This window comes from Leifsonia sp. AG29, assembly GCF_009765225.1.
Classification (GTDB): Bacteria; Actinomycetota; Actinomycetes; order Actinomycetales; family Microbacteriaceae; genus Leifsonia.
On sequence record NZ_VMSF01000001.1, the window covers coordinates 2,942,967 to 3,638,105 of the forward strand.

Below are 695,139 nucleotides of genomic sequence, written 5' to 3' on the forward strand. Positions count from 1 at the left end.
GTACTTGGTCAGCGCCTGGTCCGCCGTCGGCTGCACGTCGTCTCCTGCGTCGCGGTTGAAGAACTGCGACAGTCCCTTTGCGTCGAGGATGAGCTGCTTGCCCTTCTCGGCGTAAGGTGTCAGGTCGACCTTCGCGTCCGGGTTGGTCGGCAGCAGCGTTCCGCTGCCGGTTGCCTTATACATTGCCTCCTGCGCCTCAGCGCCGGCCATGAACGTCAGGAACCGCTTGGCGAGCTGGGGCTTGGTAGTCCGAGCGCTGGCGAAGAACCCGTCGGTCGGGGCTTCCTCGGCGTCAGCGACCTTGGAGTCGATGACAGGGAACTTGAAGTAGTCGAAGTTGCTCAACTGGTCCGCGGGGATGCTCGCCTGGAACCACGAGCCGCCCAGGAACATGCCGGTGCGGTTCTGCACGAAGTTCGTCGCCGCCTGCTGGAAGGAAACGCCCGATGCCGTCGGATCGAAGTAGCCCTTGATCTGGTCCCACTTCTCGAAGACCTGCTTCACCTCCGGGCTGTCGAACGACTTCTTGCCCGTTAGGAGCTCCTCGTGGAACTTGGCGCCGTTCACGCGCAGGTCGAGGTAGTCGAACCACGCGGATGCGAGCCACGCGGCGTCGGAGAGGCCGATGCCGATGGGTGCGACGCCGGCGTCCTTCAGCTTCTGGCAGGCGGCGAGGAACTCATCCCAGGTCTTCGGCGGCTCGATGCCGAGCTTCGAGAAGAGCCGCTTGTCGTAGTACACCCCGAACCAGTAGTTCGACGTGGGGACGAACACTTCCTTGCCTGCGCTGTCCTGGCTCAGGTTCTTGAGCGCGTTGGTGAACTTGAAGTCCTTCCAGATGTCGGAGATGTCGAGCAGGAGTCCCTGGTCGGCGAAGACCTTCGTCGCCTCGCCGCCCAGCCAGGTGTAGATGTCCGGCGGGTTCGACGACGTGAGGTAGGTAGGCAGCTGCTGGCGGTAGGTCTCGTTGTTGACCGAATTGATCTGGACCTCGCCTTCGCCCTTGGCGTTGAACGCCTTCACCGCGGCCTTGAGGGCGTCGGCGTCCTGCTGCGTCAGACGCGACTGGATGATGAGGGGGCCTTTGGCATCGGGCTTCGAGGTGTCCGCGGCGGTGCTGCTGCTCGATGTGGCGACACATCCGGAGAGCAGCAGGGCGGACGCCGCAGAGATGGCCACGAGTGCCAATCTGCTCCGCGACTTGAGGGTCATCTTTGACTCGCTTTCTTGTGTGGGGGTGGGGTAAGCGATCCCCGCTTTTCAGTAGGGTAAATCGACCACCACTAGTCAGTCAATAATTTTATATTACTAATTGGTTACAAGCCGCCGGACGGCTTCGGGATTCTCCCGCGCCGCCCGCACCAGGCCCGACCCCATGCCCACCGCCGCAGCTCCTGCTTCGAGGTAGCAGGGCACATCGGAGACGGATAGACCGCCTGTCGGGGCCAGCTGAAGGTCCGGCAGCGAGGCGAGGATGGCCTTGACGCCTTCGGGGCCGAAGGTCACCGCCGGGAAGAGCTTGACGAGGTCGGCACCCAGCTCACGCGCCCGGGTGGCTTCGCTCACGGTTCCGACGCCGGGAAGGCTCGCCAGGCCATGGCCCAGCGTCGCCGCCACGACCCGTTCGTCGAGATTGGGCGACACGACGAATGCCGCGCCGGCCCTTGCGGCCGCGTCCACCTCCTCCGTCCGCAGGGCGGTCCCGACGCCGATGCAGAATCCCTCCTCGGCCAGACGCGCGATGACATCGACGGCATCGGGCGTGACCAGCGAGATCTCGATCGCACTGACACCCGCCCCACGCAGGGCTCGAGCGTCGTCCAGAGCCTCAGCGGAGGACCTCGCCCTCACGATCCCGATCACCCGGCTGCGTCGTATCGCCTCCAGCGCTGCCTGCGCGCTCGTCGTTCTGCTCATGACTCTCCCTCGTGTTCGGGCCGGGCGCCTGGCGTACCGCCGGTACTCATCGGCTGGTGCCCCCGTGGGCCAGGAACTCTTGGACGTCGCGACGTGTGGGCGCTCCCTCCCAATCGCCCGCGCTTCGCACCGCGAACGCACCGCACACGGCGCCGGTCCGAAGCGCCAGCCCGATCGGTTCGCCACGGAGGCGCTCGGCGAGATAGCCTCCCGCGAAGGCGTCGCCGGCGCCGACCGGGTCGACGACGTCGACTATGAAGGCCTCCTGCTGGACGACCCGGCCGTCCGAGAACGCGAGCGCTCCCGCCCCGCCTTGCTTCAGGACGACTTCTCGCACTCCGCGGTCCACGAAATAGCCGGCCGCTTCCGGGCCCGAGAGCCGCCCCTCGAAGAGGACGTCGACTTCATCGTCCCCGATGAACAGGATGTCCGCCTGCTCGGCGAGCGCGCGCAGCACAGGCCCCGCCTCCGCACGATCCCACAGGCGTGACCGGTAGTTCACGTCGAAGGAGATGGCGCTGCCGACATCGCGGCCGAGGGCGAGTGCGGCGAACACGGCATCGCGCGCGGTTCGGCTCAGCGCCGGCGTGACGCCCGTGACATGGAGGAGCGCCGCGTCCGCCAGCAACGCCGGCTCGAGGTCGGCGGGGCTCAGCCGGGACCCCGGCCCCCGTTCGCGGACGTATTGGATATGCGGCCCGTCGGGCAGCCTTCGCTCCTTGAGCAGAAGGGAGGGCACCCCCGGATCCGGGATCTCGCATACGGTCACCCCCTCGGCCGCCAGATCGGCGATCAGGCGTTCGGCGAGCCCGCCCGACCCCACGCGTCCGATCCACGTGGAGGGGGCGCCCAGGCGGGCGGCGACGATCGCGACGTTCGACTCGGCGCCGGCCGACCGGAGAACGGTAGAGCCTCTCGTGCGCCAGCGCTCGTCCGTGGAGAAGACGGCCATCGTCTCGCCCATCGTCACCAGTCGGGCGCGCGACGGGGTGGTGTCGCGCTCGCTCATGACGGCAGCGCGCGAAGTGTCAGCGACCACTCCAGCGACGCCCCCGGGACGAGCATCGGGCGGCGATCGAGGTCGTCGGCCAGCGCGAGCGAGTCGAAGTACGAGGTGGTCGGCTCGATCGCGATGACGGCTTCGTCCCGGTACATCCCGTTCTCGTACCAGATGCCGAGGTACGGGCACTCGTCACCCCATTCGAGTTCAAGCTGAGCGTCGGGCCGGCGCAGAATGGCGCTCCAGACAGCTGTCCTGGGCTCGACGTAGACCTTGCGGCATCCCCCTCGCGGGACCGTGTCTATGGCAGAGAGTTCGTGCGTCCAGCCGGAGCGCAGCAGCGCCGGATCCAGCACGTCCACCACCTCGGTGACCTGCTCGGGAAGCACGACCCGGGTCCCGGGGGGAGCGAGGAACTGCGGATGCGCCGCCCAGAGGAACGGCAGCGGAAGACTCCGCATCCCCGTGGCCCGATAGGAGATGCGGAGTCCGCCCGAGGCAGGCTCGATGATGCGCTCGAGTGCGACGCCGTAGACGTCGTCCTCGGCGCGGCTCACCCGCCCGGTCTGGCTGAAGGCGGCTGTCCAGAAGTGACCGTGATCGGCGATGTCGACCCCGCGCACGGTGCACGCGACGATGCTCGGCGCGCACTCATCCCATCCGGCCATCTCGGCCGAGAGGAAGTCGTCGCCGGGGCGCGCCGGGCGGCCGACGGCCTTCTCCGGCTGCGCAAGCCACTCGCGGCCCTCATCGTCCCGAAGGGAGACGATCTTCGCCCCGCGGGAAGGGAGGAACTCGGCGGTGAGTCCGTCGCCGTGCACCGTCACCCGCTCCTCCTCCTCGGAGTACGGCCAGCCCGTGCTCTGCGAGCCGGTCATACCGACACCGTGAGTCCGCCATCGACCACGATCGTCTCCCCCGTGATGTAGCTCGCATCCGGGCTCGCCAGGAAGGCGATCGCCTTCGCCACTTCGACCGGCGCGCCGAAGCGGCCCAGTGGAATATGGTTCACATGCTCGGCGCGATCCTCATCGCTCACGGCATCCCACGCACGTGTCATGACCGACCCGGGGAGCACGGCGTTGACCCGGAGCTTCGGCGCGTATTCGACCGCGAGCTGCCGGGTCAGCGCGACCATGCCGCCCTTCGCCGCGGCGTACGCCGGGTGCCCGGGGAATCCGGCGATCGCGTGCACGCTGGAGACGTTCACCACGTTCCCGCCGTTCGCCAGCAACGTGTCGGAGAAGGTGCGTATCGACCGATACACGGCTCCGAGGTTCACGGAAATCTGACGGGTCCAGTCGTCCTCCGCGAGCAGATGCGCGGGTCCGAGTGTGAGCGTGAAGGCGTTGTTGACTACGCAGTCCACCACGTCCCCGGCAGCCTCGACGGACTCTCGGAGACGATCCCAGTCACCCGGGTCACCCACGTCGAGCCGCACGGCCACCGCTCGGCCCCCGGAGTCCCGGATTCCGGAGGCGACTTGCTCTGCGGCCGAGGCATCGATGTCGCCCACGTAGACCACGTCATGCTGCGCGGCGAGGACCCGGGCAGTCGACGCGCCGATCCCCCGCCCTCCGCCCGTGACGATCGTCGCCATCATCCGCGAGCCTCCTCGATGATCTCCCAAGCCGCCATGAGGGCCGGGCCCTGACCCCAAGGCACGACGTATCCCACCGGTACGTGGGCGTAGTGCTCGGGAACGGTCGACGCATAGACGGCGGCCGAGACGTTGCGGAGCGCCAGGTCGCGATCGAACGAGCGCACGAAGGCGGCCGTCGCGCGCTGCAGCGCATCGCGGACGACGGCGCGATCGACAAGTCCCAGCCGAGCTGCCCGCGAGAAGCCGGCGATCATGAAAGCGGTGGTCGAGTACTCGTCCCCGGAGCCGGGGTCGGTGACCACGACGGGCCAGTGACCGTCGGGACGCTGAAGGCCCACCATCGCCTCCACGAGCCGGACTGTCGCCTCGCGCAGGGGCGTCACGCGCGCAGATTCGTAGCCGACGGGGTACGTCTCGATGACGTCGAGCAATCCGAGCAGCGCCCACCCCTGACCGCGGCCCCAACCGGAGCCGAAGGTGCCCTCCACGCCCGCCAGGAGGAAGTGGTCGAAGAGCCCATCGCTTCGCTGAAGGGTATCCACGAACCGCGCCGCTTGGTCGATACCTTCGTCGACGTAGCGAAACTCGTCCGTCGCAGTTCCGAGCGCGACGAGGAACGGAGGGTCGAAGTGCAGAGCGTCGACACACACGCACGCGGGCGGTCGCGCGAGAAAGGCGGCGTCGCGGTCCGAGAGGGGGCCGGAGCCGTACGGCGCGATCAGGGGCGCGCTCTGCCAGAGCTCGTACACACCGCGGATCTTTGGCCGACTCAGCAAGTAGTCGGCGAGCGCACGGAGCTGCGCGAGGAGGCGGAAGTCCCCGTACCGCTCGGCCACCTGGACGAGTGCTCGGCCAGGCACGGTCGCGTCGAGACGCACGAACGGCTCTGATCGCGTCGCCCAGGCGCGCCCCCATCCCTGGATGAACGAGGCCCACCGCTCGTCACCGGTGCCCTCGGACGTTCTCAAGAGGGCCTCGAAGGCGATGGAGTCGCCGAAGTTCCAGGTGGCGAACGGGAGGCTCGTGAGCGCGTCGGCCAACCCTCGCACGAACTCCTCCCCCACGACGACCGGAGCTGATTCGGCGCCGCTGCGGGGGCTCCGAGCCAGCCATTCGCGAGCGTCGCGTTCCGCCTCGTAGATTTCGGCCGACCAGGCGACCTTCTCGGAGAGGCTCATCCCACCGACCTCCACCGGTACGCTTGCCGGCTACCCAGGCGCTCGACGATACCGCGCGCCTCCAGGTCTTCGAGATGCCCGACCACAGGGTAGGCGAGCGCGGTGGCGGTGCCCTCGGACGGCCACCGTCCCGCCTGCTGGTTGATCCGGTCCAGCAGAACCGGCAGGGAGACGCCGTCAGCTTCGCGGGCGACCTCGTGGATCACCAGCGCCTCGAGCCGGTCCACGAACGCCTCGGAGCGTTCGAGAAAGCGCACCACGTCCTCCCCCTGAAGCGTCGGATAGTGCGCCGTCAGCAGGAGCTCCGGCGGCCGCTCCGCCAGACGCCGGATCGTCTGCCGGTACGCCGCGACGAGTCGGTAGGTCGGAGGGAATGCGGGCGATCCGTCCGCGTTGTCCACCGATTCTCCGAGGATCGCGTCGCCGATGATGTGGACGGCGCCGCCATCCAGCGCGACCCCGAGGTGACCGAGCGTATGGCCGGGGAGGTGCAGCACCTCCGCTTCCGTCCCGCCGAGGTCGATGACGGCTCCGTCGCCGACCACGTCGTCGACCGGACCGCTCCCGGCGGACGCCCGCATCCACGCGATCGCTTCCGGCGACTCGTCGAGGCCGTACTCGGCGAGAAAACCGCGGCCGCGGGCCTCCAGGAACGTGTCGACGCTCTCGATGGCGGCGCGGTCGGCCTCATGCGCGAGGATCCTGGCATGCGGGAACGCGTGATGGGCATCGTCGACGCCGCCGAAGTGGTCCACGTCGCAGTGGGAGACCACCACCGACTGGATCCGGCGGGGGTCGACACCGGCTTGTGACAGGGCTGGGATCAGGGACTCGGGGATTGCCCCGCGGATCCCTGTGTCGAACAGCAGCACACTGCCGGAGCCGCTCACCAGGTAGAGGCTGGAGATCCGGTCCCCGAGCGGGATGTCGACTCGGTGCAGGCCCGGGCGCGGTTCGGTCACGTGCGCAGTCGGACCGCTCATCATCGGCCCCTGAATTCCGGCTTGCGCTTCTCCGCGAACGCGCGCTGCCCTTCCGCTGCGTCCTCAGTCATCATGATGTACGAGAACGAGTCGTTCTCGGCGAGGAGGGCGGCCTCCATCGGCATGTTCTCCGCCATGCGGACCATGTACTTGGTGCGCTCGATCGCGATGGGCGAGAGCTCTGCGATGTGGGCGGCCAGTGACATCGCCCGTTCGACGACCTCCTCCGGCGGAAGCACCTCCTGGACCAATCGCACCCGCAGCGCCTCGTCCGCATCGATCGGCTCGCCGGTGAGGAGGAGCTTCAGCGCGTCCCCGGCCCCGATCAGCCTGGCCAGGAACTGCGTCTGACCCGAGCCGCCGTGCCAGCCCCAGCGGATCTCCCCCGCGGAGAAGGTCGCGGTCGTCGACGCGATCCGGATGTCCGACGCGCACGCCATCTCCAGGCCGCCGCCGTAGGCGTACCCGATGACCGCCGCGATCACAGGTTTGCGGATCTGCCAGACCGCCCGCGCATAATCCCGACGGCGGTCGAAGCGGTTCCGGTACTCCCAGTTGGAGCCGTACTCGTCGAGGTCGTTGATGTCGCTCCCGGCGGAGAAGGCGCGGTCGCCTTCACCGCGGAGGACCACCGCTCTGAGCGATGCATCGTTGTTGATCTCGTAGACCAGCTCGTTCATCTGCCTGTCCATATCGACCGTCATCGCGTTGAGCTTGGTCGGTCGGTCGATGACAAGAGATGCGGACGACCCGTGTCGTTCGAGGCGGATGCGGCCCGGGAGGACGTTCATGAGGCTCCTTTGCGTTCGTCTTATTATATGACAAAAGCGAAAGGCGTCAACGAGCCCGACTCTCAGGTGGGGCGCGCGCCCAGGATTTCCCGCACGTCGTTTGCCGCGCGGTCCATCATCGACTGCATCAAAGTGCCCGCCTTGTCGGCATCCTGTCGCTCGATGGCATGGAAGACCGCCCAGTGGCTCTCCATGAACGAATCGTCCCCCGGGTCGCCGTGCAGCAAGGCGTCACGCGACCGCAACGCGGGCTCCAGGATCACCTCGAACCGCTGCAGGAGCTCATTCCCCGCCGCAGTGAGGACGCCGCGGTGGAAGTCCAGGTCGGCTTGGATGAAAGCGGCATGGTCGGCATGCCCGTCGTGCTCCATGCCCATGAGTGCGAGCCGGAGCGTCTCGAGCTGCGCCGGGGTGTGTCGCTGGGCCGCCATCCTGGCCGCAAACGGCTCCAGGATCTGGCGCACTTCACCGAGCTCCAACAGGAGCAGAGGATCCACCTCGCGCCGGGTCCGCCAGGACATCACGTCGGCGTCGAGTAGTTGCCAGCGCGATCGTTCGGTGATGAAAGTGCCCGTCCGTGGGCGGGCATCCACGAGACCCTTCGCCGCCAAGACCTTGATCGCCTCCCGCACCACCGTGCGTGACACGCCGAATTCGTGGAGGACCGCGTCGGGATCGAGGACATCCCCCGGTCGGAGCGCTCCCTCGAGGATGCGCGAGCCGAGTGCATCGACGACCTGCCCGTGGATTCCCCGCCCGTATGTCACCATGCACTGATCATATGATCACACCGTCTGCGACAGCGGGAGGCGTTCGGTCGTGGTCACCGCCCCGGTTGCGATCAGAGCGTCGATCGTCGCGGGGTCGACGCCGGCCTCCTTGAGCACGTCCAGGGAATCGGCACCCAGCCTCGGCGCCCCGCGCCGGATGCCGACCGCCGACTCGGACAGCTTGATCGGAGGCCGGAGGGTCACGACCGGCGCGCCTGTCCAGCTTCCCGACTGATGGACGAACGCCCCAGTCTCGCGCAGATGCACGTCGCCCGGGAGGTCCTCGTAGTCGTAGACCGGTCCGGCCCACACACCATGCTCGTCCGCCAGCGCAACCCATTCGGACGTCGTCCGTCCCTCGAAGAGGTGCCTGATGTGAGCGAAGACCTCGTCACGGCGTTCGTGCCCGTCGTTGTACGCCGTGAGCGTGCGGAGCCAGTCGTCGTCCAGCATCTCGCCGAGCGCCGGCAGCGGGGACATCGCGAGGGTGAGCCAGCCGTCACTCGTTCGGTAGACGCCGTAGGGGGCGGGAATGGCCGCGTGAGCGGAGCTTTCCGCTGACCGCTGGGGGCGGAAGCCAGTATTCAGGAAGGTGACAAGCTCCTGGAGCTGGGCGTCCAGCACGACCGAGTACATATCCACCTCGACATGCTGACCGCGCCCGGTGACGCTACGGGCGTGAAGGGCGGCCAGGATGCCGATCGCCGCCTGGTAGCCGGTCATGACATCAGCGGCCCAGAGAGCGCCCGGCACCGGCGCATCATCCTCAGCACCCACCGAGAACATCGATCCGGAGTACCCCTGGAGGACCAGATCCTGTCCGGGACGGTCGGCATACGGGCCTTCGCTGCCGTAGCCCGAGATGGAGCAGTAGACCAGGCCCGGGTTCAGCGAAGAGAGCCGTTCGTAATCCAGCCCGAGACGGGTGGCCGTCCCCCGGCGGAAGTTCTGGATGAGGACGTCGGCGCCACGCACCAGTTCGTCGAACGCGCTTCTCGCCCGCTCGTCCTTGAGGTTGATCGCAAGAGAACGCTTGTTTCTGTTGACGGCGACGAAGGTCGACATCTCGCCGTCCACCAACTGGTCGCCGAATCCGTGCGTCCTATTGAACTCGCCCGTTCCCGGGCTCTCCACTTTGATGACATCCGCGCCGAGGTCACCGAGCCGGGTCGCCGCCAGGGGCCCGGCCAGCATTTGGGTTGCGTCGAGCACTCGTAGTCCAGCAAGGGCGCCAGTGCTCTCGACGGGGAGGGTCATGCGAAATCCAATCATCAGTGGTGCCGGTGTTCCATTATTACTATAATACTCACAGCCTGCAATCGGTTCGAAGGAGAGAGATGGGCGTTCGCATTATCAGCCGGGAGGACGGAGTCACCGTCGTCGGCGAGAACTACGAGTGGCGGCTGGACGAGGACGACGCCGCGTTCCGGCTCCGGGATGCGCGCGGCCGGCTGGTCGCACACGCTAGCGCTCAGCCCTCCGTCCAGGTCGTCGTCGCTGGCAGCGGCGAGACGCGCGAGTTCCCCGGGGTCCTCTCGGACGTGGCCGCGGACACGGCGGCCTCAACCGTTACGCTCCGCTTCACGGAGGTGAACGGGGACGCCGCCACCACCGTCACGTGGGAATTCGGCGAGACTTGGCTGCGCCTCGCGCCGGTCCGGTATTCGGCCGGTTCGCAGACTCACGTCGAGACGATGACCCTGTTCGCCCGCTGGGAGGACCACCAGGCCCTGCCCGGTCTGCACAGTCAGTTCTTCCTGCACCCCGGCTCGACCGAGTCTTCCATCCTGGCCCCGGTCATCCCCGCGAAAGTCCGGCTCAGCATCACCTCGACGATCGGGCGCGGAAGCACGGACGAGCCCGCGTACGTCCAACAGCAGTGGGCTCTGCCGCTGTACTTCTGGGGCGGCTGGAGCATCGACGGCTGGTCCAACACCCGCAGCGCCCTCACCACCGGGAAGTCGGACGTCTTCGTGATGGGCCTGGAGGAGATCCCGACCGGCGACCAGCACATCCGGTATTTCGACGAGTACGCCAGCCCGTTCCTCCGCGTGTTCGGCTCCAGCTGGAAGACCTACGAGACGGGTGAGGAGGAACTGACCCTCGGCACCGGGTGGATCTGGGCGTTCGGACCGGACATCCGCTCGGCGATCGCTGCGTACTACGAACTCCTCCAGAAGCGCGGCATCGTGCGGCCGCGGGTCGACTCCCCGCGCAAGGCCCTGCGCGCGACCATGTCGCAGTTCAACACCTGGGGCGCGCAGACCGCGAACGACTGGGCGGCCAGCGATCTCACGCAGGAGGCGCTGGAGCGCATCTACGACGACCTCGTCGCCAGCGGCCTCGACGCCGAGATGTTCGTGATCGACGACCGGTGGGAGGCCGCGTACGGCCGGCTGGAACACGACGCCGACCGGTTCCCCGAGTTCGAGGCCTTCCTCGACCGGGTGCGCGCCGACGGGCGCGCGATCGGAATGTGGGCGGCCTTCATCCGGTGCCAGGACCCCGAGAGCCTGGGCTTGACGGTGGAGGACGTCCTGCGCGACCCGGACGGCAATCCCGTCACCCGTGCGCTCTTCGACCAGAGCTACTACCTGTTCGACGTCTCCCGGCCCCACGTGGCCGAGCGGCTCGCAGAAACCGCGCGCCGGTTCATGCGCCGCTACCGGCCGGATCTCATCAAGTTCGACTTCGGGTACGAGCTCCCCTCGATGCGCCACGCCGCGCCCGCTCGACGCGAATGGGGCGGGGAGCGGATCCTCCTTGAATCCCTGCGGGTGATCGTCGGGGCGATGAGGGAGGTCGACCCCGACGTGGTGGTGATGTACTACAACCTCTCCCCCCTCCTCGCGGAATTCGTCGATCAGCACTCGACCGACGACCTGTACCTGAACGCCGGCGAATACGCCGAGGAGGTGAACCGCAGGGTGTTCTTCAGCTCACTCCTGTCACCGCTCGGCGTTCCCACCTACGGCTCCGGCGGTTACGACTGGACAGCGGTGCGCGACATCTGGTTCGACACCGTGGCCTCCGGGCCGCTCGGATCCCTCAACAGCTTCAACGGCGACCAGAGCGACACGCTGCCGAGCCGGGTCGACATCGCACGGCAGAGAGGCCTCCGCCAGCTGACCCGCCGCACGACGCGCCCGGCACAGATCGAGGTGCTCGAAGCGCGGACGCACGGAGGATCGCTGACGGCGCACGCGCGGTCTTGGCTGAGGCGCGAAGAGGGCGGGCTGACCGTCGCAGCCCTGCGCTGCAGCGTCGAGGAGGGCGTCATCGCGCCGGCCGAGGCAGCCGATGAGGTGCGCACCACGTGCGACACCGTCATCGCCTCCCGGGACGACGAACCGATCCACCGCGCGCGCTCGCTGGGCGCGGTCGCCGCCGGCAGCGGCGACCTGCGCTTCCGGACCGTCCACCGGGGAGCGCCGTCCGTGGTCGCCGTGGTAGCGGGCAGGGAGGAGCCGGTCACGCCGACCCGGCACGGTGACTGGGTGGAGATCCCCGTGACCAACTACATCGGCTCCGAACCCGTCGAGTGGTATCGGATCGAGTTCGCACCAACGGAGACCGCTTGAGGGATGCCCGGTCGAGATCGTGGAGCCCGGCTTTCGCCCCCAGGAGCCGGGCTCCACTTCGCGGGCGGACCTCTGCGACGCGCTCCGCACGCGCCGATGAAGACAGGATCGTCACACGAGGACACCGTTACGCACCAGCGGAATCGTCACAGAGAAGAACGACCTGATGGGACCGGCTCCATCCACCTGAGCAGCCTCCCCGACCTCGCGCGGAACCGCGAGATAGAACGGGCGCAGAAGCAACACCGCGTACGGGAGGGTGGCCGCCGCCATCGACAATGCCACTCCGACCAGGGTTCCCATCAGGCCCACCGCGGACAGCAGGCTGCAAGGCCGGGCGAGGTCGCGCCCAACGTGCGTGTAATTTGATAATATAGTAGTAATATACCGTGGTTGGATTCTTCGCTGCGATCGACGCGCTCTTCGTCGCGCTGAGCAGCTTTAGTGCAGGCATGGCAGGCCGCGCGCGGCCGGTCACGCAGGTTCTCGTCATCTCGTCTCTCGCGAGCCTGACACTGGTTGTCACGGCAGCGTTCGCATGTCCAGGCAAGATGAGCCAATCCGGGCTGCTGTCGGGGTTTATCGCCGGCATCGTGGGCGGCGTAGGCCTCATCCTCTCTTATCGCGGCCTGGCGATCGGGCCCGTCGGAGCGGTGACGGCCGGCAGTCAGTGCACGAGCACCATCATGGTCACCCTGGCGGGAGCAATCGTTCACCACGGCATCAGCCCACTCCGCATTGCGGCACTCGCGGCATCTCTCGCAGCGATCGTGCTCGTCTGCCGCGAGCCGCAAACCGGTGCTGGTAGCACTCCGCCGTCACGTAGGGGAGCGGGACCCGTGTACGGCGTGCTGGCCGGTTTCGCCTTCGGATTCTTCATCATCACCATCGGACTGGCCCCGAGCGGCGCGGGACTCTGGCCGGTCGCCGCCGCGCGTTTCGGAGTGATGCTGCCCATCATCGCGCTTGTCGCGGTCGTTAGCTTCAGGCGATCCGCACGGATGCGGGCTGAGGTGCCGACTCCGGCCCGGAGGACCTCGTTTACAGCGGCCGTCCTGGCCGGCTTGACCGACGGAGGAGCGAATATCTTCCTCACGCTCGCTCTCGCCACAGGAGACCTCGTGCTCGTGGCCCTCATGGGCGCACTCGCCCCAGCGATCACAGCCCTGCTGGGCCGGTTACTTCTGGGTGAGCGGTTGACGAGGATGCAATTCGCCGGGTTGAGCGCCGCGGTCCTCGGCGGAGGAGCAGCCATCTTCTAGGAGATAGCAACGAGGCGCTGACTATCTCTCACACCGCGAACCAACAAACGCGTTACGCATGCGGCCTTCTTCACTCAATGAGCGATCTGTCGTAGAGTTCGCGAAGGGACTCTCTGAGAAATCCTCCGGACGAGACGCGCCGTACCCGGCCTGACGACGACGCATCTGGAGAATTCAGTGAGCATTCTTGTGCAGGTTGCCGGTTCATCGCTTGTCCTGGCCGCTTTCGTCCTGTCTCAACTCAGATTTCTGAAGCCCGAGTCTCGGCTTTTCTTGGGCCTGAACGCGTTGGGCTCGACCATTCTGGGAATCGATGCAGCGGTAGAGCATCAATGGGGCTTCCTCATCCTCGAAGGCGTTTGGGCCATGGTGTCGGTTGTCGGACTCGTCAGAGCCGTGCGGGAGGACCACCCCTCGGACAGGAGCTGCAATCAGCTTCGATAGCGTCACCACCTCAAAAGCAATTGCCGGCCCTCAGAGAAACGCGCGAGCGATCGACGGCCGATCGGAGGCTACCGGTCAAGGACTGCTCCGGGCCCAGCGCCCTCGTTTGCAGGTAGCCATGTCAAGCAGAAGTCCGATATATTCCTATAATATGGATAATGAGCCCACCTCGACTGGCACCCGCCACGCGCTCGCGTGGTGGCGCAGCGGGACGATCTACCAGATTTACCCTCACAGCTTCGCGGATAGCGACAGCGATGGCCTGGGGGATCTCCGTGGGATCATTCAGCACGTCGATCATCTTGCGTGGCTTGGCGTGGACGCGGTCTGGCTGAGCCCGATCTACCCATCGCCGCAACATGACAACGGCTACGATGTCGCGGACTACCGTGACATCGACCCGCGGTTCGGCACCCTCGATGACCTGGACGACCTCATCGCCCGGCTGCATGACGCGGATATCCGGCTGGTCCTCGACCTGGTCGTGAACCACACCTCGAGCGAACATCCGTGGTTCCTCGATTCATCCTCCTCCCGGCGAAGCGACAGGAGGGACTGGTACATCTGGCGGGATCCTCGGCCCGGCTTCGTGGGAGGCGAGCCCGGCGCCGAGCCGACCAACTGGGGCTCGTATTTCGGCGGTTCCGCCTGGAAGTGGGACGCGCGGACAGGCCAGTACTACCTCCACCTCTTCGCCGAGCAGCAACCAGACCTGAACTGGGAGAACCCCGCGGTCCGGGAGGCCGTCCACGACATGATGAAGTGGTGGCTGGACCGGGGCGTGGATGGATTCCGGATGGACGTGATCAACCTGATCTCCAAGCCGGCCGAGTACAGCGATGGCCGGGCTACCAAGCTGGAAGGGTGGGCGGATCCCAGTCCCTTCGTCACTCATGGACCGCACCTGGAGACGTTCCTCGCCGAGATGCACGCGGAGGTCTTCGCGGACCGCACGCCGGACCTCGTCAGGATCGGCGAGACTCCCGGCGTGACGATCGAGCAGGCCCAGCGGCTCACGCGTTCGCGGGAGGCCGGACTGGACATGGTGTTCGCCTTCGAGCACGTCGAAGTTGATCGCGAGCACGGTGACTGGCTGGCCCCGCTCCCCCTGCACATCCCGTCTCTCCGGCGAGTGATGCAGCGGTGGCAGACCGGCTTGGGCAGCGTCGGCTGGAACAGCCTGTACGCGAACAACCACGATCAACCGCGCATGGTGTCCCGCTTCGGGGATCCTTCCCCCGAGAACTGGGCAGCCTCCGCGAAGGCGGTCGCGTTGGCGTTCTACCTCCAGCAGGGCACCATGTCGATGTACCAAGGGGAGGAGATCGGAATGATCGGCGCCACCCTGGACGGGCCCGAGGATCTTCGCGATATCAGCTCGCGGAACTACTTCGCCTCGGCGGTGGCAGCCGGCCGTCTCCCGGACGACGTGCTCGCGGCCCTCCGGATCACAGCCCGCGACAACGCTCGAACCCCCATGCATTGGACGGGCGGGCTTGACCGCGGCTTCGGCTCGGCGTCGCCGTGGATGAGGTTCGCCGAGTACCCCGCCGGCGTGAGTGTCGAGCGGCAGAAGGACGACCCTGCATCGATCCTCTACTTTTATCGGCAGCTGATTGCCGCACGACACCGAGTAAACGCCCTGGCGGAGGGCTCCACGCGATTCCTCGACACTGGGGACTCGCCCGTCATCGCCTACGAGCGCGTCACCGAGACGGAAAGGTTCGTCGTCGTGGCGAATCTCAGCGCATCGGCGCAGGCATGGCCCGACGAGCTCGCCGATGCCGGCCTGACTGCCGACCGCCCGCGGATTCTCTCGTCCCGGGAGGCCTCCCACGATGCGTTGGCACCATGGGAGGCGCTCCTCATCGACGCGACCGGCGTCTGATCCGATTCAGTCCGGATTGACGGCCCACATGGCTTACACATGGACGAGTGTCGCTGAATTCGAGAAGTGTCACGTGACCCTCACGCCCCCAGCAGCACCAGCACGTGGTAGACGACGTAGACCGGCCAGACGATCGCTTCGAGCAGCCCGAGGATGACGCCCCAGAACGAGCCGTCCGATCTCGAGACGAAGTAGATCGCGGCTCCGATGTAGCACAGGAGGAAGAAGAAGCCCGAGGGGGCCGCTCGCTGGATCACCTGGGTCCTGCTGGTCTCCGCCATGTCGCCCTCCTCCGCCGATGGAGCCTCCATCATCGCGCCATCGCCGGCGCGCGGCCAGGGCCGGCCGATCAACGAGCTCGAGGCGCCGCTGACAGACGCCTCCCCGTCACGCCTGCAGCGGGATCTCCCGCTGCAGGAGCGCCGCCGGCACGGGGGTCGGGATGCTCCCGGTGCTGTCCCCCGCCTTGCGCATGCCTTCGCGGCGGAGCTCGAGCTGGGCGACGATGATCGCGGCGAGGTCCTCCAGGTTCGCGATGTCGGACGGCGAAGCCGTTCCCGGCTCGAAGCCGAGCACCGAGAGGGTGCCGATGGTCTGCCCGTCCGCGCGTTTCAGGGGCACCCCCACGTAGAAGCGCACCGCGAGGGGACCCTCGACCAGCGGGCTGCCCTGGGCCCGCGGGTCGGTGCGCGCATCCTCGACGATCACAGGCTCTTGCTGCGGCACGGTCGCCTTCGACAGGTCGACTTCTCGGGCGATGCGCGCGACGTCGGCCCCGTAGTGGGACGTGAACCACGTTCGGTCGTGGTCGACGACGCTGACGATCGAGATCGGCGCTGAGAGCATCCGGGCCGCCATGGCCGTGGCGCGGTACAGGGCCTCGGTCGGGAGGGTGTCGAGCGCATTCGGCGCGGCGGTGTCGAACGCCGGTCGGCCGCCGACCGGGAAGAGGGTTCCCGACTCCTTGTGACGGCCGCTCTCAGCGATGACGATCTGCTTCAGCGCTGAGACGAGGTCGCGCGCGTCCGGCCGCACGGCCGGATCCCGGCTGGTCATCGCGCCGAGGAGCTCGCGCCAGCGGGTCGGCAGCTCGTCCGGGATCCGCGGATCGCGGGCCAGGCGCGCGACCGCCGACTCCACCATCGATCCGGGGAACTCCTTCTTCAGGGTGAAGCATTCGAGGAGCACGAGCCCGAGCGAGTACACGTCCGTGGCGGTCGTGACCGTGGCGCCGCCGGCCTGCTCGGGACTCAGGTAGGCCGCCGTCCCGGTGGTCTGACCTTCCGCTGTCATCCGCTCGATGTCGTCGAACAGGGCGATGCCGAAGTCGGTCAGCTTCGCACGCGCACGCGACGAGCCGTTGCCGTAGTCGACGAGCAGGACGTTCGAGGGCTTGATGTCGCGGTGGATGACGCGGCGCGCGTGCACGTAATCGAGCACCTCGGCCATGTCGTAACCGATCTCGGCGATGTGCCGGGCCGAGATGGGCGCTTCGAACAGCCGGGTCTGCAGGTCGCTGCCGTGGACGAACGGCATCACGATGAAGCGTCGGGTCCGGCCGCCGGCGTCGCGAGCGACCCCGGCATCGATCATGGGCACCAGACCGTGGTGGTCGAGACCGGCGAGGACCCGGAGCTCGCCCTCCTGGTGACCCGCGTCGCCGACGGCCGCGTGATAGAGCTTGACGGCCACAGGGCGCCCGAGCGTCTCGTCGTACGCCCGGTAGACGGTCGCCATCCCGCCGCGCCCGACGACGGAATCGAACCGGTATCGCTCTGCGAACACCTGGGAGACGACATCGTCGTCAGCGGCGGCGGCGGCCATAGTCACCTATCTCTCTCCGGCCAGTGTCGCCGAACAGCACCGAATCTCCAAGCGGACGATAGGGGGGTTGACCAGGGGGTCTGCGAGGTGCAAGGCCCGGTCGGCAGCACCCGGATCGAACGCGGGCGACCTTACCCTCCCCATCCGTGCCCCTCCCCGTCTACCCTGTGCACGTCAACGCCGACATGCGACGCCGGCGCTCGGAGGATCGGAGCGCACCATGGGATGGAGAATCAAGAACCTGACGACCACGACGGCCGGCGCGCCGCACGCGGTCTACCAGCCGACGGCGTGGCTGTTCGCGCAGTTCACGCGCCACGTCGTCTTCCAGGGCTACACCTCGACGACGGGAGGCGACGGCCAGCTCTACGAGCTCTACTGCAGCGACAGCGACAGCTGGGAGGTGAAGAATCTCGTCTCCGAGGCGGGAGGGGCCCGGGCTGCGACCAACGCGAACGGCTACATCTGGGCCCACCAGGGCTCGCAGCACGTCGTCTACCAGGGCGAGCGGTTCGACGGCCACGTGCACGAGCTCTGGTACACCGAGGACGACGGCTGGAACTCGAACGACCTCACGCACGCGGCGAGCGCACCGCTGACGCTGTCCCAGCCCTACGGGTACGAGACGTACTTCGACGGTCACCAGCGGGTCGTCTATCAGGCCCGCGGCGGCGGGCATGTCCACGAGCTGAGCAATGCGGGCAACGGGTGGCACGACCTCGACCTGACCGCCGCCACCGGCGCCCCGCCGTGCGCGCCCGATGCCGCGCCGACCGGGTACTCGTTCGAAGGGCAGCGCACGGCGCATGTGCTCACGCGCACCGAGCTCGGTCACGTCATCGACTTCTGGGCCGACGCCTCCGGCTGGCACTGGGACGACCTCACGGCCATCACCCGAGCGCCGATCGCGGGCGACTCCGAGACGATCAACGGCTACGTCTTCCGCGGGGAGGGGACCCAGCACGTGAACTACGTGGGAGGCGACGGGCACGTCCACGAGCTCTGGTGGCGCGCGTCCGACGGGTGGCACCACAACGACCTGACGACCGCTGGGGGCGCCGTGCCCGCATACGTGACCTCCAGCCCCGCCGGGTATGCGTTCGAGGCCGGGCTGTTCCAGCCGGTCGCCACGCAGCACGTCCTCTTCACCGGGACCGACGAGCTCGTCCACGAGCTCTGGTACAGCCAGGGGCAGTGGCACGTCAACGACATCGGCAGCCGGCTCGGCGCACCCCGCATCGTCGGCCATCCGGTCGCCTTCGTCGAGGTCGACCAGGGCAGTCAGAACGTCTTCTACCTGAGCGACGCGCACGAGATCATCGAGCTGCGCTGGACGGTGAGCTGAGGAGGCGCTCCTCCCGGATCAGCCGGCCGCCACGGGTTCGAGCGTGACTGCCGGTCGCGCCGGCACGCGCACCGGGTGCACGCCCGCCATCCGCTCCAGTACGCGGACGACCTGGCAGGAGTAGCCGTACTCGTTGTCGTACCAGACGTACAGCACGAGGCCCACACCGTCGGCGATGGTCGCGAGGCCGTCGACGATGCCCGCCCGGTGGGAGCCCACGAAGTCGGACGACACGACCTCCGGCGACTCGACATAGTCGATCTGCTGGCGCAGGTTCGAGTGCAGCGAGACGCGGCGCAGGAAGTCGTTGACCTCCTCCTTGGTCGCCGGGCGCTCCAGGGTGAGGTTGAGGATCGCGAGCGACACGTCAGGAGTGGGGACGCGGATGCTCGAGCCGGTGAGCCTTCCGGCGAGCTGCGGGAGGGCCTTCGCGACCGCCTTCGCCGCACCGGTCTCCGTGATGACCATGTTGAGCACGGCGGACCGCCCGCGCCGGTCGCCCTTGTGGAAGTTGTCCGTCAGGTTCTGGTCGTTGGTGAACGAGTGGACCGTCTCGACGTGCCCCCGCACGATCCCGTAGGCCTCGTCGACCGCCTTCAGCACGGGCGTTATCGCATTCGTCGTGCACGACGCCGCCGAGAGGATGCGGTCCTCCTCCCCGATCGTGCCGTCATTGATCCCGTGGACGATGTTCTTCAGCGGGGTCTTCCCCGGCGCCGTGAGGAGCACGCGGGCGACGCCGGGGCTCGCGAGGTGCTGGGAGAGACCCGCTTCGTCACGCCACCGCCCGGTGTTGTCCACGACGATCGCGTCGTGGATCCCGTAGGCCGTGTAGTCGGTGTTCGCGGGGTCGTCGGAGTAGATCACCTGGATGCGGGTGCCGTTCGCGATGAGCACGTCGTTCTCGGCGTCGACGGTGATCGACCCGGCGAACGGACCGTGCACCGAGTCGCGCGCCAGGAGGCTCGCACGCTTCGCGAGGTCGTTGTCCGAGCCCCGGCGCACCACGATCGCGCGCAGCCGGAGGCCGTGGCCGTTGCCCGCATGGCTGATGAGGATGCGGGCGAGCAGCCGCCCGATGCGCCCGAACCCGTAGAGGACGACGTCGGTCGCCTCCCCGGCCGTGGGACCGGCCGCGACCTTGTCCAGTTCTGCGCGGAGCGCCTCCACGGTGATCTCGGCGCCCTCGCCGAGCGTCATCGCGAGACGGGCGACGTCGATGGACGCCGGCCCCGGCCGGACAGCCAGCAGGCCGCGCAGCACGGCGGAGGTCTGCTCGAGGGTCAGCTCGTCGTGCCCGAGTTCGCGCGCCCGGTCGTGGACGGAGATGATGCCCGTCGTCGACAGGTTGATCAGGCGGTGCCCGTGGATGGACGGCACAACGCCGAACTCGCGGTAGAGGCGCCCGATCAGCGGAATCAGCTGCTCGGCCCGCTCCTCCCGCTCGACCCAGGAGGCGCGGTGCGCCTCGAACGTCGGCGCGGCGGCCCCGACTCCCCCTTCCCGATCCCGTTCCGCGATGTCCACACCGGTGTCGAGCACTGTCTCCGCCTTGCCTGTTGCAGCCGTCAAAGGTCCGGCTTCAAGCTTTCCGGAGGTTCCCGAGACCTTCCGACCAGAACAGGGTGAAAGAACCGCGATTCTTGCTGATCCGTGAAGGGGAGGCGCTAGCCGGCCACCGCGCTCCCGGTGAGCTCGTGACGCGAGAACGTATAGACGAAGCAGTAGTACGACCGCGAACCGCTCGCCCACTGGTCGCTCGTGTCGGGGTAGCGGAGGTCGACCTGGACGTCTTCGTTCCAGACTGCGACCCAGTGCCAGTTCAGATGCGGCTCGCACAGGTCGCTGACCTGGGTATCGAGCGACGGGGTGCCGGGGAAGGAGGCGCCGGCCGGCTGCGGGAGCTGCCCGCGCCACAGCACCTGGGCGATGTGCGACGACGCGCAGTCGACCACCGGGTAGGCGTCGGCCGTCTTCGACGGGTAGACCTGGAGGCAGTCACCCGCCTGGAGCGTGTCGACGGGCTGCGCCGGACCCGTGACCACGGGTGTCGGAGTCGGCCGCGGAGGGAGCCCCAGACGGGGAGCCGCGTACACGTCGGGCGTGTGCGTCGGAAGACCCGCATCCGCCGCGCCGGTGGTCGCCGGAGCCGCCACCCCGGCCTTCCCGCCCGGCCCACCTGCGGCGAGCGCCAGCACGGCCACGAGCACAAACACCACGGCGACGGTCACACCGACGAGCACGCCCCATCCCCGCCGGGAGAGCCCCTCGGGTGTCCCTCGTGTCTCGTCGTCCATCCGAAGCAAAGGTACTACGCACGTGGCGTATGCTCGGGCGACCGATCGTCAGGGAGCTCAGCATGGTCTCGTTCGTCCGCCCTCGCCCGGACTCCGGGTCGACCGCGCCGTCCACGTCGTCCGTCCCGAGGGGGGTGCGGACGGCCTCCGAGTGGTCGTGGAGGCTGCTCGCGATCGTCGCGCTGGCGGCGGTCGTCATCTACCTCGTGGGGGTCTTCCGCGAGATCGTGATCCCGGTGCTGGTCGCCATGCTGGTGACCGCGCTCCTCCAGCCGACGGTCGCCTCCCTCGTGCGACGTCACTGGCCCAAGTGGCTGGCGATCCTCGTGAGCCTCGTCGCCTTCGCGGCGGTCATCGCCGGTCTCGTGCTGCTCGTCGTGTGGCAGGTGCGCGCGGGCCTCCCTCAGCTCGAGCACGAATCCGTGGCCGCATACAACAGGGCTCGAGACGCCCTGCGGCAGCCCCCGTGGAACGTCAGCGACAAGGAGTTCGCCGGCTACGTGAAGAGCGGGGGCGCGCTCCTCCAGAAGGACAGCGGCGCGATCATCGGCGGCGCGGTGGCCGTCGGCTCGACCACGGGCCGGATCCTGACCGGTGGGCTGATCGCCGTGTTCGCCACGATCTTCATGCTCATCGACGGCGGCGGCATCTGGCGCTGGATCACTCGGCTGTTCCCGCGGAGCGGCCGCCCGGCGATCCAGGCGGGAGGCGAGGCCGGCTGGCGCACGCTGACGAGCTTCGTGCGCGTGCAGATCCTCGTCGCCCTGGTCAACGGCGTCGGCATCGGGCTCGTCGCCTTCTTCCTGGGGCTGCCGCTCGCGATCCCGATCGGCGTGATCGTGCTGCTCTTCTCCTTCATCCCCGTCATCGGCGCGATCGTGTCGGGCATCATCGCGGTGGCGATCGCGCTGGTGTTCGCCGGTCCGGTCCAGGCGATCATCATGCTGGGGGGCGTGCTGCTGGTCCACCTCCTCGAGGCCCACGTCATGCAGCCCCTGCTCGTGGGAGGCGCCGTGAAGGTGCACCCGCTGGCGGTCGTCGTCGGCGTGGCCGCGGGAACCGGCCTTGCTGGCGTTCCCGGAGCGCTCTTCGCCGTGCCGCTCATCGCGGTCGGGAACGCCATGGTCAGCGCCATGCTCACCGTCGTCCACGGGAGCCCGCCCGCCGATGCGCCGGTCGGGCAGCCGGCGCTGGTGGGCGATCCGGGAGGAGCGACCGGCGCCTCCTGAGTGGAGCCCGGGGCGCTTGTTCGCCGTTCAGCGGGAGGCAGGACTCGTCTCGCGCGGCCGGTAGAGGATCTGCCTCGTGCCGTCTGCGGACTGGACGAAGCAGAGCCGCCCTGGAACCGCTGAGACGAGCGCACCCGAACCCGACAGGTAGGCGCGGTGCAGTGCCGATTGGAGGGTCGTCAGCTCGTCCTCCAGGAGGCCGTCCTTGACGAGCACGCACGCCTCGGGCGCGCCCAGCCGGCGCATCGCCTCCAGCGCGAAGCGCTCTCCTCGCGCGGTCACGTCCACTCGGCGCCCCGCCGCGAGCGGCAGCGGTTCGGCCAGCCGGGCGCGGAAGCGACGGCGCCCCGACACCGTGCCGCGCCACACGAGGAGGCTGACCCACGCCTCCCGCTCGACGAACCCGTGCACGAACGCCTCGGCGTGCCGCTCGATGATCTCGGCGTCGGGCAGCGGCCCGTGCCCTTGATGGATGGTGTGCGAAGCGGCGGCCCGATCCGCTAACGACATGATGACGACCTTCCCGTGCGGGCCCCCGCCGCGCGGAAGGCCCCTCCACCATTCATTCGGCGCGGGGAGCCGATCGGATGCACGGGAGCCGGTCGGATCGAGGACAGTCCCGTCAGTCGTACCCGAGGATGACGACGTCCTCGTCGGCGCGGGAGCCGCCGAGCATGACGGACTCCCACCCTGGCGTGCGACCCTCCAGGAGATGGGGTCGCGGCGCGGTCCAGAGGTCTGCGTCGACGGTGGCGCTCGGGGTCATGCTGAGGATCGTAGGCGGGCCGCAAGGGGCCGGGAATGTACATGACGTCCACGTGCGCCGCGCAGGAGGACGCCGTGTACAACGACCGGAGCCGGCACCTTCCGCCCTCGGCGAACCGGCACCCTCGGTGCGCTCACCCAGAGTCACACTGTCCGCGTGAACGACATGCATGACCTGGATGACAGGGAAGCGCTAGACGCCTACTCGGCCGCCGTCGTGCGGGTGGCGGAGACGGTTCTCCCGTCGGTGGCGGCCGTATCGGTGCGGACCCGGTCCGGCGGGGGCGCCGGGAGCGCGTCCGTGATCACCGAGGAGGGGCACCTCCTGACGAGCGCGCACGTGGTCGTGGGCGCGACCTCCGTCGAGCTGGCCTTCGCCGACGGTACCTCCGTCGGCGCCGATGTCGCCGGGACGGACACCCTCTCCGACCTGGCCGTCCTGCGGGCCCGCGGAGGGACACCTCCCCCGCTCCGGCTCGGCGACGCGGCGCGCCTCAAGGTCGGGCAGCTCGTCGTCGCGCTGGGCAACCCGCTCGGACTCGCCGGCAGCGTGACCGCCGGCATCGTGTCGGCGCTCGGCCGCTCACTGCCCACCGCCTCCGGGCGCGTGATCGACGAGGTCATCCAGACCGACGCGGCGCTCAACCCCGGCAACAGCGGCGGGGTGCTCGCCGACAGCGCGGGCCGCATGGTCGGCGTCAACACCGCCGTGGCCGGCATCGGACTGGGGCTCGCCGTCCCGATCAACTCGAGCACCCTCGAGATCGTCGAAGCTCTCAAGACCTCGGGGCGCGTGCGCCGGGCGTGGCTCGGCGTGGCCGGCACGAAGGTGAGGCTGAGCCCCGAGGCGGCGGCGAAGGTCGGTGCACCGATGGGCATCCGGATCGCGTCGGTCGTCGCGGGGAGCCCGGCCGCCGAGGCGGGCGCACGCGCGGGCGACATCGTCGTCTCGCTCGATGGCGTCGCGGTCTCGGACACGACCGGGCTGCAACGCCTCATGGTCGAGCGGGCGATCGGGAGGCGCATGGAGCTCACGCTCTGGCGGAACGGCGCCCTCGTCGACGTCGTCGTCCTCCCCCAGGAGCTCGTCGGCTGAGCCTGCGCCGCGCGCTGCGGACGCGCCTCCCCTTCCGCGACTCCCGCGCCCGGGCATAGAGTGCGGCCGAGGCCGGGCGCTCCGGCGGGGATGGAGTGACGGTGGCGGATCTCACGGGGCGTACGGCGCTCATCACCGGCGGGGCCAGCGGGATCGGGCTCGCGTGCGCGGAGGCTTTCGCGGCCGCGGGGGCGGAAGTCACGATCGCGGACGTCAACGGCGATACCGCCGCGGCGGTCGCGGAACGGCTGGGCGGGAAGCACTGGACCGTCGACCTTTCACAGACGCGCGAACTCGCCGACCTCAGCCTGAGCACCGACATCCTCGTGAATAACGCGGGCATCCAGCACGTCCGTCCGATCCTGGAGTTCGAGCCGGAGACCTTCGCCCTCATGCTGCGGATCATGGTGGAGGCGCCGTTCCTCCTGATCCGCGCCTCCCTGCCCGGCATGTACGAGCGCGGGTTCGGGCGCGTGATCAACATCTCGAGCGTCCACGGGCTGCGCGCCTCCGAGTTCAAGTCGGCCTACGTGACCGCCAAGCACGCGCTGGAGGGGTTGTCCAAGACGACGGCGCTCGAGGGAGGCCCGCACGGGGTCACCTCCAACTGCATCAACCCCGGCTACGTCCGCACCCCGCTGGTCGAGAAGCAGATCGCCGATCAGGCGAAGGCGCACGGGATCCCCGAGGAGGACGTGGTCGAGAAGGTCATGCTGACCGAGTCCGCGATCAAGCGGCTGGTGGAGCCGGCCGAGGTCGCGAGCCTCGCGGTCTGGCTCGCCGGCGACACCGCCGGCATGGTGAACGGCGCGAGCTACACCATGGACGGCGGATGGAGCGCCCGGTGACCGGTATCGGCGAGACGCCCTTCTCAGTGGAGGTGCGCGGCGGCCGCCTCGCGGGCGCGACCTGGAACGACGACGCCGAGGGGCTGCCGCTCCTGGCGGTCCACGGCATCACGGCGAACCACGTCTCGTGGCAGCTCGCCGCCTCCGCCCTGCCCGGCACCCGCGTGATCGCGCCCGACCTGCGCGGTCGCGGGCGCAGCGCCGGCCTGCCCGGTCCGTTCACGCTCGATGACCACGCCGACGACCTGGCCCGGCTGCTCGACGGGCTCGGCGTGGAGCGTGCCGCGGTGGCCGGCCACTCGATGGGAGCCTTCGTCGTGGTGCGCCTGGCCGAACGCCACCCCGACCGCGTCGAGAGCCTCGTCCTCATCGACGGAGGCCTCCCCATCGCACCGCCGGAGGGCATCGCACCGGAGGACCTGCCGGCGGTCGTCCTCGGGCCGGCCCTCCAACGTCTCAGCATGCGCTTCGAGTCGCGCGAGCAATACGAGGAGTTCTGGAAGCGCCACCCCGCGATCGGCCCGTGGTGGAACGCCGCCTTCCGCGACTACGTCGACTACGACCTCGTCGGCGAGGAGCCCGAGCTGCGGTCGAGCGTCGACCCGGAAGCGGTCTCGGTGAACGCGCTCGAACTGGACGGCAGCGCCGGATACGGCGAGGCGCTCGCCGGGCTGACCCTCCCGATCGACTTCGTTCGGGCGCCGCGCGGACTGCTCGACGGACCGCCGGTTTACGAGCCCGGCGTGGCGGAGGAGTGGAAGAAGCGCTTGCCGCAGCTGCGCCTCCACGAGGCCCGCGACGTCAACCACTACACGATCCTCATGACGGAGGCCGGACTCCGTCAGCTCGTCCCGATCCTCGACCCGAAGGAGAAGCACGGATGACCGGAACACTGCTCGAGGGCATCGTCGCCCGCACCGTCCGCACGCCGCGTTATGCGGCCAACGTGCTGGAGCGCTCCGACGCGCGTGAGGAGGCGGAGCGGACCGTCGTGTTCGTGCACGGCAACGTCTCGTCGTCGCTGTACTGGCAGCCGATGATGCTGTCACTCCCCGACTCGGTGCGCGCCGTAGCCGTCGACCTGCGCGGGTTCGGCGACAGCGAGACCGTGCCTGTCGATGCGAGGCGAGGCGTGCGCGACTTCTCCGACGATGTCGCCGCCGTGATGGATGAGCTCCGCCTCGGCCCGTCCCACATCGTCGGGTGGAGTCTCGGTGGCGGGGTCGTGATGCAGCTCCTCCTCGACCGGCCCGACCTCGTCGCCAGCCTGACGCTCGTCTCCACCGTGTCGCCGTACGGGTTCGGCGGCACCGCCGCCGACGGGTCGCTCCTCAACCCGGACGCGTCCGGCACGGGTGGAGGCGGCGCCAACCCGGACTTCGTCGCCCGCCTCGCCGCGGGCGACACGACCGAGGAGTCGCCGACCTCGCCGCGGGCGGTCTACCGCTCCTCCTACGTGGCGCCCGGGTTCGTGTCGGAGCACGAGGACCTGTGGATCGAATCGATGCTCTCGACGACGACCGGCCCGGACAACTACCCGGGCGACGCCTCCGCCTCCGACTTCTGGCCCGGCTTCGCGCCCGGAGATCGCGGAGTGCTTAACACGCTCGCGCCGACGCACTTCGACACCTCAGGGATCGCCGACATCCCGGCGAAGCCGCCGATCCTGTGGGTCCGCGGCGACGTCGACGCGATCGTCGGCGACGCCTCCTTCTACGACCTCAACCAGCTGGGCGCGGCCGGCGTGATCCCCGGCTGGCCCGGCGAGGAGGAGGCGCCCCCGCAGCCGATGCTCGCGCAGATCCGCTCCGTGCTCGAGCGCTACGCGGCGGGCGGAGGGACCACCCGCGAGGTCGTGTTCGGGAACTGCGGGCATTCCGCCCCGATCGAGAAGCCCGACGAGTTCACGGCGGAGTTGCTCGCCTGGATCAGCTGAGGGCATCCGCGAGCGCGTCGGCGGCGTGCTCCACACTTATCCACACACTCGCCACCCGTTGCGCAGCTGAACCGTCATCAATGGCCCCCTCGCGATCTCCGAGCGGAGCTGAGGGGGCCGTTAGCGACCGTTCAATCGTTCAACGGTGGGGGGCGGGGTGCGGGTCACGCGAGCGCCCCCGACCGCAGTCCGAGGAGGCCCTCCACCGCCCGAGCGAGGACCGGGCCGCGCTCCCCTCCCGCTCCCCAGCGGACGAGCGCCTGCGCGTTGAGGCCGTCGATCATGCCGAGGAGCTGCCAGGCCGTCTGGGCGGGGTCGTCGACGGCGAACCTCCCGCCGGCGGCGCCTTCTTCGACGATTGCGAGGATCAGTGCCTGCCAGGCATCCATCTGGTCTCGGACCGCTTGGGCGAGCGCCTCGTTCCGGCGGCCGAGCGCCCACGCCTCGACCCAGACCAGCGTCACGTCGTCGCGCGTGCCGTCGAGAAGGGTGCGGAGCAGCGCGGCGATCCGCTCCTCCGCGTCGGCGAGCCCCGCCAGCAGCCTGCGCAGGTCGGCGAGCTCGGCGGCGACGACGGCCGTGAAGGCGGACGCGACGAGCTGGTCCATCGCGGGGTGGTAGTGCGCGACGAGGGCCGGGGTGACGCCCGCGCGGGTGGCGACGCCGCGCAGGGTGACGGCCGCGAGACCCTCGGCGAGCGCGAGGTCGCGGGCGGCGGCGGCCAGTTCGGCGCGGCGCTCCTCGGGCGGGCGGCGGGGTGCTCTTGACATCGTCCGCCCAGTATAGGTAGCGTCGCCTCCAGTTATTGATCGTTTGATCAACACAACGCGTGAGCACGCACGGCCCCGCACCGCACCGACGCATCCGGAGGACACCGATGACCTGGCGCATGCCCTCAGAGACCGCACCGCATGAGCGCACCTGGATGGCGTTCCCCCGCGCCGGCCTCACCCTCGGCGACGACGCGGCTTCCGCCGAGGAGGCCTACGCCGCCTGGACGGCCGTCGCCCACGCGGTCGCCGAGTTCGAGCCGGTCACCATGGTCGTCGACCCGAGCGAGCGCGACCGCGCGAGTCGCATGCTCGGCGGCGAGATCGAGCAGGTGGAGGCGCCGCTCGACGAATTCTGGATGCGCGACTTCGGCCCCACCTTCGTCGTCGACGACGAGCGCCCGGGCGTCCTCGGTGCGGTCGACTGGGTGTTCAACGGCTGGGGCGACCCGGAGTGGGCCGAGTGGCAGAAGTCGGCGGAGCTCGCGCGCTTCGTCGCCGAGCGCACCGGCGCGGAGCTCGTGAGCTCGCTGCTCGTCAACGAGGGAGGCGGCATCCACGTCGACGGCGAGGGCACCGTGCTGCTCACCGAGACCGTGCAGCTCGATCCGCGGCGCAACCGCTACGCCGACAAGGCGCGGGTGGAGGCGGAGCTCGCCCGCACGATCGGCGCCACCCACGCCGTGTGGCTGCCCCGCGGCCTGACCCGCGACTACGACGACTTCGGCACGAACGGCCACGTCGACATCGTGGCGACCATCCCCTCCCCGGGCCGCCTGCTGCTGCACACGCAGCGCGACCCCGAGCACCCGGATCACGCCGTGTCGCGCGAGCTGAAGGCGTTCCTCCAGGACACGACCGACGCCGCCGGCCGCTCGTGGGACATCGTCGAGCTCCCCGCCCCGGCCACCCTGCGCGACGAGGAGGGCTTCGTCGACTGGAGCTATGTCAACCACCTCGTGGTGAACGACGGGGTCGTGGCGTGCGGCTTCGGCGAGGAGCGCGCGGACGCGGAGGCGACCGAGATCCTCGAGGCCGCCTACCCGGGCCGCCGGGTCGTCATGGTCGACTCGCGGCCGATCTTCGCCCGCGGCGGCGGCATCCACTGCATCACCCAACAGCAGCCGGCGGTGGCGCGATGACCGGGCCGGAGGGACGCTTCGACGTCGTCGAGAAGAGCATCGCCGAGCTGCGTCAGGCGCTCGAGAGCGGCGAGACGACAGCGGTCGCGCTGGTGGAGGCGTACCTCGCGCGCATCGACGCCTACGACGCGGCCGGTCCTCGGCTCAACGCGGTCGTCGTGCGCAACCCGAATGCGCACGAGGAGGCGCGGGCCTCCGACGAGCGCCGTGCTCGCGGCGAGACGCTCGGGCCGCTCGACGGCATCCCCTACACCGCCAAGGACAGTTACCTGGCGCGGGGTCTCACCGCCGCCGCGGGGTCGCCGGCCTTCGAGCACCTCGTCGCCCAGCGCGACGCCTTCACGATCGAGCGGCTCCGGGCCGGCGGAGCGATCCTGCTCGGCCTGACCAACATGCCGCCCATGGCCAACGGGGGCATGCAGCGCGGCGTCTACGGGAGAGCCGAGTCGCCGTACAACGGCGACTACCTGACGGCGGCGTTCGGCTCCGGCTCCTCCAACGGGTCCGGCACGGCGACGTCTGCGAGCTTCGCGGCTTTCGGCCTCGGGGAGGAGACCTGGTCGTCGGGGCGGGCCCCCGCCTCCAACAACGCCCTATGCGCCTACACCCCCTCGCGCGGTGTCATCTCGGTGCGCGGGAACTGGCCGCTTGTCCCCACCATGGACGTCGTGGTCCCGCACACGCGGACCATGGCCGACCTCCTGGAGGTGCTCGACGTCATCGTCGCCGACGACGCCGAGACCCGCGGCGACTTCTGGCGCGCGCAGCCGTGGATCGAGCTGCCGCGGTCGTCGGAGGTGCGTCCCGACTCGTACCCTCGCTTGGCGGTCGAGGGCTCCCTGGCCGGGAAGCGGTTCGGGATCCCCCGCATGTACATCAACGCCGACCCGGAGGCGGGAACCGCCGAGAACCCGGGCATCGGCGGCCCGACGGGCAGGCGTATCGAGACGCGCGCCTCCGTGGTCGAGCTCTGGGAGGCGGCACGCCGCGACCTGGAGGCGGCGGGCGCGACGGTCGTCGAGGTCGACTTCCCCGTCGTGTCGAACTACGAGGGCGACCGCCCGGGAGCGCCGACCATCGCCACCCGCGGTCTCGTGTCGCCGGAGTACCTCCGGCGAGAGATCGTCGACCTGTCGGCGTGGGCGTGGGACGACTTCCTCGCGGCCAACGGCGACCCCTCCCTGTCGACCCTGGCCGACGTGGACGGCTCGCGCATCTTCCCGCACCCCGAGGGCGCCCTGCCCGACCGCTACGACGGCTTCGACGACGACATCGCCGAGTACCCCGAGTGGGTGCGCGCCCACGCCGGAACCCGGTTCACCGACATCCCGCACCTCGAGGAGGGGCTCCGCGGGCTGGAGGAGACCCGTCGCGTCGACCTCGAGCAGTGGATGGACGGCTTGGGCCTCGACGCCGTGCTGTTCCCGGCGGTCGCGGACGTGGCGCCGGCCGACATGGACGTGAACCCGGCCTCGGCGGACCTCGGCTGGCGCAACGGCGTCTGGGTCGCGAACGGCAACCTCGTGCCGCGGCACCTGGGGATCCCGACCGTGACCGTTCCGATGGGGACGATGCCCGACACCGCGATGCCGGTCGGGCTGACGTTCGCGGGCCGCGCCTACGACGACTCGGCGCTGCTCGCCCTCGCCGCCGCCTTCGAGGCCACGGGTCGCCGCCGCAGTGAGCCGCCGCGCACCCCGCGCCTCCCCTGACCGCGCCCACATTCGTGCCGAATGTGGCCCCCGCGGCCGCCATCCCCCACATTCGTGCCGAATCTGATTCCCGCCTCCCCCGCTCCCACCCCACCCCGCGCCCACATTCGTGCCGAATGCGGCCCCCGCGGCCACCATTCCCCACATTCGTGCCGAATCTGTTTCCCGCCTCCCCCGCTCCCACCCCACCCCGCGCCCACATTCGTGCCGAATGTGGCCCCCGGGGCCGCCATCCCCCACATTCGTGCCGAATCTGTTTCCCGCCTCCCCCGCTCCCACCCCACCCCGCGCCCACATTCGTGCCGAATGTGGCCCCCGCGGCCGCCATCCCCCACATTCGGCACGAATCTGTCGACCGCCCCCCGCTCCCACCCCACCCCGCGCCCACATTCGGCACGAATGCGTCCAGCACCCCCGCGAGGGACACACCGCCCGGGCCGATAAACTGGAGGGCGTGTCCAAGGTCTTGAGCAGTCTGCCCGTCGGTGAGCGAGTCGGCATCGCGTTCTCGGGGGGTCTCGACACCTCGTGCGCGGTCGCCTGGATGCGTGAGAAGGGCGCCGTGCCCTGCACCTACACCGCCGACATCGGGCAGTACGACGAGCCCGACATCGACAGCGTGCCCGGCCGGGCCAAGGAGTACGGCGCCGAGATCGCCCGCCTGGTCGACGCGAAGAGCGCGCTGGTCGAGGAGGGGCTCATCGCCCTCCAGTGCGGCGCCTTCCACATCCGCTCCGGCGGCAAGACGTACTTCAACACGACCCCGCTCGGCCGCGCGGTCACCGGCATCATGCTGGTGCGGGCGATGATGGAGGACGGCGTCGAGATCTGGGGCGACGGCTCCACCTACAAGGGCAACGACATCGAGCGGTTCTACCGCTACGGCCTCATCGCCAACCCGCGGCTGCGCATCTACAAGCCGTGGCTCGACTCGGCGTTCGTGGAGGAGCTCGGCGGCCGCACCGAGATGAGCGAGTGGCTCGTCGCGCGCGGCTTCCCGTACCGCGACCCGAGCGAGAAGGCGTACTCGACCGACGCGAACATCTGGGGCGCCACCCACGAGGCGAAGCGCCTGGAGGAGCTGGACGCGGGCCTCGACATCGTCGACCCGATCATGGGCGTCGCCGCCTGGCGCGAGGACGTCGAGGTCGTGCCCGAGACGGTCTCGGTGTGCTTCGAGGCGGGCCGCCCCGTTGCGCTCAACGGCACCGAGTTCGACGACGCCGTGGCACTCGTGCTCGAGGCCAACGCGATCGGCGGCCGCCACGGGCTGGGCGCGTCCGACCAGATCGAGAACCGGATCATCGAGGCGAAGAGCCGCGGCATCTACGAGGCCCCCGGCATGGCGCTCCTCCACATCGCCTACGAGCGGTTGCTCAACGCCATCCACAACGAGGACACCGTCGCCAACTACCACAACGAGGGCCGGCGCCTCGGCCGCCTCATGTACGAGGGCCGCTGGCTCGACCCGCAGTCGCTCATGCTGCGCGAGTCGCTGCAGCGCTGGGTCGGCTCGGCGATCACGGGCGAGGTGACCCTCCGTCTGCGCCGCGGCGACGACTACACGATCCTCGAAACGACGGGCCCCGCGCTCAGCTACCACCCGGACAAGCTCTCGATGGAGCGCGTCGGCAACGCGGCCTTCGGCCCGTCCGACCGCATCGGCCAGCTGACGATGCGCAACCTCGACATCGCGGACTCGCGGTCGCGGCTCGAGCAGTACGCCGCCGCCGGGCTCATCGGCGGCCCGACCGGCGCTCTGGTCGGGGAGCTCGAAGAGGGCAGTGCCCGCGCTATCCTCGACCTCGACGTATCCCCTCAGGACGACGTGCTGTCCCGCGAGATCGACGCCTCGAGCGAAGGCGCCGCCTTCGACTCGGGCACCGACTGAGGCGAGAGCCGCACCCGCGACGGAGCAGAGGGAGGGAGGAAGCATGCGAGACGATGTGACCGATCCGCGCGCCTCCCTCGCCCACGCCGAGGCGGAGGACCACCGCCCGGAGAACTGGCCGCTGGGCCGGCTGCTGGGCGCCGCCTCCCGTGCTGTCGAGCGCGACTGGGCGGACGCTCTCGAGCAGCGCGGCCTGACGCACGCAGGCCTGATCGTGCTGCACTTCCTCGAGCTCGGTTTCGACTCGCAGGCCGACCTGGCGAGGATGGCCCAGGTCGAGGCTCAGACCATGTCGCGCACGGTCGACCGGCTGGAGCGCCAGGGACTGGTGACGCGCAACCCGGACCCGGCCGATCGCCGTCGGCACGTGCTGGCGATCACCGACGCCGGCCGGGAGGCGTTCGACGCCGTGAGCGGGCTGGAGGACGAGGTCTTCCCGGACGTCGACGACCGCGAGACGCTCCGGCGAGCGCTCGTGCAGATCGTCACCGCCTCGCGGCGCCCGGCTACGCCTTCTTCGGAACCCGTACGCTGAGCGCCCCGGCGTCGACCCACGTGCGCAGCGCTGACGCCTTGCCGAAGAGGTCGCCGTCGAGCTCGACCTCTTCCGAGCGGCCCGTCCGGAGCACGAACTCCTTGCCCTTGAGGTAGTTGAGGGCACGAACCTCCCGGCCGGCGCCCATGAGCTTGCGCCCGGCGGCCGTCCGCCGGAGGACACCGTTCTCCCAGAAGATCTTGATCATGACCTGGACCCAGCCCAGGAACCCCTCCGGCCGCAGGACGACGATGTCGAACTCGCCGTCGTCGACCACGGCGTCCGGGAGGAGCAGGATGTTCGCCGGGAGGGAGCCGCAGTTGCCGATCAGCACCGTGTGCGCCCGGAGCGAGTGCACCCTCCCGTCGTCGAGCTGGTAGCGGATCCGCAGCTCGTTCTTGTCGCGCAGGACCGTGCCGATCGCCTTGACGTAGGCGAGCCAGCCGGCCTTCGCCTTGAGGTCGTCGTCGGTCTCGGCGATCATGCGGGCGTCCATGCCGATGCCGGCCATGACGAGGAAGGCGTGGCGCCGGGTCGCGTCGTCGCCTTCGCGCAGCTCGGCGACGCCCACGTCGATGGGGCGCTCGTCGCCCGTGAAGGCGGTCTCGAGCGCGTGGCCGACGTCGTCGAGCGTCAGGGAGAGGTTGCGGGCCAGGAGGTTGCCGGTGCCCGAGGGGAGGAGCGCGATGGGCGTTCCCGTCCCGCGCAGCTCCTCGGCGACGGTGCGCACCGTGCCGTCGCCGCCGGCTGCGATGACCATGTCGACGCCCTGCTCCAGCGCCTCCCTGGTCTGTCCGGAGCCGGGGTCCTCGGCCGTCGTCTCGAGCCAGAGCGTCTCCTCCCACCCCCAGCGCTTCTCGGCGTCGGCGAGGGCGCGGCGCAGGGCCGGGGCATCGACTTTGACGGGATTGACGACGATCGCGGCTCTCTGGGGTCGCTCGGGCATGTCACGACAGTACGCCACGGTGGGAGGGCTCCGGACCACACGACTCCCCGACCACCTGACGGGCGGGCCTCGGCGGCCGGTCTTCAGCCCTTGCCGGACTTGCCGGAGCCGTTGCCGTTCCCGTTGTTGTTGCCCGGGCCCTTGTTGGGATTGACGGGCGCCGGTGCGGCCGGCGGTGCGGGAGGCGCGGGCTGCGTCTGCTGGGCGGGCTGTCCGGGCTGCACCGCGCCGGCGCCCGATTGATCGGCGATCTGCCCCGTCCTGGTCTGATCCGAGGCGCGCTCGATGCCGGCGGGAGGCGCTGTCACCGTCGGCACGGGGCGCGGCGACGTCGGGACGCTCTGCGGCCGCTCCGCCGGGGCGGCCATGCTGCCGAGTCCGAGAGCGGTGGCGACGACGGCCACGGCCCCGCCGGCGATCGCGGCCGACAACAGCCGACGCCGACGCGCGGGTCGCGGTTCGGCCTCGCGCACGGCAGCGGTCATCGCTACCGTGGGCCCGATCTCGCCGACCGCCGCCGCTTCGCCAGCGAGCGGCGCCTCCCACCCGGCCAGCTGCGGCGCGATCGCCCGGGCCATCACGGCCACGTCGAAGGCGGACGGCCGCGCAGCCGGGTCGCGTGCCGTCATGGCGTGGAGGAGTCCGCGCCAATCCTCCGGGAGCGAGACCGGGATGCGCGGGTCGCGGACCAGCCTCGCGGCGACGGCCTCGATCGGCGTTCCGCGGAACTCCCGCACGCCCGTGAGGGTCTCGAGCACCACCAGTCCCAGCGAGTAGATGTCGGCGCCCGGACCCGGTTCGCCGCCCCCCACCTGCTCCGGGCTGAGGTACCCGGCGGTCCCGATGACCGTGCCGGCGGTGGTGAGCCGCTCCGAGCCGACGAGGTGCGCGATCCCGAAGTCGGCCAGCTTCAATACCGGCGGCCCTCCCGGGACGACCGGGTCGCCGAGGAGGATGTTCGCCGGCTTGAGGTCGCGGTGCACCATTCCGGCGGCGTGCACGGCGACGAGCGCCTCCGCGATGCCGATGGCGACCTCCGCCGCCTCTTCGGCGGGGAGGGGGCCGGACTCGAGCCGGGTCGCGAGGTCGGGACCCGCGACGAGCTCCATGACGAGGAAGCTCGGCGTGCCGTCGCCCTCGCCCGCCAGGTGGGCGTCGTACAGGGCGACGAGGTGCGGGTGGCTCAGCCGGGCGAGGATGCTCGCCTCGGTCCGGCGGCGCGCGTCGTCCACGGCCGTGCCGGAGGCGAAGAGCTTGATCGCGACGAAGCGCTCCAGCTGCCGGTCCCAGGCGCGGCGGACCGTCGCCATTCCGCCCGAGCCGAGTCGCTCGCGCAGTTCGTAGCGACCCAGCAGCGCCTCGTCCTCGTCCACCGCGCGAGCATACGCCTCCGTCTCGACGCCGTGAATCCGCCGACAGTCCCGTCCACCCCCGTTGATTTGCCGCGCGCTCCGGGCATGACTGGGAGGGGTGAAGCACGAACCGGAAGCGCCGCGACCGGACACCGGAGTGCTCGAAGCCCTGCAGGTCTACCGGGCCGCCGAAGCCGCCATGCGCCGCCGGACCGGATCCGCGATGGGGATCGGCGACAACGACCTGCTCGCGCTGCGTCTGATCCTCGACAACACCGCCGCCGGGCGGACTACGGCGGCGAAAGACGTCGCCGCCTACCTCGGGGTGTCGAGCGCCTCCACGAGCGCGCTGATCGACCGCCTCGTGCGCGGCGGCTTCGTCGAACGCCGCCCCAGCCGCACCGACAAGCGTGCCATCGAACTCGTGCCGACTGCCGCGGCGCTCGGCGAGACGGGTCCGCAACTGACGGCCGCCCAGCAGGAGATCGCGGCTGCGACCGCCGAACTCAGCCCGGATGAAGCGGAGACGGTGACCAAGTTCCTCGTGCGGATGCGCGAGACCGTCGACCGCATCGCCGCCCAGAAGTCGCCTAAACCTGAAAAGAGGCTGAGTCAAGGGGATTACTAGGCAAATGAAACAGTTGTTCGGTGGACCGTGTCAAGGAAAGGACACTTCTCCATGAACATCCTGCTCATCATCATCGCCATCATCGCGATCATCCTCCTTCTCACGGGAGGCTTCGTACAGTCCCTGAACTTCCTGCTCTGGGTCGGGATCATCCTCCTGGTGATCGCCGTCATCGTCTGGCTGGTGAGGCTGCTCACCGGCAGCCGACGCGTCTGACCGGCGGCTCGTATGAGCCTCGGAGCAGGGATCTTCCTGGTCGTCGTCGGTGCCATCCTGGCGTTCGCTCTGAACGTCCAGGTGGCCTGGCTCGACCTGCACCTGGTGGGCTACATCCTGATGATCGCCGGCGTCGTCGGCATCATCATCGGGGTCGTCCTGCTCACCCGGCGTCGCAGCTCCGTCGCGACGACCCGCACCACCGTCGATCCTGCGACGGGTGACCGGGTCACGCGCCGGGCGAGCGAGTCGGACGACATCGTCTGACGCCCCATCCCCCCTCGACAGAAAATGGCCCCGCGCTTCGGGTTGGCGCGGGGCCTTTTCGTCGCCCGGGGTCGTTCGTCGCCCGGGGTCACTCCATGGTGTCGAGGATGTCCACGAGGTCCTCGAACGTGGTCAGCGGGTTCAGCACCGCGAAGCGCGTGTTCGGCCGGCCCGCGTGCGAGCTCGGGGTGACGAACGCGCGCTGCTCCTCCAGGAGGCGCGCGGACCAGATCGAGTAGTCCTCCTTGCTCCATCCCTCCCGCTCGAACACGACGACCGACAGCTGCGGCCGGCGCACGAGCCGGAACCCGTCGCGGCGCTCGATCTCCTCCGCGATGCGCTCGGCCAGCTGGATGGAGGCGGTCACCGCGTCCCGATACGCGGCCGCGCCGTAGGTGGCGAGCGAGAACCAGAACGGGAGCCCGCGGGCACGCCGCGTGAGGTGGGCCGCGTAGTCGGAGGGACTCCACTCGGTCGTGTCCGTCAGCGTATCGAGGTACTCGGCATGCTGTGTGTGGGCCCGGCGGCCGGCCTCGGGGTCGCGATAGATCAGAGCGCAGGCGTCGAACGGCGCGAAGAGCCACTTGTGCGGGTCGACGATGACGGAGTCGGCCCGCTCGACGCCGGCGAAGCGGTCCCGCGCCAGCGGCGACAGCATCCCGGCCAGGCCGTAGGCGCCGTCGACGTGCAGCCAGAAGTCGAACTCGTCCTTGAGGGCGGCGATGGAGGCGATGTCGTCCACGATCCCGAAGTTGGTCGAGCCTCCCGTCGCGACGACCGCGAACACGGCCGAGCCGAACTCCTCCAGGGCGGCCCGGACCGCCTCCCCGCCGAGCACTCCGGACTCGCCGGGCTGGACCGACACGACGTCCACGTCCATGACGCGAGCGGCCGACGCGATCGACGAGTGCGCCTCCGCGCTGCACACGATGACCCAGCGGCCGTCGAAGTCCGGGCGCAGCGCACGCGCGGAGTCGCGCGCGGCGACGAGAGCCGAGAGGTTGCCGAGCGTGCCTCCCTGGACGAACACGCCGCCCGAGGTCGCCGGCAGCCCGAACTCGGAGGCCAGCCACGCCAGCACCTGGTTCTCGGCGTAGACGGCGCCCGACCCCTCCAGCCAGGAGCCGCCGTAGACGGCGCTGGCCGACACGACCAGATCGAACGCGGTCGCGGCCTTGGTCGGAGCGGTGGGGATGAACGACAGGTAGCGGGGGTGGTCCGTCGTGATGCACGCGGGCGCCAGGACGTGCTCGAAGAGGGCCAGCGCCCGCTCGGCGCCCATCCCCTTCTCGGAGACGGTCTGGCCGGCGAGGCGGCGGAGCTCGTACTCGGGCAGCGGCTTGTCGAGCGGGGTGTCCTCGCTCAGGATGCGGCGGCGCGAGTAGTCGAGCACGAGGTCGACGAGCTCGCGGGTCTCACCGGTCACCGCGTGCATGCGGCGGGCGTTCGTGTCAGTCATGGGTCCTCCGAAAACCCAGCCTGTCACACGGAACGGGCACGAGTTTTGGGAGAGGCGCAGCATTCTTGCGCAGTTCCTCGGGGATACGCAGCGAAGCGCCCGCGCAGTGCCACGCCGCGCGGCCTGCCTGCCTGCCTGCCTGCCTGCCTGCCTGCCTGGCTGCGGGAGGCCCGGACACATTCGTGCCGAATGTGCGGCATCCCGGCCTTGGTGGACACATTCGTGCCGAATGTGGCGGCGGGGTGGCCGCATTCGGCACGAATGTCGCCAGCGCGTGGCGCGGAAGCCGGGCGAGGCGTGGGAGGCGTCCCACGGATTCGGCACGAATGTGGGGCCTGCCGCCCCCGGCGGCAACATTCGGCACGAATGTGGGGCGTGGCGGCCCCGGCGGCCACATTCGGCACGAATGTGGGGCCTGCCGCCCCCGGCGACAACATTCGGCACGAATGTGGGGCCTGGCGGCCCCGGCGGCAACATTCGGCACGAATGTAGGCGCAGGCGCCGCCGGCGCCGGAGGCGCGGCGGCGAATCCCCGCTCTGGCGCCCCGCACTTCCGGGCGCTAGCGTGAGCCGCGTGAGCCGGACGACGGACGTGTGGAGCGACGGGGCCCCTTACGACGCCTTCATGGGCGACTGGAGCCGGCTCGTGGCCCCGCGCTTCATCGACTGGCTTGCGCTCCCTCCCTCGCTCCGGTGGCTGGACGCGGGCTGCGGCACCGGCGCCCTCACCGAGACGATCCTCAGCAGCACTTCGCCGTCGCTCGTGATCGGCGTGGACCCGTCGCCCGGCTTCATCGCCTCGGCCGACGCCCGGCTGGGCGACCGCGCCCGGTTCGAGGTGGGCGCCGCGGAGCGCCTCCCTCTCGCGGCGGACTCGGTCGACGCGACCGTGTCGGGACTCGTGCTCAACTTCGTGCCCGATGCCTCCGTGGCGCTGGCCGAGTTCGAGCGAGTGACGGTCCCCGGCGGAACGATCGGCGCCTACGTCTGGGACTATGCGGGACGCATGGACCTGATCCGCGACTTCTGGGAGATCGCCCGCGAACTCGACCCGGATGCGGACGCGGAGGACGAGTCGACCCGATTCGGCTACGAGTCGCCCGAGTCCCTGTGGGCCGCCTTCGAGACCTCGCAGCTGGTGGACGTCGACGCCACCGGCTTCGAGGTCAGCCGCCGGTACGCCGGGTTCGAGGAGTTCTGGAACCCGTTCCTGGGGGGTCAGGGACCCGCGCCTTCCTACGTCGCGCGGCTCACCGAGCCGGCGCGTGCCCGACTTCGCGCCGGCCTCCGGGAAGCGCTCCCCTTCGCACCCGACGGCACGCTCGAGCTCCGAGCTCGAGCCTGGGCGGTGCGCGGAACCGTTCCTCCCGGAAGCTAGCCCGCTCCGCACGAGCCCGTGCGGTCGTCGGGGCCGTCTGTTAGCGTCGTCCGGTGCCCGACACGCCTCCAGCGGACATCGCGACCGACGCCGACCTGGTCGCGCGGCTGATAGCCGAGCAGCACCCCGATCTGGCAGGCCCGCTCGAGCTCGTGTCCGACGGCTGGGACAACCAGCTGTACCGGCTCGGGACTCAGCTCGCCGTCCGCGTGCCGAGGCGGGAGGCGGCCGCGCACCTGATCGAGCACGAGCAGCAGATGCTTCCGGCGATCGCGCAGCGGGTGAGCGTCGCGGTCCCGGTCCCCGTACGGGTCGGCGCCCCCTCGGAGCGCTTCCCCTGGCCGTGGAGCATCGTGCGCTGGTTCGAGGGCGTCGACGGCGCCTCCCTCACGCCGACCCAGCGCTCGGCGATCGCAGAGCCGCTAGCAGCGTTCGTCACGCAGCTGCACGTGCCTGCACCCGATGCGCCGCGAAACCCGGTGCGCGGAGTCCCGCTCTCCACCAGGCGCGATGTCGTGCGGCAGCGCCTTCGGCTCCTCTCCGAGCGCATGCAGGTCGCGGCTCTCGACAGCGCCTGGAGGGACGCCCTCGCCGCCCCCGAGTGGGACGGTCCTCCGATCCTCATCCACGGCGACCTGCACCCGGGCAACCTGCTGCTCGACGAAAACGGCGGCCTCGCCGCGGTCCTCGACTTCGGGGACGTGACCTCGGGCGATCCGGCCACCGACGTGGCGACGGCGTGGCTGACCTTCGACGGCGACGCGCGGGAGGCGTTCCGCGAAGCACTCCAGCCCGACGAAGCGACCTGGCGACGCGCCCGCGGCTGGGTCGTCACGATGGCGTCCGCGCTCGCGATGAACTCGGACGACAACATACGGATGGCGTCGCTGGCCCGCCACGCCCTCGACGAGGTCGCCTCGGAATAACGCGAAACGCCCGCACGGAGAACCGTGCAGGCGTTTCGGGTGTTCAGGCTCAGACCTGCGAGAGCGTGAGCACGACCTCGTCGTTCGGTGCGGCCGGCACGAAGTCGGCCTCGATCTCGGCGCGGCCGAGCAGGTCGCTCATGCGGCGCTGGCGGTGCTTCGGGATGAGGGTCACGACGGTGCCCTGCTTGCCGGCACGACCCGTGCGGCCCGAGCGGTGCAGGTAGGTCTTGTACTCGTCGGGCGCGTCGGCCTGGATGACCAGGTCGATGTCGTCGACGTGGATGCCGCGGGCGGCGACGTCGGTGGCGACGAGCACGTTGACCCGGCCGCTCGTGAGCTTCTCGAGGTTGCGCGTGCGGCGCGACTGGTTGAGGTCGCCGTGGAGGCTGACGGCGGGGATGCCCGCGTCCTCCAGCTGGTCGGCGAGCATCTCGGCGAAGGCGCGGGTGCGGGCGAAGACCAGGGTCTTGCCGTCGCGGTCGGCGAGCTGCTCGATGATCGCGCCCTTGTCGCGGTGCTCGATGACGAGCACGCGGTGGTCGATCGTGGAGGACGCCTGGTCCTCCCCGGCGACCTCGTGCACGGCCGGGTCGACGAGGAACTCGTTGACCAGCTGGGCGACGCCCGAGTCGAGCGTGGCGGAGAAGAGCAGCTTCTGGCCGCCCTCGGCCGTGTGGCGGAGGATGCGCTGCACCGGCTCCAGGAAGCCGAGGTCGCACATGTGGTCGGCCTCGTCGAGGACGGTGATCTGCACCTCGCTGAGGTCGAGGCGGCCCTGCTCCACGAGGTCCTCGATGCGGCCCGGGGTGCCGATCACGATGTCGACGCCGCGCTGCAGCGCGCCCACCTGACGACCCTGCGGCACGCCGCCGTAGATCTGGGTGGTGAAGAGGCCGACGCTGCGGGCGATCGGCTGGACGGTGCGGTCGATCTGCAGGGCGAGCTCGCGGGTCGGCGCAAGGATCAGCGCGCGCGGCGAGCGGCCGAGCTGGCGCTTGCCGCCGGACTTGCCGGACTCCGCCCACAGCTGCATGAGCCGCTCGGCGAGCGGCGCGCCGAAGGCGATCGTCTTGCCGGAGCCGGTGCGGCCGCGGCCGAGCACGTCCTTGCCGGCGAGCACGTCCGGGAGGGTCGCCGCCTGGATGGGGAACGGCTTCTCCGCTCCGAGGTCGGCGAGCGCGCGGACGATGTTGCCGCCGAGGCCCAGGTCCGCGAAGGTCACACCGTCGACGTCCTCGGCCTGGATGGCCTCGGCCTCGAGGCGCTCGAGCACGACGTCGTCGGTCGGCACGAACGCCGGCTTCTCGTCGCGCGACGGGTAGAACGAGGAGTCGCGACGGGGACGCTCGGCGCGGTCGTCGAACGAGCGGCGCGGCCGGTCGTCGCGGTCGCCGTAGGAGCGGCGGGGGCGGTCGTCGTACTCGCGGCGCGGACGCTCGGCCCGGTCGTCGCGGTCGAAGGAGCGACGCGGACGGTCGTCGTACTCGCGGCGCGGGCGCTCGGCCCGGTCGCCGAAGTCGCGACGGGGACGGTCGTCGGAGTCGCGACGCGGGCGGTCGGCCCGGTCGTCGTACGAGCGCCGGGGACGGTCGTCGTACTCGCGGCGCGGACGCTCGGCCCGGTCGTCACGGTCGAAGGAGCGACGCGGACGGTCGTCGGCGTCGCGACGCGGACGCTCAGCCCGGTCATCACGGTCGAACGAGCGACGCGGACGCTCAGCGCGGTCGTCGAACGAGCGACGCGGACGCTCGGCCCGGTCGTCGAACGAGCGACGCGGACGGTCGTCGCGGTCGCCGGAGGAGCGGCGGGGGCGCTCCTCCTGCTCGCGGCGGGGGCGCTCGGTACGGGCGCTGCGGTCCTCCCACTCGCGCTCGGTGCGGCGGGCGTCCTTGCCGCGGGGCTCCCAGTTCGGGCGCTCGGTGCGGCCACGCGCGGGCGCGCCGTCGCGGCTGCCGTAGACGGCACGGCCGCGGTCGGCTGCGCCGGCGCGGTTGGCGCGGTCCTCGGCGCTCCAGCGGGCCTTCTTGCCGGAGGCGGCGGGCTCCTCGGCGCGGTAGCCGCGGTGCTTGGGGCTGCGGCTGCCGGTGGCCGGCTGCGGTCGTCGGTCGTTCTTCTTGTACGGGGGCATGCGGAGTTCTTCCTGGGTTCCTGTCGGGTGCGCGGCGGCGCGCAGAAGCGCACCGGGGATTCCCCGTCGAACATCGCTCGGGGCCGTTCACATCGTGATCATCCGCACCGCCGATCGGGTGCGGAACCGGCCCACTTGACTACAAACCCATTCGCGCGGCAGGCGCGGTGTCAAGAGCCGACCTATCTACGTTACAGCATGGAGGCTGTGAGGGGGCTGTCACCGCCGGGAGGCCGCTGCACCCGTGGCGCTCCCTGACGGGCGGGGTATACAGGAGGGGTGAGCCCTTCCTCCCTCGACGCCATCGTGATCGGCTCGGGCCCGAACGGGCTCGCGGCCGCGGTGACCCTGGCCCGTGCGGGCCTGTCGGTCCGCGTCTACGAGCGGAACGCCACCCCCGGCGGCGGCGTCCGCACCGAGGAGGTCACGCTCCCCGGCTTCCGTCACGACCAGTGCTCGGCGGTGCACCCGCTCGCTTTCGCTTCGGGCTTCTTCCGCCGCTTCGGGCTCGCCGAGCGCATCCCGTTCATCGTGCCCACCGCCTCCTACGGCCAGCCGATCACCCCGGACCGGGCCGCGCTCGCCTACCGCGACATCGAGCGCACGGCCGACGCGCTCGGCGTGGACGGCCCCGCGTGGAAGGCGCTGCTCGGGCCGCTCGTCCGCGACGCCGACGCCGTTGCCCAGTTCACCGGGTCGCAGCTGCTCCAGGTCCCGCGCCACCCGCTCGTCGCCGCCCGCTTCGGCCTGAGCGTGCTGTCGCAGGGAGGCCCGTGGTGGGATGCCTTCTTCCGCACCGACGAGCCCGGAGCCCTCCTGACCGGAGTCTTCGCCCACGCGACGGTGCCGCTGCCGAGCCTCGCCGGCGCGGCGGCCGGCCTGACGCTCGCGGTGTACGCCCACGCCGGCGGCTGGCCGATCCCCGTGGGCGGGAGCCAGTCGATCGCCGACGCGCTGATCGCCGACCTGGAGGCGCACGGCGGCGAGGTCGTGACCGGTACCGAGGTGACGAGCCTGGCCGAGTTGCCGGACGCCCGGGCCATCCTGTTCGACACGCACGTCGCGCACGCGGTCCGTCTCGGCGAGGACCGCCTGGCGGCCGGATACCTCCGCAAGATCTCGCGCTTCCGCGATGGAAACGGCGTGTTCAAGATCGACTTCGCGCTGTCGGGCCCCGTCCCCTGGGCCGATCCGGCTCTGAACGAGACCGCCACCGTCCATGTCGGAGGGACCCGCGCCGAGATGGCGGCCGCCGAGCGCGCCGTCGCCGCCGGACGGGACGACACGGTCCCGTACGTGCTGGTGTCGCAGCCGAGCCTGTTCGACTCCACCCGGGCACCGGCCGGCAAGCACGTGCTCTGGGCCTACTCGCACGTTCCGCGCGGCTCGACACGGGACCGGACGGAGGCCGTTATCCGTCGCATCGAACGATTCGCTCCGGGCTTCCGCGACCTCATCCTGGCCACCTCCACCAGGACGGCCGTCGAGATGGAGCGGTACGACCCGAACTATCGCGGCGGCGACATCTCGGCGGGAATGCCCGATCTCCAGCAGCTCGTCGCCCGTCCCGTGCTCTCGTCGGAGCCGTGGCGCATGCCGGGACGCGGGCTGTACCTCGCCTCGTCGTCGGCGGCCCCCGGCCCGGGCGTCCACGGCCTTCCCGGCTACTACGCGGCGCGTAGCGCGCTGCGCCACGAGTTCGGCATCACCCGGATGCCCGATCTGTCCCCCGGCCGCTGAGGCCGAACCGAGAGGAGCCGCCGTGTCCGTCAACGTCCGCCGCATGGCCTGCACGCCCGAGCAGCTGTTCGCCGTGCTCGCCGACCCGTGGGTGTACCCGACCTGGGTGGTCGGCGCCTCCCGGCTCCGAGCCGCCGACAGCGGCTACCCGAACCCGGGCGCCCGGCTGCACCACTCGATCGGCGTGTGGCCGCTGGTGCTGAACGACGAGACCCGCGTCGAGCTCTGGGAGCCGCCGAGCCGCGTCATCCTGGAGGCGAAGACGCGCCCGTTCGGCACCGAGCGCGTCGTGATCGAGGCGCAGCGGCGCGGCTCCGGCTGCATCGTGCGCATGGAGGAGGAGCCCGCGTCGGGCATCGTGACGCGGATCCCGGACGCCATCACCGACGCGATCCTGCACGTGCGCAACGCGGAGACCCTCCGCCGACTCGAGTGGGTGGCGCGCGGGAAGGCCCTCCGCCCCGTTCCCTGATCGGCCGAGCGGGCCTATCGTTCCTGCTGACCTCGATTCCCACCGACACCGGACACCGAAGGGGGCCATTGTGGCTGCAACCCAGACCAAGGCGGAGAAGACCGACGCCAAGAAGACGACCGCCGCGAAGGCCGCGCCGCGCAGCTCGGCGGTGCGCCGTTCCGCCAGCGCGGGGGTCGCCTCCACGCGGCGGGAGCACGCCGAGCGCGGCTTCGTCGCCTCCGAGGAGCTCGCGAAGAACCTCCAGCGCGTCCACGTGGACCTGATCGAACTGCACCTGCAGGGGAAGCAGGCGCACTGGAACGTGGTCGGCCGCAACTTCCGCGACCTGCACCTCCAGCTCGACGAGATCGTCGACGCCGCCCGCGAGTTCAGCGACGAGGTGGCCGAGCGCCTCCGCGCGCTGCACGCCACGCCCGACGGACGCAGTGCCACGGTCGCCGAGCAGACGAGCCTGCCCGAGTTCCCGAACGGCGAGGTGGACACCGCCGAGACGGTCGACCTCATCACGGAGCGCCTCGAGGGCGTCGTGCGGACCATGCGGACCGTGCACGACGACGTCGACGAGGAGGACCCGACCTCGGCCGACCTCCTCCATGCCATCATCGGTCGGCTCGAGCAGCTGGCGTGGATGGTCAGCGCCGAGAACCGCACGCCGGACCGCGCCTGACACCGCCGGTCTAGCCTCCCGCGCGGTCGGGAGGCTAGTCTGACGCCGTCCGTGAGGAGGGCGCATGTCGGACGGTGGCAGGCCTGCGGCCCGGGGAAGCGACCGGCCGGCTCCGGCCCCGACAACCGTCGTGCGGAGCTGGGGCACAGGGCTCATCGTCGCGGGCGCTGCGTTGGTACTCGTCGCCGCCGGCTTCCTCGGCGGCGCCGCCACCGCGATCGCGGTCTCGTCGGGTCGCGGTTCGTGCGACGCCGCCGAGGTCGCCTCGCGGGTGCTCCCGAGCGTCGTCACGGTGAACGTGACCGGCCCCTCCACCAGCAACGGGAGCGGGCAGGTCATCAGCCTCGACGGCTACATCCTCACGAACAACCATGTGATCTACCCGGCGACCCGCGGCGGCAAGCTCTCGGTGCGGTTCAGCGACGGCCATGAGGCGCCGGCCGAGCTCGTCGGGCGCGACCCGAAGACCGACCTCGCGGTCATCCGCGTCCACGAGAAGGATCCGGTGCCGACCATCCCGACCGGTGACTCCGGCTCCCTCGCGGTCGGTCAGCCCGTCGTCGCCCTCGGCGCCCCCCTGGGGCTGTCCAGCACGGTGACGGCCGGCATCGTCAGCGCGCTGGGCCGCACGGTGCCCGTCCCGAGCGACGACGATCGCAACGCGGTGCTGGTCGGTGCGATCCAGACCGACGCCTCCATCAACCCCGGTAATTCGGGAGGTGCGCTCGTCGACTGCCAGGGGCGGCTCGTCGGGGTGAACACGGCGATCGCGACCGTTCCGGGCTCCTCCGGGCAGCGGAGCAGCGGCAGCGTCGGGATCGGGTTCGCCGTGCCCGAGACGACCGCTTTGGAGGTGGCCCACGAGCTGATCGAGCACGGCAAGGTGAGCTACCCCACGGCGGGCATCAGCGTGACGCCGCTGCCTCCCTCCGCCGCCGCGGGCGCGGGGCTCTCAGGCGGCCTGTACGTCCAGTCGGTCGTCGCCGGCGGCCCGGCATCGCGGGCCGGGCTGCGGCCGGGCGACGTGGTGACCGAGCTGAACGGGGCGCCCGCGGTCAGCGCCGACGCGCTGACGGTCGTGCAGTTGACGGGCAAGGCCGGCGACCGCGTCTCGGTGGTGTATCTGCGCGACGGGACGCGGCACGAGGCGGAGGTGACGCTCGCGGCGGGGTGAATGTGGCAGTCGACTTCGCGCGCCGGCTGGTCGCTCAGCTGCCGCGGATGCGGCGCGAGAGCTCTGCCGCCGCCTCGCGCACCTGCGCGGCGAGCGCCTCCCATCTGGCTTCAGGGACGTTGTCGCGCGGAAAGGTCACGGCGATCCCGGCCGCGGGCCAGCCCGCGTGGTCGCGCACCGAGACGGCGACGGAGGCGAACCCGGGCGTGACGTCCCCGTCTTCTGTCGCATAGCCGCGCTCGCGCACCTCCGCGAGCATCCGCTTCAGCTCGGGGTACGAGTGCGGGCCGGAGCCGGTGCGGTCCTCGAACGCTTCGCGGTCGGGGTACAGGGCGCGCAGCTGCCCGGCGGGAAGGGTCGCGAGGAGTGCGCGTCCGCTCGCGGTCAGGTGGGCCGGGAGGCGCACCCCCACATCGGTGACGAGCCGCGGTCGGCGGCGTGCCCGCTCCTCCACGATGTAGACCACATCGCGCCCGTGGAGCACGGCGATGTGGCCCGACTCGCCGATGGCATCGACGAGGGCGGCGACGATCGGACGCCCCAGCCGGCTGAGCGGCTCCTGACGCGAGAAGGCGCTCGAGAGCTCGTAGGCGGCCACACCCAGGCCGTACCGCCGCGCCTCGGGGAAATGCAGCACGAACCCGTGCTCGGCCAGCACGGTCAGGAGGTGGTACACGGTCGATCGCGGCAGGCCGAGAGCGGTCGCGATGCCGGCCGCCGGGACGGGACCGCGCTGCACGGCCAGGTGCTCCAGGATGCGGAGGGTGTTCTCCGCGGCGGGGACCTTGCTCATCGCGCCTCCTCTCGTCGCTCCATGGTCGCGCCTCCCACCGCGGTGGTGCGCGGGCGACCGTCTGGTATCCCGGACACCGATGAGCCTAACGGTGAAGCGCGCCGGACGCCCCCGGACCGATGATCGGTGCATGCTCGTCACTCAGACCTCCGTCACCGTCGGCGGCGCCCCGCTGACCGTCGCCGATGTCGTCGCCGTCGCGCGCCACGACGCCCCCGTCGTCCTCGATGAGGGCGCGCTCACCGCCGTCGACGCCTCCCGGGCCATCGTGGAGGCGCTCGCCGACGACACCGAACCGCACTACGGCATCTCGACCGGCTTCGGCGCCCTCGCCACCACGTTCATCCCGGGCGACCGCCGCGCGCAGTTGCAGGCCAGCCTCGTCCGCTCCCACGCGGCGGGTTCCGGACCGGAGGTCGAGCGCGAGGTCGTCCGCGCGCTCATGCTCCTGCGCCTCGCCACGCTCATGACGGCGCGCACGGGAGCCCAGCGGCGCACCGTCGAGACCTACGCAGCACTCCTGAACACCGGCATCACCCCGGTCGTCCACGAGTACGGCTCGCTCGGCTGCTCGGGCGACCTGGCCCCCCTCGCGCACTGCGCGCTCGCCGCGATGGGCGAGGGCCGGGTGCGGGTCGACGGCGAACTGCTCGACGCCGCCGACGCTCTCGCGGCCGCCGGCATCGAGCCGGTCGTGCTCGCCGAGAAGGAGGGCCTCGCCCTCATCAACGGCACCGACGGCATGCTGGGCATGCTCGCGCTCGCCATCCACGACCTCCACGGCCTCCTGACCACAGCCGACATCGCGGCGGCGATGAGCGTGGAGGCGCTGCTCGGCACCGACGCGGTCTTCGCCGACGACCTGCAGCGGCTCCGCCCGCATCCCGGCCAGGCGGCGTCCGCCTCGAACCTCCGCACCCTCCTCGCCGGGTCGCCCCTCGTCGCGAGCCACAAGGGCCCGGAATGCACGCGCGTGCAGGACGCCTATTCGCTGCGCTGCTCTCCGCAGGTGCACGGCGGTGCCCGCGACACGCTGGAGCACGCCTCCCTCGTCGCCGCCCGCGAACTGGCCTCGGCGGTCGACAACCCGGTGCTGACCCTCGACGGTCGCGTCGAGTCGAACGGCAACTTCCACGGGGCGCCCGTCGCCTACGTGCTCGACTTCCTCGCGATCGTCGTCGCCGACGTGGCGAGCATGTCCGAGCGGCGCACCGACCGCTTCCTCGACCCGGCGCGCAACCAGGGCCTCCCGCCCTTCCTCGCCCACGAGGTGGGCGTCGACTCGGGCCTGATGATCGCGCAGTACACTGCGGCCGGGATCGTCTCGGAGCTCAAGCGGCTGGCCGCGCCGGCGTCGGCCGACAGCATCCCCTCGTCGGCGATGCAGGAGGACCACGTCTCGATGGGCTGGTCCGGGGCCCGCAAGCTCCGCCGCGCGATCGACGGTCTCGCGCGGGTGCTCGCCATCGAGGTCATGACGGCCGCCCGCGGCGCCGAGCTGCGTGCGCCGCTCGGTCAGGGTCCGGCGACGTCCGCCGTGACGGCGGGACTGCGCGCCACCGTCCCGGGCCCGGGCCCGGACCGCCACCTCTCCCCCGAGATCGAGGCGGCCGTCGCCTACGTCGCATCCGGCGGCGCTCGCGACGCCGCCGAGTCCGTCGTCGGCCCGCTGGCCTGAACCCGCCTCCAGAAAGGAACCATCATGCAGGGAGCACGTCCCGTCCGCGCACCGCGCGGCAGCGAGCTGACCGCCAAGAGCTGGCAGACCGAAGCGCCGTTGCGCATGCTCATGAACAACCTCGATCCCGAGGTCGCCGAGCATCCCGACGACCTCGTCGTCTACGGCGGCACGGGCCGCGCCGCCCGCAGCTGGGAGGCGTTCGACGCGATCGTGGCCACGCTCCGCGATCTCGAGCCCGACGAGACCCTGCTCGTGCAGTCCGGCAAGCCGGTGGGTGTGTTCCGCACCCACGAGTGGGCCCCGCGGGTGCTGATCGCCAACTCGAACCTGGTGGGCGACTGGGCGACGTGGCCCGAGTTCCGCCGGCTGGAGGCGCTCGGTCTGACCATGTACGGCCAGATGACGGCCGGCTCGTGGATCTACATCGGCTCGCAGGGCATCCTGCAGGGCACCTACGAGACCTTCGCGGCGATCGCCGACAAGCGGTTCGGGGGATCGCTGGCCGGCGCGCTCACGCTGACCGGCGGGTGCGGCGGCATGGGAGGCGCGCAGCCGCTCGCCGTCACCCTGAACGGCGGCGTGGTGCTGATCGTCGACGTCGACCGCGCCCGGCTGCAGCGCCGTGTCGACCACGGCTACCTCGATGAGCTGACCGACGATCTCGATGATGCGGTCGCCCGCGTGCTCGCCGCCAAGGAGGACCGTCGCCCGCTCTCGGTCGGCCTGGTCGGCAACGCCGCGACCGTCTTCCCCGAGCTGCTGCGGCGCGGGGTCGCGATCGACATCGTCACCGACCAGACCAGCGCGCACGACCCGCTCAGCTACCTCCCCGAGGGCGTGACGGTCGAGGAATGGCACGACCGCGCCGCCGCCGACCCGGAGGGCTTCACGCTCGCCGCGCGCGCCTCCATGGCCAAGCAGGTGGAGGCGATGGTCGGCTTCCTGGACGCGGGCGCCGAGGTGTTCGACTACGGCAACTCGATCCGCACGGAGGCGCAGCTGGGCGGGTACGACCGCGCGTTCGCCTTCCCCGGGTTCGTCCCCGCCTACATCCGCCCGCAGTTCGAGGAGGGCCGGGGCCCGTTCCGCTGGGCCGCCCTCTCCGGCGACCCGGCCGACATCGCGGCCACCGACCGCGCGATCCTGGAGCTGTTCCCCGACGACCACAAGCTGCGCCGCTGGATCACCCAGGCCGGCGAGAAGGTCCACTTCGAGGGCCTTCCCGCCCGGATCTGCTGGCTCGGCTACAAGGAGCGCCACCTCGCGGGCCTGAAGTTCAACGAGATGGTGGCGCGCGGCGAACTCTCAGCGCCGATCGTGATCGGCCGCGACCACCTCGACTCCGGCTCCGTGGCGTCCCCCTATCGAGAGACGGAGGCCATGAAGGACGGCTCCGACGCGATCGCCGACTGGCCCCTCCTGAACGCCCTGCTCAACACGGCCTCGGGCGCCACCTGGGTCTCCATCCACCACGGCGGCGGCGTCGGGATCGGCCGCAGCATCCACGCCGGCCAGGTCGTCGTCGCGGACGGAACCCCCCTCGCCGCAGAGAAGATCGAGCGCGTCCTGACCAACGACCCCGGCACCGGGGTCATGCGGCACGTGGACGCGGGCTACGAGCACGCGGCCGACATCGCCCGCGAGCGCGGCCTCCGCATCCCGATGCAGGAGCAGTCGGCGGTGCCAGCCGCGACGGAGGCCTGACCGTGCCGGCCCGGCTGCTGACCGGCATCGGCGAGCTCGTGACGTTCGATCCGGCCCACGACGGAGAGCTGGGCCTCGTCCGCGACGCCGCACTGCTGGAGGTGGACGGTCGCGTCACGTGGACGGGTCCCGCCGCGTGCGCCCCCATCGCGGACGCCGATCTGGTCGACGACGCAGCCGGGGCCGCCGTCATCCCGGGCTTCGTCGACTCCCACACGCACCTCGTCTTCGGAGGGGACCGCGCCTCCGAGTTCGAGGCGCGCATGGCCGGTCGGCCGTATGCCGCAGGGGGCATACGGTCGACCGTCGCCGCGACGCGGGAGGCGACGGACGACCAGCTGCGGTCGCGCCTCGCCCGTTTCGTGGACGAACTGCACGCCCAGGGAACCACGACGTTCGAGATCAAGAGCGGTTACGGACTCACCGTGGACGATGAGGCGCGGATCCTCCGCCTCGCCCGCGAGGTGACGGCGGAGACCACCTTCCTCGGGGCACACGTCGTCCCGACGGAGTACGCAGGCGACCCGGACGCCTACGTCGACCTCGTGGTGGGCGACATGCTCGACGCGTGCGCTCCGCTGGCGAGATGGATCGACGTCTTCTGCGAGACGGGCGCCTTCTCCGTCGAGCAGGCGCGCCGAGTGCTGACCGCGGGTGCCGCGCGCGGTCTGGGGCTCCGCCTCCACGCCGGTCAGCTCGGACCGGGTGACGGCGTCGCCCTGGCGGTCGAGCTCGGAGCCGCGAGCGTCGACCACGGCACGTATCTGTCCGACGCGGACGTGAGCCGGCTGGCCGCGTCCACGACGGTGGCGACGCTCCTCCCCGGCGTCGAGTTCTCGACGCGGCAGCCGTACCCGGACGCCCGACGGCTGCTCGACGCCGGAGTGCGCGTCGCGCTCGCGAGCGACTGCAACCCCGGCTCGTCGTTCACGTCATCGATGCCGTTCTGCATCGCCGTGGCCGTGCGCGACATGGGGATGACGCCGGCCGAAGCGCTCCGCGCCTCCACGCTCGGTGGTGCGGAGGCGTTGCGGCGCGACGATGTCGGGCACCTGCGCGTCGGTGCGCGAGCCGACTACGTCGTGCTGAGGGCGCCATCCCACGTGCACCTGGCGTACCGGCCGGGCGTGCCGCTCGTCGCGCGGACGCACGTGGCCTGAGGCGCGCCGCCCTGGTCTGCGCCTCGGCTGCACCGCCGACTGCGCCGCCGACTGCGCGACTGCGCCGCAGACTGCACGACTGCGCCGTCAGGGGACAGCTGCGGCCCGGCGCCGATGCGCCCTCGTCCCGCTGCACCGCACACGCCGCCGGAGCGCCCGCGACCAGGTCGCTAAGGAGGTTAGCCGCAAGAGGGAGGCGCGCCCGGCCGGCGCCCCGACGGTCACCCGGAGGCGCACCCGGCCGGCGCCCCGACGGTCACCCGGAGGCGCACCCGGCCGGCGCCCGACGGTTACCGGGAGGCGAGCCCGGCGGCAGCCTCCAGCACCAGCAGCGCCGCGAGCCGGACCGTCCGCTGGTCGGGGGTGTCGACGGTCGCGTCGACTTCAGCGATGTCGATCGAGCGGACCGACGGAGCAGCACCGGCGAGCCGTGCATACCGCCGCAGCTCCCACGCGGCGAGCCCGCCGGGGATGGAGGCGGGGCACGCGGGCGCCACCGAGCGGTCGCAGACGTCGACGTCGAGATCGACGTGCACCGGGCCTCCCGCGCCGCCCGCGATGTCGAGCGCTTCGGCCATGACGTCGTCGATCGGCCGCCCGTGCAGCTCGTCGCGGCGGATGACCGTGACGCCGTACTCCGCGGCGCGAGCGGCGTAGGCGGAGGAGTTCGCGAAGTCGGCGATGCCGATCTGCACGATCCGCCGCCCGTCGAGTCCCGCCTCCACGAGGCGTCGCACCGGTGACCCGTTCGAGACGCCGTCCCGCAGGTCGTGGTGAGCGTCCAGAGTGATCAGGCCTGCGGTCGGGAGGTCTTCACCGAATGCGCCGAGAGCCGCGGGGACGGTCAGGGCGTTGTCGCCGCCGAGGGCGATGAGGAGGCGCGCCCGCGTCGCAGCTTCGGCGACCGCCGCCACGGCTCGCGCCTCGCCCTGCGGACCGTCCGGGTCGCGGACGTCACCGGCGTCGGCGAAGCGCAGAGCATCCACCTCGAGCCCCGGGACGAAGTCGGAGTACCTCCGCAACGCCTCGCGCACCGCGGCAGGAGTGGCGTCCGCTCCGGTCGGCGAAAGCGATGTCTCGTGCGTGGGGATGCCGAGGAGGGCGAGGTCGGCGCTCTCCCCCGGTTCGAGCGCCGGCCACGAACCGGCCCGAGGCCACAGCGGATCGACGGACAGCGGACGCTCGCTCATACGGCGACCCTAGCGAGCACGCGACCCGCGCGGACGATGCACCCGGAGCCCACCGTCTGGGATCCCGGACTAGGCGACAGCCCTGCGTCAGACCTGGGAGCCGCCCGCCGGGCCGGTGAAGACGGGAGGAGCCGGCCGCTCCCCCGCAGGCACCGTCTCCCGCCCGCGAGTGCCGCCATCCGGCCCGCTGTCACCGCCGTCGGGGGCGCCGTCGCCGCCCCCCGACCCGCCTGCCCCGGCCTCGCCCGCGGCGCGGCGCTCAGCTTTGCGCTCGCGTCGTCCCTCCACCAGGTTGTAAAGGGTGGGCAGGACGACCAGCGTAAGAACGGTCGACGACAGCAGGCCGCCGATCACGACGATCGCGAGCGGCTGCGAGATGAATCCGCCGTGACCGGTGATCCCGAGCGCCATGAACGCGAGCGCCGCGATGGTTGCGAGAGCGGTCATGAGGATCGGCCGCAGACGGCGGGAGGCGCCGTGCATGACCGCATCCGCGACCGACAGGCCCCGGCGGCGGTACTGGTTCACGAGGTCGATCAGCACGATGGCGTTGGTGACCACGATGCCGATCAGCATGAGCACGCCGATGAGGGATGCGACCCCGAGCGGGATCCCGGAGATCAGCTGCAGCAGGATCGCACCGGTCGCGGCGAACGGCACCGAGACGAGGAGCAGCAGCGGCTGCCGCAACGACCGGAACGTCGCCACCATGATGATGTAGACGATCAGGATGGCCGCGAGCAGCGCGATCCCGAGCTGCCCGAACGCGCTCGTCTGGCTGGAGGAGACACCGCCGATGGTCGCCGTCGCGCCGGCCGGGAGGTCGGCCTTCTTGAGCGACGCGGTCACGTCGGCGTTGGCCGTCGTGAGGTTGTCGGTCGCCGGGGTCGCCGTCACCGTGGCGGTGCGGAGCCCGCGCTGCGTGGTCACCGTGGCGGGGCCCTTGACCTCCTGCACCGTCGCCACCGAGCTCAGCGGCACCACGCCCGCGCGCGACGGGATGGGGAGCGCCGAGAGCCCGGCGACCGTCGTCGGCGGGTTGTCGCTCTGGATGTAGACCTTCAGGGTGGTGTTGTCGATGGCGACGGAACCGGCCTGCGTGGGCTGCATCGCCTGCGACACGAGGGTGCCGACGGCGATCTCGCTCAGACCCGCCTGGGCCGCCTTCTCGCGGTCGACGCTCACCGAGACGTACGGGAGGGACGCGCTGAGGTTGCTCGACACCTCCTTCAGGGACGAGTGCTTCTGGAGCTCCGCGACGACCGAGTCGGTCGCCTTCTGCAGGTCCGCCTGGCTGCTCGCGCTGATGTCCACCTGGATGTCGGTGGAGGCACCGAAGCCGCTCGAGGTCGAGACCTGGATGGTGCCCTGGTCCTTGATGGCGGCGAGTTCCGTCTCGATGGTGTTCTGCAGCTTCGCCTGGTCGGCGTTCGGGTCGGTGGTGATCGAGAAGGTGGTCGCGCCTCCTCCGCCGGTGAACGCGTCGCGCAGGGTGGAACCGCTCGACCCGATGGAGACCTGCAGGGTCTTCACGCCCGTGGTGTCGAGCAGCTTCTGCTCGACCACCTTGGCGGCGTCGTCCTTGGCCTGGAGGCTCGCGCCCGGCTCGAGGGTCTGAGTGACGGTGAGGGAGTTCTGGCCGCTGTTCCCGAGGAAGTTCGTCTTGAGGAGCGGCGTCATGAGGAACGTGATCACCAGCACCAGAGCCGCCGCCACGATGGTCAGGACGGAGTGCCGGAGGGTCCAGCGGATGATCGGGAGGTAGGCGGCCTGGAGGCGCGACGGATGCGCGAGCTCGTCCACCCCGGCGGCCGCCGCCTCGTCCACCGACAGGTGGGCGGCATCCGTGTCGTGCGCATCGTCGTTCTTGTGCGCCTTCGGCGAGCGCAGGAACCAGTAGGCGAGGACGGGCACGATCGTCAGCGCTACGAGCAGCGACGACAGGAGAGCGATCGTCACCGTGAGGGCGAAGGGCCGGAACAGCTCGCCCGTCACGTCGCCGACGAAAGCGAGCGGGAGGAAGACCGCGACGGTGGTGATGGTGGAGGCGGTGATCGCGCCCGCGACCTCGCGCACCGCCCGCACGATGGTGACGGCGCGATCGACGCCGGGCACCAGCTGCCGTTTGATGTTCTCGATCACGACGATGGAGTCGTCGACCACGCGGCCGATCGCGATGGTGAGCGCGCCGAGCGTGATGATGTTGAGCGTGTAGCCGGTCGCCCACATCACGATGAACGTGATGAGCACGCTCGTCGGGATGGAGATCGCCGTGACGAGGGTCGACCGCACCGAGAGCAGGAACACGAGGATGACGAGGACGGCCGCCGCGAGACCCAGCAGCCCCTCCGTGGCGAGCGAGTCGATCGACTGGGTGATGAACGGCGCCTGGTCGAAGACGACCGTGATCTTCACGTCGGACCCGAGCTTCGACTCGAGGTCCGGGATGATCGCCGCAACGCCGTGCGAGACCTCGACGGTGTTGGCCGAGGGCAGCTTCGTCACCGCGATCGTCAGCGCGGGCTTGCCGTCGACCCGCGACAGCGAGCTGATGGGGTCGTCGACCTTGGCGACGGCGGCGACATCGCCGATCGTGTGAGCGGCCGCCGGCACGGTCGCCGTGGCCGCCGCGCGTCCGGCCGCGCCGGACGCGGCTGCCGCGCCGGTCGCGGCTCCCGCGGCTCCCGGGGCACCGGCGGCCGCGCTCGCCGCGCCTCCCACCGCCGACGGGATGAGCGGCAGCCCCGCGATGTCCTCCACCGAGGTCAGCTGCGCGCCGGACTGGATCGAGAGCGTCTTGTCGTTCTCGGTGATCGAGCCGCCCGGCACGAGCACGCCGTTCTGCTGGAGCGCGTCCTTGATGGCCGAGGTCGTGAGTCCCGCCGCCGCGAGCTTCGCCGCGTCGGGCGTGATCGTGATGCGCTGACCGATCTCGCCGACGAGCTGCGCGTCGTTGACGCCCGTGACCTGCTTGATGTCGGGCAGCGCGAGCTTGGTGATGTCGTCGGCGAGCTTGCGCTGGTCGCTCGGGCCGGTCACCGCGAGCTGGATGACCGGGAGGTCGTCGATGCTGCCCGACAGGACCTGCGGGTCCACACCAGACGGAAGGGTCGACTTGATCCGGTTGACCGCCTGGTTGATCTTCTGCTCGGCGGTCGGGAGGTCGGTGCCGTAGGTGAACTTGGCCGTGATGATCGACTGGTTCGTGCTGCTCACGGCCGACGTGCTCTGGAGGTCCGGGACGCCCTGGATCGCCGCCTCCACCGGGGTGCTCACGTCGTGGTTCACGACCTCGGGCGACGCCCCCGGGTAGCTCGACAGCACGACGAGCTGCGGGAACGAGATGGAGGGGATGAGCTCCTGCTTGAGGTTGCCGAGCGCCAGCGCGCCGAATACCGCGGCGACGATCGTGACGAGCGCGATCAGGGCGCGGTTCTTCATGCTGAGAACGGCAAGGAAATGCACGGGTGTTCCCCTCGGCGGATGGCGGATGGTTCCTGCGGCGACGACGGCGCAGGCAGAGTATCTCACTGGCGGATGCGCGCCCGCTTCATGCCGCGGTACCACTCGTCGGCGCTCGCCCACGGGGCACCGTGGCCGGCTTGAACGCCGACCGCCTCGCCCTCACACCACGTTCGGCAGCGCCGGCGCGTCGAAGTACGGCGCGGGCTCGCGGGAGGCGACCGCCCACGCTCCCGACAGCGCCGAGAACGCCCGCTCCAGGTCGGCGGGCGCGTGCGTGATCGGGATCCGCAGGAAGCGCTCGAACGCCCCGTCGAGCCCGAACCGGGGCCCGGCGGCGATCAGGAGGCCGTGGTTGCGCGCGGCGAGCGCGAGCGCCGAGCTGACCGGCGCCCCGAGGCCGATCCAGGAGGCGAGGCCGCCGTGCACCCACGGGACGCTCCACTCCGGGAACAGCTCCGCCGCGAGGGCGCGCACGCGGTCGCGCCCCTCCCCCAGCTGCCGGCGCCGCTCCTCCAGGATCTCGTCGATGGAGGCGAGCATCCGCGCCACCACGAGCTGCTCCAGCATGGGCGTGCCGAGGTCGGAGGCCGGCTTCGCCGCGACCAGGCGCTGGATGAGCGGGCGGTCGGCCCGGATCCAGCCGATCCGGAGGCCTCCCCACATGCTCTTGCTCGCCGAGCCGATCGTCAGCACGGGGGCGCCCCCGGCCGCTCCCGCCGCGTAGGCCGCCATCGGCCGGTATTCGCCCGGCCGGTCGATGTCGAGGTCGGCCGTCGTCTCGTCGGCGACGACGATCGTGCCGTGCGCGGCCGCTGCGGCGAGCACGCGCTCGCGGGTCTCCGCCGACATGGAGGCGCCGGTCGGGTTGTGGAAGTCGGGGATGACGTAGGCGAGGGCCGGCCCCGACCGCCGGATCGTCTGCTCGATGGCGTCGACGTCCCAGCCGTCGGCCTCGGCGCCGAGGGCGTGCGGGCCCTCCTCGGGCGGCGTCACCGTGATCGGGACGAGGCGCGCCCCCGCCAGGCGCAGCGCCTCCATCGCGTGGGGGTAGGTCGGCATCTCGACGATCGCCCGGTCGCCGCGGGTCAGGAAGGTGCGGCCGATCAGGGCGATCGCCTGCTGCGCACCGACGGTGACGAGCACCTGGTCCGCGTCGGTCGGGAGTCCGCGGTCGCGATAGCGCTGCGCGATCGCCTCGCGCAGGTGCGGCAGCCCGACCAGGTCGTACCCGGGGTCGGGAAGGAAGTGGGGGAGCTCCTCCGCCGCAGCTCGCGCGGCGGCCGGGAGCGCGGATGCCGCCGGCAGGGCGCCCTTCGTGAAGTCGAGCATCCCCTCCCCTCCCGTCGCCGGCAACGCGAGGGCCGGTCCAGGAAGGCGCACGACCGTGCCGGACCCTCGCACACTGTCGGCGAAGCCCGCCTCCCGGAGGGTCCGGTAGGCGGCGGCGACCGTCGTCCTGCTGAGTTCGAGCCGCGACGCCAGGTCGCGCTCGGCGGGGAGGCGCGTGCCCATCGGGATGCGGCCGTCGAGCACGAGCAGCCGGATGCGATCGGCGAGCGCCTGATAACCGGCGCCGCTCCCGCGCCAGACGCCGAGCAGGCTCTCGAGGGCACGGGCGGTCAGGTGAGCATCGGACATGCAGGCCACTCTATGCGGATTGGCATCTTGATGTAAGGCCAATGGCTCGATTGGATGGCTACGTGACCGCCCGACTCCTCCTCACCCGCAGAATCGTCCAGCTGCTGATCGGCCTCTTCCTGTACGGGATCGCGATCGCACTGATGGTCCGCGCCGGGATCGGGCTCTCGCCCTGGGACGTGCTCGCGCAGGGGCTGTCGATCAAGACCGGCATCGCCTTCGGGCTCGTCACGAACCTCGTCGGGGTCGTGGTCCTGGCGTTCTGGATCCCGCTGCGGCAGCGACCGGGACTCGGCACCATCCTGAACGTGCTGCTCGTCGGCCCGAGCGCGCAACTCGGGCTCACGATCATCCCGCAGCAGACCGAGCTGTGGGCGCAGGTGCTGCTCTTCGTCGCGGGCCTGCTCCTGCTCGCGGTCGCGACCGGCCTCTACATCGGGCCCCGGCTCGGCCCCGGCCCGCGGGACGGGCTGATGACCGGCCTCCACGCGCGCACCGGCTGGCCCATCTGGTCGGTCCGGACCGGCATCGAGGTCACCGTGCTCGTCATCGGCTGGTTCCTCGGCGGCAATGTCGGCGTCGGAACGCTCGCCTTCGCCCTGCTCGTCGGTCCGCTGTGCAGCTTCACGCTTCCCTTCTTCGCCATCCGGCTGCCGCAGGCCGCTGCAACGACTGCGCAGCTCGAGGGCGAACTGGAGGGCACGGCCGAGCAATCGGCCGGCCTCCGCGACGAGCAGGATGCCGCCCGTTTCGACGTGCGGGACGGCATCCTGCTCGAGTCCGACGCGGCCTCTCGCGCGCGTTCGGTGGAGCGCTCACGGTCGCCACTGGTGCGGGCCCCGCAGCCCGACCGCGAGCCTCCGGCCGCTGGGGCCGGGCGCCCCTCCCGGGTGATCGCGGCGCACTGGCTCGACGACAGGATCACCGGGAGGGTGCACGGGAGCGCTCGGGCGCGCGGGGTCTGAACGAACCGGTTCAGAGGCCCGACGCGTAGACCCGCAGGGCGTCGCGAACGAACACGGCCCCCTGCTCGCCGCCATAGTTGGCGGCGAATCGCGGGTCCGCGACGTACATGTCGCCCAGCCCGGTCAGGTAGGCGGGAGCGGGCGCGCCGGTCCCGGAGCCCGGAGTGCCCGGGATGTCGGCCAGCCACTCGGCGTGGCGACGCGCGAGCGCCTGCGCCTCGGCCGAGTCGGGCGCGATGCCGCTCTTCGCCGCCGCCTGCCAGTCGGCGGCGAGCCGCTGCTGGCGCTCCTGCCACTCCCGGCGCTCCTCCGGCGACTTGCTGCGCCACCAGCGGTCGGAAGCGGCATACGCCTCCTTGCCCCAGCGCTCCTCGACCTCGTCCTTGTACTGCGTGTGGTCGAAGCCGTCGAACATCTCCTCCGCCATGATCTCTCCTCCTGTCTGCACGGCGCGGATGGTCGTCTCGACCGACGCGATCTGCCGCGCCAGCCGCTCCTGCTCGCCGCGCAGCCACCCGAGGTGGTCGCGGAGGGCGGGCACCGCCTCCTGTCGCTCGTCGAGGACGCGGCCGATGGTCGGGAGGGCCAGTCCGAGGTCCCTGAGCAGCAGGATGCGCTGGAGCCGCACGAGGGCGTCGCGATCGTAGAAGCGGTAGCCGTTCGCTCCGATCCGGGTGGGAGGGAGCAGGCCGATGTCGTCGTAGTGACGCAACGTGCGGCTCGTCGTCCCGGCGATCCGGGCGATCTCCTGGATGGACCAGTCCATGGCCGCCTCCCTCCCTCGTCGTCCGCCGTGCGGTTCGACCACCACGCTAGGGGTTGACGTTACGTCAACCTCAAACGCGCTTGCCCCCCTTGGGCTGCAGATTCGTGCCGAATGTTGCCTCGGGAGGCTCCTAGCCACGGATTCGTGCCGAATCTCGGGGGAAGCCGCGCAGCACCCCCCAGCGCAGCCTCCCGAATTCGTGACGAATGCTGCTCAGGGGCGTCACATACTCGAGATTCGTGCCGAATGCAGGAGCGCCGAGCGCTGAGGGTCGAGCGCCGCACCCCGAGCGCCGACACCCCGCGCGCCGACGCCGTGCCCGTCAGCGCTTCGCGCGCGCCGGAACCTTCTTCTGCGGGCGGTCGAGGTCCGCGGCGGTCGGAGGCACGGTGCCCGCTTCCTGCTCAGCCGTGCGCGGGGCCGGCTCTCCGACCGTGATCGGCACCGAGTGGATGTGGATGCGAGTCTGGCTGTGCGACGCCGGCGTGAGCGGCCGCCGCGCGACAGGGCGCACGGGCTCGCCGCGACGGTCCTGACCGGGGAGGGGCCGCGACCGCCGGCCGTAGATCAGCGACGACGAGTCGAGCAGCCAGGGCACCAGCGCGACCGTGACGCCGTGGCACAGCATCAGCTGCTTGCTGATCCGGCGCGCGCGGTGGTTGTGGAGGAGCGCCTCCCACCAGTGCCCGACGATGTACTGCGGGAGGTACACCGTCACGACCTCGGAGCCGTGCTCCTCCCGGCGGTGCTTGATGTACTTCACGAGCGGCACGCCGAACTCGCGGTACGGCGACTCGATGATGGTCAGCGGCACGTGGATGTTCTGCTCGATCCACTGGCGCTGCAGCTTCTGCGTCGCCTCCTCGTCGATCGAGACGTGGACGGCCTCGATCGAGTCGTGCCGGGCGGCGATCGCGTAGTCGAGCGCCTTGAGGGCCGGCTTCTGCATCTTGCCGACGAGGACGATCGCGTGGTCGCCGACAGCCCCGAACGTGGTGGTCGGGTCGACCTCGATCTCCTTCTCGACGTCGCGGTAGTACCGGTTCACGCCGAGCATGAGGAACCAGAGGATCGGCATGAAGATGAAGACGAGATAGGCGCCGTGCGTGAACTTCGTGATCGTGACGACGATGAGGACGATCGCGGTGAGGGTGGCACCGAACGCGTTGATGCAGAGCGACCGGACGACGCTCCCGCGCTCGCGGCCGGACAGCGTGCCGGACCGGAGGAGGCTCACCCAGTGCTTCACCATGCCCGACTGCCCGAGGGTGAACGACACGAAGACGCCGATGATGTACAGCTGGATGAGCTGGGTCAGGTTCGCCTGGTACACGAGCAGGAGCACGGTCGCGGCGAGCGCCAGCAGGACCATGCCGTTCGAGTAGACGAGGCGGTCGCCGCGGGTGTTGAGCGCCTTCGGGGCGTACGAGTCGCGCGCGAGCACCGAGCCGAGGAGGGGGAACCCGTTGAACGCGGTGTTCGCGGCGAGGAGCAGCACCACGGCCGTCGCCGCCTGCACCAGGAAGAAGAAGAACGTGTTGTTGCCGAACGTAGCGGCGGCGATCTGCGCGATGAGACTGCGCTGAGGGGACGTCGCGCACTGTGCCCAGCCCTGCAGGTCGCACGGGTTCTCGGCGTAGTGCACACCGCTGATGAGAGCCGTCGCGGTCAGGCCCGCGAACAGGACGATCGCGATGCCGCCCATGAGGGCGAGGGTGGTGCGCGCGTTGCGGATCTTCGGGGTCCGGAAGGCGGGCACGCCGTTGGCCACCGCCTCCACACCGGTCAACGCGGAACAGCCGCTCGAGAAGGCGCGGAGCAGCAGCAGCACCGTCGCGGCCTGCGTGATGGAGGCGGTGTGCACCTGGTACGCGGCGGATTCGGCCACGGGCGCATTGCCGAATGCGGTCCGGACGAGCGCCGTCACGATCATCAGGAAGATGCTGCCGATGAAGATGTAGGTCGGGAGCGCGAACGCCTTGGACGACTCGCGCACGCCGCGGAGGTTGACCGCGGCCAGCACGATGACGCACAGGACGGCCAGCTCGACGCGGAAGTCGGCGAGGAACGGCAGCGCGGAGATGATGTTGTCGACGCCCGAGGCCACCGAGACCGCGACGGTGAGCACGTAGTCGACAAGGAGGGCCGAGGCGACCACGAGGCCGGCCTTCTCGCCGAGGTTCTTGTGCGCCACCTCGTAGTCGCCGCCGCCCGAGGGGTAAGCCTTGACGAGCTGGCGGTAGCTCAGGACCACCGTGACGAGCAGGATGACGACCGCCGCGGCGACCCACGGGGCGAAGCTCAAGAAGGCGAGACCGCCGAGCAGCAGGATCATCAGCAGCTCCTGCGGCGCATACGCGACGCTCGAGAGGGCATCGGAGGCGAAGATGGGTAGCGCGAGGTGCTTCGGGAGCAGTTGTCCTTCGAGCTTTTCGCTCGGAAGCGGGTCGCCGATCAACCAGCGCTTCGGGGATCTCCCCTCATTTGTCACGAGGGTCGAGAATACTCGCTGGCAATGCCCTGTCAAGTCGGCGGGTCGCCGCCGAGCTCCCCGGCGATTCTGCAAACACTGGAGGCCGCCTCCCCCGCGTGTCGCGCGCCTTGATCCGGCGCGGCACTGTGCGGTTCAGCGGCCTCCTTGAACGCTCGATGAGCATTCTCTGTGTGTTTGCAAAAGCCTGCCTGGGCGTCACTCAGGGACGGTCCAGCGCCTCCGCGAACCGGCGGTACAGGAGGTTCAACTCCTCCGTGAGGAAGGGCACGACCTCGGCGGGGAGGGTTCCGCGCGCCGCACGAGTCCTGAGGTCGGTCCGGATCGACTGACGGAACTCGTTGACGGCGGCCTCCGCCTCCCGGACGGCAGCAGCGGCTGCGGCACGGCTGTCGCGGCCGGCGTCCGCCGCCTCCTGGCGGGCCTGCTGCCTCGGGTTGACCCGGGTCGAATCGCGAGATGCCTCCCGAGCGGCCGACGCGAGCTCGGCGCGAAGTGCGCGCATCGCGTCGTCGACACCCGCGCGCACCTCATCGGCGAGGCGTCGCACCGAGTCGGTGACCTCCTCCTCGATGGCGCCCAGCTCGTTCTCGCGCGCGGCGAGCTCGGCGCGGCCGGCATCGGTGATGGAGTAGACGGTCTTGCGGCCGTCGACCGTCTTGGTGACGAGCCCCTCCTCCTCGAGCTTCGCGAGGCGGGGGTAGATCGTGCCCGCGCTCGGACTGTAGGTGCCGCCGAAGCGGTCGGAGAGCGCCTGGATCAGCTCGTAGCCATGCTTCGGCGACTCGGCGAGGAGGCTGAGCAGGTAGAGCCGGAGGCTTCCGTGGGAGAAGACGGGACTCACGCCGACGCCTCCCCCTCGTCAGGGCGGGACTCGCCGGTCGCGCCCGTGGCCGGTCCGGTGGGGGAGGCACCCGCCGCGGCCCCGGCGGAACCGGCGGCGGAGGACCAGGCGGACCCGGTGCTGCGGATCACGGAGGCGTTGCCCGACACCGAGTTGACACTGATGTCGACCCAGGAGCCGTCGAGGCTCCCGGACGTGCCCGTGTACCCCTTGCCCGCATAACCGGCGACGCTGACGCTGTCGATCTGGAGCTTGCCGGAGACGGAGTTGATGCGGTACCTCGCGCCGAGGGCCTCCGGGATGCGGATCGTCGTGTCACCCGAGACCGTGTTGACCTGGATCTCGTCGGGCGTCCCCGCGATGTCGACCATCACGTCGGCGGAGACCCCGTCGACCGAGAACCGGCTGATCGCTCCCGAGGCCGTGACGTCGCCCGTGACCGTGTGCGCCACGACACGGCCCGTGTGGCCCCGGGCCGAGAGCTCGCCGTTGACCGAGTTCAGCTCGATGGCTCCGGTGAGACCGTCGGCGACGATCTCGCCCGAGACGGTGCTCAGCCGGGCATCGGTGTTCAGCCCCGAGATGAGGGCCGCCGCGGAGACCACGCCGAACTTGAGCTCGACGTCGCGCGGGACGAGCACGCTGACGTCCGCCTTCGCGCTCGAACGCATCGAGGAGAAGACCTCGATGAAGTTGTCCCACCGCAGCTGCGGGTGGTCGATCTCGAGACGGTCGCCGTCGATCGAGACCTTGAGGTCGCGGCCCTGGACCGAGTGCACCTCCACGCGCGCACCGGGCTCATCGTGCCCGATGATGTCGATCTGACCCCCGAGGAGGCCGACCTTCAGCGCCCGGACGGTCTCCACATCGATCGTGCGGCTCTCGCCGGGCTGAATCAGCCACTTCTCCTGTGCCATGCTTCCTGCTCCTTACCTGCGGCCCTTGCCGGGGCCTGGGCGACTCGCGTTATATCGCGACTGTTGACTGTGGACACGATATATCGCGAGTAGAGGCGGCGCAAGGGGCGGAAGGCGGGTGCGGGCGGAAATCGGGGGCGGGTGGGGGGAACCCTGAGGGGTGGGCGGGGGCGCGGAGGCGGCCGGCGCGGGAGGTGGCTGCGGCGCGGGGGTGGCTTCGGGGCGGGGAGGCGACTGCCGCGGGGAAGGCGACTGCCACGGGGAGGGCCCAATACCGGGGCCCGCGCCCCTCCTCGCGCGGCTGGCGACGTGAACGGTCACTTATGGCCCCCTCACGGTCGGAATTGTGGCCGTGAGGGGCCATAAGTGACGGTTCAATCGTTCAACGGTTGACCAGGCTGTGGAAAACCTCCCGCCCGCCGAGGCGGGACGCGGCGGCACGCGCGCACCGCCCCTCCCTCACCGCCGCAACCAGGGCTGCAGAAGGCGCGTGACGAACGGCAGGAGCACGTACGTCATCGTCGGGGTCAGGCAGAGCGTCGAGATGAGCACGGTCGCGAGCGGCCACAGCGTGTGCCAACCGGGCACGAACGCGGTCGTCAGAGAGGTGAACGCCAGCGAGAGCGGGAAGAAACCGAGCCAGATGGTGACCGCCTGCTTCCAGCGCGGCGGTGCGGCGGGAGCGCCCGGCGTCGGTTCGTCGAACCAGCCCTCGATGCCCGTGCGGCGCTCGACGCGGGAGACCTCGACGAGTTCGCGTCCCTCGTAGAGCCAGTCGGCCCGGTCGTCGGATGCCTCCCAAGCCTCCAGGGTGGCGGCATCGGCGAAGCGGTAGAGCATGTGCCATTCGTCCGAGTCGGCGCGAGCGCGCACCCAGCCGGACCCGAGGAAGCCCTCGTAGCGGTTGGCCAGATTGACGCCGGACTGCACCCAGCGGGTGACCTCGGCAAGGCGGCTGCCATCGACGCGGCGGGTGATGGACACGGTTACCGGGAGGCGGAGCGCTTGTGGCGCGGACTGCAGAGGCTCTTGTGGAGTCATGCCTCCATTGTCGCCATGACACGTTTCGCATGCATTTCGGGCGCACGGCGAGAGGGGCGCGGGCGTGCGCGCGGGAGGAGGAACCGGGGCGCAGCGGGGAGGAACCGGGGCGCAGCAGAGCCGAGCCGGGGCGCAGCAGGGAGGAACCGGGGCGCAGCAGGGAGGAACCGGGCCGCAGCAAGGAGGAACGGACCGCAGCCGCGCGTCACCGCGGCGCGATGAGGGGCGGCCCGTCGCGCACGACGAGCCGCGGCACCACCAGGCGGTGGCGCGGGTCGTCGACGGCGGATCCGGGCTGAACGCGGCCTCCGTGCGCCCCGGTGAGCAGTTCGAGCACGCCCGACGCGACCTCGTCGAGCGGCTGCTCCACGCTCGAGAATCCGAGCGACGCGGCGACCGGCGTGTTGTCGTAGCCGATCACGGGCAGGGTGCCGCCGCAGACCGCGAGGGCTCCGAGCGCGAGGGAATCGGAAACGCACACCACGCCGTCGAGACCGTCCGGCCCGGCCTGATCGCGAAGTCTGCGCATCGCATCGGCACCGAACGCGACCCTGTCCTCGGTGGCGGTCTGGAGGCGCCCGAGCTCGCTCTCGCCGACGACCGCACCCTCGCGCATCGCCTCGAGCCACCCCTCCCGCCGGTCATCGCCGGTGCCGGAGCCGCTGGGCCAGCCGATGAAGCCGACCCTGCGCGCGCCGCGTTCGAGCAGATGGCGGGTGGCCTCGCGCACGCCCGCCCGGCCGTCGACATCGACCCAGAGGTGCTGGGGGTCCGTCATGTCGTGAATGCCCCAGGGGCGCCCGAAGGTGACGAAGGACTGGCGGTGCTCGATCAGCCACTCGGTCCGCGGATCGCCGTGGAAGGTCGAGGTGAGCACGAACGCGTCGACGTCGGCCGCGTCCGAGAGGCGGCGGAACTGCTCGATCTCGCCGGCCGTGTCGGCGGCGGTGAACAGGAGCACCCGCAGACCCAGGCGGTCGGCCTGTTCGGTGAGCGCGTGGAGGAAGCGGTCCAGGATGCTGCCCGAGATGCCGTCCTGCGTCATCGGGTCGAGCCGGATGCCGATGGTCGAGCTCTTCTGCGTGCGCAGCCGCCGCGCGGAGGCGTGGGGCCGGTACCCCAGCGAGAGGATGGCCGCCTGGACGCGCTCGCGCGTCTCGGGGCGGACGATCTCGGGGGCGTTGAGCACATTAGAGACGGTCTGACGCGAGACGCCGGCCGCACCGGCCACATCGCTCACCGTGGGCTGCGCACCCATGCCGTCCCTCCTCACCCGTACTGGATAGACCCTAGCGGCGCGCTTGACACGTCCGGAAGCACGCGGTTACTGTGGCAACCATCCAGTTTGATCGATCAAAATCTACAGCAACGGCGTCCGATTTGATCGATCAAAGCCTAGGAGAACGGCCCGGCACCGAAGGAGGTGGGATGCACGCGAAGCGGCGCAGCGTCCCTCCCCGGCGTGCGGGCCATTCCTCCACATGCCGCACCATCCCCGGGGTCATCCACGACTTTGCCGACCCACCCCTCGTGAGCCCGACCGCTCGGACACACTGACACCAAGGAGACACACAATGCGAAGAATCACCCATCGCCTGCTCGCGGGCGGCGCCGTCGCCGCCGCGGCAGCGCTCGCGCTCACCGCGTGCGGGTCCGGCTTCGGCGGCGGGAGCAGCGACAGCTCCACCGGCAAGCTGACCTCGTCCAACAAGGCGCTGACCGTGATGATCGGGTCGTCGGGCGATGCCGAGACGAAGGCCGTCAACTCCGCGGTCGCCGACTGGTCCAAGAGCTCGGGCACCAAGACCACCGTCGTCGCGGCGAGCGACCTCAACCAACAACTCTCGCAGGGCTTCGCCGCCAAGAAGCCCGCCGACGTCTTCTATCTCTCGACCGACGCACTCGCCGGCTACGCCTCGAACGGCTCCCTGCTCGCGTACGGCGACCAGCTCAGCAACAAGGGCGACTTCTACCCGAGCCTCGTGAAGTCCTTCACCTACGACGGCAAGTTCTACTGCGCGCCGAAGGACTTCTCCACGCTCCAGCTCATCATCAACACCGACTCGTGGAGCAAGGCGGGGCTGACCGACTCCGACATCCCGAAGACGTGGGATCAGCTCGAGTCCGTCGCCAAGAAGCTCACGACCGGCGGCCAGGTCGGCCTCGGCATCTCGGGCGAGTACGCGCGCATCGGCGCCTTCATGACGCAGGCCGGCGGCAATCTCATGAACGATGACAGCACCAAGGCCACGGCCGACAGCGACGCCAACGTGAAGGCGCTCGAGCAGGTCAAGAAGATGCTGAACGACGGCGACCTCAAGTACGCGAAGGACCTCGGCGCCGGCTGGGGCGGCGAGGCGTTCGGCAAGGGCCTCGCGGCGATGACGATCGAGGGCAACTGGATCACCGGCGCACTCAAGTCCGACTACCCGAACATCAAGTACAAGGTCGCGGAGCTCCCCGCGGGCCCCGCGGGCAAGGGCACGCTCCAGTTCACCAACTGCTGGGGCATCGCCGCCGACAGCCCCAACCAGGCCGCCGCCCTGAAGCTCGTCGAGAAGCTGACCAGCAAGAGCGACCAGCTCACCTTCTCCAAGGAGTTCGGACCGATGCCGTCGATCAAGTCGGCCGCCTCCGAGTGGAAGTCGGAGAACCCTGACCTCGTCCCGTTCCTGAACGCGGCCGACTACGCGAAGGGCGTCCCGACCGCCAAGGGCGCCGCCGACGTCGTCACCGATCTGAACAGCAAGCTGGAATCGCTTCAGACCGGCGACCCGAAGGCGATCCTCCAGGCGACCCAGAAGAACCTCGAAGCGCTGTTGAAGTAAGGACCAGCCATGTCGCAAGCCACGAGTCGGTCTCGCCGTTCCGGAATCCGGCGCGGCGAGGCCGCCTCGGGGTGGGTCTTCACCGCCCCGGTCGTCATCCTCCTCGGAGTGTTCCTCGTCATCCCCGTCCTCATGGCGCTGTGGGTGAGCTTCTCCGACTGGGGCGGCCGCGGCAGCCCCTTCTCCTCCGACGTCCACTTCGTCGGGTTCGACAACTACACGAAGCTCCTCGCCGGGGGCGGACTCGCCGAGCAGGACTTCGGGACCTCTCTCAAGAACAACGCCTGGTACGTCGTGCTGGTCGTCCCCATCCAGACCGCGATGTCGCTCTTCCTGGCGGTCCTGGTCAACCGCGCCATCCTCCGGGGCCGCGGCTTCTTCCGCACCGCCTTCTACTTCCCGTCCGTGACCAGCTCGGTCGCGATCACGGTGCTCTGGCTGTTCCTCTTCAGCACGAGCGGCGCCGTCAACAAGGTGCTCTCGTGGTTCGGCATCCACGGCCCGAACTGGTTCAACGACCCGTCCGGGATCATCCACAACCTGCTGGCAGAGTTCGGCGTGACGCAGGGCCCCGCTGCCCTGACGCAGAACACCCTGCTCGGCGTCTCCTGGTGGGACTGGCTCGGCGGCCCCTCGGTCGCCATGACGGCATACATCATCATGGCCGTCTTCACCACGAGCGGGACCTTCATGCTGCTCTTCATCGCGGCGCTGCAGAACCTCGGCGGCGATGTCACCGAGGCCGCCGAGGTCGACGGAGCGAACGGCTGGCAGCGATTCTGGCGCATCACGCTGCCCCAGCTGCGGCCCACGCTGTTCACGGTGCTGACGCTGGGCCTCATCGGCTGCTGGCAGGTCTTCGACCAGATCTACACCGGCACCCGCGGCGCACCCGGCAAGACCACGCTGACCCCCGCCTACCTCTCCTACAAGACCTCGTTCGTCGACCAGGCATGGGGCCAGGGGGCCGCGATCGCGTTCATCCTGTTCGTGATCATCGTGGTCTTCACGATCTTCCAGCGCTGGGTCCTCGCCGAGCGCAAGGTCTCCACGCGCCGCATGCGGCTCTACCAGCCGTCCGTGTCCGCGGCCACCGCCGCTGTGAACGCCGGAGGAGCAGGGCCCGCTGCCACCGCGGACGACGATCGCCCGACCACGAAGGGAGACCGCCGATGACGACGGTCACGAGCAGCTCTCCGACCACGGTCCCGGCGTCGCCGAGAACCACCCGGCCGAGCGGACGGCGCCCGCGTCGGTCGACCGGCGCCGTCGTGGCGACATCGGTGACCTACGCGATCCTCATCGCGCTGGCGGTCATCTACATCATGCCGTTCCTGATCCAGGTGGCCACCTCGTTCAAGACCGACGCCGACGCCGCCTCCAACCCGGTCGCGCTCATCCCGCAGACCTTCACCACGGCGGCCTACTCGCGGTTGTTCCTCAACTCCGACTTCCCGGTCTGGTTCGCGAACTCGGCCTTCGTGACCGTCCTCGTCACTCTCGGTCGCGTGTTCTTCGACTCGCTCGCCGGGTACGCTCTCGCGCGCCTCCACTTCCGGGGCCGCGGAGTCGTGTTCGCCGGGCTGGTGGCGGTCATGTCCGTACCGATGGTCGTGCTGCTCATCCCGAAATTCCTGGTGATCAACCAGCTCGGGATGTACGACTCCTACACCGGGATGATCCTGCCGCTGCTCACCGATGCCGCCGGCGTCTTCATCATGAAGGGGTTCTTCGAGTCCATCCCGGCGAGCGTGGAGGAGCAGGCCCGCATCGACGGCGCCGGCACCTTCCGCGTCTTCTGGTCGATCGTCCTGCCGATGGCCCGTCCGGCCCTCGTCACGATCATCATCCTGTCCTTCCAGGGCTCCTGGAACGAGCTCGCCCACTTCATCGTCTCCACCCAGGACCCTGCGCTCACGACGCTCACCAAGGGCGTCGCCGGACTGGCGAGCGGGCAGCTGAGCCAGGGCAGCCAGTACCCGCTCAAACTCGCCGCTGCAGCGATCATGACGATCCCGGTGGCCGTCCTGTTCTTCGTGTTCCAGCGACGCATCATGAACACGAGCGAAGGGGCGGTCAAGGAATGACGACCGCCAGCACCTCCACGCACACCTCACCGCCCCGACCGAGCACCACCCCGTTCGAGCACGACCCCGGAGACACGAAACCCCCGATGACCCAGCCGCTGCAGCCCCTCCTCCACGACAGCGTCGTGACCCTGACCGCGCCGAGCCAGGTGTGGTCCGCCTCCGACGGCTCCGCGGGCACGCGCGCCATCCACGGCTTCTACCACTCCGACCTCCGTCTCCTCGACCGCATCCGCCTGACCGTCGACGGCGCAGCCCCCGAGCACATCGCGACGGCGACGCCCGACGCCGCCACCGCGGTCTTCACCTCGCTCGCCCGGGGCATCGATGACGCGACGGCCGATCCGCGCGTGCGGATCGATCAGACGCGGACCACGGCGCCCGGTCGGCTCGACGAGCGGATCGTCGTCCGCAATGCCCTCGGCTCCGCGGTCCGCGCCACGCTCGCGGTCGACCTGTCGGCCGACTTCACTCCCATGCAGGAGGTCAAGGCCGGACTGCGCGGGAGCGCCGCGCCGATCACCCGTCAGACGACCGCCGCAGGACTCGTGTTCCGCTCCGGAGACGTCTCGGTCACGCTCTCGGCCCCCGACACCTCCTTCACTGCCGACGAGACCTCGCTGACCTTCCGCTGGCAGATCGACGTCCCGGCGAACGGCGAGGTCGCGCTCGCCTGGTCGGCCGCCGTCGACGACCCGACCGCCGTCGTCGCGGGAGCCGCACCGTCCGCCGAGTGGTCGGCGTTCCGCGCCGAGACGGGCGACTCCCGCCTCGCCGCGTGGCTGAGCCGGGCCCTGGCCGATCTCCAATCCCTGCGCATGACGACCGTCGCCCACCCCGACGACGTCTTCCTGGCGGCCGGCGCACCCTGGTTCTTCACCCTCTTCGGTCGCGACTCGATCTGGGCGGCGCGGATGCTCCTCCCGCTCGGCACCGAGACGGCGGCCTCGACGCTTCGCGTCCTCGCGCGGTTCCAGGGCACCGAGACCGTCGCCGAGACCGCCGAGCAGCCGGGCAAGATCATGCACGAGCTCCGGTCCGGCACGCTCACCATCCCGGGCGAAGGGGTCGTGCTCCCACCGCTCTACTACGGCACGGTCGACGCGACCGCGCTGTGGGTCTGCCTGCTGCACGACGCGTGGCGCTGGGGCATGCCGGGTCACGAGGTGGAGGCGCTCCTCCCGCACCTCGAGGCGGCGCTCGCCTGGATGCGCGATTACGGCGACAGCGACGGGGACGGCTTCCTCGAGTACGTCGACTCGACCGGCCACGGACTCGCCAACCAGGGCTGGAAGGACTCCGGCGACTCCATCCAGTGGAGGGACGGCACCCTCGCTGAGGGCCCGATCGCCCTGTGCGAGGTCCAGGCGTACGCCTACGAGGCCGCGATCGGAGGGGCCGACCTGCTCGACGCCTTCGGGCGGCCCGGCGCCGACCGGTGGCGTCAGTGGGCCGCAGCGTTGAAGCAGCGGTTCGCCGACGAGTTCTGGATCGACGCGCCGGACGGCGCATACCCGGCCGTCGCCCTCGATGCCTCCAAGCGCCGCGTCGACACGCTGACCAGCAACATCGGCCACCTTCTCGGCACCGGAATCCTTACCCCGGAGCAGTCCGAGCTCGTGGCCCGTCGACTGGTGTCGCCCGAGCTCTCCTCGGGCTACGGTCTTCGCACCATGTCGACGGACTCCGACGGCTACTGGCCGCTGAGCTACCACGGTGGCAGCGTCTGGGCGCACGACACGGCCATCGCCGTGCTCGGGCTCGCACGGGACGGGCACCGCGAGGAGGCCGCCGTCCTCGCCGACGGCCTGCTCGCCGCCGCCGAGGGCTTCGGCTACCGCATGCCGGAGCTGCACTCGGGCGACAGCGCGACGGACAGTGCCGTCCCGGTTCCGTACCCTGCGGCCTGCCGCCCCCAGGCCTGGTCGGCCGCAGCCGCCGTGGCCGTCCTCCAGGCGAAGCTCGGGCTGACCGCCGACGCCCCGGCCGAGCGCCTCGACGTCGACCCCGATCCGTCGGCCGGTTTCATGCGGGTGCACGGCGTTCGCTTCGCCGGAGAACCGCGCGACATCGCCGCGGGGTGACCGGAGCGAGATCGGATCCGTCGGGTGGCGCGGCTCGACGGTCGGTTACAGCTGCGCCATGATCTGGCGCGCGATCACGCGACCGGCCCGATTCGCGCCGATCGTCGACGCCTGAGGGCCGTAGCCCGCGAGGAAGATCCGCGGATCCTGCCAGGACGCACCGGAGGCGACGGTGAGACCTCCCGCCTTCTCGCGGAGGCGCAGCGGAGCGAGGTGCCGCAGCTCGGGCCGGAACCCGGTCGCCCAGATGATCGCGTCCGCGGGTGTCCTCGTCCCGTCGGGCCAGACCACGGCACGCTCCTCGATCCGCGTGAACATGGGCCGCTCCTTCAGCAGCCCGCGCTCGACTCCGGCGGCGATGCGCCTGGTGCGCGGGACCCCCGTGCCGCTCACAATGCTCGGCAGGGCCTTGCCGGCGCGGGCGGCGGCGTCCTGCTGCGCCACGGCGGCAACGCCGCCCTCGATGGTCAGTTCGGACTCGTCGCGGAATTCGACCGGACGACGGGTCGCCCAGGCCAGCGACGACGCGACGCCCTCCAGCTCCAGCAGGAAGCCGATCGCGCTCGTCCCTCCCCCGACCACGACCACCGACTGACCGGCGAACTCCTGCGCCGAGCGGTAGGTGGAGGTGTGGACGTGCCGCCCCGCGAAGTCGCCCATGCCGGGGTAGTACGGGATGAACGGCGAGCCCCATGTCCCGCTCGCGTTGACGACCATGCGCGTGATGGTCTCGCCCTCGCTGTGCTGCACCACGAGATCGGCACCGCGATCGAAGACGCTCGACACGGCGACCGGCCGGCGGACATCGAGGCCGAAGTGCTCCTCGTAGCGCCGGTAGTAGCCGGCGACGATGTCACGGGCCGGGAGGGACCGGTCGGCCGTCTCGAAGCTGAGCCCGAGCTCGGCCATCCCGGGGAGGTCGGTGACGTGGTGGGCGCTCCCGAGCTTGAGCGCGTCCCACCGGTGCTGCCAGGCGCCTCCGGTGCTCGGACCCCGGTCGTAGACAAGGAAATCGACGCCCGGATCGAGCTCGAATCGACGCAGATAGTAGGCGACCGCGAGGCCCGCCTGACCGGCGCCGATGACCACGACCTGGGTCTGCGTCGTCGTCGTGCTCACCCACTCATCCCATCATTTCCCGCTGTGCGGCGACACCGGGCTCACAGGGCCCACCATGCTAAACTCGATGCTAGTTTTTCTTGTTTCTGTTCATCTCCCGGGATCCCGCCCGGGCTGGGACCAAAAGGGGGTCACGCATGGGGCGCGGCCGTCAGAAGGCGAAGCACACCAAGATCGCTCGCCAGTTGAAGTCTTTCAGCCCTGACGTCAACTACGACGCTCTCGAGCGCGAGTTGACCGGGCATTCCCACAACGACGACAGTCAGTACGACAAGTGGGCGGACTACGAGCCCGCCAGCACGTACGAGTACGACGACGAGGACGAAGAGACCGGTACGCCCAAGCGCGCCTGACCTGCACCTCAGAAGCCGGCCCCCCGGGCCGTCACCGCGCGGAACAACCCGAACAGTCCCACCACGCCTCCGACCGTCACCAGCGCCGCGCCGACGAGGAGGAACAGGTCCTGGGCTGTGGCCGCCGTCGGTCCCGTTGCGGTCGGGTCGCCGACGGGCAACGACGAAGACGGGCCGGCCGGCGGCCGGACGCGGAGCGGGCCCGCGCCTCCCCCGGCGCTCGGTGTGCCGACGCCGACCGCCCCGGCGGGAGCGACCGCGGGCAACGCGACCGTCGCCGAGGCGGTCGTCACACCGGCGCTCGACCGCTGCAGCAGGACGAAGAACGTGGAGGCGCCCGATCCGGCCGCGCGCGGCACCAGCGGAACCGTCACGGTCGCAGACGCCTGGCCGTCTGCCAGCACCACCGTGCCACGACTCGCGACGTAGTCGGAGCCGGCGTGAGCGGTCCCGTCCGCCGTCGTGTACTCGACCGTTGCCTCGCCGGTCGCGATCGTTCGGCTCACCGTGAGAAGGGCGTCCGCGCTGCCGGCCACGACGCTGTCGGCCGCGACGGACAGCGGGCCGCTCGCGGGCGTCGCGGCGACGACGGTGGACGCTGTCGCCGCCCGCAACGTCGACCCCTCGGCGGGGACGTACCGCGCCTCGATCGTGTGCGAGCCGGCCGAGGGCAGCGGGATTCTCGCGCGAGCCACACCTCCAGGACCGAGGGAGGCGGCGACCGGTTCGCCGCCGTCGACCGCGAACTGAACCGTGCCCGTCTCAGGCGCGCCGAGCAGCATGCGGGTCACGACCGCCGTGACCGTGACGGTGCTTCCGGCGGGCGCGGACGAGTCCGCGCCGATGGTCACGACGGTGGCGTCGGTGCACGCCGGCGCTGGGTCGCCCAGCGAGACGGTCTGCCCGTCCAGCCGCCACGAGGCCGACGGGTCGGCCGCGGCGTCGAAGGTGAGCGCCCAGACGCCGTGGTGCTCGCCCGGTTCGAATGCGCCCGGTTGGCCGCGATCGGGTCCCCCGACGGTCACGTCGTTGTCGCCGGCTCCTGGGGCGAGGGTCGCCGTCGTGGAGGCGGTGGAGCGGTATCCGAGCACGACGGTCCGGGCGGTGACCGCGCCGAGCGGGGCATCCTGCGCGCAGTCGACCAGCGGAACGACGGCGGCCGGCTCGGTGGGCACAGGAGCACCGGTGGGCACAGGAGCACCCGTGGGCACAGGAGCGGGTGAGGCGGCGCCGGCCGGCATTGCCACGCTCAGCGCGGCCCCGAGGGCGATGCCCACCACGGCGGCTCCGCAGGCCCAGCGAACGAGGGCATGCGGACGGCTCACAGGTCATGACTCTAACGGCTGGAGGCCGGCCGCCGCTCGGACCAAAAAGGGTGACGCGACGGCGATGCGTCAGGCTGCGGCGTAAGAACCGACGAGGCGCACCGCGCCTCCATCGACTCCCTTGGCGCCCTGCTCGAACCCGGTGAGGTCACGGGCCGTCGTCGAGACCGCGCCCGCCCGCCAGGTCGGGATCCCATCGGCCGTGACGGCCGCCGCGATGGCGTCTGCGTGCTCGGGGGCCACCACGGCGAACATGCCGATGCCGAGGTTCCAAGTGCCTTCGCTCGACTCCAGGCTGCTGCCGGCGAGGTCGCTCAGAACGCGGAACACGGGCGACGGCGACCAGGTCGATCGGTCCACCTCCACCCACGAGCCGACCGGCAGGACTCGCGCGAGGTTGGCCGCGATGCCGCCGCCGGTCACGTGGCTGAGCGAGTGGACGGCACCGTCGAAGCGGTCGTCGCCGAGCACACGGAGGAGCGGGGCGGTGTAGAGGCGCGTGGGCTCGAGCAGCGCCTCCCCGACGACGCCGCCGAACTCCTCCGAGCGGTCGGTGAATCCGATGGCGCGCTGAGCGAGGATGTGGCGGACCAGCGAGAAGCCGTTCGAGTGGAGGCCGGAGGAGGCCATCGCCAGGACGACGTCGCCGTCCTGCACGCGCTCGGCACCGAGGACCCGGTCGGCCTCGACCGCTCCGACAGCCGCGCCGGCCACGTCGTAGTCGTCCGCGCCGAGCAGACCGGGGTGCTCCGCGGTCTCGCCCCCGACGAGCGCCGTGCCGGTCGCCTCGCAGGCACGCGCGATTCCCGCCACGATCGCCGCGATGCGCTCGGGGACGACCTTGCCGCAGGCGATGTAGTCGGTCATGAACAGCGGGCGAGCGCCGACCACGACGATGTCGTCGACGACCATGCCGACGAGATCCTGACCGATGGTGTCGTGCTTGTCGAGCGCCTGAGCGATCGCCACCTTGGTGCCGACCCCGTCGGTCGAGGTGGCGAGCAGCGGGCGGCGGAAATCTTTGAGGGCGGACACGTCGAACAACCCGGCGAACCCGCCGACGCCGCCGAGCACCTCCCGGCCCTGTGTGCGCGAGACGGCGGCCTTCATCAGCTCGACGGCCCGGTCGCCCGCGGCGGTGTCGACGCCGGCGGCGGCGTACGAGGAGGACGAGGATGCGCTGCTGTCGGTCACCGGACAATCGTACCGGTGGGCTCTCGGCCGGGTCGCGTCCCCGACGGTCGGCCCGAGCGGGCCGGGTGTTGACCCGGCGAAAGGTCGGCGCTACGGTTACTAAACCACTAGGTTGATAAAGGGCGTGGTTGAACAAATGGAAGACGCGCTGGACCGGGCGTTCGCGGCCCTGGCCGATCCCGTGCGACGGGCCATCGTCGCGCGGCTCAGCCGGGGCCCGTCGACCCTGGGCGAGCTCGCGGAGCCGTTCGACATCACCCCCCAGGCCGTCTCCAAGCACATCAGCGTGCTGGAGGCGGCGGGCCTCGTCATCCGGACCCGGGAGGCGCAGCGCCGCCCGGTCCACCTAGACCCGGCCGCCCTCGAGCGCCTGACCGCGTGGATCGACCGCTACCGGCTGGAAGCGGAATCGCGGTACCGGCGCCTCGACTCGCTGCTCGCCGACGAGCACGTCGAGCAGCACCGGAGCAAGGAGAAGGAATCATGAGCAACCCCGTCATCATCGACGCCCGACCGGGCACCCCGTACGCCGACATCACCCGCGAGTTCGAGGCACCGGTCGAGGCCGTGTTCCGCGCCCACGCGGACCCCGAGCTCTATGCGACCTGGATCGGTCCACGCGGGCTCGAGACGACCGTCACGCAGTGGGACTTCCGGAGCGGAGGCGGCTACGCGTTCGAGCAGCGCGACAAGGAGGGTGTCTACGCGTTCCGCGGCGTCTTCCACACCGTGATCGAGAACGAACTGATCATCCAGACCTTCGAGTACCTCGGCGCACCGGGTGAGGTCAGCCTTGACCGCCGGTTCGAGGCGCTTCCCGAGGGCCGCTCCCGGCTCGCCGGCCACTCCGTGTTCACCTCCGTGGAGGCGCTGGAGGGCATGATCGCGTCCGGCATGGAATACGGCGTCCGCGAAGGCTACGAGAAGCTCGACGAGCTCCTGGCACGCTGACGCCGCCGGTCCTACTCCTGCCGGCCCGGGTCGCCGAAGCTGAGCAGCGGCTCCAGCTCGCTGTCCGGCCCGGGCTCGCAGCCGTCGGACGTCGCGTCCGAGCCGTCGTCCGTGGGCGCGACGGCCGGTCGCTCGAGCAGATTCTTGCCCAGGTGGTGGGCGTCGGGGAGCTCGATCGGGTACTTGCCGGTGAAGCACGCGGTGCAGAGGCGCTCGCGCGGCTGCTCGGTGGCGGCGATCATGCCGTCCTCCGAGAGGTAGCCGAGGCTGTCCGCGCCGATCGACTGGCGCACCTCCTCGACCCCGAGGCCGGTGGCGATGAGCTCGGCGCGCGACGCGAAGTCGATGCCGTAGAAGCAGGGCCACGTGATGGGCGGGCTCGAGATCCGGACGTGCACCTCGGCGGCCCCCGCCTCCCGCAGCATGGACACCAGGGCGCGCTGCGTGTTTCCGCGGACGATCGAGTCGTCGACGACGACGAGGCGCTTGCCCTTGATGACCTCCTTCAGCGGGTTCAGCTTGAGCTTGATGCCGCGCTGGCGGATGGTCTGCGACGGCTGGATGAACGTCCGGCCGACGTAGGAGTTCTTGACGAGTCCCTGCCCGAACGGGATGCCCGACGCCTGGGCGTAGCCGATCGCCGCCGGCGTTCCCGACTCGGGCGTCGGGATGACGAGGTCGGCCTCGACCTCGTGCTCGCGCGCCAGCTGACGCCCCATCTCGACGCGGGCCTCGTAGACGCCGCGGCCCGCGATGGTCGTGTCCGGGCGGGCGAGGTAGACGTACTCGAAGACGCAGCCCGCCCGCTTCTCCTCGGCGAAACGGCGGCTGCGCAGCCCGTTCTCATCGATGGCGATCAGCTCGCCGGGCTCGACCTCGCGCACGAAGCTCGCGCCGACGATGTCGAGCGCCGCGGTCTCGGAGGCGACGACCCAGCCGCGCTCCAGCCGGCCGAGCACGAGCGGGCGGACGCCCTGCGGGTCGCGCGCGGCGTACAGGGTGTGCTCGTCCATGAACACGAGGCAGAAGGCGCCGCGGAGACGCGGGAGCACCTCCACCGCGGTCGCCTCGAGCGTGTGGTCGAGGTCGCCCGTGAGGAGCGCCGTGACCACGGCGGTGTCGGTCGTGTTGCCGCGCGACAGCTCGCCATCGTGCTGCGGGTAGCGCTCGTGGACGAGTTGCATCAGCTCGGCGGTGTTGGTCAGGTTGCCGTTGTGCCCGAGGGCGACGGTGCCGCTGGACGTGCTCCCCAGCGTCGGCTGCGCGTTCTGCCAGCTGGAGGCGCCGGTCGTCGAGTAGCGCGTGTGGCCGACGGCGATGTGGCCCGGGAGGGAGTTGAGCGCGTTCTCGTTGAAGACCTGGGACACGAGCCCCATGTCTTTGTAGATGAGGATCTTGCTGCCGTCGCTCGTCGCGATGCCCGCCGACTCCTGCCCGCGGTGCTGCAGGGCGTAGAGGCCGAAGTAGCTGAGCTTCGCGACCTCCTCACCGGGTGCCCAGACGCCGAAGACGCCGCAGGCATCCTGCGGGCCCTTCTCGCCGGGCAGCAGTTCGTGACTGAGAAGACCGTCGCCTCCGGCCACAGCGGGACCCCTTTCCTCGGGATGTCGGGATGTTCAGCTCTCGATGTCGGTGCGGGCGCCGGGCTCCGGCTTCTCGACCTCGGCCTGCTCGGCAGGCTCGGCCTCGGGGGTGCGCACATCGATTCTATCCGCCTCGACGCGGCGCGCCCTCCGGGCGGTCATGCGGTCGAGGAGGAGCGCCACCACGGCACCGACGACGACGCCGATGACCGCGCAGACCGCCAGCAGGAAACCGAAGACGGTGCCCCGGTCGTAGGTGGGGTTCGACGGGAACGCGAACGTGAGGATGAGCGCCACGACCGCGAAGACGACCGCACCGGTCACCATGAACCGGAAGTACCGCGGCGAGCGCCGCACGCTCACCTCGGTCCGCTCCTCCGTCTCGGTGGCGGCGGGTTCGGGCTGGTCGTCGGTCATGCCTCCATTGTCGCTCACCGAGGCTGGGGGCTCCCCCACCGGGTCTCAGCGACCGCTAGTAGCGCAGCGGGAGGAGGCCCTCGAGCGAGGCCCGCTGACCGGAGGCGTGCACCCGCCCGGTGGCGACGCCCTCCTCCCAGCCGACGGAGCCCGACGCGAGGGCGAGGAACGTGTCGGCGTCCGTCTCGATGACGTTCGGCGGCGTCCCGCGGGTGTGACGGGGACCGGGGATGCACTGCACCGCGCCGAACGGCGGGACCCGCACCTCCACGGTGTTGCCGGGCGCCCGCTCGGCGAGGAGCTGGAGCAGGTAGCGCACCGCGGTCGCACGCGTCTCGCGCGGGACGTCTCCGCCGAGAGCGGCGCGGACGGCGGGCCCACCGGTCTCGTCGGGGATCTTCGCTCTGGCCATGGGGCCATCCTCCCACCGGCGACCGGGACGGCCAGCGCCCGCGCCTCCCTCTAGCATGGGGGCGTGAAGATTCTGGTCCTCGGCTCGGGCGCGCGCGAGCACGCCATCATCACGTCGCTGCTCAGCGAGGAGGCGGGTCACGACATCGTCGCGGCTCCCGGCAACGCGGGCATCGCCCAGGACGTGGCGGTCGAGCCGGACCTCGACCCGCTCGACGGTGTCGCGGTCGCCGAGTACGCGATCGAGAACGGCGTCGACCTGGTCGTCATCGGCCCCGAGGCGCCGCTCGTCGCCGGAGTGGCCGACCCGCTTCGCACGCGCGGCATCCCCGTCTTCGGCCCCGGCCGGGCGGCCGCACAGCTGGAGGGGTCGAAGGCGTTCGCCAAGCGGATCATGGAGGCCGCCGGCGTCCCGACCGGGCGCGCCGTGCGTGCCGAGACCCTCGCCGAGGCCGAGGCCGCGCTCGACGCGTTCGGCGCACCGTACGTGGTCAAGGCGGACGGGCTCGCGGCCGGCAAGGGCGTCCTCGTGACCGCGGACCGCGCGGCGGCGATCGAGCACTCCGAGCACTGGCTGCAGCGCGGCGGAGTACTCGTGGAGGAGTTCCTCGACGGGCAGGAGGTCTCCCTCTTCCTCCTGAGCGACGGCCACGACGTCCTGCCGCTCAGCCCCGCCCAGGACTACAAGCGCCTCCTCGACGGCGACGCGGGCCCCAACACGGGAGGGATGGGCGCCTACTCGCCGCTCCCCTGGCTGCCGGAGACCTTCGTCGACGAGGTCATCGAGAAGATCGCGCTGCCGACCGTGCGCACCCTCGCCGCCGAGCAGACCCCCTTCATCGGGCTCCTCTACTGCGGGCTCATCGTGACCGACCGCGGGATCCGCGTCATCGAGTTCAACGCCCGGTTCGGCGACCCCGAGACGCAGGTCGTGCTGCCGCGGCTCGTCACTCCGCTGTCGCAGCTGATGTTCGCCGCAGCGACCGGCGGCCTCGGCGGCCTTCCGCGGCCCGAGTTCGCACTCGATACGGCGGTGACCGTGGTGCTCGCGAGCGAGGGGTACCCGGAGGCGCCGCAGACCGGTCGTCCGCTCACCGGCCTGGAGGAGGCCGCGGCCGTGCCCGAGGTCACCATCGCACACGCGGCGACGGCACGCGATGAGAGCACGGGCGCACTGCTCGCGACCGGCGGCCGCGTGCTCAGCGTCGTCGCCCGGGGCACGACGTTCGCCGAGGCGCGCGAGCGCGCGTACGACGCGATCGGGCGCATCCACCTCGAAGGCGGGCAGTACCGCACCGACATCGCGGCGCGCGTGTCCTGAGGGGACGGTGGGGTGGGCGGTTGCCGCGTTTCCGGGTGCTGCGTGTCCCGTGCCCACCACATTCGGCACGAATCTCGCTCCCACGGCGCCCGTCACCCACATTCGGCACGAATCTCGCTCCCACGGCGCCCGTCGCCGACATTCGGCACGAATCTCGCTCCCACGGCGCCCGTCGCCGACATTCGGCACGAATCTCGGCGGCGCCCACACCTCGGGCGGGCCACATTCGGCACGAATGTGCCCGAGCCAGCCCGCTTCGGCGACATTCAGCACGAATGTGGGGAGCGCGCCTCCCCTGCCCCGCGCTCAGAGTGCGCCCTCAGAGATTCGGCACGAATGTGGCACAGAGGGCGCCCGTGACCCACATTCAGCACGAATCTCGAAGGCGCGGCGCGCCGGCCCGGCGCTGCCCGGGCACATTCGGCACGAATGCAGCGAAGCGCGAAGCGCGAAGCGCGTGACGCCCGCCCGCCCGCGCGGGAGCGCGAGGCGTCAGCCGAGCAGGCGCGCCAGGAACGCGTTCCGGAAGCGCTGCTCGGGGTCGAAGCGCTCGGTCAGCGCACGGAAATCACCGAGGCGCGGGTAGAGCGCGGGCACCAAGCCGTCGCGATCCAGGTAGAGCTTGCCCCAGTGCGGGCGCGCACCGAGCGGGAGGAGCGCCTCCTCGAGGGCGGGCAGCACCGCCTCCACACCGGCCTGGTCCCGCACCCACGTGAAGTGCAGCCCCACGGCGTCGGTTCCGTAGGCACTCGAGAGCCACAGTTCGTCCGCGGCGACCGTGCGGATCTCGGAGATCTGCAGCAGCGGCGCGACGACGTGCGCCAGGGCGCGCACCGCCTCGATCGCCTCCACCGCCCGTGGGCGCGGCACGAGGTACTCCGACTGGATCTCGGCCCCGTTCGACGGCGTGAACTCGAACCGGAAGTGCGCAAGACGCTCGCTCCACGGGCCGACCACGCCGAGCTGCTGGGTCGTGTTGCGCACGTCCATCGTCGGGATCATGTGCCGCGCCTCCGTCAGCGCGCGGGCGCCGAGGAAGTCGTCGCCGATCGGCGAGCCGCCGTCGAGCTCCTTGAGCCAGGCGAGCGCGACGGTGTCCTCCTCCCACGTGGTGAAGAGGCTGACGCTGTACGCCGCGGAGGTGACCTCGTCGAATCGGCCGGTGACCGCCTCCCAGGGCAGCTTCTCGAACAGCCGCTGCCGCGCGTCGAAGCTGGGACGGATGTCGAGCGTGACGTCGATGACCACGCCGAGCGCCCCCAGGGAGACGACCGCCCCGTCGAACCCCTCGTCTCCTCGGCGCAGCTCGACGATCTCTCCCGATGCGGTCAGGATCCGCAGCCCGCGGACGGCGGTCGCCAGGTTGCCGTTGCGGTCGCCCGAGCCGTGGGTGGCTGTCGCGATCGCGCCGGCGACCGAGATGTGCGGGAGGGACGCGAGGTTGTGAAGCGCCCAGCCCGCCGCCTGCAGCTCCCGGGCGAGATCGCCGTAGCGCACGCCGCCGCTGACCGTCACCGCCCGCGCCTCCTCGTCGATGCTGATCGAGGCGGGGAGACCTGCCGTGCTGACGAGCAGGTCGGAGGTGTCGGCGAGGTCGTTGAACGAGTGGCGCGACCCCAGGGCACGGACCGCGCGCGCACCGACGACCAGCTCGCGCAGCTCGTCGACGCTCTCGGGCCGGACGATCCGCGCCGCCCGGTACTCGTGGTTGCCTGCCCAGTTCAGCTCGCCCATCGCGGTCCTTCCTCGCACTCGCGGCCGTGCGGCCACCGCCTCAGTCTATGGATGTGAACGTGCGCACGCGGTCCGCGCAGGAGGGGGGTGGCCGCGGCGAGGGAGGCGGAGGTATGGTCGGCGCTGTCGGGGGTAGGGACGAGGGGAAGGGGCCAGTCGTGGCCGAATTCGAATATGGTCCGGCGGAGTTCATGGTCGCTCAGTTCGACACGGACAGACCGTCTCCGGGGGTGGTGCAGTCCATCATCGATCTGATCGACAGCGGAACGCTGCGCCTCCTCGACCTGCTGTTCGTCGAGCGGCACGAGGACGGGACGGTCGATGTCATCGAGCTCGACCAGATCGGGGACGAGATCGGCATGGTCGATGTCACGCTCGAGGCGAGCGGGCTCGCCGGCGACGAGGACGTCGACCAGATGGCTCAGCTGCTCGAGCCGGGCAGCACCGGAGCGATCTTCGTGTTCGAACACCTGTGGGCCAAGGAGCTCGCCGCGCGCTTCTTCGAGTCGGGAGGCGTCGTCCTCCACTCGGAGCGCATCCCGGCCCCGGTCGTCAACGCGATCGCCGCGGAGGCGCTGGCCGACGAGCTCGAAGAGGTCCTGGAGGAGTCCGAGGGCGGCGCCGAGGACGCCGGAGGCGACGCCGAGGCGGCCGGGGACCGGACGGGAGCCGCGCCCGAGTCCGCGGCGGCCAGTGACAAGACGGCCCCGGCGCCCAGCGCCCCGGCCGAGCAGAAGTAGGAGGGCGATATGCCGCTCAGGAGGATGGGCCGCCCGGGCCTCGTCGGGATGGCCGCGCGCACCGCGGTCGTCGCGGGGACGGCGACAGCGGTCTCGGGCAACGTCCAGCGCCGGCAGGCGCAGCGCGCTCAGGACAAGTACGACCAGCAGCAGCAGGCCGCGGCCGAGCAGGCCGCCCAGCAGGCTCCCGCCCAGGAGGCTCCCCCGGCGTCAGCGGGAGGCGGTGACGACCTGACGACGCAGCTGCAGCAGCTCGCCACGCTGCACAGCCAGGGCATCCTGTCGGACGAGGAGTTCTCCTCAGCGAAGGCGAAGCTGCTCGCGTAGCGCGCGGCCGGCCACCGTACGATGGACGGGTGAGCGAACTCCCAGACTGGTCGCACGTCTACTCGGGCAAGGTCCGCGACCTCTACGTCCCCACGGGCGCTTCGGGGCTCGACGACGCCGACGCGGTGCTCGTGGTGGCGAGCGACCGGGTCAGCGCGTTCGACCACGTTCTCGAGCCGGGCATCCCGGGCAAGGGCGAGTTGCTGACGACACTCAGCCTGTGGTGGTTCGACCAGCTCGACGACGTGCCGAACCACCTCGTCCCCGACCACGTGCTCGACGGGGAGCGGGTCGTGGAGCGCATCCCCGCCGAGGTCGCGGGCCGGTCGATGCTCGTGAAGCCGCTCGACATGTTCCCGATCGAGGCCGTCGTGCGCGGGTACCTCACCGGCAGCGGCTGGGCCGAGTACCGGGAATCCGGAAGCGTCTGCGGGATCCCCCTGCCGACCGGTCTCGGCAACGGCGACCGCCTCCCCGAGCCGATCTACACGCCCGCGTGGAAGGCGCCGCTCGGCCAGCACGACGAGAACATCAGCTTCGAGCGGACCGTGGAGCTCGTCGGCCCGGACATCGCCGACGAGCTTCGGCGCCTGGCGTTGCACGTCTATCGCCGCGGGGCCGAGATCGCGGAGGCGCGCGGCGTCATCATCGCCGACACCAAGTTCGAGTTCGGCGCCGACCGCGTCACGGGCGAGATCACCCTCGCCGACGAGGTGCTGACGAGCGACTCCAGCCGTTACTGGGACGCCGAGGCGTACCGGGAGGGGCGCACCCCCGAAGAGCGGATGGCGAGCTTCGACAAGCAGATCGTCCGCGACTGGCTCGCCGCCAACTGGGACAAGACCGGGGAGCCGCCCGCGCTGCCCGCCGAGATCGTCGAACGCACCGCCGACCGCTACCGGGAGCTGCTCGACCGGCTCACCGGCTCCGACTCGCGGGAGGACTGAACCCATGATCCCCGCCACCGCCGCCATCGCCGACGCCGCCGTCCGCCTCGGCGTCCCGGTCGGCGTGGCGCCCGTCGATCTCCTCCCCCTTCTGCCGGGTCGTCCGTTCGCTGGTCCGGCGGCCCCGGTGACGCACCTGGGCAGTGTCGACGTCCTGCTCGAGACGATCGACGACGCGCCTCCCGGTGCGGTGCTGGTCATCGACAACGGCGGCCGCGACGACGAGGCGTGCGTCGGCGACCTGATGCTCCTGGAGGCGCGAGAGGCCGGGATATCGGGCGTCGTGGTCTGGGGGCGGCATCGTGACTCCGCGCAACTGCGCGAGATCGGCCTGCCGCTGTTCAGCCGGGGCGCCTACCCGTTCGGGCCGCGGAGAGTGCCTCCCGCGGGTCGGGCGATGCGCAGCGCCTTCCTTGACGGCGTGGCCGTCGGTGAGACCGACTGGGTCGTGGCGGACGACGACGGCGTGCTCATCTTTCCGGCGGCTCGCCGCGAAGAGCTCTACCCCGCTGCGCTCCACATTCAGGAGGTCGAGGGGGCTCAGTCCGAGCGCATGCGCGCAGGCAGATCGCTGCGACAGCAACTCGACTTCGCGCGCTACCGGCGCCTCCAAGCCGATGACCCGTCACTGACGCTGCGGCGCTACCTCGCCGAGACCGGCGGAGCCATCGAAACCTGAGAGACGGAACGCTGATCCGCAGGTCGCCCCGCATCGCCGCGTGCTGGATTACGGAGGAGATTCGGGCCGGACACGGCCGATGAGCGGGGAAGGGAGGAGTTTGCAGCGGTGAGGCTGGCAGAACTCCTCCCTTCTGTCTTGCTCGGGCTCGGAAGGTCAGGCGGATCGGGGAGCGGCCGTCAGTCGACGGCGGGCGCCGCGTGCAGGCCGTGCGGGCGGTCGTCGCCCGGACCGAGGTCGGTCACCGGGGGAGCGTCGGCGGCGTGCGAGCCGTGCGGGACGGCGTCGGTCGGGGCGTCTGCAGCGTGCGAGCCGTGCGCGGCGTCCACCGTCGCCCCCGCGGCAGCGGCATCGCCAGCAGCGGCCGGCGCACCCACGGGAACGGCTTCCGCGCCTTCTGGCCGGGTGGCGGCTGCAGCGCCTGGGCCCCACGCCGGCGGCTTCGGCTTCGCCCACCACACGACGATCAGCGCACCGAGGAGGGCGACCGCGGCGGGCAGGAGCAGCGCCTCCGACATGGCCTGCGTGAAGCCGGCGTGCAGGAACTGGGGCAGCTCGGTCCCTCCCGTCGCTTCGCTCGGGGCTGCACCCCCGGGAGCCTTGGGCAGGTCGGCGGCCAGACGGCTCTGGATGAGCACGGCGATGGAGGCGCTGCCGAAGACGGCGCCGATCTGACGGGTCGTGTTGTAGACGCCCGACCCGGCACCGGCCTGGTTCATGGGGAGGTTGCGGGTCGCCGTCGTCGAGATCGGGCCCCAGACGCCGGCCATCGCGATGCCGATGAGGGCGCTCGGGATGAGCAGCAGCCAGATGTTGACATCCGGCGACAGCATGCGCGAGTAGAGGAACAGCGCGAAGGAGTACAGCACAAGCGCCGGGGTGGCGATGTTGCGCGGGTTGACGCGGTCGATGAGACGGCCGACGAACGGGGCGAGGACGCCCGAGAACACCGCGGTCGGCGCGAGCATGAGGGCCGACTGGGTCGGGGTGAGGCCACGGACGGTCTGGAAGTAGAAGATGAGCGGCAGCGCCATGCAGGTCACCGCGAAGCCGACGGTGGTGATCGCGCCGTTCGAGAGGGAGAAGTTGCGGTCGCGGAACAGCGGCAGCGGGAGGAGCGGCTCCTTCTTGTTGAAGGCCTGCCACACCACGAAAGCCGCCAGGACGACGATGCCCGAGATGATGAGTCCCCAGACGGTGATCGGGCCCCAGATGACGCCCCAGTCGTAGGTGTCCCCCTCCTGGATGCCGAAGACGAGGAGGAACATGCCGACCGCCGAGAGGATGACGCCGAGGATGTCGAAGTCGTGCGAGTGCGTCGGCAGCTTCGGGACCAGCCGCATGGCGAGGATGAAGGCCACGATGCCCACGGGGACGTTGATGAAGAAGATCCACTCCCAGCCGAGGGTGTCGACCAGGATGCCGCCGAGAAGCGGCCCGATGAGGGTCGCGACACCGGCCACGGCGCCCCAGAGGCCCATGGCCGCGCCGCGGCGGTCGGGCGGGAAGATGCGGGTGATGACGGCCATGGTCTGCGGCGTCATCAGGGCGGCGCCGAGGCCCTGCACCACGCGGGCCGCGATGAGGATGCCGATGTGGCCGGCGAAGCCGCACCAGGCCGAGGCGCCCGTGAAGATGACCAGGCCGATGAGGTAGATGTTCTTCGGGCCGAAGCGGTCGCCGAGGCGCCCCGTGATGAGGAGCGGCACCGCGTAGGCGAGGAGGTAGGCGCTCGTGACCCAGATGACCGCGGTGTAGTCGGTCCCGAGGCCGAGCCCCTTCATGATGGAGGGGTTGGCGACCGACACGATGGTCGTGTCGATGAGGATCATGAAGAACCCGATGACGAGCGCCCAGAGGGCGGGCCACGGCTTCAGTTCGCGTTCCATGCGGGTGTTCTTCTTTCGTGGAGGACGTCGGACCACGAGACGGAGCCCGTCTCGAGGTCGGAGATCAGGTCTTCGAGGACGGCGGCGTCGGCCGCCTCCAGGGCGCGCATGTAGCGCACGTCGAGCCAGTACTTGTCCGGGATGCCCTTCCTCCGGACGGTCTCGATGGCGTGGTCGAGCACGGCGATGTCAGCTCGGATGAGCGAAACGCGCTTCTGGAGAAGCGCGACGACGGTCTCGAGCGGGAGGTTGTGCGACTCGCCGAGCCCCAGGGGGAACTCGGGGTACTCGTTGACCGGTGTCCCGATGATCTCGGCGACCCGCTCGGCGAGGGCCAGGGAGCCGGCCTCCGTGATCTCGTACGTGGTGCGCTCGGGCCGGTTGCCCTCGCGCTCGGTGCCGGTGGCGCGCACCAGGCCGGCCGACGCGAGCCGATCGACCGTGTGGTAGAGCGAGCCCGGCCGGACCTTGACGATCCGATCCTCCGCCCGCTGCACCAGGGTCTGGTACATCTCGTACGGGTGCGACGGACCCTCGGCGAGCAGCGCGAGCGCTGCGACCGCCAGGGGCGTGAGGATGCGGGAGTCGGGCATGCGATGAAGATGTTCCTTGCTGATTATTCCGTAAGGAATATACGGCGCGGAAGTCGCGGATGTCAAGAGGAAACCACCGCTCGGTTCAGGGCGAGGAGCTGCTCCGTGAACTGACGCGCGCCTCCCTGCGCCGGGTGCCGGATCGCGGGCGCATCGATCCCCGCTTCGGCCAACGCCCCCTGGGCCTTGCGACCGACGGCGACGATCGTCTCGATGCCGAGCGCAGCCACGAGTTCGCGCGCCACGGGGGCGCCGGCGCGCACCTCCGAGACCCGGGGAGTCCGGTTCGTGAGCGGCCGGCCCGCTTCGAACGGGTGATGCGGATAGACGGGCCAGCTGATGGGGAGGGGGCCCGACCACTGCGCCATGGTCGCCCAGAAGACGCGACTCGACGCCTCCCAGGGCGCCTGCGGCTGCCCGGGCAGTTCGAGACCCGGGACCACCCCGGCCTCCGCCTCGCGGACGGAGGTGAACGGGACGCCGGTCACGGTCATGCCGCGCCAGCCCGGCGCCTCCCCCAGGAACAGGACCGGCGCGTGAGGGAGGGAGAGGTAGCGTCGGAGGTTGCGCTCGCGTCTGCGCCCCTCCTCGTCGAACCCGTACAGCAGCTCCGCGTCGGCGGGCGCGGGGACCTCGCGGATCAGGTCGAAGAAGCGGTCGAGCATGCCCCCACGCTACGGCCGGACACCGACACGGGGATACCCGGTTGCGGCGAGCGCGGCATCGACTTCGGCGAGCGGGAAGACGGTCCCGACCTGCTCGGCGAACGGGAAGCGATCGGCGTTCTCGACGAGGAACCGCACGGCCCGCTCGAGGTGGCGCGGCGTGTAGTTGTGGACGCCGCGGATGGTGAGGAGGCGGTTGACGAGCTGCTCGGGAGCCACCGCGAGCTCCGGCCCCGGCGAGAGCGAGCCGACAACCACGAGGACGCCGCCCGCATCGAGGGCGCCGATGAGCGACCGCGCTCCGCCCGCGCTGCCGCTGAGCTCGAGGGCGATGGTCGGCGCCGACGCCTTGCCTCCCACCTTCGCCAGGACGTGCGCGAGCCCGGTCTTGGTCTCCGGGGAGGCGCCCGGGTCGGCTGCTCCCGCCGCACCGAAGGCCAGCGCGGCCTCGCGGCGCTCCGGCGCTTCGTCGGCGACGACCACGCGTGCACCGGCGTCGCTCGCGAGCGCGGCCGCCGTGAGCCCGGACATGCCAGCACCGGCGACCAGGACGAGCGCTCCCTCGAGCGGCACGATCGCTTCGGCCGCCTCGAGGGCTGCGACCACGGTCGCGGTCGAGCAGGAGGCGGGGGCCAGGATCTCGGCCGGGACGCCCTCGGGGACCGGGACGATCGGCGTCCCGGCGAGGACGTGGGTGTGCGTGGCGAACCCGCCCGACAGCTCCCATCCGCGGCGCATCCGCTCGTGTCCGTACTTCTGGAGGCTGAGGCACTTCTGCGAGAGCCCCCGGCGGCACCGGGCGCACCGGCCGCACGGCACCGCAGCCGACCAGACGACGCGCTGCCCGAGCGCCAGCCGGTGCCCGTCGGTGGTCTTGGCGCCCCCGCGGCCGAGGGCGACGACGCGGCCGATCTGCTCGTGACCCAGGACCAGCGGTGTCGGCGCCGGGCGATGGCCCTGGACCATCTCGATGTCGGAGTCGCAGACGGTGGCGAGTTCCACCTCCATCAGCGCATCGCCGGGCGCGAGGCGCACTCCGGGGACGGCGACCGCCTCGTGCGCGTGCCGCTCGCCCGGCCAGACCATCGCGGTGGCCGACGGATAGACGCTGACCCCCATGCCCAGCTGCGCCGGCGGCTCCACGACGCGGGGCGTCACCGCCCGGATCGTCACCGGATGACCGGCTGGCCGAGCAGCTCCGGCAGTTCCGCGACGCTCGAGATGACGGCGTCGGCCCCGGCGGCGAGCAGCGCCCGCTCGTCGTGCGCTCCGCCGAGGACGCCCACGACGAGCCCCGCGCCCGCGGCTGCGCCGGAGGCGACATCGCTCGTCGTGCTGCCCACCACGACCATCGATTCGACACTCGACGCGCCGGTGCGGAGGAGCGCCGCCAGGGCGAGATCCGGATAGGGACGGCCGCGTCCGGCCTCGGCCGGCGTGAGCGTGACGTCGGCGAGGTCGCGCCAGTCGAGAGCGTCGAGGACCGCATCGAGCGTCGCCCGCGAGAAGCCGGTCGCGATGGCGACGCGCACTCCGATGTCCTGCAGCCTCTCGACGAGCTCCTCGGCACCCGCCAGCGGGCGGAGACCCTCGGTGGCCGCGAGGTCGGCGTAGCTGGATTCGAAGACGGCGTTGGCGTGCTGCGCCTGGTCCTCATCACCGGCGAGCGCACGGAAGACCGACAGCGTCGATTGGCCCGACGCGGAGCGGAAGTAGGCCGTCGCTCGGTGCCGCTCGGTCGCATCCCGCCCGAGGCCGGCGGTCGCCGCCGCGACGGCGAAGGCGCGTTCAGTCAGGCCGTCGTCGGCGACGAGTGCGCCGATGAGGTCGAACACGACGAGTTCGAGGTCGACGAGATCGTCATCGTCGGGTTCGTCCTCCCCGTCGTGCCACTCGTCATCCCGCCGGCGCGCCACCGGGTCGATGATCGCGGCGTCGTCGAACTCGCTCGTAATGAGGCCGTCGGGGGTCATCGCGGTGCCTTTCTTGCCGGCTGCTGACGGCCGCCAGCCTAGGCTCGCGGAACGACCGGAGGCGCAACGCCGGGTAACCGGGAGGTGAACGGGCCCACGCTGTTGCACTATCGTGACGATCGGCGCAGAATTGCAGCATGACCGCGGGCGACAATACCCGGGAGCTCGATCCCGGCATCGTGACCGACTTCCGGCAGCGGATGTCGTACGGCTCCTATCTCGACCTCGACACGCTCCTGAGCGCTCAGCACCCGGTCAGCGTTCCGGAGCACCACGACGAGCTGCTGTTCATCATCCAGCACCAGACCACGGAGCTCTGGCTGAAGCTGGTCCTCCACGAGCTCGAGTCGGCGCGAGACCTCCTCCGCGCCGATCGGCTCCCTCCCGCGCTCAAGCGCATCGCACGCGTCAAGCACATCCAGCGCACCCTGACGGAGCAGTGGTCGGTGCTCGCGACGCTCACTCCCACCGAGTACGCCGAGTTCCGCGGCTTCCTCGGCAACTCCTCCGGCTTCCAGTCCTTCCAGTACCGGGCCGTGGAGTTCGTTCTGGGCAACAAGAACGCGCGCATGCTCAGCGTCTTCGCCGACGACGCCGAGGCGCAGGGCCGGCTGTCGGAGCTGCTGGAGGCGCCGAGCATCTACGACGAGTTCCTGCGTTACCTGGCGAGGGCCGGCTTCGACGTTCCGCGGGGCGTCCTCGACCGCGACGTCACGCAGGCCCACGTGATGACTCCGGAACTCGTCCCCGTCTTCCGCGAGATCTACGAGAACGCCTCCGAGCACTGGTCCGAGTACGAGGCCTGCGAGGAGTTCGTCGACCTGGAGGACAACTTCCAGTTGTGGAGGTTCCGCCACCTCAAGACGGTGCAGCGCACGATCGGCATGAAGACCGGGACCGGGGGGTCGACCGGCGCCGCGTTCCTGCAGAAGGCCCTCGACCTCACGTTCTTCCCCGAGCTCTTCGCGGTGCGCACCGAGATCGGCGCCCCGTCATGACGGAGTCCGCGCAGCCCCTCCACGTGACCGTGGACGCGGTGTGGACCGGGCGCCGATTCGTCGGCCCGGTCACCTTCCGTGCCGACGGGGAGCGCCTCCACCCGGTCGACATCGCGCCTCCGCGTTCGCTACACCGCCGTCTCGAAGGCACCGTCTTCGCGCGCCTCGCCGACCACCACACGCACCTCGGGCTGACGGACCCGGCGGCGCTGTTCCGCGGCGGGATCACGCACGCCATCGATCTGGGCTGGATCCCGGCCGTCGCCGCGGCCTGGCTCGCTGACGACCGCAGCCGCCCCTCCATCGAGATCGCCGGCCCCCTGCTGACCTGCCCCGGCGGCTACCCCGCGCGTTCCGGCTGGGCTCCCGCGGGCGCCTTCATCGAGGCGGGCGGCGAGCGGGAGGCGCGACGCGCGGTGCGGGAGAACATCACTCTGGGAGCCTCCCGCACCAAGGTCACGCTCAACACGGTCGCCGGCGAAACGGTGGACGACCGCGTTCTCCACAGCATCGTCGCCGAATCGCACGCCCACGGCGTTCCCGTGACCGTCCATGTGGAGGGCGACGGCCAGACCGAGCGCGCGATCCGCGCCGGAGCCGACCAGCTCGCGCACACTCCCTTCACCGAGAGCGTCCCCGACGGGCTCATCGCCGAGGCCGTCCGGCGCGGCATGACCTGGGTCACGACGCTCGACATCCACGGCTGGGGCGCGCCGAACGCGCATCACCGCATCGCCTCCGAGAACCTCGCGCGGTTCGTCGCCGCGGGCGGCCGAGCGGTGTACGGCACGGATCTCGGCAACGGCGACCTCCCGGTCGGCGTGAACGGACGCGAACTGGGCGACCTGGCCCGCATCGGCCTCGACGCGGACGCCCTGGTGCACGCCATCGCCGGCGGCCGCCGCACCCGGGGCGACGACGCACCGGTGATCGGTCCGCGTCTCGCTTGGGTTCCGGGCGCCCCTCCCACCGGTGCTGCGGCCCGGGCCGCCTGGCTCGCCCAGGCCCGCGGCCTCACGGTCGCCGCACTGGCGGCCTCCCTCCACGCCACCGGCGGCGCCCCCGCCGACCCGACCCCCGACAGAGGACGACGATGACCGACTTCGACGAAGCACCCTCCCCGCTGCTCGAGCCCGACCCCCTGAGCGCCGCCCGCGCGCTCGACGCCTCCGACCCGCTGGCGCCGTTCCGCACGCGCTTCGCCGGGATCGACGACGACAGCGCGGGCGTCGTCTACTTCGACGGCAACTCGCTCGGGCGGCCTACCCGGGCGAGCGTGGACCGGATCCAGCGCTTCCTGGTCGAGGGGTGGGGGGACCGTCTCATCCGCGGCTGGGACGAGGAGTGGATGGAGCTGCCCTTCACGATCGGCGACCGGCTCGGCCGCGCCGCCCTCGGAGCGGCACCCGGTCAGACCTTCATCGGCGACTCGACGACGGTCCTGCTCTACAAGCTCTCCCGCGCAGCGGTCGACTTCCTGCCGGAGCGCAGCGAGATCGTGCTCGACACCGACAACTTCCCCACCGACCGGTATCTGCTCGACGGAATCGCCCGCGAACGCGGGCTCCGGCTCGTCTGGATCGAGGCCGACACGGAGGCCGGGGTGACCCCGGAGCAGGTCGCGGCGGCGGTCAGCCCGCGGACAGCGCTCGTGGTGCTCAGTCATGTCGCCTACCGCTCGGGCTTCCTCGCCGACGTTCCGGCGATCACCCGGATCGTCCACGACGCCGGCGCCCTCGTGCTGTGGGACCTGTGCCACTCGGCCGGCTCGGTTCCGACCGAGCTCGACGCCTGGGACGTCGACCTCGCGGTGGGCTGCACCTACAAGTACCTGAACGGCGGCCCCGGCTCGCCGGCGTTCGGTTACGTCTCGAGCGAGCTCATCGGACGGCTGGCGCAGCCGATCCAGGGCTGGATGGGGGTGCGCGACGTCTTCCGCATGGGCCCCGAGTACGAGCCCGCGGAGGGGGTGCGCCGGTTCCTCAGCGGAACGCCTCCCATCGTCGGCATGCTCGCCATGCAGGACACGATCGCCATGATCGAGGAGTGCGGCATCGACGCCGTGCGCGCCAAGTCGGTTGCGCTCACCGAGTTCGCAATCGCCCTCTCGGACGAATGGCTGACGCCGCTCGGCGTCTCGGTCGCGAGCCCCCGCGACGCCGACCGGCGCGGCGGCCACGTCACCCTCAGCCACCCCGCGATGCGCGAGGTGACAAGCCTGCTCTGGCAGCGCGACGTCATCCCCGACTACCGCGACCCCGACGGGCTCCGGGTGGGGCTGTCGCCGCTCAGCACGTCCTTCGAGGAGGTCTGCATCGGGATGGCGGCCGTGCGCGACGCCCTCGGCGAGCTGACCCTCGAGTGAGCCGGCGGTGAGGACCGCGGTGACAACGGCGACCCGCGAGGACCTGGAGGCGGGCACCGGCAGTGCGACCGCCCTGCTCAGGACCCTCGTCGGGAGCGTGCTGCGCCCGGTGGGGGGATGGATGAGCACCGCCGGCGCCGTCGAACTGATGGGGTCGCTGGGAGTGCCTCCCGCCACCGCGCGCTCGAGCCTCGCGCGGCTGGTCTCCCGAGGGGTGCTCGAGCGGAGCCCCCGCGGCGCGACGGCCGGGTATGCGATCGACGCTGCGGCGTTGCCGATGCTCGAGCGGGGCGACGCGCGCATCTTCGGACCGCGGGTGCCGGCGGCCACCTGGTGCCTCGTGTCGTTCTCGTTCCCGGAGCACCAGCGCTCGCTCCGGCACCAGCTGCGCAGGAGGCTCGCCGCCCTCGGCTGCGGTGCGGTCGCCGACGGGCTCTGGATCGGTCCCTCCTCTCTGGAGGCGGAGCTCGCGGAGCTCATCGCCGGCTTCGGGGCCGACGCCGGGACCGGCCCGACCGTCCTGTTCGCCGACGCCACGGCTCGCGGCGACCTCGCGGCCGGCCTCGCGCGCTGGTACGACCTCGAAACCATCCGCGCGAAGCACGACGCGTTCCTCGACAGGTTCGCCGGCACCCCGTCCCCGGCGGACGACGCCGACGCCTTCGCGCTCTGGATACGGGCCCTCGACGAGTGGCGGGTGATCCCCTATCGCGACCCCGGGCTGCCGGACGACGCCCTGCCGCCGGGGTGGCCGGGAGGCGCCTCCGCAGCACTCTTCGCCCGGCTGCGAGGCACCCTGGAGGAGCGAGCCGTCGCCCATGCCCGGCGTGTGGCGACCGTTTCCGAATCCGACCGCCCGGCGATTTCCGAATCCGACCGCCCGGCGATCGCCGCGGCCGGACGGGCACCCACCCGCACACGGTAGAATCGGCGGCGACCCCCGAGCGCCGAACGAGCGGAGAAGACCGTGCCCACGATCGTTGTCGAAGTCATGCCCAAGGCCGAACTGCTCGACCCGCAGGGCAAGGCGGTCGCGGGCGCTCTCGCGCGCACCGGCCGAGGACTGGTCACCGGCGTCCGCGTCGGCAAGCGCTTCGAGCTGACGGTCGACGGCCCGATCGACGCCGACACCCGCGCAGCCGTCGAGGAGATCGCCGCCGACATCCTCTCCAACTCGGTCATCGAAGACGTGGTCGGTATCCACTACCCGGCCGAGGGCGACGCCTGATGCGCATCGGAGTCATCACCTTCCCCGGCTCGCTGGACGACCGCGACGCTCTCCGCGCGGTCCGGCTGGCGGGCGCGGAGCCGGTCGCCCTCTGGCACGGCGAGCACGACCTCCAGGGCGTCGATGCTCTGGTCCTCCCGGGCGGCTTCAGTTACGGCGACTATCTGCGCTGCGGCGCCATCGCCTCCCTCTCGCCGATCATGACCGAGGTGGTCGACGCCGCCGGAAAGGGCATGCCCGTGCTCGGCATCTGCAACGGCTTCCAGATGCTCGCCGAAGCACACCTCGTGGCGGGCGGACTCATCCGCAACGACCACGGGAACTTCATCCGCCGCGACCAGCACCTCGTCGTCGAGAACACGTCCACCCCCTGGACGAGCGGCTTCGAGCGGGGCCAGGAGATCGTCATCCCGCTCAAGAACGGCGAGGGAGGCTTCATCGCCTCCGCCGACGAGCTCGACCGTCTCGAGGGCGAGGGCCTCGTCGTCTTCCGGTACGAGGGCGTCAACCCCAACGGGTCTCTGAACGACATCGCGGGCGTCCGCAACGAGCGCGGCAACGTGGTCGGGCTCATGCCTCACCCGGAGCACGCGGTCGAGCCCGGCTTCGGGCCGGACACCCGGGCCGCGATGCGATCGGGCACCGACGGCCTCACGTTCTTCACGTCGGTCATCCGCTCGGCACTGGTCGAGGCGTAGCGACCGGACTGCTCCTCCCGTCCCCTCACGGATGGCGCGAGGGGACGGGAAGCAATCGCTAACCCCGGGACAGCACGTTCGGCGCGGGCAGCGGAAGCCCGTGACCGATCGGGAAGAGCGCGTCGCGCGAGCCTCCGGGCTGGTCCGGCGCGTGCTCGCGCACCGCCTCCATCGACGACGGCAACTCGAAGGGGAGACGGCCCCGGGGAGGGATCCTGCCCGAGAGCGCGTCGAGGAGGGCCTCGTCGCTGGCGCCGAACACCCCGACCAGCGCCGCGACGCCCGGCATGTCGATGAACGGCGTCAGGATGGCGGCGCGGTCGAGGTTGACGACGAGCACGACCGGCACACGGGACGCGAGCGCACGGATGGCGTCGACCTCGTGCTGCGGGAAGTCGAGCGACCCCTGGTGGAACCACGCCTCCAGGAAGAGGTCGTCGCGGTGCTCCCAGGGCGCGTTGACGCGGACGATCGCCACGTCGGCGTCGTCCGGGTCGTCGACGGAGCCGTCGACCGTCATGCCAACCGCGTGCACGCGCGCGTCGGGCCGGAGGGGCAGCGCCTCCTCGTCGGCGGTGAGCAGCGTGACGGACTCGGCCTGCGCCTTGTGCCCCGCCGCGCGGAAGCGCTCGTTGCCGACGAGCTCGAACGCCGCCTCCTCGTCGACGTAAGGGTCGTCGAACAGCCCCAGCTGGAACTTGACCAGCAGCAACCGCCGTGCGGAGGCGTCGATCCGGTCCTCGGTCACGCGGCCGTCGCGCACGAGGCCGAGGAGGAGGTCGACGCACTCCTCGCCGCCGAACTGGTCCGCGCCCGCCTCGAGGATCCGGAGCATGCGCTCCTCCGGGTTCAGCTCCTCCACTCCCCACGCTCGCGCGGGGAGCACCTGGTCGCCGACGTGGTTGTCGTTGACGAGCTCCCAGTCCGTCACGACGACGCCCTCGAAGCCGAGTCGCTCGCGCAGGAGCCCGGTGACGATCTGCCTGTTGTAGCCGAAGCCGACGGGCTCGATCTCCTCGCCGTCGATCGTGAGCCCGATCGGCATGCCGTAGTAGGGCATGACAGCGCTCGTCTTGCGCGCGATGGCGCCGTGGAACGGCTCCAGGTGGTCGTCGAACCGGCCGGCCTCGTAGGTCTGCTCCCGCCCGTAGGGGAAGTGGGCGTCCTCCCCGTCCTTCTGGGGGCCGCCGCCGGGGAAGTGCTTGGTCGTGCATGCCACCGACGTCGCGTCGACGCGGTCGCCCTGGAGCCCGTCGAGGTACGCCGCGGCCAGACGGCTCACGAGCTCCGGGTCGGCGCCGAGCGTGCCCGGGAGGCGCGCCCAGCGCGGCTCCGTCGCCAGGTCCACGGTCGGGTGGAGGGCGGCGCGGATGCCGATCGCTGTGTACTCCTGCCGCACGATGTCGGCGAACTCGCGCACCGCCTCCTCGTCGCCGATCGCGCCGAGACCGATCGGCTCGGGCCACTGCGACAGGTGTCCGGCGCGGAACGAGACGCCCGAGTTCTCGACGAACGCGTGCCGCGGGTCGGTCGAGACGGTGACGGGGATGCTGTGCGGCGTCTGCTCCGCCAGCTTCTGGAGGGCGTTGCTCCAGCGAGCGGAGAGCCGGGCATCCGGCAGCTGGTGGACGTTGAAGTGGTTCATCCGCTTGCCGACGACCACCGCGGAGGTGGGCGACTTCGAGATGTTGCCCTTCGCCTCCACGAGGGTGCCGTCCTGGCCGGCCTCGATCACGGTCTGGAACATCAGGCCGACCTTCTCCTCCAGGCTCAGCCGCGGGAGGAGGTCGGCGACGCGCTCCTCGGGCGACAGCCGGGGGTCCTCGAAGGGCTCCATCGTGCCGTTGTGGTTCAGGTCGCGGAACAGGACGCCGTCGGCGGACGTCAGGCGGTCGGGGCTCATGCGGGGCTCTCCGTTCGATTGCGGGGAATGGTCAGGATCCGGTGGCCGCGCGAGGGCAGCACCACCGGCTGGTCGGTGAGGGGCACGCCGTCGAAGGACGGCGCGACGGCGACGCTGTGCGGCGCGACGTTGATGGCGACGAGGGCCGCACCGGCGCCGCCGCCGACCGGCACGGCGACCACGCCGGGCCCGTCGGCGCCGAGCTCGAGGCGGGGGTGGAGGCGCGCCTCGGCGAGCACGTCCCTCCAGAGACCGAGGTGCACCGGGTAGTCGGCGCCGATCAGCACGGCGATGCCGCCGCCCGGCAGGTCCACCCGGACGCCGGCGGGAAGCCCGGTGCCCTCCTCGATCAGCAGCGGCTCGCCGGCGCCCGCGAAGAGCTGCGCAACGCCGACGCGCACGGAGTATTCGCCGTGCTTCGCGAGGCGACCGACGGCGCGCACGCTCGGCCGGTACTCCCCCTCCGCGTCGGACCATTCCGAGACGGAGCCGGCGTCGGAGACGCCGAGGGCCTCGGCGAGGATCGTGCACGACGACCCGTCCGCTTCGACGGACGGGAGCTCTCCGACGAGAACGAGGCGTCCGCCGGTGCGCACGTGCTCCGCGAGGAACCGCTGGACGCCTCGGCCGAGCTCGCGCCCGGTGGCGAGCACGATCGCCTCCCGATCCCGCCCGGACCTCCCGCCGGCCGGCGCGCCGGCGCTCCAGTCCTCATCGTCGCCGGCGGCCGCCTGCAGATCCAGCGCCCGGAAGCTCCACCCGCCGAGCACCAGAGCCCGGGCCAGCGTCTGCCGGGCGCCGAACCCGCGGAACCGCTCCCGGTCGCGGACCTGGCGCGCCCGGGCCTCGGCCTCCGGGTGCGTGTACTCGGTGAGGTAGTGGTCGGCGACGAAGCCGAGGACGAGGTCGTCGGTGAGCTGGCGTCCGGAGGCGAACAGGTCGGCGTGCCCGGCCACGACCTCGGCCGACTCGGCGACACCGTCGAAGGTGGCGTTGCGCTCGCCCTCCGGGCCGATCGGCGCGGCGAACCCGTGGCGGTCGCCGGTGAACGCGATCCGCTCGTCTCCGTCGCCGACGCGCTCCTCCAGCCGGGGGTTGTGACCTCCCGCGAAGAGGTAGTAGTTCACGATCCGCGCTCCCTGCGCGAGGTCGAGGAGCGATTTGAGCACGGTCGCCTCGGGCGAGGTCCAGAAGGCGAGATCCTCGCCGTAGTCGGCGTTCCCGGCGTCGAACTCGAGCGCCGACAGCGGCTGGTCCTCGTCGTGGACGGCCGCCGTGAAGGCGTTCACCAGGTAGAGGTCGGCGACGTTGGTGGCGGTCAGCTCACCGAGGTACACGTCGGTGCCCCCGGTCACTCCCGGCCGCCCGCGGTAGGCGGGCGCGAGCTGGCTCACCCCGATCGGGTAAGTGAGCCCGCGGCCTCCGCCGGTGCCGTGGATGTTGATCAGCAGCGGGGAGGTGATCCCGTCCTCGCGGGCCCACGCCTCCAAGGTCTGGAGGTAGCGCGCGAAGCGGGTCCGCGTGAAACGGCTCAGCTCGTGATGCAGGGCCAGCTCGTCGTCGGCCCCGGCCGCCCCTCCACGGATGTCGCCGGCGAAACGGCCGCCCGACCACTCGGCGAACTCCTCGAGCGCTCCGTCCGTCAGCGTGGGCGTGTTCGACACCCAGTCGAGCATCCCGACCTCGTTGTCCAGCTGCACGGCGATCACGGGGCCGCCGTGCTCGCGCTGACGGGCAGCGATGGGAGGGAGGACCGCTTCGAACCAGCGGCGAGCCTCCTCGAGGTAGGCCGGTGCCAGGTAGTCGACGGTACGCGTGGGGGCGGGCTTGCCATCCCACCCGACCGGGTGGATCTCGGGGTGCTCGCGGCGCAGACGGTAGGGCAGCCCCTCGTTCTTGAGCTCCGCCATCTGGAACGGGCCCGGCCGGGCGATGAACCACAGGCCGTGCTCGGCGCACAGGTCGACGAAGGCGCCGAGGTCGCGCTCGGGGCGGGTGTCGCCGGTGACGTCGATCGTCCCGTCCGGCAGTTCGTGCCAGATCCAGGGGATGTAGCTGGCGACGGCGTTCAGGCCGGCCTCGGCAGCCGCACGGATGCGGTCGGACCAGTCGGCGCGATCGAGCCGGAAGTAGTGGATCTCGCCGGCGAGCACGGCGCGCGGCTCGCCGTCGATGAGGATCGCGCCGTCGCGCAGTCTCGTGGGGATGGGCATCATCGGCCTTCCTCGGGTCTTCGGCCGGGCGGGGTTGCACTCCGCGCGCCGATGGTCTTATGGTGCTGTAACCGGTTACTGAAACCGGTTACCGTCTCGACAGTATCAAAGTCTGAGATCAGGACAAGCCCGACGAAGGAGTTGACGTGGCTGAAGCGAAGCGCGACGGCGAGCGCCTGAACGTGCGCCAGATCGCCGAGCTGGCGGGCGTCTCGACGGCGACCGTCTCCCGCGTCTACCGCGGTGTCGGCCAGGTCTCTCCGGAGATGCGCGAGCGTGTCTCCCGGGCGATCGCCGAGTACGGCTACCGCCCGAGCCACTTCGGCACAGCCCTCGCGAACCGGAGGAACGGGACCCTGGGGATCGTCTTCCCCGGACTGAGCGGTCCCTACTTCGGCGAGCTGATCGAGGGATTCGACCGGGCCGCGATCGACGCCCGGATGAGCGTGACGATCTTCGGCACGCACACCCTCGAAGGAACCTCGGCCGACCTCGCGGCGATGGTCGAGCGCGTCGACGGGCTCGCGGTGCACTCGGGAGTGGTCGACGACGTGATCCTGGCGCGGCTGGCGAACATGGTCCCGGTCGTCGTCATCGGAGGCGATACCGCCGGCCTGGGCCTTCCCGCCAACTCGGTGCAGGTCCGGAGCGATCACTCGCGCATGCACGAACTCGTCACCCACCTGATCAAGGACCACGGCCGGAGCCGGCTCCTGTTCCTCGGACGCCCGAGCGACTCCCCGGACATCCAGGCGCGGTACGACCAGTACGAGGCGGCCCTCCTGGACGCCGAGCTGACGCCCGAGCCGCCGCTCCACGCCTGGCTCACGCAGGTGGACGGCGTCATGGCGGCGCCGGCGATCCTCGAACGCCTCCGGGCGGGTTCGCTCGACGCGGTCGTGTGCGCCAACGACGAGCTGGCGCTCGGCCTGATGTTCGCGCTCCTCAGCGAGGGCGTGGCGATCGGGCGCGACATCTCGATCACCGGCGTCGACGACGTCCCCCTCGCCTCGCTGGTCTCCCCCGGGCTGACCACCCTGTCGCGGCCGCTGCGCGAGCTCTCCGGCCGGGCCGCCGCAGCGCTCCTCGATCTCATCGCCGGGAGGCCCGCCGAGTCGGTGGTGCTCCCCTCCGAGGTGGTCAAGCGCGCGAGCTGCGGCTGCGCGCATCCCGCCCCCTGAACCTTCCGTTCCTCTATCCGCCCCTCAAGAGATCCCTGACACAAGGAGGTGTCCACCAATGGACAGACGACGCCTGACGGCATTCACCAAGAAGCGACTCGCGGCGGCGCTCGCCGGGACCGCCGTCGTAGCACTGGCGCTGAGCGGCTGCTCGGGCGCCGGCAACGGCGGCGCCCAGAGCGCCGACGGTCGCATCCCGGTGCTGAACTTCGGCGGCTTCGGCGGCGGCTCGAACCCCAAGCCGAACTACAACCCGTACCTGGCGACGTCCTTGAGCGTCACGAACTACCTGTACGAGCCGCTCATGATGCTCAACCAGTACTCGTGCGACTACGAGCCGTGGCTCGCCACGAAGATGACGTGGAAGGACCCCTCCACGCTCGTCTACACGCTGAGGGACGGCGTGAAATTCAGCGACGGGACGCCCTTCACGGCCGATGACGTCGTCTTCACCTACGACATGATCAAGGCCCACCCGGCACTGGACACGCGTGGCGCCTGGAGCTCGCTGAAGTCGGTCTCGAAGACCGGCTCGAACGAGGTCACCATGACGTTCAACGGGGCGGGCGCCAGCGACCTGCCGGCCGTCAACTCCGTCCTGATCGTCCCGCAGCACATCTGGTCGAAGGTCAAGGATCCGACGACCTTCGCGGACACGAAGCCGGTGGGGACCGGCTCGATGACGGTCGAGTCGATGAACCCGACGCAGCTCGTGCTCAAGCGCAACCCCGACTACTGGCAGGCCGACAAGATCCACGTCGACAAGCTGCAGTTCAACAACTCCGACCAGGGACAGGTCGACCAGCTCAAGCTGGCGCGCGGCGACTACGACATGAACGCGATGTACATCCCGGACATCGAGAAGTCGTACGTCTCCAAGGACCCCAAGCACAACAAGTACTGGTTCCCCGCCGGCTCGCCGATCAGCCTGTACATGAACCTCGAGAAGTCGCCGTTCGGCGACGAGAAGTTCCGCAGCGCCATCGCGCAGGCGATGGACAAGAAGAGCATCGTCGACGACGCGGAGCAGGGGTACGTCACCGCCGCGAGCCAGACCTCCCTCGTCCTTCCCGCGGCGAAGGACTGGCTGCCCTCCTCGATCCCCGACGAGGGCGTGATCACGTACGACGTGTCGGCCGCGAAGTCGGCGCTCGACCAGGCCGGGTACAAGCTCGACGGATCCGGCAAGCGCCTCGGCAAGGACGGCAAGCCGCTGAGCTTCTCCATCCAGATCCCGGGAGGCTGGAACGACTGGATCCAGGCCGGCAAGGTCATCCAGAAGGACTTCCAGGCGCTCGGCATCAGCGTCGACATGCAGAACCCGACGCCGGACGTGCAGGGCCAGAACCGCCTCACCGGCCAGTACGACCTGACCTTCGGCGTCCGCGGCGGCACGTGCGACATGTACACGAACTTCCTCGAGCCGCTCGCGAGCAGCGAGACCGCCCCGACCGGTCAGCCGGCGAAGACCAACGAGGTCCGCTGGCGCGACGCCAAGACCGACGAGCTGATCGCCCAGCTCGGGCAGGAGTCCGACCCGGCCAAGCAGAAGGCGACCGTCGGCGAGCTCGCCACGATCATGTACGAGCAGAAGCCGTACATCCCGCTCTGGTACGGCGCGAGCTGGTTCGAGTACTCGACCAAGCGCGCGGTCGGCTGGCCGAGCGCGAGCGACCCGTACGCGAAGCCGGGCGACATGCCGATCATCCTGACGCACCTCCGGCCCGCGAAGTAGGAACCCCCATGCGGTACTTCCTCCGGAGGGCAGGGTTCTTCGTCGCCACACTGTGGGCGGCGATCACCCTCAACTTCCTGATCCCCCGGCTCCAGCCGGGGGATCCGGCGGAGGCCATCGTGCGCAAGCTCGTCGGCCGCAACGCGTCCATCGACCCGGCCCAGCTGCAGTCGGTGCGCCTCATGCTCGGCGTGAGCAACAAGAACCTCTTCCAGCAGTACCTCGACTACCTCGGAGCGATCTTCCGCGGTGACTTCGGGGTGTCGTTCACGTACTTCCCGTACCGGGTGACCGACGTCATCGCACAGGCGATCCCGTGGACGATCGCCCTCGTCGGCATCACGACCATCGTGTCCTTCGTGGTCGGCACCCTCCTCGGGTCGTGGGCCGCGTACCGTCGCGGCTCGCGCGTCGACTCGGTGCTGACGCTGGGCTCCACGTTCCTCGGCACGCTGCCGTTCTTCTGGATCGCCCTGATGCTGATCTTCGTGTTCTGCTTCACCTGGCAGGTGTTCCCCGAGTCCGGCGGCTACGGCTCCGCCCAGCCCGGCTGGACCTGGGACTTCGCCGGCGACGTCGTGGCGCACGCCGCACTGCCGATGATCTCGCTGCTGATCGTCGGACCGCTCGGCTGGATCCTCGCCATGCGGAACAACATGGTGCAGACGCTCGGCGAGGACTACTCCCGTCTGGCCAAGGCGAAGGGCCTCGGCGAGCGCTCCATCGCCCTCAACTACGGAGCGCGCATCGCGATCCTCCCGTCGGTCACCGGCTTCGCGCTGGCTCTCGGCGGCCTCCTCGGCGGCACGATCCTCGTCGAGACGATCTTCAACTATCCGGGGCTCGGCCGCCTGCTGTTCGAGGCGGTCGGGAACAGCGACTACCCGCTCCTCCAGGCGATCTTCCTCCTGACCACGGTCGGCGTGCTGGTCGCCAACCTGGCCGCGGACGTCCTCTACGGCATCCTCGACCCCCGAGTGCGAAAGGCGGCGACGGCATGAGTGCGGCCACCACCCCGACCCAGAGCGAGCCGCTCGGCGTGGAGACGTCGGCGCTGGCCGCCGTCCGCTCCGTCGCCGCCGGACGCGGCCCGCGCTGGTACACGCTGCTCTGGCGCGACCGCAAGTGCAGGATCGGCATCTTCCTGCTGGCGGCCTTCATCCTGATGGCGGTGCTCGCGCCGCTCATCGCGCCGTACGACCCGCGCGCCCACGTCGGCGCCGCGAGCGAGGGGCCGAGCTCGGCGCACTGGCTCGGCACCACCGACAACGGCGAGGATGTGCTCAGCCAGCTCCTCTGGGGAGCGCAGACCTCCCTCATCGTGGGCCTCGTGGCCGGCTTGATCTCGACGGCCATCGGCCTGATCATCGGCCTCGTCGCCGGTTACAGCCAGGGGGTCGTGGACGAGATCCTGTCGTTCCTGACGAACCTCGCGCTCGTCGTGCCGGTGCTCCCCCTCATCGTGACGCTCGCCTCCTACTCGCCGGTGCGCGGCCTCGGGATGATCATCTTCGTCATCAGCATCACCGGCTGGGCGTACGGCGCCAGGATCAAGCGCTCGCAGGTGATCTCGCTCCGGACCCGCGACTACGTGTCCGCCGCGCGCCTGGCCGGCGACCGCACCTGGCGGATCATCCTCCGCGAGATCATGCCCAACATGACCTCGCTCATCGTCGTGGGCTTCATGGGCGCGGCGCTCGGTGCGATCGGCGGGGAGGCGGGCCTCGCGTTCCTCGGCCTCGGCGACCCGCAGACGGTCAGCTGGGGCGCCATGCTCAACCAGGCGAACGTGGGAGGCGCCCTCCTCACGGGCCAGTTCGCCTGGCTGATCGCCCCCGGCCTCGCGCTGGCCCTGGTCATCACGAGCTTCACCCTGATCAACTTCGGCATCGACACGCTGAGCAACCCCCAGCTGAGGGAGGGATGACCGTGGCACTCCTCGAGGTCACCGATCTGTCCGTCGTCTACCGTCCGCGCGATCACGCGCCGCACCACGCCGTGCGGAACGTCACGTTCACCGTCGAGAAGGGCGAGTTCGTCGGGCTCGTGGGCGAGTCCGGCTGCGGCAAGTCGACGCTCGGCAACGCCATCCTGCAGCTCCTGAGCAAGCCGGCAGCGGTGGAAGGGGGAAGCGTCGTCTTCGACGGCCGCCGGCTCGACCGGATGAGCGACGACGAGCTCCGCGCGATCCGCTGGGTGTCGCTGTCGACGGTGTTCCAGTCGTCGATGAACTCCCTCAACCCCGTGCTGACGATCGCCACCCAGTTCCGCGACACGTTCCGGGCTCACCGGGCGCCCGCCTCCCGCGACCGCGCGGCCGAGCTGCTGCGCATGGTCGACCTGGAGGAGAGCGTGCTCGACGCCTACCCGCACGAGCTGTCGGGCGGCATGAAGCAGCGCGTCGCCCTGGCCCTCGCGCTCGCGCTCTCCCCCGAGCTGGTCGTGCTCGACGAGCCGACGACGGGCCTCGACGTGCTGGTGCAGCGGCGCATCCTGGACCGCCTGCGCACGCTGCAGGCCGAGCTCGGGTTCGCGGTGCTGTTCGTCAGCCACGACATCGGGACCGTCCTCGAGCTGAGCGACCGCGTCCTCGTCATGCTCGACGGAGAGATCGTCGAGCAGTCGACCCCCGCCGAACTGCTGGCGGGCCCCGAGCACCCCTACTCGACGATGCTCCTCGATGCATACCGGGTGACGTCGGGGGCGGTCGGCAAGACGACCGCCGCCGAGCCCGCGGATGCGCTGCTCACCATGAGAGACGTCCGCAGGTCGTACCGAGTCGGTCGCGGCCGCACACGCCGGACGGTCACCGCGCTCGACGGCGTTTCGCTGACCCTCCGCGAACAGACCGTCACGGCGCTCGTGGGCCAGTCGGGCTCCGGCAAGTCGACCATCGCGCGCCTCCTGCTCGGCATGGAGCGGCCGGACTCCGGGACCATCGATCTGACGCTGCCCGGTGCCGCGCCGGTCTCCGTCGGCTCGCTTCGCGGGCGGCGGCTGCGCGACTACCGCGCGACCGTCCAGCTGGTGTTCCAGGACCCGTTCTCGTCGCTGAACCCGGCGAGCACGGTCGCCTACACCCTCTCGCGGCCCCTCCTCAACTACGGAGGCGTGAAGCGCGGCGAACTGCGCGATCGAGCCGCCGAGCTGCTCGAGCAGGTCGGGCTCAGCCCTGCGTCCCGGTTCCTCGACAAACTGCCCCATCAGCTCTCCGGTGGCCAGCGACAGCGCGTCGTCATCGCGCGCGCCCTCGCCGCGAACCCCGCTGTGCTCATCGCGGACGAGCCGGTCTCGATGCTCGACGTGTCGATCCGCGCCGAGATCCTCGAGCTGCTGAAGGGACTGGTCGCCGATCGCGGCATCGCGATGCTGTACATCACGCACGACCTGCTGTCTGCGCGGGCACTGGCGGACGACGTCACCGTCCTGCAGGACGGGACCGTGCGCGAGCAGGGCACGTCGAGCGAGGTCATCGACGGGGCGTCGCACGAGTACACGCGCGAACTGCTCGCTGCAATCCCCGATCCGTTCTCACGCGTCGGGGGAGGCGCCTCCCGGTAGTCACCTCGACCCGCGGGTCGCGGTTTCTTCGGCGCATGCGAGTCGCCGTCAATCCGGGAACCACGGACCCCGTCGTGGACACTTCATAGATGTGAGGGGAATCCAACTCGACGAGCCGGCTGTGCTCGAACGCGTACGCACAGGCGACGCTGACGCCTTCGGCGACCTGTTCGACCTGCACCACGACCGCGTGTTCCGGCAGGCGCTCCGCATGACGTCGTCGCTGCACGACGCCGAGGACGTCACGGCCGTCGTCTTCCTGGAAGCGTGGCGCAAGCGCGACGCGATGCGGGAGGTGAACGGCTCCGTCATCGCATGGCTTCTGGTCATGACGAACTTCGTGTTCCGCAACTACACGCGGGCGTCACGCCGGTACCGCGAAGGTCTCGGGCAGCTCCCTCCACCCGAGCACGCGCCCGACCACGCCGAAGCGGTCGACGACCGGATCGATCGCGACGCCCGCCGCTCCGCCCTTCGCGCCGCACTCGAGCAGCTGCCGCAGCGCGACCAGGACATCCTCACCCTCTGCGTGCTGGAGGAGCTCAGCACGGCCGACGCGGCGACCGCCCTCGGAGTGGCCCGGGGAACCGTCAAGTCCCGGCTATCCCGGGCGAAGGCACGGCTCACCGAGCTGCTGCAGCAGGACCCGGCGATGACGAACGGAGGAGCGCGATGAGCGACGAGCCCACCTTCGACCCGCGCCGCAAGGCGGCGATCCGCGAACTCGTGGTGTCGAACGCCGAAGCCCACCCCGGACGGGCGAACGGACGCAAGCGCACCGCTCTGGTGGCCGGGCTGGTGGTGCTCGCCCTGAGCATCTCCGGCGGCACGGTGGCGTACGCGTTCGGGACCGGGCTGATCGACCTGCCGCCGGGCACGGCGCCCACGGCGACTACGACCCCACCGCCCACTGCCACGCCAACGCCAACGCCAACGCCAACGCCAACGGCTACGCCTACGCCTATCCCGACACACACCGAGCCGGCGGAGGATCCGGCCGATCCCTCGACGTGGATCATCGGCTTCGATGGAGTAGGTCCGTTCCGCCTCGGGCAGACATTCGGCTCACAGGCGCATGAGGCTCCGGGCTTCGTCGACAGAACGGATGCGATCTGCACCGACTCGTACTTGTGGCTGCGTTCGACTGCGTCCAGCATCGGCCTGGTCGGGGCCACAGACGGCTCTCAGCGGACAGCGGCCATCGAGGTCGGTTCCAGCGGCTGGCCGGACAGGGCAACGTCCCCTGCGACGGCTGAGGGAATCGGAGTCGGATCAACCTACGAAGAGCTCCAGGCGGCCTACCCGGGCATTCAGCAGACCGGCTCCTACGCGGACATTTCCTACTACTTCGGACTGACAGACGGGAAGGGCGGCTGGATAGTGTTCAACGTAGTGCGCAACTCTTCGGACGAACGACTCAACGACAAGGTCGCCGCCATTCAGATCGCCAACGAGGCTGTGATGCCCGTCGAGAACGGCAGCGTCAGGACCATGCCCTCCGAGCGCTGCCCGGCGTGACCCCCCGCCCCTCCCGGTAGACTGGTCGCATCCCCGCCAGCCCCGCCCAGCCTGGAGTGCCCGCGTGACCGACACCGCCACCGCCCACGTCGTCGACACCGTCGCGAACGCGATCGAGACTCCTGAACGAGAGCAGCCCTACGCAGCGCTCGGCCTCAAGGACGACGAGTACGCGCGCATCCGCGAGATCCTCGGCCGCCGGCCCACCAGCGGCGAGCTCGCGATGTACTCGGTGATGTGGTCGGAGCACTGCTCCTACAAGTCGTCGAAGGTGTACCTCCGCCAGTTCGGCCAGAAGGTCAGCCCGGCGATGAAGAAGAACCTCATGGTCGGCATGGGCGAGAACGCGGGCGTCGTCGATGTCGGCGAGGGCTGGGCGGTCACCTTCAAGGTGGAGTCGCACAACCATCCCTCCTACATCGAGCCGTTCCAGGGCGCCGCGACCGGTGTCGGCGGGATCGTCCGCGACATCATCTCGATGGGTGCGCGCCCGGTCGCCGTCATGGACCAGCTGCGCTTCGGCGCCATCGACAACCCGGACACGGCCCGCGTGGTGCACGGCGTCGTCTCCGGCATCTCGTTCTACGGCAACTGCCTCGGCCTCCCGAACATCGGCGGCGAGACCTACTTCGACTCGGTGTACCAGGGCAACCCGCTCGTCAACGCCCTGTCGGTCGGCGTGCTTCGTCACGAAGACCTGCACCTCGCGAACGCGTCCGGCGCCGGCAACAAGGTCGTCCTCTTCGGCGCCCGCACCGGAGGCGACGGGATCGGTGGCGCGAGCATCCTCGCCTCCGACACCTTCTCGGCCGGTGGCCCCACCAAGCGCCCCGCCGTCCAGGTCGGCGACCCGTTCGCCGAGAAGGTGCTCATAGAGTGCTGCCTCGAGCTGTTCCGCGACAAGCTCGTCGAGGGCATCCAGGATCTCGGCGCGGCCGGGATCTCCTGCGCGACGAGCGAGCTCGCCTCCAACGGCGACGGCGGCATGTTCATCGAGCTCGACAAGGTCCTCCTGCGCGACCCGAGCCTCACCGCCGAGGAGATCCTCATGTCGGAGAGCCAGGAGCGCATGATGGCGGTCGTCAAGCCCGAGCTGCTCGACGCGTTCCTCGCGGTCACCGCCAAGTGGGACGTCGAGACGAGCGTGCTCGGAGAGGTCACCGAGACCGGCCGCCTCGTCATCAACTGGCGCGGCGAGGAGATCGTCAACGTCGACCCGCGCACCGTCGCAGTGGACGGCCCGGTGTACGAGCGCCCCGTCGCCTACCCGGCGTGGATCGACGCCCTCCAGGCTGACAGCGCTTCCGTGCTCCCCCGCCCGAAGACCGGCGACGAGCTGCGCGAGCAGGTGCTCGCCCTTCTCGGCAGCGCCAACCTCGCCGACAAGTCCTGGATCACCGACCAGTACGACTACTTCGTCGGCGGCAACACGGCCCTCGCCTTCCCCGACGACGCCGGCATGATCCGCGTCGATGAGGAGAGCGGGCTCGGTTTCGCGATCGCGACCGACGCCAACGGGAGGTACTGCCAGCTCGACCCGAAGCAGGGCGCCAAGCTGGCCCTCGCCGAGGCGTACCGCAACGTGGCCGCCTCCGGAGCCGTGCCCGTCGCCGTGACCGACTGCCTCAACTTCGGCAGCCCGGAGAACCCCGAGGTCATGTGGCAGTTCTCCCAGGCGGTCGAGGGCCTCTCCGACGCCTGCCTCGAGCTGGAGGTGCCGGTCACGGGCGGCAACGTGTCGTTCTACAACCAGACCGGCGACACCCCGATCTTCCCGACCCCGGTCGTCGGCGTGCTCGGCGTGATCGACGACGTGGCGCGCCGCATCCCCGCCGGGTGGCAGGACGAGGGCGAGAACATCTACCTCCTCGGCATCACCCGGGAGGAGCTCGACGGCTCGGCGTGGGCCGGCACCGTCCACGGCCACCTCGGCGGCCGTCCCCCCGCGGTCGACCTCGCTTCGGAGCGAGCACTCGCCGGGGCACTGCACGCCGCCTCCCTCGAGGGCCTCGTCTCGTCGGCGCACGACCTCGCCGACGGCGGGCTCGCGCAGGCGCTGGCCGAGAGCGTCATGCGGTTCGGCGTCGGCGCCCGCGTGTGGCTCACCGAGATCCAGGAGCGCGACGGCGTCGACGCGGCGACCGCGCTGTTCAGCGAGTCGACCGGGCGCGTCATCGTATCCGTTTCGCGCGAGGATGACGTCAAGTTCCGTGGGCTGTGCGAAGGCCGCGGCATCCCGGTGCTGCGGATCGGCGTGACGGACGCCGAGGTGGGCACCCAGTCCGTCCTCGAGGTGCAGGACCAGTTCACGATCGGCGTGGAGGAGCTCCGCGGCGTCCACCGCTCGACGCTCCCGGAGCACTTCGGCCCGACTGTCGCCTGAGCGCACCGGGCTCGCGCGCCCTCGCCCCTCCGCCCTCGCACGCTCACACCCAAAATCGAGTCCCCCAAGAGTGCACATTTTTCGAGCCCAAAGCTGCATTCTTGGGGGACTCGATGGTGGGCGGATGGGTGGGGGCGCGTCAGCGGGAGGCGGAGGCCTCTGCGGCCGCGAGGTCGGCCTGACGGCGCGTGAAGAGACGTACGCGCTGCTGCGTCAGCAGGATTCCGGCGAGGACGACCGCCGCCCCGACGGGTTCGTTCCAGCTCAGGTGCTCGCCGAGGACGAGGATGCCCAGCGCGACACCGACGACCGGCGTCACGTACGTCACGCCGGACGTCGCAGTCGGCCCCCAAGCGCGGAGCACGTTCATGTTCCAGATGTAGACGACGCCGGTGCCCAACGCGCCGAGCGCGAGAAGCGAGAGCAGCACCGGCCAGCTGAACGTGATCGGGTGCCACGCGACCAGCGGCGTCAGCAGCACCATGATCACCGCGGCCAGTCCGATGTTCAGGAAGGCGCTCGTCGTCGAGGACACCGCCCGCGGGCTGATGAACCGGCGGATGTAGCCGAAGCTGAAGCCGTAGCAGGTCACAGCGCCGAGGCACGCGAGCTGCCCCCAGACGCTGCCGCCCAGCGCCTCCACCTGCCAGGGGCCCACCACGACGATCACGCCGACGATCCCCACCAGCACTCCCAGTACCTGGTCGCGGTTCAGCTTCTCGACCCGGAAAGCCGCCGTCGCGAGAAGAGCCGTGGTGATCGGCGTGACGGCGTTGTAGATGCTGGCGAGACTCGATGCGACGTACTGCTCGGCCCAGGCGAAAAGAAGGAACGGGATGACGCAGTAGGTCACCGCCACGACCGCGAAGTGCACCCAGACGATCGGCTCACGAGGCAATCGGGCCCGCGTCGCGAGGGCGATGATGCCGAGCGTCACCGCCCCGAAGACGAGTCGCGCCCACGCGACCTGCCCGAAGGAGACACCCTCGAGAGCGATCTTCATGAACAGGAAGCTCGCGCCCCACACGAGACCCATGGCGACGAACTGGACGACGACTTTCACTCCTCGACGCTAGCGCCTGGTCACGGCCTCCCACGAGCGGAAAACGGACGCCGAGCACACAGATCCGGCCACGCGTCTCCGTCCTCCCGCCGTCTTGCATCCGCGCCGGCGGAGGATGCTGGGGGAGGGAATATTCGCGCCTCAGCCGTGTTGTATGCATTTGCATGGAACGAGCGACGACCTTAGGAGCCACGATGCAGTACGGAATCTTCTCGGTGAGCGACATCACCCGCGACCCGGTCTCGGGTCAGACGCCCAGCGAGGCTGAGCGCATCGACGCGATCGTCAAGATCGCGACCCACGCCGAGGAGGTCGGACTCGACGTCTTCGCCGTCGGCGAGCACCACAACCCGCCGTTCTTCTCGTCGTCGCCCACGACCCTCCTGTCGCACATCGCGGCCCTCACCGAGCGCCTCGTCGTGACGACGTCGACGACCCTGATCACGACCAACGACCCGGTCCGCATCGCCGAGGAGTACGCGATGCTGCAGCACCTGTCGAAGGGCCGCATGGACCTCATGCTCGGTCGCGGCAACACCGGCCCCGTGTACCCGTGGTTCGGGCAGGACATCCGCCAGGGCCTCCCCCTCGCCCTCGAGAACTACAACCTCCTCCACCGGCTGTGGCGGGAGGACGTGGTCGACTGGGAGGGACGCTTCCGCACTCCGCTCCAGGGCTTCACCTCCACGCCGCGACCCCTGGACGACGTGCCGCCCTTCGTCTGGCACGCGAGCATCCGCACGCCCGAGATCGCGGAGCAGGCCGCCTTCTACGGCAACGGCTTCTTCGCGAACAACATCTTCTGGCCGAAGGAGCACTACCAGCGGCTCATCGCGTTCTACCGCGAGCGCTTCGAGCACTACGGCCACGGCACCGCGAAGGAGGCGATCGTCGGGCTCGGCGGTCAGGCCTTCATCGCGAAGAACTCGCAGGACGCCAAGAAGCAGTTCCGCCCCTACTTCAACGAGGCCCCCGTCTACGGCAACGGTCCGACGATGGAGGAGTTCACCGACGCGACCCCGCTCACCGTGGGGAGCCCGCAGGAGGTCATCGACAAGACGCTGACCTTCCGCGAGTGGGCGGGCGACTACCAGCGCCAGCTGTTCCTCATGGACCACGCCGGCCTCCCGCTGAAGACCGTCCTCGAGCAGCTCGACCTGCTCGGCGAGGAGGTCATCCCGGTGCTCCGCAAGGAGACGGAGGCCCGCAAGGACCCGGCGACCCCCGAGGCCCCCACCCACGAGTCGCTCGTGAAGGCGAAGTACGGCGACGCCGCGCCGCGGCAGCCGCGCCCCAACGCCAACCGCGGGGACAACGTGACCGGCGCCTCCCCCTACCAGGACACCGACGAGGAGCTTCGGGCCAGCTACCCGGCCCTCTGACCGCGGCGCACCAAAGCAACGACGACACCAGAAGCAGAAGAAGGACATGAGATGAGCGACACCGATACCGGTTTCGGGCTCGGCACCGAGGGCACCCGGCCGTTCCGGGTCGTGGTGGTCAACGCGGGAGTGAGCGACCCCTCCTCCACGAAGATGCTCGCCGACCGGCTGGCGCTGCGAGTGGAGGCGAACGCCCAGCGCGAGGGCCACACCGTCGAGACGCTGCACCTCGACCTCCGCGAGCTCCTCCCCGAGCTCGGCGCGGCGCTCGCCTCCGGCCACCTCGGCCCGCGTTTCACGCAGGCGGTCGAGGCGCTCCGGACGGCCGACGGCATCATCGCCACCACTCCGGTGTACAAGGCTGAGGCGAGCGGGCTGTTCAGCTCGTTCTTCCAGGTGCTCGACAACGACCTCCTGATCGCGAAGCCGGTGATCCTCGGCGCGACCGCCGGCACCGCGCGGCACGCGCTCGTGGTCGACGGCGAGCTCCGGTCGCTCTTCGCCTTCCTGCGGACGATGACGGTGCCGACGTCCGTGTTCGCGTCGACCGAGGACTGGCAGGACAACGCGCTCGGCAAGCGCATCGACCGCGCAGCCCGCGAGCTCGTCGTGCTGATGGAGTCCGGGATCGAGCGCAAGATCACCGACCGGTCATGGGACAGCTACCAGCACGAGTTCGGATCTGCTGGCGGCAACGAGCTCGGCATCGACCTCGGGTCCGACCTGATGCGCCTCGCAGCTGGAGGGACGCTACCGGCCCAGCGCCCATAGCGGCCGCGCGCTTTCCGCCATGCAACGGGCCCCAGATTCCGGGGCCCGTTTGTCGTCGTGGCGGCTGCCCGGAGCGGTAGGGTGCTCGGTGGACGAGGGAGGTTTCCAGTGGACCTGATCACCGTGCTGCAATGGATCGGCGTGATCGTCTGCGTGGCCCTCGCGCTCAGCGGTCTCGTCCCCGTCGTGGCCGCCGCCGCCACGTTCGTGGTGATCCCTTTCCACGCCTGGATCAACCATTACAAAAAGGCCGCTCCGTACCTCCCGCGGGTCGCGATCATCGTTCCCGCGTGGAACGAGGGTGCGGTCATCGGCGCTTCCATCGATCGCCTCATGAAGCTGGATTACCCGCTGGAGGCGTTGCGCATCTACGTCGTCGATGACGCGAGCACCGACGACACGCCCGATGTCGTGCGGGCGAAGGCAGAGCAGTACCCGGGCAACGTCTTCCTCCTCCGGCGTGACCAGGGCGGTCAGGGCAAGGCGCGCACGCTCAACCACGGCATCGAGCGGGTGCTCGCCGAGGACTGGATGGAGGCGCTCCTCATCATGGACGCCGACGTCATCTACCTTCCCGACTCGCTCCGCCGGATGACGCGCCACCTCGCGGACCCCGAGGTCGGCGCGGTTTCGGCGTACATCCGCGAGGGCAGTCGCGACCGCAACTATCTGACCAAGTTCATCAGCACCGAATACGTGCTGTCGCAGCCGGCCGCGCGACGCGCGCAGAACGTGCTGGGCGCTCAGGCGTGCCTGGCGGGAGGCGCGCAGCTGCATTCCCGCGAGAACCTCGTCGCCCTAGGTGGTCGGGTGGACACCTCCACTCTCGCGGAGGACACGATCACCACATTCGAGACCCAGTTGCACGGTAAGCGCGTCGTCTTCGAGCCGCATGCCCACGTGCTGGCCGAGGAGCCGCGCGCGATCGATGGTCTGTGGAAGCAGCGGCTCCGGTGGGCGCGCGGCAACGTCTCGGTCACCGCGCGGTATGCGAAGATCTGGTTCCGCCCGTCTCGCGTTCACAACCTCGGCGGCTGGTCTTTCGGGATCGTCTGGTTCAGCCTGTGGCTGCTGCCGCTGATCATGATCGCTTCGTCGATCGGTCTCGCCGGGCTGCTCTTCCTGCAGGCTCCGTTCGCCGCTCAGGTCTTCCGCGTGTTGTGGATCTCGGCTGCGCTCGCCTACCTGTTCGTGCTGATCCTCGGATCGGCGACCGATGGGGCGACGACGAGGAAAGAGCTGGGAAGCGTCATCCTGTTCCCGGGCATCATCAACATGATCGTGATGCTGGTCGCGCTGTTCCCGTCGCTCCTCCTGGTGTGGTTGCCGGGCGCCTTCGGTGTGGTGCTCGATGAGTCGACTCTGTTCGCTCTGACGTTGGCGATCTACATCTGGATCCCGTTCTCGATGGTCGGCGCGTGGCTGGCGCGGAGGGCGGAGCGCACTCGCGCCGGCCGCTGGCTGGCTCCCGCGCTGATCTATCTCGCGGGGTACGGGTCCCTGCTCTGCGCCATCACCTTCGACTCGTATCTCAAAGAGCTCGCCGGCGCGGAGGCCCGCTGGGACAAGACCGAGAAGGTCGGCCGGGTCGCGGCGAGCTGAGGCGACCCGCGCGGAAATGACGGGGCCCCGGGCGGCTGCGCGGGGCCCCGTCTCTCTCACGCCTCCGATCGGCGGCGACGCCTCAGCAGGATCGTCACCGCTCCGCCCGCGATGAGGACGAACGCCGCGATCACCAGGACGGGCTTGAGGTCGCTACCCGTGGAGGCGAGCCGACCGGTCCGATCGGTCGCGGTGGGCGCGCTCTTCCCGGCTTCGCTGGTGGCCGCGCCCGACCCGGACGGTGCCTCCGGGTCTACCGAAACAGGCGGGGTTGTCACTTCGGGGTCGACCAGGGCGGGCGGATCCGTGGCCTCCGGCTCAACCGGGGCAGGCGGATCCGTCACCTCTGGGTCAACCGGAGCAGGCGGGTCCGTCACCTCCGGATCGACCGGAAGGGGAACACCCGTGTACCAGCTCGAGTCAGCGGCTTCTAGCGATTCGCCCGAGGCGGCATCGGTCGCGGTGACCGTGACGGTGTTCTCGTATTGACCGGCGATGGCGGTTCCCTCAGCCGTGATCGTGACGCTCTTGCCGGGAGCGAGTGCAGCGATCGTCTCCTGGTGCACCACCGTGCCATCCGGAGTGCGGTCGACGACCTGTAGGTCGGTCAGCGGGACCGTACCCGGGTTCGTGACGCGGTACTCCCACGTCACAGGCGATCCCTCCGGGAGGGACGGCCCGGGGGCCGCCGTGACCGACTGGTCGTTCGTCGTCTTCTCGACCGTGAGGCCTGCTGCCCCGGCGAAGTACCACGACTTCGCAGTCGCACTCACCGTGGCGAGGACGTCGGCGAGATCGTAGGGGTTCTCCGGTACCGCGGTTGCCGTCGCCGTGTTCTCGTACTGCCCGGCGACCGCCTTCCCCGTTGCGGTGAAGGTGCGGGTCTCCCCCGGCCTCAGCACTCCGTTGCCCGGGGTCGTGGTCGTGATGCCTCCGGTGTTGCCGAGGCCGTCGACGAACGAATCCGCTACGGTGACGCTGTCCACGGAAATGTTGCCGGTGTTGGTCACCTCGTAGGTCCAGACGACTTCACTGCCAGAGGCGACGAATGCTCCCGGCGCCTGGTCGTAGCCGACGCCGTTCGTCTTCTTCACCAGCTGGAGCGCCGGCTCGACGGGACCGACGATGGTCGCCTTGTTCGAGGTGATCGACTGTCGCGATCCGCCGACCGTACCCGTGACCACCGCGTCGTTCGCGGCGACGAGCGTGTCGGCCCTGTCTGCGACCGCCGTGGGAGCGATCAGTTCGAAGGTCGCGCCCGCGACGAGCGACGGCATCGTCATGCGGAAGGCTCGGGCGCCGATGGGATCGGAGCTCCAGGTGCCGTTGGTCGCCGTCGTCGCGTCGACCGAGTACTCGACCTTCGCACCGTCGGGCACGCCACTGACCGGACCGCTCAGGGTGACCGGGAACCCGGACGCCCGACCGTCGCCCTTTGCAGGAAGGCGGTCGAACACGGTGAACCCGCCGACCGCGGTCGGAAGCGCATTGCTGACGAAGAGCTGCCACTCGGCTGCTCCCGGGCTGGCGACCCGTGAGACCAGGTTCCATGGTTCGTCCGCGGAGGGCCGCACGAGCTTGCCCAGCATCAGACCTCCGGCGGTCGTCACGACCGAGGATGCCGACGCCGCCGCGATCTGGTCGAGCGCGGGGTTGAAGTCGTAGCGGTCCGCTCCGAACGACCCGGGCGTGTACGACCCGGGTGTCGCCAGGAAAGTCGGATCGGTCGTGTAGGCGAACGACTGCACCGTGGCCGACTGACCGGACGGTGCGTACGCCTGAGGGAGGACGGTGACGGGGATGTCGTACGCGAAGCCCTGCGCCTCGGCGCCGTTCTTCGGCTGACCCGTCAGCCGCAGCGATGCGAGCTCGTCGAAGACGAGGGTCACCACCTGACGGCTCATGCCCGAACCGTCGGCCACCGTGTCTGTGCTGACGCCGACTCCCTTGCCGATGTCGGGCACCCGCACGTTAGTACCCGGCGTGGTGGCGTACGCCCGGCTCGCGCCCGCGTTCGAGTCATAGAAGACGCCCGGCGGCAGGACCACCTTCAACGTCGCGCCCTGGTAGGAGCCTCGCGTCGGGTCCATGTTTGAGATGGTGGCCCGGTACGTCGCGGCCTTGCCGACGGTCAGCGTGGAGGGGCCGCTGACGGTCGTGATGATCGGCACACCGTCGACCGTGGTCGACTCGGCCGTGTCTGTCTTGGTCGCCAGCTGGGCGCCGTCGTCGAGCGTTCCGCTGACGCTGGCCGTATTCGTGAACGTGGTGCTCGAACCCGGCTCCCCCGGCAGCGAGGGCACGTACCCCGTCGTGACGGTCACAGCGGATCCGTTGGGGATGGCTTCGTCCGCGGCGCCCGGCGACAGCACGACCCGCCACCCGGTCAACCGGTCGCCGGCAGGCAGCGTGAGCACGTTCGAGAACGGGGCGAGGTTCATCCCGACCGACCCCGTGTTCTGCACCGTGACGCGCAGATCTTGGCTGGAACGGAATCCCGCGCCATAGGTCTGGAACGTCGGCTGGCTGGTCGAGGTGTACTCGAGCCGGAACGGCACGTCCGCCCGAGCGGCGGTCGGGTTGAACAGGACCGCGAGCTTGTAGACGTCGTTGTGGGCGAAGAACTCCGCCGTCGCGGGGTCGGAGCCGGCGGCATCGGTCACGACCATGGTGCCGGCCTTCTGGCTGTCGATGCTGTTGAGGAACGAAGCGACCACACCGTTGGTGGCGACGTAACGGCCGTTGAGGTAGGTCTGAGTCTTCGCGCCCGCTGCGTTGTCGGCGTATTTCGCGATGCCGAACGCCTTGCCGCTGAAGTCGTCCCGGACGGCCGGCGCCTGAACCGAGGCGGTCGCCTCGGGCCCGGCGTTCCCCGCATGGTCTGCCACACGCAGGACGACGGTGTTGAGGGGCGGCGGCGTCTTGTCGGGGAAGGTCGAGGTCGGGTAGCTCACCGACAGCGAGAGTGCCCGGCCGGTCGGGTCGAGGGGAGGCGCGCTCGGCCCGTAGGGGGTGCCCGCGCGCTCCCAGACAGCCGTCTGCCCGGTCTCCGGAGTGCCGGTGATGCTCCATTCGCCGCCGACCGCTCCGACCGAGGAGCCGGTGATCCGCGCGCCGACGGGGAAGGAATCGGTGAGTCGCTGTGACCAGGTCGTGAAGGAGGACTGGTCCGTCGTGCTGATGTTGAAGTAGTACGTGACGTCGCGGTTGTTGGAGTTGGGGATGACCGTCGCCGTCTTCTGAGCGGCGTACGAGAGCGCTCCGGTGACCTTCGTCCGCGCGGTCGCCTTCGGCGTCCCCCCGCCCGGCGTTCCCGTCCCGCTCACCGACGTCTGGAACACGGTGGACGCGTCCTTCACCGAGTTGTCGGTCTGCGTGACGGAGAAGACGAACGACACAAGCGGCCGGTCGAGCGCGGTCAGAGTGAAGGTCACCCTGTTCTGAGCGGCGTCGTACTCGGCGGAGGCCACGGGTGAGGTCCCTCCGGTCGGAACGGAGTCGAACGCGACGCCATCGGGAAGGTCGGCTGACAGGGTGATGCCGGTGACGGGAGCCGTCGAGGCGGACGGCGCGGCCACACTGACGTTGTACGTGTAGGGCGCCCGGACCGGCACGCTCTCGGGTGCGGCGATGCCGACCGTGTAGTCGGCCGAGGATGCCGCGTGTGCGGGGGCGCTGACGGCGACGACCGCGCCGATGCTGAGCAGCACGGCGAGGAACGACGCGAGCAGACGATGGAGTCGCATGGAGTTTCTTTCTGGCAGGGGATCGCAGATCGCTTAAACATACTGCATCTGACATTTTTTACCAGAGCTTTTAAACTCTGACAGCCAAGTTTTTTACACGTTACCCTTTAGATTTCAGTGCTATATCGAGCACACTGAGTCGAAAGGCACAACCACATGAAGACAAGACGCGTGATCATCGGCACGGGAGTGGCCATCGCCCTCGCTTGCGGAAGCGTGACCCCGGCATTGGCGGCACCGGCCCACCTCCTGGCGGCGACTCCGGACTCCGCGCCGCCGGATGCGGTCCTCACCCAGCTCGCGCAGACGGTGACCCCGACGATCCGCCCCGGAGGCACGGGCAAGTTCACAGTCCGGATCAGTTCCCCGATGCAGGCGGTCGGCCTGAAGTACACGATCACCGCGCCGACGGGCACGACCTTCGAATCGGGCAAGCGTGAGTGGAAGAGCAGCAGGGGTACCAGTGGTTCGCAGACCCATCCGCTGTCCGCGGACAAGCGCACCCTGACCCTCGATGTCCCGGCGTACACGGTCTATGGCCCCGATGGGTGGGTCGACGACACGTACACTCTGAGATCCGATGCGGCGAACCCTGCAACGGGACCGGTGGGCGGTGGGCTGATCACGGTCACCGGCGGCAACATCATCAGCGCGGGCACGACTGCCCCGATCGGATACACCGCGACGAAGACCCTGCTCGAACAGGTCGCGAGTCCGAGCCTGGCGCCTGGCGCGACGGGGAATATCACCTTCCGCTTCTACCCCAACGGGCAGATCGGCACCGTCTACACCCTGACCGCACCGACGGGAACGATCTGGGCATCGACCGCGCGCAGCTACAAGACGAGCGACGGCAAGACCGGGGCCGGCATTCAGCCCACCCTGTCGGCTGACAAGCGCACCCTGAGCCTCGTGGGTACGGGGTGGGGCACCCCGGCCGACGGGTGGATCGAAGACACCTACCAGCTCACCTCACTACCGGGGAACACCTCCTCCGGTCTCATCTGGGACGGGGCGCTGGCCGTCATCGGCGGCGCCGCGATCGTCCCCGGAACCACCATCCCGGTTTCCTACATCTCGACCTACGACGCCCCGAAACCCGTGGGCGTGACGCTCTCCGCGCCGGCGGCCGGTGCGGTCATCACGGACACCAAGCGGCCGGTCTTCTCCGGAAAGGGCCAGCCAGGTGCCACGGTCACGATCACCGACAACGCCGGGGGCCAACTCGCCAGCACGGTCGTCGCCGCGGGAGGCACCTGGTCGGTCGTCTCCTCGAAGGATCTGTACAACGGCGCCTACGCGGGTGTCGTGACACAAGACGTCGACAGCTCCACTGCCGCCTACGTCTTTCGCGTCGAGGTGCCTGACAACGACAAGCCCGCCGACATCACCGCGGGGACGGCCGGAAACGGGACCGCGAAAGCGGGCACCACCGTTGACGCCCCGATCAGCTTCACGAACACCTCCGGAAAGGACCTGTTCCAAGGGAAGATCACGTTCACCGCACCGACCGGCACGAAGTTCGCCGCCCAGCAGAGCGTCCCGCTCGACTGGCGCGTCGCCGGTTCCGGCGGCGGGTTCACCCGGTGGTCGGAGGCCGACTGCCAGGTCGAGTCGATCAGCGCCGACGGACGCACGATGACCTGCACGGTCTCGCCCACAACCGCCGGGTGGAACAACGGCAACGAATTCCGCTGGTCCCCGAAGGTGGCGATCGACGCCTCCACCGGGTCGGGACCGGCCGTGATCAGCGCTCGAGCCGAGTTCGGCACGGCCTCGGTGACCAACACCTTCCGGATCGACGTCACCGCCGTCTCGGTCGCCCCGGTCGCACTGACGGCTCCGACCTTCGGCGGGACCATTCAGGCGGCCCAGCCCCTGTTCGAGGGGACCGGGCAGCCCGGCGCCACGATCGAGGTCAAGGGCAGCAGCGGCCGGACCCTCGCTTCCGGGACTGTGGAGGCGAACGGGCACTGGTCCGCGACATCCACGATCGCTCTCGGCACGGGCCGTTACATCGGCACAGTCACGCAGACCGCCGGCACCCACTCGAGCACGGCCGGGTTCGACTTCACCGTCGTCAAGCCGACGACTCCGCCGGCGCTCACCTCGCCCGCAATCGGCGGGAAGACCGCGGAGACGAGGCCGACGTTCACCGGTACCGGCCACCCGGGTGCGAGCATCGCAGTCAAGGGCAGTTCCGGACGTGTGCTGGCGACCGCCACCGTGAGCACGGCGGGGACCTGGAGCGCCGCCTCCACGCTTGAGCTGGCACCGGGCCGCTACGTCGGCACGATCACCCAGGACGTGGGCGGCCAGACCAGCCAGGTGCCCTTCGACTTCACGATCCCCCACCCGCTCGTGCTGACCTCGCCGCAGCTCGGCGCCACGATCAAGGAGCTCACCCCGACGTTCACCGGAACAGGTGAGCCGGGCGCGTCGATCGAGATCCGGGGCAACTCCGGAACCGTCATCGCCAACACCACGGTCGGAGCCGACACCAAGTGGGCAGCGACCTCGAAGATCACCCTCTTCGAGGGCCGCTTCATCGGCACCGTGACACAGGACGCGGGCGGAGTGAAGACGCAGACGCCCTTCGACTACACGATCAAGAAGTAGCGCCCCCAAAACGCGAAGAGGCCCCGGATCAGTCGATCCGGGGCCTCTTCCGCGCCGCGCGCCTCCTGGGCCCGTTCATTACTCGGGCTGGTGCGGCACCGCGGCCACGATCCGAGCGGTCCGCTCGGCTCCCGCGGGAGTCGTGAACGCAATCGTCTCACCGACGCGGTGGCCGTCGACCGCTGAGCCGAGCGGACTGCCGAGCGAGACGACGCGCTCGCCCCGGAGGATGTCGCGCTCGCCGAGGACGAAGGTGTCGGTCGTCCCGTCGTCGAAGTGCAGCCCGACCGTCATCCCCGCCTCCACCAGCCCGTCATCGGCTCTCTCGGCGGTGTCTGCGTTCTGGATGAGCTTCCGCAGGTGCAGCAGGCGTACCAGTTGGGCTTGGGTGTGCTCGCGGGGAGTGGCCTCGAGCTGGTCGCGCTCTCTCTCGAGCGCACGGAGGGCTTCGCTCGCCATCCAGACCGTGCCGTGTCCTGCGTCACTTGTCGTGCTCCTCGTCATCAGTTTCCTCACTCTCGATAGGCATCCGGGATCCCGGACACGCGGGTACGGGAAGGAGCCCCGGACCGTTCGGCCCGGGGCTCCTCCTGGATGGTTCGGTTACTTCTTGATGGTGTAGTCGAACCCGGTCTGGCTCTTCATGCCGCCGGCATCCTGGTTGACCGTGCCGATGAAGCGGCCCTCGAACAGCTCGATCGTGGAGACGGCGGTCCAAGTGCCGTCGTCGCCCACCGTGGCGGACGCGATCAGCTTGCCGGAGTTGCCCTTGACCTCGATCGCGGCGCCGGGCTCACCGGTTCCGGTGAAGATCGGGGTGAGCTCGGAGACGGTCCCGCCCATCGCCGGCGAAGTCAGCGCGACCGGGGTCGCCTCCTTGACGATGTTGTAGTCGAACGAGACCTTGCTGATCTCGCCGCCGGCATCCTGCTTGACGGTGCCGATGAAGCGGCCGAGGTAGAGCTCGATCGTCGACGTGGCCGTCCACTTTCCGTCCGCGCCGACCGTGGCCTTCGCGACCGTCCGACCGGTGCTGCCGATGACCTCGATGCTCGCACCGGGGTGGCCCTTGCCCGTGAAGGTCGGGAACAGGTCGGTCGTCTTGCCGCCGATCGCCGGGGAGGTCAGCGTGAGCGGCGCGATCTGGACATCCTTGACGATGCTGTAGTCGAAGCCGACCGAGCTGACGTTGCCGTCAATGGTCTGGTTGACCGTGCCGACGTAGCGCCCGTTACCCAGCGCGACGGTGGAAGTGGCGCTCCAGTCACCCGCGCCGGTCACGGTCGCGGTCGCGATGACGCGACCGGTGCTGCCCTTGACCTCGATGAGCGCGCCCGGGTGACCCTTACCGGTGAAGACGGGGTTGGACGCCTGGGTGGTGCTGCCGATCGCGGGGGAGGTCAGAGAGACCGTGACGATGTCGGCCTTCTCGGCGGTGTAGGAGACGGTGGCCTTGAGGCCATTCGCCACCGCGTTGCCCGCGGTGAACTCGAACGACCCGTCAGCGACCGAACCGGTGCGCGTGTTGCCCTTATCGGACACGAGCTGGACCGTGTGCTCCCGGACGATGCTGGCATCCACCGCATAGGTGGGGTAGTTCACCGTGAGGGTCTTCTTGTCCGCCGAAAGCACACCGGTCAGTGAACCGGTGGCCTTGTTCCCGTTGACGTGCTTCCACGCGACCTGGTTGGAGGCGAAGGTGGTACCGGACGGGGCGGTGACCACGAACGTCGAGCCGGACGGGGACTTGATGTCGTTCGGGTTGGTCAGGGTCACGGTCGCGGAACCCGTCTGGCCGGGCTTCAGCGTCGGCGCGGCCGTCTGAGCGAGCGTCATGTCGGCAACCGCGTTGTAGGAGATGGTCGCCTTCAGACCGTTGGCCACCGCGCTGCCGGCGGTGAACTCGAACGAACCGTCCGAGACGGCACCGGTACGGGTGTTGCCCTTGTCCGAGGTCAGCTGGACCGTGTGCTCACGGATGACGCTGGCGTCCACGATGTAGCCGGAGGCATCCACCGTGAGGGTCTTTTTGTCCGCCGAAAGCACACCGGTCAGTGAACCGGTCGCCTTGTTCCCCTTGACGTGCTTCCACGCGACCTGGTTGGAGGCGAATGTCGTACCCGACGGCGCCGTGACCACGAACGTCGAGCCGGACGGGGACTTGATGTCGTTCGGGTTGGTCAGGGTCACGGTCGCGGAACCCGTCTGGCCGGGCTTCAGCGTCGGCGCGGCCGTCTGAGCCAGCGTCATGTCGGCAACCGCGTTGTAGGAGACGGTCGCCTTGAGGCCGTTCGCCACCGCGTTGCCCGCGGTGAACTCGAACGAACCGTCCGAGACCGAACCAGTTCGCGTGTTGCCCTTGTCGGACACGAGCTGGACCGTGTGCTCCCGGATGACGCTGGCGTCCACGATGTAACCGGACGCATCCACCGTCAGGGTCTTCTTGTCCGCCGAGAGCGTGCCGGTCAGCGAGCCACTCGCCTTGTTACCGTTAACGTGCTTCCAGGCGACCTGGTTGGAGGCGAAGGTGGTACCCGACGGCGCCGTGACCACGAACGTCGAGCCCGACGCGGACTTGATGTCATTCGGGTTGGTCAGGGTGAGCGTCGCGGCACCGGTCTGGCCCGGCTTCAGAGTCGGCGCGGCCGTCTGAGCGAGCGTCATGTCGGCAACCGCGTTGTAGGAGATGGTCGCCTTCAGACCGTTGGTCACCGCGCTGCCGGCGGTGAACTCGAACGAACCGTCCGAGACGGCACCGGTACGGGTGTTGCCCTTGTCCGAGGTCAGCTGGACCGTGTGCTCGCGAATGATGCTGGCATCCAGCGCGTAGCCCTTGACATCCAGCGTGAGGGTCTTCTTGTCCGCCGAGAGGACACCGATGACCAAGGTGCCGGAGGCCTTGTTCCCGTTCACGTTCTTCCAGTCGACCAGATTGGAGGCGAACGTCGTTCCGGACGGCGCCGTCACCACGAAGGTCGAACCGCCGCTGGTGGCGGTCGCATCGGGGTTGGTCAGGGTGAGCGTCGCGGCACCGGTCTGGCCGGGCTTCAGAGTCGGGGTGGCCGTCTGAGCCAGCGTCATCGACGCCGCATCGGCCGTGATGGCGGCCGGCTGGACGCCCGCCTCGAGCATCGGCGCCGGCGCGGCGAGCGCGGGCGTCGCGGTGCCGCAGGCGAGGGCGATGGCTACGCCCGCGCTGACGATCACGTTGCGCGTTTTCATGTGGGATTACCTTTCGGGTCGAGAGCGAACGCGGGGTGGTCGTCGCTCACGGGGTGGGATTCGGCGGGTGCCGCAGGGAGGGCGCGTCACATTCGGGGTGATCGGCCGGGTTCGAGTATATCAGCTGATGTTTCAGAACACTAAATTCTGCACATACTTTCATTTCTTGTTGAGCTGCCGCTCTCCCGGACTGCATCGAGTACCGTTGACCCGTGAAACTCCGCGGCCTCACCCAGAGCATCGAGACGTCCGAGCTGACCGCGGAGGCCGACGACGCGGGCTCGGCACGCGCGCTGATCGAGGCGCAGGTACCGGAGGGGTACGAGCTGGTGCAGGTGCACAACTCCATGCCCCGCGGGGGTCGGGTGATCGCCAAGGGCCTCGTCCGGGCTTCGGCCATCGAGGAGATCGAGGCGGAAGGTTCCGACTACTTCACGGCGCGCGAGGCGCTCAAAGCCGCTGTACCCGAGGGCCGGCGGCTCGTCACGATCGTCGTCGCACAGGACGCGTAGCTACGCGTTAAGCGTCAGACGCCGCGCCCGCGCCGCCGACGACGAACGGCTGATCCGCCGCCTCCTCCAGCAGCGGCCAGAGCAGCCTCCCCTGCCGTGGGGACCGGGAGGCGCGCGTCACCGGAGCATGCACCGGGCGCCCCTTCGTCCATTCCGCGGGACCGAGGTGGTCGCCGCCCGAGACATCCGGGTCGAGCACCGCCCGGACGGGCGCCCACGCGCCGTGGTCCTTGCCCTGCGTCCACGCCGCCTGAAGGTTGTCGGCGAAGCGTTTCGCCCGTGACGGCTGGTTCACCCCGCGGATGCCGGGCGTGCGGCCCGAGGTCGAGTAGCCCGGGTGCACCACGATGCTAGCTGCGCCGGAACGAGCCGCCCGCAGCCTCCGGTCGAGCTCGAAGCCGGCCACCTGGGCGGCGATCTTCGAGCGGGAGTACGCCCGCCATGCGGTGTAGGAGCGTTCGAGCTGGAGGTCGTCGGGGTGCAGCCTCCCGAGCCTCGACGCGAGAGAGCCGAGCCAGACGACACGGGCCCCGGGGGTCGCTTCAAGCACGGGGAGGCTCCGCGCGACGAGCCGGAAGTGGCCGAGGACGTTCGTCGAGAGCACGAGCTCGTTGCCGTACTCGTCGGTGGCGCGCTTGCGCGGCGGATGCACCATGCCGGCGTTCAGGACGAGCGCGTCGACGCGCCCGAGTTCGAGCAGCGAGTCGGCTGCGGCGTCGATGGAGGGGCGGGACGTCACGTCGAGCGGCATCGCGGTCACGTTCGCGCCCCGGACCCGGCGGCGCACCGCGGCGATCGCCGCCTCCGCGCGCTCCTGGTCACGGCAGGCGAGAATGACTCGGGCCCCGGCGCCCGCGAGCTGCTCTGCCGTGAAGTACCCGACGCCCGCATTGGCGCCGGTGATCACGACCGTGCGGCCGTGGGCGTCGGGCAGCCCGGACGGATCCCAGGGCATGTGCTACCGGCCGTTCTCGGTGGCGATGCGCTCGTGGTGGTGGATGACCTCGGCCACGATGAAGTTCAAGAACTTCTCGGCGAACGCGGGGTCGAGGTGGCTCTCCTCGGCGAGAGCGCGGAGCCGGGCGATCTGCTCCTTCTCCCGCTCCGGGTCAGCGGGAGGCAGGCCGTGCTCCGCCTTGAGGGCACCGACCTGCTGCGTGAACTTGAACCGTTCGGCGAGCATGTGGATGACCGCGGCGTCGATGTTGTCGATGCTCTGGCGGATGCTCCGGAGGCGCTCGAGCGCGGCCTCCGTGTCCTCGTTCTCGGGCATGGACCGAGACTACCGGTTCAGCCGGACCCGGCCCGTCGATACGGTGGAGGCATGACCTCCCGCGACCTCACGCACCCCCTGGACGAGACCTCCGCGAGCGAGCTGGCCGCCGCGGGGCTGCGACTGGCGCTGGTCGACCTCGCGGACCGGGAGGCTTTCGATGCCTGGCTCCGCGCCGACATGCGCGGCTTCCACGGGAGGCAGCCGTCCGCCGAGGTGCTTGAGGAGGCCCGCGCCAACATGGGCGACCGCCGCACTACCGGCGTCTACGACGAGTCCGTCCCCTCGCGCGAGCCGGTGGGCACCGTCAACGCGTGGACGGCACCGCTCACCGTGCCGGGCGGCGCGCGCATCGGCTCGTGGGCGATCAGCTCGGTCACGGTCGCTCCGACGCACCGTCGCCGCGGGATCGCGCGGGCGCTCCTCGGCGCGGAGCTGCGGACCGCGAAGGCCCTGGGCCTGCCGCTCGCGATCCTCACCGTCTCCGAGTCGGTCATCTACGGGCGGTGGGGCTTCGGCCCGGCGACATTCGCGAGCGAGTGGAGGGTCGACACCAAGCGCGTGCGCTGGGCCGGACCCGACACCGTCGGACGCCTGTCGTTCACCACGCCGGAGGAGTTCGGCGAGACCGGTACCCGCGTGCTCGACGCCGTCATGGCGGGGAGGCACGGCGAGATCGGCCTGACCCCGTACCTCGCGAAGCGGCTCGTCGGTCCGCTGGCTGGCGACCCCGACAGCGATCGCGCTCGGCTCGTGCGGTACGACTCACCCGACGGCGAACCGGAGGGCTTCGTCGCCTACTCGGTGAAGGACGGCGACGACTTCGTGAAGCACAAGGTGGAGGTCCGGCACCTCGCCGCCTCCACCGACCGAGCGCTGGTCGCCCTCTGGCGCTTCCTGCTCGAGCTCGACCTCGTCTCGGAGGTGCACATCCACACCCGCGGCGTCGACGAGCCGTTGCCTGCGCTGGTCCACGACGTGCGCGGCGCGCAGGTGGCGTCGGTCGAGGATCACCTCTACGTCCGCGTGCTCGACGTCCCTGCCGCCCTGGAGGCGCGCGCCTACGAGCGCGACGGCTCGCTCGTCCTCGATGTCGACGATCCGCAGGGCTTCGCCGCCGGTCGCTACCGGCTGTCGGTGAGCGACGGCAGGGCTTCGGTCACGCCGACGGACGATGCTCCGGACGTCACGCTGCCCGTCGCCTCCCTCGGGAGCGTCTACCTCGGGCACGACATCGCGCGGTCGCTCGCCGTGGCCGGCCGCATCCGCGGCGACTGGGAGGCGCTCGACCGGCTGTTCCGGACGGCCGTCCCTCCCCGCCTCAGCACCTGGTTCTGAGGGGGCGGGCGGCACCGACCGTCTCGCGCGGCTCGAGGTGCTCGTAGATGCTGCTGACACGCCGCGGCCGCTCATCGAGGTGCTCGTAGCTGCTGCCGACACGCCGACCGGGACTGCAACTGCGAGCACCTCGAGGGAGGGACCAGGAGGGGCGGGAGGGACGCGCCTCCGAGCGTCGGACAGCGAGCTCGGCGCCGGTCGCGCCTCCGCTCAGTCGATCAGGTCGTGGCGCACGACGATCTCGTCGCGGGCCGGGCCGACGCCGATCGCCGAGATGCGGGCGCCCGACATGCGCTCGAGCGCGAGGACGTAGTCGCGGGCGTTCGCGGGGAGCTCGTCGAAGCTGCGGGCGCCGCTGATGTCCTCGGTCCAGCCGGGGAACTCCTCGTAGATCGGCTTCGCGTGGTGGAAGTCGCTCTGCGACGCGGGGACCTCGTCGTGGCGGACGCCGTCGACGTCGTAGGCGACGCACACCGGGATGCGCTCGATGCCGGTCAGCGTGTCGAGCTTGGTGAGCACGAAGTCGGTCACGCCGTTGATGCGGGCCGTGTAGCGGGCCACGGGCGCGTCGTACCAGCCGGTGCGGCGCGGACGCCCCGTGGTGGTGCCGAACTCGAAGCCGCGCTCGCGGAGGAACTCGCCCCACTCGTCGAACAGCTCCGTCGGGAACGGTCCGGCGCCGACGCGGGTCGTGTACGCCTTGACGATGCCGATCACGCGGTCGATGCGGTTCGGGCCGATGCCCGAGCCGGTGGCCGCGCCTCCCGCCGTCGAGTTGGAGGAGGTGACGAACGGGTACGTCCCGTGGTCGACGTCGAGCATGGTCGCCTGGCCGCCCTCGAACAGCACGTACTTGCCCTCCTCGAGGGCCTGGTGCAGCAGGAGGGACGAGTCGACGACCATGGGCCGCAGCCGCTCGGCGTAGCTCAGCAGGTCTTCGACGATCTCGTCGACGCCGATCGCGCGGCGGTTGTACACCTTGACCAGGAGGTGGTTCTTCTGGTCGAGCGCCCCCTCCACCTTCTGGCGGAGGATGTTCTCGTCGAAGAGGTCTTGGATGCGGATGCCCACGCGGTTGATCTTGTCGGCGTAGGTCGGGCCGATGCCGCGCCCGGTGGTGCCGATCTGGCGCTTGCCCAGGAAGCGTTCGGTGACCTTGTCGATCGTGCGGTGGTACTGGGTGATGACGTGCGCGTTCGAGCTCACCTTGAGCCGCGAGACGTCGACGCCGCGTGCGATCAGGCCGTCGAGCTCGTGGAACAGCACCTCGAGGTCGACGACGACGCCGTTCGCGATGACGGGCGTGACACCCTCGGTCAGGATGCCCGACGGAAGGAGGTGCAGCGCGTACTTCTCGTCGCCGACGACGACCGTGTGGCCGGCGTTGTTGCCGCCGTTGAACTTGACGACGAAGTCGATGCGGCTGCCGAGGAGGTCGGTCGCCTTCCCCTTGCCTTCGTCACCCCACTGGGCGCCGATGATCACGATCGCGGGCACTGTTCGGTCCTCTCGATGACTGGAACACGACCGGCGCCACGCGGACGACCGTCGCACTCGATCCTATCGCGAACCCTTAACTTTCACAGCGGTGTGCAAGAACGGTGTACGATAGAGGCATGCCCACCCCCTCCACCCGCGCTCCCCGACGCGACGCGACCGCCAACCGGGAGGCGATCCTCGCGGCGGCCGCCGAGGCCCTCAACGAGGACATCGACGCCTCCCTCGAGGCGATCGCCGCACGCGCCGGCCTGAGCCGCCGCGCCATCTACGGGCACTTCGCGAACCGCGACGAACTGCTCGTCGACGTCTTCACCCGCGGGGCCCGGCGCCTCGCCGCCCTGCTCGACCCCGTGTCGCACCCGGATGCCCGGGTCGAGATCGCCCTCTTCGGCGCCACGCTGTGGGCCGAGGTCGAGCACATCCGGGTGAGCGCCGCCCTGGCGGTCCGCGGGCCGCACCGGGCGATGGTCGGCAGCGCCCTGGACCCGGCCCGCTCCCGGCTGCGCGAGACCGTCCGGCGCGGGATGTCCGCGGGCGAGATCCGCACCGACCTCGAGGGCGAGACGGTGACCCGGCTGATCGAGAGCGCCGCGGTCTCCGTGCTCGACGAGGCGACGCGGGCCGGGTTGTCGGACCGGGAGGGACACCGGCTGGTCATGCTCGCCGCCCTGTCGGCAGCGGGAATGGGCTGGCGCGAAGCGGGGGCCCTGATCGAGGCGACTCCCGACCTGGCTTTCGAGACGATCCAGGGTCAGCGGTCGCACGGGGAGGTGCCCGCGCGATGAGGATCGAGCTCCAGAGCGTGGCCAAGGGGCCGCGCGAGGCGTCGCTGCCCGCGACGACCGCCTCCTATCGCACCGGCGAGGCCACTCTGGCCCGCGCCGAGACCGAGCAGCGGCCGACCGTGCTGGGGCTCATCGCCTCCGGGCGGATGCGGCCCGACTCCGGGCGGGTGACCATAGACGGCGCGAGCGACGCCGGCGCCATCCGGAGGCGCGTCGCTCTGGTCGACGCCCCCGGCGTCTCCGAGCCGGCCGACGACGTGTCGGTGGCCGGGATCGTCGCCGAGGAGCTGATGTTCGCCGGTCGCGGTTCGCACCCGATCGCCGTGCGCCGACGGCTCGCCGAGCTGGGCGCCTCCGAGTGGGCGCGCCACGGCATCGGGACGGTGCCTCCCACCGTGCGCATCCGGCTGCTGTGCGAGCTCGCGCTCATGCGCAAGGGCGTGGAGGGGCTGGTGCTCGTCTCGCCCGACCGTCACGGCGGCGACCCGGTCGAGTGGTGGCAGTTCGCCCGCGAGCTCGCCGGCCGCGGCATCGCCGTGCTCGTCATCGCGGGCGACGCGTCCGCGGCGGCGATCGCCGCCGCCTCCCCGGTATCCCGGCTCGACGAAGCCGGGCCCTCCCCCGTGGATGATGAGCCCGGCCGCGACGACACCGACGAGCTCCCCGACCTGATCGTGCAGAACATGCAGAACATGCAGAACGCAGGGAACGAATGAAGATCCCCCAGATGATCGCGGCGGAGTTCCGCCGCCTCACCGCCAGCCCGATGTCGATCGTGGCGCTCATCGCACTGATGTGCGTGCCCGTGCTCTACGGCGGCCTCTATCTCTGGGCGAACCAGAACCCGTACGCGAACCTCGACAAGGTGCCCGCGGCGATCGTCGTCGACGATTCCGGGGCGACCGTCGACGGCAAGACGGTCCACTACGCGAGCGACGTCGCGGACCGCCTCGTGAAGGACGGCGCGTTCCAGTGGCACCGGGTGTCCGCCTCCCGGGCGTCCACCGGTGTCCGCAACGGCGATTACGACTTCAGCATCACGTTCCCTTCCGACTTCTCCCGATCGCTCGCCTCCGCTTCGAGCTCCGATCCGCATCGCGCGGTCGTGACGTTGACCACGAACGACACCAACAGCTACCTCTCCTCGACGATCGGCTCCCAGGCCACCGAGAAGATCCGTGTCACGATCGCAGCGGAGGTCAACGAGAAGGCGGCGAAGCAGTTCCTGGTCGGACTCGCCGACGTGCGCTCGAATCTCGCCGCCGCCTCCAGCGGCGCAGCGCAGCTCGTCGACGGGAGCGCCTCGGCGCAATCCGGCGCGACCCAGCTCGCCGATGGCACGGAGCAGCTCGCGTCGGGATCCGAGGAGCTCTCGTCGAAGCTCGGCGACCTGGCGGCCGGGGCGCAGCAGGTGAGCGACGGCGCCGCGCAGGTCGCGGCGGGGAACGAGCAGCTCGCCGCCAAGACGCACCAGGCCGCCCAGTCGTCGGCTCAGCTCGCCGCGCAGGCGCCCGTCACCGGGCAGCAGCTGATGCAGCAGCTCGCCGCCTCCGGTGCCAGCCCGACCGTGCTCGCGGAAGTCCAATCGGCGCTCGGTGACATCTCGAACCAGGTCCAGTCCGGAAACGCGCAGATCCAGTCGGCGGTCGGCCAGGTCGACCAGCTCGCAGCGGGGGCTGACAAGGTCTCCGCGGGTGCCGCGCAGGTCGCCTCCGGGGCGAGCAGCGCCCACGCGGGGGCGGAGCAGCTCTCCTCCGGCGCCGAGAGCGCTGCGAGCGGGGCCGCGCAGTTGCGGGACGGCCTGACGAACCTGCACCAGGGAACCGTCCAGTTGCACGACGGGCTCGCGAAGGGCGTCCAGCAGATCCCGGACAACTCGCCGACCGTTCAGACCAAGCAGGCGTCGACGATCGCGAAGCCGGTCGACCAGGCGACCGACTCGCTCACCTCGGCCGGGACATACGGCGCCGGGCTCGCCCCCTTCTTCGTCGCACTCGCGGCGTGGATCGGCATCTACGCGCTGTTCCTCATCGTCAAGCCCGTGTCGCGGCGCGCGATCACGGCGCTGCACTCCCCCGTCAAGATCACGCTCGCCGGCTGGCTCACCCCGGGCCTGCTCGGCGCGGTGCAGATGATCGGGCTGTTCGCGATCGTCTCGGGCGCGCTCGGCTTCCGGGTCGAAAACCCTCTCGGGATGTACGCACTGATGGGACTCGCCTCCGTGACGTTCGCGGCCATCATCCTCGCGCTCAACGTCTGGCTGGGCAGCGTGGGGCAGTTCCTCGGACTGGTGCTGATGGTGCTGCAGCTGGTGACGGCGGGAGGGACGTTCCCGTGGCAGACCCTCCCCGGACCCCTCGCCGCGCTGCACCACGTGCTCCCCATGTCGTTCGCGGTCGACGGCATACGGCAGGTGATGTACGGCGGCAGCCCCGCCGCCGCGTGGTCGGACGCCGGCGTGCTCGCCGTGTGGATGCTCGGCGCGCTGCTCGTGGCGCTGATCGGGGTGACGCGGATGACGCACTTCCGGACGCTGCGCGACCTGCGGCCGTCGCTGATCGGCTGAGCGGCGGGGCGGCGGGCGGTCGGGCGGTCGGGCGGTAAATGCGCACTCGTGGGACAAATGCGCACCGGCGCCGACGTGCTGCTGTCCCACGAGCGCGCAGTCGGGAAGCGCGAGCGGCGGAAGGAGCGGCGGAGCGAGCGGCGGAGCGAGCGGCGGAGCGAGCGGCGGAGGGAGCGGCGGGGCGCATTCGCGGATTCGCCCCTGTCCGGCGCGGCGGCGCACCGTTAGGGTGGCGCTGACGGCGACGGCATCCGAGACGAGGAGGACACCATGGCGGATCTCGAGACCCAGGCCGCGATCTCTCAAGCACGGGAGGCGGCGAGCGCGGCCAGCTACGACATCCAGAAGCTCCCGGAGGATTCGATCGAGCGCCAGGCGCTGCACAACCTCCTCACCGCGGTCGACTTCCTCATCCAGGCGGTCGACGCCGACGACACCGAAGGGTGACGCGGGCCGGCCGCCGCGGCGCCGCCGCGCGCGTGCCGGTGGCCGGCGCTAGGGTGGCGGCGTGACCGCCTCCCTGAGCATCCTGCACCTCTCGGACACCCACCTGTACGGCGACGGCCGGCTGCATTACGGCATCGTCGACACGCTGGGGAACCTCGACCGGGTGCTGGCGCGCGCCTCCACCGCCGAGCGCCTCGATGCGGTGGTGCTCTCGGGTGACCTGTCCGATGACGGGAGCGCTGCCTCCTACCGGCTGCTGAAGGCGACGATCGAGCCCTGGGCGGCCGAGCGCGGAGCCGAGGTCGTGTACGCCATGGGCAACCACGACGGCCGGGAGGGTTTCGAGGAGGTGCTCGGCGCGCGCGAGAGCGTGCGGACGGTCCGCGGGTTCCGGATCGTCACGGTCGACACGTCCGTTCCCGGCGCCGGTTACGGGAGGGTCGACTCGGCTCAGCTGGAGCGCCTGCGGTCGGCCCTCGCCGAGCCCGCCGAGCAGGGGTCCGTCGTCGTGCTGCATCATCCGCCGGTGATGCCGACGACCGCGCTGTTCGACTCGCTCCGGCTGATCGGCCCGGAGCCTCTGCTTGAGGTGTGCAGCGCGGCCGACGTGCACGCCATCCTTTGCGGGCACTACCACCATTCGCTCGTCACCCGCGCGGGAAGCGCCCGCATCCCGGTCGTAGTCGGGCCGGCCGTCGCCAACACGACCGACATCCTGTGGCCGCCGCCGCACGAACGCGCGGTGCGCGGCGCCTCCTTCTCGGTGGTTCAGGTGGAGGCCGGAGGCGAGGTGCGGGCGCATGCGGTCTCCGCCCCTGCCCCCGACGACGGGCAGACCGTGTACGACCTCGACGCCGCGGCCGTGGAACGCATCGCCGCCGACTCCGGATGGGGCGGCCGGTGAGCCAGGCGGGATACTCGGGGACGCCCCTCCACAAGAAGCTCGGCCTGAAACCGGGCATGCGGGTGCAGCTGCTGCACGCGCCCGAGGGCTGGCGCCTCCCGCTCGACGGCGCCCCCGAACCGGATTGGGTGACGGAGGGACCGGCCGACCTGATCGTCGCGTTCTACCGGGATGCGGCGTCGTACCTCGCCGAGCTCGACGCCCTGGGTGAGCGGATCCGGCCGGCCGGGATGCTCTGGGCCGCATGGCCGCGCAAGGCCGCGGGGCACGTCAGCGACCTCGACGAGAACACGATCCGAGCCGCGGCGCTCGATCGCGGCCTGGTCGACGTGAAGGTCGCCGCCATCGACACGGACTGGTCGGGGCTGAAGATCGTGTGGAGGCGCGAGAACCGCTGACTACGCGGTGCCTCCGGCGCCGGCCACGCCCGCGCCGCCGCCCCCGAACACGTGCTGCCGCACCCACGCGTGCATCGCGACCGCGGCCGCGGCAGACGCGTTGATGGACCGCGTCGACCCGAACTGAGCGATCTCGACGACCGCGTCCGCCGCGGCGAGCGCCGGTTCGGACAGGCCCGGTCCCTCCTGGCCGAACAGGAGGACGCACTCCCGCGGCAGGTCGAAGGTCTCGATGAGGACCGAGCCGGGCACGTTGTCCACAGCCACGATCGGCAGGCCGGCACTGCGCGACCAGGCGACGAACGACTCCACATCGTCATGGTGGACGACATGCTGGTAGCGGTCGGTGACCATGGCACCGCGCTTGTTCCAGCGGCGCCGCCCGATGATGTGGACGGTATCGGCGGCGAAGGCGTTCGCACTGCGGACGATCGAGCCGATGTTCATGTCGTGCTGCCAGTTCTCGATTGCGACATGAAAGGGGTGACGATGCTCGTCGAGGTCGGCGACGATCGCCTCCATCCGCCAGTAGCGGTAGCGGTCGATCACGTTCCGGGTGTCGCCGTGACGCAGCAGCTCGGGGTCGTAGTGCGGATCGTCCGGCCACTCGCCCGGCCACGGTCCGACCCCGTGCGTCGTGCGCTCGTGCGTCGGCGTCGGCTCGGGCTGGTCCACCCCGTCAGCGTAGCGGGCGCTCCGGCGGCTCACCGGCGGCGTTCGACCGTTCCCCAGGAGTCGCTGGAACAGTAGGGGGGTGACCGATCGACCCCCAGCCGGCCTGCGCCGCCGGCGCACGCGGGTGATCGTCTCCGGCAGCCTCCTCCTGGCGCTCGTCGTCATGGGGGTGTGCGCCGCGCTCGTCTCGACGGGCATCATCTGGCCCAACCGGGTGTTCGCCGCGGCCTACCCCGTGCGCGGCATCGACGTGTCGAGCTACCAGGGCCGGATCGACTGGCCGGTCCTCGCCTCCCGCGGGGTCGACTTCGCGTTCATCAAGGCGACCGAGGGGTCGACGGATCGCGACGAGCGGTTCGAGGCGAACTGGGCGGCCGCGCGGAAGACATCCCTCGTGGTCGGCGCCTACCACTTCCTCAGCTTCGACAGCCCCGGGCAGACCCAGGCGCGCAACATCATCCGGACGGTGCCCGCGCAGGCGGGAACGCTGCCCGTCGCCATCGACGTGGAGCTGTACGGGCGGTATCTGGGCTCGCCTCCCTCCCGGGAGCGGGTGACGGGCGTCCTGGTGCCGCTCGTCCAAGCGATCCGCGCTCACTACGGTGTCGCGCCGATCCTGTACGCGACAGGCGACGCGTATGCCCGCTACCTCGCGGGCGCCTTCCCCGACGACCCCGTGTGGATCCGCTCGATCGCGGTGCCTCCCACCCTCCCGCAGGCGCGCGCGTGGGCGTTCTGGCAGTACTCGGACCACGACCGCCTCCCCGGGTATTCGGGTCCCGAACCGTTCATCGACCGCAACGTGTTCGCGGGCACCCGCCAGCACCTCGACGCCCTGCTCCAGCACGGCGCGCCCTAAGCTGGACGGGAACCGTTCCTCCGGCCGTTCCCATCGAAAGGGGTTGCGCGTGGCGCGACGCGACGAGATCGAGTGCTGGCTCACCGACATGGACGGCGTGCTCGTGCACGAGAACCAGGCGCTCCCCGGGGCGCCCGACCTCATCCAGCAGTGGCGCGACCAAGGGACCCCGTTCCTCGTGCTGACGAACAACTCGATCTACACGCCGCGCGACCTGGCGGCACGGCTGCGCGCCTCCGGACTCGACGTCCCCGAGGAGTCGATCTGGACCTCCGCGCTCGCCACCGCCGACTTCCTCAAGTCGCAGGCACCCGGAGGCAGCGCGTACGTCATCGGGGAGGCAGGGCTCACGACCGCTCTGCATGAGGCCGGCTTCATCATGACCGACACGAACCCCGACTACGTCGTCGTCGGCGAGACGCGGAGCTACTCCTTCGACGCCATCACGAAGGCCATCCGCCTCATCGGGCGCGGCGCGCGGTTCATCTCGACGAACCCCGACGCGACCGGCCCGAGCGCTGAGGGCCCGCTCCCGGCGACCGGCGCCGTGACCGCCATGATCACCAAGGCGACGGGAGGCATGGAGCCGTACGTCATCGGCAAGCCGAACCCGATGATGTTCCGCTCCGCCATGAACCGGATCGGCGCCCACTCGGAGAACACGGCGATGATCGGCGACCGCATGGACACCGACGTCGTCGCGGGCATCGAGGCCGGGCTGCACACCATCCTCGTGCTCACCGGCATCAGCGACCGCAACGAGATCGAGCGCTACCCGTTCCGGCCCGACGAGATCCTCGAGGGCGTGCACCAGCTGGTCACCCGGGAGCCGGTCGAGTCGGAGCTCTGAGCGGCGCCTCCCGGCGTCAGTGGCCGGGGCCTGGACCCGCGACGGACGACGTCATCGGCTTGCCGCTGCTGCGGCTCGCAAAGCAGTAGTAGGCGCGCTGCCCGCTCGTCCACTGCTGCTGCGTCGCGGGGAAAGTCCCCTGAACCTGCAGGTCAGGGTACGCGGCGGCCGCCGAGAGGTCGATGACGCCGGTCGCCGTGCACAGCCCGTTGATCTGGGCGGCAAGAGCGTCAGCACCCGGGTAGGGCGCGTTCGGGTCCGTGTTCACGAGGTTCGTGTAGACCATCTGCGCGGTGTGGGACGAACCGCAGTCGACGACCGTGAACGTCTCGGCCCACGGGGTCGTGTACGGCTGGAGGCACTCCCCGCCGCCCAGCGCATCCCACCGCTGGGTTCCCGCTGAGGCGGGACCGGCGGGCTTCGGCACGACGGACTGCACGGGCACAGGCGTCGCGGTGACCGACGGCGTCGGTCGGGGTGTCGCGGCGGCGGAACGCGTGGACTGGGGCTCGGGCGCCGACGAGAGCAGCGAGGGCAGCCTGGTGCCGAGGGCGAACAGGCCGATCAGCACCAGGACGACGGCGACTCCCCCCGCCACGAGGAGGAGCGTGCGATTGAGCTGAGGGCCGCCGGGGCGCCCCGGGGTCGGTCCGCCTTGACCACCGCCGTCGCCGGGGCCACCGGCGCCCGGGCCACCGGCTCTCGGACCACCGGCTCTCGGGGTGCTTCTCTCGGCGACGGGTGCCGGATAGGCGGTGTCCGTGTTCGCCGGAGCTGCCGGGGCCACGGGGAACGCCGCAGCCGCGGCGGCGGCCGATCCGGCCGGGGGCGCCGACGCCAGCGGGGTGAAGAGGGGAGGTGCGGGAGGGAACTCGCGCACCTCCTCGGCGCCGCGCGGCTCCGGGACCGCGGCGGGCTCCGGGACCGCGGCGGGCAGCTCAGGCTCGGCGGCGGGCTGCACCGCCCCCGCCGGGGGCTCCTCTGCAGCAGCGGGCTCCTCTGGTGCGGGCGGCTCCTCGGGGGCCACGGGCTGCTGCGGGGCGGTCGGGACCTCGTCAGCGGGCAGGAACAGCGGCGAGGTCGCCGAGAGCTGCGGTCCCTCCATGTCGGCACCCGCATATCCCGGTTCCGTGAATTCCGCCTCGCCCGTGGGGAAGGCGTCGTCCTCGTCCCCGACCTCGATGACCGGCGCATCTGAGCCGAAAAGCGCTGCGATGCCGTCCTCCTCGTCGTGCGCCTCCTGGTCGTCAGGGGCACCGAACGGCGACGGAGGCATCGCCTCGGCGGCCGCCGCGTCGGAGGCGTCGGCGATGCTCTGCGCGTCGATCGGGCTGGTGGCGGGAGAGGGTGGTGCGCCCAGGACCGCTTCGGTCGCGGCTGCTCCTCCTGCGAAAGCACCGCCGACCGCACCGGTCGCCGGGAACGCGGGACGCTCCTCCTGAGCTTCCCGGGGTTGCTCCCGTTCGGGTTCGGTTGCAGCGCGGCGTCGGCCGGAGGCGCTGTCGCCGGGCGGCGTTCGGTCCGCGTCGGGGTCGGGGTCACCGGTCTTCGCGTTGAGCAGCGCGGCGATCTCGGCGGTATCCAGCTTGCGGGTCGGCGTCTCCGCTGCCGGTTCGAACAGCGCGGAGGCGTGCGGCGGGGGCAGCACCGGCTCGGCGGGCGGCTGCGGAGCTGCGAACGCGGGCGGGAACGCGGGCGGGACTGCGGTTGACGGCGGGAACGCCGGGCCACCGGGAGTCGTCTCGGTGGGCCAAGCCGGCGCGGGGTGCGCCGGAGCCTCCTGCGCTGACGGCGCCTCGGGCTGTGCCGGTGCCTCGGGCTCGATCGGAGGCTGATGGAGAGCCTCCGGGGGGATCGGGATGATGCTCGTCGTATCGCCGATGACGGACCGGCCGTGGGGTGCCTCCTCGGGCGCCTCCGGCTCGAACAGACCGAGCAGGGCGGCGAAGCCGTGCCCTTCGCCCGCGGGCTCGTCGTCGCCCGGGGACGGGGCGGCGTCGTCCGCGGAGGTGGGCTCCGCTGCCGCGGGTTCGGGCTGCGGCGGCACGAACGCGGCCGACGGGATGGACCAGCCGCTCGGCGGCGTGGGCGGGACGTAGGTGCCCGTCGTGTCCGGCACCTCGGTGGGCGGCGCGGGGCTCGGCGGCACGACCGGGGCCGGCCCGGAGACCACCGGAGCCGAGTACGGCTCGGTCGGCGGGCTGTAGGTGGGCACCGAAGGGGCGCTCGGGCCCGCGGGGGCGCCCTCGCCGGCCGGTGCGGCGGGAGCGGCGGGAGCGGCGGGTGCGGGTGAGACGGGAGCGGCGGGCGAGACGGGAGCGGCCGGCGAGAAGGGAGCGGCCGGCGTCGGCGGCTCGTCGGCCGACGCCACGAGCGGGTCGACGACAGCGGAGTCGGGCTTGAGGTGCCAGGAGAAACTGACCGGCACCTCCTCTTCGAGCGGTTCGAACCGCTCCGGCTCGACCGGAGGCGACGTGAGAAGCCCCTCGAAGTCGCCAGCCGGCTCGGCCGCTCCGGCGGGCTGGGGCGCTCCGGCGGCCTGGGCCGGTTCGGCGGGCTGGGCCGGTTCGGCGGGCTGGGCCGGTTCGGGAGCCGAGAAGGCGACCGTCGGGGGGTACGCCTCCGCGGCGGGGCCCGAGGGTTCCGGAGCTGCGGCGAGGTCGTCGATGCCGTCGAGTTCGTCCTCGTCGGCCCCATCGTGCGGCGCGGATCCGGCCCCGTGATGGGGTGCAGGAACGGCGCTGCGGTGCGCGGCCTCGGGACGCTCGACCTGGCGGCCGCCCGTCAGCTGGTTCAGCAACCAGTCGGAGCCGCCCACGTCGGCCCCGCCGGGCTGTTCGACGTCGTCGTCGCGCCTGTTCGCGCCCCGGTTGTCGGACACTAGGCCAGCCCCAGATCCTTCAGGCCGATCGCGGCGAGGTAGGGGTACCCGGCCGCCTCGATGACCTCCCGGGCGCCGGTGTCGCGGTCGACGACGACCGCCACGGCCGCGATCTCCGCGCCGATCTCGGTCAGCGCCTCCGCGGCCTTCAGCGGCGAGCCGCCGGTGGTGGAGGTGTCCTCCAGCACGATCACCCGCTTGCCCTCGAGATCCGGTCCCTCGACCTGCTTCCCGCGGCCGTGGTCCTTGGGCTCCTTGCGGACGACGAACGCGTCGTAGGCGAGGCCGCGAGCCGCGCCCTGGTGGAGGATGGCGGCGGCGACCGGGTCGGCGCCCATCGTCATGCCGCCGACCGCCACGACGTCGGGGACGTCCGCGATGAGGTCGATCATGACCTGGCCGATCAGCGGGGCGACCCGGTGATCGAGCGAGACCTTGCGCAGGTCGACGTAGTACGTCGCCTTCTTGCCGCTGGTCAGGGTGAAGTCGCCGTGGAACACCGCCTCGGCGGCGATGTAGTCGATCAGCTGCTGTCGTGCGTCGGTCACCCTCCCGATTGTAAGGGGGAACAGGGATTCGGCAGTCCCCGCCGGCGGCCGAGACGGTCGGAGGCTCCCGATACGATCGGGGCATGCGTGTCGCCACCTGGAACGTGAACTCCATCCGCACCCGCGTCGCCCGTGTCGTCGACTGGGCGGTCCGCGAAGACGTCGACGTGCTCGCCATGCAGGAGATCAAGTGCAAGCCGGAGCAGTTCCCGCACGCCGAGTTCGAGGCGGCGGGCTACGAGGTCGTGCTGCACGGCTTCAACCAGTGGAACGGCGTCGCCATCGCCAGCCGCCTCCCGATCCAGGATGTCGAGACCGAGTTCCCCGGCATGCCGGGCTTCCTCAAGGGGCACGAGGGCCCCGACCTGCCGAAGGAGGCCCGCGCGATCGGCGCCACGGTCGAGGGCGTCCGCCTCTGGAGCCTCTACGTGCCCAACGGCCGCTCACTCGACGACCCGCACTACGTCTACAAGCTCGACTGGCTGGGGGCGCTCCGGGCCGACACCGAGCGCTGGCTCGCTGAGAACCCCGGGCTCCCCCTCGCCCTGATGGGCGACTGGAACGTCGCGCCGCTCGACTCCGACGTGGGCGACCCGAGCCTCGTGCCCGGGCTCTCGACGCACATCTCACCGCCCGAGCGCGACGCGTTCTTCGCGTTCGAGGAGGCGGGGCTCACCGATGTGGTCCGCCCGCTCGTGCCCGACGGGTACACCTACTGGGACTACAAGCAGCTGCGGTTCCCGCGCAACGAGGGCCTCCGCATCGACTTCATCCTCGGGTCCCGCGCGTTCGCGGACCGGGTGGAGGCGGCGAGCATCCACCGCAACGAACGCAAGGGCGACGCCCCGAGCGACCACGTGCCGGTGCTCGTCGAGCTCGCCGACGCGGCCGCCGAGGAGGACGACGCCGACCGGCCGATGATCTTCGGCTGACGCTCCTTTCGCACGATCCTCCTGGGAAATCCAGGCCCTGCAGCAATCCGGGGCGCGGCCTACTGTCGGGCAGGAAGCGAAGAAAAGACGAAAGGAGCCGTTATGGCTGAAGTGACCAAGTCCATCGACGTGGACGTCCCCGTTTCGACCGCTTACAACCAGTGGACGCAGTTCGAGTCCTTCCCGCACTTCCTCGACGAGGTGGAGGAGGTGCGCCAGGTCGACGAGACGACCAACCACTGGCGCGTGAAGATCGGCGGCGCCGAGCGCGAGTTCGACACCGTCATCGCCGAGCAGCACCCCGACGAGCGGGTCGCCTGGAAGAGCGTCGCCGGGGACGTGCAGCACGCCGGAGTGGTCACCTTCCACCGGCTCTCGGAAACGTCGACCCGCGTGACCGTCCAGATCGACTGGGCCCCGTCGGACGCACTCGAGAAGGCCGGAGCGATGTTCGGTGTGGACGACCACGCCGTCAAGAAGGACCTCGAGAACTTCAAGAAGTTCATCGAGAGCCAGGGCGCCGAGACCGGCGCCTGGCGCGGTGATGTCCAGCACTGAGCACGACTGTGACGGAAGCGGCGCCGGCGATCTCGCCGGCGCCGCTTCCTGCTGTGGGCGTCACCCGTGCGCGGCCGGTCGCCGCGGCCGACTCCGGAACCGCGGACCGCGGACCGCGAGCCAGGAGCCGCCGGTCAGGAGGCGCGGCCGGTGAATCCCTCCATCGACGAGTAGACGTGGAACAGCCGCCCAGCGACGGCGTCCCACGCCTTCGTCGGGAGGACTCCGCGCAGAACCTTGCCGAGCCCGACCGTCCACGGCAGCATGAGCATCGGCCGCCCGTCGAGCATCGCGCGCCAGACCCGGTCGACCACGTACCCGGGCGTCATCACCGGGGTGAGAAGGGGGCCGCGAGCACCCTCGAACATGCCCGTCGAGATGTAGCTCGGAGCCACCGTCGTGACCTTCACGTGGTCGTGCCCCTGCTGCTCGAGCTCGAGTCGGAGGCTGTCGCTCCAGCCGATCACGGCCCACTTGCTCGCCGCGTAGACGCTCATCCTCGGGTTGGAGACGGTGCCCGCGGCGGAAGCGATGTTGACGATCCGCGCCGGCCGGTCGCTCGCGATCATCCCCGGAAGGAACTCGCGGGTCACGTACATCGGGGCGAGGGCGTTGATCTGCATCGTCGCACGCGTGTCGTCTCCGTTGTCGTGCTCCCAGAACAGCTTGCCGCGGACGATGCCGGCGTTGTTGATGAGCACGTCGATGCCGCCCAGCTCACGGCGGACCGCCTGCGCCGACTGCGCGATCGCGCCGAGCTCGGCGAGGTCGACGACGTAAGGAAGGACCGTCGTGGCGGGCCGGCCCGCTGCGGAACTTGGCGAGCTCGGCGGCGCACCCCACGCGGCAGCGGTTCGCCCCGCGAGGATCTCCCGACGCAGCCGGTGCGTTAGCTCCATGAGGGCCGCCTCGTCGCGATCCCACAGGACGACCGCGCGTGCTCCCTCCGACACCGCCCTCTCGGCATAGAGCAGGCCCATGCCGGAGGCCGCCCCGGTGATGAGCACACGTGCGTTCCGAACCGTTCGCGTCATGCCCCTCATTGTCGCGCACTGTCCGGTGCGCGTCGTGGCGCTGCGCTGCGCTGCGCGGCGTCGCCTCGCGGGGCGCCGGTCCGGCGCTGCATTCGGCACGAATGTGGCTTGCGCGGGGCGCGAGGCCCACATTCGGCACGAGTCAGCGGGGAGGGAGCGGTCGCGCGCCGAAGCACACGGCGAGATTCGGCACGAATGTGGCTCAAGGGAGGCGTCAGCGCCACATTGGGCACGAATGTGTGCGGCGCGAGCCGCGATGCGCCAGGCGCGGAGCTCGTCCCGCCGCGATTCGGCACGAATGCGGCTCAAGGGAGGCGCGAGAGCCGCATTCGGCACGAGTCAGCGGGGAGGGAGCGGTCGCGCGCCGAAGCACACGGCGAGATTCGGCACGAATGTGGCTCAGGGGAGGCGCCAGCGCCACATTCGGCACGAATGTGGCGGCGCGACGCGCGAGGCACGACAGGCGGGAGGAGCTCGTCCCGCCGAGATTCGGCACGAATGTGGCTCAAGGGAGGCGCGAGAGCCGCATTCGGCACGAATGTGGGCGGCGCGAAGCGCGAAGCGCGAAGCGCGACGCGCGACGCGCGAAGCGGGCGACAGCCCGCGCGCGCTCAGGGCTTGCGGAGTTCGAGGAGGTGGCGGCTCGAGTGGGCGACGAAGACGCCGTCGCGGCGGATGAGCGCGTCGAGTTCGCGGAGCTTGTCGCGGTACGCCTCCACGGTGAAGCCGGGCACCCACCAGATCACCTTTCGGAGCAGGTAGACGACCGCGGCGATGTCGAACAGCTCGATGCGCGTCCGGGCGGTCCGCAGGTCGGCGAGTTCGAATCCCGCCCGGCGCGCCGCCCCCACCTCGGCGTCGTGGTGGCGCCCGAGCCGTGCCTCCGGCAGCGGGCCGAGGAAGAACTCGATCAGTTCGAAGGCGCTCGCCGGACCGACGTGCTGAGCGAAGTAGGTGCCGCCCGGGCGCAGGACCCGGAACAGCTCCTCCCACCAGATCGTCGCCGGGTGGCGGCTCGTGACGAGGTCGAACGCCCCCTCGGCGAAGGGCAGCGGCGGCTCGTCGGGGTCGGCGACCACCACGACACCGCGGGGGTGCAGGAGGCGCGTCGCCTTCTCCAGGTTCGGAGGCCAGGACTCGGTCGCGACGGCGGTGGGCGGGAAGCGCGCGGCTCCGGCGAGCACCTCGCCTCCCCCGGTCTGCACGTCGAGGGAGGCGTGGGCTGTGGCGAGCCGCTCGGCGAGCAGCCGGGCGTAGCCCCACGGAGGCCGCTCCTCCGTTGCCCGGCCCTCCAGCCACGAGAAGTCCCAGCCGGAGATGTCCGCTGCCTCACCGGCCTCGATGAGCTCGTCGAAGGGTGGCAGGCCCGGTCCTCGCTCATCCGCACGCACGCCGTCACGCTACCGCCGCTTCGCTGCGCAGCGGGCGCATTTCGCGCAGTTTTCCGCCGGAATGGACAACAAAACGCTCGCAATCCCCGGATAGGCTCGGGATATCCATCCACTGCCGCGTGCGAGCGGCCGACCAGCGACGGGAGGTTCGTCATGTCTCAATTCGTCCAGCAGTTCACCGCAGACGCGATTGTCGGGGAGCCCGAGGTCGTCGAGGACGGCCGCCCGGTCCGCGAGGTCGCGAACGATCCCGCCTGGCTCCGTCTCAAGGAGGCGGCCATCGCCCTCCAGTCGCTGCAGGTCAAGGACGGCTCCGTCGAGAACGACGCCGACCGCCCGGCCGCAGCCGCGCACGTCCGCACCATCGTCGACTCGATCGCCGCACTCGCACCGGCCTTCCCGCACGACGCGTCCTACCTGACCGCACTGCAGCGCGACTTCGCCCGCTGGGCGGAGGAGGGGTTCGGCGTGCCGGACTTCCTCGACTCGCTGAACGAGTTCCAGCCGCAGCGGCACCGGGTCGACGGCCTCGGCCACCTCGTCGTGTTCCCCATGTACACGCAGAACGGCAGTACCAACCGGTTCGTGGAGGCGCTGCTCGTCGAGGTCATCTGGCCCGAGTTCATCTCGGAGCTCGAGGCCGGCGAGTACGGCAACAAGCTGTTCGTGCCCCTGCGCTTCGTGGACTTCACGCCCGGCTACGACACCAACTCGGCCGTGCTGTTCCCCGAGACGGTCGCCATGCGCGAGATCCCCACCTTCACGTGGGGCGCGATCTTCCAGGACAGGGAGGCGGCCCGCTACCGGCGCGTCGTCCGCGCTGCGGCCGGGATCACGAAGCTCGAGCTGCCCGACGACGCGGCGGGCATGCTGGACGACCAGCACCTCACGGAGGAGACCTTCGTGATGTGGGACCTCATCCACGACCGCAGCCACATGCGCGGCGACCTGCCGTTCGACCCGTTCATGATCAAGCAGCGGATGCCGTTCTTCCTTTACTCTCTGGAGGAGCTGCGCTGCGACCTGACGGCGTTCCGCGAGTCGGTGAAGCTGGAGCGCGACCTCGGCGCCGTCCCGGAGTCCGAGCTCTCGGAGGCTCAGCGGGCGATCCGCGACCACGCGAAGCTCGTCCAGTTCGCCGTGATCTTCGACCGGATCTTCCGGTTCGCGATCACGGGCAGCCGCGTGCGCAACTACGACGGACTCGGCGGCCAGCTGCTGTTCGCGTGGATGCACCAGCACGACGTGCTGCACTGGACGGACACGCAGCTGACGATCGACTGGGAGAACGTCCCGGAGGTGGTCATCGCCCTCAGCGACAGGATCAACGACCTGTACTGGCGGTCGATCGACCGGCCGAAGGTGGCGCACTGGCTGGCCGCCTACGAGATGCTGACCGAGACCCTCACGCCGCACCCCGCCTCCGCCTGGGCGCGCGGGCTGCCGGACGAGGTTCTGGCCGGGCCGCCGAAGGGCTACACCGACCAGGTGCTGGACGACGAGTTCCCGCTCTCGATGTTCTACGAGGCCCTCACCAAGAAGATGGCCGCCGTCATCGAGTCGACGGCGGGGATCACCGGCACCACGGACGCTGCGTGACCGACCTGAGCGCCGCGCACCGGGCGGCCCGGACCTCCTCGGAGTCCGGGCCGCTCGGCGGCCGGCTGGTGCTCATCGCGGGGGCGACGAGCGCCTCCGGGGAGGCTGTCGCCCGCGCGCTCGTCCGGGCCGGCGCGACCGTGCTCGCGGTGGGCACCCGGCAGGAGGCGCTCGACCGGCTGGCCGCGGCCGTCCCGGGCGTGGACGTCCGGGCGTGCGACCTCGCCGACCGCGACGCCGTGGCCGAGCTCGCGATGCGCATCCACCTGAAGTTCGGGCCGGTCGACGGGGTCGTCCACCTGGTCGGCGGCTGGCGCGGAGGCGGCGGCATCGACGGGCAGAGCGACGCCGACTGGGACTTCCTGGAGCGCGGCTTCCGCACCCTCCGGAACGTCAGCCGCGTCTTCTTCGACGACCTGGTGGCATCGCCGACGGGTCGGTTCGCGATCGTGTCCTCCACCGCGGTCGACAAGCCGTACGCGGGAGGCGCGAATTACGCGGCAGCGAAGGCGGCCGCCGACGCGTGGACCCGCGCCGTCGCACAAGGCCTCTCGAAGCAGGCGCCGCAGTCGGCTGCCACCGTCTTCGTCGTCAAAACGCTCGAGGGCCTCGAGGACGAGCTCGGCGCCGCAGTCGTGCGCCTGTGGGAGGTCGACGCCGCCGACGTCAACGGACGCCGCCTCCCGCTCGAGGCTGCGAGGATGGACGGGTGACGCTTCAACTGCATGACCTGAACCTCCGCGGATTCGCCTCCGACAACTACGCGGGGGCGCACCCCGAGATCCTCGACGCGATCGCGGCCGCGAACAACGGCCACCAGATCGCGTACGGGGAGGACGTCTACACCGCCCGTCTCCACGAGGTGTTCGCCGAGCACTTCGGGGAGGGCGTGGAGGTGTACCCCGTGTTCAACGGGACCGGCGCCAACGTGGTCGGGCTGCAGTCGATGCTGCCGCGCTGGGGTGCCGTCGTCTGCGCGCGGACCGCGCACATCAACACCGACGAGGCCGGCGCGCCCGAGAAGGTCGCCGGGATCAAGCTCCTCCCGGTCGACACCCCCGACGGCAAGCTCACTCCTGAGCTCATCGACCGGGAGGCGTGGGGCTGGGGCGACGAGCACCGGGCTCAGCCGCTCGCCGTCTCGATCACGCAGACGACCGAGCTCGGCACCGCGTACACGGTGGAGGAGATCCGCGCGATCGCGGACCACGTGCACGAGCGCGGGATGAAGCTCCACATGGACGGCTCCCGCATCTCGAACGCGGCGGCCACGCTCGGTCTGCCGCTCCGCGCCTTCACCACGGACGCCGGCGTCGACGTGCTCAGCTTCGGAGGCACCAAGAACGGGATGCTCTACGGCGAGGCGGTCGTCGTGCTCAACCCGAAGGCCTCCGAGGGGCTGATCTACCTCCGCAAGCTGAACATGCAGCTCGCCTCCAAGATGCGCTTCATCTCGGCCCAGCTCATCGCCCTGCTGACCGACGACCTGTACCTCCGCTCCGCCTCCCACGCGAATGCGATGGCCACCCGCCTCCGCACGTCGCTCGAGCGCGAGATCGGGGCCGGGCGCATCCAGGGGGTCGCCTTCAGTCAGGAGACGCAGGCGAACGGCGTCTTCGCGACGCTCCCGGCCGGTGTCGCCGACCGCCTGCGGCAGCACTTCCGGTTCTACGACTGGGATGCGGCGCGCCAGGAGGTGCGCTGGATGTGCTCGTTCGACACGACCGAGCAGGACATCGACGATTTCGTCGCGGCGCTCATCGCCGAATTGGACGCCTGACTCCCCGTGCCCCTCGTACTGGGGGAACCGGGGTACAAGATATGTCCTCCATTTGACGGACACATCCGCTAGGCTGGCATCACCGCTCGGGGGAACCCGAATAAACCACCGGCGGTGCCCCTAACGCATGCCGGGCAGTGCGGAGAAACCCTAGTCTCCACACCGCCCGGCATCGTGGCGTTAACGGGTCGTAGCAGCCGTACCTCGCCGTCACGAGCGTCAGCGCGCGGTCAGACCGCGGACGCGAGCAGCTCCTCCCTGTCGGACGGCTTGTCCTCGACACGCGCCGCCGGCCGACGAACAGCGGGAGGCGCGACCGTCGGGTTCTTCGCGGGGAACGTCGGGATCGGCGCCGTCTGCGCGGGGCCGGCGGTCGTGGCGAACTCCTTGAGCCAGGGCAGGAGGTCGGGGCCCAGGTCTTCGCGAGCAACGGCCAGCTGCACGATCGCCTTCAGATAGTCGAGCCGATCGCCGGTGTCGTACCTCCGTCCCCGGAAGATCACGCCGTGGACGCCGCCGGTCCAGGCGGGAGCGGTCGCCAGGCCCTGCAGCGCGTCGGTGAGCTGGATCTCGCCTCCCTTGCCGGGCTCGGTCTTCTCGAGGACGTCGAAGATCTCGGGACGCAGCACGTACCGGCCGATGACCGCGTAGCAGGACGGAGCGTTCTTCCGGTTCGGCTTCTCGACGAGGCCGGTGATCCGCACCACGTCCTCCTCGTCGGTCTCGACGACGGCGGCGGCGCCGTAGAGATGGATCGACTCGGGCGGCACCTCCATCAGGGCGACGACGGTCGTGTTGAGCGCGCGCTGAACCTCCAGCATGCGTCCGAGCAGCGGGTCGCGAGCATCGATGATGTCGTCGCCGAGCAGGACAGCGAACGGCTCGTGCCCGATGTGCATGCGGGCTCGCAGGACGGCGTGGCCGAGCCCCCTCGGGTCGCCCTGCCGCACGTAGTGCATGTCGGCGAGGGAGGTCGAATAGCTGACCTGCCGGAGCCGGTCGTCGTCGCCCTTCTTCCGGAGCGCGTCCTCCAGCTCGGTGTTGCGGTCGAAGTGGTTCTCGAGCGCGTTCTTGTTACGACCGGTCACGAGCAGCACGTCGTGCAGGCCGGAGGCGACCGCCTCCTCCACGACGTACTGGATCGCCGGCTTGTCGACGACCGGGAGCATCTCCTTCGGCATGGCCTTCGTCGCGGGCAGGAACCGGGTGCCGAGGCCCGCTGCCGGGATCACGGCTTTCGTCACGGTGCTGGTCACGTTTCTCTTCTCCTTAAGTGCTGAGTGAGTGGGTCGAGGGGGTCCGCGTCAGCGGCTGCCGACGAGAGCGGCCGCGTCGTCGGCGAGCGGGGCCGGTGCGGGGACGGTGCCCATCGCGTGGACGGCCCAGCCCGCGGCGCTCCAGGCTGCCGCGTCGAGGCAGTTTCGCCCATCGATGACGGTCCGCCCCTTCACGAGGCCGGCCAGGGCGACGGGGTCCGCGCCGGTGAACTCGTCCCACTCGGTGAGCACGATCGTCAGGTCGGCGCCGGTCACCGCCTCCGCCATCGAGTCGGCGTAGCCGAGGGTGGGGAACAGCCGCTGCGCGGTGTGGCGGGCCTGCGGGTCGTACACCACGACCTGTGCGCCGCGCAGGTGGAGGGCCGCGGCCACGTTCAGCGCGGGCGAGTCCCGGACGTCATCGGTGTGCGGCTTGAACGCCGCCCCGAGCACGCCGATCCGGCGGTTGAGCACCGAGCCGCCCAGCGCCCTCAGCGCGAGGTCGATGACCCGCTGGCGACGCCCCATGTTGATCTCGTCCACCTGCTGCAGGAGGCCCACGGCCGCGTGCGCGCCCAGCTCGCCCGAGCGGTGCATGAGAGCGCGGATGTCCTTCGGGAGGCATCCCCCGCCGAAGCCCAGCCCCGCGTTGAGGAACTGCCGCCCGATGCGCGAATCGTGACCGAGCGCGTCGGCCAGGAGGCTCACATCCGCGCCGGCCGCGTCGCACACCTCCGCGATCGCGTTGATGAACGAGATCTTCGTGGCGAGGAAGGCGTTGGCGCTCACCTTCACCAGCTCGGCCGTCGGCAGGTCGGCCACGAGCACCGGCGAGCCGTCGGCGATCGGCTTCTCGTAGATCCGGCGCAGGGTCGACTCGGCTCGGGCCGAGGTCCCGCCGAAGACGAGCCGGTCGGGCGACAGCGTGTCCTCGACCGCCTTGCCCTCGCGGAGGAACTCCGGGTTCCAGACGAGCTCGACATCGACCCCGGCCGGGGCGGCGTCGGCCACGATCGCGCGGAGGCGGGCGCCCGTGCCGACGGGGACGGTCGACTTGCCGACGATCAGCCCGTCGTGCGTGAGGTTCTCGGCGATCCCGCGCGCCGCCGCCTCCACGTAGGAGAGGTTCGCGGCGAACGAGCCCGACTGCTGAGGCGTTCCCACGCAGATGAAGTGGACGTCGGAGACGGCGACGGCCTCGGCGAGGTCGGTCGTGAACGTCAGGCGTCCGGCGGAGACGTTGCGGAGGATGAGCTCGGGCAGCCCCGGCTCGAAGAAGGGGGCGCGTCCCTCCTTCAGCGCCTCCACCTTCTGCGGGTCGGTGTCGACGCCGACGACGTCGAAACCGAGCTCGGCCATCGCGGCCGCGTGCGTGGCGCCGAGGTAGCCGGTGCCGATGACGCTGATGCGCGGCGCGGGCTGGATCGGGGACTTCTTGGGAGCGGTCATGGCGGTGGTCCTTTCGTGGGGGCTCAGGGAGCCGGGGTGAGGGTGAAGTCGTCCTCGGGTCTGGTGAGGCCCGAGATGAAGGCGGACAGGCTGTCGGCACGGGAGTCGACGCGCCAGTCGTTGGTGGCGCGGACGCCCTCGACGTAGCTGGTCACGGCGAGGTCGAACCACGAGAAGCCGATGATGTCGCTGTTCTCGGGTTTCGCGAGGCTGTCGAAGAACGACGTGATCCAGGCGGCCTTGTGGCCGCCGGTCTCGGAGGCGCCCACCTCGGCCAGGACGATCGGCTTGGTCGTGATCGACCTCAGCTTGTTCAGGCTCGGCGTGAACGAGTAGTCGAACGTGAAGGTCTGGTCGGTCTTGAACGGCGGTCGCATGTATCCGGAGAGCCCGACCCAGTCCACGTAGTCGTCGCCCGGGTAGAGCGACTCCAGGAAGCCGTCGACCTTGTGCGATGCCGGGAGGTTGTTCACGATGTTCGGCGCCCAGACCCAGATCACCAGGTTGTTCGCGCCCTCCTGCTGGAAGACGTCGTGCACGTGGCGCCACATCTTGACGTAGTCCCCGGGGCTGTTGCCGTTGATGGAGGCGCCCTTGGCGTCGGTCTCCGCCCACGGGTACCACACGCCGTTCATCTCGTGATCGAGGCGGATCGCCAGCGGGAGACCCGTCGCGACGATCGCCTTCGCGTAGCGGTGGAGGTAGTCGTCGAAGTCCCCGCCGATGATCTTGGGGAGTGAGTAGGCGGGAGCGACGTTCGTGTCGTTGCCCGCATCGATCGGCCGCGACTCCCAGGTCATCATGGGCAGGCGACCCTGCTCCCACGACCGGGTCACCGCGTTGGCCCGGAACTCCTCGTCCCAGCCGGAGAAGTAGCCGACGAGGTTCGGCGACACCCCGACCTTCGAGCTGGTGGCATCGAACGTGGCCCAGTTGAACGGCGCCTGCTCGGTGTACATGCCGTAGTAGCGCTTGGCCGGCTGAACCAGCTGGGCGCGGGCCGGCGCGGTGATCGGAGCCGGAGCCGAGTCGCCGGAACCACCGGAGCCGCCTCCCGACGTTGCCTTCCCTCCGGCGGATGCCGATGTGCCGGCCGCGGATCCGTGGCCCCCCGCGGAGGACGAGCCCGCCGACTTGGCCGCGGCGAGCTGCGCCTTCACATCGGCCAGCTGGCTCTGCGCCGCGGTGACCTGCTGCTGGGCGAGGGCCAGCTTCTTGGCGGCGGTCGCCTGCGCCGCGAGCGACTGGGCCTGCATCGCCGTGAGCTTCCCCTTCTGGGAGGCGATGGTCTGGGTCGCACGGTCCAGGTTGCTCTTGAGTTCGGCGTTCTGCTCGGCGAACGGGATGGCGGCGGTCGCGGCCTGTTCGACCGCCTCGCGGACCGGGGCGGCGCCCGGCGACGTCCAGACGAAGGCCGAGATCGCCACGAGGATGCTCGTCAGCACGAGTGCGGCGGCCGCGGTGGCCTGGGAGCGGGAACGCGAGGAAGCCCACCAGGATGCGGCGCGAGCGGTGAGATTGAGCTCAGACAAGGAACAGAGCCTCCAGGATCAGGATCGAGATTCCGATCAGGTACGGAATGGCGGCCAGGGGGTTCAGGCGTCGGCGCGAGGCCGGCGATGCGGTGGTCGAGGCCTCGACGAGCGCGGTGCGCGCCGCCGCCTTGACCTCGGCGCGCGTGGCGAGCGCGGTCGCGGTGGTCACCCCGCCGACGTGGTCGGGGAGCGTCGGAGCGGGGGAGGCCCCCGAGCCGCCGCTGGCGCCAACGCCGTCGCCGGCACCGGCGTGGCGGGCGATCTCCTCCTCCGAGCTGATGCCCCCGGGGCCGCCCGCGTACGCTCCGGCACGGGTCCCCCATCCGCTGGCGTGCGCCATGCGGAAGAACCCGAGCAGGCGGATCGGCATGAGGAAGAACGTCGAGACGATGATGAAGACCGGCAGCCGGAAGAAGTCGCTCGGCTTCTCGGACAGGTGCCGGATCTGCCGGATCGACATGCTGATCACCGAGGAGGTGACCATCAGCGCGGCGACGACGAGCACGCCTCCCTGAAGGCCGTACGACTTCAGGAACCCCTCGTAGAAGTTGTAGCCCTGGCCGGTGAGCGACCGGTACACCCAGCCGCCCAGGACGCCCATCAGGAGGAACGGGAGGAGGATGTCCATCACGAAGAAGAACGCGAGCACCGGGGCGTGGCCGAGCATCCACGGCAGCATCCGGAGCGTGTTGTACTGGCTCCCCCGCGCCCAGCGGAGCTGCTGCTTGAACAGCTTCTTCACTTTCAGCGGAGCGTCCGTGTAGACGAGGCTCGTGTGCTGATAGACGGTACGATAGCCCTCCTTCAGGGTGAGGTTCGTCAGCGTCCGGTCGTCGGAGACCTCGAGGAACACGCCGAGGAACTTTTCGGTCATGAACTTGTCCATGACCCGCATCAGGATCGAGCGCCGGAACGCGATGGTCCGGCCCGGGAGGCAGCCGATCTGGCCGACGACGCTCTGGGCCGGCATCGAGTAGAGGGCGCGCGAGTTCTCGAGCCAGTCCGCCCAGCGGGTGATCCAGCTGCGAGCCGGCTCGAGGATCCGCTGCTTGGTGGTGACGCCTCCCACCCGCTGGTCGGCGAACGGCCGGACCAGTTCGCTCAGCGTGTTCTCGGTCCAGACCGTGTCGGAGTCGACGAGGACGGTGATCTCGCCGGTCGACATCCGCGTGCCGATCATCACAGCGTTCCGCTTGCCCGGGATGGGGGTGTGCACCCAGCGGACGAGCGGGGCGAACTCCTCGCAGACCTCGGCCAGCTCGGGGTTCGGCGCGCCGTTGATGACCACGATGATCTCCCCGGGCCGCTGCTCGACCATCCGGCCGAGGACGTCCCGGAACAGGTCGAGCGGCTCGTCCACCACGGGTACGACGACGCTGGTCGTCCCGTGGAACTCGCCCGTGTACGGCCGGTACCGGCGCGACATGAGGACCTTGACGAGCCAGATCACCCAGATCAGGCCCGAGTAGATGGCGAACAGGTAGAACTCGGGATGGCCGCCGAGCATGTGGCGGAGCTGCAGCAGGAAGATGAACACGGACGGGACCTCTCACGGTGAGTGCTGGTGTTGGCATCCACAGCGCTGGGGATCTGGTCGGTTCGGGTGAGGCCAGTTGTATCGAGCGGAGACGCTGGCCCACAAGAGGGGCACAATCGGGGGGCTCGGCGTGCCGAGGTCACGGGGATCCTGTGCGTGTCCTCAGAGTCACGGACACACTCGGGCCGAAGCGAACGCTGCGCGCGTGACGTTTTGCAGAACCGCAGAATCGCAGGTCAGATGCTATTTGCCCGAATGGAGGCGCGCCGCATGTTGCGAGGACGCGCGCCCGGTCCCCCGCCTGGCTTGTACCCCGAACGAGGCGCCTGGGCCCGGCCTGGGATGATTACGAACTTTTACATGTTCGTAATAGTTCGTTCACAGACGGGGACGCGCGCGGCGCCCCCCGAACCGACCGCTACTGCCCGGATACACCCCGGGGCTATGCTGTGGCGCATGGACGCCAGGACGACCCTCCGCCGTCGGCTCACCGCCGCCGGGATCGGCGCAGCGCTGCTCGTGGGTCTCACCGGATGCGACCTCTTCGCACCCCAGGAGACCCTCCACAACGCGGCGACCATCGTGGGTGTGAGCACCGATGTCGGCAACGTCGCTGTGCGCAACGTCGCGCTCGTCGTCTCAGGGCACAGCACGGGGCCGGCGGCCGTGTCCACCACGCTGATAAACGAGTCGTCCAAGACCACCCAGCTCCGCATCCTGCACAAGGGGGCGTCCCAGACGATCTCGCTCGAGCCGGACGCGATCCTCCTCATCGGCGGGGGAGGCGTGGGGGGCGAGACCGGCTCCGGTTCCGGCTCGTCCGGCGGGTCGACCAGCGCTCCCGGTGCGGCGAGCGACTCCGGCAAGAACATCATCATCCGGGAGCTGAGCTCGACGCCCGGCGGCCTCGAGCCGATGACGTTCGCGAGCGGCTCGGATGCCGTCACCATCCAGGTCCCGGTCCTCGACGAGCGGCTCCCCTGGTTGAGCACCATCGCCCCCTGATCCGGCGGGCCCCTCGTGCGGCGCCGGGAATGCGCCGTCCGATCGATGTGTTTTCATGGATATAGCTCGGCAATGGAGCCGGTCCATCCATCCGCATCGAAGGAGCCTCCTCCATGACCATCACCGACCTGGCGCCGCGCAGCGCCGACACGTCCGCCCCCCTGCTGCCCGCCCTCGCCGGGCGCTGGAGCCCGCGCGCCTTCGACCCGGAGGCGGTCGTCGACGAGACGAAGCTCGCGTCGGCCCTGGAGGCGGCCCGCTGGTCCCCCTCCGCCAACAACTCCCAGCCCTGGCGCTTCATCGTCGCGCGCCGCGGAACCCCGGCGTTCGACTCGATCGTCGCCAACCTCATGGGCTTCAACCAGGCGTGGGCCGGTTCGGCGAGCGTCCTCGTGGTCGCTGCGGCCGAAGTCGTCGATGCCGAGGGGACCGAGCGCCGCTGGGCCGCCTACGACCTCGGCCAGGCGGTGGCGCACCTCACGATCCAGGCGCACCACGACGGGCTCCACACCCATCAGATGGGCGGCTTCGACGCCGACGGTCTCCGTGCGGCCTTCGATCTCGACGAGCGGTTCCTCCCGATCTCGGTGACCGCGATCGGCCTGCTCGGAGACGCGGACGCCCTTCCTGAGCCGTTGCGCGCCCGCGAGCTCGCCCCGCGCACGCGGCGCCCCCTCGAGGACGTCGTCGTGGTCAACGCCTGACGAACCCGCCCAGACGCGAGAACGCCCCCGTCCGGACGGACGGGGGCGTTCTGCTTGTCAGGGGCGGACGAGCGTCTTGATGGCGCGGCGCTCGTCCATCGCGGCGTAGGCCTCGGCGATCTCGGTGAGCGGCACCTCCAGGTCGAAGACCTTGCCGGGCTGGATCTTGCCGGACCAGACGTCGGCGAGGAGCTCCTCCACGTAGTTGCGCACGGGCGCGACGCCGCCGTTCACGCCGACGTTGTTGCCGAAGAGCGGACGGATCGGCAGCTCGGCGCCGCCGTTCGGCACGCCGACGTAGCCCACCATGCCGCCCGGGCGGGCGGAGCGGATCGCCTGGTCCATCGACTCCTTCGTGCCGACCGCCTCGAGGACGCAGTCGGCGCCGATGCCGTCGAACAGCTCCTTGACGGCGGCCACACCCGCGTCGCCGCGCTCGGCGATGATGTCGGTCGCGCCGAACTCGCGCGCGAGCGCCTGACGGGACTCGTGCCGCGACATGGCCACGATGCGGGAGGCGCCGAGCCGGGCCGACGCGAGGACGGCGCAGAGCCCGACCGCTCCGTCACCGACGACGACGACCGTGCTGCCCTCGCGGACACCGGCCGAGACGGCGGCGTGGTGCCCGGTGCCCATGACATCGGACAGGGTGAGCAGGCTCGGGATGAGCTCGGCGCTCGGGTACTCCGGCGTCGCGACCAGCGAGCCGTCGGCGTGCGGGACGCGCACCTTCTGACCCTGGCCGCCGTCGGCGAAGCCGCCGAGCTTGTCGTCGGCGCCCCACCAGCCGCCGTGCAGGCAGGAGGTGCTGACGCCGTTGAGGCAGTTCACGCAGGTCATGTCGCAGTCGTAGAACGGCGCGATGACGAAGTCGCCCGGCTTGATGCGGGAGACCTCCGGGCCGACCTCCTCCACGACGCCGACGAACTCGTGACCGATGCGGTGGGGGGCGTCGGTGGGCGTGACCCCGCGGTAGGGCCACAGGTCGGAACCGCAGACGCAGGCGGCGACGACGCGCACGATGGCGTCTCCGCCGGTGGACAGGACGGGGTCGGGGACCTCTTCGAGGCGCACATCGCGCTCTCCGTGGATGACGGTTGCAAGCATGGGATCAAGCCTACGCGCGGCGGCCGGGAGCAAGCTCAGCGGCCTCCTCCCCCGGCTCCCTCAACCGGTTGCGCACCGCGAACCACCCGACGACCAGGAGGGGGACGACGACGACCACGGCGAGTCCGACGGTGAGCGTGCCGGTCGGCCAGTCCAGCACGATGAGGACCCCGACGACGGCGAGGAAGGACAGGGTGACGTAGCCGGTCCAGGGCGACCCCGGCATCCGGAACGCCGGTCGCTCGATGCCCGCGACGCGGGCCCGTCGATGCAGCTTCAGCTGGCACAGCACGATGACCGCCCACGAGGTGAGCAGCCCCACCGAGGTCAGGTTGATGCCGATCTCGAAGGCCCCCGCGGGGACCACGGCGTTGAGCCCGACGCCCAGGAGGGCGACGCCTCCCGTGATCAGGATCCCGCCGTAAGGCACCCCCGCGGCGTTCATGCGAAGCGCGAAGCGCGGAGCGGCTCCCCGCTGGGCCAGCGCCCGGGCGATCCGGCCGGTCGAGTAGAACCCGGCGTTGAGCGAGGACATCGCGGCCGTCAGCACGACGAGGTTCATCACGACGTCGGCGCCCTCCACTCCGATGGAGGCGAAGAAGGTGACGAAGGGGCTCTCTCCCGCACGGTAGGCGGTGCTCGGGAGGAGCATCGCGAGCAGCAGCACGGACCCGACGTAGAACAGGGCGATCCGCAGGATGACGGTGTTGATCGCTCTCGGGATGGTGCGTTCGACGTCGTCGGTCTCGCCCGCCGCCGTGCCGAGCAGCTCGATCGCGCCGTAGGCGAAGACCACGCCCTGGACCACGAGCACGAGCGGGATCAGACCGTTCGGGAACAGCCCTCCGGACTCCCCGATGAGGTCGAGGCCGGGCACGCGGCCGGCGACCGGGGTGCCGAAGACGACGAAGGCGATCCCGATCGCCAGGAACGCGACGAGGGCCAGGACCTTGACCAGCGCGAACCAGAACTCGAGCTCGCCGAACACCGAGACCGACAGGAGGTTCAGGGCCAGCACCACGGCGAGCGCGCCGAGCGCGAACACCCACTGCGGGATCTCGGCCAGCGCGGGCACGTACCTCCCGAAGAAGTGCATGTACAGAGCGACGGCGGTGACATCGACGATGCCGATCATCGCCCAGTAGATCCAGTAGACCCAGCCGATGACGAAAGCGAGGCGCTCACCGTAGAGCTCGCGTGCGTAGGACACGAACGAGCCGGAGTCGGGGCGGTGGACGATGAGCTCGCCGAGCGCGCGGAGGATGAAGAAGGCGAAGACACCGCAGACGGCGTAGACGACCAGGAGGCCGGGCCCCGCGTCGTGGAGGCGGCCTCCCGCGCCCAGGAAAAGTCCGGTGCCGATGGCGCCCCCGAGCGCGATCATCTGGACGTGGCGGCGCTTGAGCCCGCGGCGGTACGAGTCATTGTCCTCACGCATGCTGACAGTGAAGCATGTGGAGTTTCAGATGCGAACGGATGCGACGGATTGTGTTTCGGTATTCCGGATCGCGCCTGGCCTCGGTCTGGCCCCCGTCTACGGGCCAGAAGCGGAAGGCGCCGGTGCTCTAGGCTCTCACCACACCTCCGGAAGGCCACCCCTTGACCCCTGTCCGCTGCGCCGTCGATGTCGCGCTCCGAGCCGCATCGCCCGCCGACCGCCCGCTGCTCCGCGCGCTGCTCCCGGCCGCGTCGACGCACGACGGCGAGGCCCAGATCGCGATGGTGCTGGCCGACGGCGAGGCGGTGGGCGCTGTGGTCTACGACAGGTCGCCGGGGCGCGTCCACCTGGTCGACCTCGTCGTGATGCCGACGCAGCGCGGCCGGGGGATCGCCTCCTCGGCGCTGCGCCTGCTCATCGGGCCGGGGACCATAGCGACCGCGACGGTTCGCGCCGACGACCGCAGAGCGCTCGCGCTGTGCGAGCGTCACGGGTTCACGGTCGTCGCGGAGCACGTCGGCCGCCTCCTGCTCGCGACCGGCGTCGACGACTGACCGGGGCGGCCGGCGGTCCGTGCGGACGGGGCCGCCCCCGGCGCGGCTACTCGCGGTCGGCGGCCACCGTCAGCCGGTCGCCCTCCGGCGCGAGGTCGACCCGGACGAGGTCGCCGTCGCGCACCTCCCCGGCGAGCAGGGCGGTCGCGAGGCGGTCATCGATCTCGCGCTGCATGAGGCGGCGGAGCGGACGGGCGCCGTACACCGGGTCGTAGCCGCGCTCCGCGAGCCAGCGCCGGGCGTCGGGCGTGACGGCCAGCTCGAGCCGCCGCTCCGCCAGGCGGCGCACCAGGCGGTCGATGTTGAGCTCCACGATCTCGCCGAGCTCCTCCTGCGTCAGCGCCGAGAACACGACGATGTCGTCGAGGCGGTTGACGAACTCGGGCTTGAACGCCTGCCGGACCATGGCGAGCACCGCCTCCTCTCGCTCGACCTCGTTGAGGGTCGGGTCGACGAGGTGCTGGCTGCCCAGGTTGGAGGTGAGGACCAGGATCGTGTTGCGGAAGTCGACCGTGCGGCCCTGGCCGTCGGTCAGCCTCCCGTCGTCGAGCACCTGCAGCAGCACGTCGAAGACCTCGGGATGCGCCTTCTCGACCTCGTCGAGGAGGATCACCGAGTACGGACGGCGGCGGACCGCCTCGGTCAGCTGGCCGCCCTGCTCGTAGCCGACGTATCCGGGAGGCGCGCCCACGAGCCGCGAGACGGAGAACTTCTCGCCGTACTCGCTCATGTCGATCCGGACCATCGCCTTCTCGTCGTCGAAGAGGAACGCGGCGAGCGCCTTCGCGAGCTCCGTCTTGCCGACGCCGGTCGGGCCGAGGAACAGGAACGAGCCGGTCGGCCGGTCGGGGTCGGAGATGCCGGCCCGCGTGCGGCGCACGGCGTCGGCCACCGCCTGAACGGCCTTCTTCTGGCCGATGATCCGGCGGCCGAGCTCGAACTCGAGATGCAGCAGCTTCTCGGTCTCGCCCTGCGTCAGCCGGTCGACGGGGATGCCCGTCCACGCGGCGACCACGGCGGCGATGTCGTCGGCCGTCACCTGCTCGTTCACCATGCGGGGGTGGCTGTGCTCGGCCTGCTCGGCCTCCGCGAGCTCGCGCTCGATCGCCGGGATCGTCTCGTACTCGATCCGCGACGCCTCCTGGTAGCGGCCGTCGCGCAGGGCGAGGTCGCGCCGGGTCTTGGCCTCCTCGAGCTGGGAGCGCAGCTCGCCGACGCGGTTCAGCGACGCCTTCTCGGCGCGCCAGCGGGCCTGCAACTCCTCGAGGCGGCCCTCCTGCTCGTGGAGGCGCTCCCGCAGTTGGGTGAGACGCTCCTTGCTGGCCTCGTCCTTCTCCTTCTTGAGGGCGAACTCCTCGAGCTTCATCCGCTCGACCTGGCGCTGCAGCGTGTCGATCTCGACCGGGGCCGAGTCGATCTCCATCTTGAGCCGCGACGCGGCCTCGTCGATGAGGTCGATGGCCTTGTCCGGCAGCTGCCGGGCCGTGATGTAGCGGTTCGACAGGGAGGCGGCGGCCACCAGCGCGGAGTCCTCGATGGTGACGCCGTGGTGGGCCTCGTACCGGCCCTTCAGCCCGCGGAGGATCGCGACGGTGTCCTCGACGCTCGGCTCGCCCACGTACACCTGCTGGAACCGGCGCTCGAGCGCGGCGTCCTTCTCGATGAACTGGCGGTACTCGTCGAGCGTGGTCGCGCCGATGAGTCGCAGCTCGCCGCGGGCGAGCATCGGCTTCAGCATGTTGGAGGCGGCGACCGACCCCTCCCCGCCGCCGGCGCCCATGAGGATGTGGAGCTCGTCGACGAAGGTGATGATCTCGCCCTGGGCGTCGTTGATCTCCTTGAGGACGGCCTTCAGCCGCTCCTCGAACTGGCCGCGGTACATCGCACCGGCCACGAGCGCCGACAGGTCGAGCGCCACCAGCTGCTTGCCCTTCAGCGAGTCGGCCACGTCGCCCGCGACGATGCGCTGCGCGAGGCCCTCCACCACGGCGGTCTTGCCGACGCCGGGCTCGCCGATGAGCACGGGGTTGTTCTTGGTGCGCCGGGTCAGCACCTGGCTGACGCGGCGGATCTCGGCGTCACGCCCGATGACCGGGTCGAGCTTGCCGCTCTTGGCGATCTCCGTGAGGTTCACGCCGTACTGCTCGAGTGCGCTCTTCGCCTCCTCCTGGGTGGAAGGCGCCCCTTGCATGTTCGCCATTCGGTTGTCCTTTCACAGTTCAGCAAACTTGAGTCTACAAGGCTCAACTTTGTTCGCGGAAGGGGTATTCCGAGATCCGCGACGGTTTCCCAGCGGGGCGGCGGGAAGTCGCGTTCCGCGGGAACCGGTCGCCCGGTACCCTGGCCCGGTGACCTGGTCGATCCGAGCCGGAGGCGACGCCGATGTCCCCGCATGCGTCGAGCTGTGGGTCTCGGCCGTCGAGGCGCGTGACGGGTCGGCGCCGGAAGGGACCGCAGGGCGCGCCCGGTCGAAGTTCGCTCAGCGATGGGTCTCGTTCGCCGTCGCGGTCGCCGACGAGGGCGACAGCGGCAGGAGCGCCGGAACCGTCGGATTCGCCCTCGTCACCGAGACGGGCAACGGGTTCCCGAGTGATCCGCCCGGCGCCGCCTACCTCGGCATGGTCGCGGCAGCCCCAGGCTTCGCGCGCTCCGGGGTCGGAGGCGCGCTCCTCGATGCGGTGAGCTCGCAAGCGCTCGCCGGGCATCCCTCCCTGGTTCTGCACGTGCTGACGAGCAACACGGCGGCGCTGCGGCTCTACGAGAATCGCGGGTGGCGTCGGCACGGCGAGATCTTCGCGCACCCCCTGAGCGGCGCCGACACGATCACGATGGTACTCGACGGCGCCGACGAGGGCCGGGCGACCGGCGGCCCGCGCCCAGCGCCGGAGGACGGCCGGGCGGCCTGATGGTCGATCCGATGGATGTCCGGGTCGTCCTCATCGACGGGCCGACGGCCGCGACCCTCGCGCAGGTGCTGCCGCTCCTCCTGCTCACACTGATGGTGGAGCAGCGCCGCGTGAAGCTCCACACGCGCGGGAGGAGCGTCGTGGTCACCCGCGTGCTCCTCGGAGCCTTCTTCCTCGCGTTCGCGGTCGTCGAGTCGGTCCTCGTGCTGTCGATCGACGGCTCCCTCATCCCCTTCAAGTGGACGGACCTCGCGATCTCGCTCGCGATCTTCGGGCTGCTCGCGGTGCTGTTCATGCTGTCGCTGCTGGAGGCGCCCGACGAGCGGGAGAAGCGGAAGCGGACGTGAGCCTGTGGACGTCATCCACCCGAGAATCCTGCCGGTGCGTCGCCCTCGCGCGAGGTGTAAGACGAGCAGCATGAAGAGCTTCACCAACACGATCGACATCAACGCCCCAGCTCACGATGTGTACTCGGCACTGCGCGCCGTCGACGGCTATCCCTCCTGGCTCAAGCACTCCCTGGTCTACCACGGGACCCGCGTGCCCCCGAAGCAGGAGACGCCACCTGCCTACACGGACTCCACCATGATCGGTCGGATGCGAGGCGAGCTGATCGACGACATCCCCGACCACGAGCTGCGCTTCCATCAGGCGAAGCAATCGGGTCGCGTCGACGCTCTCATCGTCTACGACATCGACGACTCAGGAGGCGCCACCCGCGTCACGCGTGTCGGCCGGCTGACGACGCACGGCGTCTACCGCGCCGTGGAGCCCATCTTCGTCCGGATGGCCGCGGCCGAGAGCCGTCGCACCATGGAGGCGCTCAAGACTCACGTCGAGCATGAGCGCTGACCACGGAGAGACCCCGCACGGAAGGCGTCAGGAAGAGACGGGCATGGGGAATGAGACAGGCTCGGGCTTGAGCAAGGACGGCGGTCGCGCCTCCCGGTGGAATGGGCGCGCGGTGCTGTACCTCGTGCTCTCGCTGGCGGGGCTGATCGGAACGTGGACGTTCAACATTGTCGCTGTCCTGCAGCACCGCGACTACCTCGGCGATTGGACGGGCAGCGGGCCGGCGGTCACCTCGCTGACGATCGATGTGCTCGTGGCCGCGACGGCGGCGATCGTGTTCATGATCGTGGAGGCGCGCCGGATCGGCATGCGGAGGGTCTGGGTCTACATCGTGCTGATCCCGCTCGTGGCATTCGCGTTCGCGTTCCCGCTGTTCCTCGCGATGCGCGAGCGGCACCTCGCCTCGCTCACTCGCTGACGCACGAGGTGCTCGCAGATGCTTTGGCCGACGGCGTGTCGGCAGCAACTACGAGCACCTCGTGGAGGGAGGGCGGGCCCTACGAGGCCGCACCGCTCCGAATTCAGCCCCGGATCAGCGCGCCGGGTCGCGGTCGTCCACGTTCGGCGGCGCGGCGGCGTCCAGCTCCGCCGGGAGCTCCAGCGGGCGACGGCTGTAGTACTCCTTCGCCTTGCCGTAGAAGAGGAACAGCGGCAGCAGTCCGAGGACGATCAGGCCGAGGCCGAGGATGTTCACCACCCACGCGGCGTTCGCGAAGTTCTGCCAGATCCCGGCCACGAAGATGTACCCCATGAAGACCGCGCCGGCCGCAGGCCACAACCCGATCAGGATGAAGTTCTTCGCCGACTTGAGGAGCACCCGGCGGTACGCGATCACGACCGCCAGACCCGCGAGGGTGTAGTAGAACGCGATCTGGATGCCGATGGAGGCGATGGCGTTGGTCATGATCTGACCGACGCTGCCGCCGAACACGTTCGAGAGGATGAAGAGCAGCACGGAGACGGCGACCACGACGAGCGTGGCGAACGCGGGCGTCTTCCAGCGCGGGTGGAGCGTCCCGAAGACCTTCGGGATCGTGTGGTCGCGACCCATCGAGAAGAGCGTGCGCGTCACCTGGATCAGCGTGGTCTCGAGGGTGGCGATCGTCGACAGGGCGACCGCGATCACCAGCAGCTTGCCTCCGATGCCCGGCCACACCGCTTCGCCGAGGACCGAGAGGATGTTCGCACTGTTGGCCTCGATCGTCTTCGCGGGGAGGATGACCATGGTCGCGATCGTGAAGATCTCGAACAGCAGGAACACGATGATGACGCCGATGATGCCCGCGGAGCCGGCGTTCCGGTGACCGTCCTTCGTCTCCTCGTTGAGGTTCGACGAGACGTCCCAGCCCCAGTAGTAGAAGGCGGCGACCAGCGCGGCCGAGACGAACACGTTCGCGCCGGTCAGGTGGCTGAAGCCGAGCCAGTCCCACGAGAAGGAGGGACCGCCGTGCTTGCCGCTGGCCGCGTGCGTGATCATCAGGACGGCGAAGAGGACCAGGATGGCGACCTCGATGAGCGACATGATCCACTGGGCCCGGGCCGTGACGTGAACGCCGAACAGGACGCACGCGGCCATCACCAGGAACCAGACTGCACCCACAGCGGTGACCAGCAGCGTGTTGTTTGCCTGGTCGGGGGCGAAGAGCGTGACCGTCATCGCACCGGCCGGCAGCGCGCCCGCGACCATGAAGATCGTCGCCGAGATGACGACGGCCCAGCCGGACAGGAACCCGAGGATCGGGTGCAGCGCCCGCGCCACCCACGAGTAGGAGGCGCCCGCGTTGACGTCGGCGCGGCCGAGGTAGAGGAACGCCCAGGCGATCCCGAGCATCGGGATGCCGCACCAGAGGAGCGCTGCGGGCGCTCCGAGGGCGGCGACACCGACGAGGGTGGCCGTGGTGGCGGCGATCGAGTAAGCCGGCGCGCTGCCGGCCACCGCCATCACGATCGAGCCGGCGGCACTCACGCCGTTGGCCTGCAGCTTGTGCTCGCCGTCACCGGGCGGAACGGCCCCGTCACTCCGGACGTTCTTGTCCGGGCGGGAATTGGTCTGCGTCATTGCTCTCCCTGCCATTCGGGTACGCGGCTTCGGGGCCGCGGTGGTACGACAGGGGGACGTTAGCAACATCCCGGCGCCGCCACAAGAGCATTACGACGGATTCGGTCGCGGATTCGGGAACTCACAACCGGATCCGGAAGTGTCCACGGCCGATCACAGGCGTTCTCAGCATAGGGAGAGCGTCCTTTTCCTTCGCCGGACGACGGACGCCGGCAGGTCAATCCCGACGGGACGCGGTGATCGTGAACTTGCTGTTCCGCGCGATCTGGCGCGTGGGCCCGACCGCCCGCTCGAGGGCCGGCCGGTAACCCAGGTGGGAGTTCCAGACCGTCCACAACTCGCCCCCGCGTGCGAGCACCCGGCCGGCTTCAGCGAACATGCGGAGCGCCACCCCCGTGTGCACGGCGGCCCCGATGTGGAACGGCGGATTCAGCACGACGAGGTCCGCGGAGGCGTCGGGCAGGGATGCGAGCAGGTCCTCCCGGAGCACGGTCACCCGATCGGCGACACCGTTCGCGGCAGCGGTGGCCCGGGCGGAAGCAGTCGCGGCAGCCGACTGATCGACAGCGGTCACCTGCAGCGACGGCCGTCGCACCGCCAGGGCGGCGGCGAGCACGCCGGTGCCGCAGCCGAGATCGACGGCCGTGCGGGCCGACGGCACCGCTTCGTCGAGCACCGACAGGAGGAACCGCGTGCCGATATCGACGGAGGTCCCGGCGAAGGCCGCTCCGTGGGCGCACACCCACAGCCCGGACTCGGCGTCGAGCGCGCGCTCCGGCCAGCGGTCGAGCACGGTCGCCGCGGCAGGGTGCGGCTCGCTGACCGTGAGGACCCGTGCCTTCTGCCGCGCGAGCGACGCCTCCACCGAACCGAAGACCTCGGAGAGCACGCCGTTCATCGCGAGCGTCATGTGCTTGAGCATGCCCCCCGCGAAAACCGTCACGGACGGATGAGCGTGCTCGGCGATGAGGGTGGCGGTCTCGGCCAGCGCGTCGAGGCTCCGAGGGAGGCGCAGCAGGACGGTTCGCACTCCCCGGACCAGCGACTCGTCCAGCGGACGGTGCTCGAACGCGTCACTGAGGCCGAGGTCGGCGGCGTTCGCGTCGAGCGCGCGCTCGGCGGTGACCGGGTCTTGGCGGACGCGGATGTCCCGCGCGCCGCGATCGGCGGCGGCGAGCGTCAGGGCGCCGTACGAATCGCCGATGACCGCGAGCGGGGAGGCGAGGACGGCGTCCCCGGCGAGGTCGGCGATGAGGCGGTCGGCGGCGTCCGACGCGAACAGGTTGGGCGCCTCCACATCGGGCCGGCGCCGGAGGCGCTCGTACGGGAAGCCGGTCACGCCCCTCCTCCCGTCGGCTCCGAACCACCCTAGTGCCCACCATCGAGTCCCCGAGGAATGCACGAGAATCGCGGGAAAACGCGAACTCTGGGGGGACTCGATGGTGGGCGGAGGCGGGAGGAGGGGGCGGGGTCAGACGGTGAGGGGCAGGGGCGCGGCGAGCGCGGCGACGGAGGTGCCGACGCGGACGGCGTACGTGCCGGGCTCGGTGCGCCAGGCGTGGTCGTCGACCGACCAGTACTGGAGGGAGCGCTCCTCCACCTCGACGGTGGCCACGGCCGACTGTCCGGGGTCGAGCCGCACGAGGGCGTAGCCGGCCAGCCAGAGCACCGGCCGCTCGATCTCCGAGTCGGATTCGCGCGACAGGTAGACCTGGATGATCTGCTTGCCAGGGCGGTCGCCCACATTCGTCACCGGGACGCTGACGCTGCGGCCGTCGAGGGTCGCCTCGCCGAGCTCCCACTCGGTGTAGCCGAGCCCGTGGCCGAACGGGATGGCCGGGGCCGGGCCGCCGAGCGCCTCCCGCCGGGCCCACTCGCGGTAGCCGACATTGAGCTTCTCGTTGTAGAAGAGCTGCCCGTCGACCGGTTCGACCTGCCAGACGGGGACGTCCTCCTCGGCCGCCGCCCACGTGGTCGGGATCCGACCGCCCGGTTCGACGACGCCGGTGACCACGTTGGCGAGCGCGGCGCCGGCCTCCTGGCCCGGGAACCACGTCAGCAGGACGGCCGGAGCCTCCTCCAGCCACGGAAGGATCACCGGACCGCCGGAGTTCACGACGACCACGGTCCGGGAGTTCGCGGCGAGCACCCGGCGGACGAGCTCGTCCTGCCCGTCCGGGAGGCGCAGGCCCACACGGTCGAAGCCCTCCGACTCGAGCGTCTCGGTCGTTCCGACGACCACCACCGCGACGTCGGAGGCGGCGGCGAGCTCCACCGCCCGCTCGAGCTCGTCGGCCGGGTCGGCGAACGGTTCCTCGTAGCCGAGCGTGAACATGACGGCCGCGAGACCGAGCTGGTGCTGCGGCCGGTGCTCGAGGCGGAGCGAGACGCTCTCGCCCGCCTTCAGCCGCACCGGGAACGACTGCTTCGGCGGGTTGAGGAACGCCATGAACGGGTCGGTGCCCTCGGGGAAGAAGAGCCCGTCGCTCTTGAGCTCACCCTCCACCTCGAGCCGGAACAGGCCGAGGCCGGCGAAGCCGACCGAGTACTCGCCGTCCTCCGGCGCGGTGAAGACGGTCGTCGCCTCCACCACGGCCGTCCCGGCGAGGATGGGGTCGCCCAGCCAGGTGAGCCGGCCGGAGGCGCGGTGCTCGTCGAGCAGGACCTCGCCCTCAGGGCTGGAAAATCGAACGCGCACGCCCGGCTCGCCGGTGACCGGGTCGGTCCCGACGCGGGCGTCGATCGGCAGCACCGACTCGGACGATTTGACGCCGGCCGCGTAGCGGACGCGATCGGCGCCGAAGGCGTCGGTCAGCCCGTCGAGCGGGGTGACGACGTGATGCGGGAACACCGTCGCCGAACCGCCGCCCTGCGTGCGGGCGATGCGGGCGTGCTCGCCGATGACCGCGACCGTGGGCGCCCCCTGTGCGTCGACCGGCAGGATGCCCTCGTTGCGGACGAGCACCATGCCGTCGGCGGCGGCCTCGCGCAGCAGCGCATCGATGTCGGCCTGGTCCCACGGCTGCGCGACCGGGGTGGCCGGCTCGACGCCCGCCAGCGCACCCAGCCGGGCGGCGAGACGGAGGATCCGGCGGACCTTCTCGTCGATGTCGGATTCGGCGACATGGCCGACGCGGACCGCCTCCACCAGGGCGTCGCCCCAGACGCCTTCCGGCCCGGGCATGGCGAGGTCCTGCGCTGCGCGCCCGGCGGCGACCGTGTCGCGCACCCCCATCCAGTCGGACACGACCAGGCCGTCGAAGCCCCACTCGTCCTTCAGCGGGGAGCGCAGCAGCTCGTTCTCGGTCATCGTGACGCCGTTGACCGAGTTGTACGACGACATGACGAGCCACGCGCCTCCCTCGACGACCATGCGCTCGAACGGCGCGAGGTACACCTCCCGGAGCGTGCGCTCGTCGACGTTGACGTTCACCGTCATGCGGTCGGTCTCGCTGTCGTTCGCGACGTAGTGCTTCGGGGTCGCCCCGACGCCGCACGACTGGATGCCCTTCACGAAGGCGGTGCCGACAACGCCCGACAGCCACGGGTCCTCCGAGTACGCCTCGAAGTGCCGACCGCCGCGGGGCGATCGCTGGATGTTGACGGTCGGACCGAGCGCGACGCCGACGCCCTTGCGCCGCGCCTCCGCCGCGATCAGCTGACCGAGGCGGTGCACGCGCTCGAGATCCCAGGAGGCGGCGAGCGACGTGGGCGACGGGAGGCTCGCCGAGCTGTCGCGCTCGTCCCAGAGCTGCCCGCGCACTCCGGCCGGACCGTCCGAGACGACGATCGTCTCGAGGCCGATGGCCGGCTCGTCGTGCAGCGTCCAGAAGGAGGCACCGGTGAGGAGGCGCACCTTCTGCTCGAGCGAGAGCGAGGCGGCCAAGCCGTCGACCAGGTCGTCGGAGGCACTGGTGGGGGTGGTGGTGAGGTCGGTCATGCGGGGCGCTCCTCAGCGGACGGACTTGATCGGGAGGACGGCGAAGGCGCCCGCGAGGGCGATCACGATGCCGATCGGGAACAGGGGCGTGTAGACGTTGCCGAACGCCACCACGATCGCACCGGCGACTCCCGGGGCGAGCGTCTGCGGCAGCGTCGCGGCGATGTTGAGCACGCCGAGGTCCTTCGCGAAGTCGTCCTTGGAGGGCAGCACCTCGCTCATCAGAGCGGTGTCGACGGACTGGTAGGCGCCGAAGCCGAGCCCCGAGATGAACGAGAAGAGCAGCATCCCGGTGACGGTCGGCATGACGAGCGGGAACACGAGCGAGATCGCGAGGATGACGCCGGCGATGACGGCGAGGATCTTCCGGCGCCCCAGCTTGTCGGACAGGGGGCCGCCGACGAGGGTCGAGATGAGGGTGCCGGCGAGGCTCAGGATGCCGAGCAGCGGCACCAGGGCGACGGCCTTCGCGCCGAGACCGATGTAGTCCTGCAGGATGTACAGCTGGTAGCCCGTCACCATGAAGTAGCCCGCGAACAGCAGGAGGCGTCCGGTGAAGCCCCAGAAGAAGTCCGGGTGCTTCCGGGGGCTCACCCAGAACGTCTTGGCGAAGGCGACGAGGTTGAACGGCGCCTGCGGCTCGCCCTTGTTGGAGGCATCCGGGTTGAGAACGACGAACAGCACGATCACGACGACGGCGGCACCCGCGAAGACCAGGTATCCGGTGGGGATCGAGGAGGCGAACGCAGCGCCCGCGATCTGACCGCCGAGAGCGCCGAGCATCAGCCCGAGGCCGCTCAGTGCCGCGAAGGTTCCGCGGACGGCGCTCGGGACTCGGTCGGGAAGGATGGCGCTCAGCGGCCCCTGAGCGAAGTTGTAGGCGATCTGCACGATGACCCACGCGATGGCGATCTGCACGACCGTGTTCGCAGCACCCATGCCGACCAGGGCGAGTCCGCCGATCAGCGAACCGGCCACCATCCACGGGGCCCGGCGCCCGAAGCGGCTCCGCGTGCGGTCGGAGACCATGCCGGCGATGGGCTGCGCCACCATGGCCGCGAAGGCACCGATCGTGGCGATGATGGCCAGCGTGCCGGCCTTGGCGCCGTCGCCGACGAGCCCCTGGACCTGCAACGGGAGGAGGATGCCCGGCACCGCGCCCCAGATCGCGAAGATCGCGAGGTTGGCGACCGACATCGACAGCATCAGCTTGAGCAGCTTGCCGCGGACCTTGACCTTCTGCGGGCGCTGGGCCGACACGGCGCTGGTCGGGGCCGCGGAGAAGGCGGATCCCGAGGTCGTGGTGGTCGATCCGAGAGCGGGGCTCTCCACCGTTCCGGCCAGGTTCGGCGGGAGGGTCGGCTGGACGGGACGGGCGCCTTCGGCCAGTTCGTCTGACGGCGTTGTCATGGGTTTTCATCCTCTCGAGCAGGCGACGTTGCGTGCTAACACGCGTAACCATACGGCACCGACGCAACCGAATACAAGCCATTGCTCGGTTTTGGTTACCCGCGTCAGCAGGAGCGCCTCGAACCTTAGACTGAACGCACATGTTCACCCCGCAGGTCGTCAAGGCACCGACGAGCGCCGACGTGGCCCTCGCAGCCGGCGTCTCGCGCGCCACGGTCTCCTTCGTCCTGAACAACAAGCCGAACGCCCGCGTCTCGGAGGACACCCGCCGCCGGGTGCTCGAGGCCGCCCGGCTCCTGGGGTACACACCCAACACCGCCGCGCGGTCGCTGGCGAGCGGGGAGGCGGTGGCCGGCCTCCTCGTGGCAGCCTCATCCCGGGACCACGGCGCGACGGTGGCCCGCGCCTTCGACCTCCTGCTCGCCCGGTCCGTCGACGACGGCATCGACGCCGTCCGGCACGCCGACGTCGACGCGACGGGCCCCGAGGCCGCCCGTCTCTGGGCCAAGCTGCGCCCGGAGGCTGTGCTCGCCGAGGCCTCCCGGTGCGACGAGGTCGCGACCGAGGTGCTGCGCCTTGCGGGCGTGCGGGCGCTCATCGTGCACGGAACCGAGCCGGTCGACTACGCGCCGACGCTGGTGGTCCCGCAGCGCGCCTTCGGTGCCGCCGCCGCGCAGCACCTGATCGAGCTCGGCCACCGCACCTTGGTCTACCTCGCGCCGGCGGATCCCTCCCGCAGCGCCTCGGACGAGCGGCTCGCCGGCGCTCAGGCGGTCGCGGCCTCGGCGGCCGCGACGGTCGCCGTCACGCACGCGGCAGCGTCCGCTCGGACGCTCCGCGACTGGGCCCACGCGTGGCGCTACGAACCGGCCCGACCGACCGGGGTCGTGGCCTATGACGACGGTCTCGCGATGGCGGCAGTGCGCGCCCTCGCCGACGCAGGCCTCCGTGTCCCGGGCGACATCTCCGTGATCGGAGCCGACGACCATCCGGCGTCGGCCGACTTCCTCCCGCGGCTCAGCACGGTGACCTTCGACCCGGAGGCGCTGGCGACGACGCTGCTCGACGCGGTCGCGCGCATGCGCGCCGGGGAGCGCGTCGAGCGACTGGACGCACCCCCAATCCGGGTGATCGGCAGGGAATCGACGGTGCGCGCCTCCTAGTGTCGAGGGGTGGCCCCCCTGGTCTGGCTCAGCACGGCGCTCGCCGTCGTGTGCGCGTACCCGGCCTGGCGCTTCGTGCGCCGTGCCGTGCGGTTCCGCGCCGGACGGAGCGTGCGAGCCGTCGTCGTGTCGCAGATGGTCGCCCTCGGCCTCCTCGCCGTGCTCGGCGTCACGGCACCCCGGCCGGACCTCGCCGGTCCCGGCTGGGCGGCGATCGGGCTGGCCGCGACGCTCCTCCCGCTGGCCATCGGGGACGCACTCCAGAGCGGAGGCGGCGCGCGAAGCGGGGACACCGTGCGGCGCCGGCCCTTCGTGGTGAGGGCGGCGATCGCCGTCGTCGCCGGGGCGCTCACCGCCTCCATCGCCGTGATCGGCGCCGCACCGGCGTTCGCATCCGTCGAGGTCGCAGGAAGGCGCATCCCCGTCGACGAGAAGACCCTGGCCGACGGCTACCAGCTCACCGTGCCGATCCCGCCGACGGCTTCCGGGTTCGCCTCGCGCGACGCCCACCTGTTCGTCCCTCCCGGCTGGATCGCGGACCCGTCGACGGCCCGGCCGATCGTGACGATGATGATGGGCCAGCCGGGGCGCCCCACCCTCGGGGCAACTCTCGACGCCCTCCACTCCCTCGGCGCCGGGCCCCTCGACGACGCGCCCTTCGTGCTCGTCGTCGACCAGCTGGGGTCGGAGAGCGCCAACCCGCCCTGCAGCGACACGCCGGCCGGCAAGCTCGAGACCTTCCTGTCGAAAGACGTGCCCGCCTGGATCCGCTCCGAGCTGCCGGTGTCGCCGGCGCGGGCCGACTGGGCGATCGCGGGCTACTCCCACGGCGGCGAGTGCGCCGCCTACCTCGCGGCCTCCCACCCGGCCGTCTGGGGGAACGTCATCGACATCTCCGGCCCCGACAGACCCGGCGAGTACCGTTCCGACCGCACGCGCGATCGCTACTACGCAGGCAGCGAGAGCGCCTACGAGAGGGTCTGGCCGCAGAACGTGCTCGCCTCCCGGTCGTACGCCGGGACCCCGATACGCGCCGTCTTCGTCGCGGGCGGCGAGGACGACCACTTCCGGCCCCAGGTGGAGGCGACCGCCACAGCGGCAGAGAAGGCCGGCTGGAAGGTCACCTACTGGGCCGTCCCCGGTCAGAGCCACTCGGGGGCGACCGTGACACTCGGGCTCGAGACCGCCTACAACCAGCTGATCCCGGGCTGGCTGGCGAGCGGGGCGATCCGGCCGGCCGCGGATCGCCCGCTGTGCCAGGCCGACCAGGACGCCCGGGCCTGCGGCATCACGCAGATCGCGACGGTGGCGGGGATGACCGCGATCGGCGACTTCACCGCGCTGGCGGTCTTCCTCGTCGTGGGACTGCTCGTGTTCTTCTCCGCGCTGCGCTCGAGGCCCGGGGCCGTCAGGCCCGGGGCCGTCACGCCTCCGACGCCCCGGTCTGATTGAACAGGTAGTAGACGCTCACGAGCGCGAACCCTGCCAGCATGGCCGGCGCATACAGCACACCGACGAGCGTCAGGATCGGGTACAGCACGGTGCCGGCGCTGAAGCGGAGCATCGAACGCTTCCGCTCCGGCGCCCCCATCGCCCCGGAGCGCAAGAGGTCCAGGGTGATCCGGCCCCAGACGAAGGTGAACGCGACCGCGAAACCGGTGGTCGCACCGCCGTAGAGCACCGCGGCGACGCGCACATCCGACGCATCGCCATCCGCGAGCGCCCCCGCGAGCGTCGACGTCGTGAACGGGATGGTGGTCACGAACATGAGCAGCATGAGGTTCCAGAACAGCAGCAGCCGGTCGATGGTCACCGCGAACCGGAAGATCGAGTGGTGGTTGACCCAGATCACGCCGATGACGAGGAAGCTCACCACGTAGGCGACGAACGACGGCCACGCCGCACCCAGCTGCGCCAGGAGGCTCCCGCCCTTCCCCGGGTCCACGTGCAGATCGAGCACGAGCAGCGTGATCGCCACCGCCAGCACCCCGTCGCTGAACGCCTCCAGCCTCGTCTTCGACATCGCCGGTCCCTCCTGATCCGCACACGCAGCGACGGCTCGATCCTGCCTCATGCGCGCCGATCGCGCACCGGCCGCGGCCGTCGTTCCGCTCAGGGCGGAGGTGAGCGAAAATGACCAGCGAGGCGCTGCGAGGAGGAGAGATGGCGGAGCTCGAGCGGATCACGGTGACCGACCGGCGGCAGCTGCGGGACTGGCTGGAGGCGAACGCCGCCGAGTCGCCCGGCGTGTGGCTGGTGTACCCGAAGGGGGCCGGACGCAGCCTCCACTACGACGACATCGTGGAGGAGGCGCTGTGCGTCGGCTGGGTGGACAGCCTCCCCCGCAAGCTCGACGACCAGTACTCGATGCTGCGGCTGAACCCGCGGAGCCCCCGGAGCAGCTGGTCGAAGAAGAACAAGGAGCGGGTCGAGTCGCTCCGCGCCCGGGGGCTCATGCGCCCCGCGGGTGAGGCCGCGGTGGAGGTCGCCGTCGCGAACGGCACCTGGTCCCGGCTCGACGAGGTGGAGCAGCTCGCCGAGCCGGACGACCTCGCAGCCGCCCTCGACGCCGACGCCGACGCGCGCACCAACTGGGACGCCTTCCCTCGGTCCGCACGCCGCGCGATCCTCGAGTGGCTGCTCTCGGCGAAGACCGACGCGACCCGCCAGAAGCGCATCGCGACCACGGTCTCGGAGGCGCACGAGAACCGGCGCGCCAACCAGTGGCGTCAGCCGGTCACGGCCTCCCGGGCCCCGACGAACGCCTCCACGCAGCGCTCGATCTCACCGGAGGTGTGAGCGGCCGACAGCTGGACGCGGATGCGCGCCCGGCCCTTCGGCACCACCGGGTACGAGAAGGCGGTCACGTAGACCCCGCGCTTCTGCATCTCGTCGGCGATGCGGGCCGTCAGTGCCGCGTCGCCGAACATGACCGGCACGATCGGGTGCTTGCCCGGCAGGAGGTCGAACCCAGCCTCGGTCATCAGGCGCCGGAACAGCGCGGCGTTCTCGACGAGCTGCGCGCGGAGCTGATCGGACTGCTCCAGCAGATCGAGGGCGGCGAGCGTTCCGGCCACGATGGAGGGGGCCAGCGTGTTCGAGAACAGGTACGGACGCGACCGCTGGCGCAGCAGATCGACGATCTCGCGGCGCGAGGAGACGTACCCGCCGGAGGCGCCGCCGAGGGCCTTGCCGAACGTCCCCGTGTAGATGTCCACCCGATCGGCGACCTCGCAGAGCTCGGGCGTGCCACGACCGTGCTCTCCGACGAAGCCGACCGCGTGCGAGTCGTCCACGAACACCAGGGCGCCGAACTCGTCGGCCAGGTCGCAGATCTGCTCGAGCGGAGCGATGTAGCCGTCCATCGAGAAGACGCCGTCGGTGACGATCACCGTGAACCGGGCCTCCGCCTCCCGGGCCGCCTCGAGCTGGGCGCGCAGGTCGGCCATGTCGCGGTTCCTGTAGCGGAACCTCTTCGCCTTCGACAGCCGGATGCCGTCGATGATGGAGGCGTGGTTCAGCTCATCGGAGACGATCGCGTCCTCCGCGCCGAACAGCGTCTCGAACACGCCGCCGTTGGCGTCGAAGCAGGAGGAGAACAGGATCGTCGCCTCCGTGCCGAGGAAGCGCGAGACGCGGCGCTCCAGCTTGAGGTGCTGCTCCTGCGTGCCGCAGATGAAGCGCACGCTCGCCATGCCGTAGCCCCAGTCGTCGAGCGCCTTCTTCGCGGCCTCCCGCAGGACCGGGTGGTCGGCGAGGCCGAGGTAGTTGTTGGCGCAGAAGTTCAGCACCTCGGCGCCGTCGGCGACGATCTCGGCGGCCTGCGGCCCGTGGATGCTGCGCTCGCGCTTGGTGAGCCCCGCCTCCTCGATCTCCGTCAGCTGCGCGGCGACGTGCTCGCGGAAACTCCCGTACATCTCAGACCTCCGTCCAGTCGAGGATGACCTTTCCGCCGCCCGCGGCCTCCGCGGCGGCGAACCCCTTCTGCCAGTCGCGGGCGGGGAAGCGGTCGGACACGATCGAGGCGATGGCGTCGTGCAGCGGCTTCGAGGTCTGCAGCATGGCGCCCATCGCGTTCCAGGTCTCGAACATCTCGCGGCCGTAGATGCCCTTCAGCGTCAGCATGTGGGTGACGACGATGCCCCAGTCGATCGCGATCTTCTGCGAGGGGAGGCCGAGCATCGCGATCCGGCCGCCGTGGTTCATGTTCTCGATCATCGAGGGCAGCGCCGTCGGGGCGCCGCTCATCTCGAAACCGACGTCGAAGCCCTCGCGCATGCCGAGGCGGCGCTGCGCCTCCCGGATGTCGTGCTTGGACACATCGACGGTGAAGTCGGCGCCCATCCCCCGCGCGAGCTCCAGCCGGTGCTCGCTGATGTCGGTGCCGACGATGTAGCGGGCGCCGACGTGCCGGGCCACGGCGATCGCCATGAGTCCGATCGGGCCGCACCCGGTGACGAGGACGTCCTCGCCGACGACCGGGAAGGCGAGGGCGGTGTGCACGGCGTTGCCCAGCGGGTCGAACAGCGCGCCCACCTCCGGCTCGATGCCGGTGTGGTGCACCCACACGTTCGTCGCGGGCAGCACGAGGTACTCGGCGAACGCCCCGTCGCGCTGCACCCCGACGCCCTTCGTGCGGATGCACATCTGGCGGCGGCCGGCACGGCAGTTGCGGCACGTGCCGCAGACGATGTGGCCCTCGCCCGAGACGCGGTCGCCCACCTCCACGTCGTGCACCATGTCGCCGACCTCGACGACCTCGCCGTAGAACTCGTGACCCGGGATGAGCGGAGCGGCCACGGCGGAAGCGGCCCAGTCGTCCCAGCGCTCGATGTGCAGGTCGGTGCCGCAGATGCCCGTGCGGAGCACCCGGATCCTCACGTCCTCCGGACCGATCTGCGGTTCCGGGACATCGACCAGCGACAGGCCGGGACCGGCTTCGCTCTTGAACAGGGCCTTCATCGTGCCATCCTCAGTTCTCCTCGTGGGAGTCGTGCTCGTGCTTCATCGCGGGCGGCGCCGGCGCCTCGTGAGCGCGCACTGCCGCCGACAAGCCTAGCGGCGCCGCGCGCCGGTGCGCGGACTAGAGTGCGCACATGAAGCGCGCACTCATCGTGATCGACGTGCAGAACGAGTACGTCACCGGCAATCTCAAGATCTGCTTCCCCGACCTGATGACCTCCATCCCGAACATCGAGGTGGCCTGGGACGCCGCCGACGACCACGGCCTCCCGATCGTCCTCGTCCAGCATCTGGAGGCGGCGGGGGCGCCGGTCTTCGCTCACGGTTCGGAGGGAGCGGCCCTGCACTCCTCCGTGGCCGACCGCAGCCGGGCGCACCTCGTCACGAAGAACGGCGTCTCGGCGTTCGCCGGCACCGACCTCGAGCAGTGGCTGCGAGGCGCCGGCATCGACACGGTCGCCATCGCCGGGTACATGACCCAGCACTGCTGCGCGGGCACCGCCCGGGACGCGTCCGCCCTGGGATTCACGGTCGAGTTCCTGTCGGACGCCACCGGCACCCTCGACCTCGTCAACGAGGCGGGCGCCATCTCGGCCGACGCGCTCCACCGCAGCGTGCTCGTCACGATGCAGTCCGAGTTCGCCGCCGTCGCCACCACCGAGGAGTGGACGCTCGCCGTCGAAGCCGGCGACAGCCTCCCCGTCTCGAACCTGTGGGACAGCACCGGCCACGCGCGCGTCCCGGGCAAGCACGAAGAGCTGCACAAGCTAATGCGGGAGGTGCGGGCCGGCATCGACCGCGACATCGCCGCGGAGGAGGCGCGCAACATCGAGAACACCCTGTACGTCGGGCAGGGGGTGTCGTCGCTCTAGGGGCGCCCGGACCTGAGAGCCCTGACATGAGCGCGCGCACAGGCTGAGACGCCGCCGGCTGGGAGCGCGCTCGGAGGCGTCCCCCGTGCGATGAATGCTGCGTGAACGCTCGGGGAGCAGTGGCGCGCGTGCATGGTGGAGGGGCGTCCCGCGCCGCCAGGATCGGACCGGTCATCCGCCCCCGGACGAGGGGCGACCGTTCGAAAGGAAACCGATGAGCTTCTCGACTCGGAAGCCGTCCCGGCGCGCGCTCGCGATGGGTGCGGCGATCGCCGGAGGCGCACTCCTCGCCGGGGCCGCCGCCGCCCCCTCCCTCGCCGACGAAGGTCACGGCGACCGCGACGACCGCGGAACCGCCAAGCACGTCCTCCTGATCTCGGTCGACGGTCTGCACCAGAAGGACCTCGACTGGTACGTCCGCACGCACCCGTCGTCGGCGATGGCGGCGCTCGCGGCGCACGGCACCGACTACACGCGCGCGCAGACCCCCGTGCCCTCGGACTCGTTCCCGGGCATGGTCGGGCAGGTGACCGGAGGCAACCCGGGCACGACCGGCGTGTACTACGACGACACGTACAACCGGGCGCTCCTCCCGGTCGGCACCACCGACTGCGCGACCGCCAAGCCCGGCGCCGAGGTCGCATACACGGAGGCGGCCGACAAGGACCAGACCCGGCTCGACGCGGGCCAGGGCCTGACCGGACTGCCGGGCAGCATCCTCTCGATGACCGGCACCCCGGCCACGCTGCTGAACCCGGCCGCGCTGCCGGTCGACCCGGCGACCTGCAAGCCGGTGTACCCGCACCAGTACCTCAAGGTGAACACGGTCTTCGAGGTCGCGAAGGCGGCCGGGCTGCGCACCGCCTGGAGTGACAAGCACCCGGCCTACGAGATCCTGAACGGCCCGTCGGGCACGGGTGTCGACGACCTCTTCACACCGGAGATCAACAGCGACGCCGCCGCGCCCTTCAGCGGCGACTGGACGAAGGACAACGCCGCGACCCAGCAGTACGACGCCTACAAGGTGAAGGCCGTGCTCAACGAGATCGACGGCAAGGACCACTCGGGCACCACCGCCGAGCCCGTCCCGGGAATCTTCGGCCTGAACTTCCAGTCGGTGTCCACCGCGCAGAAGCTGCCGACGTCCGACGGCCTCGCCGGCGGCTACCTCGCCGACGGCTCCACGCCGGGGCCGCTGCTGAGCAAGGCGCTCGACTTCGTCGACTCGTCCCTCGCCTCCTTCACCGCCGAGCTCAAGAAGACGGGCCACGAGCGCGACACGACGGTCATCCTCTCCGCCAAGCACGGACAGTCCCCGACCGACCCCGCGGCGCTCAAGCGCGTCGACGACGGTCCCATCATCGATGGGCTGAACTCGGCTTGGAAGGCCGCCCACGCGGGCGCGGGCGGCCTCGTCGCCTTCGCCACCGACGACGACATCATGCAGCTGTGGCTGAGCGACCACTCGCAGGGCGCGGCCGACTTCGCCAAGGCCTACCTGGCCTCCCACCCGGCCGCGGGCAACACGATCACCGGCGCGCCGACCAGCGTGACGTCGTCGGGCCTGACCACGATCTACGCGGGGTCCGGAGTGGCCAAGTACTTCGGCACCGCGGCGAGCGACTCGCGCATCCCCGACATCCTCGGAATCGCGCAGACCGGCGTCGTCTACACGGGCGGCACCTCGAAGATCGCCGAGCACGGAGGCGCCAGCGCGGACGACCGGAACGTCCCGATCCTCGTGTCGACGCCGGGCGCCGAGCACGGCAAGCGCGTGGACGCCCCGGTGGAGACGACGCAGATCGCGCCGACCATCCTGACGCAGCTCGGGCTGGACCCGCGCGCGCTGCAGGCTGTTCGGATCGAGGGCACGAAGGCGCTTCCGGCCTCCGGGCGCTGAGCGCGGCTCCCCTCGGGCGGGGCGTTCGCGGGGGCGCGGGCGTCCCGCCCCGTCGAGGTGCTCGCAGGTGCTGCCGACACGCCGTGTCGGACAGCATCTGCGAGCACCTCGTGCGTTCGCGCGCGCGCGAGCGCTCAGCGCTCCAGCGGGCGCCAGACCACGAGCTGGTTGCTGCGGCGCACCCGGGTCCCGGCGCGCATCGAGACGACCTCGCCCTCGGAGCCGGCCGCGAAGACGCGGCGGCCGGGGCGGTTCAGCAGCTCGTCGGCGAGGGCGGTCTCGAGCTCGCGGACGCGGGTGCGGAGCTCGCCGACCTGGTCCTCGAGCTCGAGGATGCGGCGGATCCCCTCCAGGCTGACGCCCTCGCCGCTCAGACGCGCGATCTCCTGCAGCTTCTGCACGTCGCGGATGGAGTAGCGGCGCGACTTCCCCGCCGTCCGGCTGGGGCTGACGAGTCCGAGCCGGTCGTACTGGCGGAGCGTCTGCGGGTGCATGCCCGCGAGCTCCGCCGCGATCGAGATCACGAAGACCTGGCTGTTCTCGTCCATCATCAGCTCCGGGCCTTGGCCAGGAGGTCGTCGCGGGGGTTCTCGTCGGGCAGCTTCTCGGCGAACGCCTCAAGCGCCTCCTTGGCCTCGGAGGAGAGGTGCGACGGAACGGCGACCTGCACGACCGCGAGAAGGTCACCGGTGCCCTTGGCGGTCTGCACGCCCCGGCCCTTCACGCGGAGGACGCGCCCGCTCGGGGTCCCCGGGGCGACGCGCAGCTTGACCGGGTCGCCCCCGAGGGTCGGCACCTCGATGGTGGCGCCGAGGGCGGCCTCGGCGAAGGTGACCGGCACGTTGACGCGGAGGTTGAGCCCCTCCCGCTCGAACACGGGGTGCTTGCGCACCGTCACGGTGAGGACGATGTCGCCCGCCTCACCGCCGTCCGGGCTCGGCTGGCCCTTCCCGCGGAGCTTGATCTTCTGGCCGTCGGCGACGCCGGCGGGGATCTTCACCTTGATCGGCTTGCCGTCGGCCGCCTGGAGGGTGATCGTCTCGCCGCGGGTCGCGGTGACGAAGTCGATTGTCGTGTGGGCTGTGACGTCGCGGCCGCGCGTCGGTCCGCCGTAGCCGCGGAAGCCGCCGCTCGGCGTGCCGAACCGGCCGTTGCCGAACAGGCCGCCGAAGACGTCGTCGAAGTTGCCGCCCTGCTGGAACGTGTACCCGCCCGGGGCGCCCTGGTTGAACATGCCGCCGAAGACGTCCTCGAAGCCGCCCTGACCGCCCGCGCCGGGAGCCGTGAAGCGGGCACCGGAGCCCATCGCGCGGATCTGGTCGTACTCCTTGCGCTCCTCGGGATCGCTCAGCACCGAGTACGCCTCGCTGATCTCCTTGAACTTCCCCTCCGCGGCCGCGTCGCCGGGGTTGGAGTCGGGGTGGTACTTGCGTGCGAGCTTGCGGTACGTCTTCTTCAGCTCGGCGTCGCTGACGTCCTTGGAGACGCCAAGGACCTTGTAGAAGTCCTTGTCGAACCAGTCCTGGCTTGCCACGGGCGCCTCCTCTCAGTCGTGCTCGTCAGTGTCGATAGTCGTAAGTCTGCGTGATGCCCCACGGCGAGCGAAGCGGCGGGATGAGTCTCCCGCCGCTTCGCCTCCGTGGACCTGCTCCCGGCTCAGGCCGGGGTCGAGACGACGACCTTCGCGACCCGGACGGTGGTCGAGCCGAGCCGGTAGCCCGTCTCGACGACCTCCGCGACGGTGTCCGCCGTCACGTCGGGGGTCGGCTGCTGGAAGATCGCCTCGTGGATCTGCGGGTCGAACGGCTCGCCCTTCTCGCCGTAGGGGGTGAGGCCGAGACGCTCGACCGCCGTGCGGAGCTTGCCCGCGATGGTCGCGAACGCGCTGCCCTCGACGAGGTCGCCGTGCTTCTCGGCGCGCTCGAGGTCGTCGAGCACGGGGATGAGACCCTTGACGGCCTCGCCGACCGCGCGCTCGCGCTCGATCTCCCGGTTGGCCTCCGTGCGCTTGCGGTAGTTCGCGTACTCGGCGGTGACCCGTTGGAGGTCGCCCAGCCGCTCGGCCGCGAGCTGCTCGGCCGTCGTCTGGCCGGAGAGGATGTCGAGGTCGTCGTCGCTCAGGACGGTCTCCTGCTCCTCCCCGGGCCCGACGTCGACGAGCTCCTCGTGCGAGAGGTCGTGCTCACCCGACTCCTTCTCCGGCTGTCGGACCTTCCCGGTCTCGGGGTCGATCCTGCGCTTGTCGCGCACGACCGGCTCCTCGCGCTCGGGCTCGCCCGAGTCGTTCTGGTTCTGGTCCGACATGCTTACTTCTTCTCCTCGTCGTCGACGACCTCGGCGTCGATGACGTCCTCGTCGTCGGAGGACTCGCCGGACGGCTGGCCCTCGGCGGACTCACCGGCCGGAGCCTGCGCGGACTGGGCGGAGGCGTAGATCGCCTCGCCGAGCTTCTGCTGGCTCGCGTTCAGCTTGTCGTAAGCGGACTTGACCGCCTCGTCGTCCTCGCCGGCGAGCGCCGTCTTCAGGCCGTCGACATCGCCCTGGACCTCGTTCTTGACGTCCTCCGGGAGCTTGTCCTCGTTCTCCTTGATCAGCTTCTCGATCGAGTAGACGAGCTGCTCGGCCTGGTTGCGGGTCTCGGCGGACTCGCGGCGCTTCTTGTCCTCGGCGGCGTGCTCCTCGGCCTCGCGCACCATGCGCTCGATGTCGTCCTTCGGGAGGCTGCTGCCGCCCGTGATCGTCATCGACTGCTCCTTGCCGGTGCCCTTGTCCTTCGCGGACACGTGCACGATGCCGTTCGCGTCGATGTCGAAGGTGACCTCGATCTGCGGGATGCCGCGGGGGGCGGGGGCGATGCCGGTCAGCTCGAACGTGCCGAGCGGCTTGTTGTCGCGCGTGAACTCGCGCTCGCCCTGGAAGACCTGGATCGCGACGGACGGCTGGTTGTCGTCGGCCGTGGTGAAGGTCTCGCTCCGCTTGGTCGGGATGGCCGTGTTGCGCTCGATGAGCTTGGTCATGATCCCGCCCTTGGTCTCGATGCCGAGCGACAGCGGGGTGACGTCGATGAGGAGGACGTCCTTGCGCTCGCCCTTCAGCACACCGGCCTGCAGGGCCGCGCCGACGGCGACGACCTCGTCCGGGTTGACGCCCTTGTTGGGCTCCTTGCCGCCGGTTTCCTGCTTCACGAGCTCCGAGACGGCCGGCATGCGGGTCGAGCCGCCGACCAGCACGACGTGCGCGATGTCGGAGACCTTGATCCCCGCCTCCTTGATGACGTCCTGGAAGGGCTTCTTGGTGCGGTCGAGGAGGTCGCTCGTCATCTGCTCGAACTGGGCGCGGGTGAGCGTCTCGTCGAGGTTGGCCGGCCCGTTCTCGGTGAGCGAGAGGTAGGGCAGCTGGATGCTCGTCGACATGCTCGACGAGAGCTCCTTCTTGGCCTGCTCCGCGGCCTCCTTGAGGCGCTGCAGCGCGATCTTGTCCTTCGAGACGTCGACGCCGGTCGAGTCCTTGAAGCGCTTGATCAGCCAGTCGACGATCCGCTGGTCCCAGTCGTCGCCGCCGAGGCGGTTGTCGCCGGCGGTCGCGCGGACCTGGATGGTCGAGAAGTCGTCGTCCTTGCCCACCTCGAGGAGGGACACGTCGAACGTGCCGCCGCCGAGGTCGAAGACGAGGATGAGCTCGTCCTCCTTGCCCTTGTCGAGCCCGTAGGCGAGAGCGGCCGCGGTGGGCTCGTTGATGATGCGGAGGACGTTGAGGCCCGCGATCTCGCCGGCCTCCTTGGTGGCCTGGCGCTCGGCGTCGTTGAAGTACGCCGGCACGGTGATGACGGCATCGGTCACGGTGTCGCCCAGGTACTGCTCGGCGTCGCGCTTCAGCTTCTGGAGGATGCGCGCGGAGATCTCCTGCGGGGTGTACTTCTTGCCGTCGACCTCCTTGGTCCACGTCGTGCCCATGTGGCGCTTGACGGACGAGATGGTGCGGTCGACGTTGGTGACCGCCTGGCGCTTGGCGGTCTCGCCGACGAGCACCTCGCCGTCCTTCGTGAAGGCGACCACCGACGGGGTGGTGCGGAAGCCCTCGGCGTTGGCGATGACCGTCGGCTCGCCGCCCTCGAGGACCGAGACGACGGAGTTGGTCGTTCCGAGGTCGATTCCTACTGCACGTGACATGTGTGCTCTCTCTCCTTTGTTGCTGGCTGCGTAGCCGTGAAAGTCAGGGGGTCAAGACTTGAGTCGAGACGGCTCAAGCCTCGCACCCCGACCGGGATGCTGTCAAGATGCCGGACTCAAAACTTGAGTACATCTGACTCAACTTTCAGGGAGACGCCGGTATTCCCCCTCCACCTCGTACCGATCTCACACCCACCGCACAAGCACCATCGCTAGCGTGATCGCCATGCAACCCGATCCGGCTGTCGCACCGCTGCTGTCCACCCGGGCGATCGAGGCGCTCCAGAGCATCGACCCGGAGACCCTGGGCGAGGTGCAGGCGTTCCGGGAGGATTTCGCGCGGTTCATCATGCCGTACAAGTTCGGCATCGACGAGATCTCGACGAAGGTGTCGATCCTGCGGGAGGAGTTCGCGGAGCTCCAGGACTACAACCCGATCGAGCACATCTCGAGCCGCCTCAAGTCGGCCGAGAGCATCGAGCAGAAGGTCATCCGCAAGAACTGCGAGCCGACGTTCGAGGCGATCCGGGATGCGATCACCGACATCGCGGGCGTCCGCATCGTGTGCAGCTTCGTCTCCGACGTCTATCGCGTCTTCGACCTGCTGACCCGCCAGGAGGACGTGCGCGTCCTCCGGGTGAAGGACTACATCGCGCACCCGAAGCCGAACGGCTACAAGAGCCTCCACGTGATCCTCGAGGTGCCGGTCTTCCTGAGCGACGGCCCGGTGCGCGTACCGGTGGAGGTGCAGCTGCGGACCGTCGCCATGGACTTCTGGGCGAGCCTCGAGCACAAGATCTACTACAAGTACGACGGGGAGGTGCCGGAGCGGCTCCTGCGCGACCTCACCGCGGCGGCGAGCACGGCGAACCAGCTCGACCTCACCATGGAGGACCTCCACCGCCAGGTGCGCGGCGAGGGAGGCACGGTCTACAGCCTCCCCGCGTCCGTGTGAATCGCGCGGGCCGCCGGGTTCAGTAGCCGATCACGCCCGTGAAGTCGGGGCTCCCGTCGGGACGCGCCGGGAGCGGCTGGCCGTTGACGTAGCGGGGCCACTCCAGCCGGAGGCCGGCCGTCGGGTCGAGGCGGGGATAGGCGGAGGCCGTCGGCGCGGAAGCGGCTGCCGGTGCGGCGAACGGAGGGGCGGCGACGCTGGGCGCAGGCTGCGCCTGCTGGGGAGGCGCGGCGGGCGCTGCGGAGGGTGCCGGGGCGAACTGCGCGGGCGGTGCGGCGAACTGCGCGGGCGCTGCCGCGAAGGGCGCGGGGCGCACCTCCCTGGGCCCGAACAACTGGTAGGTGAGCGGGATCAGCACCGTCCCGAGAGCGTCGAGGATGGCGACGACCGCGACCAGGCGCCAGTACGTGTCGCCGAAGTCCGCCGACGTCCAGATGAGCGGGAGGGAGAGCCCGGCCGTCAGCAGGCCGACGAGCACGAGCGTCGCGATCGTGACCTTGCTCATCACGGGGCCGGTGAACCGGCGCTGCGTGTTGAGCACGAGGTGGATGTGGAGGAGGCCGGCCCGCGTCACGAGGACGAGCAGGAACCACGAGAACGGATCCCACCAGGGCTCGGAGCCGCTCCCGCCGTAGGTCGCGCCTCCCGTCGGCGCCCACACCTTCCACAGCCCGATGCCGAACAGGTACACCGAGGTGATGACGCTGATCGCGCCGAACCACGCGGCCCGGCGCGCCGATACGTCGGCGTCGTACCAGGAGATCAGGGCGAAGAACACGAACAGGCCGATGGTGCCGATGAGGCGCCAGCAGGTCTCGTCGAAACGGCCGAGGACGACCGCGTACACGCCGACGAGGGCGGCCGCGATCAGGGCGCCCACGACGATGCGCGGCATCAGGTGGCGGACCCAGCCGTAGGGGTTCGGGGCGGTGGGGGCAGTGCTCACGGGACCTCCGATGTCGGGTTCGCCGGTCACGCTACGGCCCAGCGGCGGCCGCCGAATCCGTGCCGCCACGGAAAACCTCGTCCGCGTGACGCGTTCCGGGACGTCGAGGCGTTCACCGCTCGTTCGCCGCCCGGCCCTACGCTGTCGCTATGACTCGCGACCTCCCCGGCGACGTCGACGGCGACGCTGCCGCGCAGCCGGCAACGGCGACCGCCGGCCCGCTCTTCGTCGACACGACGACCGACCGCTCCATCCCCACGCGGCGCGTCGTCGCGTGGGCGCTCTGGGACTGGGGAGGCGCCGCCTTCAACGCGGTGATCACGACCTTCGTCTTCACGGTGTATCTGACGGGCAGCCTGTTCGTCGAACCGTCGCTCGTCGCGGCGCGCAACGCGGAGACGGATGTGAACGGCCCGGCGCACGCAGCGGTCACGGCCGCCGAGGCACCCCTCTCCAGCGGACTCGGCTGGGGACTCGCCGTCGCCGGCATCCTTGTCGCCCTGCTCGCGCCTGTGCTCGGGCGCCGGACGGACGGATCCGGGCACCGGAAGCTCTGGCTCGGGATCAACACCGGCGCGGTGGTCGTCGCGACGGCGCTCATGTTCTTCGTCGTCGGGTCGCCGGGATACTTCCTGTTCGGGGTGATCCTGGTCTCGGTCGGGACGATCTTCTACGAGATCGCCACCGTCAACTACAACGCCATGCTCGTGCAGGTCTCGACACCGGCGACGGTCGGCCGGGTCAGCGGCCTCGGCTGGGGCGCGGGGTACCTCGGCGGCATCGTGCTCCTCCTCATCGTCTACTTCGGCATGGTCACCGATAACGCGGACGGGACCGGCGGCCTCCTGCACATCCCCCAGGAGGCGGGGCTCAACATCCGGGTCATCGCGCTCATCGCGGCGGCCTGGACGCTCGTCTTCTCGCTGCCTGTGCTCGTGGCGGTGCCGGAGATCCCCCGGGCTTCCGGTGTGAGGCGGGTCGGGTTCTTCGCCTCTTACCCCGCGCTCGCCCGTGACATCCGCGACCTCTGGCGGGCAAGCCGCAACACGGTGCTCTTCCTCATCGCCTCTGCGCTGTTCCGGGACGGCCTGGTCGGGGTGTTCACCTTCGGCGGGATCCTCGCCCAGGGCACCTTCGGCTTCAGCAGCGGGCAGGTCATCATCTTCGCGATCGCGGCCAACGTTGTCGCCGGGGTGAGCACCATCCTGTCGGGCCGCCTGGACGACCGGTTCGGGCCGAAGCCGGTCATCGTCACAGCCTTGGTCGGACTGGTCGTCGCGGGGCTGGCGGTGTTCTTCCTGCACGCTGCCGGCGCGACCGCGTTCTGGGTGTTCGGGCTGATCCTGTGCCTGTTCGTCGGGCCCGCGCAATCGTGCAGCCGGACCTTCCTCGCGCGCGTGACCCCGGCCGGCCGCGAGGGCGAGGTGTTCGGGCTCTACGCGACCACCGGTCGGGCGGTGTCCTTCCTCGCGCCGCTGCTGTTCGCCTCCTTCGTGGCGCTCGGTGGCGCGCAGTACTGGGGGATCCTCGGGATCGTGCTCGTGCTGCTGGCGGGGCTCGTCCTGCTGCTGCCGGTGAAGGCGGTGCGGTGAGGGTCTCGCCGACGGCCGACGTAGTCCTGGCGCGGTCTGATGATGTCAGGGGCGCGGCCAGGCGCGGACGAAGCGGTCGAAGAGCTCGGCGAAGGTGCGTGCCTCCTCGGGCGTGAACTCGGCGAGCGCCGCCTCGACTGCTGAGCGTCGGTGCGACCGGAGCTCCTCCAGCTGACGCCGGCCGGCGGCCGTCAGTTCGATGAGGGCCCGGCGAGCGTCCGACGGGTCGGGAACGCGGCGCACCATTCCGCGTTCGACGCCGTCTTGGACGAGTCGGCTGGCGCGCGGCTGGTCCACCCCGATGGAGGCGGCCAGCGTGCTCACCGACAGGTGGTCGCCGCGCGCGTCGGCCGCCTCCAGGGCTTCGAGCATCCGGACGCGGGCGATGCGTCCGAGCGAGCCGTCGCGGGCGCGTCGGCCCGGGCCGGGGCGCGCTGAGTCGCCGAAGGCAGGGAAGCCGTGGCCGGGCCAGGAGGGTTGAGGGGCGCGCGGGGCGGTGGGGTCGGCGGAGTCCGCACGGTCGGTGCGGTCATCACCCTCCGGGGTGGGGCCCTCGGCGGGTTCGGCGCCTCGCCTTCCACGGTCCGCGTCCGGCTCCGCACCTCCCGATTCTTCTGCCGCGCCGTGCCGGTAGGCCCACGGACCGGACGGGCCCCAGCCGTGTCCGCCGTACGGGCCGTGGCCGCCGTGCCCCCAGGGTCCGTGGCCGGGGGCACCCTCGGCCCAGGGTGGCCCCGGGCGCCGCCGCGACTGATCCCGCCGGACCGCGAGGAGGGACCGCTCGATCATCGCCACGATGTCCGCTTCTGGCGGAATTCCGCCTGCGCCTTGACTGCCGTTCGTCATGCATGTAACTATACATTTACTTGTACAGTTACATGCAATGGAAGGGAGTCATGCGATGACGAACATCGACGACTCGAAGCCGGCTCAGGACGAGCCGCAAGACACACCGCCGGACTACTGGTTCGGCATCATCGACCACCGGCTGCACGCCCGCCTCCGCGAAGCTCTCGCATCGCAGGGGCTCCGCCGCGGCGGCTGGAGGATCCTGCAGCTGCTCAACGAGCGCCCCTCCACCGCGGAGGAGCTCGGGGCGAAGTCTGTGGGCCGTCGGCACGGAGGACCCCGCGGAGAGGGCCGGGGCTGGGCTTCGGCCCAGGGTACGGATTCCGGGGACGGCCGTGGATGCGCGGCGCGGGGCCATGGGCGCAAGAAGGGGAGGGGCCGGGACACGGCCGCCGCCCCGAGCGCGCGGAGGATCACCCGCACGCCGCCGACGAGACGCGCCACGACCCGCGCGTGCACGGTTACCACGGCAGAGGGTACGGAGAGCACCCTGACCACGAGGGCGGCGCTGACCAGGGGGCGCGTCCCCATCAGAACCCCGCGGACGACGCGGGTCACGACCCGCGTGCCCGAAGCTACTACGGCGGCGGACACGGACAGCACCCCCACCACCACGGCGACGAGTCGGGATTCCGACAGGGGTTCGGGAGGGGGTCAGCTCCCGGATTCGACCGCGGGTTCGAGCCGGGGTTCGAGCCGGGCCCGGAGCCCGCGTTCGAGCGTGGATTCGAGCCGGGCCCGGAGCCCGCGTTCGAGCGTGGATTCGAGCCGGGCCCGGAGCCCGCGTTCGAGCGTGGATTCGAGAGAGGCTTCGAGCGCGGATTCGAGCGCGGCATCGGTCGCGGCGGATTTCCGGGACGCGGCGGAGGTTACGCGGCGCAGTTCGGCCGCGGGTTCCGCCCTGGCTTCCCGCCGTTCGGGGCCGGGCCGGGCGCCTGGTGGCGTCCGGGCGGCGGGCCGGGCAGTCGGATCGACCGCATCCTGGCCGACTTCACCGAGCGGGGCTGGGTGTGGTTCGACGGAGACACAGCCACGCTGACCGAGGAGGGCCGCGCGGCCTATGACGCCGCCGCGGCCCAGGTCGCAGAGGTGCGCCGCGCACTGGCCGACGGCGTCTCCGACGCCGACTATGCCGCGACGATGCGAACCCTGGAACGCATGGCGGCCAACCTGGGCTGGTCGGACGCGTCGGCGGACGCGGGAGGGACGGAGCCGGAGGACGCGGACGGGGTCGAGTCTGCGGACTCGGACTCGGACTCGGACGGAGCCGCCCCGGCGGCCGGCTGAGACGCCACTAGTAGCCCCGTCACCGAGGCCGACGACCCGCTCCTCCGCTCGAGATGGCACTAATGGCCCCCTCACGGCTCCCCAAGAGCCCTGAGGGGGCCATTAGTGACGTCTCACGCGCCAGCACCCGCGGGTAGCTGTGGATAACGTCTGCGGCGAGCGCCCCGGCCGGCGAACCAGAACGCCCCGAGGGCGCCTCGGACGTTATCCCGGCTCCACGAGTTGCGTCCGCTTGCTGAGACGTCACGGATGGCCGCGACGGCGTCGTCCGTGAGCGGTTCCCGCTGCTGAGACGTCAAGCCACGCTGCGACGGCGTCCTCCGTGAGCCGTTCCCGTAGCTGAGACGGCACCAGTGGCCGCGACGGCGTCGTCCGTGAGCCATTCCCGCAGCTCAGACGGCACGAGTGGCCGCGACGGCGTCGTCCGTGAGCCATTCCCGCAGCTGAGACGGCACGAGTGGCCCCCTCAGCGCCCCCGAAATGGCCTGAGGGGGCCACGATCGACGTCTCAGGTCGAGACGCCGACGGCAGCCTGTGGATGACGCGCCCACGTGGCCGCCCACGCTGACGGGCCGCGACGCACCGCGGAGACTCCTCCGCTGTTGACCGGCCAAAACGAGCCGGTCCCCGACTGAGACGGCACGAATGGCCCCCTCAGCACCCCCGAAGCGACCTGACGGGGCCACAAGCGACGTCTCACGTCGCGACGCCGTCGGGAGGCTGTGGATAGCGCAGGAGCGCCCGGCACACCCCCTCCCCCACCCCGCCTAGGATGGTCGCATGACGCCAGCCCGCGAAGAGGTCGTTCTGCTCGCCGAGGATGGCACTCCGATCGGAACCGCCGACAAGGCCACCGTCCACACCAAGGACACGCCCCTCCATCTGGCGTTCTCGTGCCACCTGTTCGACGGGGAGGGGCGCCTCCTGGTCACGAGACGCGCGCTGTCGAAGGCGACGTGGCCCGGGGTGTGGACCAACTCGTTCTGCGGACACCCGGCGCCGGGTGAGGCGATCGAGCAGGCGGTCGTGCGGCGCGCCGCGGATGAGCTCGGTGCACGGATCGACAACCTCACCGTCGCGCTGCCCGAGTTCCGCTATCGGGCGACCGACGCGGCCGGCGTCGTCGAGTACGAGGTCTGCCCCGTCTACACCGCGACGATCGTCGGCGAGCTCCAGCCGTCGGCGTCGGAGGTGGCGGAGTGGGAATGGGTCGACCCGCGGGTGCTGCTCACCGCGGTGGACGCGACGCCGTGGGCGTTCAGCCCGTGGCTGACCCTCCAGCTGCCGGCCCTGTACGCCGAAGGGAGCGCCGAAGCTTCGGGTCAGCTGTGAGCCGCACTCATATTTTCCACCTGTGTAATTGACTGTGGATAACTTCGGGCGCGCGTATGCCGCCGCCTGAATGCGCCTCCCGACGACGGCAGCGCTCCACCCGGCAGCGCTCCACCACCCCGCACTCAGTGCGCCCAGATGCGGTCCACGGCCAGAGTCGGCGTGAACGCGGGCTCGTCCGCCGCGGCCGCCGTCGGGAAGTCGAACACGGCCAGCATCAGCTGCAGCGGGTAGCGCGGCGGTGACGCGAGGATGCGCACCACGCGGCCGTCCACCCGGAACGACGCCTCGTCGTCGTCCCACACCGCCTCGTAGGCGTGAGGCTCGGTGACATCGATCGGGAGTGTCACGCGCTCGAAGTCCTCGGCGAGCCCGGGGTCGCGGAAGCGATGGAAGCCCATGCCCACGTCCGCGGAGCCGTCGCGCACATCGCGGCCGAACACCTCCATCACGCAGAGTTCGCCGCTGCGCTCCGGCCGGTCCTCGAAGCCCACCAGCCAGAGCGAGGCCATCGAGCGCGCGCCGAGGTAGAGGGAGGCGCGCATCCCGACGGTCCCGCCCTGCACCAGGCAGCCGCGGAACTCCTCCTGCTGCTCCCGGACGACGAGGTCGGGCCGGAACGGCTGCTGCCCGACCGTCGAGCCGACGGGGCCGGAGAAGTTGCCGCTCTGCAGACCCGAGACGCGCAGCGGCGGCTGATGGTCGTCGGCGCACCAGAGACCCTGCTCCGGCGGGATGCTCAGTTCGAGAAGCGAGTCCTCGATCCGGTACGTGGCGCGGGACGCCTCCAGAGAGCTCCAGGCCGGAAGGTAGTGGGGCAGCCAGACGCTGCGGTCGAGGTCGGGGTCGTCGAAGTCGTCGAACACGGTGCCTCCCTCATCCGGTCCGGACCGCGTCGATGTGCTGCTCCAGCCACCAGGTGCGGCCTTCGTCGTCGGAGACCCAGCCGTCCCACTCGAACGACTCCGGCGTGATGCGGGAGAAGTTCCAGCGGATGGGGCGGCCGTCGGTCTGCGAGCCGTCCTGACGGATGCCGTCGCGTCCGTGCGGCGTCGCGACCAGCGTGCAGAAGTCGCCCGAGGCCGCGCCGAACCAGCTGACGCGCCATGCGCCCAGCACCGCGTCGTACACCCGCATCGTCGTGCCGCGGCCCTCGACGCGTTCCGGGTCGGCGTGGTCGCGGGCGACGAGGACGTCCTGGACGGCCCGGCCGCCGAGCGTGTAGGCGAAGATCCACTCCTGGGTGGTCTCCCTCCACTCGCCGGTCGCCTCGTCGAGGAGGCGCACCTCGGCGTTCCAGCTGCCCACGAGCTGACCGAACAGGTGCAGCCGCTTCGGGTTGGCGCCGGCAGCAGCCCGACTGACCAGGGCCCGGGCGAACGCCGCATCGGTGATCTCGCTCATGGTGCCCCTCTCGGTCGGTGCGGGTCAGGCGGGGCGACCCGCTTCGGTGCTCGAGACGTCGGTGCGGTGGAAGTTCAGGTACGAGCGGGAGGCGGTCGGCCCGCGCTGCCCCTGGTACCGGGAGCTGTACTCCGCGGAGCCGTACGGACGCTCGGCTGCCGACGACAGCCGGAAGAAGCACATCTGGCCGATCTTCATGCCCGGCCACAGCTTGATCGGGAGGGTCGCGACGTTGCTCAGCTCGAGCGTCACGTGCCCCGAGAAGCCAGGGTCGATGAAGCCCGCGGTGGAGTGGGTGAGGAGGCCGAGCCTCCCGAGCGAGCTCTTGCCCTCGAGCCGGGCGGCCACATCGTCGGGGAGGCTGACGAGCTCGAACGTCGAGCCGAGCACGAACTCCCCGGGGTGCAGGATGAACGGCTGGTCGGCGTCGACCTCGACGAACCGCGTCAGCTCGGGCTGGTCCTCCGCCGGGTCGATGAACGGGTACTTGTGGTTGTCGAAGAGCCGGAAGAACCGGTCGAGACGCACGTCGATGCTCGACGGCTGGATCATGGCGGGCTCGAACGGCTCGAGCGCGATGCGCCCGGCGCCCAGCTCGGCCTTGATATCACGGTCGGAGAGAAGCACGAGGCCAGCCTACCGGTAGGGTTCGCGCCTCCGTCGAGCCCGCGTCAGCCCCGCTCGATCGGGCTCGAGGGGAGCCAGCCGAGCTCCTCCCCGCGTCGGAAGAAGTGCCGGAAGCTGTAGACGATCGGGTCCCAGCGACGGGGGTCGATCTGGCCGCTCGCGGCGTCGACGATCGCGGGGTCGGCGTGCACCCGCAGCGCCCGGGCCTCGAAGAGGTAGTAGCTGCCGTCGGCCGACGGTGTCGCCCTCTCGAGGCGTGCCTCGAACTGGAGGCGGCACTCGGCCACACGCGGAGCGGCGACGACCTCGGACGGCTGGGCCGTCAGGCCCGCGGCGGAGAACTTGTCCGGTTCGTGCCGGTAGCGCTTGGCCTTGGCCTCCGGCACCGGGTGCCTCCCCGTCAGCGAGGACAGGCTGTGCAGCGCGCGCCACTGGTCGCCGCTGGGGAAGTTCACGGTGAGATCGGGCTGCTGCAGCGCGTTGTGGGCCGTCTGGCCGTCGGCCTCGATCCCGAGGACGAGCATCCGGCCGAGCGCCCAATACGAGGAGGCGGGGGCCAGGTTCGGCGTGCCGTCGTCGTTGACCGTGACGATGAGGAACGCCGGTGTGCCGACGTAGAGCACCTCCGGCTCTATCGTCACGTGCTCGATCGTCCCGTGCTCGATCGGCCGCTCATTCACCGGGAACGCCCCGGAGCAGCTCGGCGAACACCTCCTGAGCGTCGGAGCCGGGCGAGAGGGAGGCGCCCTGCCCCGCCCACAGCGACACCAGGTCCGGCCGGTCCTGCCGCGCCGCCTCCGCCCGGAACGCTCCGGTCAGCCAGTTCTGCGCGGGGAAGGGCGCGATGGCCCCCTCACCCGCGGCCTCGATGGTGCGCATCGCGGGGTTGGGAATGCCCCGCGCGAACCGCCCGCTCATGACGCGGGTCAGCACCGTGTCGTCGGCCGCCGCGGTGCGCGCGACCTCGCGATGCCCGGGCGTCGCCACGGAGAGGTCCGTCGCCAGGAAGGCGGTGCCGACCTGCACACCGGAGGCGCCCAGCGCGAAGGCGGCAGCGACGCCTCGGCGGTCGGCGATGCCCCCGGCGGCGACGACGGGAACGCTCACGGCGTCGACGACCTGCGGCACCAGCGCGATGCCTCCGACGAGCGATTCCTGGGCCGGCCGCAGGAAGGAGGGGCGGTGCCCGGCACCTTCGAAGCCGGACGCGACCACGACGTCGACGCCTCCCCGCTCGAGCGCGACCGCCTCGGCGACCGTGGTCGCCGCGGCCATCACGACGATCCCGGCCGAATGGGCCGCCTCGACGACGGCAGCCGGCGGGACGCCGAACACGAAGCTCATGGCCGCCGGCCGCGCCTCCAGGACCGCCGCCACCTGCTCGTCGAACGAGGGGAGGAACGACGCCGGCACCGCGGGCACCGGCAGACCGAGCTCGTCGAAGAGCGGCTGCACGGCGGCGCGCGCCCGAGTGAGGTCGACCTCCTGGGGCGTGACCTCATCGCCGGTGGGCACCCACAGGTTGAGCGAGAACGGCTTCGAGGTCGAGGCCCGGAGCGCGGCGACCGTCTCACGGATGCGCGCCGCGTCGTAGCCGTAGAGACCGAACGCGCCGAGGCCTCCGAGCTCGGAGACCCGGGCGGTCAGGGGGACGGACGACAGTCCGCCGAACGGACCGAGCAGGAGAGGGTGCTCGATGCCGAGGAGGTCGGTCAGCGCGCGCGAGGTCATGGTCCCGACGCTACTACACCGTTGCGTGACCGCAATCGAATCGGGCGGCGGCTGTCGACCCTTTCAGATCCGCCCAGCGGATTCGGGGTTAGGAAAGGCTAACCTGAGAGACATGTCCTCCCTGAGCATCGCCATGCTGGGCGCCTTCGCGGGGCTCACGATCTTCCTGGGCCTGCCGTTCGGGCGCATCAAGTCGGATGCCGTCCCCCTGAAGGCCGCCCTGAACGCGATCGCGACGGGCATCCTGATCTTCCTGCTCTGGGACGTGCTCTCGCAGGCTTGGGAGCCGGTGGACACCGCGCTGCACGCGCACCACGTCGGGACGGCGCTGATCAACGGGCTCGTGATGGCGGCGTGCCTCGGTCTCGGCCTTCTCAGTCTCACCTCCATGGACCGCTACATGCGCCGGCGCGCGACGGCCGCGGCCGTGACGAGCGGTGTCTCGGGCGGTGCGGTCGCGGCGACGACCCCGACCGGGTCGATCGCGCTGGCCGCGCCTCCCGTGGCCGCACCCGCCGTGGGCGCCCACCGGCTCGCGCTCACGATCGCGATCGGCATCGGCCTCCACAACTTCGCGGAGGGTCTCGCCATCGGGACCGCCGCCGCCCAGGGCGAGCTCGCGTTCGCCGTGCTGCTCGTGATCGGCTTCGGCCTGCACAACGCGACCGAGGGGTTCGGGATCGTCGCGCCCCTCACCGGGACGAGGCCGTCGTGGGGGTATCTGGCGCTCCTCGGCCTGATCGGCGGCGGCCCCACGTTCGTCGGCACGATCATCGGGCAGTCGTTCCGCAACGACCTGGTGTCGATCGCCTTCCTCGGGCTCGCCGCAGGCTCGATCCTTTACGTCGTCATCGAGCTGCTCGCGGTCGCGCGCCGCACCGGGATGAAGACGCTCGTCGCGTGGTTCATCCTCGCGGGCATCGTCGCGGGGTTCCTCACCGACGCGATCGTGACCGCGGCCGGCGCCTGACGGCCTGACGGCCGCCGGCGCCGGTCAGGCGGGTCCGCTCAGGTCGCGGCGGCGTTCCCGACCTCGGCCTCGGACTTCTCGATGGCCTTCTGCATCTCGTCGTAGTCGCCCGAGTCGATCGCCTTCGAGATCCGCTTGTCCGCTTTGACGAGCGCAGCCTCCACCTTGTCGGCCCACTTGTCGTCGACGATCGCGACGACGGCGGAGGACCCCGCCGGGAGGTACTCCTCCACGTCCACGCCGAGCTCCTTCTCTTCGTGGCGCTTGCGGAAGTGGCCGATCACCGCGCCGACGCCCGCGCCGATCGCGGTCGCGGCGAGGAGGGGCGGTGCGAACAGACCGACGACGACGCCGGCCCCGGCTCCCATGCCGGCACCGCGCTTGACCTTGCCGGTGTCATGCTCGCTGACCTGCACTTTGCCGTCCGCGTCGCGGTTCATGACGACCGCTCCCACGATCTCGTAGTCGCCTGCGCTCTCGCCGGACTTGAGGGTCTTGTAGTCCTCGTCGGCGGTGGCGGGGTCGCCGTACGCCCCGACCACCAGGAACAGATTCTTGTCAGCCATGTTCTTCCCTTCGTGCGAACCATGGATTCGCCGGCGAACGGGAGGCCGCCGCCGACGAGGGCATGATGGCAGCGCCGCCGCGACCCTGGCTAGGGACATTCGGCCCGCGGCGGCGGGGACACCCCGCGCCTGGCGGCCCGGGCGATCTCGATGAGCGCGGCGCCGAGGCTCGCGAAGACGACGACACCGGCTGACACGGGCGGCGGGACATCGACGAACACGAGGAACGTGCGGATCACCGGGACCGTGAAGATGAGGACCACGCCCGCGGCCATCGACGCGACCACGAAGAGCTTCCGTCCGTCCCAGGGTCTCGCCAGCATCGCCAGAACCCACAGGCCGAGGATCGCCAGGAGCATGGTCGCCCCCGTCCGGAGCTGTTCCTCGCCGATCCCCAGTTCGGCCATGCTCCACGAGTAGGCGATGAGCACGGAGCCGATGACGCCGCCGACGGGCACCGCGAAGCTCAGCGACCGGGCCAGGAAGCCGGCCCGGTGACGTCGCAGGTTCGGGAGGAGCGCGAGGAAGAACGCGGGCAGCCCGATCGTCAAGCCGTCGGTCGCCGCCAGCTGGCGCGGGAGGAACGGATACGCGGTCACGAGGACGCCCACGAGGAGCGCGAGGAGGGTCGCGTAGACGGTCTTCGTCAAGAACAGCATGGAGACGCGCTCGATGTTCGCCATGACCTGGCGTCCCTCCCCGACGGCGGCGGGCAGGCTGGAGAACCGGCCGTCGAGGAGGACCATCCGGGCCACCGCCTTGGAGGCCTCCGCTCCCGTCGACACGGCGATTCCGATGTCGGCCTGCTTGAGGGCGGGGATGTCGTTGACGCCGTCCCCGATCATGGCCACCACGTGCCCGGCCGCTTGCAGCGCGGCCGCGATCCGGCGCTTCTGATCGGGCGTCACCCGGCCGAGGACCAGCTCCTGCCGCAGAAGCTCCTCAACTCGATCCGGCTCCTCCGGCAGCAGTCGCGCATCGAACCCGTCGCTGACGGCGAGCCCCGCCTCCTTCGCGATAGCGGCCACCGTGCGCGGGTCGTCCCCCGAGAGCACACGCAGACCGACGCCCTCACGGGCGAAGTAGGAGAGCGTCTCGGCGACGTCCGGACGCACGCGCTCCCGGAAGGTGAGCAGGGCGACCGGCTCGAGGCCGGACGGGAGGCGAGCCTCCGCCGTCAACGCAGCGCTCGCGTGGGCGAGGACCAGCGTGCGCCGACCCGCGTCGACCAGTGCCCGGACGCGCTCCTCGAGCCGGCCATCCGCGAAGACCACGTCCGCACCGCCGAGGACCCAGGTTCCCGCGACCGGACCGTCGAAGGAGACGGCGCTCCAGCGGCGCACCGAGGAGAAGGGCACGCGCGAGACGGGGACCGCCTCCACCGGCGACGGGTAGCGCTCGGCCAGGCTCCGCGCGGTGGCGTTGGCATCCTCGGCCGCGCCGAACCAGGCGAGCACCCCGGGCCACCCTCCCCGCCCGGCGGCCCCGGCCAACGGGATCGCCTCGTCGAACCGCACCTCCCCCTCGGTCAGGGTCCCCGTCTTGTCGAAGCAGACGATGTCCACTCGCGCGAGCACCTCCGCCGCCGCGAGCTCCTGGACGAGGATGCCGCGCCGGCCGAGGCGGACGGCGGCGACGGCGAAGGCGATGCTCGTCATGAGGACCAGGCCGAGCGGGATCATCGCCACCACGGCGGCGACCGTGTAGACGACGGCATCGCGCCAGAGCTCGCTGCTCATGACGGTTCGCCACCCGCCCAGCGAGACCACCTGCGCGTTGAACACCAGCAGGCCGAGGGGGCCGACGGCCCAGGCGACCCAGCGGAGCACGGTCTGGATGCCGGCGTGAAGCTCGCTGGAGACGAGGGAGAACCGCCGAGCCTGGGCGGCCAGCCCGTGGGCGAACGTGTCGGCTCCGACGCGCTCCACGCGGGCGCGGCCCGCCCCTCCCACGACGACCGACCCGCCGAGGACGAGGTCACCCGCGACTTTGTCGATCGCGTCGGACTCGCCGGTCAGGAGGGACTCGTCGGTCTGCAGGCCGTCCGCGAAGACGACGCGCGCATCGGCGGCGACCCGGTCGCCGACGCGCACCACCAGGAGATCGTCGGCGACGACCGTCTCCGTGGGGATCTCGAGCTCGCCTCCCTCCCGGATCACCCGCGCGGCCGCGGCCGAGGGCAGCGCCAGCCGGTCGAGTGCCGCCTTCGCGCGGAGCTCCTGCCACGAGCCGATGATGATGTTGCCCGCGGCGGCTATCCCGAAGAGGGCGTCCTGCCAGCGGCCGATGAGCAGCAGCACCACGAAGCAGGCGGCGATGATGGCGTTGAAGAGGGTCAGCACGTTCGCCCGGGCGATGCTCGCCAGGCTCCGGCTGGTGCGCGGGCGATACCGGTTGGTGCGGCCGTCCGCGACGCGCTGTGCGACCTCGGCCGCCGACAACCCGGTCAGGAGCTCTCGTCCTCCGGGTGCCGACGCCGGCGGAGCGCCCGCCAGATGAGGAAGGCCCCGGCCGCGATCACGGCGATCGGCCAGACGACGTTCAGGACGGCGACCCACCCGGCCACGCTGAGGAGGACCATCACCGCACCGATCGCGAGGACACCCGCGGGGATCCACGCCCACCAGCGGCTCCCGCCGCCTCCCGGGAGGACCGCCACCAGGGCGAACGTCAGGGCCGCCCCGCCGAGGAAGGCCGCACCCGCCACGGAGCCCGGGACGGAGGCGCCGAGCACCGGGACGACGGCGAGCGTCACGAGGATCCCGGCCGGGATGAGCGCCCACCAGTGCCGGTGATCACGCAGGTACACCGCGAGGAATCCGATGCCGAGGGCGCCGAGGAGGGGGACCTCGGTCCACTGCGCGAGGCCGCCGCGATCGAGGTCCATGAGCGTCGCCGCCGAGGCTCCGAACAACGCGGCACTGGGAATGGCGGCCCACCACGAGGCGCGATCCGCGAAGAAGACGTAGGCGAACGTCACACCGGCGGCGGCCAGCACTGCGGCCCACCAGGCCGGCGAGGGACGGACCCCGGTCGCGTCGAGCAGCAGCAGCGTCCCGGCGCACAGGACGAGCACGCCGAGCGCGAGTTGAACCGGGACCCGCTTCATGACCGGCCGCCTCTCCTGGCAGGCACGACGGCCACCGTGCCGTGACCAGACTCCTCCCCGGCGAGCGCTCGACCGAGGACCATGGTCCTGCGGACATTGCGGGGAATACCCAGTGGGGGTACTATCGTTCCCACCGGAGACAGATACCCCAATGGGGTATCTTTCGCGCAGTGAGCGCGTGTCAGCGACCACGGGAGTGAACTCATGAGCCACCCGCACACCCACCAGCCGGGCACCCGGCCCGAGGAGGCCGGTCACGCCGGAATGCCTCACGGCGACCACGGCGGCCACGCCGGCCACGGCGGCCACGCCGGCCACGCCGGCCACGGAGACCATGCCGGGCAGTTCCGCCGGCTGTTCTGGATCAACCTCCTGCTCGCCGTCCCGGTCGTCGCGAGGTCTCAGGCGTTCGGGATGATCCTCGGGTACGAGGTCTCGGGTCCGCTGCTGTGGGTCGCGCCCCTGCTCGGGACCGTCATGTACCTCTGGGGCGGCTGGCCGTTCCTCAGCGGCGCCGTCAGCGAGCTGCGGTCGCGCATGCCGGGGATGATGCTGCTGATCGGGCTGGCGATCACGGTCGCGTTCATCGCGTCGTGGGGCGCCACACTGGGACTGCTGGACCACGAGCTCGAGTTCTGGTGGGAGCTCGCGCTGCTCATCGTCATCATGCTGCTCGGCCACTGGATCGAGATGCGGTCGCTGGCTCAGACGAGCTCCGCCCTGGACTCGCTCGCCGCGCTCCTCCCCGATGAGGCGGAGCGGATCGAGGGCGAGGAGGTGGTGAAGGTGGCTCCCGCGGACCTCCGCGTGGGCGACCTCGTGCTGGTGCGCCCCGGCGGCAGCATCCCGGCCGACGGCCGCATCGCCGGTGGGCGCGCCGATGTCGACGAATCGATGGTGACCGGGGAGTCGCTGGCCGTGTCCCGAGGCGAGGGCGACCCGGTCACGGCCGGAACGGTCGCCACCGACTCGGCGCTCCGGATCGAGATCACCGCCACGGGCGACGACACCGCCCTCGCCGGGATCCAGCGACTCGTCACGGAAGCCCAGAACTCCTCGTCCCGGGCGCAGCGGATCGCCGACCGCGCCGCCGCGCTGCTGTTCTGGTTCGCGCTCACCGCGGCGATCATCACCGCGATCGTCTGGACCCTGGTCGGCAGCCCGGACGACGCCGTCACCCGGACCATCACCGTGCTCGTCATCGCGTGCCCGCACGCACTCGGCCTGGCCATCCCGCTCGTGGTCTCGATCGCCACGGAGCGCGCTGCGCGCGGCGGCGTCCTCGTGAAGGATCGCCTCGCCCTGGAGAGCATGCGCACGGTCGACACCGTGCTGTTCGACAAGACCGGCACCCTGACGAAGGGCGAGCCGACGGTCACGGCGGTCGAGCCGGTCGGCGGTGTCGACGCTGACGCCGTCCTCGCCCTCGCGGCAGCCGCCGAGGCGGACAGCGAGCACCCGCTGGCGCGAGCGATCGTGCGCGCCGCGCAGGCCAAGGGACTCCCGATCCCCCCGGCGACCGGGTTCGCCTCCTCCCCGGCGGTGGGCGTCACCGCCGAGGTCGACGGCTCGGAGATCCGGGTCGGAGGCCCGCGCCTCCTCGAGGAGACCGGCACCGCCGAGGTGGGCCACGCCGCCCTGTGGCGGGGCGAGGGCGCGATCATCCTCCACGTGCTCCGCGACGGGGAGGTCGTCGGCGGCCTGAAGCTCGCCGACGAGATCCGGCCGGAGTCCCGCGAAGCCGTGGACGCCCTCCACCGGATCGGCATCCAGGTCGTCCTGATCACGGGCGACGCGGAGGCGGTCGCCGACGCCGTCAGCGCCGAGCTCGGCATCGACCGCGTCTTCGCGCACGTGCGCCCGGAGGACAAGTCGAGCAAAGTGGCCGAGCTTCAACGGGAGGGACGGAAGGTCGCGATGGTCGGCGACGGCGTCAACGACGCCCCGGCTCTCGCGCAGGCCGACGTCGGCATCGCCATCGGCGCCGGAACCGATGTCGCCATCGCCTCCGCCGGGGTCATCCTGGCGAGCTCGGACCCGCGCAGCGTCCTCTCCGTGATCGAGCTGTCGCGCGCCTCCTATCGCAAGATGAAGCAGAACCTGTGGTGGGCGGCGGGGTACAACCTCCTGTCGGTGCCGCTGGCCGCGGGCGTGCTCGCGCCGATCGGGTTCGTCCTGCCCATGTCCGTCGGTGCGATCGTCATGTCGCTGTCGACCGTGGTCGTCGCGCTCAACGCCCAGCTGCTGCGTCGGCTGGACCTGCGGCCGGAGGTGAGCACGCGGGCCGCGCTCGGGCGCTGAGCGCATCGCTGCGCCGAACCGCATCCGACCCGTGCGGCGTTGGGCCCTTGTGACGTTCGGCCTTGCCGGGCGACGACGGTGTCGCCCAGCCTGGGTGCATGACCGTGCAGGAGCCGACGACGCGCCGCACCGGTGCGTCGAGCGGGAGGATGCGGACGGCGCGGGTGCTGGCCGTTCTGGGCACCACGCTGACGGGCATCCCGATCGCCGCCCCGGTGGTGCTCGCCGCGGTGTCCCTCCTGGTGGCGCAGCACTGGCGATTCGACTACCTCCTCCCGGGCGAACTCGTCGTTCCCGCAGCGACGGGTGGAGCCGCCCTCCTCGCCGCGTCGCTGGTCGCGCGGCGGGCGCGGGTCGCCGTGTGCTGTGCGGCCAATGCGGCCGCGTTGTTCTTCGTGCTCGTCGGAGTCATCGCCAACGCGACCGGCCTCGCAACCGGGGCGGCCCCCGCCGAGGGCCCGGCCCTGATCGCGGTGGCCGCCGTCTACGTCGGTTACGTGCTCTCCGTCGTCGCGATGTTCGCGGTCGGGGTCGTCCTGTGCGGTTCGCTGTTCGGCCGCCGGGTCTGAGGATCACCGCTCGGGACGCGGTCTCGGCTCAGGACCCTGTCTCCGCGGTGACCGGGGCGGACAGGGTCCCGTAGCGCTCCATGCGATGCCAGCGCAGATGCGTTCCGGCGAACGCGGTGAAGACCGACTGGATGACCACCAGATACATGAGCTGCCGGTACACCACCTGTTGCAGCGGAAGCGTCCAGAGCGGCCTCAGTGGCTCCTTGTCGATCCGGAAGGCGTACCAGGCCATTCCGGCCTGAAGCGCCAGGAACGCGAGCCAGAGCGCTGCGATGCGCCCCGGGTCGAGGAAGACCAGACCGTAGACGGCGAAAAGGTCGACGACGGGAGCGAACAGCGGCAGCAGCACCTGCAGGATGAGCAGGTAGACGAGCCCCCGACGCCCGAGCTTGCCGGCCTGACCGCCCTGCACCAGCGCTCCCCGGTGTTTCCACATCGCCTGGATGGTGCCGTAGCACCAGCGGTAGCGCTGCCGCCAGAGCGCGCCGAGCGAGGCGGGCGCCTCGGTCCATGCCCGGGCGTCGTCCTCGTACACCACCCGCCATCCGTCCCGGCACAGGGCCATGGTGAGATCGGTGTCCTCAGCGAGCGTGTCGTCGCTCACGCCGCCGACCCTCTCCAGCGCCGAGCGGCGGAAGGCGCCGATGGCCCCGGGAACGGTGGGCATGCATTCGGCGACGTCGAACAGGCGGCGGTCGAGGTTGAAGCCGACGACGTACTCGATGTGCTGCCAGGCGCCGAGGACGCCCTGCCGATTGATGATCTTCGTGTTGCCCGATACCGCACCGACCGCCGGATCGGCCAGCGGCTGGATGAGCGCGTGCACGGTACCCGGCTCGAAAACGGTGTCCCCGTCGACCATGACGACGATGTCGTGGCTGGCCGCTCGGAGCCCGGCGTTCAACGCGGCCGGCTTGCCGCCGTTGGACTGACGGATGACGACGACCGGGAGACCCAGCGCCTCGACGATGTCGGCGGTGCCGTCGGTCGAGCCGTCGTCCACGACGATCACCTCGACCGGATGCGTGGACGCGACGAGCGACCGCACGGCCGCCTCGATGCCGGCCGCCTCGTTATAGGCGGGCACGATGACCGTCACAGGATCCACCACCTCGGGGCGGGCTGGGGCGGAGGGGCGGTGCCGACCGCGCGTCTGCCTCCTGTGGCGCGCGGCCGTGGCCAGCACGAGGATCGCCCGGACGAGCATCACGATCCCGCTGAGCACCAGCGCGACCGTGATCGCACCGACGAGGAGGTCGCTCAGGCGGATGCCCCAGACGGTCATCGCCGCTGCCAGACGATCCGGGAGGGAGGCCGCCTGAGAGGTGCCCTCCACCCCGAAAGCGCGGCCGACGGTGGTCACCGTGTAGCTTTCCGCGTCGAGACGGGTCAGCGCCGCGTCGAGGGCCCGTACCGTCTGGCTGCGATCGCCGCCGCCGTCGTGCAGCAGGACCACCTGACCGGAGCCGTCGCGGGGAACGATCGCCCGCTCGATGGCGGCGGCCCCGGGGCGCCGCCAATCCTGGCCGTCGCGCGTGGAGAGCACCGTCAGGTAGCCGTCCGTGCCGGCGGAGCGGATCGCCGACCAGAGGGAGTCGGTGACCGCGTCGTTCCCCGAGCTGTACGGAGGCCGCAAGAGGGACGTCGTCCGGCCGGTCGCATCGACGATGGCCTGCTGCGCGGTCTGCATCTCGAGCTGACGCCTCCACTCGGGCGCCGTGCTCAGGTCGACGTGCGTGAGCGTGTGAACGCCCACCTCGTCCCCGGCGGCGACGACCGCCCTCACGAGGTCCGGATGAGCGATCGCCGCCGTTCCGACCATGAAGAAGGTCGCGTGCGCGCCGTGTCGGCGCAGGACTCTCAGGATCTCGGGCGTCCACCGAGGGTCCGGGCCGTCGTCGAAGGTCAAGGCGATGGTCCGCGCGTGCGGCCGTGCAGTCGCCGGAGTGGCGCCGCGGGCGTCGATCATCGGACCGCCCCGGGTGACGGCGGCCGGCACGGCCGATGCCGACCCCGACGAGACGGCCGCATCGTCACCGATGCCCGCGAGGTGCTGGGTGTACCCCTCCACGAGCAAGGCCACGGCCAGGGCGATCAAGGCCCCGATGAGGACCACCCAGTGGACCCGCGCGGACTGCGGACGAAGGGAGGCGCGTCTGCCGCTCACGGGTGCGGTGGCTTCTTGGACTGACCGGGCGCCGTCGAGCTCTTCCCGGGCGCCGTCGGAGCCGCAGAAGGCGTCGGCGCCGGCACCGGCGCCGGTGCGACAGAGGCGGCGGGAGCGGCAGTGCTGGGCGCGGCGGGCACGGCCGGCGACGTGACGGCCTGCTCGGGCGGCCGGGACGGCGACGGACCCGGGGAGGCGGGGGCCTGGGAGGCCGGAGGAGCGAGGACGGCCGGCACCTGGGGCTGGGAGCGCGCCTCGGGCGGAGCGAAGGGGAGCACCGGGACCCCGATGCGGGGTCCGCTGAGGAACGCCGCCATCACCAGCACGACGTAGACCACGATCCCGCCCAGCACGACGACGCCCGCGATCCGGGCCCGGCGCAGACGTCGACCGGACCGGTCGACGAACACGGGACCGCCTCCTGGTTCAGGAGAGTGTGGTCGGTTGATCTTCTCGGCCACCACGGCACCGATTCTAAACGAGCGCACCCGCGCGGTCGTCCGGCGGGACGGAGGCCGCCTGAGATGTCGCTCAGGAACCGGTCGCCTGATCCTCACCCGCGTCGATGTCGGCGAGGAGCTGCTTGGAGGCCTTGGCGATGTCGTCGTGGTCGTTCTGGGAGGCGCGGCCCTCGAGCGAGATCACGCCGCAGCGGTGGAGCTTCTTGAAATCGCCGAAGGGGAAGCTGTAGCGCTTCTTGGTCTCCTCGTTCGCCTCGTCGTCGACGCCCAGGTGCCAGAGCGCGTACTCGTCCCAGCCGTTCTTCTCGATGAAGCGGTTCTCCTCCTCCGCGCTCGGGGCGTGCTCGCTCCAGTCGTCGCGCGAATCGTGGACGACGTCGCCGGCCTTCAGGAGCTTGCGGGCGTTGTCGAGGGCCTTCTTGTTCAGCTTGACGGTCATGAATGCATCGCTACTCCCTCCTGCCGGGAGTTCAAGTGGTCTGGTCGACTGCCGCTCCGTGTTGTGCGTCGGCTCAGCTCGCGACGGCCGAGCGCTGCTGGGTCAGCGCCCGGGCGCCGACAGCCACGTAGAGGGCGGCGGCAGCGACGAACCCGACGGACATGAGGAACGATGCCCAGCCACTGTCGGTGAACATCGTGACCACTCCGGCGACGAAGGTCAGGAGGATCACGATCAGGGCCCAGAGCCCAGCCCGGTGGGCGATGCCCGCGCGCCGGGTGGCCAGCCAGACGCGCACGGCAACCACGACGAGCCCGATGCCGACCAGCGCGTGCAGCCCGAGGAGGATGCCCGCGACGACGCCGGCTGCACCCGGGTTCTCCTCGGGGGTGCCGACGAGGTTGGCGCCGATCCCGAGCAGGAACTGGGCGGCCAGGGTGCCGAGCGCCTCCCGCGCACGTCGCGTCAGTCCCTCGGCGGATTCGGTGAGCGCAGACATGGTGTCCCCTTCGACGGCGGATCGCACTGGTGGTCGGGCACCAGTGTGCGCGAGGAGGGAGGTGGTTGTCAGCCGGCGGGGAGAGTAGATCCGGCTACTCTGCGGGGAGTAGGCGGTGTCGGGGTCTGTTTCGGCGAGTTCAGCGGCGCGTGGTCTCCCGGGCGCGGGTGCTGGTGCCGGCCGCCCAGGTGCGGTAGCCACCGTCGAGGTTGACGACGTCGCGTCCGTGCTGGGCGAGGATGCGTGCCGCGGTGTGTCCCCGCTGCCCGACCTGGCAGTGCACGACGAGAGGGCCGTCGGGCAGCTCGCCGAGACGGTCGCGGAGGTCGTCGACCGGCAGGTTGACAGCGCCGGGGATGGCGCCCGCGGCGTGCTCGCGGGGCGTGCGGACGTCGACGAGGGTGGCTCCCGCCGCGATCGCCGCGTCGAGCTCGTGCCACTGGATGGCACGCGTAGCTCCGGTGCGGAGGTTGTCGGCGACGTAGCCGAGCTGGTTGATCGGGTCCTTCGCGGAGCCGAACTGCGGCGCGTAGGCGAGCTCGAGCCGCGCCAGTCCGGAAGCGGTGATGCCGCCGGCCATCGCGACCGCGATCACGTCGATCCGCTTGTCGACGCCGTCGCCCCCGACGATCTGTGCGCCGAGGATCGCGTCGGTGACGGGGTCGACGAGCAGCTTCATCGACATCGACTGCGCGCCCGGGTAGTAGGTGGCGTGGGACGCGGGGTGGGTGTGGATGACGCGGTGTTCGCGCCCGGCCGACGCGAGCTGGCGTTCGCTCCAGCCGACCTTGGCGGCGACCGCGTCGAACACCTTGACGATCGCGGTGCCGAGCGCGGGAGTGTTGCGCTCGTCGCGACCGGCGATCACATCGGCGACCGTGCGGCCGTGCCGGTTGGCGAGGCCCGCCATCGTCACGAGGGCGGGCTCGCCCGAGAGGGCGTCGATCTTCTCGACCCCGTCTCCCACCGCGTAGATGTGCGGGTCGCTGGTGCGGTTGTCGGCGTCGACGGCGATTCCGCCCGTGGTGCCGAGCCTGAGTCCGGCGGCGCGGGCGAGGTCGACGCTCGGGACCACTCCGGAGGCATCGATGATGAAGTCGGGACGCAGGGTGCTGCCGTCGCCGAGGAGGACGGCCCCCTCCTCCACGGTGTCGATCGTGACCGAGGTGCGGACGTCGACGCCGTGGCTGCGCAGCTGCGCCTCCACCGGGGCGACCATCTCCGCGTCGAGCGGGCTGAGGATCTGCGGGCCGCGCTGGATCAGCGTGACGTGGATGCCTCGGCGCACGAGGTTCTCCACCGCCTCCAGGCCGATGAAACCGCCCCCGACGACCAGGGCGGAGGGATTGTCCGCCGCGGCCTCGACCAGTACGCCGATCGCGTCGACGTCCTCCACGGTGCGCAGCGTGTGCGTCGGGATGCCCGGGTGGCCGACCGCCTCGCGCGCGGATGCCCCGACGGCCAGGATGAGTTCGTCGTAGCTCTCGACCATCAGCTCGCCGTCGGCGACGTCGAGCACGGACACGGTGCGTGCGACCGGATCGATGCCGAGCACCTCATGCCCGGTGCGGACATCGAGTCGGAACCGAGCGGCGAGCGACTGCGGTGTCTGCAGGAGGAGCGACGACCGATCCCGGATCACCCCGCCGACGAAGTAGGGCAGGCCGCAGTTCGCGTACGACACATAGGGGCCGCGCTCGAACACCACGATCTCGGCCGACTCGTCGAGTCGGCGCAACCGCGTCGCGGCCGACATTCCCCCGGCGACACCGCCGACGATCACCGTCTTCATGCTGAGTTCCTCCTGAGGGTGGTTTGTCATACCCTCCCCCGTATCGTACTATACGGAGGGGGGTATATCCAACCCGACCCCCGAGAAAGGTGAACACCCATGTGCTATCCCGCCACCTGCAAGGTCTGCGGTAAGACCACCTGGAGCGGCTGCGGCCAGCACGTCGCCGATGTGCGACGTCACGTCCCGGCGAACCAGTGGTGCAACGGCGACCACACCGACGCAGAGAAAGCCTCCGCCTCCGGTGGCGGGTTCTTCGGGCGACTGTTCGGAAGGGGCTGAGCATGAGCACCGTCGCACTCACAGCCGACACGCTGAAGGACCAGATCGAGCAGAACGACATCGTCCTGGTCGACTTCTGGGCCGCGTGGTGCGGGCCGTGCCGGATGTTCGGACCCGTCTTCGAGAAGGCATCCGAGCAGCATCCCGACATCGTCTTCGGCAAGGTCGACACCGAGGCCGAGCAGGAGCTCGCCGCCGCTGCCCGCATCACCTCCATCCCGACGCTCATGGCCTTCCGCGACGGCGTCCTGGTCTTCTCTCAGCCGGGTGCGCTCCCCGCCCGCGACCTCGAGAACCTGATCGGTCAGATCCGCGCCATCGACCCCGCAGAACTGGCCGCCGCGAAGGCCCGCTGACGGTTCGGACGAGATACCCTGGCGGGTACCGCGACGGGGCCGCGCCATCCCTCGGCACCATCGAGAAAGAAGAGACACCGTGCCCACGACTGCTGACATCAAACCCGTGCTGAACCGGCTGCGCCGCGCGCAGGGTCAGCTGAACGCCGTGATCGCGGCCGTCGAGAACGGCGGCAAGTGCCGCGACGTCGTCATCCAGCTCGCCGCGGTCTCCAGCGCCCTCGACAAGGCCGGCTTCCAGATCATTTCGACCGCCATGCAGAAGTGCCTCACCGACCCCGACGACACCTCCGACCCGATGACCGTCGAAGAGCTGCAGAAGCTCTTCATGACGCTGGCCTGACTGCGCTGTACCCCGAGCTGCCCGGGAGCGGCGCGGGTCGGCTCAGCCGGCGTGCGCGTGCTGGTCGACCAGCAGCTTCTCCGCCCACCACGCGGGCGCGACGTGCGGCGCCGACATCGGCGGGCCGGTGATCTCGGTGGGGCCGACGACGGGCCAGGCCGCCGGGTCGATGTCTCGTTGCCGGACGACCACCGCATCGGCCGTGATGTCGAACGTGGTCAAGTCCTGGGAGATCACGACGGGGCCGTCGTGACGGGTCCGCATCTCAGCCCAGACGGCGGGGACGGTCTCGTGGTCGACGGCGAGGTGGAAGATGGCCGACATGCGCGCGCCCGCGGACTCGAAGACGGTGCCGACCATGGCGGCGCTCGTGTGGGAGCTGTCGATGATCATCGCGGCGACCTCGAGCGGCATGCTCGCCTTGCGGGCCATCACCTCGGCCGTCGGGAAGGTCTCGTGGATCAGCAGATCCGCGCCGTCGGCGTGCTCGAGGACGGTGTGCGTCGGCCGGGTGTCGCCCGAATACACCACACTGCGGCCCGCATAGTCGAGCCGATACCCCACGGAACCGTTGACGAGATGGATGACGGGGAAGGACGTGATCGTCACGCCGTTGCGCTCATAGGCCACGGCGGGCCGGTCGTACGGGACCTCGTGCGCGATGATCTCGGCTCCGGACTGCCCCGGGTGGCCGCAGAGCGACTCCATGTCCCACGCGTGCGCGGCCTGCAGCATCTGCGCGTAGGCCCGCGTGCCCAGCGGCCGGAATTCCGCCGCCGGTCCCCAGAGTTCGACCGGGTCGCGGCGCCCCGACTTCGCCAGGCTCCAGACCAGCGTGGGCACGTCGCCCACGTGATCCGCGTGCAGGTGGGTCAGGAACACCTTCGTCGTCGCCGTGACGGGGAGCCTCAGCCCCGTGAAGTTCGCCAGTGAACCGGACCCCAGGTCGAAGAAGAAGAGGTCCCGCTGCGGGTTGCCCACTTCGACCAGGAGGGATGCGGACGCCTGACTCCGCTTGACGAAGGGGTCTCCGCTGCCGAGGACGGTCACGCGCAACTCGCCCTCGGCGACGGGCTCGCCTCCCACTCGGAGGAGGTCGTCGTAATCGCGACGCGGCTTCCCGACGACCGGCGTCGTCGTCAACGGGTGCTTGCTTCCTTCATGCGCGAGCTCGGTAAGCTCGGTGATCTCGTGTTCCATGCCACGTGTCTAGGACATGCGCACGCTCTTGGCCGGGGTCGAACGTCCCGCGGCGGGACGCCGGCCCGCGCCGCCTACTTCCCCGCCCCGACGGAGATCCCGGCCACGACGTAGCGCTGCAGCGCGAGGAAGACGATGAAGAGCGGCAGCACGCCCAGCACCAGCGTCGGCAGCAACTGCTCCGGGCTCATCGTGTGGGTGCCGATGGTCGCATAGACGGCGAGAGTGACGGTCTGCTTGTCGTCCGACGAGAGCAGCACGAGCGGCAGGATGAGGTCGTTCCAGACCTGCAGGATGACGAAGATCGCGAGCGTGGCCGTGGCCGGGCGCAGGAGCGGGAAGACGATCTTCCAGTACGTGCGGATGAGCCCCGCGCCGTCGACGGCCGCGGCCTCCTCCAGTTCCGCCGGCACCGTGCGCAGGAAGCCCGCGAAGAAGAACACCGCGAACGGCATGATGGTCGCGGTGTACGCGAGGACGATGCCGATGTAGCTGTCGAGCAGGTGCAGCTTCTGCATGACCTCGTAGAGCGGGGTCAGCACGACGAAGATCGGGATCGTGAGGCCGGAGACGAAGATCTGGTAGAGCGTGCGCGTCCAGCGGCGGGTGTGCCGCACGATCGCCCACGCAGCGAGGGAGGCGGCGAACACCGTGATCACCGCGGTCGCGAGGGTGATGATGAGCGTGTTCCCGACGCTGCGGAGGTAGTGCATGTTCTGGAACGCGTGGACGTAGTTCTCGAAGTCGATCGGCGTGGGCACGGCGAACGGATTGGAGGGGGACGTGTTTCCGTGGTGCAGCGACACCATGACGAGCACCCAGATCGGGGTGAGGACGACGGCCGTGAAGGCGATCAGGACGACGGACGCGATCACCGTCGAAGCGCGCGAGCGGAGGCGCCGGCTCCGGAAGCGCGGGACGCGGGAAGTGGGGCGACCCGACTCCGCCCCGCTGTCGCGGACCGGCTCCGTCTCCCGGCTGATGAGTGCGGTCATGCGAGGTCGGCCTCCCGTCGGCGAAGCAGCGTCGCTTGAGTGACCCCCACGACGATCGTGAGGATCAGCAGCAGGACGGCGAGCGTCGTTCCGTAGGCGAACTGGTAGTTCGCGAAGCTGTTGTTGTAGATGACGAGGCTGAGCGTCTGGGTCGCATCCTCGGGGGCGCCCTGCGTCATGATGAACGGCAGGTCGAAGACGCGCAGCGAGCCGATGACGCTCAGCGTGATGTTGATCGTGAACGAGGGCGCCAGCAGCCTCCAGTCGATGCTCCAGAACCTGCGCCACCCGGCGGCGCCGTCGAGGTTCGCGGCCTCGATGAGCGCCGGGTCGATGGCCATGTAGTTGGCCAGATAGATCGTCGCGGTGTAGCCGAGGAACATCCAGATGTAGATGGCCGCGATCGACATGAGCGCGGTGTGCGGGTCTCCCAGCCAGATCGGCTCGAGCGCGTGGAGGCCGAGGGAGTCCATGACGTCGTCGATCGGGCCGCCCAGCGGCGAGTACATGTACGACCACAGATAGCCGACAGCGACGAACGCCATCATCGCGGGCAGCAGCAGCCCGGCGCGCACGAAGTTGCGGACCCGCTCGAGCTTGAACAACCAGAACGCCACGAGGAGCGCCAGGCCGTTCTGCACCACGACCACGACAGCCGTGTAGACGAGGGTGTTCAGCAGTGCATGCAACACGGTCGGGTCGGACAGCGCGTGCGCGTAGTTCTTCAGCCCGACGAAGGTGCCGCCGCTCGGCCCGATCGCGTCCGTGAAGCTGAGCTGCACGCCGCGGATGAGCGGGTAGATCACGAACACGGCGAAGATGAGGGCTGCCGGCGCGATCAGCACCATCGCGGAACGGCCACGGATTTGCATGGGATCGCCTTTCGGGCTGGGTGGTGCTTGTGCTTCGGAGCGTCGGCGGTGCTGCCCGGCCGGGGCTGCTGGCGCCTCCCCGGCCGGGACAGTGGTGGCTACTTCGTCTTCGGAATCGTCTGGTCGAGCTGCTTCAGGAGCGTGCTCGTCGACTGCGACGGGTCGTTGAAGAGCGAGGTGCCGACCTTCCAGAACTCCTGCTCGTAGGTCGGGAAGTGCAGGTATTCGATCGGCGACACCTGCGAGTGTCCCGCATTGAAGGCGTCCACGTACGCGCTCGCCTTCGACATCGTGGGACTCGGCACGTTCTTCAGCGTGGTGAAGGAGTTCTCGGCGGCCAGGTAGCGGCTGTCGTTGGCCGGGTCGGCCATGAACGCGACGTACTTCTTCGCGGCGTCGGTGTGCTGGCTGGCCGCGTTGACGCCCCAGCCGGAGCCGACGAAGGTCACACCATAGGGATTGCTGCCCGCGTCACCGCCGGGGAAGGGGTTGAGCGAGAAGTCGAACTTGGCGTTCTGCTGGAAGTTCTGCAGCTCCCACGCGCCCATGATGGTGAAGGCCCACTTGCCGGCCGCGAAGTCCGCGTTGCCGGTGTTGAACGGCTCGATCCCGTTCATCAGCTTGCCGTCCACGTCGCCCGACGTCAGCAGCTGCTTGATGTGGTCGAACACCGGCGCGAAAGCCGGGTTCCAGTTCGTCTTGCCCGCGTCGTAGCCCTGACCCCACTTGGGGTCGACCAGATTGGCGGCGAGCGCGAGCGAGAGCTGCTCGCTCGTCCAGCCGCCCTGATCGGCGAGGAGGAGACCCGGCTGGCCGGCCGCCTTCAGCTTCTGCAGCGCGTCGAGGAAGTCGGGCCAGGTCTGCGGGACCTGGGCGATGCCGGCCTTCTTGAGGATGTCGAGGTTCGCGTACAGGCCGATCGGGATGTTCTGCTGGGTGAACGCGTAGGTCTTGCCGTTGATCTCGCCGAACGGGGCGACGTTCGGGAGGATCTGCTTGACCCAGGACTGATCGCTCAGGTCGGCGAGGTAGCCCTGCTTCTGCCACTGCTGCACGCGGGTCGCGTTCGTCATGAGGACGTCCGCGGCGGTGCCTGCGGCGAGGCGGGTGTTGTTGTACTGGTCGTACTCGCCGTTCGCGACGTACTTGTAGTCGATCGTGATGTTCGGGTACTTCTTGTGGAAGTCGGCGTTGATCTGGGGGATGTCGGCGAGTTCGGTTCCGCCGCCCTCGAAGCCGACGACGGTCAGCGTCACCTTGCCGTCGCTGGTGCCGCCTCCCGACGAGCAGCCGGCGAGTGCCAGCGCGACCGCCGAGACGGCGGCTGCTGCGAGGATCAGTTTCTTTCGCATGGGTGTCCACTCCTTTGTGTGATGCGTGGTGTTGTCAGGTGCTGGGTGGTGCGGGATGGGTGGTGCGGGGTTGCTGTCCCGGATCAGGGGTCCAGGGGCAGGACGTCCTGAAGCTCGTAGGCCGCAGGGCGCGACTGGATCTCGCGCAGGAGCCGGAGCTCGAACTTCGGCACGCGCCGGAAGTCGAGCACCCCGTTCTTCTCCTGGAAGACGTCGGTGAGCTGGGTGAAGCAGTACCCGAACATTCCTGGGTCGTCGAGCAGCGTGTCCACCAGCCGGCGGAACCGGTCGAGCCACTCCTCCCGGGTACGCGGCGCCTCGCCGTAGCCCCAGGACTCGTCGCCGGTGCGGTCGCGGTCGGACCACCAGATGCCGCCGAACTCGCTGCAGAAGTAGGGCTGCCCGGCGTAGGGCACGGACCACGGGGTGCCGTCGAGAGCGGTGTTCACGTAGGGGCGACCGTCGGCGAGGCCGCCCATCAGGGTCGCGAACTGGTCCGGGTCCTGCTCATACAGGTGCGAGTCGTAGATGTCGGCGCCGGGCACGCGGTGGGAGTAGCCGGAGGCGTCGATCACGGGACGCGTGGGGTCGATCGCCTTGGTCACCGCGTAGAGCGCCTTCGTGGCGTCGTCGAGGATGGTCAGCCGGTCGGTCATCGGCTGGAACGTCTCGTTCAGCGGACACCAGCCGACGATCGACGGGTGCGACAGGTCGCGGGTGAGCGCCTCCACCCACTCGGCGATGAACGACACCGTCGGCTCCTGAGGGCCGCCGGGCCCGACCTTGGCGCCCCAGTCCGCGAACTCGCCCCACACCAGGTAGCCGAGGCGGTCAGCGTGGAAGAGGTAACGCTCCTCGAAGACCTTCTGGTGGAGGCGCGCACCGTTGAATCCGGCAGCCATCCCGAGCTCGATGTCGGCGATGAGGGCGTCGTCGCTCGGGGCGGTCATGAGCGTCTCGGGCCAGTAGCCCTGATCGAGGACGAGTCGCTGGAAGACCGGACGCCCGTTGAGGAGGACGCGACGGCCGTCGATCGCGACCGAGCGCATGCCGGCGTAGCTCTCGAGCTCATCGACTACGACGTCTCCGTGGAGGAGCGTGAACCGCACTCGATAGAGATGCGGATCCTCCGGCGACCAGGTGCGGAGGCGGTCGCCCGGAACCTGCAGGGTGAGCACCGGCCGCACCTGAGCCGTCACCGCGACCGCGCCGCTGACGACCGGACCGTCTGCGTCCAGGATGTCGACCCGGGCCGTGAGCCCCGCGACCGGGGCGACGACGTCCAGCTCGACAGCGAACGAGGACGAGGGGAGGTCGGGACGGAGGACAGGACGGCCGAAATGCGCGGCCGCCACCGGCTCCAGCCACACCGTCTGCCAGATCCCGGTCGTGCGCGTGTAGAACGCTTCGTAGTTCTCGGGGCGACGGGACTGCTTGCCGCGCGCCTGGATGGCGACGTGGTCGTCCTCCGCGAGCACCGAGAGAGTGAAGGAACCGGTACGGTCGGCTGCCGCGGCCGCCGCCTCTGTGATGTCGAACGCGAACGGGGTGAACCCGCCGCGATGGCGCCCGACCTCGATGTCGCCGACCCAGACGGTGGTGTCGAAGTCGACAGCGCCGAAGTGGAGGAGGATCCGGTCGGCCGCCCAGTCCGCCGGCACCTCGACCGTCCGCTGGTAACGCACGGCGGGGTGGAATTCGGTGCTGCCGATGCCCGAGCGCTCCGACTCCGGCGCGAAGGGGACGACGATCGCCTGGTCCAGCGCCCAGGCGCTCGGTGCACCGTCGGCACCGCCGAACCCGAACCTCCAGACACCGTTCAGATTGAGCCAGCGCTCGCGCACGAACTGCGGGCGCGGGTATTCCGGCCGCGGCACGTCCCGCGCGGCGGCCTCACCGGCCTGTTCGATTTCCCTCGATGCAAACGACACGTTGAGGATGCTAGCGCGAATCTTTGCCTCGATGCAATGGTGGCACGCACCTCCGATGTTCGGGATGCGAACCCGTCACCGATTCGTCGCCGCGACGCCGGGGGCGAGGTCGGGTGCGCTCTCCCTGACGACGAGCCGGTGCGGCCCGACGAGCAACTCGGGATCGAGTCGCTCCCCCGCGAGTCGGCGCACGACGCGGTCGAGAGCCGTCTCCGCGAGCCACTGCTTGTCGGGGCTCACCGTCGTCAGCGAGGGGATGGAGAAGCGACCGTCCTCGATGTCGTCCCAGCCCACCACCGCGACCTCGCCCGGGACCGAGACACCCGCATCGTGAAGGGCCCGCAAGGCGCCGAGCGCCAGCGCATCCGAGAAGCAGAAGACCGCGTCGAACGGTTCGCCGCCGTCGAGCAGCCGCCTCATCGCCGCAGCCCCCTCCGGACGGCGGAAACCATCGACGTACTCGACGATCTTCGGAAGCCGCAGGTCGGGATGCGCGCCGATCGCCGCGCGGTACCCCTCCAGACGCAGAGAGCTGGCGCTGCGCCCGCTTCGCTCCGCACCGATGGCGGCGATGCGCCGGCGACCCTGCGCCAGGAGGTGCTCGACGGCCTCCCGCGCCGCTTGGAAGTTGTCGATCATCACCTTGTCGTAGCCGGGGAACTCATCCTCGCCGAGGAAGACGAGAGGTCCGGCGCCCGGCACCTCCAGGTCCTCGGCATGCAGGGCCAGGGGGCTGAGGACGAGGGCGTCGAAGAGGGACCCTCCGGCCGTCCGCCGCAGAAGCGCGAGCTCCCGGTCGCGGTCGCCGTCCGTCTGATCGACGACGACCGTGAGCCCTCGGGCGGCGCCGCCCTCGACGAAGGCCCGCGTGAGTTCGGCGAAATAGGCGGTGTCCAGCTCGGGAAGCATCAGACCGATCAGACCGGAGCGACCGACCTTGAGACTTCTCGCGAGCTCGCTCGGCCGATACTCGAGCTCCTCGATCGCGCGCAGCACGCGTTCCCGCGTCGCGGGCGCGATGTGCTCGAACCCGTTCACGACGTTCGAGACCGTACGAACCGACACCTTCGCCCGTTCGGCGACCTCACGCCGCGTCGCCATGGCAGCTCCATTCGTCCATCGTTGCCTCGAGGCAACGAGACGATTGTAGCGACGCGGGGCACTCCGAGCCGGCGACGCATGGTGGACCGTCTCAGTACGACCGCCTTACACTCCTCGAACGCCTCCGAGCGAGGACCCGGCACACGAGCCTGCTTCATGCAGGCGAATTCCTGCTGCTCGCTGCCGAATACTGCAGGCAGGTGATCGGACATGTGTCGCCGCACCTCAGGACGGTCGCTGCGCCGGCCCGATCCGTCGAAGTCGGCTGCCTGCTGCCCACAGACTTCCGCGGCCGAGGCCTCGCCACGGTTCCGGCGGGGCTAGCCTGCCGAGCGACCGAGATCTTCGCGGCGCTGCGCGTACTCCTCGCGATCGATTTCGCCGCGCGCGTACCGTTCATCGAGGATCGCTCGTGCGGGCGAAATCGGCGACTGGACGGGGCCAGCCCCACCGGACGGACCGCGCCGGGTCAGGGTGACGACGAGCACGACCACGATCGTGATCAGCAGCAGCGGAACGAGCAGCCACAGAAGCCACCACGCGCCCGCGTCGTCCATCATCCAGCCGTACACGTCTACCACCTCCACATGCAGTCCTCTGTCAATCTGAGCATCGATCGGGCGGGGAGAGGGGGCACTAGGTCCCGTCGATAGGAAACCCCCTGCGGGTATTCAGCCGGGGTGATTACGGTGACCCCAGGGAGGGAGGACACATGCTCGCGGACTGTATCTCGGGGCGCACCCGCACTTGGCGCTGTGTAGTCGTCCTCCTCCTGGCCGTCGCGGGCATCGTGACCGGCCTCCTCGCCATGCACGTGGTCAGCACGCCTATGAGCCAACCGCATGAGTTCTCCGAAAGCCGGTCTGCGACGGCCGTTTCCACGAATACCTCGCCCGTACTCGCGCCGACGTCGGGCGGCAACGCGATGGCCAGCGGATGCGCCGCGGGCGGGTGCGACCCGATGCACGACATGACGGTCATGGTGTGCACGCTCGCTCTGCTCGGCGCGACGCTCCTCCTGCTCGCGCCCTCATGGGGCCGCGGACTGCTCGGCATCGGTTCCCGGGCCGCTCCGGCGAACCTGGTCGGGATGATCGCGCGCTCCGTCGGTTGTCCGCCACCACCGTCCCTTCTGGCCCTCTCCGTCGATCGCAGATGACGCACGCCGCACCCCCGCGCACCGCGCGGTGCTTCCGCCTGCTCACCATCAGCACATACACACGACGAAAGAGACCACAACAATGAAGACCAGACTGATCGCGATCGCCTCCGGCGCGCTCCTGACCGCGGCTGCCCTGACCGGGTGCGCCGCCGGCTCCTCCGAGAACGGCTCCAGGATGGACGACATGCCCGGAATGGACGACCGCGCCTCGAGCTCCGGATCGACCACCTCCGAGCACAACCAGGCCGACGTCACCTTCGCCCGGGACATGGTGGCCCACCACCAGCAGGCCATTGAGATGTCAGACACCCTCCTCGCAAAGCAGGGTGTCGACTCCCGCGTGACCGAGCTCGCTCAAAAGATCAAGGCCGCCCAGCAGCCGGAGATCGACACTATGAACAGCTGGCTCGCCACCTGGGATCGGAAAGCCGGGATGGGCGACATGGGCATGAGCGACGGCATGATGTCGCGCCAGGACATGGACGCACTCACCAACGCCTCGGGATCCGACGCGGCGAAGCTGTTCCTCAGCCAGATGATCCAGCACCACCAGGGCGCAGTCACCATGGCCACGACTGAGATCGAGAAGGGTCAGGCGACCGACGCCGTCGCGCTGGCGAAGAAGATCGTCGCTGCGCAGACCGCCGAGATCGGCACCATGAAGGGACTCCTCGCGAGCCTCTGACCCACTCCGGTCCCACCGACGCAGGCGCCGCCCCGGATAGCATTCACCCCCGCGGTGGCGTAGGTTGGGGTTCCGCCTCCTCCCCTCACGAGGTGCTCTTAGGTGCTCGCGCCCACGGCGTGTCGACCGCACCTACGAGCACCTCGATTTCCGTGAGTCGGGCCGCGTCACGTCCGCTTGGCGCGACTCAGTCGTCGTCGAAGTCGACGTCCTTGCCGCGCAAGGCCGCGATCGCCTTGAGGATGAGCTGGATGGCGGCCACCGCGATGAGAGCGGAGACTCCGAGCGCGAGCACCGGGTCGAGCCAGTACAAGCCTCCCGTGATCAGGATGATCGCGCCGGCCACTGCGATCGCCGCCGCGGCCGCGGCGTCGGCCAGCGCGTCGATGAGGACCGATCGCATGTGAAGGTCCTCGTCAGCGGCGGAGCGGCCGAGGACGAACGCACCCGCCAGCATGACGATCATCGTGACGACGCTGACGATCACCATCGGCAGGCCCTCCACCGGCGGCGAACCCTCGCTCAGTCGTGAGATCGCCTCGATGGTCACGGTCACCGTGACAGCGAGCAGGAGGGTCGCGTTCACCAGAGCAGCGATGGCGATGGGGCGGTGCGCGTTCAGATCGTCGGGGTTCCGATCACGCAGGCCGATCGCGATCAGCCCGAGAACCAACGCGAAACAGTCTGCGACGGTGTCGCCGGCAGCGGCGATCACGCTGACCGAGTGCGCGAGCAGACCCGCGATCAGCAGACCGGCGATCAGGGCGACGTTCAGCCCGAGGACGATGAGTATGCGGCGGCGCTGGCTCGGGCGAGGCGCCCGCACCTGTCCAGCCTCCCGTAGGGGATCGCTAGCATCGGACATCTGAACATTGTCGCGGAACGCTGGGCGGTTTCCGAAGGCGACGCGTGCGTGAACGGCGGGCACACGTCGAGCCCATCAACCGCGGAAGATGTCCACAGCCTCCCGGATCGCGTAGTAGACGATCACGAGCGCGGCGACGGAATCGGCCCACCACCAGCCGAGCACGGTGTTGAGCAGGACTCCGAGCAGCACCGCACAGGCCAAGAGCCCGTCGATCATGGTCACCCGGCCCTCCTTCTGCAGCACGGGGTTGCCCAGCGCCCGTCCGGTCCGAGCCTTGAGAGCGGCGAGGGTGAACATGCAGACCGCGGTGATGCCCGTCCAGATGATCCCGCCCAGGCTGCCCTCGGGCCGATGACCGGCCAGGAGGGCTATGGCGCTCTGCACGAGGAGGTAGGCGGCCAGCGCGATGAACGCCGCGCCGATGAGCCGGAGCGCGAGCTTCTGCCGTTGCTCGCCCGTGCCGGACAGCTCCCAGATCACCACGGTGCTCGCGCCGATCTCGATCAGCGAATCGAGGCCGAAGCCGGCGAGCGCGATCGATGACGAGGAGAGCGCCAGCACGGCGAGCACGATCACTCCGACGATGTTCCAGGTGAGCGTGATCCACTCCAGCGTGAAGCCGGTGCGCAGCAGCGCCTCCCGGTCACGGGTCGCTTCGGTCACGGCCGTTCCTCTCTGGGTTCGATCGGGGTTCGGGCGTCGGCCGGTCAGTGGTCGGCCAGGGTGGGGGTGACGACGAAGTCGTCCAGGTTCCGCAGGTCTGTGCGGACGTGTTCGGAGGCGTGCTCGGCGACGTGAGTGGCGTCGTGCAGGGTCTGCGCGTCGGTGGTGATCACAGCGGAGCCGAGGAGGCGGTGACCGACCCAGCGGAGCTTCACGCTGCGGACGCCGGTCACCCCGCTCGTGTGCTCCAGCGCGTGCTCGACGCGGTCGATCAGCTCCGGGTCGACGGCGTCCATCAGGCGAGCACCGACGGACTTCACCGTTCCCCAGAGCAGCACGAGGATCGAGATCGAGATCAGGAGGCCGATGATGGGGTCGGCGATCGGGAAGCCCAGCAGCACGCCGACCGCCCCGAGCACGACCGACAGCGACGTGATCCCGTCCAGCCGGGCATGCACGCCGTCCGCCACCAGCGCGGCGGAACCGATCTTCCGGCCGACCCGGATGCGATAGATCGCGACGAGCTCGTTGCCCGCGAAGCCGATGAAACCGGCCGCGATCAGCCACCATGCGTTCTGAACCGGCTGCGGGTGGATGAACCGGTCGATCGCCTCCCACCCGGCCACCACGGCGGACAGGGCGACGACGAAGATGATGAACAGCCCCGCCAGGTCCTCCGCTCGACCGAAGCCGAACGTGTAGCGGCGAGTCGCCACGCGACGACCGAGAACGAACGCGATCCACAGCGGAACCGCGGTCAGCGCATCCGCGAAGTTGTGGATCGTGTCCGCCAGGAGAGCGACCGACCCCGTGACCGACACCAGGATCAGCTGCAGCAGCGTCGTCCCCAGCAGGATGAACATCGAGACTTTGACCGCGGTCACGCCGGCTTTGCTGGCCTCGAGGGCGTCGTCGACCGAGTCGGCAGCATCGTGCGTGTGCGGAACGAAGAGGTCGTAGAGGAAGCCCTTCACGCCGCCGTGCGGATGGGAATGAGCGTGGTCGTGGTCGTGGTCGGTGTGGCCGTGATCGGTGTGGTGGTGGCCGTGGCCGTGGTCATGCCCGGTGTGATCGTGGTCGTGCGGGTGATCGTGGGTGTCGTGCGCGTGCGCGTGATCCGGTTCGCCGTGGTCGTGGGTCTGCGTCCCGCTCATGCTGTCGCCTCCATGGAGGCGGCGTCCGCGTGGTGGTGCCGCGGCGTCCCTCCCAGCGAGTGCTCGGCCTGGAAGATGGCGTCGGTGACGAGCCGGCTCGCGTGCTCGTTCTCCAGCCGGTAGAAGACCCGCTGCCCGTCCTGGCGGGTCGCGACGATCCGCGCGAGGCGCAGCTTTGCCAGATGCTGCGACACGGCCGACGGCTGCTTGTCGAGGATGTCGGCCAGGTGGTTGACGGACAGTTCTCCCGCGTCCTTCAATGCCAAGACGATACGCACCCGGGTGGCGTCCGCGAGCATGGCGAAGACCTCGACCGCCAGTTCGACGAACTGACCGTCCGGGAGGCGACCGCAAATCGGCTTATCTGCATCCATACGCAGATACTAACGCAGGAGGAAGGAGGTGAACTCGGCGAACTAGCGGCCGTTGAGAACCCGAGGATGAGGGCAGTCGGATAGCGGTCCGCGCATCCCCCGAAAAGCGACCGATAATGGTGATTATGTCAGCTCGAAGATGGCCTACCCCAATTGAATGCGAATAGGCCGCCGCTCAACACTCCGTCACGTCAATCTTCTAATGGGTGATTCGGTCGAAGCGTCGCCGACATATTTCACCGTCATCTCCAGGAAGACGTCGTTCGACCATTCACACATAGATCGTTTCGTGTACGGGAGCGTTGATCCTGACCCATTGACCAGCTTGCTGTATACGGCGAATTGCTTGAGAAGCTGTTGTGCCCTCTGAAGGGACCCCAACCGTTTCCCCAGGACGGAACTTGGAGCCTGCGCAACTCAGCGTCCGGCCGCTCTCCGCGGAGGTCCGATTTACGCTCGAAAGCGGGAGGCAAATTCTGTCGCGATGTCATCGGGAAGTCCGCTCTCGAACGAGTCGAGCGATGTTCCGATGACGAGGTTATGAATCCCGTCAGTGACTTCAATAGTCACCGCAGATCCGCTTCGTTCTATGCGGACATAGGCAAGTTGACGCCCAAGATGAGACAACGGGTCGGAGTAAGCATAGAGATCATAAAGGAGTTCGATCCATGCCTGGGCCGCGGGCCCCAAGTTGCGTTCGGCTAGCTGCAGTAGCTCGCCGTCTGACCCGTAGCTGTCGGGCTCGAGAACAAGATGAATTGCATCGTGCTGCCACAGAATATGTGAGACACGATGAACGATGGCATCCGCTTCTCGTTGTGCTGACAAAAGAGCTAGGACGCCCTTCATCGACGATAGTTGCTCCTTGATGGTCGTAATTTGCCTCACCCCGAGATTTGATTTACCCAGTCAGGACACCGCTCCATGCCCTCGCAATATGAGCTGATTACTCCCTTCTGCTTGCCATCCGGCGTGTTAGTACGGAAGTCGACGATCGTTCGCAACGTAACCTGGTCTTCAATTTCCGGGGGAACGAGCCAACTGAAGGCGTTAACTCGGTACTTCACGAGTGTCGTCTCATAAACGATCGCGGTCAGCGAGTCGGGATGACTCTTGTCCGCATATTGGGTGGCGACTCGCACAGTTTTTGCGGTCACATTGTGTTTGGTAAGGATCTTCTGTTCGACATTCCACCTCAGATCGATAGTTTTCCCTGCTGCGCGCCAACTTGCAACGACGGCCGTGCTTCCGCCTCCATGCGGAGTAGCTCCGTTGTCGGAGAAGCGTATTCCGATGCCATAGAGGCCGCTCAGATCTTTGCCGTTGACCGGATCACTCGGATATGTGTAAGCATCACTGTTTCCGCCCTCCACCGGGTCAACAGATAGAAACCGTCCCAGAAGCGCGACGTATTGACGTGCGCCCATTTCGACCGTGTCGATGCTTACTTCGTGCTCGTAGAGCTTCTGGTTCGATCCTTCCCAGCCGTAAGAGGCGGTCTGTGGAGTGTTGACCGGGACGGCTTGGTCGGAGGTATGGGTGCCGATGGCACGGGTGGCGGCATCGACCGGGTTACCGAACGGGTCATACGAAGCCAGCTGGCTTTGCCTAACCCCGGCGCTGTTTGTGCAGACTATTGAGTCGCCGTGGATGCTGGGGAACGACCAGGCCGCCGCCGCTTGTAGCGACACCACAACGCCACCGGGAAGCGCGAGGGTACGTTCGATAACTCCACCGGTAGTGGTAAGGGTCCAGTCCGGACTATCACCGTCGGCGCTGAATCCGTACCGGACCGTTGAGGCCGGCCCGCTGGTCGGGGTGACGGTGCGGGAGATGATCCGCCCAGTCACGTCCCTCAGGTAGGAGACAGTTCCCGCTGCGGTGGTTGTGGTGTTGTGTCGGTCAGATTGATCGTAGCCGAGGGTTTGGTCGGCCAGGGTGGTGGTGTTTCCGTGGGCGTCGTATGCGAGGTTCCCGCTCGTGGTGGACAGGCTGGTGGTTGCGATCGGTGACCCACCGCTCACTGTAGGGGCTGTGGTGGCGGTGAGTCGGTCGGCGTTGTCGTAGCAGTACGAGCTGGCCAGGACGGTCGCGGAGGGCGCGCCGGGCGCGGTGTAGGTGTCGCTGAAGGTGGTGCGGTTGCCGTTCTTGCCTGCGCTGCGTTCGTCGCCGCAGGATGCGGTGCCGAACCCGTAGGTGAGGGTGTGATTGGGGATCACCGCTTGGGTGAGCCGCCCCGCGCCGTCGTAGGTGTAGGTCGACACGGCGGGGGTGGATCCGTCGGTGGTGGTGTCCTGCAGGATTCGACCGGACTGGGATCGGATCACGGCATCGGTAATCCCGGGCTGGCTGTTCGGGAACGCCCACGCCAAGGATTGGATCGCTCCGGCTGCATTACGGGTCCAGGTCCCGGTGACGCCGGGACCCGCGTTTCCGGCGCCTGACGGGTAGGCGACCGAGGTGAGCTCCCCTGCGGTGTAGCTGGGCCGGGCGAGGACGTTCCCTGCGAGGTCCTTGACCGCGGTGACACGTCCGTCATTGTCGTAGCTGAACTGCTCCCCCTGACCAGCCTGCCCGGCCGGCGTCGAGGTCTGGGAGACGAGCTGGCTGAGGATGTTGTAGCTGGAGGTCGTGACCGTCCCCCACACATCCGTGTAAGAGGTTGTGCGGCCGAGGAGATCGGTCACGGTCGTGATGCGGCCGCTGGTCGGGGATCCGGTGACCGCGTCGTCCTGTGCCCATGTCGTTAGCGGATCACCGTTCGCGTCGGTAAACCCGAACGTCGCTGTCCGCTTGCCACTGGCGGCAGTCGCCGCAAATGCCTGCTGGCTGATGCGCCCTCGGGCGTCGTAGGTGGTGCAAGACCAGTCGGCGTCTCCGGTCCGCTTGGTGCCAACGATGCGTCCCATAAGGTCGTACACGTAGTACGTGATGATCTGGGTGCCGCTGGAGTTCAAGGCGCCTTTGGAGTCCTCGAGTTGCCCGAACTGCCGAGTGGTCGGATCGAGTCCGCAGACGGGAGCGCCGCCATTGACTTGTGAGGCGTACCCGCCGGTCTCTGTGTAGTAATCGTTCGTCGTCGCAACATTGCCGGCGGGAAGGGTCTGTGACGTCGGTCGTAGGTATCCCGATCCGTATGTCTCGTAGGCGTTGGTGGTGGTGAGGTTCAGCCCGGTGGGGTCGACACTGGTGGAGGTGGCGATGCCCAACCAGGGGGTGGTTCCGTAGGCGGTGGTGGTGTTCATCGCCGGGACCTGGCTCGAGGACACCCCGGACACGCCGGTCGGTGCGGAGTCATCGGTTTTGGAGCTGGTGGGGAGTCCGTAGTTCGGGGAGAGCTTGTCTTGTGGGATGTAGACGCTGCTGCCGCCGGGGGCGGTCCAGGCCAGCCGGAGGGTTTCGGTGCTTGCGGTGGTGTGGGAGTAGGCGACGCGGATCCGGACGGTTTGTCCGGTAGTGGCTGCGGTGTATGCGCTGGAGTAGGTGCCGGTGGCTTGTCCGTTGATCACTAGGACGTCGTTGAGGTAGACCTGGACGGTGTTGTCGCTGTAGGCGCTGATGGTCCAGGCGCCGGTGGTGCTGCTGGGGAAGGTGAGGAGTCCGGTGACTTGGGCGGACCAGTTCGTGGCATTGACATCGGGGATCTGGGTGCTGGACCAGACCTGTTGAGTGTCGGCGCCTGTGAACACCGGTCCATACTCGACCGGAACGCCTCCCGCGTAGGTGTTGTTGTAATACCTGGCAGTCAGCCCAGGGATGCTCTGGTCGTAGCTGGTTGAGGTGTGCGCGGGCGTGATCGCACACGACGCAGTTGGGTGAAGCGTTGAGTCGAAGCAGGACGCGGGCGCCGGCCCGTAGGAATCGGTTGGGCGGTCCTGCTGGTTGTATAGCGTGGTCGATTCCCTGCCGACCGGGTCTGTTGCCGAGGTGGGTTGGTCTTTGACGTTCCAGGTGGTGGAGGTGGCAAGACCCGTGGCCGAGAGGGTGGTAGTGCGCCGCCAGGCGGTGTCGAAGCTGGCGGTGGCGGCGTGCCCGTTCGCCGGAGCGGTGGTGGAGGGGGTGAGTCCGGCAGCGTCGACGTAGGTGGTTCCGGATCCGTCTTCGTTGGCCGTGTACGTGTAGGTCTTCTGCGGCCTCTGGGCGACCGTGACACCGTCGGGGGCGGGGAGAGTGATCTTGCTGACCCGGTTGCTGGCGTCGTAGGCGATGTCGGTGGTCACCGGCCCGGTCGGGCTTTTGTCCGTGTGCGCGGTCAGCCAGTCGTTGACGGCGGCGGAGCGGATCGAGGAGAGCAGTCCGTTGGTGTAGCCGAAGTCGGTGGTCTCGTTGCCGGGGTCGATGATCCGGGAGAGGAACACGCCACCCGCGGACGCAGGAAGCGGCACCTGGTTCGGGTTGTTCGTTGCATCCGCTGCCTTATAGAGCAGTTGGGTAGTGTCCGGGGCGCCGGCCGCGTGGCCGGGATAGATGATCCGGCAGATCATCCCTGCCGGTGCGGCCGTGTACCCAGACGGGACCGGGCAGGCCAGGCCGGAGCTGTCCGTGTCGGAGGCGTAAAGGCCAACGCTGCTGTAGGTGTCGCCGGCGTAGGCGAACTTCACCTGCCGGGTGTAGCTGCCCGAGACGAGTGAAAGCGGGTCGGAGATGCTGTCGAGTTGGTTGGTGCCGGTACGGAACGCCAGCACCGGGGTGGCCCGCTTCTTGGTGTCCACCGCCTGGGTGATCTGGGTGATCTTCCCGGCGGTATTGAACTGGTAGACCGTGCCGGCCTCGTCTGTGAGAGTGAACGCGCCGGTACCATCCTGCGTCAGAACCCCCTGCTCCCCTGGCGGCGGCGTGTATCCGGTGCCGGTGGTGGCCGTGGTGTAGGTGTGCGCGGCCCCGGTGGTGTCGATCAGGGCAACGGACCCCTCCTTGACCTCTGCACGGACGTAGATCGCGTCAGCGCCGCTCAGCGCGGTGGAGGCGCCCCAGCCGGGTGGGAGGGTGTCCACGGTTTTGCTGAACCAGGTCGCGGGGACGGCGCCCGGGATGAGGGTCTGCTGGACGCCGTGGCTGTCGGTGTAGGTGCCCTTGACCCACAATTCGACATTGCCGCCGCCAGCGTGGTTGTAGAACTGCACGCTCACCGGCGTCGGCCCATACGTTCCCGCGGCACCGGTGGTCAGCTCCGGGCTGGAGCCCCAGACCACGGTGGGCTGGTTCGCGTCGTTCCACTGGTCGACCGCGGTCGACCCGTTGAGGACGAGTTTGGCTCCGTCGTCACGGACGAACCCGAACGTGTACGACCCGCCAGCGGGAGGGGTGATGAACCCGGTCCAGTTGACCATGTAGTTCGTTGACGGCATGCCAGGTGCGGGCGGGTTGGTCCCCCACTGGAATTGCACCAACGGATCGGTGCGCACCAGCTTGGTCTTCGACGCCAGATCGGAGCGAGTCATGCTGAAGGTCGGGTTCGCCCCGTCCCCGGATAGGTCGTAGTACGTGCCCGTGAGCCCTTGGGTGGAGGGCTCCTGGGAGTTGTAGTTGAACGACAGTCCCATCGGGCCGCCCAGCGTGGACACCGTCGGGGAGGCAAAGGAGAGGTTCGCGTTTCCGTTGGCCAGGTTCACGCTCACTCCCCCGGCCGTGTCCGAGGGTGACGGGCCTCCGGTGCCCATCCGGGTGGTGTACCGGAAGTGGTTGATCCAGGAGCCGGGTGACGTGTCATACCCGTCCGCGACCATCACCACCCAGGAGTAGGTGACCCCGTCTTGGAGCACGTTCGCGGGGACCTGCCACGAGTACGGTGCCGTCGTGAATTGTGGGGAGACGGCGACCACGCCGCTGACCCCGTCCGCACCGGTGGCGACCTGGATCTGGTATTTGAGCGTGTCCCCGTTGGCGTCGGTGCCCGCTCCCCCACTCAAGGTCGGTGTCGGGTTGACCAGCACGGACCCGTCAGCGGGCGCAGTTGTCCCCTGCGCCACGACACCGGGTGTGTTCGTTTTGAACGAATAGACCGGTGAGACCTCTTGGGAACACGACATCGCGGCCGTGTTATTGCAGTACCCGTCTTTGACGTAGAGGTGGTAGTAGTACGTCGTGTTCGGTTGCAGCACCGCCTTGGGCACCGTGATCGGGTTGTTGGACACCCACTGCGAGTTCCACACCTGCCCGGTCTCCGCGTCCGTCCCCGTCGCGATCCGGTAGTAGTAGATCAGACCCGTGCCTTCCGGATCCGAGGAGGCGATCTGGAACGTCGGTGTCAGCGTAGATCGGACACCGCCGGTTGGGGAGGCGCCGGTCGCGGTCGGGGGGGCCGGGTAGTCCTTCCACTGGATCCAGATGTAGTTGTTGATGCTCTTCAGCGTGTAGGTGCCCGGGTTCTCCCCACCGACGAGCATCACGAGCGCGCCGTTGATCCGAGAGTTGATCCACCCGGCCATCTGCTGCGCGAACCCATTGCCCGAAGACTGGCCCGTGTAGCCCACCGACAGGCTCGCCAGATAGTTCGCGTTACAGGCAAAGCACACCCCGTTGGCCCACCACACGCTGCCGCCATAGGTGCTCTGGGTGCCCACGATGCCGTTCATCTGCATCGTCAACCCGGCATCCAGGATCTGCTTGCCGAACAACGACTCATACGGGTAGTGCAGCACCGTGCGCCAGTAGTCATCCCCCGGGTCGCGGGCGTTGCCGATCAGGGACGTGTCGGTTCGGATCGTGCCATCCTGCTTGATCGAGTAGACGTTGTCGCCGGCACCGGTGGAGGTGGTCGGGTCGATGAACACCGGGAATACCCGCTGCGGATCAGTAAGCCACGCCCGAGATGGGGACAAGGTGAGCTTCCACTTGTCGCCGACCTTCTTCAACGTCACCGGGACGTTCGTCGTCGCATCCGAAGACTTGCCCTCCACCCCGGAGGAATCCCACATCAACGGGGTCGGTATCCGGAACCGGACCGTCCCGTTCGAGTCCGTCAGATCAACGCCGTCGTACTCATTCACCGTCAGGGTGAGGCCGGGCGCGGACACCAGCCACGAGTACGTCGACTGGGACGACTTGGGCACACCGCTGAGCTCGATCGTCTCCTTCACCGCTGACGGCTGCACCTGATAATGCAGGTCGGCCTTGTCGAACACACCCGGGTAGGACACCTGGTCGGCGCCGGCCTTGTTCCGCACCGCCGTCGGCAACGGCCGCTTCAGCTTCGCCGCGGCCGCGCCCTGCAGGGTGTAGCTGACCTTATAGCCGTCCTGCTCCACCGACACCGCATTGGTCGCCGTCGCCGTGTCCAAGAAGGACGGGTGCAGCAGGTTCTGCGGAACACTCATCCCACCGGTGGCCGAGTCCGCTTGCAGAGTCGTCGCGGACTCCACGTACTGGCCGTCCTGCAGCATGTTGATCGGTGTCGCCGACACCTGCGTCACATGCGTGCCATCCGTACGCGCGTACGTGGTGGAGAACTCATCCCGCGCGCTCACCGCAGCACCCGACACATCCGACGGCGCCGTCGGCGAGGAGGGCGCGGCCGCATCACTGACCGGGTTCAACGTTGACCCCTGCGTCTGCTTCATCGGCGTCGCACTCAAGTCCTCCGGCGTCCCCGCCTTCACCGGTGCCGCGGTCGCTGGCAACGGCGGCAGATCCGTCGGCGCGATGGCCGCCGCCTTAGCCTCCCCTACTGAAGGTGCGGCCTGAGTTGGCGTCACCGTTCCCGCCACCAGGGCGAGGACCGCCACAACCGAAATCAGCCCAGCACGGCTCCACAGCGCAAACGGCGCACGACGATCCCCTCGACCAACCCCCGCTCCCCCGATAGCCGAGCGCGAGGTCAATCTATGGGCAAGCACATGTTGGGAGAAAGACAAGATGTCTGAGGAAATTCACATGTTAATGCCCCAAAACAGGGGCAACGATAAGCCTGCGAAGTCGTTCTCACCAGCGCCGCAGCTGTGCGCCAGACCTAGCCGAGTGGTTTGCTCGCAGGCCCAAGATGCACCCACGTCGGGAATTGCCATGCGCTTCCGAGCGCCCGATCTCAGGAGTCGACCGTGGTCCGCACCGCGGCAGAGTTGCCAGAGTTCAGCGGCGAGCTGGGAAAGCGTTCATTCAGCAGCGCTGTCAGTTCGGTGATGCGTTCCTCGAGGTCGGCATCCGCCTGCTCTATTTCTTTCGCCGTAGTGGTGCGCACCTGTTCGATGAGCCAGGACGCCACCGACGCCGTAACAACGCCCAGGACCGCTATCCCGCCCACCATCAAACCAACAGCGACAAGCCGGCCGATCGCTGTAACCGGATAGTGATCGCCGTACCCGACCGTGGTGATCGTCACCGCCGCCCACCACAGCGCGTCCCCCACGTTCTTGATGTTCGAGCCCGGCGCGTTCTCCTCCGCGTCCAATACCGCGATCGCGCCGACGTACGTCAGCAGCACCGCCGACCCCAACACATAGGTCAGCACCCGACCACGGAGAGTCGACCCCGCGAACCGATGCAGGATCGTCAGCACCAGCACCAATCGGATCAGCCGCAGCGGCCGCAACACCGGCAACGCGAGGATTGCCAACTCGTGCAGATTCCGCACGAACCAGCGGCCCCGATTCTCGGCAAGCACCAGCATCACCAGGTAGTCGATGGCGAACAGAAACCACGTCACCCAGATCAGCGCGTCCAATGCGCCGGCACGGCGATCGGAGACATCCCCGATCACCTCGATCGAGTACGCCACCAAGAAGATCACAGCAACACCGAGGAGAGGCCACTCGGTGAACTGCCGCCAGCGAGCCTGAGTCATGCACCGAAGCGTAACGGCGGACCGAGAACGCAGCACAAATTTCTCCCGAGACCAATTCCCAAGCGGTGAGGAGACGGTGAGTTTGGCCAAAAACCATTGACCGGGTAGTCTGGGCCGCAGCCTGACTTCCCAGTGTTTTACTGGGATTCCGGGCCGCGCGAGTGTAGTTCAATGGTAGAACCTCAGCTTCCCAAGCTGATAGCGCGGGTTCGATTCCCGTCACTCGCTCCAGGTTGCGCTTTGAAATGTCGCGGGACGGGACTTCGGCCATCATTCTCGAGACTCGTGACTCCGAATGTGACTCCGAGTGGGCCAATCTGATGGCCTCCATGCGCAAACAGCAGCTCCCCAGCGGCACGACCTGATCAGTCGTCCGGTCTAATCGGTGCGCTCCGGCAGCCAGGCGAGGTAAGTGGTCAGGGTGTCGCTGTCATTTGCACTGCAATGCGTCCGGCCGCGCCAGCAGCTGGACTGACCGAGTTCAGGGAGTCATGACTCCGTAATGGGGCTCAACACGGCTCGATTCACTGCAATGGCCGTTGGATCACTCCGCGGAAACTCGCGGATCTGTTGGGCGGTGAAGGAGATGCCAACGGGTCCGATTCCCGTCACTCGCTCTGTTGCCAAGTTTCAGACTATTCGCGCTGCTCGCTTCTCGTTCTGATCGCGCCCGCGCCTGCGCCCGTGCTGTCCGCGCCCGATCTCGCCATGCCAGGATGAGGTGCGCGCTGCCGGAGGTCGGCAGCTGACGCGGCGCATGCGGCGCGACGGAGGACGGCGGGCAGGTGGGACTCCACGCACAGAACCGACGCCCGGACAAACGTGGTGTCTGGCGGACAGCGATCATCGTCGCCGTCGGGCTGGTCTTCCTCCTGGTCGCCGGGGGCGCGCTGTTCGCACGCACCGCGAGTGCGCAGACCGACCTTGCCAACCGACCCGGCACCGCCGCCTCCGCACCGACCGGAGTCGACGACTTCACCTTCGCGAGCTTCGACGGCGACTACCGGCTCGGCCGCGACAAGGACGGGCACTCGACGCTCACCACCGTCGAGACGCTGGTGGCCCGTTTCCCGCAGGTCGACCAGAACCACGGCATCCGGCGCCGACTCGTGGAGGACTACGACGGTCACCCGACAGGCCTCCAGGTCGTCTCCGTGACCGACGAAAAGGGCAGCCCACGCCCATACACCAGCGACTCGAAAGACGGGATCCTGTCGCTGACGATAGCCGCGAACGACTACGTTCACGGTGACCAGACTTACGTCATCACGTACCGGCAGACGAACGTCACGCGCTACTTCCCGGATGTCGGCAATGACGAGTTCTACTGGGACACCAACGGCACCGGCTGGGCGCAGTCGTTCGACCGCGTCACGGCGACCGTGCACCTCGGGCGCGGCTTGGCGGATTCCCTCCGGGGCAGCCCGTCCGCGTATCGCGGGGTTCAGGGCTCGAAGCAGGCCGCGACCGTGGAGCGCACGGACGACGGGTTCCGCTTCAGCGCCGACAGACTCGGGCCGGGCGAGAACCTCACGTTCGCCATCGGCTTCGCACCTGGCACCTTCACCGCACGAGCCGACGGGGTGTTCAATACGGGTTGGGGCTACGCGGCTGCCGCGGGCCTCCTCCTCAGCGTTCTGGGGCTGGGCGGCGCGATCTTCGTGCGTGTGCGCCTGCTGCGCGATACGCCGGGGCGCGGCACGATCATCCCCGAGTACGTCCCACCGGTGGAGGGGCTCCTGCTCTCAGCGGACGTGACCGGACGCACCAAGAAGGCGGTCGCCGCGGAAACACTCGACCTCGCGGTGTCGGGACGGGTGCGCGTGCTGGAGACGACGGGATTCTTCAAGCGTCCCTCCTATTCGCTCGAACTCGTCTCGACGGAGGCGAGCGGTCGCCAGGCGCTGCGCGATCCGCACCCGACGGCTGATGAGCTGCAATTCCTCCGGGCGCTCTTCGGCGACTCGGTCCTCCCGGGCATGACCCTCGAGCTCGGCTCATCTCACTCGCGAGTCGCCCGCGCGATCTCGGCCCTGCTGAAGCGCGTGCACAAAGACGCCACCCGCCTCGGCTACCGCGCGCCCAGGCCGCGCGGGGCGGTCCGGGCGACGATGTTCACCGCGGTGGGCGGGACCGTGCTCGCCGTCGTCGGCTCGGTGCTCTGCATCAGCGGCGTTTACGGCGGGGTGGTCCCGTTGGTCATCCTCATCTGCTCGATCCTCGCCTTCGTCGGCGTCGTCATCCTCCTGTCGCACTCGCCGCTGACGAGCAAGGGCACGCTGCTCCGCGAATACGTGGAGGGACTCCGCATGTACATAGAGCTCGCCGAGGCCGACCGCATCCGCTACCTGCAGTCGCCGCAAGGTGCGGAGCGTGTACCCGTGGCCGTGGACGACCCGCGCGAGATGCTGAAACTGACCGAGCGCCTCCTGCCCTGGGCCGTGCTGTTCGGCGAGGAGAAGAAGTGGCTCGCCGAACTCGGGCGGTTCTACGAACAGACAGGGCAGACGCCGAGCTGGTACTCGGGCCAGACCGCCTTCAACGCCGCTGTACTGTCGCAGGTGGTCAGCGGCATCGCCTCCAGCACGGCCATCGCGAGCAGCTCCTCATCCGGCGGCACCGGAGGCGGCGGGTTCTCGGGCGGCGGAGGCGGAGGCGGCGGAGGCGGGGGCGTCTAACCGCGTTCGCCCGCGGTGAACTCTCGAATTTGTATCTAGACCGCTGCGGGCGGTGCGAGCGATCCTATGGTCGCAGGCAGGTGACGCGGAGGTGTCGATGTCGGGTTCGAAGCGCAGTGCGGTGAACACCACAACACGACTGGGAGCCTGGATGGACAGGCGACCGCCGTGGGTACGGATCGTGATCGGTGCTCTCGCGATCGCCCTCGGGGCTGCGGTCCTGTTCCGCCCGACCACGTCGCTCGGGCTCCTCTCCATCCTCATCGGCGCCGGGTTCGTGCTGACAGGCGTGCTGGAGCTGGCCCGGGTCACGCGCGAGGACGGACCGACGCGGTTCCTCCGTCCGGCGGTCGCCGTGCTGTGGGTGATCGCCGGAATCCTCGTGCTCGTCTATCCGGAAGTGACGGTCCGGTTGATCGCCGTCGCGGTCGGGGTCGGGCTCATCGTCAACGGCGTCATCGATGTCATCGCGGTCTTCGAGAAGGGCCGCAAAGCGGACGAGCGCGCCGAACTGGCGCTTCTCGGCGTCGCGGGCATCATCTTCGGAGTCCTGGCGCTCGCTTGGCCAGACATCACCCTCCTGATCGTGGCGGTCGTCTTCGGCGCGCGTCTCATCCTCGGCGGCGCCGCGGAGATCCTGCGCGCCATCCGACGGCGACCGTCCGCGGCGAAGGCCGGAGGCGACCGTCGCGGAGGCTGGTTCCGGGTCATCGGAGCCGCGCTCGTGCTCGTGCTCGCGGTTCTCGCGGGCGCTGTCAGCGTGGCTCTGCACAAAGCGAGCCCGGTGGTGGACGACTTCTACGCCGCGCCCCGCGATGTGCCCTCCGAGCCCGGACAGCTCATCCGCTCCGAGCCGTTCACGAGGGAGGTGCCCTCCGACGCGACCGCGTGGCGCATCCTTTACACGACCCGGAACGGCGACGGGTCCCCCGACATCGCGAGCGGGCTCGTCGTGGTCCCCAAGTCGGGCAGCGGCGACTGGCCGGTGATCGACTGGGATCACGGCACCACCGGCTACGCGCAGCAGTGCGCCCCGTCGCTCGCCGGTCAGCCCTGGGAGTCGGGCGCGCTGTTCCTGCTGCCGCAGATCATCGGCCACGGCTGGGCGCTTGTCGCGACCGACTACATCGGGCTGGGCACGCCGTCGCCGCACCCGTACCTCGTGGGCCTGCCCACCGCCCACGCGTCTCTGGACGCCGTTCGCGCCGCTCGGCAGCTCACCGATGCGCACCTCGGTCAGAAGACCGTCGTCTGGGGCCACTCCCAGGGCGGAGGAGCGGCCCTCTGGACGGGCGCCGTCGCGGACAGCTACGCCCCGGACGTCCATCTCGCGGGCGTCGCCGCTCTCGCCCCGGCCTCCAACCTACCCGCGCTGATGCGTCATCTTCCCGACGTCACAGGAGGCAGCATCTTCGCCTCCTACGTCATCGGCGGCTACGCGTCGTCCTACCCCGACATCAGCGTCGCCCGCTACGTCAGGCCGGGCGTGCAGACGACGCTCGACCGGATGAAGGATCGGTGCCTCGCCGAGCCCGGCGCGCTCGTGTCCGTGCTCACCGCGCTCGGGCTTTCCAAGGACCCTGAGATCCTGTCGACGGATCCAACGACAGGGTCCTTCGGCAAGCATCTGGAGGCGAGAACGTGCCCCCGGCGACGATCACCGCTCCGCTCCTCCTCGGCCAGGGCGCCGCGGACAGGCTCGTGGTGCGGTCGGCCCAGGACGAATTCGTGAAGGAGGCGTGCGCGGCGGGAGAGAGCGTCGACTACCGGGTCTATGCGGGCCGCGACCATGTACCGCTCGTGGAGACCGACTCTCCGCTGATCCCCCAGCTGCTCGCCTGGACGACCGCGCGGTTCGCCGGGGATCCGGCGCCCACCGGGTGCCAGGAGCACACGTACTGATCCGTGGCCGACAGGCGCTTGTGCCGCCCGACGTCCGGGGGGCCGGTTCTCATCCGCCTCCGCGGAACGCCACGATGCCCCGGTCGGTCCCCACGAGCAGCAGCCCCAGCACCGTGCTCGGGCTCGTGAAGTTCGGGACTGCCTCCCCGATCTGCTGTCGCTGGAGCAGTGTGCCGGTGGAGGCGTCGAATTGGCTGATCGTGCCGGCCGGGTACTGCACGGCCCACACCGTTCCTCCGACGACGATCGGCGCGCCGTTCGCGCCCGGCAGCCGGGGGCCGAGCCGGGCCGCAGCGAGGTCGACCAGTTGGATGCCTCCGCCGCGGCAGGGCACGAACAGGTGGCCGGTTGCTGGGTCGTAGGCCGCGCCTCCATCGGGATCGCTGCCGCAGAGACCGCCGACCGTCCCGACCACCGACAGGTCGGACTGCCGGAGGACGAAGCCGACGTCCGTCTTGCCGGCGATGAAGAGCTGACCGCCGGGCAGCAGCACGGGGTTCCCGGTGCCGAGGTCGTCGTCGCCGCCCGCGGTGCGGTCCTTGAAGGAGGCAAGCGGCTTCAGGTCGGGCGACAGCTTGACCACGCTCTCCGCGTTCTGGATGGGGTCGGGGCCGCCGGCCGCGGGGTCGGGGTTCGAATTGCCGGTGGAGACGTAGAGGTCGCCGGCGGTGTCGATCGCCGGGGCGCCGCCTCCCTGCCAGATGGCGCCCCCCTGGCCGTCCGGCGCCGCCTCGAAGGAGACGAGGTCCGGCGCGCCCGTCTCGTTCACCCCGACGACCCAGCCGTGATAGCTGCCGCAGTCGCCGTAGTTGCCGCCATAAGAGATGTAGACGCGGCCGTTCGCGACGGCGAGGGAGGCGCGCTGCAGCAGGTGGACCGGGTCCTCGCCGGGAGGCAGTGGAGGGTCGACCGGCTCCGAGAGGACGACCTGCCCGGTAACGATGCTGAATCCCTGCAGCTGGTGGTGGACCGCGCCTCCACCGCTGGCCACCTCACCGACGACGAAGACGGTGCCGGTGGACGTGTCGATGGCGGGTGTGCTCGTGATGCCGAGGGGGTCGATGTTTCCGCAGCCGGCCACCGAACCGACGTCGGTCAGCGGGTCTCCGAGGGAGGCTGACCACACCACGTTCCCGGTGGCCGGGTCGAGGGCCACGACCCTGTTCGTCTCGGTGGCTGCGATGACGCGGCCGTCGGCGACGACCGGCTGGCCGTAGACCGCGCCTCCGAGATCGGCGGACCACGCCTGGGTGAGCGAGGCGAGGGAGGCGCCGGGTCCGACCGCCCCCGTACGGGCCTGGTCTGCGTGGTACGAACTCCACGCGGTGATGCCGGGGATGGGCACGCCGACGGGGCCGGCGGGGCCCGTAGGGGTCGGGCGGGAGGTGGGCGTCGGGATGGCCGAGGCGCGGGAGGTGCTGGGGGCTGGAGGCGCCGACGTCGCGCACCCTGCGAGCAGCAGCGCGGCGGCGAGCGCCCCAGCGCCGAGGCGGGGGCGCCATCGGCCAGCGGGTTCGCGCGGCGCGCGGTGCATGGCGCCAGCGTATGCCTGGGAGGCGCGCGGGCCCAGACGGTGCCGACGGCCCTGTCCGGCTCAGGCCACTGCGTCGATGCGCCCCGGCGCGCCGTGCCCCGGGCACACCAGCCGCGGCGACCGCGACGCGATGAGGTCGGCCGTCGCCAGCGCCTGCGTCTTGTCGCTCGTGAGCAGGCCCGGCATCTGCACCAGTCGTCCCTTCGAGACGCGGACCGAGTCGCCGGCGAACACGACGCCCCGCGCCTCCACGATCACGTGCCCGGGCGTGTGACCCGGGCCCGACAGCACGAGGACGCCCGGCACGATCTCCGTCTCGCCCTCGTCGGGCAGTTCGTGCAGGTCGTCGGGAAGCTCGCTGGCCTTCGACACGCGCGCGAGGAACCGGCGGAACCGGGTGGGAGGCGCGTCCTCTCCGCGCAGGATGCGCGCATCCCGACGGCCCATCCACACCCGGGCCCCCGTCTCACGCTGCAGCACGGCGACCGAGCCGGCGTGGTCGGGGTCGTAGTGGGTGAGCACGATGTCGGTCACGCGCGAGATACCGCGCTCGGACCGGAGCTCGGCGACCAGGTTGGAGGCGCCTCCCGAGGTGCCGGTGTCGATGACGACCGATGCGTCTCCGGTGTCGACGAGGTACGCGTTGGCGCCGGTGGCCCGCTGCAGGCGGTAGACGCCCTCGGTGAGAAGCTGCATGCGCCCAGCTTGGCACGCGCGGTCGGCAGCGGACGAGCGGGTTCCGGAGCCCCTACGGCGCCGCCACGAAACTCGCCAGCGCCCTCTCCGGGTCCACGAAGTAGGTCGAGAGCATCATGCCCGTCTCGGGTCCAAGGTCGAGCGCGTTGTGCGGCGTGCCCGGCGGCATGAGGAAGTGGTCGCCCGCGTTCAGGAGGAGCGGCTCCCGGCCGGCGATCTTCATCTCGACGTGACCGGCCAGAATGTAACCGACCTCCTCGCCCGGGTGCGTGTGCCAGCCGGACTCGACGCCCGCGGGGATCTCGGTGAGCACCTGGACGATGTCGCGGCCCGGCACCGAGGAGTGCTCGTGCTGCAGCTCGGTGCGTTTGAGCCTCCCGGCCAGCGCATCCTGGGGTGGACCCTGCGGGGCCGCCGAAGCGTCGCCGGTGGTCACGCGCCCACCGCCTTCAGCGCCTTCATGATGACGTCGGCCACGGGTTGCGGCTGCGAGATCATGATCACGTGCGAGCCCTCGAGTTCGAGGAGCTCAGCTCCCGCCCGCTGGGCCATCGACAGCAGCACATCCGAGCCGGCGGCCTTGTCGCCGCGAGCGACGACCGCCCAGGACGGCAGGTCCTTCCAGGCGGCCGCGGCCGACTTCTCGTCGAAGGCGGCTGCGGCCACCGGCCGCTGAGTGGCGGCGAGGACGTTCGCCTGGTCTTCGGGCAGGTCACCTGCGAACACCCTGTAGAACTGGGCGGTGTCGACGAAGAGCTCGACGGCCGTGGCGCCTCCGTCACCGCTCGGATACTGACGCTGGACGAGCGCTGGGGCCAGCGCACTGTCGCGGGAGGTCCCCTCCACCTCGCCGAGCGCCTCCCCGACCTCCGGCGCGAAGCCCGAGACGAAGACGAGGCCCTTCACGTTCGGATTGCCGGCGGCGGCATTGCTGATGAGGGCGCCTCCGTACGAGTGGCCGACGGGGAGGATGGGGCCCTCGATCTGGGCGAAGACGGAGGCGATGTAGGCCGAGTCGGACGCCAGACCGCGGAGCGGGACGGCGGGGCCGATGACCGGAACACCGGCCTTGAGCAGGATGTCGGCGACGCCGGCCCAGCTGCCGGCGTCGGCGAAAGCGCCGTGCACGAGGACGACGGTGGGGACGGGAGACGGCGAGTCTGTCATGGTGGTTCCCCTGGGAAGGCGCGCACTCAGGGCGCGCAACACTCGATGAAGAGGAGCAGGTCGCCGGCGACGGCGTGCTCGGGTGCCCGCGGCTCGATGAGGCGCACGTGGGTGATTTCTGGGGGCCCGACGCGGATAGCGTAGCGCTGCCGGTCAGCGGTTGCCTAGCCTGTCGAGGTAAATGGGTCACTCCGCGATCGCGCGCAGCGCCGCCTCCATTGCCGACGCCACCACGCGCGCCGGCGGCAGGTGCTCGGCGTCCGTCTGGATGCTGACCGCCAGCGTCTCGCCGTAGGAGACGCACAGCGCGCCCACGCGGACGTTGGCGGAGAGCAGCGACAGCGGCCAGGCGTGCACAAGCTCAGCACCGCCGAATCTCAGCGCTCTGCGCGGACCCGGGACGTCGGAGGCGATGGCGCCGACCGCGCGCTGCGTGCGGGCGAACCGCATGAGGAGGGACGCCATCCGCGGCCCAGAGGTCCACTCGAAGGTGCCGGCCGCTCGGGCCCGCTCCTTCTCAGATCGAGTGGTGCGTGCGACCTGGGCGAGCGCCTCCATCACGTCCGCCTCGGCGACAGGGACCGGTGCGAGCATGACGCCGGTCGCGTTGCCCTGTCCCTCCTCCCGCGGCAGGCGGACCGGGCACGAGATCGGAACCGTCTCGGGCAGCGATTCGCCCGCGTCGGCGAGGAGTGCTCGGATGCCTTGACCGAACGCCGTGAGAAAGGCGTCATTGACGGTCGCACCGCGGGAGGCTGCCCCTGCGTGGAGGCGGCCGAGCGGCACCTCGAACAGGGCGATGTCGCGGGACGCCCCGAGCGGTCCGAGCAGGACGCGTGAGCGGACGGAACGGCGGAAGATGGCGGCGGTTTCGGCGACGATCGTGCGGACGTTTCGATGTGGGCGAGACGGCTGGGGCGCCGCGGTACGATCGATGGCGGCGCCGAGCCGCGAGACGTCATTGGCTGTTTCGCGTGATCCAGCGCCTCCGTCGGACAGCGCCTCCATCAGGTCGACCACGAGCAGCCCGTCCGCGACGGCGTGATGCACCCGGAACAGCAGACCGCAGTTCGGCCCCTGCGCGGCGGGCACCAGGAGCAGCTCCCAGAGGGGCCTCTCCCGGTCTAGCGGCCACATCACCGCGGCGGCGCAGGCCGCCTCGAGTCTCGACGCGCCCGCCGATCCGCGGCGGGCCGGGCGATCGAACACGCGGACGTGGCGGGCCAGCTCCGGTGAGGCCGCGACCCACCTCCACTCTCGGTCGCGCTGCACCGGACGGCGGCACAACGCCTCCAGCTCGCTCACGCGCCCCGCGAGCGCCGCTCGCAACCGGTCGGCATCAGGAACGCCCTCGCGGTCGACGAAGCCGCCGGGCGCGAGGAGGCCGACCACGGTGACCACATTGGGCTGTCCGCGTTCCAGGGTGAAATTCGCTGCATCGACCGCGGCGACGGCCGTGGCCGACGGTGCTCGTCGGGCCATGGCGCCACGGTAGTGCGCGCGAGCGCGCCGCGGGAACGCGTGCATTGCGTCGTGGTTCGGGCGTGGGGCGGGACGGGTGCGCGGCCTTCGAGGTGCTCGCAGATGCTGTCGTCCCCGGCGTGTCGACAGCAACTACGAGCACCTCGACGGGCGAAACGGCCGCCCCGTCAATCGGCCACGAGCTCCGCCTGTGACCGCGCGCTGCGGCAGCGGTGCTCCAGGAGGCTGGCGGCCTCCGGGTCCGCGAAGACAGTCACATCCTGATGCTCGCGCAGCACAGAAGCGGGGAGACGCGGGGTCAGCGGGCCGAACAACGCCCGCTCCAACGCCCGGGCCTTCCGCAGGCCGAAAGCGAGCACCACGATGCTCTTCGCGCGCATGATCGTGGCGATGCCCTGCGTCACCGCCTCGGTGGGAACCGCCGTGGCGGACGGGAAGAAGCGGGCGTTGTCAAGACGCGTCTGCTCGTCCAGCTCGACGCGGCGCGTGACCGACGCGAAGCTCGACCCGGGCTCGTTGAAGCCGATGTGCCCGTTGGCTCCGAGACCGAGCAGCTGAAGGTCGACTCCCCCGGCCTCGGCGATAGCGCGATCGTAGGCGGAAGCGTCGCCGCGCTCGTCGAGGAGCGGCACGTGCAGGTTCTCGGGAGGCATGCCGAGCGGGCCGGCGACCTGCGCCTCCAGCGTCGCCCAGTAGCTCTGCGGGCTCGACCGGTCGATGCCCACGTACTCGTCGAGCGCGAAGCCGGTCGCGCAGCGGGCGCCGGCCCGGAGGTCGGCGTCACGGCGCACGAGTTCCGCGAGGTGCCGGTAGGTCGCCTCCACACTGGACCCCGTTGCCAACCCGAGAACCGGGCGCGGTCGGCGGAGAACCTCTGCGAGGAGATCGGCCGTGGCCGAAGCTGCGTCTTCCGGGTCCGTCACGACGAGCCGCGGCCCGGGGAGGGAGTCCATCACGTCAATCACCGATCCGTTCGCCGGGCAGAAGGAGGCTCGCCCGCGAGAGAGCGAACGAGAGCACGCCGCACACAGCCAGGAGACCGGCGCAGGCGAAGAGGACAGGGCTCGGCGCGCTGCCGAAAGCGGCCGCGACGGCAAAGGTCAGGGCGGAGCCGCCCGCCGAGCCGACGGCCACCAACGTCGCCGTGACGCGGCCGACTGTCACCGAGGGGAGGGAGGCGAGCGCCTCGCCGAGGAGCAGCGCGTACCCGGGCGCGACCAAGAGCACGACAGCCGAGAGCAGCGCAGCGGAGGCGATGGGCCCACCCGCCACGGCGCAAGCTGCGGCGAGCAGCGCGGCGGCGAGCACGCCGACCGTCAGGTACGTCGAGGCTCGAACGCCCCGACCGACCACCGCAGAGCAGACGAATCGCCCGACCGCCATGAGTACCCAGAAGGCAGCGGTGCCGAGGGGAGCCGCGCCCGCTCCCACGCCGAAGAGCGTCTGGGTGAACAGGCTCGACCAGCCCGCGAGCACGGTCTCGGCGCCGACGAACACGAACAGGGCCACGCCGATGATGGCGATGCGGAGACGCGGGAGCCCCCTCCACCCCTGAGCACCGCGGGAGCGACGGACCGCAGCGGGCCACGATCGGCGGGCGAGCAGCGCGAGGACCGCACCGCACGCCGGGACCAGCGCGATCGCCAGTAGGGCGAGCGGCGATCGCTCCCCCGACACGGCGATGAGGAGGGGCGTCGCGGCCGCAGCCACGGCGGACGCGCCGTTCAGTGCCGTCAGGCGCGCGGGCGTTCCCGCAGCGGACAGTTCGCGCGTCAGAACCGTCGCGCTGGCCTCCGCGATGCCGAACCCCACCCCGCCGACAGCGGCGGAGGCTACGAACAGTTCGACCGATCCGGACGCGGCTAGGAGCACGAGCCCGACCGCCTCACTCGCCAGCCCGACAGGGAGCAGGGTCCGGGCCGAGGCGCGGGGAAGGACCGCGATGACGACGCCGAGGAACAGGCCGAAGAAGAGGGAGGAGACGGCCGGGAGAAGTTCCTCGGAGCCGACGCCCAACCGCGCGGCGGCGTCGGGGAGGGAGGCGGGAACGGCCGAGGCGACCGCGCCGAGCGACACGAAAGCGACCACGAGCGTCGCATGCTGCCGGCCCCGGACCGGGCGAGAGCCCCCGCCGGCGTCGGCGATCGGCCGCTCGGTCAGACGCTCAGAGCCGCGTCGCGTCATCGAGCAGCTCCAGGATGTGTCGGTACGCCTTGCCGGTCGCCCGGCTCATCCCGAGCTCGCACGTGCGGTTCGCCGACGCGTACGCGGCGAAGCTCCGCTCCTCCACCTCGGCTGCCTCCAGACGCGTCGCGGAGGCGGTCAGCTCCGGGTGCAGCATCCCGCGGTCGCCCGCGAAGCCGCAGCAGCCCCAGCCGTCGGGGACGACCACATCGGGGCTGATCGCGCGGGCGATCTCCAGCATCGGGTCGGTGAGGCCCAGGTGCGTCGACGAGCAGGTCGGGTGCACGGCGATGGACTCCCACGGCGTAACGACGGCGAGCGCACCCAGCACCTCGCGATGGACGAACTCCACCGCGTCGACGACGGTGAGCCCGCTCGACGCCGCCATGGCCAGGAACCCTTCCGTGCACGAGACGCCGTCCGAGATCACCGGGAGCTCGCCTCCACGGGTCGCTTCGAGCAGGGACGGGAGGACCGCAGCGCTCAGCTCGCGGTGCCCGTGGAGCTTGCCCTTCGAGGTCCACGGGGTGCCGCAGCACATCGAGTCCACGCCCTCGGGGATGATCAACGGGGCGCCGGCCCGCTCGCACAGCGCGAGGAGCGCCTCCCGGACGCCTTGCGAGCCGGGCGACGGCGCGAACATCGATCCGATGCACGACGGCACGTACACGGCGACCGCGCCGGGCCGCGATCGTGGGCGGCGCTTCGTGCCGCCGCGCGGAAGATCGGCCGAGTAGAGCGGGACGTTGTCGGCCCCGAGCAGGCCGCGCCCGACCCGCGTGGCGGCGGTCACCACCGGCGCCGGAAGGGCATCGGCGATGTTCATCGCCGCGGCGCCCACCCGCGTCACAGCGCTCCACCGCTTCGCCGCCGTGCCCCACGCGGCAGACGCCACAGAGGTGTCCCGTTCGGCTCGGAGCCGCTTGACCAGCTTGCCGGTATCGATCCGCACAGGGCACGCCGTCTGGCACATCCCATCGGCGGCGCAGGTGTCGAGTCCGTCGTAGCCGTAGTCACGGTCGAGCTCCTCGACCAGCTGCAGGTCGCCCGCGAGGCGCGCCCGCTCGCGCTCGCGCCGGAGGACGATCCGCTGACGCGGGGTGACGGTCAGATCCTTGCTCGGGCAGACCGGCTCGCAGTACCCGCACTCGACGCAGCGATCCACCTCGGCCTCGACCGTCGGCGTGACCTTCAGGTGCTCGAGCGGCGCGTCAGCGTCCTCGTTGAGCAGGACGCCGGGGTTCAGCAGTCCGCTGGGGTCGATGAGCCGCTTCACGGCGAGCATCACGCGGTAGAGGTCGTCGCCGAATTGACGCCGCACGAACGGCGCCATGATGCGGCCCGTCCCGTGCTCGGCCTTGAGCGTCCCGCCCTGGCGCAGGACCAGTTCGACCATGTCCTCGGTGAACTCCGCGTACCGATTTCGCGAGCCCGGGTCGTCGAAGCGCTCGGTGAGCATGAAGTGGATGTTGCCGTCCTTGGCATGCCCGAAGATGACGCTGTCCTCGTAGCCGTGGCGTTCGAACAGGGCGGTGAGACCCTCGCAGGTCTCGCGCAGCGCCTCCACCGGCACGGCGATGTCCTCGAGGAGGGCCGTCGTGCCGGAGGGCCGGTTACCCGCCACGGTCGCATAGAGGTCTTTGCGAATATGCCAGAGAGCATTGCGCCGGGCCGGGTCGGCGGTCAGCGTCGCCGGTGCGGCGAGCGGGAGGGACCGGTGCAGCTCCTCCCACACCGCCATCCGCTTCGCGAGAGCCTCGGCGTGCTCCTCCTGGTACTCGACGAGGAGGGCCGCGTGGCCGTCGACGCGCAGGCCGAGCAGTTGCGCGTCTGCTGCGGGGTCGCGTTGCGCGACGCGGAGGGAGGTGGCGTCGAGCAGCTCGACCGTCGCGAGGCCGGAATCGACGAGAGCAGGAAGAGCCGCCGTCGCGTCCGTCAACGACTCGAAGTAGAGCATGCCGGTGACGACGTGCGGCTTGACGGGGAGCGTCCGGAGGGTCGCTTCTGCGACGAAGGCGAGCGTCCCCTCGCTGCCGACGACGAGATGGAGGAGGATCTCGACCGCCGAGTCGTGGTCGAGGAAGGCGTTGACGCCGTAACCCATCGTGTTCTTGATGGCGTACTGCCGCCGGATGGTCGCGGCCATGCCCGGGTCCGAGCGCACGCGATCGCGCAACTCGAGGAGGCCGGACCAGACCGCCGGCGCGGCCCGGCGCAACTGATCGTCGGCGTCCGGCGCCGCCGTGTCGACCACCGCACCGTCCGGCAGCACGAGCACCGCGGACTCGATCGTGTTGTAGGTGTTGAACTCCGTGCCGCACGACATCCCGCTCGAGTTGTTGGCGATCACGCCGCCGAGCGTGCAGGCGACCTCGCTCGCAGGATCGGGGCCGAGCTTGCGCCCGAAGCGCGCGAGGCGGGTGTTCACCTGACGGACGGTCGCGCCCGGCTGGACGCGCACGCGGCGCCCCTCCTCCAGCGGCTCGATGCCGCGGAAGTTCTTGCGGGTGTCGAGGAGCAGCGCGTCGGTCGAGGCCTGCCCGGAGAGGCTCGTCCCTCCGGACCGGAAGCCGACCGCGACGCCGTCATCCGAGCACACCCGCAGGATCGCCGAGAGGTGATCACGGTCGCGGACGGTGACCACGCCGAGCGGGGTCATCAGGTAATGCGAGGCGTCGTGCGCCATGGCGAGCCGGTCGAGGGCGCGGTCGCGGACCGTGCCCGCCGCCAGCCGCTCGAGCCGCTCGAGAACCGCAGACCGCGCCATCATGCCGCAGCCAGCGAGTGTCCGGGGATCGCGGCGATGAGCTGCCGGGTGTACTCCTCCTGAGGCGAGTCGAAGATGGTGTCCGGCGTCCCGCTCTCGACGACCTTGCCGGCGCGCATCACGTACACCTGGTGCGACACCAGCCTCACGACGGCGAGGTCGTGGCTGATGAAGAGGTACGAGAGGCCCAGCTCGCGCTGCAGCGACACCATCAGATCGAGGATCTGCTCCTGCACGAGGACGTCGAGTGCGCTCACCGCCTCGTCCATGACGACCAGCTCGGGGTTCAGTGCCAGAGCGCGGGCGATCGCCACGCGCTGCCGCTGGCCGCCGGAGAGCTCGTGCGGGTAGCGGTCGGCGAACGAGGCGGGCAGCGCGACCTTGTCCAACAGGTCGGCGACGGCCTCCTTCCGGCTCGCTCCGTCGCCGATGCGATGGACCTTCAGCGGCTCGGCGACCACCTGCGCGATCGTGTAGCGCGGGTCTAGCGACGCGTACGGGTTCTGGAAGACCGGCTGCACCGATCGACGGAACTCGAGCAGCTCCTTGCCCGAGAGGCCCGAGACGTCGCGCCCGCGGAACGAGACGCTGCCGCCGTCGGGATTCTCGAGCTTCAGCGCGAGGCGCGCGGTCGACGACTTGCCGGACCCCGACTCACCGACGATCGCCACCGTCTGGCCCCGCGGCACGCGGATGCTCACGCCGTCGACCGCGAGGAACGGCTCGCGACGGCCCTTCATGCGGTACGTCTTCACGGCACCGGCCACCTCGAGCAGCGTCTCGGGCTCGCCGCCGGATGCGACGGAGTCGATGGGAGGCGCGACCTTCGCGCTCGCCATGCCCGGCGCCGCCGCGAGCAGCCGCCGGGTGTACTCGTGCTGCGGGTTCGCGACGAGTTCCGCCGCCGGGCCGGTCTCGACGATCTCCCCGCGGAACATGACGGCCACGCGGTCTGCGCGCTCGGCGGCGAGGGCCAGGTCGTGCGTGATGAGCAGCACGGCAGCGCCCACCTCGGACGCGAGCGCGCCCATCTGGTCGAGCACGAGACGCTGGACGGTCACGTCGAGGGCGGAGGTCGGCTCGTCGGCGAGCAGCACCTCCGGCCGGCAGGCGAGCGCCATCGCGATGAGCACGCGCTGCCGCATGCCGCCGGAGAACTCGTGCGGGTACTGGCTGAAACGCGCCTCCGCGTCCGCGATGCCGGCGTGCTCGAGGAGGCGGATGGCCTCGGCCTTCGCCTGCTCGCCCTTCGCGCGGCCGTGGACGGTCAGCGCCTCCACGATCTGCGCACCGACCTTCATGACCGGGTTCAGGTTCGTCATCGGGTCCTGCGGGACGAGACCGATCCGGCTGCCGCGGATCGACGTCATCGTCTTCTCGCTCGCGGTCGTGATGTCGACCTCCTTCAGGCGGATGACGCCCGAGGAGATGCGACCGTTCTCGGCCAGGAGGCGATTGACGCAGGCGGCCAGCGTGGACTTTCCCGAGCCGGACTCGCCGACGATGGCGACCGTCTCGCCTGCGGCGACGTCCAGGCTCACGCCGCGGACCGCCTCCACCTCGCCTCGGGAGGTGCGGAAGGCGACCGAGAGGTCGCGGATGCTCAGCACCGGCTCGGCGGCCGGGCGGTCGATGCTCGTGTTCATAGGTCCTCGGCGTTCGTCGTGGAGGGGTGGAGCGTGGCGAGGGCGTCGGCGCCCGCGTCGAGCAGCACGCGCTCGATCGCGTCGCCCGGGACGAGGTCGGGCGGCCGGTGGGCAGCGGTGGCTGCATCGATGCCGCCCACGGTCCCGTGGAGGCGGGTCGCGCCGCCGGCGACCACGATGTCGTGCTCGAGCCCGAACCCGAACCAGGTGCCGGTGAAGCCGCCGTGTCCGAGCGCGGTCACTGCGCGGCCCTCGTGCTCGATTGAGGTGAGGCGGAATCCGATGGCTTGAGAGGGGTCGATCGCACTGGGGGCGCTGAACTGGTCGAGCACGCGCTCGCTGACGAAGTCGCCGCCCCGGAGTTCGGCGCCGAGCGCGAGGAGGTCGTCGACCGTCGAGAACAGACCGGCGTGGCCGGCTGCGCCGTCGAAGGCGTGCGCGGCGTTCCCGTCGTTCGGCTCGCCGCGGAGGGCGCGATCGCGCCAGTGCGGGTAAGCGCCCACCTCGAAGGGCACGGGATACGGGGTGCCGGTCAGCACCATCGAATATTCGTACGCGTCGCTGTCCGCCGACACGGCCGCGGACTCCGGGGCGACCGGACCGAAGCGGCTGCTGAGTCCGAGCGGGTCCGCGATGAGCTCGCGGTAGGCACGACGCAGGGGCAGGCCTGACACCCGCTCGACGATCGCGCCGGCGAGCATGAAGCCGAGATCCGAGTATCGCCGGACTGTCCCCGGGGCGTCGGCCAGGGGGAGGCGCTGCACCCGGAGGATGGCCTGGTCGCGGTCCTCGGTCTCGAGATATACCGGCCACCAGGGCTCGAGGCCGGCGGTGTGGGTCAGCAGGTGCGCGAGCGCGACCGAGTCTTTCGCGCCTCCCCGGAACTCGGGCAGGAACGCGGTGACGCGGTCCTCAAGCGACACCTGGCCGGAGTCGACGAGCCGCATGATGCCCGCAGTCGTGGCAGCGACCTTGGTGACGGAGGCGAGGTCGAGCTGCATGTCGGAGCTCATCGGCACGCCGGGCTCACTGCCTTGCGGAAGCACGGCCCAGCCCGCGGCCTCGACCTCGGCTGCGCCCGAGGAGCGCACGCCGATCACGGCGCCCGCCGGCGAACCCGCGCCGGCCCGGAGGTCGAGGAGACGCTGCGCGTGACGAGCGAGATCGGTCATGAGAGGCGCGCCTCCTCACGTGCGAACGAGATCGCGGGCCATGAGGCGCGACTGACGAGCGGCAGAGCGCTGCCCAGCGGGGAGGGAGTGACGCGACCGAGCACACGAGAGCCCGAGGCTCCGGTGGCGCTCGGGACATTGGACGGCAGTCCGTGGGCAGTCGCCCACCCGATGAGGGCGAAGGCGACTGCCTCCTTGTCGTCGGAGGGGACGCCGACCGAGTCGCTCGGGCGGACGTCGACCCCGGGGAGGAGCTCGCTGATGCGACCGAGGAGCACGGGGTTCCGCACGCCGCCTCCCGACACGAGGAGCGCCCGCACCCCGGCCGCGATGATCGCGTCGGCGACCGTGCGTGCGGTCAGCTCGGTCAGCGTCGCGACGAGGTCGGGCAGCGACAGCTCGACGGCCGCGCTTCGCAGATGCTCCTGCACGTACTGGAGATGGAACAGCTCCTTGCCCGAGCTCTTCGGCGCGGGGAGCGCATAGTACGGCTCGGCGAGAAGGGACTCGAGGAGGCGTGCGTCGACCGACCCAGCGGTGGCGAGCCTCCCGTCGCGATCGAACGAGTCCGGCGTCTCCACGGCCTCCGTGACGACGGCATCGATCAGCGCATTGGCCGGCCCGATGTCCCAGGCGACCGGGTCGCGCCCCGGTTCGAGCACGGTGGCGTTCGAGATCCCGCCGAGGTTGAGGGCCGCCGCGGTCACGCCCGCCTCGACGAACGGGCGGAGGAGGATCAGGTCGAGGATCGGCACGAGCGGCGCACCCTGGCCGCCCGCCGCTACATCGGCCGCGCGCACATCGGACACGACCGGGAGCCCCGTCGCCTCCGCGATCCACGCCGGCTGGCCCAGCTGCAGCGTTCCCCGCGCCCGTCCGCCCTCCACCCAGTGGAACACGGTCTGGCCGTGCGAGCACAGGAGGTCGACCGGGCCGCCGCCGGCTCGCTCGTGGGCATCGAGGGCGGCGGCGGCGGCCGCCGCGAACTCCTGGCCGATGGACGTGTCGAGCTCGCAGGCCACGTCGAATCCGACCGGTGCCGGCGGCAACGAGCGGAGGAGTCGCTCGCGGAGCGCGGGCGAGTACGGAGTGGAGGTCGTGTACTCGATGCGCGCGGTCACCGCCTCCCCGTCGTCCTGGAACTCGACGACCGCGATGTCGATCCCGTCGTGCGACGTTCCCGAGATCATGCCGAGGACGCGCATCAGATCGTCTCCGCCCGCGCCCTCGTCGCCACAACGGTCCGGAGCACGCCGCCGGCCGCGTCGAGCGCCTTCTGAGCGTCCCCGACGCTCATCCCGGTCACGATCGTGGCGATGGCGAGCTTCGCGTTCCAGTCCGCCGCGTCGAGCGCCACCCGGGCGGTCTCGTCGTCGGCGCCGGTGGCCAGAGTGACGATCCGGACGGCGCGGCGCACCAGCTTCGAGTTGGTGGCCTTCACGTCGACCATCAGGGTCTTGTAGGTCTTGCCGAGGCGGATCATCGTGATCGTCGAGATCATGTTGAGCACCATCTTCGTGGCGGTCCCGGCGCCCAGCCGGGTCGAACCGGTGAGGATCTCGGGCCCGACGGCGAGCTCGATCCCGTGGTCGGCCGCCGCCGACACAGGGGTGTCGAGGTTGCAGGACAGGCCCACGGTCAGCGCTCCGCGTTCACGGCCGAGCTTCAGCGCGCCCAGCACGTATGGGGTGCGACCGCTCGAGGCGATGCCGACGACCGTGTCGAGCGGGCCAGGGTCGACCCGGAGGAGGTCGGTGCGGCCGGTCTCCTCGCTGTCCTCCGCGGCCTCGATCGAGCTGACCAGCGCGTTCGGGCCTCCCGCGATCAAGCCGAGGACGACGTTGCCGTCGGTGCCGAACGTGGGAGGGACCTCCGACGCGTCGAGCACACCGAGCCGGCCGCTCGTGCCGGCGCCGACGTAGATGATCCGGCCGCCCGCCTTGACGCGTTCGGAGGCCCCCTCGACGGCGGCGACAATGGTGGGGAGCGCATCCCGCACCGCTCCGGGGAGCATCGCGTCGCGGTCGTTCATGAGCGTGACGAGCTCGGCGACGGACAGCTCGTCGAGCATGAGGTCGCCGTCGGCGACGGCCTCCGTCATCAGCTCGTCGAGCTCGGCGTCGGGAGAGTTCTGAGCCATCAACGGCCTCCGGTCTTGGGATCGAGCGCGGCGCGCAGGCCGTCTCCGAGCAGATTCAGTCCGATCACGGCGCAGATGAGTGCAGCACCGGGGAAGAGGAGCAGCCACGGCGCGACGCTGGTCAGCGTCTGCGCTTCGTAGACCATCCCTCCGAGGGAGGCCGCGGGCGGCGGGGTGCCGAAGCCGAGGAAGCTCAGCGCGGCCTCCGTCAGGATCGCCCACGACAGCGACAGGGTCACCTGGACCACGAGGATGCCGCGCATGTTGGGGATGATGTGCTCGAACAGGGTGGAGAAACGACGCCGCCCGATCGCAGTCGACGCCATGACGTAGTCGGCCGTCCGCAGCGTGAGTACCGGCCCGCGCGCGACGCGGGCGAAGATCGGCATGTAGACCACGGCGATCGCGATAGCGACCGTCACCCAGCTGCGTTGCAGCGTGGCCGCGAGGGCCAGAGCGAGCAGGAGGGACGGGAAGGCGAACAGCACGTTTGTCAGCACACCCACCGCGCGGTCCGTCGCGCCGAGGAAGAAGCCGGCGAGGACGCCGAGCAGGGTCCCGACGACGGCGGCCGCCGCGACCGAGACGATCGCGATGAGGAGCGAGTTGGCGAGCCCCGAAGCGACGCGCGAGAAGGTGTCGCGCCCGAACTGGTCGGTCCCGAACCAGTGGGCGCCGCTCGGCGCCATCAAGGCCTGGGCGACATCCTGGTGGGCCGGGTCGTACGGCGTCAGCCCGAATGCGGCCATCAGCGCGAGGACCACCACGATGGCCATGAGCGCGAGACCCGTGACGCCGGGAACCGTGCGGAAGGCGGCGATCCAGGCGTGCGAGCGCCGGCTGGTGTCGAGGGCGATGTCGGGGACGTTGCTCATCCCGGTCGCGGCGCTCATCGGACGCGCACCTTCGGGTCGACGACCCGGTAGACCATGTCGGTGAGGAGGTTCACGAGCACGAACATGGTCGCGATGATGAGGACCGTGCTCTGGACCACGGCGTACTCCTTCTGATTCAGACCGAGCAGCACCTGCCGCCCGATGCCCGGGATGGCGAAGATCTGCTCGGCCACCAGCGCGCCTCCGAGGAGGAAGCCGAATTGCAGGCCGGTCATGGTGACCACCGGGATCAGCGCGTTGCGCAGCACGTGCCGGACGCGCAGCCGACTCTCCGGGACGCCCTTCGCCCGGGCTGTCCGGATGTAGTCCTCGGCCCTGATCGAGAGGATCGCCGTGCGGGTCGTCTGCAGCACCGGAGGGGCGATGCTGATCCCGAGCACGAGCGACGGCAGAAGCATCTGCTGGAGATTCAGCGCCGGGTCCTGCAGGAAAGTCTTGTAGCCCTCGCCGTTGGGGTACCAGCCGAACGAGTTCGCAAGCCAGGTGGCGAGCACGGTGGCGAGGAGGAAAGATGGCACCGAGAGCGCCAGGAGGCTGCCGAACTGAGTTACATTGTCGCCGACCTTTCCCGGCCGGTTCGCGGCGAAAACCCCGCCCGGGACGCCGAGCAGGAGCCCGATGATGATCGAGAAGACAGCGAGCTCGATGGTGTTCGGTAGCGCCTGAGCCGTCATCTGGGCGACCGTCTGGTGCGAGGTCGTGTTGACGCCCAGGTTGCCGGTGAGGATGCCGCCGAGCCAGTCGAGGTACTGAATGACCAGCGGCTTGTCGATGCCGTAGTACTCCTTCAGCTGCTGGATCTGCTGCTGCGTGAGGTCGCCCGCTGCGGTGCCGTAGGCGGCTGTGATCTGGTTGCCGGGCACCACCCGCAGGATCACGAAGGTGAGGATCGACACCCCGAGGAGGGTGAGCAGCGCCTCCCCGATGCGGCGCGTGACGGGGTGGCGGACGAAGTGCATGAGTGGGGTCATGGAGCGTTCCGGGGCCGGGGCCGGGGCGGGCGCGATGCCCGCCCCGGCGATGCGGTCAGGACAGGGTCGCCTTCCAGAGCGCGGCGAGATCGGCGTCGTAACGGACCTCGTAGCCGTTCACGCCGGAGTTGAGCACGATGTACTCCTTCGGTGTGAAGAGCCAGATCCACGCCGCGTTGTCGACGAGCTGGTTGGAGACCTGCGTGTAGATGCTCTTGCGCTTCGCGGTGTCGGTGGTGGCGATGCCGTCGGCGAAGAGCTTGTCCAGCTCGGGGGAGCTGTAGCCCGCCACCTTGTTGTAAGAGCCTCCCGAGGTGAAGTACCGGGCGTACATGGTGTTGGGGTCGGAGCTGCCCGAGTTCTGCGCGATCGCGGCGTCGAAGTCGCCGGCCAGCCACTTCTGCACGTAGGCGTTCGAGTCCAGGGTCTGCACGTTGACCTTGATGCCGATCTTGCCGAGCTGGGCCTGGACGTTCTGCGCCTCGTCGACCGCGGTCGAGTACAGACCCTGCGAGGTCATCACGTTGAGCGTGAACCCGTCGGGAGTGCCGGCCTTCTGGAGGTACTGCTTCGCCTTCTTGAGGTCCTGCTTGGGGCACGGCTGCGCGTTCGGGTCGGAGCGGTACTCCGGCGAGGTGATCGCCCCGGTCACGTCGCCCGCGCCGAGAGCGGCCGTGTCGACGACGTCCTGGCGGGAGATCGCGCACTGGATTGCGAGACGCGCGTTCACGTTGGAGAGCGTCGGCGACGCGGCGCGCAGCTGGAGCACGTGGTACTGCAGCGACTGCGCCTGCTCGGTCTTCGTCTTGTTCGACGCGGCGGTCTTCGCGGTGACGGGGTTGTCGAACACGGCCGCGTCGACCGAGCCCGTCTTCAGCGCCGAGACCATCGATTGCTCGTCCGGGATGATCCGGAACTCGAGCTTGGCGACACCGGGCTTGCCGGCGAAGAAGTCGGGGTTCCGCTCGAGGGTGATGGACTCGTTCGGCACGCGGTTCGCCCACTTGTACGGGCCCGAGCCGACCGGGGCGGTCTGGAGGCTAGCCACGGGGACGTCGGAGGGCACGATGCCTGTGTTGATCTTGGTGAGCCCGGCGGGGAAGGAGGCATCAGGCTTCTTCAGGTGGACGACGACGGACGTCGGCGACGGCGCGTCGACGGACGCGACCGAGGCGAAGTACGAGCGCGAGCTGGCGTTCGACGCCGGGTCCATGATCTTGTCGAACGTGTACTTCACGTCGGTGGAATCGAGGGCCGAGCCGTTGCTGAACTTGAGTCCGCTCTTGAGCGTGAATGTGTAGGTGAGGCCGTCGGACGAGACCTTGGGGAGGTCGGCGAGATTGCCCGTCGTGACGTCCTTCGCGTCGGTCGTGAGGAGCGGGCTGTAGATCTGCGAGAGCACCTGGACCGACTGCTCGGAGGTTGTAGTCCACGGGATGGTCTGGGTGGGGTCGGCGGTGATACCGAAGACGAACGTGGCGTTCGGGTTCGCGGACGCGGTGTGCGAGCTGCTGGTGCCGCTGCATCCTGCTAGCAGCATGGATGCGGTGGCAACCGCGGCGCCGGCGAGGATCGCGCGGCGACCGTGACGGTTGACCTTCATTTCTCGGGCCTCCTGGGTAGGTGTTGTGCCTGCTGTGAGCGGACAACGCCGGCGGCGCTGCCGGGATCAACGATAGGGGAATAATTTCCTCTTACGTTTCCAAGATGTAAATTATTTAGCACGAACCGTCACGGATGTCCACATGATCGCCGCTACGGTAAACGCAGGACGAAGGAGATCGGGCATGACCGAGGACATCTTGGTGCGGCTGCGGCAGGCGCTGCCCGGGCTGCGCCGGAGCGAGCAGCTCATCGCCCGAGTCGCCCTCGAGGAGCCCGCGACCGTCGCCGGGCTGAGCATAACCGAGCTCGCTGCGCGCTGCGGAACCTCGACGGCGACGGTGGCACGCTTCTGCCGCAACGTCGGCTTCGACGGCTATAAGAGCTTCTGCCTCGCGCTCGCGCGCGCCGCCGTCGACGAGAGCGGCCGCCGCTACCAGTTCGGGGTGTCGGAGGGGGACATCGATCCGGCCGACTCAACGCGCGACGTCGTGCGCAAGCTCGCCTTCCAGGAGGCGCGCGCAGTGGAGGAGACGGCGGAGATGCTCGACCTCGACGAGGTCGACCGGGTCGTGACCGCCATCATCGACGCGCCGATCGTCGACGTCTACGGCTCCGCCTCCAGCGGACTCGCCGCCCAGGACCTCGGCCAGAAGCTGCGTCGCATCGGCTACTTCGCGAACGCCTGGACCGACGCCCACCTCGCCCTGACCAGCGCGGCCGTCCTGCGACCCGGCTCGGTCGCGATCGCCTTCTCGCACTCCGGCGAAACCGAGGAGGCGCTCTCTGCCATCGAGACGGCCCAGAAGGCGGGAGCCTTCACCGTCGCGGTGACGAACTTCCCCGAGTCCCCGCTCGCGCAGATCTCCGACGCCGTGCTGACAACGGTCTCGAGAGAGACGCGGTTCCGCTACGGCGCGATGTCGAGCAGGATGGCGCAGCTCATGATCGTGGACGTCATCTTCATGGGAGTCGCGCAACGCCGCCCCGAGGTCGTGGCCGAGTCGCTCGCCGCGAGTCTTGCGGCTGTGGAGGGCCGGCGGCGCCCGAGGCGCAACGGCAGCTGAGGGCGGCCCACCGCCCCTCGCACTTGCGCCGCGTCAGAGACGCTTCGCCATGCCGACCTGAGGCTGGCCCCACTCCTCCAGCGTCTCGCGAGTGCCGTCGAGGGACCACCCGTTCTTCTCGTAGAAACGCCGTGAGGGCTCGTTCTGCTCGAAGACCCAGAGGCGGGCTCGCGTCGCGCCGAGCGCCCGGAGGTCGTCCTCGGCGCGGGTGACCAGGAGGCGGCCGTAGCCTCCGCCCTGGGCGAAAGGCGACACGTAGAGCGAGCTGACGTATCCGGTGCCGTCGTCGTTCAACCGGTAGCCGACGAACCCGGCGACCTGGCCCTGGTCGTCCTCCACCGCCGCATACGGATCGCCGGAGGCGAGCGCCCCGCGCCACAATTTCCGCGCGCGGTCAGCGGTCATGCGTTCAACGAGCTCGGCCGGCATCACCTGGCTGTAGCTGATCGTCCAGCAGTCGACGAAGATCGCGGCGAACGTCTCGGCATCGTCGGGGGTGGCGGTGCGCAGTCGTGGCATGTCGTCCTCTCTCGCCCGTCAAGGATGGCACACGGGCGCACGGGCCTCCGACGCGTGCATCCGGCCGCGCGGCTCTCACGAGGTGCTCGTACATGTCGCCGCGCGCGGCGTGTCGACAGCAACGACGAGCACCTCGACGCCGCGTCTACTCGGCCGCGTCCTGAACTTCGTTCTCGAGCTTCTCCTCGTCGACGGCGAGCTCCTTGCGCGTGATGCCGGTCGCGTGCGTGAGCAGCTTCTGGATGCCGTCGGCCTCCTCCGGAGCCGCCACCACGACGATGCCGGAGCTCCCGGCGTGCAACGTCTCGCTGATGGCCTTGAGGTCGTCGGCGGACGCCTTCTTCGAGATGTGACCGGCGAGCGCCCCGATGCCCGCGCCCGCGGCTCCACCGACGAGCAGCGCGCCTCCCAGAGCCACCGCCGGGAACAAGGCCACCACCAGGCCGCCGGCCAACCCGATCGCGAGCCCCTTGCGGCCGCCGTGGTGCTTGGCGCCGTCGTCGCGCTTCGGAATCGAGACGTTCCCCTCCATGTCGCGCACCACGACCGCGGCGTCGAACGCGGCGTGCTTGTCGGCCTCCTTATAGTGCGCGTGCAGGGCGTCGAAGTCCGCCACCGCCTCGTCCTCGCTCGCGTACTGCGCGGCAATCGCCACGTACGGCTTGTCGGCCATCTCTCGCTCCCATCGTGTCGGGACAGCGGACGCCGCCGTCCTGCCCACCGCCGCACCTGCGGCGCCCAGGCACAAGGTAGCTGCGGGGCCGGTCGCTGGCTACGCCCCTCTTTGTCGAGGTGGAGGAGCGAGGCCGGACGCACCCGTCGCCCACGAGGTGCTCGTACATGTCGTGGCGCACGGCGTGTCGACAGCAACTACGAGCACCTCGACACGGCGGAGCCCGACGCGGGCCGAGCCCGCGACCCAGCGACCTACGGCATGAACGGCGACCACTCGTCGCGCGCGACGGAGACGAGGCTCCCGCCGGATTCGACGATCCACGAGTGAGGGTCGCAGCCGCGGTAGATCCCGATCATCGTCTGAGGCACCCAGCCGTCGTCCCGGCGCGACCAGTGGACGAGGTGTATCAGCCCGCCCTTGCGCGGAACGAAAGTGACGAGCTCGTCCGTTGTTGTCATGCGTCCTCCCCGGATACACCGACAGCCGAACGATAACTCGCAAGCTGACACCCAGGCAAGCAAACAATGGGATAACGCTTCTCGGTAACCGCGGCGCGACCCGCGAGCCTGCTCAGACCCGCTCGAACACCGCCGCCAGCGCCTGTCCGCCGCCGATGCACATCGTCTCCACTGCGAGCTCCGCGTCGAGGGCGGCCAGCTCGTGGGCGAGCGTGGCGAGCATGCGGAGGCCGGTCGCGCCGATCGGGTGGCCGATCGAGATGCCGCTGCCGCGCGGGTTGAGGCGCGGGTCCTCCGCGTCGATGCCCCAGTCGGCGAGGCAGGCGAGCACCTGCACCGCGAAGGCCTCGTTCAGTTCGATCACGTCGATGTCCGACCAGGAGGCGCCGGCCCGCCGGAGCGCCAACTCGGCGGCGGGCACCGGGGCGACCCCGAAGATGCGGGGGTCGTTGCCCGCGACGGCCCACGACCGGAGGCGCAGCATCGGGGCGAGGCCGAGCTCGGAGGCGCGCTCCGGCGTCGTCACGATGGCCGCGGCCGCGGCGTCGTTCTGCCCGCTCGAGTTGCCGGCCGTGACCGTCGCTTCGGGGTCGTCGCGTCCGAGGATCGGACGCAGCGCGGCGAGCGCTTCGAGGGATGTGTCGGCGCGCGGGTGCTCGTCCCGGTCGACGACCACGTCACCGCGCCGACTCGGCACGGTGACCGGCACGAGCTCGGCGTCGAACGCGCCGGACTCCTGCGCGGCGACGGCGCGCCGGTGCGAGAGGAGGGAGAGGGCGTCCTGCGCGTGCCTCCCGATCTGGTAATGGCGCCGGATCGTCTCGGCCGAGCCGACGTTGCCCTCGGGGGTCGGGAAGTTCCGGCCCCCGACGGTCTCGCGGCCGCGGGCGAGCGCGTCGTGGAGGAGCAAGCCGCCGGAGGGAAGGCCGCGGCGCCCCTGAACCGAGTAGAACGGGGCGTTCGACATCGACTCGGCGCCGAGCGCGACGACGACGTCGCTGACGCCGGTCTGCACCTCCATCGCGGCGTTCACCACGGCCTGGAGCCCGGACCCGCACCGGCGGTCGAGCTGGTAGCCGGTGGTGGTCACCGGGAAGCCGGCGTTCAACGCGGCGACGCGGCCGAAGGCGGGTGCCTCCATCGTCGGGTAACCCTGCGAGCCGATCACGCCGTCCACCGCGGACGGGTCGATCCCCGTCCGCTCGAGGAGGGCGCGCAGAACGGTCTCGGCCAGGTCGAGCGCGGACACCGACGCGAGCGCCCCGCCCAGGCGGCCGACCGGGGTGCGGAGGGGCGAGCAGATGACGACATCGCGCAGTTCAGGCATCGACGGTCTCCGGCGACGCTTCAGTGGAGGCGGCGGGGTCGAGTGCGACGGTCAGGGTCGCACCGGTGGCTGCGACGACCTGGTCGACGGTGACGTCGGGTGCGAGTTCGCGCAGCACGAGCCCCTCGTCGGTGACATCGATCACGGCCAGGTCGGTGATGATCCGGTCGACGCAGCCGCGGCCGGTGAGCGGGAGCGTGCACTGCTCGACGATCTTCGCCGAGCCGTCCTTGGCGACGTGCTCCATGACGACGATGACGCGCTCGGCCCCGTTGACCAGGTCCATCGCGCCTCCCATGCCCTTGACCATCTTGCCGGGCACCGCCCAGTTCGCGATGTCGCCGCCGGCGGAGACCTGCATCGCGCCGAGGACCGCGGTCGCGATCCGGCCGCCGCGGATCATCCCGAAGCTGGTCGCGGAGTCGAAGTAGCTGGCGCCGGGGAGCACCGTCACGGTCTCCTTGCCGGCGTTGATCAGCTTCGGGTCCTCCTCCCCTTCCCACGGGTAGGGGCCGACGCCGAGGATGCCGTTCTCGGAGTGCAGCACGACGTGCACGCCCTCCGGCAGGTGGTTCGGGATCAGGGTCGGGAGGCCGATGCCGAGGTTCACGTAGGAGCCGTCCTCCAGTTCGAGGGCGGCGCGGGCGGCCATCTCGTCGCGGGTGCGAGGCACGGTCAGGCTCCTTCCGGGGAGGCAGTGGTCGGGCGGCGGCGGACGGTGACCTTCTCGATCGGCAGGTCCGCGGACTGCTTCGGGTTCAACGCGATCACCCGGTCCACATAGATCCCGGGGAGGTGGATGTCATCCGGTCCCAGTACACCGGGCTCGACGAGCTCGTCGACCTCGGCGATCGTGATGCGGCCGGCCATCCCCGCGAGCGGATTGAAGTTGCGGGTCGACTTCTCGAACCGGAGGTTGCCGTGCCGGTCCCCGACAGCGGCCCGCACCAGGCCGAAATCGGTGCGGATCGCGGTCTCCAGCACGTACTCGCGGGAGCGGCCGAACACGTCGAACGGGCGCAGCTCCTTCGGCGCGGACTCCTCCGCCACCGATCCGTCCGAGGCGTACCGGATGGGCATGCCGCCGTCAGAGACCGCCGTGCCGGCGCCGGTCGCCGTGTAGAAGGCGGGGATGCCCGCGCCACCGGCGCGGAGGCGCTCGGCCAGCGTGCCCTGCGGCGTCAGCTCCACCTCCACCTCGCCACCGAGGTACTGGCGGGCGAACTCCTTGTTCTCGCCGATGTACGAGGCGATCACCCGGCGGATCCGTCCCGCGGCCAGCAGCTCACCGAGACCCCACCCGTCGACGCCGCAGTTGTTCGACACGACCTCCAGGTCGCCCACCCCCCGCGCCAGCAGCGCCCGGATCGTCACGATCGGCACCCCGGACAGACCGAAGCCGCCCACCGCCAGCGAGGCGCCATCAGGGATGTCGGCAACGGCCTCCGCGGCCGAACCGTACGTCTTATCCATTCCGTTCCTCCGTGCTTTCGGGGGTGTGTGGGGTGGCGCCGGTCGGCTCGGTCCACTCGCCGTGGCGGGCGTCGTCGCCGTCGCCCGCCTCGGGCGCCTCCGCGAAGACCTCGCGCATCGCCGCGAGCGCCCCGTTCGCCGCCGGCAGCCCGGCGTAGAGCGCGGTGTGGTGGATCACCTCGGCGATCTGCGTGCGGGTCAGTCCGTTGCGGAGCGCCGCCCGCACGTGCATCCGGAGCTCGTTCTCGTGACCGCCGGTAACGAGGCTCGCCAGCGTCGCGATCGAGCGCTCCGGCCGTGTCAGCTCCGGCCGCGCCCACACCTCGCCCCACGCGTAGCGGGTGATGAAGTCCTGGAAGTCCGCGGTCTCGGGCGTGATGCGCTCGTTCGCGCGGTCGACGTGCGCGTCCCCGAGCACCTCCCGGCGCACTTGCATCCCCCGGGAGTGGAGGGACGTCCGCGACAGCAACGCCCCGAGGAGCGCTGCCGTCTCGGCCGGATCCTCGAGCGGGATCAGGTGGGAGGCGTGCGCCAGCTCCACGAAGCGGGCGTCGGGCATCCCCTCCGCCAGCTCCCGCATCAGCTCGGGTGTCGTCACGGCATCGTGCGCCCCCGCCACGATCAGGGCAGGTGCTCGCACCGCGCCGAGCGAGTCGCGTCGGTCGAACCCGGCGAGCGCCTCGCAGCAGAGCGCGTACGACTCGTCGTCGACGTCGATGAGCGTCTTGAGCGCGTGGCCGCCCGGACCGTCGGGGTGCGCCTCCAGGTAGCCGGGCGCGAACCACCGCTGCGCGCTCCCGGCGACGACCGAGGCGGTGCCGGATGCCCGCACCTGCGCGGCACGCTCGGCCCAGCCCTCGGCGGTGCCGATCTTCGCGCCCGAGCAGAACATCGAGAGGCTGAGCACGCGCTCCGGGACGGTGAGCGCGAGTTCGAGGGCCACCGTGCCGCCGAGGGAGTCACCGGCGACGTGGAACGCCCCTCCCCCGACCTCGTCGATCACGGCGAGGACGCCCCGCGCCAGGTCGGCGACGGTGAACGCCTCCCCCGTCGCCGGCGAAGCGCCATGCCCGGGCAGGTCGACGCGCAGGATGCGTGGAGCGTCGGGCGTCGTCGAGACGCGCGCGACCACGCCGTCCCACAGCTCACCCGTCGTACCGAGGGAGGGAAGGAGCACGAGCAGCGACGACGAGGCCGACGTCGCCGGGGCAGGCGTCATCGAGCCGCGGAGGCGCGGGACGGTCATGAGCGGGTCGACCTCTCTGCTGCGGCGGCTTCGAACCGCGCGACGGACGACGCCACGACACGATCGGCGGCAGCCAGCAACGATGGGGATGCGTCGACCGTCCCGGCGGACACCTCCACGTCTCCGGCGGCATGGGCGAGAAGCGAAGCGGACTCGAGCGCCAGGCGCAGCACCGAGCGCCAGGCCTGCCACTCGGCATGCCACTCGCCGGCGGGCCGCGCGTCGTAGGAGAGGGCCGCGGTCTGCAGTGTTGCGACGAGGCCGCCCGCACGGAGGCCGTTCGCCGTCAGCAGGACCGCGTCGACCGGATTGTGCTTGTGGGGCATCGATGACGAGCCGCCTCCGTGGCGCGGCACCGCGGAACCGTCGCGGGCGAGCAGCGCGAGGTCGCGCCCGATCCGGCCGCCGATCGCTGCGACCTGCGCCGCGGCGTGCGCCACCGCCAGCACGGCCGAACGCTCGGTGTGCCAGCTCCGCCCCGGGTCGCCGAGCCCCAGGTGCGCCGCGAGGCAGGCGCGCAACCGTTCGGGCGCGTCGCCGCGGCCCGCGTCCTCAGCGAATGCTCTTCCGACGCCCACCGCACCCCCGAGTTGCACCGGGAACCGCACGGCGTCGAGCTGCACCAGCGTCGCGGTGATCCCGTCGAGCCAGGAGGCGACGACTGCGCCGAACGTGGTGGCCTCCGCCTCCTGCGTCAAAGTGCGCGCGACAACCGGGCGCGCGCGGTGTGTCTCGGCCAGCGCGGCCAGCTCTCGGCCCGCGCGGGTGAGGTCCGTGCGCGCGCCGGACAGCGCCTCCCGGGACACCAGCATCAGGGCGGTGTCGACGACGTCCTGGCTCGTCGCCCCGCGGTGGACGAGCCCGGCATCGAGGCCGGCGGCCGCCCGGAGCTGGTCGACGAGCGCGATCACGGGCACGCCGCCCGCGCGAGCGCCGTCGGCCAGGGCATGCCGGTCGAGCGCGTCCGCCCGCAGACTCTCCGCGACCGCGGCGCCCGACCCGTTGAGCTCCGACCACGCCGCGACGAGGGCTCGCTCGAAGGCGACCATCCCCTCCAGGACGGCGTCGTCCGAGACGGCCGAGGCCGCGCCTCCCGCCGGCTCGAGCAGGCCCCAGTCGAAGGCTCGCGCGGTTCCGTCAGCCACGTCCGTCACCCACGAAGTCGAGGAAGACGGTCTCGTCCGGCCCCTGGAGCCGGATGTCGAAGCGGTAGCTGCGGTCGCCGTCGGGGACGACGAGGAGGGTCTCGCGACGCTCCTCAGGAACGGTCGCGAAGAAGGGATCGTCGTCTGAGAAGTACGCGCGGGTGAAGAGGTGGTGCAGCAGGCCGCGCGCGAAGACCGTGACGAGGAAGTACGGCGCGCGCCCGTCGACCGGAGCGCCGGGCTTCACCGTCGTGAAGCTGTAGTGACCGGCGCGATCGACCTGCGTGCGACCGAAGCCGGTGACGGTGTGGCCGTCGCGGTGGAGACTGCCGCGATCGGCGATCGGTGCTCCCCCGGCGTCGAGGCCCCAGACTTCGAGGATCGCGTCCGGGACCGGCTCACCGGCGCCGTCGTACACCGTGCCGTGGAGGCGGATCGCCTCCGGGTGCCAGGGAGGCGCGACCTCCCCACCGCGCTCGTACGGGAGCGCGTAACCGAAGAACGGCCCCACGGTCTGCGACGGGGTCTGCGAGAACGTCCCGGCCGCGATCGCATCGTGTTCAGGCATGCTCGCCCTCCTCCGGCTCCATCCAGGTCGCCTTGCCGCCCGTGAGCACGATGTCCCAGCGGTAGCCCATCGCCCACTCGGGGACGCTCAGCTCGTGATCGTACGCGGCGATCAAGCGCTTGCGCGCCTCCGGGTCGACGATCGACTGGTAGATCGGGTCGAGCGCGAAGAGCGGGTCGCTCGGGAAGTACATCTGGGTGACGAGGCGCTGCGTGAACGCGTTCCCGAAGAGCGAGAAGTGGATGTGCGCCGGGCGCCAGGCGTTCCGGTGGTTCTTCCAGGGGTACGGACCCGGCTTGATCGTGACGAACCGGTACGACCCGTCGTCCCCGGTGATCGCCCGGCCGACGCCCGTGAAGTTCGGGTCGAGGGGCGCCGGGTGCTGGTCGCGTTTGTGCACGTAGCGGCCGGCGGAGTTCGCCTGCCAGATCTCGATGAGCTGGCCCGTGACGGGCCGTCCCTCCCCGTCGAGCACCCGGCCCGTGACGATGATGCGCTCGCCGAGCGGCTCGCCGGTGTGCTGGATGGTCAGGTCGCTCTCCTCGGCGCCCACGTCGGAGTGGCCGAACGCCGGTGAGACGAGCTCGATCTCCTCCGGGTCGGCGCGCACGAGCTCGTGGGTGGGGTGCCGGAGAGCCGAGCTCCGGTACGGCCGGAAGTCGCGGAGCGGGTGCGGCGGCAGCTGTCCGTCCGCAGTGCGCGCCGCCTCGTGGGCCTCGGCGATCTCTGCGCTGATCTCCGCCTGGGTCAGCTCGGCTTCGCTGTTCTGGTTCATGGTCACCTCAGAAGGGGAGTCCGGCGTACTGCTCGGCGAGCGCCGCCTGCGCGTTGCGCGAGCCGGTCGTGTACTGCAGCTGGCCGACCTGGCTGCGGTAGCGGAAGGCGCGGCTCGCCTCGTCGGCGACCTCGCGGTGCACGTGCAGCATCTCGGTCATCCACTGCGAGAACTGCTGCACCTTCCACTGCCGGGCGAGCGCGGCGCGGCTGTAGTCGGAGAGGGGCGACTCGTCTCCGCGGTAGAGGGCGGCGAGGCCGCGCCCGAGGAGGGTCACGTCGGCGATGGCCGAGTTGAGGCCCTTCGCGCCGGTCGGGGGCACGATGTGACCGGCGTCGCCGGCGAGGAACAGCCTCCCGTGCTGAAGCGTCGACGCCACGAAGCTCCGCATGGGTGTGATCGACTTCTCGGTGATCGTCCCCTCGTGGAGGGTCCAGCCGTCGGTTCCGAGGCGCGTCTGGAGGGCCTCCCAGATGCGGGCGTCCGACCAGTCGTCGATCGACTCGTCCGGGTCGACCTGGAGGTACAGCCGCGACACCTCCAGAGAGCGCATGGAGTGCATGGCGAAGCCGTCCGGGTGGAGAGCGTAGATGAGGTCATCGGTCGACGGTGTCACGTCGGCGAGGATGCCGAGCCACGCGTACGGGTAGCTCCGCTCGAGCGCGCGGACACCCGGGATCGCGGGCCGGCAGACGCCGTGGTAGCCGTCGGTGCCGACGACGACGTCGCAGTCGATCCGCACCTCCTCGCCGTCGTAGCGCGCCGTGACGTATGGGGACGAGGTGTCGATGGCGTGCGGCGTGACGTCCTGCGCCTCGAAGCGGATGTCGGAACCGAGGCTCTCGTGCTGCCGGAGCAGGTGACGGACGAGCGCCTGCTGCCCGTACACGGTCACTGTCCGGTCGACCAGGTCGGGGAAGTCGATGTGGTGGCGCTCCCCCTCGAACTGCAGGTAGATGCCGTGGTGGGTGAGACCGTGGGCGTCGAGGTCTTCGTCGAGGCCGAGCTCGCGGAGGATGTCGACGGAGCCCTGCTCGAGGACGCCGGCCCGGATGCGGCCGAGCACGTGCTCGGAGGAGCGCTGCTCGAGGATCTCGAAGCCGATGCCGGCGCGGTGGAGGATGTGCCCGAGGAGGAGCCCGGCCGGGCCGGCTCCGATGATGGCGACTTGGGTGCGCACCGCTGCCTCTCACGTCGATGGGAAGGTAGGGCCATCGTCGCGGGAGCCGGGAAGGCGGTGGGGCGGGTTTCCGTTCAGTGGAAGGATTTGTGGTCGGTCCAGGCTTTCGGCCCTCCGAATTGGGGGTGACGGGTGCGCACGGAGAGCGTCCCAACCGGTAACCGGGCAAGGCGGGATGCCGATAGGCTCCGGCATGCGCATTCTGATCGCTCTCCTCGCGGGCGCAGCCGTAGCGCTCGCTTCGGTGACACCCGCCCCCGCGACGGAGGCGCCCGTGTTCGGGAGCCGGCTCTACGTCGACCAGGGCAGCGACGCCCGCAAGGCGGCCGACCGGCTGGCCGCATCGGGTGACACCGCAGACGCCGCGCTGATCGAGCAGATCGCGGGGCAGCCGACGGCGGTGTGGCTCGGCGACTGGTACACCCCGACGCTGCTGCTCAGCACGATCCGGCGTCACCTTCAAGCCGCGGCTGCCCAGGGCGCCACCCCCGTGTTCGTGACCTACGCCGTGCCGGACCGCGACTGCGGCGGTTACTCCGCGGGCGGGTTCACGTCCGACGCCTACCTCGACTGGAATCGCCGCGTGGCCGCCGCGTTGGCCGGAAGCCACGCCGTCGTCCTGATCGAGCCGGATTCGCTGGCGATGCTCTCGAGCGCGGCCTGCGCGGGGGTTGCCGGCACCCGGCTGCCTCTGATCCGGTCGGCGGTCCGGATCCTGAATGCGGCCGGACTCAGCACGTACCTCGACGGCGGCAACGCCCGCTGGCTCACCCCCGACATGCAGGCCTCCTATCTCCGGTCGGCGGGGATCTCTGAGGCTCGGGGCTTCTTCACGAACGTGTCGAACTTCGACGCGACCCAGGCGGAGCGCGACTACGCCGGGAAGGTGTCCTCCCGAGTCGGCTGGAAGCACTTCGTGATCGATGTCTCGCGAAACGGGAACGGCTGGACCGGCAGCTGGTGCAACCCGCCGGGAGCAGCGCTCGGGCAGAACCCGCGGATCACCGAGTCCCCGACGACGAAGCTCGACGCCCTCCTCTGGGTGAAGCACCCGGGGGCGTCCGACGGCACCTGCAACGGCGCCCCTCCGGCCGGCGCGTGGTACGAGTCCGCGGCGGAGGCGCTCGTGCGGGCGCGTTCCTCCGCACCCCTCCCGAAGCTCGCCTCCCCCCTGCTCGCACAGCCCGGCGAGCGCGCTCGGTCTGTCGCCGTTGTCCCGGCGATTCACTGACCCCCCGGCCTTGAGCCGACGTTAGGCCCGCCGTCGTCCGGCAGTTGCGCCTCCTCGAGACGTTTGCGCGTGCGCGCGCAGGCGCAGACGTCCCGAAACGCCGCAGTCGCGCAGCAGTGCCCGGCGAGGTTCAGCGGGCGTAGCCCAGGGCCGCCGAGATGCCGCGTGCAGCCATGCGGACGCCGAGGGCAAACTGCGGCTCGTTCACGCGACCTGCGCTGGCAATGATCGACACCGCTGCGACCACCGCGCCCGTACTGTCGCGGACAGGGGCCGCCACCGAGAACGCGCCCCGCGTCATTTCCTCCACCGAGACCGACAGGCCCGTAGCGCGAATGGAGGCCAGCCGCTCGCGCAGCTCCTGCTCGCCCGTGAGCGTGTTCGGGAGGAACTTGCGCGGCCGCGCCTCCATCACCGCGTCGAACACATCAGCGGGTGCGTAAGCGAGCAGCACGAGGCCGACTCCGGTGGCGTGCAGCGGGAGCACCGTGCCCACATCGCTGATGACGGGCACCGCGCCCTCGCCGGAGAAGCGCTCGAGATACACGGCGTTGAGGTCGTCGCGGACGGCGAGATGCACGTGCTCGCCCGTCGCCTCCAGGAGGTCCTCCAGGTACGGGAGGGCCGCCTCCCGGAGCCGGCGGGCCGTCGGCTGCCGGACGCCGAGCTTCCAGAGCTTGATGCCGACCCGGTAGCGGCCGTCCTCCCCGCGGACGAGCCCACCCCACTGAACCCACTCGGCGAGCAGCCGGTGCGTCGTGGAGACCGGCAGGCCGGCGCGCCGGGCGACCTCGCTGAGGGTCAGCTCGCCTCCGCGTTCGAACGCGTCGGCGACGGCGAAGACGCGGGCCGCGACGCTCCGCTCATCAGCCGCACCGCCCGCCATGGAGCAAGCTTAGGGGCGGCCAGCGGGCCCTAGAGTGTGCGCATGAGTCTTCAGGACAGGGTCGTCGTCGTCACCGGAGCCGCGCAGGGTCAGGGTGCCGCCGAGGCCGCCCACCTCGCGAGCCTCGGCGCCCGGGTGATCGCCGCGGACCGCTCGTGGACCGAACCGGCGCCTCGCGGCATCGAGCAGGTCGAACTCGACGTCGCCGACGACGCGGGCTGGCGAACGCTCGCCGCCTCCATCGAACGCGAGTACGGCACCCTGCACGGCCTCGTGAACAACGCCGGAATCACCTGGCGAGCACGCCTGGCGGACATCGAGGCCGACGACCTGGCCCGCGTCTTCGCCGTCAATGTGGGAGGCGCGACCCTCGGCATCCGGCACCTCTCGCCGCTGATGCGGCAGGGAGGCTCCATCGTCAACGTCGGCTCGGCCGCCGCGCTCACGGCGCACTACGCGGTCGCGTACGGGGCCAGCAAGTGGGCGCTCCGGGGCCTCACGAAGACGGCCGCGATGGAGCTCGGCCCGCGGGGGATCCGCGTGAACCAGATCGACCCCGGCTACATCGAGACGCCGATGACGGCGAGCGCGTCGGAGGCGTTCCGCACCGCGAACCTCGCCGCGACGCCGCTCGGCCGGATCGGGACGGTCGACGACATCACGCCGCTCGTCGCGTTCCTCCTCGACGACGGCTCGACGTTCATCACCGGCGCCGAGATCCCCGTCGACGGCGGCCTGACGTCTCATGGAGGCGGAAAGGCGATCGCGGACGCGCTGTCGCGGTGAGGGCGGCACGGCCGAAGCGCGTCGTGCGCCCGGCCGGCCGGCCCGCGCGTGTCAGCCGACCTCGGCGTGCTCGCGCGCGGTGAGCTCCTCCACCGCCTTGCGGGCCCCGCGGACGGCGATCGCCACGCTCATGAGCGTCGGGTTCATGGTGGTCGCCGTCGGGATGAGACCGTTCCCGCCGACGACCAACCCGTCGTAGCCCCAGACGCGCGAGTACGGGTCGGCGACGGAGGTGCCGTCGTCCGCGTCGCCGGTGCGCATCGTGCCCTGGTAGTGGAGGCTCGACCCGTTCGGCAGGAGGCGCGGCTCGGCCACGAAGGTCCCGAGCGCCGCCCCGGCCCGTCGCAGGTGCTCCGTACCGGCCTCGATCTCGGCCTTCTCAGCGTCCGTCAGCTCGTACCGGATCGTCATGTTGGGGAAGCCGCGGTAGTCGAGCTCGCCATCGTCGAAGGTGACACCGTCCTCGAAGCGCGGCTGCTTGCGCATGCCGTACCCCATGTTGACGAAGCCCCAGCGGTTGCCCGAGGCGGGGTGCTCGGGGTCGAGCTGGAACGGCGGATTCTCGGCGTACATCACCTGCAGCGAGAACGGGTGGTCGGGCTCCGAGAAGGGGATGCGGTTCACCGCGGCGACCGGGTCGGCCGGGTTGGTGGCGCGGCGGGCGAGTTCGGCGTCGAGCTGCTCCTCGGTGGCGTAACGGCTCATCCGCTCGCTGTCGAGGGCGACCGTCGAGATCACCACGGGGTGCTCGGTGAGGTAGTGGCCGAGAGCCCGCGGGCGGATGCCCGACGCCCACAGTAGCTGCGGCGAGCGGAAGGCGTCGGCCGCGACGACCACCAGGTCGGCTGGGACGAACGAGGTCTCGCCGGTGCGGAGGTCTTGGACGGTGACGCCGGTCACACGCGGCCCGTCGTGCTCGACCCGGCGGACCAGGGTGAGGTCGCGCAGCTCGAACCGCTCGGCCAGGGGGTTCCCGGCCTCGATCAGCGGCCCGAGCACGACGTCCGCGCCGGCCCAGCGCATCGACCCGTCCGGCTGCGGGTCGCCCGACACCGGGAGGGTCGACGGACCGTACCCCTCGGGCAACTCCGCTCCGAACTCCTCCGCGAGCAGGCTGCGGATCGCGGAGCCGATGCCGGAGTCGCCGAAAGCGGAGTGCTGCACGTGGAGGAGCGCCTCAGCTTCCGCGACCAGTCCCTCCCACTCGTCGTCGGGGATGAACGGGATGCGCTCGCTGAACGCGGGGGCCGGGGTGGCGCAGGTCCAGTGCGCTCCCATGCCGCCCACATTGGTGGAGGCGGCGGCCGCCGGGAAGGTCGGCGCGTGCCCCGACCCCTCGCCTCCGAAGTCGATCAGGTGCGTGCCGCCGCGCGCCGTGAACATGCCCTCGACCACGGCGGACTCGGGGATGCCGAGCGACGAGCGGAACGATCCGGCCTGCGGCCCCTGCGACCGCTCGCGGGCCAGCTCCTTCGCCTCCGGGTCGGGGATGTTGCGGACGCTCTCGCCGGGGACGTCGGTCAGCTGAGGACCGGCCTCGAACATGACGACGCGGGCGTCGGGGACGCCCTCCAGCAGCAGCCGGGCGTAGGCGGAGCCGATCGGCCCGCTCCCCACGATGGCGATGGTCGGTGAGTCGGTCATGGTGTCTCTCCTTCGGGACGGATGGTTCGGGTCGGGGACGTCGGGGTGCCGATCCCGCCGACGGCGGACGCCGTGGCCACTGCCGGGTCGAGGTCGGCGGAGGCCGGCGGCGTGGTCGCCTCATCGCTGAGGCGCCCCGGCGGAAGCAGCAGCGAAGCGACGAGCCCGACCGCGTAAGTGATCGCCAGGCCCGCGAAGACGGGAGCGAACACGTCGTGGTAGATGCCCGCGACTTGTAGCTGCAGCTGGGGCTGGAGGGCGTGCACGGCCGACGGCGTCAGCGTGCGCGGGTTGAGCGACGCGGGGAGCAGCGCGGCGACGCCGGCCGCGATCACCCCGCCGATCAGCGCCGTCGTCACCGTCGCCCCGACCTGCCGGACCAGGTTGACGGTCGCGGTGACCGTCCCGGTCTCGCGCCGGGGAGCCGCGCTCTGAACCACGGCGACGATGAGGCTCATGAAGCACCCCGTGCCAAGCCCCACGACGGCCATGACCGCGGTCGGCACCCACAGCGGGAGGAACGCGGGGAGGAACGCCATCACCGTCAGCCCGGCAGCGCCGATCGCCGTGCCGAGCACAGGAAAGACGCGATACCGGCCGGTGCGGCTCGCGAGCCAGCCGGACGCCAGGTTGCCGACGAGCATGCCGAACACGGTAGCGATCGGGACCACGCCCGACACTGTGACACTCACGCGGTAGGCGAGCTGGAAGTACGTCGGAAGGTACGCCGTGATCGAGAACAGCCCGATGCCGACGACCGCCGAGACCGCCATGCCCGCGGCCATGGTGCGGTCGGCGAAGAGGCGGAACGGCACGAGGGGGTGCTCCGCCCGCAGCTCCACGACGACGAACACGGCAGCCGCTGCGGCCGCAGTCGCGAAGAGGGCCGTGGCCGCGCCTCCCAGTGCCGCATCGCCGACCCAGGTCACGCCGAGCACGAGCGAAACCAGCGTGACCGCGAGGAGCGCCGCGCCCGCGAGGTCGAAGCGCCCGGTCGGTTGTCCCTCCACGTGCGGAACAGCGATCGCGGCGAGGACGAACGCGGCGATCCCGACCGGGGCGTTGACCCAGAAGACCCACTGCCAGCCCCAGAAGTCGGTGATCAGGCCGCCGAGCACCGGGCCGATGAGGATCGCCACGGGGAAAGCCGCGCCGATCAGGGCGAGGTACTTGGGCCGCTCACGCGGGGTCGTGGTGTGCGCGATGATCGTCTGCGGCATCAGCTGGAGGCCCGCGGAGCTCATGCCCTGCACCCCGCGGGAGGCGATCAGCCACCCCATGCTCGTCGCGAATCCACAGGCGACCGAGGCCAGGACGAAGACGATCAGCGAGACGAGGAAGACCGCGCGCGGACCGACGATGTCGCCGAGTTTGCCGAGCACCGGCAGGAGCACGGTGCTGGCGAGCGTGTAGCCGACCACGATCCACCCCATGTGCTCGAGGGCGCCGAGCCGCCCGGCGACCGTCGCAAGGGCTGTGCTGACGATGGTGTTGTCGAGCGCGCCGAGGAACGACACCGCGAGGAGGGACGAGACGAGGAGGCGGAGCTTGAGTCGTGAGAGCGGCATACGCGAGGCACCCGAACGATCGGGCCATCGACGCGACGGGATGTGCCCCCGGTTCGCGACCTCGCGACGGGGATCGGGCCTCAGCCCCAACGTCAGGTCCATTTTATGCGATCTTTCGACGCATTTCAACTAAAGATGGGCTCGAAGACCCTGGTCGCCGCTCAGGAGTGCGCCGTACAATTGTCCGTACGAAGGAAGGAGGCTGCTGACGTGGCTGCGACTGCGCGCATGGAATTTCGGGTCAGCCCGGCGGGCCGGGCCCGGATCGAGAGAGCGGCCGAACTCGCCGGCGAGCCGGCCTCTACTTTTGCGCGCAACGCCGCGGAGGAACGCGCCGAGCAGGTGCTCCGTGAATACGAGGCGACCACGCGAGTTCCAGCCGAGTACTTCGACGAACTTTGGGATGCGTTGAATGCTCCAGCTGAGCCCAACGCTCCGACCCAGGCCGCCTTCGAGCGACTCCGCGCCTTAGCCCGTGGCTGATGGGCTGCCGTCCGAACGCTTCGAACCGGAAGTCCACGACGCTTCAGAGTTCACGTGCGGCGTGAACGTTATGGACGCGTGGCTCCGCGACAATGCCGCGGATGCCGCACGCCGTAGGACATCGACCACCTGGGTGTGGGCTGATGACAGTCGAGTCGTCGCCTATTACTCACTCTCAGGCCACAAGGTCGCGCGCGGTGAGGTTCCGCGAGACATCGGCCGCGGTGGACCGCAAGAGATCCCAGCGGTACTCATCGGCAAGCTCGCGCTCGACCAAAGTCGTCAAGGTCAGGGCCTCGGAGGGCTGCTCCTCGCAGACGCCTTGACTCGATTCCTCGCTGCTACGCAGATCGTGGCGGCCCGACTGGTTGTCGTCGATGCGCTCGACGACGACGTCGCTCGGTACTACGAGCATTACGGGTTCGACCGCGTCCCCGGCAGCCTCCGCCTGGTCCGGAGGGTCAGCAGCATTGAAGCCGACTTCGGCGGTACGCTCCCGGGCTTGTGACGCCCGGTTTGCTTGCGCTCCAGTTCCCTAATTCGTGCCTGGCCGCTCGGCAGGTGACGTGCTCAAAGACCTCACCGTAGCCAGGAGACGAGGCATACGATCGCGCCATGACCAACGCAGTGAGCGTGTATCTGAGCACGATCGAGGGTGCCGATCGTGCCGCGCTCGAGCGCGTCTACGCGATCGCGCTTCGAGTGGTACCTGAGGCGGAGGAGGGCACCAGCTACGCCATGGCTGCCCTGCTCTACCGTGGCAAGGGCCTGATCGCAGCGGTACAGGCGAAGAAGTTCCTGTCCCTCTACCCGTTCAGCGGCCGGGTCATCGCCGGAAACCTCGACCTGCTTGCCGATTTCGAAACAACAAGGGGAAGCATCCACTTCTCCGCGGAGAATCAACTACCGGATCCCGTCTTGCGCCGCATCGTCATCGCACGACGAGCCGAGATCGACGAAAGCGTGCGATAGAACCGCTTCCGGACTGTCGGCCACCTGCCAACCCCTCACTGGCAGTTCGCGCCACGGTTCCCGACGAGAACCGGTGAAGGATCCTCTAACGGGACGGCTTGCACGTTGTGGCTCGCGCGCCCCGCGGACAATCTATGTGGCGGAGATCACGGACAATCCGCTGGCGAAAGCGCCTGAGAACAGCTGATTGCGACAATCTGCTGAAGGCGCCGACACGAGCCCACCGCTGTCAGCGGCTTGTAGCCAACCGAGCCTGGCGTGTACGTCCTGGCACCGTCGGGCGCAATCAGCAACGCGCAAGGTCGATGTGCGGCGCCACGGAAGCACGTCAATGGACGTTGTAGACGACAACTCCCGAGACGATCAGCGCGATCCCCACTAGCACGACCGCCCACACGGGGACAGGCGAGCGGGGCTTTCCGGCCGCGACTCGTCGGTCCCCCCGCCGTCGATCCATCCGCAGAAGCCACGGTTGCAGGGCAATCCCAACACCCCCGAGGGCAAGAAAGACAATTCCAGCCAGTCCCGCATCAATTGCACCTGACTCTTCGGCGACGACACATACCCGCGAAGCTAACCTTTGATGATCCGCTTGAGCGCCATATTCAGCTTCGGTCGGTGGAATGATTCCGTTTCGATTGCGAGCAGAGACTCGATGGGGGCCGTCGCGGTCGGCTCACGCAAGAGGCCCAACGCGTGCGCAGCCGAGGAGTACACCCCGTCGGTCCGGTCTTCCAGCAATTCCATCAGCACTGGCACGGACTCGTCTCGGCGCTTCTTAAACCGGCCGAGCGCCTCTGCAGGAAGCTTTCGCGCGCTCCCGTTCTTGGGATTGGCGACGATCTCGATGAGAGCATCGACATCGTCCACGGAAGCAACCCGCGCAAACGCGTTTGCAAGCTTGAACCGTCTCGAGTCCGGCCCCGGATCGCTATCCGGGTCTACGCGAGCGAACTCCTCGATCAGCGCCCTTTTGCCGCCGGGTTGCGCCCAACGGTCGCTCAAGATCTCCGCAACCTCGCCAACGACAGTGAGGTCGTGGATCTGAGACAGCGAGCGAGCAAGAATCGGCACAGCCCGATGATCGGGATGCAACCTCAACTGCGACAGTCGGTCGCCCTCGAGCCTTACCCCGGCCCCCCGCAGGTCAGCGATCAGCTCGGCTGTGGCACGCGCATACGATTCAAACGCCGCCTTTCTCCGAAGCAGGAACTCGTAATAGTCCTCCACATCCGTATGCGGGTTGGGTAAGTTCGCCCCGAGCTCAGCCGCCAGGGCGAACACATCATCGAAGGTCACCATCCGATCACTCCACCGTGAACTGGAATGTCGCCTTCTTTGGGCCTCGCATGCCTCGCCCAGTCACGGATCGTATCCACGTGGGCGTTATCGAACTCGGTAACCGATGCGATCGGACGGGGCTTGGACCACAACGGTGTGATCGGGCTGTAGAGCTCTGCTCCACGGCTGGTCTCCCACTGCACGAAGACATAGCCCTTGGTTACCCGCCGGATCTGTCTGAGCGGAATGCGCCTGTCCCAAAGCATTCCCCGAATGATGAGATCGTCACCCCGGCGAGTCGCCCCCGCATAGAGAACCCATCTCGCAGCGAAATAGCTCGACGAAAGCGCGAGAACAGCACAGACAAATACAGCGCCAGGAGTTGGCTCCGCCATCCACGTTTGTACTGATACGGCGATAATGACACCGGCTGGCAGAAGGGCTCCGAACCGCTGTAACCAATGCGGCCTCAATAGGATCGGCTGGTTGTCGTGTGCCGGTGGTTCCAAGTCTCAGCTCCAGTCTCAGAACGCGAAGCGCCCGCTCCAAGAGTTTAGGCCTGCACGTATGGCCAACGGGGCAAATCGAAGTCGACAAGGTTGCGGCTGCGACAGGACGGCCGCGAACCGATCATTGGCCATCCGAGCAGTGATCACCCGAGCGGTTCGCCGACCCGAGACCGCTCGCGGAGTCGCGGCCGCTGACGCGCCGCAGCGACCGCGGGAGCGGGCACCGACGCACCGACTGTGTTCTCCAACGTGCCGACGCCCTCCACGACCATCGTCACCACATCGCCCTCACGCAGCGGCGCCGGGTCGAGCGCGCCGCGCCTCCCCCAGAGCTCGGCGAGGCAGCCGCCGTTGCCGGTCGTGCCGGAGCCCAGCACGTCGCCCGCGACCACGCGCGAGTTGCGGGAGGCGTAGGCCACGAGCTCGGGGAAGGGCCAGCCCATGTTCGAGACGAGATCGTGGCCGATGACCGTGCCGTTGACCGAGACCTCGGCGCGGACGGCGAGGAACCCCTCCCCGTCGACGTACTGCTCGAGCTCGTCGGCCGTGACGATCCACGGGCCGAGGCTCGTGCCGAAGTCCTTGCCCTTGGAGGGGCCGAGCCGGACCTTCATCTCGCGCGACTGCAGGTCGCGAGCCGACCAATCGTTCATGACCGTGTAGCCGAAGATCGCGTCGCCCGCCGCGGAGGCGTTGAGGTTCGATCCGCCCGCCCCTCCGATCACCGCCGCCAGCTCGAGCTCGAAGTCGAGCCGCTCCGACACGGGCGGCCGGAGGGTCTCGCCCGGAGCCAGGACCGTGTGCGGGTTCGTGAAGTAGAAGGTCGGCGCCTGGTACCACTCCGGGACGACCTCGCTCTTGCCGTCGACCGACGCGCTGACTCCCTCCACGTGCTCCTCGAACGCGACGAAGTCGCGGATGGAGGCGGGCACCAGCGGGGCGAGCAGGGTCACGTCCGCCAGGGCCGCGCCTCCCTCACCCGACGCACGCTCGTGCAGAACACGGGCCGCATCGAGACCGCCCGCGAGCACGGAAGCCGTCGTGACGCCATCGGGGAACGGGACGACGCGGTCGTCGATGACGAACCCCTCCCGGGTTGCGCCGTCGTGCGTCCAGCGTGCGAGCCTCATGCGCGCACCGCCTGCGCGAGCAGCGCCTCCGCGTTGCCGCTCAGGATGCGCTCCTCCACCTCGCGCGGCAACCCGACCGACCGGACGAAGCCCACCGGGTCGTCGGGCCCCATGTCGAACGGGAAGTCGCTCCCCATCACGACCTGCGAGGCACCCGCGACGGCCAGCAGCTGCCTGAGCGCCAGCGGGTCGTGGACGACGGTGTCGAACCAGATCCGGCGCAGGTAGCTCGACGGCTCGTGGGCGCAGCCGTGGGCCTCCGGGCGCACGCGCCAGGCGTGGTCGGAACGCCCGATCGCGGTCGGGAGGTAGCCGCCTCCGTGTGCGGCGACGAGCCGCAGCCCCGGGAAGCGGTCGAGCACGCCGCCGAAGATGAGGTGCGACAGAGCGACCGCGTTCTCGACCGGCTGCCCCACGGTGTTGGAGAGGTAGAAGCGGTCGAGCCGCTCGTCGAGGCTGCAGCCGAACGGGTGGAGGAACACGACGGCTCCCAGCTCCTCCGCACGCGCCCAGAACGGGTCGAGTCGCGGGTCGGAGAGCTCCACATCGCCGGCGAACGACGAGATCTCGACCCCCGCGAGCCCCCGGCCGAGCACAGCGTCGTCGAGCAGCTCGGGAATGCGCGACGGATGCTGCAGCGGGACCAGGCCCAGCCCGGTCAGCCGGTCGGGGGCCCCGGCGACGTGCTCGGCCGTGACGCGGTTCGCCTCCGCGGCGATCCACACGGCGAGCTGCTCCTCGGCCCACGGGTAGAAGTGACTCGGGGAGGGACTGACCCACTGGCGCTCGACGCCCTGGGCGTCCATCGCCGCAAGCCGCGCCCCGAGGTCGGTCAGTCGCGGGAATCGCTCGCCGATCATGCGGCCCGAGGCGGCCAGGCTCTCGGGTCCGTTGCGTCGCGCCTCTAGGGCCTGCGCCTCCGCGAACGCCTGGGGGGCCCGGCGCTCGACCTCGGCCTGCAGGGAGGGGAGGAGGAGGTGCGCGTGAACGTCGGTCACGCCTCCCGTCGCGGCGTTCATGCCGGCTCCGCCATCTTGTGCGCGATGCCGAAGATCAGGCCGGGCGCGTCCGCGTCGCGGTCGCCCTCGATCTGCCACCGGCCGAGCTGGACCGACGCCTCCACGACCGCGTGCGCCCGCGGGATGCGGCGCGCATGGAACTCGTCCCACAGGGACTGGTCGAGCGTGTCGCGGGAGGTCAGCAGCTCGCCGAGCACGAAGGCGTCCTCGAGGGCCTGCGCGGCTCCCTGCGCGATGGTGGGCGGGCAGCTGTGGGCGGCGTCGCCGATGATGACGACGCGGCCGCGGTTCCAGGGCGCCTCCACGATGTGGGAGGTGAACCAGGTGTAGTTGACATGCGCGCCGGCCGCGAGGTCCGAACGGATCTGCTCCCACGGCCCCTGGTAGGCCTGCGACTCCTCGAGCATGATGCGGGCCGCCTGGTCGTCGTCGACGCCGACGCGGTCCTGCGCCTTCTCGACGAGGAAGGCGTACATCGTGTCCTCGCCTGTGGGCGTATAGCCCGCGATGTAGACCGGCCCGCCGTAGTAGAGCTCACTGCGGGTGACCTCGGCCGGGCGCGAGACGAACGACCGCCAGATCCCCATCCCGGTCGGCTCGGGGGTGGTCTCGATGCCGATCAGCCCGCGCACGGTCGAGTTGAGGCCGTCGGCGCCGATGAGGAGGTCGAACTCGCCCGCGGGCTCGCCGTTGACCTCGACGCGCACCACGTCGCCGGCCTGCTCGACACCGGTCACCTTGCTGCCCCAGTGCACGCGCACACCGAGCTGCTCTGCACGCTCGAACAGGATGCGAGCGAGGTCGGGGCGGTACATGCCCATGGCCGCCGGGTAGTCCGGGCCCCCGGTCTTGACGTCGGGCAGCTCGGCCACGATCGGCGCACCCGGGCCCGGCGCGCGGAGGTTGAGGCCCTCGAACACGTAGCCCGCGTCGCGCACCGCCTCCCAGACGCCGAGGCGGTCGAAGACGCGCAAGGCGTTGCCCTGCAGGGTGATGCCCGAGCCGAGAGCGCTCAGCTCCGGCTTCGCCTCGAAGACGTCCACCTGGGCGCCCGCCTCGGCGAGGAGGATCGCCGCGGCCATCGCCGCGACGCCGCTGCCGGCGATCGCTGTCCGGTCGACTGCTGTCATGTCAGACCTCTCTGTTCTCATGGATCTCTGGTGCTGCCGGCTCTGGTCCGCGTCGATCAGAGTACGGCGATGGGGTTGACGGGCGACCCGACCGCGCCGGTGATGCGCAGCGGCGCAGCGGTCAGGAGGAACTCGTACCGGCCGAGCTCCGCGCAGGCCTCGGCCAGCTCCTCCAGGTCCCACAGCTCGCCGATAGTGAGCCCGATGTTCGGGATCGCGACCTGATGCAGCGGCTGGAAGGCCGGCACGTCGAACTCGTTCGGCCGGACCTCGAAGCCCCAGGTGTCGGTCGCGATCGCCGCGATCTCGGTGTCGTGGAGCCAGCCGGCCGTGGTCAGCGAAAGGCCCGGGGCCGCGCCTCCGGCGTAGTCGCCCCAGCCGTCGCGGCGGGCGCGGGCGAGGTGGCCCGTGCGGATCACGACGATGTCGCCGCGCCCGACAGAGCTGGAGGCGCCCTGCGCCTCGATGCAGGAGCGCAGCTCCGCGGGCGTGATCGCATAGCCGTCGGGCAGTTCGCCCGTCTCCGGGTTCAGGTGGCGGCCGAGGTCGAGCAGCACACCGCGCGAGACGATGACCCCGGCCGCGTGCTCGATGCCCGTGACGAGGTCGCCGTCACTCGTGACGACGTCTCCCGCACGACGACCGTTCCAGGCGCGGCCGTGGTCGAAGATGTGGCCGAGGCCGTCCCACTGGGTGGAGCACTGGAGGGGCATGGCGATGACGTCGTCCGCCCCTCCCAGCCCGTGCGGGAAGCCCTGGTTGCCGCGCTCGGCGTCGGTGCCCGTGTCGAGCATCGTGTGCACCGGGTTGGTGCGCCGGCGCCAGCCCTTCTGCGGGCCGTTCATGTCGAACGACTGCGAGAGCGAGACGGCACGACCGTCGCGGACGAGGGCCGCCGCCTCCGCGCGCTTGGCGTCGTCGATGAAGTTGAGTGTGCCGAGGCGGTCGTCGTCGCCCCAGCGGCCCCAGTTGCGGTACGCCTCCGCGCGGGCCGCGATCTCCGCCTCCGGGTCGGTGCGGTCGAGCTCCGACGGATCCTCTGTCGGGGGCTGCCCGGTACCGGTCCGGGTGTTGGTGTCCGTCATCGCTGACGCTCCTCCTTCTTCTCATCGACGCAGCGCACGACCTGCGTGCCGAGGCCCTCGATGCTGCCGGTCATGACGTCGCCGTCGCGCAGGAACCGCTTCCAGTGCTGTCCGTTGCCCGCCGGGCTGCCGCTGAGCAGCAGGTCTCCAGGGAGGAGCGGCATGGTCTGCGAGGCACCCGAGATGAGCGCCGGGAGGTCGAACAGCAGGTCGTCGGTGGAGGCGTCCTGCATCACCTCCCCGTTCAGCTCGAGCCGCAGGTTCAGGCTCGACGGGTCGACGAACGGAGTGGGGACGAGGAAGGGGCCCGTCGGCAGGAACCCGGGGGCGTTCTTGCTCCGGTACCAGTCGGTGCCGATCTCCTTCATGTCCTTGCGGAACACGAGGTCGCGGGTCGTGATGTCGTTGCAGATGGTGTAGCCGGCGACGTGATCGAGCGCCTCCTCGCGGCTCACCCGGAAGGCGGGTGCTCCGATCACGACGGCGAGCTCCAGCTCCCAGTCGTGCACGTCGCTATACGAGGGCAGCGCGAGCGGCACGTCGTCGCCGACCACGCATGCCGGCAGCCCGATGAAGAAGTACGGTTCTCCCTCGGCCTTGCGCCGGTCCATCATGTCGGCGGCGAAGGCGCGCGCCTCCTCGGGTGTCCGGCTGCCGTCCTGCGTCAGGCCGGCGGCGACCAGCTGGATCACGTGCTCGCGGTAGTTCGCGCCGGTCTGCAGAACCTGGCGCGGCTCGACCGGGGCGGTCAACGTGACCTCGGCCAGGTCCCTCCACGGCCCGTCGCCGCCGGCAAGCGACGCGAGACGGTCCCAGTCGGGTGCTGCCAGGAACCCGTTCAGGTCCGCGGCGCCGAGCTCGTCGGGGCCGAGCGGTCGGATGCGCTCGCCGGCGACGAGGCCGAGCTGCACGCGGTCGCCGTCACGGTAGCGCGCCAGGGCGTACGGGGCGTCGAGTCGATCGGTCGTCATCGAGATCCTCCTCGGATGGTGCACGGAGGCGGCCGGTGGATGGATGGGCACGGCCGCCCCCGAGTCGGTCGGCTCAGCCGCGGCCCTGGACGGCGTACGGGTTGAGCAGCGCCTCCTTGATCTCGTCCGGCACGCCCTCCTCCGTGGCGCTCGGGCCGTCGGCGGGCGGGAACGACTCCGTCATCGACATCGGCATCGCGCTGTTGCGGTAGAAGTTGTTCGATCCGAGCGAGGGCTTCCAGGTGTTCGGCTCCCAGTCCGGCACGTAGTTGCGGTAGCCGCCGGTGTTGAGCTCGATCCGGAGGGATGACGGCTCGCGGTAGTAGAGGAAGTTCTGCTCGCCGATGCCGTGGATCGAGGGGCCGTACTCGATCGGGATGCCGTTCTCCATGAGGACGTCGGCGGCGATGAGGAGCTCCTCCCGGGTGTCGACCCAGAAGGCGTAGTGGTTCACGCGGCCGGCGCGGGTCGAGCCGTCGAGGACGACACCGAGGTCATGAGACTTCTCGTTCGTGGTGAGCACCGAGAACACCGAGATCGGGGCCTCGTCGAGCACCGTGCGGGCCATGATGCGGAAGCCGAGGACGTCGTTGTACCACTTCGCGAAGGCGTCGACATCGCTGGTCGCGACGGTGACGTGGTCGAGCTGGCGCGGGGCCCCGGCGACGGAGCTGCGCTTCTCGGGACGGTCGGGGTAGATGGAGGCGACGTGCCCGGGGGCCTGGTGGCGGGTGACATCCCAGTGGAGGGTCATCGAGTGACCCCACGGGCCGACGAACCGGTACGCCCGCCCGATCTTGTGCTGGTCGACCCAGCGCCCCTCCACGCCGGCGGCCTCGAGCCGGCTCACGGCCTCCGTGAGCGCCTCCTCGCTGGAGGTGCGCCAGGCCATCGTCTCGAGCGACGGCTCGTCGCCGGGGACCACGACGACGGAGTACGCGTAGTAGTCGCCCCAGCAGCGGAGGTAGACGCGGCCGTCGACACGGTCCACGACCGTCAGCCCGACCTGCTTGACGTAGAAGTCCACCGAGGCCTCGACGTCCGGCGATGTGATGGCCACGTACGAGAGGTGGGAGAGCAGCTTGATCATCCTCGATCGTTCCTTTCCAAGGGGCGCGGAATCCGCCCGGTTTCCAGGATCGCCGGGCCGCCGGTATCGGGGAACCGCAGTTTGGCTATCCAGCGGATCGGACAGATTTATACATTCCGCGCGGACTTCTTTCGCGGAGAGGCAGAAGGGAGGCGCGATCGCCACACATGTAGGCGTCGCTGTGCGAGAATCGGCCAATGGCGAGCGAGTCAACCCTGCGCTTCGGCGCCCAGACCGACGAGGCGACGAGCCTCCTCCGGATCGTCAACATGGTCCGCTCGGGCGAGGCGACGACCCGCCCGGAGGTGGGCCGGCTCACCGGGCTCGGCCGCGGCGTCGTGACGCAGCGCGTCGACACCGCGATCGCCCTCGGCTACCTGGAAGAGGGAGGCCTCGCCCGCTCCTCCGGGGGCCGCATGCCGCGCACCCTCCGCTTCCGCTCCGACCGCGGCCGCCTCCTCGTCTGCGCGCTCGGTGCCCTCCACATCCGCGTGGGCATCACCGACCTCGACGGCTCGATCATCGCCCACAGCGCGCGCGCCTGGGACATCGCCCGAGGCCCCGCCGAGACGCTCGACACCGCGATCGGCATGATCGACGAGCTCATCGACGCCCACCCCGGTGCCCCGGTCTGGGCGGCCACCGTCGGCGTGCCCGGTCCGGTCGACTTCGCGACGGGCCGGCCGGTCGCGCCTCCCATCATGCCCGGATGGAACGGCTTCGACGTCCGCCGCCGGTTCGAGCAGCACTACGACGTGCCGGTGTGGGTCGACAACGACGTGAACCTCCTGGCCTTCGGCGAGCGCACCCGCCGGTCGGGCGAGCCGATCGACCTCATCTACTGCAAGGTCGGCTCGGGCATCGGCGCCGGCCTCATCTCGCAGGGCCACGTGCATCGCGGGGCGAACGGCGCCGCCGGTGACATCGGCCACGTGCGCGTGCGCGACTCGGAGGCGCTGTGCCGCTGCGGCAAGCTCGGCTGTCTGGAGGCGGAGGCGAGCGGATGGGCCCTGGTCCGGCAGGCGGAACGCGCCCTCGCCGACGGCGCGACCGGCTACCTCGCCGACCGGGTGGAGGCGGGCCAGCCCGTGACCCCGGAGGGCATCTCGATCGCCGCCGAGGACGGGGACGCGCTCGCCATCTCGCTCATCCAGCAGTCCGCCCGACTCGTCGGCGAATCGATCGCGGCCCTGGTCAACATGTTCAACCCGAGTGTCATCGTCATCGGAGGCGCGGTGGCCGCAGCAGGAGAGCTCTTCCTCGCCGAGGTGCGGCAGCGGGTGTACGAGCTGTCGCTCCCCCTGGCGACGCGCGACCTGACGATCGTCAACTCGGTGAACGACGAGCGGGAACCCCTCCGCGGCGGGGCCGAACTCGCGCGCGAGCAGCTCTTCGACGTGACCTTCCCGCGGTGGTTCGCGGCGGGACGTCCGACGATCGAGAACGTGCGGCCCGAGGCGGCCGCCGGTGGGCGGGCGGCGGCCGCGATGGTGGAGGCGGCGGCCGGGCGGTAGGGGGCGCGCCGGCCGGCCGAGCGGTAGGCCAGCCGGGCTTCCCGAGGACGCCGCGGCTGGCGGAGGCACGTTCCGGGCGCGTCGAGCTTCGCTCGGGCGGTTATCCACAGGCGAGGCCGGCGTCCAGCCCGTGAGACGTCGCTCGTGGCCCCCTCAGGCGCGAAACGGCGCCCTGAAGGGGCCATTAGTGCCATCTCAGCCGAGAGCGGACGCGCCGCGAGGGCACGGACGCCCGAGGGCGCATGCGCGCCGAGGGCGCCCCGCTGGCGGAGCCACCCTCCGCGCCGACCGCGCTGCGCTCAGGCGGTTATCCACAGCCGAGACGCGGACCCCGGCCCTGAGACGTCACTCGTGGCCCCCTCACCGCCGAAACGGCCCCCTGAAAGGGCCATTAGTGCCAACTCAGCCGAGGAGGAGTCGCCGCGAGGGCACGGACGCCCGAGGGCGCATGCGCGCCGAGGGCGCCCCGCTGGCGGAGCCACCCTCCGCGCCACCCGAGCTGCGCTCAGGCGGTTATCCACAGCCGAGACGCGGACCCCGGTGCTGAGACGTCACTCGTGGCCCCCTCACCGCCGAAACGGCACCCTGAGGCGGCCACTAGTGCCAACTCAGGCGCGGAGGCGGCGCCGAGGGCGCCCCGCTGGCGCAGCCACCATCCGCGCCGGCCTAGCTGCGCTCAGGCGGTTATCCACAGCCGAGACGCGGACCCCGGTGCTGAGACGTCACTCGTGGCCCCCTCACCGCCGAAACGGCCCCCTGAAAGGGCCATTAGTGCCAACTCAGCGGAGAAGGGAGGGCGGGGAAGGGAGGGCGGGGAAGGGAGGCGGAAGCCCCCATCACTCCCGGCTCGTCGAGAACGCCGCGTCGAAAGCGGCCGCCGGCGGCGTGATCGCGTTCAGCTTCCGCACGAACGCGATCGCCTCGGGCGCCCCGTCGAGGCGGTCCATGCCGGCGTCCTCCCATTCGACGCTGGTCGGGCCGTCGTAGCCGATGGCGTTCAGGGCACGGAACAGCGGCTCCCACGGGACCTGCCCGTGCGCCGTCGACACGAACGTCCAGCCGCGCCGTGGGTTCGCCCACGGGAGGTGCGAGCCGAGCACCCCGTTGCGGCCGTCGAGGTTGGTGATCGACTCCTTCACGTGCACGTGGAAGATGTGGTCGGCGAAGTCGAGCACGAACGCCACCGGGTCCAGCTGCTGCCACATGAAGTGGGAGGGGTCGAAGTTGATCCCGAAGCTCTTACGGTGCCCGATCGCCTCCAGGGTCGCCTTGGCCGTCCAGTAGTCGTACGCGATCTCAGAGGGGTGCACCTCCAGCGCGAACCGGACCCCGACCTCCTCGAAGACGTCGAGGATCGGGTGGAACCGGTCGGCGAAGTCCTGGTATCCCGCGGCGATCCACTCGTCGGAGGCCGGCGGGAACATGGCCACGGCCTTCCAGATCGAGGATCCGGTGAACCCGGTCACCGTCGTCACCCCGAGCGCGGCCGCCATGCGAGCGGTCAGCTTCAGCTCCTCGGCAGCGCGCTGACGCACGCCCTCCGGGTCGCCGTCGCCCCACACCCGGTCGTTGAGAATGTCGCGGTGCCGCTCGTCGATCGGGTCGTCGCATACGGCCTGACCGGCGAGGTGGTTCGAGATCGTCCACACCTTGAGGCCGTTGCGCTCGAGGATGTCCTTCCGCGACTGCACATACTCGGCGTCTTCCCACCGGGAGACGTCGAGGTGGTCGCCCCAGCAGGCGATCTCGAGCCCGTCGTAGCCCCACTCGCCGGCGAGGCGGGCCACCTCCTCGAACGGCAGGTCGGCCCACTGGCCGGTGAACAGCGTGATCGGACGCGCCATGGTCCCCTTCTTCCTGAAGATCCGGCCTCGCGGCGAGGCCCGGTGTGTCGGTTGATCAGACCCGGGCCGCCGCGGCGACGCGGACCCAGGCGGAGTCGTTCGCGGAGCTCGCCTCCACGGCCTCCAGCACCCTTTGTACGCTCAGACCCTCAGCGAAGGTGGGATGCGGGTCCGCACCCTCCGCGATCGCGCCCACGAGGTCGACGACCTGGTGCACGAAGCCGTGCTCGTAGCCGAGCATGTGGCCCGCGGGCCACCAGTTCGCGACGTAAGGGTGGACCGGCTCGGTCACCAGGATCTTCGTGAACCCCTGCACCTCGGCCGGTGCGGTGCGGTCGTAGAACTGGAGGGTGTTGAGGTCCTCGAGGTCGAAGCGCAGCGCGCCGAGCGTCCCCGACACCTCGATCGAGAGCGCGTTCTTGCGGCCGGTCGCGAACCGGGTGGCCTCGAACGAGACGAGTGCACCCTCGGCGAGACGGCCGGTGAAGAGCGCGAGGTCGTCGACCGTCACGTCGCCGTACCCCTCCCCCGCGCTGCCGGAGAGACCCGAGCCCGATGCCTGGAGCGGTCGCTGCTTGACGATCGTGTCGACGACGCCGGAGACCGCCTCCACGGGCTGCCCGGTCACGAACTGCGTCATGTCGATGATGTGCGCGCCGATGTCGCCGAGCGCCCCCGAGCCGGCGTGCTCCTTCTGGAGGCGCCACGCCAGCGGCATCTCGGGGTCGACGAGCCAGTCCTGGCGGTATGCGGCCCGGACCTGCTGCACGCGCCCGACCCTCCCGGCCGCGACCAGATCGCGCAGCAGGGTCACAGCCGGCACCCGCCGGTAGGTGAAGCCGACCATCGCGCGCACCCCGCGCTCGGCGGCGCGGGCGGCGGCGTCGGCCATCGCCTCCGCCTCCTCCACGGTGTTGGCGAGCGGCTTCTCGCAGAGGACGTGCTTCCCGGCCTCCAGCGCGGCGATCGCGATCTCGGCGTGCGAGTCGCCGGGCGTCACGATGTCGACGATGTCGATGTCGTCGCGGGAGACCACCTCGCGCCAGTCGGTGTCCGACTCGTCCCAGCCCCACCGCTCGGCCGAGCGGGCCGTCGCCGCGGCGTCGCGCCCGACGATCACGGCCATCTCGACGCGCTCCGGCAGCGCGAACACCGCCGGAGCCTGCCGCCAGCCGACCGAGTGCGCCGCGCCCATGAAGCCGTGGCCGATCATGGCCACCCGCAGCGTCATGCGAGCACCACGTCGCGCTCGACCGGGACGCGGTTGGTGACGTACCGGCCGGGGCCGCCGTCGACCCCGGGCATGATCTGCATGTACAGGAGGCGCATGGTCAGCACGACCTCGACCGTCAGCTTCTCCCCTGGCGCGGGCACCGGGTTCAGCGGGATGACGATGTCCGGCCGGTCGGCGACGAACCAGAGCGTCTCGGACTGCTCGGGCAGCTCCTCCACGCGGTAGCTCGTGCCGTTCAACTCGAACCGCAGCGACTCCTTCGGGATCTCGACCCCGTCGACGGTGACCGCCACGTCGTCGACGGCCGAGAGCCAGAGGCTCCGGTACCAGGGGATCTGCACCGAGACCGCGATGCCGTCGTCGGTGCGGCGGACATCCTTCTCGGAGAACAGGGAGTTGTGGGTTGCCATGGTGTGTTCCCTACTCGTAGGTGTCGATGAAGGTCTCGTGCGGCACCGGCGGCACGGGCTCGAGCTTCTGCACCGTGCTGGGGCTGTACGGGTGGTTGTGCGAGGGCGCCGGCTCGTCGGCCGGCGGCATGAAGACCGGCTTGCCGTCGTCGCCGAAGTACATGAGGTCGAGGTCGAAGGCGTCCTGGTTCTTCTCGCCGAAGCTGACCCAGTTCTCCTCGAAGGGCGCCCGGGCGAGTTCGTAGCAGCGGAACTTCCAGAACTTCCACTCGCCGTCCTGGCACAGGAAGTCGATGGCGTACTTGCACCAGACCCAGTGCGCCCAGACCTTCTTGCCCTGCACCTCCCCCGGCGAGTACATGTAGTCCGGGCTGTTCTTGGCGACCTCCGGGTCGGTGAGCCCCGACTCGGTGCCCGCCATCAGCCAGACGCCCTTGGCCGTCCTGCCGTCGGCCGCCACCTCGATGACCGGGGTGGTCGTCGCGTGGAGGATCAGCTTGCCGACCGGGGAGGGACGCCCGCGGTGGTACCGCGTCACGCTCTCCCACGTGGTGTACTGCCCGGCGTTGGTGTACCGGGCCCGGATGCCCTCGGTACCCTCCTTGACCCAGAACGGGATGATCTGCTCATCCTGGAAGGCGTTGTGGAGGTACATGTAGCGGCTGAACAGGTTCTCGATCTCGCCGCGGTCGGCGGCTCGGCGGGCGAGAGCGCGCGTCTCGGCGAGCTCCTCCCTCAGCGTGGCCAGCTCCTCGCGGAGCGCGGCGCTCTCGTCGGCGACAGTGTCCGTCATGATGCCCGCTCCCGCTCAGGCCGGAACGCCGGCGACGGCTTCCTCGATCGTGCGCCGCATGAGCGCGTGCTGCTTCCTGACGAGGTCGATCGGGTCGGCCTCGCCGAGGTCCTGGAAGGCGTGTCCCTCCCATTCGCTGGAGAGGTAGCCCTGGTAGCCGCCCTGGACGAACTGGCGGACGATGCGCGGGATGTCCATGGCGGGCTCCTGCCCCTCCGCGTCGAGTCCAAAGAACTTCGCGTGCACGTGGAAGATCTGCGGCATGATGTCCAGCCACTCCTCCGGCGGGACGAGCCCGTGCATGTTGAACGCCAGGCGCGTGAAGGGTCCGAACCCGACCGGGTCGACGCCCTCGCCGGTGAGGTAGTCCTCGAACTTCTGGTTCCTCACGTGCATCGGGGTCGGCTCGTGCCAGATCTCGTCCATGACCGCGAAGTGCTTCTCGTCGAGGCCCATCTTCGCCAGCTGCGAGAGGAGGGTCGGCGACAGGCTGTGCATCGTGGAGGAGAAGTCGGCGGTGAAGCCCAGCCGGTCGCTCCCCAACTCGTCGTACAGCTCGCGGATGCCGACCACCTTGGGGTCGTTCGGCCCCTGCGGCGCGTGGATCTCGTAGCCGAGCCGCTGGTCGTACTTCTCGGCCAGCGGGAGGAGGCTGCGCAGCAGTTCGCGACCCGCCGACCGGATCACGACGCGCTTGAAGCCGAGCGTGTGCGCGGTCTTCAGTTGCCGAGCGAGGAAGTCGTGCTCCTCCTCCGGGGTCATGTCGCGGTCCTTGCGGCGGCCCATGTCGAGGTTGGTGCCCACAGCGCTCGGCTCGAGCTCGTACTTCTCCAGCGAGTCGAACCAGAGCTTGACGAACTCGTCGTCCACGTCGGGGTAGGTGCGCAGCAACTGGGCGATGTTGAACTCGACGCCCGGGCCGATCCCGTTCTCGGCGACGGCCGCGATCAGCGTCTCGGGCGTGTAGAGCCCGGCCGCGAACTCGCTCGTCATCGAGTAGAGGGTGGTGCCGAGTCTGATACCCGTGCCGGCGATGCCGTTCGGTTCGTTCTCGCTCATGCGGTCGCTCCTTCGATGCTCGGCAGCCAGGTCGTCAGCTGCGTCCGTGCCTCCGTGGCGTCGGTGACCATGCGGCTCCCGGCGTTCTGCGCGGCCGACCGCTGTACGGCCTGCTCGTCGCGGATGATCTCGAACGGCGACTGCCAGTAGTTCCAGTGCCACCCCTCGTATTCGCTCGAGATGGCGCCGTTGTAGCCGTTGCGGACGAGGAGCGCGACGAGGTCGCGGACGGGGACCGACGGCTCCTCGTGGTTCTCGTCGATGCCGAAGAACTTGCCGTGCACGTGCTTGATCCACGGCATGATCTCGAGCCAGTCGTCGACCCGCGCCGGACCGAACAGGCCGGTCGCGTTGATCGCGATGTCGATGCCGAGGTCGGGACGCCCGTTCTGCGCGGCGAGCGCGATGCAGCGACCGAAGCGCTGCCCGTGGTCGGCCTGATCGGCGGGAGGGCCGGCCCGGTAGAACTCGTCCCAGAGGGAGACGATCTTGCCGAGCAGCTCCTCGGAGGCGCCGCGCCGACGGTACGCCTCGATGAGCGACGGCGCGAACCCGGCGGTGGTCGCACCCCAGTCGGCGGTGAAGCCGAGGAACGGAGAGCCGACCTTCTCGTAGCGGTCGCGCAAGGCGAGGATGCGCGGGTGCGACGCGTACTGGTCGGCGTGCACCTCCAGGGCGAGCGTCACGCCGTAGCGCTCGGCCACCGGGGCCAGCGCCTCCATCGAGTCGGGCGTGATCGAGATCTGCACGCGGGCGATCGGGAAGCCGAGCTTGGCGGCGGCCTCGATCTGCTTGCGCATGTACTCGATGAGCTCGTCCTGGTTCAGCAGCCGGTCGCGGTGGATGCCGATGTCGGCGTTGATGGCGAGGGAGGTCTGGACGAGCCCGGTCTCCGCGATGAGGTCGCGGAAGCGGCCGGCGAAGGCGTCGTCGATCGCCGGGAACCCGCGGAAGCTCGAGAAGCCGATGATCTCGAGGCCCGGGCCGTAGCCCTCGGCTGCGACCTTCCGGATCAGTCCGTCGAGGTCGTACTCGCGACCGTGGAAGGCCCGGGTGAAGCTGTAGAGGGTGACGCCCTGGATGGGCGCTCCGAGGGTGCTGTCGCTCATGCGCTGACCGCCTTCATGCTCTTGCTGTCGTGCTCCTCGATGTGGAGCACCTCGTCGTCGCCGATGACGATGTACGGGATGTACAGCTTCAGGTCGACGTCGACGGTGTGGTCGTCGTCGCCTTCGACCGGGATGTCACCGGAGAGCACCGCCGAGTCGAGCGGGAACCACCACTCCTCGGTGTCGTCGGCCATCTCGGCGAAGGGCCGCTCGCGGCCGTTGAGCTCCCAGCGGAGGGTCTCGGCCGGAGCGGCGATGCCGTCGACCGTGAGGGTGGCGCCCGCGATGCAGGACGCCGGGAGGGCGCGATACCAGGGGATGCGCACCTCGACCGCGGCCCTCCGGCCGTCGGTGCGGAGCGTGCCCTGCTCGATGATGCGATCGGGGATCACCATGTCTCCTTGACTACTTTGTCCGGTTTACTTCAGAATAACGTCAGAATTAGACGTAAGCAAGCGTTCCGTCCCCGAGAGCTCCGAGGCGATGCGCCGGGCGCCCTTCACCGCGAGCGCGACCGAGGTCAGCGTCGGGTTGCAGGCGGTGGCCGTCGGGATGACGCCGTTGCCGGCGACGAACAGGCCCGGGACGCCCCAGACCTCGCTGTCCGGGCCGCAGACGCTCCGGCCGTCGTCCGTCTCACCCACGCGCGTGCTGCCCTGGTAATGGAGGGAGGCACCGAGCGGCATCGTGAACGGCCGGTCCCCGATGGGGTCGCCGACCGCCTTCGCGAGCTCGACGATCTCCGCCTGGGCGCGCTCGATCACGGCACGGTCGCGATCGGTGAGCGTGTAGTGGAGGCGCATCGCGGGCATCCCGTACCAGTCCCGCTGGTCGTCGCTGAACTCCACGCGGTCGTCCCACTGGAGATCCTTCGCGCAGAACAAGCCGAGCCCGACGATCGAGCCGGGCACGACCGGGTCGTCGTCGGCGAGGGGGATCGGGGAGGCGTCCAGCTGCATGACCTGGCCGTGGAACGGCATCGCGTCGGTGTAGGGCACCCAGCTGACGCCGCTCCGCTCGCTGATCGCACCGTCGATGACCTGGTCGGCTCCGACGTCGTCGGCCCCGGCTGCGACCTCGGCCGTGGCGACGCTCTCCGCATCGCGGATGCGGGTCGCGTAGACGACCTGGGTCTGGTCGTTGAGCATCCGGCCGAGAGCGGGAGGCCGGATGCCGCTCGCAAACAGCACCTGGGGGGTGCGCAGGGCATCGGCCGCGACCACGACGAAGGGTGCGCGCACCGTGTGCAGCTCGCCCGTGCGGCGGTCGCGCACCTCCACGCCCGCGGCCCGGCCCTCCTCCTGCAGCACCCGCGTGACCAGCGACTCGTCGTACAGGGCGAAGTCCGGGTTGGCGCGGGTCTCGTCGCCGAAGACGACGTCCGAGCCCGACCACACGAGGCGGCCGTCGTCGCGGCGGTGGACGGCCAGCGGCATCCGCTGCACACGCCGCTCCGGCGGTCGGCCGCCATCGACGACGGCGCCCAGCCGTTCCCGCACGAGCGCGGTGAAGGGCGCGCCGTCGAACGCGTCCGTGGTCACTCCGAGCAGGCGGTCGGCCTCGTCGAGCAGCTCGTCGAGCTCGGGGAGGAATGCGATGCGCTCGCTGTCGCCGGGCCTCGGGCACGCCCCCGTCCAGTGCGCGCCCATCCCGCCGACGTTGCTCGAGAAGGCGGCGACGGGGAGGCCGTCCTCGCCCGCCTCCTGGTATCCCTCCTCGAGCAGGTACGTCCCGGGGCGTGCACGCCGCAGACCAGCCGTCACGGCACCGGGCGAGCTGACGGTCGCGGCCCCGGCGCCCGGTCCCTCCGAGCGGTCCTGTGCCGCGGCGCGGAGCTCGGGGTCGGCGATGTTCTTGACGTGGGCGCCCGGCGGGTTCGAGACCGTCGGGCCCACTTCGAACAGCGCGATGGAGGCGCCTGGCGCCTCCTCGCTCAGGATGCGCGCGTACGCGGCTCCGGTCGGCCCACTGCCGACGATGACGACGTCGACCGCGTCGGGGTAGCGGCCGGTCATGCCGTCGCCGCCAGTTCGCGGATGAGCTCGACCGACGCGGCCGACTCCTGGGTGGGGTAGTACTCGAGGCCGATCGGCCCGTCGTAGCCGGAGGCGCGCAGGATGTTGAGGCGCTCCTCCCAGTTCAGGTCGCCCGAGCCCGGCTCGCCGCGCCCGGGGGCGTCTGCGAGCTGGACGTAAGCGATCAAGCCGCGGGCGTTCTCGAGCTCGGCGGCCATGTCCTCACCCTCGACGGCGGAGTGGTAGATGTCGTACAGCACGCCGAAGAACGGGGAGTCGACGCCGCGGGCGACGTAAACCGCCTCCGCCGTGCGGTCGAGGAGCGAGCCGGGGTGGTCCACGCGGATGTTGACCGGCTCCAGCGCGAGTGTGATGCCCGAGCCGTCGATCTGCTCGATAGCCTTCTGGTAGATCTCGACCAGCTTGTCGAGCTGGACCTGGCGCTTCCAGCCGCCGAAGCCCGTGCCGCTGCCGACGACGATGCGCGGGCAGCCGAGGTCCTGCGCGATCGCGACGCCCTCGTCGAGCTTGCGGTAGAACTCGGAGTGGTCCCACGGCGGGATCATGAACTGGGTCCGCGGCTCGGAGAGCTGCGCGGTGAGTTTCGTGCCCGTCTCCTCGAGGGCGGCCTTCAGCGCGGGGAGGTCTTTCGGCGTCGCGGGTGCGTCGACGCCCGTCGGGCCCCACATCTCCACGGCGGTGAAGCCGGCGGCCGCGGCCGCGCGCACACGGTCGTGGTAGTCGCCCGCCTCGGTGAAGAGCAGTTCGATGTTGGGAGCGAGCTCGTACATGGGTTCTCCTGTTCAGAACATGGGATGGTCGTTGGCGGAGCGGTCGGGCACCGGCTGGAGCACGTCCCAGTGCTCCACGATGCGGCCGCCCGCGAAGCGGTAGATGTCGGCGACGGCGGTGTCGGGCCTCCCGGGGCCGGACGCCTTGACGTGCACCATGGCGAGGTCGCCGTCGACGAGGATCCGCTGGATCTCGAAGCGCGCGTCGGGGCTGCCCTCGAATTTCGGGGTCAGTCCCTCCACTGCTGCTGCCGGGCCGTCGGGGAGGCCCGGGTTGTGCTGGGTGTAGTCGTCGGAGACGAGGTACGCGAACGCGTCGGCGACCCGCTTCTGCGTGTAGAAGAGGTCGCAGAAGCGCTCGAAGGCGGCTCGGTTGTCGGTCATCGTTCCTCCTCGGGCCGCAGCGGCGCGAGCGTGACCGGGCCGAGGAGCCCGGTCGGCTCCTGCTGAGCGAAGGCGGAGAAGAAGTCCGGCTGCGCCTTCGCCAGCGTGTTGACGACCTCCACCTCGATCGAGTTGTGCGCGGCGAGCACGCCGTCGGGGACGCCGAAACGGTAGGGAGGCGCGATGCGCGTTCCGAGATCGACGCCGTTGAGGCGCACGGTCGCGAGCTCGTACACGTCGCCGAGGTCGAGACTGTGGGGGCCCATCGCCTCGCTCTCGGCGGTCTCGAAGGTCGCCGTGTACCGCGCGGTACCGGAGAAGCGCGGCAGGAGGTCCGGGTCGCTGAGCGGCCGGAGTTCTGACAGCTCGTGCCACTCGGCGAAGGAGGCGCCGGCCCCGGCGGTCGCGACGTGCCACGTGGGTGAAAGCGTCCAGGCCGTTCCCCGGCCCGCGGCGGGCGCGACCGCGAGTCCCTCCCACGCGGAGGGGTCGCCGGCGATGAGAAGGACCGCGTCACCCGGCGCGAGCTCCAGGTCGACGGAGGTGCCGGAGCGCGTGGCGCGAGTCTGCACGGCGGTCAGCCGACCGGTGAAGGCGTCGAAGGAGACGGCCTGGCCCGCTCGCGGCAGCGTCGCCGCCGACGTCACGGTGTCTCGGGTCGACTCGTTGACGAGCATGACGACATCCGCGTCGCCGAGATCGCGGCGCAGGACCCGCACCGACGGGGCCCGGCGCGCCAGCCGGACGGCGCGGTCCGTCATCGCCGACGCGGCCTCGGCCAGTCTGCGCTGCGGCAGCGCACGGAAACGGACCTGCAGCGAGTCGGCATCGGAGCCGAGCACCTCCGGGACGGAGTCGACGAAGACCACGGGAACGCCGGCGTCGTCGAGCCGGAGCAGGTGCGCCGCGACGTGCTCCGGGAGGAAGGCGCTCCCGGGGACGATCAGCGCGTCGTAGGTCTCGCCTCCCAGCCGCATCGCTCCTCCAGCGGCAGGCGAGGCCTCGGCGGCCTCCGCGCCGCAGAGCGCGTCGGCCGGGACGATGTCGGCGTCGAGCTGCGCCTCCATGAGCAGGCGGAGCGGGCGCTCGCTCGGCATCGCGTCGCCCAGCCACTCGGCCTCCGCGTGATAGAGCACGGCGAACGGGGCGACATGGGTGCCGCCCTGGAGGAGGTGGCTGAGCCGGTTCGTGTACGCGCTGAGGAGGTGCTGGTGCGGGTACTGCGGGTTCTGGCCGTTCGCGTAGAAGTGCGGCGGGCAGTCGAGGTCGGGGAACGGCGCCGGCGAGAACGCGTGCGGCACCACGTGGGTCACGCCGCGGACGAGCAGGTGGTTGGTGAGCCAGGTGAAGAGGCGCAGCCCCGCATACCAGCCGTAGGCGCCGATCGTCTCGCACATCGAGCGGCCCTGCTTGAGCGGGTCGACATGGGCGGCGGAAGAGGCCAGCTTCGCTAGCCCGAAGTGGAAGAACTCGCCGTCGGCCGCACCGGACATGTTGCCGAACGGGCCCCGGGAGAACCCGGGCACGACCTGGCCGCCGATGATGTCGACGCCGGCCATGTCCTGCCCGGCCATCGCGCGGAAGTAGTGTCCGGCTCCGGGCCCGAGTCGCGCGTGCGACCCGTTGTCCTCGATCACGTGGCCGATGTACTCGACACCGTGGGCCCGGCACCAGTCGCCGATCCGGCGGCTGAAATTCTCGGAGTAGAGCCGGGTGACCGCGTCCATGAAGGTGTACCGCACCTCCCGCTCGTGCCCGCCAGCGGGAGACCACAGCAGGGGCAGGAGGAGGGCCGGGTCGGTGCCCAGCCGCTCGGCGAGCGCGGCAGCGAGCTCGTCGTTCCACGGGAGCGAGACGGGCTTGCCGAGCCGCGAGTCGAAGTCGAAGGTGTCGGGGTCGTTGTAGAGGCCGGGCTCGTCGCTGAAGAACCCGGCGATCGTGTGGCCGAACTCGTCGGCGTACCGGGCGTGGATCGTCTCGTAGACCGCGTCGATGAGCAGCTGAGTGGAGGCGGAGCTCAGGTAGTCGATGTGGTTCGCGTGGTGCTCGCTGCCGCCGCCGGCACCCGCGGTGACGAAGAAGACCCGCCACCAGCCGTCGGGCACGTCCCAGTGCAGGACGCCGTCCGCGATCCGGTCGGTCAGGTCGACGGGGTCGCCGAGCAGCTGCTCGCTGTCCTCGGCGCGCCGGTAGGCGACGACCCTCAGCAGGTCGCCGGGCTCCTGTGCCGCCTCCGGCCCCCAGAACTTGCGACGCTCGACGATGAAGGAGGCGCCCCGCGCGGGACCGACCGCGTCGGTGTAGCGCCGCGAGACGAACCGGCGGCGCGCGTCCGCGGGTGCGTTCTCGACCGTTCCGGCCGCGTGGCCGGTCGGGAAGGTGTCGTCGTCGAAGAACCAGACCTTCATGCCCCGGCGCTTCGCGATCTCGAGCACGGCGTCGACGTCGCGCCACCAGCCGTCGCCGAGGTACTCCGGGTGCGGCCGGGCCTCGAGGATCACGGCGCCGATGCCGGCGTCGCCGATGCGCTCCATCTCCTCGCGGACGACCTCGACCGGGCCGCCCTTCTGCCAGAAGAGGGGCATGATCGCGTTGGGGACGGTTCCTCCCGCCGCTTCCCGCAGGCGTTCGATCGTCATGCTGCCTCCTCCAGGCGCAGGCCGAGGCGGTGCTCGGTGGTGCCGTCGCCCACGGTGAGGGTGAACTCGCCGGGCTCGAGGACGCGACGGTCGCCGTCGGTCCAGAAGCTCAGGTCGTCGCCGTCGATCCCGAACGCGACCCGGGTCGACTCCCCCGGCGCAAGGGTCACGCGGGTGAAGCCGCGCAGACGCCGGACCGGCTGGGTCACGGACGCCACCTCGTCGGTGACGAAGAGCATCACGACGTCGTCTCCGGCCCGGTCGCCGGTGTTGGTCACGGTGACGGCCGCCTCGATCCCGTCCGCCAGGGCTCGCGCGTCGATCACGCTTCGCGAGAGAGCGAACCCGTCCAGCGCGAAGCTCGTGTAGCTGAGGCCGTGCCCGAAGGTGAAACGCGGGCCGAGCGGGAGGTCGAGGAACTTCGACGTGTAGTAGTCGTCGGTGTTGTTCGGCCCGGTGAAGCCGGCGATCGTCTCCGGGAGGAGCGCCCCGCCGGTCCGCGGCGGCCGCCCGGTCCGCTCGTGGTCGTGGTGGATCGGCACCTGGCCGACCGCGCGCGGGAAGGTCATCGGCACGCGGCCTCCCGGGTTCACACGCCCGGAGAGCGTCGCCGCGATGGCGGCCGGCGCCTCCGAGCCGAGGTGCCACACGCACAGCACCGCGTCCACCCGCTCGATCCAGTTCTCGACGACCAGCGGGCGGCCGGTCGCGAGCACGACCACGATGCGTGCACCGGCGTCGGCGAGAGCGTGGATCAGCCGGCGCTGCGCCTCGGGGAGGCTGATGTCGGCGCGCGAACTCGCCTCGCCCGAGATGCGGCTCGGCTCACCGGCAGCGACGACGACGAGGTCGGCCTCCGCGGCGCGCTCGACCGCCTCCGCGAGGGAGGCGTCGGTCGCGTCGAAGAACCCGCAGCCCTCGACGACCTCCCAGTCGACCCCGGGCAGCTCCGCCGCGAGGGCGTCCGCCAGGGTCTCGGTGACGGGCGATGCGAAGTGCTGGACCCAGGTGCCGAGGTGGTCGTCGCTGCGAGCGTACGGGCCGGCGAGCAGGATGCGCCCGGTCGACGGGAGCGGCAGGGCCCCTCCGTTCGTCAGCAGCACGGTGCAGCGCTCGGCCGCGCTCCGCGAGAGGGCGCGATGCTCGGCCGTGGCTTCGGTGAGAGCCTCGGCGGCATCGACGTACGGCCTGTCGAACAGCCCGAGTCGCTCCTTCAGCCGGAGCACGCGACGGACGGCGTCGTCGACGCGGGCGGCCGAGAGCTCGTCGGGCGTGACGAACGCGGCTCCGTGCGCGTCCACCAGGAGCGAGCCGCCCATGACGATGTCGATGCCGGCCTCGATCGCGGCGACCACCGCGGCGCGCTCGTCAGCGGCGACGCCGTGGTTCACCAGCTGGGCCACGCCGTCGGCGTCGCCCACCACGACGCCGTCGAAGCCCCACTCCTCCTTGAGCACGCCCGTCAGCAGTGCCCGGTTCGCGTGCATCGGGTGGCCGTTGAGCGAGTTGAAGGAGGCCATGACCGTCGCGGCGGCCGCCTCCACCCCGACGCGGAACGTCTCGAGGTAGGTCTCGCGGAGGCGCCGGCCGGAGACGTCGGTGGTGTTGTAGTCGCGGCCGGCCTCGGCGGCGCCGTATGCCACGAAGTGCTTGAGGCACGCGGCGAGCGCGTCACCGGCCGACAGATCTGCGGTCTGATACCCGGCGACCTTCGCGGCGGTGAAGGCCGCCGAGAGGTGGACGTCCTCCCCGAATCCCTCGACCACCCGGCCCCATCTCGGGTCGCGGGTGACGTCGACCATGGGCGAGAAGGTCCAGGTGACGCCGGCCGAGCGCGCCTCGGTGGCTGAGACGCGGGCATCGAGCGCGGCCACCTCGGGGTCGAAGCTGGCGGCCTGCGCGAGAGGCGTCGGGAAGATCGTGAACTGGCCGTGGATGACGTCGAGCCCCACGAGCAGCGGGATGCCGAGCTCGGTCTCCTCGACGGCGATCCGCTGCGCGGCGTTCGTCTCCGCGGCGCTCGGCGGCCAGAACGTCGAGCCGATGCCGCGCCGGATCAGCGCCTCCCGCTCGGCCTCGTCGGGCCTCCAGACGATCTGCAGCTGGAGGAGCTTCTGCTCCCAGGTCATGCGCTCGAGAAGAGCGTCGATGTCGACGGACATCACTCGCCCCCGTCCAGCGGGCGGTACCGGAACCGCCGGAAGACGACCTCGCCGTCGCCCGAGGCGAACAGCGCCGGCCGGAGGCTCTTCAGGTCGTTGATGGTCGCCGAGTGCGCGCCGGAGGTGTCGTAGCGCACGCCGTGGCGCGTCCACTCCTCGCCCGGGCGGCGGTGCCAGCCGGTCACGATGTGGTGGTCGTTCCGGAGGCGCAGCTGGATCACGGCGCCCGGCTCGGCCGGCTCCGGCCAGTGCGTGCGGATCCCTCCCGCATAGCTCTGCATCGCGGTGCCGTCCCAGCCCATGCCGTAGAAGAGCCGGTCGTCGAAGTAGAGCAGCAGGCCGCCGGCCGAGGCGTCGCGCACCTCCACCTCGACCTCGACCTCGTAGCCGCGGTCCATCGACCAGGTGGTGAGGGGCGACGAGTCCGCGGGACCGCGGCCCTTGCCGCGCAGGACGAGCCCCTCCTCCAGCCGGACGCGGGTCAGCTCGTCGCGAGCGGGGTTGTCGAAGACCCAGCGCTCGCCCCAGGCGGGCGCTCCGAAGTCGTCGGACGGTGCCGGGATGGCGACCGGCGCGGAACCCTCGATCGGCTTGCGGATCGGCGCTCCGAGATCATCGGCCGCCGCGTGCGGCCAGCCGTCCTCGCTCCACTCGATCGGCTCGAGCAGCGCCTGCCGGCCGAGCGTGCGGAAGCCGTTCTCGTAGCCGTGCGAGATCATCCACCAGCTGTCGTCGCCGACGTCGACGAGGGTTGCGTGACCGCGAGACCACCAGGCCTCGTCGGCCGACCAGGTACGGGCGATCGGGTTGGCGGGAGCGTTCTCCCACGGCCCATCGATAGAGCGCGAGCGGGCCACGATGACCATGTGGCCGGTCGGCGGGCCTCCCGTCCCTCCGACCGCGCTCACCAGGTAGAACCAGTCGCCGCGGCGGAACAGCTTCGGCCCCTCCAGGGCGTACGCCTCGGTGACCCACTCCTCGGGGTAGCGCCAGCCGTCGTACACGTACTCCGGCTCGGTGACCGCCCGGAGCCCGTCGGCGCTCAGCCGGCAGCGGCGGATGCCGCTCAGGAAGAGGTACCGTTCGCCGTCCTCCCCCACGATGTGACCCGGGTCGATCGCGCCCGCGACGCCGGTGAAGACGGGCTCGCTCCACGGCCCCTCCGGGCTGTCGGCGTGCACGACCCAGATCTCCGGCGTCCGGATGCTGTCGGACCACGCGCTCGGGATGTACGGGAAGTAGATGAAGTAGCGGCCTGCGTGCTCGACCAGGTCGGGCGCGAACACCGTGCTGTGCGGCTCGGCGAGCGCGCACGTCACGAAGGTCCAGTTGACGAGATCGGGCGAGCTCCACACGGTCAGCCCGGGCGACGCGTCGAACGACGAGTACGTCAGGTAGAACCGGTCGCCGACGCGCAGCACCGAGGGGTCCGGCCGGTCTCCGGGCAGGACGGGGTTGAGGAACGTCCCGTCCCCGAGGTCGGGGGCGCGACGGCTGTCGAGCGGCATGGGTCAGCCCTTGAGCCCGCCCGCGTAGCCCTGGATGAACTTCTTCTGGGCGAAGGCGTAGAAAGCGAGGATGGGGATCATCGACACGATGACGACCGCGAAGATCAGGTTCCACTGCGACACGAGCGACCCGACGTAGCTGTACATGACGACCGGAAGGGTCTGCCAGGCCGTGCCGTTCAGGAAGATCAGCGCGGTGAAGAAGTCGTTCCAGACGATGAGCCCGGCCAGGATGGCCACGGTGCCGGTCGCCGGCGACATCAGCGGGAAGACGACCCTCCAGAACACCTGGTACCGGTTGGCGCCGTCGATGATGGCCGCCTCCTCGTACTCCGGCGTCAGGTTGCGGAAGAAGTTCGCGTAGAGGAAGACCGACAGCGGCAGCAGCATGCCGGTGTAGATGAGCACCATGCCCCACGGGCTGCCAACGAGGCCGGCCGTCCGGGCGCCGATGTACAGCGGGAGGGTGCCGAGCTGCGTCGGGAGGATGATCGCCGTGAGGAACAGGTAGTAGGAGCGGCGGCTCCACTTGCTCGTCGAGCGGGCGATCCCGTACGCCGCGACCGACCCGAGCACGACGAGCAGCACGATGCTCCCCGCGGTGATGAGCACGCTCGAGAGCAGACCGGCCCAGATGTTGCCCGACGCCGAGGACGCGGGCGACAGCAGCTGGACGAAGTTGTCGAGCGTGGGGCGCGTCGGAGGGGCGACGGCGGCCGAGTCGAGGATGTCCGGCAGGGTCTTCAGCGACCCGACCAGGAGGATCCAGAACGGCAGCAGCAGGATCGCGGCGGCGATCAGCGTGATGATCTCGATGGTGAGCGTCTTCTTGGTGTAGCGGAACACGGGTCACGCCTCCTTGGCGGAGCGATCACGGGTCGCCCACTGCTGTCCGATGGAGAAGATGAGGATGAGGAGGCTCAGCACGAGCGCGAGCGCCGCGCCGAAGCCGAACTCCTGGTAGGTGAACGCCTGCTGGTAGACCTCCAGCGCGAGCGTCTGCGTCGCGCCGGCCGGGCCGCCTCCGGTGAGTGCGACCACCTGGTCGAAGACCCGGAGGCCCTGGATCAGCGTCAGCGTCGTGGCGATGGCGACCGAGGGCTGGATCATCGGGAGGACGACGTAGCGGAACCGGCGGAAGCTGCTCGCGCCGTCGAGCGCGGCGGCCTCCTCCATCTCGATCGGCACCGTCGCGAGGCCCGCCAGGTAGATGACCATGACGAAGCCGATGTTCTGCCAGACCATCACGACGAGCACGCACCAGATGGCGAGCGTCGGGTCGGCGAGCCAGTTCTGCTTCGGCATGCCGACGGCGGCGAGCGTCTGGTTGAGCGGCCCGTTGTAGTCGAAGATGAACTTCCAGATGTACGAGACCGCGATCGGGCTGACGACGACCGGCATGAAGATCAGCGTGCGGAGCACGTACCGCGACTTGAGCGTGCGGTTCAGCGCGAGGGCGAAGAGCAGGCCCAGGATGTTCGTGAAGACGAGGAAGCCGAACGCCAGGAACAGCGTGTGCCAGAGCGACCCGATCAGTTCCGGCGTCTGGAAGATCTTGACGAAGTTCTGCAGGCCGATGAAGTCGAACGCGCCGAGGCCCGACCAGTTGGTGAAGGCGAAGAAGCCGCCGGCGATCGTGGTCAGGTAGATCACGACGATCATCAGCACCAGGGCGGGGAGGGCCCACCACCAGCTGCCGAGCCGCACATGGTAGGACTTCGTGCGGGGGGACCGGCGCGGCGCCTCCACTCGGGTGGTGGTTGTCGTGGTCATCGTCCGCACCTCTGACTGCGTCGTCATCGTTTGGTTCCTTTCACGGGGCCGAGCGGCCGGCCCGCGGTGGGCCGGCCGCTCGTGACCGGGGATCAACCCCAGTCGGTGTCCATCTGCTGGAGCACCTGCTTGACGGTCATCTGACCGGTCAGGACGCCCTGCACGCCGTTGCCGAGATCCGTGTAGATCTTGGCGTTCGGCCACTCGGTCGGCGCGTAGCCGCGCACGTCGTTCTTGGCGAGCTCGGACTGGATGCCCGCGTACTGGGGCAGCAGCGTGGTGCTGCGGTCCGCGTTCGCGGGGATGGTTCCGACGAGCTTGGAGTACTCCTCCTGGCCCTTGTCCGAGATGATGTACTTCAGGAAGTCCTCGGCGAGCTTCGGGCTCTTCGTCTTGGCGCTCGCCGTCACGCCCTGGTCCTCGCTGAGCGAGAGGTAGGTCTTGGTGCCCTGCGGAGCGCCGATCGGGAGGGTGATCAGCTTCACGTGGCCGCCTGCCGCCTGCATGATCTCCTGCGCTGCGCCGCTGGGGGCGAAGAAGCCGAGGATCTTGCCCGAGGAGGCGCCGTTCGTGAGGGCGTCGAATCCGGCGCTCGTCGCGCCGTCCTGGAAGCAGCCCGCGTCGTACAGCTTCTTGATCGACTCGATCGCGGTCGCCCAGCCCTTGCTGCCGGCGAACGTCACCTTGTTCTCAGCGCGCTTCTTGTTCCAGTCCTTGTCCGGGCCGTACACCGTGGAGGTGGCCAGGGCGACGGCGAGGATGCCGTTGTTCTGGAAGGTCGATCCGGCGAGGCCGAAGACCGTCTTGCCGGCGGCGCGTGCCTTGCCGCACTGGGCGATGATGTCCTCGAGGCTGGTGGTGGCGTCGATGTTCACGCCGATCGACTTGGCGAGCTCGTCGTTGTAGATCGCGCCGTTGAGCTGCGTGCCGAGCGGGACGCCGTATGTCTTGCCGTTGTAGGTCCAGAGGCTCTTCGCCGCGTCCGGGATCTTGGCGGTGAGGGCCGGGTCGTTCAGCGCGAGCACGAGGCCGGACTTCGCGAACGGGATGACGGACTGCGCCTGCCCCGTGCCGCCCTCGGCGTAGAACGTGTCCGGAGCGTTGCCGCCCTGGACGCGGGTCGCGATGGTCGTGCCGTAGCTCTGCGTGGGCAGGTTCTCGACGGTGACCGTGACGCCCTTGTTCTCGGCCTCGAAGGCCTTGGCCAGGCCGGTGTACGCCGCCTTGTCCTGGTCGTTGGTCGCACCGAAGGCGAAGCTGATGGTCTGGGGCTCCTTGTCGCCGGCGTTCCCGCTGGAGGAGCAGCCGGCGAGGAGGAGCCCGGTCGCGACCGGGATGGCGAGCCAGGCGAGCCGTGCGCGGCGGCCTCTGCGTGAGTGCATGGGATCAACCCTTCTGAAGACTTCTTTGTCGATGAGGTGGCGGCTGTGTCGCCGATCCTCGGGTAAGCACTTTCGAGTGTCTCAGCGCTATAGCAGAGAATCAACGCATGTTCTGCTTATCTCAGGCATAAGCTCGATCGATACGCGGGCTGCCGGTAACGGCCCAGCACGCGCCGACTCGCCGTGGATATCATGAGGCCGACCGTTCGACGAGGAAGGATCGCATCACCGTGACTGATAGCCCGCTGATGTCGCGACTCGATCTGAACCTCCTCATCGCCCTCGACGCGCTGCTCACCGAGCGCAGCGTCACCCGGGCCGCCGAGCGTCTGCGGCTGAGCCAGCCGGCGCTCAGCGCCTCCCTCGCCCGGCTGCGCGTGCACTTCGGCGACCCGATCCTCGCCCGCCGCGGCAACACCTACGAGCTGACCCCGTTGGCCCTGCGGCTCGCGGACCACACGACGATCGCCCTCGAGGCGGCACGCCGCGTGTTCGAGAGCCAGGCCGAGTGGGACCCGGCCGAGTCGGTCCGCGAGTTCTCGATCTACGGCTCCGACTACGGCTTCACCACCGTCGGCCGGGTCGTCTCGGAGCTCGCCGCGGCCCGCGCTCCCGGCGTGCACATCCGGTTCATGCTGCACAACCCGACCGTCGTCGAGGACGCCGCCAACCGCCTCCGCTCGGCCGACGGCATGGTGATCCCGCACGGCTTCCTCACCGAGCTGCCCTTCCTCGACCTGTGGAAGGACGACTGGGTCGCGATCGTCGCGGAGTCGAACGAGGAGGTGGGCGACTCCCTCTCGCGCGAGGAGCTGTCGCGCCTCCCCTGGGTCATGAACTACCAGTCGCGGTCGGCCTTCACCTCGGCGGAGCGGCAGGTGCAGCAGCTCGGGATCGAGCCCGACGTGGAGGTGGTGGTCGAGAGCTTCCTCGCGATCCCGCACTTCATCACCGGCACGCGGCGCGTCGGCATCATCCACGCGGCTCTGGCGCCGCTTGCGATGCGCGCTGCAGCCGTGCGCGTGGTGTCCCTCCCGTTCGAGCCCACGCCTGTGACGAACGCGCTGTGGTGGCATCCTGTGCACAACCAGGACCCGGAGCACGCGTGGATGCGGTCCCTGTTCCAGGAGGCAGGACGGATCGTCGCGGCGGGCGAGGGCGGGTGACGGGGGCTCGGCGCCCTTTTTCCCTCGCTTGGTCCCGCAGATTCGTGCCGAATGTCCCTTCCCGCGGGCCCGCGACGCACATTCGTGACGAATCTCCCCGCTGCTGTCGGTGCCTCCTCGGTCCGTCTCCGCCGCGTCGCCCAGCGGGGGGGGATGACGGGCGCACGAGGTGCGCGTAAATGCTTCCCCTCACGGCGTGCCGCCAGCACCTACGAGCACCTCGATCCACGCTGCCTGCGAGTCGGGGACATCTGGGAGCAACTCAATGCGCGGCCTCCGCGATCAGCGGGCCGCGTCCCTCCACCCGGCGGCTGCGCGCACTTTGCGCGCCAGGTCCGCGGGTGCGGTGACGGACGAGTCCAACACGAGATCATGCCCCACGACGCCGTCCAGGATCGCGGACAGTTCACCGACCCGCCTGAGATGCCAGGCCAGCCCGCCAGGATCGTCGCGATGCCGGAACCGCAGCCTCGAAGCCAACACCTCGGGTTCGGCAGTGAGGCGGACGACGAGCATTCCGGTCGCCTCCAGGGCCTCCACATACCGAGCGATCTCGGTCGGTTCCTCGATGACTCCCGCGACGATGAATCGCTGAGCCCCGGCAACACGGTAATTGCGAGCCAGACTGCTCAGGTTCCGAAGTTCGAGCTCGTGGTTGAACGGGTCGGCCGGAGGTGCCGGCCTCAGCCGTCGGACCTCATCCAGATCGATGACCGCGTGAGGCAGCGGCTCAGCGGCGCTGAGCGCATCGGCGAGCGTCGACTTGCCTGCGCCGACGGTGCCGTTGATGAAGACGGAGTCCATTCGCCCGATTGTGGCAGTGGAGGCGGCACCCACGCGGCAGTGGAGGCGCAGGTCATGAGGTGCTCGCAATGCTCCTCCGCGCAGTCCTTCCGGCGCACCCTCGCGTCGAGGTGCTAGCAGATGCTGCCGCCAACGGCGTGTCGCGCGCATGTACCAGCACCTCAACGGTTTCTTCGTGTTGGCGGCGCTCCTGGGAGCGCAGGCGGCCTTCGCTGCGGTGGTCGGTGCGGCGACCGAACAGTTCGCACTCGTTCACATCCTGGAGGTACTCCTCTGGATGGGTCTCGCCGTCGCGTACCTCAACTCCTCGGTCCGTCTCCGCCGCGTCGCCTAGCGGGGTGCTGACGGGCGCACGAGGTGCGCCTCCGTTCGGTCAGTGCCGCCCGGCCACCCACGCGGCGATGGCGTCGAGCGTGCGATGCGCCCCCGGGTGGGACGGCTCGTTGATGTGGGCGTGGTCGGCGTCGGGCTCGACGTGGAGGGAGGCGTCGCCACCCTCAGCGCGCAGCTTCGCGAAGAACGCCTCCCCGGAGGGACGCAACCTGTCGTGCTCGCACACGACGACGAGCGTCGGCGGAAACCCCTCCGCGCTGCCGAGGCCGGGGAAGGCGTAGGGGTCGCGCAGCGCCTCGGACGAGCCGGCGAAGTTGAGCGACAGCTCGCCGAAACCGGCGGTGCCGTCGGGGATGGTCCCGGGACGGCCTCCATCGGGGTCGAGCGCCGGATAGACCAGCACCAGGGCCGCCGGAAGCGGCTCACCCGCATCGCGGAGGCGCGCGACGGCGCCCGCCGCCAGATTGCCCCCGGCGCTCGCCCCGCCGAGGAGGAGGCGGTCAGCCTCGACGCCCAGCAACTCGGAGCTGTTGCCGAGAGCAAAATGCCAGGCGGCGATCACGTCGTCCGAGGGCGCCGGGAAGTGCACGTCGCCCAGGCACTTGACGTAATCCACGGCCAGCACGGGGAATCCCCGCGCTGCGAGCTCCAGGGCCACCCAGTTCGACTCCGGCATGTCGAGGTTGCCGCCGATGAACGCGCCTCCATGCACCCACACGAGCGCCGAGCCGCTCGGGTGCGCAGTGTCGTCGCGGTAGGCACGCGCTGGCTGGCGTCCGTTGGGCGCGTCGATCGCGAGGTCGAGAGTGGTCACGTTCGCGAGCCGCGGGAAGCGGCGCTTGAGGGCCGCCGTGTCGATGTCGGGGCGCGGATCCGCGATGTCGCGGTGCTCGCGGAGCCACGCGAGCGCCTCCGCGAGCGGCAGCTCCCGGATGTCGGGCTCTGCCTCCGTCTCCCCGCTCATCGCGCCGCCGCGACCGGCCGCAGGTCACGCATGCTCGCCCGGATCAGGTCGTGCTGCTTGCGGACCAGCACCAGCGGGTCGACCTCTCCGAGCTCGGCGAAGGCGTGTCCCTCCCACTCGCTCGACCAGTAGCCGCGGTAGCCGCCCTCGACGAAGACGCGGACGAGCTCCGGGTAGTCGATCGCCGGCTCCTGGCCGTGCTCGTCGATGTCGTAGAACTTGGCGTGCACGTGCAGGATCTGCGGCATGATGTCGGCCCACTCGCGCGGGTCGACGTGGCCGTGCATGTTGAAGGCGAGGTGGGCGAACGAGCCGAGCCGACCGGGGTCGAAGTCGCGGCCGCGCAGGTAGCCGATGAACTCCTCCTGGCGCTCGCGCATGGGCGCGTCCGTCTTCCAGATCTCTTGGAGCCGCGTCACGGCCTCGTCGTCGAGACCCGCTCGACGGACCGCGCGCAGCAGCGTCGGCGACATGCTGTGCATCGTGGAGGAGAAGTCGGCGACGAACCCGAGGAGGGGCGAGTCCAGCTCGTCGTAGACGTCGCGGACTTTCATGATCTCGGGCGAGTTCGGCCCCATCGGCGCGTGGATCTCGTAGGCGAGCTTGAGCTGGAGGCGCTCGGCGACCGGAAGCAGGCGGCGGAGTAGGTCCGGTTTCGCGCTCTGGATGCGAACGAGCGGGAAGCCGAGCCTCGCGGCGCCCTCGAACAGCACCTCGCTGAACTCGAACTCCTCGTCCGGGGTCATGTCGCGGTCGCGCCGGCGGCCCATGTCGAGGTTGGCGCCGAAGGAGCTCGCGTCGAAGCCGTGGCGGTCGAACGCCTCCCGCCAGGTGCGCACGAACCCGTCCGAGACGACCGGGTAGGTCGGGAGCACCTGCGAGGCCACGATCTCGATCCCCGGACCGATGCCGAGCTCGGCGACGCGATCGAGGAGGCCGTCGAAGTCGAACCAGCCGGCACGGAACTCAGCACTCGCGGAGTACAGCGTGAGCCCGAGCTGGAACGGGTCCTCGTCGGCGGCGGGAGGGGGAGGGGCGATGCCGGTCTCGAGCACCGGCACGGGCGCGTCGCGGTCGGTGACGGTCAGCGTCAGCGCCTGACGGACGATGTTCGGCACGTAGAGCCCCGGGCCGCCGTCGTCACCCGGCTTGATCTGCATGTAGGGGAGGCGCAGCTCGCCGAAGATCTCGACGTCGTGGCGCTCCCCGAGCGCGAACGGCTCCGCTCGCTGGACGACGAGGAGGGGGTGCTCCTGCAGGTACCAGAGCACATCGCTCCGCGCGGGCAGGTCGGCGATCGAGTACCGGGTACCGCCCAGGTCGAACGCCAGGTCGGACTCCGGCACCTCGGTGCCGTCGACCGTCACCCGGATCGTGGTGACGGACGAGAGCCAGAGGCTCCGGTACCAGGGGATGGTGAGGGCGAGCGCGAATCCGTCGGGGTGGGTCCGGAGCGAGGCGTCGTCGATGAGGCCGTTCGGCATGGTGTCTCCTCAGTGCTGTCGCGAGTCAGGGTAGCACCTATATGTCTATTTCCGGCAGAAGATTGCCGCAGTCCCTCCTAAGACGAGCCGCGTCGGCAGGGCTACCATGGCCGCCGTCACCCCCGCGACCCGAAGGAGAATCCATGCCCGCTCTCACCGACACCTTCGCCCTGTCCAACGGCGTCGAGATCCCGAAGATCGGCTTCGGGACCTGGCAGATCCCGGACGGCACCGAGACCTACGACTCGGTCCGCACCGCCCTGGACGTGGGCTACCGCCACATCGACACGGCCCGCGCCTACGGGAACGAGGCGAGCGTCGGCAGGGCCGTCCGCGACAGCGGCATCCCGCGCGAGGAGATCTTCATCACCACGAAGTGCCCCGCGGAAGTGAAGGACGCCGCCGGCGCGCGCCACGCCTTCGAGCGCTCGACGGCCCTCCTGGACCTCGGACCCATCGACCTCTACCTCATCCACGCGCCGTGGCCGTGGACCGCCATCGGCAGCGACCACCGCGAGGGCAACATCGAGGTCTGGAAGGTCTTCGAGGAGCTCTACGAGTCCGGTCAGACGCGGTCCATCGGCGTCAGCAACTTCGAGGTCGCCGACCTCGAGTCCCTCCTCGCCACCACCAGCGTGGTGCCGCACGCGAACCAGATCCGCTGGTTCGTCGGCAACACCCAGCCCGAGACGACCGCGTTCTGCCGCGAGCGCGGCATCCTCGTCGAGGGCTATTCGCCACTCGCGACCGGCCGCATCCTCGACGACAGCGACATCGCAGCGATCGCTGAGAAGTACGGCAAGTCGGTCGCCCAGGTGAGCATCCGCTACCTCCTCGAGAAGGAGATCCTGCCGCTCCCGAAGTCGACCACGCCGAGCCGCATCGCCGAGAACGCCGCCGTCGACTTCGAGCTCGCGCCCGAGGACGTGGCTGCGCTCGACGCGCTCGCCCGCTGAGCGTTGCCTGCGCACCCCTCCCGCTGCTCCGACCGCGGACTTACGCTGTACGGACGATCTGCACCGTGGTGGGAGGAGCAGCGATGCGCGACACACGCGAGGACGACGAGCTGAGGGCCCCGGAGGCGGTGCCCGAGGTGACGGACGAGCAGGCGGTGGGGATGGTCGCCGTCCCGGCCGAGAGACAGGCCGAGTTGGAGCAGCGGGCGCGCGAGTTCATCGCCGACCTGGTCGCCGCGGAGCCGGGAAGCCCCGAGTTCACCCGCAAGATCGTGGGCTTCTCGAACCTGGGCAAGAAGGAGATGCAGGAGTCGAGCGACGCCTCCCGTCAGCTGCTGAGCCGGCCGGCGGCGAGCCTCGCCTCCACCCGCGGACGCGGCGTCCAGGCCGGCCCGCAGTACAGCGTGCTCCGGACGCTCCAGGATCTGCGGGCGACGGTGAGCGACTTCGACCCCCAGCATCTGACGGGCCGGAACCGCATGCTCGCGCGGATCCCGGGCGGGAGGCGCCTCCGCCAGTACGCGCAGCGGTTCGAGTCGGCGCAGAAGCAGCTCGACGGGATCGTCAGCTCGCTCGAGCGGGGCCAGGACAGCCTCCGCCAGGACAACCTCGAGATCGAGAAGGAGCGCGCTGCGCTCTGGAAGACGACCGAACGGCTCAACGAGTACGTCGTGCTTGCGGGCGCGCTCGACCGCGCGGCTGTCGAAGCGACCGAGGACCTCCAGGTCTCCGACCCCGAGAAGGCGATCGCGATCGAGAAAGAGGCGCTCTTCCCGATCCGTCAGCGGCGGCAGGACCTCACGACGCAGATCGCGGTGTCGGTCCAGGCGTACCTCGCGCTCGACGTCATCAAGAAGAACAACGTCGAACTCGTGAAGGGCGTCGAACGCGCGAAGACGACGACCGTCTCGGCGCTTCGCACAGCCGTCGTCGTCGCCCAGGCGCTCGAGAACCAGCGGATGGTGATCGACCAGCTGGGCGCGCTGAACCGCAGCACGAATACGCTCATCGGGCGGACCGGGGAGGTGCTGCGCGAGCAGACCGAGCAGATCCAGAAGGAGCAGACCTCGTCCGGTGTCGACGTGGAGGTGCTGCAGCGTGCCTTCGACAACGTGTTCGCGACGATCGACAGCATCGACACCTACCGCACGGAGGCGGTGGCCAGCATGTCGCGGACCGTCGACGCGCTCGAGCACCAGGTCGGGCGCTCGCGCGCCTATCTCAAGCGGTCTCGGCCGGACCTCCGCTGAGCCGCGGTCTCGCGAGCGCGATGAGGAGGGGAAAGCCGCATCAGAGGTAGCGGGCCGGGACGACAAGTGATTGCGTTGCGGCATGGCAGCGGTGACACGTGTGGTCGTCTTCCTCCAGGAGAACAAGACGACGGACTTCTACTTCCCCACCCTCGCTGAGTGGGGAGCTGCGGTCGCCAACAACGGCAACCTGTTGGCGGCGGCCCCCGACTACGACCAACCGCACGACCGGAACGCCTGGGTGCACTATGCGATGGGCGACTACCCGGCCGAGGCGCTGCAGGTCGACAACGACACGGTGATCCCGTTCTACAGCTGGCTCGCGAAGACGTTCGTCTTCGCCGACCACCACTTCGGGTCGGGGTCGAACTCGACGCCCGGCCACATGCTCGCCGTCGGCGGCCAGATGCCGACGCTCAAGAACCCGCCGTTCGTCGGCCCGCACCCGGTGTGGAACCTCCCCTCGATCTTCACCGTCGCCGAGAAGGCGGGGAAGACCTGGGGCGCCTTCCCCGACCAGGGCGGATACCCGACGAAGTTCTACACCTCGCTGTCGCAGCCCCCGGGGACGGACAACGTCCACCCGCCGTCGCAGTTCATCCCGATGGCCAAGGGAGGCACGCTCCCCGACGTCTGCTACGTCTGGTCGCCGGCCGGGTACGACGAGCACCCGCCGGCCGTGCCGGTGCCCGACTACATCAGCAAGGGCGAGGGCCTCGTCTGGAAGCGCGTCCAGGCCGTGATCGATGGAGGCGGCTGGGACGAGACCGTGTTCATCGTCACCTGGGACGACTGGGGAGGCTACGCCGACTCGGTCAAGACCCCCGCCATCGAGACGGCACCGGACGCGCTCCACCCCGACGGGTTTCAGGTGATCGGCGGGTCGCGCATCCCCCTCCTGATGTTCGGAGGTGCGGTGCAGCAGGCGATCGACCCCGAATGGCACTCGCACGCATCCATCCCCAAGACGATCTGCGACCTGCTCGGACTCGGCGCGTTCGGCGTGCCGCGGGTCGACGACGCCCCGTCGTTCGCGCACCTGGTGAAGGCGGGACTCGGCCGACCCGTCCCTCCCGCACCCGGGAGCGCGATCACGCAGCCGACGCCTCCCAGCCCTCGGCCGGCGCCCGTCGAGCCGAAGCCGTGGCCCGGGCCGCGCGGCCGGCCGCTCCCCGCGCTGGTCACGCTCGACGGCAGCTCCGTGCCCGCGCCGACGGACGGCAAGGTGAACCAGAAGCCGCCGAAGGCCCCCGCGCCGAAGGGGTGAGGCCCGCCTCTCCGTGGCGACGGGGGTCGCTAAGGGAGGACATTCCGAGCCACGGCCCGGCCTATCTCCTCCCGGGCCCGCAACTCACGGCGCGCCGGAAAGAATCTCCTCCCGGGGCCGCACGCCTCAGAGGTCGAGCGCGTCCAGCGCCTCGTCGCCGTGCCCCTCGTGCACGGCGGCCGGCGTAGAGTCGGCGATCTCCATCTTCACCCACGTGACCGGCATGCCCGGGGAGAACAGGATGCTCACGCCCGGTCCGCCGCGCAGGCCGGGGATGGTGACGTACCCGCCGCCCGCGCGCACCGCCTCCAGGATGTCGGCCTTCAGTCGGTCGACAGGGTCGGGCAGGAAGTAGTCGCGGCCGTCGATGGTGAGCTTGTTGACGATCATTCGTTCTCCGGGTTGGTTCGGCGCTTTCGACGCACCGACCCGCACTGTATCCGCGTGTCGGCCGTTGCGCCAGTTCCCGCCCCTCGCCGACATTCGCTGGACCGGCTACCCTCGGCGCCATGAAAACGGAACCCACCCGCCCACTCCTACGCGACTACTACGCGATCCTGTCCGCAGGCATCGATGCCTATGGCGACGGCAGCGGCCTCCTCACCCTCCTCGCCGACGACTTCCGCTTCAGCGGCCCGCTCGCCGGCGAGGTCTCCGGCGGCGAGCGCTTCACGCGCGGCGTCCGCGGCTTCATCGAGAACGCGAGCCGCATCGAGTTCATCCAGGTCGTCGAGGAGGCCGACGGCGCCGCTGCCCTGTACCGGGCGCAGTTGCCGGGCGGCGAGGTGATGTTCGCCGAGTTCTTCGAACTGGAGGGGGACCGCATCCGCGCTGTGCGCCTCCACTACGAAGGGCCCGCGTACCTCGCGGCGGGCGGCCGCTGACGGCGAGCCGCCGCTAGGCTCGCCTCATGCCAGACGAGCGCCCCGGTCACGACGCACCGGACAGTCGCGGCCGCGTCGGCCTCCACCTGACGGGACGGGACCTGACGGGCAACCCCGACGTGCAGGTGCGTGACGTCGAGGTGACCTCCGACGGCTGGCATGTGCTCCGGCGCACGACCTTCGACTACCGGGGTCGCGACGGCCGCTGGACCACGCAGTCGCGCGAGACGTACGACCGCGGGAACGGCGCCACCGTGCTCCTGTACGACCCGATCGGCCGAACTTTTCTACTCACCCGGCAGTTCCGCTTCCCGGTCTACGTCAACGGTCACCCCGACGGCATGCTCATCGAGTCGGCGGCCGGCCTGCTCGACGGGGATGCCCCCGAGGAGGCGATCCGCCGCGAGGCCGCCGAGGAGCTCGGCGTCCGCATCGGCGACCTCAGCCACCTCTTCGACCTGTACATGAGCCCCGGCTCCGTCACCGAACGCGTGCACTTCTATGCCGCGCCCTACTCACCCCACGAGGTCGACGGCGGCGGAGGCGTGGAGGCGGAGGGCGAGGAGATCGAGTCCGTCACGGTGCCCTACGGGGAGGCGCTCGCCATGGTCGCCGACGGACGCATCGCCGACGGCAAGACGGTGATCCTCCTGCAGTGGGCGGCCCTGAACCTGTTCGGCTGATCCCCGCCGCCCCCTGCGCTGCCGCGCGTCGAGAAGGGAGGAGGAACGACGCCGCTTGGCGCGGATCCTCCTCCGATCCCCGACATCACCGGCGCGTCGCGGCCGTTCGTCCTCCCTCAGCCGCACCGGCTTCGCTCGCTTCCGGGTCCCGAAGGAACGCCAGCACTCGCTCCCACTGCCGGGCGATCATGTCGGCACCCCCCTCGACGCGCTCGACGTGTGCCCGGCTCATCTGCGATGCATACCATTGGGCGTCGCTTACGGTCGCGTACGGATCGGCCGCCCCGTAGAGGATGAGCGTGGGCAGCTCGATGCGCGGAGGCTTCAGCGCGGGGTCGGCGAAGGCAGCACGGTCGTTGCGCACGCCGATGTCGCCCTGCGTGGAGGCGTCATCCAGCATCCGCTGCAGCCGGTCCCGGTAGCCGAGCGGTTCAGCGAGCGCACCGGCCGCACCGCCCGCACCGACCGCACCGCCCGCGCCCGCCGCACCGCCCGCGCCCGCCGCACCGGGCAAGCCGTTCCCTCCGACCGCATCGCCCTCCGCGCCGCGCGCCGCCCGCTCCGGCGTCGGCACCCCGACCAAGGCGACCGCGTCCAGGATCTCCGGGTGCCGGTCCGCCAGCGCCGCGGCGTAGATGCCTCCCTCGCGCCAGCCGATCGCATGGATGCGCCCGTACTGCGTCTGCGTCGCCGCATCCGCGCCGGCCTCTGTCGACCGCACCCACGCCGCCACCTCGTCCACCCACTCGGCGACGCTCACGTCGGCGGGAGGCGTCGAGCCGTAGCCCGGCCGGTCGAAGCCGATCACATGGACGCCCGAGCGGTCGGTGACCGACGGGTCGGGGTCGAATCCGGAGGCGCCGGGAGTCGGGTGGAAGAACACCGCCAGGTGGTGGCCCGCGGAGTCGCCGAGACCGGTCATGCCGACCTCGCGGCCACCGGGGAGTCGTGCCAGTCGATAGCTCATCCGTGTCCTCCGTCCCGGGCCGCTCCGGCCCGCTCTGCTGTTCCCGCCGCGAACGCGTCCACCTGGAACGGCTCCGCGTCGGCCTCCTTGAAGCGCAGCCCGTGACCGGGCACGCCGAGCTCGGGAACGAGGTTCCCGTCGACGACGCGCGGCACGCCGTCGAAGAACATGCCCTCGATGCGCACGTGATCGTGGAAGTACTCGATGTTGAGCACCTCCTCGTGGGCCGCTGCGACCGAAGCGTGGAGCGCCGGGGACGTGTGCGCACTGAGCGGCACCCCGAATGCCCTCGCGAGGTCGGCGGCGATCCCGAACCCGGTCACGCCGCAGCGCGTCGCGTCGGCCTGCAGCACGTCGACCGAACCCGCGACGAGCAGGTCGCGGAAATCGGACGGCTTGTAGCCGTACTCGCCCGCTGCGACGCGGATCGGCGCCGGGACCCGGTCGCGGAGCAGGCGCAGTCCCTCCCGGTCGTCGCTCGACACCGGCTCCTCGAACCAGGTCACTCCCTCCGCCGCGAACTGGTCGGCGAGGGCGAGAGCCTGTTTGCGCTCGTACGCGCCGTTCGCATCGACGAACAGCTCGACGCCGGCGCCGACGGCCGCACGCGCGAGCCGGACGCGCCGCAGGTCGTCGTCGGGGTGGGAGCCCACCTTCATCTTGACGGCCCGGATACCGTCCGCCGCCCACGACCCCAGCTGACCGGTCAGCTCGTCGTCCGTGTAGTCGGTGAAGCCGCCGCTGCCGTAGGCGGCCACGCGAGTGCGGCCGCCTCCGAGTCGACGGGTCAGCGACACCCCGAGGAGGCGCGCCCCCAGATCGTGCAGCGCGATGTCGACCGCAGCGACGGCTCCCGCCGCGATCCCGGGCCACCCGGCGTTCCGGACCGAGCGCGCCATCGCCCAGTACGCGCCTCCCGTGTCGAGTGCGTCCATGCCGCGCACGACATCCCAGAGCGTGTCGCGGATGACGCCCAGCGCGGAGGGCGCCGCGTAGGCGTAACCCAGGCCGGTCTCGCCGCCCGCGCTCACGCGCAACACGATCACGCCGGTGCTGCTCCACTGGATCGTGCCATCGCTCTCCGGCCGCTCGCGGCCGGCCGTCGCCGTCGGGACCCGGAACGCGTCCGCCCGGATCCCGCTCACCGTCTGTTCGGCGCCGACGCTCATACCCGGTCGCCTCCGCCGGCGCCACCGGCGCCGACACCGCCCGCGCCGCTCCCGTCATCGCCCGCGTCGTCCCGCCCGATGTGCAGCGCGTCCTTCACCCGCTCGACACCCTCGGTGACGAGCGCCGTCGCCGAGTCCTTGATCGCGCCGAGCCCCTCGGGGTCGCCCTTGAGCAGCGCCTCCCCGGTGTTCTTCGCGAACTCGAACGTGATGTGCGGGGGCAGCGGAGGGACGTTGCGGCTCACGTGCGCGTCGATGACGGTCACCCCGCGATGCGCGAGCGCCGCCTCCCACGCTCCCGCCGCCTCCTCGTCGCTCGTCACGGTGATCCCCTGGAAGCCGAGGAGGCGCGCCCAGCCCGCGTAGTCGACCGACTCGACGTCCTGCGAGGTCGACCACACCGGGTTCGCGTCCTCCGTCCGCATCTCCCACGAGACCTGCGCCAGGTCGTCGTTGTGCAGGACCAGCACGATGAAGGTCGGGTCGGACCAGCGGGACAGGTACTTCTTGACCGTGATGAGCTCGTTCATGCCGAGCATCTGGAAGGCACCGTCGCCGATGGTGCAGACCACGGTGCGGTCCGGGTAGGCGAACTTCGCCGCCTCCGCGTAGGGCATCGCGGCGAGCATGCTGGCGAGCCGGCCGGAGAGATCGCCCATCATCCCCCGCTGCAGCCGGATGTGGTGTCCGTACCAGTCGGCGGTCGTGCCCGCGTCGGCCGTGACGATGGCCCCGGCGGGGAGGCGCTTGTTCAGCTCGTGGTAGAGCCGGCGCGGGTTGGCGCCGTCCGAGTAGCCGGCCTCGGCCTGCGCGGCGAGCTCCTCATCCCACGCGCGCATCCTGTCGGCGATCTTCTCCTGCCACGACAGATCGGTCTTCTGCGTCAGCAGCGGGATCAGGTGCTGGAGGGTCGTCTTCACATCCGCCCAGATGTTCACCTCGGTCGGGTAGCGGAGCCCGAGCTGCTCGGGCCTGATGTCGACCTGGACGGCCCGCGCCTGACCGGTCGCGGGGAGGAACTGCCCGTACGGATAGTTCGTGCCGAGCAGGATGAGCGTGTCGCACTCCTTCATCTGCCGGTAGCTGGGCCGCGACCCGAGCAGCCCGACCTGCTGGGTGTGGAACGGCACATCGCCCGGGACGACCTGCTTGCCGCGCAGCGACGTGATGATGCCGGCACCCGCGAGCCGGGCCGCCTCCAGCACCTCGTCGGTCGCGCCGTTCGCGCCGTGACCGACAAGGAACGTCACCCGCTCGCCCGCGTTGATGAGGTCCGCGGCGGCGCGCAGCTGATCCTCCGGCGGAGCGGTGGCGGTGGAGGGAGCGACCGCGCTCGAGCGCGACACCCACATCTCGGCGCCCGGCTCCGCCATCGTCATGCCCTGCACGTCGTGCGGCAGCACGATGACGGTCGGCTGCTTGCGCGTGATCGCGATGCGGAACGCGGTGTCGACGACCGCCTGCGCCTGCTCGGGGGAGACGATGGTCTGAACGTAGGCGGCGACGTCCGAGAAGGTGCGCTCGAGGTTGTTCTCCTGCTGGTTGAACGTCCCGAACGAGTTCAGCCCCTGCTGGCCGACGATCGCGACGACCGGCTGGTTGTCCATCTTCGCGTCGTACAGGCCGTTGATCATGTGGAAGGCGCCCGGGCTCGACGTGGCCATGCAGACCCCGACCTCCCCCGTGAACTTGGCGTGCGCGGTCGCCATGAAGGCGCAGATCTCCTCGTGCGTGGGCCGGATGTACTCGAGGCCCTCCCCGTCGCGCTCGGCCTTGCCGAGCGCGCCGTCGAACTCGCCGATGCCGTCGCCCGGGAACCCGAACACGCGCCGCACGCCCCACTCGCGGATGCGCGCGATGATGAAGTCGCTGACCGTCGTCGCCATGTCGTCTCTCCTCTTCTCGGTGGAGGCGCCCGGCGCTGGCACCGGACGCCGTCAGCGGGTCACCGCTCGGGCCGCTGGATGAGCCGGTCGGCCGCACGGGCGGCCACGGCCATGATGGTGAGCGCCGGGTTCGCGCTGCCCTGAGTGGGCAGCACGCTCCCGTCGGTGATGAGCAGGTTGGGCACCGCGAAGCTCCGGCACTCGGCGTCCACGACGCCCTCCCGCTCGTCGGCGCCCATTCGAGCACCGCCGACCAGGTGCGCATACCGCTTGACTGTCATGGTCTCCTGGGCTCCTGCCGCCTCCAGGATCCGCTCCATCGCGGACTGGGCGGCATCGGCGAGCGCGCGGTCGTTGTCGCACTGCGTGTACGAGAAGTGGGCGACGGGGAGGCCGTACCGGTCCTTCTCGTCGGCGAGCGTGACGCGGTTGTCCGCCTGCGGGAGGAACTCGCACAGCGCCCCGAGGCACGCCCAGTGCACGTAATCGGACATGTAGCGCCGGAGGTCGGCGCCCCAGTGCCCCTGCGCCATGACGTGCTCGGCCCAGGTGATTGGGAGGGGCGACACCGTCTGGATGGAGAACCCGCGCTTGTACGGCTTGGAGGGATCGGTCTCGTAGAACTCCTCCGTGCTGACCTCCGGCGGCGGCGCCTTCCACATCCGGATCTCGTCCTCGAACCGGCCGGCGGTCTGCGGTGCGCCCTGCACCATCAGATACCGGCCCACGAGGTCGAAGTCGTTGCAGAGGCCGTCGGGGAACCGGCGCGAGGCCGAGTTGAGCAGGAGGCGCGGCGTCTCGATCGAGTACCCGGCGATCGCGACCATGCGGGCGCGCTGGAATCGCGGCACGCCGTCCTTGATGTAGTGGACGCCGGTGGCGCGCCCCGTCCGCTCGTCGATCTCGATGGAGGTGACCATGCTGTCGGCACGGACCTCCGCCCCGTGCTCGAGAGCGTCGGGGATGTGCGTGATGAGGGGCGACGCCTTCGCGTTGACCTTGCAGCCCTGGAGGCAGAACCCGCGATAGATGCAGTGGGGCCGGTGCCCGAAACGGCCGTTCGCGATGGCGACCGGTCCGACCTTGGCGGTGATCCCGGCGGCGTTCGCCCCCTTCAGGAACGTCTCGCCGTTGCCGGAGACGGGGTGCGGGCTGTGCGGGTAGCGGTGGGGGTCACCCCACGGCCAGTCCTCGCCGGCGACCGGCAGCTCGTTCTCGATGTCGGAGTAGAAGGGGGCGAGCTCGTCGTAGGCCATCGGCCAGTCGGCTCCCACACCGTCGACGCTGAGGGTGTGGAAGTCGCTGGGGTGGAAACGCGGGACGTAGCCCGCGTAGTGGACCATCGAGCCGCCCACGCCCCTCCCGGAGTTGTTCGACCCGAGCGGCACCGGATCGCCCCCGCCGATCTGCCGGGGCTCGGTCCAGTACAGGTGGTGCGACCCGGCCTCGTCGCTGACCCAGTCGCGCTCCGGATCCCAGAACGGCCCCGCGTCGAACGCGACGGCGTTCCAGCCTGCGTGGGCCAGGCGCTGGAGCAGCACCGAGCCTCCCGCCCCGCAGCCGACGATCGCGATGTCGACCTCGTCGCTGTCCACGAAGCGGCGCATCCGGTCGGCGAGCCGGGGCTCCGCCCGCGATCCGTCCGGCGTCAGCAGCCAGGCGGAGGCGTTGCGCTCGCGCACGACGGCGCTCATCGCTGCGCCCGGGTCTGCGGGATCTCGTCGGGGTGCGCGTCGGCGACCTCGAACGGCTCGCGCTTGCCGATGCCGATGTTCTTGTAGCCGCGCGGGTAGGCGGGACCGGCGAACCCGATCTCGTCCCACGCCGCGGGGTGGCTGTAGAAGGCGGTGCAGGCGTAGCGGGTCCAAAGGCTCCAGATCCGCTCCCGATCGAAGCCGCGCCACTCCCCGTCGCCCGACCGCACCGATTCGAGCAGCGCACGCCGATCGGCGGCGGCGCAAGCGGCGAACTCCGTGCCGTACAGCTCCTGCGCGTCGACGTCGAGGGCAGCGAGGCTGGTGCGCCACGCCTCCGGGTCGGTCGCCATCGAGTCGTAGTGCCAGCCGTCGGTCTGCTTCTCGGCGAGCCGCGCATCCACCATCGCGGTCACCGGGACGAGGCGGTTCTCCGGATCCTGGTCGAGCAGCAGGTCGAAGAGGGCCGTGGCGGTTCCCTCCTCGTGGGCATCGAAGAACCGGATGTCGGAGGGGCGCCCCACGCGCTCCATGACCACGGCGCGCGTGGCGTCGTCCCAGTGCCCGGCCTGGTCGAGGACGCGGAAGCCCGGGAAGCGCTCGCTCACTTCTCGCGCCTCAGGACGGCGGCGAGGAGCCCCATGCCGCCGACCAGGGTCACGAGCAGTGGGGCCAGGAGGGGCGGACCCATCTCGATGTTGTAGCGCGCGTTGCGCCACCCTCCCGGCTTCTGCGCGACGCCGCGCGCGTGCAGCCAGGTGCCCTGGAGGCCGTTCGCGACGATCGTCGCGGCAGCGATGGGGAGGAACGTCTTCGCCGCCGTGCGGTTCAGCGCCCCCGCCACCCCCGCGACCGCACCCACCGGTCCGAGGATGACGGGGGCCCACATCCACGGGTTCCCGAAGCTCGCCTTGTCGTGCTCGAAGTAGATCTCGCCCGCGGTGACGACGGCCCCCACCGCGGTCAGCGCCGACAGCGAGCGTTCGAACCGCCCGGTCTCGACATTGCGGACGAAGCGGTCGATGCCGCGCACGGGCGCTGTCCTCTGCACTCTGCGTGTCGCCTTGCGCGCCGCTCTCGGGGATCGTGCCACGGGGCCTCCTCGGTCGTCCTGCCCAGTTACTTGCTCTAGCGCAAGCGTTGCACCGGGCATGCCTCTTGTGAAGGGGGTGGCCGCAATCATTGCGATACGGCAAGGGACCGCCATACTGGACGGATGGACGCGATCCCGGATGAGACCCCCGCAGCCGCGGCGGCTGCCGACCCGGTCGACGCGACGATCGACGCGGCAGGCGTTCTCCTCCGCGTCGCCGCGCGCTCCGTGCAGCACGTCGAGGACATCGTCACGAGTCCGCAGCTGCGCGTGCTGATGCTGATCGAGCTGTCCGGACCCCAGACCCTCGGCGGCGTCGCCGCGGAGCTCGGGGTGCACGCCTCCAACGCGACCCGCACCTGCGAGAAGCTCGTGCAGGCCCGGCTGATCACCCGTCGCGAGGACGCCACCGACCGCCGCTTCGTCCGCCTGGAGCTCACCCGCAAGGGGCGCCAACTCGTCGAGCGCGTGATCGCCGAGCGCCGGGAGGCGATGGCCGACATCCTCCGCCGGGTACCCGCCGCGGACCGCGACACGGTCGCCCGCGGCTTCCGCCTGTTCGCGGATGCCGCCGGGGTCGACCCCTCCCGCGACGGTCGCTTCACGCTCGGGCCGGCGCCGAGCGCCGACTGACGCTGGCGCGCCTCGGGGCCGCACCCACCTCCACGAGGTGCTCACAGATGCGCGCGACACGCCGCGCGCCGCAGCAACTACGAGCACCTCGACGAACGCGGCGTCCGTCCCGCGCGCCCGCGCCGCGCCGCCGATCCTCACTCCCGCTGCTGCGCCGCCGCCTCCGCGAACGGCCGCCGCGGGTGCCGCACGGCCGCGGTGCTGACCGTCTCCCTCCCGGCCAAGCCGTTCGCCACCCACCCGAGCACGAGGCGCACCCGCTTCCGAACGCCGGGCAGCACGGCCGCGTGGTAGAGCTTGTCGACCGCCCATGCCGGGGCGCCGCGCAGTTTCAGCCCGCGCAGATCCGCCGCGCCGGCATGCCCGCCGTAGCTCGCCATCATCCCGAGGCTGCGGTGGCGGTAGGGAGGCGGTTCCGTCCCTTCGATCGCGGCGCGCAGCCCGTCGGCGAGCACCTTGGCCTGGCGCACCGCGTTCTGGGCGGTCGGCGGGTAGAAGGCCGGCTTCTGGTGCGACCCGGGCTTCGGCACCTCCGCGTCGTCGCCGAGCGCCCACACGCCGTCGAGCGGAGCGCCCGACGCGTCGACCACGCGGAGGCGTTCATCGCAGCGGATGTGCCCCTTCTCTCCGCGCGGAACACCCGCCCGGGCGACCACCGGGTTCGGTGTCACACCGGCGGCCCACACGATGGTGACGGTCGGCAGCTGGGTGCCGTCGCTGAGCCGGGCGAGACCCTGCTCGCACGACGAGAGCTCCGTGTGGAGGCGCACAGTCACGCCGCGCCGCCGCATCAGCGTCAGCGTCCAGTCCGACAGCTCGTCCGGGAGCTCCGCGGCGATGCGGCCTGCCGCCTCCACCAGCACCCACTCCGCGTGCTGCCCGGCGAGCTCGGGGTAGCGGGCGATGGCCCGCGCCGACAGCTGCTGGAGCTCGGCCAGCGCCTCGACCCCGGTGTAACCGCCCCCGACCACGACGAAGGTGAGTGCTCGGCGGCGTTCCGCCTCCACCTGGGTCTCGGCCGCGAAGCGAACCCGGTCGAGCACCTGGTCGCGCAGGAAGACGGCCTCCTCGACGGTCGAGAAGCCCACCGCGTTCTCGGCGAGGCCGGGGATCGGGAGGGTCTTGCTCACCGAGCCGAGCGCGAACACCACATGGTCGAACGACAGGGGCCGCTGCGTCCCGTCGAGCGAGCGCACCACGGCGACCTTCGCCTCCGCGTCGACCGTCTCGACCGATCCGGCGACGATGCGCGCGTGCTTCAGCATCCCTCGGAGGGGCACGAGCACCGCCTCCGGAGCGGTCTCGCCCCCGGCGACTTCCGGGAGGAGCGGCTTGTACGTGAGGTACGGTTCGGGCTCGACCACGGTGAGTTCGATGCGCCCGGCCGCGGCGTCCTTCCGCAGCCGACGCGCGAGCGTGAATCCTGAGAAGCCGGCGCCCAGGATGAGGACGCGAGCGGGTGCGCTCATGCCGATTCCTTCCTCGTCTCGATGGGGATGCGGTCGTCGGTGGTGGTCGCGTCTCCCGCCAGCAGGTGGAAGGCGCTGCGGACGAGTGCGAAGTGGCTGTACGCCTGCGGCGAGTTGCCCAGCTGGCGCGAGCCGTGCGGGTCCCACTCCTCGCTCAGCAGTCCGACGTCGTTGCGCAGGTCGAGCAGCCGGGCGAACAGGTCCTCCGCCTCCTCGTGGCGTCCGGCGCCGAGCAGGGCGTCGACGAGCCAGAACGAGCACGCGATGAAGACGCCCTCGCCGCCCGGCAGCCCGTCGTCGGACCGCTGCGGCTTGTACCGCAGCACGAGCCCGTCCTCCGTGAGGTCCCGCTGGATCGCCTCCACGGTGCCGACCACCCGCGGATCATTGCCGGGCAGGAAGCCGACCCGCGGGATGAGGAGGAGGGAGGCGTCGAGATCGCTCGAGCCGTAGGCCTGGACGAACGTGTTGCGCTTCGCGTCGTACCCGTTCGCCAGGATGTCGCGCCGGATGTCGGCTCGCAGCCGCTCCCAGTTGCGGATGTGCCCCGGCAGCCCGAAGCGCTTGGCGCCCTTTACCATCCGGTCGGCCGCCACCCACGCCATGAGCTTGGAGTGGGTGAAGTGGCGGCGCGAGCCGCGCTCCTCCCAGAGCCCGTTGTCGGGCTCCCGCCAGATCGTCGCGAGATGATCGACGAGCGCGCACTGCAGCTCCCACGAGTCGTCCTCGCCGGTGCCCAGGTGGGTGCGGGTCAGGGCGAGCCCGTCGAGCACCTCGCCCCAGACGTCCAGCTGCAGCTGGTCGGACGCCGCGTTGCCGACGCGGACCGGCGACGAGTCCTCGTACCCGGGCAGCCAGTCGAGCGTCTCCTCCGGGAGGCGGCGGCGACCGTCGAGGCCGTACATGATCCGCAGCTCGGCGGGGTCGCCCGCGACCGACCGGAGCAGCCAGTCGCGCCAGGCCAGCGCCTCCTCGGTGTAGCCGGCGGTCAGGAGGGACTGCAGGGCCAGCGTCGCGTCGCGCAGCCAGCAGAAGCGGTAGTCCCAGTTGCGCGGGCCTCCCGGCTGTTCGGGGAGGGAAGTGGTCGGCGCCGCGACGATGCCGCCCGTCGGCTGGTAGGTGAGCGCCTTCAGCGTCACGAGGGAGCGCTGGATGGCGTCGCGGTCCGGGCCGTAGGCGGCGCTCTGCGCGCTCCACCGTGACCAGTAGAGCTCCGTGCCGGCGAGCGCCTCCTCGGCGTCGGCCGGCTCGGGCCGGCTCTCGTGGCTCGGATACCAGGTCAGCACGAAGGGGATGCGCTCCCCGGCCTCGACGGTGAACTCGGAGACGGTCCGGAAGTCATGCCCCTCGAAGGCGACCGGACTCGTGAGCAGCACCGCGTCCGGCCCGGCGACGGCACGCACCCCGCGCTCGGTGCGGGTCACCCACGGCACGATGCGGCCGTAGTCGAAGCGCAGCACGACCTCGCTCCGCATGGTGACCGACCCGTGGATCCCCTCCACGATGCGCACCAGATCGGCGGCGCCGTCGCGCACCGGCATGAAGTCGATGATGCGGACGGCGCCGTCGTCGGTCTCCCACTCCGTCTCGAGGATCAGCGTGTCGCCGCGGTAGCGACGGCGCGTGCTCCGGCCGGCGTCCGCGGGGGCGATCCTCCACCGGCCGGCGGAGTCGTCCCCGAGCATGGCGGCGAAGCACGCGGGCGAGTCGAACCGGGGGAGGCACAGCCACTCGATGGAGCCGTCGGTCGCCACGAGGGCGGCCGTGTGCAGGTCGCCGATCAGCGCGTAATCCTCGATCCGCCGGTTCACAGGCCCACGCTTCCCTGCATGATGCCGCCGTCGACGAAGACCGTCGTGGCGGTCATGTACCGACCGGCATCGGAGGCGACGAAAACGACGGCGTCGCCGATCTCGCCCGGGTCGGCGACGTGACGCAGCGGGATGGCGTTCTCGAGCTTCTGCCGCTTGGCGTCGTCCTTCATCGTGGCGTCGTTGATCGGTGTCGCGACGGCGCCCGGGGCGACGTTGACGACGCGGATCCCCTGCGGGCCGAGCTCGACGCCGGCGGTCCGGGTCAGCATCCGCATGCCTCCCTTCGAGACGCAGTAGGCCAGGTTGCCCGGCATCGGCCAGTCCTCGTGCACCGACGAGATGTTGACGACGACGCCTCCCGAGCCCTGCTCGAGAAACCGCTTCGCCGCACGCTGCGTGCCGAAGACGGCGCTCTTCAGATTGACGGAGAGGACCTTCTCGTACTCGTCCTCCTCGAGTTCCAGGAGGCTGTGCCGGGTCTCGATCCCGGCGTTGTTGACGTAGATGTCGAGCCGGCCGAAGGTGGCGACCGCCGAATCGATGAGCTTCTGGATCCCGTCGGCCGTGCTCACGTCGGCGTCGACGCCGAGCGCCTTGCCGCCCGCCGCCGTGATGTCCTTGACCAGGTCGGCGGCGTCCTCGGGCTTCGCCACGTAGTCGATCACCACGGCCGCGCCCTCCGCGGCGAGCGCCTTCACGATCCCTTCGCCGATGCCGCTGTTGCCGCCCGTCACCACGGCGATCTTGCCCTCCAGTCGCATGCTTCCTCCGTTTCGTGTCGCCCCGACAGCCATCTAACTACTCTTTTGCCGGACTGCAATAGTTGCGCAGTGATATCGAATAGCGGCCCGACCGCACCCACGATCCCCCTGACGCGGGCGCCGCCCAACCCCTTGCGCGCCGGGGGGCGGGAGGTGCTACCCTCGCATTCGTAAGCAGGCTGACTATAAGCGGAGCAAGTCATATGTCCGAGGATCGCCGGCGCTGGGCCGGGCTCGTCTTCATCAGCATCGCGGTGGCGCTGATCATCGTCGACTCGACGATCGTCAACGTGGCCATCCCGTCGATCGTCGACGACCTCGGCATCGACTCCACCGGTGTGCAGTGGGTGCAGGAGTCGTACACGCTGGTCTTCGCCGCCCTGCTCCTCGTGTTCGGGACGCTGGCCGACCGCTACGGGAGGCGCCGCGCGCTCCTCGTCGGCGTCACGATCTTCACGCTTTCGTCGATCGCGGCGGCCCTCGCCCCGAACGGCGCCTTCCTGATCGGCGCCCGCCTCGTGCAGGGCGTCGGAGGCGCGCTCATCCTGCCGACGACCCTGTCGATCATCAACGCGACATTCCGCGGCAAGGACCGCGCGATCGCCTTCGCCGTCTGGGGCTCGACGATCGGCGGCATGACCGCGCTCGGCCCGCTCCTCGGCGGCTGGCTCACCACCTCCTTCTCGTGGCGCTGGGCCTTCGGCATCAACATCCCGCTCGGGATCGTCATCGTGATCGGCGTGCTGCTGACCGTCTCCGAGTCCCGGGACACGTCGGGTTCGGGAGGCGTGGACTGGGTCGGCGCGCTCCTCTCGGTGATCACCTCCGCCTCCCTGGTGTTCGCGCTCATCGAGGGCCGCACCTACGGCTGGTGGCTGGTGGACAAGCGGCCGCAGCTCGGGGGCTGGACCTGGCCGTTAGCCCTCTCGCCGATCCCGATCGCCTTCGCCGTGGCGATCATCGGGGGCGTCCTGTTCGTCCTGCGCGGCCGCGCGCGCCTCCACGCGGGCAAGAGCACGATGCTCGCCCTCGACCTCTTCCGGATCCCCTCCTTCCGCAACGGGAACGCCGCCGCCATGATCGTCTCGCTCGGCGAGTTCGGCATCATCCTCGCGCTGCCGATCTGGCTGCAGAACGTGCTCGGCTACAGCGCGCTCGACACCGGCCTCATCCTGCTCGCCCTGGCGATCGGCTCGTTCGTCGCCAGCGGGTTCGCGGGGGCGTTCGGCAACCGCATCCCCCCGGTCACCATCGTGCGCGTCGGGCTCGCGGCCGAGATCGTCGGCGTGGCGGGCCTCGGGCTCGTCATCACCCCGACGACGACCTGGCCGATCCTGCTCCCCTTCCTGTTCGTGTACGGCTTCGGGGTGGGCCTCGCGACCGCTCAGCTGACGGGCGTCGTCCTGAAGGACGTCCCGGTGGACCGCAGCGGCCAGGGCTCCGGCACCCAGAGCACCGCGCGTCAGATCGGCTCGGCGCTCGGGATCGCGGTGCTCGGAACCGTCCTGTTCGGCTCCGCGACGGCGGTCCTCGATGCGAGCCTCGACGCTCGAGGCGTCCCCGCCGCGCAGCGCGACCAGATCGTCTCCGCCGTCGTCGACAGCTCGGGCGCGGCGATCGCCGGCCTCGAGAAGAATCCCCAGACGGCGCCCCTCGCGGCCGACGCCAAGCAGGCCTTCAGCGACGGCACCCGCTGGGCGGCGTTCGCTGCGGCCGGCTTCCTCGTCGTGGGCCTCGCGGCCACCTTCTCGCTGGGCGACGCGCGCACCCGGCGCGAGGAGGCGGTTCCGGCGGAGGTCGCCCGGTGACCCGGGGCGACCGGACGCACGAGCGGAGTTCCCACGAGTTGACCCACGAGGCGGAGGCCTACCTCGAGCTCGAGCGGGAGCCCAGCGCCGAGGAGCTGCAGGCGGCCGTCGCCTCTCTGAGCGAGGGTCAGCGGCGCATCGTGCTGCGCTACGTCAGGAGGTTGGCGGCGGAGGGCACGGCCGACACCGGTTCCCATTCCTGAGAAAAGCACAGGGATCGCCCCGTTACTAGCTAGCCTGGCGTAATATTCGCGGGGCGATAAGAAACAGAGAGACCGACCATGGCGCGATATTTCGTTGATTTCGGGGGCAGGAGACTGGTCCCCCGGGAAGACATCGAGACGACCAAGCGACTGATCGTCGAGGCCGCTCAGGCCGGCGGCGACTTCGTCCGGTTCGCGTCGGCGTCGGGAGACGTCGACGCGCTCATCATGCCCGGGACGCGCATCCTCATCGAGTCGATGCCCGACGAGGAGGAGCCCGTCGCGGGCGCCTCCACGATCGAGACCGCATTCCCTGCCGTCGACGACTTCGACGAGTTCGGCATCTGACCGGTCGAGCGCACTCTCTCGCCCGGTCGCGGGCTCAGGCGCCCGCCTCCTGCACGTCGCGCGCCTTGAGCGTCCAGTAGGTCGTGACGGGTCGCGTGCCGAGGACGATCTTGCCCCGCGAGTGGAGGCGCCGGAGGTCGTCGTACGCGTACGCGACGTCCGCGAGCGGGTAGAAGCCCGAGATCAGCAGGGTGAACGCCCGTCGCCCGGCGAGTTCGGCGACGCGGGCGAGGAGGTCGGTGCCGCGGGCGACCGAGTCCGGGTCGTCCTGCAGCAGGGCCAGCTCGGTCAGCCGGCGGTCGTCGCTGGAGCGGTACCGCGCCTGCGGCACCCCGAGCTCGGCGGCGAGCTCGCGGCCGTCCTGCCCGAAGTTGTCGATGAAGCAGGTGACGCCGTCCGGCGCGACCTCGCGGATGCGATCGGCGATGCCCTCGCCGTACCGGACCGGCTTGATGCCGACCTGCCGCAGATAGTCGAAGTTGCGGTCGCCGCACGTCCCGATCACCCGGGCGCCCGCGTGCCGGGCGAGTTGCGCCTCGATGCTGCCGACGCCCCCGGCCGCCGCGGAGACGACCACGGTGTCGCCGGCACCGACACGCAGTTCGTCGAGCGTGGCGAGAGCCGTCGCGCCCGCGAGGTAGAGGCCGCCCGCGATCTCCCACGTGACGTCCTTCGGCTTCCGCACGAGGTGGGTCGTGGGCACCACGAGGTACTCGGCCTGGGCTCCGGCGCGGACATGGCCGATCACCTCGGTCCCCGACGGGAAGGCCTTGTCGCCCACCGAAACGACGATCCCGGCGAAGTCGCTCCCGGAACCGCGCGGGAACGGTTCGTCGGCCCAGGTCGCCTCCCGTCCGGAGCGGATGAAGCCGTCGATGTGATTGATGCCGGCCGCGACCACCTGGACCAGCACCTCCCCCGGTCCGGGAGGGGCCAGCGGGCGGACCCGCGCCTGAAGGACGCTCTCGTCGCCCGCCTCGTCGTACTCGACCACCAGGGTCTGGTCATGCGTCTTTGCCATCGCTGGTCCCTTGCTCGGCTTTTTACTAGCTTAGCTAGCGATCACCCACCTGGGAAGTGGTCGATCCGCGGAAACTCGAAGCGGCCCGGCCGAGGAGGCCGAGCCGCTTCGAGCAGTGGAGAGGTGGCTTAGTTCGCCGGAGGCATCAGCACCGAGTCGATCAGGTACACGGTCGCGTTGGCCGTGTGCACGCCGCCGCAGATGACGTTGGCGTCGTTCACCTTGAGGTTGTCGCCCGAACCGGTGACCGTGACCGTCCCGCCCTCGACCGTCTTGTGGTCGCCGACGATGTCCTTCGGCGAGATCTGGCCGGGGACGACGTGGTACGTGAGGATCTTCGTGAGCGTGTCGGCGCCCGCGTCGGTCTTCAGCGTGTCGATGGTCGCCGGGTCGATCTTCTTGAAGGCGTCGTCCACCGGCGCGAAGACCGTGAACTCGCTGCCGTTCAGGGTGTCGACCAGGTTGACCTTCGGGTTCAGCTTGCCCGAGACCGCTGCGACGAGGGTGGTGAGGAGGGGGTTGTTGCTCGCGGCGGTGGCGACCGGGTCCTGGGCCATGCCGGCGACCGAGCCGGAGCCCGACGGCACCTGCTTGGCGTAGGCGGCGCAGCCGGGGCCGACGAGGTCCGCGGCCGGGTCCATGGTGGCGGACGCGGACGGCTTCGACGAGCTCATGCCCGTGTCGGTCGAGGTGGCCGAGCCGGCGCCGGACGAGCAGGCGGTCAGCGCGAGGGCGGCGGCGGCGAGGAGGCCGGCCGCGGCGAGGCGGGTGGTGGATCGCATGGTTCTTCTCCTTCGAGGGATGACTGCAGATCTTTCAGCCGCCAGGAGCGGCCGTCATCGGTGGTTCGGCATGGTCGGCGGAACGGATTGGAACCGACGGAAATACGCTCGGTCCAATCCGGCGCGGCCCCGCGCGACGAAGAGTCGGCATGAGCGGACGCGCAACGAGAACACCCGGCCGGCGGATGGCCGCGCTGTGGGCGGCGATCGCCGGTGTCGTCAGCGGCGGGATCTTCCTCGCCTCAGCCGAGCTGGTCGCGCTCCTCGTCGCACGGGAATCGGACCCCCTCATCGCGGTCGGATCGTTCGTGATCGACATCGTCCCGCGCTGGGCGAAGGAGCTCGCCATCGAGCTGTTCGGCTCGAACGACAAGCTGTTCCTGCTGACGACGGTGGCGGTGGCCGCTTTCGCAGCCGCCGCGATCGCCGGGCTCCTTGAGCTGCGCTTCCGCTGGGCGGGTGTTGCGCTGTTCGGCGTCGCCGGCATCGCTGCCATCGCCGCGGCGGTCACGCGGGCGGGCGCGAGCGGCCTGGCCTTCCTCCCGCCGACCGTCGGTGCCCTGCTGGGTGCCGGAGCGCTGTGGCTGCTGATCGGTCGCCTCAAGCTCTGGCGCGCCGATCAGACACGGGGAGGCGACGCTCGGCCCGACCGCCGCACGTTCCTCCTGCTCACCGGAAGCGCCGCGGCGCTGTCCCTCCTCGTGGGCGTCGGGTCGCGTGCTCTCTCGTCGGCGAGCTCGTCCGTCGCGGCGATCCGGAAGGCGCTGCGCCTCCCCTCCCCTCAGAACCGCGTCGCCGTACCCGCGGGGGCCGACCTGCGCATCCCCGGACTGTCGCCCCTCTTCACCCCGAATGCCGACTTCTACCGGGTCGACACCGCGCTGAGCGTCCCGTCGATCGATCCGGCCACCTGGCGGCTCGTCATCGACGGGATGGTCGAGAAGCGGGTCGAGATCACGTTCGACCAGCTGCTCGCGATGGGACTCCGCGAGTACGCCATCACGCTGACCTGCGTGTCGAACCAGGTCGGGGGGAACCTCGTGGGCAACGCGCGCTGGCTCGGCGTCCCGGTGCGCGAGCTGCTCGCCCGCGCCCGGCCGCGCCGCGGGGCCGACATGGTGCTCTCGAGGAGCATCGACGGCTTCACGGCGAGCTCGCCGCTGGAGGCGCTGACCGACTCGGGCCGCGACGCCATCCTCGCGGTCGGCATGAACGGGGAGCCCCTGCCGCTCGAGCACGGCTTCCCTGTGCGGATGGTGGTGCCCGGTCTGTACGGGTACGTCTCCGCCACCAAGTGGCTGACCGAGCTGAAAGTCACGACGTACGCGGCCGACCAGGCCTACTGGACACCGCGCGGCTACAGCGCCAAGGCGCCCATCAAGCTCTCCAGCCGCATCGACACCCCGCGGCTCGACAAGGCGATCCCCGCCGGGCAGGCCGTCATCGCCGGCGTCGCGTGGGCGCAGACCGTCGGCATCGGCAAGGTGGAGGTGCAGATCGACGGCGGAGAGTGGCAGCAGGCCGCGCTCTCGACCCCGATCGGCAAGGACACCTGGGTGCAGTGGTCGCTGCCGTGGAACGCCACGACGGGCAGTCACACGCTCAGTGTGCGGGCGACGGACCTCGCCGGCCGTCTCCAGGAGCAGAAGCGCACCGCGATCGCCCCCGATGGATCGACCGGGTGGCAGTCGACGTTGGTGCGGGTGGAGTGAGGGGCGGTTCCCAGGGAGGAGGATCGTGATGCTGGCGGCCTCATCCTCCTCCGTTCACGCCCGCCCCCGGCGTGTCACCGGGAAATTCCTCCTTTCCCTTCAGGGCGCGGGGGGCGGCCGGGCGCGGGGGGGGCGGCCGGGCGCGCGGGCGGCCGGGCGCGGGGGGGGCGGCCGGGCGCGGGGGCGGCCGGGCGCGGGAGTGAGCCGGGGCGGCGCGGCACTCCAGGCGGGTCGGTCGACGTGGCACCGGACCGGAGGGAGGAGGACGGGCGACTGCGCGCGGCGTGTCGCGCACAACGGAGGAGACTCGGCCGCCGGCCGCAACGAAAATCCTCCGTTAGCGCACGGCGAGGCGGCTACGGCGGCCGCAGCCCCGGCGGCGCCGCCGTCAGCCCAGCGCGACCGCCGTCCACGAGACCGGTGGCAGCTCCAGCGTGAGCGTCCCATCGGCGAGGGAGGCGCGCGGGGTCGGGCGCAGGCCGACGCGGTTCTGGTCCTGCAGCGTGTTCTTCGCGTAGACGTCGTCATCCCAGAGCGAGAGCGCCTCCGCGACCCGGGTGACGCCCAGATCGCGCACGTCCACCTCCACGGTCTGCGTCTCGGTGAGGCTCCGGTTCACGACGAACAGCGCCGCCGAGCCGTCCGCCTCGTCGAACGTCGCGACCGCGTCGACGAGCGCCGCCTCCCCGTGCACCGCCGTGTCGTAGCTGCCGGTCCTGATGGAGGGGCGGAGCACCTCCCCGCGCGCCAGCCGGCTCGTGACCGAGAACGGGAAGAACGTCGTCTGCCGCCAGGCCGCGCCTCCCGGCTCGGTCATGATCGGCGCGATCACGTTGACGAGCTGGGCGAGGGAGGCGCTGCGCACCCGGTCGTGGTTCTTCAGCAGGGTGATCAGCAGGTTGCCGAGCACGACGGCGTCGGCGACCGTGTAGACGTCCTCGATGAGGCGCGGGGCGTACCTCCACTCGTCGACCGGCTTCTCGGCGGCCATGTGCTCGTCGAGGTACCAGATGTTCCACTCGTCGAACGAGATGTTGATCTTCTTGCGGTTCTTCAGGCGGTTGCCGACGTGGTCGGCCGTGGAGACGACCGTGTCGATGAAGTACTGCATGTCGAGCGACGAGGCGAGGAACGACCCGAGGTCGCGGCCGCGCTCCTGGTAGTAGGCGTGGGCGGAGATGAAGTCGACGTGCTCGTAGGCGTGCTCGAGGACGATCCGCTCCCACTCGCCGAACGTCGGCATGCCCGACCCGGAGGAGCCGCAGACCACGAGCTCGAGGTGGCGGTCGGCGGTCTTCATCGCCTGCGCGGTGCGGGCCGCGAGCTTGCCGTAGTCGTCGGCGGTCATGTAGCCGGTCTGCCAGGGGCCGTCCATCTCGTTGCCGAGGCACCACATCCGCACGTCGTGCGGCTCCGGCGTGCCGTTCGCGATGCGCCAGTCGCTCAGGGCCGTGCCGGACGGGTGGTTGGCGTACTCGAGCAGGTCCAGCGCCTCCTGGATGCCGCGCGTGCCGAGGTTGACCGCGAGCATGAGCTCCGAACCGGTCAGCTTCAGGAAGCGGGCGAACTCGTCGAGGCCCACCTGGTTAGTCTCGAGCGAGTGCCAGGCGAGGTCGCGGCGCACCGGGCGCCGGTCGCGCGGGCCGACCGAGTCCTCCCACCGGAACGCGGACACGAAGTTGCCGCCCGGGTAGCGGATCGTCGTCGCGCCGAGTTCGCGCACCAGCTCGACCACGTCGAGGCGGAATCCGTCCTCGTTCGCGGTCGGGTGCCCGGGCTCGTAGATGCCGTCGTAGACGCAGCGGCCGAGGTGCTCCACGAACGAGCCGAAGATCCTTCGGTCGATGGGCGCCACCCGCGCCGAGCGGTCGAGGGCGATCGTGCTGTCAGCCATGCGTTTCCTTCTGTGCGTGCGGGCCCGGCCGCCCGGGCCGGATCACGGGGTTGGGCTCCTGACCGCCGGCACCGATGACAACCGGCGGCCAGGAAGAGAGCGGATCAGATTCCGCGGGCGAGCCGATAGTAGGCCGCGTTCCAGTCCAGCTCGCGCTCGAACCCGCGCAGCGTGGTCGACTCGTCGATGACGAGCAGCTCGGTGCGTGCGATCCGCGCGAAGTCGGCGAACGCCTCCACGCCCACCGCAGTGCTCATGACGGTGTGGTGCGCGGCACCCGCCTCGAGCCACGCGGTCGCGGAGGTGGTGAAGTCGGGCGCCGGCTTCCACACGGCCCGGCCCACCGGGAGCTTGGGGAGGGGCGCGGTCGGCTCGACCACCTCCACGACGTTGGCGACGAGCCGGAACCGGTCGCGCATGTCCGAGAGGGCGACGACGACCGCCGGGCCCGGGTCGGCCGTGAAGACGAGCCGCACGGGGTCGTCCTTGCCGCCGATGCCGAGCGGGTGCACCTCGAGGGTCGGGCGGGCGGTCGAGAGGGAGGGGGACACCTCCAGCATGTGCGCCCCGAGGATCCGCTCGTCGCCGGGCGTCAGGTCGTACGTGTAGTCCTCCATGAGGGAGGCGCCTCCCGGCAGCCCCGCGCCCATCACGTTCGCGGCCCGCACCAGGATCGCCGTCTTCCAGTCGCCCTCGGCGCCGAAGCCGTAGCCCTCGGCCATGAGTCGCTGGACCGCGAGACCGGGCAGCTGGGTGAGCGCGCCGAGGTCTTCGAAGCTCGTGGTGAAGGCTCCGAAGCCTCCCTCCTCGAGGAAGGAGCGCAGCCCGAGCTCGATCGCCGCGCCGTCGCGCAGGGACTGGTGGCGCTCTCCGCCCCGGCGGAGCTCGGGCACGACGTCGTAGAGCTCCTCGTACTCGGCGACCAGCGCATCGACGTCGGAGTCGCCGGCTGCGGCCACGGCATCGGCGAGCTCGTTGACGCCCCACGTGTTGACCTGCACGCCGAAGACCAGCTCGGCCTCGGTCTTGTCGCCCTCGGTCACCGCGACGAAGCGCATGTTGTCGCCGAAGCGCGCGAGCTTGAGAGAGCGGGTCGCCGCCCAGCCGGCGGCGGCGCGCATCCAGGTCGCGACACGCGAGGTCACCGCCGGGTTGCTGACATGCCCGACGACCGTCGTGCGGGGCACCGCGAGCCGGGTCTGGATGTAACCGAACTCGCGATCACCGTGCGCGGCCTGGTTGAGGTTCATGAAGTCGAAGTCGATCTCGCCCCACGGCAGCTCGACGTTCGCCTGCGTGTGGAGGTGCAGCAGCGGCTTCTGCAGCGCGTCGAGCCCGGCGATCCACATCTTGGCCGGGCTGAAGGTGTGCATCCACGCGACGAGTCCGATCACGCGGTCGTCGGCGTTGGCCTCGAGGGCGATCCGTCGGATCGCGTCCGAGTCGGTCAGGACCGGCTTCCAGACGACCCGGACCGGGACGGCCGCGCCGAGCTCGTCCGAGATGGCACGGGACTGGGCGGCCACCTGGGCGAGCGTCTCCGGGCCGTACAGGTGCTGGCTGCCCGTGAGGAACCACACCTCGTAGGCGTCTAGGGAGGTGGTGAGCTTCGGCATCGGTCGGGGTCCCTTCAGGAGTTCTGTCCGTAGACGTTCTGGTAGCGGTCGTAGAGACGATCGATCGCCTCCTGCGGGATCGGGACGAGCGGCCCGGCCTCCCGCGCGATGTGGACCGTGCGGGCGACGTCCTCGGCCATGACGGCGGCCTTGACGGCGTCGCGCGCATCCTTGCCGATGGTGAAGACGCCGTGGTTCTGCATGAGCACGGCCCGGCTCCGGTGCCCGGCGAGCGTCGCGACGATGCCGCGGCCGATCGAGTCGTCTCCGATGATCGCGAACGGTCCGACCGGGATGTCGCCGCCGAACTCGTCCGCCATCGCCGTGATGACGCACGGGATCGCCTCGGCGCGGGCCGCCCAGGCGGTCGCGTACGTCGAGTGCGTGTGGACGACGCCTCCCACCTCCGGCATGGTGCGGTACACGTAGGCGTGCGCGGCGGTGTCCGAGGAAGGGGAGCGCTCGCTGCCCGCCGAGCCGGGCACCACCTCCCCGTCGAGCGTGCAGAGGATCATGTTCTCGGGCGTCAAGTCGTCGTAGTCGACGCCGCTCGGCTTGATGACGAAGAGGTCCTCGCCGGGCACGCGGCCCGAGACGTTGCCACCGGTCCAGACAACGAGCCCGTAGCGCACCAGCTCGGCGTGCAGCGAGGCGACGCTGCGGCGGACGGACGCGACGGCGGCGGACTCGATCAGGGTGCTCAACGGCTGCCTCCTTCCAGGGGGAGTGCCTCCACGGCGGCCCGCTCGACGGCGAGGCCCGCGTGATAGCGCTCCAGGTACGCGGCGAAACCGGCCACGTCGTCGGGGTGCGGCGTGACGGTGTCGAAGGCGAAGCCCCCGAACACGCGCAGCCTCAGGTAGTCGGCGAGCGTCTGCCCGTCGGAGGCGGCCGCCAGATAGGAGGCGAGCACCGCTATGCCCCAGGCGCCTCCCTCGGACGCCGTCTCGGCCACCGAGACCGGTGCGTCGAGGGCGCCCGCGAGGAACCGCTGCGCGACACCCGCTGTCCGGAACATGCCGCCGTGGGCGAGCATCCGGTCGAGCCGGACGCCCTCGCGGTCGAGCACGCGCATGCCGAGGGCGAGCGTGCCGAACACGCCGTAGAGCTGGGCGCGGACGAAGTCGCCCAGAGTGAACCGGCCGCCGGGCGAACGCACGACCAGCGGGCGCCCCTCGGGCAGGCCGGCGATGGGCTCGCCCGCGAGGTGGTTGTAGGCGACGATGCCGCCCGCGTCGGGGCGGCCGTCGAGCGCCTCCCGGAACAGGGCCTCGTAGACGGCGTCCGCGTCGAGCGGCGACCCGGCGAGAGCGGCGAAGCGCGCGAACAGCCCCGACCACGCAGCGAGTTCGCTGGCTCCGTTGTTGCAGTGGACCATCGCGACCGGGTCGCCCGCCGGCGTGGTGACGAGGTCGAGCTCCTCATGCGCTGAGGCGAGCGGCCCCTCGAGCACGACCATCGCGAAGATGCTGGTGCCGGCGCTCACGTTGCCGGTGCGCGGAGCCACGGAGTCGGTCGCGACCATCCCGGTTCCGGCGTCGCCCTCGGGCGGGCAGAACACAGCGCCGGGGGCGATGCCGCCGGTCGGGTCGAGGAGGAGCGCACCCTCCGCCGTGAGGCTGCCCGCGGCCTGCCCGGCGACGAGCACCTCGGGCAGCAGGGAGCGGAGCGGCGGGAGAGCGCCCGCCGTGCGCTCGTCGAAGCGCTTGAGAAGTGCCTCGTCGTAGTCACGCGTCGCCGGGTCGATCGGGAACATGCCGGAGGCGTCGCCCACGCCGAGCACGGATCGTCCCGTGAGTGAGCGATGGACGTAACCGGCGAGGGTGGTGACGTGCGCGATCCGCGGCACGTGCGGCTCGGCGTCGAGGACGGCCTGACGGAGGTGCGCCACGGACCAGCGGAGCGGGATGTTGACGCCGAACAGTTCGCTGAGCTCCGCAGAGGCGCGCCCGGTCGACGTGTTGCGCCACGTGCGGAACGGGACGAGGAGGTCGCCCTGCTCGTCGAACGCCAGGTATCCGTGCATCATCGCGGAGATGCCGATCGAGCCGAACGCGGCGGGTCGCACCCCGTGGCGGTCCTCGGCGTCGGCGATCAGCTCGGCCACGGCGGACTGCAGCCCGGACCAAACGTCATCGAGCGCGTACGTCCACCGGCGGTCGACGAACTCGTTCTCCCACTCGTGCGCCCCCACGGCCAGCACGGTGGCCGGGTCGTCGGCGTCGACGAGGCACGCCTTGATGCGCGTCGAGCCGAACTCGACGCCGAGGGCGGTGCGCCCCTCCGCGACGGCGTCGCGGTGGCGGGAGGCGGCGGGGTCGCCGCTCGGCGGGGTCGTGCTCACGAGAAACTCACCTCTTTGTGACCGGTCACATTACGTCGGGACCAGGCTAGGCGAACATCGGGCCGCGCACAAGCCGGGGCGGCCGGGACCGTCGGTGCGGGCGGGCGCCCCTCCCGTCGAGGTGCTCGTTGTTGCTGCCGCGTACGGCGTGTCGCACGCACCTGCGAGCACCTCGTGCGGGGCCGTCGGTGCGGGCGGGCGCCCCTCCCGTCGAGGTGCTCGTTGTTGCTGCTCCGCACGGCGTGTCGCGCGCACCTGCGAGCACCTCGTGAAGGCGCGGTCGGTCAGCACCGGGACGCGGCCGTCGGACGCACGCCAGCGTCAGAGCGGCCGGGTCGACTCGCGCACGATGAGACGGGGGGCGACGGGCGCGTCGAAAGCGAGGTCCTCGCCCCGGATGACCGCGAGCAGCCGGGCCACCCCGCGCCGGCCGAGTTCCGCGAAGTCCTGCCGCACGGTGGTGAGGGGAGGCGCGAAATACGCCGCCTCCGGGATGTCGTCGAACCCGACCACCGAGAGATCCTCGGGCACGCGCCTCCCCGCCTGTCGCGCCGCGTGCAGGACGCCGAGCGCCATCTGATCGTTCGACGAGAAGACGGCGGTGATCGACGAATCGGCGAGCGCCTCGGCGGCGATGACAGCACCGGAGGCGGCGGTCCAGTCGCCGTCGCCCGACACCACGCTCGCCGCGCCCGCCGCCGCGATCTCGGCGAGGAATCCCTCCCGCCGCGCTTGCGCCTCCGACCAGTCGCCCGGGCCGCTCACGTGCAGGATCCGGCGATGCCCGAGGTCGAGCAGGTGCCGGGTGGCGAGCCGCGCGCCCTCGAGCTGGTCCACGAAGAGGCCCTCGTCGCCGGAGGCTCCGGCCCCGTGCAGCGTCACGAACGGGACGCTGGCCGAGACGGCCGACATCGCGTCCCGCACCCACTGCTGCGGCGCGATGACCACGACGCCTTCGACGTCCTGACCGGCGAGGTGGCCGAGGGCGTCCTCGATGCCGGCGGCGTCGGGCGAGGAGGCGTGCGCGACCATCACCGAGTAGCCGGCCTGGCGCGCGGCGAGCTCGACGGCATCGACGCTCGACGCCGGGCCGAACAGCGTGGAGGCGGACGCCGCGAGCACGCCGATGGTGCCGGACCGCGCGGTGGTCAGGGCGCGGGCCGCGCGGTTGGGGCGGAAGTTCAGCTCCGCCATGGCGGCGAGCACGCGGTCTCGCGTCTCGGGGCGGATCGACGGGTGGTCGTTGAGGACCCGCGACACCGTCTGGCGCGAGACACCGGCGGCCGCGGCCACCTCCCGCACCCCGGGCAACCGGCGTTCGCTCATGCACCTCACCCTAAGGGCCCGCGATGCTCGCCGCCGCCGCGTAGGGTCGGAGCATGCCTGCAGAGACCGCACCCCGCCCCGTCGCGCTCGTCACCGGGGCCTCGCGCGGGATCGGCCGCGCCATCGCCGCCAACCTCGGACGCACCCACCACATCCTCGTCGGCGGCCGGGACGCCGCGGCCGTCCAGAGCGTCGTCGACTCCCTCCCGTCGGCGGAGCCCTTCGTCGCGGAGCTGGTCGACGGCACCGTCCCGGCCCTCCCCGACCGGATCGACGTCCTCGTGCACTCCGCCGGCGTCGAGGACGGGTCGACCATCGAGGCGACCGACCTCGAGACCTGGCGCCGGGTCTTCGAGGTCAATGTCTTCGCCGTCGCCGAGCTCACGCGGCGGGCCCTGCCGGGACTGCGCGCGTCCCAGGGTCTCGTCGTCGTCATCAACAGCGGGTCCGGCCTCACGAGCGGGCCGGGAGGCGGTGTCTACGCGGGCTCGAAGTTCGCTCTGCGGGCCCTCACGGACGCGCTCCGCGAAGAGGAGCGCCCCCACGGCGTCCGGGTCAGCAGCATCCACCCGGGCCGCGTCGACACCGACATGCAGCGGGCGCTCGTCGCACGGGAGGGACACGAGTACGACCCCTCCTACACGATCACCGCGGAGATGGTCGCGGCCACTGTCCGGACCGCCGTCGACCTGCCGCCGACCGGGACAGTGGAGTCGCTCAGCGTGCGGCCGATGCAGCGGCGGTGACCCGCGACCGCAGCGCCAAAGAGGAGGCGCGACCCCCGCTCGCCCTCACGGAGGCGCGGGCGTAGTGTCGGGCAGCGGCCGGCCGAGGCCGCGGAGACGAGGAGCACATGAGCATCCACGAAGACGACGCCCGCCCCGACGCCGACGAGCTGCCCGACGGCTCCGGCCCGCAGAGCGAACCCGAGGACGACGGGGAGGACACGGCGTCGGGCGGCGGCGCGGACGACCGCTGACGGGCGGGGGCGCACGAAACGCCGCCGCCGGCCCCCTCGTTGCGGCGACCCGACGCGAAACGTCACCACTGGCCCCCTCAGCCCCGCTTCCACCCGCTGAGAGGGCCACTAGTGCCATCTCACCGAGCCGGGAGGCGCCTGCGCCTGTGGATAACCGGCTGCAACCGCCCGATACCGACGCGCCCCGTCAGCTCCCGCTGGCGCGCCGCCGGTCCTGCTCGGGGATCTCGGCGGCGTCGACGTAGCGGTCCCCGCCGAGGTTCTTCGCGATGTACATGGCCTGGTCGGCGGAGCGGATGAGGCGGTCCGGGTTCCAGGCGTGCTCCAGCGGGTGCACGGCTGAGACGCCGATGCTCGCGCTGATCGGGAAGTCGTCGGGGAGTCCGTCGTAGGGCCGGCCGACCGCCTCCCGGATGCGCTCGGCGACGTCGTGCGCGGCGGCCGGGTCGGGCACCTCGCAGACGACCACGAACTCGTCGCCGCCGTAGCGGGCGACGAGGTCCTGCTGGCGGACCGCCGACTGGAGGCGCGCGGCGACCTCCCGCAGCAGTTCGTCACCGGTGTGGTGGCCGAGGTTGTCGTTCACGCCCTTGAACCCGTCGAGGTCGATGAAGAGCGCGGCGAGCAGGCCTGTGGAGGCGGTGCGCGCGTACTCGAGCATCTGCGCCTCCAGGAGGCGGCGGTTCGGCAGGCCGGTCGTCTCGTCGTGCATCGCGGCGTGCTCGAGTCTCCGCTGCAGCCGCAGCGCGGTGACGGTCTGGGCCGCCTGGCCGGCGAGGGCGTCCGCGAGCGGCGCCGCTTCGGAGTCGAACTGCCGGGGGTGAAAGAAGAAGCAGGCGAAGACGCCGAAGAGCTCGTCGTCGTGCTGGATCGGCGCGGCGAGCAGCGAGAGCACGCCCGATTGGCGCATGGCCGCTCCGAGGATGGGTGCCACCGTCTCCGCCTGATCCACACCGCTGACGGTGACGACGCGGCGCAGCATCGCGGCCTGCGCGGGAAGGGCTCGGCTGCCGATGGCCTGCTCGAAGGGGTTGCTTCCGGCGACCTGCTCGAAGGTGCCCTGCTCGCTCAGGAGGAACACGGCCGACTGCTCGGCGCGGTACGAACGCGCGACCGTCGTGGCGAGGATCTCGGCGAGCTGTCCCTCCGAGGTGGCGGCCGCGAACGCGATGGAGGCCTCGATGATCAGCTCGAGGCGGTTGCGGGTGCGCTCCTCCAGGGAGCGGGTCTGGGTCAGCCGCTCCTCGAAGGCCACCCGGCGGCTGGCATCGAGCAGGAGGACGATCTCGCCGTCCTCCCCTCGGCGGTGGCTCTCGATGACCGCGCGCTGGGACCCGTCCGAGTGCAGGAGGCGCGCCACGCCGTCGTCGACGCCGTCGGCGCTGCCGGGGACCAGGAGGGAGGCGAGAGTCCTGCCGGTGAGCTCGTCCAGCGTCAGTCCGGTCCACGACTCGAGCACGGCGTTGGCGTCGACGATGCGCCGCCCGCGGTCGAGCCGCGCGACTGCACCCGGCAGTTCGTCGGCCGCGAATGACTCCACCGGTTCTCCTTCAGATCCTGGCGACGACGGAGGGCCGGCCCCCCGAAACGCCGAGATAAACGTATCCCACGATTCCCGTCACCTCTGACCGGACGTGTTCGGCATCCGAAATCCCGTCTAACGCGCGGTGCGGTTTCGTCCCGCGTTCTTGGCCCGGTACATCGCGGCGTCCGCGGCGTCGAGCAGCGACATCGGGCTGCGGCTCCCGTCGAGCGGCACGATGCCGCACGACGCCGTGACCGTCATGGCTCCCCGGTCCGTGTCGATCGGCTCGTCGATCGCCTGGACGAGCCGCTCGGCGAAGGCCTGACCCTCGTCGGCTGACGTGCCGGCGCTGAGGATCACGAACTCGTCGCCGGCGAGGCGGCAGATGATGTCGGACCCGCGCGAACTGCGCGCCAGCCGACGGCCGACTTCCCGCAGCACCGCGTCGCCGGTCTCGTGCCCGTGACGGTCGTTGATCGACTTGAAGCGGTCGAGGTCGATGAAGAGGAGGGTTCCCTCGTCGCCGCGCGCCACCGCCTCCACCAGGGCCCGCTCGAGCGAGCGTCGGTTGTGGAGGCCGGTCAGGTGGTCGACGAGCGCCAGCTGGGCCAGCCGGCTCTCGCGCCCCCGGTCGAGCGCGCGCGCGAGGTCGCGGCCGAGGTCGCGCGCCTCCTCGACGGTCCTCCCCCAGGCCGGCGCCATGCCCTGGACGCTCTGCCGCCACTCCGAGAACGAGTTGCGCGGCGAGAGCGGCGTCTCCCGGTTGGAGGCGGTCTGGTCGCCGAGCCAGCGGATGACCTGGGTCACCTCGCGGCGGAAGAAGAGGAGCACGCCGTGACCGGCCACCGGCACGACCATCAGGCCGGCGAAGCCCGGGGTCAGGGTCGACAGCGCGGGGTGGGTCCGTGACACCTCGTGCGTCTCGAACGGCTCGATCCCGGCGGCTTCGAGGAGGAGGCTCCGGTCGCCGAGGGGCGCCTCGCCGATGCTGCGGCTCACGCCGTCGAGCGCGATGACGGCCCCGTCGGCGCCCACGAGCTCGAGGAGCGCCGTGCCGTTGTGCACGAGCGCGAGGAGGGCGTCGTCGGCGGGAGGGAGCTCGCCGAGCAGCGCGGACCGGCGCTCGCGCACCTCCAGGTCACGGCGCAGGTGGGCGATGGACTCGAGCGCCGACAGCTGCAGCGTCAGCTGCGTGGCCAGCACCTCCAGGGCCCGGCGCAGGAGGATCGGCATGCGCCGGGTGGTCCGGTGCGCGCACGTGATCATGCCGACCAGCCGCTGGTCGTGGATGAGCGAGAACGAGACGGTGGACGCCTGGCCCATGTTGCGCATGAACTGGAGGTGGTGCGGCGAGACTGCGCGGAGTTCGGCTTCGCTGAGATCGAGCGGAGGTGCTCCGGCGTCGGTCGACAGCAGCGCCGTGCCGTCGTCACTCGTGCTGACGATGGCACGGGAGATCTTCGTGAGGTAGAGCGAGCGAGCCTGCTGCGGGATGTCGGAGGCGGGGAACCGCAGACCGCGGTACGAGTCCATGTCCGGCTCGCACGCTTCGCCGGCGACCTCGCCGTGGCCGTCCGCGAAGAAACGGTAGACCATCACGCGATCGAAGCCGGTGATCCGCTTGACCTCCTCCGCGGCCGCCTGGCGCAACTGCTCCGCATCGGCGATCATGCCGAGGGTCCGGATCGCGCCGACCACGGAGGGGTTCGGGAGGTCCGGCGAACCCGACACCGGCTCGAGCTCGATGAGGATGCGGTCCGGCGAGGCGTGGGTGACCGCGTCGAACGAGCGACCGGCGAGCTCGACGCGGACGGGGTCGCCGTTCGTCTGCGCGGCAACGGTCCACTCGATCGTCGGGCTGCCGAGCTCGGTGAGACTCCGCCCGAGCCACTCGGCGGCGTTCTCGCTGGCCGTCGTGATCTCGAACGTGACGGGGTCGACGGCGAGCAGCACGCCGTGCGACTGGATCCGGCCGGGCGTGCGGATCGGCTCTTTGACGCACTCTTCGAGACGCTGCCGCTCCGATGCTTCCGGGAGGGCAACATCTTCCATGCATTCAACGTATCCCCAATAAATCTGTTTTCCATCCGCTGAGCGGTGCGGAATTGCGCGGGCTGTGCCCGAAATGCGCGTAATGCCGGGGAATCGTGCCCCGTATCGGGGGTATTCGTCTTGCGAACAGCCCTCCGCGCTCATTCGTGCGTCGGCGGAGAGGGCTCTCTTAACCTTCCGTCGTGGGTACGTTGCACTACGACGGCGTCGAGATCCGATTCGACGACGAGGTCCTCGCGCACCTCGAGACCGTCATCGTGAACAAGCTGCGCCGGCGCGAAGGGTTCGTCCTGTCGTGGAGGCAGCCCACCATCGGGCGGTCCACGGTCTGGCTCGATCCGAGCATCCCGCTCCGGTTCGAGTACGACTCGGAGGAGGCGCCGCACCTCGAGCGCGACTGGGTGGAGTCGCTCATGGTCTCGGCGAACGGCTCGGGCGGGCTCGTCGTCACGGACCGGCAGGGCGAGCCGCTGCGGGCGGAGCTGGTCGTCTCGGTCTGAGCGCGGGGCGCGGGGCGGCTGCGGGTGGCCCGGGCGGCTGCGGGTGGCCGGGGCGGCGCTGAGCGGTCACTCGTGGCCCTTAGGCACGGCGTGTCGGGGACGAATGGCGGCACTTGGTGACCGTTCAGTCGTTCAACGGCTAGCGAGCCTGGGGAGAACGAGCTCAGCCGCGGTGCCGCCACCGCTCGGCGAGCCAGTCGAGGGCCGCGTCCGCCTCCCTCGCCTGGAACCCACGGAGCGCCCCCATGCGCGGAGGTGGAGGCTGCAGCGAACTGAGCCGGAACGTTCCGGCCAGCGCGGCGAGCAGCGCATCGACCCCTTCCGCGGGCACGTCGGCGAACGCGGGATGACCGAGCATCCGCTCGGAGTCGCGGGCACCGGCCATGCGCGCGTCGAGCAGCATCGAGAGGCCGTCGATCCACGGCGCGCCCACGCACGCCCACGCCCAGTCGACGAGCCACACGGTACCGGCCGCGTCGAGCAGCACGTTGTCGCTGCGAGTATCGAGGTGGACGAGGCGGTCGCCGTGGAGGTGCGCCAGCGCCTCCCGGGACAGGCGATCCAGCGTGGTCGCCTGTTCGCGTTCGAACGGTGAGAGCCGGTCGTCGTGCCCGGAGGCGAGCACCGCCCACCCATCGACGGCGATTTCGTCGGTGAGCGACGGGAGGCCGCTGTCTGCAATCCGGGGAGCCGCGGCGACGACGTCGAGGACCGCCTCCACATCGGTCGTGGACGGCGGCGACGCGGAGCGGCCCGCCGGTGAAATCGAAGCGTCCGACCGGGCGGCGGGCTCATCGCTCTCACCGCCTGGGCCGGCCGGATGGCGGCCGTCGACCTCCTCGGCTACCAGCCCGAACCACTCGCCCGTATCGACGGTGCCGAGGAGGCGCGGAACCGGCAGGCCATCGGGCAGGAGCCGCAGCACCCGCGCCTCCCTCCGGTACAGCGAAGCGGCCGCGCCGAGACTGTCCGGCGCGGCCTTGACGAAGGCGCGCCTCCCGTCGGCGGTGCCGACCCGTGCAGCCAGCCCCGGGGAGAAGCCGGTGCGCTGGTCCCGCGCGTCGGTCACGGGCGAGCCGAGCACCCGCGCGATCTCCTCGGTCACCTCGCCCGGCAGTTCGGCCCACCGGAGCCTGTCGCTCGTCGCCCCCATGCAGCAACGGTACCCGTGAGCGGCCCTGCGCCCGCCCGTCGCCTCCTCGTACGCTCCCGATGACCGCTGAACGGTCACCTCTGGCCCCGCGGCACGGCGTGTCGCGCGCTGATCGGGGCAACTGGCGACCGTTCAACCGTTCAACCCGGGCCGGGGTGTGGATAACGGGGTGGGTGGCCCGCGAGGGGTCGACGGACAGGCGCGGGCGGACGGATGCGCGGGCGGGCAGGCCCGACGGACTCGGCCGGGCCGATTCGCGGGCGGCCCGGCCGATGCGCGGGCGGCCCGGCCCGGTCGATGCGCGCGCGAGCCCGCCGACGGCGCGGCCGGTCAGAGCCACGCGTTTAACGGATTACGGGATGCCCGCCGTTCGTGTCGGGTTGAGACGTCATCGCAAGGTCGGATTTCGTTTCCACGTCAGGCCGGGCATCCCGGTGAGAACAACGGTAGCGACCCGAACGGGTGTCCTCAATGTGGAGGACAAAATCCCGTCAACAATTGACGGGTCGTCGTCCGACAACCGGGCGCCCGCACAGCCGCGCCCCGTCAACCGCAGCCGTCAATCGCACGCATCACCCGCACCCGTCAACCGCGCGCATCAACCACGCGCGTCAACCCTCAACCCACGCACTCCACGAGTCTGGGCCGGGTCGGCAAGGGAGGAGACTTCGGGCTGACACGCCTCGAGAGACGGCTAACGGAGGAGAGCCCGGGCGCGAGACGGCGGAATCTCCTCCGTTAGGTATGCACGAGGCGCGTCAGGTATGCACGAGGCACGCTAGGTATGCACGAGGCGCGTTAGGTACGCACGAGGCGCGTTAGGTATGCACGAGGCGACGGCCCCCGCAGAGGCCGCGACCGCCCCTCCTACACCGTCTCGATCCCCCGCCCGAAGGTGAAGGCGCGGACGATCTGGATGACCCCGAGCACGATGAGGCTGATGCCCGCGATGAGGAAGAGCACCGCTATCCCCCACACCGGCGAGAACAGGAGGACGATGCCCGCGATGATCCCCAGGATCCCGTAGAACAGGGCCCACCCGCGCGACGGCGCGTCGCCTAGCTGGACGAGGGTGACGATGCCCTCGATGATCCACGCGATGCCGACCAGGACTCCGAGGAAGGCCGCGAGGAACACCGTCGTGCCGCCGAGGTTCGCGAACGCGAGGATGGACGCGATCACCAGGAGGAGGCCCACGATGATGTCGAGCGCCCGCGTCCCTCCCGAGAGCCCGCGCGCGAAGATGCCGATGCCGAGGTACGAGATGCCGGAGACGAGCAGCGTGATGGCCAGCAGGATCACCAGGCCGGCCGCCGCCGACTTGGGCCAGAAGACCATGATCACGCCGATGATGAGTGCGACCGCGCCGCTGATGCCGAGCGCGACGCGGACGCCGTTGATCGCCGACCTGGTGATGTCGCGTCCGTCGAGCGAGATGGAGGCGAACCCCGAAGGCTGAGAGCCGGACATGGTGGAACCCCTTTCCCGGAAGACCGATCCCCCGATGTCCGCACGCTATCGCCCGGCCGGGCCGCTCGTCTATGCATGATTCCGCGGCGGCGTCGGAGGCCGGTGGGAGGATGACAGCGTGCTTCTCGCTGCGCTCGTCGACACCTCGGAGGCTGTCGCCTCCACTCGGTCGCGCCTCGCCAAGGTCGACGCCCTCGCGCGGCTGCTCGCCGGTCTCGAGCCGGACGAGATCGCGCCCGCCGTTGGCTTCCTCGTCGGCAGACCGCGGCAAGGGCGGGTCGGCGTCGGCTGGCGGGGCGTCTCCTCGGTGATGGGCTCGCCCGCCGCCGAGGCGGGTCTCACCGTCCTCGACCTCGACGCCGCGCTCGACCGGCTGGCCGCGGCCTCCGGTGCCGGCTCGGTCGCCGACCGCTCACGCGAGCTCGGCGAGCTCGGCGCTCGCGCGACCGGCCGCGAGCAGGACTTCATCGTCCGCGTGATCCTCGGCGAGATGCGCACCGGAGCCCTGGAGGGGGTCCTCACCGACGCGATCGCCCGGGCCGCCGAACGCCCCGGCGACACCGTCCGGCGCGCCGCGATGCTCTCGGGCGACCTCGGCGAGACCGCCCGCCTCGCCCTCACCGGCACGGCGGAGGAGCTCGAGGGCGTCGGCCTGGTGGTGGGGCGTCCGGTGCTCCCGATGCTCGCCGCCTCCGCGGCGACCGCCGCTGCCGCGCTCGAGACCACCGGGGAGGCGTCGGTCGAGTACAAGCTCGACGGCGCGCGGATCCAGGTGCACCGGTCGGGCGACGAGGTCCGCGTCTTCACCCGCAACCTCGCCGACATCACGCACCGCCTCCCGGAGGTGGTCGAACTCGTGCGTCGCCTCCCGGTCCGCGATGTCATCCTCGACGGCGAGACGCTCTCGCTCGACGAGGAGGGCGCGCCGCGGCCGTTCCAGGAGACCATGTCACGGTTCTCGCGGTGGGTGCCCGGGGCGTCCGGAGGGAGCGCGCCGACCCCCACCGAGGTCGGTCGAGAGACGCTCCTCCACCCCTGGTTCTTCGACGTGCTCCACGTCGACGGCCGCGACCTGCTCGACGAGCCGCTCTCGGTCCGCCTCGCCGAGCTCGAGCGCGTGGCCGGTGAGCACCGCATCCCCGGCGAGGTCACGGCCGACCCGGAGGTCGCCGAGCGCGTCTCGCGCGAAGCGCTGGCGGCCGGCCAGGAGGGCGTGGTCGTCAAGGCGATCGACTCGCCGTACGCAGCGGGAAGGCGCGGCTCCAGCTGGGTCAAGGTCAAGCCCGTGCACACCTACGATCTCGTCGTGCTGGCGGTCGAGTGGGGCTCGGGGCGGCGCCAGGGACTGCTGTCGAACCTCCACCTCGGCGCCCGCGACCCGGAGGGGGCCTTCGGGGAGCCCGGCGGGTACGTCATGGTCGGCAAGACCTTCAAGGGCCTGACCGACGAGCTTCTCCGCTGGCAGACGGAGCACTTCCAGCAGATCGAGGTGCGCCGCACGCCGGGCACCGTCTGGGTGAGCCCCACGACGGTGGTCGAGATCGCGATCGACGGCGTCCAGCGCTCGAGCCGTTACCCGGGAGGGATCGCCCTCCGCTTCGCCCGGGTCAAGCGGTACCGCGACGACAAGACAGCCGCCGAGGCGGACACGATCGGAACTCTGCGAGACCTGCTGCGGGCCTGACGCCGTCAGAGCCCGGCCGATTCGGGCGCCGGCCCGCCGCTCGAGAACCCTCGAAGGAAAGGCCGCTACTCGGAGGCGACGACGAGCTCGCCGGCGGTGAAGACCCGCAGGCCGCAGTCCTCGCACGATCCGCCGGCGTCGAGTTTCAGTCGGTCGCCTTCCACTCGCGCGAGCACGGAGATGGTGCCGTCGCACCGGGGGCAGGGGACATCGACGGGTGCGGGGTCTTTCATCGGGTCATCCTGGGTGTTTCCGTGGGGGCGGCCGATCGGGAGGCCGGGGGTAGGTGCCGCACACCACTATGGACCGCTTCCGGACGATTGTGGAGGGGGATGCGCCCGCGAGATCGGGACCCTGGACGCTCAGCGAACACCCCAGCAGGGGCCCTCGGCAGGCGGTCACGCGCGCATCGAGAGAACGGCTGCCCAGAGGAAGAGCACGGCGCCGCCGAACGTCCCGAACCCCGTCCAGAACTCGCTGACCGGAACCCCCGTGGCCGGCAGCACGAAGGCGCCGACGGCGGAGAGGCCGAACAGCACCGACCCGCCGAGGTTCAGTCCGGCCTCCCTCCTCGAGCGGCCGGCGGTCGCCGCGGCGACGGCCAGCCCGCTCGAGATGAGGAAGCAGACGGATCCGTAAGCGTCCGGCCGCCATCCCGTCCCGCCTGCCGCGCCCGCCGGGATGGCCGCGGCGAGCGCGACCATCGTGCTCACGTTGAAGAACAGCGTGCCGACCAGCTGCACACCCGATGCCCACCACGACCGGATGTCCGGGACGCGCGCGGGCGCCCAGCCCGTGCTCGTCTGCTGGAAGGTCGCGCCTCCGGTGAAGAACACCGACCCGATCACGAAGATCGCGTTGGTGACGACGGCGCCGACGGTCTCGGCCACGACCGGCAGCGCCGCCACCGCGAAGCACGACGATCCGACCGCGAACGCCCAGGCGGCGGCGAGGTCGACGGGGCGCACACGGCGCCCGCTCCGCAATCCCCGTGCCGCCATCGCGCCTCCCGGCCGCATCGGACTCAGTGGGCGAAGTGCGTGCGCTTGACCAGCGCCCCCTCCTGCTTCGTCAACGCGTCGCACACCTCCCGGATGTCGCTCAGGAGGTGGTCGGCCAGGTCGATGTTGAAGCCGTCCCGCACGACGATCCTGAGCACGGCGAGCTCCTCGACGTCGGGCGGCATGGTGTAGGCGGGCACCTGCCAGCCGCGCGCCCGCAGCTCGTGCGACACGTGGAACACCGTGTAGCCGGGGTCCCCGCGCATCGAGAACGCGACCACCGGGATGGCCGAGCCGTCGGTGATCACGTCGAAGACGTCCATCGCCTTGAGACCGTCGGCGATGTGCTTGGCGTTGTCGCGCAGCGCCTCCATGATCGCGGTGTACCCGGCGCGGCCCAGGCGGACGAAGTTGTAGTACTGGCCGACGAGCTGGTTCCCGGGGCGCGAGAAGTTCAGCGTGAAGGTCGGCATGTCGCCGCCGAGGTAGTTGACGCGGAACACGAGGTCGTCCGGCAGGTGCTCCGGCGAGCGCCACACGACGAACCCGATGCCCGGATACACGAGCCCGTACTTGTGGCCGCTCACGTTGATCGAGACGACCCGCGGGAGCCGGAAGTCCCATTCGAGGTCCGGGTGGAGGAACGGGACGACGAACCCGCCGCTGGCGGCGTCGACGTGCACCGGGACGTCGGGGCCGCCGGCCGCCGCGACCCGGTCGAGGGCGGCGCAGATCTCGGCGATCGGTTCCAGCTCGCCGGTGAAGGTCGTGCCGACGATGCCGACCACGCCGATCGTGTCGTCGTCGACCGCCTCGGCGACCTGCTCCGGTGTGATGATGTAGCGGCCCTCGGCCATGGGGAGGTACCGGGGTTCGACCTCGAAGTAGCGGCAGAACTTCTCCCACACGACCTGCACGTTCGATCCGAGCACGAGGTTGGGGGTCCCGCCGGAGGTGAGGCCGCGCCGGGCCCGCCAGCGCCACTTGAGCGCCAGCCCGGCGAGCATGACCGCCTCGCTCGATCCGATCGTGGAGGCGCCGGTCGGCTGCCCCGGCTCCGCGTGGAACAGCTCGGACACGATCTTGACGCAGCGGTTCTCGATCGCGGCGGTCGCAGGGTACTCGTCCTTGTCGATCATGTTCTTGTCGAACGCCTCGGCCATCAGGAGCGCAGCGGGCTCCTCCATCCACGTGGTGACGAACGTCGCCATGTTGAGCCGGGAGCTGCCGTCGAGGAGGAGCTCGTCGTGGATCAGCCGGTAGACGCTGCCCGGGTCGGTCGGCTCGTCCGGGAGGCTGTCCGGCGGCCGGCGGCGGGAGAGCCTGCCGGTGTAGGCGGGGGCGTCGGGGGCCGGGAACGCGGACGCGCTTCGGGCGGCGCCCGCGGCGGCGGGACCGGCGGTGTTCTCTGGGGTGGTCATTCTCGCTCCTCCTCACCGGACCGCTGCGCGACCCGGGCTCAGTTCGACTTCTCGAGGGTGCCGATCTTGGTGCCCGAGCTGTCGGTCACCGTCATGGTCTTGCCGGAGACGGTCCCCGAAGCGGCCTTCCCCAGCCACTCGTCGACCCCCTCGCAGGCCTTCAGCGTGGAGGCGATCGGTCCGAAGGTGATCACGTCGCCGTTGATCGATCCCTTGCCGCTCAGGCTGTTGCAGCCGTCGGAGCCCGAGAAGGCGCCGTCGTTCTGGATGGTCAGGTGCGGCTGCCCCGTCGCCTGCGAGCCCCAGTCGCCGACGACCGCGGCACCGCTCGGTGTCCCGGCGCAGCCCCCGAGGATCAGGACGACGGCCGCGAACGCGAGGGCGGTCGCCCCCGCACGAGACGTGGATCGCATGGCGCTCCCTTCCGCCCGGGCCCTGCCCGGGCCGTCGGGCGACACAATAGCGACGGGCGCGGCTGCTGGGCAGTCCCGACCTGGCCGGTGGGAGGCGCGGAAGGGCGCGGAGGCGCGGTGCCGCCTCAGCGCTCCTCGGCGATCGCCTCGTCCACGATGCGGAGCAGTTCCGGTCGGGCGAGGATCCGGAAGTGACCGCCCACGTCGAGCTCGATGTTGCGGGCTCCTTCGAGACGGCTGCCGCCCGGCACGTGCGGGTCGAACCACCCCCACACGGAGACGATCCGCGCGTTCGCCTCGCGGTTCAGGGCCATCGCCTGCAGGTCGGGAGCGCTCGGGGTCAGCGATCGGACGCTCGGGATGGGGATGAAAGTCGCGAGGCGCGAGCCGGCGAACGGCGTGCCCACGGTGACCGCACCGCGGATGCGCCCTGATGTCCGCGGGGAGGCGAGCAGCAGCTTCGCGATGAGTCCGCCCTTGCTGTGCGCGACGATGGTGACGTCGCTGAGGTCGTGCTCCTCGAGGTGGCGGGTCACGAGCTCCGTGCCGACGGCGAGCGTGAACTCGTTGCGCTCAAGGGCGGTGACCACGTGCACCGGATGCCCGAGCTCGTGGATGTGCTCGGCCAGCGGCCGGAGGAATCGCCAGGTCTCGAAGATCCCGGGCAGCACGACGACGGGCGACCCGGTGCCGTCGCCGGCGATGAGCGCGTCGGGCGAACTCCTGTCGAGAGCTGCCCGCAGCTGGTGGCGGATGACGTAGACGTAGTCGAGGGCCACCACGCCGATCCGCCGCGCCACCCCGCGCCTCACCGGGCCGCCTCCGCCCGCGGGTCGGTCAGCACCGACGCGATCAGCTCGGCCGTGCGGTTCGGCGCTCGGTGCATGACGAGATGGGGCGCGCCGGCCACCGAGACCGCGCGGCCGCCGGACGATCCGGCCAGCGACGTCACCCACGGCGACCGCGCTATCGGGTCGCGGGCGCCGCGAACGACGACGGTGGGCACCTGGAGCTCGGCCGCATCCCGCTCGGTCCGATGGCCGAGCATCGCCGGGAGGACCCGGAGATACCAGCGCGGGCCGCAGCGGAGGTAGTCGCCGAACACCACGCTGTCGCCGCGCAGGCTCTCGCGCAGGGTGTCGAGGCCGAGGAGGCGCGCGGCCCGGAGCACCCGCCGGTCCTCCGGGTCCATGACGGGCCCGAGGAGGACGATCCCGGAGACGAGGTCGGGGCGGTCGATCGCGAGACGGGTCGCGACCTGCGTGCCCATCGAGTGCCCGACGACGACCGCGCCCGCGACGCCGAGAGCGTCGAGCAGGGCGGCGACGGAGGCGGAGAAGTCGCCGATCGTCACGCGCCCGCGCCACCGTTCCTCCCGTGCGCGCCCGAAGCCCGGAAGATCGAGCGCGATGACGCGGCCGCGCTCCGCGAGCAGCGGGATGACCCGCTCGAACGAGCGCGAGCTGACCCCGATGCCGTGCACGAGGACGAAGACGGGGCCTGCGGCCGTCCCGACGTCACGGGTCACGATCGAACGGGGAGGGATCCCGGGCACGCCAGTGGTCACCGTGCACACAGTACCGGGAGGCGCCCGGTCGCATCGTCGCCCGAAGCGCGTCCTGGTGGGTGCACCGGACGCGCGGAAGGGGTAAGACAGGACCAGGCTCGTCACGGAGTGCGGCGCGGCGAGCCGGCCGATCGGCGGGCGACGGCCGCTCGCCGGGAAAGGGACTGACCATGGGCAGCGTCATCGCGTTCATCCTGTGCTTCCTGCTGATGCTGTTCGGCATCTTCCTCTTGGGCGTCGCCACGACCCTGCCGGCGTGGCAGGGGCTCGTCTTCTTCGGCGGGATCATCTGCATCGCCCTGTCGTTCGGCATCCCCGTGCACGTGCTGTCCAAGACCTGAACGCGCCCTGGGCGGCAGCCGGGCGCCGATGACTTTCGCAGGCCCGCCCGCGTAGTGTGAGCCCTGTGGATTACCTGACGCGCCTCAGCGGGCGCACGTCCGACCCGGGGGAGGCGGACGAGCTGCTCCTGGCGGCCGACGGTCATTTCGCGTTCGCGTCGGAGCCGGGAGACGGCTTTCTGTTCGACATGGAGCAGGAGGGCGACGCCGACCTGACGGTCGCCCAGTACTCGATCGGCGGGAGCTGGGAGAACGAGGGCGGCTTCGACACCTTCTGCGTCGCGACGGTGACCGCCGGGACGTACGGCTGGGAGATCGACGGGCAGCGCGGAGACGCCTACCACAGCCCCTTCATGCTCCGGCCCGGCCACGACTTCTCGTGCGTCGCCGCCGACATCGAGCTAACGAACTTCTACCTCTCGCAGCGCGCCCTGACCGAGGTCGCCCGGACCACCTACGCCGACGACAGGATCGAGGTCGCGTTCGACGACCCGACCCCGGTCAGCGCGAGGCACAGCGCCCACATCTTCTCGCTCGCCAATGTCGCCTCCGAGTACATGCGCACCGGCGCCCTCCGAAACCCGCTCATCCGGGCCAGCTTGTTCCACAGCCTCGCCGTGTCGACGCTCGAGTGCTTCCGGCTGAGCAGCGACGTGCGCGAGCGCCCCCTCCTGCCCGCGGAGCGCCAGCAGCGCTTCCGGCAAGCAACGGCCTTCATCGACGACTACGCCTCGCTGCCGATCACCCTCGGCGACGTCGCCTCCGCGGCGGGGACGACGCTGACGCAGCTCGACCGGATCTTCCGCGAGAACACCGGCGGCAGCGCGGCGGTCCGCCTGCAGCGGGTCCGGCTCGAGGGCGCACGCGACGAACTGGCGGCGCGTCCGGCCGCCTTCGACATGGGAGCACTGGCGGAGCGCTGGGGCTTCCGGGACGAGGGCAGGTTCACGCGACGCTACCGCGAGGTCTTCCGCGAGGGACCGGGAGAGAATCTGCGCGGCTGAGCGCCGATGGAGCTTCTCAGACGCGAATGCTTCGTGCACTAAGGAGCGGAAACCCCGCGATCGAGGCCACCCCGGTTGACACGCTCCGACAATGTTCGTTTTCCGCACGTCCGTACTGGTATCGTTTGCACACGGTTCACCTCCCGCTGGGAGGATCGAACCGTCGTGCAAGGGCGCCCACCCTCCCCCGGTTCCGGGCGCCGCGCGCGGCCGATCGCCGTCAGGCGATCAGGCGCGGCCCTGGTCTTCGGGTGACCAGGGCCGTGCCGCCATCAGGGCGAGACCCTCGCGCAACCGGCCCTCGATGAGCGACGCCGACAGTCCAAGAGGCGCGCCGGTGCCGAGCGAGAGCGCCATCGCCGACGAGGCCGCGGCCCCGACGATCCGGTGCACCTCCGGGTCGCGGGCCCTCTCGCCGAGCCGACCGAGCGCCTCCTCGACGGCCGCCCGCAACGACTCCGCCAGCCGCGCGCGGGCGTCGGCGTCGGGCTCGCCGCTCGCCAGCTCGTCGGCGGCCGCCTCCATCGCCGGCGCGACCACCTCGTTCAGCACCCGGTCGGCGCTCACCCGCTCGCCCGATCGCCGAGGGCCGCATCGACCGCGTCGACCAGAGCCGCCGGCGTGAACGGTTTCGGGAGGAAATGCGCCCCGTCGCGCTCCACCGCGGCGCGCGCGCCGGCGCCCGGCTGCATCCCGCTCATCAGGACGAGCGCGGTCGCCGGGCTCTCGGCGATGACCCGCTGAGCGAGCGCATCGCCCGAGACCCCGGGCATCATGAGGTCGCTGAGCACCACGTCGAAGGGATGACCCGCGTCCGCGACGAGGTCGAGCGCCGCCGCACCGGTCGCCACCTCCACGTCGTACCCGTGCGCCTCCAGGGTCTGCCGGACGAGGTCGCGGATCGCCGGCTCGTCGTCGACGACGAGAACCCGGCGGCCGTCTCCGGGGCGCACCTGACGGGCCGGGAGGGGCGCGCCCGCGCCTCCAGCCGCGCCTGCGCCGGTCGCGCTCTCGCCTCGCGGGAGCACGAGACCGAACGTCGTGCCGTCGCCGGGAGCGCTGACGACGTCGAACTCGCCGCCGTGCGCCTTCACGATGCCGGCCGATGTCGACAGGCCGAGGCCCGTCCCGGACTCCTTCGTCGTGAAGAAGGGCTCGAAGATGCTGCCGAGCAGGTCGACGCTCATGCCGTGACCCGTGTCGGCCACCTCCAGACGGATGCCCTCCGGCACCTCGCGCGCGCTGACGACGAGCCGCCCGCCGTCGGGCATCGCATCCCGGGCGTTCGTCACGAGGTTGACGAGGACCTGGAACAGCTCGGTGTCGTCTCCGACGACCGCCGGCAGGCGATCGGGATGGGTCACCTCGAGGTCGATCGCGCGCGGCAGCGCCTCCCGGCAGAACGCCTCCAGCTCGTCCAGCAACCGGACCACGTCGATCGGCTCGCGGCGGCCCTGCGACCCGCGAGCGAACGACAGCACCTGCTTGATCATCGCGGCGGCCCGCTGCGCGGCGCCGTCCATGGTGGCGAGCAGCTGGCGCTTGCGTTCGTCCGTCTCGTCCTGCGCCAGCAGCTGGACGGTCATCAGGATCGGCGTGAGCACGTTGTTGAGGTCGTGCGCGATGCCGCCCGCCAGGGTGCCGAGGCTCTCCATGCGCTGGGTGCGGTGGCGCGCCTCCTCCCGCCGGCGGTGCTCGGTGATGTCGGAGTTGACGGCGAGGACCGCTGCCGATCCGTCCATGCCGTCCCGGACGAGCTGCCAGCGGCAGTCGGCGATGATGACCGTGCCGTCCGCCCGGCGGTGCGTCAGCTCGCCGACCCAGAAGCCGTCGCGCTTCAGCTGCTCGGTCGCGGCGTCGAAGACGGCCGGGTCGGCGTACATGAGGTCGCGCACCGAGCGGCCGATCGCCTCCTCGGCCGAGATGCCGTAGATGGTCTCCGCGCCGCGGTTCCAGTACGACACCGTGCCGTCGAGGCCGCGCACGATGATCGCGTCGCGCGCGGCGTCCAGGAGCGCGGCCTGCGCCTCCACGCGCTCCGTGTACTCGTCGAGGCGGCGGCGCGCCTCCTCGTCCTCAGACACGTCGCGCACGATCACGGCGATCCCCTCGTCGGTCGGGTGCGCGCTCACCTCGAACCAGCACTGCCAGCGCTGCGTGAAGGCACGGGCGCGGCCGACGACGCCGCGCTCCATGGCGTCTCGGTAGATCTCCTCGAACTGCGTGCCGATGGCCGTCGGGAACACCTCCCACAGCGTGCTCCGCAGCATCTCCGCCTCGGATTTGGCGGCGAGCTTCAGCGCGGGGCTGTTGGCGAACGTGAACCGCCAGTCCCGGCCGACGAAGGCGATCGCGTCGTGCACCTGGTCGAGGGTGCTCCGGAGCAGCCGCGCCATCGCCCGCTGCTCCTGCCGGTGGAGGACCTGCGCCGTCACGTCGTGGAACGCCCCGTGCACCCGGACGACGGTCCCGGAGGCGTCGAGCTCCGGCTCGCCGACGAGGTGCGCGTGGATGCGCCTCCCGTCCGGCGTGACGATGGTGCCGAACACGTCCAGGGGCTCGCCCTCGCGCATCGTGCGCCGGTACGCCTCCGCGACGGCGGCGCGCTGCGCGGGCTCGAACAGGGCGAGGAGCTCGGCCGAGTCGGGGTGCGCCTCGCGCGGCCACGCGAGGAGATCGTAGAGGCCCTCGCTCCAGACGATGCGCCGTTCCGGAACCTCGACGAGCCACCCCGCGAACCGGGCCACGCGGGCACCCATCCGCATGAGCGCGTCATTCCCGTAGCCCGAGGCGGCCGCCCGCTCGACATCGCCGATGTCGCGTGCGATCGCGAGGACGGCCACGACCGACCCGTCCTCGTCCCGCAGGGGGATGTTCGCCGCGTCGAGGGTGCGGATGCGGCCGTCCGGCATCACCGTCCGGGTGATGTAGCGCGCGTTCTCCCCCGCGACCGCCGTGCGGAAGTTGCGCCAGGTGTGCTCGACCGACTCCGGATGCACGAGCCGATCGAACGGCATCCCCCGCAGCTCCGCGACGCTGAACCCCAGGAGGCGCGACATCGCCGAGTTCGACTCGACGAACGCGCCGTCGAGATCGACGACGCACACGCCGTCCGGATGACCGTGGAACAGGGCGTCGACGCCGTTGCGCCGGAGCACCTCCGCCGGGGTGGTCATCGGGACCACGGCCTTCTCGAACCGGTACGCATGGGGGGAATTGTAGGCTCGGTAGGAGGCCTACACTGGCCCGCATGCCTTCCGCCAGCAGTCCCCCCAGTGTGCTGATCGTCGACGACGATCCGCTCATCCGGGCCGTCCTCCAGGCGGCCCTGGAGGCGCACGGCCACCGCAGCGCCGCCGTCGCCGACCCGGACGAGCCTCACGGGCTCGCCGACCCGGACGCCGTGGTCCTCGACGCCACGCTCCCCGGACGTTCGCTGAGCGAATCCCTCGACCTGCTCGCTCACCGGGACGATGGCACCCCCCGCCCGATACTGGTGGTGAGCGGTGCGCTGACCCCGCCGGCCGAGCTCGCCGGCACGGGGGTCCGCTACCTCGCGAAACCTATTCCGCTCGCTGAGTTCGTCGCGGCCGTGGGGGCGCTGACCGGTTCCGGTTCGCGGGACGGGCCACGAGAGGCAGGGTACCGGGGCATATGAGCGACACGGCAGCACGGCAGCGGACGCTCCGCGTCGTCGTCGCGGACGACGACGCGTTCACCGCGTCGATGGTCGCGTCCGCGCTCCGGTCGCTCGGCTGGGACGCGGTGCAGACCACCGACGCGGACAGCGCCTGGGAGACGATCACCGGCTCCGACCCGAACGCCGTCGTGACCGACCTCGACTTCGGCACCGGCCACTCCGGAGGGGACCTGCTCTGGCGGGTGCACCGCGAGCTGCCGTGGGTCGGGCTCGTCGTGCTGACCTCGCACCTCTCCCCCGAGCTCGCCATCGGCGACGGCGCCCTCCCGCCGTCCGTCGTCTATCTCGTGAAGTCGCAGGTGCGGGACGTGGCCATGCTGGCCGAGGCCGTCGATGCGGCGATCATCGGAGGCGCGCACCCGCCCGCGGAGCCCGACGGCGACGTGCGGTCGGTCACCCGGTCGCAGGCGGAAGTGCTGCGGCTGGTGGCGGCAGGAGCCTCCACGCGGCGCATCGCGGCCGAGCGCGGAACCAGCGTGCGGGCCGTCGAGACGATGCTCGTACGGCTCTACTCGGCGCTGGGCGTCGACTCCGACGAGCTCGCCAACCCGCGCGTCGCTGCCGCGCGGCTGTGGCAGCAGGGGCGGGTACGGATCCGCTGACCTGCCCCGCGCGCGCCAGCGTCAGCCGGTTGGGCGATTGAACAGTTGAACGGTCACTAAGTGCCCTTGCGCACGGCGTGTCGCGGGCCGTTGAGGGCCACTAGTGACGGTTCAGAGTTGCTACGAACCTCGGCCGTTGTGGATAACCGGCGGCCCTACCGGCCGAACAGCGCGGCGATCCGCCCGCGCAGCCCTGAGCGCGCGACGGGAGGCGTCGCCGCCGGCGCGCTCTCGGTCTCGTTCTCGCGATAGCCCGAGTAGCCGCACGCCGCACAGTGCAGGAGCTCGACGTGCACCGCGAGTCCGGCGCCGTAGTACGGGTTCGGTTCGGTGCGCGCTTTGCCACCGCACTGGGGGCACCGGACCTGGGACACGCCTCCATTGTGCGCCGGTCGCGGGGAAAGGGAAGGGAGGCCCGGCCCCCGGTGCGGATGCGCTTCGTTCGCAGCGCGAAGAGCGGCCGATTCCCGCGCCCGACGTGCAGCACCCCTCCTGTGAGACCTCTCAGACCCGCGCGGAGGCGGCGCCCTGCTTGCCCCCCGTTCGGGGAGGAGGGCGTGACCGTCGCGTGAACTCCGGGTGACGCCGGGTCGGCGCGCCGGAGGCGGCTCTTAGGATCACAGTCGCCGGGCGATCGCCCGGCTTCGTCTCGCCACAGGAAGAAGGAAACGTGTCCAGACCGTCACGTCCGCGCCGCAGGTCCGGCGCGGTCGCGGGCTTCGCGCTCCTCGGTGCCGCCGCCCTCGCAGGCGCCGGCATCCTCGCGGGGGCTCCCGCGCTCGCCGACACCGACGGCGGCCCCGACCACTCGTCGCACGGGGACCACTCCAACCAGACCACCACGCCCATCAAGCACCTGGTCGTGATCTTCAACGAGAACGTCTCGTTCGACCACTACTTCGGGACCTACCCGAATGCGGCGAACACCGACGGCACCCCGTTCCACGCGGCGGCGGGCACCCCCTCCGCGAACACGCTCGTGACGAGCGGAACGCTCACCAGCAACCCCAACCTGTACGCGCCCCAGCGGCTGAGCCCGGCGCAGGCGCTGACCTGCGACCAGGACCACAACTACGCCGACGAGCAGGCCGCCGTGGACAACGGCAAGATGGACCTCTTCGTGCAGAAGACGAGCCGTGACGCGTGCACCGGCGCTTACGGGGCTCCCGGGCTCGTCATGGACTACTACGACGGCAACACGGTCACGGGACTCTGGAACTACGCCCAGAACTACGCGATGAGCGACAACAGCTGGGACACGACCTTCGGCCCCTCCACCCCCGGCGCGCTCAACCTCATCTCCGGCCAGACGCACGGAGGCACGGCCTACGACCCGAAGACGGGCGCCGTCCTCCCCGCCTCGACCGCCGTGCAGTCGCCTGACGCGGCCGGCGTCGGCACCGTGATCGGCGACCCCGACCCCGTCTACGACGACTGCTCGGACAACGACCACACCTCGACCTACCCGGTCGTCGGCATGTCCGGCAAGAACGTCGGTGACCTGCTGAACGCGCGTGGTGTGACCTGGGGCTGGTTCCAGGGAGGCTTCACGCCGACCACCGCCTGGGACGGCAAGGCGGGCGACTACGCCAAGTGCGACGCCACCACCGCCAACATCGGCGGCGCGACGCCGAAGGACTACTCGCCGCACCACTCGCCGTTCCAGTACTACAAGTCGACGTCGAACCCGCACCACCTTCCGCCGACCTCGGTGAAGGCGATCGGCCACACCGACCAGGCGAACCACCAGTACGACATCACGGCGTTCGACGCCGCGGTCAAGGCGGGCGACCTCCCCGCGGTCTCGTTCCTCAAGGCCCCGGAGGCGCAGGACGGTCACGCCGGCTACTCCGACCCGATCGACGAGCAGAAGTTCCTCGTGAACGAGATCAACGCCCTCCAGCAGTCGAAGGACTGGTCGAGCACCGCCGTCGTGGTCGCCTACGACGACTCGGACGGCTGGTACGACCACGTCGCGCCGACCGTCACCAACGGCTCGAACGACTCGAAGGTCGACTCGGCGGTCTGCACGAGCGTCACGACGATCGCGGGAGGCTACGCCGACCGCTGCGGGCCGAGCCAGCGCCTCCCGCTGCTCGTCGTCTCGCCGTGGGCCGCTCAGAACAAGATCGACCACACGAACACGAACCAGGCCAGCGTCCTGCGTTTCATCGAGAACAACTGGTTCACCGGCCGGATCGGGGACGCCTCCTTCGACGAGACCGCCGGCTCGCTCGCCGGCCTGTTCGACTGGGCGCACCCGCAGCAGCGCCAGGTCCTGCTCGACCCGGCGACCGGGGCCGTGGCGAAGGTCGTCCCGACCAAGCCGCACTGGCCCGAGCCCCCGCGAGACGGGTGGAAGTCGCAGCCGTAGGGGCGGCGCGCGACCAGAAGGGGGCGGTCCGGACGGACCGCCCCCTTCCGCGTCAGCGGAGGTGCGCCTCCAGGTACTCGGAGAGCGAGAGCGGACGCCGCCCCGTCACCCGCTCGACGTCGCCCGTGACCCCGGCCAGCTCACCCGCCGCGATCGCGGTGTAGGTCGAGACCCACGCGTCGTACTGCCACTGCGGCGCCCGCCAGCGCTTGCGCGACTCGTACGCCTCCGGGACGGTCTCGTCGTGGAACGAGACGGCGCGACCGAGCCGGCTCGACAGCACCTCGGCGACCTCGGCCATCGTCAGTTCCTCCGGGCCGGTGAGGTTGTAGGTGATGTTCGCGTGGTCGCCCGGGTGCTGGAGGACCGCGGCCGCGACGCGCGCCACGTCGGCCCGCGCGACCATCGCGGCGCGCCCGTTGCCCGCGGGGCCCCGGATGACGCCGTCCTCGCCCACCATGTTCTCGACGAAGTCGAGGTAGAGGTTGTCGCGGAGGAACGTGAACGTCATCCCGGTCGAGCGGATCCGCTGCTCCGTCGCGTCGTGGTCGCGGGCGAGGGTGAACGTCGCGTCCGGGGCGGCCCCGAAGAACGACGTGTAGACGATGTGCCGGACTCCGGCGGCCGCGGCCGCGTCCACGAAGGCGTAGTGCTCGGCGAGACGGTCCGCGTTCTCGGCCGCTGAGACCATGAAGAGCACCTCGACGCCGGCCAGTGCGGCGCGGGCGGCGGGCGCATCGGCGTAGGACGCCTGCACCACCGCGCTCCCGGGGAAGTGCGGCGCGCGCTGCGGATCGCGGGCGAGCATACGGAACGGCACGCCCGCGTCGGCCAGAGCGTCCGCGGTCAGCCGGCCGACCATGCCGGTCACCCCGGTGACGGCGAGCGGGGGGAGGGAGGCGGCGCTGCCCGAGGGGCTGCCGGCTGCGGTTTCCATGACGGCATCCAACCGCGGGGAAGGGCGTCGGGCAAGGAGGCGCCTCCCGGGATGCACCGCCGCTCGACCACCTCCCGCCATTGAGCGGTCGCTTGTGGCCCTGTACTGCGGCGTGTCCCGGCCGGTTACGGGCCACTGGTGACCGTTCAACCACTCGAGGGGGCGGACTGCTGTGGATAAGTCGGCCCAGGATGGCCGGATCAGTCGATCAGCCCGCGCTCCTCCAGCTGCCGCAGCACCTCCCGGCCGGCGGGCGGGCATCGGTCTGCGTCCCCGGTGCCGACCCAGTGAACCGCACCGACTTCGCCCGCGGGTCGCGGCTCGGCGTCGGTCCGAGCGAGGAACATCCGCATGTGCGCTTCGCGTCCCTCGGGCTCGCCGTGCGCCTGCGTCCTCACGTCGAAGAGCTCCTCGAGGTGGTCCGGGTCGAGGCGCAGGGCGACCTCTTCGCGCGCCTCCCGGGCCGCCGCCTCCACGGCCGTCTCCCCCGGGTCGATCTTGCCTCCGGGCAGGTAGTACACGTCGCGGTCGCGGGCTGTCACCATGAGCACGCGACGGTCGCGCACGACGGCCACGGCGGCGACCAGGAGGGGCGGAAACGTCACCCCCTCACGCTACCGGCCCGGCGCGTGGCGTCGAAGGGCAGGGAGGAGGACCGCCGGGACACGCCGGTCGGGGACGGGTCGGGGAGGCTCTTCCGGCCGAGAGCGGTCGCGGGATCCTCCGTTCGCTGCACGCACGACCGGCAACGCACCCTCGCGGAGACTGGCTGCCGCCGTGGTGCGCGTGACAGGATCGGCTCGTGACCGGACGGACGATGCTGCTGGACAGCGCCTCCCTGTACTTCCGCGCGTTCTACGGCGTGCCCGACACGGTGACCGCGCCGGACGGCTCGCCCGTGAACGCCGTCCGCGGGTTCCTCGACATCATCGCGAAGCTCGTCACCGACTTCGCGCCCGACGAGCTCGTCGCGTGCTGGGACGACGACTGGCGCCCCCGCTGGCGCGTCGAGCTGATCCCGAGCTACAAGGCGCACCGGGTCGCCGAGCTCGTGCCGGGCGGAGTCGACGTCGAGGAGGTGCCCGCACCGCTCGTCGCGCAGGTGCCGCTGATCCGGGAGGTGCTGGACGCTCTGTCGGTTCCGGTCGTCGGTGCGGCCGAGCACGAGGCCGACGATGTCATCGGCACGCTCGCGGCCACCTCCCGCCGGCCCGTCGATGTCGTGACCGGCGACCGCGATCTGTTCCAGCTGGTGGATGACTCGCGCGACGTCCGGATCGTCTATACCGCCCGCGGCATGAGCAACCTCGAGGTCGTCACCGAGGCGACGGTGCGCAGCAAGTACGGCATCGGAGGCGCCCAGTACGCCGACTTCGCCACGATGCGCGGCGACACCTCCGACGGGCTGCCCGGAGTGGCCGGAGTCGGCGAGAAGACCGCGGCCGCGCTGCTCGCGGAGTACGGGGACCTCCCCGGCATCATCGCTGCCGCCGAGGACCCGGCGAGCGCGATGAAGCCCGCGATGCGCGCCCGTTTCGCGGCGGCCGCCGGTTATCTCGAGGTCGCCCCGCGCGTCGTCGAGGTCGCCAGAGACCTCGAGTTGGCGCCGTTCGAGGCGAGCATCCGCCGACTGCCGGAGGAACAGCGGGCCCGGCTGGGCGAACTCGGCGCGGCGTGGGGTCTCGGAGGCTCGCTCGACCGAGCCGTGGCCGCACTGGAGAACGCGTCGGCCTGAGTCGGCCCGCGCCTCCCTACGAGTCGCCCCCGCCGGGTTGCCACTGCCAGAGCTCGCGCTGCGCCAGGAGAGCCAGCTCGCGCAGGACGTCGAGGTCGGCCTCCGCCTCCTGCTGGCTCCGCGGCTTGCGCGAGAAGACGCACACCGCTCCGATCCTGGTGCCGTCGGGAGCCTCGACCGGGTAGCCGGCGTAGTAGCGCAGCGCGGCGGGACCGGACGCCAGCGGGCTGCCGGCGAACCGCTCGTCGAGTTGAGCGTCGCACACGGCCATCCCGTCGCTGGTCTGGACGGTGTACAGGCACACGGACTGCTCGATCGGGAACTCGAGACGCGCTGCCCCCGATGCCGCGAGCGCCCACTCCCTGCGGTCGTCGAGCACCGTGAACATCGCGATCTCGGTGCCGAGCGTCCGCTTCGCGGTGCCGACCAGGCCGCTCAGGCGTGGATCGTTCGTCCGCTCGGAGAGGCGCAGGCGGTCGATCGCCTCCGCCCGGTCTGCGCTGTGCCACTGCACCGGCGCGGGCGCCGGAGGTCGCTCCTCCAGGGCCGGCGCCAAGGCGTCGGCGAGCGTCCGCGCCCAGAACAGGTAGTCGGCCGGCGAGCGGTGCCGCGCCGCGTCCACATGAGGAGGATCGGCGAGGGGGACGAACAGCGCCCCGGCATCCCGGCACTCGAGGCGTGCGACGAAGTTGAGCCGGTCGGCATGGGCTCGGATCGCCTCCTGGGCGCGGGCGTGCCGAGCGTCGAACCCGCGGATCGGCGGGGCGCCGAGCCACGCGATGACAGCGCTGCTGTGCTGGCGAGTGCTGTGGAGGAGCGCCCCGACCCGGTGCGCCCAGCGCGCGGGAGGGACGAACCGCACTGCATCCTCGACCGCGGCGCTGAGCACGACGACGTCGTAGCGGGGGAGCCGCCGGGATCGCAGAATCCGGCGCAGCCGCCGCACACCCGCGGACGGCTGCGCCATGACGTCGACGATGACCCCGCGCCCGGTCGTCGCCGCGAGCGCGCGCGCCAGCGCCCCCGGGAGGGCCAGGTCATGGCTGCCGACGCCCCAGCCGACGACCGGCCCGGATCCGGCCAGGAGCACGTGCAGCACGCGGCGCCCGGCGGCGAACGCCTGCGGCGCACCGGCCGGCCGGACCATGCCCCCGCGCGCGGCGGAGGCGCGGAGGCGCCAGAGGCCGGCCGCGGCACGCCCGCGCACCGCCGCTCCGAACGTCACCCTCGCCGACTGCACCGCTCCGACCGTATCCCCGAACGAGGGTGTCGGACCAGCGGACGCGCGCCCGGCGGCGCGCGCAGGTGTCGGTAGTGGGCGCATCCGAGCGCGGGAGGCGCGTCAGCGCGTCCGGGCGGCGTCCACCTCGCGCAGCCATTCCGCGTTGCCGCGGATCGCGGCCTCATAGCGCAGCAGGTCGTCGCTGAGAACCCGGTCGGCGGCCAGCTCCATCAGCTCGCCGACCGCGGCGTCGCTGCGGCCCGCCGCGTGGAGGGACAACGCGTGCCACACCCGGAGCGAGTCCGACCAGGGGAACTGCTCCAGCCCGCGTTCCAGCACCGCCAACGACTCGTCGTACCGCTCGAGGTTCCGGAGCGTGCTGCCGTACTGCACGAGGCACCGGCGCAGCGCGTCGCCCGAGAGCCCCGCCTCCAGGGCGCGCTCGTAGTAGCCGGCGGCGGTCTCCTCCTCGCCCGCGGTGTCGTACGAGCCGCCGACCTCGTACAGCACGTGCGGGTCGTCCGGGTGGTCGGCGAGCACGGCGAGGAACGCGTCGATGGTCGGCTGCATGCGCTCGCGATCGCGGGCGTCGAAGATGGCCCGGAGGCGCTCGAGCAGGTCTGGTGAGGTCACGACCGGTCAGCCTAGCGACGAACACGGTCGGGACGCGGCGCGCCCGCGCCCCTGGAGGGGGCGCCGAGGCGCGCGTAGGGTGCCTGCCATGAAGCTCATCATCTTTCTTACAGGTGCCGCCGTCGGGTTCGTCATCGGGTCGCGGGCCGGGCGCGGGACATACGAGGACATGCGTCGCAAGTGGCGCGGATTCACCGAGTCGGACACGGTCCAGCAGGTGAAGGGTCAGGTCTCCGACCTCGCCGGGAAGGCCGCATCCGAGGTCGGGGACAAGGTCAGCGGCGCCGTCAACAAGGCCACCGACAAGGCGTCGGCGAAGATCGACGAGGTCACCGGGCAGGGCTCGGCCACGCCGTCCACCGCCTCCTGAACGAAGGCAGCGGCGACGCGAACGCGACCGCGGGCGGCTCGCTCACGCTCCCTCCGGAGGGTGGGCCAGCAGCTCGACCCGCTCCGCGAGGTACGGAACGAACTCGCGCGCGTTCGCGTCGCCGGCCGCGGCGCTCCAGCGGACCAGGAGGCGTCCCTCCCGGAGGAAGACCGGCCCGCGGGAGGCGCGCAGGGCGTCGCTGCTGAGCTCGATCGGCCGGGCGTCGAAATCGACCGTTTCCCCGGGCGCGAAGTGTCCGCGCTCGGCGGCGGCGCGCAGCGCCCGGCGGGCCTCGGCCGTGCCGGACAGGTTCTGCGGGCGGCCCACGGGCGTGGCGCGGATCAGGGAGCCGGTCGCGTAGAGGGTGCCGTCGGGGCCCAGCAGGACGACGCCGAGCCGCCAGACGCGCCCGAGCGGCCGCAACACCGGCTCGCGAGGAATGCCCAGGGTGCGGCGGCGGGGAACGTATTCGGCGAGGGCCTCGTCGCGGGCCCCGGCCGTGGTGAGCGTCCGAACTGCGTCGGCGACCGCCGCGCGCGCCGCGGCCACGGCTGCCTCGTCGCGTTCATCGGTGTCGGCCACGAGGCCGAGAATACCTACTCCGCTACCGCGGCGTCGGCGCTGTCCGTGCCGTCGGCCAGTCGGACCGAGAACGAGTTGTCGTCGGTGACCATGAGCAGTTCGACGCCGTGCTCGTGGCGCAGCACCACGAGTGCGGAGGCGTCGGTCTCGAGCACGCGCTCGACCTGGCGCAGGAAGATCTGCACCATCTCCTCGGTCACCCGGAAATCGCGCCCGAGCGCGTTGACGACGTAGGCGGGCTGCCTGACCGCCCGCCGGACCCGGGCGGTCTCCTCGCGGAACCCCTCCACGGCGCCTCGGAACTCCGGTGTCATGGTCATGGGTGCCTCCGTTCCTCCCGGCGACCCGTTTCGCAGCCCTCCGGATCACAAACGTTAGGCCGATCCGTGTTTTTCGGCAGGGGGTTGACGAAGGGGTTAGATGGGAGGCATGAGATCGTTCCCCCTCCCGCAGACCGGCATCGAAGCCTCCAACGTCATCCTCGGCCTGATGCGGATCTCCTCCCTCACCGACGAGGAGATCCGCACCCTGGTGAGCACCGCCCGCGACGCCGGGATCACCATGTTCGACCACGCCGACATCTACGGCGACGAGCGGCACGGCTGCGAGCGCCGCTTCGGCGAGGCCGGTGCGGTGCCCGCGTCGGAGCGCGACCAGGTCGTCATCCAGTCGAAGGTCGGCATCCGCTCCGGGTTCTTCGACTTCTCGCGCGAGCACATCCTCTCGACCGTCGACGAGTCGCTCGCCGCTCTCCGCACCGACTACCTCGACATCCTGCTGCTCCACCGCCCCGACACGCTCGTCGAGCCCGAGGAGGTGGCAGCCGCGTTCGACGAGCTGCACGAGGCGGGCAAGGTCCGGTCCTTCGGCGTCTCCAACCACACGCCAGGCCAGATCGAGCTGCTCAAGAAGTCGGTGCGGCAGCCGCTCGCGGTCAACCAGCTGCAGCTCAGCATCACGCACGCGCCGATCATCGCTCAGGGCGTTGCCGCCAACATGGCGGGTCTCGACCAGTCGATCTCGCGCGACAACGGGATCCTCGACTACAGCCGCCTCCACGACATGACGATCCAGGCGTGGTCGCCGTTCCAGAAGGGCTTCTTCGACGGCGTCTTCGTCGGCGACCGCGAGGCCTACGCCGAGCTCAACGAACTCCTCGACGAGCTGGCGAAGAAGTACGACGTCACCCCGACCGGCATCGCCGTGGCCTGGATCACGCGGCATCCCGCGAACATGCAGGTCGTGCTCGGCACCACGAACCCGCAGCGCGTGCGCGACTCGGCGGACGGTTCCGACATCCCGCTGACGCGGCAGGAGTGGTACGGGCTGTTCCGGGCCGCGGGGCACACCCTCCCCTGAGCGGCGACGGAGGCGCGTCTGCGGCGCGTCGGGACGACTGCGCCTGCGCGCGCGGGCGCACTCGTCCCGAGCGTGCGCAGACGCGCGCTGCAGGGCCGCCTGCGCCCGAGCCCGCTACGCCAGCAGCGCCGCGATGACCAGCAAAGCCGGCACCGCGAAGAGCGTTGTCAGCAGCACGACGTCGCGGGCCACCGGCATTCCCCGCTCGTACCGAGCCGCGAAGTTGTAGACATTCTGGGCGGTCGGCAGCGCGGCGAGCGCCACGGCAGCGAACAGGGCGTGCCCCTCCAGGCCGAACAGCCGGGCGACGAAGAACGCGACGATCGGCATCACCGCCGACTTCAGCGCGACGGCGGTCGCGATCTCGGCCCGGCCGTGCCCGGCGCGGAGCGGGCGCGACCCCACCAGCGACATCCCGAAGGCCATGAGGACGAGCGGGACGGCCGCGCCTCCCAGCAGCTCGAACGGCTTCAGGACGGCGGCCGGGATCGCGACGCCGGAGACGTCGACGAGGATCCCGAGCACCGACGCGATGATCATCGGGTTGCGGATCGGCTGCGTGAGGATAGACCGCACCGAGACCGACCCGCGGCTCGTCACGTCGAGCACGGTCAGGGCGATCGGTGCGAAGACGATGAGCTGGAGGAGCAGCACCGGCGCCACGAAGGAGGCGCTCCCCAGCACGTACACCGCCACGGGGAGCCCGATGTTGTTGGCGTTCACGTATCCCGAGCCGAGCGCGCCGATCGTCGTCTCGGCCGCCGGCCTCCGGAAGAACAGCCGCGACAGCGCGACGAACACGCCGGCGGAGAAGATCGCGGCGATCGCCGCGACGACGAGCTGCGTCGAGAAGACGACGTGGAGGTCCGCCTTCGCCAGCGTCACGAAGAGCAGCGCCGGATTCGTGACGAAGAAGGCGATCCGGTTGAGCACGAAGGGGGCGGTGGGGCCGCCGATCCGGAGCCTTCCGGCGATGTAGCCGACGAGGATGACGAAGGCGATGATCCCGAACCCCGTCAGCACTCCGCCCACGGAGCAAGCCTAGTTACGGGCTCGCGCCCCTCCCGTCACCCCCGCCGCTGCGGTGACCGAGTGATGCGCACAGCGACAGTGACGAGCAGCACCAGCGCGGCAGCGGCGAACGCGGTGACGGCGACGGGAGGCGACGCCAGCGAACCCGCGAGCCGTGACACCCCGATCCACGCGAGTCCCCACGCCGCGGCGACCGCGGGGGCGAGCCTCCCCCTGTCCCAGAACGCGAGGGCGCACGCGATGACGGTGAAGACGCAGAGCAGCGCGATCGCCCACGCGTGCGCGCTCAAGCCGAAGCCCCGGAAGCCGGCCGCCTGCAGGGCCGCCGCGATGTTCGCGACCGTGGCCACCATGACCCAGCCCAGATACAAGCCGAAGGTCCCGTCGAGCAGCACGGCATCGGCCGTGGAGGCCCCGGGGTCGGCGCGGAGGACGCCGAAGGTCGCGATGAGCTCCACGAGAAGCGCCACGATCACCACGACGCTCAGCGCCAGGAGACCGGCCTGCACAGAGAGGATCCATGCCGCGTTCAGCAGCAGGGAGGCGAGCACCCAGTACCCGGCCCGGCGCTGGCGCTCGCGCGCGGCCTGCGAGGGGAGTGCCTGCCAGACGGCGTAGCAGATGAGGCCCGCGTAGATCACCGACCAGATGGCGAAGGCGGGGCCGGCGGGCGCCAGGAGGGTCGCGTCGGGCCCGAGCGCTCCTCCCGCGACCTCGGGGATCGGCGTCCCGCCGACGAAGCCGGAGCCGACGACCGCCCCGACGAGCATCACCACCGCTCCGACGATCACTGCGACCTGGCGGACGCGATCGGCGGGGATGGGCCGGGAGGCGGACGCGATGCTGCTCACGAAGAGCACGCTAGACCGTCTCAGCGCGCCTTCAAAGCGATGACGACGCTCGTGCGCAGCTCCGGATCGGTTTCGGTACGCGTGTCGAGCCCTGACGCGGCGAAGAGCGCGGCGGAGGTGTCCGCCTGCGCTTCGGCGGCCTCGATCAGCAGGACGCCCGCCGGAGCGAGCCATCCGGACGCCTCGGCCGCGATCCTCCGATGCACGTCGAGACCGTCGGCGCCGCCGTCGAGGGCGACAGAAGGCTCGTGGTCGCGCGCCTCGGGAGGCATACCGGAGATCGCCGAGCTGGGGATGTACGGCGCGTTGACCGCGAGCACGTCGACTGTGCCCCGCAGCGATGACGGCAGCGCGCCGAACAGGTCGCCCTCGAATACGCGGTCCGCCGGGAGATTGAGCCGCGCACACCGAACGGCGGCGGGATCGACGTCGGCCGCGTAGACCTCGGCGCCCGGTACGCGCGCAGCGACGACGGCGCCGATCGCTCCGGCGCCGCAGCACAGATCGACGACGGTCGAGCCCCGGTGCGCGAGCATGGCCGCCCGCTCTGCGAGGAGGGACGTCCGCTGGCGGGGCACGAACACACCGGGCTCGATCCGGAGGCGCAGCCCGCAGAACTCCACCCAGCCGAGCAGCGGCTCGAGAGGCTCGCCGGCGACCCGTCGCGCGACCAGCGCCTCCAGCTCAGCGGCCGAGGAGGCCGCCTCGGCGAGCAGCACCGCCTCCTCTTCGGCGAACACGCAGCCGGCGGCGCGCAGCCGCGCGACGATGGACGGGTCCGGCTCGCTCACCCGGCCATGCTAACGGCGATCAGCGACCGGCGAAGGCGGTCAGCACGGCCGCTGGGCGGGGGTAAGCGCGGGCGGCCGCATCGATCCGGGCGAGGGCCAGCCCTTGACCCGGCCCTGTCGAGGCGTATGCATGTTCCATGAAGCGCATACACTACGCAGGCGGCTCGCTGCTCACCGGAGACGACATCGCCGACGTTCTCGTGCGCCTCGCCGAGGCTCTGGCCCTCAATAATCGCGCAGCGGACATCCACGCACCCGCGGTCACCGACCGGGGCACCGTCTCCGATGTGACCCTCCTCATCGGGCCGGCCAGCCAGATGCTGGCCGAGGTCGAGCTGTACGACGGGGACGAGCTGGAGGATCGGCCGTTCGTGGAGGAGATGGAGGCGCGCGTCCGCGAACTCGCGCCCCAGCGAGCAGGCTTCGTGCGGAACGGCACCGACGGTCTCGACGACGTCGACATCGACATGCTCTGAGGCGTTCGCTCGCACCCATCGGGCGACCGCGACGGTCTCACTGGAAATGCCCGGCGTGCCGCGTACTATCGGCCGAGAGGTCCCCGGCCGGACAACGGGGGAAATCACTTATGCAGGTGTTCCACGTCTATATCGACGAGCTGCGCTTCACTTTCGTCGACCGCCGCCCGGTCGACGATCTGAAGGCCGCCGTGGTGCAGGCGAGCCGGAACGCCGGCGACTTCGTGGCGGTGACCCAGTCCAGCCGGCCGCCGACCGAGATCTTCGTCACCAGCCAGACGCGGATCCGGATAGAGACGGCGACCATCCCGCGCGACAACATGGGCGCCGCGGCGGGCGATGCCGGGGGCGAGGACGACGATGACGCCTTCTGGTTCGATTTCGACTCGCTGAGCTGAGGCCCGATGACCTCCTTCTGGATCGACACGGCACCGCCCGTTCCCACCGACCGCTTCGACTGGGACGGCTCCTACGACGTCGTGATCGTGGGAGCCGGCCTGACGGGGCTCGCGACCGCGGTCATGCTCGCGCGCACCGGCATGCGGGTGACCGTGCTGGAGGCGCGGACGGTCGGCGCGGTGACGACCGGCAACACGACCGCGAAGGTGAGCCTGCTGCAGGGCACGACGCTCTCCTCCATCCGTCGGCACTCCTCCGACCGCGTGATGTCCGCCTATGTCGACGGCAACGTCGCCGGTCAGGGCTGGCTGCTGAACTTCCTCGACGACCACGGCGTCGGCTACGACGTGCGCGACGCGGTCACCTATGCCAGCACCGAGGAGGGACGGCAGGCGATCGACGCCGAGCTGGAGGCTGCGCGCGCCGCGGGCCTGCCCGTGTCGCCGGGCGGCGCCTCCGAACTGCCGTTCCCCGTGGAGGGAGCGATCACCCTGGCGGCGCAGGCCCAGATCCACCCGATGCGCGCGCTCGCCGCGCTCGCCGGGGAGTTCCGGAGGCTCGGCGGCCGCATCGTCGAGGGCGAGCGCGTGACCGACGTGTCGGCGTCCAAGCCGGCAACGGTCACGAGCACCTCGGGGACGACCACGGCCGACGCCGTCATCCTCGCGACCGGTACGCCCATCCTCGATCGCGGCCTGTATTTCGCGAAGACGGAGCCGGCCCGGTCCTACGCCGCCGCCTTCCGCGTCCCGGGCCCGATCCCCCACGGCATGTACCTCTCGGCCGACGCCCCGACACGGTCGCTCCGCACCGCCTCCGACGACGAGGGCGAGCTGCTGCTCGTTGGCGGCAACGGACATGTCGCCGGGCGTGCGGACTCGCCTGCGGCGCTCCTCGCCGACCTGACGGAGTGGACGGAGCAGCACTTCCCCGGCGCCGAGCGCACGCACTGGTGGTCCGCCCAGGATTACCTGTCGGCCAACCGTGTCCCGTTCGTCGGGTGGCTCCCGCGCGGCCGGGGCCGCATCTACCTGGCGACCGGCTACGGCAAGTGGGGCATGACGAACGCCGTCGCAGCGGCGCTCAGCCTCACCGCTGACCTGACCGGCGAGGACCTCGACTGGGCCCGCGTCCTCCACCACCGGGTGACCCGGCCGGCCGATCTCGCCTCCGGCGTCGCCTTCAACGCGGGCGTCGGCGCCGAGGCCGTCACGCGGTGGACGGCCGCGGAGACCGGACCCGAGCTGAGCGACGAGCCCCCAGCCGAAGGAACCGGCGTCGTCGGGAGGCGCGGGCGCGTGCCCACGGCGGTATCGACCGTCGACGGCGTCACCTGCGCCGTCGCGGCGGTCTGCACCCACCTGGGAGGCGTGGTCCGCTGGAACGACGCGGAACTCTCGTGGGACTGCCCCCTCCACGGCTCCCGGTTCGCCCCCGACGGGACCGTGCTCGAGGGCCCGGCCACCGAGCCGCTGCCGCCGCCCCGCGAGCGGGGCCCGGCGACGGCTCCCGAGCCCGAGGCGCTCCCCGAACCGGGCTAGGCGCGGCGCTCCGCCGCTGAGTGCGCCCGCTTGGGACGCTCGCGCCTGCGCGCGCCGCCGCAGATGTCCCAGGGGGCCGCAGAAGCGGCCCGCGCCCGCGACCCGCCGGGCTCGCGACCTATACCGGACGTTCAGCCCGCGCTAAGGTCGCGTCATGACGATTCCCGGCGACGAGAGCAACCCCGAGCAGCCCGGCGGCACCCCCGCCCAGCCGCCGACGCCCGCGGAGCCCGCGGCCGGCGGCGTTCCCGCGACCCCTCCCCCCGCCGGCGGCGACCTCCCTCCAGCACCCCCGGCCTACGCCGCGCCTCCGGCGCAGGACGGGTTCTCCGCGTACCCGTCGTCGGCGCCGGCTCCCGCGCCCGTGGCTCCGGCGGCCCCGCCGCGCACCGTCAACATCGCCTTCTGGCTGTACATCGCTTCGGCGGTGCTGAGCGTGATCAGCGGGATCCTCACGATCATCCTGATCTCCAGCCAGCGCGACCAGCAGTTGCGAGTGCTCCAGGATCAGGGCAACCTGCAGGGCGCGAACCCGAACACGCTCGTGGACGCCATCCAGGCCACAGTGATCACCCTGTCGATCGTGACGCTCATCTTCTGGGCCGTCACTTTCGTCCTCTTCGCCTTCTTCGCGCGGCGCGGAGCAGGCTGGGCCCGCATCGTGCTCACCGTCCTGACCGTTCTCTCGCTGCTCAACCTGCTCGCCGGTTACGGCGTGGGCGCGCTGCAGGTCATCGCCTCCATCGTCGCGATCGTGCTGCTCTGGCTGCGACCCTCGAGCGAGTACTTCGCGGCCGTCAAGGCCTCTAAGGCGCCTCGCGCCTGACCCGCTCCAGCCGTCCTGGCAAGGGCCCCCGGGATCATCCCGGGGGCCCTTGCCCGTTCCCGGGGCGGGCGTACTCTCCGTGCGTGAAGGACGAAATTGGAGAGGGAGGCGCGCGACGATGCCGGCACGCGAACCGCAGCTCAAGGACCAGAAGCTGTACGAGGAGCTCCGCAAGGAGGGCAACTCGAAAGAGAAGGCCGCACGGATCTCCAACGCGGCAGCGGCGAGAGGCCGCAAGTCGGTGGCCAGCAAGGGAGGCAAGTCCGGCTCGTACGACGACTGGACGGTGCCCGAGTTGAAGAAGCGGGCCAAGGAGCTCGGCCTGAGCGGGTATTCGAAGAAGAACAAGGGCGAGCTGGTCGAGGAGCTCCGGAACCACTGACCCCCGCGCGTACACTCGCCGCATGGATCTTCGGGAGGCGGCGGAGGAGCTGTACGCGACCGACCCCTCCGACTTCGTCGCCCGCCGGTCGGCTGCTGCGGCGGGGGCCGACCGCGACGTAGCAAAGGAGATCCGCAAGCTGCGGAAGCCCTCGGCGGCCGCTGCGGCGATCAATGCGCTCGTGCGGGAGCACCCCGACCTCGTCGGGGATGTGCTCGAGGTCGGTGACCGCATGCGCGAGGCGTTCGCTGCGCGCGACCGCGAGAAGATCCGCGCGTTGACGCAGGAGCGGCAGCGCCTCCTCCAGCGCGCGACAGCCGATCTCGGGCTCAGTCCCGCGGTGCAGCGCGAGGTCGAGGAGACGCTGCAGGCGGCCGTCATCGATGCCGCGGCCGCGGCGGCCGTGCGGAGCGGGATGCTCGTCCGAGGCCTCGAGTCGACCGGTGTGGACCAGGTGGACGTGACCGATGCGGTTGCGCTCCCCGTCGAGGTCCCGGAGGCGCGACCGGTCGCGGCCGAGGGAGACCAGACCGAGGAAGACGGGTCCCAGGCACCCGACGTCGAGGAAGAGGGGCCCGAAGCATCCGAGGCCGAGGAGGCCGCAGAAGCAGGGTCGGAAGAGTCGCCGAGCGCGCGTCGCGAGCGTCAGCGTCGCCTCCGCGCGGCCGAGCGCGCCGTCGAACGGGCGCGCGCCGACGCCGAGTCGCTCGACGACGAACTGGACGAGGAGCTCGAGCGACGGGGCGACCTGGAGGCGGAGCGCTCGCGCCTCCAGCGCCGGCTGCAGCGGGTCGCCGACGACCTCGCCGAGTCGCGCCCCGCCGAGCGCGACCTGCGGGCCCGCATCCGGGAGGCGCAGCGCGCCGTGAGAGACGCCGAGCGCGACCTGCGCTCCGAGCAGGAGTGATCCGCGGCCTCAACGGGGAAGGTGCCGGGCCACCTCATCTTCGGACATGACGACCATTCCGCCGGTGCGCTGGGAGGTGTGCATCAGCGCCTCCAGCCACTGCTGGTTGATGGCCGGAGGGCGGCTGCCGGAGAACGCGAAGGCGAGCGGCACCTCCCGGCTGATCCAGAGCGAGACGCGGCCGGAGCCCTGCTCGACGGGCACGTCCCAGTTGAGGAGGAAGCTCTCGTGACGGCGCAGCTTTGCGACGATCGCGAGCTTGACGTGACTCAGGACCCGATCGTCGAGCTCGTACTCCTGCCCCGCGCCGTAGACGAGTTTTCCCATGTGCTCATAGTGCACTACGCCACGCTTGGGCGCCCGTCAATGCCAGGGGATTGACACGGCACGAATTCCTGGTTACGCCGCCGCGCTACCGATCAGAGGATCCGCGGTCCCGCGGTCGACCTTCGCACGCGCAACTCGGCCTCCATGACAGTAGTGCGCGGTGGCGCCTTCGGGGTCGCGAGCCTCTCGAGCAGCCGGTCGACCGCCGTCTCGCCGAGCGCGACCGCATCCTGCGCGATCGCCGTGAGTCCGGGCTTGACCATGCTCATCCACTCGGAGTCGTCGAACGCGACGACGCTGACGTCCTCGGGGATCCGCAAGCCGAGATCCTCGATGGCGCGCCACACACCCTCCGCGAGAACGTTGTTCGCCGCGAAGACGGCGGTCGGACGGTCACGGCGGTCGAGGAGGTCGACCGCCGACGCGCGGGCCTCCTCGACGTTCCACCCGCCGACGACGAAGAGATCCGGGTCTGCGGGGAGACCCCGCTGCTGCAATGCAGCACGGTAACCGGCGGCGCGTTCGACACCGGTCGTCCAGGTGGTCTCGGCGACGAGCAGTGCAATCCGGCGGTGCCCGAGGTCGATCAGATGGTCGACCGTCCGCCGGGCGACTCCCGCGTTGTCGACGATGACGGCGTCGCAGAGCTCGGCGGAGAATTGGCGGTCCGCCTCGACTACCGGGACGTACTGGCTGACCAGGTATTCGCTGACCGCGCTCGACACCGGCGTGACCACGACGCCGGCGACACGGGTCGCGACGAAAGCGCGCGCTGCATCCATCTCCGCTTCGGTGGAGCGCTGGTCGTCGACGAGAATCATCCGGTAGCCGTGACGCCGCGCACGGGCGGCGATTCCCGCGGCAAGGTCGGCATAGAACGCGTTGCGCAGGTCCGACACCAGCACGCCGATCGTGCGGCTGTCCTGCCTTCGGAGGCTCCGTGCCATCTCATGCGGCACGTACCCCAGCGTGTCGGCCGCCGCGAGCACTCGTTCCCGGACCGCTGCGGCGACGTAGCCCTCCCCGCTCAGAGCGCGAGAGGTCGTCGACTGAGACACACCAGCGGCGCGCGCCACATCCTTCAGGGTCGCACGCCGCGGGATGCCGTCCGGCTCGCTGTGGATCATGACACCCTCCGACAAGCCGATCGGGCCCCGGCCGCCAGGGTCCACCCTAGCGGTGGCGAGGCAGACGCCGCGGGCAGATGACGCACCCCGTAGTCGGACGTGCCGCCGCGGACTGGTGACGGACCCGGGACTGCGGGAGCGCGGCGCGGCTTAGAGTAGGGAGCGTATGGCTGAACATCCTCCCGCTTCCCTCTCCGTCCAGCCCGAACCCGTCGTCGTCACCCACGACCACGGCGTCGGCGCGCCCCGGTTCGCCCGCGACGACATCGTGCAGCGCAAGGGGCTCTACACGCTCGTATCCGGGCCGTTCACGCCGCGGGAGTCGATGATCGAGGACCTCCTGGCCGTGCACGACGCCCTCGCGGCCGCCGGGATCGAGTTCCTCCTCGTCCGCAACGAGGGCCGCCTCATCATCGCGCTGGACCGCCGGCGCCGCAAGGAGGTGGAAGCGGTGCTCGCCGCCGCCTTCGCCGACGAGCCGTTCTACGCACGCGCCGTCGACGCGGACGGCGAGCCGGAGGGGCCCGACCTCCTCATCGCCGACGGCCGGCTCTCGCGCCGGAAGGCCGACGTGCTGCGCGTGTACCGCCCGCGCGTCGAGCCGATCGGGCGGCTCCGGTACGGCGCCGACACCGCGTTCCAGCTCGAGCTGTGGAGGTTCGGCGACGACGACATCGAGGCGCCGCGGCCGAACGCCCTCATGCGCACGCGCCTCCCCCGCAGCGAAGCGGTGGAGGCGGAGGTCGAGCTGCACGGCCGGCGCTGGCGGACCCTCCAGCACATGTTCGACCCGCTGGCCAGCGATGTCGCCTTCGACATCGACATCGTGTTCTCGTGGGTCGACGGCTCCAGCGCCGAGTACCAGCGCCAGCGCGCCGCCCGGATGAAGGCCTACGTCGTGGGTGACGGCGACGACAGCGAGGCCCGGTACCGGCAGATCGACGAGCTGAAGTACGCCCTGCGGAGCGTCCACATGTTCGCGCCCTGGATCCGCAACATCTACATCGCGACCGACTCGCCCGTGCCCCCGTGGCTCGACGAGAACCACCCGCGCATCCACATCATGCGCAGCGAGCAGTTCTTCAGCGACCCGTCGACCCTCCCGACCCACAACTCGCACGCGGTCGAGAGCCAGCTGCACAACATCCCGGGCCTCGCGGAGCACTTCCTCTACTCCAACGACGACATGTTCATCGGGCGGCCGCTGTCGCCCGACATCTTCTTCTCGCCCGGCGGCATCACGAAGTTCGTCGAGGCGGGCACGCGCATCGGTCTCGGCGAGACCGACCCGGCACGCAGCGGGTTCGAGAACGCGGCCCGCGTCAACCGCCGCCTGCTCTGGGAGCGTTTCGGCGCGGTCACGACCCGGCACCTCGAGCACTGCGCAGCGCCGCTCCGCATCAGCGTGCTGCGGCAGCTCGAGAGCGAGTTCCCGGAGGAGTTCCGGCGCACCGCCGCGAGCCCGTTCCGCTCGGCGACCGACATCTCGGTCACCAACTCGCTGTATCACTACTACGCACTGATGACCGGCCGCGCCGTGACGCAGCCGCAGGCGAAGGTGATGTACATCGAGACGACGCTGAAGCAGGCGCCGGGCATGATGCGCCGCCTCCTGAAGCGCCGCGACCAGGACATGTTCTGCCTCAACGACGGCTCGAAGCCGGAGCTCGGCGCCGAGGAGCGGACGCGCATCGTCACCGAGTTCCTCGAGCGCTACTTCCCGTTCCCGGCCCCCTGGGAGCGTCCCTCCACCGACTGACGCCTCGGAGGCGGAGGCCGGCTCCCTCCCCCGCGATTGTCAGAGGCGTGTAAAGAGCGCGCGACGGACGGGCGAAACGGGTCGCGGAGCGGCGAAGATGAGACGGTGGGCGAAGACAAGGGCCTGGTGCTGATCGCCGAGGACGAGACCGCGATCCTCGAGCTCGAGCGCATGTACCTCGCGGCGGCGGGCTTCGGCGTGCACGTCGAACGCGACGGCGGCCGCGCCCTGGAGGCTGTCGACCGGCTGCGCCCCGCTGCGATCGTCCTCGACATCGGCCTGCCGGGCCTCGACGGCATCGAGGTGTGCCGCACCCTCCGCGCGCGCGGCGACTGGACGCCCGTGATCTTCGTCACCGCGCGCGACGACGAGATCGACCGCATCCTGGGGCTCGAGCTCGGCGCGGACGACTACGTCACCAAGCCGTTCTCTCCTCGCGAGCTGGTCGCGCGGGTCCGCGGGCTCGTGCGGCGCGCCTCCGGGGCGGCCTCACTCGCACCGGTCGCGGTCGGGCCTGTGACGCTCGACCCGGCGCGGCGGCGCGTGGAGGCGTCGGGCGCTCGCATCGACCTGACCGCCACCGAGTTCGATCTGCTGGCGCACCTCATGTCGCAACCCGGCCGGGTCTTCACGCGCGAGCAGCTCCTCTCCTCCGTCTGGGGCGTCGCCGATTACAGCAGCAGCCGCACCGTCGATGTGCACGTGGCCCAGCTCCGGCTGAAGCTCGGCGACGCGGCGCGCATCATCCGCACGGCCCGAGGGGTCGGCTACAGCGTGTCGGGCGACGATGACTGATCGTGCGGCGACTGCGCCCGCGGTCCGGCGACGCCCCTCCCTGACCTGGCAGATCGTGCTCGTGACGTTCGCGGTCAGCCTGGTGGCGGTGCTCGTCACGGCCTTGGTCTCCGTCCAGGTGGTTCAGCGGGTGGAGGAGGACCAGGCCCGGCAGCAGCTCAAGACGCAGGCCGCTGCACTCGTCGCCTCAGGCCGGACGGGTGGGCGCCTCGCAGTGCTCGGCGACCGTTTCGCAGTGGTCGGCCCCGACGGCTCGGTGGCCGGACCCGCGTCCGCGAGCGTGTCCCGCGAGGTCGTCCGCGAGCTGCGGGCGGGCCGCACCGTTTCGACGACCACCACCCTCGGCGGCAAGGAGGCGGTCCTCGTCGCCATCCCCGGGGCCGACGGCGGCGGCATCGTCGGCGTGCGCAGGGTGGCCGACATCGCCGCCGGCAACGCGCAACTGCTGCGGGGCATCCTGCTCGCCCTGGCGATCGGCCTCGTCGTCGCGACACTCGCGGGCCTCCTGCTCGCACGCCTCATCGCGCGGCCGCTGCGGGGCATGGCGGACCGCGCGCGGGCCATCGCCGCCGGAAGGCGCGGCGTGCCCATCCCGCCGCAGCCGGGGGAGGTGGAGGACATCGCGCGAGCGCTGCGGACGCTCGACGAGGCTCTGTCTACCAGCGAGGAGCGGCAGCGCGAGTTCCTCCTGTCGGTCTCCCACGAGATCCGAACGCCCCTGACCGCCATACGCGGTTACGCGGAGGCGCTCGCGGACGGGGTCGTGCCCTCGAGCGAGGTGGCCGCCGCGGGGCGCACCCTGACCGCGGAGTCCGACCGCCTGCGCCGCTTCCTGGACGACCTGCTCGAACTGGCTCGGCTCGAGGCGGACGACTTCGCGATCGTGCCCCAGAGCTTCGACGCTCGCGACACGGTCCAGGCGGTCGCGGAGGCATGGGCCGGAGCCTTCGCGCGCGCCGGCGTGGTCTTGCGCACCGCGGCCGAGACACCGCTGCCCGTCCACACGGACGAGATGCGGTTGCGGCAGGTGGTCGACGGCCTCATCGAGAACGCTCTGCGGGTGGCGCCGATGGGCACGGAGATCGTCGTCCGAGGAACCGCCTCCCCGGGCAGAGTCGACCTGGAGGTGCGCGACAGCGGGCCGGGACTGAGCGGCACCGACCCCGAGGTGGCGTTCGACCGCGGGGCGCTGCACGAGCGCTACCGCGGCGCGCGGCCGGTCGGCACGGGCCTCGGGCTGTCGATCGCGCACCGCCTGGTCGGTCGACTCGGAGGCACCATCACAGCCGCTCCGGCGGACGGTGGAGGCGCGGTCTTCCGAGTGTCGTTACCGTCCTCCGACATTCCCCGAGCAGAACCCTGACGCGCACCTGCGACCGCGCGACTGCGGTCGCCCGGGCCAGCTGCGGCTGCGCGCGCAGGCGCAGCCGTCCCCCGCCAGCGCACTCACCGCCGCGGCACCCCGCACCGGCGCCACCCCCACCGCGACTGCGGCCCCCCGGGACACCCGCGGCTGCGCGCGCACGCGCAGACGTCCCCCGCCAGCGCACTCAGCGCCGCGGCACCCCGCACCGGCGCCTCCGCCACCGCGACTGCGGCCCCCCGGGACAGCTGCGGCTGCGCGCGCACGCGCAGACGTCCCCCGCCAGCGCACTCAGCGCCGCGGCACCCCGCACCGGCGCCTCCGCCACCGCAACTGCGGCCCCCCGGGACACCCGCGGCTGCGCGCGCACGCGCAGACGTCCCCCGCGAGCGCACTCGGCATCAGCGAGCGCACTCAGCGCCGCGAAGCCCCGGGCTGACGCCTCCCCCCACCGCAACTGCGGCCCCCCGGGACACCCGCGGCTGCGCGCGCACGCGCAGACGTCCCCCGCGAGCGCACTCAGCGGCAGCGAGCGCACTCAGCGCCGCGAAGCCCCGCACCGGCGCCTCCGCCACCGCGACTGCGGCCCCCGGGACACCCGCGGCTGCGCGCGCACGCGCAGACGTCCCCCGCGAGCGCGCTCAGCGGCAGCGAGCGCAGCGGCACCCGCCCTACAGCAGAACCCCGATCGGCTCCGTCGGAGCCTCCCGGCGCACGGCCGGTGGGATCCGGATCCCGTCGGCGGCGAGGCGGCGCGCGCTCTCTTCCGGGTCGATGTAGTCCAGGGTCGGGTAGTGGCCGAGGGGGACGACGGAGTGCAGCACGGTGGTCGGGTACACGTGCACGAGATTGAAGGCGATGGCGCCGTCGCGGCCGCGCGTGCCTCCCACCGGGACGTTGAGGTCCTGCGTGTAGCAGCTCGCCGAGGCGACCGACACGGGGATGCCCGCGAACGTCGCCGTCGACGAGTAGTGGAGGTGGCCGGCGAGGATGCTCCGCACGTCGCTGCCCTCGAGCACCTCGCGCAGCTGGGCCTGGTCGCGCAGCTCCACGGACACGGCGAGGTCGAGCACGCTCGGGATGGGCGGGTGGTGCATGGCCAGGATCGTGCCCTCGGGCGCCGGCGAGGCGAGCTCGGCGGCGAGCCAGTCGAGCTGCGACTCGCTGACGTCGCCGTAGTGGTGCCCGGGCACCGTCGAGTCGAGGACGATCACCCGCAGGCCGCCGATCCACACGACGTCGTCGATCGGGGAGGCGTCCCCCAGCTCGTCACGGAGCCCCTGCCGGAAGGCGGCGCGGTCGTCGTGGTTGCCCATCACCCAGATGATCCGGGCGCGCATGCGTTCCGCGGCGGGCTCGACGAGCGCGCGGAGCCGGCCGTAGGCGCCGGGCTGGCCGCGGTCGGCCAGGTCTCCGGTGAAGACGATGGCGTCGGGACGGCCCCCGGACGCCTCGACCTCGGCGAGCAGGGCCCGGAGGTGCTGCTCGCTGTCGACACTGCCGTAGAGCCTCTCGCCGCCGGCGAGGAGGTGCGTGTCGCTGATGTGCAGGAGGAAGTGGTCCGGCCGCGGGTATTCCGCGATTCGCGTCTTCACGGGGCTATAACACCACTTCCGTCTGAACACGTCGTGAACGCGCGCCGTGCGCGTCCTACACGTCACCCCGAAGGGGGACGGCGTCAGCATTCCACACCTCGACGGTCACCGGGACCCCCTTTGACGACCCTGGGAACGATCTCACGGCTGGCCCCACCGAGGGTGCCCCGGGCGAGGAGCAGTGGTTAGGGTGGGGTCGTTCGCGCGCATCGATCCCAGGCAAGGAGGCCTTCCCCGGCATGTCCCACCCACTCGCCATCGCAGCGATCGGCTTCTGGCACGTCCACGCGGGCGACTACGCGCGGGCCGCGCAGCGGCATCCCGGCACGCGGCTCGTCGCCCTCTGGGACGACGACGACCAGCGCGGAACCGACGCCGCCGCGGAGTTCGGCGTCGAGTTCGTGCGCGATCTCGACGAGCTGCTCGCGCGCCCCGACCTCGACGGCGTGACGATCACGACCGCCACCACCGAGCACACCGACGTCATCGCGCGGGCGATCCGCGCCGGCAAGCACGTCTTCACCGAGAAGATCCTCGCGCCCACGGTGGAGGAGTCGGAGCGGCTGGTGGCGCTGGCCAGGGAGGCGGGCGTCGCGCTGGTCGTGTCCCTCCCCCGGCTCTACGACCCGTACACCGCGGCCATCGAGCGGATCCTCGACGAGGGCACGCTCGGTGAGCTGGCGTACTCGCGGGTCCGGCTCGCGCACGACGGCTGGGTCAAGGGCTGGCTGCCGGAGCGGTTCGGCGACCCGGCCGAGGCCGTGGGCGGCGCGCTCACCGACCTCGGGTGCCACCCCGCGTACCTCACGCGACTGTTCCACCGGGCTGAACCCCGGTCGGTGAGCGCGTGTTATGGGAACGTTTCCGGACACCCTGTCGAGGACAACGCGGTCGTCACCGCGGAGTTCCCGGGAGGTCGCCTCGGCGTGTTCGAAGCGAGCGTCGTCAGCACGCCCGGTGCGTTCACCGCGGAGTTGCGCGGCACGGAGGCCAGCCTCCTGTTCGGCTTCGGCGGCGAGCGCCTCCTGGCAAAGGGCGGCACCTTCGGCGACGACTGGACCGAGCTGCCCCTTCCCGAGCCGGGTCCGGGCGCGTTCGACCTGTGGGTGACGTGCATCGCAGACGGCACGACCGCTGACGACAACCTGGCACATGCGGTGGCCCTCACGAGGACGGTCGTCGCGGCCAACGACTCGGCGGCGAGCGGCCGCGTCGTCTCCCTCGGGGCCGCCGAGCTGCTCGCCGGCTGACGCCGCCGCGACCCGCCTCATCTCTCCCATCCCTCCCCTTTCGTCGCGTGCTCGCGCACGCCCTCACACCCTGGAGCGACTCCCCCATGACCAGCACCACCGTCCGCATCGGCCTCATCGGAGCCGGCGGCATCGCCGGAGCGCACGTCGCCGGCTACAAGCGGAACCCCGAGACGATCACGTTCGCCGCCGTCGCCGACCCGGTCCGGGCGAATGCCGAAGCGCGGGCCGAGGGCACCGCCGCGGCGATCTACGCCGACTACGCGACGATGCTCGCCGAAGCGGACATCGACGCGGTCGACATCTGCCTGCCCCACCACCTCCACAAGGACGCCATCGTCGCCGCGGCCCGCGCCGGCAAGCACATCCTGTGCGAGAAGCCGCTGTGCGTGACCCGCGAGGAGGCCGACGAGGTCTCGGCCGCCGTGGCCGAGTCGGGCGTCACGCTCATGTGCGCGCACAACCAGCTGTTCCTCCCCGCGGTCGCGAAGGCGAAGGAGCTCATCGACTCCGGCGCGCTCGGGCGCCTCTACGAGGTCCGCACGACCGACAGCTTCTTCAACGACTTCGACGCGTCGACCATGGGCTGGCGCGCGCACACGGCGACGAGTGGAGGCGGCGAGCTGATCGACACGGGGTACCACCCCACGTACCTCCTGCTGCACCTCGCGGGAGCCGCCCCGGTCGAGGTCGTCGCGATGCTCGCCACGCACCGCCTCTCCTTCATGGAGGGGGAGGACTCGGCGAATGTGATGGTCCGCTTCGACAACGGCGTCATCGGCACGCTCGCGACGAGCTGGGCGTACCAGCCGGCGGACGGCACCGAGAAGTTCTCCGCGGTCGGGGAACGGGGCGCCCTCACGTCGGACGGCACCACGCTGACCTTCCGTCGGCGCGGCGAGGCGGAGGCGACCGTCTTCGATCTCGAGCCGGTGCACGAGTTCGGGGAGGAGCTGGCCCACTTCGCCCGCAGCATCCTCGACGGGACGCGCCCGCTGCACACCGAGAAGGAGGGCATCGCGGTGCTCGGCATCATCCTCGGCGCCTACGAGTCGGCGCGGACGGGCACCGTCGCCGCCGTGGCCCGTCCCGCGGTCGCGACGGCGGGCTGAGCGCGCGGGTCGGCTGCGCCGCCCGGCCGCGCCGCGTCCTTCCGTCGAGGTGCTCGTACATGCGGCCGACACGCCGCACGGCGCAGCACCTGCGAGCACCTCGACGGGGCGGGCGCCCGTCGCCAAGCACGAGGTGCTCGTACATGCGCGCGACACGCCGCACGGCGCAGCACCTGCGAGCACCTCGAGGGGAGGGACATCCGCCCCCCGAGCCCGCCGCGCCCGCTAGGGTGCGGGAATGGACCCCTTCCCCGCAACGCTCCCGGTCGCCGGGCGGCCGGCCGCGCGCCTCCGCTGGCTGCAGCCGGACGACTGGCGGCTCGAACACGAGCTGGCGCGGGTCCCCGACGTCCCGCAGTGGACCATGTACCCGGCCGACCTCGACGAGGCCGGCGCGCGCCTCCGGGTGATGCGGATGACGGAGGCGGCACGCGCCGGTCGCGGCATCCGCTACGCCGTGGAGGAGGACGGCGTCGCGCTCGGCACCGCCGGGTTCGGCGCCTCCGATCAGGGGTTCGAGGTCTTCTACGCCCTGAAGCCGGTGGGACGCGGCCGCGGGCTAGCGACCGGTTCGGTCCTGGCGCTCGTCCACTGGCTGGCTTCCCAGGGCCAGCGGGCGGTCCGGCTCAGCACTCTCGACGGCAACACCGCGAGCGAGGCTGTTGCCCGCCGGGCCGGATTCCGGAGGGAGCGGAAGGGCACGCACATCGACGGTCGGCCGCTCACGGTGTGGCTCCGCGTGGAGGCGCCGGCCACCCCCGAGTGAGTGACGGACTTTGACATACCAGTCGTTCCCAAAGCGATACAGGCGGGGTTAGAGTGCAGCATGAGCACTCCCCGGACGGGTCACCGAGCGGGCGCGTCGGAACCGCATCACAACGACGACTTCGTCGCGGTGCCCTACCTGCGCCAGGGGCAGCTCATCTCGCTCATCCACTGGTCGAACGTGGGAGGCGAGTGGAAGTACACGACGATCCTCGCCGAATACCTGCACCGCGACGAGGAGTCCTGGTACCTCGTCATCAACGGTCAGCGCGCGCGCCTCGACCGCTCGGAGTGGGCGATCTTCAACTGAGGCCGAGTCACAGCCGGCGCCAGTCGTCCGACGCGAGGTGCGATCCCGCCTGCGGGCCCATCTGCAGCATGCCGCCGTCGACGACCCACGAGGCGCCGGTGACGTAGGAGGCTCCGGGCGAGGCGAGGAACTCGATCACCGCGGCGATCTCGCGGGCGTCACCGGGTCTCCCGAGCGGAACACCGGGGCGGTGGGTGTCGTGCGGGTCCTCGTCCTCGGCGTTGTTCATGGGTGTCGAGATCTCGCCGGGCGCGACCGCGTTGCAGGTGATGCCGTACTCGCCCAGCTCCAGGGCCAGCGTCTTCAGGAGGCCGCCGAGCCCGTGCTTCGCTGCGTCGTAGGCGGCCGAGCCGACCCGGGGCTGGTGCTCGTGCACGCTCGTGACGCCGATGATCCGCCCGCCGCGGCCCGCGTCGACCATGCGCCTCGCGATCCGCTGGATGCACGCGAAGGGTCCGTCGAGGTCCGCTGCCACGGTCTTCCGCCAGGTCTCCCAGTCGGTCTCGAAGAAGGGCGTGCCCCCGTTGAGCCCGGCGTTGTTGACGAAGACGTCGCACCCTCCGAGTTCGTCGGCCAGGCGGTCGACCACGTCCGCGCAGGCGGGGGCGTCGGTGGTGTCGAGGCGCGTGACGGCGGCCTTCCGTCCCTCCTCGCGGACCAGGCGGGCCGTCTCCTCCGCTCCCTCCTCGTCGGAGTGCCAGGTGATGCCGACGTCCATCCCGGCCCGGGCGAGCGCGACCGCCGTGGCACGGCCGATCCCGGAGTCGGAGCCGGTGACGATCGCGGTCCGCGGTTCGGTCAGTTCGGGATACGAGTGATCAGCCATGGCGGGCACGGTGCACCCGGATGCGTGGCCGCGCAAGGGGCACCCGCGCCCAGCACGCGGTGGTACTCCTGGACGCATGACCCTCTCCGCGGTGCTCTTCGATGTCGACGGGACGCTCGTCGACTCCAACTTCCTGCATGTCGACGCCTGGCATCGCGCTCTGGCCGAGTGCGGCGCCCCCACGGACGCGTGGCGGATCCATCGCGGCATCGGCCAGGACTCCGCTCGCCTGCTGCGCGCGCTCGTCGGCGAGCGGGACGAGGAGTGGACGAAGCACGCCAAGGAGCTCCACTCGCGCTATTACGTGGAGCAGGCGCATCGACTGCGCGCGTTCGAGGGTGCGGCCGATCTGCTGCGGGAGCTCGCGGGCCGCGGGCTCCGGGTCGTGCTCGCGACCTCCGCGCCCTCCGACGAGCTGGACCTCCTCAGGAAGGCGCTGGACGCCGACGACGCGATTCACGCGACCACGAACGCGGACGACGTCGCGACCGCCAAGCCCGAGCCGGGCATCCTGGAGGTGGCGCTCCAGCGGGCGGGAGCCGGCCCCTCCGACGCCCTCATGGTCGGCGACTCGACATTCGACATCGTCGCCGCGGCCCGCGCACGCGTCCGCGCTGTCGGCCTGCTCTCCGGAGGCGTGGGCCCCTCGGAGTTGCTCGAAGCAGGCGCAGTGGCCGTCTACGACGACCCGGCCGAGCTCCGGCGCCGCATCGACGAGGTGGTCATCTCACCGGAGGGGTGACCCCGTCGGTGCGGCGCCGCGGGGCAGAGGACTCTTGCGCAGCAGCCCCAGGCGGCGTTGGATTCTCCCTGAAGGTCCGTCGTGAGGAGGCGCCATGTCGGCGAGCGAGCTCGAGATGTCCAGCGTCCGGTATCCGTACCGGGAACGCATCTTCCACATCGAGAAGCGGTCACCCGGGGTGTGGGTGGTCCTCGACGAGTCGCACGCCGAGCTGGGCTCGCTGATCCGCGTCTCGACCGAGGGGGAGGAGCACGAGCCCGTGTTCGGCGCCGTCCCGCCCGGGTGGGTGGAGACGTTGCACGAGGGCTCCGACTGGAGGCAGCTGGTCGCCTCCCTCATCAACGAGGCGCTCGACGCCGACGTGCCCGCGGCGACGGGCAACCAGGGCGAGGCCTGAGGCGCCGGCCGCATCTGCGGCCTCGCGGGACGTCTGCGGCCTCGCGGGACGTCTGCGGCGGCGCGCGCCCGCGCCAACGTCCCACAACGGCGCACTCCGCCGCCGAGGCGCTGACCCTGGGCCCATACCGCGTCGCGGTGCCCGCGCCACGAGCGGACGCGTACTCTTCGAAGATGAACGCGACGCTGCGTACCGCTCTGGGCTGGGTCGCGGCCGTTCTGCTCAACGTCGGAGCGGTGCTCTTCGTCGTCGGCATCCTGCTGCCCCGGGTCGACGGCGTGTCCCTCCTCGCGGTCGGGCTCGTCCTGTGCGCCGCCGGCCTGGCCTTCGGCGGCTTCTGGCTCGCCGCCTCCCGCCGCGGCTGACGACGGCTTGCCGCCGAGCTCGGCGGGCCTGCGTACCGCCGGCCGCGGCGGGAGGGAGGCGCGACCGCGGCTCAGTCCGGCGGTTCGGTGTTCTTCACCAGGTCGGGGTTCGACGGCTGCTGCGCGGGGTCGAAGTCGGCAGGCGGAGGCTCGGCCGCTTGGGTACCGGAGTTGGCCGCGGTCGTCACGTCCTCCGCGCCCTCCGGGGCGACGCCGGTCTCGCCGGGCTCGGAGACCCCGGCCTCGTCCTGGCCGGCTTCGCGCTCCGACGGCTCCGCCGCCTGCGCGTCCCGGCCCTCGTCGGGTTCGTTGCCGGACTCGAAGCGCTCCGGGCGCTCCTCGGCGGGCACCCCCTCGGCGTCGGTGTTCGGCAGTCCGCTGGTGTCGCTCATGCTTCTCCCTCCCGGCCTACGGCCGGCCCTCTCCGTGTCTCGCATCGCTCATGGCCGACACGAAACGCCGAACCCCCCGCTCGCGCAAGGGGGAGCAGGGGGTCGGGTGCGGGGTCGGCCCGGCGGGCCTGCGGCGGCGCGGTCAGCGTGCGTTCGCCGCGGCCACGAGCTGGTCGAGCTGCTCGTCGGTGACCGGGCTGCCCGGGAAGCGGGCGGCGCGGATGAGCGGGATCGACTCGGCCATGCGCCGCAGACCCGGGTCGGAGAGCATCGCCCCGATGCCTTCCGCCCCGGCCGCCTGGGCCAGCGCGCCTCCCAGCAGCGGGCCCCCGACCGGGTGGTTCAGCCATTCGCCCAGGGTCGACTCCACCGTGAGCGGCGCGGCAACGCCGTCGCCGGGGAGGGTCACGGTCGCGGAGCCGCGGAGGTCGCGGGAGGAGGAGCCCACGGTCACCACGTACTCGCCGCCCTCGAGGGTCCAGGCCTGCCGGTCGATGTCGTAGTAGGCGAGGTCCTCCGCCGCCAGCTCGACCGTCACCGTCTGGGAGGCGCCGGCCGCGACGGCGACGTTGGCGAAGCCCTTCAGCTCGCGCACGGGCCGCTGCACCGCCGACGCGGGAACGGACACGTAGACCTGGACGACCTCCCGGCCGTCGCGGTCGCCGGTGTTCCGCACCTCCACGGTCACGCGGATGCCGCCGTCGTCGCCGGCGACCGCCTCCACCTCCCCGTACTCGAACGTGGTGTACGACAGGCCGTGCCCGAACGGGAAGCTGACCGCCGCGCCTCGCGCATCGAAGTCCCGGTAGCCGACGAACAGGCCCTCGCCGTAGCGCACGTGGCCCTTCTCGCCCGGGAAATTGAGGTAGGAGGCGGTGTCTTCGATGCGCAGCGGGATCGTCTCCGCGAGGCGCCCCGACGGGTTCACGACGCCGAACAGCACGTCGGCGATGGCACCGCCGCCCGCCTGTCCGAGGAGCCACCCTTCGACGAGGGCGGCCGCCCGGTCGGCCCAGCCCGACACTCGCACCACGCCGCCGTTCGACAGCACGACCGTGACGCGCGGGTTCGCCGCGAGGACCGCCTCCAGCAGGTCGACCTGCGCGGCGGGGAGCTCGATGTGCTCCCGGTCGAAGCCTTCGGACTCGTCGGCCGCGGGAAGGCCCAGGAAGACGACCACGTCGTCGGCGGCTTCGGCGACCGAGACCGCCTCGCTCGTGAGTGCTTCGGCATCGCCGTCGCCGTCGATCACGTACCCCGCGGCGAACGACAGTTCGGCGTCTCCGGCGAGCGCCCGGAGCTCGTCGAGGGCGTTGTCGAGACGGGTCGGGACGATCTGGGACGACCCCGCGCCCTGGTAGCGCGGGGTGCGGGCGAACTCGCCGATCACGGCGATCCGGCGGCCGGCCTCCGCACGCAGTGGGAGGACTCCGTCGTTCTTGAGGAGGACCACGCTCCGGCCGGCGACCTCTCGGGCCAGGGCGTGGTGCGCGTCGGCGTCGTACGAGGCGGAGGCGTCCGCTCCGTCGACGGCCTTCTGGACGAGGTCGATGACCCGGTCTGCCGCGCGGTCGAGCACGGCCTCGTCGAGGGAGCCGTCCGCCACGGCGGCGACCAGCTGGGCATCGGTGACGCCGCCCGAGGACGGCATCTCGAGGTCGAGTCCGGCCACGAGGGCCTGCACCCGGTCGTTCACCGCGCCCCAGTCGGAGACCACGAGCCCCTCGAAGCCCCACTCGTCGCGGAGCACCGAGGTCAGGAGCCACGGGTTCTCACTCGCGTAGACGCCGTTGATGCGGTTGTAGGAGCACATGACGGTCCACGGCTGGGCGTGCTCGACGACGTGCTGGAAGCCGCGGAGGTAGATCTCGCGGAGCGGGCGCTCGTCGACGTCCGCGCTGACCCGCAGGCGGTCCGTCTCCTGGTTGTTCGCCGCGAAGTGCTTGAGGGAGGCGCCCACCCCCTGCGACTGGAGGCCGCGAACGAGGGCCGCGCCGAGCCTCCCGCTGATGATCGGGTCCTCCGAGAGGTATTCGAAGTTGCGCCCGCACAGCGGGGACCGCTTGATGTTGATGCCCGGGCCGAGGAGCACGCCGACCCCTTCCGCCTTCGCCTCCTGGCCGAGCGCGACGCCGACCCGCTCGAGGAGCTCGGGATCCCACGACGAGCCGAGCGCGACAGCGGGCGGGAAGCAGGTAGCCGGGACGCTGTCGCCGATGCCGAGGTGGTCCCCTCCCTCCCGCTGCTTGCGCACGCCGTGCGGGCCGTCGGTCAGGTAGATGGAGGGGATGCCGACGCGATCGACGGCCTGGGACTCCCAGAAGCTCGCGCCGCTCGTGAGCGACGCCTTCTCTTCGGTGGTGAGCTCGGCGGCTCGGGCGAGCCGGGCTGCGCGGGCGGAGCTGTCGACCATGGTTCTCCTTCGATACGGCCGGTGCGGTGGGCAATACCTTACACCACTCGGTTTTAAGCGCGCAGACGGTCGGCGAGCTCGCGGAGGGCGGTCATGTACTGCGCCGACGACTGGTAGCCGGGATGACTGGCGATCTGCACCAGATAGCGCGCCGGGCCGAACTCGTCGGCTCCGCGGTCGATGCGGTTGTGGCCGTAGCTGAAGTCCGGGAAGCCGAGGTAGTCGGTGCGCCGCCAGAGATTCACCCAGGCCACGGTCACCCCGTCGGGCTGCGTGAGCAGTTCGCGCAGGGTGGGCTTCGAGCCCGACGGCGGGAGCTCGTCCGGGGTGCGCTGCTGGTCCATCACCACCTGGCTCAGCCACGGGTCGCGGGCGCGCAGCGACGGCCCCCGGGTCGGGAAGACACCGAGCGCCTCCGGGCCGAACAGCTCCGGGAAGAACCGGCCGAAGTACGCGCGGAGCTGAGTGCCGTACGTCAGGAGCCCGACGTTCCGGAGCCTCTCCTGCGTGTCCGAGGCCAGCGTGAAGATGCACGACACGGCCAGCACGCCGCCCAGGCTGTGGGCGCTCAGGATGACCTTCCGGCGCTGCGGCGTCGTCAGCGCCGTGTGCTCGTCCCGAGCGCGTTCCTCCGGCGAGCGCCGGTCGCCTCCCCGGATCGCCGACTGGTCGACGATGTCGGCCTCGAGCCAGTCGACCACCCGGTCGCGCAGCTCGGGGATGACGCGCTCGGCGTAGCAGGGAGGCGCGAACGGGTGCCCGGCGCGCGGCAGGAAGCACATGAGGTCCCACATCACGCTGATCGGCCTCTCCTGCGCGGTCGCGCTGTTCTGCGCGATGGCGATCACGGCGACGACGGCGATGAGGCCGAGCGCCGGGAGCGCGAGATCGAGCGCGGGCGCATGGAGGGAGGACGGCAGCACGACCGTGTACACGATGCCGAGCGCGAGCAGGAACGCGAGCAGCCCGAGGATCGGTTCGCCCCGGTGGACGAGGCCGGCCGTCCGGCGTGCGTGAAGGATGCGTACCGCGAGTTTGTCCTCGGCGCCGGCGTTCTGGACGACGCCGTTCTCGTACCGGGCGACGGGGAGGATCAGCGGCCGGCCTCCCCGGGTCGGCGGGGTGGTCAGCAGCGGCGTCGACGCCAGGCGGGCAGCGGCGACCGCAGCGACCACCAGCACCAGGATGATCGCGAGCACCGGCACCGTCCCTCCGAAGTTCGCGAAGGCCTGGGGTGTCGCGATCGGCGCATCGCCTCCGTTCAGGGGGCAGACGGGCACCGGGCCCGTCGAAGCCAACCAGCACTGCGTGCCGAGGACGAGGAACGTCGACAGGAGGATGCCCGCGCCCAGTGCGAGCATCATGAGGACGGCCGGCCCGGTGCCCGACCACCCCTCGGTCGCGAACGCATCCGTCGTCTCGCCGCCGCCCGCCTCCTGCCGGATCCTCTCCGCCGCCCGGCGCGGCGCGAGCCACACGATCAGGAGGAACGCCCCGAGGCTGACCGCTGCCAGCACGTAGAACGCCATCGAGACCGGCCCCGGCAGCGCGCCGTGCGGGACGATGACCACGGCCAGGAGGATCGCGACCCCCGCGAGCGGGACCAGGATCCACGTCCACAGTCTGAGCTGCGCCTGCGCTCGGGGCGTGAAGAGGCCGGGGTGGGTGAGGCGCCGCCAGCCGAGCGCCGCGATCGCGATCGCGACGAGGGCGCCGAGCACGATGGACGGCGCGAGGATCAAGCCGATGAACGGCGTCCGGATGTAGTTCACGCTGCGGTCGGGCGCTGCGACGACGATCCCCGCGTAGCCGAACAGCAGCGCGCTCGCCGCCAGCACGAGACCGGCGACGACGTTGCGCCGGTGCCGATCGATGGCCAGCGCCCGGTCGGCCCGCTCGGGTTCGGAGGCATCGCCGAGCGCGCGGCTCGAATCGGTGTCGAGGATGATCCGCACGACCACCACCACGAGCCCGACCAGCCCGGCGGGGACGGCGAGAGCGATCCACCACTTGCCCGCGAGCGGGCTGCCCGGCAGCTCGAAGCACCGGAGCGGAACGAGCCCGTCGCCCGGGTCGGCGCAGGCGGCGAAGACATCGTCCCAGGCGATCAGCACCGACAGGAGGAAGAGGGTCGCGGCGACGTGGTAGAGCTCGGACGGGAGGCGCACCCGCGCGAAGTCCCAGAAGCCGCCCGTCGACAGCGGCCGCCGCGGCTTCTCGTCGTTGATGCGGCGCCGCGCGTTCCGGATCTTGTCAACCGTTCCGAAGATCGCGGCCTCGTACCGGGTGCGGCCGCGATGCGAGACGACGAACAGCAGCAGGACCCCGGCGAGCGGAACGAGAGCCAGTACGACCATCCGGACGCCCCGCCGGTCGAACTCGGGCAGAGCGAAGAACTCGGTGACCCACCCCGGGAGTCCAGGACAGGAGGCGGTACCTGCGAGGCACTGCGCGCCCACCATCGACAGGCTCACCGACGCGAGCGCGCACACGTACAGCAGGGTGAGGCCGAGCGCGAACACGCGAAGCGCGGGGGCACCCCTCCCGGAGGACCATCGGCCGCGACCGGTCTGGTCGGGGATGCGCCTGGTCCAGTAGGCCGTGTTGCTGAGACCGAACGGCAGGATCAGCAACCACGCCAGCTGGATGAAGAACTGCCCGATGACGAGCCAGGCGCCGCTGCCGAGCCGCGACAGCCGGCCCCAGGAGTACCCCTCCCGCCGGATGTCGGTCGGCGGCCGTGCGGGATCGTCCGGATCGGGAGGGTCGACGGTCGGCACGTAGAAGCCGCCGTCCTCGTCGGCCTGGTCGGCCCGCACCTCCCCCGGCTGCACGCCGAGCATCTCGGCCGGCGGGGTGTTCTTGATCCCGTGGATGCGCAGTTCGAGGACCGTCGGTCCCATCCCGGACCCGTCCGCCGTGGACTCCGTCGGCGTCATGACGCCTCCCCCTGCCGGCGGCCGGCGCCGGCCTGCGGGCAGGATAGCGCCGGGCCCGCATCAGCGTCTACGAGGAGGCTCGCCGCAGGCGCTAGCCGGAACGGGGGAGCCGGGCGTAGTGTCCGTCGTATGAGCACCCCAGACGAGCCCATCGGCGACGAGCGCGCCGAGCACGAGCCCCTCGCCGAGCCGAGGGAAACCCTCGAAGGCGGTTACACCGAGGCGGACGACGAAGGGCCCCACGAGCGCACGGTCCACGGCCAGTACACCGAGACGGAGGGTGTCGGCCCGGAGCCCGCCGTCGAGGGCAGTTACACCGACGTCGACGAGCCGACGGCCGCGCCCGAGGGCGAGTACACCGAGGGCGAAGTCCCCGAACCCTGAGCGCGGGGGCCGTCAGCCGGCCACGGTCAGGCGGCGATCAGGAGAAGCGCTTGCGCGCGCGCTGCGCCTCCTTCTTGGCCTTCTTGCGCGCCTTCTGCATCTCGGGGTCGTTCCAGAACGACGTGAGCGCACCGGCGATCTGCTCGTAGCGCTCGCGGCCGGCGCGCGCGCCGAGGACGTACGCCACGGCGATCACGGCGAGCACGATGAGGGTCTTGAAACGCATGCGGGGTCTCCTGCCTTGTCTGCGCCCGACGGTATCCCTCAGCGCGCGTCGACGGAAGACCTGCTGAACAGGCGCCTCAGTGCGCGGTGCAGGGGGTCGGCGAGGAAGAGCAGGAAGAGCCAGAACATCCCTACGGCGGGGACCGTGACGGCCAGCGCGAGCGCGAGGGCCATGAGGACGACCTCGGCGATGCCGCGCGTGCGGTCGATGTCCGAGCGCGCCTCCTCGCTCATGAGCTCCGGATTGCGCCAGAGGGAGATGGCGATCAGCTGCGAGGCCACCGTGGCCAGCAGCAGATTGCCGATGTAGAGCCCATAGATGTCCGGCCGCTCCCCCTGGCCGTTCGACAGCAGATTCGCCGTGAACGGGATCGCCACGATGGCGAACAGCCAGAGGAAGTTCGACCAGACGACCGGCACGGAGTAGCTGCGGACGGATTCGAAGATGCGATGGTGCACCACCCAGAACCGGGCGATCACCGCGAACGAGACGACGAACGCGAAGACCTGCCACCAGTCGTCCTGGAGGAACTTCTGCAGCGAGCGGTCACCGATGTGGGCGGCCGCGTCGACGAGCGGCAGGATCAGCAGCGTGATCGCGATGGCGACCGTCGCGTCCGAGAAGTTGACGAGCCGGTCGAGCCCCCGTTCGGTCCTGATCTGCGCCATTCCGACATTCTGCCCGCAAGCGCGGTCCGGGAGGGAGGCTCAGCCCAGCGCGCCCAGGAACTCCTCGACCGTCGTGACGGTCGCGCCTCCTCGGGGGAACACCTTCTCGGTCAGCACGCGGTGCACCTCGGGGTCCGAGTCCCAGCAGCCGTCCTCCAGAACCACGATCCGGTAGTCCATGTCGGAGGCGTCGCGAACGGTGGTGAGGACCACGCCGGAGGTCGCGACACCGGCGAGAACGAGGGTGTCGATCCCGCGGGCGTCCAGCTGGGCCTTGAGGTCGGTGGTGCCGAACGGGCCGACGCGCTTCTTGCGGACGACGATGTCTCCCTCGGCAGGCGCGATGGCGTCGATGATCTGCGTCCCGGGGCCGGCGGCGTTCAGCCGCTCGGCCGCGCCCGCGAAGCGCGACGTGGGCGGGATCGTCGACGCCTCCTCCGCGGTGAGCGCGACCCGGACGTAGCCGACCGTGAGGCCGGCAGCGCGGGCCGCGTCGCGCGCTCGGACCAGCGGGGACACGAAGCCGTCGACGTCCGGGTGACGGGAGACGATCCCGTTCTGGAGGTCCATCAGGAGGAGCGCCGTGGTCGCGGGGGTCGGGAGGAGATCGTTCATATACCTAAAGTACCCGCGGGCCGGGTCGGCGCGGCTCGAGCGGGCTCGCGCTCGGGCACCTGCGTGGCTAGAGGCCGAGCGACTTCTTGATGAGCGCCTCCGCGTCGGACGTGCCCGCCGCCTGCTCGGTCGCCTCCTGGTTGGCCGCGGTGACCGCCTTCACGACCTCGTCCCGCTGGATGCGGATGCCGCGCGGCGCGTCGATGCCGATCCGGATGCCGTCCCCTCGCGCATCGAGGATCGTCACGACGATGTCGTCACCGATCAGCACCCGCTCACCGGGCTTCCGCGTCAGAACCAGCACGGCCCCAGCCTATCCGGCGCGGTTGCTCCTGGGCGGCGGTTATCCACAGGCGCGCGCCTCCGCGCCGCCCTGAGCCGTCACGTGTGGCCCTCTCGGCCGCCGGATCTCGTACTGAGGGGGCCACAAGCGACTGTTCAACGGGTGAGGGGGAGGGGGGCGCGTCGAGCCACAGCACCGGGAGGCCGAGCTGGTGCACCGTTTCCGGGGTCTGCGTAGCGGCGGCACCGCTGGCTGCGACGGCATCCACGGCGAGCACCTCGTCGAGGGCTCGGACCCAGACCGTGGTGTCGTCGTGCTTCCGCGACACGTCGACCGCCGCCCAGACCTGGTCGGGAGCGATCGCCGCGAGATCGGCTGCCGCGGCGGCGATCCCGTTCGGCGCCTCCAGCGCGAAGACGCCCACCACGGGGATTTCACGTCGCACACCGTCGGCGCGCGCCGCCAGCGCCCCGCGGCGGTCGCCGACCGGCTGGACCTCGGCCCCCGCGCCGGCCGACATCGCGAGCACGGCCGCCGCCGCCGAGGCCTCGTGGCCGAGCCCGACGACCAGCGTCAGATCGCCCCGTCCGCGCAACCGGTCCGGCGGAGGACCCGCCGTCGGACGAAGCTCGGTCTGCGATTCCGGCCCCGCAGATGTCGTCGACCCCGCCCTCACGTCCGCGCCGGCTGACGCCGGCAGCCCACCCACGTCCGCGCCGGCTGACGCCGGCAACCCACCCGCGTCCCCCGGAGCCGTCGACGCAGCCTCCGCTGACCCCGCGCCACCGGGCACGACCGACCCCGCACCCGGCGCCACCCCACCCGGCGCATCCACCGCCCGCACCAGATCATCCAGGATCGCCGCGAACGCCGCCGACGACGTCGAGACCGCGGGGAGCACCTCCTCGTCGCCGGGCGAGACCCACTCAGGCCGCGATCGACTCCGCACCGCGGATCACCCCCACCGTCTCGATCGTCGCCGCGACCGCGGTGACCTCCTGGTACGACAGCACGGCGAGGCCGGAGACCTGCCCGGCCGCGAGCCGGCGGATCGCGGGGCGGAGGGCGGGCGCGCACACGAGCACCGCTGACACGCCGGCATCGTCGAGCTGGGCGGCGGTCTGCTTGACCGAGCCGAGCACCTGCTCGAGCCGGAACGGGTCGAGCACGATCTGGGTCCCGGACTCGGAGGGGCGCAGCCCTTCGAGCATGGCCTGCTCGAGGCCCGGGTCGATCATGATGACGCGCAGCGTCCCGTCTTCGAGGTGCGGCGCCACGATCGCCGGACCCAGGGCCGAGCGCGCCGCCTCCACGAGCCCCTCCGGGTCGTTCGAGACCTTGGCGCGCAGGGCGAGCGCCTCCAGGATCCGCGGCAGGTCGTTGATCGGGACCTGCTCGGCGAGGAGGCCCTGCAGCACCCGCTGGATCTCCGCGAGCGACAGCAGATTCGGGATGAGCTCCTCCACCGCCGGGGCGTTCACCTGCTTGACGCCCTCGGTCAGCAGGCGCACGTCCTCGCGGGTCAGCAGCCGGGCCGCGTTGGAGGTGATGATCGCCGAGAGGTGCGTGATGAGCACGGAGACGCGGTCGATGACCGTCGCACCGCCGAGCTCCGCGCTGTGCCGCATCTCGGAGGGCGTCCACTTGGCCGGGAGGCCGAACACGGGCTCGATCGTCGGCGTGCCGGGGAGTCCCTCCAGGTTGTCGCCGAGGGCGAGCACGCGGCCGGCCGGAGCCTGCCCGCGCCCCGCCTCCACCCCGGCGATCTTGATGACGTACGTCGCGGGCGGGAGCTCGGCGGAGTCGCGCGTCCGCACGGGAGGCACGATGAGGCCGAGCTCGAGGGCGATCTTGCGGCGGAGCGCGCGGATCCGGGCGAGCAGGTCGTCGGAGGCGCCGCTCACGATGTCGACGAGGTCGGGCGCGAGGGTGATCTCGAGCGCGTGGACGCGCATCTGCTCGATCAGGTCCTCCGGCGTCTCCGGGCGGGTCGCCGACGCGGCGGCCGTCTGCTGCGCCTGCGCCTTCTTCTTGACCGCTTCGGCCGTCTTGAGGCGCTGGGCGGCGAAGATCAGCAGAGCTCCGACCAGGACGAACGGGATCGGCGGCATCCCCGGGATAAGCGCCAGGACGACCGCCGCGCAGCCCGCGATCATGAGGGCGTTGCGCGACTGGCTGAGCTGGCCGCTCGCCGTCGTGCCCATGTCGCTCTCGGCGTTCGAGCGCGTCACGATCATGCCCGTCGACACCGCCATGAGGAGGGCCGGGATCTGGGTGACGAGGCCGTCGCCGATGGTGAGGAGGGTGTACGAGTTGACGGCGTCGCCGATCTGCATGCCGCGCTGGATCATCCCGATGGCGATCCCGCCGACCACGTTGATGACGATGATCAGGATGCCCGCGATCGCGTCGCCCTTGACGAACTTGGAGGCGCCGTCCATGGCGCCGTAGAAGTCCGCCTCGGCCGACACCTCCGCCCGCCGGGCCCGCGCCTGCTCCTCCGTGATGAGGCCAGCGTTGAGGTCGGCGTCGATCGCCATCTGCTTGCCGGGCATGGCGTCGAGGGTGAAGCGGGCGCCGACCTCGGCGACCCGCTCGGCGCCCTTCGTGACGACGATGAACTGGATCACGATCAGGATCAGGAACACCACCGCGCCGATGATGACCGACCCGCCGACGGCGACGTGCCCGAACGCCTGGATCACCTGCCCGGCGAAGCCCTCGCCGAGCACGAGACGCGTCGACGCCACGTTCAGGCCCAGCCGGAACAGGGTGGCGACCAGCAGGAGGGACGGGAACACCGAGAAGTCGAGCGGCTTCTTGACGAACATCGTCGTCAGGAGGATCACCAGCGCCAGCATGATGTTGACGATGATCAGCGTGTCGAGCAGCCACGCGGGCACCGGCACGACGAGGAGCATGACGATCCCCACCACGCCGATCGGAACGGCCACCCGGGCCGCGAGGCCCCTGTCCGGTTTCATGTGAGCCCCTCTCGCACCTGCGGTGCCCTCCTCGTCGGCGCGGGCGGCGCCTCCGGTGTCATCGTGTGGAATCCGGCTGCCGACCCGCGCTGCTTCAGCGCCATCACGAACGCGAGCACCCGGGCGACGGCGTTGTAGAGCTCGACCGGGATCTCGTCTCCGAGGCCGCACCCCGCGTGCAGGGCCCGGGCCAGCGGGACGTCCTTCACGATCGGCACCCGCTCCTCCTCGGCCTTCTCACGGATGCGCAGCGCGATCGCACCCGCGCCCTTGGCGACGACCCGCGGTGCGGACCGGCCCGGTTCGTAGCTGATGGCGACGGCGATGTGCGTCGGGTTCACGAGCACGACGTCCGACCCGCCGATCGCGGCGATCATGCGGTTGCGGCTCATCGCGAGCTGACGCGAGCGGCGGTGGGAGCGCACGAGCGGGTCGCCCTCGGTGTTCTTGTTCTCGTCGCGCACCTCCTGCTTGCTCATGCGCGTGTGCTTGCGGTTGCGGCGCATGACGACGAACACGTCCATCGCCGCGAGGACGAGACTCGCCCCGACCGCCGCCTGGAGGAGTCCGCCCGCGCCTCCCGAGGCGGCCGAGAGGAGGGACGCGAGCGGCATCGAGCCCGCCGTGAGCAGCACCGGCATGAGGCCCTGGACCACCAGGAACAGCCCGATCGCGACGACGCCGGACTTGAGGAGGGTCTTCGCCCCCTCCCAGAGGGAGCGCATGCCGAAGATCCGCCCGAGGCCCGCGACGAGGTTGAAGTGCTCGACGCTGCCGGTGAGCCGGCGGAAGTGGATGCCGCCCTGGACGGCGGCGGCCCCGACCACGGCGAGCGCCCCGACCGCGAGCAGAGGGCCGATCGTCGCCATGATGCTCCCGAGACCGTCGCCCAGAGCGGCGAGGGCCTTGCCCGGGTCGGGCGCCTCGATCACCGACCGCACGGAGAAGAGCTGGTCGACGGCCGCGTCGCTCCCGCGCTGGAGGGTGAACGGGAGCATGAGCGCGGTCGCGCCGACGCCGACCCAGGCGGTCAGGTCGCTGGACTTCGACAGGCGCCCCTTGGAGCGCGCCTCCTTCATCCGCTTGTCGGTGGCCTTCTCGGTGCGTTCCTGCGCGTCGCTCACCGGCCCACCCCCAGCATGGTCTTGACGGCGGTGTCGGTCAGGCCCGAGACGACGCCCGGCAGCGCGACGAAGACGATCGCCGCGAGCACGACGGTGAGCATGATCTTGAGCGGGAAGCTGAGCGAGAACGCGTTGAGCGCGGGCGCCACGCGGGTCAGCAGCCCGAGGCCGACGTCGGCGAGGAACAGCACGACGATCAGCGGACCGGCGATCTGCAGCGCCGAGACGAACATCTGCGTCACCCCGCCGACCATCGCCTTCACCGGGTCGGCCAGATCGATCCCCGACGCCAGCGGAACCGCGTCGAACGACCGCACGAGTCCGCCGATGATCAGCTGGTAGCCGCCCGAGGTGAAGAGGAGGGCCAGCGCCGTCACCTGGAACATCCGCGTGAACTGGGCGCCGTTCACCATCGACTGCGGGTCGAACGCCTGCGCGAGCTGGAATCCGCCGAACAGGTCGACGAGGCTCCCGGCGGACTGGATCGCGGCGAAGACGAGGAAGACGAGGAACCCGAGCGTGGCGCCGACGGCCAGCTCGCGCACCAGGTCGAGGAGGAAGACCCCGATGTCGCCCGTGTGGTAGCCGGCGCCGACGCGCGGGGCCACGGCGACCGCGAGCCCGATCGCGAGCATGCCCTTCACCTGGGCGGGGAACCCGTTGTACGAGAAGGGAGGCGCGATCACGAGGAAGGCGACCATGCGCAGCGAGGCCAGCGCGATCGCCTCGATGGCCGAGAGGTCGATGGGGATGCTCATCAGCCGCCGCCGAGGAGGGACGGGATCTGCTGGAACAGCACGTGCGTGAACGAGACCAGCTCGCTGATCATCCACTGTCCGCAGATGATGAGCGCCACGGCGACCGCCGCCGCCTTCGGGACGAACGAGAGCGTCACCTCCTGGATCTGGGTGATCGACTGCACGAGCGAGATGGCGAAGCCGACGACCAGCGCGGTGATGACGATCGGCGCGGCCAGCTTCGCCGTGACCATGAGGCCCTGGAGGGCGATGTCGAGGACGGCGTTCGGGTTCATCCGCCGCCCCGGTAGCTGGTGATCAGGCTCGTGATGATGAGCCCCCACCCGTCGACGAGCACGAACAGGAGGATCTTGAACGGCAGCGAGATCATGACCGGCGGGAGCATCATCATGCCCATCGACATGAGCGCCGCCGAGACCACCATGTCGATGACGAGGAACGGCACGAAGATGACGAAGCCGATGATGAACGCGGCGCGCAGCTCCGAGATCATGAACGCGGGCACGAGGGTGAGCATCGGCACGGCGGAGGCGTTCTGCGGGTTGGGGCGCCCGGCCGCGCGCGTCATGAGGGCGATGTCCTCCTCGCGGGTGTGTGCGCCCATGAAGGAGCGGAGCGGCGCCTCCGCCGCGTGGACGGCCGCGGTGAAGTCGATGTGCCCCGCGAGGTACGGCTGAACCGCGCCGTTGTTGATGTCGACGAGCACCGGGCTCATGATGAACAGGCTCAGGAACAGCGCGAGCCCGGCCAGCACCTGGTTCGGGGGGATGCTCGGGAGCGCAAGCGCATTCCGGGTGAGGGCGAGCACCACGAAGATCTTCGTGAACGACGACATCATGAGGAGGAGCGCGGGGGCCACCGAGAGGACGGTGATGCCCACGAGCGTGAGGATCGCCGCGTTCGGGGTTCCGTTGGGGCCGTTGATGTCGAGCGTCACCCCGGAACCGCCCGTCGCGCCTCCCGGGCCGCCCGGACCCGACGGCGTCGGGACGGGCGTCGGCACCGCGTGCGCCGCCGCGGCCGAGACGAGCACCAGCGCTCCGGCGATCAGAACGACGAGGGCGCCGGCCACGGCCAGACGCGGGAGGGACGGGACGATGCGGGAGACGGCCCCCGGCATCCGCGCCGTCACCGCTTGACGCGCACCGCCGAACCCGCCTGACGCCACGTTGCCGGGGACAGGATCGAGCCTTTGAGTGCCTCGTCGAAGAGCGAGGCGCGTCCCTGCGCCGTGAGGAAGTCGGCATCCTGCCTGGGGGGTGTGGAGAGCGGTGTGACCGTCGCGGTCTTCTCGGCGTCCGCCTCCTGCGGACGCGGGCCGCTCTGCAGCACGCTGACCTGCCGCTCGGTGACGCCGAGAACGAAGCGGTCACCGTCGACGTCCACGACGACCACGGAGGCCTTCGGTCCGATGCCCTGCCGGCCGACGACCGACACGGCGTTGCCGCGGCGCGACCGGCCGGAGCGCCCCTTCGTCAGCCTGCGCTGCACGAACCACAGCACCCCGACGATCACGCCGAGGACGACGAGCACCCGGAGGGCGACGAACAGGGTGTCCACGGGCTCGACTATCGGCCGCTCCGGGCGCACCGTTAGCGCCGGCCGGCGTGGGATGCTCTGACCGTGGACATCGAGATGGCGTACATCCCCGCCGGCACGGTCACCCTGCACGATGCCCGGCTGAAGCGGCGCTGGAGCGTGGACCTGGAGTCGTTCGAACTGGGCGTCTTCCCGGTCACCGAGGAGCTGGTGGCCGAGCTCATCGGCGAGCCCTCGGCGCACCCGCGCCGGCCCGCGACGGGTGTCAGCTGGCTCCGCGCCACCCGGATCTGCAACGCCGCCTCCGAGTGGGAGGGGGTGGACCCCGCCTACAGCTTCGACGGCGAGGAGGTCAACTGGCACGTCGACGCCGACGGCTACCGTCTCCCGACCGAGGCGGAGTGGGAGCACGCCTGCCGCGCCGGCTCGACGGCCCCGCACTACGGTCCGCTCACCGAGGTCGCCTGGACCAGCGCCGACGGCCTCACCGCTCCCTCCGATGTCGGCCACAAGCTCCCGAACCTCAACGGGCTGTTCGACACGCTCGGCAACGTCTGGGAGTGGTGCTGGGACCACCTCGACCCGGCCCGCTACGGCGACTACCGGGTGTTCCGCGGCGGAGGCTTCGCCGACGACGCCTGGAGCGTCCGCGCCTCCGTCCGCCGGGGCGGGTCGCCCCGCACGACGCACGAGGACCTCGGGTTCCGCCTCGCGCGCGGCGGCTTCGACGCCGTGGACGCCGCTCAGGGCTGGTCTGCGCAGGCCGACCTCGAGCGCGCGGCGATGGAGGGACCCCTCCCGCCCGGCTGGACGCCGCGGCGCTGACCGCCGGTCAGCGGTCCGGCCCGTGCTGCTTCGCGTTCAGTCGAGCTCTTCGGCCGCGTCGAGGATCTTCGTGATGCGGACCGCGTAGTCCTGGTCCACGACGACGATCTCGCCGTGCGCGATGAGGCGGCCGTTGAGGAGCACGTCGGCGGGTGAGCCGGCGGAGCGGTCGAGCTCGATCACGGCGCCCGGCTCCATGGCGAGCACGTCGCGCACGGGCATCCGGGTGCGGCCGATCTCGACGGTCAACGCCATCTCGACGTTGCTGATGCGCGCGAGCTTGCCGCTGAGGGCGCCTCCCGAGCCCGGCCGGCCGGCGACGACCGCGCGGCCGCGGACGGCGAACCATCCGGCGGTGCCCGCCGGTCCCGTGAGTGCGAAGACCGTCGTGGCCGGGTCGGCGAAGAGCTGACCCGCGTCCTCGATGCGGGCATCGTCGAGCACGCCCGCCCCGAACGTGTCGCTCGCCGCCTCCAGGGCGGGCTGCAGCACATCCTGGAGGCTGACCACCGGCGACCCCTCGGCGCCGTCGTCCACGAGCGTCGGCGGCTCGAGGAGGATCACCGCGAGGTCGGCGGACACGGCGCCGACGAAGCTGGCCACGACCGCCGATGCGGCCGCCGGGCCGACGGCCGAACCGTTCTCGAGCAGCGGTGCGAGCGGAGCGCCCGTCGGCAGAACCGCGACGAGCGCCTCCGCGGCGGCCTGGGCCTGTCCGAGCGAGAGGCCGGAGGCGGGTGCGGTGCTGGTCATGCTCATCGTTCAGTCCTCTGTCTTGACGATCACGCAGGCGAGACGCGAGCCGCTGGAGCCCAGCGCCGCGCCGGCGACGGGGACGCCCCCGACCGTGAGGTCGAAGGGGCGGTGGTCGGGGTGCGGGAAACGCAGCAGGTCGCCGACGGCCAGCCCGAGCACGGTGCTCGGCCGGACGGTGGCGGGGGCGAGGCGCAACGCGACCTCGACGGGCACGCGCGCCAACTGCGCATCGATCAGCTCCCGGGCGTTCTCGGTGCTGTGGGTCGGGTTCGTCTCGCCCAGCTGAGGGAGCAGGACGGCGGCCGGGAGGGCGACCGTCGCCCGCGCCGAGCTCTCACCGACGCGGAGCTCGAAGCCGGCGACGATCATCAGCTCCGCCGTGGCGGCGGCCTGCGCGAACTGCGAGTTGTACTGGATCGCGTCCACCTCGATGGGCGCGACGAGGATCCCGCCGAGCGAATAGCTGAGGTCCTCGAGGGCGTCGTCCATCAGCCGCCGGACCAGCGCGTGCTCGATCTGGGTGAAGGTGCGCTCGCCCACCTCCGGGAGCCCGTGGCCGCCGAGCATCGCGTGGACCCACGAGAGGGCCGCGACCGTCGGGAACTGGATCACGGCCTTCGGCGCGAAACCGCCCAGTTCGCACAGCACCATGGCCGTGGTGGCCGGGAGGGAGGCGGCGTACTCGTCGTAGGTCTGGAGCTGCACGGAGAGGCACTCCACCTGGCTGAGGACCCGGACCTTGGCCGTCAGCTGGGTTCCCCACTGGCGGGCGAAGGTCTCGAAGGCGAGCTCGAGCACGCGCGAGTGCTCGCGCGCGAGCGTCGTCGGCCGCCGGAAGTCGTAGACCGGTGCCTCGGTGGTGTCCGCGGAGGCGTCGAGCAGGGTCACGAACGGCACTATCGGCACGAGACGCGCACCCGTAAGCGATGGAGACGACCCCTACGAGTTCACCCGGATGATCTCGTGCTGGTAGGGCGCGATCACCGAGCCTGACACCCGCAGGTCGAGGACGAGGAACGCCCGCTCGTCGACCGGCCGCGCGGTCCAGGCGGCGAGCGCCTCCAGGTCCTCGGGCGTGCGCACGACCACGCCTTCCGCCCCCACCGCACCCGCGAACGCCGCGAAGTCGACCTCCGGGATCAGCATCGGCTCCTCGGCGAGCCCCTTGAGTCCGTACAGGTTCACCTCCGCGCCGTACGCCGCGTCGTTCCAGACCACGGCCATGCCGCGTCCGGCCGCCACGCGGACCGCCGACTCGAGGTCGGACAGCGCCATCAGGCCGCCGCCGTCGCCGGTGGTGAGCACGATCGTCGACTCCGGCCGGGCGAGCGCGGCGCCCGGGACGCTCGGCCAGCCGAGACCGATGGACTGGTACGCGGTGCCGACCATGATCATCCGGTCCGGGGAGGCGACCGGCCAGAACATGTTGGCCCAGCCGATGAAGTGACCGCCGTCGGAGACCACGACGCGATCCTCGGGCAGCAGGTCGGCGATGCGGGAGGCCGCGGTCCGGGGGTCGAGCCGGCCGTCGGCCGCGAGGCCCTCGCCGCGGTCGTAGTCGCGGACGTGGCCGAGCTCGACGCGCGAGCGCCACCCGGAGGGGACGGACCCGCGCCCGCGCAGGTCCGCGACCAGCGCTTCCGCGACCACGCGCGCGTCGCCCCGCAGGTAGGTGCCCACGTGGGGATGCGTCGCCGCGGGCGCCACATCGACTTGGATCACGCGGGTTCCGGGCGCGAACAGCTCGCCGAAGCGCATCGTGAACTGGTTGAGGGAGGCGCCGAAGACGACGGCGACGTCCGCCTCCCTGACGAGCGCCATGGCCCCCTCCGCGCCGAAGCCGCCCGTCACACCCAGGTCGTACCGCTCGTCGGGGAACACGCCGCGGCCCAGCGCGGTGGAGGCGGTCAGCGCGCCCGTGACCTCGGCGAGCTCGCCGAGCGCCTCCCCCGCCCCCGCCAGCCAAGCGCCGCGTCCCGCGAGGAGGAAGGGGCGCTCCGCCTCGGCGAGCATCCCCGCGGCCGCGCGCACGGCGCCTTCGGCGAACGCCCCCGCGGGGGCCAGCGGCCCGGGCACGACCGGCCGCGGCGCCTCGGGGACCGGTCCCGCCTCCCGGGTGGCCACGTCGTACGGGATGGCGATCACGGTCGGCACCCGATACGTCAGCGCGTGCTCGACGGCGATCGCGGTGGTGGCGGCCGCGTCCGCTCGGCCCACCGTGTACGTCCGCGCGCCGACGGCCGCCGCGAGGGCGATCTGGTCGACGTCCCACGGACGGGGACCGGAGGTCGGCTCGTCCCCGACGACGAGGATCAGGGGCACGTGGGCCTGCACGGCTTCGGCGAGCGCCGTGAGCGTGTTCGTGAACCCGGCACCGTACGTCGCGGTGGCGGCGGCCAGCCTCCCGGAGGCCCGGAAGTAGGCGTCGGCGGCGACGACCGCGCCTCCCTCGTGCCGCATGGCGCAGTACTCGACGCCGCTCTGGCGCTCGAGGGCGTCGAGGAAGTAGGCATTGCCGTTCCCCATCACCCCGAAGACGTGCGTGATGTGGGAGGCGATCGTCGCGGCGACGTGAGCGGAGACACTCGGCATGGCGGGGCCTTTCGAGACAGACGGAGGGGGCGGTTTCCGTATGTGTCTCGCCCACCGCGCTGACGCGGGCGGCTTCGTGCCCATTTTTCGAGCACCGGCGGTGCGGCTTGGCGGCCGGACGCGCCCATCCTAGCGCGGTCCCCCTTACGGCGGACCGGTCGGGGCCGATAGTGCCCCGGTGACGGCTCACCCGGAGCCGAGACCAGGATTCGCCCATGATCGTCGTCACCCGATTGAACGACACCCAGTTCGCGGTCAACCCGGACCTCATCGAACGCATCCACGCGAGTCCGGACACCACCCTCGTCATGGTCGACGGTGCGAAGTTCATCGTCACCGAGTCGATGGCGGAGGTGATCGAGAAGATCGCCGCATACCGGGCGCGCGTGATCTCCCTCGCGCACGACCTCCCGGCGTCGGGCCCCCGTCCGCTCGCCGCACCGCAGCTGGGGCTCGTCGCCCCGGTCGGGGCGGGAGGCGCGGACGCGCCCCACCAGGAGGCTCGCGCCGTCCCCCTGCGAGCACGGAAGAAGTAGACATGGACCCGGCAACGATCATCGGCATCGTCCTCGCCTTCGGCTCCGTCGTGGCGATGGTGACGATGGAGGGCGCGAAGCTCAGCGCGCTGCTCATCCCCGCCCCGATGGTGCTCGTCTTCGGCGCCACGATCGCCGTGGGGATCGCGAGCGGCACGGTGAAGGACTTCCTCGTCGCCGTGAAGTCGCTGCCGCGAGCGTTCCGCGGCAAGACGCAGGCGCCCGGTCAGGTGATCGACCAGGTGGTCGGCCTTGCCGAGAAGGCGCGGGCGAACGGCCTGCTCGCCATGGAGCAGGAGGCGGACGCCGTGGACGACCCGTTCCTCAAGCGAGCGCTCCAGAACATCGCCGACGGGACCGACGGCGATGAGCTGCGCGTGCTGCTCGAGGATGAGATCGCCACCCGCTCGCGAACCGACCGGGTCGCGGCGAAGTTCTTCTCGGGCATGGGCGGCTACGCCCCGACGATCGGGATCATCGGCACGGTCGTCTCGCTCACGCACGTGCTCGAGAACCTGGCGAAGCCGTCGGAGCTCGGCCCGATGATCGCGAGCGCCTTCGTCGCCACGCTCTGGGGCCTCCTGTCGGCGAACTTCCTGTGGCTCCCGATCGGGGCGCGCCTGCGCCGGCTGTCCGAGCTCGAGGTCGAGCGCATGACGCTCCTCATGGAGGGGGTGCTCGCCGTCCAGGCGGGCAGCCAGCCGCGACTGCTCGGCGAGCGGCTGCGGGCCATGATCCCCGACAGCGGCGAGGCGAAGCCGGCCAAGACCCTCAAGGCGGCCAAGCCTCCCGTCGAAGAAGCGGCCTGACGTGTCCGCCCGTCGGCGCCGGAGGCACGAGGAGCCGGAGGAGCACGAGAACGAGGAGCGCTGGATGGCCTCCTACATGGACATGGTCACCGTGCTCATGTGCATGTTCATCGTGCTCTTCGCGATGTCGACGGTCGACGCGAAGAAGTTCGAGCAGCTGAAGAACTCGCTCGCGACGGGCTTCGGCGAGGTGAAGACGCAGAAGATCGACACGGCGACGGGCGTCGTCGTCCCTCCCGCTCACGTCGAGGATCAGTCGAACACCACGGACTTCGCGCTGGCCCAGCAGGAGGCGCAGAACCTGCAGCACCTGAAGGACCAGATCCAAGCGGCGCTCACGCACGACGGCCTGCAGGACGCCGTCCAGCTCCGCATCGACGAGCGCGGCCTCACGATCGGCCTGGTCGGCAACTCGACCTTCTTCGACTCGAACCGCGCCGAGCTCAGCGCCCAGGCCGTCGCGGTGCTCAACGACATCGGCCCGGTGATCGCCCCGTTGGGCTATCAGGTCTCCGTGGAGGGACACGCCGACTTCCGCCAGCCCGGAGCGCCGTATCCGACGAACTGGGAGCTCTCCGCCGGCCGCGCGACCAGCGTGCTGCGGCACCTGGTGGAGGCGAACGGGTTCCCTCAGGAGCGCATCGCCGCCGTCAGCTACGGGGCCGCCCGCCCGATCGCGGGCCACACGGGCGCGACCGACGCCGACCTCGCCCAGAACCGGCGCGTGGACGTCGTGGTGCTGTCCGCGCAACCCGACCAGGTGCGGAAGCTCATCCCGGACGCCCTCAACGCACCGCCCGCCGCGCCGTCGGCGCCCGCCGCCGCGGGCGCCGCGGGGCGCTGACCCGAGGTCCTCACAAGCGCCTCCAGTACAGCTCCAGGCTGTCCCCGCCCTCCCAGTAGTCCGGCACCGACGCGACCGAGGCGAAGCCGCAACGCTCGTAGAAGGCCCGCGCGGCAGCGAAGCTCGGCGTCCCCGAGGTCTCCACCGTGAGCGCGGCCGCTACCGCCAGGTCTACGATCCCCTGCGAGTCACCCGGTTCCGCTTCACGCATGAGGACGGACTCCTAGCTATTCGCCCCAGCACACTTTCGGCGGGTTGTCCTCAAGCGCTCCGGAGGTAGGTGTCGAGAGCTTCGCGGATGATCTCACTCCTCCTGCGATGTTCCGCTTGTGCCCGTGCTGTGAGAAGGTCATCGAGTTCGCGAGACAATCGCACCTGCCGAACAGGTGAGTGGCCTGCCGACATGCTCCCATCCACACTCGGTCGGCCCATGGCGCGTTCCACCGCCTCCGGTGACCCAAGCAGGTCCTCCATCAGGCGTCGCCCGTCTTGGTTGACCGTCGCGTCGACCACGTTCGCGTCGGCGGGAATCTCCTCGATGCTCTCCGCCCACTCGGCCGCGCGAGCGTACCGCTCTTCGTCGGCCTTGCTCAGTTTCGGGTTCACTCGCCCAACCTCCTTTTCGCCTCGTTGAGAATCTTGAGCCACATCATGTTTGTCTGCGCTTCGGGCCCAGGCGATCGGCTACATGATTCACTAGTGTAGTACACAACTCCCTAATGGACTACACAAGTCTCTTCTCGCCTCCACATTGATGCCCACCCTCAGCAAGAGGCCCATGAGGAACGCGGGGTATCGGATAGCCCGCTCCGGCCAAACCTGCGCAGTACGCTCACATCATCGGCGGGACGGGCCCGCCGCGTGCCTGGAGCAGATCGATGTCGCAGCCGTCTTCCCCTTCCGGAGCGTCCGGAGCCCCGACCCCGCAACGCACAGGTGCCGCGGTCACCGCCTCCGCGCCTGCACCGGCGCCCCGCCGCCCGTTCCTCAGGCCCAGCCGCCTGCTCGCCAACGCCCCGCACGAGAAGCTGCACCCGGCGGTCCTCTCGGAGGCCGAGCGCCGCGCCGCGAGCCTCCAGCTACGAATCGCGGACGCGATCACGGCTTTCGCCGGGTCGATGATGTTCGTCTACCTCCACATCGCGCTCTTCGCGGTGTGGATGCTCGTCTTCGAGAAGAGCCCCTGGCCGACGCTGACACTGATCGTCTCGCTCGAGGCGATCTTCCTTTCGACGTTCGTGATGATCGGGCAGAACCGCCAGGCGGCATTCCAGCAAGCCAAGGCCGACCATGACTACACCGTCCAGCAGAAGCTGCTCGAAGAGAACACCGAGCTCACGCGCACCATCCACCGACTCACCCAGGAGATGCACGCCCGGATGCTTCCGGCCGGCTCCTCGTCGGACGGTGCGCCCGACACCGCCGTCTAGCACGCGCTTCAGCGCACGGATGCCCAGATCCACCCGGCGGATGAGGTCGGCGGCTCAGCGCAGCCGCGCCGGTCGCACCCGGACCGGCGCCAGCCAGCTCGCCACGATGACGGCGGTGATCGACCCCGCAGCCATGATGGCCGCCAGCACCACGACTTGGAACCGCCCTGCCTCCAGCGGCGAGACCCCGCCGAAGATCGCCCCGACGAAGGCGCCCGGGAGCGTCACCAATCCCGTCGTCTTCGTCTGGTCGACGGAGGGGATGAGCGCCGAGTAGACCGCGGTGCGGGCCTGTTCGATGGTCGACTGGCGCGGGGTGGCGCCGAGGGCGAGCCAGCCCTCCACCTCCTCCCAGTGGTCGTCGACCGCCTCCACGAAGCGCCGGCCGGCGAGGGTGGCGATGCTCATGGAGTTGCCGATGACGATGCCGCCGATGGCCAGCGCGTAGCGGGCCGAGAACTGGATCGCGCCCGTCAAGAAGACGACCGAGAAGGCCACGACGACGCCCGTGCTCATGGCCGTAGCCATCATGAGGGCGTGGTCGCGCGACCAGCCGATGCGGTGCGTCGCCGTCGCTGCGGCGACGCTGAACATCACGAGCAGCGCGAGGGCGACCCAGACCGGGTTCGTGATGACGCCGGCGAGCACGACGCTGATGACGGCGAGCTGGGCCGCGCCCCGCAGGATCGCGAGCGCGGGCGCCCACCGGTGCGGCACGCGGTAGGCCGCCAGCACGGCGGTCGCCACGAGCGCGAGCACAGCCACGCCGAGCACGGTCGGCGCCAGCTCACGGAGGATCGGCACCCTCCGACCCTATGCCGCCCCGGCTCGGCGGCCACGCCTCCCGCACATGCCGCCGCCGGCCTGTCGCTAAAGGAGGAACGATCAGCACATACCTCGCGTCCGCACCTCCGCTCCCCGACGACTCACGGCGCGTCGGGCAAACCCTCCTCCCCTACCGCCGCGTACACCGGAGCGAGGAACGGCGCAGCATCGAGCCACGCAGGACGCCCCTCCTCAGCCGCCGCCTAAACGGACCCCAGGAACGACGACGCAGCATCCAGCGACCCCGGGACGAGCCGGTAGTACGCCCAGGTCCCGCGCTTGGAGCGACTGAGGAAACCGGCCTCGACCAGGATCTTCAGGTGATGGGACACGGTCGGCTGCGAGAGCCCGAGCGGCTCGGTGAGGTCGCAGACGCAGGCCTCCCCGTCGTCGTGGGCGGCGACCATCGAGAGGAGGCGCAGCCGGGCCGGGTCGGCGAGGGCCTTCATCGCCCGCGCGACGGACACCGCGTTCTCCTCGCTGATCACTTCCTTCGTGATCGGGGCGCAGCAGGCCTGGAGGTCGCGCAACGGGAGGAGCTCGGTGATCGCCACCTCCCGATTCTCGCCCATATATTGACAACCGTCAATGTATGCGTTCACGATGTGTTCATCGACAAGCGTCGATGGAGAAGGGAGAATGATCATGGGATGCTGCGACAGCGACGACTGCCAGGTGCTGCCCGACGGTTCGTGCTCGCCCGAGTGCTGCTGACGGCGACGAGGCCGTCGTCCGCCCCCGGGCGGCGGCCCCGCGTCGCCGGCGCTGCGGCAGCAGGCCCGGCCCCCGAGCTCCAGATCCGAGTCCCGAGACCCAACACCCCCGACCCAGCCCCGGAGAACAATGACCGACACCGCCCGCCCCACCGTCCTCTTCGTCTGCGTCCACAACGCCGGCCGATCGCAGATGGCCGCCGGTTTCATGCGAGAACTCTCCGGCGGCCGTGTCGAGGTCCTCTCCGCCGGCTCCGAGCCGAAGGACCGGATCAACCCGGTGGCGATCGAGGCCATGGCCGAGGAGGGGATCGACATCGCCGGCAGCACGCCCAAGATCCTGACCACCGAGGCGGTCAAGGAGTCCGACGTCGTCATCACCATGGGCTGCGGCGACACCTGCCCGGTCTTCCCGGGCAAGCGCTACGAGGACTGGGAGCTCACCGACCCGGCCGGCCGCCCGATCGACGAGGTGCGCCCCATCCGCGACGAGATCAAGCGCCGCGTGGAGGCGCTCCTCGGCGAGCTCATCGCTTGAGGTTCGTCAGCTCCTGAAGCACCTCGTCCGACGTCGTGATGATGCGGGCGTTCGCCTGGAAGCCGCGCTGAGCGACGATCAGGTTGGTGAACTCCTGCGACAGGTCGACGTTCGACATCTCGAGCGAGCCGCCCTGCAGCGAGCCGAGGCCGTCCTCGCCGGGGCCCCCGAGCTGCGCGGTGCCCGAGTTGACGGTGGCGCGGTAGGTCGAGCCTCCCGCCTTCTCGAGCCCGCCGGGGTTGACGAACGTCGCGAGGGCGATGCGGCCGACCGCCTGCTTGTCCCCGTTCGAGAACAGGCCCGTGATGGTGCCGTCCTTGTCGAGGGTGAACGACTCGAGGGTTCCCGCCGCCTTGCCGTTCTGATCCTTGAACGCGACGGAGGTGACGCCGGAGTAGCCGGTGAGGGTGGAGAGGTCGACCGCGACGCCGCCCACGGAGAGGACGGGCGCGGGAGGCGCCAACGTTCCGTTCGACTGGAACGTCACCGCCGAGGTCCCCGTCTGACCGAGCGAATCCGCGCCCGCGACGTTCCAGGTGCTCCCCGCCTTCGTGAAGGTGAGGGTCAGCTTGCGGGAGGCGCCGGTCGCGTCGAACACCGAGACGTCGCGCACGAGCTGGTCGCCGTCTGCCGCGTCGGCCGGCAGGTTGCCCGCGACGGTCGCCGCGGTGGTCTGGGTGGCAGGGGTGACGGACTTCAGCGGGATGGTGATGTCGCTGAGCGCGCCTCCCTGCTGCACGACCCCGTTGACCGCGTTCCAGCCCTGGAGGATCGCCCCGCCCGGGCCGACCAGTCGGCCGAGCGCGTCCGGGTCGAGCGAGCCGGCGCGGCTGTAGACAGTCTCCCCGCCCGACTTCATGACGAAGAAGCCGTCGCCGTTGATCATCATGTCGGTGGCGCGGCCGGTGGACTGCGCGGCACCCTGGGTGAAGTTGGTCGAGATGCCCGCGACGAGCACGCCGAGTCCGATCTGAGCCGGGTTGGTGCCCCCGGTGCCCGTCTGCGGCGCGCCGGCGCCCTTGACGAGCTGCGAGAGCGTGTCCTCGAACTGCACGGCCGACGCCTTGAAGCCCGTGGTGTTGACGTTGGCGATGTTGTTGCCGGTGACGTCGAGCATGGTCTGGTGCGAGCGGAGGCCCGAGATGCCGGAGTAGAGGGAGCGGAGCATGGTGACTGCCTTTCGGTGAGGGTGGTGCAGGTCAGGAGGCCGCGGGGACGGTCGCGGCTGCGGACACGACGCCGAGCACGGAGTCGAGGGCGATCTTCTGGTCGCCGACCGTGACGACGGGAACGGACCCGGCGTACGAGACGGAAGTGGCGGCGCCGGTCTGCGTGGCGCCGTTCTTGTCGAGGTAGCTCACGGTGTGGCCGACGAGCGCGGCCGCGGCCTGCCGCATCTGCAGGGCGAACCCCTCCTGGTTGGTGGTGTCCATGCTCGTGAGCTTCTCCATCATCGCCAGCTGCGTGGTCTGCGCGATCATCTGGTTGGTGTCCATGGGCGAGCTGGGGTCCTGGTTGCGCAGCTGCGTCACGAGGAGCTGCATGAAGGCCTCGCTGTCGAGCGACTGCTTCGGCGTGCGGGTCGGAGGGGTCGAGTAGATCCCTCCGGTGGAGGCGGAATCCGTCCCGGTGACGGGGTCGACGGCCACGGCGGGCTCCCTTCTAGACGATGAGGTCGATGGTGCGGGCGATCCCGTCCGCGGAAGCGGCGGGCCTGGTCGGTTCTGCGGGCGGCGCGGGGAGGGAGCGCTTCTCGGGCGCCGGCTCGGCTGCCGCCCAGGAGTCCGGGCGGCGCTCTCCGGGCGCCTGCTGCTCCGCTCCCGGGTGGCTCTGCGATGACAGGTCGAGCGTGCCGCTGAGCCCGGCGCCGCCGAGATCGCGTCGGAGTTCCGGGAGGATCGACCGGAGGGCGTCCCTCCCGGCGTCGGTCGGCGCGAACAGCTCCACCCGGACGCCTTCGCCTCCGACGTGCGCGCGGACGGTCACCGGGCCCAGGTTGTCGGGCGTGACGTGCACGGTCATCACGTGCTCGCCCCGGCCCGCGGCGGCGAGCGTGAAGAGAGGGCGCGCGAGCTGCGACGGGAGGCTCGGCGATGCGGTCGGGGTGTTCGACGGCGCTGTGTGGGTGGCTGGGCTCGTCGGCGCCGACGGCGCGGCCGGGGGTACGGCGACAGCGGGAGGGATCGACGCGGCCGCGGGCTCGGGCACAGCCGAGGGGGAGGCGGCAGTCGCCGCGCGGTCGGAACGCGAGGCCGCGTCGGACTCTGATGCGGCGAGTGTCGGGTTGCCGGGCGAGGAGACTCCCGGTTCGAAAGCTCCAATCGGCGATGCTGCAGGATTCGCGGCCGAGGGGGTGGAAGTTGCGGCAGCTGCAGGCGCGGTGCCCAAGGGCGTTTGGGCCGGCGCGGACTCGGTGAGCACGGTCGAGGCGGCCCCGGCAGGCGCTCCGTTTGTCGAAGCAGCGACAGCCGACGCTGCGCTCGTCGACGCGGCCGCGACGGGCACCGTGCTGGGCGCGGCGGCGACGGCTGACGCGACCGTCGACATCGGGCCGCTCGGCGCGGTTGCGGAACGGGCCGCCGCCGGCGCGGCACCCGTCCTGGCGGCGGGAAGGCCCTGCGCATCCGCGCCGGCTGTCGCGTCAGCACGCCCGACCGCGGCCGCCGACGCTGCCACATCTCTCCTCCCACCCGGAACCATGTCGGCGGTCCCGGACGCTCCAAGACTCAGCACCATCTCGCCCGACGCCACCGGCCCCGCGACCGCTGGCTTGTCGGCGCCTTGCGCGTTCGACGAACCCGCAGGGCCCGCGGGTACGTCTGCGCCCCCGGCCGCGGGTGCCGAAGACGCTCCGGAAGCCGCGACGACCGTGGCCGTTCCGGCACCGGACGCGTCGGCTCCGGGGGCCACGGGGCCCGTCCCAGCACCACCAGCACCACCAGCACCACCAGCACCACCAGCACCACCGGCACCACCGGCGACGACCGCGCCTTCCGTGCCTGCCGTGCCCTGATCCGCTGCGGCGCCGGGCTGTCCCTCCGCCCTTTCGCTCTCGCGTGGACGCCCCGGCTCCTTGCGGTCCACCGCGTGAGAGCGTCCCGCATCCGGCTCCCGGTTGCCCGGAAGAGCGGCCCCGCCGTCGGACGCGCGATCGGACGCGCGATCGGCCGCACGGTCGAGCGCCGCGCCGAACGCGTCGCTCCGCCCCCGTGCCGCAGGGCTCCCCGGCGTGACCGGTCGCAGTCCTCCGGCCGGGGTCGCAGTGGCCGGAGCCGCCGGCATGGCCGCCGTCACAGCGAGCTCCCCTGCAGGAGGGACGCGAACAGGGCGCGCATGGTGTCGGCCTGGGCCGTGGAGGCCGACCCCGCCGAGGCGAGTGCGGCGGAAGCGGCCGACGCGATGGACGCACCCTGCGGCGCCGTCGGCACCACGCGCCGGATCGTGACGATGTCCGAGTCCTTCATCCAGTTGTTCACGAGGCTGACGGTCCGTCCTTCGCTCGGCGCGTGGATGACCTTCCCGTCTCCGGCGTAGATGACGATGTGCTCGCCTCCATTGGTGACGATGAGATCGCCGGGCTGAGCCTGCGCGAGCGAGGGAACCTCGGTGCCGACCGTCGACTGGCCCGAGACGAGCCGCGGGACGTCGATCCCGAGGTCCTTGAAGACCCGCTGCACGAGCCCCGAGCAGTCGAGGCCGGAGGCACTGGTCCCGCCGAACACGTACGGCACCCCCAGGTACTTCTTCGCGTCGGCGACGACGTCGGCGCCCGTCACACCGGCGCCGCTGCCCGCACCGCCGACGCCGCCGACCGACGCGGCTCCCCCGAGGCCGGAGGCGCCGAGCGCGCCCGTCAGCGCCTCGGCGAACGAGCTCGCCGAGTCCGTCCCTCCCGGCGCACCAGCCGCGCCGGCGGCTCCGGTACCCCGGGTGGCGGTCGCGGCCTTGCCCAGCCCGTCGAGCTGCACGATCGCGGCCTGGATCTGCGCGATCCTGCCCACCGCATCGGCGATCGTCATGCCTCCCCCGCCTCCCTGGCTCGCCGCCACGATCCGGTGGCGATCTCGTCGATCGCCGCCTGCTCGGTCGCCAGCTGCCCCGCGACGACCTCCGCGTCGTGCCGCGCCTCGAGCTTCTCCAGACCGACGGCCCGCTTCTTCGCCTCGGTGAAGGCACCCTGTGCGCGCTGCACCTCCTGCTCCGCCTGCGCGGTCAGCGCGTTCAGGTCGCCGAGCATGCTGCGGGTGGAGGCGCGGGCTGCGGCGAGCGCGAACAGCGTCCCGGCGTCCGCAGCCTCGGCCGGCAGGGCGTGCAGGGCGGCGATGGCGCGCGCCTGCCGCTCCCCCGCGTCGCGCCGGAACGCGTTGGCCGCGGCGAGGTCGCTCGCCGCGTGGTCCTTCTCGATCTGCCGCAGCCGGAGAAGTCCGGCGAGTGCGAATCCTCGTGTCATCACGCACCTCCCAGTGTCGAGACGAGAGCCCCCAGCCGCCCCCACGACTCGGCGGCCGGGGCCGGCTCGCCGATGCCCTGGCGGAGGAACCCGTCGATCGCGTCGGCGTGCGCGACGGCGGCGTCGACCTTGGCGTTCGTGCCCGGCTTGTAGGCGCCGACATCGAGGAGGTCCTGCGCGCCGACCTTGGCGGCGAGGATGCTCCTCAGCGCCGTCGCCGTCGCCCGCTGCTCGCTCGTGGTGACCCGGGACGCCAGGCGCGAGATGGACCCGAGCACATCGACGGAGGGGAAGTGCCCGACGACCGACAGCCGCCGGTCGAGCACCACGTGACCGTCCAGGATGGACCGCGCCGCGTCGGCGATCGGTTCGTTGTGGTCGTCGCCGTCGACGAGGACGGTGTAGAGCCCGGTGACGGAGCCGGTCTCGCCGGTGCCCGCGCGTTCGAGCAATTGCGCCAGGAGGGAGAACGTCGAGGGCGGGTAGCCTCGCGTCGCGGGCGGCTCGCCCGCCGACAGCCCGATCTCGCGCTGCGCCATCGCCACCCGCGTCAGCGAGTCCATCATGAGGACGACGTGCGCCCCCCGGTCGCGGAACGACTCCGCGATGCGGGTGGCGGCGAAGGCCGCACGGAGGCGCATGACCGCCGGTTCGTCGGAGGTCGCGACGACGACGACCGAGCGCGCCAGGCCTTCCGGGCCGAGGTCGTCCTCGAGGAACTCCCTGACCTCGCGGCCCCGCTCCCCCACCAGCGCGATCACCGACACCTCGGCCTCGGTGCCCCGGGCGATCATCGACAGCAGGGACGACTTCCCGACGCCCGACCCGGCGAAGAGCCCGAGCCGCTGCCCGCGCCCGGTCGTCACCAGGGTGTCGAGCACCCGGACGCCCAGGCCGAGCGGCTCCAGGATGCGCGCGCGCCGCATCGCGTCCGGAGCCCGGTTGTCGAGCGGGACGAAGCCGTCGGCGGCGACGGGTCCGTGACCGTCGACGGGGCGACCGAGCGCGTCGATGACGCGCCCGAGGAGCCCGGAGCCGGTCGGGACGAGGAGCGGCGCCGTCACGGCGCGCGCCGGCGCTCCCGCTGCGATACCCGTCAGCCGTCCGTAGGGCATCACGCGGAGCCGATCTGCGGAAGCAGCGACGACCTCGGCGTGCACCCGGGTCTCGTCGCCGATGACCACGACGTCTCCGATCGCCGTGGCCAGCCCCTCCACCTCGGCCCCCAGCCCGACCACCGCGGCGACGCGGCCGACGCGTTCGGGTCTCGCCGCGCGCACCGCCGTGTCCCACTGTGCAAGCGTCGCGGTCACGAGAGGACCGCCTTGGACCGCTCGAGTGCGGCACCGATGCGGGCATCGAGCCACCCTCCCGGCAGTTCTCCGATCGCGTCCCCACGGGAAATGGAGGGATCACGAACGACCAGCATGCCTCGAGAGGCATGAACTCCTTCCAGGACGTCGTCGAGCAGATCGGCGTCTGCCGGGTGCAGGCGGATCGCCGCGACCGCTCCCTCGGCGTCCGCCTCGATGACCCGGGCGACAGCGGCACGCGCTGCCGCCAGCTCATCCACGAGTGCGGCGCCGACCACGGCCTCGGCAAGATCGAAAGCCGCCGCGACCAACGACGCCTCCACGTCCGCCTGGACCGGGAGCGTCGCATCCCGCAGCCCCCGCGCCGCGGCGTGGAGGGTCGAGACCGCCGCCGCGAGTTGCGCGGCCCTTTCAGCGGCCTCCTCCGTCTGCGCCTTCTGCGCAGCGGCCAGCCAGCGCTCCTGCTCGAGGGCGGCGCTCCGGCGTCCGTCGGCGTAGCCGGCCGCGTACCCGCGCGACCGCGCCGCGGCGCCGACCGCGCGCTCGTGATCGGTCTCCGCCAGCACGGGGACCGTCAGCGGGGCGAAGTATGCCTCATTCGACATATGCGTCCTCGTCGCCCCGTTGGACCGTGATCGCTCCGCTCGCCTCCAGGTCGCGGATCGAGCGCACGATCTCGGCTCGGGCGTCCTCCACCTGCGACAGGCGCACCGGGCCGAGCATGCGGACCTCGTCCTCGAGGATCTCGCGGTTGCGTTCCGAGAGGTTGGTGGTGATCACCTCGGCCACCGTCGCCGATGCGCCCTTCATGGCGACCGCGAGCACGGCGGCGTCGACGCCGCGCAGCACCTGCTGGACGTCGCGCGCCTCCAGCCGGACGATGTCGTCGAAGGTGAGCATCCGCGAGCGGACCTCCTCGGCGAGGTCGGCGTCGCGCCGCTCCAGCGCCTCCAGCAGGGCCTTCTCGGTGGCGGCATCGGCCCGGTTGATGATGTCGACGAGCGGCTGGATGCCGCCGACCCGATCGGAGGCCGCACGGGAGGCGACGACGGCGCTCGCCCGCTGCTTGAGCGTGTCTGCGACCACCCGCACCGCGTCGGGGCTCGGCGAGCCCATCGTCGCGATCGCGTGCGCCACTTCGGTCCGCGCCTGTTCGTCCAGCCCGGTCAGCACGCGGGAGGCGTGGTCCGAGCGGAGGTGCGCGAGTACCAGCGCACAGGTCTGCGGCAGCTCGCCGGCGAGCAGCATCTGGATCTGGCCGGGCTCGACCGCGTCCAGGAACTCGAACTGCTTGCCGGCGAGGCTCGAGGCGACCCGGTTCAGGACGCCCGTCGCCCGCTCCGCGCCGAACGAGGCCTCGAGCAGGCCGACCGCCACGTCGCGTCCTCCGCGCGCGCTCAGAGCGCCCCGGGTCGCGAGGTCGTGGAACTCGCTCATCGCCCTCTCCGCCGTGGCGGCGTCGACGCGTCGCAGGCGAAGGATCTCAGCGGTGATCTCGTCCGCCTCCGCGTCGGAGAACTGCTTCATCACCTGGGCCGCGCGCTGCTGATCCATGTTCATCAGCACCACGGCGACCTTCTGAGCGCCGGTCAGCGGGGCCGCCGTCATACCGATGCCCGATCATCCATGAGGCTGCGCAGGAACTCCGCCGTCTTCTGCGGATCGCGGTCGGCGAGCGCCTCGATCTCGGCGCGGCGACGGTCTGCGGCGACCTCCTCCGCGTCGGGTCCGGCGTCGGGCAGGGGGTCGAGCTGCATGGGCACCGTGGGCGCGGCCTGCTGGAGGGGCAGCGGGAACGGCGTCGCCTCGAAGGCGAGCGTCGGCTCGGGACCCTCGATCGCCTCCTCCCCCGCTCGGCGGCGGCTCCGGCGCACCAGCACGAGCACGAGGACGAGCGCCGCGAGGACGGCGGCCGCGATGATGGAGGTGCGGACGATCGCGGTCAGCTGGTCCGCCGTGGCGGCGTCCTTCGCCTCCTGGAGCGCCTTGGCCGCCTCCGTCGCGCCCGCCTTGCTGAACGGCACCGTCTCGACGCTCACCGAGTCGCCGCGCTGGAGGTCGATGCCCGCGGCGGCGTCGACGAGGTTGCGGATCTCGGCCGTGCTGACGCTCCCGATGGCGTCGGAGTTCAGCGCGACCGAGACGGTCTGGCGGGTGACCGCACCCGCCGGGATCGTTCGCTGCTCGGTCACCTTGTCGACCGCGTTGTCCTTCGTGGCCGACTCCGAGCTGAACGAGCCGTTGCCGTTCCCTCCGTTCGGCACCGCGATGTTGTCGGGACCGAGCACGCCGGCGGCCGAGCCTCCGCCGGTGCCCGTGTAGGTCTCCTTCTGCGTGGTCTCGCTGAGCGACGGGGCGTTCGTCGGGGTCGTGTACGACTCCTCGGTGCGCTGGGCGGACTCGGTGCTCACGTCCGCAGCGACGGCGACCGTCGCGTTCCCCGGTCCGACCACCTTGTCGAGCATGTCCTGCACGGCCGTCTTGACGCGGGTCTCGTAGTCGGTCGCCTGCTTGTCCGCTCCCCCGGTCGCCCCGGTTCCCACCGCGCTCAGCACGGTGCCGTCGGCACTCACGACGGCCACATCGGTGGGCTTCATGCCGGTGATCGCCGCGCTCGTGAGGTGCACGATCGCCTGGACCTGATCGGGGGTCAGCGTCACGCCGTTCTGGGTCTCGACGAACACCGACGCCGTCGGGTCCTTCTTGTCCGCCACGAAGACGGAGTCCTGCGGGATGGCGAGCCGCACGGACGCGGTCTTCACGCCCTTCATCGCCGAGATCGTGTTGGCGAGCTCCCCCTCCATGGCCCGCTTGTACGTCACGGACTGCTGGAACTCCGAGGAGGTGACGCCCATCTTGTCGAGCAGCGAGTAGCCGCCGGTGGTCGATGCCGGGAGGCCGGCCGACGCGGCCTTGAGACGCTCGTCGTAGACCTTCTCCTGGGGCACGAGGATCGTCGCGCCGCCGTCGGTCAGCTGGTAGGGCACGCCGTCCGTCCGGAGCTGGTCGACGATGCTCGAGGCGTCGGCCGCCTGCAGTCCCGAGAACAGCGGCGTGTAGGTCGGCTGCGACGCCCAGAGGGCGATGCCGGTCACACCGAGCGCCACGACCGCGACGCCGATGATCGCGATCACCCGCTGGGCGACCGAGAAGCCGCGGACCGTGTCGCCGAGCCGCCGGAGGAAGCTGGTCACCTGCTGCGGCATCAGGCCTGCATCCGCATGATCTCGTTGAACGCGTCGACGGCCTTGTTGCGCACGCCGGCGACGAGCTCGAGGGTCACCTGGGCCCGGGTGGAGGCGAGGGTCGCCTGGTGGATGTCGTCCAGATTCCCGGTCACGGCCTGGATCGCGAGCTTGTCACTGGTCCCCTGCAGCTGCTGGAGGTTGTCGACGGCGCCGGTGAGCGCATCGGAGAACGACGTGCCGCCGGCGCCACCCACCGCGGACGGACCCGCAGGGCCCGCGGGGAGGGGCGACACCGCCGAGACGGCGCCGATCGCTGGGATGGGCATCAGTTCCTCCCGATCTGGAGAGCGGCCTGGTACGTCTCCTTGGCGCGGTCGACCACGGCGGCGTTCGCCTGGTAGCCGCGCTGCGCCATGATGAGGGATCCCATCTGCTCGGACAGGTCGATGTCCGGGTAGCGCACGTAGCCGTTCGCGTCGGCGACCGGGTTGTCGGGCTCGTAGACCATGCGGCCCTGAGCGCTCCCGTACGAGGCGCCGGCGACGTACGCGCCGGAGTCGCCCGGTCCCTCCTGGGCGACGATGTAGCGCGCCTGGAAGGCGGCGCCGCTCGTCGGCTTGGCCGTGTTGATGTTCGCGATGTTGTCCGAGATGGCGTCCAGCCAGTGGCGGTGGAGGGTCAGGCCCGTCCCCGCGATCCCGATGGCGTCGAAAGTCATGTGCGATCCCTCCGGGGCGTCAGGTGGTCTTCAGAGCGGCTCGGACGGCGGTGAACTCGGTGCCGGCGGCCTGGGAGGCGAACTGGAACCGGAGCACGGTGTCGACGTTCGACAGCGTCTCCGTGTCGAGATTGACGTTGTTCCCGTCGGTGCGGGTCGGCTCGAGCGAACGCTGAGTGGAGGCGACGGCGCGGCCGTCGTGACGGGCGACCGACTGCGCGAGGGCGTCCTCGAAGGACACGCGCTCGGCCGTGTAGCCCGGGGTGTTGACGTTGGCGATGTTGTTCGCGATCGCGCGCTGCCGGGCGGACAGCCCGTCGAGGGCGCTGGCGAGCGCGGCGCTGGTCACGGATTCGAGCACGACGGGAACTCCAACTGTCGCGGGGGCGGCCCATCCGTGGCCAGGTCGGCGAGCGATCCATGCTCGCACCCAGCTATCGGCAGCTCTCCCCCGGCCGTTAGGGACCCGCGGCCGGCTCTTCCTTCCGCGCCCCGCGACTCCGGCGCTCAGCGCCTTTTCCCACACGGTCATCCACAGGTGCTCACACCTTGGGAATTACAGCCGTGTTATTTCGTAGCTTTGTTCGAGCGGCGGCGTGTGTGCAGAAAAGTGCCGATCAGAGGGGATTTGCGGAAGCTGAGAATTCTGAGAGCCACCTCAGGCCGGGCGTGTCCTCCACACCCCGACGCCCGTCATCCACGAGTTCTCAACAGAGTTATCCACAGGTGGACAAGCTCAGCGTCGAGACCGAGCCCGGAGTCAGCCGATGAGGTCGAAGTACACGGGACGCGGCCCCGTCTCCGCGCGCGGCACGGCGTTCACCGCCGCAAGGTGCTTCGCGGTGGTCTGCCGGACGTCCTCGAGGTAGCGGATCACGTGCAGCTGGGCTTCCAGGAGGCGCGCTGCCCGCTCCTGCAGCTCCGGCGGCAGGGGCCCGAGGCCGATCGGCGGACGCCACGGCACCGGGTCCGTGCTCGAGAGCGCGGCGTGGAGCTCCTGCTCCATCCGGCTCAGGGCGTCGGACCAGGCGTCCACCTCAGGCGACTCCGAGGTCCGCGCCGGCGGCGAGGGTCGCGGCGGGCACCTGGGCGGCGGCCTCGTGCCACGCCTCGCGCAGCGGCTCCACCAGGGCCGTCGCCTGGCGGATCGACTCCGCGTCGCGCTCGATCATTCCGCCGACGATGAGGTCGGCGAGGTAGCCGTAGAGGCGGAGGAGGTCCTCGGCGCCGTCCCAGAGGTCGACGCGGAGGCTCGACGCCAGCTCGGCGACGATCTGGTCGGCATGCCGCAGGTGCTCCCAGGCGTGAGGCCAGCGCCCGGCCTCGAGCGCCTCCCGGCCACGCGCGAGGTCGAGGACCAGCCGGTCGTAGAGCATCGTGAGGAGCCGCGCGGGGCTCGCGGAGAGCACGCTGTCGCGGTTGTAGGCGGAGCGCTTGGCGGCGGCGGAGACAATCGACATGATCAGCCTGCGGGGGGAGTGGGGAGGGATCCGAGCTGGCCGGTGAGCCAGGAGGACTGGGACTGCAGCTGCTGGAGCTGGACTTCGAGGTTGGCGTAGGTCTTCTCGAGCGTGGAACGGCGGTCGGCGAGGCGGGTGTCCCAGTCGGTGATCTGATCGTTGAGGTCTTTGACCGTCGACTGCTCGCCCTTGATCTTCAGCGAGATGGAGCCGGTGTACGAGTCGCTCGCTGCCGTGGAGGCGTCGGCCACGCGCTGGGCGATCGTCGACAGCGCCGCCTTCACGGTCACCGGGTCGGCGGCCATGGCCTTGCCGAACGCGTCGGAGTCGAACGTGACGGCGCCGTCCTTGGTGATGCTGATGCCGTACGTCGAGGGCGAGATGCCGTTGACGGGGGCGATGACCGCATCGAGCAGCTGCTGGTTGACGTCGCGCGCGGTCGAGTCGCTCGTGAACGGACCGCCCGTGACGACCGTGCCACCGGCCGCGTCGGTCGACGTGGAGACCGCCTGCTGCTGCGAGATGAACGTCAGGATGCCGTTCACGCCCGAGACGAGCGAGTTCGCGGCAGCGGTGAGACTCTTGTCATCGCGGGCCACGGTGAGGGTGACCGGCGTCGCGGACGTCGCGGTGACCGACACCGAGACGCCGGGGAGGAGGTCGCTGAACGTGTTGGTGGCGCTCGTCACCGTCTGCGCCGCGGCGGTCCCGGCCCACAGGGTGAGCTGGGCGTCCTGTGCCTGCCTGACCTGGGCCGCTCCCGGATCGGACAGGAGGTTCGTCGCGGTTCCCGCCGCGACATCGGCCGGGGTGCCGCGGTACACGGTGAACGCGCCGGCGGCGCCCGTCTTGGCCGAGGTGAGCTGGAGGCGGTACAGCGGCTGACCGGTGGAGGGGTCGAGCCCCGCCGAGACCTGCGTCGCGTTCACTCCCACGCCCGCCTGGTTGATGGCGGCGGCGACGTCCGCCAGCGACGCGCTCGCGGCCGTCACCTGCGTCGTCGTCCCGTCCGCCGCGACGAAGGTCAGCGTCGGCGGCTGGTCGGGCCACTGGGTGAGCGGGCCTGTCACGATCACCTGCGATTGGGCCAGCTTGTCCACCGTGAAGTCGATGGTCCCGTCGACGGCGCCCGTGCCGGCCGTCGCTGTGACCGCCGTCGAGGTGGTGGACGCCGTGTGCAGGTCGACACCCGCGGGCTGCGCGAGCGCGCCGGCCGAGGTGGCGAGGGCGGCGACCTTGGAGTTGAGCGACTGCATCGCCGTGATGAAGGTCGTCGAGTCGGCGACCTTGTTCTTCAGCAGGGTCTGCGGGATCGCCTCCGCCTGCATGAGCGAGTCGATCAGCTGAGTCGTGTTGAGGCCGCTGATCAGCCCGTCGACTGCCATGCCCATGGGTGGTCCTCCTCCTACGCCGGGCTCGAAGCGGTGTGGTGCTGGTAGTGCGGGTGGTGCCCTTCCGGGGGCTCCGGGCGGCCGGGGCGCGCGTCAGGGAGGCGCGCCCCGGCCGACGCGGTCAGCGGAGCAGCTGCAGGACGCCCTGGTTGGACTGGTTCGCCTGGGCGAGCATCGCCGTGCCGGCCTGCGACAGGATGTTGGAGCGGGTGTACTTCACCATCTCCTCGGCCATGTCGGTGTCGGTGATCCGGCTGGAGGCGGCCGACAGGTTCTCCTTCGAGACGTTGAGGCTGCGGACAGCCGACTCGAAGCGGTTCTGCGAGGCACCGAGCTGGGCGCGGGCCGTCGAGATCGCCGTGATGGCGGTGTCGATGTTGCCGATGGTGGTCTGCGCCGCGGTGTTGCTGGTCACATCGAAGCCCGTCGCGCCGGTCGCGCCCGACAGGGTGCCCACCGAGGTGGCGACGTCGGCGAGGCTGACGTCGATCTTGTCGTTCGCGGTGGCGCCGGCGCCCACCTGGAACGTCAGCGTGCCGCCCTTCAGCAGGTCGATCCCGTTGAAGTTGGTGCCCTGCGTGATGCGGTCGAGCTCCTTGCCGAGCTCGTCCGCCTCCGTCTTGATCGCCGCGCGCGACGTGGTGTTGTTCGAGTCGTTGCCGCCCTGGACGGCCAGGTCGCGCATGCGCTGCAGGATGGAGTGGACCTCGGTGAGCGAGCCTTCAGCGGTCTGCACGACGCTGATGCCGTCCTGGGCGTTGCGGGCGGCGACGGTGAGACCGCCGACCTGCGACTTCAGGCCCTCCGAGATGGCGAGGCCGGCCGCGTCGTCCGCCGCACGGTTGATGCGGAGGCCGCTGGACAGCTTCTCGAGCGACTTGGACAGGTCGTTCTGAGTGTTGTTCAGGTTGCGGTAGGCGTTGTTCGCCGCGATGTTGGTGTTGATCTGCATACCCATGATGTTTCCTCCATGACTGGGTGGTGGTCCGGGGCCGTCCGTGGCCCGCGAAGACGTCTATCGGCACCCCGGCCGATCCCGTTAGCGACGCGATCGGCCGGCTCAGGACGCCCGGGCCGAGCTGGGCGGGGTGGGGGAGAGGCGGGACACGCCCGCGACCGCGTGCTGGGCGAGTCGCGCGAGGTACGCACTGCGGCGTGCCTGCGAGGTCTTCGCCTCGATGACGGCCGGGTCGCCCTCGTCGGCGTAGTGCGTCGCCATGCCCTCGCGCATGAGCCGGATCGCCTCCGAGCGCTGCTGCGAGACGGCGGAGTGGGTGATGCCGAGCTCCTCGGCGATCTCGGTGACCGTCCGGTCGTCGAAGTACACCGCCTCCACGATGGCGCGCATGCGGTCGGGGAGCGCGGCGACCGCGGCGCGGACGTACGCGGTCTGCTCGTCCGCGAGGAGCGCCTCCTCGGGGCCGACGGTCTCGGAGACGAGGAAGCTCTCGACGGTCTCATCGAGCGCGGTGACCGTCCGGGCGGCGTCGGAGAGTCCCGCCGCCGCCGTCTCCCGGTCGACGCCGAGCGCGTGGGCGATCTCCTCGACGGTGGGCTTCCGCCCGAAGGCGCTGGTGAGGCTCTCCTGCACGGCGAGAGTCTCCTTGATGCGCTTGCGCGCCGAGCGGGTGGCCCAGTCGCCGGCGCGCAGCTCGTCGGCGAGCGCCCCGAGGATGCGGGTGCGGGCGTACGCGCCGAACGGGACCCCGGTGCCGGCGTCGTAGGCGTCGGCCGCGGTGACGAGCGCGACCGCCCCCGCCGAGGCGAGGTCGTCGCGGGACAGGTGCGTGGCTCTCGAGCAGAGGTCGGAGACGAGGTAGCCGACGAGCGGCAGGTTCTCGACGACGAGCGCATTGCGTTCTGTGCGGTTCACGCGGGGTGGCCCCTTCATCGGACGGGTACAGGCGCCCTGGGCAGGGCGTATCGGGTACTCGGGCGGTGCTGGTTCCGCTCGGGCTTACTTCGGGTGCCGGGCGGACGCTAGGGGTCTTCCGTTGTTCACGGTAACAACCGGTCGGTGTTCGGAGCGCGCACGTTCTGCCCCCACAACAGGGCAGGGAGTACCCCCAGTAGTGGGAACAGCGGAAGACCTGAAAGATCGCTAGGTGAGCCGGAGAGGTCTTTCAGGGCCCACCGCCTAACATCGACCCCAGGTGTGCCGATTGTCCTCTCTGGCGGCGGGCGCGGATCCGTTCCGCGGCCGAAGACCCGAGGGGACCAGGTGCGCACAACCACTCACGAGGAAGTCGGGAGCGACATGGCCGCGAGCGAGCTGTCCGCCCAGCTCTGGAAGGAGCGCGAACTGCTCGAGCTCCTCCTGTTCAAGCTGGAGGAGGAGCAGCTGCTGCTCGTCGCCGGCCGGTCCCGCTGGATCGCCCACGCGACCCGGGAGGTCGAGCAGGTCATGGAGCGCATGCGCGCCGCCGGCCTCGCCCGCACCGTGGAGGTGGCGACGCTCGCCGAGCAGTGGGGCATCGGTCCCGACGCGACGCTCCGTGAGCTCGCCGCCGCAGCCCCCGACGGGATCTGGTCCGACATCTTCGCCTCCCATCTGGCGGCGATGACCGAGCTGACGGGGCAGATCGCGGAGGTGCGCGACACGAACGAGCGGCTCCTCCGGGAGGCGGCGCGCTCGACCCAGGAGACGCTGAGCGGACTCGCGGGCGCGGCCGGCGCCGGCGTCTACGACGCATCGGGGGACAACCGCGCCGAGCCGGGCGCGCGCTTCTTCGACACGGAGGCGTGACGGTGAGCACCTTCAGCGGCCTGAACACCGCCTACACGGGCCTCGTCGCGGCCAAGGCCGGTCTCGACGTGGTCGGGCAGAACCTCGCCAACGCCAACACGCAGGGGTACACGCGGCAGCGGGTGACGACCTCAGGAGTTCCGGCCCTCTCGGCGGCCGGCCTGTTCAGCGGGGGAGTCCGCCCCGGCCAGGGCGTCAGCGTCGACGGCATCCAGCGGCTCGACGACGCCGGCCTCGACTCCCGCGTCCGCACGACGTCCGCCCTGTCGGGGTACAGCGGGACGCGCGCCCAGACACTGTCGAGCCTGGAGGCGTCCCTCAACGAGCCGGGGACGGGCGGGATCTCGACCTCCCTGCAGAAGTTCTGGTCCGCCTGGGGCGATGTCGCCAACCAGGCCGGGGAGCCCGCACCCGCCGGCGTCCTGCTCGGTCAGGCCGGGAGCCTGGTCTCGCAGATCGCGGCCGGATACCAGGCGGTCGACGACCAGTGGTCGGCGCTTCGCGGCCAGACGGACGGCATGGTCGCCGACCTCAACACCGCCGCCACCGCCGTCGCCGACCTCAACGGACGCATCCGCTCGGCGCTGGCCGCCGGGCAGTCGGCCAACGAGCTCCTCGACCGCCGCGACCAGCTCACCGGGAGCATCGCCAAGCTCGCGGGAGGCGTGGTCCGGCCCCGCGACGACGGCACCGTCGACGTGCTCGTCGGCGGGAACGCGCTCGTCACCGGGACGACCGCCAACGCGGTCAGCCTCGCCGGCGCACCCCGCATGTCCGGCGCCGCCTCCGACCCGGTCCGGCTGGAGTGGGCCTACCGGCCAGGAACCGCCATCGCGCTCGAGGGCGGATCGATCGCGGGCGCCGTGTCGTCGCTCGCCCCCGCCGACGCCGCCGGCACCGGGGGAGTGCTGGCCGAGGCTGCAGCCGGCTACAACGCCTTCGCCGTCGCGCTGGCCCAGCGGGTGAACGCCGTGCACACGACCGGAGCGACCCCCTCCGGCGCCACAGGCCTCGACTTCTTCGCGATCGACGCGTCGAAACCGGCCGCGCTCGGCCTGTCGGTCGTCCCGACGGACGTCACCGGCATCGCCACGGGAGCACCGGGCGCCGGGGGAGCGGACGGCAGCGTCGCGGATGCGATCGCGGGCCTCGGCACCGGCCAGAACGCGGTCGACAAGCAGTGGTTGGCTTTCGTCGTCCGCGTGGGCGTCGCCTCCAAGACCGAGCAGCAGCAGTCCGATCTGGCCGACCTGGCATCGACGGCGGCGGCGAATGCGCAGCTCGCCGGCACCTCGGTCGACCTCGACGAGGAGAACATGAACATGCTGACCTTCCAGCACGCCTACCAGGGAGCCGCCCGCGTGATGACCGCGGTCGACGAGACGCTCGATGTGCTCATCAACCACACCGGAATCGTCGGGAGGTAACCGTGTTCAGCCGAGTGACGACCGCGACGCAGACGGCCAACGCGCAGCGCAACCTGCAGCTCAGCCTCCAGCGTCAGACCCAGCTCTACGACCAGGCGACGAGCCGGCGCCTCCTGACCAAGCCGTCGGACGACCCGACAGCCACCGCGAGTGCGCTCGACGTCCGCTCGGGCCAGGCCGCCACCGCGCAGTACCAGCGCAACGCCGACAACGGGGACTCCTGGCTGTCGACCGCCGACTCGGCCCTGACCTCGGTGGAGGGACTCCTCCGGCGGGTGCGCGACCTGACCGTCCAGGGCGCCAACGACGGGGCGCTGTCGGCAGCCGCCAAGGAGTCGATCGCCACCGAGCTCGACGGGCTGAAGAAGAGCCTCCTGTCGACGGCGAACACGACCTATGTCGGGCGCAGCGTCTTCGCCGGCAACTCGGACGCCGGCGTCGCGTTCCGCCCGGACTACTCGTTCACCGGCGTCCCCGGAAGTACAGTGGAGCGGAGGATCGGCCCCGACTCGACCGTCCGCGTCGACTCGGACGGCGCTGCGGTGTTCGGCACCGGGTCGTCGTCGGTGTTCGCGCTGATCGACAACACGGTGAACGACCTGCGCACGGGGGTCAACGTCGGGCCGCGCCTCGCTGAGATCGACGACAGGATGAAGGCGGTCGTGGGAGAGCACGCGCAGATCGGCGGACGGCAGACCCGCCTCGACCAGGCGAAGGACGCCCTGGCGGTGGGCGCGAACTCGCTGGAGGCGCAGCGCTCGAGCCTCGAGGACGCCGACCTCTCGAAGGTGCTCCTCGACCTGAAGACGCAGGACGTCAACTACCAGACCGCGATCGCGGTGACCGCCCGGGTGCTGCAGCCCACGCTCATGGACTTCCTCCGATGAGCGCCGTGCGATTCCTGACGCCCCCTCCGGGCCTCGAGCCCCTCGCGGACTTCGAGCTGGAGGCGGTGGCCGGTGCCCCCGGGCTCTTCACGCTCACCGCCGCCGAGCGACCCGAGATCCGGCTCTTCGTCATCGACGCGGAGCGGCACCTCCCCGGCTACTCGCCCGAGCTGCCCGACGACCTCGCGGCTGCGCTCGGAGTGACGGCGGCCGAGGAGGCGCAGCTGCTCGTGGTGGTCACCCCCTCCCAGCAAGGCAGCACGGTGAACCTGCTCGCGCCGATCGTCGTGGGCCGGCTGAGCGGCGAAGCGGTTCAGCTCGTGCTCGAGGACGACGGCCTTCCTCTCCGGGCCGAGCTCGCGGCGGTCGCCGGCGCCTGACCGGCGCCGTCGCGCCATCACGGTCGGGAGGCGCGGCCTACTTCGCGGGCTTCGCCGGGCACGGGGCCGACTGCGTCATGGCGTCCGTCGCCTGCTGCTCGGACCAGGGGAGCGACGCGACCACCTTGGCGCCCTTCTGCGTCGCGGGCACCTTCGACACGATGGCGGCGAGGCGCTGGGCGAGCGCCTGGGCGAACCCCGTTCCCGGGGTCGAGTTGTTCAGCATCGCGACGATCGTGAGGCCCGATGACGGGTCGGCGTACGCCGCCGACACGTAGCCGGGCATCGCCCCGCTGCTCCCGCGGAGCGGGCCGAGCAGCTGCACGCCCAGCCCGTACTTCTGCCAGGAGGCGCCGGTGGCGATGCCGTCGACCTGCGCGCTCTCGGCGCGGTCGCTGAGGAGGCGGCCGCCGGCGAGGGCCTGCACGAACGCCTTCTCGTCGGCGACCGTCGAGACGACGCCTCCCGCAGTCCAGCCCATCGAGGAGGAGAGCCTCGTGACATCGACGGGATGGCCGCACACGGGCGCACCGGCGGCGTCCAGAGCGGCGGCGTACCCCGCCGGATGCGAAGCGGCGAGGGCCATCTGCCCGCTCGGCGGCAGGCTGCTCGACGCCATCCCGAGCCGGTCGAAGACGTATTTCTTGTAGAGGTCGGGCCACGAGGTGTTCGTCGCGCTCTGCAGCGCCATGCCGACGAGGACGTAGTCGGTGAGCGACGGCGCGTACTTCTCGCCCGGCTGACTGCTGCGCGCCATGGCGAGCCCGTCGCTCGCCAGCTCGAGCGGAGGCCACTGCCGGGTGGGGTTGTTCACGAACGAGGCCCGCAGCGCGGCACCGATGTCACCGACCCCGGAGGTGTTCTGACACAGTTCGCGAAGCGTGATGCCCCCGGAGCCGACGAGACCCGGCACCCACCGGGTGAGCTGGTCGTCCAGCTCGACGACGCCCCGGTCGACGAGCTCGAGCATCACCGTGCAGGTCATCGGGATGGTGTTCTGACCGATCCGGTAGATCATGCCGGAGGTGACCGGCGTGGACCCGCCGCGCGTGGTCGTGCCGAAGGCCTTCACGTAGCTGCCGGCCCACGGAGCCCAGACGCCCACCACCCCGCCGGAGGCGTCCGCGAGCCGCTGGGCGTCCGTCGCGGCCGCGTCGAGGCTCTTCGTGACCGACCCCGGGAGCCCGCCCGGCTGCTGCTCCGGAAGCCCCGAGTGGAGGGCGCCCGTGCAGCCCGTCAGAACCAGCGCGAGGAGCGCGGCCGCCGCGGCGAGCATCCTGGGTCTCCGTCGCATCCATCCCCCGAGGTCGTGTTCCTGTCCCTGGATTGTAGCCGCAGGCAGGAAGCGGGCCGGAGCACAAGGGCCTGGACTCCCAATCCGATGACGACGATTCTCCGAATGAGAGATGAGGCGCGCGTCCGTGCGCCGTCCAAGGAGGAACGAAATGCGCACGTCACCCAACCGAATCGTCGCCACCGTCTTCGGCGCCGTCTACCTGCTGGTGGGCCTTCTCGGCTTCGCGGTCACCGGAGGCGTCGGCTTCGTCGCGACGCAGGGCGGACTGCTTCTCGGCATCTTCGCCGTGAACCCGCTGCACAACATCGCCCACCTGCTGATCGGCGCGGCACTGCTCATCGCCGGTCTGACCCGGGCGAGCGCCGCCAAGGCCGTCAACATCACCGTCGGAGCGGTCTACCTGCTCCTCGGCATCATCGGCTTCTTCCTGGTCGGGACCGCGGCGAACATCCTCGCCCTGAACACCCCCGACCACTTCCTCCACCTGCTGAGCGCGATCGTGCTGCTCGGCGTCGGCCTGGGAGCCGAGCGCACCGCTCGCTCCGCCTCCCTGACGGCCTGATCGACGGGCCACGGCACATCATGAGCAGGATGACCGGAACGCTCCGGGAGGCGGTCGTGCACACGCTGCCGTCCGTCCCGGCTCTTCCGCCGGCGGGAGGGCGCGGCCTGGCGGTCGCACCCTCCACCCGGGCGTTCCTCGCCGTGGCCGCGCTGGGGGCCGGGCTGCTTCACGCGGCCCTCGCCCCCAGCGCACCCCCCGTCCTGCTCGCTCTTCTCCTCGCCGCGTCGATCGCCGAACTGGGCTGGGCCGTCGCGACCCTCGCCCGCGATCGGCCGCCGCTTTTCGGGCTCGTGCCGGCGCTGGCCCTCGTGCCGGTCGGGCTGTGGGCCTCCCTCGCCGTCGTCGGGGCGACGGCGACCTCCGGGAGCGTCCTGGTGCTCCCGCTCCTTCCGATGGGCGCCGCGTCGCTGCTCGATGTGGCCGTCGCCGCCACGACTGCCGTGGCCTTGCGTCGTCGGCGACCCGCGCGCGCCGACTCGGGCGCGCTGCGTTTCGTGGCCGCCCTGGTGCTCAGCGCCGCGGCCGTCTGCGCGGTCACGGTCCCCGCGCTCGGTCAGACCGACGCCGGTATCGCCGCGGTGACCCTCCACCACCACCACTGAGGCACAGCGGCGACCCGGCGTCAGCGGCCCGCGGTCAGCGGCGGCTCAGCCGGAAGGACTGATCGCCGAACCGCACCACCGAGCCGGAGTCGACCTCGTGCCGGGTCTTCGGATCGCACGCGAAGGTGCCCTCGCCGGGATAGGTGATGGAGGTGCCGTTTGCGGAGCCCAGATCCATGACCCAGAACACGCCGTCGTACTGCCCGAACGCGAGGTGGGCGCGGGAGACCGACTTGGCGTCGTCGGCGATGGTGACGAACTCGACGTGGGCCGGGTCGTCGAGCTCCGTGCCCGGCGTGTGGGCGGCGGGGTTGCGGCCGATCACGCCGTTGCCGGTGGTCTCGACCCTCCTGCCGTCGCTGAAGTCGAGTACGAAGGTGGTCGCCATCGTCGCCTCTCTCATCCGTTCCCTGCCGTCACCGGCACGGTGACGGGTCGTGCGTCGCGCATGAAGCGCTCCACGTCCGGGTCGACGGTGATGTCGCCCGGCCGCAGCGGCCTGGTCAGGTAGAGCCCGTCGAGGCTCGTGATCCGGCTGAGCGCCACGTAGGTCTGGCCGGGGGTGAACGCCCGCGAGCCGAGGTCGACGATCGCCGCGTCGTAGGTCTTCCCCTGGGACTTGTGGATGGTGACCGCCCAGGCGAGCCGCAGCGGGAACTGCGTGAACTCGGCGACCACGTCCTTCGTGAGCTTCTTCGTCTCGGGCGCGTAGCTGTACCGGAACTTCTCCCAGATGGCCGGCTCGACCTCGTGCACTTGGCCGTCGACGTCGACGAAGACGTTGGTGTCGATGCGGGTGACCGTGCCGATCGTGCCGTTCACCCACCGCGGCCCGTCGCCCTGCCCGACATCGTTGCGCAGGAACATGACCTGCGCGCCGACCTTGAGCTCCAGCACCTCGTCTGCGGGGTACGTGCGCCCGCCGAAGTCGCCGCTGACCTCCGCCTTGGCCGTGAGGGCGCGGCCCGGCAGCTCGGCGAGGGCGCGCGCGTTGATCTTGTTGACGATGTCGTTGCGCGTCGCCAGCGTGATCGTCCCGTCGCGCGGGGCGGGGCGCGCGCCGACGGTATTGAGCCGGTCGGCGATCTCCCTCGTCACCTGACCGTGCCGCACCGCGTTCAGCATGAAGCGGAACTCCGACTCGTGCTGCCGGTGCACCTGCAGCAGTTCGACGAGGCGGAGGTCCGCCTCCTGCCAGACCTTCGCGTCGAAGAACCACATCGAGCGGTAGGTGTCGGCGAAGTAGGCGCGCTCCTCCTGATCGCCGGGGACCGGGGCGAGCTGGTAGGGGTCGCCGAAGAGCACGACCTGCACACCGCCGAAGGGCTCGCCGGCGCGCTGACGCGCCTGGCGCAGGCTCCGGTCGACCGCGTCCATCAGGTCGGCGTTGACCATCGAGACCTCGTCGATGACGAGCGTGTCGATGCTGTTGAGCAGCTTCTTGAGCTCGACGGTCTGGTCGATGTCGTGGTCGGCGATGACGCCGATCGGGAGGCGGAACAGCGAGTGGATCGTCTGACCGCCGACGTTGAGCGCGGCCACCCCGGTCGGCGCGCAGATCACGATCGACTTCTCGGTGTTCCACGACAGATGGCCCAGGAGGGTCGACTTGCCCGTGCCCGCGCGGCCGGTGACGAACACGTGCTCGCGCGTGTTCTCGATGAGTTCGAACACCGCCTGCTGCTCCGGTGAGAGCGAGAGTCGGCCCATCCGAGTCCCTTCCCTCTCGCCCGGCCTGCCGGACTACTCTAACGCGCCTCCCGCTCCCAGCCCGGCCCATCCACAGCCTCCTAGGATGAGCACATGGCTGGGGAGGAATCGGTCGCGCGCCGTCGCGCCGTGCTGCTCTGGTCGGGGATCGGCGTCCTCCTCCTGGTCGCTTTCGCCGCCGCCTTCGGCGCGGTGCAGCGCACGTACTACAGCGCCTCCGGGTTCGTGACCGCCTACGTCGGCGCCCTGGCCGCTCATGACCTCCCCTCAGCACTGAGCATGCCCGGTGCGGCGCCGACGGCTGCCTCGCTCACAGCCTCCGGACTGCCGGCGAACGCCTCCCGGGAGCTGCTGCGTTCCGACGTGCTTCCCGAGCTGAGCGACGTCTCGGTGCTCTCCGACCGCACCGAGCCCACCGGAGCGCACACGGTGACCGTCCGCGTGCTCTCCGACGGCCAGCCCGTCACAGCCACCTTCAGCGTCAAGCGCTCGGGCTCCGTCCTCGGCTTCCTGCCGACGTGGGCGTTCGCCACGTCGCCCCTGACCGTCGCGCACGTCACCGTCGCGCACGCCGACGCGTTCACCCTCGGGGCTCACACGCTGCAGCCGCGGGCCGCGGCACCCGATCAGCCGGCCGACGCGTTCACCGTGTCCGCCGATTACGTGATGCCGGCCCCGGCGCGGTACCGCTTCACACACCGCTCGGCGATGCTCGCAGCCGCCCCCGCCGTCCTGGAGGCGCGCCCCGGCAAGGTCACCGAGACCACCGTGGACGCCGAGCCGACCCCGGCCTTCACCGGGGAGGTCGACAAGCAGCTCCGCGGGTTCCTCGACGCCTGCGTGAAGCAGACGGTGCTCCAGCCGGCCGGATGCCCGATGGGCGCGCAGATCGACGACCGGGTTCAGGGCGACCCCCACTGGTCGATGGTGAGCTACCCGCCCGTGCACCTGGCGGCGGGACCGACCGGCTGGGTGATGCCCCAGACCGTGGGCGTGGCGCACCTGTCGGCCTCGGTCCAGTCGCTCTTCGACGGCACGGTGTCGCAGCGGGAGTCGGACGAGCAGTTCGCGGTGTCGCTGACCAGCGTGGTGATCCGCCCGGACGGTTCGCTCGACATCATCGTCGGGGACTGACGCCGCTCCTCCGGGGTCAGCGCCGAGCCGTGTCCTGCTCGGCCAACCGGGCGAGCCGCTGGTTGTAGGCCCGCAGCTCGGCGTCGTCGGTGCGGTCGGCGTTCCGGTCGCGGCGGCGCGTCTCGCGCTCGTCGCTCCGGCTCCACTGGATCGCGACGACGATGGCGAGCGCCACCGTCGGGATCTCGCCGATGCTCCACGCGATGCCGCCGCCGGTCTGCTGATCGATGAGCGGCGGGTCGCCCCAGGTTCGGCCCATCGCGCCGAACCAGTCGGCCAGCAGCAGTCCGTGCATCTGCATGATCGACAGGCCGAAGAACGCGTGGAACGCCATCGTGAGCAGCAGCAGGACGAGGCGGAACGGGTACGGGAGGCGGTACTTGACGGGGTCGATGCCGATGAGGGACTGCACGAACAGGTACCCGGTGATCAGGAAGTGCACGACCATCCACTCGTGCCCGACGTGGTCGGTCGTGGCCCAGCGGAAGACCGGCGTGTAATAGAAGACCCACAGCGAGCCGGCGAAGAGCACGGCCGCCACGATGGGGTTGGAGATGAACTCGGCGAAGCGCGAATGCACGGCGAGGAGGATCCACTCGCGGCCACCGCGCGAACCGTCGGTCCGCTTGCGGATCGACCGCGCCGCCAGCGTGACCGGCGCCCCGGGAACGAGAAGCAACGGCACCGCCATCGTGAGGACCATGTGCGCGGACATGTGCGCCGAGAAGAGGTACTTCTCGTAGACGTTGACGCCGCCGTTCGTGATGTAGAACAGCAGGGCGATCCCGAGGGTCCACAGAATGGTGCGGTACACGGGCCAGCGGTCGCCACGTCGGCGCAGCCGCCACACCCCGGCGAGGTAGAAGAACAGCGCGAAGGCGCAGCCGAGCACCCACAGCAGGTCGAAGTTCCAGCTGGTGAAGAGCCGCCCGAAGGTCAGCTCAGGAGGGAGGCGATCCCCGGTGAGGATCTCGGCGGGCGTCGGCGTGGCCGCCCGGGTCTGCGGGACCGGCGTCACGGTGCGAGCCAGCGCCGCGGCGACGCCGGAGGCGATCCCCATGAACGCCAGCTCGCCGACGACGATCCACCAGAAGCTCCGCGGCTCACCGGAGCTCTTTAGCCGCCCGATGAGGTAGCGCCGCTGGGTGACGCCGAACAGGCCGAGGACGACGAGCGCCGCGACCTTGACGAGCACGAGGACCCCGTACGGCGTCGCGAGCTCGGCCAGGGTGCCCACGCGGAGCTCGGCGTTCACATACCCCGACGCGGCGACCACGATGAAGCAGACCAGGGCGACCGAGGAGTAGCGCTCGAGGACGGTCACGAGCCGGCCGCCTCCGAGTGTTCGCTTGACGATCACGAGAGTGACGAGTCCGCCCAGCCAGATGGCGGCGAACAGCACGTGGAGCCCGAAGGAGGTCACGGCGGCGTCGTGGCCGGCGGCCTCGGCGCTGTGGCCCTGCTGCGCCATCGGGACGACCGCTGCCATCGCGAGCGCCGTCACGAAGAGGATCGCCGTGTGATTGCGCACCGCGAAGCAGAGGACGGTCACCGCCGCGGCGATGAGGGTGATCCCGAGCCACGCCTGACCCAGCGAGACGCTCGTGATGAACGAGCTGAGGCCGGCGCTGAAGGTGTCGTCGAACGACCACGGCACGTTCGAGACGCTCACGAAGGTGAAGAGCCCCGTGGCGGCTGCGGCGATCGTCATGACGGCGGCCGACCCCGCGGCGAAGTCGAGCGCCTTGCCGTATTCGTCGCGGCCCGGCGAGAAGGCGAAGCACGCGAGCACCAGCGCTCCGAGGGTCCCGGCGAGGCTCAGGTTCACGATCAGCGTCGCCGCGGGAAGGCCCCAGCGGACCAGCGCACCCGGGTCGGCGAGCAGCGGCGCCGCCGCGCCTCCCCCGAACGCGAGCGCGGCGACCATGGCTGCCAGCGCTGCCAGAAGCAGCACGGCCGGGCCGATCACACGCAGAATCCGGGGCACCCGACAAGCCTACGTCGAGCCCGCTGAGCGGCAGCCCACAGCCGCCGTCCCGAGCACTCCTCAACCCCCGGCCGCGCCGGTTGTCAACCGCTCGATCCGCCTCCCGGCGAGGGGCTTCATGGTCCGCACACCTCCGAAGACCACGGAAAGGACACGGAGCATGAGCATGTCAGGGGAACGGCCCACGGACACTCCGATCTACGACAGCAGGCGGGAGACGCTCCCCGAGGACGACGAGTTCGTCGACGAGACGGAGGTCGTCGAGGTCGTCGAGGTCGTGCCCATCGGGACCGTGGACGAGTCGCTCGTCGCACAGCCGGGGTACGCGCCTGGCGCGGGTTACGCCTCCGGCACCCCCACCGGGTCCGGCTCGGGCGGAATGGCGTCGGCCGCCAAGGAGGAGGCCGGCAATCTCGCTGGAACCACCGCCGACGCGGCGAAGGATGTGGCGGGAGTCGCCAAGGAGCAGGTGCAGAACGTCGCCGGAGAAGCCAAGTCGCAGGCGCAGGACCTCCTCCGCCAGACGCAGGAAGAGCTCCGCGCCCAGGCCGCGCAGCAGCAGCAGCGCGTCGCCACGGGCCTCCGCTCGGTCGGCGACGAACTGGACCAGATGGCCGGCGCCTCCGACGCGCAGGGGATGGCGAGCGACCTCGCGCGGCAGGCGGCGCAGCGGGCCCACTCGGTCGCGGGCTGGCTCGACCGGCGCGACCCGGGCTCGCTCCTCCAGGAGCTGAAGTCGTACGCGCGCCGCAACCCGGGCACCTTCATCGCCGGCGCCGCCATCGCCGGCGCGCTCGCGGGGCGGCTGACACGGGCGCTGGCCAGCGGCGCATCCGAGGCGCACGGCTCTGCGGGCGGTACCTCGAACCCGGGAACGCTCGGAGGCGACCTGTGACCGATCGGCCCACCCCCTCCGAGGAGCGCGCCGCCACCGCATCGCTGGGCGAACTGCTCAGCGAGGTGACGCGCGACCTCTCGACACTGATCCGTCAGGAGATGGAGCTCGCCAAGGCCGAACTCCGTCAGACGGCCACGCGCGCCGGCAAGGGCGCGGGCCTCCTCGGGGGCGCCGGGTACGCCGCCCTCATGGCGGTCCTCTTCCTGTCGATCGCCCTGTGGTGGGCGCTCGGCTACCTGATGGGCAACGCCTGGTCCGGCGTGGTCGTGGCGGTGATCTGGGGGATCGTCGCACTGATCCTCTACGTCGTGGGCCGCAACCAGCTGAAGACCGTCAAAGGCGTCCCGCAGACCGTCGAGACGGTCAAGGAATTCCCGCAGACCCTGAAACGAAACGGAGAGAACCGATGAGCGACGACCCCGACATCATCCGAGCCGAGATCGAGGAGACGCGCCGCGAGCTGAGCGGCGACGTCGACGCGGTGGCCGACAAGGTCACGCCGAGCAAGATCGTGGACCGGCAGAAGCGGAAGGTCTCCGGCGCCTTCCATTCGCTCACCGAACGCGTGATGGGGAGCGATTCGAGCCACCGCTCGCTGGGCGACGTGGCGGGAGACACGGGCGACGCCGTCGCGAACGCCGGGCGCACGGTCGTCGACAAGGCCGAGGGCAACCCGTTGGCGGTGGGACTGATCGCCTTCGGCGTGGGCTGGCTCGCCGCCTCCCTCGTCCCGGCGAGCAGGAAGGAGAAGGAGCTCGCCTCCAGCGCCAAGGAGGCGGCCCAGCCGCTGATCCAGGAGGTCGCCGACGCGGGCAAGCAGGTCGCGCAGAATCTGAAGGAGCCCGCCCAGGACGCCGTGCAGGCGGTGCGGGACACCGCGCAGGACGGAGCCGCGACCGTCAGGGCCGAGGCGTCGGACCGGGCGGGCGATGTGGCCGATGAGGCGAAGCAGTCGGGGGAGCGCCTCCAGAGCAACACCTGACGGCTTCTGCGTCAGCGTCCAGGAACGCGAAGAGGGCGGCACCGCACGATGCGGTGCCGCCCTCTTCCAGGCCTGGGCCGAATTACTTGACGGCGGCCTTGAGCTTCGAGCCCGCGGTCAGCTTCACGCGGTGGCCGGCCGGGATCGAGATCTCCTCGCCGGTCTGCGGGTTGCGACCCGTGCGCGCGGCGGTCTCGCTGCGCTCGGCGGCGAGCCAACCCGGGATGGTGACCTTGCCGCCCTTGGCGACCGTCTCGCTGATGGTGGTGAAGAAAGCGTCGACGACGCTCGAGACGGTGGCCTGGCTCTGACCCGACGCGGCAGCGACGGCGGCGACCAGCTCGGTCTTGTTCAGGTTGTCAGCCATTGAGTGTCCTCCTCGGACCTTGTGCTGGATCTACAGCTTCTTTGTGGAACGGTTGAGGCCACGTGGGCCGTTACGTTTGGTCGGTCGACCGCCTCGAATGTATCAGAGACCCGCGGAAATACGCGGATTTCCGGGGACTTTCGGTCGCCCGGCGACGACAAAGGGGCGCCCGGCCGAAGCCGGACGCCCCTCGAGCGTCGATCGCGCTGCTTACCAGCTCGACTTGGTGATGCCGGGCAGCTCGCCGCGGTGCGCCATGTCGCGGAAGCGGACACGCGAGATGCCGAACTTGCTGAGGTTTCCGCGGGGGCGGCCGTCGACCGCGTCGCGGTTGCGGACGCGGATCGGGGAGGCGTCGCGCGGCAGCTTCTGCAGGCCCACGCGGGCGGCCTCGCGGGACTCGTCGGTGCCGTTCGGGTCGACGAGGGCCTTCTTGAGCTCGGCGCGCTTGGCGGCGTAGCGTGCGACGACGACCTTGCGCTGCTCGTTCTTGGCGATCTTGGACTTCTTGGCCATGATTAGCGCTCCTCTCGGAAGTCGACGTGCTTGCGCACGATGGGGTCGTACTTCTTGAGCACGAGGCGGTCGGGGTCGTTGCGGCGGTTCTTCTTGGTCACGTAGGTGTAACCGGTGCCCGCCGTCGAACGGAGCTTGATGATCGGACGGATGTCCTGCTGCTTCGCCATGCTTAGATCTTCTCCCCACGGGCCAGGAGGTCCTTGACCACGGCCTCGATGCCACGGGCGTCGATGACCTTGATGCCCTTGGCGCTCAGGGTCAGGGTGACGTTACGGCGAAGCGACGGAACGTAGTACGTCTTCTTCTGGATGTTCGGGTCGAACCGGCGCTTCGTGCGACGGTGCGAGTGCGAGATGTTGTGACCGAAGCCGGGAACGGCTCCTGTCACCTGGCACACTGCTGCCATTGCTTTCTTCTCCAATACCGTGGGGCCGGAGGGCCCCACCCAAGGTCACTTGTCGGCGCACGAGATCCCCGGCTTTTCAGGGCGGTGGGGGTTTCGTACACGATCTGAGCGGGAGGAGCCCACTCAGCCAAACAACAACTCTACGCCACGACTGCCGACGCGGCCAAATCGTCGTCACGCGAAGCTCCCCGTCCTCGGGCCCCTTTCGCGGTGAGTGCGCTTCGTCGGGACGTCTGCGCCCGCGCGCGCGGGCGCACTCGTCCCATGCCGGCGCAGTCGCTCCTCAGGACGCCGAGCAGTCCGCGCACAGGCCGAAGACGTCGACGACGTGCTGGGCCTGCGTGAAGCCGTGGGCCGCCGCGGCCGACCGGGCCCATTCCTCCACCGCGTCGGCCTCGATCTCGACGGTGAGCCCGCAGTTCCGGCAGATGAGGTGGTGGTGGTGGCCGGTGGTGCAGGCCCGGTACAGGCTCTCGCCGTCGGGGGACTGCAGCGAGTCGGCGTCGCCCTCCGCCGCAAGGTCGGCGAGGGCGCGATAGACCGTCGCCAGGCCGATGGGCGATCCGGACTCGTGAAGGCTGAGGTGCAGCCCCTGCGCGCTGATGAAGCCCTCCGTCGAGGTCAGCGCCTCCCGGACGGCCTCACGCTGCCACGTGTTCCGTTTCACCATCCCAGGCTAGCCGTCCTGTCTCACGAGCGGCCGTGAGGCCGGCTTCCGACCGACGCGGCTCCGCGCGCCCTCGCGTCGCCGGCCGAGCACCCGGCAGACCACGTAGATGAAGAACGAGATGGAGGTCACGTACGGGCTGATCGGCAGCGCACTCCCGACGGCGAGCATGATCCCTCCGACGACGGAGACGAGCGCGAAGCCGACGCTGAGGAGCGGGACCGCCAGCGGCGAGGACGACAACCGCATAGCCGCCGCGGCGGGCGTCACGAGGAGGGAAAGGACCAGCAGCGCACCGACGATCTGGACCGACACGGCGACGGCGAGGCCCAGCAGCACCATGAAGGCGAGCGCGACGAAACGGACGGGGACACCGCGGGAGGCGGCGACATCGGCATCCAGGCTGTCGAACGTGAGCGGCCGCCACATGAGCAGCAGGGCCACGAGCACGATCGCGCCGATGGCGAGCAGCGACCCGAGCTGCGGATCGTCGACCGACACGATCTGGCCGGTGAGGAGGCCGAACTTGTTCGCGCTGCGCCCGGGGTAGAGCGCGAGAGCGAGGATGCCGAGGCCGAGACCGAACGGCATGAGCACGGCGATGATCGAGTTGCGATCGCGGGCGCGCGCGCCCAGCACCCCGATGAGCACCGCGGCGATGAGCGATCCCACCAAGGAGCCCGCCACGACGTTGGCGCCGAAGAGCAGCGCGACGGCGGCGCCGGCGAACGACAGCTCGCTGATCCCGTGGACGGCGAACGCCATGTCGCGCTGCATCACGAAGACTCCGATGAGCCCGCCGACGACGCCGAGGACGGCACCGGCGAAGATCGAGTTTCGCACCAGGGCGAGCAGTTCGCCGTAGTCGGTGAAGTCGAAGAGCTGGGACCAGATGTCGAGGTGGGTCATGCGGCCGGCTCCGGGTGCGCTTCGCGGGTGTGGGCGTGGTGCTCGTGGGTCTCGGCGTCGGGGATGCCCACGACCACGATGCGGCCGCGGCTGCGGATCACCTCGACCGGCGTGCCGTACAGGTCGGTCAGGACGTCGCTGCGCAGGACCTCGTCGGGCGTCCCGGCCCGGAACCGGCCGCCCGCCAGGTAGAGCACGCGATCCACCATGCCGAGCACCGGGTTCACGTCGTGGGTGACGAAGACCACCGCACTGTCGTGCTCACGCCGGCGGCGGTCGATGAGCTCGCTGACGCCGCGCTGGTGCTGGAGGTCGAGGGACAGCAGCGGCTCGTCGCAGAGCAGCAGGGCCGGGTCACCGGCGAGCGCCTGGGCGACGCGGAGGCGCTGCTGCTCACCTCCCGAGAGCGATCCGACCGGTGCGTCGGCGTAGCGTCGCGCGCCGACGGCATCGATGAGCCGCTCGACCTGCTCGCGATCGCCGCGCCGGGGGAGGGGGAGGCCCCACCGGTGACCGTTGACGCCGAGCGCCACCAGATCGCGTGCGCGCAGCGGCGTCCCGGAGGGGATGAGCTTCTGCTGCGGGATGTAGCCGATCCGCCGGTCACCGCGTCGAACCGGGTGCCCGTCGAACTCGATGAGCCCCGAGTCGAGCGCCTGCTGCCCCAGGATCGTGCGGAGGAGGCTGGTCTTTCCCGAGCCGTTCGGACCGAGGACCGCGACGAACTCGCCGGCGTGCACGTCGAGATCGAGGCCGCTCCACAGGGTGCGGTCGCCGAAGCCCAGCGCCGCATCGCGGAGGCGGAGAACCGTGTCCCGAGTCGAGGGCGCCGGAACGACATCCAGGGGTTCGCTCATCCGTGCTTTCCTCCTCCGAGCGCTGCGGCGAGCGCGTCGATGTTGGCGTTCATCCAAGACAGGTAGTCCTTGCCGGCGGGAAGCGTCTCCGTCACGCCCACGACCGGGACGTCGTGGGCCTTCGCGGCGGCCAGCACCCGGGTGGTCTCGGGCCCGCTGGTCTGCTCGTTGTAGGCCAGGAGGCGGACCTCATGCCTGCTGAAGAGATCGAGCGTCTGCTGGAGCACCGCGGGGGACACGTCCGTTCCTCCCTCGATGGCGTGGCTGAACGCGGGCGGGGTCTTGTCCTCGAGCCCGATCGCTTCAAGCAGGTACAGCGGCACGGGTTCAGTGATGGCGACGCCCTCTCCCGCGTGCGCGGCCCTGAGAGCGGAGGCGCGCGCCTCCAGCGCCTGCAGCCCCGCTTCGAAGGCGGCCGCGTTCTTCTGAAACTCGGAGGCGTGGGCCGGATCCTTGGCGCTCAGCGCGGTGACGAGCGCGTCGGCCACCTTCTTCATCGCGCCGAAGTCGTACCAGATGTGCTCATTGAACTCGCCGCCGCTGTCGAGCCCCGAGAGGCGGACCGCGTTCAGGATGGTCCGGGGCTGACGGGGCGGGGTCTTCAGCAGCGCGGTCATGAAGTCGTCGTAGCCCCCGCCGTTCTCGACGACGACGGCCGCCTTCGAGACGGCCAGCTGGTTCTGAGCGCTCGCCTCGAACGAGTGGGGGTCCTGCGCCGGGTCGGCCATCACCGAGACCACGTCGACCGCGTCGCCGCCGATCGTCGACGCGATGTCGCCGTACACGTTCGTGCTGGTCACCACTCGCACCCGTCCGTCCGCTGAACCGCCGGTTCCCGGCGCGCCGGAGCACCCGGCGAGCGCGACAGCGGTCACCGCGGCGACGGCGAGAGCAGTGACCAAGGAGCGGGTCTTCATGAGGGCCTGTCTAAGTCGCGAACGACACGAGGGAGCACTCACGGCCGTGAGCGCGCCTCCACCCTACGGCTTATTGAGAATGATTGTCAAATTCACGGGCTGGGCCCGCCGACGGTCAGTCGAGCAGCAGCGCCGGTTCCTCGATGATGGAGGCGACGTCGGCGAGGAAGCGCGAGGCGACGTCGCCGTCGACCACGCGGTGGTCGAACGAGGCTCCGAGCGTGGTCACGTAGCGCGGACGGACCTCCCCGTCGACCACCCAGGGCTTCTGCTTGATGGTGCCGAGCGCCACGATGCCGACCTCGCCCGGGTTGAGGATCGGAGTGCCGGTGTCCATGCCGAAGACGCCGATGTTGGTGATCGTGATGGTGCCGCCGGCCATGTCGGTGGGCGGCGTCTTGCCGTCGCGGGCGGTGAGGGTGAGCTGCTCGAGCGCCTTGGCGAGCTCGAGCAGGGTCATGCTCTGCGCCTCCTTGATGTTCGGCACGATGAGACCGCGCGGCGTAGCGGCCGCGATGCCGAGGTTCACGTAGTGGCGGACGATGATCTCCTCGTCCGTCCACGACGAGTTCACGGTCGGGTTGCGGCGCACCGCCCAGATGATCGCCTTGGCCATGATGAGCAGCGGCGACACCTTGACCCCGCCGAAGTCGGCCGAGTTCTTGAGCCGCTTCACGAACTCCATGGTGCGCGTGGCGTCCACGTCGACGAAGAGGCTGACGTGAGGTGCACTGAACGCGCTCGACGCCATCGCGGTGGCGATCGCCTTGCGGACGCCCTTGACGGGGATGCGGTCCTCGCGGTCGTCGGGCCATTCGGGCGTCTGGATGTTGCGGAAGACCGTGGCCTGCGACGCCTCGCGGAGGACGTCATCCCGGGTGACGTCGCCGATCGGGCCCGTCGGCGTCACCACGCTCAGGTCGACGCCGAGGTCTTTCGCCAGCTTGCGGATCGGCGGCTTGGCGATCACGGGACCGCCCACCGGGGTCGCCGCGGCCGCGGGCGCCGCAGCGGGAGGAGCGGGGTGCGCGGCCGCCGCGGGGGCGGGTGCCGCCGGCGCGATGGAACCGCTGAAAGCGACCGGGATGGAGGCGGTGCCCGGGTGGCTCGCACGGCGACGGCGGCTGGCCCCGTGCCCCGCCGCGCCGTAGCCGACCAGCACCGCGCCCTGCTTCGGCTCATCGGCCTCGTGCGAGACGGTCGCTGCAGCATCGGCCTCGATCTGCTCGGCCTCCCCGACCGGCGCGGACGGCGTCGCGTCGCCCCCATCGGCGACCGTGAAGATGGGCGTCCCGACCTCCACGGTCTGACCCTCGGTCACGAGGAGCTCGGTCACCGTGCCCTCGAACGGCGACGGCAGCTCGACCAGCGACTTGGCGGTCTCGATCTCGACGATCACCTGGTTGACGGCGACCGGGTCGCCCGGGGCGACCTTCCACGCGACGATCTCGGCCTCGGTGAGACCCTCGCCCACGTCGGGCAGGAGGAACTGGGACTCGCTCATTGCGGCTTCTCTCTGTACTGCGTCTGTGTTGGGCGTCTGGCGCGGTGCGCCGAGCGCATGGCCGCGTCCAGGCTGGGCTGCCTCAGTAGGCGATGGCGCGGTCAACCGCCTCCAGGATGCGGTCGGCGTCGGGGAGGTAGATGTCCTCGAGCTTGGCCGGCGGGAAGGGGATGTCGAAGCCCGTGACCCGAAGCACCGGCGCCTCCAGCGAATAGAACGCCTGCTCGGAGACCCGCGCTGCGAGCTCGGAGGCGACGCTCACCGTGCCGGGCGCCTCCTGCGCGACCACGAGGCGTCCGGTCTTGCGCACCGACTCCACCACCGGGCCGACGTCGAGCGGAGAGATCGACCGCAGGTCGATGACCTCGAGGCTCCGTCCCTCCTCGGCGGCGATCTCGGCGGCGCGCAGGGCGACGCTGACCATGCCCGCCCACGCCACGACGGTCGCGTCGGTGCCGGTGCGGACCACGCGGCTGGCGTGGAGCGGGGTGGGGTTCTCGAGCGTGTCGACTTCGCCCTTGGGCCAGTAGCGGCTCATCGGCTCGAAGAAGATCACCGGGTCGTCCGAGCGGATCGCCTCCTGGATCATCCAGTAGGCGTCGTGCGGGGTGGACGGGGCGACCACGCGGAGACCCGGCGTGTGCGCGAAGTACGCCTCGGGCGCCTCCTGGTGGTGCTCGACGGCGCCGATGTGGCCGCCGTGGGGGATGCGGACGACGATCGGGAACCGGACACCGCCGCGGTGCCGGTTGGCCAGCTTGGCCAGCTGCGTCGTGATCTGGTCGAAACCCGGGAAGACGAAGCCGTTGAACTGGATCTCGACGACCGGGCGGTACCCGCGCATCGCGAGGCCGATGGCCGAGCCGATGATGCCCGCCTCGGCGAGCGGGGTGTCGAGCACGCGCTTCGGCCCGAACTCCTTCTGCAGGCCCTCGGTCACCCGGAAGACGCCGCCGAGCGGGCCGATGTCCTCGCCGAGGAGGAGGACCTTCGGGTCGTCCGCGAGAGCGCGACGGAGCCCGGCGTTCAGGGCCTTCACCATGGGGAGGGACTGCACGCGCGGCTCCGGCGCGGCAGGCTCGGACGCTTCGTCGGCCGGCTCCTCGGCATCAGCGCTCGCGGGGAGGACCTCGGATTCGGCGTCAGCACGCTCCTGCGCCTCCGCCGCCGCGTCCTCGATCGCGAACTCGCGCGTCCACTCCTGCTCGGCCACGTGCTCCTCGAGCACGCGGGAGCCGGGGTCGCTCTCGACGATCTCGACGACGTCGATCGCCTGGGTGTCCGCAAGCGGCTCGCGGGGGTGCTCCTCGCCTCCCTCGATCAGTTCGGCCTCCACGTACTCGGCCTCGCTCCTGACATCGCTCATGCGTCACCTCCGAAGGACGCCTCGTACTCGGCCAGCCAGCGCTGCTGCGCCTCGACGTCCGGGTGCGGCTCACTGTAGACGTGCTCGAACATGGAGGCGATCGGCGGCGGGCCCAGCTCGAGCGTGCGCCGGCGCACGTCCGCGGCCAGGTCGGCCCCCTCCTCCTCGGCGCTGTCGAAGAACGCGTGACCGACGCCCTGCTCCTCGAGGAACACTCGGAACCGGAGAATCGGGTCGCGGTCGGCCCAGTAAGCCAGCTCGTCGTCGGAGCGGTACTTGCTGGGGTCGTCGCTCGAGGTGTGCGCGCCCATGCGGTACGTGAGCGCCTCGATCATGCTCGGGCCCTCGCCCGACCGCGCGTCGTCGAGGTGCTTCGCCGTGACGGCGTAGGCCGCCAGCACATCGTTGCCGTCGATCTGAACGCCCGGGATGCCGAAGCCGCTCGAACGCAGATACAGGGGTGTGCGCGACTGCGTCGACACCGGCACCGAGATTGCCCAGTGGTTGTTCTGGAGGAAGAAGACGAGGGGGCTCTGGTAGCTCGCGGCGAAGACGAAGGCCTCGCTCACGTCGCCCTGACTGGTCGCGCCGTCGCCGAAGTAGACCATGACGGCCTCGTCGACCTCGGGATCGCCCGTACCGACCTTGCCGTCGAACGCGACACCCATGGCGTACCCGGTGGCGTGGAGGGTCTGCGACCCGATCACCAGCGTGTACAGGTGGAAGTTGTTGACGGCGGCATCGGTCGGGTCCCACCCGCCGCCGTGGTTGACGCCGCGCAGCATCGCGAGGATGCCGACCGGGTCGATCCCGCGGACCAGACCGACGGCGTGCTCCCGGTACGACGGGAAGAGATTGTCCTGGGGGCGCGCGGCGAAGGCGGAGCCGACCTGGGCGCCCTCCTGGCCGTGACTCGGAACCCACAGGCCGAGCTGACCCTGGCGCTGCAGATTGGCCCCCTCGCGGTCGAGCGCGCGCACGCGCACCATCTCGCGGTAGAAGCGGCGGTAGTCGTTCTCGTCCAGCCGCTCGAGGTAGGGGAGGTACTCGCCGGCCGTCTCGCTCGGCTGGAACCGGCCGTCCGCCGTGAGCAGCTGGACCGTGTTCGCCGGGCGCGGGTTCTCGTTCGTCGCAGCCACCGTACTAACCTAACCGCTTGCCGGGGTGCCCATTTGGTAGGTTCCGGACAACATCACCCGCCACCGCCAGGAGCTTCTCGACAGATTCTTCCTCGCCGACGCTGATCCGGATGCCCTCCGGCGGGAACGCGCGCACCGTCAGGCCCGCGTCGAAGAACGCGTCGTTGGCCGCCTCCGTCTGCTCGCCGGTCGCCAGCCAGACGAAGTTGCCCTGCGCCTGAGGAACGTTCCAGCCCTGCTCGATGAGGGCGTCGCGCAGCCGGTCGCGGCGCATCGCCACCCGCGCGACCCGCTCCATGAGCTCGTCCTCGGCGTCGATCGACGCGAGCGCCGCGACCCGGGAGGCGTCGGTCACCGAGAGCGGGATCGCCGCCGACCGCGCGGCGTTCAGCACCCGCGCGGGACCCACGGCGTAGCCGATCCGCAGTGCAGCCAGCCCGTACGCCTTCGAGAACGTGCGGAGCACGACGAGGTTCGGATAGCGGTGGAGCAGCGGAATGCCGTCGACGGCGCCGTCGACCGTGACGAACTCGTAGTACGCCTCGTCGAGGAGCACGAGGATCTCCGGCGGGACCTGCGTCATGAACTGCTCGAACTCGGCGGCCGTGACGATCGGGCCGGTCGGGTTGTTCGGCGAGCAGACGATCACGACGCGGGTGCGCTCGGTGAGGGCGTCGGCCATCGCGAGGAGGTCGTGCCCGCCGTCGGGCCGGTTCGGCACCGGCACGCTGGTGGCGCCGGCGACGGTGACGAGACCCGGGTAGGCCTCGAACGAGCGCCACGAGTAGACGACCTCGTCGCCCCTGTGCGCCGCGGCCGAGATGAGCTGGGCGAGCAGGGCGACGGAGCCGCTGCCGAGGTGGACCTGGTCGATCCCGACGCCGTGGCGCTCGGCGAGGCGTGCGCGGAGGTCTGCACCCGTGGCGTCGGGGTAGCGATTGAGTCCGCGGAGGGTCGCGGTCACCGCCTCCACCACCGAGGGCAGCGGCGGATAGGGGTTCTCGTTGCTGGAGAGCTTGAAGCCGTCCGCCGGTGCCGGGCGCCCCTGCCGGTAGGCGGGGACCGCCTCGATCTCGGGCCGCAGCCTCACGCCGGACGCGTCGTCGGAAGTCACAGACCCAACTTAGCCGCGGGCCCATGCCCGCGGGAGAATTCTCGGGCACAGGGCAGCGCTCTCGGGTCTAGGAGGGACGGCCCCCGGTTTGGCAGGATGAGGGCATGCGCTTCCTGCTCAAGGTGATCGTCAACGCCGTCGCGTTGTGGCTCACGACCCTCATCGTGTCCGGCGTCTCCGTGCAGCCTTATTCCTCCGGCGCCGCCGCCGCCGTCCTCACCTACCTGCTCGTGGCCCTGATCTTCGGCGTCGTCAACGCGATCATCGGGACGGTCATCCGGATCGTGGCGATCCCGCTCTACATCCTGACGCTCGGGCTGATCTCGCTTGTGATCAACGCCCTCCTGTTGCTCATCGTCTCGTGGATCAGCGGCCTGATCGGCTTCGGCCTGCACGTGGACGGGTTCTGGCCGGGGGTCCTCGGCGCGCTGGTGCTCGGCATCATCGCGTGGCTGCTCGACCTCCTGCTGCGCCCCTTCACCCGCCGCTCGTGAGCGCGCGGACGCGCGCGTGCGGGAGAATGGGCGGGTAACCACCCGGACCATCCCCGCGAGGAGACCCATGACCGCCCTGCCTCCCCAGCCGCTCAGCCCTCTGGACGGACGCTACCGTTCCGCGGTCCTCGGTCTCGGCGATCACCTGTCGGAGGCGGGTCTCAACCGGGCGCGCGTGCAGGTCGAGGTCGAATGGCTCATCTACCTCACCGAGCACCGGATGTTCGGGTCGTCCCCGCTCACCGCAGAGCAGGTCCGCGCGCTGCGTGCGCTGGCCGAGGAGTTCGGCCAGCCCGAGATCGACCGGCTCGCCGAGCTGGAGGCGACCACCAAGCACGACGTGAAGGCGGTCGAGTACCTCGTCCGGGAGCGGCTGCACGCCCTCGGGCTCGACCGTATCGCCGAGCTGACCCACTTCGCGGCCACCAGCGAAGACATCAACAACCTCTCCTACGCGCTGACCGTCAGCGCGGCCATGGGACAGGTCTGGCTCCCCAAGTTCCGCGCGGTGATCTCCGAGCTGGAGGCGCAGGCCCGCCAGTACCGCGACGACGCCATGCTCGCCCGCACTCACGGCCAGCCGGCGACGCCGACGACCATGGGCAAGGAGATCGCGGTCTTCGCGCACCGGCTGAAGCGCATCCTGGCCCAGATCGAGCAGGGCGACCACCTCGGCAAGTTCAGCGGCGCGACCGGCACGTTCGCCGCCCACCTCGTGGCCGACCCCGACACCGACTGGCCGCGCGTCTCGCGCGAGTTCGTCGAACGTCTCGGCCTGGACTGGAACCCGCTGACCACCCAGATCGAGTCCCACGACTGGCAGGCCGAGCTCTACTCGCGCATCTCGCACGCCAACCGCATCCTCCACAACCTGTGCACCGACATCTGGACGTACATCTCGCTCGGATACTTCCGCCAGGTGCCCGAGCCGGGCGCGACGGGTTCGTCGACCATGCCGCACAAGGTCAACCCGATCCGGTTCGAGAACGCGGAGGCGAACCTCGAGCTGTCGAGCGCGGTGCTCGACTCGCTCGCCTCCACTCTCGTCACGAGCCGCCTCCAGCGCGACCTCACGGACTCGACGACGCAGCGCAATATCGGCGTCGGTCTCGGCCACTCCCTGCTCGCGCTCGACAACATCGAGCGGGGCCTCGGCCAGATCTCGCTCGACCGGGAGGCGCTGGCCGCCGACCTCGACGCCAACTGGGAGGTGCTCGCGGAGGCCATCCAGACGGTCATCCGCGCCGAGGTCACGGCGGGGCGCTCCTCCATCTCGGACCCGTACGCGCTGCTCAAGGAGCTCACGCGGGGCAAGCGCGTCGATCATGCCGCCCTCATCGCGTTCGTGGACGGGCTCGAGATCGGCCAGGCGGCCAAGAACCGGCTGCTCGAGCTCACCCCGGCGGGATACGTGGGACTCGCGTCGGAGCTCGTCGACCTGCTCTGAGCACGGAGGCGCGGGGCCGTCGCCGACCCGGCGGCGTCCCTGACCGGAGGGGCGTCAGTGACCGCGCGGGCGGTCGCCGCCGTCGGCCTGGCGGCGCTTCTCCTCCTCGGTGGCGTCCTGCTCGTGCAGGTCGTCGACCTCGGCGGCGGTGGGCTTGAACGCGAGCGCGAAGAGCGCGAGCAGGACGAGCGACAGGATGAACGTCACGCCGAGGGCGACTCCCGCCAGGATGAACTCGCGGGTGGCGATGAGCACGATGAGCCCGACGAACACGCCGAGTCCGAGGGAGATGCCGAGCAGCTCGGTGGGAAGGAACCGGTCGCGCCGGCTGGGCTGGAGGTTCTGGGTCACACGGGGGTCTTTCTTGTCGCGATCGGTCACGATCCGCTCTCCGCTTCGCGAGGCTCGTCGGCGCGGGCCGTGGACCGCAGCGACACGGCGCCGATGGCCTGGAAGACCCCGACGACGACCGCCCACGCTCCGAACAGCCCGATCGCGAGCACCGCGTCGGCCGGCGCGATGAGCAGGGCGAGCGCCAGCACGGCGGTGATCGCCCCGGTGATGAGCCAGTCGCGGGCGGCGGCCACCCGGCCCCGGCCCCGGATGCCGCAGTAGAGCTCGAGGAAGCCGGTGAGCGCTGCCCAGACCGTCACGAGATAGAGGAACAGGCCGAGGCCGCCGGAGAGGAGGGCGAGGGCGACCGCGCCGGCGACGATGCCGATGGCGCCCTGGACGACGAAGAGGGTCCGGGTGATTCCCGTGCCGCCGAAGAACGCGCTGAGGACGCCGGTCGCGAGGCCGTCGGCGACCGCGAAGGCCCCGAAGACGACGAGCCCGAATTCGGGCGTGTGGGTGTCTCGCGTGAACGTCACGACCGCCGCCGTGGCGAGCGCGATGACCGCGCGCACGGCGGGAACGACCCAGTACCGGTTCGGAGCGGGAAGGCTCGGGGTCCGGGCGGGAACGGCGGCTGCCATTCGGCGACCTCTTTCATGCAGGATTCGCTCCCCAGTCTAGTCGGGGGGTTCCTGCGCGTTCGCCGGGGAGGCGCTGCTACGCCTCCCGGACGCCTCGCCTCGGCGGCACGTCGGACTGCGCCCACGCGACCACCCCGGCGATCGCGCCGAGTGCGAGCAGGAAGGCGCCGGTCGGGGTGATCGACGCCGCCGACGGATGCTGGGAGAGCGCGGCGGAGAGAATGCCCGCGACCGCGCCGGCTGTCGCCACGGTCGCGAAGAAGTACGAGAGGGTCCGCGCGACTCCCGTGCTGAGGGCCCCACGGAGCATCAGCGCCACCGCGGCGATCAACCAGGTGGCCGCGATCGGGAGCATGAGGAAGACGGAGGGATCGCCGGCGAGGAGCACGGTCGGAGCGGCGTAGACGACGCCCGCAGCGACGGTGAGGGCGGCGCCGATGCTCACCGCGGTTGCGAAACGCCTCCCCTCGGTGGGCGCGTCCTGGAGCGCCGGCAGCATCGCCGTCCAGCTGAACAGGAGCGCGAAGCCAACAACCGCGACGGCCAGCACGCCCGCGCTCTGAACCAGCGGGAGGAGGGACACATCCATGGCTCCCAGTGAACCCCCGGATCGCCGCAGGCACGTCATCCCAGCGGATGATTCGGCCTGCGGCGACCTCGGGCGCCCGTGGCGGCTCAGCGAAGGGTGTCCTGCCGCGCCTGCGCCCGCTCCTCCTTCGCCGCCGCCTCGGCGAGCGCGGCTTCGCCCAGACCGGCGGTGCCGACTGCCTCCGTGTCGCCCGCGTCGCCGCGCGCGTCGGCCGACAGCGTCGTCTCGTCGAAGGCGAGATCACCGCGGAGCACCCGCCGGGCGCGGGCCGCATCGAACTGGCGCGTCCAGCTGCCGACGAGGATCGCCGCCACGGCATTGCCGGTGAAGTTGGTGACGGCGCGACCCTCGGACATGAACCGGTCGATGCCGACGATGACGCCGACGCCGTTCACGAGGTCGGGACGGTACGCCTGGAGGCCCCCGGCCAAGGTCGCGAGGCCCGCGCCGGTGACCCCGGCCGCACCCTTCGAGGCGATGATCATGAACACCAGCAGCCCGATCTGCTCGGGGATCGACATCGGCTGCCCCATTCCGCGGGCGATGAACAGGGAGGCCATGGTGAGGTAGATCGCCGTCCCGTCGAGGTTGAAGGAGTACCCGGTGGGGACGGTGATGCCGACGACCGGCTTCGAGACCCCGAGGTGCTCGAGCTTCGCCATCAACCGGGGGAGCGCCGACTCGGACGAGGACGTGCCCACGATGAGCAGGTACTCCCGCCCGAGGTAGGAGATGAGCCGGAAGATGTTGATGCGCGTGACGGCGAGCAGCAGCATCCCGAGGACGCCGACGACGAAGACGAAGCACGTGACGTAGAAGGCGACCATGAGCAGACCGAGGCTCCAGATCGCGGAGGCACCCGTGTTGCCGACAACAGCGGCGATCGCCCCGAACGCGCCGATCGGCGCGAGCCACAGGATCATGCCGAGGACCCGGAAGACCAGGGCTTGGAGGTGCTTCACGGCGTTCATGATGCCCTCGCCGGTCCTGCCCATCTTCTGCACGGCGAAGCCGACGAGAAGGGCGATGAAGAGCACCTGGAGGACGCTCCCCTCGGTGAACGCCGAGAAGAAGGAGGTGGGGATGATCCCGAGGATGAAGTCGGACGTGGACGTGGACTCGGCGGCCGCCTTGTACGTCGAATGCGCCATGTCGAGGCCATCGCCGGGGTGGATGAGGTTGCCGACGACGAGGCCGATGGCGAGGGCGACGGTCGACATCACGAGGAAGTAGACGAGCGCGAGACCGCCCACCTTCCCGACCGTCGCCGCCTTCGCGATGGAGCCGACCCCCACCACGATGGTGCAGAAGATGATCGGCGCGATCATCATGTGGATCAACGCCACGAAGCCCTCGCCGAGGGGCTTGAGCGCCACGCCCGCTTCGGGCCAGACCAGCCCGACCACAGCGCCCAGGATCACCGCGGCGATGACCGAGAGATAGAGCCACGTGTGCTTGTCCCATGCGCGTTTGCCGCGTCGCCAGTCGTGGCCGGGCAGCCGGAATGATGTCGTACGGGTCGAGAGAGCCATCGTCGCCTCCTGGGGAACGTCACTGTTCGTCGGCCCTCGCGTCGCGGAAGGCCTCCCTCAGCATCACGCCGGCCGTCGGTCGGGCCGGGGTTGCGGTCGTATTGGTCTCGGGATCCCGCCCGGACTTCTGGCACGCTGGGAGGGCTATGACTCACCGACGAGGATCGACCAGTGCGGCATCGCGCGTGTTCGCCGCCCTGGTCGCCGTGGGGCTCGTGGCAGCCCTGCTGACGGCCGTCCTCCTCGTCCTCGACGCCCAGCGCGCCACGCGCGCCGAAGCCGAACGCGTCACCAAGGCCGTGTCGGAGACGCTCGCCGCCATGCCGGAGGTCCGTCGCGGCCTCGCCTCGGGCAGCGGAGCGACGGCCGCGCTGCAACCGGTGACCGAGCGCGTGACCTCGGCGGCGGGAGTCGATTTCATCACGGTCATGACCCCCTCCGGTGTCCGCGTGACCCACCGGGACCCCTCGCAGATCGGCAAGCGCTACCTCGGCACGATCCCCGATCGTCCGGAGGAGCGCACGGAGGAGTTCACCGGCACCCTGGGTCCGTCGATCCGGACCATCGCACCCGTGCTCGACGCCGGACGGCTGCTCGGCTGGGTCTCCACCGGGGTGACGGTGCAGAGCATCGGCAGCTCCCTCCTCGGGAGGCTTCCGTTCGCCATCGGCATCGCCCTCGCGGTCATGGGCGCCGGGGTCGCGGCGGCCCTCGTGGTCCGGCGGCTGACGCGCCGGGTGACCGGAGACCTCCCCGCTCGCGACGTCCGCGACGCGGTCTCGTCGTACGAGTCGATCCGGACGCTGGGGGAGGCGCTCCGCGCGCAGTCGCACGAGCACGGGAACCGCATGCACACCGCAGTCGCACTCATCGAGCTCGGTCGCACCGAGGAGGCGATCGACATCCTCACTCAGACCTCGCAGCAGAACCAGGCGCTGGTGGATCAGGTCACCGCCGCGCGCGCCGGGGACCCGACCGTCGGAGCGCTCCTCCTCGGCAAGGCGGCACAAGCCGCTGAGCGCGGTGTGGAGTGGGAGGCGCGGCTCGACCCAGGGGTTCCCCGCTCGCCGCTCTCGCCCGTCGACGCCGTCTCGGTCGTCGGCAACCTGATCGACAACGCGCTCGACGCGGCCGCAGCGGGACCGGAGCCGCGCTGGGTCAGGTTCGACCTGTCGGCCGGCGAGGCGGGCACGGTGGTCATCTCCGTCGCCGACAGCGGGAGGGGCGTCCCCGACGCTCTGAAGGACCGCGTGTTCGATCGGGGTTTCTCCACCAAGCCCGCCGACACGGTCGGCCGCGGCGTAGGCCTCCCGCTCGTGCGCGCCATCGTGGAGGCGGCGGGCGGCTCGGTCACCCTGTCCTCGGCTCCGACGACGTTCCGGGTCACGCTGCCCGGCCGGAGCGGCGCATGATCGGCGTGCTCCTCGTCGATGACGAGGCACTGACCCTCGAACTCCACCGGCGGTACGTCGAGCGCGTGGGGGGCTTCCGAGTCGTCGCAGAGTGCGCGAGCGCGCGAGCAGCCCTCACGGCACTCCTGGAGGCGCCTCCGGCGCGGCGGATCGATCTGGTGCTCCTCGACATGACGATGCCCGACGGGACCGGCCTCGACGTCCTCAGGCACCTTCGCGCCCGCGCCTCCGACGTCGACGTGATCGCCATCACAGCTGTGCGCGACGCCGAGATCGTCCACCAGATGGCCGCCCTCGGAGTCGTCCAGTACCTCGTCAAGCCGTTCTCCTTCGCCGTCTTCCGGGAACGGCTCGAGCAGTACCGCCAGTACCGGGAACGATCCGGCTCGACCGCCGGGGCACCGACGCAGGAGGAGATCGACGCTCTCCTCGGGGCTCGACGCCCCGCCGTCACCCTCTCCCTCCCGAAGGGACTGGCACCGGCCACGCTCGATCGCATCCGCGAGACGGTGCGGGAGCGCGGTGGGCTGTCCGCGTCCGAGGTAGCAGCACTGCTCGGCATGTCGCGAGTGGCCGCGCGCCGGTACCTCGAGTACCTGGCTGACGCCGGGCGCGTAACCCGTGAGCCCCGTTACGGCGCACCGGGGCGCCCCGAGACGGAGTACCGCTGGCGCTGAGGGCTGATCGCGGCCCGGCGCCTACGCGCTCAGGCGCGGGTAGTCGGTGTATCCCTCGGCGCCGGACCCGTAGAACGTCGCCGGGTCGGGCTGGTTCTCCGGGTGCGCACCCTTCCAGCGCTCGACGAGGTCGGGATTCGCGATGGCGAGACGGCCGACGGCCACAGCATCCGCGTGCGCATTCTCGACCAGCGTGATGGCCTCGTCGCGCGTGGTGACCGTACCGAATCCACTGTTCACGATGAACGCGCCGCCGAAGCGCTCGCGAAGGTCCTGAACCAGTGCACCGGTGGGGTCGCTGTGCAGCACGCTCACGTAGGCGAGGCCGAGCGGCGCGAGTCCGTCGACCACGGCCTCGTAGGTGGCGGTGGCATCGGCGACGTCGGTCTCGAACACATCCTGGATGTTGTGCATCGGCGACAGGCGGATGCCCACGCGTCCGGCGCCCACGGCCTCGGCGATCGCTGTGGTCACCTCGACGACGAAGCGGGCGCGAGCCTCCGGGCTTCCGCCGTACTGGTCGTCGCGGACGTTGGACACCGGCGAGAGGAACTGGTGGAGGAGGTAGCCGTTGGCGCTGTGCACCTCCACTCCATCGAGTCCCGCGGCGATGGCGTTCTTCGCGGCCGTCACGAACTCGTCGCGGACGGTCGCGAGCTCCTCCGTGGTGAGGGCGTGCGGGACGGGGTAGGCGACCTTACCGGTGGCGGTGTGCGTCTCCCCGTCGATCGCGACGGCACTCGGGGCGACGATGCGGTCCGTCCCGGTGATCTGGGGATGCGAGACGCGGCCGCTGTGCATGAGCTGCATGACGATGCGGCCGCCCTGGGCGTGCACCGCGTCGGCGACGGCGCGCCAGCCGGCGATCTGCTCCTCCGTGACGATGCCCGGCTGTCCGGGGTACGCGCGCGACTCGTGACTCGGGTAGGTGCCCTCGGAGATGATCAGGCCCACGCTGGCTCGCTGCGCGTAGTGCTCCGCCACCATCGGCCCCGGAACGCCGGCTTCGCCCGACCGCATGCGGGTGAGCGGCGCCATGACGACACGGTTGGGAAGGTGGAGGTCTCCGAGCGAGACCGGAGAGAACAGATCCATCGAGGGCATGCCTTTCGGTTGTGGGACGCGATCGGGCCAGTCGGAGCGCGGTCGACGCGCTCATGCAGAGTGGCCCCTGAGGGCGAACAGCCCCGGGCTCCGGCCTATTCCGAACCGTTCAGCGCGATCATGCTCATCCTGCGAGCGATGCCGTGTGGTACCAACAGGCACCGGAAAGGTGGGTCAGGCTCCCGGTGTCGGCGCTATCGCGGGACTCGTCCGGCGGCTGCTCCCATTACAGACTGCCCGCCGGCGTCGTCGCCTTTGGGGTTGGCCAGCGTGGTGGAGCATGCTCGCAAGGATCGGTCTCAATCAATCGGGGGAGCGGACCATCCGTTCGATCGTGTTCCAGTTCCGGGTAGTGACGCCAACCTTCGTAGCCTTCTCGATCAGAGGGCCTGCAGTCCCGGGTCGCCCACCGACGAGCCTGGTGGTGCTGAACACGTCTGCTCCTACTGCGGCGAACACGGTGACGTCCTGGCGCCTGCCCACCACCGGAAGCTGTCCATTCCAGGGGCGTTCGGATGGAAGGAACGTCACACACCTCTCGTGGACAGCCGTGGAGTCGACGCCGGCGAACGGCCCCGATTCCACGAGATCAGCGAGATGCTCGACCGTGCGAATGAAGATCGGCTCCCTGCGGCCCAGCACCTTCTCGATGCAATCTTCCACTCGCGACGCGAACGTCGCGTCTAAGGGATCCGCGATCTCAAACGTCACGTTCCCGGTCGTGAGGTAGGAACGCGTGCCCGTGGCTCCGGCCTCGTCGAAAGCGCGCAGCAAGACGTCACGAGTGAGGCCATTGCGCCCCACCATGATGTTCCGGACAAACCCGGCAGCACGACCCATACCATCAGCATGCCAGCAGCCGGGCGGGCTCCCCAGTTCTATGTGGCGCGGGAGTCCCGAGACGGGGCGAGGTCCGAAAAACCGTTGCGCCGCAAAGCAAGCGCGACGATGCCAGCAGTTAGCTGGACGGCTGATTCCCATGTACCTGTCCCGCAAAAGGCCCGGTGAAGGGGCGTCAAACGCTACAGATGCGCGACTCGCCATAAGGTCGCGAGCGCTCTTCATCGGTCGATGCAGCACGAGGTCGGGCGACAGAACCCGCCGCTTAGATTGTCCACGACACGAAAAGAGACAAACTTCGTGGCGGGGAGACAATCTACGGCGACGGTCGACATCAGCGCATCGAGTAGTTGATGATCAACCCGAGCGTGGAGAAGAACAGCCAAACGTCGATGGCGACGAACGCGATCGACAGGGTCGCGATTCCGAGCACCACCACTATGAGTTCTGCGATCCGTGCCGACCAGGACCGGCCGGTCAGCGTCGCTTGGCGGAGCGCTTGCGCGCGGAGCATCCTCCCGGAGGTGGCGAACGGTAGCGCCATCGCGATCAGGAGCAGACCCCACTGCCAGCGGCCGTCCCCGCAGAACAAGAGAATGATCCCGGTAACCGCGAACGCTGCGCCGATGAAGAGTTGCCCGTGCCCTGCCCACCAGATTGCGCGCGGGAAGTTCTGCAGCTCTGGGGGCGGGGTGCGCCGCCACCAGCGGACAGGCTTCGCTGTCGTGTCGGTCATCGTCGCACCCATCGGATGACTAAGAGCCCGGCGCGGGAGAGGCGCACCCAGTAGGCCACATTTGCGATGAGCAGGACTGGCATCCCCAGACCGGACGCCCACACGCGGGACGGCTCCGGCAGCAGGTTGAGCGCTGCCATCACTGCGCAGAAGAGGTACCCGAACACGGCGACGCCTGTGACACCGACGGTCATATCCCGGCGCTGAGCGGTTTCGTCCTCGCGCGGCTCAGCCACCCGGAGAAGCAGCGTCACTAGCCTCCGGCGGAAGACCAGGATCAGCGTGGTCACCAGGAGCAGCCAGATGATGTTCAGGAACGGGAAGCCGGCGCCGCTCATTGCGTGGCTCCGGTGGGCCGCGCGTTGATGATGGCGCGGGGTTCGTCCGGCCAGCCGAGCCATCCGCGGACGTCCATTTCGTATCGAGTTCCGAGGCGGAGCGAGCGTCCGAGCGTTTCCGCTTCCTGCTCGTCGAGCCCGCCGCCGCCTCCGGTGACTTGCAGGTGGCCGCAGGTGGTGGTGTCGATGTCGTAGACGGTGCCGAGGTACCCGGACTTGCCGTACGTGTCGTGGTGGCTGTTGCCGGTGATGACGCACACCAGATCCGACCGCGTGCCCCACCAGATGTTCGATGCGATGGCGTCCGCGGTGAGCCCGACGAAGGTCAGGCCGAGGCAGGTGAGGGCGAAGATCATCGTGATCATGCTGAGCTTCCGACCCACGGTTTCGTGTTCCGACCGGACCAGCGTCCTCCAGGCAACGACGCCTCGAACTGCTCGGGTGTCCGCTTGTCCAACGGCACCGTCTCGAACCCGGTCTGCAACCGGTCCGCGAGCGACTTACGAGGCATCCGCTTCTCCTAGCACCGAGTGGTGCCGCCCATTCCGTTAGAGGTCTGACAGCCCACTGCTCCGCCGCTGCCGCCGACACTTCCTCCACCCACGTTCCCGCCGAGGGGCGGGCGCGAGGAAGGCGCTCCGCCTTGTGACGATTCTCCGGAGGATCCCGACTGGGACGACCCTGACCCCGACGACCCAGACGAGGAGCGTGACGCGGCCGCGTCGCGGGCGGCTTGCTCCGCCGCGGCTTGCTGTGCGGCTTCTGCTGCAGCTTGTGCCACGGCGGCGGCCTGCGATTCCCCGACGCTCTTTCCTTTGGCGACGTAGTCGGTGAGCGCGGCGATCAGCGCGGACGCATCCGGCGTTTTCGCGCCGCTGGCGCTGTTGACGGTCGTGGCCTGCGCTGCGAACGCATCCCGGACAGCTGCGTCGGCGAGCGGCCCCGCGGCGAGCACCGCCGCAGACGCGGTCCCTGCGCTCATCCCGACGCTGCTCAACGCGGCCGTGACCGCGTCAGATTGACCGGACAGGAGAGTGTCAGAGGTCCTGTTGCGGAGCGCGAGGTCCTGGTTACGGGCCAGCTCGGTCCTCGCAGCCTTCACCGCCGCCTCCACCGCGCCGAGCGACTCATCCTTGGGCTTCGCGGGCCCGGCTGTCAGGACCGCAATGTCCTTGCGCGCCGCGGTTCCCGCAAGCTGTTCCACCGCGCCGGACAGGTTCTTCCGTGACTGCTCGTCCACGAGACCGGTCACCGCGTCGACGAGCGGGCGGACCGATCCGACCAGCTTCGAAGCGGACGCCCGGTCAGCGGTCAACAACTTCACAACTGCCTGGTCGGTACGGTACGAGGCCGCCAACGATGAGTTCACCGACGCGAGCTGCTGCTGTGCCTGTCCGGTCGCGTACGCGATACTGCCCCACACACCGGCACCAGCCAGAACGAGCGCGCCAGCCGCGGCCGACGCGGCCACGACCCTCGTCTTACGCTTCATGAAGGGCCTCCGGGTGCGGTGGGGATACGGACGGGGCGATGCGATAGTGCTCCGGGGTCGTCCCAGCGCTCCTCAAAGTCGCTTAACCGGGGCCCCTTCCCGTAGAACACCCTGTCCGCGGTACTGATTGGAGCGGTCCAACCGCCCGCGGATGGGTACCCCCAGATCAGGGTGCGCCGGCCTGAAAGGAGTGCGTGGTCCGTTCGCGTTTGCTGCGACACGGGACTGCGTCTGCCAAAGCGCGGCTCTCCAGGAGGTCAGGACCGGATACCCTCCTGTCATGCCGGATCTCGACACCGCGGAATGGCCGCCTGCCCCGATCCGCACCGAGCGCCTGCTCCTGCGCGCATCGAAGGTGTCGGACCGTGCGCCCATGATCGAGTTGCGCAGCGCGCCAGAAGCGCACGAATTCCTCGGAGGCCCGCACTCTCGCGCTGAGCTGGACCGAGTCATGCCTGAGATCCCGGGGAACCGGCCCGGCTTCTTTGTCATCGAACGTGACGACGCCTTCGCTGGCTTCGTCACGATCGAGCCGCGTGACGCTGCGCGCCCGGGGCGTATCCGTGCCGGTGCACCGGTGGCTGAGCTCGCCTACATGCTGCTGCCTTCAGCGTGGGGCCACGGTTACGCGACGGAGGCTTGCGCAGCCGTGATGAAGTGGTTCGTGTCGGAGTTCCCCGGGGAACCGCTAGTCGTGTCGACTCAGGTCGCGAACGCCGCGTCGATGCGTGTCGCTGTGAAGCTCGGGTTCGCGGAGGTCGAGCGCCATGAAGAATGGGGCGCTGAGCAGTGGTTTGGGGGTTGGGTTCCGGCGGCGCCGCGTTAGCTCGTGAGTTGACGCCGCGACGAGCGAGCGCATCGGCGGCAGCCCGCTGCCGAACCGCTGTCTGCCGGTTCGCTACCTCGCCGTCGCCGATGCGTTACTCCGGGTGTCGTCGTGTCGGCAGCTCGACACAGCCCGGGACTGCGTGGGACCTCGCCAGTCGCCGGCGAAAGCTCCGGCTAGGTGTCGTGAGCCTCGATGCTCTGGAAAGGATCGCCGGGTAGATGAGTGCGCTGAAGGGTCTCGCTCAACGACCGCCGAGTGACTGGGCATTATTACAGGCTCGTGTGCGCCCGGACCTGGCGGAAACGCTTAAGGCCGCCGCCCGGGCGAGCGGCAGGAGCTACTCGGCCCACCTTGAGTCGCTGCTCGAGAAGATCCGGGCCGACGCTGGGGGCAAAATGCCGATCCTGCGTTCAGACATCGAGGACGGCGACAGACCATCGATTGCGACGGTATCGGACGCTACGTCCACGAGCTCGAGCCCGGAGGATCACTGAGCTCTGTCCGGAACCCGGCGCGGCCGGTCAAATCCTTGAAGCTATTCTCCGACCTGGCGGCGCATCGCCACGGCCCGCCGTCGAACCGCAATCTGACGGTTCGGCACACGCGCCGCCGGCGATGCAGCGCGCATAGTCACCCCACAGCCCTCGGGTGCCGACCGACCGTTCCGCGTACCGCTCGCCGCCGATGCGCCTCCGCAGTCACATCACCGACCGCTCGCGATCACAGCACCCCGTCATGTCACCGGCCGCTCGTACGCTCGCAACCGTGACCCACCACCCCGCACCTTTAACCGACGACGTGATCGCGGAGCTCGTGTCGCAACGCCCCGACACCGAGTCGTTCGGCGAGGCGGTCGCGCATGTCGCCTACTGGTTTCTAGTGGAGATGCAGGAACGTGGCGCGTCGAGTGCTGAGACGGCAGCCGCGATCCGGAGACTCGCGGAGTGGAAGCGGGCGCGATTGGCGGAACTGTCCGCGGTGGTCGATTAGGACACCGGTCAGCCCTCCTAAGATCTGACAGCGTCAAAGAGACCGGACAGTGATAAGTCGGCGACGCCTCCCCGCAGAGCTACCGAGACCACGGTCACTCGTTCCACCACGATTCGTCACCCTCGACCCAGGAATGGGTCGCGGCCATCGTCTGCCCCTTCACACTCGCCCGCGAGGGCATTAGGGACACCCCCTAGACGGGATCGCCGCCCGTCCCAACAAGGTCCCAGACCTTGCAGTCCCCTTACCACCAGCGAGCGCTGCTGGTGACCGGGCTCAGCGGTTCCCTGACCCTAGGGGCCCAGCGGGGAGGCGCCACAGCGCATCGCTACACTGCCGTCATGGTCAACGGAGTGCTTACGTTGATGCTGGAGGATGTCGGCTGGCACCAGCGTCGCGCGCGTTGGCTGACGGTCGCTGCATTCATCGCCCTCGGCGCCGGCATCGTCCCCATGATCCGCCTCGTGGTCGGCTTGAGTTCTTCCCCGACGGCGGAGGATCCGTGGGGTCCGCTCGACGCGTTCGTGATCCTCGCGGGGGTGCTTCTGTGGGCGGCGACCATCGTCTGCTTCTCTGCGTCGCGGCGTCACACCCGCGTGGCGGCGGCACTGGCAGTGCGGCAGCTTGTGGAGGAGCACGGCGCCAGGGTGCGTCTCGCGCGAGTTGCAGAGGAAGCTGCGAGCCCAGCCCGCCTCGGACGCGTGGTGGAGCAACGCGGATGGCGTGTGATCCCGGTCGACGAGTTGGAAGAGCGCGATCGGCTTGCGCAGCTGTTCATCGCCGCCCGCAGTCGGCCGGGGACACGTCGCGAACGTGTCGATCGATTCGGGCGCCACGTCGCGTCGCGATATGCCCGCGTCGTCTTCGTGCGGAGCCTCACTCTTGGAGCGCTCATTGCGGTGTCTGCCGTCGCGGGGACGGCCGGAGTGGCCGCGATAATCGCAGGCGGCTCCGCGAGGCATGCGACGGTGACGACCGCGGTGGTGATCATCTTCACTGTGATAGCCGTGTCGCCGATCGTCGGTGTGCTGCTGCGGCGAAGCCCTGCCGGCCTCCTTCACCGCGGGGGAAGGGCCATCGCTCACTTCCTCGCAAGAGAGCGTGTCTCACTTGGTGGTGAATCTGAAGTCAGCGGCGATCCTCGGTTCGCTGCTCCTCGGGCTCATTTCCTTTCCCTTCGGCTTTGCCGCGATCGGCCTCAACAACGGCCGATCGCTGGGAATCGCGGCGCTCGGCATCCTTGCAATCGCGGCCACGCTCTCGGCCCTGCTGATACTCACGGCCTTCCCGATCAATCCTTGTCTTGGCCATATCACTTGCGGCGGCTGAAGGCGACGAGGCCTCTAGGCACTCTGCACCGTCGGGGATCCGTCAACGGACGTTCCGCTGTCTAATGGCTACCCAGAGGGATCTCGTCTGGGCGAACGGGGCGGACCCGAGGAATGAGTCGCTCCTCGACGGCACCGAACCGCTCAAAGTTCGCCCGCGCTTGCGTCAAACTAGGCTCGTTTGCTCCACCTGCGAAGGTCGGATCGTCATTCTGAACGGCGTCATTTTCCCAGAAGCAGACAGGACAGATTTCATAGCTGCCGTTCTTAGGGTCGTCCAGGGTTAGATAACCGCAGCACGGACAGGGGTACTTCATTTGCCCAGACTGCCCGCCGGCCACCCTCGCGCACAATCCGCTGCACGCAGAACCATCCTTCACCGCGAACGGAGCAGTCCTCCCGGGGCACCGGGTGATCCGCCAGTCAGGGTATTGAGGTCGGCCAGCGGTCGCTGAGCCAGTCGTGCCACGTTTCCGCGCCATTAGGGGGTGGTGGGGTCCAGGACCCGGAGAGTTCGTCGCGCTCAGGCGCCTGGAACGCGGCCCGCCAGTTCTCCAATGCATCACGGTCCATCTCCCAGGTGTCCCCGGGGGCCTCACGCCACCGTTGTGTCACGCGAGCCAACTGTGTTTCCGGATCAACATCGAGGAAGACGGTTTGGGCCGTAGCGCCGAGAGAGGCCGCGAGCCAATGCAGTGCGGCGCGTTCGTCGCGTCCCCAGAGGCCGAAGTCGAGGATAACGTTCGTGCCCCGCTGCAGTGCTTGGGTCGCGACCCAGATCAGCCGGCCCTCAAGCACATCACGCCGGCCGTCGACATCGGAGAGACCAAACAACGGCATCATCCATTCGTCCGGGCTCAACCGCATCGCGCCGCTTTCGTGCTCGAGTTCTCGCGCGCGGGTCGACTTGCCGCTGCCGGGGAGTCCGACCATCAAAAACAGAGTCGGCTTAGTCATAACGTCAGCGTAAAGATGCCGCGGTCCCATCGCCGAGCGGCATGCGCGTCGCCCTGGTTTAGGAGATCCGTGACTCCAAAAGCTGGTGGTTAGGGTTGGGAAATGCGAATCCGAGCCGTGGCGGTCGTCTTCGCCGGTGATGACGTTCTCTTGATCAACCGGCGAAAGGGCGGCCGCACCTACAGCGTCCTCCCTGGCGGTGCCGTCGAGCAAGGCGAGAGCCTCGCCGAGGCGTGCGTACGGGAACTGCGCGAGGAGACCGGCCTTCAGGGGCGCGATGCGGAGCTGATCGATGTCCCCGTCGATCTCGAAACGCCGGCGTTCTACTTTCGCGTGCACGTTGACTCACGCGAGTTGAAGCTCGGTGAGCCCGAAGCCAGCAGAGCATCCGAGACAAACACCTATGCGCCGGCGTGGATCCCGTTCTCCCAAACCGGTCTCCGCAACCTCGTCCCTACGGAGGCTCGCGTGGCGACCATGGCCGTCGCACACCGGAATACCCGCCGTGCGTAACAGGATCCCTGTAACGGACGCCCCAAGATTTGGATCGCGCTCGCCTCGGCCACCGCAGTCTGCCGGAACGCTGCCTCACGGACGAGTGCCTACTCCGTTTCCATCGATTGGCGTCGCGCGGTCACCATAGCGCCCAAGGTGGGCCGCAGCAGCTGTCGGAGGTAGGCCATGACGATCGAAGCACCGATGAGGACGATGCCGAGTGTGGGCAGGATGGCTCCGAGCACGCGGACAAGGATCTCCACGAAAGAGAGCAGGCCATTACTTACTCCCCCCGCCGAGTTGCTGGAGTCGACGAGGTAGTAGCTGAGGCTCGGGACAAAGATCACGAGCAGCGCTCCGACAACGGCCAGGCCGACGCCCCACCAGAGGACGACGTTGGGTCGAAGCTTGGACGAGTTCATCGTTCGGTTTCCTCCTAGTTGGAAGCCGGCTCGCCATTTCTTCGGCGAGCCGGCTCCTTTCACCCTATGTGGGTCAGGCGCGCCAAAGGTATGCAGCCCCGGTTACGCCGGACAGCGAGAATCCCTGCATCTGGGTGTAGGCCAACACGTTGCCCCACGGAACGCTGTAGTCCCCACCGGAGCAGCCTGTCGAGTACCAGGCTGCCGCGTGACTGGAGTTGTAGCCCCGCCCGTTGGTGCACAGCTCGACGTCCGAACCGTTCTCCCAGTGGTACTGATCGCAGAAACGCTGCTCACGCGAGACCGATCATAGGGGCGAAGGCAGTGTCGCGTGCGTGTCCGTGCCGACTCCTCCGAGGCGCGACGGGCGCGGCCGGCGTGAGCGATGCCTGAAAATTGTCTGCCCGAAGGCGGGTCGAGGCCCGAAACGCCGTTGCGCCGCAAAGCAAGCGCGACGATGCCAGCAGTTAGCTGGACTGCTGATTCCCGTATACCTGTCCCGCAAAAGGGCCCGGTGAAGCGGCGTCAAACGCTACAGATGCGCCACTCGCCATAAGACGGACTTCCGGCTCGACCCGCGACCTTCCTTGTCCGTGATCGGAAGTGTCGCGAGCTCTCTTCATCGGTCGATGCAGCGTGAAGTCGGGCGACAGAACCCGCCACTTACATTGTCCACGACACGAAAAGAGACAAACTTCGTGGCGGGGAGACAATCTACGGCGACGGTCGGCACCCGGTTCTTAGATCGGCGCCATGTCGGCGAAGCGCGAGTACATGCCCTGGAACGCCACGGTGACGGTCTTCGTCGGGCCGTTGCGGTGCTTGGCGACGATGAGGTCGGCCTCGCCGGCCCGGGGGTTGTCCTTCTCGTAGGCGGACTCGCGGTGGAGGAGGATCACGACGTCGGCGTCCTGCTCGATCGAGCCGGACTCGCGGAGGTCGCTCAGGGCGGGCAGCTTGTCGGCGCGCTGCTCCGGACCGCGGTTCAGCTGCGACAGCGCGATGACCGGTACCTGGAGCTCCTTGGCGAGGAGCTTTAGCGCGCGCGAGAACTCGCTGACCTCCTGCTGGCGGCTCTCGACGCGCTTGCCGCTCGTCATGAGCTGGAGGTAGTCGATGATGACCATCTTGAGTCCGACCCGCTGCTTCAACCGCCGGCACTTCGCGCGGATCTCGACGAGCGTCATGTTGGGGCTGTCGTCGATGTAGAGCGGCGCGTCGTTGATGCGGCCGCGCGTGGAGGCGATCGTCGTCCAGTCGCGGTTGTCCACGGTTCCCTTGCGCATGTTCTGGAGCGGGACGGACGCCTCCGCCGAGAGGAGGCGCATGGCGATCTCGCTGCGCCCCATCTCGAGCGAGAAGAAGATGGTCGGCATGTCGTGCTTGATCGCTGCCGCCCGGGCGAAGTCGAGCGCGAGGGTCGACTTTCCGAGCGCAGGACGCGCCGCGACGATGACCATCTGGCCCGGGTGGAGGCCGTTCGTGAGCTCGTCCAGCTCGACGAACCCGGTGGGGACGCCCGTCATCGAGCCGTCCTTGTGCTTCGCCGCCTCGATCTCGTCGATGGCGACCGTCACGGCCTCGGTCAGGGGGACGTAGTCCTCGGTCTCCTGGCTGCCCGTCACCGAGTAGATCTCGGCCTGGGCGTTGTTCACGAGGTCCAGAACCTCGCCCTCGGCCTTGTAGCCCATCTGCGTGATGCGGGTGCCGGCCTCGACCAGACGCCGGAGGAGCGCCTTCTCCGCGACGATGCTCGCGTAGTAGCCCGCGTTCGCTGCGGTCGGCACGAGGCTCGTCAGGGTGTGGAGGTACTCGGCACCGCCCGCGCGGGAGAGCTCACCCAGCTTCGTCAGCTCGTCGGTCACCGTGATGACGTCGGTCGGCTCGCCGTGGGAGTACAGCGACAGGATCGCGTCGTAGATGATCTCGTGCTTCGGGATGTAGAAGTCCGTGCCGCGGACGACCTCGACGACATCGGCGACAGCGTCCTTGCTGAGCAGCATGCCGCCCAGTGCGCTCTGCTCGGCGAGGAGGTCATGCGGCGGGGTGCGCTCGGGGTTGCGGGAATCGCCCGGCTCGCGGGTGTCGGCGAGGCCGATGTGGGCGATGGACACGCGTTCTCCTCACGTTCTCGGGCGGGGTCCGCCGTCTGGTGTTCGTCGTGGTGCTGTCGCGTCTACGGACAGGCTCGCACCTGAGCGCGGGCATGGCCGTGCGACATCCCGCCGGGGGTCTTTCCACTGCCGTGGGCGGACCCTTCCGTCGGGTTCGATGGTGCGGGCGACCACCGACATCGCCGGTGATCCGGAGGCCGTCCGTCGACCTCGCTCCACCCTAGGGAGCAGCGGTCCGACGCCACAACTCGGCCTGTGGATAACTATGTGGAGAGAATGCGCGAAACGCCGCGGGCGCTGTGCAGAAGATGTGGGGAAAACTGTGGACAACCAGAAAGTTTTGGTGCATTAAGCGGCTCTGAACAGGCTTTTTACTTTCCCCACCCTGTGTGTAAAAAGTTCCTTCAAGCCTGTGTTGACGGTTCTACGGACACGCCCGGGACCTGTGCACAAATCTGAGGAAAACGATCCTTAACGCGGTGTAGCGGCGGGAGGCATCCCGCCGCTACACTTGCGTCTATTTTGCCCGGAGGCGCCGCCTACTTCGCGGCGACCACCTGGAGGCTGATGACGGCCGAGAGGTCGTCGTGCAGTCGCACGGTCGCCTCGTGGTCGCCGACCACCTTGATGGGGTTGGGGAGCTCGATCTTGCGCTTGTCGAGCTCGCCGATGCCCGCCGCCTTGACGGCGTCGGCCACGTCGGCCGGCTTGACCGAACCGAACAGGCGGCCCTCGCGGCCGGCCTTGACCGTCAGCTTGACGCGGGCGGCCTCGAGCTTCGCCTTGAGGTCCTGGGCGGCCTCGACGGTGTGCAGCTCGCGAGCGGCGCGTGCCGCCTTGATCTGCTCGACCTGCTTCTCGCCACCGCGGGTCCACGTGATCGCGAAGCCCTGGGGGACGAGGTAGTTGCGGGCGTAGCCGTTCTTGACGTCGACGACGTCACCGGCCGAGCCGAGGCCGGTGACCTCGTGCGTGAGAATGACCTTGGACATGCTGCTTCTCCTTAACGGCCAGAGCCGGCGTAGGGGAGAAGGGCCATCTCGCGCGCGTTCTTGACGGCGCGGGCGATCAGGCGCTGCTCCTGGACGGAGACACCGGTGATGCGGCGGGCGCGGATCTTTCCACGCTCCGAGATGAACTTCCGCAGGGTGGCGACGTCCTTGTAATCGATGACTCCGACGCGAACGGACTTCGCGGGAGCGGCGTTCTTGCCGTCCTTGCCCTTGCGGATCGGCTTGCGGCGGTCGCCGCTCGACTTTCCAGCCATGGTTTCCTTTGCTTTCCGCCCGGCGCGGCAGGGCCGCGGGGCTGATGTACTGTGGCCCCCTCGTCAGGAGGGGGTGGTGTTCAGAAGGGGGTCTCGTCGTTGTAGGAGCCCGGCGTGTTCCACACGTCGGCGCCCGACGACGGGTCGGCGGGGGCCGAAGCCGCCCAGGGCTCCTCGACGGCGGGTGCGCCGCCGAATCCGCCCGGCCCTCGCGAGGAGGACTGCGCGCGGGTCACCTGAGCGGTGGCGTAGCGCAGCGACGGCCCGATCTCGTCGATCTCGAGCTCGATGCTGGTGCGCTTCTCGCCTTCCTTCGTCTCGTAGGAACGCTGCTTCAAGCGGCCCTGCGCGATGACGCGCGACCCCTTCGTCAGCGAGCCGGCGACGTGCTCGGCGAACTCGCGCCACACGCTCGCGCGGAGGAACAGAGCCTCGCCGTCCTTCCACTCGTTCGCCTGACGGTCGAACGTGCGCGGAGTCGACGCGATCGTGAAGTTCGCGACGGCCAGCCCGTTCTGCGTGTAACGCAGCTCGGGGTCGGCCGTGAGGTTGCCCACGACGGTGATGACGGTCTCCCCGGCCATGGGACTAGGCGCCGGCCTTCTCGGCGGTGGCGGCCTTGCGGGCGGCCTTGTCGTCGGCGCGCTTCTGAGCGGCGGCGACCTGGGCGATCGCCTCCTCGGCACGGAGCACCTTGGTGCGCATGACGGCCTCGCTGAGCTTCAGCTGGCGGTCGAGCTCCTTGGTGGTGTCGCCGTTGGCCGTGAGCTGCACGACGGCGTAGATGCCTTCGGACTTCTTGTTGATCTCGTAGGCCAGGCGACGGCGTCCCCAGATGTCGACGTTGTCGATCGTCCCGCCGTCGTTGCGGACGACGTTGAGGAACTTGTCAAGGCTGGGAGCAACGGTGCGCTCATCGATCTCGGGATCGAGGATGACCATCAGCTCGTACTGATGCATGACTAACCCACCTCCTCTGGTCTCAGCGGCTGCAGACGTTCTGCAGCAGGAGGGTTGTACATCGGTCGCCACGTGGGCAGGATTCTGCCCGGGCAACTTGTCAAGGGTAACGGATCGGCGGGCGGGGCGCCAGCCGGGCCGGGCGGGGGCGATGCGGGAGGTGGCGGTCATGCTGCCAGCCTCGCCGGCGCAGGATCACCGACGGGGGCAGCGCCGGCATCCGTGGAGGACCGGGGCGCTCCAGCGGGCTGTGGAGGAGCGTCTCAGCGCGACCGCCACCACTCCAGCAGCCGGGCCGTCGCCTCCTCGCTGCCGAGCGGTCCCTCGTCGAGCCGGAGCTCCATGAGGAACGCCATCGCCTTCCCCACCTCCGGACCGGGCTTGAGGTCGAGCAGCCGCATGACCTCCACGCCATCGAGGTCGGGCCGGACGGAGGCGAGCTCCTCCTGCTCGGCGAGCTCGGCGATGCGCTGCTCGAGGTCGTCGTAGGCGAACGCGAGACGGTCGGCCTTCCGCCGGTTGCGGGTCGTCACATCGGCGCGCGTCAGCATGTGGAGGCGCTCGAGCTCGGGCCCCGCGTCGCGGACGTAGCGACGGACCGCCGAGTCCGTCCACTTGGCGTCCGCGTAGCCGAAGAAGCGGAGGTGGAGCTCGATCAGCCGGGCCACCGCGTCGATCGTCGCCTTGTCGAACCGCAGCGCGGTCAGCCGCTTCTTGGCCAGCTTGGCGCCGACGATGTCGTGGTGGTGGAAGCTGACCGCCCCTCCGGGCTCGAACCGCCGCGTCGCGGGCTTCCCGATGTCGTGCAGGATCGCCGCGAGGCGCAGGACCAGATCCGGGCCGGTCCCGGGGTGACGCTCCTTCTCGTACCCGATGGCCTGCTCCAGCACCGTGAGGCTGTGCTGGTAGACGTCCTTGTGGTGGTGGTGCTCGTCCGCCTCCAGCCGCAGGGCCGGGATCTCGGGGATGACCTGGTCGGCCAGTCCCGTGCTCACGAGCAGTTCCAGCCCCGGCCGGGGATCGTCGGAGGTGAGCAGCTTGGAGAGCTCGTCCCGGATGCGCTCCGCGCTGACGATCTCGATGCGGTCGGCCATCGCGGCCATCGCCTCCCGCGTCTCGTCGTCGACGTCGAAGCCGAGCTGGGCGACGAATCGTGCGGCACGAAGCATCCTCAGCGGATCGTCGCCGAACGAGACCTGCGGCGTGGAGGGCGTGGTGATCGTGCGCGCCAGGAGGTGCTCGACGCCTCCCGAAGGATCGACGAGGCGCACCTCGGGGATGCGGAGGGCGAGAGCGTTCACGGTGAAGTCGCGGCGCAGGAGGTCGCCCTCGAGCGTGTCCCCGAACTCGACCTCGGGCTTGCGCGTCGCCCCGTCGTAGTTGTCGCTGCGGTACGTAGTGATCTCGACGGTCTCATCGCCGAAGCGGGCGCCGATGGTGCCGAACGCCCGGCCGATGTCCCACACGGCGTCGGCGATGGGGGAGAGGACGGCCTCAATGGCATCCGGGCGTGCATCCGTCGTGAAGTCCAGATCGTGCACGGGGCGGCCGAGGAGAGCGTCGCGCACCGGACCGCCCACGAGCGCCAGCTCCCAGCCGGCCGCCGAGAACGCCGCCGCGAGCCGGGCGACCGTCGGCGAGTGCGCGAGCTCGCCGAGGCGTTCGAGGGATTCGGCGACGCTCTGCATGGTGACCCAGTTTAACGGTCGCGCTCGCCGGGCTCTCAGGGCCCGGCCCCTAGAATCGTGGGCATGGAGGCCGAGTCGGGATCGCGCGTCGTCGCATGAGCGGACCCGCCCGCACCCTCCGCCGGGGTGCCTCGGTGGCACGCGGCCTGGCGGCCGTGGTCGCCGCTGCCGCCTCCGCAGCCCTCGTGCTCGGGGCCGGCCTCCCGGCGACGGCACGGCCCCTCGCCGCCCCCACCGAGAGCACCCTCACAGCGGCCGGGGGAGCCGCGGTCACGCCCGAGGCGGCCTCGACCGCCCACCCGCTCACCGCCTCCCTGACCGCCCTGAACGCTGGCACCCTCGGCCCCGGTCAGGACCTGGTCGTCGCCGTCACCGTCACAAACGCGAGCCGCGCGCCCTACCACGGAGGCACGGTCTCGCTCTGGCTCGATCCCACAGCCCAGCGGTCGCGAGACGCCCTCACCGCCTGGCTCGCCTCCGACGAGGAGGCCGCGGGCGCGGTCTCCCTCGGTCGGGCCGATCTGCCCCAGCTCGAGACGGGTAGCAGCACCGTGGTCCGCATCACGGCCCCGGCCGCGTCGCTGCCGTTCGGCTCGGTGACCGGCACCGCCGTCTACGGGCTCGGCGCGTCGGTGAAAGCCGGCGACGACTCCACGACGGCTCGGACGTCGCTCGTCTGGTCGCCCGGCGCGACGGACACGCGCTCCAACGTCACGGTGGCGATGCCGATCGTGACCCCGTCGGGGTCGACCGGCCTGCTCTCGGCCGACGAGCTCGCGACGTACACCGCGCCGAACGGCGTCCTGACCCGGGAGCTCGACGGCCTGACGGGGCACAGCACCGTCGCGCTCGGCATCGATCCGATGATCATCGCCTCGATCCGGGCCCTGGGCAACGCGGCTCCTCCCTCGGCCACCGAGTGGCTCCTGCGCCTGAGCGAGCTGCCGAACGACACCTTCCCGCTGAGCTACGCCGACTCCGATCTCACGGGGCAGCTCCAGGCGGGGCTGTCCGCGCCCCTCCAGCCCACGGCCTTCGCCTACGGGCTCGACCCCAAGAACTTCACCCCGGCGCCGACTCCGATCGGCGTCCCACAGCCCGCCGCGCCCGCCCCGGCCACACCGAGCCCGACGCCGACACCGTCGGCGGGTCCGCAGCTGCCGACCCCGCAGACGCTGCTCGCGTGGGACTACACGCTCGACGGGATCGGGTGGCCCGCGGACGGAGCGGTCCGCTCGGCCGACCTCGCACCGCTCGCAGCGGCCGGGCTCACCACGACCATCGTGTCGGGAGGCAACACGAACTCCGCCGAGCTGGCCACGACACCGGATGCGCCCATCGTCTCCGGCAACGACGTCATCCTCGCCTCCGACCAACGGCTCTCCGACTCGCTGCGCCAGGCCGCCGCCGCCCCGAACGACATCGCGTGGAACTCCGCCATGACGGCGCTCAACTCGCAGCTCGCGCTGACGAGCAAAGAGGGAGGCACGCCCCGGCACCTCCTCGTCACCCTCGACCGCTCCTGGCCGTCGAGCGGCACGCAGCTCAAGCGGACGCTCGACGGGCTGCTGGCCTCTCCCTGGACGACGCCGTCCGCCTTCCGCGCCCTCCAGGCGTCGCAGCCGTCGAACGGCCACTCGCTGAAGGACGCCGCCGAGTCGTCGACCCGCGTCGCCATCATCCGCACCCTCCTCGCGGACGAGAAGTCGCTCGGCGACTTCTCCACGGTGCTCGACGACCCGACCACGCTGACCGGCCGCACGCGCAACGACCTGCTCGCCCTGCTCGCCGTATCCTGGCGGAACCCACGCGCCGACTGGTCGGGAGCGGTGACCAAGAGCCGCGTCGCCACGCAGAAGACGCTGGCCTCGATCACCATCCTTCCCACCGACAACGTGAACCTCGTCAGCGCCCAGGGCTCGATCCCGTTCAGCGTCAGCAACACGCTGCCCGACGAGGCGGTCACCGTCGTGCTCACCGCCTCCCCGTCCAACAGCCGGCTCGAGGTCGACCAGTCCAGCAAGAAGCGCATCCTCGCCGACTCGCGGGCGACCGTGCTGGTGCCGGTCAAGGCCAAGGTCGGCAACGGCCAGGTCAATCTCTCCCTCCAGCTCTACAGCCCCACGGGGGTGCGGATCGGCGCGCCGACCATCGTGACGGTGGACGTGCACGCCGACTGGGAGGGGATCGGCGCGCTGATCTTCGGCATCCTCCTGGTGCTCCTCTTCGGCTTCGGAATCGTGCGGAACATCCTCCGGCGGCGCGATCAGCGACGGAAGGCGGGCGAGCCGGAGGAGCCCGCAGAAGGAGGCGATCATGGCTAGTGTCGGCCGAGCCAGCGCCGTGCTGGCCTCCGGGACCCTCGTGTCGCGCGTCCTCGGGTTCGTCAAGGCGTGGCTGCTGGTCCAGGCGATCGGCGCCATCTCGTTCGCCGCCGGTGCCTACGCGACGGCGACCATCATCCCGAACAGCCTCTACGCGATCATCGCGCAGGGCATCCTGAACGCGATCCTCGTCCCCCAGATCGTCCGCGCCTCCGTCAATCCCGACGGCGGCCGCGCCTACATCAACAAGCTCGTGACGCTCGGCATGGTCATCTTCGCGGGCATCGCCCTCATCGCGACGCTCCTGGCCCCCGCCCTGATCGCCCTGTTCGGAGTGCCGCAGGCGCAGCGGGAGCTGGCGACGGCCTTCGCGTACTGGTCCCTCCCGCAGATCTTCTTCCTGGGGCTCTACACGCTCCTCGGGGAGGTGCTGAACGCCCGCAAGTCGTTCGGTCCCTTCACCTGGGCTCCGGTGATGAACAACATCGTGGCGATCATCCTGCTCACGATCTTCATCGTCGCGTTCGGCGCCTTCTCGACCGGAAGCCACCACACCGTGTGGTCGCCGGGGATGGTGGCGCTGCTCGCCGGAGGCGCGACGCTCGGCATCGCGATCCAGGCGCTCATCCTGTTCGTGTTCTGGAGGCGGGTCGGACTCCGGTTCCGCTTCGATTTCGGCTGGAGGGGCGTCCAGCTCGGGACCGCCGGGAAGGCCGCGGGGTGGACCCTCGCGATGCTGATCGCGACGCAGATCGCCGGTCTCGTCGAGACGAACGTCTCGAACTCCGCCGGCCAGGACTATGCGGGCCCGTTCGTCATGCAGAACGCGTGGCTCATCTTCATGCTGCCGCACGGCATCATCGCCGTCTCGATCGTGACCGCGTTCTACACGCGGATGGCCGAGCACGCCCACGTCGGCTCGGTGGCCGGGTTCCGCGACGACTTCTCCCGGGCGGCGCGGTCGATCATGTTCCTGATCGTGTTCTCGTCGGCGACGCTCATCGTCGCGGCATACCCGATCGCGCGGGTGTTCACCTCCGACTACCAGGCGATGGGGCTCGTCCTCATCGCCTACCTCGTCGGCCTCGTCCCCTTCTCTCTCGTGTTCATGGCCCAGCGAGCGTTCTACTCCCTCGGCGACACCCGCACGCCGTTCCTGTTCACGCTGGCGCAGGTGATCGTCATCGTCGTCGGCGTCCTGGGCTGCTTCCTGGTGCCCCCGGGCGTGCGCGCCGCCTCCATCGCTCTCGTCGTCTCGCTCGCGAGCGTCCTCCAGGCCGTGCTCGCGTTCTGGCTCCTGCGCCGCAGGACCGGGGGAGTGGACGGCACCCGGATCGCCGCGTCGCTGTGGCGCTTCGTCCTCGCCGGCCTGGCGGCGATGGTCGCTGGGGGCGGGTTCCTCGTGATCCTCGGCGGGGTGCAGCCGGGGGCCTTCCCGGTGAGCGGACCGATCAGCGCCGTCATCGCCGCCGCCGTGGTCGGCGTCGTCATGCTCGTCGTCTACGTGGGCTTCCTCGCGATCCTGCGCTCGAACGACCTGGAGGCGGGGCTGGCCCCCGTGTTGGACCGGTTCGCGAGGCGATCCTCCCGCTCCCGGTGACACGGAATAGCATCCGCCTAGGATGTGTTCTATCGTTCGGTGCCTCCAGTCGGGGGTGCCGCAGAGACGCAAGGAGTTCCGCCGTGCGGCAGATCATCATCATCGGTTCCGGCCCAGCCGGTTACACCGCAGCCATCTACGCTGCGCGCGCCAATCTGAAGCCGTTGCTGATCGCCTCCTCGGTCGAGGCGGGCGGCGAACTGATGAACACGACCGAGGTCGAGAACTTCCCGGGCTTCCCGGAGGCCGTCATGGGCCCCGACCTCATGTTCAAGATGCAGGCGCAGGCCGAGAAGTTCGGGACCGAGATCGTGCTCGACGACGTCGTCTCCGTCGATCTGACGGGCGACATCAAGAAGGTGACGCTCGGCTCGGGCGCCCAGCACGAGGCCCTGGCCGTGATCTTCGCGACCGGGTCCGCCTACCGCAAGCTCGGCCTGGAGGACGAGGAGCGACTGTCCGGTCACGGCGTCTCGTGGTGCGCCACCTGTGACGGGTTCTTCTTCCGCCAGCGGACCATCGCCGTGGTCGGTGGCGGCGACTCCGCGATGGAGGAGGCCACCTTCCTGACCCGCTTCGCGGACAAGGTCTACGTCATCCACCGCCGCGACTCGCTCCGCGCCTCCAAGATCATGCAGGAGCGCGCCTTCGCGAACGACAAGATCGAGTTCGTCTGGAACTCCGAGGTCGTCGCGATCAACGGCGAGGAGCAGGTGCGGAGTGTGACGCTGCGCAACCTCGAGACCGGCGAGACGAGCGAGCTCGAGCTCCAGGGGCTGTTCATCGCGATCGGCAACGACCCGCGGGTGCACCTCGTCCACGGGCAGCTCGACCTGACGCCGGAGGGGACGATCGCGGTCGCCGGGCGCAGCTCGAAGACCAAGGTCGCCGGGGTGTTCGCCGCGGGCGACGTCATCGACCCGACGTACCGCCAGGCGGTCACCGCTGCGGCGTCGGGAACCGTGGCGGCCCTCGACGCCGAGCACTACCTCACGACCCTCCCCCAGGACCTGCTGGATCGCGCAGCGGAGGGCGCGACCGGCGATCTCGAACTCACGACCACCGCATAAGGAGATACAGAACAATGTCAGCAGCACGTTCGGTCACGGACGCCACTTTCGAGCAGGACGTCCTCAACAGCGACAAGACGATCCTCGTCGACTTCTGGGCGGAATGGTGCGGCCCGTGTCGCGCCGTCGGCCCGATCCTCGACCAGATCGCCGCTGAGCACTCCGACAAGATCGACATCGTGAAGCTCAACGTCGACGAGAACCCGCAGACCGCTGCGAAGTACCAGATCACCTCCATCCCCGCGATGAAGGTGTATCAGGGCGGCGAGGTCGTGAAGACCGTCATCGGCGCGAAGCCGAAGCCCGCTCTCGAGGCCGACCTGGCCGCCTACCTCGCGTAGCGCGACCCGTCCTCTTCAGACCCGTCCGGCGCTCACCCGCCGGGCGGGTCTTTTTCATACCCGATTTCGGAGGGGCGCCGGAGCCCCCATAGCATTGCTGCACGACACGAGAAACGGACCGGTCAGTGACTGAACAGGGCACCCCGCCGCAACGGGGAAACAATCTGGACCCGTGGTACCACCACTACGCGCAGCGGACGGCCGGGCTGGCCGCCAGTGAGGTCCGAGCCCTGTTCGCCGTCGCCAGCCGCCCCGAGGTGGTCTCGCTGGCCGGCGGCATGCCGTTCGTCTCCGCCCTCCCGGAAGACCTCGTCGTCGGCGCCATGGAACGCGTGATGCGCGAGCGGGGCCCGGTGGCCCTCCAGTACGGGTCGGGCCAGGGCGTGCCCGCTCTCCGCGAGCAGATCCTCGACGTCATGGCGCTCGAGGGCATCCGCGCCAACGCCGACGACGTGATCGTGACCACGGGCTCGCAACACGCTCTCGAACTCTTCAGCAAGCTCTTCATCGACCCGGGCGACGTCGTGCTCGCGGAGGGACCGAGCTACGTCACCGCCATGGTGATCTTCAAGTCGTACCAGGCCGAGGTCGATCATGTGCCGATGGACGAGCACGGGCTCATCCCGGAGGCGCTTCGAGAGCACATAGTGCGGGTGAAGGCGTCGGGACGCCGGGTGAAGTTCCTGTACACGATCCCCACCTTCCACAATCCGGCCGGTGTGACGCTCACCTGGGAGCGGCGCCTCGAGATCCTCGAGATCGCCCGGCAGAACGACATCCTCGTCCTCGAGGACAACCCCTACGGCCTGCTCTACTTCGGTGACAAGCCGCCGGCGGCCATGCGATCCGTGGAGCAGGAGGGCGTCGTCTACCTCGGAACCTTCTCCAAGACGCTCGCGCCGGGCTTCCGCATCGGCTGGGCGCTCGCGCCGCACGCCATCCGCGAGAAGCTCATCCTCGCCAATGAGGCGGCCGTGCTCAGCCCGAGCTCGTTCGGGCAGCTCGTGGTCTCCGAGTACCTGAGCGACGCCGATTGGAAGGGCCAGATCGACACCTTCCGCGGGGTCTACCGGGAGCGCAAGGAGGCGATGATCTCGGCCCTGGAGGAGCACCTCCCCGAGCTGCGCTGGACGAACCCGAACGGTGGCTTCTACGTGTGGGTCACCCTCCCGCCGCATCTCGATGCCAAGGCGATGCTGCCCCGGGCCGTCACCGAGCTCGTGGCGTACACGCCCGGCACGGCCTTCTTCGCCGACGGTTCGGGGGCCCAGAACATCCGGTTGTCGTTCTGCTATCCCACGCCCGAGAGCATCCGGGTCGGAATCCGCCGCCTCGCCAACGTCATCGGCGGCGAGCAGGACCTCTTGGAGACCTTCGCGGGGACCGGCCCGCTCACCGCGAGCCGTCCCTCCCGGACGAGCTCGAACCCACCCACTGATCTGCGTTAGGTAGAAGTCCTGGTCATGGCAGAAAACGAAGCACTCGACATCGTCGTCCTCGCCGGGGGCATCTCGCACGAGCGCGACATCTCGCTCCGCACCGGGCGTCGCGTCGCCGATGGACTGAACTCGCGGGGCCACCGCGTCTCGCTCCGCGACCCGGACGCGACGCTGCTGGCCGCGCTGGGGGAGGAGCGGCCGGACGTCGTGTGGCCGGCCCTGCACGGGGCCAGCGGCGAGGACGGCGCACTGCGGGCGCTGCTCGAGCTCATCGGCGTGCCGTTCGTCGGATCGAAGACGGACGCCGCGCGACTGGCCTGGTCGAAGCCGACGGCGAAGACGATCGCTGCGCGGGAAGGGGTGGACACACCCGCGTGGGTGACCCTCCCCAAGGACACCTTCCGCGAACTCGGAGCCGGGAGCGTCCTGGAGACCGTCCTGAGCGGCCTCGGTCTTCCGCTCGTGGTCAAGCCGTCTCAGGGCGGCTCGGCACAGGGTGTCACGATCGTGACGTCGCCGGACGAGCTCCCGCGCGCCATGGTCGACGCCTACACGTACTCGGAGGTCGCCCTCATCGAGCGCAAGATCGACGGTGTGGAGGTGTCCGTCGCCGTCGTGGACACGGGTGACGGGCCCGACGCGCTACCGGCGGTCGAGATCGAGCCCGTCGACGGCGCGTACACCTTCGACGCTCGCTACAACGCCGGGGAGACGCGCTTCTTCGTCCCGGCTCGCCTGGATCCGTCCGTCGCGGCGGACGTCGCCCGAGCAGCCGTGACGGTGCACAAGGCGCTGGGCCTGCGGCATCTGTCGCGGATCGACCTCATCGTGGATGCTGCGGGAACGCCCTGGTTCCTGGAGGCGAACGTGCTTCCCGGTCTCACGGAGACCTCGATCATGCCGCAGGCGGTGGCGGCCGCGGGGAGGGACGCCGGCGAACTGTATGCGGCTCTCGCGCTGGCGGCGATCGCCGAGGGGTGACCGCGGAGCGGTGACAGCCGAGCGGTGACGAGTCCGGGGGAGTGCCCCGGACCGTCAGCTGTAGGAGGGCTGACCGATCTCCTCGAGGATCCGGTTCAAGTCCTGGATCGTCGCGAAATCGACCACGACCTGGCCTTTTCGTGCACCGAGCGTGATCTTGACCCGGGTATTGAGGCGGTCACCGAGCTTCTCGGCGATCTCGTCAAGGTGTCCACGATGCTTGCCGGGCGTGGCCTTCGTACGGGCGGGTTTGGGAGTCCTGCTCGCCACGGCCTCGGCGGCCCGGACGGAGAGGTCCTCGTTGACGATCTTGTCCGCCAGCCGGAGCATCGCCTCGTGGTCGTCGCCGAGCGAGAGGATCGCGCGCGCGTGCCCCGCGCTCAGCACGCCGGCGGCGACACGGGTCTGGACCGGTGCGGGGAGCTTCAGCAAGCGGATGGTGTTGGTGATCTGCGGTCGCGAGCGGCCGATGCGATTGGCGAGCTCGTCCTGCGTGATGCCGAAGTCGGCCAGAAGCTGCTGGTACGCGGAGGCCTCCTCGAGCGGATTCAGCTGCGACCGGTGCAGGTTCTCGAGGAGCGCATCGCGGAGCATGTCCTCATCGGCGGTGTCCTTGATGACGGCCGGGATCGTGTCGAGCCCGAGCTCCTTCGTCGCACGGAGGCGACGTTCGCCCATGATCAGCTCGTAGCGGTCGGGCTCCTCCGGAAGGGGGCGCACCACGATGGGCTGCAGGACGCCGACCTCACGGATGCTCGCGACGAGTTCGTCGAGCGCCTCCCGATCGAACTCGGTGCGCGGCTGGACCCGGTTGGGAACGATCGCGTCGGGGGAGAGGTTGGCCAGTCGGGCGCCGGGGACGGTGACGAGCTCCTCCTCACGCTCGGCCAGCGCCGTGGCGGCGCCCCCTGACGACGGGAAGAAGACGTCCACGGGACGATTCGCCTGATCACTGATCGGGATGAGTGCGCCGATGCCGCGGCCCAATCCGGTGCGCTTCGCTGCCATTACCGTGGTACTCCTCTTCTTGCGATCTCTGCCGCCGCCTCCATGTAGGAGAGCGATCCTGGTGAATTGGCGTCGTAGCTGATGACGCTCTGCCCATAGCTTGGTGCCTCGGAGATCCGGACCGAGCGAGGGATGATCGTGTCGAGCACTTCCTTCGGAAAATGTTCGCGGACATCCGCGGCGACCTGGTGGGCCAGATTGGTCCGCGAGTCGTACATCGTGAGCAGGATCGTGGTGACCCGAAGGGCCGGGTTCAAGTGACGCTCGATGAGCTGGATGTTCTTGAGCAACTGGCTCAGGCCCTCGAGTGCGTAATACTCGCACTGGATCGGGATGAGCACCTCGGTGGCCGCGACGAACGCGTTGATGGTGAGAAGCCCCAGCGACGGCGGGCAGTCGATGAGCACGTAATCGATGTCGTACTCGTCGAGGAACCTGCCAAGTGCTCTGGAGAGCCGCTGCTCACGAGCCACCATGGAAACCAACTCGATCTCGGCGCCCGCGAGGTCGATGGTCGCCGGCACCACGAAGAGCCCATCGAACTCGGGGCTCTTCTGGATCACTTCTTCGAGCTCGCGGTCGTTGACCACGACGTCGTAGACGCTCGGGGTGCCTTCGCGGTGCTCGACGCTGAGCGCAGTGGAGGCGTTCCCCTGCGGGTCCAGGTCGATCACGAGTACTCGCGCGCCCGCCTTCGCGAGCGCAGCGCTCAGGTTCACGACCGTTGTCGTCTTGCCGACGCCGCCTTTCTGGTTCGAGATCGTGAAGACGCGCGTGCGAGAGGGGAGGGGCAGCGTCTCGGCGGCGATGGCTTGCCGGCGTCGGGCAAGGTCCTGGAGTTCGCGAGCCAGGGGAGTCGTGAGATCAAAGGGACCGAGGTCGTCGTCCGTCTCACTGACAGACGTTCCCTGTTCCGGTTGTTCCACGTGAAACCTCGATCATGGCAGTGACGTACGTCGGCAGTTCGGTCAGGCCTGGCGGGTTCTTCGCCCGTCTCTTCAACTCTAACGGGAACGATCGGGCGGACTCGCTCGTCAGCGCTGTGTTGTGGAGGAATGACGATATCCACAGCGGTTTCACGTGAAACGGGGTTCGTCAGCCGGTGTGATGCTGTCAGGGCCTTGTCTCCGCCGATCGGCGCGGCCCAGCGGCGAAGCGCCGACGCTGTCGTCGCTGTTTCACGTGAAACTTTCGGTCATGTTCCTTGGCAACCGCCGCGAGGATTGCATTGCCGAGGCCGAGCCGCGTGAGCGTGTTGGGTGATGATGTGGTCCGCGGTTCGGGTGGACCGCAGATTAGATGCGATGTTGCCGCGCTGTTTCACGTGAAACACCTCGGCGGAATGTGCACGGTGTTGCACGACCGCGTTCTCCGTGTCTGCTGCACGACTGTGCACCGTATGCCAGCTGCGGCGCGCAGCGCGGTTCCGGCCCAGAGGCAACCCGGCCTGGGCGGGGAATGCCCCCCAGACACTGACGCGGTGCCCATCACGCGAGGAGCGCCCCAACTGGAGTCGCACGGCGCGCTGCCGACAACCATGAGCGCGCCCGAGCTCTCTCATCAAGCGCAAGCCGACGTGTGGTGCCTGACGTCGTTCCCGATCCGACGCGACCGCGGCCTTCCGCATCATGTCTGGGGAATCCTCGCCGGCCTGCTCTTGAGACAGGGTGTCTGTCTCCTTGTTGGAGGTGGCGACCCGCGCGCCGAGACAAGAGCGGTCCGATACACAGAGAAGCAGTCCCAGGTAGAGCGGCAGCCGAGGTCATGGGAATACTCCACCTGTTGCCTGCGACCGCCACTGCCCTTCGCGCCATTTGGTTCGCCTCCAACAACGACGAGGCGTCGCTCGATGCACCCGCGGAACGTGACGACAGACGGGGACACGAAGCCGCAGAGTGATCTGATCACGTGATGGCAGCTTCTCGTATCCGGGCAGCCTGGCACTGTGACTTGGGGCGCTGGCTATGACGAGACACGGCAAGTGCGGCCTGGGGAGTAGGGGCCAGGCGACCTTCCCGGGAGAGCGCTGCCAACCCGGTCTCGCGCATCTCATCTGGCATCGTGACGGCTGGGTGCGAACTTGGTGCGTCTCCATGTCGCGATTCCCTCACATGGCCCATGCCGTGCCGCCGCACGCCGCCATACAGCTCGAGCTAGCCCAAGTCGGGCGCGTAAGTCAGCTGGAGCTAGCCGAAAGTTGGGCGCGTAAGTCAGCTGGAGCACGAGATAGCCCACGTGAGCGCTGTCGGCACTGACGTTTCACGTGAAACTCCCAAGGCTGCGTGCTTCCGAGGGTAAACAGACCGAACACGGGTCAACGAACGTCACGTGAGCGATTTTCCCGGCTGCAAACGCATATTCACGTCGCGCTCGGCGCCCACCGAACGAGCGCGGCAAAGTCCTGCGGGAGACCCTCGCGCTAGACCCTTCAGGAAGGTTCGCCCCTGCGGTCGAACGACGCTCGCGGTCGGGAAGTTGATGCTCGACGTCGAGCCCGACGCGTCCCGCAACGTCACACCCGTGTCAGCCGGTGAGCACGCGGGCTCGGCGGGCTCGACTCGTTGTCGCGACCCACGTGGACGCTCTGCCCCCGCTGACGAGTTGCGTTTCACGTGAAACCTCAAGATCGGCGCGCGCCCGCGCCTTCATAGCCGCGGCCTCCTGATCGCGCGGCGAGCTAAGAGGCGGCAAACCTCTCGGACCTCGAGGCAACCACAAGGGCCCCTACCGGTATGGCTGCGCGGTCAGTGTGGACGTGCACAACCCTGCGGTCCAGGCACACCGTTGGACACCCGTTTCACGTGAAACCTGCGAGGGAGAATGCGTCAAGCGGGCCGGCGTGGGAGGCCTCAATCATCCGTCCGAACGGAATCGTCGGACGCGAGGGCCTGAATGGGAGCGGCAGTTCCAGCACTCCGGTTGAATGGATGGTTGCGGAACGATCCTTTACCCAGGTCGACGCACAGAATTCCCCCGGGACCGGCCGGGTTCGAGCAGACAGATGCCGGAAGTTGACGACCGGCGGATACGAGATCGCTCTGCGTGTCAGCTCGGGGGAGTGGGGTGCTCGAGCCGCCGGCGTCAGTCGGGGCGTGCCGGCTCTGGCGGGGTCCAACCGCAATATGGGGCGGTGGACTGACGGGGAACACGATGCGCGGACCGACGTCCCTTCTTCTCAGCCTGCCGGACGAGATATCTCTACAGACGGAGTCGTACGCTTGTTCTCCAGCCAGTGAACCCCGCTGGGTCTTCAGGCCAACCCGGGCCGGGACCGTACTCGATCGATCCGCTTTCGCGATGGTCCGTGATGGCCCCGCGAGTACGTAGACGAGTCCAGGACGCGCGACCTGGTCATGCACCCGACCGCACATCGCGCCTGGCGCGATGGTGATCCCACCTGATCCGAAAGTCGAACCCCGCCGTCGCAGGAATCCCGACAGCCATATCTATGCGGTCTTTCGGTTCGACCCCGACCCCCCTGCGCTCGGTGCCCATTGTTCTCGTACATGTCACAGTCCCCCTCGCCCGTATGCGACTGCCAGAATTGTCGACCGTCAGCGTTCGACCGACCATCCCTGCCGGCGCCCTCGCACTACACTCGAGCGGCATACCCGTCCACGCCCGCGCCTCCTCAGGTGCATTCGTCGACTCGCGACAGGCGCAATCCGAACGAATTCGACCTCCGACAGCGACACCTCTGGGCCCTCAGGATGGCCCTGAGACACCGGAAGCGACCGATTCAATTGCACCAGAGGCATCGTAAGCGCGATCTGCAGTCAACCACAGAGCGAGAATCGGGCGCTGGGCGCGATGCTATACGCCGACCGCAGCACACTCGGTCGATATTGCGCTGCCCGGTCCGGCATGGGACGCGGGTCCCGGGGGAGTGTTAGCGCACAGTGGCGCGGATGACGCGCGTGACCTCGTCGAGGACTCCTTCGCCGAGGGTCAAGACCTCGACGTCGTGGACGCGATACTTCCGGATCTCCTTGGCAGACGCCTCCACCTCGGCCGCCGCCCCCGCGCCCTTCATGAGAACAAGCTCGCCGCCGTCGCGAAGGAGAGGAGCAGTCAATGGGATCAACTTCCGGAAGGCGCTCACCGCCCTCGCCGTCACCTGGTCGAGCGGCTCCGGCAAGCGCGCGTCTTCAGCTCGAGCGCGCATCACCTCGACGTTGTCCAGGCCGAGAGCGCTAACCTGCTCGGTCAGCCACGCGACGCGACGTTCCATGGGTTCGATCAGCACGAAGGAGACATCAGGTCGCGCGATCGCAAGGACCAGCCCCGGAAGCCCGGCTCCGCTTCCGACATCACCGACGCGACGCGGGCGAAGCAGGGGAGCGGCGATGGCGCAGTTCAGGATGTGTCGCGTCCAGAGGCGGGGGAGTTCCAGGGGCCCGATGAGTCCCCGCTCTTCTCCCTGAGCCGCCAGTTCGTGTGTGAAAGACCGCGCGAGCGGAAGGCGTTCGCCGAAGAGCGATGCAGCGATCGCAGGCTCGCGCTCAACAACATCGGCTGCGTTCTGTTCGGCGTCAGCGGTCCCATCACCGGCGGCAATTGACTTGCCGCGGGGCGTGCGATCTGCACCGAACTCGCCACCGCGGTCAGGGCCGTCGGTCATGACGCCACCCGTTCCGGGTAGCCGGCTGCGAGATGTTCCACGTGAAACGTGACCTACGCGGCCGAGATCACAGTGTGACGCTCGCGCCCCTCACCGCGGGAGTTCGACACGAAGCCCCGCTCGGAAACGATGTCGTGGACGAGCTTGCGCTCGTACGACGACATCGGGGGCAGCGCAGCCTCGGCGGCGCCCTCCTCGATCCGAGTGATCGCGTGATCCACGAGTCGAGCGAGCTCGGCCTGGCGAGCGTCTCGGGAACCGGCGATGTCCAGGATCAAACGTGAGTACTCACCGGTCTTGTTCTGCACGGCGAGACGGGTCAATTCCTGCAGCGCGGCCACAGTCTCCGGCTTCGAGAGGAGCACCAGATTACTGTCGGAGTCCGCGTTGACCGAGAGGTACGCGCGGCCGTTGCGGGTGTCGATGTCGATGTCGCCGTCGATGTCCGCGATGTCGAGCAGCTCCTCGATGTAGTCGGCCGCGATGTCACCCTCGCGATCGAGTTCCTGAACCGTCGGCTCCTGAGCCGGGTCCTGAGACAGCTGCTCGTCGGTCTGCTCGGTGTCCTCGGGGGAGGAGAACTCGGTCTGCACGTCGGTCATGTCTTACTCCTGCTACTTTCCGGCCTGCTTCTTGGCCCGGTTCTTGCCGACCGGCTGAACCCGCTGCGTCGTGGAGCGCTTCGGCACCTCATCGACGGCGAGGACGGTGGCACCATCCGGTTGAACGAGCTTGCCCTTGCGGGCGAGCCGCGCCTCCCGAGCTTTGGCCGCGTCAGAGCCCGGCGTCGGCATGTTGCGGATCACGAGGAACTGCTGGCCCATGGTCCACAGGTTCGAGGTCAGCCAGTAGAACATGACACCGAGCGGGAAGGCGAAACCGGAGAACAGGAAGACGAAGGGGAGCAGGTAGAGCAGGATGCGCTGCTGCTTGAACTGCGGGCTCGCCTTGGTCTCCGGCGACATGTTCTTGGAGACGATCTGGAGCTGGGTCAGGAACTGCGACCCGGTCATCAGAATAACCATAACGGCCGCGATCACCATGACCGCGACCTGCGGCGGGTGGGCGTTCATCGCCCCCTGGAAGCTCTGGTGCAGGGGAGCGACGCCGAAGAGCGTGGCGTTCCCGAACTGCTGGGCGAGCTCCGAGTTCAGCGGACCGACGCCGGCCTTTCCGCTCTGAGCCCCGTTGAGGACCTGGAACAGCGCGAAGAACACGGGCATCTGCAGCAGGAGCGGAAGACATGAGCTCAGCGGGTTGGTGCCCGTCTTCTTGTAGAGCTCCATGGTCTCGCGGGACATGGCCTCACGCGAGAACTGGTCCTTCTTGCCCTTGTACTTGTCCTGGATCTTCTTGAGCTGCGGAGCGATCTCGAGCATCCGCCGCTGGTTCTTGATCTGCCGGACGAAGATCGGGATGAGCGCGGCACGCACGACCACCGTCAGACCCACGATCGAGAGCACCCAGGTGATCCCCGCGGCAGGGTCCATTCCGACCGTCGTGAACAGCCAATGGAAGGCGACGAGGATCAGCTCGACGACCCACTTGATGGGCCAGAGGATGAGTCCGATGAAATCAGGCATGGGGAGGAGATCAGGCCCTTCTGGCTGCGAAGTGGTGGTGGTCGGCCGGGACCACGAATCCGAACGGAGTGACGCGATAGCGTCGGGTCTTCTTCACGGGGACGTCGTCGACCCCGCCCGCCGCCCAGGGATGGCAGCGGAGAATCCGCCTGGTGCCCAGGAAACCGCCGATCACGACCCCGTGCTCTTGAATCGCCTGCAGGGCATAAGCGGAGCAGGAGGGGTAGTAGCGGCACACGTCGCCGTAGAGCGGCGAGATCACGGCCCGGTACGCACGGAGCAGCAGCACGGCCGCGTTACGCGGGGCCAGGAGCACAGCTGCGATCGCGGCATTCATGGGCGGACGGTGACCTTATCTCGTGGCGCTACGGCTGAGGTAGCGGCTGACGGCTCGAGAGACCTCTTCGTGCAGGCTAGCCCACCCGGCTTGAGCAGAGGCTGGCAATGCTCGCACGACGATGTCCACTCCCGGGCCGCCGGCGGAGGAATCGGCGAGGCGGGGGAGCAGCTCGTAGGCGATCGCCTTGAGCCGCCGGCGGACGAGATTGCGCCGCACCGCATCGCCGACCGTCTTGCCCGCGATGAAGCCGAACCGTACGGCGCCGGAGTCGACATTCGTGCGGACGTACGTCACGGTCAGCGTTCCGGAGAAGCGGACACCACGACGCACGGTCGCCCGGTAGTCGGCTCCGCGCGTGATGCGGTTGCGCTTCGCGAGCACCGGCCGGCCCTCGGCGGAGGACTACGCGGAGAGCTTCGCGCGGCCCTTGCTGCGGCGAGCGGACAGGATCGCGCGACCGGCGCGCGTGCGCATCCGGAGGCGGAAGCCGTGGGTCTTGGCGCGCTTGCGGTTGTTCGGCTGGAAGGTTCTCTTGCTCATATCTATCTCCGTGGGTGGTCTTTTCACAGGCCGGTGCTGAGATGAACGACCAGCACGGGGAGGCCAGGAAAGTTTCAAGGCAGCCGGAACCGGCTGAAGTCAACTGATTAAAGCTACGGCCTCGGATGGGACAAGGTCAAACCGAAGCCGGTCAAATCCACTGATTATGCACGGGATTGACAGCGGAGGACGGTCCGACGCGCCGACGTATGCCCCTCCATGGATTTGATCCCGCTTCTGTGGACAAGTTACCGTGAGGTCGAAAGTTATCCCCAGCCCATCCCGAAAACGGCCGAGGATCGCTACGGTATTGCACACGCAGCGGTGGATAACTCTGTGAATACCCACCGGCGGCCGAACCGGGTCGCCAACCCGACGAGAGTCATCGGGGGCATGACTCGTCCTCCCATCGGGGGACGGCACACGGCGGCGCGACCGCGACACTGAGAAGACGGGGAACGATGGCAGGCGGCGAAGAGTCCATTTCTGCGGCATGGCAGAGCGTGCTCGGCAAGCTCGAGACGGACGATCGCATCACCCCCCAGCTGTACGGATTCCTCAGCCTGGTCGAGCCCAAGGGCATCATGGCGGGCACGCTCTACCTCGAGGTCCCGAACGAGTTCACCCGCGGGATGATCGAGCAGCGGAGCCGGGTGCCCCTCCTGAACGCCATCGGGTCGCTCGATGAGGCGCTCGAGATCAACACCTTCGCGATCGTGGTGAACCCCGAGATCCAGCAGGAGTCCCTGTCCGGACCGGTGGAACCCGAGACGATCCCGTACACGGAGGCGCCGACCACCGTCAGCGCCCCGACCGAGATCACGGCGCCGCCCCGCAACGGCGACACCCGCCTGAACTCCAAGTACAGCTTCGACAACTTCGTCATCGGGCAGTCCAACCGATTCGCCCACGCCGCGGCCGTTGCCGTGGCCGAAGCGCCCGCGAAGGCCTACAACCCGTTGTTCATCTACGGCGACTCGGGCCTGGGGAAGACGCACCTCCTCCACGCCATCGGTCACTACGCGATGAGCCTCTACCCGGGAATCCGCGTCCGCTACGTGAGCTCCGAGGAGTTCACCAACGACTTCATCAACTCGATCGCGAACAACCGGGGCTCCTCGTTCCAGGCGCGGTATCGCAACATCGACATCCTCCTGATCGACGACATCCAGTTCCTGCAGCGAGCGGTCGAGACGCAGGAGGCGTTCTTCCACACGTTCAACACGCTTCACGACCACAACAAGCAGGTGGTCATCACGAGCGACCTGCCTCCCAAGATGCTGACCGGGTTCGAGGACCGCATGCGGTCGCGGTTCGAGTGGGGTCTGATCACCGACGTCCAGGTCCCCGACCTCGAGACGCGCATCGCCATCCTGCGCAAGAAGGCGCAGAGCGAGAAGATCCAGGTGCCGGACGACATCCTCGAGTTCATGGCGTCGAAGGTGTCGAGCAACATCCGCGAGCTCGAAGGGACGCTCATCCGTGTGACGGCGTTCGCGAGCCTCAACCGGACCCCCGTCGACATGCCGCTCGTGCAGACCGTCCTCAAGGACCTGATCACGCTCGACGACGACAACGTGATCGCGCCGACGGACATCATCACGAACACCGCCGAGTACTTCAAGCTGAGCGTCGACGACCTCTACGGCTCGAGCCGGTCGCAGGCGGTCGCCACCGCCCGTCAGATCGCCATGTACCTCTGCCGCGAGCTCACGAACCTCTCCCTCCCCAAGATCGGGCAGCTCTTCGGCGGCCGCGACCACACCACGGTGATGTACGCCAACAAGAAGATCAGCGAGCTCATGAAGGAGCGGCGCTCGATCTACAACCAGGTCACCGAGCTGACCAGCAGGATCAAGCAGAACCACCGCTACGGCAAGTGACGCCGCGGTGGCGGGTCGATGAACCGCCGGCGACGCCCGATTGACGCCCGAGTTATCCACAAATCCATCCCCATTGTGGGGACAGTGCACTATTAACAGGTGTGGATAACTTGTGGATAGCTTCCGGATAGTCCACCGGTTAATGGGGACGAATCGCACCGGGGTGTGAATAGTGCACGGTCGCCTCCTGCACGCAAGCCCCTTGTCAACATCCGGATTCCTCAGGTCATCAACATGTCACCGACCTGTAGTTCCCAGTCGCCGACTGGTCTCAACAGACTTATCCACACTTTCCACAGCGGTTAACACGATTAATCCTTAACTCTTCTGAGAAGGGGTCGGCCGACAACCTCCTCCCGGCGAGCGTCCGATCGGAGCGCCCAAGGAATCACAACTGTTGCGTCAGAGGCCAGGCGCTAGGATTTGTGACGATCCGTACCGCCGAACCGACAGGGGTGACTTCGTGAAGTTCCAAGCCAACCGGGATGTCTTCAGCGAAGCCGTCTCGTTCGCGGTGAAGCTCCTGCCGCAGCGGACGACACTGCCCATCCTGAGCGGCGTGCTGATCGAGACCACCGACACCGGCCTCCAGCTGTCCTCGTTCGACTACGAGGTGTCCGCGCAGACCGAGATCGCCGCCGAGGTGGAGGAGCCGGGCCGCGTCCTGGTGTCCGGGCGACTCCTGGCCGAGATCGCCGCGAAGCTGCCGAACGCCCCGGTGCGGTTCTCCACCGAGGAATCCAAGATCGTCGTGCGCGCCGGATCCGCGAACTTCACGCTCCTGTCCATGCCGGTCGAGGAATACCCGAGCATCCCGCAGGTCTCCGGGGAGGCGGGACTGGTCCCGGCCGACGAGTTCGCCGAGGCCGTCGCCCAGGTGGGCGTGGCGGCATCGCGCGACGATGTGACGCCGGTGATCACCGGCGTTCAGCTGGAGGTCGGTGACAATCGACTCGGCCTGGTCGCGACCGACCGCTACCGCGTCGCGGTCCGCGAGATCGACTGGGACAACGGAACCACCTCGGGCGGGTCGGTCACAGCGCTCGTGCCGGCACGGACCCTCACGGAGATCGGCAAGACGTTCGGTCACAGCGGCACGGTCGCCGTCTCGATCACCAACCGCGACGACCGCGAGCTGATCGCCTTCACGGCGGACAAGAAGACCGTCACGTCCCTCCTGATCAAGGGCAATTTCCCGCCCGTGCGCCGGCTTTTCCCGGACCAGGTCGACAATTACGCCGTCGTCAACACCGGCGAGCTGATCGAGGCCACTCGCCGCGTCGCGCTCGTCCTCGAGCGCGAGGCCGCGCTCCGCTACACCTTCACAGCCGACGGACTGACGCTCGAGGCGATCGGCTCCGAGCAGGCCCAGGCATCCGAGAGCATCGACGCCCTCCTCACCGGCCAGGAGACGGTGGTTTCATTGAAACCGCAGTTCCTGCTCGACGGTCTTGGTGCGGTGCACTCCGAATTCGTCCGGATCTCCTTCACCAAGACCGAGAACCCCAACAAGCCGGGTCCTGTGCTCATCACGAGCCAGACCTCGAAGGACCAGGCCGGATCGGACTCGTACAAGTACCTGCTCCAGCCGAACCTCCTCCTTCGCTGACCCCGGTCCCGCTGAAGCAACAGAAGAAGGATCATCATGCACATCGGCCTCATCGGTCTCGGACGCATGGGCAACAACATGCGCGCCCGCCTCGAGAAGAAGGGCATCGAGGTCACCGGCTACGACACGAACCCCGACGTGTCGGACGTCGCGACGCTCGCGGACCTCGTCGCCGCCCTGCCGGCTCCGCGGACCGTCTGGGTCATGGTGCCGGCCGGCGAGATCACCGATTCGGTGATCCGCGGCCTCGAACCGCTCCTCGAGAAGGGCGACCTGGTGATCGACGGGGGCAACTCGAAGTTCACCGAGGACTTCAAGCACGCCGAGCTGCTGGCCCCGCGCGGCGTCGACTTCATGGACGCCGGCGTCTCCGGCGGCATCTGGGGCCTCGAGAACGGCTACGGACTCATGGTCGGCGGCTCCAAGGAGCAGGTCGAGCGTGTGATGCCGGTCTTCGACGCACTCCGTCCCGAGGGCCCTCGCGAGGAGGGCTTCGTCCATGTCGGCGAGGTCGGCGCGGGTCACTACGCGAAGATGGTGCACAACGGCATCGAGTACGCGCTGATGCAGGCCTACGCCGAGGGTTACGAGCTGCTCGACACGCGCAAGGACATCATCAAGGACGTCACCGGGACCTTCAAGGCCTGGCAGCGCGGCACCGTGGTCCGCTCCTGGCTGCTCGACCTGCTCGTCCGCGCACTCGAGCAGGACCCGGAGTTCGAGCACATCGAGGGCTACGTGCAGGACTCGGGTGAGGGCCGCTGGACCGTGGAGGAGGGGCTCAACAACGCCGTCCCGCTGCCGACGATCAGCGCCTCCATCTTCGCCCGTTTCGTCTCCCGTCAGGAGGACTCGCCGGCGATGAAGGCGGTCGCCGCGCTGCGCAACCAGTTCGGCGGTCACGCTGTGAAGGCCGTGGACTAACCCTCTTTGCGCGTTACACACCTTTCCCTGACGGACTTCCGCAACTACCGCACCGCGGATGTCCCGTTCGCGCCCGGCGCCAATCTGTTCGTCGGACGCAACGGTCAGGGCAAGACCAATCTGGTGGAGTCGCTCGGCTACCTGAGCACCCTCGGGTCGCACCGGGTGTCGAGCGACTCCGCCCTCATCCGGCAGGGAGCGGACGCGGCGATCGTGCGGGCCCGCATCCAGCACGACGGCCGGGAGCTCCTCGTCGAAGTGCAGCTGAACCGGTCCGCGTCCAACCGGGCGCAGGTCAACAGGGCGGCGATCAAGCCTCGGGAGCTGCCGCGCTACTTCTCGAGCGTGCTCTTCGCTCCGGAGGACCTCGCCCTAGTCCGGGGCGAGCCGGGGATCCGCCGCCGGTTCCTCGATCAGCTCCTCATCCAGCGGAATCCGCGGTTCTCGGCCGTCATCGCCGATTACGAGCGCGTGCTCAAGCAGCGCAACACCCTGCTCAAGTCGGCGCGAGCCTCCCGGGTGCGAGCGGACCAGCTCGGCACCCTCGACATCTGGGACGACCGACTCGTCGCCCTCGGTTCCGAACTCGTCGACGCGCGGCTCGACCTCGTCGCCCGGCTGAGCGTCCCGCTCGTGAGCGCCTACCGTTCGGTCGCCGGGGACGACCACCACCCGCGACTCCTCCCGCAACTGACCATCCGGGGTGCGTCGGTCGACGACGAGGAGGAGCCCGAGCCCACTGCTGTAACCGATCAAGCCGGTTCCACCACGCAGGATGCTTTCCGGCAGGCTCTCGCGGAGGCGCGGCCAAAAGAACTGGACCGGGGCCTCACCCTGGTCGGCCCCCATCGCGACGACCTCCTGTTCGAGCTGAACGGCCTCCCCGCCAAGGGGTACGCGAGCCACGGCGAGTCGTGGTCGTTCGCGCTCGCCCTCAAGCTGGCCTCGGCAGAGCTCCTGCGGCGGGAGTCCTCCACCGGCGATCCGGTGCTCATCCTCGACGACGTGTTCGCCGAGCTCGACCAGGCGCGGCGCCGCATGCTCGCAACCGCCGTAGGTGGTTACGAGCAGGTGCTCATCACCGCAGCCGTGCTTGACGATGTCCCGGAGGAGCTCGCCGCGCACACGGTGCGGATCGAGGCGGGAACCGTGGTGGAGGCACCGGGTGCCTGAGCGCGAACCGTCCGAGACGTCCGAGCCGCCGGTGAGCGAAGCCTCCCGGGTCTACCTGCGTCTCAAGGAGCTGTTCACCGGTACGCCGGCCCGCACTCGCCGGGCCCGCCGCGAACGACCCGAGGTCGCGGAGGGGATGAGCCGGCCGTTCAGCCCGGGCCGTGATCCGCGCGGTCTCGGCGACGTGATGGATTCGCTGACCGCGCAGCTCGGCTGGACCTCCGCTCTGGCGCAGTCGGACATCCTCACCCAGTGGGAGGCGCTGGCGGGTTCCGAGAACGCCAAGCACTCCTTCCCGGAGGGGATCACGGACGGCGCGCTGGTCATCCGGTGCGACTCGACGGCCTGGGCGACGCAGCTCGGGATGATGCGCTCCGAGCTCCTCCGGAAGGTGGCCGAGCTCTTCCCCGACGCGGACATCGAGACCATCCACTTCCGCGGACCCAACGCCCCCTCCTGGAATCACGGCCCCAGGTCGATTCCAGGCCGCGGTCCGCGCGATACTTACGGCTGAGAGCACAAAAGAGGTCGCCCGCGCTGAGAAAATGCGTCAGACGGCCGTTCTCGGCCATATCGACACCCGGCTCTTGGTAGAATGGGACGTCACTGTCGAGTGCGGTCAGGAGCCTAATTTCATATGACGATGGAACCGAACAGCGGCCGGACGGATCACGATTACGGCGCGAATGAGATCCAGATCCTCGAAGGTCTCGAAGCCGTCCGCAAGCGACCCGGAATGTACATCGGTTCCACGGGCCCCCGGGGGCTCCACCACCTCGTCTACGAGATCGTCGACAACTCCGTCGACGAGGCGCTCGCCGGGCACGCCGACAACATCGAGGTGACGATCCTGGCCGACGGTGCCGTGCGCGTCATCGACAACGGCCGCGGCATCCCCGTCGACGAGCACCCGACCGAGCACAAGTCCACCGTCGAGGTCGTCCTGACCATCCTCCACGCGGGCGGCAAGTTCGGCGGCGGCGGATACGCGGTCTCCGGCGGTCTGCACGGCGTGGGCAGCTCCGTGGTGAACGCGCTCTCCTCCCGGCTCGACGTCGAGGTCCACCGCCAGGGCTTCGTGTGGCGCCAGAGCTATCGCGACGGCGTGCCGCAGGCGCCCCTGGAGCAGGGGGAGGCGTCCGAGCGTACCGGCACCACCATCACTTTCTGGCCGAGCCCCGAGACGTTCGAGACGGTCGTCTTCGACTACGAGACCCTCCGCACCCGGTTCCAGCAGATGGCGTTCCTCAACAAGGGGCTCCGGATCGCGATCACCGACGAGCGCGCACCGGAGATCGGCCACGTCGAGGGCGAGGTCGACGACGCGGAGGTCCAGCCCAACCGTCACGAGGTGTTCCTCTACGAGCGAGGCCTCCAGGACTACGTGCAGTACCTCAATTCGGCGAAGAAGGCCGAGGTCGTCCACGACGAGATCATCTCGTTCGAGTCGGAGGACACCGAGCGCAAGATCGCTCTCGAGGTCGCCATGCAGTGGACCACGAGCTACAACGAGAGCGTCTTCACCTACGCCAACACGATCAACACCCATGAGGGCGGTACCCACGAGGAGGGCTTCCGCGCGGCGCTGACCACCCTGGTCAACCGGTACGCCCGCGAGAAGGGGATCCTCAAGGATCGCGACGACAACCTGTCGGGCGACGACGTGCGCGAGGGGCTCACCGCCGTGATCTCGGTCAAGCTCTCGGAGCCGCAGTTCGAGGGCCAGACGAAGACGAAGCTGGGCAACACGGAGGCGAAGGCCTTCGTCCAGAAGGTCGTCGGCGACCAGCTCGGCGACTGGTTCGACCGCAACCCCAATCAGGCCAAGGAGATCATCCGCAAGGCGCTCCAGGCGGCGACCGCGCGGCTGGCGGCCCGCAAGGCGCGCGAGACCGCACGGCGCAAGGGCCTCCTCGAGAGCGGTGGCATGCCGGGCAAGCTCAAGGACTGCCAGTCGAAGGACCCGACGGTGTCGGAGATCTTCATCGTCGAGGGCGACTCGGCCGGCGGATCCGCCGTGCAGGGCCGCAACCCGGAGACGCAGGCGATCCTCCCGCTGCGCGGCAAGATCCTCAACGTCGAGAAGGCGCGGCTCGACCGCGCGCTCGCGAACAACGAGGTGCAGGCGATGATCACGGCGTTCGGCGCCGGCATCGGCGAGGACTTCGACCCGGAGAAGGCGCGCTACCACAAGATCGTGCTCATGGCCGACGCCGACGTCGACGGCCAGCACATCACCACGCTGCTCCTCACCCTCCTGTTCCGCTACATGCGGCCGCTGATCGAGCTCGGCTACGTCTACCTGGCGCAGCCGCCGCTGTACCGGCTGAAGTGGTCGAACGCCGAGCACGAGTACGTCTACTCCGATCGCGAGCGCGACGCCTTCCTCGCTGAGGGGCTCGCGGCCGGCAAGCGCATCCCGAAGGACAACGGCGTGCAGCGCTACAAGGGTCTCGGCGAGATGGACTACAAGGAGCTGTGGGAGACCACGATGAACCCGGAGACCCGGACGCTCCTCCAGGTCACGCTGGACGACGCCGCTGCAGCGGACGAGATCTTCGCGACCCTGATGGGCGAGGACGTCGAATCGCGTCGCTCGTTCATCCAGAAGAACGCCAAGGACGTGCGCTTCCTCGACATCTGAGGCTGCGCACGCGACGGAACACCCCGCTACGGAAGAAGAAGAGAGCACTGTGACGGACGAAGAGACCACGGGCGAGGGCTTCGGGATCCACGGTCGGATCGACCAGGTCGACCTCCAGTCGGAGATGCAGCGGTCGTACCTCGACTACGCGATGAGCGTGATCATCGGCCGGGCCCTGCCGGAGGTGCGGGACGGCCTGAAGCCGGTGCACCGCCGCGTGATCTACGCGATGTTCGACGGAGGCTACCGGCCGGACAAGGCGTTCTCGAAGTGCGCCCGCGTCGTCGGCGACGTGATGGGGCAGTTCCATCCGCACGGAGACACCGCGATCTATGACGCCCTCGTGCGCCTCGTGCAGCCGTGGAGCCTCCGCTACCCGCTGGCGCTCGGCCAGGGCAACTTCGGATCCCCGGGCAACGACGGCGCGGCCGCCCCCCGGTACACCGAGACCAAGATGGCCCCCCTCGCGCTCGAGATGGTCCGGGACATCGACGAGGAGACCGTCGACTTCCAGGACAACTACGACGGGCGGACCCAGGAGCCGGCCGTGCTCCCGAGCCGGTTCCCGAACCTCCTCGTCAACGGATCGGTGGGCATCGCCGTCGGCATGGCCACCAACATCCCGCCGCACAACCTTCGTGAGGTCGCCGACGGCGCCCTCTGGCACCTGGCCCACCCGGAGGCGTCGCGGGAGGAGCTCCTCGAGGAGCTCATCAAGCGGATCAAGGGGCCGGACTTCCCGACCGGCGCGCAGATCCTCGGTATCAAGGGCATCCAGGACACCTACCGGACGGGCCGCGGCTCCATCACGATGCGCGCCGTGGTGAACATCGAGGAGATCCAGGGCCGGGTCTGCCTGGTCGTCACCGAGCTCCCGTACCAGGTCAACCCGGACAACCTCGCGATCAAGATCGCCGAGCTCGTCAAGGACGGCCGCATCGGAGGCATCGCCGACATCCGCGACGAGACCTCCGGCCGCACGGGCCAGCGTCTCGTCATCGTGCTGAAGCGCGACGCCGTCGCCAAGGTCGTCCTCAACAACCTGTACAAGCACACGCAGCTGCAGGAGAACTTCGGCGCCAACATGCTGGCGATCGTCGACAACGTGCCGCGCACGCTGTCGCTCGACGGCTTCATCACCGCCTGGGTCGAGCACCAGATCGAGGTCATCGTCCGGCGGACCCGCTACCGGCTGCGCAAGGCCGAGGAGCGGGCCCACATCCTCCGCGGATATCTGAAGGCGCTCGACGCGCTCGACGAGGTCATCGCCCTCATCCGCCGCTCGCCGACGGTCGACGACGCGCGCGAGGGCCTCAAGAGCCTCCTCGATGTCGACGATGTCCAGGCCGACGCGATCCTGGCGATGCAGCTCCGCCGCCTCGCCGCGCTCGAGCGTCAGAAGATCATCGATGAGCACGACGAGATCGAGCGCCAGATCACCGAGTTCAAGGCGATTCTCGCCGATCCGACCCGGCAGCGGGCGATCGTCAGCGAGGAGCTCACCGAGATCGTCGACCGCTACGGCGACGACCGCCGCACCGAGATCATGTTCGGCTTCGACGGCGACATGAGCATGGAGGACCTCATCCCCGAAGAGGAGATGGTGGTCACGGTCACCCGCGGCGGGTACATCAAGCGCACACGCAGCGACAACTACCGCAGCCAGCACCGCGGCGGCAAGGGCGTCAAGGGCGCCCAGCTCCGGGGCGAGGACGTCGTCGACCACTTCTTCGTCACGACGACCCACCACTGGCTCCTCTTCTTCACGAACAAGGGCCGCGTGTACCGCGCCAAGGCGTACGAGGTGCAGGAAGCCGGTCGCGACGCGAAGGGTCAGCACGTCGCGAACCTGCTCGCCATGCAGCCGGATGAGGAGATCGCCGAGATCCTCGACATCCGGGACTACGAGGCCGCCAAGTACCTCGTCCTCGCCACCCGTGACGGCCTGATCAAGAAGACGGCCCTCGACGAGTACGACACCAACCGCTCCGGCGGCATCATCGCGATCAAGCTCCGGGAGGATGACGAGCTCGTCTCGGCGCTGCTCGTGGAGGAGGACTCCGACCTGCTGCTGGTCTCGCGCAAGGGCATGTCGATCCGCTTCACCGCGAGCGACGAGGCGCTCCGCCCGATGGGGCGCTCCACCTCGGGCGTCATCGGCATGCACTTCCGCGGCGATGACAGCCTCCTCGAGGCGTCGGTCGTCTCCGACGAGGGCTACGTGTTCGTCGTCACCGAGGGAGGCTACGCGAAGCGCACCTCCGCCGACCAGTACCGCCTCCAGAACCGCGGCGGTCTCGGCATCAAGGTGGCCAAGCTCAGCGAGGACAGAGGCGATCTCGTCGGCGCCCTCATCGTCGACGAGGACGACGAGGTCCTTGTGGTTCTTGCCAGCGGCAAGGTGGTACGCTCTGCCGTGGCCGAGGTACCCGCCAAGGGCCGCGACACCATGGGTGTCGTCTTTGCACGATTCGCCGAGACGGACAAGATCATCGCCGTGGCGAAGAACACCGAACGCAACCTCGATTCCCAGAATCTCCCGGCGGACGACTCACCGGAGACCGACACGGAATCGGCGGACGTCGGGAAGGAAGAGACCGTAGATGAGCAGTAGCGTCGCCGAGAAACTCGCGAAGAAGTCGACGAGGCGCCCCGCATCCTCCAAGCAGGTTCGCCTGAAGCTGGTGTACATCGACTTCTGGTCGACCGTGAAGCTGTCATTCCTCGCAGGGATCTGCCTCGCGATCATCGCGATCGTCGGCACGTTCCTCGTGTGGACGGTGCTCGACCGGACCGGCATCTTCGACCAGATCAACGGCCTGTTCAAGGACATCTCCGGTGCCGGCGGCAGCGACCTGCGGTCGATCCTCGGGCTCGGCCAGGTGATGGGCTTCTCGCTCGTGGTGGCCATCCTCGACATCGTCGTGGTGACCGCTCTCGGAGCCGTTTTCGCTCTCCTCTACAACCTCTCGGTGAAGATCACGGGCGGCCTGCTCGTCGGATTCACCAACAACTGACACGATTTCGTGCTGGGGAGCAGATCAGGTAACCTCTTATCTGTTGCCCATCCGGGGATATAGCTCAGGCGGTTAGAGCGCTTCGCTGATAACGAAGAGGTCCGAGGTTCAAGTCCTCGTATCCCCACTCCGCGCCCGACAGGGTGCAGCCTCCTCGGGGCCTTAGCTCAGTTGGTAGAGCGCCTGCTTTGCAAGCAGGATGTCAGGAGTTCGAATCTCCTAGGCTCCACATCTTTCCTCCCGCTCGGGCCCTGCTCCGGCGCGGAGACGCCGCGATTCTCCGCCTGCTCCAGTCCCTCGCCTACTCGAGTCCTCCGTCTACTTGAGGAGGCGCGAGAGCACCCGGTCGGACAGGGGCTTTCCGCCGGTCTGACAGGTCGGGCAGTACTGGAACGTCGAATCGTGGAAGATGACCTGCCTGATCGTGTCGCCGCACACCGGGCACGGCTCGCCGGTGCGACCGTGCACACGCAGGTTCGACTTCTTCTCACCCTTCAGCTCGGAGGCGGCGAGCCCGTCGGCGCGGGCCAGAGCGTCACGAAGGGTGGACTGAACCGCGTCGTACAACCGCGTCACATCATCAGGGCCCATGTCGGCCGGCTTGTAGGGCGACATCTTCGCGACATGGAGGATCTCGTCGGAGTAGGCGTTGCCGATGCCCGCGACCACGGACTGGTTGCGCAGGACGCCCTTGATCTGCGCGCGCCCTTGCGCTGCCAGGATGGAGGCGAACGCCTCCCGGGTGAACTCGGGGGAGAGCGGATCGGGACCGAGCCGCTCGATGCCCGGGACCTCCGACGGGTCGTGCACGACGTAGATCGCCAGACTCTTCTTCGTTCCGGCCTCGGTGATGTCGATGCCCGTGCCGTCGTCGAGCAGCAGGCGAGCCGCCAGCGGACCCTTGCCCGGACGGGCGCCCGACGCCGGGGGAGGAGTGTCCCGCCACCGGATCCAGCCGGCGCGAGCCAGATGGACGATCAGGTGGAGATCGCCGGCGGCGATGTCGAGGAACTTGCCGTGCCGCGACACCCCGTGCACCTCGAGACCCTGCAGGGCGTCGGCGGGAGGGTCGAACGTCTTGAGCGCCGAGAAGGCCATGATGCTCAGCCGGTCGATGACATGACGACGGAGCCGTCGGTCGAGGTCGGCGGCGAGAGCGGTGACTTCCGGCAGTTCGGGCATCACCCCCAGTCTGCCGCTGACGGCCGACATTCGCAGTAGGGTGACCGAGTGGATATCAGGGTCGCGGCCTACGGAGTCATCGTCGACGACGATCGGATCCTGCTGGCGCACTGGAACGAGAGCGGCCGCTCCGGGTGGACGCTTCCCGGGGGAGGGATCGATCCGGGCGAGGACCCGGTCGACGCCGTCGTGCGCGAGATCGCGGAGGAGACCGGGTATCGCGCCGTTGCGGACGAACTGCTCGGAATCGATTCGAAGATCGTGCCCGCCGAGCACCGGTTCGTCGCCGACGCGGGCCCCCTCCACGCGCTTCGGATCGTCTATCGGGCGCGTGTGATCGACGGGACGCTCACCAACGAGCTCGACGGTACGACAGACGAAGCAGCGTGGTTCGCCCTCGACCGCATCCCGAATCGGCGCGTCGACCTGGTGGACGTCGCGCTGCGCATGGCCGGGATCACCTCCGGCGGCTGACCACCGGAGTCCCGGACCGGGTCACTCGATCGCGCCCGAGTCCTTCGCGGCCGCGGTCGTCTCCTGTGCGCTGGAGGGAGTGCCCGGCTCCTCGTCGGCCACCCACAGCTCATCGTCGGCGCGGAAGGTCTGCCAGACGGCATAGAGGAGGCCGGCCGCTGCGACGATCCCGAGACCGACTCCGATCACGGTGCCCGCACCGGGGCCGGACTTCGGCGGCTTCGGCTTCTTGGCGAGCTCCTTGCCGGCCTTCTTGAAGTCGCCGGAGAAGGCGGCGGACCGAGCCGCCCGCGCGTGGTCGACCACCGACAGGGCGGTGCCCACCGCGGTGCCGACCGCCGGGATCACGTCACCCACGAGGCGGTCGCGCGCGACTCCGGCGTACCGGTTCGCGGTGCTCGCCGCGGACTGCGCCGCGGGGCGCACGTAGGACTCGTAACCGTCACGGACCCGCGGCGCGAGCTCCTCCCGCGTGTAGTACGCGGCCTGCTTGCGGGCCTCCGCGGCGAGGGCGTTGGCGTTCGCCAGGACCTCCTGCTGCTGGCTCCACAGATCTTCGGCTCCGCTGCGAAGCCGCTCGAGCTCCTTCTTGCGCTTCCGTGTCAGGCTCATCTGATCCTCCGTTGCGTCGGGGCGAACTGACTCCATCTTGCCACCGAAAGCGCTGGGGATGACCCGAGAGCTCTAGAGCCTCCCGGGGCGCCCGAGGGCCCTGTGCAAGAATTGGTGCCATGTCTAAGCACACCGCTGTCGCCACGCTCCACACTAACTACGGAGACATCAAGGTCAACCTCTTCGGCAACCACGCTCCGAAGACGGTTCGGAACTTCGTCGGCCTGGCGACCGGTGAGATCGAGTGGACCCATCCGGCGACCGGCGACAAGACGAACGCGCCGCTCTACAACGGCGTGATCTTCCACCGCATCATCCCCGGGTTCATGATCCAGGGAGGCGACCCCCTCGGTCAGGGCATCGGCGGTCCGGGCTACCAGTTCGACGACGAGATCAACCCCGAGCTCGACTTCACGCAGCCGTACATGCTGGCCATGGCGAACGCCGGCATCCAAGGCGGCCGCGGCACGAACGGCTCGCAGTTCTTCATCACGGTCGGCCCGACCACCTGGCTGCAGGGCAAGCACACGATCTTCGGCGAGGTCGCCGACGACGCCTCGCGCAAGGTCGTCGACAAGCTGGCCGAGGTGCCGACCGACGCGCGCGATCGGCCGCTCGACGACGTGGTCATCGAGTCGGTCGACGTCGAGCAGGTCTGACCCGACGGCGCGGAAGAGGGCAGAGCCGAGTCGATGTCAGAACCCCGGCCCGTCGACGCCCGCGCCTCCTCCTGCTACCGTCACCCCGACCGGCAGAGCTATGTGTCCTGCCAGCGCTGCGGGCGGACCATCTGCGGTGAGTGCCAGACCCCGGCCGCGGTCGGCTTCATCTGCCCGGAGTGCATGGCGCAGCAACGGGCGACCAGCCCCCGGACGAAGCCGGCCTGGCTGACCAGAATCACGGGCGCCGGCCAGCCGACCGTCACGTACGGGATCATCGCCGTCTGCGCCGTGGTCTTCCTCCTGCAGAACGTCGGCCCGCTCATCGGGATCCCCGTGACGCCGTCGCTCGTCTACGCGGGTGCCTTCTCCTACCCGACCGGCACCTTCTTGGGGGCGGCGTTCGAGCCCTGGCGCATGCTCACGTCGGTGTTCGCGCACGCCAACATCCTCCACATCGCTCTCAACATGTACACGCTGTGGGTGTTCGCGATGGCGCTCGAGCCGCTGCTCGGGCGGCTCCGCTATGCGGCGTTGTTACTCATCAGCGGCTTCGCCGGTTCGGTCGGGGTGCTCCTGCTGGCCGATCCGAGGGTTCCGGTGCTGGGCGCCTCCGGAGCGATCTTCGGGATGTTCGGGGCGTTCTTCATCATCCAGCGCCGGCTGGGGGGCAACGCGACGCAGATCCTGGTGCTCGTGGCCATCAACCTCGCGATCGGGTTCCTGCCGGGATTCAACATCGCGTGGCAGGCCCACGTCGGCGGCCTGGTCGGCGGCTTCCTCGTCGGCCTCATCTACACGGAGACCCGTCGCCTCACGCGGCGGCGCTGGCAGCTGCCTCTGATCGTCGCGTTGTGCGTCGTCCTCGTCGGGCTGAGCCTGATCCACGTCCTCTGAGGCGGTGGTCGGGGAGGCGGACGCGTTCCCACAGTGCGTGGAGAAGTTATCCACAGGCTTGTTAACAGTGGGGATAATTACACGCCTGTAACTCTCCACAGCCTTATTAACAGTGGGGAGAGTCGGGACTCCCGCTCCTCGGTCTCTTTCCCCCCCTGTGGAAAACTTCTGTGGAGAACGGCTGTGTGGAGGGCCGTAGATGCAGACAGCCCGAGCCGGCTGACACCGGGTTCGGGCTGGACGACCGCGGATGGACGAGAGGGTGGCGTTACCGCCACCGCGTGGTCATCAGGAAGCCGATGAACGCGATCCCGAAGCCGACGAGGATGTTCCAGGCGCCGAGGGCGGGGATGGGGTACTGGTTCTGCGTCACGTAGAAGACGATGATCCAGATGAGGCCCAGCAGCATGAAGCCGAACATGACCGGCTTGAACCAGACCGGGTTCGGAGCCTCTTCTCCGGAGACGGCTGCGCGTTCGCGGACGGGTCGCTCGGGCTTGGTCTTGGACTTGCTGCGTGCCATAGCACCACAGTGTAGCCGGAGTGACCTGGGGTTTTCTGTCGCCGGAACGGGGGCTGTGGAGGAGCGGAAGCTGGCGACTTCCCAGCCTCCGGCTCCACAATCTCTCCTATGGCCCGTTCCACCGACTCCCCGCCGCGGATGCGTCCGCGACGGCCGCGGCGCCGCGTGTCGGTGATCGGAGTGGCTGGCGAGCTTCTCATCACGGCGGGAGTCCTGGTGCTCCTCTTCCTCGGCTGGCAGGTGTGGTGGAACAACCTCGTCATGTCGGGTCAGCAGACCTCCGCCGCCGCCGAGCAGAGCAAGAAGTGGATCGACGATGCCACCAAGGCTCCGCCGGCGGGTCGTCCTGATCCGGGTTCGACAGCGACGCCGACGGTGCCCTCGCCCTCGCCCTCCTCCGACCCTCCCGTCATGGCCCGGCCCGCGGACTATCAGGCCTTCGCGGTGCTCTACATCCCGAGGCTCGGCGCCGAGTGGAAGCGCACCATCCGGCAGACGGTCGATGTGCAACGCGTGCTGAACAGCTACACCGCGGGTGTCGGGCACTACACCGACACGCAGCTGCCCGGAGAGGTCGGCAATTTCGCCGTGGCGGGCCACGACAGCGGCTGGGGCAACACGTTCATCGATCTCTCCAAGCTCCGCATCGGCGACCGGATCTACGTGCAGACCGCGCAGGGGTGGTACACCTACGTGTTCCGCAACTTCGAGTACGTGCAGCCCTCGGCCGTCCAGGTCCTCCTGCCGGTCCCGCGACAGCCGCAGGCCACGCCGACCGATCGGTTGATGACCATCACGACATGCAATCCGCCGTTCCACGCGGGCGAGAGGCTGATCGCCTACAGCACGTTCGCGGCGTACAGCCCGGCGCAGCAGATACCGCCGGAGATCGCCTCCGCTGTCGCGCGAGCCGGATGAGACGGGAGGAATCGTGTACGCAGCGTTGTGGAGGGTCTTGCCCGGGCCGTGGTGGGTTCGCGTGCTCATCCTGCTCGTCCTGCTCGCGGTGGTGCTCTCCGTCCTTGTGACGTGGGTGTTCCCCTGGGTGGATTCGCTCCTCGGCCCCCAGGAAGGTACCGTGGGGCCGTGACTCGCGTTCTCGTCATCGACAACTACGACAGCTTCGTCTACACGCTGAACGGCTACCTCCAGGAGCTCGGCGCCGAGACGGACGTGATCCGGAACGATGACGTGGCCGTGGAGGAGCTCGCGGACCACCTCGCCCGATACGATGCCGTGCTGGTGTCGCCCGGACCGGGGAAGCCGGCGGATGCCGGCGTCTCCATTCCCGTCGTGACCCGCGCCCTCGAGACCGGCCAGCCCCTCCTGGGCGTGTGCCTGGGGCATCAGGCGATCGCGGAAGCCTTCGGGGGCGTCGTCACCAACGCCGAAGAGCTCATGCACGGCAAGACGTCTCAGGTGACCCACGACTCCAGCACCCTGTTCGAGGGTGTCGCCCAGCCTTTCACGGCGACGCGGTACCACTCGCTCGCCGTGGTCGACGGCACGCTGCCCGACGATCTCGTCGTGACGGCACGCACGGCGGGCGGCGTCATCATGGCGCTGCAGCACCGGGAGGCGCCGATCTTCGGCGTCCAGTTCCACCCGGAGTCCGTCCTCACCGAGGGCGGCTACCGCATGCTCGGGAACTGGCTCGAGGTGGCGGGTCTCGCGGGCGCGGCGGAGACGTCACGGTCGCTCAACCCGCTCGTGAAGCTGGGCTGACCGCCGGCGGTCGCGTACGCGACCCGAGCTCAGCCCGCGCAGTACGTGAGGTCGACCGTCGTTCCCTGCGGAACGTCGCCCGGTGCCACGGACTGCGTGTGCACGAGCGGGGCTCCCTTGTCCTGCGGACAGGTCTTATCGGGCTTCGGGTTGGCGGTCAGGCCGAGCTGGGACAGGATGCCCGTCGCCGCCTGGATGGTCTGACCGGTGAGGTCGGTCAGCGTCACCTTGCCGCTCGAGACGGTCAAAGCGATCGGATCGCCCTGGTGCGCCTGCGCGTTGGGCGCGGGGTCGGTGCTGATCACCACGTTGGCCGCGACGCTCGGGGAGTTCTGCGTGGTCGTGGGGCCGACCGTGAGTCCGGCCTGCTGCAGCGCCTGCTTGGCGGCGTCGACCGTCATGTTGTGGACGTCCGGCACCGTCACAGCCTGCTTGCCGGTCGAGACGACGATGGTGATGGTGTCGCCCGTGGCGACCACGATGCCCGCGGCGGGGTCGGATCGAACCACTTGACCGGAGGCGTACGTCGAGCTCGACTCCTGCGTCTGGGTCCACTTGAGCTTCATGCCCTCGAGCTCGGCCGTGGCCTTGCTCACGGGCTGGCCGGTGAGGTTGGGCACGGTCCGGGACGTCTCCGGCATCGTCGTCGACGGCGCGAGCCGCAGCACCCACGCCAGGACCGCGACGATCACGACCGCGATGATCGCGATCCCGGCCCAGACCCAGATGACGGGTGGGCGCCGCTGGGTGCGGACCATGGTCTGGTCCTCCGCCAGCTGCCGGAAGGCAGCCTCGGGCCCGGAGACCCGGCTCGGCGGCGCGCCGAAGAGGGTCTCGGAGAACTCGTCGTGGTGCTCGCGCTTGGGTACCCGGCCGGCCGCCGCCTCCTCGAGGTCGTGCCGGAACTCGGCCACCGTCTGGTACCGCTCGAAGCGGTCCTTGGTCAGCGCGCGTGCGACGACGACATCCATCGCGGGTGAGACCTTGGGGTTGACCGAGCTCGGCTTGACCGGGGTCTCGCTCACGTGCTGGTACGCGACGGCTACCGGGGTGTCGCCCCGGAAGGGCGGACGGCCGGTGAGCATCTCGAACAGCACGACGCCGGTGCTGTAGAGGTCCGTCCGCGCATCGACGGACTCGCCCTTCGCCTGCTCGGGAGAGAAGTAGCTGGCCGTACCGAGCACCGCGGTGGTCTGTGCGACGGTCGCGGACGAGTCGCTGATCGCGCGGGCGATGCCGAAGTCCATGACCTTGACCTGGCCGGTCTTCGTGATCATCACGTTCCCGGGCTTGATGTCGCGGTGCACGACCCCGGCGCGGTGCGAGTACTCGAGGGCGGTGAGGATGCCCTCGGTGATGCGGACCGCCTCCGCGACATCGAGCGGGCCCCGCTTGATCAGGTCTTTGAGGAGGACGCCGTCGACGTGCTCCATGACGATGAACGGGAGCTGCGCCTCGTGGCCGTTGGGCTCGCGGACGGTCTCCTCGCCGGCGTCGAACACCCGCACGATGGTGGGGTGCGCCATGCGCGCCGCGGCCTGCGCCTCCTGCCGGAACCGCGTGCGGAACGCGGGGTCGGTCGCGAGCGACGGTTTGAGCAGCTTGATGGCGACGGTACGGCCGAGGCGGCTGTCCGTTCCGCGGTGCACGTCGGACATGCCGCCGCGCCCGATGAGTTCGCCCACCTGATATCGGCCTGCGAGCAGGCGGCTATCTGGGCTCAAAGCGGAACTCCTTCAGGCTGGTGACTCCGGCTAGTGTAGCGGGCGGATTCTGAGCATCACCCTCGGGCGGGGGTCAGGGCGTCGACGGCGGGTTCGTCGGCACGAGGGCGGGGAGAACCTTGTAATCGACCGCCGGGGACTGCCCCGACATGACCGAGTCGCCCTGGTTGCAGAAGATGGCGTAGGTGAGCGAGTACTGCCCGGCAGCGCTCGGCGACCAGGTGAACTTCGTGTCGTTCACCGGGGTCTGCTGCTGGCCGTTCACGAACAGGGCCCGGCCGGTGAGGTTCTGCCCGGCGGGGCAGGTCGCGGAGCCGAACGAGACCACGATCGGCGAGTTGGCCGTCCCCTGGCCGGAGGGCGGGTTGGGCGTGACGGTGTCGGTCGGCGTCTGGATCGGCGTGACCGGCGCGTACACCTTCGCGCTGATGGTCGACCCCTTCTGCACCGGACCGGTGGGGTTGATCGAGTAGACGTGGTCGACGTCCTTGGCCGCGGTCGCGGCCGACCCGGTCTGGATGTCGGCGACCATGCCGAGGCTCTGGATCTTCTGCCGCGCCTGGTCCGAGGTGAGCCCGACGAAGTCGGCCTCGTTGATCTGCACCGTGTCGCTGGTCGGCGTCGGCGTCGGAGTCGGGCTGGGCGCCGGCGGGGCGCTCTGGGTCGGCGAGGCCACGGGCGTCGTCGTCGGCTGCGGCTTGGGCTGGGCGACGAGGGCGATGATCGTCCCGATGAGGATCAGCGCGAGGAGCGCGATCAGCGCGATCAGCGGCCACGTCCAGGGGCTGCGCTTCTTCTCCTCGACGGGGCCGGTCTCCTCCTCCTCGGTCACGGTCTGCGCCATCGCGGCGGTTGCGGGGAGCACGGTGGTCGCCTGCGTCGGCGCAGGGTTGGCCGAGGTCATCAGTTGCGTGGCGGCGTCGGCGAGGGCCGCGCCCCCGAGCACGGCGGGCACGGCCGCAGCGGCTGCCCGCACGTCGCCGCGGCGGAGCGCCTGCGCGGCACGGGCGAGATGAGCCGCAGAGGAGGGACGGTCGGCGGGATTCTTGGCGATGCAGGAGAACACGAGGTTCCGCACCGGCTCGGAGATCGTCGCCGGGAGCTCCGGGGGAGCCTCGTTGATCTGCGCCATCGCGATGGCCACCTGCGACTCGCCGGTGAACGGTCGGCGGCCGGCGAGGCACTCGTACGCGACGATGCCGAGCGAGTAGATGTCGGTGGTCGGCGACGCCGGGTGACCCGACGCCTGCTCGGGCGAGAGGTACTGGACGGTCCCCATGACCTGGCCGGTGGCCGTCAGCGGGACCTGGTCGGCGATGCGGGCGATGCCGAAGTCGGTGATCTTCACACGGCCGTCGGGGGTGATGAGCAGGTTGCCGGGCTTGATGTCGCGGTGGACGAGGCCGGCGGCGTGGGCGGCGTGCAGGGCGGCGGCGGTCTGCGCGACGATGTCGAGGGTGCGGTCGGTGCTGAGGACGTGCTCTCGCTCGAGGATGCTGGACAGCGCCTCCCCGGGGACCAGCTCCATGACGAGGTAGGCGCTCCCCTCCTCCTCGCCGTAGTCGTAGACGTTGGCGATGCCCTCGTGGTTGACGAGGGCGGCATGGCGCGCCTCGGCGCGGAAGCGCTCGAGGAAGCCCGGGTCGCCGAGGTACTCGTCCTTCAGGATCTTGATGGCGACGGTGCGTCCGATGACGAGGTCGGTGGCCTGCCAGACCTCGCCCATGCCGCCGATCGCGATCCGCGACTGCAGCTCGTAACGCCCTCCGAAGGTGAGCCCTGCTGTGGGTCTCATTTATTCAGCACCGCCTCTAGTACTTTCCTCGCGATCGGGGCGGCGATGGAGTTACCCGTGCCGCTCTGACCCTGTCCACCGCCATTTTCAACGACAACTGCCACAGCGAACTCCGGGTCGGATGCCGGCGCGAAACCGGTGAACCAGAGCGTGTAGGGGTCGTTCTCCCCGTTCTGCGCCGTGCCCGTCTTACCGCCGACCTGAACCCCGTCTATTCTTGCATTGCTCGCCACGCCGTGATCGACGCCGTCGACCATCATCTGCTTGACCGTGTCGGCGTTCTGCTGGATCACCGGCTGCGAGAACTGCTTGGGCTGGAAGGTCTCGATCGGCTGCAGATCGGCCGACCGGATCGACTCGACGAGGTTCGGCGCCATGAGCTTCCCGCCGTTCGCGATCGCGGCCGAGACCATCGCCATCTGGAGGGGCGTCGCGCGATCGTCCATCTGGCCGAACGAGCCGAGGGCGCGCTCCGCGTCGTCGACGTAGAGCGGGTAGACGCTCTTCTCGACGGGGATCGGGATGGAGAAGCTCTGGTTGAAGCCGAACTTGTCGGCCTGGTCCTTGATGACCTGCGGCTTCAGCTGCATGCCGAGCTCGGCGAACGGGATGTTGCACGACAGGATCTGCGCGGTCGCGATCGACACGGTCGCGCCCGGCCCGCACGTGGTCAGCGAGTCGTTCTTCACCACGGTGCCCGATCCGGGGAGGGGGAGGCTCGCGGGGTTCGGGAGCTGGCTGTCCTTGGTGTACTGCCCGGTTCCGAACGCGGCCGAGCTCATCACCGGCTTGAACGTCGAGCCGGGCGGGTTCAGATTGCCGCCGATGGCGCGGTCGACGAGCGGCGACGACGGGTCGTCGAGCAGCTTCTGGTACTGGTCGTTCACCGCCTTGGTGTCGTGGGACGCGAGGACGTTCGGGTCGTAGGTCGGCTTGCTGACCATGGCGAGGATCCGGCCCGTCTTCGGCTGCAGCAGGACCACGGCGCCCTGCTTGTCGCCGAGCGCGTCCCACGCCGCCTGCTGCGCCTTCGGGTCGATGGTCGTCTCGACGGTCGCCCCCTGCGGGTTCTTGCCGGTCAGGATGTTGTTGATGCGGTCGAAGAACTGCGAGTTCGACGATCCGCTCAGGGTCGAGTCGAGCGCTCCCTCCAGACCGGTCGCCTCGCCGTTGACCGGGAGGAAGCCGGTGACCGGCGCGTAGAGCGCTCCGTTGCTGTAGACGCGCTGCCACTTGTACACGTCGTTCGACGGCACCGACTGGGCGATGGGCTGGCCCGCCACGAGGATCGCGCCCCGCTGCGCCGCATAGCTGTCGTTGCGGGCGCGTGTGTTGCGGGCGTCGGAGGCGAGGGTGTCGGCCTGGAAGACCTGCAGGATCGTCGTCGACACGAGTAGCGCCAGGAACATGGCCACCACGATCGTGCTGACCCGCTTGATCTCTCTGTTCATCAGCTCACCACCAGCCGGGGTTGGTTCCGGACCGTGTCGGACAGCCGCAGGAGGAGCGCGACGATGATCCAGTTCGCGACCAGGGACGAGCCGCCGGCCGCCAGGAACGGCGTCGTCAGGCCGGTCAGCGGGATGACGCGGGTGACGCCTCCGATCACGATGAAGCACTGGAGCGCGACCGTGAAGGACAGGCCCACCGCGAGCAGCTTGCCGAAGTCGTCCTGCCCGGCGAATCCGATCCGGAGGCCGCGGGCGACGAAGACGAGGTAGAGCGCGAAGATCGCGAACAGGCCGGCCAGACCGAGCTCCTCGCCGAGGCTCGCGATGATGTAGTCGCTCTGCGAGACGGGGGTCACCCAGGGCTGGCCCTGGCCGAGACCGGTGCCGATGAGCCCGCCGTGCGCCAGGCCGAACAGGCCCTGCACGAGCTGGAAACTGCCTCCCTGGGCGTCGTAGACCTTCTGCGAGAACGGGTCGAGCCAGTTCGCGAAGCGATCGTTGACGTAGGTCAGGAGGCGGCTCGCGAGCACGGCGCCGCCGACGATCAGGACGAGTCCGAGGAGCACCCAGCTGATGCGAGCGGTCGCGACGTACAGCATGACGAGGAACAGCCCGAAGATCAGGAGACCGGTGCCGAGGTCGCGCTGGAACACGATGACCGCCATCGCCATGAGCCACACGATGAGGAGCGGGCCGAGGTCGCGGGCGCGCGGGAACCGGATGCCGAGGAACTTCTTGCCGACCATGGAGAGGGAGTCGCGCGCCTGCACCAGGTAGCCGGCGAAGAAGACGGCGAGGCAGAGCTTGGCGATCTCGCCCGGCTGGAAGCTGAACGGGCCGATGCCGATCCACACGCGCGCGCCGTAGATGGTCCGGCCGATCCCGGGCAGCATCGGCAGCAGCAGGAGGATGAGCGCGGCCAGACCGAAGATGTACGTGTAGCGCTGGAGCACGCGGTGGTTGCGGATGATGACGACCACGAGGATGGCGCAGACGATCGCGATGGCGCTCCAGGCGATCTGCTTGATGCCGGCGCTGTTCCAGCCCGAGTCGGCGAAGTGGATGTCGATGCGGTAGATCTCGGCGATGCCGATGCCGTTCAGCACGGTGGCGACCGGCAGGAGGAAGGGGTCGGCCTGCGGCGCCACGAAGCGCAGCGCGATGTGCATGCCGATCACGAGCGCCGACAGGCCGGCGCCCAGATAGACGAGGGTGAGGTCGACGTGTCCCATCGCCCCGAGTTGGACCAGCACGATCGCCGCCGCGTTGATCCCGCAGGCGATGATCAGGAGGAACAGCTCGAGATTCCGGAGCTTCGCCGGCAGGCGCAGCCTGCGGACCGGACCCGTGCCCGGTCCGGTGCGGCGCCCCTGGCCGCTCTTGCGCGTGTCGCCGCGCTCGGCGACCCTATCTGCTGCCGGCATCTTTCAACTGATCCAGGATCGCTTCGGCCGACGCGAGGTCGTCGGCGTTGATGGTCTGCTGCACGAGCTGACGGTCGTACTCCGGGAGGCTCTTCACCGTCACCGACGACTCCTCGTACAGGTGGGAGAGGCCGATCGGGCCGATGCCCTGCTGAACGCCCTGGTAGATCGCGACTTTGCCGGACGGGGACGCGCCCACGTAGTACCGCGACTGAGTCCACTGGTAGCCGAGCGCGATCGCGACGACGATCGCGACGACGACCACGATCAGGCCGATCATCCACGTCAGCCGACGGCGGCGGGCGCGGCGCTCGTCCTCCTCGATGAGCTCGTCGAGGTAGTCCTCGGACTCCGGTTCGAAGTGGGTCGGCCCGGTGGCCGGGCGGATGGGGTGGAGGCGCAGGGTGGGGAGTCGCGTCGCGCGCGTCGTCGGCTTCGGCTCGCTGCCGAACTGCAGGGGGGCCGACGCGGAGCCGACGACGACCGGCTCCTTCATGACGTCGCCGCGGGAGGTGTCGGCGATGTCGACGATGACGACCGTGACGTTGTCGGGGGCTCCGGCATCGAGGCTGAGCTTGAGCAGCTTGTCGGCGACCTGGCGGGGGCCGTCCTTCGAGGAGAGGGCCGCCCGGAGGTCGTCGTGCTTGACGACGCCGCTCAGCCCGTCGGAGCAGATCAGCCAGCGGTCGCCGGGACGCGTGTCGAGACTCCACGTGTCGATCTCGGGGGAGGCGTCGACGTCGCCCAGCACGCGCATCAGCACGGAGCGGCGCGGGTGGACCATCGCCTCCTCCTCGGTGATGCGCCCGCTGTCGACGAGGCGCTGGACGAACGTGTGGTCGGTCGAGACCTGCGTGAGCTCGCCGTCGCGGAAGCGGTAGATGCGGGAGTCGCCGATGTGCGCGATCGCGAGCTGGTCGCCGACGCGGACCATCGCGCTGACCGTCGTCCCCATGCCGGTCAGCTCGGGGTGCTCGAACACGGTCTCGGCGAGCAGCGAGTTGGCGGCGATCAGCGCCGACTGGAGGGCGAACTCGGCCTCGGCGGGCGTCTCGTACTCGCGGTCCGCCTCCTTGATGCGGTTGACCGCGATCGCCGAGGCGACGTCGCCGCCGGCGTGGCCGCCCATGCCGTCGGCGACCACGAACAGTTCCCGGCCCGCGTAGCCGGAGTCCTGGTTGTTCGAGCGGATCTTCCCGACATGGGAGACGGCCGCTGCCCGGTTCGAGCCCGCCACGGCTACCGTCGCAGCTCGAACGTGGTCGTGCCGATCTTGATCGGCGTGTCGAGCGGGACCTGGGTCGGGACGGTCACCCGGCGTCCGGCGAGGAACGTGCCGTTGGTGGAGTCGAGATCCTGGATCATCCACTCGTCGTTCCACAGGAGCAGGCGGGCGTGGTGGGTGGAGGTGTAGTCGTCGCGGATGACGAGGTTGGAGTCGCTGGAGCGCCCGATCGTGATCGGGTCGCGGCCGAGGGGCAGCTCGGTGCCGGCGCGGGCGCCGGAGGTGATCACCAGGCGGTGCGCGGTCTGCACGCTGGCGTTCAGGCCGCCGGAGGCGGTGTTGGCGCCCGACGGGAGGTTCGAGATCGGCGCCGCGCGTTTGACCGGCTCCGTGGGGCCGGCCGGGCCGGCGGGACCGGGACGGATCGGAGGCGTGGCGGGGAACGGCGACGCCGACGGGGTCGCGGCCGCCTGGGCCTCCGGGAGCTTGCGCGCCCGCTGTCCGAACAGGTCGGTGCGGAGGGCGTAGACGATGCCGAACACGAACAGCCAGAGCAGCAGGAGGAAGCCGAAGCGCAGCACGAGCAGCGTCAGCTCGCTCGGGTTCACGAGGTGCTCCAGAAGTCGCCGAGGTCGTGGCGGCGGGTCGCGTCGTCGGCTTGCGGTGCGGGCGCGGGAGCCGCCTGGGGCAGCACGCGGAAGACGATGTTCGTGCGGCCCACCGTGATGACGTCCTCCGGCTCCAGCAGCGCCTTGCGCACCGGCTCGCCGTTCAGCTTCGAGCCGTTAGTGGAGCCGAGATCCTCGACCTGCGCCCGGCGGCCGTCCCACGTGATCATGACGTGGCGGCGCGAGATGCCCGTGTCGTCGACGGTGATGTCGGCTTCGCTGCCCCGCCCCACGACCGTACGGGGCCGGTCGAGCGCATAGTGCCTCCCGGCGACCTCGATCACGGGCGTCCAGGCGACCTCGCCCTTCACGTTCTCGGAGTCGACCTGCAGCATGCCCTCGGCGATCTCCGGGTCCTCCGCGAGGTCGATCGAGATGCCGCCGGCGAACTGGTAGTGCTGGTGCTGCGCGTGCTTCTGAACGAAGTCGATGAGCTCGTCGGTGAGTGCCGCCCCCATGGAGCGCATGCGCGCGTAGTCGGCCGGCGACATGCGCAGCACGAAGCGGTTGGGAGCCAGCACGCGGTCGCGCGCGACGACGGCAGCCTTCGTGTCGAGCTCCTTGCGCAGGGCGCTGGTGAGCTCGACCGGCTGCAGCCCGGAACGGAAGGTCTTCGCGAACGCGCCGTTGACGACGCGCTCGAGCCCCCGTTCGAAGTTGTCCAGAATGCCCACAGTCTCCCGCCTCGGCTCGTGACTACATGCATGTTAGTCGGAACGGGCGAGGGAAAACCTGAGGCCGCCTCCCGATCCGGTGAAGATCGGGGAGGCGGTGGCCCTGCGGATTCGTGCCGGAAAGCGCCTCCGTGTTAGAGTTCCTGGGTTCGCGCGAGTGGCGGAATTGGCAGACGCGCTGGCTTCAGGTGCCAGTGCCCGCAAGGGCGTGGGGGTTCAAGTCCCCCCTCGCGCACGAGCGAAGAAGGCCGGTCTGACGGAAACGTCGGTCCGGCCTCTTGCGTTGATTGCGCTCAACCGGTGGCGAGCATGCGCAAGATTGCACTGCGTTCGCTATGGCCGCTCGCACCGTCCGGCTCGACTGCTCCAGGCCGCGGCGCCGGAGTGGGCGCGCAAGTGACAGCGCTTCGGAGCGTGTGCCGCGTTCTGGGAGCGGGTTACATAGCGCGCCCGGGCGGCGCCGCGGAGGTCAATGGGCCGCGGGCGGCCTTAATGTGCTGCGGGCGAGCGGCGAATATCCCTCGACGGCGCAGAGGCGCCTCTATGCGGCCGGGTGCGGAGTCATTTTCGCTTCTCGACTCAGGCCCTGAATATGCGCGTCATACAGGCGCTGCATGGCGTTGTCATCGACGAGCGCTCGGCACCTTCGTCGCCCGCCATGTCCAGGCCGAGCGATTCTCGACCTTTCGGAGAGGCAATGGAGCGTCGAAAGGTTGAGAAGTCGATAGCAGGAGTCGTGATCTCCCGGTCCGGCACAAGTACGCTTGCGTTCGCTTTGGCCGCTCCGATTGAGAAGGCGGTAGCTGTGGCAAGAAAGAGGACCGCGACTCCCGCGGCGGTGAGAATCCAGCGCCCAAACTCGTCGTTGGCGGACGTCAGCGCCCGCCGCGCCCGCCGTTGCTGCCACCTGTCATGTCACGATGACAACTAGCATGGGTTCATGACCGGGTTGGATCGAAGTTCACCACTGCCGCTGTATTACCAGCTGAAGGAGGCGTTGCTCGCGTACTTTGAGCAGCAGGGCTTCTCTCCGGGCGACAGGCTCCCCGGCGACTTCGAGCTCTGCGAGAAGTACGGTGTCTCGCGTACGGTGGTCCGCCAGGCCCTGACCGACCTCGAATACGACGGGGTCATCGAGCGGATCAAGGGCAAAGGCACGTTCTATGCCACCCCGAAGGTCGGTGAGGGTCTCGCACAGTCGCTCACGGGGCTCTACGAGGACGTCGCGTCGCGCGGCGGCGAACTTGTGAGCGAAGTCCGAAGGCTGGAAGTCGTCCCCGCTGACCCGCGACTCGCCGCAGAGCTCGAAATCGGCCCCTATCAGCCCGTCGTCGTGCTGGAGCGCCTCCGCATCGTGGACGGCCAGCCGTGGGCTCTCACGATCACGCACGTTCCGTTCGAGCTGGCGCCCGGGCTGCTCGAGAAGGACTTCACGCGTGAGTCGCTGTACGCGGTTCTGGAGGGAGAGTTCGGCGTCCGGCTCGCACGTGGGCATCGTTCGATCGAGGCCGCATTGGCCACCAAGGCCGTGGGGGATCTGCTCGACGTGCCGACGGGGTCGCCTGTCCTGGTCCTCCGGAGCGTCAGTCGAGACGACGCGGGAAGGCCGGTCGAGAGCTTTGTCGCCTTCCACCGAGGTGATCGGAGCCGCTTTGAAGTGGACCTCACGCGCGGGCCGAATCGCGGAGCCGGAGCTGCGCCGCTCGTCGTCGTCACCGACGCCAGGGCCAGCGGAGGCGCCGCGCTCGTCTGACCGATAAGCGGCGATGCTGTAACAACTTGCGGCGGTTGTCATTACAGGACTACAGTGACGCTATTGTCACAACAGCCCAAGGATGGACATGACACAGTTCGCGGCCCCGCCACTGCGGCCCTTCTCGATCACGCTGGACCGCTCGTCGGTCTCCGTCTCGCCTCTCGGCCCCACCCTGGTCCGGCGGTTGAGCGATCTGGAGCACCTATTCGCCGATGAGGCAGCCTGGCAGGCGGGCGTGGACGGCGGCGACCCCGTGGTCTACACAGTCGCGTCGACGCCGGTGCCCGAGGCTCCGCGGGAGTTGCCGCAGTCGATCACCACGATCCAGCCCGGCGACGTGGCGGGCGAGCTCTACTTCACGAAGGGTCACATGCACCCGGTCGCCGAGGGCGAGATCTATCTCGGCCTCGAAGGCGATGGCGGCCTGCTCATGTTCGACGGCATGGATGTGGTGTTCCTCGAGATGGGCCCTGACCGGATCGGCTACATCCCGCCCGGGTGGGCTCACCGCAGCGTGAACACCGGCTCCGATCCCTACAGCTTTCTCGCGGTCTACCCGGGCGGAGCGGGCCACGACTACGCGTGGGTGCTGGAGCACGGCTTCGGCAGCCGGGTGTACGCCGGCGCGACGCGACCAGAGCTCCGCCCCTACCAGACGTCCGGATCTGCAACCCGGCGGTAACCCCCGCACCACTTGCACCACCCCACCCAACGAGAGAACAAAGGAGTCTCCCCTTCATGGCACAGACAACTACGCGGCGCTGGCCCCTGATCGTCGCGATCGTCGCGATCGTAGCCCTCGCCGTCGGCCTGGTCGCCGGCCGCTTCATCTTCGGCGGCAGCAGCTCGGCTGCAGCCTCCTCGGACACGAAGAGCACGGTCGCCGGCACCAAGATCGATGTCATAACCAAGGCCACGCAGAGCGACTTCTGGCAGTCGATGCTCGCCGGCTCCAAGGCAGCGGGCAAGGACCTGGGTGTCGACATCAAGCTCACCGGTCCCACTGCTGAGACGGACATCGACCAGCAGGTCTCGATGGTCGAGGACTCGATCACCCGTCAGGTGAAGGCCATCGTGCTCGCCGCGAACTCGTCCACCGCCCTGAACGCGGTGATCGACAAGGCCCGCAAGGCCGGCATCAAGGTCATCACCGTCGACAATGCGGTCACGACGAAGTCCGAGGGCTTCATCGGCACCGACAACATCAAGGCCGGACAGCAGGCGGGCGAGAAGATGTGCGCATTGATCACGGCTCAGGGCAAAGCCAACGGCGACATCCTCTACGAGTCCGCCGCCTCTGGTCAGCAGGTGCTCGTCGACCGCAAGGACGGCTTCGTCGCCGGCCTTGCCGCCAAGTGCCCGGACGCCAAGATCGTACAGACGCTGGTGAACGACAACGACCTGAACAAGGCCGTCGGCCAGGTGACCGACGTGATGAACGCCCAGCCGAACCTCGCGGGCGTCTTCGCAGACAACAACACCTCTGGCACTGGTGCGGCTCGCGCGGTCGCAGCCAAGAGCGGCACGAAGGTTCAGGTCGTCGCCTTCGACTCCGACCCGGCCGAGGTCGACGCGGTCAAGAACGGCTCCATCGGCGGCATCATCGTCCAGAACCCGTTCTTCTTCGGTTACCAGGGTGTCGTGGAGGCCGCCATGGCCGCCGCTGGCAACCAGCCCCCGGTCAAGCTCGACCCGGGTGCGGTCGTTGTCGACAAGTCAAACGTGGACGACCCCGCGCTCAAGTCGCTGCTCAACCCCGCCAAGGAGACGGGCAAGTAATCCCGATGTCTCCCGCAACCTCCAACGGCGCCTCCCCGGAGCTCACCCGCTCCGGGGCGGCGCCCCTGGTGAGCCTGCGCCAGGTCTCCAAGGACTACGGCCCCGTGCGCGCGCTCGACTCGGTCACCATCGACCTGCTCCCCGGCGAGGTCCACTGCGTCGCCGGTGAGAACGGCGCAGGCAAGTCCACGCTGATCAAAGTCCTCACCGGCGCAGTCCCGCGAACCGCAGGCGAGTACGTGGTGGGCGGAGCGGACGTGCCCGTCCAGATCTCGCCGACCCAGATGCGGGACCGTGGGATCGGCGTGGTCTACCAGGAGCTCAGCCTCTTCCCGGAACTGAGCGTGCTCGACAACCTGCTGATGGGCTCTTACTCGAGCGTCGGCGGTTACCTGCGCGGTACGCGCAACCGGGAGACCGCGCGCGAGCATCTGCGTCGCGTCGGCCTCCAAGACCTGTCACTACACGCATTGGTCTCCGACCTCCCGACGGCGACGCGTCAGCTTGTGGAGATCGCACGGGTACTCGGCCACGAGGCCGACCTCGTCATCTTCGACGAGCCCACCACCGCACTCTCGGAACACGAAGCAGGAGACCTGCTCATCCGGATCGCGCAGCTGCGCGACCAGGGCATCGGGATCCTCTACGTCACGCACCGCATTGAGGAAATGTTCGAGATCGGCGACCGGGTCAGCGTGATGCGCGACGGCCGTTTGGTCGAGACGAACCCGATGAGCCACTACACGCCGGAATCACTTGTCGAGGCGATGGTCGGCCGATCCCTCGAGGACCTCTACCCAGGCGAGCGCGCTCAGCCGGGGGAGCCGGTGCTCGAGCTCGACGAACTCGGGGTCGGGGGTTACACCCGACCCGTCTCGCTCACGGTGCGGACCGGGGAGATCGTCGGCATTGCGGGTCTGCTCGGCAGCGGCCGGAGTGAGATCCTCCGCGCCGCTTTCGGAGCCGATCCGAGCTCCGGAGGGCGTGTCCGAGTCGCTGGAAAGAACGCCAATATCTCTCGGCCGGGAGCAGCTGCCGCTTCGGGACTCGGGATGCTCACCGAGGACCGCAAAGAGTCCGGCATCTTCCCGGACCTCTCGATCCGGGAGAACATCACCGTGGCCGGCTACCGCGGCATCGGCCGCGCGGGCTGGCTGTCCACCCGTCGAATCGATCAGTACGTCGAGAAGGCCCTGCGCGGTCTCCGGGTGAAGTACAACTCGCTCGACGACCCGATCACCTCGCTCTCCGGAGGAAACCAGCAGAAGGTCCTCATCGCCCGGTGGATGGGACTCGGTGCTCGCGCACTGCTGCTCGACGAGCCGACGAAGGGCGTCGACGTCGGTGCGAAAGCCGACATCTATGCAGCGATCACCGAGATGGCGGCCGGTGGGATGGGATTCCTGGTGGTCTCGTCGTACCTCCCGGAACTCATCGGACTCTGCGACCGCATCCTGGTCGTGAAGGACCACGCCATCGTTGCCGACCTTCCCGCCGCAGAGGCGACAGAGGAGTCGATCATGCAGCTGGCAAGCATCGACACAGCCCACGCGTTCGCTCCCGAAGACCTCACCTCATCCATCACCGCTATCTCAGGGACGGAGGCCGACGATGGCCGCTAACCGCGGGGGCAACGCCCTCACCCGCTTCTTCAAGGCGAACGCGAGCGGCTTCGCCATCGTCTTCGTGCTCGCCGTCATCCTCGCCCTGACGACGGACACCTTCCTCACGCCCACGAACCTCGACAGCCTCGGCCGCCAGGTCTCGATCTACGCGATCATCGCGGCCGGTCAGCTGCTCGTCATCCTCACCGGAGGCATCGACCTGGCAGTCGGATCCGTCGTCGGGCTCACCGGCATCGTCGTCGCTCAGCTCGTCTTCCAGACCACCAGCGGTGCGAGCGTCGCGTTCAGTGTGGTCGTCGCGCTCCTCGCGGGTGCATTCAGTGGCCTCCTCACCGGGCTGCTCGTCGCCTTTCTGCGCATTCCGCCGTTCATCGCGAGCCTCGGGATGATGGGCATCGCGCGCGGTGGCGCCCTGCTCCTCTCTGGAGGCCGCACCATCCAGCCGCTGCCTGACGCATTCGAGCAGATCGCCGGCGGCGACGTCTTCGGAGTGAGCAATCTCATCATCTTCACCCTGGTCGTGATGGTGATCGTCTCGATCGTCCTGGCAAAGACCACCTGGGGACGCTATGTGCATGCCATCGGCTCGAATGCCGAGTCGGCGCGGCTCTCCGGCGTGCCGGTGAAGGGTGTCCTGGTGAGCGTTTATGCGGCCTCGGGGCTGTTGGCCGGCTTCGGAGGAATCCTGCTTGCCTCGCGCCTCAACAACGGTGTGCCCACCGCGGGCGAGGGTTACGAGCTCCAGGCGATCGCCGCCTGTGTGATCGGCGGCGCGAGTCTGTTCGGCGCGCGCGGCACCGCGGTCGGCGCTCTGATCGGTGCGCTCATCGTCGGGATGCTCAACAACGGCGGCAGCCTGCTCGGAATCGACCCTTTCTGGCTGCAGATCGCCATCGGCGTCCTCATCCTCGCTGCGGTCGCGGTCGACCAGCTGCCCAAGTGGCTGCCGACCCTGACCGGACGTGCCCTCTCCCGCGAACCCGATAGGGCTGAGCCTACGAAGCTGGCGGGAGCCACCACTGGCGGAGGGAACGACTAATGATCATCGCCCACGACCTGGGAACGACGGGGAATAAGGCCTCGCTCCACGAGGACGACGGCACGCTCGTCACCGCGGTCACTGCCCGTTACGGCACGCACTTCGCTGCAGGCGGTGTCGCTGAACAGGATCCGGAGGATTGGTGGAGAGCGGTCATTGAAGCGACCACTGCACTTCTCGCCCATAGTGGCGCGGCCGGACAGGCGGTCACCGCGGTCAGCTTCAGCGGTCAGATGATGGGCGCCGTCTTCCTCGACGAGAGTTACCGGCCGGTGCATCCGGCGATCATCTGGGCGGACACGCGCAGTACCGCGCAGTGCGAGCGTCTCGCCGACGCGGTCGGCCGTGAGCGCGGATACCGGATCACCGGCCATCAGTTCAACCCGACCTACTCGGCGTCGAAGATCATGTGGCTCGCCGAGAATCGTCCAGACGTGTACGCCCAGGTGCGGCACATCTGCCTGGCGAAGGACTTCGTCGTCCAGCGGCTCACAGGGCGGCTCGTCACCGACCCGTCGGACGCCTCGAGCACGAATGCGTTCGATCAGCTCGGAGGCGAGTGGTCTGACGAGATCCTTCAGGCGGCCGGGATCGACCGCGCGCTGCTGCCGGAGGTCGTTTCTGCGACGACGGTCGTCGGCGGAATGCGCCGTGACGCGGCCGACGCGATGGGGCTTCCGGAGGGAACGCCCGTTGTGCTCGGTGGCGGCGACGGGCCGATGGCTGCGCTCGGCACCGGCATCGTCGAGCCCTCGGATGGCGCGTACGCCTACCTGGGCACGTCCTCGTGGGTGTCCATGTCGGCCACGCAGCCGCTGCACGACCCGCTGATGCGCACCATGACCTTCACGCATGTCGTTCCCGGGCACTACGTCCCGACGGCGACTATGCAGGCGGGCGGCGGGTCTCTCCAGTGGATCGCCGAGCTGCTCGAGCCGTCGGCCGAGGCGGCAACATTCGACCGCCTCGTCGGTGACGCTTCGACGGCCTCCGCCTCGGGAGAGGGCCTCTACTTCCTGCCGTATCTGCTGGGAGAGCGGTCGCCATACTGGAACCCGGACGCGCGCGGCGCGTTCGTCGGTATCTCCCGTCACCACGACCGCAGCCACCTCGTGCGTGCCGTGCTGGAAGGCGTCGCCTTCAACCTCCTGACCTGCGTTGAGGCTTTCCGCGAGGCCGGTGCGCCTGTCGACAGTGTCGATGCCATCGGAGGCGGAGCGAACTCCGACGCGTGGCTGCAGCTCATGGCCGACATGTGGGGTGCGACCATCCGCAGACGCAGCATCGTCGACGAGGGCAACAGCCTCGGCGCGGCCGTAGTGGCGGGCGTCGGTGCCGGCGTCATCCCGGACCTCGGCGCAGCCAGATCACTGTCCGAGGTGACTGCGGAGTTCCAGCCGGACGCGGGTAGGCACGCAGAATACGTTCAACGCCACGAGGCGTTCGTCGACGCGTACTCGCGTCTGGAGCCGTGGTTCGCCGCGCGTGCCGCGGAGCGTCGCGGATGAGCGGAACCATCGTCGTCACCAGCCGGTCATTCGGCTCCGGTTCGGTCGACTTCGTGTCGACGCTCGAGACTGCAGGGTACGAGGTCGTCTTCGGGGATCCGCACCACGACCCGCAGTCGCTCACGCCGTTGCTGGCGCGGGCGGATGCGTGGATCGCGGGAACGTCTCCCGTCACTGCCGACCTTCTCGCTCGGGCGCCGCAGCTCGCGATCGTCGCCCGTTACGGCGTCGGCTTCGACGCCGTCGACCTGGCCGCCGCCGAGGAGCGGGGCATAGTAGTCACCAACACGCCCGGCGCCAACAGCGCATCGGTCGCCGACCTGGCGCTCACGCTGCTGCTCGGCGGCCTTCGCACCGTCGCTGTCGGCGACCGCGCGGTCCGTGCCGGCGACTGGTCCGCCGTGCGCGGACGCGAAATCGACGGACTCGAGGTCGGTGTCGCCGGTTTCGGCCGCATCGGCCGGCTCTTCGCCGATCGTGCCCGCGCTCTCGGCGCGCGCGTGCTCGCCTACGATCCGTTCCTGACCGCCGACGAGCCGCTCCCGGACGGATATCGACGAGCGGACGCCGTCGCCGAGCTCGCCGCCTGCGGCGCCGTCTCCCTGCACGCACCGGGTGGGGCGACGATCGTCGATGCCGCGTGGCTCGCGCGGGCGGACGGGCTCGCGCTCGTCAACACCGCCCGCGCCGACCTCGTCGATGAGGACGCCGTGGCCGCTGCCCTCCGCGACGGCCGTCTTTCGTCCTATTCGGCCGACACCCTCGCCTCCGAAGCTGTCGGCGACTCCCGCGGGCCGCTGCTCGCGGAGGATCTCGCCGGGCGGATCGTCGTCACGCCGCACCTCGGCGCACAGACCGTCCAGGCGATCGACCGGATGGGCTCCGGCGCCGTTGCCAACGTCCTGGCCGTGCTCGGAGGCGACGTGCCGCCGAACCCGGTCACCCCTATTCCCGCACGAAAGGTCCCCTCGTGAAACTTGCGCTCTCCCGCCTGACCGCGACGGGCGTGATCGCCGTCGTGCGTGCGCCCTCCGCAGAGGCGGCCGTCGGCGCCGCCCGCGCCCTGGCCGCGGGCGGCGTCACGGGAATCGAGATCACCTACTCCACTCCTGATGCAGCCTCGGCTATTAGCCGCATCGCCGACGAATTGGGTGAGACCGTACTGCTTGGCGCCGGCACCGTCCGCACTCCCGACCAGGCTCGCGAGGCTGCCGATGCCGGGGCTGCGTTCCTGGTCGCTCCGGGCTTCCGCCCCGCCGTCGCCGACGCGATGACGGCCACCGGGCTCACCACCATGATCGGGGCGATCACCCCCAGCGAAGTCATGGCCGCCGAGGAGAGCGGTGCGGACGTCGTGAAGCTCTTCCCCGCGGGACTGTTCGGGCCGACGCTGGTGCGTAACCTGCGCGGGCCGTTCCCCGATGTTCCCTTCATGCCGACTGGCGGCGTGAACGCCGCCAACATCGCCGAGTGGGTCGCTGCCGGAGTGGTGGCGGTCGGAGCCGGCAGCGACCTCGTATCGTCAGCCGACCTTGCCGCCGGCAGCTACGTGACGATCACCGCGAAGGCGAGCGAGTTCTCCGCCGCCTACCGCGCCGCGGTCGGGAAGGCAGCCGCATGATCGACCAGGGCCGAATGGGGTTCGTCGGCGTCGACACGGCGCACTCGTCGATCCAGAAAGTGTTCCCGCTCTGGGCCGACCACCTCGGACTTCCGTCGCGCGAACTGCGGGGCTTCGACATCCCGCTCGGTGCGCCGGACGCGGTCTACCGCGAAGTGGTCGAGCGCATCCGGGACGACGAGGGGCAGGCCGGAGCGCTCGTCACCACGCACAAGATGCGCGTCTTCGAGGCCGCAGGCGACCTCTTCGACGAGGTCGACGACTTCGCCCGGGCCTGCGGCGAGGTGTCCTCGATCGCCAAGCGGAGTGGACGCCTCGTCGGCGCTGCGAAGGACCCGATCACCGTGGGACTCTCGCTCGATGACGTCGTCCCCTCGACCTACTTCGCGGACACCGGCGCTGAGCTCGTCTGCCTCGGTGCGGGAGGCTCGGGCGTCGCATTGAGCTGGCACCTCGCCCACCGGCAGGACACGCCGTCGAAGGTGACCCTGGTCGGCCGGACCCGGAGTTCCCTCGACCATGCCCGCGCAATCCACGAACGCGGCGGCATCGACACCTCTCGGTTCGTCTACCACCCTCTCGATGAAGGCGACCCGCTGAGCGACGCGACCGCTGTGGTGGGCGCCGCCGGCGAGGGAGCCGTCATCGTCAACGCAACGGGCCTGGGCAAGGACCGGCCCGGTTCGCCGCTCGCCGATGACGTCGTGTTCCCGCTCCGCGCGCGGGTGTGGGAGTTCAACTACCGGGGAAGCCTGGAGTTCCTCTACCAGGCACGCGCGCAGGAGCAGCACCGCGAGCTCACCGTGGTGGACGGATGGGTGTACTTCATCCACGGCTGGTCGCAGGTCGTCGCCGACGTCTTCGACATCCCGATGCCGCCGAGCACCGTCGCCGAACTCGCGGAAATCGCGTCCACCGTCCGATGAGGGGGCTCGTCCGCACGGTGCTCGGAGACGTCGACCCTGCCTCGCTCGGCTCGCTCGACTATCACGAGCACCTGTTCCACGCGAGCCCGCTGCTGCCCGGTGAGGATCTCGTCGATGAGGAGGCGAGCACAGCGGAATGTCTGTCATTCCTCGCGTCTGGATTCGGCGGCCTCATCGATGCCACGCCACTCGGCCTTGGCCGACGACCCGAGGCGTTGGGGCGAATCGCGGCGAGGACCGGCGCGACCATCGTCGCCTCGACCGGCCGACATCGCGATGCGCATTATGCGGACGGCGTGTACGACGACCTTGACCTGGAAGCGTTGTTCCTCCGCGAGCTCACGGACGGGATCGCGGCCAGCGACTCCCAGCCGGAGGGGGCCCGAGCCGTTGCCCCGGACGGCGCGCTGATGCGGGCGGGTCAAGTGAAGGTCGGAATCGACTATTGGCGGATCAGCCCGGCAGAGCGGCGTGCGATCACCGCCGCAGGTGCCGCACACCGTGCGACGGGTGCGCCCGTGATGGTTCACACGGAACGCGCGAGCGCCGTCTTCGAGCTGCTGGATGAACTGGCGAAGGAGGGTGTCGCGGCCTCCCGGGTCGCCATCGCACACGCGGACCGCAACCCCGACCCTGGCCTGCACGCGGAGATCGCCGCCACCGGTGCGTACCTCGGGTACGACGGCGCAGCCAGGCTGAGGGACTGGCCGGAGTCCGTGCTGCTCGACTGTCTCGAAAAGGTCGTCTCCGCCGGCCACGGTGACCGTGTCCTCATCGGCGGTGACGTCGCACGGGCGTCCAGCTGGTCGGCGCTGGGCGGCCTCCCCGGCCTCGCGTACCTCGGGCGTCGCTATGTGCCCCGAGTACGCGACGTGATCGGTTCAGTCGCGACCAATCGTCTCCTGGTCACCAACCCGGCGCGCTATCTCACCTGGAGTACCGCATGACGAAGACACTGATCGCCACCTTCACGGCCCGACCCGGGCGGCGGGAGCGTGTGGCCCTCCTCGTGGAGGAGTTCGCAGAAGCCGTACGGAAGGAACCGGGAAACCTCGTATTCGAGGTCTTCACGCGCAACGCGTCGGACCATGATTTCGTCGTCTTCGAGCAATACCAGGACGATGCCGCGTTCGACGAACATCTGGCGAACCCGGCCGGGATCCCGTTCAATGCGGAATTGAACTCCCTGATAGTCGGAGAAGGGTCACAACTCGACTTCCTGAACCGTCCGATCCGCACCTCGCTGCGCTGACCGCCCACGCGGACTTCTTAGGCGTCGAGCTCGGCAAGATACGTCGCGCTCTGCGGCGTGCTCGCGTGGCTGACGAAGTTTGGGCGCTGAGGCTCATGACAACGCGGTGGACCCGCAGTCTTGTCTTCCTGGGCCTCGCTAAGCCGGCGGGAAGGTCGGGATGTTCGGTGCTGTCGCCGCAAAGCGGTCGCGAGAACTGCGTCACGTTTTGGATGTAGGACCAGCATTTACACTGCCACCTGGAAAATTTCCGGCCTTAGCCTGGAATGCGCCCCAGGAAAGGTGGCCACGACCCAGTAGGCTCAAGCGATTCCGAATTTGCTGAAGCACCCACGAATGAAAAGGGCCGGATCGACGGGTGATGTCGAGCCGGCCCTCTGCGTTTCGGGAGTGATTGCCGCCCGGCCGGAACAATACAGAGAGATGCTCGCCATGGAACCGAATCATCTGGACCTCACCGACCGACGCGGGGTCATCACCGGCGGAGGGCAGGGCATCGGTCGAGCACTCGCCCTCGAATTCGGTCGACGCGGAGGCCACCTGCTGCTGGTGGGCCGACGAGAGTCCACGCTCACCGAGACGGCACGCCTGGTGGAATCCCTGGGCGGCACGGCCGAGATCCACGTCCAAGACATGACCGAGCCGGACGCCGCTGAGCGAGTCGCGCAGGCGGTTGCCTCCTGGAGCAGCCTCGACCTCCTCATCAACAACGCGGGAAACGTGCGCGCGGGCAGGCTCGAGCTCACCACCGATGCCGACGTCCACTCGATGATCGACCTGAATCTCACCGCCCCCATCCTCCTGACAAAGACGCTGCTGCCCAGGCTTCGAGGGAGCGGCAAGGAACGTGGCAGCATCCTCCTGAACATCTCGAGCGGGATCGCACTCGTCGGGATGCCTTTCTACGGTGTCTATGCGGCGACGAAAGCGGGCATCGCGCACTTCGGTGAAGCGCTTCGCCGCGAGTTGATCGGAACGGGTGTGCACGTTGCGACCGTCTATCCGGGGGCGACCGATACCGCGATGATGGCCTCGCAGAACGCCGGTCCGGAGCTCGGCTGGGGGCGTCGGAGCCTGGAGGACGTCATCAGCGACCTGATGGCGGCGCTGGAGGGCGGCGAGCACGAGATCAACACCGCACCGGAAGGCCGCCGCAAGATGCAGCGACTCAACATCACCGACCCCCTGGCCGTCGATGCGTCCCTGGCACCAGACCTCGAGGCGCTCGAGGCAGCCGTACGCGACCACCGAAGCATCTAGCCGAGGGCATCGCTTCTCAGGACCGCTAAGGCGCCGGAAGCACCTCCACCAGCGCCAGATCCCACATGTCGGTCGTGGGCGCCGTGTCGTTGATCGTCACCGCTGTACCTGCAGTGGGCGTCACTGCGTTCGTCCGCTGCAGCCAGTAGGTGTCGCCCGACGGCGAGAGGTACTGGTCGACCAACGTCTGACCGGTGCCGACCGTCCGTGCGTGCGCGGTGCTCCAGTCGGTTGCGACGCCCCACACCCAGGAGCCCGCACGCGTGGTTGTGAGCGTGGCCGTCGGACCGCCGCTGGCGCCGTTCGCGGCGAGAACGGCCCCAGTAGCCGTGTCCGCACCGAGGAATCCCGCGACGGTGAGCGACGACTGCCACGACCCGGACTTCTGGGTGGCTGTCACGGTCACGTTCGAGAGCGGCGTCGGTGCCACCGCCTGCCAGACCTCTGCGGTTCCCGGTTGACCGTTCGAGCGTTGTCGGAGGGTCCAAGTCAGACCGCCTCCCGTCACCGAGCCGATCTGGGCGGTGCTCGTACCGTCAGAGCTTACGAAGGCGAGGAGGAGCTCGTTCGTGCCCGTGGTCGTGAGGCCCCCGACAGAGACTGTCGAGGCATCCGTGCCCTGATGCTTGGTCACGAGACCGTCGACGGTGATCGCCCGCGGACCGGACACCGCCGTGGCCGTCGCGCTGTTCGACGCCCCGCTGACGTTCCCCGCCGCATCCTGCGCGGTCACCGTGTAGGTGTAGGTGGTCCCTCCCACGACCGCGGTGTCGGTGTAACTCGTCCCGGTGGTGGTCGTGAGCGCCGAGCCGTTGCGGCTGACGTTGTACCGCGTCACGCCGACATCATCGGTGCTCGCGTTCCAGGTCAGGGCGATGCCGCCCGCGCCTGCCGAGGCCGCGAGATTACCGGGCACAGAGGGCGGCGTCGTGTCCGCGAGTGCGGTTGCCGTGACCTCGGCCGACGGTGCGCTCATGTTGCCGGCCGCGTCGACGGCCTCCACGCGGTAGTAATACGCACCGGGCGTGAGTCCCGCATCCTTGTAGGTGGTCGTGGTGCCGCTGACCTGCTTCACCAGGTTCGCCGGGCCGGGGGTGAAGCCGGAGGTGGTCGAGCGGTACACGGTGTAGCCGGTCACGCCCACGTTGTCGGTGGAAGCGGTCCAGCCGACCGTGATGCTTCCGACCGCTCCGGTCGCCGTCGGGTTGCTCGGCGCCGTCGGTGCGACGGCGTCCTCGTAGGGTGCCGGGAACCGGACCATGGCGGCCGTCGACGGCACACCCTTGCCGTTCACGATCATGAGCATGTAGTAGCCGGGAGGCGCCCAGTTGCCGTTGGGCGGAAGTTGCACGTTCAGGCCGCCGGCGGCCTGAGTGAAGGACAGCTGCATCCCGCGGGTGTTCTGGTCGAACGCGTGGGTGTCCGAGCCCGTCCGGATCAAGGACACCGACGTGATGCTCGCCGCGTCCGGCGTCTGGACGAAGGCGCTCCCTCCGTACTGGAGGGTCGACGGTGCGGAGGTGATCGTCGGCCGCGCGCCCTTGAACAGGTAGGGAGGCGAGTAGATCTGGTAACTGAGCTGGTCGGCCACTCCGGTGTCGCCGCCGCCACCGGAGACGAAGACGCGGCCGTCGGGCAGGAGGACGGCGACCGAGTGGTAGAGCCGCGGGGCGGTCAGCGACGCGACGGTCGTCCAGGTCCCGGTGGCCGGGTTCCAGATCTCGGCCGGCTTCACCGCCTTGGAGAGGTCCTGTCCGGACTTGTCCGTTCCGCCTCCTGTAGCGAGCACCGTCCCGTCAGGAAGGTTGGTGAGGTCGACGAAGCTGCGCGCGTAGGCCATGGGCGCGGTCGCCTGCCAGGTCGGGTTCGGCTGGTTCATGTCGAGCGTGTATGCGGTGTTGGCCGATGTGCCGGTGAACCCGCCGTCGGAGGCGGTGCCCGCCTTGAGGAACTTGCCCGGCGCGTAGTTGGTGATCGATGCGCCGTCGAGCACCCGGCTGTCGATGGTGGTCCACTTCTGTGTCGACAGGTCCAGTGCTTGGGTCAGCGTCCCCTGCTCGGAGGCGCCGGCCTGGAGTACCCGGCCGTCGGGCAGCTGATACATGAACGGGTAGTACGGGATGTCCTTCGTCGCCGTGGTGAGGTCGGTCCAGGTGTTCGTGGGAGGGTTGTACACCTCCGGGGTCTGGACGATGTCGGTCGAGCTCGTGTTCGACCCGGAGGTGACGAGGACGCGCCCGTCGCCGAGCGTCGTCCCGGTCGGGTACCACCGCGGGTGGTTCATCGGCTTGAGGGCGCTCCACGTGTTCGTGCTCGGGTCGAAGGCGCTCACCGCTGTGATCCCCAGCCCGCCGCTGGTCGCGGTGCCGCCGACCACGGCGATGCGTCCGTCGGCGAGCACGGCCTGGCCGGCGCAGAACAGGTCGACGGCGCCGTTCGGGACCTGGATGTACGTGCCGCTCACCGGGTCGAGCAGGAATTGCTGGCCGTTCTGCGAGAAGTCACCCTGCCAGGTGAGGATCTTGCCCGTGTCGGTGAGAGCCGCGTGGATCGAGACCTCGGGCCAGGGGACGACCGGTCCCCATGAACCCACCACGGAGGGATCGTTCGCCGAGTTGCTCACGGTCACCGCGACGGAAGACGCCGTGGCCTGGTTGCCGGAGCCGTCGCTGGCGATCGCGGACAGGGCGTGGCTCCCGTTGGCGACCGAGGTGGTGTCCCACGAGATCGTGTACGGCGCGCTGGTGACGGCGGCCGCAAGTGGCGCGCCGTCGAGCAGGAACTGGACGGAGGCGACTCCGACATTGTCCGTGGCCGTCGCCGATACGCTCACGGTGCCCGACACCGTGCTCCCCGAGGCCGGGGCGGTCATGCTCACGCTCGGCGGCACGGTGTCCAGGCCGCTGATGGGCAGCACCTCGATGGCGGCGAGGTTCCATCGGTCGGTGGTGGGTGCCGTGTCGTTGATGGTCACGCTCGCTGGTGCGGGGGCCGTCGTCACCGACGTCTGGCGCTGCGTCCAGAACGTGTCCCCGGACGACGCCAGGTCCTCGTCGACCTTGGTCTGTCCCGCCCCGACGGTTCTCGTCGTAGCGGTGCTCCAGTCGTCACCCACTCCCCACACCCAGGAGCCCGTCCGCGTCGTCGTGAGCGTCGTGGTGGGCGCGCCGGTCGCCCCGCTGGCACCGATGACGGCGCCGGCCGTAGCCGTGTCGGCGCCGGTGAAACTGACCACCGTGATGGCTGCCAGTCCCGTCCCCGCGTGCGTCGCCGTCACGGCGGCGCTGGTGATCGGCGCGCTCGAGACGCCCTGCCAGATCTCGGCGGTCCCGTACTGGGCGTTGGCCCGTTGACGGAGCTTCCACGTGACCCCGCCGCCGGTGACCGCGGTGAACGATTCGCTCCCCACCGTGGCCGGGCCATCGGCGGTCAGGAAGGCGAGGAGGAGTTCGTCGCTCTGCTTCGTGCTGAACACGGGGGACGACACCGTGGTGCCGGAGGTCGTCTGGTGCCCGCTGACCACCACGTCGGTGGCGAGCGCGGAGGCCGCGGTCGCGCTCGACAGGGGCGCCAGGGACAGCCCGATCAGGGCGGTGAGGGTGGCGAGGGCGACAAGCCGGCTCCGATGCGCGAGGGACATGAGCAAACCTCATTCAAATCGATATCTGCGAGGTTGCTACAAACGCGGTGCAATGTAAAGAGCCGGATCCGACCGGCGGAGGGCTCCTCCTGAGCTCAGCGCCCGACAGCCGCCCGCAGGATCGCGGCCACACGGTCCCTCTCGGGACCGTCCAGTTTCGTCACCGCGAAGCCCACCGGCCACAGTGCGCCGTCGTCGAGCTGCGCCGCCTGCTGGAACTCGAGCGTCGCGTAGCGGATCTTGAACTTCGAGCCGGGCTTGAACGCGACGACGACCTTGCCGTCCGCGTCGGCGTAGGCCGGCATCCCGTACCAGGTCTTCGCCGCGAGCGACGTGTTCTCCGCGACGAGCGCGTGGAAGATCTCGGCGAGGTCCTTGTCGGTTCCGGTCATCGCCGCGATGGCTGCTTCGCAGGAGGCAGCGGCATCCGCGCCCTCCTGCGCCGCCTTCTTCTCGGCGACAGCCGCGCGCATCGCCGCCTTCTCCTCTTTGCTGAACGTGGTGCTCATCGGTGACCTCCTGTGTCGTGATGTCACCAACCTACGGTCGGAGGGGCTGCGCCGCTTCTCGAATCCTGCTCGGGATCCGTCAGGTCTCCTGCGGGTGGCCGAGCTGCTCGGGCTCGCCCGTGATCTCGAGGATCTCCTCCTCCTCGAGGTCCTCCGACCGGTGCCGCCGGTCGACGCCGAAGAGATAGATCGCGTCGAGGACGCCCATCGTGTTGCTCAGCAGGAGCGTGACGAACCAGGGCTTGCTGCCGTTGCGTGCGGCGCGCCACACGGAGGCGCCCTTCCAGGCGAGATTCCACGCGACGGCGGCGAGGAGGAGGGCCCGGCCGGAGGCGGGGACGTCCGGCATGCTCAGGGAGGCGCTGCGGCTGCTCATGCGCACAGTACAGCCCGGGCGCCCGTGCGGCGGCAAGGGCCGAAGGTCCTAGCCGCGGGACCGTCCGGCACGGGAGGCTCGACCTGAGCCGCCGACCGGAAGGAGCGCACCATGCCCGAGGAGATGACACGGGACGAGATCGACGAACTGCTCGCCTCCCAGGCCGTCGGGCGCCTGGGCCTCGTGGAGGGCGACGTGCCGTACGTCGTCCCGATCTCCTACGCCTACCGGGACGGCTGCATCTACGGCCACAGCGCGCAGGGCAGGAAGCTGCGCGCGCTGCGCTCGCAGCCCGAGGTCTGCTTCGAGGTCGACGAGGTCGAGACCGTGGACCGGTGGCGGAGCGCGATCGCCTGGGGCCGGTTCGAGCAGCTCGTCGGCGAGGAGGCCAAGCGCGGCCTCGACATCCTGATCGAGCGGTTCCGGCCGCTGCTGCCTCCCGCGACCACCGAGACGCATCCGGACGCCGAGGTCGGCCTGACCCGGACGCTCGACATCCCGCGCCTCCCGGGCGCCGAGGCCGACCTGGGGCGCACCTCGTCCGCCGCGGTCGTCTTCCGCATCCGCCTCCACACGCTCAGCGGCCGGTCCGAAGGGGCGCAGGAGGAGGTGCTCCCGTGAGCGACGGCCGCGTCGTCGTCGGCTTCGACGGCACACCGTCCGCCTGGCGCGCCCTGGACTGGGCGACCGACCGCGTCGCTCGCCGCGGGGGCCGGCTCGACGTCGTGCAGGCGGTCGATTCCCGGCTGGGCACCGCTGTCTTCGGACCGCGGTTCGACGTGGCCACGACGGCGGATGTCGCGCTCGAGGAGGCTCAGGGGCACGTCCACGCTCTCGCACCGGAGATCGCGACCGAGTTCCGCTGGGTGGACGGCTCGCCGCCGCACGTCCTGCTGGACGCGTCGAAGGGAGCCGCGCTGCTCGTGGTCGGCACCGACAAGCGCCACGGCGACAGGGGGTCGCGCACGGGCAGCCTCCCGCTGTCTCTCGCGGCCAAGGCGGACTGCACCGTCGCGGTCGTGCCCGACCGGCCGCGGCCGCCGCGGAACGTGGTCGTGGTGGGGGTCGACGACTCCTCGTTCGCCCGGACCGCCCTCTCGGCCGCCGTGATGGAGGCGAGCTGGACCGGCGCGGTCGTGGAGGCGGTGCACGCGTGGGACGTCCCCGAGACGTTCCACCGTGCGATCGAGGAGGGACGGGAGGTCGATCCGGCCTTCGAGGAGGCGCAGAACAAGGTGATCCTGGACGCGATCGCCGACGTTCCAGCGGCTCGGCAGGCGGACATCGTGCCGGTGCTCGTGCGCTCCAACCCGGCGGAGGCGCTCATCGAGCGGGGCGCGGGAGCCGTGGCCATCGTGGTCGGAACGCGCGGGAGGGGACGCTTCGCCGCCTCCCTGCTGGGTTCGGTGAGCCACGACGTGCTGCTCGACCTCCCGTGTCCCGTGCTGGTCACCCCCGCCGAATACGTGTTCGTGCCCGACGGCGACGTCGAGGAGACCTGGTGAGCGACACCCTGCACCCCTCCCGGGGAGCATCGGCCCCGATCGTCTGCGGCGTCGACGGCTCGGAGGAGTCGCGTCGGGCCTTCCACGAGGCGGTCCGGCTCGCCCGTGCGCTCGACGTTCCGCTCGAGGCCGTGATGGCGTGGCAGCGGTCGACGTCCATGTACGACGCCTACTTCCCGCAGCCGGAGCGCTCGCCGAAGGTCGTCGCCTTCGGTGCGCTCGAGCGCATCGCCCGCGAGGAGTTCGCGGGCGCCTGGCCCGACTGGGTGACGTTGCGCGCGGAGCCCGGCCATGCCGGGTCCGTGCTCGTCGAGAGGTCGCGGGACGCGGCGATGCTCGTCGTGGGCAGCCGGGGCCTGAGCGGACTGGCCTCGCCGTTCCTCGGCTCGGTGAGCCTCTACTGCGCGACCCAGGCGCGCTGCCCGGTGCTGGTGGTCCGGCCCGACGAGCCGCGCCCGACCGCCTAGGGGACGACCTCGAGCCGATCGTGCACCTCCCGGACGTGCGGGGAGGACCACGCGGTCCGCACCGCCTGCTGCCGTTCCGCCCAGGAGCGCACCGTGCCGGCCAGGGTGACCTCGTGGTCGCTGACGAGCACCTGGATGCGCCCGGCGTCGACGATCGCGTTCCTGATGATCGCGCGCCGGATCTCCTCGCCCACATCGGCCGCGTCGGGGCGGCGGGAGAGCTCGATCCTGCTCTCGACCGAGTGCACGCCGAGCACCCGCTCGACCGCCTTCTTGGCGGCGACCCGCTCGTGATCCCACTCGACGGTCCCGGTCAGCACGACGTCGTGCCCGTGCACCTCGGCGTGGATTCCCTCGTGCGGGACGCCGGAGGTCCAGGCCAGGATGGCGTCGACGGCCGCCGCCAGCTTGCGGCCGTCCGGTTCGCGCCTCCGGCTCGGCAGGCGGAGCTCGTCGGCCACCGTCCGGACCCCGGCGACCCGCTCCGCGGCCTTCACCGCGGCGATGCGTTCGTGCAGCGACTCGACATCGCCCGTTAGGGTGACGACGCCGTCGGTCACGGCCACGCCGATGCGCGGCGCGTGGACGTCGGGCGTCCAGGCGAGTTCCGCCTCCACCGCCTCCCGGACGGTCAGGTCGGCGTACGAGCGGCCGGTCTCATCGGCGGTCTGGGCCCGGGCCGCCGGGGGATGGCTGATCGGTGTCTGCGCGGTGCTCTCCATGACCATCAGCCTGGCGGGCGGCCGCGAATCCGGGAGGAGTCGAAGGTCCTCCGACGGGACGCCCCGGGACCTTCGGCCCTGAGACCGCCCGAGGGGACCGACCTAGTCTCTGACCCGAGACAGCGGCGGTGACCTGCGGGGCGCCGCCGGACGGTACGAAAGGAACCCGACCATGGCACGAAACCTCGTCCAATACGATCCGATGACCGAGCTGGCACGGCTGGAACGCGACTTCTTCGACGACGGCATGTTCGCCTCCCTCCGGCGCACCACCCTCCCGACGACCGACGTCTACACCGAGAACGACAACCAGATGGTCGTCGAGGTCCACCTGCCGCACTTCGACGAGGGCGACGTGAGCGTCGACATCGACGGCGGTGCGCTCGTGATCCAGGCGGAGCGGCACGAGAAGGAGGAGGACAAGAAGAAGAAGTACGTGGTCCGCGAGTCGAGCCAGAGCTTCTACCGGCGGATCGCGCTGCCGCAGCGAGCCGACACCTCCAAGATCCAGGCCGCCTTCACGAAGGGCGTCCTCAAGGTGACCGTGCCCTACGACGGCGCCCCGGCGTCGACCCACATCCCCATCACGACCGGCTCGGCGAAGAGCTGAGTCGATCGACCGGACCCGAACCGGCCGATCACCCTCCGCCGCGGTGCTCCAGATGGAGCACCGCGGCTTGCGTGCGCCGTTCGAGCCCCAGCTTCGCGAGCAGCGAGCTGACGTAGTTCTTGACCGTCTTCTCGGCGAGGCCCAGCTGCTCGCCGATCTGGCGGTTGGTGCGCCCGTCGGCGATGAGCGCGAGCACCTGCCGCTCGCGGAGGCCCAGGGAGTCGAAGCGCGGGTCCCCGGCCGCGGGCTCGCGCAGCTGGGAGGTGACGCGCGAGGCGACGCGGGGGTCGATGAGGCGCTTGCCCCGGGCGGCGGCGCGGATGTCGTCGAGGAGCGTGCTCCCGCGGATGTCCTTGATGACGTACCCGTCGGCGCCCGCGATGATCGCCGCCCGCAGGGCGTCGTCGTCGTCGTACGCGGTCAGCATGAGGCAGCGGATGGAGGGGTCGTCCTGCTTGATCCGGCGGCACACGTCGATCCCGCTGCCGTCCGGGAGGCGCACATCCAGCACCGCCACATCGGGTCGCACCGCGGGCAGCCGGGACCGGGCCTGCGCGGCCGTGGCCGCCTCGCCGACCACCTCCATGTCGTCCTGCGCGTCGATGAGCGCCGCTATGCCGCGGCGGACGATCTCGTGGTCGTCGGCGAGGAAGACGCGGATCGCGGCCATCAGCCCACCCCGGCCGCGAGCGGCAGGCGGAGGCAGAGCCGGGTCCCGCGTTCGTCGGAGTCGACCTCGAGCACGCCGTCGTGCTGTCTCGCGCGTTCTGCGATGTTCCCCAAACCGCTCCTCCTCGTCGTCTCGCCGATGCCGTGGCCGTCGTCGACGATCGAGACGGTGATCTCCTCCGGCGAGGCCTTGGCGGCGACGGAGGCACTGCGCGCGCCCGCGTGGCGCACGACGTTGGTGAGTCCCTCCCGCACGAACGCGGCGATGTCGTCGGCGACGCGGTCGTCCGCGACGGCGTCCACCGGGCCGGCGAACGACAGGGTGGCCGGCTCGGGCAGGGAACCGCCGACCTCCTGCACGATGTCGAGCAGCCGGTGGCGCAGGCCCGCATCGTCGTCGCGCGGCCGCGACAGGGCGAAGATGATCGTCCGGATCTGCGCGATCGCGTCGTCGAGGGAGCGGACCGTCCCGTCGATGCGCTCCACCGCTGCCGGATCGTCGAGCAGCGACTCCAGGCTCTGCAGTTCGAGACCCGCGCCGAACAGCTGCTGGATCACGTGGTCGTGCAGGTCCCGCGCGATCCGCGCGCGATCCTCGAGGAGGAGCATCCGCTGCCGGTCGGCACGGGCGCCGGCCAGCTCCATCGCGATCTCGGCCTGCCGGGTGAACGCGACCGTCCGCTCGAGGTCGAATCCGCTGAACGGAGGCGCACCCTGGTCCCTCAGCGCCAGGAGGACATGGGGACGGCTGGATCGACCGTCGAACGGCACGATGAGCGCGGCGCCTGCGCTCCGCCCGGTCGGGCCGTCGAGGTCGCCGACGTCGTCGACGCGCTTCGGCTGGGAGCTCTCGATGGAGGCACGGAGCTGATCGTTGTGGAGCGTCGCTTCGCCGAAGCCCGCCTCCGACTGCGCCTGCTCACTCCTTGCGACCTCGTGGGCGGACTCGTGCTCGAGGTCGACGTCCAGCACGACGACGAGGCCGGCGCCGGTGAGCTGCTCGACGCGCGACACGAGCTCAGGCAGCGCGTCGGAGCCGTCGCCGCCGAGGATGGTGGCGGTCATCTCCGCGGCGGAGGCGCTCCACGCCTGCCGGGCCGCGGTCTCGGCGAACAGGCGCGCGTTGTCGATGGCGAAACCCGCGGTCGCGGCGAGCGCGCGCACGAGCTGCTCGTCGTCCTCCGAGAACCGGCCCGCGGCGGGCTCCGTGAGGTAGAGGTTGCCGTACACGGCCTCCCGCACCACGATCGGGACGCCGAGGAACGCGCTCATCGGGGGATGGCCCTCGGGGAACCCGACGGAACGCGGGTCGGCGTCGATCGCCTCGATGCGGATCGACCGCGGATCGTCGATCAGAGCCCCCAGGAGGCCGCGGCCCTCGGGGAGGTGCCCGATGCGCTCCACGTCCTCCTCCGCCATGCCCACGTGGATGAACTGCTCGAGACTGCCGCCTCCCTCGGCGATCACCCCCAGCGCCCCGTAGCGGGCGCCGACGAGCTCGACGGCGGACTCGACGATCGTCCGCAGCACGGTGGGGAGCTCGAGGTGGGAGACGACCGCCCGATTGGCACGGACGAGCGCGCGGAGCCTCCCCTGCGTCTCCAGCACGCGGTGCGCCTGGTCGACGAGCGCGCTCAGGGTGCGATCGAGTTCGGCGCGCGGAGCGTCCGGGAAGGTGATCGGTTCGTCACCCTGCACCTCGCACCCCTCTCCGTCCGGGTCGCGGCGGGAGCAGTCTCCGCTTACGGGCCGAGTGTAGCGCGGGCGGAAGCCGTGGGCGGTGCCGATTTGGGCGGTCCCGCGGACGGTCACCGCGACGCCGTGATCTCCGGCCCGACGACCATGGTCGGCGCGGCGAGGTCGAGGATGAGGCCGTGCGAGACGGAACCGAGCCAGGCGCGCCTCCACCCGGTCAGGCGGCGGCTGCCGACGACGAGGAGGAACGCGTCCTGCGACCGCGACCGCAGACCCGACACCGGGTTCTGCCGGAGGAGGACGGGGCGCACCTCCAGGCCGGGGCGCTTCTGCGCGAGGCCCTGCACGTGGTCGTCGAGCAGTTCCTGGTGCGCCGCCTGCTGCGAGTCGACGAACTCGTCGTCGGGCACGATCAGCGGCTCCTCGGCGAGCGGCTGCTGCCAGCAGTGGACGACGATCAGCGGCTGACCGAGCGCCTCCGCCTCGGTCGCGGCGACGTCGAGGGCGACCCGGCCGATGTCGGAGCCGTCGATGCCGACGACCACTCCGGAGCGGCCCCGCATTCTCCCGGACGGCTCGGCCGGGACGATGGCGACGGCGCCTCCCGCTCCCGTCGCGAGGCGGGAGCCCAGGGACCAGCCGTAGCGGCCGCGCGGTCCGGCCCGGTGGGCCGTCCCGACCACCACGAGCGTGTCGGCGCCCGCCTGCTGCGCGAGCAGTTCCAGCGGGTCGCCGACGAGAAGGGTGTGGCCGGAGAGCGCGCCGGGGTGGGAGGTGGTCAGCGCCTCCACTCGCCCGGCGAAACGGGTCTCCTCCTGCGTCGTCGCGTGATCGAGGGCTCGCGGGTCGCCGAGGAACAGGTCGCGGTCGACCACGTCGAGCAGCTCGACGGTCGATCCCGCGTCCCGTGACCGCCGCAGTGCCCACTCGAGGGCGGCCTCGGCGGGCTCGGAACCGTTCCAGCCGACCACCGTGCGTCGCATCATCGTCGTTCCCCTTCTCGTCCCTCACGGGAGAGGCTCGCCGACACGCCGGAGCGCGGAGCAGGGGCGAAGGTCCCGCGGGACCAACGGCCCTTCGGGCCCCGGCCGCTCGCGAGAAGACTTCGGACGGAGGTAGGAGATGGACATGCGCGCATTCATCGTCGGTGTGGACGGGTCCGTCCCCGCCCGGGCCGCGATCCGCTGGGCGCTCGCCCGGGCCACGTCGTCCGGGGCTCCGGTGTCGCTGGTGCACGTCGCCGACGACGAGTGGGGTGCGGTCGGCACCCGCTTGATCGACGAGGTGGACGCCGGCGCGAAGCAGCGGCTCCGGGAGGAGCTCGAGTACGCCCGCGCCCTGGCTCCGGATGTCGCCGTCGACGGAGAGCTGCGGACCGGCAGCCCGATGGTCGAACTGGCGGCCTTCAGCGCCCCCGACCGGATGCTCGTCGTCGGCACGCACAAGACGGGGTTCCACTACGGCCGCGCCTTCGGCTCGCGCAGCCTCCAACTCGCGAATCTCGCCGTGGGGCCGGTGGCCATCATCCCCGAGTCGGCCTCGCGCATGCGGCGCGGGGTGGTCGTCGGCGTCGACGACACGCCGGCCGGGGGAGCGGCGATCGATCTCGCCGCCGACCTCGCCTGCGATGCGCACTGCGAACTCCTGACGGTTCGCTCCTCCAACGCCCACGTGCCGTTCGACGTCGACAGCGACGACGAGCTCCGGGACTGGCAGCTCCGGCGCGACGACGAGGCCCGCGGCCTGCTGGCCGCGGCCGTCGCCCGGGCGCGGCGACGCCAGCCCGGCATCGCGATCCGGAGCCGCGTCGTCCGGCGCCCGGCCGGCGCCGCGCTGAATGAGCTCTCCCGCAACGCGGAGCTCCTCGTGATCGGCGATTCGCGGCGGCCGGAGGCGCAGCAGGGGAGTCTCGGGGCCGTCGCATACGAGGTGCTGCTCAATCTGTCGTCGCCCACGATCGTGGTGCACGCGCCGACGCCGACCGGTCCGGCGAACCACCGCATGCAGACCGACCGGGTGAAAGGAGACGCGCATGTCGCAGGATGAGGCGGTCCGGGTCCTGGACCAGGAGGAGTGCCGCGAGCTGCTGAGGAGAGGCACGCTCGGCCGTCTCGCCACCGCCGCCGGGGGCGAGGCCGACATCTACCCCATCAACTACTACTCCGACGGCGAGAGCATCCTGATCCGCACGGCTCCGGGGACGAAGCTGCTCGAACTGACCGTGCACGACTCGGTCGCGTTCGAGACGGACGGGTACACGGATGACGAGGCCTGGAGCGTGGTCGCCCACGGCCGCGCGCGCCAGCTCGAGCACCAGGCCGAGATCGACGAGGCCGACCGCGCTCCGTTGCAGCCGTGGATCCCGACGCTGAAATACCGCTACGTCCACATCGACGTGACGCAGCTGTCCGGGAGGCGCTTCCGCCGTGAGCCCGAGCCGGAGCGGTGGTGACCGGCGAGATGAACGAGGCGAGCACCGACGACGACCGGATCACGCCCGGGGGCCGCATCGTCGTGGGCGTCGACGGCTCCGCCGCCTCGCTCTCGGCACTGCGCCGCGGCGTCAGGATCGCCGAGCGCCTCGGCTGCACGCTGGTCGGCGTCACCGTGTGGGAGTTCCCGCAGTCGTGGCCCGGCTACGTCATCGAGGGCTGGTCGCCGGAGGCGGACGCCCACGCGATCGCGGAGGATGCGGCGCGCGAGGTGTTCGGAGGCCATCGACCCGAGTGGTACTCGTCGGTGATCCGGACCGGCTCCGCAGCCCGGCAGCTCATCGCCGAGGCGGAGGGCGCCGAGATGCTGATCGTCGGCAGCCGCGGGCTCGGAGGCTTCACGGGCCTCCTGCTCGGCTCGGTGTCGCGGTCGTGCGTCGAGCACGCCGACTGCCCGGTGCTCGTCATCCACGGGTCGGAGGCGGCCGACCGCCGCTGATCGGCCGCCGATCCGCCGCTCAGCGGATCGCGGGCGCCCTGAGCTCGGTGGCGATGGTGCGGCCCCATTCGCGCGCCCGGTCGAGCTCACCCGGTTCGAGCGTGCTCTCCTTGTCGACCAGGAAGCTCCGGTGCTCGACGAACCGCCGGGAGCCGAGCTTCTTCAGCCGCTTCTCGATGCCGACGGCGGCCGAGCCGGTGAACAGCTCCGTCATGTCGGCGCGGGTGTCGAAGGCGGCGAAGTGCGCGGGTGGCGTCCCGCAGGTCTCGAGCCACTCCCGCACGCCGATGCCTTCGGCGTCGGGCTCGAGCGCCAGATGGCGCTCCGGTTCGTCGGCCCAGTGACCGGCCTCCGTGCGGGTGGCCGGACGGCTGAGGCCGTGCGCGTGGGTCGGCGCGCCGACGATCAGGAGGTCGGTGTCCGGGAAGGACTCGGGAGCCTCCTTCACCGACAGGAGGGTCACCTCCGCCTGCTCGCGCAGTCCCTCCGCGATCGCCTCCGCGACCCTGCGGGTGCTGCCGAACATGGATTCGTACACGATGGTGGCGCGAGTGGTCGTGCTGGTGTCGTTCATTCCTCCACCCTCGCGGGACGGGCACGGGGACGGGAGGGCCCAAGGTCACATCGGGCCCCGTCGCGGAAGGGACCTTCGGCACTGCCGCACCGGCACCGCGCCTGCGACGCTCGACGCGTCCGCGTCCGCAGCGAAGGTTGGAGGGGCGTCATGGCCGGCATGATCCTGGTGGGCGTCGATGGCTCTCCGCACCACCGCGCGGCGCTCGAGTGGGCGGTCGACCGGGCGGTCCGCGACGGCTCGGCCGTGGAGCTGGTGTTCGTCATCGAGCGCACTTGGTCCGACGATCCGGACGATCCGGACGCGGCTCTGGTGGAGGCGGCGGAGGCGCTGCTGTCGCGGGAGCGGGAGCTCGCGGCGAAGCGTGTGCAGGAGGCGCGCCTGCGGCCGGCTCGTTCGACGGCCTCCCGCGGGACGGCCGTGGTGTCCGACGTCCGTGTGACGGTGAGCCGGCGCTACGGGCACGTGGGCGCCGAGCTGGAGGCCGCGTCGGAGGACGCGGCGCTGCTGGTGATCGGCTCGAGGTCGCGCGCCGACACCGATCACGGATTCACGGGCTCGCTCGCGGTCCGGGTCGCCGCCGCTGCGTCCTGCCCGGTGGCCGTCGTGCCGCACGGCTGGAGCGCCCACGGCCACGGGATCGTCGTCGGGGTCGACGGGGAGCCCTCCTCGGAAGCAGCCGTGGCGTTCGCCGCCGACGAGGCCGCCGGGGCGGGGGAGCCGCTGACGATCGTCTGCGCGGGCTTCACAGCGAATCCGCTCCTCGCGGGATTCGTGCCGGAGCTGTCGCTCGCTGACCGACGCTCCCGTGTCGTCGAGCAGGCCGCGAAGCCCGTGCGAGCGGCCCACCCCGAGCTGGAGGTCCGTACCCGCGTGCTCGAGGGTGCGCCCGCGAGGGGCCTGGTCATGGCGGCGGAGGAGGCGCGCCTCCTCGTGCTCGGCACTCGCAACCGGCGCGGCGCGAGACGGCTGATGCTGGGCTCGACCGGCCACGACGTCCTGCTGAACCTCCGCACTCCGGTCGTGGTCGTCCGGTGATCGAGGCTCGCGAGGCGGCCGTCGATGGAGAGGCCGGCGCGGTCCGGTCGGCAGCGGCGCTCGACGCCGCGGCCGTTCTCTCGGCGCAGGGGGTCTCGGCCGCCGGGCTGACCGATGAGGAGGCGGCGCGTCGCCTGGCCGCCGCCGGACCGAACGCCGTGCACGGGCACCGGGCGCGGCCCGGCCGGGTACTCGGCCGGCAGGTGCGCAGCCCCATCCTCCTCCTGCTGTTCGCCACGGCGCTCGTCTCGGCGTTCGTCGGCCAGGGCGTGGAGGCGGTGATCATCGCGGTCATCCTCGTCGTCAGCGTGGGGCTCGGCTTCGTCAACGAGTTCCGGGCCGAGATCGCCGCGGACGCTCTCCACGACCGCCTGAGGCACACGGCCGTCGTGATCCGAGGCGGCGTGCGGAGGAGCGTCGACGTCACCGAGCTCGTCCCCGGCGACATTGTTGCGCTTGCGGTGGGAACGGTCGTGCCGGCCGACCTGCGCCTGATCGAGTCGACCGCGCTCGAGTGCGACGAGAGCATCGTCACGGGGGAGGCGCGCGCCGCGGCGAAAGGGGTCGCGCCGGTCGTCGCCGGCTCGGGCATCGGCGACCTCGGCTGCTGCGCCCTCATGGGAACCGTGGTCCACGCGGGCAGCGGCCTCGGCGTGGTGGTCGCGACGGGGGCCGATGCCGAGTTCGGACGCATCGCCGTGGGGCTCGGCACTCAGGAGCCGCAGACCGAGTTCCAGCGCGGCCTCGCCGGCTTCTCCGTCTTCCTGCTCATCGTCGCGCTCATCCTCACCTCGGTGATCTTCGTGGCGGCGATGCTGCTCGGGCGCCCGTTCCTCGAGTCCCTCCTCTTCTCGCTGGCGATCGCCGTCGGGATCACGCCGCAGCTGCTCCCCGCGGTCGTCAGCACGAGCCTGGCGTCGGGCTCGCGCGCCCTGGCCAAGCGGCGGGTGCTCGTCAAGCGGATGGTGTGCATCGAGGACCTCGGGGACCTCGACCTCCTCGTCACCGACAAGACGGGGACTCTCACGACCGGCGACATCGTGTTCGACCGGGCGGTGCCGCTCGACGGCGTCGCGGCCGACGAGCTGATGCTGCTCGGCCTGCTCGCCGCCGACGCCGACCCCGCCGACCCGTCGCCCGTGGGTCTCAACGCCCTGGACGCCGCGCTGTGGGAGACCGACCCCGCGGTCCGCGTTCGCGCGGGCGCGTACCGGCGGATCGACGCGCGGCCGTTCGATCATGATCGCCGCCGGGCCGCAGCGCTGGTCGCCGCAACCGGATCCGCGTCGATCGTGGTCGTCAAGGGTGCGCCCGAGTCGGTCCTGCCGGCCTGCACGAGGGTCGACCCGGACGCCACGTCGGCGCTGGAGGCGCTCTACGCGGAGGGCGCGCGTGCGATCGCGGTGGCGACCCGCGATTCCGGCCGCGAGACCCTGGGTTCGGACGACGAGAGCGGGCTCACGCTGCGGGGCTTCCTCGCCTTCACCGACGGCGTCAAGCCGGGCGCGGACCGCTCGCTGGCGCGGCTCGCCGAGCTCGGCGTGGAGGTGAAGATCGCCACCGGCGACAGTGCCGTCGTCGCGGAACGCGTGATGGCCGCGCTCGGCGTGGCCAGCCGCGGCACGCTGACGGGAGAGCAGGTCGAGTCGCTCGGCGACGCGCCGCTCGTGGAGGCGGCTCGCGACGCCTCCATCTTCGCCCGGGTCTCGCCGGAGCAGAAGGCGCGGGTGATCCGGGCGCTCCGGAAGAAGGGCCGCGCGGTCGGATTCCTCGGCGACGGCGTCAACGACGCGCTCGCCCTGCACCGGGCGGACATCGGCATCTCCGTCGACTCGGCGGTCGATGTGGCGAAGGACGCCGCCGACGTGCTGCTCCTCGACAAGGACCTCGACGTGCTCGCCGACGGCGTGATCGAGGGCCGCCGGGTGTTCGCCAACACCATCAAGTACGTGCTCATGGGGACCTCCAGCAACTTCGGCAACATGTTCAGCGCCTCCATCGCGTCGATCATCCTGCCGTTCCTGCCGATGCTGCCCGGGCAGATCCTGCTCAACAACCTCCTCTACGACACGGGCCAGCTGGCCATCCCGACCGACCACGTCGACCCCGAGCAGCTGAGGGCGCCCTCGCACTGGGACATCGGGGCGATCCGCCGCTTCATGCTCCTGTTCGGACCGATCAGCTCCGTCTTCGACTTCGCCACCTTCGGGCTGATGCTGTTCGCGTTCCAGGCGGCGCCTCCCGAGTTCCGGTCGGGCTGGTTCATCGAGTCGATCGCGACGCAGACGCTCATCGTGTTCGCGATCCGGACGCGGCGCGTGCCGTTCCTCCGGAGCCGGCCCTCCCTCCCGCTCGCGCTGTCGGTGCTCGCGGTCGTGGCGATCGGGGCATGGCTGCCCTACTCGCCGATGGCCGGGCTGCTCGGATTCACCGCGCTGCCGCTGCCGTTCTTCCTGGCGCTGGTCGCGCTGGTCATCGCCTACCTGGTCCTCGTCGAGGCGGCGAAGCTCTGGTACTGGGCCCGACTCAGCGGGGCGCCCGCACCGAAGCGGCGCACCCGCGCGTACCGTCACCGGGTGGCGCGGCGCGCATCACGCTTCACGACGCTGTCCCCGCGCGCTCACTGAGCGCTCCTGGGTGTGCTCGGTCCGCGGGAACAGCCCGAGCCCGAGCAGGACGAAGCCCAGTTCGGCGAGCCCGGCCGCGAAGTACACCGCCTGCAGCGGGCTGAACGGGATGAACATCATCTGCACGAAGATCCAGATGAGCAGCCCGAAACCGGCGACCGCCACGGCGAACGGCCCCACTGGAGAACCCCGGCCGATGAGGAGCGCCGCAACGAGGTGGGTGCCTCCGACGACGACGGCCAGGAGGAGGCCCGGCGTGACGTACGAACTGAAGGGGCTGCCGCCGAGGAAGGCCTGCGGCGGCACCGCGCCTCCCGGTGACGACGTGACAGCGCCGATGATGAGGGCCACCCCTCCGGCGATGGCCGTCACCCCGACGAGAGAGGTCAGGACGGCCAGGACGATGCGGATCCAGCGTTTCATTGCGCCTCCCATGCTCGTCATCGAGGGTGCCGCCCGACGCTCGTGGCCGGGGAGGGCACAAAGGCCCCTGCGTCCCCCCCCCAACCCCGTTGAACGATTGAACGGTCACCAATGGCCCCCTCAAGCAGCCCCTCCGTCCGTGAGGGGGCCAGCAGTGACGGTTCAATCGTTCAAAGAGGTCGGGAGGGTGTGGATAAGTCGGGTCGGCGGGGGGTCGGCGCGGGCGGCCGATGGGACCTTCGCCCCGCCCCGTCCCCGCCGGGCGCGCAAGACTGACCGGATGGCGGACCCGCATTCCGAGCGCACGGCCGCGCCTCCCGCGCCCCGGCGCCCCCGTCCGCGCCTCCTCGTGCTCGCCACTCGGTACTGGATCATCTCGCTGACCCTCCTCGTGGGCGTCGTCGCGGCACTCCTGGCGCTGAGCGGTCAGCTGCAGGCGGCGACGTGGCTCGCGGGCGGCTACTCGATCGCCGTCGCGCTCGGCTACACGGTCCGCATGGTGCGGTCGATCGCCGCGGGTGCGTTCGGCGTCGATCTGCTCGCGATCGTCGCCATCTCCGCGACGGTGCTGGTGGGGGAGGTGGCCGCCTCGCTGATCGTGGTGCTCATGCTGAGCGGCGGCGACGCCCTCGAGGACTACGCCGGCCGGCGCGCCCGCCGAGAGCTCGACGCCCTCCTCCAGCGCGACCCGCGGCTCGCCCACCGCTTCGACGGAGACGCCGTGGTCGACATCCCGATCGGCGAGGTCGCCGTCGGGGACCTCCTCCTGGTCCGCCCCTCCGAGGTGGTGCCCGTGGACGGAGTGCTCACCAGCCCGGCCGGCACGTTCGACCAGTCGTCGATCACGGGGGAGAGCATCCCGGTCGAGAAGACCGAGGGGGAGGCGGTCCTCAGCGGCGTCGTCAACGGAACCGAAGCGGTGCGCCTCCGGGCGACGGCGCTCGCCGCGGACAGTCAATACCAGCAGATCGTCGCGCTCGTGGCCGCGGCGGCGCGGAGCAAGGCGAAGCTCGTCCGCCTGGCCGACCGCTACGCGGTGCCGTTCACCGCCTTCTCCCTCCTGCTCGGTGCGGCGGCCTGGTTCGTCAGCGGCGATCCGGTCCGGTTCGCGGAGGTGCTCGTGCTGGCGACGCCGTGCCCGCTGCTCATCGCGGCGCCGGTCGCCTTCATCGGAGGGATGAGCCGGGCCGCGCGGAGCGGGATCATCGTGCGGGGCGGAGGGGTCTTCGAGAGCCTCGCCACGGCGAAGACCATGGTGTTCGACAAGACGGGGACGCTGACGGCGGGGCATCCGGAGCTGCGCGAGCTGCGTCCCTCCAGCGGTTTCGATGCCGACGAGCTGCTCACCCTCGCGGCGAGTGCGGAGCAGTTCTCGTCGCACGTGCTCGCCTCGTCCGTCATCCGCGCCGCGGAGGAGCGCGAGCTCGTCCTGCGCCCGGTCGATTCCGCCGAGGAGCGCGCCACCGACGGCGTCCTGGCGCGGGTGGGCGGGCACTCGGTGGCTGTGGGAAAACTGTCGTTCGTGCGCTCCTTCGCGCCCGACGCACCGCGCGAGCACATCAAGAGCGGCGAGCTCGCCGTCTACGTGGCCGTCGACCGCGCTTACGCCGGCGCGCTCATCGCCCGGGACAGTCCCCGGACGAACGCTGTGGAGACGCTCCGGCGGCTCGACGCGCTCGGTCTCTCCGACATCGAGCTGCTCACCGGCGACGCGGAGGAGACCGCCGCCGGCATCGCCTCGGAGCTCGGCATCGACCGCTTCCAGGCCGAATGCCTGCCCGCCGATAAGGTGGCCCGCGTCGCCTCCATCCGCGAGCGCCCGGTCGTCATGGTCGGTGACGGGGTGAACGACGCGCCCGTGCTCGCGAGTGCGGACGTCGGGGTCGCCATGGGTGCGAAGGGGGCGACGGCGGCGAGCGAGTCGGCGGACGTGGTGCTGCTCGTCGACGACATCGGCCGCGTCGCCGACGCCGTGTCGATCGCGCGGAGAACCGTCACCGTCGCGCTGCAGAGCATCTGGCTCGGCATCGCCGCCTCGGTCGTCCTCATGATCGTCGCGGCCTTCGGCTTCATCCCGGCGATCGTCGGCGCGCTGCTCCAGGAGGCGGTGGACCTGGCCGCGATCCTGGCCGCGCTCCGGAGCGCGCGCGTCAGCGGCGGCGGGGAAGTCGCACGGTGACGACCGCGCCGCCGTCGGCGCCGTTGGAGGCGTCGACCGTGCCGCGATGCCGGCTCACGACCTCCGCCACGAGGGCGAGGCCGAGGCCGTAGTGCCGGGCGCGCACCTCGTCCGGCGCCGAGTCGCGGGCCGTGGCGAACCGCTCGAAGGCCCGGGACTCCACTCCGGCCGAGAAGCCGGGGCCGTCGTCCTCGACCCGGAGGACGACCTGGCCTCCGGCGAGCTCGACGATGACCCGCACCTCCGCCCGCGCGTGCTCGAGGGCGTTGTCGAGGAGGGCCACGATCATGCGCCGCAGCGAGACGGGGGCGCCGCTCACCACCGCCTCCCGGGCCGTCTGCACGCGGATCTCCACCCCCTGCTCCTCGGCTCGTCCCTGCGCCGACCGGGCCACGGCGCCCGCGAGCTCCGCGAGGTCGACACCCTCGCTCTCGGTGTCCTGCCGGGGGTCGGCGGCGGTCAGGAGGTCCTGCACGATCTCGGTGAGCGCGCGGCTGTCGTCCACGATCTCATCGAGCCCGGAACGCACCTCCCCGTCGAGCCCGGCGGCTTCGTCGCCTCCGGATGCCAGGCGGCGGCGCAGCAGTTGCGCGCGGGTGCTGAGCAGCGTCAGAGGGGTCCGCAGCTCGTGGCCCGCGTCGGCGACGAACCGCCGCTGCAGCGCGAGGGCGTCGGCCAGCGGCCGGATCGAGCGGCGGGCGATGACCAGGCCGATCCCCGCGGCCGCGAGAGTCGCGATGATCCCCGAGATCAGCAGGGCGGCGACCAGACGGCCGAGCTCCTCCTCCTGCTCGCGCAGACCGTACGAGATCTGCACGACCCGCCCGTGGCGCACGTCCGTCTCGGTGAGGTAGCGCTCGTCCTCGGCCGTGACCACCTCCGACACCGAGCCGCCGTGCTCCATGACCTGCTGCAGCGCCCGTTCGTCCGGCAGGCCCTCCGGGAGGTTCGGCGAGCTCTCACGACCCTGCGCGTCGGCCTGGGGGTCGCCCGGGTCGATGACGGTGATGAGGAGGTTGCGAGGCGCGTCGTGCACCGAGTCGACGAGGGAGGCGTCGGCCAGCGCCTTCTTCGCGGCCTCGGACTGGCCCGCAGCGACGACGCTGTAGACGACGATGCCCAGCGCCACGAACAGCGCGACGATGATCAGGGCGAACTGCGCGGCGAGGCGCAGGGAGGCGGAGCGCAGCTCGCGATCGTCCGCGGACCTCACGAGAGCGACCCCATCCGGTAGCCGATCCCGCGGACGGTCTCGATCAGGCTGCGGCCGAACTTCTTCCGCAGGTGGTGCACGTAGGTGTCGACGACGCCGGGGTCGTCCGCGTCGGCGAACACCTCCTCGAGCAGGAGCGCGCGCGAGAACACCTGGTCGGGCCGGCGCGCGAGCCGCTCGAGCAGGGCGGACTCGCGCTCGGAGAGCAGCACGCGCGGGCCGTCGTCGAGGATGACGGTCCGTCCGTCGGCGTCCAGCCGGCCGCCCGGGAACCGGACCGTGGGGACCGTGGTCGCCGCCCGGCGGGTGAGCGCCCGGAGTCGCGCCACGAGCTCGTCGATGTCGAACGGCTTCGCCAGGTAGTCCTCGGCGCCGGCGTTGAGGCCGTCCACCCGGTCGGGCGGTGTGCCGAGGGCCGAGAGGATCAAGACGGGCGTGGTCACCCCGCTGTCACGGAGCCCCCGCAGCACGTCGAGGCCCTCGACCGCCGGCAGCCCGCGGTCGAGCAGGAGCACGTCGAACGAGGTCGTCAGCCCGAGGTGCAGCGCACGCTGCCCGTCCCGGGCGAGCTCCACCTCGAACCCCTCCGAGCGGAGGAGCGCGTCGAGCATCCCGGCGAGGCGGCTGTCGTCCTCGGCGATCAGGACGCGGGGATTCGCGCTCACCTGCGCAGTATAGGCCGGGGAGCCGCGGGGCCCCTGCCCGGAGTCGTCACCGCTGATCCAGGGCCGACTGCAGCGACTGGATGTAGCCCTCGGAGGTGTACGTCGCGCCCGACACCGAGTCGATGTTCGCCGACTGGGAGGCGAGCGCCTCCTTCTGCAGGATCGGCAGCGCCTGCTGGTTGATCTCCTGGTCGCGGCCGTTGCCGTTGGGCGACTGGACGGTGTCGACCGCCGTGATCGTGCTCCCCGAGAGCGTGATCCGCACCTGGACGGGACCGTACCGCGTGTCGACGGCGGAGCCCGTGATCGTGCGGGTGGCCGCGGCCGCAGAGGGGCTCGCCGAGGCCGACGGCGTGCTGCCCGCGCTCGCCGAGGAGGAGGGGGCCGGCGCGGCTCCGGATGTCGAGCCGGCCGCCGTGCTGGCGTGCACCGAGGTCGGCGCGGCCGTCACGTCCTCGCCGAGGCCGTAGAGCTTGAGGCCGACCGTCGCGCCCATGGTGACGAGGATGACGGTGAAGAGGACGGTTCCCCGCCAGGACTTCGAGTTCATGACATGCTCAGTTCTTCTCGGTGGATGAATCGCTTGGGCATCCGCAGCGACCGGAGGGACGCCTCCGCGCTCTCGCCCATGCCCTCCGGCCCGCAGATGAACGCCTCCCAGTTGTGCAGGTCGGGGACGATCCGGCGCAGGTACTCCGCGTCGAGCGGGTCGTACCCGAGGTCGGAGCGGGAGCCGACGAGCGGCACGACCGTGACGCCGGGGATGCGCTGCAGCTCGCCGAGGAGCGCGAGGCGCTCCTGCGACCGGGCCCGGTAGAGGACGACCGGCCGGGCGCCGCGCCGGGAGAGCTCCTCCGCCAGCGCCCGGATCGGGCCGATGCCCGCCCCGCCCGCGATGAGCAGGATGTGCGGCCGGCTCGCCTTGTCGGCGGTGAACTGCCCGAAGGGGCCCTCGGCGAAGACGAGGGTGCCGCGCTTGAGCGCGGGGAGGCGTCCCGAGTGGTCGCCGAGCTCGCCGACGGTAATCCGGAGGTGCCCGTCGGCCGGGACCGCGGACACCGAGTAGGGGTGCGCGGTACCGAGGTGGCCCCAGCTCAAGAAGCGGAACAGGAGGAAGTTGCCCGCCCGCACACCGAGCTCGTCGATGTGGGGACCGGACAGCCACACGCTGTTGACCCCGTGTCCCTCCGGCACCACGGCCACGACGCGCATGCGGCTCCGCCACGCCTTCATGGTCGGGAGGATGAACCTCCAGGTCAGGACGGCCGAGGCTGTCGCGAGGTAGAGGGCGATCCACAGGATGCGGTTGACGGGGTAGGAGACGAAGTGGGCGCCTCCGCTCAGCTGGTGGAGGAACGTCAGGAAGATCGAGACGTACGTGGTCAGGTGCAGCCAGTACCAGACCTCGTAGGAGAGCTTGGCGCGGATCAGCCGGGCGCTGCTCAGGCCGACCGCGATGAAGGCGAGGGTGCCGACGAGCGCGGCCGTCATGTCCGGGTACGACTGGAGGACCGACAGGAACTCGGTCCACGGCGGGTTCTTGTCGGTCAGCTGACCGCCGATCACGATGAACACGACGTGGGCGATGACGAGGAACAGGACGGTCGCACCGAGCGAACGGTGCCAGGCGACGAGCCGGTCGAGGCCGACCGCCCGCTCGAACCACGGGACCCGCGCGATCAGGAGGACCTGGGCGCAGATGAGGAAGGCGCCGACCATGCCGCTGAGCTCGCCGATCGACGTGAAGGCGTGGGCGGGGGTGGCGGCGAAGGCGGCCGGCACGCTCAGCCACCACATGGCCAGCACGATCACGACCCCGAGGACGAGCGCGACGCGGACCGTTCTCGAGCCGCGCCGGGCGGCGGCGGCGGATCGTCCGAGCCGCACCCTCCGGGAGGGGGGCGACAGGCTGACCGTCTGTTCCATGTCCTCCACGATGCTGACGCTTTCTTGGTGCTTTCTTACGTCGCCTGTGAACAGGCTGCAGGTCGACTATGGGGTTCTCATGACCGCGGGTGACGCGGCCGCCGGTGGCTGTCGCCCGAATTGGGGTACAGATCATGTCCTCCAATTGACCCACAGACTGACCTTTCTGACTATGCTCGCGTTCAGTTACGCAGTCACGTCGACCCGAAGGACACGCTGTGAACCCGCACCCGACCCTGCCCTACAACCGCGCCCACGACGAGGCGCACCGCCTCGCCCGCCGGCACGCCCGCGACCTCCACTGGGCGAAGGAGCGGCGGCGCGAGCACGAACGCCGCGTCGCCGAGGCCCGCCTGCTGCTCTCGACCGGCCCGGTCGCGGCGGCCCGTCGACCCCTCATGGTGTCGTCCCTCCTGGTGACGGCGATCGGGGGAGCCGCCGCGGCCCTGATCGCGACGGACGCCGTGCCCGCGGTCGACGGCCTCATCCCGTGGGGGGCCGGTCTCCTCGTGGCAGCGGTGCTGGTGGGCCTCGCCGTCTCCCTCGGCCGACTGCACCATGATCGCGCGGCGGCCCGGGTCTTCCTGGCGTCGAGGGAGGCGCGGCTCTCGCACACGCAGTTCCACATCGACGAGAGCGTGCACTCCTTCATCGATTCGCGGGTGCTCGTCGAGGCCACGAGGTAGCGCGTCGCACGGCCGCCCGCGGTCCCGGTCCTAGAATCGTGCCGTGTCCGAGCGCATCCCGGTCCTCAGCGACGCGCTGTTCGAGGTCTTCGGCACCGCGAGCTGGGTCCTCCTGCCCGCGGGGCCTGCCCGCGGGATCGCGTCCGAGCTGGAGGCCGAGATCCTCGACGAGCAGTTCTCCTGGTGCGAGAACCCGCACTTGGGGGAGGCGTCCGGCGCCCTCGTCCTGACGGCGCCGATGAACGGGTGGATGCTCCTCCTCGGCGCCAGCGAGACCATCGGAGGCACGGCCGCCCTGCTCAGTGAGCAGCGGGATGTCTTCCGGGCGATGATCGACGTGCGGCTGCCCGCGATGAGCTGGGCGCACCTCCAGAACGGCATGCCGACGCGCACCGTGTCGGTCGAGCTGGGCGACGACGGCGCCCTGGTGACGCGCACGGCCGGGGACCCGCTCCCGTTCGAGGAGACCGAGCTGGCGGTGCCGACCTCGTCCGGCGGCTGGGAGTCCTTCTTCTATCCGGTCGCCATCGTGATGGAGCACGGCATCTCGCTCGATGCCCTCGAGGAGGCGCTCGACCGGCCGAGCGTCACCCTGCGGATCGAGTGACCGCGTAGCGGAGATAGACGGCGCCGCCGGCGAACCGGCGCTCGTCGAGCAGGGCGAGCCGCAGCATCCGTCCGAGGGGCAGCGCCGGGGTGCCGCCGCCGACCGAGACCGGAACGAGGTAGAGCTCGACTTCGTCGACGATGTCGGCAGTGAACGCGGCTGCTGCGATGGTGGGTCCGCCGATCGACACGTCCTGATCCGACGCGTCGACGAGCGCTCGGACCTCGACCGGGTCGAAGACGGGCTCGACCCGCGTCTGAGGCGTGCGCGCCTCCGTCATGGTCGACGAGAAGACAACTTTGTCGGCGGCCTTCCACATCTGCGCGTAGTCGGCGATCACGGGCGGATCGTCAGCGGCGGGCATGTCCTGCCAGACGTGCATCGTGTCGTACATGCGCCTGCCATACAGGTAGGTGCCGACGGCGCGCGACCGGTCGTTCACGAAGGCGTGCAGCTCCTCGTCGGGCATGGCCCAGTCGAACGCGCCCGCAGTGTCGGCGGTGTACCCGTCCAGCGAGGCGATCGCGGAGAAGACGAGTCGTGGCATCAGGAGCCTCCCGTCCGCACTCTAGGCGCGTCGGCCGACCCGGGGGAAGAGCGCGTGGCGCGCTGCAGCCCCGAAGACACGGCCGCGGCCGGCCTGTCGCCAAAGGAGGAACGATCGACGCAAACCTCGCGTCCGCACCTCCGCTCCCCGTCGACTCATGGCGCGTCGGGCAAACCCTCCTCCCCTACCGCCGCGCGACGTTCCACTCCGTCAGCTGGCAGTGAACGCCTCGCACGCGTGAACCGGGGGCGCGTACATTATTCGTTAGTGCACTAACGAATCGAGGAGACATGTCCAGCCGTTTCGCGAACTGGTACTCCCGCTGGAACGAGAAGCTGATCCGAGTGGCGGGGCCGGCGCAGCTCGGCGCGGGTCATCCGGAAGGCCCGGACCGCCGCTCCCCGTCGGCACCGTGCCCGATGTGCGGGCGGCCGATGACGGAGCACACCGTGTTGCGTCCGGGCGGCCAGCGCGACGCGACCCGGCTGGTGTGTCCGGCCGCCGCCTGAACCGGGCCGACCAGCGAGGCGGCCCTCAGCGAACCGGCTCGTCGGCGCGCACGGCCGCCGCGATGATCGCCTGGAGGCTCTCCCGCAGGTTCTCCAACTGACTCACCGGCAGGCCCAGTCGAGCGACGATCCGCGACGGGATCGCCTCCGCCTCCGCGCGCAACGTCCGGCCCGACTCGGTGAGTCGCACCTCCAGGGCCCGCTCGTCGGCCGCACTGCGGCGGCGTTCGACGTAGCCGGTGGCCTCGAGCCGCTTGAGCAGCGGTGAGAGGGTCGCCGGCTCCAGCTGGAGGGTCTCGCTCAGATCTTTCACGCTGCGCGGCTCGCGCTCCCACAGGGCGAGCATCACGAGGTACTGCGGGTGGGTGAGCGACAGCGGCTCGAGCACCGGCCGGTAGAGCGCGATGACGCTGCGGGCGGCCACGGCGAGCCCGAAGCAGACCTGGTTCTCCAGGGCGAGCAGGTCGTCGGTCACGGGGACAGTCTAGGCGGCAGGGGCTCAGTACTCGTCGGTGCGGCGCTCCTCGATGCGATCCCCCGAAGCCGGGTCGATCACGTTCCGCCGGGTGACCCGCCGCGAGCGCGTGCGGAGCGCGAAGATCAGCGAGATCACGAACACGACGAGGCCGGCGCCCATCAGGATGTAGCCGGTGATCTTGAGGTCGATCCAGCTCACCTCGACGTTGAGCGCGAAAGCCAGGATCAGCCCGACCACGAAGATGAAGATCCCGCTGCCGATTCCCATGGCGACCGCTCCTCTGCTGTCGCGGCCAACGGTACTCCTCGGCGGTAAGGGTGCGAAAGCGAGAGCCGTCCCGCCCCGGGGCGGGAGGCCGTCACCCCCGAGCGGCGCTCACTGCCGGGAGAAGGCGGAAGCGCGCGCCACCTGTTCAGGCGTCAGAGCCACGCCCGTGTAGCGCTCGAACTGCCGGGCGGCCTGCAGGGCGATGACCTCGGCGCCCGTGATCAGCGCCTTGCCGGACGCGCGCGCCGCAACGATGAGCGGCGTCTCGGAGGGGAACGCGACGACGTCGAAGACGGTGGCCGCCCGGCGGATGTGCTCCTCCCCGAAGGCCAGGGCGCCCTCGTCGGCCCCCTGCATCCCGAGCGGGGTCACGTTGACGATCACGTCGTGGTCGGGCTCGGGGTCGGTCGCCACCCACCGGTACCCGTACTTCTCGGCGAGGGAGGCCCCCGCCTCCGCGTTGCGCGCCAGCACGGTCACCTCGTCGAACCCGGCGCCGCGGAAGGCTGCCACGACCGCCTTCGCCATGCCGCCCGACCCGCGGACCAGGACGCTCGAGGCGGGGTCGACCTCGTGCTCGGCGAGCAGCTGCGCGACCGCCTCGTAGTCGGTGTTGGACGCCGTCAGGAAGCCGTCCTCGTTGACCACGGTGTTGACCGACTCGATCGCGACGGCCGACGCCTCCAGATTGTCGACCAACGGGATGATCGCCTCCTTGAAGGGCATGGAGACGGAGCAGCCGCGGATGCCGAGGGCCCGGATGCCGCGGACCGCCCCCTCCAGATCGTCGGTCGTGAACGCCTTGTAGACGAAGTTGAGTCCGAGTTCGTCGTAGAGGAAGTTGTGGAACCGGGTGCCGATGTTGCTCGGCCGGCCGGCGAGCGAGATGCAGACCTGCATGTCCTTGTTGAGGATGGGCATGCACCCCATCCTCCCAGTCCGCGGAGGCCGACCGGAACTCACAGGGCACTGTTACGTTCACAGCTTGACTACAACTCGACGATCCATCACTCTTATCGCATGACCGCCACTCCGGGGCCCCACCCCCGTGGCGCACGCAATCCCGGGTCGCAGGGCGCGCTCAGGCACCTGAACCAGGAGCGGCTCGTCGAGTTCCTCCTCGCGAACGGCCCGTCGACCCAGGCAGAGCTCGCGCGCGGGACCGGCCTGTCCACCGCAACGGTGTCCAACATCGTGCGCGACATGGCCGGCAAGGGCGTGGTCTCGACCTCCCCGGTCACCTCGTCGGGGAGGCGCGCCCTGCTCGTCCAGCTCGCGGACACCGGGGACGTCGCGGTCGGCATCGACTTCGGCCGGAGGCACGTGCGGATCGTGCTGGCGACCCTGGGCTACGAGGTCACCGCCGAGCGCCAGTTGGCCCTCGAGCCCGGCTACGACGTGATGACCGCCGTCCGGGAGACCGCCGGCCTGCTCGACGCCATGCTCGCCGAGGGCGGCCACGACCGCGAGTCCGTGCTCTCGGTCGGCGTCGGCATCCCCGGGCCGATCGACCGCCGCACCGGCACGGTCCTCCAGGGGGCGATCCTCCCGGAGTGGGTCGGGATCACCCGGCGCGAGCTGGAGCAGGCCTTCCGCTTCCCGGTGGTCGTCGGCAACGACGCCAATCTCGGGGCTCTCGGCGAGGTGACCTGGGGCGCGAACCGTGGGGTGCGGAACCTCATCTTCGTCAAGATCGGGACCGGCATCGGCGCCGGGCTGATCCTGAACGGCCAGCCGTATTACGGCTATCTCGGAATCACCGGCGAGCTCGGCCACACGCCCGTCGCCGAGCACGGCGTCATCTGCCGGTGCGGGAACCGCGGGTGCCTCGAGACCGTCGCGTCGACCAGCGTGATGATCGAGCTGCTCGGGAGGGGCTCCTCCAGTCCGGTCACGACCGCCGACGTCCTCCGCCGCGGGCTCGAGCGCGACCCCGCGGTGATCCGCGTCGTCAGCGATGCGGGGACGGCGATCGGCCGGGCGATCGGCAACGTCGCGAACGTCATCAACCCCGAACTCGTCCTCGTGGGCGGACCGCTGGTGGGGCTCGGCGACACGCTGCTGGATCCGATCCGTCTCGGGATCCAGCACAACGCCATCCCGGTCATCGCGGGCACGACCCGGGTCAGCGTGTCGTCGCTCGGCGACCGCGCCGAGTCGCTCGGGGCTGCCGCGCTCGTCATCCAGGGAGCCCTCGCGGGCGAGGACTGAACGATCCGTCCCTCCCCGGGGCGCGCGTCGGGTGGCCGGCAGACCGCTGGGCCACGCGACTCTGGGGCCCCGTCGCGCCTGAAGAGACCGACAGCACGACCGTTATCGATCCGTTGTCTTCACTATTTGACGACAAGGCCAGACATAGCGTTTACTACTTAGGCACATCAAGTCCGAGCCCGAGCCTAGGAGCGACGATGCCGTCGAAAGCAGTCATCCTCGAGATGCGCGCGATCACCAAGGAGTTCCCCGGGGTGAAAGCGCTGGAGGACGTCTCCCTCACCGTGCACGCCGACGAGATCCACGCGATCTGCGGCGAGAACGGAGCGGGCAAGTCCACGCTCATGAAGGTGCTCTCGGGTGTCTACCCGTTCGGCACCTACAGCGGTGACATCGTCTACCAGGGCGAGATCATGCGCTTCAAGGACATCCGTTCGAGCGAGGCGCAGGGCATCGTCATCATCCACCAGGAGCTGGCGCTCATCCCCGAGCTCTCGATCACCGAGAACATCTTCCTCGGCAACGAGCCCGGCCGCGGCGGCGTCATCAACTGGGGAGAGGCGAAGAGGCGGGCCGTCGAGCTCCTCGCCCGCGTCGGCCTCAGCGACGACCCGGACACCCAGATCAAGAACATCGGCGTCGGCAAGCAGCAGCTGGTCGAGATCGCCAAGGCGCTCAACAAGGAGGTGAAGCTCCTCATCCTCGACGAGCCCACCGCCGCGCTCAACGAGGCCGAGTCGGCGCACCTCCTCGACCTCATCGTCGGACTCAAGCACAAGGGCGTCAGCTCGATCATCATCAGCCACAAGCTCAACGAGATCGAGAAGGTCGCCGACCGGATCACGATCATCCGCGACGGCCGCACGATCGAGACGCTGGACGTCCAGGCCGACGGCGTCGACGAGGACCGCATCATCCGCGGGATGGTCGGGCGCACGCTCGAGAGCCGCTTCCCGGAGCGCACCCCGAACATCGGCGAGCCGTTCTTCGAGGTCCGCAACTGGGTCGTCCAGCACCCGCAGATCCCCGAGCGCCTCGTCGTCAAGGACTCCTCGTTCTACGTCCGCCGCGGCGAGATCGTCGGGTTCGCCGGCCTCATGGGCGCCGGCCGCACCGAGCTCGCCATGAGCGTCTTCGGCCGCTCCTACGGCACGTGGGTCTCCGGCGAGATCTACAAGGACGGCGCCGAGATCCAGGTCCGGAACGTCTCCGAGGCGATCGACAACGGCCTCGCCTACGTGAGCGAGGACCGCAAGGTCCTCGGGCTCAACCTGCTCGACGACATCAAGCAGTCCATCGTCGCGGCGAAGCTCAAGAAGATCGCGAAGCGCGGCGTCGTCGACGACCGCCAGGAGTACGCGGTCGCCGAGCAGTACCGCAAGAGCCTCCGCATCAAGACCCCCGACGTGGACCGCGGCGTCGCGACCCTGTCCGGCGGCAACCAGCAGAAGGTCGTGCTGGCGAAGTGGATGTTCACCGACCCCGACGTGCTGATCCTCGACGAGCCCACCCGCGGCATCGACGTCGGCGCGAAGTACGAGATCTACGCGATCATCCAGCAGCTGGCCGCCCAGGGGAAGGGCGTCATCGTCATCTCCTCCGAGCTGCCCGAGCTCCTCGGCATCTCGGACCGCATCTACACGATCTTCGAGGGCCAGATCACCGACGAGCTCCCCATCGCGGAGGCGACCCCCGAGACCCTCCTCAAAAGCATGACCTCGGCGAAGAAGAAGGCGACCCGATAATGACCACTCAGATCGAAGAGAAGAAGAAGTCCGGCGGCCTCCGCGACCTCGGCAAGATGTTCGGCGGCGGCCAGTCCACCGGGCGCCAGTTCGGCATCCTCGGCGCGCTCGTCATCATCGTGCTCCTGTTCGAGGCGCTCACGGGCGGCAAGACGCTTGAGTCGGTGAACCTCATCAACCTGGTGAACCAGAACGCCTACGTGCTGGTCCTCGCCATCGGCATGGTGATGGTCATCATCGCGGGGCACATCGATCTGTCGGTCGGCTCCGTCGCGGCGGTCGTCGGCATCATCGTCGCGAAGGCGATGACCGAGTGGCACGTCCCGTGGCCGTTCGCGATCGTGCTCGGGCTCGTCATCGGCGCCCTCATCGGCGCCTGGCAGGGCTGGTGGGTCGCCTACGTCGGTGTCCCCGCCTTCATCGTGACCCTCGCCGGCATGCTCATCTTCCGCGGCCTCAACCAGCTCATCGGCAGCGCGAACACCATCCCCGTGCCGGACGGCTTCACCTTCATCGGCGGCGGCTTCCTGCCCGAGTGGGGCCCGGACACCGGGTTCAACAACTCCACCCTCCTCCTCGGCCTCGTCATCGCGGTCGTGATCGTGCTCCTCGAGGTGCGCACCCGTCGCAACCAGACCCGCATGGGCTCCGAGAAGGCGCCCCTCTGGGTCAGCGTCTTCAAGGTCGTCATCCTCGACGCCGTCGTGCTCTACGCCACGTTCGTCTTCGCGAGCGGCCGGGTCGGCACCTCCTTCCCGGTCTCGGGCATCATCCTCGGCGTCCTCGTGATCCTCTACTCGTTCATCACGCGGAACACCATCATCGGCCGCCACATCTACGCCGTGGGCGGCAACTGGCACGCGGCCGAGCTGTCGGGCGTGAAGATCAAGCGCATCAACTTCTTCGTGATGATGAACATGTCGGTGCTCGCCGCCCTGGCCGGCATGATCTCGGTCGCGCGCTCCGTCTCCTCCGGTCCGCAGGACGGCCTCGGCTGGGAGCTCGACGCCATCGCGGCCGTCTTCATCGGCGGCGCCGCCGTCTCGGGCGGCATCGGCACGGTCGCCGGCTCCATCGTCGGTGGCCTCGTCATCGCCGTCCTGAACAACGGCCTCCAGCTGCTCGGCGTCACGAGCGACAAGGTCCAGATCATCAAGGGCCTCGTGCTCCTCATCGCGGTCGGCATCGACGTGTACTCGAAGCGCCGCGGCGGCCCCTCCCTCATCGGCCGGATGTTCAGCGGCAAGCGCCGCGAGGCGGAGGCCGCTGCGGCCTCCGAGCCGGCCGCGCCGCAAGTCTCGCCCACCGCCGACCCGGCGGAGGAGAGCTCGCGCGCCCTCACCTCCTGACTCTTCCCTCTCGCACCTGCACCAACCAACACACAGAAAAGAGAACGCAATGCGCAAGATCGCACTCGCGACAGTGGCTGTCGCAGCTGCCGCCGCGCTGGCCCTGTCGGGCTGCTCCAGCCGTGACGGCTCCGGCTCCGGCTCGTCGGCCTCCGGCTTCGACAAGGGCGCCACGATCGGCGTCGCCCTCCCGACCAAGACGTCGGAGAACTGGGTGCTCGCCGGTGGGCTCTTCACCGACGGCCTCAAGGCGGCCGGCTTCAAGGGCGACGTGCAGTACGCCGGCGCCTCCGGTGCCGTCGCCGACCAGCAGTCGCAGATCCAGTCGATGATCACCAACGGCGCCAAGGTCGTCATCATCGGCGCCGTCGACGGTGGCCAGCTCGCCGCCCAGGCGAAGGCCGCGCACGACGCCGGTGCCACCGTCATCGCGTACGACCGCCTCATCCTCAACACGAAGGACGTCGACTACTACGTCGCGTACGACAACGAGAAGGTCGGCGAGCTGCAGGGCCAGGCCCTCCTCGACGGCATGGCGAAGAAGTACCCGGGCAAGAAGAACTTCACCATCGAGCTCTTCTCCGGCTCGCCGGACGACGCCAACTCGGCGGTCTTCTTCAACGGCGCCATGAAGGTGCTCGGCCCGAAGATCAAGGACGGCACGCTCAAGGTCGTCTCGGGTCAGACCGACATCAAGCAGACGGCCACCCAGGGCTGGCTGCCGGCGAACGCGCAGACCCGCATGGACAACCTGCTCGCCGCCAACTACGGCTCGACCGAGCTCGACGGCGTCCTGTCGCCGAACGACACCCTCGCCCGCGCCATCATCACCTCGGTGAAGGGCGCCGGCAAGCCGGTCCCGGTCGTCACCGGCCAGGACTCGGAGGCCGAGTCGGTCAAGTCGATCATGGCTGGCGAGCAGTACTCGACCATCAACAAGGACACCCGCAACCTCGTGAAGCAGGCGATCCAGATGGTCAAGGACCTCCAGCAGGGCAAGAAGCCGGCCACCAACGACACAACGTCGTACAACAACGGCGTCAAGGTCGTCCCGGCGTACCTGCTCAAGCCGGTCATCGTCACCAAGGAGAACGCGGCCGAGGCCTACGCCAACGACCCGACCCTGGAGCCGCTGACCAAGTAGCACCCGTGCGCTGAGGCGCGCAGAACACAAAGGGGCCGGAGCGAGATTCGCTCCGGCCCCTTTGTCCGATCCGTTCCCCCGTGGATCGGTCCCCCTGGCCGAGATGACTCCCAGGCTAGGGTTCGCGAGGGCGTCGGGGCATCCGGGCTGGCACGGATCTTCGGTCCGTGACACCCGTCAGGATTCCGGGCGCAGCACGGTCGTCAGGCGGGCGATGTACGCCTCGATCAGTCGCGCCGCCCGGTCGCCGTCCCGCTGACGGTTGGCGTCGAGGAGGCTCGACGTGAACTCTCCGAGCGCGGCGGCGTCGAGTCGGCCCCGCAGCTTCCGGCCGAGACGGCGCGCCTGGGGGAGCACGCTGGCCAGGGCGCGCAGCCGGGCGCGGTTGCCCTCGATGCTCGCGTAACTCGTCACGAGGTGCTCGAGCACCGTCACGAACCTCCGGTTGTCGTGCTGGGCCGCGACCTCACGGAGCGAGTCCGCGATCTCTCGCACGAGGAGCTCGTCGTCGGCCTCCCACCTCGACAGGCCGCGCTGTGCCGCACCCGCCCAGAGGTCGCCGGCGACCTGCAGCGCGTCGATCACCCCGTCGAGATCCCACGGGGCCACCCGCGTGTACCGGTTGCGCTCCATCTCGATGAGGCCCTGCTCGGCGAGCCGGTCGAGGGCGTGCCGGATGGGCGTGCGCGAGATGCCGAGCCAGGCGATCAGGTCGGGGTCGCGGAGGCGCTCGCCGGGCTCGAGCGTTCCGTCCATGATGGCCGCCTCGATGCGCGCGTAGGCCTCCTCGGAGAGGCTCACGCGGGTGACGTGATCGGTGGGCATGGGCATGCGAAGGACCTCCGGGTATCAGTCTGCTAGAATGCTCAATATATCAGACGGAAGATGAGTGTGTTTCATGCCGTCCGACGATCGCACGGAGGGGAGTTCACTGTGATCATCGACGACCTGCCGGCGCTTTCGCCCGCCAATCCGCTGCTCGCCGCCGAGCGGCGGCTGCTCCGGAACGACGTCTACGAGGTGCTGCTGCAGCACATCATCACCGGCGAGCTCGCTCCGGGCACCCGCCTGAAAGACGCCGATCTGACCGAGTGGCTTCGGGTCTCGCGGACCCCGGTGCGGGAGGCCCTCAGCCGCCTCTCCTCGGTCGGGCTCGTCAAGACGTCGCCCAACCGGTTCACGCTCGTCGCGCCGCTCGACGAACGCGAGGTCGCCGACGCGGTCGCCGTGCTGCGACGGCTCTACCCCGCGGCCCTCCGCGACTTCGCCGACGTCGCCGATCCCGACGCCGAGCTCGAGCTCGCGCTCCTGGCCGGACGGCTCGAGCGGGAGGACGGGCTCTCGCCGGTCGCGCACCTCCAGCGGCTTATGGTCGTGGTGCTTGGCTCCCAGCGCAACACGGTCCTCGCGGAGGCGATCGAGACCGTCCACCTGCGGGTCATGCGCTACCTCAACATCGTGCCCGACGTCCGCGCGGTCCTCGACCGCGGCCGGCTGTTCGACCTGACCCAGGCCCTGTGTGCGCGCGACCCCGAGGCGCCGCGCCTCCTCATCGCCCTGCTCGACGACCTCAGCGCCGCTCTGGACGCGCGGGCGTCGTGACCCTCCGGCGCGAGGCGTCGCGCCGGTTCGGGGTGCCGGCATCCGTCGAGCGTGCGCCGGCCTCAGCCCCCGCCTCCCGGCTCAGGGCTGCACGGTAGAACCGCACGAGCTCGGCCGCCGGAGGGCGGCGCGCAGCCATCGTCGCCGCGTCCGACCGGCGGGAGGCCATGTGGTGCCGCCACGATTCGGCAGCACAGCGGTGGTCCCACGCGACCGCGGCTGCCGCCTCCAGGGTCCGGCACCAGCCGATGAGCTCGCGGCCCTCGGACTGCGGAGCCCACGTCACGACCCGGAACCACACGTCGGGACGGTTCGGATCGCCGAACGCGAAGCGACGGACGACGGCGTACGGTGCGCCCCCGGACCCCTGGCGCAGCACCCATTCCGTCGGCTGGGCGTTCGCCACGGGATGCCAGGGTGCGGTCACGGCGTCACGGTACGAGAAGCCGCCGACACCCGTCAGGTGAGCAGGCGGATGAGGGCGGCCACGGCCGCGGCCGCCGGAACGACCACGATGAACGGCACCCGCAGGGCGTACAGGCCCGCAGCGATCGCCACAGCGGGCACGCGCGCGTCGAGCTGGAGGGACTGACCGGCGCCGAGCGTCTGGACGCAGATGAGCGCCGCCAGGAGGGCCGCCGTCAGCAGGTCGCTGACCCGCGCCACCGTCGGGTGGTCGAGCGTCTTGGGAGGGACGAGCCAGCCGGCCGCCTTCAGGCCGAGCACCGCGATCGAGCCGAGCAGGATGATGTGCCACGTGGTCACGGCTCGACCTCGCGCTCCATCGGGATCGCCTCCGGCCGGGGCGGGTCGTCGCGCCGGCCGAACAGGTTGAGCACCCCGACGACGATGGCGACGACGGCCGCGGCGAGCACGGGCAGCCCCGGCATCAGGAAGGGGGTGAGCAGTGTCGCGACGAACCCGGCCGCGACGGCGACGGCCTGGGTCTGCCGGGCGCGGAGGCGGGGCCACAGCAGGCCGAGGAAGGCGGCCGCCGCCGCGGCGTCCAGCCCGTACGCCTTCACATCGCCGATCAGGTCGCCGAGGAGGGCCCCGGCCAGCGTCATCAGGTTCCAGCCGAGGTAGACGACGAGCCCGGTCACCCAGAAGCCGATCCGCTGCGCTCGCGGCTGCGCCTGCGCGGTCGCGACCGCTGTCGACTCGTCGATGGTGAGCTGGACAGCCGCCGAGCGCCTCCAGAAGCCCGGCCCGATGATCCGCGACAGGCGGAGCGCGTAGAACGAGTTGCGGATTCCCAGGAGCGCTGCGCTCGCGATGGCGGTCCCTCCCGCTGAGGCGCCTCCCGAGGCGAGCACGCCGATCAGCGCGAACTGCGATCCGCCCGAGAACATGACGAGGCTGAGCACGCACGTCTGCCAGACGTCGAGTCCCGAGGCGGTCGAGAGCGCGCCGAACGAGATCCCGTAGAGGGCCGTCGCGATTCCGACGGCCCAGCCCGAGCGGGCTGCGGCGCGCTCCTCCGGGGTCCTCTCCTGGCGCATCCCCTCGACCCTAGCGCGGGGTGGGAGGGACGCGATTCCGGGGGAGGGACGGCTGTTCGCCGCGGTGGCGGTCCGCTGCTGTTCGCCGGAGTCGGTCGCCGCGGTCGCTGTCCGCGCGGTTCGCGGCAGTCGTGAAGGGAGGAGATTCGTGCGCGATGCGGGCCAGTGAAGGCGAACGGAGGGGACGGGTCGGCGAGTCCCGCCGATCATCCTCCCGAGGCTGCAAGCGAAGGCGGCGGGGTCGACGGAGCGCCCGTCCTGACGCAGCGAGCGACCAGCCCCCGCTCAGTAACCGCGGATCGCCCGGCGGATTCGCTCGGCGGGCACCTTCGGGCGCCTGTCCTCGAAGACCAGGCCGTTCGTCTCCTGCCCGGTGTCGGCGAGCTGCGTGTAGCAGAAGCCGGCGAGGGCGGGGGAGGAGCGCACCGCCTCCAGGAGCGCATCGAGCCGGTCGGCGAACTCCTCCGCGCTGGAGGCGCTCGAGTAGCCCCACGCCTCGTCGTCGGCGCGCTCGAGGTACGAGATCCCGCCGAACTCGGTCAGCATGATGGGCACGTCGAGCCGCTGCGAGCCGTCGACGACGAGCCGGCGCCCCGGGTAGGTGAAGGGAGCGTCCAGGACCGCGCGCCGGTCGCGGTAGCGCTCGCGGATCGCCTCCGGGTCGGCGTCGTAGTCGTGGATGCTGAGGATGTCGGACTCGACGTGCTCCCAGCCGTCGTTGGAGATCACCGGCCGGGTCGGGTCGAGCGATTTCGTGAGGTGCACGAGCGACTTCGCGTACGAGACCATCCGCGGGTCGTGGGCGATGTGCTGCACGCCCCAGCTCTCGTTGAGGGGGACCCAGGCGACGATGGAGGGGTGCGACCGGTCGCGGTCGACCACCGCGGTCCACTCGGCCACGGTCCGCTCGACGGCGTCCGCGTCGAAGGCGTAGGCGGCGGGCGCCTCGGCCCAGACCAGGAGGCCGAGCCGGTCGGCCCAGAACAGGAACCTCGGGTCCTCGTACTTCTGGTGGAGCCGCGTCGCGTTGAACCCGAGCTCGAGGATCAGCTCCGCCTCGCGCCGCAGCGCCTCCGCGCTCGGCGCGGCCGAATGGGACTCGGGCCAGTAGCCCTGGTTGAGGACGGACCTCAGATACCGGGGCCGGTCGTTGAGGAGGAACCGCCCGCCGTCCACCGCGACCGAGCGCAGCCCGAGGTAGGAACCGACGACGTCGGGCGCGGACCCGGGCGCCTCCAGGACGACCACCGCGTCGACCAGGGTGGGTCGCTCGGGAGACCACAGCAGCTCCTCGTAGGCCTGGCCGTTTTGCTGCCGGGCGAGGGGGAGGAGGACCTCGGCCCGCGTCCCGCTCACGGCGGACTCGACCGAGGCGAGCTCCTCGTCGCCGACCGAGAGCTCGATCCGGACGCGGCAGCCCTCGGGCAGGCGCCGGGAGAACCGCAGTTCGGCCGTCACCACGCCCGTGTGGATGTCGGCGGACCAGTGCAGGCCGGTGATGTGGCGGGGCGCGACGCCTTCGAGCCAGACCGGCTGCCAGATGCCGGTCGTGCGGTGGTACCAGATCGAGTGGGGCGAGCGGCGCCAGTCCTGCTTTCCGCGGGGCTGGGAGACGTCGAAGGGGTCGTCCTCGGCGCGGACGACGATCTCCGCGCCTCCCTCACCGGTGAGCTCGGTGATGTCGAGCGTGAAGGGGGTGCTGCCCCCCTCGTGGCTGCCGGCGAGACGACCATCGACCCAGACGTGGCAGCGGTGGTCGACGGCGCCGAAGTGCAGGAGCACGCGCTCGCCCTGGGGCAGCTCGGCGCGGGCGACAGCCCGGCGGTACCAGACGACCGGGTGGAAGCCGGTGTCGCCGATGCCCGAAGCGGGGGACTCGAACGGGAACGGCACCGTGATCGCTCGGACCGCCGATCGGGCGGCGCCGTCGTGCGCCGCGCTCGGGGCGCCTGCCCACGCCTCCGGGCTCTCCCAGTGCTGGGCACGGCCGAGGTCGTCATCGTCGAAGCGGAAGTCCCATTCGCCGGCGAGCTCGGTCCAGGAGGCGCGGATCAGCTGGGGGCGGGGGTGCGCGCCGTCCTGCGCGCCGGCGAGGAGGGACGGGTGTTCGTCGCGGAGCATCGCTCCAGCATGACGGATTCCTCCAGCGCTGTAAAGTCACTCCACCGCGGGCGCGCTCTCCCGGGTCACCAGGCTGAACGGGACGAGTTCGTGCCTTCCCATGCCGTCGTAGCCGTCGATGCGCTCGAACAGCATGTCGAGTGCGCGCGAGGCGAGGGCGCGCATGTCGGGCGCGATCGAGGTCAGCGACGGATAGGTCACCTCGGTCATGGGCGTGTTGTCCCAGCCGGTGATCACGACATCGTCGGGCACGCGGAAGCCGCGCTCCTCGAGGGCGCGCAGCGCACCGATCGCAGCGAGGTCGTCGCGGCACACCAGGCCGTCGAAGCGGAGCCCCGCGTCCAGGGCGGCGCCCACCGCCCGCGCCCCGTTGGCCGCAGTGACCGCGAGGCTCGGGATCAGCAGGTGCGGGTCGGGGATGATCCCCGCCTCCTCGAGGGCCTGCTGGTAGCCGGCGATCCGCAGGGTGGAGGTGCGGGTCGTCCCGGTCTCCTCGTGCCCGGCGAAGGCGATTCGTCTCCGCCCGTGGGCCAGGACGTGACGCGTCGCCACGCGGGCAGCCTCCACGTTGTCGACCATGACGCTGTCGAGCGTCAACGGTGCGGCGTTCTCGCCGAGCACGACGATCGGGATGTCCGTCCGGCTCTGCGCGAGCTCGGTGGAGTTCATCACGCTCGGCTGGATCACCATGCCGTCGACGAGGCCGGACTCGCTCGCCGAGACGACGGCGCGCTCTCCCTCGAGCGTGCCCTCCGTCTGCTCCAGCAGCACGCGATAGCCGCGCCGCTCGGCCTCGTTCGCCACGACCTGCGCCAGCTCGGCGAAGTACGGGATGCGGACGTCGGCGAAGGCCAGGGCCAGGAGCCCGGTGCGGCCGGTGGCGAGACGCCTGCCCATGATGTTCGGGCGGTAGCCGAGCTCGTCGATGGCGCGCTGGACCCGTTCCCGCATCTTCGGGCTGACATGCGGGTAGTCGCGGACGACGTTCGAGACGGTCTTCATCGAGACGCCGGCGTAGTCTGCGACATCCTGCAATCGGACAGCCATGAGCCCCTCCTTCCGATGGCCGGGCCCGCCGGCTCGCCGGCTCGGGTGCGGCCGGGCGAGCGACAGTTTACCTCCGCAGGAAAAACCTACGACGGTTGACACCCAATATTCAGCGCTGTAAATTCGTGCAGACGTGCTGGCACCGCCGGCGCGTCCCCCCAGCAGCACACTCAAGGGAGAGAGATCACATGAAGAAGCGATTCGCCGCACGTGCGATCGCAGCCGCGGTGACCGTGGGCCTCGGCCTCGCGCTCACGGCCTGCGGCAGCAGCGCCGGCTCAGCAGGAGCAGAGGTCTCCTCGGGCGACTACAAGGGACCGAACGTCACGATCAGCTTCTGGAACGGCTGGACCGGCGGGGCGGCACCGGTCCTCGTGCCGAAGCTCATCGACAAGTTCAACTCCGAGCACAAGAACATCGTCGTGAAGGACGTCCCGATGCAGTGGGCCGACATCGCGCAGAAGATGCCCCTCGCCGTCAAGGCGGGCAAGGGACCGGATGTCGCGGTCGGGCACGGCGACGACATCGCGACGTACGCCGCCCAGGGGCTCGTGCTCAAGGCGGACGACATCGTCAAGGCGCTCGGCTACAAGGCGAGCGACTTCCCCGCGGGCCTCCTCGACGCGGGCAAGTACAACGGAGGCCAGTACGCGGTGCCCTGGAGCGTCACGCCGCTCGGGCTCTACGTCAACAACGACGTTCTGAAGGCCGCGGGTGTCGACCCGGCGAGCATCCCCGCCGACAAGGCCTCGTACACCGCCGCCCTCGACAAGCTGAAGGCCGCCGGCGTGCAGGGCGAGTGGGTGGACGGCTTCGTGTTCACCGGCACCTTCGAGTTCCAGTCCCTCCTCTGGCAGTACGGCGGAGACCTCTTCAACAAGGACGTCTCCGAGGCGACCTTCAACTCGGACGCCGGCGTCAAGGCGCTCACCTGGATGACCGACCTGATCAAGAACGGCTACAGCCCGAAGGACGTCGCCCAGGACGGCAACATCAACGCCCTGATCGCGGGCAAGACGGCGTTCAACTGGAACGGCGTCTGGCAGACGACGAACACCGCATTCGACAAGCTGAACTGGACCGCCGTCGCGGTGCCGCAGATCGGCGACCAGAAGGCGGTGTGGTCGAGCTCGACCCACTGGATGTTCATGAACAACAAGGGCCAGGACAAGAACAAGACCGCCGCGGCCGCCACGTTCGTCAAGTGGATGAACGATCACTCCGCCGACTGGCCGCAGACCGGCGAGCTCCCCGCGAAGAACTCGGTCCGCGAGGACCCGAAGCTGGTGCAGACGTACCCGCGCCTGAAGCCGTTCCTCGACGAGCTGCAGTACGCGCACTACGAGACGACCGCGCCCGGCATCACCACCGTCGAGGCGACCATCACCACGGCCGTCAACGAGGCGGTCACCGGCAAGAAGAGCCCCAAGCAGGCTCTCGACGACGCCGTGCAGAAGGCCAACACCCTGCTGAAGCAGAACAAGCAGAAGTATGGCCACTGACATCGCCCCCCTCGTGGCGCCCCGGGACACCGGGGCGCCACGCCCGCGACGCTCCGGGACCCCCGGCGTCCGCCGGCGCAGCGGTACGGCGTACCTCTTCCTCGCGCCGTTCCTCGTGCTGTTCGTCGTCTTCGTTCTCGCGCCCGCCGTCTTCGGCCTGTGGATCAGCCTGACGAACTGGAGCCCGTTCCGCGGCACGCAGGACTTCATCGGCCTGCAGAACTACATCGATCTGTTCACACCTGGTTCCGCGACGTCGGGGGACTTCTGGCAGTCGATGCTCGCGACCGGAATCTTCACGGTCGCCAGCGTCCCGTTCCTCCTGGTCGTCCCCCTCCTCGTCGCGGTGCTGCTCAACCAGCGGATCCGCGCCGGCTCGTTCTTCCGCGGCGTGTTCTTCGCGCCGTACGTGCTCGGCGTCGCGGTCATCGGCGTGATCTGGAAGTACCTCCTCGACACCCAGTCCGGGATCGTGAACCACATCCTGGGTATGATCGGGCTGCCCGACAACCTCCCCTGGACGGTCGACGTGCCGTGGGCCTGGGTGACGCTCGTGGGCGTCACCGTCTGGTGGACCATGGGCTTCAACACCGTCATCATCCTCGCCGGGCTCAAGGGCATCAGCGCCGACCTGTACGAGGCGGCCGCCCTCGACGGCGCCGGAGCCTGGCGGCAGTTCGTGAGCGTGACCCTCCCCGGGCTGCGTCAGGTGATGACCTTCGTGGTGACCATCACCATCCTCGCGAGCGCGAACATGTTCGGGCAGTCCTTCATCATCACGAAGGGCGCCCCGGGCAACCAGACGCGCACGGCGATCATGTACATCGCCGACCAGGGGCTGTCGCAGAACAACATGGCCGCGGCCTCCGCGATGAGCTACGTGCTCTTCGTCTTCCTCGCCATCATCAGCATCGTGAACTTCCGGCTCCAGCGGGAGCGCGCAGAGAAGAGCGCCTCATGACCACCGTCGACGCACGTCCCGACACCGACACGGCCCGGCGGACGCGCCTCCCGTCGCGCCGCCGCCCGACGCCGCAGGCGGCCCTGCGGAGGAGCGTGCTCTATGCGGCGCTCATCGTGCTCGCCCTGATCGTGATCCTGCCGCTGCTGTGGATCCTCATGACGTCGTTCAAGACCGACGGCGACGCGATCCGCAACCCGTACTCGGCCCTCCCGAACCCGTTCTCGGCGGACGCCTACACGACCCTGTCGAGCGGCCAGCAGCCCGTGTTCCGGTGGTTCCTGAACAGTCTCCTCGCCGCGACGCTGCAGACGGTGATCATCCTCGTCACCGCGTCGATGGCCGCGTACGCCCTGGCCCGGCTCGAGTTCCGCGGCAAGAAGATCGTCTTCGGGCTCATCGTCGCGACGCTGCTGGTGCCGCCCGTCATCTTCCTCATCCCGAACTACCTGATCGTGCAGAACCTCGGCTGGCTCGACACCATCTGGGCGATCACCATCCCGGGTGCGGCCAGCGCGTTCGGCGTGTTCTTCCTGCGGCAGTTCTTCATCGGGCTGCCCGCCGAGATCGAGGAGGCCGCGCGGATCGACGGAGCGGGAGACTTCCGCATCTTCCTCCAGATCGTCATCCCGCTGGCGCGCCCGGCTCTGGCGACGCTGGCCGTGCTCAGCTTCCTCGCGAACTGGAACGACTTCCTCTGGCCCGTCTACGTGCTCCTCAGCCCGGAGAACCTGACACTCCAGCCGGGCCTCTCCCAGCTCCAGGGCGCCTACTCGACGCACTTCGCCATCGTCATGGCGGGTGCGGTCATCGCCTCGGTCCCGGTGCTCATCCTGTTCTTCTTCGCGCAGAAGCAGATCGTCGAGAGCGTCGCGACGAGCGGCGTCAAGGGATGAGGCGCGGCCTGGCCGCGGCGATCGCCGTGGCGACGTCCGCCGCGCTCGCGCTGGCTCTGGGAGGCTGCTCGGGCGGCGCCGGGGCGGGATCCGCGGGCTCGCCGAGCGCCTCCCCGAGGCTCGCGCCGTTCGCGATCGACCAGGACTTCGCCGACCCCGGCGCGATCGTGGTCGGCGACACGGTCTACGCGTACGCGACGAACGCGCCGGGGAGGAACGTCCAGGTCGCCACCTCGACCGACCTCCGCAGCTGGACGGTGTCGGCGGTCGACGCGCTGCCGGAGCTTCCCGCCTGGGCCGTGCCCGGGAAGACCTGGGCGCCCGGCCCGGCGGCGCTGCCCGATGGGCGATACGCCCTCTACATCACGGCGACCGACGCCTCGAGCGGCAAACAGTGCATCGGCGCCGTGGTCGGCGAGAAGCCGTCCGGCCCCTTCGCCTCCGGCGCGACGGTGCCGCTGGTGTGCCCGACCGACCTCGGGGGCGCCATCGACGCGAGCTCGTTCGTCGACCGGGACGGCTCCCGCTACCTGATCTGGAAGAACGACGGCAACTGCTGCGGCCAGGACACCTGGCTCTGGGCGCAGCCGCTCAGCGCGGACGGCCTCTCGATCGCCGGGCCCGCGACGCAGCTCGTCAAGCAGACGCTCCCCTGGGAGGGGCACCTCGTCGAGGCGCCGGTGGTCGCGCGCCACGACGGCGGGTACGCCCTCCTGTACTCGGCCAACGACTACGGGACCGACCGGTACGCCGTCGGGGTGGCGACCGCGCCGGCGCTCACCGGGCCGTACACGAAGCAGAAGGAGCCGCTGCTCTCGACGAAGAGCTCGGGCGGCCGCTACCTCGGTCCCGGCGGCGAAGAGCTGATCACCGTCGGCGGCAAGGACTGGATGCTCTTCCACTCGTGGGACGAGTCGTACGCCTACCGCGGCCTCCATGCCGTGCCGGTGACCTGGCGCGCCGGCGTCCCGGTGCCCCGGATCGGGGCGGGACGATGACGGTCGGGGCCCGCGTCGACGGCATCGTCGGGCCGGTCTGGGAGGGGTACTTCGCCGACCCGTTCGTGCTGCGCCTGGCTGGAGGCGGCTACGTCGCGTACGGCACCGATCCGGAGGCCGGGGAGGAGCCCCGGGTCTTCGAAGCGCTCGAGTCGGACGATCTGCGGAGCTGGCGGCCGCGCGGCAGGGTGCTCGAGCGTCTCCCGGACGCTCTCGGCGACCAGTACTGGGCACCGGAGGTCGCTGAGCGCGACGGCGCCTACTGGATGTACTACTCGGTGGGCCGCGGGATCGAGGGCCACCATCTCCGCGTCGCCCGGTCCGGATCGCCGTTCGGCCCGTTCCGCGATGCCGGCGCGGTGCTCACGCCCGACGAGACGTTCGCGATCGACGCGCACCCGTTCCGCGACGACGACGGCCGCTGGTACCTCTTCTACGCCCGCGACGTGCTCGACCATCCGCGGCCCGGCACGCACCTGGCCGTCGCACCCCTCGGCGACGACATGCTCTCGCTGGCCAGCCCTCCCGTCGCCGTCCTCGCTCCGAGCGCGGACTGGCAGCTCTACGAGCGCGACCGCGAGATGTACGGCGCCCGCTACGACTGGCACACCCTCGAGGGTCCCGCGGTCGTGCGCCGCGACGGCTCGTACTGGCTCACCTACTCGGGAGGCGCCTGGACCGGTCCCGGCTACGCGGTCGGCCTGGCCCGGGCCGCCCGTCCGCTCGGGCCCTGGCACGAGGTGGAGGCGCCCCCGCTGCTGCGCTCCGGCTCGGGATTGAACGGCCCCGGCCACAACTCGCTCACGGTCGCGCCCGACGGGCACGACATGATCGCGTTCCATTCCTGGGACGGCCGCGCCGAGCGCCGGATGCTGCACCTCGGCCGCATCCGCTTCGGCGCGACGGTCTGAGCCGAGCCTCCGGCGTCAGTCGAACAGCCGGGCGACGACGGTCTCGGCCAGGGTGTCGTCGAGCGTCCAGGGCAGGAAGATCACCCGGTAGACGATCGGGGCGATGACGCCGTCGATGATGTCGTCGGCGTCGAGGCCGGCCTCCGCGTGCCGGGCGACGAACACCATCGCCTCCGCACGCCGGTCGCGGAGGCAGTCGGACTGGCGCTCGCCGGCCGCCGAGGCGCCGCCGCGGAGCAGCGCCGCGTTCACGGGGTTGCGGTAGTGGGTGACGAGCTCTCGCGCCCAGCCGGTGAGATCCGCTTGGAGCGTGCCGCTCTCGGGGAGCGGGCGATCGGGGTCGAGCCGGTAGGTCGCGATGTCGTTGATCAGTGTGGGGAGGTCGCCCCAGCGCCGGTAGATGCTCGTCGGGTTCACTCCGGCCCGCTCGGCGATCATCGGCACCGTGACGCGGTCCTGGCCCTTCTCCTCGACGAGCTCCTCGACCGCTGTCCGGACGCGGTGGATGACCGCCGCGCTGCGGCCTCCGGTGCGCCGGCTCGTGCTCGTCGATTCCATGGGAACAGCTTAAAGCAAAAGTTGTTGCGTTAAGCGAGTCGAACGCTCTATAGTGCCTCTAAAGCAACAATATTTGCTTTAAGGAGCCAGAATGACCAGTGCCGAGCCCACCTGCCCCACCGTCGCGATCGCTCCCGTGCAGCGCACCTTATCCCGCGGTGTCGTCTCACGGCCCCACAAGCTCAGCCGACTGCGGCTGCGCCCCGCCGCAGCGTTCGCGGGGACAGCCCTCGCCTTCGTCGCGGTCGCGCTCGCCGTCGGCGCGCCGAGCCCGCTCTTCGTCCTGTATCAGCAGGAGTGGGGCTTCCCGTCGTGGCTGCTCACCGTGGCGTTCGCCATCTACGCGGTGACGCTGCTCGTGACGCTCCTGATCGCCGGGTCGCTCTCCGACCACATCGGCCGGCGCCCCGTGCTCGCCGGAGCACTCGCTCTCCAGGTGGTCGCCATGCTGATGTTCCTGGCGGCGACGGACATCGGCTGGATCATCGCCGCCCGCTCGGTGCAGGGCGTGGCCACGGGCGCGGCGATGAGCACCTTCACCGCGTCGCTCGTCGAGCTCGCGCCGGAGCGCCGGAAGAAGCTCGGCGCGACCATCGGAAGCACGGCTCCGGTCGGCGGCCTCGCCCTGGGCGCGCTCTTCGCCGGGCTGTCCGTGCAGTTCACAGCCCAGCCCACGCTGATCGTGTTCGCCACCCTGGCGCTGCTGTTCGCTGCCGGGCTGCTCGTCGTCCTCGCCTCCCCGGAGACGGTCGCCCGGCGGGCCGGCGCGGTCCGGTCGCTCGTCCCACGACTGCGGATCCCGGTGGAGGCGCGCCGCGAGTTCGGCTCGGCTGTTCCGCTGTTCATCGCGACCTGGATGCTCGCGGGGCTCTTCATCGGTCTGTCGCCGTCCATCCTCCACGGCGTCTTCCGCCTCGACAGCGGCCTCCTCAACGGGGCGATCGTCGCGGCCCCGCCGGCGGTCGGGGCGGTCGCGGGTCTGCTGCTCACCCGCGCCCCCGCCCGGACCACGACGGTCTGGGGCATGGTGGCCGTGATCAGCGGGGTCGCCATCGCGGGCGCCGGGATCGCCGGTGCGCTCCTCCCGCTGCTCTTCATCGGCGCGGTCGTGGCCGGTGCCGGCTTCGGTGCGGGCTTCTCGGCCATGCTGCGGATCCTCGCGCCGCTCGCGCCCAACGATCAGCGCGCGGAGCTGTTCGCCGGGATCTTCCTCGTGAGCTACCTGGCCTACGGCGTCCCGGCCCTCGTCGCGGGTGAGCTGATCGCGGTGGTGGGGCTCCTGCCGACGGCCCTCGGATACACGGTGGCCATCGCCGTAGCATCGGCGGTCGCGCTGACCGTGCAGGCGCGACTCCTCGCCCGGACGCGCCGGACGACCGCGGCGTCCTGGGCGGGGAGCGTCACGCCACGTCGATGAGCACCTTGCCCACGATGCCGCCCTCGACGGCATCGTGGGCTGCCGCGGTCTCCGCAAGCGGGTAGCGCGTGATCGGGAGGCCGTGCTCGCGCCCCACGGGCAGCGCCCCGTCGGCGAGAGCGTGCGACACCGCGCGGACGGCCGCCGCCTTGGCTCTCTCGTCGACCGTGTAGGTCAGCAGGAACTGCCAGCGGATGTTCTTGGCCATGCTCGGCCGCACCGGGATGCTCACCTCGGTCTTGCCGGGGGAGTCGGCGTAGCTGGCGACGGTCGCGTTGGTGCCGACGACCTTGACGTCGAGCTCCGCGTTGGCGATGACGTTCACCTCGACGACGATGTCCACGCCGCGAGGAGCCAGCGCTCCGATGGCGCGCGCAGTGTCGGACTCCGTGTAATCGACGACGTGGTGCGCTCCCGCTGCGCGGGCCAGCTCGCCCTTCTCGGGGCTGCTGACCGTGGCGATCACGGTTGCGCCCGCCCAGACCGCGAGCTGGATCGCGGCGTGACCGACCGCTCCCGCGCCTCCCGCGACGAGCACCGTCCGGCCCTCGAGGGTGCCGGGCGCCAGCTGCTCCGGCGCGAACTCGTACGCCGTGAGCGCGCGGTGCGCGGTCAGCGCGGGGATGCCGAGCGAGGCGCCGGCGTCGAAGCCCACGTCGTCGGGCAGCGCGACCACGAGGCGCTCCGGCAGGACGACCAGCTCCTGCGCGGTGCCGTCGCGTCGCTGGTACGCGGCGTCCCACACCCACACGCGGTCGCCGGGACGGAAGGCCGTGACGCCGCCGCCGACCTCGTCGACGACGCCCGCGCCGTCCTGGTTCGGCACCTGCGGCCGCGGGAGCTCCGCATCGCCGCTTCCGCGTCGCGACTTCCAGTCGGTCGGGTTGACGCCGGACACGTGGATGCGGACGCGGACCTCGCCGGCTCCGGGGCGGGGCTCCTCCCGGTCGCCGAGGACGAGGACGTCGGAGTCGCCGGTGCGCGTGTAGGTGACAGCCTTCATGGGTCTCAGCAAACCACCTCCACCCGGGCCGTGCCAGCGCGAGGCTCAGCCGGCCGAGCAGGCCCCGGAGCTGATCGGCGCCGAGCTCACCGCCGACAGGACGGGCCGGAGCTCGGAGAGGGTGAGCGCGTACCCCGTGTCCGGGTCGATCGTCGACCGGGCGAAGACGACCCCCACGACCTCTCCGGCGCTGTCGAGCAGCGGGCCGCCGGAATTGCCGGGCCGTACCGATCCGCGGAGCGAGTAGATGTCGCGCTCGACGGTGCCGCTCTGGTAGATGTCGGTGCCGCGGGCGAGCAGGCGGTCGCGGACGCGCTGCGGGCTGATCGTGAACGGTCCATTGCCCGGGTAGCCGGCCGCGTACGTGGCCGTTCCGGCGGTCACGTCCGGGCCGATGTCGAGCGGAGCGGCCGTCAGGTCGGTGACGTCGAGCACCGCGAGGTCGCGCTCCGGGTCGAAGGCGACGAGGGTCGCCCGGTCGAGCTGCCCGTCGTCGGCCTGGCGCACGACGATCGAGGAGGCGCCCGCGACGACGTGCGCGTTGGTCACGACGCGGCCGCGCTGGACCACCCAGCCGCTGCCCTCCGAGTCGACTCCGCACGCGGGCTTCGACGCGAGGATGGTGACCACCGAGTCCTGCGAGTTCGAGACGGCCGCCGGCACCGACGAGTCCGGAGCCGGGATGCCCTTGATCGACTCGCCGCCCTCGAACACCTTGGGCAGTCCCGCGCCGGCGAGCGCGTCGTCCACGGCCCCCAGCACGGTCGCCGCGGGAACCGGCGCCATGCTGTCGATCGTGGCGACGACCCGCGACGAGCTCGCCGCCTGGACGACGGTGGCAAGACTCGTCGCCATGGCGAAGCCGGCGATCAGCCAGACGGCGATCGCCCAGGTGAGCAGCCCGAGGACGGCGCCGATGAGGGAGTCGAGCCAGCGGATCGGCCCGTGGCGGAGGACCTTGCCGACCAGCGACGCGGCCGCCCCGGCGAGGGCGTAGACCACGGCCGAGCACACGAGGATGACGACGGCGGCCACGACCGAGCGCTGGGTCACACCGCTCCACCCGGACGCGGCGAGCCAGCCCACGACGATCGGGGCGAGCGTGAGGCCGAGCCACAGGCCGAGGCCCAGGCCGACGAGCGACCCCGCCGCCTTGATCGCGCCGTTGCTCCAGCCGGCCGCGATCGCGAGGACGGCGAGCACGAGCAGCACGACGTCCACCACGATCTCCACGGCGCCACCCTGCCCCATCAGGCTGGATGACCGCTCAACCCCGCGTGTGCAGAGCCCGGTGGTCGCCTGAGTCTCGCCGCAGACGGCCGGGCCGCCCGGCCGAGCAGCGGGAGAGCCGGAGGACGGCCGGTCAGAGCCGGCCGTCCTCCTCGTCGCTGTCGTCCACCGAATCCGGCGCCGGCTGGGGCGCCGGGACGATGTCGGGGTCCATCTGCCACTCCGGCACGGAGTCCGGGGTGCTGCTCGTCTGGGTGCTCGACTGTGAGGCCATGCGCTGAAGCTACGCCGTGCCTCCCGGCCCGCCTAGCCCCTTTTCCTCGTCGGGGCGATCGCGTACCGGCCCCGCGGCCGATGCTGCGGGCTTGCGGCGAGCCGTCACGATGACGATGACCACCCCCACCAGGGCGAGCAGCACGATCGCGACGGCGATCCCGATGACGATTCCGAGGTCGTTCGACGCCGGCGCCCGGATGGGCTGCGCAGTGGAGGCGGATTCTCCCGCGCCGGACGTCGTCGCGGCGGAGGGCGCGGGGGTCGCGGCCCCACCGGGCGACGCGCCCGTTGCCGGGCTGCGCGCCCCGCACGGCGCGGCGTCGCTCCCGGACGCGGCAGGCGTGCCCGCCGGCGGCTCGTAGTGGAAGGGGATGGTGCTGGAGACGGTGTGGCCATCGGCCGAGACGACCTGGTAGGTGATCGTGTAGTCGCCCGCGCCTCCGAGCGCCACCGGCGCGGTGACGTCGGTGTCGGCGACCGTCGCGCACCCGGTCTCGAAGTGCTTCGCACTCTGGCCCGGACCCGTGACGGTGACGAGCGTTCCCGAGCCGTTCCCCGAGAGGTCGAGCACCCGGTCGTTGAAACTGAGCGCGACGCGATCGAGCGGCTGCGTGACGGTCGAGCCGGCGGCGGGCGTGCTGCCGACCAGGTAATCGTGGGCCGAGGCAGCGCTCAGCGGGACCAGCGCGAGCGTCAGCGCCCCGAGGGCGGCCGCGGCGGCGGTGAGTGCGGCGCGGAGCCTCATCGGTCTCCTCCCTCGGCCGTGCCGACCCGTCCGCGTCTGGTCAGTGCGAGGACCGCGACGACCAGGGCGATCGCCCCGAGCGCGAGGCCGGCGATCCCCAGCCCGATCGACACGGCTGTCGACATCCCGCCGGCCGTCGTCGAGGCGGGGAGAGGAGCCGGCGTGGCGGTGGCCACGAGCGGATCGCCCTTCTCGGCGGGCTTCGCGTCCTGCACGAAGAGCGTCGGGGCGGGGTGCTCCGGCTCGGCGCCGCTCGCCGGGGTCGGGTCGGTCCAGTCCACCACGGTGCCGTCGGAGTAGTACTGGTGCGTCGGGAGGGCGATCCTGCCCGTCTCGGGCACGGCACCCGCCGAGACGGTGAACTTCTGGAACTGCCCGGGCGCCACCTGGACACCGCTCTGCGCCGTCCACGTGACCCGGATCGGGGCCTTCGTGATGGTTCCGTCGTCGGTCTTCACGGGTGTGGGGAGCGGCTCGGTGTCGACGGTCGTCGTCCATCCCGGGATCGGGAGGTAGCTCACCGACGTGAACGGCTTGTCGGTCGGGAGGTCGACCACGAGCTTCACCGTGCCGGCCGTGGCCGACTCGGTGGGGACGTCGAACGTCAGGTCGACGTAGCTGCCGGGCTGCGCCTGGTCGGGCGCCACCTCCACGTGGGCGCTCGCAGCGAGGGGGGCGGCCAGCACGACCAGTGCCGCCGCGGTCGCCGCGACGGAGGCGGCGAGGGTTGTCTTCTTCATGGGGTCCTTGTCGGTCTCGACGGCGTGAACGCGTGCGCGCGCAGCGGACCGTCTCCGGAGGAGGCTCGGACCGTCAGAGCGCGCCGAGGGCCGCCGGCGGACCGCGGTGACGCAGCCGCGCCAGGGGGAGGCCGAGATCGTGCAGGAGGCCGGCCTCGGCTGCGGCGACCGGCGCGATCACGGGCCGGAGGGCGACGGGAGCTGCGTGCAGCCGCTCGGCGAAGCGGGCCACGCGGACGCGCGCGGTCTCGAACAGGCCCCAGAACGCCCGCTCGCCGAAGCGCAGCGCGACGACCGTGATGAGGACGGCACCGGCGTGGGCCAGCCACATGGAGGGGCTCAGTTCGCTGTGCCCCGTCATGGAGCCGGAGTGAGCCACGACGGTCAGCGGGCCGCCGGCCATCCCGGGCATGCCGTGGGCGGGCGCGCTGAACCGGACGGCGGAGGGGCTGCCCAGGCTGAACAGGGCGTGGAACAGGAACTGGCTGATCGCGACCGCGACCGTGAGCCTCCACAGCGACAGCCGCCGGGAGGTGAGCGCGATGGAGGCGAGGGTCGCGAAGGCGAGGCTCAGCACGACCGGAACGAGGCCCGGCGCGCTGCCGCCGCCTGCGACGTGGAACAGGGCGGCGACGAAGATGGCCGCGCCGGAGGCGAGCATGCCGCGCGTGACGCGCGCCCGCCTCGTTCCCATGGTGGCCTCCGGTTCCGACCTCTCTTCGGAGCCAGTCTACGGACCGGATGGCCTCGAACTGGGGTCGGCGGCCGCGCCGGAGGGCCCTGCCGCCCCCACTATCCTGTGCTTCTGAGGGATCGGAGTGGTCGTGGCGGACGGACGCTGGAGGCGGCGCGTGCTCGTCGTGGAGGACCACGCCCTCATGCGCTCGCTCGTGGCCGACGCCTTCGGCGCGCGCGGGTTCGAGGTCTGGACCGCCTCCTCGAGCGTCGACGCGACCGCCCTCGCCGGGACGGCCGACCCCGACCTCCTCGTGACCGACATCGACCTGGGCGCCCGGCCGAACGGCGTCGAGCTGGCGACCATCCTCCGTGCCCGCGCGCCGCACCTGGCGGTCCTCTTCCTCACGAACCTGTCGCGCGAGGCCGCTGCGGCGCAGGCCGCCGCGACGGTGGCCGGCGCCTCCTTCGTCAACAAGGGCGGCATCGCGTCGGTGGAGGAGCTCGTCGACGCCGCCGAGGCCGTGCTCGCCGACCGCCCGGTCGTCCACGCGGTCGCCCGGGACGAGCGCGGCGCCGCCTTGCTGCGGCTGAGCGCCTCCCAGCTGGAGACGACGCGGCTCCTGGCTGCCGGTCTCACCAACGCCGAGATCGCCCGCCGGCGCGGCGTCTCCGTCCGGGCGGTCGAGAAGAGCGTCGAGCGCGTCTTCACCGCGCTCGGGGTCGCCGGATCGGGCACGACCACCCCGCGGGTGGCTGCCGCGACGCTCTACACCGCCACGTACGGCGACCCGGGCACGGGGCTGTGAGGTGACGGCGCTCGCCGAGGCGCGCAGACTGCTGGCGCGCATGACCGGCCGCGCCGCCATCACGTGGTGGACGTGGCTGATCACGCTGCCCTTCGCGCTCACCGTGATGTCGGGCGTGCAGTACGTGCACGGGGGAGCCGCGGAGGTGCTCGCCGTCGCCGCGTTCGAGCACGCCGTGTTCGGCGTCCTGCTGGCCGCCGGCTGGTGGCTCCTCCGCGTGACGCCGCCGCGTGCCCGCCCCGCCGTCGCCCTCGCCGCGCTGGCGACCGCCGGCGCGCTCCGGCCGTTCGCCTTCCTCTGGGCGGGGGCGATCCTCGAGATCCCCGTGGAGGCCGGCGATCTGCCGGGCCGGATCGTCATCAACGTGGTCACGGTGACTGCGGCGTGCGCATTGATCGCCGCCGGTGTCGACCTCGTCCGCGAGCACCGGGCCGTGTTCGGCCGTCTTCGGTCGGCCCGGGCCGCGGCCGAGCGCGACGCCGAGTGCGCCGCGGAACGTCTCCGTCTGCTCCGCCGGACGGCCGTCGACGACGTGCTCGCGGAGATCGAGCGCGTCGCCGAGCCCGAAGGGCGCCCGCTCGATCCTGACGCGGCCGCGCGCGTCCTCCGCGGTCTGGCCGAGCGCGTGGTCCGTCCGGCGAGCCACCGCGTCTACGACCAGGAGCAGGCCCTCGAACCGCGTCCGCCTCGCGCGCTCGAGGTCCGCGCCCGCGACTGGATCGCAGCGGTCGTCGGAGCGACCCGTGCCGCGTCCCCGCTTCCGCTCGCGCTGCTTTTCGCGGCGCTGACCCTTCCCTACGCCGTCCTCGCGTACGGGGTGGTCGTGAGCGTCCCGGCGCTCGCTGCCGGGATCGCGGTGACCGTCGCGGGGAACGCCCTGGTGGCGAGGATCGGTCCGGTGGACGGACCGGCGCGATGGCTCTTCACGCTGTCCCTCGGATACGCCGCGGTCGGTCTGGCGCTCGCGACGACCGGCCAACTGGTGCTGACCGCCCTCGGCCGGGTGCCGGACCTGGTGTGGTTCGAGGCCGCTATGTACCCGCTGGTCGCCCTCAGCGTGGTCTTCGTCGTCTCGCTCTCGCGACGCACCCGCCGCGACCAGGGCGACCTGGAGGCGGCGGTCCAGGCGAGTGTCGACGCGGCGGCACGGGCGCGCGCCGACTTCGAGCACGAGCGGGCGAGCCTGGCGAGGCTGCTGCACTCCGGCGTGCAGTCCGAGCTCATCGCGTCCGCGCTCGCGCTCGGCGCCGCCGGCGGAGGCGACGCTTCGGCCGAGCTCCGGGCCGTCGTCGAGCGGATCCGCGCCGAGCTCCTCCGCCGTCCCGAGTCCGCCGAGCCCGAGGCGCGGATCCGCACGCTGCTCGACAGCTGGAGCTCGGCCATCCCGCTCCGGGTGCGGATCGGCGACGGGGTTTGGGAGCGGCTTCTCGTGCCGTCCCGGTGCGAGGCCGTCGTCGACACCGTCTCCGAGGGCCTCGCCAACGCTGTCCGTCACGGCGACGGCTCACCCGTCGCCCTCGAGCTGAGGGCGGCCGGTCGGGACGGTGTGGAGGTGGTGGTCGCCTCGGGCGGCCGGCTGGGCGGTGCGCGACCGGGCATCGGGCTCCGCCAGCTCTCCGAGCGCGGGTCCGTCGCGCTTCGCGAAGCGGCCGGGAGGGTCGAGCTCGCCGTCGCGATTCCCTGAGAATCCCCTCCGAACCCAGGCGCCCCCTCCGTCGTAATCACCGAACCCGGCATGTTCGTTCCGCGAACCTCGGGGATACCGTGTGTCCGTCGGAATCCCGCGCCCGATCCCGTGCGGCGGCGGGGTGCTTCTGCGTGACCCGAACGCGCGGCCTGCACCCCGCCCGCAGGGTTCCAGCCCTCGGCAGTGATGGAACCGGGAGGCGAAATGCGATAGAACAGGGTGAGAACGAGTTAGCGCCAGTCTCCCGGCGCACCGCCCCCGACCCGTCCTCAGGAAGACCAGCTTGCCCTTCTCCGACGCTCCCACGCGGCCCCGCCGCAGTCTCCGGGGACCCGTCGTGGTCGATGTCGAGCAGCAGTCCGTCCTGAGCGACGACCCGGCCACGGCGTTCACCACGGCAGCCGAACTGGTCGCGACCGAGGCTTTCCCGAGCCGCCGCCAGGCGCTCCAGGCCGAGCGCTCCCGACCGCGCAAGCGCCAGCGAATCGTCGTCAAGCCGACCCGCGCGCCGCGCGCCGAGCGCCGCCGCCAGGCGCGGGCTGAAAGCGCCGTCACGGTGGAGGCCGCCTCCCGGGCAGCCGGCCGCGAGCCCCGGGCCGCTTCGGCGTCGCAGGGCGTCGTCCGCCGCGCGCACTCGGGCAGGGGCCGCCGCTGGGGCTTTCAAGGCGTCGTCATGGTGGCCCTCGCCGCGTTCTTCGGCACCGCCTCCCTCCCCGCCTATGCGACGACCGGCGAGGGTTCGACCGTCGGAGCCGCCCGCACCGCCCTCGCCGTCCAGACGCTGACCGGCGGCGACGCGACCGCGCAGGTCGTCTCGCGCGACGGCATGGACATCCAGGAGAGCCCGCAGGCGCTCGACTCGACCACGAACTCGACCGTCTCACCCACCGTCCAGGCTCTCGCCGTCCAGATCATGGGCGCGGTCGCGTCCGGCCGCCTCGTCGGGTCGGTGCCGGACCACCTCCCCGAGATCGCCGACCTCGCCGAGGGCAAGGCCGTGCCGAACTGCGGCGTCGACTACCGCGTGCTCCAGGCGATCTCCGTCGCCCTCGACAACTTCGGTCAGGTGGGCGTCAGCGACATCAACCGCCGCTGCACCGGCCAGATCGAGGGCGCGGGAACGAGCTCGGCCCACTACGCCGACGGCGGCGGCCACGCGGTCGACTTCTTCCTGCTCGACGGCCACCCGCTGACCGGCGGCGACGCGCAGTCCATGCAGCTCATCCGCATCCTCGACCCGCTGGTGCCGTCGGGCACGGGCCTCGGTCAGTCGGAGTGCCGCTCCTCCATCGGGGTGAAGAACTTCGCGCCCTTCGACGACACGTGCAACCACCTGCACATCGACTTCCTCAAGTCGGCCGGCCCCACGCTCCGCTACGGCTGAGCCTCTCCGCTGCGGCTGAGGGCCGGGTCGCGGTACTTCCTGCGCACGGCGCGCGCCGCGAGGATGGCCCCCGCCTCCGCATCCCGGGCCTTCACGATCGCCTGGTCCGACTTGAGCGGCAGGTGGATCTCCGAGGTCGCATCGAGCCCCGAGGCCAGTTCGCGCGCACGCTCCAGTTCGGCGTCGAGCACCGCGCCGAACAGCAGCGACACGTTGGCGATGTAGATCCACAGCAGGAAGACGATGATGCCCGCGAGGGTGCCGTAGGTCTTGTCGTAGCTGCCGAAGTTCGCGACGTAGAACGCGAACAGGGCTGACGCGATCCCGAGGACGACGATCGCCAGCACCGAGCCGAAGGTGAGCCAGCGGAACCGCGGGTACGACACGTTCGGCGTCGCGGCGTAGAGCAGCGCGACGAGGATGACGAGCGCGACGACGACGATCGGCCAGCGCAGGATGTTCCAGGCGGCGACCGCGGCGTCCCCGAGACCGATCAGGCTCCCGAGGGCGTGGGCGAACGGTCCGGACACCACGAGGAGGATCGCGACCACCGAGAGCAGCACGAGCGAGGCCACCGTCACGCCGAGCTGGACCGGGCGGAGCCGCATGAAGGGCCGCCCCTCCTGGACGCCGTAGATGCGGTTCAGCGCCCGGCCGAACCCGCCGACGTACCCGGACGCCGACCAGATGGCGCCGACCAGTCCGATGACGAGCGCCCACCCGGTGGCGGGCGAGGAGGCGAGGCTCTCGATCGGCCCGCGGACGACCTTCGTCATTCCCGGGGCGACCTGGTCCACCAGGCTGAAGAGCGCGTTGATGCCGGCGGAGCTCTGGCCGACGAGGCCGAGGAGGCTCACGAGAGCGATCATCGCCGGGAACAGCGACAGCACCGCGAAGTAGGTGAGGCCGGCCGCCAGGTCGGTTGCCGCGACCTTCGAGAAGCCCCGGAGCGTCTGCTTGAACACGAAGCCCCACGGCAGCCGGAACCACGGGACGCTCCGCATCTCCTCGATCCGGCCCACGGCGCGAGCGCGCGGCGAGCCCACGCCGTCCGGAGCGACGCCGATGCCCTCCGTGGTCACGCGCGCCGCTTCCTGGTCACGAGAGCCACGATCCCGGCTGCGGCGCCGGCGACCGCGAGGGCCGCCCCCGCGAAGAAGACCGGATGCGTCCGGACCTGGAGGCGGATGTTGAACCACGCGAACAGGTCGTCGAGGGTGGTGGCGAGCTCCTCGCGCGTCACCTCGAGATCGAGCTTGATGGTGTTCATCCCTGCGTCCTTCGGCAACGGGGGCCGTCCCGCCCCGGGCTTCGGCTCGCTGGTGACGGTGGCGTAGGCGCTCACTGCTGCTGTCCCTTCAGTGCGCGGGCGTCCGCGGCGAGCTCCGACCCGAGGTCCTCGGGCACCGGAGGGAGCCCCTTCTTCAGGGAGGAGCGACCGATGAGCGCCGCGACGACGGCGATGACGATGAGGATGCCCGCGACGATCAGCGCGGCCAGCCACGCGGGGACGATGAGGGCGAACCCGAGCACCGCGGCCGTGACCAGCACGCCGAAGGCGAAGAAGAGGAACAGCAGGGCTCCGATGAGGAGGCCCGCGCCCATCCCGGCGGCCTTCGCCTTCGCGGTCATCTCGGCCTTGAACAGCGCCAGCTCCGAGGCGACGAGTCTCCTGAGCTGCGCGACGAGGTCGCGAGTGAGCTCGGGCAGCGGCCGCAGCCCCCTGGTGGTCTTCCGGCGCTCGCGGGGAAGCGCGGGCTTGTCGACGCTCACGTGGTTCTCCTTCGGGTCGTAGGGCGACCGTACCCCGCGGCCATGGTGCACACTAGGGGCATGACCGGCAACGAGAGCGCAGGCCGTGGGGGCATCCTGGTCGCGGTCGTGCCGGGGCAGCCCGTCGTCGTGCTGGAGCAGGCGGCCCGCCTGGCCGACGATCTGGACGTGCCCCTGGTGTGCGCGACCGTCGACCCCAACCGCTACCTGGTGTCGAGCTACGTGGACGGGACGGTGGTCGCGCTGCCCTACGACCCCGACCTCCCGGAGGTCGAGGACGAGACGTTCGACCCGGGGCTCGCCGAGCAGATCCGCGGCGTGCTCGACGGGCGAGGCGTCCCGTACTCGCTGCAGCAGCTCGCCGGCGACCCCGCCTGGTCGCTGGCCCGGCTCGCCGACGACATCGACGCGCGGTACATCGTGGTCGGCACGAGGGAGGCGGGACTCCGCGGAAGCCTGCGAGAGTTCTTCAACGGCTCGGTCGCCGTCCACCTGGCGCACCGCCAGCACCGGCCTGTGATCGTGGTGCCGCTCGCCCCGGTCGCCGGTGGGCAGCGCCTCCCGTGGGAAGAGCCGCCGCTCTCGTGACCGCCAGGCCCCCCGTGCCGGTGCACCTCCACTGGCGCTCGATCCTGCTCGTCTTCGCCGGGGGAGCGCTCGGCACCGCGATCCGCTACCTCCTTACTCTCGCCGTGCCTCCGGCGCAGGGCGTGCCGTTCACGACCTTCGTCATCAACGTCGTCGGCGCATTCGTGCTCGGGTGGCTCCTCCAGGCCCTGGCCCTGCGCGGCCGCGACGAGGGGCGCCGGCGCGACGTCCGGCTGTTCGCCGGGACCGGCATCCTCGGCGGCTTCACCACGTACTCCGCGCTCGCGGTCGACACCGATGGGCTGATCGCGGGGCACGACATCGCGATCGGGATCGGCTACTCGGTGCTCACGGTCGCCGTCGGAGCCGCGGCCACGGCCGCGGGCATCGCGTCGGCGACCGCCATCGCCCGGCGCGCGGCGGGCCGGTCGTGAACCCGCTCCTCGTCCTGGGCGTCGCAGCGGCGGGCGGGATCGGCGCTGTGACGCGCCTCGTGCTCGACGGGGTGATGAGAGCGCGCATCCGGCTGAACTTCCCGCTCGGCACCACCGTCATCAACGTGACGGGCTCGTTCCTCCTCGGGCTCGTGACCGGGCTCGCCCTCGCGCACGGGCTCCCGCCCGAATGGCGGGCCGTGCTCGGCACCGGGTTCCTCGGCGGCTACACCACGTTCAGCACCGCCAGCTACGAGAGCGTGCGACTGGCTCAGCAGCGGCGATACCGCGCTGCCCTCGTCAACAGCGCGGGGATGCTGATCCTCGCGCTCGCCGCGGCCGGGTTCGGTCTGTGGCTCGGTGGGCTCTGAGCGAGGCGCCGCTCAGAGTTCGCCGGAGTCCTGCTCCATCCACCACTCGGTGAACTCCTCCGCGCGGCCGTCGCCCGCGAGCCGGATCACCCAGAGATTGCTGTACGTCGGTCCGTCCCGGTAGTCGGTCACGCCCTCGACGAAGTACACGAAGCCGTCCTGGCCGAGCAGGCGCCACTCGAACGTGGCCGCGCCGGGTTCGTCCTGCGCATCGAGCCAGCCTTCGACGATCTCGATGTGGCCGTCCCAGGGTTCGGCGAACGGCTCGGTGCGGTAGCTCGCGCTCTCCGTGAAGAGCGCCCGGATGTCGTCGGGCTCGTTGCTCTCCCACGCTCGCCGGTAGAGGTCGATCCAGGTGGTGATCGCGTCGGCCATGCGACCGTTATACGCCTGCGCGACGGCCGGGCGCTACGCGTCCGGTGCGGAGCATGTTCTCGGAAACCCTTCCGGTCCACCTAGACAGGGGGGTACACTCCCACTCGTCTCGGACGGTCAGGGGGTGATCGTGATGGAGGGAACCGGCGAACGTCGCCTGCCGGTCGGCCCTGTGCGCCTCCTGATCGGGTCGCTCGTCCTCGGCGCGGGTGTCACCGTGCTCGGATTCGTGTTCGGCGCCGGTTCGGCGACGGCGGCCGAGGCGGCAGGTGCGCCCCCGGGAGGCAGTGCACCCGTTCCCTCCGGTGTCGTGGGCGGACTGGTGCAGAGTGCGGTGTCGTCGGTGGTTCCCGACTTGGAGGCTGTGGCCGCGCCGGTCGCCCAAGCGGCGGCTCCTGTCGCAGCGCCCGCAGCACCTGCCGAGCCTGCGGCGCAGCCGGCACCCCCGCTTTCGACCTCCTCGGCGGCTTCAGCGGCGGCTCCTACGCCGGCTCCTGCGCTCGCCTCGGACGATGAGACCGTTCCGACGTCCGCGGTAAGCCAAGCCGTGGCGCAGGTCTCCGGAGGCGCCGACCGAGTCGTCGGCGACCTGCCGGTGGTGTCGAATCTGGTCGGTGCCGCGCCGGTCGGGGGAGTCACGGAGCCGGTCGCCGGGGCCGTCGATGGTCTCGCAGCGACTCTCAGCAGTGCCCTCGAGCAGACGGGCGGTGCCCTGACCGGGCCGACGCCCCCGCTTCTCGGACTGCCCCCGCTCCTCGGACTGCCTGGACCGGGTGCGTCCACTGGAGGTGCCGGCGTGGAGGTGGCCACGGTCGCCGGCGTCGGCATGACCCTCGCCCCGGCCGTCGCCGATGTCGCGCCTTCGGCTGCCGCTCGCAGTGTCGGCCAGCGGTCCGCTCTGGAGGCGGTCGGAGCATCGGCCGCGTCGAGCGGTTCGGGCGAGGTGAGCCTCGGCCTGCCCGCGCCTCCATCGCCCGGCGGGGACGCGCCTCCTGGTGCCCCTGAGGGCATTCCTGCCGGCACCGGTTCCGGGCTGTCCGCCGGAGCGGCGCCAAGCTCCCTCGCGGTCGCCGAGCACTTCGCTCTTCCCGCGGCAGCGGGTCCCTTCCGTCCGGCTTCCGGCCGGGACGAGCACGCCCCGGCGGCCCCCGTCGCCGACCACGACATCAGCCCCGATTGAGTCGGTCCGCGCTGCGCTGACGCAGCACGCGACCCCCGCCCCGCGTCGACCGACGCCCGGCGGAACCACTCGATTCGGAAAGGCTGATCATGAACAAGTACGTGTCCAGGGGGCTGTGGTTCACCCTCTGCGTCGGCGGGCTCTGGCTCGCCGGAACCGCGGCGGCCAACGCCGCCGAGGCCCCGGGCGGCGGCACCGCCTCCGGCGATCAGGCCGTCGTCTCCGCGACGGCGCCGGTGACGGTCACCGGCAACGGCATCTCCCTCGTCGGCGACTCGACGAGCTCCGGCTCGTCGACGACGGCGTCCGCTCCCGCACCGGCGGTGGCGGTCTCGCCGTCGTCGCTCGGCGGCGTCCTCACCGGCGACCAGGCGGCCGCCGCCGTGTCCGCGCCGGTCACGGCATCGGGCAACGCTGTGAGCGTCGTCGGCGATTCCTCGTCGAGCGGCTCGACGGCGGCGCCCAGCTCGGGTGCGGGCGGGACAGGCGGCTCGTCCGCGTCCGGAGGGTCGGACCAGACGGCGACAGCGGGAGGCGCGTCGGCGTCCCAGCCCGCAGTCGCCTCGGGCACCCCCTCGATCGCCTCGGGCGTTCAAGCGCCGGTTGCGGCTTCCGCTCCGGTTACCGCGGGTGGCAACGCGATCTCGGTGGTCGGCGACTCGTCGAGCTCCGGGGCGACGGTTTCGGCGCCTGCTGGGGGCTCGGGAGGTGCGACGGCTACGTCGGCCGGGCAGCCGGGCTCCGGGAGCGGGCTGAGCGCGCTGTCGGGCGTTCAGGCGCCGGTGAGCGCGGCGGTTCCGGTTACGGCCGGTGGCAACGCGGCCTCGGTGCTGGGCGACTCGTCGAGTTCCGGGGCGACCGTGGCGAACAGCGGGGCCGGCGGCTCCGCTGCCACGGGTGCTTCGGGTGGGTCCGTCGGCGGGTCGATCCTCCCGGGGCTGCCGTTGCTGTCCCTCCCGTCGGGCGGCGCGGCGACCGGTGTCGGCGTTCCCCTCGCGGTGGGCGCTCCGGTGACTCTCGGCGGCAATGCCGTCAGCGCCGTGGGCGACTCCGTCAGCTCGGGACCCGTCGCGACCCCGGGTGCGCCCGGGACGCCGACGGTTCCCGGCGGTGCGACCGGCACTTCGATGGGCTCGTCGGGTGTCCCCAACGGGGACTCGAGCGCGATGGTGAGCGTGCAGTCCCTCCCCGCCACGGACGCCGCTCCCGGCGTGGGGAGCGGCGCCTCGCTCGCCGCCGCGGGCGCGGCACTCGCGCTGGGACCGGTGCTCGCGTCGACGGGATACGACGGACTCGGTCTCGGTGCGCTGAGCGCGCTTCTCGTGTTCCTCGGGGTCATGACGGTGCTCGGGGCGGGACGGAGGCACCGTCCGCACAACCGCTGATCGCCTCGTGCGCTGAGCGAGTCCGCTCGATGTGAGCGACCCACCCCGGCGTTCCGCCTCGCACGGCGGGCGCCGGGGTGCCCGCGCGCCCGGCGCCCTCTCCGTCCCGGGGCGTCCCTGCCCTGGCCGGTGATCAGAAAGGCGCGCTAGCATCTGGAACATCACGTTTCACAATTGCGAGGTGCCATGACACGACTCCTGCCCGCCGGTGCGGACGACGAGTCCGGCAGCGTCCCCGGCGACGAGGTGTCCGCCGGGGCGGCCGAACTGCGGGTCGGCGGCTCGACGATCTTCGTCCGGGCGCCGCGACGCCGGCGCACGACGATCACGTTCTACGTCGATCCCGAGCTGCGCAATCGCGCGAGAGAGGCCTACCGGAGCACCTCGTACGCCGAGCGCGACTCGACATGGTCCGAGATGCTCTGCAAGGCCCTCCTCGCCGAGGTCGAGCGGAGGGAGCGGCTCCACAACAGCGGTGAGGAGTTCCTGGGCAGCGAGCACCCGCTGGCCCCGGGCCGGCCGATCGGGCTGTGAGGCTCCGCGGCTCGGCCGACCTCAGTGCGAGAGCCGCTCCACGACCGACCCGAACAGTTCCGGCCTCTTCACGGCCGTCGGGACGATGCGCGACCGGTACCGCGAGCGCGCGGCGATGACCAGTGCGGAGGTCAGCATCCGGAAGTCGCGCGTCGTGGTGCGCCAGGCCCGCTCGTACTGCTCGGTGTTCCCGGCGCGCACGGCAGCGACCGCCGAGCGCGCCTGCGCGAAGCCGACACGAAGTCCCTCCCCGGTGAGCGCGTCGACGTACCCGGAGGCGTCCCCCGCGAGCAGCACCCGGCCGCACGTCCGCCCGCGGGCGCGCTGGAGCAGCGGTCCGGCGCCCCGGAGCTCGGTCACCGCGGGCACGCCCTCGAGGCGGGAGGCGAGCTCCGGGATCGCCCGGATCACCCCCTCCTGATCGAGCGGCCGGCTGCCCAGCACGGCCACCCCGACGGTGTGGTCGTCGACCGGCGTGACGTAGGCCTCGGCGACCGGCGACCAGTGCACCTCCACCAGCCCGGTCCACGGGGCGATGTCGTAGTGCCGGCGGACCCCGAAGCGGCGGCGCGGCCGCGGCTGCGCACGGCCGTCGAGACCGAGCAGCCGGCGCACGGGCGAGTGGAGGCCGTCCGCGGCGATCACCCAGGGAGCCGTCAACGTCGAGCCGTCCGAGAGCCCGAGGGTCACATCGTCGTGGCGCTGGGCGACCGCGGTCACGTGGGCTCGCGCCACGCGCGTGCCGAGCTCACCGGCGCGATCGGCGAGCGCCTGGTGCAGCACGGTCCGGCGCACGCCGCGCCCGGGTCGCTCCGCGAAGCGGTGCTCGACCCGCGCCTCCCGGTCGACGTAGGCGATGCCCTCCAGGCGCATCCCGTGGGGGTCGACGCCGATGCGGTGCAAGGCGGCGAGAGCTCCGGGCATGAGACCCTCGCCGCAGGCCTTGTCGATCGGCCCGGTGCGCGGTTCGATCACGAGCACGTCGAGTCCCGACAGGCGCGCCTCGATCGCGCACGCCAGCCCGATCGGTCCGGCTCCGACCACGACGAGCTGGGCGTCGTTCACGCCCGGGCGGGCACGATGGACGCGAGAGCCCGGTTCTCGCACGGGATGCGGACGGCGAGCAGCAGCACCGCGTTCAGCACGGTGAAGGCGAGCGCGGTGATCCACGCCGTGTGCACGAGCGGGAGGGCGAAGCCCTCGACCACCACGGCGACGTAGTTGGGGTGCTTCAGCCAGCGGTAGGGGCCGGAGGCGACCAGGGGGAGGTCGCGGACGATGATCACGCGGGTGTTCCATCGGGGCCCCAGCGTGGCGATGCACCACCAGCGGAGGCCCTGACTCGCCAGGACGAGCACCAGCATCGGCCAGCCGAGCCACGGCAGGAACGGCCTCCCGCCGAACCAGACCTCGGCGAGGCACGCCAGCAGCAGCCCCGTGTGCAGGGCGACCATGGGCGGGAAGTGCCGCCTCCCGAACTCGACGCCGCCGCGGGCGAACGACCACCGGGCATTCCGGTTCGATACGACCAGCTCGGCGATGCGCTCGGCGCCTGTCGCCAGGATGAGCAGGGTGTACCAGATCACGCCGCGGGCCCCGTCACGCCGCGGCTCCGAGGGCGGGCGCCGGGATCGCGCGCGGTGCGCCCTCGGACCACCGCAGCAGCACGAGCTCGCTCGTCACACCGGGGCCGAGCGCGAACAGCAGGCCGTTGGTCCCCGCGGGGTGCGCGTCCAGCTCCTCGGCCAGCACATGCAGGACCGCGGCCGACGACAGGTTGCCGACTCGCGCGAGCGATCGCCAGCTCGCCTCGAGCGCGCCGTCCGGGAGGTCGAGAGCGCGCGAGAACGCCTCGAGCACTTTCGGGCCCCCGGGGTGAGCGGCCCACGCGTCCACGTCCTCCACGCCGAGCCCGTGGGAGGCGAGGATGCCGCGGGCGTCGTCGGCGAAATTGCGGTCGATCACATCTGGCACGCCCGCGCTCAGCACGATGCGGAACCCGGTGCCGCCGATGTCCCAGCCGATCACGTCGGCCGTGTCCGGGTAGATGCGGCTGCGGGTGTCGATCACGTCGGGTCCCGCGATGCCGAGCTCGCGCGCCCGCGCGTCGCCGGCCATCACGACCGCCGCTGCGCCATCGCCGAACAGGCCGCTCGCGACGATGTTGGCCATCGAGTCGTCCCTCGCCTGAACCGTGAGGGAGCACAGCTCGACCGACAGCAGCACCGCGATCTCGTCGGGGTGCCCGGTGAGGTAGTCGTGCACGCGCGCGATCCCGGCGGCCCCCGCGACGCAGCCCAGCCCGAAGCTCGGGAGGCGCTTCACGTCCGGCCGGAGGCCCAGCCGCTGCACGAGCTGCGCATCGATGGAGGGGGCCGCGATGCCGGTCACCGAGGTGAACAGGAGGAAATCGACATCGGCCGGGGCGAGGCCCGCAGAGGCGAGGGCACCGGTGATGGCGCGCTCGGCGAGCGAGGTCCCCTCCGCGATGAAGAAGTCGTTCGACTCGCGGAACGAGCCCAGCGAGCTGTACCGCTCCAGCGGCATGACGAGGCTGCGCGTCTCGACCCCGCTCGACGCGTGGATGCGCTTCATCACGGCCTGCCGACCGGGGTCGCTCGTGATCATGGCGAGCAGCGCGGCGGTGATCTCCCCCTGGCTGTAGCTGCGGGCCGGGAGGACCGGCGCCACCGACACGATTCGGCTCACATGCGAAACGTACCACCGCGCCTCCGGGCCCAGAGGGAAAGGCAGGAGATACGCAGCCGGGCTCAGACGGAGGGCGCCGACTGAGCCGAGCGGACCACCTCCACGAGGGGATCGTGGAGGATCTCCCCGCGCTCCACGCCCATCACCTCGGCGACGATGAGCTCCGGCTCCGCCTCGTCGAGGAGGCGCTGCAGCTCGACGCTCTGCATGTCCTCCGGGAGGTCGAAGCGAAGCGCTGCCCCGACAGCGGCGAGGAGGGCGGCGGGCGCGCTTCCGAGGAACGCGGCGTAGTCGGAGGCCGGGCCGATGAAGCGGTCGTTCCGTCCGAGCTTCCGGATCGGCTCGCGGCCGACGCGGGCGACCTCATCGACCAGGTACCGGTTCGCGAACCGCCCGAGGATCGTCTCGCGGTACTCGGCGAGAGCGGCCTCGTCGAGCCCGTGCTTCGCCGCGAGGGCGGCCGACGTCTCGGCCAGCGCGGCCTCGGCGGCGGCGCGCACCGATGGGATGGCGATCGCGTCGCTGATCGTCGTCGCTCCCTCGAGGAAGCCGAAGTACGCCACGGTGGCATGGCCGGTGTTGACCGTGAAGAGCTTGCGCTCGATGTAGGGGCCGAGCGAGTCCACGAAGTGCGCGCCGGGGATGTCCGGTGCGTCGCCCGCGAATGGCGACCGGTCCACGACCCACTCGTAGAAGCTCTCGACGGTCACGTCGATCCCGGCGTCCGCGGCCTGCGCGGGGACGATCCGATCCACCGCGGTGTTCGCGAAGACGGCGCGCGCAGCCAGGGTGTCGCGGGTCTCGTCGTCCGGCAGGCCGTCCATCAGCTCGGCCGCGAGCAGGTCGCTGGCGCCGATCGCGTTCTCGCAGGCCATCACGGCGAGCCGCGCGGCGTCGTCCGGGCGGGCCGCGAGGCCCCGGGCGATCACCGGGGCGACGAACCGGAGGATCCGCGGGCCGACGGCAGTCGTGACGACGTCGGCCGTCGCGATCTCGGCGACCAGCGCCTCCTCGTCGACGGAGCTGTTGACCGCCCGGAACCCGGTGACCGTCTCGACTTGCTCACCGCCCTCGCCGACCAGACGGACCCGGTACGAGTCCGCGGCGGCGAGGGCGTCGATCAGCTCCGCATTGACGTCGGCGAAGACGACCTCGTAGCCCGCCTGATGGAGGAGCAGCCCGACGAAGCCGCGCCCGATGTTCCCCGCGCCGAAGTGGACCGCCTTCACAGCGCCACCCCCTTCATCTCGTCCCGCATCTACTCGTTGACATCCCCGAGGAGCGCGTAGAGCGCATCGGCGTCGGGCGCGGCGACGAGCTTCGCCACGTCGTCCTCCTCGGAGAACAGGATGGCGATCTTCGAGAGGATCTCGAGGTGCTCGTTGTTCTGCCCGGCGATGCCGACCACGAACCGCACCTCCTCGCCGCCCCAGTCGAGCGGCGAGGAGTAGCGGAGGAAGGAGAGCGCCGACCGCTTGATCTCGTCCTTGGACTCGTTGGTGCCGTGCGGGATGGCGAGGCCGTTGCCCATGAAGGTGGACACCGTCCCCTCCCGCTGCAGCATCGAGTCGACGTACCCGGGCTCGACGGCGCCCGCTGCGACGAGCAGCTCACCCGCCTCCCGGATCGCGTCCTCCCGCGTGGCCGCGGAACCCGCGGCCACGACGTTCGCCCGGTCGAGAATCTGATCGGTCATCTGCTGACGTCCTCCTTGGACTTCTGCTGGCTGGCGACGAGGTCGACGACCTCGTCGTACTTGGGGCTGTTCATGAAGTTGTCGACCGACACGTGGACCGAGTTCGGCGACTGGCCCTTCGCGCGCTCGGTGAGCTCGCGCTGGGTGATGACGAGGTCGGCGGTGCCGTCGAGGTTCGCGATGGCCTGGTTCGTCACCGTGACCCCCTCCACGCCGGCCTTCTTGATCTTGTTCCGCAGGACCGAGGCGCCCATCGCGCTCGAGCCCATTCCAGCGTCGCACGCGAACACGATGTTCCGCACCAGTCGCTCGGTGCCGTCGCCCTGGGCGTCGCCGGCGTCGTGCTCGCCCTCGCTGACGAGGCCCCCGAGCACGGAGGACGACTTGCCCTTGTTGGCCTCGGTCTGCGCGACCGCGGCGGACAGGTCGCCGGCGTTGCCGGCGGCGAGGTCGCGGCGGCGGCTGGCCCGCAGGATGATCGAGGCGACGATGAACGACACCGCGGCCGCGGCCACGACCGAGAGCGTCACGCCCACGATGCTGTTCGCCGGCGACTGGAGCAGCACCGCGATGATCGACCCCGGGGAGGCGGGGGCGCGCAGGCCCGAGCCGAAGGTCACGTTGACGGCGATGCCGGTCATGCCGCCGAGGATCGCGGCGATGATGATCACCGGCTTCATGAGCACGTACGGGAAGTAGATCTCGTGGATGCCGCCGACGAACTGGATCAGGGCCGCGCCGGGAGCGCTCGCGCGGGCGACGCCGAGACCGAAGATGGAGTACGCGATCAGGATGCCGAAGCCGGGGCCCGGGTTCGCCTCCAGGAGGAACAGGATCGACTTGCCCGTCTGCTGAGCCTGCTCGACGCCGAGCGGCGTGAGCACGCCGTGGTTGATGGCGTTGTTGAGGAACAGCACCTTGCCCGGCTCGATCAGGAGGCTCGCGAACGGCAGCAGGTGCGCCGAAACCAGCCAGTTGACGGCACCGCCGAGCACCGAGCTCAGCCACTCGACGAGCGGGGCGATCCCGAAGAAGGCGCCGATCGACAGCAGCATGCCCACGATGCCGGCGGAGAAGTTGTTCACCAGCATCTCGAAGCCGGCCTTGATCTTGCCGTCCCAGAGGCGGTCGACCTGCTTCATGACGTACGCGCCGAGCGGGCCCAGGATCATCGCGCCGATGAACATGGGGATGGTGGAGCCGACGATGACGCCCATCGTCGCGATCGAGCCCACCACGCCGCCGCGGACGCCGTAGACCATGCGGCCGCCGGTGTTCGCGATGAGCAGCGGGAGCAGGTACGTGATCATCGGGCTGACGAGGCCCACGTACTGCTGGAAGGTGTGGCCGCTCGGGTCCTGCGCGAGCACCGTCGCCGCGCCGGTCCAGCCGATCTTGGCCTGGTCGCCGAAGCCGCCGAGGATGCCGTTGATGCCCCACCCGGTGCTCTGCAGCCAGCCGGTCGCGATGAACAGGGCCGTGATGAACCCCCACGCGATGAAGGCGGGGATGTTCGGCATGACCATGTTCGAGAGGAAGGTGCCGAAGCGCTGCACGTGGACGCGAGTGCTGTTCGGCCTTCTCGTCGACGTCTCTGTCGCCGTTGTCATGAGGTGCCTCTTTCTGTCGGGCCTGTGCTTGCGGGCGGGGGTGTGGTCGCGGGCAAGGTCAGGCAGGGGGTGTGAACCGGGCGGCGGCCGCGCGGACCGCCTCCCGGGCTTCGGCCGCGCCGTCGGCGGCCAGGGCGGTCTCGGCCAGCGTGCGTGCCTGGTCGAGGGTGTAGCGCTTGAGGGAGAGCCGCACGTCGGCGATGGCCGCGGGCGACATCGACAGGGTGGTGGCCCCGAGGCCGACGAGCACGACGGCGAGCAGCGGGTCGGCCGCGGCCTCCCCGCAGATGCCCACCGGCTTGCCGTTCGCGGCTCCGGCAGAGCCGACCTCGCCGATCAGGCGGAGGACGGCGGGATGCCAGGGGTCCTGGAACCCGGCGACCGAGCCGAGCAGGCGGTCGGCGGCGAGCGTGTACTGCGTCAGGTCGTTGGTGCCGATGGAGGCGAAGTCGGCCACCTGCAGCACCCGGCCGGCGAGCAGCGCCGCGGAGGGCACCTCCACCATCACGCCGACCGTCTTGAGACCGTATTCGCGGCCCAGCTCGGTGAAGTAGCGGGTCTCCTCCACGGTCGACACCATCGGCGCCATGACCCAGAGGTCTGCGTCGGTCTGCGCATCCGCTTCGGCGAGGGCCGTGAGCTGCTCGCGGAGGATGTCCTCGTTGGCGCGCAGCGACCGCAGTCCGCGGAGGCCCAGCGCCGGGTTGTCCTCGTGCGCGTCGTTCAGGAACTCGAGGGGCTTGTCGGCGCCCGCGTCGAGCACGCGGACCACGACCTTCCGCCCCGGGAAGGCCTGCAGCAGGCGGACGTACTGCTCGCGCTGCTGCTCGACCGTCGGCGCCATGCGCTGGTCCAGGAAGAGGAACTCGGTGCGGAACAGCCCGACGCCCTCGGCTCCGGCCGCGACCGCGCCCTCGGCACCGTCGGCCGACCCCAGGTTGGCGAGGAGCGGCACGGCCGTGCCGTCGGCCAGGGCGCCCGGCTCAACGCTTCCCGACAGGGCGGCGGCGCGCTCGGCGATGCGGCGCTCGGCGTCCGCTCGCTGCCCGGGATCGGGGGCGACCGTCACGGTGCCGGTGGAGGCGTCGACGATGACCTCGTCGCCGTCCTTCAGCTGCTCAGCGCCGGAGACGCCCACGATGGCGACGATCGACTTCTCGCGAGCGAGGATCGCCGTGTGCGAGGTCGGGCCCCCCTCGCGAGTGACGAGCCCGAGCACCTTGTCGAGGTCGAGGAGCGCCGTGTCGGCGGGGGCGAGGTCGTGGGCGACGAGCACGAACGGGGTGTCGGAGTGCGGGACGCCCGGCGCGGGCTTGCCCTCGATCGCCGCGATGACCCGCTGGGCCACGTCGTCGAGATCGCCGGCGCGCTCGCCCATGTAGCCGCCGAGGCTCTTCAGCATGTCGCGGAACACCGCGAAGCCCTCGGAGACGGCCCGCTCGGCGGTCCGGCCGCCGTCGATGCGGGAGACGACATCGTCGGCGAGGGTGGAGTCCTCGGCCATCATCGACTGCGCCTCCAGCACGTCGGCGGCCGTTCCCTGCACACGGGAGGCGCGATCGCGCAGGTCGGCGGCGACGGTCGCGACGGCGGCGGAGAAGCGGGCACGCTCCTCCTCGGGGCTCCGGGTGCTCGCGGCGTCGGACGGCTCGGGGAGCGGGTCGGACATGCGCAGCACGGTCCCCAGGGCGACGCCCTGGCCGATGCCGGCCCCCGTGAGTTCTCTCGTCTCGCTCATGATCAGGCGTCGTGGTCCGTGGCGAGGATCTCGGCCAGGTCGTCGAGGACGTCGTCGGCGTTCGCGGCGTCGGTCGTGAGCACGATCTTGTCGCCGTGGTCGATGCCGAGCGAGATGACGCCGAGGATGCTGCCGGCGTCGACCGCCTTGCCGCCCTCCTTCGACAGGGTCACCTTCGCGCCCGAGGCGTTGACCGCCTCCACGAAGAGCTTCGCCGGGCGCGCGTGCAGCCCGTGGGTCGATCCGACGGTGATGATCCGCTCAGCCATGGTCCTGATCTCCTTCGTTGTGTCGATGCCGCGGGCCGGGGCGCCGGGGCCGCCACCGGTGGTGGTCGCTCTCATAGTGCCGCCGGTTTCGCGCTGAAAGCGAGGTCCAGCGCCCGATCCGCGTCGAGCGCGGCCGGCGAGACCGCGGGAAGGACGGCCACGGCGGTGCCGGAGGCCGCCGCCCGCTCGCGGAGCGCGGGAACCGACGACTCGAGGTGCGCGCCGACGAGGAGGACGTCGACGCCCTCGAGGCTGCCGAGCTGACTCGCGCTCCCCGGCACGACGACGACGTCGGCGCCTCGGGAACGCGCGGCGGTGCGCAGCTTCACGGCGACGAAGGTGCTGGAGGCGCCGGCGCCGCAGACGACCACGATCTTCATCGACCTTGCCTTCCGGGTGACGCAGGGACTGCTGGGTGGTACGAGGGGAACGCCAGCCATCGTCCCTCCGCGCCCGCGGGCGCCTCCAGCAGGGTTTCTTCCGGGGGTGCGGAAAGATGGCGGGAAGCGGCCCGGCGCCCGCGCGCGAAGTGGTTGACTCGGGAGGAGAGGTGATCCGGTGGCGGTCTCGGCGAAGCAGACGAGGATGCTCGACATCCTGTCGCGCCGTGCTGCCTGGGTGACCGCGGCCGACCTGGCCCGCGACCTGGGTGTGACCACGCGCTCCATCCGCAGCTACGCCGCCGCTCTGGGCGATGTCGTCGAGTCGGGCGCGAACGGCTACCGCGTGCGGCCCGAGGAGTACGCGGCCTTCCTCGAGGAGGAGGGCGCATCCGAGTCGGCGCCGTCCGGGTCCCCGCAGCAGCGGCTCGTCTTCCTGGTGCGACGCCTCCTCGACGAGCCGGACGGGATCGACGTGTACGAGACCGCGGAGAGCCTGTTCGTCAGCGACTCGACGATAGAGTCGGACCTCACGCGGATGCGCGGGCTGCTCGGGGGCACGGAGCTGTCGCTCGAGCGGAGCGGCCCGATCGTGCGGCTGACCGGGCCCGAGATCGCGCGTCGCAAGCTGCTCAGCCGGCTCTTCCGCGACGAGATGCGCCAGGGCGTCGTCGACGTCGCCCGGATCCAGGAGGCGTTCGACTCGCGGGGGCTCGCCGACTTCAAGTCCGACCTCGTGGGCATGCTCGACGCCCGCGGCTTCTTCGTGAACGAGTACGGCATCAACGACGTCCTCCTGCACATGGCCGTGGCGCTCGACCGCGTCGCGAAGGACAGGCCGCTCCCCGCGGTCGAGGAACCGGAGACCAGCGAGACCATCCGCTCGCTCGCCGGAGAGCTCGGCGAACTCATCCGGCGGCACTTCGACACCGAGCTCGACCCGACCGAGCTGCGGTACCTCGCGATCCTGATGCGGACCCGCGTGATCGCTCCCGGCGCGGGGCGCGACACCGTCTCCGAGTTCGTCGCCGACGAGGACCTGGAGGTCGTGCGGGGGATCGTGGCGCGCGCCTCCACCGAGTACCTCGTCGACCTCCGCGACGAGAACTTCATCGTGCGGCTGACCCTCCACGTGCAGAACCTTGTCGCGCGGGCGCACGAGAAGACGTACTCACGCAACCCGCTGACGCGCTCGATCAAGAGCTCGTACCCGATGATCTACGAGCTCGCGGTGTACATCGCCAGTCGGCTGCAGGCCGCCGAGGGGATCGAGGTCAACGACGACGAGATCGCCTACATCGCCATGCACGTCGGGGCGTACCTGGAGCAGCAGTCGCGGCGGAGGGACGCGGTGACCTGCGCCGTCGTGTGCCCCAACTACTACGACATGCACATCCTCCTGCGGGAGCGGCTCGAGAGCGCCCTCGGCGACGATCTCGACATCACCGCGGTCATCACCTCGGCCGACGCCGACTGGGACCGGTTCGACGCCGACCTCGTGCTGACCACGATCGATCCGCGGGGGCGCCGCGAGAACACGGTGATCGTGCAGCCGTTCCTCACCGAGACGGACATCGAGCACATCCGGCAGGCCGTTGTCCGCATCCGCCGCCAGCGCCGCCGCGCCCGGATCAAGAACGAGCTGCTCGAGTACTTCGACGAGAGCCTGTTCCTCCACAACTTCTACGCCCGCGACCCGATCACCCTGATCCGGGCGGTGGGGGAGCGCATGATCGCTGCGGGGGCGATCGACCAGGACTACGTCGACCGCACCATCGAGCGCGAGCAGATGTCGTCGACCGCCTTCACGGATTCGCTGGCGGTGCCGCACGCGATGGACATGACCGCGAAACGGACCGCGATCGCGATCGTCGTCAACGACACCGCGATGGACTGGGGCGACGCCCGGGTCAACGTGATCGCGTTCATCGCCTTCTCAGCCGGGGGCCGGGCGTCGTTCCAGACGGTGTTCGATCAGTTCGTCGAGGTCTTCTCCGATCGGGAGGCGGTGCTCGGCCTGATCCGGCGCGCCGACACGTTCACCGCCTTCATCGACGAACTCGTCCGCATGATCGACTCGTAGCCCCCCGCCTCCCCACCAGCGAGTCCCCCAAGAGTTCCGCGCGCAACGCGGTTACCGTGCACTCTTGGGGGACTCGATGGAGGGAGGGTGGGGGTTAGAGCGCGGTGACGTTGTAGGTCACGGCGACGCCGGGGGTGCCGACGGAGACCGTGTACTTGCCGTTCGTGTAGGTCGCCTTCGAGTCGGTCGCGCCGGGCTGCTGGGTGTACCCGGCGGCCTCGAGCTTCGACTTCGCGTCGGCGAACCCGGTCTTGCCGGTCGGCTGCACGGTCACCGACCAGCCGTTGTCCTTGTCACCGCGGGCGACCAGGATCTTGCCGTCGACGATCGGGACGTCGCTCTTCGGGAAGTCCGACGGGAGCGTCTCGGACGAGCTGGACCCGCTCGCCGACTGGTCGGACGAGCCGCCGGCCGACTGGCTGGCGGACGGCGTCTGCGGAGTCACGTAGTTGGAGTTGCCGTTGCTCGAGCAGCCGGCGAGCGATCCGATGGTCAGGGCCGCGACGACGGCGGCGGGTACGAGCAGATGACGAGTGCGCATGATCATTCCTAGTGCTGTATTCGGTGCGTTATTGCAACGAACCAGCGTACTCGGGTGCGCGCCCCGCCGCCTCCTCGGGAGGCGACGGCGTGGTCAGCCGAGCAGGAGGGAGCTGAGCTGGTCGGCCGAGTGCACGACGGCGATCGCCCCGGCGGCCTCGGCGGGCGAGCCGTAGCCCCACTCGACCATGATGGTCGGCAGGCCGTGGGCCGCCGCCCCCTCGACGTCGTAGCTGCGGTCGCCGACCATGACGGTGTGCGCGAGGTCGACCCCGCGCTCGCCGAGGCGGCGGAGGGCCTCGGCCACCACGTCGGCCTTGGCGCTGCGCACCTCGTCGTCGGTGGCGCCCGTGATCACGTCGAAGTACTGGGCGAGGTCGAAGTGCTCGAGGATGCGCGTGGCCTGCCCCTCCGGCTTGCTCGTCGCGATCGAGAGCGGGATCCCGGCCGCGTGCAGCCGCTGGAGGAGGCCGCGGATGCCGGGGTACACGGCGCTGTCGAATGCCCCGTGCTCGGAGTAGTCGGCGCGGTACACCGTGAGCGCCTCGCGCGCCTGCGCCTCGCTCATCCCGCCGATGGTCTGCAGCGACTCGAGCAGGGGCGGCCCCACGTACTCCACGAGCTGCGCGGGTGACGGCACGGGCTGGCCGAGGCTCTCGAACATGCGGACCAGCGAGGAGGTGATGCCGGGGGCCGAGTCGGTGAGGGTCCCGTCGAGGTCGAACAGGACGCAGGTCCAGCTGCGCGTGACGATGGCCGGGGCGGGAGGCGCGTCGGTGCCGGCGGTGGGCGCGAGGGGTTCGGCGGCGGGCGCGGTGAGGGGAGCGGTCGGGGTGGTGTTCATGACGGGCTCCATGCTATGTGAGCCTCCTGGGCGGCCGCTCACTGCTCGCCGAGAGCGGATTCGATGTGGGAGCGGGCGACCACCATGGTGTGCTCGGCTCCGGGATCGAACTGCACCGCGACGAAGTCGGCCGTGCGGATGAAGGCCAGCGCCTCGCGGGCCGGCACGACGACCGCCTGCACTCGTGCTCCCGAGCCCTTCGCGCTCGCCCCGACCGCCGCGCGGAGCGCCTTCATCGAGCTGAACAGGGGCAGCACCGGCTCCCCGGTGGTCGAGCTGATGGTGCGGAGGCGCGTCTCCTCCGGCGTCGAGCCCGTCACGTCGACGACGAGGCCGCCCTGCGCCGCGGCGTCGAGCAGCGCCTCCAGGTTGGCGAGCGTGGGCTCGGCTGCGATGGTCGCAAGAGCCTTGCGGACGGGGACGTTCTCGTACGTCTGCGGGAAGCGGGGGCGCGGAGCGGCCATCAGAAGAGCCGGCTCTCGCTGTCGTCGAGGCCGCGCATCGCGTCGTAGTCGAGCACCAGGCAGCGGATACCGCGGTCCTCGGCGAGGGTGCGCGCCTGCGGCTTGATCTCCTGCGCGGCGAACACCCCGCTGACGGGGGCGAGCAGCGGGTCGCGGTTCATCAGCTCGAGGTAGCGCGTCAGCTGCTCGACGCCGTCGATGTCGCCGCGCCGCTTCAGCTCGACCGCCACCGAGGCGCCGCTCGCGTCGCGCGCGAGGATGTCGACCGGTCCGATCGCCGTCATGTACTCGCGGCGGACGAGCACGTGGCCGTCGCCCAGCAGGTGGATCTGCTCGGCGAGCAGCTTCTGAAGGTGCGCCTCCACGCCGTCCTTCTGCAGGCCCGGGTCGATGCCCAGCTCGTGCGCGGTGTCGCTCAGGATCTCGTGGATGGAGACGACCAGCATGTCGGAGGTCTTCGCCTGCGTGACCCGCCAGACCTCGCGGATCCCCGCCTCCCGCTGCAGCTCGTCCGGCTCGTCGACCGTCAGCGTGCACGGCGGGCTCATCCAGTTGAGCGGCTTGTACGAGCCGCCGTCGGAGTGGACGAGGAGGCTGCCGTCGGCCTTGAGCATGAGGAGGCGCTTCGCGAGCGGGAGGTGAGCGCTCAGGCGTCCGGCGTAGTCGACGGAGCAGGTGGCAATGACGAGACGCACCGTCACATCCTAGGTGGTCGTCCCCGGGAGGGTTTCCGCTCCGGCGCGGCGCTGGGAGGATGGGCGGTATGGCACGCGATCTCCTCATCGGCACCTATACGCAGCGGCTCCCGCACGTCGACGGGCACGCCGACGGCATCCTCTCCGCCCGACTCGACGGCGATGCGGTGGTCGACGTCGCGGTCGCCGCGAAGACCGTGAACCCGTCGTGGGTGGCCGTCTCGGCGGACGGCTCCGCCGTGTACGCGGTCGGCGAGACCGAGCCCGACGGGACGGTCTCCGCCTTCGCCCGCTCGGTGACCGGGGAGCTCACCCCGCTCGGCACGGTGCCGAGTGGAGGCGCGGCCCCCGCGCACCTGTCGGTGCACCCCACCCGCCCGTTCCTGATCACCGGGACGTACGGCAGCGGCACGGTGTCCGTCTTCGCGCTGAACGCCGACGGTTCGATCGGGGAGCGGACCGCCTTCGTCGAGCACCACGGCCGCGGCCCGGTCGCCGGCCGGCAGGACTCGCCCCACGTGCACCAGCTCACCGTCGACCCGGTCAGCGGCGATGCGGTCGTCGTCGATCTCGGCCTCGGCGAGATCAGCCGGTACCGCCTCGCACCCTCCGGTGCCCTGGAGCTGCGGGCGGACGCTACGCTGGTGCTCGGCTCCGCCGGCCCGCGGCACCTCGCCTACCACCCGGACGACCGGCACGCGCTCCTCGCCAACGAGCTCGACAGCACGGTGGACGTGCTGAGGCGCGACGGCGACCGCTTCGTGGTCGCGCAGAGCGTCACGACCCGGGTGGAGGGGGCGACGGGCGAGAACAAGCCGGCCGCGGTCTGCATCTCGGCGGGCGGCCGCACCGTGCTCGTGTCGAACCGCGGCGACGACACCGTGGCCGTCTACGCGTTCGATCCCGACGCGTCCCGGCTCACGCTGGTGGACAGCGTGGCGGTGGGAGGCGCCTCCCCGCGCGACATGGTGATCAGCCCCGACGGGGACAGGGTGCTCGCGGCCTGCCAGGACAGCGACAGCGTCAGCGTGCTGGCCTTCGACGAGGAGGCGCGAACGCTGCGGCTGCTCGGCTCCTCCCCGGTGCCGACGCCCGTGTGCCTGACGTTCGTGTGAGGCGGCCGGTCAGCGAGCCTCGGACACCGCGGCCGCCGGCGCGCGCCGCTCGGCGACCGGCCGCACCGACGGCGCCGCCAGGAACGACGCGATGAGCAGCACGAGGATGAGGTAGAGCGCGTTCAGGAGGCCGAACTCCTTGCCGAGGAAGCCGATGAGCGGCGGTCCGACGAGGAATGCGCAGTAGCCGATGATCGCCACCGCCGAGACGCGGGCCGCGGGGTTCTCGGCGCCGTCCGCGGCGGCCGACATGCCGAGCGGGAAGCCGAGGGAGACCCCGAAGCCCCACAGGACCGTGCCGATGACGACGACCCAGAGCGGGCCGCCGACGATGAACATCACGAGTCCGGCCGCGCCCATCCCGGCGGTGATGCGGATGGCCGCCACGCGTCCGATGCGGTCGACGATCGGGCCGCCGAGCACCCGGCCGAGCGTCATCGCCGCGACGAAGAAGCCGAAGACGACCGCCCCGGTCGAGTTCTGCTGGCCGTGGCCGTCGACGACGGCGAGCGCGATCCAGTCGTTCGCCGAGCCCTCGCCGAACGCCATGCCGAGCATGACGACGCCGATGAGGATGAGCCGCCAGTCGGCCCAGACCGCGAGCGCCGTCCGCAGCCGCCGGCCGAACGGGAGGGACGGCTTCCCCTCCAGCTCGTCGCCGAGCTCGGCCTCCCGGGGGATGAACCGCACGGCGACCAGCGTCACGACCACGATGACCACGGCGATGCCGAGGAGGTGCCACGCCACCGCGACGTGCAGGGCGGCCGCGGCCGCACCGATCCCGGCGCCGATGACGGTGCCGAGGCTGAAGCACGCGTGCATGAGCGGCATCAGCGTCTTGCCGATCTCGCGCTCGACGGCGGTGCCCTCGACGTTCATCATCACGTCGACCATGCCGTTGCCGAAGCCGACCAGGATCAGGCCGATCGCGACGGCGGGAACGCTGTGGAGGAGGGTCGCACCGACCCCGAGCAGGGCGATGCCGACGGACGCGATGCCGAGCGCGCCGACCATCCCCTTGTGCGGCCCGAACCGGACGAGCACCGGGGAGGACAGAGCGAGGCCGGAGATCGCGCCGATCGACATGCCGAGGATGAGGAGTCCGACGGCGGAGGGGTCCTTGCCGAGGCCGAGGTCGTCGCGGACGCCGGGGATGCGCGCCACCCAGGTCGCGATGGCGAGGCCGCTCATGATGAAGACGACGAAGACGGCGTTGCGCCACGCGGTCAGCTCTCGGCGGCTGCGCGCGGTGGGCGTGGTCGGCTGTGACATGGCGGTCCCGGGGCTGGTGAGGTGCGGACGGCGGGCGACCGACGGCCGGAACCGGCGGTCGAATCGTTTCGATCGAAACGATTCGACTAAGCTATCACACGTGACCGACGACAGCACAGCCTCCACGACGGCGCGACCCACCCTCGCGGCGGTCGCCCGTCTGGCCGGGGTCTCCAACTCGACCGCCTCCCTCGCCTTCTCGGGCACGGGGCCGGTCTCCGACGCGACGCGCGAACGCGTGCTCGCCGCCGCGCGTCAGCTCGACTACGCGGGCCCGGACCCGCGGGCGCGGTCGCTGCGTCGCGGCCGCTCCGGCATCGTGGGCGTCGTGATGGAGGAGCGGGTCGCCGACGCCTTCCGCGACCCGATCAAGATCGCCCTCCTCGACGGCATCACCGACGAGATCGCCGCGGTCGACGCCGGCGTCCTGATCCTCACCGACGCCGGCGAGGCCGCGCAGCGCATCGAGGACGCCCCGATGGACGCCGTCGTCCTCGTCGGCTGCAGCCCCCGGCTCGACGAGTCGGTCGCGACCCTCCGCCGGCGCGGCATCCCGCTGGTCGCGATCGAGGGCGACCCGGCGGCCGGCGTCCCCACCATCGGGCAGGACAACCGGGAGGCGACCCGCCGCGCGGCCGAGCACCTCCGCGAGCTCGGGCATCGCGACGTCGCCGTGGTGGCCCTCCCGCTGACGCGCGATCGCGCCCGCGGGCCGCTCACCGCCTCCCGCCGGAACCCGGGCAGCTCGACCACCGCGCTCGACCGCCTGGCCGGCGCGCGCGACGTCTTCCCCGGCGCGGGCGGGTGGACCACGCGCGGGTCGTTCGTCGAGGAGGGACGGATCGCCGGCGAGGCGCTCCTCGAGGATCCGGCGACACGCCCCACCGCGATCATCGCCCAGAGCGACCTGCTCGCCGCCGGCGTGATCCGCGCGGCGGAGGAGCTCGGCCTCGACGTCCCCGGCGACGTGAGCGTCGTCGGCTTCGACGGGGTCCGCGTCGACGGGCTGTGGCCGTACGACCTCACGACCCTCGTGCAACCGGCCGTCGAGAAGGGGCGCGCCGCCGGCCGCGCGATCGTCGACATGCTCGAGGGCGGCGAGCCGCACCCGACTGCGTTCACGAGCGTCTTCCACCGCGGGAACACGACGGCGCCGCCGTCGCGCTGAGCGGCGGCTGCGTTTCTCGGGCGCGGCTACGTCCCTCCGTCGAGGTGCTCGGAGGTGCGCGCGACACGCCGCGGGCGACCGCATGTGCGAGCACCCCGACGGGGGCGGCGCGTCGCGACCGCGCGAGCGCGGCCCACGCGAATACGTAGGGTGGGTCCATGGACCTTGAAGCCCTCTACCGCGACCTGCACGCCCACCCCGAGCTCTCCTTCTCCGAGCACCGCACAGCCGGCATCGTCGCCGACGCGCTGGCCGGGCTCGGCCTCGAGGTGCACTCCGGGATCGGCCGCACCGGTGTCGTCGGGGTGCTGCGCAACGGCGACGGCCCGACCGTCCTGCTGCGCGCCGACATGGACGCCCTCCCGGTGCGCGAGCTCACCGGCCTCCCCTGGGCGTCCACCGACGTGGCGACGGACGACGCCGGCAACCCCGTCCCGGTCATGCACGCCTGCGGTCATGACATCCACATCACGTGCCTCCTCGGCGCCGTGGAGGCGCTGGCCGGCTCGCGCGACAGCTGGTCGGGCACGCTCGTGGCCGTGTTCCAGCCCGCGGAGGAGCACGGCGGCGGCGCGCAGGTCATGGTCGAGGACGGTCTCTTCGACCGCGTCCCCCGGCCGGACGTCGTGCTCGGGCAGCACGTGACCCCCTACCCGGCGGGCATGGCCGGTGCGCACCCCGGCCCGGCGATGGCGGCGGTCGACACCATGGAGGTGACCCTCCACGGTCGCGGCGGCCACGGTTCCCGCCCCGAGACGACGATCGACCCGGTCGTCATGGCCGCTTCGACCGTGATGCGGCTTCAGACCGTGGTGTCGCGGGAGGTCGCCGCCTCGGACACCGCGGTCGTCACGGTCGGCAGCCTCCACGCCGGCACGAAGAACAACATCATCCCGGCCGAGGCCACGCTCGGCATCAGCGTGCGCAGCTTCACCGAGGAGGTGCGCACGCGAGTCCTCGACGGCGTGCACCGGATCATCGCCGCCGAGGCGCAGGCCTCCGGCGCCACGAAGGCCCCCGACATGGAGTGGGGCGAACGGTACCCGGTCACGGTCAACGACCCGGAGGCCACCGCGCGTGTGAACGCCGCCTTCGCGGCCGAGTTCGGCGCCGAGCGCGTGCTGGCGCCGGGCGCCCTCTCCGGCAGCGAGGACGTCGGCAACCTGGCGACCGCCGTCGGTGCGCCGCTCGTCTACTGGATGCTCGGCGGCGTCGAGCCGGAGCTCGTGCGCAGCGCGATGGAGGCGGGCGCGACCGAGACCGACATCCCCTCCAACCACTCGCCCTACTTCGCGCCCCTCCCGCAGCCGACGATCGACACCGGCGTGCGGGCGCTCGTGGTCGCTGCCCGGGAGTGGCTCGCGTAGCCCTCAGACCGTCGCGCCCGCGCGCATCCAGACCCGGCCCCGAACGCGGAGGCCGAGAGTGAGCGCGCGGGCGCCGAGGTAGCCGAACGTGAAAGCCGCGGTCAGCCAGGCCAGGCCGGACATGCCGGAGCCGGACATGCCCGATCCCGGCATGCCGGAGCCGGACCAGGCGAGCACGGCAGCGGCGAGCGGAGCTAAGACCGCGACATTGGCGAGTCCCGTCAGCGCCAGGTAGCGGGCGTCGCCGGCGCCGATCAGCACGCCGTCGAGCACGAATACGAAGCCGCCGAGCGGCGCGCCCAACCCGAGGAGAGCGAGAGGGAGCGGAAGCAGCGCGGCGACGGAGGCATCGCTGGTGAACAACCCCGCCGCGACAGGGCTGAGCACGATCGTGACCGCCCCGAGCACCGCTCCCGCGCCGACGCCCCACTGCAGGCACCGCCGGAGCACCGACCGCGCATCGTCGAGCGCATTCGCTCCGAGGTTCTTGCCGATGAGCGCCTGAGCGGCGATGGCCAGGGCGTCGAGCGCGAAGGCCAGGGTGGCGAAGACGGTCAGCGCGACCTGGAAGGCGGCGAGCTCGTCCGGCCCGAGGCGCGTCGCGGCGAACACAGCGAGCAGCATGGCGGCGCGCAGGCTCGCCGTCCGGAGGAACAGCCAGCCGCCCGAGCGAGCCGTCCGGCCGAGTCCGGCGCGGTGGGGGAGGAGCGGAGCGGCGACCCGGCGCGCGTGACGCGCCACGATGACCGCGTACACCACGACCATGGCCCACTGGGCGGTGACCGTCCCGAGAGCCGATCCGGCGATCCCGAGTCCGGCCGCGTAGATGAACCCGAGATTCAGGACGATGTTGGCGCCGAAGCCGCCGACGGCGACGGCGAGCGGGGTGCGGGTGTCCTGGAGGCCGCGGAGCAGACCGGTGGCGGCATAGACGACGAGCATGGCGGGCAGGCCCGCCATCGAGAGCTCGAGGTACCGGGTCGCCTGCGCGGCGACCTCCTGCGACGGTCCGAACAGCGCGACCAGCGCCGGGGACGCGAACCAGCCGGCCACCGCGAGCACCACGCCCAGGCCGAGCGCCAGCCAGCAGCCGGCGACGCCGACCGCGATGGCGCCGCGCTCGTCCCCGGCCCCCAGGCGCCGGGCGACCGCCGGCGTCGTGCTGTAGGCGAGGAACACCATCAGGCCGACGATGCTCTGGAGGATCGCGCTCGCGATGCCCAGCCCGGCGAGCGGCGCCACACCGAGATGACCCACCAGGGCGGAGTCGGCGAGGAGGAACACCGGCTCTGCGACGAGCGCCCCGAAGGCGGGCACGGCGAGCCGCAGGATGTCGCGGTCGACGGGGCGGCGCAGGGAGGGGATCATCGCCTCCCAAGCTAGTCGCCGCCCCCGACGCGGTCGGTGTCGGAGGCTGTCCGTACAGTGGTCGCATGAGCCACCTGATGCCCGAGCTTCTCGCCACCTGGAGCTGGCGGCTGGAGCGCGTGCGGAACGGCCGCACCATGCTCACCCGCGGCCAGGCCCTCACAGCGCGGGCCGACCTCCTCCACGACCGTGCGCTCCGTCCGGCCGACTACGCCGGCTACGAAGAAGAGCATCAGGCCGCGGTCGACGCGCTGGAGGTGCTGGCCGGCCAGCAGAACAGGCACGACGACCTCCTCTCGGTCCTCGCGGCCGAGCGCCGCAGGGCCGGCGAGCGCGAGGCGCCGGTGGCGCCCGCCGTGGGCGTACGCGGCCGCGCCTCCCTCGCCGCCGAGCACGATCGCGTGCCCGCCGGCCTTCCGGCGCAGCTCGACCAGTGGGTGCACCGGCTCATCCGCTACCGCAACGGCGCCAAGCTGATCGCCCCGATCGAGGCGGCGCGCGCCGAGATCCGGCTGCGCAACGAGGCGGCTCTCGATCCGGGCGCTTACCGGAATGCCGCCGTCCGTCCCTACTTCGAGCGTGTCATCCGCGAGCTGGGCGAGATAGCGACCTCCCAGCGGCCCGGCCGGGCCGAGGCCCCGGGCCTGCGTCGCGGCATCTCGGCTTGACCGGGGCGGTCCGATCGGGCAGGGTGAACGGATCCCCACCCGAGCCGAGGAGCGCTCCATGACGCATCCGATGCCTTTCTCGCAGGCGCTCCGCGAGCGCACGAGATCGGTGCACGAGCAGAGCGAGGGCTCCTCCTTCGTGCAGGAGCTCATGGCCGGTGACGGCAGCCGCGACGACTACGTCGCGATGCTCGCGCAGCACTACTTCATCTACCGCGCCCTCGAGAACGGCGCCCTCACGATGGCGGCCGACCCGGTGGCGTCGCTGTTCCTCAGCCCCGAGCTCGACCGCCTCCCCGCCATCGAGGCTGATCTCGCCTTCCTCCTCGGGCCGGACTGGGCGGGGCGGATCGCGCCCCTGCCGAGCACCGCCCGGTACGCGGCCCGGATCGACGAGGTGGGAGAGAGCTGGCCCGGCGGCTTCGTCGCGCACCACTACACCCGATACCTCGGCGACCTGTCCGGCGGCCAGATCATCCGCACGATCCTGCAGCGCCAGTACGGCTTCGGGAGCGAAGGCGTCGGGTTCTACGCGTTCCCCGGCATCGCCAAGCCCAAGGCCTTCAAAGACGCGTACCGGGCACGCCTCGACGCGGTCGACTGGCCGGAGGACGAGCGCGACCGGGTCGTGGCGGAGGTCGGCCGGGCCTTCCGGTTCAACACCGACCTGTTCGTCGACCTCGCCCGGGCGAAGAGCGCGGCGGCCTGAGCCGAGCAGCATCCTGCGGCCCGAACGGGGAGGGACGCCGCCCGGGCGGGGGCCGCTACGATGCGGTTCATGACTGTACCGCTCGGCGGCTGGGGGCCGCGATGAGCCCCCTCGAGGCCGCGGACCTCCTCGGCGTCGTGCCCGGAGCCCACACGGCCGAGATCGAGCGGGCGTACCAGGAGCGCCGGGCCGCGACCGCACCCGACGACGTCGCGCGGCAGGACACGCTCACGAGGGCCAGGGAGGCGCTCCTCGCGGCCGCCCCCTGGCAGCCGCCGACCGCGACATCAGCCCCGGCGTCCGAGCCGGCACGGTCGCCGCAGCCGCAGCCGCAGCCGCAGCCGCAGCCGCCCTATCCCGCCCCGTCGCCGTACCTTGCGCAGCAGCCATACCCCGCCCAGCAGCCATACCCCGCCCAGTCGCCGTACTCCGCCCCACCCCCGTACCCCGGGCCCCCGCCCGCCTCACCCGCTGCCGCCGCGCCTGTGCGCCGCGGACTCTCGGCGGGCGCCATCATCGGCATCTCCCTCGGCGCGACCGCCCTCCTGCTCGCCATCGTTCTCGTGGTCGTGGTCTCCCTCGTCTCAACCGCGCTGCCCACCCTGCCACCGGGCGCGGCGCCCGCCGCGCCGAGCACCCCGGCGCCCACGGCCGCGCCGACGTCGCCCTCCGCTCCCGCGGACGCCTCGATGGAGCCGTACGACGTGGACGGCGTGCACGTGCGCCCGCTCGACAACTGGGCGTTCGAGTTGACCTCGGCCCAGGCGTGCCCCGGAGCGGTGGTCACGGTCGGCTTCTCGAGCACGGCGGACGGTGACGTCGTGCAGGAGTGGTCGGAGCCCGTACGCCTCGATGCGGGCGTCCCGTACTACCTGACGATCCCCTACTCGGCGTCGACGTACGACTTCGCGGGCATCGACGCGATCCAGTGCCAGTCGACGTGAGAGCCGCCTCCGCCGACGCGCGGGACTTAGGTACTTTCACAAATTACTGAAAACGGCGTAGCATTCGGGTCCATGGACACAGTCAGCATGGACACCGTGATCAGCGCCGAGGGACTCCAGAAGCGCTTCGGCCGGGTCCGCGCCCTCGACGGGCTCGACCTCTCCGTCTCGGCGGGTGAGGTGCACGGCTTCCTCGGCCCGAACGGCGCCGGCAAGTCGACCACCATCCGCGTCCTGCTCGGACTCGCCCGTGCCCACGGAGGCCGGGCCAGCGTCTTCGGCCGCGACCCGTGGAGGGACGCCGTCGACCTGCACCGGCGAATCGCCTACGTGCCCGGCGATGTGAACCTCTGGCCCAACCTCTCCGGGGGCGAGGCGATCGATCTTCTCGCGCGCCTCCGCGGCGGGACCGCCGACCGGACCGCCTACCGCGCGCGCAAGCAGCGACTCATCGACGTGTTCCAGCTCGATCCGACCAAGAAGGGACGCGCGTACTCGAAGGGCAACCGGCAGAAGGTGGCGCTCGTCGCCGCGCTGGCGACGCCGGCCGACCTCTACGTTCTCGACGAGCCGACGAGCGGCCTCGACCCGATCATGGAGGCGGTCTTCAACGCCGAGGTCGCCCGCGTCAAGAGCGAGGGGGCCACGATCCTCCTGTCGAGCCACATCCTCTCCGAGGTCGAGCAGTTGTGCGACCGGGTCACGATCATCCGCGAGGGACGCACGGTCGAGTCGGGCACCCTGGATCAGCTCCGCCATCTCACCCGCACGGAGATCTCGTTCGCCGCCGACGGGCACGACGAGCGCAGCCTCCAGGCCATCCCGCAGGCTCATGACGTGCACGTCCGGGAGGGACGGGTCACCTTCACCGCCGACAGCGACCGGCTCGCCCCCGTCCTGGACGCCCTCGCGCGGATGGAGGTCACGGGCCTCACGGTCGCACCCCCGTCCCTCGAGGAGCTGTTCCTCCGTCACTACGGCGACGAGCTCGGTGCGGAGACCGGCGAGGAGGCGAAGGCCCGATGAGCGCACCGACCGACACCACCACGGCGCCCCGGCCGCCCGAGACGCGCCACCGGGGTCACGCCGGCGATGCGCCGAGCCGGCCCGCCGGTCGCGGCCACCTGCTCGCGGTGCTCGTCCGGCAGCGTCTCCGGAGGGACCGCTGGCAGCTGCTGACCTGGATCCTCTCCATCGGCCTGCTCGCCGCCTTCTCGGGCGCGGCGATTCTGCAGACGTACGCGTCCGAGGCGGGGCGCCTCGAGGTCATGCGGCTCGCGATCGCGAACCCGACGATCCTGATGCTCCGGGGCATCCCGCAGGGGACGAGCATCGCCGCGCTGACCTTCTTCGAGATCTACACCTTCAACGCGGTGCTCGCGGGGCTGATGAACACGTTCCTCGCCGTCCGCCACTCCCGCGCTGAGGAGGAGACGGGGCGGGCCGAGCTGGTCGGCTCGACGCCGGCCGGCCGACTGCTCCCGACGACGGCCACCGTCATCCACGGCCTGATCGCGAACGTGCTGCTGGCGCTGGCGACCGCGCTCGGCTTCATGGCCGCCGGACTGCCGGCGTACGGCTCGCTCGTCGCCGGTGTCGCGACCGGAGGCGCCGGCGTGGCCTTCCTCGCCGTGGGCCTCGTCATGGCGCAGTTCATGACCACGTCGCGGGGAGCCAACGGGTACGCCGCCGCGATCGTCATGCTGGCATACCTGCTCCGCGGCATCGGCGACGCAACGGGAACCGTCTTCGGCGACGGCACGCACATGCACCCGGGGTGGGCGTCGTGGCTCAGTCCCATCGGCTGGGGCCAGCAGTTCGCGCCCTACACCGCGAACGACTGGAGGCCGCTGCTCCTCCAGCTCGGCTTCGCCGCGCTCCTCCTCGGGGTCGTCTTCGCCCTCCAGGCCGTGCGCGACTCCGGTGCGGGCATCGTCGGGCAGCGCGCGGGACGGCCGGCCGCCCGGCCGACGCTCAACGGGCCCCTGGGCCTGGCGTGGCGCCTCCAGTGGCCGACGATCCTCGGCTGGGTCATCGGAGGCGCGCTCACGGGCGCGCTCGCCGGCGCGCTCGGCAGCGCGGTCAACACCTCGATCGTGAACGACCCCTCCCTGAAGTCCATCCGCGAGGCGGTCGCCCGGATCGGCTCGGGAGGGACGGGCTCCTTCACCCAGCTGTTCATCTCGGCCATCTTCACGATCGTCGGGGTGCTGGCCGCCGCCTGCGCGGTTCAGGCGGTCATCCGGCTGCGCCAGGAGGAGGCGAGCGGCTCGGCCGAGGTGATGATGTCGACCCCGCTGTCGCGCGTGCGCTGGCTGCTGGAGTTCCTCCTCGTCGGCGTCATCGCGATCGTGCTGGTGCTGCTCGCCGCGGCGATCACGTCGGGACTGTCCGCCGTCGCGGCGGGAGACGACAACGCGCGCATCGGCGACTCGTTCACGGCCGCGTCCGCGCAGCTGCCGGTGGCGCTCGTCTATCTCGGCGTCCTCGCGCTCGTCTTCGTCGTCGCCCCGTCCTGGACCGTCCCGGTCGGCTGGGCGGGCCTCGGTCTCGGCGCGTTCGTCGGTGTGTTCGGCGCACTGGTGAACCTGCCCGACTGGATGCGCCACACCTCCCCGTTCGCGGACGCCCCCGTCGTGGTCGGCACGCCGGACTGGACCGGGGGATACTGGATGTTCGGCATAACGGTCGTCTCGATCGCGGCGGCGGCCGTCCTCATCCGGCGCCGGGACTTCGCGATCGGCTAGGAGGCAGGGCATGGCGAAGGACGCGGCGGCGCTCGCCGAGGTGATGGAGCACTCGGCCGCCGTCCTCACGGCCGCCGGCTTCCCGCGCATGGCGGCTCGGGTGCTGATGGCGCTGACGGTGACGGAGACGCCCGGGCTCACCGCCTCGGAGCTCGCGGACCGGCTCGAGGCGAGCGCCGCGGGCATCTCGGGCGCCGTGCGCTACCTCCAGACGCTCGGCATCGTCCGCCGGGTCTCGCAGCCCGGCAGCCGGCGCGATCGCTACGAGATCCCGAGCGACTGGTACGCGCTCATGGTCCGGAACAGCCCGGTCTACGGCGTGCTCGCCGATCAGGCGGAGGCGGGACTCGCGGCCGTCGGCGACCCCGCATCGCCCGCGACGGAGCGCCTGCGCGACATGGCCGGGTTCTACCGGTTCGTGCAGAGCCGCCTCCCGCAGCTCATCGCCGAGTGGGAGACCGTGCGCGCCGCTCGCGACGCCGCTGAGACCGCCGGGCCGGCCGCTCGGCGAGCCTAGCCGCGACCCGTCTCCGGCTCTGGCATCCTGGCCGGGTACAGACCCGGGGGACCGTCATGCGCTTCACCACTCCCGCCCAGAAGGCGGTCGTCATCGCCGCACTCGTCGGCGTCTCGCTGCTGCTGACCCTCCTCCTCGACGCGATCCACTCCGAGCCGGGTTCCATCGTGCTCACCGTGCTGCAGGTCCTCGCCTGGTATCTCGCCTCGCGCATGTTCCGCGGCCCCGGCGAACCCGTGCAGGGCGCGCGCCCCTGGTGGCGGATGACGAACCGGCCGCTGCTCTCGGGTGTGCTGGCCGCCGTCTACGCCGCGACGGCGCTGGTGAATGTCGTGTTCAGCGCGGCCGGGTTCGGGTCCGCCGCGGGGTGGGTGTCGATCGCGGCCGAGGTGCTCCTGGCGGCGCTGTTCGCCACCTCGTGGGTGCGCCTGCGCGCCCTGGCAACGCTCTCGGCCGAACCCGTAGGCTGGGCCCATGACGCTCGCCTCCGGCATCCTCACTGACGAACTCGATCCGGCTGTCCGTCCTCAGGACGACCTCTTCCGCCACGTGAACGGGCGCTGGCTGGAGCGCACCGACATCCCGGCCGACAAGGCCCGCTGGGGGTCGTTCATGATCCTCGCCGAGGAGGCCGAGGCGGCGGTGCGCGAGATCGTGGAGGCGGCACAGTCGGCCCCTGAGGGCACCGAGGAGCGGAAGTTCGGCGACCTCTTCACGAGCTTCATGGACGAGGAGCGCATCGAGGCGCTCGGCGTGAAGCCCGTGGAGGCTCAGCTCGCGCTCGCCTCGGACGTCCAGTCGGTCTCCGATCTGCTGGAGACGGTCGGCCGCCTCGAGCGGCACGGCATCGGCGGGTTCTTCCAGCTGTTCGTCGACAACGACCCGGGCGACCCGGAGCGCTACCTGGTGTTCGTCGAGCAGGCGGGAATCTCCCTCCCCGACGAGTCGTACTTCCGCGAGGAGCGGTTCGCGCCCGTGCGCGAGGCGTTCGTCGCGCACATCCAGCGCATGTTCGAGCTCGCGGGGCTCGAGAACGCACCGGAGCGCGCACAGCGCGTGTTCGAGCTCGAGACCAGCATCGCGGCCCAGCACTGGGACAACGTCCGCTCGCGTGACTCCGAGAAGACGTACAACCTCTACTCGTGGGGCGACGCCGAGAAGCTCTTCACGGCGGCGGAGGCGCGCGACGGCGACGGGCTGGCGATCTGGGCGAAGGCGCTGGGCGCGCCCGAGGGGGCGCTGGCCGAGGTGGTCCTCCGGCAGCCGTCGTTCACGTCGGGCCTCGCCGAGCTGCTGACCGAGAGCCGCCTCGAGGCGTGGAAGGACTGGCTGGCCTGGCAGATCATCCACGGGACGGCGCCGTACCTCAGCGGCGACTTCGTCGAGGCCAACTTCGAGTTCTACGGCCGCACGCTCACCGGCACCCCGGAGATGCGGGCGCGTTGGAAGCGCGGCATCTCGCTGGTCGAGGGCGCCATGGGCGAGGCGGTCGGCCGGATCTACGTCGAGAAGCACTTCCCGCCCGCGGCGAAGCAGCAGATGGACGAGCTCGTCGCCAATCTCATCGAGGCCTACCGCCAGAGCATCTCCACGCTCGAGTGGATGGGCGAGGAGACGCGGAAGCGCGCCCTCGACAAGCTCGAGAAGTTCACCCCGAAGATCGGCTACCCCGTGAAGTGGCGCGACTACTCGGCGCTCGCCATCGATCCCACGGATCTCGTCGGCAACGTGCGCGCCGCCGCGCTCTTCGAGTTCAACCGCGAGCTCGGCAAGATCGGCAAGCCGATCGACCGCGACGAATGGTTCATGACGCCGCAGACGATCAACGCCTACTACAACCCCGGCTTCAACGAGATCGTGTTCCCCGCCGCGATCCTGCAGTTCCCGTTCTTCGACCCCGAGCGCGACGCGGCCGCGAACTACGGCGCGATCGGTGCGGTGATCGGTCACGAGATCGGTCACGGCTTCGACGACCAGGGCTCGAAGTTCGACGGCGACGGGCGCCTCCAGGACTGGTGGACGGCCGACGACCGCGCCGCCTTCGAGGAGCGCACGCGGACCCTGATCGAGCAGTACGACGCACTCGCTCCGGCGCAGGTGCCCGAGCACCACGTCAACGGCGCTCTGACGATCGGCGAGAACATCGGTGACCTCGGCGGCCTCGGCATCGCCTGGAAGGCGTACCTCCTGTCGCTGAACGGGGAGGAGCCTCCCGTGATCGACGGCCTGAGCGGCGCCGAGCGCTTCTTCCTGTCGTGGGCGCAGGCCTGGCAGCAGAAGGGCCGCGACGCGGAGGTCATCCGCCTCCTCGCGATCGACCCGCACTCGCCGAACGAGTTCCGCTGCAACCAGATCGTCCGGAACATCGACGCCTTCTACGAGACGTTCGGACTCACCGAGTCCGATCGGCTGTGGCTGGCGCCGGAGGAGCGCGTCAGCATCTGGTGAGGCCGCGCCGGGCGCGATCCCATCCCCCATCGCGCCCGTTCCGGGGGTACGATCGAACCTGTCGTCTGCGGGGCCGTCCGGCCCGGCGGCCGACGGCGGCCCGGGGGGACCGCCCGTACCGTCCGTCTTCCGGAAGGATCCCTCGATCACCGTGACGACCCAGCTCCAGGAGTCCGAACGCCGCAGCCGGCAGAGCGCGCGCCGTGCCCGGCATCGCGGACCGGGATCGTCCGAGAGCTTCGAGCGCGGGTTCGAGGCCCTCGCCCGGCTCGCCGTGTCGGGGGTGCAGGTGTCCGCCCGGGCGACCGATCTGACGACGGGCGCGGTGCTGTTCTCGGTCGATGACCACGTGGTCATGCCGACGGCCAGCATCGGCAAGGTGCTCCTCCTCGTCGAGGTGGCGGCGCGCCTCCAGTCGGGGCAGCTGAGTCCGCTCGCGCACCTCGATCGCGACGCCCGCGACATCGCCGGCGACTCGGGCATCTGGCAGCACCTCCATGTGCCGTCGCTGCCCGTCGCCGACCTGGCCGCGCTCGTCGGCGCCACCAGCGACAACCTGGCCACGAACGTGCTCCTCCGCCGCGTCGGCCTGGAGGCGGTGAGCGCCCGCACGGAGTCGCTCGGCCTGACCCGGACGGCGCTGCTGGACCTGGTCCGCGACCATCGCGGCCCCGACGACGCGCCCCAGCTCTCGGTCGGCAGCGCCAACGAGCTCACCTGGCTCTTCTCGGCGCTCGCTCGCGGCGAGATCGTCAACCCGGCGACCAGCCAGCGCGTCATCTCCTGGCTCTCGCTGAACAGCGACTTCTCGCTCGTGTCGAGCGCGTTCGGCCTCGACCCGCACTCCCACCGGCACCCCGAGCACGGCATCCTGCTCGTCAACAAGACGGGCACCGACGCCGGCGTCCGCAGCGAGGTGGGCGTGCTGCGCGGCCCCCGCGCCGGCGTGACCTACGCGGTGTCGACGTACTTCGACGACACCGACCTGCCGAGCCGCCTGGCTGTCATCGACGGGATGCGCGCGGTCGGTCTGGACCTGCTCGAGTACGTCTTCTAGCCGCTACCGCTGCCTCCCGTCGAGGTACGCGTCCTCGTCGTCGTAGGCGAACCAACGGTCCGACTCGGCTCGCTCGACGAGCCCCGGGAACACCGCCTCCCAGCCGTTGCCGGCACGCTCCGCCGCTCGCACCTCCCGCACCGCCCAGTCGACCGTGGCACCGACCGCCTCCGCGTAACCCACCGGCTGGTGGTAGCCGAGCTCGACGGTGGCGCGGGCCATGCTGAGGAGGAGCGGGTGCGCGACCGTCCACGGGGTGCCCCCGACGCCCTCCACCGGCGGCCCCGGGAACGTGACGATCTCGACCGACCGGCCGAGTGCGCGGTAGACGGCCGTGGCGATCTCCGCGACGCTCAGCGCGTCGCCGTCGACGGCGTTGAGCACTCGTCTGCCCGGCTGGTCGGCGCACAGGGCCACGAGCTCGGCGATGTTGGCCGTCGAGGAGGTGCTGAAGCGATTCGTGCCGCCGTCCGAGAGCACGACCCGGCGCCTCCCGTCGAGCGCGCGCTTGATGAAGTACCACTCCCGCAGCGCCGGGCTGAACGGCCCGTGGATCGCGCCGGGACGCAGGATGGTCACGGGGAGGCCCTCCGCGGCCAGCAGCCGGCGCTCCATGGCCGCCTTGAGCGGCGAGTAGGTGCGCTCCGCGTTGTCGACGGTCGGATCGGTCTCGCGCAGGGGGAGCGGGTAGTCGGGGAAGTCGCCCGGTCCGGTCACGATGTCGAGGTAGCCGCCTCCCTCGCCGAGGTAGACCGAGCCGGTCGAGATCACCACGAGCGACTCGACCTCCCCGGCGAGGCCGGCGAGCTGGTCGGCGTGGCGCGGCTCGTACGCGACGGTGTCGAGCACGAGGTCGTGCCCGCGGGCCCGGGCGAGCAGCGCCTCCGTGTCGTCGCGGTCGAGGCGGATGCTCGTCACGTCGAGGTCGGCCAGCTCCGGGTCGCCGCGATGCGAGCCGCGGTGGGCCACGAGCGCCGACCAGCCGTCCACGGCGAGTCGCCGCGCCACCGCCGAGCCGATCTGCCCGGTGCCCCCGATGATCATCGCCGTGCGTCTGCGCTCGCTCACGCGCCCACCGTACGCCCCGCCGGGCAGTGGGCGCTCGGCGCGATCCAGCGGCCGGTCAGGGCGAACGGCTACCGCTCAGTGCCCGCGGCTGAGGTGCTGGCGCGTCAGCTCCTCCATCTGCTCGTCCGTGAGCTCGTCGAGCTGCTTGCCCTCGCGGCGGTCGAGGCGCATCCACCGGACGAACAGGAGCACCAGCACCGGCACGTCGGCGACCTCGGCGATGAACCACAGGAGGTCGCCCGAGAGGTGCTGGTCGTGGAGGGGCGTCGGGAACCAGAACGGCACGCGCCCGGCGAGCGACGGCGCGTGGTCGAGCACCGCGTCGTTCAGCCGGAGCAGGAGGCCGGGGATGGCGTCGAGGAGGAGCGCCACGAACGCGAGGAGGAACTCGACCGTAATGAAGAAGCTCGTGCGCACCACCGAGTGGGCGGCGATGGGGAGGACCATGAGCAGTCCCACCAGCGGCGTCAGCACCGAGATGGTCCACTCGGACCAGGGGGAGTCGCGGAGGATCGCGGCGACCGGCGTGAGGAACACCAGGAAGGCGGCGCAGGCGAAGATCGTCGCGAAGATCGCGTTCCCGAACAGCCGGACCGGCCACGATCCCATGAAGCGGTCGGTCCGGGAGCGGCCGGCGGGGTCGAGCGCCACCCGGGCGAGAGCGATCGGCCGTCCCAGGCTGACGAGGGCCGGGACGACGAACAGGAGGAGCGCGATCCGGGTCGTGAAGGCCCAGCGCAGCTCGCTGCTCTCGGCCCCCAGGAAGCCGAACGAGATGACGGCGTACGAGCCGAGCCCGAGCAGCAGGTAGGCGGCCGTCAGCCGGCGGGGCCAGCGGTGGCCGTGCCTCCGGAGCCGGATGACGCCCGCCAGGTACAGCGCGGCGGCCGCGACGAGCACCGCGGCGGCCGCCGGGTCGAACGACCAGGTGGTGAGGAAGACGCTGAGCGGGGGCGTGGCGGTACTCCTAGAACTCCTTGAGGCGCTCCGCCAGGTAGCGGTCGAGACCCTCGAGGGGGATGCGCTCCTGCTGCATCGAGTCGCGGTCGCGGACGGTCACGGCGTCGTCCTCCAGGGAGTCGAAGTCGACGGTGACCGCGAACGGCGTGCCGATCTCATCCTGGCGACGGTAGCGGCGGCCGATCGCGCCCGAGTCGTCGAAGTCGACGTTGCGGCGCTTGCGGAGCCGGTCGGCCAGCGACCGAGCGAGCGGCGACAGGGCCTCGTTGCGCGACAGCGGGAGCACGGCCACCTTGACCGGCGCGAGCCGCGGGTCGAGGTGCAGCACGGTGCGCTTGTCGGTGCCGCCCTTGGCGTTCGGGACCTGCTCCTCGTCGTAGGCGTCGACGAGGAAGGCCATGAGCGCCCGGGTGAGGCCGAAGGACGGCTCGATCACGTAGGGGACGTAGCGCTCGTTCTTGTTCTGGTCGAAGAAGCTCAGGTCTTTGCCGGAGTGCTCGATGTGGGTGCGGAGGTCGTAGTCGGTGCGGTTGGCGACGCCCATCAGCTCGCCCCACTCGCTGCCGGCGAACTCGAACCGGTACTCGATGTCGATCGTGCGCTTCGAGTAGTGGGCGAGCTTGCCCTTCTCGTGCTCGAACCGGCGGATGTTGCCGGGCCGGATGCCGAGGTCGACGAACCAGTCCCAGCACAGGTCGATCCAGGTCTGGAACCACTCGTCGTCGGTGCCCGGCTCGACGAAGTACTCGATCTCCATCTGCTCGAACTCCCGGGTCCGGAAGATGAAGTTGCCCGGCGTGATCTCGTTCCGGAACGCCTTGCCGATCTGGCCGATGCCGAACGGCGGCTTCTTGCGCGAGGTCTGCAGCACGGCCGCGAAGTCGGTGAAGATGCCCTGCGCCGTCTCGGGCCGCATGTAGTGGAGGCCCGACTCGTCGTCGACCACGCCGAGGAAGGTCTTCATGAGACCGGAGAACTGGCGGATGGGCGTCCACTGACCGACCTTGTCCGGGTGGTCCGGGTCGGGGATGTCGGCGAGGCCGTTCTCGGGCGCGTGGCCGTGCTCGGCCTCGTACGCCTCGAACAGGTGGTCGGCGCGGTAGCGCTTGTGCGTGATGAGCGACTCGGTCAGCGGGTCGCTGAACACCTGGACGTGACCGGACGCCTCCCACACGGGCGTCGGGAGGATGATCGCCGAGTCGAGACCCACCATGTCGCCGCGGCCGCGCACGAAGGTGTTCCACCACTCGCGCTTGATGTTCTCCTTCAGCTCGACGCCGAGGGGGCCGTAGTCCCACGCGGAGCGCGTGCCGCCGTAGATGTCGCCGGAGGGGAAGACGAATCCGCGGTGCTGCGCCAGCGTGATGACGGAATCCAGTCTCGACGGTGCGGCCATGGTGCTCCCTGTGGTCCGGGTGGTGTGGTGGGGACCCGTCCATCCTATCGAGCGCGCGCGGCGGCGCCCCGCGGGTCAGGGACGGGAGCGGAACTCGTCCTCGAGGATGGCGTAGACCGCCGTGTCCGACCATTCGCCGCGGAAGATCTCGGTCTGCCGCAGCAGCGCCTCCTGCCGCATGCCCAGCTTCTCGCAGAGGCGCGCCGACGTCTCGTTGCGCGCGTCCAGCTGGGCGAAGACGCGATGCCCGCGGAGGCCGTCGAAGCAGAGCTCGAGGATGCGCGTGGTCGCCTCGGTGGCGTAGCCGCGGCCGTGCACGGCCGGGTGGAACACCCACCCCATCTCGAACTTGCCCCAGTTGGCGGACTTCAGGAACAGGCTGACGTGGCCGATGACCCGGGTGTGGCCGCCCTCCGGGTCGGGGAGCTCGACGGCGTAGACGATGCCGTCGCCGTCGTGCGCGAGCCGGTTCATGGCGATGCGCTTCCGGAGGTGCTCCGCCGACTCGTCGTGGTCGTGCACCTCCCAGAAGAGGTAGCGGGCGACGTCCTTCAGGCGCTCGTACTCGTGCGCGTTCTCGAGGTCGCCGCTGTTGAGCGGCCGCAGGAGGAGGCGCTCGGTGCGCAGCTCCTGCGCCTTGTACGGCAGGTTCTCGGCGCCGTGGGGCGCGACGGTGTCGGCGGGGATGGTGGCCTCGTCGCTCACGTGTCCTCCTCGGTCGGTGCTGTCGGGTGTCTGGTGGGTCAGGAGGCTTCGCTCTGGTCGTCGGCCCGGCGGAGCGCGGGGCGCAGGGTCTCGACGGCGCCCTCGGTCTCCGGCCGGATGCCGAAGAGGGCCTCGGCCGCGTCGATGAAGGCCTGCGCCTCGCCCTCGCGTGCGAGCTCGCGGGCGCGCACCGACGGCGTGTGGAGGAGGACCCCGGCGAGGTGGCGGAGCGCCGCCTCGGTCCGGTCGTTGGAGTCGCCGCGGCGGCGGGCGCGCTCGATCTCGGCGTCGAGCACGTCGAAGACGTGCTTGCGCAAGGCGACGAGCGCCGGGGTGACGGCCTGCTCCGCCGTCTGCGCCCGGTACTCGGCCGCCGCCTGGTCGACGATGCTGCGCGCGTCGTCGGCGGCGTTCAGCTCCTCCAGGGGCGCGTGGATGCTGATGGTCTCCAGGTCGAGCAGCTCGACGCCGGCGAGCCCGGCGACCGCGGGGTCGACGTTGCGGGGGAGGCCGAGGTCGACGATGAGGCGGCGCTCCACGGCGCCGGGAAGTCCGAGCGCGTCGGAGAGGAGGGGGACCGTGACCACGTGATCGGTAACGGCCGAGCAGGTGACCACGAGGTCGCTGGCGGCCAGCGCCTCGACGAGGCCCGGCGCCTCCACGGGCTCGATGTCGTGCGAACGGGCGAACCGGGCGGCGCGGCCCGAGGGCGAGAAGACCCGAACGTCGGTCGCGCCGCGGTCGCGGAGGGCCGCGAGGCTGGCGCCCGCGTACTTGCCGGTGCCGACGAGGAGCACGCGGGTGCCGCCCCAGTCGCTCACGCGGCTCTCGGCGAGATCGAGCGCGAGCCGCACCAGGGAGCGCCCGGCCTGCATGATGCCGGTCCGGTTCTTGACGCCCCGGGAGGTGCGCGCCGCGACCTGGAACACGCGCTCCAGCTCGCTCGTGACCGTGCCCGCCGCGCGGGCCGACTCGAGGGCGCGGCGCACCTGTCCGGCGATCTCACCCTCGCCCACGACGACCGACTCGAGGCCGCTCGACACCGCGAACAGGTGCTCGGCGACGGCGTGGTCGCTGTAGACGGCGCTGGAGGCGCGGAGCACGTCGGGCGCGATGCCCGTGGCCGAGCTCACGGCGTCGATCACGGCCTCGGCGGAGACGGCGCGGGCCGCGGGCAGGGGCTCGTCGATCTCGACGTAGGCCTCGAACCGGTTGCAGGTGGCGAGCACCACCGATCCGCTGACGATGTCGGAGTGCTCCGCGAGTGCCTCGGTGACGGCCGGAGCATGACGCTCGAGCCGTTCGAGGAGGTCGAAGTCCGCCGTCCGGTGGCTCGACGAGAAGCACAGAAGCACGACGGAAAGCCTACGCTCGTGCCCGCCCGAGTTCGAATCGAGGAGGCCGCCCTGTGCGCCTCCGCAAACGATTGGCAGGGTATTGGCAGATTCCGCCCTGGCAGAATCGTCGGGTGACCTCCCTCCACTCCGGCCATCCGCTCGCCGCCGGCCGTACTGCCGGCAGCCGTCTCGTCCGCTCCTACCAGGGCGAACGGCAGGAGGTGACACCGGTCTGGTTCATGCGGCAGGCGGGCCGCTCGCTCCCCGAGTACCGCGAGCTGCGCGTCGGCACGCGCATGCTCGACGCCTGCCTCGACCCGGCGATGGCGAGCGAGATCACCCTCCAGCCGGTGCGCCGCCACGGCGTCGATGCGGGCATCTTCTTCAGCGACATCGTCGTCCCGCTGAAGCTCGCGGGCGTGGCGGTGGAGATCCAGCCGGGCAAGGGGCCCGTCTTCGAGCACGCCGTCCGCACGGCCGACGACGTGTCGCGGCTGGAGGAGACCGATCCGGCCTCGCTCGGCGACGACACGTTCGCGGCGATCGCCGAGGCCGTCCGCCTCACCACGGCCGAGCTGGGCGACACCCCCTTGATCGGTTTCGCCGGCGCTCCGTTCACGCTCGCGGCCTACCTCGTCGAGGGCGGTCCGTCGAAGGACCACATCCGCGCCCGGACCCTCATGCACGCCGACCCGGAGGCGTGGGCCCGGCTCATGGCCTGGACGGCCGACGTCAGCGGGGCGTTCCTGCGGGCGCAGGTGCTGGCGGGAGCCAGCGCGGCGCAGCTCTTCGACTCGTGGGCCGGGTCCCTGTCGCTCGCCGACTACGCGGAGCATGTCGCTCCGGCGTCGGCCCGGGCGCTCTCGCACGTCCGCGACCTGACGTACGAGGTCGCGGAGGCGCCCGGAGCGGGGGGGTCGGAGGCAGCGGAAGCGGGCGAGCCCGACACCCGCAACGTCCCCCTCGTCCACTTCGGCGTCGGGACGGGCGAGCTGCTCAAGGCGATGCACGACGTCGGCGCGGACGCGGTGGGCGTCGACTACCGCATCCCCCTCGACGAGGCGAGCCGCCGGCTCGGCCACGTGGTGCCCGTCCAGGGCAACGTCGACCCCGCGATGCTCGACGCCCCGTGGCCGGTCCTCGAGGCGCACGTCCGCGACGTGCTGCGCCGCGGTCTGGAGGCGCCCGCGCATGTCCTGAACCTCGGCCACGGAGTCCCGCCCGAGACCGACCCCACCGTGCTCACCCGGGTGGTCGAGCTGGTGCACGCCTGGCGGGCCGCGTGAGCGACGACCGCCTCGCCGACGAGATCCGGCACGCCGTCGAGGCGCCGCCGACGCGCATCGTCGTGATCGGCGGAGGGTTCGCCGGTCTCGTCGTCGCCCGGGAGTGCTCGCGGCCGGGCTTCGAGGTCACGCTGCTCGAGGCCTCCGGTCGCGTGGGAGGCTCGGTGGCTCCGCTCGAGATCGCGGGCATGACGCTCGACGCCGGCGCGGAGAGCTTCGCGACCCGCGGCGGCCACGTCGCCGAACTGCTCGGCCAGCTCGGCCTCGAGGGCGACATCGTGCAGCCGAACCCGGCCGGCGCGTGGGTGCGCCACGGCAGCCGCTCTGTGCCGCTGCCGAAGGCGGGACTGCTCGGCATCCCGTCTTCTCCGCTCGCGACCGATGTCATCGCCGCGATCGGGTGGGGAGGCGCCCTCCGCGCCTACGCCGACCGGCTCCTCCCCGTGCTGAAGATCGGCCAGGAGCGCCGGCTGGGTGCGCTCGTCCGCAAGCGCATGGGCGCCCGGGTGCTCGACCTCCTGGTGGCGCCGGTCGCCACGGGCGTGTACTCCGCGTCTCCCGACGAGCTCGACGTCGACGTCGTCGCCCCCGGTCTGAATGCCGCGCTCACGCGGCAGGGGTCGCTCTCCGGGGCGGTGGGCGAGTTGCGCGCCGCCTCCAAGGCCGGCAGCGCCGTGGGCGGCATCAGAGGAGGCATGTGGCGCCTCCCGCAGGCGCTCGCCGACGACGTGCGGCGGCGTGGAGGAACCGTCCGCACCGGGTCGGCGGCGGTCACGATCGAGCAGTGGCAGGAGCCGGAGCCCGGCGATGACGAGGCCGGCCGGCCCGCTCGCTGGGTGATCCGCCTCGCAGACGGCGAGACCATCGACACGGACGCGGTGGTGATCGCCTGCCCGGCCGACCAGGCGCTGCCCCTGCTGGCGGGCCTCGGCGAGGGCCTCGACGAGCTGATGCGGCTGGACTGGCCCGCCGCCTCCAGCGTCGAGCTCGTGACGCTCGTGGTCGACGACGACCGCCTGGCGGAGGCGCCGGTCGGCACGGGCGTGCTCGTCGCCGACGTCGCGGGTACCGACGTGCGCGCCAAGGCGATGACCCACTCGAGCGCCAAGTGGGACTGGGTCGCCGAGGCCGCCGGGGCCGGGAGGCACGTGGTGCGCCTGTCGTACGGGCGCGCCGGGCGCCCCGCGGAGACCCCGTCCCTGTCCGACGACGAGCTCCGGAGCCTCGCCGCGCGCGACGCCGCGCTCCTCCTCAATATTCCGTTCCCGGAATCCGCCGTCGTCGGGTTCGCACGCACCCCCTGGACGAACGCCCTGCCGTATGCAACAGTGGGGCAGCGGGAGCGCATCCAAGCGGTCCGCACAGCGGCCGACGGCGTCGATGGCCTCGAGGTCACCGGTTCGTGGCTGACGGGCACGGGCCTCGCCTCGGTCATCCCGGACGCGCGCCGGGTGGCCGAACGAGTGCGAGGTCTACGCTGGAGGGCACTGACCGACAACCTGCAGTAAAGGGGATCGAATGCGCGGGAAGCTGATCTTCGCGGCGGGCGCCGCCGTGGGCTACGTCCTCGGGACGCGCGCCGGGCGCGAGCGGTACGAGCAGATCCGGGCGGCCGCCTCCCGGGTGTGGGAGTCGCCGGTCGTCCAGGACCAGGTGCACGCCGTCGAGGAGTTCGTCTCCCAGACCGTCGGGGACCTGCCCGACACCGTCTACGTCACCGCCAAGCGCTTCGCCGGTCGCGCCGCGCAGCGTCGGCGCGAGGCCCGCGGCTACCGCACCATGCGGCCTGCCGAGCCCGCCCCGACCGCCGCCGGCCCGGACGCCGCGTCATCCTGAGGGAGGGCGACATGACCGATCGGGAGCCCACGGCCGACGACAGGGCGCGAGCCCGCTCGCTCGGGCAGCTGGTCAGCGACCTGCCGCGGCTCGTCGCCGAGCTCGCCAAGGCCGAGCTCGCGCACCTCAAGCAGGAGTTCGCGGAGAAGGCGAAGTATGCCGGGATCGGCATAGGGCTGTTCGCGGCCGCCGCGTTCCTCCTCTTCTTCGCCTTCGGTGTGCTGATCGCCGCCGCCGTCCTCGGGCTCGCGATCGTGCTCCCCGCGTGGGCGGCCGCCCTGATCGTCTTCGGCGTCCTCGTGGTGATCGCGGTGGTGCTGGCCCTGGTCGGCCGCTCGTCGCTGAAGCGCGTGGACGGCGTCGCTCCGTCGAAGACGATCGACAGCATCAAGGAGGACGCGGACGCACTGAAGGGACTGGGGAAATATGACAACTGACCGCACCGACGTCGACCGCGCCCGGGCCGAGCTCGCCGCCACGCTCAACGCGATCGAGTACCGGCTCAACGTCCCCAAGCGCGCCACCGAGCGCGTCCGCCGGCTCAGCGAGGAGAACCCGCTGGCGCTGGGCGCGATCGCGGCCGCGGCCGCTGCGGTCGTCGGCGCATTCGTCTGGCTCACCGTCCGGCTCGTCCGGCGCTGAGCGCGCTTTTGGCCTTCTCAGCATTCGGAGGGAGACTGTGGGTATGAGCACCCCGGCTGCCGTACCGGCAGAGTCCTCCACCCCCGAAACCCCCGACGCCGTCCCGACCGGATTCACCCTGTGGGCGGTGCTGCGCCGTGACCCTGCGCGCCCCGACGACCTGGACGGCACGGATGTTCCGAAGGCCGTCCAGGAGCTCGAGGGCGTCATCGCCGACATCGAGCTGCAGGGCGTCACCACCCGCGGACTCTACGACGTCTCCGGCCTGCGCGCCGACGCCGACCTCATGATCTGGCTGCACGGCCCCGAGGCCGAGGGCCTGCAGTGGGGCCTGCGGCAGCTGCGGCGCACCCGGCTCCTGAAGGCGCTCCTCCCCACCTGGAACGCCATGGGCGTGCACCGCGACGCCGAGTTCAACAAGGCGCACGTCCCCGGCTTCCTGCGCGGCAAGGCCGCCAAGGGCTGGCTCTGCGTCTATCCGTTCGTGCGCAGCTACGAGTGGTACCTCCTCCCCGACGAGGAGCGCGGCCGGATGCTCGCCGAGCACGGCCGGAAGGGTGCCGCCTTCCGCTCGGTCCTCGCCAACACCGTGGCGTCCTTCGCGCTCGGCGACTACGAGTGGATCCTCCCGATGGAGGCCGACGAGCTCACCGATCTGGTCGACATGATGCGCGAGCTCCGCTACACCGACGCTCGCCGCCACGTGCGCGAGGAGGTCCCGTTCTTCACGGGCCGCCGCATCCAGCCCGCCGAGCTCGTGGAGGTCCTCCAGTGACCGAGGCAAGGACCGACCAGCGCGTGCTCGGCGCGACGCCGGCCGCCGCCTCCGGGCCGGAGCACGTGACCGAGCCGGTCGCCTACGACGCGATCCTCCTCGCCGGGTTCGGCGGCCCCGAGGGCCAGGACGACGTCATCCCCTTCCTGCGGAACGTCACGCGCGGTCGCGGCATCCCGGAGGAGCGCCTCGAGGAGGTCGCGCACCACTACCGCCACTTCGGCGGCGTGAGCCCGATCAACGACCAGAACCGCGAACTCAAGGCGGCACTGGAGGCCGAGCTCGCCTCCCGCGGCATCGACCTGCCCGTGCTGTGGGGCAACCGCAACTGGGACCCGTACCTCGACGACGCGCTGAGGGAGGCGAACGAGCGCGGCTTCACCAAGCTGATCGCGATCGCCACCAGCGCCTACTCGTCGTACTCGAGCTGCCGCCAGTACCGTGAGGACTTCGCGCGGGCCCTCGCCGACACCGGCCTCGAGGGGACCATCGCCATCGACAAGGTGCGCCAGTTCTTCGATCACCCCGGTTTCGTCGAGCCGTTCATCGAGGGCGTGCGCGACGCGCTCGCCGAGATCGAGCGCCGGCTGCCCGGCATCGACCCGGCGACCGAGGTGCGGATCCTGTACTCGACGCACTCGATCCCGTCGTCGGACGCCGACCGCTCCGGGCCCCCCGAGCGGGGCTTCGGCGAGGGAGGCGCGTACGCCGCCCAGCACCTCGCGGTGGCCGAGGTCGTGTCGCACGCCGCGACCGGCGGCACGGTCGCGTGGGACCTCGTCTTCCAGTCGCGGTCCGGTCCCCCCTCCATGCCGTGGCTCGAGCCGGACATCAACGACCGCATCGCCGAGCTCCCGGAGCTCGGCGTCAAGGCGGTCGTCATCGTCCCGCTGGGCTTCGTGAGCGACCACATGGAGGTCCTCTGGGACCTGGACAACGAGGCGATGGAGACCAGCGAGGAGCACGGCCTCGTCGCCGTGCGCGTCCCGACGCCCGGCACGCACGCAGCGTACGTGAAGGGCCTGGTCGACCTGGTGCTCGAGCGCCGCGACGGCGTGCCCACCGAGGACCGTCCCGCGGTGACCCCGCTCGGGCCCTGGTACGACGTGTGCCGCCCCGGCTGTTGCGAGAACGTCCGGCTCGGCTTCAAACCGGCCGCTGCGGGGCTCGCCCCGTGAGCGGAGCCGTGACCCGCGTCGACGGCCCGGCCGAGCGCCGGGACGGCGTGCTCCGCGTCGGCACGCGCGGGAGCGCCCTCGCGGTCGCCCAGACGACCGCCGTGGCCGAGGCGATGGCCCGCGCCACGGGGACGGACGTCGAGCTCGTCACGGTGACCACCCACGGCGACACCTCGCGGGAGTCGCTCTCGGAACTCGGAGGCACCGGTGTCTTCGCGACCGCGCTGCGCGACGCTCTCCGCGCCGACGAGGTCGACATCATCGTCCACTCCCTCAAAGACCTGCCGACCGCTCCGGCTCCCGGGCTCGTCGTCGGCGCGGTGCCGAAGCGCGCCGACGCCCGCGACGCGCTGTGTGCCCGGGACGACCTGACGCTCGAGACGCTCCCCGAGGGCGCCCGGGTGGGAACCGGATCGCCTCGCCGGGTCGCCCAGCTCACCTCGCAGCGCCCCGACCTCGATGTTGTCGACCTGCGCGGCAACGTCGACTCCCGGCTCGGCCGGGTGGCGAGCGGCGACCTCGACGCGGTCGTGCTGGCCGCCGCGGGCCTCGGCCGCCTCGGCCGTCTCGACGCGGTCACCGAGTACTTCTCGCTCTCGCTCATGCCGACGGCGCCCGGCCAGGGCGCTCTCGCCCTGGAGGCGCGCTCCGGCGACGAGCAGGGGCGGGGCGCCGTCGCGCGCGCCCTCCGAGCCGTCGACCATGTGACGACGAACGCCTGCGCGGCCGCCGAACGGGAGGTGCTGGCCGGCCTCCAGGCGGGCTGCGCCGCGCCGATCGGCGCCTCCGCCCTGGTCGACGACGGCCTGCTCTTCCTGACGGCGACGGTGTACCGGCCCGACGGCACCGAGCGGCTGACCGCCTCCCACGCCGCGACCCCCGACTCGCTGGGTGCAGCGCACCTCCACGAGGCCGCCCGCGAGGTCGGAGCGCGCGTCGTCGCCGAGCTGCTGCAGGCCGGCGCCGGCGATCTCGCGCCGCTGGGGAGCACGCGATGACGAGCGCCGCCTCCACCCCGAAACCGCTCACCGGCTGGCGGGTCCTCGTCCCGCGCGGCGGCCCGTGGGGGGACTCCGTCGCGGCCGATCTCCGCGCCCGGGGTGCGTCGCCCGTGGTGGCGCCCATGATCAACTTCGCGCCCACAGCCGACGCGCCGGCGCTGGAGCGGGCGCTCGCGCGCCTGGCCGCGGGCGAGTTCGACTGGATGACCGTCACGAGCGCGACCACCGTGGACGTCCTGAGCGCGCAGCGCGCCGTCGTCCCTCCCACCACCCGGGTGGCGGCCGTCGGCGAGACCACGGCGGCGGCGCTCGCGGCGGCCGGCTACAAGGTCGACCTCGTCCCCTCGGAGGACAACTCCGCTCGCGGTCTGCTCGCCGAGTGGGAGGCCGCGACGCAGGGCGTCGTGCCGCTCCGCGTGCTGACGCTGCGCTCCGAGATCGCGAAGCCCCTCCTGACCGAGGGGCTGCGCCGTATCGGGCACGACGTCGAGTCCGTCGTCGCCTACCGCACGGTCGGCGTCGCGGTGCCGGAGAACGTCGTATCGGATGTGCGCGACGGTCTCGTCCAGGCGATCCTCGTCACGAGCGGGTCCGTCGCCGAGCAGGTGCAGCAGCAGCTGGGCCCCATCCCCGAGTCGACCCTGGTCGCGGCCATCGGGCCGCAGACGGCGCGGGACGCTTCGGGCTTCGGCCTCCGCGTCGACGTCGTCGCGACGGAGCGCACGGCGGCCTCGCTGATCGAGGCCGTGGTCGGCGCCGCCCTCGAACGCGCCTCCTGACCTCGCGCCTCCTGACCCCGCGCCGACCTCGCGTGTCCCGCGCCTTTCGCGCTGCCGCGCCCTGCGTGCCTCGCACCTCCGCGCCTCGGCGTCTGCGCCCCTCTGTGCCTCGCACCTCGCACCTCTCGCCTCGCACCTCCCACCCCGCACCTCCCACCCCGCACCTCCCACCTCGCACCTCCCACCGAGATTCGTGCCGAATGACGCTCCTGCCAGCGCCATACTCGACATTCGTGCCGAATCCTGGAGGGGCCGCCGCCGCGCCTCCCGGTCCGCGCCTCCCGTCCCACGCCGCATTCGTGCCGAATGACGCTCATACCAGCGCCATACTCAACATTCGTGCCGAATCCTGGAGGGGCGTCGCCGCGGCGCCTCGTGAACCCGGCCGAGATTCGTGCTGAATGAGGCGTTTGACGGGGCGATACTCGACATTCGTGCCGAATCTGGAGGCGCGGCGCGAGCAGCGCGAGCGGCGCGAGCAGCGCCAGCGCAGCGTGAGCAGGGCCAGCGCAGCGCCAGCGCAGCGCAAGCAGCGCCAGCGCCGCCAGGCGACGCCCAGCGCAGCGGGCGTAGGGTTGACAGAGTGAGTGAGCTCCATCCCGTCATCCGTCCCCGGCGGCTCCGCCAGTCCCCGGCGATGCGTCGTCTGACCGCCGAGACGCGCCTCCACCCGGCCGAGCTGATCCTCCCCGTGTTCGTCCGCGAGGGCGCCTCCGAGCCCGTGCCGATCGCCTCCATGCCGGGCGTGGCGCAGCACAGCATCGACTCCCTGAAGCGCGCGGCCGTCGAGGCGGCCGAGGCCGGGATCGGCGGCATCATGCTGTTCGGCGTGCCCGAGACCCGCGACGCGGTCGGGTCGGCGGCGACCGATCCCGACGGCATCCTCAACGTCGCGACCGCCGCCGTAGCGGCTGAGGTCGGTGACGCCATCGTCGTTCAGACCGACCTCTGCCTCGACGAGTTCACCGACCACGGCCACTGCGGTGTCCTCGACGGCGCGGGCCACGTCGACAACGATGCGACACTCCTCCGATACCGCGACATGGCGCTCGCTCAGGCCGAGGCCGGGTCGCAGCTGCTCGGTCTCAGCGGCATGATGGACGGTCAGGTGGCCGCCGTGCGCGAGGCCCTCGACGACGCCGGCCGCACCGACGTGGTCCTTCTGGCCTACTCGGCCAAGTACGCCTCCGGCTTCTACGGCCCGTTCCGCGAGGCCGTCGACTCGCAGCTCTCCGGCGACCGCCGCGCCTACCAGCAGGACCCGGCGAACCGGCGGGAGGGGCTGCGCGAGGCTCGGCTCGATCTCGACGAGGGCGCCGACATCGTCATGGTGAAGCCCGCCCTGTCCTACCTCGACGTGTTGAGCGACGTCGCCGCCATCAGTGACGTGCCCGTCTGGGCCTACCAGGTCTCCGGCGAGTACGCGATGGTCGAGGCGGCGGCCGCGAACGGCTGGATCGACCGCGAGCGCATCATCGAGGAGACCCTCGTCGGCGCGCGGCGGGCGGGGGCCGATGCCGTCATGACCTACTGGGCCGTCGAGGTCGCGGGGTGGCTCCGATGACCGGCGAGACCTCCGACCTGCAGGCCGTCGCCGACGGCGCCGCCATCGGCGACGTCAACCTCGCGCAGTTCGAGCGCGCGCAGCGCGTCATCCCCGGAGGCGTCAACTCGCCCGTCCGCGCCTTCCGGTCGGTGGGAGGCACGCCACGCTTCCTCGTGTCCGCGAGCGGCCCGTACGTGACCGACGCGCAGGGCCGCCGGTACGTCGACCTCGTCGCCTCGTGGGGCCCGGCGATCCTCGGCCACGCGCACCCGGCCGTCGTGGCGGCCGTACAGGAGGCGGCTGCCCGCGGGCTCTCGTTCGGCGCCTCCACCCCCGCGGAGACCGAGCTGGCGGAGGCGGTCATCGCCCGGGTGCCGCTCATCGAGAAGCTGCGGCTCGTCTCCACCGGCACGGAGGCGACGATGAGTGCGATCCGGCTGGCTCGCGGCTATACCGGGCGTCCGCTCCTGATCAAGTTCGCGGGGCACTACCACGGGCACTCCGACGGCCTCCTCGCCGAGGCCGGCTCGGGGCTCGCGACGCTCGCCCTCCCGGGCTCGGCCGGCGTCACCGAGGCGACCGCCGCGCAGACGATCGTGCTGCCGTACAACGATCTGGAGGCGGTCCGCGCGGTCTTCGAGGCGCAGGGGCCGGACATCGCCGCCGTCATCACCGAGGCCGCCGCCGCCAACATGGGCGTTGTCCCGCCGGACCCGGGGTTCAACGCCGCGCTGACCGACCTCGCGCACGAGTACGGCGCGCTCCTCATCCTCGACGAGGTGCTGACCGGGTTCCGTGTCGGCGAGGCGGGTTACTGGGGCCTCGACCGCGGTTACGCGCCGGACCTCTTCACGTTCGGCAAGGTCGTCGGAGGCGGCATGCCGCTCGCCGCACTCGGCGGCCGCGCGGAGCTCATGGACTTCCTCGCTCCGACCGGGCCCGTGTACCAGGCGGGCACCCTCTCCGGCAACCCGGTCGCCGTCGCCGCGGGTCTCGCGACGCTCGCGCTCGCCGACGAAGCGGTCTACGACCGGCTCGACGTCGTGGCCGATGCGATCTCGTCGGGAGTGTCGGAGGCCCTCAGCGTCGCCGGTGTCGCGCACCGCGTGCAGCGCGCCGGCAACCTGTTCAGTTTCGTCTTCGGCGAGTACGACACCGCTCCGCGGACCTACGCCGACGTCCAGCGGCAGGAGGCCTACCGGTACCGCGCGTTCTTCCACGCGATGCTGGACGCCGGGGTGTCCCTCCCGCCGAGCGTCTTCGAGGCGTGGTTCGTCACGGCCGCGCACGACGACGTCGCGGTCGGCCGCATCCTCGAGGCGCTCCCGGCCGCGGCACGAGCGGCGGCCGCAGCCCTGCCCGCCTAGGGGAGCGTCCGGCTCACTCGTCCGAGACGGACGGGGCGCGCGACAGCGACTCGACGTACGTGTAGGTCGCCGAACCGGGCCAGCCGTCGGCGTCCAGCAGGGCGTACACGTCGAACATGAGGGTCCCGCCTCCGCCCGCCGGCCGCCGCAGGGTCCGGGGAGGCGAGTCGGAGGCGGATCTCACCGTGACCGTCTGCGGCTCGGTGCCGGCGCGCAGCAGCCGGGCGCGGAAGGTGGTCGTGCGGGTCACCTCTCCACACTCCCACACGCCGCCCGCACAGCGAAGAGCGCCCCCTCGCCGCCGGACCGCTGAGCCGGACTGCGGAGCCGGCGTGCGGCGCCGAGGGGGCGCTCCTGCTGTGCCAGCCCCCTTCGGGTCGGGGCTGGAGCGGGCGGGTCGCTAGGCCTGCCCGTGCGACTCCCGCGACCGCCGCGACAGCGAGTCGATGATCACGGCGAGCAGCAGCACCGCGCCCGTGATCATGAAGCGGTAGGAGGAGTCGAGGTTCAGCAGCGTGAGGCCGTTCGAGATGGACTGGATCACGAGGATGCCGAGGAGGGCCGACCACGCCGAGCCGCGTCCGCCGAACAGGCTCGTCCCGCCGATGACCGCCGCCGCGATCGCGTTGAGGTTGGTGTCCGTGCCTCCCGAGCCGGCGCCCACGGAGGCGAGCCGGGCCGCCGCCAGGATGCCGCCGACCGCCGCGAACGTCGAGCAGAGGATGAAGACGCTGATGAACACGCGGTTCACCTTGATGCCGGCGCGGCGTGCGGCCTCCACCGACCCGCCGACCGCGAAGACCGAACGGCCCCAGCGGGTGCGGGTGAGGAGGAAGTTCATCACGATGACGAGGATCACGAAGAACAGGAACATGGCCCCCGTGCCGCGGTCGGTGGACAGGTACCAGACGCTGATGCACAGCCCGATGAGGAGGAGGACGGCCTTGATCAGCACGAGCGTCATCGAGCCCTCGGAGAGCCCGGCCTTGCGGCGGCGCGCGTTCCGGCGCCAGTCCGACCAGAACATGCCGCCCGCGGCGATGACCGCCAGGGCGTAGGCCGCCCACGGCGGGAGGAACATCTGCTGGGCGAACTGGACGATCCAGGAGTCGTACGGGAGGTTGATCGAGCTGTTCGGGCCGAGGATCCACAGCTGGACCCCGAGGAACCCGAGGAGGCCGGCGAGCGTGATCACGAAGCTCGGCACGCCGAACCGCGTGAAGAGGAAGCCGTACAGCAGGCCGATGGCGCTGCCCGCGAGGATCGCGACGATGAGGGTCAGCGCGAGCGGCCAGTGCAGCTGGGTGAAACCGACGCCCAGGATCGCCGCGGCCACGCCGCTGACGGAGCCGACCGACAGGTCGATCTGGCCGAGCAGCAGCACGAGCACGATGCCGATCGAGATGGTGCCGATCGCGGCGCACTGGAGGGTCAGGTTGACCAGGTTGTTGGCGCTCAGGAAGTTGGGGTTCAGGAGCTGGAACACGACCCAGATCACGATCAGGCCGACGACGACCGGGAGGGATCCGAGGTCGCCGCCGCGCACGCGGCGACCGAACCCGCGGACCGCGCCTCGCAGTCCCTCCTCGCGGATCAGCCGCTCGTCCTGGAGGTCGGCCGCCAACTCGGCCGGGGTCTCTGCTGCCTTGGTCATGCTTCCGGGCTCCGTTCGGGTGCTTCTTCGGCTTCCATGAGCCGCTCGGCGCGCCGGACCACGACGTTGTCGGTGGCGCCGGTGATCGCCGAGATGATCTCCTCGTAGCTGACATCGGGGACGCGGAAGTCCCCGTTGTTGCGGCCGAGCCGCAGCACCGCCACCCGGTCGGCGACGGCCTGCACGTCGGCCATGTTGTGACTGATCAGGATCACGCCGAGCCCGCGCTCGCGCAGCCGCTCGATGAGGTTCAGCACCTCGGCGGTCTGGGCGACGCCCAGGGCGGCGGTCGGCTCGTCCAGGATGACGACGCGCGGGTCGCCGATGAGCGAGCGCGCGATCGCGACGGTCTGCCGCTGGCCGCCCGAGAGGGAGGCGACGGCGATGCGGACCGAGGGGATGCGCGCGGACAGCTGCCGGAGCAGGCTCCAGGAGCGCTTCTCCATCTCCTCCTCGTCGAGCGTCCCGCGGCTGATCTCGCGGCCGAGGAAGAGGTTCGAGACGACGTCGAGGTTGTCGCACAGGGCGAGGTCCTGGAACACGGTCGCGATGCCGAGCTCGCGCGACGCCGAGGGGGAGGCGATGCTCACCTCCTGGCCGTCGAAGGTGATGGTGCCGGTGTCCTGCGGGTGCACGCCCGCAAGGATCTTGACGAGGGTCGACTTGCCGGCGCCGTTGTCGCCGACGAGCGCGACCACCTCGCCGGGGTAGACGTCGAGGTGGATGTCGGTGAGCGCCTGCACGGCGCCGAAGCCCTTCGAGATGCCCTTGAGGGACAGGACGGGCTGGCGGGCTGACCTCTCCTGTTCCGCGATCGCGGATTCCATGGTCACGGCGTTCTCCTTCGAGCTGTGTGGATCGGTGGTGTTTCGCCCTGCTGGTCCAAGGCTACGGCGGAACCATCCGGCCCGGGATGCGCGATCTCGCACCCCGGGCCGGACGGTCTGGTGTTACTTGATGCCGTACTTGTCGCACGCCGCCTTGTAGTCCGGGGTGCAGATCTTCGAGACGGAGTCGGGGCCGTAGAACTGGTCCTTGACGACCGTCGACTCGATGTTGTCGGTGGTCACCGCGACCGGCGTCAGGAGGATCGACGCGATCTTCGCGCCGCCCGCCGTCTGGACGTCCGTGGTCTGCTCGGACGGCTTCTGGCCCTTGGTCAGAGCGATGGCGAGCGTGGCCGCCTGCTCCGCCTCCGGCTTCAGCGCCTTGTAGACGGTCATGTACTGGTCGCCGGCGAGGATCCGCTGGATGCCCGCGAGCTCAGCGTCCTGACCCGTGACCGGGGGGAGCGGGCTGACGTTGGCCGCCTTCATGGCCGCGATCGCGCCACCGCCGGTGCCGTCGTTCGCGGCGTAGACGCCCTTGATCTGGTCCTTGAACTGCGAGACCTGGCCGGACACCCAGTCCTGGGCCTTCGCGGGGTCCCATCCTGGGGTGTCGAACTCGGCGAGCACCTTGTAGCCGCTGGAGTCGATGACGCTGTGCGCGCCCTTCTTGAACAGGGTGGCGTTGTTGTCCGTCGGCGAGCCGTTGACCATCAGGATGCCGCTGCCCGAGGCCACGCCGTCCTTCTTCAGCTTGTCGACCAGCGCGGTCGCCTGCAGCTTGCCGACCTTCTCGTTGTCGAACGAGATGTAGTAGTTCAGGTCGGGGCTGTTGATGAGGCGGTCGTAGGAGATGACCGGGACCTTCTTGGCCTTCGCCTCGCCGACGATCGAGGCCGCGGCCTCACCGTCGAACGGGTCGAGGACGAGGACCTTCACGCCCTGGGTCAGCATGGACTCGGCCTGCTGCTGCTGCTTGCTGGCGTCGCCGTCGGCGTTCGCGTAGAGGACCTTGCAGCCGGAGCAGAGCTCCTTGACCTTGGCCTCGAAGAACGGCTTGTCGGCCGATTCGTACCGGGCGGTGACGGAGTCGGGGAGGAGGAGCCCGATCTGCGCGGTCGACGCGCCGGACGTGTTGTTCCCCGAGCTGCTGTTGCCGGACCCGTTCGAACAGGCTGTGAGGGTGACGGCGGTGAGCAGGATCGCTGCGGATGCGATGACCGCTCTCTTGGTGGCGATCTTCATTGAAAAACCTCCGATTCGGGACCGCCTTCGTTGGCGGCTGGGTTGAGTGTGTCAGTTCGGAGAATTGGCGTCAAGACTTGAATTCAACAGTTTCGATAACGGTTCGTCACGCTTTCGGGGGGCGGCCCGCGCGGGTGCCGGGCGCGGTCAGGCCGAGACGGCGGCGGTCGGGGTCACCGACACGCAGTCGACCGCGTACGCGACGGCGCCGAGCGCCGCCGCACGGGGCCCCAGCTGGGCCTGCACGATGTCCGGCATGAGGTCCTGGTTCACGATGATCGAGCGCTCGACGGCGTGCCGGAGCGGCCCGAGGAGGAGCTCACCGGCCCGCGAGAGCTCGCCGGCGACGATCACGCGCTCGGGGTCGATGAGGTTGCAGAGGTTGGCCGTCGCGACCCCGATGTGCCGCCCGGCGTCGGCGATGGCCCGGATGCACCGGGCGTCGCCCGCCATGGCCTGGATGACGACGTCGCCGAGCTTGAGGCTGCCGAGGTGGTCGCGCAGCTCGTCGAGGATCGCGGGGCCGCCGGCGATCGCCTCCAGGCAGCCGCGGTTGCCGCAGCGGCACAGGGGGCCGTTCTCGCGGATCGTCGTGTGGCCGAACTCGCCGGCCACCCCGTTGGTGCCGCGGAACAGCTGGCCGTTCAGGAGGAGCCCGGCGCCGATGCCGTCGCCGATGTCGAGCGTCACCGTGGTGCGCTTCCCGCGCCCGGCCCCGAACCGCGACTCGGCGAGAGCGGTCAGGTTGGCGGCGTTGTCGACGAAGACCGGCCGCTTCACACGGCGCTCCATGGCGTCCGCCACGACGACGCCGTCCCACCCGCGCATGATCCCGCTGCGCGCCGTCGTGCCGGTCGCACGGTCGACCGGAGCGGGGAGCGCGATGCCGACGGCGAGCAGGTCGTCGCGGGTCGCATCCACCGAGTCGAGCATGTCCGTGAGCAGCATCGAGACCTTGTCGAGCTCGTTGTCGGCCCGGTGGTCCTTGGCGAGGGGCATGTGATTCTCGGCGACCACCGTGTGGGCGACATCGGCGAGGGCGACGCGCAGGTGCCGGGTCGAGAAGTGGACGCCGACGACGAGCCCGAGCGCGTGGGCCAGCGTGACGTGCTGGGCGCGCCTCCCGCTGCGGATGCTCTGCGTGGTGTGCAGGACGCCGGAGCCGGACAGCTCCTTCACGATGTTGGAGACGGTGGCGGGGGAGAGGCCCGTCGCCCCCGCGAGCTCGACCTGCGTCAGGCCGCCGTGCTTCTTGATGGCGTCGACGATGCGGGCCCGGTTGGCTTCACGAAGTGAAGTCTGCGAGCCCGGAGTTCGCCGCTGCGTTGCCACGAGCAGAAGGATACATGCAGCCCAACGGTTATCGGTTTGTGAGGTTCACCGGTCCCCGCGCACGCGGCCGCTTGGCAGGATAGAGGTATGGCCGACCTTCACGTTCACCCGGACCGCTTGGAGATCCATCTGACGCCGGCCGAGAAGGTGCTCGCCTTCAAACGCGAAGACCTCGTGATCGATCGCGACGCGATCAAGTCGGTCGCCATCACCGAGGACCCGTGGATCTGGATCCGCGGCATCCGGGCGCCGGGCGCCGCCGTGCCGCTGACGCTCTCGGTGGGCACCTGGAAGTTCCACGGCGGCAAGGACTTCCTGGTGATCAAGGGCAAGCAGCGTCCCGCGGTCGTGATCGACCTCGAGGGCTCCGAGTACTCGCGGGTGATCGTCTCGACCACCCACGCGGCCCGCCTCATCGAGGCGCTGCGGGTCGACGTGAGCGAGATCCCCGCGGATGGCGAGATCATCGACTGACGCCGCGCGGGCGCGGGTTGCTCAGCTGAGCAGCATGAGCACGATGCCGGCGAGCGGGAGCACACCCTGCACGATGGCGGGGCGGAGGTAGCCGCGCCCCGTCGTCACCAGCACCACGGCGGCGGCGGCCATGCTCGCCATCGCGAACAGGATGAGCGCGAGGCCCGGGCCGCGCATGCCGACGCCGTAGAGCACCAGGCCGATGATCGCGCCGACGGCGAGGAACAGGTTGTAGAACCCCTGGTTGTACGCCATCGGCCGGAGGGTGTCCGCGGCGGCCTGACCGGGGACGTTGAAGCGCCTCCACACCGACGGACGCGTCCACGCCACGCTCTCGAGGAAGAAGATGACGACGTGGAGCACCGCCGCGAGGGTGACCACGACCGTGGCGAGGACGATCATGCGGTCAGCATAGCGACCGGGCGGCGGCTGTCAGGCGCGCACATCGATCACGGTCCGGCCGCGCAGCCGTCCCGCCAGGATGTCCTCCGCCGCGGGGATCGCGTCCGCCAACGGGAGGAACGAGGTCATCGCGGCGAGCGCCTCCTCGTCGAGCGAGTCGCCCAGCCGGCGCCAGGCCGTGTCGCGCAGGGCGGCCGGCGCCTCCACGGAGTTGATCCCGACGAGTGTGACGGCCCGCAGGATGAACGGCATCACGGTGGCCGGGAGGTCGGGGCCGGCCGCGAGACCGCAGGCGGCGACCACGCCGCCGTACCGGGTCTGCGCCAGCGCGTTCGCGAGGGTGTGGCTGCCGACGGAGTCGACCACGGCCGCCCAGCGCTGCTGCTGGAGGGGCCGGCCCGGGTCGGCGAGCTCCTCCCGATCGATGATCGCCTCGGCGCCGAGGTCCGTCAGGTAGTCGCCCTGCTCCTCCGCGCGACCGGTGGAGGCGGTGACCGGGTACCCGAGGCCCGCCAGGAGGGCGACGGCTACCGACCCGACGCCGCCGGCGGCACCCGTGACGAGCACGCTGGTGCCGCTGGCGCGCACCTCCGCAGGGTCGAGCCCGTGGCGTTCCAGCGCGAGGACGGCGAGCATGGCCGTGAACCCGGCGGTCCCGATCGCCGCCGCCTGCGCACTGGTCAGCGAGTCCGGCACCCGGACGAGGGCGTCGCCGCGGACCCGGGCCCGCTCGGCCAGGCCGCCGTGGTGCTTCTCGCCGATGCCGTCCCCGTTGAGCACGACGCGGTCGCCGGGACGCCACCGCGGGTCGTCCGAGGCCTCGACGGTGCCGACCAGGTCGATCCCGGGGATGAGCGGCGAGGTGCGGGCCACGCCGGGACGCCCGGCGATCGCGAGGCCGTCCTTGTAGTTGAGATCTGAGTATTCGACCGCGACGGTGACATCGCCCGGCATCAGGAAGTCGTCGGCGACCCTCCTGACCTCGGCTGTGTGGGCGGTGACCCGCCCTCCCTCGATCTCCTGCTCGATGACAATCGCCCGGAAGTCGCCCATGCGCTCACCCTACGCTCGCCCCTCGGGGTGCGAGATTCGTGCCGAATGTGGGGCTGCGAGGCGCACAGCGCAACATTCAGCACGAATGCGTCGTTGCGCCCGCGCTCGCCGTGCTCCGGAGGTGTGAGATTCGTGCCGAATGTGGGGCTGGGAGGTGCGCAAAGCGACATTCAGCACGAATGTTGCCCCCGCGCCAGCGGCACGAGGCACGAGGCACAAGCACGAGGCACAAGCACGAGGCACCGCCTCAGGTCAGCACCTGCGTCCCCTCGGGGAGGCTCCCCCCGGCGTACAGTGCGTGTGCCGTCTCGAGCAGTGCCGTGAGCGCCACCCGCTGCGTCCACGGCCCGTACGAGACCCGAGCGACGCCGAGCTCCTGGAGGCGCGCCGGCGGGAGGGACCCGGGGACGGCGATGACGCTGAGCCGGCGCTCGCCGAGGCCTCCGACCAGCCGCTGCACCGTCCGCTCGTCGAGCCTGCCGGGCACGAACACGCAGGTGGCGCCCTCGTCGAGGAAGGCGCGGCCGCGGCGCACCGCCTCCTCGATCTTCTCGTCGTCGGTGGGGAACGCGTCGCGCAGGAAGACGTCGGTCCGAGCGTTGAGCGCGAAGGGGACGCCCTCGGCGGCGGCGGCCGAGACAGCGGCACGCACGGCGGCGACGGCCTCGTCGAAGGGCTTCATCTGGTCCTCGAGGTTCGCGCCGACGACGCCCACGTCGATCGCGCGCCGGATGGTCTCGCCGGCGTCGCCGTAGCCGGCCTCGAGGTCGGCGCTGACCGGGAGGTCCGTGACGGCGACGATGCGACCCACCATGTCGAGCATCAGGTCGAGCGGGATGCGCTCCCCGTCGGGGTAGCCGAGCGTCGCGGCGATGGAGTGGCTCGCCGTGGCGAGCGCGCGGGTCTCGGGAACCTGCGCGACGACGCGGGCGCTGATCGCGTCCCAGACGTTGACGACCTGCAGGAGTTCGGGGGCTTCGTGGAGGCGCCGGAGCTCGGCGCCGCGCTCGCGGATGTCCGTCATCCCCCCACACTACGACCGCGCACCGGTGCGAGATTCGTGCTGAATGTGGGCTCTCAGGCGCGGAAAGCGACATTCAGCACGAATGTGGCGCCCCGGCGCGCCGTACGATGTGCCCATGTCCGAGACGAACGGGCCCGTCGACGTCCCGAAGACGCGGTCGGCGAAGGCGCGGAGGGTGCCGATCAGCGCCGTCGTCGACTACGCCTTCTTCGTCTTCGGGGGGATCGCCGCCATCTGGCTCGCGTGGCTGGTGATCACCGAGAGCTTCTCGTGGGGCTGGTTCCTCGTCCTGTTCTTCCTGCTGTTCTGGGTGCTGCTCGCCTATCTGGTGCTCCCGCGCCTCCACCGGATCCTCACCGAGATCTACGTGCCCGATTACTTCATCGGGCGCGCGCGGACCAGCGACGGCCTGCTCGGCGACCCGATCAACCTGGCGGCCGTGGGGACGGAGGCGCAACTCGACAAGGCCATGAGGGAGGCGGGCTGGACCCGGGCGGATGCCATCACGCTCCGCACCAGCTGGCTCATCATCGCCTCCACGCTGCTCCGCCGCAGCTACGACGAGGCCCCCGTCAGCCCGCTGTTCCTGTTCGGCCGCCAGCAGGACGTCGCCTACCAGCAGGAGGTGGAGGGGAACCCGGCGAAGCGGCACCACGTCCGCTTCTGGCGCTGCCCCGACGGCTGGCTGCTGCCCGGTGGCCACGGGGTCGACTGGCTCGCGGCCGGCACCTTCGACCGTTCCGTCGGCTTCTCGCTGTTCACGCTGCAGATCACCCACAAGATCGACGCGAACACCGATGTCGAGCGGGACCACGTCGTCGCGACGCTGAAGCACGCCGACGTCGGTGTCGACGTCTCGACCATCAAGGACTTCTCGACCGGCTACCACGCGCGCAACGGGGGAGGCGACAGCATCGAGACGGACGGCGACCTGCCGATCATCGACCTGAGCGCCGTGTCGACGGACGCGCGAGCCGACGCCGTCGCCGAGGACGCCGTTGCGCGCCGGATCGCCCTCGCGGAGCGCCGGCCGGTCCCGACCGCGCTCGGCGTCCTTCTGATGTTCCTCCGGGTCATCGCGGGCGTGGTCTATCTCGCCCTGACGGTTTCCGACTGGAACGGATTCGTGAGCAGCCAGCTCGCCGAATCGACGACGACGCTCGACCCCCGGGAGCAGACGCTGGCGGCCGTAGCGCTCGCGGTGGTCATGGCCCTGTTCGGTGCGGGGCTGGTCATCTACTCCCTCCTGGCGCTGCTCATTCTCTTCGGCAGCAACTGGGCCCGCGTGGCCGCGATGTCGTACAGCACCTTCCTGATCGTGCTGACGGCGATCGACTTCTTCGACGGCGGGAAGCAGGTCTCGCTGCGGAACAACCTCCTCGGGCTGCCGCTCGACATCCTCGTCGTGATCGCGCTGTCCGCGCAGAGCGCCAGCCTGTGGGCGCGCCGGCCGCGCGCCTACTCGGGCAGGCGCGGAGAGCGCCTCCTCAACCCCGCGGCGGTCGCGGCGGTCCGGGCGCCCGCGGACGACACCACGCTGAGCTGAGCGCTCACATCATCGACTTGCGGCCACCCGGACCGGAGGACTTCAGCGCCGCCTCCTCGGCGTCGAGGAAGGCGAGCACCGAGCGGACGGCGGGCTCCTGGTAGCGGCCCTCGGCCCGGGCCGCGAGCACCGCCTCCCGCTCGGCCGAGATCATGGACCGCCGCAGCCGCTGGTACTCGATCGGGGCGTCCTCGTGGTCCTCGGGCGTGGGGTTCTCGAGGGCCTCCGACAGGAACACGGCGTTGATGCGGAGGCGTTCGATGACGCGCTCGTCCTCGTCGCCGGTGACCTTCGACTCGAGGTGCTCCAGCCCCGCCGACTGGGCTTCGGCGAGCAGGCGCTGCATCTCGCTGGCCTCCTGCGCGAAGTCGGGAGGCGGCAGCCGCAGCCGGCGGATCACCCAGGGCAGGGCGAGCCCCTCGAGCAGGGTCGCGACGACGACCACGAAGGCGAGGAACTGCAGGAACTCCCGGTGCGGCGTCGACGCCGGCAGGAGGAAGGCCGCGGCCAGGGTGACCACCCCGCGGATCCCGGCGAACGAGACGGCGATGCCGGTCGGCCAGGACCAGCGGCGCTCGCGCAGCCGCTCGGGCCCGTACCGGTACAGGGCCGTGGTCATCACCATCCAGGCGAACCGTGCGAGCACGAGTGCGATGAGCACCACGACGCTGATCCCGATGGTCTGCGGAACGGTGATGCCGGAGGTGAACGCACCGGAGAGGATCGTCCTCAGCTCGAGGCCGATGAAGAGGAACACGGCGTTCTCGAGCAGGAAGCTGACCGTGCGCCAGTTGATCGTCTCGGCGATGCGCGCCTCCGCCGTCTGGATCGTCGGCGAGCGGAAACCCAGGTAGAGACCGGCCGAGACGACCGCGAGCACCCCCGAGCCGTGGAGGAACTGCGAGGGGATGAAGGCGAGGTACGGCGTGATGAGGGCGAGGGAGGTGTCGAGCACGGGCGAGCGCAGCCGCTTCCGGACCTGCGCGACGATCCACGCGACGGCGAGCCCGACGCCGGAGCCGACGACGACCGCCAGGACGAAGTCGCCGGCGATCGACCACGGGTTGACGACGCTGACGATGGCCGCGATGCTCGCGTTCAGCGCCACCAGCGCGGTCGCGTCGTTGAGCAGGCTCTCGCCCTCCAGCAGGGTCACGAGGCGTCGGGGGAGATGCACGCGGCCGGCGACCGCCGTCACGGCCACGGTGTCGGTCGGCGCGACCACGGCCCCGAAGGCGAAGGCCGCCGCCACCGTGATCGCGGGGACGACCAGCCACGTCGCGAAGCCGACGACCAGCACGGTGAAGGCGACGAGACCGACCGAGAGGAGGAGGATGCCGTCACGCCTCGCCCGGACGTCGACGATCGAGGTCTGGATCGCGGCGGCGAAGAGCAGCGGAGGGAGCAGGCCGTACAGCACCAGTTCCGGCTCCAGCTGCACCTCCGGGACGCCCGGGATGAAGGAGGCGGCCGCCCCGACCGCGACCAGCACGACCGGAGCCGACCAGCCCACCCGCCGCGACAGGCCGGTGACGACGACCGTGACCAGGACGAACGACACGATCCAGACGATGGTGATGACCGGATCCATGATGCTCATGATGGTCGCAACGGCGCAGCGGCAGCAATGCTTCCGGCGTGACGCTCACAGACGGTCCCGCCGCACGCCTCGCACACGACGAGCTGCTCGCGACAGCTCGGATCGGCGCAGTTCCGCATCCGGCTCGTCGCGTCGCCGCAGACCGCGCAGTGCCCGATCGTCGCGGGGGTGCCGCTGAAGGACACCGAGCCGCGGCCGTCGAACACGTACAGCGACCCCTCCCACAGGCCCGCGTCGCCGAAGCGCTCGCCGTAGCGGACGATCCCGCCGTCGAGCTGGTAGACCTCGCCGAAGCCGCGGCTCCGCATGAGACCCGATAGCACTTCGCACCGGATGCCGCCCGTGCAGTAGGTGACGACGGGCTTGTCCTTCAGGTGGTCGTAGCGCCCGCTGTCGAGTTCGGCGACGAAGTCGCGCGTGGTGGAGACGTCCGGCACGACGGCTCCGCGGAACCGTCCGATCTCCGCCTCGAAGCGGTTGCGGCCGTCGAACAGGACGACGTCGTCGCGCTCGGAGAGGAGCCGGTGGAGGTCGTCGGGGGCGAGGCGCGTGCCCCCGCCGACGACGCCGCCGTCGTCGACCTCGAGCTCGTCGGGGGCGCCGAACGAGACGATCTCGTCGCGCACCTTCACCGACAGCTTCGGGAAGTCGACGCTGCGTCCCTCCTCGTCGAGCCCGGTGCCCTCGCTCCACTTCACGTCGAGTTCCCGGAAGCCCGGGTACTCCCTGGTCCGGCGGACGTACCGCTTCACTGCGGCGAGCTCGCCGCCCAGCGTGCCATTGATGCCGTGCGGCGAGAGGAGGATCCGGCCGCGGAGGCCGAGGCCCTCGCAGAGCTCTCGCTGCCAGAGCCGGACGGCCTCCGGGTCGCTCAGCGGGGTGAACGCATAGAAGAGGAGAACCTTCGGCACGGCCATCGGACCATGGTAGGCGAGCCGCGTCCGGGACGCGCCGGCCGCGGGACGGCGCCCCTCGCTGCGAGTCCCGGAAGAATCGTTAGTCTGCCGTTCAGCAGAATGGGGCATCGTAGAGGTAGCGTCCGTGAGACCTGAGGGGCGCCGGCAGCGGCAGAAGGGCGGGTCCTTGCGAACCCTGGTCATCATCCCCACCTACAACGAGCGGGAGAACATCGGCCCGATCGTGGGACGGCTGCGTGCGTCGGTGCCCGAGGCCGATGTGTTGATCGTGGATGACGGGTCGCCGGATGGGACCGGTGAGCTGGCGGATGCGCTCGCGGCGACCGACGGGAACGTGTTCGTCCTGCATCGCACGGCGAAGGAGGGGCTCGGCGCCGCGTACCGGGAGGGGATCCGCTGGGCGCTCGATGCCGGGTACGACGCCGTGGTCGAGATGGACGCGGATGGTTCGCACCAGCCCGAGCAGCTGCCGCGGCTGCTGGACGCGGTCCGCGGTCACGATGCGGCAGACCCGACGGCCGGCGCGGATCTGGTCCTGGGCTCCCGATGGGTGCCGGGCGGCAGCGTGGTCAACTGGCCGGCGTCGCGGCGACTGATCTCGCGTGGCGGGAGCACCTACTCGCGGCTGATGCTCGGCGTGCCGATCCGGGACATCACCGGAGGGTACCGGGTGTTCACCGCCGAGGCGCTGCGCCGGATCCGGTTCGAGCAGACCGAGAGCCAGGGGTACTGCTTCCAGATCGACATGGCCCGCCGTGCCTATGAGGCCGGTCTTGCGGTCGCGGAGGTGCCGATCACGTTCGTCGAGCGCGAGCGCGGCTCCTCCAAGATGAGCAGCGGAATCGTCGTGGAGGCGATGGCCCGGGTGACCCTGTGGGGCATCACCGGGCTGCCGCACCGGTTCCGCCACCGCGAACCCGTCCAGGTGGTGAGCGAGCCGGCACAGGGGGCGTAGGTTGACGTCATGAGCGAAGACCCCCTGGCGCGCTTCGGCGCCGTGCCCCAGTTCACCCTGACCAGCGACGACGTCGCCGACGACCGTCCGCTCTCCCGCGAGCAGTGGGGAGCCGGCGGCGGTGGCGGCGACATCTCGCCCCAGCTGTCGTGGAGCGGCTTCCCGGCTGAGACGAAGAGCTTCGCCGTGACCATCCACGACCCCGACGCCCCGACCGGTTCCGGCTTCTGGCACTGGGCCGTCTACAACATCCCGGCGTCGGTCACCTCGCTGCCCGCGAACGCCGGTGCCGAGGGAGGCGCGAACCTCCCGCAGGGCGCCGCGATGCTGTCGAACGAGCTCGGCTCGAAGAGCTTCACCGGAGCCGGCCCTCCTCCCGGGACGGGCACGCACCACTACCACATCGTCGTGCACGCCCTCGATGTGGACCACCTCGACCTCGACCCGGCGTCGACGCCCGCGGTGCTCGGCTTCAACGCGCACTTCCACACGCTCGCCCGTGCCGTGCTCACACCGGTGGCGACGGCCGGCGACATCTGATCGGACGACGGGCGGGGCGACGCGCCAGGTGGCACGCGCCGCTCGGCGCCGCACGGATCAGTGCTTCGCGCCGGTGAGCGCCAGCACGCCTCCCAGGCCGATCATGAGCGCCCCGCCCGTCGCGCCGAGCCGCTCCACCCGCTTCGGCGAGCGTCCGAACCACTCGCGCGCCGTCCCGGCGACGAGCGCCCAGACGCTGTCGGAGATCAGCGCGAGGGCGAGGAACACCAGCCCGAGCTCCAGGAGCTGCAGCGGGATCGACCCGGCGTGGTAGTCGACGAACTGGGGGAGCACGGCCACGAAGAACACGAGCGACTTCGGGTTCGTCAGACCGACGATGAAGCCCTCGCCGAGGATCCGCCAGGGTGAGCGATACAGCACCGCCTCGTGCGTCACCGCGGTGTGCCTGCGGTGCCGGATGGCCTGGATCCCGAGGTAGACGAGGTAGGCGGCGCCGGCGAACTTGATGATCGTGAACAGGACGAGCGACTGCGCGACGACGGCTCCGATCCCGATCGCCACCGCCGCGATGAGCGGGAGCATCCCGATCGCGTTGCCCACGACGCTGAGGAGGCCGCCGAGCCTCCCGAGCGCCAGCGACCGGCCGATCACGAAGAGCACGCTCGGGCCGGGCACGACGATGAGGGCCAGCGACGCGAGCGCGAAGGCGAGCAGCGACTCGGCGGGGACCATGTCGGCAGCGTAGGGGAGGTAGGTTCGATACGTGAAGCTCCACGACGTCCGTGTCCATAGAAGCGACGAGAACCTCGCCCGGGAGGACCAGCTCGCGTGGTCGATCGCCCGGGTCGCGGCCGATCCCGTGGAGGTGGACTCCGACGTCGTCGACATGGTGGTCAACCGGGTGATCGACAATGCCGCCGTGGCCGCCGCCTCCCTCACCCGCCGGCCCGTCGTGTCGGCCCGCTCGCAGGCGCTGGCGCACCCGCTGCCGGTCCGCGAGCTGGAGGAGCTCACCGCGAGCACCGATCATCCGCAGGACGGCTCGACCGTCTTCGGCGAGCGCCCCGAGGTGCGCGTCTCGCCGGAGTGGGCGGCCTGGGCGAACGGCGTGGCGGTGCGCGAGCTCGACTTCCACGACACCTTCCTGGCGGCCGAGTACTCGCACCCGGGTGACAACATCCCGCCGGTCACCGCTGTCGCCCAGCACGCCGCGCGAGCCTTCGGGCTGACCGGTCGCGACCTGATCCGCGGCATCGCCACCGGCTACGAGATCCAGATCGACCTGGCGCGCGCGATCAGCCTCCACAAGCACAAGATCGACCACGTCGCCCATCTGGGACCGTCGGCCGCGGCGGGCATCGGGACGCTGCTGCACCTCCCGCCCGAGGTGATCTTCCAGGCGATCGGGCAGGCCCTCCACACGACCACCGCCACCCGCCAGTCGCGCAAGGGTGAGATCTCGAGCTGGAAGGCGCACGCCCCGGCCTTCGCCGGCAAGATGGCCGTGGAGGCGATCGACCGGGCGATGCGCGGCGAGACCAGCCCGACCCCGATCTACGAGGGCGAGGACGGCGTCATCGCCTGGCTGCTCGATGGTCCGGAGGCGTCGTACCGGGTCCCGCTGCCGGAGCCGGGGGAGCCGAAGCGCGCCATCCTCGACTCGTACACCAAGGAGCACTCGGCCGAGTATCAGGCGCAGGCGTGGATCGACCTCGCCCGCAAGCTGCACCGCGAGCACCCGGAGGCGGCCGACCCGTCGCGCGTGGAGAGCATCGTCATCCACACCTCGCACCACACCCACTACGTGATCGGCTCGGGGGCGAACGACCCGCAGAAATACGATCCGACCGCCTCGCGCGAGACCCTCGACCACAGCATCCCGTACATCTTCACCGTCGCCCTGCAGGACGGCGGCTGGCACCACGTCGAGTCGTACCTGCCGTCGCGCGCGGGCCGCCCCGACACGGTGGCGCTCTGGCGCAAGGTCACGACGACCGAGGACGCCGAGTGGACGCGTCGCTACCACTCGACCGATCCCGCGGAGCAGGCGTTCGGCGGCCGCGTGGTGATCACGCTCACCGACGGCCGCGTCATCGCCGACGAGATCGCCGTGGCGGACGCCCACCCGCTCGGTGCCCGGCCGTTCGCGCGCGCCGACTACGTCGCGAAGTTCCGGACCCTCGCCGCCGACGCGCTCGAGGAGGCGGAGATCGAGCGGTTCCTCGCGGTCGCCGAGCGCCTCCCGGAGCTCACCGCCGCCGAGCTCGGCGGCCTCACCATCACCGCGCGCCCGGGGCTGCTCGCCGGCTCGCCCGCGCCGAAGGGACTGTTCTGATGCTGTACTCCTCCCTCCCCGCCCACGAGAAGCGCGCAGCGTTCCGTGCCCGGCTGGCCTCCGGCGAGCTCGTGCGGATGCCCGGCGCGTTCAACCCGCTGAGCGCCCGGCTGATCGAGCGCAAGGGCTTCGAGGGCGTCTACATCTCGGGCGCCGTGCTCTCGGCCGACCTCGGGCTGCCGGACATCGGCCTCACCACGCAGACCGAGGTCGCGGGCCGCTCGGCCCAGATCGCGCGCATGACGGACCTCCCCGCGCTCGTCGACGCCGACACCGGCTTCGGCGAGCCCATGAACGTCGCCCGCACCGTGCAAGCGCTGGAAGACGCCGGCGTGGCCGGCCTCCACATCGAGGACCAGGTCAACCCCAAGCGGTGCGGCCACCTCGACGGCAAGCAGGTCGTCGACGAGGAAACCGCGCTCAAGCGCATCCGGTCGGCCGCCGACGCCCGCCGCGACGCGAATCTCCTCATCATGGCGCGCACCGACATCCGCGCGGTCGAGGGCCTGGAGGCGGCGATCGACCGGGCGAAGGCCCTCGTCGACGCGGGCGCCGACGCGATCTTCCCGGAGGCGATGGCCGACCTCGCCGAGTTCGAGGCCGTGCGCCAGGCGGTCGACGTGCCGATCCTCGCCAACATGACCGAGTTCGGGAAGAGCGACCTCTTCACCGTCGACCAGCTGCGCGACGTCGGGGTGAACATCGTCATCTGGCCGGTGTCGCTCCTCCGCTTGGCCATGGGCGCCGCCGAGCGCGGGCTCGACCAGCTCGTCTCGGGTGGAACGCTCGAGCCGATGCTCGGCGACATGCAGCATCGCGCCGACCTCTACGACCTGATTGACTACGAGGGGTACACCGCGTTCGACACGTCGGTGTACAACTTCGAGGTCCGGCGCTAGTCCGCCGGGCCCCTCCCATCACGAGCCAGCAGCGAAGGAGCGCCGAGCCATGACCGACCCCGAGATCCACAGGGGCCTCGCCGGGGTGGTCGTCGACACGACCACCATCTCGTCCGTGAACCCCGAGACCAACTCGCTGCTGTACCGCGGGTACCCCGTGCAGGAGCTCGCGAAGAACTGCTCCTTCGAGGAGGTCGCCTACCTCCTCTGGCACGGCGAGCTGCCCTCGACGGACGAGCTCATCGCGTTCGAGGCGCAGGAGCGCTCGCTCCGCGTCCTCGATGAGCGGACCCGCCGCGCCATCGACGACGTCCCGGCGTCCGCCCACCCGATGGACGCCCTCCGCACCGCGGTGAGCGAGCTCGGCGCCCTGGACGAGACCCTCCAGCAGCCCGGCGCGATCCTCGACCCGGAGCTGAACCAGACCCGGGCCGTCCACCTGCTGGCGCAGCTGCCGACGATCGTCGCCTACGTCCAGCGCCGCGGTCGCGGCCTCGAGGCCGTCGAACCGCGCGACGACCTCGACTACGCGCGCAACTTCCTCTACATGACCTTCGGCGAGGTGCCGGACGACGTGGTCGTCGACGCCTTCCGGGTGTCGCTCGTGCTCTACGCGGAGCACTCGTTCAACGCCTCCACCTTCACGGCCCGCGTCATCGCCTCGACGCTCTCCGACGTCTACTCGGCGGTCACCGGGGCGATCGGCGCGCTGAAGGGTCCGCTGCACGGCGGCGCCAACGAGGCGGTCATGCACGCCTTCGACGAGATCGGCTCCGCCGACCGTGCGGAGCCGTGGCTCGACGAGGCCCTCGCCGCGAAGCGGAAGATCATGGGCTTCGGCCACCGGGTCTACAAGCACGGCGACTCGCGGGTCCCGACCATGCGCGCCTCCCTGGTCGACCTCGTCGAGCACTACGACCGTCAGGAGCTCCTCGACCTCTACGAGGCCCTCGAGAACGCGATGGCCGAGCGCAAGAACATCAAGCCCAACCTCGACTACCCGTCGGGCCCGGCCTACAGCCTCATGGGGTTCGACACCGAGACGTTCACGCCCCTCTTCGCGGCCGCTCGCGTGACCGGCTGGACGGCCCACGTGTTCGAGCAGTACGCCGCGAACTCGCTGATCCGGCCGCTCTCGCAGTACACCGGGCCCGCGGAGCGCCACCTGGCGCGCTGAGCCCCCACACCGAGAAGCGCCCGGAGCCGACGGCCCCGGGCGCTTCCGTGTCATAGACACTGTCGACGCGGTCAGCGCCAGAGGAGCAGCGCCTCGCCCTGGCCGCCGCCGCCGCAGAGAGCGACGGCCGCGCGGCCGGAACCGCGCCGCGCGAGCTCGTGAGCCGCATGCCCCGCGAGCCGAGCACCCGAGGCGCCGATAGGGTGGCCGAGCGCGATCGCGCCCCCGTGCAGGTTGACCTTCTCGTCGCTGAGGCCGAGGTCGGCCATCGACTGCAGGGCAACGGCCGCGAACGCCTCGTTGATCTCGACGAAGTCGAGGTCGCCGACCGTCCAGTCGGTGCGGGCGAGCGCCGCGGTGATCGCGTTCGAGGGCTGCGAGTGGAGGGAGTTGTCGGGCCCCGCGACTTGGCCGGGAGCCCCGACGAACGCCAGCCAGTCGAGCCCGAGCCGCTCGGCGTTCTCGCGGCTGGTGAGCACGAGCGCGGCGGCGCCGTCGCTCAGCGGCGACGAGTTGCCCGCGGTGAGCGTGCCTCCCTCGGCGAAGCTCGGTCGGAGGGTCGCCAGGGACTCCGGCGTCGAGTTCGGCCGGACGCCCTCGTCGGCGTTGACCACGACCGGGTCGCCCTTGCGCTGCGGGATCGTCACCGGTGCGATCTCGTCCGCGAAGACCCCGGAGGCGGTGGCCGCGCCGGCGCGCTGGTGCGAGCCCGCCGCGAACGCATCCTGCGCCTCCCGAGTGAGGCCGAGCTTCTCGGTGTACTGCTCCGTGGAGGCGCCCATCGAGATCCCGTCGAAGGCGTCGGTGAGCCCGTCGTGAGCGGCCGAGTCGAGCGCCTGGATCGAGCCGTACGACCAGCCGAGGCGCGAGCCCGGGAGGACGTGCGGTGCGTTCGTCATCGACTCCTGGCCCCCGGCCACGACGACCGTCGCCTCGTTGGAGCGGATCAGGCGGGCGGCGTCGGTGACCGCCGCGAGGCCGGAGAGGCACACCTTGTTGATCGTTGTCGCAGGCACGTTCCACCCGATGCCGGCGGCGATGGCGGTCTGCCGCGCCGGGTTCTGGCCGGCCCCGGCCTGCAGCACCTGGCCGAAGATGACGGCGTCGACGTCGGCGGCGCTCACCCCCGACTGCTCGATTGCGCGCTTGAGTGCAACAGTGCCCAGCTGCACCGCGGTCAGCGATGCGAGCGAGCCCTTGATCTTGCCGAACGGGGTGCGGGCGGCCGAGAGGATGACGACCTCGGTGGTCGGAGACATGGCGACACTCCTTTATGTCAGGGGTGCCTCCATTGTGTCACCGGCCTACGGGGTGAGGCGGGTGGGGCCGCGGAAGAGGTAGGTCGTCTCGCGCAGGTTCGACAGGTGCAGCATGAGCATGAGCACGCGCGCGAGCCCCATGCCGAAGCCGCCGTGCGGCGGGATGCCGTACCGGAACGTGGCGAGCACGTCCTCCAGCTCCTCCACCGACAGGCCCTTCTCGACGGCCTGCTTCTCGAGGATGTCGACGCGGTGCTCGCGCTGCGCGCCCGTGGAGATCTCGACGCCGTTGAAGATGAGGTCGTAGCTCTTGGTGAGCGACGGGTTCTCCTCGTAGCGCATGTGGTAGTACGGGCGGATGCTCGCCGCGTAGTCGGTGAGGAACACGAACTCGTGCCCGTACTGCTCCTTCACGTACGCGGAGATCCGGCGCTCGCCCTCCGGGTCCATGTCGTCGTCCTCGCGCGGGACCTCGTAGCCGCCCTCGGCCACGATGCGCTTCGCCTCGGCGAGCGGGATGCGCGGGAACGGCGTCGACGGGACGGTGACCTCGACGCCGAACAGCGCCTCGATCTCCTCGCCGTGCTTCTCCTTGACGGCGGTGAAGCCGGCGACCAGCAGCTCCTCGTGCACCTTCATGACGTCCTCGTGGCTGTCGATCCAGCTCAGCTCGGTGTCGATGCTGGTGAACTCCGTGGCGTGGCGGCTCGTGAAGCTCGGGTCGGCGCGGAACGCCGGGCCGATCTCGAACACGCGACCGAAACCGGCGGCCTGTGCCATCTGCTTGAAGATCTGCGGGCTCTGCGCGAGGTAGGCGGTGGTGTCGAAGTACGGCAGCTCGAACAGCTCGGCGCGCGACTCGGAGGCGGACGCCATGAGCTTCGGGGTGTGGATCTCGACGAAGCCGTTCTCGACCCAGTACTGGCGGAGGGCGTGCTCGAACGTGGTCTGCACGCGGAAGATGAGGTTGTGCTTCGGCTCGCGGAGGTCGAGGAAGCGCCAGTCCATGCGCTTGTCGATGCCGCTGTCGGCGGCGATCGGCGTCTCGGGGATCGCGGCGGTCTCGACCGTGAGCGATTCGATCCGGATCTCGATGCCGCCGAGCTTCACGCGCTCGTCGTGCTTGAGCTGGCCGGTGACACGCACGAACGAACCCTGAGAGAGTCCGGAGATGGTGGTGGCGGGCTCGTCCGCGACGACGGTGCCGTCCTCCGCGGTGGTGCGGGGGTTCACGAGCTGGACCGCGCCCGACTCGTCGCGCAGCACGACGAACTGCACCTTCTTCTGATCGCGGACGGTCTCGACCCATCCGGCGACACTGACGGGGCCGTCGGTGCGGGCGGCGAGGTCCTTGATCAATACGCGTGAAGTCACGGTCACCTAGCCTACCGCCCGCGATTCGGCCGGGCACCGGGTCCGCGGGCCGCGACGAGGGAGGCGCGCTCAGTGAATTCAAGGGATGCGGCTCCGTAGACTGTGACGGTGGTAGCAAGCCAGGTTCATCTCGTCCGTCACGGCGAGGTGTTCAATCCCGACGGCATCCTGTACGGCAGGCTGCCGGGCTTCGGCCTCTCCAAACTCGGGCACCGGATGGCTCAGGCGGCCGCCGACGAGCTGGCGGCCCGCGGCCGCCCCATCACCTCCCTCCGGGTGTCGCCCCTCCAGCGCACCCGCGAGTCGGCCGCCCCGATCGCCCGGGTCACGGGCCTCGACCCCGTGATCGACGATCGCATCATCGAGCCGACGAACCACTTCGAGGGCACGGTGATGCGGCGCGCGCTGAAGCGCCCCGTCAACTGGCCCTTCGTCGTCAACCCGCTGCGGCCGAGCTGGGGCGAGCCCTACCGCAGCATCGAGAAGCGCATGCTCGCCGCCGTCGAGGAGGCGTTCGACTCGGTCGACGACGGAGACGTCGTCCTCGTCAGCCACCAGCTGCCCATCTGGGTCACGCACCTCTCCGTCGCCGGCGAGCGGCTCTGGCACGACCCGCGCAGCCGGCGCTGCGCACTGTCCAGCATCACGACGTTCGAGCGGGTGGCCGTTCCGGTGGAGGCGCCGGCGTCCGACGCGGCTCCGGCCGCTCCGGCGGGGGCCGTCCCCGCCGCCGAACCCGCCGCCCCGGCGCACCGGCTGATCGAGGTCGGCTACGTCGAACCGGCGAGCTCGCTGCAGGCGGCCGCCACCGATGTGGGGGCCGTGTGATGAGAGCTCGTCCTCGCGGCCGCACGCTCCGGGCGCGGCTCGCCGTCCCGGCGGTCGCCCTCGCGGCGACCGCTGCGCTCCTCCTGTCGGGCTGCTCCTCCAACGACAGCCTCGCCAGCCAGTACCGCTCCGGCAGCGGCCAGAACTACATCGCCGGCGACGGCACCGTCAGCGAGTTCGCGGCCGCGAGCCGCGGGAGCGCCGTGACGTTCTCCGGCACGCTCGCCGACGGAACGCCGGTCTCGTCGAAGGACTACGCGGGCAAAGTGCTCGTCGTCAACTTCTGGTACGCGGGCTGCCCGCCGTGCCGGGTGGAGGCGCCCGAGCTCGAAAAGCTCTATCAGAAGTACGGTCCGCAGGGCGTCGCCTTCCTCGGGGTCAACCTCTACGACACGGCCAGCACGGCGGCCAGCTTCGAGCACGACAAGGGGGTCACCTACCCCTCGGTGCTCGACCGCGACACCGGGTCGGTCCTGCTCGCCTTCAGCAAGACGGTCCCGCCGAAGGCGACGCCGACCACGCTCGTCGTCGACAAGCAGGGCCGTGTCGCCGCGCGCATCCTCGGAGCGCTCCCCGACGCGAGCATCCTCGACTCGCTCATCTCCGACGCCGTGGCCGAGCACTGACGTGGGCGGCGTCGGACAGATCGTGTTCAGCGGCCAGCTCCTCCTGGCCCTGCCCATCGCCCTCCTCGCGGGCCTCGTCTCGTTCGCGTCGCCGTGCGTGCTGCCCCTGGTGCCGGGCTACCTGGCCTACGTCGGCGGCATGAGCGACCCGGGCGCCAAGCGCGATCGTTCGCGCGTGCTGACCGGCGTCGCTCTGTTCGTCCTCGGCTTCGCGGTCGTGTTCATCGCCTACGGTGCGGCCTTCGGTGCGCTCGGCCTCTGGCTGGTGCGCTGGCAGGAGGTCGTCATCCGGGTCCTCGGGGTGCTCGTCATCCTCATGGGCCTCGTCTTCATCGGGCAGTTCTCGTTCCTGCAGCGCACGATCAAGCCCGGCTGGAGGCCCGCGACCGGCCTCATCGGGGCGCCCCTCCTCGGCATCGTGTTCGGCCTCGGCTGGACGCCGTGCATCGGCCCGACCCTCGCCGCGATCAGCGCCCTCAGCGTCGGAAGCGGCTCGCCGTGGCGCGGTGCGCTCCTCGGGCTCTTCTACTGCATCGGCCTCGGCATCCCGTTCCTCCTCGTCGCCCTCGGCTTCGACTGGGTGGCGGGCTCCGTCGCCTTCCTCAAGCGGCACATCCGGGCCATCAACATCATCGGCGGCGTCCTCCTCGTCGTCATCGGCGTCCTCATGGCCACCGGCCTGTGGAGTCAGCTCATGTCGCAGTTCCTGGGGGTGATCCAAGGTTTTGAGCCGGCCCTCTGATCACATCGAGGCGGCGCCTCCCGTCGAGGACGCCGACGTCGTCCAGCCCAAGCTCGGCCCGCTGGGGTGGGTCCGCTGGTTCTGGCGTCAGCTCACGAGCATGCGGACCGCCCTGTTCCTGCTGCTGCTTTTGGCCATCGCCGCGGTCCCGGGCTCGCTGGTGCCGCAGCGCAGCTCCGACCCCAACGGCGTCACCAAGTACTTCACGGACAACCCGTCGCTCGCGCCGATCCTCGACAAGCTGCAGTTCTTCGACGTGTACACGTCGGTGTGGTTCTCGGCGATCTACCTGCTGCTGTTCGCCTCCCTGATCGGCTGCATCATCCCGCGCACGAAGCACCACTTCGAGGCGATGCGGGCGAAGCCGCCGCGCACGCCCGCCCGGCTCACCCGGATGGCGGGGTTCCAGGCCCGGATCCTGCCGGCGGAGCTGAGGGGCCGCGGCCGCGACCCGATCGATGCCGCCCGGGAGGTGCTGCGCGCCTCCCGCTACCGGGTCGCCCTCTACCAGGACGCCCGCTCGGTCTCCGTCTCGGCCGAGCGCGGTTACCTCCGCGAGACCGGGAACCTCGTGTTCCACATCGCGCTGCTGGGGGTCCTGGTGGCGATCGGCGTCGGCGGCGGCTTCGGGTACACCGGCCAGAAGATCGTCGTGGAGGGGCAGAGCTTCGTCAACAGCCTCCCGTCGTACAACTCGTTCAACCCGGGCCGCTTCTTCAGCGACTCGGCGCTCGCGCCGTTCTCGATCACGGTCGACAAGCTCGCGGTGTCGTACGAGACGCGCAACAAGAACGGGCTCGGAACCCCGCTCGACTACACGGCGCACGTGACGACGGTCGGGCCGGGCGACAGCCGCGACAAGACCGTCATCAAGGTGAACGATCCGCTCCCCATCGGCGGGACGAACGTGTACCTCCTCGGCAACGGCTACGCGCCGACGATCACGGTGCGCGACACGAAGGGGCACGTCGTCTTCAGCGACTCCGTCCCGTTCATCCCGCAGGCCGATCCGAACCTCACCTCGCTCGGGTTCGTGAAGGTGCCCGACGGGCTCTCGCGCCAGGTCGGCATGATCGGCTTCTTCTACCCGACGGTCACGAGCAGCTCGGTGGGGCACGGCGCCCTGGCGTCGAAGTTCCCGGATCTGCGCGATCCGGTGCTGAGCCTCAACGTGTACTCCGGCGACCTCGGCGTCGACAGCGGGGTCCCGCAGTCCGTCTACGCGCTCAACACCGATCACCTCAAGCAGCTGGCCGGCCCCGGAACCGACACGAAGGCGCTCGAGCTCCGCCCCGGTCAGACGGTGGCGCTCCCGAGCGGCCTCGGCACGATCACGCTCGAGGGCGTGAAACGCTTCGCGACCCTGGAGGTGCACCACGATCCCGCCCAGGGCTGGGTGCTCGTGTTCGCGGTGCTCATCCTCGGCGGCCTGCTCACATCGCTCTTCGTCCCGCGCCGCCGCATCTGGGTGAAGGCCGTCGAGAACGACGACGGCTCGCTCACCCTCGAGTACGCCGGCCTCGCCCGCGGTGAGGACCCGAACCTCCTCCCCGCCATCCGCGCCGTCGCCGACGAGCACGCGGCCCTCCTAACCCGACCCGAGAAGACTTAGGCTGGTTCCCGTGACCGAAACCCTGGCTCAACTCTCGACCGTGTTCCTCTACGCGGCGATGGGCCTGTACGCCGCGGCGTTCATCGCCTTCGCCCTCGACCTCGCCCGCCGGGGCGCGCGGGCGACGGCGGCCGAGGCGGCCGTGGTCCCCAGCGCCGTCGCGCGCCGGGCCGCCGCAGCGGCGAACAGCTCCGGCGCCCCGACCACCACCCTGACCGTCGAGGGCGGCCCCGGCGGGGAGGCGCCCCCGCCCCCGCCCCCGCCGTCGTCGGCGCTCGGCCGGCTCTCCTCGCGCATCAGCGAACGCGTCGAGGACGACGTCATGAACGGCGGAGGCACGGCCTCCCTGCGCTGGGCGTTCGGCTTCACCATCGTCGGATTCGCTGTGCAGCTGGTGGCCGTGGTCCTCCGCGGCATCGCCGCCGCCCGCGTGCCGTGGGCCAACATGTGGGAGTTCTCGATGACGGGCACCCTCGTCATCATCGGGGTGTTCCTCCTGGCCAACCTCAAGTGGGACATCAAGTACGTGGGCACGTTCGTGCTGGGGCTCGTGCTGGTGCTGCAAGGCATCGCGCTATTGCGGTACTACGTGCCGGTGGTCCCCCTCCAGCCGGCGTTGCAGTCGTACTGGCTGGTCATCCACATCATCGTCGCCGTGCTCGGCACGGCGTTCTTCGCCCTCGGATTCGCGCTCTCCGGGCTGCAACTGCTGCAGTACCGGCGCGAACGGCAGGTCGCCGAGTCGCGTCCTCAGCAGTTCCGGTTCCTGCAGACCCTCCCCGGCTCGGTCGTGCTCGAGAACCTCGCCTACCGGATCAACATCGTCGGCTTCATCGCCTGGACCTTCACCCTGATCGCGGGGGCCATCTGGGCCGAGAAGGCGTGGGGCCGGTACTGGGGGTGGGACACCAAGGAGGTCTGGACCTTCATCATCTGGGTGATCTACGCCGGGTACATCCACGCGCGCGCCACCCGCGGCTGGCGCGGTTCCCGCTCCGCGTGGCTCGCGATCATCGGATTCGCCGCGGTGCTCTTCAACTTCGGCATCGTGAACGTGTTCTTCCACGGGCTGCACGCGTACTCCGGACTCTGATCGCGGTCGCTCTCCGCTGAGACCCCTCGGGCTGACGCTCGGGGGGTCTTTCGCGTATCGGGGGCGTCGTCGCGCCTCGGGGTGTCGCGCCGCGTGCCGCCGCGCCGCGGGCCGCGGCACCTCGGGGTGTCGCGCCTCGGGCCGCCGTGCCGCCTCCCGCTGGCCCATATTCGTGCCGAATGAGCCGCACGCGGTGCCGGCGAGGCCGAGATTCGTGCCGAATGCAGCGCAAGAGTCGCTCCTTCCCCAGATTCGTCACGAATGTGCTTCCCCCGTCGCCCGACCCTCGAGCGCGGTTCCCGCCATTCGTCACGAATGTTGCCGGGGGTGCTCGCGGGAGCTGCATTTGTCACGAATGCGGCGAGCGGCTCCATGGAGGAGCGCGACATTCGTCACGAATGCAGCGCCTCCGGGGGTGAGCATCCGCCGGTCCCAGGGGTGCCCGACGTGCTCACGCGGGGGAACATCCGCGTGATTCCGCGGAAGTCAAGCGCGACACGCCCGGGATGCGGGCCAGATTTGCGACGCTCTGGGGGCCTGCGTAAAGTACTTACTTGTCACCCCAAAGGTGCGGGAGAGCGGAAGAGCTCCCCGGCCTCAAGCGGGACCAAATCCCAAGCCTAGCGGCAAACTGAACTTGAATAAGTTCGCTTGCTGCGCTTAGGATTAACACCCCACTCACTGAGCAGGTCTAACCGGTTCGGATCGTGTGATTCGGTTGTGCCCACTAAGGGCCGACGAGGAACGCGAAACGCCGACTTGACAAACTGACTGAGAGTGGTAAGGTAGAGAAGTTGCCTCGCAGAGCAGCCCGAGAGGGCGAAAGGCGAGAGCGTCCGATCCTTGAGAACTCAACAGCGTGCACAATGTCAAATGCCAAAAACCTCGGCATCGACGTGAAGACTTCGGTCGACAAGTCGATGCAAGAGATTCCTTTGGATTAGATATACGAATGTCAGACATTCGAAACTAGTCAAGACAAACTCGCAGTGAGAAGAGATATTCCTCTCCGATCCTGCACTATGTTTCCAGTCGCTTGCGACTTGGAGCTAAACATTTTACGGAGAGTTTGATCCTGGCTCAGGACGAACGCTGGCGGCGTGCTTAACACATGCAAGTCGAACGATGAACCTGGAGCTTGCTCCGGGGGATTAGTGGCGAACGGGTGAGTAACACGTGAGTAACCTGCCCTTGACTCTGGGATAACCTCCGGAAACGGAAGCTAATACCGGATATGACGTACGGAGGCATCTCCTGTACGTGGAAAGAACTTCGGTCAAGGATGGACTCGCGGCCTATCAGGTAGTTGGTGAGGTAACGGCTCACCAAGCCTACGACGGGTAGCCGGCCTGAGAGGGTGACCGGCCACACTGGGACTGAGACACGGCCCAGACTCCTACGGGAGGCAGCAGTGGGGAATATTGCACAATGGGCGAAAGCCTGATGCAGCAACGCCGCGTGAGGGATGACGGCCTTCGGGTTGTAAACCTCTTTTAGTAGGGAAGAAGCGAAAGTGACGGTACCTGCAGAAAAAGCACCGGCTAACTACGTGCCAGCAGCCGCGGTAATACGTAGGGTGCGAGCGTTGTCCGGAATTATTGGGCGTAAAGAGCTCGTAGGCGGTCTGTCGCGTCTGCTGTGAAAACCCGAGGCTCAACCTCGGGCCTGCAGTGGGTACGGGCAGACTAGAGTGCGGTAGGGGAGAATGGAATTCCTGGTGTAGCGGTGGAATGCGCAGATATCAGGAGGAACACCGATGGCGAAGGCAGTTCTCTGGGCCGTAACTGACGCTGAGGAGCGAAAGCGTGGGGAGCGAACAGGATTAGATACCCTGGTAGTCCACGCCGTAAACGTTGGGCGCTAGATGTGGGGACCATTCCACGGTTTCCGTGTCGCAGCTAACGCATTAAGCGCCCCGCCTGGGGAGTACGGCCGCAAGGCTAAAACTCAAAGGAATTGACGGGGGCCCGCACAAGCGGCGGAGCATGCGGATTAATTCGATGCAACGCGAAGAACCTTACCAAGGCTTGACATACACGAGAACGCCCTAGAAATAGGGAACTCTTTGGACACTCGTGAACAGGTGGTGCATGGTTGTCGTCAGCTCGTGTCGTGAGATGTTGGGTTAAGTCCCGCAACGAGCGCAACCCTCGTTCTATGTTGCCAGCGCGTAATGGCGGGAACTCATAGGAGACTGCCGGGGTCAACTCGGAGGAAGGTGGGGATGACGTCAAATCATCATGCCCCTTATGTCTTGGGCTTCACGCATGCTACAATGGCCGGTACAAAGGGCTGCAATACCGTAAGGTGGAGCGAATCCCAAAAAGCCGGTCTCAGTTCGGATTGAGGTCTGCAACTCGACCTCATGAAGTCGGAGTCGCTAGTAATCGCAGATCAGCAACGCTGCGGTGAATACGTTCCCGGGCCTTGTACACACCGCCCGTCAAGTCATGAAAGTCGGTAACACCCGAAGCCGGTGGCCCAACCCTTGTGGAGGGAGCCGTCGAAGGTGGGATCGGTGATTAGGACTAAGTCGTAACAAGGTAGCCGTACCGGAAGGTGCGGCTGGATCACCTCCTTTCTAAGGAGCATCTGGCACCCTCGGGTGTCCAGGCGCCGGATCTGAGCGAACGTCTCAGCCGGTTAGCTCATGGGTGGAACATTGACATTGGTGCGGAGCCGAACGGCTCGAACTCAGTACGCCTCTTGCAGGAAGGAACGGTTCGGACAAGGAGGGTCCGCACATGCACGCTGTTGGGTCCTGAGGGACCGGACCTCATCCGATCGGATGAGAACCGAATCCTCTGGACCTTTTCTGGTCGGCCATCACTCGGCCGGCGGAGAAGGTACCGCCCGTACTTTGAGAACTACACAGTGGACGCGAGCATCTTAGATTCGAACCTTCGGGTTCGGATCACAAAGATGATCTGATTTATTAGATCATTGGTCAATCTGCGTCAGATTCTGCTTCGGCAGATGAGACGTCGATCGATTCTAAAACTCATGTGATTTCAAGTTTCTAAGAGCAAACGGTGGATGCCTTGGCATCTGGAGCCGAAGAAGGACGTAGTAATCTGCGATAAGCCTCGGGGAGCTGATAAACGAGCTTTGATCCGAGGATTTCCGAATGGGGAAACCCCGCTGGGCCCTTTATGGTGACCCAGTGACTCCCGCCTGAATATATAGGGCGGGTAGAGGGAACGTGGGGAAGTGAAACATCTCAGTACCCACAGGAAGAGAAAGCAAAAGCGATTCCGTTAGTAGTGGCGAGCGAAACCGGAAGAGGCTAAACCGATCATGTGTGATAGCCGGCAGGCGTTGCATGGTCGGGGTTGCGGGACTTTTCAGCAGCTTCTGCCGAACTGCAAGCGTTACAGAGGATCATAGGCGAACGGCATTGAAAGGCCGGTCATAGAGGGTGCCAACCCCGTAGCCGAAATGGTCCAATGGCGCGAAGAGTATCCCAAGTAGCACGGGGCCCGAGAAATCCCGTGTGAATCTGTCAGGACCACCTGATAAGCCTAAATACTCCCAGATGACCGATAGCGGACAAGTACCGTGAGGGAAAGGTGAAAAGTACCCCGGGAGGGGAGTGAAATAGTACCTGAAACCGTTTGCTTACAAACCGTTGGAGCCTCCTTGTAGGGGTGACAGCGTGCCTTTTGAAGAATGAGCCTGCGAGTTAGCGATATGTGGCGAGGTTAACCCGTGAGGGGTAGCCGTAGCGAAAGCGAGTCTGAATAGGGCGATTCAGTCGCATGTCCTAGACCCGAAGCGAAGTGATCTATCCATGGCCAGGCTGAAGCGACGGTAAGACGTCGTGGAGGGCCGAACCCACTTAGGTTGAAAACTGAGGGGATGAGCTGTGGATAGGGGTGAAAGGCCAATCAAACTTCGTGATAGCTGGTTCTCTCCGAAATGCATTTAGGTGCAGCGTTGCGTGTTTCTTGCCGGAGGTAGAGCTACTGGATGGCCGATGGGCCCCAAAAGGTTACTGACGTCAGCCAAACTCCGAATGCCGGTAAGTGAGAGCGCAGCAGTGAGACGGTGGGGGATAAGCTTCATCGTCGAGAGGGAAACAACCCAGACCACCAACTAAGGTCCCTAAGCGCGTGCTAAGTGGGAAAGGATGTGGAGTTGCACAGACAACCAGGAGGTTGGCTTAGAAGCAGCCACCCTTGAAAGAGTGCGTAATAGCTCACTGGTCAAGTGATTCCGCGCCGACAATGTAACGGGGCTCAAGCACGCCACCGAAGTTGTGGCATTGACATTATTGGTAGGCCTTCGTGGTCCAGCCGTGTTGATGGGTAGGAGAGCGTCGTGTGGCGAGTGAAGCGGCGGTGTAAACCAGCCGTGGACGCTACACGAGTGAGAATGCAGGCATGAGTAGCGAAAGACGGGTGAGAAACCCGTCCTCCGAAAGACCAAGGGTTCCAGGGCCAGGCTAATCCGCCCTGGGTAAGTCGGGACCTAAGGCGAGGCCGACAGGCGTAGTCGATGGACAACGGGTTGATATTCCCGTACCGGCGAAGAACCGCCCAAGCTAATCCAGTGGTGCTAAGAGTCCTAATCCTGGACACGGATCCCTTCGGGGTGAAGGTCCGGGCCTAACGCTCGACCCCATGCTGGTGCGGCTAGCGTATTAACAGGTGTGACGCAGGAAGGTAGCTGTACCGGGCGATGGTTGTCCCGGGGTAAGGATGTAGGGCGAGAGATAGGCAAATCCGTCTCTCACACAGCCTGAGATCTTATGCATAGCCGTCAAGGCGAATTCAGTGATCCTATGCTGCCAAGAAAAGCATCGACGCGAGGTTCCAGCCGCCCGTACCCCAAACCGACTCAGGTGGTCAGGTAGAGAATACCAAGGAGATCGAGAGAATCGTGGTTAAGGAACTCGGCAAAATGCCCCCGTAACTTCGGGAGAAGGGGGGCCTGAGGCGTGAAGGGATTTACTCCTGGAGCGTTTGAAGGCCGCAGAGACCAGTGGGAAGCGACTGTTTACTAAAAACACAGGTCCGTGCCAAGTCGCAAGACGATGTATACGGACTGACGCCTGCCCGGTGCTGGAAGGTTAAGAGGAAGGGTTAGCTTCGGCGAAGCTCAGAATTTAAGCCCCAGTAAACGGCGGTGGTAACTATAACCATCCTAAGGTAGCGAAATTCCTTGTCGGGTAAGTTCCGACCTGCACGAATGGCGTAACGACTTCCCAGCTGTCTCAACCGCGAACTCGGCGAAATTGCACTACGAGTAAAGATGCTCGTTACGCGCAGCAGGACGGAAAGACCCCGTGACCTTTACTACAGCTTGGTATTGGTGTTCGGTGTGGCTTGTGTAGGATAGGTGGGAGACTTTGAAGCCGGCACGCCAGTGTCGGTGGAGTCATTGTTGAAATACCACTCTGGTCACTCTGGATATCTAACTTAGAACCGTAATCCGGTTCAGGGACAGTGCCTGGTGGGTAGTTTAACTGGGGCGGTTGCCTCCCAAAAAGTAACGGAGGCGCCCAAAGGTTCCCTCAACCTGGTTGGCAATCAGGTGTCGAGTGTAAGTGCACAAGGGAGCTTGACTGTGAGACTGACAAGTCGAGCAGGGACGAAAGTCGGGACTAGTGATCCGGCAGTGGCTTGTGGAAGCGCTGTCGCTCAACGGATAAAAGGTACCTCGGGGATAACAGGCTGATCTTGCCCAAGAGTCCATATCGACGGCATGGTTTGGCACCTCGATGTCGGCTCGTCGCATCCTGGGGCTGGAGTAGGTCCCAAGGGTTGGGCTGTTCGCCCATTAAAGCGGTACGCGAGCTGGGTTTAGAACGTCGTGAGACAGTTCGGTCCCTATCCGCTGCGCGCGTAGGAAATTTGAGAGGATCTGACCCTAGTACGAGAGGACCGGGTTGGACGAACCTCTGGTGTGCCAGTTGTTCCGCCAGGAGCACCGCTGGTTAGCTACGTTCGGGATGGATAACCGCTGAAAGCATCTAAGCGGGAAGCCGGCCTCAAGATGAGATTTCCATGCCTTCGGGCGAGAGGCTCCCAGCTAGACTACTGGGTTGATAGGCCGGATGTGGAAGTGGGGACTAAAGACCCATGGAGCTGACCGGTACTAATAAGCCGATAACTTGATAATCACCACTCTCATAAACGTTGCAAGGCAGCTATGAGGGGCCCAAGATTGTTCGCGTCCACTATGTGGTTCTCGATGTACGGTCGAGAACTGATTCAAGCGAAGCTTGATCGTTCACTTTGATACATCAATAGTGTTTCGGCGGCCATAGCGAGAGGGAAACGCCCGGTCACATTCCGAACCCGGAAGCTAAGACTCTCTGCGCCGATGGTACTGCAGGGGGGACCCTGTGGGAGAGTAGGACACCGCCGGACTTCTTTGTGAGATGGCCACCCAGTGATGGGTGGCCATTTCGCGTTAACGGGCCGATTCGCGGCCGCGCGGGCGCAAGAGGAACATTGAGTCGGGAGAAGTACCCGGCACCGAGGGAGAAGCCGTGAGCGACAGACCAGAAGACGATGAGCGGGCGCAGCGGCGCGCACCGCGTTCGACGGACGGCCGGAGCGGCGACGGTGGTGCGCCGCGCCAGGCCCGCGGCGGATCCCCGTCTCGAGGGCAGTACGGTAAGCCGGCGCGTGCCTCCCAGGACGGTGACCGCGGGCGTGGAACGCCTCGAGGAGACGGGCAAGGGCAGCGCCGCTATGGAGACGCCGGCTCGGGAGGGGGCGGCACGCGCCGCTACGGTAAGCCTGACGGGGATGCGAGCCAGGGCGAGCGCCGGTACGGAAAGCCCGCCGGTGCGGGCGGCCAGGGCGAGCGTCGGTACGGCAAGCCGGCCGGTGCGGGCGGGCAGGGCGAGCGCCGGTATGGCAAGCCTGCTGGCGCTGGAGGCCAGGGCGAGCGCCGGTACGGCAAGCCGGAGGGCGGCAGCGGTCAGGGCGAGCGCCGGTACGGAAAGCCTGCTGGCGCTGGAGGCCAGGGCGAGCGTCGGTATGGCAAGCCGGAGGGCGGCAGCGGTCAGGGCGAGCGCCGGTACGGTAAGCCCGCCGGTGCTGGAGGCCAGGGCGAGCGCCGGTACGGCAAGCCTGAGCGAGGCAACGGTCAGGGCGACCGCGGGTTCGGTCGGCCGGGCGCAGGCGGTGAGCGTTCCTCCGGCTACCGCGGCGGCGTCGGAGGCGCCTCCCGGTCTCGCGACGGACAGACGGGCCGCCCCTACCGCGACGGTGATCGCTCGCGAGACGATCGCGCTCCGCGCGGTGACCGTTCCGGTGCGCCGCAGCACGGCCGAGTCGCCGGGCGGTACAGCGGTGACGACCGTCGTCCCCGCGACGAGAAACTGTGGACGCGCGACGGTCGACCGGCCCGAGGCGACCGCGATGCCTACGAGCGGGAGGACGCGCGCACGGCCGAGGCCCGGGCGCTGCAGTCGGTTCGTCCGCGGCACGACGACCCCGAGATCCCCGAGAACGTCCAGGCGAGAGACCTCGACAAGGAGGCGCGCGTCGAGCTCAAGAGCCTGAGCAAGGACAACGCGGACTGGGTCGCACGGCACCTCGTCATGGCGTCCCGGCTGATCGAGGAGGATCCGTCGCTCGCGCACCGGCACGCTCTGTCCGCCGCGCGTCGCGCCGGACGGATCGCCGTCGTCCGCGAGACGCTCGCCATCACCGCCTATGCCACCGAGGACTACGCACTGGCGCTCCGCGAGCTGCGCACCTATCGTCGGATCTCTGGGTCGAACGATCAGCTTCCGCTGATGGTCGACAGTGAGCGGGGCGTGGGTCGCCCCGACCGCGCGCTGGAACTCGGCCGTTCGGTGGAGCGCACGACTCTTCCGAACGATGTCCAGGTCTCGCTGGCGATCGCCATGTCGGGCGCACGGCTCGACCTCGGGCAGACCGAGGCGGCGCTGGCCGAGCTCGAGATCCCGCAACTCGATCCCGACCGCGCCTTCAGCTGGAGCCCCGACCTGTTTCACGCGTACGCCGAGGTCCTGGAGGAGCTCGGCCGCGGCGAGCAGGCGCGGTCCTGGCGGGAACGCGCAGCTCGCGCCGAGGAGGCGCTGGGCGAGAGCTACGCCTCCGAGGAGCACGAGACGATCGACATCGTCGAGGAGGAGCTGGAGCTTCCCGAGATGACGGATGTCGACGAGATGACGGATGTCGACGACACGACCGAGCGGGAGGAGGCCGCAGGCGATGGCGCTGTTCCGACGCAGCCGTGAGGCCGGCGCCTCCACCCCGCTCGATGGCGTGGACGTCGTCCTGGCCGACCTCGACGGCGTCGTCTACAAGGGGCAGGCAGCCATCCCGCACGCGGTCGAGAGTCTGAACCGAGCCGCTGAAACCCGGCGAGTCGGTTACATCACGAACAACGCCTCCCGGACCGACGCGTCGGTGGCCGAGCACCTGGGCGAGCTGGGGCTCACCGCTGCCCCCTCCGATGTCGTGACGTCGCCCCAGGCGGCCGTCCGCCTTCTGGCCGAGCATGTGCCGGCCGGCGCCTCCATCCTGGTGGTCGGTGGCGACGGACTCGTCGACGAGGTGCAGAAGGCCGGCTTCACGGTGACGCGATCGGCGGAGGACGAACCCGCCGCGGTGATCCAGGGCTTCTCTCCGGAGATCGGCTGGGCGCAGCTGGCGGAGGCGTCGTTCGCCCTCCAGGGACGGTCGGACACCGAGCGCCCGTGGATCGCGACGAACACCGACTGGACCATTCCGGTCGCGCGGGGCATCGCTCCCGGGAACGGCACCCTCGTCTCCGCGGTTCACACGGCTGTCGGCCGGCTGCCGCTGGTCGCGGGCAAACCCGAGGTCGCGATCTTCGAGGAGGCGGTCGCCCGGTTCGGTGCGAAGAAGCCGCTTTTCATCGGCGACCGGCTCGACACAGACATCGTCGGGGCCAACCGGGCGGGCATCGAGTCCGTTCTCGTGCTGACCGGGGTGGACGGGGCGAAGCAGCTGATCGCCGCGGACGCGAATTCGCGCCCGACCTACATCCTGCGCGACTTGCGCGGGCTCGAGGAGCCGTATCCGGAGTCGAGAGTGGCGCGGAACGGTGCCGTCACGGTCGGCGACGCGACCGTGACCATCGATGGCGACGACGTGAAGATCGTGTCCGAGGGCGGCGACGAACTGGACCTGTTGCGGGCGGCTTGCGCCGCGATCTGGAACTCCGGGCGTCCGATCTACGGTCTGCAGGTGCCGGAGCGGCTCTACAGCTGACCTCGCCGTGGCCGCGATCGACCGGCGGCTAAAGTGCGACCGAGGCTTCCAGGAGGTGGAAGCAGCGCCGCAGCCGGTCCCTCCACCAGGCAGTGCGCTCCTCGTCGGCGGCCAGCGCCTCCAATCGAGCCTCGACCACCCGCGGACGAACCACGGGGATGCTGCCCCCCTCGGGGATGAGCGGCGCGTCCGTGACGTCGCTCACGAACATGGCGGCGGTGCCGAGCCCGCAGTCGTACTCGAGCTCGGGGAGCGCGGCCGCGAGGTGCGCACCCATCGCTATCCCGACAGACGTGTCGATCGCGCTCGAGACCACGACGGGGAGGCCCGCCTCCTCGACGATCGCGAGCGCGGCGTGGATGCCGCCGAGCGGCTGGGCCTTCACGATCAGAAGGTCGGCTGCGCCGGCGCGGGCGACGGCGAGCGGGTCGGCCGCCTTACGAACGCTCTCGTCGGCCGCTATCGGTATGCCCATATAGGAGGTGCGGCGGCGGATCTCGACGAGCTCGTCGACCGTGGCGCACGGCTGCTCGACGTACTCGAGGTCGAAGGGGGCCAGTGCGTGCACCGCGTGCTCGGCCTCGTCGACGTTCCACAGGCCGTTGGCGTCGACCCGGACACGGCCCTCCGGCCCGAGCGCCTCTCTGACGGCGCGCACGCGGACGACATCGTCAGCGAGGGTCTGGCCCGGTTCCGCCACCTTGACCTTCGCCGTGCGCGTGCCGGGATAACGCCGCAGAATCGCGGCCACCTCGGCAGCCGGGACGGCCGGAACCGTCGCATTCACGGGGATGCGCCCACGGAGGGGCTGCGGCGACGGACGCCACCCGAAGTCGATGGCCGCTCGCAACCACGACACCGCTTCATGATCGTCGTACTCGACGAAGGGCGAGAACTCGGTCCAGCCCTGCGGCCCCTCGAAGAGCATCGCCTCCCGGACTCGGATGCCCCGGAAGCGCGTGGTCATGGGCAGCGCGACGACGCGCGCGCTTGTCAACACTTCAGCCAGCTCGGGCAGCATTTCACAAGTGTGGCACGCACCCTCTCGACCGGGCGCTGGAACGTAGGCTGGGTCCATGGCAGCAGCGGTCTCCGAGCTCTTCGATCCCGGTGCGTGGCGCGAGGTGGAGGGCTTCACGTCTCTCACCGACATCACGTATCACCACGACAACGCCGGGCGCGTCGCGCGAGTGGCGTTCAACCGTCCCGAGGTCCGCAACGCCTTCCGGCCCCACACCGTGGACGAGCTCTACTCCGCCTTGGAACACGCGCGGACCGATCCGCGGATCGGCGTCGTGCTGCTGACGGGCAACGGCCCGAGCCCCAAGGACGGCGGGTGGGCCTTCTGCTCCGGTGGCGACCAGCGCATCCGCGGCCGTGACGGCTACCGGTACGCCGAGGGCGAGACCGCCTCGACGATCGACGCCGCCCGCAGCGGGCGTCTGCACATCCTCGAGGTGCAGCGGCTCATCCGGTTCATGCCCAAGGTCGTCATCGCCGTCGTGCCCGGCTGGGCTGCGGGCGGCGGCCATTCGCTCCACGTCGTGTGCGACCTCACGATCGCCAGCGCCGAGCACGGGCGGTTCAAGCAGACCGACGCAGACGTGGGATCGTTCGACGCGGGCTACGGGAGCGCCTACTTCGCACGCCAGGTCGGCCAGAAGTTCGCGCGCGAGGTGTTCTTCCTCGCTCAGGAGTACTCGGCGCAGCGCGCGTACGAGATGGGCGCTGTCAACGCGGTCGTCCCGCACGAGCAGCTCGAGAGCACGGCGCTCGCGTGGGCGAATGAGATCCTGACGAAGTCGCCGACCGCGATCCGGATGCTGAAGTTCGCCTTCAACGCGGTCGACGACGGGCTCGTCGGCCAGCAGGTGTTCGCCGGCGAGGCCACCCGGCTCGCCTACGGCACCGACGAGGCCGTGGAGGGGCGCGACGCCTTCCTCGAGAAGCGCGAGCCGGACTGGTCCCCGTTCCCGTGGCAGTACTGATGCGCTCGCTTTCCCTCGGGGCGGCGGGAGCGCGGAACGGGAGGGCGGCGCCGTGAGCCGGCGCATCGTCGTGCTGGACTCGTCCGATGGCCCGGCAGTGCTGGCCGCCCTGCGTGCGGCGCTGACCGAGGGCGGCCCGGCGGTCATCCCGCGGGCTTTCGCGGCGCCCGGCGCCGGGAGCGGCTGGCCGACCGAGAACGACCAGGTGCCGCAGAACGTCGCGCTGATCGTCGAGACGTCCGGGTCGACGGGCGTCCCGAAGCGCGTGGCGCTGTCCGCGGACGCGCTGCTCGCGAGCGCAGCGGCCTCGGCCGGTGCGCTGGGCGGCCAGGGTCAGTGGCTGCTCGCGCTTCCGACGCACTACATCGCCGGAGCGCAGGTGCTCGTCCGGTCGCTGGCGGCCGGGACGGAGCCCGTCTCCTACGGCCCCGGGCACTTCGACGCCGCCGAGTTCGCCCGACGCTGCGACGACCTCACGCACGATCTCCGCTTCGTCTCGCTGGTGCCGGTGCAGCTCGCGCGCCTGGTCGAGGCATCGGAGGCGGGAGACCGCGCGGTGCAGCGGGCGCTGCAGCGATTCGACGGTGTTCTTATCGGCGGCCAGGCGCTGACACCGGACCTGCGTGAGCGCGCCGAAGCGTTGGGTGCGCGCGTCATCGCCACCTACGGCTCGAGCGAGACCGCAGGTGGCTGCGTCTACGACGGCGTCCCGATCGGGACGACCGAGGTCGCGGAGGTCGACGGCATGCTGCGGATCGCCGGTCCCTCCCTCGCCGAGGGCTACCTCGACGACCCCGAGCGCACCGCTGCGGCCTTCGTCGAGGCGGACGGCCTGCGCTGGTACCTGACGGGTGACCTCGGCACGGTCGACGGCGGCCGGGTGACGGTGCTCGGCCGCGCCGACAACGTCATCATCTCGGGAGGCGAGAAGGTCCTGCTCGATGCGGTCGAGAGAAGCGTCCGTGGGATCGACGGGTTCGGCGGGGCGATCGTGGTCGGCATCCCGGACGATGAGTGGGGGACGGTCCCCGTCGTGGTGGTGGAGCGCGCCGGGACGAGGGCCGACCCGGCCCGCCTCGATGAGGGCCTGGACGGTGTCCTGGAAGGCGACCTGGCCACGGTGCGCGGCCGCGTCGCCGCGGAGCTCGGCCGCGCCGCGGCGCCTGCGGCGATCGTCGCGGTGCCGCGGATGCCGCGCCTCAGCAGCGGGAAGCCCGATCGGGTCACGGTTCGAGCCGCCGCCGAGCGGATCGTCAGCGGCGAGCCGAGCCGGTCAGCGGGCGGAGCGGCATAGCCGATGTTGTTACGATTCGCACTGTGATGAGCCAGAACAAACCGCGTACGCAGCGCGTGACTCCCACCCCGTCCCGCGGACCCCGAGGCGGTCGAAGCGGACGCCCCGGTGCTGCTGCCCGCACGGTGAAGCCCGCCACGTTCGGTGACTGGGTGGCCGGAGCGCGACTGCGCACCCTCCCGCTCGCGGTCGCGCCCGTCCTCATCGGCGTGGGTGCGGCGAAGGTCGCCGAAGGCCCGGGTGTCTGGCACCCGATCCGTTCGCTGCTGTGCCTGGCCGTCGCCGTGCTCCTCCAGATCGGCGTCAACTACGCCAACGACTACTCCGACGGGGTGCGCGGCACGGACGCCTACCGGGTCGGTCCCGGCCGTCTCACCGGCTCCGGCAAGGCCGCGCCCCGGCGCGTCCTGAGCGTCGCGCTGACCTTCTTCGCGCTCGCCGCCGTCGCGGGACTCATCCTCGTCATCCTGACCCAGCACTGGTGGGTCCTCATCGTGGGCGCCGCGGCGATCGCGGCCGCCTGGTTCTACACCGGCGGCAAGCGGCCGTACGGCTACTACGGTCTGGGCGAACTCTTCGTCTTCGTCTTCTTCGGGCTCGTCGCCACCGTCGGCACAACCTACATGCTCTCGGGCACGGCCAATCAGGAAGCCTGGCTGGGCGGCGTCATCGCCGGCCTCATCGCGTGCGCCGTGCTCATGGTCAACAACATCCGCGACATCGACCCGGACAAACAGGCCGGGAAGCGGACGCTGGCCGTCCTGCTGGGGCGCGTCGCCTCCCGGGTCGTCTTCTGCATCCTGCTGCTCGTGCCGTTCGCGATCCTCGGAGTCCTGGCGCTCTTCTACCCGTTCGCCTGGTTCGGCATGTTCGCCCTGCTGGCAGCGCTTCCCGCGTGCGTCATCACGATCTTCGCCAAGACGCCTCGCGAGCTCATCACTGCGCTGCAGCTCACGAGCCTGACAGGCCTGCTGGTCGGCATCGCCCTCGGCGCCGCCTACGCGTTCTGAGCCGCGAGCGGCTCAGCTGCCGTCGGTGCGGGAGCCCCCCTCGGGTCGCCGCTCGGCCTGTGTGGCGTCGACGGCGGCGTCCTCCACGTCATCGTCCTCCGTCGTGGCGGGACGCTCGCGATGCCGGACGGCGTACAGGTCGGACGAGACGGCGTTGCGGGGTCGGCTCAGGAAGATGTACGACAGGCACAGCCCGATGAGGGCCGCCGCGATGACCGCCAGCCACCAGATGACGCCCACGAGAAGCAGGACGACGAGGGGGACCGCGAACACCAGGAGCCGCAGCACGGTGTAGGTGATCCAGGAGGGAATCCGCTTCACCCTCCCAGCTTAGAGACCGTCTCTGAGAGTTACGATTGACCCATGGTTCGCCTCTGGATAGCCCTCGGCGTCGCAGCCGTGGTGTTCTACATCTATTCGGTGGCAGACTGCGCCTTCTTCGACCGATCTCGGGTGCGCGGCCTTCCCAAGCCCGTGTGGCTGCTCATCATCATCCTCTTCCCGATCATCGGCGGGATCCTGTGGTTCCTCATCGGCCGCGGCCGCCGCAAGTCGTCGGTGGGACGCCGGGTGACCGCACCCGACGACGACCCGGAGTTCCTCGGCAAGCTCCGCGTCGACCGCGACCAGGAGGAGCGCATCCGGCAGCTCGAGAAGGAGCTAGCGGAACTCGACGAGAACGGACCCGACGACCAGACCGGCCGCCGGGATGGCTGAGGCCCGGCAAGCGGGCGAACTCAGCACCACCGGCAACCCGGCCACCGACTATGCCGTCGCCCTCCTGACCGGGTTCGTGCGCGCGGGCGTGCGCGACATCGTCGTTAGCCCCGGCTCGCGGTCCCAGGCGCTCGCGCTCGCCGCGGCGGAGCTCGAGCGGTCCGGAGCGGTGCGCCTCCACGTCCGCATCGACGAGCGCGTGAGCGGTTTCCTGGCCCTCGGCACCGCGCGGGAGAGCGGAACCCCGGCCGTCGTCATCACCACGAGCGGGACGGCCACCGCGAACCTGCACCCCGCCGTGCTGGAGGCGCACGAGGCGGGTATCCCGCTGATCGTCGTCACGGCCGACCGCCCGGCCGAGCTCCGCGGCATCCGCAGCAACCAGACCACCCGCCAGGAGGGGCTGTACGGCGACGTCGTCCGGCTCGCCGCGGACATCCCCGCGCCGGACGGCTCGGAGGGCGAAGCGGCCGCAGCCGAATCCGCGGCGAACGAGGCCGTCCGCGCCGCGGTCGGAGCCGACACCGCCGACCCGGGCCCCGTGCACCTCAACGTGGGCTTCCGCGAACCGCTCTCCGTCGCCGTGCCCGAGTCGCGCCCGATCGAGCGCGCGGGACGCCCCTCCGTGGCGGGTCCGGACGTGCTCGGCCGTTCGGTGCTCGAGCTCGCGGCCGGCAAGGCGACGGTCGTCGTCGCCGGCGCCGATGCCGGACCCGAGGCCGAGTCCTTCGCGCGCGCTGCCGGATACCCGCTGCTGGCCGAGGTGACCAGCGGCGCCCGCTTCGGGCCGAACCTCGTCGTGGCGTACCGCCGGCTGCTCCACGAGGCCGAGTTCGGCGGTCGGGTCGAGCGGGCCGTCGTCTTCGGGCACCCCACGCTGAGCCGGGAGGTTCCGGGGCTCCTCCAGCGCGACGACGTGGAGGTGGTCGTCGTCGCCCCCGTCGGGCGGCAGGCCTACAACCCGGCGAGGCGCGCATCCGTCGTCGGCGGGGTCGTCGCTCCCGCCGGTGCCGATCCCCGGTCCCGGGAGGCGCGCGCCTGGGTCGGCAGCTGGGTGTTCGCGAGCCGGCGGCTGACCGAGGAGGCGGAACACGAGGCCGCGCCCTCCGTCGCCGCTCCCGACGTCGACAAGGCGCGCTCGTACGAGCCGGCGGACGCACTGGCCTTCGCCAGGGCGGAACTCGCCGCCGTCCGCGCTCCGATCACGCGTCCGCTTCTCGCCGAGGCGCTCTGGCGCTACACCTGGCCGCACGACCGGCTCGTGCTCGGCGCCTCCCGCCTCATCCGCGACGCCGACCGGATCGTGCCGGGCAAACGCATCTCGGTGCACGCGAACCGCGGGCTCGCCGGGATCGACGGAACCATCTCGACAGCGATCGGCATCGCCCTGGTGAGCCAGGCGGAGGCGCGGGCGGCCGGGGCACCGACCGGTGTCACGCGCGTCCTCCTCGGCGATCTGGCTCTGCTGCACGACGTCGGTGCGCTCCTCGCGCCCCCCGGCGAAGCCCCGCCTCAGCTCCAGATCGTCGTCGGGAACGACGGCGGAGGGACGATCTTCGACGGGCTCGAGGTCGCGTCGAGCGCCCCGGCGCCAGCTTTCGATCGCGTGCTGTACACGCCCCACAGCGTGGACTTCGCGTCTCTGGCGCAGGCCTACGGCTGGGAGCATCGCGTGGTGCGGACCAAGGGCGAACTGGATCAGGCGTTGTCGGCCCCGCCTCCCGGGTTGAGCATCGTCGAGGTCCCGCTCGCCCGGTGAGGCCCGTCCCTCCACAATGCGGCCGCCGGTGGCGCGGCGGCGAATTGGAGGTCTCGCACAACCGTCTGGGCGGTTCGTTGCCGGATCATTAGCATGGCCCGGTGCACATGCTCTTCCGGACGATGCTCCACGCGCTGCTCTCACGGTTCGGCCCGCGGCTCGGCCACTGGGATGTGGCGCGGACGCGGTTCCGGGTGCTGCCGACGGACCTCGACATCCTGAAGCACATGAACAACGGCGTGTACCTGTCGATCGCCGACATCGGGCGCTTCGACCTGCTGATGCGCAACGGCGTCTGGGCCATCTTCAAGCAGCGCGGCTGGTATCCGGTGGTCGCGAGCGAGACGATCTCGTTCCGGAAGTCCCTCCAGCTCGGGCAGGCCTTCACCGTCGAGTCCCGCATCCTCGGATTCGACGAGAAGGCCGTCTACGTCGAGCAGCGGTTCGTCGTGCACGGGGAGATCTACACGCAGGCGTTCATCCGCGGCCGGTTCCTCAAGCGCGGCGGCGGTGTCGTGTCCATCGCCGAACTGCTGGAGGCGGTCGGCCCATCGCCGAGCGAGGTGACCGTGCCCGGGTGGCTCGTCGAGTGGGGAGCCGATGCGGCGCTGCCCTCGACCCGCTCCGAGGCGCCGAGCGTCTGGAGCGAGTGAGGGCGGCGTCTGCCGGTCAGGCCGGTCCGAACGCGAACACCCGCTCCGGGTCCCACGCCGCGCGTGCTGCCGCGAGCCGGTCGGAGACCGTCGAGGGCCAGACCCGCTCGAACGCGGCACGGTCGCTGAGGTCGGTGACCCAGTTGACGTTGGTGATCGCCGAGATGCGATCGCGGAGGGCCGCCTCCAGAGCCGCAGCGCGCGCAGGCGCCGCCTCGGCGAACGTCGACGGGTCGGCCGCCAGGGTGCTGAGGGTGTAGCCGCTGTCGCGCCCGCCGACCGCGGTTCCGTCGGCCGTGTCGGTCGCGGTCGCACCGCCGATCTGCCGGAGCTCGACCGCCAGGAACGGGGAACCCGATCCCGGGCCCGCCAGCTCGAGGACCGCATCACCGGCCTCCTGATCGAACGTGTCGAGCATGAAGCCGCGGATCCAGGTGGGCGAACCCTGCTCGGGGTCGTTGTGGATCGTCCCGACGGCGCTCGCCGGCATCTCGGCGACCATGTCGAGGAAGGCCGGCGCCGCCTCCCGCATCGGTGCGAACAGCCGCTCGCCGTCGGCCGCGCCGCGCGGGTAGGCGAAGCGGACGCTGAGCAGCTCGCGGCCGCGGAGGGGCGGGGGCGCGCCCTCGACGTCGGGCACCGTCAGGAAGACCACGGAGGTCGTCGCCTCGTCCGGCAGCTCGGCGCACCAGTCGATCCACGCGCGGAACGCGGGCTCGATCGCTCCCCCTTCGAAGAAGACGCTGCCGCCGTACAGCGTTCGCAGCGGCACGAGCTCGAGCGTCATCTCGGTCACGATCGCGAGGCCGCCCTTGCCGCCGCGAAGCGCCCAGAACAGGTCGGCGTTGGTGGCGGCGTCGGCCGTCGTCAGCTCGCCTTCGGCCGTGACGACCCGGAAGCCGCGGATCCAGTCGGAGGTGAAGCCGTGGCTGCGCGCGAGCGGGCCGAGGCCGCCGCCGAGCGCGTAGCCGACCGCTCCGACACTCGTGGAGGAGCCGGTGATGGGCGCCAGTCCGTGCTCGGCGGCGGCGATGACGACGGGGGCCCAGCGGACACCGGCGCCGATCCGCGCGAGACGCGTCGCGGGGTCGATGCCGAGGTCGTCGAGCCGCTTCGTCGAGACGATCATGCCGCCGGTGACCGGGGACTCGGAGCCGTGCCCCGTGGCCTGCACCCGCACGGGCAGGCGGTGCTCGCGGGCGAAGCGGACCGCCGCCGCGACGTCGGCCTCGGTCGCTGCGCCGACGACGATGTCGGGGGTCGTGCCGGATGGCGGGGTTGAAGCAGGCGACCTCGGCTCCCAGGCTCGCGTCGCCGCGGACGTAGACGATTCCGGAGACGGTCTCGCGCAGGCGCGCGACGGCTCCCCGGTCCAGTTCGATTCCCATGGCTGGAAAGGTAGGGGAGACCGCCGACATGCCGAATCGGTGCCAGCACGGAAAACGAGAATTGCTCGTGAGGTCCTCCCCGGTGCGCTGACAGGGGGGTGACGTACCATTCCTGCATGACCGCCGTCCTCCCGGAATCCGGCCCGCCCGCGGCCGCCGTGGAGACCGTCTACCGACCGGCCGGCCCGGTCGACGTGCCGGCCACCCTGGGTCTTCTCGGGCGAGGGCCATACGACCCGACCACGACGTGGGACCTACGCGGTGTCTGGCGCACCTGGCGCACACCGCTCGGGCCTGCGACCCTCCGGGTCGGCCGTCCCGCAGCCGACGGCGGGATAGCCGCAGCGGCCTGGGGCGCCGGGGCCGAGTGGGCGATCGCCATGGTCCCGCGCCTCCTCGGCCGCGACGACGACTGGACCGACCTCGACGTGTCTGCCCACCGGCTGTTGCGCGACAGTCGACGGCGCAACGCAGGGCTGCGGCTGGCGCGCACCGACCGGATGCTGGAGGCGCTCCTCCCGGCCATCATCGAGCAGCGCGTGACGAGCCTGGAGGCGTACCGGTCCTGGGCGCGCCTCCTGCGCTGGTACGGCGAGCCGGCACCCGGGCCGGCGCCGGCCGCCATGCGGGTCGTCCCCTCCCTCGAGGTGTGGCGCGGGATCCCCTCGTGGGACTGGCATCGCGCGGGAGTCGATCCGCGCCGCGCCCGCGCCATCCAGGCCGTCCTGGCTGTGGCACCCTCCCTCGAGCGCGCGGTCGAGAGGGGCGCCTCGCTGGAGGAGGCCGCCGCAGCGCTGGGGACGATCCCCGGGGTCGGCGTGTGGACGACGGCCGAGACCCTGCAGCGCTCGCACGCGCATCCCGACCTCGTCAGCGTCGGCGACTACCACCTGGCGCACTACGTCGGCGAGGCCCTCATCGGCAAGCGTGTCGACGATGACGGCATGCTCGAACTGCTCGAACCGTGGGCGGGCCATCGGCAGCGCGTGGTGCGGCTGATCCTCGCCAGCGGCTTCCGCTTCGAGCGCCGCGGTCCCCGGGTGACCCTTCAGGATCACCGCTGGCACTGAGGCGCCGCTCGAGGTCGTTCAGCCGGTGGTGCCGTTGCGCTGGGCCAGCTGCTCCGAGCGCAGGTCGCGGTCGAGCTCGTGGCACAGCGTCGCGTAGTGGTCGACCATCGCCGGGTGGTAGTCGCCCCACTCGGGCATCGGCTTGTGGTCGTGCGCGGCGATGAGGCGGTCGAAGTAGTAGTCCCAGCCGACCGCGAGGTCGGCGCCGTCGGCCACCTTGTGCAACCGGTAGCCGAAGGTGACCGTGGTGTGCCCGCTCGCCTCCGTGAGGTGCACGTACATGACCATCGCCTGGCCGGACGGGTCGACGACGACGTGAAGCCGGTGCGGTGCCGTGCACTCGCGCACGGCGACGTCCTGCCAGTCAGCCGCGTCGCCCTCGGCGTTCATCCGGAATTTGACGGCGCCCGTCGAGCCGGTGCCCTTGTACTCTCCGAGCCATTCCGCGAGACGCGGTGAGCGGCTGAAGTAGCTCCACACCTCCTCGATGTGCGCTTTGAAGATCCGGTCGATGACGATGTACACCCCGTCGTCCTTGCGGACCAGGCGACCTGTCGGCTGCGGCTGCATGGTGACCTCCCCAGGTGAGCGGTGTCCCCGATGTGCCCCACCTTAGTCACGTGCGCCCCGTACCGGCAGAGGTCGCAAGTCCCGGAGTGTCCGAGTGCTCTCAGCCCTCCAGCACGGCCATCGCGGCGTTGTGGCCGCCGAGGCCGCTGACGGCGCCGCCGCGACGCGCGCCCGACCCGCACAGCAGGATGCGGGGATGGGGAGTCGCGACGCCCCAGCGCTGCGCGGGTGTGTCGAGGGCGTCGCCGTCCTCGGCGAACGGCCACGACAGCGGGCCGTGGAAGATGTTGCCGCCGGGCATGTTGAGCGCGCGCTCGAGGTCGCGAGTCGTCTTCGTCTCGATGCAGGGGTTGCCATCGCCGTCGGTCAGCAGCAGGTCCTCCACCGGCTCGGCGAGCACCGAGTTCAGGGAGGCGAGCACCGCCTCCTGCAGGCGCTCGCGGGTCGCGTCGTTGTTCTCGTCGGTCAGCCAGCGGTCCGGCGTGTGCAGGCCGAAGACGGTGATCGTCTGGGCGCCCGACTCCGCGAGTTCCGGGTCGAGGATGGTCGGGTCGGCCAGCGTGTGGCAGTAGATCTCGCAGGGGAGGAGGTCGGGCATCACACCGCGGGTCATCCCCGCGTAGGCCTCCTCGAGCTGGGTGTAGGTCTCGTTGATGTGGAACGTGCCGCCGAAGGCCGCGGCCGGGTCGATCGAGGCGTCGCGGAGGCGCGGCAGGCGCTTCAGGAGCATGTTGACCTTCACCTGCGCGCCCTCGGCGTGCGCGCGTCCGCCCCCCGATCCGATGCCGTCACGATCGGCCTCCTCACCGAGGAGCCGGTCGAGGATCTCGGGGGCGACGTTGACGAGCACATGCGCGCCCTCGACCCTCCGCTCGTGCCCGTTCCGGACGTAGTCGACCGTGCCGTCGGGGCGGATCGAGGTGACCTCCGCGCCCGTCACGATGCGGGCTCCGGCTTCGCGGGCGACGCGCGCCAGCTCGCCGGTCACCGCGCCCATTCCGCCGACGGGGACGTCCCACTGGCCGGTCCCCTGACCGATCACGTGGTAGAGGAAGCAGCGGTTCTGGGCGAGCCCCGGGTCGGAGACGCTGGCGAAGGTGCCGATCAGCGCGTCGGTGGCGGCGACGCCGCGGACGAGGTCGCTCTGGAGGCGCGACTCGATGAACTCGCCGATGGGCCGCTCGACGAGCGCCTCCCAGAGCTCGTCGTCGCCGACGAGGGCTCGTGCCTCGCTCCGGGTCAGGAGGGGCTCGGTCACGGTCGGCCACAGCGCTCGCGCGACGGCTCCCGTCGACTCGTAGAAGCGGGTGAACGCCTCCGCGTCCTCGGCGGCGCCGACGCCGGCGAAGGAGGCGGCGGTGGCCTCCGGGTCGGTGTCGTCGATGAGGAGGCCCGCGCCGGCGGGGTCGCCCGGGAGTGGCGTGTACGAGGAGTAGCGCCGGCGCGCGAGCCGGATGTCGAGCCCGAGATCGTCGATGATCCGGCGCGGGAGCAGGCTCACGAGGTAGGAGTACCGGGACAGGCGCGCCTCCACACCGGGGAAGGCCTGGGCGCTCACCGCGGCGCCGCCGACGTCGTCCAGGCGCTCGAGGAGGATCACGCTCTTGCCGGCCCGCGCGAGGTAGGCGGCGGCGGTCAGTCCGTTGTGCCCGCCGCCGACGATCACGACGTCGTGGGACGCGGCGGAGGAGCGGGAGGCGTCGGTCATGGATCGACTCTAAGGGATGGTGCGTGCGGCAGACTGGTCCACAGATGCTGCCGACGGACGCGTCATCCACGGTCCGTTCGGCGTCCGTATTCGCCCAAGAAGCGAGGAATACAGTCGTGGACATGATCGAAGACACCGACGGGGGCCGGGCGTCCGGCGTCGGGCCCCGGGGTGCTGAGCCGCGGGGTGCTGAGCCGTCGCCCTCCGACCTGGCACAGGAGGCTGTGGCGCTCGTGCGCACCTGGCTCGCTGCCGGAGCGGAACGGGCCGAAGGCGCCGACCGCCGGAAGCCGAGGGATCCGGCCGCCGAGCGTCTCGCGGGCGTGTTGCGCGATCCCGACGGGCTCGACTTCGCCGTGGGCTTCGTCGACGGCGTCGCCCGCCCGCAGGACCTCTTCGTGGCGGGGTACAACCTGCAGCGCGTCGCCAAGCGGATCCCGGGGTTCCTCCCGGGGTACATGCGCGCCGCCATCTGGCTCGGCGGTGTCTTCGGGCCGGTCCTCCCGTGGGTCGTCGTGCCGATCGCGCGCCGCGTGCTGCGGCGCATGGTGGGCCACCTGGTGGTCGACGCCACTCCCGAGAAGCTGGGGCCGGCCATCGAGCGGCTGCGCTCGCCGCACGACCCGGCCGGGCATGGGGCCCGTCTCAACCTGAACCTCCTCGGCGAGGCCGTGCTCGGCGAGCGGGAGGCGCTGCGCCGCCTCGAGGGGACCCGCGCGCTCCTCGCGCGAGACGACGTCGACTATGTGTCGATCAAGGTCTCGTCGATCGCATCGCAGCTGTCGATGTGGGCGTTCGACGAGACGGTCGACCGGGTGGTCGAGCGGCTGCTCCCGCTGTACCGGCTCGCGGCCGAAGCGCCCACGCCGAAGTTCATCAATCTCGACATGGAGGAGTACCGCGACCTCGATCTGACGATCGCCGTTTTCCAGCGCATCCTCAGCCGCCCCGAGCTGCTGGGTCTGGAGGCAGGCATCGTGCTGCAGGCGTACCTCCCCGACGCGCTCGACGCGCTCCAGGGGCTCACCGAGTGGGCGACCCGCCGGAGGGCTCAGGGCGGAGCCGCGATCAAGGTGCGCGTGGTCAAGGGCGCCAACCTCGCCATGGAGCGGGTCGACGCCGCGATCCACGGCTGGCCGCTCGCGACCTACGGCTCCAAGCAGGAGACCGACACCAACTACAAGCGGGTCCTGGACTGGGCGCTGACGCCCGACCACACCCACGCGGTGAAGATCGGCGTGGCCGGTCACAACCTGTTCGACCTCGCGTACGCGTGGCTGCTCGCCTCGTACCGCGGTGTGACGGACCGCGTCGACGTCGAGATGCTGCTCGGCATGGCGACCGAGCAGGCCGAGGCGGTCAAGGCGACGGTCGGGCGCCTGCTGCTCTACACGCCGGTCGTCGATCCCGCCGAGTTCGACGTCGCCATCTCGTACCTCATCCGTCGCCTGGAGGAGAACGCGAGCCCCGAGAACTTCATGTCCGCCGTGTTCGACCTCGACTCGGATCCGCGGGTGTTCGAGCGGGAGAAGCAGCGTTTCCTCGCGTCGGTCGCCGCGCTCGAGCAGGGCGATCTTCCGCGTGGGGCGGCGCCTCTGCCGAACCGCACGCAGGACCGGGCCCGCGAGTGGGACGAGGCGACGGCCCCTTCCTTCACCCGGCCGCCGGCGGCCGAGCCGGCGCACGGCTTTCCTGCTGATGCGGACGCGGGACTCACGAGCGTCGTGCTGGGACTGACGCGGGGCTCCGCCGGTGACGCCATCGCTGACGCCGCCGACCGTCCGCCCGCATCGGGCGCCGGTTCCGCGGCATCGCCGACCGACGTGCCCGCCACCGAGGCCGCCGGCTTCGCCAACGCGGCCGACACCGATCCCTCCCTCGCGGCCAACCGGGCGTGGGGCCGGCGGATCCTCGCCCGTTCCGCGGGCTCGGCGCTCGGCGCGGACACCATCGCCGCCGCAGCGGTGAACGACGCGGGGCGCCTCGACGAGATCATCAGGACGGTCCGCGCCGCCGGTGAGGAGTGGGGCCGTCGCAGCGGTGCCGAGCGCGCGGCGCTGCTCGATCGCGCCGGTCATGCTCTCGAGGCCAACCGCGACCGCCTGATCGAGGTCATGGCGGCCGAGACGGGCAAGACCATCGCCGAGGCCGACCCCGAGGTCAGCGAGGCCGTCGACTTCGCGCACTACTACGCGGCGGGGGCCCGCCAGCTGGAGAGCGTCCAGGGCGCCCGGTTCGTGCCCTCCGCGCTGACGGTGGTGGTGCCGCCGTGGAACTTCCCCGTCGCGATCCCGGCGGGCGGCGTTCTCGCGGCGCTCGCGGCCGGGAGCGGCGTCGTGATCAAGCCCGCCCCCCAGGCGAAACGGGCCGGCGCCGTCATGGTCGAGGCCCTGTGGGAGGCCGGCATCCCGCGCGAACTGGTCGCGCTCGTCGACGTGCCGGAGAACGAGCTGGGCCAGCGTCTGATCGCCGGTCCGGGCGTCGACCGCGTCATCCTGACCGGCTCGTACGAGACGGCGAAGCTGTTCCGCTCGTGGCGTCCCGATCTGCCGCTCCTCGCGGAGACAAGCGGCAAGAACTCGATCATCGTCACCCCGAGCGCCGACTACGACCTCGCCGTGTCGGACATCGTCAAGAGCGCCTTCGGCCACGCCGGCCAGAAGTGCTCGGCGGCCAGCCTCGTGATCCTGGTCGGCTCCGTCGCGCGCTCCGAGCGGTTCCGCCACCAGCTCGTGGACGCAGTCACGAGCCTGCGCGTCGGCTACCCGGACGACCCCGCCAGCCAGATGGGGCCGCTCATCGAGCCGGCCTCGGGCAAGCTCCAGCACGCCCTGACGACGCTCGGGGCCGACGAGGAATGGCTCGTCGAGCCGCGTCCGCTCGACGACAGCGGCCGGCTCTGGTCTCCGGGCGTCCGCACCGGCGTGCAGCCCGGATCGTACTTCCACCTGACCGAGTTCTTCGGGCCTGTCCTCGGCATCATGACCGCCCGCACGCTCGATGAGGCGATCCGCTACCAGAACGCGGTCGAATACGGGCTCACCGCCGGGCTCCACTCGCTCGACGCCGGCGAGCTCGAGCACTGGCTCGACACCGTCGAGGCGGGCAACCTCTACGTGAACCGCGGAATCACCGGCGCCATCGTCCGTCGCCAGCCGTTCGGCGGCTGGAAGCGGTCGTCGGTGGGCGCCGGCACGAAGGCCGGAGGCCCGAACTACCTGCTCGGCCTGGGCTCGTGGGCCCCGGAGGCCGGACGATCGAGCAGCAGCCTCCATCTCCGCGGACTCGAGCCGCGTGTCACCGAGCTCATCGAATCCGGCCAGTCGTCGATGGACTACACGGCGTTCGACCTCGTGCGCCGGTCGGCGCTCAGCGATGCGATCGCCGTCGCGACCGAGTACCACCAGGTCCGGGACGTCTCCGGGCTCGGCGTCGAGAGGAACCTCTTCCGCTACCGTCCGGTGCCCGTCGCCATCCGGCTCTCCGAAGGCAGCTCGCTGCCGGAGCTGCTCCGCGTGATGGCAGCCGCGACCGTCGCGCGATCGCGGTTCTCGGTGAGCTCGGCGGCGAAGCTCCCGCGCGCCACGCTCCAGGTGCTGAAAGAGCGCGAGGTCGACGTCGTCATCGAGTCGGACGCGCACTGGCTCTCCCGCGTCCGCGGCGGCCGCGTCGACGCGCACCGCATCCGCCTCATCGGAGGCGACCCCGTCGCGCTCGCCGCGGCGCTGGGCGGGAGCCCCGATGTGGCCGTGTACTCCGGGCCCGTCACGCCGTCGGGGCGGATCGAGGTGCTCCCGTTCGTCCACGAGCAGGCGATCTCCGTCACGAACCACCGCTTCGGCAACCCCACGAAGCTCTCGGAGGGGGTGATCTGAGTCGCGAGTAGCGTGAGACGCATGACCACGATTCTCTCCCTCCCGCTGAACTCGGGCAGCCGCATCCCTCAGCTGGGCCTCGGCACCTGGCCCATGGACGACGCCGAGGTGGAGCGCGCCGTCATCGAGGCCGCGTCCGTCGGCTACCGCCACGTCGACACCGCCGCCAAGTACGGCAACGAGAAGGGCGTCGGCCGCGGTGTCGCCGGGAGCGGGATCGCGCGCGAGGACTGGTTCGTCACCACCAAGCTCGACGGCCCGTACCAGGGCGACGACAAGGCCGTCGCCGGGCTCGACGCCAGCCTCGAGCGACTGGGGCTCGACTACGTCGACCTCCTCCTCATCCACTGGCCGCTGCCGGCACGCGACCGGTACGTCTCCACCTGGGAGACCTTCATCCGCCTCCGCGAGGCGGGCAAGGCCCGGGCGATCGGGGTGTCGAACTTCAAGCCGGCGCACCTCGACCGGTTGATCGCAGAGACCGGAGCGGCCCCCGCCGTCAACCAGGTCCAGCTCAGCCCGGCGATCCAGCGCCGTGAGCAGCGCGCATACGACAGCGAGCACGGCATCGTGACCGAGTCGTGGAGCCCCATCGGCGGCACGGGAGAGCTGCTGGCCGCACCCGTACTCGCCGACCTCGCCGAGAAGCACGGCAAGACGCCGGGGCAGATCGTGCTGCGCTGGCACGTGCAGAACGGCCTCGTCGCCATCCCGAAGACGAGCAACCCGGGCCGCATGGCCGAGAACCTCGACGTGTTCGGGTTCGAGCTCGACGCGGACGACCTCGCTGCCCTCGACACGCTCGACGAAGGCCCGGACGCGGGGGTCGACTCCGACCGCAGCGGTCACTGAGACGGTTCGCGCCGGCGGAGACGGACCCCACCCCCAATCGGCACCGGCACCGGCACCGGTGGCGATAGCGGCACCGCCCGGCCGCCCCTCAGTCCTGGCGCAGCGGCAGCCGGACCGTCACCACGAGCCCCGACGGCGACGCGTTCGCGAGCGTCACGCGACCGCCGGCCGCGTCGGCCAAGGCCGCCACGATCGCCAGCCCCAGCCCGCCGCCGCCGCCCGAGGTCGAGGTGCGGGCGCCGTCGGCGCGGGTGAACCGGTCGAGGGCGACCGGGATGAAGGCCTCCGGCATCCCCGGTCCCGAGTCGCGGACGGTGAGCACGACCTCCCGGTCCAGGGCGACCAGCGACGCGGTGATCGTCGCGTCCGGCCGGTCACCCGCCTCCGAACGGATCGCGGTCACGGCGTTCCCGAGCAGATTGTCGAGGATCCGCCCGAAATCGGTGGGGGACAGCGCCACCGTGGCGCCGGGCGCGGGTCGCGCGCGCGGGTCGTACTCGAAGTCCACCGAGATGGTCCGCGCCTCCTCATCGCCGCTCGCCAGCAGGCGCGCACGGTCTACGGCGTCTGTGAGCTCGTCGAGCAGCGCCCGCCAGTCGCTTCGGCCGCTCGACGGACCCGCCTCGATGCGGGACAGCTCCAGGAGGTTGTTGGCCAGCTGCCCGAGCCGGAGCGCCGTGGCGTGCGACGACCGGATGTCCTGCAGCAGCGCCTCCGGGTTGCCCGCGTCGAGCTCGGCGAGCTCGAGCTGGCCGCGGAGGACGGCGAGCGGAGTGCGCAGCTCGTGGCTGGCGTCCGACACCATCTGACGCTCGCGCTCGGCGGAAGCCCGCAGGCGGCGGATGAGGTCGTTGAGGGTCATCGCCAGCTCCGACAGCTCGTCCTGAGCCGGACCCACGGTCAGCGGACCCGCCTCGGCGCCGGCGCGCTCGCCGCCCGCACCGCGTTCGCCGTGCTCGCCGCCGGCGAGCAGCTCGGCCTGCTCGCGCATGCGGCTCACGGGCCGGAGGGCGGTCCGGGCGAGCAGCCAGGAGGCGGCACCGAACCCGAGGATGAGCACCCCGGCCCCGACGAGCAGCGCCGCGGTGAGGCGGTCGAGGATGAGCGCCGTCGTCTCGTCGTTCCGGGCGGCGATGACGTGCATCTCGCCGGCCGGCGTCGCGACGCCGCGGGCGAGGATCAGGTAGTGGTCGTCGCCGATCTGCAGCTGCTGCAGCTGCTGGCCCTGCGCGATGATGCGGTCGGTACGCGCCTCCAGGGAGTTCGGCAGGGTGGAGGCGAGGATCACGCCGTCCGCGCCGACGATCGCCAGCTCCTGCCCGCCGCCGGGGAGGTCGAACGGTCCGTTGGGCGATGTCGCGAGCGACGCGGCGGGCCCGGCGACATCGTTCGTGAGGAGGGTGACCGTCGCGTTGTGGAGGATCGAGGAGACCCCGACGCGGATGACGGCCACCGCCACCAGCCCGAAGAGCGTGGCGACGATGAGGCTGCCGATCGTGATTCGCGCCGAGATCGAGAGCCTCCGGAGCCACCTCACCGGGTCGTCGTCTCCTCGGAGGAGTCGCGGTCGGCGCGTTCGGGCTCGAGCGCGTTGCGGGCGTCGAGGCGGTAGCCGCGGCCTCGCTCGGTCACGATGTTGAGCCCGGCCCCGGCGTGGTCGAGCTTCTTCCGGAGGTACGACACGTACTGGTCGATGACGTTCGTGCCGATGTTCTCGCTCGTGCCCCACACGGACTCGAGGATGTCGGAACGCGACAGGGTCTTGTCGGGGTTCGTCGCGAACAGCCGGAGGAGCGTGAACTCGCGCCGGCTGAGCGGCATCTCGTGACCCGAGACGAGCGCCTGGTGCTCGTGCGAGTCGATGGTGAGGCGACCCACCGTCACCTGCGGCCGCATGCCCGACGGCTCGCGGCGGAGCAGGGCGCGCACGCGGGCGGCGAGCTCGGCGAAGGCGAACGGCTTCGTCAGGTAGTCGTCGGCGCCCGAGTCGAGGCCGTGGACGCGGTCCTCGATCGCGTCCCGGGCGGTCAGCAGCAGGATCGGCATCGGGTTGGACGCCTCCCGGATGTGGCGGCACAGTTCGAACCCGCTCATTCCGGGCAGCATCACGTCGATGGCGGCGGCCGAGAACGCGTCCGAGCGGAGTGCGATGAGGGCGTCCACCCCGTTCGTCACCAGGGTCACGTCGTACCCCTCGGCGGCCAGCCCGCGCTGGACCAGCCCTCCCATGTCGGGATCGTCTTCGACAACGAGCAGCTTCATGGCGACCATCGTGCCACTTCTGGCCGTGCCCGTGCTCGAACCGGGGCGTTCAGGGCTCGCGTGCCCGCTGAATGTTCTCGTAGGGGAGGGGGCTCAGCTGCCGCGGGTGATCAGCCGTGACAGCACGATGGCGCTCCGCGTGTGGTCCACGTTCGGGGCCAGCCGGACCTTCTCGAGCGCCGCCTCCAGGCTGGGGATGTCGCGCGATCGGATGTGGACGATCGCGTCGGCGCTTCCTGTGACGGTGCCGGCGTCGACCACCTCGGGCACCGCCGACAGGATGCGCAGGAGCTCCTCGGGCGACACCGTTCCGCGGCAGAACAGCTCGACGTACGCCTCCGTGCTCATGCCGTCGATCGCCGGGTCGACCTGGATCGTGAACCCGCGGATGACGCCGTCGGCCACCAGCCGGTCGACGCGGCGCTTGACGGCGGACGCCGACAGGCCGACGACCGAGCCTATGTCGCCGTACCCGGCGCGCGCGTTCTGGCGGAGCAGGTCGAGGATGCTGCGATCGAGGTTGTCCACGGCGCAAGCATAGGGTGGATCGTTGCGTGGAGGCGCGTCTGACGCGGAAATCGTGCGCGCCGCGCAACGCGGCGAGGTTCGGCGCCCCGCTTTCGGACTCCGCGGAGCAGTGGAACCATGGATTCATGAGCAACACCTCAGAGACCGCCGAGCGCCGACCGTCCGACCTCGATCACGGCTTCTTCGGGCAGCCGCGCGCGCTGGCGAACATCTTCGGCGTGGAGATGTGGGAGCGCTTCTCGTTCTACGGGATGCAGGGAATCCTCCTCATCTACCTGTACTACTCGGTCGCTCGCGGCGGCCTCGGCATCGCGGAGCCCACGGCGGCCGGCATCGTCGGCGCGTACGGCGGCGCGGTGTACCTCTCCACCATCCTCGGTGCGTGGCTGGCCGACCGCATGTTCGGGTCGGAGCGCGTGCTGTTCTGGAGCGCCGTCGTCATCATGGCGGGCCACGTCTCGCTGGCGCTCCTCCCGGGCGTCGCCGGCGTCATCGCCGGCCTGCTCTGCATCGCCCTCGGCAGCGGCGGCCTGAAGGCGAACGCCACGCGAATCGTCGGAACCCTGTACGGCGAGCACGACTCCCGCCGCGACGCGGGCTTCTCGCTGTTCTACCTCGGCATCAACCTCGGCGCCTTCTTCGGGCCCCTCCTGACGGGCCTCCTCCAGTCGACGCTCGGCTTCCACTGGGGCTTCGGGCTCGCCGCCGTCGGCATGGCGATCGGGCTCATCCAGTACTCGCTCGGCCGCAAGCGCCTCCCCGCCCTGTCGCGGGAGGTGCCGAACCCGCTGCCGCGCGAGCGCTACGGCCTCCTCGTCGGCATCGCCGCCGCTGGCGTCGCCGTCATCGTGGCGCTCGTCCTCACCGGCGCGGTCACCGCGATCAACCTGGCGCTGTGGGTCATCGGGGTCACGATCGCGGCGGCCGTTGCCTATTTCGTGGTGATCCTCTCCTCCCGCCTGCTGAGCGCGGAGGAGCGCAGCCGGATCGTCGCGTTCATCCCGCTCTTCATCACGAACGCGGCCTTCTGGTCGCTCTATCAGCAGCAGTTCACGGTGGTCACGATCTACTCGGACAAGCGGCTGGATCGCGACCTGTTCGGCTGGCAGTTCCCCGTCTCGTGGGTCCAGTCCATCAATCCGATCTTCATCATCATCCTGTCGGGCGTCTTCGCCGCCATCTGGACGAAGTGGGGCGACCGGCAGCCGTCGACGCCGCTGAAGTTCGCGGCGGGCACCGTGATCATGGGCCTCGCCTTCTTCCTGTTCCTCTTCTGGGCCGGTGGAGGGAGGAACAGCACACCCCTGCTCGCGATGATCGGCATCCTCCTCGTGTTCACCATCGCCGAGCTGCTGATCTCGCCCGTCGGCCTGTCCGTGACGACGAAACTGGCGCCGCGCGCCTTCCAGGCCCAGATGGTGGCGCTGTACTTCCTGTCGGTCGCCCTCGGCACGGCGATGGCCGGCCAGCTCGCCAAGCTGTACTCGCCCGGCACGGAGGGCGTGTACTTCGGGGTCATCGGTGCGGTGGCCGTCGCGATCGGCGTGATCCTGGCGCTGATCAGCCCGTGGGTGCTCCGGATGATGCGAGGCGTGCGCTGAGGCCCGCTCGCCGAGGCGGCCGCCCGGCTGCGATACTGGCGGAATGCCTGAGATCGTCGCCGTCTGCCGGGTCGAGAAGCTGCTCCCCGACTCGGGTGTCACCGGCGTGACCGCCATCGACAAGCGCCCGGTCGCGGCCCGGGTCCGGGCGCGCCCGCTCGGGCTCCGCGCCGACGTTCAGGTCGATCGCAAGCATCACGGCGGCCTGTCGAAGGCGCTGTACGCGTACTCCGAGGAGGACGCCGCCTACTGGGCCGAGCAGCTCGGGCGACCGGTGCCCGCCGGCCTCTTCGGCGAGAACCTCCGCACCTCGGGACTCGAGGTGAGCGGCGCCGAGATCGGCGAGCGGTGGAGGATCGGCGACGAGGTCGTGGTCGAGGTCACCTGCCCTCGGACGCCGTGCGCCGTGTTCCAGCGCAGGATGAAGGAGCCGCACTGGGTCAGGCGCTTCACGGAGGCGAACCGGACCGGTGCGTACCTCCGGGTCGTGAAATCGGGGACCCTCGGCGCCGGTGACGGCGTCGAGGTCGTCCACCGCCCGGGGCACGGGGTGACCATCGCCTCCTGGTTCGGCGGGGCGGACGAGGCGCAGGCCCAGGCTCTGGAGGCGGCCCAGGCGCAGGGTGCGCTGGCGCTCGCGCCCGAGATGGTGGAGTCGATCCGGAGGCTTCGATTGTCGGCTGGACGCGCCTCCTGAGTCTTTACTTGCTATTGACAAGTTCACTTGCAAAGAGCAAGCTGGTCGCACATGGACGGATCACAGGAGGACACCATGGCTGACAGCAAGATCTTCGTGAACATCCCCACCAGCGACCTCGAGCGCGCGAAGGCGTTCTACGAGGGGCTCGGGTACACGATCAACCCCAACTTCACCGACGAGAACGCCGCCTGCGTGGTGCTGACCGACGACATCTACTTCATGGTGCTGACCCGCGAGTTCTTCAGCACCTTCACCGAGAAGCAGATCGCCGACCCGCGCACCCAGCTGCAGACCGCCATCTCGCTCACCTGCGACTCGCGGGAGGACGTCGACGCGATGCTCGAGCGCGGCCTCGCCGCCGGCGGCTCCGAGCCGCGGCCCGCTCAGGACTACGGCTTCATGTACTCGCGCGACCTCGACAACCCCGACGGCAACGCGCTCGGCTTCCTGTACATGGTGCCCGAGGCGGTCGAGAAGGGCCCCGAGGCGTACATGGCCTCGCAGGCGGCGGAGGCGTCGGCCTAGGCCGAATCGCATGGCAGCACGATCCCCGCGAGGCTTCGGCCAGTTCAGCGGGGTGGCGCGCGCCGTGGAGCGCGTCGGCGAGCGGTGGGCCCTGCTCATCGTCCGCGACCTGCTCCCCGGCGCGCGCCGGTACAGCGATCTCAAGGCCGGGCTCCCGCGCATCCCGACGAACATCCTGAGCGACCGGCTGAAAGAGCTCCAGGAGGCCGGGATCATCCGGCGCGTGCCCACCGTGCGCGGCGGCTACGAGCTGACCGAGCGGGGCCGCGAGCTGGAGCCGGTCGTGCTGGCGCTCGAACGCTGGGGCTGGGCCGAACTGGGCGCGCCGGCCGAGGGGGAGGTGCTGACGGGTGATGCCCTCGCCGTCGCGGTGCGCGCAGCGTTCCGCCCCGAGGAGGCGGCCGGCCTGCCTCGTACCGAGTACGTCCTCCATGCCGGAGGGGTCTCGGTGAGCGCGATCGTCGACGGCCCGGAGGTGGACGTGATCGCCATCGGAGAGGCCGCGCTCCCGCAGCCCCGGAGGCGGCTCTCCGCCGCAGCGCCGTCGGAGGTGCTGGAGGCGATCGCCGACGTGTCCGAGTTGCAGCGGGTCCTGGAGGGAGACGGCCCCCTGGACGTGCTCGCCGGCGGAGACGCCCTGGTCGAGCGGTTCCATCGCACGTTCCGCATCGAGCCGGCGGCGCGCGGAACGAAGTTCGCGGACGGCGTGGATGAGTCGTCGGTGGCATGAACGGCGTCGTCGCCACATCGACTAGAGGCGTGGGTGCGCCTCCATTGAGCAGTAGAATCGCTGAATGGAATTGCGCCAGCTCGAGCACTTCGTCACCGTCGCCGAGGAGAAGCACTTCACCCGGGCCGCCGAACTCCTCCGGATCTCGCAGTCGGGACTCTCCGCCTCCATCAGGTCGCTCGAGCAGGAGCTCGGGACGTCCCTGTTCATCCGCAGCACGCGGCGCGTCGAGCTGACCACCGCCGGGCAGGCGCTGCTGGCCGACTCGGTGCGCACGCTGGCGAGCGCCGCCGCAGCACGGAACGCCGTCGAGGCCGTCCGGGGGCTGCTCCGAGGGCGCCTCACGGTCGGGGCCGAGCCGTGTCTCGGCTCGGTCGACATCCCCGCGCAGCTCGCCGGGTTCCGCACGGCGAACCCGGGCGTGGAGGTGCGCCTCCGCTACTCCGGCTCGGTCGAGCTGGTGGAGGCGGTGGCCGAGGGCCGCGCCGATGTCGCCGTGGTCGTCGACACCGGCCACACGCCGGCCGGGGTCGAACTGCGGCCGCTGGGCACCCAGGAGATGCTCGTCCTGTGCCACCCCGAGCACCGGTTCGCGGAGGTCGCGGGGACGGGCGGCAGCATCCCGTTCGAGGAGCTCCGCGGCGAGCCGCTCGTCGGATTCCAGGAGGGGTGGGGTGCGCAGGCGCTTACCCGCCGCGCGTTCGCGGCGGCCGGCTTCGACTACCGCGCCGCCATGGAGGTCAACGACGTGCACCCGCTGCTCGACCTCGTCGGCTACAACCTCGGCGTCGCCGTCGTCCCCGCGAGCTTCGCCCTCAAGCGGCCCGACAAGCTGCGGGCCGTGCCGCTGGAGGGCGCACCCGTGTGGACGGTCGCGGTGGCGGCGGCCGACGAGCCCAGTCCGTCGGCCACCGCCTTCCTGCGCCAGCTGCAGGGCTGACGCGGCCGCCCTCTCGTTCGGTGTACCACCTTGCGTCACGGAGGTACACGTGGCGCATGCCCACCCAGCTCGCCCGAACGCAGATCAGCCACACTCCCGCGTCGGCGCGTGTGGGTCAGGCGGCGGAACGGTCGGTCAGGCGCCGGCCGCGTCGAGGCGGTCGAGCTCGTCGCGCGTCAGTTCGACCTCGACGGCGGTCACCGAGTCCTGGATGGTCTCGGGCCGGGACGAGCCGGGGATCGGGATCACGTGCGGGCTCTTCGCGAGCTCCCAGGCCAGTGCCACGACCTGCGGGCTGATGCCGCGGGCGTCGGCGACCTCCTTGAAGGGGGCGAAGCGCGAGCCGAGGTCGGCGGCCGACGTGATCCCGCCGAGCGGGCTCCACGGGAGGAAGGCGATGCCCAGCTCGTCCGCGAGCTCGAGCTCCGGCTCGCTCGAGCGGAACGACGGCGAGAACTGGTTCTGCACCGAGGCGAGGCGGCCGCCCAGGATCTCGTTCGCCTCCCGGATCTGGTCGGGGTTCGCGTTCGAGATGCCGGCGAGACGGATCAGTCCCTCGTCGAGCAGGTCGCGGATCGCCCCGACCGACTCGGCGTAGGGCACCTCGGGGTCGGGGCGGTGGAACTGGTAGAGCCCGATCGCGTCACCGCCGAGCCGCCGGAGGGACGCCTTGACCGCCTCCTTCAGGTACTCCGGACGCCCGTTCAGCGTCCAGCTGCCGTCGCCCGGGCGCAGGTGGCCGCCCTTCGTGGCGACGAGGATCGTGGAGGCGTCGCCTCCCCAGCTGCGCAGCGCTTCGGCGATGAGCTCCTCGTTGTGGCCGACCTCGTCGGCGTGGAGGTGGTACGCGTCTGCGGTGTCGATGAAGGTGACACCCGCGTCGAGGGCGGCGTGGATGGTCTTGATCGAGCGCTCACGGTCGGGGCGGCCCTCGATCGACATGGGCATGCCGCCCAGGCCGATCGCGGAGACCTCGACGTCGGCGATCCTGCGTGTCTTCATGCGGTTCCTTCCGTGTTCCTTCGGTGCTCGTTCGTCACCAGGCGTAGTCCTCGGGCGCGGTCTTGTGCCCGGGGAAGATCTCGTCGAGGCGGGCCAGCGCCGCGTCGTCGAGGCGGATGTCGAGGGCGCGGAGGCCGCCGTCGAGCTGATCGCGGGTGCGCGGGCCGATGATCGGCCCCGTCACCCCGGGGCGGGTCAGCAGCCAGGCGAGCGCCAGGTCGCCGGGGCCGTGACCGAGCTCCGCCGCGAAGTCCTCGTACGCCTCGATCGCGTCGCGGTGCTTCGCGAGGGTCTCGGCGGCTCGTCCCTCCAGGCGTCGCTTGCCCTCGTTCTGCTTGCGGACGACGCCGCCGAGCAGGCCGCCCTGGAGCGGCGACCACGCGATCACGCCGACGCCGTTCGCCTGGGCGGCGGGGAGCACCTCCAGCTCGATCTGCCGCGTGAGGAGGTTGTAGATCGACTGCTCGCTGACGAGGCCCAGCATGTTGCGCTTGCGCGCCTCCGCCTGGGCCGTCGCGATGTGCCAGCCGGCGAAGTTGCTCGAGCCGGCGTACAGGATCTTGCCCTGCTGGATGGCCGTCTCGATGCCCTGCCAGATCTCGTCCCACGGCGCGTTCCGGTCGATGTGGTGGAACTGGTAGACGTCGATGTAGTCCGTCTGGAGGCGCTTCAGGCTCGCGTCGAGCGCCCGGCGGATGTTGAGCGCCGACAGGTGGTTCTCGTTGGGCCAGTCGCCCATGTCGCCGTAGAGCTTGGTCGCGAGCACCGTGCGCTCCCGGCGCCCGCCTCCCTGGGCGAACCAGTTGCCGATGATCGTCTCGGTGGCGCCCGGGCCCTTGGTGCGGCCGTAGACGTTGGCGGTGTCGAAGTAGTTGATGCCGGCGTCGTGCGCGGCGTCCATGATCGCGTGCGAGTCCGATTCTTCGGTCTCGGGCCCGAAGTTCATCGTCCCGAGCACGAGGCGCGAGACCTTCAGGCCGGACCGGCCGAGGTATGTGTACTCCATACCGTCAGCCTCCGCCCGGTTGGGTCAGCTGTCCAACAGGAGATCCGGATCGGATTGAGTGGCAGGGGCGATCAATGCGGGCCGTGGGTGGGGGTGTAGGGAGGAGGGCGCGGGGTCGGTGTCGGCGTGTTGCGGGGAACGGAGGATGGTTCCAGCGCGACGCGGCGGAAGGTCCTCCCGAGGTCGCGCGGCGGGGTGGGGGCCCAGAGGGTGGGGGCGCGGAGGGTGGGGGCCCGGGAGGGTCCGGCCCGGAGGGTGGGGGCGCGGAGGGTCAGGCCTGGAGGGCGGCCTCGAGCTCCGGGTCCGTCGGCTCGACGAAGTGGCGGCCGTCGGGGAAGACGACCACGGGAATGTTCGTGCGTCCGCTGATCGCCTGGGCGCGGTCGGCCTCCTCGGGGCGGGCCACGAGGTCGATGTAGTCGTAGTCGACGCCGAGCCGGTCGAGGAGGGCCTTGGAGCGGATGCAGTCGCGGCACCAGTCGGCGCCGAACATCGTGAGCTTGTCGAAGGAAGCGGAGGTCATGCCATCAGGCTAAGGCCGATTCTCTGAGAGTTCGGCGGTACCGTCCACGACGAGCGTCGCGTGCGCCGCGCCGGGCTCGATGACGCGGGCGTTCGCGCCGTCGACGTCCCGCGCCCACGCCTCCGCGGCCTCCCGCGTGCGACCGTGACGGGTGTGCCGCTCGACCAGGCGGCGCAGCCGCACCTCCTCGGGCGCGGCGACGAACCAGCTCTCCGCCAGGAGCGACGGCACGCGGTTCCACGGCTCCTCCTCCGCGAGGAGGTAGTTGCCCTCGGCGACGACGAGCCGCGCCTCCGGCGGCACGGCGATCGAGCCGGCGACGGGCTCGTCGACCGTCCGCTCGAACGCCGGGGCGTACACGGTGTTGCCGCGCTCGCCGAGGATGCGTCCCAGCAGCGCGACGAAACCCCAGCCGTCGAACGTGTCGATCGCGCCCTTGCGGTCGTGCCGGCCGAGCGCGTCGAGGGTGGCGTTCGCGAGGTGGAAGCCGTCCATCGGGAGGTGCACGGCGGCGTCCCGGTCTCCGGTGAGCTCGTTCGCCCGCGCGGCAACGGCTCGAGCGAGGGTCGTCTTGCCCGATCCCGGGCTACCGACGATGCCGACGATCGCGCGCGAGCCGGCGGGGGCGAGGTCGAGCGCGCGCTGTGCCAGCGATGCGAGGAGGGTGGTCACGCATCCATCATCCCGGGTGGGGCGGCGCCGGTCACGCCGGGCCGGTCACGGGGAGGCGGTGCTCGCGCGCACCACGAGCTCCGGCTGGTAGAGCACGTGCCGCGGCGCGAGGTCGGGGTCGGCCGCCTCCTCGAGGAGGATCTCGACGCCCGTGCGGCCGATGAGCTGCGTCGGCTGCCGGATCGAGGTGAGGGGGACGACGGAGGCGCTCGCGAACAGGATGTCGTCGTACCCGACGAGGGCGAGCTCCTCCGGGATGGAGAGCCGGCCGGTGATGAAGAGCCCCTGCAGCAGCCCGACGGCGAGGAGGTCGTTCGCGGCGAAGACGCCGTCGGGTCGATCCGCGCGGGGCCGGGCGACGATCGCTTCGCCGACGGCCCGCCCCTCCTGCACGGTGAGGCCGGCGACGGGGAGGACCTCGAGCGTCACGCCCGGGTGCGTTTCGACCTCCCGGCGCGCGCCGGCGAGACGGTCGCTCACCTGCCTGATCTCGGAGGGGCCGCCGACGAACGCGAGCCGCGTGCGCCCGGTCTCGATCAGGTGGGCCGCCGCCAGGGCGCCCCCTGCGACGTCGTCGACGGACACCGAGCTGAAGGTCTCGTCGCTGCTCACCCGGTCGACGAGGACCGAGCGGATCCCCCGGTCGCGCAGCTGGCGGAGCCGGGCCGCCGGGTCGCCTACGGGGGAGAGCAGCACGCCGCGGACCCGGAGCTCCTCGAAGAGGTTCAGGTAGCCGGCCTCGCGGTCCTTGCGCTCGTCGCTGTTGCCGACGATCACGCTGAATCCGGCCTCGGCGGCCGCGTCCTCGGCGGCGGTGGCCATGTCGGCGAAGAAGGGGTTGCCCCCGCTGAGCGTGATCAGCCCGAGCGCCTGGCTGTGACCGAGCCGCAACTGCCGTGCGGCCTCGTTGCGGACGTACGAGAGCTTCTCCATTGCGGACGTGACGCGCTCGACCGTCTCGGGCGACACGATCTCGGGCCGGTTGAGCACGTTCGAGACCGTGCCGACCGACACCTGCGCCAGCGCGGCGACGTCTTTGACACTTGCCGAGGCCATGCGACTCCTCCCGTGTGGGAAGCATACCGGAATCATCCGGTTTTGAATCGACACAAGAAGGGGCCTCCCAGCGGTCCATCCGGTGTGCGGGCGGAGAGGCGGCTCCGTGGCAGCGATGAGAGCGGTGTGTGTTGGTTGGACGAGCTCATAGTCTCGCTGATAGTAGCCTTGATCAGGAGTTTTATTTGGAGCGCAAACCGGTGGGGCGACTTACGGGAAATGTTTGTTAAATCGCTATAACGAAACTCTTGACGCGGTGCCACCGTTGCCCCTATGGTGCAATGAAGCGTTTCAAGAGTGCCCGCGATTCGCCGGGCGAAACGACGCAGCACAATACAAGGAGGTATTTGATGTTCTCTTCGAGGACGGCGACACGGATCGCCGCCACGCTCGGCGGCGTCGCACTGCTCGGTGCGGCACTGGCGGGGTGCAGCACGTCCGGAGGGTCCTCCGGCGGTGCGACCACGATCTCGATGCTGGCGCCCGGCAACGACCCCATCTCCACCAAGCTCGCCAACGACCTGGCGACGGCGTTCCACAAGGCGAACCCGTCGATCACGGTCAAGGTCGAGACCCGGCCCGGCGGCACCGACGGCGACAACCTCGTCAAGACGCGCCTGTCCACGGGCGACATGAACGATGTGTTCCTGTACAACTCGGGCTCGCTCTTCCAGGCGCTGCACCCCGACACGACCCTCCAGCCGCTGACCGACGAGTCGTGGGCGAAGGACCTCACGAGCGACTTCAAGAAGGCGGTGAGCACCCCCAAGGCGCTGTACGGCGCTCCGTGGGGGTCCACCTTCGACGGCGGCATCATGTACAACAAGAAGGTCTACGACAAGCTCGGGCTGAAGGTGCCGAAGACCTGGAGCGAGTTCGTCTCGAACAGCGAGAAGATCAAGGCCGCGGGGATCGCGCCCGTGATCGTCTCCTACGGCGACACCTGGACGAGCCAGCTGTTCGTGCTCGCGGACTTCGCGAACGTGTCGGCCAAGGACCCGAACTGGGCGACCGACTACACGGCCAACAAGTCCAACGCAAAGTACGCGAAGGAGCCGGCACTCGCGGGCTTCACCCACACGCAGGAGATCTTCGACAAGGGTCTGATGAACAAGGACTACGCCTCCTTGACCAACGTCAACGCCCTGAAGATGCTCGCGACGGGTGAGGGCGCTCAGTACCCGATGATCACGACCGTGATCGGCAACGTCGAGCAGAGCAACCCGGCCCAGGTCAACGACATCGGCTACTTCGCGATGCCGAGCGACGCGGGCGACCCCCACGCGACCGTGTGGGAGGCGGGCGGCGCCTACATCCCGAAGACCACGACCGGGGACAAGCTGACCGCGGCGAAGAAGCTCGTCGCGTTCATCAACTCGTCGATGGGCTGCGACATCCAGAACAGCGCCAGCCTCCCGGCCGGCCCGTTCGCGATCAGCACCTGCAAGGTCCCGGACAACGCCCCGGCCCTCGTCAAGGACGAGGTGGCCTACCAGGACGCGAAGAAGACCGGCCTCGCACTCGAGTTCCTCTCGCCGATCAAGGGCCCGAACCTGGAGAAGATCCTGATCCAGGTGGGTTCGGGCATCTCGTCCGCTCCGCAGGGCGCCGCCCTGTACGACCAGGACGTCAAGGCCCAAGCCCAGCAGCTGGGCATCAAGGGCTGGTGAGCCCTCGTCCGGGCCGGCGGCATCCCGTCGCCGGCCCGGACCCCCGGCGGCCCCCCGGCCGCAACGCGCCCTGAGGCGCCCGATCCGACTCGACGAGGAGCAGACTATGTCGACGGCCATTCCCGCGACCGCGGTGCAAGCGGGTGACATCATCACCGAGGCCCACCGCCCGGGGGTTCGCAAACCGGGCAGATCGCGGATGAAGTCCGCGTACCCGACCTGGTTCTTCATCCCGGCGCTCGCGCTGTACGCGATCTTCTTCGCCCTCCCGACGTTCTCGTCGTTCTACTTCTCGCTCACGCGGTGGTCGTTGTTCGACTCGCAGTTCATCGGCTTCCAGAACTACGTCCAGTTCTTCCAGGACCCGCAGCTCTACACGAGCTTCATCCACACCTTCATCTACGCCTTCCTGACCTCGGGGGCGAAGGTCGTCCTCGGGTTCCTCCTGGCGCTGCTGCTGACCTCCCCGGTGATCGGCCGCGGCTACCTGCGGGCGATCGTCTTCTTCCCGGTGCTGCTGTCGACCATCGGCGTCGGCATCCTGTGGAAGTCCCTCCTCGACCCGTTCCACGGCATGGTGAACGCGGTCCTGGGGTTCTTCCACCTGCCGCAACCGGGCTGGTTCACCGACCCGAACCTCGCCCTCTACACGATCGCCGGGGTGGACATCTGGAAGGGCGTCGGCATCGCCACGCTGATCTTCATGGCCGGCATCGTCGCGATCCCGAGCGAGTACTTCGAGGCGGCCAAGATGGACGGCGCCTCCAGCTGGCGCATCCTGCGCGACATCACGATCCCGCTCAGCCGCGGCGCGACCGCGACCGTGATCATCCTGTCGCTGATCGGCGGCCTGCGTTCCTTCGACATCATCTGGGCCACCACCGGAGGCGGCCCCGGCTTCACCAGCGACGTGCTCGCGTCGGTGATCTACAAGCAGTACCAGGCGGGCTTCTACGGTCTCTCGACCGCGGGCAACGTCATCCTCTTCCTCGTGGTGACCGTGATCATGGTGCCGCTGTCGTTCTTCCTCAACAGAAAGCAGGTGGAGCTGTGAAGCAGGCGCGCATCCGCTCCTGGAGCGTCGGGATCCTCGCGATCCTGGTCTCCGTCGTCGTCTTCCTCGTGCCGCTGGCCTTCGTCGTCCTGCAGGCCTCCAAGACGCCGGACGACGCCTCCAGCCTGGCCTTCAGCTGGCCCAAGGAGTGGCAGTTCTTCCCGAACCTCATCGCCGTGCTCCAGAGCGGCGACGGCCTGATCTGGCGGGCGTTCATCAACTCGTTCGTGCTCACCGTCGGATCCGTGGCGCTGATGGTGATCCTCTCCGCCATGGCCGGGTACGTGCTCGCCCGCAAGCGCAGCAAGTGGGGACCCGTGGTGAACTTCTTCGTCCTCGCCGGGCTGATCGTGCCTCCCGCCGTCGTCCCCACGATCTGGGTGCTGCAGGGGGTGGGGCTGTACAAGACGATGCCGGGCATGATCCTGATCGAGACCACCTTCGGGCTCTCGTTCTGCATCCTGCTGTTCCGCGCCTTCTTCGGCACCGTCCCCCGGGAGCTCGACGAGGCCGCGGTGCTCGACGGAGCCGGCCGGGTCCGGTTGTTCTTCCAGGTCATCCTGCCGCTCCTCCGGCCGGTGATCGTGACGGTGATCGTGGTGCAGTCGGTGTTCGTCTTCAACGACTTCCAAGGGCCGCTGTACTTCCTCCCCGGCTCGGACAACGCCACCGTGCAGACCACGCTGTACACGTTCTCGGGGCAGAACCTGAGCTTCTACAACCTGCTCTTCATGGACATCCTCCTCATCACCATCCCGCCGCTGGTGGCCTACATCTTCTTCAACCGGCAGATCATCGCCGGCATCACCAGCGGCGCCGTCAAGGGATGACCGCGACCACGAACACCGACGAACGCCTACGAAACGGGAGACACACCGCAATGAACTGGCAAGCCCGCATGATCGCCGCCGGCGAGGACTTCGACCGGGCGCCCCTGCTGCGCCGCGAATTCACCCTGGACGCGGGCCACGGCGCCGTGGCCCGCGCCACCCTCCGGCTGACCGCCCAGGGCGTGGTCGAGGCCTGGCTGAACGGCCGTCCCGTCTCGGAGGAACTGCTCACCCCCGGGTGGAGCGCCTACGAGTGGCGGCTGCGCTACGCCGAGCACGACGTGACCGAGCTGGTCGAGGGCACGAGCGTGCTCGGCATCCACCTCGGCAAGGGCTGGTTCGGCGGGCGCCTCGGCTGGACGGGAGGCGACTCCTGGTACGGCCCGGACCTCGGCGCGTTCGCGCAGCTCGAGATCGAGTTCGAGGACGGCACGACGCAGGTCGTCGCGACCGACGAGGAGTGGACCAGCGGTCCGAGCGCCGTGCTCCAGAACGACCTCTACGACGGCCAGACGATCGACGCGCGCCGCCGCGACGAGTCGTGGAAGCGCCCCGGATTCGCCGGCGAGGGCTGGACCGGCGTGCGGGTGCTCGACTTCGACACCGCGAAGCTCCAGCCCTACATCGGTCCCGGAGTGAAGCGGTGGGCTAGTCTCCCGGTGCAGGAGATCACGACATCGCCCTCGGGCAAGACCCTGGTCGACTTCGGGCAGAACCTCGTCGGCTGGATCAAGGTGCGGGTGCAGGGCCCGGCGGGGACCGAGGTGGTCATCCGCCACGCCGAGGTGCTCGAGCACGGCGAGCTCGGAACGCGCCCGCTCCGGACCGCGAAGGCCACCGACCGCTACATCCTCAGTGGAGGGGCGGACGAGTTCGAGCCCACCTTCACCTTCCACGGCTTCCGGTACGCGGAGATCGAGGGCTGGCCGGGCGAGCTGAAGCCGGAGGATCTGACCGCCGTCGCGATCGGCTCGGACCTCCGTCGTATCGGCGAGTTCCGCACCTCCGACCCGCTGCTCAACCAGTTCCACGAGAACGTGGTCTGGGGCATGCGCGGCAACTTCGTCGACGTTCCCACCGACTGCCCGCAGCGCGACGAGCGCCTCGGCTGGACCGGTGACATCGCGGCGTTCGCGCCCACGGCCGCGTTCCTCTACGACGTCGACGGCTTCCTCAGCAGCTGGCTCGTGGACCTCGACCTCGAGCAGCGGCACAACGACGGGATCGTCGGCTTCGTCATCCCGGATGTGCTGAAGTACATGCCGCACCCCGCCGACTTCGGCAAGCCCGACTCCACGGCGGTCTGGAGCGACGCCGCGGTGTGGGTTCCGTGGGATCTTTACCAGGCGTACGGCGACACCGAGGTGCTCGCCCGCCAGTTCGACTCGATGGCCCTGCATGTGCGCCGGGTGAAGTCCCTCCTCTCGCCCTCGGGCGTCTGGGACGGCAACTTCCAGTTCGGCGACTGGCTCGACCCGGACGCCCCGCCGGAGGACCCCGCGAAGGCGAAGGCCGACAAGGGCGTCGTGGCGACCGCGTGCGCGTACTGGTCGGCGAAGATCCTCGCCGACACGGCTGCGGTGCTCGGCCGCGCGGAGGAGCGGGCCGAGTTCGAGGCGCACGCCGCAGACCTGCGCGAGGCCTTCAACCGGGAGTACGTCCGCGATGGCGTGGTCACGAGCGACTGCACCACGGTCTACTCGCTGGCGATCGTCTTCGGGTTGCTGGATCCCGCCGACGAGGAGTTCGCCGGCAACCGGCTCGCCGAGCTCGCGGCCGAGGCGGGCTACCGCATCTCGACCGGGTTCGCCGGCACGCCCTTCATCGCCGACGCCCTCTCGCAGACCGGTCACACCGACGTCGCCTACCGCCTCCTGCTCGAGAAGGAGTGCCCCTCCTGGCTGTACCCGGTCACGATGGGCGCCACCACCGTGTGGGAGCGCTGGGACTCCATGCTCCCCGACGGCACCATCAACCCGGGCCAGATGACCTCCTTCAACCACTACGCCCTCGGCGCCGTGGCCGACTGGATGCACCGGGTCGTCGGCGGCATCGCCCCGCTCGAGCCCGGCTACGCGAAGGTGCTGATCGCGCCCCAGCCCGGCGGCGGGCTCACGGAGGCGGAGACTTCCCTCGAGACGCCGCACGGCCCGGTCTCGGTGCGCTGGCGCCTCGAGGGCGACACAGTCGCCCTCGAGGCGGACCTGCCCGACGGCATCCCGGGCGTCCTGCGGCTGCCCGGGCAGGAGGATCGCGCGGTCGAGGGCCAGGGCATCACGGCCACGGTCGCGCTTCCGGTCCCGCTGGCTGTCGGGCGCTGACGGGCGCGGGGTGAGTCACCATGCGGCGCGGGAGTCTCTGCTCGGCCTCGCGCCGCATGGTGTTGCCTTCCGCCCGAACCGTGCTATCGTTTGAATCGATTCACGTTGAATCGATTCATGACCGGATCGCCCTCCATCGCGAACCGGCTCGGAAACACCGCTGCGACGCCCGGCAGGCCGCGCCGCACCCGCAAGAGAAAGCGAACCCATGACTCTCAGCGACGAGATCCGATCGCACCTGGCGCTCCAGGCGATCGAGCTGCCCAGTTGGGCGTTCGGCAACTCGGGCACGCGCTTCCGCGTGTTCGGCACCCCCGGCACCGCGCGCGACCCGTTCGAGAAGGTCTCCGACGCGGCGCAGGTGCACAAGCACACCGGGCTCGCGCCCACGGTGGCCCTCCACATCCCGTGGGACAAGGTGGATTCGTACGCCGACCTCCGCAAGCACGCCGAGGACAACGGCGTCGCGCTCGGCACGGTGAACTCGAACACCTTCCAGGACGACGACTACAAGTTCGGCTCGGTCACCCACTCCGACGACCGCATCCGGCAGAAGGCCATCGACCACCACTTCGAGTGCATCGACATCATGAACGAGACCGGCTCGCGCGATCTCAAGATCTGGCTGGCCGACGGCACCAACTACCCCGGCCAGGACTCGATGCGCGCCCGGCAGGACCGGCTGACCGACAGCCTCCAGAAGATCTACGAGCGCATCGGCGAGGGTCAGCGCCTCGTCCTCGAGTACAAGTTCTTCGAGCCGGCGTTCTACCACACCGACGTTCCCGACTGGGGGACCAGCTACGTGCAGACGGCCGCCCTCGGCGACCGCGCGGTCGTGTGCCTCGACACCGGGCACCACGCCCCGGGCACGAACATCGAGTTCATCGTCATGCAGCTCCTGCGGCTCGGCAAGCTCGGCTCGTTCGACTTCAACAGCCGGTTCTACGCCGACGACGACCTGATCGTGGGCGCGGCGGACCCGTTCCAGCTGTTCCGC

At 70.5% G+C, this 695,139-nt stretch carries 667 protein-coding genes, 4 tRNA genes, 3 rRNA genes and 1 riboswitch (1 of these 675 cut by a window edge); of the genes, 300 read left to right on the forward strand and 374 right to left on the reverse strand.

Going from position 1 to position 695,139, the window contains the following annotated elements; genetic code table 11:
• The 10 genes from FPT20_RS14260 to FPT20_RS14305 all read right to left on the reverse strand — a co-directional run.
• Positions 1–1,179, reverse strand: the 5' portion of a protein-coding gene (locus tag FPT20_RS14260) for an ABC transporter substrate-binding protein (protein WP_199245827.1). It extends 81 nt beyond the left edge of the window; 1,179 of the gene's 1,260 nt are visible here — the first part of the coding sequence; it begins with the start codon at positions 1,177–1,179; its stop codon lies beyond the left edge, outside the window.
• Between the two features lie 129 nt (positions 1,180–1,308).
• Entirely contained in the window at positions 1,309–1,917 is a 609-nt protein-coding gene (locus FPT20_RS14265; protein ID WP_158866375.1) for a bifunctional 4-hydroxy-2-oxoglutarate aldolase/2-dehydro-3-deoxy-phosphogluconate aldolase, read from the reverse strand.
• Positions 1,918–1,963: 46 nt separating this feature from the next.
• Positions 1,964–2,926, reverse strand: coding sequence for a sugar kinase (locus FPT20_RS14270; protein WP_158866378.1), 963 nt, complete (start codon positions 2,924–2,926; stop codon positions 1,964–1,966).
• Positions 2,923–3,795 (reverse strand): hypothetical protein, encoded by an 873-nt coding sequence (locus FPT20_RS14275; RefSeq protein WP_158866382.1) that lies wholly within the window; start codon positions 3,793–3,795, stop codon positions 2,923–2,925. The genes FPT20_RS14270 and FPT20_RS14275 overlap by 4 nt, the downstream gene beginning before the upstream one ends.
• The gene (locus FPT20_RS14280; RefSeq protein ID WP_158866385.1) at positions 3,792–4,520 is read right to left on the reverse strand and encodes an SDR family NAD(P)-dependent oxidoreductase; all 729 of its coding nucleotides are present in this window, start codon (positions 4,518–4,520) and stop codon (positions 3,792–3,794) included. The genes FPT20_RS14275 and FPT20_RS14280 overlap by 4 nt, the downstream gene beginning before the upstream one ends.
• Positions 4,517–5,698 carry a glycoside hydrolase family 88 protein gene (locus FPT20_RS14285; RefSeq protein WP_158866388.1) on the reverse strand — a complete coding sequence of 394 codons (1,182 nt, stop codon included), beginning with the start codon at positions 5,696–5,698 and terminating at the stop codon, positions 4,517–4,519. Before FPT20_RS14285 ends, FPT20_RS14280 begins: the two co-directional genes overlap by 4 nt.
• On the reverse strand, positions 5,695–6,660 hold the full coding sequence (locus FPT20_RS14290) for an MBL fold metallo-hydrolase (RefSeq protein WP_158866391.1): 966 nt from the start codon (positions 6,658–6,660) through the stop codon (positions 5,695–5,697). Before FPT20_RS14290 ends, FPT20_RS14285 begins: the two co-directional genes overlap by 4 nt.
• A gap of 20 nt (positions 6,661–6,680) precedes the next feature.
• A complete protein-coding gene (locus FPT20_RS14295) occupies positions 6,681–7,472 on the reverse strand; it encodes an enoyl-CoA hydratase/isomerase family protein (protein WP_158866393.1) in 792 nt (263 codons plus the stop codon).
• Between the two features lie 62 nt (positions 7,473–7,534).
• Positions 7,535–8,242: a FadR/GntR family transcriptional regulator gene (locus FPT20_RS14300; RefSeq protein WP_158866395.1), complete on the reverse strand. Its 708-nt coding sequence runs from the start codon at positions 8,240–8,242 to the stop codon at positions 7,535–7,537.
• Between the two features lie 15 nt (positions 8,243–8,257).
• Positions 8,258–9,499 carry a CaiB/BaiF CoA transferase family protein gene (locus tag FPT20_RS14305; RefSeq protein WP_158866398.1) on the reverse strand — a complete coding sequence of 414 codons (1,242 nt, stop codon included), beginning with the start codon at positions 9,497–9,499 and terminating at the stop codon, positions 8,258–8,260.
• Positions 9,500–9,579: 80 nt separating this feature from the next.
• Between FPT20_RS14305 and FPT20_RS14310 the strand changes: the two genes are divergently transcribed.
• The gene (locus tag FPT20_RS14310; RefSeq protein ID WP_158866401.1) at positions 9,580–11,823 is read left to right on the forward strand and encodes a hypothetical protein; all 2,244 of its coding nucleotides are present in this window, start codon (positions 9,580–9,582) and stop codon (positions 11,821–11,823) included.
• A 111-nt stretch (positions 11,824–11,934) separates the two neighbouring features.
• Here the strand turns inward: FPT20_RS14310 and FPT20_RS14315 are convergent, their stop codons facing one another.
• Complete coding sequence (locus tag FPT20_RS14315; RefSeq protein WP_158866404.1) at positions 11,935–12,126, reverse strand: ABC transporter permease subunit; 192 nt, start codon at positions 12,124–12,126, stop codon at positions 11,935–11,937.
• A gap of 86 nt (positions 12,127–12,212) precedes the next feature.
• Here FPT20_RS14315 and FPT20_RS14320 point away from each other — a divergent pair, with 86 nt between their 5' ends.
• The 3 genes from FPT20_RS14320 (at position 12,213) to FPT20_RS14325 (ending at position 15,417) form a co-directional block, all read left to right on the forward strand.
• Positions 12,213–13,085: an EamA family transporter gene (locus tag FPT20_RS14320; RefSeq protein WP_158866406.1), complete on the forward strand. Its 873-nt coding sequence runs from the start codon at positions 12,213–12,215 to the stop codon at positions 13,083–13,085.
• A gap of 102 nt (positions 13,086–13,187) precedes the next feature.
• Positions 13,188–13,251: riboswitch (guanidine-III (ykkC-III) riboswitch) on the forward strand.
• A 23-nt stretch (positions 13,252–13,274) separates the two neighbouring features.
• Positions 13,275–13,529, forward strand: a complete 255-nt coding sequence (locus FPT20_RS18255) for a CBU_0592 family membrane protein (RefSeq protein WP_442786509.1) — start codon at positions 13,275–13,277, stop codon at positions 13,527–13,529.
• Positions 13,530–13,680: 151 nt separating this feature from the next.
• Positions 13,681–15,417 (forward strand): glycoside hydrolase family 13 protein, encoded by a 1,737-nt coding sequence (locus tag FPT20_RS14325; protein WP_158866409.1) that lies wholly within the window; start codon positions 13,681–13,683, stop codon positions 15,415–15,417.
• Positions 15,418–15,497: 80 nt separating this feature from the next.
• Here FPT20_RS14325 and FPT20_RS14330 read toward each other — a convergent pair whose 3' ends face one another.
• Both FPT20_RS14330 and FPT20_RS14335 read right to left on the reverse strand, forming a co-directional pair.
• On the reverse strand, positions 15,498–15,698 hold the full coding sequence (locus tag FPT20_RS14330; RefSeq protein ID WP_158866411.1) for a hypothetical protein: 201 nt from the start codon (positions 15,696–15,698) through the stop codon (positions 15,498–15,500).
• Between the two features lie 106 nt (positions 15,699–15,804).
• The gene (locus tag FPT20_RS14335) at positions 15,805–17,241 is read right to left on the reverse strand and encodes a protein kinase domain-containing protein (protein WP_233265660.1); all 1,437 of its coding nucleotides are present in this window, start codon (positions 17,239–17,241) and stop codon (positions 15,805–15,807) included.
• 220 nt (positions 17,242–17,461) lie between these two features.
• On the opposite strand from FPT20_RS14335, the gene FPT20_RS14340 reads away from it, so the two are divergent.
• A complete protein-coding gene (locus FPT20_RS14340; RefSeq protein WP_158866417.1) occupies positions 17,462–18,586 on the forward strand; it encodes a hypothetical protein in 1,125 nt (374 codons plus the stop codon).
• 18 nt (positions 18,587–18,604) lie between these two features.
• On the opposite strand, the gene FPT20_RS14345 is transcribed toward FPT20_RS14340, so the two are convergent.
• Both FPT20_RS14345 and FPT20_RS14350 read right to left on the reverse strand, forming a co-directional pair.
• On the reverse strand, positions 18,605–20,128 hold the full coding sequence (locus FPT20_RS14345; protein ID WP_267902726.1) for a glyceraldehyde-3-phosphate dehydrogenase: 1,524 nt from the start codon (positions 20,126–20,128) through the stop codon (positions 18,605–18,607).
• Between the two features lie 125 nt (positions 20,129–20,253).
• A complete protein-coding gene (locus FPT20_RS14350; protein ID WP_158866420.1) occupies positions 20,254–20,883 on the reverse strand; it encodes a septum formation family protein in 630 nt (209 codons plus the stop codon).
• Between the two features lie 62 nt (positions 20,884–20,945).
• Here FPT20_RS14350 and FPT20_RS14355 point away from each other — a divergent pair, with 62 nt between their 5' ends.
• Positions 20,946–22,112, forward strand: a complete 1,167-nt coding sequence (locus tag FPT20_RS14355) for an AI-2E family transporter (protein ID WP_158866423.1) — start codon at positions 20,946–20,948, stop codon at positions 22,110–22,112.
• A gap of 27 nt (positions 22,113–22,139) precedes the next feature.
• On the opposite strand, the gene FPT20_RS14360 is transcribed toward FPT20_RS14355, so the two are convergent.
• Both FPT20_RS14360 and FPT20_RS14365 read right to left on the reverse strand, forming a co-directional pair.
• The gene (locus FPT20_RS14360; RefSeq protein WP_233265541.1) at positions 22,140–22,622 is read right to left on the reverse strand and encodes a hypothetical protein; all 483 of its coding nucleotides are present in this window, start codon (positions 22,620–22,622) and stop codon (positions 22,140–22,142) included.
• A gap of 112 nt (positions 22,623–22,734) precedes the next feature.
• Positions 22,735–22,878 carry a hypothetical protein gene (locus FPT20_RS14365; protein WP_158866426.1) on the reverse strand — a complete coding sequence of 48 codons (144 nt, stop codon included), beginning with the start codon at positions 22,876–22,878 and terminating at the stop codon, positions 22,735–22,737.
• 165 nt (positions 22,879–23,043) lie between these two features.
• Between FPT20_RS14365 and FPT20_RS14370 the strand changes: the two genes are divergently transcribed.
• The 4 genes from FPT20_RS14370 (at position 23,044) to FPT20_RS14385 (ending at position 26,757) form a co-directional block, all read left to right on the forward strand.
• The gene (locus tag FPT20_RS14370; protein ID WP_158868227.1) at positions 23,044–23,973 is read left to right on the forward strand and encodes a S1C family serine protease; all 930 of its coding nucleotides are present in this window, start codon (positions 23,044–23,046) and stop codon (positions 23,971–23,973) included.
• Positions 23,974–24,074: 101 nt separating this feature from the next.
• Positions 24,075–24,821, forward strand: a complete 747-nt coding sequence (locus FPT20_RS14375; RefSeq protein ID WP_158866428.1) for a 3-hydroxybutyrate dehydrogenase — start codon at positions 24,075–24,077, stop codon at positions 24,819–24,821.
• On the forward strand, positions 24,818–25,705 hold the full coding sequence (locus FPT20_RS14380) for an alpha/beta hydrolase (RefSeq protein WP_233265542.1): 888 nt from the start codon (positions 24,818–24,820) through the stop codon (positions 25,703–25,705). Before FPT20_RS14375 ends, FPT20_RS14380 begins: the two co-directional genes overlap by 4 nt.
• Positions 25,702–26,757 carry an alpha/beta hydrolase gene (locus FPT20_RS14385; protein ID WP_158866434.1) on the forward strand — a complete coding sequence of 352 codons (1,056 nt, stop codon included), beginning with the start codon at positions 25,702–25,704 and terminating at the stop codon, positions 26,755–26,757. Before FPT20_RS14380 ends, FPT20_RS14385 begins: the two co-directional genes overlap by 4 nt.
• Before the next feature lie 164 nt (positions 26,758–26,921).
• Here the strand turns inward: FPT20_RS14385 and FPT20_RS14390 are convergent, their stop codons facing one another.
• Entirely contained in the window at positions 26,922–27,527 is a 606-nt protein-coding gene (locus FPT20_RS14390) for a TetR/AcrR family transcriptional regulator (protein ID WP_158866437.1), read from the reverse strand.
• A 107-nt stretch (positions 27,528–27,634) separates the two neighbouring features.
• On the opposite strand from FPT20_RS14390, the gene FPT20_RS14395 reads away from it, so the two are divergent.
• The 4 genes from FPT20_RS14395 to FPT20_RS14410 all read left to right on the forward strand — a co-directional run bounded on the left by FPT20_RS14395 (position 27,635) and on the right by FPT20_RS14410 (position 32,807).
• Positions 27,635–28,669 (forward strand): agmatine deiminase family protein, encoded by a 1,035-nt coding sequence (locus FPT20_RS14395; protein WP_158866440.1) that lies wholly within the window; start codon positions 27,635–27,637, stop codon positions 28,667–28,669.
• Positions 28,666–30,381, forward strand: coding sequence for an amidase (locus FPT20_RS14400; RefSeq protein ID WP_158866443.1), 1,716 nt, complete (start codon positions 28,666–28,668; stop codon positions 30,379–30,381). Before FPT20_RS14395 ends, FPT20_RS14400 begins: the two co-directional genes overlap by 4 nt.
• Positions 30,382–30,835: 454 nt before the next feature.
• Positions 30,836–32,272 (forward strand): argininosuccinate synthase, encoded by a 1,437-nt coding sequence (gene argG / locus FPT20_RS14405; protein WP_158866446.1) that lies wholly within the window; start codon positions 30,836–30,838, stop codon positions 32,270–32,272.
• A gap of 43 nt (positions 32,273–32,315) precedes the next feature.
• Positions 32,316–32,807, forward strand: a complete 492-nt coding sequence (locus FPT20_RS14410; protein WP_158866449.1) for a MarR family winged helix-turn-helix transcriptional regulator — start codon at positions 32,316–32,318, stop codon at positions 32,805–32,807.
• On the opposite strand, the gene FPT20_RS14415 is transcribed toward FPT20_RS14410, so the two are convergent.
• Both FPT20_RS14415 and FPT20_RS14420 read right to left on the reverse strand, forming a co-directional pair.
• Positions 32,779–33,753: a diacylglycerol/lipid kinase family protein gene (locus FPT20_RS14415; protein ID WP_158866451.1), complete on the reverse strand. Its 975-nt coding sequence runs from the start codon at positions 33,751–33,753 to the stop codon at positions 32,779–32,781. The two genes, FPT20_RS14410 and FPT20_RS14415, sit on opposite strands and share 29 nt — an antisense overlap.
• 83 nt (positions 33,754–33,836) lie before the next feature.
• On the reverse strand, positions 33,837–35,126 hold the full coding sequence (locus FPT20_RS14420; protein WP_233265543.1) for a serine/threonine-protein kinase: 1,290 nt from the start codon (positions 35,124–35,126) through the stop codon (positions 33,837–33,839).
• Between the two features lie 97 nt (positions 35,127–35,223).
• On the opposite strand from FPT20_RS14420, the gene FPT20_RS14425 reads away from it, so the two are divergent.
• The 3 genes from FPT20_RS14425 to FPT20_RS14430 are packed head-to-tail and all read left to right on the forward strand — an operon-like array spanning position 35,224 to position 36,216.
• Complete coding sequence (locus FPT20_RS14425; RefSeq protein WP_158866454.1) at positions 35,224–35,733, forward strand: MarR family winged helix-turn-helix transcriptional regulator; 510 nt, start codon at positions 35,224–35,226, stop codon at positions 35,731–35,733.
• Positions 35,734–35,784: 51 nt separating this feature from the next.
• Positions 35,785–35,949 (forward strand): hypothetical protein, encoded by a 165-nt coding sequence (locus FPT20_RS17880; RefSeq protein ID WP_199245829.1) that lies wholly within the window; start codon positions 35,785–35,787, stop codon positions 35,947–35,949.
• Positions 35,950–35,961: 12 nt separating this feature from the next.
• Complete coding sequence (locus FPT20_RS14430) at positions 35,962–36,216, forward strand: DUF6458 family protein (protein ID WP_158866457.1); 255 nt, start codon at positions 35,962–35,964, stop codon at positions 36,214–36,216.
• An 88-nt stretch (positions 36,217–36,304) separates the two neighbouring features.
• Here FPT20_RS14430 and FPT20_RS14435 read toward each other — a convergent pair whose 3' ends face one another.
• Positions 36,305–37,675 carry a pyridoxal phosphate-dependent decarboxylase family protein gene (locus FPT20_RS14435; RefSeq protein ID WP_158866460.1) on the reverse strand — a complete coding sequence of 457 codons (1,371 nt, stop codon included), beginning with the start codon at positions 37,673–37,675 and terminating at the stop codon, positions 36,305–36,307.
• A 574-nt stretch (positions 37,676–38,249) separates the two neighbouring features.
• Between FPT20_RS14435 and FPT20_RS14440 the strand changes: the two genes are divergently transcribed.
• Positions 38,250–39,053: a class I SAM-dependent methyltransferase gene (locus FPT20_RS14440; protein WP_199245831.1), complete on the forward strand. Its 804-nt coding sequence runs from the start codon at positions 38,250–38,252 to the stop codon at positions 39,051–39,053.
• A gap of 53 nt (positions 39,054–39,106) precedes the next feature.
• Entirely contained in the window at positions 39,107–39,979 is an 873-nt protein-coding gene (locus tag FPT20_RS14445; protein ID WP_158866463.1) for an aminoglycoside phosphotransferase family protein, read from the forward strand.
• A 49-nt stretch (positions 39,980–40,028) separates the two neighbouring features.
• On the opposite strand, the gene FPT20_RS14450 is transcribed toward FPT20_RS14445, so the two are convergent.
• The gene (locus tag FPT20_RS14450; protein ID WP_158866466.1) at positions 40,029–42,110 is read right to left on the reverse strand and encodes a DEAD/DEAH box helicase; all 2,082 of its coding nucleotides are present in this window, start codon (positions 42,108–42,110) and stop codon (positions 40,029–40,031) included.
• 279 nt (positions 42,111–42,389) lie between these two features.
• Here FPT20_RS14450 and FPT20_RS14455 point away from each other — a divergent pair, with 279 nt between their 5' ends.
• From FPT20_RS14455 to FPT20_RS14470, 4 genes are all read left to right on the forward strand, one after another.
• Positions 42,390–43,850 carry a phytoene desaturase family protein gene (locus tag FPT20_RS14455; protein WP_158866469.1) on the forward strand — a complete coding sequence of 487 codons (1,461 nt, stop codon included), beginning with the start codon at positions 42,390–42,392 and terminating at the stop codon, positions 43,848–43,850.
• Positions 43,851–43,872: 22 nt separating this feature from the next.
• Positions 43,873–44,322, forward strand: coding sequence for an SRPBCC family protein (locus FPT20_RS14460; protein ID WP_233265544.1), 450 nt, complete (start codon positions 43,873–43,875; stop codon positions 44,320–44,322).
• 70 nt (positions 44,323–44,392) lie between these two features.
• Positions 44,393–44,992: a Dps family protein gene (locus FPT20_RS14465; protein WP_158866472.1), complete on the forward strand. Its 600-nt coding sequence runs from the start codon at positions 44,393–44,395 to the stop codon at positions 44,990–44,992.
• A gap of 64 nt (positions 44,993–45,056) precedes the next feature.
• On the forward strand, positions 45,057–46,166 hold the full coding sequence (locus FPT20_RS14470) for a S1C family serine protease (protein ID WP_158866476.1): 1,110 nt from the start codon (positions 45,057–45,059) through the stop codon (positions 46,164–46,166).
• A 34-nt stretch (positions 46,167–46,200) separates the two neighbouring features.
• Here the strand turns inward: FPT20_RS14470 and FPT20_RS14475 are convergent, their stop codons facing one another.
• Entirely contained in the window at positions 46,201–46,959 is a 759-nt protein-coding gene (locus FPT20_RS14475; RefSeq protein ID WP_158866479.1) for an IclR family transcriptional regulator, read from the reverse strand.
• Between the two features lie 130 nt (positions 46,960–47,089).
• Here FPT20_RS14475 and hutH point away from each other — a divergent pair, with 130 nt between their 5' ends.
• The 3 genes from hutH to hutI are packed head-to-tail and all read left to right on the forward strand — an operon-like array spanning position 47,090 to position 51,504.
• Positions 47,090–48,637: a histidine ammonia-lyase gene (gene hutH, locus FPT20_RS14480; RefSeq protein ID WP_158866482.1), complete on the forward strand. Its 1,548-nt coding sequence runs from the start codon at positions 47,090–47,092 to the stop codon at positions 48,635–48,637.
• A gap of 24 nt (positions 48,638–48,661) precedes the next feature.
• Positions 48,662–50,344 carry a urocanate hydratase gene (gene hutU, locus FPT20_RS14485; protein ID WP_158866485.1) on the forward strand — a complete coding sequence of 561 codons (1,683 nt, stop codon included), beginning with the start codon at positions 48,662–48,664 and terminating at the stop codon, positions 50,342–50,344.
• Positions 50,345–50,346: 2 nt separating this feature from the next.
• Positions 50,347–51,504 (forward strand): imidazolonepropionase, encoded by a 1,158-nt coding sequence (hutI, locus tag FPT20_RS14490; protein WP_158866488.1) that lies wholly within the window; start codon positions 50,347–50,349, stop codon positions 51,502–51,504.
• A gap of 290 nt (positions 51,505–51,794) precedes the next feature.
• On the opposite strand, the gene FPT20_RS14495 is transcribed toward hutI, so the two are convergent.
• From FPT20_RS14495 to yczR, 3 genes are all read right to left on the reverse strand, one after another.
• Positions 51,795–52,694, reverse strand: a complete 900-nt coding sequence (locus FPT20_RS14495) for an arginase family protein (protein WP_158866491.1) — start codon at positions 52,692–52,694, stop codon at positions 51,795–51,797.
• Between the two features lie 87 nt (positions 52,695–52,781).
• On the reverse strand, positions 52,782–56,159 hold the full coding sequence (locus tag FPT20_RS14500; RefSeq protein WP_158866494.1) for an efflux RND transporter permease subunit: 3,378 nt from the start codon (positions 56,157–56,159) through the stop codon (positions 52,782–52,784).
• A 159-nt stretch (positions 56,160–56,318) separates the two neighbouring features.
• Positions 56,319–57,797, reverse strand: a complete 1,479-nt coding sequence (yczR, locus tag FPT20_RS14505) for a MocR-like transcription factor YczR (RefSeq protein WP_158866497.1) — start codon at positions 57,795–57,797, stop codon at positions 56,319–56,321.
• Positions 57,798–57,859: 62 nt separating this feature from the next.
• Here yczR and yczE point away from each other — a divergent pair, with 62 nt between their 5' ends.
• A complete protein-coding gene (yczE, locus tag FPT20_RS18185; protein WP_158866500.1) occupies positions 57,860–58,762 on the forward strand; it encodes a membrane protein YczE in 903 nt (300 codons plus the stop codon).
• A gap of 10 nt (positions 58,763–58,772) precedes the next feature.
• On the opposite strand, the gene FPT20_RS14515 is transcribed toward yczE, so the two are convergent.
• The 6 genes from FPT20_RS14515 to FPT20_RS14540 form a co-directional block, all read right to left on the reverse strand.
• Positions 58,773–59,528 carry a MerR family transcriptional regulator gene (locus FPT20_RS14515; RefSeq protein ID WP_158866502.1) on the reverse strand — a complete coding sequence of 252 codons (756 nt, stop codon included), beginning with the start codon at positions 59,526–59,528 and terminating at the stop codon, positions 58,773–58,775.
• A gap of 322 nt (positions 59,529–59,850) precedes the next feature.
• Positions 59,851–61,986 carry an APC family permease gene (locus FPT20_RS14520; RefSeq protein WP_158868235.1) on the reverse strand — a complete coding sequence of 712 codons (2,136 nt, stop codon included), beginning with the start codon at positions 61,984–61,986 and terminating at the stop codon, positions 59,851–59,853.
• Between the two features lie 235 nt (positions 61,987–62,221).
• Positions 62,222–62,863, reverse strand: a complete 642-nt coding sequence (locus FPT20_RS14525; RefSeq protein ID WP_158866505.1) for a PadR family transcriptional regulator — start codon at positions 62,861–62,863, stop codon at positions 62,222–62,224.
• Positions 62,860–63,780 (reverse strand): DUF4097 family beta strand repeat-containing protein, encoded by a 921-nt coding sequence (locus FPT20_RS14530; protein WP_158866508.1) that lies wholly within the window; start codon positions 63,778–63,780, stop codon positions 62,860–62,862. The genes FPT20_RS14525 and FPT20_RS14530 overlap by 4 nt, the downstream gene beginning before the upstream one ends.
• 459 nt (positions 63,781–64,239) lie before the next feature.
• Entirely contained in the window at positions 64,240–64,821 is a 582-nt protein-coding gene (locus FPT20_RS14535) for an antibiotic biosynthesis monooxygenase (RefSeq protein ID WP_158866511.1), read from the reverse strand.
• Between the two features lie 205 nt (positions 64,822–65,026).
• The gene (locus tag FPT20_RS14540) at positions 65,027–66,079 is read right to left on the reverse strand and encodes a LacI family DNA-binding transcriptional regulator (protein WP_158866514.1); all 1,053 of its coding nucleotides are present in this window, start codon (positions 66,077–66,079) and stop codon (positions 65,027–65,029) included.
• A gap of 316 nt (positions 66,080–66,395) precedes the next feature.
• Here FPT20_RS14540 and FPT20_RS14545 point away from each other — a divergent pair, with 316 nt between their 5' ends.
• Genes FPT20_RS14545 through FPT20_RS14560 form a run of 4 tightly spaced genes read left to right on the forward strand, consistent with a single transcriptional unit; the run spans position 66,396 to position 71,820 of the window.
• Positions 66,396–67,649, forward strand: a complete 1,254-nt coding sequence (locus FPT20_RS14545; protein WP_158866517.1) for a sugar ABC transporter substrate-binding protein — start codon at positions 66,396–66,398, stop codon at positions 67,647–67,649.
• Between the two features lie 9 nt (positions 67,650–67,658).
• On the forward strand, positions 67,659–68,825 hold the full coding sequence (locus FPT20_RS14550) for a carbohydrate ABC transporter permease (protein WP_158866521.1): 1,167 nt from the start codon (positions 67,659–67,661) through the stop codon (positions 68,823–68,825).
• Complete coding sequence (locus tag FPT20_RS14555; protein ID WP_233265545.1) at positions 68,822–69,736, forward strand: carbohydrate ABC transporter permease; 915 nt, start codon at positions 68,822–68,824, stop codon at positions 69,734–69,736. Before FPT20_RS14550 ends, FPT20_RS14555 begins: the two co-directional genes overlap by 4 nt.
• Entirely contained in the window at positions 69,733–71,820 is a 2,088-nt protein-coding gene (locus FPT20_RS14560) for a glycogen debranching N-terminal domain-containing protein (protein ID WP_158866524.1), read from the forward strand. Before FPT20_RS14555 ends, FPT20_RS14560 begins: the two co-directional genes overlap by 4 nt.
• Positions 71,821–71,865: 45 nt before the next feature.
• Here FPT20_RS14560 and FPT20_RS14565 read toward each other — a convergent pair whose 3' ends face one another.
• Entirely contained in the window at positions 71,866–72,939 is a 1,074-nt protein-coding gene (locus FPT20_RS14565; protein WP_158866527.1) for an NAD(P)-binding domain-containing protein, read from the reverse strand.
• Between the two features lie 137 nt (positions 72,940–73,076).
• Between FPT20_RS14565 and FPT20_RS14570 the strand changes: the two genes are divergently transcribed.
• Entirely contained in the window at positions 73,077–73,292 is a 216-nt protein-coding gene (locus FPT20_RS14570; protein ID WP_158866530.1) for a DUF3073 domain-containing protein, read from the forward strand.
• Positions 73,293–73,300: 8 nt separating this feature from the next.
• Here the strand turns inward: FPT20_RS14570 and FPT20_RS14575 are convergent, their stop codons facing one another.
• Both FPT20_RS14575 and purM read right to left on the reverse strand, forming a co-directional pair.
• Positions 73,301–74,617, reverse strand: coding sequence for a Calx-beta domain-containing protein (locus FPT20_RS14575; RefSeq protein WP_158866533.1), 1,317 nt, complete (start codon positions 74,615–74,617; stop codon positions 73,301–73,303).
• A gap of 69 nt (positions 74,618–74,686) precedes the next feature.
• Positions 74,687–75,811: a phosphoribosylformylglycinamidine cyclo-ligase gene (gene purM, locus FPT20_RS14580; protein ID WP_158866536.1), complete on the reverse strand. Its 1,125-nt coding sequence runs from the start codon at positions 75,809–75,811 to the stop codon at positions 74,687–74,689.
• A gap of 136 nt (positions 75,812–75,947) precedes the next feature.
• Between purM and FPT20_RS14585 the strand changes: the two genes are divergently transcribed.
• Both FPT20_RS14585 and FPT20_RS14590 read left to right on the forward strand, forming a co-directional pair.
• Complete coding sequence (locus tag FPT20_RS14585; RefSeq protein ID WP_158866539.1) at positions 75,948–76,298, forward strand: ArsR/SmtB family transcription factor; 351 nt, start codon at positions 75,948–75,950, stop codon at positions 76,296–76,298.
• Positions 76,295–76,762: an SRPBCC family protein gene (locus FPT20_RS14590; protein WP_158866542.1), complete on the forward strand. Its 468-nt coding sequence runs from the start codon at positions 76,295–76,297 to the stop codon at positions 76,760–76,762. The genes FPT20_RS14585 and FPT20_RS14590 overlap by 4 nt, the downstream gene beginning before the upstream one ends.
• An 11-nt stretch (positions 76,763–76,773) precedes the next feature.
• On the opposite strand, the gene purF is transcribed toward FPT20_RS14590, so the two are convergent.
• Genes purF through FPT20_RS14605 form a run of 3 tightly spaced genes read right to left on the reverse strand, consistent with a single transcriptional unit; the run spans position 76,774 to position 79,174 of the window.
• Positions 76,774–78,345 (reverse strand): amidophosphoribosyltransferase, encoded by a 1,572-nt coding sequence (purF, locus tag FPT20_RS14595; RefSeq protein ID WP_158866545.1) that lies wholly within the window; start codon positions 78,343–78,345, stop codon positions 76,774–76,776.
• Between the two features lie 33 nt (positions 78,346–78,378).
• A complete protein-coding gene (locus tag FPT20_RS14600) occupies positions 78,379–78,762 on the reverse strand; it encodes a hypothetical protein (protein WP_233265546.1) in 384 nt (127 codons plus the stop codon).
• 55 nt (positions 78,763–78,817) lie between these two features.
• Entirely contained in the window at positions 78,818–79,174 is a 357-nt protein-coding gene (locus tag FPT20_RS14605) for a sterol carrier family protein (RefSeq protein ID WP_158866549.1), read from the reverse strand.
• Between the two features lie 63 nt (positions 79,175–79,237).
• On the opposite strand from FPT20_RS14605, the gene purD reads away from it, so the two are divergent.
• On the forward strand, positions 79,238–80,494 hold the full coding sequence (gene purD / locus FPT20_RS14610) for a phosphoribosylamine--glycine ligase (protein ID WP_158866552.1): 1,257 nt from the start codon (positions 79,238–79,240) through the stop codon (positions 80,492–80,494).
• A 492-nt stretch (positions 80,495–80,986) separates the two neighbouring features.
• Here the strand turns inward: purD and FPT20_RS14615 are convergent, their stop codons facing one another.
• A complete protein-coding gene (locus FPT20_RS14615) occupies positions 80,987–82,228 on the reverse strand; it encodes an FAD-binding protein (RefSeq protein WP_158868239.1) in 1,242 nt (413 codons plus the stop codon).
• 158 nt (positions 82,229–82,386) lie between these two features.
• Here FPT20_RS14615 and FPT20_RS14620 point away from each other — a divergent pair, with 158 nt between their 5' ends.
• From FPT20_RS14620 to FPT20_RS14635, 4 genes are read left to right on the forward strand one after another with little or no spacing between them, the layout of a single operon-like run.
• On the forward strand, positions 82,387–82,968 hold the full coding sequence (locus FPT20_RS14620) for a DUF6325 family protein (RefSeq protein WP_233265547.1): 582 nt from the start codon (positions 82,387–82,389) through the stop codon (positions 82,966–82,968).
• 9 nt (positions 82,969–82,977) lie between these two features.
• Complete coding sequence (locus FPT20_RS14625; protein WP_233265548.1) at positions 82,978–83,295, forward strand: SHOCT domain-containing protein; 318 nt, start codon at positions 82,978–82,980, stop codon at positions 83,293–83,295.
• 29 nt (positions 83,296–83,324) lie between these two features.
• Entirely contained in the window at positions 83,325–84,242 is a 918-nt protein-coding gene (locus FPT20_RS14630) for a phosphoribosylaminoimidazolesuccinocarboxamide synthase (RefSeq protein WP_158866555.1), read from the forward strand.
• A 4-nt stretch (positions 84,243–84,246) separates the two neighbouring features.
• Positions 84,247–84,921: an RraA family protein gene (locus FPT20_RS14635; protein ID WP_158866558.1), complete on the forward strand. Its 675-nt coding sequence runs from the start codon at positions 84,247–84,249 to the stop codon at positions 84,919–84,921.
• Positions 84,922–85,100: 179 nt separating this feature from the next.
• Here the strand turns inward: FPT20_RS14635 and FPT20_RS14640 are convergent, their stop codons facing one another.
• The 5 genes from FPT20_RS14640 to FPT20_RS14660 all read right to left on the reverse strand — a co-directional run bounded on the left by FPT20_RS14640 (position 85,101) and on the right by FPT20_RS14660 (position 90,041).
• On the reverse strand, positions 85,101–86,810 hold the full coding sequence (locus FPT20_RS14640) for a DHA2 family efflux MFS transporter permease subunit (protein WP_158866561.1): 1,710 nt from the start codon (positions 86,808–86,810) through the stop codon (positions 85,101–85,103).
• Entirely contained in the window at positions 86,795–87,403 is a 609-nt protein-coding gene (locus tag FPT20_RS14645) for a PadR family transcriptional regulator (protein ID WP_158866564.1), read from the reverse strand. Before FPT20_RS14645 ends, FPT20_RS14640 begins: the two co-directional genes overlap by 16 nt.
• 62 nt (positions 87,404–87,465) lie before the next feature.
• Positions 87,466–88,068 carry a uracil-DNA glycosylase gene (locus FPT20_RS14650; protein WP_158866567.1) on the reverse strand — a complete coding sequence of 201 codons (603 nt, stop codon included), beginning with the start codon at positions 88,066–88,068 and terminating at the stop codon, positions 87,466–87,468.
• Positions 88,069–88,077: 9 nt separating this feature from the next.
• A complete protein-coding gene (locus FPT20_RS14655) occupies positions 88,078–89,226 on the reverse strand; it encodes an alcohol dehydrogenase catalytic domain-containing protein (protein WP_233265549.1) in 1,149 nt (382 codons plus the stop codon).
• An 11-nt stretch (positions 89,227–89,237) separates the two neighbouring features.
• Positions 89,238–90,041 carry an HAD family hydrolase gene (locus FPT20_RS14660; RefSeq protein ID WP_158866572.1) on the reverse strand — a complete coding sequence of 268 codons (804 nt, stop codon included), beginning with the start codon at positions 90,039–90,041 and terminating at the stop codon, positions 89,238–89,240.
• A 137-nt stretch (positions 90,042–90,178) separates the two neighbouring features.
• Between FPT20_RS14660 and kynA the strand changes: the two genes are divergently transcribed.
• The 6 genes from kynA to purQ are packed head-to-tail and all read left to right on the forward strand — an operon-like array spanning position 90,179 to position 95,330.
• Positions 90,179–91,039, forward strand: a complete 861-nt coding sequence (gene kynA, locus FPT20_RS14665; protein ID WP_158866574.1) for a tryptophan 2,3-dioxygenase — start codon at positions 90,179–90,181, stop codon at positions 91,037–91,039.
• Complete coding sequence (locus FPT20_RS14670) at positions 91,036–92,136, forward strand: amidohydrolase family protein (RefSeq protein ID WP_158866577.1); 1,101 nt, start codon at positions 91,036–91,038, stop codon at positions 92,134–92,136. Before kynA ends, FPT20_RS14670 begins: the two co-directional genes overlap by 4 nt.
• Positions 92,133–93,404 carry a kynureninase gene (locus FPT20_RS14675; protein ID WP_158866580.1) on the forward strand — a complete coding sequence of 424 codons (1,272 nt, stop codon included), beginning with the start codon at positions 92,133–92,135 and terminating at the stop codon, positions 93,402–93,404. Before FPT20_RS14670 ends, FPT20_RS14675 begins: the two co-directional genes overlap by 4 nt.
• A gap of 19 nt (positions 93,405–93,423) precedes the next feature.
• Entirely contained in the window at positions 93,424–94,329 is a 906-nt protein-coding gene (locus FPT20_RS14680) for a PaaX family transcriptional regulator (protein ID WP_233265550.1), read from the forward strand.
• Positions 94,330–94,371: 42 nt separating this feature from the next.
• Positions 94,372–94,632, forward strand: a complete 261-nt coding sequence (gene purS / locus FPT20_RS14685) for a phosphoribosylformylglycinamidine synthase subunit PurS (protein WP_199245833.1) — start codon at positions 94,372–94,374, stop codon at positions 94,630–94,632.
• Positions 94,632–95,330 (forward strand): phosphoribosylformylglycinamidine synthase subunit PurQ, encoded by a 699-nt coding sequence (gene purQ, locus FPT20_RS14690; protein ID WP_158866583.1) that lies wholly within the window; start codon positions 94,632–94,634, stop codon positions 95,328–95,330. Before purS ends, purQ begins: the two co-directional genes overlap by 1 nt.
• Before the next feature lie 58 nt (positions 95,331–95,388).
• On the opposite strand, the gene FPT20_RS14695 is transcribed toward purQ, so the two are convergent.
• On the reverse strand, positions 95,389–97,233 hold the full coding sequence (locus FPT20_RS14695) for a glycoside hydrolase family 3 protein (RefSeq protein WP_158866584.1): 1,845 nt from the start codon (positions 97,231–97,233) through the stop codon (positions 95,389–95,391).
• Positions 97,230–99,449, reverse strand: a complete 2,220-nt coding sequence (locus FPT20_RS14700; protein WP_158866586.1) for a beta-galactosidase — start codon at positions 99,447–99,449, stop codon at positions 97,230–97,232. Before FPT20_RS14700 ends, FPT20_RS14695 begins: the two co-directional genes overlap by 4 nt.
• Positions 99,450–99,592: 143 nt before the next feature.
• Here FPT20_RS14700 and FPT20_RS14705 point away from each other — a divergent pair, with 143 nt between their 5' ends.
• From FPT20_RS14705 to purL, 8 genes are all read left to right on the forward strand, one after another.
• Positions 99,593–100,627 carry a LacI family DNA-binding transcriptional regulator gene (locus tag FPT20_RS14705; RefSeq protein ID WP_158866588.1) on the forward strand — a complete coding sequence of 345 codons (1,035 nt, stop codon included), beginning with the start codon at positions 99,593–99,595 and terminating at the stop codon, positions 100,625–100,627.
• A 58-nt stretch (positions 100,628–100,685) separates the two neighbouring features.
• A complete protein-coding gene (locus FPT20_RS14710; RefSeq protein ID WP_158866590.1) occupies positions 100,686–102,362 on the forward strand; it encodes an ABC transporter substrate-binding protein in 1,677 nt (558 codons plus the stop codon).
• A gap of 8 nt (positions 102,363–102,370) precedes the next feature.
• A complete protein-coding gene (locus FPT20_RS14715) occupies positions 102,371–103,363 on the forward strand; it encodes an ABC transporter permease (RefSeq protein WP_158866592.1) in 993 nt (330 codons plus the stop codon).
• Positions 103,360–104,289: an ABC transporter permease gene (locus FPT20_RS14720; RefSeq protein ID WP_158866594.1), complete on the forward strand. Its 930-nt coding sequence runs from the start codon at positions 103,360–103,362 to the stop codon at positions 104,287–104,289. The genes FPT20_RS14715 and FPT20_RS14720 overlap by 4 nt, the downstream gene beginning before the upstream one ends.
• Positions 104,286–105,923, forward strand: coding sequence for an ABC transporter ATP-binding protein (locus tag FPT20_RS14725; protein ID WP_158866596.1), 1,638 nt, complete (start codon positions 104,286–104,288; stop codon positions 105,921–105,923). Before FPT20_RS14720 ends, FPT20_RS14725 begins: the two co-directional genes overlap by 4 nt.
• A 91-nt stretch (positions 105,924–106,014) precedes the next feature.
• Complete coding sequence (locus FPT20_RS14730) at positions 106,015–106,599, forward strand: RNA polymerase sigma factor (RefSeq protein ID WP_233265551.1); 585 nt, start codon at positions 106,015–106,017, stop codon at positions 106,597–106,599.
• Positions 106,596–107,441, forward strand: a complete 846-nt coding sequence (locus FPT20_RS17885; RefSeq protein ID WP_199245835.1) for a hypothetical protein — start codon at positions 106,596–106,598, stop codon at positions 107,439–107,441. The genes FPT20_RS14730 and FPT20_RS17885 overlap by 4 nt, the downstream gene beginning before the upstream one ends.
• Before the next feature lie 64 nt (positions 107,442–107,505).
• Positions 107,506–109,824 carry a phosphoribosylformylglycinamidine synthase subunit PurL gene (purL, locus tag FPT20_RS14740; RefSeq protein ID WP_158866599.1) on the forward strand — a complete coding sequence of 773 codons (2,319 nt, stop codon included), beginning with the start codon at positions 107,506–107,508 and terminating at the stop codon, positions 109,822–109,824.
• Positions 109,825–109,963: 139 nt separating this feature from the next.
• Here purL and FPT20_RS14745 read toward each other — a convergent pair whose 3' ends face one another.
• On the reverse strand, positions 109,964–110,887 hold the full coding sequence (locus FPT20_RS14745; protein ID WP_158866602.1) for a DMT family transporter: 924 nt from the start codon (positions 110,885–110,887) through the stop codon (positions 109,964–109,966).
• A gap of 194 nt (positions 110,888–111,081) precedes the next feature.
• Here FPT20_RS14745 and FPT20_RS14750 point away from each other — a divergent pair, with 194 nt between their 5' ends.
• The 3 genes from FPT20_RS14750 to FPT20_RS14760 all read left to right on the forward strand — a co-directional run bounded on the left by FPT20_RS14750 (position 111,082) and on the right by FPT20_RS14760 (position 114,642).
• Positions 111,082–112,269 carry an LLM class flavin-dependent oxidoreductase gene (locus FPT20_RS14750; RefSeq protein WP_158866604.1) on the forward strand — a complete coding sequence of 396 codons (1,188 nt, stop codon included), beginning with the start codon at positions 111,082–111,084 and terminating at the stop codon, positions 112,267–112,269.
• Positions 112,270–112,320: 51 nt separating this feature from the next.
• Positions 112,321–113,040, forward strand: a complete 720-nt coding sequence (locus FPT20_RS14755; RefSeq protein WP_158866607.1) for a CE1759 family FMN reductase — start codon at positions 112,321–112,323, stop codon at positions 113,038–113,040.
• Between the two features lie 123 nt (positions 113,041–113,163).
• The gene (locus FPT20_RS14760) at positions 113,164–114,642 is read left to right on the forward strand and encodes a glycosyltransferase family 2 protein (protein WP_158868247.1); all 1,479 of its coding nucleotides are present in this window, start codon (positions 113,164–113,166) and stop codon (positions 114,640–114,642) included.
• Positions 114,643–114,698: 56 nt separating this feature from the next.
• Here FPT20_RS14760 and FPT20_RS14765 read toward each other — a convergent pair whose 3' ends face one another.
• Positions 114,699–118,388: a DUF7507 domain-containing protein gene (locus FPT20_RS14765; RefSeq protein ID WP_158866610.1), complete on the reverse strand. Its 3,690-nt coding sequence runs from the start codon at positions 118,386–118,388 to the stop codon at positions 114,699–114,701.
• A gap of 156 nt (positions 118,389–118,544) precedes the next feature.
• Here FPT20_RS14765 and FPT20_RS14770 point away from each other — a divergent pair, with 156 nt between their 5' ends.
• A complete protein-coding gene (locus FPT20_RS14770; protein WP_158866613.1) occupies positions 118,545–121,007 on the forward strand; it encodes an Ig-like domain-containing protein in 2,463 nt (820 codons plus the stop codon).
• A gap of 78 nt (positions 121,008–121,085) precedes the next feature.
• Here the strand turns inward: FPT20_RS14770 and FPT20_RS14775 are convergent, their stop codons facing one another.
• Together FPT20_RS14775 and FPT20_RS14780 are read right to left on the reverse strand one after the other, a co-directional pair.
• Positions 121,086–121,511, reverse strand: coding sequence for a GreA/GreB family elongation factor (locus FPT20_RS14775; protein ID WP_158866616.1), 426 nt, complete (start codon positions 121,509–121,511; stop codon positions 121,086–121,088).
• A gap of 99 nt (positions 121,512–121,610) precedes the next feature.
• On the reverse strand, positions 121,611–124,229 hold the full coding sequence (locus FPT20_RS14780) for an Ig-like domain-containing protein (protein WP_158866619.1): 2,619 nt from the start codon (positions 124,227–124,229) through the stop codon (positions 121,611–121,613).
• 212 nt (positions 124,230–124,441) lie between these two features.
• Here FPT20_RS14780 and FPT20_RS14785 point away from each other — a divergent pair, with 212 nt between their 5' ends.
• Positions 124,442–124,741 carry a hypothetical protein gene (locus FPT20_RS14785; RefSeq protein WP_158866622.1) on the forward strand — a complete coding sequence of 100 codons (300 nt, stop codon included), beginning with the start codon at positions 124,442–124,444 and terminating at the stop codon, positions 124,739–124,741.
• 7 nt (positions 124,742–124,748) lie between these two features.
• Here FPT20_RS14785 and FPT20_RS14790 read toward each other — a convergent pair whose 3' ends face one another.
• Both FPT20_RS14790 and FPT20_RS14795 read right to left on the reverse strand, forming a co-directional pair.
• Positions 124,749–125,696, reverse strand: coding sequence for an SDR family NAD(P)-dependent oxidoreductase (locus FPT20_RS14790; RefSeq protein ID WP_158866625.1), 948 nt, complete (start codon positions 125,694–125,696; stop codon positions 124,749–124,751).
• A gap of 3 nt (positions 125,697–125,699) precedes the next feature.
• Positions 125,700–126,014 carry a chorismate mutase gene (locus tag FPT20_RS14795; protein ID WP_158866630.1) on the reverse strand — a complete coding sequence of 105 codons (315 nt, stop codon included), beginning with the start codon at positions 126,012–126,014 and terminating at the stop codon, positions 125,700–125,702.
• Between the two features lie 51 nt (positions 126,015–126,065).
• Between FPT20_RS14795 and FPT20_RS14800 the strand changes: the two genes are divergently transcribed.
• On the forward strand, positions 126,066–127,352 hold the full coding sequence (locus tag FPT20_RS14800) for a GNAT family N-acetyltransferase (protein WP_158866633.1): 1,287 nt from the start codon (positions 126,066–126,068) through the stop codon (positions 127,350–127,352).
• Between the two features lie 210 nt (positions 127,353–127,562).
• Here FPT20_RS14800 and FPT20_RS14805 read toward each other — a convergent pair whose 3' ends face one another.
• Positions 127,563–128,849, reverse strand: coding sequence for an adenylosuccinate synthase (locus FPT20_RS14805; RefSeq protein WP_158866636.1), 1,287 nt, complete (start codon positions 128,847–128,849; stop codon positions 127,563–127,565).
• A gap of 119 nt (positions 128,850–128,968) precedes the next feature.
• On the opposite strand from FPT20_RS14805, the gene FPT20_RS14810 reads away from it, so the two are divergent.
• From FPT20_RS14810 to FPT20_RS14830, 6 genes are all read left to right on the forward strand, one after another.
• On the forward strand, positions 128,969–129,637 hold the full coding sequence (locus tag FPT20_RS14810) for a TetR/AcrR family transcriptional regulator (RefSeq protein ID WP_158866639.1): 669 nt from the start codon (positions 128,969–128,971) through the stop codon (positions 129,635–129,637).
• The gene (locus tag FPT20_RS14815) at positions 129,634–130,353 is read left to right on the forward strand and encodes a hypothetical protein (RefSeq protein WP_158866642.1); all 720 of its coding nucleotides are present in this window, start codon (positions 129,634–129,636) and stop codon (positions 130,351–130,353) included. The genes FPT20_RS14810 and FPT20_RS14815 overlap by 4 nt, the downstream gene beginning before the upstream one ends.
• Positions 130,350–132,203, forward strand: a complete 1,854-nt coding sequence (locus FPT20_RS14820) for a YhgE/Pip domain-containing protein (protein WP_158866645.1) — start codon at positions 130,350–130,352, stop codon at positions 132,201–132,203. Before FPT20_RS14815 ends, FPT20_RS14820 begins: the two co-directional genes overlap by 4 nt.
• Before the next feature lie 270 nt (positions 132,204–132,473).
• Entirely contained in the window at positions 132,474–132,650 is a 177-nt protein-coding gene (locus FPT20_RS17890; protein WP_199245837.1) for a hypothetical protein, read from the forward strand.
• A 61-nt stretch (positions 132,651–132,711) separates the two neighbouring features.
• Positions 132,712–133,554 carry a metallophosphoesterase gene (locus FPT20_RS14825; RefSeq protein ID WP_158866648.1) on the forward strand — a complete coding sequence of 281 codons (843 nt, stop codon included), beginning with the start codon at positions 132,712–132,714 and terminating at the stop codon, positions 133,552–133,554.
• A complete protein-coding gene (locus FPT20_RS14830) occupies positions 133,551–133,952 on the forward strand; it encodes a DUF3052 domain-containing protein (protein ID WP_233265552.1) in 402 nt (133 codons plus the stop codon). The genes FPT20_RS14825 and FPT20_RS14830 overlap by 4 nt, the downstream gene beginning before the upstream one ends.
• On the opposite strand, the gene FPT20_RS14835 is transcribed toward FPT20_RS14830, so the two are convergent.
• Positions 133,953–134,627, reverse strand: a complete 675-nt coding sequence (locus FPT20_RS14835) for a TrmH family RNA methyltransferase (RefSeq protein WP_158866654.1) — start codon at positions 134,625–134,627, stop codon at positions 133,953–133,955.
• 79 nt (positions 134,628–134,706) lie between these two features.
• On the opposite strand from FPT20_RS14835, the gene FPT20_RS14840 reads away from it, so the two are divergent.
• Both FPT20_RS14840 and FPT20_RS14845 read left to right on the forward strand, forming a co-directional pair.
• Positions 134,707–135,486, forward strand: coding sequence for a GH25 family lysozyme (locus tag FPT20_RS14840; protein ID WP_233265553.1), 780 nt, complete (start codon positions 134,707–134,709; stop codon positions 135,484–135,486).
• Positions 135,487–135,535: 49 nt separating this feature from the next.
• Complete coding sequence (locus FPT20_RS14845; RefSeq protein WP_158866658.1) at positions 135,536–136,336, forward strand: HAD-IIA family hydrolase; 801 nt, start codon at positions 135,536–135,538, stop codon at positions 136,334–136,336.
• 16 nt (positions 136,337–136,352) lie between these two features.
• Here the strand turns inward: FPT20_RS14845 and FPT20_RS14850 are convergent, their stop codons facing one another.
• On the reverse strand, positions 136,353–139,217 hold the full coding sequence (locus FPT20_RS14850) for a hypothetical protein (RefSeq protein ID WP_158866660.1): 2,865 nt from the start codon (positions 139,215–139,217) through the stop codon (positions 136,353–136,355).
• Positions 139,217–139,765, reverse strand: coding sequence for an orotate phosphoribosyltransferase (pyrE, locus tag FPT20_RS14855; RefSeq protein WP_158866663.1), 549 nt, complete (start codon positions 139,763–139,765; stop codon positions 139,217–139,219). The genes FPT20_RS14850 and pyrE overlap by 1 nt, the downstream gene beginning before the upstream one ends.
• Before the next feature lie 83 nt (positions 139,766–139,848).
• Here pyrE and FPT20_RS14860 point away from each other — a divergent pair, with 83 nt between their 5' ends.
• Entirely contained in the window at positions 139,849–140,697 is an 849-nt protein-coding gene (locus tag FPT20_RS14860; RefSeq protein WP_158866666.1) for an exodeoxyribonuclease III, read from the forward strand.
• A 102-nt stretch (positions 140,698–140,799) separates the two neighbouring features.
• Entirely contained in the window at positions 140,800–141,255 is a 456-nt protein-coding gene (locus FPT20_RS14865) for an SRPBCC family protein (protein ID WP_158866669.1), read from the forward strand.
• Between the two features lie 134 nt (positions 141,256–141,389).
• On the opposite strand, the gene FPT20_RS14870 is transcribed toward FPT20_RS14865, so the two are convergent.
• A complete protein-coding gene (locus FPT20_RS14870) occupies positions 141,390–142,289 on the reverse strand; it encodes an SDR family NAD(P)-dependent oxidoreductase (protein WP_158866672.1) in 900 nt (299 codons plus the stop codon).
• Positions 142,290–142,900: 611 nt separating this feature from the next.
• Entirely contained in the window at positions 142,901–143,680 is a 780-nt protein-coding gene (locus tag FPT20_RS14875; RefSeq protein ID WP_442786496.1) for a class I SAM-dependent methyltransferase, read from the reverse strand.
• A 153-nt stretch (positions 143,681–143,833) separates the two neighbouring features.
• Here FPT20_RS14875 and FPT20_RS14880 point away from each other — a divergent pair, with 153 nt between their 5' ends.
• The 3 genes from FPT20_RS14880 to FPT20_RS14890 are packed head-to-tail and all read left to right on the forward strand — an operon-like array spanning position 143,834 to position 147,059.
• A complete protein-coding gene (locus tag FPT20_RS14880) occupies positions 143,834–145,279 on the forward strand; it encodes a DUF6421 family protein (protein WP_158866675.1) in 1,446 nt (481 codons plus the stop codon).
• Positions 145,280–145,284: 5 nt separating this feature from the next.
• A complete protein-coding gene (locus FPT20_RS14885) occupies positions 145,285–145,992 on the forward strand; it encodes an SDR family oxidoreductase (RefSeq protein WP_442786510.1) in 708 nt (235 codons plus the stop codon).
• Positions 145,989–147,059, forward strand: coding sequence for a threonine aldolase family protein (locus FPT20_RS14890; protein WP_158866680.1), 1,071 nt, complete (start codon positions 145,989–145,991; stop codon positions 147,057–147,059). Before FPT20_RS14885 ends, FPT20_RS14890 begins: the two co-directional genes overlap by 4 nt.
• 230 nt (positions 147,060–147,289) lie before the next feature.
• Here the strand turns inward: FPT20_RS14890 and galU are convergent, their stop codons facing one another.
• From galU to FPT20_RS14910, 4 genes are read right to left on the reverse strand one after another with little or no spacing between them, the layout of a single operon-like run.
• A complete protein-coding gene (galU, locus tag FPT20_RS14895; protein WP_233265554.1) occupies positions 147,290–148,315 on the reverse strand; it encodes a UTP--glucose-1-phosphate uridylyltransferase GalU in 1,026 nt (341 codons plus the stop codon).
• A 48-nt stretch (positions 148,316–148,363) separates the two neighbouring features.
• Positions 148,364–149,764 (reverse strand): UDP-glucose dehydrogenase family protein, encoded by a 1,401-nt coding sequence (locus FPT20_RS14900; RefSeq protein WP_158866683.1) that lies wholly within the window; start codon positions 149,762–149,764, stop codon positions 148,364–148,366.
• A gap of 23 nt (positions 149,765–149,787) precedes the next feature.
• The gene (locus tag FPT20_RS14905; RefSeq protein WP_158866686.1) at positions 149,788–151,296 is read right to left on the reverse strand and encodes a glycoside hydrolase family 26 protein; all 1,509 of its coding nucleotides are present in this window, start codon (positions 151,294–151,296) and stop codon (positions 149,788–149,790) included.
• Positions 151,289–152,836 carry a glycosyltransferase family 2 protein gene (locus FPT20_RS14910; RefSeq protein WP_158866689.1) on the reverse strand — a complete coding sequence of 516 codons (1,548 nt, stop codon included), beginning with the start codon at positions 152,834–152,836 and terminating at the stop codon, positions 151,289–151,291. The genes FPT20_RS14905 and FPT20_RS14910 overlap by 8 nt, the downstream gene beginning before the upstream one ends.
• Positions 152,837–153,292: 456 nt before the next feature.
• Between FPT20_RS14910 and FPT20_RS14915 the strand changes: the two genes are divergently transcribed.
• Together FPT20_RS14915 and FPT20_RS14920 are read left to right on the forward strand one after the other, a co-directional pair.
• Complete coding sequence (locus FPT20_RS14915) at positions 153,293–153,841, forward strand: hypothetical protein (RefSeq protein WP_158866691.1); 549 nt, start codon at positions 153,293–153,295, stop codon at positions 153,839–153,841.
• A gap of 113 nt (positions 153,842–153,954) precedes the next feature.
• On the forward strand, positions 153,955–154,545 hold the full coding sequence (locus tag FPT20_RS14920; RefSeq protein WP_158866694.1) for a nitroreductase family protein: 591 nt from the start codon (positions 153,955–153,957) through the stop codon (positions 154,543–154,545).
• Between the two features lie 57 nt (positions 154,546–154,602).
• Here FPT20_RS14920 and FPT20_RS14925 read toward each other — a convergent pair whose 3' ends face one another.
• Both FPT20_RS14925 and FPT20_RS14930 read right to left on the reverse strand, forming a co-directional pair.
• The gene (locus tag FPT20_RS14925; protein WP_158866697.1) at positions 154,603–155,652 is read right to left on the reverse strand and encodes a zinc-dependent alcohol dehydrogenase family protein; all 1,050 of its coding nucleotides are present in this window, start codon (positions 155,650–155,652) and stop codon (positions 154,603–154,605) included.
• Positions 155,653–155,662: 10 nt separating this feature from the next.
• On the reverse strand, positions 155,663–157,090 hold the full coding sequence (locus FPT20_RS14930; RefSeq protein ID WP_158866700.1) for an amino acid permease: 1,428 nt from the start codon (positions 157,088–157,090) through the stop codon (positions 155,663–155,665).
• A gap of 161 nt (positions 157,091–157,251) precedes the next feature.
• On the opposite strand from FPT20_RS14930, the gene FPT20_RS14935 reads away from it, so the two are divergent.
• Entirely contained in the window at positions 157,252–157,644 is a 393-nt protein-coding gene (locus FPT20_RS14935; RefSeq protein ID WP_158866702.1) for a GNAT family N-acetyltransferase, read from the forward strand.
• Between the two features lie 46 nt (positions 157,645–157,690).
• Here FPT20_RS14935 and FPT20_RS14940 read toward each other — a convergent pair whose 3' ends face one another.
• On the reverse strand, positions 157,691–159,844 hold the full coding sequence (locus tag FPT20_RS14940; protein WP_158866705.1) for an ATP-dependent Clp protease ATP-binding subunit: 2,154 nt from the start codon (positions 159,842–159,844) through the stop codon (positions 157,691–157,693).
• A 148-nt stretch (positions 159,845–159,992) separates the two neighbouring features.
• On the opposite strand from FPT20_RS14940, the gene FPT20_RS14945 reads away from it, so the two are divergent.
• The 4 genes from FPT20_RS14945 to FPT20_RS14960 all read left to right on the forward strand — a co-directional run bounded on the left by FPT20_RS14945 (position 159,993) and on the right by FPT20_RS14960 (position 161,820).
• On the forward strand, positions 159,993–160,550 hold the full coding sequence (locus tag FPT20_RS14945; RefSeq protein WP_158866708.1) for a GNAT family N-acetyltransferase: 558 nt from the start codon (positions 159,993–159,995) through the stop codon (positions 160,548–160,550).
• Complete coding sequence (locus tag FPT20_RS14950; RefSeq protein ID WP_158866711.1) at positions 160,550–160,897, forward strand: hypothetical protein; 348 nt, start codon at positions 160,550–160,552, stop codon at positions 160,895–160,897. The genes FPT20_RS14945 and FPT20_RS14950 overlap by 1 nt, the downstream gene beginning before the upstream one ends.
• A gap of 70 nt (positions 160,898–160,967) precedes the next feature.
• The gene (locus tag FPT20_RS14955) at positions 160,968–161,402 is read left to right on the forward strand and encodes an SRPBCC family protein (RefSeq protein ID WP_158866714.1); all 435 of its coding nucleotides are present in this window, start codon (positions 160,968–160,970) and stop codon (positions 161,400–161,402) included.
• A 43-nt stretch (positions 161,403–161,445) separates the two neighbouring features.
• Positions 161,446–161,820 carry a DUF2834 domain-containing protein gene (locus FPT20_RS14960; RefSeq protein WP_158866717.1) on the forward strand — a complete coding sequence of 125 codons (375 nt, stop codon included), beginning with the start codon at positions 161,446–161,448 and terminating at the stop codon, positions 161,818–161,820.
• A 114-nt stretch (positions 161,821–161,934) separates the two neighbouring features.
• Here FPT20_RS14960 and FPT20_RS14965 read toward each other — a convergent pair whose 3' ends face one another.
• The 4 genes from FPT20_RS14965 to FPT20_RS14980 all read right to left on the reverse strand — a co-directional run bounded on the left by FPT20_RS14965 (position 161,935) and on the right by FPT20_RS14980 (position 168,811).
• Entirely contained in the window at positions 161,935–163,461 is a 1,527-nt protein-coding gene (locus FPT20_RS14965) for an APC family permease (protein WP_158866720.1), read from the reverse strand.
• Between the two features lie 217 nt (positions 163,462–163,678).
• A complete protein-coding gene (locus tag FPT20_RS14970) occupies positions 163,679–164,800 on the reverse strand; it encodes a class I SAM-dependent methyltransferase (RefSeq protein WP_158866723.1) in 1,122 nt (373 codons plus the stop codon).
• A gap of 132 nt (positions 164,801–164,932) precedes the next feature.
• Positions 164,933–167,401 carry a beta-glucosidase gene (locus FPT20_RS14975; RefSeq protein WP_158866726.1) on the reverse strand — a complete coding sequence of 823 codons (2,469 nt, stop codon included), beginning with the start codon at positions 167,399–167,401 and terminating at the stop codon, positions 164,933–164,935.
• A 12-nt stretch (positions 167,402–167,413) separates the two neighbouring features.
• On the reverse strand, positions 167,414–168,811 hold the full coding sequence (locus FPT20_RS14980; protein WP_158866729.1) for an MFS transporter: 1,398 nt from the start codon (positions 168,809–168,811) through the stop codon (positions 167,414–167,416).
• Positions 168,812–168,951: 140 nt separating this feature from the next.
• Here FPT20_RS14980 and FPT20_RS14985 point away from each other — a divergent pair, with 140 nt between their 5' ends.
• Complete coding sequence (locus tag FPT20_RS14985) at positions 168,952–169,974, forward strand: LacI family DNA-binding transcriptional regulator (RefSeq protein ID WP_158866732.1); 1,023 nt, start codon at positions 168,952–168,954, stop codon at positions 169,972–169,974.
• A 9-nt stretch (positions 169,975–169,983) separates the two neighbouring features.
• Positions 169,984–171,426: an alpha/beta hydrolase gene (locus tag FPT20_RS14990; RefSeq protein WP_158866735.1), complete on the forward strand. Its 1,443-nt coding sequence runs from the start codon at positions 169,984–169,986 to the stop codon at positions 171,424–171,426.
• On the opposite strand, the gene FPT20_RS14995 is transcribed toward FPT20_RS14990, so the two are convergent.
• Positions 171,398–171,997 (reverse strand): TMEM175 family protein, encoded by a 600-nt coding sequence (locus FPT20_RS14995; protein WP_158866738.1) that lies wholly within the window; start codon positions 171,995–171,997, stop codon positions 171,398–171,400. The genes FPT20_RS14990 and FPT20_RS14995 overlap by 29 nt on opposite strands.
• 140 nt (positions 171,998–172,137) lie before the next feature.
• Between FPT20_RS14995 and FPT20_RS15000 the strand changes: the two genes are divergently transcribed.
• Entirely contained in the window at positions 172,138–172,773 is a 636-nt protein-coding gene (locus FPT20_RS15000) for a YdeI/OmpD-associated family protein (RefSeq protein WP_158866741.1), read from the forward strand.
• Here the strand turns inward: FPT20_RS15000 and FPT20_RS15005 are convergent.
• Both FPT20_RS15005 and tdh read right to left on the reverse strand, forming a co-directional pair.
• Entirely contained in the window at positions 172,704–173,891 is a 1,188-nt protein-coding gene (locus FPT20_RS15005) for a glycine C-acetyltransferase (RefSeq protein ID WP_158866743.1), read from the reverse strand. The two genes, FPT20_RS15000 and FPT20_RS15005, sit on opposite strands and share 70 nt — an antisense overlap.
• 1 nt (position 173,892) lies before the next feature.
• Complete coding sequence (gene tdh / locus FPT20_RS15010; protein WP_158866746.1) at positions 173,893–174,936, reverse strand: L-threonine 3-dehydrogenase; 1,044 nt, start codon at positions 174,934–174,936, stop codon at positions 173,893–173,895.
• Between the two features lie 134 nt (positions 174,937–175,070).
• Here tdh and FPT20_RS15015 point away from each other — a divergent pair, with 134 nt between their 5' ends.
• Together FPT20_RS15015 and FPT20_RS15020 are read left to right on the forward strand one after the other, a co-directional pair.
• The gene (locus FPT20_RS15015) at positions 175,071–175,808 is read left to right on the forward strand and encodes a cysteine hydrolase family protein (RefSeq protein ID WP_158866749.1); all 738 of its coding nucleotides are present in this window, start codon (positions 175,071–175,073) and stop codon (positions 175,806–175,808) included.
• A gap of 214 nt (positions 175,809–176,022) precedes the next feature.
• Positions 176,023–177,708 carry an alkaline phosphatase family protein gene (locus FPT20_RS15020; protein ID WP_199245844.1) on the forward strand — a complete coding sequence of 562 codons (1,686 nt, stop codon included), beginning with the start codon at positions 176,023–176,025 and terminating at the stop codon, positions 177,706–177,708.
• A 134-nt stretch (positions 177,709–177,842) separates the two neighbouring features.
• On the opposite strand, the gene FPT20_RS15025 is transcribed toward FPT20_RS15020, so the two are convergent.
• The 4 genes from FPT20_RS15025 to dnaK form a co-directional block, all read right to left on the reverse strand.
• Entirely contained in the window at positions 177,843–178,256 is a 414-nt protein-coding gene (locus tag FPT20_RS15025; RefSeq protein ID WP_158868255.1) for a heat shock protein transcriptional repressor HspR, read from the reverse strand.
• Between the two features lie 2 nt (positions 178,257–178,258).
• On the reverse strand, positions 178,259–179,242 hold the full coding sequence (locus FPT20_RS15030) for a DnaJ C-terminal domain-containing protein (RefSeq protein WP_158866751.1): 984 nt from the start codon (positions 179,240–179,242) through the stop codon (positions 178,259–178,261).
• Positions 179,243–179,364: 122 nt separating this feature from the next.
• Complete coding sequence (locus tag FPT20_RS15035) at positions 179,365–180,012, reverse strand: nucleotide exchange factor GrpE (RefSeq protein WP_158866753.1); 648 nt, start codon at positions 180,010–180,012, stop codon at positions 179,365–179,367.
• Positions 180,013–180,014: 2 nt separating this feature from the next.
• The gene (gene dnaK, locus FPT20_RS15040; RefSeq protein ID WP_158866756.1) at positions 180,015–181,877 is read right to left on the reverse strand and encodes a molecular chaperone DnaK; all 1,863 of its coding nucleotides are present in this window, start codon (positions 181,875–181,877) and stop codon (positions 180,015–180,017) included.
• A gap of 226 nt (positions 181,878–182,103) precedes the next feature.
• Between dnaK and FPT20_RS15045 the strand changes: the two genes are divergently transcribed.
• Positions 182,104–182,832, forward strand: coding sequence for a GTP pyrophosphokinase (locus FPT20_RS15045; protein WP_158866759.1), 729 nt, complete (start codon positions 182,104–182,106; stop codon positions 182,830–182,832).
• Positions 182,833–182,851: 19 nt separating this feature from the next.
• On the opposite strand, the gene FPT20_RS15050 is transcribed toward FPT20_RS15045, so the two are convergent.
• Positions 182,852–183,778, reverse strand: a complete 927-nt coding sequence (locus tag FPT20_RS15050; RefSeq protein ID WP_158866761.1) for a hypothetical protein — start codon at positions 183,776–183,778, stop codon at positions 182,852–182,854.
• A gap of 149 nt (positions 183,779–183,927) precedes the next feature.
• Between FPT20_RS15050 and FPT20_RS15055 the strand changes: the two genes are divergently transcribed.
• Entirely contained in the window at positions 183,928–185,370 is a 1,443-nt protein-coding gene (locus tag FPT20_RS15055) for an MFS transporter (protein ID WP_158866764.1), read from the forward strand.
• A 45-nt stretch (positions 185,371–185,415) separates the two neighbouring features.
• Here the strand turns inward: FPT20_RS15055 and FPT20_RS15060 are convergent, their stop codons facing one another.
• Positions 185,416–186,216: a MarR family winged helix-turn-helix transcriptional regulator gene (locus tag FPT20_RS15060; protein ID WP_233265555.1), complete on the reverse strand. Its 801-nt coding sequence runs from the start codon at positions 186,214–186,216 to the stop codon at positions 185,416–185,418.
• A 456-nt stretch (positions 186,217–186,672) separates the two neighbouring features.
• On the opposite strand from FPT20_RS15060, the gene FPT20_RS15065 reads away from it, so the two are divergent.
• Complete coding sequence (locus FPT20_RS15065) at positions 186,673–187,506, forward strand: hypothetical protein (RefSeq protein ID WP_158866767.1); 834 nt, start codon at positions 186,673–186,675, stop codon at positions 187,504–187,506.
• A 780-nt stretch (positions 187,507–188,286) separates the two neighbouring features.
• Positions 188,287–188,838 carry an isopentenyl-diphosphate Delta-isomerase gene (idi, locus tag FPT20_RS15070; protein ID WP_158866769.1) on the forward strand — a complete coding sequence of 184 codons (552 nt, stop codon included), beginning with the start codon at positions 188,287–188,289 and terminating at the stop codon, positions 188,836–188,838.
• 125 nt (positions 188,839–188,963) lie between these two features.
• On the opposite strand, the gene FPT20_RS15075 is transcribed toward idi, so the two are convergent.
• The 5 genes from FPT20_RS15075 to FPT20_RS15095 are packed head-to-tail and all read right to left on the reverse strand — an operon-like array spanning position 188,964 to position 192,600.
• Positions 188,964–189,704, reverse strand: coding sequence for a glycoside hydrolase family 16 protein (locus FPT20_RS15075; RefSeq protein WP_158866772.1), 741 nt, complete (start codon positions 189,702–189,704; stop codon positions 188,964–188,966).
• 10 nt (positions 189,705–189,714) lie between these two features.
• Positions 189,715–190,242 (reverse strand): hypothetical protein, encoded by a 528-nt coding sequence (locus FPT20_RS15080; RefSeq protein WP_158866775.1) that lies wholly within the window; start codon positions 190,240–190,242, stop codon positions 189,715–189,717.
• A gap of 24 nt (positions 190,243–190,266) precedes the next feature.
• Entirely contained in the window at positions 190,267–190,869 is a 603-nt protein-coding gene (gene dcd / locus FPT20_RS15085) for a dCTP deaminase (RefSeq protein WP_158866778.1), read from the reverse strand.
• 44 nt (positions 190,870–190,913) lie between these two features.
• A complete protein-coding gene (locus FPT20_RS15090) occupies positions 190,914–191,549 on the reverse strand; it encodes a flavin reductase family protein (protein WP_199245846.1) in 636 nt (211 codons plus the stop codon).
• Positions 191,542–192,600: an NAD(P)H-dependent flavin oxidoreductase gene (locus FPT20_RS15095; RefSeq protein WP_158866780.1), complete on the reverse strand. Its 1,059-nt coding sequence runs from the start codon at positions 192,598–192,600 to the stop codon at positions 191,542–191,544. The genes FPT20_RS15090 and FPT20_RS15095 overlap by 8 nt, the downstream gene beginning before the upstream one ends.
• Positions 192,601–192,712: 112 nt before the next feature.
• Here FPT20_RS15095 and FPT20_RS15100 point away from each other — a divergent pair, with 112 nt between their 5' ends.
• Positions 192,713–193,570: a ZIP family metal transporter gene (locus tag FPT20_RS15100; RefSeq protein ID WP_158866783.1), complete on the forward strand. Its 858-nt coding sequence runs from the start codon at positions 192,713–192,715 to the stop codon at positions 193,568–193,570.
• 38 nt (positions 193,571–193,608) lie between these two features.
• On the opposite strand, the gene FPT20_RS15105 is transcribed toward FPT20_RS15100, so the two are convergent.
• From FPT20_RS15105 to FPT20_RS15115, 3 genes are all read right to left on the reverse strand, one after another.
• The gene (locus FPT20_RS15105) at positions 193,609–194,136 is read right to left on the reverse strand and encodes a DUF1269 domain-containing protein (RefSeq protein ID WP_158866786.1); all 528 of its coding nucleotides are present in this window, start codon (positions 194,134–194,136) and stop codon (positions 193,609–193,611) included.
• Positions 194,137–194,225: 89 nt separating this feature from the next.
• Positions 194,226–196,577, reverse strand: a complete 2,352-nt coding sequence (locus FPT20_RS15110; protein WP_233265556.1) for an HAD-IC family P-type ATPase — start codon at positions 196,575–196,577, stop codon at positions 194,226–194,228.
• A 5-nt stretch (positions 196,578–196,582) separates the two neighbouring features.
• Positions 196,583–197,245 carry a hypothetical protein gene (locus tag FPT20_RS15115; RefSeq protein WP_158866789.1) on the reverse strand — a complete coding sequence of 221 codons (663 nt, stop codon included), beginning with the start codon at positions 197,243–197,245 and terminating at the stop codon, positions 196,583–196,585.
• 204 nt (positions 197,246–197,449) lie between these two features.
• Between FPT20_RS15115 and FPT20_RS15120 the strand changes: the two genes are divergently transcribed.
• Together FPT20_RS15120 and FPT20_RS15125 are read left to right on the forward strand one after the other, a co-directional pair.
• Positions 197,450–199,546: a heavy metal translocating P-type ATPase gene (locus FPT20_RS15120; RefSeq protein ID WP_199245847.1), complete on the forward strand. Its 2,097-nt coding sequence runs from the start codon at positions 197,450–197,452 to the stop codon at positions 199,544–199,546.
• A gap of 98 nt (positions 199,547–199,644) precedes the next feature.
• A complete protein-coding gene (locus tag FPT20_RS15125) occupies positions 199,645–200,115 on the forward strand; it encodes a hypothetical protein (RefSeq protein WP_158866792.1) in 471 nt (156 codons plus the stop codon).
• Positions 200,116–200,143: 28 nt separating this feature from the next.
• On the opposite strand, the gene FPT20_RS15130 is transcribed toward FPT20_RS15125, so the two are convergent.
• The 5 genes from FPT20_RS15130 to FPT20_RS15150 form a co-directional block, all read right to left on the reverse strand.
• Positions 200,144–202,285 carry a bifunctional polysaccharide deacetylase/glycosyltransferase family 2 protein gene (locus FPT20_RS15130; protein ID WP_158866795.1) on the reverse strand — a complete coding sequence of 714 codons (2,142 nt, stop codon included), beginning with the start codon at positions 202,283–202,285 and terminating at the stop codon, positions 200,144–200,146.
• The gene (locus FPT20_RS15135; RefSeq protein WP_158866798.1) at positions 202,282–202,749 is read right to left on the reverse strand and encodes a hypothetical protein; all 468 of its coding nucleotides are present in this window, start codon (positions 202,747–202,749) and stop codon (positions 202,282–202,284) included. Before FPT20_RS15135 ends, FPT20_RS15130 begins: the two co-directional genes overlap by 4 nt.
• Positions 202,750–202,816: 67 nt before the next feature.
• On the reverse strand, positions 202,817–203,185 hold the full coding sequence (locus tag FPT20_RS15140; protein WP_158866801.1) for a hypothetical protein: 369 nt from the start codon (positions 203,183–203,185) through the stop codon (positions 202,817–202,819).
• A gap of 73 nt (positions 203,186–203,258) precedes the next feature.
• The gene (locus FPT20_RS15145; RefSeq protein WP_158866804.1) at positions 203,259–203,684 is read right to left on the reverse strand and encodes a hypothetical protein; all 426 of its coding nucleotides are present in this window, start codon (positions 203,682–203,684) and stop codon (positions 203,259–203,261) included.
• Positions 203,685–203,823: 139 nt separating this feature from the next.
• Positions 203,824–205,476 carry an FAD-dependent oxidoreductase gene (locus FPT20_RS15150; RefSeq protein WP_158866807.1) on the reverse strand — a complete coding sequence of 551 codons (1,653 nt, stop codon included), beginning with the start codon at positions 205,474–205,476 and terminating at the stop codon, positions 203,824–203,826.
• A gap of 284 nt (positions 205,477–205,760) precedes the next feature.
• Here FPT20_RS15150 and trxA (FPT20_RS15155) point away from each other — a divergent pair, with 284 nt between their 5' ends.
• Together trxA (FPT20_RS15155) and FPT20_RS15160 are read left to right on the forward strand one after the other, a co-directional pair.
• Positions 205,761–206,114, forward strand: a complete 354-nt coding sequence (gene trxA, locus FPT20_RS15155) for a thioredoxin (protein WP_158866810.1) — start codon at positions 205,761–205,763, stop codon at positions 206,112–206,114.
• A 79-nt stretch (positions 206,115–206,193) separates the two neighbouring features.
• Positions 206,194–206,457 (forward strand): metal-sensitive transcriptional regulator, encoded by a 264-nt coding sequence (locus tag FPT20_RS15160; RefSeq protein ID WP_158866813.1) that lies wholly within the window; start codon positions 206,194–206,196, stop codon positions 206,455–206,457.
• Positions 206,458–206,499: 42 nt separating this feature from the next.
• Here FPT20_RS15160 and gntH read toward each other — a convergent pair whose 3' ends face one another.
• The 7 genes from gntH to FPT20_RS15195 form a co-directional block, all read right to left on the reverse strand.
• On the reverse strand, positions 206,500–207,657 hold the full coding sequence (gene gntH, locus FPT20_RS15165; RefSeq protein WP_158866816.1) for a guanitoxin biosynthesis MBL fold metallo-hydrolase GntH: 1,158 nt from the start codon (positions 207,655–207,657) through the stop codon (positions 206,500–206,502).
• Between the two features lie 74 nt (positions 207,658–207,731).
• Positions 207,732–208,652 (reverse strand): carbohydrate ABC transporter permease, encoded by a 921-nt coding sequence (locus FPT20_RS15170; RefSeq protein WP_158866819.1) that lies wholly within the window; start codon positions 208,650–208,652, stop codon positions 207,732–207,734.
• Positions 208,649–209,524: a carbohydrate ABC transporter permease gene (locus FPT20_RS15175; RefSeq protein WP_158866822.1), complete on the reverse strand. Its 876-nt coding sequence runs from the start codon at positions 209,522–209,524 to the stop codon at positions 208,649–208,651. The genes FPT20_RS15170 and FPT20_RS15175 overlap by 4 nt, the downstream gene beginning before the upstream one ends.
• A 98-nt stretch (positions 209,525–209,622) precedes the next feature.
• Complete coding sequence (locus FPT20_RS15180; protein ID WP_158866825.1) at positions 209,623–210,876, reverse strand: ABC transporter substrate-binding protein; 1,254 nt, start codon at positions 210,874–210,876, stop codon at positions 209,623–209,625.
• 83 nt (positions 210,877–210,959) lie between these two features.
• The gene (locus tag FPT20_RS15185) at positions 210,960–212,807 is read right to left on the reverse strand and encodes a glycoside hydrolase family 2 protein (protein ID WP_233265558.1); all 1,848 of its coding nucleotides are present in this window, start codon (positions 212,805–212,807) and stop codon (positions 210,960–210,962) included.
• Positions 212,808–212,882: 75 nt separating this feature from the next.
• A complete protein-coding gene (locus tag FPT20_RS15190; protein WP_158866828.1) occupies positions 212,883–213,908 on the reverse strand; it encodes a LacI family DNA-binding transcriptional regulator in 1,026 nt (341 codons plus the stop codon).
• A 320-nt stretch (positions 213,909–214,228) separates the two neighbouring features.
• Entirely contained in the window at positions 214,229–214,480 is a 252-nt protein-coding gene (locus FPT20_RS15195) for an SHOCT domain-containing protein (RefSeq protein WP_233265559.1), read from the reverse strand.
• A 140-nt stretch (positions 214,481–214,620) separates the two neighbouring features.
• Here FPT20_RS15195 and FPT20_RS15200 point away from each other — a divergent pair, with 140 nt between their 5' ends.
• The gene (locus FPT20_RS15200; protein WP_158866831.1) at positions 214,621–215,067 is read left to right on the forward strand and encodes a DUF6153 family protein; all 447 of its coding nucleotides are present in this window, start codon (positions 214,621–214,623) and stop codon (positions 215,065–215,067) included.
• Positions 215,068–215,149: 82 nt separating this feature from the next.
• Positions 215,150–215,755, forward strand: coding sequence for a DUF305 domain-containing protein (locus FPT20_RS15205; RefSeq protein WP_158866834.1), 606 nt, complete (start codon positions 215,150–215,152; stop codon positions 215,753–215,755).
• Between the two features lie 187 nt (positions 215,756–215,942).
• Here FPT20_RS15205 and FPT20_RS15210 read toward each other — a convergent pair whose 3' ends face one another.
• The 7 genes from FPT20_RS15210 to FPT20_RS18190 form a co-directional block, all read right to left on the reverse strand.
• Positions 215,943–216,581 carry a cation diffusion facilitator family transporter gene (locus tag FPT20_RS15210; RefSeq protein ID WP_158866837.1) on the reverse strand — a complete coding sequence of 213 codons (639 nt, stop codon included), beginning with the start codon at positions 216,579–216,581 and terminating at the stop codon, positions 215,943–215,945.
• A 114-nt stretch (positions 216,582–216,695) separates the two neighbouring features.
• The gene (locus tag FPT20_RS15215) at positions 216,696–217,286 is read right to left on the reverse strand and encodes a cation transporter (protein WP_158866840.1); all 591 of its coding nucleotides are present in this window, start codon (positions 217,284–217,286) and stop codon (positions 216,696–216,698) included.
• Positions 217,287–217,330: 44 nt separating this feature from the next.
• Positions 217,331–218,440, reverse strand: a complete 1,110-nt coding sequence (locus tag FPT20_RS15220) for a cation diffusion facilitator family transporter (protein ID WP_158866843.1) — start codon at positions 218,438–218,440, stop codon at positions 217,331–217,333.
• A complete protein-coding gene (locus FPT20_RS15225) occupies positions 218,437–218,814 on the reverse strand; it encodes an ArsR/SmtB family transcription factor (RefSeq protein WP_158866846.1) in 378 nt (125 codons plus the stop codon). The genes FPT20_RS15220 and FPT20_RS15225 overlap by 4 nt, the downstream gene beginning before the upstream one ends.
• 450 nt (positions 218,815–219,264) lie before the next feature.
• Positions 219,265–219,663 (reverse strand): hypothetical protein, encoded by a 399-nt coding sequence (locus FPT20_RS15230; RefSeq protein ID WP_158866849.1) that lies wholly within the window; start codon positions 219,661–219,663, stop codon positions 219,265–219,267.
• A 35-nt stretch (positions 219,664–219,698) separates the two neighbouring features.
• Positions 219,699–226,538 carry a PA14 domain-containing protein gene (locus FPT20_RS18130; protein ID WP_158866852.1) on the reverse strand — a complete coding sequence of 2,280 codons (6,840 nt, stop codon included), beginning with the start codon at positions 226,536–226,538 and terminating at the stop codon, positions 219,699–219,701.
• Between the two features lie 299 nt (positions 226,539–226,837).
• Positions 226,838–227,593: a potassium channel family protein gene (locus FPT20_RS18190; RefSeq protein WP_158866855.1), complete on the reverse strand. Its 756-nt coding sequence runs from the start codon at positions 227,591–227,593 to the stop codon at positions 226,838–226,840.
• A 157-nt stretch (positions 227,594–227,750) separates the two neighbouring features.
• Here FPT20_RS18190 and FPT20_RS15245 point away from each other — a divergent pair.
• From FPT20_RS15245 to FPT20_RS18135, 4 genes are all read left to right on the forward strand, one after another.
• Positions 227,751–227,824 (forward strand) — tRNA-Gly (locus FPT20_RS15245).
• A gap of 554 nt (positions 227,825–228,378) precedes the next feature.
• Entirely contained in the window at positions 228,379–230,271 is a 1,893-nt protein-coding gene (locus FPT20_RS15250; RefSeq protein ID WP_158866858.1) for a DUF2207 domain-containing protein, read from the forward strand.
• A 151-nt stretch (positions 230,272–230,422) separates the two neighbouring features.
• On the forward strand, positions 230,423–232,003 hold the full coding sequence (locus tag FPT20_RS15255) for a DUF308 domain-containing protein (RefSeq protein WP_267902727.1): 1,581 nt from the start codon (positions 230,423–230,425) through the stop codon (positions 232,001–232,003).
• A complete protein-coding gene (locus tag FPT20_RS18135; RefSeq protein ID WP_325064796.1) occupies positions 232,000–232,173 on the forward strand; it encodes a hypothetical protein in 174 nt (57 codons plus the stop codon). The genes FPT20_RS15255 and FPT20_RS18135 overlap by 4 nt, the downstream gene beginning before the upstream one ends.
• A gap of 49 nt (positions 232,174–232,222) precedes the next feature.
• Here the strand turns inward: FPT20_RS18135 and FPT20_RS15260 are convergent, their stop codons facing one another.
• From FPT20_RS15260 to FPT20_RS15330, 15 genes are all read right to left on the reverse strand, one after another.
• Entirely contained in the window at positions 232,223–233,707 is a 1,485-nt protein-coding gene (locus FPT20_RS15260) for an outer membrane protein assembly factor BamB family protein (protein WP_158866861.1), read from the reverse strand.
• 60 nt (positions 233,708–233,767) lie between these two features.
• On the reverse strand, positions 233,768–234,403 hold the full coding sequence (locus tag FPT20_RS15265; protein WP_158866864.1) for an MBL fold metallo-hydrolase: 636 nt from the start codon (positions 234,401–234,403) through the stop codon (positions 233,768–233,770).
• Positions 234,404–234,455: 52 nt separating this feature from the next.
• On the reverse strand, positions 234,456–234,839 hold the full coding sequence (locus FPT20_RS15270) for a cupin domain-containing protein (protein ID WP_158866867.1): 384 nt from the start codon (positions 234,837–234,839) through the stop codon (positions 234,456–234,458).
• Positions 234,836–235,570: an alpha/beta fold hydrolase gene (locus FPT20_RS15275; protein WP_158866870.1), complete on the reverse strand. Its 735-nt coding sequence runs from the start codon at positions 235,568–235,570 to the stop codon at positions 234,836–234,838. The genes FPT20_RS15270 and FPT20_RS15275 overlap by 4 nt, the downstream gene beginning before the upstream one ends.
• Positions 235,571–235,756: 186 nt before the next feature.
• Positions 235,757–237,052: a WS/DGAT domain-containing protein gene (locus FPT20_RS15280; protein ID WP_158866873.1), complete on the reverse strand. Its 1,296-nt coding sequence runs from the start codon at positions 237,050–237,052 to the stop codon at positions 235,757–235,759.
• 167 nt (positions 237,053–237,219) lie between these two features.
• Positions 237,220–238,005 (reverse strand): glucosamine-6-phosphate deaminase, encoded by a 786-nt coding sequence (locus FPT20_RS15285; RefSeq protein ID WP_158868269.1) that lies wholly within the window; start codon positions 238,003–238,005, stop codon positions 237,220–237,222.
• Positions 238,006–238,009: 4 nt separating this feature from the next.
• Positions 238,010–239,236, reverse strand: a complete 1,227-nt coding sequence (locus tag FPT20_RS15290; RefSeq protein ID WP_158866876.1) for an MFS transporter — start codon at positions 239,234–239,236, stop codon at positions 238,010–238,012.
• Complete coding sequence (locus FPT20_RS15295; RefSeq protein WP_158866878.1) at positions 239,217–242,006, reverse strand: FAD-binding and (Fe-S)-binding domain-containing protein; 2,790 nt, start codon at positions 242,004–242,006, stop codon at positions 239,217–239,219. The genes FPT20_RS15290 and FPT20_RS15295 overlap by 20 nt, the downstream gene beginning before the upstream one ends.
• Positions 242,003–243,649 carry an ABC transporter ATP-binding protein gene (locus FPT20_RS15300; protein ID WP_158866881.1) on the reverse strand — a complete coding sequence of 549 codons (1,647 nt, stop codon included), beginning with the start codon at positions 243,647–243,649 and terminating at the stop codon, positions 242,003–242,005. Before FPT20_RS15300 ends, FPT20_RS15295 begins: the two co-directional genes overlap by 4 nt.
• Positions 243,646–244,821 (reverse strand): serine hydrolase domain-containing protein, encoded by a 1,176-nt coding sequence (locus FPT20_RS15305; protein WP_158866883.1) that lies wholly within the window; start codon positions 244,819–244,821, stop codon positions 243,646–243,648. Before FPT20_RS15305 ends, FPT20_RS15300 begins: the two co-directional genes overlap by 4 nt.
• Positions 244,818–246,026 (reverse strand): anhydro-N-acetylmuramic acid kinase, encoded by a 1,209-nt coding sequence (locus FPT20_RS15310; protein WP_158866886.1) that lies wholly within the window; start codon positions 246,024–246,026, stop codon positions 244,818–244,820. Before FPT20_RS15310 ends, FPT20_RS15305 begins: the two co-directional genes overlap by 4 nt.
• The gene (gene murQ, locus FPT20_RS15315) at positions 246,026–246,961 is read right to left on the reverse strand and encodes an N-acetylmuramic acid 6-phosphate etherase (protein ID WP_158866889.1); all 936 of its coding nucleotides are present in this window, start codon (positions 246,959–246,961) and stop codon (positions 246,026–246,028) included. Before murQ ends, FPT20_RS15310 begins: the two co-directional genes overlap by 1 nt.
• Positions 246,961–247,854: an ABC transporter permease gene (locus FPT20_RS15320; RefSeq protein WP_233265560.1), complete on the reverse strand. Its 894-nt coding sequence runs from the start codon at positions 247,852–247,854 to the stop codon at positions 246,961–246,963. Before FPT20_RS15320 ends, murQ begins: the two co-directional genes overlap by 1 nt.
• Positions 247,851–248,828, reverse strand: coding sequence for an ABC transporter permease (locus FPT20_RS15325; RefSeq protein WP_233265561.1), 978 nt, complete (start codon positions 248,826–248,828; stop codon positions 247,851–247,853). Before FPT20_RS15325 ends, FPT20_RS15320 begins: the two co-directional genes overlap by 4 nt.
• Before the next feature lie 55 nt (positions 248,829–248,883).
• A complete protein-coding gene (locus tag FPT20_RS15330) occupies positions 248,884–250,431 on the reverse strand; it encodes an ABC transporter substrate-binding protein (protein ID WP_158866892.1) in 1,548 nt (515 codons plus the stop codon).
• Between the two features lie 184 nt (positions 250,432–250,615).
• Between FPT20_RS15330 and FPT20_RS15335 the strand changes: the two genes are divergently transcribed.
• Positions 250,616–251,497 carry a MurR/RpiR family transcriptional regulator gene (locus tag FPT20_RS15335; RefSeq protein ID WP_158866894.1) on the forward strand — a complete coding sequence of 294 codons (882 nt, stop codon included), beginning with the start codon at positions 250,616–250,618 and terminating at the stop codon, positions 251,495–251,497.
• A gap of 33 nt (positions 251,498–251,530) precedes the next feature.
• On the opposite strand, the gene FPT20_RS15340 is transcribed toward FPT20_RS15335, so the two are convergent.
• The 11 genes from FPT20_RS15340 to FPT20_RS15390 form a co-directional block, all read right to left on the reverse strand.
• Positions 251,531–252,016, reverse strand: a complete 486-nt coding sequence (locus FPT20_RS15340; protein ID WP_158866896.1) for a GNAT family N-acetyltransferase — start codon at positions 252,014–252,016, stop codon at positions 251,531–251,533.
• Between the two features lie 145 nt (positions 252,017–252,161).
• Positions 252,162–252,689, reverse strand: coding sequence for a DUF1269 domain-containing protein (locus tag FPT20_RS15345; RefSeq protein ID WP_158866899.1), 528 nt, complete (start codon positions 252,687–252,689; stop codon positions 252,162–252,164).
• A 254-nt stretch (positions 252,690–252,943) separates the two neighbouring features.
• Positions 252,944–253,150 carry a hypothetical protein gene (locus FPT20_RS15350; protein ID WP_158866902.1) on the reverse strand — a complete coding sequence of 69 codons (207 nt, stop codon included), beginning with the start codon at positions 253,148–253,150 and terminating at the stop codon, positions 252,944–252,946.
• A 112-nt stretch (positions 253,151–253,262) separates the two neighbouring features.
• Positions 253,263–254,477, reverse strand: coding sequence for an acetyl-CoA C-acetyltransferase (locus tag FPT20_RS15355; RefSeq protein WP_199245849.1), 1,215 nt, complete (start codon positions 254,475–254,477; stop codon positions 253,263–253,265).
• On the reverse strand, positions 254,470–255,150 hold the full coding sequence (locus FPT20_RS15360) for a CoA transferase subunit B (RefSeq protein WP_158866905.1): 681 nt from the start codon (positions 255,148–255,150) through the stop codon (positions 254,470–254,472). Before FPT20_RS15360 ends, FPT20_RS15355 begins: the two co-directional genes overlap by 8 nt.
• 2 nt (positions 255,151–255,152) lie before the next feature.
• Positions 255,153–255,950 carry a CoA transferase subunit A gene (locus FPT20_RS15365; protein WP_158866908.1) on the reverse strand — a complete coding sequence of 266 codons (798 nt, stop codon included), beginning with the start codon at positions 255,948–255,950 and terminating at the stop codon, positions 255,153–255,155.
• Positions 255,943–257,196 (reverse strand): bifunctional 3-oxoadipate enol-lactonase/4-carboxymuconolactone decarboxylase PcaDC, encoded by a 1,254-nt coding sequence (gene pcaDC / locus FPT20_RS15370; RefSeq protein ID WP_158866910.1) that lies wholly within the window; start codon positions 257,194–257,196, stop codon positions 255,943–255,945. The genes FPT20_RS15365 and pcaDC overlap by 8 nt, the downstream gene beginning before the upstream one ends.
• Positions 257,193–258,341, reverse strand: a complete 1,149-nt coding sequence (locus FPT20_RS15375; protein ID WP_158866913.1) for a lyase family protein — start codon at positions 258,339–258,341, stop codon at positions 257,193–257,195. The genes pcaDC and FPT20_RS15375 overlap by 4 nt, the downstream gene beginning before the upstream one ends.
• Positions 258,334–258,909, reverse strand: a complete 576-nt coding sequence (pcaG, locus tag FPT20_RS15380) for a protocatechuate 3,4-dioxygenase subunit alpha (protein ID WP_158866916.1) — start codon at positions 258,907–258,909, stop codon at positions 258,334–258,336. Before pcaG ends, FPT20_RS15375 begins: the two co-directional genes overlap by 8 nt.
• The gene (gene pcaH / locus FPT20_RS15385; RefSeq protein ID WP_158868277.1) at positions 258,902–259,684 is read right to left on the reverse strand and encodes a protocatechuate 3,4-dioxygenase subunit beta; all 783 of its coding nucleotides are present in this window, start codon (positions 259,682–259,684) and stop codon (positions 258,902–258,904) included. Before pcaH ends, pcaG begins: the two co-directional genes overlap by 8 nt.
• 7 nt (positions 259,685–259,691) lie before the next feature.
• Positions 259,692–260,864 (reverse strand): 4-hydroxybenzoate 3-monooxygenase, encoded by a 1,173-nt coding sequence (locus FPT20_RS15390; RefSeq protein ID WP_158866919.1) that lies wholly within the window; start codon positions 260,862–260,864, stop codon positions 259,692–259,694.
• A gap of 193 nt (positions 260,865–261,057) precedes the next feature.
• Between FPT20_RS15390 and FPT20_RS15395 the strand changes: the two genes are divergently transcribed.
• Positions 261,058–262,095 carry a glycoside hydrolase family 6 protein gene (locus tag FPT20_RS15395; protein ID WP_233265562.1) on the forward strand — a complete coding sequence of 346 codons (1,038 nt, stop codon included), beginning with the start codon at positions 261,058–261,060 and terminating at the stop codon, positions 262,093–262,095.
• A 130-nt stretch (positions 262,096–262,225) separates the two neighbouring features.
• On the opposite strand, the gene FPT20_RS15400 is transcribed toward FPT20_RS15395, so the two are convergent.
• A complete protein-coding gene (locus FPT20_RS15400) occupies positions 262,226–262,981 on the reverse strand; it encodes an IclR family transcriptional regulator (protein WP_158866924.1) in 756 nt (251 codons plus the stop codon).
• Between the two features lie 42 nt (positions 262,982–263,023).
• Here FPT20_RS15400 and FPT20_RS15405 point away from each other — a divergent pair, with 42 nt between their 5' ends.
• Complete coding sequence (locus FPT20_RS15405; RefSeq protein WP_158866926.1) at positions 263,024–263,767, forward strand: SDR family NAD(P)-dependent oxidoreductase; 744 nt, start codon at positions 263,024–263,026, stop codon at positions 263,765–263,767.
• A 51-nt stretch (positions 263,768–263,818) separates the two neighbouring features.
• Here the strand turns inward: FPT20_RS15405 and FPT20_RS15410 are convergent, their stop codons facing one another.
• On the reverse strand, positions 263,819–265,411 hold the full coding sequence (locus FPT20_RS15410; RefSeq protein ID WP_158866929.1) for a GMC oxidoreductase: 1,593 nt from the start codon (positions 265,409–265,411) through the stop codon (positions 263,819–263,821).
• Complete coding sequence (locus FPT20_RS15415) at positions 265,408–266,979, reverse strand: MDR family MFS transporter (protein ID WP_158866932.1); 1,572 nt, start codon at positions 266,977–266,979, stop codon at positions 265,408–265,410. Before FPT20_RS15415 ends, FPT20_RS15410 begins: the two co-directional genes overlap by 4 nt.
• Positions 266,980–267,114: 135 nt before the next feature.
• On the opposite strand from FPT20_RS15415, the gene FPT20_RS15420 reads away from it, so the two are divergent.
• From FPT20_RS15420 to FPT20_RS15430, 3 genes are all read left to right on the forward strand, one after another.
• Positions 267,115–267,462, forward strand: a complete 348-nt coding sequence (locus FPT20_RS15420; RefSeq protein ID WP_199245851.1) for a type II toxin-antitoxin system TacA family antitoxin — start codon at positions 267,115–267,117, stop codon at positions 267,460–267,462.
• Complete coding sequence (locus FPT20_RS15425; protein WP_158866935.1) at positions 267,455–267,970, forward strand: GNAT family N-acetyltransferase; 516 nt, start codon at positions 267,455–267,457, stop codon at positions 267,968–267,970. The genes FPT20_RS15420 and FPT20_RS15425 overlap by 8 nt, the downstream gene beginning before the upstream one ends.
• A 107-nt stretch (positions 267,971–268,077) precedes the next feature.
• The gene (locus tag FPT20_RS15430; protein ID WP_158866938.1) at positions 268,078–268,434 is read left to right on the forward strand and encodes an iron chaperone; all 357 of its coding nucleotides are present in this window, start codon (positions 268,078–268,080) and stop codon (positions 268,432–268,434) included.
• 573 nt (positions 268,435–269,007) lie between these two features.
• Here FPT20_RS15430 and FPT20_RS15435 read toward each other — a convergent pair.
• From FPT20_RS15435 to FPT20_RS15465, 7 genes are all read right to left on the reverse strand, one after another.
• Positions 269,008–269,736, reverse strand: coding sequence for a HEAT repeat domain-containing protein (locus FPT20_RS15435; protein ID WP_158866941.1), 729 nt, complete (start codon positions 269,734–269,736; stop codon positions 269,008–269,010).
• Between the two features lie 631 nt (positions 269,737–270,367).
• Positions 270,368–271,354, reverse strand: a complete 987-nt coding sequence (locus FPT20_RS15440; RefSeq protein ID WP_158866944.1) for a fumarylacetoacetate hydrolase family protein — start codon at positions 271,352–271,354, stop codon at positions 270,368–270,370.
• Entirely contained in the window at positions 271,351–272,373 is a 1,023-nt protein-coding gene (locus FPT20_RS15445) for an amidohydrolase family protein (protein ID WP_158866946.1), read from the reverse strand. Before FPT20_RS15445 ends, FPT20_RS15440 begins: the two co-directional genes overlap by 4 nt.
• Positions 272,370–273,503, reverse strand: a complete 1,134-nt coding sequence (locus FPT20_RS15450) for an FAD-dependent monooxygenase (RefSeq protein ID WP_158866948.1) — start codon at positions 273,501–273,503, stop codon at positions 272,370–272,372. The genes FPT20_RS15445 and FPT20_RS15450 overlap by 4 nt, the downstream gene beginning before the upstream one ends.
• Positions 273,504–273,559: 56 nt before the next feature.
• The gene (locus FPT20_RS15455) at positions 273,560–274,588 is read right to left on the reverse strand and encodes a cyclase family protein (RefSeq protein ID WP_158866950.1); all 1,029 of its coding nucleotides are present in this window, start codon (positions 274,586–274,588) and stop codon (positions 273,560–273,562) included.
• The gene (locus FPT20_RS15460) at positions 274,585–275,559 is read right to left on the reverse strand and encodes a fumarylacetoacetate hydrolase family protein (RefSeq protein ID WP_158866952.1); all 975 of its coding nucleotides are present in this window, start codon (positions 275,557–275,559) and stop codon (positions 274,585–274,587) included. The genes FPT20_RS15455 and FPT20_RS15460 overlap by 4 nt, the downstream gene beginning before the upstream one ends.
• A gap of 73 nt (positions 275,560–275,632) precedes the next feature.
• Entirely contained in the window at positions 275,633–276,649 is a 1,017-nt protein-coding gene (locus FPT20_RS15465) for a VOC family protein (protein ID WP_158866954.1), read from the reverse strand.
• 197 nt (positions 276,650–276,846) lie between these two features.
• Here FPT20_RS15465 and FPT20_RS15470 point away from each other — a divergent pair, with 197 nt between their 5' ends.
• Positions 276,847–278,163 carry an ROK family protein gene (locus FPT20_RS15470; RefSeq protein ID WP_158866956.1) on the forward strand — a complete coding sequence of 439 codons (1,317 nt, stop codon included), beginning with the start codon at positions 276,847–276,849 and terminating at the stop codon, positions 278,161–278,163.
• Between the two features lie 836 nt (positions 278,164–278,999).
• Here FPT20_RS15470 and FPT20_RS15475 read toward each other — a convergent pair.
• The 16 genes from FPT20_RS15475 to FPT20_RS15550 form a co-directional block, all read right to left on the reverse strand.
• Complete coding sequence (locus tag FPT20_RS15475) at positions 279,000–280,007, reverse strand: sugar phosphate isomerase/epimerase family protein (protein WP_158866958.1); 1,008 nt, start codon at positions 280,005–280,007, stop codon at positions 279,000–279,002.
• Between the two features lie 55 nt (positions 280,008–280,062).
• Positions 280,063–281,238 (reverse strand): Gfo/Idh/MocA family protein, encoded by a 1,176-nt coding sequence (locus tag FPT20_RS15480; protein WP_233265563.1) that lies wholly within the window; start codon positions 281,236–281,238, stop codon positions 280,063–280,065.
• Entirely contained in the window at positions 281,235–281,651 is a 417-nt protein-coding gene (locus FPT20_RS15485; protein WP_158866960.1) for a C-glycoside deglycosidase beta subunit domain-containing protein, read from the reverse strand. The genes FPT20_RS15480 and FPT20_RS15485 overlap by 4 nt, the downstream gene beginning before the upstream one ends.
• Before the next feature lie 10 nt (positions 281,652–281,661).
• Positions 281,662–282,444 carry a nuclear transport factor 2 family protein gene (locus FPT20_RS15490; RefSeq protein WP_158866962.1) on the reverse strand — a complete coding sequence of 261 codons (783 nt, stop codon included), beginning with the start codon at positions 282,442–282,444 and terminating at the stop codon, positions 281,662–281,664.
• Positions 282,445–282,459: 15 nt separating this feature from the next.
• Positions 282,460–283,503: a sugar phosphate isomerase/epimerase family protein gene (locus FPT20_RS15495; protein ID WP_158866964.1), complete on the reverse strand. Its 1,044-nt coding sequence runs from the start codon at positions 283,501–283,503 to the stop codon at positions 282,460–282,462.
• The gene (locus FPT20_RS15500; RefSeq protein WP_158866966.1) at positions 283,500–284,612 is read right to left on the reverse strand and encodes a sugar phosphate isomerase/epimerase family protein; all 1,113 of its coding nucleotides are present in this window, start codon (positions 284,610–284,612) and stop codon (positions 283,500–283,502) included. Before FPT20_RS15500 ends, FPT20_RS15495 begins: the two co-directional genes overlap by 4 nt.
• The gene (locus tag FPT20_RS15505; RefSeq protein ID WP_325064797.1) at positions 284,609–285,007 is read right to left on the reverse strand and encodes a C-glycoside deglycosidase beta subunit domain-containing protein; all 399 of its coding nucleotides are present in this window, start codon (positions 285,005–285,007) and stop codon (positions 284,609–284,611) included. The genes FPT20_RS15500 and FPT20_RS15505 overlap by 4 nt, the downstream gene beginning before the upstream one ends.
• 24 nt (positions 285,008–285,031) lie before the next feature.
• Positions 285,032–286,627 (reverse strand): GMC oxidoreductase, encoded by a 1,596-nt coding sequence (locus FPT20_RS15510; RefSeq protein WP_158866968.1) that lies wholly within the window; start codon positions 286,625–286,627, stop codon positions 285,032–285,034.
• On the reverse strand, positions 286,624–287,418 hold the full coding sequence (locus FPT20_RS15515; protein WP_158866970.1) for a TIM barrel protein: 795 nt from the start codon (positions 287,416–287,418) through the stop codon (positions 286,624–286,626). The genes FPT20_RS15510 and FPT20_RS15515 overlap by 4 nt, the downstream gene beginning before the upstream one ends.
• A 12-nt stretch (positions 287,419–287,430) precedes the next feature.
• Positions 287,431–287,802 carry a nuclear transport factor 2 family protein gene (locus tag FPT20_RS15520; RefSeq protein WP_158866972.1) on the reverse strand — a complete coding sequence of 124 codons (372 nt, stop codon included), beginning with the start codon at positions 287,800–287,802 and terminating at the stop codon, positions 287,431–287,433.
• The gene (locus FPT20_RS15525; RefSeq protein ID WP_158866974.1) at positions 287,799–290,441 is read right to left on the reverse strand and encodes a glycosyl transferase family 2; all 2,643 of its coding nucleotides are present in this window, start codon (positions 290,439–290,441) and stop codon (positions 287,799–287,801) included. The genes FPT20_RS15520 and FPT20_RS15525 overlap by 4 nt, the downstream gene beginning before the upstream one ends.
• The gene (locus FPT20_RS15530) at positions 290,438–292,603 is read right to left on the reverse strand and encodes a glycoside hydrolase family 3 N-terminal domain-containing protein (protein ID WP_158866976.1); all 2,166 of its coding nucleotides are present in this window, start codon (positions 292,601–292,603) and stop codon (positions 290,438–290,440) included. The genes FPT20_RS15525 and FPT20_RS15530 overlap by 4 nt, the downstream gene beginning before the upstream one ends.
• The gene (locus tag FPT20_RS15535; RefSeq protein WP_158866978.1) at positions 292,603–294,111 is read right to left on the reverse strand and encodes a family 43 glycosylhydrolase; all 1,509 of its coding nucleotides are present in this window, start codon (positions 294,109–294,111) and stop codon (positions 292,603–292,605) included. The genes FPT20_RS15530 and FPT20_RS15535 overlap by 1 nt, the downstream gene beginning before the upstream one ends.
• Before the next feature lie 3 nt (positions 294,112–294,114).
• The gene (locus tag FPT20_RS15540) at positions 294,115–294,957 is read right to left on the reverse strand and encodes a carbohydrate ABC transporter permease (RefSeq protein ID WP_158866980.1); all 843 of its coding nucleotides are present in this window, start codon (positions 294,955–294,957) and stop codon (positions 294,115–294,117) included.
• Positions 294,958–294,960: 3 nt separating this feature from the next.
• Positions 294,961–295,911: a carbohydrate ABC transporter permease gene (locus FPT20_RS15545; protein ID WP_158866982.1), complete on the reverse strand. Its 951-nt coding sequence runs from the start codon at positions 295,909–295,911 to the stop codon at positions 294,961–294,963.
• A 65-nt stretch (positions 295,912–295,976) separates the two neighbouring features.
• Positions 295,977–297,266: an ABC transporter substrate-binding protein gene (locus FPT20_RS15550; protein WP_158866984.1), complete on the reverse strand. Its 1,290-nt coding sequence runs from the start codon at positions 297,264–297,266 to the stop codon at positions 295,977–295,979.
• A 230-nt stretch (positions 297,267–297,496) separates the two neighbouring features.
• On the opposite strand from FPT20_RS15550, the gene FPT20_RS15555 reads away from it, so the two are divergent.
• Complete coding sequence (locus FPT20_RS15555; RefSeq protein ID WP_158866986.1) at positions 297,497–298,432, forward strand: LysR family transcriptional regulator; 936 nt, start codon at positions 297,497–297,499, stop codon at positions 298,430–298,432.
• Positions 298,433–298,714: 282 nt separating this feature from the next.
• Here the strand turns inward: FPT20_RS15555 and FPT20_RS15560 are convergent, their stop codons facing one another.
• The gene (locus FPT20_RS15560) at positions 298,715–299,236 is read right to left on the reverse strand and encodes an AAA family ATPase (protein ID WP_158866988.1); all 522 of its coding nucleotides are present in this window, start codon (positions 299,234–299,236) and stop codon (positions 298,715–298,717) included.
• A 148-nt stretch (positions 299,237–299,384) separates the two neighbouring features.
• Here FPT20_RS15560 and FPT20_RS15565 point away from each other — a divergent pair, with 148 nt between their 5' ends.
• Positions 299,385–299,570, forward strand: a complete 186-nt coding sequence (locus FPT20_RS15565) for a hypothetical protein (RefSeq protein ID WP_158866990.1) — start codon at positions 299,385–299,387, stop codon at positions 299,568–299,570.
• 39 nt (positions 299,571–299,609) lie between these two features.
• Here the strand turns inward: FPT20_RS15565 and FPT20_RS15570 are convergent, their stop codons facing one another.
• Positions 299,610–300,533 carry an alpha/beta hydrolase gene (locus FPT20_RS15570; protein WP_158866992.1) on the reverse strand — a complete coding sequence of 308 codons (924 nt, stop codon included), beginning with the start codon at positions 300,531–300,533 and terminating at the stop codon, positions 299,610–299,612.
• Complete coding sequence (locus FPT20_RS15575; protein ID WP_158866994.1) at positions 300,530–302,017, reverse strand: C-glycoside deglycosidase beta subunit domain-containing protein; 1,488 nt, start codon at positions 302,015–302,017, stop codon at positions 300,530–300,532. The genes FPT20_RS15570 and FPT20_RS15575 overlap by 4 nt, the downstream gene beginning before the upstream one ends.
• 143 nt (positions 302,018–302,160) lie before the next feature.
• Here FPT20_RS15575 and FPT20_RS15580 point away from each other — a divergent pair, with 143 nt between their 5' ends.
• From FPT20_RS15580 to FPT20_RS15590, 3 genes are all read left to right on the forward strand, one after another.
• The gene (locus FPT20_RS15580) at positions 302,161–302,973 is read left to right on the forward strand and encodes an aldo/keto reductase (RefSeq protein ID WP_158866996.1); all 813 of its coding nucleotides are present in this window, start codon (positions 302,161–302,163) and stop codon (positions 302,971–302,973) included.
• 83 nt (positions 302,974–303,056) lie between these two features.
• Positions 303,057–304,223: a toxic anion resistance protein gene (locus FPT20_RS15585; protein WP_233265564.1), complete on the forward strand. Its 1,167-nt coding sequence runs from the start codon at positions 303,057–303,059 to the stop codon at positions 304,221–304,223.
• An 82-nt stretch (positions 304,224–304,305) separates the two neighbouring features.
• Positions 304,306–305,490 carry an alkaline phosphatase family protein gene (locus FPT20_RS15590; RefSeq protein ID WP_158866998.1) on the forward strand — a complete coding sequence of 395 codons (1,185 nt, stop codon included), beginning with the start codon at positions 304,306–304,308 and terminating at the stop codon, positions 305,488–305,490.
• Between the two features lie 126 nt (positions 305,491–305,616).
• Here FPT20_RS15590 and FPT20_RS15595 read toward each other — a convergent pair whose 3' ends face one another.
• Positions 305,617–305,880, reverse strand: coding sequence for a hypothetical protein (locus tag FPT20_RS15595; RefSeq protein ID WP_158867000.1), 264 nt, complete (start codon positions 305,878–305,880; stop codon positions 305,617–305,619).
• A gap of 119 nt (positions 305,881–305,999) precedes the next feature.
• Here FPT20_RS15595 and FPT20_RS15600 point away from each other — a divergent pair, with 119 nt between their 5' ends.
• Both FPT20_RS15600 and FPT20_RS15605 read left to right on the forward strand, forming a co-directional pair.
• Positions 306,000–306,374, forward strand: coding sequence for a nuclear transport factor 2 family protein (locus FPT20_RS15600; RefSeq protein ID WP_158867002.1), 375 nt, complete (start codon positions 306,000–306,002; stop codon positions 306,372–306,374).
• A 26-nt stretch (positions 306,375–306,400) separates the two neighbouring features.
• A complete protein-coding gene (locus FPT20_RS15605; RefSeq protein ID WP_158867004.1) occupies positions 306,401–307,057 on the forward strand; it encodes an NUDIX domain-containing protein in 657 nt (218 codons plus the stop codon).
• Between the two features lie 85 nt (positions 307,058–307,142).
• Here the strand turns inward: FPT20_RS15605 and FPT20_RS15610 are convergent, their stop codons facing one another.
• From FPT20_RS15610 to FPT20_RS15635, 6 genes are read right to left on the reverse strand one after another with little or no spacing between them, the layout of a single operon-like run.
• On the reverse strand, positions 307,143–308,024 hold the full coding sequence (locus FPT20_RS15610) for an alpha/beta fold hydrolase (protein WP_158867006.1): 882 nt from the start codon (positions 308,022–308,024) through the stop codon (positions 307,143–307,145).
• Positions 308,021–309,193 carry an enolase C-terminal domain-like protein gene (locus FPT20_RS15615; RefSeq protein ID WP_158867008.1) on the reverse strand — a complete coding sequence of 391 codons (1,173 nt, stop codon included), beginning with the start codon at positions 309,191–309,193 and terminating at the stop codon, positions 308,021–308,023. The genes FPT20_RS15610 and FPT20_RS15615 overlap by 4 nt, the downstream gene beginning before the upstream one ends.
• A complete protein-coding gene (locus tag FPT20_RS15620; RefSeq protein WP_158867011.1) occupies positions 309,190–311,079 on the reverse strand; it encodes a thiamine pyrophosphate-requiring protein in 1,890 nt (629 codons plus the stop codon). The genes FPT20_RS15615 and FPT20_RS15620 overlap by 4 nt, the downstream gene beginning before the upstream one ends.
• A 59-nt stretch (positions 311,080–311,138) precedes the next feature.
• On the reverse strand, positions 311,139–312,773 hold the full coding sequence (locus FPT20_RS15625) for a GMC family oxidoreductase (protein ID WP_158867013.1): 1,635 nt from the start codon (positions 312,771–312,773) through the stop codon (positions 311,139–311,141).
• Positions 312,770–313,381, reverse strand: a complete 612-nt coding sequence (locus FPT20_RS15630) for a gluconate 2-dehydrogenase subunit 3 family protein (RefSeq protein WP_233265565.1) — start codon at positions 313,379–313,381, stop codon at positions 312,770–312,772. Before FPT20_RS15630 ends, FPT20_RS15625 begins: the two co-directional genes overlap by 4 nt.
• A complete protein-coding gene (locus tag FPT20_RS15635; RefSeq protein WP_233265566.1) occupies positions 313,378–313,806 on the reverse strand; it encodes a hypothetical protein in 429 nt (142 codons plus the stop codon). The genes FPT20_RS15630 and FPT20_RS15635 overlap by 4 nt, the downstream gene beginning before the upstream one ends.
• 183 nt (positions 313,807–313,989) lie before the next feature.
• Between FPT20_RS15635 and FPT20_RS15640 the strand changes: the two genes are divergently transcribed.
• The gene (locus FPT20_RS15640; protein ID WP_233265567.1) at positions 313,990–314,499 is read left to right on the forward strand and encodes a MarR family winged helix-turn-helix transcriptional regulator; all 510 of its coding nucleotides are present in this window, start codon (positions 313,990–313,992) and stop codon (positions 314,497–314,499) included.
• 137 nt (positions 314,500–314,636) lie between these two features.
• Here the strand turns inward: FPT20_RS15640 and FPT20_RS15645 are convergent, their stop codons facing one another.
• Genes FPT20_RS15645 through FPT20_RS15655 form a run of 3 tightly spaced genes read right to left on the reverse strand, consistent with a single transcriptional unit; the run spans position 314,637 to position 318,543 of the window.
• A complete protein-coding gene (locus tag FPT20_RS15645; protein WP_158867017.1) occupies positions 314,637–315,968 on the reverse strand; it encodes an NAD(P)/FAD-dependent oxidoreductase in 1,332 nt (443 codons plus the stop codon).
• Positions 315,965–317,779, reverse strand: coding sequence for a glycoside hydrolase family 15 protein (locus tag FPT20_RS15650; protein WP_233265568.1), 1,815 nt, complete (start codon positions 317,777–317,779; stop codon positions 315,965–315,967). Before FPT20_RS15650 ends, FPT20_RS15645 begins: the two co-directional genes overlap by 4 nt.
• Entirely contained in the window at positions 317,776–318,543 is a 768-nt protein-coding gene (locus tag FPT20_RS15655; protein WP_158867019.1) for a glucose 1-dehydrogenase, read from the reverse strand. Before FPT20_RS15655 ends, FPT20_RS15650 begins: the two co-directional genes overlap by 4 nt.
• Before the next feature lie 203 nt (positions 318,544–318,746).
• Here FPT20_RS15655 and FPT20_RS15660 point away from each other — a divergent pair, with 203 nt between their 5' ends.
• From FPT20_RS15660 to FPT20_RS15670, 3 genes are all read left to right on the forward strand, one after another.
• On the forward strand, positions 318,747–320,351 hold the full coding sequence (locus FPT20_RS15660; RefSeq protein WP_158867021.1) for an MFS transporter: 1,605 nt from the start codon (positions 318,747–318,749) through the stop codon (positions 320,349–320,351).
• Positions 320,348–320,554 carry a hypothetical protein gene (locus FPT20_RS15665; RefSeq protein WP_158867023.1) on the forward strand — a complete coding sequence of 69 codons (207 nt, stop codon included), beginning with the start codon at positions 320,348–320,350 and terminating at the stop codon, positions 320,552–320,554. The genes FPT20_RS15660 and FPT20_RS15665 overlap by 4 nt, the downstream gene beginning before the upstream one ends.
• A 78-nt stretch (positions 320,555–320,632) precedes the next feature.
• On the forward strand, positions 320,633–320,902 hold the full coding sequence (locus tag FPT20_RS15670; protein WP_158867024.1) for a hypothetical protein: 270 nt from the start codon (positions 320,633–320,635) through the stop codon (positions 320,900–320,902).
• A 34-nt stretch (positions 320,903–320,936) separates the two neighbouring features.
• On the opposite strand, the gene FPT20_RS15675 is transcribed toward FPT20_RS15670, so the two are convergent.
• Together FPT20_RS15675 and FPT20_RS15680 are read right to left on the reverse strand one after the other, a co-directional pair.
• Entirely contained in the window at positions 320,937–321,923 is a 987-nt protein-coding gene (locus tag FPT20_RS15675) for an NADP-dependent oxidoreductase (RefSeq protein ID WP_158867025.1), read from the reverse strand.
• Between the two features lie 128 nt (positions 321,924–322,051).
• Positions 322,052–322,705 (reverse strand): fasciclin domain-containing protein, encoded by a 654-nt coding sequence (locus tag FPT20_RS15680; protein ID WP_158867026.1) that lies wholly within the window; start codon positions 322,703–322,705, stop codon positions 322,052–322,054.
• Positions 322,706–322,854: 149 nt separating this feature from the next.
• Here FPT20_RS15680 and FPT20_RS15685 point away from each other — a divergent pair, with 149 nt between their 5' ends.
• Positions 322,855–324,417 carry a molybdopterin-dependent oxidoreductase gene (locus tag FPT20_RS15685; protein WP_158867027.1) on the forward strand — a complete coding sequence of 521 codons (1,563 nt, stop codon included), beginning with the start codon at positions 322,855–322,857 and terminating at the stop codon, positions 324,415–324,417.
• A gap of 388 nt (positions 324,418–324,805) precedes the next feature.
• Here the strand turns inward: FPT20_RS15685 and arfA are convergent, their stop codons facing one another.
• The 5 genes from arfA to FPT20_RS15710 form a co-directional block, all read right to left on the reverse strand.
• Positions 324,806–326,311, reverse strand: a complete 1,506-nt coding sequence (gene arfA, locus FPT20_RS15690; protein WP_158867028.1) for an arabinosylfuranosidase ArfA — start codon at positions 326,309–326,311, stop codon at positions 324,806–324,808.
• A gap of 104 nt (positions 326,312–326,415) precedes the next feature.
• A complete protein-coding gene (araA, locus tag FPT20_RS15695; RefSeq protein WP_158867029.1) occupies positions 326,416–327,927 on the reverse strand; it encodes an L-arabinose isomerase in 1,512 nt (503 codons plus the stop codon).
• Between the two features lie 14 nt (positions 327,928–327,941).
• Positions 327,942–328,631, reverse strand: coding sequence for an L-ribulose-5-phosphate 4-epimerase (locus tag FPT20_RS15700; RefSeq protein ID WP_158867030.1), 690 nt, complete (start codon positions 328,629–328,631; stop codon positions 327,942–327,944).
• Complete coding sequence (locus tag FPT20_RS15705) at positions 328,628–330,271, reverse strand: xylulokinase (RefSeq protein WP_158867031.1); 1,644 nt, start codon at positions 330,269–330,271, stop codon at positions 328,628–328,630. Before FPT20_RS15705 ends, FPT20_RS15700 begins: the two co-directional genes overlap by 4 nt.
• Positions 330,272–330,592: 321 nt before the next feature.
• Positions 330,593–331,597 carry a LacI family DNA-binding transcriptional regulator gene (locus FPT20_RS15710; RefSeq protein ID WP_158867032.1) on the reverse strand — a complete coding sequence of 335 codons (1,005 nt, stop codon included), beginning with the start codon at positions 331,595–331,597 and terminating at the stop codon, positions 330,593–330,595.
• A gap of 53 nt (positions 331,598–331,650) precedes the next feature.
• Between FPT20_RS15710 and FPT20_RS15715 the strand changes: the two genes are divergently transcribed.
• Both FPT20_RS15715 and FPT20_RS18140 read left to right on the forward strand, forming a co-directional pair.
• Positions 331,651–332,343, forward strand: a complete 693-nt coding sequence (locus tag FPT20_RS15715) for an SDR family oxidoreductase (RefSeq protein ID WP_158867033.1) — start codon at positions 331,651–331,653, stop codon at positions 332,341–332,343.
• A 107-nt stretch (positions 332,344–332,450) separates the two neighbouring features.
• Positions 332,451–332,576: a hypothetical protein gene (locus FPT20_RS18140; protein ID WP_267902729.1), complete on the forward strand. Its 126-nt coding sequence runs from the start codon at positions 332,451–332,453 to the stop codon at positions 332,574–332,576.
• Between the two features lie 187 nt (positions 332,577–332,763).
• Here the strand turns inward: FPT20_RS18140 and FPT20_RS15720 are convergent, their stop codons facing one another.
• Positions 332,764–334,116: a diguanylate cyclase gene (locus FPT20_RS15720; protein ID WP_158867034.1), complete on the reverse strand. Its 1,353-nt coding sequence runs from the start codon at positions 334,114–334,116 to the stop codon at positions 332,764–332,766.
• A 117-nt stretch (positions 334,117–334,233) separates the two neighbouring features.
• A complete protein-coding gene (locus tag FPT20_RS15725; RefSeq protein ID WP_158867035.1) occupies positions 334,234–336,153 on the reverse strand; it encodes a sensor domain-containing diguanylate cyclase in 1,920 nt (639 codons plus the stop codon).
• 182 nt (positions 336,154–336,335) lie between these two features.
• Between FPT20_RS15725 and FPT20_RS15730 the strand changes: the two genes are divergently transcribed.
• Positions 336,336–336,653 (forward strand): DUF7882 family protein, encoded by a 318-nt coding sequence (locus FPT20_RS15730; RefSeq protein ID WP_158867037.1) that lies wholly within the window; start codon positions 336,336–336,338, stop codon positions 336,651–336,653.
• A gap of 163 nt (positions 336,654–336,816) precedes the next feature.
• Here the strand turns inward: FPT20_RS15730 and FPT20_RS15735 are convergent, their stop codons facing one another.
• Positions 336,817–337,806, reverse strand: a complete 990-nt coding sequence (locus tag FPT20_RS15735; RefSeq protein WP_158867039.1) for a phosphotransferase family protein — start codon at positions 337,804–337,806, stop codon at positions 336,817–336,819.
• 867 nt (positions 337,807–338,673) lie between these two features.
• Positions 338,674–339,276 (reverse strand): HdeD family acid-resistance protein, encoded by a 603-nt coding sequence (locus tag FPT20_RS15740; protein ID WP_158867041.1) that lies wholly within the window; start codon positions 339,274–339,276, stop codon positions 338,674–338,676.
• Positions 339,277–339,394: 118 nt separating this feature from the next.
• On the opposite strand from FPT20_RS15740, the gene FPT20_RS15745 reads away from it, so the two are divergent.
• Positions 339,395–340,960 carry an ATP-dependent DNA ligase gene (locus tag FPT20_RS15745; protein ID WP_158867043.1) on the forward strand — a complete coding sequence of 522 codons (1,566 nt, stop codon included), beginning with the start codon at positions 339,395–339,397 and terminating at the stop codon, positions 340,958–340,960.
• 65 nt (positions 340,961–341,025) lie between these two features.
• Here FPT20_RS15745 and FPT20_RS15750 read toward each other — a convergent pair whose 3' ends face one another.
• The 6 genes from FPT20_RS15750 to FPT20_RS15775 all read right to left on the reverse strand — a co-directional run bounded on the left by FPT20_RS15750 (position 341,026) and on the right by FPT20_RS15775 (position 345,362).
• Positions 341,026–341,193 (reverse strand): hypothetical protein, encoded by a 168-nt coding sequence (locus FPT20_RS15750; protein WP_158867045.1) that lies wholly within the window; start codon positions 341,191–341,193, stop codon positions 341,026–341,028.
• Positions 341,194–341,358: 165 nt separating this feature from the next.
• Positions 341,359–341,928, reverse strand: a complete 570-nt coding sequence (locus FPT20_RS15755) for a hypothetical protein (protein ID WP_233265569.1) — start codon at positions 341,926–341,928, stop codon at positions 341,359–341,361.
• A gap of 56 nt (positions 341,929–341,984) precedes the next feature.
• Entirely contained in the window at positions 341,985–343,382 is a 1,398-nt protein-coding gene (locus FPT20_RS15760) for a glutamate decarboxylase (RefSeq protein WP_158867049.1), read from the reverse strand.
• 38 nt (positions 343,383–343,420) lie between these two features.
• On the reverse strand, positions 343,421–343,795 hold the full coding sequence (locus tag FPT20_RS15765) for an META domain-containing protein (RefSeq protein ID WP_158867051.1): 375 nt from the start codon (positions 343,793–343,795) through the stop codon (positions 343,421–343,423).
• A gap of 125 nt (positions 343,796–343,920) precedes the next feature.
• Positions 343,921–344,595, reverse strand: a complete 675-nt coding sequence (locus FPT20_RS15770) for an esterase/lipase family protein (RefSeq protein WP_158867053.1) — start codon at positions 344,593–344,595, stop codon at positions 343,921–343,923.
• A gap of 8 nt (positions 344,596–344,603) precedes the next feature.
• Complete coding sequence (locus FPT20_RS15775) at positions 344,604–345,362, reverse strand: alpha/beta fold hydrolase (RefSeq protein WP_158867055.1); 759 nt, start codon at positions 345,360–345,362, stop codon at positions 344,604–344,606.
• Between the two features lie 170 nt (positions 345,363–345,532).
• Between FPT20_RS15775 and FPT20_RS17895 the strand changes: the two genes are divergently transcribed.
• On the forward strand, positions 345,533–345,703 hold the full coding sequence (locus FPT20_RS17895) for a hypothetical protein (RefSeq protein ID WP_199245853.1): 171 nt from the start codon (positions 345,533–345,535) through the stop codon (positions 345,701–345,703).
• A gap of 65 nt (positions 345,704–345,768) precedes the next feature.
• Positions 345,769–346,707: a helix-turn-helix transcriptional regulator gene (locus tag FPT20_RS15780; RefSeq protein WP_158867057.1), complete on the forward strand. Its 939-nt coding sequence runs from the start codon at positions 345,769–345,771 to the stop codon at positions 346,705–346,707.
• Between the two features lie 228 nt (positions 346,708–346,935).
• On the opposite strand, the gene FPT20_RS18070 is transcribed toward FPT20_RS15780, so the two are convergent.
• Together FPT20_RS18070 and FPT20_RS15785 are read right to left on the reverse strand one after the other, a co-directional pair.
• Positions 346,936–347,274 carry a hypothetical protein gene (locus tag FPT20_RS18070; protein WP_233265570.1) on the reverse strand — a complete coding sequence of 113 codons (339 nt, stop codon included), beginning with the start codon at positions 347,272–347,274 and terminating at the stop codon, positions 346,936–346,938.
• Positions 347,271–349,883, reverse strand: coding sequence for a hybrid sensor histidine kinase/response regulator (locus FPT20_RS15785; protein WP_233265571.1), 2,613 nt, complete (start codon positions 349,881–349,883; stop codon positions 347,271–347,273). Before FPT20_RS15785 ends, FPT20_RS18070 begins: the two co-directional genes overlap by 4 nt.
• 74 nt (positions 349,884–349,957) lie before the next feature.
• Between FPT20_RS15785 and FPT20_RS15790 the strand changes: the two genes are divergently transcribed.
• Positions 349,958–350,365, forward strand: coding sequence for a response regulator (locus FPT20_RS15790; protein ID WP_158867059.1), 408 nt, complete (start codon positions 349,958–349,960; stop codon positions 350,363–350,365).
• Positions 350,362–351,009: a LuxR C-terminal-related transcriptional regulator gene (locus FPT20_RS15795; RefSeq protein WP_158867061.1), complete on the forward strand. Its 648-nt coding sequence runs from the start codon at positions 350,362–350,364 to the stop codon at positions 351,007–351,009. Before FPT20_RS15790 ends, FPT20_RS15795 begins: the two co-directional genes overlap by 4 nt.
• A 155-nt stretch (positions 351,010–351,164) precedes the next feature.
• Here FPT20_RS15795 and FPT20_RS15800 read toward each other — a convergent pair whose 3' ends face one another.
• A complete protein-coding gene (locus FPT20_RS15800) occupies positions 351,165–351,383 on the reverse strand; it encodes a hypothetical protein (RefSeq protein ID WP_158867063.1) in 219 nt (72 codons plus the stop codon).
• A gap of 296 nt (positions 351,384–351,679) precedes the next feature.
• Here FPT20_RS15800 and FPT20_RS15805 point away from each other — a divergent pair, with 296 nt between their 5' ends.
• On the forward strand, positions 351,680–353,383 hold the full coding sequence (locus FPT20_RS15805) for a phospholipase C (protein ID WP_158867065.1): 1,704 nt from the start codon (positions 351,680–351,682) through the stop codon (positions 353,381–353,383).
• A gap of 52 nt (positions 353,384–353,435) precedes the next feature.
• On the opposite strand, the gene FPT20_RS15810 is transcribed toward FPT20_RS15805, so the two are convergent.
• Together FPT20_RS15810 and FPT20_RS15815 are read right to left on the reverse strand one after the other, a co-directional pair.
• Positions 353,436–354,320, reverse strand: a complete 885-nt coding sequence (locus FPT20_RS15810) for an NAD(P)H-binding protein (protein ID WP_158867067.1) — start codon at positions 354,318–354,320, stop codon at positions 353,436–353,438.
• 200 nt (positions 354,321–354,520) lie between these two features.
• Positions 354,521–354,925, reverse strand: coding sequence for an NUDIX hydrolase (locus tag FPT20_RS15815; protein ID WP_158867069.1), 405 nt, complete (start codon positions 354,923–354,925; stop codon positions 354,521–354,523).
• A 212-nt stretch (positions 354,926–355,137) separates the two neighbouring features.
• Between FPT20_RS15815 and FPT20_RS15820 the strand changes: the two genes are divergently transcribed.
• Positions 355,138–356,055: a 5'-3' exonuclease gene (locus FPT20_RS15820; protein WP_158868294.1), complete on the forward strand. Its 918-nt coding sequence runs from the start codon at positions 355,138–355,140 to the stop codon at positions 356,053–356,055.
• A gap of 16 nt (positions 356,056–356,071) precedes the next feature.
• Here FPT20_RS15820 and FPT20_RS15825 read toward each other — a convergent pair whose 3' ends face one another.
• Positions 356,072–357,295 (reverse strand): GDSL-type esterase/lipase family protein, encoded by a 1,224-nt coding sequence (locus FPT20_RS15825; RefSeq protein ID WP_158867071.1) that lies wholly within the window; start codon positions 357,293–357,295, stop codon positions 356,072–356,074.
• A gap of 102 nt (positions 357,296–357,397) precedes the next feature.
• Positions 357,398–357,910 (reverse strand): tetratricopeptide repeat protein, encoded by a 513-nt coding sequence (locus FPT20_RS15830; protein ID WP_267902730.1) that lies wholly within the window; start codon positions 357,908–357,910, stop codon positions 357,398–357,400.
• Between the two features lie 88 nt (positions 357,911–357,998).
• On the opposite strand from FPT20_RS15830, the gene FPT20_RS15835 reads away from it, so the two are divergent.
• Positions 357,999–358,280, forward strand: coding sequence for a hypothetical protein (locus FPT20_RS15835; RefSeq protein ID WP_158867073.1), 282 nt, complete (start codon positions 357,999–358,001; stop codon positions 358,278–358,280).
• Positions 358,281–358,322: 42 nt separating this feature from the next.
• Here FPT20_RS15835 and FPT20_RS15840 read toward each other — a convergent pair whose 3' ends face one another.
• Both FPT20_RS15840 and FPT20_RS15845 read right to left on the reverse strand, forming a co-directional pair.
• Positions 358,323–358,862, reverse strand: a complete 540-nt coding sequence (locus FPT20_RS15840) for a hypothetical protein (RefSeq protein ID WP_233265572.1) — start codon at positions 358,860–358,862, stop codon at positions 358,323–358,325.
• A gap of 14 nt (positions 358,863–358,876) precedes the next feature.
• Positions 358,877–359,182, reverse strand: a complete 306-nt coding sequence (locus FPT20_RS15845) for a TetR family transcriptional regulator (protein WP_158867075.1) — start codon at positions 359,180–359,182, stop codon at positions 358,877–358,879.
• 109 nt (positions 359,183–359,291) lie between these two features.
• Between FPT20_RS15845 and FPT20_RS15850 the strand changes: the two genes are divergently transcribed.
• Positions 359,292–360,221 (forward strand): aldo/keto reductase, encoded by a 930-nt coding sequence (locus tag FPT20_RS15850; RefSeq protein WP_158867077.1) that lies wholly within the window; start codon positions 359,292–359,294, stop codon positions 360,219–360,221.
• A 114-nt stretch (positions 360,222–360,335) separates the two neighbouring features.
• Here FPT20_RS15850 and FPT20_RS15855 read toward each other — a convergent pair whose 3' ends face one another.
• Genes FPT20_RS15855 through FPT20_RS15865 form a run of 3 tightly spaced genes read right to left on the reverse strand, consistent with a single transcriptional unit; the run spans position 360,336 to position 362,895 of the window.
• Positions 360,336–361,253, reverse strand: a complete 918-nt coding sequence (locus FPT20_RS15855) for an AEC family transporter (protein ID WP_158867079.1) — start codon at positions 361,251–361,253, stop codon at positions 360,336–360,338.
• A 35-nt stretch (positions 361,254–361,288) separates the two neighbouring features.
• Positions 361,289–362,104, reverse strand: a complete 816-nt coding sequence (locus FPT20_RS15860; RefSeq protein ID WP_233265573.1) for a TspO/MBR family protein — start codon at positions 362,102–362,104, stop codon at positions 361,289–361,291.
• Positions 362,105–362,124: 20 nt separating this feature from the next.
• The gene (locus FPT20_RS15865) at positions 362,125–362,895 is read right to left on the reverse strand and encodes a putative protein N(5)-glutamine methyltransferase (protein ID WP_158867081.1); all 771 of its coding nucleotides are present in this window, start codon (positions 362,893–362,895) and stop codon (positions 362,125–362,127) included.
• Positions 362,896–363,032: 137 nt separating this feature from the next.
• On the opposite strand from FPT20_RS15865, the gene FPT20_RS15870 reads away from it, so the two are divergent.
• The 6 genes from FPT20_RS15870 (at position 363,033) to FPT20_RS15900 (ending at position 367,426) form a co-directional block, all read left to right on the forward strand.
• Positions 363,033–363,371, forward strand: a complete 339-nt coding sequence (locus tag FPT20_RS15870; RefSeq protein ID WP_158867083.1) for a hypothetical protein — start codon at positions 363,033–363,035, stop codon at positions 363,369–363,371.
• Between the two features lie 110 nt (positions 363,372–363,481).
• Positions 363,482–363,769 carry a hypothetical protein gene (locus FPT20_RS15875; RefSeq protein ID WP_158867085.1) on the forward strand — a complete coding sequence of 96 codons (288 nt, stop codon included), beginning with the start codon at positions 363,482–363,484 and terminating at the stop codon, positions 363,767–363,769.
• Between the two features lie 6 nt (positions 363,770–363,775).
• Positions 363,776–365,311 (forward strand): FAD-dependent oxidoreductase, encoded by a 1,536-nt coding sequence (locus FPT20_RS15880; RefSeq protein WP_158867087.1) that lies wholly within the window; start codon positions 363,776–363,778, stop codon positions 365,309–365,311.
• A gap of 154 nt (positions 365,312–365,465) precedes the next feature.
• Positions 365,466–366,137 carry a hypothetical protein gene (locus FPT20_RS18075; RefSeq protein ID WP_233265574.1) on the forward strand — a complete coding sequence of 224 codons (672 nt, stop codon included), beginning with the start codon at positions 365,466–365,468 and terminating at the stop codon, positions 366,135–366,137.
• Between the two features lie 118 nt (positions 366,138–366,255).
• Complete coding sequence (locus FPT20_RS15895) at positions 366,256–366,519, forward strand: DUF7218 family protein (RefSeq protein WP_158867093.1); 264 nt, start codon at positions 366,256–366,258, stop codon at positions 366,517–366,519.
• Between the two features lie 22 nt (positions 366,520–366,541).
• Positions 366,542–367,426, forward strand: a complete 885-nt coding sequence (locus FPT20_RS15900) for a hypothetical protein (protein WP_158867095.1) — start codon at positions 366,542–366,544, stop codon at positions 367,424–367,426.
• Between the two features lie 9 nt (positions 367,427–367,435).
• Here the strand turns inward: FPT20_RS15900 and FPT20_RS15905 are convergent, their stop codons facing one another.
• The gene (locus FPT20_RS15905) at positions 367,436–367,753 is read right to left on the reverse strand and encodes a DUF7882 family protein (protein ID WP_158867097.1); all 318 of its coding nucleotides are present in this window, start codon (positions 367,751–367,753) and stop codon (positions 367,436–367,438) included.
• A 92-nt stretch (positions 367,754–367,845) separates the two neighbouring features.
• Positions 367,846–368,880: a LacI family DNA-binding transcriptional regulator gene (locus FPT20_RS15910; protein ID WP_158867099.1), complete on the reverse strand. Its 1,035-nt coding sequence runs from the start codon at positions 368,878–368,880 to the stop codon at positions 367,846–367,848.
• Between the two features lie 166 nt (positions 368,881–369,046).
• Between FPT20_RS15910 and FPT20_RS15915 the strand changes: the two genes are divergently transcribed.
• The 3 genes from FPT20_RS15915 (at position 369,047) to FPT20_RS15925 (ending at position 372,797) form a co-directional block, all read left to right on the forward strand.
• The gene (locus FPT20_RS15915) at positions 369,047–370,639 is read left to right on the forward strand and encodes a stealth family protein (protein ID WP_158867101.1); all 1,593 of its coding nucleotides are present in this window, start codon (positions 369,047–369,049) and stop codon (positions 370,637–370,639) included.
• Between the two features lie 105 nt (positions 370,640–370,744).
• Positions 370,745–371,434: a response regulator transcription factor gene (locus tag FPT20_RS15920; protein ID WP_158867103.1), complete on the forward strand. Its 690-nt coding sequence runs from the start codon at positions 370,745–370,747 to the stop codon at positions 371,432–371,434.
• Positions 371,427–372,797, forward strand: coding sequence for a sensor histidine kinase (locus FPT20_RS15925; protein ID WP_158867105.1), 1,371 nt, complete (start codon positions 371,427–371,429; stop codon positions 372,795–372,797). The genes FPT20_RS15920 and FPT20_RS15925 overlap by 8 nt, the downstream gene beginning before the upstream one ends.
• A gap of 671 nt (positions 372,798–373,468) precedes the next feature.
• On the opposite strand, the gene FPT20_RS15930 is transcribed toward FPT20_RS15925, so the two are convergent.
• Positions 373,469–374,392: a phosphodiesterase gene (locus tag FPT20_RS15930; RefSeq protein ID WP_158867107.1), complete on the reverse strand. Its 924-nt coding sequence runs from the start codon at positions 374,390–374,392 to the stop codon at positions 373,469–373,471.
• Positions 374,393–374,631: 239 nt separating this feature from the next.
• Between FPT20_RS15930 and FPT20_RS15935 the strand changes: the two genes are divergently transcribed.
• The 4 genes from FPT20_RS15935 to FPT20_RS15950 all read left to right on the forward strand — a co-directional run bounded on the left by FPT20_RS15935 (position 374,632) and on the right by FPT20_RS15950 (position 377,829).
• Positions 374,632–375,642 carry a Gfo/Idh/MocA family protein gene (locus FPT20_RS15935; RefSeq protein WP_158867109.1) on the forward strand — a complete coding sequence of 337 codons (1,011 nt, stop codon included), beginning with the start codon at positions 374,632–374,634 and terminating at the stop codon, positions 375,640–375,642.
• A gap of 86 nt (positions 375,643–375,728) precedes the next feature.
• Positions 375,729–376,754 carry a Gfo/Idh/MocA family protein gene (locus FPT20_RS15940; protein WP_158867111.1) on the forward strand — a complete coding sequence of 342 codons (1,026 nt, stop codon included), beginning with the start codon at positions 375,729–375,731 and terminating at the stop codon, positions 376,752–376,754.
• A 238-nt stretch (positions 376,755–376,992) separates the two neighbouring features.
• Entirely contained in the window at positions 376,993–377,520 is a 528-nt protein-coding gene (locus FPT20_RS15945) for a GNAT family N-acetyltransferase (RefSeq protein ID WP_158867113.1), read from the forward strand.
• A 60-nt stretch (positions 377,521–377,580) separates the two neighbouring features.
• Positions 377,581–377,829, forward strand: a complete 249-nt coding sequence (locus FPT20_RS15950) for a hypothetical protein (RefSeq protein WP_158867115.1) — start codon at positions 377,581–377,583, stop codon at positions 377,827–377,829.
• Positions 377,830–377,836: 7 nt separating this feature from the next.
• Here the strand turns inward: FPT20_RS15950 and FPT20_RS15955 are convergent, their stop codons facing one another.
• Positions 377,837–378,655, reverse strand: a complete 819-nt coding sequence (locus tag FPT20_RS15955; protein WP_158867117.1) for an SDR family oxidoreductase — start codon at positions 378,653–378,655, stop codon at positions 377,837–377,839.
• Positions 378,656–378,731: 76 nt separating this feature from the next.
• Between FPT20_RS15955 and FPT20_RS15960 the strand changes: the two genes are divergently transcribed.
• The 3 genes from FPT20_RS15960 to FPT20_RS15970 all read left to right on the forward strand — a co-directional run bounded on the left by FPT20_RS15960 (position 378,732) and on the right by FPT20_RS15970 (position 380,159).
• Positions 378,732–379,397, forward strand: a complete 666-nt coding sequence (locus FPT20_RS15960) for an HAD family hydrolase (protein ID WP_158867119.1) — start codon at positions 378,732–378,734, stop codon at positions 379,395–379,397.
• A gap of 94 nt (positions 379,398–379,491) precedes the next feature.
• Positions 379,492–379,794, forward strand: a complete 303-nt coding sequence (locus FPT20_RS15965; RefSeq protein WP_158867121.1) for a hypothetical protein — start codon at positions 379,492–379,494, stop codon at positions 379,792–379,794.
• A 173-nt stretch (positions 379,795–379,967) separates the two neighbouring features.
• On the forward strand, positions 379,968–380,159 hold the full coding sequence (locus FPT20_RS15970) for a hypothetical protein (protein ID WP_158867123.1): 192 nt from the start codon (positions 379,968–379,970) through the stop codon (positions 380,157–380,159).
• Between the two features lie 71 nt (positions 380,160–380,230).
• Here the strand turns inward: FPT20_RS15970 and FPT20_RS15975 are convergent, their stop codons facing one another.
• The 3 genes from FPT20_RS15975 to FPT20_RS15985 all read right to left on the reverse strand — a co-directional run bounded on the left by FPT20_RS15975 (position 380,231) and on the right by FPT20_RS15985 (position 385,903).
• Positions 380,231–380,551, reverse strand: a complete 321-nt coding sequence (locus FPT20_RS15975; protein ID WP_158867125.1) for a hypothetical protein — start codon at positions 380,549–380,551, stop codon at positions 380,231–380,233.
• Positions 380,552–380,693: 142 nt separating this feature from the next.
• Positions 380,694–382,964 carry a glycoside hydrolase family 3 C-terminal domain-containing protein gene (locus tag FPT20_RS15980; RefSeq protein ID WP_158867127.1) on the reverse strand — a complete coding sequence of 757 codons (2,271 nt, stop codon included), beginning with the start codon at positions 382,962–382,964 and terminating at the stop codon, positions 380,694–380,696.
• Between the two features lie 53 nt (positions 382,965–383,017).
• Positions 383,018–385,903, reverse strand: a complete 2,886-nt coding sequence (locus FPT20_RS15985) for a hypothetical protein (protein WP_233265575.1) — start codon at positions 385,901–385,903, stop codon at positions 383,018–383,020.
• A 129-nt stretch (positions 385,904–386,032) separates the two neighbouring features.
• Between FPT20_RS15985 and FPT20_RS15990 the strand changes: the two genes are divergently transcribed.
• Positions 386,033–386,287 (forward strand): hypothetical protein, encoded by a 255-nt coding sequence (locus FPT20_RS15990; protein WP_233265576.1) that lies wholly within the window; start codon positions 386,033–386,035, stop codon positions 386,285–386,287.
• 37 nt (positions 386,288–386,324) lie between these two features.
• Here the strand turns inward: FPT20_RS15990 and FPT20_RS15995 are convergent, their stop codons facing one another.
• The 11 genes from FPT20_RS15995 to fliO all read right to left on the reverse strand — a co-directional run bounded on the left by FPT20_RS15995 (position 386,325) and on the right by fliO (position 394,505).
• Positions 386,325–386,513, reverse strand: coding sequence for a hypothetical protein (locus FPT20_RS15995; protein ID WP_158867129.1), 189 nt, complete (start codon positions 386,511–386,513; stop codon positions 386,325–386,327).
• Positions 386,514–386,551: 38 nt separating this feature from the next.
• Positions 386,552–387,181: a TMEM175 family protein gene (locus FPT20_RS16000; protein WP_158867131.1), complete on the reverse strand. Its 630-nt coding sequence runs from the start codon at positions 387,179–387,181 to the stop codon at positions 386,552–386,554.
• 39 nt (positions 387,182–387,220) lie between these two features.
• The gene (locus tag FPT20_RS16005) at positions 387,221–387,796 is read right to left on the reverse strand and encodes a cysteine hydrolase family protein (protein ID WP_158867133.1); all 576 of its coding nucleotides are present in this window, start codon (positions 387,794–387,796) and stop codon (positions 387,221–387,223) included.
• Positions 387,797–387,863: 67 nt separating this feature from the next.
• Positions 387,864–388,100, reverse strand: a complete 237-nt coding sequence (locus FPT20_RS16010; RefSeq protein WP_158867135.1) for a carbon storage regulator — start codon at positions 388,098–388,100, stop codon at positions 387,864–387,866.
• Positions 388,072–388,674, reverse strand: coding sequence for a hypothetical protein (locus FPT20_RS17900; protein WP_199245855.1), 603 nt, complete (start codon positions 388,672–388,674; stop codon positions 388,072–388,074). Before FPT20_RS17900 ends, FPT20_RS16010 begins: the two co-directional genes overlap by 29 nt.
• 331 nt (positions 388,675–389,005) lie before the next feature.
• Positions 389,006–391,063 carry a flagellar biosynthesis protein FlhA gene (gene flhA, locus FPT20_RS16020; RefSeq protein WP_158867137.1) on the reverse strand — a complete coding sequence of 686 codons (2,058 nt, stop codon included), beginning with the start codon at positions 391,061–391,063 and terminating at the stop codon, positions 389,006–389,008.
• On the reverse strand, positions 391,060–392,187 hold the full coding sequence (locus tag FPT20_RS16025; RefSeq protein ID WP_158867139.1) for an EscU/YscU/HrcU family type III secretion system export apparatus switch protein: 1,128 nt from the start codon (positions 392,185–392,187) through the stop codon (positions 391,060–391,062). The genes flhA and FPT20_RS16025 overlap by 4 nt, the downstream gene beginning before the upstream one ends.
• The gene (locus FPT20_RS16030; protein ID WP_158867141.1) at positions 392,184–392,945 is read right to left on the reverse strand and encodes a flagellar biosynthetic protein FliR; all 762 of its coding nucleotides are present in this window, start codon (positions 392,943–392,945) and stop codon (positions 392,184–392,186) included. The genes FPT20_RS16025 and FPT20_RS16030 overlap by 4 nt, the downstream gene beginning before the upstream one ends.
• Positions 392,945–393,220, reverse strand: coding sequence for a flagellar biosynthesis protein FliQ (gene fliQ, locus FPT20_RS16035; protein WP_158867143.1), 276 nt, complete (start codon positions 393,218–393,220; stop codon positions 392,945–392,947). Before fliQ ends, FPT20_RS16030 begins: the two co-directional genes overlap by 1 nt.
• A complete protein-coding gene (fliP, locus tag FPT20_RS16040; protein WP_158867145.1) occupies positions 393,217–394,065 on the reverse strand; it encodes a flagellar type III secretion system pore protein FliP in 849 nt (282 codons plus the stop codon). Before fliP ends, fliQ begins: the two co-directional genes overlap by 4 nt.
• 8 nt (positions 394,066–394,073) lie before the next feature.
• Positions 394,074–394,505, reverse strand: a complete 432-nt coding sequence (gene fliO, locus FPT20_RS16045) for a flagellar biosynthetic protein FliO (protein WP_158867147.1) — start codon at positions 394,503–394,505, stop codon at positions 394,074–394,076.
• Between the two features lie 75 nt (positions 394,506–394,580).
• Here fliO and FPT20_RS16050 point away from each other — a divergent pair, with 75 nt between their 5' ends.
• On the forward strand, positions 394,581–395,309 hold the full coding sequence (locus FPT20_RS16050; RefSeq protein ID WP_199246055.1) for a formylglycine-generating enzyme family protein: 729 nt from the start codon (positions 394,581–394,583) through the stop codon (positions 395,307–395,309).
• 36 nt (positions 395,310–395,345) lie between these two features.
• Here the strand turns inward: FPT20_RS16050 and fliN are convergent, their stop codons facing one another.
• From fliN to FPT20_RS16065, 3 genes are read right to left on the reverse strand one after another with little or no spacing between them, the layout of a single operon-like run.
• Complete coding sequence (gene fliN / locus FPT20_RS16055) at positions 395,346–396,068, reverse strand: flagellar motor switch protein FliN (RefSeq protein ID WP_158867151.1); 723 nt, start codon at positions 396,066–396,068, stop codon at positions 395,346–395,348.
• A gap of 3 nt (positions 396,069–396,071) precedes the next feature.
• Positions 396,072–396,953: a flagellar motor switch protein FliM gene (locus FPT20_RS16060; RefSeq protein ID WP_158867153.1), complete on the reverse strand. Its 882-nt coding sequence runs from the start codon at positions 396,951–396,953 to the stop codon at positions 396,072–396,074.
• Positions 396,954–397,004: 51 nt separating this feature from the next.
• The gene (locus FPT20_RS16065) at positions 397,005–398,657 is read right to left on the reverse strand and encodes a thiamine pyrophosphate-binding protein (RefSeq protein WP_158867155.1); all 1,653 of its coding nucleotides are present in this window, start codon (positions 398,655–398,657) and stop codon (positions 397,005–397,007) included.
• Between the two features lie 215 nt (positions 398,658–398,872).
• On the opposite strand from FPT20_RS16065, the gene FPT20_RS16070 reads away from it, so the two are divergent.
• Genes FPT20_RS16070 through FPT20_RS16080 form a run of 3 tightly spaced genes read left to right on the forward strand, consistent with a single transcriptional unit; the run spans position 398,873 to position 400,846 of the window.
• A complete protein-coding gene (locus FPT20_RS16070) occupies positions 398,873–399,193 on the forward strand; it encodes a flagellar FlbD family protein (protein WP_158867157.1) in 321 nt (106 codons plus the stop codon).
• Between the two features lie 2 nt (positions 399,194–399,195).
• Positions 399,196–400,002: a motility protein A gene (locus tag FPT20_RS16075; protein WP_158867159.1), complete on the forward strand. Its 807-nt coding sequence runs from the start codon at positions 399,196–399,198 to the stop codon at positions 400,000–400,002.
• Position 400,003: 1 nt separating this feature from the next.
• Positions 400,004–400,846: an OmpA/MotB family protein gene (locus FPT20_RS16080; RefSeq protein WP_158867161.1), complete on the forward strand. Its 843-nt coding sequence runs from the start codon at positions 400,004–400,006 to the stop codon at positions 400,844–400,846.
• Positions 400,847–400,856: 10 nt separating this feature from the next.
• Here the strand turns inward: FPT20_RS16080 and FPT20_RS16085 are convergent, their stop codons facing one another.
• On the reverse strand, positions 400,857–401,057 hold the full coding sequence (locus FPT20_RS16085; RefSeq protein WP_158867163.1) for a hypothetical protein: 201 nt from the start codon (positions 401,055–401,057) through the stop codon (positions 400,857–400,859).
• A 50-nt stretch (positions 401,058–401,107) separates the two neighbouring features.
• Positions 401,108–401,452 (reverse strand): ribbon-helix-helix domain-containing protein, encoded by a 345-nt coding sequence (locus FPT20_RS16090; RefSeq protein WP_158867165.1) that lies wholly within the window; start codon positions 401,450–401,452, stop codon positions 401,108–401,110.
• Between the two features lie 272 nt (positions 401,453–401,724).
• Between FPT20_RS16090 and FPT20_RS16095 the strand changes: the two genes are divergently transcribed.
• The gene (locus FPT20_RS16095) at positions 401,725–402,276 is read left to right on the forward strand and encodes a DUF1003 domain-containing protein (protein WP_158867167.1); all 552 of its coding nucleotides are present in this window, start codon (positions 401,725–401,727) and stop codon (positions 402,274–402,276) included.
• Between the two features lie 54 nt (positions 402,277–402,330).
• Here FPT20_RS16095 and FPT20_RS16100 read toward each other — a convergent pair whose 3' ends face one another.
• Positions 402,331–403,080, reverse strand: coding sequence for an ABC transporter permease (locus FPT20_RS16100; RefSeq protein WP_158867169.1), 750 nt, complete (start codon positions 403,078–403,080; stop codon positions 402,331–402,333).
• Positions 403,081–403,304: 224 nt separating this feature from the next.
• Positions 403,305–403,655 (reverse strand): metalloregulator ArsR/SmtB family transcription factor, encoded by a 351-nt coding sequence (locus FPT20_RS16105; RefSeq protein WP_158868306.1) that lies wholly within the window; start codon positions 403,653–403,655, stop codon positions 403,305–403,307.
• Between the two features lie 289 nt (positions 403,656–403,944).
• On the opposite strand from FPT20_RS16105, the gene FPT20_RS16110 reads away from it, so the two are divergent.
• Positions 403,945–404,352, forward strand: a complete 408-nt coding sequence (locus FPT20_RS16110; protein ID WP_158867171.1) for an arsenate reductase ArsC — start codon at positions 403,945–403,947, stop codon at positions 404,350–404,352.
• Here FPT20_RS16110 and FPT20_RS16115 read toward each other — a convergent pair.
• The 17 genes from FPT20_RS16115 to FPT20_RS16195 all read right to left on the reverse strand — a co-directional run bounded on the left by FPT20_RS16115 (position 404,342) and on the right by FPT20_RS16195 (position 418,745).
• Positions 404,342–405,520 carry a flagellar hook protein FlgE gene (locus tag FPT20_RS16115; RefSeq protein WP_158867173.1) on the reverse strand — a complete coding sequence of 393 codons (1,179 nt, stop codon included), beginning with the start codon at positions 405,518–405,520 and terminating at the stop codon, positions 404,342–404,344. The genes FPT20_RS16110 and FPT20_RS16115 overlap by 11 nt on opposite strands.
• A 31-nt stretch (positions 405,521–405,551) precedes the next feature.
• The gene (locus FPT20_RS16120; protein ID WP_158867175.1) at positions 405,552–406,001 is read right to left on the reverse strand and encodes a flagellar hook assembly protein FlgD; all 450 of its coding nucleotides are present in this window, start codon (positions 405,999–406,001) and stop codon (positions 405,552–405,554) included.
• 13 nt (positions 406,002–406,014) lie between these two features.
• Positions 406,015–406,560 carry a flagellar hook-length control protein FliK gene (locus FPT20_RS16125; protein ID WP_158867177.1) on the reverse strand — a complete coding sequence of 182 codons (546 nt, stop codon included), beginning with the start codon at positions 406,558–406,560 and terminating at the stop codon, positions 406,015–406,017.
• A 1,082-nt stretch (positions 406,561–407,642) separates the two neighbouring features.
• Positions 407,643–408,371, reverse strand: coding sequence for a C40 family peptidase (locus FPT20_RS16130; RefSeq protein ID WP_158867179.1), 729 nt, complete (start codon positions 408,369–408,371; stop codon positions 407,643–407,645).
• The gene (locus tag FPT20_RS16135; RefSeq protein WP_158867181.1) at positions 408,368–408,802 is read right to left on the reverse strand and encodes a flagellar FliJ family protein; all 435 of its coding nucleotides are present in this window, start codon (positions 408,800–408,802) and stop codon (positions 408,368–408,370) included. Before FPT20_RS16135 ends, FPT20_RS16130 begins: the two co-directional genes overlap by 4 nt.
• Entirely contained in the window at positions 408,802–410,115 is a 1,314-nt protein-coding gene (locus FPT20_RS16140; RefSeq protein ID WP_158867184.1) for a FliI/YscN family ATPase, read from the reverse strand. The genes FPT20_RS16135 and FPT20_RS16140 overlap by 1 nt, the downstream gene beginning before the upstream one ends.
• The gene (locus FPT20_RS16145; RefSeq protein ID WP_158867186.1) at positions 410,112–410,720 is read right to left on the reverse strand and encodes a FliH/SctL family protein; all 609 of its coding nucleotides are present in this window, start codon (positions 410,718–410,720) and stop codon (positions 410,112–410,114) included. Before FPT20_RS16145 ends, FPT20_RS16140 begins: the two co-directional genes overlap by 4 nt.
• Complete coding sequence (fliG, locus tag FPT20_RS16150) at positions 410,710–411,723, reverse strand: flagellar motor switch protein FliG (RefSeq protein WP_158867188.1); 1,014 nt, start codon at positions 411,721–411,723, stop codon at positions 410,710–410,712. The genes FPT20_RS16145 and fliG overlap by 11 nt, the downstream gene beginning before the upstream one ends.
• Entirely contained in the window at positions 411,720–413,321 is a 1,602-nt protein-coding gene (fliF, locus tag FPT20_RS16155) for a flagellar basal-body MS-ring/collar protein FliF (protein WP_158867190.1), read from the reverse strand. The genes fliG and fliF overlap by 4 nt, the downstream gene beginning before the upstream one ends.
• Entirely contained in the window at positions 413,321–413,629 is a 309-nt protein-coding gene (fliE, locus tag FPT20_RS16160; protein WP_158867192.1) for a flagellar hook-basal body complex protein FliE, read from the reverse strand. The genes fliF and fliE overlap by 1 nt, the downstream gene beginning before the upstream one ends.
• On the reverse strand, positions 413,629–414,021 hold the full coding sequence (locus FPT20_RS16165; RefSeq protein WP_158867194.1) for a flagellar basal body rod protein FlgC: 393 nt from the start codon (positions 414,019–414,021) through the stop codon (positions 413,629–413,631). Before FPT20_RS16165 ends, fliE begins: the two co-directional genes overlap by 1 nt.
• Positions 414,022–414,040: 19 nt before the next feature.
• Positions 414,041–414,382, reverse strand: a complete 342-nt coding sequence (locus FPT20_RS16170) for a flagellar basal body rod protein FlgB (RefSeq protein ID WP_158867196.1) — start codon at positions 414,380–414,382, stop codon at positions 414,041–414,043.
• 399 nt (positions 414,383–414,781) lie between these two features.
• Entirely contained in the window at positions 414,782–415,057 is a 276-nt protein-coding gene (locus tag FPT20_RS16175; protein ID WP_233265577.1) for a hypothetical protein, read from the reverse strand.
• A gap of 1 nt (position 415,058) precedes the next feature.
• On the reverse strand, positions 415,059–415,481 hold the full coding sequence (locus FPT20_RS16180; protein ID WP_233265578.1) for a flagellar export chaperone FliS: 423 nt from the start codon (positions 415,479–415,481) through the stop codon (positions 415,059–415,061).
• A gap of 2 nt (positions 415,482–415,483) precedes the next feature.
• Positions 415,484–416,872 (reverse strand): flagellar filament capping protein FliD, encoded by a 1,389-nt coding sequence (fliD, locus tag FPT20_RS16185; protein ID WP_158867198.1) that lies wholly within the window; start codon positions 416,870–416,872, stop codon positions 415,484–415,486.
• 121 nt (positions 416,873–416,993) lie between these two features.
• Positions 416,994–417,830, reverse strand: a complete 837-nt coding sequence (locus FPT20_RS16190) for a flagellin N-terminal helical domain-containing protein (RefSeq protein WP_199245857.1) — start codon at positions 417,828–417,830, stop codon at positions 416,994–416,996.
• 102 nt (positions 417,831–417,932) lie between these two features.
• Positions 417,933–418,745, reverse strand: a complete 813-nt coding sequence (locus FPT20_RS16195; protein WP_158867200.1) for a sigma-70 family RNA polymerase sigma factor — start codon at positions 418,743–418,745, stop codon at positions 417,933–417,935.
• 384 nt (positions 418,746–419,129) lie between these two features.
• Here FPT20_RS16195 and flgN point away from each other — a divergent pair, with 384 nt between their 5' ends.
• From flgN to FPT20_RS16215, 4 genes are read left to right on the forward strand one after another with little or no spacing between them, the layout of a single operon-like run.
• Positions 419,130–419,618: a flagellar export chaperone FlgN gene (gene flgN, locus FPT20_RS16200; protein ID WP_158868325.1), complete on the forward strand. Its 489-nt coding sequence runs from the start codon at positions 419,130–419,132 to the stop codon at positions 419,616–419,618.
• A gap of 2 nt (positions 419,619–419,620) precedes the next feature.
• Positions 419,621–421,045, forward strand: coding sequence for a flagellar hook-associated protein FlgK (flgK, locus tag FPT20_RS16205; protein WP_158867203.1), 1,425 nt, complete (start codon positions 419,621–419,623; stop codon positions 421,043–421,045).
• Positions 421,046–421,059: 14 nt separating this feature from the next.
• Positions 421,060–421,932, forward strand: coding sequence for a flagellar hook-associated protein FlgL (flgL, locus tag FPT20_RS16210; RefSeq protein WP_325064798.1), 873 nt, complete (start codon positions 421,060–421,062; stop codon positions 421,930–421,932).
• Positions 421,929–422,312 (forward strand): flagellar assembly protein FliW, encoded by a 384-nt coding sequence (locus FPT20_RS16215; RefSeq protein WP_158867207.1) that lies wholly within the window; start codon positions 421,929–421,931, stop codon positions 422,310–422,312. The genes flgL and FPT20_RS16215 overlap by 4 nt, the downstream gene beginning before the upstream one ends.
• 37 nt (positions 422,313–422,349) lie before the next feature.
• Here FPT20_RS16215 and FPT20_RS16220 read toward each other — a convergent pair whose 3' ends face one another.
• On the reverse strand, positions 422,350–423,606 hold the full coding sequence (locus FPT20_RS16220; protein ID WP_158867209.1) for a serine hydrolase domain-containing protein: 1,257 nt from the start codon (positions 423,604–423,606) through the stop codon (positions 422,350–422,352).
• 151 nt (positions 423,607–423,757) lie between these two features.
• Here FPT20_RS16220 and FPT20_RS16225 point away from each other — a divergent pair, with 151 nt between their 5' ends.
• Together FPT20_RS16225 and FPT20_RS16230 are read left to right on the forward strand one after the other, a co-directional pair.
• Positions 423,758–424,171, forward strand: coding sequence for a DUF4383 domain-containing protein (locus tag FPT20_RS16225; protein ID WP_158867211.1), 414 nt, complete (start codon positions 423,758–423,760; stop codon positions 424,169–424,171).
• Between the two features lie 29 nt (positions 424,172–424,200).
• Entirely contained in the window at positions 424,201–424,776 is a 576-nt protein-coding gene (locus FPT20_RS16230) for a hypothetical protein (protein ID WP_233265579.1), read from the forward strand.
• 34 nt (positions 424,777–424,810) lie between these two features.
• Here FPT20_RS16230 and FPT20_RS16235 read toward each other — a convergent pair whose 3' ends face one another.
• Positions 424,811–425,164, reverse strand: coding sequence for an FHA domain-containing protein (locus FPT20_RS16235; protein WP_158867213.1), 354 nt, complete (start codon positions 425,162–425,164; stop codon positions 424,811–424,813).
• An 11-nt stretch (positions 425,165–425,175) separates the two neighbouring features.
• Positions 425,176–426,486 (reverse strand): ATP-dependent DNA helicase, encoded by a 1,311-nt coding sequence (locus tag FPT20_RS16240; RefSeq protein WP_158867215.1) that lies wholly within the window; start codon positions 426,484–426,486, stop codon positions 425,176–425,178.
• A 93-nt stretch (positions 426,487–426,579) separates the two neighbouring features.
• On the opposite strand from FPT20_RS16240, the gene FPT20_RS16245 reads away from it, so the two are divergent.
• Positions 426,580–427,620: a hypothetical protein gene (locus FPT20_RS16245; RefSeq protein ID WP_158867217.1), complete on the forward strand. Its 1,041-nt coding sequence runs from the start codon at positions 426,580–426,582 to the stop codon at positions 427,618–427,620.
• A 16-nt stretch (positions 427,621–427,636) separates the two neighbouring features.
• On the opposite strand, the gene FPT20_RS16250 is transcribed toward FPT20_RS16245, so the two are convergent.
• Positions 427,637–429,547 carry a cytochrome c oxidase assembly protein gene (locus FPT20_RS16250; RefSeq protein ID WP_199246058.1) on the reverse strand — a complete coding sequence of 637 codons (1,911 nt, stop codon included), beginning with the start codon at positions 429,545–429,547 and terminating at the stop codon, positions 427,637–427,639.
• 220 nt (positions 429,548–429,767) lie between these two features.
• On the opposite strand from FPT20_RS16250, the gene FPT20_RS16255 reads away from it, so the two are divergent.
• Genes FPT20_RS16255 through FPT20_RS16265 form a run of 3 tightly spaced genes read left to right on the forward strand, consistent with a single transcriptional unit; the run spans position 429,768 to position 431,487 of the window.
• Positions 429,768–430,502: a hypothetical protein gene (locus FPT20_RS16255; protein WP_158867219.1), complete on the forward strand. Its 735-nt coding sequence runs from the start codon at positions 429,768–429,770 to the stop codon at positions 430,500–430,502.
• On the forward strand, positions 430,499–430,915 hold the full coding sequence (locus FPT20_RS16260) for a phage holin family protein (RefSeq protein ID WP_158867221.1): 417 nt from the start codon (positions 430,499–430,501) through the stop codon (positions 430,913–430,915). The genes FPT20_RS16255 and FPT20_RS16260 overlap by 4 nt, the downstream gene beginning before the upstream one ends.
• Entirely contained in the window at positions 430,912–431,487 is a 576-nt protein-coding gene (locus FPT20_RS16265; protein WP_158867223.1) for a DUF3618 domain-containing protein, read from the forward strand. The genes FPT20_RS16260 and FPT20_RS16265 overlap by 4 nt, the downstream gene beginning before the upstream one ends.
• 82 nt (positions 431,488–431,569) lie before the next feature.
• Here FPT20_RS16265 and FPT20_RS16270 read toward each other — a convergent pair whose 3' ends face one another.
• The 12 genes from FPT20_RS16270 to FPT20_RS16325 form a co-directional block, all read right to left on the reverse strand.
• Positions 431,570–431,854, reverse strand: a complete 285-nt coding sequence (locus tag FPT20_RS16270) for an HU family DNA-binding protein (protein ID WP_158867225.1) — start codon at positions 431,852–431,854, stop codon at positions 431,570–431,572.
• A gap of 210 nt (positions 431,855–432,064) precedes the next feature.
• The gene (gene rpsN / locus FPT20_RS16275; protein WP_064110429.1) at positions 432,065–432,370 is read right to left on the reverse strand and encodes a 30S ribosomal protein S14; all 306 of its coding nucleotides are present in this window, start codon (positions 432,368–432,370) and stop codon (positions 432,065–432,067) included.
• 2 nt (positions 432,371–432,372) lie between these two features.
• Positions 432,373–432,540, reverse strand: coding sequence for a 50S ribosomal protein L33 (gene rpmG, locus FPT20_RS16280; protein WP_055922173.1), 168 nt, complete (start codon positions 432,538–432,540; stop codon positions 432,373–432,375).
• A gap of 2 nt (positions 432,541–432,542) precedes the next feature.
• Entirely contained in the window at positions 432,543–432,779 is a 237-nt protein-coding gene (gene rpmB / locus FPT20_RS16285) for a 50S ribosomal protein L28 (protein ID WP_121263096.1), read from the reverse strand.
• A gap of 283 nt (positions 432,780–433,062) precedes the next feature.
• The gene (locus FPT20_RS16290) at positions 433,063–433,449 is read right to left on the reverse strand and encodes a Fur family transcriptional regulator (RefSeq protein ID WP_158867227.1); all 387 of its coding nucleotides are present in this window, start codon (positions 433,447–433,449) and stop codon (positions 433,063–433,065) included.
• A gap of 6 nt (positions 433,450–433,455) precedes the next feature.
• On the reverse strand, positions 433,456–434,355 hold the full coding sequence (locus FPT20_RS16295; protein ID WP_158867229.1) for a metal ABC transporter permease: 900 nt from the start codon (positions 434,353–434,355) through the stop codon (positions 433,456–433,458).
• The gene (locus tag FPT20_RS16300; RefSeq protein ID WP_158867231.1) at positions 434,352–435,212 is read right to left on the reverse strand and encodes a metal ABC transporter ATP-binding protein; all 861 of its coding nucleotides are present in this window, start codon (positions 435,210–435,212) and stop codon (positions 434,352–434,354) included. Before FPT20_RS16300 ends, FPT20_RS16295 begins: the two co-directional genes overlap by 4 nt.
• Positions 435,209–436,129 carry a metal ABC transporter solute-binding protein, Zn/Mn family gene (locus FPT20_RS16305; protein ID WP_158867233.1) on the reverse strand — a complete coding sequence of 307 codons (921 nt, stop codon included), beginning with the start codon at positions 436,127–436,129 and terminating at the stop codon, positions 435,209–435,211. The genes FPT20_RS16300 and FPT20_RS16305 overlap by 4 nt, the downstream gene beginning before the upstream one ends.
• A 115-nt stretch (positions 436,130–436,244) precedes the next feature.
• Positions 436,245–437,633, reverse strand: a complete 1,389-nt coding sequence (locus tag FPT20_RS16310; RefSeq protein WP_158867235.1) for a dihydrolipoamide acetyltransferase family protein — start codon at positions 437,631–437,633, stop codon at positions 436,245–436,247.
• 82 nt (positions 437,634–437,715) lie between these two features.
• Complete coding sequence (locus FPT20_RS16315) at positions 437,716–438,675, reverse strand: alpha-ketoacid dehydrogenase subunit beta (protein WP_199246060.1); 960 nt, start codon at positions 438,673–438,675, stop codon at positions 437,716–437,718.
• Positions 438,676–438,995: 320 nt separating this feature from the next.
• Complete coding sequence (locus tag FPT20_RS16320; RefSeq protein ID WP_158867239.1) at positions 438,996–440,138, reverse strand: thiamine pyrophosphate-dependent dehydrogenase E1 component subunit alpha; 1,143 nt, start codon at positions 440,136–440,138, stop codon at positions 438,996–438,998.
• A 4-nt stretch (positions 440,139–440,142) separates the two neighbouring features.
• Positions 440,143–441,252, reverse strand: a complete 1,110-nt coding sequence (locus tag FPT20_RS16325; RefSeq protein ID WP_233265581.1) for a histidinol-phosphate transaminase — start codon at positions 441,250–441,252, stop codon at positions 440,143–440,145.
• A gap of 104 nt (positions 441,253–441,356) precedes the next feature.
• Here FPT20_RS16325 and FPT20_RS16330 point away from each other — a divergent pair, with 104 nt between their 5' ends.
• Positions 441,357–441,746 (forward strand): phage holin family protein, encoded by a 390-nt coding sequence (locus FPT20_RS16330; RefSeq protein WP_158867241.1) that lies wholly within the window; start codon positions 441,357–441,359, stop codon positions 441,744–441,746.
• A 67-nt stretch (positions 441,747–441,813) separates the two neighbouring features.
• Positions 441,814–443,193, forward strand: a complete 1,380-nt coding sequence (gene purB, locus FPT20_RS16335; protein WP_158867243.1) for an adenylosuccinate lyase — start codon at positions 441,814–441,816, stop codon at positions 443,191–443,193.
• Between the two features lie 54 nt (positions 443,194–443,247).
• Here the strand turns inward: purB and FPT20_RS16340 are convergent, their stop codons facing one another.
• The 4 genes from FPT20_RS16340 to FPT20_RS16355 all read right to left on the reverse strand — a co-directional run bounded on the left by FPT20_RS16340 (position 443,248) and on the right by FPT20_RS16355 (position 446,291).
• A complete protein-coding gene (locus FPT20_RS16340) occupies positions 443,248–443,574 on the reverse strand; it encodes a hypothetical protein (protein ID WP_233265582.1) in 327 nt (108 codons plus the stop codon).
• Positions 443,571–444,170 carry a hypothetical protein gene (locus FPT20_RS16345; RefSeq protein ID WP_158867245.1) on the reverse strand — a complete coding sequence of 200 codons (600 nt, stop codon included), beginning with the start codon at positions 444,168–444,170 and terminating at the stop codon, positions 443,571–443,573. Before FPT20_RS16345 ends, FPT20_RS16340 begins: the two co-directional genes overlap by 4 nt.
• A gap of 76 nt (positions 444,171–444,246) precedes the next feature.
• Positions 444,247–444,759, reverse strand: a complete 513-nt coding sequence (locus FPT20_RS16350; RefSeq protein ID WP_158867247.1) for a hypothetical protein — start codon at positions 444,757–444,759, stop codon at positions 444,247–444,249.
• An 86-nt stretch (positions 444,760–444,845) separates the two neighbouring features.
• Entirely contained in the window at positions 444,846–446,291 is a 1,446-nt protein-coding gene (locus FPT20_RS16355; RefSeq protein WP_158867249.1) for a cation:dicarboxylate symporter family transporter, read from the reverse strand.
• Between the two features lie 146 nt (positions 446,292–446,437).
• On the opposite strand from FPT20_RS16355, the gene FPT20_RS16360 reads away from it, so the two are divergent.
• Positions 446,438–447,703, forward strand: coding sequence for a sensor histidine kinase (locus tag FPT20_RS16360; protein ID WP_158867251.1), 1,266 nt, complete (start codon positions 446,438–446,440; stop codon positions 447,701–447,703).
• Positions 447,700–448,380 carry a response regulator gene (locus tag FPT20_RS16365; RefSeq protein WP_158867253.1) on the forward strand — a complete coding sequence of 227 codons (681 nt, stop codon included), beginning with the start codon at positions 447,700–447,702 and terminating at the stop codon, positions 448,378–448,380. The genes FPT20_RS16360 and FPT20_RS16365 overlap by 4 nt, the downstream gene beginning before the upstream one ends.
• A 21-nt stretch (positions 448,381–448,401) precedes the next feature.
• Here FPT20_RS16365 and FPT20_RS16370 read toward each other — a convergent pair whose 3' ends face one another.
• The 6 genes from FPT20_RS16370 to FPT20_RS16395 form a co-directional block, all read right to left on the reverse strand.
• On the reverse strand, positions 448,402–449,475 hold the full coding sequence (locus FPT20_RS16370) for an alkene reductase (RefSeq protein ID WP_158867255.1): 1,074 nt from the start codon (positions 449,473–449,475) through the stop codon (positions 448,402–448,404).
• Positions 449,476–449,787: 312 nt separating this feature from the next.
• Positions 449,788–450,324 (reverse strand): DUF1697 domain-containing protein, encoded by a 537-nt coding sequence (locus FPT20_RS16375; RefSeq protein WP_158867257.1) that lies wholly within the window; start codon positions 450,322–450,324, stop codon positions 449,788–449,790.
• Between the two features lie 334 nt (positions 450,325–450,658).
• On the reverse strand, positions 450,659–451,060 hold the full coding sequence (locus tag FPT20_RS16380) for a hypothetical protein (RefSeq protein ID WP_158867259.1): 402 nt from the start codon (positions 451,058–451,060) through the stop codon (positions 450,659–450,661).
• The gene (locus tag FPT20_RS16385) at positions 451,057–451,398 is read right to left on the reverse strand and encodes a hypothetical protein (RefSeq protein ID WP_158867261.1); all 342 of its coding nucleotides are present in this window, start codon (positions 451,396–451,398) and stop codon (positions 451,057–451,059) included. Before FPT20_RS16385 ends, FPT20_RS16380 begins: the two co-directional genes overlap by 4 nt.
• The gene (locus FPT20_RS16390; RefSeq protein WP_158867263.1) at positions 451,395–451,763 is read right to left on the reverse strand and encodes a hypothetical protein; all 369 of its coding nucleotides are present in this window, start codon (positions 451,761–451,763) and stop codon (positions 451,395–451,397) included. Before FPT20_RS16390 ends, FPT20_RS16385 begins: the two co-directional genes overlap by 4 nt.
• 155 nt (positions 451,764–451,918) lie before the next feature.
• Positions 451,919–452,890: a hypothetical protein gene (locus FPT20_RS16395; protein WP_158867265.1), complete on the reverse strand. Its 972-nt coding sequence runs from the start codon at positions 452,888–452,890 to the stop codon at positions 451,919–451,921.
• A 280-nt stretch (positions 452,891–453,170) separates the two neighbouring features.
• On the opposite strand from FPT20_RS16395, the gene FPT20_RS16400 reads away from it, so the two are divergent.
• The 4 genes from FPT20_RS16400 (at position 453,171) to FPT20_RS16415 (ending at position 456,038) form a co-directional block, all read left to right on the forward strand.
• Entirely contained in the window at positions 453,171–453,716 is a 546-nt protein-coding gene (locus tag FPT20_RS16400; protein WP_158867267.1) for a GNAT family N-acetyltransferase, read from the forward strand.
• A gap of 221 nt (positions 453,717–453,937) precedes the next feature.
• Positions 453,938–454,213, forward strand: a complete 276-nt coding sequence (locus FPT20_RS16405) for a hypothetical protein (RefSeq protein ID WP_158867269.1) — start codon at positions 453,938–453,940, stop codon at positions 454,211–454,213.
• Positions 454,214–454,484: 271 nt separating this feature from the next.
• The gene (locus FPT20_RS16410; protein WP_158867271.1) at positions 454,485–454,709 is read left to right on the forward strand and encodes a hypothetical protein; all 225 of its coding nucleotides are present in this window, start codon (positions 454,485–454,487) and stop codon (positions 454,707–454,709) included.
• 1,113 nt (positions 454,710–455,822) lie between these two features.
• The gene (locus tag FPT20_RS16415; protein ID WP_158867273.1) at positions 455,823–456,038 is read left to right on the forward strand and encodes a hypothetical protein; all 216 of its coding nucleotides are present in this window, start codon (positions 455,823–455,825) and stop codon (positions 456,036–456,038) included.
• Positions 456,039–456,099: 61 nt separating this feature from the next.
• Here the strand turns inward: FPT20_RS16415 and FPT20_RS18260 are convergent, their stop codons facing one another.
• Both FPT20_RS18260 and FPT20_RS16425 read right to left on the reverse strand, forming a co-directional pair.
• On the reverse strand, positions 456,100–456,519 hold the full coding sequence (locus FPT20_RS18260; protein WP_442786497.1) for a CPCC family cysteine-rich protein: 420 nt from the start codon (positions 456,517–456,519) through the stop codon (positions 456,100–456,102).
• Entirely contained in the window at positions 456,461–456,994 is a 534-nt protein-coding gene (locus FPT20_RS16425) for an AAA family ATPase (RefSeq protein WP_158867277.1), read from the reverse strand. The genes FPT20_RS18260 and FPT20_RS16425 overlap by 59 nt, the downstream gene beginning before the upstream one ends.
• Positions 456,995–457,111: 117 nt before the next feature.
• Between FPT20_RS16425 and FPT20_RS16430 the strand changes: the two genes are divergently transcribed.
• Positions 457,112–457,507, forward strand: a complete 396-nt coding sequence (locus FPT20_RS16430; RefSeq protein ID WP_158867279.1) for an NUDIX domain-containing protein — start codon at positions 457,112–457,114, stop codon at positions 457,505–457,507.
• 89 nt (positions 457,508–457,596) lie between these two features.
• Here the strand turns inward: FPT20_RS16430 and FPT20_RS16435 are convergent, their stop codons facing one another.
• The 7 genes from FPT20_RS16435 to FPT20_RS16465 form a co-directional block, all read right to left on the reverse strand.
• A complete protein-coding gene (locus FPT20_RS16435) occupies positions 457,597–457,911 on the reverse strand; it encodes a hypothetical protein (RefSeq protein WP_158867281.1) in 315 nt (104 codons plus the stop codon).
• Positions 457,912–458,651: 740 nt separating this feature from the next.
• Positions 458,652–460,025: a replicative DNA helicase gene (gene dnaB, locus FPT20_RS16440; RefSeq protein ID WP_158867283.1), complete on the reverse strand. Its 1,374-nt coding sequence runs from the start codon at positions 460,023–460,025 to the stop codon at positions 458,652–458,654.
• A gap of 539 nt (positions 460,026–460,564) precedes the next feature.
• On the reverse strand, positions 460,565–461,017 hold the full coding sequence (rplI, locus tag FPT20_RS16445; RefSeq protein ID WP_158867285.1) for a 50S ribosomal protein L9: 453 nt from the start codon (positions 461,015–461,017) through the stop codon (positions 460,565–460,567).
• 11 nt (positions 461,018–461,028) lie between these two features.
• Complete coding sequence (rpsR, locus tag FPT20_RS16450) at positions 461,029–461,292, reverse strand: 30S ribosomal protein S18 (RefSeq protein ID WP_018189012.1); 264 nt, start codon at positions 461,290–461,292, stop codon at positions 461,029–461,031.
• An 80-nt stretch (positions 461,293–461,372) separates the two neighbouring features.
• The gene (locus FPT20_RS16455; RefSeq protein WP_158867287.1) at positions 461,373–461,876 is read right to left on the reverse strand and encodes a single-stranded DNA-binding protein; all 504 of its coding nucleotides are present in this window, start codon (positions 461,874–461,876) and stop codon (positions 461,373–461,375) included.
• Between the two features lie 4 nt (positions 461,877–461,880).
• A complete protein-coding gene (gene rpsF / locus FPT20_RS16460; RefSeq protein ID WP_158867289.1) occupies positions 461,881–462,252 on the reverse strand; it encodes a 30S ribosomal protein S6 in 372 nt (123 codons plus the stop codon).
• A gap of 263 nt (positions 462,253–462,515) precedes the next feature.
• Positions 462,516–463,940, reverse strand: coding sequence for a CCA tRNA nucleotidyltransferase (locus FPT20_RS16465; RefSeq protein WP_158867291.1), 1,425 nt, complete (start codon positions 463,938–463,940; stop codon positions 462,516–462,518).
• Between the two features lie 95 nt (positions 463,941–464,035).
• Here FPT20_RS16465 and FPT20_RS16470 point away from each other — a divergent pair, with 95 nt between their 5' ends.
• The 6 genes from FPT20_RS16470 to FPT20_RS16495 all read left to right on the forward strand — a co-directional run bounded on the left by FPT20_RS16470 (position 464,036) and on the right by FPT20_RS16495 (position 471,695).
• Entirely contained in the window at positions 464,036–466,264 is a 2,229-nt protein-coding gene (locus tag FPT20_RS16470; RefSeq protein WP_158867293.1) for a DUF6049 family protein, read from the forward strand.
• On the forward strand, positions 466,257–467,864 hold the full coding sequence (gene murJ / locus FPT20_RS16475) for a murein biosynthesis integral membrane protein MurJ (protein ID WP_158867295.1): 1,608 nt from the start codon (positions 466,257–466,259) through the stop codon (positions 467,862–467,864). The genes FPT20_RS16470 and murJ overlap by 8 nt, the downstream gene beginning before the upstream one ends.
• A gap of 83 nt (positions 467,865–467,947) precedes the next feature.
• Positions 467,948–468,934: a thioredoxin-disulfide reductase gene (trxB, locus tag FPT20_RS16480; protein WP_158867297.1), complete on the forward strand. Its 987-nt coding sequence runs from the start codon at positions 467,948–467,950 to the stop codon at positions 468,932–468,934.
• Between the two features lie 14 nt (positions 468,935–468,948).
• Positions 468,949–469,275, forward strand: a complete 327-nt coding sequence (gene trxA / locus FPT20_RS16485; RefSeq protein WP_158867299.1) for a thioredoxin — start codon at positions 468,949–468,951, stop codon at positions 469,273–469,275.
• A 125-nt stretch (positions 469,276–469,400) separates the two neighbouring features.
• Complete coding sequence (locus FPT20_RS16490; protein WP_158867301.1) at positions 469,401–470,723, forward strand: aminotransferase-like domain-containing protein; 1,323 nt, start codon at positions 469,401–469,403, stop codon at positions 470,721–470,723.
• Between the two features lie 15 nt (positions 470,724–470,738).
• A complete protein-coding gene (locus FPT20_RS16495; protein WP_158867303.1) occupies positions 470,739–471,695 on the forward strand; it encodes a D-alanine--D-alanine ligase family protein in 957 nt (318 codons plus the stop codon).
• A gap of 54 nt (positions 471,696–471,749) precedes the next feature.
• Here FPT20_RS16495 and FPT20_RS16500 read toward each other — a convergent pair whose 3' ends face one another.
• The 8 genes from FPT20_RS16500 to rpmH form a co-directional block, all read right to left on the reverse strand.
• Complete coding sequence (locus FPT20_RS16500) at positions 471,750–472,703, reverse strand: ParB/RepB/Spo0J family partition protein (RefSeq protein ID WP_158867305.1); 954 nt, start codon at positions 472,701–472,703, stop codon at positions 471,750–471,752.
• Positions 472,703–473,629, reverse strand: coding sequence for a ParA family protein (locus FPT20_RS16505; RefSeq protein ID WP_158867307.1), 927 nt, complete (start codon positions 473,627–473,629; stop codon positions 472,703–472,705). The genes FPT20_RS16500 and FPT20_RS16505 overlap by 1 nt, the downstream gene beginning before the upstream one ends.
• 2,963 nt (positions 473,630–476,592) lie before the next feature.
• Positions 476,593–477,324 (reverse strand): 16S rRNA (guanine(527)-N(7))-methyltransferase RsmG, encoded by a 732-nt coding sequence (gene rsmG, locus FPT20_RS16510; protein ID WP_158867309.1) that lies wholly within the window; start codon positions 477,322–477,324, stop codon positions 476,593–476,595.
• A gap of 53 nt (positions 477,325–477,377) precedes the next feature.
• Positions 477,378–477,926, reverse strand: coding sequence for a Jag family protein (locus FPT20_RS16515; protein WP_158867311.1), 549 nt, complete (start codon positions 477,924–477,926; stop codon positions 477,378–477,380).
• Between the two features lie 12 nt (positions 477,927–477,938).
• Complete coding sequence (gene yidC / locus FPT20_RS16520) at positions 477,939–478,907, reverse strand: membrane protein insertase YidC (protein ID WP_158867313.1); 969 nt, start codon at positions 478,905–478,907, stop codon at positions 477,939–477,941.
• A gap of 10 nt (positions 478,908–478,917) precedes the next feature.
• Positions 478,918–479,244, reverse strand: coding sequence for a membrane protein insertion efficiency factor YidD (gene yidD, locus FPT20_RS16525; protein WP_158867315.1), 327 nt, complete (start codon positions 479,242–479,244; stop codon positions 478,918–478,920).
• Positions 479,245–479,259: 15 nt separating this feature from the next.
• A complete protein-coding gene (rnpA, locus tag FPT20_RS16530; protein ID WP_158867317.1) occupies positions 479,260–479,628 on the reverse strand; it encodes a ribonuclease P protein component in 369 nt (122 codons plus the stop codon).
• Positions 479,629–479,649: 21 nt separating this feature from the next.
• Entirely contained in the window at positions 479,650–479,787 is a 138-nt protein-coding gene (gene rpmH, locus FPT20_RS16535) for a 50S ribosomal protein L34 (protein WP_158867319.1), read from the reverse strand.
• A gap of 461 nt (positions 479,788–480,248) precedes the next feature.
• Here rpmH and dnaA point away from each other — a divergent pair, with 461 nt between their 5' ends.
• From dnaA to FPT20_RS16585, 10 genes are all read left to right on the forward strand, one after another.
• Complete coding sequence (gene dnaA, locus FPT20_RS16540; RefSeq protein WP_158867321.1) at positions 480,249–481,670, forward strand: chromosomal replication initiator protein DnaA; 1,422 nt, start codon at positions 480,249–480,251, stop codon at positions 481,668–481,670.
• Positions 481,671–482,133: 463 nt separating this feature from the next.
• Positions 482,134–483,279, forward strand: a complete 1,146-nt coding sequence (gene dnaN, locus FPT20_RS16545; RefSeq protein ID WP_158867323.1) for a DNA polymerase III subunit beta — start codon at positions 482,134–482,136, stop codon at positions 483,277–483,279.
• A gap of 36 nt (positions 483,280–483,315) precedes the next feature.
• Positions 483,316–484,203, forward strand: coding sequence for a phosphogluconate dehydrogenase (NAD(+)-dependent, decarboxylating) (gene gnd / locus FPT20_RS16550; RefSeq protein ID WP_158867325.1), 888 nt, complete (start codon positions 483,316–483,318; stop codon positions 484,201–484,203).
• 6 nt (positions 484,204–484,209) lie between these two features.
• Positions 484,210–485,376, forward strand: a complete 1,167-nt coding sequence (recF, locus tag FPT20_RS16555) for a DNA replication/repair protein RecF (RefSeq protein ID WP_158867327.1) — start codon at positions 484,210–484,212, stop codon at positions 485,374–485,376.
• The gene (locus tag FPT20_RS16560; RefSeq protein WP_233265583.1) at positions 485,369–485,890 is read left to right on the forward strand and encodes a DUF721 domain-containing protein; all 522 of its coding nucleotides are present in this window, start codon (positions 485,369–485,371) and stop codon (positions 485,888–485,890) included. The genes recF and FPT20_RS16560 overlap by 8 nt, the downstream gene beginning before the upstream one ends.
• Positions 485,891–486,013: 123 nt before the next feature.
• A complete protein-coding gene (gyrB, locus tag FPT20_RS16565) occupies positions 486,014–488,020 on the forward strand; it encodes a DNA topoisomerase (ATP-hydrolyzing) subunit B (protein ID WP_158867331.1) in 2,007 nt (668 codons plus the stop codon).
• Between the two features lie 49 nt (positions 488,021–488,069).
• The gene (gene gyrA, locus FPT20_RS16570) at positions 488,070–490,634 is read left to right on the forward strand and encodes a DNA gyrase subunit A (RefSeq protein ID WP_158867333.1); all 2,565 of its coding nucleotides are present in this window, start codon (positions 488,070–488,072) and stop codon (positions 490,632–490,634) included.
• Positions 490,624–491,037 (forward strand): DUF3566 domain-containing protein, encoded by a 414-nt coding sequence (locus FPT20_RS16575; RefSeq protein ID WP_158867335.1) that lies wholly within the window; start codon positions 490,624–490,626, stop codon positions 491,035–491,037. Before gyrA ends, FPT20_RS16575 begins: the two co-directional genes overlap by 11 nt.
• A 53-nt stretch (positions 491,038–491,090) precedes the next feature.
• Positions 491,091–491,164 (forward strand) — tRNA-Ile (locus FPT20_RS16580).
• Positions 491,165–491,193: 29 nt separating this feature from the next.
• A tRNA-Ala gene (locus tag FPT20_RS16585) sits at positions 491,194–491,266 on the forward strand.
• A gap of 89 nt (positions 491,267–491,355) precedes the next feature.
• Here FPT20_RS16585 and FPT20_RS16590 read toward each other — a convergent pair.
• The gene (locus tag FPT20_RS16590) at positions 491,356–492,219 is read right to left on the reverse strand and encodes an Fpg/Nei family DNA glycosylase (protein ID WP_158867337.1); all 864 of its coding nucleotides are present in this window, start codon (positions 492,217–492,219) and stop codon (positions 491,356–491,358) included.
• Between the two features lie 48 nt (positions 492,220–492,267).
• Here FPT20_RS16590 and FPT20_RS16595 point away from each other — a divergent pair, with 48 nt between their 5' ends.
• Positions 492,268–492,693, forward strand: a complete 426-nt coding sequence (locus tag FPT20_RS16595; protein ID WP_158867339.1) for an NUDIX hydrolase — start codon at positions 492,268–492,270, stop codon at positions 492,691–492,693.
• A 21-nt stretch (positions 492,694–492,714) separates the two neighbouring features.
• On the opposite strand, the gene FPT20_RS16600 is transcribed toward FPT20_RS16595, so the two are convergent.
• On the reverse strand, positions 492,715–493,305 hold the full coding sequence (locus FPT20_RS16600) for a hypothetical protein (RefSeq protein ID WP_158867341.1): 591 nt from the start codon (positions 493,303–493,305) through the stop codon (positions 492,715–492,717).
• 119 nt (positions 493,306–493,424) lie between these two features.
• On the opposite strand from FPT20_RS16600, the gene FPT20_RS16605 reads away from it, so the two are divergent.
• Both FPT20_RS16605 and FPT20_RS16610 read left to right on the forward strand, forming a co-directional pair.
• Positions 493,425–493,964, forward strand: a complete 540-nt coding sequence (locus FPT20_RS16605; protein WP_158867343.1) for a peptidylprolyl isomerase — start codon at positions 493,425–493,427, stop codon at positions 493,962–493,964.
• 33 nt (positions 493,965–493,997) lie between these two features.
• A complete protein-coding gene (locus tag FPT20_RS16610; RefSeq protein ID WP_158867345.1) occupies positions 493,998–494,861 on the forward strand; it encodes a rhomboid family intramembrane serine protease in 864 nt (287 codons plus the stop codon).
• A gap of 268 nt (positions 494,862–495,129) precedes the next feature.
• Here the strand turns inward: FPT20_RS16610 and FPT20_RS16615 are convergent, their stop codons facing one another.
• Positions 495,130–495,384 carry a cell division protein CrgA gene (locus FPT20_RS16615; RefSeq protein ID WP_158867347.1) on the reverse strand — a complete coding sequence of 85 codons (255 nt, stop codon included), beginning with the start codon at positions 495,382–495,384 and terminating at the stop codon, positions 495,130–495,132.
• Between the two features lie 108 nt (positions 495,385–495,492).
• Here FPT20_RS16615 and FPT20_RS16620 point away from each other — a divergent pair, with 108 nt between their 5' ends.
• Genes FPT20_RS16620 through FPT20_RS16625 form a run of 3 tightly spaced genes read left to right on the forward strand, consistent with a single transcriptional unit; the run spans position 495,493 to position 497,109 of the window.
• On the forward strand, positions 495,493–496,302 hold the full coding sequence (locus FPT20_RS16620) for a class E sortase (RefSeq protein ID WP_233265584.1): 810 nt from the start codon (positions 495,493–495,495) through the stop codon (positions 496,300–496,302).
• A 13-nt stretch (positions 496,303–496,315) separates the two neighbouring features.
• Complete coding sequence (locus FPT20_RS17905) at positions 496,316–496,474, forward strand: hypothetical protein (RefSeq protein ID WP_199245860.1); 159 nt, start codon at positions 496,316–496,318, stop codon at positions 496,472–496,474.
• Entirely contained in the window at positions 496,471–497,109 is a 639-nt protein-coding gene (locus FPT20_RS16625; RefSeq protein WP_158867349.1) for an anthranilate synthase component II, read from the forward strand. The genes FPT20_RS17905 and FPT20_RS16625 overlap by 4 nt, the downstream gene beginning before the upstream one ends.
• A gap of 29 nt (positions 497,110–497,138) precedes the next feature.
• Here FPT20_RS16625 and pknB read toward each other — a convergent pair whose 3' ends face one another.
• The 7 genes from pknB to FPT20_RS16660 all read right to left on the reverse strand — a co-directional run bounded on the left by pknB (position 497,139) and on the right by FPT20_RS16660 (position 506,070).
• Positions 497,139–498,833: a Stk1 family PASTA domain-containing Ser/Thr kinase gene (gene pknB / locus FPT20_RS16630; RefSeq protein ID WP_158867351.1), complete on the reverse strand. Its 1,695-nt coding sequence runs from the start codon at positions 498,831–498,833 to the stop codon at positions 497,139–497,141.
• Between the two features lie 73 nt (positions 498,834–498,906).
• On the reverse strand, positions 498,907–500,628 hold the full coding sequence (locus tag FPT20_RS16635) for a serine/threonine-protein kinase (protein ID WP_158867353.1): 1,722 nt from the start codon (positions 500,626–500,628) through the stop codon (positions 498,907–498,909).
• The gene (locus tag FPT20_RS16640; protein WP_158867355.1) at positions 500,625–502,079 is read right to left on the reverse strand and encodes a peptidoglycan D,D-transpeptidase FtsI family protein; all 1,455 of its coding nucleotides are present in this window, start codon (positions 502,077–502,079) and stop codon (positions 500,625–500,627) included. Before FPT20_RS16640 ends, FPT20_RS16635 begins: the two co-directional genes overlap by 4 nt.
• Positions 502,079–503,503, reverse strand: coding sequence for an FtsW/RodA/SpoVE family cell cycle protein (locus FPT20_RS16645; protein ID WP_233265585.1), 1,425 nt, complete (start codon positions 503,501–503,503; stop codon positions 502,079–502,081). Before FPT20_RS16645 ends, FPT20_RS16640 begins: the two co-directional genes overlap by 1 nt.
• Positions 503,487–504,740, reverse strand: a complete 1,254-nt coding sequence (locus tag FPT20_RS16650) for a PP2C family protein-serine/threonine phosphatase (RefSeq protein ID WP_158867357.1) — start codon at positions 504,738–504,740, stop codon at positions 503,487–503,489. The genes FPT20_RS16645 and FPT20_RS16650 overlap by 17 nt, the downstream gene beginning before the upstream one ends.
• A gap of 2 nt (positions 504,741–504,742) precedes the next feature.
• Positions 504,743–505,336: an FHA domain-containing protein FhaB/FipA gene (locus tag FPT20_RS16655; protein ID WP_158867359.1), complete on the reverse strand. Its 594-nt coding sequence runs from the start codon at positions 505,334–505,336 to the stop codon at positions 504,743–504,745.
• Complete coding sequence (locus FPT20_RS16660) at positions 505,333–506,070, reverse strand: FhaA domain-containing protein (RefSeq protein ID WP_158867361.1); 738 nt, start codon at positions 506,068–506,070, stop codon at positions 505,333–505,335. The genes FPT20_RS16655 and FPT20_RS16660 overlap by 4 nt, the downstream gene beginning before the upstream one ends.
• 151 nt (positions 506,071–506,221) lie before the next feature.
• On the opposite strand from FPT20_RS16660, the gene FPT20_RS16665 reads away from it, so the two are divergent.
• The 13 genes from FPT20_RS16665 (at position 506,222) to FPT20_RS16725 (ending at position 518,836) form a co-directional block, all read left to right on the forward strand.
• Positions 506,222–506,305 (forward strand) — tRNA-Leu (locus FPT20_RS16665).
• Positions 506,306–507,010: 705 nt separating this feature from the next.
• Positions 507,011–507,823 carry a GntR family transcriptional regulator gene (locus FPT20_RS16670; RefSeq protein ID WP_158867363.1) on the forward strand — a complete coding sequence of 271 codons (813 nt, stop codon included), beginning with the start codon at positions 507,011–507,013 and terminating at the stop codon, positions 507,821–507,823.
• Between the two features lie 88 nt (positions 507,824–507,911).
• Positions 507,912–508,508, forward strand: coding sequence for a glucose-6-phosphate isomerase family protein (locus tag FPT20_RS16675; protein ID WP_158867365.1), 597 nt, complete (start codon positions 507,912–507,914; stop codon positions 508,506–508,508).
• Positions 508,509–508,564: 56 nt separating this feature from the next.
• The gene (locus FPT20_RS16680) at positions 508,565–509,605 is read left to right on the forward strand and encodes an ABC transporter substrate-binding protein (RefSeq protein WP_158867367.1); all 1,041 of its coding nucleotides are present in this window, start codon (positions 508,565–508,567) and stop codon (positions 509,603–509,605) included.
• 5 nt (positions 509,606–509,610) lie between these two features.
• Positions 509,611–511,227 carry a sugar ABC transporter ATP-binding protein gene (locus tag FPT20_RS16685; RefSeq protein WP_158867369.1) on the forward strand — a complete coding sequence of 539 codons (1,617 nt, stop codon included), beginning with the start codon at positions 509,611–509,613 and terminating at the stop codon, positions 511,225–511,227.
• Complete coding sequence (locus FPT20_RS16690) at positions 511,217–512,269, forward strand: ABC transporter permease (protein WP_158867371.1); 1,053 nt, start codon at positions 511,217–511,219, stop codon at positions 512,267–512,269. Before FPT20_RS16685 ends, FPT20_RS16690 begins: the two co-directional genes overlap by 11 nt.
• Positions 512,269–513,777 (forward strand): xylulokinase, encoded by a 1,509-nt coding sequence (gene xylB / locus FPT20_RS16695; RefSeq protein WP_158867373.1) that lies wholly within the window; start codon positions 512,269–512,271, stop codon positions 513,775–513,777. The genes FPT20_RS16690 and xylB overlap by 1 nt, the downstream gene beginning before the upstream one ends.
• Positions 513,774–514,751 carry an NAD(P)-dependent oxidoreductase gene (locus FPT20_RS16700; RefSeq protein ID WP_158867375.1) on the forward strand — a complete coding sequence of 326 codons (978 nt, stop codon included), beginning with the start codon at positions 513,774–513,776 and terminating at the stop codon, positions 514,749–514,751. The genes xylB and FPT20_RS16700 overlap by 4 nt, the downstream gene beginning before the upstream one ends.
• Positions 514,748–515,398, forward strand: coding sequence for a bifunctional 4-hydroxy-2-oxoglutarate aldolase/2-dehydro-3-deoxy-phosphogluconate aldolase (locus tag FPT20_RS16705; protein WP_158867377.1), 651 nt, complete (start codon positions 514,748–514,750; stop codon positions 515,396–515,398). Before FPT20_RS16700 ends, FPT20_RS16705 begins: the two co-directional genes overlap by 4 nt.
• Entirely contained in the window at positions 515,395–516,324 is a 930-nt protein-coding gene (locus tag FPT20_RS16710) for a shikimate dehydrogenase family protein (protein ID WP_158867379.1), read from the forward strand. The genes FPT20_RS16705 and FPT20_RS16710 overlap by 4 nt, the downstream gene beginning before the upstream one ends.
• Entirely contained in the window at positions 516,321–517,271 is a 951-nt protein-coding gene (locus FPT20_RS16715; protein WP_158867381.1) for a phosphotriesterase family protein, read from the forward strand. The genes FPT20_RS16710 and FPT20_RS16715 overlap by 4 nt, the downstream gene beginning before the upstream one ends.
• A complete protein-coding gene (locus FPT20_RS16720; protein WP_158867383.1) occupies positions 517,268–517,576 on the forward strand; it encodes a putative quinol monooxygenase in 309 nt (102 codons plus the stop codon). The genes FPT20_RS16715 and FPT20_RS16720 overlap by 4 nt, the downstream gene beginning before the upstream one ends.
• Before the next feature lie 318 nt (positions 517,577–517,894).
• Positions 517,895–518,836: an SDR family NAD(P)-dependent oxidoreductase gene (locus FPT20_RS16725; RefSeq protein WP_199245873.1), complete on the forward strand. Its 942-nt coding sequence runs from the start codon at positions 517,895–517,897 to the stop codon at positions 518,834–518,836.
• 25 nt (positions 518,837–518,861) lie between these two features.
• On the opposite strand, the gene FPT20_RS16730 is transcribed toward FPT20_RS16725, so the two are convergent.
• The 3 genes from FPT20_RS16730 to FPT20_RS16740 form a co-directional block, all read right to left on the reverse strand.
• Positions 518,862–522,476: a galactose oxidase-like domain-containing protein gene (locus FPT20_RS16730; RefSeq protein ID WP_158867385.1), complete on the reverse strand. Its 3,615-nt coding sequence runs from the start codon at positions 522,474–522,476 to the stop codon at positions 518,862–518,864.
• A gap of 95 nt (positions 522,477–522,571) precedes the next feature.
• The gene (locus FPT20_RS16735) at positions 522,572–522,985 is read right to left on the reverse strand and encodes a hypothetical protein (protein WP_233265586.1); all 414 of its coding nucleotides are present in this window, start codon (positions 522,983–522,985) and stop codon (positions 522,572–522,574) included.
• A gap of 79 nt (positions 522,986–523,064) precedes the next feature.
• The gene (locus FPT20_RS16740; RefSeq protein ID WP_233265587.1) at positions 523,065–523,361 is read right to left on the reverse strand and encodes a DUF5652 family protein; all 297 of its coding nucleotides are present in this window, start codon (positions 523,359–523,361) and stop codon (positions 523,065–523,067) included.
• A gap of 111 nt (positions 523,362–523,472) precedes the next feature.
• Here FPT20_RS16740 and FPT20_RS16745 point away from each other — a divergent pair, with 111 nt between their 5' ends.
• From FPT20_RS16745 to FPT20_RS16755, 3 genes are read left to right on the forward strand one after another with little or no spacing between them, the layout of a single operon-like run.
• Positions 523,473–523,982 carry a pyridoxamine 5'-phosphate oxidase family protein gene (locus FPT20_RS16745; RefSeq protein WP_158867387.1) on the forward strand — a complete coding sequence of 170 codons (510 nt, stop codon included), beginning with the start codon at positions 523,473–523,475 and terminating at the stop codon, positions 523,980–523,982.
• Complete coding sequence (locus tag FPT20_RS16750) at positions 523,979–524,866, forward strand: universal stress protein (protein WP_158867389.1); 888 nt, start codon at positions 523,979–523,981, stop codon at positions 524,864–524,866. Before FPT20_RS16745 ends, FPT20_RS16750 begins: the two co-directional genes overlap by 4 nt.
• Positions 524,863–525,333, forward strand: coding sequence for a universal stress protein (locus FPT20_RS16755; RefSeq protein ID WP_233265588.1), 471 nt, complete (start codon positions 524,863–524,865; stop codon positions 525,331–525,333). The genes FPT20_RS16750 and FPT20_RS16755 overlap by 4 nt, the downstream gene beginning before the upstream one ends.
• Here FPT20_RS16755 and FPT20_RS16760 read toward each other — a convergent pair.
• Complete coding sequence (locus FPT20_RS16760) at positions 525,330–526,055, reverse strand: BON domain-containing protein (RefSeq protein ID WP_158867391.1); 726 nt, start codon at positions 526,053–526,055, stop codon at positions 525,330–525,332. The two genes, FPT20_RS16755 and FPT20_RS16760, sit on opposite strands and share 4 nt — an antisense overlap.
• A 172-nt stretch (positions 526,056–526,227) precedes the next feature.
• Between FPT20_RS16760 and FPT20_RS16765 the strand changes: the two genes are divergently transcribed.
• Positions 526,228–526,665, forward strand: a complete 438-nt coding sequence (locus FPT20_RS16765) for an Hsp20/alpha crystallin family protein (protein ID WP_158867393.1) — start codon at positions 526,228–526,230, stop codon at positions 526,663–526,665.
• A gap of 28 nt (positions 526,666–526,693) precedes the next feature.
• Here FPT20_RS16765 and FPT20_RS16770 read toward each other — a convergent pair whose 3' ends face one another.
• The 3 genes from FPT20_RS16770 to FPT20_RS16780 all read right to left on the reverse strand — a co-directional run bounded on the left by FPT20_RS16770 (position 526,694) and on the right by FPT20_RS16780 (position 530,015).
• Positions 526,694–527,335, reverse strand: coding sequence for a response regulator (locus tag FPT20_RS16770; protein WP_158867395.1), 642 nt, complete (start codon positions 527,333–527,335; stop codon positions 526,694–526,696).
• Positions 527,335–529,032 (reverse strand): GAF domain-containing sensor histidine kinase, encoded by a 1,698-nt coding sequence (locus FPT20_RS16775; protein ID WP_158867397.1) that lies wholly within the window; start codon positions 529,030–529,032, stop codon positions 527,335–527,337. The genes FPT20_RS16770 and FPT20_RS16775 overlap by 1 nt, the downstream gene beginning before the upstream one ends.
• Before the next feature lie 110 nt (positions 529,033–529,142).
• Positions 529,143–530,015: a universal stress protein gene (locus FPT20_RS16780; protein WP_158867399.1), complete on the reverse strand. Its 873-nt coding sequence runs from the start codon at positions 530,013–530,015 to the stop codon at positions 529,143–529,145.
• A gap of 142 nt (positions 530,016–530,157) precedes the next feature.
• Between FPT20_RS16780 and FPT20_RS16785 the strand changes: the two genes are divergently transcribed.
• The 3 genes from FPT20_RS16785 to FPT20_RS16795 are packed head-to-tail and all read left to right on the forward strand — an operon-like array spanning position 530,158 to position 531,960.
• Positions 530,158–531,075 (forward strand): universal stress protein, encoded by a 918-nt coding sequence (locus FPT20_RS16785; protein ID WP_233265589.1) that lies wholly within the window; start codon positions 530,158–530,160, stop codon positions 531,073–531,075.
• Positions 531,062–531,481 (forward strand): pyridoxamine 5'-phosphate oxidase family protein, encoded by a 420-nt coding sequence (locus tag FPT20_RS16790; protein ID WP_158867403.1) that lies wholly within the window; start codon positions 531,062–531,064, stop codon positions 531,479–531,481. Before FPT20_RS16785 ends, FPT20_RS16790 begins: the two co-directional genes overlap by 14 nt.
• On the forward strand, positions 531,478–531,960 hold the full coding sequence (locus tag FPT20_RS16795; protein WP_233265590.1) for a universal stress protein: 483 nt from the start codon (positions 531,478–531,480) through the stop codon (positions 531,958–531,960). The genes FPT20_RS16790 and FPT20_RS16795 overlap by 4 nt, the downstream gene beginning before the upstream one ends.
• Before the next feature lie 19 nt (positions 531,961–531,979).
• On the opposite strand, the gene FPT20_RS16800 is transcribed toward FPT20_RS16795, so the two are convergent.
• A complete protein-coding gene (locus FPT20_RS16800; RefSeq protein ID WP_158867405.1) occupies positions 531,980–532,534 on the reverse strand; it encodes a flavodoxin family protein in 555 nt (184 codons plus the stop codon).
• Between the two features lie 150 nt (positions 532,535–532,684).
• Here FPT20_RS16800 and FPT20_RS16805 point away from each other — a divergent pair, with 150 nt between their 5' ends.
• Positions 532,685–533,572, forward strand: coding sequence for a universal stress protein (locus FPT20_RS16805; RefSeq protein WP_158867407.1), 888 nt, complete (start codon positions 532,685–532,687; stop codon positions 533,570–533,572).
• A complete protein-coding gene (gene mgtA, locus FPT20_RS16810; protein WP_199245882.1) occupies positions 533,569–536,199 on the forward strand; it encodes a magnesium-translocating P-type ATPase in 2,631 nt (876 codons plus the stop codon). Before FPT20_RS16805 ends, mgtA begins: the two co-directional genes overlap by 4 nt.
• Here the strand turns inward: mgtA and FPT20_RS16815 are convergent.
• Positions 536,164–536,622, reverse strand: a complete 459-nt coding sequence (locus tag FPT20_RS16815) for a hypothetical protein (RefSeq protein ID WP_233265591.1) — start codon at positions 536,620–536,622, stop codon at positions 536,164–536,166. The genes mgtA and FPT20_RS16815 overlap by 36 nt on opposite strands.
• Positions 536,623–536,902: 280 nt before the next feature.
• Here FPT20_RS16815 and FPT20_RS16820 point away from each other — a divergent pair, with 280 nt between their 5' ends.
• Positions 536,903–538,801 carry a heavy metal translocating P-type ATPase gene (locus FPT20_RS16820; protein ID WP_158867409.1) on the forward strand — a complete coding sequence of 633 codons (1,899 nt, stop codon included), beginning with the start codon at positions 536,903–536,905 and terminating at the stop codon, positions 538,799–538,801.
• Here FPT20_RS16820 and FPT20_RS16825 read toward each other — a convergent pair.
• The 4 genes from FPT20_RS16825 to FPT20_RS16840 are packed head-to-tail and all read right to left on the reverse strand — an operon-like array spanning position 538,773 to position 542,605.
• Positions 538,773–540,014: a sensor histidine kinase gene (locus FPT20_RS16825; protein WP_158867411.1), complete on the reverse strand. Its 1,242-nt coding sequence runs from the start codon at positions 540,012–540,014 to the stop codon at positions 538,773–538,775. The two genes, FPT20_RS16820 and FPT20_RS16825, sit on opposite strands and share 29 nt — an antisense overlap.
• Complete coding sequence (locus FPT20_RS16830; protein ID WP_199245884.1) at positions 540,011–540,679, reverse strand: response regulator transcription factor; 669 nt, start codon at positions 540,677–540,679, stop codon at positions 540,011–540,013. The genes FPT20_RS16825 and FPT20_RS16830 overlap by 4 nt, the downstream gene beginning before the upstream one ends.
• 46 nt (positions 540,680–540,725) lie before the next feature.
• Positions 540,726–541,229 (reverse strand): FMN-binding protein, encoded by a 504-nt coding sequence (locus tag FPT20_RS16835; protein ID WP_158867413.1) that lies wholly within the window; start codon positions 541,227–541,229, stop codon positions 540,726–540,728.
• A complete protein-coding gene (locus FPT20_RS16840) occupies positions 541,226–542,605 on the reverse strand; it encodes a ferredoxin reductase family protein (protein WP_158867415.1) in 1,380 nt (459 codons plus the stop codon). The genes FPT20_RS16835 and FPT20_RS16840 overlap by 4 nt, the downstream gene beginning before the upstream one ends.
• 218 nt (positions 542,606–542,823) lie before the next feature.
• On the opposite strand from FPT20_RS16840, the gene FPT20_RS16845 reads away from it, so the two are divergent.
• Complete coding sequence (locus FPT20_RS16845) at positions 542,824–543,291, forward strand: hypothetical protein (RefSeq protein ID WP_158867417.1); 468 nt, start codon at positions 542,824–542,826, stop codon at positions 543,289–543,291.
• 43 nt (positions 543,292–543,334) lie between these two features.
• Positions 543,335–543,898 carry a hypothetical protein gene (locus FPT20_RS16850; RefSeq protein ID WP_158867419.1) on the forward strand — a complete coding sequence of 188 codons (564 nt, stop codon included), beginning with the start codon at positions 543,335–543,337 and terminating at the stop codon, positions 543,896–543,898.
• Here the strand turns inward: FPT20_RS16850 and FPT20_RS16855 are convergent.
• Positions 543,879–544,445 carry a dihydrofolate reductase family protein gene (locus tag FPT20_RS16855; protein ID WP_158867421.1) on the reverse strand — a complete coding sequence of 189 codons (567 nt, stop codon included), beginning with the start codon at positions 544,443–544,445 and terminating at the stop codon, positions 543,879–543,881. The genes FPT20_RS16850 and FPT20_RS16855 overlap by 20 nt on opposite strands.
• Positions 544,446–544,735: 290 nt before the next feature.
• Between FPT20_RS16855 and FPT20_RS16860 the strand changes: the two genes are divergently transcribed.
• Positions 544,736–544,954, forward strand: coding sequence for a hypothetical protein (locus FPT20_RS16860; RefSeq protein ID WP_158867423.1), 219 nt, complete (start codon positions 544,736–544,738; stop codon positions 544,952–544,954).
• Between the two features lie 25 nt (positions 544,955–544,979).
• On the opposite strand, the gene FPT20_RS16865 is transcribed toward FPT20_RS16860, so the two are convergent.
• The 3 genes from FPT20_RS16865 to FPT20_RS16875 all read right to left on the reverse strand — a co-directional run bounded on the left by FPT20_RS16865 (position 544,980) and on the right by FPT20_RS16875 (position 546,620).
• The gene (locus FPT20_RS16865; protein ID WP_158867425.1) at positions 544,980–545,429 is read right to left on the reverse strand and encodes a MarR family winged helix-turn-helix transcriptional regulator; all 450 of its coding nucleotides are present in this window, start codon (positions 545,427–545,429) and stop codon (positions 544,980–544,982) included.
• Positions 545,430–545,453: 24 nt separating this feature from the next.
• Positions 545,454–545,699, reverse strand: a complete 246-nt coding sequence (locus tag FPT20_RS16870; RefSeq protein ID WP_158867427.1) for a DUF6458 family protein — start codon at positions 545,697–545,699, stop codon at positions 545,454–545,456.
• A 108-nt stretch (positions 545,700–545,807) separates the two neighbouring features.
• Positions 545,808–546,620, reverse strand: coding sequence for a shikimate 5-dehydrogenase (locus tag FPT20_RS16875; protein ID WP_158867429.1), 813 nt, complete (start codon positions 546,618–546,620; stop codon positions 545,808–545,810).
• 99 nt (positions 546,621–546,719) lie between these two features.
• On the opposite strand from FPT20_RS16875, the gene FPT20_RS16880 reads away from it, so the two are divergent.
• From FPT20_RS16880 to FPT20_RS16895, 4 genes are all read left to right on the forward strand, one after another.
• A complete protein-coding gene (locus FPT20_RS16880) occupies positions 546,720–547,910 on the forward strand; it encodes an ROK family transcriptional regulator (RefSeq protein WP_158867431.1) in 1,191 nt (396 codons plus the stop codon).
• A gap of 197 nt (positions 547,911–548,107) precedes the next feature.
• Positions 548,108–549,655 carry a multiple monosaccharide ABC transporter ATP-binding protein gene (gene mmsA / locus FPT20_RS16885; protein ID WP_158867433.1) on the forward strand — a complete coding sequence of 516 codons (1,548 nt, stop codon included), beginning with the start codon at positions 548,108–548,110 and terminating at the stop codon, positions 549,653–549,655.
• Complete coding sequence (gene mmsB, locus FPT20_RS16890) at positions 549,655–551,004, forward strand: multiple monosaccharide ABC transporter permease (protein ID WP_158867435.1); 1,350 nt, start codon at positions 549,655–549,657, stop codon at positions 551,002–551,004. Before mmsA ends, mmsB begins: the two co-directional genes overlap by 1 nt.
• Positions 551,005–551,053: 49 nt before the next feature.
• Positions 551,054–552,148: a substrate-binding domain-containing protein gene (locus tag FPT20_RS16895; protein ID WP_158867437.1), complete on the forward strand. Its 1,095-nt coding sequence runs from the start codon at positions 551,054–551,056 to the stop codon at positions 552,146–552,148.
• A gap of 177 nt (positions 552,149–552,325) precedes the next feature.
• Here FPT20_RS16895 and FPT20_RS16900 read toward each other — a convergent pair whose 3' ends face one another.
• Complete coding sequence (locus tag FPT20_RS16900) at positions 552,326–552,979, reverse strand: GntR family transcriptional regulator (protein WP_158867439.1); 654 nt, start codon at positions 552,977–552,979, stop codon at positions 552,326–552,328.
• 102 nt (positions 552,980–553,081) lie between these two features.
• Between FPT20_RS16900 and FPT20_RS16905 the strand changes: the two genes are divergently transcribed.
• Positions 553,082–553,750: a GntR family transcriptional regulator gene (locus FPT20_RS16905; protein ID WP_199245886.1), complete on the forward strand. Its 669-nt coding sequence runs from the start codon at positions 553,082–553,084 to the stop codon at positions 553,748–553,750.
• Here FPT20_RS16905 and FPT20_RS16910 read toward each other — a convergent pair.
• From FPT20_RS16910 to FPT20_RS16930, 5 genes are all read right to left on the reverse strand, one after another.
• Entirely contained in the window at positions 553,719–554,177 is a 459-nt protein-coding gene (locus tag FPT20_RS16910; RefSeq protein WP_158867443.1) for a hypothetical protein, read from the reverse strand. The two genes, FPT20_RS16905 and FPT20_RS16910, sit on opposite strands and share 32 nt — an antisense overlap.
• A 32-nt stretch (positions 554,178–554,209) precedes the next feature.
• Positions 554,210–554,515, reverse strand: a complete 306-nt coding sequence (locus FPT20_RS16915) for an AzlD domain-containing protein (RefSeq protein WP_158867445.1) — start codon at positions 554,513–554,515, stop codon at positions 554,210–554,212.
• Positions 554,512–555,252 (reverse strand): AzlC family ABC transporter permease, encoded by a 741-nt coding sequence (locus FPT20_RS16920; protein ID WP_158867447.1) that lies wholly within the window; start codon positions 555,250–555,252, stop codon positions 554,512–554,514. The genes FPT20_RS16915 and FPT20_RS16920 overlap by 4 nt, the downstream gene beginning before the upstream one ends.
• 285 nt (positions 555,253–555,537) lie before the next feature.
• Positions 555,538–557,373: a glycoside hydrolase family 2 protein gene (locus FPT20_RS16925; RefSeq protein ID WP_158867449.1), complete on the reverse strand. Its 1,836-nt coding sequence runs from the start codon at positions 557,371–557,373 to the stop codon at positions 555,538–555,540.
• Between the two features lie 36 nt (positions 557,374–557,409).
• The gene (locus FPT20_RS16930; RefSeq protein ID WP_158867451.1) at positions 557,410–558,420 is read right to left on the reverse strand and encodes a LacI family DNA-binding transcriptional regulator; all 1,011 of its coding nucleotides are present in this window, start codon (positions 558,418–558,420) and stop codon (positions 557,410–557,412) included.
• Positions 558,421–558,608: 188 nt separating this feature from the next.
• Between FPT20_RS16930 and FPT20_RS16935 the strand changes: the two genes are divergently transcribed.
• Genes FPT20_RS16935 through FPT20_RS16955 form a run of 5 tightly spaced genes read left to right on the forward strand, consistent with a single transcriptional unit; the run spans position 558,609 to position 563,688 of the window.
• Complete coding sequence (locus FPT20_RS16935) at positions 558,609–559,922, forward strand: ABC transporter substrate-binding protein (RefSeq protein WP_158867453.1); 1,314 nt, start codon at positions 558,609–558,611, stop codon at positions 559,920–559,922.
• Positions 559,912–560,883, forward strand: coding sequence for a carbohydrate ABC transporter permease (locus tag FPT20_RS16940; protein WP_158867455.1), 972 nt, complete (start codon positions 559,912–559,914; stop codon positions 560,881–560,883). The genes FPT20_RS16935 and FPT20_RS16940 overlap by 11 nt, the downstream gene beginning before the upstream one ends.
• A complete protein-coding gene (locus tag FPT20_RS16945; protein WP_158867457.1) occupies positions 560,880–561,779 on the forward strand; it encodes a carbohydrate ABC transporter permease in 900 nt (299 codons plus the stop codon). The genes FPT20_RS16940 and FPT20_RS16945 overlap by 4 nt, the downstream gene beginning before the upstream one ends.
• Complete coding sequence (locus FPT20_RS16950; RefSeq protein WP_158867459.1) at positions 561,776–562,777, forward strand: glycoside hydrolase family 43 protein; 1,002 nt, start codon at positions 561,776–561,778, stop codon at positions 562,775–562,777. Before FPT20_RS16945 ends, FPT20_RS16950 begins: the two co-directional genes overlap by 4 nt.
• Entirely contained in the window at positions 562,774–563,688 is a 915-nt protein-coding gene (locus FPT20_RS16955; protein WP_158867461.1) for a glycoside hydrolase family 43 protein, read from the forward strand. The genes FPT20_RS16950 and FPT20_RS16955 overlap by 4 nt, the downstream gene beginning before the upstream one ends.
• A 15-nt stretch (positions 563,689–563,703) precedes the next feature.
• Here the strand turns inward: FPT20_RS16955 and FPT20_RS16960 are convergent, their stop codons facing one another.
• Positions 563,704–564,246 (reverse strand): TetR/AcrR family transcriptional regulator, encoded by a 543-nt coding sequence (locus tag FPT20_RS16960; RefSeq protein WP_158867463.1) that lies wholly within the window; start codon positions 564,244–564,246, stop codon positions 563,704–563,706.
• Positions 564,247–564,337: 91 nt separating this feature from the next.
• Here FPT20_RS16960 and FPT20_RS16965 point away from each other — a divergent pair, with 91 nt between their 5' ends.
• Positions 564,338–565,663, forward strand: a complete 1,326-nt coding sequence (locus tag FPT20_RS16965) for an MFS transporter (RefSeq protein WP_158867465.1) — start codon at positions 564,338–564,340, stop codon at positions 565,661–565,663.
• Here FPT20_RS16965 and FPT20_RS16970 read toward each other — a convergent pair.
• The 6 genes from FPT20_RS16970 to FPT20_RS16990 all read right to left on the reverse strand — a co-directional run bounded on the left by FPT20_RS16970 (position 565,647) and on the right by FPT20_RS16990 (position 570,351).
• Complete coding sequence (locus FPT20_RS16970) at positions 565,647–566,666, reverse strand: NADPH:quinone reductase (protein ID WP_158867467.1); 1,020 nt, start codon at positions 566,664–566,666, stop codon at positions 565,647–565,649. The two genes, FPT20_RS16965 and FPT20_RS16970, sit on opposite strands and share 17 nt — an antisense overlap.
• Before the next feature lie 45 nt (positions 566,667–566,711).
• Positions 566,712–567,899, reverse strand: a complete 1,188-nt coding sequence (locus tag FPT20_RS16975; RefSeq protein ID WP_158867469.1) for a MarP family serine protease — start codon at positions 567,897–567,899, stop codon at positions 566,712–566,714.
• Between the two features lie 130 nt (positions 567,900–568,029).
• Positions 568,030–568,170: a hypothetical protein gene (locus tag FPT20_RS17910; protein WP_199245888.1), complete on the reverse strand. Its 141-nt coding sequence runs from the start codon at positions 568,168–568,170 to the stop codon at positions 568,030–568,032.
• A 9-nt stretch (positions 568,171–568,179) separates the two neighbouring features.
• The gene (locus FPT20_RS16980; protein ID WP_158867472.1) at positions 568,180–568,917 is read right to left on the reverse strand and encodes a copper resistance protein CopC; all 738 of its coding nucleotides are present in this window, start codon (positions 568,915–568,917) and stop codon (positions 568,180–568,182) included.
• Positions 568,914–569,657 (reverse strand): YcnI family copper-binding membrane protein, encoded by a 744-nt coding sequence (locus FPT20_RS16985; protein ID WP_158867474.1) that lies wholly within the window; start codon positions 569,655–569,657, stop codon positions 568,914–568,916. Before FPT20_RS16985 ends, FPT20_RS16980 begins: the two co-directional genes overlap by 4 nt.
• 73 nt (positions 569,658–569,730) lie before the next feature.
• Entirely contained in the window at positions 569,731–570,351 is a 621-nt protein-coding gene (locus FPT20_RS16990; protein ID WP_158867476.1) for a hypothetical protein, read from the reverse strand.
• A 130-nt stretch (positions 570,352–570,481) separates the two neighbouring features.
• Here FPT20_RS16990 and FPT20_RS16995 point away from each other — a divergent pair, with 130 nt between their 5' ends.
• The 3 genes from FPT20_RS16995 to FPT20_RS17005 all read left to right on the forward strand — a co-directional run bounded on the left by FPT20_RS16995 (position 570,482) and on the right by FPT20_RS17005 (position 574,212).
• The gene (locus FPT20_RS16995) at positions 570,482–571,141 is read left to right on the forward strand and encodes a response regulator transcription factor (RefSeq protein WP_233265592.1); all 660 of its coding nucleotides are present in this window, start codon (positions 570,482–570,484) and stop codon (positions 571,139–571,141) included.
• 1 nt (position 571,142) lies between these two features.
• A complete protein-coding gene (locus FPT20_RS17000) occupies positions 571,143–572,825 on the forward strand; it encodes a hypothetical protein (protein WP_233265593.1) in 1,683 nt (560 codons plus the stop codon).
• A gap of 286 nt (positions 572,826–573,111) precedes the next feature.
• Positions 573,112–574,212, forward strand: coding sequence for a hypothetical protein (locus tag FPT20_RS17005; protein WP_233265594.1), 1,101 nt, complete (start codon positions 573,112–573,114; stop codon positions 574,210–574,212).
• On the opposite strand, the gene FPT20_RS17010 is transcribed toward FPT20_RS17005, so the two are convergent.
• The 3 genes from FPT20_RS17010 to FPT20_RS17020 all read right to left on the reverse strand — a co-directional run bounded on the left by FPT20_RS17010 (position 574,203) and on the right by FPT20_RS17020 (position 575,985).
• A complete protein-coding gene (locus tag FPT20_RS17010; RefSeq protein WP_233265595.1) occupies positions 574,203–575,294 on the reverse strand; it encodes a YihY/virulence factor BrkB family protein in 1,092 nt (363 codons plus the stop codon). The two genes, FPT20_RS17005 and FPT20_RS17010, sit on opposite strands and share 10 nt — an antisense overlap.
• Positions 575,291–575,482 (reverse strand): hypothetical protein, encoded by a 192-nt coding sequence (locus FPT20_RS17015; RefSeq protein WP_233265596.1) that lies wholly within the window; start codon positions 575,480–575,482, stop codon positions 575,291–575,293. Before FPT20_RS17015 ends, FPT20_RS17010 begins: the two co-directional genes overlap by 4 nt.
• A 71-nt stretch (positions 575,483–575,553) precedes the next feature.
• Positions 575,554–575,985, reverse strand: coding sequence for a phage holin family protein (locus FPT20_RS17020; protein ID WP_158867480.1), 432 nt, complete (start codon positions 575,983–575,985; stop codon positions 575,554–575,556).
• 60 nt (positions 575,986–576,045) lie between these two features.
• Between FPT20_RS17020 and FPT20_RS17025 the strand changes: the two genes are divergently transcribed.
• Genes FPT20_RS17025 through crcB form a run of 3 tightly spaced genes read left to right on the forward strand, consistent with a single transcriptional unit; the run spans position 576,046 to position 577,378 of the window.
• On the forward strand, positions 576,046–576,573 hold the full coding sequence (locus FPT20_RS17025) for a universal stress protein (protein WP_158867482.1): 528 nt from the start codon (positions 576,046–576,048) through the stop codon (positions 576,571–576,573).
• A complete protein-coding gene (locus tag FPT20_RS17030) occupies positions 576,570–577,007 on the forward strand; it encodes a fluoride efflux transporter FluC (RefSeq protein ID WP_158867484.1) in 438 nt (145 codons plus the stop codon). Before FPT20_RS17025 ends, FPT20_RS17030 begins: the two co-directional genes overlap by 4 nt.
• Complete coding sequence (gene crcB, locus FPT20_RS17035) at positions 577,004–577,378, forward strand: fluoride efflux transporter CrcB (RefSeq protein ID WP_158867486.1); 375 nt, start codon at positions 577,004–577,006, stop codon at positions 577,376–577,378. Before FPT20_RS17030 ends, crcB begins: the two co-directional genes overlap by 4 nt.
• A gap of 12 nt (positions 577,379–577,390) precedes the next feature.
• Here the strand turns inward: crcB and FPT20_RS17040 are convergent, their stop codons facing one another.
• Complete coding sequence (locus FPT20_RS17040) at positions 577,391–577,753, reverse strand: hypothetical protein (RefSeq protein WP_158867488.1); 363 nt, start codon at positions 577,751–577,753, stop codon at positions 577,391–577,393.
• A gap of 130 nt (positions 577,754–577,883) precedes the next feature.
• On the opposite strand from FPT20_RS17040, the gene FPT20_RS17045 reads away from it, so the two are divergent.
• The 3 genes from FPT20_RS17045 (at position 577,884) to FPT20_RS17055 (ending at position 580,852) form a co-directional block, all read left to right on the forward strand.
• Complete coding sequence (locus tag FPT20_RS17045) at positions 577,884–578,933, forward strand: hypothetical protein (protein ID WP_158867490.1); 1,050 nt, start codon at positions 577,884–577,886, stop codon at positions 578,931–578,933.
• A gap of 89 nt (positions 578,934–579,022) precedes the next feature.
• Positions 579,023–580,318: a hypothetical protein gene (locus FPT20_RS17050; protein ID WP_233265597.1), complete on the forward strand. Its 1,296-nt coding sequence runs from the start codon at positions 579,023–579,025 to the stop codon at positions 580,316–580,318.
• 186 nt (positions 580,319–580,504) lie between these two features.
• A complete protein-coding gene (locus FPT20_RS17055) occupies positions 580,505–580,852 on the forward strand; it encodes a hypothetical protein (RefSeq protein ID WP_158867492.1) in 348 nt (115 codons plus the stop codon).
• A 21-nt stretch (positions 580,853–580,873) separates the two neighbouring features.
• Here FPT20_RS17055 and FPT20_RS17060 read toward each other — a convergent pair whose 3' ends face one another.
• From FPT20_RS17060 to FPT20_RS17100, 9 genes are all read right to left on the reverse strand, one after another.
• Positions 580,874–581,917 carry an NAD(P)/FAD-dependent oxidoreductase gene (locus FPT20_RS17060; protein ID WP_158867494.1) on the reverse strand — a complete coding sequence of 348 codons (1,044 nt, stop codon included), beginning with the start codon at positions 581,915–581,917 and terminating at the stop codon, positions 580,874–580,876.
• Positions 581,914–582,438, reverse strand: a complete 525-nt coding sequence (locus FPT20_RS17065) for an isoprenylcysteine carboxyl methyltransferase family protein (protein WP_158867496.1) — start codon at positions 582,436–582,438, stop codon at positions 581,914–581,916. The genes FPT20_RS17060 and FPT20_RS17065 overlap by 4 nt, the downstream gene beginning before the upstream one ends.
• Before the next feature lie 13 nt (positions 582,439–582,451).
• Positions 582,452–583,561: a type III polyketide synthase gene (locus FPT20_RS17070; protein WP_158867498.1), complete on the reverse strand. Its 1,110-nt coding sequence runs from the start codon at positions 583,559–583,561 to the stop codon at positions 582,452–582,454.
• 62 nt (positions 583,562–583,623) lie between these two features.
• On the reverse strand, positions 583,624–584,790 hold the full coding sequence (locus tag FPT20_RS17075; protein ID WP_158867500.1) for a mannitol-1-phosphate 5-dehydrogenase: 1,167 nt from the start codon (positions 584,788–584,790) through the stop codon (positions 583,624–583,626).
• Positions 584,791–584,819: 29 nt separating this feature from the next.
• Entirely contained in the window at positions 584,820–585,257 is a 438-nt protein-coding gene (locus FPT20_RS17080) for a PTS sugar transporter subunit IIA (protein ID WP_158867502.1), read from the reverse strand.
• Positions 585,254–586,867: a PTS mannitol transporter subunit IICB gene (locus tag FPT20_RS17085; protein WP_158867504.1), complete on the reverse strand. Its 1,614-nt coding sequence runs from the start codon at positions 586,865–586,867 to the stop codon at positions 585,254–585,256. The genes FPT20_RS17080 and FPT20_RS17085 overlap by 4 nt, the downstream gene beginning before the upstream one ends.
• Before the next feature lie 58 nt (positions 586,868–586,925).
• A complete protein-coding gene (gene ptsP, locus FPT20_RS17090) occupies positions 586,926–588,605 on the reverse strand; it encodes a phosphoenolpyruvate--protein phosphotransferase (protein ID WP_158867506.1) in 1,680 nt (559 codons plus the stop codon).
• Positions 588,606–588,607: 2 nt separating this feature from the next.
• The gene (locus tag FPT20_RS17095; protein WP_158867508.1) at positions 588,608–588,874 is read right to left on the reverse strand and encodes an HPr family phosphocarrier protein; all 267 of its coding nucleotides are present in this window, start codon (positions 588,872–588,874) and stop codon (positions 588,608–588,610) included.
• A 71-nt stretch (positions 588,875–588,945) separates the two neighbouring features.
• On the reverse strand, positions 588,946–589,254 hold the full coding sequence (locus FPT20_RS17100) for a PTS sugar transporter subunit IIB (RefSeq protein WP_158867510.1): 309 nt from the start codon (positions 589,252–589,254) through the stop codon (positions 588,946–588,948).
• Between the two features lie 205 nt (positions 589,255–589,459).
• Here FPT20_RS17100 and FPT20_RS17105 point away from each other — a divergent pair, with 205 nt between their 5' ends.
• On the forward strand, positions 589,460–591,337 hold the full coding sequence (locus tag FPT20_RS17105) for a BglG family transcription antiterminator (protein ID WP_233265598.1): 1,878 nt from the start codon (positions 589,460–589,462) through the stop codon (positions 591,335–591,337).
• A gap of 94 nt (positions 591,338–591,431) precedes the next feature.
• Here the strand turns inward: FPT20_RS17105 and FPT20_RS17110 are convergent, their stop codons facing one another.
• The 4 genes from FPT20_RS17110 to nucS all read right to left on the reverse strand — a co-directional run bounded on the left by FPT20_RS17110 (position 591,432) and on the right by nucS (position 593,880).
• Positions 591,432–591,878: a hypothetical protein gene (locus FPT20_RS17110; protein ID WP_158867514.1), complete on the reverse strand. Its 447-nt coding sequence runs from the start codon at positions 591,876–591,878 to the stop codon at positions 591,432–591,434.
• Between the two features lie 93 nt (positions 591,879–591,971).
• Positions 591,972–592,721 (reverse strand): HAD family hydrolase, encoded by a 750-nt coding sequence (locus tag FPT20_RS17115; RefSeq protein ID WP_158867515.1) that lies wholly within the window; start codon positions 592,719–592,721, stop codon positions 591,972–591,974.
• A gap of 38 nt (positions 592,722–592,759) precedes the next feature.
• Complete coding sequence (locus FPT20_RS17120) at positions 592,760–593,185, reverse strand: SseB family protein (RefSeq protein ID WP_158867517.1); 426 nt, start codon at positions 593,183–593,185, stop codon at positions 592,760–592,762.
• Positions 593,185–593,880, reverse strand: coding sequence for an endonuclease NucS (gene nucS, locus FPT20_RS17125; protein WP_158867519.1), 696 nt, complete (start codon positions 593,878–593,880; stop codon positions 593,185–593,187). The genes FPT20_RS17120 and nucS overlap by 1 nt, the downstream gene beginning before the upstream one ends.
• Positions 593,881–593,948: 68 nt before the next feature.
• Here nucS and FPT20_RS17130 point away from each other — a divergent pair, with 68 nt between their 5' ends.
• A complete protein-coding gene (locus tag FPT20_RS17130; RefSeq protein ID WP_158867521.1) occupies positions 593,949–594,995 on the forward strand; it encodes a lactonase family protein in 1,047 nt (348 codons plus the stop codon).
• Positions 594,996–595,004: 9 nt separating this feature from the next.
• On the opposite strand, the gene FPT20_RS17135 is transcribed toward FPT20_RS17130, so the two are convergent.
• Positions 595,005–596,267, reverse strand: a complete 1,263-nt coding sequence (locus FPT20_RS17135) for an MFS transporter (protein ID WP_158867523.1) — start codon at positions 596,265–596,267, stop codon at positions 595,005–595,007.
• A 100-nt stretch (positions 596,268–596,367) separates the two neighbouring features.
• Between FPT20_RS17135 and FPT20_RS17140 the strand changes: the two genes are divergently transcribed.
• Positions 596,368–597,435: a LacI family DNA-binding transcriptional regulator gene (locus FPT20_RS17140; protein WP_233265599.1), complete on the forward strand. Its 1,068-nt coding sequence runs from the start codon at positions 596,368–596,370 to the stop codon at positions 597,433–597,435.
• A 158-nt stretch (positions 597,436–597,593) separates the two neighbouring features.
• On the forward strand, positions 597,594–598,802 hold the full coding sequence (locus FPT20_RS17145; protein WP_158867527.1) for an amidohydrolase: 1,209 nt from the start codon (positions 597,594–597,596) through the stop codon (positions 598,800–598,802).
• Positions 598,803–598,805: 3 nt separating this feature from the next.
• On the opposite strand, the gene FPT20_RS17150 is transcribed toward FPT20_RS17145, so the two are convergent.
• Complete coding sequence (locus FPT20_RS17150; protein WP_158867529.1) at positions 598,806–600,170, reverse strand: MATE family efflux transporter; 1,365 nt, start codon at positions 600,168–600,170, stop codon at positions 598,806–598,808.
• A 65-nt stretch (positions 600,171–600,235) separates the two neighbouring features.
• Between FPT20_RS17150 and FPT20_RS17155 the strand changes: the two genes are divergently transcribed.
• From FPT20_RS17155 to FPT20_RS17195, 9 genes are all read left to right on the forward strand, one after another.
• Positions 600,236–600,838 carry a hypothetical protein gene (locus FPT20_RS17155; RefSeq protein WP_158867531.1) on the forward strand — a complete coding sequence of 201 codons (603 nt, stop codon included), beginning with the start codon at positions 600,236–600,238 and terminating at the stop codon, positions 600,836–600,838.
• Positions 600,839–600,896: 58 nt separating this feature from the next.
• Positions 600,897–601,547, forward strand: coding sequence for a biliverdin-producing heme oxygenase (locus tag FPT20_RS17160; protein ID WP_158867533.1), 651 nt, complete (start codon positions 600,897–600,899; stop codon positions 601,545–601,547).
• A gap of 101 nt (positions 601,548–601,648) precedes the next feature.
• A complete protein-coding gene (locus FPT20_RS17165; protein WP_158867535.1) occupies positions 601,649–602,491 on the forward strand; it encodes a hypothetical protein in 843 nt (280 codons plus the stop codon).
• Positions 602,492–602,578: 87 nt separating this feature from the next.
• Positions 602,579–603,517, forward strand: coding sequence for an ABC transporter ATP-binding protein (locus FPT20_RS17170; protein ID WP_199246063.1), 939 nt, complete (start codon positions 602,579–602,581; stop codon positions 603,515–603,517).
• Positions 603,514–605,238, forward strand: a complete 1,725-nt coding sequence (locus tag FPT20_RS17175) for an ABC transporter permease (protein ID WP_199245890.1) — start codon at positions 603,514–603,516, stop codon at positions 605,236–605,238. The genes FPT20_RS17170 and FPT20_RS17175 overlap by 4 nt, the downstream gene beginning before the upstream one ends.
• Before the next feature lie 10 nt (positions 605,239–605,248).
• On the forward strand, positions 605,249–605,755 hold the full coding sequence (locus tag FPT20_RS17180) for a GbsR/MarR family transcriptional regulator (RefSeq protein WP_158867537.1): 507 nt from the start codon (positions 605,249–605,251) through the stop codon (positions 605,753–605,755).
• A gap of 56 nt (positions 605,756–605,811) precedes the next feature.
• A complete protein-coding gene (locus tag FPT20_RS17185; RefSeq protein WP_158867539.1) occupies positions 605,812–606,258 on the forward strand; it encodes a hypothetical protein in 447 nt (148 codons plus the stop codon).
• Complete coding sequence (locus FPT20_RS17190) at positions 606,230–608,203, forward strand: M13 family metallopeptidase (protein ID WP_158867541.1); 1,974 nt, start codon at positions 606,230–606,232, stop codon at positions 608,201–608,203. Before FPT20_RS17185 ends, FPT20_RS17190 begins: the two co-directional genes overlap by 29 nt.
• 151 nt (positions 608,204–608,354) lie before the next feature.
• Complete coding sequence (locus tag FPT20_RS17195; RefSeq protein WP_158867543.1) at positions 608,355–609,260, forward strand: serine hydrolase; 906 nt, start codon at positions 608,355–608,357, stop codon at positions 609,258–609,260.
• Positions 609,261–609,263: 3 nt separating this feature from the next.
• Here FPT20_RS17195 and FPT20_RS17200 read toward each other — a convergent pair whose 3' ends face one another.
• The 5 genes from FPT20_RS17200 to FPT20_RS17220 form a co-directional block, all read right to left on the reverse strand.
• Positions 609,264–610,328: an NAD-dependent epimerase/dehydratase family protein gene (locus FPT20_RS17200; protein ID WP_158867545.1), complete on the reverse strand. Its 1,065-nt coding sequence runs from the start codon at positions 610,326–610,328 to the stop codon at positions 609,264–609,266.
• A 75-nt stretch (positions 610,329–610,403) separates the two neighbouring features.
• Positions 610,404–611,228, reverse strand: coding sequence for a cytochrome c oxidase assembly protein (locus FPT20_RS17205; protein ID WP_233265601.1), 825 nt, complete (start codon positions 611,226–611,228; stop codon positions 610,404–610,406).
• 67 nt (positions 611,229–611,295) lie between these two features.
• Complete coding sequence (locus tag FPT20_RS17210) at positions 611,296–612,684, reverse strand: glycine--tRNA ligase (protein WP_158867547.1); 1,389 nt, start codon at positions 612,682–612,684, stop codon at positions 611,296–611,298.
• 75 nt (positions 612,685–612,759) lie between these two features.
• Positions 612,760–613,389, reverse strand: a complete 630-nt coding sequence (locus tag FPT20_RS17215; RefSeq protein ID WP_158867549.1) for a GNAT family N-acetyltransferase — start codon at positions 613,387–613,389, stop codon at positions 612,760–612,762.
• A gap of 38 nt (positions 613,390–613,427) precedes the next feature.
• Positions 613,428–614,744 (reverse strand): glutamyl-tRNA reductase, encoded by a 1,317-nt coding sequence (locus FPT20_RS17220; protein WP_158867551.1) that lies wholly within the window; start codon positions 614,742–614,744, stop codon positions 613,428–613,430.
• A gap of 113 nt (positions 614,745–614,857) precedes the next feature.
• Here FPT20_RS17220 and hemE point away from each other — a divergent pair, with 113 nt between their 5' ends.
• From hemE to hemL, 11 genes are all read left to right on the forward strand, one after another.
• A complete protein-coding gene (gene hemE, locus FPT20_RS17225) occupies positions 614,858–616,012 on the forward strand; it encodes a uroporphyrinogen decarboxylase (protein ID WP_158867553.1) in 1,155 nt (384 codons plus the stop codon).
• On the forward strand, positions 616,009–617,520 hold the full coding sequence (hemG, locus tag FPT20_RS17230; RefSeq protein WP_233265602.1) for a protoporphyrinogen oxidase: 1,512 nt from the start codon (positions 616,009–616,011) through the stop codon (positions 617,518–617,520). The genes hemE and hemG overlap by 4 nt, the downstream gene beginning before the upstream one ends.
• Before the next feature lie 10 nt (positions 617,521–617,530).
• Positions 617,531–617,848 (forward strand): YtxH domain-containing protein, encoded by a 318-nt coding sequence (locus FPT20_RS17235; RefSeq protein ID WP_199245892.1) that lies wholly within the window; start codon positions 617,531–617,533, stop codon positions 617,846–617,848.
• An 11-nt stretch (positions 617,849–617,859) separates the two neighbouring features.
• The gene (locus tag FPT20_RS17240) at positions 617,860–618,285 is read left to right on the forward strand and encodes a phage holin family protein (protein ID WP_158867556.1); all 426 of its coding nucleotides are present in this window, start codon (positions 617,860–617,862) and stop codon (positions 618,283–618,285) included.
• On the forward strand, positions 618,275–618,490 hold the full coding sequence (locus FPT20_RS17245) for a DUF3618 domain-containing protein (protein WP_158867558.1): 216 nt from the start codon (positions 618,275–618,277) through the stop codon (positions 618,488–618,490). The genes FPT20_RS17240 and FPT20_RS17245 overlap by 11 nt, the downstream gene beginning before the upstream one ends.
• A 43-nt stretch (positions 618,491–618,533) precedes the next feature.
• The gene (gene hemQ, locus FPT20_RS17250) at positions 618,534–619,265 is read left to right on the forward strand and encodes a hydrogen peroxide-dependent heme synthase (RefSeq protein WP_158867560.1); all 732 of its coding nucleotides are present in this window, start codon (positions 618,534–618,536) and stop codon (positions 619,263–619,265) included.
• Entirely contained in the window at positions 619,262–620,443 is a 1,182-nt protein-coding gene (locus FPT20_RS17255) for a ferrochelatase (protein WP_158867562.1), read from the forward strand. Before hemQ ends, FPT20_RS17255 begins: the two co-directional genes overlap by 4 nt.
• The gene (gene hemC, locus FPT20_RS17260; protein ID WP_158867564.1) at positions 620,440–621,441 is read left to right on the forward strand and encodes a hydroxymethylbilane synthase; all 1,002 of its coding nucleotides are present in this window, start codon (positions 620,440–620,442) and stop codon (positions 621,439–621,441) included. Before FPT20_RS17255 ends, hemC begins: the two co-directional genes overlap by 4 nt.
• Entirely contained in the window at positions 621,438–622,223 is a 786-nt protein-coding gene (locus tag FPT20_RS17265) for a uroporphyrinogen-III synthase (RefSeq protein WP_158867567.1), read from the forward strand. The genes hemC and FPT20_RS17265 overlap by 4 nt, the downstream gene beginning before the upstream one ends.
• A gap of 637 nt (positions 622,224–622,860) precedes the next feature.
• Positions 622,861–623,787 carry a porphobilinogen synthase gene (gene hemB, locus FPT20_RS17270; protein WP_233265670.1) on the forward strand — a complete coding sequence of 309 codons (927 nt, stop codon included), beginning with the start codon at positions 622,861–622,863 and terminating at the stop codon, positions 623,785–623,787.
• Entirely contained in the window at positions 623,784–625,136 is a 1,353-nt protein-coding gene (gene hemL / locus FPT20_RS17275) for a glutamate-1-semialdehyde 2,1-aminomutase (RefSeq protein ID WP_233265603.1), read from the forward strand. The genes hemB and hemL overlap by 4 nt, the downstream gene beginning before the upstream one ends.
• 13 nt (positions 625,137–625,149) lie before the next feature.
• On the opposite strand, the gene FPT20_RS17280 is transcribed toward hemL, so the two are convergent.
• From FPT20_RS17280 to FPT20_RS17300, 5 genes are all read right to left on the reverse strand, one after another.
• The gene (locus FPT20_RS17280) at positions 625,150–625,386 is read right to left on the reverse strand and encodes a hypothetical protein (RefSeq protein ID WP_158867571.1); all 237 of its coding nucleotides are present in this window, start codon (positions 625,384–625,386) and stop codon (positions 625,150–625,152) included.
• A 150-nt stretch (positions 625,387–625,536) separates the two neighbouring features.
• Entirely contained in the window at positions 625,537–626,790 is a 1,254-nt protein-coding gene (locus FPT20_RS17285; protein WP_158867573.1) for a sugar ABC transporter permease, read from the reverse strand.
• Positions 626,787–627,617 (reverse strand): ATP-binding cassette domain-containing protein, encoded by an 831-nt coding sequence (locus FPT20_RS17290; protein WP_158868372.1) that lies wholly within the window; start codon positions 627,615–627,617, stop codon positions 626,787–626,789. The genes FPT20_RS17285 and FPT20_RS17290 overlap by 4 nt, the downstream gene beginning before the upstream one ends.
• A gap of 123 nt (positions 627,618–627,740) precedes the next feature.
• On the reverse strand, positions 627,741–628,862 hold the full coding sequence (locus FPT20_RS17295) for an ABC transporter substrate-binding protein (protein ID WP_158867575.1): 1,122 nt from the start codon (positions 628,860–628,862) through the stop codon (positions 627,741–627,743).
• Between the two features lie 147 nt (positions 628,863–629,009).
• Positions 629,010–630,194 (reverse strand): ROK family transcriptional regulator, encoded by a 1,185-nt coding sequence (locus FPT20_RS17300; RefSeq protein ID WP_158867577.1) that lies wholly within the window; start codon positions 630,192–630,194, stop codon positions 629,010–629,012.
• An 87-nt stretch (positions 630,195–630,281) separates the two neighbouring features.
• On the opposite strand from FPT20_RS17300, the gene FPT20_RS17305 reads away from it, so the two are divergent.
• Positions 630,282–630,668: a hypothetical protein gene (locus FPT20_RS17305; protein WP_158867579.1), complete on the forward strand. Its 387-nt coding sequence runs from the start codon at positions 630,282–630,284 to the stop codon at positions 630,666–630,668.
• A gap of 21 nt (positions 630,669–630,689) precedes the next feature.
• On the opposite strand, the gene FPT20_RS17310 is transcribed toward FPT20_RS17305, so the two are convergent.
• From FPT20_RS17310 to FPT20_RS17320, 3 genes are all read right to left on the reverse strand, one after another.
• Entirely contained in the window at positions 630,690–631,070 is a 381-nt protein-coding gene (locus tag FPT20_RS17310) for a DUF1304 domain-containing protein (RefSeq protein WP_158867581.1), read from the reverse strand.
• A gap of 30 nt (positions 631,071–631,100) precedes the next feature.
• A complete protein-coding gene (acuI, locus tag FPT20_RS17315) occupies positions 631,101–632,123 on the reverse strand; it encodes an acrylyl-CoA reductase (NADPH) (protein WP_158867583.1) in 1,023 nt (340 codons plus the stop codon).
• A 247-nt stretch (positions 632,124–632,370) separates the two neighbouring features.
• Positions 632,371–633,147, reverse strand: a complete 777-nt coding sequence (locus FPT20_RS17320; protein ID WP_158867585.1) for an isocitrate lyase/PEP mutase family protein — start codon at positions 633,145–633,147, stop codon at positions 632,371–632,373.
• 115 nt (positions 633,148–633,262) lie between these two features.
• Between FPT20_RS17320 and FPT20_RS17325 the strand changes: the two genes are divergently transcribed.
• Positions 633,263–634,693, forward strand: coding sequence for an LssY C-terminal domain-containing protein (locus FPT20_RS17325; protein WP_158867587.1), 1,431 nt, complete (start codon positions 633,263–633,265; stop codon positions 634,691–634,693).
• Positions 634,694–634,697: 4 nt separating this feature from the next.
• On the opposite strand, the gene FPT20_RS17330 is transcribed toward FPT20_RS17325, so the two are convergent.
• On the reverse strand, positions 634,698–636,284 hold the full coding sequence (locus tag FPT20_RS17330) for a cation:proton antiporter (protein ID WP_233265604.1): 1,587 nt from the start codon (positions 636,282–636,284) through the stop codon (positions 634,698–634,700).
• A 5-nt stretch (positions 636,285–636,289) separates the two neighbouring features.
• Complete coding sequence (gene trhO, locus FPT20_RS17335) at positions 636,290–637,210, reverse strand: oxygen-dependent tRNA uridine(34) hydroxylase TrhO (RefSeq protein ID WP_158867591.1); 921 nt, start codon at positions 637,208–637,210, stop codon at positions 636,290–636,292.
• A 166-nt stretch (positions 637,211–637,376) separates the two neighbouring features.
• Here trhO and FPT20_RS17340 point away from each other — a divergent pair, with 166 nt between their 5' ends.
• Both FPT20_RS17340 and FPT20_RS17345 read left to right on the forward strand, forming a co-directional pair.
• On the forward strand, positions 637,377–638,165 hold the full coding sequence (locus FPT20_RS17340; RefSeq protein ID WP_199245894.1) for a polyprenol monophosphomannose synthase: 789 nt from the start codon (positions 637,377–637,379) through the stop codon (positions 638,163–638,165).
• 9 nt (positions 638,166–638,174) lie between these two features.
• Positions 638,175–638,705 (forward strand): YbhB/YbcL family Raf kinase inhibitor-like protein, encoded by a 531-nt coding sequence (locus FPT20_RS17345; RefSeq protein WP_158867595.1) that lies wholly within the window; start codon positions 638,175–638,177, stop codon positions 638,703–638,705.
• A 57-nt stretch (positions 638,706–638,762) separates the two neighbouring features.
• Here FPT20_RS17345 and FPT20_RS17350 read toward each other — a convergent pair whose 3' ends face one another.
• Positions 638,763–639,398 carry a LysE family translocator gene (locus tag FPT20_RS17350; RefSeq protein ID WP_158867597.1) on the reverse strand — a complete coding sequence of 212 codons (636 nt, stop codon included), beginning with the start codon at positions 639,396–639,398 and terminating at the stop codon, positions 638,763–638,765.
• Between the two features lie 31 nt (positions 639,399–639,429).
• On the opposite strand from FPT20_RS17350, the gene FPT20_RS17355 reads away from it, so the two are divergent.
• The 3 genes from FPT20_RS17355 to FPT20_RS17365 are packed head-to-tail and all read left to right on the forward strand — an operon-like array spanning position 639,430 to position 643,077.
• A complete protein-coding gene (locus tag FPT20_RS17355; protein ID WP_158867599.1) occupies positions 639,430–641,001 on the forward strand; it encodes an MmgE/PrpD family protein in 1,572 nt (523 codons plus the stop codon).
• Complete coding sequence (prpB, locus tag FPT20_RS17360; protein ID WP_158867601.1) at positions 641,001–641,900, forward strand: methylisocitrate lyase; 900 nt, start codon at positions 641,001–641,003, stop codon at positions 641,898–641,900. Before FPT20_RS17355 ends, prpB begins: the two co-directional genes overlap by 1 nt.
• A gap of 49 nt (positions 641,901–641,949) precedes the next feature.
• Entirely contained in the window at positions 641,950–643,077 is a 1,128-nt protein-coding gene (locus FPT20_RS17365) for a bifunctional 2-methylcitrate synthase/citrate synthase (protein ID WP_158867603.1), read from the forward strand.
• 71 nt (positions 643,078–643,148) lie between these two features.
• On the opposite strand, the gene FPT20_RS17370 is transcribed toward FPT20_RS17365, so the two are convergent.
• Positions 643,149–644,336: an acetyl-CoA C-acetyltransferase gene (locus FPT20_RS17370; RefSeq protein ID WP_158867605.1), complete on the reverse strand. Its 1,188-nt coding sequence runs from the start codon at positions 644,334–644,336 to the stop codon at positions 643,149–643,151.
• 45 nt (positions 644,337–644,381) lie between these two features.
• On the reverse strand, positions 644,382–645,695 hold the full coding sequence (aspS, locus tag FPT20_RS17375; RefSeq protein ID WP_158868374.1) for an aspartate--tRNA(Asn) ligase: 1,314 nt from the start codon (positions 645,693–645,695) through the stop codon (positions 644,382–644,384).
• 123 nt (positions 645,696–645,818) lie between these two features.
• Between aspS and FPT20_RS17380 the strand changes: the two genes are divergently transcribed.
• The 10 genes from FPT20_RS17380 (at position 645,819) to FPT20_RS17425 (ending at position 659,835) form a co-directional block, all read left to right on the forward strand.
• Positions 645,819–646,538: a histidine phosphatase family protein gene (locus FPT20_RS17380; RefSeq protein ID WP_158867607.1), complete on the forward strand. Its 720-nt coding sequence runs from the start codon at positions 645,819–645,821 to the stop codon at positions 646,536–646,538.
• The gene (locus FPT20_RS17385; RefSeq protein ID WP_158867609.1) at positions 646,538–647,164 is read left to right on the forward strand and encodes a TlpA family protein disulfide reductase; all 627 of its coding nucleotides are present in this window, start codon (positions 646,538–646,540) and stop codon (positions 647,162–647,164) included. The genes FPT20_RS17380 and FPT20_RS17385 overlap by 1 nt, the downstream gene beginning before the upstream one ends.
• A 1-nt stretch (position 647,165) precedes the next feature.
• A complete protein-coding gene (locus FPT20_RS17390; RefSeq protein ID WP_158867611.1) occupies positions 647,166–647,906 on the forward strand; it encodes a cytochrome c biogenesis CcdA family protein in 741 nt (246 codons plus the stop codon).
• Complete coding sequence (resB, locus tag FPT20_RS17395; protein ID WP_158867613.1) at positions 647,890–649,518, forward strand: cytochrome c biogenesis protein ResB; 1,629 nt, start codon at positions 647,890–647,892, stop codon at positions 649,516–649,518. The genes FPT20_RS17390 and resB overlap by 17 nt, the downstream gene beginning before the upstream one ends.
• A 10-nt stretch (positions 649,519–649,528) precedes the next feature.
• The gene (gene ccsB / locus FPT20_RS17400) at positions 649,529–650,611 is read left to right on the forward strand and encodes a c-type cytochrome biogenesis protein CcsB (RefSeq protein WP_199245898.1); all 1,083 of its coding nucleotides are present in this window, start codon (positions 649,529–649,531) and stop codon (positions 650,609–650,611) included.
• A gap of 1,057 nt (positions 650,612–651,668) precedes the next feature.
• Positions 651,669–653,192 (forward strand): 16S ribosomal RNA (locus FPT20_RS17405).
• A 428-nt stretch (positions 653,193–653,620) separates the two neighbouring features.
• Positions 653,621–656,734, forward strand: a 23S ribosomal RNA gene (locus FPT20_RS17410).
• A 134-nt stretch (positions 656,735–656,868) separates the two neighbouring features.
• Positions 656,869–656,985 (forward strand): 5S ribosomal RNA (rrf, locus tag FPT20_RS17415).
• The 16S, 23S and 5S rRNA genes sit together here, the layout of an rRNA operon.
• A gap of 122 nt (positions 656,986–657,107) precedes the next feature.
• Complete coding sequence (locus tag FPT20_RS18080) at positions 657,108–658,835, forward strand: hypothetical protein (RefSeq protein WP_233265605.1); 1,728 nt, start codon at positions 657,108–657,110, stop codon at positions 658,833–658,835.
• Positions 658,810–659,835, forward strand: a complete 1,026-nt coding sequence (locus tag FPT20_RS17425; protein ID WP_158867615.1) for an HAD-IIA family hydrolase — start codon at positions 658,810–658,812, stop codon at positions 659,833–659,835. The genes FPT20_RS18080 and FPT20_RS17425 overlap by 26 nt, the downstream gene beginning before the upstream one ends.
• Before the next feature lie 28 nt (positions 659,836–659,863).
• Here the strand turns inward: FPT20_RS17425 and FPT20_RS17430 are convergent, their stop codons facing one another.
• Positions 659,864–660,856, reverse strand: a complete 993-nt coding sequence (locus FPT20_RS17430; RefSeq protein WP_158867617.1) for an o-succinylbenzoate synthase — start codon at positions 660,854–660,856, stop codon at positions 659,864–659,866.
• Positions 660,857–660,911: 55 nt separating this feature from the next.
• On the opposite strand from FPT20_RS17430, the gene FPT20_RS17435 reads away from it, so the two are divergent.
• From FPT20_RS17435 to FPT20_RS17445, 3 genes are read left to right on the forward strand one after another with little or no spacing between them, the layout of a single operon-like run.
• A complete protein-coding gene (locus tag FPT20_RS17435; protein WP_158867619.1) occupies positions 660,912–661,823 on the forward strand; it encodes a 1,4-dihydroxy-2-naphthoyl-CoA synthase in 912 nt (303 codons plus the stop codon).
• 52 nt (positions 661,824–661,875) lie between these two features.
• Positions 661,876–663,117, forward strand: a complete 1,242-nt coding sequence (locus FPT20_RS17440; RefSeq protein WP_199245900.1) for an AMP-binding protein — start codon at positions 661,876–661,878, stop codon at positions 663,115–663,117.
• Positions 663,118–663,143: 26 nt separating this feature from the next.
• A complete protein-coding gene (locus FPT20_RS17445) occupies positions 663,144–664,127 on the forward strand; it encodes a 1,4-dihydroxy-2-naphthoate polyprenyltransferase (RefSeq protein WP_158867621.1) in 984 nt (327 codons plus the stop codon).
• 12 nt (positions 664,128–664,139) lie between these two features.
• Here FPT20_RS17445 and FPT20_RS17450 read toward each other — a convergent pair whose 3' ends face one another.
• Positions 664,140–664,448 carry a DUF4229 domain-containing protein gene (locus FPT20_RS17450; protein WP_233265606.1) on the reverse strand — a complete coding sequence of 103 codons (309 nt, stop codon included), beginning with the start codon at positions 664,446–664,448 and terminating at the stop codon, positions 664,140–664,142.
• A gap of 42 nt (positions 664,449–664,490) precedes the next feature.
• Here FPT20_RS17450 and FPT20_RS17455 point away from each other — a divergent pair, with 42 nt between their 5' ends.
• The 3 genes from FPT20_RS17455 to FPT20_RS17465 all read left to right on the forward strand — a co-directional run bounded on the left by FPT20_RS17455 (position 664,491) and on the right by FPT20_RS17465 (position 667,256).
• Positions 664,491–664,844, forward strand: coding sequence for a PLDc N-terminal domain-containing protein (locus FPT20_RS17455; RefSeq protein WP_158867623.1), 354 nt, complete (start codon positions 664,491–664,493; stop codon positions 664,842–664,844).
• Positions 664,837–666,603, forward strand: coding sequence for a 2-succinyl-5-enolpyruvyl-6-hydroxy-3-cyclohexene-1-carboxylic-acid synthase (gene menD / locus FPT20_RS17460; RefSeq protein WP_158867625.1), 1,767 nt, complete (start codon positions 664,837–664,839; stop codon positions 666,601–666,603). Before FPT20_RS17455 ends, menD begins: the two co-directional genes overlap by 8 nt.
• A 101-nt stretch (positions 666,604–666,704) precedes the next feature.
• Complete coding sequence (locus FPT20_RS17465; RefSeq protein WP_442786498.1) at positions 666,705–667,256, forward strand: acyl-CoA thioesterase; 552 nt, start codon at positions 666,705–666,707, stop codon at positions 667,254–667,256.
• A 16-nt stretch (positions 667,257–667,272) separates the two neighbouring features.
• On the opposite strand, the gene FPT20_RS17470 is transcribed toward FPT20_RS17465, so the two are convergent.
• Positions 667,273–668,754 (reverse strand): FAD-binding oxidoreductase, encoded by a 1,482-nt coding sequence (locus tag FPT20_RS17470; protein ID WP_233265607.1) that lies wholly within the window; start codon positions 668,752–668,754, stop codon positions 667,273–667,275.
• A 6-nt stretch (positions 668,755–668,760) separates the two neighbouring features.
• Between FPT20_RS17470 and FPT20_RS17475 the strand changes: the two genes are divergently transcribed.
• Positions 668,761–669,714: a DNA-3-methyladenine glycosylase family protein gene (locus FPT20_RS17475; protein ID WP_199245902.1), complete on the forward strand. Its 954-nt coding sequence runs from the start codon at positions 668,761–668,763 to the stop codon at positions 669,712–669,714.
• A gap of 18 nt (positions 669,715–669,732) precedes the next feature.
• Here FPT20_RS17475 and FPT20_RS17480 read toward each other — a convergent pair whose 3' ends face one another.
• Positions 669,733–670,284, reverse strand: coding sequence for an SRPBCC domain-containing protein (locus FPT20_RS17480; RefSeq protein WP_158867627.1), 552 nt, complete (start codon positions 670,282–670,284; stop codon positions 669,733–669,735).
• 100 nt (positions 670,285–670,384) lie between these two features.
• The gene (locus tag FPT20_RS17485; protein ID WP_158867629.1) at positions 670,385–671,992 is read right to left on the reverse strand and encodes a phytoene desaturase family protein; all 1,608 of its coding nucleotides are present in this window, start codon (positions 671,990–671,992) and stop codon (positions 670,385–670,387) included.
• A gap of 122 nt (positions 671,993–672,114) precedes the next feature.
• Between FPT20_RS17485 and FPT20_RS17490 the strand changes: the two genes are divergently transcribed.
• Both FPT20_RS17490 and FPT20_RS17495 read left to right on the forward strand, forming a co-directional pair.
• Entirely contained in the window at positions 672,115–675,867 is a 3,753-nt protein-coding gene (locus FPT20_RS17490; RefSeq protein WP_158867631.1) for a proline dehydrogenase family protein, read from the forward strand.
• Between the two features lie 21 nt (positions 675,868–675,888).
• Complete coding sequence (locus FPT20_RS17495) at positions 675,889–676,719, forward strand: aldo/keto reductase (protein WP_199245910.1); 831 nt, start codon at positions 675,889–675,891, stop codon at positions 676,717–676,719.
• Positions 676,720–676,807: 88 nt separating this feature from the next.
• Here FPT20_RS17495 and FPT20_RS17500 read toward each other — a convergent pair whose 3' ends face one another.
• The 3 genes from FPT20_RS17500 to FPT20_RS17510 all read right to left on the reverse strand — a co-directional run bounded on the left by FPT20_RS17500 (position 676,808) and on the right by FPT20_RS17510 (position 679,509).
• Positions 676,808–678,256, reverse strand: a complete 1,449-nt coding sequence (locus FPT20_RS17500) for a sensor histidine kinase (protein WP_158867635.1) — start codon at positions 678,254–678,256, stop codon at positions 676,808–676,810.
• The gene (locus FPT20_RS17505; RefSeq protein ID WP_158867637.1) at positions 678,253–678,981 is read right to left on the reverse strand and encodes a response regulator transcription factor; all 729 of its coding nucleotides are present in this window, start codon (positions 678,979–678,981) and stop codon (positions 678,253–678,255) included. Before FPT20_RS17505 ends, FPT20_RS17500 begins: the two co-directional genes overlap by 4 nt.
• Positions 678,982–679,074: 93 nt before the next feature.
• Positions 679,075–679,509: an Lrp/AsnC family transcriptional regulator gene (locus tag FPT20_RS17510; protein WP_115695636.1), complete on the reverse strand. Its 435-nt coding sequence runs from the start codon at positions 679,507–679,509 to the stop codon at positions 679,075–679,077.
• Positions 679,510–679,634: 125 nt separating this feature from the next.
• On the opposite strand from FPT20_RS17510, the gene FPT20_RS17515 reads away from it, so the two are divergent.
• From FPT20_RS17515 to FPT20_RS17535, 5 genes are all read left to right on the forward strand, one after another.
• Entirely contained in the window at positions 679,635–681,110 is a 1,476-nt protein-coding gene (locus FPT20_RS17515) for a peptide MFS transporter (protein WP_158867639.1), read from the forward strand.
• 43 nt (positions 681,111–681,153) lie between these two features.
• Positions 681,154–681,807, forward strand: a complete 654-nt coding sequence (locus FPT20_RS17520; protein WP_158867641.1) for an MOSC domain-containing protein — start codon at positions 681,154–681,156, stop codon at positions 681,805–681,807.
• Between the two features lie 75 nt (positions 681,808–681,882).
• The gene (locus FPT20_RS17525; protein WP_158867643.1) at positions 681,883–682,335 is read left to right on the forward strand and encodes a VOC family protein; all 453 of its coding nucleotides are present in this window, start codon (positions 681,883–681,885) and stop codon (positions 682,333–682,335) included.
• Positions 682,336–682,345: 10 nt separating this feature from the next.
• A complete protein-coding gene (locus FPT20_RS17530) occupies positions 682,346–683,065 on the forward strand; it encodes a winged helix-turn-helix transcriptional regulator (RefSeq protein WP_158867645.1) in 720 nt (239 codons plus the stop codon).
• 64 nt (positions 683,066–683,129) lie between these two features.
• On the forward strand, positions 683,130–684,005 hold the full coding sequence (locus FPT20_RS17535; RefSeq protein WP_158867647.1) for a LysR substrate-binding domain-containing protein: 876 nt from the start codon (positions 683,130–683,132) through the stop codon (positions 684,003–684,005).
• A gap of 135 nt (positions 684,006–684,140) precedes the next feature.
• Here the strand turns inward: FPT20_RS17535 and FPT20_RS17540 are convergent, their stop codons facing one another.
• The 5 genes from FPT20_RS17540 to FPT20_RS17560 form a co-directional block, all read right to left on the reverse strand.
• A complete protein-coding gene (locus FPT20_RS17540) occupies positions 684,141–685,007 on the reverse strand; it encodes an aldo/keto reductase (protein ID WP_158867649.1) in 867 nt (288 codons plus the stop codon).
• Between the two features lie 34 nt (positions 685,008–685,041).
• Positions 685,042–686,013 carry an aldo/keto reductase gene (locus FPT20_RS17545; protein ID WP_158867651.1) on the reverse strand — a complete coding sequence of 324 codons (972 nt, stop codon included), beginning with the start codon at positions 686,011–686,013 and terminating at the stop codon, positions 685,042–685,044.
• A gap of 271 nt (positions 686,014–686,284) precedes the next feature.
• Positions 686,285–686,536 (reverse strand): glutaredoxin family protein, encoded by a 252-nt coding sequence (locus FPT20_RS17550; RefSeq protein ID WP_158867653.1) that lies wholly within the window; start codon positions 686,534–686,536, stop codon positions 686,285–686,287.
• Between the two features lie 9 nt (positions 686,537–686,545).
• Complete coding sequence (locus FPT20_RS17555) at positions 686,546–687,208, reverse strand: nucleoside/nucleotide kinase family protein (RefSeq protein ID WP_158867655.1); 663 nt, start codon at positions 687,206–687,208, stop codon at positions 686,546–686,548.
• Positions 687,209–687,253: 45 nt separating this feature from the next.
• Positions 687,254–688,264: a LacI family DNA-binding transcriptional regulator gene (locus FPT20_RS17560; protein WP_158867657.1), complete on the reverse strand. Its 1,011-nt coding sequence runs from the start codon at positions 688,262–688,264 to the stop codon at positions 687,254–687,256.
• A 350-nt stretch (positions 688,265–688,614) separates the two neighbouring features.
• On the opposite strand from FPT20_RS17560, the gene FPT20_RS17565 reads away from it, so the two are divergent.
• The 5 genes from FPT20_RS17565 to FPT20_RS17585 all read left to right on the forward strand — a co-directional run.
• Positions 688,615–689,934 (forward strand): ABC transporter substrate-binding protein, encoded by a 1,320-nt coding sequence (locus tag FPT20_RS17565; RefSeq protein ID WP_158867659.1) that lies wholly within the window; start codon positions 688,615–688,617, stop codon positions 689,932–689,934.
• A 106-nt stretch (positions 689,935–690,040) separates the two neighbouring features.
• The gene (locus FPT20_RS17570; RefSeq protein ID WP_233265608.1) at positions 690,041–690,988 is read left to right on the forward strand and encodes a carbohydrate ABC transporter permease; all 948 of its coding nucleotides are present in this window, start codon (positions 690,041–690,043) and stop codon (positions 690,986–690,988) included.
• Entirely contained in the window at positions 690,985–691,818 is an 834-nt protein-coding gene (locus FPT20_RS17575) for a carbohydrate ABC transporter permease (RefSeq protein WP_158867661.1), read from the forward strand. Before FPT20_RS17570 ends, FPT20_RS17575 begins: the two co-directional genes overlap by 4 nt.
• Before the next feature lie 50 nt (positions 691,819–691,868).
• Positions 691,869–694,139 (forward strand): alpha-L-rhamnosidase, encoded by a 2,271-nt coding sequence (locus FPT20_RS17580; RefSeq protein ID WP_233265609.1) that lies wholly within the window; start codon positions 691,869–691,871, stop codon positions 694,137–694,139.
• 208 nt (positions 694,140–694,347) lie between these two features.
• A partial coding sequence (locus FPT20_RS17585; protein ID WP_158867663.1) for an L-rhamnose isomerase occupies positions 694,348–695,139 on the forward strand: 792 nt, incomplete at its 3' end.

Excerpts from the sequence above, each read along its gene's own strand:
- FPT20_RS14570 (WP_158866530.1), top strand. The coding sequence starts at position 73,077 with ATGGGGCGCGGCCGTCAGAAGGCGAAGCACACCAAGATCGCTCGCCAG.
- FPT20_RS14400 (WP_158866443.1), top strand. The coding sequence starts at position 28,666 with ATGACCGGGCCGGAGGGACGCTTCGACGTCGTCGAGAAGAGCATCGCC.
- fliN (WP_158867151.1), bottom strand. The coding sequence starts at position 396,068 with ATGAGCATGACCAGCACCGCACCCGCCTCCGGCCTCTCGCTCGGACAG.
- FPT20_RS14350 (WP_158866420.1), bottom strand. The coding sequence starts at position 20,883 with ATGGACGACGAGACACGAGGGACACCCGAGGGGCTCTCCCGGCGGGGA.
- FPT20_RS14965 (WP_158866720.1), bottom strand. The coding sequence starts at position 163,461 with ATGACGCAGACCAATTCCCGCCCGGACAAGAACGTCCGGAGTGACGGG.
- FPT20_RS15350 (WP_158866902.1), bottom strand. The coding sequence starts at position 253,150 with ATGACAACAACGGACGAGCTCGTCACTTTCGTTCCGCGCAAGGGCGGG.
- FPT20_RS16980 (WP_158867472.1), bottom strand. The coding sequence starts at position 568,917 with ATGAGGCTCCGCGCCGCACTCACCGCCGCCGCGGCCGCCCTCGGGGCG.
- FPT20_RS15200 (WP_158866831.1), top strand. The coding sequence starts at position 214,621 with ATGCTCGCGGACTGTATCTCGGGGCGCACCCGCACTTGGCGCTGTGTA.
- FPT20_RS16945 (WP_158867457.1), top strand. The coding sequence starts at position 560,880 with ATGACCACCGTCGACGCACGTCCCGACACCGACACGGCCCGGCGGACG.
- FPT20_RS16370 (WP_158867255.1), bottom strand. The coding sequence starts at position 449,475 with ATGGATCTGTTCTCTCCGGTCTCGCTCGGAGACCTCCACCTTCCCAAC.
- FPT20_RS17025 (WP_158867482.1), top strand. The coding sequence starts at position 576,046 with ATGACCGGCAACGAGAGCGCAGGCCGTGGGGGCATCCTGGTCGCGGTC.
- rpmB (WP_121263096.1), bottom strand. The coding sequence starts at position 432,779 with ATGGCAGCAGTGTGCCAGGTGACAGGAGCCGTTCCCGGCTTCGGTCAC.
- FPT20_RS15285 (WP_158868269.1), bottom strand. The coding sequence starts at position 238,005 with ATGGACTCCCTCCCCGGGCCGCGGCTCGTCGTGACGGACCCGGAAGAC.
- prpB (WP_158867601.1), top strand. The coding sequence starts at position 641,001 with ATGCTGTACTCCTCCCTCCCCGCCCACGAGAAGCGCGCAGCGTTCCGT.
- FPT20_RS16145 (WP_158867186.1), bottom strand. The coding sequence starts at position 410,720 with ATGTCGAATGAGGCATACTTCGCCCCGCTGACGGTCCCCGTGCTGGCG.
- FPT20_RS15490 (WP_158866962.1), bottom strand. The coding sequence starts at position 282,444 with ATGACGGACACTGTCGCCGACGAGAGCGCCGCGCTCCGCGAGGAGCTG.
- FPT20_RS17160 (WP_158867533.1), top strand. The coding sequence starts at position 600,897 with ATGACGCATCCGATGCCTTTCTCGCAGGCGCTCCGCGAGCGCACGAGA.
- FPT20_RS18190 (WP_158866855.1), bottom strand. The coding sequence starts at position 227,593 with ATGACTCAGGCTCGCTGGCGGCAGTTCACCGAGTGGCCTCTCCTCGGT.
- FPT20_RS16880 (WP_158867431.1), top strand. The coding sequence starts at position 546,720 with ATGACCGCCACTCCGGGGCCCCACCCCCGTGGCGCACGCAATCCCGGG.
- FPT20_RS16610 (WP_158867345.1), top strand. The coding sequence starts at position 493,998 with ATGTCAGAACCCCGGCCCGTCGACGCCCGCGCCTCCTCCTGCTACCGT.
- FPT20_RS17110 (WP_158867514.1), bottom strand. The coding sequence starts at position 591,878 with ATGCGCACTCGTCATCTGCTCGTACCCGCCGCCGTCGTCGCGGCCCTG.
- FPT20_RS15355 (WP_199245849.1), bottom strand. The coding sequence starts at position 254,477 with ATGCCTGAACTGCGCGATGTCGTCATCTGCTCGCCCCTCCGCACCCCG.
- FPT20_RS16240 (WP_158867215.1), bottom strand. The coding sequence starts at position 426,486 with ATGGGCCGACTCTCGCTCTCACCGGAGCAGCAGGCGGTGTTCGAACTC.
- FPT20_RS15995 (WP_158867129.1), bottom strand. The coding sequence starts at position 386,513 with ATGCGTTTCAAGACCCTCATCGTGCTCGCCGTGATCGCCGTGGCGTAC.
- FPT20_RS17515 (WP_158867639.1), top strand. The coding sequence starts at position 679,635 with ATGAGCAACACCTCAGAGACCGCCGAGCGCCGACCGTCCGACCTCGAT.
- FPT20_RS14370 (WP_158868227.1), top strand. The coding sequence starts at position 23,044 with ATGCATGACCTGGATGACAGGGAAGCGCTAGACGCCTACTCGGCCGCC.
- FPT20_RS15440 (WP_158866944.1), bottom strand. The coding sequence starts at position 271,354 with ATGAGGCTCGCACGCTGGACGCACGACGGCGCAACCCGGGAGGGGTTC.
- FPT20_RS16300 (WP_158867231.1), bottom strand. The coding sequence starts at position 435,212 with ATGAGCGAACCCCTGGATGTCGTTCCGGCGCCCTCGACTCGGGACACG.
- murQ (WP_158866889.1), bottom strand. The coding sequence starts at position 246,961 with ATGGCTCAGAACTCTCCCGACGCCGAGCTCGACGAGCTGATGACGGAG.
- FPT20_RS14870 (WP_158866672.1), bottom strand. The coding sequence starts at position 142,289 with ATGACGCGAACGGTTCGGAACGCACGTGTGCTCATCACCGGGGCGGCC.
- FPT20_RS17015 (WP_233265596.1), bottom strand. The coding sequence starts at position 575,482 with ATGAACACCATCAAGCTCGATCTCGAGGTGACGCGCGAGGAGCTCGCC.
- FPT20_RS16050 (WP_199246055.1), top strand. The coding sequence starts at position 394,581 with ATGGCGTACATCCCCGCCGGCACGGTCACCCTGCACGATGCCCGGCTG.
- FPT20_RS17050 (WP_233265597.1), top strand. The coding sequence starts at position 579,023 with ATGAACAAGTACGTGTCCAGGGGGCTGTGGTTCACCCTCTGCGTCGGC.
- FPT20_RS15290 (WP_158866876.1), bottom strand. The coding sequence starts at position 239,236 with ATGACGCGACGCGGCTCTGAGCGTCTGACCGAGCGGCCGATCGCCGAC.
- FPT20_RS17480 (WP_158867627.1), bottom strand. The coding sequence starts at position 670,284 with ATGCAGCCGCAGCCGACAGGTCGCCTGGTCCGCAAGGACGACGGGGTG.
- FPT20_RS17505 (WP_158867637.1), bottom strand. The coding sequence starts at position 678,981 with ATGAAGCTGCTCGTTGTCGAAGACGATCCCGACATGGGAGGGCTGGTC.
- hutH (WP_158866482.1), top strand. The coding sequence starts at position 47,090 with ATGCTCGTCACTCAGACCTCCGTCACCGTCGGCGGCGCCCCGCTGACC.
- FPT20_RS15715 (WP_158867033.1), top strand. The coding sequence starts at position 331,651 with ATGCCTGCAGAGACCGCACCCCGCCCCGTCGCGCTCGTCACCGGGGCC.
- FPT20_RS14450 (WP_158866466.1), bottom strand. The coding sequence starts at position 42,110 with ATGCCCCCGTACAAGAAGAACGACCGACGACCGCAGCCGGCCACCGGC.
- FPT20_RS16965 (WP_158867465.1), top strand. The coding sequence starts at position 564,338 with ATGACCAGTGCCGAGCCCACCTGCCCCACCGTCGCGATCGCTCCCGTG.
- FPT20_RS14305 (WP_158866398.1), bottom strand. The coding sequence starts at position 9,499 with ATGACCCTCCCCGTCGAGAGCACTGGCGCCCTTGCTGGACTACGAGTG.
- hemQ (WP_158867560.1), top strand. The coding sequence starts at position 618,534 with ATGAGCACCCCGGCTGCCGTACCGGCAGAGTCCTCCACCCCCGAAACC.
- FPT20_RS14695 (WP_158866584.1), bottom strand. The coding sequence starts at position 97,233 with ATGAGCCCCGACCGCCTGACGTCCGCCGACGGCGTCCTGTTCCGCGAC.
- FPT20_RS16735 (WP_233265586.1), bottom strand. The coding sequence starts at position 522,985 with ATGAGCACCACGTTCAGCAAAGAGGAGAAGGCGGCGATGCGCGCGGCT.
- rpsR (WP_018189012.1), bottom strand. The coding sequence starts at position 461,292 with ATGGCTGGAAAGTCGAGCGGCGACCGCCGCAAGCCGATCCGCAAGGGC.
- FPT20_RS15045 (WP_158866759.1), top strand. The coding sequence starts at position 182,104 with ATGCAACCCGATCCGGCTGTCGCACCGCTGCTGTCCACCCGGGCGATC.
- FPT20_RS14710 (WP_158866590.1), top strand. The coding sequence starts at position 100,686 with ATGGACAGACGACGCCTGACGGCATTCACCAAGAAGCGACTCGCGGCG.
- FPT20_RS14515 (WP_158866502.1), bottom strand. The coding sequence starts at position 59,528 with ATGGACTGGTCCATCCAGGAGATCGCCCGGATCGCCGGGACGACGAGC.
- fliF (WP_158867190.1), bottom strand. The coding sequence starts at position 413,321 with ATGCCGCAGCAGGTGACCAGCTTCCTCCGGCGGCTCGGCGACACGGTC.
- FPT20_RS16875 (WP_158867429.1), bottom strand. The coding sequence starts at position 546,620 with ATGCCCATCCTCAACAAGGACATGCAGGTCTGCATCTCGCTCGCCGGC.
- FPT20_RS15620 (WP_158867011.1), bottom strand. The coding sequence starts at position 311,079 with ATGGCGACGACGGTCAGCGACTTCATCATCGCGCGCATCCGCGAGTGG.
- rpmG (WP_055922173.1), bottom strand. The coding sequence starts at position 432,540 with ATGGCGAAGCAGCAGGACATCCGTCCGATCATCAAGCTCCGTTCGACG.
- FPT20_RS15150 (WP_158866807.1), bottom strand. The coding sequence starts at position 205,476 with ATGAAGACGGTGATCGTCGGCGGTGTCGCCGGGGGAATGTCGGCCGCG.
- FPT20_RS17165 (WP_158867535.1), top strand. The coding sequence starts at position 601,649 with ATGAGCCCCCTCGAGGCCGCGGACCTCCTCGGCGTCGTGCCCGGAGCC.
- FPT20_RS14270 (WP_158866378.1), bottom strand. The coding sequence starts at position 2,926 with ATGAGCGAGCGCGACACCACCCCGTCGCGCGCCCGACTGGTGACGATG.
- FPT20_RS17310 (WP_158867581.1), bottom strand. The coding sequence starts at position 631,070 with ATGATCGTCCTCGCCACGGTCGTGGTCACCCTCGCGGCGGTGCTCCAC.
- FPT20_RS15180 (WP_158866825.1), bottom strand. The coding sequence starts at position 210,876 with ATGCGAAAGAAACTGATCCTCGCAGCAGCCGCCGTCTCGGCGGTCGCG.
- FPT20_RS15670 (WP_158867024.1), top strand. The coding sequence starts at position 320,633 with ATGGCGCGATATTTCGTTGATTTCGGGGGCAGGAGACTGGTCCCCCGG.
- FPT20_RS17320 (WP_158867585.1), bottom strand. The coding sequence starts at position 633,147 with ATGACGGACATCCGCGAGCGCGGCGCCGAGCTCCGGCGCCTCCACGAA.
- FPT20_RS17120 (WP_158867517.1), bottom strand. The coding sequence starts at position 593,185 with ATGGCCGCTCCGCGCCCCCGCTTCCCGCAGACGTACGAGAACGTCCCC.
- gnd (WP_158867325.1), top strand. The coding sequence starts at position 483,316 with ATGCACATCGGCCTCATCGGTCTCGGACGCATGGGCAACAACATGCGC.
- FPT20_RS17580 (WP_233265609.1), top strand. The coding sequence starts at position 691,869 with ATGAACTGGCAAGCCCGCATGATCGCCGCCGGCGAGGACTTCGACCGG.
- FPT20_RS17150 (WP_158867529.1), bottom strand. The coding sequence starts at position 600,170 with ATGATCCCCTCCCTGCGCCGCCCCGTCGACCGCGACATCCTGCGGCTC.
- FPT20_RS15475 (WP_158866958.1), bottom strand. The coding sequence starts at position 280,007 with ATGGCGCGTCCGATCACGCTGTTCACCGGCCAGTGGGCCGACCTGCCG.
- gntH (WP_158866816.1), bottom strand. The coding sequence starts at position 207,657 with ATGGAACACGAGATCACCGAGCTTACCGAGCTCGCGCATGAAGGAAGC.
- FPT20_RS16500 (WP_158867305.1), bottom strand. The coding sequence starts at position 472,703 with ATGGCAGCGAAGCGCACCGGATTGGGCCGCGGCATCGGCGCACTCATC.
- FPT20_RS16700 (WP_158867375.1), top strand. The coding sequence starts at position 513,774 with ATGAGCGGAACCATCGTCGTCACCAGCCGGTCATTCGGCTCCGGTTCG.
- FPT20_RS18075 (WP_233265574.1), top strand. The coding sequence starts at position 365,466 with ATGACGATTCCCGGCGACGAGAGCAACCCCGAGCAGCCCGGCGGCACC.
- FPT20_RS15940 (WP_158867111.1), top strand. The coding sequence starts at position 375,729 with ATGACCAGCACCACCGTCCGCATCGGCCTCATCGGAGCCGGCGGCATC.
- FPT20_RS15550 (WP_158866984.1), bottom strand. The coding sequence starts at position 297,266 with ATGCACTCACGCAGAGGCCGCCGCGCACGGCTCGCCTGGCTCGCCATC.
- FPT20_RS16730 (WP_158867385.1), bottom strand. The coding sequence starts at position 522,476 with ATGTCCCTCGCGCATCGGAGCCGGCTTGTCGCCCTCGCCACCCTCACC.
- FPT20_RS14660 (WP_158866572.1), bottom strand. The coding sequence starts at position 90,041 with ATGACCCCCGACGGCCTCATTACGAGCGAGTTCGACGACGCCGCGATC.
- FPT20_RS16030 (WP_158867141.1), bottom strand. The coding sequence starts at position 392,945 with ATGAGCATCCCCATCGACCTCTCGGCCATCGAGGCGATCGCGCTGGCC.
- FPT20_RS14860 (WP_158866666.1), top strand. The coding sequence starts at position 139,849 with ATGCGTGTCGCCACCTGGAACGTGAACTCCATCCGCACCCGCGTCGCC.
- FPT20_RS14720 (WP_158866594.1), top strand. The coding sequence starts at position 103,360 with ATGAGTGCGGCCACCACCCCGACCCAGAGCGAGCCGCTCGGCGTGGAG.
- FPT20_RS16005 (WP_158867133.1), bottom strand. The coding sequence starts at position 387,796 with ATGAACGATCTCCTCCCGACCCCCGCGACCACGGCGCTCCTCCTGATG.
- FPT20_RS14955 (WP_158866714.1), top strand. The coding sequence starts at position 160,968 with ATGAAGAGCTTCACCAACACGATCGACATCAACGCCCCAGCTCACGAT.
- FPT20_RS14310 (WP_158866401.1), top strand. The coding sequence starts at position 9,580 with ATGGGCGTTCGCATTATCAGCCGGGAGGACGGAGTCACCGTCGTCGGC.
- FPT20_RS14495 (WP_158866491.1), bottom strand. The coding sequence starts at position 52,694 with ATGAGCGAGCGTCCGCTGTCCGTCGATCCGCTGTGGCCTCGGGCCGGT.
- FPT20_RS16165 (WP_158867194.1), bottom strand. The coding sequence starts at position 414,021 with ATGACTTTCGACGCCATCGGGATCGCGGGGACGGGCCTGACCCTCCAC.
- FPT20_RS16000 (WP_158867131.1), bottom strand. The coding sequence starts at position 387,181 with ATGGCGCAGATCAGGACCGAACGGGGGCTCGACCGGCTCGTCAACTTC.
- FPT20_RS17130 (WP_158867521.1), top strand. The coding sequence starts at position 593,949 with ATGGCACGCGATCTCCTCATCGGCACCTATACGCAGCGGCTCCCGCAC.
- fliD (WP_158867198.1), bottom strand. The coding sequence starts at position 416,872 with ATGGGCATGGCAGTCGACGGGCTGATCAGCGGCCTCAACACGACTCAG.
- FPT20_RS16385 (WP_158867261.1), bottom strand. The coding sequence starts at position 451,398 with ATGAGCGGCGCCGGCTTCCCGTTCCTGAACATCATCTGGCTGCTCCTG.
- FPT20_RS17345 (WP_158867595.1), top strand. The coding sequence starts at position 638,175 with ATGAGCGAAGACCCCCTGGCGCGCTTCGGCGCCGTGCCCCAGTTCACC.
- dnaA (WP_158867321.1), top strand. The coding sequence starts at position 480,249 with ATGGCAGGCGGCGAAGAGTCCATTTCTGCGGCATGGCAGAGCGTGCTC.
- FPT20_RS15905 (WP_158867097.1), bottom strand. The coding sequence starts at position 367,753 with ATGGGAAAACTCGTCTACGGCGCGGGGCAGGAGTACGAGCTCGACGAT.
- FPT20_RS16115 (WP_158867173.1), bottom strand. The coding sequence starts at position 405,520 with ATGCTCCGCTCCCTCTACTCCGGCATCTCGGGCCTCCGCTCGCACCAG.
- menD (WP_158867625.1), top strand. The coding sequence starts at position 664,837 with ATGGCTGAGGCCCGGCAAGCGGGCGAACTCAGCACCACCGGCAACCCG.
- rpsN (WP_064110429.1), bottom strand. The coding sequence starts at position 432,370 with ATGGCCAAGAAGTCCAAGATCGCCAAGAACGAGCAGCGCAAGGTCGTC.
- FPT20_RS16970 (WP_158867467.1), bottom strand. The coding sequence starts at position 566,666 with ATGAAGGCTGTCACCTACACGCGCACCGGCGACTCCGACGTCCTCGTC.
- FPT20_RS16065 (WP_158867155.1), bottom strand. The coding sequence starts at position 398,657 with ATGCCGAGTGTCTCCGCTCACGTCGCCGCGACGATCGCCTCCCACATC.
- FPT20_RS16740 (WP_233265587.1), bottom strand. The coding sequence starts at position 523,361 with ATGAGCAGCCGCAGCGCCTCCCTGAGCATGCCGGACGTCCCCGCCTCC.
- FPT20_RS16220 (WP_158867209.1), bottom strand. The coding sequence starts at position 423,606 with ATGCGACGGAGACCCAGGATGCTCGCCGCGGCGGCCGCGCTCCTCGCG.
- FPT20_RS14435 (WP_158866460.1), bottom strand. The coding sequence starts at position 37,675 with ATGACTGACACGAACGCCCGCCGCATGCACGCGGTGACCGGTGAGACC.
- FPT20_RS15230 (WP_158866849.1), bottom strand. The coding sequence starts at position 219,663 with ATGAAGGGCGTCCTAGCTCTTTTGTCAGCACAACGAGAAGCGGATGCC.
- FPT20_RS16645 (WP_233265585.1), bottom strand. The coding sequence starts at position 503,503 with ATGCCGGCAGCAGATAGGGTCGCCGAGCGCGGCGACACGCGCAAGAGC.
- FPT20_RS17425 (WP_158867615.1), top strand. The coding sequence starts at position 658,810 with ATGGCGCTGTTCCGACGCAGCCGTGAGGCCGGCGCCTCCACCCCGCTC.
- flgN (WP_158868325.1), top strand. The coding sequence starts at position 419,130 with ATGGCCGCGAGCGAGCTGTCCGCCCAGCTCTGGAAGGAGCGCGAACTG.
- FPT20_RS15740 (WP_158867041.1), bottom strand. The coding sequence starts at position 339,276 with ATGTCCGGCTCTCAGCCTTCGGGGTTCGCCTCCATCTCGCTCGACGGA.
- mmsB (WP_158867435.1), top strand. The coding sequence starts at position 549,655 with ATGACCACTCAGATCGAAGAGAAGAAGAAGTCCGGCGGCCTCCGCGAC.
- FPT20_RS15125 (WP_158866792.1), top strand. The coding sequence starts at position 199,645 with ATGACCGTGCAGGAGCCGACGACGCGCCGCACCGGTGCGTCGAGCGGG.
- FPT20_RS15970 (WP_158867123.1), top strand. The coding sequence starts at position 379,968 with ATGAACGCGACGCTGCGTACCGCTCTGGGCTGGGTCGCGGCCGTTCTG.
- FPT20_RS15510 (WP_158866968.1), bottom strand. The coding sequence starts at position 286,627 with ATGACCGGCCGCTACCCCGACGCGGTCGACGTCGTCATCGTCGGCAGT.
- FPT20_RS14590 (WP_158866542.1), top strand. The coding sequence starts at position 76,295 with ATGAGCAACCCCGTCATCATCGACGCCCGACCGGGCACCCCGTACGCC.
- FPT20_RS15140 (WP_158866801.1), bottom strand. The coding sequence starts at position 203,185 with ATGACCGTCAAGCTGAACAAGAAGGCCCTCGACAACGCCCGCAAGCTC.
- FPT20_RS16515 (WP_158867311.1), bottom strand. The coding sequence starts at position 477,926 with ATGACCGACGTGCAGACCGAGTTCTCCTCCCCCGAGGACACCGAGCAG.
- ptsP (WP_158867506.1), bottom strand. The coding sequence starts at position 588,605 with ATGAGCGAGACGAGAGAACTCACGGGGGCCGGCATCGGCCAGGGCGTC.
- hemL (WP_233265603.1), top strand. The coding sequence starts at position 623,784 with ATGACCGGCGAGACCTCCGACCTGCAGGCCGTCGCCGACGGCGCCGCC.
- FPT20_RS15095 (WP_158866780.1), bottom strand. The coding sequence starts at position 192,600 with ATGACCTCGCGCGCGCTGACCGACCTCCTCGGCATCGAGCACCCTCTC.
- FPT20_RS15625 (WP_158867013.1), bottom strand. The coding sequence starts at position 312,773 with ATGAGCGCCGTCGTGCGCGAGCGCAACGCCTCCGCCTGGCTGCTGACG.
- FPT20_RS15985 (WP_233265575.1), bottom strand. The coding sequence starts at position 385,903 with ATGACGCCGACGGAGTCCACGGCGGACGGGTCCGGGATGGGACCGACG.
- FPT20_RS14335 (WP_233265660.1), bottom strand. The coding sequence starts at position 17,241 with ATGGCCGCCGCCGCCGCTGACGACGATGTCGTCTCCCAGGTGTTCGCA.
- FPT20_RS16330 (WP_158867241.1), top strand. The coding sequence starts at position 441,357 with ATGCGCTTCCTGCTCAAGGTGATCGTCAACGCCGTCGCGTTGTGGCTC.
- FPT20_RS15020 (WP_199245844.1), top strand. The coding sequence starts at position 176,023 with ATGAGCTTCTCGACTCGGAAGCCGTCCCGGCGCGCGCTCGCGATGGGT.
- FPT20_RS15420 (WP_199245851.1), top strand. The coding sequence starts at position 267,115 with ATGGGCTCGAAGACCCTGGTCGCCGCTCAGGAGTGCGCCGTACAATTG.
- FPT20_RS15295 (WP_158866878.1), bottom strand. The coding sequence starts at position 242,006 with ATGATGGCGCGGTCTGCGGTTCTCGAGCGGCTCGAGCGGCTGGCGGCG.
- FPT20_RS15655 (WP_158867019.1), bottom strand. The coding sequence starts at position 318,543 with ATGCGACTGGAGGGCAAGATCGCCGTGGTGACGGGCGGCAACAGCGGC.
- FPT20_RS16085 (WP_158867163.1), bottom strand. The coding sequence starts at position 401,057 with ATGCGTGAAGCGGAACCGGGTGACTCGCAGGGGATCGTAGACCTGGCG.
- FPT20_RS16605 (WP_158867343.1), top strand. The coding sequence starts at position 493,425 with ATGTCTAAGCACACCGCTGTCGCCACGCTCCACACTAACTACGGAGAC.
- FPT20_RS14555 (WP_233265545.1), top strand. The coding sequence starts at position 68,822 with ATGACGACGGTCACGAGCAGCTCTCCGACCACGGTCCCGGCGTCGCCG.
- FPT20_RS14275 (WP_158866382.1), bottom strand. The coding sequence starts at position 3,795 with ATGACCGGCTCGCAGAGCACGGGCTGGCCGTACTCCGAGGAGGAGGAG.
- FPT20_RS17145 (WP_158867527.1), top strand. The coding sequence starts at position 597,594 with ATGGACCTTGAAGCCCTCTACCGCGACCTGCACGCCCACCCCGAGCTC.
- FPT20_RS14985 (WP_158866732.1), top strand. The coding sequence starts at position 168,952 with ATGTTCACCCCGCAGGTCGTCAAGGCACCGACGAGCGCCGACGTGGCC.
- FPT20_RS15260 (WP_158866861.1), bottom strand. The coding sequence starts at position 233,707 with ATGCACCGCGCGCCGCGCGAACCCGCTGGCCGATGGCGCCCCCGCCTC.
- FPT20_RS16870 (WP_158867427.1), bottom strand. The coding sequence starts at position 545,699 with ATGGGAATCGGCAGCGGGATCTTCATCTTCGTGGTCGGGCTGATCCTG.
- FPT20_RS15680 (WP_158867026.1), bottom strand. The coding sequence starts at position 322,705 with ATGCGATCCACCACCCGCCTCGCCGCGGCCGGCCTCCTCGCCGCCGCC.
- FPT20_RS15515 (WP_158866970.1), bottom strand. The coding sequence starts at position 287,418 with ATGTACGAGCTCGCTCCCAACATCGAACTGCTCTTCACCGAGGCGGGC.
- FPT20_RS18260 (WP_442786497.1), bottom strand. The coding sequence starts at position 456,519 with ATGGCGCGGAAACGTGGCACGACTGGCTCAGCGACCGCTGGCCGACCT.
- FPT20_RS14795 (WP_158866630.1), bottom strand. The coding sequence starts at position 126,014 with ATGCCCGAGAACGAGGACACGGAGGCCGCGCTCGAGCGCCTCCGGAGC.
- FPT20_RS16680 (WP_158867367.1), top strand. The coding sequence starts at position 508,565 with ATGGCACAGACAACTACGCGGCGCTGGCCCCTGATCGTCGCGATCGTC.
- fliG (WP_158867188.1), bottom strand. The coding sequence starts at position 411,723 with ATGACGGCGGCCCCGCTGACCGGCGCTCAGAAGGTCGCCGTGGTGCTG.
- FPT20_RS15080 (WP_158866775.1), bottom strand. The coding sequence starts at position 190,242 with ATGAGCGAGATCACCGATGCGGCGTTCGCCCGGGCCCTGGTCAGTCGG.
- FPT20_RS14560 (WP_158866524.1), top strand. The coding sequence starts at position 69,733 with ATGACGACCGCCAGCACCTCCACGCACACCTCACCGCCCCGACCGAGC.
- FPT20_RS17890 (WP_199245837.1), top strand. The coding sequence starts at position 132,474 with ATGGCGGATCTCGAGACCCAGGCCGCGATCTCTCAAGCACGGGAGGCG.
- FPT20_RS17330 (WP_233265604.1), bottom strand. The coding sequence starts at position 636,284 with ATGGATCCGGTCATCACCATCGTCTGGATCGTGTCGTTCGTCCTGGTC.
- FPT20_RS15685 (WP_158867027.1), top strand. The coding sequence starts at position 322,855 with ATGAGCGGACGCGCAACGAGAACACCCGGCCGGCGGATGGCCGCGCTG.
- FPT20_RS15565 (WP_158866990.1), top strand. The coding sequence starts at position 299,385 with ATGTACCAGCACCTCAACGGTTTCTTCGTGTTGGCGGCGCTCCTGGGA.
- FPT20_RS15340 (WP_158866896.1), bottom strand. The coding sequence starts at position 252,016 with ATGCCACGACTGCGCACCGCCACCCCCGACGATGCCGAGACGTTCGCC.
- FPT20_RS14530 (WP_158866508.1), bottom strand. The coding sequence starts at position 63,780 with ATGGCACAGGAGAAGTGGCTGATTCAGCCCGGCGAGAGCCGCACGATC.
- FPT20_RS17530 (WP_158867645.1), top strand. The coding sequence starts at position 682,346 with ATGGCAGCACGATCCCCGCGAGGCTTCGGCCAGTTCAGCGGGGTGGCG.
- FPT20_RS16770 (WP_158867395.1), bottom strand. The coding sequence starts at position 527,335 with ATGGCCGCGATCCGCGTCTTCCTCGCCGACGACCACGAGATCGTCCGC.
- FPT20_RS15035 (WP_158866753.1), bottom strand. The coding sequence starts at position 180,012 with ATGTCGGACCAGAACCAGAACGACTCGGGCGAGCCCGAGCGCGAGGAG.
- FPT20_RS15585 (WP_233265564.1), top strand. The coding sequence starts at position 303,057 with ATGCGCGACACACGCGAGGACGACGAGCTGAGGGCCCCGGAGGCGGTG.
- FPT20_RS15000 (WP_158866741.1), top strand. The coding sequence starts at position 172,138 with ATGGCGGAGCTCGAGCGGATCACGGTGACCGACCGGCGGCAGCTGCGG.
- FPT20_RS15345 (WP_158866899.1), bottom strand. The coding sequence starts at position 252,689 with ATGGCCGACAAGCCGTACGTGGCGATTGCCGCGCAGTACGCGAGCGAG.
- FPT20_RS14670 (WP_158866577.1), top strand. The coding sequence starts at position 91,036 with ATGACGGAGTCCGCGCAGCCCCTCCACGTGACCGTGGACGCGGTGTGG.
- FPT20_RS15955 (WP_158867117.1), bottom strand. The coding sequence starts at position 378,655 with ATGGCTGATCACTCGTATCCCGAACTGACCGAACCGCGGACCGCGATC.
- FPT20_RS14820 (WP_158866645.1), top strand. The coding sequence starts at position 130,350 with ATGAAGATCCCCCAGATGATCGCGGCGGAGTTCCGCCGCCTCACCGCC.
- FPT20_RS16305 (WP_158867233.1), bottom strand. The coding sequence starts at position 436,129 with ATGAAGACCCGCTCCTTGGTCACTGCTCTCGCCGTCGCCGCGGTGACC.
- FPT20_RS15500 (WP_158866966.1), bottom strand. The coding sequence starts at position 284,612 with ATGAGCGACAGCACCCTCGGAGCGCCCATCCAGGGCGTCACCCTCTAC.
- mmsA (WP_158867433.1), top strand. The coding sequence starts at position 548,108 with ATGCCGTCGAAAGCAGTCATCCTCGAGATGCGCGCGATCACCAAGGAG.
- FPT20_RS16455 (WP_158867287.1), bottom strand. The coding sequence starts at position 461,876 with ATGGCCGGGGAGACCGTCATCACCGTCGTGGGCAACCTCACGGCCGAC.
- FPT20_RS14980 (WP_158866729.1), bottom strand. The coding sequence starts at position 168,811 with ATGACAACGCCGTCAGACGAACTGGCCGAAGGCGCCCGTCCCGTCCAG.
- FPT20_RS15945 (WP_158867113.1), top strand. The coding sequence starts at position 376,993 with ATGGACCCCTTCCCCGCAACGCTCCCGGTCGCCGGGCGGCCGGCCGCG.
- FPT20_RS16135 (WP_158867181.1), bottom strand. The coding sequence starts at position 408,802 with ATGACACGAGGATTCGCACTCGCCGGACTTCTCCGGCTGCGGCAGATC.
- FPT20_RS14360 (WP_233265541.1), bottom strand. The coding sequence starts at position 22,622 with ATGTCGTTAGCGGATCGGGCCGCCGCTTCGCACACCATCCATCAAGGG.
- FPT20_RS14330 (WP_158866411.1), bottom strand. The coding sequence starts at position 15,698 with ATGGCGGAGACCAGCAGGACCCAGGTGATCCAGCGAGCGGCCCCCTCG.
- FPT20_RS16800 (WP_158867405.1), bottom strand. The coding sequence starts at position 532,534 with ATGAACGACACCAGCACGACCACTCGCGCCACCATCGTGTACGAATCC.
- FPT20_RS14925 (WP_158866697.1), bottom strand. The coding sequence starts at position 155,652 with ATGCTTGCAACCGTCATCCACGGAGAGCGCGATGTGCGCCTCGAAGAG.
- FPT20_RS15735 (WP_158867039.1), bottom strand. The coding sequence starts at position 337,806 with ATGGGGGCGACGAGCGACAGGCTCCGGTGGGCCGAACTGCCGGGCGAG.
- FPT20_RS16780 (WP_158867399.1), bottom strand. The coding sequence starts at position 530,015 with ATGATGCGACGCACGGTGGTCGGCTGGAACGGTTCCGAGCCCGCCGAG.
- FPT20_RS17105 (WP_233265598.1), top strand. The coding sequence starts at position 589,460 with ATGCTCGACATCCTGTCGCGCCGTGCTGCCTGGGTGACCGCGGCCGAC.
- trxA (WP_158867299.1), top strand. The coding sequence starts at position 468,949 with ATGTCAGCAGCACGTTCGGTCACGGACGCCACTTTCGAGCAGGACGTC.
- FPT20_RS15485 (WP_158866960.1), bottom strand. The coding sequence starts at position 281,651 with ATGGCAACCCACAACTCCCTGTTCTCCGAGAAGGATGTCCGCCGCACC.
- FPT20_RS16290 (WP_158867227.1), bottom strand. The coding sequence starts at position 433,449 with ATGGTGAAACGGAACACGTGGCAGCGTGAGGCCGTCCGGGAGGCGCTG.
- FPT20_RS16390 (WP_158867263.1), bottom strand. The coding sequence starts at position 451,763 with ATGATCACGATGATCTTCGCCCTCACCTGCCTCGGCCTGACCTTCGTC.
- FPT20_RS16935 (WP_158867453.1), top strand. The coding sequence starts at position 558,609 with ATGAAGAAGCGATTCGCCGCACGTGCGATCGCAGCCGCGGTGACCGTG.
- FPT20_RS14545 (WP_158866517.1), top strand. The coding sequence starts at position 66,396 with ATGCGAAGAATCACCCATCGCCTGCTCGCGGGCGGCGCCGTCGCCGCC.
- FPT20_RS16720 (WP_158867383.1), top strand. The coding sequence starts at position 517,268 with ATGACGAAGACACTGATCGCCACCTTCACGGCCCGACCCGGGCGGCGG.
- FPT20_RS15810 (WP_158867067.1), bottom strand. The coding sequence starts at position 354,320 with ATGGAAACCGCAGCCGGCAGCCCCTCGGGCAGCGCCGCCTCCCTCCCC.
- FPT20_RS17565 (WP_158867659.1), top strand. The coding sequence starts at position 688,615 with ATGTTCTCTTCGAGGACGGCGACACGGATCGCCGCCACGCTCGGCGGC.
- FPT20_RS17560 (WP_158867657.1), bottom strand. The coding sequence starts at position 688,264 with ATGGCCTCGGCAAGTGTCAAAGACGTCGCCGCGCTGGCGCAGGTGTCG.
- FPT20_RS14390 (WP_158866437.1), bottom strand. The coding sequence starts at position 27,527 with ATGTCAAGAGCACCCCGCCGCCCGCCCGAGGAGCGCCGCGCCGAACTG.
- FPT20_RS14650 (WP_158866567.1), bottom strand. The coding sequence starts at position 88,068 with ATGCTCGACCGCTTCTTCGACCTGATCCGCGAGGTCCCCGCGCCCGCC.
- FPT20_RS16075 (WP_158867159.1), top strand. The coding sequence starts at position 399,196 with ATGGACCCGGCAACGATCATCGGCATCGTCCTCGCCTTCGGCTCCGTC.
- FPT20_RS16130 (WP_158867179.1), bottom strand. The coding sequence starts at position 408,371 with ATGACGATCGCCGATGCGGTGGGCAGGATCGCGCAGATCCAGGCCGCG.
- FPT20_RS15395 (WP_233265562.1), top strand. The coding sequence starts at position 261,058 with ATGCGCATTCTGATCGCTCTCCTCGCGGGCGCAGCCGTAGCGCTCGCT.
- FPT20_RS14540 (WP_158866514.1), bottom strand. The coding sequence starts at position 66,079 with ATGGGTGCGCAGCCCACGGTGAGCGATGTGGCCGGTGCGGCCGGCGTC.
- FPT20_RS15005 (WP_158866743.1), bottom strand. The coding sequence starts at position 173,891 with ATGTACGGGAGTTTCCGCGAGCACGTCGCCGCGCAGCTGACGGAGATC.
- FPT20_RS14995 (WP_158866738.1), bottom strand. The coding sequence starts at position 171,997 with ATGTCGAAGACGAGGCTGGAGGCGTTCAGCGACGGGGTGCTGGCGGTG.
- FPT20_RS15330 (WP_158866892.1), bottom strand. The coding sequence starts at position 250,431 with ATGAAGGTCAACCGTCACGGTCGCCGCGCGATCCTCGCCGGCGCCGCG.
- FPT20_RS14920 (WP_158866694.1), top strand. The coding sequence starts at position 153,955 with ATGACCATCACCGACCTGGCGCCGCGCAGCGCCGACACGTCCGCCCCC.
- FPT20_RS15225 (WP_158866846.1), bottom strand. The coding sequence starts at position 218,814 with ATGGATGCAGATAAGCCGATTTGCGGTCGCCTCCCGGACGGTCAGTTC.
- FPT20_RS15915 (WP_158867101.1), top strand. The coding sequence starts at position 369,047 with ATGGCTGAACATCCTCCCGCTTCCCTCTCCGTCCAGCCCGAACCCGTC.
- FPT20_RS14775 (WP_158866616.1), bottom strand. The coding sequence starts at position 121,511 with ATGACGAGGAGCACGACAAGTGACGCAGGACACGGCACGGTCTGGATG.
- FPT20_RS15935 (WP_158867109.1), top strand. The coding sequence starts at position 374,632 with ATGTCCCACCCACTCGCCATCGCAGCGATCGGCTTCTGGCACGTCCAC.
- FPT20_RS14470 (WP_158866476.1), top strand. The coding sequence starts at position 45,057 with ATGTCGGACGGTGGCAGGCCTGCGGCCCGGGGAAGCGACCGGCCGGCT.
- pcaDC (WP_158866910.1), bottom strand. The coding sequence starts at position 257,196 with ATGACCGTCCCGCGCCTCCGCGGCTCGATGACGCCTGCCCCGGCGACG.
- FPT20_RS16640 (WP_158867355.1), bottom strand. The coding sequence starts at position 502,079 with ATGAACAGAGAGATCAAGCGGGTCAGCACGATCGTGGTGGCCATGTTC.
- murJ (WP_158867295.1), top strand. The coding sequence starts at position 466,257 with ATGGCTAGTGTCGGCCGAGCCAGCGCCGTGCTGGCCTCCGGGACCCTC.
- FPT20_RS17170 (WP_199246063.1), top strand. The coding sequence starts at position 602,579 with ATGGACACCGTGATCAGCGCCGAGGGACTCCAGAAGCGCTTCGGCCGG.
- FPT20_RS16635 (WP_158867353.1), bottom strand. The coding sequence starts at position 500,628 with ATGAGACCCACAGCAGGGCTCACCTTCGGAGGGCGTTACGAGCTGCAG.
- FPT20_RS16805 (WP_158867407.1), top strand. The coding sequence starts at position 532,685 with ATGGCCGGCATGATCCTGGTGGGCGTCGATGGCTCTCCGCACCACCGC.
- FPT20_RS16435 (WP_158867281.1), bottom strand. The coding sequence starts at position 457,911 with ATGAACTCGTCCAAGCTTCGACCCAACGTCGTCCTCTGGTGGGGCGTC.
- FPT20_RS14960 (WP_158866717.1), top strand. The coding sequence starts at position 161,446 with ATGGGGAATGAGACAGGCTCGGGCTTGAGCAAGGACGGCGGTCGCGCC.
- FPT20_RS15525 (WP_158866974.1), bottom strand. The coding sequence starts at position 290,441 with ATGACGATCGAACGCCTGCGGGAAGCGGCGGGAGGAACCGTCCCCAAC.
- FPT20_RS14585 (WP_158866539.1), top strand. The coding sequence starts at position 75,948 with ATGGAAGACGCGCTGGACCGGGCGTTCGCGGCCCTGGCCGATCCCGTG.
- FPT20_RS15990 (WP_233265576.1), top strand. The coding sequence starts at position 386,033 with ATGAGCACCCCAGACGAGCCCATCGGCGACGAGCGCGCCGAGCACGAG.
- FPT20_RS15405 (WP_158866926.1), top strand. The coding sequence starts at position 263,024 with ATGAGTCTTCAGGACAGGGTCGTCGTCGTCACCGGAGCCGCGCAGGGT.
- rplI (WP_158867285.1), bottom strand. The coding sequence starts at position 461,017 with ATGTCCAAGGTCATTCTCACGCACGAGGTCACCGGCCTCGGCTCGGCC.
- trhO (WP_158867591.1), bottom strand. The coding sequence starts at position 637,210 with ATGGCCGTGCCGAAGGTTCTCCTCTTCTATGCGTTCACCCCGCTGAGC.
- FPT20_RS15145 (WP_158866804.1), bottom strand. The coding sequence starts at position 203,684 with ATGTCTGCGCTCACCGAATCCGCCGAGGGACTGACGCGACGTGCGCGG.
- FPT20_RS14950 (WP_158866711.1), top strand. The coding sequence starts at position 160,550 with ATGGTCGATCCGATGGATGTCCGGGTCGTCCTCATCGACGGGCCGACG.
- FPT20_RS16900 (WP_158867439.1), bottom strand. The coding sequence starts at position 552,979 with ATGCCCATGCCCACCGATCACGTCACCCGCGTGAGCCTCTCCGAGGAG.
- FPT20_RS17495 (WP_199245910.1), top strand. The coding sequence starts at position 675,889 with ATGACCACGATTCTCTCCCTCCCGCTGAACTCGGGCAGCCGCATCCCT.
- FPT20_RS17305 (WP_158867579.1), top strand. The coding sequence starts at position 630,282 with ATGGCCGACCTTCACGTTCACCCGGACCGCTTGGAGATCCATCTGACG.
- FPT20_RS16245 (WP_158867217.1), top strand. The coding sequence starts at position 426,580 with ATGGCTGGGGAGGAATCGGTCGCGCGCCGTCGCGCCGTGCTGCTCTGG.
- FPT20_RS15410 (WP_158866929.1), bottom strand. The coding sequence starts at position 265,411 with ATGACCGACTCACCGACCATCGCCATCGTGGGGAGCGGGCCGATCGGC.
- FPT20_RS15310 (WP_158866886.1), bottom strand. The coding sequence starts at position 246,026 with ATGCGCGTCCTCGGCATGATCTCGGGAACGTCGCACGACGGGATCGAC.
- FPT20_RS15765 (WP_158867051.1), bottom strand. The coding sequence starts at position 343,795 with ATGCGATCCACGTCTCGTGCGGGGGCGACCGCCCTCGCGTTCGCGGCC.
- FPT20_RS15785 (WP_233265571.1), bottom strand. The coding sequence starts at position 349,883 with ATGACCACCCCGGCGGAGGTGCTCCGGCGCAACGGCGTCGACGCCCTG.
- FPT20_RS17325 (WP_158867587.1), top strand. The coding sequence starts at position 633,263 with ATGTCCGAGACGAACGGGCCCGTCGACGTCCCGAAGACGCGGTCGGCG.
- FPT20_RS17100 (WP_158867510.1), bottom strand. The coding sequence starts at position 589,254 with ATGAAGATCGTGGTCGTCTGCGGCGCCGGCGCCTCCAGCACCTTCGTC.
- FPT20_RS15590 (WP_158866998.1), top strand. The coding sequence starts at position 304,306 with ATGGCAGCGGTGACACGTGTGGTCGTCTTCCTCCAGGAGAACAAGACG.
- FPT20_RS15600 (WP_158867002.1), top strand. The coding sequence starts at position 306,000 with ATGAAAACGGAACCCACCCGCCCACTCCTACGCGACTACTACGCGATC.
- FPT20_RS16990 (WP_158867476.1), bottom strand. The coding sequence starts at position 570,351 with ATGGGAACGAGGCGGGCGCGCGTCACGCGCGGCATGCTCGCCTCCGGC.
- FPT20_RS16350 (WP_158867247.1), bottom strand. The coding sequence starts at position 444,759 with ATGGATGTGTCCCTCCTCCCGCTGGTTCAGAGCGCGGGCGTGCTGGCC.
- FPT20_RS15520 (WP_158866972.1), bottom strand. The coding sequence starts at position 287,802 with ATGACCGACAACCGAGCCGCCTTCGAGCGCTTCTGCGACCTCTTCTAC.
- FPT20_RS15055 (WP_158866764.1), top strand. The coding sequence starts at position 183,928 with ATGACTCGCGACCTCCCCGGCGACGTCGACGGCGACGCTGCCGCGCAG.
- FPT20_RS14325 (WP_158866409.1), top strand. The coding sequence starts at position 13,681 with ATGGATAATGAGCCCACCTCGACTGGCACCCGCCACGCGCTCGCGTGG.
- FPT20_RS17245 (WP_158867558.1), top strand. The coding sequence starts at position 618,275 with ATGACAACTGACCGCACCGACGTCGACCGCGCCCGGGCCGAGCTCGCC.
- FPT20_RS16215 (WP_158867207.1), top strand. The coding sequence starts at position 421,929 with ATGAGCGCCGTGCGATTCCTGACGCCCCCTCCGGGCCTCGAGCCCCTC.
- FPT20_RS15460 (WP_158866952.1), bottom strand. The coding sequence starts at position 275,559 with ATGACGACCGATCGACTCGACGCCCCGTACGCCCTGGCGCGCTACCGT.
- FPT20_RS15495 (WP_158866964.1), bottom strand. The coding sequence starts at position 283,503 with ATGAGCGAGAACGAACCGAACGGCATCGCCGGCACGGGTATCAGACTC.
- FPT20_RS16380 (WP_158867259.1), bottom strand. The coding sequence starts at position 451,060 with ATGACCGACACGACAGCGAAGCCTGTCCGCTGGTGGCGGCGCACCCCG.
- idi (WP_158866769.1), top strand. The coding sequence starts at position 188,287 with ATGACGCCAGCCCGCGAAGAGGTCGTTCTGCTCGCCGAGGATGGCACT.
- FPT20_RS14915 (WP_158866691.1), top strand. The coding sequence starts at position 153,293 with ATGGACGCCAGGACGACCCTCCGCCGTCGGCTCACCGCCGCCGGGATC.
- FPT20_RS15430 (WP_158866938.1), top strand. The coding sequence starts at position 268,078 with ATGACCAACGCAGTGAGCGTGTATCTGAGCACGATCGAGGGTGCCGAT.
- FPT20_RS14790 (WP_158866625.1), bottom strand. The coding sequence starts at position 125,696 with ATGCCCTGGGATCCGTCCGGGCTGCCCGACGCCCACGGCCGCACGGTC.
- FPT20_RS15115 (WP_158866789.1), bottom strand. The coding sequence starts at position 197,245 with ATGAAGCGGGTCCCGGTTCAACTCGCGCTCGGCGTGCTCGTCCTGTGC.
- FPT20_RS16315 (WP_199246060.1), bottom strand. The coding sequence starts at position 438,675 with ATGGTGAAGGCCCTGAACGCCGGGCTCCGTCGCGCTCTCGCGGACGAC.
- FPT20_RS14355 (WP_158866423.1), top strand. The coding sequence starts at position 20,946 with ATGGTCTCGTTCGTCCGCCCTCGCCCGGACTCCGGGTCGACCGCGCCG.
- FPT20_RS15450 (WP_158866948.1), bottom strand. The coding sequence starts at position 273,503 with ATGACAGCAGTCGACCGGACAGCGATCGCCGGCAGCGGCGTCGCGGCG.
- FPT20_RS16095 (WP_158867167.1), top strand. The coding sequence starts at position 401,725 with ATGTCGCAGCCGTCTTCCCCTTCCGGAGCGTCCGGAGCCCCGACCCCG.
- FPT20_RS14635 (WP_158866558.1), top strand. The coding sequence starts at position 84,247 with ATGATCCCCGCCACCGCCGCCATCGCCGACGCCGCCGTCCGCCTCGGC.
- yczR (WP_158866497.1), bottom strand. The coding sequence starts at position 57,797 with ATGTCCGATGCTCACCTGACCGCCCGTGCCCTCGAGAGCCTGCTCGGC.
- FPT20_RS16985 (WP_158867474.1), bottom strand. The coding sequence starts at position 569,657 with ATGAAGAAGACAACCCTCGCCGCCTCCGTCGCGGCGACCGCGGCGGCA.
- FPT20_RS17185 (WP_158867539.1), top strand. The coding sequence starts at position 605,812 with ATGCGCTTCACCACTCCCGCCCAGAAGGCGGTCGTCATCGCCGCACTC.
- FPT20_RS17155 (WP_158867531.1), top strand. The coding sequence starts at position 600,236 with ATGAGCCACCTGATGCCCGAGCTTCTCGCCACCTGGAGCTGGCGGCTG.
- xylB (WP_158867373.1), top strand. The coding sequence starts at position 512,269 with ATGATCATCGCCCACGACCTGGGAACGACGGGGAATAAGGCCTCGCTC.
- FPT20_RS15925 (WP_158867105.1), top strand. The coding sequence starts at position 371,427 with ATGACTGATCGTGCGGCGACTGCGCCCGCGGTCCGGCGACGCCCCTCC.
- FPT20_RS15305 (WP_158866883.1), bottom strand. The coding sequence starts at position 244,821 with ATGACCGATCTCGCTCGTCACGCGCAGCGTCTCCTCGACCTCCGGGCC.
- FPT20_RS15415 (WP_158866932.1), bottom strand. The coding sequence starts at position 266,979 with ATGCCGCTCTCACGACTCAAGCTCCGCCTCCTCGTCTCGTCCCTCCTC.
- FPT20_RS17080 (WP_158867502.1), bottom strand. The coding sequence starts at position 585,257 with ATGACCGATCAGATTCTCGACCGGGCGAACGTCGTGGCCGCGGGTTCC.
- FPT20_RS14765 (WP_158866610.1), bottom strand. The coding sequence starts at position 118,388 with ATGCGACTCCATCGTCTGCTCGCGTCGTTCCTCGCCGTGCTGCTCAGC.
- FPT20_RS15120 (WP_199245847.1), top strand. The coding sequence starts at position 197,450 with ATGAGCCACCCGCACACCCACCAGCCGGGCACCCGGCCCGAGGAGGCC.
- fliP (WP_158867145.1), bottom strand. The coding sequence starts at position 394,065 with ATGCCGGGGGCCGTCTCCCGCATCGTCCCGTCCCTCCCGCGTCTGGCC.
- FPT20_RS15875 (WP_158867085.1), top strand. The coding sequence starts at position 363,482 with ATGCAGGTGTTCCACGTCTATATCGACGAGCTGCGCTTCACTTTCGTC.
- FPT20_RS17540 (WP_158867649.1), bottom strand. The coding sequence starts at position 685,007 with ATGAAGACACGCAGGATCGCCGACGTCGAGGTCTCCGCGATCGGCCTG.
- FPT20_RS14640 (WP_158866561.1), bottom strand. The coding sequence starts at position 86,810 with ATGGAACGCGAACTGAAGCCGTGGCCCGCCCTCTGGGCGCTCGTCATC.
- FPT20_RS16895 (WP_158867437.1), top strand. The coding sequence starts at position 551,054 with ATGCGCAAGATCGCACTCGCGACAGTGGCTGTCGCAGCTGCCGCCGCG.
- FPT20_RS16470 (WP_158867293.1), top strand. The coding sequence starts at position 464,036 with ATGAGCGGACCCGCCCGCACCCTCCGCCGGGGTGCCTCGGTGGCACGC.
- FPT20_RS17535 (WP_158867647.1), top strand. The coding sequence starts at position 683,130 with ATGGAATTGCGCCAGCTCGAGCACTTCGTCACCGTCGCCGAGGAGAAG.
- FPT20_RS17550 (WP_158867653.1), bottom strand. The coding sequence starts at position 686,536 with ATGACCTCCGCTTCCTTCGACAAGCTCACGATGTTCGGCGCCGACTGG.
- hutU (WP_158866485.1), top strand. The coding sequence starts at position 48,662 with ATGCAGGGAGCACGTCCCGTCCGCGCACCGCGCGGCAGCGAGCTGACC.
- FPT20_RS15750 (WP_158867045.1), bottom strand. The coding sequence starts at position 341,193 with ATGAAAGACCCCGCACCCGTCGATGTCCCCTGCCCCCGGTGCGACGGC.
- rpmH (WP_158867319.1), bottom strand. The coding sequence starts at position 479,787 with ATGAGCAAGAGAACCTTCCAGCCGAACAACCGCAAGCGCGCCAAGACC.
- FPT20_RS17235 (WP_199245892.1), top strand. The coding sequence starts at position 617,531 with ATGCGCGGGAAGCTGATCTTCGCGGCGGGCGCCGCCGTGGGCTACGTC.
- FPT20_RS15560 (WP_158866988.1), bottom strand. The coding sequence starts at position 299,236 with ATGGACTCCGTCTTCATCAACGGCACCGTCGGCGCAGGCAAGTCGACG.
- FPT20_RS14340 (WP_158866417.1), top strand. The coding sequence starts at position 17,462 with ATGGGATGGAGAATCAAGAACCTGACGACCACGACGGCCGGCGCGCCG.
- FPT20_RS16405 (WP_158867269.1), top strand. The coding sequence starts at position 453,938 with ATGAGTGCGCTGAAGGGTCTCGCTCAACGACCGCCGAGTGACTGGGCA.
- FPT20_RS15480 (WP_233265563.1), bottom strand. The coding sequence starts at position 281,238 with ATGACGCTGCGGGTGGCCATGATCGGCCACGGCTTCATGGGCGCGGCG.
- FPT20_RS15400 (WP_158866924.1), bottom strand. The coding sequence starts at position 262,981 with ATGGCGGGCGGTGCGGCTGATGAGCGGAGCGTCGCGGCCCGCGTCTTC.
- FPT20_RS16675 (WP_158867365.1), top strand. The coding sequence starts at position 507,912 with ATGACACAGTTCGCGGCCCCGCCACTGCGGCCCTTCTCGATCACGCTG.
- FPT20_RS17885 (WP_199245835.1), top strand. The coding sequence starts at position 106,596 with ATGAGCGACGAGCCCACCTTCGACCCGCGCCGCAAGGCGGCGATCCGC.
- FPT20_RS16345 (WP_158867245.1), bottom strand. The coding sequence starts at position 444,170 with ATGGCAGCCGCCGTTCCCGCCCGGACCCCGAGCCTTCCCGCTCCGAAC.
- arfA (WP_158867028.1), bottom strand. The coding sequence starts at position 326,311 with ATGGCTGACAGCACGATCGCCCTCGACCGCTCGGCGCGGGTGGCGCCC.
- FPT20_RS17085 (WP_158867504.1), bottom strand. The coding sequence starts at position 586,867 with ATGACAACGGCGACAGAGACGTCGACGAGAAGGCCGAACAGCACTCGC.
- FPT20_RS15335 (WP_158866894.1), top strand. The coding sequence starts at position 250,616 with ATGACCGAGGACATCTTGGTGCGGCTGCGGCAGGCGCTGCCCGGGCTG.
- FPT20_RS17470 (WP_233265607.1), bottom strand. The coding sequence starts at position 668,754 with ATGGTACGTCACCCCCCTGTCAGCGCACCGGGGAGGACCTCACGAGCA.
- FPT20_RS17190 (WP_158867541.1), top strand. The coding sequence starts at position 606,230 with ATGACGCTCGCCTCCGGCATCCTCACTGACGAACTCGATCCGGCTGTC.
- FPT20_RS14395 (WP_158866440.1), top strand. The coding sequence starts at position 27,635 with ATGACCTGGCGCATGCCCTCAGAGACCGCACCGCATGAGCGCACCTGG.
- kynA (WP_158866574.1), top strand. The coding sequence starts at position 90,179 with ATGACCGCGGGCGACAATACCCGGGAGCTCGATCCCGGCATCGTGACC.
- fliE (WP_158867192.1), bottom strand. The coding sequence starts at position 413,629 with ATGCCCATCCCAGCGATCGGCGCCGTCTCGGCGGTGTCGCCCCTCCCC.
- FPT20_RS15455 (WP_158866950.1), bottom strand. The coding sequence starts at position 274,588 with ATGACGGACACCAACACCCGGACCGGTACCGGGCAGCCCCCGACAGAG.
- FPT20_RS14535 (WP_158866511.1), bottom strand. The coding sequence starts at position 64,821 with ATGACTCCACAAGAGCCTCTGCAGTCCGCGCCACAAGCGCTCCGCCTC.
- FPT20_RS14280 (WP_158866385.1), bottom strand. The coding sequence starts at position 4,520 with ATGATGGCGACGATCGTCACGGGCGGAGGGCGGGGGATCGGCGCGTCG.
- araA (WP_158867029.1), bottom strand. The coding sequence starts at position 327,927 with ATGCCGAAGCTCACCACCTCCCTAGACGCCTACGAGGTGTGGTTCCTC.
- FPT20_RS16575 (WP_158867335.1), top strand. The coding sequence starts at position 490,624 with ATGAGCAGTAGCGTCGCCGAGAAACTCGCGAAGAAGTCGACGAGGCGC.
- FPT20_RS17180 (WP_158867537.1), top strand. The coding sequence starts at position 605,249 with ATGGCGAAGGACGCGGCGGCGCTCGCCGAGGTGATGGAGCACTCGGCC.
- gyrB (WP_158867331.1), top strand. The coding sequence starts at position 486,014 with ATGACGATGGAACCGAACAGCGGCCGGACGGATCACGATTACGGCGCG.
- FPT20_RS17880 (WP_199245829.1), top strand. The coding sequence starts at position 35,785 with ATGAACATCCTGCTCATCATCATCGCCATCATCGCGATCATCCTCCTT.
- FPT20_RS14415 (WP_158866451.1), bottom strand. The coding sequence starts at position 33,753 with ATGCCCGAGCGACCCCAGAGAGCCGCGATCGTCGTCAATCCCGTCAAA.
- FPT20_RS15255 (WP_267902727.1), top strand. The coding sequence starts at position 230,423 with ATGGACAGGCGACCGCCGTGGGTACGGATCGTGATCGGTGCTCTCGCG.
- FPT20_RS17095 (WP_158867508.1), bottom strand. The coding sequence starts at position 588,874 with ATGGCTGAGCGGATCATCACCGTCGGATCGACCCACGGGCTGCACGCG.
- FPT20_RS16600 (WP_158867341.1), bottom strand. The coding sequence starts at position 493,305 with ATGAGCCTGACACGGAAGCGCAAGAAGGAGCTCGAGCGGCTTCGCAGC.
- FPT20_RS15015 (WP_158866749.1), top strand. The coding sequence starts at position 175,071 with ATGAAGCGCGCACTCATCGTGATCGACGTGCAGAACGAGTACGTCACC.
- FPT20_RS14940 (WP_158866705.1), bottom strand. The coding sequence starts at position 159,844 with ATGGCGAACATGCAAGGGGCGCCTTCCACCCAGGAGGAGGCGAAGAGC.
- FPT20_RS16425 (WP_158867277.1), bottom strand. The coding sequence starts at position 456,994 with ATGACTAAGCCGACTCTGTTTTTGATGGTCGGACTCCCCGGCAGCGGC.
- FPT20_RS17455 (WP_158867623.1), top strand. The coding sequence starts at position 664,491 with ATGGTTCGCCTCTGGATAGCCCTCGGCGTCGCAGCCGTGGTGTTCTAC.
- tdh (WP_158866746.1), bottom strand. The coding sequence starts at position 174,936 with ATGAAGGCCCTGTTCAAGAGCGAAGCCGGTCCCGGCCTGTCGCTGGTC.
- FPT20_RS16465 (WP_158867291.1), bottom strand. The coding sequence starts at position 463,940 with ATGCAGAGCGTCGCCGAATCCCTCGAACGCCTCGGCGAGCTCGCGCAC.
- FPT20_RS15545 (WP_158866982.1), bottom strand. The coding sequence starts at position 295,911 with ATGACGACGCAGTCAGAGGTGCGGACGATGACCACGACAACCACCACC.
- FPT20_RS17210 (WP_158867547.1), bottom strand. The coding sequence starts at position 612,684 with ATGGCCGCACCGTCGAGACTGGATTCCGTCATCACGCTGGCGCAGCAC.
- FPT20_RS15300 (WP_158866881.1), bottom strand. The coding sequence starts at position 243,649 with ATGAACACGAGCATCGACCGCCCGGCCGCCGAGCCGGTGCTGAGCATC.
- FPT20_RS15605 (WP_158867004.1), top strand. The coding sequence starts at position 306,401 with ATGCCAGACGAGCGCCCCGGTCACGACGCACCGGACAGTCGCGGCCGC.
- FPT20_RS16110 (WP_158867171.1), top strand. The coding sequence starts at position 403,945 with ATGACCGACACCGCCCGCCCCACCGTCCTCTTCGTCTGCGTCCACAAC.
- FPT20_RS16365 (WP_158867253.1), top strand. The coding sequence starts at position 447,700 with ATGATCGGCGTGCTCCTCGTCGATGACGAGGCACTGACCCTCGAACTC.
- FPT20_RS15570 (WP_158866992.1), bottom strand. The coding sequence starts at position 300,533 with ATGAGCGGGGAGACGGAGGCAGAGCCCGACATCCGGGAGCTGCCGCTC.
- FPT20_RS16615 (WP_158867347.1), bottom strand. The coding sequence starts at position 495,384 with ATGGCACGCAGCAAGTCCAAGACCAAGCCCGAGCGACCCGTCCGCGAA.
- FPT20_RS16860 (WP_158867423.1), top strand. The coding sequence starts at position 544,736 with ATGTCCAGCCGTTTCGCGAACTGGTACTCCCGCTGGAACGAGAAGCTG.
- FPT20_RS15265 (WP_158866864.1), bottom strand. The coding sequence starts at position 234,403 with ATGCAGCTTCTCACCGAGGGCGTCTACCGCCTGCAGCGGGCCACCGGC.
- FPT20_RS17055 (WP_158867492.1), top strand. The coding sequence starts at position 580,505 with ATGACACGACTCCTGCCCGCCGGTGCGGACGACGAGTCCGGCAGCGTC.
- FPT20_RS16670 (WP_158867363.1), top strand. The coding sequence starts at position 507,011 with ATGACCGGGTTGGATCGAAGTTCACCACTGCCGCTGTATTACCAGCTG.
- FPT20_RS15790 (WP_158867059.1), top strand. The coding sequence starts at position 349,958 with ATGCCTTCCGCCAGCAGTCCCCCCAGTGTGCTGATCGTCGACGACGAT.
- FPT20_RS15280 (WP_158866873.1), bottom strand. The coding sequence starts at position 237,052 with ATGGCCCGACGAGCACCGTCGGCCACGGCCGTCGCCGCGGTCGATGCA.
- FPT20_RS16355 (WP_158867249.1), bottom strand. The coding sequence starts at position 446,291 with ATGGCTCTCTCGACCCGTACGACATCATTCCGGCTGCCCGGCCACGAC.
- FPT20_RS15845 (WP_158867075.1), bottom strand. The coding sequence starts at position 359,182 with ATGACCATGACACCGGAGTTCCGAGGCGCCGTGGAGGGGTTCCGCGAG.
- FPT20_RS16230 (WP_233265579.1), top strand. The coding sequence starts at position 424,201 with ATGACCGGAACGCTCCGGGAGGCGGTCGTGCACACGCTGCCGTCCGTC.
- FPT20_RS15205 (WP_158866834.1), top strand. The coding sequence starts at position 215,150 with ATGAAGACCAGACTGATCGCGATCGCCTCCGGCGCGCTCCTGACCGCG.
- FPT20_RS15965 (WP_158867121.1), top strand. The coding sequence starts at position 379,492 with ATGTCGGCGAGCGAGCTCGAGATGTCCAGCGTCCGGTATCCGTACCGG.
- FPT20_RS16360 (WP_158867251.1), top strand. The coding sequence starts at position 446,438 with ATGACTCACCGACGAGGATCGACCAGTGCGGCATCGCGCGTGTTCGCC.
- FPT20_RS15910 (WP_158867099.1), bottom strand. The coding sequence starts at position 368,880 with ATGATCCACAGCGAGCCGGACGGCATCCCGCGGCGTGCGACCCTGAAG.
- FPT20_RS14615 (WP_158868239.1), bottom strand. The coding sequence starts at position 82,228 with ATGGGCGAGCTGAACTGGGCAGGCAACCACGAGTACCGGGCGGCGCGG.
- FPT20_RS15220 (WP_158866843.1), bottom strand. The coding sequence starts at position 218,440 with ATGAGCGGGACGCAGACCCACGACCACGGCGAACCGGATCACGCGCAC.
- FPT20_RS15980 (WP_158867127.1), bottom strand. The coding sequence starts at position 382,964 with ATGGTCGACAGCTCCGCCCGCGCAGCCCGGCTCGCCCGAGCCGCCGAG.
- FPT20_RS17430 (WP_158867617.1), bottom strand. The coding sequence starts at position 660,856 with ATGCTGCCCGAGCTGGCTGAAGTGTTGACAAGCGCGCGCGTCGTCGCG.
- trxA (WP_158866810.1), top strand. The coding sequence starts at position 205,761 with ATGAGCACCGTCGCACTCACAGCCGACACGCTGAAGGACCAGATCGAG.
- rpsF (WP_158867289.1), bottom strand. The coding sequence starts at position 462,252 with ATGCATCAGTACGAGCTGATGGTCATCCTCGATCCCGAGATCGATGAG.
- FPT20_RS15275 (WP_158866870.1), bottom strand. The coding sequence starts at position 235,570 with ATGACAGACTCGCCGTCTCCCGTCCCCACCGTCGTCCTCGTGCACGGC.
- FPT20_RS14865 (WP_158866669.1), top strand. The coding sequence starts at position 140,800 with ATGGCTGAAGTGACCAAGTCCATCGACGTGGACGTCCCCGTTTCGACC.
- FPT20_RS15530 (WP_158866976.1), bottom strand. The coding sequence starts at position 292,603 with ATGTCCGTCGACATCGACGCTCTTCTCGAGCGCATGACCTGGGAGCAG.
- FPT20_RS15535 (WP_158866978.1), bottom strand. The coding sequence starts at position 294,111 with ATGCCGCTCGACAGCCGTCGCGCCCCCGACCTCGGGGACGGGACGTTC.
- FPT20_RS16295 (WP_158867229.1), bottom strand. The coding sequence starts at position 434,355 with ATGACCCACCTCGACATCTGGTCCCAGCTCTTCGACTTCACCGACTAC.
- FPT20_RS16235 (WP_158867213.1), bottom strand. The coding sequence starts at position 425,164 with ATGGCGACCACCTTCGTACTCGACTTCAGCGACGGCAGGAGGGTCGAG.
- FPT20_RS17895 (WP_199245853.1), top strand. The coding sequence starts at position 345,533 with ATGGGCAGCGTCATCGCGTTCATCCTGTGCTTCCTGCTGATGCTGTTC.
- FPT20_RS15710 (WP_158867032.1), bottom strand. The coding sequence starts at position 331,597 with ATGAGCGAACGCCGGTTGCCCGGGGTGCGGGAGGTGGCCGCGGCCGCC.
- pcaG (WP_158866916.1), bottom strand. The coding sequence starts at position 258,909 with ATGCCTGAACACGATGCGATCGCGGCCGGGACGTTCTCGCAGACCCCG.
- FPT20_RS15575 (WP_158866994.1), bottom strand. The coding sequence starts at position 302,017 with ATGCCGAACGGCCTCATCGACGACGCCTCGCTCCGGACCCACCCCGAC.
- FPT20_RS14750 (WP_158866604.1), top strand. The coding sequence starts at position 111,082 with ATGCAGTACGGAATCTTCTCGGTGAGCGACATCACCCGCGACCCGGTC.
- FPT20_RS15325 (WP_233265561.1), bottom strand. The coding sequence starts at position 248,828 with ATGACCCCACTCATGCACTTCGTCCGCCACCCCGTCACGCGCCGCATC.
- FPT20_RS15675 (WP_158867025.1), bottom strand. The coding sequence starts at position 321,923 with ATGGCAAAGACGCATGACCAGACCCTGGTGGTCGAGTACGACGAGGCG.
- FPT20_RS16760 (WP_158867391.1), bottom strand. The coding sequence starts at position 526,055 with ATGGAGAGCACCGCGCAGACACCGATCAGCCATCCCCCGGCGGCCCGG.
- FPT20_RS15365 (WP_158866908.1), bottom strand. The coding sequence starts at position 255,950 with ATGGATAAGACGTACGGTTCGGCCGCGGAGGCCGTTGCCGACATCCCT.
- FPT20_RS14600 (WP_233265546.1), bottom strand. The coding sequence starts at position 78,762 with ATGACCGACGACCAGCCCGAACCCGCCGCCACCGAGACGGAGGAGCGG.
- FPT20_RS14900 (WP_158866683.1), bottom strand. The coding sequence starts at position 149,764 with ATGACCGCTCCCAAGAAGTCCCCGATCCAGCCCGCGCCGCGCATCAGC.
- FPT20_RS15100 (WP_158866783.1), top strand. The coding sequence starts at position 192,713 with ATGTCCTCCCTGAGCATCGCCATGCTGGGCGCCTTCGCGGGGCTCACG.
- FPT20_RS15835 (WP_158867073.1), top strand. The coding sequence starts at position 357,999 with ATGAAGCTCATCATCTTTCTTACAGGTGCCGCCGTCGGGTTCGTCATC.
- FPT20_RS17115 (WP_158867515.1), bottom strand. The coding sequence starts at position 592,721 with ATGAACACCACCCCGACCGCTCCCCTCACCGCGCCCGCCGCCGAACCC.
- FPT20_RS16265 (WP_158867223.1), top strand. The coding sequence starts at position 430,912 with ATGAGCGACGACCCCGACATCATCCGAGCCGAGATCGAGGAGACGCGC.
- FPT20_RS16790 (WP_158867403.1), top strand. The coding sequence starts at position 531,062 with ATGTCGCAGGATGAGGCGGTCCGGGTCCTGGACCAGGAGGAGTGCCGC.
- FPT20_RS14385 (WP_158866434.1), top strand. The coding sequence starts at position 25,702 with ATGACCGGAACACTGCTCGAGGGCATCGTCGCCCGCACCGTCCGCACG.
- FPT20_RS15320 (WP_233265560.1), bottom strand. The coding sequence starts at position 247,854 with ATGAGCGCCGCGACCGGGATGAGCAACGTCCCCGACATCGCCCTCGAC.
- FPT20_RS16950 (WP_158867459.1), top strand. The coding sequence starts at position 561,776 with ATGAGGCGCGGCCTGGCCGCGGCGATCGCCGTGGCGACGTCCGCCGCG.
- FPT20_RS14725 (WP_158866596.1), top strand. The coding sequence starts at position 104,286 with ATGACCGTGGCACTCCTCGAGGTCACCGATCTGTCCGTCGTCTACCGT.
- FPT20_RS16785 (WP_233265589.1), top strand. The coding sequence starts at position 530,158 with ATGCGCGCATTCATCGTCGGTGTGGACGGGTCCGTCCCCGCCCGGGCC.
- FPT20_RS15175 (WP_158866822.1), bottom strand. The coding sequence starts at position 209,524 with ATGCAAATCCGTGGCCGTTCCGCGATGGTGCTGATCGCGCCGGCAGCC.
- FPT20_RS17290 (WP_158868372.1), bottom strand. The coding sequence starts at position 627,617 with ATGGAATCCGCGATCGCGGAACAGGAGAGGTCAGCCCGCCAGCCCGTC.
- flhA (WP_158867137.1), bottom strand. The coding sequence starts at position 391,063 with ATGAAACCGGACAGGGGCCTCGCGGCCCGGGTGGCCGTTCCGATCGGC.
- FPT20_RS15445 (WP_158866946.1), bottom strand. The coding sequence starts at position 272,373 with ATGAACGCCGCGACGGGAGGCGTGACCGACGTTCACGCGCACCTCCTC.
- FPT20_RS14430 (WP_158866457.1), top strand. The coding sequence starts at position 35,962 with ATGAGCCTCGGAGCAGGGATCTTCCTGGTCGTCGTCGGTGCCATCCTG.
- FPT20_RS18140 (WP_267902729.1), top strand. The coding sequence starts at position 332,451 with ATGAGCATCCACGAAGACGACGCCCGCCCCGACGCCGACGAGCTGCCC.
- FPT20_RS15435 (WP_158866941.1), bottom strand. The coding sequence starts at position 269,736 with ATGGTGACCTTCGATGATGTGTTCGCCCTGGCGGCTGAGCTCGGGGCG.
- FPT20_RS15060 (WP_233265555.1), bottom strand. The coding sequence starts at position 186,216 with ATGACGAACGGCAGTCAAGGCGCAGGCGGAATTCCGCCAGAAGCGGAC.
- pcaH (WP_158868277.1), bottom strand. The coding sequence starts at position 259,684 with ATGAACCAGAACAGCGAAGCCGAGCTGACCCAGGCGGAGATCAGCGCA.
- yidD (WP_158867315.1), bottom strand. The coding sequence starts at position 479,244 with ATGAATGCCGCGATCGCAGCTGTGCTCCTGGCCCCGCGTAACGCGGCC.
- FPT20_RS15170 (WP_158866819.1), bottom strand. The coding sequence starts at position 208,652 with ATGACCGCACTCATCAGCCGGGAGACGGAGCCGGTCCGCGACAGCGGG.
- FPT20_RS17265 (WP_158867567.1), top strand. The coding sequence starts at position 621,438 with ATGACGAGCGCCGCCTCCACCCCGAAACCGCTCACCGGCTGGCGGGTC.
- FPT20_RS16765 (WP_158867393.1), top strand. The coding sequence starts at position 526,228 with ATGGCACGAAACCTCGTCCAATACGATCCGATGACCGAGCTGGCACGG.
- FPT20_RS14770 (WP_158866613.1), top strand. The coding sequence starts at position 118,545 with ATGAAGACAAGACGCGTGATCATCGGCACGGGAGTGGCCATCGCCCTC.
- FPT20_RS15725 (WP_158867035.1), bottom strand. The coding sequence starts at position 336,153 with ATGGAAGATGTTGCCCTCCCGGAAGCATCGGAGCGGCAGCGTCTCGAA.
- purQ (WP_158866583.1), top strand. The coding sequence starts at position 94,632 with ATGCGCATCGGAGTCATCACCTTCCCCGGCTCGCTGGACGACCGCGAC.
- yidC (WP_158867313.1), bottom strand. The coding sequence starts at position 478,907 with ATGCCTGATTTCATCGGACTCATCCTCTGGCCCATCAAGTGGGTCGTC.
- FPT20_RS14625 (WP_233265548.1), top strand. The coding sequence starts at position 82,978 with ATGCCGCTCAGGAGGATGGGCCGCCCGGGCCTCGTCGGGATGGCCGCG.
- FPT20_RS14315 (WP_158866404.1), bottom strand. The coding sequence starts at position 12,126 with ATGGGAACCCTGGTCGGAGTGGCATTGTCGATGGCGGCGGCCACCCTC.
- FPT20_RS14800 (WP_158866633.1), top strand. The coding sequence starts at position 126,066 with ATGACCTCCCGCGACCTCACGCACCCCCTGGACGAGACCTCCGCGAGC.
- FPT20_RS14365 (WP_158866426.1), bottom strand. The coding sequence starts at position 22,878 with ATGACCCCGAGCGCCACCGTCGACGCAGACCTCTGGACCGCGCCGCGA.
- FPT20_RS17370 (WP_158867605.1), bottom strand. The coding sequence starts at position 644,336 with ATGTCTCCGACCACCGAGGTCGTCATCCTCTCGGCCGCCCGCACCCCG.
- FPT20_RS15760 (WP_158867049.1), bottom strand. The coding sequence starts at position 343,382 with ATGACCACCCCAGAGAACACCGCCGGTCCCGCCGCCGCGGGCGCCGCC.
- FPT20_RS16180 (WP_233265578.1), bottom strand. The coding sequence starts at position 415,481 with ATGTCGATTGTCTCCGCCGCCGCCAAGCGCTCCGCCTACAACCGCGAC.
- FPT20_RS16745 (WP_158867387.1), top strand. The coding sequence starts at position 523,473 with ATGCCCGAGGAGATGACACGGGACGAGATCGACGAACTGCTCGCCTCC.
- FPT20_RS16940 (WP_158867455.1), top strand. The coding sequence starts at position 559,912 with ATGGCCACTGACATCGCCCCCCTCGTGGCGCCCCGGGACACCGGGGCG.
- FPT20_RS17525 (WP_158867643.1), top strand. The coding sequence starts at position 681,883 with ATGGCTGACAGCAAGATCTTCGTGAACATCCCCACCAGCGACCTCGAG.
- FPT20_RS14700 (WP_158866586.1), bottom strand. The coding sequence starts at position 99,449 with ATGATGCCCATCCCCACGAGACTGCGCGACGGCGCGATCCTCATCGAC.
- FPT20_RS14975 (WP_158866726.1), bottom strand. The coding sequence starts at position 167,401 with ATGACCGACCTCACCACCACCCCCACCAGTGCCTCCGACGACCTGGTC.
- FPT20_RS14285 (WP_158866388.1), bottom strand. The coding sequence starts at position 5,698 with ATGAGCCTCTCCGAGAAGGTCGCCTGGTCGGCCGAAATCTACGAGGCG.
- FPT20_RS14265 (WP_158866375.1), bottom strand. The coding sequence starts at position 1,917 with ATGAGCAGAACGACGAGCGCGCAGGCAGCGCTGGAGGCGATACGACGC.
- FPT20_RS15615 (WP_158867008.1), bottom strand. The coding sequence starts at position 309,193 with ATGAGCGTCGGCGCCGAACAGACGGTGAGCGGGATCCGGGCGGACGCG.
- FPT20_RS15950 (WP_158867115.1), top strand. The coding sequence starts at position 377,581 with ATGAGCACTCCCCGGACGGGTCACCGAGCGGGCGCGTCGGAACCGCAT.
- FPT20_RS16255 (WP_158867219.1), top strand. The coding sequence starts at position 429,768 with ATGAGCATGTCAGGGGAACGGCCCACGGACACTCCGATCTACGACAGC.
- FPT20_RS15975 (WP_158867125.1), bottom strand. The coding sequence starts at position 380,551 with ATGAGCGACACCAGCGGACTGCCGAACACCGACGCCGAGGGGGTGCCC.
- FPT20_RS16920 (WP_158867447.1), bottom strand. The coding sequence starts at position 555,252 with ATGCGCCAGGAGAGGACCCCGGAGGAGCGCGCCGCAGCCCGCTCGGGC.
- FPT20_RS15505 (WP_325064797.1), bottom strand. The coding sequence starts at position 285,007 with ATGGTGATCCCCGATCGCATCATCGAGCAGGGCACGCTCCGCACCGAC.
- FPT20_RS15190 (WP_158866828.1), bottom strand. The coding sequence starts at position 213,908 with ATGGCGACGCGGCGTGAGGTCGCCGAACGGGCGAAGGTGTCGGTTCGT.
- FPT20_RS14645 (WP_158866564.1), bottom strand. The coding sequence starts at position 87,403 with ATGCCCGACTCCCGCATCCTCACGCCCCTGGCGGTCGCAGCGCTCGCG.
- FPT20_RS15645 (WP_158867017.1), bottom strand. The coding sequence starts at position 315,968 with ATGAGCGCACCCGCTCGCGTCCTCATCCTGGGCGCCGGCTTCTCAGGA.
- FPT20_RS16395 (WP_158867265.1), bottom strand. The coding sequence starts at position 452,890 with ATGAAGCGTAAGACGAGGGTCGTGGCCGCGTCGGCCGCGGCTGGCGCG.
- FPT20_RS14410 (WP_158866449.1), top strand. The coding sequence starts at position 32,316 with ATGCGAGACGATGTGACCGATCCGCGCGCCTCCCTCGCCCACGCCGAG.
- FPT20_RS14300 (WP_158866395.1), bottom strand. The coding sequence starts at position 8,242 with ATGGTGACATACGGGCGGGGAATCCACGGGCAGGTCGTCGATGCACTC.
- FPT20_RS16070 (WP_158867157.1), top strand. The coding sequence starts at position 398,873 with ATGATCGTCGTCACCCGATTGAACGACACCCAGTTCGCGGTCAACCCG.
- dnaK (WP_158866756.1), bottom strand. The coding sequence starts at position 181,877 with ATGTCACGTGCAGTAGGAATCGACCTCGGAACGACCAACTCCGTCGTC.
- FPT20_RS15105 (WP_158866786.1), bottom strand. The coding sequence starts at position 194,136 with ATGGCTGACAAGAATCTGTTCCTGGTGGTCGGGGCGTACGGCGACCCC.
- FPT20_RS16955 (WP_158867461.1), top strand. The coding sequence starts at position 562,774 with ATGACGGTCGGGGCCCGCGTCGACGGCATCGTCGGGCCGGTCTGGGAG.
- FPT20_RS17175 (WP_199245890.1), top strand. The coding sequence starts at position 603,514 with ATGAGCGCACCGACCGACACCACCACGGCGCCCCGGCCGCCCGAGACG.
- FPT20_RS16855 (WP_158867421.1), bottom strand. The coding sequence starts at position 544,445 with ATGCCACGACTCGTCTTCTCCGCGATCGCCTCGCTGGACGGGTACACC.
- FPT20_RS17295 (WP_158867575.1), bottom strand. The coding sequence starts at position 628,862 with ATGAAGATCGCCACCAAGAGAGCGGTCATCGCATCCGCAGCGATCCTG.
- FPT20_RS14880 (WP_158866675.1), top strand. The coding sequence starts at position 143,834 with ATGTCTCAATTCGTCCAGCAGTTCACCGCAGACGCGATTGTCGGGGAG.
- FPT20_RS16960 (WP_158867463.1), bottom strand. The coding sequence starts at position 564,246 with ATGGAATCGACGAGCACGAGCCGGCGCACCGGAGGCCGCAGCGCGGCG.
- FPT20_RS16925 (WP_158867449.1), bottom strand. The coding sequence starts at position 557,373 with ATGCTCCGCGACGAACACCCGTCCCTCCTCGCCGGCGCGCAGGACGGC.
- FPT20_RS16270 (WP_158867225.1), bottom strand. The coding sequence starts at position 431,854 with ATGGCTGACAACCTGAACAAGACCGAGCTGGTCGCCGCCGTCGCTGCC.
- FPT20_RS16715 (WP_158867381.1), top strand. The coding sequence starts at position 516,321 with ATGAGGGGGCTCGTCCGCACGGTGCTCGGAGACGTCGACCCTGCCTCG.
- FPT20_RS14475 (WP_158866479.1), bottom strand. The coding sequence starts at position 46,959 with ATGAGCAAGGTCCCCGCCGCGGAGAACACCCTCCGCATCCTGGAGCAC.
- FPT20_RS16835 (WP_158867413.1), bottom strand. The coding sequence starts at position 541,229 with ATGAACTCGAAGTCCTGGCGGGGAACCGTCCTCTTCACCGTCATCCTC.
- FPT20_RS15850 (WP_158867077.1), top strand. The coding sequence starts at position 359,292 with ATGAGATCGTTCCCCCTCCCGCAGACCGGCATCGAAGCCTCCAACGTC.
- FPT20_RS16310 (WP_158867235.1), bottom strand. The coding sequence starts at position 437,633 with ATGAGCGAGTCCCAGTTCCTCCTGCCCGACGTGGGCGAGGGTCTCACC.
- FPT20_RS16495 (WP_158867303.1), top strand. The coding sequence starts at position 470,739 with ATGGCAGAAAACGAAGCACTCGACATCGTCGTCCTCGCCGGGGGCATC.
- FPT20_RS15025 (WP_158868255.1), bottom strand. The coding sequence starts at position 178,256 with ATGGACGAGAACAGCCAGGTCTTCGTGATCTCGATCGCGGCGGAGCTC.
- FPT20_RS15880 (WP_158867087.1), top strand. The coding sequence starts at position 363,776 with ATGACCTCCTTCTGGATCGACACGGCACCGCCCGTTCCCACCGACCGC.
- FPT20_RS14755 (WP_158866607.1), top strand. The coding sequence starts at position 112,321 with ATGAGCGACACCGATACCGGTTTCGGGCTCGGCACCGAGGGCACCCGG.
- FPT20_RS16815 (WP_233265591.1), bottom strand. The coding sequence starts at position 536,622 with ATGAAACGCTGGATCCGCATCGTCCTGGCCGTCCTGACCTCTCTCGTC.
- FPT20_RS17485 (WP_158867629.1), bottom strand. The coding sequence starts at position 671,992 with ATGACCGACGCCTCCCGCTCCTCCGCCGCGTCCCACGACGTCGTGATC.
- FPT20_RS17445 (WP_158867621.1), top strand. The coding sequence starts at position 663,144 with ATGAGCCAGAACAAACCGCGTACGCAGCGCGTGACTCCCACCCCGTCC.
- fliQ (WP_158867143.1), bottom strand. The coding sequence starts at position 393,220 with ATGAACCCGAACGCCGTCCTCGACATCGCCCTCCAGGGCCTCATGGTC.
- FPT20_RS14715 (WP_158866592.1), top strand. The coding sequence starts at position 102,371 with ATGCGGTACTTCCTCCGGAGGGCAGGGTTCTTCGTCGCCACACTGTGG.
- FPT20_RS16375 (WP_158867257.1), bottom strand. The coding sequence starts at position 450,324 with ATGGGTCGTGCTGCCGGGTTTGTCCGGAACATCATGGTGGGGCGCAAT.
- FPT20_RS17385 (WP_158867609.1), top strand. The coding sequence starts at position 646,538 with ATGAGAGCTCGTCCTCGCGGCCGCACGCTCCGGGCGCGGCTCGCCGTC.
- acuI (WP_158867583.1), bottom strand. The coding sequence starts at position 632,123 with ATGGGCGACTTCCGGGCGATTGTCATCGAGCAGGAGATCGAGGGAGGG.
- hemB (WP_233265670.1), top strand. The coding sequence starts at position 622,861 with ATGCGTCGTCTGACCGCCGAGACGCGCCTCCACCCGGCCGAGCTGATC.
- FPT20_RS17520 (WP_158867641.1), top strand. The coding sequence starts at position 681,154 with ATGCCTGAGATCGTCGCCGTCTGCCGGGTCGAGAAGCTGCTCCCCGAC.
- FPT20_RS16685 (WP_158867369.1), top strand. The coding sequence starts at position 509,611 with ATGTCTCCCGCAACCTCCAACGGCGCCTCCCCGGAGCTCACCCGCTCC.
- FPT20_RS14930 (WP_158866700.1), bottom strand. The coding sequence starts at position 157,090 with ATGCGTGAGGACAATGACTCGTACCGCCGCGGGCTCAAGCGCCGCCAC.
- FPT20_RS16225 (WP_158867211.1), top strand. The coding sequence starts at position 423,758 with ATGCGCACGTCACCCAACCGAATCGTCGCCACCGTCTTCGGCGCCGTC.
- FPT20_RS17570 (WP_233265608.1), top strand. The coding sequence starts at position 690,041 with ATGTCGACGGCCATTCCCGCGACCGCGGTGCAAGCGGGTGACATCATC.
- FPT20_RS15870 (WP_158867083.1), top strand. The coding sequence starts at position 363,033 with ATGAAGCGCATACACTACGCAGGCGGCTCGCTGCTCACCGGAGACGAC.
- FPT20_RS16690 (WP_158867371.1), top strand. The coding sequence starts at position 511,217 with ATGGCCGCTAACCGCGGGGGCAACGCCCTCACCCGCTTCTTCAAGGCG.
- FPT20_RS15895 (WP_158867093.1), top strand. The coding sequence starts at position 366,256 with ATGCCGGCACGCGAACCGCAGCTCAAGGACCAGAAGCTGTACGAGGAG.
- FPT20_RS16930 (WP_158867451.1), bottom strand. The coding sequence starts at position 558,420 with ATGGCTGTCCGATTGCAGGATGTCGCAGACTACGCCGGCGTCTCGATG.
- FPT20_RS14810 (WP_158866639.1), top strand. The coding sequence starts at position 128,969 with ATGCCCACCCCCTCCACCCGCGCTCCCCGACGCGACGCGACCGCCAAC.
- FPT20_RS17545 (WP_158867651.1), bottom strand. The coding sequence starts at position 686,013 with ATGGAGTACACATACCTCGGCCGGTCCGGCCTGAAGGTCTCGCGCCTC.
- FPT20_RS16840 (WP_158867415.1), bottom strand. The coding sequence starts at position 542,605 with ATGGAACAGACGGTCAGCCTGTCGCCCCCCTCCCGGAGGGTGCGGCTC.
- FPT20_RS14295 (WP_158866393.1), bottom strand. The coding sequence starts at position 7,472 with ATGAACGTCCTCCCGGGCCGCATCCGCCTCGAACGACACGGGTCGTCC.
- purB (WP_158867243.1), top strand. The coding sequence starts at position 441,814 with ATGACCGCCCTGCCTCCCCAGCCGCTCAGCCCTCTGGACGGACGCTAC.
- FPT20_RS14605 (WP_158866549.1), bottom strand. The coding sequence starts at position 79,174 with ATGGCCAGAGCGAAGATCCCCGACGAGACCGGTGGGCCCGCCGTCCGC.
- FPT20_RS17910 (WP_199245888.1), bottom strand. The coding sequence starts at position 568,170 with ATGGCCTCACAGTCGAGCACCCAGACGAGCAGCACCCCGGACTCCGTG.
- FPT20_RS16400 (WP_158867267.1), top strand. The coding sequence starts at position 453,171 with ATGCCGGATCTCGACACCGCGGAATGGCCGCCTGCCCCGATCCGCACC.
- FPT20_RS15465 (WP_158866954.1), bottom strand. The coding sequence starts at position 276,649 with ATGATCAAGCTGCTCTCCCACCTCTCGTACGTGGCCATCACATCGCCG.
- FPT20_RS15595 (WP_158867000.1), bottom strand. The coding sequence starts at position 305,880 with ATGATCGTCAACAAGCTCACCATCGACGGCCGCGACTACTTCCTGCCC.
- FPT20_RS17435 (WP_158867619.1), top strand. The coding sequence starts at position 660,912 with ATGGCAGCAGCGGTCTCCGAGCTCTTCGATCCCGGTGCGTGGCGCGAG.
- FPT20_RS15640 (WP_233265567.1), top strand. The coding sequence starts at position 313,990 with ATGGACGCGATCCCGGATGAGACCCCCGCAGCCGCGGCGGCTGCCGAC.
- FPT20_RS15470 (WP_158866956.1), top strand. The coding sequence starts at position 276,847 with ATGGCGAGCGAGTCAACCCTGCGCTTCGGCGCCCAGACCGACGAGGCG.
- rsmG (WP_158867309.1), bottom strand. The coding sequence starts at position 477,324 with ATGACCGACGGCCCTGACCGCGGTGGCGAGTTCGGTGCAGATCGCACG.
- FPT20_RS17285 (WP_158867573.1), bottom strand. The coding sequence starts at position 626,790 with ATGACCAAGGCAGCAGAGACCCCGGCCGAGTTGGCGGCCGACCTCCAG.
- FPT20_RS16590 (WP_158867337.1), bottom strand. The coding sequence starts at position 492,219 with ATGCCCGAACTGCCGGAAGTCACCGCTCTCGCCGCCGACCTCGACCGA.
- FPT20_RS16250 (WP_199246058.1), bottom strand. The coding sequence starts at position 429,547 with ATGGTCGCCGCGCTCGCGTTCGGGGGAGGCGCGGCGGCGCCGCTGCTC.
- FPT20_RS14675 (WP_158866580.1), top strand. The coding sequence starts at position 92,133 with ATGACCGACTTCGACGAAGCACCCTCCCCGCTGCTCGAGCCCGACCCC.
- FPT20_RS16190 (WP_199245857.1), bottom strand. The coding sequence starts at position 417,830 with ATGGGTATGCAGATCAACACCAACATCGCGGCGAACAACGCCTACCGC.
- FPT20_RS16620 (WP_233265584.1), top strand. The coding sequence starts at position 495,493 with ATGGCCCGTTCCACCGACTCCCCGCCGCGGATGCGTCCGCGACGGCCG.
- FPT20_RS16710 (WP_158867379.1), top strand. The coding sequence starts at position 515,395 with ATGATCGACCAGGGCCGAATGGGGTTCGTCGGCGTCGACACGGCGCAC.
- FPT20_RS15660 (WP_158867021.1), top strand. The coding sequence starts at position 318,747 with ATGTCCGAGGATCGCCGGCGCTGGGCCGGGCTCGTCTTCATCAGCATC.
- FPT20_RS14550 (WP_158866521.1), top strand. The coding sequence starts at position 67,659 with ATGTCGCAAGCCACGAGTCGGTCTCGCCGTTCCGGAATCCGGCGCGGC.
- FPT20_RS15580 (WP_158866996.1), top strand. The coding sequence starts at position 302,161 with ATGCCCGCTCTCACCGACACCTTCGCCCTGTCCAACGGCGTCGAGATC.
- FPT20_RS17040 (WP_158867488.1), bottom strand. The coding sequence starts at position 577,753 with ATGGCCGACGCGATCACCACCTGGATCGACCTCTACCGGCGAGCGTGG.
- FPT20_RS14780 (WP_158866619.1), bottom strand. The coding sequence starts at position 124,229 with ATGAAAACGCGCAACGTGATCGTCAGCGCGGGCGTAGCCATCGCCCTC.
- FPT20_RS15900 (WP_158867095.1), top strand. The coding sequence starts at position 366,542 with ATGGATCTTCGGGAGGCGGCGGAGGAGCTGTACGCGACCGACCCCTCC.
- FPT20_RS15820 (WP_158868294.1), top strand. The coding sequence starts at position 355,138 with ATGCTGCTGGACAGCGCCTCCCTGTACTTCCGCGCGTTCTACGGCGTG.
- FPT20_RS14815 (WP_158866642.1), top strand. The coding sequence starts at position 129,634 with ATGAGGATCGAGCTCCAGAGCGTGGCCAAGGGGCCGCGCGAGGCGTCG.
- FPT20_RS16820 (WP_158867409.1), top strand. The coding sequence starts at position 536,903 with ATGGCGGACCCGCATTCCGAGCGCACGGCCGCGCCTCCCGCGCCCCGG.
- FPT20_RS17135 (WP_158867523.1), bottom strand. The coding sequence starts at position 596,267 with ATGTCACAGCCGACCACGCCCACCGCGCGCAGCCGCCGAGAGCTGACC.
- FPT20_RS17240 (WP_158867556.1), top strand. The coding sequence starts at position 617,860 with ATGACCGATCGGGAGCCCACGGCCGACGACAGGGCGCGAGCCCGCTCG.
- FPT20_RS17475 (WP_199245902.1), top strand. The coding sequence starts at position 668,761 with ATGACCGCCGTCCTCCCGGAATCCGGCCCGCCCGCGGCCGCCGTGGAG.
- FPT20_RS17350 (WP_158867597.1), bottom strand. The coding sequence starts at position 639,398 with ATGGTCCCCGCCGAGTCGCTGCTCGCCTTCGCGCTCGCGTCGCTGGCC.
- FPT20_RS15795 (WP_158867061.1), top strand. The coding sequence starts at position 350,362 with ATGAGCGACACGGCAGCACGGCAGCGGACGCTCCGCGTCGTCGTCGCG.
- FPT20_RS17365 (WP_158867603.1), top strand. The coding sequence starts at position 641,950 with ATGACCGACCCCGAGATCCACAGGGGCCTCGCCGGGGTGGTCGTCGAC.
- FPT20_RS17490 (WP_158867631.1), top strand. The coding sequence starts at position 672,115 with ATGATCGAAGACACCGACGGGGGCCGGGCGTCCGGCGTCGGGCCCCGG.
- FPT20_RS15610 (WP_158867006.1), bottom strand. The coding sequence starts at position 308,024 with ATGAGCTATCGACTGGCACGACTCCCCGGTGGCCGCGAGGTCGGCATG.
- FPT20_RS15960 (WP_158867119.1), top strand. The coding sequence starts at position 378,732 with ATGACCCTCTCCGCGGTGCTCTTCGATGTCGACGGGACGCTCGTCGAC.